Annotated in this window: 808 protein-coding genes, 8 tRNA genes, 1 other RNA gene, 9 pseudogenes, 2 riboswitches and 4 other annotated features (1 of these 832 only partly in view); of the genes and pseudogenes, 415 read left to right on the plus strand and 411 right to left on the minus strand. The window is 38.3% G+C overall.

The genetic code is table 11. The features are described 5' to 3' along the window. The 4 genes from tpx to QM419_RS00635 all read right to left on the minus strand — a co-directional run. Window positions 1-230, minus strand: partial view of a thiol peroxidase gene (tpx, locus tag QM419_RS00620; RefSeq protein WP_414277548.1) — the 5' portion only. Its footprint begins 265 nt before the window's first position; only the first 230 of its 495 coding nucleotides appear in the window; the start codon lies at window positions 228-230; its stop codon lies off the left edge, out of view. A 120-nt stretch (window positions 231-350) separates the two neighbouring features. Continuing rightward, window positions 351-1,283, minus strand: a complete 933-nt coding sequence (locus QM419_RS00625; protein ID WP_414277549.1) for a metal ABC transporter substrate-binding lipoprotein — start codon at window positions 1,281-1,283, stop codon at window positions 351-353. 26 nt (window positions 1,284-1,309) lie between these two features. Next, window positions 1,310-2,158, minus strand: coding sequence for a metal ABC transporter permease (locus QM419_RS00630; protein ID WP_004251242.1), 849 nt, complete (start codon window positions 2,156-2,158; stop codon window positions 1,310-1,312). Further along, the gene (locus tag QM419_RS00635; RefSeq protein WP_006152594.1) at window positions 2,155-2,877 is read right to left on the minus strand and encodes a metal ABC transporter ATP-binding protein; all 723 of its coding nucleotides are present in this window, start codon (window positions 2,875-2,877) and stop codon (window positions 2,155-2,157) included. Before QM419_RS00635 ends, QM419_RS00630 begins: the two co-directional genes overlap by 4 nt. 179 nt (window positions 2,878-3,056) lie before the next feature. Between QM419_RS00635 and QM419_RS00640 the strand changes: the two genes are divergently transcribed. Beyond that, window positions 3,057-4,949, plus strand: coding sequence for a M13 family metallopeptidase (locus QM419_RS00640; protein ID WP_414277550.1), 1,893 nt, complete (start codon window positions 3,057-3,059; stop codon window positions 4,947-4,949). A gap of 38 nt (window positions 4,950-4,987) precedes the next feature. Here the strand turns inward: QM419_RS00640 and QM419_RS00645 are convergent, their stop codons facing one another. Both QM419_RS00645 and QM419_RS00650 read right to left on the minus strand, forming a co-directional pair. Beyond that, on the minus strand, window positions 4,988-5,617 hold the full coding sequence (locus QM419_RS00645) for an MBL fold metallo-hydrolase (RefSeq protein ID WP_414277551.1): 630 nt from the start codon (window positions 5,615-5,617) through the stop codon (window positions 4,988-4,990). Window positions 5,618-5,726: 109 nt separating this feature from the next. Next, window positions 5,727-6,803 carry a DUF2974 domain-containing protein gene (locus QM419_RS00650; RefSeq protein WP_414277552.1) on the minus strand — a complete coding sequence of 359 codons (1,077 nt, stop codon included), beginning with the start codon at window positions 6,801-6,803 and terminating at the stop codon, window positions 5,727-5,729. A 95-nt stretch (window positions 6,804-6,898) separates the two neighbouring features. On the opposite strand from QM419_RS00650, the gene QM419_RS00655 reads away from it, so the two are divergent. From QM419_RS00655 to QM419_RS00665, 3 genes are all read left to right on the plus strand, one after another. Beyond that, a complete protein-coding gene (locus QM419_RS00655) occupies window positions 6,899-7,576 on the plus strand; it encodes a response regulator transcription factor (RefSeq protein WP_414277553.1) in 678 nt (225 codons plus the stop codon). Next, the gene (locus QM419_RS00660) at window positions 7,569-8,543 is read left to right on the plus strand and encodes a sensor histidine kinase (protein ID WP_414277554.1); all 975 of its coding nucleotides are present in this window, start codon (window positions 7,569-7,571) and stop codon (window positions 8,541-8,543) included. The genes QM419_RS00655 and QM419_RS00660 overlap by 8 nt, the downstream gene beginning before the upstream one ends. Window positions 8,544-8,853: 310 nt before the next feature. Beyond that, window positions 8,854-9,903, plus strand: coding sequence for a DUF389 domain-containing protein (locus QM419_RS00665; protein ID WP_414277555.1), 1,050 nt, complete (start codon window positions 8,854-8,856; stop codon window positions 9,901-9,903). 212 nt (window positions 9,904-10,115) lie between these two features. Here QM419_RS00665 and thrS read toward each other — a convergent pair whose 3' ends face one another. From thrS to QM419_RS00680, 3 genes and pseudogenes are all read right to left on the minus strand, one after another. Next, a complete protein-coding gene (thrS, locus tag QM419_RS00670; protein WP_414277556.1) occupies window positions 10,116-12,059 on the minus strand; it encodes a threonine--tRNA ligase in 1,944 nt (647 codons plus the stop codon). Between the two features lie 69 nt (window positions 12,060-12,128). Continuing rightward, a pseudogene (locus QM419_RS00675) lies at window positions 12,129-12,256 on the minus strand (AAA family ATPase); the annotation flags it as partial. 121 nt (window positions 12,257-12,377) lie between these two features. Then, complete coding sequence (locus QM419_RS00680; protein ID WP_414258835.1) at window positions 12,378-12,749, minus strand: hypothetical protein; 372 nt, start codon at window positions 12,747-12,749, stop codon at window positions 12,378-12,380. Window positions 12,750-12,954: 205 nt separating this feature from the next. Between QM419_RS00680 and rpsO the strand changes: the two genes are divergently transcribed. The 6 genes from rpsO (at window position 12,955) to QM419_RS00710 (ending at window position 18,703) form a co-directional block, all read left to right on the plus strand. Beyond that, window positions 12,955-13,224: a 30S ribosomal protein S15 gene (gene rpsO / locus QM419_RS00685; protein ID WP_001018251.1), complete on the plus strand. Its 270-nt coding sequence runs from the start codon at window positions 12,955-12,957 to the stop codon at window positions 13,222-13,224. A 471-nt stretch (window positions 13,225-13,695) separates the two neighbouring features. Then, entirely contained in the window at window positions 13,696-14,742 is a 1,047-nt protein-coding gene (locus QM419_RS00690; RefSeq protein WP_414253881.1) for a FecCD family ABC transporter permease, read from the plus strand. Window position 14,743: 1 nt separating this feature from the next. Continuing rightward, a complete protein-coding gene (locus QM419_RS00695; protein WP_414253880.1) occupies window positions 14,744-15,499 on the plus strand; it encodes an ABC transporter ATP-binding protein in 756 nt (251 codons plus the stop codon). A gap of 23 nt (window positions 15,500-15,522) precedes the next feature. Then, window positions 15,523-16,533: an ABC transporter substrate-binding protein gene (locus QM419_RS00700; protein ID WP_414277557.1), complete on the plus strand. Its 1,011-nt coding sequence runs from the start codon at window positions 15,523-15,525 to the stop codon at window positions 16,531-16,533. After that, window positions 16,514-17,209 (plus strand): alpha/beta hydrolase-fold protein, encoded by a 696-nt coding sequence (locus tag QM419_RS00705; protein WP_414277558.1) that lies wholly within the window; start codon window positions 16,514-16,516, stop codon window positions 17,207-17,209. The genes QM419_RS00700 and QM419_RS00705 overlap by 20 nt, the downstream gene beginning before the upstream one ends. 150 nt (window positions 17,210-17,359) lie before the next feature. Next, entirely contained in the window at window positions 17,360-18,703 is a 1,344-nt protein-coding gene (locus tag QM419_RS00710) for a DEAD/DEAH box helicase (protein WP_414277559.1), read from the plus strand. 381 nt (window positions 18,704-19,084) lie between these two features. On the opposite strand, the gene QM419_RS00715 is transcribed toward QM419_RS00710, so the two are convergent. Next, on the minus strand, window positions 19,085-20,893 hold the full coding sequence (locus QM419_RS00715) for a DUF262 domain-containing protein (protein WP_414277560.1): 1,809 nt from the start codon (window positions 20,891-20,893) through the stop codon (window positions 19,085-19,087). A 209-nt stretch (window positions 20,894-21,102) separates the two neighbouring features. Between QM419_RS00715 and QM419_RS00720 the strand changes: the two genes are divergently transcribed. After that, window positions 21,103-21,519: a hypothetical protein gene (locus tag QM419_RS00720; RefSeq protein WP_414277561.1), complete on the plus strand. Its 417-nt coding sequence runs from the start codon at window positions 21,103-21,105 to the stop codon at window positions 21,517-21,519. Between the two features lie 21 nt (window positions 21,520-21,540). Beyond that, a complete protein-coding gene (locus QM419_RS00725; RefSeq protein WP_414277562.1) occupies window positions 21,541-21,810 on the plus strand; it encodes a cytoplasmic protein in 270 nt (89 codons plus the stop codon). A gap of 271 nt (window positions 21,811-22,081) precedes the next feature. Here the strand turns inward: QM419_RS00725 and QM419_RS00730 are convergent, their stop codons facing one another. The 5 genes from QM419_RS00730 to guaA all read right to left on the minus strand — a co-directional run bounded on the left by QM419_RS00730 (window position 22,082) and on the right by guaA (window position 25,622). Further along, complete coding sequence (locus QM419_RS00730) at window positions 22,082-22,465, minus strand: hypothetical protein (protein ID WP_061596617.1); 384 nt, start codon at window positions 22,463-22,465, stop codon at window positions 22,082-22,084. Window position 22,466: 1 nt separating this feature from the next. Further along, window positions 22,467-23,045 (minus strand): toxin-antitoxin system HicB family antitoxin, encoded by a 579-nt coding sequence (locus QM419_RS00735; protein ID WP_049530574.1) that lies wholly within the window; start codon window positions 23,043-23,045, stop codon window positions 22,467-22,469. Beyond that, a complete protein-coding gene (locus tag QM419_RS00740; protein ID WP_414277563.1) occupies window positions 23,035-23,292 on the minus strand; it encodes a HicA family toxin-antitoxin system in 258 nt (85 codons plus the stop codon). Before QM419_RS00740 ends, QM419_RS00735 begins: the two co-directional genes overlap by 11 nt. 222 nt (window positions 23,293-23,514) lie before the next feature. Next, window positions 23,515-23,715, minus strand: a complete 201-nt coding sequence (locus QM419_RS00745) for a hypothetical protein (RefSeq protein ID WP_049530573.1) — start codon at window positions 23,713-23,715, stop codon at window positions 23,515-23,517. 344 nt (window positions 23,716-24,059) lie between these two features. Further along, on the minus strand, window positions 24,060-25,622 hold the full coding sequence (gene guaA, locus QM419_RS00750) for a glutamine-hydrolyzing GMP synthase (RefSeq protein ID WP_414277564.1): 1,563 nt from the start codon (window positions 25,620-25,622) through the stop codon (window positions 24,060-24,062). Between the two features lie 140 nt (window positions 25,623-25,762). Between guaA and QM419_RS00755 the strand changes: the two genes are divergently transcribed. Next, entirely contained in the window at window positions 25,763-26,461 is a 699-nt protein-coding gene (locus QM419_RS00755; RefSeq protein ID WP_254730375.1) for a GntR family transcriptional regulator, read from the plus strand. Between the two features lie 236 nt (window positions 26,462-26,697). Continuing rightward, on the plus strand, window positions 26,698-27,888 hold the full coding sequence (gene metK, locus QM419_RS00760) for a methionine adenosyltransferase (RefSeq protein ID WP_414277565.1): 1,191 nt from the start codon (window positions 26,698-26,700) through the stop codon (window positions 27,886-27,888). 44 nt (window positions 27,889-27,932) lie between these two features. On the opposite strand, the gene QM419_RS00765 is transcribed toward metK, so the two are convergent. The 5 genes from QM419_RS00765 to QM419_RS00785 form a co-directional block, all read right to left on the minus strand. Continuing rightward, the gene (locus QM419_RS00765) at window positions 27,933-28,565 is read right to left on the minus strand and encodes a GNAT family N-acetyltransferase (RefSeq protein WP_414277566.1); all 633 of its coding nucleotides are present in this window, start codon (window positions 28,563-28,565) and stop codon (window positions 27,933-27,935) included. A 172-nt stretch (window positions 28,566-28,737) separates the two neighbouring features. Further along, on the minus strand, window positions 28,738-29,037 hold the full coding sequence (locus QM419_RS00770; RefSeq protein WP_178894750.1) for a DUF1827 family protein: 300 nt from the start codon (window positions 29,035-29,037) through the stop codon (window positions 28,738-28,740). Between the two features lie 63 nt (window positions 29,038-29,100). Then, complete coding sequence (locus QM419_RS00775; protein WP_414277567.1) at window positions 29,101-29,550, minus strand: NUDIX hydrolase; 450 nt, start codon at window positions 29,548-29,550, stop codon at window positions 29,101-29,103. Window positions 29,551-29,639: 89 nt separating this feature from the next. Then, window positions 29,640-31,889, minus strand: a complete 2,250-nt coding sequence (locus tag QM419_RS00780; RefSeq protein ID WP_414277568.1) for an AAA family ATPase — start codon at window positions 31,887-31,889, stop codon at window positions 29,640-29,642. Window positions 31,890-32,128: 239 nt separating this feature from the next. After that, entirely contained in the window at window positions 32,129-32,359 is a 231-nt protein-coding gene (locus QM419_RS00785) for a DUF1797 family protein (protein ID WP_004253825.1), read from the minus strand. A 205-nt stretch (window positions 32,360-32,564) separates the two neighbouring features. On the opposite strand from QM419_RS00785, the gene QM419_RS00790 reads away from it, so the two are divergent. From QM419_RS00790 to QM419_RS00810, 5 genes are all read left to right on the plus strand, one after another. After that, on the plus strand, window positions 32,565-33,248 hold the full coding sequence (locus tag QM419_RS00790; RefSeq protein WP_247922166.1) for an amino acid ABC transporter permease: 684 nt from the start codon (window positions 32,565-32,567) through the stop codon (window positions 33,246-33,248). Continuing rightward, window positions 33,248-33,982, plus strand: a complete 735-nt coding sequence (locus QM419_RS00795; RefSeq protein ID WP_414277569.1) for an amino acid ABC transporter ATP-binding protein — start codon at window positions 33,248-33,250, stop codon at window positions 33,980-33,982. The genes QM419_RS00790 and QM419_RS00795 overlap by 1 nt, the downstream gene beginning before the upstream one ends. Window positions 33,983-34,121: 139 nt before the next feature. Continuing rightward, window positions 34,122-34,979, plus strand: coding sequence for a bifunctional methylenetetrahydrofolate dehydrogenase/methenyltetrahydrofolate cyclohydrolase (locus QM419_RS00800; protein WP_414277570.1), 858 nt, complete (start codon window positions 34,122-34,124; stop codon window positions 34,977-34,979). A 234-nt stretch (window positions 34,980-35,213) separates the two neighbouring features. Continuing rightward, window positions 35,214-42,455, plus strand: a complete 7,242-nt coding sequence (locus QM419_RS00805; protein WP_414277571.1) for an SIALI-17 repeat-containing surface protein — start codon at window positions 35,214-35,216, stop codon at window positions 42,453-42,455. 278 nt (window positions 42,456-42,733) lie between these two features. Beyond that, window positions 42,734-43,582 (plus strand): NAD(P)H-hydrate dehydratase, encoded by an 849-nt coding sequence (locus tag QM419_RS00810; RefSeq protein ID WP_414277572.1) that lies wholly within the window; start codon window positions 42,734-42,736, stop codon window positions 43,580-43,582. 23 nt (window positions 43,583-43,605) lie between these two features. Here the strand turns inward: QM419_RS00810 and QM419_RS00815 are convergent, their stop codons facing one another. After that, on the minus strand, window positions 43,606-43,791 hold the full coding sequence (locus tag QM419_RS00815; RefSeq protein ID WP_414277573.1) for a hypothetical protein: 186 nt from the start codon (window positions 43,789-43,791) through the stop codon (window positions 43,606-43,608). Window positions 43,792-43,912: 121 nt separating this feature from the next. On the opposite strand from QM419_RS00815, the gene QM419_RS00820 reads away from it, so the two are divergent. The 15 genes from QM419_RS00820 to pyk all read left to right on the plus strand — a co-directional run bounded on the left by QM419_RS00820 (window position 43,913) and on the right by pyk (window position 62,560). Next, a complete protein-coding gene (locus tag QM419_RS00820; RefSeq protein ID WP_414277574.1) occupies window positions 43,913-46,360 on the plus strand; it encodes a bifunctional DnaQ family exonuclease/ATP-dependent helicase in 2,448 nt (815 codons plus the stop codon). A 36-nt stretch (window positions 46,361-46,396) separates the two neighbouring features. After that, window positions 46,397-47,620: an FtsW/RodA/SpoVE family cell cycle protein gene (locus QM419_RS00825; protein ID WP_414277575.1), complete on the plus strand. Its 1,224-nt coding sequence runs from the start codon at window positions 46,397-46,399 to the stop codon at window positions 47,618-47,620. 10 nt (window positions 47,621-47,630) lie between these two features. After that, window positions 47,631-48,179, plus strand: coding sequence for a DJ-1 family glyoxalase III (locus tag QM419_RS00830; RefSeq protein ID WP_414277576.1), 549 nt, complete (start codon window positions 47,631-47,633; stop codon window positions 48,177-48,179). Window positions 48,180-48,289: 110 nt separating this feature from the next. After that, the gene (locus QM419_RS00835) at window positions 48,290-48,853 is read left to right on the plus strand and encodes an HAD family hydrolase (protein ID WP_303943756.1); all 564 of its coding nucleotides are present in this window, start codon (window positions 48,290-48,292) and stop codon (window positions 48,851-48,853) included. A 14-nt stretch (window positions 48,854-48,867) separates the two neighbouring features. Then, window positions 48,868-50,814, plus strand: coding sequence for a DNA topoisomerase (ATP-hydrolyzing) subunit B (gene gyrB, locus QM419_RS00840; protein ID WP_414258875.1), 1,947 nt, complete (start codon window positions 48,868-48,870; stop codon window positions 50,812-50,814). A gap of 80 nt (window positions 50,815-50,894) precedes the next feature. After that, complete coding sequence (gene ezrA, locus QM419_RS00845) at window positions 50,895-52,622, plus strand: septation ring formation regulator EzrA (RefSeq protein ID WP_414277577.1); 1,728 nt, start codon at window positions 50,895-50,897, stop codon at window positions 52,620-52,622. A gap of 116 nt (window positions 52,623-52,738) precedes the next feature. Further along, a complete protein-coding gene (pgdA, locus tag QM419_RS00850) occupies window positions 52,739-54,133 on the plus strand; it encodes a peptidoglycan-N-acetylglucosamine deacetylase PgdA (protein ID WP_414277578.1) in 1,395 nt (464 codons plus the stop codon). Between the two features lie 107 nt (window positions 54,134-54,240). Next, window positions 54,241-54,371, plus strand: a sequence feature (ribosomal protein L20 leader region). Window positions 54,372-54,386: 15 nt separating this feature from the next. Then, window positions 54,387-54,917, plus strand: coding sequence for a translation initiation factor IF-3 (gene infC / locus QM419_RS00855; RefSeq protein WP_006149857.1), 531 nt, complete (start codon window positions 54,387-54,389; stop codon window positions 54,915-54,917). 32 nt (window positions 54,918-54,949) lie between these two features. Then, entirely contained in the window at window positions 54,950-55,150 is a 201-nt protein-coding gene (rpmI, locus tag QM419_RS00860) for a 50S ribosomal protein L35 (RefSeq protein WP_003003453.1), read from the plus strand. A gap of 50 nt (window positions 55,151-55,200) precedes the next feature. Next, on the plus strand, window positions 55,201-55,560 hold the full coding sequence (gene rplT / locus QM419_RS00865; protein WP_000124830.1) for a 50S ribosomal protein L20: 360 nt from the start codon (window positions 55,201-55,203) through the stop codon (window positions 55,558-55,560). A 56-nt stretch (window positions 55,561-55,616) separates the two neighbouring features. Further along, on the plus strand, window positions 55,617-55,997 hold the full coding sequence (locus QM419_RS00870; protein WP_414277579.1) for a VOC family protein: 381 nt from the start codon (window positions 55,617-55,619) through the stop codon (window positions 55,995-55,997). Window positions 55,998-56,207: 210 nt separating this feature from the next. Next, on the plus strand, window positions 56,208-56,642 hold the full coding sequence (locus tag QM419_RS00875) for a hypothetical protein (protein ID WP_414277580.1): 435 nt from the start codon (window positions 56,208-56,210) through the stop codon (window positions 56,640-56,642). A gap of 156 nt (window positions 56,643-56,798) precedes the next feature. Next, the gene (locus QM419_RS00880; protein WP_414277581.1) at window positions 56,799-59,900 is read left to right on the plus strand and encodes a DNA polymerase III subunit alpha; all 3,102 of its coding nucleotides are present in this window, start codon (window positions 56,799-56,801) and stop codon (window positions 59,898-59,900) included. Between the two features lie 80 nt (window positions 59,901-59,980). Beyond that, window positions 59,981-60,988: a 6-phosphofructokinase gene (gene pfkA, locus QM419_RS00885; RefSeq protein WP_247922149.1), complete on the plus strand. Its 1,008-nt coding sequence runs from the start codon at window positions 59,981-59,983 to the stop codon at window positions 60,986-60,988. A 66-nt stretch (window positions 60,989-61,054) separates the two neighbouring features. Next, entirely contained in the window at window positions 61,055-62,560 is a 1,506-nt protein-coding gene (gene pyk, locus QM419_RS00890) for a pyruvate kinase (protein WP_414264180.1), read from the plus strand. A 291-nt stretch (window positions 62,561-62,851) separates the two neighbouring features. Here pyk and QM419_RS00895 read toward each other — a convergent pair. Beyond that, window positions 62,852-62,924, minus strand: a tRNA-Thr gene (locus QM419_RS00895). A gap of 106 nt (window positions 62,925-63,030) precedes the next feature. Further along, window positions 63,031-63,780 carry a lysophospholipid acyltransferase family protein gene (locus QM419_RS00900; RefSeq protein ID WP_414277582.1) on the minus strand — a complete coding sequence of 250 codons (750 nt, stop codon included), beginning with the start codon at window positions 63,778-63,780 and terminating at the stop codon, window positions 63,031-63,033. Window positions 63,781-63,911: 131 nt separating this feature from the next. Between QM419_RS00900 and QM419_RS00905 the strand changes: the two genes are divergently transcribed. The 5 genes from QM419_RS00905 (at window position 63,912) to galE (ending at window position 70,048) form a co-directional block, all read left to right on the plus strand. Continuing rightward, window positions 63,912-66,248, plus strand: coding sequence for a cation-translocating P-type ATPase (locus QM419_RS00905; protein ID WP_414277583.1), 2,337 nt, complete (start codon window positions 63,912-63,914; stop codon window positions 66,246-66,248). 101 nt (window positions 66,249-66,349) lie between these two features. Continuing rightward, window positions 66,350-67,027, plus strand: a complete 678-nt coding sequence (locus QM419_RS00910) for a tRNA (adenine(22)-N(1))-methyltransferase (RefSeq protein ID WP_414277584.1) — start codon at window positions 66,350-66,352, stop codon at window positions 67,025-67,027. Next, on the plus strand, window positions 67,014-67,811 hold the full coding sequence (locus tag QM419_RS00915; protein WP_414277585.1) for a Nif3-like dinuclear metal center hexameric protein: 798 nt from the start codon (window positions 67,014-67,016) through the stop codon (window positions 67,809-67,811). Before QM419_RS00910 ends, QM419_RS00915 begins: the two co-directional genes overlap by 14 nt. Window positions 67,812-67,827: 16 nt before the next feature. Beyond that, window positions 67,828-68,928 carry an NAD(P)/FAD-dependent oxidoreductase gene (locus QM419_RS00920; RefSeq protein ID WP_414277586.1) on the plus strand — a complete coding sequence of 367 codons (1,101 nt, stop codon included), beginning with the start codon at window positions 67,828-67,830 and terminating at the stop codon, window positions 68,926-68,928. 100 nt (window positions 68,929-69,028) lie between these two features. After that, window positions 69,029-70,048, plus strand: a complete 1,020-nt coding sequence (gene galE / locus QM419_RS00925) for a UDP-glucose 4-epimerase GalE (RefSeq protein ID WP_178894777.1) — start codon at window positions 69,029-69,031, stop codon at window positions 70,046-70,048. A gap of 225 nt (window positions 70,049-70,273) precedes the next feature. Here the strand turns inward: galE and QM419_RS00930 are convergent, their stop codons facing one another. After that, window positions 70,274-70,477 (minus strand): ferredoxin, encoded by a 204-nt coding sequence (locus QM419_RS00930; RefSeq protein WP_178894778.1) that lies wholly within the window; start codon window positions 70,475-70,477, stop codon window positions 70,274-70,276. 45 nt (window positions 70,478-70,522) lie between these two features. Here QM419_RS00930 and QM419_RS00935 point away from each other — a divergent pair, with 45 nt between their 5' ends. The 6 genes from QM419_RS00935 (at window position 70,523) to pdxT (ending at window position 74,391) form a co-directional block, all read left to right on the plus strand. Further along, complete coding sequence (locus QM419_RS00935; protein ID WP_414277587.1) at window positions 70,523-71,014, plus strand: SAG1386/EF1546 family surface-associated protein; 492 nt, start codon at window positions 70,523-70,525, stop codon at window positions 71,012-71,014. A gap of 8 nt (window positions 71,015-71,022) precedes the next feature. Continuing rightward, window positions 71,023-71,694, plus strand: a complete 672-nt coding sequence (gene cmk / locus QM419_RS00940) for a (d)CMP kinase (RefSeq protein WP_414277588.1) — start codon at window positions 71,023-71,025, stop codon at window positions 71,692-71,694. Window positions 71,695-71,831: 137 nt separating this feature from the next. Next, on the plus strand, window positions 71,832-72,170 hold the full coding sequence (locus tag QM419_RS00945; protein WP_178894781.1) for a zinc ribbon domain-containing protein YjdM: 339 nt from the start codon (window positions 71,832-71,834) through the stop codon (window positions 72,168-72,170). Window positions 72,171-72,172: 2 nt separating this feature from the next. Beyond that, window positions 72,173-72,805: a Pr6Pr family membrane protein gene (locus tag QM419_RS00950; protein ID WP_414277589.1), complete on the plus strand. Its 633-nt coding sequence runs from the start codon at window positions 72,173-72,175 to the stop codon at window positions 72,803-72,805. Window positions 72,806-72,942: 137 nt separating this feature from the next. Next, the gene (gene pdxS, locus QM419_RS00955; RefSeq protein ID WP_006153788.1) at window positions 72,943-73,818 is read left to right on the plus strand and encodes a pyridoxal 5'-phosphate synthase lyase subunit PdxS; all 876 of its coding nucleotides are present in this window, start codon (window positions 72,943-72,945) and stop codon (window positions 73,816-73,818) included. Beyond that, window positions 73,819-74,391, plus strand: coding sequence for a pyridoxal 5'-phosphate synthase glutaminase subunit PdxT (pdxT, locus tag QM419_RS00960; protein ID WP_414277590.1), 573 nt, complete (start codon window positions 73,819-73,821; stop codon window positions 74,389-74,391). A gap of 32 nt (window positions 74,392-74,423) precedes the next feature. On the opposite strand, the gene trhA is transcribed toward pdxT, so the two are convergent. Beyond that, window positions 74,424-75,071 (minus strand): PAQR family membrane homeostasis protein TrhA, encoded by a 648-nt coding sequence (trhA, locus tag QM419_RS00965; protein WP_414277591.1) that lies wholly within the window; start codon window positions 75,069-75,071, stop codon window positions 74,424-74,426. Continuing rightward, on the minus strand, window positions 75,061-75,516 hold the full coding sequence (locus tag QM419_RS00970) for a DUF1836 domain-containing protein (RefSeq protein ID WP_414277592.1): 456 nt from the start codon (window positions 75,514-75,516) through the stop codon (window positions 75,061-75,063). The genes trhA and QM419_RS00970 overlap by 11 nt, the downstream gene beginning before the upstream one ends. 134 nt (window positions 75,517-75,650) lie before the next feature. Between QM419_RS00970 and QM419_RS00975 the strand changes: the two genes are divergently transcribed. From QM419_RS00975 to trxB, 7 genes are all read left to right on the plus strand, one after another. Then, window positions 75,651-76,154 (plus strand): N-acetyltransferase family protein, encoded by a 504-nt coding sequence (locus QM419_RS00975; protein ID WP_414278051.1) that lies wholly within the window; start codon window positions 75,651-75,653, stop codon window positions 76,152-76,154. A gap of 13 nt (window positions 76,155-76,167) precedes the next feature. Continuing rightward, window positions 76,168-76,659, plus strand: a complete 492-nt coding sequence (locus tag QM419_RS00980) for a methylated-DNA--[protein]-cysteine S-methyltransferase (RefSeq protein WP_414277593.1) — start codon at window positions 76,168-76,170, stop codon at window positions 76,657-76,659. A gap of 11 nt (window positions 76,660-76,670) precedes the next feature. Further along, window positions 76,671-77,027: a Spx/MgsR family RNA polymerase-binding regulatory protein gene (locus tag QM419_RS00985; protein ID WP_414277594.1), complete on the plus strand. Its 357-nt coding sequence runs from the start codon at window positions 76,671-76,673 to the stop codon at window positions 77,025-77,027. Window positions 77,028-77,183: 156 nt separating this feature from the next. Beyond that, window positions 77,184-77,984, plus strand: a complete 801-nt coding sequence (locus QM419_RS00990) for an amino acid ABC transporter permease (protein ID WP_414277595.1) — start codon at window positions 77,184-77,186, stop codon at window positions 77,982-77,984. Next, window positions 77,984-78,727 (plus strand): amino acid ABC transporter ATP-binding protein, encoded by a 744-nt coding sequence (locus tag QM419_RS00995; RefSeq protein ID WP_414277596.1) that lies wholly within the window; start codon window positions 77,984-77,986, stop codon window positions 78,725-78,727. The genes QM419_RS00990 and QM419_RS00995 overlap by 1 nt, the downstream gene beginning before the upstream one ends. A gap of 79 nt (window positions 78,728-78,806) precedes the next feature. Further along, complete coding sequence (locus tag QM419_RS01000) at window positions 78,807-79,031, plus strand: DUF4059 family protein (protein WP_414277597.1); 225 nt, start codon at window positions 78,807-78,809, stop codon at window positions 79,029-79,031. Window positions 79,032-79,096: 65 nt separating this feature from the next. After that, window positions 79,097-80,008: a thioredoxin-disulfide reductase gene (trxB, locus tag QM419_RS01005; protein WP_414277598.1), complete on the plus strand. Its 912-nt coding sequence runs from the start codon at window positions 79,097-79,099 to the stop codon at window positions 80,006-80,008. Between the two features lie 180 nt (window positions 80,009-80,188). On the opposite strand, the gene rlmB is transcribed toward trxB, so the two are convergent. Next, window positions 80,189-80,917 carry a 23S rRNA (guanosine(2251)-2'-O)-methyltransferase RlmB gene (gene rlmB / locus QM419_RS01010; RefSeq protein ID WP_414277599.1) on the minus strand — a complete coding sequence of 243 codons (729 nt, stop codon included), beginning with the start codon at window positions 80,915-80,917 and terminating at the stop codon, window positions 80,189-80,191. Window positions 80,918-80,961: 44 nt separating this feature from the next. Next, on the minus strand, window positions 80,962-81,573 hold the full coding sequence (def, locus tag QM419_RS01015; protein ID WP_414277600.1) for a peptide deformylase: 612 nt from the start codon (window positions 81,571-81,573) through the stop codon (window positions 80,962-80,964). Window positions 81,574-81,731: 158 nt separating this feature from the next. On the opposite strand from def, the gene QM419_RS01020 reads away from it, so the two are divergent. The 5 genes from QM419_RS01020 to QM419_RS01040 all read left to right on the plus strand — a co-directional run bounded on the left by QM419_RS01020 (window position 81,732) and on the right by QM419_RS01040 (window position 86,596). Continuing rightward, entirely contained in the window at window positions 81,732-83,051 is a 1,320-nt protein-coding gene (locus QM419_RS01020; RefSeq protein ID WP_414277601.1) for a CapA family protein, read from the plus strand. Window positions 83,052-83,075: 24 nt separating this feature from the next. Next, window positions 83,076-83,903 (plus strand): HAD family hydrolase, encoded by an 828-nt coding sequence (locus QM419_RS01025; protein WP_414277602.1) that lies wholly within the window; start codon window positions 83,076-83,078, stop codon window positions 83,901-83,903. 1 nt (window position 83,904) lies between these two features. After that, window positions 83,905-84,540, plus strand: coding sequence for an SGNH/GDSL hydrolase family protein (locus QM419_RS01030; RefSeq protein WP_414277603.1), 636 nt, complete (start codon window positions 83,905-83,907; stop codon window positions 84,538-84,540). A 60-nt stretch (window positions 84,541-84,600) separates the two neighbouring features. Further along, window positions 84,601-84,948, plus strand: a transfer-messenger RNA (tmRNA) gene (gene ssrA, locus QM419_RS01035). A gap of 313 nt (window positions 84,949-85,261) precedes the next feature. Further along, complete coding sequence (locus tag QM419_RS01040) at window positions 85,262-86,596, plus strand: Nramp family divalent metal transporter (protein WP_414277604.1); 1,335 nt, start codon at window positions 85,262-85,264, stop codon at window positions 86,594-86,596. A 78-nt stretch (window positions 86,597-86,674) separates the two neighbouring features. Here QM419_RS01040 and QM419_RS01045 read toward each other — a convergent pair. Continuing rightward, window positions 86,675-86,762, minus strand: a tRNA-Ser gene (locus tag QM419_RS01045). A gap of 161 nt (window positions 86,763-86,923) precedes the next feature. Between QM419_RS01045 and QM419_RS01050 the strand changes: the two genes are divergently transcribed. The 6 genes from QM419_RS01050 to QM419_RS01075 all read left to right on the plus strand — a co-directional run bounded on the left by QM419_RS01050 (window position 86,924) and on the right by QM419_RS01075 (window position 108,819). After that, window positions 86,924-87,664: a DeoR/GlpR family DNA-binding transcription regulator gene (locus tag QM419_RS01050; RefSeq protein WP_414277605.1), complete on the plus strand. Its 741-nt coding sequence runs from the start codon at window positions 86,924-86,926 to the stop codon at window positions 87,662-87,664. After that, window positions 87,661-88,572, plus strand: coding sequence for a 1-phosphofructokinase (gene pfkB / locus QM419_RS01055; protein ID WP_414277606.1), 912 nt, complete (start codon window positions 87,661-87,663; stop codon window positions 88,570-88,572). The genes QM419_RS01050 and pfkB overlap by 4 nt, the downstream gene beginning before the upstream one ends. Further along, window positions 88,569-90,524, plus strand: a complete 1,956-nt coding sequence (locus tag QM419_RS01060; RefSeq protein ID WP_414277607.1) for a fructose-specific PTS transporter subunit EIIC — start codon at window positions 88,569-88,571, stop codon at window positions 90,522-90,524. The genes pfkB and QM419_RS01060 overlap by 4 nt, the downstream gene beginning before the upstream one ends. Window positions 90,525-90,665: 141 nt before the next feature. Then, the gene (locus QM419_RS01065; RefSeq protein ID WP_414277608.1) at window positions 90,666-92,951 is read left to right on the plus strand and encodes a DNA translocase FtsK; all 2,286 of its coding nucleotides are present in this window, start codon (window positions 90,666-90,668) and stop codon (window positions 92,949-92,951) included. A gap of 328 nt (window positions 92,952-93,279) precedes the next feature. Next, window positions 93,280-100,185, plus strand: coding sequence for a SpGH101 family endo-alpha-N-acetylgalactosaminidase (locus QM419_RS01070; RefSeq protein ID WP_414277609.1), 6,906 nt, complete (start codon window positions 93,280-93,282; stop codon window positions 100,183-100,185). Window positions 100,186-100,338: 153 nt separating this feature from the next. Further along, the gene (locus tag QM419_RS01075) at window positions 100,339-108,819 is read left to right on the plus strand and encodes an SIALI-17 repeat-containing surface protein (RefSeq protein ID WP_414277610.1); all 8,481 of its coding nucleotides are present in this window, start codon (window positions 100,339-100,341) and stop codon (window positions 108,817-108,819) included. Between the two features lie 140 nt (window positions 108,820-108,959). Here the strand turns inward: QM419_RS01075 and QM419_RS01080 are convergent, their stop codons facing one another. After that, window positions 108,960-109,361 carry a DUF6556 family protein gene (locus QM419_RS01080; protein WP_414277611.1) on the minus strand — a complete coding sequence of 134 codons (402 nt, stop codon included), beginning with the start codon at window positions 109,359-109,361 and terminating at the stop codon, window positions 108,960-108,962. 136 nt (window positions 109,362-109,497) lie between these two features. Here QM419_RS01080 and QM419_RS01085 point away from each other — a divergent pair, with 136 nt between their 5' ends. The 10 genes from QM419_RS01085 to QM419_RS01130 all read left to right on the plus strand — a co-directional run bounded on the left by QM419_RS01085 (window position 109,498) and on the right by QM419_RS01130 (window position 119,650). Beyond that, entirely contained in the window at window positions 109,498-110,640 is a 1,143-nt protein-coding gene (locus QM419_RS01085; RefSeq protein ID WP_414277612.1) for a cysteine desulfurase family protein, read from the plus strand. A gap of 8 nt (window positions 110,641-110,648) precedes the next feature. Then, complete coding sequence (thiI, locus tag QM419_RS01090; protein ID WP_414277613.1) at window positions 110,649-111,863, plus strand: tRNA uracil 4-sulfurtransferase ThiI; 1,215 nt, start codon at window positions 110,649-110,651, stop codon at window positions 111,861-111,863. A gap of 135 nt (window positions 111,864-111,998) precedes the next feature. After that, on the plus strand, window positions 111,999-112,823 hold the full coding sequence (locus QM419_RS01095) for an alpha/beta hydrolase (protein WP_414277614.1): 825 nt from the start codon (window positions 111,999-112,001) through the stop codon (window positions 112,821-112,823). Window positions 112,824-112,844: 21 nt separating this feature from the next. Continuing rightward, on the plus strand, window positions 112,845-113,585 hold the full coding sequence (locus tag QM419_RS01100; RefSeq protein ID WP_414277615.1) for an esterase family protein: 741 nt from the start codon (window positions 112,845-112,847) through the stop codon (window positions 113,583-113,585). A gap of 12 nt (window positions 113,586-113,597) precedes the next feature. Then, entirely contained in the window at window positions 113,598-114,764 is a 1,167-nt protein-coding gene (locus QM419_RS01105; RefSeq protein WP_414277616.1) for an ATP-grasp domain-containing protein, read from the plus strand. A 158-nt stretch (window positions 114,765-114,922) separates the two neighbouring features. Continuing rightward, a complete protein-coding gene (gene gla, locus QM419_RS01110; RefSeq protein WP_414277617.1) occupies window positions 114,923-115,828 on the plus strand; it encodes an aquaglyceroporin Gla in 906 nt (301 codons plus the stop codon). Window positions 115,829-115,996: 168 nt separating this feature from the next. Further along, window positions 115,997-116,530 (plus strand): YutD family protein, encoded by a 534-nt coding sequence (locus QM419_RS01115; RefSeq protein ID WP_414277618.1) that lies wholly within the window; start codon window positions 115,997-115,999, stop codon window positions 116,528-116,530. 16 nt (window positions 116,531-116,546) lie between these two features. After that, window positions 116,547-117,632, plus strand: a complete 1,086-nt coding sequence (gene rlmN, locus QM419_RS01120; protein WP_414277619.1) for a 23S rRNA (adenine(2503)-C(2))-methyltransferase RlmN — start codon at window positions 116,547-116,549, stop codon at window positions 117,630-117,632. Between the two features lies 1 nt (window position 117,633). After that, complete coding sequence (locus QM419_RS01125) at window positions 117,634-118,107, plus strand: VanZ family protein (RefSeq protein ID WP_414277620.1); 474 nt, start codon at window positions 117,634-117,636, stop codon at window positions 118,105-118,107. A gap of 1 nt (window position 118,108) precedes the next feature. Continuing rightward, entirely contained in the window at window positions 118,109-119,650 is a 1,542-nt protein-coding gene (locus QM419_RS01130) for an ABC-F family ATP-binding cassette domain-containing protein (protein ID WP_414277621.1), read from the plus strand. A gap of 101 nt (window positions 119,651-119,751) precedes the next feature. Here the strand turns inward: QM419_RS01130 and QM419_RS01135 are convergent, their stop codons facing one another. From QM419_RS01135 to QM419_RS01160, 6 genes are all read right to left on the minus strand, one after another. Then, window positions 119,752-121,044, minus strand: a complete 1,293-nt coding sequence (locus QM419_RS01135; protein ID WP_414277622.1) for a hypothetical protein — start codon at window positions 121,042-121,044, stop codon at window positions 119,752-119,754. 108 nt (window positions 121,045-121,152) lie between these two features. After that, a complete protein-coding gene (locus QM419_RS01140; protein ID WP_414277623.1) occupies window positions 121,153-121,392 on the minus strand; it encodes a zinc-ribbon domain-containing protein in 240 nt (79 codons plus the stop codon). Window positions 121,393-121,419: 27 nt separating this feature from the next. Beyond that, a complete protein-coding gene (locus QM419_RS01145; RefSeq protein WP_414277624.1) occupies window positions 121,420-122,226 on the minus strand; it encodes a peptidylprolyl isomerase in 807 nt (268 codons plus the stop codon). A gap of 65 nt (window positions 122,227-122,291) precedes the next feature. Further along, on the minus strand, window positions 122,292-123,110 hold the full coding sequence (locus QM419_RS01150; protein ID WP_414278053.1) for an HAD family hydrolase: 819 nt from the start codon (window positions 123,108-123,110) through the stop codon (window positions 122,292-122,294). A gap of 16 nt (window positions 123,111-123,126) precedes the next feature. Next, entirely contained in the window at window positions 123,127-123,870 is a 744-nt protein-coding gene (locus tag QM419_RS01155) for a DeoR/GlpR family DNA-binding transcription regulator (protein ID WP_414277625.1), read from the minus strand. A 114-nt stretch (window positions 123,871-123,984) separates the two neighbouring features. Beyond that, complete coding sequence (locus QM419_RS01160; RefSeq protein WP_263393415.1) at window positions 123,985-124,518, minus strand: hypothetical protein; 534 nt, start codon at window positions 124,516-124,518, stop codon at window positions 123,985-123,987. Between the two features lie 184 nt (window positions 124,519-124,702). On the opposite strand from QM419_RS01160, the gene rpsP reads away from it, so the two are divergent. The 7 genes from rpsP (at window position 124,703) to QM419_RS01195 (ending at window position 128,103) form a co-directional block, all read left to right on the plus strand. Beyond that, entirely contained in the window at window positions 124,703-124,975 is a 273-nt protein-coding gene (gene rpsP / locus QM419_RS01165) for a 30S ribosomal protein S16 (protein ID WP_004253064.1), read from the plus strand. Between the two features lie 19 nt (window positions 124,976-124,994). Beyond that, window positions 124,995-125,234 carry an RNA-binding protein KphA gene (kphA, locus tag QM419_RS01170; RefSeq protein ID WP_000379617.1) on the plus strand — a complete coding sequence of 80 codons (240 nt, stop codon included), beginning with the start codon at window positions 124,995-124,997 and terminating at the stop codon, window positions 125,232-125,234. Window positions 125,235-125,276: 42 nt separating this feature from the next. Next, entirely contained in the window at window positions 125,277-125,609 is a 333-nt protein-coding gene (locus QM419_RS01175; protein ID WP_025168707.1) for a MazG nucleotide pyrophosphohydrolase domain-containing protein, read from the plus strand. Window positions 125,610-125,705: 96 nt separating this feature from the next. Beyond that, window positions 125,706-126,488, plus strand: a complete 783-nt coding sequence (locus tag QM419_RS01180; protein WP_263393416.1) for an alpha/beta fold hydrolase — start codon at window positions 125,706-125,708, stop codon at window positions 126,486-126,488. A gap of 36 nt (window positions 126,489-126,524) precedes the next feature. Next, window positions 126,525-127,043 carry a ribosome maturation factor RimM gene (rimM, locus tag QM419_RS01185; protein WP_414277626.1) on the plus strand — a complete coding sequence of 173 codons (519 nt, stop codon included), beginning with the start codon at window positions 126,525-126,527 and terminating at the stop codon, window positions 127,041-127,043. Continuing rightward, window positions 127,033-127,752 carry a tRNA (guanosine(37)-N1)-methyltransferase TrmD gene (trmD, locus tag QM419_RS01190; RefSeq protein ID WP_414277627.1) on the plus strand — a complete coding sequence of 240 codons (720 nt, stop codon included), beginning with the start codon at window positions 127,033-127,035 and terminating at the stop codon, window positions 127,750-127,752. Before rimM ends, trmD begins: the two co-directional genes overlap by 11 nt. Before the next feature lie 12 nt (window positions 127,753-127,764). Continuing rightward, a complete protein-coding gene (locus QM419_RS01195) occupies window positions 127,765-128,103 on the plus strand; it encodes an ATP cone domain-containing protein (protein WP_004253071.1) in 339 nt (112 codons plus the stop codon). Window positions 128,104-128,132: 29 nt separating this feature from the next. On the opposite strand, the gene QM419_RS01200 is transcribed toward QM419_RS01195, so the two are convergent. After that, window positions 128,133-128,453, minus strand: coding sequence for a hypothetical protein (locus tag QM419_RS01200; protein WP_006153680.1), 321 nt, complete (start codon window positions 128,451-128,453; stop codon window positions 128,133-128,135). 92 nt (window positions 128,454-128,545) lie between these two features. Here QM419_RS01200 and QM419_RS01205 point away from each other — a divergent pair, with 92 nt between their 5' ends. Next, window positions 128,546-128,761: a YdbC family protein gene (locus QM419_RS01205; RefSeq protein WP_006151239.1), complete on the plus strand. Its 216-nt coding sequence runs from the start codon at window positions 128,546-128,548 to the stop codon at window positions 128,759-128,761. Window positions 128,762-128,812: 51 nt separating this feature from the next. On the opposite strand, the gene QM419_RS01210 is transcribed toward QM419_RS01205, so the two are convergent. Both QM419_RS01210 and gor read right to left on the minus strand, forming a co-directional pair. Next, entirely contained in the window at window positions 128,813-129,352 is a 540-nt protein-coding gene (locus QM419_RS01210) for a biotin transporter BioY (RefSeq protein WP_004253081.1), read from the minus strand. Between the two features lie 140 nt (window positions 129,353-129,492). Beyond that, window positions 129,493-130,839 (minus strand): glutathione-disulfide reductase, encoded by a 1,347-nt coding sequence (gor, locus tag QM419_RS01215; RefSeq protein WP_414277628.1) that lies wholly within the window; start codon window positions 130,837-130,839, stop codon window positions 129,493-129,495. A gap of 238 nt (window positions 130,840-131,077) precedes the next feature. On the opposite strand from gor, the gene QM419_RS01220 reads away from it, so the two are divergent. From QM419_RS01220 to QM419_RS01295, 16 genes are all read left to right on the plus strand, one after another. Next, window positions 131,078-132,265, plus strand: a complete 1,188-nt coding sequence (locus QM419_RS01220) for an efflux RND transporter periplasmic adaptor subunit (protein ID WP_247921389.1) — start codon at window positions 131,078-131,080, stop codon at window positions 132,263-132,265. Beyond that, window positions 132,249-132,950 carry an ABC transporter ATP-binding protein gene (locus QM419_RS01225; protein WP_414277629.1) on the plus strand — a complete coding sequence of 234 codons (702 nt, stop codon included), beginning with the start codon at window positions 132,249-132,251 and terminating at the stop codon, window positions 132,948-132,950. Before QM419_RS01220 ends, QM419_RS01225 begins: the two co-directional genes overlap by 17 nt. 1 nt (window position 132,951) lies before the next feature. Beyond that, window positions 132,952-134,211, plus strand: coding sequence for an ABC transporter permease (locus QM419_RS01230; RefSeq protein WP_414277630.1), 1,260 nt, complete (start codon window positions 132,952-132,954; stop codon window positions 134,209-134,211). A gap of 135 nt (window positions 134,212-134,346) precedes the next feature. Beyond that, the gene (gene metG, locus QM419_RS01235; protein ID WP_414277631.1) at window positions 134,347-136,344 is read left to right on the plus strand and encodes a methionine--tRNA ligase; all 1,998 of its coding nucleotides are present in this window, start codon (window positions 134,347-134,349) and stop codon (window positions 136,342-136,344) included. Window positions 136,345-136,445: 101 nt separating this feature from the next. Beyond that, a complete protein-coding gene (locus tag QM419_RS01240; protein ID WP_414277632.1) occupies window positions 136,446-137,372 on the plus strand; it encodes an aldo/keto reductase in 927 nt (308 codons plus the stop codon). Window positions 137,373-137,525: 153 nt separating this feature from the next. Continuing rightward, a complete protein-coding gene (locus QM419_RS01245; protein WP_414277633.1) occupies window positions 137,526-138,560 on the plus strand; it encodes a DNA/RNA non-specific endonuclease in 1,035 nt (344 codons plus the stop codon). A 106-nt stretch (window positions 138,561-138,666) separates the two neighbouring features. Next, window positions 138,667-138,903: a DUF2829 domain-containing protein gene (locus QM419_RS01250; RefSeq protein WP_000141913.1), complete on the plus strand. Its 237-nt coding sequence runs from the start codon at window positions 138,667-138,669 to the stop codon at window positions 138,901-138,903. Then, window positions 138,896-139,594, plus strand: a complete 699-nt coding sequence (locus QM419_RS01255; protein WP_414277634.1) for a 3-oxoacyl-ACP reductase — start codon at window positions 138,896-138,898, stop codon at window positions 139,592-139,594. Before QM419_RS01250 ends, QM419_RS01255 begins: the two co-directional genes overlap by 8 nt. 36 nt (window positions 139,595-139,630) lie before the next feature. Beyond that, window positions 139,631-139,957, plus strand: coding sequence for a hypothetical protein (locus QM419_RS01260; protein WP_414277635.1), 327 nt, complete (start codon window positions 139,631-139,633; stop codon window positions 139,955-139,957). Between the two features lie 27 nt (window positions 139,958-139,984). Then, on the plus strand, window positions 139,985-140,404 hold the full coding sequence (locus QM419_RS01265) for an SMI1/KNR4 family protein (RefSeq protein WP_414277636.1): 420 nt from the start codon (window positions 139,985-139,987) through the stop codon (window positions 140,402-140,404). 18 nt (window positions 140,405-140,422) lie between these two features. Next, a complete protein-coding gene (locus QM419_RS01270) occupies window positions 140,423-140,764 on the plus strand; it encodes a hypothetical protein (RefSeq protein ID WP_414277637.1) in 342 nt (113 codons plus the stop codon). A 58-nt stretch (window positions 140,765-140,822) separates the two neighbouring features. After that, the gene (locus QM419_RS01275; RefSeq protein ID WP_414277638.1) at window positions 140,823-141,194 is read left to right on the plus strand and encodes an Imm51 family immunity protein; all 372 of its coding nucleotides are present in this window, start codon (window positions 140,823-140,825) and stop codon (window positions 141,192-141,194) included. 50 nt (window positions 141,195-141,244) lie between these two features. Beyond that, window positions 141,245-141,850: a DUF6707 family protein gene (locus QM419_RS01280; protein WP_414277639.1), complete on the plus strand. Its 606-nt coding sequence runs from the start codon at window positions 141,245-141,247 to the stop codon at window positions 141,848-141,850. 39 nt (window positions 141,851-141,889) lie between these two features. Further along, the gene (locus QM419_RS01285; RefSeq protein WP_414277640.1) at window positions 141,890-142,390 is read left to right on the plus strand and encodes an NUDIX hydrolase; all 501 of its coding nucleotides are present in this window, start codon (window positions 141,890-141,892) and stop codon (window positions 142,388-142,390) included. Beyond that, the gene (locus tag QM419_RS01290; RefSeq protein WP_414277641.1) at window positions 142,368-143,270 is read left to right on the plus strand and encodes a putative PEP-binding protein; all 903 of its coding nucleotides are present in this window, start codon (window positions 142,368-142,370) and stop codon (window positions 143,268-143,270) included. Before QM419_RS01285 ends, QM419_RS01290 begins: the two co-directional genes overlap by 23 nt. Then, on the plus strand, window positions 143,212-143,652 hold the full coding sequence (locus QM419_RS01295; RefSeq protein ID WP_414277642.1) for an ASCH domain-containing protein: 441 nt from the start codon (window positions 143,212-143,214) through the stop codon (window positions 143,650-143,652). Before QM419_RS01290 ends, QM419_RS01295 begins: the two co-directional genes overlap by 59 nt. Window positions 143,653-143,845: 193 nt before the next feature. On the opposite strand, the gene QM419_RS01300 is transcribed toward QM419_RS01295, so the two are convergent. Further along, a complete protein-coding gene (locus tag QM419_RS01300) occupies window positions 143,846-145,543 on the minus strand; it encodes an Ig-like domain-containing protein (protein WP_414277643.1) in 1,698 nt (565 codons plus the stop codon). Between the two features lie 235 nt (window positions 145,544-145,778). Here QM419_RS01300 and QM419_RS01305 point away from each other — a divergent pair, with 235 nt between their 5' ends. From QM419_RS01305 to QM419_RS01330, 6 genes are all read left to right on the plus strand, one after another. Next, the gene (locus tag QM419_RS01305) at window positions 145,779-148,325 is read left to right on the plus strand and encodes a M1 family metallopeptidase (protein WP_414277644.1); all 2,547 of its coding nucleotides are present in this window, start codon (window positions 145,779-145,781) and stop codon (window positions 148,323-148,325) included. A gap of 115 nt (window positions 148,326-148,440) precedes the next feature. Next, window positions 148,441-149,112, plus strand: a complete 672-nt coding sequence (locus QM419_RS01310) for a response regulator transcription factor (RefSeq protein WP_414277645.1) — start codon at window positions 148,441-148,443, stop codon at window positions 149,110-149,112. Further along, entirely contained in the window at window positions 149,105-150,439 is a 1,335-nt protein-coding gene (locus QM419_RS01315; RefSeq protein WP_414277646.1) for a sensor histidine kinase, read from the plus strand. Before QM419_RS01310 ends, QM419_RS01315 begins: the two co-directional genes overlap by 8 nt. 285 nt (window positions 150,440-150,724) lie before the next feature. After that, window positions 150,725-153,055 (plus strand): EcoAI/FtnUII family type I restriction enzme subunit R, encoded by a 2,331-nt coding sequence (gene hsdR / locus QM419_RS01320; protein ID WP_414277647.1) that lies wholly within the window; start codon window positions 150,725-150,727, stop codon window positions 153,053-153,055. A 14-nt stretch (window positions 153,056-153,069) separates the two neighbouring features. Continuing rightward, window positions 153,070-154,548, plus strand: coding sequence for a type I restriction-modification system subunit M (locus QM419_RS01325; RefSeq protein ID WP_414277648.1), 1,479 nt, complete (start codon window positions 153,070-153,072; stop codon window positions 154,546-154,548). Beyond that, complete coding sequence (locus tag QM419_RS01330; RefSeq protein ID WP_414277649.1) at window positions 154,545-156,008, plus strand: restriction endonuclease subunit S; 1,464 nt, start codon at window positions 154,545-154,547, stop codon at window positions 156,006-156,008. Before QM419_RS01325 ends, QM419_RS01330 begins: the two co-directional genes overlap by 4 nt. A 151-nt stretch (window positions 156,009-156,159) precedes the next feature. Here the strand turns inward: QM419_RS01330 and QM419_RS01335 are convergent, their stop codons facing one another. Beyond that, entirely contained in the window at window positions 156,160-156,435 is a 276-nt protein-coding gene (locus tag QM419_RS01335) for a DUF3270 family protein (protein ID WP_254729758.1), read from the minus strand. A gap of 370 nt (window positions 156,436-156,805) precedes the next feature. Here QM419_RS01335 and QM419_RS01340 point away from each other — a divergent pair, with 370 nt between their 5' ends. The 10 genes from QM419_RS01340 to QM419_RS01385 all read left to right on the plus strand — a co-directional run bounded on the left by QM419_RS01340 (window position 156,806) and on the right by QM419_RS01385 (window position 161,421). Continuing rightward, window positions 156,806-157,306 (plus strand): modification methylase Sau96I, encoded by a 501-nt coding sequence (locus tag QM419_RS01340; protein ID WP_414277650.1) that lies wholly within the window; start codon window positions 156,806-156,808, stop codon window positions 157,304-157,306. A 223-nt stretch (window positions 157,307-157,529) separates the two neighbouring features. Then, window positions 157,530-157,775: a hypothetical protein gene (locus tag QM419_RS01345; RefSeq protein ID WP_000601796.1), complete on the plus strand. Its 246-nt coding sequence runs from the start codon at window positions 157,530-157,532 to the stop codon at window positions 157,773-157,775. A gap of 31 nt (window positions 157,776-157,806) precedes the next feature. Further along, complete coding sequence (locus QM419_RS01350) at window positions 157,807-159,309, plus strand: primase C-terminal domain-containing protein (RefSeq protein WP_414277651.1); 1,503 nt, start codon at window positions 157,807-157,809, stop codon at window positions 159,307-159,309. An 88-nt stretch (window positions 159,310-159,397) separates the two neighbouring features. Further along, on the plus strand, window positions 159,398-159,559 hold the full coding sequence (locus QM419_RS01355) for a hypothetical protein (RefSeq protein WP_000600806.1): 162 nt from the start codon (window positions 159,398-159,400) through the stop codon (window positions 159,557-159,559). Window positions 159,560-159,567: 8 nt separating this feature from the next. Beyond that, window positions 159,568-159,771, plus strand: a complete 204-nt coding sequence (locus QM419_RS01360; RefSeq protein WP_000878299.1) for a hypothetical protein — start codon at window positions 159,568-159,570, stop codon at window positions 159,769-159,771. Between the two features lie 15 nt (window positions 159,772-159,786). Beyond that, entirely contained in the window at window positions 159,787-160,209 is a 423-nt protein-coding gene (locus tag QM419_RS01365; RefSeq protein WP_001292117.1) for a hypothetical protein, read from the plus strand. Beyond that, window positions 160,206-160,652, plus strand: a complete 447-nt coding sequence (locus QM419_RS01370) for a thioredoxin domain-containing protein (protein ID WP_000661092.1) — start codon at window positions 160,206-160,208, stop codon at window positions 160,650-160,652. The genes QM419_RS01365 and QM419_RS01370 overlap by 4 nt, the downstream gene beginning before the upstream one ends. Next, window positions 160,645-160,875 carry a hypothetical protein gene (locus QM419_RS01375; RefSeq protein WP_000167063.1) on the plus strand — a complete coding sequence of 77 codons (231 nt, stop codon included), beginning with the start codon at window positions 160,645-160,647 and terminating at the stop codon, window positions 160,873-160,875. The genes QM419_RS01370 and QM419_RS01375 overlap by 8 nt, the downstream gene beginning before the upstream one ends. Window positions 160,876-160,884: 9 nt before the next feature. After that, a complete protein-coding gene (locus tag QM419_RS01380; RefSeq protein ID WP_000284341.1) occupies window positions 160,885-161,109 on the plus strand; it encodes a hypothetical protein in 225 nt (74 codons plus the stop codon). A gap of 60 nt (window positions 161,110-161,169) precedes the next feature. Beyond that, entirely contained in the window at window positions 161,170-161,421 is a 252-nt protein-coding gene (locus QM419_RS01385; protein ID WP_000436118.1) for a hypothetical protein, read from the plus strand. On the opposite strand, the gene QM419_RS01390 is transcribed toward QM419_RS01385, so the two are convergent. Continuing rightward, the gene (locus QM419_RS01390) at window positions 161,407-162,366 is read right to left on the minus strand and encodes a hypothetical protein (protein WP_000009937.1); all 960 of its coding nucleotides are present in this window, start codon (window positions 162,364-162,366) and stop codon (window positions 161,407-161,409) included. The genes QM419_RS01385 and QM419_RS01390 overlap by 15 nt on opposite strands. A gap of 74 nt (window positions 162,367-162,440) precedes the next feature. Between QM419_RS01390 and QM419_RS01395 the strand changes: the two genes are divergently transcribed. The 38 genes from QM419_RS01395 (at window position 162,441) to deoD (ending at window position 205,990) form a co-directional block, all read left to right on the plus strand. Next, window positions 162,441-163,442, plus strand: coding sequence for a hypothetical protein (locus QM419_RS01395; RefSeq protein ID WP_000573156.1), 1,002 nt, complete (start codon window positions 162,441-162,443; stop codon window positions 163,440-163,442). A gap of 181 nt (window positions 163,443-163,623) precedes the next feature. Beyond that, the gene (locus QM419_RS01400) at window positions 163,624-163,911 is read left to right on the plus strand and encodes a hypothetical protein (protein WP_001096995.1); all 288 of its coding nucleotides are present in this window, start codon (window positions 163,624-163,626) and stop codon (window positions 163,909-163,911) included. A 412-nt stretch (window positions 163,912-164,323) separates the two neighbouring features. Next, window positions 164,324-164,641, plus strand: a complete 318-nt coding sequence (locus QM419_RS01405; RefSeq protein WP_000353213.1) for a hypothetical protein — start codon at window positions 164,324-164,326, stop codon at window positions 164,639-164,641. Further along, complete coding sequence (locus tag QM419_RS01410) at window positions 164,634-164,981, plus strand: hypothetical protein (protein WP_414277652.1); 348 nt, start codon at window positions 164,634-164,636, stop codon at window positions 164,979-164,981. The genes QM419_RS01405 and QM419_RS01410 overlap by 8 nt, the downstream gene beginning before the upstream one ends. Before the next feature lie 2 nt (window positions 164,982-164,983). Continuing rightward, a complete protein-coding gene (locus QM419_RS01415) occupies window positions 164,984-165,772 on the plus strand; it encodes a DNA/RNA non-specific endonuclease (protein WP_414277653.1) in 789 nt (262 codons plus the stop codon). A 10-nt stretch (window positions 165,773-165,782) separates the two neighbouring features. Beyond that, window positions 165,783-166,232 carry a hypothetical protein gene (locus QM419_RS01420; protein ID WP_001069604.1) on the plus strand — a complete coding sequence of 150 codons (450 nt, stop codon included), beginning with the start codon at window positions 165,783-165,785 and terminating at the stop codon, window positions 166,230-166,232. A gap of 10 nt (window positions 166,233-166,242) precedes the next feature. Further along, a complete protein-coding gene (locus QM419_RS01425; RefSeq protein ID WP_000227716.1) occupies window positions 166,243-166,803 on the plus strand; it encodes a hypothetical protein in 561 nt (186 codons plus the stop codon). 18 nt (window positions 166,804-166,821) lie between these two features. Then, on the plus strand, window positions 166,822-169,191 hold the full coding sequence (gene mobP2, locus QM419_RS01430) for a MobP2 family relaxase (protein ID WP_001103206.1): 2,370 nt from the start codon (window positions 166,822-166,824) through the stop codon (window positions 169,189-169,191). Between the two features lie 116 nt (window positions 169,192-169,307). Continuing rightward, complete coding sequence (locus QM419_RS01435; protein ID WP_000424244.1) at window positions 169,308-169,568, plus strand: hypothetical protein; 261 nt, start codon at window positions 169,308-169,310, stop codon at window positions 169,566-169,568. Between the two features lie 11 nt (window positions 169,569-169,579). Then, on the plus strand, window positions 169,580-174,433 hold the full coding sequence (locus QM419_RS01440; RefSeq protein WP_414277654.1) for a PBECR4 domain-containing protein: 4,854 nt from the start codon (window positions 169,580-169,582) through the stop codon (window positions 174,431-174,433). Between the two features lie 161 nt (window positions 174,434-174,594). Beyond that, window positions 174,595-176,340 carry a type IA DNA topoisomerase gene (locus tag QM419_RS01445; RefSeq protein WP_129313575.1) on the plus strand — a complete coding sequence of 582 codons (1,746 nt, stop codon included), beginning with the start codon at window positions 174,595-174,597 and terminating at the stop codon, window positions 176,338-176,340. A gap of 2 nt (window positions 176,341-176,342) precedes the next feature. Further along, the gene (locus QM419_RS01450) at window positions 176,343-178,193 is read left to right on the plus strand and encodes an AAA family ATPase (protein ID WP_033584658.1); all 1,851 of its coding nucleotides are present in this window, start codon (window positions 176,343-176,345) and stop codon (window positions 178,191-178,193) included. Between the two features lie 92 nt (window positions 178,194-178,285). Then, window positions 178,286-178,624 (plus strand): hypothetical protein, encoded by a 339-nt coding sequence (locus QM419_RS01455; protein ID WP_006152148.1) that lies wholly within the window; start codon window positions 178,286-178,288, stop codon window positions 178,622-178,624. Window positions 178,625-178,637: 13 nt separating this feature from the next. Next, window positions 178,638-179,711, plus strand: coding sequence for a hypothetical protein (locus QM419_RS01460; protein ID WP_414277655.1), 1,074 nt, complete (start codon window positions 178,638-178,640; stop codon window positions 179,709-179,711). Between the two features lie 16 nt (window positions 179,712-179,727). Next, the gene (locus tag QM419_RS01465) at window positions 179,728-180,540 is read left to right on the plus strand and encodes an LPXTG cell wall anchor domain-containing protein (protein ID WP_414277656.1); all 813 of its coding nucleotides are present in this window, start codon (window positions 179,728-179,730) and stop codon (window positions 180,538-180,540) included. Window positions 180,541-180,561: 21 nt separating this feature from the next. Continuing rightward, the gene (locus QM419_RS01470) at window positions 180,562-184,260 is read left to right on the plus strand and encodes an SspB-related isopeptide-forming adhesin (RefSeq protein WP_414277657.1); all 3,699 of its coding nucleotides are present in this window, start codon (window positions 180,562-180,564) and stop codon (window positions 184,258-184,260) included. Window positions 184,261-184,336: 76 nt separating this feature from the next. After that, entirely contained in the window at window positions 184,337-184,774 is a 438-nt protein-coding gene (locus tag QM419_RS01475) for a single-stranded DNA-binding protein (protein WP_006154607.1), read from the plus strand. Window positions 184,775-184,943: 169 nt separating this feature from the next. Next, window positions 184,944-185,189, plus strand: a complete 246-nt coding sequence (locus tag QM419_RS01480) for a hypothetical protein (protein WP_000113751.1) — start codon at window positions 184,944-184,946, stop codon at window positions 185,187-185,189. A gap of 4 nt (window positions 185,190-185,193) precedes the next feature. Then, the gene (locus tag QM419_RS01485) at window positions 185,194-188,322 is read left to right on the plus strand and encodes a VirD4-like conjugal transfer protein, CD1115 family (RefSeq protein WP_414277658.1); all 3,129 of its coding nucleotides are present in this window, start codon (window positions 185,194-185,196) and stop codon (window positions 188,320-188,322) included. An 82-nt stretch (window positions 188,323-188,404) separates the two neighbouring features. Beyond that, window positions 188,405-188,905, plus strand: coding sequence for a lipoprotein (locus tag QM419_RS01490; RefSeq protein ID WP_134805412.1), 501 nt, complete (start codon window positions 188,405-188,407; stop codon window positions 188,903-188,905). A 123-nt stretch (window positions 188,906-189,028) separates the two neighbouring features. Further along, window positions 189,029-191,182 carry a pLS20_p028 family conjugation system transmembrane protein gene (locus QM419_RS01495; protein WP_414277659.1) on the plus strand — a complete coding sequence of 718 codons (2,154 nt, stop codon included), beginning with the start codon at window positions 189,029-189,031 and terminating at the stop codon, window positions 191,180-191,182. 8 nt (window positions 191,183-191,190) lie between these two features. Further along, the gene (locus QM419_RS01500; protein WP_006151897.1) at window positions 191,191-191,472 is read left to right on the plus strand and encodes a BRCT domain-containing protein; all 282 of its coding nucleotides are present in this window, start codon (window positions 191,191-191,193) and stop codon (window positions 191,470-191,472) included. 147 nt (window positions 191,473-191,619) lie between these two features. Further along, a complete protein-coding gene (locus QM419_RS01505; protein ID WP_000274176.1) occupies window positions 191,620-191,928 on the plus strand; it encodes a DUF5592 family protein in 309 nt (102 codons plus the stop codon). Next, complete coding sequence (locus QM419_RS01510; RefSeq protein WP_044021373.1) at window positions 191,928-192,575, plus strand: hypothetical protein; 648 nt, start codon at window positions 191,928-191,930, stop codon at window positions 192,573-192,575. The genes QM419_RS01505 and QM419_RS01510 overlap by 1 nt, the downstream gene beginning before the upstream one ends. A 10-nt stretch (window positions 192,576-192,585) precedes the next feature. Continuing rightward, on the plus strand, window positions 192,586-194,532 hold the full coding sequence (locus tag QM419_RS01515) for a virulence factor (protein WP_414277660.1): 1,947 nt from the start codon (window positions 192,586-192,588) through the stop codon (window positions 194,530-194,532). 19 nt (window positions 194,533-194,551) lie between these two features. After that, entirely contained in the window at window positions 194,552-194,803 is a 252-nt protein-coding gene (locus QM419_RS01520; RefSeq protein WP_001107251.1) for a hypothetical protein, read from the plus strand. Window positions 194,804-194,818: 15 nt separating this feature from the next. Continuing rightward, window positions 194,819-196,159 carry a CHAP domain-containing protein gene (locus QM419_RS01525; protein WP_414277661.1) on the plus strand — a complete coding sequence of 447 codons (1,341 nt, stop codon included), beginning with the start codon at window positions 194,819-194,821 and terminating at the stop codon, window positions 196,157-196,159. Window positions 196,160-196,173: 14 nt separating this feature from the next. Continuing rightward, window positions 196,174-196,764 carry a hypothetical protein gene (locus QM419_RS01530; RefSeq protein ID WP_129313560.1) on the plus strand — a complete coding sequence of 197 codons (591 nt, stop codon included), beginning with the start codon at window positions 196,174-196,176 and terminating at the stop codon, window positions 196,762-196,764. A 123-nt stretch (window positions 196,765-196,887) separates the two neighbouring features. Next, the gene (locus QM419_RS01535; RefSeq protein WP_006154569.1) at window positions 196,888-197,706 is read left to right on the plus strand and encodes a ParA family protein; all 819 of its coding nucleotides are present in this window, start codon (window positions 196,888-196,890) and stop codon (window positions 197,704-197,706) included. After that, on the plus strand, window positions 197,703-197,975 hold the full coding sequence (locus tag QM419_RS01540) for a hypothetical protein (RefSeq protein ID WP_000138497.1): 273 nt from the start codon (window positions 197,703-197,705) through the stop codon (window positions 197,973-197,975). Before QM419_RS01535 ends, QM419_RS01540 begins: the two co-directional genes overlap by 4 nt. Window positions 197,976-198,068: 93 nt before the next feature. Continuing rightward, window positions 198,069-198,398: a hypothetical protein gene (locus QM419_RS01545; protein WP_000972579.1), complete on the plus strand. Its 330-nt coding sequence runs from the start codon at window positions 198,069-198,071 to the stop codon at window positions 198,396-198,398. A gap of 109 nt (window positions 198,399-198,507) precedes the next feature. Further along, a complete protein-coding gene (locus QM419_RS01550; protein ID WP_000863692.1) occupies window positions 198,508-199,845 on the plus strand; it encodes an ISLre2 family transposase in 1,338 nt (445 codons plus the stop codon). A gap of 691 nt (window positions 199,846-200,536) precedes the next feature. Beyond that, on the plus strand, window positions 200,537-201,466 hold the full coding sequence (locus tag QM419_RS01555) for a peptidase U32 family protein (RefSeq protein WP_178894849.1): 930 nt from the start codon (window positions 200,537-200,539) through the stop codon (window positions 201,464-201,466). 103 nt (window positions 201,467-201,569) lie between these two features. Next, entirely contained in the window at window positions 201,570-202,253 is a 684-nt protein-coding gene (gene rpiA / locus QM419_RS01560; protein WP_178894850.1) for a ribose-5-phosphate isomerase RpiA, read from the plus strand. Window positions 202,254-202,276: 23 nt separating this feature from the next. Beyond that, window positions 202,277-203,488 carry a phosphopentomutase gene (locus QM419_RS01565; protein WP_414277662.1) on the plus strand — a complete coding sequence of 404 codons (1,212 nt, stop codon included), beginning with the start codon at window positions 202,277-202,279 and terminating at the stop codon, window positions 203,486-203,488. Between the two features lies 1 nt (window position 203,489). Then, window positions 203,490-204,047: a DUF1697 domain-containing protein gene (locus QM419_RS01570; RefSeq protein WP_414277663.1), complete on the plus strand. Its 558-nt coding sequence runs from the start codon at window positions 203,490-203,492 to the stop codon at window positions 204,045-204,047. After that, window positions 204,047-204,856: a purine-nucleoside phosphorylase gene (locus QM419_RS01575; RefSeq protein ID WP_414277664.1), complete on the plus strand. Its 810-nt coding sequence runs from the start codon at window positions 204,047-204,049 to the stop codon at window positions 204,854-204,856. Before QM419_RS01570 ends, QM419_RS01575 begins: the two co-directional genes overlap by 1 nt. Before the next feature lie 423 nt (window positions 204,857-205,279). Then, window positions 205,280-205,990, plus strand: a complete 711-nt coding sequence (deoD, locus tag QM419_RS01580; RefSeq protein WP_414277665.1) for a purine-nucleoside phosphorylase — start codon at window positions 205,280-205,282, stop codon at window positions 205,988-205,990. Between the two features lie 15 nt (window positions 205,991-206,005). Here the strand turns inward: deoD and QM419_RS01585 are convergent, their stop codons facing one another. From QM419_RS01585 to coaA, 3 genes are all read right to left on the minus strand, one after another. Continuing rightward, window positions 206,006-206,524 carry a DNA topology modulation protein gene (locus QM419_RS01585; protein ID WP_414277666.1) on the minus strand — a complete coding sequence of 173 codons (519 nt, stop codon included), beginning with the start codon at window positions 206,522-206,524 and terminating at the stop codon, window positions 206,006-206,008. 65 nt (window positions 206,525-206,589) lie between these two features. Then, window positions 206,590-206,838: a 30S ribosomal protein S20 gene (gene rpsT, locus QM419_RS01590; protein ID WP_029689886.1), complete on the minus strand. Its 249-nt coding sequence runs from the start codon at window positions 206,836-206,838 to the stop codon at window positions 206,590-206,592. 52 nt (window positions 206,839-206,890) lie between these two features. Then, a complete protein-coding gene (gene coaA / locus QM419_RS01595) occupies window positions 206,891-207,811 on the minus strand; it encodes a type I pantothenate kinase (RefSeq protein WP_414277667.1) in 921 nt (306 codons plus the stop codon). Between the two features lie 123 nt (window positions 207,812-207,934). Between coaA and QM419_RS01600 the strand changes: the two genes are divergently transcribed. The 9 genes from QM419_RS01600 (at window position 207,935) to QM419_RS01640 (ending at window position 216,079) form a co-directional block, all read left to right on the plus strand. Beyond that, window positions 207,935-208,213 (plus strand): 1,4-dihydroxy-2-naphthoate prenyltransferase, encoded by a 279-nt coding sequence (locus tag QM419_RS01600; RefSeq protein WP_414277668.1) that lies wholly within the window; start codon window positions 207,935-207,937, stop codon window positions 208,211-208,213. Window positions 208,214-208,320: 107 nt separating this feature from the next. Next, the gene (locus tag QM419_RS01605) at window positions 208,321-208,911 is read left to right on the plus strand and encodes a class I SAM-dependent methyltransferase (RefSeq protein ID WP_414277669.1); all 591 of its coding nucleotides are present in this window, start codon (window positions 208,321-208,323) and stop codon (window positions 208,909-208,911) included. Further along, complete coding sequence (locus QM419_RS01610) at window positions 208,908-210,191, plus strand: pyrimidine-nucleoside phosphorylase (RefSeq protein WP_414277670.1); 1,284 nt, start codon at window positions 208,908-208,910, stop codon at window positions 210,189-210,191. Before QM419_RS01605 ends, QM419_RS01610 begins: the two co-directional genes overlap by 4 nt. Before the next feature lie 17 nt (window positions 210,192-210,208). Next, window positions 210,209-210,871, plus strand: coding sequence for a deoxyribose-phosphate aldolase (gene deoC, locus QM419_RS01615; RefSeq protein WP_414277671.1), 663 nt, complete (start codon window positions 210,209-210,211; stop codon window positions 210,869-210,871). Next, window positions 210,858-211,247: a cytidine deaminase gene (locus tag QM419_RS01620; RefSeq protein ID WP_414277672.1), complete on the plus strand. Its 390-nt coding sequence runs from the start codon at window positions 210,858-210,860 to the stop codon at window positions 211,245-211,247. Before deoC ends, QM419_RS01620 begins: the two co-directional genes overlap by 14 nt. Before the next feature lie 90 nt (window positions 211,248-211,337). Then, window positions 211,338-212,393: a BMP family lipoprotein gene (locus QM419_RS01625; protein ID WP_414277673.1), complete on the plus strand. Its 1,056-nt coding sequence runs from the start codon at window positions 211,338-211,340 to the stop codon at window positions 212,391-212,393. A 140-nt stretch (window positions 212,394-212,533) separates the two neighbouring features. Further along, on the plus strand, window positions 212,534-214,069 hold the full coding sequence (locus QM419_RS01630) for an ABC transporter ATP-binding protein (protein ID WP_414277674.1): 1,536 nt from the start codon (window positions 212,534-212,536) through the stop codon (window positions 214,067-214,069). Further along, entirely contained in the window at window positions 214,062-215,120 is a 1,059-nt protein-coding gene (locus QM419_RS01635) for an ABC transporter permease (protein WP_414277675.1), read from the plus strand. Before QM419_RS01630 ends, QM419_RS01635 begins: the two co-directional genes overlap by 8 nt. Window positions 215,121-215,122: 2 nt before the next feature. Beyond that, window positions 215,123-216,079 (plus strand): ABC transporter permease, encoded by a 957-nt coding sequence (locus QM419_RS01640; RefSeq protein WP_414277676.1) that lies wholly within the window; start codon window positions 215,123-215,125, stop codon window positions 216,077-216,079. A gap of 29 nt (window positions 216,080-216,108) precedes the next feature. Here QM419_RS01640 and plsY read toward each other — a convergent pair whose 3' ends face one another. Continuing rightward, on the minus strand, window positions 216,109-216,750 hold the full coding sequence (gene plsY, locus QM419_RS01645) for a glycerol-3-phosphate 1-O-acyltransferase PlsY (RefSeq protein WP_195183303.1): 642 nt from the start codon (window positions 216,748-216,750) through the stop codon (window positions 216,109-216,111). Between the two features lie 216 nt (window positions 216,751-216,966). Here plsY and QM419_RS01650 point away from each other — a divergent pair, with 216 nt between their 5' ends. The 26 genes and pseudogenes from QM419_RS01650 to QM419_RS01775 all read left to right on the plus strand — a co-directional run bounded on the left by QM419_RS01650 (window position 216,967) and on the right by QM419_RS01775 (window position 242,534). Beyond that, window positions 216,967-217,608: an amino acid ABC transporter permease gene (locus QM419_RS01650; protein ID WP_195183304.1), complete on the plus strand. Its 642-nt coding sequence runs from the start codon at window positions 216,967-216,969 to the stop codon at window positions 217,606-217,608. A gap of 10 nt (window positions 217,609-217,618) precedes the next feature. Further along, window positions 217,619-218,248: an amino acid ABC transporter ATP-binding protein gene (locus tag QM419_RS01655; RefSeq protein WP_049549627.1), complete on the plus strand. Its 630-nt coding sequence runs from the start codon at window positions 217,619-217,621 to the stop codon at window positions 218,246-218,248. A gap of 9 nt (window positions 218,249-218,257) precedes the next feature. Further along, a complete protein-coding gene (locus QM419_RS01660; protein ID WP_414277677.1) occupies window positions 218,258-219,100 on the plus strand; it encodes an amino acid ABC transporter substrate-binding protein in 843 nt (280 codons plus the stop codon). A gap of 127 nt (window positions 219,101-219,227) precedes the next feature. Further along, the gene (gene parE / locus QM419_RS01665) at window positions 219,228-221,171 is read left to right on the plus strand and encodes a DNA topoisomerase IV subunit B (RefSeq protein ID WP_254724071.1); all 1,944 of its coding nucleotides are present in this window, start codon (window positions 219,228-219,230) and stop codon (window positions 221,169-221,171) included. A gap of 282 nt (window positions 221,172-221,453) precedes the next feature. Further along, window positions 221,454-221,552, plus strand: a pseudogene (locus QM419_RS01670) (YkvA family protein); the annotation flags it as partial. A 118-nt stretch (window positions 221,553-221,670) separates the two neighbouring features. Then, complete coding sequence (locus QM419_RS01675) at window positions 221,671-222,213, plus strand: hypothetical protein (RefSeq protein ID WP_414277678.1); 543 nt, start codon at window positions 221,671-221,673, stop codon at window positions 222,211-222,213. Beyond that, window positions 222,203-223,021 carry an aminoglycoside 6-adenylyltransferase gene (locus QM419_RS01680; RefSeq protein ID WP_414277679.1) on the plus strand — a complete coding sequence of 273 codons (819 nt, stop codon included), beginning with the start codon at window positions 222,203-222,205 and terminating at the stop codon, window positions 223,019-223,021. The genes QM419_RS01675 and QM419_RS01680 overlap by 11 nt, the downstream gene beginning before the upstream one ends. 329 nt (window positions 223,022-223,350) lie before the next feature. After that, on the plus strand, window positions 223,351-225,828 hold the full coding sequence (gene parC, locus QM419_RS01685) for a DNA topoisomerase IV subunit A (protein WP_414277680.1): 2,478 nt from the start codon (window positions 223,351-223,353) through the stop codon (window positions 225,826-225,828). Between the two features lie 124 nt (window positions 225,829-225,952). Continuing rightward, the gene (locus tag QM419_RS01690) at window positions 225,953-226,975 is read left to right on the plus strand and encodes a branched-chain amino acid aminotransferase (protein WP_414277681.1); all 1,023 of its coding nucleotides are present in this window, start codon (window positions 225,953-225,955) and stop codon (window positions 226,973-226,975) included. Between the two features lie 21 nt (window positions 226,976-226,996). After that, window positions 226,997-228,964 carry a peptide ABC transporter substrate-binding protein gene (locus tag QM419_RS01695; protein ID WP_414277682.1) on the plus strand — a complete coding sequence of 656 codons (1,968 nt, stop codon included), beginning with the start codon at window positions 226,997-226,999 and terminating at the stop codon, window positions 228,962-228,964. 31 nt (window positions 228,965-228,995) lie between these two features. Then, the gene (locus QM419_RS01700) at window positions 228,996-229,685 is read left to right on the plus strand and encodes a 5-oxoproline transporter, DUF969 family subunit (protein ID WP_254729802.1); all 690 of its coding nucleotides are present in this window, start codon (window positions 228,996-228,998) and stop codon (window positions 229,683-229,685) included. After that, entirely contained in the window at window positions 229,682-230,605 is a 924-nt protein-coding gene (locus QM419_RS01705; protein ID WP_414277683.1) for a DUF979 domain-containing protein, read from the plus strand. Before QM419_RS01700 ends, QM419_RS01705 begins: the two co-directional genes overlap by 4 nt. Before the next feature lie 13 nt (window positions 230,606-230,618). Continuing rightward, window positions 230,619-231,263, plus strand: coding sequence for a pyroglutamyl-peptidase I (pcp, locus tag QM419_RS01710; protein ID WP_414277684.1), 645 nt, complete (start codon window positions 230,619-230,621; stop codon window positions 231,261-231,263). Window positions 231,264-231,397: 134 nt separating this feature from the next. After that, the gene (locus tag QM419_RS01715) at window positions 231,398-231,628 is read left to right on the plus strand and encodes a DUF2969 domain-containing protein (RefSeq protein WP_006153263.1); all 231 of its coding nucleotides are present in this window, start codon (window positions 231,398-231,400) and stop codon (window positions 231,626-231,628) included. A gap of 49 nt (window positions 231,629-231,677) precedes the next feature. Further along, window positions 231,678-231,758: transfer RNA gene (locus tag QM419_RS01720), tRNA-Tyr, on the plus strand. A gap of 9 nt (window positions 231,759-231,767) precedes the next feature. Continuing rightward, window positions 231,768-231,839, plus strand: a tRNA-Gln gene (locus tag QM419_RS01725). Between the two features lie 159 nt (window positions 231,840-231,998). Continuing rightward, window positions 231,999-233,201, plus strand: a complete 1,203-nt coding sequence (gene rpsA, locus QM419_RS01730; protein WP_004253232.1) for a 30S ribosomal protein S1 — start codon at window positions 231,999-232,001, stop codon at window positions 233,199-233,201. An 84-nt stretch (window positions 233,202-233,285) separates the two neighbouring features. Next, window positions 233,286-233,783 carry a GAF domain-containing protein gene (locus tag QM419_RS01735; RefSeq protein ID WP_254724081.1) on the plus strand — a complete coding sequence of 166 codons (498 nt, stop codon included), beginning with the start codon at window positions 233,286-233,288 and terminating at the stop codon, window positions 233,781-233,783. Further along, window positions 233,783-235,447, plus strand: coding sequence for a DNA polymerase III subunit gamma/tau (gene dnaX / locus QM419_RS01740; protein WP_414277685.1), 1,665 nt, complete (start codon window positions 233,783-233,785; stop codon window positions 235,445-235,447). Before QM419_RS01735 ends, dnaX begins: the two co-directional genes overlap by 1 nt. A gap of 22 nt (window positions 235,448-235,469) precedes the next feature. Then, the gene (locus tag QM419_RS01745) at window positions 235,470-235,664 is read left to right on the plus strand and encodes a DUF3272 family protein (RefSeq protein ID WP_006153320.1); all 195 of its coding nucleotides are present in this window, start codon (window positions 235,470-235,472) and stop codon (window positions 235,662-235,664) included. 154 nt (window positions 235,665-235,818) lie between these two features. Continuing rightward, the gene (gene sufC, locus QM419_RS01750) at window positions 235,819-236,589 is read left to right on the plus strand and encodes a Fe-S cluster assembly ATPase SufC (RefSeq protein ID WP_000114489.1); all 771 of its coding nucleotides are present in this window, start codon (window positions 235,819-235,821) and stop codon (window positions 236,587-236,589) included. Window positions 236,590-236,616: 27 nt separating this feature from the next. Beyond that, window positions 236,617-237,879, plus strand: a complete 1,263-nt coding sequence (sufD, locus tag QM419_RS01755; protein WP_414277686.1) for a Fe-S cluster assembly protein SufD — start codon at window positions 236,617-236,619, stop codon at window positions 237,877-237,879. A 10-nt stretch (window positions 237,880-237,889) separates the two neighbouring features. Continuing rightward, window positions 237,890-239,116, plus strand: a complete 1,227-nt coding sequence (locus QM419_RS01760; protein ID WP_414277687.1) for a cysteine desulfurase — start codon at window positions 237,890-237,892, stop codon at window positions 239,114-239,116. Next, window positions 239,103-239,543, plus strand: coding sequence for a Fe-S cluster assembly sulfur transfer protein SufU (gene sufU, locus QM419_RS01765; protein WP_414277688.1), 441 nt, complete (start codon window positions 239,103-239,105; stop codon window positions 239,541-239,543). Before QM419_RS01760 ends, sufU begins: the two co-directional genes overlap by 14 nt. Window positions 239,544-239,600: 57 nt before the next feature. Then, a complete protein-coding gene (gene sufB / locus QM419_RS01770) occupies window positions 239,601-241,013 on the plus strand; it encodes a Fe-S cluster assembly protein SufB (RefSeq protein ID WP_414277689.1) in 1,413 nt (470 codons plus the stop codon). Window positions 241,014-241,136: 123 nt separating this feature from the next. Continuing rightward, window positions 241,137-242,534, plus strand: a complete 1,398-nt coding sequence (locus QM419_RS01775; protein WP_414253755.1) for an APC family permease — start codon at window positions 241,137-241,139, stop codon at window positions 242,532-242,534. Between the two features lie 29 nt (window positions 242,535-242,563). Here the strand turns inward: QM419_RS01775 and pbp3 are convergent, their stop codons facing one another. After that, on the minus strand, window positions 242,564-243,805 hold the full coding sequence (gene pbp3, locus QM419_RS01780; protein ID WP_414253754.1) for a D-alanyl-D-alanine carboxypeptidase PBP3: 1,242 nt from the start codon (window positions 243,803-243,805) through the stop codon (window positions 242,564-242,566). 105 nt (window positions 243,806-243,910) lie between these two features. Here pbp3 and QM419_RS01785 point away from each other — a divergent pair, with 105 nt between their 5' ends. The 12 genes from QM419_RS01785 (at window position 243,911) to QM419_RS01840 (ending at window position 254,491) form a co-directional block, all read left to right on the plus strand. Then, the gene (locus QM419_RS01785) at window positions 243,911-245,002 is read left to right on the plus strand and encodes an AI-2E family transporter (protein ID WP_195183323.1); all 1,092 of its coding nucleotides are present in this window, start codon (window positions 243,911-243,913) and stop codon (window positions 245,000-245,002) included. A 207-nt stretch (window positions 245,003-245,209) separates the two neighbouring features. Then, the gene (gene tuf / locus QM419_RS01790; RefSeq protein WP_006154249.1) at window positions 245,210-246,406 is read left to right on the plus strand and encodes an elongation factor Tu; all 1,197 of its coding nucleotides are present in this window, start codon (window positions 245,210-245,212) and stop codon (window positions 246,404-246,406) included. A 269-nt stretch (window positions 246,407-246,675) separates the two neighbouring features. Continuing rightward, a complete protein-coding gene (gene tmk / locus QM419_RS01795) occupies window positions 246,676-247,314 on the plus strand; it encodes a dTMP kinase (RefSeq protein WP_195183324.1) in 639 nt (212 codons plus the stop codon). Continuing rightward, window positions 247,311-248,195, plus strand: a complete 885-nt coding sequence (locus QM419_RS01800; protein WP_414277690.1) for a DNA polymerase III subunit delta' — start codon at window positions 247,311-247,313, stop codon at window positions 248,193-248,195. Before tmk ends, QM419_RS01800 begins: the two co-directional genes overlap by 4 nt. Window positions 248,196-248,230: 35 nt before the next feature. Beyond that, a complete protein-coding gene (yabA, locus tag QM419_RS01805; RefSeq protein WP_223332880.1) occupies window positions 248,231-248,548 on the plus strand; it encodes a DNA replication initiation control protein YabA in 318 nt (105 codons plus the stop codon). Window positions 248,549-248,550: 2 nt separating this feature from the next. Continuing rightward, window positions 248,551-249,429, plus strand: coding sequence for a 16S rRNA (cytidine(1402)-2'-O)-methyltransferase (gene rsmI, locus QM419_RS01810; RefSeq protein ID WP_414277691.1), 879 nt, complete (start codon window positions 248,551-248,553; stop codon window positions 249,427-249,429). Window positions 249,430-249,559: 130 nt separating this feature from the next. Next, window positions 249,560-250,894, plus strand: coding sequence for a methylenetetrahydrofolate--tRNA-(uracil(54)-C(5))-methyltransferase (FADH(2)-oxidizing) TrmFO (gene trmFO / locus QM419_RS01815; protein WP_414277692.1), 1,335 nt, complete (start codon window positions 249,560-249,562; stop codon window positions 250,892-250,894). Between the two features lie 83 nt (window positions 250,895-250,977). Continuing rightward, on the plus strand, window positions 250,978-251,715 hold the full coding sequence (pyrH, locus tag QM419_RS01820; RefSeq protein WP_004253279.1) for a UMP kinase: 738 nt from the start codon (window positions 250,978-250,980) through the stop codon (window positions 251,713-251,715). A gap of 8 nt (window positions 251,716-251,723) precedes the next feature. After that, a complete protein-coding gene (gene frr / locus QM419_RS01825; protein ID WP_178894893.1) occupies window positions 251,724-252,281 on the plus strand; it encodes a ribosome recycling factor in 558 nt (185 codons plus the stop codon). Between the two features lie 60 nt (window positions 252,282-252,341). Continuing rightward, on the plus strand, window positions 252,342-253,196 hold the full coding sequence (gene cvfB, locus QM419_RS01830; protein ID WP_178894894.1) for an RNA-binding virulence regulatory protein CvfB: 855 nt from the start codon (window positions 252,342-252,344) through the stop codon (window positions 253,194-253,196). Between the two features lie 8 nt (window positions 253,197-253,204). Next, window positions 253,205-253,420, plus strand: coding sequence for a YozE family protein (locus QM419_RS01835; RefSeq protein WP_414277693.1), 216 nt, complete (start codon window positions 253,205-253,207; stop codon window positions 253,418-253,420). Between the two features lie 84 nt (window positions 253,421-253,504). After that, a complete protein-coding gene (locus QM419_RS01840; RefSeq protein ID WP_414272217.1) occupies window positions 253,505-254,491 on the plus strand; it encodes a PhoH family protein in 987 nt (328 codons plus the stop codon). Window positions 254,492-254,536: 45 nt separating this feature from the next. Here the strand turns inward: QM419_RS01840 and ald are convergent, their stop codons facing one another. After that, window positions 254,537-255,649, minus strand: coding sequence for an alanine dehydrogenase (gene ald, locus QM419_RS01845; protein WP_414277694.1), 1,113 nt, complete (start codon window positions 255,647-255,649; stop codon window positions 254,537-254,539). A gap of 240 nt (window positions 255,650-255,889) precedes the next feature. Between ald and QM419_RS01850 the strand changes: the two genes are divergently transcribed. From QM419_RS01850 to QM419_RS01905, 12 genes are all read left to right on the plus strand, one after another. After that, a complete protein-coding gene (locus QM419_RS01850; RefSeq protein ID WP_414277695.1) occupies window positions 255,890-256,531 on the plus strand; it encodes a helix-hairpin-helix domain-containing protein in 642 nt (213 codons plus the stop codon). Next, window positions 256,515-258,725 (plus strand): ComEC/Rec2 family competence protein, encoded by a 2,211-nt coding sequence (locus QM419_RS01855; RefSeq protein WP_414277696.1) that lies wholly within the window; start codon window positions 256,515-256,517, stop codon window positions 258,723-258,725. The genes QM419_RS01850 and QM419_RS01855 overlap by 17 nt, the downstream gene beginning before the upstream one ends. Before the next feature lie 122 nt (window positions 258,726-258,847). Beyond that, window positions 258,848-260,134, plus strand: coding sequence for a peptidase U32 family protein (locus QM419_RS01860; protein WP_414277697.1), 1,287 nt, complete (start codon window positions 258,848-258,850; stop codon window positions 260,132-260,134). 14 nt (window positions 260,135-260,148) lie between these two features. Further along, window positions 260,149-260,460: a CHY zinc finger protein gene (locus tag QM419_RS01865; RefSeq protein ID WP_414277698.1), complete on the plus strand. Its 312-nt coding sequence runs from the start codon at window positions 260,149-260,151 to the stop codon at window positions 260,458-260,460. Between the two features lie 230 nt (window positions 260,461-260,690). Beyond that, the gene (locus QM419_RS01870; RefSeq protein ID WP_001054551.1) at window positions 260,691-260,891 is read left to right on the plus strand and encodes a F0F1 ATP synthase subunit C; all 201 of its coding nucleotides are present in this window, start codon (window positions 260,691-260,693) and stop codon (window positions 260,889-260,891) included. 32 nt (window positions 260,892-260,923) lie between these two features. After that, entirely contained in the window at window positions 260,924-261,640 is a 717-nt protein-coding gene (atpB, locus tag QM419_RS01875) for a F0F1 ATP synthase subunit A (protein ID WP_070677210.1), read from the plus strand. A gap of 18 nt (window positions 261,641-261,658) precedes the next feature. Then, the gene (atpF, locus tag QM419_RS01880; protein WP_004253314.1) at window positions 261,659-262,153 is read left to right on the plus strand and encodes a F0F1 ATP synthase subunit B; all 495 of its coding nucleotides are present in this window, start codon (window positions 261,659-261,661) and stop codon (window positions 262,151-262,153) included. Beyond that, entirely contained in the window at window positions 262,153-262,689 is a 537-nt protein-coding gene (locus QM419_RS01885; protein ID WP_414277699.1) for a F0F1 ATP synthase subunit delta, read from the plus strand. The genes atpF and QM419_RS01885 overlap by 1 nt, the downstream gene beginning before the upstream one ends. Before the next feature lie 14 nt (window positions 262,690-262,703). Beyond that, complete coding sequence (gene atpA / locus QM419_RS01890) at window positions 262,704-264,209, plus strand: F0F1 ATP synthase subunit alpha (protein ID WP_414272227.1); 1,506 nt, start codon at window positions 262,704-262,706, stop codon at window positions 264,207-264,209. A gap of 15 nt (window positions 264,210-264,224) precedes the next feature. Continuing rightward, on the plus strand, window positions 264,225-265,103 hold the full coding sequence (locus QM419_RS01895; protein WP_178894906.1) for a F0F1 ATP synthase subunit gamma: 879 nt from the start codon (window positions 264,225-264,227) through the stop codon (window positions 265,101-265,103). 80 nt (window positions 265,104-265,183) lie between these two features. Further along, window positions 265,184-266,590, plus strand: coding sequence for a F0F1 ATP synthase subunit beta (atpD, locus tag QM419_RS01900; RefSeq protein WP_414272228.1), 1,407 nt, complete (start codon window positions 265,184-265,186; stop codon window positions 266,588-266,590). Between the two features lie 10 nt (window positions 266,591-266,600). Continuing rightward, the gene (locus QM419_RS01905; RefSeq protein WP_006148659.1) at window positions 266,601-267,020 is read left to right on the plus strand and encodes a F0F1 ATP synthase subunit epsilon; all 420 of its coding nucleotides are present in this window, start codon (window positions 266,601-266,603) and stop codon (window positions 267,018-267,020) included. A 41-nt stretch (window positions 267,021-267,061) separates the two neighbouring features. On the opposite strand, the gene QM419_RS01910 is transcribed toward QM419_RS01905, so the two are convergent. Then, window positions 267,062-268,075 carry a lactonase family protein gene (locus QM419_RS01910; RefSeq protein ID WP_414272229.1) on the minus strand — a complete coding sequence of 338 codons (1,014 nt, stop codon included), beginning with the start codon at window positions 268,073-268,075 and terminating at the stop codon, window positions 267,062-267,064. 188 nt (window positions 268,076-268,263) lie between these two features. Here QM419_RS01910 and QM419_RS01915 point away from each other — a divergent pair, with 188 nt between their 5' ends. The 4 genes from QM419_RS01915 to QM419_RS01930 all read left to right on the plus strand — a co-directional run bounded on the left by QM419_RS01915 (window position 268,264) and on the right by QM419_RS01930 (window position 272,046). Continuing rightward, window positions 268,264-269,427 carry an AI-2E family transporter gene (locus QM419_RS01915; protein WP_178894909.1) on the plus strand — a complete coding sequence of 388 codons (1,164 nt, stop codon included), beginning with the start codon at window positions 268,264-268,266 and terminating at the stop codon, window positions 269,425-269,427. After that, window positions 269,417-270,649, plus strand: coding sequence for a tetratricopeptide repeat protein (locus tag QM419_RS01920; RefSeq protein WP_414277700.1), 1,233 nt, complete (start codon window positions 269,417-269,419; stop codon window positions 270,647-270,649). The genes QM419_RS01915 and QM419_RS01920 overlap by 11 nt, the downstream gene beginning before the upstream one ends. A 177-nt stretch (window positions 270,650-270,826) precedes the next feature. Continuing rightward, window positions 270,827-271,663 carry a DegV family protein gene (locus QM419_RS01925; RefSeq protein WP_414277702.1) on the plus strand — a complete coding sequence of 279 codons (837 nt, stop codon included), beginning with the start codon at window positions 270,827-270,829 and terminating at the stop codon, window positions 271,661-271,663. A 107-nt stretch (window positions 271,664-271,770) separates the two neighbouring features. Beyond that, the gene (locus tag QM419_RS01930; protein ID WP_004253345.1) at window positions 271,771-272,046 is read left to right on the plus strand and encodes an HU family DNA-binding protein; all 276 of its coding nucleotides are present in this window, start codon (window positions 271,771-271,773) and stop codon (window positions 272,044-272,046) included. Window positions 272,047-272,259: 213 nt separating this feature from the next. Here QM419_RS01930 and QM419_RS01935 read toward each other — a convergent pair whose 3' ends face one another. Continuing rightward, complete coding sequence (locus QM419_RS01935; protein ID WP_000710762.1) at window positions 272,260-272,502, minus strand: type B 50S ribosomal protein L31; 243 nt, start codon at window positions 272,500-272,502, stop codon at window positions 272,260-272,262. Window positions 272,503-272,594: 92 nt separating this feature from the next. Further along, window positions 272,595-273,533, minus strand: coding sequence for a DHH family phosphoesterase (locus QM419_RS01940; protein ID WP_414277703.1), 939 nt, complete (start codon window positions 273,531-273,533; stop codon window positions 272,595-272,597). A gap of 103 nt (window positions 273,534-273,636) precedes the next feature. Here QM419_RS01940 and QM419_RS01945 point away from each other — a divergent pair, with 103 nt between their 5' ends. The 14 genes from QM419_RS01945 to QM419_RS02010 all read left to right on the plus strand — a co-directional run bounded on the left by QM419_RS01945 (window position 273,637) and on the right by QM419_RS02010 (window position 281,645). Then, window positions 273,637-274,080 (plus strand): flavodoxin, encoded by a 444-nt coding sequence (locus tag QM419_RS01945; RefSeq protein WP_263393487.1) that lies wholly within the window; start codon window positions 273,637-273,639, stop codon window positions 274,078-274,080. 114 nt (window positions 274,081-274,194) lie between these two features. Continuing rightward, complete coding sequence (locus QM419_RS01950; protein ID WP_303942613.1) at window positions 274,195-274,461, plus strand: chorismate mutase; 267 nt, start codon at window positions 274,195-274,197, stop codon at window positions 274,459-274,461. Beyond that, the gene (gene crcB, locus QM419_RS01955) at window positions 274,458-274,832 is read left to right on the plus strand and encodes a fluoride efflux transporter CrcB (RefSeq protein ID WP_414277704.1); all 375 of its coding nucleotides are present in this window, start codon (window positions 274,458-274,460) and stop codon (window positions 274,830-274,832) included. The genes QM419_RS01950 and crcB (QM419_RS01955) overlap by 4 nt, the downstream gene beginning before the upstream one ends. Then, on the plus strand, window positions 274,826-275,155 hold the full coding sequence (gene crcB / locus QM419_RS01960; protein ID WP_414277705.1) for a fluoride efflux transporter CrcB: 330 nt from the start codon (window positions 274,826-274,828) through the stop codon (window positions 275,153-275,155). The genes crcB (QM419_RS01955) and crcB (QM419_RS01960) overlap by 7 nt, the downstream gene beginning before the upstream one ends. A gap of 118 nt (window positions 275,156-275,273) precedes the next feature. Next, window positions 275,274-275,621, plus strand: a complete 348-nt coding sequence (rplS, locus tag QM419_RS01965; protein ID WP_414277706.1) for a 50S ribosomal protein L19 — start codon at window positions 275,274-275,276, stop codon at window positions 275,619-275,621. A 44-nt stretch (window positions 275,622-275,665) separates the two neighbouring features. Then, a tRNA-Arg gene (locus QM419_RS01970) sits at window positions 275,666-275,737 on the plus strand. A gap of 436 nt (window positions 275,738-276,173) precedes the next feature. Continuing rightward, window positions 276,174-276,248: a hypothetical protein gene (locus QM419_RS01975; RefSeq protein WP_237370558.1), complete on the plus strand. Its 75-nt coding sequence runs from the start codon at window positions 276,174-276,176 to the stop codon at window positions 276,246-276,248. Between the two features lie 148 nt (window positions 276,249-276,396). Then, the gene (locus tag QM419_RS01980; RefSeq protein ID WP_060955840.1) at window positions 276,397-277,101 is read left to right on the plus strand and encodes a lantibiotic protection ABC transporter ATP-binding subunit; all 705 of its coding nucleotides are present in this window, start codon (window positions 276,397-276,399) and stop codon (window positions 277,099-277,101) included. Beyond that, window positions 277,094-277,846, plus strand: coding sequence for an ABC transporter permease (locus QM419_RS01985; protein ID WP_070800577.1), 753 nt, complete (start codon window positions 277,094-277,096; stop codon window positions 277,844-277,846). The genes QM419_RS01980 and QM419_RS01985 overlap by 8 nt, the downstream gene beginning before the upstream one ends. Before the next feature lies 1 nt (window position 277,847). Next, a complete protein-coding gene (locus QM419_RS01990; protein ID WP_060955838.1) occupies window positions 277,848-278,576 on the plus strand; it encodes a lantibiotic ABC transporter permease in 729 nt (242 codons plus the stop codon). Between the two features lies 1 nt (window position 278,577). Beyond that, window positions 278,578-279,246, plus strand: a complete 669-nt coding sequence (locus QM419_RS01995) for a response regulator transcription factor (protein WP_060955837.1) — start codon at window positions 278,578-278,580, stop codon at window positions 279,244-279,246. Beyond that, the gene (locus QM419_RS02000; protein WP_060955836.1) at window positions 279,225-280,562 is read left to right on the plus strand and encodes a sensor histidine kinase; all 1,338 of its coding nucleotides are present in this window, start codon (window positions 279,225-279,227) and stop codon (window positions 280,560-280,562) included. Before QM419_RS01995 ends, QM419_RS02000 begins: the two co-directional genes overlap by 22 nt. Window positions 280,563-281,074: 512 nt before the next feature. Then, window positions 281,075-281,353: a type II toxin-antitoxin system RelB/DinJ family antitoxin gene (locus tag QM419_RS02005; RefSeq protein WP_060955835.1), complete on the plus strand. Its 279-nt coding sequence runs from the start codon at window positions 281,075-281,077 to the stop codon at window positions 281,351-281,353. Between the two features lie 10 nt (window positions 281,354-281,363). Then, window positions 281,364-281,645 carry a hypothetical protein gene (locus tag QM419_RS02010; protein WP_060955834.1) on the plus strand — a complete coding sequence of 94 codons (282 nt, stop codon included), beginning with the start codon at window positions 281,364-281,366 and terminating at the stop codon, window positions 281,643-281,645. 525 nt (window positions 281,646-282,170) lie between these two features. Here QM419_RS02010 and QM419_RS02015 read toward each other — a convergent pair. Continuing rightward, window positions 282,171-283,535 carry a sensor histidine kinase gene (locus QM419_RS02015; RefSeq protein WP_414277707.1) on the minus strand — a complete coding sequence of 455 codons (1,365 nt, stop codon included), beginning with the start codon at window positions 283,533-283,535 and terminating at the stop codon, window positions 282,171-282,173. A 2-nt stretch (window positions 283,536-283,537) separates the two neighbouring features. Next, the gene (locus tag QM419_RS02020) at window positions 283,538-284,236 is read right to left on the minus strand and encodes a response regulator transcription factor (RefSeq protein ID WP_414277708.1); all 699 of its coding nucleotides are present in this window, start codon (window positions 284,234-284,236) and stop codon (window positions 283,538-283,540) included. A 180-nt stretch (window positions 284,237-284,416) separates the two neighbouring features. On the opposite strand from QM419_RS02020, the gene QM419_RS02025 reads away from it, so the two are divergent. From QM419_RS02025 to QM419_RS02045, 5 genes and pseudogenes are all read left to right on the plus strand, one after another. Continuing rightward, window positions 284,417-284,557, plus strand: a complete 141-nt coding sequence (locus QM419_RS02025; RefSeq protein ID WP_006149380.1) for a type A2 lanthipeptide — start codon at window positions 284,417-284,419, stop codon at window positions 284,555-284,557. Window positions 284,558-284,710: 153 nt separating this feature from the next. After that, window positions 284,711-285,622 (plus strand): ABC transporter ATP-binding protein, encoded by a 912-nt coding sequence (locus tag QM419_RS02030; protein ID WP_414277709.1) that lies wholly within the window; start codon window positions 284,711-284,713, stop codon window positions 285,620-285,622. 5 nt (window positions 285,623-285,627) lie between these two features. Then, on the plus strand, window positions 285,628-286,377 hold the full coding sequence (locus tag QM419_RS02035; RefSeq protein ID WP_029689695.1) for an ABC transporter permease: 750 nt from the start codon (window positions 285,628-285,630) through the stop codon (window positions 286,375-286,377). Further along, a complete protein-coding gene (locus QM419_RS02040) occupies window positions 286,374-287,102 on the plus strand; it encodes an ABC transporter permease (RefSeq protein WP_414277710.1) in 729 nt (242 codons plus the stop codon). Before QM419_RS02035 ends, QM419_RS02040 begins: the two co-directional genes overlap by 4 nt. Window positions 287,103-287,194: 92 nt before the next feature. Then, window positions 287,195-287,263, plus strand: a pseudogene (locus tag QM419_RS02045) (peptidylprolyl isomerase); the annotation flags it as partial. Between the two features lie 244 nt (window positions 287,264-287,507). Here the strand turns inward: QM419_RS02045 and QM419_RS02050 are convergent. Next, a complete protein-coding gene (locus QM419_RS02050; RefSeq protein ID WP_414277711.1) occupies window positions 287,508-287,870 on the minus strand; it encodes a hypothetical protein in 363 nt (120 codons plus the stop codon). Between the two features lie 349 nt (window positions 287,871-288,219). On the opposite strand from QM419_RS02050, the gene QM419_RS02055 reads away from it, so the two are divergent. The 6 genes from QM419_RS02055 (at window position 288,220) to QM419_RS02080 (ending at window position 293,040) form a co-directional block, all read left to right on the plus strand. Beyond that, window positions 288,220-288,930 (plus strand): ABC transporter ATP-binding protein, encoded by a 711-nt coding sequence (locus tag QM419_RS02055; RefSeq protein WP_414277712.1) that lies wholly within the window; start codon window positions 288,220-288,222, stop codon window positions 288,928-288,930. A gap of 1 nt (window position 288,931) precedes the next feature. Then, window positions 288,932-289,717 (plus strand): ABC transporter permease, encoded by a 786-nt coding sequence (locus tag QM419_RS02060; RefSeq protein ID WP_350012056.1) that lies wholly within the window; start codon window positions 288,932-288,934, stop codon window positions 289,715-289,717. Window position 289,718: 1 nt separating this feature from the next. After that, window positions 289,719-290,438 carry an ABC transporter permease gene (locus QM419_RS02065; RefSeq protein WP_414277713.1) on the plus strand — a complete coding sequence of 240 codons (720 nt, stop codon included), beginning with the start codon at window positions 289,719-289,721 and terminating at the stop codon, window positions 290,436-290,438. Window positions 290,439-290,500: 62 nt separating this feature from the next. Further along, window positions 290,501-291,187, plus strand: coding sequence for a response regulator transcription factor (locus QM419_RS02070; RefSeq protein WP_014713377.1), 687 nt, complete (start codon window positions 290,501-290,503; stop codon window positions 291,185-291,187). Then, window positions 291,157-292,245, plus strand: coding sequence for a sensor histidine kinase (locus tag QM419_RS02075; RefSeq protein ID WP_414277714.1), 1,089 nt, complete (start codon window positions 291,157-291,159; stop codon window positions 292,243-292,245). Before QM419_RS02070 ends, QM419_RS02075 begins: the two co-directional genes overlap by 31 nt. Before the next feature lie 513 nt (window positions 292,246-292,758). Then, the gene (locus QM419_RS02080; protein ID WP_414277715.1) at window positions 292,759-293,040 is read left to right on the plus strand and encodes a hypothetical protein; all 282 of its coding nucleotides are present in this window, start codon (window positions 292,759-292,761) and stop codon (window positions 293,038-293,040) included. A gap of 19 nt (window positions 293,041-293,059) precedes the next feature. On the opposite strand, the gene QM419_RS02085 is transcribed toward QM419_RS02080, so the two are convergent. Together QM419_RS02085 and QM419_RS02090 are read right to left on the minus strand one after the other, a co-directional pair. After that, a complete protein-coding gene (locus QM419_RS02085) occupies window positions 293,060-293,485 on the minus strand; it encodes an ImmA/IrrE family metallo-endopeptidase (RefSeq protein WP_414277716.1) in 426 nt (141 codons plus the stop codon). Between the two features lie 2 nt (window positions 293,486-293,487). Then, window positions 293,488-293,826 (minus strand): helix-turn-helix domain-containing protein, encoded by a 339-nt coding sequence (locus QM419_RS02090; protein WP_070800561.1) that lies wholly within the window; start codon window positions 293,824-293,826, stop codon window positions 293,488-293,490. A 1,527-nt stretch (window positions 293,827-295,353) separates the two neighbouring features. Here QM419_RS02090 and QM419_RS02095 point away from each other — a divergent pair. The 25 genes from QM419_RS02095 (at window position 295,354) to QM419_RS02215 (ending at window position 316,047) form a co-directional block, all read left to right on the plus strand. Next, window positions 295,354-297,156: a putative cross-wall-targeting lipoprotein signal domain-containing proteiin gene (locus QM419_RS02095; RefSeq protein ID WP_414277717.1), complete on the plus strand. Its 1,803-nt coding sequence runs from the start codon at window positions 295,354-295,356 to the stop codon at window positions 297,154-297,156. Between the two features lie 83 nt (window positions 297,157-297,239). Next, window positions 297,240-297,542 (plus strand): hypothetical protein, encoded by a 303-nt coding sequence (locus tag QM419_RS02100; RefSeq protein ID WP_070800564.1) that lies wholly within the window; start codon window positions 297,240-297,242, stop codon window positions 297,540-297,542. Continuing rightward, entirely contained in the window at window positions 297,542-298,015 is a 474-nt protein-coding gene (locus QM419_RS02105) for a hypothetical protein (protein ID WP_414277718.1), read from the plus strand. Before QM419_RS02100 ends, QM419_RS02105 begins: the two co-directional genes overlap by 1 nt. A gap of 19 nt (window positions 298,016-298,034) precedes the next feature. Then, window positions 298,035-299,780, plus strand: a complete 1,746-nt coding sequence (locus QM419_RS02110; protein WP_414277719.1) for an FtsK/SpoIIIE domain-containing protein — start codon at window positions 298,035-298,037, stop codon at window positions 299,778-299,780. A gap of 291 nt (window positions 299,781-300,071) precedes the next feature. Then, a complete protein-coding gene (locus QM419_RS02115) occupies window positions 300,072-301,301 on the plus strand; it encodes a replication initiation factor domain-containing protein (protein ID WP_414264489.1) in 1,230 nt (409 codons plus the stop codon). Beyond that, entirely contained in the window at window positions 301,298-301,618 is a 321-nt protein-coding gene (locus QM419_RS02120) for a hypothetical protein (protein WP_414264490.1), read from the plus strand. Before QM419_RS02115 ends, QM419_RS02120 begins: the two co-directional genes overlap by 4 nt. 263 nt (window positions 301,619-301,881) lie before the next feature. Further along, a complete protein-coding gene (locus QM419_RS02125; RefSeq protein WP_414277720.1) occupies window positions 301,882-302,154 on the plus strand; it encodes a hypothetical protein in 273 nt (90 codons plus the stop codon). Window positions 302,155-302,213: 59 nt separating this feature from the next. Beyond that, window positions 302,214-302,582 carry a hypothetical protein gene (locus tag QM419_RS02130; RefSeq protein ID WP_414277721.1) on the plus strand — a complete coding sequence of 123 codons (369 nt, stop codon included), beginning with the start codon at window positions 302,214-302,216 and terminating at the stop codon, window positions 302,580-302,582. 19 nt (window positions 302,583-302,601) lie between these two features. After that, window positions 302,602-302,814 (plus strand): hypothetical protein, encoded by a 213-nt coding sequence (locus QM419_RS02135; RefSeq protein WP_414264494.1) that lies wholly within the window; start codon window positions 302,602-302,604, stop codon window positions 302,812-302,814. 16 nt (window positions 302,815-302,830) lie between these two features. Next, a complete protein-coding gene (locus tag QM419_RS02140) occupies window positions 302,831-303,310 on the plus strand; it encodes an antirestriction protein ArdA (protein ID WP_414277722.1) in 480 nt (159 codons plus the stop codon). Between the two features lie 26 nt (window positions 303,311-303,336). Continuing rightward, complete coding sequence (locus QM419_RS02145) at window positions 303,337-303,804, plus strand: antirestriction protein ArdA (RefSeq protein WP_414277723.1); 468 nt, start codon at window positions 303,337-303,339, stop codon at window positions 303,802-303,804. After that, window positions 303,801-304,277: a hypothetical protein gene (locus QM419_RS02150; protein ID WP_414277724.1), complete on the plus strand. Its 477-nt coding sequence runs from the start codon at window positions 303,801-303,803 to the stop codon at window positions 304,275-304,277. The genes QM419_RS02145 and QM419_RS02150 overlap by 4 nt, the downstream gene beginning before the upstream one ends. After that, window positions 304,274-305,206 (plus strand): conjugal transfer protein, encoded by a 933-nt coding sequence (locus QM419_RS02155; RefSeq protein WP_414277725.1) that lies wholly within the window; start codon window positions 304,274-304,276, stop codon window positions 305,204-305,206. The genes QM419_RS02150 and QM419_RS02155 overlap by 4 nt, the downstream gene beginning before the upstream one ends. Window positions 305,207-305,211: 5 nt before the next feature. Next, window positions 305,212-305,430 (plus strand): TcpD family membrane protein, encoded by a 219-nt coding sequence (locus tag QM419_RS02160; RefSeq protein ID WP_060553416.1) that lies wholly within the window; start codon window positions 305,212-305,214, stop codon window positions 305,428-305,430. 9 nt (window positions 305,431-305,439) lie between these two features. After that, window positions 305,440-305,832 carry a TcpE family conjugal transfer membrane protein gene (locus QM419_RS02165; protein ID WP_060553417.1) on the plus strand — a complete coding sequence of 131 codons (393 nt, stop codon included), beginning with the start codon at window positions 305,440-305,442 and terminating at the stop codon, window positions 305,830-305,832. Further along, the gene (locus QM419_RS02170; RefSeq protein WP_414277726.1) at window positions 305,816-308,323 is read left to right on the plus strand and encodes an ATP-binding protein; all 2,508 of its coding nucleotides are present in this window, start codon (window positions 305,816-305,818) and stop codon (window positions 308,321-308,323) included. Before QM419_RS02165 ends, QM419_RS02170 begins: the two co-directional genes overlap by 17 nt. A gap of 11 nt (window positions 308,324-308,334) precedes the next feature. Continuing rightward, the gene (locus QM419_RS02175) at window positions 308,335-310,440 is read left to right on the plus strand and encodes a hypothetical protein (protein ID WP_414277727.1); all 2,106 of its coding nucleotides are present in this window, start codon (window positions 308,335-308,337) and stop codon (window positions 310,438-310,440) included. Then, a complete protein-coding gene (locus QM419_RS02180) occupies window positions 310,440-311,558 on the plus strand; it encodes a phage tail tip lysozyme (RefSeq protein ID WP_414277728.1) in 1,119 nt (372 codons plus the stop codon). Before QM419_RS02175 ends, QM419_RS02180 begins: the two co-directional genes overlap by 1 nt. 21 nt (window positions 311,559-311,579) lie before the next feature. After that, on the plus strand, window positions 311,580-312,404 hold the full coding sequence (locus QM419_RS02185; protein ID WP_414277729.1) for an LPXTG cell wall anchor domain-containing protein: 825 nt from the start codon (window positions 311,580-311,582) through the stop codon (window positions 312,402-312,404). Between the two features lie 88 nt (window positions 312,405-312,492). Continuing rightward, window positions 312,493-312,744 (plus strand): hypothetical protein, encoded by a 252-nt coding sequence (locus QM419_RS02190; RefSeq protein WP_414278054.1) that lies wholly within the window; start codon window positions 312,493-312,495, stop codon window positions 312,742-312,744. After that, complete coding sequence (locus QM419_RS02195; protein ID WP_414277730.1) at window positions 312,737-312,982, plus strand: DUF4160 domain-containing protein; 246 nt, start codon at window positions 312,737-312,739, stop codon at window positions 312,980-312,982. Before QM419_RS02190 ends, QM419_RS02195 begins: the two co-directional genes overlap by 8 nt. A 49-nt stretch (window positions 312,983-313,031) precedes the next feature. Then, window positions 313,032-313,367, plus strand: a complete 336-nt coding sequence (locus QM419_RS02200) for a DUF771 domain-containing protein (RefSeq protein WP_414277731.1) — start codon at window positions 313,032-313,034, stop codon at window positions 313,365-313,367. 37 nt (window positions 313,368-313,404) lie between these two features. After that, window positions 313,405-314,544, plus strand: a complete 1,140-nt coding sequence (locus QM419_RS02205; protein ID WP_414277732.1) for a tyrosine-type recombinase/integrase — start codon at window positions 313,405-313,407, stop codon at window positions 314,542-314,544. Between the two features lie 202 nt (window positions 314,545-314,746). Further along, window positions 314,747-315,619 carry a hypothetical protein gene (locus QM419_RS02210; RefSeq protein WP_414277733.1) on the plus strand — a complete coding sequence of 291 codons (873 nt, stop codon included), beginning with the start codon at window positions 314,747-314,749 and terminating at the stop codon, window positions 315,617-315,619. Window positions 315,620-315,720: 101 nt separating this feature from the next. After that, complete coding sequence (locus tag QM419_RS02215; protein WP_414277734.1) at window positions 315,721-316,047, plus strand: 50S ribosomal protein L7/L12; 327 nt, start codon at window positions 315,721-315,723, stop codon at window positions 316,045-316,047. Between the two features lie 75 nt (window positions 316,048-316,122). Here QM419_RS02215 and yidA read toward each other — a convergent pair whose 3' ends face one another. Both yidA and QM419_RS02225 read right to left on the minus strand, forming a co-directional pair. Next, window positions 316,123-316,929: a sugar-phosphatase gene (gene yidA / locus QM419_RS02220; RefSeq protein WP_414277735.1), complete on the minus strand. Its 807-nt coding sequence runs from the start codon at window positions 316,927-316,929 to the stop codon at window positions 316,123-316,125. Window positions 316,930-316,941: 12 nt separating this feature from the next. After that, complete coding sequence (locus tag QM419_RS02225) at window positions 316,942-318,246, minus strand: HD domain-containing protein (protein ID WP_414277736.1); 1,305 nt, start codon at window positions 318,244-318,246, stop codon at window positions 316,942-316,944. Window positions 318,247-318,318: 72 nt separating this feature from the next. On the opposite strand from QM419_RS02225, the gene QM419_RS02230 reads away from it, so the two are divergent. Next, window positions 318,319-318,696: a DUF1934 domain-containing protein gene (locus tag QM419_RS02230; protein WP_414277737.1), complete on the plus strand. Its 378-nt coding sequence runs from the start codon at window positions 318,319-318,321 to the stop codon at window positions 318,694-318,696. A gap of 179 nt (window positions 318,697-318,875) precedes the next feature. On the opposite strand, the gene QM419_RS02235 is transcribed toward QM419_RS02230, so the two are convergent. Together QM419_RS02235 and QM419_RS02240 are read right to left on the minus strand one after the other, a co-directional pair. Continuing rightward, window positions 318,876-319,958 (minus strand): DEAD/DEAH box helicase, encoded by a 1,083-nt coding sequence (locus tag QM419_RS02235; RefSeq protein WP_414277738.1) that lies wholly within the window; start codon window positions 319,956-319,958, stop codon window positions 318,876-318,878. Beyond that, the gene (locus QM419_RS02240; protein WP_414277739.1) at window positions 319,955-320,932 is read right to left on the minus strand and encodes a Gfo/Idh/MocA family protein; all 978 of its coding nucleotides are present in this window, start codon (window positions 320,930-320,932) and stop codon (window positions 319,955-319,957) included. The genes QM419_RS02235 and QM419_RS02240 overlap by 4 nt, the downstream gene beginning before the upstream one ends. Before the next feature lie 146 nt (window positions 320,933-321,078). Between QM419_RS02240 and QM419_RS02245 the strand changes: the two genes are divergently transcribed. From QM419_RS02245 to sdbB, 10 genes are all read left to right on the plus strand, one after another. Further along, on the plus strand, window positions 321,079-321,753 hold the full coding sequence (locus QM419_RS02245; protein WP_414277740.1) for a YoaK family protein: 675 nt from the start codon (window positions 321,079-321,081) through the stop codon (window positions 321,751-321,753). A 76-nt stretch (window positions 321,754-321,829) separates the two neighbouring features. Beyond that, window positions 321,830-321,917: a sequence feature (ribosomal protein L21 leader region), on the plus strand. A gap of 34 nt (window positions 321,918-321,951) precedes the next feature. After that, a complete protein-coding gene (rplU, locus tag QM419_RS02250; protein WP_000109141.1) occupies window positions 321,952-322,266 on the plus strand; it encodes a 50S ribosomal protein L21 in 315 nt (104 codons plus the stop codon). 15 nt (window positions 322,267-322,281) lie between these two features. Next, entirely contained in the window at window positions 322,282-322,626 is a 345-nt protein-coding gene (locus QM419_RS02255) for a ribosomal-processing cysteine protease Prp (RefSeq protein WP_000613699.1), read from the plus strand. A gap of 16 nt (window positions 322,627-322,642) precedes the next feature. Then, window positions 322,643-322,936 carry a 50S ribosomal protein L27 gene (gene rpmA / locus QM419_RS02260; RefSeq protein WP_000916509.1) on the plus strand — a complete coding sequence of 98 codons (294 nt, stop codon included), beginning with the start codon at window positions 322,643-322,645 and terminating at the stop codon, window positions 322,934-322,936. A 272-nt stretch (window positions 322,937-323,208) separates the two neighbouring features. Beyond that, on the plus strand, window positions 323,209-324,468 hold the full coding sequence (locus QM419_RS02265; protein WP_178894926.1) for a UDP-N-acetylglucosamine 1-carboxyvinyltransferase: 1,260 nt from the start codon (window positions 323,209-323,211) through the stop codon (window positions 324,466-324,468). 16 nt (window positions 324,469-324,484) lie between these two features. Continuing rightward, window positions 324,485-325,036, plus strand: coding sequence for a GNAT family N-acetyltransferase (locus tag QM419_RS02270; RefSeq protein ID WP_414259004.1), 552 nt, complete (start codon window positions 324,485-324,487; stop codon window positions 325,034-325,036). Continuing rightward, window positions 325,029-326,306 carry a CBS-HotDog domain-containing transcription factor SpxR gene (spxR, locus tag QM419_RS02275; protein ID WP_254729900.1) on the plus strand — a complete coding sequence of 426 codons (1,278 nt, stop codon included), beginning with the start codon at window positions 325,029-325,031 and terminating at the stop codon, window positions 326,304-326,306. The genes QM419_RS02270 and spxR overlap by 8 nt, the downstream gene beginning before the upstream one ends. A gap of 15 nt (window positions 326,307-326,321) precedes the next feature. Next, the gene (locus QM419_RS02280; RefSeq protein WP_414277741.1) at window positions 326,322-327,182 is read left to right on the plus strand and encodes a methionyl aminopeptidase; all 861 of its coding nucleotides are present in this window, start codon (window positions 326,322-326,324) and stop codon (window positions 327,180-327,182) included. Between the two features lie 128 nt (window positions 327,183-327,310). After that, window positions 327,311-328,018, plus strand: a complete 708-nt coding sequence (gene ccdA2 / locus QM419_RS02285) for a thiol-disulfide oxidoreductase-associated membrane protein CcdA2 (protein WP_414277742.1) — start codon at window positions 327,311-327,313, stop codon at window positions 328,016-328,018. 12 nt (window positions 328,019-328,030) lie between these two features. Beyond that, the gene (gene sdbB / locus QM419_RS02290) at window positions 328,031-328,594 is read left to right on the plus strand and encodes a thiol-disulfide oxidoreductase-associated lipoprotein SdbB (protein WP_414277743.1); all 564 of its coding nucleotides are present in this window, start codon (window positions 328,031-328,033) and stop codon (window positions 328,592-328,594) included. 58 nt (window positions 328,595-328,652) lie between these two features. On the opposite strand, the gene QM419_RS02295 is transcribed toward sdbB, so the two are convergent. After that, window positions 328,653-329,639 carry an L-lactate dehydrogenase gene (locus tag QM419_RS02295; protein WP_045614994.1) on the minus strand — a complete coding sequence of 329 codons (987 nt, stop codon included), beginning with the start codon at window positions 329,637-329,639 and terminating at the stop codon, window positions 328,653-328,655. Between the two features lie 195 nt (window positions 329,640-329,834). Between QM419_RS02295 and gyrA the strand changes: the two genes are divergently transcribed. The 28 genes from gyrA to QM419_RS02435 all read left to right on the plus strand — a co-directional run bounded on the left by gyrA (window position 329,835) and on the right by QM419_RS02435 (window position 365,359). Then, the gene (gyrA, locus tag QM419_RS02300; RefSeq protein WP_414277744.1) at window positions 329,835-332,303 is read left to right on the plus strand and encodes a DNA gyrase subunit A; all 2,469 of its coding nucleotides are present in this window, start codon (window positions 329,835-329,837) and stop codon (window positions 332,301-332,303) included. After that, window positions 332,303-333,052, plus strand: a complete 750-nt coding sequence (locus QM419_RS02305) for a class A sortase (protein ID WP_414277745.1) — start codon at window positions 332,303-332,305, stop codon at window positions 333,050-333,052. The genes gyrA and QM419_RS02305 overlap by 1 nt, the downstream gene beginning before the upstream one ends. Window positions 333,053-333,339: 287 nt before the next feature. Further along, entirely contained in the window at window positions 333,340-334,416 is a 1,077-nt protein-coding gene (locus tag QM419_RS02310) for an aspartate-semialdehyde dehydrogenase (protein WP_254729908.1), read from the plus strand. A gap of 137 nt (window positions 334,417-334,553) precedes the next feature. Then, complete coding sequence (dapA, locus tag QM419_RS02315; protein ID WP_414253721.1) at window positions 334,554-335,489, plus strand: 4-hydroxy-tetrahydrodipicolinate synthase; 936 nt, start codon at window positions 334,554-334,556, stop codon at window positions 335,487-335,489. Between the two features lie 106 nt (window positions 335,490-335,595). Further along, window positions 335,596-336,453, plus strand: coding sequence for a DNA-processing protein DprA (gene dprA / locus QM419_RS02320; protein ID WP_414278055.1), 858 nt, complete (start codon window positions 335,596-335,598; stop codon window positions 336,451-336,453). Window positions 336,454-336,572: 119 nt separating this feature from the next. Continuing rightward, complete coding sequence (gene topA, locus QM419_RS02325; RefSeq protein ID WP_414277746.1) at window positions 336,573-338,660, plus strand: type I DNA topoisomerase; 2,088 nt, start codon at window positions 336,573-336,575, stop codon at window positions 338,658-338,660. Window positions 338,661-338,768: 108 nt separating this feature from the next. Continuing rightward, window positions 338,769-339,128, plus strand: coding sequence for a YbaN family protein (locus QM419_RS02330; RefSeq protein ID WP_414277747.1), 360 nt, complete (start codon window positions 338,769-338,771; stop codon window positions 339,126-339,128). Window positions 339,129-339,220: 92 nt separating this feature from the next. Next, window positions 339,221-339,853: a copper homeostasis protein CutC gene (locus QM419_RS02335; RefSeq protein ID WP_414277748.1), complete on the plus strand. Its 633-nt coding sequence runs from the start codon at window positions 339,221-339,223 to the stop codon at window positions 339,851-339,853. 43 nt (window positions 339,854-339,896) lie between these two features. Then, a complete protein-coding gene (locus tag QM419_RS02340) occupies window positions 339,897-340,553 on the plus strand; it encodes an MmcQ/YjbR family DNA-binding protein (RefSeq protein WP_414277749.1) in 657 nt (218 codons plus the stop codon). 314 nt (window positions 340,554-340,867) lie between these two features. Further along, the gene (locus QM419_RS02345) at window positions 340,868-342,430 is read left to right on the plus strand and encodes a 2-isopropylmalate synthase (RefSeq protein ID WP_414277750.1); all 1,563 of its coding nucleotides are present in this window, start codon (window positions 340,868-340,870) and stop codon (window positions 342,428-342,430) included. Between the two features lie 11 nt (window positions 342,431-342,441). Further along, window positions 342,442-343,479 carry a 3-isopropylmalate dehydrogenase gene (gene leuB / locus QM419_RS02350; protein WP_414277751.1) on the plus strand — a complete coding sequence of 346 codons (1,038 nt, stop codon included), beginning with the start codon at window positions 342,442-342,444 and terminating at the stop codon, window positions 343,477-343,479. After that, window positions 343,476-343,745, plus strand: coding sequence for a DUF1294 domain-containing protein (locus QM419_RS02355; RefSeq protein ID WP_414277752.1), 270 nt, complete (start codon window positions 343,476-343,478; stop codon window positions 343,743-343,745). Before leuB ends, QM419_RS02355 begins: the two co-directional genes overlap by 4 nt. Window positions 343,746-343,748: 3 nt before the next feature. After that, complete coding sequence (gene leuC, locus QM419_RS02360) at window positions 343,749-345,131, plus strand: 3-isopropylmalate dehydratase large subunit (protein ID WP_414277753.1); 1,383 nt, start codon at window positions 343,749-343,751, stop codon at window positions 345,129-345,131. Window positions 345,132-345,140: 9 nt separating this feature from the next. Then, complete coding sequence (gene leuD / locus QM419_RS02365) at window positions 345,141-345,734, plus strand: 3-isopropylmalate dehydratase small subunit (RefSeq protein WP_414277754.1); 594 nt, start codon at window positions 345,141-345,143, stop codon at window positions 345,732-345,734. Window positions 345,735-345,761: 27 nt separating this feature from the next. Continuing rightward, the gene (locus tag QM419_RS02370; RefSeq protein WP_414277755.1) at window positions 345,762-346,541 is read left to right on the plus strand and encodes an L-threonylcarbamoyladenylate synthase; all 780 of its coding nucleotides are present in this window, start codon (window positions 345,762-345,764) and stop codon (window positions 346,539-346,541) included. 151 nt (window positions 346,542-346,692) lie between these two features. Then, complete coding sequence (locus QM419_RS02375; RefSeq protein ID WP_414277756.1) at window positions 346,693-348,603, plus strand: McrB family protein; 1,911 nt, start codon at window positions 346,693-346,695, stop codon at window positions 348,601-348,603. Beyond that, a complete protein-coding gene (locus QM419_RS02380; RefSeq protein ID WP_414277757.1) occupies window positions 348,590-349,885 on the plus strand; it encodes an McrC family protein in 1,296 nt (431 codons plus the stop codon). Before QM419_RS02375 ends, QM419_RS02380 begins: the two co-directional genes overlap by 14 nt. Before the next feature lie 182 nt (window positions 349,886-350,067). Next, window positions 350,068-351,051: a GMP reductase gene (gene guaC, locus QM419_RS02385; RefSeq protein ID WP_254724131.1), complete on the plus strand. Its 984-nt coding sequence runs from the start codon at window positions 350,068-350,070 to the stop codon at window positions 351,049-351,051. After that, a riboswitch (purine riboswitch) is annotated at window positions 351,044-351,140 on the plus strand. It overlaps the preceding gene by 8 nt. A gap of 75 nt (window positions 351,141-351,215) precedes the next feature. After that, window positions 351,216-351,797 (plus strand): xanthine phosphoribosyltransferase, encoded by a 582-nt coding sequence (locus QM419_RS02390; protein ID WP_178894947.1) that lies wholly within the window; start codon window positions 351,216-351,218, stop codon window positions 351,795-351,797. Beyond that, on the plus strand, window positions 351,797-353,056 hold the full coding sequence (locus QM419_RS02395; RefSeq protein ID WP_214261842.1) for a nucleobase:cation symporter-2 family protein: 1,260 nt from the start codon (window positions 351,797-351,799) through the stop codon (window positions 353,054-353,056). The genes QM419_RS02390 and QM419_RS02395 overlap by 1 nt, the downstream gene beginning before the upstream one ends. A gap of 93 nt (window positions 353,057-353,149) precedes the next feature. Further along, window positions 353,150-355,108, plus strand: a complete 1,959-nt coding sequence (gene ligA, locus QM419_RS02400) for an NAD-dependent DNA ligase LigA (RefSeq protein WP_414277758.1) — start codon at window positions 353,150-353,152, stop codon at window positions 355,106-355,108. A gap of 106 nt (window positions 355,109-355,214) precedes the next feature. After that, a complete protein-coding gene (gene pulA / locus QM419_RS02405; protein WP_414277759.1) occupies window positions 355,215-357,497 on the plus strand; it encodes a type I pullulanase in 2,283 nt (760 codons plus the stop codon). Between the two features lie 410 nt (window positions 357,498-357,907). Then, a complete protein-coding gene (gene glgB / locus QM419_RS02410; RefSeq protein ID WP_414277760.1) occupies window positions 357,908-359,836 on the plus strand; it encodes a 1,4-alpha-glucan branching protein GlgB in 1,929 nt (642 codons plus the stop codon). Further along, complete coding sequence (locus tag QM419_RS02415) at window positions 359,826-360,968, plus strand: glucose-1-phosphate adenylyltransferase (protein WP_414277761.1); 1,143 nt, start codon at window positions 359,826-359,828, stop codon at window positions 360,966-360,968. The genes glgB and QM419_RS02415 overlap by 11 nt, the downstream gene beginning before the upstream one ends. Next, window positions 360,958-362,097: a glucose-1-phosphate adenylyltransferase subunit GlgD gene (glgD, locus tag QM419_RS02420; protein WP_414277762.1), complete on the plus strand. Its 1,140-nt coding sequence runs from the start codon at window positions 360,958-360,960 to the stop codon at window positions 362,095-362,097. The genes QM419_RS02415 and glgD overlap by 11 nt, the downstream gene beginning before the upstream one ends. Then, on the plus strand, window positions 362,094-363,527 hold the full coding sequence (gene glgA / locus QM419_RS02425) for a glycogen synthase GlgA (protein WP_414277763.1): 1,434 nt from the start codon (window positions 362,094-362,096) through the stop codon (window positions 363,525-363,527). Before glgD ends, glgA begins: the two co-directional genes overlap by 4 nt. A gap of 62 nt (window positions 363,528-363,589) precedes the next feature. Beyond that, on the plus strand, window positions 363,590-364,231 hold the full coding sequence (serB, locus tag QM419_RS02430; protein ID WP_414277764.1) for a phosphoserine phosphatase SerB: 642 nt from the start codon (window positions 363,590-363,592) through the stop codon (window positions 364,229-364,231). Between the two features lie 18 nt (window positions 364,232-364,249). Next, window positions 364,250-365,359, plus strand: a complete 1,110-nt coding sequence (locus tag QM419_RS02435) for a glycerate kinase (protein WP_414277765.1) — start codon at window positions 364,250-364,252, stop codon at window positions 365,357-365,359. A gap of 2 nt (window positions 365,360-365,361) precedes the next feature. Here QM419_RS02435 and QM419_RS02440 read toward each other — a convergent pair whose 3' ends face one another. Further along, complete coding sequence (locus tag QM419_RS02440; RefSeq protein ID WP_414277766.1) at window positions 365,362-365,805, minus strand: DUF1694 domain-containing protein; 444 nt, start codon at window positions 365,803-365,805, stop codon at window positions 365,362-365,364. Between the two features lie 163 nt (window positions 365,806-365,968). Here QM419_RS02440 and eno point away from each other — a divergent pair, with 163 nt between their 5' ends. The 18 genes from eno (at window position 365,969) to lacD (ending at window position 382,760) form a co-directional block, all read left to right on the plus strand. Continuing rightward, a complete protein-coding gene (gene eno, locus QM419_RS02445) occupies window positions 365,969-367,273 on the plus strand; it encodes a surface-displayed alpha-enolase (protein ID WP_006151137.1) in 1,305 nt (434 codons plus the stop codon). Window positions 367,274-367,450: 177 nt separating this feature from the next. Beyond that, a complete protein-coding gene (xseA, locus tag QM419_RS02450) occupies window positions 367,451-368,791 on the plus strand; it encodes an exodeoxyribonuclease VII large subunit (protein ID WP_414277767.1) in 1,341 nt (446 codons plus the stop codon). After that, entirely contained in the window at window positions 368,769-368,981 is a 213-nt protein-coding gene (locus QM419_RS02455) for an exodeoxyribonuclease VII small subunit (protein WP_414277768.1), read from the plus strand. Before xseA ends, QM419_RS02455 begins: the two co-directional genes overlap by 23 nt. Beyond that, entirely contained in the window at window positions 368,978-369,853 is an 876-nt protein-coding gene (locus QM419_RS02460; protein WP_414277769.1) for a polyprenyl synthetase family protein, read from the plus strand. The genes QM419_RS02455 and QM419_RS02460 overlap by 4 nt, the downstream gene beginning before the upstream one ends. Next, complete coding sequence (locus QM419_RS02465) at window positions 369,846-370,661, plus strand: TlyA family RNA methyltransferase (protein ID WP_414277770.1); 816 nt, start codon at window positions 369,846-369,848, stop codon at window positions 370,659-370,661. Before QM419_RS02460 ends, QM419_RS02465 begins: the two co-directional genes overlap by 8 nt. Next, window positions 370,654-371,085 carry an arginine repressor gene (locus QM419_RS02470; RefSeq protein WP_006148593.1) on the plus strand — a complete coding sequence of 144 codons (432 nt, stop codon included), beginning with the start codon at window positions 370,654-370,656 and terminating at the stop codon, window positions 371,083-371,085. Before QM419_RS02465 ends, QM419_RS02470 begins: the two co-directional genes overlap by 8 nt. Window positions 371,086-371,091: 6 nt before the next feature. Next, window positions 371,092-372,759, plus strand: a complete 1,668-nt coding sequence (gene recN, locus QM419_RS02475) for a DNA repair protein RecN (RefSeq protein ID WP_414277771.1) — start codon at window positions 371,092-371,094, stop codon at window positions 372,757-372,759. Next, a complete protein-coding gene (locus QM419_RS02480) occupies window positions 372,760-373,488 on the plus strand; it encodes a metallophosphoesterase family protein (RefSeq protein ID WP_414277772.1) in 729 nt (242 codons plus the stop codon). A 78-nt stretch (window positions 373,489-373,566) separates the two neighbouring features. Further along, a complete protein-coding gene (lepA, locus tag QM419_RS02485; RefSeq protein WP_414259041.1) occupies window positions 373,567-375,390 on the plus strand; it encodes a translation elongation factor 4 in 1,824 nt (607 codons plus the stop codon). A 73-nt stretch (window positions 375,391-375,463) separates the two neighbouring features. Next, window positions 375,464-376,075 carry a hypothetical protein gene (locus QM419_RS02490; protein WP_414259042.1) on the plus strand — a complete coding sequence of 204 codons (612 nt, stop codon included), beginning with the start codon at window positions 375,464-375,466 and terminating at the stop codon, window positions 376,073-376,075. A gap of 196 nt (window positions 376,076-376,271) precedes the next feature. After that, on the plus strand, window positions 376,272-376,748 hold the full coding sequence (locus QM419_RS02495) for a PTS sugar transporter subunit IIA (protein ID WP_006151178.1): 477 nt from the start codon (window positions 376,272-376,274) through the stop codon (window positions 376,746-376,748). Between the two features lie 40 nt (window positions 376,749-376,788). Continuing rightward, window positions 376,789-377,094: a PTS sugar transporter subunit IIB gene (locus tag QM419_RS02500; RefSeq protein ID WP_006151856.1), complete on the plus strand. Its 306-nt coding sequence runs from the start codon at window positions 376,789-376,791 to the stop codon at window positions 377,092-377,094. A gap of 44 nt (window positions 377,095-377,138) precedes the next feature. Continuing rightward, a complete protein-coding gene (locus QM419_RS02505) occupies window positions 377,139-378,614 on the plus strand; it encodes a PTS galactitol transporter subunit IIC (protein ID WP_414277773.1) in 1,476 nt (491 codons plus the stop codon). Window positions 378,615-378,694: 80 nt separating this feature from the next. Then, complete coding sequence (locus QM419_RS02510; RefSeq protein WP_414277774.1) at window positions 378,695-379,603, plus strand: aldose 1-epimerase family protein; 909 nt, start codon at window positions 378,695-378,697, stop codon at window positions 379,601-379,603. 263 nt (window positions 379,604-379,866) lie between these two features. After that, window positions 379,867-380,292, plus strand: a complete 426-nt coding sequence (gene lacA / locus QM419_RS02515; protein ID WP_000029280.1) for a galactose-6-phosphate isomerase subunit LacA — start codon at window positions 379,867-379,869, stop codon at window positions 380,290-380,292. Window positions 380,293-380,322: 30 nt separating this feature from the next. Then, window positions 380,323-380,838, plus strand: coding sequence for a galactose-6-phosphate isomerase subunit LacB (gene lacB / locus QM419_RS02520; protein WP_001216925.1), 516 nt, complete (start codon window positions 380,323-380,325; stop codon window positions 380,836-380,838). Between the two features lie 10 nt (window positions 380,839-380,848). Next, window positions 380,849-381,778, plus strand: coding sequence for a tagatose-6-phosphate kinase (locus tag QM419_RS02525; protein ID WP_414277775.1), 930 nt, complete (start codon window positions 380,849-380,851; stop codon window positions 381,776-381,778). Window position 381,779: 1 nt separating this feature from the next. After that, window positions 381,780-382,760, plus strand: coding sequence for a tagatose-bisphosphate aldolase (gene lacD, locus QM419_RS02530; protein ID WP_303942725.1), 981 nt, complete (start codon window positions 381,780-381,782; stop codon window positions 382,758-382,760). A gap of 49 nt (window positions 382,761-382,809) precedes the next feature. Here the strand turns inward: lacD and QM419_RS02535 are convergent, their stop codons facing one another. The 4 genes from QM419_RS02535 to nrdH form a co-directional block, all read right to left on the minus strand. After that, window positions 382,810-383,577 carry a DeoR/GlpR family DNA-binding transcription regulator gene (locus tag QM419_RS02535; RefSeq protein ID WP_414259046.1) on the minus strand — a complete coding sequence of 256 codons (768 nt, stop codon included), beginning with the start codon at window positions 383,575-383,577 and terminating at the stop codon, window positions 382,810-382,812. A 130-nt stretch (window positions 383,578-383,707) separates the two neighbouring features. Beyond that, complete coding sequence (gene nrdF, locus QM419_RS02540) at window positions 383,708-384,670, minus strand: class 1b ribonucleoside-diphosphate reductase subunit beta (RefSeq protein ID WP_414277776.1); 963 nt, start codon at window positions 384,668-384,670, stop codon at window positions 383,708-383,710. A gap of 137 nt (window positions 384,671-384,807) precedes the next feature. Continuing rightward, a complete protein-coding gene (nrdE, locus tag QM419_RS02545) occupies window positions 384,808-386,967 on the minus strand; it encodes a class 1b ribonucleoside-diphosphate reductase subunit alpha (protein WP_414259049.1) in 2,160 nt (719 codons plus the stop codon). A gap of 69 nt (window positions 386,968-387,036) precedes the next feature. Beyond that, the gene (gene nrdH, locus QM419_RS02550) at window positions 387,037-387,255 is read right to left on the minus strand and encodes a glutaredoxin-like protein NrdH (RefSeq protein WP_006145603.1); all 219 of its coding nucleotides are present in this window, start codon (window positions 387,253-387,255) and stop codon (window positions 387,037-387,039) included. 361 nt (window positions 387,256-387,616) lie between these two features. Between nrdH and QM419_RS02555 the strand changes: the two genes are divergently transcribed. The 3 genes from QM419_RS02555 to udk all read left to right on the plus strand — a co-directional run bounded on the left by QM419_RS02555 (window position 387,617) and on the right by udk (window position 390,378). Continuing rightward, complete coding sequence (locus QM419_RS02555) at window positions 387,617-387,880, plus strand: phosphocarrier protein HPr (protein WP_000146952.1); 264 nt, start codon at window positions 387,617-387,619, stop codon at window positions 387,878-387,880. A 4-nt stretch (window positions 387,881-387,884) separates the two neighbouring features. Next, a complete protein-coding gene (ptsP, locus tag QM419_RS02560; RefSeq protein ID WP_414259050.1) occupies window positions 387,885-389,618 on the plus strand; it encodes a phosphoenolpyruvate--protein phosphotransferase in 1,734 nt (577 codons plus the stop codon). A gap of 121 nt (window positions 389,619-389,739) precedes the next feature. Further along, entirely contained in the window at window positions 389,740-390,378 is a 639-nt protein-coding gene (gene udk / locus QM419_RS02565; protein ID WP_007555045.1) for a uridine kinase, read from the plus strand. A 35-nt stretch (window positions 390,379-390,413) separates the two neighbouring features. Here udk and QM419_RS02570 read toward each other — a convergent pair whose 3' ends face one another. The 3 genes from QM419_RS02570 to coaB are packed head-to-tail and all read right to left on the minus strand — an operon-like array spanning window position 390,414 to window position 392,213. Beyond that, window positions 390,414-390,977, minus strand: coding sequence for an ECF transporter S component (locus QM419_RS02570; RefSeq protein ID WP_045614921.1), 564 nt, complete (start codon window positions 390,975-390,977; stop codon window positions 390,414-390,416). Beyond that, window positions 390,961-391,512, minus strand: coding sequence for a phosphopantothenoylcysteine decarboxylase (coaC, locus tag QM419_RS02575; protein ID WP_414259052.1), 552 nt, complete (start codon window positions 391,510-391,512; stop codon window positions 390,961-390,963). The genes QM419_RS02570 and coaC overlap by 17 nt, the downstream gene beginning before the upstream one ends. A 14-nt stretch (window positions 391,513-391,526) precedes the next feature. After that, complete coding sequence (gene coaB / locus QM419_RS02580) at window positions 391,527-392,213, minus strand: phosphopantothenate--cysteine ligase (RefSeq protein WP_414259053.1); 687 nt, start codon at window positions 392,211-392,213, stop codon at window positions 391,527-391,529. A gap of 232 nt (window positions 392,214-392,445) precedes the next feature. Here coaB and QM419_RS02585 point away from each other — a divergent pair, with 232 nt between their 5' ends. Further along, window positions 392,446-394,116: a formate--tetrahydrofolate ligase gene (locus QM419_RS02585; RefSeq protein WP_414277777.1), complete on the plus strand. Its 1,671-nt coding sequence runs from the start codon at window positions 392,446-392,448 to the stop codon at window positions 394,114-394,116. Between the two features lie 83 nt (window positions 394,117-394,199). Here QM419_RS02585 and lysS read toward each other — a convergent pair whose 3' ends face one another. The 5 genes from lysS to QM419_RS02610 form a co-directional block, all read right to left on the minus strand. Beyond that, complete coding sequence (gene lysS, locus QM419_RS02590; protein ID WP_414277778.1) at window positions 394,200-395,690, minus strand: lysine--tRNA ligase; 1,491 nt, start codon at window positions 395,688-395,690, stop codon at window positions 394,200-394,202. 140 nt (window positions 395,691-395,830) lie between these two features. Beyond that, window positions 395,831-396,454, minus strand: coding sequence for a histidine phosphatase family protein (locus QM419_RS02595; protein WP_414277779.1), 624 nt, complete (start codon window positions 396,452-396,454; stop codon window positions 395,831-395,833). Then, window positions 396,451-396,936, minus strand: coding sequence for an aminoacyl-tRNA deacylase (locus QM419_RS02600; protein WP_414277780.1), 486 nt, complete (start codon window positions 396,934-396,936; stop codon window positions 396,451-396,453). Before QM419_RS02600 ends, QM419_RS02595 begins: the two co-directional genes overlap by 4 nt. Continuing rightward, window positions 396,936-397,778, minus strand: a complete 843-nt coding sequence (locus QM419_RS02605; protein ID WP_414277781.1) for a DUF368 domain-containing protein — start codon at window positions 397,776-397,778, stop codon at window positions 396,936-396,938. The genes QM419_RS02600 and QM419_RS02605 overlap by 1 nt, the downstream gene beginning before the upstream one ends. Window positions 397,779-397,882: 104 nt before the next feature. Beyond that, complete coding sequence (locus QM419_RS02610; RefSeq protein ID WP_414277782.1) at window positions 397,883-398,683, minus strand: GH25 family lysozyme; 801 nt, start codon at window positions 398,681-398,683, stop codon at window positions 397,883-397,885. A 157-nt stretch (window positions 398,684-398,840) separates the two neighbouring features. On the opposite strand from QM419_RS02610, the gene glmU reads away from it, so the two are divergent. The 6 genes from glmU to QM419_RS02640 all read left to right on the plus strand — a co-directional run bounded on the left by glmU (window position 398,841) and on the right by QM419_RS02640 (window position 404,639). Then, complete coding sequence (gene glmU, locus QM419_RS02615) at window positions 398,841-400,220, plus strand: bifunctional UDP-N-acetylglucosamine diphosphorylase/glucosamine-1-phosphate N-acetyltransferase GlmU (RefSeq protein ID WP_414277783.1); 1,380 nt, start codon at window positions 398,841-398,843, stop codon at window positions 400,218-400,220. Between the two features lie 9 nt (window positions 400,221-400,229). Further along, on the plus strand, window positions 400,230-400,775 hold the full coding sequence (locus QM419_RS02620) for an NUDIX hydrolase (protein ID WP_414277784.1): 546 nt from the start codon (window positions 400,230-400,232) through the stop codon (window positions 400,773-400,775). A gap of 11 nt (window positions 400,776-400,786) precedes the next feature. Beyond that, window positions 400,787-401,098, plus strand: a complete 312-nt coding sequence (gene macP, locus QM419_RS02625; RefSeq protein WP_414277785.1) for a cell wall synthase accessory phosphoprotein MacP — start codon at window positions 400,787-400,789, stop codon at window positions 401,096-401,098. A 10-nt stretch (window positions 401,099-401,108) separates the two neighbouring features. After that, window positions 401,109-401,804, plus strand: coding sequence for a 5'-methylthioadenosine/adenosylhomocysteine nucleosidase (locus tag QM419_RS02630; protein WP_414253672.1), 696 nt, complete (start codon window positions 401,109-401,111; stop codon window positions 401,802-401,804). Window positions 401,805-401,924: 120 nt separating this feature from the next. Continuing rightward, a complete protein-coding gene (pcrA, locus tag QM419_RS02635) occupies window positions 401,925-404,213 on the plus strand; it encodes a DNA helicase PcrA (RefSeq protein ID WP_414277786.1) in 2,289 nt (762 codons plus the stop codon). Window positions 404,214-404,378: 165 nt separating this feature from the next. Further along, entirely contained in the window at window positions 404,379-404,639 is a 261-nt protein-coding gene (locus tag QM419_RS02640; RefSeq protein WP_006150712.1) for a SemiSWEET family transporter, read from the plus strand. 47 nt (window positions 404,640-404,686) lie between these two features. Here the strand turns inward: QM419_RS02640 and QM419_RS02645 are convergent, their stop codons facing one another. Then, window positions 404,687-405,496 (minus strand): Cof-type HAD-IIB family hydrolase, encoded by an 810-nt coding sequence (locus QM419_RS02645; RefSeq protein ID WP_414277787.1) that lies wholly within the window; start codon window positions 405,494-405,496, stop codon window positions 404,687-404,689. 116 nt (window positions 405,497-405,612) lie between these two features. Here QM419_RS02645 and rexB point away from each other — a divergent pair, with 116 nt between their 5' ends. The 7 genes and pseudogenes from rexB (at window position 405,613) to QM419_RS02680 (ending at window position 417,937) form a co-directional block, all read left to right on the plus strand. Then, the gene (gene rexB, locus QM419_RS02650) at window positions 405,613-408,864 is read left to right on the plus strand and encodes an ATP-dependent nuclease subunit B (protein ID WP_414277788.1); all 3,252 of its coding nucleotides are present in this window, start codon (window positions 405,613-405,615) and stop codon (window positions 408,862-408,864) included. Continuing rightward, complete coding sequence (gene addA / locus QM419_RS02655) at window positions 408,861-412,499, plus strand: helicase-exonuclease AddAB subunit AddA (protein WP_414277789.1); 3,639 nt, start codon at window positions 408,861-408,863, stop codon at window positions 412,497-412,499. The genes rexB and addA overlap by 4 nt, the downstream gene beginning before the upstream one ends. Window positions 412,500-412,589: 90 nt before the next feature. Beyond that, complete coding sequence (locus tag QM419_RS02660; protein ID WP_414277790.1) at window positions 412,590-413,087, plus strand: YkgJ family cysteine cluster protein; 498 nt, start codon at window positions 412,590-412,592, stop codon at window positions 413,085-413,087. Between the two features lie 192 nt (window positions 413,088-413,279). Next, on the plus strand, window positions 413,280-414,323 hold the full coding sequence (locus QM419_RS02665) for a glycosyltransferase (RefSeq protein WP_414277791.1): 1,044 nt from the start codon (window positions 413,280-413,282) through the stop codon (window positions 414,321-414,323). Continuing rightward, window positions 414,320-415,231: a phosphodiester glycosidase family protein gene (locus QM419_RS02670; RefSeq protein WP_414277792.1), complete on the plus strand. Its 912-nt coding sequence runs from the start codon at window positions 414,320-414,322 to the stop codon at window positions 415,229-415,231. Before QM419_RS02665 ends, QM419_RS02670 begins: the two co-directional genes overlap by 4 nt. Then, window positions 415,206-415,632, plus strand: a pseudogene (locus QM419_RS02675) (hypothetical protein). Before QM419_RS02670 ends, QM419_RS02675 begins: the two are co-directional and overlap by 26 nt. A 220-nt stretch (window positions 415,633-415,852) precedes the next feature. Next, window positions 415,853-417,937, plus strand: a complete 2,085-nt coding sequence (locus tag QM419_RS02680) for a glucosaminidase domain-containing protein (protein WP_414277793.1) — start codon at window positions 415,853-415,855, stop codon at window positions 417,935-417,937. Window positions 417,938-418,090: 153 nt separating this feature from the next. On the opposite strand, the gene QM419_RS02685 is transcribed toward QM419_RS02680, so the two are convergent. Together QM419_RS02685 and QM419_RS02690 are read right to left on the minus strand one after the other, a co-directional pair. Further along, window positions 418,091-419,959, minus strand: a complete 1,869-nt coding sequence (locus QM419_RS02685; RefSeq protein ID WP_414277794.1) for an LPXTG cell wall anchor domain-containing protein — start codon at window positions 419,957-419,959, stop codon at window positions 418,091-418,093. A gap of 344 nt (window positions 419,960-420,303) precedes the next feature. Continuing rightward, complete coding sequence (locus QM419_RS02690) at window positions 420,304-422,397, minus strand: Ig-like domain-containing protein (protein WP_414277795.1); 2,094 nt, start codon at window positions 422,395-422,397, stop codon at window positions 420,304-420,306. A gap of 527 nt (window positions 422,398-422,924) precedes the next feature. Between QM419_RS02690 and QM419_RS02695 the strand changes: the two genes are divergently transcribed. The 12 genes from QM419_RS02695 (at window position 422,925) to QM419_RS02750 (ending at window position 435,203) form a co-directional block, all read left to right on the plus strand. Continuing rightward, window positions 422,925-423,608: a YjjG family noncanonical pyrimidine nucleotidase gene (locus QM419_RS02695; protein WP_414277796.1), complete on the plus strand. Its 684-nt coding sequence runs from the start codon at window positions 422,925-422,927 to the stop codon at window positions 423,606-423,608. A 73-nt stretch (window positions 423,609-423,681) separates the two neighbouring features. Beyond that, window positions 423,682-424,437 (plus strand): DUF4336 domain-containing protein, encoded by a 756-nt coding sequence (locus QM419_RS02700; protein ID WP_414277797.1) that lies wholly within the window; start codon window positions 423,682-423,684, stop codon window positions 424,435-424,437. A gap of 11 nt (window positions 424,438-424,448) precedes the next feature. Then, window positions 424,449-425,102, plus strand: coding sequence for a uracil-DNA glycosylase (locus QM419_RS02705; RefSeq protein WP_414259073.1), 654 nt, complete (start codon window positions 424,449-424,451; stop codon window positions 425,100-425,102). A 9-nt stretch (window positions 425,103-425,111) separates the two neighbouring features. After that, on the plus strand, window positions 425,112-425,576 hold the full coding sequence (locus tag QM419_RS02710) for an NUDIX hydrolase (RefSeq protein ID WP_001135775.1): 465 nt from the start codon (window positions 425,112-425,114) through the stop codon (window positions 425,574-425,576). Window positions 425,577-425,588: 12 nt separating this feature from the next. Next, window positions 425,589-426,857, plus strand: coding sequence for a dihydroorotase (locus QM419_RS02715; protein ID WP_414277798.1), 1,269 nt, complete (start codon window positions 425,589-425,591; stop codon window positions 426,855-426,857). A 43-nt stretch (window positions 426,858-426,900) separates the two neighbouring features. Beyond that, window positions 426,901-428,241: an MATE family efflux transporter gene (locus QM419_RS02720; protein ID WP_414277799.1), complete on the plus strand. Its 1,341-nt coding sequence runs from the start codon at window positions 426,901-426,903 to the stop codon at window positions 428,239-428,241. Window positions 428,242-428,422: 181 nt separating this feature from the next. Continuing rightward, the gene (locus tag QM419_RS02725) at window positions 428,423-429,391 is read left to right on the plus strand and encodes a thiamine pyrophosphate-dependent dehydrogenase E1 component subunit alpha (protein WP_045616134.1); all 969 of its coding nucleotides are present in this window, start codon (window positions 428,423-428,425) and stop codon (window positions 429,389-429,391) included. Between the two features lie 17 nt (window positions 429,392-429,408). Beyond that, window positions 429,409-430,401, plus strand: a complete 993-nt coding sequence (locus tag QM419_RS02730) for an alpha-ketoacid dehydrogenase subunit beta (protein ID WP_414277800.1) — start codon at window positions 429,409-429,411, stop codon at window positions 430,399-430,401. 218 nt (window positions 430,402-430,619) lie between these two features. Beyond that, window positions 430,620-431,663 carry a dihydrolipoamide acetyltransferase gene (locus tag QM419_RS02735; RefSeq protein WP_178895004.1) on the plus strand — a complete coding sequence of 348 codons (1,044 nt, stop codon included), beginning with the start codon at window positions 430,620-430,622 and terminating at the stop codon, window positions 431,661-431,663. Window positions 431,664-431,701: 38 nt separating this feature from the next. Beyond that, the gene (gene lpdA, locus QM419_RS02740; RefSeq protein WP_414277801.1) at window positions 431,702-433,405 is read left to right on the plus strand and encodes a dihydrolipoyl dehydrogenase; all 1,704 of its coding nucleotides are present in this window, start codon (window positions 431,702-431,704) and stop codon (window positions 433,403-433,405) included. Between the two features lie 58 nt (window positions 433,406-433,463). Further along, window positions 433,464-434,453 (plus strand): lipoate--protein ligase, encoded by a 990-nt coding sequence (locus QM419_RS02745; RefSeq protein ID WP_414277802.1) that lies wholly within the window; start codon window positions 433,464-433,466, stop codon window positions 434,451-434,453. A 108-nt stretch (window positions 434,454-434,561) separates the two neighbouring features. After that, window positions 434,562-435,203, plus strand: a complete 642-nt coding sequence (locus QM419_RS02750; RefSeq protein ID WP_414277803.1) for a hypothetical protein — start codon at window positions 434,562-434,564, stop codon at window positions 435,201-435,203. Window positions 435,204-435,287: 84 nt separating this feature from the next. On the opposite strand, the gene xerS is transcribed toward QM419_RS02750, so the two are convergent. Together xerS and QM419_RS02760 are read right to left on the minus strand one after the other, a co-directional pair. Next, the gene (gene xerS / locus QM419_RS02755) at window positions 435,288-436,358 is read right to left on the minus strand and encodes a tyrosine recombinase XerS (protein WP_414277804.1); all 1,071 of its coding nucleotides are present in this window, start codon (window positions 436,356-436,358) and stop codon (window positions 435,288-435,290) included. A gap of 246 nt (window positions 436,359-436,604) precedes the next feature. Next, window positions 436,605-436,841 carry a zinc-ribbon domain-containing protein gene (locus QM419_RS02760; protein ID WP_414277805.1) on the minus strand — a complete coding sequence of 79 codons (237 nt, stop codon included), beginning with the start codon at window positions 436,839-436,841 and terminating at the stop codon, window positions 436,605-436,607. Between the two features lie 152 nt (window positions 436,842-436,993). Between QM419_RS02760 and QM419_RS02765 the strand changes: the two genes are divergently transcribed. Further along, a complete protein-coding gene (locus QM419_RS02765) occupies window positions 436,994-438,007 on the plus strand; it encodes a hypothetical protein (protein ID WP_414277806.1) in 1,014 nt (337 codons plus the stop codon). Between the two features lie 516 nt (window positions 438,008-438,523). After that, window positions 438,524-438,846, plus strand: a pseudogene (locus QM419_RS02770) (transposase); the annotation flags it as partial. A gap of 537 nt (window positions 438,847-439,383) precedes the next feature. Here QM419_RS02770 and QM419_RS02775 read toward each other — a convergent pair. The 8 genes from QM419_RS02775 to QM419_RS02810 all read right to left on the minus strand — a co-directional run bounded on the left by QM419_RS02775 (window position 439,384) and on the right by QM419_RS02810 (window position 446,880). Further along, the gene (locus QM419_RS02775) at window positions 439,384-440,127 is read right to left on the minus strand and encodes a CPBP family intramembrane glutamic endopeptidase (RefSeq protein WP_254725897.1); all 744 of its coding nucleotides are present in this window, start codon (window positions 440,125-440,127) and stop codon (window positions 439,384-439,386) included. Between the two features lie 61 nt (window positions 440,128-440,188). After that, window positions 440,189-441,739, minus strand: a complete 1,551-nt coding sequence (locus QM419_RS02780; protein WP_414277807.1) for a chloride channel protein — start codon at window positions 441,737-441,739, stop codon at window positions 440,189-440,191. 15 nt (window positions 441,740-441,754) lie between these two features. Beyond that, window positions 441,755-442,534 (minus strand): ribonuclease HII, encoded by a 780-nt coding sequence (locus QM419_RS02785; RefSeq protein WP_414277808.1) that lies wholly within the window; start codon window positions 442,532-442,534, stop codon window positions 441,755-441,757. Further along, window positions 442,521-443,372, minus strand: coding sequence for a ribosome biogenesis GTPase YlqF (ylqF, locus tag QM419_RS02790; RefSeq protein ID WP_414277809.1), 852 nt, complete (start codon window positions 443,370-443,372; stop codon window positions 442,521-442,523). The genes QM419_RS02785 and ylqF overlap by 14 nt, the downstream gene beginning before the upstream one ends. A gap of 148 nt (window positions 443,373-443,520) precedes the next feature. Continuing rightward, on the minus strand, window positions 443,521-444,495 hold the full coding sequence (gene pta, locus QM419_RS02795; protein ID WP_178895014.1) for a phosphate acetyltransferase: 975 nt from the start codon (window positions 444,493-444,495) through the stop codon (window positions 443,521-443,523). Between the two features lie 15 nt (window positions 444,496-444,510). Next, complete coding sequence (locus QM419_RS02800) at window positions 444,511-445,410, minus strand: RluA family pseudouridine synthase (RefSeq protein ID WP_414277810.1); 900 nt, start codon at window positions 445,408-445,410, stop codon at window positions 444,511-444,513. Then, window positions 445,407-446,225: an NAD kinase gene (locus QM419_RS02805; protein ID WP_223333075.1), complete on the minus strand. Its 819-nt coding sequence runs from the start codon at window positions 446,223-446,225 to the stop codon at window positions 445,407-445,409. The genes QM419_RS02800 and QM419_RS02805 overlap by 4 nt, the downstream gene beginning before the upstream one ends. Continuing rightward, window positions 446,209-446,880 (minus strand): GTP pyrophosphokinase family protein, encoded by a 672-nt coding sequence (locus QM419_RS02810; protein WP_036754017.1) that lies wholly within the window; start codon window positions 446,878-446,880, stop codon window positions 446,209-446,211. The genes QM419_RS02805 and QM419_RS02810 overlap by 17 nt, the downstream gene beginning before the upstream one ends. A 133-nt stretch (window positions 446,881-447,013) precedes the next feature. Between QM419_RS02810 and QM419_RS02815 the strand changes: the two genes are divergently transcribed. The 7 genes from QM419_RS02815 to QM419_RS02845 all read left to right on the plus strand — a co-directional run bounded on the left by QM419_RS02815 (window position 447,014) and on the right by QM419_RS02845 (window position 451,794). Beyond that, the gene (locus QM419_RS02815) at window positions 447,014-447,583 is read left to right on the plus strand and encodes a CYTH domain-containing protein (protein WP_414277811.1); all 570 of its coding nucleotides are present in this window, start codon (window positions 447,014-447,016) and stop codon (window positions 447,581-447,583) included. 123 nt (window positions 447,584-447,706) lie between these two features. Continuing rightward, window positions 447,707-448,657 (plus strand): ribose-phosphate diphosphokinase, encoded by a 951-nt coding sequence (locus QM419_RS02820; protein WP_016465844.1) that lies wholly within the window; start codon window positions 447,707-447,709, stop codon window positions 448,655-448,657. 15 nt (window positions 448,658-448,672) lie between these two features. Next, the gene (locus QM419_RS02825; protein ID WP_414277812.1) at window positions 448,673-449,788 is read left to right on the plus strand and encodes a cysteine desulfurase family protein; all 1,116 of its coding nucleotides are present in this window, start codon (window positions 448,673-448,675) and stop codon (window positions 449,786-449,788) included. Between the two features lie 4 nt (window positions 449,789-449,792). Beyond that, a complete protein-coding gene (locus QM419_RS02830) occupies window positions 449,793-450,140 on the plus strand; it encodes a DUF1831 domain-containing protein (protein WP_016465846.1) in 348 nt (115 codons plus the stop codon). A 9-nt stretch (window positions 450,141-450,149) separates the two neighbouring features. Then, the gene (locus QM419_RS02835; protein WP_414277813.1) at window positions 450,150-450,365 is read left to right on the plus strand and encodes a DUF4649 family protein; all 216 of its coding nucleotides are present in this window, start codon (window positions 450,150-450,152) and stop codon (window positions 450,363-450,365) included. Between the two features lie 82 nt (window positions 450,366-450,447). After that, window positions 450,448-451,089 (plus strand): redox-sensing transcriptional repressor Rex, encoded by a 642-nt coding sequence (locus tag QM419_RS02840; protein ID WP_254730203.1) that lies wholly within the window; start codon window positions 450,448-450,450, stop codon window positions 451,087-451,089. A 15-nt stretch (window positions 451,090-451,104) separates the two neighbouring features. Further along, window positions 451,105-451,794 carry a gamma-glutamyl-gamma-aminobutyrate hydrolase family protein gene (locus QM419_RS02845; RefSeq protein ID WP_414277814.1) on the plus strand — a complete coding sequence of 230 codons (690 nt, stop codon included), beginning with the start codon at window positions 451,105-451,107 and terminating at the stop codon, window positions 451,792-451,794. A 24-nt stretch (window positions 451,795-451,818) separates the two neighbouring features. Here QM419_RS02845 and radC read toward each other — a convergent pair whose 3' ends face one another. Beyond that, complete coding sequence (radC, locus tag QM419_RS02850) at window positions 451,819-452,499, minus strand: RadC family protein (protein WP_414277815.1); 681 nt, start codon at window positions 452,497-452,499, stop codon at window positions 451,819-451,821. A 63-nt stretch (window positions 452,500-452,562) separates the two neighbouring features. Beyond that, window positions 452,563-453,843, minus strand: coding sequence for an O-acetylhomoserine aminocarboxypropyltransferase/cysteine synthase family protein (locus QM419_RS02855; protein WP_414277816.1), 1,281 nt, complete (start codon window positions 453,841-453,843; stop codon window positions 452,563-452,565). 191 nt (window positions 453,844-454,034) lie between these two features. Between QM419_RS02855 and QM419_RS02860 the strand changes: the two genes are divergently transcribed. Next, entirely contained in the window at window positions 454,035-454,730 is a 696-nt protein-coding gene (locus QM419_RS02860) for a VIT family protein (protein ID WP_414277817.1), read from the plus strand. Window positions 454,731-454,768: 38 nt separating this feature from the next. On the opposite strand, the gene QM419_RS02865 is transcribed toward QM419_RS02860, so the two are convergent. The 5 genes from QM419_RS02865 to QM419_RS02885 all read right to left on the minus strand — a co-directional run bounded on the left by QM419_RS02865 (window position 454,769) and on the right by QM419_RS02885 (window position 460,766). Next, complete coding sequence (locus tag QM419_RS02865) at window positions 454,769-456,760, minus strand: ABC transporter permease (RefSeq protein ID WP_414277818.1); 1,992 nt, start codon at window positions 456,758-456,760, stop codon at window positions 454,769-454,771. 1 nt (window position 456,761) lies between these two features. Further along, complete coding sequence (locus QM419_RS02870) at window positions 456,762-457,520, minus strand: ABC transporter ATP-binding protein (RefSeq protein ID WP_006152604.1); 759 nt, start codon at window positions 457,518-457,520, stop codon at window positions 456,762-456,764. Between the two features lie 339 nt (window positions 457,521-457,859). Beyond that, the gene (locus tag QM419_RS02875) at window positions 457,860-458,132 is read right to left on the minus strand and encodes a PspC domain-containing protein (protein ID WP_045762960.1); all 273 of its coding nucleotides are present in this window, start codon (window positions 458,130-458,132) and stop codon (window positions 457,860-457,862) included. Between the two features lie 59 nt (window positions 458,133-458,191). Continuing rightward, window positions 458,192-458,641 carry a SprT family protein gene (locus tag QM419_RS02880; protein WP_414277819.1) on the minus strand — a complete coding sequence of 150 codons (450 nt, stop codon included), beginning with the start codon at window positions 458,639-458,641 and terminating at the stop codon, window positions 458,192-458,194. After that, window positions 458,628-460,766 (minus strand): Tex family protein, encoded by a 2,139-nt coding sequence (locus QM419_RS02885; RefSeq protein ID WP_414277820.1) that lies wholly within the window; start codon window positions 460,764-460,766, stop codon window positions 458,628-458,630. The genes QM419_RS02880 and QM419_RS02885 overlap by 14 nt, the downstream gene beginning before the upstream one ends. A 155-nt stretch (window positions 460,767-460,921) precedes the next feature. On the opposite strand from QM419_RS02885, the gene QM419_RS02890 reads away from it, so the two are divergent. The 3 genes from QM419_RS02890 to QM419_RS02900 are packed head-to-tail and all read left to right on the plus strand — an operon-like array spanning window position 460,922 to window position 462,771. Then, window positions 460,922-461,053, plus strand: a complete 132-nt coding sequence (locus QM419_RS02890; protein WP_148131582.1) for an SPJ_0845 family protein — start codon at window positions 460,922-460,924, stop codon at window positions 461,051-461,053. Continuing rightward, window positions 461,054-461,959 carry a permease gene (locus tag QM419_RS02895; protein ID WP_414277821.1) on the plus strand — a complete coding sequence of 302 codons (906 nt, stop codon included), beginning with the start codon at window positions 461,054-461,056 and terminating at the stop codon, window positions 461,957-461,959. It abuts the gene before it with no gap. Beyond that, window positions 461,956-462,771: a TIGR03943 family putative permease subunit gene (locus QM419_RS02900; RefSeq protein WP_414277822.1), complete on the plus strand. Its 816-nt coding sequence runs from the start codon at window positions 461,956-461,958 to the stop codon at window positions 462,769-462,771. Before QM419_RS02895 ends, QM419_RS02900 begins: the two co-directional genes overlap by 4 nt. A 108-nt stretch (window positions 462,772-462,879) precedes the next feature. Here QM419_RS02900 and QM419_RS02905 read toward each other — a convergent pair whose 3' ends face one another. The 25 genes from QM419_RS02905 to QM419_RS03025 form a co-directional block, all read right to left on the minus strand. Continuing rightward, on the minus strand, window positions 462,880-463,932 hold the full coding sequence (locus tag QM419_RS02905; RefSeq protein ID WP_414277823.1) for a hypothetical protein: 1,053 nt from the start codon (window positions 463,930-463,932) through the stop codon (window positions 462,880-462,882). A gap of 8 nt (window positions 463,933-463,940) precedes the next feature. Continuing rightward, window positions 463,941-464,717, minus strand: coding sequence for a DNA polymerase beta superfamily protein (locus tag QM419_RS02910; RefSeq protein WP_414277824.1), 777 nt, complete (start codon window positions 464,715-464,717; stop codon window positions 463,941-463,943). A gap of 19 nt (window positions 464,718-464,736) precedes the next feature. Further along, window positions 464,737-468,087, minus strand: coding sequence for a DEAD/DEAH box helicase family protein (locus QM419_RS02915; RefSeq protein WP_414277825.1), 3,351 nt, complete (start codon window positions 468,085-468,087; stop codon window positions 464,737-464,739). A gap of 28 nt (window positions 468,088-468,115) precedes the next feature. Continuing rightward, entirely contained in the window at window positions 468,116-468,691 is a 576-nt protein-coding gene (locus QM419_RS02920) for a restriction endonuclease subunit S (protein WP_414277826.1), read from the minus strand. Window positions 468,692-468,713: 22 nt separating this feature from the next. Continuing rightward, window positions 468,714-469,679: a site-specific tyrosine recombinase/integron integrase gene (xerA, locus tag QM419_RS02925; protein ID WP_371499372.1), complete on the minus strand. Its 966-nt coding sequence runs from the start codon at window positions 469,677-469,679 to the stop codon at window positions 468,714-468,716. A 114-nt stretch (window positions 469,680-469,793) separates the two neighbouring features. Continuing rightward, entirely contained in the window at window positions 469,794-470,207 is a 414-nt protein-coding gene (locus tag QM419_RS02930) for a type II toxin-antitoxin system death-on-curing family toxin (RefSeq protein WP_414277827.1), read from the minus strand. Beyond that, on the minus strand, window positions 470,204-470,440 hold the full coding sequence (locus tag QM419_RS02935) for an AbrB family transcriptional regulator (protein WP_000260607.1): 237 nt from the start codon (window positions 470,438-470,440) through the stop codon (window positions 470,204-470,206). The genes QM419_RS02930 and QM419_RS02935 overlap by 4 nt, the downstream gene beginning before the upstream one ends. A 59-nt stretch (window positions 470,441-470,499) precedes the next feature. Next, a complete protein-coding gene (locus QM419_RS02940; RefSeq protein ID WP_414277828.1) occupies window positions 470,500-471,642 on the minus strand; it encodes a restriction endonuclease subunit S in 1,143 nt (380 codons plus the stop codon). After that, a complete protein-coding gene (locus QM419_RS02945) occupies window positions 471,639-472,202 on the minus strand; it encodes a restriction endonuclease subunit S (RefSeq protein WP_414277829.1) in 564 nt (187 codons plus the stop codon). Before QM419_RS02945 ends, QM419_RS02940 begins: the two co-directional genes overlap by 4 nt. Window positions 472,203-472,214: 12 nt before the next feature. Further along, window positions 472,215-473,672, minus strand: coding sequence for a type I restriction-modification system subunit M (locus QM419_RS02950; RefSeq protein WP_414277830.1), 1,458 nt, complete (start codon window positions 473,670-473,672; stop codon window positions 472,215-472,217). A gap of 140 nt (window positions 473,673-473,812) precedes the next feature. Next, window positions 473,813-474,688 carry an N-carbamoylputrescine amidase gene (gene aguB / locus QM419_RS02955; protein ID WP_414277831.1) on the minus strand — a complete coding sequence of 292 codons (876 nt, stop codon included), beginning with the start codon at window positions 474,686-474,688 and terminating at the stop codon, window positions 473,813-473,815. Window positions 474,689-474,697: 9 nt separating this feature from the next. Beyond that, complete coding sequence (aguA, locus tag QM419_RS02960) at window positions 474,698-475,783, minus strand: agmatine deiminase (RefSeq protein ID WP_414278057.1); 1,086 nt, start codon at window positions 475,781-475,783, stop codon at window positions 474,698-474,700. Continuing rightward, complete coding sequence (gene nspC / locus QM419_RS02965) at window positions 475,780-476,907, minus strand: carboxynorspermidine decarboxylase (protein ID WP_414277832.1); 1,128 nt, start codon at window positions 476,905-476,907, stop codon at window positions 475,780-475,782. Before nspC ends, aguA begins: the two co-directional genes overlap by 4 nt. Next, window positions 476,907-478,166: a saccharopine dehydrogenase family protein gene (locus QM419_RS02970; protein ID WP_414277833.1), complete on the minus strand. Its 1,260-nt coding sequence runs from the start codon at window positions 478,164-478,166 to the stop codon at window positions 476,907-476,909. Before QM419_RS02970 ends, nspC begins: the two co-directional genes overlap by 1 nt. Beyond that, complete coding sequence (gene speE, locus QM419_RS02975) at window positions 478,163-479,023, minus strand: polyamine aminopropyltransferase (RefSeq protein ID WP_049504668.1); 861 nt, start codon at window positions 479,021-479,023, stop codon at window positions 478,163-478,165. The genes QM419_RS02970 and speE overlap by 4 nt, the downstream gene beginning before the upstream one ends. Beyond that, window positions 479,024-480,478 (minus strand): aminotransferase class I/II-fold pyridoxal phosphate-dependent enzyme, encoded by a 1,455-nt coding sequence (locus QM419_RS02980; protein ID WP_414277834.1) that lies wholly within the window; start codon window positions 480,476-480,478, stop codon window positions 479,024-479,026. Between the two features lie 587 nt (window positions 480,479-481,065). Further along, window positions 481,066-482,082 carry a hypothetical protein gene (locus QM419_RS02985; RefSeq protein ID WP_414277835.1) on the minus strand — a complete coding sequence of 339 codons (1,017 nt, stop codon included), beginning with the start codon at window positions 482,080-482,082 and terminating at the stop codon, window positions 481,066-481,068. Beyond that, window positions 482,075-482,542, minus strand: coding sequence for a hypothetical protein (locus tag QM419_RS02990; RefSeq protein ID WP_414277836.1), 468 nt, complete (start codon window positions 482,540-482,542; stop codon window positions 482,075-482,077). Before QM419_RS02990 ends, QM419_RS02985 begins: the two co-directional genes overlap by 8 nt. A 43-nt stretch (window positions 482,543-482,585) precedes the next feature. Further along, complete coding sequence (locus QM419_RS02995; RefSeq protein ID WP_414277837.1) at window positions 482,586-483,380, minus strand: DUF4261 domain-containing protein; 795 nt, start codon at window positions 483,378-483,380, stop codon at window positions 482,586-482,588. A gap of 48 nt (window positions 483,381-483,428) precedes the next feature. Further along, the gene (locus QM419_RS03000) at window positions 483,429-483,926 is read right to left on the minus strand and encodes a hypothetical protein (protein WP_414277838.1); all 498 of its coding nucleotides are present in this window, start codon (window positions 483,924-483,926) and stop codon (window positions 483,429-483,431) included. A 10-nt stretch (window positions 483,927-483,936) separates the two neighbouring features. Next, window positions 483,937-484,491: a hypothetical protein gene (locus tag QM419_RS03005; RefSeq protein ID WP_414277839.1), complete on the minus strand. Its 555-nt coding sequence runs from the start codon at window positions 484,489-484,491 to the stop codon at window positions 483,937-483,939. Window positions 484,492-484,508: 17 nt separating this feature from the next. Continuing rightward, a complete protein-coding gene (locus tag QM419_RS03010) occupies window positions 484,509-484,991 on the minus strand; it encodes a hypothetical protein (RefSeq protein ID WP_414277840.1) in 483 nt (160 codons plus the stop codon). A gap of 18 nt (window positions 484,992-485,009) precedes the next feature. Continuing rightward, entirely contained in the window at window positions 485,010-485,861 is an 852-nt protein-coding gene (locus QM419_RS03015; protein ID WP_414277841.1) for a CbrC family protein, read from the minus strand. A gap of 130 nt (window positions 485,862-485,991) precedes the next feature. Then, the gene (locus QM419_RS03020) at window positions 485,992-486,396 is read right to left on the minus strand and encodes a hypothetical protein (protein ID WP_414277842.1); all 405 of its coding nucleotides are present in this window, start codon (window positions 486,394-486,396) and stop codon (window positions 485,992-485,994) included. A 49-nt stretch (window positions 486,397-486,445) separates the two neighbouring features. Continuing rightward, on the minus strand, window positions 486,446-486,952 hold the full coding sequence (locus QM419_RS03025) for a YfbM family protein (RefSeq protein ID WP_414259120.1): 507 nt from the start codon (window positions 486,950-486,952) through the stop codon (window positions 486,446-486,448). Window positions 486,953-487,070: 118 nt separating this feature from the next. Here QM419_RS03025 and QM419_RS03030 point away from each other — a divergent pair, with 118 nt between their 5' ends. Further along, the gene (locus tag QM419_RS03030) at window positions 487,071-488,090 is read left to right on the plus strand and encodes a hypothetical protein (RefSeq protein ID WP_414259121.1); all 1,020 of its coding nucleotides are present in this window, start codon (window positions 487,071-487,073) and stop codon (window positions 488,088-488,090) included. 30 nt (window positions 488,091-488,120) lie between these two features. Here QM419_RS03030 and QM419_RS03035 read toward each other — a convergent pair whose 3' ends face one another. The 10 genes from QM419_RS03035 to QM419_RS03080 form a co-directional block, all read right to left on the minus strand. Then, the gene (locus QM419_RS03035) at window positions 488,121-488,927 is read right to left on the minus strand and encodes a hypothetical protein (protein ID WP_414277843.1); all 807 of its coding nucleotides are present in this window, start codon (window positions 488,925-488,927) and stop codon (window positions 488,121-488,123) included. A 48-nt stretch (window positions 488,928-488,975) separates the two neighbouring features. After that, entirely contained in the window at window positions 488,976-489,287 is a 312-nt protein-coding gene (locus QM419_RS03040) for a hypothetical protein (RefSeq protein WP_414277844.1), read from the minus strand. Between the two features lie 38 nt (window positions 489,288-489,325). Next, complete coding sequence (locus QM419_RS03045; RefSeq protein WP_414277845.1) at window positions 489,326-489,646, minus strand: hypothetical protein; 321 nt, start codon at window positions 489,644-489,646, stop codon at window positions 489,326-489,328. A gap of 92 nt (window positions 489,647-489,738) precedes the next feature. After that, complete coding sequence (locus QM419_RS03050; RefSeq protein ID WP_414277846.1) at window positions 489,739-490,617, minus strand: DUF4300 family protein; 879 nt, start codon at window positions 490,615-490,617, stop codon at window positions 489,739-489,741. 83 nt (window positions 490,618-490,700) lie between these two features. Continuing rightward, window positions 490,701-491,582: a diacylglycerol/lipid kinase family protein gene (locus QM419_RS03055; protein WP_414277847.1), complete on the minus strand. Its 882-nt coding sequence runs from the start codon at window positions 491,580-491,582 to the stop codon at window positions 490,701-490,703. A gap of 45 nt (window positions 491,583-491,627) precedes the next feature. Then, window positions 491,628-492,014, minus strand: coding sequence for a hypothetical protein (locus tag QM419_RS03060; RefSeq protein WP_178895051.1), 387 nt, complete (start codon window positions 492,012-492,014; stop codon window positions 491,628-491,630). Window positions 492,015-492,273: 259 nt separating this feature from the next. Next, window positions 492,274-492,516, minus strand: a complete 243-nt coding sequence (locus tag QM419_RS03065; protein WP_414277848.1) for a phosphohydrolase — start codon at window positions 492,514-492,516, stop codon at window positions 492,274-492,276. Between the two features lie 105 nt (window positions 492,517-492,621). After that, complete coding sequence (locus QM419_RS03070) at window positions 492,622-493,188, minus strand: hypothetical protein (RefSeq protein WP_414277849.1); 567 nt, start codon at window positions 493,186-493,188, stop codon at window positions 492,622-492,624. A gap of 101 nt (window positions 493,189-493,289) precedes the next feature. Continuing rightward, window positions 493,290-493,544: a hypothetical protein gene (locus QM419_RS03075; RefSeq protein WP_263393622.1), complete on the minus strand. Its 255-nt coding sequence runs from the start codon at window positions 493,542-493,544 to the stop codon at window positions 493,290-493,292. 127 nt (window positions 493,545-493,671) lie between these two features. Further along, window positions 493,672-494,169, minus strand: coding sequence for a hypothetical protein (locus QM419_RS03080; RefSeq protein WP_414277850.1), 498 nt, complete (start codon window positions 494,167-494,169; stop codon window positions 493,672-493,674). Between the two features lie 284 nt (window positions 494,170-494,453). Here QM419_RS03080 and QM419_RS03085 point away from each other — a divergent pair, with 284 nt between their 5' ends. From QM419_RS03085 to QM419_RS03095, 3 genes are read left to right on the plus strand one after another with little or no spacing between them, the layout of a single operon-like run. Next, on the plus strand, window positions 494,454-495,248 hold the full coding sequence (locus tag QM419_RS03085; RefSeq protein WP_414277851.1) for a MerR family transcriptional regulator: 795 nt from the start codon (window positions 494,454-494,456) through the stop codon (window positions 495,246-495,248). A 2-nt stretch (window positions 495,249-495,250) separates the two neighbouring features. Further along, window positions 495,251-496,066, plus strand: coding sequence for an ABC transporter ATP-binding protein (locus QM419_RS03090; protein ID WP_414277852.1), 816 nt, complete (start codon window positions 495,251-495,253; stop codon window positions 496,064-496,066). Beyond that, on the plus strand, window positions 496,063-496,779 hold the full coding sequence (locus QM419_RS03095) for an ABC transporter permease (protein WP_414277853.1): 717 nt from the start codon (window positions 496,063-496,065) through the stop codon (window positions 496,777-496,779). The genes QM419_RS03090 and QM419_RS03095 overlap by 4 nt, the downstream gene beginning before the upstream one ends. Window positions 496,780-497,006: 227 nt before the next feature. Here the strand turns inward: QM419_RS03095 and QM419_RS03100 are convergent, their stop codons facing one another. From QM419_RS03100 to QM419_RS03185, 18 genes are all read right to left on the minus strand, one after another. Continuing rightward, a complete protein-coding gene (locus tag QM419_RS03100; protein WP_414277854.1) occupies window positions 497,007-497,831 on the minus strand; it encodes an ADP-ribosylglycohydrolase family protein in 825 nt (274 codons plus the stop codon). A 21-nt stretch (window positions 497,832-497,852) separates the two neighbouring features. Next, window positions 497,853-498,638: an alpha/beta fold hydrolase gene (locus QM419_RS03105; RefSeq protein ID WP_414277855.1), complete on the minus strand. Its 786-nt coding sequence runs from the start codon at window positions 498,636-498,638 to the stop codon at window positions 497,853-497,855. A 244-nt stretch (window positions 498,639-498,882) separates the two neighbouring features. Further along, window positions 498,883-499,374 (minus strand): nucleotidyltransferase, encoded by a 492-nt coding sequence (locus QM419_RS03110; protein WP_414277856.1) that lies wholly within the window; start codon window positions 499,372-499,374, stop codon window positions 498,883-498,885. Between the two features lie 88 nt (window positions 499,375-499,462). Then, on the minus strand, window positions 499,463-500,215 hold the full coding sequence (locus QM419_RS03115) for a lysostaphin resistance A-like protein (RefSeq protein WP_414277857.1): 753 nt from the start codon (window positions 500,213-500,215) through the stop codon (window positions 499,463-499,465). Window positions 500,216-500,410: 195 nt separating this feature from the next. Then, the gene (locus tag QM419_RS03120) at window positions 500,411-500,977 is read right to left on the minus strand and encodes a hypothetical protein (protein WP_414277858.1); all 567 of its coding nucleotides are present in this window, start codon (window positions 500,975-500,977) and stop codon (window positions 500,411-500,413) included. 122 nt (window positions 500,978-501,099) lie between these two features. Then, a complete protein-coding gene (locus tag QM419_RS03125; protein ID WP_414277859.1) occupies window positions 501,100-501,339 on the minus strand; it encodes a hypothetical protein in 240 nt (79 codons plus the stop codon). An 18-nt stretch (window positions 501,340-501,357) separates the two neighbouring features. Next, entirely contained in the window at window positions 501,358-502,719 is a 1,362-nt protein-coding gene (locus QM419_RS03130; protein ID WP_414277860.1) for a hypothetical protein, read from the minus strand. Next, window positions 502,719-503,246 (minus strand): hypothetical protein, encoded by a 528-nt coding sequence (locus tag QM419_RS03135; protein WP_414277861.1) that lies wholly within the window; start codon window positions 503,244-503,246, stop codon window positions 502,719-502,721. The genes QM419_RS03130 and QM419_RS03135 overlap by 1 nt, the downstream gene beginning before the upstream one ends. 328 nt (window positions 503,247-503,574) lie before the next feature. Then, entirely contained in the window at window positions 503,575-504,933 is a 1,359-nt protein-coding gene (rlmD, locus tag QM419_RS03140; protein ID WP_414277862.1) for a 23S rRNA (uracil(1939)-C(5))-methyltransferase RlmD, read from the minus strand. A 74-nt stretch (window positions 504,934-505,007) separates the two neighbouring features. Beyond that, window positions 505,008-505,982 carry a DUF1002 domain-containing protein gene (locus QM419_RS03145; protein ID WP_414277863.1) on the minus strand — a complete coding sequence of 325 codons (975 nt, stop codon included), beginning with the start codon at window positions 505,980-505,982 and terminating at the stop codon, window positions 505,008-505,010. Window positions 505,983-506,064: 82 nt separating this feature from the next. Then, the gene (locus QM419_RS03150) at window positions 506,065-506,667 is read right to left on the minus strand and encodes a lysozyme family protein (protein ID WP_414277864.1); all 603 of its coding nucleotides are present in this window, start codon (window positions 506,665-506,667) and stop codon (window positions 506,065-506,067) included. Continuing rightward, window positions 506,667-507,641 carry a nucleoid-associated protein gene (locus QM419_RS03155; protein ID WP_414277865.1) on the minus strand — a complete coding sequence of 325 codons (975 nt, stop codon included), beginning with the start codon at window positions 507,639-507,641 and terminating at the stop codon, window positions 506,667-506,669. Before QM419_RS03155 ends, QM419_RS03150 begins: the two co-directional genes overlap by 1 nt. A gap of 6 nt (window positions 507,642-507,647) precedes the next feature. Next, on the minus strand, window positions 507,648-508,904 hold the full coding sequence (gene glyA / locus QM419_RS03160; RefSeq protein WP_414277866.1) for a serine hydroxymethyltransferase: 1,257 nt from the start codon (window positions 508,902-508,904) through the stop codon (window positions 507,648-507,650). Next, a complete protein-coding gene (locus QM419_RS03165) occupies window positions 508,901-509,347 on the minus strand; it encodes a GNAT family N-acetyltransferase (protein ID WP_414277867.1) in 447 nt (148 codons plus the stop codon). Before QM419_RS03165 ends, glyA begins: the two co-directional genes overlap by 4 nt. 1 nt (window position 509,348) lies before the next feature. Then, window positions 509,349-509,951, minus strand: a complete 603-nt coding sequence (locus QM419_RS03170) for an L-threonylcarbamoyladenylate synthase (protein ID WP_414277868.1) — start codon at window positions 509,949-509,951, stop codon at window positions 509,349-509,351. Beyond that, window positions 509,935-510,771, minus strand: coding sequence for a peptide chain release factor N(5)-glutamine methyltransferase (gene prmC, locus QM419_RS03175; protein WP_414277869.1), 837 nt, complete (start codon window positions 510,769-510,771; stop codon window positions 509,935-509,937). Before prmC ends, QM419_RS03170 begins: the two co-directional genes overlap by 17 nt. Further along, window positions 510,771-511,850 (minus strand): peptide chain release factor 1, encoded by a 1,080-nt coding sequence (prfA, locus tag QM419_RS03180; RefSeq protein WP_016465888.1) that lies wholly within the window; start codon window positions 511,848-511,850, stop codon window positions 510,771-510,773. Before prfA ends, prmC begins: the two co-directional genes overlap by 1 nt. Then, entirely contained in the window at window positions 511,847-512,437 is a 591-nt protein-coding gene (locus tag QM419_RS03185) for a thymidine kinase (protein ID WP_414259155.1), read from the minus strand. The genes prfA and QM419_RS03185 overlap by 4 nt, the downstream gene beginning before the upstream one ends. A 124-nt stretch (window positions 512,438-512,561) precedes the next feature. On the opposite strand from QM419_RS03185, the gene QM419_RS03190 reads away from it, so the two are divergent. Both QM419_RS03190 and mnmE read left to right on the plus strand, forming a co-directional pair. After that, window positions 512,562-512,744: a 4-oxalocrotonate tautomerase gene (locus QM419_RS03190; protein WP_001117401.1), complete on the plus strand. Its 183-nt coding sequence runs from the start codon at window positions 512,562-512,564 to the stop codon at window positions 512,742-512,744. A 114-nt stretch (window positions 512,745-512,858) separates the two neighbouring features. Continuing rightward, complete coding sequence (gene mnmE / locus QM419_RS03195; RefSeq protein WP_414277870.1) at window positions 512,859-514,232, plus strand: tRNA uridine-5-carboxymethylaminomethyl(34) synthesis GTPase MnmE; 1,374 nt, start codon at window positions 512,859-512,861, stop codon at window positions 514,230-514,232. Window positions 514,233-514,517: 285 nt separating this feature from the next. Here the strand turns inward: mnmE and hemH are convergent, their stop codons facing one another. Beyond that, a complete protein-coding gene (gene hemH / locus QM419_RS03200) occupies window positions 514,518-515,612 on the minus strand; it encodes a ferrochelatase (RefSeq protein ID WP_414277871.1) in 1,095 nt (364 codons plus the stop codon). Window positions 515,613-515,766: 154 nt separating this feature from the next. On the opposite strand from hemH, the gene pepT reads away from it, so the two are divergent. Beyond that, a complete protein-coding gene (gene pepT, locus QM419_RS03205; RefSeq protein WP_414277872.1) occupies window positions 515,767-516,990 on the plus strand; it encodes a peptidase T in 1,224 nt (407 codons plus the stop codon). Between the two features lie 27 nt (window positions 516,991-517,017). On the opposite strand, the gene QM419_RS03210 is transcribed toward pepT, so the two are convergent. The 11 genes from QM419_RS03210 to QM419_RS03260 form a co-directional block, all read right to left on the minus strand. Further along, window positions 517,018-520,269 carry a pneumococcal-type histidine triad protein gene (locus QM419_RS03210; RefSeq protein WP_414277873.1) on the minus strand — a complete coding sequence of 1,084 codons (3,252 nt, stop codon included), beginning with the start codon at window positions 520,267-520,269 and terminating at the stop codon, window positions 517,018-517,020. A gap of 7 nt (window positions 520,270-520,276) precedes the next feature. After that, entirely contained in the window at window positions 520,277-521,206 is a 930-nt protein-coding gene (locus tag QM419_RS03215; RefSeq protein WP_414277874.1) for a metal ABC transporter solute-binding protein, Zn/Mn family, read from the minus strand. A gap of 139 nt (window positions 521,207-521,345) precedes the next feature. Continuing rightward, window positions 521,346-522,314, minus strand: coding sequence for a hypothetical protein (locus tag QM419_RS03220; RefSeq protein ID WP_414277875.1), 969 nt, complete (start codon window positions 522,312-522,314; stop codon window positions 521,346-521,348). Between the two features lie 174 nt (window positions 522,315-522,488). Continuing rightward, entirely contained in the window at window positions 522,489-523,400 is a 912-nt protein-coding gene (locus tag QM419_RS03225; RefSeq protein WP_414277876.1) for a bifunctional riboflavin kinase/FAD synthetase, read from the minus strand. Window positions 523,401-523,455: 55 nt separating this feature from the next. Beyond that, window positions 523,456-524,439: a dihydroorotate dehydrogenase gene (locus QM419_RS03230; protein WP_414277877.1), complete on the minus strand. Its 984-nt coding sequence runs from the start codon at window positions 524,437-524,439 to the stop codon at window positions 523,456-523,458. Beyond that, window positions 524,402-525,202 carry a dihydroorotate dehydrogenase electron transfer subunit gene (locus tag QM419_RS03235; protein WP_414259164.1) on the minus strand — a complete coding sequence of 267 codons (801 nt, stop codon included), beginning with the start codon at window positions 525,200-525,202 and terminating at the stop codon, window positions 524,402-524,404. Before QM419_RS03235 ends, QM419_RS03230 begins: the two co-directional genes overlap by 38 nt. A 248-nt stretch (window positions 525,203-525,450) precedes the next feature. Beyond that, window positions 525,451-526,140, minus strand: coding sequence for a sugar phosphate nucleotidyltransferase (locus tag QM419_RS03240; protein WP_414277878.1), 690 nt, complete (start codon window positions 526,138-526,140; stop codon window positions 525,451-525,453). Window positions 526,141-526,152: 12 nt separating this feature from the next. Then, window positions 526,153-527,031: a DMT family transporter gene (locus QM419_RS03245; protein WP_036752746.1), complete on the minus strand. Its 879-nt coding sequence runs from the start codon at window positions 527,029-527,031 to the stop codon at window positions 526,153-526,155. Further along, a complete protein-coding gene (locus QM419_RS03250; protein WP_178895080.1) occupies window positions 527,021-527,890 on the minus strand; it encodes a phosphotransferase family protein in 870 nt (289 codons plus the stop codon). Before QM419_RS03250 ends, QM419_RS03245 begins: the two co-directional genes overlap by 11 nt. A gap of 12 nt (window positions 527,891-527,902) precedes the next feature. Beyond that, window positions 527,903-528,925, minus strand: a complete 1,023-nt coding sequence (locus QM419_RS03255; protein ID WP_414277879.1) for a ribitol-5-phosphate dehydrogenase — start codon at window positions 528,923-528,925, stop codon at window positions 527,903-527,905. A gap of 4 nt (window positions 528,926-528,929) precedes the next feature. Continuing rightward, the gene (locus QM419_RS03260; RefSeq protein WP_036752755.1) at window positions 528,930-529,637 is read right to left on the minus strand and encodes a 2-C-methyl-D-erythritol 4-phosphate cytidylyltransferase; all 708 of its coding nucleotides are present in this window, start codon (window positions 529,635-529,637) and stop codon (window positions 528,930-528,932) included. Between the two features lie 296 nt (window positions 529,638-529,933). On the opposite strand from QM419_RS03260, the gene QM419_RS03265 reads away from it, so the two are divergent. Beyond that, a complete protein-coding gene (locus tag QM419_RS03265) occupies window positions 529,934-530,233 on the plus strand; it encodes a YbaB/EbfC family nucleoid-associated protein (RefSeq protein ID WP_414259167.1) in 300 nt (99 codons plus the stop codon). A gap of 46 nt (window positions 530,234-530,279) precedes the next feature. On the opposite strand, the gene QM419_RS03270 is transcribed toward QM419_RS03265, so the two are convergent. The 15 genes and pseudogenes from QM419_RS03270 to QM419_RS03340 form a co-directional block, all read right to left on the minus strand. Beyond that, the gene (locus QM419_RS03270) at window positions 530,280-532,043 is read right to left on the minus strand and encodes a glycerophosphoryl diester phosphodiesterase membrane domain-containing protein (RefSeq protein WP_414277880.1); all 1,764 of its coding nucleotides are present in this window, start codon (window positions 532,041-532,043) and stop codon (window positions 530,280-530,282) included. A gap of 8 nt (window positions 532,044-532,051) precedes the next feature. Continuing rightward, a complete protein-coding gene (locus tag QM419_RS03275) occupies window positions 532,052-532,642 on the minus strand; it encodes a 3'-5' exonuclease (RefSeq protein WP_414278058.1) in 591 nt (196 codons plus the stop codon). Window positions 532,643-532,711: 69 nt separating this feature from the next. After that, entirely contained in the window at window positions 532,712-533,203 is a 492-nt protein-coding gene (locus QM419_RS03280) for a DUF536 domain-containing protein (protein WP_004252719.1), read from the minus strand. A gap of 194 nt (window positions 533,204-533,397) precedes the next feature. Beyond that, window positions 533,398-534,276, minus strand: coding sequence for a tRNA pseudouridine(55) synthase TruB (truB, locus tag QM419_RS03285; RefSeq protein WP_414277881.1), 879 nt, complete (start codon window positions 534,274-534,276; stop codon window positions 533,398-533,400). A gap of 73 nt (window positions 534,277-534,349) precedes the next feature. Further along, window positions 534,350-535,150: a hypothetical protein gene (locus tag QM419_RS03290; RefSeq protein ID WP_414277882.1), complete on the minus strand. Its 801-nt coding sequence runs from the start codon at window positions 535,148-535,150 to the stop codon at window positions 534,350-534,352. A gap of 11 nt (window positions 535,151-535,161) precedes the next feature. Then, window positions 535,162-536,004, minus strand: coding sequence for a hypothetical protein (locus tag QM419_RS03295; RefSeq protein WP_414277883.1), 843 nt, complete (start codon window positions 536,002-536,004; stop codon window positions 535,162-535,164). Window positions 536,005-536,098: 94 nt separating this feature from the next. Beyond that, complete coding sequence (locus QM419_RS03300) at window positions 536,099-536,482, minus strand: hypothetical protein (RefSeq protein ID WP_263393667.1); 384 nt, start codon at window positions 536,480-536,482, stop codon at window positions 536,099-536,101. A 152-nt stretch (window positions 536,483-536,634) separates the two neighbouring features. Continuing rightward, a complete protein-coding gene (locus tag QM419_RS03305) occupies window positions 536,635-537,438 on the minus strand; it encodes an alpha/beta fold hydrolase (protein ID WP_414277884.1) in 804 nt (267 codons plus the stop codon). Between the two features lie 46 nt (window positions 537,439-537,484). Next, window positions 537,485-537,913: an N-acetyltransferase family protein gene (locus QM419_RS03310; protein ID WP_414277885.1), complete on the minus strand. Its 429-nt coding sequence runs from the start codon at window positions 537,911-537,913 to the stop codon at window positions 537,485-537,487. A gap of 9 nt (window positions 537,914-537,922) precedes the next feature. Continuing rightward, complete coding sequence (locus QM419_RS03315) at window positions 537,923-539,197, minus strand: DUF2130 domain-containing protein (RefSeq protein WP_414277886.1); 1,275 nt, start codon at window positions 539,195-539,197, stop codon at window positions 537,923-537,925. Between the two features lie 80 nt (window positions 539,198-539,277). Further along, a complete protein-coding gene (locus tag QM419_RS03320) occupies window positions 539,278-540,075 on the minus strand; it encodes a formate/nitrite transporter family protein (protein WP_016465911.1) in 798 nt (265 codons plus the stop codon). Between the two features lie 259 nt (window positions 540,076-540,334). Beyond that, window positions 540,335-540,808, minus strand: a pseudogene (locus QM419_RS03325) (formate/nitrite transporter family protein); the annotation flags it as partial. 17 nt (window positions 540,809-540,825) lie between these two features. After that, window positions 540,826-541,473 carry a hypothetical protein gene (locus QM419_RS03330; protein WP_414277887.1) on the minus strand — a complete coding sequence of 216 codons (648 nt, stop codon included), beginning with the start codon at window positions 541,471-541,473 and terminating at the stop codon, window positions 540,826-540,828. 66 nt (window positions 541,474-541,539) lie between these two features. Beyond that, window positions 541,540-542,013, minus strand: a complete 474-nt coding sequence (locus tag QM419_RS03335; protein ID WP_148131272.1) for a hypothetical protein — start codon at window positions 542,011-542,013, stop codon at window positions 541,540-541,542. A gap of 60 nt (window positions 542,014-542,073) precedes the next feature. Then, entirely contained in the window at window positions 542,074-542,583 is a 510-nt protein-coding gene (locus QM419_RS03340) for a QueT transporter family protein (RefSeq protein ID WP_004252705.1), read from the minus strand. Further along, window positions 542,581-542,678: riboswitch (PreQ1 riboswitch) on the minus strand. It overlaps the preceding gene by 3 nt. Window positions 542,679-542,706: 28 nt before the next feature. On the opposite strand from QM419_RS03340, the gene QM419_RS03345 reads away from it, so the two are divergent. From QM419_RS03345 to QM419_RS03355, 3 genes are all read left to right on the plus strand, one after another. Beyond that, complete coding sequence (locus tag QM419_RS03345; RefSeq protein WP_178895089.1) at window positions 542,707-543,141, plus strand: GtrA family protein; 435 nt, start codon at window positions 542,707-542,709, stop codon at window positions 543,139-543,141. An 81-nt stretch (window positions 543,142-543,222) separates the two neighbouring features. Further along, a complete protein-coding gene (mscL, locus tag QM419_RS03350) occupies window positions 543,223-543,600 on the plus strand; it encodes a large conductance mechanosensitive channel protein MscL (protein WP_414277888.1) in 378 nt (125 codons plus the stop codon). A gap of 107 nt (window positions 543,601-543,707) precedes the next feature. Next, window positions 543,708-543,779, plus strand: a tRNA-Arg gene (locus QM419_RS03355). A 59-nt stretch (window positions 543,780-543,838) separates the two neighbouring features. On the opposite strand, the gene QM419_RS03360 is transcribed toward QM419_RS03355, so the two are convergent. Then, on the minus strand, window positions 543,839-545,740 hold the full coding sequence (locus QM419_RS03360) for an ABC-F family ATP-binding cassette domain-containing protein (protein ID WP_414277889.1): 1,902 nt from the start codon (window positions 545,738-545,740) through the stop codon (window positions 543,839-543,841). 79 nt (window positions 545,741-545,819) lie between these two features. Beyond that, complete coding sequence (locus QM419_RS03365; protein ID WP_414277890.1) at window positions 545,820-547,058, minus strand: DUF4352 domain-containing protein; 1,239 nt, start codon at window positions 547,056-547,058, stop codon at window positions 545,820-545,822. Between the two features lie 244 nt (window positions 547,059-547,302). Here QM419_RS03365 and QM419_RS03370 point away from each other — a divergent pair, with 244 nt between their 5' ends. Both QM419_RS03370 and QM419_RS03375 read left to right on the plus strand, forming a co-directional pair. Beyond that, window positions 547,303-549,021, plus strand: coding sequence for a phospho-sugar mutase (locus QM419_RS03370; protein ID WP_414272382.1), 1,719 nt, complete (start codon window positions 547,303-547,305; stop codon window positions 549,019-549,021). 110 nt (window positions 549,022-549,131) lie between these two features. Next, entirely contained in the window at window positions 549,132-549,479 is a 348-nt protein-coding gene (locus QM419_RS03375; RefSeq protein ID WP_414272383.1) for a thioredoxin, read from the plus strand. Window positions 549,480-549,511: 32 nt separating this feature from the next. On the opposite strand, the gene QM419_RS03380 is transcribed toward QM419_RS03375, so the two are convergent. The 4 genes from QM419_RS03380 to mutY form a co-directional block, all read right to left on the minus strand. Continuing rightward, complete coding sequence (locus tag QM419_RS03380) at window positions 549,512-550,321, minus strand: MBL fold metallo-hydrolase (protein WP_414272384.1); 810 nt, start codon at window positions 550,319-550,321, stop codon at window positions 549,512-549,514. A gap of 1 nt (window position 550,322) precedes the next feature. After that, window positions 550,323-551,672: a cell wall metabolism sensor histidine kinase VicK gene (gene vicK / locus QM419_RS03385; RefSeq protein ID WP_414277891.1), complete on the minus strand. Its 1,350-nt coding sequence runs from the start codon at window positions 551,670-551,672 to the stop codon at window positions 550,323-550,325. Then, complete coding sequence (gene yycF, locus QM419_RS03390; RefSeq protein ID WP_006151970.1) at window positions 551,665-552,369, minus strand: response regulator YycF; 705 nt, start codon at window positions 552,367-552,369, stop codon at window positions 551,665-551,667. Before yycF ends, vicK begins: the two co-directional genes overlap by 8 nt. Window positions 552,370-552,436: 67 nt before the next feature. Continuing rightward, window positions 552,437-553,594 carry an A/G-specific adenine glycosylase gene (gene mutY, locus QM419_RS03395; protein ID WP_414277892.1) on the minus strand — a complete coding sequence of 386 codons (1,158 nt, stop codon included), beginning with the start codon at window positions 553,592-553,594 and terminating at the stop codon, window positions 552,437-552,439. 169 nt (window positions 553,595-553,763) lie between these two features. Between mutY and QM419_RS03400 the strand changes: the two genes are divergently transcribed. Further along, a complete protein-coding gene (locus QM419_RS03400; protein WP_414277893.1) occupies window positions 553,764-556,043 on the plus strand; it encodes a Xaa-Pro dipeptidyl-peptidase in 2,280 nt (759 codons plus the stop codon). Between the two features lie 49 nt (window positions 556,044-556,092). Here QM419_RS03400 and QM419_RS03405 read toward each other — a convergent pair whose 3' ends face one another. The 30 genes from QM419_RS03405 to ybeY form a co-directional block, all read right to left on the minus strand. Continuing rightward, window positions 556,093-556,254 carry a hypothetical protein gene (locus QM419_RS03405; RefSeq protein WP_006148428.1) on the minus strand — a complete coding sequence of 54 codons (162 nt, stop codon included), beginning with the start codon at window positions 556,252-556,254 and terminating at the stop codon, window positions 556,093-556,095. A gap of 9 nt (window positions 556,255-556,263) precedes the next feature. Beyond that, entirely contained in the window at window positions 556,264-557,574 is a 1,311-nt protein-coding gene (gene obgE, locus QM419_RS03410) for a GTPase ObgE (RefSeq protein WP_414274739.1), read from the minus strand. 77 nt (window positions 557,575-557,651) lie between these two features. Beyond that, on the minus strand, window positions 557,652-557,786 hold the full coding sequence (locus QM419_RS03415) for a DUF4044 domain-containing protein (protein WP_045615867.1): 135 nt from the start codon (window positions 557,784-557,786) through the stop codon (window positions 557,652-557,654). 29 nt (window positions 557,787-557,815) lie between these two features. Then, entirely contained in the window at window positions 557,816-558,007 is a 192-nt protein-coding gene (locus QM419_RS03420; RefSeq protein WP_052689745.1) for a PspC domain-containing protein, read from the minus strand. A gap of 26 nt (window positions 558,008-558,033) precedes the next feature. Continuing rightward, entirely contained in the window at window positions 558,034-559,350 is a 1,317-nt protein-coding gene (locus QM419_RS03425; protein WP_414253556.1) for a glycosyltransferase family 4 protein, read from the minus strand. 8 nt (window positions 559,351-559,358) lie between these two features. Next, window positions 559,359-560,402 carry a glycosyltransferase family 4 protein gene (locus tag QM419_RS03430; protein WP_414277894.1) on the minus strand — a complete coding sequence of 348 codons (1,044 nt, stop codon included), beginning with the start codon at window positions 560,400-560,402 and terminating at the stop codon, window positions 559,359-559,361. Between the two features lie 108 nt (window positions 560,403-560,510). Continuing rightward, complete coding sequence (locus QM419_RS03435) at window positions 560,511-560,840, minus strand: metal-sulfur cluster assembly factor (RefSeq protein ID WP_006145447.1); 330 nt, start codon at window positions 560,838-560,840, stop codon at window positions 560,511-560,513. A 17-nt stretch (window positions 560,841-560,857) separates the two neighbouring features. Continuing rightward, on the minus strand, window positions 560,858-561,967 hold the full coding sequence (gene rpoD / locus QM419_RS03440; RefSeq protein ID WP_004252673.1) for an RNA polymerase sigma factor RpoD: 1,110 nt from the start codon (window positions 561,965-561,967) through the stop codon (window positions 560,858-560,860). A 2-nt stretch (window positions 561,968-561,969) separates the two neighbouring features. After that, a complete protein-coding gene (gene dnaG / locus QM419_RS03445) occupies window positions 561,970-563,730 on the minus strand; it encodes a DNA primase (RefSeq protein WP_414277895.1) in 1,761 nt (586 codons plus the stop codon). Window positions 563,731-563,899: 169 nt separating this feature from the next. Continuing rightward, window positions 563,900-564,331 carry a hypothetical protein gene (locus tag QM419_RS03450; RefSeq protein ID WP_414277896.1) on the minus strand — a complete coding sequence of 144 codons (432 nt, stop codon included), beginning with the start codon at window positions 564,329-564,331 and terminating at the stop codon, window positions 563,900-563,902. 162 nt (window positions 564,332-564,493) lie between these two features. Then, on the minus strand, window positions 564,494-565,252 hold the full coding sequence (locus QM419_RS03455; protein ID WP_414277897.1) for an ABC transporter ATP-binding protein: 759 nt from the start codon (window positions 565,250-565,252) through the stop codon (window positions 564,494-564,496). Continuing rightward, complete coding sequence (locus QM419_RS03460) at window positions 565,249-566,115, minus strand: ABC transporter permease (protein ID WP_036752806.1); 867 nt, start codon at window positions 566,113-566,115, stop codon at window positions 565,249-565,251. The genes QM419_RS03455 and QM419_RS03460 overlap by 4 nt, the downstream gene beginning before the upstream one ends. Window positions 566,116-566,175: 60 nt before the next feature. After that, complete coding sequence (gene trpX / locus QM419_RS03465) at window positions 566,176-567,174, minus strand: tryptophan ABC transporter substrate-binding protein (RefSeq protein WP_414253551.1); 999 nt, start codon at window positions 567,172-567,174, stop codon at window positions 566,176-566,178. Window positions 567,175-567,307: 133 nt separating this feature from the next. Beyond that, window positions 567,308-567,523, minus strand: a binding site (T-box leader). 94 nt (window positions 567,524-567,617) lie between these two features. After that, complete coding sequence (gene ppc, locus QM419_RS03470) at window positions 567,618-570,443, minus strand: phosphoenolpyruvate carboxylase (protein ID WP_414277898.1); 2,826 nt, start codon at window positions 570,441-570,443, stop codon at window positions 567,618-567,620. Between the two features lie 23 nt (window positions 570,444-570,466). Further along, on the minus strand, window positions 570,467-571,678 hold the full coding sequence (ftsW, locus tag QM419_RS03475; protein WP_178895107.1) for a cell division peptidoglycan polymerase FtsW: 1,212 nt from the start codon (window positions 571,676-571,678) through the stop codon (window positions 570,467-570,469). Between the two features lie 207 nt (window positions 571,679-571,885). Further along, window positions 571,886-572,854 (minus strand): peptidylprolyl isomerase PrsA, encoded by a 969-nt coding sequence (prsA, locus tag QM419_RS03480; protein WP_414277899.1) that lies wholly within the window; start codon window positions 572,852-572,854, stop codon window positions 571,886-571,888. Between the two features lie 74 nt (window positions 572,855-572,928). Beyond that, complete coding sequence (locus tag QM419_RS03485) at window positions 572,929-573,642, minus strand: O-methyltransferase (protein ID WP_414277900.1); 714 nt, start codon at window positions 573,640-573,642, stop codon at window positions 572,929-572,931. Between the two features lies 1 nt (window position 573,643). Continuing rightward, on the minus strand, window positions 573,644-575,446 hold the full coding sequence (gene pepF, locus QM419_RS03490; protein WP_414277901.1) for an oligoendopeptidase F: 1,803 nt from the start codon (window positions 575,444-575,446) through the stop codon (window positions 573,644-573,646). A gap of 18 nt (window positions 575,447-575,464) precedes the next feature. Then, window positions 575,465-576,421, minus strand: a complete 957-nt coding sequence (locus QM419_RS03495; protein ID WP_414277902.1) for a competence protein CoiA — start codon at window positions 576,419-576,421, stop codon at window positions 575,465-575,467. Between the two features lie 82 nt (window positions 576,422-576,503). Then, the gene (locus tag QM419_RS03500; RefSeq protein WP_414277903.1) at window positions 576,504-577,652 is read right to left on the minus strand and encodes a hypothetical protein; all 1,149 of its coding nucleotides are present in this window, start codon (window positions 577,650-577,652) and stop codon (window positions 576,504-576,506) included. Between the two features lie 188 nt (window positions 577,653-577,840). Next, window positions 577,841-578,701 carry an SAM-dependent methyltransferase TehB gene (gene tehB / locus QM419_RS03505; RefSeq protein WP_414277904.1) on the minus strand — a complete coding sequence of 287 codons (861 nt, stop codon included), beginning with the start codon at window positions 578,699-578,701 and terminating at the stop codon, window positions 577,841-577,843. A 14-nt stretch (window positions 578,702-578,715) separates the two neighbouring features. After that, window positions 578,716-579,183: an SsrA-binding protein SmpB gene (gene smpB, locus QM419_RS03510; protein WP_001051741.1), complete on the minus strand. Its 468-nt coding sequence runs from the start codon at window positions 579,181-579,183 to the stop codon at window positions 578,716-578,718. Next, window positions 579,146-581,488, minus strand: coding sequence for a ribonuclease R (gene rnr / locus QM419_RS03515; protein WP_414277905.1), 2,343 nt, complete (start codon window positions 581,486-581,488; stop codon window positions 579,146-579,148). Before rnr ends, smpB begins: the two co-directional genes overlap by 38 nt. 99 nt (window positions 581,489-581,587) lie before the next feature. After that, entirely contained in the window at window positions 581,588-581,821 is a 234-nt protein-coding gene (gene secG / locus QM419_RS03520; protein ID WP_000282517.1) for a preprotein translocase subunit SecG, read from the minus strand. A gap of 39 nt (window positions 581,822-581,860) precedes the next feature. Then, window positions 581,861-582,010, minus strand: a complete 150-nt coding sequence (gene rpmG / locus QM419_RS03525) for a 50S ribosomal protein L33 (protein ID WP_007519517.1) — start codon at window positions 582,008-582,010, stop codon at window positions 581,861-581,863. 83 nt (window positions 582,011-582,093) lie between these two features. After that, entirely contained in the window at window positions 582,094-582,687 is a 594-nt protein-coding gene (gene coaE / locus QM419_RS03530) for a dephospho-CoA kinase (protein ID WP_414277906.1), read from the minus strand. Continuing rightward, complete coding sequence (mutM, locus tag QM419_RS03535) at window positions 582,687-583,511, minus strand: DNA-formamidopyrimidine glycosylase (RefSeq protein ID WP_414277907.1); 825 nt, start codon at window positions 583,509-583,511, stop codon at window positions 582,687-582,689. The genes coaE and mutM overlap by 1 nt, the downstream gene beginning before the upstream one ends. 48 nt (window positions 583,512-583,559) lie before the next feature. Further along, window positions 583,560-584,459, minus strand: a complete 900-nt coding sequence (gene era, locus QM419_RS03540) for a GTPase Era (RefSeq protein WP_223334270.1) — start codon at window positions 584,457-584,459, stop codon at window positions 583,560-583,562. A gap of 17 nt (window positions 584,460-584,476) precedes the next feature. Then, window positions 584,477-584,872 carry a diacylglycerol kinase family protein gene (locus QM419_RS03545; protein ID WP_004252647.1) on the minus strand — a complete coding sequence of 132 codons (396 nt, stop codon included), beginning with the start codon at window positions 584,870-584,872 and terminating at the stop codon, window positions 584,477-584,479. Next, window positions 584,853-585,350, minus strand: coding sequence for an rRNA maturation RNase YbeY (ybeY, locus tag QM419_RS03550; protein WP_414277908.1), 498 nt, complete (start codon window positions 585,348-585,350; stop codon window positions 584,853-584,855). Before ybeY ends, QM419_RS03545 begins: the two co-directional genes overlap by 20 nt. Before the next feature lie 104 nt (window positions 585,351-585,454). Between ybeY and QM419_RS03555 the strand changes: the two genes are divergently transcribed. After that, window positions 585,455-587,107, plus strand: coding sequence for an NFACT family protein (locus tag QM419_RS03555; protein ID WP_414277909.1), 1,653 nt, complete (start codon window positions 585,455-585,457; stop codon window positions 587,105-587,107). Window positions 587,108-587,172: 65 nt separating this feature from the next. Beyond that, entirely contained in the window at window positions 587,173-588,033 is an 861-nt protein-coding gene (locus tag QM419_RS03560) for a YitT family protein (protein WP_178895121.1), read from the plus strand. A 62-nt stretch (window positions 588,034-588,095) separates the two neighbouring features. On the opposite strand, the gene nox is transcribed toward QM419_RS03560, so the two are convergent. Next, window positions 588,096-589,475, minus strand: a complete 1,380-nt coding sequence (gene nox / locus QM419_RS03565) for a H2O-forming NADH oxidase (RefSeq protein WP_195184180.1) — start codon at window positions 589,473-589,475, stop codon at window positions 588,096-588,098. A gap of 318 nt (window positions 589,476-589,793) precedes the next feature. Here nox and QM419_RS03570 point away from each other — a divergent pair, with 318 nt between their 5' ends. Genes QM419_RS03570 through QM419_RS03580 form a run of 3 tightly spaced genes read left to right on the plus strand, consistent with a single transcriptional unit; the run spans window position 589,794 to window position 592,609 of the window. After that, window positions 589,794-590,714, plus strand: coding sequence for an FAD:protein FMN transferase (locus QM419_RS03570; RefSeq protein ID WP_414259218.1), 921 nt, complete (start codon window positions 589,794-589,796; stop codon window positions 590,712-590,714). A gap of 33 nt (window positions 590,715-590,747) precedes the next feature. Then, window positions 590,748-591,353 carry an NADPH-dependent FMN reductase gene (locus QM419_RS03575; RefSeq protein WP_004252640.1) on the plus strand — a complete coding sequence of 202 codons (606 nt, stop codon included), beginning with the start codon at window positions 590,748-590,750 and terminating at the stop codon, window positions 591,351-591,353. 17 nt (window positions 591,354-591,370) lie between these two features. Then, entirely contained in the window at window positions 591,371-592,609 is a 1,239-nt protein-coding gene (locus tag QM419_RS03580) for an NAD(P)H-dependent oxidoreductase (RefSeq protein ID WP_254804293.1), read from the plus strand. A gap of 82 nt (window positions 592,610-592,691) precedes the next feature. Here QM419_RS03580 and QM419_RS03585 read toward each other — a convergent pair whose 3' ends face one another. The 6 genes from QM419_RS03585 to QM419_RS03610 all read right to left on the minus strand — a co-directional run bounded on the left by QM419_RS03585 (window position 592,692) and on the right by QM419_RS03610 (window position 598,180). Beyond that, window positions 592,692-592,949 carry a DUF896 family protein gene (locus QM419_RS03585; RefSeq protein WP_000187071.1) on the minus strand — a complete coding sequence of 86 codons (258 nt, stop codon included), beginning with the start codon at window positions 592,947-592,949 and terminating at the stop codon, window positions 592,692-592,694. Between the two features lie 29 nt (window positions 592,950-592,978). After that, complete coding sequence (gene glyS, locus QM419_RS03590; RefSeq protein WP_414277910.1) at window positions 592,979-595,015, minus strand: glycine--tRNA ligase subunit beta; 2,037 nt, start codon at window positions 595,013-595,015, stop codon at window positions 592,979-592,981. 208 nt (window positions 595,016-595,223) lie between these two features. Further along, window positions 595,224-596,141 (minus strand): glycine--tRNA ligase subunit alpha, encoded by a 918-nt coding sequence (glyQ, locus tag QM419_RS03595; protein WP_000038760.1) that lies wholly within the window; start codon window positions 596,139-596,141, stop codon window positions 595,224-595,226. A gap of 410 nt (window positions 596,142-596,551) precedes the next feature. Further along, window positions 596,552-596,920, minus strand: coding sequence for a 50S ribosomal protein L7/L12 (gene rplL / locus QM419_RS03600; RefSeq protein ID WP_001196964.1), 369 nt, complete (start codon window positions 596,918-596,920; stop codon window positions 596,552-596,554). A 77-nt stretch (window positions 596,921-596,997) separates the two neighbouring features. Beyond that, window positions 596,998-597,498, minus strand: a complete 501-nt coding sequence (gene rplJ, locus QM419_RS03605; protein WP_001287271.1) for a 50S ribosomal protein L10 — start codon at window positions 597,496-597,498, stop codon at window positions 596,998-597,000. Window positions 597,499-597,536: 38 nt separating this feature from the next. Next, window positions 597,537-597,672 (minus strand) — a sequence feature (ribosomal protein L10 leader region). Window positions 597,673-597,781: 109 nt separating this feature from the next. After that, on the minus strand, window positions 597,782-598,180 hold the full coding sequence (locus QM419_RS03610) for a hypothetical protein (protein WP_414277911.1): 399 nt from the start codon (window positions 598,178-598,180) through the stop codon (window positions 597,782-597,784). A 131-nt stretch (window positions 598,181-598,311) separates the two neighbouring features. Here QM419_RS03610 and QM419_RS03615 point away from each other — a divergent pair, with 131 nt between their 5' ends. Then, entirely contained in the window at window positions 598,312-598,839 is a 528-nt protein-coding gene (locus tag QM419_RS03615; RefSeq protein WP_414277912.1) for an ECF transporter S component, read from the plus strand. An 11-nt stretch (window positions 598,840-598,850) separates the two neighbouring features. Beyond that, a complete protein-coding gene (locus QM419_RS03620) occupies window positions 598,851-599,366 on the plus strand; it encodes a transcription repressor NadR (protein ID WP_414277913.1) in 516 nt (171 codons plus the stop codon). On the opposite strand, the gene QM419_RS03625 is transcribed toward QM419_RS03620, so the two are convergent. The 6 genes from QM419_RS03625 to uvrB form a co-directional block, all read right to left on the minus strand. Further along, on the minus strand, window positions 599,363-599,830 hold the full coding sequence (locus QM419_RS03625) for an 8-oxo-dGTP diphosphatase (RefSeq protein ID WP_414277914.1): 468 nt from the start codon (window positions 599,828-599,830) through the stop codon (window positions 599,363-599,365). The two genes, QM419_RS03620 and QM419_RS03625, sit on opposite strands and share 4 nt — an antisense overlap. 19 nt (window positions 599,831-599,849) lie before the next feature. Beyond that, window positions 599,850-600,284, minus strand: a complete 435-nt coding sequence (locus QM419_RS03630) for a hypothetical protein (protein WP_414277915.1) — start codon at window positions 600,282-600,284, stop codon at window positions 599,850-599,852. A gap of 499 nt (window positions 600,285-600,783) precedes the next feature. Beyond that, window positions 600,784-601,335, minus strand: a complete 552-nt coding sequence (locus QM419_RS03635; protein ID WP_414277916.1) for a hypothetical protein — start codon at window positions 601,333-601,335, stop codon at window positions 600,784-600,786. After that, window positions 601,332-601,958 (minus strand): NAD(P)H-dependent oxidoreductase, encoded by a 627-nt coding sequence (locus QM419_RS03640; protein WP_414277917.1) that lies wholly within the window; start codon window positions 601,956-601,958, stop codon window positions 601,332-601,334. The genes QM419_RS03635 and QM419_RS03640 overlap by 4 nt, the downstream gene beginning before the upstream one ends. A 93-nt stretch (window positions 601,959-602,051) precedes the next feature. Then, entirely contained in the window at window positions 602,052-602,549 is a 498-nt protein-coding gene (locus tag QM419_RS03645) for a GNAT family N-acetyltransferase (RefSeq protein WP_414277918.1), read from the minus strand. Between the two features lie 14 nt (window positions 602,550-602,563). Further along, window positions 602,564-604,552 carry an excinuclease ABC subunit UvrB gene (gene uvrB / locus QM419_RS03650; protein ID WP_414277919.1) on the minus strand — a complete coding sequence of 663 codons (1,989 nt, stop codon included), beginning with the start codon at window positions 604,550-604,552 and terminating at the stop codon, window positions 602,564-602,566. Between the two features lie 179 nt (window positions 604,553-604,731). On the opposite strand from uvrB, the gene QM419_RS03655 reads away from it, so the two are divergent. The 3 genes from QM419_RS03655 to zwf all read left to right on the plus strand — a co-directional run bounded on the left by QM419_RS03655 (window position 604,732) and on the right by zwf (window position 608,554). Continuing rightward, complete coding sequence (locus QM419_RS03655) at window positions 604,732-606,177, plus strand: amino acid ABC transporter substrate-binding protein/permease (RefSeq protein ID WP_414274771.1); 1,446 nt, start codon at window positions 604,732-604,734, stop codon at window positions 606,175-606,177. Next, window positions 606,177-606,917, plus strand: coding sequence for an amino acid ABC transporter ATP-binding protein (locus QM419_RS03660; protein ID WP_006150592.1), 741 nt, complete (start codon window positions 606,177-606,179; stop codon window positions 606,915-606,917). Before QM419_RS03655 ends, QM419_RS03660 begins: the two co-directional genes overlap by 1 nt. A gap of 149 nt (window positions 606,918-607,066) precedes the next feature. After that, window positions 607,067-608,554, plus strand: a complete 1,488-nt coding sequence (zwf, locus tag QM419_RS03665) for a glucose-6-phosphate dehydrogenase (protein WP_414277920.1) — start codon at window positions 607,067-607,069, stop codon at window positions 608,552-608,554. A 39-nt stretch (window positions 608,555-608,593) separates the two neighbouring features. Here the strand turns inward: zwf and ftsY are convergent, their stop codons facing one another. The 7 genes from ftsY to rnc form a co-directional block, all read right to left on the minus strand. Beyond that, entirely contained in the window at window positions 608,594-609,961 is a 1,368-nt protein-coding gene (gene ftsY / locus QM419_RS03670) for a signal recognition particle-docking protein FtsY (protein ID WP_414277921.1), read from the minus strand. 3 nt (window positions 609,962-609,964) lie between these two features. Further along, entirely contained in the window at window positions 609,965-610,783 is an 819-nt protein-coding gene (locus QM419_RS03675) for a Cof-type HAD-IIB family hydrolase (protein ID WP_414277922.1), read from the minus strand. Beyond that, window positions 610,783-611,574: a Cof-type HAD-IIB family hydrolase gene (locus QM419_RS03680; RefSeq protein WP_414277923.1), complete on the minus strand. Its 792-nt coding sequence runs from the start codon at window positions 611,572-611,574 to the stop codon at window positions 610,783-610,785. Before QM419_RS03680 ends, QM419_RS03675 begins: the two co-directional genes overlap by 1 nt. Before the next feature lie 120 nt (window positions 611,575-611,694). Continuing rightward, window positions 611,695-612,273, minus strand: coding sequence for an HD domain-containing protein (locus QM419_RS03685; protein ID WP_414277924.1), 579 nt, complete (start codon window positions 612,271-612,273; stop codon window positions 611,695-611,697). Window positions 612,274-612,417: 144 nt separating this feature from the next. Then, a complete protein-coding gene (locus tag QM419_RS03690) occupies window positions 612,418-613,077 on the minus strand; it encodes a trimeric intracellular cation channel family protein (RefSeq protein WP_414277925.1) in 660 nt (219 codons plus the stop codon). Window positions 613,078-613,164: 87 nt separating this feature from the next. Next, window positions 613,165-616,704, minus strand: coding sequence for a chromosome segregation protein SMC (gene smc / locus QM419_RS03695; RefSeq protein ID WP_414277926.1), 3,540 nt, complete (start codon window positions 616,702-616,704; stop codon window positions 613,165-613,167). After that, complete coding sequence (gene rnc, locus QM419_RS03700; RefSeq protein WP_016465984.1) at window positions 616,695-617,393, minus strand: ribonuclease III; 699 nt, start codon at window positions 617,391-617,393, stop codon at window positions 616,695-616,697. The genes smc and rnc overlap by 10 nt, the downstream gene beginning before the upstream one ends. A 153-nt stretch (window positions 617,394-617,546) precedes the next feature. Between rnc and QM419_RS03705 the strand changes: the two genes are divergently transcribed. After that, the gene (locus QM419_RS03705; protein ID WP_303405088.1) at window positions 617,547-617,879 is read left to right on the plus strand and encodes a putative DNA-binding protein; all 333 of its coding nucleotides are present in this window, start codon (window positions 617,547-617,549) and stop codon (window positions 617,877-617,879) included. A gap of 11 nt (window positions 617,880-617,890) precedes the next feature. Continuing rightward, window positions 617,891-619,456 (plus strand): signal recognition particle protein, encoded by a 1,566-nt coding sequence (gene ffh, locus QM419_RS03710; RefSeq protein WP_075231685.1) that lies wholly within the window; start codon window positions 617,891-617,893, stop codon window positions 619,454-619,456. Window positions 619,457-619,479: 23 nt separating this feature from the next. Here the strand turns inward: ffh and QM419_RS03715 are convergent, their stop codons facing one another. From QM419_RS03715 to QM419_RS03740, 6 genes are all read right to left on the minus strand, one after another. Continuing rightward, window positions 619,480-620,373, minus strand: coding sequence for an RluA family pseudouridine synthase (locus QM419_RS03715; RefSeq protein WP_414277927.1), 894 nt, complete (start codon window positions 620,371-620,373; stop codon window positions 619,480-619,482). Further along, window positions 620,363-620,824 carry a signal peptidase II gene (lspA, locus tag QM419_RS03720; RefSeq protein ID WP_414277928.1) on the minus strand — a complete coding sequence of 154 codons (462 nt, stop codon included), beginning with the start codon at window positions 620,822-620,824 and terminating at the stop codon, window positions 620,363-620,365. Before lspA ends, QM419_RS03715 begins: the two co-directional genes overlap by 11 nt. Then, window positions 620,821-621,729, minus strand: coding sequence for a LysR family transcriptional regulator (locus QM419_RS03725; RefSeq protein ID WP_414277929.1), 909 nt, complete (start codon window positions 621,727-621,729; stop codon window positions 620,821-620,823). The genes lspA and QM419_RS03725 overlap by 4 nt, the downstream gene beginning before the upstream one ends. Window positions 621,730-621,885: 156 nt before the next feature. Beyond that, window positions 621,886-622,491: a superoxide dismutase SodA gene (gene sodA / locus QM419_RS03730; protein ID WP_414277930.1), complete on the minus strand. Its 606-nt coding sequence runs from the start codon at window positions 622,489-622,491 to the stop codon at window positions 621,886-621,888. A gap of 68 nt (window positions 622,492-622,559) precedes the next feature. Next, window positions 622,560-623,597: a DNA polymerase III subunit delta gene (holA, locus tag QM419_RS03735; RefSeq protein WP_414277931.1), complete on the minus strand. Its 1,038-nt coding sequence runs from the start codon at window positions 623,595-623,597 to the stop codon at window positions 622,560-622,562. A 32-nt stretch (window positions 623,598-623,629) separates the two neighbouring features. Beyond that, a complete protein-coding gene (locus QM419_RS03740; protein ID WP_414277932.1) occupies window positions 623,630-624,565 on the minus strand; it encodes a dihydroorotate oxidase in 936 nt (311 codons plus the stop codon). 226 nt (window positions 624,566-624,791) lie between these two features. On the opposite strand from QM419_RS03740, the gene gdhA reads away from it, so the two are divergent. Then, window positions 624,792-626,138 carry an NADP-specific glutamate dehydrogenase gene (gene gdhA / locus QM419_RS03745; protein ID WP_414277933.1) on the plus strand — a complete coding sequence of 449 codons (1,347 nt, stop codon included), beginning with the start codon at window positions 624,792-624,794 and terminating at the stop codon, window positions 626,136-626,138. A 91-nt stretch (window positions 626,139-626,229) separates the two neighbouring features. Here the strand turns inward: gdhA and alaS are convergent, their stop codons facing one another. From alaS to budA, 10 genes are all read right to left on the minus strand, one after another. Next, window positions 626,230-628,848 (minus strand): alanine--tRNA ligase, encoded by a 2,619-nt coding sequence (gene alaS / locus QM419_RS03750; protein ID WP_414277934.1) that lies wholly within the window; start codon window positions 628,846-628,848, stop codon window positions 626,230-626,232. A gap of 15 nt (window positions 628,849-628,863) precedes the next feature. After that, a complete protein-coding gene (locus QM419_RS03755; protein WP_414277935.1) occupies window positions 628,864-629,349 on the minus strand; it encodes an LURP-one-related/scramblase family protein in 486 nt (161 codons plus the stop codon). 274 nt (window positions 629,350-629,623) lie between these two features. After that, entirely contained in the window at window positions 629,624-630,373 is a 750-nt protein-coding gene (locus QM419_RS03760) for an MBL fold metallo-hydrolase (protein ID WP_414277936.1), read from the minus strand. 205 nt (window positions 630,374-630,578) lie between these two features. Continuing rightward, window positions 630,579-631,649, minus strand: coding sequence for an ABC transporter substrate-binding protein (locus QM419_RS03765; protein ID WP_414277937.1), 1,071 nt, complete (start codon window positions 631,647-631,649; stop codon window positions 630,579-630,581). Continuing rightward, a complete protein-coding gene (locus tag QM419_RS03770; protein WP_414277938.1) occupies window positions 631,646-632,419 on the minus strand; it encodes an ABC transporter permease in 774 nt (257 codons plus the stop codon). The genes QM419_RS03765 and QM419_RS03770 overlap by 4 nt, the downstream gene beginning before the upstream one ends. Further along, complete coding sequence (locus QM419_RS03775) at window positions 632,416-633,222, minus strand: ABC transporter permease (RefSeq protein WP_016466000.1); 807 nt, start codon at window positions 633,220-633,222, stop codon at window positions 632,416-632,418. The genes QM419_RS03770 and QM419_RS03775 overlap by 4 nt, the downstream gene beginning before the upstream one ends. Further along, complete coding sequence (locus QM419_RS03780) at window positions 633,203-634,360, minus strand: ABC transporter ATP-binding protein (RefSeq protein ID WP_414277939.1); 1,158 nt, start codon at window positions 634,358-634,360, stop codon at window positions 633,203-633,205. The genes QM419_RS03775 and QM419_RS03780 overlap by 20 nt, the downstream gene beginning before the upstream one ends. Before the next feature lie 135 nt (window positions 634,361-634,495). Beyond that, a complete protein-coding gene (gene murB / locus QM419_RS03785) occupies window positions 634,496-635,401 on the minus strand; it encodes a UDP-N-acetylmuramate dehydrogenase (RefSeq protein ID WP_036754579.1) in 906 nt (301 codons plus the stop codon). A 115-nt stretch (window positions 635,402-635,516) separates the two neighbouring features. Next, entirely contained in the window at window positions 635,517-636,269 is a 753-nt protein-coding gene (locus QM419_RS03790) for a YhfC family intramembrane metalloprotease (protein ID WP_414277940.1), read from the minus strand. 12 nt (window positions 636,270-636,281) lie between these two features. After that, window positions 636,282-637,010 carry an acetolactate decarboxylase gene (gene budA / locus QM419_RS03795; protein WP_414277941.1) on the minus strand — a complete coding sequence of 243 codons (729 nt, stop codon included), beginning with the start codon at window positions 637,008-637,010 and terminating at the stop codon, window positions 636,282-636,284. A 235-nt stretch (window positions 637,011-637,245) separates the two neighbouring features. Between budA and QM419_RS03800 the strand changes: the two genes are divergently transcribed. Continuing rightward, the gene (locus QM419_RS03800; protein WP_414277942.1) at window positions 637,246-638,520 is read left to right on the plus strand and encodes a PLP-dependent aminotransferase family protein; all 1,275 of its coding nucleotides are present in this window, start codon (window positions 637,246-637,248) and stop codon (window positions 638,518-638,520) included. Between the two features lie 20 nt (window positions 638,521-638,540). Here the strand turns inward: QM419_RS03800 and QM419_RS03805 are convergent, their stop codons facing one another. The 26 genes from QM419_RS03805 to QM419_RS03930 all read right to left on the minus strand — a co-directional run bounded on the left by QM419_RS03805 (window position 638,541) and on the right by QM419_RS03930 (window position 663,440). Continuing rightward, window positions 638,541-639,356 carry an ABC transporter substrate-binding protein gene (locus QM419_RS03805; protein WP_414277943.1) on the minus strand — a complete coding sequence of 272 codons (816 nt, stop codon included), beginning with the start codon at window positions 639,354-639,356 and terminating at the stop codon, window positions 638,541-638,543. 156 nt (window positions 639,357-639,512) lie between these two features. Next, the gene (gene phoU, locus QM419_RS03810; protein WP_303405063.1) at window positions 639,513-640,166 is read right to left on the minus strand and encodes a phosphate signaling complex protein PhoU; all 654 of its coding nucleotides are present in this window, start codon (window positions 640,164-640,166) and stop codon (window positions 639,513-639,515) included. 11 nt (window positions 640,167-640,177) lie between these two features. Further along, window positions 640,178-640,936 (minus strand): phosphate ABC transporter ATP-binding protein PstB, encoded by a 759-nt coding sequence (gene pstB / locus QM419_RS03815; protein WP_223338828.1) that lies wholly within the window; start codon window positions 640,934-640,936, stop codon window positions 640,178-640,180. Between the two features lie 12 nt (window positions 640,937-640,948). Then, window positions 640,949-641,752, minus strand: coding sequence for a phosphate ABC transporter ATP-binding protein PstB (gene pstB / locus QM419_RS03820; protein WP_000049858.1), 804 nt, complete (start codon window positions 641,750-641,752; stop codon window positions 640,949-640,951). Between the two features lie 10 nt (window positions 641,753-641,762). Continuing rightward, entirely contained in the window at window positions 641,763-642,647 is an 885-nt protein-coding gene (gene pstA, locus QM419_RS03825) for a phosphate ABC transporter permease PstA (RefSeq protein ID WP_006150807.1), read from the minus strand. Continuing rightward, window positions 642,637-643,554 carry a phosphate ABC transporter permease subunit PstC gene (gene pstC, locus QM419_RS03830; protein ID WP_006150773.1) on the minus strand — a complete coding sequence of 306 codons (918 nt, stop codon included), beginning with the start codon at window positions 643,552-643,554 and terminating at the stop codon, window positions 642,637-642,639. The genes pstA and pstC overlap by 11 nt, the downstream gene beginning before the upstream one ends. After that, complete coding sequence (locus QM419_RS03835; protein ID WP_414259294.1) at window positions 643,554-644,432, minus strand: phosphate ABC transporter substrate-binding protein PstS; 879 nt, start codon at window positions 644,430-644,432, stop codon at window positions 643,554-643,556. Before QM419_RS03835 ends, pstC begins: the two co-directional genes overlap by 1 nt. Before the next feature lie 109 nt (window positions 644,433-644,541). Then, window positions 644,542-645,855 carry an RsmF rRNA methyltransferase first C-terminal domain-containing protein gene (locus QM419_RS03840; RefSeq protein WP_414277944.1) on the minus strand — a complete coding sequence of 438 codons (1,314 nt, stop codon included), beginning with the start codon at window positions 645,853-645,855 and terminating at the stop codon, window positions 644,542-644,544. A 6-nt stretch (window positions 645,856-645,861) separates the two neighbouring features. Continuing rightward, a complete protein-coding gene (locus tag QM419_RS03845) occupies window positions 645,862-646,629 on the minus strand; it encodes an inositol monophosphatase family protein (protein ID WP_414277945.1) in 768 nt (255 codons plus the stop codon). Continuing rightward, entirely contained in the window at window positions 646,619-646,897 is a 279-nt protein-coding gene (locus QM419_RS03850; RefSeq protein WP_414277946.1) for a UPF0223 family protein, read from the minus strand. The genes QM419_RS03845 and QM419_RS03850 overlap by 11 nt, the downstream gene beginning before the upstream one ends. Next, window positions 646,898-647,299, minus strand: coding sequence for a Spx/MgsR family RNA polymerase-binding regulatory protein (locus QM419_RS03855; RefSeq protein ID WP_006148218.1), 402 nt, complete (start codon window positions 647,297-647,299; stop codon window positions 646,898-646,900). It lies immediately after the preceding gene. A gap of 138 nt (window positions 647,300-647,437) precedes the next feature. After that, window positions 647,438-648,070 carry a TIGR01906 family membrane protein gene (locus QM419_RS03860; RefSeq protein WP_414277947.1) on the minus strand — a complete coding sequence of 211 codons (633 nt, stop codon included), beginning with the start codon at window positions 648,068-648,070 and terminating at the stop codon, window positions 647,438-647,440. Next, on the minus strand, window positions 648,060-648,833 hold the full coding sequence (locus QM419_RS03865) for a TIGR01457 family HAD-type hydrolase (protein WP_045615608.1): 774 nt from the start codon (window positions 648,831-648,833) through the stop codon (window positions 648,060-648,062). The genes QM419_RS03860 and QM419_RS03865 overlap by 11 nt, the downstream gene beginning before the upstream one ends. Window positions 648,834-648,843: 10 nt before the next feature. Then, window positions 648,844-649,581 (minus strand): acyl-ACP thioesterase domain-containing protein, encoded by a 738-nt coding sequence (locus QM419_RS03870; RefSeq protein WP_414277948.1) that lies wholly within the window; start codon window positions 649,579-649,581, stop codon window positions 648,844-648,846. Window positions 649,582-649,585: 4 nt separating this feature from the next. Further along, on the minus strand, window positions 649,586-650,716 hold the full coding sequence (gene hemW / locus QM419_RS03875; protein ID WP_414277949.1) for a radical SAM family heme chaperone HemW: 1,131 nt from the start codon (window positions 650,714-650,716) through the stop codon (window positions 649,586-649,588). Window positions 650,717-650,801: 85 nt separating this feature from the next. After that, complete coding sequence (locus tag QM419_RS03880) at window positions 650,802-651,197, minus strand: YtxH domain-containing protein (protein ID WP_414277950.1); 396 nt, start codon at window positions 651,195-651,197, stop codon at window positions 650,802-650,804. A 14-nt stretch (window positions 651,198-651,211) separates the two neighbouring features. Further along, window positions 651,212-651,595 carry a DUF948 domain-containing protein gene (locus QM419_RS03885; RefSeq protein ID WP_414277951.1) on the minus strand — a complete coding sequence of 128 codons (384 nt, stop codon included), beginning with the start codon at window positions 651,593-651,595 and terminating at the stop codon, window positions 651,212-651,214. Between the two features lies 1 nt (window position 651,596). After that, the gene (gene lgt / locus QM419_RS03890; protein WP_414277952.1) at window positions 651,597-652,385 is read right to left on the minus strand and encodes a prolipoprotein diacylglyceryl transferase; all 789 of its coding nucleotides are present in this window, start codon (window positions 652,383-652,385) and stop codon (window positions 651,597-651,599) included. Further along, a complete protein-coding gene (gene hprK, locus QM419_RS03895) occupies window positions 652,378-653,313 on the minus strand; it encodes an HPr(Ser) kinase/phosphatase (protein WP_074324899.1) in 936 nt (311 codons plus the stop codon). The genes lgt and hprK overlap by 8 nt, the downstream gene beginning before the upstream one ends. Window positions 653,314-653,513: 200 nt before the next feature. Next, complete coding sequence (locus QM419_RS03900; RefSeq protein ID WP_414277953.1) at window positions 653,514-656,249, minus strand: MBL fold metallo-hydrolase; 2,736 nt, start codon at window positions 656,247-656,249, stop codon at window positions 653,514-653,516. A gap of 129 nt (window positions 656,250-656,378) precedes the next feature. Beyond that, a complete protein-coding gene (locus QM419_RS03905; protein WP_414277954.1) occupies window positions 656,379-658,235 on the minus strand; it encodes an LPXTG cell wall anchor domain-containing protein in 1,857 nt (618 codons plus the stop codon). Between the two features lie 244 nt (window positions 658,236-658,479). Beyond that, a complete protein-coding gene (gene rpsU / locus QM419_RS03910; protein ID WP_000048054.1) occupies window positions 658,480-658,656 on the minus strand; it encodes a 30S ribosomal protein S21 in 177 nt (58 codons plus the stop codon). A gap of 110 nt (window positions 658,657-658,766) precedes the next feature. Further along, the gene (locus tag QM419_RS03915) at window positions 658,767-659,090 is read right to left on the minus strand and encodes a hypothetical protein (RefSeq protein WP_414253488.1); all 324 of its coding nucleotides are present in this window, start codon (window positions 659,088-659,090) and stop codon (window positions 658,767-658,769) included. Between the two features lie 32 nt (window positions 659,091-659,122). Next, window positions 659,123-659,752, minus strand: a complete 630-nt coding sequence (locus tag QM419_RS03920; RefSeq protein ID WP_414277955.1) for a class I SAM-dependent methyltransferase — start codon at window positions 659,750-659,752, stop codon at window positions 659,123-659,125. A 101-nt stretch (window positions 659,753-659,853) separates the two neighbouring features. Further along, complete coding sequence (locus tag QM419_RS03925) at window positions 659,854-660,561, minus strand: glucosamine-6-phosphate deaminase (RefSeq protein WP_414277956.1); 708 nt, start codon at window positions 660,559-660,561, stop codon at window positions 659,854-659,856. Window positions 660,562-660,710: 149 nt separating this feature from the next. Then, window positions 660,711-663,440 carry a GbpC/Spa domain-containing protein gene (locus QM419_RS03930; protein ID WP_414277957.1) on the minus strand — a complete coding sequence of 910 codons (2,730 nt, stop codon included), beginning with the start codon at window positions 663,438-663,440 and terminating at the stop codon, window positions 660,711-660,713. Window positions 663,441-663,692: 252 nt separating this feature from the next. Here QM419_RS03930 and QM419_RS03935 point away from each other — a divergent pair, with 252 nt between their 5' ends. Continuing rightward, on the plus strand, window positions 663,693-667,733 hold the full coding sequence (locus QM419_RS03935) for a glycoside hydrolase family 66 protein (protein WP_414277958.1): 4,041 nt from the start codon (window positions 663,693-663,695) through the stop codon (window positions 667,731-667,733). Window positions 667,734-667,879: 146 nt separating this feature from the next. On the opposite strand, the gene QM419_RS03940 is transcribed toward QM419_RS03935, so the two are convergent. From QM419_RS03940 to QM419_RS03970, 7 genes are all read right to left on the minus strand, one after another. After that, window positions 667,880-675,697, minus strand: a complete 7,818-nt coding sequence (locus QM419_RS03940) for an SspB-related isopeptide-forming adhesin (RefSeq protein ID WP_414277959.1) — start codon at window positions 675,695-675,697, stop codon at window positions 667,880-667,882. A gap of 379 nt (window positions 675,698-676,076) precedes the next feature. Further along, entirely contained in the window at window positions 676,077-679,253 is a 3,177-nt protein-coding gene (gene carB, locus QM419_RS03945) for a carbamoyl-phosphate synthase large subunit (RefSeq protein WP_414277960.1), read from the minus strand. Between the two features lie 201 nt (window positions 679,254-679,454). Further along, a complete protein-coding gene (locus QM419_RS03950) occupies window positions 679,455-680,534 on the minus strand; it encodes a carbamoyl phosphate synthase small subunit (RefSeq protein ID WP_414277961.1) in 1,080 nt (359 codons plus the stop codon). Window positions 680,535-680,583: 49 nt separating this feature from the next. Next, complete coding sequence (locus tag QM419_RS03955) at window positions 680,584-681,507, minus strand: aspartate carbamoyltransferase catalytic subunit (RefSeq protein WP_414277962.1); 924 nt, start codon at window positions 681,505-681,507, stop codon at window positions 680,584-680,586. Between the two features lie 17 nt (window positions 681,508-681,524). After that, entirely contained in the window at window positions 681,525-682,046 is a 522-nt protein-coding gene (gene pyrR, locus QM419_RS03960; protein ID WP_214262110.1) for a bifunctional pyr operon transcriptional regulator/uracil phosphoribosyltransferase PyrR, read from the minus strand. Window positions 682,047-682,255: 209 nt separating this feature from the next. Next, on the minus strand, window positions 682,256-682,885 hold the full coding sequence (gene nth / locus QM419_RS03965) for an endonuclease III (RefSeq protein ID WP_414277963.1): 630 nt from the start codon (window positions 682,883-682,885) through the stop codon (window positions 682,256-682,258). Beyond that, the gene (locus QM419_RS03970; RefSeq protein WP_414277964.1) at window positions 682,886-683,428 is read right to left on the minus strand and encodes a YceD family protein; all 543 of its coding nucleotides are present in this window, start codon (window positions 683,426-683,428) and stop codon (window positions 682,886-682,888) included. A gap of 168 nt (window positions 683,429-683,596) precedes the next feature. On the opposite strand from QM419_RS03970, the gene QM419_RS03975 reads away from it, so the two are divergent. Both QM419_RS03975 and QM419_RS03980 read left to right on the plus strand, forming a co-directional pair. After that, window positions 683,597-683,926: a helicase BlpT gene (locus QM419_RS03975; RefSeq protein WP_414277965.1), complete on the plus strand. Its 330-nt coding sequence runs from the start codon at window positions 683,597-683,599 to the stop codon at window positions 683,924-683,926. A gap of 243 nt (window positions 683,927-684,169) precedes the next feature. Further along, window positions 684,170-685,729 (plus strand): ATP-binding cassette domain-containing protein, encoded by a 1,560-nt coding sequence (locus QM419_RS03980; RefSeq protein ID WP_414277966.1) that lies wholly within the window; start codon window positions 684,170-684,172, stop codon window positions 685,727-685,729. A gap of 44 nt (window positions 685,730-685,773) precedes the next feature. On the opposite strand, the gene htpX is transcribed toward QM419_RS03980, so the two are convergent. Continuing rightward, complete coding sequence (gene htpX / locus QM419_RS03985; protein WP_414253476.1) at window positions 685,774-686,673, minus strand: zinc metalloprotease HtpX; 900 nt, start codon at window positions 686,671-686,673, stop codon at window positions 685,774-685,776. A gap of 1 nt (window position 686,674) precedes the next feature. Next, a complete protein-coding gene (locus QM419_RS03990; protein ID WP_414253974.1) occupies window positions 686,675-687,235 on the minus strand; it encodes a LemA family protein in 561 nt (186 codons plus the stop codon). A gap of 94 nt (window positions 687,236-687,329) precedes the next feature. On the opposite strand from QM419_RS03990, the gene rsmG reads away from it, so the two are divergent. Then, window positions 687,330-688,043, plus strand: coding sequence for a 16S rRNA (guanine(527)-N(7))-methyltransferase RsmG (gene rsmG, locus QM419_RS03995; RefSeq protein ID WP_414277967.1), 714 nt, complete (start codon window positions 687,330-687,332; stop codon window positions 688,041-688,043). A 360-nt stretch (window positions 688,044-688,403) separates the two neighbouring features. Then, window positions 688,404-689,687, plus strand: coding sequence for a uracil-xanthine permease family protein (locus tag QM419_RS04000; RefSeq protein ID WP_414259335.1), 1,284 nt, complete (start codon window positions 688,404-688,406; stop codon window positions 689,685-689,687). Window positions 689,688-689,731: 44 nt separating this feature from the next. Here QM419_RS04000 and QM419_RS04005 read toward each other — a convergent pair whose 3' ends face one another. The 6 genes from QM419_RS04005 to QM419_RS04030 all read right to left on the minus strand — a co-directional run bounded on the left by QM419_RS04005 (window position 689,732) and on the right by QM419_RS04030 (window position 696,384). Beyond that, window positions 689,732-690,490, minus strand: coding sequence for a CPBP family intramembrane glutamic endopeptidase (locus QM419_RS04005; RefSeq protein ID WP_414277968.1), 759 nt, complete (start codon window positions 690,488-690,490; stop codon window positions 689,732-689,734). 111 nt (window positions 690,491-690,601) lie between these two features. After that, a complete protein-coding gene (locus QM419_RS04010; protein WP_414259338.1) occupies window positions 690,602-691,513 on the minus strand; it encodes a DMT family transporter in 912 nt (303 codons plus the stop codon). Window positions 691,514-691,522: 9 nt separating this feature from the next. Beyond that, the gene (locus QM419_RS04015; protein ID WP_414259339.1) at window positions 691,523-692,455 is read right to left on the minus strand and encodes a serine hydrolase domain-containing protein; all 933 of its coding nucleotides are present in this window, start codon (window positions 692,453-692,455) and stop codon (window positions 691,523-691,525) included. Further along, complete coding sequence (locus tag QM419_RS04020) at window positions 692,452-693,177, minus strand: CppA N-terminal domain-containing protein (RefSeq protein WP_414277969.1); 726 nt, start codon at window positions 693,175-693,177, stop codon at window positions 692,452-692,454. The genes QM419_RS04015 and QM419_RS04020 overlap by 4 nt, the downstream gene beginning before the upstream one ends. A gap of 148 nt (window positions 693,178-693,325) precedes the next feature. Further along, the gene (locus QM419_RS04025) at window positions 693,326-694,144 is read right to left on the minus strand and encodes an endonuclease/exonuclease/phosphatase family protein (RefSeq protein WP_414277970.1); all 819 of its coding nucleotides are present in this window, start codon (window positions 694,142-694,144) and stop codon (window positions 693,326-693,328) included. A 53-nt stretch (window positions 694,145-694,197) separates the two neighbouring features. Next, window positions 694,198-696,384: a PTS transporter subunit IIBC gene (locus tag QM419_RS04030; protein ID WP_414277971.1), complete on the minus strand. Its 2,187-nt coding sequence runs from the start codon at window positions 696,382-696,384 to the stop codon at window positions 694,198-694,200. A 201-nt stretch (window positions 696,385-696,585) separates the two neighbouring features. Between QM419_RS04030 and QM419_RS04035 the strand changes: the two genes are divergently transcribed. From QM419_RS04035 to QM419_RS04055, 5 genes are read left to right on the plus strand one after another with little or no spacing between them, the layout of a single operon-like run. Next, window positions 696,586-697,533, plus strand: a complete 948-nt coding sequence (locus QM419_RS04035) for a TIGR01212 family radical SAM protein (protein ID WP_414277972.1) — start codon at window positions 696,586-696,588, stop codon at window positions 697,531-697,533. After that, entirely contained in the window at window positions 697,517-698,074 is a 558-nt protein-coding gene (locus QM419_RS04040) for a class I SAM-dependent methyltransferase (RefSeq protein ID WP_414277973.1), read from the plus strand. The genes QM419_RS04035 and QM419_RS04040 overlap by 17 nt, the downstream gene beginning before the upstream one ends. Further along, on the plus strand, window positions 698,067-698,321 hold the full coding sequence (locus QM419_RS04045; protein ID WP_006148185.1) for a hypothetical protein: 255 nt from the start codon (window positions 698,067-698,069) through the stop codon (window positions 698,319-698,321). Before QM419_RS04040 ends, QM419_RS04045 begins: the two co-directional genes overlap by 8 nt. Before the next feature lie 11 nt (window positions 698,322-698,332). Further along, window positions 698,333-700,387, plus strand: coding sequence for a cation:proton antiporter (locus QM419_RS04050; RefSeq protein WP_414277974.1), 2,055 nt, complete (start codon window positions 698,333-698,335; stop codon window positions 700,385-700,387). A 39-nt stretch (window positions 700,388-700,426) separates the two neighbouring features. Further along, window positions 700,427-701,290, plus strand: a complete 864-nt coding sequence (locus QM419_RS04055) for a YihY/virulence factor BrkB family protein (protein ID WP_414277975.1) — start codon at window positions 700,427-700,429, stop codon at window positions 701,288-701,290. Window positions 701,291-701,517: 227 nt separating this feature from the next. On the opposite strand, the gene QM419_RS04060 is transcribed toward QM419_RS04055, so the two are convergent. Both QM419_RS04060 and QM419_RS04065 read right to left on the minus strand, forming a co-directional pair. Beyond that, window positions 701,518-702,459, minus strand: a complete 942-nt coding sequence (locus tag QM419_RS04060; RefSeq protein WP_414277976.1) for an ATP-grasp domain-containing protein — start codon at window positions 702,457-702,459, stop codon at window positions 701,518-701,520. 13 nt (window positions 702,460-702,472) lie between these two features. Next, entirely contained in the window at window positions 702,473-703,723 is a 1,251-nt protein-coding gene (locus QM419_RS04065; protein WP_414277977.1) for a dicarboxylate/amino acid:cation symporter, read from the minus strand. Window positions 703,724-703,968: 245 nt separating this feature from the next. Here QM419_RS04065 and QM419_RS04070 point away from each other — a divergent pair, with 245 nt between their 5' ends. Further along, window positions 703,969-704,328 (plus strand): DUF3397 domain-containing protein, encoded by a 360-nt coding sequence (locus QM419_RS04070; protein ID WP_414266589.1) that lies wholly within the window; start codon window positions 703,969-703,971, stop codon window positions 704,326-704,328. A 109-nt stretch (window positions 704,329-704,437) separates the two neighbouring features. Beyond that, window positions 704,438-706,108 (plus strand): N-acetylmuramoyl-L-alanine amidase, encoded by a 1,671-nt coding sequence (locus QM419_RS04075; protein WP_414277978.1) that lies wholly within the window; start codon window positions 704,438-704,440, stop codon window positions 706,106-706,108. 36 nt (window positions 706,109-706,144) lie between these two features. Here QM419_RS04075 and QM419_RS04080 read toward each other — a convergent pair whose 3' ends face one another. The 23 genes from QM419_RS04080 to QM419_RS04190 form a co-directional block, all read right to left on the minus strand. After that, window positions 706,145-706,459 carry a hypothetical protein gene (locus QM419_RS04080; protein ID WP_414277979.1) on the minus strand — a complete coding sequence of 105 codons (315 nt, stop codon included), beginning with the start codon at window positions 706,457-706,459 and terminating at the stop codon, window positions 706,145-706,147. Between the two features lie 280 nt (window positions 706,460-706,739). Beyond that, entirely contained in the window at window positions 706,740-707,873 is a 1,134-nt protein-coding gene (locus QM419_RS04085; RefSeq protein WP_414267221.1) for a site-specific integrase, read from the minus strand. Window positions 707,874-707,910: 37 nt separating this feature from the next. Then, window positions 707,911-708,246: a DUF771 domain-containing protein gene (locus QM419_RS04090; protein WP_000665060.1), complete on the minus strand. Its 336-nt coding sequence runs from the start codon at window positions 708,244-708,246 to the stop codon at window positions 707,911-707,913. 59 nt (window positions 708,247-708,305) lie between these two features. Continuing rightward, entirely contained in the window at window positions 708,306-708,551 is a 246-nt protein-coding gene (locus tag QM419_RS04095; RefSeq protein ID WP_414267206.1) for a DUF4160 domain-containing protein, read from the minus strand. Beyond that, window positions 708,544-708,795: a hypothetical protein gene (locus tag QM419_RS04100; protein ID WP_000588738.1), complete on the minus strand. Its 252-nt coding sequence runs from the start codon at window positions 708,793-708,795 to the stop codon at window positions 708,544-708,546. Before QM419_RS04100 ends, QM419_RS04095 begins: the two co-directional genes overlap by 8 nt. Before the next feature lie 49 nt (window positions 708,796-708,844). After that, window positions 708,845-709,162: a hypothetical protein gene (locus QM419_RS04105; protein ID WP_414267205.1), complete on the minus strand. Its 318-nt coding sequence runs from the start codon at window positions 709,160-709,162 to the stop codon at window positions 708,845-708,847. A gap of 62 nt (window positions 709,163-709,224) precedes the next feature. Next, entirely contained in the window at window positions 709,225-710,097 is an 873-nt protein-coding gene (locus QM419_RS04110; protein WP_414267204.1) for an LPXTG cell wall anchor domain-containing protein, read from the minus strand. A gap of 15 nt (window positions 710,098-710,112) precedes the next feature. Next, window positions 710,113-711,207, minus strand: a complete 1,095-nt coding sequence (locus tag QM419_RS04115) for a phage tail tip lysozyme (protein ID WP_414267220.1) — start codon at window positions 711,205-711,207, stop codon at window positions 710,113-710,115. Then, the gene (locus tag QM419_RS04120) at window positions 711,207-713,270 is read right to left on the minus strand and encodes a hypothetical protein (protein ID WP_414267203.1); all 2,064 of its coding nucleotides are present in this window, start codon (window positions 713,268-713,270) and stop codon (window positions 711,207-711,209) included. The genes QM419_RS04115 and QM419_RS04120 overlap by 1 nt, the downstream gene beginning before the upstream one ends. Before the next feature lie 9 nt (window positions 713,271-713,279). Further along, window positions 713,280-715,787, minus strand: coding sequence for an ATP-binding protein (locus tag QM419_RS04125; protein WP_414267202.1), 2,508 nt, complete (start codon window positions 715,785-715,787; stop codon window positions 713,280-713,282). After that, window positions 715,771-716,163: a TcpE family conjugal transfer membrane protein gene (locus QM419_RS04130; protein WP_414267201.1), complete on the minus strand. Its 393-nt coding sequence runs from the start codon at window positions 716,161-716,163 to the stop codon at window positions 715,771-715,773. Before QM419_RS04130 ends, QM419_RS04125 begins: the two co-directional genes overlap by 17 nt. A gap of 9 nt (window positions 716,164-716,172) precedes the next feature. Further along, window positions 716,173-716,391: a TcpD family membrane protein gene (locus tag QM419_RS04135; protein ID WP_049504187.1), complete on the minus strand. Its 219-nt coding sequence runs from the start codon at window positions 716,389-716,391 to the stop codon at window positions 716,173-716,175. A gap of 5 nt (window positions 716,392-716,396) precedes the next feature. Further along, on the minus strand, window positions 716,397-717,317 hold the full coding sequence (locus QM419_RS04140) for a conjugal transfer protein (RefSeq protein ID WP_414267200.1): 921 nt from the start codon (window positions 717,315-717,317) through the stop codon (window positions 716,397-716,399). Between the two features lie 8 nt (window positions 717,318-717,325). Continuing rightward, on the minus strand, window positions 717,326-717,799 hold the full coding sequence (locus QM419_RS04145; protein ID WP_414267199.1) for a hypothetical protein: 474 nt from the start codon (window positions 717,797-717,799) through the stop codon (window positions 717,326-717,328). Further along, a complete protein-coding gene (locus QM419_RS04150) occupies window positions 717,796-718,263 on the minus strand; it encodes an antirestriction protein ArdA (RefSeq protein ID WP_414267198.1) in 468 nt (155 codons plus the stop codon). Before QM419_RS04150 ends, QM419_RS04145 begins: the two co-directional genes overlap by 4 nt. A 22-nt stretch (window positions 718,264-718,285) precedes the next feature. Then, on the minus strand, window positions 718,286-718,654 hold the full coding sequence (locus QM419_RS04155) for a hypothetical protein (RefSeq protein WP_414267197.1): 369 nt from the start codon (window positions 718,652-718,654) through the stop codon (window positions 718,286-718,288). A 59-nt stretch (window positions 718,655-718,713) separates the two neighbouring features. Next, a complete protein-coding gene (locus QM419_RS04160; protein WP_001152052.1) occupies window positions 718,714-718,986 on the minus strand; it encodes a hypothetical protein in 273 nt (90 codons plus the stop codon). Between the two features lie 80 nt (window positions 718,987-719,066). Next, window positions 719,067-719,387 carry a hypothetical protein gene (locus QM419_RS04165; RefSeq protein WP_414267196.1) on the minus strand — a complete coding sequence of 107 codons (321 nt, stop codon included), beginning with the start codon at window positions 719,385-719,387 and terminating at the stop codon, window positions 719,067-719,069. Beyond that, entirely contained in the window at window positions 719,384-720,613 is a 1,230-nt protein-coding gene (locus QM419_RS04170; protein ID WP_414267195.1) for a replication initiation factor domain-containing protein, read from the minus strand. The genes QM419_RS04165 and QM419_RS04170 overlap by 4 nt, the downstream gene beginning before the upstream one ends. Window positions 720,614-720,891: 278 nt before the next feature. After that, window positions 720,892-722,643: an FtsK/SpoIIIE domain-containing protein gene (locus QM419_RS04175; protein ID WP_414267194.1), complete on the minus strand. Its 1,752-nt coding sequence runs from the start codon at window positions 722,641-722,643 to the stop codon at window positions 720,892-720,894. A gap of 19 nt (window positions 722,644-722,662) precedes the next feature. After that, on the minus strand, window positions 722,663-723,133 hold the full coding sequence (locus QM419_RS04180; RefSeq protein WP_414267193.1) for a hypothetical protein: 471 nt from the start codon (window positions 723,131-723,133) through the stop codon (window positions 722,663-722,665). Then, window positions 723,133-723,435, minus strand: coding sequence for a hypothetical protein (locus QM419_RS04185; RefSeq protein WP_247934698.1), 303 nt, complete (start codon window positions 723,433-723,435; stop codon window positions 723,133-723,135). The genes QM419_RS04180 and QM419_RS04185 overlap by 1 nt, the downstream gene beginning before the upstream one ends. A gap of 87 nt (window positions 723,436-723,522) precedes the next feature. Continuing rightward, window positions 723,523-726,540: an SspB-related isopeptide-forming adhesin gene (locus QM419_RS04190; RefSeq protein ID WP_414267192.1), complete on the minus strand. Its 3,018-nt coding sequence runs from the start codon at window positions 726,538-726,540 to the stop codon at window positions 723,523-723,525. 910 nt (window positions 726,541-727,450) lie between these two features. Between QM419_RS04190 and QM419_RS04195 the strand changes: the two genes are divergently transcribed. Together QM419_RS04195 and QM419_RS04200 are read left to right on the plus strand one after the other, a co-directional pair. Beyond that, a complete protein-coding gene (locus QM419_RS04195) occupies window positions 727,451-727,786 on the plus strand; it encodes a helix-turn-helix domain-containing protein (protein ID WP_000394558.1) in 336 nt (111 codons plus the stop codon). Between the two features lie 2 nt (window positions 727,787-727,788). After that, the gene (locus tag QM419_RS04200; RefSeq protein WP_414267191.1) at window positions 727,789-728,214 is read left to right on the plus strand and encodes an ImmA/IrrE family metallo-endopeptidase; all 426 of its coding nucleotides are present in this window, start codon (window positions 727,789-727,791) and stop codon (window positions 728,212-728,214) included. Between the two features lie 185 nt (window positions 728,215-728,399). Here the strand turns inward: QM419_RS04200 and QM419_RS04205 are convergent, their stop codons facing one another. From QM419_RS04205 to QM419_RS04225, 5 genes and pseudogenes are all read right to left on the minus strand, one after another. Then, window positions 728,400-728,684, minus strand: coding sequence for a hypothetical protein (locus QM419_RS04205; RefSeq protein ID WP_414267190.1), 285 nt, complete (start codon window positions 728,682-728,684; stop codon window positions 728,400-728,402). A 104-nt stretch (window positions 728,685-728,788) separates the two neighbouring features. Beyond that, the gene (locus tag QM419_RS04210) at window positions 728,789-730,018 is read right to left on the minus strand and encodes a hypothetical protein (protein WP_414267189.1); all 1,230 of its coding nucleotides are present in this window, start codon (window positions 730,016-730,018) and stop codon (window positions 728,789-728,791) included. A gap of 4 nt (window positions 730,019-730,022) precedes the next feature. Beyond that, a pseudogene (locus QM419_RS04215) lies at window positions 730,023-730,352 on the minus strand (type ISP restriction/modification enzyme); the annotation flags it as partial. Window positions 730,353-730,560: 208 nt separating this feature from the next. Continuing rightward, window positions 730,561-731,760 carry an N-acetylmuramoyl-L-alanine amidase family protein gene (locus QM419_RS04220; RefSeq protein ID WP_414267188.1) on the minus strand — a complete coding sequence of 400 codons (1,200 nt, stop codon included), beginning with the start codon at window positions 731,758-731,760 and terminating at the stop codon, window positions 730,561-730,563. 12 nt (window positions 731,761-731,772) lie between these two features. Beyond that, window positions 731,773-733,016, minus strand: a pseudogene (locus QM419_RS04225) (caspase family protein). Between the two features lie 92 nt (window positions 733,017-733,108). On the opposite strand from QM419_RS04225, the gene QM419_RS04230 reads away from it, so the two are divergent. Further along, window positions 733,109-733,963: a helix-turn-helix domain-containing protein gene (locus QM419_RS04230; RefSeq protein ID WP_049549303.1), complete on the plus strand. Its 855-nt coding sequence runs from the start codon at window positions 733,109-733,111 to the stop codon at window positions 733,961-733,963. Between the two features lie 575 nt (window positions 733,964-734,538). On the opposite strand, the gene QM419_RS04235 is transcribed toward QM419_RS04230, so the two are convergent. From QM419_RS04235 to QM419_RS04325, 19 genes are all read right to left on the minus strand, one after another. Beyond that, window positions 734,539-734,611: transfer RNA gene (locus tag QM419_RS04235), tRNA-Thr, on the minus strand. Between the two features lie 46 nt (window positions 734,612-734,657). Further along, window positions 734,658-735,119 (minus strand): GNAT family N-acetyltransferase, encoded by a 462-nt coding sequence (locus tag QM419_RS04240; RefSeq protein WP_414277980.1) that lies wholly within the window; start codon window positions 735,117-735,119, stop codon window positions 734,658-734,660. Between the two features lie 38 nt (window positions 735,120-735,157). Beyond that, a complete protein-coding gene (locus tag QM419_RS04245) occupies window positions 735,158-735,943 on the minus strand; it encodes an ABC transporter permease (RefSeq protein ID WP_178895195.1) in 786 nt (261 codons plus the stop codon). A gap of 1 nt (window position 735,944) precedes the next feature. Continuing rightward, entirely contained in the window at window positions 735,945-736,763 is an 819-nt protein-coding gene (locus tag QM419_RS04250; RefSeq protein ID WP_414277981.1) for an ABC transporter permease, read from the minus strand. A gap of 1 nt (window position 736,764) precedes the next feature. Next, entirely contained in the window at window positions 736,765-737,757 is a 993-nt protein-coding gene (locus tag QM419_RS04255; RefSeq protein ID WP_414277982.1) for an ABC transporter ATP-binding protein, read from the minus strand. Window positions 737,758-738,115: 358 nt separating this feature from the next. Continuing rightward, window positions 738,116-739,048 carry an alpha/beta hydrolase gene (locus QM419_RS04260; protein ID WP_414277983.1) on the minus strand — a complete coding sequence of 311 codons (933 nt, stop codon included), beginning with the start codon at window positions 739,046-739,048 and terminating at the stop codon, window positions 738,116-738,118. 87 nt (window positions 739,049-739,135) lie between these two features. After that, complete coding sequence (locus QM419_RS04265) at window positions 739,136-739,534, minus strand: hypothetical protein (RefSeq protein ID WP_414277984.1); 399 nt, start codon at window positions 739,532-739,534, stop codon at window positions 739,136-739,138. 37 nt (window positions 739,535-739,571) lie between these two features. Then, complete coding sequence (locus QM419_RS04270; RefSeq protein WP_414277985.1) at window positions 739,572-739,919, minus strand: hypothetical protein; 348 nt, start codon at window positions 739,917-739,919, stop codon at window positions 739,572-739,574. Window positions 739,920-740,086: 167 nt separating this feature from the next. Then, window positions 740,087-740,968, minus strand: a complete 882-nt coding sequence (locus QM419_RS04275; protein WP_001019005.1) for a class II fructose-bisphosphate aldolase — start codon at window positions 740,966-740,968, stop codon at window positions 740,087-740,089. Between the two features lie 147 nt (window positions 740,969-741,115). Next, a complete protein-coding gene (vncS, locus tag QM419_RS04280; RefSeq protein WP_414277986.1) occupies window positions 741,116-742,435 on the minus strand; it encodes a sensor histidine kinase VncS in 1,320 nt (439 codons plus the stop codon). Beyond that, entirely contained in the window at window positions 742,432-743,088 is a 657-nt protein-coding gene (gene vncR / locus QM419_RS04285) for a response regulator transcription factor VncR (protein WP_414277987.1), read from the minus strand. Before vncR ends, vncS begins: the two co-directional genes overlap by 4 nt. A gap of 70 nt (window positions 743,089-743,158) precedes the next feature. Further along, the gene (vex3, locus tag QM419_RS04290) at window positions 743,159-744,538 is read right to left on the minus strand and encodes an ABC transporter permease subunit Vex3 (protein ID WP_414277988.1); all 1,380 of its coding nucleotides are present in this window, start codon (window positions 744,536-744,538) and stop codon (window positions 743,159-743,161) included. A gap of 47 nt (window positions 744,539-744,585) precedes the next feature. After that, entirely contained in the window at window positions 744,586-745,233 is a 648-nt protein-coding gene (gene vex2 / locus QM419_RS04295; RefSeq protein ID WP_414277989.1) for an ABC transporter ATP-binding subunit Vex2, read from the minus strand. Between the two features lie 13 nt (window positions 745,234-745,246). Then, window positions 745,247-746,524: an ABC transporter permease gene (locus QM419_RS04300; protein WP_414277990.1), complete on the minus strand. Its 1,278-nt coding sequence runs from the start codon at window positions 746,522-746,524 to the stop codon at window positions 745,247-745,249. Window positions 746,525-746,649: 125 nt separating this feature from the next. After that, window positions 746,650-747,261, minus strand: a complete 612-nt coding sequence (locus tag QM419_RS04305) for a CPBP family intramembrane glutamic endopeptidase (protein ID WP_414277991.1) — start codon at window positions 747,259-747,261, stop codon at window positions 746,650-746,652. 285 nt (window positions 747,262-747,546) lie between these two features. Then, window positions 747,547-747,632 (minus strand) — tRNA-Leu (locus QM419_RS04310). 77 nt (window positions 747,633-747,709) lie between these two features. After that, window positions 747,710-748,285 carry a cysteine hydrolase family protein gene (locus QM419_RS04315; RefSeq protein WP_414277992.1) on the minus strand — a complete coding sequence of 192 codons (576 nt, stop codon included), beginning with the start codon at window positions 748,283-748,285 and terminating at the stop codon, window positions 747,710-747,712. Further along, window positions 748,285-749,073, minus strand: coding sequence for a GTP-sensing pleiotropic transcriptional regulator CodY (codY, locus tag QM419_RS04320; protein ID WP_178895208.1), 789 nt, complete (start codon window positions 749,071-749,073; stop codon window positions 748,285-748,287). Before codY ends, QM419_RS04315 begins: the two co-directional genes overlap by 1 nt. A 272-nt stretch (window positions 749,074-749,345) precedes the next feature. After that, entirely contained in the window at window positions 749,346-750,920 is a 1,575-nt protein-coding gene (locus QM419_RS04325; RefSeq protein ID WP_414277993.1) for a DEAD/DEAH box helicase, read from the minus strand. Window positions 750,921-751,261: 341 nt separating this feature from the next. Here QM419_RS04325 and QM419_RS04330 point away from each other — a divergent pair, with 341 nt between their 5' ends. The 4 genes from QM419_RS04330 to QM419_RS04345 all read left to right on the plus strand — a co-directional run bounded on the left by QM419_RS04330 (window position 751,262) and on the right by QM419_RS04345 (window position 755,998). Next, window positions 751,262-752,578, plus strand: a complete 1,317-nt coding sequence (locus tag QM419_RS04330) for an FAD-containing oxidoreductase (protein ID WP_414277994.1) — start codon at window positions 751,262-751,264, stop codon at window positions 752,576-752,578. Window positions 752,579-752,674: 96 nt separating this feature from the next. Then, window positions 752,675-754,018: a lipid II isoglutaminyl synthase subunit MurT gene (gene murT / locus QM419_RS04335; protein ID WP_414277995.1), complete on the plus strand. Its 1,344-nt coding sequence runs from the start codon at window positions 752,675-752,677 to the stop codon at window positions 754,016-754,018. After that, window positions 754,018-754,800, plus strand: a complete 783-nt coding sequence (gatD, locus tag QM419_RS04340; RefSeq protein WP_414277996.1) for a lipid II isoglutaminyl synthase subunit GatD — start codon at window positions 754,018-754,020, stop codon at window positions 754,798-754,800. The genes murT and gatD overlap by 1 nt, the downstream gene beginning before the upstream one ends. Window positions 754,801-754,915: 115 nt before the next feature. After that, on the plus strand, window positions 754,916-755,998 hold the full coding sequence (locus tag QM419_RS04345) for a M24 family metallopeptidase (RefSeq protein ID WP_414277997.1): 1,083 nt from the start codon (window positions 754,916-754,918) through the stop codon (window positions 755,996-755,998). Window positions 755,999-756,043: 45 nt separating this feature from the next. On the opposite strand, the gene QM419_RS04350 is transcribed toward QM419_RS04345, so the two are convergent. The 18 genes from QM419_RS04350 to QM419_RS04435 form a co-directional block, all read right to left on the minus strand. After that, window positions 756,044-756,586: a GNAT family N-acetyltransferase gene (locus QM419_RS04350; RefSeq protein ID WP_414277998.1), complete on the minus strand. Its 543-nt coding sequence runs from the start codon at window positions 756,584-756,586 to the stop codon at window positions 756,044-756,046. 57 nt (window positions 756,587-756,643) lie between these two features. Continuing rightward, window positions 756,644-757,468: an ammonia-dependent NAD(+) synthetase gene (nadE, locus tag QM419_RS04355; RefSeq protein WP_414277999.1), complete on the minus strand. Its 825-nt coding sequence runs from the start codon at window positions 757,466-757,468 to the stop codon at window positions 756,644-756,646. Next, entirely contained in the window at window positions 757,465-758,925 is a 1,461-nt protein-coding gene (locus tag QM419_RS04360) for a nicotinate phosphoribosyltransferase (protein WP_414278000.1), read from the minus strand. The genes nadE and QM419_RS04360 overlap by 4 nt, the downstream gene beginning before the upstream one ends. 107 nt (window positions 758,926-759,032) lie before the next feature. Continuing rightward, on the minus strand, window positions 759,033-759,521 hold the full coding sequence (locus QM419_RS04365; protein WP_414278001.1) for a DUF6773 family protein: 489 nt from the start codon (window positions 759,519-759,521) through the stop codon (window positions 759,033-759,035). Further along, complete coding sequence (locus QM419_RS04370; RefSeq protein WP_006150074.1) at window positions 759,511-759,720, minus strand: helix-turn-helix transcriptional regulator; 210 nt, start codon at window positions 759,718-759,720, stop codon at window positions 759,511-759,513. Before QM419_RS04370 ends, QM419_RS04365 begins: the two co-directional genes overlap by 11 nt. 198 nt (window positions 759,721-759,918) lie before the next feature. Continuing rightward, window positions 759,919-760,329, minus strand: coding sequence for a GNAT family N-acetyltransferase (locus QM419_RS04375; protein ID WP_414278002.1), 411 nt, complete (start codon window positions 760,327-760,329; stop codon window positions 759,919-759,921). A 96-nt stretch (window positions 760,330-760,425) separates the two neighbouring features. Continuing rightward, window positions 760,426-761,799 (minus strand): amino acid permease, encoded by a 1,374-nt coding sequence (locus QM419_RS04380; RefSeq protein WP_414278003.1) that lies wholly within the window; start codon window positions 761,797-761,799, stop codon window positions 760,426-760,428. 79 nt (window positions 761,800-761,878) lie between these two features. After that, window positions 761,879-762,361, minus strand: coding sequence for a transcription elongation factor GreA (greA, locus tag QM419_RS04385; RefSeq protein WP_006154262.1), 483 nt, complete (start codon window positions 762,359-762,361; stop codon window positions 761,879-761,881). A gap of 74 nt (window positions 762,362-762,435) precedes the next feature. Then, entirely contained in the window at window positions 762,436-764,082 is a 1,647-nt protein-coding gene (gene mltG, locus QM419_RS04390) for an endolytic transglycosylase MltG (RefSeq protein ID WP_414278004.1), read from the minus strand. A gap of 82 nt (window positions 764,083-764,164) precedes the next feature. Then, window positions 764,165-764,659: a GNAT family N-acetyltransferase gene (locus QM419_RS04395; RefSeq protein ID WP_414278005.1), complete on the minus strand. Its 495-nt coding sequence runs from the start codon at window positions 764,657-764,659 to the stop codon at window positions 764,165-764,167. Continuing rightward, window positions 764,656-765,171, minus strand: coding sequence for a GNAT family N-acetyltransferase (locus QM419_RS04400; RefSeq protein WP_414278006.1), 516 nt, complete (start codon window positions 765,169-765,171; stop codon window positions 764,656-764,658). Before QM419_RS04400 ends, QM419_RS04395 begins: the two co-directional genes overlap by 4 nt. An 8-nt stretch (window positions 765,172-765,179) precedes the next feature. Next, the gene (gene murC / locus QM419_RS04405) at window positions 765,180-766,514 is read right to left on the minus strand and encodes a UDP-N-acetylmuramate--L-alanine ligase (RefSeq protein ID WP_414278007.1); all 1,335 of its coding nucleotides are present in this window, start codon (window positions 766,512-766,514) and stop codon (window positions 765,180-765,182) included. Between the two features lie 11 nt (window positions 766,515-766,525). Then, window positions 766,526-767,119, minus strand: coding sequence for a cystathionine gamma-synthase (locus QM419_RS04410; RefSeq protein ID WP_414278008.1), 594 nt, complete (start codon window positions 767,117-767,119; stop codon window positions 766,526-766,528). A gap of 46 nt (window positions 767,120-767,165) precedes the next feature. Then, a complete protein-coding gene (locus QM419_RS04415) occupies window positions 767,166-770,264 on the minus strand; it encodes a DEAD/DEAH box helicase (protein ID WP_414278009.1) in 3,099 nt (1,032 codons plus the stop codon). Between the two features lie 91 nt (window positions 770,265-770,355). Next, window positions 770,356-771,522, minus strand: a complete 1,167-nt coding sequence (locus QM419_RS04420; RefSeq protein WP_235083964.1) for a MalY/PatB family protein — start codon at window positions 771,520-771,522, stop codon at window positions 770,356-770,358. Window positions 771,523-771,529: 7 nt separating this feature from the next. Further along, complete coding sequence (locus tag QM419_RS04425) at window positions 771,530-772,624, minus strand: cystathionine gamma-synthase (protein ID WP_414278010.1); 1,095 nt, start codon at window positions 772,622-772,624, stop codon at window positions 771,530-771,532. Window positions 772,625-772,769: 145 nt separating this feature from the next. Next, entirely contained in the window at window positions 772,770-774,728 is a 1,959-nt protein-coding gene (locus tag QM419_RS04430; protein WP_414278011.1) for a peptide ABC transporter substrate-binding protein, read from the minus strand. A gap of 189 nt (window positions 774,729-774,917) precedes the next feature. Continuing rightward, the gene (locus tag QM419_RS04435; protein ID WP_414278012.1) at window positions 774,918-776,540 is read right to left on the minus strand and encodes a putative polysaccharide biosynthesis protein; all 1,623 of its coding nucleotides are present in this window, start codon (window positions 776,538-776,540) and stop codon (window positions 774,918-774,920) included. Between the two features lie 105 nt (window positions 776,541-776,645). Between QM419_RS04435 and QM419_RS04440 the strand changes: the two genes are divergently transcribed. Continuing rightward, window positions 776,646-778,091, plus strand: a complete 1,446-nt coding sequence (locus tag QM419_RS04440) for a UDP-N-acetylmuramoyl-L-alanyl-D-glutamate--L-lysine ligase (RefSeq protein WP_414278013.1) — start codon at window positions 776,646-776,648, stop codon at window positions 778,089-778,091. A gap of 34 nt (window positions 778,092-778,125) precedes the next feature. Here the strand turns inward: QM419_RS04440 and QM419_RS04445 are convergent, their stop codons facing one another. From QM419_RS04445 to QM419_RS04550, 22 genes and pseudogenes are all read right to left on the minus strand, one after another. Further along, complete coding sequence (locus QM419_RS04445) at window positions 778,126-778,776, minus strand: DUF1803 domain-containing protein (protein ID WP_414278014.1); 651 nt, start codon at window positions 778,774-778,776, stop codon at window positions 778,126-778,128. Next, window positions 778,760-779,272, minus strand: coding sequence for a YiiX/YebB-like N1pC/P60 family cysteine hydrolase (locus QM419_RS04450; RefSeq protein WP_414253430.1), 513 nt, complete (start codon window positions 779,270-779,272; stop codon window positions 778,760-778,762). Before QM419_RS04450 ends, QM419_RS04445 begins: the two co-directional genes overlap by 17 nt. Window positions 779,273-779,335: 63 nt before the next feature. Further along, window positions 779,336-780,271: a manganese-dependent inorganic pyrophosphatase gene (locus QM419_RS04455; RefSeq protein ID WP_414278015.1), complete on the minus strand. Its 936-nt coding sequence runs from the start codon at window positions 780,269-780,271 to the stop codon at window positions 779,336-779,338. Between the two features lie 84 nt (window positions 780,272-780,355). Next, window positions 780,356-780,640, minus strand: coding sequence for a GIY-YIG nuclease family protein (locus tag QM419_RS04460; RefSeq protein WP_235083956.1), 285 nt, complete (start codon window positions 780,638-780,640; stop codon window positions 780,356-780,358). Next, window positions 780,630-781,379: a tRNA1(Val) (adenine(37)-N6)-methyltransferase gene (locus QM419_RS04465; RefSeq protein ID WP_414278016.1), complete on the minus strand. Its 750-nt coding sequence runs from the start codon at window positions 781,377-781,379 to the stop codon at window positions 780,630-780,632. Before QM419_RS04465 ends, QM419_RS04460 begins: the two co-directional genes overlap by 11 nt. A 48-nt stretch (window positions 781,380-781,427) precedes the next feature. Beyond that, complete coding sequence (locus tag QM419_RS04470) at window positions 781,428-781,790, minus strand: S1 RNA-binding domain-containing protein (protein WP_004252382.1); 363 nt, start codon at window positions 781,788-781,790, stop codon at window positions 781,428-781,430. A 1-nt stretch (window position 781,791) separates the two neighbouring features. After that, window positions 781,792-783,192, minus strand: a complete 1,401-nt coding sequence (locus QM419_RS04475) for a Cof-type HAD-IIB family hydrolase (protein WP_414278017.1) — start codon at window positions 783,190-783,192, stop codon at window positions 781,792-781,794. 80 nt (window positions 783,193-783,272) lie between these two features. Further along, the gene (locus QM419_RS04480; RefSeq protein WP_414278059.1) at window positions 783,273-783,776 is read right to left on the minus strand and encodes a GNAT family N-acetyltransferase; all 504 of its coding nucleotides are present in this window, start codon (window positions 783,774-783,776) and stop codon (window positions 783,273-783,275) included. Between the two features lie 170 nt (window positions 783,777-783,946). Next, entirely contained in the window at window positions 783,947-784,186 is a 240-nt protein-coding gene (rpsR, locus tag QM419_RS04485) for a 30S ribosomal protein S18 (RefSeq protein WP_000068664.1), read from the minus strand. Window positions 784,187-784,218: 32 nt separating this feature from the next. Next, entirely contained in the window at window positions 784,219-784,689 is a 471-nt protein-coding gene (ssbA, locus tag QM419_RS04490) for a single-stranded DNA-binding protein SsbA (RefSeq protein WP_178895252.1), read from the minus strand. A gap of 11 nt (window positions 784,690-784,700) precedes the next feature. Further along, window positions 784,701-784,991, minus strand: coding sequence for a 30S ribosomal protein S6 (gene rpsF, locus QM419_RS04495; RefSeq protein ID WP_002896497.1), 291 nt, complete (start codon window positions 784,989-784,991; stop codon window positions 784,701-784,703). A gap of 128 nt (window positions 784,992-785,119) precedes the next feature. Then, window positions 785,120-785,776, minus strand: coding sequence for a CBS domain-containing protein (locus QM419_RS04500; protein ID WP_178895253.1), 657 nt, complete (start codon window positions 785,774-785,776; stop codon window positions 785,120-785,122). A 306-nt stretch (window positions 785,777-786,082) separates the two neighbouring features. Then, window positions 786,083-786,793, minus strand: coding sequence for an ABC transporter ATP-binding protein (locus tag QM419_RS04505; protein ID WP_006148126.1), 711 nt, complete (start codon window positions 786,791-786,793; stop codon window positions 786,083-786,085). Further along, window positions 786,793-787,557 carry an ABC transporter ATP-binding protein gene (locus QM419_RS04510; protein ID WP_414278018.1) on the minus strand — a complete coding sequence of 255 codons (765 nt, stop codon included), beginning with the start codon at window positions 787,555-787,557 and terminating at the stop codon, window positions 786,793-786,795. Before QM419_RS04510 ends, QM419_RS04505 begins: the two co-directional genes overlap by 1 nt. Continuing rightward, the gene (locus QM419_RS04515) at window positions 787,557-788,513 is read right to left on the minus strand and encodes a branched-chain amino acid ABC transporter permease (protein WP_414278019.1); all 957 of its coding nucleotides are present in this window, start codon (window positions 788,511-788,513) and stop codon (window positions 787,557-787,559) included. Before QM419_RS04515 ends, QM419_RS04510 begins: the two co-directional genes overlap by 1 nt. A gap of 3 nt (window positions 788,514-788,516) precedes the next feature. Continuing rightward, window positions 788,517-789,386, minus strand: coding sequence for a branched-chain amino acid ABC transporter permease (locus QM419_RS04520; RefSeq protein ID WP_178895257.1), 870 nt, complete (start codon window positions 789,384-789,386; stop codon window positions 788,517-788,519). A 116-nt stretch (window positions 789,387-789,502) separates the two neighbouring features. Continuing rightward, window positions 789,503-790,663 (minus strand): ABC transporter substrate-binding protein, encoded by a 1,161-nt coding sequence (locus QM419_RS04525; protein ID WP_178895258.1) that lies wholly within the window; start codon window positions 790,661-790,663, stop codon window positions 789,503-789,505. Window positions 790,664-790,751: 88 nt separating this feature from the next. Continuing rightward, on the minus strand, window positions 790,752-791,021 hold the full coding sequence (locus QM419_RS04530) for a YlbG family protein (protein WP_178895259.1): 270 nt from the start codon (window positions 791,019-791,021) through the stop codon (window positions 790,752-790,754). 75 nt (window positions 791,022-791,096) lie between these two features. Further along, a pseudogene (locus QM419_RS04535) lies at window positions 791,097-791,690 on the minus strand (ATP-dependent Clp protease proteolytic subunit); the annotation flags it as partial. Window positions 791,691-791,849: 159 nt separating this feature from the next. After that, a complete protein-coding gene (gene upp / locus QM419_RS04540; RefSeq protein WP_414278020.1) occupies window positions 791,850-792,479 on the minus strand; it encodes a uracil phosphoribosyltransferase in 630 nt (209 codons plus the stop codon). Between the two features lie 89 nt (window positions 792,480-792,568). Beyond that, on the minus strand, window positions 792,569-793,036 hold the full coding sequence (locus QM419_RS04545) for a deoxycytidylate deaminase (protein WP_414253421.1): 468 nt from the start codon (window positions 793,034-793,036) through the stop codon (window positions 792,569-792,571). A gap of 18 nt (window positions 793,037-793,054) precedes the next feature. Continuing rightward, window positions 793,055-793,612 carry a TetR/AcrR family transcriptional regulator gene (locus QM419_RS04550; protein WP_414253420.1) on the minus strand — a complete coding sequence of 186 codons (558 nt, stop codon included), beginning with the start codon at window positions 793,610-793,612 and terminating at the stop codon, window positions 793,055-793,057. Between the two features lie 124 nt (window positions 793,613-793,736). Between QM419_RS04550 and QM419_RS04555 the strand changes: the two genes are divergently transcribed. From QM419_RS04555 to QM419_RS04565, 3 genes are read left to right on the plus strand one after another with little or no spacing between them, the layout of a single operon-like run. Further along, window positions 793,737-794,582, plus strand: coding sequence for a DegV family protein (locus tag QM419_RS04555; protein WP_414278021.1), 846 nt, complete (start codon window positions 793,737-793,739; stop codon window positions 794,580-794,582). Window positions 794,583-794,640: 58 nt separating this feature from the next. Next, window positions 794,641-795,816, plus strand: a complete 1,176-nt coding sequence (locus QM419_RS04560) for an NAD(P)/FAD-dependent oxidoreductase (RefSeq protein ID WP_414278022.1) — start codon at window positions 794,641-794,643, stop codon at window positions 795,814-795,816. A gap of 20 nt (window positions 795,817-795,836) precedes the next feature. Then, complete coding sequence (locus QM419_RS04565; RefSeq protein ID WP_414278023.1) at window positions 795,837-796,292, plus strand: 8-oxo-dGTP diphosphatase; 456 nt, start codon at window positions 795,837-795,839, stop codon at window positions 796,290-796,292. Between the two features lie 237 nt (window positions 796,293-796,529). Here QM419_RS04565 and manA read toward each other — a convergent pair whose 3' ends face one another. The 28 genes from manA to miaA form a co-directional block, all read right to left on the minus strand. Continuing rightward, on the minus strand, window positions 796,530-797,474 hold the full coding sequence (gene manA / locus QM419_RS04570; protein WP_414278024.1) for a mannose-6-phosphate isomerase, class I: 945 nt from the start codon (window positions 797,472-797,474) through the stop codon (window positions 796,530-796,532). A gap of 139 nt (window positions 797,475-797,613) precedes the next feature. After that, on the minus strand, window positions 797,614-798,192 hold the full coding sequence (locus QM419_RS04575) for a DUF3592 domain-containing protein (protein WP_414278025.1): 579 nt from the start codon (window positions 798,190-798,192) through the stop codon (window positions 797,614-797,616). 296 nt (window positions 798,193-798,488) lie between these two features. Continuing rightward, complete coding sequence (gene spxB / locus QM419_RS04580; protein WP_414278026.1) at window positions 798,489-800,264, minus strand: pyruvate oxidase; 1,776 nt, start codon at window positions 800,262-800,264, stop codon at window positions 798,489-798,491. A 321-nt stretch (window positions 800,265-800,585) separates the two neighbouring features. Continuing rightward, window positions 800,586-802,808: a heavy metal translocating P-type ATPase gene (locus tag QM419_RS04585; protein WP_414278027.1), complete on the minus strand. Its 2,223-nt coding sequence runs from the start codon at window positions 802,806-802,808 to the stop codon at window positions 800,586-800,588. Window positions 802,809-802,817: 9 nt separating this feature from the next. Beyond that, window positions 802,818-803,189: a cupredoxin domain-containing protein gene (locus QM419_RS04590; RefSeq protein WP_414258344.1), complete on the minus strand. Its 372-nt coding sequence runs from the start codon at window positions 803,187-803,189 to the stop codon at window positions 802,818-802,820. Window positions 803,190-803,199: 10 nt separating this feature from the next. Beyond that, a complete protein-coding gene (locus tag QM419_RS04595) occupies window positions 803,200-803,595 on the minus strand; it encodes a CopY/TcrY family copper transport repressor (protein WP_414258345.1) in 396 nt (131 codons plus the stop codon). 118 nt (window positions 803,596-803,713) lie between these two features. Then, entirely contained in the window at window positions 803,714-804,343 is a 630-nt protein-coding gene (pyrE, locus tag QM419_RS04600) for an orotate phosphoribosyltransferase (protein WP_214262204.1), read from the minus strand. 31 nt (window positions 804,344-804,374) lie between these two features. Next, on the minus strand, window positions 804,375-805,076 hold the full coding sequence (pyrF, locus tag QM419_RS04605; RefSeq protein ID WP_414278028.1) for an orotidine-5'-phosphate decarboxylase: 702 nt from the start codon (window positions 805,074-805,076) through the stop codon (window positions 804,375-804,377). Window positions 805,077-805,283: 207 nt separating this feature from the next. Further along, entirely contained in the window at window positions 805,284-806,564 is a 1,281-nt protein-coding gene (locus QM419_RS04610; RefSeq protein WP_414278029.1) for an FtsQ-type POTRA domain-containing protein, read from the minus strand. Window positions 806,565-806,573: 9 nt separating this feature from the next. Continuing rightward, complete coding sequence (locus QM419_RS04615; protein WP_414274876.1) at window positions 806,574-807,632, minus strand: UDP-N-acetylglucosamine--N-acetylmuramyl-(pentapeptide) pyrophosphoryl-undecaprenol N-acetylglucosamine transferase; 1,059 nt, start codon at window positions 807,630-807,632, stop codon at window positions 806,574-806,576. Between the two features lies 1 nt (window position 807,633). Next, window positions 807,634-808,986 carry a UDP-N-acetylmuramoyl-L-alanine--D-glutamate ligase gene (murD, locus tag QM419_RS04620; protein WP_414278030.1) on the minus strand — a complete coding sequence of 451 codons (1,353 nt, stop codon included), beginning with the start codon at window positions 808,984-808,986 and terminating at the stop codon, window positions 807,634-807,636. Between the two features lie 96 nt (window positions 808,987-809,082). Beyond that, window positions 809,083-811,788: an FtsX-like permease family protein gene (locus tag QM419_RS04625; RefSeq protein WP_414278031.1), complete on the minus strand. Its 2,706-nt coding sequence runs from the start codon at window positions 811,786-811,788 to the stop codon at window positions 809,083-809,085. A gap of 1 nt (window position 811,789) precedes the next feature. Continuing rightward, a complete protein-coding gene (locus QM419_RS04630; protein ID WP_214262210.1) occupies window positions 811,790-812,491 on the minus strand; it encodes an ABC transporter ATP-binding protein in 702 nt (233 codons plus the stop codon). 450 nt (window positions 812,492-812,941) lie between these two features. After that, a complete protein-coding gene (gene bgaA, locus QM419_RS04635) occupies window positions 812,942-819,814 on the minus strand; it encodes an LPXTG-anchored adhesin/beta-galactosidase BgaA (RefSeq protein WP_414278032.1) in 6,873 nt (2,290 codons plus the stop codon). A 404-nt stretch (window positions 819,815-820,218) separates the two neighbouring features. Further along, a complete protein-coding gene (locus QM419_RS04640) occupies window positions 820,219-820,776 on the minus strand; it encodes an SMI1/KNR4 family protein (RefSeq protein WP_414278033.1) in 558 nt (185 codons plus the stop codon). A gap of 14 nt (window positions 820,777-820,790) precedes the next feature. Next, window positions 820,791-822,539, minus strand: coding sequence for a glycoside hydrolase family 13 protein (locus tag QM419_RS04645; protein WP_414278060.1), 1,749 nt, complete (start codon window positions 822,537-822,539; stop codon window positions 820,791-820,793). Window positions 822,540-822,725: 186 nt separating this feature from the next. After that, the gene (locus QM419_RS04650; RefSeq protein WP_414278034.1) at window positions 822,726-823,682 is read right to left on the minus strand and encodes a hypothetical protein; all 957 of its coding nucleotides are present in this window, start codon (window positions 823,680-823,682) and stop codon (window positions 822,726-822,728) included. 18 nt (window positions 823,683-823,700) lie between these two features. After that, entirely contained in the window at window positions 823,701-824,450 is a 750-nt protein-coding gene (locus tag QM419_RS04655; RefSeq protein WP_414278035.1) for a hypothetical protein, read from the minus strand. Next, entirely contained in the window at window positions 824,447-825,034 is a 588-nt protein-coding gene (locus tag QM419_RS04660) for an SMI1/KNR4 family protein (RefSeq protein ID WP_414259422.1), read from the minus strand. The genes QM419_RS04655 and QM419_RS04660 overlap by 4 nt, the downstream gene beginning before the upstream one ends. Before the next feature lie 24 nt (window positions 825,035-825,058). Next, window positions 825,059-826,126, minus strand: coding sequence for an ankyrin repeat domain-containing protein (locus QM419_RS04665; protein WP_414259424.1), 1,068 nt, complete (start codon window positions 826,124-826,126; stop codon window positions 825,059-825,061). 19 nt (window positions 826,127-826,145) lie between these two features. Continuing rightward, window positions 826,146-827,210, minus strand: a complete 1,065-nt coding sequence (locus QM419_RS04670; protein WP_414274884.1) for an ankyrin repeat domain-containing protein — start codon at window positions 827,208-827,210, stop codon at window positions 826,146-826,148. Window positions 827,211-827,212: 2 nt separating this feature from the next. After that, complete coding sequence (locus tag QM419_RS04675) at window positions 827,213-827,650, minus strand: hypothetical protein (protein WP_414278036.1); 438 nt, start codon at window positions 827,648-827,650, stop codon at window positions 827,213-827,215. Between the two features lie 18 nt (window positions 827,651-827,668). Beyond that, complete coding sequence (locus QM419_RS04680) at window positions 827,669-828,238, minus strand: SMI1/KNR4 family protein (RefSeq protein WP_414274886.1); 570 nt, start codon at window positions 828,236-828,238, stop codon at window positions 827,669-827,671. A 202-nt stretch (window positions 828,239-828,440) separates the two neighbouring features. Continuing rightward, a complete protein-coding gene (locus QM419_RS04685) occupies window positions 828,441-829,196 on the minus strand; it encodes an SDR family NAD(P)-dependent oxidoreductase (RefSeq protein WP_414278037.1) in 756 nt (251 codons plus the stop codon). 20 nt (window positions 829,197-829,216) lie between these two features. After that, the gene (rnz, locus tag QM419_RS04690; protein ID WP_414259429.1) at window positions 829,217-830,146 is read right to left on the minus strand and encodes a ribonuclease Z; all 930 of its coding nucleotides are present in this window, start codon (window positions 830,144-830,146) and stop codon (window positions 829,217-829,219) included. Window positions 830,147-830,160: 14 nt separating this feature from the next. Then, complete coding sequence (locus tag QM419_RS04695) at window positions 830,161-830,784, minus strand: cystathionine beta-lyase (RefSeq protein ID WP_414278038.1); 624 nt, start codon at window positions 830,782-830,784, stop codon at window positions 830,161-830,163. After that, window positions 830,777-832,015, minus strand: a complete 1,239-nt coding sequence (gene hflX, locus QM419_RS04700; RefSeq protein ID WP_414278039.1) for a GTPase HflX — start codon at window positions 832,013-832,015, stop codon at window positions 830,777-830,779. The genes QM419_RS04695 and hflX overlap by 8 nt, the downstream gene beginning before the upstream one ends. Beyond that, a complete protein-coding gene (gene miaA / locus QM419_RS04705; RefSeq protein ID WP_414278040.1) occupies window positions 832,008-832,892 on the minus strand; it encodes a tRNA (adenosine(37)-N6)-dimethylallyltransferase MiaA in 885 nt (294 codons plus the stop codon). Before miaA ends, hflX begins: the two co-directional genes overlap by 8 nt. Before the next feature lie 122 nt (window positions 832,893-833,014). On the opposite strand from miaA, the gene QM419_RS04710 reads away from it, so the two are divergent. Beyond that, a complete protein-coding gene (locus tag QM419_RS04710; RefSeq protein ID WP_001051780.1) occupies window positions 833,015-833,185 on the plus strand; it encodes a DUF3042 family protein in 171 nt (56 codons plus the stop codon). Window positions 833,186-833,228: 43 nt separating this feature from the next. On the opposite strand, the gene QM419_RS04715 is transcribed toward QM419_RS04710, so the two are convergent. The 7 genes from QM419_RS04715 to QM419_RS04745 all read right to left on the minus strand — a co-directional run. Then, window positions 833,229-834,068 (minus strand): thymidylate synthase, encoded by an 840-nt coding sequence (locus QM419_RS04715; protein ID WP_225750584.1) that lies wholly within the window; start codon window positions 834,066-834,068, stop codon window positions 833,229-833,231. A gap of 99 nt (window positions 834,069-834,167) precedes the next feature. Next, complete coding sequence (locus QM419_RS04720) at window positions 834,168-835,127, minus strand: ROK family glucokinase (RefSeq protein WP_414278042.1); 960 nt, start codon at window positions 835,125-835,127, stop codon at window positions 834,168-834,170. A 42-nt stretch (window positions 835,128-835,169) separates the two neighbouring features. Next, the gene (locus tag QM419_RS04725; protein ID WP_414278043.1) at window positions 835,170-835,793 is read right to left on the minus strand and encodes an alpha/beta fold hydrolase; all 624 of its coding nucleotides are present in this window, start codon (window positions 835,791-835,793) and stop codon (window positions 835,170-835,172) included. Next, complete coding sequence (gene pabB / locus QM419_RS04730) at window positions 835,794-837,515, minus strand: aminodeoxychorismate synthase component I (RefSeq protein ID WP_414278044.1); 1,722 nt, start codon at window positions 837,513-837,515, stop codon at window positions 835,794-835,796. Between the two features lie 72 nt (window positions 837,516-837,587). After that, complete coding sequence (gene msrB / locus QM419_RS04735; RefSeq protein ID WP_414278045.1) at window positions 837,588-838,703, minus strand: peptide-methionine (R)-S-oxide reductase MsrB; 1,116 nt, start codon at window positions 838,701-838,703, stop codon at window positions 837,588-837,590. A gap of 9 nt (window positions 838,704-838,712) precedes the next feature. Next, a complete protein-coding gene (locus QM419_RS04740) occupies window positions 838,713-839,273 on the minus strand; it encodes a redoxin family protein (RefSeq protein ID WP_414278046.1) in 561 nt (186 codons plus the stop codon). A gap of 158 nt (window positions 839,274-839,431) precedes the next feature. Next, window positions 839,432-844,266 (minus strand): ZmpA/ZmpB/ZmpC family metallo-endopeptidase (locus tag QM419_RS04745; RefSeq protein ID WP_414278047.1); only part of this gene is annotated, 4,835 nt, incomplete at its 5' end.

Raw genomic sequence — 844,266 nt, forward strand, 5'->3', positions numbered from 1 at the left:
ACTACAGTGTTGTCCAAGCTAGCCAGTTCTTCATTAAAGCGACGAGTCTGAAGTGAGCAGATGCCTGTATCGATAGAAGGGATAACACTCAAAATCTTTATCTTACCTTCAAAGTCAGCCAGTGTTTTTTTAGAAAGGTCCGTTGTTGTTAGAGAAAAGTCAAGGGCTTTGTCTCCTACTTGTAGTTGTTTTCCTGTAAACGTAACAGGGTTTCCAAGGAACGTAGTCATAAGCTACTCCAATCTTTTTTCTTTCATTTTACATTAAATGTTCAGGCTCTTCCAATAATTTGACCGAAAATTGATTAGACAAAAAACGCCAATACAAGGAGAATGACGTTTTTTAAATGATTATTTAGACAATCCTTCAGCAATCTTTTCAAGGTTGTATTTCATCATGTTGTAGTAGCTGTCGCCTTCTTTACCTTCTTCAGCGATTGAGTCCGTAAAGATTTGAGCATAGATTGGGATATTTGTGTCTTTAGAAACAGTCTTCATTGGACGATCATCGACACTGGATTCAACAAATAGAGATGGAACCTTCATTTGGCGAAGTTTTTCAACCAAAGTCTTGATTTGGTCAGGTGTTCCCTCTTCTTCAGTATTGATTTCCCAGATGTAAGCACTTGGGACACCGTAAGCTTTAGAGAAGTATTTAAAACATCCTTCGCTGGTTACGATGAGTTTCTTGTCAGCATCAATGGCGTTAAATTTCTCTTTGGCTTCCTTGTCAAGCTTGTCTAGTTTTTCAGTGTATTCTTTGAGATTCTTTTCGTAGAATTCCTTGTTGTTAGGGTCTTTAGCGATTAGTTGCTTAGCAATGTTTTGCGCATAAATAATCCCATTTTCAAGGTTGAGCCAGGCATGTGGGTCTTCTTTCCCTTTTTCATTTTGGCCTTCTAGGTAGATGACATCAACGCCTTCACTAACTGCAAAGTAGTCTTTGTTTTCAGTTTTCTTAGCATTCTCAACTAATTTTGTAAACCAGGCATTTCCACCTGTTTCAAGGTTGATACCATTGTAGAAAATTAAGTCGGCTTGCGAAGTTTTCTTGACGTCTTCTGGTAGTGGCTCGTACTCGTGTGGATCTTGTCCTACAGGCACGATACTATGAAGATCAATCTTGTCTCCTGCGATATTTTTAGTAATATCAGCGATGATAGAGTTAGTTGCTACAACCTTTAGTTTTTGGTTTGTAGATGCTGTGTCTTTTTTTCCGCTAGCACAGGCAGCTAATCCAATGATAGCAAGAAAAAGAACAAGCAATGTACCTAATTTTTTCATTAGATTCCTCCAGAGGGGCTCCCTCATTATTGTTTGATTTTTTTATTTTTCAGCTTCAGATAACGTTGTTTTGGTGCGATAAAGAAACTGATAAGAAAGAAACTGGCAGATGTCAGCACGATACTTGAACCTGCAGCCAGGTTAAAGCTATAACCGATAAAAAGTCCCAAGACAGAAGCTAGAGCTCCCAAGCCTGATGAAAGAAAAATCATGGTCTTTAGACTATTGGCGTAAAGATAAGCTGTCGCGGCTGGAGTAATCAGCATGGCTACGATAAGGATGGTTCCGACACTTTGCATAGCAGTCACTGACACCAAAGTCAAGAGTATCATGAGTAGATAGTGGTAGAAATTAACTGGCATGCCCATAGCTTTGGCTAGGAGTTCATCAAAGGATGTAATCAAGAGTTGCTTGAAGAAAATCCCGATAATCAATAGAATGAGAGCTCCCATACCGATGGTAATATACATGTCTATGTCTTGCACAGCTAAGATATTCCCAAAGAGAATATGGAAGAGGTCAGTCGAGCTTTTAGCCACACTAATCAAGATAATGCCCAGAGCCAATAAAGATGAAAAGGTAATCCCAATGGCAGTGTCACTCTTGATAATAGAGTTCCCCTTGATGTAGGTGATGATGACAGAGGCAAGCAGTCCAAAGATGATAGCACCAATAAAGAAGTCAATTCCTAAAATAAAAGAAAGAGCTACACCAGGTAAGACAGCGTGCGAGATAGCATCTCCCATAAGGGACATACCACGGAGAATGATAAAGCATCCGACCGCTCCAGCAACAATACCAATCACAACAGCTGTAATCAAGGCATTTTGGAGAAAGTGGAAGTTCTGCAATCCATCTATAAATTCTGCAATCATAGGTCACCTCCATTGAAAAAGAGTCGGTCACCATAAGCTTGTTTGAGATTGGCTTGGGTGAAGGTCTCCTTTGTTGGACCAAAGGCAATTAGCTCCTTGTTGAGAAGGAGTACCTGGTCAAAATAATGGGCAACCTTGCCGAGGTCATGGTGAACGATAAGGACAGTCTTGCCAGCTTTTTTAAGTTCTCTCAGCGTGTTCATGATGATCTCTTCACTGACAGAGTCAATCCCCACAAAGGGCTCGTCTAAGAGAATATAATCAGCATCTTGAACTAGACAACGGGCAATCAAGACACGCTGGAATTGGCCACCAGAGAGTTGACTAATCTGACGATCTGCGTAGTCAGAAAGTCCAACAATTTCTAGTGCTTCAGCCACCTTTTGCCAGTGGTTTGCTTTTAAAGTGTGAAAGAGTGGAATGGATGGATAGAGTCCCAGAGAGACACATTCTTTTACCTTGATAGGGAAGTTGTAGTCGATATGAATTTTTTGCTCGACATAGGCAACTTTCTTAAGAGATTTTTTCATTTCTTTATCTTCGATAAAAGCATGTCCTTCATGTGGGATAATGCCCAGCATACCTTTTAATAATGTTGATTTCCCAGCGCCGTTTGGACCAATAATCCCGGTAATCGTTGGTCCTTGGAGCACTAGTGAAATATCCTTAAGTGCCAACGTTTCTTTGTAGGAGACACTGAGGTTTTCGATACGTATCATACAGTTGTATTCCTCCTGGATTTTAATATACCTTAATTTTATTTTTAAGTCAAGTTAATTTTGGTAAAAATTTAAAATATTAATGATGAAATCGATCAGTAAGAGACGGCATTTTTAATTGCATTCCCCAGGGATTTTTGCTAAGCTAAGAATAAGTGAAAAATGAAAGCGAGAACAAGATGACACGATATCAAGATGATTTTTATGATGCTATAAATGGTGAGTGGGAAAAGACTGCGGTCATTCCAGCTGACAAATCGCGAACAGGTGGTTTTATCGACCTTGATGAAGAAATCGAAGACTTGATGCTAACAACAACTGACAAGTGGTTGGCTGGAGAAGATGTTCCTGAAGATCCCATCCTAGCAAACTTTGTCAAATACCACAGCATGGTGAGAGATTTTGATAAGCGAGAAGCAGATGGAATTGAGCCAGTCCTTCCTTTATTGAAGGAATATCAGAATTTAGAAAGTTTTGCGGATTTCGCAGGTAAACTAGCAGAGTTTGAATTAGCTGGCAAACCAAACTTCCTTCCATTTGGTGTTTCACCAGACTTTATGGATGCTAGAACCAATGTTCTCTGGGCTAGTGCTCCAGGAACTATCTTGCCTGACACAACCTACTATGCGGAAGACCATCCTCAGCGTGAGGAATTATTGAATCTTTGGAAAGAAAGTACTTCTAATCTCCTCAAAGCCTATAACTTCTCAGATGAAGAAATCGAAGACTTGCTAGAGAAACGATTGGAATTGGACCGCCGTATCGCAGCTGTCGTACTTTCAAACGAAGAAAGTTCAGAATATGCCAAACTCTACCATCCGTATTCTTATGAAGATTTCAAAAAGTTTGCACCTGCCCTAGCTCTCGATGACTTCTTCCAAGCTGTGATTGGACAAACTCCAGATAAGGTTATCGTAGATGAAGAACGTTTCTGGCAAGCAGCAGAGCAATTCTATAGTGAAGAAGCTTGGCCTTTGCTCAAGGCAAGCTTGATCTTGAGTGTGGTCAACCTTTCAACGAGCTATTTGACAGATGAGATTCGTATCTTGTCAGGTGCCTACGGACGAGCTCTTTCAGGAGTTCCAGAGGCTCAAGACAAACGCAAGGCGGCTTACCACTTAGCTCAAGGACCATTCAAACAAGCCCTCGGCCTTTGGTATGCCCACGAAAAATTCTCTCCAGAAGCCAAGGCGGATGTAGAGAAAAAAGTAGCAACTATGATTGACGTTTATAAGGAACGCTTGGCTAAGAACGACTGGCTGACTCCTGAAACACGAGAAAAAGCTATCGTTAAACTCAATGTCATCAAGCCTTATATCGGTTATCCAGAAGAATTGCCAGCTCGCTACAAGGATAAGATGGTAGACGAAAACGCTAGCCTCTTTGAGAATGCCCTTGCCTTTGCGCGTGTGGAAATCAAGCACAGCTGGAGCAAGTGGAACCAGCCAGTTGACTACAAGGAGTGGGGCATGCCTGCTCATATGGTCAATGCTTACTACAATCCACAAAAGAACTTGATTGTCTTCCCGGCTGCTATCTTACAGGCACCATTCTATGACTTGCATCAGTCATCTTCTGCCAACTATGGTGGTATTGGTGCGGTTATTGCCCATGAAATTTCTCACGCCTTTGATACTAATGGAGCTTCCTTTGATGAAAATGGAAGTCTCAAGGATTGGTGGACTGAGAGCGATTACGCAGCCTTTAAAGAAAAAACACAGAAGGTTATCGACCAGTTTGATGGTCAAGAATCTTACGGTGCAAAAATCAATGGGAAACTAACCGTGTCAGAAAACGTTGCCGACCTTGGAGGAATTGCTGCAGCGCTAGAAGCTGCTAAGAGAGAGCCAGATTTCTCAGCTGAAGAGTTCTTCCATAACTTTGCACGTATCTGGCGTATGAAAGGTCGCCCAGAGTTGATGAAACTCATGGCTAGCGTCGACGTACACGCGCCAGCTAAACTCCGTGTCAACGTCCAAGTGCCAAACTTTGACGACTTCTTTACAACCTATGATGTCAAAGAAGGTGACGGCATGTGGCGCTCACCAGAAGACCGTGTGATTATTTGGTAATCAAAAAACCAAGGATGATTGTCCTTGGTTTTTATGTTTTAGAAAAATGGATTAAAGGTTTTTTCGTGAGCGATGGTCGTAGCTGGACCATGTCCTGGATAGACATCGTAGTTTGGAAGAGTAAAGAGCTGGGTTTGGACACTATGAAGGAGCTGTTCCATACTACCAGTTGGCAAATCTGTCCGACCAATGGTTTCTCGGAAAAGGGCATCTCCCGTTAAGACTAAGTGTCCATCTGGGAAAACCAATGAAACTCCACCGATAGAGTGGCCTGGCGTTGGTAAGACTGTAAAGCGGAATTCTTCAATCTGGTATTCTTCATGAAAGACATAAGTGTGTTCAGCTGGTTTGCAGATGACATCTGCCATATCGTCATGTCGAGGGAGACCTGAAAGGTTGTCAACAGGAGTATAGAGCCAAGAAGATTCACTTTCTGCCACATAGACTGGAGGATTTCCATAAGTATCTCTGACCAAGTCAAGACTCATAATATGGTCGTAGTGAGTGTGGGTCAGAAGAATGGCACAGACCGGTTTGTTGATGGTTTCGATAGTCTTGCGAATGGCCTCCCAATGGCTACCAGGATCGACTACAATCAGGTGTTGCTCCCCTTCAAGATAATAAGTATTTTCATAGGCGATAGGATTCACAGTTTTATGGATTTTCATAGGATTTCCTCTTTCATAGATTTACAGTTTCTAGTATAACACAGAAGAATAAAATAAGGAATCGATCAACAAGAAAGTCCCTCCATAAAAGAAGGGACTTTTTAATACATTAAAAATGATTTTTCCAGGCTTGGAAGCGTGCATCCAGTAGGAGTTGTGTCAGATTTTTTAAGATTTCGACTTGCTCAGGCTCTAGTGTCTGGGCTTGAGAAACAAGTTGTCGAACATGTTCAATCGCATTTTTTGAGGATAGTTCATTAATAGAGCTAATTCCAGACTCTAGGATAGTTCCAAAGAAGAGATCAAAATAAAGTTCTAATTCCTCATCGGGAACACTGTCCACCCATTCCTTAAGAGTGTCTTTGATTTGGAGACTTTCGCTACTGATGGACTCTAGTTGGACAAAGTGAGTTCCTTCAGTTTGCCAGCTGAAAGTATTGTGTTGGGCGATACCGCCTAGGGCTAGACTTCGCACGACAATAGGAGTATCAGGCACTTCAAACATCATTCCAATAACAGATCCCTGGGGTACATAACGGTGAATTTTAGGGATAATGTCTTGGTAGCCAGTGGTTTCAGTCAGATGAGCCTGCAAACCAGGAGCATCATAGGTATAGATAGCCGAGATTTTTTCTTGCAACTCAGGCTGGATTTGACTTGCAGCATAGACGGCTAGATTCCCACCTTTAGAATGTCCAGCAATGATTACTTTTCGCTTTGGATATTGTTTAAAGAAATCTTCCAAGTATTCAAGAGCATGCTTTTGGGCAGGGATTTCCTTCATATAGGTCATATGGAAATCTTCTTTCCAACCAATAATACTATCGTCTGTACCACGAAAGACAATCAGATAAGTATCTAAATTAAGACGATAGGTCATAGCAGCGAATTGCTTTTGGAGTTCCACATCAATATCGTTGACAAAGTTAGAGAGCTTGCTATTTTTAAAACGCTTGTGTGTGGAGAGTTGATCTAAGAGTTGCAGACGTTCTTTATTGGTCAACATGTTACTGTCACGAGGAACACGTGTTGCGACATCTAGTAACCGATTATCTGACTCGTCTAGTAAGTTATCAAAAGAAAGATAGGTCAGCTCAGTCAAAGCAAGTATATCCAGTTCATTTAAGGGAAGATCATAAAAAGAATCGTATTGAACATCAGTTAGATAGTCAAAAATTTTGGCCATGAGAATTCCTTTCTTAACTTTTATCATATCAGATTTACATCAATTTCGCTAGTAGTCAGGAGAATTTTGCTATAATATAAAAAAAGGAGGAGCAGATGCACAAGATTTTACTAGTAGAAGATGATCAAGTCATTCGTCAACAAGTTGGGAAAATGCTCTCTGAATGGGGTTTTGAGGTGATTTTGGTTGAGGACTTTATGGAAGTTCTGACGCTATTTGTTCAGTCTGAGCCTCATCTGGTCCTGATGGATATTGGATTGCCTCTCTTTAATGGTTATCATTGGTGTCAGGAAATTCGCAAGATTTCCAAAGTTCCTATTATGTTTCTGTCTTCAAGAGATCAGGCTATGGACATCGTGATGGCTATTAATATGGGAGCTGACGATTTTGTAACCAAGCCTTTTGACCAGCAGGTCCTCATAGCCAAGGTGCAGGGCTTGTTACGTCGCTCCTATGAGTTTGGGCGGGATGAAAGTCTCTTAGAGTATGCAGGAGTTATCCTCAATACCAAGTCTATGGATGTGCATGTCAATGGAAAAACTATCAGTTTAACAAAGAATGAATTTCAGATTTTACGTGTCTTATTTGAGCATGCAGGCAATATCGTGGCGCGTGACGATTTGATGCGGGAACTTTGGAATAGTGATTTCTTCATCGATGATAATACCTTATCCGTTAATGTCGCTCGCTTGCGCAAAAAACTTGAGGAAGAAGGTTTGATTGGTTTTATTGAAACCAAGAAAGGAATAGGGTACGGGTTGAAACATGCTTGATTTTAAAAGTTTTTTTCTAGCTTATATCCGTTCGCGTAGACGTTTTTTTGCTTTTATTCTATCGCTTACAGGTTTGCTTTTTCTCTTTGAAATCTTGTTTGATAAGCAAGGGCCCTACTTTAACTATTTCTTCTTTCTATCTACATTTTTGACATTTTTGTTTCTGGTATTTGATTTCTTGATAGAATTGCAACGCTACCGTAAGGAACTGTTCTACGGCGAAAGAGAAGCCAAGTCACCAATGGAGCTCTTACTAACTGAAAAATTAGAGAAAAGTGAAGAGGAACTTTATCAAAAGAAATCAGATGCGGAAAATCGCTATAATGACTTGGTGGACTACTATACTCTCTGGGTGCATCAGATAAAAACACCAATTGCGGCCAGTAAACTCCTCGTGAGCGAGGTGGCAGATCGCCAACTGAAGCAACAGCTAGAACAGGAAATTTTTAAGATTGATTCCTATACAAACCTCGTTCTCCAATACCTACGCTTAGAGAGCTTCCATGATGATCTGGTGTTGAAAAAAGAAAATGTGGAGGATTTGGTCAAGGAAGTCATTCGCAAATATGCCATTTTCTTTATCCAGAGAGGTTTAAGTGTTAATCTGCATGACTTGGATAGAAGCATTGTGACGGATAAAAAATGGTTGTTAGTAGTTATTGAACAAATCCTTTCAAATAGCCTCAAATACACAAATGAAGGTGGAATTGAGATCTATATGGAAGATCAAGAACTTTGCATCAAAGATACTGGGATTGGCATTAAAAACAGTGATCAATTGCGAGTTTTTGAACGCGGATTTTCAGGCTATAATGGTCGCATGACCCAGCAGTCATCTGGACTTGGACTCTACTTGACCCAAAAAATCAGCCAAGAATTAGGACATCAAATCCGTATCGAATCTGAACTTGGTCAAGGGACGACTGTGCGCATTAAGTTTTCAGAAGTAAACCTACTGATCGAATGAAAAGAATTGCTAAGAGCTTGGAAGAAATCTTTCAAGCTCTTCTTTAGATTTCTATGTAGTGAGAAAATAGGATAGAACAAAGAAAAAGATAACTGGAATTTTTTCCTTTCACTATCTTTTAAATTGATTGAGTTCTTCAGAGAAAGGTTGTAAAATTTTTGATATAATATCAAGGATGGACTGATGGATAGTTAAAAGATAATGTTCAAAAGAATGACAGGTGAGAATTAAAAATATGTAAGATTGGACAGATGTCTCTCTACCATCATCCATGCAGAAACAAGATTATATGAAATAAAAGGAGTAACCAATGACCGGAAACTATTCAACACGGGAATACCGTGAGAAATTATACGATGACCTTCATGTTCGATTGAGAGATACAGCGATTTTGATGTGTGCAATTTTTATTGCCTCTATCGGACTAAATATGAATTCAACAGCTGTCATTATAGGAGCCATGTTGATTTCACCTCTCATGACACCGATTGTTGGACTGGGATTCGGTTTAGCTATTTTTGATACGCGTTTAATCAAGCAATCTCTAGAGGTTTTATTGACTCAAGTGTTGGTCAGTTTGCTTGTCTCGACTCTGTATTTCTGGATTTCTCCCTTGTCTTATGCAAGTAGCGAGTTGATTGCACGAACCTCTCCAACCATTTGGGATGTCCTCATTGCTATTGCGGGTGGGATAGCAGGAGTAATTGGTTCAAGGAAAAAAGAAGCAAACAATATCGTGCCAGGAGTAGCCATTGCTACAGCTCTGATGCCGCCTATCTGTACTGCTGGCTATGGTTTAGCTAATGGGAATGTACGATTTTTATTGGGGGCTCTCTATCTTTTCTTGATCAACTGTGTCTTTATCATGCTAGCCAACATTGTTGGAACAAGAATTTTGATGAGAAAATCTCCTTTAACTTCATTTAAAGAGCTGAGCATTAAAATGAGAATTGGCTTGATATCTTTGATTGTATTGTTGATTCTTCCAGCTAGCTATTCGGCAGTTACTCTGACAATAGAACAAGCGCGCAAAGAAGGGATCAAACAGTTTGTAGGAAAAGAGTTCGCCAATTATACGGTTATTAATCAAGTCTACAAGTCAAGTAACAATGAATTGGTCTTGACGGTTGTTGGAGATCCGATTTCAGAAGAAGAATTAGAAACCATTCGTCAAAAACAAGCCTCTTACGGTATTCAATCTGTTCAATTGAAAGTCAAGCAATTCCATAATTCGGCAAAATTAGATAGTGAGGCGACCAAGGAATTTTACGAAAACATTGACAAGTATATCGAACAAAAACTCTCTGAAAAAGATTTACAAAACGATCGCGCAAAAGAAAATGAAGCAGACAAGGACTGAGGATAGTCAACTTATCTAACTCATGGAAGCAAATCTTGGGAGGATATCCTATATCCAAAAGTTAGTGGATAGAAAGGATTATTGATGAGGCTGCCATTTGTGGTGGTTTGACCGATTACTACTAGCTCAGCTTAATCAAAATACAAAAAAGCAACAACTGAAATAGTTGTTGCTTTTTAGGTGGCTGGAATTTTTATCCCAGGTTTTATCGTTTATTTTTCAACACGTGATTTGTTGGCAATGTCTGCAAGAATCAATTCTACAAATGCGTCTACCGGCATGGTTTCTGTTTCTTTTTGACCATAACGGCGAACGTTTACGGCTTGCTCTTCCATTTCCTTATCACCAACGATTAATTGGTAAGGAATTTTTTGAGTTTGTGAAGCACGGATCTTGAACTGCATTTTTTCATTACGTTCATCTACATCAGCACGGACACCACGGTCACGGAGTTTCTTAGCTACTTCCCAAGCGTAATCCACATGTTTCTCGTTAGAAACTGGGATAAGAGTTACTTGGTGAGGTGCAAGCCATGTTGGGAAGGCACCCTTGTAGTTTTCAATCAAGATAGCTGTGAAGCGTTCCATAGTTGAGATAACACCACGGTGGATCATCACTGGACGGTGCTCTTCACCATCAGCTCCGATGTATTTAAGGTCGAAGCGTTCTGGAAGCAAGAAGTCAAGCTGGATAGTAGAAAGAGTTTCTTCTTTACCAAGAGCTGTCTTGACTTGGATATCCAATTTTGGCCCGTAGAAGGCAGCTTCACCTTCAGCTTCAAAGTAGTCAAGTCCCATGTCATCCATGGCTGATTTCAACATACGTTGAGCGTTTTCCCACATTTCATCATTATCAAAATATTTGTGAGTATCTTGAGGGTCACGATATGATAAACGGAAACGATAGTCAGTCAAGTTGAAATCTTCGTAAACATCGATAATCAATTGAAGCGTACGTTGGAACTCATCTTTGATTTGTTCAGGTGTTACGAAAGTGTGACCGTCATTAAGTGACATTTCACGTACACGTTGGAGACCTGTGAGAGCACCAGATTTTTCATAGCGGTGCATCATACCGATTTCAGCGATACGGATTGGCAATTCACGGTAAGAGTGAACGTGGTGTTTAAAGACTTCGATATGGTGAGGACAGTTCATTGGACGAAGAACGAATTCTTCACCATCACCCATATCCATAGTTGGGAACATATCTTCACGGTAGTGATCCCAGTGACCAGAAGTCTTGTAAAGTTCTACTGAGGCAATTGGTGGAGTGTAGACGTGTTGGTAACCAGCAGCGATTTCTTTGTCCACGATGTAGCGTTCCAATTCACGACGGATAGTCGCTCCATTTGGCAACCAGAATGGAAGACCTTGACCAACCTCTTGAGAAATCATGAAGAGGTCAAGCTCTTTCCCAAGTTTACGGTGGTCACGTTCTTTGGCTTCTTCACGCATTTGAAGGTAGTTCTTCAAATCTTTCTTGTCAAACCAAGCAGTACCGTAGATACGTTGCATCATAGCATTATCGCTATTTCCACGCCAGTAAGCACCTGCTACATTGAGAAGGTGGAAGATTTGGATACGACCAGTTGATGGGACGTGTGGGCCACGGCAAAGGTCTACATATTCACCTTGACGGTAGATGGTCAAGCCACCCTCGTCTTCTGAGTGCTCTTCGATCAATTCCAATTTGTATGGATCGTTTTTGAAGATTTTACGCGCTTCATCTTTAGTCACTTCTTCACGGATAGACGGGAAGTTTTCCTTAACGATTTTCTTCATTTCTTCTTCGATACGAGGAAGATCTTCGTTAGAGATTTGACCCGCTTGGTTGTCTGTATCGTAGTAGAAACCATCTTCGATTGCTGGACCGACACCCAAGTGGATATCTGGGAAAAGGCGACGAGCTGCTTGGGCAAACAAGTGAGCTGCTGAGTGACGCAAGATTGGAAGGGCATCTTCGTGATCAGGTGTCACGATTTCGATGCTTCCGTCTTCTGTGATAGCACGAGTAGTGTCAATCAATTTGCCGTTAAATTTACCAGCAAGAGCCTTTTTAGCTAGGGAATTGCTGATAGATTGGGCAATTTCAAAAGTTGTAACGCCAGATTCGAATTCACGAACAGCGCCATCTGGGAAAGTAATTTTAATCATGGTTTTCTCCTTATATTAGTTATCCATTATTTTTAGAACAGAAGTGTTTTTCGATTTTGCAATCTTAAATCAAGAAAAACAAAAAGCGACCTCCTCGAAAGGACGTCGCAACGTGGTTCCACCTTCATTTATGTTCCTCAAAAAAGAGGGACACCTCTGATTAGCTCTAACGTAGCCACCGTTTTATGTTTGCATAAAAGTTAGTAGAGTAGTATCAGTTTAGACTTCCTATGCGTTCTCAGCAACCACGCACTCTCTAAAAGAAAGATTCTAAGTGACTTGTCTCTATGCATTATTATAGCATGATTGCGAGATTTTTCAAGGATTTTGTGAAAGTTTTTTGTTTTTCAGTTTTTTCACTAAATACTTGATAATGATACCGATAGCCATACCTAGCAAAATAAGAATTTCATAGGCTAGGAAATAAACAATGATAAATTCTCCGAAAGGAATGATAGTAAATCCATAGAGCAAGCAACTACCTAAAAGCCAATGTAGTGAAAAACCAAATCGGTAGCTATAAAGAAGCGAAACTATAAAAACTACAACAGGCGAAATGATGAATATATTTAAAAGATAGAGCTCCGTTAGTTTTGGATTCTGTAATAGTAGTATAAATAATCCATAAAGTGGCCAATAAAAGAAAAATATGACCAGATAGTAGGGGAGATATTGCGAGAATTTACGCATGGTAATCACCTCACTTTTCAAGCTGTCACCTTAGATATCCTTCCTATAACTATTATAGCACATTTGCGGTATTGATAGTAAATTAGTTGACAAAGAAGTTAGTTATTGGTAGAATAAGAACTGTCGTAAAGACAAATAACTTCTTCTTGGTTACAGGCATGCCAACCTGTCACTCGGATGAAGCCAAATAAAAAGGAGAAACATCATGGCAATCTCAAAAGAGAAAAAAAATGAAATCATCGCACAATATGCCCGTCACGAAGGTGATACAGGTTCAGTAGAGGTTCAAGTTGCTGTCCTTACTTGGGAAATCAACCACCTTAACGAACACATCAAACAACACAAAAAAGACCACGCTACTTACCGTGGATTGATGAAGAAAATCGGTCGCCGTCGTAACTTGCTTGCATACTTGCGTAAAAACGACGTTAACCGTTACCGTGAGTTAATCAACTCTCTTGGACTTCGTCGTTAATCTTGCGTCTAAAACGTTTCTATACTTCGTTGACTTCGCCTCGATGTACCATCAGTACAATCTTCGGCTTATCGCCTAGTTTATAAACGTTTTATCCAGCAAGAATAAAGCTCTCTGACTTCAGAGGGCTTTTTGTTTTTGCCAAGTGCTTAGGCCGTGTTCAATTGAGCATATCTTGAGAATTAGGCTACTCTAGTTGAGTAGCTTTTTTGTTTTTGTCACCTTACCTGGGTATACGCAAGTACAATCTTCGGCTTCGGTTCCTAGCATCGTAAGGTAAAATAAAGCAGAAAGCTCTCCCTTCGGGGAGATTTTTTTGTTCACTAGGATTTTAGCCCAAGCTCAAATTAGCTCTCTGACTTCAGAGGCCTTCTTTCTATATTTTTCTAGTCTTGTCCCTGCTTTAGAAATGTGGTATACTAATTTATGAAAATTGTCTAAATTTTTAATCTTTGATAAAGGGAGGGTTTCATGCTTTCCAAATTTTCTGGAAGCCATCAAAACCTACGATATTTTTTTCTCCTTGCTTTTTTGCTAGGAGCATTGGGAATCTCACTGTTTCTAGCTGTTTCTATGGGTTCAGTTCAAATTAGTTTGAGTGATACTTATCGGATAATTTTGAGTAAGATGGGAGCTCCGCTGGAGATAGAAGACTTTTCGAAGTCGACACTTGCGATTGTCTGGAATATGAGATTGCCACGGGTTTTTCTTGCTTTAATAGTTGGTGCAGGCCTATCTATGTGTGGTAGTGTCATGCAGTCAACAGTCAATAATCCAATCGCAGAGCCCTATGTGTTAGGAATTTCTGCTGGGGCAACCTTTGGTGCGACTTTGAGTATCATTCTTGGCTTTAAGGTCATGATTGGTCTTGGTTCATTCCTTGGAGCGCTTGTGGCAACAGTTGCAGTCTTACTCATTGCTTCCATGCAAGGCAGGATGACAACTTCTAGCCTCATTTTATCAGGGACTGTGGTCAATGCACTCTTTTTGGCTTTTTCAAACTTTATTATCTCAATTGGCGCTAATGCAGATAGTGTCATGACCATCAAGTTTTGGACCATGGGTTCTCTAGCAGGGATCTCCTGGGCTCACTTAACCCTGCCAGCAGTAGTCGTGGGAATAGCTTTTTTGTTTTTCTCTACTCAATATCGTGTTTTTAATGCTATGATGATGGGAGATGAGGCAGCCTTGACCTTGGGGATTCCCCTACGTTTTTATTGGTATCTCTATGTGACGATTGTGGCTGTGCTGACAGCTATCTTGGTATCAACCTGTGGGATTATCGGTTTTGTCGGTCTTATTACCCCACATTTGGCGAGAAGTTTGGTGGGTACAAACTACAGAAGGCTTTTTCCGATAGCAACCTTGCTCGGAGCCCTCTTTGTTATCTGGGCAGATGTTCTTGCTCGTGTTTTAATCCAAAATGCTGAGCTGCCGATTGGGATATTCACAGCCCTAGTAGGTGCACCTTTCTTTATCTACATGGTTGCAAGTAGACGAAGGGAGGTGAGAGTCTGATATGGACTTAATGTGTCAGGATATTCATTTTGGAATCGGAGAAAAAAAGATTCTCAAAGGAGTCTCACTCAAACTGGAGGGCAACCAATTTCATACTATTTTAGGACCCAATGGCAGTGGGAAGACTAGCTTGTTGAAACTTCTCTATCGACAGGAAAAGTCTGATCAGGGCTTGATTTCTCTAGATGGGAAACCACTGGAACAAATGAGCCTGAAGGAAACGGCAAAACAGATGGCCGTCATCACGCAGTTTAATCAACTCCAGTTTGATTGTACGGTTGAAGAAATTGTTATGCTGGGTAGAACGCCTCATCTCTCTTTCTTACAAAAGGAAAAAGAAAAAGACTTTGCCTTGGTTGAGGATGCTCTAGTCAAGGTAGATATGCTCGAAAAGAGAAGTCGTCTCTACTCTTCTCTATCAGGAGGAGAGAAACAACGGGTTTTATTGGCACGCGCCTTGGCCCAAGAGCCAACACTCTTGCTCTTAGATGAACCGACCAATCATTTGGATATCAAGTACCAGCTAGACTTGTTAACCATTGTCAAACATCTCCATATCAATGTGTTAGCCGTCTTGCATGATATTCAGCTAGCTTGTCGCTATTCAGACTATCTCTATCTGATGAAAGAAGGGGAGATTGTTTACCAAGGTACTCCAAAAGAGACCATCACACCCGAGTCTTTGCAGGCTGTCTATGGTGTTCAAAGTAAGATTACTTGGACAGAGGATCAGCAAGCCATGATTCACTATTTATAAACATTAAAAAGGAAAAGAAAAACATGAAAAAATCACTCAGTATTTTGCTCCTAACAGTAGCTACCTTATCTTTGGCAGCTTGTGGTAACACTTCTAAAGAAACAGCAAGTGCACCAGCTACAACAGAAGCTAGTCAAAAAGCCAATACAGAAACCAGCTATCCTGTAACCATCAAAACTTATGATGCTAAAGGAAATGAAGTCGAACAAGTCTTTGAAAAGGCACCTGAAAAGGTCATCACCAACAACCTTTCAACAACTGAAATCCTACTTGAACTCGGTTTGAAGGATAAAATTGCTGGTATGCTCAATCCTGATAATGCTGTAACTGGTAAATACAAGGATGCCATTGAAGCTATCCCTCATATTGGCGATAAAAAATCTGTCTCACAAGAAACGGTTCTTTCTTATGAACCAGATGCCTTGATGGGACGCAATATGATGTTCTCTGAAAAGTCAATGGGAACGATTAGTGCTTGGAATGAAAATAAAATCCCTGTTTATACGCAAAAAGCTTCACTTTCAACTATCCAACAAGATTTAGGAAATATCGTAGAAGATGTGAAGAATCTTGGTACCATTTTCAATGTTCAAGACAAGGCTAACCAGTACGCAGAACAATTACAAGCTAAAATCGATGCGGTTAAAAAGGCCAACCCAGAAACACAGGGTGAAAAGAAAAAAGCTTTGATTATGGTTGCTTACAATGACGAAACCTTTGGTGCCTACAAATCAGCCCTCCAAGAAAGCCTGCTTAACCAACTTGGTTATACCAATGTTGCAACAGGAACATCTGGTTTGACCTTGGAAAATCTAGTATCAATGGATCCAGAGTTGATTATCTATGTAACCAGCGATCGCAATCAAAAGTTGGATGAAAAAGCAGTGGATTTGATGAAGGCAAATGCTGTTTTGGAAAATGTACCAGCAATCAAGAATCAAAAAATCATGACCATCTCTTACGATGAATTGATGGACTATGGTCCTTCAGTGATTGATTCCCTTGAAAAAATCAATGACTTTATCAAGAAATAAGGAGTTTAACTGGGAAGGGATTCGAGTTAAGGTCAGTCTTCCTTCAAACTATGACTCTAAACAATCCTACCCAGTTGTACTCTTAAACGATGGAGAACTGGACTACTTATCAGACCTATCTCAATCTGTGATTTTGGTGGGTTTGATTCCAGAAAGCCGTCTGAATGACTTCACACCCTGGCAGGCTAGAGCTTTAAAAGAAGGGGCTCCGGATTTTGGTGGGAAGGTAGAAGCCTATCATGAGAAGATCTTTCAAGAAATTCTAACAACTCTAAAAAAAGACTACTTGATTGATGAAAATAGGATTGCATATGGTGGTTATTCACTGGGTGGTCTTGCTGCTATCTATAGTCTCTATAGTAGTTATCTTCCTGTGACCTGTATCTTTTCTATCTGTGGTTCTTTCTGGTATCCAGACTTTACAGACTATTGTAGGGAACATGATCTGATACAGAGTCAAAGTCTGATTTATCTGCAAAATGGTCAGACAGAAGGTGCCAATCATTCCAATCGTCTGTCTAAGGCTCCGATGTTTGCAAGGGAACTACATAACCTGATTTCAGAAGCAGTTCCCACAACATATTCTACATTTGATGCTTATGGGCATCATGAAGCTCTCGACCAACGCTATCATCATTTATGTGATTGGCTGAGAGAAGAGTGGAAGCTCAAATAATCCTATAACACTCCTTGTTCATCGCAACTAGGAGTGTTTCTCTTGTATGCTTGTCCTTGGAATTTTCAAGCGATTACCCTTGACGGAAATCCCTCCCTGTAATAAACGAAATTATGGTATAATGAGAAGATAGATAGAATCGAGGAAATTATGTCATTTACACAATTTAAATTTAAGAAATATATAGAAAAAGCTTTGGAAGAGTTGAAGTTTACGACGCCTACCGAAGTGCAAGAAAAGTTGATTCCTATTGTTTTGGCAGGTCGTGACTTGGTCGGTGAATCAAAAACAGGTTCAGGAAAGACCCATACCTTCTTGTTGCCAATTTTCCAACAGCTAGATGAAGAGAGTGATAGTGTACAAGCCGTTATTACAGCTCCAAGTCGTGAGTTAGCAACACAGATTTATCAAGCGGCTCGCCAGATTGCAGGACATTCAGATGTTGAGATTCGTGTTGCCAACTATGTTGGTGGTACAGATAAGGCTCGCCAAATTGACAAACTGGCAAGCAACCAGCCCCATATTGTTATCGGGACGCCAGGGCGTATCTATGACTTGGTCAAGTCTGGTGATTTGGCTATCCATAAGGCTAAGACCTTTGTAGTCGATGAAGCGGACATGACCTTGGATATGGGATTCTTGGAGACGGTTGATAAGATTGCAGGAAGTCTTCCTAAGGACTTGCAGTTTATGGTCTTTTCAGCGACTATTCCACAAAAACTGCAACCATTCTTGAAGAAATACTTGTCAAATCCTGTCATGGAGAAAATCAAGACCAAAACAGTCATCTCTGATACAATTGATAACTGGTTGATTTCGACCAAGGGTCGTGACAAGAATGCCCAGATTTATGAGTTGACTCAAGTCATGCAGCCTTATCTAGCCATGATTTTTGTCAATACCAAGACTCGGGCGGATGAATTACATGCATACCTAACAGCTCAAGGCTTGAAGGTAGCGAAGATTCATGGAGATATTGCTCCTCGTGAACGCAAACGTATCATGAATCAGGTGAAAAATCTTGATTTTGAGTACATCGTTGCGACTGACCTAGCTGCGCGTGGGATTGATATTGAGGGTGTCAGCCATGTTATCAATGATGCTATTCCACAGGACTTGTCCTTCTTTGTTCACCGTGTTGGACGAACTGGACGTAATGGTTTGCCAGGTACAGCTATTACCCTTTACCAGCCTAGTGATGACTCTGATATTCGTGAGTTAGAGAAATTAGGAATTAAGTTTGTACCTAAGGTGGTTAAAGACGGAGAATTCCAAGATACCTATGACCGCGATCGTCGTGCCAATCGTGAGAAGAAACAGGAAAAACTGGACATTGAAATGATTGGACTGGTTAAAAAGAAAAAGAAAAAAGTCAAACCAGGCTACAAGAAAAAAATTCAGTGGGCTGTCGATGAAAAACGTCGCAAAGCTAAGCGAGCAGAAAGTCGTGCCCGTGGACGTGCAGAACGTAAAGCTAAACGCCAAACCTTTTAAAAGTAAAACAGTAGGACCAAGTGGTTTTACTGTTTTTTTATAGTTCTACATCGGGATTGACAGAATTCATCAGTAGATGATATTGGGAAAATGATCATTTAATCTAAACATTCTTTTAATATTATGGAGTGTATAATATACTTAAATTAAAAGTTGATTGTAGGAGAAGTTAAATGAAAGACTTTATAGCTGGGATTGGTGAAATAAATGTTATTGCTTATCTGATATATGTGTATAAGTTGAATTTTATAAAAACTTTTTAACTTGGGAGCAGATACAAATAGATAAACGTATCAATAATTGCTGCTAAGTACATACAAAAAGCACTTTAGTTGATAGTAACATAATATGTGTTACCAGCTAAAGTGCTTTCTTAATTTTCTAGATACTCAAAAATTTTTCTCTGGATTCATTTGAATCTTCCATTTTGAAAATATTTAAAAATTCAAGATAGGCTGAAAATCGTTCTTCCGGGATAAATGTTAACATTTCTTCTGTATCAGCTCCAGATTGGTTTAGGCCCCATTCGTTCAGTATTCTAACGAATTCATCAGAAATACGAATATCACGTTCTCTAATTTCATCAAGTCCCCAATTGTTATTACTGTGACTTAACTCAAGTAAGATGCCAACTTTGGACTTCTTGTAGCTTTCTTTTTTCTTAGCAAAGTATCCGTTGCTTGCTATAATATTGAGCCTCTTTTCAAAGGGAATTTTATTTCCAATATGTTCAACCAATTCTTTGACTTCAGAATCTGAATTCGTTGGGAAATAACTTGATTGCCATTTTTGAGGAAGGATATGTTCAATCTCCCATTTTTCTGGTAGTAATTCTGATTGATGCTGATAAGCTATGATCTTTAATATCATCCTCACAGTATTACGGTGCGCTATCTTGATTTTATCTGACAATTCTTTCTCATCGATTTGGCCGAAACTGAATTTGGGTTGTGCTGAGTTAATGATTTCTGCATTTAAATTCAAGATTCCAGTTTTAACGGCATTAATTGTTGGTGTTATGATATATTTTGCAGAAAGAACTGCTAATAATCTCTTTACAAAAATAAGAAAATCATCTTCAAATGTGTCTTTATGATGATAGTGTAAATAATAAATAACAACAGGATATTTCCAGAACTCATTAGGGTAAGAAGTCAGAGCATCCAAAATTTGTTTTATTTCAATATTTTCGGACCACTTTTCATTTTCTAGTGAGACTCTATTATTTATCACTATCCACAAGTTTAAAATGGCATTTAAGTTTTGCATTAAATCCTGTGAGTACAGTTTTTTGAAATTATCTTTTGCATAATATTTTCTAATACCAGGAGTGGTTGTCTTGCGATCGTTTTCATTTGCTCTCAAGTAAAACATATAGTAGTAAAACAACTTTTGAATACTTTCACCAGCATTTGTAGCTTGTTCATCTAGTTCTTGCCAGAGTTCTATAAATTCCTTTTTTTCATCTGAATTCAAGTGATTATAAATTTTTGCTTTAAAAATATCAGCATCGGATAATGCTAATCCTCTATCGTTTAGAGTTGAAAAAATAGTTAGTGCTGTTTCTTGACTATCGGCTGTAATAGGGAGAAGAATAGCTTGATTTAAGGTATTACTGATGAAGTTATAAAAGGACAATGGATTATCTGCAGCATATTCATTAACTAGTTGCTGGAGCAATCTATAATTTTTAGCATAGTTGCTATTTGATTTTTCATCTGCTTTTCCAGAGACTAGTATCTTAGCAAATTCTTGATTCCCCTCCTCTCCCATTACCCGGGAACTAATAAGGATTTCATCAAAATTAACTTCACCTGTAGTTGGATTTTGTTTCCAAATTGTTGGTTCGATTTGACTTCTCAAGAAATTAGTCTTAGGACCACCACTTTCTAATTTAGTGTAAATAGCCCTCAACAGCAATAAGAGGCTTGTAATACGCTGTTGACCATCGATGATTTCCTGTTCTTTATTACCATTGTCATATGCAACTATTGTACCAAGAAAGTAAGTATTATTTTCATCTTCGGTAGTATTGAGTGTGTATTCAGTTAAATCATCAAATAAAATTTGAATTTGTTCATCTGACCAAGCATATGGTCGTTGATATTCTGGAATAATAAATCTTTTATTCTTCCCAGTTTCTAATAGTTGTTTGACACTTCTTTTGTCAACATTTATTGATGTAGTCATAGAAGAAATTCCTTTGATTTGTTTATAATATATCTCATTATATCAATTTTTTAATTTTTTTTCTAAGAAATTTCTATTTTGGGAAAAAATGAGTGGATTTTCAAGTCTGTGTGGGTAGAATAATTTTTTACAAAAATTGATATTTTTAAGAAAGCACAATGTTAATAAATGGTATAATAAAGCTAGTTCAAATTGCTGGAGATAATATAATGTTAGCTGATAAAGAAATGTTCTTCAAAGCAGGAGATACCCTCCGTGAGCAAGGGATACTTGAAAAGTTTGAAGAGGAAAATGGGGAAATAACTGGTCATATGATGATTACGATGACGGAAATACCTCCTGAATTAGGAATTGATAAAGTTAGCGATAATATGCGTGCTTTTTGTGCTTCCTTTGATTTCTATGATATGATGATTGGAATTGCATTCGATTTAGACACAATGGAACTTATTCCTCAAATGTGGTTCACTCCTCAGACTGATGATGCTGTGGAACCTTCTAGTGAATGGATTGAATTCTTTGTAAAAACTCTGTGTGAGAATATATCAGAAGATGGTTTTGGAGTACCCATGTATTGTTTTTTAAATGACCACAGTGATCTCACAATTGTTCCGACTAAATCATAGAAAAGAGAAAGGGGAAAGATTTTGAATAAACAGGATTACCGCTTAGCTCATGCATATTGTAGTAATAATAAGCCTGAGTTGGAAAAGGATGAAATTTGTGGTTGTTTTTATTGTAAGCAAATTTTTTCTCCACTTGAAATTGATGATTGGATAGTGGAAGATACAAGAATAGACTACAGAGGAACAGCATTATGCCCATATTGTGGCATTGATTCTGTAATTGGTGCAAGCTCTGGATTCCCAATAACTAAAGAATTCCTTGAGGCAATGCATCGGACTTGGTTTGGATAATTTCGTTAATATTATTGGATGATAAAGAATTTTTGGAAAATCTAGTTACTGTACGAATCTCTACCTTTTTCTCTACCTTTTTTTCTTAAACTGTTATAAAGTCTGTCAGAATAAGCTTTGTAGTTATAGAAGTTAATTTTTACAGAAGTGAAATAATTAGATATAATAAAAGCCTATGAAATCAGTATTTCAAAGGCTTTTTCCTTTTAATTTTAGCAAAATAATCGAATTTTAACTGATTAAGATACTTCAGTTAAAAATAAATAAATAATTAATCATTATTGAAATGCATGTTTGGAATTTGAATAGCTCCGTAAGCACCCTCTGAAAAGAAACCAGTATAAAGTCTAAGTTTCTCTATCATTGGATGAATTAATGCTTGTTGAAATTCAGTATCTGTAGAGAGATCTTCTGGTAAATCAGTGATTAAAACTGAATATACAGCTTTAATCTCGGCATAAATATTATACCTACTGTCTGGGTAGGTGATTTCCATATTAATTATAATAATCTGATTATTTTGCCCTTCTTCTCTATCAGGAAGATTCACGCTAATAGTAGCTTTTCCATCCTCCTTCGTTACCTCATCTTGATGTACGGCGAATTCAAATTTATTAAATGTAATTTTTCTTATTTCTATATTTGTTGATTTCATTTTAGCCTCCAACTGACAATGAAATAACATTACCTTTTGTATTCCTTCTATTAGGAATATTCTGTTCTTTATATGGTAATCTAGTTTCGGACTCGTTTTTCACAATGTAATGAATATGTTGTACTGGTGAAGAGACCTTTTCTTCAATGGTTCTGCTAAATTGCTTAGTCATGATTTCAAATTTGCTAGCTAATTGTTCAAAAGAATTTTGACTCTGCTTATATATTCCATCATTAATCAATTGCACTATAGTTTGATTTAAACTAATACCTTCGATTTCAGAACGTTCTTTTAAATTCCTATGTAATGTTTTGGCTATTCTTAGGGTTATCTTCCCACTATATTCCTCTAAAGAATTTTCAAGAGGTTCTTTAATTTCTCTGCCCCACTCAAGATTAGCCTCAATCCAATCAGCTTTAGCTAATTCAATTTCTTCATAAACTTCTTCCAAAGTTTCGCCATAAACAATTAATCCAGGTAATTCTTTAATAGAAGCAGTAAATAACCACTCACCATCTTCATATATTTTGTTAATCAAAATAGGATAATTTAGTCCAAGATAATATTCTTTATCTCTCATTACTTAAACCCTCCTCTAATTCTATCACTTTCTCAATCATCTTTATAATCTTCTTAACATAAACTGGTTTAATAGGTTTATGTCGCGGTATTGGAAAACTCTCCTGTAACAAAGGATGAGTCGTTATTGAATGATTGCTTCCTTCTCTCCACATAAAACCATACTTTTTGCACAGAGTTTCTAAACGTTCAGGGGTAACAGATTTGGGGTCTTTTTTTATTTTTTGCAACTCTTTTTCTTTGCCCATGACATACCTCACCTAAAGTGACACTATATATGGTGTCATAATAATTATATCCCAAAAATTTGCTAAATTCAAGAATTTCTCTTAATTTTAATAAAATAACTGAATTTTAACTGATTATAATAATCAAGAAATTATTTCAGATAAATCTATCATGGTTGTTCAATCTTATGTTTTCCCTTTTTGCATGACATGAAGGTAGATTTTTTCTATTTCCCTACTATCTTATGAATGTCCTACAAACTCTCGAATAACGTTTAGGATTAGATTCTTATCAGCCATGACTGAAACAAAACTATGTTGGAACATATGGGGAACTATGTGAACAGGTCTATCAAAATCGACTAGGTTGTCAATATTCTTATAGGAATTCCCATTTTTCTTATTATACTTTGCAGACTGACTAGTTCCTCCTCTTAAAAACATTAAAATTTCTGTATGATATAATGAACTCCCCTGCAGATTCTTCCCCTATTTAGAATCTATTAGTTCAAATTTTATAAAATTAATAAGTAAAATTAGTCCTAAGAAAACGTGGTTTTACACTGTTTTGAAAACAACTGTGAACTATTTTTTCAAAACTAGGTATTAAGAAAGCTTGTAAAGCATCAAATAATAGAAGAATAAAATTTAATATAAAAAAATCCCATCAGAATATTTCTGGTGGGATTTTTGGTGGGGAACCAATCAATTTTGATTGATTTTTAACCTTTTATAATAACTGAAAATGCTGTTAAATCAACCATTTCACTTCAAATCATGTTTATAAATCATTCCCACTCAACGGTTGCAGGTGGTTTACTTGTAATATCGTAGACGATGCGATTAACGTGGTCAACCTCATTTACGATACGTACTGAGATCTTTTGAAGAACTTCCCAAGGAATCTTCGCAAAGTCAGCTGTCATTCCGTCGATAGAAGTGATAGCACGGATAGCGATGGTGTAGTCATAAGTACGGCCATCTCCCATAACACCTACTGAACGAACGCCAGTGTTAACAGTGAAGTATTGCCAAATGTCGCGGTCAAGACCAGCTTTAGCGATTTCTTCACGAAGGATAGCGTCTGATTCACGGACTGTCTCAAGTTTTTCTTCAGTGATTTCACCCATGACACGGATAGCAAGACCTGGACCTGGGAATGGTTGGCGCCATACGATATTATCTGGCATACCAAGCTCAGTACCGAGGGCACGAACTTCATCCTTGTAAAGAGTATTTAGCGGCTCGATAAGTTCAAACTGCATGTCTTCTGGAAGTCCACCAACGTTGTGATGAGACTTGATGGTTTGAGCAGTATCCGTACCTGACTCGATAACGTCTGTATATAGTGTTCCTTGTGCCAAGAATTTCACGTCTTTTAGCTTGCTTGCTTCATCATCAAAGACATAGACAAACTCGTTACCGATAATCTTACGTTTTTGTTCTGGATCAGACACACCAGCCAATTTATCAAGGAAGCGTTTGGCAGCATCAGCTTTGACAATGTTCAAACCAAACTTACCACCAAGCATATCCATCACTTGGTCAGCCTCCCCTTTACGGAGAAGACCGTGGTCTACAAAGATACAGATCAATTGATCGCCGATTGCTTTTTGGAGAAGAACCCCAACAACAGAAGAGTCAACACCACCTGAAAGAGCAAGGAGAACACGTTTGTCTCCAACCTTTTCACGGATTTGTTTGATTTGCATCTCGATAAAGTTATCCATAGTCCAGTCACCTTTGGCACCACAGATATTCAAGGCAAAGTTACGAAGGATATCATAGCCGTGAACTGAATGACGAACCTCTGGGTGGAATTGGATACCATAGATTTTCTTATCTGGATTTTCGATTGATGCATAAGGACAGTCAGCTGATGTACCAGTACGAATGAAATCAGCAGGAATTTCTGTAACAGCATCTCCGTGGCTCATCAAGACAAGTTGTTCTTCTGGAGTTCCAGCAAAAAGAGCAGATTCTGTGTGAGTCAATGTTGATTGACCGTATTCACGGTTACCAGCATCGCCTGCAGGAACAACCTTTCCTCCAAGCTTATGAGTCAAAAGCTGCATACCGTAGCAGATTCCTAAAATTGGAATACCCAATTCGAAAATTTCTGGATCAATATCAAACGATCCTTCTTCGTAAACAGAGTTTGGACCACCTGAAAGTACAATCCCGATAGGATTGATAGCACGGACTTCGTCAGCCGAAATCTTGTGACTTTTTAGTTCTGAAAAGACACCAATCTCACGGATACGACGTGAGATAAGTTGGTTATACTGGCTACCATAGTCCAGTACGATGATCTTTTCGACATCTTGCAAATCAGTTGAAATGTTGCTCATCTTTTCCCTTTCTTAAAAGAAATATCTTCTTGAATATTCTATCATAAAAGGGTTAGAATTACCAACTAAACAAGTGCGGTTTGACTTTTCCCTATGAGTTACGGTACAATGGAAAAAATAAAGAAAAGAAGTGATCAAGCATGTTACCAGCTTATATGAAAATCCATGACCAAATCAAAAAAGACATCGATGAGGGACATTGGAAGATTGGAGAGAGACTTCCTAGCGAGCGAGATTTAGCTGAGGAATTTGAGGTTAGTCGCATGACCTTGCGTCAAGCTATTTCTCTTCTAGTCGAAGAGGGGGTTTTGGAACGTCGTGTCGGTAGCGGGACCTTCGTTTCAAGTACTCGTGTTCAGGAAAAAATGCGTGGAACCACTAGTTTTACGGAAATTGTTAAAGCTCAAGGGAAAACGCCATCTAGTCATCTGATTTCCTACCGTCGTACGATTCCAAATGAGCAAGAAGTGGCTAAACTAGGTATACTGCCAACTGATAACATCATTCGTATGGAACGTGTTCGTTATGCGGATAAAGTTCCTGTTGTCTATGAAGTGGCATCGATTCCTGAGAAATTTATCAAAAATTTCAAAAAAGAAGAAGTAACCAAGCACTTCTTTCAAACCTTACAAGAGCATGGTTATCGAATTGGTAAATCTCACCAGACCATATATGCGCGTTTAGCAAAAGAAAAGATAGCTCATTACTTAGAAGTTGAAAAAGGGCATGCTATTTTAGGTTTGACTCAGGTTTCTTACTTTGATGACGGAACGGCTTTTGAGTATGTAAAGAGCCAATACGTCGGAGAACGGTTTGAATTTTATCTAGAAAATAATTAGTTTATAACATCACTCTTAAAGTAGAAACTCATCTACTTTAAGAGTTTTTATTTGGTCAAGATTAGAAAACATTTTCCTAATAAGAAAAATAGCAATCATACGAGTATTTTTCAAAGATTCGTGTTATAATAGATAGGTTATATGGTCCCGATAAGGTGGTGGGATTGATTGTAAATACTCTTCCTACCAGTTCTTTGTAACTCTATAACGAATATTTTTTAAGGGGGGACATTTTTATGTCAGAACGTAAATTATTCACGTCTGAATCTGTATCTGAGGGGCATCCGGATAAGATTGCAGACCAAATTTCAGATGCTATCTTGGATGCTATTTTAGAGCAAGATCCAGAGGCCCACGTTGCTGCTGAAACAGCTGTTTATACTGGTTCAGTTCATGTTTTTGGTGAAATTTCAACCAATGCCTATGTAGATATTAACCGTGTGGTACGTGATACCATTGCAGAGATTGGCTATACCAACACTGAGTACGGATTCTCAGCTGAAACAGTAGGAGTTCATCCATCATTGGTAGAGCAATCTCCTGATATCGCCCAAGGTGTTAATGAAGCCTTGGAAGTTCGTGGAAATGCGGATCAAGACCCACTTGATTTGATTGGAGCAGGAGACCAAGGTCTCATGTTTGGTTTTGCGGTGGATGAGACAGAAGAACTCATGCCATTGCCAATTTCACTTAGTCACAAGTTGGTTCGTCGTTTGGCAGAGCTCCGCAAATCTGGTGAAATTAGCTATCTTCGTCCAGATGCTAAATCTCAAGTCACTGTTGAATATGATGAAAATGACCAGCCAGTGCGCGTGGATACAGTCGTTATTTCAACCCAACATGATCCAGAAGTGAGCAATGAGCAAATCCATGAAGATGTGATTAACAAGGTTATCAAAGAAGTCATTCCAGCTTCTTACCTGGATGATGATACTAAATTCTTTATCAATCCAACAGGTCGTTTCGTTATCGGAGGACCTCAAGGAGATTCAGGTTTGACTGGTCGTAAAATCATCGTGGATACCTATGGTGGTTATTCACGTCACGGTGGTGGTGCCTTCTCTGGTAAGGATGCGACTAAGGTTGACCGTTCAGCTTCTTATGCAGCTCGCTACATTGCTAAAAACATTGTTGCTGCAGGTCTTGCTAAGAAAGCTGAAGTGCAATTGGCTTACGCAATTGGGGTGGCTCATCCAGTATCTGTTCGTATCGATACCTTCGGTACGGGAACAGTCGCTGAAAGCAAATTAGAAGCAGCAGCGCGTCAAATCTTTGACCTTCGCCCAGCAGGAATCATCCAAATGCTGGATCTCAAACGTCCAATCTACCGTCAAACAGCAGCTTATGGACATATGGGGCGTACAGATATTGATCTTCCATGGGAACGCTTGGACAAGGTAGAAGCCTTGAAAGAAGCTGTTAAGTAACATAAAAAAGATTGGTCTAAGGACCAATCTTTTTTAGTTTATAATTACTTATCTAGTATTTTTACAAAAGCCCAGTTTCCAATTGACTTTGTTCCGTAGTCTAATATCATGGAATCCAGTAATTCATACTTGTTTTTTTCATAGAAACACACATTTTTCTCAGTGCTGGTGATTAAGCCTAGACGTTTGCAACCTTTGGCTTTAAGATAGGGTTCAACACCTTCTTGTAGGAATGCACTCCCGATTCCTTGGTTTTGGATTGAAGCGTTGACTCCTAACATCATCAAATACCAATCAAAGTTCCCAGATTTTTTCAAATGTTGTTCAGAGCGATCGACTAAATCTAGATATTTCAAGAGATTGCGTGGGCTAATAAAACGGAAAAGCTTGACAATCCCATTCAACAAATAAGATAAGATGGAAAAATCCTTTTGTTGTAGAAGTGCGATAGCCAGAATTTCCCCGTCTCGTTCAGCGACTAGACAGGTCTCTCCTTTGATGTAGAGTCTGGACAAAAGGCTATACAGCAATTCTAAGAATGCTGGGTAATATTCTGGTTTCTTTAAATCATCTTTGATAAGAGTCATGAAAGGGTAGTTCATAAAGGATTCAGCCAATACTTTCCCGATTTTTTGGTGTTCATCTAGCCTGGCTTCTCTATATACTATTTCTTTCATATCATACTCCTTCATTAAAATCTCTCTATCTATTATAACTAATTTTCTCTCATTTTTCGATTAAAATGTGAAATATTCACAAAAAAGCTTTAGCTACAATAATTTATTTAAAGAAATAAACAAGAAAAGGGACTAAAAAACCCCGCAGTTTTAACTGTAGGGTAGATTAATTCTATTTTGTAGGAATTGAAATTTCAATCAATTTATCAGAATAGAGGGTTTTGATATTTGCTTCATCAACAGCTTGTTTATCAATTTTACGATTTAAAAAGAATTCTTGGATTTTCTCGATTTCTTTTTCACGGATTGCACGATGTTTATTGGAAATGAGGATTTCGTAATGAAGCGGAGCCTGAGTAAAAATAACATCTGTATTTCCCGCAGAATAAACCTCTACAAGCGTTGCGTCGGTGCTTTCTAGCTGACTTTTAACAAGTTGCGAGTGTGAATTTGTAGTATTGATAAGCTTCATAGGGTTTCCTCCTGTATTTCTATGTCTATTATAGCACTTTTTGGGAAATTTGGTAGAGATAGTTTAAATTTGATGTTGTTTTTTCCAAGCTTCGATCGCCCATTTGTGACTTCCACGTTTTAAGTTAGCAATAGCTTCATCGATTGGGAACCAAGCTAGATGATTGAAGTCTTCGAGAGGTTTTTGAATTTCTTGGAAAGAAGTGGCTTCGTAGAGATAGGCTGGATTGTAGTAGTAGGTATCACGGTGGCTGGAATAGAAATATTCATCAGCTTGCCCGTAGTAGGTGCCTATTTCAGCTGTAAATCCTAATTCTTCAATCAATTCTCGTTTGAGAGCTTCAAGGTGATTTTCACCTTCTTCAATTTCGCCTCCTGGTAAGAACCATGCACCATTTGGAGCTTGAACGAGGATAATCTTTTCGTGGTTTGCATCAGGTATGACTGCATAAACCCCATATCGAGTTTTGTAGGTTACTCCCTCTTTTTTTTCTCCAAATGTTGGATTTGCCATAAATTTCTCCTTCGTGAGTGCGCTTTCTTTCTATAATAGTAAAGAATGTTCTCACTGTCAAGCAAGAACATTCTTTTGTATGTGAGGAACTAGTCGTTTGACTCGACCGTTTCCGTTTTATTTTTTGACTTAATCATGATCTTACCCTTGCTGGTCATGACTGCCTTGAGGTCTTTTTCACTTGGATTTTCAAGGTAGTAGTCTGTAATGGCATCTTCGATATAGTCTTGAATGGTACGACGGAGTGGACGAGCTCCCATTTTTGGATCGTAACCAAGGTCTACAAGTTTTTCTTTAACCTTATCTGTTACATCTAAGTGGATGTTATTGCTTGAGAGACGTTTATTCACATCATCTAGCATGAGGTCAACGATTTGAAGGAGATTTTCCTTGCTGAGAGCCTTAAATTCAATAATCCCATCGAAGCGGTTCATGAATTCTGGGCTAAAGAAGTTGCCTAATTCTCCAAGGACAGAGTTGGTACGCCCTTCTCTCGCAGCGCCAAAACCAACGCTAGCTTCAGCTTTTCCTGTACCTGCATTTGAGGTCATGATAATGATAGCGTCCTTAAAGCTAACAGTTCGTCCTTGACCATCAGTTAAACGACCATCATCCAAGACTTGAAGGAACATATGCATGACGTCTGGATGGGCTTTTTCAACCTCGTCAAGGAGGATAAGAGAGTAGGGATTGCGACGAACTTTCTCAGTCAACTGTCCTGCTTCATCATAGCCGACATATCCTGGAGGGGCGCCGACAAGTTTAGCCACGCTATGTTTTTCCATGTATTCACTCATATCAAAGCGAATCATGCTATCAGCAGAACCAAAGAGCTCGATAGCTAGTTGTTTAGAAAGTTCTGTTTTACCGACACCAGTAGGTCCGACAAAGAGGAAGCTACCGATTGGGCGATTTGGAGTTCCAAGGCCAACACGGTTACGACGGATAGCCTTAGCAATCTTATCAACTGCATCATCTTGGCCGATAACGTGAGCCTTGAGGTCGTTTGCTAGGTTGATGAGTTGAGACTGCTCTTTTTCTTTCAAATCACCAACTGGAATATTAGTCTTTTGCTCGATAATGTGTTCAATCGTCTTTTCGCTGATGATTGGAGTATCCTGATCCGTTACTTTTGTCTTTTGCATTTCTTTATATTTAGCGATCTGGTCACGGAAGTAGGCCGCTTTCTCGAAATCTTCATCTCGAGTTGCTTGGGCCTTGAGATTTTCTGCCTCAATTAAGCGTTGGTCAATCACCTTAGGGTCGACAAAGTTTAAAGTAAGGTTCATTTTAGAACCCGCTTCATCTAGGAGGTCAATAGCCTTGTCTGGCAAGAAACGATCTTGGATATAGCGGTTAGAAAGAGTCGCAGCGGCTTCGATAGCAGCATCTGTATATTGAACGTGGTGGTAATCTTCGTATTTTTTTTGAATACCTTTAAGGATAATAATGGTTTCTTCAACTGTTGGTTCATCAACCTTAACAGGTTGCATACGGCGCTCAAGGGCAGCGTCTTTTTCGATGATGCGGTACTCATTGAGGGTAGTAGCACCCACTAACTGAAGTTCGCCACGAGCAAGGGCAGGTTTGAGGATATTTCCTGCATCCATATTACCATCTCCAGCAGAACCAGCACCGACAATCTCGTGAATTTCATCGATAAAGAGTATGACATCTTTGCGCTGACGAATTTCTTCCATGAGTTTCTGCATACGCTCTTCAAACTGTCCACGAATTCCTGTGCCTTGGACAAGACTCACGACGTCTAGACGAATAACTTCTTTCCCTTGAAGTTTATGGGGAACGTCACCGTCGACTATTTTTTGAGCGAGGCCCTCGACAACTGCTGTCTTACCAACACCAGGCTCACCGATAAGGACGGGGTTGTTTTTGGTTCTACGGTTGAGGATTTCAATGACACGGATGATTTCTTCGTCACGACCGATAACAGGGTCGACATTTCCGCGACGAGCAATCTCAGTTATATTGATACCATATTCTTCCAAGAGTCCTTTTTCTTGACTAGGAGGAGGTGTTTGGGCTGGTCCACGATTTTGGGAACCATAACCACCATTGCCGCCATAACCACCACCTGACTGAGTTGGAGGAACATTGTTATTTGAAGAAGGTCTAAAGTTGTTCAGATCGTTAAAGAAGTCTCCAAAGGGATCAAAATCACGGTTGTTTAAATCTGTAATTCCTTTAAACAAGCTATTGTTAGGATCTGTTTTGATAATTTTGTAGCAATTTTGACAAAGGTCAATTTGCTTTTGTTGTCCATTAAGATTGGTGTAAAGATGGATTGTTGAGTCATTGATTTTACAATTTTGACAGAGCATACCTCTACCTCGTTTCTTTCTTGGCTTTGACTAAAAAAGAAAGGTCAAAAATAGTCAAAGTTCTTTAGTCTCATTATATCATGATTGAAGGGGAAAGCAAGTAAAAAGATTGAGTTTTAGAACTCATGAAAGAAGACTTTTATAGATGAGATCTAGTGATAAAAAGAAAAATCCCATTTGTCAGACAAAAAGGATTTTCCAAGTTCAAAGCAGGATACTTTCCCGCCTCTATTCAACTATTAGTATAAAAGTTCGTAGATTTCCATTGCAATCAAGTCAATGCTATCAAATGTATACGTTTCACGAGCTTCAACATCACGAAGTGTAAAGAGTGGTCCGTTTTCTTCGTCATGGTTAAAAGCAACCTCTGCGACAACAACTCCTTCGCGTTCAAAGTTACGTTTCAAGTTACCACCATCTTTTGTCATTGCTTCTAAGCGATTGATGATTCTAACCAAATGTGATTCCATTTTGATTCTCCTCCATTTCTTATCTTTACTATTTTACCATAAACAGACTCTACTTGACTAGAAAAAAACTAAGATTTCTCGCTATTTCTATCATCTTTGAAAATTTATTGAAAATATTAGGAGAAAATGTTGAATTTTTATGCAAAATATGTTATCCTTATACAAGTTTTAAGTTTAAATATTAAAGACAGAAAGTAGAATATCCATGAATTTTTCTTTTTTACCGAAATATCTGCCATATTTTAACTATGGTGCCGTTGTAACAATTATCATATCTATCTTGGTGGTCTTCTTGGGGACCATTCTAGGAGTGCTGTTGGCCTTTGCACAACGTTCAAAAATTAAACCACTTGCCTGGTTTGCTAATCTATATATCTGGATCTTCCGTGGGACTCCGATGATGGTGCAGATTATGATTGCATTTGCCTTGATGCATATTAGTGCTCCGACTATTCAAATTGGGATCTTAGATGTTGATCTGACTCGTTTGATTCCAGGGATTGTCATTATCTCTATGAATAGTGGTGCCTATGTATCAGAAACAGTTCGTGCTGGGATTAATGCAGTGCCAAAGGGACAATTAGAAGCAGCTTATTCATTAGGTATTCGCCCTAAGAATGCCATGCGCTATGTCATTTTACCCCAGGCTATCAAGAATATTTTACCAGCCTTGGGGAATGAGTTTATTACCATTATCAAGGATAGCTCGCTCTTGTCAGCTATCGGGGTTATGGAGTTGTGGAATGGAGCTACTACAGTATCAACAACCACATACCTACCTTTAACACCGCTCTTATTTGCAGCCTTTTACTACTTGATTATGACCTCTATCTTGACACTGGCCTTGAAAGCTTTTGAAAATCGTATGGGACAAGGAGATAAGAAATAATGACTGAAACACTTATAAAAATTGAAAATCTTCATAAGAACTTTGGAAAGAATGAAGTTCTAAAAGGAATCGATCTTGAAATCAAAAAAGGGGAAGTTGTGGTCATTATTGGACCTTCTGGTAGTGGTAAGTCAACCCTCCTTCGCTCGATGAATCTCCTCGAAGAAGCTACAAAAGGAAATGTTATCTTTGAAGGTGTCGACATCACAGATAAGAAAAATGACCTCTTTGCTATGCGTGAAAAGATGGGTATGGTTTTCCAACAATTCAATCTCTTCCCCAATATGACAGTGATGGAAAACATCACGCTTTCTCCTATTAAGACCAAAGGCGAAAGTAAGGAAGTTGCTGAGAAGAGAGCCCATGAGCTTTTGGAAAAGGTTGGTTTACCAGATAAGGCAGATGCCTATCCGCAAAGTTTGTCTGGTGGACAGCAACAGCGTATCGCTATCGCTCGTGGTCTTGCTATGGAACCAGATGTCTTGCTCTTTGATGAACCGACTTCCGCTTTAGACCCAGAAATGGTAGGGGAAGTACTAGCGGTAATGCAAGAACTTGCTCAATCAGGCATGACCATGATCATTGTAACGCATGAAATGGGCTTTGCGCGTGAAGTAGCGGACCGTGTCATCTTTATGGCTGATGGGGTTGTTGTAGAAGACGGAACTCCAGAGCAAGTCTTTGAGCAAACCCAAGAACAAAGAACCAAGGACTTTTTGAGTAAGGTTTTGTAAGACTAGAGTCAATTAGAAAAGCTCCAACTGGAGCTTTTTCTTATAGTTTCAGACTATAAGGTCTATTAGAAAAGAAGTGTTAGGATGCAGAAGGATTTTTTGTTATAATAGAGAATATTTGTTAGAAAAGAGAAAATACATGACACAGATGATTGATGGGAAGGCCTTGGCAGCTAAGTTACAAGGTCAATTGGCTGAAAAAACGGCTAAACTAAAAGAAGAGACAGGCTTGGTGCCTGGCTTAGTTGTCATTTTAGTCGGAGAAAATCCAGCCAGCCAAGTTTACGTTCGGAACAAGGAACGTTCAGCTATTGCTGCAGGTTTCCGAAGTGAAGTCGTTCGTGTACCTGAGACCATTACCCAAGAAGAATTGTTGGATTTGATTGCCAACTACAATCAAGATCCAGCTTGGCATGGGATTTTGGTGCAACTACCATTGCCAAAACATATCGATGAGGAAGCTGTTTTATTGGCTATTGACCCTGAGAAGGATGTGGATGGTTTTCATCCGCTCAACATGGGACGCCTTTGGTCTGGTCACCCAGTTATGATTCCTTCAACACCTGCAGGAATTATGGAAATGTTTCATGAATATGGGATTGACTTAGAAGGTAAAAATGCGGTCGTCATTGGTCGTTCAAATATTGTTGGGAAGCCTATGGCCCAGTTACTGTTGGCTAAAAATGCAACTGTAACCTTGACCCACTCTCGCACCCACAATTTAGCCCAAGTAGCTTCTAAAGCTGATATTCTAGTAGTAGCAATCGGTCGCGCTAAGTTTGTGACTGCTGATTTTGTCAAGCCTGGAGCAGTTGTCATCGATGTGGGGATGAACCGAGATGAAAATGGCAAGCTCTGTGGAGATGTTGATTACGATGCTGTTGCATCAATCGCTAGCCATATCACACCTGTACCTGGTGGAGTTGGGCCTATGACGATAACCATGCTGATGGAACAAACTTATCAGGCGACTTTACGTACCTTGAATAAAGATTAACCTCTAGTACAATATTCATTAATTTTTAAAAAGCAAGTTCTAATGGACTTGCTTTTTTTGGCTCTATTTCTAATAAAATTCTAGTAAAACTTCTACAAATTATTGAAAAAATTCTACTATTTTGATATATTAAAAGTATCAATATGTATATGCAAAAATAAGTAAGCGTCTAGAGGGAGGTTTATTTTTTGAGAAAAAATGTAATCGCTTACTAAAAGTTAGAAAGGAACCATAATGGATAAGAGATTTTTTGAAAAACGATGTCATTTTAGTATTCGTAAATTCGCCATTGGTGCGGCTTCAGTTATGATTGGAGCTAGTATATTTGGTCTTCAGGTAGCGCAAGCTGCAGAAACTGAAACATCCAGTCCAAACGAAGAAACGATTCATCAAGTTCAACCTTTAGATAAGCTACCAGATGATCTTGCTGCAGCCATTGCAAAAGCTGAGCAAAATGGCTCACAAGATTCCCCTACTGAAAAAGAAGAAAAGAATACGGATCAACCAGCAAAACCAGTAACTGAAGAAAAGGTGACTGATGCAACAAGTCCTAAGGAAGAAAAGGAAGCAGAAGTAGTTAGTCCTAAGGTAGATAAAACTGAAAACCCTGCTGCCAAAGTGGATGAAAAAGAGGCTGTAGTTTCAGAAGCAAGTTCTGAAAAGCCAGCAGTTCTAGAAGAACATACGGATACAACGAATCAGAATAAACCGGTAGCTGACTATAAGCCTAAGGAAGAAAAAACAGCTTCAACAGACTTACCTCAAGTTGCCAAAGAGAAAGAAAAAGAAGACCAACTGTTACAGGAAAGAAAACAAAATTTTAACAAAGACTGGTATTTTAAATTAAATTCTCAGGGTGATTTCTCTAAGAAAGACGTGGATGTTCATGACTGGTCTAAGTTGAACCTTCCTCATGACTGGAGTATCTATTTTGATTTTGATCACAAATCTCCTGCTCGAAACGAGGGTGGCCAATTAAACGGTGGTACTGCCTGGTATCGTAAAACCTTTACGGTTGATGAAGCTGCCAAGGACAAAGACGTTCGTATCAATTTTGATGGAGTTTACATGGACTCCAAGGTCTATGTAAATGGTCAATTTGTCGGTCATTATCCAAGTGGTTATAACCATTTTTCATATGATATTACTGAATTTTTAAATAAGGATGGCAGTGAGAATACCATTGCTGTCCAAGTTACCAATAAGCAGCCAAGTAGCCGTTGGTACTCAGGAAGTGGTATCTATCGCGATGTGACACTTAGCTATCGTGACAAGGTGCAAGTGGCTGAAAATGGAAATCATATTACAACTCCGAAATTAGCTGAACAAAAAGATGGCAATGTTGAAACACAAATCCAAAGCAAGATTAAAAACACTGCTAAGACTCTAGCCAAGGTATTTGTAGAGCAACAGATTTTTACCAAAGAAGGGAAGGCTGTTTCAGATTTGGTTCGTTCTGTAACCAAGAATCTAGCAGGAAATGAGACAGCTGACTTTAAGCAAACGATTTTGGTTAACAAACCAACTCTCTGGACAACAAAAAGCTACCATCCTCAGCTCTATGTTCTGAAAACAAAGGTTTATAATGACGGACAGCTGGTTGATGTGACAGAAGATACTTTTGGTTATCGTTATTTCAACTGGACAGCTAAAGAAGGATTCTCTCTGAACGGTGAGAGAATGAAATTCCATGGAGTTAGTATCCACCATGATAACGGTGCCTTGGGAGCTGAAGAAAATTATAAGGCAACCTATCGTAAATTGAAACTCTTGAAGGATATGGGAGTTAACGCTATCCGTACGACTCACAATCCAGCAAGTCCACAGTTGCTTGATGCTGCGGCAAGTCTAGGACTCTTGGTACAAGAAGAAGCCTTTGATACTTGGTATCGTGGTAAGAAAACTTATGACTATGGACGTTTCTTTGACCAAGATGCGACTCACCCAGAAGCCAAGAAGGGTGAAAAGTGGTCTGATTTTGACCTCAGAACCATGGTCGAACGAGATAAAAACAATCCTTCAATCGTTATGTGGTCACTCGGTAATGAAGTGGATGAAGCAGATGGTGGGGAACGTTCACTAGAAACAGCTAAGCGCTTGAAAGCTGTCATCAAAGCAATCGATACAGAGCGCTATGTGACCATGGGTGAAAATAAATTCAGTAATAGATCTACTGGAGAATTCTTGAAATTGGCAGCAATCATGGATGCTGTTGGTATGAACTATGGTGAACGTAATTATGATGCTGTTCGGAAGGCACATCCAGACTGGTTGATTTACGGTTCTGAAACTTCTTCAGCAACTCGAACACGCGATTCTTACTTTAATCCTGCCCAAAATCTTTATCATGATAATCGTCGAAATCGACATTATGAACAATCTGACTATGGTAATGACCGTGTAGCCTGGGGTAGAACGGCTACTGAATCTTGGACCTTCGACCGTGACCGTGCTGGCTATGCAGGTCAGTTTATCTGGACTGGTTTTGACTATATCGGTGAGCCTACACCATGGCATAACCAAGACAACACACCCGTGAAAAGCTCTTACTTTGGTATCATTGATACAGCAGGTTTACCTAAGAATGATTTCTATCTCTACCGTAGTGAATGGTATAGTGCCAAAGAAAAACCAACTGTTCGTATCATGCCTCACTGGAATTGGACAGAAGAAACGCTCAAGGAACGCAATATGCTCATCAATGGCAAGGTTCCAGTTCGGACCTTCTCAAATGCCGCTAGCGTAGAATTACTTCTGAACAACAAATCTCTTGGCAAGAAAGAATTTGTTAAGAAAACAACTGAAGATGGGCGCCCTTATCACGAGGGAGCAAAACCAAGTGAATTGTATCTTGAATGGTTGGTTGACTATAAACCAGGTACTTTAACGGCTATTGCTCGTGATGAAAATGGCAAAGAAATCGCGCGTGATAGTGTGACAACCGCTGGAGAGCCAGCTAGAGTTCGACTCACCAAGGAAGAACATGTCATCACTGCAGATGGAAAAGATTTATCATATATCCATTATGAAATCGTTGATGAAGATGGCAATGTCGTCCCAACTGCCAATAATCTTGTTCATTTCAATCTTCATGGGCAAGGACAAATCGTTGGTGTGGATAACGGAGAACAAGCTAGCCGTGAACGCTACAAAGCTCAGAAAGATGGCACATGGCAAAGAAAAGCCTTCAATGGTAAAGGGGTTGTCATTGTTAAATCCACTGAAAAAGAAGGTAAATTTACCCTTTATGCCGATTCTGCAGGTTTAGCTTCTGATCAAGCGACAGTTACAACTGTTTCCGGTAAAAAAGAAAACCGTCACTTTGTTGCTTTTGCCCCTGTTAAGGCAAGAACTGATGTCAGCGAAAATCCTAAACTACCAGATACAGTGACAGCTATTTATAGCGATGGTAGTGTCGAAGAAAAAGCCGTGACTTGGGATATCCCAGATGATCTTCTTACGAGTGCTGGTGAGAAAAAAGTTCTTGGTAATGTTGAAGGACTCGAAGCTAAGGCTGAAGCTCTTGTCAAGGTAGTTGCGCTCGATAAGTGGTTGCCTAAGATAGCAACAGTTCCTGTTGGTACAGCTGTGGAAGATTTGGACAAGACTGTTACAGCTGTTTTGTCAGATGGGAACTTAGTTGATGCAGATGTCGTTTCTTGGACCTTGAAAGATCCTTCTGCCTTGACAAAAGAAGGTGGACGTACGGAAGCAACTGGTAAATTGGTTGGTAACGACTATGAGGTGACAGCTACCTTTATTGCAAGTGATAAAGAAACAGAAAGTACTGTTACAGGTCTCACGGTTGGCGATAAGACGCTTGAAAACTTTGAGCCTGGAAAGACCTACTACCGAGTATCCCTTCCTTATACTGCTAAAATCCCAAGTGTTGGAGCACAGACAAGTGGCTATCAGGTAACAGTTCAACAAGCTTCAGCAGCTAATGATTATCAGGCCTCTGTATTCTTGAGTGACCAGAAGGGCGATTTAGTTCAAACTTACTTGATTCAATTCGTTAAGGAAGCTCCTGCCTTGACACGCTTAGAAGTAAGCGTTGAAGGAAAAGAAACGGCAACAGAAGATCAAGTCCTTCCTTATCATGTGATTGGACATTACGAAGATGGTTCACAGACTGAATTTTCAGCATCAGATATCCATTTGGAAGCCAAATCAGCGGATGGTGGTCATCTAGAGGTAAATGGTCAGAACTTGCTTCTTTACACGAAAGGTCATGTAACCCTCACTCCTCGTATTGATAATCAAACAGAAAAAACACAATCTGTAGCAACAGAGCTTGTTATCAAAGAAAATAAAGAAGACAAGAAAATTATCAAGCTTCATCCAGTGACGATCTCTACAGATATTAATCAGCAACCGAATTTGCCTGATCAAATCGGAGCAGAATTTGACAAAGGTTTGCCTCGTAAGGTAACTGTAACTTGGGACAAGGTAGATGAACATGAATTGGCTAGCTATCATAGCTTTACCTTAAAAGGTCATGTAGAAGGTACAGATATTGAAGCCACTGCAAATGTGACTGTTGAAGGTTTGCAGGTTGCCGAAGAAATCAGCCTCACTCTTCCTAAAGGTGAAACGGTTCAATTGCCAGCTAACGTTCGTGCCTACCATTCTAATGGAACAACAGTCTATAAAGATGTCGTTTGGGACAAGGTGCCAGCTAACTTTAGTCAAACTGAAGGCATCTTTGAAATCAAGGGTCAATTAGTCGGTAGTCGCTTGACTACCAAGGCTCATGTTCGTGTTTCCAGTCAGGTTATTGCAGGAAATAACATCTCGAAACAATGGACAGGTTCCCAATTGCCAGCGGCTATCGTGTCCAATACTGGTGGAGATGATTCGGCGAATACCCTGAACGATTTGACCGTTTCAAGAGCCAATACAGATGTCAAAAATAGATGGACTACATGGCAAACAAATACAGATAATGATTGGGCTTCTATCTTGTTTGGTAACTCAGGTGATTTGACAAAACGATTTGTCGATAATCTATCAGTTGATTTCTATACAGATGGTGCAATCGGACTTCCAAAAGAATATGTCATTGAATACTACGTTGGTCAAGAAATTCCAGATCTGCCAACAGATGTCAATCATGCTCAAGGAGATAGCAAGCATCCATTTAACAACGCTGCCAACTGGAAAGAAGTTGAACATCTCAAAGCTCCAGGACAATTATCCGCAAGCCAAACCAACCACTTTACATTTGATAAGGTTGAGACCTATGCTGTTCGTATTCGCATGAAGAAGGCAGATGGAACGGCTGGTGTCGGTTTGACCGAAATCACCATCTTAGGAAATAAGGTTCCAGCGGCTTCAAGTTCAGAGATTTCTATTACAGTAGACGGTCAGAAATTGGAACATTTCAATCCATCTAAGACAGACTACCATATTCCGCAAACTAGCAAAGAAATTACTGCAACAGCTAGCGACAATGGTGTGGTAACGATTGTTCCTGCTACAAGTCCAACAGGAGCAACACGTCTCATTTTGAAGGCAGAAGACGGAACCATCTTGAAAGAGTACCGCATCTTCCGTGATGGTGAAAAAGAATCTACACGACCAGTTGTTGCTGAAAATGGTGCCATGACCTTAAGTGTTGGTGATCAGCTTCAATTACCTACAGAAGTGACAGTTTACTATCCGTCAGAAACAGATTGGAAAACAGATAAACTAGCCGTAGAATGGGATGCAGTCCCTGAACATGCGACAGACCAAGAAGGCACCTTTGAAGTCCTTGGTCATATCCTAGGAACAGACTTGACAACTAAGATGCAAGTAACCGTTCTGGCAAGAGGAAATCAAGTCATCTCTGAGAATGCAAGCAATAATGCGACAGATTCTAAAGCTTTTGCCTCTACTACAAACGATACCGATGCCGCTTCTAATGATAAAATCTTCTATATCAACGATGGTCGATTTAATGAAGATGGTCGTTGGACCAACTGGTCTCGTACTCCAAAAGATCAAGAAGTGTCCGTCGGAGTTCTCTTTAAGAAGAATGGTCAGATTACATCTCAATCTGTTGGAAAAGTAGCAATCCAATTCTTCAAAGACAGTGGAACAGATGCACCAGCGACAATGGTACTGGAAAGATACGTTGGACCAACTTATTCTGAACCAAGCACTATTTCACGTTATGAGGAAAATGCGGATCATCCGTTTAACAAGGCAGAAAATTGGCAAGAAATTCCTTATAAGGCATCTGGAGCAATCGTGGCTGGTAAACCAATCGAATTTACCTTTGATCCGATTCAGACATCTGCTATTCGCGCACGTATGACTCGCAAATCAACAACTAATGGTCTCGCAATGGTCGAGTTTAGTGCCTATTCTCCAGCTAAAGTAAGTGATTCAGAAACACCAGCAGTGACGATTTCAGTTGCTGGAAAAGCATTGGAAAACTTTGACCCTGCTGTTTCAGAATATCGATTAACCGCTAATGGAGTGAAACCACGAGTGACAGCCCAAACAAGTGGTCATGGTGTAGCAACTGTCATTGAGTCAAATCAAGACAATCTTCCAACACTTGTTCGACTCCTTGCTAAAGATGGTAGTCTTGTGAAAGAATATCGCCTTCACTTTGAGGCTGGTTCAGAAGCTAGTCATGCAGTGGATGATCAAGCTCTTGTCCTAGACCGTCCAAGTCTAGAAGTTGAGAAAACTGTCATTCCATTCAAGGAAATTATTCGTGAGAATAGTGACTTAGCAAAAGATGAACGTCGTGTCGTCTCAGAAGGTCAAAATGGGGAAAAGGTAGACTTCATTGAAGTTTTAGGAACAAATCGTAAGGTTGTCCACACTGAAACAAGAGATGCAAAAGATCAAATTGTTGAAGTGGGAGTGAAAGCAGTTGTTACTAGTAGCAAGGGCGATGAACCAGCTCCAGTTCTTGAAGTCCCAGAGTACACGGACCCTATTGGAACTGTAGGTGAGGAGCCGGCACCAGTAGTAGAAGTTCCAGAATATAGTGATTCTATCGGTACCGCAGGCGATCAAGTAGCCCCAATTGTTGAAGTTCCAGAGTTCAAGGGCGGAGCTAATTGGGTCGAAGCTGCTACAAATGAAGTTCCAGAGTTCAAAGGCGGAGCTAATTGGGTTGAAGCTGCTACAAATGAAGTGCCTGAATTCAAGGGTGGAGTCAATGCTGTGCAAGCAGATAAGAACGAGCTTCCAGAATACACAGGAAGTCTAGGAACCGCAGGAGACCAAGAGGCTCCAACAATTGACAAACCAGTTGCAGATGTTCGAGCTTTATCTGATAAACCTTCAGAAACTCTAGCTCCTGCTGAGCAAACTCAGGGTTCACAAGCTCTTGGAAATGCTTCAGAAAAATCAGATTCAGCAAGACTTCCAGAAACTGGGGAAAGTCAATCAGATACAGCTATTTTCTTAGCAGGTCTCAGTCTAGCCTTATCAGCAGCATTCCTAAATGGGAAGCGTAAGGAAGAAGAATGATTCATAACTTATCATTCTTAAAAGGCTGATCGTTATAAAAGAAGAGGCTGGGACAAAAGTCCTAGCCTCTCAATTGTCTTTGGATTGTCGAACAAGACGCAGTGGTTGAGTGGGCTCTACTACGCTGATTTTATCAGCTTTTACAGCCCTACTCAACTGTGCGGAGGTAGGACGACGAAATCGCATTCTAACGAATTACCGATTTCTGTCCCACTCTCTTTATTAATTGGGCATTGAGGTGTATAATGAAGGTATGAGAAAGCATGAAGGAGTAGTGTATGAAAGACATTGATCAAACTCTACTGAAAAAAGTTATCATCGATCGTCCTCGTTCTAGTCATAAGGGAGACTATGGTCGTCTTCTCTTGATTGGAGGAACGTATCCTTATGGGGGAGCCATTATTATGGCTGCCTTAGGAGCGGTTAGAAGTGGTGCAGGTTTAGTGACAGTAGCTACAGATAAAGAGAATATTCCAGCGCTACATAGCCATCTGCCTGAGGCTATGGCTTTTGCTCTTGACGATAAGCAATTACTTGAGAAACAGTTAGAGAAAGCGAGTGTTGTCTTGGTCGGACCTGGACTAGTGGATGATGATCGTGGAGAAGAGCTTTTCCAAACAGTTTTTCATCATTTAGACCAAGACCAGATCCTCATAATGGATGGTGGTGCCCTATCTATTTTAGCGAAGTATGAAATGAAATTTCCTAAAGTCCACCTTGTTTTAACGCCACACCAAAGGGAATGGCAAGTCTTGTCAGGTTTAGATTTGACTTCCCAAGGAGCTGAGGAAACAGGAGAAGCTTTGAAGAGTTTTCCTTCAGGGACGATTCTAGTTCAAAAAGGTCCTGCGACTCGAATCTGGCAAGCAGCTCAAGCTGATTTTTATCAGTTAGAGGTTGGAGGTCCCTATCAGGCGACTGGGGGCATAGGGGATACTCTGGCTGGGATGATTGCTGGCTTTGCTGGACAATTCTCACAAGTTAGTCTCTATGAAAGAGTGACGGTAGCGACATATCTGCATTCAGCAATTGCCCAAGAACTAGCTGAGGATAACTTTGTAGTTCTGCCAACCACGATTAGTCAACATATTCCTGCATTCATGAAGAAAATACAAAAAGACACCTGAATTTTTCAGGTGTCTTTTGATGATTAGAAGAGGCCTTTGACCTTATCTACAAGACCGTCAAGCCCTTCTGAGCCTGAAACCAATGCTTGCGCTTGGCTAAGGTAGCCCCCTAGTTGATCCTTGTTTTCTTCAACAAATGTTTTTGCTACAGAAAAATCTTTTTTCTCAACGAGTTCTTTTACTTGATTAAACAAATCCAATGGGTTCATGAATTTCCTCCTTTTCTACCATTTTATTCAATCATTTTTGTTCAAATCTTGCAAGAAACTTGACTCTTCAAATAAAGTTCAGGGGTGTCAAATGATGTAAATTTTGATATAATTTTTAGTGATGAATTTTAGAAATGATCGGTACGTGGTTGTAGATTTAGAAGCAACAAGTACCGGAAGCAAGGCAAAAATCATCCAAGTGGGAATTGTAGTTATTGAAGATGGTGAGATTGTTGAGCAATATGCCACTGATGTCAATCCGCATGAACACTTGGATTCTCATATCAAAGAATTAACGGGTTTGACTGATAAGCGTTTAGCAAAGGCACCAGAGTTTTCCCAGGTAGCTGGAAAGATTTTTGAGTTGGTCAAAGACGGTATTTTTGTTGCGCACAATGTTCAGTTCGATGCCAATTTGTTGGCAGAATTCCTATTTTTTGAAGGTTATGAATTGCGCACGCCTCGTATCGATACAGTGGAGTTGGCTCAAGTATTTTATCCTCAGCTTGAGAAGTATAATCTTGGTATTCTTTGCCAAGAGTTGGGGATTCCACTTGAGCAAGCTCATACAGCCCTATCTGACGCCCAAGCAACTGCAGAACTCTTTCTTTGTATGAGACAAAAGATGTTTCAACTTCCAAAAGGTTTGTTGGAACGCTTATTGAGTTTGTCAGATAGCCTATTGTACGAATCTTATATGGTCATCGAGGAAGTTTATCAGAAACAGTCTCTCTTAGTTGAACATGACTTGGTCGAGGTGCAAGGTCTATTTTTGAGAAAAGAAAAATCAGCCCTTTCTCCACGAAAACTATCTAAAGATTTCCAAACCAATATTGCCTTGTTGGGGTTGGAGGAGAGAAACTTGCAGGAGCGCTTCGCCCAAAAAGTTCAAGAGTGCTTGCAAGGGGAAACAATTTCTTTTATTCAGGCTCAAACGGGAATCGGAAAAACCTACGGCTATCTCCTGCCAGCCTTGTCACTTGAACATGAAGAGGGCATCCTTCTCATCGTTCCGACTAAAATCCTTCAAAATCAGGTAATGCAAGAAGATGCTAAAAGACTAGAAGAGATTTTCCACATTTCTACTCATAGTCTCAAAGGTCCTCAGAATTACCTGAAGTTGGATGCTTTTCATGCAACACTAGAGGAAGAAGAGTCCAATCGTCTGTATACGCGTTTCAAGATGCAACTCCTAGTTTGGCTGACTGAGACTGATACTGGAGACTTAGATGAAATTGGTCAGCTTTATCGCTATCAGCAATTTTTACCAAACTTGGTTCATGATGGAAATCTTCACAAAGATTCTCTCTTTTGGTTAGAGGATTTTTGGAGACGTGGTCAGGATAAGGCTCGTTCTTGCAAGTTGCTTGTGACCAATCATGCTTACCTCCTTACTCGACTTGAAGATGATCCTAGTCTCTTAAAGGGACGTCTCTTGATTTTAGATGAAGCCCAGAAAATCTTGTTGACATTGGAAAATCTTTCTCGAAAATCTTATTTGCTAACGGATTTGCTAGAACAATTAGACCAAGCTCTATCTACAGAAGAAGTCATGCTTGAAAGACGCTTGCTAGAGAGTATTCGTTTTGAGCTTTCTTATCTGCTGGAGCAGTTTCTATCTGGCAAACGGAAGATGTGTCCAGCTAGTAGCATTGACAAGCTCCGACAAGATTTTTCTGAGTTGAATTTACCAGAATTTAAAGACTATAAGAGATTTTTCTCGTCTGAAGGAGAATTTTGGTTATCAGTTTCAGAACTCTCTAGTAAAAAAATCGAGATTACTTCTAGTCGCGATCAACGTTTGCTATTTTCTCAGATATTTCCAGAATCCTGCCAGCTTCTCGGAATCTCTGCAACCCTAGAAATTAGTAGCAGAGTTTCTTTGCCAGAATTGTTAGGATTCCCGCAAGCAACCTTTTATTCTCTAGACGAACAGTTTCAAGAAAATCAGGAAATTCTATTAGTAAATGATTTTCCATTGGTGACAGAAATTTCATCTGAGGAATATGCACAAGCAATTGTAGAGGTTCTAGAAGATTTGTCCTACCTTGAAGAACCGATTTTAGTCTTATTTACTGCAAAAGATTTATTGTTGCAGGTATCTGATACTTTGAGAATTCCCCATTTAGCCCAATATAAGCATGGGGAACCAGCTCAATTGAAAAAACGTTTTGAAAGAGGCGAGCGTGAGCTTTTGCTTGGGGCGGGAAGTTTTTGGGAAGGTGTCGATTTTTCAAGACATCCGCGGGTTATTGAAGTGGTGACTCGTTTACCTTTCCAAAATCCAGAAGATCCTTTTACTAAAAAGATGAACCAAGAACTCCGTCTTGAAGGGAAAAATCCTTTTTACGATTATCAGCTTCCTATGGCTATTATTCGCCTCAAGCAAGCGGTTGGAAGAACCATGCGTCGATTGGGGCAACGCTCTGCAGTTCTGATTCTAGATAGCCGCATGGCAAGTAAACGTTATGGTAAGCAAATCAGCAAGGCTTTGGCTCGAAGCAATCGTGTTAGAGTCATTAGCCGAGAGCAAATTTATATCAATGTTCAAGAATCTTTAAATAAATAATGAAATGAATACCTGAAAGAATGAAGGAGGCCTTTTATGAAACGTTCTCTCGACTCTAGGGTCGATTATAGTTTAATATTACCAGTATTTTGTTTGTTGGTGATTGGAGTCGTAGCTATTTATATAGCAGTTAGTCATGACTACCCAAACAATGTTTGGCCCATACTTGGACAACAACTGGCTTGGATATCGCTAGGGATTGTTTTTAGTTTCATAGTCATGTTTTTTAACACAAAGTTTCTCTGGCAGTCTACACCTTATTTATATGGACTCGGTCTAGCCTTGATGGTCTTGCCTTTGGTCTTCTACAACCCGAGTTTAGTAGCTGCAACTGGTGCGAAAAACTGGGTATCAATCGGTGGTTATACACTCTTTCAACCCTCCGAATTCATGAAGATATCCTATATTTTGATGTTGGCATACGTTATCGTAACCTTTACCAAGAAACATAAAGACAAAGAACGAACTATTGGCTTAGATTTTCTATTGATTTTGTGGATGATTGTTTTCACGATTCCAGTTCTAGTGTTACTAGCCTTGCAAAGTGACCTTGGAACAGCAATGGTTTTTGTTGCAATCTTTGCAGGTCTTGTCCTGCTGTCAGGTGTTTCTTGGAAGATTATCATTCCAGTCTTTGTAACAGTTGTATCAGCCATTACAGGATTTTTAGCCATCTTCATTACAAAAGATGGACGTGCCTTTCTGCACCAAATTGGAATGCCGACATATCAGATTAACCGTATCCTTGCTTGGCTCAATCCCTTTGATTATGCCCAAACGACAACCTATCAACAGGCGCAGGGTCAAATTGCAATTGGTAGCGGTGGAATTTTTGGTCAAGGCTTTAATGTGTCTAATCTCCTTATTCCAGTCCGCGAGAGTGATATGATTTTCACAGTAATTGCGGAAGATTTTGGATTTATTGGTTCAGTTGTTGTGGTTGCACTCTATCTACTGCTTATCTATCGCATGTTAAAAATCACCTTAAAATCCAATAATCAATTTTATACCTACATCTCAACTGGATTTATCATGATGCTCTTGTTCCATATCTTTGAAAATATTGGTGCGGTTACTGGTCTTCTGCCTCTGACAGGGATTCCTTTGCCCTTTATTTCCCAAGGGGGATCCGCTATTATCAGTAATCTAATTGGTGTCGGTTTGCTTTTATCGATGAGCTACCAAACCCATTTGGCTGATGAAAAGAGTGGTCGAACAAGATTCAAACGTAAAAAAGTTGTACTGAAGAAAGTGAAATAAGGAGGTCGCTATGCCTAAAGTTGCAGTTATCCTAGCAAATGGCTTTGAAGAAATTGAAGCCTTGACTGTCGTAGACGTCTTACGTCGTGCAAATATCACCTGTCATATGGTTGGATTTGATGAAAAAGTGACAGGTTCACATGCTATTCAAGTTCAAGCTGATCAGGTATTTAACGGTGATTTATCTGATTATGACATGATTGTCCTTCCAGGAGGTATGCCTGGTTCTGCCCACTTGCGGGACAATGAGTCTCTAATCTCTGAACTCCAAAAATGTAATCAAGGTGGGAAAAAGTTAGCAGCCATTTGTGCAGCACCAATTGCTTTAAATCGGGCAGGTCTACTTGAAGGAAAAAACTTCACCTGCTACGACGGTGTTCAAGAACAAATTGCTAACGGTCACTACCAGAAAGAAACAGTCGTTGTAGATGGCAATATCATTACGAGCCGTGGTCCAGCAACAGCTTTGGCTTTTGCCTATCACTTAGTTGATACGCTTGGCGGAGATGCGAAATCTCTGAGAAATGGGATGCTCTATACAGACGTATTTGAAAAATGATAAAGAAACTGAGAAGGATCTTTCTTACTTGAGAAGATTCTTCTCTTTTTTTAAGGTCAAAATCAAGCTAAACATCGCTTTTTTCATAAAAAAATGCTATAATGAAGGGTATGAAATATCACGATTACATCTGGGATTTAGGTGGTACTCTGCTTGATAATTATGAGACTTCTACAGCAGCTTTTGTAGAAACTTTAGCAGAGTTTGGAATTGAGCAGGAGCACGACAGTGTCTACGAAGCTTTAAAGGTTTCGACTGCCTTTGCCATCGAAAAGTATGCTCCAGGTATTGAAAGCTTTCTTGAGAAATATAAGGAAAATGAAGCCCGTGAGCTTGAACACCCAGTATTGTTTGATGGGATTCCTGCTCTCTTGGAAAAGATTTCAGACCAAGGTGGCCGTAACTTCTTGGTTTCTCATCGAAACGATCAGGTATTGGAGATTCTAGCGAAAACTGAGATAGCTCCCTACTTTACAGAAGTAGTGACAGCTAGTTCAGGATTTAAACGCAAACCAGATCCTGAATCGATGATTTATTTACGTGATAAGTATCATATTACATCAGGATTGGTCATTGGTGACCGTGCTATTGATGTAGAGGCAGGACATGCTGCAGGCTTAGATGCCTATCTTTTTGAGAACGTTGTGTCCTTAAAACAAGCAATAGACATGTAAGAAAAAGGGGAAAAATGACAGAAGATATTAAAAACCAACAGGCACAAGATTATGATGCCAGTCAAATTCAAGTTTTGGAAGGTCTGGAAGCTGTTCGTATGCGTCCAGGGATGTACATCGGTTCAACTTCGAAAGAGGGTCTTCACCACCTAGTCTGGGAAATCGTAGATAACTCTATCGACGAAGCCTTGGCTGGATTCGCTAGTCATATCGAAGTTTTTATTGAGCCAGATGATTCAATTACAGTTATCGATGATGGTCGTGGGATTCCAGTTGATATCCAGGAAAAAACAGGTCGTCCTGCAGTTGAAACAGTCTTTACAGTTCTTCACGCCGGAGGTAAATTCGGCGGTGGCGGATACAAGGTATCAGGTGGACTCCATGGTGTAGGGTCATCCGTTGTAAATGCTCTTTCTACTCAGTTGGATGTTCGTGTTCATAAAAATGGAAAGATTCACTACCAAGAGTACCGTCGTGGACATGTTGTTGCAGACCTTGAGGTGATCGGGGATACAGATAAAACAGGAACAATTGTTCACTTTACTCCAGACCCAGAAATTTTTACTGAGACAACGACATTTGATTTTGACAAATTAAATAAACGGATTCAAGAGTTAGCTTTCTTGAATCGAGGTCTTCAAATCTCTATCACTGACAAACGTGAAGGACTTGAGCAGACCAAGCATTATCACTACGAAGGCGGGATTGCGAGCTACGTTGAGTACATCAACGAAAACAAGGATGTTATCTTTGATACACCAATCTACACAGATGGTGAAATGGATGATATTACAGTGGAAGTTGCCATGCAGTACACAACTGGTTACCATGAAAATGTCATGAGTTTCGCTAACAATATTCATACCCATGAGGGTGGAACACATGAGCAAGGTTTCCGTACAGCCCTAACTCGTGTTATTAATGACTATGCTCGTAAAAACAAACTTCTAAAAGATAACGAAGATAACTTAACAGGTGAGGATGTCCGTGAAGGATTGACAGCCGTTATCTCTGTGAAGCATCCAAACCCTCAATTTGAAGGACAAACTAAGACCAAACTTGGAAATAGTGAAGTTGTGAAGATTACCAATCGCCTCTTCAGTGATGCATTTTCTGACTTCCTTTTGGAAAATCCACAGATTGCTAAGCGCATCGTTGAAAAAGGAATCTTGGCTGCCAAAGCGCGTGTTGCTGCCAAGCGTGCGCGTGAAGTTACACGTAAGAAATCTGGTTTAGAAATTTCAAATCTTCCAGGAAAATTAGCGGACTGTTCATCAAACAATCCAGCTGAAACTGAACTTTTTATCGTCGAAGGAGACTCTGCAGGAGGTTCTGCAAAATCAGGTCGTAATCGTGAGTTCCAAGCCATCTTACCAATTCGTGGTAAAATCCTTAACGTTGAAAAAGCGAGCATGGATAAGATTTTAGCTAATGAGGAGATTCGCAGTCTCTTCACAGCTATGGGAACAGGATTTGGCGCTGAGTTTGATGTCAGCAAAGCTCGCTATCAAAAACTTGTTATCATGACAGATGCCGATGTCGATGGAGCCCATATTCGTACTCTTTTGTTAACTCTGATTTATCGTTATATGAAACCCGTTCTAGAGGCAGGTTATGTTTATATCGCTCAGCCACCAATTTACGGTGTTAAAGTCGGTAGTGAGATTAAAGAATATATTCAACCTGGCGCAGACCAAGAAACTCGCCTACAAGAAGCTTTGGCTCGCTACAGCGAAGGTCGTTCAAAACCAACCATTCAACGTTATAAAGGTCTTGGAGAAATGGATGACCACCAACTTTGGGAAACTACTATGAATCCTGAACATCGCCTTATGGCCCGTGTATCAGTAGATGACGCTGCAGAAGCAGATAAGATTTTTGATATGCTCATGGGTGATCGAGTAGAACCACGTCGAGAATTTATCGAAGAAAACGCTGTTTACAGTACTCTTGACGTATAAAAAAATTGGGAAATAGTTCCCAAGGTTTGAAAAATATGATATAATCATTACAATTGTGTCATGTATAAAAGGAGTTTGATATGTCAAATAATCAGTTGATTATTACTTTGATTGGAATTGCAGTCCTGCTTCTTATTGCTTTTGCAGTAGCAATTTTGCTACGTAAACGAAATGAGAGTAGACTTGCAGCTTTAGAAGAAAAAAAAGAAGAACTATATAACCTTCCTGTTAATGATGAGGTAGAGGTTGTTAAAAATATGCATCTGATTGGTCAAAGTCAGGTTGCTTTTAGAGAATGGAACCAAAAATGGGTAGATTTGTCTCTGAACTCTTTTGCAGATATCGAGAATAACCTCTTTGAAGCTGAAGGATACAATAACTCATTCCGTTTCTTGAAAGCTAAGCACCAGATTGATCAAATTGAGAGTCAAATCCAACTTGTTGAAGAGGATATTGCAGCAATTCGTAATGCCTTGTCTGAGTTGGAAAAACAAGAATCAAAAAATAGTGGACGCGTTCTGCATGCCCTAGATTTATTTGAGAAACTACAAAATACTGTAGCTGAAGATTCTGAAAAATATGGTCAAGCTCTTCCAGAAATTGAAAAACAATTGGAGAACATTCAATCTGAGTTTTCTCAGTTTGTAACCTTGAATTCATCAGGGGATCCGGTTGAAGCAGCAGGCATTTTAGATAACGCTGAAAATCATATTTTAGCGTTGACACATATTGTTGAAAGAATCCCAGCAATTGTTGCCAAGCTTACTACTGAATTGCCAGAACAACTTGAAGATTTAGAAGCAGGTTACCGTAAGCTTTTGGATGAGAACTACCATTTTGTAGAAACAGATATCGAATCTCGTCTTCAACTTCTCTATGAAGCCTTGAAGAATAATCATGAAAATATCCGCACATTAGAGTTGGATAATGCAGAGTATGAAAACACTCAAATCCAAGAAGAAATCAATGCACTTTATGATATTTTCACTCGTGAAATTGCAGCACATAAAGCTTTTGAGAAATTGGTAGCTACTCTTCCTACGTATCTTAACCACTTGAAAGAAAATAATCAGGTCTTGGTTAAAGATATTGAACGTCTTGGGAAAACCTACTTGATTTCTGAAAGTGATGTAAATCGAGTTCGTCGTCTTCAAGCTGATATTTCAGCTTTGAATGCTACAATCGAAGAGTTAACAAATGACCAAACAGAAGTTTCAGAAGCATATTCTGTCTTACAAGAACGTCTGGAAAATCTTCAATCTACCTTAAAAGATATTGAAGATGATCAAATCGGTGTTAGCGAACGTCTCGTTCAAATTGAAAAAGATGACATCAATGCTCGACAAAAAGCAAATGTATATGTCAACCGTCTTCATACGATTAAACGTTACATGGAGAAGAGAAACCTTCCAGGAATTCCACAAAAATTCTTGAAGCTCTTCTTTGATGCAAGCCACAGTACAGAAGACTTGATGGCTGAGCTGGAACAAGCGCAAGTGAATATCGAATCTGTCAATCGTATCCTTGAGATTGCGACAAATGATATGAATATGTTAGAAGAAGAAACATACAGTATCGTTCAAAATGCAACATTGACAGAACAATTGCTTCAATATTCAAACCGTTACAGATCATTTGATGATCGTATTCAACAAGCTTTCCAAGAAGCTTTGAATATCTTTGAAACAACATTCGATTACCAAGCATCTTTCGAAAAAATCTCTCAAGCATTAGAAGTTGCTGAGCCTGGTGTTACAAATCGCTTTGTTACTTCATATGAAAAAACAAGAGAAAGTATTCGTTTCTAATTGATAAAAGAATCCTAGATTTTTCCTAGGGTTCTTTTACTTTTATTTGCTTGTCTTAAATATTTTTATTCCATGTTTTCATTGAAATTATAGTTCATATTTGATATGATAAGACTATGACAAAAAAGAGATTACCCCAGAATAAAGTAAAGAAGAAAAATAACAAAAAGCTTGGCACTCTTGTCTTGCTTTTATTTCTAACAATGTTAGCACTCGGTAGTGTGATTACCTATAAAGTGTTGAACAAACAAGCCTTTGAACAGAAAATTGAAAGTCTCAAGAAGGAAAAAGATGACGCCTACTCACAGGGAAGTCAAAAAGAGCATTTCCGCAAAGAGAAATCAGAAATTATCACCTATTATCCACTAGTCGGGGACAGCCCAATCTCCTCTGTCAAGGATGTTATCGTTAAAGATATCACTGACAAAGTAGAAGGTAAAGACCAGTTGGTTTTTTATTACTCAGAAAAAGGGGAATCCTCTTTAACTGGGATTGAAAATCGTTTGATAAAAAAACAAGCTTACGACTTGGCCAATTCTAATGTAGTCGAATTAGAAAATACTACTTTGGAACAGCTCTATCTAAAAGAAGACGGCTCTATCTTTACCCTGGATCAACTCTTTGCAGACTCATCCACGGCAAAAGAAAAAATCCTCGAGGCTGTTAAGTCGACTCTCCAAGATAAAAAAGTAGAGCAATCAATTGTTGACCAAGTTTCAGCTGATTTATCATCGGCAGAATTATCAACTTGGAAGTTTGTTTATAAAGATAGTCAATTGGTTCTTTATCCAGTCAAAGCAACGACTAATGTAGAAGAAATAGCAATGCCTATTTCAGACTTCTTTGATTTTATTCAGACATCCTATCTAACAGAAAAAGATGCTGAACTCTATAAAAAAGTTCAAGCAGAAAAACATAAAAAAGTTGTTGCTCTCACCTTTGATGATGGTCCAAATGCGACAACAACACCACAAGCCTTGGATATTTTAGCCAAATACAAGATCAAAGCAACCTTCTTTGTACAAGGTCAAAATATCAGTGGGAATGAAGCTCTTCTTAAAAGAATGAAATCCGAGGGGCACGAAGTTGGAAACCACAGTTGGAACCACCCGGTCCTAACACAGCTTTCCTTGGAAGATGCTAAGAAGCAGCTTTCAGATACGGAGTCAGCAATTACCAGTGTCCTTGGATCAAGCTCAAAATTGATGCGTCCTCCATATGGAGCCGTTTCTGATGATATTCGTAATAGCCTGGATTTAAGCTTTATTATGTGGGATGTCGATAGTCTTGACTGGAAGAGCAAGAACGAAGCTGCTATTTTAACTGAGATTCAACGGCAAGCGACAGATGGTTCTATCATTCTCATGCATGATATCCATCAAACATCCGTTAACGCATTGCCAAAAGTCATTGAATATCTGCAGGGACAAGGTTATAGCTTTGTGACAGTCTCTGAATTACTAGGTAACCATGTGAAACCACATGAAATTTACTATTCACGGAATCAGTAAAGTCAATTCCTAAGGATGTGACCTGAATCAAAATTCCATTGAGAAAAAATAAAAAAGATAAATTTTTATCTTGACAAGTAGGGGAAAACTTGATATCATATACAAGATGAGAAAAGCAGAAGTGAGAACTTCTCGCCTTGCGACTAACGTTGTCTGGCCCCTACAGATCAAGTTTCAGAAATGAAATATAATCATGTAGTGCGGATTTGCGTTAGCAAGTCCGCTCTTGTTTTTCTCTAAACTAAAAAAAGAGGTGAAAACCATAGCAAAGCAAGACTTATTCATCAATGATGAAATTCGTGTACGCGAAGTTCGCTTAATCGGTCTTGAAGGTGAGCAATTGGGTATCAAACCACTAAGCGAAGCGCAAGCACTTGCGGATGAAGCTAATGTGGACTTGGTTCTCATTCAACCTCAAGCTAAACCTCCTGTTGCAAAAATTATGGACTACGGTAAGTTCAAATTTGAGTACCAGAAGAAGCAAAAAGAACAACGCAAGAAACAAAGCGTTGTGACCGTGAAAGAAGTTCGTTTGAGCCCAGTTATTGATAAGGGTGACTTCGAAACTAAACTTCGCAATGCTCGCAAGTTCCTTGAAAAAGGAAATAAAGTGAAGGTTTCCATTCGATTTAAGGGTCGTATGATCACCCATAAAGAGATTGGTGCAAAAGTTTTAGCAGACTTCGCTGAAGCAACTCAAGATATTGCTATCATCGAACAACGCGCTAAAATGGATGGACGTCAAATGTTTATGCAATTGGCGCCAGCAACTGACAAAAAATAATTGTCAGAAAGTTAAATAAAGGAGAAAAAATCATGCCAAAACAAAAAACACACCGCGCATCAGCTAAACGTTTCAAACGTACAGGTTCTGGTGGACTTAAACGTTTCCGTGCTTATACATCTCACCGTTTCCACGGAAAAACTAAAAAACAACGTCGTCATCTTCGTAAAGCATCTATGGTGCATGCAGGAGATTTCAAACGTATCAAAGCAATGCTTACTCGCTTGAAATAATCGCGTATTTGTAAGTAAACAATTCTAGGAAATATTTGGAGGAAATATAAATGGCACGTGTTAAAGGTGGCGTTGTATCACGCAAACGTCGTAAACGTATTCTTAAATTAGCTAAAGGTTACTATGGAGCTAAACACATCTTGTTCCGTACTGCAAAAGAACAAGTAATGAACTCTTACTACTATGCATACCGTGACCGTCGTCAAAAGAAACGTGACTTCCGCAAATTGTGGATCACACGTATCAATGCGGCAGCTCGTTTGAACGGACTTTCATACTCACAATTGATGCATGGTTTGAAATTGGCTGAGATTGAAGTTAACCGTAAAATGCTTGCTGACTTGGCTGTTAACGACGCAGCAGCTTTCACAGCTCTTGCAGATGCAGCTAAAGCAAAACTTGGTAAATAATTATTCATAAGACTGGTGCAAGTTTGTTCCAGTCTTTTTTAAACAAAGGAGAAAAAATGGCTTCAAAAATGTTACACACTTGCTTGCGAGTAGAAAATCTCGAAAAATCAATTGCTTTTTATCAAGATGCTTTTGGATTTAAGGAATTGCGTCGCAAGGATTTTCCAGAACATGCTTTTACCATTGTTTATCTAGGTCTTGACGGTGATGATTATGAATTGGAGTTGACTTACAACTACGATCATGGACCTTATGTTGTAGGTGACGGCTTTGCTCACATCGCTCTAAGTACACCTGACCTTGAAGCTCTTCACCAAGAACATAGCGAAAAAGGTTATGAAGTAACGGAACCTAAAGGACTTCCAGGTACTCAACCAAACTATTACTTTATCAAAGATCCAGATGGATACAAGGTAGAAGTGATTCGTGAAAAATAATAAAAACTCCTCATTTGTCAAATTGAGTTAGACAATTTCACCTGACTCAGAAAAACTTGATACGGAGTAGTGTAGGTCATTTATGTTAGTTTCTTTCAGACAAATGTGAGCGTTTGTCTGAGACTAACATAGATGGCTTTTTTCTATCTAGCTTAATTTGATAATTTGGGATATAATAAAAATAATTAAACAAATTAGTGGGAGAAAAAGATGTCAGACCAAAATCCAAATGTAGAGCTAAACAAAGAAGAAGATAAACTAATTGTAGAAAATAATTCGGTGGAAGATATGAAGAATGGTCCAAAAGCTGTCAAGAAACCTTCGGCTCTTCTATCTTTCTCATTTTATTTGGCACTTACCTATATTCTTCTATTTATAACTCTTGCTTTATTTACTGCTCCATGGGGAATTGTATTCTTGATTTTTCTAGGTCCTAATTTAATTGCTTACACTATAGCAACTGTTTTAACACAGATAGGAATCAAGAAAGTAAATAAAACTGTCTTGTATACAAGTGCAGGATTTTATTTGCTTTCAGGACTTTTGGCATTCGACCCGGATTGGCAGATGTTTAGGGTTTTTCCTTATCTCTCCCTAGCTCTAGTTTTAATCGGGATATTTTTAACGAAAGATACAAGTAGCTAAATTTAAAAGCTAGGCGCAACTCTTCTTCGAACTTATTTCATATCATAAAACCATAGCCTTTAAGGCTGTGGTTTTTTAGTTTAATGATTAGAAAGAAATTGTGTTTCTATTTTTTAAAATGGTATAATAGAGAAAGAATAAGGGAGGTGAGAAAGAATGATTGCCCAACTGGATACCAAAACAGTCTATAGTTTCATGGAGAGCGTGGTTTCGATTAAGAGATATGTCAGTCAAGGGAAGGAATATGGCTATTCATCACTTGGAATCATGGATGAAGACAATCTCTACGGGGCCTATTACTTTATCAAAGAATGCGAGAAACAGGAGATTCAGCCTTTATTAGGTCTTGAGATGACTGTTCATCATAAAGATGAATGGATCAATCTACGTTTTCTAGCCCTGTCAAACCAAGGTTATCAAAACCTGATGAAGTTGTCGTCTTTAAAGATGACAGGTAAAAAAGAATGGACTGATTTTTCTTCTTACCTAGAGGATATTTGTGTTATTGTTCCATATTATTCTGGGATGAATGGATTGGATTTAGGACACGACTACCATATCGGAGTGTATCCAGATACACCGCAATCCAATTTTTCTCGACCAATTCTCCCTCTTTATCGAGTTAATTCTTTCGAACCTGAGGATTTAGAAACTCTTCAAATGCTCAAGGCGATCAAGGAAAATGTGACCTTGCGAGAGGTTGATGTTCAATCTCAACAGGGCTTGTTTTTGCCTGCTGACCGTTTAGAACAGGTTTTTGTAGAGAAGTTTCCACAAGCACTCGAAAACCTAGCAAGATTGACCAAGGGGACTTCCTACGAGATTGATAGTAGTCTTAAGCTTCCACGTTTCAATCCAGAGAGACCTGCTGTTGAAGAACTCCGGGAACGAGCTATTCAGGGTCTGAAGCAGAAAGGGTTATGGAATCAAGATTATCAGGCTCGTTTAGAAGATGAGTTATCTGTGATTCATGATATGGGGTTTGATGACTATTTCTTAGTTGTCTGGGATCTCTTACGTTTTGGTCGTTCTCAAGGCTATTATATGGGTATGGGACGTGGGTCAGCAGTTGGAAGTTTAGTAGCCTATGCCCTCGATATTACTGGGATTGATCCTGTAGCTAAGAATCTCATCTTTGAACGTTTCTTGAATCGAGAACGTTATACCATGCCAGATATCGATATTGATATTCCAGATATCTATCGACCTGAGTTTATTCGTTATGTTCGTGAACGATATGGTAGTATCCATGCTGCTCAGATTGTTACTTACTCGACCTTTGGTGCCAAGCAAGCTATCCGTGATATTTTTAAACGGTATGGTGTTCCAGAATATGAGTTAACAGCCATTACAAGAAAAATTGGTTTCAAAGATACCTTAACGACAGCTTATGAAGGCAATCTAGGATTTAGACAACTGATTCAAAGTAAGATGGAGTATCAAAAGGCTTTTGAAATTGCCAAAAAGATTGAAGGTTATCCTCGACAGACTTCCATCCATGCTGCTGGTGTCGTGATTAGTGATAAAAATCTAACAGATTATATACCGCTCAAGTACGGTGAGGACATGCTGATTACCCAGTATGATGCACATGGAGTTGAAGGAAATGGCTTGCTCAAGATGGACTTCTTGGGTCTTCGAAACCTAACCTTCGCTCAAAAAATGCAGGAGCTCTTATATGAAACTCAAGGAATTCATCTAAGAATTGAGGATATAGACCTTGAGGATAAAGAAACTTTAACCCTCTTTGCAGCTGGCAAAACTAAGGGAATCTTTCAGTTTGAACAACCTGGTGCCATTCGCTTATTGAAGCGTGTGAAACCAGAAAGCTTTGAAGAAGTAGTGGCAACGACTTCCCTCAACAGGCCAGGTGCAAGTGACTATATCGATAACTTTGTGGCCAGAAAACATGGCAAAGAAAAAGTTACAGTACTTGACCCTATACTAGAAGATATTTTAGCTCCGACCTATGGCATCATGCTTTACCAAGAACAGGTCATGCAAGTAGCTCAACGCTATGCAGGGTTCAGTCTTGGAAAAGCCGATATTTTACGTCGTGCTATGGGGAAAAAGAACGCAGCTGAGATGCACCGAATGGAGGAGAGTTTTATCCAAGGTGCACTTGAAAATGGGCATAGCAAAGAACAGGCTCATGAAGTTTTTGCCGTCATGGAGAAATTCGCTGGTTACGGCTTCAACCGTTCGCATGCTTATGCTTATGCAGCTTTAGCTTTTCAGCTTGCCTACTTTAAAACACATTACCCAGCTATCTTTTATCAGGTCATGCTCAACTATGCGAGTGGAGATTATATTCTCGATGCGCTTGAAATGGGGTTTGAACTAGCTCCGCTTTCTATCAATACGGTTCCATACCAAGATAAGCTAGCAGATAAGACGATCCATCTAGGGCTCAAGAGTATCAAGGGAATGCCTCGTGATTTTGCTTATTGGATTATCGAGAATCGTCCTTTTAGTAGTGTAGAAGATTTTGTCACACGACTCCCCAAAAATTATCAGAAACTAAGCCTCCTAACTCCTTTAGTAGAAGTTGGCCTCTTTGATGGATTTGATAAAAATCGGCAAAAGATTTTAGCAAATCTACCAACTCTATTTATTTTTGTAGAAGAGTTAGGTAGCCTCTTTGCTGATTCTAGCTATAGCTGGACAGATACAGAGGATTTCTCTAATATTGAAAAATTCAAAAAAGAACAAGAATGGTTAGGGGTTGGAATCAGCCAACATCCATTGTTGGTCTTAGCGAAGAATCCCTTGTATCCAATTGTGAGTTTATCTGAATTGTCCGAAGGGCAGACAGCTACAGTACTCGTTGAAATTCAATCTATCCGAGTAATTCGAACTAAAAAAGGTGAAAATATGGCCTTTTTGAAAGTTAGTGATAGTAAGACAAATTTGGAAGTCACTGTTTTTTCTGACCAGTATCACCAATTTAAAAATCTCTTACAAGAAGGGAAATTCTACTATCTAAATGGGAAAGTGCAGTCGAGAGATGGTCGTCTTCAATTAGTGTTAAATAATCTAAAAGAAGCAGTGAGTGAACGTTTTTGGATTCAAGTTGCTAATCATAACCATGATTCTGAAATTTATCATATTTTAGAGCAATACAAGGGACAAATTCCTGCCGTCATTCGCTATGAGGATGAACAAAAAAATGTCCTTTTGCCAGGTTATTTTGTAGCAAAAGACGCAAGCTTACAAGAATCTTTAAGTCAAATCACAATGAAAACGATTTATCGTTAAAAATCAATGAAAATAAAAGAATTTTAACTTTAAATATGGTATAATCAGTTAGAATGTTAAAGAAAAAGGAGCAAAACCAAATGAAACGTATTGCTGTTTTGACTAGTGGTGGAGACGCCCCTGGTATGAATGCTGCCATCCGTGCAGTTGTTCGTCAAGCAATCTCAGAAGGAATGGAAGTTTTTGGTATCTATGATGGATACGCTGGTATGGTTGCTGGTGAGATTTATCCACTTGATGCTGCTTCAGTGGGAGACATCATTTCACGTGGTGGTACTTTCCTTCACTCTGCTCGTTACCCTGAGTTTGCACAACTTGAAGGTCAACTTAAAGGGATTGAGCAGTTGAAAAAACATGGTATCGAAGGTGTCGTAGTTATCGGTGGTGATGGTTCTTATCATGGAGCTATGCGCTTGACTGAGCATGGATTCCCTGCTATTGGACTTCCAGGTACAATCGATAACGATATCGTAGGTACTGACTTCACAATCGGATTTGATACTGCAGTTACGACTGCAATGGACGCGATCGATAAGATTCGTGATACTTCGTCAAGTCACCGTCGTACTTTCGTAGTTGAAGTAATGGGGCGTAACGCTGGAGATATCGCTCTTTGGGCAGGTATCGCAACTGGTGCTGACGAAATCATCATCCCTGAAGAAGACTTCAAATTTGAAGATATCGTAGCAAGTATCAAAGCTGGTTATGAGCACGGTAAAAAACACAACATTATCGTTTTGGCAGAAGGTGTTATGTCAGCAGCTGAATTTGGTCAAAAACTAAAAGAAGCTGGAGATACAAGTGACCTTCGTGTAACAGAACTTGGTCACATCCAACGTGGTGGTTCACCAACTGCTCGTGACCGTGTATTGGCGTCACGTATGGGTGCACACGCTGTTAAACTCCTTAAACAAGGAATCGGTGGTGTCGCTGTTGGTATCCGTAATGAGAAAATGGTTGAAAATCCAATTCTTGGTACAGCAGAAGAAGGAGCATTGTTTAGCTTAACAGCTGATGGTAAGATTGTTGTCAATAACCCTCACAAAGCTGATATTGAACTCTCTGACTTGAACAAGAGCTTGTCATAATCAATTTTCATAAATCTGGTAAAATGACCATAAAAGGTCGAATTATATAAAGGAGTCACAAAAATCATGAACAAACGTGTAAAAATCGTTGCAACTTTGGGTCCTGCGGTAGAAATCCGTGGTGGTAAAAAATTTGGTGAAGACGGATACTGGGGTGAAAAACTTGACGTTGAAGCTTCAGCAAAAAACATTGCTAAATTGATTGAAGCAGGAGCAAACACTTTCCGTTTCAACTTCTCACACGGTGACCACCAAGAACAAGGTGAACGTATGGCAACTGTTAAACTTGCAGAAAAACTTGCAGGTAAAAAAGTTGGTTTCCTTCTTGATACTAAAGGACCAGAAATCCGTACTGAATTGTTCGAAGGTGAAGCTAAAGAGTACTCATACAAAACTGGTGAAAAAATCCGTGTTGCAACTAAACAAGGTATCAAATCAACTCGTGAAGTGATTGCATTGAACGTTGCAGGTGCACTTGACATCTACGATGACGTTGAAGTTGGTCGTCAAGTATTGGTTGACGATGGTAAACTTGGTCTTCGCGTTGTAGAAAAAGACGATGCTACTCGTGAATTCATCGTTGAAGTTGAAAATGACGGTGTAATCGCTAAACAAAAAGGTGTTAACATCCCTAACACTAAAATTCCTTTCCCAGCTCTTGCTGAACGCGATAACGATGACATCCGCTTTGGTCTTGAACAAGGTATCAACTTCATCGCGATCTCATTCGTACGTACTGCAAAAGACGTAAACGAAGTTCGTGCTATCTGTGAAGAAACTGGTAATGGTCACGTTCAATTGTTCGCTAAGATCGAAAACCAACAAGGTATCGATAACTTGGATGAAATCATTGAAGCTGCTGACGGTATCATGATCGCTCGTGGTGACATGGGTATCGAAGTACCATTCGAAATGGTTCCAGTTTACCAAAAAATGATCATCACTAAAGTGAATGCTGCTGGTAAAGTTGTTATCACTGCAACAAACATGCTTGAAACAATGACTGAGAAACCACGTGCAACTCGTTCAGAAGTATCAGACGTATTTAACGCTGTTATCGACGGAACTGATGCTACTATGCTTTCAGGTGAGTCTGCAAATGGTAAATACCCACTTGAGTCAGTTACAACAATGGCTACAATCGACAAGAACGCTCAAACTCTTCTTAACGAATACGGACGTTTGAACTCAGATTCATTTGAACGTAACTCTAAGACAGAAGTTATGGCTTCAGCAGTTAAAGATGCTACAAACTCAATGGACATCAAATTGGTTGTAACTCTTACTAAGACTGGTCACACAGCACGTTTGATTTCTAAATACCGTCCAAATGCTGATATCTTGGCATTGACATTCGACGAATTGACAGAACGTGGATTGATGTTGAACTGGGGTGTTATCCCAATGTTGACAGAAGCTCCATCATCAACTGATGACATGTTTGAAATTGCTGAACGTAAAGCAGTTGAAGCAGGTCTTGTACAATCTGGTGACGATATCGTTATCGTAGCAGGTGTGCCACTTGGTGAAGCAGTTCGTACAAACACTATGCGTATCCGCACTGTACGTTAATCAAAAAAATAAAAACCTATCACTTCAAGCGTTCGAGCTTGGGTGATAGGTTTTTTTGTTGTGGAATATAAAAGAATTAAAAAAAGCTTTCTGGAAAACCAGAAAGCATGAGAGGCATCTCCATGTGAGAAACCGGTTCACACAATTTCTCAAGGTCCGCTCCTGCGTTAATGACCTCCTTTGCGCAATTGTAGCTCTCGCTACATATCGACTCATCGCAGACTTTATTTTACTATAGGGGCAATACTTTGTCAAGAAAAAAACAGTCCCTAAAAAGGAACTGACGAATGATGCTAATTGCCGGGATCGAACCGGCGACCTCATCCTTACCATGGATGCGCTCTGCCTACTGAGCTAAATCAGCTTACTTTGAAAGTATACTATAGATTTAGCCTTTTGTCAATATGTGAATGAGTCTCTAAACAACTAGAAAAAGCCCAAGTAATCCACTTAGGCTTGTGAAGATTGGATTATTGTAGTTGTTTTCTCTTTTTATCGGGGTCCCAAACAAAACTTGCTACAAAGGTAAAGAGAATTGTCAGAATTCCGATTACAATTGCGAGAATCAAGGCAGGGATACGGATGAACCACCAGAGTGGATTTGGTTTTTTGTTATTGTGCCATTGTTTTGTTTCTTCATCTAGACGCTGGAATTCAGATTGGATACGATCGGCAACCATTTCAATTCCTTCATCATTCATCTTTTTAATATCTGAGATATCAATAGGATTTCCGAAGTTCATATCAATACGTTCACGACTGACAAGCCCTTTTAGAGTCATAGGACCAGTATAGGTAACAGGCATGATGCGAACCTTAGCCATCTTTGCAATGAGAGCTACACCACCCTTAACATCATTGGAATGACGACTACCGCTTGGAAACATAATCAGTGAACGATTACTCTTTTTAAGAACATTGATTGGATACTTGATAGCAGAAGAATTTGGATTTTCTCGGTCAATCGGGAAGGCACCACACATGCGGATCCACCAACCAAAGATACGATTTGAAAAGAGTTCTTTTTTAGCCATAAAGATAAATTGTTTTGGTTTTGTTGCAAAAGCCATATAGACTGGATCCCACCAAGTACGGTGTGGGGCTACAAGGATATAATTTTCATCTAAACTTGGAATTTTTTCAGTATTGTGAAAGTGAGCATTTCCATTGATTGACCATAGAATCAACATAACCAGCCCACGCAGATAAGTATAAAACATGATGTCTCCTTCAGTTCTCTTTCTTTTATTATACCTTATCATACTAGGACAGGCAAATGTTTTTTGTTTAGGCGGAACAGCTTTTTATATGAAATTAGAAATATTCAAAAAAAAATGATATGATAGAATTTATGGATAAAAATAAAATTATGGGCTTAAGCCAATCAGAAGTTAAAGATCGTCAGAAACAGGGACAGGTCAATGATTTCCAAGCTTCAGCTAGTACGAGTACATGGCAGATTGTGAAGAGAAATGTCTTTACTTTATTCAATGCTTTAAACTTTGCTATTGCCTTAGCGCTCGCCTTTGTTCAAGCTTGGAGCAACCTAGTTTTCTTTGCGGTTATCTGTTTTAATGCATTTTCTGGGATTGTAACCGAGCTACGTGCCAAACATATGGTTGATAAGCTCAATCTCTTGAATAAAGAAAAGATTATCACTATTCGTGATGGACAAGAGATCGCTCTGGATCCTGAGGAGCTTGTTTTGGACGATGTGATTCGCTTGTCAGCAGGGGATCAGATTCCAAGTGATGCCATTGTATTAGAAGGTTTTGCAGAAGTCAATGAAGCTATGTTAACGGGTGAGAGCGACTTGGTGCAAAAAGAAGTAGAAGACTTAATGTTGTCGGGTAGCTTTCTTGCGAGTGGGTCTGTCCTTGCTCAGGTTCATCATGTAGGGGCAGATAATTATGCTGCTAAACTCATGCTTGAAGCTAAGACAGTGAAGCCAATTAACTCTCGTATCATGAAATCGCTAGACCGGTTAGCTGGCTTTACTGGGAAAATCATCATTCCTTTTGGTATTGCTCTCTTGCTTGAAGCCTTGGCCTTAAAAGGTCTGCCACTCAAGTCTTCTGTAGTCAATTCATCTACAGCTCTTTTAGGAATGTTGCCTAAGGGAATCGCCCTTTTGACCATCACTTCTCTCTTAACTGCTGTTATCAAGCTTGGGTTGAAGAAGGTTTTAGTGCAGGAGATGTACTCTGTTGAAACCTTGGCGCGCGTAGATATGCTCTGCTTGGATAAGACAGGGACAATCACCCAAGGGAAGATGCAGGTTGAGACGGTCCTTCCTCTTACTCCAGCTTATAACAAAGATACCATTGCTAAAATACTAACTAGTTATATGGCACACAGTGAGGATAAAAATCCAACTGCCCAAGCTATTCGAAAGCGTTTTGCGGGAGAGGTAGCTTATCAGATGATTTCTAGCCTTCCATTTTCAAGTGATCGAAAATGGGGAGCAATGGAGTTGGAAGGTCTAGGAACTGTTTTCCTAGGCGCACCGGAGATGTTGTTGAATGCTGAAGTTCCTGAAGCTAGAGAAGCTCTTGAACGAGGATCTCGTGTCTTGGTGTTAGCGCTCAGTCAAGAAAAACTTGACCATCACAAGCCACAAAAGCCATCTGATATTCAGGCTTTGGCTTTGCTTGAGATTCTAGATCCGATTCGAGAAGGTGCTGCTGAGACGCTAGACTATCTTCGTTCTCAGGAAGTAGGGCTGAAAATTATCTCTGGTGATAATCCAGTCACTGTTTCAAGTATTGCTCAAAAAGCAGGTTTTGCAGACTATCAGAGTTATGTAGATTGTTCGAAAATTAATGATGAAGAATTGATAGCCATGGCTGAGGAAACAGCCATTTTCGGACGTGTTTCACCTCATCAAAAGAAACTGATCATCCAAACTCTGAAAAAAGCAGGACATACTACAGCAATGACCGGAGATGGTGTCAATGATATTCTAGCTCTGCGTGAGGCAGACTGTTCCATTGTTATGGCTGAAGGAGACCCAGCAACTCGTCAGATTGCAAATCTGGTCCTCTTGAATTCAGATTTCAATGATGTTCCTGAGATTCTCTTCGAAGGTCGTCGTGTGGTCAATAATATTGCCCACATTGCTCCGATTTTCTTGATTAAGACAATCTATTCCTTCTTGCTAGCAGTTATCTGTATTGCCAGTGCTTTGTTGGGACGTACTGAATGGATTTTGATTTTTCCATTCATTCCGATTCAGATAACTATGATTGACCAATTTGTGGAAGGATTCCCACCGTTTGTATTAACTTTTGAACGAAATATCAAACCTGTGGAACAAAACTTCCTCAAAAAATCCATGCTTCGAGCTTTACCAAGTGCCTTGATGGTAGTTTTTAGTGTTCTCTTTGTTAAAATTTTTGGAACCAGTCAAGGCTGGACAGCCATTGAAATTTCGACACTTTTGTATTATCTATTGGCATCGATTGGTTTCATGTCTGTAGTTAGAGCTTGCTTGCCATTTAGCTTGTGGCGTGTGCTATTGATTATTTGGTCAGTTGTAGGTTTCCTTGGAACAGCCCTATTTCCAAGAATCCAAAAATTGCTTGAAATTTCAACACTTACAGGTCAAACATTGCCTATCTATGGCATTATGATGCTCGTCTTTATTGTGATTTTCATACTGACAAGTCGTTATCAAGTTAAAAGATAAAGAAAGACTGCAATCCATGATTGCGGTCTTTTTTAGGTGCAGGATTGCCAGATAAAATATGGTATAATAAAGGGAAATAGAGTTTTTGAAAGTGAGAGAAGATGATTTCAAAGAGATTAGAAACAGTAGCTTCTTTTGCCCCCCAAGGAGCTGTTTTGCTGGACGTTGGGAGCGACCATGCTTATTTACCTATTGAATTAGTTGAAAAAGGTCATATTGAAGCTGCCATCGCGGGTGAAGTTGTAGAGGGACCCTATCAATCTGCAGTTAGAAATGTTGAAAGTCATGGCTTGACTGAGAAAATTCAGGTTCGTTTAGCCAATGGTTTAGCAGCTTTCGAAGAAAGTGACCAGGTCTCTGTTATCACTATTGCAGGAATGGGTGGTCGTTTGATTGCTACGATATTAGAAGAGGGCTTGGATAAACTAGCCAATGTTGAGCGATTGATTCTTCAACCCAATAATCGTGAAGATGAGTTGCGTACTTGGTTACAAGAGCATGGATTTCAGATTGTAGCTGAAAGTATTTTAGAGGAAGCTGGAAAATTTTACGAGATTCTAGTAGTGGAAGCTGGAGAAATGAAATTGTCAGCAAGTGACACCCGTTTTGGTCCTTTTCTCTCTAAAGAACTTAGCCCCGTATTTGTCCAAAAGTGGCAAAGAGAAGCAAGTAAGCTCGAATTTGCCCTTAGTCAAATCCCAGAAAAAAATCATGAAGAATGTCAAGTTTTAGTAGATAAAATTCAAGCCATCAAGGAGGTGCTCCATGCAAGCAAGTGAAGTGATTAAGCGTTATGAAACCTATTGCCCCCAAGAATTTTCTATGGAGGGTGATAGTCGTGGTTTGCAGATTGGTACCCTAGACAAAGAAATCCAAAAGGTCATGGTTGCCCTTGATATACGTGAAGATACAGTGGCAGAAGCTATTGAAAAGGGTGTAGATTTGATTATCGTTAAGCACGCGCCTATCTTTCGTCCTATCAAGGACTTGGTAGCTAGTCGCCCTCAAAATCAGATTTATATCGAACTCATCAAGCACGATATCGCAGTCTACGTTAGCCATACCAATATTGATATTGTTGAAAATGGTCTCAATGACTGGTTCTGCCAGATGCTAGGAATTGAGGCGACAACTTATCTACAGGAAACAGGTCCTGAACGTGGGATTGGCCGTATTGGAACTATTAGACCTCAAACATTTAAGGAATTTGCTGACCATGTTAAGGAAGTCTTTGGTCTAGATAGTCTCCGTATGGTGTATTATCAAGAGAGCGATTTGCAAAAAACAATCTCAAGAGTTGCTATCTGTGGTGGAAGTGGTCAATCATTCTATCCAGATGCTTTAGTAAAAGGAGCGGATGTCTACATTACTGGAGACATATACTACCACACTGCCCAAGATATGCTGTCAGATGGCTTGTTGGCTCTGGATCCAGGCCACTATATCGAAGTTCTCTTTATTGAAAAAATTGAAGCGCTCTTGAATGAATGGAAGGAAGAGAAAGCTTGGTCTCTAGAGGTTGTCGCAAGTCAAGCGTCCACCAATCCTTTCCGTCATATCTAATTAGAAGGTAAAGACAATGAAAAAAGTTGCCATTGTAGGTGCAGGAATTGTAGGTGCAACAGCTGCCTACTATCTTTCTAAAGAAGCTGATATTGAAGTAACAGTTTTTGATTATGGAAAGGGCCAAGCAACTAAGGCCGCAGCAGGAATTATTAGTCCCTGGTTTTCTAAACGACGCAATAAAGCCTGGTATAAGATGGCGCGACTAGGAGCTGATTTCTATGTGGATTTATTAGCTGACTTGGAAAAATCGGGTCAAAAGGTTGATTTCTACCAGCGCTCAGGAGTCTTACTTCTCAAAAAAGATGATTCCAAGCTCGAGGAACTCTATGACTTAGCCTTGAAACGTAGAGATGAATCTCCCTTAATAGGAAAATTAGCCGTTTTAGACCAAACGGCAGCAAGTAGTCTATTCCCTGGATTAGAGGGATTTGAGAGATTGCTCTATGCTTCTGGAGGGGCTCGAGTAGATGGACAACTTTTAGTTAGTCACTTGCTTGAAGCCAGTCAGGTTAAGGTCATAAAGAAAGAGGTCAGTCTAAAACCCTTAGCATCGGGTTATCAAATAGGCAACCAAATGTTTGACCAAGTTATCTTGTCCACAGGAGCTTGGCTTGGACACATGTTAGAGCCTTTAGGCTATGAGGTTGATGTTCGTCCTCAAAAAGGACAACTTAGAGATTATCAAGTGCCACAAGACATGGGAGCCTACCCTGTGGTTATGCCAGAAGAAGAGTGGGATTTGATACCATTTCCAGGCGGTAAATTATCTTTAGGGGCTACCCATGAAAATGACATGGGATTTGATTTGACTGTTGATGAGAAGTTACTCCTTCAAATGGAAGAAGCAGCAAGTCTATTTTATCCTAGCTTAAAAGGTGCAATGATTAGTGGTGAGCGCGTGGGGATTCGAGCCTATACAAGTGATTTTTCTCCATTTTTCGGACAGGTTCCAAACTTATCAGGAGTCTATACAGCGAGTGGTTTAGGATCTTCAGGATTAACAACTGGTCCCATAATCGGTTATCATCTAGCTCAAATGCTTCAGGGGAGAAGTGGAGTATTAGATCCGGCTGATTATCCGACCGAAAGATATATTAAAAAGAAACAATCGTAAATCTTTTACCTAGTTTTTACGGTAGTATTAGGAAAGTAAATGACTTTCTCTATCAAAAATGGTAAAATGAATAAAATAATCCAAGAATTGAGGAAATAAAATGCAAGAAAAGATTCTGGTAACGGGTGGAGCAGGTTTTATTGGAAGTCACACTGTCATTGAACTGGTTCAAGCCGGACATCAAGTTGTTGTCGTGGATAATTTGGTCAATAGTAGTCGTAAAAGTCTTGAAGTAGTTGAAAGAATCACAGGCATAGAAATTCCTTTCTACGAAGCTGATATTCGTGATACGGAAACTCTTCGTGATATTTTCAAACACGAAGAACCAACAGGAGTTATCCATTTTGCTGGTTTGAAGGCTGTAGGGGAATCTACACGTATCCCACTTGCCTACTATGATAACAATATTGCTGGTACAGTTAGTCTTTTAAAAGCAATGGAAGAAAACAACTGTAAAAATATTATTTTCAGCTCTTCAGCAACAGTTTATGGAGATCCTCATACTGTTCCAATCCTAGAAGATTTTCCACTTTCAGCTACTAACCCATATGGCCGTACCAAACTAATGCTTGAAGAAATCTTGACAGATATCTATAAAGCAGACTCAGAATGGAACGTTGTGTTGCTTCGTTATTTCAACCCAATCGGTGCGCATGAGAGTGGTGACCTAGGAGAAAATCCAAACGGCATTCCAAACAACCTTTTGCCGTATGTAACACAAGTCGCAGTTGGTAAGTTGGAACAAGTTCAAGTCTTTGGAGATGACTACGATACTGAAGATGGAACAGGTGTTCGTGACTATATCCACGTCGTTGACCTAGCAAAAGGACACGTTGCCGCCCTTAAGAAGCTTCAAAAAGGCTCTGGACTCAATGTGTATAACCTTGGGACTGGAAAAGGCTACTCAGTTCTTGAAATTATCCAAAATATGGAAAAAGCTGTTGGACGCCCAATTCCATACCGTATCGTTGAACGTCGCCCAGGTGATATCGCAGCTTGCTACTCAGACCCAGCAAAAGCTAAGGAAGAGCTCGGATGGGAAGCAGAACTTGGTATTACAGAGATGTGTGAAGATGCATGGCGTTGGCAGAGTCAACATCCAAACGGATTTGAAGACTAATCATTTGATTAAACAAAAAAGAGGAAGTAATTCCTCTTTTTTAATACTTTATATGTGCTTGTGTGATAGAAAAACGTCTTAAAAGAACAGTTTATTTATTATTGAAATATTGGAACAATTAAATGTAAAATTGTATAAAATTAGTCTAGCAAAAGACTATAATTTTCTAGAAAATTATGCTACACTAGAGGGAGTGGAAATTAGAAATCTATGGCCCACCAAATTTTAAGATTCATCTATGATTAGAGCACGAGTAGGGCAATTTTTAACGGCTTCTAAAGCATCGTCGCTACAAGGAATTTCTTTCTCTAATTGTTCAGGATCATCGAAAAAACGGACGATACCATTATCATGGTAATCAAATAATTCTGAATAAGTTTGGCAGAGCCCACAGGCGATGCAACGTTCGGGTATAAGTCTAATCTTCATATTTATATTGTAATAAGAAACTAAAAAAATCTCAAGGAGTAAGGTATGGAAAAGGAACCGTGGCAAGAAGATATTTATGAAAATCAGGAAGAAGAATCAAGAACAGAACGTCGTCAACGAAACCAAAAAGGTTCAGGTGTCGTTGCCAATCGTATTTTGACTGTCTTGGCAATTCTATTCTTTGTGATTGTTGTTGGTATGGTAGTTGTATTAGTCTACTTGTCATCAGGCGGAAGTGACCGCACTTCAGCTTTGAAAGATTTTTATGATCCTTCAGCTCCAAAAGTAGAGGAAGTTACAACAGTGGCTACTACTGCTCAGTCAACAGAGTCAACAGAAGCAGAAACAACTCAACAAGAACATACAGAGGCGCATACTGATTCTGAAGGAACAATAACAGTTTTGCCAGGAGAAGGTGAAGCAGCGATTGCAGCCCGTGCTGGAATCTCTATTGCTCAACTTGAAGCCTTGAATCCTGGTCATATGTCTTCAGGAACTTGGTTCGCAAATCCTGGTGATGTCCTTAAGACAAGATAGGAGTGACAATGAAAACAATTCAGATTGCTATTGATGGGCCAGCTTCCAGTGGTAAGAGTACAGTAGCTAAGATTATTGCTAAGGACTTTGGTTATACTTATCTGGATACAGGCGCTATGTATCGTGCTGCGACTTACATCGCATTGAAAAACCAAATTAGCCCAAATGAGCCATCTCAACTTCTTGAATTATTGGAACAATATCCAATTAGCTTTGGACGCGCTGAAAATGGAGAACAACTTGTTTTCGTTGGAGATGTAGATGTAACAAATCCAATCCGAGAAAATGAAGTAACCAACGCTGTCTCTGCTTTTGCTGCGATTCCAGCTGTTCGTGAAAAATTGGTAGCCCTTCAGCAAGAAATTGCCCAACAAGGTGGTATCGTTATGGATGGCCGCGATATTGGAACAGTAGTCTTACCTAAGGCTGAATTGAAGATTTTTCTAGTAGCATCTGTAGATGAGCGTGCGGAACGTCGTTACAAGGAAAATCTTTCAAAAGGAATCGAAACAGATTTGGAAACTTTGAAAGAAGAGATTGCGGCGCGTGACTATAAAGATAGTCATCGTGAAACTTCACCTCTCAAGCAAGCTGAGGATGCAATCTATTTGGATACGACTGGACTCTCAATTTTAGAAGTTGTTGAAAAAATTAAATCAGAAGCTCAAAAACATTTATAAGAACTATAAAACGATGAACTGAATTTCGGTTTGTCGTTTTTTATCAGAATTTGTCAAATAGTCTGTTTTAAGGTATAATAGTTGCTGTTGAAGAAAATTTGACATTCAAATAATCATAAATTTTTTAAGGAGATAACATGAATCATTTACCAAATTGCCCAAAATGTAATTCAGAATATGTATATGAAGATGGCGCACTTCTTGTTTGTCCAGAATGTGCTTACGAGTGGAATCCTGCTGAACAAGTTGAAGCAGAAGAAGGCCTTGTTGCTATCGATGCAAATGGAAATAAACTAGCTGATGGGGACACAGTTACCTTGATTAAAGATTTGAAGGTTAAAGGTGCTCCTAAAGACCTCAAACAAGGAACTCGTGTGAAAAACATCCGTATTGTTGAAGGTGACCACAACATTGACTGTAAGATTGATGGTTTTGGTGCTATGAAGCTTAAATCAGAATTTGTGAAGAAGATTTAATCATGATTAAAAATGAAAAAGTAATATTTTATAGTCGTATCTTTTTATTTATAGCAGCCTTTACCGGTGTATACTTGGAGATTACCAAACGCGGTGGTTTAGGGATGTTGCTTTACTACACAGTACTTTCTAACCTTTTGGTTGTACTTTTTACAGGTTATCTTTTGTTAAAGATGCGTAGTGGTGGTGATAGTTGGCAGAGTTCTGGTATTCTACGTCTCAAAGGTGGCGTCACTATGAGTATTATGATTACTTGTGTCATCTATCATTTCATGCTAGCTCCTTTGACGACAGATTTTTACCGTTTGGAAAATTTCCTTTGTCATTATATTGTCCCTCTCTGGTTTTTAGCAGATACAATTATTTTTGATAAGAGTCGTCAATATAAGTTAGTTGATCCCATGCTTTGGACTAGCCTTCCGTTGCTTTATATGATTTTTGCCCTCTTAAACGGTTTTGTTCTAAAGATGGATGTCCCTAATGCTAAGGATAGTCCCTTCCCTTATTTCTTTTTGAATGCTACCAAACATGGTTGGGGCTTTGTCTTTAAATGGGCAGCCACTATCTTTGTTGTTTACATGGTTTCAGGATATCTCTTTTATCTTGTGAAAAGTATTAAAAAATCTAAGAAATAAAAGTACCCATTGTGGGTGCTTTTTTTGTGATAGAAATAATTGTACCCGGACAAATTGATTTATTTTATCTTGTCCTCGAGTCATTTCTATCTTAAAATAAACATGTAGCTACCAATACAAGTAATGAGGAAGAAAAAATGACTGAAAATCGTTATGAATTAAATAAAAATTTGGCACAGATGCTCAAGGGTGGCGTTATCATGGATGTTCAAAACCCTGAACAAGCAAGAATTGCAGAGGCAGCTGGTGCAGCAGCAGTTATGGCTCTAGAGCGAATTCCAGCTGATATTCGTGCGGCTGGTGGAGTTTCTCGCATGAGCGATCCAAAGATGATCAAGGAAATCCAAGAAGCGGTCAGCATTCCAGTTATGGCTAAGGTTCGAATTGGGCATTTTGTTGAAGCACAGATCTTAGAAGCCATCGAGATTGACTATATCGATGAGAGCGAAGTTCTATCTCCAGCTGACGATCGTTTCCATGTGGACAAGAAAGAATTTCAAGTTCCTTTTGTTTGTGGTGCTAAAGACCTAGGAGAAGCCTTGCGCCGTATCGCTGAAGGAGCTTCTATGATCCGTACAAAAGGGGAACCAGGAACAGGAGACATCGTTCAGGCGGTTCGTCATATGCGTATGATGAATCAAGAAATCCGTCGCATTCAAAACCTCCGGGAGGACGAGTTATATGTTGCTGCAAAAGAACTCCAAGTTCCGGTAGAATTAGTTCAATATGTCCACGAACATGGGAAATTGCCAGTTGTTAACTTTGCAGCTGGAGGTGTTGCAACACCAGCGGATGCTGCTCTTATGATGCAGCTTGGTGCAGAAGGCGTCTTTGTTGGCTCAGGGATTTTCAAATCAGGTGATCCTGTTAAACGTGCCGCAGCAATTGTTAAGGCAGTTACAAACTATCAGAATCCTCAAATTCTGGCTCAAATCTCGGAAGACTTGGGAGAAGCCATGGTAGGTATCAATGAGAATGAAATCCAAATTCTCATGGCTGAGCGAGGAAAATAGATGAAAATTGGAATCTTGGCCTTGCAAGGTGCCTTTGCAGAACACGAGAAAATGCTTGCTCAACTAGGAGTTGAAAGTATTGAACTGCGAAACCTAGAAGATTTTCAGCAACATCGAAGTGAGCTATCAGGTTTGATTTTACCTGGCGGTGAGTCGACAGCTATGGGAAAACTTCTACGTGACCAGAATATGCTACTCCCTCTAAGAGAAGCTATTCTCAATGGCTTACCAGTCTTTGGGACTTGTGCAGGCTTGATTTTACTAGCAAAAGAGCTTGCCACTCAGGAAGAAAGTCATCTAGCGACTATGGATATAGTAGTAGAGCGTAATGCCTATGGACGTCAGTTAGGAAGCTTTTATACCGAAGCAGAGTGTAAGGGTGTTGGTAAGATTCCCATGACCTTTATCCGTGGTCCAATTATCAGTAGTGTCGGTGAGGATGTTGAAGTTCTAGCAATCGTCAACGATCAAATCGTTGCTGCTCAAGAAAAGAATATGCTAGTGACTTCATTTCATCCGGAATTGACAAATGATCTTCGCTTGCACCAGTATTTTGTCAATATGTGCAAATAAAAAAGAGGTTGGGATTTTTCCCAACTTCTTTTTTACATATAATAAACAATAGCAATATATTGGAGAGCAGAGGCTGCTAGAATGAAGAGATGCCAAATCATATGGAAGTATGGTTTCTTTTTAGCGTAGAATCCAGCGCCGACTGTATAGCAAAGGCCACCTGATACCATAAGACTCCAAAACATTGGACTTGTCTGACTAATGATTACAGGTAAGATAGCTAAGACTAGCCATCCCATGATGAGGTAAAGAATGAGACTGAATTTTTCATTGACCTTCTTGGCAAATATTTTATAAAGAATACCGAAAATTGTAGTTCCCCACTGAATGGCGATAATGAGATAACCAAACCAGTTGTTCATCAAAGTTAAAACCACAGGAGTATAAGATCCAGCGATTGCCACATAAATCATAGAATGGTCGATGATACGTAAGACATACTTATGAGTCGAACCATAAGCCATAGAATGATAAATAGTTGATGATAAGAACATGAGAAAGAGGCTGATGACGAAGATGGAAACACCGATAGACGATAAGAAACCATGCGCCTCGTAACTATAGGTTGATGAAATGGGAAGTAGGATGAGCATGAGAAATGCTCCTACAGCATGGGTGACACTGTTGGCAATTTCTTCTCCAAAACTAAGTCGTTTACTCAATTTGAAACTAGTATTCATTTGTTTCCTCCTCTTCAGTTTCTGTATAGACTAGTGCTAGTGTTTGATGATAGAGTTTGACAGTTTGGCAGCTTGCCTGGATAATAGGATTAGCTGGGTCTATGTCCTCATTCATATAGTTTACAAAAGCGTTGTAAAGTTCTTCTGAGTTCGTTTCTGTTTGTAGGGTATTGAGTGTTTGAGCAATTTCCTGAATCGAAAAAACAGACTTAAGAGTCGAAATAGCAATCAAACGGGCGATTTGTTTGCGTTGGTATTTTTTCTTTTCAGGTTTACTGATATATCCGTGTTTGACATAGTTATTGACCATAGAAGCAGTTAAGGCTTTTTCAGATCCTGATGAGATAGGTTCGCATACTTGATTTACATAAAGTAAAACCTGGTCCAGATAGAGATTGATACTTGGAATTTCTTCCCATTTTGGATAGGAAAAAGTAGTATTCATTTTCAACTCCTTTTTATCTAGTTTTAATAACTAGATTATAAAATATTAGAAATAATAAGTCAAGTTTCAAGTGCTTGTAGAAAGAAATAATTTATGCTATGATGAGAGAAAATAGTATGAAATGAGGACAGATGATGGAGATTCGCTTAGCCTTTCCTAATGAAGTAAATCAGATTATGCAAGTAATTGAGGGAGCCAAGAAATGCTTGGCAGATGCTGGTAGCACTCAGTGGCAAAACGGCTACCCAGATGCAGATACCATTATTGAAGATATTATCTCTGGACAGGCTTACGTAGCGCTGGAAGAAGGAGAACTCTTATTAGCCTATGCAGCAGTGACTAAAAGCCCGGAAAAAGCTTATGAAGCAATTTATGATGGCAACTGGGAGGGAAATGAAGCAGAATACTTAGTATTTCACCGTATTGCTGTTGCTAGTGATGTGCAAGGTCAAGGTGTTGCTCAGACCTTCTTAGAAGGCTTGATAGAAGGCTTTGATTATCTAGATTTTCGTTCGGATACGCACGCAAAAAACAAAGCTATGCAGCATATCTTTGAAAAACTTGGCTTTAAACAGGTTGGTAAAGTTCCAGTAGACGGGGAACGCTTGGCCTATCAAAAATTAAAATCAAATGCCTAAGAAGTATGCAAAGATGCTGTACAAGTCACCGATTGGACCCCTATCTCTGGTAGCAGATGACCACTATCTGTTTGGGATATGGATAGAAGAAGAGAGCGATTTTGAGAAGGGATTATCTGAAAATGATGTAACTCTAGTTGAAAGTCATCCCATTTTAAATCAAATTACTTCCTATTTAGAGACTTATTTTAAGGGGCAAGATCAAGACTTATCTGAGATGCCTTTAGCTCCTGTCGGTAGTGACTTCGAAAAAAGAGTCTGGAACTACTTGCGTGGAATTCCTTTTGGTCAGACAGTTACTTATGGACAAATAGCTAAGGACTTGCAGGTGGCTTCTGCCCAAGCAATCGGAGGAGCAGTGGGTCGCAATCCCTGGTCTATTCTTGTCCCCTGTCACCGTGTGCTAGGTGCTGGAGGACGTCTGACAGGCTATGCTTGGGGACTTGATAAGAAGGCTTGGCTCTTGAATCATGAAGGTGCAAGTTATCAAGAAAATAAAAAATAGAAAGAGAAAAAATGTTAGAATTTATCGAATATCCAAAATGTACAACTTGTAAAAAAGCTAAGAAAGAATTAGATCAACTTGGACTAGAATATAAAGACGTTCATATCGTTGAAGAGACTCCGAGTGAAAAGGTCATTTTAAACTGGCTCGAAACTTCGGGATTTGAATTGAAGCAATTTTTCAATACTAGTGGCATCAAATATCGTGAACTCGGATTGAAAGATAAGATTGGAACATTGTCAAACAAAGAAGCAGCCAAACTCTTAGCTAGTGATGGTATGCTGTTAAAACGTCCGATACTAGTTGAAAATGGTCTTGTAAAACAAATTGGCTATCGTAAAACATACAATAACTTGGATTTGAATTAGTTTTTTTCTATCTCCTTGATAGATAAAATATATAACCTCCCACTTTTAAAGTATGATAAACTAGAAGGTAGATGAAATCTGATATGCTCGTAGCAAATATTTTTAATTAGAGCATAAGTATGATAGAATGAATCATTATCTTGAGAGGATGTTTCTATGAATGTTACAACGATTTTAGCATCTGATTGGTATCAAAATTTGATGCAATATATCCCAGACGGCAAACTCTTTAGTTGGCGTTCTGTCTTTGATGGGATTCCAAGAATTGTACAGCAATTACCCACAACTTTGATGTTAACGGTATTTGGTGCCTTTTTTGGTATCATGCTAGCCCTAGTCTTTGCTATTGTGAAAATCAACCGAGTTAGATTTATTTACCCATTACAAGCTTTTTTTGTTAGTTTCCTAAAAGGTACTCCAATTCTAGTACAACTCATGTTGACTTATTACGGAATTCCTTTGGCACTTAAAGCATTGAATCAACAATGGGGAACTGCATTTAATATCAATGCGATTCCAGCTGCAGCGTTTGCGATTGTAGCCTTTGCCTTTAACGAGGCAGCCTATGCTAGTGAAACCATCCGTGCAGCCATTCTTTCTGTAAATCCTGGTGAGATTGAAGCTGCTCGCAGTCTTGGAATGACACGTGCACAAGTTTATCGCCGTGTGATTATTCCAAATGCAGCCGTGGTTGCAACACCAACTTTGATTAACTCCCTCATTGGGTTGACCAAGGGAACTTCCCTTGCCTTTAGTGCAGGTGTCGTAGAAGTCTTTGCCCAAGCACAGATTTTGGGTGGTGCAGACTATCGTTACTTTGAACGTTTCATCTCAGTAGCTCTTGTCTATTGGGTTGTAAATATTGCCATTGAAAATCTTGGTCGTTTCATTGAAAGAAAAATGGCTATTACAGCACCAGATAATATTGAGACAGATGTGAAAGGAGAGCTTCGCTAATGATTAAAATTTCAAATTTAAGCAAATCCTTTTCAGGTCAAACCGTTTTGGATCATCTGAATTTAGATATTCAAAAAGGAGAAGTTGTTGCCTTAATTGGTTCTTCAGGAGCTGGGAAATCAACCTTTCTTCGTAGCCTAAACTATCTAGAAACTCCGGATAGTGGATCTATTCAGATTGATGATTTCAAAGTTGATTTTTCTCAAATTACGCAAGAAGAAATTCTGACTCTTCGTCGCAAACTATCGATGGTTTTCCAACAGTTCAATTTATTTGAGCGTAGAACAGCCTTAGACAATGTCAAGGAAGGCTTGGTGGTAGTTAAAAAACTATCCGACGAAGAAGCAACTAAGATTGCCAAGGAAGAGCTAGATAAGGTTGGGCTTTCTGATCGTCAACATCACTATCCTCGCCATTTGTCTGGGGGACAAAAACAACGGGTAGCCTTGGCGCGTGCTTTGGCTATGAGACCAGCTATCTTGCTCTTGGATGAACCAACTTCAGCGCTTGACCCAGAATTGGTTGGTGAGGTAGAACGTTCGATTGCGAATGCTGCTAAATCAGGTCAAACCATGATTTTGGTTAGTCACGATATGTCCTTTGTTTCTCAAGTAGCTGATAAGGTTTTGTTCTTGGATAAAGGAAAGATTATCGAATCTGGAACACCAGATGAAATCATCAATCATCCAAAAGAAGAACGAACAAAAGAGTTCTTTGCTAGTTACAAACGGACCTATATTTGATATAATGGAAGATAAGAAAAACTCAGTTGGCTAAGCTAACTGGGTTTACTCTTTAAAAATAATAGAAATGAGAGAAAGCATGTTAGTTCAGCTATTTGCTTTGTATTTAGAGAGTTTGATTTTGACGATTTTACTAGTCTTGGTTGTTTTAGGACTTTGGATCGGTTTTAGAGCTCTATCAGGCGCTGATAAAACTGCCAAGGAGCGTCAAGCTCATCTTTACGATATGATTATGATTGGAGTTTTAACAATTCCAGTATTGTCTTTTGCAACCATGAGTATTTTGCTGGTTCTCAAGGCTTAATAGTTGTTAAATAGGATATAATCCGTTAGAATAAAAATAGTTACAACAAGAAAGAAGGAAAGAGAATGTACGATACGATTATTATCGGTGCAGGTCCTGCTGGGATGACTGCAGCCTTGTATGCAGCACGCAGTAATCTGAAAGTTGCTTTGATTGAAGGTGGCCTTCCTGGTGGTCAGATGAATAATACTTCGGATATTGAAAACTATCCAGGATATGCCAATATCAGCGGTCCAGAATTAGCTGAAAAGATGTTTGAACCTCTTGAAAATCTTGGAGTAGAACACCTCTATGGTTTTGTCGAAGCTGTTGAGGATCATGGAGATGTAAAAAAAGTCATCACAGATGATGAAGAATTTGAAACACGTACAGTTATCGTAGCGACTGGTTCGAAACACCGTCTCTTGGGAGTTCCAGGCGAAGAAGAGCTCAATAGCCGTGGAGTTTCCTACTGTGCGGTTTGTGATGGAGCCTTTTTCCGTGACCAAGATTTGTTGGTTGTAGGTGGTGGTGACTCAGCAGTTGAGGAGGCAATCTTCTTAACACAGTTTGCAAAATCAGTAACCATCGTTCACCGTCGTGATGAACTTCGTGCTCAAAAAGTCTTGCAAGATCGCGCCTTTGCCAATGAAAAAATCAAGTTCATTTGGGATTCTGTTGTTAAAGAAATCAAAGGTGAAAATCGTGTAGAGTTGGTTGAGATTGAAAATGTAAAAACGGGTCAAGTGATAGAGCAAGCCTTTGGTGGTGTTTTCATCTATGTTGGATTAGATCCTGTTAGTGATTTCGTTCAAGAATTACAGATTCGAGATCAGGCAGGTTGGATTGTGACTGATGACCACATGAAGACAAGTGTTGCTGGTGTCTTTGCAGTTGGGGATGTTCGTCAGAAAGACCTTCGTCAAGTCACAACAGCAGTTGGAGATGGCGCCATTGCAGGTCAAGAAGCCTATAAATATATTACTGAACATAGTTAAAAAGGCGGTGGGACAGAAATCGGTAGACAAAGTCTCGATTTCGTAGTCCCAGCCCCGCGAGGATGATTAGGAGCTTTTTGGAGTCTAAAAGACGAACAAAAAGTTCAATCAGCTACCGCGTCAAAGTTTGATTGCTAATAAAAAGTGAGGTTGGGATCTTTTGTCCCAAACTCACTCTTTTTATAATCGATTTCTGAAGACTTCGTACATGAGAATAGCAGCAGCAACACTGGCATTGAGACTTTGTACGTGACCATTCATTGGTATGGTGATCATCTCGTCCACTTGCTTCTTGATGTTACTTGAAATACCTTTTCCTTCATTTCCGATAATGAGAGCAACTTTGCCACTTGTATTCCATTTATGGCAAGGTGTTCCGTTCATATCAGTCCCAAAAGTCCAGAATCCCTCGTCTTTGAGTTTGTCCAAGGTTTGACTAAGATTAGTGACTCGGGCAATAGGAACATGTTCAATCGCACCCGTTGCTGTTTTAGCTACGACAGGAGTGACGCCGACAGCTCGGTGTTTGGGAATAATAACACCTGAAACATTGGTTGCATCCGCTGTTCTCAAGATAGAACCGAGATTATGTGGATCTGTTAAACCATCAAGAATTAGCAGTAGTGGGTTTTCTTCTTGGCGTGTTTTTGTAAGAATTTGATCCAGTTCAGTATAAGCAAACTCAGAAACCCGTAAAACAAAACCTTGGTGAACAGCACCCTCAGCCATTTCAGAAAGAGTCTTTTTTGAAGTCCAAGAGATGGATACTTTCTTTTCAGTAGCTAGTTCTTTTACTTTTTCTACATTTTTTCCTCGTAAATCATCTTGGAGATAGAGTTTATTTCCTGTGTTTGCTAAAAGTGCTTCCGTAACGGCGTGAACGCCATAGACAATATCATTTGTTTTCATGGCTCTATTATAACATAAAACCCCGTCTTGCAACGGGATTTTCCTTATTCAAGAATGAGTAAACCTTCTTTGACTGCAAAAGGATCTTTTTCATTGATACGGTCGTAAAACATAATACCATTCAAGTGGTCGATTTCATGTTGAACAACGATTGAGTTGTAGCCTTTTAACTTGATACGATGTTTTTCGCCGTCCTTGTCGAAATAGTCGACAGTTACTCGAGCATGACGGATAACATAACCTGGGACAGCTCGGTCAACTGATAGACATCCTTCTCCCTCGCCTAAAGCAGCATCTTGGACTGAATGTGAGACGATTTTAGGATTGTACATTACAGCTTGTAAGTCATAGGCTTCCTGAGGTGTTTCACCATCTTCAGTGATATTTGGAACCAAAACAGCGATGATGCGTTTTGAGATGTCCAATTGTGGTGCTGCAAGTCCAACTCCTCCACGTAGTCCAAGTTTTTCAGCCATAACTGGATCTTGTGAATGTTTCAAAAATTGCATCATTTTCTCACCGAGGATAATATCTTGATCACTCAATGGGAAAGTGACCTCCTCAGCAACAGCACGCAGGGTTGGATTGCCCTCGCGGATAATATCTTTCATATCGATCAAATGTGAAGCTTTTGTAATACGTTCTATAGCAGACATGTTCTCTCCTTCCTTACATTACATTTACATGATAACACAAAACAGATGAGAAAGAAAGTCACAGAAGCTGTTAAAAAATATTAGAATAAAAGGAAATACCTATTTGTCTGTGGTATAATAAGGTAAGGAGACTTGCATCAAAAAGTAAGGAGAAAAAGATGGAAAAACGTAGTAGTAGAAATCAAAATGGTCCTATCTTACGGCTTGTCGAGAAATTGATTCGATTTTTTAGAAACTATCGCCAATGGAGTAATAAAACCTTTATTATGGTTTTGTTAATCGTAGTTGCTATTTCGATGGCATTGACTTTATTAGCTCAAGGGCTAAAGGGAATTCCTTTAGTAAATAGTAGTGCAACTACAGTAAGTCAGACAGCTGATTCTAAGGAGAAAAATACGGCAACAGAGCAAGAAACAAGTGCTCGCATCATGGCAAATGGTGATTTGCTCTATCATGACATTATTTATATTTCAGCAAAAAAGGCAGATGGCACCTACGATTTTCATGAAAACTTTGAATACGTAAAGCCTTGGCTTAAGCAAGCTGACTTGGTCATTGGTGATTTTGAAGGAACTGTAAATAAAGATCACTATCTTGCAGGTTACCCCTTATTTAATGCACCTGGTGAAGTCATGGACGCTATAAAAGATGCAGGCTATCAAGTGCTAGACTTGGCTCATAATCATATCTTGGATTCTCAAATTGAGGGAGTAGTTTCAACCGCAGATGCGATTGAAAAAGCTGGAATGACACCAATCGGAGTCTACACTCATGAACCACGAGATAAAGCACCTATTGTCATCAAGGAAGTCAATGGGATTAAAGTTGCCCTTTTAGCTTATTCCTATGGTTTTAACGGAATTGAACAAAGCATTTCTCAAGAGGATTATAATCGTTATCTTTCAGACTTAGATGAAGATAAAATGAAGGCTGAAATTGAACGAGCAGAGAAGGAGGCGGATATTACAATTATCATGCCTCAGATGGGAGTTGAGTATCAAATTGAGCCGACTGAGGAGCAAAAGAAACTTTATCATAAAATGATTGATTGGGGAGCTGATATTATCTTTGGTGGTCACCCTCACGTTGTTGAACCAGCTGAAACGGTTGAAAAAGACGGTGATAAAAAGCTTATCATTTACTCTATGGGGAATTTTATCTCAAATCAACGGATTGAAACCATGCAGGATGTTGAAAATGCCAAGTGGACGGAACGTGGAGTCCTCATGGATGTGACCATTAAGAAAAAATCTGGTAAAACAACTATCGAGACGGCTCAAGCACATCCAAGCTGGGTGAGTCGGACTCCTAAGGGAGGTTATTCTCCAGAAGGATACCCACTCTATCTATACCAAACCTATATCTTGGAAGATTTTATAGAGGGTGGGAAATATCGTGATCAGTTAGACGAGGCGACCAAGGAACGGATTGATACAGCCTATAAAGAAATGAATGAACATGTAGGTTTGAAGTGGTAGTGATTCGAACCTCAAGGAGACACAATGGAAATTAAGATTATTGCAACAGATATGGATGGTACTTTGTTAGATCCAAGAGGTCAACTAGACCTTCCTCGCTTAGAGAAAATTTTGGATAAGCTGGACCACCGTGGCGTTCGGTTTGTCATTGCGACTGGAAATGAAGTTCATCGTATGAGACAATTACTGGGACATCTAGCAGAAAGAGTCGTTCTTGTAGTTGCTAATGGTGCTCGTATATTTGAAAATGATGAATTGCTTCAAGCACAAACTTGGGATGATGCCATGGTTGATAGGGCTTTGGGCCATTTTAAAGGTAGGGAATGTCAGGATCAGTTTGTCGTAACTGGTATGAATGGTGGCTTTGTAAAGGAAGGTACTGTCTTTACAGAACTAGATAAATTTATGACTCCGGAGATGATTGAGAAGCTCTATCAACGAATGCATTTTGTTGATGAATTTGACTCCAGCCTTTTCGGTGGTGTTCTCAAGATGAGTATGGTAGTTGGTGAAGAACGATCCGATTCGGTTTTACAGGAGATTAATGACTTATTTGATGGGCATGTGCGAGCTGTCTCTAGTGGATATGGCTGTATTGATATCTTACAGGACGGGATTCATAAGGCGTGGGGCCTAGAAGAATTGCTCAAACGTTGGAACTTAAAACCTGAACAAATCATGGCCTTTGGTGATAGTGAAAATGACATTGAAATGTTAGAGTTGGCAGGTATTTCATATGCCATGGAAAATGCAGAAGAGTCTGTTAAAGAAGTAGCTACAAAAATAGCCCCAGCTAACAGTCAGGCGGGTGTTTACCAAGTTTTAGAAAACTGGCTAGAAAAAGGAGAATAACTTGGCAGTACAACTATTAGAAAATTGGCTCTTAAAAGAGCAAGAGAAAATCCAAACCAAGTATCGTGAACTTAATCAAATCTCAGTAATTGAACCCAATATCATTTTTATCGGTGATTCTATTGTTGAGTATTATCCCTTGCAGGAATTGCTAGGGACAGCCAAGACCATTGTGAACCGAGGTATTCGTGGTTATCAGACTGGACTTTTGCTAGATAACCTAGATGCTCATCTCTATGGTGATACGGTGGATCAGATTGTGCTTTTGATTGGGACCAATGACATTGGGAAAGATGTTCCAATGACGGAAACACTAAACAATCTTGAAAGCGTGATTCAAAGTATTTCTCGTGACTATCCTCTGTCACAAATAAAGCTAGTTTCTATCTTACCGGTCAATGAGAGCGAGAACTTCAAACAGACTGTTTACATTCGTACTAATGAGAAAATCAAGGCGTGGAACCAAGCCTATCAAGAGCTAGCTTCAGCCTATATGCAGGTAGAATATGTGTCTGTTTTTGAGAAATTACTTGATCAGGAAGGACAGCTCAAGGAGGGGTACACAACAGATGGCCTTCACCTCAGTGTCTCGGGTTATCATATTCTATCAGAAGCCTTGAAAGATTACATTTTCTAGGCATCTACTTGCTTTTTTGCTTTTTTAGCTTAGATAAGGTATAATATTTTTATTGTCTTTGGGGTCGTTACGGATTCGACAGGCATTATGAGGCATATTTTGCAACTCGTGTGGCGACGTAAACGCACAGTTAAATATAACTGCAAAAAATAACACATCTTACGCTCTAGCTGCCTAAAAACCAGCAGGCGTGACCCGATTCGGATTGCTCGTGTCTGATGATGGGTCTTATTATTAGCGAGATACGATCAAGCTTTGTCTAGCAGTTTGATAAGAGATTTATAGACTCGCAGTTCCTAGGCTTGAGTTATGTGTCGATGGACTGTTAAAACAATACATAACCTATGGTTGTAGACAAATATGTTGGCAGGTGTTTGGACGTGGGTTCGACTCCCACCGGCTCCATTATTCTTTTGCATTCCTTTCTAAAACGTTGTTAAAACAACGTTTTTTATTTTTCTCTTTTATATTCCTTAGTATTGTTTTTTAGAAAAAGGATACAACAAAGGATACAACATTCCACCGTATCCTAAATATAAAACAGGTACTGAATTTCTTCAGTTTTTTAAAAAATTTGTGTTATAATTAAGGTATGTTAAAAAATGGTGAAAACAATCAATTAGTTTTCATTTAGTTTTCAATATCTTATGAATTAAGGATTATCTTATTTTTCAATCATAAAAACAAATGAAAAGGTAGGGTTAGAAAGAGGTAGTGAGAAATGTCATCTCATAAAAAAGTTTCACTTTCTGAGATTAATCAGTCTATAGAGACTCCAAATAATAATCATTTCTGGCAAAATTTAAAGGCCTTTTTAGGTCCGGGTGCTCTTGTAGCAGTTGGTTATATGGATCCAGGAAACTGGATTACCAGTGTAGTGGGTGGTGCTTCCTATAAGTATAGTCTCTTGTTTGTCATCTTGATTTCATCTCTCATTGCCATGCAACTTCAGCAGATGGCAGGAAAGCTTGGGATTGTAACCCAGATGGACTTGGCTCAGGCAACAGCTCATCATTCACCTAAATGGCTTCGTTATAGCTTATGGGTGATTTTAGAATTAGCCTTGATGGCGACAGACCTGGCAGAAGTACTAGGTTCTGCCATTGCTCTCAACCTTCTCTTTAAGATTCCGATTATGATAGCCATCCTTTTGACGGTTCTAGATGTCTTTCTCTTATTGCTACTGATGAAATTTGGCTTTAAGAAGATCGAAGCTATCGTTACAACACTGATTTTAACAATCTTAGCAATCTTTACTTATCTGGTAGCTTTGTCACATCCAAGCTTCCAAGGAATCGCTGAGGGTTATTTACCAAATTCAACCTTATTTGAGAGTCCATTGCCAGGACATGAAAGTCAATTAACATTAGCGCTGGGAATAGTAGGTGCGACAGTGATGCCCCATAACCTCTATTTGCATTCTTCCTTGTCTCAAACTCGGAAAATCAATCACAAGGACAGAAATGATGTTCGAAAAGCGGTGCGCTTTATGACTTGGGACTCAAATCTCCAATTATCATTGGCCTTTGTGGTTAACTCCCTTCTTTTGATCTTAGGGGCGGCCCTCTTCTTCGGACATGCATCTGAAATTTCCGCTTTTTCTCAAATGTATAATGCCTTGCAGGATTCAACCATTGCAGGAGCCATCGCTAGCTCGACCTTATCAACCTTGTTTGCCTTGGCCCTATTAGCCAGTGGTCAGAATTCGACTATCACAGGTACCTTGACAGGACAAATCGTTATGGAAGGTTTCTTACATTTGCGATTGCCTCAGTGGTTCATTCGTTTGGCGACTCGTCTCTTTGCCTTGCTGCCTGTTATGATAGTAGCGGTTCTGTTCGGTCATCAAGAAAAAACCTTGGATCAGTTATTGGTCTATTCACAGGTCTTTCTTTCAATCGCTCTTCCATTTTCAATCTTTCCTCTGATTTATCTAACCTCAAAAAAATCACTGATGGGAGAATTTACCAATGCCAAATGGAATACTATCCTTGGTTATATCGTTTCCATTATCTTGACCATCCTCAATGTGAAATTGTTATTTGATATTTTCTAAGAAATTCACCCGAGTTATAAAACAAACATATAAAAAAAGATACCCAAGATTTCTTGGGTATCTTTTTTAGAAAATAAACGGAAGACATGGGATTCGAACCCACGCACGCTTTAACACGCCTACCGCGTTTCCAACACGGCCTCTTAAGCCTCTTGAGTAATCTTCCATTGTTTACTAACCTAGTCTACCATAAAGCCTTCTTTCTTGCAAATTTATTTGAAGTCGAGGGGGCGGTGATAGAAAATGAAAGAAAATGATAAAAAATGCTTGACTTTGATTTTTTTTGTGATAGAATGATTAATGTAATCGTTAACAGGAGATGAGTAGATGCTAAAAACCGAGAGGAAAAAGTTAATTTTAGAAGAACTAAGAAAACACAAAGTCGTTTCTCTAGAGAAATTAGTAGGCTTGTTAGATACTTCAGAATCAACAGTTAGACGTGATTTGGATGAATTGGAGTCTGAAAATAAACTTCGTCGAGTGCATGGAGGAGCAGAGTTGCCTCACTCCTTGCAAGAAGAAGAAACCATTCAAGAAAAATCTGTCAAAAACCTTCAAGAGAAGAAGTTGATTGCTCAAAAAGCATCTTCCCTCATCAAAGAAAAAGATGTTATCTTTGTGGATGCAGGAAGTACGACAGCCTTTCTCATTAAAGAATTGGAGCGAAAAGACATTACAGTGGTAACCAATTCCATTCACCATGCGGTGCAGTTAGTGGACAAGCAAATCCCAACAGTCATTATCGGTGGTGGAGTCAAGATGACAACGGATGCCAGTATCGGAGGAGTAGCTCTCAATCAGATTAACCAACTGCACTTTGATCGTGCCTTTATTGGAATGAATGGTGTAGATGAAGGTTACTTTACAACTCCAGATATGGAGGAGGGAGCCGTCAAGCGTGCTATCTTAGAAAATGCTAAACAGACATATGTTCTAGCAGATTCATCCAAGATTGGTCAGTCTTGTTTTGCTAAGGTAGCTCCTATAAAAAGAGCAATTGTCATTACAAGCAAGGGTCACGAACTCTTGCCAGCTATCAAAGAGAAAACGGAGGTAATAGAAGTATGATTTATACAGTCACACTCAATCCATCTATAGACTACATTGTCCGTTTGGACAAAGTGGAAGTTGGTAGTGTCAATCGTATGGACAGTGATGATAAGTTTGCTGGTGGTAAAGGTATCAATGTTAGCCGTGTCTTGAAGCGTTTGGATATTCCAAATACAGCGACAGGTTTCATCGGAGGCTTTACTGGAAAATTTATCACAGATACTTTAGCTGAAGAACAAATTGAAACGCAATTTGTCCAAGTGGCAGAAGATACGCGTATCAATGTCAAAATCAAAGCAGACCAAGAAACTGAAATCAATGGGACAGGTCCTAATGTTGAGCCCGAACAACTTGAAGAGTTAAAAGCCATTCTTTCAAGTTTGACAGCAGAAGATACAGTAGTATTTGCGGGTTCGAGTGCTAAAAACTTGGGTAATGTTATTTACAAAGAATTAATTGCCTTGACGCGTCAGACAGGCGCACAAGTAGTCTGTGACTTTGAAGGTCAAACCTTGATTGATAGTTTGGATTATCAACCACTTTTAGTCAAGCCAAACAATCATGAACTGGGAGCTATCTTTGGAGTTAAGCTTGAAAGCCTTGATGAAATAGAGAAATACGCTCGAGAGTTATTGGCTAAAGGTGCTCAAAACGTGATTATTTCTATGGCTGGTGATGGTGCCCTTTTGGTAACATCAGATGGAGCATACTTTGCTAAACCGATTAAAGGAACCGTGAAAAACTCAGTTGGTGCTGGTGACTCTATGGTTGCTGGATTTACGGGTGAGTTTGTCAAATCAAAAGACGCAGTAGAAGCCTTCAAGTGGGGAGTGGCATGTGGAACAGCAACCACCTTCTCAGATGATTTAGCAACTGCAACATTTATTAAAGAAACTTATGAAAAAGTTGAGGTAGAAAAAAGATGAAAATTCAAGATTTATTGAGAAAAGATGTCATGTTGCTTGATTTGCAAGCGACTGAAAAAAGAGCAGCTATCGAAGAAATGATTCATAGCTTAGTTGAACACGGATACGTGACAGATTTTGAAACCTTTAAAGAAGGAATTTTAGCGCGTGAAGCTTTGACTTCTACAGGTTTGGGTGACGGTATCGCAATGCCTCACAGCAAAAATGCTGCAGTTAAAGAAGCAACAGTTCTCTTTGCTAAGTCAAACAAGGGTGTTGACTACGAAAGTTTAGACGGGCAACCAACTGACCTCTTCTTTATGATTGCTGCTCCAGAAGGTGCCAATGATACTCACTTGGCTGCCTTGGCAGAATTGTCACAATATTTGATGAAAGACGGATTTGCTGATAAACTTCGTCAAGTAACATCAGCTGATCAAGTCATTGAACTCTTTGACCAAGCTTCAGAAAAAGCTCAAGAACCAGTTCAAGCTCCTGCAAATGAATCTGGTGACTTTATCGTAGCAGTTACAGCTTGTACAACAGGAATTGCCCACACATACATGGCCCAAGAAGCTCTTCAAAAAGTGGCTGCGGAAATGGGTGTTGGTATCAAGGTTGAAACCAACGGTGCAAGTGGTGTTGGCAACAAATTGACAGCAGAAGATATCCGCAATGCCAAAGCTGTTATCATCGCTGCAGATAAAGCAGTTGAGATGGATCGTTTCGATGGTAAACCATTGGTGAACCGTCCGGTTGCAGATGGTATTCGTAAGACAGAAGAGTTGATCAACTTGGCTCTTTCTGGTAATGCTGAAGTCTACCGTGCTGCTAATGGAGCGCAAGCTTCAACAGCATCTAATGAAAAACAAAGTCTAGGTGGTGCCTTCTACAAACACTTGATGAGTGGTGTATCACAAATGTTGCCATTCGTTATTGGTGGTGGTATCATGATTGCCCTCGCCTTCTTGATTGATGGTGCTTTGGGGGTTCCAAATGAGAGTCTTGGAAATCTTGGTTCTTACCATGAACTCGCTTCTATGTTCATGAAAGTTGGTGGTTCTGCCTTTGGTTTGATGTTGCCAGTATTTGCAGGATATGTTGCCTACTCAATCGCTGAAAAACCAGGTTTGGTAGCAGGTTTCGTAGCTGGTGCTATCGCTAAAGAAGGTTATGCCTTTGGTAAAATTCCTTACGCTCAGGGTGGCGAAGCAACTTCAGCTCTTGCAGGAGTATCATCAGGTTTCCTTGGAGCCCTTGTTGGTGGATTCATCGCTGGTGCCTTGGTGCTCTTGGTTAAGAAATACGTGAAGGTTCCTCGCTCCCTTGAAGGTGCTAAATCAATCCTACTCTTGCCACTTCTTGGAACAATCTTGACAGGATTTGTCATGCTGGCTGTAAATATCCCAATGGCCGCAATCAACACTGGTATGAACAACTTCCTTGGCGGTCTTGGAGGCGGATCAGCTGTCCTTCTTGGTATCGTTCTTGGAGGAATGATGGCTGTCGATATGGGTGGACCTGTCAATAAAGCAGCTTATGTCTTTGGTACTGGTACTCTTGCAGCAACAGTGGCAACAGGTGGTTCAGTAGCTATGGCAGCAGTTATGGCTGGAGGAATGGTTCCACCACTTGCAATCTTTGTGGCAACACTTCTCTTCAAAAATAAATTTACAAAAGAAGAACGTAACTCAGGTTTGACGAACATCGTTATGGGATTGTCATTCATCACTGAAGGTGCGATTCCATTTGGTGCAGCTGACCCAGCTCGTGCTATTCCAAGCTTTATCCTTGGTTCAGCAGTAGCAGGTGGACTTGTTGGTCTTGCAAATATCAAACTCATGGCACCACATGGAGGAATCTTCGTTATCGCCCTTACTTCAAATGCTCTTCTCTATCTTGTCTCTGTCTTGGTAGGAGCACTTGTCAGTGGTGTCGTTTACGGTTACCTACGTAAACCTATAGAAAAATAATCACAAACACATTCAAATGACTGAACACGAAAGTGGGCAGTCATTTTTTTAACCCCTCGAAAAGTTCATGAAATATGTTATAATAGAAGAATGGCAAACAAGAATACAACTAAAACAAGACGCAGACCGTCGAAAGCAGAATTGGAAAGAAAACAAGCGATTCAACGAATGTTGATTTCCTTAGCTTTGGCTATTTGTTTAATTTTTGCTGCTCTTAAATGGGGAGCTGTCGGAATCACTGTTTATAACCTGATTCGCTTACTCGTAGGGAGTTTAGCATACTTAGCTATTTTCTCTCTCTTGATTTATCTATTCTTCTTTAAATGGATTCATAAACAAGAAGGCTTGCTAGCAGGTTTCTTCTTTATTTTTGCAGGCTTGCTCCTCATCTTTCAAGCTTATCTTGTCTGGAAACTTAGCATGGCAAATGCTGTTTTTCAAGGAACGATTGGACAAATCTTTAAAGATTTAACCAGTTTTCAAGTAACAAGTTTTGCAGGGGGAGGCTTGTTAGGGGTAGGTCTCTACATTCCGGTAGCCTTTTTGTTCTCAAACATCGGTACCTATTTCATAGGGGCAATTTTAATCCTAATCGGAGCTCTTTTAATGAGTCCATGGTCTATCTATGATATTGCTGATTTTCTTTCAGCTCGATTTGCTATCTGGATGGAACGCCGTGAACAGAAAAAACAAGAGCGCTTTATCAAGCGTGAAGAGGAAAAGGCGCGAAGAGAAGCAGAAGAGCAAGCAAGACTTGAAAAAGAAAGAGAAGAGCAGGCTTTGCTTGACATGCAGCCTGTAGATATGGAAACTGGAGAAATCTTATCAGACGAACCACTGCAAGAATTTCCTCCACTTCCAGAGGAGGAATGGGTAGAACCTGAGATTATTCTCCCGCAAGCTGATTTTGATTACCCTGAAGAAGGAGACTATCCAGAGGAAGAAGTTTTCTCTGAAGAGGATGATGATGACGAAGAGGTTGAAGTAGATTTTTCTGCTAAAAAGGCCTTGGAGTATAAGCTCCCAAGCTTGCAACTCTTTGCACCAGATAAACCAAAAGATCAGTCAAAAGAAAAGAAAATCGTTAGAGAAAATATTAAAATTTTGGAAGAGACCTTCGCAAGTTTTGGTATTAAAGTAACGGTTGAAAGAGCAGAAATTGGACCATCTGTTACCAAGTATGAAGTTAAACCTGCAGTTGGTGTCCGTGTCAACCGTATTTCAAACCTAGCCGACGATTTAGCTCTTGCTCTGGCTGCTAAAGATGTCCGTATTGAAGCACCGATTCCAGGGAAATCCTTGGTAGGTATCGAAGTTCCTAACTCGGAAATTGCAACTGTATCCTTCCGTGAGCTTTGGGAACAATCTCAAACAAAACCTGAAAATCTTTTAGAAATTCCTCTTGGGAAAGCAGTCAATGGTACGGCTCGTAGTTTTGATTTGGCTAAAATGCCTCACTTGCTAGTTGCCGGTTCTACGGGTTCTGGTAAATCTGTTGCAGTTAATGGTATTATCGCTAGCATTCTCATGAAGGCTCGTCCAGATCAAGTCAAATTTATGATGGTTGATCCTAAAATGGTTGAGCTTTCAGTTTACAACGATATCCCTCATCTCTTGATTCCAGTTGTGACCAATCCTCGTAAGGCCAGCAAGGCCCTTCAAAAAGTCGTTGATGAGATGGAAAATCGCTATGAGCTTTTCGCCAAAGTTGGAGTTCGAAATATTGCTGGTTTTAATGCTAAGGTTGAGGAATTTAATGCTCAGTCCGAATACAAACAAGTACCTCTACCTTTAATCGTCGTAATTGTGGATGAGTTGGCTGACCTCATGATGGTTGCCAGCAAGGAAGTAGAAGATGCTATTATCCGTCTCGGACAGAAGGCGCGTGCGGCTGGTATTCATATGATCCTTGCAACTCAGCGTCCTTCGGTTGATGTTATCTCTGGTTTGATTAAGGCAAATGTGCCGTCTCGTGTGGCTTTTGCAGTTTCTTCGGGAACAGATTCACGTACGATATTGGATGAAAATGGTGCTGAGAAATTACTCGGCCGAGGCGATATGCTCTTTAAGCCAATTGATGAAAACCATCCTGTTCGTCTCCAAGGTTCCTTTATTTCAGATGATGATGTTGAACGTATCGTAAACTTCATCAAGGCTCAAGCTGATGCTGATTATGATGAAAGCTTTGATCCGGGAGAAGTATCTGAGACAGAGGGTGATTTTGGTTCTAGCGATGATGCTGGAGATCCGCTCTTTGAAGAAGCTAAAGCTCTCGTCATCGAGACACAAAAAGCAAGTGCATCTATGATTCAGCGCCGTCTTTCAGTTGGTTTTAACCGAGCAACTCGATTGATGGAAGAATTAGAGTTAGCAGGTGTTATTGGACCTGCTGAAGGAACAAAACCTCGAAAAGTATTGCAACAATAAATTGTTTGAAAATAGAATAAAAATTCAAGAAATTACCTTTCTAAAATCGGGAAAATCTACTCTAATTTTTCGAAGGTGATTTCTTTTTTTATGCCTATGATTATAGGTGTTCTTGTAGTAAAAAGACTTTCAGGTTGGTCCGAAAATTAGATTTTACTTTTACTAATTTTAACTAATATAGTATTGATTTTTAAACTAGTTTTTGATATATTAAAATGGCATAAGAAATATTTATATGTTTAAAAAATAAGCGAAAAAAATGAAGGGAGTTATTTTTTTAAAATAAATTGCAAACGCTTACTTTTTAAGCAGGAAGGAATAAAAAATAATGGATAAAAGGTTATTTGAAAAACGTTGTAAATATAGTATTCGGAAATTTTCATTAGGTGTTGCTTCTGTTATCATTGGTGCTACATTCTTCGGAACAAGTACCGTTTTAGCTGATACAGCACAGACTGGTTCTACCGCAAATATGCCAGCTGATTTAGCAGCAGCCCTAGCAAATGCAAAAGATGATAATGGGCATGACTTTGAAGCGCCGAAACCTGGAGAAGACCAAGGTTCTCCTGAAGTTACTGAAGGGCCAAAAACTGAAGAAGAAATACTTGCGAAAGAAAAAGAAGCAGTAGTACCATCTGCAACTGAAACAACCGAAAGTGAACTCCCTAAAGATCTACGCGAAAAGTTGGATAAGGCTGAAGATAGTGGACATACTGCTTCAAAAGAAGATTTAGCAAAAGAAGATAAAAGTTTAGTTCCAGAGGATGTTGCTAAAACAAAAAATGGAATATTGAACTACGGCGCTACTGTTGAAATTAAGAGTGATGCCGGAACTGGTAGTGGTATCGTTATCGGGGATAATCTTGTTTTATCAGTATCTCATAACTTTATCAAGGATGTTCCAGATGGAAACAATCGTAAAGTTGCTGATAATATTGATAGTGACGACGATGTTTATACCATTTCTTACGAGGGAGCTCCAGACGTTAAGTTTAGTAAAAATGATGTAAAACACTGGGACCGTGAAGGCTTCCTAAAAGGTTATAAAAATGACCTAGCTATCGTGAAACTTCGCAAACCTCTTGCAAACGCTCCAGTTGAAGTTTTGGATAAACCATCTACTATCAAGGTGGGAGATAAGGTGCATGTTTTTGGCTATCCAAAGGGAGAGCTCGATCCAATCCTCAATACTACTGTCGAAGATATTAATGACCATGGAGAAGGCGTTCGTGGAATTAGCTACCAAGGAAGTGAACCTGGTGCAAGTGGCGGTGGAATCTTTGATGAAAATGGAAAATTAATTGGGATTCATCAAAACGGTGTATCTGGTAAACGTAGTGGTGGTATTCTTTTCTCACCTGCACAGTTAGAGTGGATTCAAAACTATATTAAGGGTATTGAAACAACTAAACCAGCTGGTCTAGATGCTCTTGATAAACAAGTTGAAGATAAAGAAGAAAAACCAAAAGAGGATAAACCTCAGGAAGAAAAACCAGCTGACAATAAACCAGCAGAAAACAAACCAGCAGAAAACAAACCAGCTGAAGCAGCAACGGGAGAAACTAGCGACGCTACTGCCGAAGTGAAAAAAGAGTGGAATTCAGTAAGCCGTGTGAAAGGGAATGTTGAAGTCGTTGAAGAAGGCGGAGTACGCTACAACAAATTAACTTCAACAACAGCTAACGACAATGGAGCAAACGAAGCTTTATTTGAAAAAGCTGGATTACAGGCGGATGCGGAAGGAAATGTAAGCGTTGACTTAACGTTCAAGGCAAACACTCCTCCAGCTGAAACTCGCTTTGGGGTATATCTAAAATATAAAGATAATGACAACAACATCTTTGTAGGGTATGACAAGGGCGGTTGGTTCTGGCAATACAAAGGACCAAATGTAAACACATGGTATAGCAAGACTCGTGTAGAAGCACCAAATGTAGGGGAAGAAAACCATCTATCTATCGTGTACAAGAAAGACGGTCAATTAAACGCTACAAATAATGGACAAAATTTATTTAGCACAGAAGTCGTTCCAGAAGCTGTCAAGAACGCTTTAGCTGATGTGAATAAAGTTTACCTCAAAGCTGGGACTTACGGTACAGAATTATCTTCTGTATCGATCAAAGCGGATAACCAAGATAACATCAAACCTGAAGAAGAAACTCCGGCTGTGGATGATGGATTACGTCGCAATGACCAAGATGTTCACTATGAAACTTTACAATCAGAACAATTAAAAGCGATTATCGACACAGCGTTTCCACGTGTTAAAGAATATGAATTAGATGGAAAAACGTTAACAGGTCAAGTTCAAAAATTAGATAAAATGTCAATCAACGGTGTATTAGTCACTCCAGAAGTTCAATACCGTAAGATTGATGACACTACTGCAGAATATGTAATGAAAGTAAGAAACGATGATGAATTCATCAACGCTGAAATCACTGTGAAATTACAATTAGTCGGCAACGAAATGCACTTCGATGTGACAAAAGTAGTGAACAAAAACAATGTCGAAATGGGTAAACCAGTCGACAATGTTCGCAAATTAATCCAAACCATTGAATTCCCAGGAAACACATTAGTGTCTGTAGGTTCAAATAAACAAGGTGCGAAATTCGATGGTGCTCAAATGTCAACAAACACACATAACCGTGGAGACTATCATTTAGACTTGAAAGAAGGCAAGATGAATGAATATACTTACGGTTTCATGTATGGATTTGTTTCTTCTAACGAATTAGCAGCGTCTGTTTGGAGTAACTCTCAATTTACTTACAGAGGAAATGACTTTGCACGTTTAACAACAGCGTTAGAACGTGTAGAAGGCGTGAACTACTTAGGTATTCAAAGCTCACCTTACTGGTACCAACGTGCTTATAAGAACTTGGTATTCCCAGAATACACATTAGAATTACCAAGTTCTAAAGTAGTCATCACAAAAGACTTAAACAAAGATAATGTTGTGGACTGGCAAGATGGTGCGATTGCCTATCGTAATATCATGAACAATCCTAAAGGAGCAGAATCTGTTCCAGATTTAGTAGCGTATCGTATTGCAATGAACTTCGCATCTCAAGCGCAAAACCCATTCTTAATGACATTAGATGGTATTAAGAAGATTAACTTACACACAGACGGATTAGGCCAATCAATCCTACTTAAAGGGTATGGTAGTGAAGGTCACGACTCAGGTCACTTAAACTATGCAGATATCGGTAAGAGAATCGGTGGCGTTGAAGACTTCAAGAAATTATTAGCGAGAGCAAAAGAATACGGAGCTAAAATCGGTATTCACGTAAACGCTTCTGAAACATATCCTGAATCTAAATACTTCAGTGAAGCCATTTTACGTAGAAACTCTGACGGAACATATATGTACGGTTGGAACTGGTTAGACCAAGGTATCAACATCGATGCAGAATATGACTTAGCTCATGGACGTTTGGATCGTTGGAAAGAATTAAGAGAAAAACTAGGTGCTGACTTAGACTTCATCTATGTGGACGTTTGGGGTAACGGACAATCAGGAGATAACACTGCTTGGCCAACTCACGTACTTGCTAAAGAAATAAACTCTCAAGGCTGGCGTATGGCAATCGAGTGGGGCTTCGGTGCGGAATATGACTCAACATTCCAACACTGGGCCGCTGACTTAACTTACGGTGGATACTCACTGAAAGGTATTAACTCAAATATTACTCGATTCATCCGTAACCACCAAAAAGACTCATGGGTGGGTGACTATCCAAGTTACGGTGGTGCAGCGAACTATCCATTACTTGGTGGATATAACATGAAAGACTTCGAAGGATGGCAAGGTCGAAGCGACTACGAAGGATATATTCGTAACCTCTTCGAAAACAACATCATGACGAAGTTTTTCCAACACTACAAAGTTTCTAAATGGGTGAACGGTGACCCAGTTGCGATGAGCGACAATGGTCAAAACTACAAGTGGACTCCAGAAATGGAAGTTGATTTAACAAATGACAATGGGGATGAAGTGAAGATTGTTCGTCAATCAAACGACCCTAACAGCCCAGACTACCGTAAACGTGTCACAACATTAAACGGTCGTGTTATCGAAAATGGTGGAAGTTACTTAGTACCATGGAACTGGGATGAAAATGGTAAAGCTTTAACAGGCGACAAAGAAAAGATGTACTTCTTCACAAATACTGCTGGAACAACTGAATGGACACTTCCAGACGATTGGACTGGAGATAAAGTATACCTCTATCGTCTAACAGACCAAGGAAAACAAGATGTTGTGGAATTAACAGTCGGCGCAGACCGTAAGATTCAAATTACGGGAGATGCGTACCAACCATATGTACTTTACAAAGCTCCTCAAGGCAAGAAGACAATGGTATGGAGTGAAGGACTACACATCTATGACCAAGGTTTCAACAGCGGAACATTAGATCATTGGGAAAAAACTGGTGACAGCGAACATGCTGAAATCGTGAAATCTCAAGGGGCAAACGAAATGTTACGTATTCAAGGTAACACTGAACGTGTGACATTGAAACAACGCTTAACAGACTTGAAACCTAATACAAGATATGCCGTTTATGTAGGCGTGGATAACCGAAGCGATGCACGTGCAGATATCACAGTCCGTGTCGGAGATAAAGTGATTTCTAACTACACAAATAAATCAATCGCGAAGAACTATGTACAAGCACATGCGCATAACACACTTAAGAAGAATGCGACAGTAGATAATACAAGTTACTTCCAAAACATGTATGTATACTTCACAACAGGCGAAGATGTTTCTAATGTGACATTAGAACTTGGACGTGATGCGGATGCAGCAGCAACTTACTTCGATGAAATTCGTGTATTTGAAAATCAATCTGTAATGTACAACGAAAAACACGATACAGGAAATGGTAAATTCAAACAAGACTTTGAAGAAGTGCCTCAAGGTATCTTCCCATTCGTAGTTGGCGATGTTGAAGGCGTACAAGATAACCGTACTCACTTATCTGAGAAACACGAACCATATACTCAACGTGGATGGAATGGTAAGAAAGTCAACGATGTTATCGAAGGCAATTGGTCATTGAAGACGAACGGTTTAACAGGAAATGACAAACTCGTTTACCAAACAATTCCACAAAACTTCCGCTTCGAAGAAGGTAAGACTTATAAAGTAACCTTCGATTATGAAGCAGGTTCAAATGGAGCATACTCATTCGTTATCGGTAATGGCGAAAATTCTCGTCGTAGTAAATTAATGAAATACGACTTAGAAAACACTTGGGAAAATTCATCAACTCCTAAGAAAGTAAGCTTCTATGTTACTGGTGAAAAAGGTGGAAACACTTGGATTGGTATTTACTCAAATGCGCGTGGTGCCGATACTAAAGGTGATACAGATAACAACGAAATCAACTTCAAAGGTTATAAAGACTTTATGTTAGATAACCTTGAAATTGAAGAAATTAAGTTAACTGGTAAGATGATCATCGATGAAGCATACGAAAAGAATACTCCAATCGTAAATGGCAACTACAAACAAGATTCATTAAATGCTTATAAAGACGCTGTAGCAGCTTTATTAGAAGCAGACGATGATATTAGTGTGGATGATGCTAAAGCTCTTGTAGAACGCGTTAACGAGGCTAAAGAAAAACTTGCGGTGAAACGTAGCGCTCCAGATTGGGACGATATTCATGATCTTGATGCTCCTTATGAAGAAGCAGATAATGTATGGTATGCATTTGATGGAAATACAAATACTTTATGGCATACACCTTATGGAGTGAATAGCTTAGGAAAACCATTAACAGTAGAGTTCAATAATCCGATGGAATCAACTCGCTTTGAATATGTTCCTCGTCCTTCAGGTCCAAACGGACGTGTGATGAGCGGTAGCCTTACAGTGATTGATGAAAAAGGACAAGAACATAACTTTAACTTTACTGGATGGGCAAATGATGCGAAGACAAAAGTGATTAACTTTGATGCTCCAATCAAGGTGAAGAAAGCTATCTTTACTGGTAACGAAACATACGGTGACCCTGGACATATTTCAGCAGCGGAATTACGCTTCGTCCTTCCAATTGAAAATGATAAACCATTAGATGAAGCTGCATACAATGCTGAAGTAGAACGTGTTCGTAAGATTGATCGTCAAGATGTGAAAGAATACTTGGCAGCTGTTGAAGCGTACAAGAATGGTCTTGCAGAACATAACTTATTAACTCCAAACGGACTTAATAAATTGGTAGAAGGCTTGAAAGAAATTAAAGAAACTGAAGAACCAACTCCAAATCCAGAGCCAACTCCAGATCCGAAACCAACTCCAAATCCAGAGCCAACTCCAAATCCAGAGCCAACTCCAAATCCAGAGCCAACTCCAAATCCAGAGCCAACTCCAAATCCAGAGCCAACTCCAGATCCAAAACCAACTCCAGATCCAGAGCCAACTCCAGATCCAGAGCCAACTCCAGATCCAGAGCCAACTCCAGATCCAGAGCCAACTCCAGATCCAAAACCAACTCCAGATCCAGAACCAACTCCAGATCCAAAACCAACTCCAGATCCAAAACCAACTCCAGATCCAGAGCCAACTCCAGATCCGAAACCAACTCCAGATCCAGAGCCAACCCCAGATCCAAAACCAACTCCTGAACCTGAAGTATTATCAAGTAAGGGAGAACAGCAACCACCAGTAGTTGAAATTCCAGAATTCAAGGGTGGCGTTAATGCTGCAGAAGTGGCTGTTTATGACATTCCAGAATTCAAGGGTGGCGTTAATGCTGTAGAAGCGGCTGTTTATGACATTCCAGAGTTCAAAGGTGGCGTTAATTGGGTTGAAGCGGATAAGAATGAGCTCCCAGAGTTCAAAGGTGGCGTTAATTGGGTTGAAGCGGATAAGAATGAGCTCCCAGAGTTCAAAGGTGGCGTTAATTGGGTTGAAGCGGACAAGAATGAGCTCCCAGAATTCAAAGGTGGCGTTAATTGGGTTGAAGCAGCTAAGAATGATGTTCCTGAGTATAAAGAAACATTAGGTGCAGGAGACAATCAGACAAGTCCAATTGCAGAAAAACTTGATCAGAAACCAGCTCTAACACCAACACCTGCTATGCAAGCAGCACAAAAAGAAGCGGATCAGGCCAAACTTCCTGAAACAGGAGAAGGAGCAACTGGACACCTCTTCCTAGCTGGTCTTGCAGTAGCAATGTCTGCTCTATTTCTTGAAAAAAGAAAAGAAGATTAAAATATCATAGAGTTTTACACTATGAAAACTCAAACTCCTAACGGATTGTAATGGAGAACAACAAACACCTAGAGAGGACCTCTTGGTCCTCCCTTTTTAAAAGGGAAATGATAACGCTTACCCAATTTAAGCGTGGGAAAGGAAATAAAGAAAATGGGAAAACATTTTTTTGAGAGACGGTGTCATTACAGTATACGTAAATTTGCAATTGGCGCTGCTTCTGTCATGATTGGTGCTAGCATTTTTGGTGTTGGTATGGTTCAAGCAGCCGAAACAGAAGGACCTGCAGAGACAGAAGGAACAGTAACACAGGTTCAGCCCCTGGATAAGTTACCAGCGGATATAGCAGCAGCTATTGAAAAAGCTGAATCAGCAAAACCAACTGATCCTGCTGAAACGAATCCGACTGATGTGGAAGCTCAGCCTGAAAATACTGGAGAAGTAGCTCCAAAACCAGCTGAAACTCCAGTTCCTAAGGAAGAAGCAACACCAAAACCAGCTGAGACTCCAAAAGAAGAAGCCGCACCAGTAGCTAAACCAGCAGAAAAGCCAGTTACTAAAGATTTGGTTGAAACTCCAGATGTCAATCATTTGGAAAAGGCTACTGCGACAGCATCAAACCATGAAGCGAACACACCATTTACAGCTGAGAAGGCGATTGATGGAAATCCAGATACTCGTTGGGCAACTGACCGTGATGTTGTGAAACCAACAATCGAATTTAAGCTTGAAAAGACAACCTTAATCAAGCATGTGGAAATCGATTGGGACCGTCGTGTTCGTGGAGAGCAAAACGATCCAAACATCAAATCTTGGAATCTCTATTATGCAGGTCAAGACGAAGTCAATGGATCAGGTCCTGGAGAATGGAAGTTGGCTCATCAACGCACAGGAACTCCAGTTCTAGATGAAAAAGTTGATTTAAAAGAAGCAGTTCAAGCTAAGTATCTCAAACTTGAAATTACAGATTATCAAGCCGGTACGATGCAATGGAAAAATGTGGGTATCCAAGAAATTCGTGCCTACTCAAACATTCCAGACACTAGTAAACCAACAGATATTCGTCAAGTTACTGAACTAACTGTTGCTGAAGATGGAAAATCACTTGTATTGCCTAAATTGCCTGGTCAAGTTAGCTTGATCGGAAGCAACAAGCAAGGTGTTATCGACCTAAATAATAAAATCTACACACCGCTGACAGAACAACATGTCAAAGTGATGGTCCAACAAACGAATGATAACCATACCTTCACAAAAGAATTTGAAGTTGTCATTAAAGGTTTGCATGCTGATGAAGGCGTGGGAACCAAACCTGCAGTTGCTCCAGCAGTTCAACAATGGTATGGCACTGAAGGTAAAACTTCGATTACTTCAGAAACTGTCATTTCAGTTGGAGATTCTGGATTTGACAAGGAAGCTAAGTTCTACCAAACTGACCTTGAAAATCGTGGTTTGGAAGTCGCAACCGGTAGTCAAGAAGCGCAAAACCGTATTGAGTTTAAAAAGGTTGAAGACAAGGGTTATGGCAAAGAAGGCTACGGTATCACCATTAAAGATGGAGTTATTACTGTAGAAGCAGCGACTAATACAGGTGCTTTCTATGCAACTCGTACCCTCCTTCAATTGGGAGAAAATAACTTGCAAAACGGAGAAATCCGTGATTACCCAAGCTTTAGTCATCGTGGCTTTATGCTAGATACAGGCCGTAAGTTTATTCCTTATGATACGCTTGTAGATATCATGCTCAACATGGCTTACTACAAGATGAACGATCTTCAATTGCACTTGAACGACAACTATATCTTCCTCGATAAACACGTGGAAGGTAAGCATCTCAGCCAACAAGAAGAATTGGATTATGTATTGAAAAATGCTAAGACAGGCTTCCGTGTAGAAACAGATGTTGTTGGTGATAATGGTGAAAAATTAACCTCAAAAGAACATTACACAAAAGATGAATTGCAACAGATTATTAGTCTAGCTAAAGATTTGCATATCAATCTTGTTCCTGAAATTGACACACCAGGTCACGCATTGTCCTTTGTCAAAGTGCGTCCAGACTTGATGTATAAAGGACCACTGAGCGCTAACAAGCATAATGTCGAGCGCGTGGCAATGCTAGACTTGGATAACAAGTACGAAGAAACGCTAGCTTTTGTTAAATCTGTTTATGACAAGTTACTGGTTGGTGAAAATGCACCTCTTCGTGGTGTTTCAACAGTTCATATCGGTACAGATGAGTACTATGGAAGTCCTGAGAGTTATCGCCGTTATGTCCATGATATGATTCAGTACATCAAAGACAAGGGCTTAACACCACGTATTTGGGGTTCACTCACTGCTAAACAAGGAACTACGCCTGTCGATTGGAATGGTGTAGAAGTAGATATCTGGAGCCTTGGCTGGCAAAATCCACAAGCAGCAATCGCCAAGGGTGCTAAGATTATTAATATCTTAGATGTACCAACCTACAGTGTTCCAAGTGGTAGCAACAGTCAGGGACCTTATAGCGACTATGCTAACTATGAATTGCAATATAATAGCTGGGCACCAAATGACTTTACTGCTCGAAGAGGACCACGCCTAGAAGCCTCTAATCCAAATATCATCGGTGGTGGTCATGCAGTTTGGAATGACAACATTGACCTCCATGAAACTGGTTTAACTTCATATGATATTTTTAAACGTTTCTTCAAGAGCATGCAATCAACTGCAGAACGCACTTGGGGTTCAGATCGTGCAGCTAAGACCTATGCAGACCGTATCCAACCAACAAGTGTTTATGCGCCACGTTCAAATCCAGAAAAGACAATAGAAGATAGCGACCTCTTCACAATTAAACCAGAAACTATCAAGGAATATCTTGCTAAGAATGTGAAGAAAACAGAAGCAGGTTTGAACTTCGAAAAAGATTCTAGCATCGAAGGCTTAGTAGGTGATGTTGGTCCTAGTCACGTTTTGAAATTGGATGTAACTGTTACAGGAGATGGAGAACAAGTCTTCTCTACAAGTGGGGACAACCAACTTTATCTTGCGGACAAGGATGGCTACTTAGCTTATAAATTTGAACAATTCCATATTCAATTCAACAAGAAACTTGAGAAAAATAAACGTTATCAAATCTCTGTTGTTACGAAACCACAAAAAACAGAAGTTTATGTAGATGGTGAAAAAGTTGAGCGTATTGCAAATCCAGCTCACCCTCGCTTGGCTCACAATAGCTTGGTACTTCCACTTGAAACAATCGGTGGCTTCCAAGGAATCTTGCATAGTGCAGAGTTGTCAAATGAAGCATTTGTAAACCCACGTTTGATTCCAACAGATCACTTCACAGTTTCTGCAACCAGTCAAGAAACTCCAGGAACGGATACAGAAGGCCCAGTTGAAAAAGCTTTCGATAATGATCCAAATACCTTCTGGCATTCAAAATGGACTGGACATCAGGCTCCATATACCGTTGCTATGAATTTGAATGCTCCTGAAAAAGTCAATGGTTTGACTTATCTTCCACGTCCAGGTGGTGGTAACGGAGTCGTGACCTCTTATGAAATCTATGCTCAAAAAGATGGTCAAATGGTTAAGGTTGCTTCAGGAACTTGGGAAAATAATACTAAAGAAAAAACTGTTAATTTTGCAGCAGTTGAAACTAATAAGGTAGAATTTAAAGTTCTGTCAGGTGTCGCAGGATTTGGTAGTGCCGCAGAAATTCAACTACTCAAGCCACTTTCTGATAGTGAATCAGAAGAGCCAGTTGCTCCAGAAAAACCAGTTACACCTGAGAAACCAGTTACACCTGAGAAACCAGTGACTCCAGAACAACCAAGAGTTGAAGAGGTGAGTGATGGTACAACTGAACTTGCGGATAGCTTTGTAGCTACAAAACCAGCCAGTGATGATGCGATCGCTGCCGCAGCACAAAGTCAAGACTATCTCAAGAAAGAATACAAGGTATTCCCAACACCACAAAAAGTTACTTACGGTGAAGGTGTCACTAAACTTCAAAAACAAGTCAATCTTGTTATGGGAGACCATCTAGATATTTACACTCGCAACCGCTTGAAGAGTGTACTACAAGATCATCAAATCTCTTATACAAGTAGTCAAGCTGCAGTAGCAGGTGCTACAAATATCTATCTTGGTGTTCATGGTCAACATTCACAGGCTGAAAAAGAAATATCTGGTATTTCTCAAGGACTCTTTGATAAGATTGATGCTTATGCTTTATCAATCAAGAACAATACAATCTCAATCGTCGGTAAAGATACAGATGCTGTCTTCTATGGATTGACGACTCTTAAACACATGCTTAATGAAAGTGAAGCTCCAGTTTTACGTAATGTAACTGTTGAAGACTACGCTGAAATTAAGAATCGTGGTTTTATCGAAGGTTACTATGGAAATCCATGGAGCAATGCTGATCGTGCTGAATTGATGCGCTATGGTGGTGACTTGAAGTTGACTCAATACTTCTTTGCTCCAAAAGACGATCCATACCACAACAAGAAATGGCGTGAACTTTATCCAGAAGAAAAATTAGCTGAAATCCGTGAATTGGCGCGTGTCGGAAACCAAAACAAGACCCGCTATGTTTGGACAATTCACCCATTCATGAACAACCGTATCCGTTTTGGTAACGATGCTGACTACCAAAAAGATCTTGAAACCATTAAGGCTAAATTCACTCAATTGATGGATGTCGGTGTTCGTGAGTTCGGTATTTTGGCAGATGATGCTCCAAGTCCAGTTGGTGGCTACAATAGCTACAATCGCTTGATGAAGGACATGACAGACTGGTTGACTGAAAAACAAGCAACTTATGTTGGCCTTCGTAAGGAAATGATCTTCGTTCCAGGTCAATATTGGGGTAATGGTCGTGAAGATGAGTTGAAATCTCTAAATGAAAACCTTCCAACTTCAACTTCTATGACACTTACTGGTGGTAAGATTTGGGGTGAAGTATCAGAAAACTTCCTATCTAACCTTAAGAACAATCTGACTGCAGGTGGTAAGACCTACCGTCCAGTATCCCTATGGATTAACTGGCCATGTACAGATAACTCTAAACAACACTTAATCTTGGGTGGCGGTGAGAAATTCCTTCATCCAAATGTGGATCCTAGTCTACTTTCAGGTATCATGTTGAACCCAATGCAACAATCTGAGCCTTCGAAGATTGCCCTATTCTCTGCAGCTCAGTACGCATGGAAACAATGGAAATCTGAAGACGAGGCTAAGAAAGTAAATGATATCGCCTTCAACTTTGTTGAAACAGGTAAATTTACTGATAGTGAAACATCTGTTGCCTTCCGTGAACTTGGTAAACACATGATTAACCAAAACATGGATGGTCGTGTTGTGAAGTTAGAAGAGTCTGTTGAACTTGCACCGAAATTGGATGCCTTTATGGCTAAGCTAAAAGCAGGTCAAGATGTTAGCGCAGAGCGTGCTGAATTGCGTGCAGAATTTGCAAAACTGAAAGCAGCAGCTCAACTTTATAAAGCGTCTGGTTACGAAAAGATGCGCTCTCAAATCCATTACTGGTTGGATAACACTATTGACCAAATGGATGCTTTGAGTGCTTTCCTAGATGGATCAGAAGCTATTGAAAACAATGATTCTGCTAGACTTTGGGATAGCTACTACAAGGGCTTGAAGCTTTATGAACAGTCTCAAACTTATACTTTCCATTATGTAGACCATGATGAAAAAGCTGAGTTGGGTGTACAACATATCCGACCATTCTTGCTTGGCCTTCGTGAAGTATTGGCAACTGAAGTTCAAAAAGCCCTACACCCAGACCAAGTAATCAGCACCTTTATCACAAACCGTACAGGTGTAGAAGGTGGACTTGCTGAAGTCACTGATGGAGATTTAGGAACACATGCCCTTATCAAATCACCAAACAGTATCCAAACTGGTGATTACATTGGTTTGAAATTTAACAAGGCTGTTCCAATCCAAAACTTAACATTTGCAATGGGAACTCAAGCAAATCCACGCGATACCTTTAACAATGCTAAGGTTGAGTATCTCAATGAAAATGATGAGTGGGTAACAATTTCAGAACCAAGCTACACTGGTAATGAGCCTCTTCTTAAATTTGAAAATCTCAATATCAATGCTAAAGCTGTTCGAATGATTGCTACTTCAGATCGTGATAATACTTGGTTTGCTGTACGAGAAATCGCTGTGAACCGTCCTGTGGAAGTAAGTCGTCCTAAACAGGTAGCCACAGTGACCATCAGTCCAAATCTTATGTACAAGTACAATACGACAGTTGCTCAGATTACAGATGGTCGTGACAATACTGAAGCTATGCTCGCAAATGCTGATCGAACAGATACAACTCCAGTCGATGGTTGGGTTCAACTAGACTTGGGTGGAGTCAAACCTGTAACTAAGGTCCGCCTCGTTCAAGGATCAGGAGATAAATTGGCAGAAGGTGTTCTTGAGTATTCTACAGATGGTACTTCATGGAAAGAATTGGATCGTTTGACTGGTGAACAAACCAAAGAAATTGAAACTCCAATTTCAGCTCGCTACATCCGTGTTCGTAACACCAAGAATATCAATCTATGGTGGCGTATCGCTGACTTCTCAGTTGAGACACGTGCTGGTAATAGCGAGATGACAGACACCAATGTTGAAAGTTTGAAATCAACTCCAGTATATGACAGTCTCGGTCGTTATGACATGCAAATTCCAAGTGGCACTAAGCTTCCAGCTCATAGCTACTTGGGTATGAAGCTAGACCGCCTACACCAAGCTGAAAGCATTCAGGCTATTGGTATTGGAAATCCAGCCCTTGACTTGGAATACTCTCCAAATGCACAAGAATGGTATCCAGCTAGCCAAGTAACTGATAAGTCCTTGGTACGTTATGCTCGTTTGGTCAATAAGACCGACCAAGAACAAGCAGTGACAGCAACATCTCTATTGGTTAAGACAAAAGAAGTCCAACCAACTAAACTGGATTCTACATCTATGGGAATCGATGCCCATTATGGTGCAAATGATGTTCGCAAGATCAAGAATTTGGATCAGTTGTTTGATGGTGTTTACAATAATTTTGTAGAGTTCTCTGACTATGCACGTAAAGATGGTCACATTACCTTGAAACTTGGTAGTGAACGTGAAATCAAGAAGATTAGAGCCTACATCCAAGACGGTACGAAGAACTATCTTCGCGATGGTAAGATTCAAGTAAGTCAAGATGGTAAGACATGGACAGATGTTGTGACAGTAGGTGATGGTGTCGCTAATGAAATGCGTGATGATTCATTGACAGATGGATGGACACATGATTCTAAGATGCCTGGAAATCGCTACATCGAGGGTGAGCTAGCAAGCCCAGTTAAAGCTAATTATCTCCGTGTTCTCTTTACTGCTAATTACGATGCTCGTTTTGTTGGATTTACTGAGTTGGTTATCAATGATGGCGAATTTGTGAAACCAATTAACGATCCAACTGTTCAAGGAAATGGTGGAGAAAGTCGAGGCAATCTTTACACAAATCTTGTAGATGGCAAAGTCTTGACAAGCTATAAGGCTGAGAAAGACCAAGGTGAGCTGGTTTACCACTTGTCAGAACCAACAGATGCTAACCACATCCGACTTGTTTCTAGTCTGCCTCAAGGCGTGGCAGCTCGTGTACTTGCTCGCACTCTGAAAACAGACAGAGATGGTGCTTGGACAGATTTGGGAGCAATTACTTCAAGCTTCCAAACATTTGCAGTGAGAGATAAGGCTCCGTTACTTGACGTCAAACTCATTTGGGAAGGTGGCAAGCCAGAGTTCTATGAAATGACGACTTACTATCAAGAGCTTTCAGAAGAACCTGAGCAACCAACTCCAACTCCAGATCCAGAGCCAACTCCAAATCCAGAGCCAACTCCAGATCCAGAGCCAACTCCAGATCCAGAGCCAACTCCAGATCCAAAACCAACTCCAGATCCAGAGCCGACTCCAAATCCAGAGCCAACTCCAGATCCAGAGCCAACTCCAGATCCAAAACCAACTCCAAATCCAGAGCCAACTCCAGATCCAGAGCCAACTCCAAATCCAGAGCCAACTCCAGATCCGAAACCAACTCCAGATCCAGAGCCAACTCCAGATCCGAAACCAACTCCAGATCCAGAGCCAACTCCAGATCCGAAACCAACTCCAGATCCAGAGCCAACTCCAGATCCGAAACCAACTCCAGAACCTGAAGTACTATCAAGTAAGGGAGATCAAGAACCACCAGTAGTTGAAATTCCTGAATTTACAGGTGGCGTTAATGCTGCAGAAGCGGCTGTTCATGAAATCCCAGAATTCAAGGGTGGCGTTAATTGGGTTGAAGCGGACAAGAATGAGCTTCCAGAATTCAAGGGTGGCGTTAATTGGGTTGAAGCAGCTAAGAATGAGGTTCCAGAATATAAAGAGCCTGTTGCAAACCCAGTTACACCAATTGCGGATCACAAGCCAGCTCAAATTTCAACAAACCAAAAACAAGAACAACCACATGCACCAGCAACTGAAGCAAAAGCTCAACTTCCAGCAACTGGTGAGCAAGATTCAGTAGGTTTAGCATTCCTAGCGAGTCTTGGATTGGTTCTTTCTGCAACCTTTATCAAAAAAGGGAAAGAAGACTAAGTACGAATCTTAATTCGATGCAGAATAGCTTGTTTTAAAAAAGAAAACCAGGGACACTAGTTCCTGGTTTTTTGTGATTCGAAAGTATAGAAAACTGCAAATAAAAAACCAACGAAGTGACCGTTGGTATTGAAAAATGCTTAAGATGCTCCGTTATTAGCGCTAACTCCTGCTTCAGTAGTTGGAGTGTTTGAAGAAGAATCAGATTGCTCATTTTTCTGAGAATTGTTATCTGATTTTGTATCCTCCTTCTTGCTAGGAGTTTGAACCTCTTCTTTTTGAGTTGTTTCTTGATTATTTGGTTGGCTCTGTGCAGGGGAATTGGATTGAGCAGGGCTTTCCTTTTGAACTTCCTTGATAATAGTTGTCTGCGGATTTGTATCTTTTTTATCTTTGTCTTTATCAAAGGCATTCATAATCGTGATACTAGCAGTAATCAAACCTAGAATACTAGCAATCGTTGCGATGGTTTTTTGAAAGACAGTAAACCCTTTTTTGATGTGTTCTGTTTTCGGTTTTGATCTTCTACGATAGTTAGACATAATAGCTCTCCTTTACTATGATTCATTATACCCAAAATCTTTAAAAAAAACTTAAATAAACCTGAACGGCCTTTCTTGTCGCCTGAACTGTTTCGTGTTACAATAGAAGGAGTGATTTTAGAAAGCGTGAGAAACCATGATTTACTTTGATAATTCGGCTACGACCAAGCCTTATCCGGAAGCACTTGAAACCTATATGCAGGTGTCTACAAAAATTATTGGAAATCCTTCTAGTCTTCATCGTTTAGGAGACCAGTCTACCAGAATTTTAGATGCATCTCGTCAACAGATTGCAGATTTGATTGGCAAAAATAGTGAAGAAATCTACTTTACGTCTGGTGGTACTGAAGGGGATAACTGGGTTATCAAAGGAGTGACTTTTGAAAAAGCGCAATTTGGTAAACACATCATCGTGTCAGACATTGAGCACCCTGCAGTCAAGGAGTCAGCTCTCTGGCTCAAAACTCAAGGGTTTGAAGTGGATTTTGCACCTGTAGATGAAAAGGGATTTGTAGATGTAGAGGCCTTAGCAGGTTTACTTCGTCCTGATACCACACTAGTTTCTATCATGGCAGTTAACAATGAAATAGGCTCTATCCAGCCTATTCAAGCTATCTCAGAACTATTAGCAGATAAGCCAACGATTTCCTTCCATGTTGATGCGGTTCAAGCTTTAGCTAAGATTCCGACAGAAAAGTATTTGACTGACCGAGTGGATTTTGCGACCTTCTCCAGCCATAAATTCCACGGAGTTCGTGGTGTTGGATTTGTCTATATCAAGTCTGGCAAGAAAATCACCCCCCTATTAACTGGTGGTGGCCAAGAGCGTGACTTTCGTTCAACGACTGAGAATGTAGCAGGAATTGCAGCGACAGCCAAGGCTCTGCGTCTAGCTATGGAAAGATTGGAATTGTTTGCTAGCAAAACGAGTCAGATGAAGGAAGTTATCCGTCAAGCTCTTCTTGAATATCCAGATATTTTTGTTTTCTCAGGTGAGGAAGACTTTGCCCCTCATATTCTGACCTTTGGGATTAAGGGTGTTCGTGGTGAAGTCATTGTGCACGCCTTTGAAGACTATGATATTTTCATCTCGACAACCTCTGCTTGCTCGTCCAAGGCTGGGAAACCTGCTGGAACCCTGATTGCTATGGGTATCGAAAAGGATAAAGCCCAGTCAGCAGTTCGTCTCAGTCTAGATCTAGAAAATGATATGAGTCAGGTAGAGCAGTTCTTGACCAAGTTGAAATTAATCTACAATCAAACTAAAAAAGTAAGATAGGAGTATTCATGCAGTATTCAGAAATTATGATTCGCTATGGTGAGCTTTCAACCAAAGGCAAAAACCGTGTGCGTTTCATCAATAAACTACGTAATAATATCTCAGACGTTTTATCCATCTATCCTCAAGTCAAAGTCACAGCAGATCGCGACCGTGCCCACGCTTATCTGAATGGGGCAGATTACGAACCAGTGGCAGAGTCTCTCAAGCAAGTTTTCGGGATTCAAAACTTTTCTCCAGTGTATAAGGTTGAAAAATCCGTAGAAGTTCTGAAGTCTGCTGTTCAAGAGATTATGAAGGATATCTACAAGGAAGGGATGACCTTTAAAATCTCAAGTAAGCGAAGTGACCATAACTTTGAGTTAGACAGTCGAGAACTCAACCAAACTCTTGGTGGAGCTGTATTTGAAGCCATTCCAACTATTCAAGCCCAAATGAAAAATCCTGATATCAATCTGCAAGTGGAGATTCGTGAGGAAGCGGCCTACCTTTCTTATGAAACTATTCGTGGTGCGGGTGGTTTGCCGGTCGGAACTTCTGGTAAAGGCATGCTCATGTTGTCAGGGGGAATTGATTCGCCTGTAGCTGGTTACCTAGCTCTGAAACGTGGGGTAGATATCGAGGCTGTTCACTTTGCTAGCCCTCCATACACAAGTCCAGGTGCTCTCAAGAAAGCGCAAGATTTGACTCGTAAATTGACCAAATTTGGTGGCAATATTCAGTTTATCGAAGTACCATTTACTGAAATTCAAGAAGAAATCAAAGCCAAAGCTCCAGAAGCCTATCTGATGACACTGACTCGTCGCTTTATGATGCGCATTACAGACCGTATCCGTGAAGTGAGAAAAGGTTTGGTCATTATTAATGGTGAAAGTCTTGGTCAGGTGGCAAGCCAAACCCTAGAAAGTATGCTGGCTATCAATGCCGTGACCAACACACCAATTATTCGTCCAGTCGTGACCATGGATAAGTTGGAAATCATTGATATTGCACAAGAAATTGATACCTTTGAAATCTCTATCCAGCCATTTGAGGACTGCTGTACTATTTTTGCGCCAGATCGTCCAAAAACAAATCCTAAGATTAAGAACGCGGAGCAATATGAAGCACGTATGGATGTCGAAGGATTGGTTGAGAGAGCAGTAGCGGGAATCATGATTACTGAAATTACACCTCAGGCTGAGAAGGATGCAGTCGATGAGTTGATTGATGATCTCCTTTAATCAGAAAAACCAGAGGAAAAGATAAAATAAGTAAAAAAAGTTAGTTTATTGTCTTAAATTTGGACGGAAACTGACTTTTTTTCTATTTTTATGATATAATTAGGTAAAATTTTGAATATAGAGAGTTTTCTGACAATGAATCAATCTTATTTTTACCTGAAAATGCGAGAGCATAAACTCAAGGTTCCATACACAGGTAAGGAGCGACGGGTACGTGTTCTTCTACCAAAGAACTATGAGAAAGATACGGATAGAAGTTACCCAGTTGTCTATTTCCATGATGGTCAAAATGTCTTTTATAGTAAAGAATCCTATGTTGGTCATTCTTGGAAGATTATCCCGGCTATCAAGCGTAATCCGGATATTAGCCGTATGATTGTGGTAGCTATTGACAATGATGGCCTAGGCCGTATGAACGAGTATGTAGCTTGGAAATTCCAAGAGTCTAACATCCCTGGTCAGCAGTTTGGTGGGAAGGGTGTCGAGTACGCAGAGTTTGTCATGGAAGTGGTTAAGCCTTTTATTGATGAAAACTATCGGACAAAATCAGACCGTAAACACACTGCCATGATAGGATCTTCTCTGGGTGGGAATATTACCCAGTTTATTGGTTTAGAATATCAAGATCAGATTGGTTGCTTGGGAGTTTTCTCATCAGCTAACTGGCTTCACCAAGAAGCCTTTGATCGCTATATCGAGCGTAAAAAACTTTTGCCTGACCAACGAATCTTTATCTACGTTGGAACGGAAGAAGCAGATGATACTGATAAGACACTAATGGCTGGCAATATTAAGCAGGCCTATATCGACTCATCCCTTCGCTATTATCATGATTTGATAGCAGGAGGAGTGCAGTTGGAAAATCTCTCTCTCAAGGTTCAGGCTGGAGCCATTCACCATGAAGTGCCATGGTCAGAGAATCTTCCAGCTTGCCTACGCTTTTTTGCAGAAAATTGGTAAATTGTATAAAGGAGACAGGATATGAATATTGAACATCTTAGCCACTGGAGTGGACATCTAAATCGTGAAATGTACGTCAACCGTTATGGACATGCGGGTATCCCTATTGTGGTCTTTCCTTCTTCAGGTGGTAGCCACAATGAATACTATGATTTTGGCATGATTGATGCTTGTGCGTCCTTTATCGAGGAAGGCCGTGTCCAGTTCTTTACACTTTCAAGTGTCGACAGCGAGAGCTGGCTTGCGTCTTGGAAAAACGGGCATGACCAAGCTGAAATGCACCGTGCCTATGAACGTTATGTCATTGAAGAGGCTATTCCTTTTATCAAGCATAAGACAGGTTGGTTTGACGGCATGATGGCGACAGGTTGCTCAATGGGAGCTTACCATGCACTCAACTTCTTCCTCCAACACCCAGATGTCTTCACGAAAGTGATTGCATTAAGTGGTGTCTACGATGCACGTTTCTTCGTTGGAGATTACTACAATGACGATGCCATTTATCAAAATTCACCAGTAGACTATATCTGGAATCAAAATGATGGCTGGTTTATCGATCGTTATCGTCAAGCTGAAATTGTGATTTGTACAGGTCTAGGTGCCTGGGAACATGATGGCTTACCTTCTTACTACAAGCTTAAAGAAGCCTTTGATCAAAAACAAATTCCTGCCTGGTTTGCAGAATGGGGACATGATGTTGCCCATGACTGGGATTGGTGGCGCAAACAAATGCCGTATTTCCTTGGTCACATGAGTCTATAAAAGGAGTCGCTTATGAATTATCTTGTAATTTCACCCTATTACCCACAAAATTTCCAACAATTTAGTATTGAACTAGCTAATAAAGGAATTACAGTTCTAGGGATTGGGCAAGAACCCTATGAACAACTAGATGAACCATTGCGCAATAGCTTAACGGAGTACTTCCGAGTTGATAATCTTGAAAATATTGATGAAGTCAAGCGTGCTGTTGCCTTTCTTTTCTATAAACATGGCCCAATTGACCGTATAGAATCACACAATGAATACTGGCTAGAGTTGGATGCTGCCCTTCGTGAACAGTTCAATGTTTTTGGTGCTAAACCAGAAGATCTTAAGAAGACTAAGTTTAAATCTGAAATGAAGAAACTCTTCAAAAAAGCGGGAGTTCCTGTGGTACCAGGTGCTGTCATTGAAACAGAAGCAGATGTTGACAAAGCTGTGAAAGAAATTGGACTTCCTATGATTGCCAAACCTGATAATGGAGTGGGAGCGGCAGCTACCTATAAGCTAGAAAGTCAGGAAGATGTGGACAAGTTCAAGCAAGAATGGGACCACTCAACCATCTATTTCTTTGAAAAATTTGTCACCTCTAGTGAGATTTGTACCTTCGATGGTTTGGTAGATAGAGATGGAAATATTGTCTTTTCTACGACCTTTGACTACGCACATACACCCCTTGATCTCATGATTTACAAGATGGATAATTCTTATTATGTTCTCAAGGAGATGGATCCAAAATTGCGTAAATATGGTGAGGCAATTGTCAAAGAATTTGGCATGAAGGAACGTTTCTTCCATATTGAGTTCTTCCGTGAGGGTGATGATTATATTGCCATTGAGTACAATAATCGTCCAGCGGGTGGCTTTACCATTGATGTCTATAACTATGCCCATTCTTTTGACTTGTATAAGGGATATGCAGCGATCGTTGCAGGTGAACCATTCCCAGCTTCTCAATTCGAGCCCCTATACTGTTTGGCGACATCACGCTGTGCTAATGCCAACTATGTTTATTCAGAAGAAGATTTGCTGGCTAAATATGGAAACCAGTTCAAGGTCAAGAAAATTATGCCAGCAGCCTTTGCTGAATTGCAAGGAGACTATCTCTATATGCTAACGACACCAAGTCGTGAGGAAATGGAACAGATGATTAAGGACTTTGGTCAGCGCCAAGAATAATCAATACCAGGACTTAACAAACTCTCTTTGTTAGGTCTTTTTTGTAGAATTGAAATAAAAGCGTTTTCTCACAGGATTCTTTTAGAAAATCTGTTGCTAAAAGCCCTAAAAATTGATAGAATAGGGACTGTCTAAAAAATATTAAGGAGAATCTATCAATGGATTTCACATGGGCAGTCAAATATGCCACTGAATTTTTGGGAACAGCCATCTTGATTATCTTGGGTAATGGTGCAGTTGCCAACGTTGAACTTAAAGGTACGAAAGGTCACCAAAGTGGCTGGCTCGTTATCGCTGTTGGTTACGGTATGGGGGTTATGATCCCTGCCTTGATGTTTGGTAATGTTTCTGGTAACCACATCAACCCAGCTTTCACACTTGGACTTGCAGTTAGCGGACTTTTCCCTTGGTCACAAGTAGCGCAATACATCATCGCACAAGTTTTGGGAGCAATCTTTGGACAAGCCTTGGTTGTTGCAACTCACCGTCCATACTACTTGAAGACAGAAAACCCAAACAACATCTTGGGTACTTTCTCAACAATTTCAAGTATTGACCACGGAACAAAAGAATCACGCTTTGCAGCTTCAGTTAACGGTTTTATCAACGAGTTCGTTGGTTCATTTGTACTTTTCTTTGCAGCACTCGGTATGACAAAGAACTTCTTTGGTGCCGAATTGCTTTCTAAAGCTCAAGGATTGATTAACGATCAAGTTGCACAAGCGACTGCCCAAGGTCAAACAATTCCTCAAGAACAAGTTACTGCAGCTCTTGAACAAGCAAAAACTCAAGTAGCTCCATTCTTGTCACCAGGACTTGCTGTTGGACACTTGGCTCTTGGTTTCCTCGTAATGGCCTTGGTTACTTCACTAGGTGGACCTACAGGACCAGGTTTGAATCCAGCTCGTGACTTTGGACCACGTCTTCTTCACGCAGTACTTCCAAAATCAATCCTTGGTGAACACAAGGGTGATTCAAAATGGTGGTATGCTTGGGTACCAGTAGTTGCACCGATTGCAGCTGGTATTGCAGCAGTAGCACTCTTCAAATTACTTTACATGTAATCTTTAAAAAACTGGGAAGACCCAGTTTTTTTCTTTTTCAAAACTAGAAATGTTCTTCAACTCCTAAATGCTTAAATCGTCAGACTTTTTTCATTTTAAAACTATAGGTGAAAATATGGCAAAAATATGGTAAAATAGAGTATTAAGTAAACGTTAAAAAGGAATATTATGCGTAAAGAGATTGCACCCGAATTATATAATTACAATAAATTCCCTGGTCCTGAATTTCATCTATCTGGAGATAAAGTCGAAGCTGAAGGGTTTACCTTTACCTTGGTTGAAAATAGCAAGGACGCTTTTGATGCAACAGCATTTACTCAACGCTTTTCAGAAGTTTTAAACAAGTATGATTATATTGTAGGAGACTGGAGCAATGAGCAGCTACGCTTACGTGGTTTCTACAAGAATGAGCGAGCTGAAGAGTCTCTCGAGAAAATCAGCCGTTTACAAGATTACCTACTTGAGTATTGCAGTTATGGTTGTGCCTATTTTGTCCTAGAAAATGAAACTCCTAAACGAGCACCATTTGACCAAAAAATGCGCAAGAGAGAAGAAGAGAAAGACAACCGTAAAGGGAAGAAAACATCTCAAAATAAAAAAAGAAATAACACGGACAAGAGAAATAGACGACGTCGTAAGGAACAGAAAACTCAGAACGAAGAAAAAGGGCAACGTCATTTCGTCATCCGTCAGAAAGATTAGAGAATAAGGAGAAAACATGAAACCGTCGATTTATAGTTTAACACGCCAAGGCATGCAAGAATGGGTCTTGGAACAGGGCGAAAAGAAATTCCGTGCCGACCAAATCTGGGAGTGGCTTTACCGTAAACGTGTTCAGACATTTGAAGAAATGACCAACTTGTCTAAGGATTTGATTGCCAAACTCAATGACCAATTTGTAGTCAATCCCTTGAAACAACGCATCGTTCAAGAGTCAGCTGACGGGACAGTTAAATATCTCTTTGAATTGCCAGATGGGATGCTGATTGAGACAGTTCTGATGCGTCAACACTATGGTTTGTCAGTCTGTGTAACAACTCAAGTAGGATGCAATATCGGTTGTACCTTCTGTGCATCAGGTTTGATCAAGAAGCAACGTGACCTCAATAACGGGGAAATCGTTGCGCAGATTATGTTAGTTCAAAAATATTTTGACGAACGTGGACAAGATGAACGTGTAAGCCATATCGTTGTAATGGGTATCGGAGAGCCATTTGATAACTACAATAACGTTTTGAACTTTATCCGTACCGTCAACGACGATAAGGGAATGGCAATTGGTGCTCGCCATATCACTGTATCAACTTCAGGTTTGGCCCACAAGATTCGTGAGTTTGCTAATGAAGGTGTGCAGGTCAACCTTGCTGTTTCTCTTCATGCACCAAACAATGAACTTCGTTCAAGCATTATGAAGATTAACCGTGCCTTTCCAATTGAAAAACTCTTTGCTGCTATCGAGTATTATATTGAAACAACTAACCGTCGCGTTACTTTTGAATATATCATGCTAAATGAAGTGAATGATGGAGTTGAACAAGCACTTGAGTTAGCTGAATTGCTTAAGAATATCAAGAAATTGTCATACGTTAACTTGATTCCTTACAACCCAGTTAGTGAACATGACCAATACAGCCGTAGTCCTAAAGAGCGCGTCATGGCCTTCTATGATACTCTCAAGAAAAAAGGAATCAACTGCGTCGTTCGTCAGGAACATGGTACTGATATCGATGCAGCTTGTGGACAATTGCGTTCAAATACTATGAAGCGTGATCGCCAAAAAGCAGTAGCTGAAGTAAACCCATAAGATGAATCGAAAAAAAATACTAATTTTGGGAGTGCTATTATACAGTCTTTGTATCGTCTGTTTTTGCTTTACTCCTCAGCCTCAACTTCCTACAGGAGTGGAAACTCCAGGTATTCAAACTTTTGGACGCCTGGTTTTTCTTTTGACGCCTTTTAACTCCTTTTGGAAACTGGGTGAAGTGACTAGCCTTCTGCAACTATTCTGGATATTTTTGCAAAATGCCTTAAATATCCTTTTACTATTCCCACTGATTTTCCAACTTCTCTATCTCATCCCTAGTCTAAGAAAAACGAAGAAAGTGATTCTTCTCAGTTTTCTATTGAGTCTAGGAATCGAATGTACACAGCTAGTTTTAGACTTTTTCTTTGATTTTAATCGGGTCTTTGAGATTGATGATTTGTGGACCAATACCTTGGGTGGCTACCTGGCTTGGCTTCTCTATAAACTATTAGATAAAAACAAGATAAGGAATTAGAATGAGTATCTTAGAAGTAAAAAATTTAAGTCACGGTTTTGGTGACCGTGCAATTTTTGAAGACGTATCTTTTCGCCTCCTCAAAGGTGAACATATCGGTCTGGTCGGTGCCAATGGTGAAGGGAAATCAACCTTTATGAGCATCGTGACTGGTAAAATGCTACCTGATGAAGGTAAGGTGGAGTGGTCTAAATATGTGACTGCCGGCTACCTGGACCAGCACGCCGTGCTCAAAGAGGGTCAAACTGTGCGTGATGTTCTTCGTACTGCCTTTGACGAATTATTCAAAGCCGAAGCACGTATCAATGATCTTTACATGGAAATGGCAGAAGAGGGTGCTGATATTGATTCCTTAATGGAGGAAGTCGGAGAACTGCAAGACCGTTTGGAAAGCCGTGATTTCTATACCTTGGACGCTAAAATTGATGAAGTGGCGCGTGCCCTTGGTGTCATGGACTTTGGGATGGATACGGATGTAACAGCCTTGTCAGGTGGACAAAGAACTAAGGTACTTTTGGCCAAACTCCTTCTTGAAAAACCTGATATCTTGCTTCTTGACGAGCCAACTAACTACCTCGATGCCGAACATATTGACTGGCTTAAACGTTATCTCCAGAACTATGAGAATGCCTTTGTTCTCATTTCTCACGATATTCCTTTCCTAAACGATGTAATCAATATCGTCTATCACGTTGAAAATCAACAGTTGACACGCTATTCAGGCGATTACTACCAGTTCCAAGAAGTCTATGCCATGAAGAAATCACAACTGGAAGCAGCCTATGAACGTCAACAGAAAGAAATTGCGGATCTCAAGGACTTTGTGGCTCGAAACAAAGCACGTGTCGCAACGCGTAACATGGCTATGTCTCGTCAGAAAAAATTGGACAAGATGGATATCATCGAGCTTCAAAGTGAGAAACCAAAGCCGTCCTTTGAATTCAAAACTGCTCGTACACCTGGACGCTTTATCTTCCAAGCCAAGGACTTGCAGATTGGGTATGACCGTCCCCTTACCAAACCCTTAAATCTTACCTTTGAACGCAATCAAAAGGTTGCCATCATCGGTGCCAATGGTATCGGGAAAACAACCCTCTTGAAATCTCTTTTGGGAATTATTCCACCAATTGCTGGGGAGGTTGAACGTGGGGACTACCTAGAACTCGGCTACTTTGAACAGGAAGTGGAAGGCGGTAATCGCCAGACGCCTCTAGAAGCAGTCTGGAATGCCTTTCCGGCGCTCAATCAAGCAGAAGTCCGTGCAGCCCTTGCTCGCTGTGGCTTGACGACTAAGCACATCGAAAGTCAGATTCAAGTCTTGTCAGGTGGAGAGCAAGCCAAAGTGCGTTTCTGTCTCTTGATGAACCGTGAGAACAATGTCCTTGTTCTTGACGAGCCAACCAACCACTTGGATGTGGATGCCAAGGACGAACTCAAACGTGCTTTGAAAGAATATAAAGGCTCTATCCTTATGGTTTGCCACGAACCAGATTTCTATGAAGGTTGGATGGACCAAATCTGGGACTTCAATGAGCTAACATAATAGTCATCAAAAAGCCAAGTCTATACGACTTGGCTTTTTTTACGAGGGTTGCAAATAGTAGAAATCGTACTGCTATTGCACTGTTTTAGTATCAAAAATAACTAATTTGTTTGATTTCCCTCGATTACATCCTCTTCAAAGTGCCCAACGCCATCTTCAACAACAAATGGGCAGGTAACTTCAACTTTCTTCTGTATTCTATTTTCATAATAACAATTAATGTTATAAATTCCATCGGAAAATGAGTTTTTTGGTAAAGATAAGAATTTTTCCTTTAAGGTCTCCACAGGACTACCATTTTCTACCTTGATTTTCGAAAGGTCGAAATCAAAATCGAGAGTAAGACCTTTGTTTTTCATGAAATCTTTTGTTGTAATATTATAAAAACCAGCAGCGTCAGAATCCCCTTTTTCTCGATTGCTGACAGCCTGCTTAATCATTGCAACATAGTAGTTTTCTATAGGATATTTTCTAAATTCAAAACTAGAAACAGATACTACTGGTTTGGCAAAGAGTTTATTTATTTTGTCAGCAGTATCATTTTTGATACTATCTTCTTCTTGTTGAAGATTTGGTCTCTCTTGGGATACATTTAGTAAGAAGTCAAACTCGTCTTGTTTGACAGTATTAAACAGTTTTTTTTCTTTGTCGTTAAGAAGGGTTTCGAGATCTATTCCTGAAGGAAGATAGAAATTTGATAAGTGTTCTCCATCCATTGCATGAATTTTTGCGTCAGTATATTTTTTTAAAATAGTTCCATCCGATAAATTTTCGGTATACGTTAACTCATATACTGTTCCATTAAACATTTCAATCTCTCTATGTTTATCAGTTAACTCAACTTTACCCTTTAGTCCAAGTGATTGAAATTCTTCAGCGAAAGAAGGAGCCGTGTATTTAATTGATGGAGAAGTAGTTGTGACCATTGCTAGGATAGTGAGAAAAATGATCATACCCCCAAAGATAAAGCCAAATATGGCAGAATTATCTTTCCCTTGCCCTAGCTTTATTGTCTGATAAATAGCAATCATGATAATGATAGAGTATACAATACTTGCGCAAACCAGTACGGGATAATTATCAATGTAATTAAGTGGTGCCCCCTTAAAACCTACTATTTGCATGAAAAATCCAATTGTAGCTAGAACCAACTGTATAGTACATGTATTTTGAATCAACTCATTATCTTCAAAGGAGGCTTTTAATTTTGAGATATCTCTAAAAATAAAAATATTTCCTAGTACTATTCCAGCATATGATGCGAAAAATGCTGGCCACAAGATTATAAAAGCAAAACCTCCAGAATCATAAGTAATCGAATAAACGATATTAAAGACTAAATATGTTGGCAAGAGTAAACCAAGCCGGAATAGGTTTATTTTATAGGGTTTCATAGGAAAACCTCCTCGTTACTATTAACTAAATTATATCATATTTGAAGCATAAGAGAACGCTTACATAAAAGTGAAAATAAAAAAGATAGGCCCGATGACCTATCTTTTTTAATAGTTTAAATATTGTTCAATATCAGATTTTTGAATTTCTTTACCGTAATGACAAATCGGGCAAGAAACGAAATAAGTTTTTCCGTAAGGAAAGAGTGGAATCCAGTAAAGAGTAAACTTACGTCCGTATTCTGTAATTTCCCAAGTATCAACATTGTTACAATGACCGCATTCGATAGTAGTCTGTGTATGTCCCAATACTTTTTGGTAACCTTTTGACCCCCAAAATAGAATCATTTTTACATCTCCTTATAGTTAATGGTGTTATTGTTTACTGAAATCGTAGTCTTTAACAATTTCGATACTATCGATAGTGATAGCAGTAGTTGGTTTATCTTTTTCGTCTTTTTCAGCCTTGGCAATTTTATCTACTACATCCATCCCATCAATGACTTGACCAAAGACGGGGTGTTTCCCATCGAGAGTAGGATTTCCACCTTCTTTATAGGCTTCGATAATTTTCTTAGGATAGCTACTTGTTGGAAGTTTAGCAGAATAATCTGTTGTACTTTGGTTGATAAAGAATTGGCTACCATTTGAATTTGGTTGACCAGTATTAGCCATTGATAAAGAACCACGGATATTATAGAGGTATGGAGAAATTTCGTTTTTAAAACCTGTTCCCTTGTCCTTGGTTTTATCCTTGTCATGCCAGATAGATTCACCACCTGTTCCATCTCCCTTAGGATCCCCAGTTTGTACCATAAATCCATCGATTACACGGTGGAAAGTCACACCATTGTAGTAACCTTCTTTAGCATGAGTAAGGAAGTTTTCAACTGCAAGTGGTGCTAACTTTGGAAAGAGTTTGATACGAATATCACCCAAACTTGTGTGAAGGATAGCTTCAGCTTCGTCTTCAGCTACTTCCTTAGAAAGTTGAGGGAAGTTAGCATTTTCATTTGTTAAGGCGTTTTTCAAATCCTTCTCTGCTTGAGTAGCGGCTTTAGAACTTTCTTCAGCAGCAATTTTAGAATCTACGTAATCATCACCACGAAGTGCACGTTGGATACTTGTACATCCACCAAGAGCAAATGTTGAAATGAGTAGTAGTGTAGCTAATTTTTTCATATTAGTCCTTTCAAAAATCATTTTTACCATTGTACCCTAAAAGGAAGTGGATTTCAAATTTTCAATTAAGAATGTTTATCTAACACATGTAACTTTATAGCTTTACTTACTCCATTTTGTTCATTAGAGTCAGTAACTGCTTTTGCACAAGTTTTTACTTCTGTAGGAGCGTTTCCCATTGCAACACCAAGTCCAGCAGTCTCAATCATTGGAATGTCATTATAATTATCTCCAATCGTCATAATTTCAGTAAGTGATAGTTGATAATAGTTGGCTAATTCTAATAAAGCTTGTTTTTTGGATACTTGATTATGTGTGACTTCAAGATAGTTATCCTTCGAGAGGTAAAAGTCAGTTTGAGGGAAATCCATGGTTGCTAATGTCTCTTTAAGTTTCTGGATAGTAGCGGAGTTATCTATTAGTAAAAGTTTATGAACAAGAGTTTTCTCGTCTTTTATAAAATCTGCTAAAGATGTAACTTTTGGACTTTCTCCAGTAATAGTTGCTTCGATTTCTACCCATTCATCAATAGTATTCACAAGCCAATCTTTTCCAGAATAAACATTGATAGAAACTGTCGGGAATTCTTTTTTTAAGAAGTCATGAAGTAAGAGCAATTCGCTTTTATCAATAGAATGCTGACTTAGGATTTTATCTCCTAAACTGATGAGTGCTCCATTATAGCAGGCAATGGGACAGTCGGTGATGCCAAGCTCTTTAGAAATTGGCGCTATACCGAGAGGAGATCTAGCAGAAGCTAAAACAAAAGGAATATCACATTGTTTTAAAAGTGGCATCAGTTCTATCAAATGAGAATCTACTTGGTGATTTTTATCCAAAATAGTACCGTCAATATCACTCACGATTAACTTTATTACTGACATATGTTTCTCCTTTTTATTAAAATAGAATAGTTGTTTTGCCATCTAAAGATTGTTGAATTTCTAAGTCGGGTTCTTTGTCTGTAATCCAATAATCAAAATCAGTAAGTTCGGAAAGAATATAATGAGAGTGTTTGTTTATTTTGCTAGTTTCAGCTAACAAGACGCGAATTTTACTAGTTTTAAATGCTCTTTTTTTTATTAGAACATCTTCTTGATCCTCAAAGCTAACTTGTCCGTCTGAAAGACTAGCTGCACCAAAAAATGCTATGTCAAATTTAATTCTATTCAAAGATTCGGATTCTTCTAATGAGTAATAGAAACGATTCTTTTTATGAAATCGTCCACCGATAATGTGAAAATCAACATTTTCATTTTCTCCTAAGACCAGTGCATTATCCAATGAATGGCTGAAAATAGTAACCTTTTTATCAGTTATTTTTGCTAACTCAAGTACAGTTGTTGAAACATCATAGAAAATTAATTGTGAATCAGAAATGAGTTGGGTAGCTAAATGAGCAATTTTCGCTTTTTCTTTAGAAGATTGTTCTGCTCGACCTTGGAAACCAAGAATTCTTTGCTTTTGAATTGGCAATAAACCTCCATGAGTTCTTTTTGCTCGTTTCTCCTTTGCGAGAATAGCAAAATCTCTACGGATGGTATCTTTGGAAACATGGAAATATTCAACCATTTCTTTTGCTGATAGACTTCCTCTATCCTCTAAAAGTTTTATGATTTCTTCTAATCGTTGTTCTTGGTACATAGGAATTCCTCCTTTTTTAAATACTATACTCTTTCTGTAAGTGTTTGTCAATAATTATAATGACTTGTAAGTCTTTTGAAAATTTACAAAAAAAAATCAACCAGTCTTGGTTGATTAAAGATTCTTTTTAGGATGGCGGTCAATGATTGCCTGATGGTCCTTGAGAGCCTGTTCTCCTTTTGGAGTTAGTTTATAACCGCGAATGGAAAAGAGACTAGCTAATTCCTCTTCTGAAAAATGGTTATGAAGGGCTTGATCCAAGTCGGAAGCCTTCATTTTGGAAAGTCCAGTAACTCCCTTCTTTTTTAGGATATTCTTTTTCATAGTAGCATTGATATGATCCAGCGATTCAAAAGCAGTTTCGACAAGAGCATAGCCTTTTTCAACAAGCTTATCTAAATGTTTTGGTGCGTCAATTCCATAAGTATACTCAAAATACTTTGGAAACCAAGTTTCAGTGGTGAAAGTTCCAAAGTTGATTCTCCAGAGGAGGATAATATCACCTGCAAGAAGATCGTCCTCTAGTAGTTCCATATTGCGTTTTGGAACAGGCTTAGGGTTTAGTAGCCAAGCCTCCATATCACGATTAGGAGAGATATAGGGCTTGACAGGGTAGTCTTTATAGATAGAATTTAAAGTAGTATTCATAAAATTTCTCTTTCTCTTTCTTTTTTCCTTACCAGTCTAACAAATTTCAAAAAAAAATTAAAAATATTTAAACTCTGTCAAGTTTTTTTCTTGACACCTATCAGAAATCTGTTATAATAGAACATGTGGTAAATAGCCTAGCTATTTGACCGAACTAAAAAACAAAAGAAAAGAGATATAAAAAATGGCAGTAAAAATCCGTTTGACTCGTATGGGTTCTAAGAAAAAACCTTTCTACCGTATTAACGTAGCAGATTCACGTTCACCACGTGATGGACGTTTCATCGAAACAGTTGGAACTTACAACCCACTTGTTGAAGAAAACCAAGTAACTTTGAAAGAAGACCGTATTTTGGCATGGTTGGCTGATGGAGCTCAACCTTCAGATACAGTTCGCAACATCCTTTCAAAAGAAGGCGTATTGAAGAAATTCCACGATTCTAAATTCTCAAAATAAGTTTAAAGTAGGTTGACAGATGGATACGATTGAAAATCTCATTATTGCAATTGTGAAACCTTTGATTTCACAACCAGATGCCTTAACTATCAAGATTGAAGATACACCAGAATTTTTGGAATATCATTTGGATCTTGACCAGAGCGATGTGGGTCGTGTAATCGGTCGTAAAGGTCGCACTATCTCAGCGATAAGAACGATTGTCTACTCTGTCCCAACTGAAGACAAAAAAGTAAGAATCGTTATTGATGAAAAATAAGAAAAGCGAGACAAAGTCTCGCTTTTTTTGCAAGGAGAAGGAATGAGAGATTTAACAGTTAGACAACTTGAGGAATACTTACTTGATCATTACCAACAATCTAGAACAGAAGAAGGACTTTTTATCAAACTAGTGGAAGAAGTTGGAGAAGTCGCTGAGGTTTTAAATGGACGTTCAGGTAGAAAAGAGGGTGTCCAAGATTCAAACGAGGAATTGGCAAAGGAGTTGGCAGATATCATTCACTACACAGTAGCAATTGCAGCTATCAACCATATCGACCTAACAAAGACCATTTTTGAAAAAGACAAGAAGGCAGCCATCAAATATCAGCATGAACAAGATTTGGAAGGCTTTTTAGCAAGAAACCATCCATAGTTGCTCTTTTCTCCAACTTGTGAAAATCCCTATAACATGATAAAATAAAGGGTAAGGGTATATAATAAATCATTGTATAGAATGAGTGGTTTCTTTATGAAGAGGTTTGAAGTATCTACAGAAATTGGTAGTCTCTCTGTTACTTATCAAAAGCAAAAGAAAGTGCTAGTTTGTTTAAGTGGCGCAGGTTTGCTACCTAGTTATGAAAATTTTTCACTTATACTTGAAAAACTTCCTCCCACAATTGGTTATTTGACAATTGATTTTCCAAACACAGGTAGGAGTCTGATTTATGACCAAGCTGGAAAAAATCTAGATAATCTTACAGATGCGGTTTATGAAGTACTTGAAGAGTTGGAGATTTCTGAATATATACTTTGTGTACATAGTTTGAGTGGAATTGTAGCTTGCAAATTACTCAACAAACCAATTAAGTGTCAGGCCTTAGTAGCGATTGAACCAACAACTAAAAAAGTAATGTTTGCTGATTTTTCAGAAAATCCTTATCCAGAAATGGAAGAGCAGATGAGACTGATTGAAGAATTCGGTCCTGAACTTTATTTTAAGAACTTAACTCAAGCCACATTTAGCCCTGAAACCAACAAAGAAATTTGGAAATTAATGCAAGAAAAAGGTTCAGAGTTGGAAAATCAAGATCCAGGATTTCAGATATCTGGAGAGATTACTGAGGAAGATTTTGAGGATATGTCAATAGCAGATCGTATCCCTGTATTTATTTTTTGTCAGGCTTATAGAGAAAAAGAGTACAGAGAATCAGAATATTGGACTTCCAGTACTAAACTCATTTTAGGAGGGAATCACCATTATTTACAGTGGTCTGAATCAGAGAAAATTGTAGATATTATTAAAAAATTGTAAGAAGAAAATGGAGATAAGGAAATTACAGGAGATCAGATGAACTACTTTAACGTTGGAAAAATCGTCAATACGCAAGGTTTACAAGGTGAGATGCGAGTCTTGTCAGTGACAGATTTTACTGAAGAACGCTTTAAAAAAGGGGCAGAACTTGCCTTATTTGATGATAAAGATCAATTCGTGCGAACAGTGGTTATTGCTAGCCACCGGAAGCATAAGAATTTCGATATCATCAAGTTCAAGGATATGTACCATATCAATGACATTGAAAAATACAAGGGTTACAGTCTAAAGGTTGCTGAGGAGAATCTCAATGAACTTGATGATGGTGAGTTTTACTACCACGAGATTATCGGTTTAGAAGTCTATGAGGGAGATAACTTGATTGGAACCATCAAGGAAATCCTTCAGCCAGGTGCCAATGATGTCTGGGTGGTCAAACGTAAAGGCAAACGTGACCTACTCTTGCCCTATATTCCGCCTGTTGTCCTTAATATAGATATTCCTAATAACCGTGTGGATGTTGAACTCTTAGAAGGGTTAGACGATGAAGATTGATATTTTAACCCTCTTTCCAGAAATGTTCACACCCTTAGAACATTCCATCGTTGGAAAGGCTCGAGAAAAAGGACTCTTAGATATCCACTACCATAATTTTCGTGACTACGCTGAAAAGGCCCGTCATGTTGACGATGAACCCTACGGTGGTGGTCAAGGGATGTTGCTAAGAGCGCAACCCATCTTTGATGCCTTTGATGCCATTGAAAAAAAGAAGCCGCGCGTGATTCTCTTAGACCCAGCTGGAAAACAGTTTGACCAAGCCTATGCTGAAGATTTGGCTCAAGAAGAGGAACTCATCTTTATCTGTGGTCACTACGAAGGTTATGATGAGAGGATTAAGACCTTGGTAACAGATGAGATATCTCTTGGAGATTATGTCTTGACCGGTGGAGAACTAGCTGCAATGACTATGATTGATGCGACGGTTCGCTTGATTCCAGAAGTTATCGGGAAGGAAGCAAGTCACCAGGATGATAGCTTTTCATCAGGTCTCTTGGAATATCCTCAATACACGCGGCCTTACGATTTTCGTGGTATGTTAGTTCCTGATGTGCTTATGAGTGGACACCATGAAAACATACGTCAATGGCGACTCTATGAGAGCCTTAAGAAAACCTACCAACGTAGACCTGATTTGCTGGAAGAGTATGAATTGACAGCAGAAGAAGAGAAAATGTTAGCAGAAATTAAAGAAAATAACAATTAAAAGGAGAAAACTATGCAAGTAATTAAACGTGATGGACAAGTCGCTGATTTTGATCCAGATAAAATCTACCAAGCTATCCTCAAGGCAGCTCAAACAGTCTATGTATTGACGGACGATTTGCGCCAAAATCTAGCTCAAGTGACTAAAAAGGTTGTTTTGGATTTGGAAGAAGCAAAAGTAGAACGTGCAACTATCAGTATGATCCAATCAATGGTTGAGCACCGCTTACTAGGTGCAGGATATATCACTATTGCTGAACACTATATCTCTTACCGTTTGCAACGTGATTTGGAGAGAAGTGGTTACGGCGACCACATCGCTGTTCACCTTCATTTTGAACAAATTCGTTAATAGAAAAAGAGTGAGATGATAAAAGCATCTCACTCTTTCTTAAATCTTCTTTTTTGGGCCGTTTGGATAGTAGAGGGAACGAAAGTTACCCTTCGAATATCCGACACTCGAATAATACGGCTGACATTTTTGGCGAAATTTTTAACAATAATTTGTTGGCGGTCAGTATCATACTTGATAATATCGCCTGTAAAACTCGTTTCCGCAAAGATGATATGTACAGCCTTTTTTTGGGCTAGGGCTTCTTCAAGTCTAGCAATTAGGGAATCGCTTTTTTCAGGAATGGAATCTTCATGTCCATTGACAAAATCATGGACTTTTTGCAAAGCCTGTTTTAATAAATCTTTCATTCCGGCCTCCCTTCTTTTAATCATTATATAAAAATTTTATGAAATCTACAAGATTTTTCGAATAATCAATTGAGAACAAAAAGGAGAAAAACATGGCAGAATTTACATTTGAAATTGAAGAACACTTGCTTACTCTATCTGAAAACGATAAAGGATGGACCAAAGAAATCAATCGTGTCAGCTTTAATGGTGCACCAGCAAAGTTTGACATTCGAAGCTGGAGTCCCGACCATACCAAGATGGGGAAGGGAATTACCCTATCAAACGAAGAGTTTCAAGTCATGGTGGATGCTTTCAAGAATCAATAATCATTCATCTAAGATGAATCAAAAAGAGACCGGGGAAAATCCCGGCCTCTTTTATTTGCTTGAAAAATAAGCTTGTGTACGGAGACGTTGGAGTAGTGGTCGGCTGATGAAGCTAATGGCTACAATTTTGGCAAGATCAGGTATGATAAAGGGAATAACACCGACAGCCAGTGCTTTATCAAAAGGCATTCCAGCTAAGAAGTGGAGACTGAGAATACCACCGACAAAAACAAGTGAATCTCCCAAGAGATTTGCAAAGAAAATACGTAGGACACCACTATTAGTGTGAATGAGATAGGAAGCAAGCCCTGCATAGACAAGGTCGAACCAAAGATAACCAGCGCTTGGTCCAACTAAAACATGAAATCCAGCTCCACCGTTAGCAAAGACCGGAAGTCCAATAGCCCCAAGTAAGAGATAGAGTCCGACAGAGAGAACAGCTTCCCTTGGTCTAAAAACAGTAGCGATGAGTCCAATAGCAAAGTTTTGCAGAGTGAAAGGAACTGGACCAATCGGCATACTAATTTGTGCCAATACTGCAATCAGTGCAGCCCCGATAGCTGGGATAGCGTAAATGTGTGCTTTTTTCAAAATAGTTAACCTCTTATATAAATTATAGTAACTATTATACCGAATGAGATATAAATGTCAACCTATTTTAAAATAAAAGGTTACAAATCTGTAACGGCCGATTTAGAGTAAAAAAGAGACCAAGGGGTCTCTCTTTTCTTTTAACGCATGGTCACAAATTCTTCTGAGCCAGTTGGGTGGATAGCGACAGTAGCATCAAAGTCTGCTTTTGTAGCTCCCATCTTGATAGCAACTGCGAAACCTTGAATCATTTCATCGACGCCATAGCCGATACCATGAAGTCCAACAACCTTTTCGTCTGCACCAGCTGTTACGAGCTTGAAGCGAGCTTCTTGACGGTGACTAGTAACGGCAGAATACATAGATGCAAATTTTGAAGTATAGACTTTAACGTTTTCTTGGCCGTACTCTTTGATAGCTTCTTCCTCAGTCAGACCGACTGCTCCGATTGCTGGGTGTGAGAAAACTACAGTTGGAATAGTCGTGTAGTCCATTTTAGCATTGGTTTTACCGTTGAAAAGTCTTTCGGATAGGGTACGACCAGCCTTGATAGCAACAGGAGTTAGTTCCTTTTCACCTGTGACATCTCCAAGAGCGTAGATTCCGTCAACGACTGTGTTCTGGTATTCATCAACCTGGATAAAGCCGCGTTCATTGAGGGTGACACCAGCTTTTTCGAGTTGAAGTCCTTTAACATTTGGACGACGACCAGTTGCCCAGATAACTTGACTGGCAGTATGAGTGCTGCCATCTTCGAAATGAATGGTAATACCTTGTTCAGTTTCTTCAAGTTTAGCAGGGACTTTGTGGGTGTGGAGGTTTAGTCCAGTATTTTTCATTTCTTGAACTAGACTCTCAACGATATAGCTATCAAATCCACGTAGTGGACGTTCACGACGTACAAAAAGGTCAGTCTTTACACCAAGTGTATGGAGAACACCAGTTAATTCTACAGCAATGTAACCAGCACCTAGAATAGCTACCGATTCAGGTAACTCCTCCCAGGCGAAGACATCATCTGAGCTACCACCTAGTTCAGCACCAGGAATAGAAGGGATATGAGGATGAGCTCCAGTCGCAATTACAATATGCTTAGCGCGGATCAATTCGCCATTAACACTGACAGTATGAGCATCAACGAACTCAGCACGTCCTTCAATCAAATCAACCCCGTTGGGCTTGAAGCTTCCATCGTAAGACGAGCGAGCACGGTCAATATAAGCTTCACGATTCTTACGAAGTGTTGCGTAATCAAATTCGTTGTCAGTGCTTGTGAAACCATAGTCAGGTCCATATTTGTGGATACTCTCTGCAATTTGGGCTCCATACCACATGATTTTTTTAGGGACACAGCCGAGATTGACACAAGTTCCACCTAATTTCTTTTCCTCAATAACTGCGGCTTTAGCACCATGTTCGCCAGCACGATTCATGGTAGCAATACCCCCGCTACCTCCTCCGATGGCGATAATATCATATTCTCTCATTGAAAGCTCCTTTAGTTGTTTTCTAGTCATATTCTATCTTTTTTTGGAAGTCAATGCAAAAATCTGCTACGCTTAAATTTCTTAAGAAAATGCTTGCAAAAATAAAAAAGAAGATGTATTATATAACTAACACAACAATAAAAGATTTGGCAATTATTTTTGGATGGTCGGAAAGCAATTGTCCATTTTTAGGACTTGTGCTATAATTTTAATATATGTTTATAAAAGAGGTATGGATATGAAAAAGAAGTCAAAAGCCAAGAAATGGCCTTTATTTACAGCTATCGGTGTTGCATCAGTTCTGGTAGTGGGAGCAGCTGCTGTTCTTCTATTGAGACAACCTAATCAAGCTGCAACACAAGACGAAACTGCAAAAATTGTTCTTGCCAAAGAGGGATCAGTGGCTTCATCGGTTCTCTTATCTGGTACCGTAACAGCTCAAAAAGAACAATATGTTTATTATGATGCTAGTAAAGGTGACTTGGATGAGGTTTCGGTCTCTGTCGGAGATAAGGTAAGTGAAGGCCAAGCTCTTGTTAAGTATAGTAGTACAGAAGCTCAGGCTGCCTATGATGCTGCCAGTCGCGCAGTTGCGAAAGCTGATCGTCATATCAATGAATTGAATGAGGCACGAAATACTGCTGCAACAACACCTGTACCCCCTCAAGCAGGGATTGAAGGCGCTACGGACCAAACCCAAGCGCAATCATCTACATCAGCTACAGCTTCTATTGATTCACAAATCAGTGATGCCCGTGATGTTCGTGCAGACGCAGTGGCACAACTTGAAAAAGCCCAGGCTCAGTTGGATGCCTCTACAGTTTTGAGTACGGTAGAAGGTACAGTTGTTGAAGTCAATCGCAATGTTTCAAAATCTCCAGCAGGAAATAGCCAAGTATTGGTGCATATCGTTAGTAACGACAACTTGCAGGTTAAGGGAGAACTTTCTGAGTATAACCTTGCCAATCTATCTGTAGGCCAAGAAGTTACCTTTACTTCTAAGGTTTACCCAGATAAAACTTGGAATGGTAAGATTAGCTATATTTCAAATTATCCAAAGAACAGTAGTGAAGCAAGCAGTAGCTTAGCTGGTTCCAACACTGGTTCTAAATACCCATATACGGTCGATGTAACTAGTGAAATTGGTGATCTAAAACAAGGTTTTACTGTCAGTGTCGAAGTGAAAAGCATGAGTAAAGCATTGCTTGTTCCTATTACAAGTATCGTCATGGAAGAAGATAAAAACTATGTTTGGATTCTTGACGAAAATCAAAAGGCCAAAAAAGTTGAAGTTGGATTGGGCAATGCAGATGCAGAAAACCAAGAAATTACATCTGGTCTGACAGATGGAGCAAAAGTCATCAGTAATCCGACAGCTTCCTTGCAAGAAGGAAAAGAGGTGAAGACTGATGAAGCAACTAATTAGCCTCAAAAATATCTGCCGTAGCTATCGTAATGGTGACCAAGAACTTCAAGTCCTTAAAAACATTAACCTAGAAGTTCATGAGGGAGAATTCGTGGCTATCATGGGACCATCTGGTTCTGGTAAGTCTACCCTCATGAATACCATTGGTATGTTAGATACCCCTACAAGTGGTCAGTATTTTCTAGACGGAAAAGAAGTAGCTGGTTTGGGAGAAAAACAATTAGCCAAGGTTCGAAATCAAGAAATCGGCTTCGTCTTTCAACAATTCTTTCTCTTGTCCAAAATGAATGCTCTACAAAATGTAGAACTTCCATTGATTTATGCGGGAGTTGCGGCTTCAAAACGTCGTAAATTAGCAGCAGAATATCTGGAAAAGGTTGAGTTGACAGAACGTAGCCATCACTTACCTTCGGAGTTGTCAGGTGGTCAGAAGCAAAGGGTTGCCATTGCGCGTGCTCTAGTCAACAATCCTTCAATCATTCTAGCAGACGAACCGACTGGGGCACTTGATACCAAAACAGGAAATCAAATCATGCAACTCTTAGTTGAATTAAATAAAGAAGGAAAAACCATTATCATGGTTACGCATGAGCCTGAAATTGCTGCCTATGCGAAACGTCAAATCGTCATCCGTGACGGTATCATTTCGTCTGATAGTGCCCAAGTAGAAAAGGAGGAAAACTAAGATGCAGAATCTTAAATTTGCCTTTTCATCCATTATGGCCCACAAGATGCGTTCTTTCTTGACCATGATTGGAATTATTATCGGTGTTTCTTCTGTTGTAGTTATCATGGCTTTGGGAGATTCCATGTCTCGTCAGGTCAATAAAAACATGACCAAGTCTCAGAAAGACATTCATGTCTTTTTCTCACCTACTAAGAGCAAGGACGGTTCCTTTACCCAGAAGCAATCTGCTCTAACTCTGTCTGGTAAAGAGGAAGATGTTATTGTTGAACCACCAAAACCTCAAGAATCCTGGGTTAAGGAAGCTGCTAAGCTCAAGGGAGTGGATAGTTACTATGTGACCAACTCAGCCAATGTTACCTTGACCTATAAGGATAAAAAAGTCGAACACGCTAACATGACGGGTGGGAATGTCACTTATATGGATGCGGTCGAAAATGAAATTATTGCAGGTCGAAGTCTTAGAGCACAAGATTATAAGAATTTTGCAAACGTGATCATTTTAGATGAAGAACTTGCTAATAGCCTTTTTGGTTCTGCACAGGAAGCACTCAATCAGATTGTGGAAGTAAATGAAATCAGTTACCGTGTTATTGGTGTTTATGCAAGTAAAGAAGCCAAGGCTGTAAAAGCCTTTGGAGTCGGAGGACTACCAATTACGACCAATATTTCCTTGGCAGCTAATTTTAACACAGACGAGATTTCAAATATTGTCTTCCGTGTTAACGATACGAGCCTGACTCAGACTTTAGGTCCAGAATTGGCAAGAAGAATGACGGAGATTGCAGGTCTCCAACAAGGGGAGTATCAGATAGCAGATGCAACGGAAGCCTTCAACGAAGTGCAACAACTCTTTGGCTTCATAACAACGATTATTAGTGCCATTGCGGGGATTTCCCTTTTTGTTGGTGGTACTGGTGTTATGAACATCATGCTTGTTTCGGTGACAGAGCGTACTCGCGAGATTGGTCTACGAAAAGCACTGGGAGCTACACGGGCTAATATTCTGGTTCAATTTTTGATTGAATCCATGATTTTAACCTTATTAGGTGGATTCATTGGTCTACTGCTTGCTGCAGGGGTGACTATGCTTGCAGGTGTTCTTCTTCAAAACATGATTGCAGGAATCGAAGTTGGTGTATCCATCCCAATCGCTCTCTTTAGTCTAGCGGTCTCAGCTAGTATCGGTATGATATTCGGTGTTCTACCAGCCAATAAAGCCTCTAAGCTGGATCCTATCGAAGCTCTTCGCTATGAATAATTTAAAAGATAAAAAACGAGATGGACGCTTGTCTATCTTGTTTTTTTGTATGGATTTCTCTATCGAAAATCACTAAAAATGTGGTATAATGAAGTGTTAGAAAAACAGGTTTCATTAGCCTGGAAAGGAAATATTATGTCTGAAAAGAATTTTTATATTACAACACCGATTTACTATCCATCTGGTAAACTTCATATCGGTTCTGCCTACACAACCATCGCTTGTGATGTCCTAGCTCGCTACAAACGTCTGATGGGCTACGATGTCTTTTATCTGACAGGTCTTGATGAACATGGTCAAAAGATTCAACAAAAAGCAGAAGAAGCTGGCATCACACCTCAAGCCTATGTTGACGGTATGGCAGTTGGAGTTAAAGAACTCTGGCAATTGCTTGATATCTCATACGATAAATTTATCCGTACCACAGATGACTACCATGAAAAAGTAGTGGCTCAAGTCTTTGAACGCTTGCTTGCTCAAGATGACATCTACCTTGGTGAATACTCTGGTTGGTATTCAGTTTCAGATGAGGAATTCTTTACAGAAAGTCAACTTGCGGAAGTTTTCCGTGATGAGACTGGCAATGTAACAGGTGGTATCGCTCCATCAGGACACGAAGTGGAGTGGGTATCTGAAGAGTCTTATTTCCTTCGCCTAAGTAAATACCAAGACCGTTTGGTCGAATTTTTCAAATCTCATCCTGACTTCATCACTCCAGATGGACGTCTCAATGAAATGTTGCGTAACTTCATTGAGCCAGGTTTGGAAGACTTGGCGGTTTCTCGTACAACCTTTACCTGGGGTGTACCAGTCCCATCAAATCCGAAACACGTAGTATACGTTTGGATTGATGCCCTTCTTAACTATGCGACAGCTCTTGGTTATGGTCAAGAGGATCATGCTAACTATGATAAGTTCTGGAATGGAACAGTCTTCCATATGGTTGGGAAAGACATCCTTCGTTTCCACTCGATTTACTGGCCAATCCTTCTTATGATGTTGGATATCAAATTGCCTGACCGCTTGATTGCCCACGGTTGGTTTGTCATGAAAGACGGCAAGATGTCTAAGTCTAAAGGGAATGTCGTTTATCCTGAAATGTTAGTAGAGCGCTATGGACTGGATCCACTTCGTTACTACCTCATGCGTAGCCTTCCAGTTGGTTCAGACGGAACCTTCACTCCAGAAGACTATGTAGGTCGTATCAACTATGAATTGGCAAATGACCTTGGAAACCTCCTCAACCGTACGGTTTCCATGATTAACAAGTACTTTGATGGACAAATCCCTGCCTATGTAGAAGGTGTAACAGACTTTGATAATGCACTTGCTCAAGTAGCAGAACAATCAATCGCTGACTACCACACCTATATGGAAGCAGTTGACTATCCACGTGCGCTTGAAGCAGTCTGGACTCTTATCTCACGTACTAACAAATACATCGATGAGACAGCACCTTGGGTTTTAGCTAAGGATGAAGCGCACCGTGACCAATTGGCAAGTGTCATGAGCCATTTAGCAGCCAGCCTTCGTGTCGTAGCGCACTTGATTGAGCCATTTATGATGGAAACTAGTCGTGCAGTTTTGACTCAACTTGGTCTAGCAGAAGTTTCTAGCCTTGAAAACTTGAGTTTAGCTGATTTCCCTGCAAATATCACTGTAGTTGCTAAAGGAACACCTATCTTCCCACGTCTTGATATGGAAGAAGAAATCGCCTATATCAAGGAACAAATGGAAGGCAACAAACCTGCAGTCGAAAAAGAATGGAATCCAGATGAAGTTGAACTCAAACTGAACAAGGAAGAAATCAAGTTTGAAGACTTTGACAAGGTTGAAATTCGTGTTGCTGAAGTCAAAGAAGTTTCTAAAGTGGAAGGTTCTGACAAATTGCTTCAATTCCGCCTAGATGCTGGTGATGGTGAAGATCGTCAAATCCTATCTGGTATTGCGAAATTCTATCCAAATGAGCAAGAATTGGTCGGCAAGAAAGTACAAATCGTTGCCAACCTCAAACCACGTAAGATGATGAAAAAATATGTCAGCCAAGGGATGATCCTCTCAGCTGAACATGATGGCAAATTAACTCTTCTAACAGTTGATCCAGCTGTACCAAACGGAAGTGTGATTGGATAAGATTAAAAGAACCAGTTTGAGCTGGTTCTTTTCTTTTGTGAGGTGTCAGTTGATAAAAGAGACATTCTGCTTTATAATGAAGAAAAACGGAGGAAAAAGCCATGAAATACATTTCATTTGGACAAGATAAAAGAGAACTATCAGAAATTGTCCTCGGCATGATGCGAATCAGTGACAAATCGGTTAAAGAAGTGGAGGAGCTGGTTGAAACAGCCCTATCTGTCGGAATCAATGCCTTTGATTTGGCAGATATCTACGGTGGAGGTCAATGTGAAGAATTACTAGGTCAAGTGTTGAACAATCGTCCTGACCTACGAGAAAAGATGTGGATTCAGTCCAAATGTGGGATTCGCATAGAAGAATTTACCTTTTTTGATTTTTCAAAAGATTATATTTTAGAGTCAGTTGATGGGATTCTACAACGATTGCAGGTTGATTATCTAGATAGCTTGCTTCTCCATCGTCCAGATGCCTTGATGGAAGCTGACCAAGTGGCAGAAGCTTTTGAAATCTTACACAAACAGGGCAAGGTTAGAGATTTTGGTGTATCCAATCAAAATCCTATGATGATGGAATTGCTGAAGAAAGAGGTCAAACAACCTCTAATGATCAATCAGTTACAACTAAGTGCAGCTTTCACGCCTGGTTTTGAGGCTGGTTTCCATGTCAATATGGAAGGTAATAAGGCAGCTTTGCGTGATGGTAGCGTCTTTGAATACTGCAAACTGAATGACATGGTCATTCAGGCATGGTCAGTTTTACAGTTTGGTTATTTCAAAGGTAATTTTGTTGGCAATGAACAATTCCAACAACTGAATCAAGTTCTCAATCGACTAGCCCTTAAATATGGAGTAAGCCCATCAGCTATTGCCATCGCTTGGGTGTTACGCTATCCAGCTAAGATGCAAGCAGTAGTAGGAACTACAAACCCCAAACATCTATTAGAGGCAAGCAAAGCAAGTAACTTGACTCTAACACGAAAAGAATGGTATGAGATTTACCTAGCAGCAGGAAATGATTTGCCATAGAAATTAAAACGAAATCCATTCAAGAGCGAGGTTCTATCTCACTCTTTTTGTTTAAAAAAATTTATATAATTGTTTGAAAATACAAACTATAAATGATAAAATGGTATAAAATAACAATATAATAAATATTTTAATAATTTAGGAGAATATAGAATGAAAAAAATAGTTTTGACTTCTGTTGTTTTTCTCTCGCTGCTGACATCAGTTGGTTGCTCGAAACATAAGGAAGAGGCGAAAGTAACTGAACCTGTAACGACTGAACAGACCACGCAGGATAATACAAAATTGTACAAGGAAGCTGGTTTACTTACTTTTAGAAACGAAAAGCAGCTGGAACTTGGGGAACTCGATTCCAAATCTCGTGCAACCTATGCTCATATTCAATTGAAAGATAGTGATGAACCTAAAGAAAAGAGAGAAGCTAAATTAACCTTTGATCCAGTTGGATGGCATAACTATAAATTTTACTATGGTGATGGTACAAAAGAAGCCTGGTTAATGAATCGCGGTCATTTAGTTGGTTATCAATTTAGCGGACTAAACGATGAAGGTCGTAATCTAGTTCCTATGACAGCCTGGTTAAATACAGGGGCCTTTACTGGAACAGATGACAAAAATCAAAGTAGCATGCTTTATTATGAAAATGGACTAGATTCATGGCTTGTAAATCATCCAAACTATTACCTTGACTATAAGGTGACAGCAGTTTATAAGGATGATGAATTGATTCCGAGACAGATTATCTTACAGTACGTTGGAATTGATCAGGATGGTAAGTTACTTGAGATTAAATTAGGTAGCAGTAAGGAAAAAATTGATAAGTATTCTGTAACCCATGTTGCCTTAGATAATGTTTCAGAAAATGCTGAAATAAATTATGCGGATGGTACTGCAAAAAATACAGTTAAGTCAGCTGAAGAACGTGCAGCTGAACTTAAAGCAGCCGAGGAAAAAGCCAAGAAAGAAGCTGAAGAAAAAGAAGCACAAGAAAAAGCTAAAAAAGAAGCAGAAGAGAAGGCTAAAGAAGAACAGAAACAGCAGGAAACTCAAGCACCGGCACCAGCAGAAGAAGAATCACAAAATAGTAATACAGGTGGTTACTTTAGAGATAGAAAAGGAAGATGGCACCGACCAAATGGGAAATATGCCTCTAAAAAGGAAATCAGAGAAGCTGGTTTGCAGTGGTAATCTACTAAGACTTAAGAAATCATGAAAAATAATTGTCAAAAAGCCGTTGGAAAGCGGTTTTTTGTTATAATTAAATTAAGGTATTTAGAAAATAAAGGAGAAAGACATGACATTTGAAGAAATCCTGCCTGGACTAAAGGCAAAAAAGAAATACGTCCGTACTGGCTGGGGTGGGGCTGAAAACTATGTCCAGCTTTTTGATACCATCGAACAAAATGGAGTTGCTCTTGAAGTGACACCTTATTTCCTCATCAACGTCTCTGGTGAAGGGGAAGGTTTCTCTATGTGGAGTCCAACTCCTTGTGATGTCTTAGCGACAGACTGGGTGGAAGTTCATGACTAAACGTGTACTGATTACAGGAGTTAGCTCAGGGATTGGCCTAGCACAGGCTCGCTCATTTTTACAAAATGGTTATCAAGTTTACGGTGTGGATCAGGGTGAAAATCCTGACTTGCAGGGCGACTTTTTCTTTCTACAACGTGATTTAACACTTGACTTAGAACCAATTTTTGACTGGTGCCCTCAGGTGGATATTCTTTGTAACACAGCAGGGGTATTAGATGACTACAAACCCTTACTAGAACAAACAGCCCAAGAAATCCAAGAGATTTTTGAAATCAACTATGTGACTCCAGTAGAGTTGACGCGAAATTATCTGACTCAAATGCTGGAAAATAAAAAAGGAATCATCATCAATATGTGCTCCATCGCTTCAAGCCTAGCTGGCGGTGGTGGTCACGCCTATACCTCGTCCAAACACGCCTTAGCTGGTTTTACCAAGCAATTAGCTCTAGATTATGCTGAAGCTGGTATTCAGGTCTTTGGGATTGCTCCTGGAGCAGTCAAGACTGGTATGACCGCCTCAGACTTTGAACCAGGAGGATTGGCGGACTGGGTGGCAAGTGAAACACCTATCAAACGCTGGATTGAGCCAGGTGAAGTTGCTGAAGTTAGCCTCTTTTTAGCAAGTGGAAAAGCGAGTGCCATGCAGGGACAAATCCTGACTATTGATGGTGGATGGTCTTTGAAGTAATATAGTTGATACTCAGTGAATATGTGGAGGTAAGCTATGAAAAGAGATGAGTTTGGATTTGTCTTGCCCAATCTCTACTATCAGTTTTTATCAGAGTGGGAAGAGATTGACCCCTATGAAATTGGAGATTCAGGCATCTGTTTGTACGCTAAGGAGGATCTTCAAGAGCGAAATGAGACTTATCAGATTGAGGAAGTAGAGCCAGATTACTTTATGATTGGACAGGAAGGAGATTTGGCTTACTTTATCAAGAAAAATTCTGATGATTGCATTTATGAAAATGATTTGGGAGCTTTAGGTTCCTTAGAAATGCAAAAAGTTGCTACAAATGTCTATGACTTTATTGACAAGGTCTTGGAATAATGGCTGTAAAAAAGGAAGAGATTAATCATGTTTAGAGTGCTAGATGCAGATTCACCGATTTCAAAAGAAGAATTTTTGCAATTTGAGGGGATTCTTGGAAAGAAATTGCCAGAAGCCATGAAAAATTTTTATCTCAAGCACAATGGTGGTCAGCCCCAAGTAAGTGGTATCCACGATGAACATCACCTCTTTCCCTTCAATTCCTTTAATTCACTTGAGGAAATGTGCCAATCTCTTACATGGTATGACGATGAGGCTGTGCCTGCAGGATTTAGGGCTACAGACCTTCTCCATTTCGCCTATGATCCTGGTTCTGGCAACTATACACTTTCTCTAAGGTCAGAGGATTATGGCAAGGTGTATTTCTATGTTTTAGAAGAAAAAGCTGAGATCTATGGTCAATGGGCTTCTTTTGAGGAATTTTTGAACTCTTTTGTTGAAGAGTGAGATTAAAAAGGAGACGGGATGCGAAAACACCAAGAACTTTCACTAGAGCAGATAATTGAGCAGGTGCGCGTAGATCAATTGGTATCAGATGATTTTTGCCTCTATGGCAAGGAGGATGGAGAACTGGCACTGGAAAAGCTCTATTGGGTATCAGATTATCCAGATGTTGTGGAAGACCGTGATGTCTACCCAGCTGATGCAACGGATCAACATCTCCAGCTAGTCTACTATGGAGAGCAGTTGATTGATGTTCTCACCGTAGCGATTGAAGAAAAGCCAGATGCAAGTCTCCAAGACTTGGTTGATGCTTTGAATTATTATAATCAGCATGATAGCTTTATGCCTTTTGATGCTGAGTAGATCTACTAGATTTATGAAGTCCTGTTACCAATAAACGCGTTCCATAAGGAGTTTAAAAATGATGGATTACAAAAAAATAAATGTAAAAATTGCCCCTTTTAGCCTGCTTGTATATGATGAGGATCCTAAAAATGTTCGAGGGTCGCTCATTTATTACCCTGATGGAGAATACAGACAGGAAGTGTTTGACACTCGAGAAGAGGAGGGATTTGAAGGAAACGGCTACGATTGGGCATCCCTAGCTTGGGTATTTTTGGAGGAAAAAATGCCTGAATTAAGCGATGCTATCGACTTTGATCCTGAAGGAAGTATGTTTTGCGCCTATTCTTCCAAGGTGGACGCCTTGGCTAAATTCGCTTTAGAATTTAAAGAATTTTGCGATGATATCGAAGCTATGAAAGACTTGTTCAGTCGAGCAGAGTTGGATTAGTTGACTAAAATCTCTTTAAATTTTTTTAAAAAGAATAGAAAGGATTTCAAATGAAGCTACCAGAAGTAGTTGAACAACTGGAAAAACATCCAGACCTACATCTCTATTTAGATAAAATTTTAAAAAAGAATAAGAAAACTCAAGCTAGCTATCTCGAATCGCTGAATCATCTGGCCTATTTACTTTATCTGGATGGTCAAGAGGAAATGACTAAAAAATTATTAGATAGGATCATACAAGTTCCATTTGAAGGGAATTATAACATTTGGACCTTTGTTGATAGCTCTCTGGTTTTATTGGCCTATCTGGAAAGAGAAAAAGAAAATCAGGTACTCGTCTATAAAAAACTCCTTTTGTCTCCGTTAGAACAAGGGGAGGAATCCACTCAAAAAATAAGAAGGAGGGTTCATCAGAGATTTTTGAATGGCGATAGCCTGGAGCAAAAGCTTGCAAAAGTCGAGCAAGCTTCAAGTTCTGAATCAGAAATGGAACGTCGTTTGCTATACTTGACAGATCTATTGAAGATTCACCTCTTTATTGCTGAGTCAACGTTTGAAGAGACAGATATCCAAGCAAAAATAAAAGAGAATATGGAGATACTGAAGAAGTATATCAAAGAGTATGAAATCTATAGCCTCTTTCCTTTTAAGGGATAAGGTGAGATAACAATCTTGGAGATTAAGAAAGAATAGAATATGGAAATCAAAAATCACTTTGGTGTATATGGAATCTGTCTTCAAGACGGGAAATTGCTTTGCATTGAGAAAACGAGAGGACCTTATCAGCATCGTTTTGATTTACCGGGTGGTAGTCAAGAACCAGGTGAGGGGCTGACAGAAACCCTCAAGAGAGAGGTTCTGGAGGAGACAGGCTATACGCTTAGCCGTTATTCAAATCCTAGGATGTATGATGTGCTGGTTCAAGAAGAAGGGAAAGACTTCGCAGTACACCATATTATGGCCTTTTATGATATAGTACTTGATTTCGAGAGCTCTCAACAATCCCTTCCTCAGGAGGTTCTTGATGGAAGAAATGATTCAGCAAATGCAATTTGGGTCCCTATTGAGCAGATGACCCAAGAAAATGCCTCGCCTATAGTATTAAAAGTGAGGGCAGAGTTACGAGGATTTGCAGAATTGGATATGACAAGCTATAAGAATTGGAAGGTGAAACATGCAAAACCAACTTGCTCTTAGTGGCGAAAAAATTGTTGAAAAAGTTTACCCTCAATTATTGCATCATGTTGGTATGATTCGTGGGGAATATTTGTTGAGAGAGCTTAATCAAAACATCCTATTAGCAAGTTGTCAGCAATTTGTAAAAGATTATCTAGATACCATTTGCTCCTTGTACTCAGATGAGGAGGTTTGGTATCGTTTTTCAGAGTTAACAAATACAGAAGCTAATTGTTTAGAGGGGACTAAAGAGCATTTTGATGAAAATCATCCCTTGTTTGGATATAGAGGGACAAGGCGCTTGCTGACTTGTCCGGATGAATTTCAGGCTGAGGCAAATGTCGTTACAGAAGTTTATCAAACAAATCCCAATCTATCTGTTATTTTTCCTTTTGTCAATGATGCCGACCAATTAAAACAAGCTATTACAGTATTGCGTCAGTATGGTTTTACCGGGAAAGTCGGCACGATGATTGAATTACCGTCAGCTTATTTTGACTTGGATAGAATACTGGAAACGGGCATTTCAAAGATTGTAGTTGGAATGAATGATTTAACTTCTTTTATTTTTGCGACTGTGAGAAACAGTCAATGGCATGATATGGAAAGTCCGATTATGTTAGACTTACTCCGACAAATGAAGGAAAAAGCAAAGGCTAAAAAGATTGATTTTGCTGTAGCAGGCTATCTGAATACTTCTTTCATACAAAAAATGAATCAGATGGGTATCGAATGTATTCTCCATTACAGCTCTATTCCAGAGATTTTTGATATAGAAATTGACCATCGAGACCATCTTAAACATATAAAAGAAGAAAGTAAAGAATTACAAAGGAGAAAAAATGACACCTCAAGAAATGTGGAATGCCTACAAGCAAATCAACCCCTTGATTGGAGATGAAATAGACGCCTGGGCTTTTGGAGTGGAAGCTGATCTCTTGGCTGACTTGGTTCTAAGAGGCGAAAAAATAGCAACAGCCTCAGCTTACGACCTCTACGAAGTAGAGGACGAACCCCTGCCACAAGAAGGGACTTTCGATGTCATTTTAGACAGTCAAGATCAGGCTGTCTGCATTGTTGAAATTACCAAGGTTTCTGTTGAGCCTTTTCAGCAAGTGTCAGCAGACCATGCCTATAAGGAAGGGGAAGGGGACAAATCTCTGGCCTATTGGCGGCAGGTTCATGAGGAGTTTTTCACGGAGTGGCTGGAGGAAGCGGGGGTGACTTTTACCCCTGACAGCAAGGTTGTTTTAGAAGAATTTCGTAAGGTCTATCCTCTGTAGACTACTAGTAGGAAGAAAGTTTTAGAAATCGCCGTCCAAAGCTTTTTTCTGACTTTAAATGATAAAATAGCTAAACAAAAAGCGGACATGATTGTCCGCTTTTTTTGAATCTAGTAAGTAAAGTTACTGGATAAAGTCTTTCAAAGATGTGTATCTTTTGAATCCCTATTCACGTCACTTCTACATTGGTTGATTATTTTTTACGATAATGTAAAACTGTTCCTACAGCTACGATAAGCATTGCAACACCAGCAACAGAAACAATTAAGCTATTACGTTCACCAGTATTTGGAAGTCCTGGTTTGTCTCCAGTTGTTGAAACTGTTGTAGGTCCTCCATGAGTTGTAGTTGTTGAACTATTAGATCCAGGAGCTGTTGTCTCTGAAGTTGATTTCTCTGTAGTTGTAGAGCTTGATTTTTCTTCACTACTATTCTGGCTAGTTGGCTCTTCTGGAGTCGTAGTAGAAGTTGTAGACTCAGTAGTTGTTGTAGTTGTAGAGCTAGTTTCTTCTTCGCTACTATTTTGACTAGTTGGCTCTTCTGGAGTCGTAGTTGTAGTAGTTGAAGTCTTAGGCTCTTCAGTCGTAGTTGTAGTAGTTGAAGTTGTAGACTTAGGCTCTTCAGTCGTAGTTGTAGTGGATGAAGTTGTAGACTCAGTAGTCGTAGTTGTAGTGGATGAAGTCGTAGACTCAGTAGTTGTAGTAGTAGATGTCGTAGTCGTTGTTGAAGTTATTGAAGTTGTTGTGGTAGTAGATGTAGTCGTTGTTGTAGTTGTTGTTGTAGTTGTAGTTGTTACATCACTATTGTAGACTTGTGCATCTGCTGAAGCAGCTTTGTTAACCCAAGTGTTTTCTTTGGTTACAGCTGTTTTGTGTTGATCGCTTGTAAGAGAAGCAACGTTTGTTACGCTCTTGATTTGATCAGCATGTTGTAGAAGTGTTTGATATGATAGGGTAATTTCGTCTGTAGATGCAACTTTAAATTGGTCGCTGACCTTAGTCAAATCAAGTTTAAATCCATGTTCTGTCCACTCAATGTATGGTTCTAATGCAAGACCAGACATTGATACTCCGTTGACAACTAGAGTTTTACCATTGACTTTCAAGTCAAATGATGCTGGAAGGTAAGTTCCACCTTTGAAGTATTGAGACACATCTTGACCTTTAGCAGATTTAATACGGCTATAGTCAAGTGCAGGAAGGTTAGGCATTTGGTCAGTAAAGACGATGCTTGAAGCAGCTTCTTTCTTGTCAACAGCATTGTTTACTGAGATGTGCCAGAACAAGAAACCATCAGTAGTCTTATCAGTTACTTCTAGGGTATCTCTCCAGTCTGGAATTCCTGTAGGTCCCCAAATTTTTTGAGCATGTTGCAAGTTAGTGTTATCTGTACCACCAGAATTATACTTCTTAATCGGAAGTAGGACTGGTACTGGACCTTGTCCAGAACGTCTGACAATTGCAGATTCTGAACCGATTTTAATGGAGCGTTCTTGGTCTTGACCAGTGGTGTTATCTCCATCCCATTTATACCAGAATGATACGTTTCCTTCAGCCCCTTTATTTCCTCCTTTTACAAAGGTAATAGTCAGAGTCTTACCGTCATCTGATACCTTTCCTGTTGCAATTTCTTCGCCACTAGCATTTTTCATTGAGCTAAAAGCGGAAGAAGCAAACTTAACGTCCTCTGGCATAGAAATTGTGAATGTATCACCGACTTCTACGCCACCGTCAATTTCCCAGTGATATGAAATCTTTTCGCCTTCAGTTGTCACTTGAGAAATTTTCACTTGGCTGGTTAATTCTTTTGCTTGCGTTCTATATGCACCGATAGAAATTAGAAGTGCAAGGGCCGCAAACGCAGAAAAAACAGCAAAAAATAACTTTTTCATTGTTCCTCCTTTTTATAGTTTTTATAGTTGATATACCAAACAAGACAATTTTATCACTAACATATTAAGCGGTCAAATAATACGACTTAATAATTTTTATAAAACATCTTTAGAGTAATGAAGAAATGAAAATATTGTAAAAATCATTTCAATCCTTCTTTCTATTTAAAAATATGATAAAATAGGTATGTTTGAACTAGAGCATTTGCTCATAAATTTAGAATAGGAGAATATGATGCAAGCAGTAGAACATTATATCGAAACATTTGTTCCTGAACATTATGATTTATTTTTAGACTTGAGTCGTGAGACCAAGACGTTTTCAGGAAAAGTAACCATTACTGGTCAAGCTAAAAGTGACCGTATTTCCCTTCACCAAAAAGACTTGGAAATTGCTTCAGTTGAAGTAGTAGGACAAGCTCGTCCATTTACAGTTGATAACGAAAACGAAGCCCTTCATATCGAACTTGCAGAAGCAGGGTCAGTTGAATTGGTTATTGCTTTTTCAGGTAAAATCACAGACAACATGACAGGAATCTATCCATCATACTACACAGTTGATGGTGTCAAGAAAGAAGTTTTATCTACGCAGTTTGAAAGCCACTTTGCCCGCGAAGCCTTCCCATGTGTGGATGAACCAGAAGCGAAAGCAACCTTTGATCTAGCTCTTCGTTTTGACCAAGCAGAAAGCGAACTTGCCTTGTCAAACATGCCGGAAATCGATGTTGAAAACCGTAAGGAAACTGGCATCTGGAAGTTTGAAACTACACCTCGTATGTCTTCTTACTTGTTAGCTTTTGTGGCTGGTGATTTGCAAGGGGTAACTGCTACAACTAAAAATGGTACTCTCGTTGGTGTTTACTCAACCAAGGCACACCCACTTTCAAACCTTGAATTTTCATTAGATATCGCTGTTCGTTCTATCGAATTTTACGAAGACTATTACGGAGTTAAGTATCCAATTCCTCAATCTCTTCATATCGCCCTTCCTGACTTCTCAGCTGGTGCTATGGAAAACTGGGGTCTCGTAACCTACCGTGAAGTCTACTTGGTTGTAGATGAGAACTCTACCTTTGCCAGCCGTCAACAAGTAGCCCTTGTCATTGCCCACGAACTTGCTCACCAATGGTTCGGTAACCTCGTAACTATGAAATGGTGGGATGACCTCTGGCTCAACGAAAGCTTCGCCAACATGATGGAATACGTCTGTGTGGATGCGATTGAGCCAAGCTGGAATATCTTTGAAGACTTCCAAACAAGTGGAGTGCCAGCCGCACTTAAACGTGATGCGACTGATGGTGTTCAGTCTGTTCACGTTGAAGTTAAACATCCAGATGAAATCAATACACTCTTTGACTCTGCTATCGTTTATGCTAAAGGAAGCCGTCTCATGCACATGCTTCGTCGTTGGCTAGGAGATGCTGATTTTGCTAAAGGTTTGCGTGCTTACTTTGAAAAACACCAATACGGAAATACCATTGGTCGTGACCTTTGGAATGCCCTTGGTCAAGCATCAGGCCGTGATGTAGCAGCCTTTATGGATTCTTGGTTGGAGCAACCTGGTTATCCAGTTTTGACTGCTACAGTTGAAAATGATGTTTTGAAGATTTCACAAAAACAATTCTTCATCGGTGAACACGAAGACAAGAACCGTCTTTGGGTAGTACCCCTTAACAGTAATTGGAAAGGTTTGCCAGATACACTCGAAACTGAAAGCATCGAAATTCCAGGTTATGCAGCTCTTCTTGCTGAAAACAAAACAGCTCTTCGTCTTAACACTGAAAATACTGCCCACTACATTACTGACTATCAAGACGAATTATTGGATGCTATCCTTTCAGAATTAGTAGAACTTGATAATACAAGTAAGCTTCAAATCGTCCAAGAACGTCGCTTGCTTGCTGAAGCAGGACATGTATCATATGCAGACTTACTTCCAGTCCTTGATAAACTTGCCAAGGAAGAATCTTACCTGGTTGTTGCTGCAGTTTCTCAAGTTATTAGTGCCCTTGAGCGCTTTATTGATGAAGGAACAGAAGTTGAGAAAGACTTTAATAACCTCATTGCTAAATTGGCTCGTCACAACTATGAACGACTTGGTTTTGAAGCAAAAGAGGGTGAATCTGATGAAGATGAATTGGTTCGTCAATTAACCATTTCTATGATGATTCGTTCAAATGATGAAGAAGCTAGTCAGGTAGCAAGTCAAATCTTTGCAGCCCATAAAGAAAATCTTGCAGGACTTCCAGCAGCTATTCGTGCTCAAGTCCTCATCAATGAGATCAAACATCATGAGACTAAGGACTTGGTAGCGACTTATCTGGATCTTTACACTCATGCAACAGATGCAGTCTTCAAACGTCAATTAGCAGCTGCGCTTGCATATTCTACAGATGCAGAAAACATCCAAACCCTTCTTGCAACTTGGAAGGACAAATTTGTTGTGAAACCACAGGACCTTTCAGCATGGTACCTCCAATTCCTTGGACACCAAGCTACCCAAGAAACTGTTTGGGTTTGGGCGCGTGAAAACTGGGATTGGATCAAGGCAGCCCTTGGTGGAGATATGAGCTTTGATAGCTTTGTCATTTTCCCATCACACATCTTTAAAACAGAACAACGTTTGGCAGAGTATAAAGCCTTCTTTGAACCACAACTTTCTGACCTAGCTCTTAGCCGTAATATCAGCATGGGTATCAAAGATATCGCAGCACGCGTTGAATTGATTAAACGTGAGAAAGCAGCAGTTGAAGCAGTTGTTGCACAATATGGCAAGGCTTAAAAACTTCTTGACTAAATAGAATATAAAAACTCAACTTTCTCTTAGAAAAACAAGGAAAGTTGAGTTTTTTTTAAGATAATTTTGCTATAATGGATATAATAAGGAGGAATTTTTGATGATTAAAATTCTATTAGTGGAAGATGACCTAGGCCTGTCAAATTCAGTCTTTGATTTTTTGGATGATTTTGCAGATGTCATGCAGGTATTTGATGGCGAAGAAGGTCTCTATGAGGCTGAAAGTGGCGTCTATGACCTGATTCTATTGGACTTGATGTTACCAGAAAAAAATGGTTTCCAAGTTTTAAAAGAATTGCGTGAAAAAGGTATTTCAACTCCAGTTCTGATCATGACGGCTAAGGAAAGCTTGGATGATAAGGGACACGGATTTGAACTTGGGGCAGATGATTATCTGACCAAACCTTTCTACTTAGAAGAACTCAAGATGCGTATCCAGGCTCTTCTCAAACGTTCTGGGAAATTTAACGAAAATACCTTAACGTATGGTGATTTGACAGTCAATCTGTCTACCAATGAAGTTAAGGTACATGATGCTGTTGTGGAGTTGCTTGGTAAAGAATTTGAACTCTTGGTTTATTTCCTCCAAAACCAAAATGTCATCTTACCTAAAACTCAAATCTTTGATCGATTATGGGGATTTGATAGTGACACAACTATTTCCGTTGTAGAAGTCTATGTATCAAAAGTTCGTAAGAAATTGAAAGGTTCAGTCTTTGCTGAGAACCTTCAAACCTTGCGTAGTGTTGGGTATATTTTAAAACATGTTTAATAAACTAAAAAAGAATTGGTATGCAGAAGATTTCAGCTACTTTATCCGTAATTTTGGAGTATTCACGCTGATTTTCTCTGCCATGACCTTGATTATCCTGCAGGTTATGCACTCCAGTCTCTATACGTCAGTGGATGAAAAACTCTTATCACTGAGCAAAAATCCCCAGGACATTATTCAATTAGCGGTAAATCGTGCGACTGAAGACGTAAAGGATTTAGATGGTGGGAATGTAGCTCCAGCTTCTGATAAAAAACCAAATGTGAGTTCCAATACTGAAGTGATTTTGCTGGATTCGAATCTCAATCAATTGGTGACTGGCAATCGCTTTTTGGGATTAGATAGAATCACCTTCAATAAAAAGGATTTAAACCATATTCGCCAACTTCATGTTGTCAATAGCTACGGTCAGGATGAGATTTACCGTGTTGTCTTGACGGAAATAAATATTGATTCGGTTTCGACCAATATTAAGTATGCTGCTGTCCTGATTAACACGAGCCAACTAGAGCAGATCAGTCAAAATCACGAGCAGTTAATTGTGGTGGTCATGGCAAGTTTTTGGATTCTATCGATCATAGCCAGTCTCTATCTTGCTCGTGTCAGTGTTAAACCCTTGCTTGAAAGTATGCAAAAGCAGAAGAGCTTTGTGGAAAATGCCAGTCATGAATTGCGTACTCCCTTAGCAGTTCTTCAGAATCGCCTGGAAACTCTTTTTAGAAAACCAGAAGCGACCATTATGGAATCAAGTGAGAGCATCGCTTCGAGTTTGGAAGAAGTTCGAAATATGAAGTTTCTAACGACAAATCTTCTCAATCTAGCACGTAGAGATGATGGTATTAAGCCTGAGTTTGGAGAGGTAGAGCCAGACTTCTTTAATACAACCTTTACTAACTATGAAATGATTGCATCCGAAAACGATCGTGTCTTTCGTTTCTCGAATCGTGTTCATCGCACTATCATCACAGATAAACTCCTCCTCAAGCAATTGATGACCATTCTGTTTGACAATGCAGTCAAATATACAGAAGAAGAGGGAGATATTTATTTTGAGATTTCAACGACAGAACGTAGTCTTTATCTAAAGGTAGCAGATAATGGAATTGGTATTTCTGCAGCCGATAAAAAGAAAATCTTTGATCGATTTTATCGGGTTGATAAGGCACGTACACGTCAAAAGGGTGGTTTCGGATTAGGTTTGTCATTGGCCAAGCAAATTGTTGATGCCCTTAAGGGAACTATCAACGTTAAGGACAACAAACCAAATGGAACTATTTTTGAAGTCAAGCTAACTATCTCAACACCATCCAAACGAAAGAATAAATAAAAAAACATAGGATTGTTCAGTTTGAGGAAAAATCAAATACAATTGAATACCTATAAGAATGAAAAGGTTAATCGGTAGAATCGTCTACTGATTAACCTTTTTCTTTTAATTATGATAGAATAAAGTTAATGGTATTTTAGGTACTTTGTAGTTTAGAGGTATCATGACAGTTACGTACAATCAATGATGGCAGGCCTTTCATATTGATTTACGACTTAAGTAAATAGTATGTTATCGGTATCACTGAAATAGACGCTTTAAATAATAGCAAGGAGCATACATAAAATGAGTACAATCCTCACAAAAAAAGAAATGACAGAAGAAGACATTAAATTTCATTATATTAGCCCTGCTATTGTCTCTAAATGGGATAAAGATAAGATAACTATGGAGACAAAAATAACAGATGGTAAAATTAATCTTCGTGGGAATTTGATTTCGAGAGAAAAACCAAAGAAAGCAGATTATGTACTCTATCTAAATCCAAATAAACCAATTGCTATTGTAGAAGCAAAAGACAATAAGCATAGTATATCTTACGGCTTACAACAAGCCATGACCTACGCTGAAATGCTTGATGTTCCTTTTGCTTATAGTTCCAATGGAGATGGTTTTTTTGAGCATGATTTTTTAACTGGGAAAGAACGAGAACTTTCTTTGGATGAGTTTCCTACTGAAGAAGAGCTCATAAATAGATATAAGGCGGAATCGAATGATGGAGAAGGGCTAAGTTCGCAAGAAGAAAAAATCATTGAACAGCCTTACTTCTCAAGTATGAACTCATACCCTCCTAGATATTATCAAAGGGTTGCAGTAAACAGAACTGTTGAACAAATCGCGTCAGGAAAAGATAGATTACTGCTTGTGATGGCGACTGGAACAGGAAAAACCTATACTGCATTTCAAATTGTCTACAGACTGCTTCAAAGCGGGATGAAAAGAAAAATCTTATATTTGGCGGATAGAAATATCTTAGTCGATCAGTCTATTCAACAAGATTTTTCTCCTCTTGAAAAAGTCATTCATAAAATCAATGTAGCTAAGGATGACCCGAACACGATTACTTCTCATCAGGTCTATTTTTCACTTTACCAACAGTTAGTTGGGGAGGACGATAAAGAACATTTTTCTGAACTGTTTAAACCAGATTTCTTTGATCTCATTATCGTAGACGAGTGTCATCGCGGTTCTGCTAAGGAAGAATCTAGATGGAGAAAAATCTTAGAATACTTTTCTTCTGCTACACAAATTGGGATGACCGCAACACCAAAGGAAACAAAATATGTTTCGAATATCAATTATTTTGGAGACCCGATTTATACCTACTCTCTTAAAAAAGGAATTGAGGACGGCTTTTTAGCACCATTTAAGGTGATCAATATTAAAACTGATATTGGTGAGGGTTGGAGACCAGTCAAAGGACAAAAAGATAAATTTGGAAACCTCATTGAAGATAGAGAATATAACAATACAGACTATGATTACAACATCATCATAGAAGATAGAACCAATCAAGTAGCTAGTGAAATTACAAAATATCTCAAAGCGACTGACCGTATGGCAAAAACAATTGTTTTTTGCCCAACAGAAGAAGCTGCTGAAAGGATGAGAATTGCCCTAGTCAACCATAATGCTGATATGGTAAAAGAAAATCCAGACTACTGTGTTCGTATTACAGGAAGTGATGATTATGGGAAAAGTAAGCTAGATTACTTTATATCTGTATCTGCAAAATATCCTGTTATTGCCACAACATCTAAACTTCTATCCACAGGCGCAGACTGTAAGATGACAAAACTGATTGTTTTAGATGAAATGATTGGATCGATGACAGAGTTTAAGCAAATTATTGGTCGTGGTACCAGACTTCGTGAAAAAGAAGGAAAGACCCACTTTGTCGTGATGGACTTTAGAAATGTCTCAAGACTCTTTGCTGATCCAGAATGGGATGGTCCAATTGAAATTGATGATGACTTTGACCCTGAAAATAAATCTAAAGGTGGTAACAGAAAGAAAGGTGGAGGTCTTACCCCACCAAATCCTCCTGCAATAAAACCAATTGTTGATAGAAATGGATGCAGAGTTGAAATCATTCACAAAACAGTATCTGTCTACGATACAAATGGTAAGTTGCTAAGACAGGAAAGTATTGTCGATTATACCAAAGAAAATATTCGGGGTGAATACGCGACATTAGACGCCTTTATTCGTGAATGGAGAAAAGACCCCAAAAAAGACAAGATACAAAGTATACTCTTAGAGCGTGGGATTGACATCAAACAACTCAAAAAAGAACAGGCTATGGAAGAAGTCGATGATTTTGATTTTATATGCCATATTGCCTTTAATCAAAAACCACTGACTAGAAAAGAACGAGCAGAAAATGTAAAGAAACAGGATTTCTTTAGTCACTATAATGGAGTTGCTAAAGAAGTGTTAGAAGCACTACTTGATAAGTATATGAATAAAGGAATTACAGAAATTACGACTACGGAAGTTTTGAGATTAGATCCTTTTATGAAACTAGGTAAGCCATCTAAAATTGCTAGTTACTTTGGAGGAAAAGATGGCTATAAACATGCTGTAGAAGAACTACAAAATGCAATTTATAACTAAGGAAGGATTTAATAATGAGTAATCTATCAGGATTTATAAAACGATTACGAGATATTATGCGGAACGATGCAGGTATCAATGGAGATGCCCAAAGAATTGAGCAAATCACATGGATGCTCTTTCTAAAAGTATACGACGCAAAAGAAAGTGACTGGGAAATGAACGAGGATGATTATACCTCCATTATTCCCAATGAATGCCGATGGATTAACTGGGCGCATGATGATAAGACTGGAGTTGCTCTAACGGGAGATGATTTATTGAATTTTGTCAATAACACGCTCTTTCCAACACTAAAAAACTTAGCAGTCACTCGTGAGACACCAATCAAAAAAGCGATTGTTCAGACAGTTTTTCAAGATGCCAATAACTACATGAAAGACGGAGTCCTTCTGAGACAAGTTATCAATGTCATTGATGAAATTGACTTTGGAGATTATAATGAAAGCCACGCCTTTGGAGAAATCTATGAGACCATCCTAAAAGAACTACAAAGTGCAGGATCTAGTGGTGAGTTCTATACACCTCGTGCAGTAACGGACTTTATGGCCAAGATGATAGAGCCGAAGATCGGTGAAACCATGGCGGACTTGGCTTGTGGTACAGGTGGCTTTATCACAAGTTGGCTCAAAGAGCTTCATCAAAAGGTAGAGACAGTTGCTGATGAAGAAGCCTATTCTTCGTCTATCTATGGAATTGAAAAGAAACAATTTCCCTATATGCTGGCGGTTACCAATATGCTCCTTCATGATTTGGATGTTCCGCAAATCTACCATGACAATACGCTACTGAGAGATGTACTCGACTATACAGATGATGACAAATTTGATGTTATCCTGATGAACCCTCCTTACGGTGGTTCCGAGAAAGCAGATGTCAAAAGTCATTTTCCGGCTGATTTAGCAAGCTCTGAAACGGCAGACCTTTTCATGTCGGTTATCATGTATCGTCTAAAAGAAAAGGGACGAGCAGCTGTAATCCTGCCAGATGGATTTTTATTCGGTACCGATAATGCCAAGGTCAATATCAAAAAGAAACTCTTAAATGAGTTTAATTTACATACCATTATCCGTTTGCCGTCAAGTGTCTTTAGTCCCTATACTTCGATTACGACCAATATTCTTTTCTTTGCTAAGACAGGTCCTACAAAGGAGACTTGGATTTATCGACTAGACAAACCAGAAGGCTACAAGAACTTCTCAAAAACAAAACCCATGAAGTTAGAGCACTTTGAACCGGTTATCTCTTGGTGGCATCAACGAGAAGAAATCCTAGTAGACGGTTTTGACAAGGCTAAGAAATTTACCAGAGAAGAGCTAGAGGAAAAGTACGGCTACAATCTCGATCTATGTGGCTACCCACATGAAGAAGAAGTCATACTAGCCCCACACGACCTGATCCATGAGTACCAAGAAGAGAGAGCCAGCCTCAATGCAGAAATTGACCGAGTCCTAGAAGAGATAGAAAAACTGTTGGGAGGTAAGATTCAATGACCCCCCAACAATTAAAAAATGCGATCTTGCAGCAGGCTATCCAAGGAAAACTAGTCGAGCAAAGAGCAGAAGAAGGCACAGGTCAAGAGCTTTATAAAGCCATCCAAGACGAAAAGCAAAAGCTGATCCAAGAAGGTAAACTCAAGAAACAAAAAGCCCTCCCTGGAATCACAGAAGAGGAAATCCCCTTTGAGATACCTGAGACCTGGAAGTGGGTGAGGTTGGGGGACTTATCCAAATCGGTACAATATGGGTATAATGCTCCTGCAAAAAATGAAGGGCGAATCAAAATGGTTCGTATAAGTGACATTCAAGACGATTCTGTATGTTGGGATACAGTGCCATATTGTGATATTCGTGAAGAGGAAATTGAGCAATACTTACTAAAAAATAATGATATTTTATTTGCTAGAACAGGCGGAACTGTTGGGAAATCATTTTTGGTAAAAAATATAAGTGAAAATGCAATTTATGCAGGATATCTTATTAGAACACAATATGGAAAAAACATTGTTCCTCAGTTCTTAAAATATTTTATGGGCAGTGAACTATATTGGTCACAATTACGTATTGGTACGATTGCTACAGCACAGCCGAATTGCAATGGGCAAACTTTGTCAAAGATGATACTCCCCCTCCCCCCTCTCGCAGAACAAAAGCGGATTGTCGAGAAAATCGAAGAACTTTTGCCCCTGGTTGAAAGATATGAAAAGGCCTGGAATAGACTAGAAGAACTCAACAAAAAGTTTCCTCTCGATATGCAAAAGGCTATCCTCGGACAAGCTATCCAAGGAAAACTAGTCGAGCAAAGAGCAGAAGAAGGCACAGGCCATGAACTTTATAAAGTCATCCAAGACGAAAAGCAACAGCTGATCCAAGAAGGAAAACTCAAGAAACAAAAAGCCCTCCCTGAAATCACAGAAGACGAAATTCCCTTTGAGATACCTGAAACTTGGAAGTGGGTGAGGTTAAGGGAAGTAGTGTATAATCATGGACAAAAGAAACCATCTTCAACTTTTTCGTATATAGATATAGGTTCTATTGATAACGAAAATCAGAGATTAAATGAAAATGAGAACATTATAGAAGCAGAAAAAGCCCCATCCAGAGCAAGAAAAATAGTTCATATGGATGATGTGCTATATGCAACAGTTAGACCATATCTCCACAATATGTGCATTATAGATAAGGATTTTGTTTATCCACCTATTGCAAGCACAGGTTTTGCGGTAATGGCTTGTTTCAATAATTTTTATAATAAATATTTATTTTACTATCTCCTTTCACCGACCTTTGATAGATATGCAAATTCAATTGAAAATTCTAAAGGAGTTGCTTATCCTGCTATTAATGATGAAAGACTCTATAAGGCAATAGTCCCCCTCCCCCCTCTCGCGGAGCAAGAGCGGATTGTAGAGAAAATCGAAGAGCTTTTGCCCCTGGTTGAAAAACTAAAATAATCTTGACCAAGACATCCAACTTGCTGGGTGTCTTTTTAAAGTACCTTAATGGATTTTTGTAAAACGTAGAAAATCTCCAAGTCAAGATAGCTATCTCAACACCTTCTAAACGAAAGAATAAATAAAAAAACCTTCGATTCATCGAAGGTTTTTATTTGAATTTTTTCTTGATAAAAGTACGCTGAAATTGCAATGCTACAAGACTAAGGCCGATAGCCAAAGCAAATGATAAGACAGTGTTTACTTTTAGTGATAAGAACAAAAAGCTAAAAATCGCTAAAAAGACGCAGAAACATGCGATGTTTACAAAAAATAGAACTTCCTTTACACTAGCGACAGAAGCATTTTCTGGAACATAATCTTGAAACTGAGCAGTTTTTACACTTTCTTGTTCTAACTCATACGGGTGTAATTTTCTAGCGGGCATATTTCTCTCCTTAACAATACATTACTATTTTATCACTTTTTAAAGAGAGAATTATTACAGAATGGTTACAAATTGCATAAAATCTGTTATCAAGAGAAATTTCGTAAGTGGTAAGAGTTTTTAGAAAATCAAATAATTCAATATTTTTAGGAGAACAGAGAAATCTGTTCTCTTTTTTGTTCGCTTAAAATTCTATTTGAAAGGAGTTCAACGATGTTAGGATTAGAGATTGTAATGAATTTAGACACGTTAGAAATCTTTGACGTTATCGATCATGATAAGAATGGAAACAGCGAACAAGCGCCTACAACCATCCAGTTAAGCTTATTTGACTCAATGACGTGCATTTAACAGAAGGAGATATATTAGGATGGACAGAGAAGCGCTATACAATGAATTAATTCAAAGCGAACCATTAGGTTTCATTGATCCCTTTTCTGACCTTGGGGAATTCGATCCTCTTCAGCTGAAATTTAAACAACCCGTGAAGGACTTAGTGAATCGATATTCAGGGCAGCCTTACAGTTTGGCCTGGCAACATAAAATTATGGAAATGCGGAAGTTGTTTATTGATTATCAGATAGCATTAAATGAAGAAGATAAGCAGATTAACTTTCAGCGAAGAACAAGAAGCGAAGAGTCCAAAGAACATGCTACTACTATTGTAACAACATATTTGAAGTTGGGATTTAGTTTTAAAGAAATTGAGAAGCGTGTTTCTTTATCTTACAAACAACTTCGTAGAGGCTGGAGAAGAAGTGACCATGTAATGACAAGTAGTCCTGAATTTTATAGCAAAGGGGACTTATCTGAAGGTTTCTGCTTACCGAGTAAAAAGCTACCTAAAAGCATGAGAATAAACGAGGGATAGAAAATGGAAACTGGAATTTGTAGACGATGTGCTTGCAACTGGGTTACACCTTGTATCGATGAAAAGTATGGTCCTTGCTGGTGGGTAGATAAAAACAGAACGCTGTGTAGTCACTGTTTTTATGGATTTAATGATGAATCTTGTCAGACAAAAGTTTATTACAGACCAGGTTGTTATCAGAAGAATTGTTGAATAAATGAGAATGAACATAGGAGGAAATTATATGATTTTGTTGTTTATTGTATTGTTTATTATAGGAGTGTGCATTTCGTTCAATGGAGTATTTATCATAGCTAAAAATACAGACATTAGACTTGGCTGGAGTGGTGAGAAAGATTTCTTTTTGTCTCTAAGTCCTTGGGAATGGATGTTAAGTATATTTTTAATTTTGGTAGGAGGGGCAATGATTTACTTCTCATATAATGAGTTGGCGCCATATATTATAAGTGTACTTGACTTCAAACTATAACTAGTGAAGGGATATGAGTGTCCTAAAAACCATGAAAAAGATTGATTTATTAAAATGCTTATCCATCATCACAAAAGACGGATTAAGAACACAAAAATTTAAGAATAGTCATCTACAGCTCATCTCTTCAGCTGAAGAAGGAAGACGAGGCTCTGTATTTGCTTATCGTTCAAAAGCGAATATGGTGAAGGCACGTGGTGTTGTTTTAACCTCCGTCGAATCATTGCTAGAGAACCAGGATCAGTTCACACACTGGACCCCTAACGTATATTGCTATGGAAGCTATAGCGATGCTGGTCGACGGATTACACGTGGGCACTCTGAAGATAATCTTAGACAGATTAACACATTCTACATTGACTTCGATATTACCTCTGCAGCTGAAGAAATGACGACAGGAGATATTTTAACCGCTTCTCTGGAGCTAGGTTTTATGCCAACGTTGATTCTAAAATCTGATAAGGGATTTCAAGCCTATTTTGTCCTATCAGGATCAGCCTATGTTACAGCTCATTCCCAATTTCGAGTGGTAAAGGTGGCTAAAGCTATCTCTCAAAATTTGAGAAATTACTTTGCTCAAACTTTACCAGTAGATTTGACTTGTAACCATTTTGGGATTGCTCGGATTCCTCGAACCGATAATGTCGAATTCTTTGAACCTGACTATACCTATTCATTCCAGGAGTGGTTAGATTGGTCAATGAAGCAATCAGAACTTCCTTTCCCAAGTAAAAAGCCCAATTTGACGGTTATTTCGGGCTCTGAAGGGGTGAAACAGATTGATGAGCCCTGGTATCAATTGCTGATGAGAGAGGGGAATATCAAAGGTGGAAAAGCCTTGATGGGAAGAAACAACGTTCTTTTCACGCTGGCTTTAGCCAACTTCTCTTCAGGAATCGATCAGGAAGAGTGTGAGGAGGTTCTTTCTAGTTTTAATGCGAATCTAGACGAGCCACTCTCTTCAGCTGAATATCATAAGATTATCACAAGCGCCTACTCAGGAAAATATGAAGCTGCTAGTCGTGATTATGTGATGACTTTATGTAAAGCATGGGTCAATCAGGAACTCAAGGCTTCAGATCTCTTTGTGAAGCAACGTTGGTACAAATTTAAGAAGAAACGTGCTGACAGGAAGAATAGTCATCTCTATGAATGGAAAACAGACGTAATGGCTTATTTAGAAGGTTTCTATCAATCCGAGGATCCATTTATCCAGACGACGAAAAAAGAGATACGAGAGAAGTTGAACATTCCTGAGCGCTCATTAGACAAAGTATTGAAGGTTCTCAAAACAGAACAAAAGATCTTCTTCACAGTCAAACACGGCCGTGGAGGAGGCATCAGATTAGCCTCTATCAAAGCAATCTTGCTTTCCCTTATCAAGGTGAAGAAAGAACGTCAGGAGGCTTATATGGCCAATATTGCTGCTTTCTTTGAAGAAAGTATAGAGTTCACTCAGAGAGTGATAGAAAGGGTTAAAGATGGCTTTAAACAAACACAACAACTATCTTTATTTGAGCTTGATATTGGATAATTTTAAAAACCCGCAATCTGCCTTACATTTATATCTACGATTATTGCTCAGATATAAATGTATATAAAATAATCTATGGAGGAATGATATGATTTTGATTTTAGTTGGATTCTTTAGCCTTATATTTGTAGGAGGACTTTTCTTAGTTCTCTCACTTATAGGGATTCGTCAACAAGTTCGTTTTGAAAACGGATATGATTCTGAATTAGAGACAGATCGATTGGCAATGATTGGCCAAAATAGAAAGTGAGAAGAAGAATGAAGTACGTAATTTTCAGTTTTGAATTAGGTGACTATATTTGTAATGGGGAGAATAAAGTTTTAGTTTTTGATACCTTGGGACTAGCTTTTCAGTATCTTCAAAAACATTACCGTAAACCACTTCCTGAACAAAGAAAAAAGAGATTGATTCACTATCCTGACGTGTATCAAGCTCCGTTTAGACTTTTAAAAGTTTGTTAGGAAGGTGAAAGGTCGATGTCAGAGTTATTCAAAATCATTAGAGGATACTACCTAACAGGGGTTGGTCAGGAACCATTGGCTTATTATTTTAAGCTTTCATCGGATAATTTAAAATTTGAGTCTGTTTCTGCAGGGGATGTGGCTTTAACTTTTTATCAAAACGAGGAGAGTATTTCTAGCATTCCAGCGATCATTAGAGTAGATAGTGTTATCTCGAATGATAAAATGATTTCAGATTACCTGCAGGAGGAGTTGAGAGATCATTATCCAATGTTGCCAATTGTCCGTGTATTGGATTCCGAGGAATTTGATCCTTTACTCTTTCAAGAAGTGATGACAACGTTCACTAACTTGAAATTAGAAATAAAAGAATTGGCCAAGATTGATTATGTTCAAGGTTCCATATTTGATTTTATGGATGAGGAGGAGATAGGATGAAAGAGCTTTTTACGCATGTTAAGTTAGCTCTAGGGACTCTTCTTGTCATTTTACTTGTGAGTCTCGCAGTTTTAGGAGGATATAGGCTGTATAAAGATTATTTTATCTTAGATTATGATCCTCACCTTACTCAGAAGGAATACCAGAATACTGTACTTGATCAAAATGTAAATCTAGTATTTTATAAAAAAGATTGTCCTTACTGTCAGGTTGGAAAAAGTGTGGTTGTAGATGCAGCCAATAAAGGTTCCTATCCTACATTTTACATTGACACTCAGACAGAAGAAGGTCAAAAGTTGGTAGAAAAATACCAGGTTGAAAAAGCTGCAACTATCATTAAGATTCGTAAGGGAAAAATAAAGAAATATCTATATGCTTCAAGAGATTCAGAGGAAAAGATTGTAGCAGATGAGAAAAGTATTCAGGAGGCCATAAATGACTAAAAGGGTAAAGCTAAGTAAATGGGCCGAGACAGCCTTTCAAAATGATTGTGAACTATGGCGTACTAGGACAAATGAAGGAATGGTTGTTTTAGGAAAATTATCAGATGGAACGTTTACCCTACATCGTTTTAATGATGAGGGAGGAAGACTAACACATATTTCTCAAGATGAGGCTCTTTGGCTAACATTGGATTTGGCACCTGAAAAGTTAGGTTGTATTTAAGGAGACAGTATGTATCAAATTTTAAATGCTATTGCGCATGGCGTGGTTGGAACTATCTTGATTGCGATCTGGTTTGTACCGCTCTTCAGGATAACTATATGTGATAACTTTGGAAATGAAATTAAAACGAAAAGGCTGCCATTAGCGTTCTTAATGTTACTAAAAAGTGTTTGGCCGAAAAGTAAGGTTTCATTTATTTGGAAAGGATATAAGAAGCATGGGAATCAGAGATAAGCCATTATTATAAAACCATAAATAGATACTATGTAGAATTAGAAAGGTGAAAATAAGAATATGGAACAAAAATATTACGCTGTTCTTATGCAAATCAATGTTGGAAAAAGTGTCTGGTTAGTCCAACAAAAAAATGGTCAATTAGCTTGGTCAGACGAAATCAGCGGTACAAGAGTTTTTAATAGTTTTGAGGAAGCTAGGGAAGCTGTTGAAAATCATTTTCTAGAGAATTTTAGATTTATTGGTTCATACAAAATTATAGAGTTCACTTATCAAGAATTGTTAGATTTTGAAATATTAACTGATGACTAAATAGTCCAAAATATCTTCATAGCTTACGTCGGGATTAATGTATTTCTTAGAACTATGCTTAACAAACTTTCCAAAGTAAAATAGTTTAAGAGGTTGTTTATCTTTTGATGCTTTTTCTAATATTTTCAGCTTTCCTTTAACTCCATGATGGCTAGCGAGGCTTTTGTTAATCGTTATAGTTGGATAATTAGAGTCTTGTTCAATTGTGCATAAACTATGGAATCTAACTAAAAAATAACTTTTTTCAGGGTTCTCTTTGTTGTCAATAGACTTTACTGTTGCAGTATCATAATAGATATGAACATCTTCTAGGTTTATTCCTCTTTGGTTTGCTTCTTTTAGATTGACAAAGTATCTTTCGAGTTGGATTTCTCTTTTATATTTATCATAGAATGTATACTTCTCTCCAGACTGGTATTCTAAAAAATAATTGACTAAGTCTCTGAGTTGTTTCACATGGCTACGGAAAGTCCTCTTGTCCTCATCAGTACGAGAGGAATGAGAGCTCTGACGATGAATTTCATCTTTATTTGACTCAGAAGAAAAATTGGATTCGTCTTTCTGTCTAGGTTTAGTTATAGTAGCCAAGCTCCCTTTAACAAGGTCTAAGTCAATAATCAGTTTATTTTTCTCACGATAAAAAGAGATATGATTTTCAGACGTTACTTCTTGTTCCCTTTGTTGATAATGTTCAATCATACGTTGACAATTATTAGGGTCATGTTTTTGATTTCTTGCCCCAGGAGTAAAATAGGGAGTTTTATTAAAGTCTGGATTATTGAAGTTAGCTAAGGTTAATTTGAAGGAGCATTTTTCTCCACATTGAAATTTTTTGGCATCAGTTAAATGATTAGGAGTTCCGATTAGAGAACAGGAAAAATCAAAGGCTTCTTTTGGAGTTACGTGTTGTTTTAATTCTAAACTATAAGCAGATTGAAAAGACATAAATAATTACCTCACTAATAATTTTTATTTTATTTTATCATTATTTCACATAGAATAGAAAGGATAAATCTATCATGATAGAGACAGCAAAACGATGGATTGAAAAGATAAAATCTAGCCCAATTTTGAAACCATTTATTAAGATTAAAGTTTGGTTTCAAGAGAATATTATTAAGAGAAAACTAGTTATTTTCTCAATGTTGTTTGTGACCTGGTTGACCCTTTTGATGGGAGCAATTTTCTCGCCACAAAGACAAACTTATACTTCAGAACAACTCAAAACAAAGCAGATTTTTGCGAATGGCAGTGGTGAGATGAAACTGGTCAGCCAGGAATATTCACCAGATACTGGAATTATTGTTTTACAATTTGAGACGAAAGATGCTACGACTTCGATAGATCGGGGCATCGATGCCAAACGATTGAAATGGAAACTTTATGCGCAACATAAAGATTCAAAAATAGAAATGGATGTTGTCCCAATCATTGATAATAAAGTATCAGTTATTATTAAAGGAGTTCCGAAAAATTTTGGTGCATTTGCGATCGATGTGACAAATCAGACAGTCGCTTCTAGTTCAATTGATGTGAATATTTCATCGCCATCCAGTGATTCTAAAAAGGTTTCTCAGAAGAAATCTGAAGAAGATGACACTGTACAATTTTTTGTAACTCCTCAAAATACTCAGCTTGAAATTAAAGCTATTGAGGTTGTCTCCAGAGAAGAATTTACTCTTCAGGAAATAGAAAAAGAGATCAATTTCCAGAATGAACAGTCTCAAAAATTGACAACCTCAATTGCTCAATTAAAGGAATCAATTGAAGATGATAATTCACGAAAAGCGAGTCTTCAAGCGGAAGCAAAATATCTAACAGGTGATGATCTCGAAGCCAATCAAAAGAATATTGCTACGCTGGATACCAATATCGAAACGAAGAACAGAACTATTGAAACAGCTTATAAAAACATTGAGAAGTTAAAGGCTAAATTAGAGTCTTTGGATAAGAAAAAACAGGCAGTCAAAGATGGAACATTTGAATTTTCAAATCCTATTGAAACTGTAGAAATGAATTAAAAAAGTGAAACAAAGAGCGCATTTTCGATGATGAGCGAGTTTGTGTTTACCAACAAATAGCAGTCAAAAATCTCCTTAATTTTTGAATTAAGGGGATTTATTTTTTATGATTGTCCCTTTAAAAAATAATTTGAGATTTTCGGTTACAATTGGATTAATTAAATAAAAAGGAGAAGTAATCATGGCTAAAAATGATTTAACAAAAATTGATAATCAACTAGAAGAGGCAAAGAAAAAAGTTGCCCTTTTGGAAAAGGAACGTAAAGAAGCAGAAGAGAATCTTCAAAAACAAATTGGTAAAATCTATGTTCAAATTCAATTGAAGAAAAATAAAAATCAGTCGTATGAATCGATTTTTGAAGAGTTAAAAATGGAACTAGGTCTCATCAAAGAAGAGGAAAAAGAACAACGTTTAGCAGCGAAGAAAAATCGTGAAGAAGGCTCTCTTCCAGCTGAAAATCAGTCTTAATTTTTGAGTTTTGAACTTCTAAATAAAGTCAAAAATGGTGTATGTAAAAGTATGTAAAGAATAAAAACAGTGTAAGTATAACACCTATAAAGTGTGTAAAGGTAAGTATAGCTTGTGTGTGTAAGTAGGTGAAACCGAGAAAATTGATATCATTGGAAACGTTGATACTATCAACATATCACGGAACGTGATATCAGTTTCCCTTATGCTCTTTTCTACCACAACACACCTAAAAAGGACCTTAGTCCCTCTGTGTGTGTTAGTGTGTTGAAAAACCGCAAAAATAGAACCGTATCGGTTCGTGATGTTGCGAGGTTGAAGTTTTCTTTTTTGCTTCTTTTTGCTTTTGCTTCGACAAAAGAAAAAAGAAGTCCTGCTTTTGGGACAATAAATAATAAGATGGAGGATACAGATGGACATTCTCATTAGAGGATTAACACAGGAAGAGGTTAGCTATCTAAAAGCTCTAGCTAAGAAAAATAAAGCCAAGTCATTTAATGATTTTCTGCTCTCAATCTGTCGTGAAAAAATTGAGTATGGAAAATTTAATCGTGCTCAAGATTTGTATGTGGCTCATTTAGAAAATATGAAATTAGCTTCTGACCATGTTCTGAAACAAATGAAAAAACAGACAAGGATACTATCTGAATTTGAAGAAAAAATGGATCGTTATGGCAATCATATTTCACGTTGGTTAGAGTATGAAGGGGAGGTGGAAAGTGATGACTAAAAATTTTTTAATTAGAAATGTTCCTGGTGATATGTTTGAACAACTTCAGGCTATTTCAAAAAAATATAACTATTCAAGTTTCAATGAGTTTATGTTATCGCAAATTCAAAATATCGTAATGAATGACGGATTGAATTTGTACAATAATCAATTTGCAGAAACATTATCTGATATCAAACAACAACAAAGTCAGATTTTAGAATTGATGTTGAAGAATGAAATTTCTCTTTCAGCTTTAAATGTTAAACAAGATATTGTAAACGAACTAACCACAAATTGGTTACATTTTATGGATGATGTATCAGCACTTGAAGCTGAACGACGGTCAGGTGGTGTTTGAAAATGAAGAAGAATAAATCACTGTTCATCATTCTCATTTTTCTTGCGATCTTTATCGTACAACCTAACAATTTTAATGCTATCAAATCTGGCTTGACACAAAATGATATCCCAAATCAATTGAACATAGCCGATTCAGCTGAAGAAAAAAATTCCAACTCAAATTTGAATCCTACTCTGAAAAATGATGATTTGAAATCGAAGGAGTATGATGAAAAAAATCAAGTGATTATCGTCAATGAAAAATCACAATTTACAAAAGACGAATTGAGTTTAGAAAATGGCAGCTGGGAAAAATATTCTGATCTAGATTTTTTAAACCGTGTAGGAATTGCTGAAGCGATGTTGGGAAAAGATTTGATGCCAACTGAAGATAGAGAATCTATTTCGTCTATTACACCAACAGGATGGAAAAATAAAAAAATAATTTTCAACGGAAAAGAAGATTATTTATATAATCGTTCTCACTTAATCGGTTTTCAATTAAGTGGAGAGAATGCGAATGCTAAAAATTTATTTACAGGTACACGTGCTTTAAATGCAAATTTTGAAGATGAACAATCATCAATGGTTTACTATGAAAATAAGATTGCTAACTACATAAAAAATACGAACCACCATGTCCGCTATCGAGTAACACCTATATTTAGAAATGTGGAATTAGTTGCTAGAGGAGTTCGTATGGAAGCACAGAGTATTGAAGATGATGAGATCTCATTTGATGTATATATCTTTAATATTCAACCAGGATACAAAATCAATTATTTGACAGGATCATCTCAGAAAAATTGAGGAGGGAAAAATGAATCCAAGACTTAGCTTATATTTTAGCGAAGAAACACATGAAAAATTTAAGGAAATAAAATCCTACTTGAAAGAATCGTCTGCTTTGCAGAAACAGTATCGAAATAATTCAGCAACGCTTGTCACTTTGATTGAAGTTTTTTATAAACTTTTTATTGAATTAGGAGAAGGAAAAAATTTCTATGAGCGACTGACTCAGCTGGAAAAAAATTTTGGGGATGCCTTTGATTCTGGAAATGATAACAAGGCAATTCATCGTCAACTTGATCAAATTCTCTATCTAACGCTAACCAACTTTCATGCTATTACGAAAGATGATTTTGATGTTCAAGAATTGGAATCTATTCATTCACGATTGGATCCTACACAGCATGAATTGATGGCAAGAATCAACGATGTCATTCAAGAAGATATTGCACGTGGTCAAACTATCAAACATTCTCATTGAGGTACAGTAAATGGTAGATATTGTTGAAATCTATTTAGAAACAGGAGATTTTCATGAAGCGGTGAAACAGTCAGGCCTGCCTACTCATATAGCTCATTTGAAATTAATAAAGAGTGGCTGCCTTAAAATTCAAGATAAAATTCAGTATGGTTCTAGGACAGCTAAGCTCGGGGGAATGGCCGAGGAGCTTTTTCAAAAATATGTTCCAGATGCAACGGATGCGAATAAGTATTTCAAGAAAAATAATCCAGTATATGATTTTTGGCTAGATGGTCTAACGATTGATGTAAAATACAGCTCATTGTATAAAAGGAAAAACGGGAACTCTCATCACTGGCAATTGAGGACAAAAGGAAATCAAGATTTTATTGTCGCCTTTTTAGAACGAGAAAGTGGTTCAGAGTTAGAAGAACCAAATATCTTATTGATTCCCATGCAATTTATTGAAGAGCAAAAAGAATTACACATTTCTCAATCAGGACGGTGGATCAATGATTTTCAAGTTGAACCTGAAGAATTACAACCGTTATTAAAAGACTATGCTCTTTTAAGAAAAAATGGACTATTTTAATTCAAAGAGAGGAAAATAATGAACGTATCTTCTAGTCCAAGTATTACCTTCATGCTGCAATATACAGAAGCAAATAGTGGGTTTGTAGACTACACCAATAGAGACGAAGCTGTCGAGGTTGATAATGAATTAAATTTAGAAACGCACAGACAAAATATTGAGTCTCTAACTGAAGATGAACTACAAAAAATCCAAGCTGAAGTTCCAGAAACAAAACTTAATTTCCAGGAGTACATCGATTATATGAATCGTTCTTATGCTACTGAAAACCAAAATGAAGAGATGACAGCGATTTTTACAAAAGAGGCCAATTACTTGCAGCGTAGCAAAGTAACTGAATTGAAAAGTAAGTTAGAACAGGCTTATCAAAATGGCTCTCTTCTATGGCAGGGTGTTATCTCTTTTGATAATGATTTTTTAGCCAAAGAAGGATTATATGATTTGGAAACTGGGAAAGTCGATCAGCAAGCTATCAAGTCTGTCATACGTGAAGCATTGCCAAGGTTGATTGAAAAAGAAGGCTTATCTGATTCATCATTTTGGTGGGCCAATATTCACTTGAACACGGACAATATTCATGTGCATTTTGGTTTATCTGAAGTTGAATCTGCAAGAGAAAAAATTTTCTATCGACCTCGTGGACGAATGGAATTTAGAGGAAACTTTTCCCAGAAAACTATTGAGCGTTTTAAAAGTGATGTTTTTCATGGTCTGTTGAATGAACAGACTAGAGGAATGATTGTTCGACGAGAACAAATCTTGGCGAATATCAGAAGTGAATTGATTAATTCTGTATTTAGAGATCAGAAGGTTCGTTCTTCGGCTGAAAAAAATTTTTTGGAGCAGGCTTACAACCATTTGCCAATGGATAAAAAATGGCGTTATGGATCAAATGCAAGAGATTTTGCAGTCAGTAAATTCTTCCTTGACCGCTATCTGGACTCCTATTTAGAAAATGATGGGAAAGAGCTCTATCAAGAATTTCTAAAAGAAACGAAGAACTTTCTAGAAACCTATAGAGGAGCTTATTCAGCTGAAAAAAAATCAACCTACGAGAAGATTCGGAAAGTTGATGGTCGTTTTGAGAAAACACAACAGGAGGCTGCAGGCTATCATCTGCAGCAATTAATAGCGAGTCGAGAGAAGGAATTGAGAGAACGACTAGCAAATAAGATCTTGCACCTATTTCGTGAGAATGCTCCTGAAATAGCTGACGTTCGGCTGGAAAAAAATTTGGCCAATTTCTCAGTAAAGAACCAACAAAGGATTTTAGAACAGGATCCAAATGCAAGTGTTATCAAAACACTAGATTCCTGGAAAAAACTGGGTTATGATTTGAAAGATGGGGCAAAACCCATTGAAATTACAAAACCAGTCTATGCTGCTTATGACAAACACGGAACAGGTTTGGGACGTCCTGAATATGTTACGGAATTAGTTTATGATGTGAGTCAGATGAAAGAAGACTTACTGAAGAAGCAACTTGGTTTACGAGACTTATCGCTATTTTCTTCGGCTGATTTGAAAGATCTTGTAGAAGCAGCTAAAAAGAAAAGTGATCGATCATTAAAAGAGCGCCAGGAGTTAGGAACATTTCGCTATGCTTTAAAATTGAGTTTATTGGAGGAAAAACAAAGTAGTTTATTAGTTCGTAAAACTCTTTTTGATCAAATTCAACCACTTGAAACGGATCAGCCATTTGTTGAATTGAAAAAGAAGGAGATTCTTCAAAGACTGAAGCTGACTGAATTGCAACTGACTCCAAATTATAAACTAGGTGAAGCAGACCAATCTTTAAAACAATCTCTTGCTAACCAATTTGAAGATAGTGTTTCTTTTTCAGTAGAAAAGGCTGATTCATTAACAATTCAAGCACCTATTAAACGTCTGAAGGGAGAATTAGCGGCAGTTCAACCTCTTCAAGATGAAGGAGTGCTGACTATTCTAAAGGGCTATCCTGTTACGAAAGATAGCTATATAGAAGAACTACAGACCCATATCTCAATTTTTCAGCTGAAACATCAGATTTACAGTCGAAACAAGGAAATTTCACAAACGACTGATCAAACGACTATTCAAAAATTAAAACGGGAGAATGCGAAAGGATTTTCTGAACTCAAATCACTCTATCAAAAAATATTGCCAGAGGAAGAAAGCAATCAGAAAAGTCAGTTAGCTCAAGCTGTTTCACATAAAATGCAAGAAAGGAAGAACTTGCAAAGAAAAAACGTCCAACAATCCCAAGGCAAAGCAATCATCAATACAGATTTTATGAGAAATTTGACCAATTCTCTTCAAAGGGCCCAACGTGCAAATAAAAAAGCCCTTATGGAACGTGAGAGAAGTGATGAGAGGCAAGAACTTGAGGAAAAAGGACAAAGTATATAAGAGTCATTGTAAAAGCAATGACTTTTTTGTTGAAAATGGAATTATATTGTCCCTTTAACTGTGATTTTTCGATTATTACATAGAATAGAAGGATAAAAAGAGAAAGGAGAAGAAAAATGGAGCTAGTATTTCCAGATGTAGCAGTTGAAGCCTTTGACTTTTCAGCTGAATGGTTAATTACGGCAATGAATGCCGATAATAAGCAAGTGCATTTTGAGGGTCAAGGAAGAAATTCTGATTTAGAAATGGTTCTAGATTTTAAGGAAAATTCTGAGCTATTTGAATCTTTTTCAGTAGGGGAATTGGTTCACTTAGATCCAGAAACGTTTCTACAAGCAGAGAAAGAGCCGTACAAACCACAGTATGAAGGATTTTAAGGAGATTTTATATGACAGAACAAGAATCAAGACGTGGGAAAAGTCGTAGAGAACGTGTTGAATTTGCACGTTCTAGAGATATTTTGGATGTTGCAAACGAGCTCCAGATGGAGCTGGTTCAATCTGGACGAGACTATCGATGGAAAGAACATGATAGCCTAGTTATTTCACCTGATAAGAATTTATGGAAATGGTTTTCTAGAAATACAGGTGGAGATGCGATTTCTTTGGTTGAGACAATAAAGGAAGTAGATTTTAACCAATCGGTAGATTTTTTAAATGATGGAAATTTTAAAGAGTTTCAAATGGTTGAAAGGCCTCAAGAGGATTTTAAATACTATCTTGAGAAATACGAGCAGCCGTTATCAGCTGGACGAGACTACTTACGAAATCAACGTGGGCTATCCGATGAAACGATTGATTATTTTTTGGAACAGGGCGTTTTAGCCCAAGCTAATGCCAAACTTGACTACTTTGCGGAAGGTAATAGCGGAAATTCAACAAATGCGATTGAGCCAGTCATTGTATTCAAGTCCCTTTCTTCTTCAGGTGAAGTTGTTGGAGCCTCTTTACAAGGAATACAGGAAAATTGGGAGAAGTGGCCAAAACATGGATATGCTAAAGTGATTATGAAAAACTCCGATCCTATGACTGGTATTCATGTTGATATTGGCAGTCCAAAACGATTGATTTTCACTGAGAGTCCAATCGATTTAATGTCCTACTATGAATTGCACAAGGATAGTCTTCAGGACGTCAGATTAGTTTCTATGGATGGTTTGAAAGAATCGACTATTGGGCGTCATCTATCTCAAATTCAAGCTGAAATTTCAGGAAAACCACTAAGATGGACACCTGAACAAATGGCAGACGGGCTTCAAGTAGCTATTGATCATCACTTTTTTGAAGATGGGAAAAATGCGGATTTAATTACCCTAGCTTTAGATAATGATAAAGCAGGTAGAACATTCATTCAAGAATTGGAAGCAAAAGGAGCTGTTATCAATTCGGATCTACCAGAACTAAGACCAGGGCAAGATAAAACAGACTGGAATGATGTTCTAAAGAATAAACAGGAAGAAAAATCTGATAGTCGAGAATCAGAATTTGAAGAAAAGGCTGAAGCAACTTTATCAGAATCAAGTCCCTTTCCTGATACCAGCCACCTTTCTCCTGAAGATGCAACATGGTTGAAGGAAAATTGGAATAATATCTCTTTTTCTGTTCAGTCGACTAGATCCTCTGAAACAGATCTGACTATGGAAGACAAACATATTCCAAGCAATCAAGAATCTATTGCCAATACAGAAAAGAATGCTGAAAGATTGATGAGCTACGAAGAGGTAAAGCAGGAAAACGAAGCATTAACTAAGAGATTAAATAATCGGATTCAATCTGGAGAATTATCAATCGAATTTGCACCAGATTTCTATCTGTATGATGTCTTTGCGAAGTTAGGAAATAGCCATCCTACTAAATACCTCAACGCTAAACGAATGGAAGTATTGTCTCCTATTCATTCACTTTTAACCTCTATTGATGATCGAACGGTTGATTTATACAAGAAAAAAGGGACTTCTGAGCAGGATTCTTTGTATCAAGCATTGAAACCTCATCAGAGAACTTTGGGAGTAGATATTTCAACCCAGTTTATTGGTGAACTTGCAATAGCAGCCTACAATAGTAACAAGCAGATAGAAAGCCTTTCAAGTGACAGTTTTGGCGTCTATTTTGGTGAAAGAACCCTTGATAATCTATCACAATCGATTGAGCGAATGCTGGAGTATCCATTGATTGAATCGGGTAAAAGAGATTTTACCTATGGTTTTGTGGTAACTCCAAATACATTGTTCCACTATCTGGAAGGGCAAGAGGGAGAAGTGGTTTTAAATCATGAATTGTTGGATAACTTGATGTCACGTCTTGAGACTCATCCTATTAAGATAATGGAGACTTCAGAAGAAAAAGCCCCTGAGAAATCTCAAGAGCTAGATGTGATTTTGGAGCAACAAAAAAATGAGAGGACCAGTGGTAGTCTGGGGTCTTTACAGCCCGAAGCTGAAGGCAGTCCCACACCCGTACCAAAAGTTGGCACCTTTGAACGCTCTGTTACCAGTCGTCCTACGACATCCTCTCATTTACTTTATTTTACCATAAATGAAGAGTTTCAGTCAAGTAATGATGGCTACTATCACTCTATTTCCTTGGATGAATTAACTAAATTAAATCGTCCAATCCGTAGACTAGCTTTGCAAAATGCAGCACAATATTATTTGGATGAGTTGGCAAACTCAAAGATTTATTATGTTACCCCTGATAAGACTGTACAAGTGCATTTTGAAGAAAAGCACTTCATGCACCTAACAGGAATTAAGCCAATTGCATTAGGGCAGACACCTGAGAAAACTTTACATGATTTTGCAGAAGGAAATGGGCATTTTGACAATATTTTATTGGCTAATAATGATGCGGCTTTTGACAAACTAAAGGTCTTATCAGATCTTTCAGTCGCAACAGAAAGTACTTCGTTCTATTTTGATGATTTAACTAATCTTAGGCGATATGGTGGACGTTTTGATAGTCTTATAAAGTCTGATGATAAAGATATTATCTTGTTATTCAAAGAGTTAGAGGAAGAAAACTATATTCCAATATCAGTTTTTAAGTCTCGGACAAAAATTACCAAGGAACTAGATACGGTAGATAAAACACCTATTCTTGGTGTGTTCCGTGAACGTGATGGCCAGATTGAACAGCTATCGATTAATGATGAATATGTTAAAGATGGTGGCGAGGAAATGTTATCTATCTTAAAAAATAAGAAGTATGAGGAGGTTTCTGATGAACCTGAACTACCAGCTCCAGAGAACACACTGAATAAAACCTCACTTGATTCAGCTACCTTTACTCAAGTCTTAGATACTGTCTATAATTTAGGTGTGCCAGGTGACATTTCAAAAACTCCAGAAGAATTTCATCAAGCCTGGAATCAGTATCTTGACTATGCGAAACAGTACAATGATAAATTTGATCAGATTGTTGCTGCAGCTGGGAAAGATCATCTCCTAGATACAAATTCAGATTTTTATAAAGAATGGACACAAGATCATATTTATAAGGAGAACTACCATGTACGCCTTCAATGGTCTGAGGATCGCCCAGGTGGCCCGAAATTGCCATTTAAAGAGACAGAGCTGATATCTTATCAAGATTTTGCTAGGGAGCTATATAAGGCCAATCAGGACTTTTATCCAATTCATCAAGAAGGAATAAAACAAATAACAGCAGGCAATACTGAAGGCTATATCCCTCCTACCAAAATTAAGTTTGATGTTTATGCTCCAGGTGGTGAATTGATTAAGGAGGGAATTCGTTATGATATTGGAGATGAGACTACACCAATTTCACAAATGCTAGGGTTAGGATATCGTCGACTCAACGGTCAATCTGAACTAGCATCGATGGATGAAGAAATTCTTTCTCAGCTGGAAAATAGAGTGGTGAATAAGGAAATTTCCCTGGAAGCGAATGAATCAGCTCGATTGATAGAAGAAGGAGAGGGTCAAACTCCTGATACAAGAAAAACGGTAGCTTTTCAATCTTCTAAGCAAGAAACTAAAACTAATTTGCTTCAGCGTGTAGAGGAGATTCTGAAAGAGGAATCTATTTCGGATTTGGAAACCCCTGAAGTAAACTCAAGTAGTATTGATTATGCTACTTTAACGCCTCATGAATTGAGTGAAGTTGCTTTTCAAAAAGTGAGGGAGTACACAGAAACACCAGAACGGTTAGAAGAGTATCTGAATTTTATGAGTAAGTTTCCAGAACTTTCTCCTAGAAATGTAGCTTTGATTCAGGAACAGTGGCCAGGAGCGAGTGCAGTCGCAACCTATAATCAATGGCAATCGATGGGGGAAGTTCTTGGGATTACTTCAGATCAGGTATTTGAAACTAGAAATACCTATACCAATAAAAAAACAGGTCGAACAAGAGAAGTTGTCCATAACAATCTTTCGGTTAAGACAGGAGAAAAATCACATATTACCTTGTTTAGACCTATGATGGTTGAAATGATTCCTGTATTGGATGAAAATGGGAACCAGGTAAAAAATGGAAAAGGCAATCCAAAATATAAAAGACTTTCTGAAGCGACACCTGAAGAAAAGGTTTTAAAGAAAGAAGGAAAATTGAAATCTCGCTTCTTCCAAGAAAGAGATTCAAATACAGGCTTAGCTAAATTCGCTACGTATAAAGTATTTGAGTTGTCCCAAACAACCTTGAAGCCTGAATTTTATCCCAAAGCGATGCCAAATCGTCACTATAACTTTAATATGGATCATATTCGTACAAAAGAGGTGCTTGAAGGACTTTCAGACTATGCTAAGAATATTGGGGTCACAATCTATCAAGACGATGCAAAAGAGTTGAGGAGTGCGAAAGGAGCTTTTTATCCAGATGAACAAAAGATACTTTTGAATCCAGATAATACTCCTGGAGAAGTCGTTGCAACCACTATTCACGAGTTGGCGCATGCTAGTCTACATAATCCTAAATTTGCTAACTCGTATAAGGAAGAAGTCTCAAAAGATCGTAGAGAACTTGAAGCTGAGATGACAAGTTATCTCGTTTCTAACCATTTTGGATTAGATACCTCTGAGAAAGCCATTCGCTATATGGCAATTTGGACTGATAATTTGACCTCTCTTGATGATCAACAACTAGCGCAATCTATGAAACGGATTCATGGAACAGTATCTAAGATTGTAAAAAGTGTTGAACAACATACAAAGCCTTATCAGTTGAATAGACAGGTGGGACAAAATCAAAATTTTATCCAAAGCCCAAAAAAGGGGCTTAAAGTATAGAAAGAGTGCTCTTTATGAGCCTCTTTTTTGTATAAAAAGTTATATAACTTTTTGTGTTGTTCTTTGATATGAACTCGTTCTACTCTGTGCCAATGTCCCTTTACAAAATATTTTTTAATTATAGCTTACAATGACAGAAAATGAAGTAGAAGGAGAATGATATGGTTATAGTTATTCTGGCTGAAAAAGAGAAACAGGCAGAAGCTTACGCTACAGCTTTAGGACAATTTAGTAAAAAGAAAGGTGTCTATGTTATCAGGCAACCACTCTATTTTCCAGCTGAAGTTCATGTGGTGGCTGCTGAAGGGCACCTATTTGAATACAGTGAACCAGACAACTGGTCACTTGATAAATTACCTCTGACAAATGTTTCATTTAAGCAACATCTCAAAGAGGACAAAAATTCAAGAGAAAAATTCAAGAGAATTTATGATGAAGTGGTAGCAGCGGATCAAGTGATTATTGGGACGGATGCTGATAGAGAAGGAGAGCGGATTGCGTACTCTATTTTATCGCATATACCAGGAGGCAAGGAGAAAATTTGGAAACGTCTTTGGGCAAGCTCCATGACAAAGAAAACTCTTCAAAAAGCTTTTCAGGAATTGAAGGAACCTTCAGAAACCTATAATTACTATTTAGAAGCTGAAGCACGTGCACAAAGCGATTGGTTGGTAGGCATGAATTTATCACCTCTTGCAACGATTGATCTTCAAGCAAGAGGGCAACTCCCTCGAACAAAAGGTAGCCATCTATCTGTTGGCCGAGTTCAAACACCAGCGGTCAGACTAGTTTGTGAGAATGATTTAGAGATTCGCAACTTTACTCCAGAAAAATATTGGAAGCTTCAGTTGGAGGATAAGAAAAATGGGGTATTTTTCACCACAAAAGACAAAACTAAGGATAGTGAGGCTATTTTAGCCTCTTCAAGGGGATTATCAACCACCTCTGTTATTTCTTCAGTTGAGGTAGAAAATCATCAGAAATCAGCTCCACAATTATTTACCTTGTCTGCATTACAAAGTTTTGCAGCAAGCGCTTGGAAATTTGACTCAGATAAAACAGAGAGCATTGTTGAGGGACTGTATTTGGAAGGATTTCTATCCTATCCACGACCAGATTCAGAATACATCAATCAATTTGAGTTTAACGATTTAAAAGAAAATCTATCTGCCTATCAAAAAGCTATTAATTGTCATTTTCAGCCAGCGTTTTTGGAGCCTAGAGAAGATTATGTCAATGATGAAAAAGTATCTGGTACAAGCCACTCAGCCTTGATTCCGACTGAAAGAATTCCAAACCTTTCAAATTTAAAAACTGACCAACGACTGATTTATGAAGCAGTTGTGAAGCAGGCAATCTTGATGTTTGCGGATGATTGTTATTATTCAACCAAAACAATTGAAGTAGAAAATAATGGTCTTGTTTTTAAAACAAAGGGTAGAACGCTTCATAAATTAGGATGGGCTGAATGGAGTTCACGAAAGGTACGAGGTCCAGTTGAAGTTCCTGATTATCAAGTGGGAGATAAAATTGATACGCAGGTTCAGATTGTAGGGGGTGAAACGAAACCACCTAAAAGACTAACTGAAAGCCAATTGATTGGCCAAATATTTCCTAAATATGGCTTGGGAACACAAGCCACTAGAGGAGAAATCATTAAAAAAATTCAAAGTAAGGGTTATGTTGTTAAAGATAAAAAAACAGGTCAACTAACTCCCACCAATAAGGCCTATCTACTTATCAATTATCTCTATGACAATGAATTCTCTGATCCAGAGACAACAGGAGGCTGGGAAATGTTTCTATCTCAGATTGGAGAAGGGACAATCAATCCACGAGAATTTGTGGATGCGATAAAAGATAAGCTCACTCTTCAAATCAAGGAAGTAAAAGAAAGAGGTGACTAAGTGTGACTACTGAAGAAAAGAAAAAAACACCCTATTTAGATCGTTATACAGATAATTTGACAGAAAAAGTTTCAAAAAAAGCGGAAGATTATCAGGTGTACGGACGTGATAAAGAAGTAGAAGCTGTTCAGACCACTCTTCTCAGGCGAACTAAGAATAATCCTATTTTGGTAGGAGAAGCTGGAGTTGGAAAAACAGCTATTGTTGAAGGATTTGCTTTAGCCATTTTAAGAAACCAGGTATCTCCAAAATTAAAAAATTTGACCGTGCGTTCTCTGGAACTATCTAGCTTAATGTCAGATGAGGATGGAGGATTTATTGTTAAGTTTAAAAAAATTATTGAGGAGATGGTAGAAACCAAAGGAGAGAATCTTCTCTTTATTGATGAATTTCATACTATTGTTGGTGCTGGTGGTTCAGATAAGGGCGCTTTAGATGCTGGAAATATTGTAAAGCCAGTTTTGTCACGTGGTGAGATGCAATTGATTGGCGCAACTACTTTAGATGAATTTCATGAGTATGTCGAACAGGATCGAGCGCTAGAGCGAAGGATGCAGCCAATTATAGTTGAGGAGCCAACAACTACTCAAGCGATTGAAATTCTTGAACAAGCTAAAACTATTTATGAAAAATTTCACCAGGTGTCTATTAGTTCCGATGCTGTAAAACAAGCTGTACTTCTATCTGTTCGCTACATACCTGATCAATTTTTACCTGATAAAGCCTTCGACTTAATAGATGAAGCAGCGACAATTTGTTCTACAAATGGGTTAGGCCATGTAGGTAAGCAAGAAATTGCAGAGGTGCTGAAAAATAAAACAGGTATTCCTGTCACGACGATTTTAAAAGGTGACAAGGAAAGGCTAGATGGTTTAAAAGAAAAGCTGTCACGACGTGTTAAAGGCCAAGATGAGGCTGTAGAAGCTGTTGTGAACGCTATAACTGTTGCACAAGCTGGCTTACAGGATCAAAGAAAGCCCTTGTCTTCCTTCATGTTTTTAGGAACTTCAGGAGTTGGGAAAACAGAGCTTGCCCTGGCATTGGCAGAGGGGATGTTTGATGATGAGGATGCAATCATTCGCTTTGATATGTCTGAGTATAAACAAAAGGGAGATATCACAAAGCTGATTGGCGATCGTCAAACTAGAACGAAAGGTCAATTGACTGAGAAGATTAAACAGAAACCTTATAGCGTTATTCTGATCGACGAGGTGGAGAAAGCACACTCGGAAGTTGTAGATTTATTTTTGCAGGTGCTTGATGCAGGACGTTTGACTGATTCAACTGGAAGGCAAGTGAGCTTTAAGAATACGATTGTCATTATTACTACGAATATTGGTTCTCAAAAAATTATTAAGCAGTACGAATTGAAAGGGAATTTTAAAAAGCTAACCGATAGGGATAAAATTCAGTTTGAAAAGAGCATGACGTTGGAATTGGAGACTAAATTCCGACCAGAATTTCTCAATCGAATTGAATATAAATTGATTTTTAACATGTTAGACGAGGAAGTGAATAAGGAAATTATTGTCAAACAGCTATCAGAAATTCAAGAAAGAATGAAGAATAAAAAGTTGACTCTCTCTTACGAAGAAAGTTTGGTTACTTATTTATTGGATGTAGGAACAAATATAAAGGACGGTGCACGACCACTTGAAAGAGTGATTAAGCATAAAGTACTTCCTTTAATTTCTAAAGAGTTTCTGAACTTATCTGATCCCAACCAAGAGTATCATTTCCATCTTTGGGTAGAAGGTGATGCACCAGATGAGTATCACCGTGAAGACAAAAGAAAAATATTATTCGAGGTCGAAGCTGAAAATACGTCATTTGGTGAAGCTTTATTTTCTTAAAACTCACCTTGAAAAAAATGATTGTCCCTTTAAAAAATTTTTTTCAATTATCTATTATACTAACGTTGTCAAAAAAACAAAGGAGGATTTCTATGAAAAATTATTTGACAAGACAAATTCAGCAAGTAAAAACAAAATCACAGATGTTTTTATTGAGCCTTTCCCTATTCCTAACAGGATCTACCGTGTATGCGGACGATCCATTTGTTAAGTCGGATAACTTGGCAAAACAAGGAATTACAAAAGTTCAGCTAGTCAGTGTTGCGCTATTTGGTCTAGCTGCCGTTGTCACCTCGCTCATTTATGCGTTTGGTGGACGGGAGTTAAAAGCCTCAATGAAAAAACATTGGGTATCAATTGCAATTGCAATTATTGGTGTTTCAGCGGGACCAAGTATTATTGAATGGATTTTTGATTTCGTGAAAAGTTAAGGGGTGGTGATTTATGGCTTTTTCACTCTTTAATAAAGGTCGCTGTACGATTACAGATGATCTATTTCTAGAAATTACCTGGGAAGATGGAAGAGGTCCAGAGGATGATAGTGAGTTACTTGCTATCATCGAGGTATTGGATCATAGTTCAGGTTATTCTCAGCGGATTTCAAAAAATTTCCCCTACCTAACATTTCAACAGGCAGAGTTGTTATTTAGAGAGTTGAAACAGATGTATGGTCAGTTTCAGCTGAAAAAAGTTGCCATCGCCCATCTGGAAGGGAAAAGCGTGGTAACAGAAGGAGAGGTTTATGCTAGTCCGTTCCTTATTACTGAAGACTATGAAAACCTCTTGCTTCCCCTCATTCAATCGATACTTACTCGCTCTGAATTTGCAAATTACAGCTATCAAGAAAAAAGGGAGTATTTTGAGAACCAGATTTATCCTGTATATAAACAAAGTATGGGATTGTCTGATTCTTCTCTTCCTATTTTCCCAGCTGAAGGTGAGACGATGGCTGTTTCACAACCTAATCGCTTGCCGCCTGTTCCAAATGCAAGGAATCAAACAGATGTTACGGCTCCCGTATCTCAAAAGCGGTCAACTTCTCTGAAGAAATTTTATCTATTTTTAGGTGTTTTGGGAGTGTTGTCAGTAATAAATATCATTTGCGTATTTTTTGCTTTCGCTCAACTATCAAACCAGTCTGAAAAAGTAAATTTCTTATATCAGGAACAAAAAAATACTCAACTTATCATTTCAACAAAAAATGAAGTTGATGTATTTAGCCGTTATTTCTTACCTTCTTATTACTCGGGCAAAAAAGAAAACCTAGTAGATTTTCTTTCTGAAGGTGATGCAAAATTTACCAAACCAAAAGAAGGGATTTTACAGTCCGTTATTTTAGAGAAATTGAATTATGATTCAGAAACTCAAAAATATACGGTTTCCTATATCCTGTCTGTCAAAAGAGGTGATAAATCATCTAGCGTTAGATTAACTTTTGATGTAAAAGCTTCTGATTCTTCAAAATATGGATTTGTTGTAGAAACAGAACCAAAAGAATCAAATTATCTTAAAAATTAGAAAAGGAAAAATTAAAATGAACAAGAAACAAGTTTTAGCTACACTAGCACTTTCAACTATCGCACTTGCACAAGCTGGTTATGTATCAGCAGACGAGCTTGCACCAATTGATTCTTCTGCTCCAGCGACAGAAGTTGTTACGCCAACAACACCTAGCGCTTCAACAGAAACAGAGGCACCAGCAACTCAGCCAACAGAGCCTTCAGTTACTCCAGTTGACCCAACAACGCCAAGTGTACAAGACAAAGACAACGCAGGAAGTCTTGACGGGGTATCAACAGATAAACCAGCAATTTCTGATCAGCCACAGGACAAGGATAATGCAGGTAGCCTTGATGGTGTACCAACACCATCAGATAAACCACAAGACAAAGACAACGCAGGAAGTCTTGACGGAGTGACAACAGATAAACCAGCACCTTCAGACAAGCCACAGGACAAGGATAATGCAGGTAGCCTTGATGGAGTCCCAGCTGAAAAGCCAAAAACAACTGATCAAGCGAACCAGCAAGGTAAGTCACAAATTGGAACTACTTCAAGCTCAACAGGACAGGTGGTTCACGATGTGATAAAAGATCCTGTTGAAACAAATACAGGAGTTGCAATTGTCAGCACTCAAAATGGTAACGTAGTCCTTTCGGATGGTTCTGTAGTGGCTCCAGAAGAAGTTGGCGGAACAGTTAACGAAGATAAGACTATCTCTGTTACTGACAAAGATGGCAAGCTCAAAACACTCCCAAATACAGGGACAGCAGAAAGCATTCTGGGTGCAATCGGTGGAATGTTGTTGACAGCGGTTGGCTACTTCTACAAGAAGAAATTATTTTAATTAAGTGAAGGAGAAAGAAAAATGACAGAAAAAACACAAGGACACGGATATTTCCGTAAGAAAAAATGGGCTAAAGGCCTAGTATCAGGAATTGCAGTTGCAGGTATTGTAGCCTTCTCTGCAGGTTCAGCATTTGCAGATGAAACAGTGCAACCTGAAAGCAAAAACGACAATAACATTTATGCTACACAAGCTGGTAAAGCAACAGGAAGCCAGTCTGTAGCGATTGATAATGGAGCAGTTACAAAGGCTGCTGAAAAAGCAAAAGAAGCAGGGGTGAACGTTTCTGAAACTCATATTGTTGATAAGGGAACAGATACCACTGCTCCAAAACTTGAACAGTCTAAGTCTGAGATTAAACAAGATCAGGACAAGCAAGTCAAGGAACTTGAAGAAGCGACTACAAAACAAGTTGAAAACAATACAGCCTTCAAGGAAGCGCAAAAAGCTATTCAAGCTAACAATCAATTTGTAGCTGATGAAAAAGCCAAGCATGAAGGGGAAACAACTGTCACAGTGACGAATGACAGTTCGACTGCTACAGATGGTTCAGCAGACAAAAACAAGAAAGCTACTCAAACAGCTAAACAGGTCTTGTCAGAGAACCAACAAGCCGTAACAAAATACCAAGATGAAAAATCTAAGTATGATGCTACTGTTGAGCAAGCTACTGCTCTGAACAAAGCGGTAGAAAGCGCATCTGAACAGCTGAAGAAAGAAAAGGTTGACGTTAAAGTCGTTACACGTACAGTATCTTCAGTTGCAGAAGTAGAAGCATTGAAGAAACAAAATGAGCAGGCTATTGCAGCAGCAAAAGGCAAAGTGGAGCTTAACAAAGCTATGATGGCTGCCTACACAGAGAAGAAGAATGCTAGTGATCAAGTCAACCAAGATGCTGATCGTAAATCAACAGATTTGAAAAACTCTGGTGTACTTTTAACCTCTAAAACTCAAGAAGTTTCTTCAGCTGATGAAGCTAAGCAAATTGGGAAACAAAACCAACAAGCTTATGATCAGGCTAAGAAAGCACAAGCAGACTGGCAGAAGAAGTACGATGAACTTCGATCTAAAACAAGCACGGAAGGCTACACAAAAGAAGTAGTCTTGCAAGCTCTCAGTCTTGCAACAGCTAATCCAAATGCTAACGTAAAATCTAGTGCTTCTGGCGCTAAAGAATTGACTACAAGCTATGTCGCTTCTTCAAGTGGAAATTCTGGATATGGTCGCATTCTTGATTCTACCAAAGTCTTGAAATACAAGGATGTTGGCACTGGATGGAAAACAGAAGTTGACTACACTAATCTGAAAGGTTTGACTGTTTCAACTGCGGATGGTAAAAAGCATGATATTTCTCGTATCCATCGCAAATTCGAGATTCTTAATCAAGGGAAGACAGGATTGAATGATGTCTACGTCTTGAATGATCCAACAGAAGGATTCGTAGTAGCTCGTAATGATGGAGCTGGTTGGGCAGCGGACTACATGAATTTCTTGGTTACGGATACCTACTACTACAAGGTGGATGGGAAAGAAGTAGCCTTCAAAGCAAGTGAAAAGACACCTGCAACTTTGACCTATTCCTCACTCAATCACAACCGTGTTGGTTGGGAAGGTGCAAAAGCCATCAATGGTACCCACGTTGAAATCAATGGCTCAACTGTAACCTATAACAAAGATTATGGTTATGTTTACTCTGAAGACTATAACCGTGAGGAAGAAGTGGGTCATCTTTGGGATACCTCTGACTCACCTTATCAATACAAGGGAGCTGCACTTGGTGTCTTTAAGGAAGGGACAGCCTTTACATCTGAATTCATTCAATGGGAAGGCGCTGCAGAGTCAAATGGTCAAACTTACTGGTTCGCTTTGAATACGAAGGTTGTAACGCCAGTTGTTGAAGTTCCAGCTACTGCAACCATTACTAAAACAACCGTGAAGCCAGTTAAGCCAGAACCTGTATTTGCTGAATTGGTCAAAGCGAAGAATCCAGTTAAGCCAACCTTGGCGCTTAAAACTCTTTCTGAAACCAAAAATCAGAAATTATCTGCAAGCTATCACGGCTATAAATTGCAGTATAAGCCAGTTGTCCGCAAGTCTGTAGCAGATACAGATAAGACTAACACAAACGGTCAAACCGTAGCTAAAAATGCTACTCAGCTTTATACATTGCATCATGACAATATTTATGCGAACCTTAAAAAAGGTGACAAGATTACCATCATTGATCCACTCGAAGCTGGAGCAGTTCCTGATGTTGCCGTTACAAAGGCAGCTGCAGAGAAAGCAGGATGGGGCGTTGCTTACGATGCAGGAAAGAATACCTACACCTTTACTGCAACCTACGAAGGGAAGCGTCTAGCAGCTCCTGTGATTACCTGGAAGCCAATCTATGATAAAGGTTTTTATGACAACACTTATAAAGTGTTAGTGAATAAATACGAGGTGTACTCAAACACTGTTACCACCAAAACACCAAAACCACCAAAACCAGTCAAAGCTGTTTTGGATCGTTCTGGTAAGGATATCAACGGTGCAACAACATTTGATCGCAACGTGACCTTCCGATTGGTGACTGATTATAGTCCATACACCAAAACTCTTGCTTCAGCACAAGCACTTGGTAAGAAGTTTGGAATCCTGGATGATGTTCAAGATGGTGCATTCTCAGTTTATCAAGGCAATATCAAAATGACTGCAGCAGGTCAAGACGTGAAAAATCTCTTTGATATGTATCACGTGCTTTCAGACAAAGGACGTACAGATGCAATCAAGAATATCCTGAAGGAATTGAACTTGAATCCTAAAGGTGAGTTCTATCTCTGGGTAGCCAAGGATTCTAAGAGTTTCTACCAAAACTACGTGAAACAAAATAAAAACGTGACGATTGATCTTCCAGCTAAGCTCCTGGTTAAAGCAGGGGAGAAAGTCGAGAATAACTTTAAACAAATCGACTTTGGTAACAGCTATCAGTCAAACCTTGTGACTGTTGAAGTACCAGATGTGAAGCCAGAGAAACACGCTTTGGACCAAAAGGATAACAAGAAAGTCCTGGACGGTCAAGAAGTACAGATTGGCCAATATATTCGCTATCTACTCGATGGTGTAACCGTTCCGACTAAACACGATAGCATCTTCCAATATGACGGTATTGATCAGTTGGATGTGGTTCATGATCGATTCACAGGTAAGTGGGAAGGTATTTTCAAGGGCACAGAGTACACAGCTTCGAAAGACCTTATCTTGCCTTATGATGTCATCCTGAAGGATGGTAAAGTAGTCAAGGCTGGTGAGAAGATCGTCAAAGGTACAGCTTATGCCTTCTTGTTTGAAGTGAACCAGGATACGGATCCTAACTTCCTCAAGAAAATCGTAACCGTTAAATGGGACGAAAAAGCTGGCAAATGGTCTTACGTTATCAACCAGGATTTCCTAAACTCTTTAGGAGTTAAGGGTAGCTTCGATGCGGACTTCTACATCGAAGTAGAGCGAATCGCAGCTGGGAAGGTTGAAAATACCTTTATCAATACAGTAAATTCACAAGAGATGACGGCTAAAGTGACAACCACAACGCCAGAGCCACCTAAACCTGAAGAACCTGGAAAACCAAATCCCCAACCATCACTTCCAAATACAGGATCAGCAGCAAGCATGCTTCCAGTTGTGGGAATGATTTTGGGATTGTTGAGTCTTGCAGGCCTTCGTAAGTCGAAAGAAAACTAATTTGACGAACTAAAATGAAATGATGACCACAAGTTGAATAAAGACTCTCTTGTGGTCTTTATTGAAAGGAGAAAAAATGCAAGTATTTATCGCTTCTGGACGTGTTGCATTCATTCCAAATGATGCAGTGGGCCGAACTCCAAACGGTCACGTCAGTTTCAAATTTGAATTTGTTTGTGATTCGAGTATGACTGATGATACAAATAAACCAATCCCTAGTTTCTTCCATGTACAAGTTTATGGAAAACAAGCGGAATTGATGGCTCAGAGCCTATCTAAGGGCTCTCCAATTCTCTTAAAAGGAGAAATTATCCAACGACCATATAACGATGAACAAGATCAACGTCGGACGTATCAGTTTATTTCACCAAACCAACAAGGAGGAATCACTTTCCTTGAAAATAAGGAGGCATCTAACCGACGTAAGCAGGAACAACAGGGCTTTTCTCAGCCGACACCAAGTTCTAATCCTCCATCCTATCCTGAACCAATAGATGTGGATTCCCCGTTCTAAAGGGATTGAAAGCATACAAGGACACTTGTGTGCTTTTTTGTGGTTTTTTATTGTATAAAAAGTTATATAACTTATGGTATAACAATATCTTTTGTCCCTTTAACAAAGAATTTGATATTATCCCTTAGAATAGAGGGGAATTAAAAAATAATAAGAAAGGAGTGCAACAATGGCAAGACAAAAATACAATTATCTGTCTGATGAATTGATTGCAGAATCTCTTCAGGTGACCAATTACTTAGAACAAAGTCGATCCAGTCGATTGAATGTTCTTCAGTTGGATGGAGAGAAATGGTTAGAAAGTTACTTTCACCGTTATGAAAAAGCCTCTCCAAGGCTACAGTTTCACATATTTCTCTTTTCGAGCTTCTATACTCGAAAAATGGAATGGTTCTTGGAAGGTGTGAGGGGGTAGTAGTTTGTTTGAGTTATTTGAAGTAGTATTTTACACCCTTATCCAAGTGATTCGAGCCAGTTGGTTCAATACCCTCCTTTTTCTAGGAGTTGCAGGTTATTACCTCTTCAGACTCTTTCAACCTTACTTTTTAAGGCAGTATCAGCGGTTACTAAAAAGCAAGAGTTTTCTTCAGCAGATTTTTAAAAGAGGTTGGAAAGGTCGCAAAGCGATTGATTGGGAACAGGTATGGAAGCAATCAGCCAGAGGGCTGTTCAAATGGGTAAAGTTATTGATTCCAAAAATCATTGCGCTTGTCTCCCTCATTCTTTGGAATATTCTCTTTCGAATTGTTTATATGATTCCCTTTGTAAAACGGGAACGAAAACGGTTTGATAAAGAAATGAAACCGATTCTTTATTTTAAAAGTTATCGCAGCTTCGTTTATATGGGATTAGGTTTTAGCTTTATTGCTTTTATCTTAACCAATTACCTGGTTACTGTTTTGAGAGCTACAATCCGCTTTCTCTATTTTAGTGCCTGGTCGTTTAAAGATGCTAGTAAGGCCGTAAACTTTGACTTAAACAGCCTCTTATTTCAAAGTTTATTGAACGCTAAAGTCTTCTTAATAGCACCAATTTTAGCATTTCCAATCTTTTTACTGGGATTAGTTTTCGCCTGGAGATCTGCCTGGGTGAACTTCGAGCAGTTTCGAGACTATAACAACAATGAAGAAGGAGATGACCGATTTGTGACGATCAATGAAATTCGTCGTCAATACAAAAAGATCCCCAATAAAGATTTAACTTATCCAGGTGAAGGTGGAGCTCCTGTACTTCATGAACTGACTCATGATTTAGCAGGACAAACACTGAGAACTCAAATGTTATGGCAAAATAGAAAAATGAGCCGATACGTGACAAATGCGGAGCGGATTTTAGGCATGTTAGCTTTTCCTTCTGGATATTATTACATTGAAGATAAGCCGACGAATCTGTTAGGAATTGGGATGACTCGTTCAGGTAAGGGTGAAGGTCATATTACTCCAGCAATTGAAATCAACAGTCGTGCTGAATTGCAGCCATCGATGGTACTAGCAGACCCGAAAGGGGAACATTATCAAGCCTCCTACAAACTCATGAGGCAACGTGACTATGATGTCAATGTTCTTTCTTTCCAAAATATGGATTGGTCTATGTCTTTCAATCCGCTAGCTCTAGCCATCGCTGCCGCAAAGAAGGGCTACTATGAGAAAACTCAAACCTATGTCAATGCAGTCGCAGAATCAATTTATCCGAAACAAAAAGGTGGAGAGAAGGGGAATGCTGAATACTTCCGTAAGTCATCTATATCCCTGTTTAATGCTCTTACAATGGCTTTGATGGATCGAGCTAATGAAACCGTTCAAAATGGTGAAGACGATGCCTGGGATACCATTACGATCCCTAACGTTGCGAAATTCTTGGCGACAATGGGGTCTGAAGAAGTCTTTGTAGATAGTGCTGGAGAAATCGTCGAGAATCCAAGCAGAGAACAACAAGTGTCGAAAAAGTCAAAAATCACAGTCTATTTTGATAATTTGAGACAAGTCAATCAACAACAATTCTCGAAATTTAGACAAATGGCTGATATCGAATTTCGTGCTTCAGACTTTGGTGGTGATGAGACTAAAGGGAATGTCTACTCTAGCATGATGACAGGAATCAACCTGTTCTTGCAAGACAACGTGGCCAAACTGACTTCTAAAAACTCTATTGATTTAGAGTCTGTTGGCTTCCCACGTCGATTGTCTGTCAAGTTGAGATCAAGCACCAATAGTCAACTTAAAAATGAGTTCAAGCACAAAACTGCTAAAGTAACGATTACAGGATTGAAGAAGTGGGGTAAAGTCGAAAAGAAAGTCGATTATATAAAGCAAGCGACGGCTTTAGTTGACGGGGAAGGCTATCTTACTTATGCCATTGAGCCTAAACTTCCAGATCAGTTTACGGTAACGATTGATTTCAATCATAAGAACAATGGGCATTCCCCTGTTCGAGATCAAATCTTTCAATTTTCAGCTGAAAAAGTCTATCGAAGAAACGGAGATAGTCTGGAACTAGATGAGTATAGCAAGAAGCCGATTTTAGATCATATCGATATAACCGTCCTTAAGAATAAAGAAGATACCAAAAATCTTCTTCAGGAGTCGGATATTGAACTGGTCTATTCAGATAAACCGAAAGTCATCTACCTGGTAACACCGCCAAACCGAACAGAGTATAATGGTATTGTTTCGTTATTTTTAGATCAGCTATTCAATGCTAACTATGAGCTTGCTCTCTCAAGTGGTCGTAAATGTATTAATCGGATTCTCCATATCTTAGATGAGTTTACAAATATCCCTGCGATTCCTCACATGGATACAAAAATATCTATTGGATTGGGACAAAATATTCTCTATTACCTATGGATTCAAAATCTGGAGCAATTGGATGATAAATACGGCCAAAATGTTGCTCGAACCATTATGGACAACTGTTCATTGAAGGTTTATGTTAAAACAACATCTTCAGATACCAATAAGAAATTTAGTGCTGACCTGGGTACACGTACCATCACCAGAAGACGGCGCTCCAGCAATATCTTGGACGAAGCCAATCCAAATGTAGCTGTCGAGAATCCAAAACAAGAGTTGTTGACACCAACACAATTGGCCAAGCTCCAGGAAGGAGAAGCGGTTATCTTACGTGGAGTCAAGGGACGGGATAATGCTGGACGTAAGGTCACAACGGATCCAATCTTCGCACATGATAAGAACAGCTTCCCTTACAAGTACATGTTTTTACAAGAGGAATTTGATACATCGATGACTCTTGCGGATATTCCAGTCGAAAGTGCGCACCGTGAGCTAGAACTTCAGGAAATCGCAGTTGATGCAGGTACAGCCTTCAACAACATCATAGACTGGAGGCAACGTTTGACCATGCCTCTCCTCAGCAACAATGGAGAAACTCCTAAACTATCAGGTCGTCATAGTAAAGGACAAAAGGTACAATCCCAATCATTTACTTCCACAGATGAACTATTTCAGGCAACTGTAGCTAATGTCATTCAAGGCGACTATGATTATTATGATGATGGAGACGACTTCTTTGCGGATGAAGTTATCTAAAAAGATATACAATAAGTTATATAAACACTTGCAAGAAAAAAAGCTGTTTGCTATAATAAAATAAACAATGGTTAGGAGATTAATGATGAAAGCAAAGTACTTTTTAAGAATTGTTTTAGTAGGTTTAGCCTTGATTATACTTGGAGCTTGTGGTCAAAAATCACCTGATTCTATTGCAAAAAATGTGCTAAAAGATAGCTATACAGGCTTTTCACAAGAAGATGGTTATGAGAGTCTTGATTTTAAAGGTGGAGTAGGAACTACCTTAAAATTTGACAAAGAAAAGCGAACTATTTCAAATAACGACGGTGAAAGTATTAACTACAGTGTGCTTTCAGAAGAACAAGTAAAGTCGATTCCAGCCTCTTTCAGGGGAACTATTGTTAGTTTAGAAAGTCAACTGAAAGGAAAAGACACTTTTACAATCGCTGTTGATTATAGGGATATAGGTAAGCCTGAAGAAGCAGAGGCTTATTATCAAGTCGTCTTGACCGAGGGTGGTAAAAAAATCCGAATCATTGAGCTACGTCGTGGCTATAAAGAAGACAATGCTTTCTATGATTTTAATGGAACAGCAGATTAACTTACAGAAAAGTCTCAATTACTTGAGGCTTTTTTGTTGTCAGAATTTCATTGTCCCTTTAAAAACGATTTTGTTATTATCGAATATGATAGGGGTATCTTAAAAAGAAAGAAGGTACCTTTAGTGCACTATCAAACCTTTTCAGATTTGATGAATGAGGTCAAGGATCTCAATGGTGAAATCACAGGCGAGAATGCAAAAAAACTGGCGGAATTCTATTCCTACTGGGGAAACTATTTAGAACCGACTCCTGCATTTATGGCATTTCTAGCCTATTTGCCAGGAGGGATTGCCAAGGCTCTTTATCAAATCACTTCCAGCCTAGAACATGTTTTTAATAATATGTTCAAGCTCTTTGGGCTTTTCGGATATTTGGGAGATCAGAAGACAGTCATTGGTCAATTTTTTTACTGGTTTCAGATATTAGGAACGTCCTTGTTTACTCTGATTTTGGTTGTGTCGGTCGTCGTAGGAGTCTTTACTAAGCCAGTAAAGTATAAGGGGGTGATTATTAATTTCCTTTTGGTAACTGCAGTAACCTCGGTTTTGCCTTTAGCTTTGACCACCATCTCAACAGCAGTGGCACAGGATGCCATGTCTATCCAGACAGTCTCCAGTGAAGCGCCATCTGGTAGTCAACCAACTTCCTCCTTGGCTCTTCAACCTATGAAAAATAATGTGGTAGACCTAAAAGTCTTAATATACAAAGATTTTTCTACAGAGTTGTTTCCAATGGATGATTATGGCTATATCAAGCCTGTTCAGGAGGGTTCTACCCCTGTCAATAATATCACGGATAATTCTGACCAACGTGATACGGCAGATTTTGCGACCAAGATTGATTTTGGAGCAAACTATGGTACGACAAATCCAAAAATGTTAGATGATATACAGAAAAACGACAAAGTAGCAGGAATTAAAGGATTGTTCCTACATAAGTTAAATTCCAATAATACTGGAGTTGAAAGTATTACAGAACACCGAGTCATTAATCAATTGAGTGCTTTTGAATCCGTTTATATGCGCTATAAAGTCAACTGGATAGGGATGTTCCTCCAGTATATTATCCTTGTTGTTCTATTGGTCAGCATGATCATTAAGCTCGTTAAATCAATCTTTGATATTCTGATTGAAGCAATGATTTCTCCAATTCTTGGATATAGTTCTCTATCAAATTCAAAGAAATATAAAGAGTTGTTAAGAACCATTGGAGGTGCCTTAGCAGGAATCTTCTTTGAGGTTATTATTATGCGTGTAACACTTGAGATTTTCAGAGATTTACCAATCCTTTCTGTTTCAGCAGTATCTAAGCTTTCAGGCGGATTCTTTGATGGGCTGAACATGTGGGAGCAGTGTCTTGCAGCTGCCTTTGTCTATATTGGAGTATTCTTTGCGGCAATGCAAGGAGTGGCCATGATTGAACGCTGGCTTGGAGTTTCAACAGGACATAGCGAAACAGCTCAACAATTGCTTGGTGCTATGATGATGGGCAATGCCTTTGCGGCTGGAGCAGGAGGTGTCTTTAATGGCGGTATGGCGCTTGGTCAATTTGGTATGGATATGGCTAAAAAAACTCCAGATGCCCTGTCTAAAGGCAGTCAGATTCTGGGGAATAGTCTTGCCAGAACTGGAGGTGGTATTCAAGGTGCTTTGAACTCTATAAAAGACCAGGGCTTGATGAATGCGGCCAAAGGTGGTGTAAGTAATATGGTTGATTTAGCAGAATGGAAAGCATTTGAAGCCATGCAAAATACGAAAGGTGCAGTTGGCAATGCTTTAAATAACTTGGATGATAAAGCCGCCTCTGCTCAAAATGCGACCTATAACGCTTTGAAAAACGATGCGGTTCCTGGAATTGATCAATTTGGACCAGTTGACATTCCTGAGCCACCAATCGCTCCAGGAACAACGGATGCACCTACTGTTGATTCAACTACTTCAGCTGAAGAAATAGGGTCCCCAATTCAAGATTCACCTCATCTAACTGGAGGAACGGAGCCACCAATCCAAAATTCATCTCATCCAACCGGAGGATCAGCATCACCAACTCAAGATTCATCTCATCTAACTGGAGGAATGGAGCCACCAACCCAAGGTTCATCTCCATCAGTTGTAGAATCGACACAAGCACCGAAACAACCAGACTCTTCTCAACAAAAGTTTCAACAGAGCATGAGTCAAATGAATTACATGAACCAACAGATGCAACAAGCAGGACAGCGTATGCAGGGAGGACGTCATATCACAGGTGCTGAAAGTCCTGAAGAGGAGGAATAGGATGAATTATGGATTTAACAGGGAAGAATATTGTTATCACAGGAAGCTTACGTCCTCTAACTAGAGAAGAAGCCATACGATTTTTAGAAAGTAAAGGGGCTGTCGTGCAAAACTATGTGTCTTCTAGGACAGATATATTGGTTGTAGGACACAAGCAGTTGAATCTTTTTGATCCAGATAAAAGTTCTAAGAAGCATGATGCAGCGCTTAGAAGACTATCAGAAGGCCAATTGATTACTTTTCTTTCTGAAGAATCATTCTTTGATTTAGTTAAGAAGTCTCAAGATTGAGGCTTCTTTTATTGTGCAAAAAAGTATATAACTTTTTGTGTAATTACTTCCTGAAAGATAATGGCAAAAATGCTATTGTCCCTTTAAAAGATATTTTCGATTATTCATTATAATGTGAGTGTCAAAACAAATATAAAGGAGAAATTCATGTACGGTGAAAAATACGGTGTACCTAGAGATATCTATGCCAAAATTAAGATTATAGGCCTTCTTATCCTAGATATTGCTTTTGTAGGAATTACTGGAGTAATCGCTTTGAGCGTTGGCTTAAAAATCTTTCCTAAAAGCCAGTGGATACAGATGTTCGCATTCATTTTTTTAACACCAGTTCTGAGTTTGTATCTGGTGTTACCAGCTAACGGTGGCAAAAAGAATTGGCACAGCATGTTTCTTTTCTTCAGACGAAGAAGAAAACGTTATATTAGCTTGAATTATATCAGAAGGAGAAAACCATAATGGCGATTAAACAAATTCAACCTCCAAAAAATGAGAAACGTCCGCTGGGACGTATTCAAGAAACAAAGAAACAAACGCAGGAATATTTTGATTTGCATTCTTGCGTTGAGTTGTTGGATGTAAAATCAATCATTCCAAACAGCCAGGCTTATATCCAGTTAGTTGATTATGGCTACTTGCAGCTGATGGAGATACCAGGTAAAGATCTAGGTTCGATGTCTTATAACGAAGTTATGAGAACCATTGAAAATTTTGAAACCTGGTTGACTCGATTTGGACCGAATATCCAAGTGGAGACGACAACTTTGCCAACAAATACAGACACGCAAATTTCTGACTTGCGCCATCATTTGGATTTAGTGCGACAAGATATGTCCAAGTTATCAGTAAACGATAGACGTTTTTTACAACTCAAGGATCGTGAGATTTGGCTTCAAAGCCAAATTAAAGTTGAAGAAAGCATCCGACAAGAAGTCTATAATACAGAGTTTATACTGTGGCTATTTGCACCTACAACAACTGAATTGGACGAATTGGTTCGGAAGGCTAAAACCTATGGAAATAATGATTTTGTTCCACAAAATATCAGCTACAGGAAGAAAATTCAAATTATAAAGCAATACAACAATATGAATGAGAAAGTGTAGGAGGGATAGCATGCCTGATTTATCAAAACGTAGACAAAGACAACTAAAAAATGAAGGATATGACCTTGCTTTTCTTAGCCAGATTCAACCGCAAGGAAATATTGATTTTCAAAAGGATGACCGCTCCTGGATAAGTGGAGATGGGCACCATACGGTCTTACACTATTATGAGTATCCAACTGAAGGGATGGATCGTTTTTGGCTTTCTGAATTGTTGTTGATTCCTGGTACACGTTCCTTCCTGTCACTGTACAAGGAGGATAACAGACAGCTTCAAAAAGAGATTGAGGACTCTATTGAAGAGAAGTCAACACGGATTACAAACAATAGTAAACTAACCAATAATCGGAAAGAACTAGATGAGATTGATAATCTTAATAAACTAAGCCGTGAAATTGATAAGCGAAATATAGCTATGTATGGGATGTATATTCGTGTCTTTGTGTTTGCATCAACAAAAGAAGAATTATTTAAGAGGGTTGAAGAAGTCAAAGACAAAACGTCGAAATTCAAATCCACTATTCTATCTGGAGAATTAGATTTTGAATACCATGCTCCATTTATTCCAGCCGAATATCAGATTGATTTGCCCAATCATCGAAGAGGGATACCGACTCCAGCTCACTCAATAGCTGGTGGATATTTCTTTAATCATACGAAGCTAGAAGATGAGAAAGGCTTCTATCTTGGATGGACTCCAACAAACGGAGCAGTAAATTTCAACTTTCTAGAACGTGACGAGAAAAGAACACGCTCCTTTATGATCCTATCGGGAAATCCAAAGATGGGACAACGATCTTTTCTTATGAAACACACAGATGGTCTCTATGCGAAGGGTCATTATATTCGTAACTTTGATGCTACTGGCCAGTTTCTTGATCAGACACGAAAACAACATGGATTGATTCTTGATTTATCAGGAGAGGCTAACCGTATCAATATCTTCCAGGTATTTCCAACAGTAACCAATGAAGCAGGAACTGAAATTGATAAGAAGAAATCTTACAACCTTCATATCGAGAAACTGAAGAGTATCTATAAACTCCTGAATAATGAAGTGACAGGAGACGATTTAATTACATTTGGAACTCTCCTGAATGATTTCTATATTGAGGAAGAATTGTGGGCTCGAAATCCTTCGTTGAATCCAGAAAAACTGAAAGCGACGGATATTGTGAAGGAAGAGTATCCTATTCTGTCTGATTTTATTTTGTTTGTTGATGCCTACAAACGTCGGCTGGAACAAACTAGTGCGGATGAAGCCGAACACAAGGCTGTTAAGCGTATTTACAATACGTTTAACGAACTATTGACAACAAACGCAGAAATTTTCGAGGGAACAACCGAATTTCAAGATATCTCTTCAGAGCAAGTTGTAACATTTGACTTCTCAGGGTTGAAGAACGCCCCTCATTTGTTAAATGTTCAGATATTCTCTGTTCTTTCACTTGTCTCAGCTGATATTGTCAATAACGGAAAACGCTGTAAGCAATTACTGAAGAGACGTCCTGACTTAACGGAGATGGATATGCAGCACTATATTGTCAATATTAGTGGGGCACAGACACTCATTGACCCTAAGCATGAAAGTAGTGTCAACCTTCTGGCTGATATGATTGATACAATGGGCGAAAACTTTGCTGGTGTTGTATTGTCTGTTAATTCACTGCGAGGGATTCTGTTTGAGACGGGGATTGGCACTCATAAGGATCCGTACGTAACGGCAGTCCAGAGGATTTTTGGTCTAATGCAATATAGAGTTTTTGCTCAGACGGACGAAACCAGTGTTCCTCTACTAGCTAACGCCTTATCTGGATCAATGAACCAGTCTGAACTAGAGACTTTGCCTCGTCTGGCGAAAGGACAGTTATTCATGAATATTGCAGGGGTAGGAAATCTGGTCTTTAACCAACAGCTGTTAGCCCCTGAAGTTGAGCGCTATGGCGGTATTGAGTAAGAAAGGAAGGTAAACCAGAATGGCCAAAAATAAACTAGGAATGATTGCCAGGACTAAGCAGAGATTTGATCAATACGTATTGATTCGTAAATATCGCATGCAACAAGAAAGAGATTATTTCGCTTCAGAGGGAGAATCTGATCCAAAACGCCTGGAAGCACAAAAAGAACGAGATAAGGAGTTTTTGAACGGTCTCAAGAAGATTGGAATAGGATTTATTGTATTTTTAGTTTTTTATGGAATTTTGCGAACAATATTAGGATTATGGTAAATAAGCGAGGTATCCATGAAAAAAATATTTAAACTGAAGATCCTCATTCCTTTTGTGGCTCTCCTATTAATTATCAATGTTGGGATAACCATGTTAGTTGGGATAATGGGAGCTGTAACCAATAATGGAAGAAATGATTGTGGTGCTGTAGAAACAACATCTTCAACTGGCGACTCCACAGTTTCTTCAGCTGATGGTTCCATCGATGACTTTGTAAAAAAGCATAAGGAAGCCTACATCCTATCTTGGAAGGCAGGAGGTTTCCTACCTTCAGCCTCTATCACTCAAACAATGATAGAGAATGGCTTCAATTTTACGAATCCTAATGGTACTTCTTTCTGGCAAGCTCACAATATGGGAGGTGTTAAAACCTCTAGTAAAAGTAATTTTCCAGTTACTCTTGCGACGTATGGTGAAGATAGTGTTGATTTAAGTGGGACAAAGCCTGGAGCGAATGTCGGAGACGGTACAGGAGGAGCTTATACTTGGTTCTCTAGCTACGATGCAGGGATCGTAGGGAAAGCTGAGTTTATGGCTCACCAGACACTCTATAAAGGGGCTATAAACAATACAAATGGTATTGCTAGCCTATCTGCTATAGCAGATGGTGGATGGGCCACAGATGGCACTTATAAGAGCAAACTAACTGATATGTACCAAAAACTAGGTACGAAGTATCAGTGGCTTGATAAGGAAGCTATTGCTGCTCATGGCGAGAAGCCTTTTGAAGGATCCAGTACACAAGATATCAGTTCTTCAGATAGTGCGGTGTCTTCTTCAGCTGAGAGAAGTGGATGTGGTGAGTCAGGTAGCAGTACCGATGGAACGGGAACTGTCCCTTCAGATGCGACTGCGTGGGGGTACAAACCAGAAGACTTACCAGATAGCTTGAAACCATTCATTATTGATCCTAAGAGCTTAGGCATGGATTATGCTAAGTCTACAGGATGGTATAATCCTGGAAGTGACGAGTATGCTGGACAATGTGTGAATCTTACAATTAGTATTGGAAATCACTTATGGGGGCATTCTGGTTCAGTTCAAGGTAATGGGAAAGATCAGGCAGCAGCATGGGCATCAATATTTGGAAATTCAGTTAAGGCTACACCCAAAAGAGGCGCTATTTTTTCTACACAGGTAGGAGGTGGAGGATATGGTCATACTGGAATTGTATGTCATGTTTTCGAGAATGGCTCTATCTTATTTGTAGAACAAAATACACCTCTGAGTGGTTGGGATCAGTTCAAAACTCCATATACATGGAATTATCGTATTTGGACTAAATCACAACAACAAGAACAGGTAATCTCTTTTGCTTATCCAGATGACAGAGAAGCTAAATTAAGTTCAAATTAAAAGGAGGATATAAAATGATTGATTGGATAAAGGAGAATATGGTTGTATCGATTGTAGTAGGTATTCTATTGATTTTGGCAGGAATAGGGATTGTATCGAGTTTCAGGCCATCTCAACAAACTAAAATAGAAGAAGCTGCACAGGTGAGTTCTTCAGGAACCACTCAAAACGAGCCGTCTTCCAAAGAAGAAACAGCAGACGAGAAGAATTATCGGACAGCTAAGTTAAAACTAGAACGCCCCTACGCAGAGGCAAGCTCAGAAGACAAAAAAGAAGTGTTAAAAGCCTTTGAAGAAGCGGTAGCAGATATAAAAAAGACGAATTTTCTGCCAAATGTCAAGGGAACAATCGAGAATCATTTATCTATGACACAGAATGCGATGGTTCAAACCTTTGCGATGGCTCTTCTGACGAATCAGTATGATTTTCAACCTAAACAATTGGAAGTGATGCCAACTGAATCAGATGATGTGATTCAATTTTTGGTTGTTCTAACTAAGAATGGAGAAGAGAACAGCTATTTCGTTGGAAATTTCAATACTACGGTTCAACAAATCCAGCTAAAAGCCTATGTTGGTGGAAATATAGGTGGTACATACGGATAACAAGTTGCACAAAAAGTTATATAACTTTTTGTGCTTTTATATTGACAAGTAAAGTTGTTTTAGGTATAATTAAGTATATAAAAAGTTATATAACAAAATATACAATTATCCAAGGAGGGAATCATGAAGATTCAGACAACAAACTTAGGAAAAGGTGGCGGTGGTAAGACTACAGATACCTTTAATGAAGGGGATTGGTTGGCACGTGTTAAGGGGCTTAGAACACTACTCATTGATGGAGCTTGGGAATGCAATTTGACAAGAACATTTGATGTAAAATGTGAGAAAACCGTCTATGATATATTTACGACTGGAGAGTACGAAATTGTTCCAATATCAAAAAATCTCAGTTTGATTTGTGGTGATGAGCGTTTGACAGATGAGCAGTTAGATCTGGCTAGTCGAAACAACAAATATCTCCAGTTGTTTATGTGGTTTAGCGAACATTACGAGGAGTTAGAAGCACAATTTGATGTCATTCTGATTGATACGCACAATGACGAGAGCCTAGTTACAGCTAATTTTATAGCCGTATCAGATATTGTCTTAGCTGTTTCTGATGCCTCTCTTAATGGTTTTCGTGCCTGGTTATCTTTGAAAAATTTTGTAGATTTCATTAAGAGCGAAGCTATCGAAGTTATTACTAAGAAAAGCTATGTTAAAGCAGAACCTTATCTTATTGGGAATAAGATTAAGTACGTTGGAAACAATGTAACAGACACCTGCAAACAATTTTTAGAAGTTGTTGAAGAAGATCAGGCTTACCTGGGTTCTATCCAGGAGAAAGAGCTCATGGCCAAGAGTCTTGTGATCAGTCAGAGTGTCTTTGAGCAGTATGAAGAGATGACAGCTAACCAAAAAGAGACACATCAAAAGTTTTATGATAATATAAACTACGTATATGAAAATATTTTGAATGTGTTAGAAGGAGAGGTAGCATGACAGAGAATCGATTCGCACAAGTAAAACAAACATTCCAAAGTACACCAAAGAGAGAAAAGACTCTTTCCTCGAGGAAACAAAATCAGGAGGCTAGAAAGTCTCCTGACAGCTATAATAAAAAGCAACGTTTTCCTTTCTCTCTGCATCATAATGTTCGATATGATATGTTAGATGCTTTAGTAGAGTATCACGGTGAAAAATCAGCTTCATCTTATATTGAGAATCTGATTATAAGAGAATGGGAAAAGATGGAGAGAAAGAAAAAATAGCGTTCTATAGGGTATCTTACCAAAAACTATTTAGCCTCCACATATAAGGAGATAATAAATTTTAAAATATTACTGATGAAGTAGGAGGAATCTATGATGATTTTCATTGATATTAAAAGACTTGTTCAGCTGTTCTTTATTTTTATCGGAGCTATAGCAATCTATGTGTTCTATAAAACATTTGGACTTAGTATGGTGTTTATAATTGTTTTAGGGTTGGCCGTTTTAAAATTCGCTCCAGCTTTCCTTCCAGTTGTATTATTACTGTATTTGGGACTTCACTTTACAGGTGGTTTTTCCTTTATTGCAGATGGAATTGTGACGGTTTTATGGAGTATTATTTTGATTCCTATGGGGATAGCTACTATTGAAATGAGCAAATCCTATTTTAGTAAAAAAGAGAAACCCTGGTATGACAAGTAAGAGTTTATCTGAAAAGATAGGCTCTTTTTTTGTCAGAACAAAGGATTATTTGAACATTCAGGTCAAAATTTATTAAAATAAGCGTAATTTTAATAAGGGAGGATTCTGAATGGCTTTCTTTGATGAGAGAGAATTAAAAAATCAATTGCTGTTTCAAAATGCAAAAGAATTTTATAACTTTGTTTCTAGGTATGATGAGGAGATGATTCCAGTCATGAAAGCAAAGGGCTATACCTGTATTCATTCAATGGAGCGAACCGTTGCTTTTACATTTGGTGAGTTTACTTTCAGAAGAAGACGTTGGAAAAAGGGAGATCATTGGGTCATTCCAGTAGATGAAAAGTTAGGGCTTCAGAAGAACGTCCGCTTCTCCTGGGAATTTATGTATCAGGTGGCCAAATTATCTACTTTGATGCCATATGATAAAGTAACTCAGGTGATTCAATTGACTTATCACATCTCTATCACAAAGCCAATTGTAGTAAAAGCTGTAAAAATTTGTGAGAAGTTATTGGAGGAAAGAGAAGGCTATCGATATTATGAAGAGAATAAAGAATTTCGCAAAAGAAAAGCCCAGGTTATTTATATTGAGGGTGATGGTGTGATGGTTAAAGCACGTGATACACAAAAGGATAATAAACATTATGATTTATCCCATTTTGTAGTCCATACGGGAAGCCAGAAAGTTGGCAGCAATCGATTTGAACTCCAGGACAAAAAAGAATTTATTGGCCTTGACAACCGCTTAGTGAGGGAACAGGTGATCGATTATCTATTCAATAATTATGAAGTTACGGATAGGACTTTATTGATTACGAATTCTGATGGAGGTCATGGATATACACCCTATGTTTTCAAAGAGATTGCGAAGGTTTTGCGAATTAAACGCCACGAACATTTCTGGGATGAGTACCATGTAAATAAAGAGTTAAAGAATTATCTAAAATTTTACTCTGAAGATCTATTAGAGAGAGCTTTCCAGGCGATTAAGCAACATGACAAGCAGTTAATGAGAACTGTCCTAGATACAACTGAAAGTTATATCGAGACAGAAGAAGAACAAGAGTCATTTGAGAAGTTCAAGAGTAAAATATTGAGAAATTTCCAATTCACTAAACCAGCTGAACAAAGGGGATTCAGTCATGCAGGAATCGGGATAATGGAGAGTCAGCATCGTAAGGTCACTTATAGAATGAAAAAAAGAGGAATGTACTGGACACTTGCTGGAGCTGAAACGATGAGTCGGATAATTGTTTTGAATTATGAGGATTCCTTGAGAGAATTATTCTTTGGCAACTGGAGAGAAGATTATGAAAAATTTATTTCTTTAGAGGAAATTTCTGCTTATACCATTAAAAAGAGAATGAGTAAAACGGATAAAGAAAATACATCTAGATATCAATGTTACCCTGATAGTAAAAGATTATCCTACTTCCGAAAACAATAGAAGTACATAATAAAGTATATAAAAAGTTATACAACAACAACCTTTGAAAAAAAAGGTCTTTTTGTGCTACAATCAAACATAAAATGCTTGCACGGTGTGTAAAAATGTGTTATAATCTACTTAAATTAATCGAATAAAAAAAGACGAAAAGTGCGCTAACACTTCTCGCCTTACCGAGTAAGAACTCGTCCTTCTTACTCAGTCTTTAATTAATGATACCTGATAAGTGTATCAATGTCAAGACTGAGCAAGAAATTTGTTCAGTCTTTTTTTAAAACTCGGTGATGTTCTCCTAAAAAATGTATGAATTTAGGCGTTCTAAAAAATTCTACCGCATACAGAAATTTCAGTTTTCTTGACATGCTGATGGGAAAATGATAGGATGAGTAAACCGTTTAAACTTTATTATTTTTCTCTTATTTCAACGAGGGGAAATTTGATAGTTGAAACGAATAAAAATCATACACAGATGCAAATAAATTCAATTTTGAAGTAAGGACAGGATTCTTTTAAATTGATTCTAGTTGTTCATGATTTATGTGATGAATGACGGACGACTTGTAGAAAAGACACAAGCATAAAACGAAAAAGTGAACTGTTATTGATACGGTTCACTTTTTTTAAAATTTGGACTAACAAGACCCACTTTTCTATATAGCTGATTTTTTGGAAATGTGGTATAATTTTCTCTATGGAAAAGATTATCATTACAGCAACTGCTGAAAGTATTGAACAAGTAAAACAGCTACTCGAGGCTGGTGTCGACCGCATTTATGTCGGTGAGAAAGATTTTGGTCTTCGTTTGCCAACTACCTTTAGCCATGAAGAATTGCGCGAAATCGCAAAAATCGTTCATGATGCAGGTAAGGAATTAATCGTTGCGGTCAATGCCCTCATGCACCAAGACATGATGGACCGTATCAAGCCATTCTTGGACTTTCTAGAGGAAATCAAGACCGACTACATCACTGTTGGAGATGCAGGGGTATTTTATGTGGTCAACCGTGATGGCTATTCTTTCAAAACCATTTATGATGCGTCAACCATGGTCACTAGCAGTCGTCAGATTAATTTCTGGGGACAAAAAGCAGGAGCGTCAGAAGCAGTTTTGGCGCGTGAAATCCCATCTGCAGAACTTTTCAAAATGCCTGAAATTTTAGAAATTCCTGCTGAAGTCTTGGTATACGGTGCTAGTGTTATCCACCATTCGAAGCGTCCGCTCTTGCAAAACTACTACAATTTCACACAGATTGATGATGAAAAATCTCGTCAACGTGACTTGTTCTTGGCTGAGCCAAGTGACCCAGAGAGCCATTATTCTATTTTTGAAGACAATCATGGAACTCATATCTTTGCGAATAATGACCTTGATTTGATGACCAAGTTGACTGAGTTGGTAGAACATGGCTTCACTCATTGGAAGCTTGAAGGTCTTTATACACCTGGCCAAAATTTTGTAGAAATTGCCAAACTCTTTGTCCAAGCGCGTAACTTGATTCAAGATGGCAAGTTTACACATGACCAAGCCTTCTTGCTCGATGAAGAAGTTCGTAAGCTTCATCCTAAAAATCGTTTCCTTGATACTGGATTTTACGACTACGACCCTGATATGGTTAAATAAGCATCAAAAACCCGAAATAAAATGTTCGGGTTTTTCTGATATTTGGATGAATTTGAAGCCTATTCATGATATAATAGAAGTAGCTCTATTTGGAGGTATATAAGTGGAAAATCTGAAAAAAATGGCAGGGATTAAGGCTGCTGAGTTCGTCAAAGATGGTATGGTTGTCGGACTTGGAACAGGCTCAACTGCCTACTATTTCGTAGAAGAGATAGGTCGTCGGATCAAGGAAGAAGGCTTGCAGATTACAGCTGTAACGACTTCTAGTGTGACCAGCAAGCAGGCAGAAGGACTCAATATTCCTCTTAAGTCTATTGACCAAGTGGACTTTGTTGACCTGACAGTCGATGGTGCGGATGAAGTAGATAGTCAGTTTAATGGCATCAAAGGTGGTGGAGGTGCGCTTCTAATGGAAAAGGTCGTCGCAACTCCATCCAAAGAATATATCTGGGTTGTTGATGAGAGCAAACTAGTTGAGAAACTCGGAGCCTTTAAACTTCCAGTAGAGGTAGTTCAATACGGTGCCGAACAAGTCTTTCGTCGATTTGAGCGAGCTGGCTATAAACCTAGCTTCCGTGAAAAGGATGGCCAACGTTTTGTGACGGATATGCAGAACTTTATCATTGATTTAGACTTGAAAGTGATTGAAGATCCAATTGCTCTTGGGCAAGAATTGGACCACGTCGTTGGTGTCGTTGAGCACGGTTTGTTCAACCAGATGGTTGATAAGGTCATCGTGGCTGGACAAAATGGCCTTCAGATTTTAACTTCAACAAAAGCAAAATAATTAAAACAATAAGGAGACACACTATGCCAAAATTTAATCGTATTCATTTGGTAGTATTAGATTCTGTAGGAATCGGTGCAGCACCAGATGCTAATAACTTTGTCAATGCTGGTGTTCCTGATGGTGCATCAGACACGCTTGGACACATTTCAAAATCAGTAGGTTTAAATGTACCAAATATGGCAAAACTTGGTCTTGGAAACATTCCTCGCGAAACACCATTGAAGACGGTTCCAGCTGAAAGCAACCCTACTGGTTATGCGACTAAGCTAGAGGAAGTTTCTCTTGGAAAAGATACCATGACCGGTCACTGGGAAATCATGGGACTTAATATCACAGAACCATTTGATACTTTCTGGAATGGATTCCCTGAAGAAATTATTACAAAGATTGAAGAATTTTCAGGACGTAAGGTTATTCGTGAAGCTAACAAACCTTATTCTGGTACAGCTGTGATTGATGATTTCGGACCACGCCAAATGGAAACTGGTGAGTTGATTATCTATACTTCAGCTGACCCAGTTCTTCAAATTGCAGCCCACGAAGACATCATTCCTTTGGATGAATTGTACCGTATTTGTGAATACGCTCGTTCCATCACTTTGGAACGTCCGGCTCTTCTTGGACGTATCATTGCTCGCCCTTATGTAGGGGAGCCAGGAAACTTCACACGTACGGCCAACCGGCGTGACTTGGCTGTTTCACCATTTGCTCCAACTGTTTTGGACAAATTGAACGAAGCTGGTATCGATACTTACTCAGTTGGTAAGATCAGCGATATCTTCAATGGTGCTGGTATCAACCACGATATGGGCCACAACAAATCAAACAGCCACGGTATTGACAACTTGATCAAGGCTATGAAATCAGAAGACTTTAAACATGGCTTCTCATTTACCAACTTGGTAGACTTCGATGCCCTTTATGGACACCGTCGTGATCCACATGGTTACCGTGATTGCTTGCATGAGTTTGATGAGCGCTTGCCTGAAATCATCGCTGCTATGAAAGAAGATGATCTCTTGATGATCACGGCTGACCACGGAAATGACCCAACTTACGCTGGTACAGACCATACGCGTGAATACATCCCATTCTTGGCATACAGTCCAGCCTTCAAAGGTAGTGGCTTGCTCCCAGTTGGGCACTTCGCCGACATCTCAGCAACAATTGCGGATAACTTTGGCGTTGAAACTGCCATGATTGGTGAAAGTTTCTTAGATAAATTAGTTTAAGATGATTCGTTACGCTCTACTTGTTAGAGGCATTAATGTCGGTGGAAAGAACAAGGTAGTCATGGCTCAGTTGCGTCAAGAATTGACGGAGTTGGGATTAGAAAATGTAGAAACCTACATCAATAGTGGCAATATTTTCTTTAATAGCATTGTGCCTAGAACTAAATTAATAGAGAAATTACAGGCTTTCTTTGAAAGACGTTATCCATTTATCCAGAGTTTTTCCTTGTTGTCTAATCAAGACTATGAAAAGGAGCTTAGAAATCTTCCTGATTGGTGGAATCATGAGATGGCTCGAAAGGATGTGCTCTTTTACACTGACGGCTTGGATAGGAAATCCGTAGAAGAAAAGTTGCTCGCTTTGAAGCTAGGAGATGAACTGCTTCATTTCGGGAAACTGGGAATCTTCTGGGGCAAATTCTCAGAAGAAACCTATAGCAAAACAGCCTATCACAAGTACCTGCTAAAGATGCCTTTTTATCGTAATATTACGATTCGAAATGCAAAAACCTTTGACAAAATCGGTCAATTTTTAAAAGATTATAAAGGAGACAGATAATGACATTATTAGCAAAAATCAATGAAACAGCTGCTTTCTTGAAAGAAAAGGGAGTTGAAGCCCCAGAGTTCGGCTTGATTCTTGGATCAGGACTTGGAGAACTGGCAGAAGAAATCGACAATCCAGTTGTTGTAGACTACGCTGAAATTCCAAACTGGGGTCGTTCAACAGTTGTTGGACACGCTGGAAAATTGGTGTACGGTGAACTTGCTGGACGTAAGGTTTTGGCTCTTCAAGGACGTTTCCACTTCTACGAAGGAAATCCTCTTGAGGTCGTTACTTTCCCAGTTCGTGTTATGAAAGTCTTGGGATGTGAAGGTGTGATTGTAACCAACGCTGCCGGTGGTATCGGATTTGGTCCAGGTACCTTGATGGCTATTTCAGACCACATCAACATGACGGGTCAAAACCCATTGATTGGTGAAAACTTGGATGACTTCGGTCCACGTTTCCCTGATATGTCTAAGGCTTACACCCCAGAATATCGTGCTACAGCGCATGCAGTTGCTGAAAAACTTGGTGTTAAACTTGACGATGGTGTTTATATCGGTGTAACTGGTCCAACTTACGAAACTCCAGCTGAAATTCGTGCGTATAAGACACTTGGGGCAGATGCTGTCGGGATGTCAACAGTTCCTGAAGTCATCATTGCAGCTCACTCTGGCCTAAAAGTTCTTGGTATCTCATGCATTACTAACTTTGCTGCAGGTTTCCAAGAAGAACTCAACCACGAAGAAGTGGTAGAAGTGACAGAACGAGTTAAGGGCGACTTCAAAGGCTTGCTTAAAGCTATTCTTGCTGAATTATAATAAACATTAATAAAAGAAAGGTAGAGCGTGTGTTCAGATTTGAATACGAGCAAAAAGCTTTTCTACAAACAAAAAATGAAAGGATGGGTAAGCCGTATTCGCTGAACTGAATACTGTTTACTCTCCTCTAAATCATAAAATTTAAGAAAGAAAGGAATTGAACCCACCCTAAAAGCAGTGGGAAAAAGATAGTTGGTCTAGCGAGTATCGCTCACTGCGCCCAACTCCTGTTTTCCCTTCGCTTTTTGACGGGTTTGGTATCTTTCCACGTATCACTTTTAGAATAAAGAAAGGTAGAGCATGTGTTCAGATTTGAACACGAGCGGAAAGCTCAGAAAATAGATAATCTGATTGAGAAATCAGGATTTCTCGTCAGATTCCTAATTTTCAGTCGCTTTCTGGTCGCTCTTTGTATCATAAACTATGTCTATCCATATTGCTGCTAAGCAAGGTGAAATTGCTGATAAAATTCTTCTTCCTGGGGATCCTCTTCGTGCGAAATTTATCGCTGAGAATTTCCTTGAAGATGCTGTTTGCTTTAACGAAGTCCGTAACATGTTTGGTTACACTGGAACTTACAAGGACCATCGTGTATCTGTCATGGGAACAGGGATGGGAATGCCATCAATCTCCATCTATGCGCGTGAGTTAATTGTTGACTACGGTGTGAAGAAATTGATCCGTGTGGGAACGGCTGGATCTTTGAATGAGGATGTTCACGTCCGTGAATTGGTCTTGGCACAGGCTGCTGCTACTAACTCAAACATCATCCGCAACGACTGGCCTCAATACGATTTCCCACAAATTGCAAGTTTTGACTTGCTAGATAAGGCTTACCATATTGCTAAAGACCTTGGCATGACTACACATGTCGGCAATGTCTTGTCATCAGATGTTTTCTACTCAAACTACTTTGAAAAGAACATCGAGCTTGGTAAATGGGGAGTCAAGGCTGTGGAAATGGAAGCAGCAGCTCTTTACTATTTGGCAGCTCAACACCATGTTGATGCTCTTGCCATTATGACCATCTCGGATAGTTTGGTCAATCCAGATGAGGATACAACAGCTGAAGAACGCCAAAATACCTTCACTGATATGATGAAGGTTGGTCTAGAGACTTTAATTGCAGAATAAGAAAAAAAGGTTTCCTTAACAGGAAACCTCTTTTTTATGAAGAAAGGCATCTAGTTCTTTTTGATTAGTGATTATGGTTACCTTGTCGGCATAGTCTGAACAGATTTTTTGATAATGTTCTTTGTGAGAAGAAGTACGTCCATCCCAGAGAATCCAACGAATAAATTCCCAATTAAATTGTTCTTGACACCCATCCGCCATACTTTCTCTAACTTTTCCTCTGTATTGTAGATAGCGTTTTAAGGCTCTTGCTAAACAATTCCAAGCTGAGAAGTTTAGAAAGATAATTTGGTCAGCTTGCTCCATCCTTTCCTCATAGCAACACCAGCTATAGTTGCCGTCAATAACCCAATCTTCATGTTCAGTAAGGAAAGTCGCCATCTCCTTTAACATCCAATCGCGATCGCTATCTTGCCAACCAGGCTGAAATTGCAATCGGTCTATATGGAGCTTTGGAATTGAGTAGTAGCTGGAAAGCTTCTCTGCCAGAGTAGATTTACCTGATCCTGAATATCCTATAATAGCAATTTTCATGATAACCTCCAGAAAAATGTGCACAAAAAAAGCTCCGAAGAGCTCATTTTGTATGCGGTTCTTGATTAACCAAGTTTAGCTGCAAGACGTGCTTTATCACGGTTAGCTTTATTCTTGTGGATCAAACCTTTAGTTTCTGCTTTATCGATGGCTGAGCTAGCAGCACGGTAAAGTTCTTCAGATGGGTTTGCTTCAAAAGCTTTGATAGCAGTACGCATAGCTGATTTTTGAGCTGAGTTCTTTTCGTTTTGTTTAACGTTCAATTCAGCGCGTTTGATAGCTGATTTAATGTTTGCCAATGTTCTTACCTCCATATTTACTAACTATACCATTATATCTGAAAACTATTATTTTGACAAGGGGAAATCACTTTTTTAAATAAATTTCATCAATTTCATGATTTTTAGATTTATGAAGAATGACTTCAGCCCGATTTCTAGTCGGTTCAATATAGTTTTGTAGATTGGTTAAATTAATACTAGTCCAAACCTGATGAGCAAAATCTTTGACTTCACTGATTGGTTGTTGGGTGAAGCGATAGTAATAGTTGCTTGGATCATCTTGTGCAAAACTGAGGAGTTTTAAGAAACGGTCCAAATACCAACTCTCGATATCCTCAACTGCAGCATCTACGTAGATTGAAAAATCAAAGAAGTCTGTAATATAAAGACGGCTGTTATGAGGGGTTTGAAAGACGTTGATACCCTCTACGATGACAAAATCCGCCGCTTGAACTCTTTGTGTTTTATCAGGTACGATATCATAGATTTCGTGAGAATAAACAGGAATGTCAACATCTTGCCCGTTTTTAAGTTGGTCAAGAAAATTAAGTAGAGCTTCCATATCATAACTCTCAGGGAAACCTTTTCTATTTAGAATGTTGCGCTCGTTTAAGATGCTATTAGGATAGAGAAAACCATCAGTCGTAACTAATTCAACACTTGCTTCTGGAAAAATACGAGAAAGCAGAATTTGTAAGAGTCGACTAGTAGTTGACTTTCCGACTGCTACACTACCTGAAATCCCGATAATAAAAGGCTGATTTTTACTCTCTCTTTGGAGAAAAATTCCTTTTGAAAAGGCTAGATCTTCCTTGGAACGTTTGTAGATTTGAATAAGGTGAGCCAGCGGTAGATAAATATCTGTTACATCTTGGAGACTGATCTGGTCATTGAAACTCTTAATAGAATCTAATTCCTCCTCGGTTAAAGGAGGTGTTGTCTTACGATGTAATGATTGCCAAGTTCCTCGGCTGATTTTTTCATAATGTAAAAATTCTTTGGTCATAAAATTTCCTCGTTTGATATCTCAGTATACCATAATTTACAGAGAAAGACATCTGAATCATTTGAGAAAAAGCGCTTTCTTTGTTAAAATATAAGTAGTATAGCAATCAAAAGAGGTGATGTTATGAGACTAGTAGTGAGTGATAGATTTATAAAACTGACTAGCTTACTGGTTGTGATTCTGTGGTTATCTCCGACTTTGATTGAGTTTACTGTGAGTTTAGGAAGTCAAACCTATAGTTGGTCTGCTTTTGTCTTGTTATTCTTGCTACCAATTATTGGTTTTATTTACTTGATTCTCGCCATTTTAACAAGAAAATGGTGGCTTTTCTTGTTTGGTCTAGCCTGTATTTTTTCCTTTGCTATCACTATGGCATTGGGTTCTTACTTGCTTGGCCCCTAAGGGATTAGGTAACTTATACTATTTTTTAACAAATCGATGTCAAAGAAAAGCCTTTGTTGTCATGTAGACGATTTACAATTAACTTATTTATGTGGTAAAATGAAACTATGAGTAAAATGTATTATGCAGAAAATCCAGATGCGGCCCATGATGTTCATGAACTAAGAGTGGAACTACTTGGAGAAAAGATGACTTTTTTGACGGATGCAGGTGTCTTTAGCAAAAAAATGATTGATTTTGGAAGTCAGTTATTGCTAAGATGTCTCGATGTTGAAAAAGGTGAAAAAATTCTGGATGTTGGTTGTGGCTATGGTCCTATTGGCTTGTCTTTAGTCAAGGCATATGGTGTACAAGCGACTATGGTGGATATCAATAATCGTGCCCTAGACTTAGCCCAGCAAAATGCAGTGAAAAACAAAGTTCAAGCGACTATCTTCCAGTCCAATATTTATGAGCAGGTAGAAGGGCAATTTGACCATGTCATTTCGAATCCGCCTATTCGTGCAGGTAAGCAGGTCGTTCATGAAATCATCGAGAAAAGTATTGATTATCTTGTTGATGGCGGAGATTTGACCATTGTTATTCAAAAAAAACAAGGAGCTCCAAGTGCCAAAAACAAGATGGAAGAAGTCTTTGGTAATTGTGAGGTCGTGAAGAAAGACAAGGGATATTATATCCTTAGAAGTGTGAAAGAATGAGAGCAGTAGATCTAATCCAGAAAAAAAGAGACGGCCAAGAACTCAGCTCTAGTGAAATCCAATGGCTGATTGAAGGATATGTTGCAGGAACAGTTCCTGACTACCAGATGTCTGCCTTTGCTATGGCTGTTTATTTTAAAGGCATGACCACTAGAGAGATTTCCGATTTGACTATGAACATGGTCAAGACAGGTCAGGAGTTTGATTTGTCTGCTATAAATGGTGTGAAGGTTGATAAACACTCTACGGGTGGTGTTGGTGACAAGGTAACTTTAATCCTAGCACCCTTGGTAGCTAGTTTTGATGTTCCAGTTGCTAAGATGAGTGGTAGAGGTCTGGGGCACACCGGAGGTACTATCGATAAATTAGAATCTATCAAAGGTTTTCAAGTCGAACGCGGTCAAGAAGACTTTATCAAACAGGTTCAGGATATCGGGGTTTCAGTTATTGGTCAATCTGACCAACTAGTCAAAGCGGATAAGTTACTCTATGCACTGCGAGATGTGACTGCGACAGTTGATACGATTCCCTTGATTGCTAGTTCTGTCATGAGTAAAAAGATTGCAGCTGGAGCGGATGCTATTTTGCTGGATGTTACTGTCGGTGAAGGTGCATTTATGAAGACAGTCGACGAGGCGCGTGAGTTGGCTCAAACCATGGTGAATCTCGGGAAAGCTGTTGGTCGTAAGACAGTAGCAGTCATTACGGATATGAGTCAACCTTTGGGACGTGCCATTGGGAACCGCTTGGAAATTATAGAAGCACTAGAAATTCTTCAAGATAAAGGACGCGAGGATATCAGCCACTTTATCTGTGAGTTAGCCCAGGTTATGCTATCTTTGGCAAATGTTGAAAAAACAGTCGAGGAAGTAAGGCAACATCTTGAAAATGGTCAGGCACTTAAGAAGTTTGAAGAGATGGTCCTCGCTCAAGGTGGAGATTTAGAAGATCTCTATCGTCCGGTAAAAGTTGACCATATAGTAAATATTCCTGCTCAGGAAGATGGTGTCATTGAGGCGCTGCCAGCCATGGAGTTTGGTCTTTTCGCCATGAGATTAGGTGCTGGTCGTGCAGTTAAAACAGACGCTCTTGACTATGAGACAGGGATCGTTTTTGAGAAGAAAGTTGGAGAATCAGTCAAAAAAGGTGAAATTGTTGCAAAAGTATATGCAAATGGCAAAATTTCTCCGGAACTAGTTACAGATTTCCAAAAATATGTTAAAATTAAAATAAGTGATGAAGCGATAAAAACGCGTGAAATCATTGAAATTATCTCCTGATTTAAGGAAAATCCGAAATGAAATTAAATAAATACATTGATCATACACTTTTGAAGCAAGATGCGACCGAGCAACAAATCGATCGTTTGCTATCTGAAGCAAGAGAGTACGATTTTGCCAGTGTTTGTGTGAATCCATGCTGGGTTTCTCATGCAAAAGCTGGTCTAGAAAATACTGATGTCAAGGTTTGTACAGTTGTAGGTTTTCCTCTTGGTGCTACAACTTCAGCTGTTAAAGCTTACGAAACCAAAGAAGCCATCCAAAATGGTGCTGACGAAATTGATATGGTTATCAATGTTGGCGCACTCAAATCAGGAAATGCTGCATTAGTTGATTCAGATATTCGTGCTGTTGTTGAAGCAAGCGGAGACAAACTTGTTAAGGTTATTATTGAAGCTTGTTTGTTAACGGATGAAGAAAAAGTTCTGGCTTGCCAACTTGCTCAAAAAGCTGGTGCAGACTTTGTTAAGACTTCTACAGGCTTCTCAACAGGTGGAGCGACTTTGCCAGATGTTCAGTTAATGCGTCAGACAGTTGGACCTGATATGGGTGTTAAGGCTGCTGGTGGAGCTCGTTCTTATGCAGATGCAGTTGCCTTTGTTGAAGCGGGGGCTACACGTATCGGGACATCTTCTGGTGTAGCAATCTTAAAAGGAGAGTTAGCTGATGGCGACTACTGAGATGATTGACTTAGCGATTGAGACTAGTAAAAATGCCTATGTACCCTATTCACACTTTCCAATTGGTGCCGTATTGGTAGCCAAGGACGGAAGTATCTATACAGGGGTTAACATTGAAAACGCTAGCTACCCCTTGACCAACTGTGGCGAAAGAACTGCAATCTTTAAGGCGGTTTCTGAAGGACAACGAGACTTTTCAGAATTGATTGTCTATGGTCAAACTGAAAAACCAATTTCGCCTTGCGGTGCTTGTCGCCAAGTCATGGTCGAATTTTTTAAACCAGATCTAAAGGTGACTCTAGTCGCCAAAGATAAAACGACGGTCGAGATGACGGTCGGGGAATTACTTCCATATTCTTTTACAGACTTGCAATAGTCTGTGTCACTCTCTGAGTGGCAAGGGTCCTAGTGACCTATTTATCTATACTTGCAACTTAGTTGCGCATCTTATTTAGGAGGTTCAGTAATGAACAAGAAACAATGGCTAGGCCTTGGTCTAGTTGCAGTAGCAGCATTTGGACTTGCTGCATGTGGTAATCGCTCTTCTCGTAACGCGGCTTCATCTTCTTCTGATGTGAAGACTAAAGCAGCTATCGTTACAGATACTGGTGGTGTTGATGATAAATCATTTAACCAATCAGCTTGGGAAGGTCTTCAAGCTTGGGGTAAAGAACACAACCTTTCAAAAGACAATGGTTACACTTACTTCCAATCAACAAGTGAAGCTGACTACGCAAACAACTTGCAACAAGCAGCTGGAAACTACAACTTAATTTATGGTATTGGTTTTGCGCTTAAAAATGCAGTTGCTGATGCTGCTAAAGAACATACAGACTTAAACTATGTTCTGATTGATGATGTCATTAAAGATCAAAAAAATGTTGTAAGTGCTACTTTTGCTGACAATGAAGCAGCTTACCTTGCAGGTGTTGCCGCAGCTAAAACTACTAAGACAAAACAAGTTGGTTTTGTAGGTGGTATGGAATCTGAAGTTATTTCTCGTTTCGCAGCTGGTTTCAAAGCTGGTGTTGAGTCAGTTGACCCATCTATCAAAGTTCAAGTAGACTACGCTGGTTCATTTGGTGATGCTGCTAAAGGTAAAACAATCGCTGCAGCTCAATACGCTGCAGGTGCAGACGTTATCTACCAAGCAGCTGGTGGTACTGGTGCAGGTGTTTTCTCAGAAGCTAAATCTTTGAATGAAAGCAAAAATGAAGACGAAAAAGTTTGGGTTATCGGTGTAGACCGTGACCAAGTAGATGAAGGTAAATATACTTCTAAAGATGGTAAAGAAGCTAACTTTGTACTTGCTTCTACTTTGAAACAAGTTGGTACAGCTGTAAAAGACCTTGCCAACAAAGCTGAAAAAGGGGAATTCCCTGGTGGTCAAGTTATCGTTTACTCATTGAAGGATAAAGGTGTTGACTTGGCAGTGACAAACCTTTCTGAAGAAGGTAAAAAAGCTGTTGAAGATGCAAAAGCTAAAATCCTTGATGGTAGCGTAAAAGTTCCTGAAAAATAATTGAAGGAAGTCATTTCTTGGGAAGCGACCTAGGGTCGCTTCTTTAAGAATTGAGACAGATTATTTTGTCTCAATAGAGCTTGCTAAGTTTCTTTAGTAGGTTTTATTGAAACAAAATAAAATTCTGAAAGGAAGAGCACATGGCACACGAAAATGTCATTGAGATGCGTGAAATTACCAAGGTTTTTGGCGAATTTGTCGCTAACGACAAGATTAACCTCGAACTGCGCAAAGGTGAAATTCATGCACTTTTAGGAGAAAATGGAGCTGGGAAGTCCACTCTTATGAATATGCTGGCAGGGCTTCTAGAACCAACTAGTGGTGAAATTGTGGTCAACGGTCAAGCTGTGAAACTAGACTCGCCATCAAAAGCCGCTAGCCTAGGAATTGGAATGGTTCACCAGCACTTTATGTTGGTAGAGGCATTTACAGTCGCTGAAAATATCATTTTAGGAAGCGAATTAACCAAAAATGGTGTCCTAGATATTGCTCGGGCAACCCGAGAAATTAATGAATTATCTGAACGCTATGGATTAGCGGTAGATCCGTCTGCCAAAGTAGCAGATATCTCTGTCGGTGCTCAACAACGTGTTGAAATCCTGAAGACACTTTATCGTGGTGCTGATATTCTCATCTTTGACGAACCTACTGCCGTATTAACGCCGTCAGAAATTGATGAATTGATGGCTATCATGAAGAACTTGGTCAAAGAAGGCAAATCCATTATCTTGATTACCCATAAGTTGGATGAGATTCGTGCTGTATCTGACCGTGTTACAGTTATCCGTCGTGGTAAATCTATCGAAACAGTCGAGATTGCTGGTGCGACTAACGCTGACTTAGCTGAGATGATGGTAGGACGTTCTGTTTCCTTTAAAACTGAGAAACAGGAAGCTCAACCAAAAGAAGTTGTTCTGTCTATTAAAGACCTAGTAGTAAACGAAAACCGTGGTGTCCCTGCTGTTAAAAATCTCTCACTCGATGTTCGAGCTGGTGAGATTGTCGGGATTGCTGGGATTGATGGTAATGGTCAGTCAGAATTAATTCAAGCAATCACAGGTCTTCGTAAAATTGAGTCTGGTAGTGTGGAATTGAAAGGTCAATCCATTGTAGGTTTACACCCTCGCCAAATCACAGAAATGAGTGTTGGTCACGTTCCTGAAGATCGCCACCGTGATGGTTTGGTTTTGGAAATGATGATTTCTGAAAACATTGCCCTTCAAACTTACTACAAAGAACCGCTTAGTAAGAAGGGAATTTTAAATTATTCCAACATCATTAACTATGCGAAAAAATTAATGCAGGAGTTCGATGTTCGTGCCGCTAGCGAGATTGTACCAGCTTCAGCTCTTTCAGGGGGGAACCAACAAAAAGCTATCATTGCTCGGGAAGTTGATCGAAATCCTGATCTCCTCATCGTCAGCCAACCAACTCGTGGTTTGGACGTCGGTGCCATTGAGTACATTCACAAACGCTTGATTCAAGAACGTGATAATGGGAAAGCTGTCCTTGTTGTCAGCTTTGAACTAGATGAGATTCTAAATGTCTCTGATAGAATTGCTGTTATCCATGATGGTAAGATTCAAGGAATTGTTACACCAGAAACAACCAACAAGCAAGAGCTTGGTGTCTTGATGGCTGGTGGTGAATTGGAAAAGGAGAAGAGTGATGTCTAAAAAATTACAACAAATTTCTGTTCCCTTGATTTCTGTTATTTTAGGGATTTTACTCGGAGCCATCGTCATGTGGATTTTTGGCTACGATGCTATTTGGGGATATGAGGAGTTGTTCTACACAGCATTTGGTAGTGTTCGTGGGATTGGTGAGATCTTCCGTGCTATGGGGCCATTAGTTTTGATTGCTCTAGGATTTGCAGTTGCAAGTCGTGCTGGCTTCTTTAACGTTGGTCTTCCAGGACAAGCGCTCGCTGGTTGGGTTATGAGTGGTTGGTTCGCTCTTTCTTATCCAGATTTGCCACGTCCCTTGTTGATTTTTGCAACGATTGTCATTGCCTTAGTTGCTGGAGGAATCGTTGGTGCTATTCCTGGTATCTTAAGAGCCTACCTTGGGACATCTGAGGTTATCGTAACAATTATGATGAACTACATAGTTCTTTATGTGGGAAATGCCTTTATCCACCACTTCCCTAAAGAAATCATGCAAAGTACTGACTCATCCATTCGTGTTAGTGCAAATGCAACATATCAAACACCATGGCTTGCTGAGTTAACAGGAAACTCTCGTATGAATATTGGGATTTTCTTTGCTATCATAGCAGTTGCAGTTATCTGGTTCATGCTTAAGAAAACAACTCTTGGTTTTGAAATCCGTGCAGTTGGTCTCAATCCAAATGCTTCTGAATACGCAGGTATTTCAGCCAAACGCACCATTATTCTATCAATGATTATTTCTGGTGCCCTTGCAGGACTTGGTGGAGCAGTAGAAGGACTTGGTACCTTCCAAAACGTCTACGTTCAAGGTTCATCATTGGCAGTTGGATTTAATGGTATGGCGGTGAGTCTACTTGCTTCAAACTCACCAGTTGGAATTCTATTTGCAGCCTTCCTTTTCAGTGTTCTTCAAGTTGGAGCCCCTGGTATGAATGCTGCACAAGTACCATCTGAGCTTGTAAGTATCGTTACAGCCTCAATTATCTTCTTTGTCAGCGTTCACTACATCATCGAACGCTTTGTCAAACCAAGAAAACAACTTAAAGGAGGTAAATAAGGATGTCGATTACAACAATGTTAACCCTTATGGTTTCTTCAATGTTGATATACTCAGCACCACTTATTTTCACAAGTATCGGAGGAGTTTTCTCCGAACGTGGTGGGGTTGTTAACGTTGGTCTTGAAGGAATCATGGTCATGGGTGCCTTTTCTGGAGTTGTTTTTAACCTTGAATTTGCACAAGATTTAGGAGCAGCGACTCCTTGGTTTGCTCTTCTAGTTGGTGGATTGGTCGGAGCTATTTTCTCGCTCATTCACGCGGTGGCTACAGTTCATTTCCGTGCTGACCATGTTGTCAGTGGTACCGTACTTAACTTGATGGCGCCAGCCTTGGCAGTCTTCTTGGTAAAGGTTCTTTATAACAAGGGCCAAACGGACAACTTAACGCAAACTTTTGGGCGTTTTGATTTCCCTCTTTTGGCTAATATCCCTGTTATCGGAGATATCTTCTTCAAGTCAACAAGTTTACTTGGTTATATTGCAATTGCTTTCTCATTCCTAGCTTGGTTTATCCTCTTTAAGACTCGCTTTGGACTGCGCCTTCGTTCAGTTGGTGAACACCCACAAGCAGCAGATACTTTGGGTATCAATGTTTACAAGATGAGATATCTTGGAGTTGTGATTTCAGGCTTCCTTGGAGGAATCGGTGGAGCTATTTACGCTCAGTCAATCTCCGTCAACTTCTCAGTTACAACTATCGTAGGACCTGGATTTATCGCTCTTGCAGCCATGATCTTTGGTAAATGGAATCCTGTTGGTGCTATGCTTTCAAGTCTTTTCTTTGGGCTATCACAAAGTTTGGCAGTTATCGGTTCTCAGCTTCCTTTCTTGCAAGGAGTACCAGCCGTTTACTTGCAAATCGCACCATATCTCTTGACCATTGTCGTCCTAGCAGCCTTCTTTGGTAAAGCTGTTGCGCCGAAGGCAGATGGTATCAACTATATCAAGTCTAAATAACATAAAAAACGTCAGTTTCAACTGACGTTTTATTTTTTTGGTTCTTGGTGCGTTAGGTTAAGTCCCCAAGGAATGAGATTTTCTGTTTTATTTTGTATACGTTTGATATTGTCCTTGTGGCGTACAATTACTAGACTTGCAAGACCAATAATAATCACAGTAAAAAGTAGGTCATAACTAGTTAAAATAAATCCAAAGAGAGGAAACAGAAGGACTCCAATAATTGCAGCAATAGCAGCTGAAATACTAGAGAGGGAGATCATACTTCCCAGATATAGGATTCCAAAGAAAATGACTGCAAGGTAAAGGCAAAAGAGAGGAGCAAAACCAAAAATAACTCCAGCACTGGTTGCAACAGCCTTACCACCCTTGAATTTTGCAAAGATAGGGAAGGTGTGGCCAATGACTGCTAAAAGCCCAAAGACGATTGGTGAAACTCCCTGCACATGGAAGATTAGTGGAAGTAGAGTGGCCAAAGTACCTTTAAAGAAGTCAATTACAAAGGTTACCATTCCAGCTTTTTTGCCTAAGATTCGGAAGGTATTGGTCGTTCCAGTATTCCCAGATCCATGTTCTCTTAGATTGATGTTAAAGAATATTTGTCCAATCCACAAGCCTGAAGGAATTGAACCCAATAAATAAGCTAAAATTAATAATACTATTGTCATCATGCTCCTATTATACCATGAAATAGGAGAGAAACGAAACTGAATCTGTTTACTAGCTGTGACATCTGATACTTTATTAAAGTTGATAAGTTTATCATGAGTACCATTTTTATTCAAAAATAAAAGCTAAAGTTATAAAAATTCATGAAAATTTCTGAAAAACTTGATTTTGTGTTTATTTATGCTATAATAGGAACAATCATTTTTAGGAGGTGGAATATGTCTTACTTATTTGAGATATTACCTAGTTTATTGAGCGGTGCGACAATGACTTTACAAGTATTTTCACTGGTCTTACTCTTTTCAATTCCTTTAGGTATTTTGGTTGCCTTTTGCTTACAGGTCCATTGGAAACCCCTCCATTACATGATTGATGTTTATATCTGGGTGATGCGTGGGACACCCTTGCTCTTGCAGTTAATCTTTATCTATTATGTTTTGCCAAGTATCGGGGTTCGACTTGATCGGGTACCAGCAGCGATTATTGCCTTTACGCTTAATTATGCAGCCTACTTTGCGGAAATATTCCGTGGAGGGATTGCAACCATTCCTCAAGGACAATATGAAGCAGCTAAGGTTTTGAAATTCAAACCTATCGATACCGTCCGCTATATTATCTTGCCACAAGTAACCAAGATTGTTTTACCAAGTGTATTTAACGAGGTTATGAGTTTGGTTAAAGATACTTCTTTGGTCTATGCACTCGGTATTTCAGATTTAATCCTAGCTAGTCGTACTGCAGCCAATCGTGATGCGAGTTTGATTCCAATGTTTTTAGCAGGAGCTATCTATCTTCTCATGATTGGTATTGTTACGATTATAGCTAAGAAACTTGAGAAAAAGTTTAGCTACTATAGATAGGAGGTTATCCATGTTAGAGTTAAAAAATATCAGCAAAAAATTTGGAAAAAAAGAAATTTTATCCAATTTCAGTTTAACAATTCCTGAAAAGCAGATTTTGGCTATTGTTGGACCTTCTGGTGGTGGGAAGACTACCTTGCTCAGAATGTTGGCTGGACTTGAAACCATTGATTCAGGTGAGATTTTTTATAATGGAGAATCCTTACCTTTGGATGAACTTGAAAAGCGCCACTTGTTAGGTTTTGTGTTTCAAGATTTTCAGCTTTTTCCTCACTTATCCGTTATGGAGAACTTGATTTTGTCACCCATCAAAACTATGGGAATGTCTGAAGCAGATGCCAAGAAGAAGGCGGTCGACTTATTAACTCGTCTAGGACTCGAAGCTCATGCAGATGCCTATCCATACTCATTATCTGGTGGTCAAAAGCAACGGGTTGCCTTAGCACGCGCTATGATGATAGATCCCGAAGTGATTGGGTATGACGAACCAACTTCAGCCCTTGACCCTGAGTTGCGTCTTGAGGTTGAAAAACTGATTCTACAGAATCGAGAATTAGGCATGACTCAGATTGTCGTTACTCACGATCTCCAGTTTGCAGAGAATATTGCTGACCAGATTCTCAAAGTAGAGCCTAAGTAGGAGGTATCTATGAATCGAAAGAAAATCAGCCTTGTTTTGGTATTCTTTCTGGCTTTTTTCCTGGTAGGATGCACACAAAAAGCTAGTGATCCCAAAATCGATAATTGGGACAAATACCAAGAACAGGGTACAATTACCATCGGGTTTGACAATACCTTTGTTCCCATGGGCTTTGAAGAAAAGAATGGCCAATATGTCGGATTTGATATTGACTTAGCACAGGCTGTTTCTGAGAAACTTGGTTTCAAGGTACAGTTTCAACCCATTGATTGGGACATGAAGGAAACCGAACTTCAAAACGGCACCATTGATGCTATCTGGAATGGATATTCAGCGACTGATGAACGCCGTGAGAAGGTTGCTTTTACCATTCCTTACATGGAGAATCAGCAGGTTCTAGTCTCTAAGAAATCTCAGAATATACAATCAGTGTCTGATATGACAGGCAAGGTTTTGGGTGCCCAGGCAGGATCTTCTGGTTATATAGATTTTGAAGCCCAACCAGAACTCTTAAAAAATATCGTAAAAGACCAAAAAGCCAACCAATATCAGAGTTTTAACGAAGCCTTGATTGACTTGCAAAATGATCGGATTGATGCTCTTTTAATTGACCGTGTTTACGCCAATTATTATCTTGAAACTGAAAGAATTTTAGATCAGTATGAGATTTTTCCTGCTGGTTTTGAGAGTGAGTCTTTTGCAGTTGGTGTGAGACCAGCTGATAAGACCTTGTTAGCAAATTTGAATAAAGCTTTTGTGGAACTCTATCAAGAAGGTAAATTCCAAGAAATAAGCAAGAAATGGTTTGGTGAAGATGTGGCTACAAACCAAATTAAAGGAAAAGAAAACTAAGATTTTTATCTTGGTTTCTTTTTTTGAGGAATAAACAATTGAGTGTAGATCTGCTCAATTAGAAAAACTTTGCAAAATCGCTAGAAAACCTGTAAAATAGTAAAGATGAACAAATAGGAGGTTCCTTGTGTCAAAAAAGGAAATCAATATTAACAATTATAATGATGACGCCATTCAGGTGCTAGAAGGGTTGGATGCGGTCCGTAAACGTCCAGGGATGTATATCGGATCGACTGACGGTGCTGGTCTCCACCACCTTGTCTGGGAAATCGTCGATAATGCTGTCGATGAGGCCTTGTCTGGATTTGGTGATCGGATCGATGTGACAATCAATAAAGACGGAAGTTTAACGGTTCAAGACCACGGACGTGGAATGCCGACTGGAATGCACGCTATGGGAATTCCAACGGTTGAGGTTATCTTTACCATCCTTCACGCCGGAGGAAAATTCGGTCAGGGTGGTTATAAGACATCAGGAGGTCTCCACGGGGTTGGATCTTCTGTCGTCAATGCCCTCTCTAGTTGGTTAGAGGTAGAAATTACTCGTGATGGAGCAGTTTATAGACAGCGTTTTGAAAATGGAGGCAAGCCAGTTACAACTCTAGAAAAGGTTGGGACTGCACCTAAGTCTAAGACAGGTACCAAAGTGACCTTCATGCCAGATGCCAGTATCTTTTCTACGACAGACTTTAAGTACAATACTATTTCAGAGCGTCTCAATGAGTCAGCCTTTCTATTGAAGAATGTAACCTTGTCATTAACGGACAAGCGAACAGATGAAGCAATCGAGTTTCATTATGAGAATGGGGTACAGGACTTTGTTTCTTATCTTAACGAAGACAAGGAAACCTTGACGCCAGTTCTATACTTTGAAGGGGAAGACAATGGTTTCCAAGTAGAAGTAGCCCTCCAGTACAATGATGGATTTTCAGATAACATCTTATCCTTTGTCAATAACGTCCGTACCAAAGACGGTGGGACGCATGAGACAGGACTTAAGTCAGCCATTACCAAGGTTATGAATGACTATGCACGTAAGACGGGTCTTCTCAAAGAAAAAGATAAAAATCTTGAAGGTTCAGATTACCGTGAAGGATTGGCGGCCGTTCTTTCTATCTTGGTTCCTGAAGAACATTTGCAATTTGAAGGACAGACTAAGGACAAACTAGGAAGTCCACTAGCTCGTCCAATCGTTGATAGTATTGTTGCTGAAAAACTGACTTTCTTCCTTATGGAAAATGGAGAATTAGCTTCAAATCTGATTCGTAAAGCTATCAAGGCGCGTGATGCCCGTGAAGCGGCTCGTAAGGCGCGTGATGAGAGCCGAAATGGTAAAAAGAATAAAAAAGACAAGGGCTTACTTTCTGGTAAATTAACGCCAGCCCAGTCTAAAAATCCAGCTAAGAATGAACTCTACCTGGTCGAGGGGGACTCTGCCGGTGGATCTGCCAAACAAGGACGTGACCGCAAGTTCCAGGCTATTTTGCCTCTTCGTGGTAAGGTCATCAATACAGCCAAGGCCAAGATGGCAGATATCCTCAAAAACGAAGAGATCAATACCATGATTTATACCATCGGTGCTGGTGTTGGGGCAGATTTCTCCCTTGAAGATGCTAACTATGACAAGATCATTATCATGACTGATGCGGACACCGATGGTGCCCACATTCAAACCCTTCTCTTAACCTTCTTTTATCGCTACATGCGTCCACTAGTCGAGGCAGGACATGTCTATATCGCCCTTCCGCCTCTTTATAAGATGTCCAAAGGTAAAGGAAAGAAAGAAGAAGTGGCTTACGCTTGGACGGATGGTGAACTGGAAGAACTCCGTAAGCAGTTTGGCAAAGGAGCTACTCTCCAACGCTACAAGGGTCTTGGTGAGATGAATGCGGACCAACTCTGGGAGACAACCATGAATCCAGAAACTCGAACTCTCATTCGTGTTACGATTGAAGACTTAGCACGCGCAGAACGTCGTGTCAATGTCTTAATGGGTGATAAGGTCGAACCACGCCGTAAATGGATTGAGGATAATGTTAAGTTTACATTGGAAGAAGCGACTGTGTTTTAAAAACTATAAAATTAATATAGAAAATCTAATGGAGAAATAAAAATGTCTAACAATATTAACGAAGAACAAGTAAAAGAAGCTCTTGAAAGTGGCTATGCGCAATCTGAGGCCTTATTAAACGATAAAGATGAATTAGATGATTTTTTGTACCGTTTGGAGCAAAAAATTAAAGAGATGCCATTGGTTGGTAAGAAATTTACAATGATCCCAGTCATGATTTCTTTAGTGAAAAATTATGTTCAAGGGAAATACACAACGGTTCCTTATGGGACTATTTTAGCTGTTTTAAGCGCACTTATTTATTTCCTTTCCCCAATTGACATTATTCCAGATTTTATTCCGTTAGCAGGCTACTTGGATGATATGGCTGTTCTAGGACTTTGTATGAATATGGTCAGCATTGATATCGAAAATTATGATAAATGGCGTCAGTCTCAAGGATTGATCTGAAAAATCGTCTATATTTCTTAATCTTAGCTCTTTAAAAGAGGTGTACATCATGATAAGTTTATTGTATCATACTCCTTTTCTTGCGATAGTTTTAGCTATAGGTGCAGTTATGTTTATAACAGCTAAACAAGGAAAACCTGAGAAAATTCGCTTTCTTGAATTCTTACTATTAGCTATAGTAACCGCCTGTGTCTTTTTATTTGATAATCCTTTTAGATCCAATCCTTATGCAGGTTTGCTATTCTATACTTTTGACATTTTTATTTTCACACCAGCTAGCTTAGCTTTTGGATTCACAGCTATTTATAAGAGCAATAAACATCTCAAACATTATCCTAGTAGTTACTCAAAACTTCTTAGGCTAAATGCTTGGTTTTTAGAAATATTTTCAGTTATTAATTTCCTATTTTTAATGCTGACGGAAGAAATGGGAATTATGTTGCTGCTACCTTTTTTTGGAATTAGTTCTATCATTCAATTTATAGTCGGAGAGCTTGAAAGAAAAAGAGTTCAGAAGCTTCTTCAGCAAAGAAATGAAGATGCTGTTATTCAGAACCTAGAGACCACTGAGGAAGAACCACATGAGAACTGACCAGGAAATACTTGAACTAATTTTAGAAACAGCTAAAAAGTTACAAGTCGATGCTGTCGCCATGTCCGGTTCGCGGACAAATTCACAAGCTCCAAAAGACGAATTTCAAGACTATGATGTTGTTTATGTCGTGGACGACTTAGATAATTTGACGAGTGACCTTGCTTGGTTGGACCAGTTTGGCACACGTATCATTGAGCAACATAACATCCTAGGCAACCGTCGTCTCTATCTCATGCTATTTGAAGATGGCAATCGGATTGATTTAACCCTCTGCCCCAAAGACCACATTCAAGAGTGGGTAGAAAGCGAAGCGGATTTCACGGTGCTAGAGGACACTAAGGGCTTGTTTGAGACCTATTCTCCAAGTCCAGATCGTTACTGGATAACCCCAGCTAGTGCGATTGATTTTGAAAAAGCTTGTAATGAATTTTGGTGGGTTTCCGCCTATGTGGTTAAAGGAATCTGTCGCAAGCAAGTCTTCTATGCCATTGACCATCTTTATGGTATTTGTCAACAAGAACTCTTGAAAATCTTAGTTTGGCAGGTGGCAAGTGATAGAGAAGCAGTCGACATCGGTAAAAACTACAAGTATCTCTTTAGCTACTTGACTGCTGAGAAGGAGAAGGAATTCTCTTCTCTCCTTGATTTTTCAAGTATAGAGAAAATCACTCAGTCATTATTGGCTACTATGAGTCTCTTTCATAGAGAAGCGCAAGATTTAGCCAAGAAGATGGGCTTTGACTACGATAAAGAAGTAGCTGAGAAGATGATTAAGTATGCTGAGGAAAAACTTCTAAATCACTAAGAAAATAAAGAACACAATTCAAAACTTTAAATTACAGAGAGGATAGTTTAGTTATATAAAGTAACTGAACACTTTCGTCTATAAAAAACTACTCTATATTCTTTGAAAGGAGTTGAACACGCCCTAAATACTGTGTGAAAACTCCTGCCGTATCTTTTAAAACGTATTTTAAACTACAGAAAGGATAGTTTGGTTACTAGAGGTAACTGAACACGGGACTAATTTCTTAGGAAAAAAGACAAATCTTCTTGGGTATAACGAACCCTGCATCGATTTCCTATTTTTCTACAGAAATTTTCGGCAAGCCGAAGCGTCCCTTTGTATCTTATATGAGTAATATCCAAAATATGTCCTTGGAGGACATCATGGGAGAGCGCTTTGGGCGCTACTCCAAATACATCATTCAAGACCGGGCTTTGCCAGACATTCGTGATGGATTGAAGCCGGTTCAACGCCGTATTCTTTATTCGATGAATAAGGATGGCAATACTTTTGATAAGAGCTACCGTAAATCAGCCAAGTCTGTCGGGAACATCATGGGTAATTTCCATCCACACGGAGATTCTTCTATCTATGATGCCATGGTCCGCATGTCTCAGGACTGGAAAAACCGTGAGATTCTAGTTGAAATGCATGGGAACAACGGTTCTATGGACGGGGATCCGCCTGCGGCTATGCGTTATACCGAGGCCCGCTTGTCTGAGATTGCAGGCTACCTTCTTCAGGATATCGAGAAAAAGACAGTTCCTTTTGCTTGGAACTTTGATGATACTGAAAAAGAGCCAACTGTCTTGCCAGCGGCTTTTCCAAACCTTTTAGTCAATGGTTCAACTGGAATTTCGGCTGGTTATGCCACAGATATTCCACCGCATAATTTGGCCGAAGTTATTGAAGCTACGGTTTATATGATTGATCACCCGACTGCTAAGGTTGAAAAGCTCATGGAATTCTTGCCTGGGCCAGATTTCCCTACTGGTGCCATTATCCAAGGTCGTGATGAAATCAAAAAGGCCTATGAAACTGGTAAAGGGCGCGTAGTTGTTCGTTCTAAGACTGAAATTGAGAAGCTAAAAGGTGGTAAGGAACAAATCGTTATCACTGAGATTCCTTATGAAATCAATAAAGCTAACTTAGTCAAGAAAATCGATGAAGTACGTGTCAATAACAAGGTAGCAGGCATCGCTGAGGTTCGGGATGAGTCTGACCGTGATGGTCTTCGTATTGCTATTGAACTTAAGAAAGATGCGAACACAGAGCTTGTTCTCAATTACCTTTTCAAGTATACTGACCTACAAATCAACTACAACTTCAACATGGTGGCTATTGACAATTTCACCCCTCGTCAGGTTGGAATTGTGCCTATCTTATCTAGCTATATTGCCCACCGTCGTGAAGTTATCTTGGCGCGTTCTCGCTTTGATAAGGAAAAGGCTGAAAAACGTCTTCATATCGTGGAAGGTTTGATTTGTGTCATCTCTATCCTGGATGAAGTTATTGCCCTTATCCGTGCTTCTGAAAATAAGGCTGATGCCAAGGAAAACCTCAAGGTCAGCTATGAATTTACAGAAGAACAGGCTGAGGCCATCGTTACTTTGCAACTTTATCGTTTAACGAATACAGACGTTGTTGTCTTGCAGGAAGAAGAAGCAGAACTTCGTGAGAAGATTGCGATGCTTGCGGCTATCATCGGTGATGAACGAACTATGTACAATCTCATGAAAAAAGAGCTTCGTGAGGTCAAGAAGAAGTTTGCTACACCACGTTTGAGTAGTTTAGAAGATACTGCTAAAGTGATTGAGATTGATACAGCTAGTCTTATCGCTGAAGAAGATACTTACGTCAGCGTGACTAAGGCAGGCTACATCAAACGTACTAGCCCTCGTTCCTTCGCAGCTTCAACACTGGAAGAAATTGGTAAACGGGATGATGACCGCTTGCTATTCGTCCAATCTGTCAAAACTACTCAGCATCTCTTAATCTTTACAACGCTTGGGAATGTCATTTACCGCCCTGTCCATGAGTTGGCAGACATTCGTTGGAAGGATATCGGGGAGCACTTGAGCCAAACGATTACAAACTTTGAAACCACTGAAGAAGTGCTATACGTCGAAGTGGTGGATCAGTTTGACGATGCGACGACCTACTTTGCAGCGACTCGCCTTGGACAAATCAAACGAGTAGAACGCAAAGAATTCTCTCCATGGAGAACCTATCGTTCTAAATCTGTTAAATTCGCTAAGTTGAAAGACGATAGAGACCAAATTGTAGCTGTTGCACCAATCAAGCTTGATGACGTTTTATTGATTAGTAAAAATGGTTATGCCCTTAGATTTAATATCGAAGAGGTTCCAGTTGTTGGAGCCAAGGCTGCAGGGGTCAAAGCTATGAATCTGAAAGCAGATGATGAGCTTCAATCTGCCTTTATCTGCAATACTTCATCCTTCTATCTGTTAACCCAACGTGGAAGCTTGAAACGTGTTTCAACAGAGGAAATTCCAGCAACCAGTCGTGCTAAGCGTGGCCTTCAGGTTCTGAGAGAATTGAAGAGCAAACCACATCGCGTATTTGTGGCTGGTGCGGTTTCTGAACAAGGATTTATCGGAGATCTCTTCAGTACAGAAGTAGAGGATGGAGAACAAACTCTAGTTGTTCAATCAAATAACGGAACAATTTATGAGTCAATCCTGCAAGATTTGAATCTATCAGAACGTACTAGCAACGGAAGCTTTATCTCAGATACTATTTCTGATGAAGAAGTTTTTGATGCATACATCAAAGAAGTCTTTAAAGAAGAAAAAGAAGATTAAAAATCAGTCCTAGTGACTGATTTTTTATAAGCAAAATTTTCAGAAAATTACAAATAATACTTGAATTTTTAGGAGAATAGTGTAGAATAGAACACAAAGCTTGATTAGAATAAAGGAGAAATGGATGACAGTTACAATCGATTGGGAAAATCTCGGTTTTTCCTATATGAAACTACCTTATCGTTATATCGCTTATTATAAAAATGGACAATGGACTCAAGGAGAATTAACCGAGGACTCAACTCTTCACATTTCAGAATCATCTCCAAGTCTTCACTATGGACAGCAAGCATTTGAAGGATTAAAAGCCTATCGTACCAAGGATGGCAGTATTCAACTCTTTCGTCCAGATGAAAATGCCAAACGTCTGCAACGTACTTGTGATCGTCTTTTGATGCCTCAAGTTCCAACAGAAATGTTTGTAGAAGCATGTAAAGCAGTTGTTCGTGCCAATGAAGAATACGTGCCACCTTATGGAACTGGTGGAACCCTTTACCTCCGTCCACTTTTGATTGGTGTTGGAGATATCATTGGGGTAAAACCAGCAGATGAGTATATCTTTACCATCTTTGCCATGCCAGTTGGAAATTACTTTAAGGGTGGATTGGTTCCAACAAACTTCTTGATTCAAGATGAGTATGACCGTGCTGCACCAAATGGAACAGGGGCTGCTAAGGTCGGTGGTAACTATGCCGCTAGTCTTTTACCAGGAAAAATGGCTAAATCCCGTCATTTCTCAGATGTTATTTATCTAGATCCCTCAACCCACACCAAGATTGAAGAAGTAGGCTCAGCAAACTTCTTTGGAATTACAGCTGATAATGAGTTTGTAACCCCACTGAGTCCATCAATCTTGCCATCGATTACTAAGTATTCTTTGCTTTACTTGGCAGAGCATCGTTTAGGCTTGAAGCCTGTTGAGGGAGATGTACCAATTGACAGCCTTGATCGATTTGTAGAAGCAGGTGCCTGTGGAACAGCAACAGTAATCTCACCTATTGGGGGAATCCAACACGGTGATGATTTCCATGTTTTCTACAGTGAAACAGAGGTTGGTCCAGTGACTCGTAAACTATACGATGAATTGACAGGTATCCAATTTGGTGACATTGAAGCACCAGAAGGCTGGATTGTAAAAGTAGATTAAACATTATTATAGGAGATCTTTATGAAAACGAAAAAGTGGATGTTAACAACAGGAGTTGTCCTGAGTACAGCAGTTCTTCTTGTGGCTTGTGGTAAAGCTGACAAGGAAGCAGACGCACCTACTACCTTCTCTTATGTCTATGGAGTAGACCCATCATCTTTGGACTACAGTATTGCAACTCGTACTTCAACAACGGATATCATCGGTAACGTTGTTGATGGATTGTTGGAAAACGACGAATATGGAAATTTGGTTCCATCTCTAGCTGAGGATTGGAGCGTCTCACAAGACGGTTTGACTTATACTTATAAACTTCGTAAAGGAGTTAAATGGTATACCTCAGAGGGTGAAGAATACGCTGAAGTAACTGCACATGACTTTGTTACTGGGTTGAAACACGTAGCAGATGGCAAATCAGACGGTGTCACTCTTATTCAAAACTCCATCAAGGGCTTGAATGAATATATGACTGGTGAGACTAACGACTTCTCAACAGTTGGGGTTAAGGCGTTGGACGATTATACAGTCCAGTACACTCTTAATGCACCTGAAAGTTTCTGGAATTCAAAAGTGACTTCAGCGACCATGTTGCCGGTAAATGAAGAATTCCTCAAAGCTTCTGGTAAGAACTACGGAGCAGTCAGCCCATCTGGAATCCTTTATAACGGTCCATATATCTTGAAGACTTTGACTTCAAAATCGTTAATCGAATACGAAAAGAATCCAAATTATTGGGATAAAGAAAAGGTTAAAATTGAGAAAGTTAAATTGACCTACTATGATGGTTCAGACCAAGAATCATTGATCCGTAGTTTCTCTTCAGGTGTTTATACAACAGCTCGTATCTTCCCAAGTAGCTCAAACTTTGCTTCTACTTTGGAACAATACGGAGACAAAATTACATACAGTCCACAGGATTCAACTAGTTACTACTTTACCTTTAACGTAAACCGTCAATCATACAATAAGACAGCAAAAACAAGTGAAGAACAGAAAACTTCTACAAAAGAAGCAATGTTGAACAAGGATTTCCGTCAAGCAATCAACTTTGCCTTCAACCGTCATTCTTATGCTGCACAGCTCAATGGTGAAGATGGTGCGGATAAGATTATTCGTAACAGTCTAGTTCCAGATAACTTTGTACAATCTGGCGGTAAAAACTTTGGTGACATCGCTCAAGCAGAATTGGTTAACTACGGCGACCAATGGAAAGGCGTTGAGCTTGTAGACGGAAAAGATACCATCTACAATCCTGATAAAGCCAAAGCTTCGTTTGAGAAAGCTAAGAAAGAATTGGAAGCAAAAGGTGTAACTTTCCCAATTCACTTGGATGTTCCAGTTGAGCAAACAGATACAATTGCAGTTCAACAAAGCAATTCCTTTAAACAATCAATCGAGTCAACTCTTGGTTCTGAAAATGTCGTGATCGATGTTCTTCAGATGACTGATAACGAGAAGGAAAGTATTACATCTCAAGCACGTGTTCCTGCTCAAAAAGACTATGACTTGAACAGTACTGGTTGGGCTCCAAGCTATCAAGACCCAGCAAGTTATCTAAATATCATGGATCCTAAAACTGGTTCTGCTATGAAACACCTTGGTATTACGAAAGGTAAAGACAAGGAAGTAGTAGCTCAACTTGGTCTGGACGAATACAAGAAACTCTTGGATGATGCTGTTTCTGAGACAAACGATTTAGACAAGAGATATGAAAAATATGCCAAAGCGCAAGCATGGCTTACTGATAGTTCTCTCTTGATGCCAACAGCTTCATCAGGTGGTTCACCAGTAGTCAGCAACATCGTTCCTTTCTCTAAACCATACTCACAAGTAGGTATTAAGGGTGATCCATACATCTTCAAGGGTATGAAATTGCAAAAAGAGATTGTTACGGCTAAAGAATATCAAGCAGCTCTTGAAAAATGGCAAAAAGAGAAATTGGAATCAAACAATAAATACCAAAAAGAACTAGAAAGTCATGTCAAATAAACCAGACTAGTATTTTGGAAAAGGGGCCTATATGGAATGGATTAAACTAATAGGGATAGTTATCATTGTGATTGGTTTTATCTATAAATTAGATACCATTGCAACGGTAGTCTTAGCTAGTTTAGTTACAGCTCTAGTTTCTGGAGTTTCTCTTGTTGAGTTCTTGGAAATTTTGGGAAAAGAATTTAGCAATCAACGAGTTCTAACGATTTTTATGGTAACCTTGCCCCTGGTAGGTTTATCTGAAACTTTTGGCCTCAAGCAACGGTCGATTGATTTGATTCAAAGGATAAAGGGGCTGACCGTAGGAAGTTTTTATACCGTTTATTTCTTTTTTCGGGAACTTGACAGCTTCTTTGCCATTCGTATCGGAGGACATCCGCAGTTTGTGAGACCCTTGGTTCAACCCATGGGACAGGCAGCAGCAGAGTTACAATTAGGTAGAAAATTAACAGAGCAGGAAAGCGAAGCGCTAAAAGCGCGTGCAGCAGCAAATGATAATTTTGCAAATTTCTTTGCTCAGAATACTTTCGTTGGTGCAGGTGGTGTCCTCTTAGTTGGGGGCACTCTGGACCAATTAGGTTACGAAAGTAATTATGCAGGCATCGCTTCGGCTTCACTTATTATTGCAGGAGTTGCCCTTATTGTAGTAGGGATTTACAATTACTTGTTTGATAAAAAACTGCTAACTAATAAGCTTAGTAAAGGGAAAGAAGAATGACCAATCTAGCAAGACAGTTATTAGAGTTGACCTATATTGTGATTGGTTGTCAATTCCTTCATACGGCTTATTGTAGCTATAGAGATAAAACAAACCCAGTTCGCTTTGGAACAGCTGGGTTTTGGGCTTTATTGGGTATCAGTTTTATTGGTGGTTCCTATTTACCATCGATCTTGATTGGTACTATTGTAGTGCTCTTAGCCCTACTGACGCTCTTTAAACAGATTCGTATCGGAACCTTGCCGTCTCTGGATGAAGTCAAGGCAAATATTGAAGCCAAACGATTAAAGAATAAAATTTTTATCCCAGTCATGTTAATGGCTTTGATTGCTTTAGTATTAGCAAAAGTAATTCCTGAGTTTAGTAAGATAGCTATCAGCCTTGCAGCATTTTTTGCAACCCTGTCTCTTCTTTTCATTACCAAGAGTTCTCCTAAGAGCTTATTAGCAGAAAACAATCGAATGGTCCAACAAGTTTCAACCAGTGGTATTGTTCCTCAGCTTTTAGGAGCTTTGGGTGCGATTTTTACCGTAGCAGGAGTGGGAGACTTGATTTCGCATTTGATAAGCGGTCTAGTGCCTTCGGGTAGTCGTTTTATGGGAGTGGTAGCTTATGTCCTTGGGATGGTTCTATTTTCCATGATAATGGGGAATGCATTTGCTGCTTTCACAGTCATTACAGCTGGGATTGGTGTTCCCTTTGTATTTGCCTTGGGAGCTGATCCAATCGTAGCTGCTGCCTTGGCAATGACAGCTGGTTGTTGTGGAACCTTATTGACTCCAATGGCTGCCAATTTCAATACTCTACCTGTGGCCCTTTTGGATATGAAAGATCCAAATGGCGTTATCAAAGCGCAAATAGGAGTAGCTACTGTCATGATTATCATACATGTATTTCTGATGTACTTTTTGGCATTTTAGTAAAGGAAATAAAATGAAAATATTAGTTACAGGATTTGATCCTTTTGGTGGTGAACAGGTTAATCCAGCTCTAGAAGCAGTTAAATCATTACCGTCTGTAATTCATGGAGCTGAGATACGCTGGGTAGAGATTCCAACTGTCTTTTATAAATCAGCAGAGGTTTTAGAAGCAGAAATAAATCGATACCACCCAGATGTGGTGCTTTGCATCGGACAAGCAGGAGGAAGAGCGAGTTTAACTCCTGAGAGAGTTGCAATCAACCAAGATGATGCTAGAATTCCAGATAACCAAGGAAATCAACCGATTGACACTCCAATTCGCCTTGATGGAGAAGCTGCCTACTTTAGCACACTCCCTATCAAAGCAATGGTACAAGCCATAAAAGAAGAAGGGCTACCAGCTTCAGTATCCAATTCAGCAGGAACTTTTGTTTGCAATCATCTGATGTATCAGGCTCTCTATTTAGCGGATAAGAAATTTCCACATATGAGAGCAGGTTTTATGCATATCCCCTATATGACAGAACAAGTGGTAAATAAGCCTAATACTGCATCCATGTGCTTAAGAGATATTGTCCGAGGTATCGAAGTTGCTATTGGTGCTATCGTAGACCATAAAGATAAAGATTTGAAATTAGTCGGAGGGGCGACTCACTAATGATTCAATTTTCAAATTAAAAAATTTTCTATTTTATTCCTTAAACTCTCTGTCAAGATAAGCATGATAGAGAGTTTTTTCTTGCTAGATTAAGGAATTTCTTGTAAAATAGAAAAAGTGAAAAGAGGTATGGTATGAGCAAAAAAGATAAAAAAATTGAGATTCAATTGTCAGATGCTAAAGTAGTAGTTGGAAAAGATAAGTACGCTGGTTACACATTAACAATTGGTAAAAAGTTAATCGGTGAAATTGCCGAACTAGATGACCAATTTGCAATCATAAAGAATGGAAATGTCGATAGTTTTTACAAGAATCTTGAAAAAGCTGTGGAAATATTGATTGAGAACTATAATTTAGCAAAATAATGCTTGTTTTTTGCAAATTTTCATGATATAATAGTTTTCGTTGATTGTCGGAGAGATAGCGAAGAGGCTAAACGCGGCGGACTGTAAATCCGCTCCTTCGGGTTCGGGGGTTCGAATCCCTCTCTCTCCATATCATCAATGGGGTATAGCCAAGCGGTAAGGCAAGGGACTTTGACTCCCTCATGCGTTGGTTCGAATCCAGCTACCCCAGTTCTTAGGTAATAAATTCAAGATAAAAAGAAAAATATCTTAGGGTATTTTATTTTTATAATTGAAGGACGTTCGAGATGTTCATGTCGTTGCGGGTGCTTAGGAAAAAAATTATAAGTATGTCAAGTTAAAAAGACTTGATTGTTGGAGGATTTTTTAGATGAATGAATTTGAAGATTTGCTAAATAGCGTTAGCCAAGTTGAACCTGGTGATGTTGTTAGTGCTGAAGTATTGACAGTTGATGCTAATCAAGCTAACGTTGCAATCTCTGGAACTGGTGTTGAAGGTGTCTTGACTCTTCGCGAATTGACAAACGATCGCGATGCAGATATCAATGACTTTGTAAAAGTAGGTGAAGTATTTGATGTTCTTGTACTTCGTCAAGTAGTTGGTAAAGATACTGATACAGTAACATACCTTGTATCTAAAAAACGCCTTGAAGCTCGCAAAGCATGGGACAAACTTGTAGGACGCGAAGAAGAAGTTGTTACAGTTAAAGGAACTCGCGCTGTTAAAGGTGGACTTTCAGTAGAATTTGAAGGTTTGCGTGGATTTATCCCAGCTTCAATGTTGGATACTCGTTTCGTACGTAACACTGAGCGTTTTGTAGGTCAAGAATTTGAAGCTAAAATCAAAGAAGTTGACCCTAAAGAAAACCGCTTCATCCTTTCACGTCGTGAAGTTGTAGAAGCAGCTACTGCAGCAGCTCGTGCAGAAGTTTTCGGTAAATTGGCTGCTGGTGATGTAGTAACTGGTAAAGTTGCTCGTATCACAAGCTTCGGTGCTTTCATCGACCTTGGTGGTGTTGATGGATTGGTTCACTTGACTGAATTGTCACACGAACGTAACGTTTCTCCAAAATCAGTTGTAACTGTTGGTGAAGAAGTAGAAGTGAAAATCCTTGACCTTAACGAAGAAGAAGGACGTGTATCACTTTCACTTAAAGCAACAACACCTGGACCATGGGATGGCGTTGAGCAAAAATTGGCTAAAGGTGACGTTGTAGAAGGTACAGTTAAACGTTTGACTGACTTCGGTGCATTTGTTGAAGTATTGCCAGGTATCGATGGACTTGTTCACGTATCACAAATTTCACACAAACGTATTGAAAATCCAAAAGAAGCTCTTACAGTTGGTCAAGAAGTTACTGTTAAAGTTCTTGATGTTAATGCTGATGCAGAACGTGTATCACTTTCTATCAAAGCTCTTGAAGAGCGTCCAGCTCAAGAAGAAGGACAAAACGAAGAAAAACGTGCTCCACGTCCACGTCGTCCAAAACGTCAAGAAAAACGTGACTTTGAACTTCCTGAAACTCAAACAGGATTCTCAATGGCTGACTTGTTCGGAGACATCGAACTTTAATCAATCAGAACTAATTATAAATCCTTTGTTGTAAAACAAGGGATTTTTCTTTTTTCAACTAGTATTTTTTGATATAATGGATTTATGTTACATTCCGAAAAAAAATCAATTTACCAAATTGTAAATGAACAACTCTCTAGTCTTTTAGAAGGTGAGACCAATGTGTTGGCTAATCTATCAAATGCCAGTGCTCTCTTAAAAATGAACTTTCCTCGTACTGTCTTTGCAGGTTTCTATTTATATGACGGAAATGAGCTTATTTTAGGCCCTTTTCAGGGTGGAGTCTCATGTGTTAGAATTGCGCTCGGAAAAGGAGTTTGCGGTGAGTCAGCGGCTGGCCGTCAAACAGTCATCGTTGGTGATGTCAAGACTTATCCAAACTATATTTCTTGTGATAGTAGTGCTCGTAGCGAGATCGTACTTCCAATGGTAAAAAATGGACAGCTTCTAGGTGTATTAGATTTGGACTCATCTCATATTGATGATTATGATGAAATGGATCAGAAGTATTTAGAAGAGTTTGTGTCCATTTTACTAGATAAGACAGAATGGAAATTTTCAATGTTTGAGGAGAAGGCATAATGTATCAGGCGCTTTATCGAAAATATAGAAGTCAAAATTTTTCACAGTTAGTAGGCCAGGAAGTTGTTGCTAGAACTCTTAAACAGGCTGTAGAACAGGATAAGATTAGTCACGCCTATCTCTTTTCAGGGCCTCGTGGAACTGGTAAGACTAGTGTGGCTAAGATTTTTGCTAAGGCTATGAACTGCCCTAATCAAGTAGGGGGAGAACCTTGTAATAACTGTTATATCTGTCAAGCTGTTACGGATGGAAGTTTAGAAGACGTTATCGAAATGGATGCTGCTTCTAATAATGGTGTTGATGAAATTCGTGATATTCGTGATAAATCAACCTATGCTCCAAGTATCGCTCAGTATAAGGTTTATATCATTGATGAGGTTCATATGCTTTCGACTGGTGCCTTTAATGCTCTTTTGAAAACACTGGAAGAACCAACTCCAAATGTAGTCTTTATTTTGGCAACGACTGAGCTTCATAAAATTCCTGCAACTATTTTGTCTCGTGTTCAACGATTTGAGTTCAAGTCCATTAAGACTCAGGATATTCGAGATCATATCTTTCAGATTTTAGAAAAAGAAGGGATTGATTACGAAACAGAAGCTGTTGAAATTATTGCTCGACGAGCTGAAGGTGGGATGCGAGATGCCTTGTCAATTCTAGACCAGGCATTAAGCTTAACCCAAGAAGCTACATTGACAACTGCAGTCTCAGAAGAAATCACTGGTACCATTAGTTTAAGTGCTTTGGATCATTACGTAGCTGCTTTAGCTCAGAAGGATGTACCGGGAGCCCTTCAAAATCTTGATCTGATTTTTGAGAATGGAAAGAGCATGACACGTTTTGTAGTCGATTTGCTGCAATATCTACGTGATATCTTAATTGTTCAAGCAGGCGGAGAAAATACACATCATAGTGATGCGTTTGAGAGAAACTTAGCTCTTCCGCAGGATGTCTTGTTTGAGATGATTAGTCTTGCTACTAAAAGCCTAGCTGATATTAAGGCTAGCCTACAACCTAAAATTTATGCCGAAATGATGACTATTCGTTTAGCAGAAATCGATTCTCAACCAGAACTTTCAGGTGAGGTGGCTGAGGAATTGTCTTCTCTTCGAGAAGAAGTTATACGATTGAAACAAGCTCTTGCCAATGTTGGTTCTAATCCCAAACAAACTGTTTCTACACCAAGTCGTCCGACTAACAGTAAGTCAATCTATCGTGTAGACCGAAATAAGGTGCAGTCTATTCTTCAAGAAGCAGTAGAAAATCCAGACTTAGCTCGTCAAAACTTAATCCGTCTTCAGAATGCTTGGGGAGAAGTCATTGAAAGCTTATCTGGTCCAGATAAGGCACTCTTGGCTGGTTCTAAACCAGTTGCTGCTAATGAACATCATGCGATTTTGGCTTTTGAATCGAATTTCAATGCTGGTCAAACCATGAAACGAGACAATCTTAACACCATGTTTGGGAATATTCTTAGTCGTGCTGCTGGATTTTCTCCGGAGATTCTTGCTATTTCTATGGAAGAATGGAAGGAAGTTCGAGCTGCATTTTCAAGCAGAGCCAAAGGTTCTCAAGAACAAGTCAATAAGGAAGAAACCGAAGAGTCCCTACTTCCTCAAGGCTTTGAATTTTTAGCAGATAAAGTGACCATAGCAGAAGACTAAAAGGAATTGGTGGTAAAAGACTATGAACAGACAACAATTTATTATCATGGCCTTCTTTACTGCTGCTGAGACTTATTTCTTTAATGAATCCATCATGGAGCAACGGTATATCGTGGCCTTGCTTTGGGCTATTTTGATCCTGAGAAATTTTCGCGTGAGTTATATCATGGGTAAAATTGTGAGCGCTATAGATGATCATTTTCAAGGGAAGAAGTAGCTCCTAGCTTCTAGACAAAATCAAAGCCTTTTAGGCTTTTTTTTGTTATACTATTAAGGTATATTTATTGACATTTTACTTTGTTTTTCTAGGGATTTAAAAAGGTTAAATTTCAGGTAAATACAGTAAAAAGGATGAAAAGAAAGGAACAATCATGTCAGTATTAGAGATCAAAGATCTTCACGTTGAAATTGAAGGAAAAGAAATTTTAAAAGGGGTCAATCTGACTCTTAAAACAGGAGAAATTGCAGCTATCATGGGACCAAATGGTACCGGTAAGTCTACTCTTTCAGCTGCTATTATGGGGAACCCAAACTATGAAGTCACTAAAGGTGAAGTCTTGTTTGACGGTGTAAACATCCTTGAATTGGAAGTGGATGAGCGTGCGCGTATGGGACTTTTCCTTGCCATGCAATATCCATCAGAAATTCCTGGGATTACAAATGCTGAGTTTCTTCGTGCAGCTATGAATGCTGGTAAAGAAGATGATGAGAAGATTTCAGTTCGTGAATTTATCACTAAGTTAGACGAAAAAATGGAATTGCTCAACATGAAAGAAGAAATGGCAGAGCGTTACCTCAACGAAGGTTTCTCAGGTGGTGAGAAAAAACGTAACGAAATTCTTCAACTCTTGATGTTGGAACCAACTTTTGCCCTCTTAGATGAGATTGACTCTGGTCTTGATATTGACGCCCTTAAAGTTGTCTCTAAAGGTGTAAATGCTATGCGTGGTGAAGGTTTTGGTGCTATGATCATTACTCACTACCAACGTCTTTTGAACTATATCACACCAGATGTGGTACACGTTATGATGGAAGGTCGTGTTGTTCTTTCTGGTGGTCCAGAATTGGCTGCACGCTTGGAACGTGAAGGATACGCGAAACTAGCTGAAGAACTTGGCTATGACTACAAGGAAGAATTGTAATTCCCTCGTATCTTTTAGGAGAAGTAAATGACTAAAGAAACTATTAAACTTTTTTCAGAAATGCACGCTGAACCAAGCTGGTTGTCAGACCTCCGTCAAAAAGCTTTTGATAAGATTGAGAGTTTGGAATTGCCAGTCATTGAGCGTGTCAAATTTCACCGTTGGAATCTTGGTGAAGGTACCATCACAGAAAGTGAACCATCAGCAAATGTTCCCGATTTCACTGCTTTAGATAATCACTTGAAATTGGTGCAGGTTGGAACTCAAACTGTTTTCGAACAAATTCCAGTTGAGTTGGCTGAACAAGGAGTTGTATTTACAGACTTCCATTCAGCTTTAGAAGAAATCCCAGAACTCGTAGAAGAATTTTTCATGTCATCAGTAAAATACGACGATGATAAATTGGCAGCCTACCACACAGCTTACTTTAACAGTGGTGCTGTTCTCTATATTCCAGACAATGTCGAAATCACAGAACCAATCGAAGGAATTTTCTATCAAGATAGCGATAGCGATGTGCCATTTAACAAGCATATTCTGATCATTGCAGGTAAAAACTCTAAAATCAGCTACCTCGAACGTTTAGAATCACGCGGTGAGGGTAGTGCTAAGGCGACTGCTAATATCACTGTTGAAGTTATTGCACGTTCTGGTGCTCAAGTGAAATTTGCTGCAATTGATCGTCTTGGTGAGAATGTTACTGCCTACATTAGCCGCCGTGGTAAATTGGGCAACGATGCAAGTATTGACTGGGCCATCGGTGTCATGAACGAAGGAAATGTTGTCGCTGACTTTGATAGTGACTTGATTGGTAATGGTAGCCATGCAGACCTCAAGGTCGTAGCTCTTTCAAGTGGTCGTCAGGTGCAAGGGATTGATACTCGAGTAACTAACTATGGTTGCAACTCTATCGGTAATATCCTTCAACATGGGGTTATCCTTGAAAAAGCAACTTTGACTTTCAATGGTATTGGCCACATCATCAAGGGTGCTAAGGGAGCAGATGCCCAACAAGAAAGCCGTGTTCTCATGCTTTCAGACCAAGCACGTTCCGATGCCAACCCAATTCTTTTAATTGATGAAAATGATGTTACTGCAGGGCATGCAGCGTCTATCGGACAAGTGGATCCAGAAGATATGTACTACCTTATGAGCCGTGGATTGGACAAGGCAACTGCAGAACGTTTGGTTGTTCGTGGTTTCCTTGGATCCGTTATCGTTGAGATCCCTGTCAAGGAAGTTCGTGATGAAATGATTGCGACGATCGAAGAAAAATTGTCAAAACGCTAAGGGGAAGCCTATGTTAGATGCAGAAGCTATTCGCAAGGATTTTCCAATTTTAGATCAGATTGTCAATGACGAACCTCTGGTTTATTTGGATAATGCTGCGACGACACAAAAACCACTAGCTGTTCTGGAAGCCATTAACCGCTACTATGAACAGGATAATGCAAATGTTCACCGAGGGGTTCACACCTTGGCAGAGCGTGCGACAGCATCTTATGAAGCTGCTCGTGAAACCATTGGTAAGTTTATCAACGCAGGTTCGACAAAGGAAGTACTCTTCACTAGAGGAACTACGACTAGTCTCAACTGGGTGGCACGTTTCGCTGAGGAAATCTTGACTGAGGGAGACCAGGTCTTGATTTCAGTCATGGAACACCATTCCAATATTATTCCATGGCAGGAAGCTTGCCGAAAGACTGGGGCAGAGCTTGTTTATGTCTATCTCAAAGATGGAGCTCTGGATATGGGTGACTTGCGTACTAAATTGACTGACAAAGTTAAATTTGTTTCACTAGCTCACGCATCAAACGTTCTTGGAGTGATTAATCCTATCAAAGAAATCACACAAATGGCTCACCAAGTTGGAGCCATCATGGTGGTAGATGGTGCTCAATCTACGCCTCATATGAAGATTGATGTACAGGATTTGGATGTGGACTTCTTTGCCTTTTCAGGTCACAAGATGGCTGGTCCGACTGGTATTGGCGTCCTTTACGGTAAAGAAAAGTATCTGGAACAAATGTCTCCAGTAGAATTTGGCGGCGAGATGATTGATTTTGTTTACGAGCAATCTGCTAGTTGGAAGGAATTGCCTTGGAAATTCGAGGCAGGAACTCCCAATATGGCTGGTGCTATTGGACTTGCAGCTGCCGTGGATTATCTTGAAAAGATTGGCATGGATGCCATTGAAACCCATGAACAGGAATTGATTGCATACGTCTTTCCAAAATTGCAGGCAATTGAAGGTTTGACCATTTACGGTTCGCAAGATGTGGCACAACGTTCAGGTGTCGTTGCCTTTAACCTTGGCGATCTTCATCCTCATGACCTTGCAACTGCTCTGGATTATGAAGGAGTAGCAGTTCGTGCGGGTCACCATTGTGCGCAACCTTTGCTCCAGTATTTGGAAGTCCCTGCAACAGCTCGCGCTAGTTTTTATATCTACAACACCAAGGCAGATTGCGACAAGTTGGTAGATGCCCTACAAAAGACAAAGGAGTTTTTCAATGGCACTTTCTAAACTAGATAGCCTTTATATGGCAGTGGTAGCAGACCATTCGAAAAATCCTCATCATCAAGGAAAGTTAGAAGATGCTGAGCAAATCAGTCTCAACAATCCAACCTGTGGTGATGTCATCAATCTATCTGTCAAGTTTGATGCAGATGATCGTTTGGAAGATATCGCTTTTCTAAACTCTGGTTGTACGATTTCAACTGCCTCTGCTAGTATGATGACAGATGCAGTTTTAGGAAAGACCAAGCAAGAAATCCTAGAGCTTGCGACCATTTTTTCTGAAATGGTTCAAGGTCAAAAGGATGAGCGTCAAGACCAACTTGGAGATGCAGCTTTCTTGTCAGGAGTTGCCAAATTCCCTCAACGAATCAAATGCGCAACCTTAGCTTGGAATGCTCTCAAAAGAACAATTGAAAATAAAGAAAATCAGTAAGACAAGTTTCTTTTGTCTTATGAATCAGTAGAAATGAAGAATGAAAGAAAGGATATTATGGCTGAAGAAAGAGTAGAACCAAAACCAATTGATCTTGGTGAATATAAATTTGGTTTCCATGATGATGTAGAGCCTGTCCTATCGACAGGAAAAGGATTGAACGAAGAAGTCATTCGTGAGCTATCAGCTGCTAAGGGTGAACCTGAGTGGATGTTAGAATTCCGTTTGAAATCTTATGAAACCTTCAAAAAAATGCCCATGCAAACATGGGGAGCAGACTTGTCAGAGATTGATTTTGATGACTTGATTTACTACCAAAAACCATCTGATAAACCAGCCCGTTCTTGGGATGAAGTTCCTGAAAAAATCAAAGAAACCTTTGAACGTATTGGGATTCCTGAAGCTGAGCGTGCTTATCTAGCTGGAGCTTCTGCCCAGTATGAGTCAGAAGTGGTTTACCATAACATGAAGGAAGAATTTGAGAAGTTAGGAATTATCTTTACAGATACAGATTCTGCCCTCAAGGAATACCCAGATTTGTTTAAACAATACTTTGCTAAGTTAGTACCGCCGACAGATAACAAGTTAGCTGCCCTCAACTCAGCAGTATGGTCAGGTGGAACCTTTATCTATGTACCAAAAGGTGTTAAAGTGGATATTCCACTTCAAACTTACTTCCGTATCAACAACGAAAATACTGGTCAGTTTGAACGTACCTTGATCATCGTTGATGAGGGAGCAAGTGTCCACTATGTTGAAGGATGTACAGCACCTACTTATTCAAGCAATAGCTTACATGCTGCCATTGTAGAAATCTTTGCCTTGGACGGAGCTTACATGCGTTATACAACCATCCAAAACTGGTCTGATAATGTCTATAACTTGGTAACAAAACGTGCAAAAGCCTTGAAAGATGCGACTGTTGAGTGGATTGATGGAAACTTAGGGGCCAAAACAACCATGAAATACCCATCTGTTTACCTTGATGGAGAAGGTGCGCGTGGAACTATGCTTTCGATTGCCTTTGCCAATGCAGGGCAACACCAAGATACTGGTGCTAAGATGATTCACAGTGCACCACATACAAGCTCGTCAATCGTGTCTAAATCCATCGCTAAAGGTGGAGGAAAGGTTGACTATCGTGGACAAGTAACCTTTAACAAGAACTCTAAGAAATCTGTTTCTCACATTGAGTGTGATACCATTATCATGGATGACTTGTCAGCATCAGATACCATTCCATTTAATGAAATCCACAACTCACAAGTAGCTTTGGAACACGAAGCTAAGGTTTCTAAGATTTCAGAAGAACAACTCTATTATCTCATGAGTCGTGGCTTGTCAGAATCTGAGGCAACCGAGATGATTGTCATGGGATTTGTAGAGCCCTTCACCAAAGAACTACCAATGGAATATGCAGTTGAGCTTAACCGCTTGATTAGCTATGAAATGGAAGGATCTGTCGGATAAACATTATAAATAAAAACTGAACAAATACAAATTTGTTCAGTTTTTTATATACAATTTTATAAATATTCACAAATTCCATTTTTTATGGTAAAATAAAACAATTATTGTTAGTGGAGATGAATTATGAATATTTTTAGAACCAAAGACGTAAGTCTAGGTAAAACAGAGATGCATCGTCATCTGAAATTATGGGATTTAATTCTCTTGGGAATTGGGGCCATGGTGGGAACAGGTATTTTTACCATTACAGGAACAGCTGCAGCTACATTAGCAGGTCCAGCCCTTGTTGTATCTATCGTTATCTCAGCTATCTGTGTTTCCTTATCTGCTCTCTTTTTTGCAGAGTTTGCATCCCGTGTTCCAGCAACTGGTGGTGCTTATAGTTATTTATATGCAATTTTAGGAGAATTTCCTGCTTGGATAGCTGGCTGGTTAACCATTATGGAATTTATGACAGCTGTTTCTGGTGTGGCTTCAGGTTGGGCTGCTTACTTTAAAGGTTTGCTTAGTCATTATGGAATTTCTCTGCCTCAAGCTCTAAATGGGACATTTAACCAAGCACAAGGTAGCTATATTGATCTCCTGCCAATTTTAGTCATTCTTCTTGTTACTGGTCTTGTCTTATTAAATTCAAAAACAGCTTTGCGCTTTAATTCCATTCTAGTAGTCTTGAAATTTTCTGCTCTTGCTTTATTCATCTTAGTTGGAGTCTGGTACATTAAACCTGAAAATTGGTTAGACTTTGCTCCATTTGGTTTTGGGCAGATTTATGGTGGAAGCACTGGGATTATGGCAGGTGCTTCGCTCATGTTCTTTGGATTCTTAGGTTTTGAGTCCATTTCTATGGCAGTTGATGAAATTCAAAATCCTCAGAAAAATATTCCACGTGGAATTGTTTTATCCTTGATGATTGTAACCATTCTCTATGCTTTGGTTACCCTAGTATTGACTGGTGTTGTTCACTATAGCAAGCTCAATGTTGATGATGCTGTGGCTTTTGCTCTTAGAAGCATTGGTATTGGTTGGGCGGCTAATTATGTTTCTCTGGTTGCTATTTTTACTTTGATTACAGTATGTATTTCAATGACATACGCCTTGTCTCGAATGATTTATAGTTTGGCTCGTGATGGGTTGTTGCCTAAGACTTTTAAAGAAGTGACTAAGACAAGTCGTGTTCCAAAGAATGCGACCATTTTAACAGGTCTTGTTTCAGCAATTGCAGCTGGGATCTTCCCTCTATCAAGTATCGCAGCCTTTCTAAACATCTGTACTTTAGCTTATCTCATTCTCCTAGCTTATGGAATTATCAAATTAAGAAAAGACAAGGGAGAACCTAAAGAGGGAGAATTTAAAACTCCTCTGGTACCTTTTTTACCAATCTTGTCTATTCTGATTTGTCTGTCCTTCATGCTTCAATATACTCTTGAAACTTGGATAGCATTTGTATTAGCCTTAGCAGTAGGAGTTATTATTTACTTTACTTATGGCTATAAAAACTCTACACTATCAAAAAATCAATAAAGAAAAAATCGCGATTTCTCGCGATTTTTTTATAATTTTTCATTTACAAATCGAACAAAACGATTCCACCATACTTTTAAGAAAAAGGCTTTTTCAACATTTTTTTCAGCAACCATATCAAAGGTTGGATTATCAGTAGTAATATAACCTTGACCAACTAAGTCTTTGTCTTCATAAGTCAGATGACCAACCACTGTACCTGCCTCAAGTGGTGCAGTATGCTCAGTACTATCAGGTGTATAAGTAACAGATGACTGTGCTCTACTGCCGAGACGTTGAACGATTTTTATATCTTCTTTAGCGACTGCTGTAACAGTATCTTGCTTCCCGTCATAAACTGGAGATTTGCTATCTTGATAGCTTTCCCCTTGATTGACGATTGTTTGAAGAGCGAAATTTGATGAGATATAATCTAGAAGAGCTGAAGTTGCAGTGAAACGAGCATAAGGATTACTATCTTGGTTGTCAGCATTCAGAACGACTGTGATGATACGCATTCCTTTTTCTACAGTCGTACCGACAAAAGAAGCTCCTGCTTTATCAGTTGTTCCAGTCTTAAGACCATCTATACCACCACGATAGGCAGGCATTCCATCTAACATATAGTTTGTAGAATGAATGGTCACCCCAGCGAAAGTAGAAGAAGGTTTCTTAGTGATTTCTAGAACCTGAGGATACTTGAGGATAAGATTACGTGCAACGACAGCCACATCATAGGCACTCATCTTGTTTTCGTCATCTTTCTTAGAACCAGGATAGATATTATTCCCAAGAGTTTCATTATTTAGACCAGTTGTATTGACTAGGGTCGCATCTTGGATTCCCCATTCAAGCAGTTTAGCCTTCATCATGTCAACAAAGTCTTTTTCGGATCCAGCAATCTTTTCTGATAAAGCGATAGCTGCACTATTGGCACTAGATACCAATGTTGCTTCAAGCAATTCTTCAACAGTATAGTTACGAGCTTCCATAGGAACGTTACTTGCTTCGGAGTTAGTCGTGAGCTGGTAAGGATAATCAGATATTTCTACCGGAGTGGAAAGAGTGATTTTACCTTGTTCTAGGGCCTCATATACCAAGTAAACAGTTAGCAACTTACTGATAGAGGCAATCTCTACAGGTTGAGTAGCATCTTTTTCATATAAAATCTTACCAGTATTAGCTTCAACAGCGATGGCGTGTTTTGCAGCAACATCAAAATCCTGAGCAAATACAGTTGTAGTCGAACCAAATGAAATAAGTGTTAGTATTGTTAAAAATATTTTCTTCATAGTAATTGTATTCTATCATAAAGACAAAAAATATTCTTGTTTTTATAATGTAGGTTATCAATCTTTTTCGAAATATGGTAAAATAGGAAAAAGAGGAGGTGGCTTATGTTTCGGAGAAATAAATTATTCTTCTGGACCACTGAGATATTATTAATAACCTTAATCTTCTACTTATGGAGAGAAATGGGTGCTATTATTACACCATTTGTAAGTGTCGTAAATACAATCATGATTCCCTTTTTATTAGGAGGATTTCTCTACTACTTAACAAATCCAATCGTTATCTTTTTAGAGAAAGAGTGTAAAATCAACCGAATTATTGGGATTTTGTTAACACTTTGTGCTCTCTTCGGGTCCATAGTGATAGCTGTCGTATATCTCTTACCGATTTTAATCAATCAGTTGAGTAGTTTGATCAATTCCAGCCAAGGCATCTATGGTCGACTCCAAGATTTGGTGATAGAATTATCAAAATACCCTGCTTTCCAAGAACTTGATATTCAACAAACAATTCAACAATTAAATCTTTCTTACGTTGATATTTTACAAAATATCTTAAATAGTGTGACAAATAGTGTAGGAAGTGTTCTTTCAGCTCTAGTAAGCACTGTTTTAATTATTATTATGACACCAGTTTTCTTGATTTACTTCCTTCTAGATGGGCATAAATTTTTGCCGATGCTAGAAAGAACTATTTTAAAACGAGACAAACTTAATATATCTGGTTTAATAACAAACTTGAATGCGACGATTTCCCGTTACATAAGTGGAGTATCAATCGATGCATTCATTATCGGGTGTTTGGCTTTTATCGGTTATAGTGTGATTGGCTTAAAATATGCCTTAGTTTTTGCTATTTTCTCAGGTTTAGCGAATCTGATTCCTTATGTTGGACCGAGTATTGGATTAATCCCGATGATTATTTCAAATCTGTTTACGGATCCTCAAAAGATGATAATAGCAGTTATCTATATGCTGATTATCCAACAAGTAGATGGGAATATCCTATACCCTCGAATTGTGGGTGGTGTCATGAAGGTTCATCCGATTACAATTCTCGTCCTATTATTGTTGTCAAGTAATATCTACGGTGTCGTTGGTATGATTGTTGCCGTTCCTACCTACTCGATTCTCAAAGAAATATCCAAATTCCTAGTTCGACTTTATGAAAAACATAAAGAAGTACAAGAAAAATAAAGATTTTCAAAAAGAAACAGATTCATCTGTTTCTTTTTTTATCTTTTATCAATAAATCGAGTACCGAGAAGAAGAATAAGAATAATTCACAAAATCTTTGTAAAACACTTGCAATTTAGCTAAAATTTGATAAAATAGTAAGGAAAGTTAGACTGTATTGCCTACTGTCTATCTATAAAATATATTTTATTGGAGGCTTTTACTCAAATGGCAAAAGAAAAATACGATCGTAGTAAACCACACGTTAACATTGGTACTATCGGACACGTTGACCACGGTAAAACTACCCTAACTGCAGCTATCACAACTGTTTTGGCACGTCGCTTGCCTTCAGCAGTTAACCAACCTAAAGACTATGCGTCTATCGATGCTGCTCCAGAAGAACGCGAACGCGGTATCACAATCAACACTGCGCACGTTGAGTACGAAACTGAAAAACGTCACTATGCTCACATCGACGCTCCAGGACACGCGGACTACGTTAAAAACATGATCACTGGTGCCGCTCAAATGGACGGAGCTATCCTTGTAGTAGCTTCAACTGACGGACCAATGCCACAAACTCGTGAGCACATCCTTCTTTCACGTCAGGTTGGTGTTAAACACCTTATCGTCTTCATGAACAAGATCGACTTGGTTGACGACGAAGAATTGCTTGAATTGGTTGAAATGGAAATCCGTGACCTTCTTTCAGAATACGACTTCCCAGGTGACGATCTTCCAGTTATCCAAGGTTCAGCTCTTAAAGCTCTTGAAGGTGACTCTAAATACGAAGATATCATCATGGAATTGATGAACACTGTTGATGAGTACATTCCAGAACCAGAACGTGACACTGACAAACCATTGCTTCTTCCAGTCGAGGACGTATTCTCAATCACTGGACGTGGTACAGTTGCTTCAGGACGTATCGACCGTGGTACTGTTCGTGTCAACGACGAAATCGAAATCGTTGGTATCAAAGAAGAAACTTCAAAAGCAGTTGTTACTGGTGTTGAAATGTTCCGTAAACAACTTGACGAAGGTCTTGCAGGAGATAACGTAGGTGTCCTTCTTCGTGGTGTTCAACGTGACGAAATCGAACGTGGACAAGTTATCGCTAAACCAGGTTCAATCAACCCACACAGAAAATTCAAAGGTGAAGTTTACATCCTTACTAAAGAAGAAGGTGGACGTCACACTCCATTCTTCAACAACTACCGCCCACAATTCTACTTCCGTACTACTGACGTTACAGGTTCAATCGAACTTCCAGCAGGTACTGAAATGGTAATGCCAGGTGATAACGTGACAATCGACGTTGAGTTGATCCACCCAATCGCCGTAGAACAAGGTACTACATTCTCTATCCGTGAGGGTGGACGTACTGTTGGTTCAGGTATGGTTACAGAAATCGAAGCTTAATTCGATTTAGTTCCCAGAAGAACAATTATTTAAGTCAGACATTAAAAGAATCTTGCTATGCAAGGTTCTTTTTTCTAGCTATACGAAGGCAAAATAAGACAGTATGGTAGTTGATTACGAATATAGAAACTTAATTAAATAATTATCTACTTTATTAACGAATGTATATCCTAGTTTTTCAGAATAAATTTTTATTAGGTTAAAAAGCTTTTCACAAATGCCTCTTTTTTTGATAAAATAGAAGGAAGAAAAAAAGAAATGAGTTTGTCATGTCAAAAGGATTTTTAGTCTCTCTAGAGGGGCCAGAGGGAGCTGGGAAAACGAGTGTGCTTGAAGCTATCCTTCCTGTGTTAGAAGAAAAAAATATTGAGGTTTTAACAACACGTGAACCAGGTGGAGTATTGATTGGTGAGAAGATTCGAGAAGTTATTTTAGATCCTAGTCATACTCAAATGGATGCCAAGACAGAGCTTCTACTCTATATTGCTAGTCGTAGACAACACCTAGTGGAAAAGGTCTTACCAGCACTTGCAGCAGGGAAACTGGTCATCATGGATCGTTTTATTGATAGTTCCGTTGCTTATCAAGGTTTTGGTCGTGGTTTAGATATTGAAGCTATTGATTGGCTCAATCAATTTGCGACAGATGGTCTTAAACCAGATTTGACACTTTATTTTGATATTGAAGTGGAGAAGGGGCTTGAACGAATCGCGGCAAACAGTAATCGTGAAGTCAACCGTTTGGACTTGGAAGGCTTAGACTTGCACAGAAAAGTTCGTCAAGGATATCTTTCCCTTCTTGAAAAAGAAGGTGAACGCATTGCAAAAATCGATGCCAGTTTACCACTAGATCAAGTGATTGAAAATACTAAGCAAGTCTTGTTTGACAGAATGGGGCTGACAGAATGAATCAAGAGCAATTAAAAGCTTGTCAACCTCAGCAATTTGAGCGTTTTGTTCACATTTTAGAGCAAAGACAGCTGAATCATGCCTATCTCTTTTCAGGTTATTTCGGAAGCATGGAGATGGCCTTATTTCTGTCTAAGAGTTTGTTCTGTACAGAAAAAAAGGGTGTCTTGCCTTGCGAGTCTTGTCGAAACTGTAAGTTGATTAATCAAGAAGAATTTCCTGATGTCACAATTATTCGTCCCATTAATCAGATTATAAAAACAGAAAGAATTAGAGAACTAGTTGGACAATTTTCGCAATCAGGGATTGAAAATCAACGGCAGGTTTTTATCATTGAACAAGCTGAAAAAATGCATGTTAACGCTGCTAACTCGCTACTAAAGGTTATCGAAGAACCTCAAAGTGAAATCTATATTTTCTTCTTAACCAATGATCAAGAACAGATTTTGCCAACCATTCGAAGCCGGACACAGATTTTCCAATTTAAGAAGCATGTTGAAAGACTTAGGAATCAACTTGAACAAGCAGGATTGGTCAAAAATAAAGCAAGGCTTTTAGCTGAGTTTAGCCAATCGCAAGCAGAAGCTGAAAAACTGACAAATCAAACAAGTTTTTGGACTCTAGTTGAAGAAAGTGAACGATTTTATTCTTGGTTAGATGCTGGGAAAAAGGAATCTTATTTACAGGTCGCAAAATTAGCTAGTTTAGCAGATGACAAAGAAAAACAAGACCAAGTCTTTAGAATTTTAGAAGTATTAGCAGGTCAAGAGATTCAAAAAAATGCAGCACGTACAATATTGCAAAACCTTCTCGAAGCCAGAAAAATGTGGAAAGCAAATGTGTCTTTCCAAAATTCTTTGGAATACCTAGTTTTACAATAAAATGAACATGAAAACAGAAAAAGAAAGGGCTGTTCATGAACAAGAAAGAATTATTTGATGCCTTAGATGATTTTTCTCAACAGTTGTTGGCAACCTTGGCAGATGTCGAAGCTATCAAAAAAAATCTCAAGAGTGTTGTAGAAGAGAATACAGCTCTTCGTTTAGAGAACGATAAATTGAGAGAGCGCTTGAATGAGGAAGAAGAAACAGCTCCTACTAAGACCAAGCATGTTAGAGAAAACGTGAGCCGAATCTATGACGACGGTTTTCATGTGTGTCGCGATTTTTACGGTCAACGTCGTGAACAAGATGCAGAATGTATGTTTTGTGATGAATTGTTGTTTAGGGAGTAAGCATGCAGATTCAAAAAAGTTTTAAAGGTCAGTCACCTTATGGTAAGTTATATCTTATCGCAACTCCAATTGGAAATTTAGAGGATATGACCTTTCGTGCTATTCAGACTTTAAAAGAAGTGGACTGGATTGCTGCCGAGGATACTCGTAATACTGGTCTATTGCTTAAGCATTTCGATATTTCAACCAAACAAATCAGTTTTCATGAGCACAATGCCAAGGAAAAGATTCCTGATTTGATTGATTTGTTGAAACAAGGACAAAATATCGCTCAGGTATCGGATGCGGGTCTACCTAGCATTTCTGACCCAGGTCATGATTTGGTCAAGGCGGCAATTGAAGAGGATATTGCAGTTGTCACAGTTCCAGGTGCTAGCGCAGGAATTTCTGCCTTGATTGCCAGTGGTTTAGCACCCCAACCTCATATTTTTTATGGATTCTTACCTCGAAAATCGGGTCAACAAAAGCAATTTTTTGAATCGAAAAAAGATTATCCAGAGACCCAAATTTTCTATGAATCTCCACATCGCGTGGCCGATACGCTGGTGAATATGTTAGAAGTATACAGAAATCGTTCGGTTGTCTTGGTTCGAGAGTTGACCAAGATTTATGAAGAATACCAACGAGGAACAATTTCAGAGTTACTAGTAAGTATTTCTGAAACTCCTCTCAAGGGTGAGTGTCTTCTCATTGTAGAGGGAGCTAGTCAAGAATTAGACGATAAGGATGAGGAGGACTTGTTCTCAGAAATCCAAGAACGTATCCAACAAGGAATCAAGAAAAATCAAGCCATTAAGGAAGTCGCTAAAATTTATCAGTGGAAAAAAAGCCAGCTCTACGCAGCCTACCACGAATGGGAAGAGAAACAAGAAAACGACTAAACAGGGAAGTTTTCCTTCTTCCCTTTTTTTGTTATACTAGTAAAAGAAAAAATAGAAAGATTTGTGGGTGTCAAACAGTCCAGTGATTTTTGAAATGGACTTATGTTACATCCAAAGAGGTATTAGTGTCATGTCTCAATCTTATATCAATGTTATCGGTGCTGGTTTGGCAGGTTCGGAAGCAGCTTACCAAATCGCAGAACGTGGTATTCCTGTTAAACTTTATGAAATGCGTGGTGTCAAGTCAACACCACAACACAAAACTGACAATTTTGCAGAGTTGGTCTGCTCTAACTCTTTACGTGGGGATGCTCTTACAAATGCTGTCGGCCTCCTCAAAGAAGAAATGCGTCGCCTAGGTTCTCTTATCTTGGAATCGGCAGAAGCAACGCGAGTTCCTGCTGGAGGTGCTCTCGCAGTTGACCGAGAAGGTTTCTCTCAAATGGTTACTGAAAAGATTGCCAACCATCCCTTGATTGAAGTGGTTCGTGACGAAATCACAGAATTGCCAACAGATGCTATCACAGTTGTAGCAACTGGTCCTTTAACTAGTGATGCCCTTGCTGAGAAAATTCATGAACTCAATGGTGGAGATGGTTTTTATTTCTACGATGCTGCAGCTCCAATCGTAGACGTCAATACCATTAATATGAACAAGGTTTATCTCAAATCTCGTTATGATAAGGGAGAAGCAGCCTACCTTAATGCTCCAATGACCAAGCAAGAATTTATGGATTTCCATGAAGCCTTGGTTAATGCAGAAGAAGCACCTCTTAACTCTTTTGAAAAAGAAAAATACTTTGAAGGATGCATGCCAATCGAGGTCATGGCTAAACGTGGTATTAAAACCATGCTCTATGGACCTATGAAACCAGTTGGCTTGGAGTATCCAGACGATTACACAGGTCCTCGTGATGGAGACTTTAAAACTCCTTATGCGGTCGTTCAGCTTCGTCAGGACAATGCGGCAGGCAGTCTTTATAATATCGTTGGTTTCCAGACTCACCTCAAATGGGGAGAACAAAAGCGTGTCTTCCAAATGATTCCAGGTCTTGAAAACGCTGAGTTTGTTCGCTATGGAGTCATGCACCGTAATTCCTACATGGACTCTCCAAATCTTCTTGAGCAAACATATCGTTCTAAGAAACAGCCAAATCTTTTCTTTGCTGGGCAAATGACAGGTGTAGAGGGCTATGTTGAATCAGCAGCTTCAGGATTAGTAGCAGGTATTAACGCAGCTCGACTTTATAAAGGAGAAAGTGAGGCTATTTTCCCAGAGACAACAGCTATCGGAAGTTTAGCTCATTACATCACACATGCTGATAGCAAACATTTCCAACCCATGAATGTCAACTTCGGCATTATCAAGGAATTAGAAGGTGAACGAATCCGCGATAAAAAGACTCGTTATGAGAAAATCGCGGAACGTGCCTTGTCTGATTTAGAGGAATTTTTATCTGTCTAATTTTTTTGAAAGAATCGCTCATGATACTATAAAAATCTTTCAAAATGTGATAAAATAGGTAGGATGAAAAAAGGAGAGAGAAAATGGTAGAACCTAAGTATAAACGTATCTTAATCAAGCTATCTGGTGAAGCCCTTGCTGGCGAACGTGGTGTCGGGATTGATATCAAAACTGTTCAAAGTATGGCCCAAGAAATCAAGGAAGTTCACGAGCTAGGAATTGAAATTGCCTTGGTTATCGGTGGTGGAAACCTTTGGCGTGGAGAACCTGCAGCAGAAGCTGGTATGGATCGTGTTCAAGCGGATTACACTGGAATGCTTGGGACAGTCATGAATGCTCTTGTGATGGCAGATTCATTGCAACAAGCTGGAGTTGATACTCGTGTACAAACAGCCATTGCTATGCAACAAGTAGCAGAACCTTATATTCGTGGACGTGCCCTTCGTCACCTCGAAAAAGGTCGTATCGTTATCTTTGGTGCAGGAATCGGTTCACCATATTTCTCAACGGATACTACAGCAGCTCTTCGTGCAGCTGAAATTGAAGCAGACGCTATTTTGATGGCTAAGAATGGTGTAGACGGTGTCTACAATGCTGATCCTAAGAAAGATAAAACTGCTGTTAAATTTGAAGAATTGACTCACCGTGATGTCATTAATAAAGGACTCCGTATCATGGATTCAACAGCTTCAACTCTATCTATGGATAACGATATTGACTTGGTAGTCTTTAATATGAACCAACCTGGCAATATCAAACGTGTTGTATTTGGTGAAAATATCGGTACAACTGTTTCAAACAATATCGAAGAAAAGGAATAAGAAAAATTATGGCTAACGCAATCGTAGAAAAAGCTAAAGAGAGAATGACTCAATCTCACCACTCACTTGCTCGTGAATTTGGTGGTATCCGCGCAGGTCGTGCAAACGCAAGCTTGCTGGACCGTATTACTGTTGAATACTATGGTGTCGAAACACCTCTGAACCAAATCGCTTCTATCACAATTCCTGAAGCGCGTGTTTTGTTGGTAACACCATTTGATAAATCTTCATTGAAGGATATCGAGCGTGCTTTGAACGCTTCAGACCTTGGTATTACACCAGCTAACGATGGTTCTGTTATTCGCTTGGTTATCCCAGCTCTTACAGAAGAAACTCGTCGCGATCTCGCTAAAGAAGTGAAAAAAGTTGGTGAAAATGCTAAAGTAGCTATCCGTAATATCCGTCGTGATGCTATGGATGAAGCTAAGAAACAAGAAAAAGCTAAAGAAATCACTGAAGATGAATTGAAGACTCTTGAAAAAGATATTCAAAAAGCGACAGACGATGCTGTTAAACACATCGACGAGATGACTGCCAATAAAGAAAAAGAAATCTTGGAAGTCTAAGAAATAAACAGAAAAACTCAGTTGGCATTGCTGGCTGAGTTTTATTCGAAAGAAGGAAACATGAATACAAATCTTGCAAGTTTTATCGTTGGACTTATCATCGATGAAAATGACCGTTTTTACTTTGTTCAAAAGGATGGTCAAACATACGCTCTTGCTAAGGAAGAAGGTCAGCATGCGGTTGGTGATACGGTCAAAGGTTTTGCTTACACAGATATGAAGCAAAAATTACGCTTGACAACTCAAGAAGTGACTGCAACTCAGGATCAATTTGGCTGGGGTACAGTAACAGAGGTTCGTAAGGATTTGGGTGTTTTTGTTGATACAGGACTTCCTGATAAGGAAATCGTTGTGTCACTTGATATCCTGCCTGAACTCAAAGAGCTCTGGCCTAAGAAGGGCGATAAACTTTATGTTCGTCTAGAAGTAGACAAGAAAGACCGTATCTGGGGAGTTTTGGCTTATCAGGAAGACTTCCAACGTTTAGCACGTCCAGCATACAACAACATGCAAAATCAGAACTGGCCAGCAATCGTTTATCGTCTTAAGTTATCAGGAACTTTTGTCTACCTACCAGAAAACAACATGCTTGGATTTATCCATCCAAGTGAGCGCTATGCAGAGCCACGTTTGGGGCAAGTGTTAGATGCGCGTGTCATTGGTTTCCGTGAAGTTGACCGAACTCTTAATCTGTCACTAAAACCTCGCTCTTTTGAAATGTTAGAAAATGATGCACAAATGATTCTGACTTACTTGGAAAGTAATGGTGGCTTCATGACCTTAAATGACAAATCATCACCAGATGATATCAAGGCTACCTTTGGTATTTCTAAAGGTCAATTTAAAAAAGCACTTGGTGGTTTGATGAAGGCTGGTAAAATTAAACAAGACCAGTTTGGTACCGAATTAATTTAGGGAGGCTTATGAGAAAATCATTTTATACTTGGCTCATGGCAGAACGAAATCCTAAAAGTAATAGTCCCAAAGCGATTTTAGCGGATCTTGCCTTTGGGGAGTCAGCCTTCCCAAAACATACGGATGATTTTGATCAGGTGAGTCGATTTTTAGAAGAACATGCCAGTTTTTCCTTTAATATGGGAGAATTCGATCGTATCTGGCAGGAATATTTAGAACATTAAAAAGGGCTAAGGTGTTAAGGATAGCAATTTCTATATGCCTTTGCTATAATAAAAAGAAATTAAAGAGTTAGAGAGGTTCTTTATTTGAAGGAACATTCAATAGACATTCAGTTAAGTCATCCAGATGACCTGTTTCATCTTTTTGGTTCCAATGATCGCCATCTTCGCTTGATGGAGGATGAGTTAGATGTTATCATCCATGCTCGTACAGAGATTGTACAGGTCTTGGGAGAGGAGTCTTCTTGTGAAGAAGCACGGCAAGTAATTCAAGCCTTGATGGTCTTGGTTAATCGTGGCATGACTATCGGAACTCCGGATGTGGTGACAGCCATCAATATGGTTAGAAACAATGAAATCGATAAGTTTGTTGCCCTCTATGAAGAAGAGATTATCAAAGACAATACTGGTAAGCCGATACGTGTAAAGACACTGGGTCAAAAACTTTATGTTGATAGTGTTAAGAACCATGATGTTACCTTCGGGATTGGGCCAGCTGGTACGGGTAAAACATTCCTAGCAGTGACCTTGGCTGTTACAGCTCTTAAACGTGGTCAAGTCAAGCGTATTATCCTGACTCGTCCAGCAGTAGAAGCTGGAGAAAGCTTGGGATTTCTTCCAGGAGATCTCAAGGAAAAGGTAGACCCTTATCTTCGACCTGTCTATGATGCCTTGTACCAAATTCTTGGGAAGGACCAAACAACTCGTCTCATGGAGCGAGAAATTATTGAGATTGCCCCTTTGGCCTACATGCGTGGACGTACTCTGGATGATGCCTTTGTCATTTTGGATGAAGCGCAAAATACAACCATCATGCAGATGAAGATGTTTTTGACTCGTCTTGGATTTAATTCAAAAATGATTGTCAATGGTGATATTAGCCAGATTGACCTGCCGCGTAATGTTAAATCAGGTCTGATTGATGCCCAGGAAAAACTTAAGAACATTCACCAGATTGATTTCGTTCATTTTTCAGCCAAGGATGTGGTTCGCCATCCAGTCGTTGCTCAGATTATCAGAGCCTATGAACCTCGACCTGTCAAAGCTGAAGAAAATCAAGAAGAAACAGAATAAAAAAAGAGCAGTTGAAAAACTGCTCTTAATTTTTTGAATATCTTATTAGACAAGTTCACTGATAGGTATGAAGTCGCGTTCTAAACCTTCAGCAACTGGTTGACTAGTAAGTTGACCTTGGTAAGTTGTAACCCCTTCACGCAAACCAGCATCTTCAAGGATTGCTTTCTTAAATCCTTTACCTGCCAAGGCTTCGATATAAGGAAGAGTCACATTTGTAAGGGCGATGGTAGAAGTACGGGCAACTGCTCCAGGAATGTTGGCAACCGCATAGTGAAGGACACCGTGTTTTTCATATACAGGTTCATCATGGGTTGTCACACGGTCAGCTGTTGCAATAACACCACCTTGGTCTACAGCAACGTCTACGATGACAGAACCAGGACGCATTTGTTGAACCATGTCATCTGTTACTAATTTTGGAGCTTTAGCACCAGGAATCAATACTGCACCGATAACAACATCAGCTTCACGCACACTTGCTTCAATATTAAATGGGTTAGACATCAAAGTTTGAATTTGGTGACCAAAGACATCTTCAAGTACAGAGAGACGTTTAGCACTGATATCAAGAATAGTTACTTGAGCTCCAAGACCAAGAGCGATACGGGCTGCGTGTGTACCAACGACACCACCACCGATGATGGTTACTTTTCCTTTTGGTACACCTGGTACACCACCCAAGAGAACTCCAGAACCACCAGCTTGTTTCGTCAAGAAGTGAGCTCCGATTTGGACAGCCATACGACCTGCAACCTCACTCATTGGAACCAATAGAGGAAGTTGACCTTCAGTATCGCGTACAGTTTCATAAGCAACACCAGTTGTTTTAGCTGTAAGCATAGCATCTGCCAATTCAGGAGCAGCTGCCATATGCAAGTAGGTGAAGAGAAGTAAGTCTTCACGCAAGAATTGATATTCACTAGCAAGTGGCTCTTTTACTTTGACCACTAATTCTGCAGCCCAGGCTTCAGCAGCTGTAGCTACAATCTCAGCTCCTTGATTTTCATAGTCAGCATCAGCAAAACCAGATCCAAGACCCGCATTTGTTTCGATGAGGACACGGTGACCACGACCAACAAGACTCTGTACACCAGCAGGTGTCAAAGCCACACGATTTTCATTATTTTTAATTTCTTTTGGAATTCCAATTAACATAGAGGTTTGCTCCTTATTTTAACATCTAGGTTCTAATACTAAATCATCACAGGAAGAACCCAGCCTTTTCTTGTGATGTTTATATTTTATATGAAACCGCTATAAATTGCAAGAAAAACTTGTAAACCTATTTTCAGAAATCTTAACTAAGGAAGATTATTTTGCAAATAAGTAAGCAGTTGAAAAGATTTTTCAGCTGTTTTTTCTTTCTCTTACGAATAAGCTAAGAGAGGAGAAAATATGGAAGAACTTATTGAGAAAATCAAAGATTATAAAATCATTGTCATCTGTGCTGGTTTGGGTTTGGTCTTAGGCGGATTTTTCCTCCTAAAGCCAGTCGGTCAAACACCGGCTAAGGAAAGTAATTTGCAGACAGAATTTACAACTGTTTCGAAGGATTCAACGGATGGAAAGGAGGATGGGAATCAGAAGGAAGAAGTGGTAGAGCAAGATCTAATTACTGTCGATGTCAAAGGGGCTGTTAAATCGCCAGGGATTTACGATTTGCCAGTTGGAAGTCGTATCAATGATGCTGTTCAAAAAGCTGGTGGACTGACAGATAATGCAGACAGTAAGTCTATCAATCTTGCCCAGAGAATTAGTGACGAAACACTGGTCTATGTTCCGACTAAGGAAGAAGCTACTAGTCAAGAGGCGCAGTCAAATGCTTCCAACACCAAAGAAAAAAAGAAAGTCAATCTCAATAAAGCCAGTTTAGATGAGCTGAAACAAGTCAAAGGATTGGGAGCTAAACGTGCTCAGGATATCATTGACCATCGTGAGTCCAACGGTAAGTTCAAGTCAGTTGATGAACTCAAAAAGGTTTCTGGTATTGGTGCAAAAACAATAGAAAAGTTAAAAGAGTATGTTACAGTGGATTAGTCGCTTTCCTTTCTCGAAAATCTATCTCAGTTTTCTTTTACTATGGCTCTACTATGCAATCTTTTCAGCAAATGTATTAGCACTTTTGGGCTTTGTCTTTTTACTCCTCTGCCTCTTTTTACAATTTCCATGGAAGACTGTGGTCAAGGTCCTATTGGTGTGTGGACTATTTGGTAGCTGGTTTTTATTTCAAAAATGGCAACAAGAAGAAGCGAGTCAACATCTTATTGACTCAGTTAATACGGTACGAATCTTGCCTGATACTGTCAAGGTCAATGGAGATAGTTTATCCTTTCGTGGAAAGGCTGATGGTAGACTCTTTCAGGCCTATTATAAACTCCAGTCAGAGGCTGAAAAAGAAAAATTTCAGCAGTTATCTGAACTGCATGAGATGGTGGTAAAAGGAAAGCTAACTAGTCCTCAAGGAGCCAATAATTTTGCTGGATTTGATTATCGAAACTACCTTAAAACTCAAGGAATTTATCAGACCTTGACCATATCGGAAATTGTCGAATTAAGGAAAACATCCAGTTGGGATATAGGAGAAAATCTGTCCAGATTGCGGAGAAAAGCAGTTGTCTGGATAAAAAGGAATTTTCCTGACCCCATGCGCAATTATATGACAGGTCTGTTATTAGGGCACTTGGACACAGACTTTGAGGAAATGAATGAACTCTATTCAAGTTTAGGGATTATTCATCTCTTTGCCTTATCTGGTATGCAGGTTGGTTTCTTCATGAATGCTTTTAAGAAATTATTTCTGAGAATGGGCATGAGACAGGAGACATTTAAATGGCTTGCCTATCCCTTCTCCTTAGTCTATGCAGGTTTGACAGGATTTTCAGCCTCTGTTATTCGTAGTCTCCTCCAAAAGCTATTGGCTCAGCATGGCTTTAAGTCACTAGATAATTTTGCTTTGACGATTCTTATTCTATTTCTTATTATGCCGAACTTTTTCTTAACAGCTGGAGGGGTTCTTTCCTGTGCTTATGCCTTTATCCTGACAATGACTGGTGAGGAAGTAGAAGGGATAAGAGGTCTGGTTCGAGTGAGTTGTATTATTTCCTTGGGAATTCTGCCAATTTTATCATTTTATTTTTCAGAATTTCAACCGTGGTCCATTCTCTTGACATTTGTCTTTTCATTCTTATTTGATATGGTCCTGTTACCGCTCTTATCGATTCTCTTCTGTCTGTCATTTATATATCCCATCACCCAGTTCAACTTTCTCTTTGAATGGCTTGAAAACATCATTCGCTATATTTCTCAGCTATCTACGAGGCCTCTTGTTTTCGGTCAGCCGAGTCTTTGGATTTTAATTCTTCTTTTGATTACTTTAGCTCTCATCTACGATTATCGAAAGAATTTGAAAAAAATATCTATGCTTGTCATAGTTGCTATCTCACTCTTTTTAGTAACCAAACATCCACTGGAGAATGAAATCACAGTCCTAGATATGGAACAGGGGCGGAGCATTTTTCTAAGAGACATGACAGGAAAGACCATACTACTGGATGTCGGAGAAAAATCTGAACGTGACAAGAAAGAAGCCTGGCAGGAGAGGATTTCCTCTAGCAATGCCGAACGAAGTTTAATCCCTTATCTAAAAAGTCGAGGAGTTGCAAAGATTGATCAGCTTGTGCTAACGACTAGTGATACTAAGAAGTTAGATCATGTGTTAGAAATCAGTAAAGCCTTCGAGCTTGAAGAGATTCTAGTAAGTGAAGAAACTTTATCTAAAAGAGAATTTATGGATAAGCTGAAGAAAAGCAAAGTCAAGGTAGCTGCTATCAAAACAGGACAGCAGTTGTTTATTTTTGGGAGTGGTTTGGAAGTAATCACTAGCCAAAATAGCGATAAAAAGGATTCAATGGTCTTGTATGGAAAGCTACTAAACCAAACCTTTCTAGTTACTGGAGATATAGAGGATAAGTTCTTAACCAAGTCTTATCCAAAACTCCAAGCAGATATTGTGATAACTCATCAGCAAGCATCAAATAAAAAGACAGATGTAGAAATCCTCAAAACCTTACAACCTAAAGCCACTATCATTTCAGTAGACAAGAAGAAAAAATTCAAAGAAAAAAATGAGGAAAGTAACCAAGAACTCGAGAATTCAATTTACAAGACGGACCAAAAGGGTGCCATTCGTTTTAAAGGTTGGAGTGCTTGGCAAATAGAAACAGTTCGCTGAGCTTAGCTTTTCAAGAAAATTAAAATTGTCTAAACAATCAATCAAAACTTGATTTTAGAACATTTTTGCTATAAAATGGTAAAGATTAGTGTCAAACTTTTATATTGCAAATAGGAGAAAACATGACAAAAACTTTGAAACGTCCTGAGGTTCTATCACCTGCAGGAACACTTGAAAAACTAAAAGTAGCTGTTCAATATGGAGCAGATGCTGTCTTTATCGGTGGTCAAGCCTATGGTCTTCGTAGCCGTGCAGGGAACTTTACTTTCGAACAAATGGAAGAAGGAGTTCAGTTTGCGGCTAAGTATGGCGCTAAGGTTTATGTAGCGGCTAATATGGTTATGCACGAGGGAAATGAAAAAGGTGCAGGAGAATGGTTCCGTAAATTGCGTGATATCGGAATTGCAGCGGTCATCGTATCAGACCCAGCCTTGATTATGATTGCGGCAACTGAAGCACCAGGTCTTGAAATCCACCTTTCTACACAAGCTAGTGCGACTAACTATGAAACATTAGAATTCTGGAAAGAACTTGGTTTAACTCGTGTCGTTTTGGCGCGTGAGGTTTCTATGGAAGAGTTGGCAGAAATCCGCAAACGTACAGACGTTGAGATTGAAGCTTTCGTTCATGGAGCTATGTGTATCTCATATTCTGGCCGTTGTACGCTCTCTAACCACATGAGTATGCGCGATGCCAACCGTGGTGGATGTTCACAGTCTTGTCGCTGGAAATATGACCTTTATGATATGCCATTTGGTAAAGAACGTAAGAGCCTCAAGGGAGAAATTCCTGAAGAATTCTCTATGTCTGCGGTTGATATGTCTATGATTGACCATATCCCAGATATGATTGAAAATGGTGTGGACAGTCTTAAGATTGAGGGCCGTATGAAGTCTATCCACTATGTTTCAACAGTAACAAACTGCTACAAGGCTGCTGTTGATGCCTATCTTGAGAGCCCTGAAAAGTTTGAAGCTATTAAGCAAGACTTGATTGATGAAATGTGGAAGGTTGCCCAACGTGAGTTGGCTACAGGTTTCTACTACGGAACACCATCTGAAAATGAGCAACTTTTCGGTGCTCGTCGTAAGATTCCAGAATATAAGTTTGTTGCTGAAGTAGTAGCTTATGATGATGCGACACAAACAGCAACTATTCGCCAACGTAACGTTATCAACGAAGGTGACCAAGTTGAGTTTTACGGCCCAGGTTTTCGCCATTTTGAAACTTATATCGAAGACCTTCATGATGCTAAAGGTAATAAAATTGACCGTGCACCAAATCCAATGGAACTTTTAACCATCAAGGTTCCTCAACCAGTAGAAGCTGGTGATATGGTACGTGCTTTGAAAGAAGGCCTGATCAATCTTTACAAAGAAGATGGAACAAGCGTCACAGTTCGTGCCTAGATAAGGAAAAATTAATGGTTCAAGCTCAGGGCTTACTAGTAGATCATGAAAGCAGATGTGTTCATTACCATAGTGATAAGGATATCGTAGCCTTACAGTGCTATGAGTGTCAGAAATACTATGCCTGTTATCAGTGTCATAATGAACTGGAGTCTCACATATTTTCTCCCTATCCTTTAAATCTGAAAGAAGATAGACCTATCTTATGTGGATCCTGTGGGAAAACACTAACGTATGAGGAGTATACAGAGACGGGCACTTGTCCATACTGTAAAGCTGCATTTAATCCAGCTTGCCAGAGTCATCATTCATTTTATTTCAAATAAGAAAAGGTAAATCCAGGTTTTGAAACTTGGATTTTTTCTTTTCAGAAAAATAGGAAAGATAAGGAAAAATATATGAAATGACATTAAAAATTTCTATATGATTGTCTTGAAAATCGTAAAAATGGAAATAAATGATTCAAAACGCTTCCATTCCTAGTAAAAAGTTGACAAAAGCAAATTTTAGGACTAAACTAGGAAGGTAAATTTAATTTAAAAAAGGAGAATTCATCATGAATTTAACATTTTTCGGACTTTGTCTTGCCTGTATGGGTGTATCTCTTGCAGAAGGATTTTTGATGAACGGTTTGTTCAAATCTGCAGCACGCCAACCAGATATCATTCCTCAATTGCGTAGTTTGATGATTATGGGGATTGCCTTTATCGAAGGAACATTCTTTGTAACCCTAGCGATGTCATTTGTCATTAAATAGACAACTCTATTTAGAAATGGAGGTGTCAAACCATGGAAGAAAGTTTGAATCCAACCGTTAATATTGGACCAATATCCTTTGATTTGACCCTGCTTGCCATGTCTCTTGTAACTGTTTTGATGGTTTTTGCCTTTGTCTACTGGGCAAGTCGAAAAATGACCATCCGTCCAAAGGGCAAACAAAATGCTCTTGAGATGATTTATGACTTTGTGATTAGTTTTGTAAAACCAAACATTGGAGATTCATACATCAAGGACTATTCCTTGTTCCTATTTTCTCTATTCTTGTTTATCTTGGTTGCCAATAATATTGGCTTAATGGCAAAAGTACAAACAACAAACGGTTATAACTTGTGGACTTCTCCAACAGCCAACCTTGGATACGATTTATCCCTCTCATTATTGATCACTTTGATCGCTCATGTAGAAGGAGTTCGTCGTAGAGGCGTTAAAGAATATTTGAGAGCATTTGTTACACCTGGCTTCATGACTCCGATGAACATTTTAGAAGAGTTCACCAATTTTGCCTCCTTGGCGATTCGGATATACGGAAATATTTTTGCCGGTGAGGTTTTAGCAGGATTGCTATTGGCCTTGTCACAACATGCCTTGTATTGGTATCCTTTTGCCTTTATTGCAAACATGTTATGGACAGCCTTTTCGATTTTCATTTCATGTATTCAAGCTTATGTATTTACCATGTTGTCATCTATGTACATTGGTAAAAAAATAAATGAAGGGGAAGAGTAAGTAGAGGAGGATTAGAAGATGGATTTAACTATTAGTACCATTATTGGTGACTTTATTCTGATCGCTGGTTCCTTCCTTTTATTGATCTTTTTAGTGAAGAAATATGCTTGGGGAAATATTACCAGTGTCTTAGATGAACGCGCTGAAAAGATTTCTTCAGATATTGATGGTGCCGAGGAAGCCCGTAAAAAGGCAGAGGAACTTGCTAGCAAACGCGAAGCTGAGTTAGCAGGAAGCCGTACCGAAGCTAAAACTATTATCGAGAATGCAAAGGAAACAGCTGAGAAAAGTAAAGCTGATATTTTGGCTGAAGCTAAACTTGAAGCAGGGCGCTTAAAAGAAAAAGCCAATCAAGAAATTGCTCAAAACAAAGCTGAAGCTTTACAAAGCGTTAAGGGAGATGTAGCTGATTTAACAATTAGTCTAGCTGGAAAAATCATCTCTCAAAACCTTGACAGTCAAGCCCATAAAGAACTCATTGATCAGTATATCGATCAGCTAGGAGAAGCTTAATGGACAAAAAGACTCTAAAGGTAATTGAAAAATACAGCATGCCTTTTGTCCAATTAGTGATTGAAAAAGGAGAAGAAGATTCTATTTTTTCAGACTTGTCTCAAATCAAGCAAGTATCTGAAGAAACAGGCTTACCTTCTTTTTTAGCTCAGGTGGCAGTAGATGAGTCGGATAAAGAAAAAACGGTTCGTTTTTTCCAAGACTCTGTGTCATCTTTAGTGCAAAACTTTATCGAGGTTCTACTTTACAATCACAGATCAAACCTATTTTATGATGTGATTGTAGATTGCTTGAATCGTCTTGAAAAAGAAACCAATCGTTTTGAAGTGACTATTTTGTCTGCACATTCTTTGACTGATGAACAGAAAGAACGACTAATTCCTCTAATCGAGAAAAAGATGTCTCTAAGAGTTCGTAGCATTAAGGAAAAAATTGACGATAGTTTAATCGGTGGTTTTGTTATTTTTGCCAATCACAAGACAATTGATGTGAGTATTAAACAACAACTTAAAGTTGTTAAGGAAAATTTGAAATAGAAAGTGGTGTTCTTTTGGCAATTAACGCACAAGAAATCAGCGCTTTAATTAAGCAACAAATTGAAAATTTCAAACCCAATTTTGATGTGACTGAAACAGGTGTTGTAACCTACATCGGTGACGGGATTGCGCGTGCACATGGACTCGAAAACGCCATGAGCGGTGAGCTGTTGATTTTTGAAAATGGCTCTTATGGTATGGCGCAAAACTTGGAATCAACAGACGTCGGTATTATCATCCTTGGGGACTTTACAGATATTCGTGAAGGCGATACAATTCGTCGTACAGGGAAAATCATGGAAGTTCCAGTTGGTGATAGCTTGATTGGACGTGTTGTCGATCCACTTGGTCGTCCTGTAGACGGACTTGGTCCAATCAACACAGATAAAACTCGTCCAGTTGAAGCACCAGCTCCTGGTGTTATGCAACGTAAGTCTGTATCAGAACCATTGCAAACTGGTTTGAAAGCTATTGACGCCCTTGTTCCAATCGGTCGTGGCCAACGTGAGTTGATCATCGGTGACCGTCAAACAGGGAAAACAACTATCGCTATTGACGCTATCTTGAACCAAAAAGGTCAAGATATGATCTGTATCTATGTAGCGATTGGACAAAAAGAATCAACAGTTCGTACACAAGTAGAAACACTTCGTCAGTACGGTGCCTTGGATTACACAATCGTTGTGACAGCCTCAGCTTCACAACCTTCACCATTGCTTTTCCTTGCACCTTATGCAGGGGTTGCTATGGCGGAAGAGTTCATGTACCAAGGGAAGCATGTGTTGATCGTTTATGATGACTTATCTAAACAAGCGGTAGCTTATCGTGAACTTTCTCTCTTGCTTCGTCGTCCTCCAGGTCGTGAAGCCTTCCCAGGGGATGTCTTCTACCTTCACAGCCGTCTACTTGAGCGTTCTGCTAAGGTTTCAGATGAGCTTGGTGGTGGATCTATCACTGCTCTTCCATTTATCGAGACCCAAGCTGGAGATATCTCAGCTTATATCGCCACAAACGTAATCTCTATTACGGATGGACAAATCTTCCTAAGTGATAGTCTCTTTAATGCGGGTATTCGTCCGGCTATTGATGCAGGTTCTTCTGTATCTCGTGTTGGTGGTTCTGCTCAGATTAAAGCCATGAAGAAGGTTGCTGGTACTCTTCGTATCGACCTTGCTTCATACCGAGAGTTGGAAGCCTTCACCAAATTTGGTTCAGACTTGGATGCAGCTACACAGGCTAAATTGAACCGTGGTCGTCGTACTGTAGAAGTATTGAAACAACCTGTTCATAAACCACTACCTGTTGAGAAACAAGTAACCATTCTGTATGCCTTGACTCATGGATTCTTGGATACTGTATCAGTAGATGATATTGTCCGTTTCGAGGAAGAGTTTCATGCCTTCTTTGATGCCCAACATCCTGAGATTTTGGAAACTATTCGTGAAACAAAAGACTTGCCAGAAGAAGCAGTCTTGGATGCTGCGATTACCGAGTTTCTCAATCAATCCAGCTTCCAATAAGAATAGAGGTGTCAGATGGCAGTATCTCTAAATGATATTAAAACAAAAATCGCCTCAACGAAAAATACTAGTCAAATTACTAACGCCATGCAGATGGTTTCTGCAGCTAAGTTAGGTCGTTCTGAAGAAGCTGCACGCAACTTCCAAATCTATGCTCAAAAAGTTCGTAAACTCCTTACAGATATCCTTCACGGAGATGGTGCTGGCGGATCAACGAATCCAATGTTGATTAGTCGCCCTGTCAAAAAAACAGGCTATATCGTCATTACATCTGACCGCGGTCTTGTTGGAGGATATAACTCTTCAATCTTGAAGGCTGTCATGGAACTGCAACAAGAATACCATCCTTCAGGTGATGATTTTGAAGTCATCTGTATCGGTGGTATGGGAGCAGACTTCTTTAAAGCTCGTGGTATTCAGCCAATTTATGAATTGCGTGGTCTAGCCAGTCAACCAAGCTTCGATGAAGTTCATAAGATTATTTCAAAAACCATTGAAATGTATCAAAATGAACTTTTCGATGAGCTCTATGTTTGCTACAACCACCACGTGAATACACTGACAAGTCAAATGCGTGTTGAGCAGATGCTTCCAATTGTCGACTTGGACCCAAATGAAGCAGATGATAACTACAGCTTGACTTTTGAGCTTGAGACAAGTCGTGAAGAAATCTTGGATCAGCTATTGCCACAGTTTGCAGAAAGTATGATTTACGGTGCTATTATTGATGCCAAGACAGCTGAAAATGCTGCTGGGATGACAGCTATGCAGACAGCGACAGATAATGCTAAAAAAGTTATTAATGATTTGACAATTCAGTATAACCGTGCCAGACAGGCGGCGATTACACAAGAAATTACAGAAATCGTAGCAGGAGCTAGTGCTTTAGAATAAAGCATCTTGCTCAGAGAAATGAACTTAGGACCTAGTCATACTAGGAACCGATAGTATCTTATACAGAATAGGAGAAGTAGATGAGTTCAGGTAAAATTGCTCAGGTTATCGGTCCCGTTGTAGACGTCATGTTTGCAGCAGGTGAGGAACTACCAGAGATTAATAATGCACTTGTCGTCTACAAAAATGACGAAAGAAAAACAAAAATCGTCCTTGAAGTAGCCTTAGAGTTGGGAGATGGTATGATTCGTACCATCGCTATGGAATCAACTGATGGCTTGACCCGTGGTTTGGAAGTATTGGACACAGGTCGTCCAATCTCAGTACCAGTTGGGAAAGAAACTCTAGGACGTGTCTTCAACGTTTTGGGAGATACCATTGACTTGGAAGCTCCTTTTGGTGAAGATGCAGAGCGTCAGCCAATTCATAAAAAAGCACCAACTTTTGATGAATTGTCTACCTCTTCAGAAATTTTAGAAACAGGAATCAAGGTTATCGACCTTCTTGCTCCTTACCTTAAAGGTGGTAAAGTCGGACTCTTCGGGGGTGCCGGAGTTGGTAAGACCGTATTGATTCAAGAATTGATTCACAACATTGCCCAAGAACACGGTGGTATTTCTGTATTTACTGGTGTTGGGGAACGTACTCGTGAAGGGAACGACCTCTACTGGGAAATGAAAGAATCAGGCGTTATTGAGAAAACAGCCATGGTATTTGGTCAGATGAATGAACCACCAGGAGCACGTATGCGTGTTGCCCTTACTGGTTTGACAATCGCTGAATACTTCCGTGATGTAGAAGGTCAAGACGTTCTTCTCTTCATTGACAACATTTTCCGTTTCACACAAGCCGGTTCAGAAGTATCTGCCCTTTTGGGTCGTATGCCATCAGCCGTTGGTTACCAACCAACCCTTGCGACAGAAATGGGTCAATTGCAGGAACGTATCACGTCAACTAAGAAGGGTTCTGTAACCTCTATCCAGGCCATCTACGTGCCGGCGGATGACTATACAGACCCAGCGCCAGCAACAGCCTTTGCTCACTTGGACTCAACAACTAACTTGGAACGTAAATTGGTTCAATTGGGTATCTACCCAGCTGTTGACCCACTTGCTTCAAGCTCACGTGCCTTGGCACCTGAAATTGTTGGAGAAGAGCACTATGCAGTAGCTGCTGAAGTGAAACGTGTTCTTCAACGTTATCATGAATTGCAAGATATTATTGCCATCCTTGGTATGGATGAACTTTCTGACGAAGAAAAGACTTTGGTTGCTCGTGCACGTCGTATTCAGTTCTTCTTGTCACAAAACTTCAACGTTGCGGAACAATTTACTGGTCAACCAGGTTCTTATGTTCCAGTAGCTGAAACAGTTCGTGGCTTCAAAGAAATTCTTGACGGTAAACACGATCATCTTCCAGAAGATGCTTTCCGTGGAGTAGGTTCAATCGAAGACGTTATTGCTAAGGCTGAAAAAATGGGATTTTAAGAGGTGATCTATGGCTCATTTAACTGTCCAGATCGTGACACCAGATGGCCTCGTCTATGATCACCATGCCAGCTTTGTATCGGTACGAACTCTGGATGGTGAGATGGGGATCTTGCCACGACATGAAAATATGATTGCGGTTTTAGCGGTTGATGAAGTAAAGGTCAAACGCATCGATGATGATACTCATGTGAACTGGATTGCAGTAAACGGAGGAATCATTGAGATTGCTAATAATGTGATTACCATTATTGCTGACTCTGCTGAACGTGCACGTGATATCGATGTTAGTCGTGCTGAACGTGCTAAACTTCGTGCTGAACGTGAAATCGAAGAAGCACAAGACAAACACTTGATTGACCAAGAACGCCGTGCTAAAATTGCATTGCAACGTGCTATTAACCGTATTAATGTCGGAAATAAATTATAAAATAAAAAAGAACTTGATCTTTATTCAAGTTCTTTTTTTTGTTAGTTATGAAAACTAATGCAGACCGCTTCAGGTACATGAAAGTCATTCGAAAGTTCTGCAAGTCGACCAGTTTCAGGATTGCGTTTAAAGACTGTCGCATTATCAGAATCCTGGTGAACAGCGATGAGGAACTCCTGGTCAGGTGATAAATCAAAATCACGTGGATTTTTCCCATGTGTTGGAACAATCTCTAATAACTCCAAGCTACCATCTGCTAAAACGCTATAGACAGCAATAGAATCATGTCCTCGGTTAGAAGCGTAGAGGAATTTACCATCTTTTGAGAGACGAATAGCGGCAGTTCCATTGAAACCATCATAGTCATCTGGTAAGGTTGAAATGACCTGCATTTGTTCAAATTCTCCGACACCATCGTAAATCAATACTTCAATCGTACTATTGAGTTCACAAATGAGATAAGCAATCTTGTAGTGGTGGTGGAAAACAAGGTGGCGAGCTCCAGCACCAGGATTAGAATTGTAGCTTGCTAATTTCTTTAATTTTCCTTCTGGACTGACATCGTAGGTAGTAACTTGGTCAGTACCTAAGTCACAAGTTACTAAATATTGGTCTGGTGTTAAATCTGTGTAGTGTACGTGAGGAGAAGTTTGGTTTTCATGTGGACCATGGCCGGTATGTTGAGCAATATCAGCTAATTTAAGACTGCCATCTTCTTTTCGTTTATAGACTAGCACCTGTCCTTTATGGTAGTTAGCGCCATAGACTAGCCCTCGTTTCTCATCAACTGCAACATAGCAGTGAGGTGCCCCTTCTTCAACGACGTGATTAAGTAGAGTCCCATCAGTCTGATAAGCTGCAATTCCCCCTTTGCCATCATGGCTTCCAACTGTGTATAAATGCTGGTCTTGATCAAAGGCCAAATAGGTTGGACTTGGTTCTGCTGCAAAGAGCTCTAGATTTGAGAGTTTGCCTGTTTCTGTATCAAAATCAGCCTTGTAGATCCCTTGAGAAATACGGCGTGTATAAGTTCCAAAATAGACTGTTTCTTTCATATTCATACCTCTAGAAAAATATACTTCAATTATAACATAAAAAGGTCTACTAGATGAAAATTCTAATTCATAAAACGGTCCTGGACTCTTGCCAAAAAGCTAAATTTATCCTTTTTTAAAACACTATAAAAACCCCTTATTTTTCTTAAAACATGGTATAATGTTAGGACAAAGGAAAGGAAGAAAAAATGGAACAAAAAGAGAAACACTTTACCTTATCTTGGTTTTTTAAATGGTTTTTAGATAATAAGGCTGTTACTGTATTTTTGGTGGCCTTGTTACTAGGTCTGAATATTTTTATTCTCAGTAAAATCAGCTTTTTATTTATCCCTGTTATAGACTTTTTATCAGTAGTCATGTTGCCGGTTATTTTATCGGGACTACTTTTCTACCTCTTGAATCCACTAGTAGATCTGATGGAGAAGTACAAGATTAACCGCGTCTTAGCCATTAGTATTATCTTCGTCATTATTGCCGTACTCTTGATTATTGGTCTAGCTGTTGCAATTCCAAACCTTCAACGTCAAGTAGTAATTTTTGCGCAAAATGTCCCAAGTTATCTCGAAGATGCTGATAGAGTTATTGATGACCTTGTAACCAAGCGTTTGCCAGATGACTTTAGACCTCAACTGGAACAGGTTTTAGCGCAATTTTCAACTCAGGCAACTGCATGGGCAAGTAATATTTCTTCTAAAGCTGTCAACTGGGTGAGTGCTCTTATTAGTGGAACGTCACAAGTGATTGTTGCTCTAATTATCATGCCATTTATGCTCTTTTACCTCCTTCGAGACGGTAAAGGGCTAAGAGACTATATCACTCAGTTTTTACCAAATAAATTAAGAGAACCAGTAGGTAAGGTTCTATCAGATGTGAACCAACAACTTGCTAATTACGTTAGAGGACAAATTACAGTCGCTGTAATCGTAGCTATCATGTTTATTATCTTCTTTAAGATAATTGGGCTTCGATATGCAGTAGCGCTCGGTGTTACTGCAGGTGTATTGAACCTTGTGCCTTATCTTGGAAGCTTCCTTGCTATGCTTCCAGCCCTTGTGTTGGGTCTCATTGCAGGTCCTGTCATGCTCTTAAAAGTTATTATCGTCTTTATTGTTGAGCAAACCATTGAAGGACGCTTTGTATCACCATTGATTTTAGGAAGCCAATTGAATATTCACCCAATCACAATTCTTTTTGTTCTATTAACTTCAGGATCCATGTTTGGTATTTGGGGTGTATTGCTAGGTATTCCAATCTACGCTTCTGCAAAAGTAGTGATCTCAGCTATTTTTGATTGGTACAAAGAAATTAGTGGACTTTATGAACCAGTAGAGGAGACTAATCGTGAACAATAGTCAACAAATGCTCGAGGCTTTAGAACAACAAGATTTGCCCAAAGCAGATTCCTATTTTCAAAAAGCAATAGAGGAAGATTCAGATGAAGTTCTTCTTGAACTTGCTGCATATCTCGAAGGGATTGGTTTCTATCCACAGGCAGCACAAATCTATGAGAAACTAGCACCGAAATTTCCAGAAGTCTACATCAATCTAGCTACAATTGCTGGTGAGGATGGATTGATTGAGGAAGCCTTTGATTATTTAGAGAATATTGGTCCTGAAAGCGAATGGTATGTATCAGCTCTTGCCTTAAAAGCTGATTTATATCAGATGGAAGGACTGACTGATGTTGCGCGTGAGAAGCTCTTAGAAGCTCGTAGCTACTCTAATGATTCTCTCTTGATATTTGGACTAGCAGAATTAGATAGCGAGTTAGGAAACGATTTAGAGGCTATTCAGGGCTATGCCCAATTAGATAATCGTGCTATCTATGATCAAACTGGAATTTCGACTTATCAGAGAATTGGTCTTGCTTATGCAAGACTTGGAAAGTTCGAATCTGCTATTGAGTTTCTAGAAAAAGCCTTAGAGTTAGAATATGATGACCAAACAGCCTATGAACTTGCCAGTCTCTATTTTGATCAAGAGGACTACCAAAAAGCAGTCTTATACTTTAAACAAATAGACACCATTTCCCCAGATTTTGAAGGATATGAGTACGGCTATAGCCAAGCCCTTCATAAAGAACACCAGACAGAAGAAGCTCTGAAAATAGCGCAACAAGGATTATCAAAAAATCCTTTTGAAACCCGTCTCTTACTCCTTGCATCTCAGTTATCTTACGAGTTACACCAACCTGAACAAGCAGAAGCTTATCTACTACAAGCTCAAGAGAATGCTGATGACCAGGAAGAAATTTTATTGCGCTTAGCGACTATGTATCAGGAACAAGAGAGATACGAGGATATTCTTGATTTAGAAGTTTATGAGCCTGAGAATCTCTTAACTAAATGGATGATTGCCCGAAGCCACCAAGAGACTGAGGAATTGGATTCAGCCTATGAACTCTATAAGGAGCTTGCTACAGATCTGAAGGAAAATCCTGAGTTCTTGGAACAATACATTTATTTATTAAGAGAACTAGGGAAGTTAGAAGAGGCAAAAACATATATTAAAGCTTATCTCAATCTCGTTCCAGACGATATGCAGATGCAGGAATTATATAACTATTTAATGTAAGATATCTAGAATAATCGCCTGAAAAGGGGCGGTTATTTTTTATAAACTATTTTAAAAATAATTAGGGAATAAGCCCTTAAAATAAATAGATATTGTATGAATTTTTGATAATTTTTTGATATAATTGATATTGTTAAGTTGAATAATTAAAATTCATGAAATAGAAAGATTTGAAATATGACAAAAGTAAAAATTGTAACGGACTCTTCTGTTACTATTGAACCAGAAGTAGTCAAAGAATTTGATATTACTGTCGTTCCACTATCAGTAATGATTGATAGTGTCCTTTATTCGGATGCAGATCTTGAAGAAGGAGAATTTCTTCGCTTGATGCAAGCTAGTAAAAATCTTCCTAAGACTAGTCAACCACCAGTTGGACTCTTTGCAGAAATTTTTGATGATTTGGGTAAGGATGGTAGTCAGGTTCTAGCTATTCACATGTCCCATGCTTTATCAGGAACAGTAGAAGCGGCTCGTCAAGGAGCAAGTCTATCAACAGCAGATGTCACTGTTTTGGATAGTTCATTCACAGATCAGGCCTTGAAGTTCCAGGTTGTAGAGGCTGCTAAACTAGCTCAAGAAGGAAAAGACCTTGAAACTATTCTAACTCATGTAGAGGACGTAAAAAATCACACTGAACTCTACATCGGTGTTTCAACTTTAGAAAATCTAGTAAAAGGTGGTCGCATTGGCCGTGTTACTGGTTTGCTGAGCTCTTTACTTAATATTCGAGTTGTTATGCAAATGAAGGACCATGAACTTCAACCGATTGTGAAGGGACGTGGTGCCAAAACCTTTAAGAAATGGTTGGATGAGTTAGTAGCCACTCTAGCAAATAGATCAGTAGCCGAGATTGGTATTTCTTATGCAGGTACAAATGAATGGGCAAATGAGATGAAAGCTGTTCTACAACCTTATGTTGAGAAGCCGATTTCAGTCCTTGAAACGGGCTCAATTATCCAAACTCACACCGGAGAAAACGCCTGGGCAATCTTAATTCGATATAATTCCTAAAAAAATTGAGAAAAATCTATAAAAACGTGTTTTTGACTTGACCTAAAAGGAAATTTAGGTTATGATTATAAGTGTTAATTAGAAATAATTTTGGAGGATTCATTAACATGGCAAACAAACAAGATTTGATCGCTAAAGTAGCAGAAGCTACAGAATTGACTAAGAAAGATTCAGCAGCAGCAGTTGACGCTGTATTCGCAGCTGTAACTGAATTCCTTTCAGCTGGTGAAAAAGTTCAATTGATTGGTTTTGGTAACTTCGAAGTTCGTAAACGTGCAGCTCGTAAAGGCCGCAACCCACAAACTGGTAAAGAAATCAAAATCAAAGCTTCTAAAGTTCCAGCATTCAAAGCTGGTAAAGCTCTTAAAGAAGCAGTTAAATAATGATTTTATAAAAAGCCCGTCATATCAAGCATTTGAGCTTGTGTGACAGGCTTTTTTTGTGTATAAAGAAAAAAAGTAGCAGGAGATATTAGAATTGAACGTTTAGTAGCTTGTAGTAAAAAATTTTCAATGATTACTAGAAGTGAAAGAAAGAAAAAAACAACTCCTAATCGGAGTTGTTTTCGTTCAACCTTATGCAAGTGATGCGGTTGATTATTTGAGACCGTATTTTTTGTTGAAACGATCCACGCGTCCATCTGCTTGAGTGAACTTTTGACGTCCAGTGTAGAATGGGTGTGAGTCTGATGAAATTTCCACACGGATCAATGGGTAAGTTTCGCCTTCGAACTCAACTGTTTCGTTAGAGCGTTTTGTTGAACCGCTAAGGAATTTGTAACCAGTAGTTGTGTCCATGAAGACAACTGGGCGATATTCTGGATGGATATCTTTTTTCATTTTGCAATATTTCCTTTCTGCCATGGTCTCTTTGCGAGCCATAGATTGTTACCATACTAGTCTATCAGATTCTGAAAAGTTTGGCAAGCTTTTTATCTATTTTTCAGTAAGTTTTTTAATTTTTGGTAGATAAGCTCATTCTCTTCTAAACTATAGGAATTTGCTCCGCTGGCAAGTGGATGTCCACCGCCGTCATGTTCTTTTGCGACTTCATTGATTGGAACAAATTTACTACGAAGACGTACGCGGTAGTGACCATCTGCTTGTTCCACAAAGATTCCCCAAAGGCTGACAGTATCGATACGGCCTGGAGCCCCTACGATAGCTGCTGTTTCTGCATCAGTAACTTCATATTTCTTCAAAATTTCTTGAGTAAGAATAACACGAGCAGCACCATTTTCATCAACTTCTAAGTGATCATAAACATAACCTTGAAGTTTGGCAATCTTAAAGCTCATAGTATCCATTTTACGTGTCAATTCGGCGTAGTCAAAGTTGTGTTCTCTGAGTTGACTTGCTACTCGAAGTGTTCGTACAGAAGTAGACGGATAAAGGAAACGGCCTGTGTCGCCAATAATCCCAGCGCAGAGCATTTTTGCAGCATAGTCGGATAATTCAAGATTAGTCGCTTCAGCAAAGAGAGCAATCATCTCACTCGCACTACTAGAATTTGTGTCTACCCAAACAAGATTTCCATATACTTCATCATTTGGATGGTGGTCAATCTTAATAATGGTATCAGCTTGAGTATATCGTTTATCATCGATACGTGCTGTATTTGCTGTGTCACAGATAATCGCAAGTGCACCTTGATAGTCTGTGTCATCTACTTGATCCATTTCGGCTAACCAAGTTAAGGTTGGTTCATTGAAACCTACAGCTTTGATAGTTTTTTCAGGAAAATGATGCTCAAGCAAGGCTTTTAATCCTATCTGGCTTCCTAAGGCGTCTGGATCTGGTTTCATATGACGGTGAATAATAATAGTATCGTATGCTTTAATTTTTTCTAAAATTTGGTGACAAATTTCCATAATGAACCTCAATTCTTTCTCATTTCATTGTAGCACAAGAGTTTTTATTTTTAAAATGAAAAAGATGTGATATAATGGAGAAAGATTAATTGAGGAGGACCTTATGGCATTAGCAAAAATTGTATTTGCCAGTATGACCGGTAATACTGAAGAAATCGCAGATATTGTAGCAGATAAATTAAGAGAATGTGGTTTAGATGTCGATGTTGATGAGTGTACAACAGTTGATGCTTCTGACTTTTTAGAAGCAGACATCGCCATTGTGGCAACCTATACTTATGGTGATGGAGAATTACCAGACGAAATGATGGACTTCTACGAAGACCTAGCAGATCTTAACTTGAGTGGTAAAATCTATGGTGTAGTCGGATCAGGTGATACTTTCTACGATGAATTCTGTAAAGCTGTTGATGACTTCGACCGAGTATTTGTAGCGACAGGAGCTGAAAAGGGTTCAGAGTGTGTCAAAGTAGACCTATCTGCCGAAGAAGAAGATATTGAACGCTTGGAGCAATTCGCAGAAGAATTAGCTGCTAAAGTTGGATAATATAATGTTGCACTGATTGGGTAAGTCAGTGCAGTTTTTATTAACCAGGATTAGGATTTTACTAGCCTATTTAGTGCTTTTTTGGTACAATAATTCAAATAAAAAGGAGACATTATGGACTTAGATATTATTAGACAAGAAATTGACCAAATCGATGACCAAATCGTCCAACTTTTAGAAGAAAGAATGCATCTAGTTGAGGGTGTCGTTGCTTATAAAAAGTCTACAGGAAAACCAATTTTGGATACTAAAAGAGAAGAAGCTATCTTTGAAAAGGTTAGAAATCGCGTCAGCAATAAAAAGTACGAAGAAACGATTGTTGAGACTTTTTCAGATATTCTCAAACGTTCGCGTGATTATCAGGATAAAACAATCAAATGAAAAAAGAAAAATTTTACCCTTTAGGAATCTTTCTAGCTGGTATGCTGGGAGGAATTATGCGTTTTCAGATTTCGAGATGGTTGCCATCTAGTACAGACTTCCCTTGGGGAACGCTTCTTGTCAATTATCTAGGGATTTTCTGCTTAGTCTATCTTGTGAAAGGTTATCTGGTTTCTAAAGGAAGTAGTAAAGGTGTCGTTCTAGCGCTTGGAACTGGGTTCTGTGGTGGATTAACGACATTTTCTAGTCTTATACTAGACGCTGTGAAAATGCTGGACACAGGACGATACATTAGCTTGCTTGTGTACCTAGTTTTGAGTGTCGGAGGAGGACTTTTATTAGCTTATTGTCTAGGGAGGAAGAAATGGTAGTAATCTATCTAGCGTTTGCTTGTGGACTGGGTGCCCTTGTCCGTTATTTCTTTTCTCGCTATAATCAAGGATCAGTGCTACCACTTGGAACACTCATAGCTAATCTTCTAGGTTGTTTTTTGATTGGATTATGCTATAACCATGTGGAGTCCAAGGAAGTCTATACCATCCTAGCTACAGGTTTTTGTGGTGGCTTGACCACGTTTTCAACCTTGAATGATGAACTCCAAAGACTACTTAGTAACAAGAAGGCATTTTATAGCTATTTATTATTAACCTACTTGCTTGGTTTTTTGGCGATTTTTTTGGGAATTTTGCTTTAAATTTCTTTACATTTTCTAGGAAATTTGGTAAACTGTATCTTGTGTGTAATGGACGCACAAAAATACAGTTTATCCGCTGAGGAAGTTTCCTCAAGATTGACAAAGATAGGAGAATAAAATGAATCCATTAATCCAAAGCTTGACTAAAGGTCAACTTCGTACAGATATCCCTTCATTCCGTCCTGGTGACACTGTTCGTGTACACGCGAAAGTTGTCGAAGGAAACCGTGAACGTATCCAGATTTTTGAAGGTGTTGTTATTGCACGTAAAGGTGCTGGCATCTCAGAAAACTACACAGTTCGTAAAATCTCTAACGGTGTAGGTGTTGAACGTATCTTCCCAATCCACACTCCACGTGTTGAAAAGATCGAAGTTGTTCGTTACGGTAAAGTACGTCGTGCGAAATTGTACTACTTGCGTGCTCTTCAAGGTAAAGCAGCTCGTATCAAAGAAATCCGTCGTTAATTCGATGATAAAAAACTCTGCTCATACGGCAGGGTTTTTCTCTAGCTCCCTTAGTTCAATGGATATAACAACTCCCTCCTAAGGAGTAGTTGCAGGTTCGATTCCTGCAGGGGGCATTATAAGAAGCGTAAAGAAGCATAAAGAATATTTAAAGGTTTTATTTATAGGCAATCATCACAAATTATTTTTTAAAAATAGGATAGTATATTTATATTTTTTGACCAAAACTTGACCAAAATTTGACCAAATTTTGACCAAAAATTAGATTTAAGTTAATGGATATAGAATAAAGTAGATCAGGAAGCTGGTCTATTTTGTTTTGTATTTTTTACTTTGATTTTTTTAGTATTTGTGAATATACTGAATGAAAGTTCTAGTTTAAATATGATATAATTACAAGATAATGAAGTTATATAAAAAATGAAAAAAATAGACTTGTTGCCCCTGTTCTTAAATGGGTAGGGGGAAAAAGACAGTTAATTTCGGACATTGAACCTTTAATACCAAAAAAGGATTTCTACTTATGTAGAGCCTTTTATTGGTGGTAGTGCAATATTATTTCATCTTCAACCAAATAAGGCGATTATCAATGACTATAATCAAGAATTGCTGAAGGATTTTAGATAAAAGTATGGGGGAGTAAGTGAACAGAAGAGTTGCTTACTCCTTTTTAAAATTTATATATGCTTTTTGTTTTACAAAAAAAATAGAGTAATTATAATTTGGTTATTTTTTAGTATTAGAATTGATTACATAAGAAACGGAGGAACATTATATGGAAATTATGCTTGAAACAAGAAATTTAACAAAGAAAATCAAAGAACAAATGGTACTTGAAAATATATCAATTAAAGCAGAAAAAGGAAAGATATATGGACTATTAGGACCGAATGGTGCTGGGAAATCAACGCTATTAAAAATAATTACTAAAGTTATGAATTGTACATCAGGGGATATTTTTTTTGAAGGAAAAAGCATGTGTACACAAGATTTAAAAAAAGTTGGAGCTATCATAGAGCATCCTGCCATCTATCCAAATTTAACAGCATACGAAAACTTAGAAGTTTTAACAGTATTATTAAATATTGATAAAAGAAGAATTGATTATGTGTTAAAAACAGTTGGGTTAGAAAACACAAATAAAAAATTGGTAAAAAATTTTTCATTGGGGATGAAACAAAGACTTGGAATTGCAATGACACTAATAAATAATCCAGAATTATTGATACTTGATGAACCAACTAATGGACTAGATCCTTTGGGAATTCAAGAGTTAAGAGAAATGATAAAAGAGTTTTCTAAAAAAGGGATTACAGTCATTATTTCAAGTCATATTTTGAGTGAGATTCAACAGATAGCAGATAGGATAGGGATTATTAATAATGGGCATCTCATTTATGAAGCTAATAATTCTGATGAGATGGATTTGGAAAAATTGTTTTTAGAAATGATAAAAAAGGATGTGAAAAATAATGATTAGTTATATTAAAACAGAGTTAATGAAAGAAAAAAGATCTGCTAACTTAAAGTTAGGAATTATTGTGCCGATAATTTTTGTTTTATTTAATATAGCTATGATTAGTTTGATGGGGGAAAGCCCAGAAGGAAAAAGTTACATATTGGCAACTTCTTTTAATTGGTATCCACTTTTAATTCTCCCAATAGTTTTGAGCTTACTAGTTGTGAATATAAATGGTAAAGAAAAGAGCGAGCATATTGTTTTACAAAAAAGCAAAAATCTAAGTTTTACAAAAATAGAATTGGCAAAAAATATTATTATTGTAGCTGAATTATTTATTATTCTACTAATATCAACAATATTAATATTTACTGTTGCGACATTTTTTCTAGGTGAAAAAATATCGCTAAGTCAATTAATTATAGCTACTATTTGTCTTTTTATTGGAAGTTTACCGATTGTTGCTTTATCTTTTTTGATATATGGACTTACAAAAAAGAAAGCTGTTCTTATATTGTTGAATTTTGTGTTGACATTCCCATCGGCTGTGATTGCAGTAACAAAAAATTGGATTTTATTTCCATGGTCATATAACTTGCGAATGCTTAGTCCAGTTGTTGGAGTACATCCAAATGGTACTTTTCTTGAGACTGGCTCTACACTAATGAATATGGATGCAACATACTTAGGATTGATTTTAAGTATTGCGGTCTATGTAGTCGTATTAACATTAAGTCTTCTAATTAACAACAAAAGGAGTAAATGAAGTGTATAATATGATATCATCATACTGGCTTAGAAGTAGAAGGACACCAGTAAGACTAATGACTTTTTTATGCCCAATCCTATTTTCTTTGATTTATGGTATTTATTCGATTAATTCAAAAGGATTAATAGGGAAAGAAATGGGAGTGTTCTTTTGCACATATATAATTTTAGCAAATTTTTCAATGTGTTTTTATATACCAATGATATATGAGGTTGATAAGGTAGCTGGGAATTTTGCAAATGATTTAAGGACTGGGATTAGTAGGAATAAAATATTCTTTTCTAAATCTATTTATATCTCTATATTACTATTTATAATTGAATTTATATCTATCTTGGTAATGATATTAATAGGGTTTGGAAAAGTTGAGTTTAATTATATAAGTACAGTTTTATGCTTTTTGATTGGTACAATTATGCTGATGCCAATGATTCCTGTTTATCAATTTTTAAGTTTGAAATTAGGTTTTTCTGGTAGTATACTAATCGGAATTTTTTTAACATTATCAGGTATTTTGTTAGGTACCACAGAATTAGGCGGTAATATTTGGTATTTATTACCTTTTGTTTGGCCGATAAAACTTATTTTTGCTTATACAAGTCATGAAGTTACAAGTCATGTTATTTTGATGTTTTTAGCATTATCAGTAATTATTACTGTATTGTTTATAGGCGTATTTAATATTTGGTATAATAGATGGGATGGTATTAATAAAATGGAGGAGTAGAATGAACTTATTAATCATAGATGATGATAAAGATTTATTACGACTTTTAGAGTTGACTTTTAAAAAAGAATATAATGTCGACCTTTGTGATTCAGCTGAAAAAATTGTTCCTGAACAGCTGGTTAAATATAATTTGATTATTCTTGATGTCATGATGGATAAAATGGATGGATTTGAGTTTTTATCACGATATAGAGAATTGATAGATGCACCGATTATCTTGTTGACGGCTAAAAGTTTTGAAAAGGACAAGATAGAGGGATTTGCCTTAGGCGCAGATGATTATGTTACAAAGCCATTTTCTGTATCTGAAATAAGGGCGAGGGTTGCAGCACATATTAGAAGAGAAAATAGAGATAAGCATAGTAGAATAATTGATTATCCAATTTCTTGTGACTTATTGTCTAAAAAAATATATTTCAAGGAAGATGAAATTACTCTTACCAAAAGTGAATATGAAATATGCGAATTACTTTTAAAAAATAGAAACCAGGTTTTTACTAAAGAAAAGATTTATACAACAATTTATGGATATGATGCTGAAGGTGATAGTTCAACTTCTATTACAGAAAGAATAAAAAAAATAAGAGAAAAATTTGCTGGATTTCATATAGATCCAGTTAAAACTATTTGGGGAGTAGGTTATCAATGGGAACTAAAAAAAGTTTAACCTATTTAATTAGTAAATTTGCAATTTTAGAATTGTTTTTTGTACTATTTATGAGTTTATTTTCCTATATGCCTCTAAACGTCTTAATTAACACTGGGGTAGTATATCCTGCAAATTATGCTGAAAGACATTCTGATACAGTAAAATATGAGTTTCAAAAAGAGAATTGGGAAATTGATAAAATACCATTTTTTTATGAATATCAATTAAGAGATAATGGAGAAATTATAGAAAATACGATTGATGAACGCTATAATCAAAAAATAAGTGAGGCATTGCAAGAAGGAAAATCTTCAAAGGAACACATAATAGGTTCAGATGTATTTAAGGCTTTTAAAAATGGTAATAAAGATTTGATCATAAAATATAAAATTAGTGCTATACCTACCAATCCAAATGTATACAAAATAATTGGAAATTTTGAATTGGTGTATTTTACAAGCATGTTTTGTCTGTGGCTAATTGGGTTTATTTATTTAATAAGTAATTTGACAAGGAAATTAAGGAGTGAAATTAGAAAGATATCCAAGGCTAATGAAAATATTGAAAAATTACAATTAGAATTTGAAAGAGAGTATTCTGATTATACAGAAATTTCAGGAGTGTTAGATTCTATAGATAGTATGGCAAGGAGCTTAAAGGCATCATTAGAAAAACAATGGAATATGCAGATGACACAAAAAGAAATGATTCAATCGATTACTCATGATGTGAGGACTCCGATTACTCTAATTAAGGGGAATATAGAATTATTAAAAGAAGATCAAGAAAATGTTCTTGAAAGAGCAGAAGATGCTTTAAATGGAGTGGAGAGATTGGAATCTTTTCTAAAAAAACTAAATGATTTTTCTGATTTGATGGAAGCTCCAAAGGAAGTTGTATCAAAAGAAGTTTTAGACGATTGGATAAAAATTGTGACTAGTATTTGTAAACTTAAGGGTTTTAGCTTGTCAATTCTTTCACATGATGCAAGTAATATTAAATTAGATAAAAATTCAATTTCTATTGCGTTACAAAATTTAGTAAATAATGCAATTGAGAATTCTTCAGTGGGTTCAACTATATTTATCGGTTTTTATGATGATATAGATGATTATACTATTGTTGTCAGGGATCAAGGCGATGGATTTAATGATGATATTCTTTATGATCTAAGGGAAAAATATGTATCAACAAAAATGTATGATAATAATATACATGGTTTGGGACTTTCAATTGTTACGAAAATACTTGAAACTAACAAGGGACAATTGTTACTAAATAATTACGATGGTCAAGGTAATGGTGCTGAAGTTAAAATGGTATTTAAAAAGTAAGCATATTTTAAAAAATTAATAAATCTGGTTACCAAGAGGGATAAATTTTCACTATTAAAGTGTAGAGGGAAATTTATCCTTTTTGCTTTTGAGGTATAAGAAAAATCTATTCCGTTATTAAGCAAAGAATCCTACATAGCAGAAAGCTAATTGATTTTTGACAACTGAATAGACCAAGGTGGGACGTTATCCATTTGTGGAGAATTATGATCTACGCCAAGACTTTTTTGCTTAGAAATTGGTTTAAATGAATACTGATAAGTGCCAAGAATAAAAGAAAAAGAGCGATAAATAGGAATACATAAAGAATAAAAGTATATTTTTTAATAGTTAATAATATACTTTTTAAACCAATAAATTGTTAGTTTCTGTTTAAATATTTGTTTAGTAAATATAGAATAAAGTAGATCAGTAAGTTGGTCTATTTTATTTTGTGTTTAATAGGTACTAAAACTCGAATTGTATATCTAAAAGTGATACAATAGATATACAAGAGTAAAAGGAGAATTGATATGTCACAAATTGCTGTTAGAGTAGATGATGATTTAAAAAAAGAAGCAACTGCGATTTTTAATGAATTAGGTTTGGATATGTCAACTGCTGTAAAATTATTTTTAAAACAAAGTGTTTTAACAAAAAGTATTCCCTTTAAACTTGCTTTAGATGAATATTCAAAAGATGAAGTAGAGCAAGCAAAGAAAGATATTCAAAGGTTAGTAAATGAAAAATCAGAAGTTGTAAAACTTGATTTTAAAAGAAAAGAAGATGTTGATGTATTTTTTAATGATTAGGAGATAGAAAATGGAAATAAAAAATGTGAGTTATTATAATTCTGTACCTCAATTTCTAAAACCAAAATTGAATTATTTTTTAAGAGATTTTTTAAATGATTATTCAGATCAATTAGATGAATTGGAAGCTGGTTCAGAATTTGATTCTGAAATTGAATATGAAGGAGATTTAGAAATATATTTTGTTAAATTTGTATTTAATAAAAAAGGTGGGGGAATTTTTGGTAATTCTGAAAGTGAGTTAGATATTTATTGCAATAATGAGCTCTGTTTAACTGCTAAATTGGGATAAAATGAAAAAAAACACTATCATTAGATAGTGTTATTTTTTTTGTTTTCATTATAAAATTGTGTTGCTATTTCTTTAACGTAGTTTTCATATTTTGAAGGAATATCAGCATTTTTGAGATAGTCTTGATAATTGAAGCTATCGTCTATTGGATATTCGCTATTAACTAAACTCATAAAATCAAGAATTCGTCCTTTTTCGCTATTATTTTCTATGTGTTCTTTGAAGGTATCTATTTGAGATAGTGAGTTGTTACAATCATCATTGATTAGATGGTGTTTCTCATGTAGTAGAACGTTTATTTTTTCGATCTCTGATGTATCGGCATTTTTAGAAATGTAAAGAAAGACAAAGAAAATTTAAAATGTTTATTTGAAGGCAATTATCACAAGTTCATTTTTAAAAATAATTTAGTATTTTTAATTTTTTTGACCAAATCATGACCAAATTTTGACCAAAAATTATATTTTGTCAATGGCTAGAGAATAAAATGGAGAAGACTCTAATGGTTCTTCTCCATTTTTTTATCTAATTGGTAATGTTGAAAATCGGAAGTGAAATGATACTTTCAAAGAATTCATTTTGGACACTAGCAAATGAAATAGAGCCCTGATGCAAATCAACAATTTGTTTTGAAATTTTTAGCCCAATTCCAGTCGTTCTAATTTTAGAAATATCAATGTTTTTAAAAGATAATTCATTAAGTTCAGCAATTTTTTCTGGTGAAGCTCCCTGTCCATTATCTTTGATTTCGACAATTACATTTGTATCTTTTTTGTATAAGTGGATTCTTATTGTGCAACCCTTTTCGTTATGTAAAACAGAGTTGTAGATGATATTATGGATAACTCTTGTGATTAAAAACTGCTCAATCATGATAGATTGATTAACAAGTGAATAATCGTAATCAAATTCAAATTCAAATTCATTCCAGATTTCTTGATTTAAAATATGGATGAGAATGTCTTTGAAGAAGGGGATAATTTTTGTTTCAGTCTGATTTAATTGAAGATGACCGGATGAAAGGCGAGCTACTATATTTAAGTCATTTAAAACATTTTGGATGTAATAGGATTCCGTCAATATTGGACGAATATGTTTTTTAGACTGTGTATCTAGTTCAGAATCATTTAACAAGGACGCGTTAGAAATGATGACAGAAAGAGGTGTTTTGATATCGTGTGCAATACCTGAAATCCATTGCTCTTTAAAGACTTCATTCTCTTTGAGTAGAGTATCGGTTTGATTAATTGCAGTTGTAAGATATTCTAGTTCTGATATAGAATTTATTGGATTTTTTAAACCATATGGGAGATTCTGAATAGCAGTTACAAGAGGCACAATTTTACGATTGATATGCGTCACGCCATAGTAGTAAAGAAGAGCGAAATAAAGGCAGTTGAAAAGCAATACTCCAAATGCTATTAGTGGAAACAGGCGAAGACTATCTATATCTAAGTAATTAAAACTATAACGAGCAATTTTATCTTTTGGAAAACCAACAACAATGATGTATCCACCTTTTATCTGACTAAAAACAGGATAATCTGAAAGATAATAGCGAGAAAACTGTAAAATGTCCCCGTAGTCAAATTGCGAAGGAACTTCTGTAGGTTTATACTGTTCGTACACTTGTTTTCCAGTCTGCTTATCCAATACCATGAGCCATAACTTTTGTTCTTTTAGACTAGAAATATCATTTTCAGGTATGTGGACGTTATTATTTGTGATGGTAATGTGTTCAGAAATTATTTTCACAGTCTCAGTAGCAGTTTGCTTTTTACTAATGTAGAAAACAAAACTGGCAATTAGAATAATATTGGTAATAAAGATAATGATGGAAGAAAAGATAAATTTCTTTAGTGAATACCTTAAAATTTTGGTTTGATTCATAATCATGATAACAATTTATACCCTAGCCCTTTAGCTGTCTTTAAATATTGAGGTTTTGAAGGATTTTCTTCTATTTTTTCTCGAATTTTCCGAATATGTACAGTCAAAGAGTTTTCATAACCAAAGCTATCCACTCCCCAAATCGTATCACAGAGAGATTCGGTTGAAACGATGTAATTTTTATTATCGTAAAGTTTTTTCAAAATCTGAATTTCAATTGGCGTAATAGAAATTTCTTCTCCATTTTTTTGTACTGTTGCATTCCGAAAATTCACCAAAGTCTGTCCAATCTGTATTGATTCCTGTTCTGATTTATAACTTCTCCGGAGCAGAGCCATAATACGATAGATAAGATTTTTTGGAATGAAGGGTTTCATGACATAATCATCACCACCAGCATTGAAACCAGCTATCTCATCTTCAGGATTATTTTTGGCAGTCAGAAAGAGGATAGGAGTATCGCCTTTTTTTCGGATATGTTTTGCTAATGTGTAGCCATCCCCATCGGGTAGCATAATGTCCAAAAGGAAAAGGTCGAACTGCTCTATTTCAATCATGTCCAAACTAGATTCTATATCATAGGCTGATGTTAGATTGGAAAATCCGTAGGCAGTGAGAATATCTCTTATGGAAGAGTTTAAAATTTTGTCGTCATCAATGATAAGGATGTGCTTATTCAGGAGTTGTTGTTCGAAACTCATAATCTTACCTCGCTTATTTAAATTATACCATTTAAAAGAGTGAAAAAAAGAAAAATACTTTAATCTTAATGTAAAATTAAGGTTAGCTTAGTTTAAAATTAATCTAGCATGTCTATAATAAAGACATAACCTAGATAGAGATACTTCTCAAATTAATTTTAATCAGTGAGGTATTTCCAAATGGTTAAACAACAAATGAATCTCGTTGAGATTGAAGCAATGAATTCTCTTCAAGAATTGACTCTTGAAGAACTTGATAACGTTCTTGGTGCTGGTGGTGGAGTAATCCAAATCCATTTTATTCAGACAAAACAATGGTAATAGTGACTCACCAATTAGATATTGTGAATTATGTTGATTCTATCATTTTTGTTGATAAGAGTAGTAGAGATGTTATCAAAGATACTCATGATAATTTGATTCATGGAAATCAAAATTATAGAAAATTTTTTAGTTTAATGGAGGAAGTTCATAATGATTAGTAATGTTTTACAGATAAAAAACTTACAAAAGGAATTTAAGGACACTCAGGTAGTTAACCTTAGTTCCTTATCAGTTCAACAAGGTGAGATTTATGGTTTTCTAGGTCCAAATGGAGCTGGGAAAACAACCACCATGAAGATGATTTTGTCTTTGATTTCTCGTACAGCTGGGGATATTGAAGTGTTCGGTCAATCCATAGGTACGGACAAGCAGTATCTTAATCAGATTGGCTCTATGATTGAAGAACCGTCTTATTATCCTAATTTGACAGGCTATGAAAATCTCTTGGTTTTCCAAAAAATCCTTGGATTTGATAAGAAAAATATTCAGGAAACCTTGAAAATTGTTGGGTTAGATCAACCTAAAAACAAGAAAAAATTGGTTAAAGATTATTCTCTGGGTATGAAACAGCGTTTGGCTTTAGCCTTTGCCTTAGTCAAGAAACCGCGTTTGTTGATACTGGATGAACCAACTAACGGGCTAGACCCAGCAGGGATTCATGAAATTCGGGAACTGATTATCAAGTTGGCAAAAGAACAGGGCATTACTGTCTTCATCTCTACCCATATCCTTTCTGAAGTAGAGCATATCGCTGACCGTGTAGGGATTATCAATCATGGTCAACTCGTTTACGAGGGAGAAATTCGTAAAATTCAGTCCAATAAATGGCTGGAAGTGCGTGGGGATTTTAGAGGTCGACGTGAAGCCATTAGCCAAGTGTTATTTGGTTATCCGTGCAAGATCTTAGAAATACATGAGGATAAACTCAAGCTGACTAACCTTGCCGACCAGCAGATTTCTAGTTTGTTACGAGATTTAATAGTCGAGGAAGTTCCAATTTATGAAGTGAAGCAAGAACAAGAAACCTTGGAATCTATCTTCCTCAACTTAACCAAGGAGTGAGTCTTATGTTGAATAATTTGTCTATTGAATTGCTCAAGGCAAAACGAACCAAATCCTTCTTCATTATCATACTAGTTATGGGAGTCGGATTTGCTTGGGCAATTGCAGCCGCTACACGTTACCTAAGTAATCCAGACATGCACCAGATTAACCTAATTTTCTATATGATAAAAGAAGTAAATGGCTTGATTCTCCCTATCGTGATTGCTCTCTTTGTATCCCGGATTGTCAAGAACGAGAAGGAGGGCAACACTTTCAAACTGCTTTTGGCAAATGGTGAAAATGTACGGCATATCTTTCTGAGTAAGCTTGGCCTGACTATGTTCGTTTTGACCTTTCTCGCTATTTTGGAGGGAGTAGTAGTCCAGTTGATTGCAAACTTTTCTGGTCTAGAAATGCCTGTTAGCCTAATCCTCTGGCAAATCGTCATTTTCTTGCTAGCATCTTTTGTCTTAACCTGTCTGTTTTTGACTTTGCAGTTTTTACTGAAAAAGCAGGCATTGATAATGGCATTAGGGATTTTCGGAGGATTTCTTGGAGTTGGATTTGGTCATGCAACAGCTTTTCTACAGCTGATTTTCCCATTTGGTGGTATAGCATATCTGTCTCTGGTGGATTACCAGAAAGTCGCCAGTCAAGTGAGTTATGTTTTGGCGACAAACCTAGGATTTAAACTCTTTACATATTTGCCAATAGCCCTAATCTATCTCTTCTTATCTCTCTATCTAGTTGAAAAGAAAGGAGGCAAGCTATGATGTCTTATCTATCAGTAGAATGGCGGAAAACCCAAAAATTTTCCATGTTGATGATTGGTATTTTCTTCTTAGCTTTTTGTAGCCTGATTGGTCTTGGTATTTACTTAGGTGCAGCTTATTCTATGGTTGCAGAAAGTGAAAAAGTGCCTGTTTTATGGGGACAATTGACCTTCTATTATAGCCAGCTTTTCTTTCCGATTTTGGTCAGCATTTATGTAGCCATGATGTTAGGAAAAGAGTTTGATAGGAAAAATATTGAATTTCTCAGAGCTAATAATGTCAGTCTTGGGAAATTATTGTTGGCAAAAGAAATAGTAATTATCTTGTTTATTGCTGTTTTACAGTTGTTCTTGTTTGGTATTTTTTATGTCAGTGCTCACCTAATTCATTTAGAAATTTCTAATTTGTTCACCTACCTTAAGTGGGATTTATTGGGGATTTTTGGAACAATTAGTATGATGGCAGTACAGTTTTTTGTGACAGCTAAAACTCGTGTTTTTAGTAAATCTGTGGGAATTGGTTCTATTGGTACTTTCGTAGGATTCATGATGATTTTTGTATCTGATAAATTATCTTTAATCTATCCCTACTCCCAAGCTATGGTGGCAATGCGGTCACGGAATTTGACAGACTTTAATTTAGTGGAAATATTGCTGTTTATCGTTGTAAATATTCTTCTGTGGGGGATTTTTCATACATTGAGTAATAAAGAATTGCATAAGTAATGCGAAGACTCTTCGGAGTCTTTTTCTTGTGATAAAAGCTCCAAGCTTTATCTGGTATGCTTGACTTAGTTTTTATAGAAAGAAGGTCAAAGATGTTAAATAAAGTCAAAACTAAATCCTTAATTAGTGTTGGAGTAGTGGCTGTAACTAGCTTTATTCTCTGAATCTTGCATGATAAGAAGAATAAAGAAATAAAAAGAAAAATCAAAGTGTTTGTTTATCGGCAATCATCACAATTCGGTTTTTTAAAATAGGATGGTATATTTTGTTTCTTTGACCAAACTATGACCAAAATTTGAACAAAAAATAGATTTGACTTTCGGTTAATAATAAGCTTAAAAGTTTTTTGAAGGAATCTATTTAGCAAAAAAAAACACCTATTCGGGAAAATAGGTGTGATTGATGTTATTTATATCCATATTGTTTTAGTGCGTTATTATATTCTTTGCTATCTTTAAGATAGTAGTCGTGCTTAACTCCACTAATATCAACAGAAAAGACCCCATCTTTAAATGAATATTCTTCTGTTCGACTTGCAATATTTTGTCCAGTTAATTCGATCGTATTCTTTTTTTTGTTAATGGTAAAGCTGTCGGCTTCTCCATGCTCTATGGAAGCATTATCTCCTTTAATAGTAAATGGCAATTCATTTCTTTCACTTGATATCCAATAGTATTCGCCATCCAGAGATTGTTGCTTATTTTTAGTGCAAGCAATTAGCGTAATTATTGATAATGAAAGCAGTAATATACCTATTAATTTTCTCATAATCTTTGCCTCCTACTATAATTTTAATTATACCAAAATAATATTACAAGAGTATGTCAGTGTCTGTTATAACGGAAAAATGAAGAAATGTCTATTATAACAGCAAATATTAAACTTTCGGAAAAATTGTTATTTTTCGGAAAGTCAAAGGTCTATCCTTTTTTGAAAAGAATTTAAATGATAAAGGGAATAAAGGATAATCTATAATTCATCTGTTGGTTTATATATCTGATGAGATTATTTTGATGAAAACAGTTCTACAAAAAGTAAAATTCTGAAAAAAATCCGAAAATTATTGATTAATATATACTTGTTTCAAATGATACAACAAATTGAATAGGAGAAATCTATGGAACAAAGTATTACCATTAAAAATCTATGTAAGTCATATGGTCAAACTCAAATTTTAAAAGATATTTCTTTTGAAGCAAAAGCAGGAAGAGTAACTGCTTTCTTAGGTCCAAATGGAGCTGGTAAAAGTTCAACCTTACGTATCTTATTAGGATTAGACAAAGCAACATCTGGTCTCACCAAAATTGGAGATCAAACTTATAAGGAATTAAAATTTCCTCTAAAGACTGTAGGAGCTTCATTTGACAGTGTCGGAGCTCCTGATGATCGGACTGTTTATCAACATTTGAAAATTGTTGCTGTTAGTAATGGGATATCGAGTCAGCGAATTGAGCAAGTCTTGGATATGGTGGATATTAGTCATAAGAAAAAATCTAAAATTGGAAAATTATCATTAGGAGAAGGACAACGCTTGGGGATTGCAACAGCTCTATTAGGAAATCCTCAGTATCTGATATTGGATGAACCGACAAATGGGTTGGATCCAAGAGGAATTCGGTGGTTTAGAGAGTTTATAAAAAAACAAGCTCAAGAAGGGAAGACCGTCTTACTGTCATCTCATATATTATCGGAAGTGGAAGCAGTAACAGATGATGTGGTCATCATAAATAAAGGCAAAGTTCTTATAAAAGGGACTTTACAAGAAGTGATGAAAAATCTTTCTTCACTGGAGGAAGTTTTCTTTAGTTTAACAGAGGGAGGAAATTGACATGGCACTTATTTACTCTCTTCATTCTGAAATCTTGAAATTACTATATAAGAGAGCTACTCATGTTGTACTATTTTTGATACTAGTATTTCAAACGTTTTTAGCAAATATTGGTGCATCTCAAATTGTTTCAGTTGGTATCCATGCTACACCAGAGACAAATCCAGAGTTAGTAGAAGCTATTCCACCTATTGAATTTTTAGGATTTGATGTTACTCTAATTGGCATTTTTTTTATGATTATCTTAGGCTCAATCTACGGAGCTGAAGAGTATAAAGACTCTGCTATTCGCACAAGCCTCCTCTCTAATACGAGTCGAATTACTCTCCTAGTTTCAAAGACATTAATTTGGCTGGTATTTTCTTTTGTCATTTCCTTCCTATCAATATTTCTGACGATTAACATGACACATTATGTTTTAGGACAAGATGGTTTATTGCTATTTTCACTAAATGGGACAGTTTGGTTCTATATGTTTTTAGACAGCATAGCTTGGACATTGTTGGGACTTCTAGCCTATATTCTGGCTTTAACATTTAAAAAAGCCCTTGTTCCCCTATTGTTTTTGCTTCCTCAAGTCTACAATTTAGGAACATTCTTAGCCGACCATATATCAATTGCAAAATTTCTTCCAGTTTCATTGAGCTATGGACTGATTGCGACATCTCCTCAAATGTTAGAACAGAATAGTTTACAAAATATTTTGCTTTTACTTTGTTGGAATTTGTCATTCTTGGCTTTGGCAGTTTACCGCGTGCTTCAGTCAGATGTTGGAGGAGGGGAATGAGTTGAAAGAGCAATTTAAAAGTGAGTATCTCAAGTTTATGATGAATCCTTGGCATTGGTTGATTATAGGGGCTTTGTTACTGTGTGTTCCTGGAATGGTTATTTTTTTAAATAGTAAACCAGACCAGTTGACTCAACACTTTGTTTTGGAACAACTACTGCAAAGTCTCTATTTAGGACAGGCAGGTTTCATTAGTCTAGCGGTCCTATTTATAGGTCAAGAATTTACAGGTTCTAGCCTTCGTACAAGTTTTCTTACATGTCCAAATCGTTTAAAATTTATAATATGTAAACTAGCTATTGTGTTATGTGTGGAAATTGTATTATTGCTAGCTATAATATCAGTATGTATACTACTTGCTCAAGGATATTACAATATCAATCTTTTGAGCAATATTAAAAATGTTCTAACAATCCTTTTTCCAGTTTGTATTTCTATTTTAACCTTCTCTCTTTTAAGTGGTATTTTTGTATTTATTTTCAGATCTTTTACCTTAATTTTGGGAATAAGTTTATCACTTTTATTAGGGCTAGGGCAAATGTTATTACAATTCAGTTCTTTATTTAGAAATATACCATTACTAGCTAGTATGAACTGTTTCTATATCCATCCTTTATCATTTTATTATCCAGTTTGGCAAGGCCTGGGGATACAAATAGTTTGGTTATTAATTGCTTTTGTAGTTGCTACACTGATACTTACAGGAAGAAATATACGCTAAAGACAGGGGCTATCCTGTCTTTTTCTCAGTTAATGATATAATATAATTTAGGAGCGTGAGTTATGGCTTATAAAATTTTAGTGGTAGATGATGATCTTGCTATTCTTCGCCTAATAAAAAAGGTACTAGAATATGAAAAATATGAAGTAGTCATACGAAATAACATAGAAGAGATTGATCTTTGTGATTTTACAGGATTTGACTTGATTTTATTAGATATTATGATGCCTGTTAGTGGTTTAGAAGTCTGTCAGATGATTCGCGAGCAGATATCTGTTCCTATCTGTTTTATAACTGCTAAGGATATGGATGAAGATTTGGTGGCTGGAATCAATGCAGGAGCTGATGATTATATTATCAAGCCCTTTAGTATGCCAGAGCTTTTAGCACGTGTTAAAATGCACTTACGTCGTGAAGAACGGACTAAAGGAAATGTTCATCAAATAAAGATTGGGAAGCTTATACTATATACGGATAGTAAGGAACTATTTGTAAACGAAGATAAGATTGCCTTGACAAGGAGGGAATTTGATATAGTGAATCTTTTAGCAAGTAACCCAAGTAAAATATATTCTATAGAGGAAATCTATAATTATTTATATCCACAAAGTTCAGAAGCTCTTTTACGTTCGGTTTCAGAGTACATTTATCAAATTCGTCAAAAGCTGAAACCTTATCAATTAAATCCAATTAAAACCTTGTACGGTGGAGGATATCAATGGGTAGAATCAAAAGTTTTAGACAATTAATTCGAGAAACCTGCTGGAGAATTATTTGGCAGTTTAGTCTTGGCTTACTAATGGCCTATCTTATTCCCTTAGCTTCAGTATCTATACAAATAAATGAAGATGGGAAGCCTCTTAAAAATAATGATGTTCAATCAATTTTTTTTAATGTGTCATCATGGATATATATTTGTGTTTTATTGATTATTCTAATAAGTTATCACATTGGTAAATTGTTGAAAAAACTAAGTTATGAAATGAATTTGATTTATGAAAATAGTATGTGGCTTGAAAGCGAATGTACAGAAAGATTAACGGTTAAGGAATTTCGTGAGACAGGAAATCGAATTATTGTGATGCAAGATCGTATTCGACAGCTATTAGATGATGAGAAGCAACAGAAAGAAGACTTGATGTTTCAGGTTTCAGCAGTTTCTCATGATTTGAAGACACCTCTAACTATCATCAAAGGGAATGCAGAATTTTTGCACACTTCCACTAAAGATGAGCAGTCTAAAGAATGTTTAGCAGATATCCTTCGTGCTAGTCAACGCTTACTAGATTATTTTAATCAGTTGATTCATTATTCTAAAACTTACTATGATGATGAGGCGGAATGGATGGATTGTGATGCTTTAGATTTTGTAAATATACTGGAGCATGAGGCATATTTCATCATTCAGAATCAAATGAAAATAAATTTTGAACAGTCTATTCGAGATGATGAGGTTTATCACATTAATTTAAATCTTTTGGTTAGAGCGATACAAAATATATTAACAAATACTTTGGAGTATGCAGATAAACAGAATCCTAAAATTAAAATTAGAGTAGAGCAAGAGGGAAAAGAATTAAAAATAGGTATATGGAATAATGGCTCTGAATTTCCAGAAGAAGTTTTAAATAATTTTGGGAAGCTCTTTTATCGTATGGATAAAGCTAGATCGTTTAAAGAGCAACATTATGGTATTGGACTTAGTTTTGTATGTAGAGTTGCAAAACTGCATAAAGGCCAAGTCGAACTGAGGAATAGAGACGAGGGAGCAGAAGTTTTAATGACTCTTAATTGTATTAAATCATAGCGAGTTATTATCTGATTAAATGCAGTTCCGTACAGTAAAACATTTTTTCATACCTCTGTTTTTTCTATTATATACTGTAATTTAAAGCAAACTATTTGTAAATTATAATTGAGAATATTATATTTAAAGTAATTCCACTGTTTTGATTAAACTTATTTAATTTTGTTGAAACAAATAAGTAGTTGTTGCTTGCTAGGAATTTATAAGAAGCGTCTTAAACTTATCTGAAATAAAGTATTTTCAAACCAGGTCTTAAGAAAAAAGGTAGAGAAAAAGGTAGAGTTTGAATTGAAATACAGTGCATTATATCGCATTTTGCAAAAAGAAAAAACGCTTGAAATCAGCGTTTTTCTTCTGTATTGATCCGTATTGAATGCTTACTTCACTTCTGTAAAAAAGAAAATGTAAAAAAAGATATTCAAAAGTTGGCTAAAGAAAAATCAGAAGTTGTAAAACTAGATTTTAGAAGAAAAGAAGATATTGATGAATTTTTTAATGATTAGGAGATAAAACATGGATATTAAAAAGATAAGTTACCAGACAACAGTACATAGACAAATGATTCCAAAGTTGAATTATTTTGTAAGAGATTTTTTAAATGATTATTCTGATTATTTAGATGAAATGGAAGCTGGAGAAACTTTTGATACTGAAGTTGAATATGAGGGTGATTTAGAACTTTATTTTGTAAAGTTTAGTTTCAGTAAAGCAGGAACAGGTTTTTTATCAGACAAAGAGAATCAATTATTTTTATATTGTAATGATGAGTTTTGTGGAGTTGTATATATGGAATAACAAAAAAATAACACTATCATTAGATAATGTTATTTTTTTTGTTTTCATTATAAAATTGTGTTGCTATTTCTTTAACGTAGTTTTCGTATTTTGAAGGAATATCAGCATTTTTGAGATAGTCATGATAATTGAAGCTATCATCTATTGGATATTCGCTGTTTACTAAACTCATAAAATCAAGGATTCGTCCTTTTTCGCTATCATTTTCTATATGATTTTTAAAGGTATCAATTTGAGATAATGAATTGTTGCAATCATCATTAATTAGATGATGTTTTTCATGTAGAAGAACATTTATTTTTTCGATTTCTGATGTATCGGCTCGAAGAAAAATAAAATGCTTATTTTTGGCTAGAACGTATCTTCCTTTAGTAGATAGGTCTTTAAGAATGATAACCTTACAATTTAAGTGTTCAATTTCTTTTATAACTTTGTTTAGATTCATAGTTATTTTTTATTTGAAAAGTATTCGTTTAGATAGTTCTTTATAATTTCTCTATCATGATCCGTGATGGGTGTACCATCATAGGCAACTGAATTATCAATAGCAAAATCAAGATCAAGATCAATATCTGATTCAGGATCAGGAATATCAGTTTTACCTAGAAGGTAGTCTGCAGAAACATTGAAGAAGTTTGCTAGTTTTTCAACCATTTCATGTTTTGGTTTACGTTCGCCTTTTTCGTAGAAAGCAATATTTTGCTGGCTTGAATTTATAGAAAGTGCAAGTTCTTTTTGAGTAATATTAGCTTTTTGGCGAAGTTCTTTTAGTCTATTTGGAAGCATATTTTTATCTCCGAAAAAAATAAAAAATTTTTTAAAAAAACTATTGACTTATAACAACAAAAGTAGTATTATATCTTTGACAACAAAAGTTGTTAAAGAAAATGGTCTTTGAAAATTTAATAAAAAACGTGTCAGACAACGACTAGCATTGACTAACACGATTAAATGTAGCAATTTAATTATAAGTGAAAAATAGTAAAATGTCAAGGTTTGTCTGATGGTTGGTGCAACTTATGGATTTTGGCTAAAGAACCTAGAGTAGATTATGGTTTTTTAGTAAGGTTATGGAAGTTCCAATGTTATTAAAGTTCTAATCTTTTTGTGATAGCATTTTTACCATAGTTAATTTCTAAAAAATAGCTAAATTCCGTAAGTTGTATCTATCAATCTTATGATTACGTTGGGTTTTTCGTCCTTTCGCCTTAGTAGATAAGAAAAGGGAACTGACGGCTGTGGTGCAGTCAATGATACTTTGTAGAGGTAGCTAGAGTGAGATAGTGAGGCTATATCGTATGGTCGGTGTGTAAGATGAAAGTCTTGCTAATGCCTTTGGGTAAGGAAGAGGGGGTATTGAGTTATCCTTAAATCTGTGACCTTGGCGAAGGGAGTAAGCTATAAAGCTGAAAGTGTGCGAAGATAAGAGCATACAAAATAGAGTAACGAGAAAAGGCTTTGAACTATAAGCCTTTTCTTTTTTTTCAAAAAGGAAATTAACAATAAAAGATATTGTTAGTTTTCACAAGAGAATAGTTTATATTCTTTTATGTGAATTAGCAATAGAAAGAAAGAGGGTATTTATATAAGAAAAATTTTTGAAGGTTATATTTTTTTCCTAAAACAGGAATTGTATTTTGGTTAGAATGGCATTTGAAATTATTGATAGTTTGTTTGAAAATTTTAAGTTTGTTGATGATTGATTTTCTATTCTATTTGTTATTTTGATTAGTATCTAATAATGATCTATTTGGTTCTGTATTGTTTTTATTATTTCTAGTATTTGGAAGTTTATTTTTTACCTGATAGATTATTTTAGAGGATTAAGACGATTGAAAGAGGTGTGTTAAGATCGTATCTATTGAGTGGAAGGGAGAAGATGATGTAAGAACATATTCAGAAGAATGGATTCGTAGAGAATATCTGCGAATATATAGTAGATTCTGTTGGAATCTAAAAATCTATGCTCACGTTAAGAGGGGCGCTGATGTTTATGTATCGTCTAAAAAATGTTGTGAAGATTTGTATAGGAAGTTATATGCTATGGGTCAATTAACCAATGCTTTTTACCGTAAGATTGATAATCGTATTGATCGTACTTATAACCATTTTTTAGAAACAGGAGAAATTATTGAATTTCATTAAATAGTTTTTAGTTATAGAAGTCGGTGTAAGTCGGCTTTTTTGTGTAGAAAAAAAGGAGAAATTATGACAGTAGTTATTTATAAACGGTCACGTTCACCTTCTATTGAATGAGATCGAAAAAGAATAAACATTATTTAAAATAAAAAAAGAAAAAGGAGAAAAAATTTAATGTTTAAATCTAATGAATATAAGGCTTATGGCTCAATCCGTAAAACGAAAGTAGCTGGTGCTTGTGGAGTTATTTTAGCGTTCGCTATGATGGCTATGGTTGCTAATGGGAATGTTTCTGCTGATGAAGTAAAACCTTCAACTCCTGCAACTACTGAAGTTGCAAAACCTGCTTCAACTCCTGAAGCACCTAAAACTGAAGCTAAAACAGAAGCTAAAACAGAAGCTAAAGTAGAAGCTAAGAAAGAAGAAACAGTTAAACCTGTTGAAACTCCTGATTTAGATTCTACTGTTGAAAAAGCTAAAAGCGTTGGTATTAAAGTAACTGAAACAGAAAAAGTTGGTTATGATACTGAAGAAGAAGCTAAAGCAGATGAAAAAGCGCAAGTTGAAGAAATTGGTAAGAAGATTGCTGAAAAAGAGCAAAATACCAAAGAAATTAAACAAGCTGAAGCACAAAACAGTAAAATCAAAGCTGAAAATAAATCTGTAATGGAAAAAGCAGGTTTGAAACATACTGGCGATTATCCAAAAGATAAGAAAACAGTTGATGGTTATAATGCGCAAACTAAAAAAGAAAATCAAGTAAATGAAGCTAAGTTCAAAAAAGACAAGTTGGAAGCTGAAAAAATCAAGGCTAAAGATAAAGCGATTATGGAAGCAAAAGGCTTGAAATTTACTGGTAACTATGCGCAAGATCAAAAGACTGTTGATCAATGGAATAAAGCTAATGCAGGTAAGGTTATCAAGTCAATTCAAACTGGTTTGAGTGCGACTAGTGGTACAACATTTGAAGTTGTATCAGGTGCAACCAAAGTGACTGCTCCTTCTCGTACAAACAAAGTTATTCAAGGTCGTGATTTAGATACGAACTTGGACGCAAACTTTGATAACGTGTTCCTTTTTGATGATAAGAGTGGAACAGCTAAAATCAAGGTTAAAAACACTTCACATGGTGATGTTACTTTGACATTTAGTAATGTAACTCCATCACCTGATTCTGCATTTACAAGTAGTTATGTTGCTTTGTGGTCTGCTGAAGATGGTGGTATCGGTTATGGAGTATTTACTGGTGCTGGTTCAGGTGCAAATGCTGGTGGTGGTGTAGATGGTCAAAGTGGCTATGCTGGATCAGGAGCATATTATGATGAACGTAATGGCTGGGTGAAAATGGTAACTGTTGGAGTAGAAACTGACGCTACTGATGTTAGTGAAGTGACTATCAATGATGTTGATAGTAATCAAGTAATTGATGTATCTAGCATTGATGGTGCTAAAGTGACAACTGGTAAGAATATCACACAAAGTGGTAACTCATTTACTGCTAATGATGAAGCAGAATCACAAAGTACAGCAGGTGTGCTTGATTCTAACGGTATTGGTTGGTCTTTTGCAAAAGGTCAAAAAATCAATTTCAGTTTCATTCATTCAAATACTGCTGATACTTCATTATCTATCGTAGGTGGATTGTTTGGTCGTGCTTCTCAAAAAGAAATTAAGGAAAAACCAATTTCTATTGAGAAATATAATGATCCAAAATACACTCCTAAACCTGTAATTTCTATTAAGCCTTACGTTCCTGTTCCTAAAGAGAAAAAAGTGGAAGTAGAATATCATAAGACTTATGTTAAGGAAGTTCCTCCTACTCCTGAAACTCCTAAAACACCATCTGAAAAACCAAAAGAACAAAAACCATCATTACCGAATACTGGTACTGCTGAATCTTCACTTGGTATTTTTGGTGTAGCTGGTGTAATGGCAACTATTCTTGGTGTAGCTGGTCTTAAACGTAAAGAAGATTAGTCTATCTGTTAAGGGCGATTAAAACAGGAAAATCGCCCTTTTTAATTTTGAAAATTTTTAAAATAGAAAAGGAAAAAAATAAAATGAAAATTGAAAACTTTAAATTCAATCCTGAAGCTATTGGGAAAGCAAATTATGTTGGTTCTGAAAAAGCTCCAGCAATTATTGAAGGTAAACCGTTTGATGGAACACGACATATTGTTATGAACGCAAAACATGGTCAGTTTTCTATCATCACTCCAAAAGATATGGCAACTTATAAGGTAAATGAAGAAGTTGAAGCTATTGAACCATTTTTCTTGGAAGATTATGTAGAAGGTACAAATTTCTCTGCTTCAACTAATGTATTGGCTAAAGGACTTAAACGTGTAGGGGGTAACAAATAATGGTTAAAAACGGACTAGAACTTGGAAAACGTGTAGAAATTCTTTCAAAAAAATATCGTACTTTGAATGATTTGTTGTTAAATCCAAAAGAAGTTTTGGGTACTTGTAAATTCATTAAGAATGAAGGTGCTCAATTTGTAAACATTAATCTTGAAACTGGTGAAGGTGATTATGATGGAGTTGAAGTTCTTGTATATTCAGAAGGTCAAGAAGATGTTATTTTCTTGAAAGTAACTGAACAATCAGAAGAAGAAATTAACGCTTTGAATTTTGGTTATCAAGAAGTTGTTGATTTTGATACTTTGCTTATTGCATATCATGGTATGCGTAAGGCTGATCGTAATCAGGTTGAACCTAACAAGCACCGTTTCGTTTTTGTAGTTGATAAACTTAAAAAAGTTGGTGGTACTCAATCTAAACAAGAACAGAAACAAGAACAGAAACAAGAACAAAAGCAAGAACATAAAGGCTAGTTTGTAAAGGAGAAAAGATATGGGTTTATTTCCTGCATACAGGGGAATTAAGATTAAGCCTTATATGGTGAATCTTAGATACTTTATCTTTTCTTTTTTCTTTTTGTTATTATCGCCTGTGCTTGTATTTTATGGCTATTTAAACTTTGAGAAAATAAAGAGTTTAGATATACCAGCTATTATTATTTCTGTGATTTTGTTGATAGTAGTTGTAGTCTTGAGTATTTATTTAACATGGCTTTCACAAGAAAGAGTGTTTTTCTTTCAAGTTTTAGAAAGACTTTCTAAACTAGCTTTCTTTTTGAAAGAGAATGGCTATACCTATATCAAAAAGATTAAAACTGATTCAGGTACTAGAGATAAAGTTGTGTTTCCTGTTGTTTATATGAAGCAGAATCGTTATGATTTGGAAGTTGCTTTTAAAATGGCAGGAAATAAGTTTCAAGAGAAATTTAAGAAGATTGGCAGTGAGTTAGAAACAACGTTCTTTATGGACTTTATGGAAGTTCAGGACGATATTAAGTTCAAAACTTATAAACTGGCCTATTCTGCTTTCTTGAATCGTATCAAAGTAACTGATGTAAATTATTCTGATAAGGGTATTCAACTGATGAAGAATCTCTATTGGAATCCTGTTGACGATCCTCATTTGCTGGTAGTCGGTGGTACTGGTGGTGGTAAGACTGTTCTATTAAGAACATTGATTCGTGCTTTAGCAAAAGTAGGTGTAGTTGATATTGGCGATCCAAAACAAGCTGACTTTGTAACAATGGCAGAACAGAAGGCTTTTGAAGGTCGAATTTCATATAGTGCTGAAGATATAGTAGCTATGATTGAAAGAGCAGTAGATATTATGTTTGCACGATATGCCTATATTCGTAAAAAACGCGCTGAAAATGGTGATAAGGATATGAAGAAGTATTATGAGTACGGTTTAGAGCCTTATTTCCTAGTGTGTGATGAATATAATGCTTTGTGTGCTATGTTAGACTTTCAAACTAGACAGCGCTTAGATAATGCTATGAGCCAATTCTTGCTTCTTGGAAGGCAAGCTGGGTGTTTTGGAATCCTAGCTATGCAGAAGCCTGCAAGAGAAGATTTAGGTTCAAAATTACAAGCTAACATTAACTTTCGTATTTCTATTGGTCGATTGGACGAGATTAGTTATGATCTAACGTTTGGTGATGTCAATAGAAATAAAGAATTTAAGTATGTGAAGTTTGTAGGTGGTAAGCGTGTCTATGGTCGTGGTTATGCCTGTGTCTATGGAGAAGTGGCAAGGGAATTCTATTCACCATTGCTTGAAAAGAAATTCTCTTTCTATGATGAATTTGAGAAGATTGAAAGACGAGAAAATCCTTTCAATCCTTTAGAAAATCCTGAAGCTGTGCTTTCTGAAGAAGAAAAACAAGCGTTACAGGAAGAAATGCAGGCTAAAGAAGAACTAGAAAAAGGAACTGTTAAAAAAGCTAGTCCTGAATTGGTTCAAGAATTGTTGTCTAGTAAGCAAAAAGAGAATGAAGAAAATGATAATCCTGAAGGTGTTTATCTATCAGACTTCGCTTTAGAAAAAGGTGTTCGTTCTAATATTTTGAGAAATGTTATTCAAAAAATAGAAGAACAGGGGACTTATTCATTTGAGCGTAAAGAAGGTAAAATCTTTATAGATAAAGATTCGGAGGAATTACTTTCAAAAATGATAGATGATAGAGAAGAATCTAATAAAAGTTGGAGTGAGTTAGTTTCCGAATACTTTGGAGATTAACCTTTCCTTTTTGTTAGAATAGTGTTGGTGCCCCTTTTTAGGGGCATTTTTTATTAAGTATAGTCCAGCTAAAAATGTAGGTGCAAAGCAGGGGTGAAGCCGTAGGCGAACCCATGCAACGCACCGACCGCATTTTTGGCTGGACTATATTTATTAACCCACCTATTCTAATAGGTGGGTAACAAAAGTTACAAAATACACTTCACGCTTAGAGCTACAAGGTTTGAAGGTGTGTCCTTTTAGTGTTTTTTTGTGTCCCTTTTGGTGAAAAAATGGAGTTTTAAAGGAGAAATGGAAGGAAAAGAATTAAAAGATTTTAGAAAAGAACTAAAAATGACAAGAAAAGAGTTATCAATTAAGACTGGTATTCCTGTTTCTACGATAAAGGCTTATGAAAATGGATATAGAACTTTGAAGAAAGAAGATTTTTTAGAAATAAAAAGTCACTTTACTTTAAAAAAGTGTGATAAAGAATTGACAAGATATATGATTGACTATTTCAGATTTACGCTTCATAAGGAAAGTGATGTTTACTATGTAGCTAAAAAATTTTTTGGATTTGATATTATGCTGAATCCTGAAACAACTTCATTTATGAAATATGAATTGCTGTATCGTTATGGTGATATTTGGTTTTTTGGTTTTAATTCATCGTTTAGTGAGAATGGAGAAGATAAAGATAGAATTACCGTACAATTAAGTGGTCAAGGTTGCAGGCAGTTAGAACTGTATCTTGAAAGTGAAAATATAACATGGATAGATTTTATAAAAAGGTTGAAACAAAATTATGGAGAAAATTTTAGTGTTACTAGAATAGATATTGCAGTTGATGAAATGGCTATGGAAGATACAAAAGAAAATTTTGACTTATCATCACTAATAACAAGGTATTATAATCAAGATATTGTTTCGCCTTATTTAAAGAATTTTTCATTTGTTGGTGGTGGTGGATTTGATTTTGAGAATCCACTAGAAACAGAAAATAGACAAGGGTTATCCATTTATTTAGGTAGTCGGCAGTCTGAAATGTACTTTAACTTTTATGAAAAGAGATATGAGATAGCGAAGAAAGAAGGTATAAGTGTATCGGATAGTGTAAGGTTGTTTGGAATATGGAATCGTTATGAGGTGCGATTTTCACAAGGTAAGGCAAGGTCATTTATTTCAGAAATTTTAACTGGTGCTGATATTGCTGAACTAACAAGGTCGATATTTCAAGGTGCGATTCAAATTTATGACGGAACTGATGAACATGGTTTTAGGAAGTTTGATAGTAAGTGGCAACGACTTTTTGGAAATAATGAAGCAGTTAGGTTATCTGTAAGTCCTGAACCCTATACTGTTGAAAAAACAATTAGATGGTTGGTAGAAAGAGTTTCTAATTCCCTGGTATATGTTTCTGAAATTGATCGCTTGTTTATGCAAGAGAATATGAAGAAGATAATGGAATCAGGGGAGATAACTCCTAGACAAAGGAAACAACTTGACTTTCTACAAAGTCAGTTAGGAAGGATAGAATGATTGAGTATAAACAGATTGAGAAAATTGTGTATTTAATTCCTGCAAGAAATTTTTATGATGGTTTGACTGATAGTAAGATTGCTAGAGATTATCAAAATTATATTGAGTTTCAATCACAAAAATATAATCAGACTAAAAAAAGGGAAGATTGGTATGAATTGAAGCGTTTGATTGATGAATACGAATCATACCTAGCAGGTCAGATAGATGTGAAAAGAAAATTGTTATGGTTTGGTTTATTAAGAAGGAATAAAGAAGAAATGGAAGCTGAATGTTTAAATTTGATTCACCGATTCCATTTAGAAAGATGGGTTTGATGATGGGAATTATAAGAGGAATATTTAAGATCATACATTATTTGATTTTAAATTCTATTTTAGGATTGTTTATGTCGCTGTTAGCGTATGTTTTGATAGGGAATGTTAAATTCTCTATCTTGTTATTTCTGATGTTTTTTGTAGGTTGTTTATTTGTTGAATGAAAAGGAAGGTTTTTATGGAGTGAAAATTAAGAAGCGTTCTCCTGCATGATAGCTGGAAAAAAGTAAAAGCTAAAAAAATAGAAAATGAGGTATAAAAAAATGGCTTTAAGTGGAAAAGATAAACAAGTTATTGAATTAGCTTTGGAACTTGGTAAGAAATTGAAGGATCAAGAATTTAAGCAAGCATGGACTTTAGCTGGTGAGTTAAGTGCGCTTCTTAAAAATACTGATGATTTGAGCCTTCCATATCAAGTGATCGAATGTATCAAGAAAGATGTATCAAGTTACTATTCAATGAATCAAGAATATAACAAAGTAACGAATCGTGCGTTTGCGATTGGCTCTAGCTTTGAGCGTTCAGCTTCAATTTAATTAAAATGGTAAAGGAAGTCAAGGTTGGCTTCCTTTATTTGTTTGGAAGGAGATAGAAAATGAGTATTAAAGTTATTTATGATAGCTATTCTGATATTTGTAAAGACTATGTTTATGGAAAAAGATTTCTTGACGAGCCTGATATTGTTATTGAAAAGTTAAATGAACATTTTGATGGTGTTGAATTTGAGCAGTTTGATGGTTGCAATCCTGATAATGTTTATATCAATTCATTTACAGAAGTTGATACAAAAGAAGCATTAATTGATTTTGCTGGTATTTTAGATCATGGAGAATATGAGCACTTATTGAATGAAGAACGTTTATCTGCTTATGTAGAAGAAAATGAAGATGAAATTGTTAGTCGCATAGAGGATTCATATACTTTTCTTGGTCATGAAGGCGATAGCTGGTACTTCTTGCAATAAAGAATAGCTGGTATTGAATATGGCTTCAAGAGTTTTAATTAAGAATCCAAAAAATGGAAGGCAGGCTTGGTTTAGCTTGCCTTTATATTTTGGAAAGTTGTCAGTGATTGGAATGAGTGGTTCTTATGATGATCAAATTGAAATTGTTGATTATGAGGGTACTTCATTCATTGGATATGGTTTATTTACTGTTGCTGATTTGGAACAGTTAAATAAGCAGGTAGAAGGTTAGTAAAGGAAGGTGAAAGATGGAATTAACAGCTTTGATTATGGATAATCGGTCAAAGAAGGCGAGACAATTTTCTTTACCTGTTGCTCCTGAAAAAATCGCTTCTGAATTTGGATATGATAAAGAGGAGATACTTTTTACGATTCAATCTATTGAAGAATTACCTAAACTGAAGGTGGAAGGTGCTACGTTATCAGATGTAAATAAACTTGCTAAAAATTTAGAGTTTGTTTACGAAGAAAAGGTCTTAACGTATATTGAATTGGGAAATACTGACCTATCAGATTTATTGAATTTTGATTTTTTGGATTGTGCATTATATCCTGAAATTCATAACGATCTTCAGTTAGGAATGTATTTAGTTAAGGAAAATGGTTTTAATTTAGCCTTGTTTCTAAAATATTTGGACTATGAAAAATATGGTCATGATGTTCGTTTAGAAGAAGGTGGTAGCTTTACTGATAGAGGTTATTTTTTACCTAAAGCAGATAGGCTATAAGATTTTTAGGAAGGAGAAAACAAAAAATGGATTTAATGGCTTTAGTTATTTATAAAGGTGTTGCTAGACGAGTCCTGCTTCCAATTTCTAGTGAAGAACTTTCTGAACGCTTTGGCTATGAAGGTCAAGAAATTGAGGTTACGTTTGATTCGATTGAGGGATTGCCTGATTTGGATTGTGAACGCTTGACCTTAGATTTAGCGAATGAACTTGCTGAAAATTTGGAAGATGTAGATGAAGATATTGTTTTATCATTCATTGAATCAGATAGCTCTGATCCGAAGGCTTTAGCAAATGCTGAATTTGATGATTGCTGGTTATATCCTGATGTTGCAACTGATAGAGATTTAGGTCAATATGTTGTAGAAGAATTGGGTGTTGAATTGTCAAGGGAACAATTAGAACGCTATTTAGACTATGAAAAGTATGGTCGTGATGTTCGCCTATCAGAAGGTGGTAGCTTTGTTGATAAAGGTTACTTTGTATCAAGATGATAGCGAATATCAGGGTTCTGAATGAAGGCAATTTCGATTATCTTTGTGAGTTAGATATTATGAAGCATAGTCAAGAGCAGATTGTTGCAAGATTGAAAGAATTGGGAATTGATAAAGGGAATTTCTTTGTATGTGGTATTACTGATTGGGAAGTTGATAAGATCATGTCGCTGGACGAGGTTTACTTGCTGAAAAAAGCAGTCCTTGATTTGTATGATGGTGATGATTATGTTGTGAGATTTCAGTTACAGCGATATGTTCCTATCAAAAAGATTGTTTCAACCTATTATCAATTCTGTTCTAAAGATGAAGTAGCAACTGTGATTCAACTTTCAAAGAATTTAGATATCGGTCTTTTGATAAATTATTTTTTTAAATGTGGAAATTGGGTGACAGCATTTCAAGGTTTTGTTGAGCAAGGTGAAGTGCTGAATACTCCAAAAGGATTTTATAGAAAGGTTTCTTTTGAATGAGAAATGTGTTTTTAAAGAAGCCACGCAAAGACAAACAACTGACAGTTAAGAAAATCAGTCAGAAAAAATCGAATCTGATTTTCATGATTAGCTTGGTTGGTTTCGTCTTGTTTTGTGGTTTAACCATGTTTGTTTCAATAGCAACTACTGCGAAGATGAAAGCAAGGCTTTCTGAAGCACCTGTGGTGGAAGCTAAAAAAGAAACAGATCGTACCTTGGAACAGTTCCTAGATGGATATGTAAGTAGATACTTTACATATAATTCAAAAAGTGGCTCTGCTGATGAAGATGTCGCAAAGTTGAATGATTACTATGGAAGTGTTCCTGATGTGAAGAATCAAGGTCAGACGAAGCAGGAGATGAATATTGTTAGTGCTAGAATGTTGAGTGCTAAAGATGGTGTCGCTGTTTATCGTGTGATCTATGATACGAAGAAAGATGATAAGAATCAACGTGTAGGAATTGAATTTACGATTCCATACGGTGTGAAAGATGGCAAGTATTATATAAGTGGTTTGCCTTGGTTCTCTCCTGTGAGCGATTTTAAAGCTGAAGGGGTGGATAAAGAGAATCATGTATCGCTGTTAGCGAATGATGAAATGGAAGAGGGCAAGCGCAAGAAGTTGGTATCATTCTTGGAATTGTTCTTTAAGAATTACACTACCAGTCAAGCAAACTTAGATTTGATTTCTAATGGAATTAAGTCTATTGGTGGTGCAACGTTTAAGAGTTTAGATTATACCTACTTAAAAGAGAAAGATGGGAAAATCTATGCTTATTCGCAAATTACTCTTGATGTTGCAGGTACAACTCATAGTGAAAACTTTAGCTTTGAGTTAAGAGAAGATAAAGATAGCTATTTTGTAGAAAAAATGGATCATACGATTCCAGCAGACTTCAATAAAAAAGATGATGATAAAGGAGAATAGAACAAATGGCATTATTTCAATTTTTAGTAGCAAAACTTGGTATTCCAGCAGTAGCATTTTTCGCTGGTACGAAGGCTCTTAAAGCGTGGAAGGATCAAAAAGTTGGAACGATTGTAGGAACAATTCTGATTGCTGGATTCATTATTTATTTCATGGATAACCCTGAATCAGTCTTGCGTGCAACGAATACTATTTGGTCTAAAGTGCTTGAAGTATTCAAGTAGGTCAACTTTATGAAGCGTGAAGATAAAAAGCTGTATGTTTATACTACCGCATTTAGACAACCTATATGGGTACACAAGATCAATGAAGATTTTAGTTTGCCTTTTGCTCTCAAAATGTCAACTATTATCTATGCTCTAGTAAGTTTCGCTTTATCGTGGTTCTTGCTAGGGTATGTACCTTTTTTGGATTGGGGTTTTCGATTCATGGGTTCATTGTTCATTGGCTGGTGGTGTGGAAATTTACTAGCTGAAAATAAAATTGATGGTAAAACATTGTTTCGTTTCTTAGTTGATTATTTTAAATTTTGGATAGAATATGACAGTAAGAGAAGTTCAATGTATTTATGTAAAGGTAAAAAATATGAGAAAGTGAGAAGAATCTACCGTGGAATTAACGAATAATATTTGGGCGATAGATGATAGCTTGATTCTCTTGAAAGATGGAAGTGTGCTGGCTGTATTTGAAGTTGAGCCACAAGTGATCAATACTATTGAAGATGGTGAGAAAGAAGATTCAAAAGATTTAGTATTCAATTACTTATCAAGTATTGCTAATTATAGTGATTTTGGAATCTATACTCTGAATTTTGACTTAGAGTTGGCAAAGAAAATTGAGTTACTTTCTCATGATATTGAGCAGGATGTTGGTACTAGTCCATTGGCAAATTATGTGATTTCTAATATGGCTGATCGCTTAGAAGAAGAAGTTACATATTTGCTGGAATCAAAAGATTATCTAGTAGTGCCTTTGAAGTCGGTCAATGTATCGTCTGATTTTAAAGTGACGGTCAAGCAGTCTGTTGCTAACTTTAGAAAATCAGTCATGAAAATGGTTGGTTTTGAAGAATTACCGAAGGTCGATTGGTCGAAGGAATGGCAAGATCAAAAAGAATTGATTCAAACAAAATTACACGCTTTGAATATTCAAGAAGTTGTGAAAGAAGATTTGATGTTGTTGAATCGGATTCATTTCTTGAATGGTCAATACTATGATAAAGATAGTGAAATTATCGCCCTTCAAAATTCGATTGAGAATGTTGATGAAACAATCATTGAAATTGGATCAGGTAACGCTTTGAAACTGGTCAATGGTGAAGAAGAAAGCTTTGTAGCAACTATTCCTGTATATGCTTATCCAAAGAATGTTTCTTACTTGCACTTAGCAGAAGAAATTAAGAATATTGGTTTCCCTGTAAATAGTGCTTTGAAAGTGAAATTCTCAACTAAAAGTGGAATCTATTCTTTGAATACAAGAGCAAGAAATAAGCGTAAGAATCTTGGAAATACTGTTACTGAAACAGCAGAGAATGATGATGTTCAAAAAATCGAAGTGTTGGAAAGTTATCAGTTACTAGAAGATTTTCAAGAGAAGTACGATAACAAAGAACCTATGGTTACATTCCTTCACTTGTTACAGATTACTGGTGATAGCATTGAAGAATTGAATGTTAAGTATGATATTTTAGCTTCAAAATTGAAAGATATGGAAGTTGAAATTGTGAAGGCTGTTGCTGATCAGGTGTATCTATTCTATAAATTCAGAATGACTGAATTAATTGATAGTGATAGAGAAGGGTATTTACAATATTCAAGCCTGCGTGGTCTTTGTGAGAATCTGTTCTTTACAAAGAAAAAAGTAGGTACTGATGTTGGCTTCCCTATTGGTCGAATTGATAAGAATATCGCTTCATGGTATGGAGATTTTAAACGTGCATTAGATAATAGTACGAATGTTGTATTTACTAACTTATTACAAGCCAATAAAATTGGTGTGCATGGTAAAGAAACAAGCAATCCTCATACTGCAATTACTGGTGCAACTGGTAACGGTAAGTCATTCTTGACAAAATTACTTTTTACTTACCATTCATTGTTAAAAGCAAAAGTTCTGTATGTTGATCCAAAAGCTGAAATGCGAACACAATATCTATCTGTGTTAGCTGATTTGGAAGAAAAAGGTAAGTCTGAAGAATTACAAGAATACATACGATCTATTCGCTTTATTACTTTGGATATGCGTAAGGAAGAAAATAAAGGTGTTCTTGATCCATTCTCATTTTTGGAAGATGAAGGTGAGTTAACGGAGTTAGCAACCGTACTTGTCGGCTCTGTATTGGATAAAGATACTTATATCAAGGTTCAACCTTACCTGTTAGATTCACTTGATAAAGTGATTGATCGTAGAAAAGCAGGTGAAAAGGTTGGAATGTTACAAGTGTTTGATGAATTGGAAAAATCATCTAAAGAGGAAGTTTCAACTGCTGGATATTTCTTGAAGCGAATTTCTAAAAATTCATTGTTATCATTGTGTTTCTATGATGGTAGTCAAGGAGTTCTAAAGACTGATGAAAAGACAATAATTGTTGAAATTGCTGGTCTTGATATGCCAAAAGGTACTGATAAAGATGAAATGACTGAAACACAATTAAGAAGTTTGACTGTTATGTATGCTTTGACCTATTTCTGTGCAATCTTTGGTGAACGTGAAAAAGACAAGGAAACAATGTTATTCCTTGATGAAGCATGGCAGATTATGTCAACTCCTGCTGGGCGACAAGTGGTTAACCGTATTAAACGTACTGGACGATCATTTAATAATTTCTTGGTACTTGTCACTCAATCTGTAAAAGATTTGAAAACAAGTGATGATACAACTGGATTTGGTACAGTATTTGCGTTTCCTGAAAATACTGAAACAGAAGCAATACTGGAGCATTTAAGAGTTGAAAATGATGAATTATCAAGAGCATGGCTTGAAAATCAGACAATGGGTCAATGTATCTACTATGATACATTTGGACGTAAGGAACGTATAACTGTTGATGGTACGATCAATCCTGAATTGTTACCATTATTTAATACAGTAGATACTAAATTGGTGTCCGTTCAATAGAAGGAGGAAAAATGAGAAGAAATATTTTACTAGGATTTGTTTTGTCTATCTTTTTCCTTCCTTTTCTAGCTGGTGCGACTGAACCATCATTACCGAATACAGGAATAAATGCTTTTAATTCTAATTCGATTTCAACGACAACTCCATCTTCTGATTCGTCTGTGAAGCTGGATAGTGGTATTGGAACAGATTACCTACCAAAGAATAATTTCAATATTATTGAATTTGATAAGAATACGAATAAGCCTGTCATTAAAGATCGTGATACTGAAATAGCAAAAAAGACGATTGAACGTGCAAAGAAGGACTTAGAAGGTAAAGAAGCTATTAAAAAGAAAGAAGCAGAATCAAGAAAGTTGACTTATGAAAATTATAAGTCGAAGATGTCTGATCTAACTAGCAAGGTTTACTTTGACAAGAAATTCTTTGGTTTCGATTCAAACATGAATTATTTCTTTAATTCGATTGTGCAAGCTATTTTTTGGTTGTCAAAATTTATCTTCACGATTATAGCTGGAATCTATAATGCAGTAGAGGGAATGAGTGATGTATCAACCTTATTGAATAATGTGATAGGCAATTCTAGTAAAGTATTTTCTTCTCTATTCAGTAAAGAGATAGTTTATGTGATCGGTGCAAGTATGGCTTTATATCTCTTGTATCTGTTCGCAACTGGTAACGGTAGCGTAGTTAAAGCATTTGTGAAGATGTTGTTGATCTATACAATTATTGGTCTTTACTTTATTAAAATAAATGTGAATGAACAGAATAAGTATTTATTAACTCATTTGTATGATGGATTTAGAACGACAACGATTACTCTTAATGGTCAGATCACTAAAACATTGACGAATGAAAATTCTAATGCTATTGATGTCTATTTTACTGAAACAATCGTAAAATCGTATAAGTATATGAATTCCCCTTTGAAAGATGATGGCGAATTTCAACTATCTGAAGCAGAATTTGAAGATTTAGCTGGATATAAACAAGGTGATGGAGATTATCTTGTTGGTGGTAAGAAAATCAAGGATATTGCAAAAGATAAAGATCCTGAAAACAAAATGCTGAAAAGTGAGTGGGGCGCAAAGTTTAGCTATGCTTTTTCATCATTGATTGATGTAACCGTAGTAGGAATTGTTTACTTAGTCTTAGGACTAGCAAGGTTCTTCTTCTTGATGATTTATGTGTTCTTGATTCTATTGTTACCATTTATCTTATTGGTTAGTCTGTTTCCTTCAATGGAAGGTTTGATTCACTCATTCAATAAGAAGTCTATATCAATGTTGATTCTATCATCTGTGACCTTGTTAGCAACTACTTTGTTTGTGTTCTTTTACAATTCATTAACAGATTTTATTAGCTTGGCAGTAGGTCAAAATGTGCTGATCGTGATATTCGTAAAGGCTATTCTATTATTCTTGATGTTTAAGAATAAGAATATGATCCTGTCATTGTTCTCACAAATTGGACGATTACCTGTAAATAGAATGAATGGCTTGAATCTCAATCAAGGTACTAAAAAGATTCGTGAAAGAATGTTTGGTGTTGGTAAGAGTGGACTTTCTGCTGGTGGTCAGTTTGCTAAAGGTGGATTGAAGATGGGTAAAGACAACTTACAATCTCGCCTTAAAGGTTTACGATCTAATGGTCATTCAAAAAATGAATCACTTGGCAGATTTGGCAGTAGATATGCTTCTATGAAGCATGGTGTAAGGGGTACTGTAAATTCCTTTAAAGAAAAAGGGAATCGTGCTATGGCTTCACTATATAAAGTTCGTGCTAACTCGATTAAGGATCAGGAATCGGATAAATATAAAGCCTTGAATAAAAAGAAAAAAGCATTTGCTGAAAAAGCGAAGGCGCAAGGAAAAATAAAAAATTCATCTTATGCTGAAGTTCAACGTTTGAAAGAACAAAGAATGGCAAGGAAGAAGGCAGAATTTCAAGCGAAAAAAGGACAAGGAATGAATCAAGTGGATTCAGGTAAGAATCCTAAAATTGATACTCCTAAAACAAAACGAATGAAGGGGGGAAATTCTAGTCCAAAAAAGCAAGAAAGAAAAAAAAAGAATCGTCCGAATGTTACGATAGATAGAAAGAGAAATAAGATTTAATGAAGAATCAAATTAAAAATCAGGTAAAGAAATATGTAGTTGCCTTTCTCTTGTCGAATCTTACAACTATTCTACCTATTATCTTGATTTTGATACTTGTTATGGGTGCTGTGGTTGCTGGAAGTTCAGGTTCATCTGATTCTACTACTGGAAAGAGAACACGTTTAACAGCTCAAGAAGTAGCACAAAAAGCGAATATTTCTGTTGAAAGAGCAGAAGAGGTGATTAAGATTCTAAACTGGCAACTCTCTAAAGAGAAATTCACTTTAGAGGGTGCTAGTGGATCACTTGCTAATGCTGAAAGAGAAAGTGACTTTGATCCTAAACTAACGAATCCGTCAGGTGGAGTGGCTGGATATTTTCAATGGTCAGGCTGGGATGGTAACACAATCAATGGTGATAGATGGGCGAAGGCTAGTTCTCGTACTTTAGATAGTACGGTTGAATTGGAATTGATGTCTTATGAGTTAAATCATGGATATAAAAAAGTCAAAGACTATATGCAAAAGGCAACTGATCCTTTTGAAAGTGCTAAGTATTGGTCAGAACATTATGAAGGTGTTTTACTTTCTGATGGTCAGACAAAATTAGAGAAGCTGGAAAAGGATAGTAAGAAGTGGTATGAAGTATTTAAGGGTACGATTGAATCTGATGGATCAAGTGGGAATGCAATAGCTGGTAGTTTGGATATTCCTGCTGGTCAAGTGGCTATGGATATACCTAGTGGCTATTCGATTGACAAGGAAATTACCAAAGATGGCTATATTACTCAATCTTATCCTTATGGTGAATGTACTTGGTATGTATTTAATCGTGCAAAAGAATTTGGTATAAATTTTGATCCATACATGGGCAATGGTCAAGACTGGGCGCATAAGTCAGGTTATGAAGTTTCTAATACTCCTACGAAGCATTCTGCTGTTAGCTTTCAAGGCAGGCAGGCAGGTGGTCATCCAACTTATGGTCATGTGGCTTTTGTCGAAGATGTAAAAGATGATGGATCAATATTGATTTCTGAATGTAACTTTGTCCAAAGTGGTCAGGGAACAGGAATCACAAATTATCGTGTATTTACTGCTGATCAGGCAAAAAACTTTTTATATGTAACTGGAAAATAAAAGAAAGAAAAGGAAAAAAATATGAATAAAAAAATTGTAACGTTAGCTTGTGTAACGGTGTTGAGTGGCTTTGTAGCTGGTGTAAATGCTGATGAATTGTCTTTGGGTGGAAGTGTAGCTTCTAAAGAAGATAATGCTGGTCTAGTTGTAGCAGAACAGCCGAAGGAAGAACAGCCTGCTGTTATTCCTGCTGTGCAAACTGATGGTGGGAATCTTGATTTAGGTGATAAAACTGAAAAAGAGCCTTCACAAGATAATACAGGAGTTGTAGTAGAGCCTACAACACCATCTGAAAAGCCGAAGGAAGAACAGCCAAAAGAAGAACAGCCTGCTGAAAATCTTGGTAAGGAATCTGAAAAAGAGCCTTCACAAGATAATACAGGGATTGTAGTAGAGCCTACAACACCATCTGAAAAATCGAAGGAAGAACAGCCAAAAGAGGAACAGCCAAAAGCTGATACTCAAAAGGAAGCTGATCCAAAAGTTCAGGAAGATAAGAAGAAGGCAGAAGATAATGTCGGTGTGAAAGAATCTGATGATCCTAAACCATTGAATGTCACTAAAGAGGATATTCAAGAACAGCCGATTGAAACAAATACTGGTCACAAGGTAGTTTCTACGAATCAAGGAAAAGTTGTAGTTGAAACAAGCGAAGGTGATTATGCTGAAAAAGAGCCTTATGAAGTAGGTGGTGTGAAGCAAAAAGATGGTACTATTGCTTTGAAAGATAAAGAAGGTCAGTTAAAAGTCCTTCCGAATACTGGAACAACTAGTACAATTTTTACTACTATTTGGGGAATTGTAGGGTTAGTTGCAACTGTGATTGGTAAGCGTAAATTTGACTAAAAAATAACAAGGTAGGGTAGTTCCTACCTTGTTTTTTCTTTTTAGAAAAAAAGTGATATAATAAAAGAAAGTGAAAGGAGAAGGAATCATGATTAAAGAGTTTGGTGTTACAAATTTAGAAGTAACCAAAGAGGATATTTCTAAAAATCCTAGCAATCCAATTCTGCGTATGTATGATGATGAAGAATTGATTGGAACATTTAGTATTCTTACAGGTGAAGTTGTAGAAAATTTAGACTTAGCAGACTATGATATACGATTTGCGCAAAAACAAATTGAATTAAATCGTGATAACTACCTTGAGACGTGGAAGGACTACGTGGGGTTGTTACATGCCTAAGTATTCTTTTTTAAAGTATGGTATTGAAATTCGTCCGAATGAACATAACCATAAAGGTCAGATGGCTCATATTCATATTTATATTCATGGCGAGGAAGTTGGATCAATGTTTTTAAATGGTAAACTTCGTGATGGAAAATTGAAGTCAAAAGATATGAAAATAGTAAGACAATATGTTTTAGAAAATGCAGATGAATTTCAAGCATTATGGAATGAGTACCAAAATAGTGCATATTAAAGGACAAGTCAGAAATGGCTTGTTTTTTTGTTGTTTAAAGGAGTAGTAAATGAAAGAACAAAAACAAGTATTTAATATTGAAGTTCCAATTCCTGCTGATATGGTTTTGATTAGTCGTTCTGAATATTTAGATTTGCTTCAAAAAGAAGAAATCGGTCAATGGTGGACGATTGAAAAGGTTGAGGAATTGTTGTCGATTAGTAAGAATAAACTTGTGAACAATATTTTGTTGAGTCCTGAAATTAAAAAAGAAGTGGATATTGAGCAGAATGAAGAAGGATTTGTGTTATATCCTAAAAGTAAGGGTTCGCCATATAGATTTTTAGCAAGGAAAACAAGAGAATATTTTGATAAAAACTATCAAAGAGTATTATTGATGTTATAATGTAATAGTGATGATTGCTATTTAGGAAGGGGGAATTGTGGCAAGTTATCGTCAACGTGGAAAAAATAAACTATGGGATTATCGAATATTTGATAAAACAGGAAAAGTTGTTGCAACAAATTCAGGCTTTAAGACGAAGCGTGAAGCTATGAATGAAGCGCAAGAAAGAGAACGTAAACTGTTTCAGTCAAATTATACAGCTAGATTTGATAGTAAGGCTTCCTTGTTTAATTTGTGGCAAGATTGGTATGATCTAGTGATATTTCCTTCAGAAAAGGCGAATGGAACGAAGGAAGGGTATTATTCAAGAGGCAACGTGATAGAGAAGCTGTTTTCAGATATACCAGCTATGAGCCTTAACCATCAGGAATATCAGTCACGTTTGAATAGTTTAGGAGAAAATGTGACGAAGGATCACTTACGGAGAATCAATGCTGATATAAGGTCAACGATTAAATTTAGTCAAAGAAGTGGTTTGCAGATAGTAGATATTACAGAAGATGTAAAAATCTATGGATTGGAAGCTGGGAATATAGATGATAAGTATATTCATAGTGTTTCTGAATATAAGGATTTGCTATCTCATTTAAAATCGAAGTTTAATTACAGGGAATCTGTGATACCATATCTTCTATATTTTCTATTCAAAACTGGATTTAGGGTAGGTGAAGGAATGGCAGTATGCTGGACTGATATTGATTTTGAGAATAAAACAGTTAGAACGTATAGACGATATTTAGGTGATAAGCAAGAGTTTGCACCTCCTAAAACGAAAACCTCGATTAGAAAAATTCCTATCGATGATGATTTATTACAAGTTTTAAAATCATTGAAAGTGGAACAGAATAAGGTTCTTTTTGATCGTGAAGAATTAAAAAAGCATGATTTAGTATTTTTTGATAGAAGGTATAAGATTCCTACCAATTCAGGTTTAAATAAGAGTTTAAAGGTTTGTTTAAATGAATTAGGAATAGGAAGTCAAGAAATGACAGCGACAGCAGGCAGGCATACCTATGGATCATATTTATTAGCAAATGGAATTGATATATGGGTAGTTGCAAGGTTGCTTGGTCATAAAGATATACAGCAGATTATTAGGACTTATGGTCATGCGCTTCAAGAAGTTATTGATAAAGAATATGAAGTTGTTAGGGAAATAATGTTGGATAAAAATTGATATTATTTTGACCAAAATTTGACCAAAACCCTTTAAAAGCCTATTAGAATAGGGTTTGTAAGCAATAGTTCGATTCCTGCAGGGGGCAGTACTAGCCACAAAAACACTGGATAACCAGTGTTTTTTCTTTGACCAAATTTTGAACCACTCATAAGATATCTATGGTGTGTTATAATGGACATAGAATGTTAAGGAGAAAAAGATGAAAAAAGGCATATTAATTGGCTGCTTATCCATAGTTATACTATTTGCAATGTTCATGGTGCTTAGTCCTATTATTGCTATGATGGATATGTGGGGTCTATTTGCCCATGCAAGTCAGAATGAACTTGAGCAAGCTGTACATCGTTCTTATGAGAACTACGGTCTTACAGGTCAGTTTAATTTAGAAAAATATGAAAAAAACTATACAAGTGTAGGAGGATTTGTAATCCATGGTACTTACAGTGAAAATATAGATGGTAAAACCTATCAGGCTAAGACTCGTTTTGAATACTATACTCGTCCTTCTGAAAAAGAAACGTATAGAAAGACTGATGCGGAAGTAGATTATAAACAAAACAAAAAAATTTATCGAACTTTTCCAGAACTAGCCTATCTAGGGATTGAGATTAGTCCAGGCACCAGCGAATTTTTAAAAACATTGGAAAATTCAATAACAGACCCTAAAATGACCTATTTGAAGTATGAAGGAATCAGTTTTCAATTTAACAGTAATTCTGGCAACATGAATCTTTATGATGAAATATTAGCGGAAAATCAAAGCAAAGGACAAGCGTTACAAGGGATGTATCCCATGGCTGCTCAATATCTTTTCCAAAAAGATATTTTTATACCAGAATTTCAATTTCGATACTACACTCTAGAAGACAAGAAGGATCAGTTATATGATGCCTATCTTGAAGACCTTGAATCGCAAATGAAAGAATTTTTTAACAATCAACCCTTACCAAGTGGTCTTTATGCTGTAAAGATTGATAAATATGAAGGGGATAAACTTGTTAATAATAGTGGTGTACATTATGTAAAGATTGATAACCGTCAAGTTGTAGCCTTTATCAAAGATATACAGTAGGAGTTATTATTCTAATGCTGTTTATAAAATCTTATAGCAATGATATGAGATTGAAGGTAGAACATACAAACTGATAAAGAGTGAGTAAAGGAGTAAGAACTATGTTAGGCATTTATATTGATTCTATAGGGGATAAGTCAGCGACCTATAAGTTGTTAAGAAACTATTCATCCTTGCCTCTTTCTCTAATTCAATCAAGAATAAGAAATCATGATACAGTCATGGAAGTGGATATTCTAGATTTGGACGAATTAAAAAAATTAAGAGTCCTTATTCATGACTTGAGTGGCATTGGAACCATGGTTACTATGAAAGATTCGACTGGTGTTATCACCTTAAAAATATTAAATAATATTATTACCGCCTATGAAGAGATTGCGGTTGAAAGAGAAGAATTAGACGCACTTATGTTTGATGAGGAAGAGTAATCCATAATTTAAAACACCTCAGGAGTTAGTTTTTTATCTCTAACTTCTGAGGTGCTTTTTCTATATCTAGTTATTTTACAAGACCCAAGTTCGAATCGCATGGGCTACACCAGATTCATCATTTGTTTTAGTGATGTATTTTGCGATTTTTTTGAGTTCGGGGTTTCCGTTTTCCATAACAACTGGATTTCCAACGACTTCAAGCATGGCACGGTCATTTTCTTCATCTCCGATAGCCATAGTCTCATCTTTTGTTAATCCTAGTTTTTCAGCTAGATGTGTAATAGCTGAGCCCTTATCTACACCTTTTTTGAGAAGTTCGAGGTAGAATGGAGCTGATTTATTAATAGAGTAGCGTTCATAAAATTCTGCAGGAATCTTTTCAATCGCGGCATCTAGAATTTCTGGTTCATCGATGAACATACATTTGACGATTTCCTTATTAGCCATTTCTTCTGGTGTACGATAGAAAATCGGCATGCTGACGAGGGTTGATTCGTGTACGGTATATTTTCCGATATTGCGATTGGCAGTATAGATACCATCCTTAGTGATGGCATGCATGTGAACCCCTAGTTTACGGCTGAGAAATTCCATATCCAGATAGTCTTCGTAGGACAAGGATTCACTGATAATCTCATGTCCTGTAGCAGTTTCTTGGACAAGGGCGCCGTTGAAGGTAACAACATAGTCGCCCTCATCTCTCAACTGTAAATCGTCAAGGAGTTTAGCAACACCAGCAATAGGACGACCTGTTGCAATCACAACCTTAACACCAGCTTGTTTGGCATCTTGGATAGCTGAAAAAACTTCTGGCGTAATTTCTTTCTTGCTATTGACTAGTGTACCATCGATATCGACGGCGATTAGTTTAATACTCATAAATTTCCTCTGTTATTTCTTGTCTGGAGTAAAATGATCATTTTCAATCAAATGTGAAAATTGTTGAATGGTAGAAGCAAAAATATTGTTTGGATTCAGCATTTCTTTTGGGAAGTAGAAACGGTTGTCACCATGACGACTTCCTGCAAGAGATTGGACGATAGGTGAAAGACTAGATAGTTCAGCTAACTCACCATTTTTTTGCACAATCTCAATTTGTGTTCTAGGATTTTCAGACTCTGGTCGATAAATATCGTAAGGAAGGTCAAAATTCTTGTGGATAGCAGTGTAGTAGTTGGGGTCAAAACCAATTTCTTCTACGAAATTCCGCATGATTTCAAGCTGGTCTTGGTCGTTATCAGAAAAAGTAATAGATTTGAAGACCTTACGGTTGATAAAACGTTGTGATAAGTCAGCCAAAATCTTGTCCGTACTTGTCATCCAGAGCTGGAAGTAGGTATTCATAACTCCGTCATCTAGTGCTAGATAATCAGACAAGCTAACGTTTTTTTCAAAGAATGGTAGTAAGTGTGGAGAGGTTAGAGCAAAGAAATCCTTGTTGTCTGGATAGAGCTCTTTAGCACGTTTTAGAAGATTTTGCAAAAGTACTTCCATAGCTCGTGTGGCTGGGTGGAAATACACCTGCATGTACATCTGGTAACGACTGAGGACATAATCCTCGATGGCATGCATTCCATTACGCTGAAAGGCGATTCCATTTTCAACAGGACGAATGACACGAAGGATCCGTGTTAAATCAAACTGGCCATAAAATGCACCTGTGAAGTAGGAGTCACGAAGGAGATAGTCCATGCGGTCCGCATCAATCTGACTAGAAATCAGTTGAACGACCTGTTTGTTGGGATAAGTGTGGTCGATAACACTGGCTACCTTCTTAGGAAAGTCAGGAGCGACCTGCAAAAGAACCTGGTGAATCTCTGTTTCAGGGTTTTGGATTATTTCCTGAGTAATTGCCTCATGGTCAGTATCAAAGAGATTTTCAAAAGTATGAGAGTAGGCACCATGTCCAAGGTCATGTAGAAGGGCTGCAGTCATGGTTAAGAGAGACTCATTAGAATCCCACTCCTCTGGGTATTTCTCCTCAAAAATCTCAGTTATTTGACGGGCAATTTCATAGACACCCAAACAGTGAGAAAAACGACTATGCTCTCCACCATGGAAAGTATAGCTAGATGTCCCAAGCTGTTTGATGCGACGGAGCCGCTGAAATTCTTTGGTATTGATTAGGTCATAAATGACTTGATTGTTAACGTGGATATAGTTGTGAACAGGGTCACGAAATACTTTTTCATTCATAAGACCATTATAGCAAATTCCTAGGCTTTTTGGTAAAATAGTAGGGATAAGTGAGAAGAAAGAGGATTTGATGTGAAGATTAGAATGAGAAATAAAATTCAGTTCGATGAACAATTGGAAGTAATCGACCAACTTTATGATGTAGAACTACGTGAAAAGGGAGATTTTTCTTATCTCCTTTTCTACAATGAAGAGCAAGAAAAGGTTGTGATTAAGTTTCAGGAAGAAGAGCTCGTCATGACGCGCTTCTCAAATCCAAAGACCATTATGCGTTTTTTGAAGGAAGCTGAGAGTTTAGCATATATTCCAACGCCTATGGGTATGCAAGAGTTTATCATTCAAACCAATCACTACGAAGTTGGTGAAGAGAAGATTGAACTAGCCTATCAACTTCAAAACAAAGAAGGGGTTCCGTTTGCGAATTACCGTTTAGAAATTACTTGGGGATAAGAAAAAGAGGCTGGGACAAAAGTTCTAGCCTCTCAATTGTCTTTTGATTGTCGAGCAAGACGCAGTGGTTGAGTGGGCTCTACTACGCTGATTTCATCAGCTTTTACAGCCCTACTCAACTGTGCGGAGGTGGGACGACGAAATCGAATTCTAACGAATTACCGATTTCTGTCCCACTCTCATTTGATATATAGTTCCTGATTTTTCAAGACAATTTCACGTACACTTGCAAATTTCTTCAGTTTTTTGAGGTCTTCTGGATGGGTTACAAGAGTAATCACATATCCTTCTTTGCCCATACGTCCAGTACGTCCAGCGCGGTGAGTGTAGGTTTCGATATCTCTTGGGATATCAAAGTTAACCACGCATTCCAGGCTATCGATGTCGATACCACGAGCCAGAAGGTCTGTCGCAAGAAGGAGTGTCAGTTGATTATCTTTGAACTTTTCTAAGATAACTTTTCTAAATTTAACGTTGACATCGCTTGCAAGCGAAACAGCTAAAATATCACGATACTGCAATTTTTCCTCGGCGCTTCCAAGGTCTGACAAGCTGTTAAAGAAGACGAGCCCACGGAAATCATCGACATGTGCTAGTTTCCGAAGCATATCTACTCGGTGACGTTGGTCTACTTGCATGTAGAAGTGTTGAATATTGTCTAACTTTTGATCAGAGAGGTCAATGGTGCGCGTGTTAGCTGCAATCTTATCTTGATCAAACTTGGTAGTGGCACTCATGTAGATGAGTTGGTGGTCACGAGGTGCGTAATGGGTAATTTTTTCGACAAAATGAATCTGAGAATCGTCTAGCAACTGATCAAATTCATCAAGAATAATAGCATCTACATTCATCATTTTGATTTTTTTCAATTTGATGAGTTCAAAGATACGTCCGGGTGTTCCAATTAAAATTTCTGGCCCTTTTTTCAGACGCTCAATCTGACGTTTCTGGCTTGAACCTGAAAGGAATAGCTGAGCAGTCAAGCCGATAGCTTCGCCCCATGTTTTGGTAACATCGAAAATTTGGCCAGCCAGTTCAGTGTTAGGAGCTAAAATCAACAGTTGCTGCGCTTTTTTCTTTTGGAGTTTTAAAAGACTTGGGAGTAGGTAAGCTAAGGTTTTTCCCGTTCCGGTTGGACTGACTCCAAGGAGTGATTCTCCTTCTAAAATAGGATTAAACAGTTGTTCTTGAATGGGAGTGAATTCTTGGAAACCCAGTTGGTCAATCAATTCTTGCCATTCGGTAGGTAGTTTGGTTTTCATTTTTCTGCCTCAAATCTAATGCTAGCATTCTGGCGCATGGTGAAAAGTAGGTTGTGGACGTGTGTCGCATCATCAATCCAAGATTGGTAAAGTGTCTGGTCTGGTTGGTTAATCATATGTGCAAAAGCAGCGACTTCCTCTGTCATAGTGTGAGGTGCCTGCTGGATAGGAAGTTGAAGTTCATTTCCTTGATGGTCTATAAAAACAACTGATTGGATATGCTCAATTGTATTGAGCGTCAAGGTCCCATCAGTAGTATAAACTTCGCAAGGAAGATTAGAAGTGATATTCTTTCCTGCTTTGATATGCACTTGATAGTCAGGATAGGTGAGGATGCCGTCGCCGTTCAAATCGATGCTATTATCTAGTTTATGAGCTTGATAGGTTGCACCAAGAGGTTTCCCAAATAAGCGGACGGCAGCATAAATTGGATAGATACCAAGATCCATAAGCGCACCACCAGCAAAACGATCTGAGAAAACATTTGGTGTCTGTCCAGCAAGGAGATCAGGCATTTTTGAAGAGTACTTTGCGTAATTGAAGTCGGCCCCTAAAATATGTTTGTCTGCAAGAAAGTCTTTAATTGTGGCAAAGGCATCTTCATGGTAGTTACGTGCCGCTTCAAAGATAAACCGTTGATTTTTCTGAGCTGTTTGCAATAAATCTTTCCATTCATGTGGTTGGGTAACAGCTGGTTTTTCAAGGATGACATGTTTTCCAGCAGATAAAGCCATCTTTGCCTGACTATAATGCAATGAGTTCGGACTAGCGATATAGACCACTTCGAATGAATCATTAAAGAAATCATTTAGCTGATCAAATAGCTTAACGCCTTGATACTGTTCAACAAACTTTTCTGCGGTTTCTATTTTTCTAGAATAGACTGCACTCAGTTGAAATTTCCCGCTAGTATGGGCAGCCTCTAGAAAATGATGGCTGATTGAACTAGTTCCTATGATACCAAGTTTTAGCATAGTTACTCCTTTTCCATAAGTAATGATTGATTTCATTATATCATAGAAAGAGCCAACTCGTTACCTTGATATAATTCTTTTGCTTTGATACTTCGAAATTTCTAGAAAAAATGGTACAATAGTTACAGTAAATTTAGGAGTTTAGTATGAGATTATTACCTATGAGAAAAATTTCTCGTCATTCAAAAAGATTGGCGCTTTTTTTGACTTTTTGTGCAGGCTATGTAGATGCCTATACATTTATTGTAAGAGGGAATACCTTAGTCGCTGGGCAAACGGGGAATGTGGTATTTCTATCAGTCGGAATCGTTCAGAGAAATTTGGCTGATGCTGAAATAAAGATATTGACACTTTTATCTTTCATGTTAGGCGTTTTTTTGCTTACGATTTACAAGGAAAAACTTCGCATTGTTAAAAAACCCATTCTATCACTTGTTCCATTAGCTATTTTATCATTGATAATCGGCTTTATTCCATTGAGTGTTGATAATTTGTTTATTGTTCCTCCTCTGGCTTTTTGTATGGGTCTCGTTACAACAGCTTTTGGAGAGGTTTCTGGAATTGCCTATAACAATGCCTTTATGACGGGAAATATCAAACGCACCATGTTAGCTTTTGGTGAATACGTCCGGACAAAGCATACAGCCTTTTTGATGGAAGGATTGATTTTTGTGAGCCTACTGATTAGCTTTATTCTAGGAGTAGTATTTTCAGCATACCTAACCATTATTTTCAATGAAAGAACAATTTTAGGTGTCCCTGTCATGATGAGTATTTTTTATCTAAGTATGGTTTTATCTGCTTTACGAAAAAAAGTCTGATTAAAGGCTGAATTTTGAGTGAAAATACTTGTCAAAAAATCGGAATCATGCTATACTTGTAGAGTTGACTATGCACAGTCCTGTGCAACCGCACGAACATCGTTGCTTGATTCTTCAAGTTTAAGTGGTTCGTCCCACGATGCTAGGCGAGTCTTCACAAAAATTCGGGGAAACCCAAAAAATCATAGGAGGTGCATAATGAGCACATACGCAATTATCAAAACTGGCGGAAAACAAGTTAAAGTTGAAGTTGGTCAAGCAGTTTACGTTGAAAAATTGAACGTTGAAGCTGGTCAAGAAGTTACTTTTAACGAAGTTGTTCTTGTTGGTGGTGAAAACACTGTTGTCGGAACTCCACTTGTTGCTGGAGCTACTGTTGTTGGAACTGTTGAAAAACAAGGAAAACAAAAGAAAGTTGTTACTTACAAGTACAAACCTAAAAAAGGTAGCCACCGTAAACAAGGTCACCGTCAACCATATACTAAAGTTGTCATCAACGCAATCAACGCTTAATTTTAAGGAGAACACATGATACAAGCAGTCTTTGAGAGAGCCGAAGATGGCGAGCTGAGGAGTGCGGAGATTACTGGACACGCCGAGAGTGGCGAATACGGCCTAGATGTCGTGTGTGCATCGGTTTCTACGCTTGCCATTAACTTTATCAATTCCATTGAGAAATTTGCAGGCTATGAACCAATCTTAGAATTAAACGAAGATGAAGGTGGCTATCTGATGGTTGAAATTCCAAAAGATCTTCCTTCTCACCAGAGAGAAATGACACAATTATTCTTTGAATCATTTTTCTTAGGTATGGCAAACTTATCGGAGAACTCTTCTGAGTTCGTCCAAACCAGAGTTATCACAGAAAACTAACACGGAGGAAAACATTATGTTAAAAATGACTCTTAACAACTTGCAACTTTTCGCCCACAAAAAAGGTGGAGGTTCTACATCAAACGGACGTGATTCACAAGCGAAACGTCTTGGAGCTAAAGCAGCTGATGGACAAACTGTAACAGGTGGATCAATCCTTTACCGTCAACGTGGTACACACATCTATCCAGGTGTAAACGTTGGACGTGGTGGAGACGATACTTTGTTCGCTAAAGTTGAAGGCGTAGTACGTTTCGAACGTAAAGGTCGCGATAAGAAACAAGTTTCTGTTTACCCAATCGCAAAATAAAAAGGTCTAGTAAACCTTTTTATCCCGAGCCTTGAATTAAAAAGGCGAGGTTGCTAAATAAGCATTAAATAAGGCTTTCCGATATTTTCGGGAAGCCTTTTTTTGAATAAATTTAGCATCAGTTATTATTTAAGTTTACTTCAGAAACTGTTTTAAATCAATAAAGTCTTAAGGAACTTATTTGATTTATTATGATAGATAATAAGAAAGAAATATGGTATAATATAGGGTGAGACCTTATGAATAAATAGTGAAAGAGTATATAAAAAATAATGAAAAAAATAGTCATTAACGGTGGACGTCCATTAAAGGGTGAGATAACCATTAGCGGAGCAAAAAATAGTGTAGTTGCTCTGATTCCTGCTATTATTTTGTCAGATGATGTAGTTATTTTGGATTGTGTTCCAGATATCTCTGATGTCGCTAGTTTGGTTGATATTATGGAAATTATGGGTGCTAGTGTTAAGCGCTATGATGACGTTTTAGAAATTGATCCTCGTGGTGTTCAGAATAAACCAATGCCATATGGTAAGATCAATAGTCTTCGAGCATCCTATTATTTCTACGGTAGTCTTCTTGGTCGTTTCGGTGAAGCAACAGTTGGTTTACCTGGTGGATGTGACTTGGGTCCTCGTCCGATTGATTTGCACTTAAAAGCCTTTGAAGCTATGGGAGCAAAGACAACATACGAGGGAGATAATATGAATCTCTCAACTAATGGTTCAAAGTTACAAGGCGCAAGTATTTATATGGATACTGTCAGTGTCGGAGCAACTATTAATACGATGCTTGCAGCAGTAAAAGCTAAAGGACGTACAGTCATTGAAAATGCTGCTCGAGAGCCTGAAATTATTGATGTAGCTACTTTGTTAAATAATATGGGAGCTCATATTCGTGGTGCAGGTACGGATATGATTACTATTGATGGTGTTGAGTCCCTACATGGCACGCGCCATCAAGTTATTCCAGACCGTATCGAAGCTGGTACTTATATTTCTTTGGCGGCTGCGGTAGGTAAAGGGATTCGTATCAATAATGTACTTTACGAGCATCTTGAAGGCTTTATTGCTAAGCTTGAAGAGATGGGAGTTCACATGACGGTTTCTGAAGATAGTATATTTGTGGAAGAGCAAAAAAATCTAAAAGCTGTTAATATCAAGACTGCTCCATATCCAGGATTTGCTACCGACCTTCAACAACCGATTACCCCTCTTTTGTTGAAAGCTGAAGGACGAGGAACACTGATTGATACCATTTATGAAAAACGTGTCAACCACGTCTTTGAATTAGCTAAAATGAATGCAGATATTAGTACCACGAATGATCACATTATCTATAAAGGTGGGAATCCTCTACATGGTGCAAGCGTAAGAGCTACAGACTTACGTGCAGGTGCAGCTTTGGTTATTGCTGGTCTAATGGCTGAAGGTAGAACAGAGATTACCAGTGTTGAGTTTATTTTACGAGGATACTCAAATATCATTGAGAAATTACGTAAGCTTGGAGCAGATATTGAGCTGATCGAAGATTAGCAATTTGAGGATAAGAATGAATATCTGGACAAAATTAGCAATGTTTTCTTTTTATGAGACGGAACGTTTGTATTTCCGTCCATTCTTTTTTACAGATGTAGATGACTTTCATCAGTTAGCATCAGACCCTGAAAATCTTCAATTTATTTTTCCTACGCAAGCTAGTATTGAAGAAAGTCAATATGCTCTTGCTAACTACTTTATGAAATCACCTTTGGGTATTTGGGCCATTTGTGATAAAAAAACTGAAAAAATGATTGGAGCAATTAAGTTTGAAAAACTGGACGAAATTAGAAAAGAAGCAGAGATTGGCTATTTTTTGAGGAAAGATTTTTGGTCTCAGGGATATATGACTGAAGCTGTTAGCAAATTGCGGGATTTATCCATGACAGAATTTGACTTAAAGCAACTATTTATTGTAACGCATCTGGAAAATAGCGCCAGTCAAAAAGTTGCGCAAAAATCAGGCTTTGTTCTATCTCGTCGTTTTAAAGGTAGTGACCGCTATACTCGTAAGATGCGGGATTATCTAGAATTTCGCTATACAAAAGGAGAGCTAAATGAGTAAACACCAAGAGATTTTAGCTTATTTAGAAGAATTACCAGTCGGAAAACGGGTTAGCGTTCGGAGTATTTCCAATCGCTTGGGAGTTAGTGATGGTACGGCTTATCGTGCTATCAAAGAGGCTGAAAATAGAGGTTTAGTTGAAACACGTCCTAGAAGTGGGACTGTTCGAGTAAAGTCAAAAAAAGTTGCTATTGAAAGATTGACCTTTGCAGAAATCGCAGAGGTCACTGGTTCGGAAGTTTTAGCTGGTCAAGCTGGTTTAGATAGAGAATTCAGTAAATTTTCCATCGGAGCAATGACTGAGAAAAATATACTTTCATACCTTCATGATGGTGGACTAGTCATTGTTGGTGATCGAACACGTATCCAATTATTGGCACTTGAAAATGAGAATGCTGTCTTGGTAACAGGTGGATTTGAAGTCCATAAAGATGTTTTGAATACAGCTGATAAGAAGAATATTCCAGTATTACGAAGCAAGCATGATACATTTACAATTGCGACGATGATTAACCGCGCTCTTTCAAATGTTCAGATTAAGACGGATATTTTAACGGTTGAAAAGATTTATCGTACTAGTCATGAATATGGTTTTTTACAGGAAACAGATACCGTAAAGGATTATTTGGACTTGGTTCGAAAGAATAGGACTAGTCGCTTCCCTGTTATCAATCAGCATAAGGTTGTTGTGGGTGTTGTAACCATGCGAGATGCTGGAGATAAATCACCAGGTACAACCATTGATAAGGTTATGACAAGAACAGTCTATATGACAGGCTTAGCAACGAATATTGCTAACGTGAGCCAGAGAATGATTGCAGAAGATTTTGAAATGGTACCCGTTGTGCGCAGTAACCAGACCTTGCTAGGTGTCATTACTAGACGGGATGTCATGGAAAAAATGAGTCGTTCTCAGGTTTCAGCACTCCCAACATTTTCAGAACAGATTGGGCAGAAGTTGTCCTATCACCATGATGAAGTGGTCATTACAGTTGAACCCTTTATGCTTGAGAAAAATGGTGTCCTTGCAAATGGTGTCCTTGCAGAAATTTTGACCCATATGACACAGGATTTGGTCGTTAATAGTGGGCGTAACCTCATCATTGAGCAGATGTTGATTTATTTCTTACAGGCTGTTCAGATTGATGATGTTCTACGTATTCAAGCTAGAATTATTCATCATACGAGACGATCGGCTATTATTGATTATGACATTTACCTTAATCATCAGATTGTATCAAAAGCAAATGTAACTGTAAAAATTAATTAGAATCTAGGAGAAAACATGATTACATTAAAATCAGCTAGAGAAATTGAAGCTATGGACAAGGCTGGTGATTTTCTTGCAAGCATCCATATTGGCTTGCGCGATATCATCAAACCAGGTGTAGATATGTGGGAAGTAGAAGAATATGTGCGTCATCGTTGTAAAGAAGAAAATTTCCTTCCACTACAAATCGGTGTTGATGGGGCAATAATGGATTATCCTTATGCCACTTGCTGTTCACTCAATGACGAAGTAGCCCATGCTTTTCCACGCCACTATATTTTGAAGGAAGGCGATTTGCTCAAGGTTGATATGGTCCTTGGTGGGCCAATCGCTAAGTCTGACCTCAATGTTTCTAAACTCAATTTTAACAAGGTTGAGCAGATGAAAAAATATACTCAAAACTTTACGGGCGGCTTGGCTGATTCTTGTTGGGCATACGCTGTTGGCAAACCGTCAGAAGAAGTTAAAAACTTAATGGACGTGACCAAAGAAGCTATGTACATCGGTATTGAAAAAGCTGTTGTAGGAAACCGTATTGGTGATATTGGAGCTGCCATTCAGGAATATGCTGAAAGTCGTGGATACGGTGTTGTTCGTGATCTTGTAGGCCACGGTGTTGGCCCAACCATGCACGAAGAGCCAATGGTTCCAAACTACGGTGTCGCAGGTCGTGGCCTTCGCCTTCGTGAAGGAATGGTCTTGACTATTGAACCTATGATTAATACAGGTGATTGGGAAATCGATACAGACATGAAAACAGGCTGGGCCCACAAAACTATCGACGGTGGTCTATCATGTCAGTATGAACACCAGTTTGTTATTACCAAGGATGGACCTGTAATCTTGACAAGTCAAGGTGAAGAAGGAACTTATTAATAAAAAAAGGGGAGCTGAGCTCCTTTTTTTATTCGTTAAAGTTGAAATTAAATTTGCGTAGCAGATATCTTACAAACGTTTTCTTTTATAGTAAAATAAAAGATGACTATATGAAAGAAGGTTCTTAATTGGAAAGTATTATATTTTTTATCTCTGTGTTTTTAGCTGGTGTCTTGTCATTCTTTTCGCCCTGCATTTTCCCATTGTTACCAGTCTATGCAGGTGTTTTATTAGATGATCAAGAGGAGTCAAAGACATTTCGTTTTTTAGGTAAAGAGGTTGCCTGGTCAGGATTAATTCGGACACTCTGTTTTATCGCAGGTATCTCTCTGATTTTCTTTATTCTAGGGTTTGGGGCAGGATTTCTCGGAAACTTACTCTATGCTGATTGGTTCCGTTATGTTATGGGTGGTATTATTATCATACTAGGCTTACATCAGATGGAAATCCTTCATTTACGAAAACTAGAGTTCCAAAAAACAGTAACGTTTAATCAAAAACAGTCTAGCAAATATCTGTCAGCCTTTCTATTAGGTATCAGCTTCAGCTTTGGTTGGACTCCGTGTATTGGTCCAGTTTTAAGTTCAGTTTTAGCACTGGCTGCCTCGGGAGGAAATGGAGCTCTTCAGGGGGCTTTATTGACCCTTATCTATACTCTCGGAATGGCGCTTCCATTTTTAGTATTGGCCTTGGCATCAGGTCTGATCATGCCTTATTTTAGTAGAATTAAATCTCACCTCCTCTTATTGAAGAGAATTGGTGGTTTACTGATTATCCTCATGGGAATTTTATTAATGTTGGGACAATTAAATATCTTATCTGGAATATTGGGATAAAAGGAGTTATTTATGAAAAAAATAATCTATTTTGGACTTAGTTTCTTATCTATCTTTCTTTTGATTGCTTGTGGCAAAGAAGAAAAAAAATCAAGTCAAGAAACTCAAACGACTCAAATACAGCAGCAAGCAACTGTTAAACAGGTGGCTGTAGGATCGGAAGCACCTGACTTTACCCTTCAATCGATGGATGGAAAAGAAGTCAAGCTATCTGATTTTAAAGGTAAAAAAGTTTATCTAAAATTCTGGGCCTCTTGGTGTGGACCTTGTAAAAAAAGTATGCCTGAATTAATGGAACTTGCTGCAAAAGAAGATCGTGATTTTGAAATTTTATCTGTTATTGCACCAGGTCTTCAAGGCGAAAAAACCATAGACCAATTTCCAAAATGGTTTGAGGAGCAGGGCTATAAGGATATACCTGTCTTATATGACACTAAGGGAACAACCTTCCAAGCCTATCAGATTCGAAGCATCCCAACTGAATACCTAATTGATTCAAATGGTAAAATTGCTAAGATTCAATTAGGGGCAATTAGTAACGCAGATGCTGAAGCAGCTTTTGCTCAGATGGATTAACGAAATAAAAAATGTCTAGACTTAACTGTCTAGACATTTTTTTAAAAATCTAATTTAATTAGTTTTTAGAAGCAGCTTGGAATTCAGGGTTTTTCCATGCTTCGTCAATAATTTCTTGCAATTCACGAGCAGAAGCTTGCATTTTTTGTGTTTCAGCGTCGTTCAATGGGATGTTAACGGGGCGAACGATACCGTGTGCACCAACGATAGCTGGTTGACCGATAAAGACGTTTTCAACTCCGTATTGTCCTTCTTGGAAGACTGAAAGTGGAAGTACGGCATTTTCATCATCAAGGATAGCTTTTGTGATACGAGCAAGAGCAACTGCGATACCGTAGTATGTAGCACCTTTTTTATTGATGATTGAGTAAGCAGCGTCACGAACTGAGATGAAGAGTTCAACAAGGTCAGCTTCATTTAAGTCGCGGTTAGCTTGCAACCATTGCTCCAATTTAACACCGGCAACGTTAGCGTGTGACCAAACGGCAAATTCTGAGTCACCGTGCTCACCCATGATGTAGGCGTGAACTGAACGAGCATCAACGCCGATAGTTTCAGCAAGTGCTTGACGGAAACGAGCTGAGTCAAGTGAAGTACCTGAACCGATAACACGTTCTTTAGGGAATCCTGAGAATTTCCAAGTTGAGTAAGTCAAAATGTCAACTGGGTTAGCAGCAACAAGGAAGATACCGTCAAAACCAGACGCAACAACTTGTTCAACGATTGATTTGTTAATAGCAAGGTTTTTACCAACAAGGTCAAGACGAGTTTCACCTGGTTTTTGTGGAGCACCAGCAGTGATAACTACAAGGTCCGCATCCGCACAGTCTTCATACTTAGCAGCATAAATTTTCTTAGGCGAAGTAAAAGCAAGCGCGTGGCTAAGGTCTTCAGCATCACCAACTGCTTTTTCAAACAATTGAGGAATTTCAATGATACCAAGTTCTTGAGCAATACCTTGGTTAACAAGAGCGAAAGCGTAAGAAGAACCTACGGCACCGTCACCAACGAGGATAACTTTTTTGTGTTGTTTAGTAACTGTCATTTGTCTAAACATCTCCTTTGTTTTATTCAGGGGGATTCCCCATTTGATTTCATTCTATCACTTTTGCTAAGCTTTGTCACGGATATACCTTCGGGATAAATATGTAAACGTTTTACACGTGTTGTTAGACTGTAAAATAGTCCAAACTATGGTATAATATATCTAGTTACTAATAGTGAAATGAGGCATTTTTTAATGCAAGATAAAAATCTAGTGAATGTCAATCTGACAAAGGAGATGAAGACTAGCTTTATCGACTACGCCATGAGTGTAATCGTATCGCGTGCTCTTCCTGATGTTCGTGATGGGTTGAAACCTGTTCATCGTCGTATTTTGTACGGAATGAATGAATTAGGAGTTACGCCTGATAAACCTCATAAGAAATCTGCCCGTATTACAGGGGACGTAATGGGTAAATACCACCCACACGGGGATTCATCTATCTATGAAGCTATGGTTCGTATGGCTCAATGGTGGAGCTACCGCTACATGCTTGTAGATGGGCACGGTAACTTTGGTTCTATGGACGGTGATGGCGCTGCCGCGCAACGTTATACCGAAGCACGTATGAGTAAGATTGCTCTTGAAATGCTTCGCGATATCAATAAAAATACCGTTGATTTTGTTGATAACTATGATGCCAACGAGCGTGAACCTGTTGTTTTACCAGCTCGTTTCCCAAATCTATTGGTCAATGGTGCTACAGGTATCGCCGTTGGTATGGCGACCAATATTCCACCTCATAATTTGGGTGAAACCATTGATGCTGTTAAACTCGTCATGGATAATCCTGAAGTTACAACCAAAGATTTGATGGAAGTTTTGCCTGGTCCAGACTTCCCAACTGGTGCCCTAGTTATGGGTAAATCAGGTATTCATAAGGCGTATGAGACTGGTAAGGGATCTATTGTTCTTCGTTCTCGTACGGAAATTGAAGAAACTAAAACGGGTCGCGAACGTATCGTTGTTACTGAATTTCCATATATGGTCAACAAAACCAAAGTACATGAACATATTGTGCGTCTGGTTCAAGAGAAACGTATTGAAGGAATTACAGCTGTTCGTGATGAATCTAACCGTGAAGGTGTTCGCTTTGTTATTGAAGTTAGACGCGACGCATCAGCTAATGTTATTTTGAACAACTTATTCAAGATGACTCAGATGCAGACTAGCTTTGGTTTTAACATGCTTGCTATCCAAAATGGTGTTCCAAAGATTTTATCGCTTCGCCAAATCTTGGATGCATACATTGAGCACCAAAAAGAAGTTGTGACTCGTCGTACTCAATTTGATAAAGAGAAAGCCGAAGCACGTGCACATATCTTGGAAGGTTTGCTGATTGCACTTGACCACATCGACGAAGTTATTCGTATTATCCGTGCCAGTGAAACTGATGAAGAGGCTCAAGCAGAATTGATGAGCAAGTTCAAGCTTTCTGAACGTCAAAGTCAAGCAATCCTAGACATGCGTCTCCGTCGTTTGACAGGTTTGGAACGTGATAAGATTCAGTCAGAGTATGACGAATTGATTGCTTTGATTGCTGATTTAACTGATATTCTTGCAAAACCAGAACGCGTAGCACAAATCATCAAAGAAGAATTGGATGAAGTCAAACGGAAGTTTGGAGATAAACGCCGTACTGAGTTAATGATTGGTGAAGTCTTGACGCTTGAAGATGAAGACTTGATTGAAGAATCTGATGTTCTTATCACTCTATCAAATAAAGGTTACATTAAACGTTTGGACCAAGACGAGTTTACTGCCCAAAAACGTGGTGGACGTGGCGTACAGGGAACAGGAGTCAAGGATGATGACTTTGTCCGTGAGTTGGTTTCTACCAGCACCCATGATCACTTGCTCTTCTTTACCAACAAAGGTCGTGCCTATCGTTTGAAAGGTTATGAAATCCCAGAATATGGTCGTACAGCCAAGGGATTACCTGTAGTGAACCTCTTGAAACTGGATGAGGGAGAAAGTATCCAAACCATTATTAACGTCGAATCAGAACGAAATGATGATGCATACATCTTCTTTACGACTCGAGCAGGTATTGTTAAGAGAACTAGCGTAAAAGAATTTGCTAACATTCGTCAAAATGGTCTAAAAGCCTTGAATTTGAAAGATGAGGACGAATTGATTAATGTTCTTCTGACTCAAGAAGATACTGATATCATCATTGGTACTAAATTGGGATATGCAGTTCGTTTCAATCAATCATCCGTTCGTAGCATGAGTCGTAGTGCTACAGGTGTTAAAGGAGTAAATCTTCGTGAAGGTGATGCTGTAGTTGGTGCTAGAGTGATTACCGATCAAGATGAAGTTCTTATCATTACTGAAAAAGGATACGGTAAGCGTACAGTTGCCACTGAATATCCAACTAAAGGTCGTGCTGGTAAAGGTATGAAGACTGCTAATATTACAGATAAGAATGGTCATCTTGCTGGTCTTTTAACAGTAAAAGGTGACGAAGATTTGATGGTTATCACAGATACCGGTGTCATGATTCGTACAAATGTTGCCAATATTTCTCAGACTGGACGTTCAACTATGGGAGTTAAGGTTATGCGTCTAGATGAGAACGCTAAAATTGTAACCTTTACAACAGTTGCAGCAGCGGAAAAAGAAGAAGTTGGGGCAGAAAACGAAACAGAAAGTGAAGAATAATGTCTCGAAAAAGAACTAAGAGTAAAAAAAATAAACGTAAGAATCTGCTGATTAATATTTTTTCTGGTATTCTAATCCTTTTGTCTCTAGCTTTGATTTTTAACTCGAAGATACGTGATGTAATTATGATTTGGAATACCAATAAATATCAAGTAAGCCAGATTTCAAAAGAGGAAATTGAGGGAAATAAAACTGCTACTGGAAATTTTGATTTTGACTCTGTAAAATCCTTATCTTCAGAGGCAGTACTTTCTGCTCAATGGAGTTCCCAGCAACTTCCAGTAATTGGTGGTATTTCTATCCCAGAACTTGAAATGAACTTGCCTATTTTTAAGGGGCTGGATAATGTTAACCTTTTCTACGGCGCTGGAACGATGAAAGCCAATCAGGTTATGGGACAGGGAAATTATTCATTGGCAAGCCACCGTATTTTTACTGGTAAAGATGCAGATCAGAAGCTATTTTCACCCTTAGCACGCGCTACTAATGGAATGTTCATTTATCTAACTGATAAAGAAAAGGTTTATAAATATGAAATTGTAGAAGTTAATAAGGTGACTCCAGATAGAATCGATGTTATAGAAGACCGAGATGGGGTTGACGAGTTGACTTTAGTAACCTGTGAAGATGCTAATGCTACAGAACGGATTATTGTTAAAGCAAATTTGAAAGAAGTTAAAAACTATTTAGAAGCTTCCCCAGAAATATTGCAATCATTTAATAAACCATATAAACAATTTTATGAATAGTAGAAGAGGTTGGGACAAAAGAGCCCGACCTCATTTTTTATTAGCAATCAAACTTTGACGCGGTAGCTGATTGAACTTTTTGTTCGTCTTTTAGGCTCCAAAAAACTCCTAATCATCCTCGCGGGGCTGGGACTACGAAATCGAGACTTTGTCTATCGATTTCTGTCCCACCGCCTTTTCTTGTCAATTTCAGAAAATAGATAAGGTAAAGACTTTTCAATTTTTCTAAAAAGTAGTATAATGTTTCTATTATAGAAATTTTTAGAAAATTCAAAAAGAGGTTTGTTATGGGATATACAGTTGCTGTTGTCGGTGCTACAGGTGCCGTTGGTGCTCAAATGATCAAAATGTTGGAAGAATCAACTCTTCCAATCGATAAGATTCGTTACCTTGCATCTGCACGTTCTGCAGGAAAGGTCTTGCAATTCAAGGGCCAAGATGTGACTATTGAAGAAACAACAGAAGAAGCTTTTGAAGGAGTTGATATTGCTCTCTTCTCAGCTGGAGGTTCAACTTCTGCAAAATACGCACCTTATGCTGTTAAAGCAGGGGCAGTAGTTGTAGATAACACTTCTTACTTCCGTCAAAATCCTGATGTACCATTGGTAGTACCTGAGGTCAATGCCCATGCTCTTGATGCTCATAACGGGATCATCGCCTGTCCTAATTGTTCAACTATTCAAATGATGGTTGCTCTAGAGCCGGTTCGTCAAAAATGGGGCTTGGACCGTATCATCGTATCAACTTATCAAGCAGTTTCAGGTGCTGGTATGGGAGCTATTCTTGAAACTCAACGTGAGCTTCGTGAAGTCTTAAATGACGGTGTGAATCCACGTGATTTGCATGCGGAAATCTTGCCATCAGGTGGAGACAAGAAACATTATCCAATTGCTTTTAATGCTCTTCCTCAAATCGACGTCTTCACTGATAATGACTACACTTACGAAGAAATGAAGATGACAAACGAAACTAAGAAAATAATGGAAGACGATAGCATTGCCGTTTCAGCAACTTGCGTGCGTATTCCTGTCTTGTCAGCTCACTCTGAGTCTGTTTACATTGAAACAAAAGAAGTGGCTCCAATCGATGAAGTCAAGGCTGCGATTGCTGCCTTTCCAGGTGCAGTTCTTGAAGACGATGTGGCTCACCAAATCTATCCTCAAGCAGTCAATGCTGTCGGTTCACGTGATACATTTGTCGGACGTATCCGTAAAGACTTGGATGCTGAAAAAGGGATCCATATGTGGGTTGTTTCCGATAACCTTCTCAAGGGTGCTGCTTGGAACTCGGTTCAAATTGCAGAAACCCTTCATGAACGTGGTCTAGTTCGCCCAACAGCTGAGTTGAAGTTTGAATTGAAATAGGGAGCAAAACAGAAATCAGTAACTCGAAGAGTTGTTTTCTTCCTCGCTAGCTAGCGAATCTACTTATTTTACGAACAGAACGGGAGGCAAAGGCAAGTATGCCCCAGCCTCTTTCTTATATAGAGAAAGGTTTTCCTATGTCTTATCAAGATTTAAAAGATTGTAAAATTATCACTGCTTTTATTACTCCTTTTCATGAAGATGGTTCAATAAATTTCGACGCTATTCCAAAGTTGATTGAACACTTATTGGCACATCATACAGATGGAATTCTCTTAGCAGGTACGACTGCTGAGAGTCCAACCCTAACCCACGATGAAGAGTTGCAGTTGTTCGCGGCTGTACAAAAGGTTGTTAACGGCCGTGTTCCTTTAATTGCGGGTGTTGGTACTAACGATACTCGCGACTCGATCGAGTTCGTTAAAGAAGTAGCGGAGTTTGGTGGTTTTGCAGCCGGTCTAGCGATTGTACCTTACTACAATAAACCATCTCAAGAAGGTATGTACCAACACTTTAAAGCCATTGCAGACGCATCAGATTTGCCAATTATTATCTATAACATCCCAGGTCGTGTAGTTGTCGAAATGACTCCAGATACTTTACTTCGTTTGGCTGACCATCCAAATATTATCGGTGTCAAAGAATGTACTAGTCTTGCCAATATGGCCTACTTGATTGAGCATAAGCCTGAAGACTTTTTGGTATACACTGGTGAAGATGGGGATGCTTTCCATGCTATGAATCTTGGTGCTGACGGTGTAATTTCTGTTGCTTCTCATACGAATGGTGATGAAATGCATGAAATGTTCACTGCGATTGAAGAGAGTGATATGAAGAAAGCGGCATCTATTCAACGTAAATTTATTCCCAAGGTTAATGCTCTCTTCTCATACCCAAGTCCTGCACCTGTTAAGGCAGTACTCAACTATATGGGATTTGAAGCTGGTCCAACTCGCCTCCCATTGGTTCCTGCGCCTGAAGAGGATGCTAAACGCATTATCAAGGTTGTTATTGACGGAGACTACGAAGCAACTAAAGCGACTGTCACTGGAGTTCTTCGACCTGATTACTAATATAACTAAGATAAATAGAAACTTCCTAACAAGTAAAATTGTTGGGAGTTTTTTTCTTTTTCTACGAATAGTTAAATAGAGAGAGAAAAAGGAGTCGATCATGAAAATTAAGATTGATAATTTTGAAATTTATAAGCTAAAGCAAGCAGGATTAAGTAATCAGCAGGTTCTGAAAGTACTTCAATACGGAGAAATTTATGATCAGGAATTGAGTTTAGAGACAATCGCTGAAGCCTCGGAGTGTCGTAACCCAGTAGTTTTTATGGAGCGGTATCATAAGCTGACTTTTGAAAGCATGGAACGATTAAAGAAAGATTTTGAAAAGTTCCCATCATTTTCGATTCTGGATGATGTTTATCCCATTTCGCTTAGTGAAATTTACGATGCACCTGTATTGCTTTTTTATAAAGGAGATTTAAATCTCTTAAAATTACCAAAGATAGCAGTTGTAGGGAGTCGCTCTTGTAGTCAAACCGGAACCAAATCAGTCCGGAAAGTCATCGAAGAACTGGAGAATGAATTAGTTGTGGTGAGCGGACTTGCTGGAGGAATTGACACAGCAGCCCATATGTCAATTCTTCAAACTGGTGGCAAAACGATTGCAGTGATCGGGACTGGTTTAGACGTCTATTATCCCCGCTCCAATAAACGTCTTCAAGAATACATTGGAGACAATCATTTAATACTAAGTGAGTACGGACCAGGGGAAGAACCCTTGAAATTTCATTTTCCTGCCAGAAATCGCATTATTGCAGGATTGTGTCGAGGAGTTATCGTTGCAGAAGCTAAAATGAGATCTGGTAGCTTAATCACTTGTGAGCGTGCTATGGAGGAAGGTAGAGATGTCTTTGCGATTCCAGGTTCCATTTTAGATGGACGCTCAGACGGCTGTCATCATTTGATCCAAGAAGGAGCAAAACTAGCAACATGTGGGCAGGATATTCTCGCTGAGTTTGAGTTTTAGACATAGAATCATTTCATTTAGCAAACTTTTCTTCTATTGTATGGGTGTTAAGTCTTGACAGGTTTTTAAAAATGGTTTACACTTTATAAAGTTTAATTACTTTGAAAAGGTGTGATACTGTGGCTACGGCAACAAAGAAGAAAAAATCAACAGTTAAAAAAAATCTAGTAATCGTGGAGTCGCCTGCAAAGGCTAAAACGATTGAAAAATACCTGGGTAGAAATTATAAGGTTTTAGCCAGTGTTGGTCATATTCGTGATTTGAAAAAATCCAGTATGTCAGTCGATGTGGAAAATAATTACGAACCTCAATACATCAATATTCGTGGGAAAGGTCCTCTCATCAATGACTTGAAAAAAGAAGCTAAAAAAGCCAATAAAGTCTTTCTCGCAAGTGACCCGGACCGCGAAGGAGAAGCAATTTCTTGGCATTTAGCTCATATTCTCAATCTTGATGAAAATGATGCTAACCGTGTTGTTTTCAACGAGATTACCAAGGATGCGGTAAAAAATGCCTTTAAAGAACCTCGTAAAATCAATATGGATTTGGTCGATGCCCAACAGGCCCGTCGTGTTTTGGACCGTTTAGTAGGGTATTCAATTTCACCAATTCTTTGGAAAAAAGTAAAAAAAGGCTTATCGGCAGGACGTGTTCAGTCTGTTGCTTTAAAGCTAATCATTGATCGCGAAAATGAAATCAATGCCTTCCAACCAGAAGAATATTGGACTATTGATGGTGTCTTTAAAAAAGGTACCAAGCAATTCCAAGCTTCTTTTTATGGAATGAATGGCAAGAAGATGAAGTTGACTACTAATGATGAAGTCAAAAAAGTTTTATCTCATTTGAACAGCAAGGATTTTACAGTTGATCAAGTAGATAAAAAGGAAAGAAAGCGCAATGCTCCTCTTCCATATACAACGTCTTCTATGCAGATGGATGCTGCAAATAAGATCAACTTCCGTACTCGTAAGACTATGATGGTTGCTCAGCAACTCTATGAAGGAATCAATATTGGTACAGGTGTCCAAGGTTTGATCACCTATATGCGTACGGATTCTACTCGTATCAGTCCAGTTGCTCAGAATGAAGCTGCTAGCTACATCAATGAACGTTTTGGTAGTAAGTATTCTAAACATGGTAGTAAGGTGAAAAATGCCTCTGGCGCTCAAGACGCCCACGAAGCTATTCGTCCTTCAAGTGTCTTTAATACTCCTGAAAAAATTGCTAAGTATTTGGATAAAGACCAGCTTAAACTTTATACCCTTATCTGGAACCGTTTTGTAGCGAGTCAAATGACGGGTGCTATCTTTGATACCATGGCTGTTAAACTTTCGCAAAATGGTGTTCAATTTGCAGCAAATGGTAGTCAGGTTAAGTTTGATGGTTATTTAGCCATTTACAACGATTCTGATAAGAATAAGATGCTGCCAGATATGGAAGTAGGAGATGTGGTCAAACAGGTCAATAACAAACCTGAACAACATTTCACACAACCGCCTGCACGATATTCAGAAGCAACACTGATTAAAACCTTGGAAGAAAACGGAGTTGGACGTCCATCTACCTATGCTCCAACCATTGAAACAATCCAAAAACGTTACTATGTAAGACTTGCTTCTAAACGCTTTGAACCAACTGATCTAGGTCAAGTTGTTAACAAGCTGATTGTCGAATACTTCCCTGACATTGTAAATGTGAAATTTACCGCTGAAATGGAAGGTAAACTGGACGATGTTGAGGTCGGAAAAGAAGAGTGGCAACGGGTTATTGATGAATTTTACAAACCATTCTCTAAAGAGGTTGCAAAAGCTGAAGCAGAGATGGAAAAAATTCAAATCAAGGATGAGCCAGCTGGATTTGACTGTGAAGTTTGTGGCAGTCCTATGGTGATTAAGATTGGACGCTTCGGTAAGTTTTACGCATGTAGCAATTTCCCAGATTGTCGACATACACAGGCCATTGTCAAAGAAGTTGGTGTTAAATGTCCAAATTGTCATCAAGGGCAAATCATCGAACGCAAAACCAAACGTAATCGTATTTTCTATGGATGCAATCGTTATCCAGAATGTGAGTTTACCTCTTGGGATAAACCTGTTGGACGTGATTGTCCTAAATGTGGTCACTTCCTCATGGAGAAAAAAATCCGTGGTGGAGGGAAACAGATCGTATGTAGCAATGGTGACTACGAAGAAGAAAAGATTAAATAAAAATAATTAGGGCTGAAATGATAATTTCAGCTCTTTTTAATTTAAACTTGACAGATTTTATCTTTTTATGCTTAACTAGAAGAAGATTATTCTTACTTAGGAGTAGATATGCGCATTATTTATCTTAGCATTGGATTCATTTCATTAGCTTTGGCTATCGTTGGAGTTGCCTTGCCACTATTACCGACAACACCCTTTCTCTTGTTGTCAATAGCTTGTTTTTCAAAATCTTCTAAACGTTTTGAAGATTGGCTCTATCATACCAAGCTTTATCAAACTTATGTTGCGGATTTTAGAGAAACCAAGTCTATTGCGCGTGAACGTAAAACGAAGATCATTGTTTCAATTTATATCTTGATGGGAATTTCCATTTATTTCGCACCGCTTTTACCAGTAAAAATTGCTTTAGGATGTTTAACAATATTTATAACCTATTATCTCTTTAAGGTGATTCCAGATAAAGAATAGCTAAAAAAGTAATGATTTTCCTTGATAAAAAGTAGGGGTTACTTAAAACAATATGATATAATAATATCAAATAAATCGTCAAGGAGAATCAAATGATTTACGAATTTTGTGCTGAAAATGTAACCTTGCTTGAAAAAGCGATGCAGGCAGGAGCTCGCCGTATCGAGCTCTGTGACAATCTAGCAGTTGGTGGAACAACTCCAAGCTACGGAGTGACCAAGGCAGCTGTGGAACTGGCTGCCGACTACGATACGACCATTATGACTATGATTCGACCACGTGGTGGTGATTTTGTCTACAATGACCTCGAGATTGCTATTATGCTCGAGGATATTCGTCTAACTGCTCAGGCAGGAAGCCAAGGCGTTGTCTTTGGTGCATTGACTGCTGATAAGAAGTTGGACAAGGCCAATCTTGAAAAATTGATTGCTGCATCTAAAGGTATGGAAATTGTTTTCCATATGGCTTTTGATGAATTGAGCGACCAAGATCAGTTGGAAGCCATTGATTGGCTAAGCCAAGCTGGAGTGACACGCATCCTGACTCGTGCTGGTGTATCTGGCGACTCGTTAGAGAAACGCTTTGCTCACTATCACAAAATTTTAGAACACGCTGCAGGAAAGATTGAAATTTTACCTGGTGGGGGGATTGACATGGACAACCGTCAAACCTTTATCGATCAATTAGGCGTGACACAATTACATGGAACTAAGGTTGTCTTTTAAAAAATAGAAAGGAACTGCTAGCTTATGGTAGCAGTTTTCGCTTATGTTTGAAATTTTTAAAGCCTATCAGTTTAATAGTAAAAAGGCTAAAGAGTATGGATTTGTAGAAAACCAAGGTGTATGGATCTATAATTCGACTATCTTGCAGGGAGATTTTCTCATGATGGTTACAGTTGAGGATGGGGACTTAAGTTTTCAAGTTTATGACCAAGAAACTGGTGACCTCTATCCTCAAGTTCATATGGAAAGTATGAGAGGTACTTTTGTCGGAAGCATTCGAGAGGCTTGTTTAGAAGTTCTTTATGGCATTCGAAAGGCTTGTTTTGAGGTACAGGAATTTCTCTGTCCTCAGACAAAAAGAATCTTGACTCGTGTTCAAGAAAAGTATGAGAATCAATTAGAATACTTATGGGAAAAATCACCTGATACGGCGGTTTTGCGTCATGAAGATAATCAGAAGTGGTATGCGGTATTAATGAAGATATCCTGGGAAAAACTGGATAATGCACAAGAAGGACAAGTAGAAGTCGTTAATCTTAAGCATGACCAAGTAGCTGACTTGCTCTCACAAAAGGGAATTTACCCAGCCTTTCATATGAATAAACGCTATTGGATAAGTCTTCCACTAGATGACACTCTAACTGACGAAAAGGTGCTTGAATTATTTGAGAGAAGTTGGTTTTTAACCTCTAAAAAATGAAGGAACATATTTGAGTTTTCAAATACTTTCAATCGGCGAAATATTCTTTATTGAAGAAATTTTCAGAAAATATTGGATTTTTTCTTGACAAGTGATTTTTCCTATGCTAGAATACTAAACAAGACATCAAACAAAGGAGAAAGCCAAACATGAAAACAGCTAAGTTTAATCAATTTGCTTTGTTGTTGAGGTACTCGGACTAGTGCAATAGCATTAGTCCTGTTTGGCTTACCAAGCGGGAGTAAATCAACATCTCGCTTGGAACTCCGAGCGAGATGTTTTTTCTATATCGAAAATGTGAAGGGAGAATTCTCATGCGTGTAGTTGAGTTTTTAGATACCAGTCTCCGAGATGGTGAGCAGACGCCAGGTGTCAATTTTTCTATTAAGGAAAAGGTTGCTATAGCAAAACAGCTAGAAAAATGGGGGATTTCAGCAATCGAAGCTGGTTTTCCAGCAGCTAGTCCAGATTCATTCACAGCTGTCCAAGAAATTGCTAAGGCTATGAAAACAACAGCAGTGACAGGGTTAGCTCGTTCTGTTAAATCTGATATTGATGCTTGTTATGAAGCTCTCAAGGATGCCAAGTATCCACAAATCCATGTTTTTATTGCAACGAGTCCTATTCATCGTGAATTTAAGTTGAATAAGAGTAAAGAGGAAATATTGGAAGCTATTAAAGAGCATGTTTCCTATGCAAGGACCAAGTTTGAAGTAGTAGAATTCTCTCCAGAGGATGCGACTAGAACTGAGCTCGATTTTCTCCTACAAGTCGTTCAGACAGCAGTTGACGCAGGCGCGACTTATATCAATATTCCTGATACTGTTGGTTTTACTACACCTGAGGAATATGGAAGTATCTTTAAATATCTGATTGACAATGTAAAAACGGACCGTAAGATAATCTATTCCCCTCATTGTCACGATGACCTTGGGATGGCGGTTGCAAATAGCCTTGCTGCTGTTAAGAATGGTGCAGGACGTGTTGAAGGAACCATTAACGGCATTGGAGAACGAGCTGGGAATGCTGCTTTAGAAGAAATAGCGGTGGCCCTCAATATTCGCCAAGATTATTATCAAGCAGAGACAAGTATTGTTCTAAACGAAACGATTAATACGTCCGAAATGGTCTCTCGCTTCTCAGGAATTCCAGTTCCAAAAAATAAGGCAGTTGTCGGTGGAAATGCCTTCTCTCACGAATCAGGTATTCACCAAGATGGTGTTCTTAAAAACCCTCTTACCTATGAAATTATCACACCTGAACTGGTGGGTGTCAAGAGCAACAGTCTTCCGCTTGGGAAATTGTCTGGTCGCCATGCTTTTGTTGAGAAACTAAGAGATTTGGCCTTAGATTTTACAGACGAGGACATCAAACCACTTTTTGCTAAGTTCAAGGCCTTAGCAGATAAGAAGCAAGAAATCACAGATGCTGATATTCGAGCTCTGGTAGCTGGCACCATAGTTGAAAATCCAGAGGGCTTCCACTTTGATGATCTACAACTCCAAACTCATGCGGAAAATGATATTGAAGCGACTGTTAGCTTGGCTAATTTGGATGGTGAAAAGGTTGAATTTAATGCAACAGGACAAGGTTCGGTTGAGGCCGTCTTTAACGCTATCGACAAATTCTTTAATCAATCTGTTCGCTTGGTATCCTACACCATTGATGCGGTAACGGATGGTATAGACGCTCAGGCAAGGGTTTTGGTTACTGTTGAAAATAGAGAAACAGAAACCATCTTTAACGCAGCCGGAATTGATTTCGATGTGTTGAAGGCCTCAGCTATTGCCTACATCAATGCCAATACCTTTGTTCAAAAAGAGAATACCGGAGAGATAGGTCCAAATGTTTCCTATCGCGACATGCCTAGTCTTTAAAGGAGAATACCATGACAAAGAAAATTGTTGCCCTAGCAGGTGATGGGATTGGACCAGAAATCATGGAAGCTGGTTTAGAAGTTCTAGCATCTATAGCCCAAAAAACAGACTTTGACTTTGAGATAGTCAGACGACCTTTTGGTGGTGCAGGTATTGATGCCACAGCGCATCCCTTACCAGATGAAACACTCAAGGCATGTAGAGAAGCGGACGCTATCCTCCTTGCTGCAATCGGTAGTCCTCAGTATGATGATGCTCCAGTTCGACCCGAACAAGGGCTTTTGGCACTCCGCAAGGAATTGAATCTTTATGCCAATATTCGTCCAGTTAAAATTTTTGAGAGTCTCAATCATTTATCACCTCTTAAGCCAGATCGAATTGCTGGTGTTGACTTTGTAGTAGTGCGTGAGTTGACAGGTGGGATTTACTTTGGAGATCATATCCTTGAAGAGCGTAAAGCGCGTGATATCAACGATTATAGCTATGAGGAAGTAGAACGGATTATACGTAAGGCTTTTGAAATTGCAAAAGGTCGAAATAAAATTGTTACTAGTATTGATAAGCAAAATGTGTTAGCAACTTCAAAACTCTGGAGGAAAGTGGCTGATGAAGTCGCAAAAAATTTTCCGGATGTAACCTTGGAGCACCAGCTAGTAGACTCAGCTGCCATGCTCATGATTACAAATCCAGCCAAGTTTGATGTTATCGTGACAGAAAATCTTTTTGGAGATATCTTATCTGATGAATCAAGCGTTCTATCTGGTACACTTGGCGTCATGCCATCGGCTAGTCACTCTGAAAATGGACCGAGCCTTTATGAACCGATTCATGGTTCAGCACCTGATATAGCTGGTCAAGGCATTGCCAATCCTATTTCCATGATTTTATCAGTCGCTATGATGTTGCGTGATAGTTTTGGACGTTATGACGATGCGGAGCGTATTGAGCGTGCTGTTGAGTCAAGTCTAGCTGCAGGTATTTTAACAAGAGATATAGGAGGACAGGCTTTGACTAGAGAAATGACAGAAGCCATCATTGCAAGACTATGAAACTAAACGAAGGAATTACTTTTGCTCTCTTAATTTGGAATCTTTTGATTTTTGTCATCTATGGCATTGACAAATCCAAAGCTAAAAGAGGTGCTTGGCGCATCCCTGAAAAATATTTATTATCATTTGCATTCTTATGTGGTGGTTTTGGTGCTTGGTTGGCAGGTGTTACCTTTCACCACAAGACTAGAAAATGGTATTTTAAAACGGTTTGGTTCCTAGGAATAGTGACTACACTAGCAACTTTGTATTTGATATGGAGGTAATGAATGGCAGGAAAATCGATTTTTGATAAATTATGGGACCTCCATGTAATCACAGGAGAAGAGGGACAACCTCAACTCATGTATGTGGATCAACATTATATCCACGAAGTGACTAGTCCTCAAGCTTTTCAAGGATTACGAGATACAGGGCGTAGATTGAGAAGACCGGATTTAACATTTGGCACTTTTGACCACAATGTACCGACAGTAAATATCTACGATATTCGAGATGTAATCTCTAAAGCACAGATTGATAAGTTAGCTGAAAATGTTGAAGAGTTTGGAATCGAACATGCTGCCCACGGTTCAGAAAAACAAGGTATCGTTCATATGGTTGGTCCAGAAACAGGACGAACACAACCAGGAAAATTCATCGTCTGTGGAGATAGCCATACGGCGACCCATGGAGCCTTCGGTGCCATCGCATTCGGAATTGGAACCAGCGAAGTCGAACATGTCTTTGCTACTCAAACCATTTGGCAGATTAAACCCAAGAAAATGCTAGTAGAATTCACTGGAATTCCTCAAAAAGGAGTTTATGCCAAAGATTTCATCCTAGCCTTGATTGCCAAGTACGGCGTTGCCTGTGGTGTTGGCTACGTGGTGGAGTATCGAGGTCAGGCCATTGATGCTCTTAGCATGGAAGAGCGAATGACCATCTGCAATATGTCCATCGAGTTTGGTTCCAAGATGGGAATTATGAATCCAGACCAAACCACCTATGACTATCTTAAGGGGCGCGAGTGTGTTCCAAAGGATTTTGATGCAGCAGTAGCTGATTGGAAAAGGCTGGTTAGTGATGGCGATGCCGTTTATGACAAGGTGATTCGTATGGATGTTTCTGAATTAGCACCTATGGTGACTTGGGGAACCAATCCTGCCATGGGAGTTGACTTTGAAACTAGCTTCCCAGAAATAAAAGATATGAATGATGAACGTGCTTATCATTACATGGATTTACAACCAGGTCAGAAAGTAGCAGATATCGAACTTGGCTATGTTTTTATAGGTTCTTGTACCAATGCTCGACTTAGCGATCTACAACTGGCTGCTCGATTTGTTGAAGGGAAGAAAATTGCCCCTAACTTAACAGCTATTGTTGTACCTGGTTCTCGGCCAGTTAAGCGAGCTGCTGAAAAGTTGGGCTTGGATAAGGTTTTCCAAGATGCAGGCTTTGAGTGGAGAGAACCAGGTTGCTCCATGTGCCTAGGAATGAATCCTGACAAGGTACCAGATGGTGTTCACTGTGCCTCGACCAGCAACCGTAACTTTGAAGATAGACAGGGATTTGGAGCGAAGACTCATCTTTGTAGTCCAGCAATGGCAGCTGCGGCAGCTATCGCAGGACGTTTCGTAGATGTTCGGCAAATGCCAGAGGCCCAGTAAGGAGAGGATATGGAAAAATTTACAGTTTATACAGGAACAATGGTTCCTCTTATGAATGATAATATCGACACCGACCAAATCCTTCCAAAACAGTTTCTGAAGTTGATTGATAAGAAAGGCTTTGGCAAATATCTCATGTATGCTTGGCGTTATCTAGATGATAAGTACACTGATGATCCCGACTTTGTCTTTAACCGACCTGAATATCGTAAAGCCACTATCCTCATCTCAGGGGATAACTTTGGGGCTGGATCTTCTAGAGAGCACGCAGCTTGGGCATTAGCGGACTACGGTTTTAAGGTCGTGATTGCCGGCTCTTTTGGAGATATTCATTACAATAATGAACTCAATAATGGCATGTTGCCTATTGTTCAGCCTAGGGAGGTTAGAGAAAAGCTAGCCCAACTCAAACCGACCGACCAGGTAACTGTGGACTTGGAACAGCAAACAATCATCTCGCCAGTTGGAGAATTCCCCTTTGAAATTGATAGCGAATGGAAACACAAGCTCTTAAATGGTTTGGATGATATCGGTATTACTTTGCAGTATGAAGACTTGATTGCTGCTTATGAAAAACAACGACCAGCCTACTGGCAGGATTAGAAAAAATAGAAAAGGAAATATAGAATTATGACAAAACACATTCAATGGAACGGAACACTTTCACAAGAAGGATATGACATTTTAAAGGGTCAGGGCGGATGTATCGTTTGTCCTACTAAAGTTGGTTACATTATCATGACTAGCGATAAGGCAGGTCTTGAACGCAAATTTGAAGCTAAAGAGCGTAACCGTAACAAACCAGGTGTTGTACTTTGTGGTAGCATGGACGAGCTTCGTGCTTTAGCACAACTCAACCCAGAAATTGCAGCCTTCTACCAAAAACATTGGGACGAAGACATTCTCCTCGGTTGTATCCTTCCATGGAAACCAGAAGCCTTTGAGAAACTCAAAGCATACGGTGATGAACGTGAAGAACTTATGACTGATGTGCGTGGTACTAGCTGTTTTGTTATCAAATTTGGGAAAGCTGGTGAACAATTGGCAGCTAAACTTTGGGAAGAAGGCAAAATGGTATATGCTTCATCTGCAAACCCTTCTGGAAAAGGAAACCGAGGTAAGGTTGAAGGAATCGGTGAACGTATCGAAGGAGTAGTGGATCTTGTCATCGAAGCAGACGACTATGTTGCATCTATCCAACCAGACAAAACAGTTGAAACACGATACGAACAAGGTGTGATGGTGTCTATGGTTGATAAGGATGGCAAACTCATACCAGAACAAGGTGGAGCACGTTCAATCTCACCAGCTCCAGTTGTGATCCGTAAAGGACTGGATATTGATAAAATCATGATGCACTTATCAGATACCTTTAACTCATGGGATTATCGTCAAGGTGAGTATTATTAAGATAAAAAGAGTCTAGTATTAAGAGGAGTTGACGCTCCTAATACTGGGCTTTTTCTTTAGATATTCTTTTCATTTTCCATAGGATATGATATTATATATGTAAATAGCAAATAGCAATATTCAAACATCGATGGAAAAAGGAGTAAGATTGATGAAGAATAGAAAAGCTGGTTTCGAAGACTTCTGCGAATGGTACCTTTCAATTAGAGAATATTTATTAGGTAACGCAATGATTGAAGACGCTTATACTGAAAAATTTAAAGAAGAGTTTCTTAAGGAGTGGCCACTTGACAAGATTTTAACTATGTCTATTGATGATTATGTCATTGGGAAAGGGGGACAAAACAACTCTTTTTGCTATGAACTAGAGCATGGAAAATACAAAACACTATTTTTGGGAATTGGTGGAGGTGGATCTTCAAAATTTGGTATTTATTGGAATGAAAAAACAAAGAGTTATAAAGATCAAGCTAATAAAGTAATTCCGCTTTCAGAGTTGGATCATCGATTTACTAAATTAAAATCAGATTTGTATGAAATTATTAAAGAAGGTATTCATTTCAAATTTGATAAACCTATCTTTGATATAAAAAAATCAACAAATGAATTTATTGGTCGTTCTGCGATGGTAACAAAATTACTTTGTATCTATTCTGAGGAAAGTTCTTTCTTCGGTGTGAATACTAATAGTAATAGAGAATTTTGGAACAGCTTTGTTTCTCAGAAAAATCAAGGAGGACCCTACCTTCAGAATCATGAAATTTGTCAACTGGTTTCTAAAACTTTTCCTGAACTAACATCTTCAATGTTAGGAAGAATACTACATGAGTATTCAAAAGGTTTTATGGACAGTAATGATAATAAACGGGAGGAACGAATGTGTACACAAATTAATCTACAAAATCCATTGAGTAGAACTTTACTCTCGTCCAAAAACCTCATTCTCCGTGGTGCACCAGGTACGGGAAAAACATATCTTGCTAAAGAAATTGCCTTAGAATTAACAGGTGGCAATGAAGATCAAATAGGCTTTGTGCAATTCCACCCATCTTATGACTATACGGATTTTGTTGAGGGGTTAAGACCGGATTCAAATGAGGATGGAACTATTGATTTTAAACTACAAGATGGTATTTTTAAGAAGTTTTGTCAATTAGCTAAAGAAGCTCAGAAGATCGGGGGGCAAGATAATTTTGACCAAGCTTGGGATTCTTACTTAGAATATATAAATGTTGCTGAAGAAAAAGAATATATAACAAGAACATCTTACTTATCTGTTAATAGTAGACAAAATTTGTCAGTAAATTATGATAGTGGTGTTCCAGGATGGTCAATACCTCGTAAATATGTTTATGAGTTGTATAAAGATAAAAATTATAATAAGCAAGAATACTACAAAAGTGGTGGGAAAACTGTCCTAGAAAGATTGAGAAAGAGATTTGGTTTGAAAGACTATATTTCCCCAACAGAAATTGATACTAATAAGAAATTCGTCTTCATCATTGATGAAATTAACCGAGGTGAGATTTCTAAGATTTTTGGGGAACTCTTTTTCTCAATTGACCCTGGTTATCGTGGTGAAAAGGGGAGTGTTTCTACCCAATATGCCAATCTACACGAAACTGATGAAAAGTTCTATATCCCTGAAAATATCTATATTATCGGAACTATGAATGATATTGACCGTTCGGTGGACACCTTTGATTTTGCCATGCGTCGTCGTTTTCGTTTTGTTGAAGTTACTGCTGAAAGCCAACTAGGAATGCTAGATGATGTTCTTGGCGATAAAGCTGAAGAAGCGAAAGCGCGTCTAAGAAACTTGAATGCTAAAATTGAAAAAGTTCAGGAACTAAATAGTCATTATCATATTGGACCAAGTTATTTCCTTAAACTGGAAGAAGTAGACTTTGACTATGAGTTACTCTGGTCTGATTATCTTAATCCACTTTTGGAAGATTACTTGCGTGGTTCTTATGAAGAGGACGAAATACTGAATACTTTGAAAAAAGCATATGATCTGACAAATCAGCAAGATATTGGTGATGACGATGCAGTTAACTGACAATCAACAGGCCTTAAACAAAGAAGAGTTTATCACAGAATATCCTAAAATTAGTCAAGTTCTTTTAGATAGAACTCTATATAATCTTTCTCAAGAAGATAGTATCTTTATATTTCCAAACGACCTGAAAAACTCTCCTGATTTGGATAAGGACCAAAAGATCTTGGAAACAGTCAATCAGAAAATTAAGACAGGAAATGTGATTGGTTTTCTGGGTTGTGGTCAGGAGAGATTAACGATTTCTTCTCGCTTTTCGAGTAAAAGTGAAGACTATTTTTTGCATTATCTATTGCAGAAAGTTCTAAATATCAATCTCACTAGTTTAGATGTAGGGTTATCGTATGAGGATAGACTCTATCAACTTTTAATTTACCTCTTTCCAAATTATCTGGAAGGTGCTATGCGAAAGGGACTTTATAAGGAATACCAGAGGTTTTCTCATAATGATAGCCATATCAAGGGAGTGATTGATGTAAGAAACCATCTCAAGAAAAATCTTCCTTTCACAGGTAATATTGCTTATACAACCAGAGAGTTTACTTTTGATAATCCAATAATGCAGCTGATCCGTCATACTTTTGAGTACATTAAAAATCAGAAATCTCTAGGAAGAGGCATCATTAATAGCAATCGTGAAAATATTACAGAAATTATTCGTGTAACCCCATCTTATAAACTAGCTGATCGTGCTAAGATAATTCGACTAAATCAAACCAAACCACTTCGTCATGCCTACTTTCGAGAATACAGAAAGTTGCAAGAGCTTTGTCTGATGATATTAAACAGAGAAAAGCACGGTTTAGGATATCAAGAGCAAAAAATTCATGGCATTCTCTTTGACGTTGCTTGGCTTTGGGAAGAATATGTTTATACTTTGTTGCCAAAAGATTTCATACATCCACGCAATAAAGAAAAGAAAGGTGGTATCTCTGTATTTTCTGGTGGGAAACGAAAGGTATATCCAGATTTTTATAATAGGGAATTAAAGACTGTACTAGATGCTAAATATAAAAAACTAGAATTGACTGAAAAAGGAATCAATCGTGATGATCTATTTCAATTAATTTCTTATGCTTATATCTTACAAGCAGAAAAAGCTGGCTTGATTTTCCCGAGCATAGATCAGACAGTAAGTAGTGAAATAGGAAAGGTTCTAGGTTATGGGGTCTTGCTTAAAAAGTTCTCTATCCAAATTCCTCAGAAAGTATCATCCTACAGCGAATTCTATGAAATGCTAGAGATGTCAGAAAAAATTTTTCAAAATAATATAAAACAAAATTAGAGAGCCTATAAACTCTCTATTTTTTATGAAATCATTAGTAAAATCCGAACATAATAATTTTAATGTTTCAAAATGTTTGACAAAAACTTTACCTTAGTTTATAATCGTTAAAGGAAACGTCGGAAAAGGCGTAGTGATGCGAAAGCATAGGTAGGTCATTATAAAAGAAACGAGACATCGAAATGTTAAACGAATTTCCGATTTTTGACTATGAAGATATTCAGCTAATTCCTAATAAGTGTGTTCTTCAAAGTCGAGCAGAAGCTGACACACAAGTAACATTAGGGAAGCACACCTTTAAATTACCAGTTGTTCCTTCTAATATGCAAACTATCTTGGATGAAGATGTTGCAGAACAGCTTGCAAAAGGTGGTTATTTCTATATCATGCATCGCTTCGATGAAGCTGGGCGCATTCCTTTTGTGAAACGCATGCATGAAAAAGGGTTGATTGCTTCTATCTCTGTTGGTGTTAAAGATTACGAATATGATTTTGTTAGCCAATTAAAGGAAGATGCTCCAGAGTATATCACTATTGATATCGCTCATGGACATGCCGACAGTGTGATTTCAATGATTCAGCATATCAAAAAAGAATTGCCAGATACCTTTGTCATCGCTGGGAACGTTGGTACTCCAGAAGCTGTTCGTGAACTTGAAAATGCTGGAGCAGACGCTACTAAGGTCGGAATTGGTCCAGGTAAAGTATGTATTACTAAAGTCAAAACTGGTTTTGGTACTGGTGGTTGGCAGTTGGCAGCTCTTCGCTGGTGTGCTAAAGCTGCGCGTAAACCGATTATTGCCGATGGTGGTATTCGTACACACGGAGATATTGCCAAGTCAATCCGCTTTGGTGCTAGTATGGTTATGATTGGCTCACTATTTGCAGGTCATATTGAAAGTCCAGGAAAAACAGTTGAAGTCGATGGTAAACAATTTAAAGAATATTATGGTTCAGCTTCAGAATATCAAAAAGGTGCCTACAAGAATGTTGAAGGAAAGAAAATTCTTCTTCCTGCCAAAGGACATTTACAAGATACCCTAACTGAGATGGAACAAGATTTGCAAAGTTCGATTTCTTATGCTGGAGGTCGAAAGGTAGCTGATCTTAGACATGTAGATTATGTGATTGTGAAGAACTCTATCTGGAATGGAGATGCTCACTAAAAATATCATTACTTATTTATGCCGCGAATTGGTGTGGCGTTTCTACAAGGTACCGTAAATACCTAACAATGAGTAAGTCAAGAGAGATAAAAGAAGCAGAGATATCTGTTTCAATCTTTCTAAGGGGCTTACTTTGTAAGTCCCTTTTTATTTCGGAGGTTAATGTGAAATTACTAGAGGAACGTATTTTAAAAGATGGGAATATTCTAGGTGAGAATATTCTTAAGGTGGATTCCTTCTTGACCCACCAAGTTGACTATTCCTTGCTGCGTGAGATTGGTCGTACTTTTGCAGAGCATTTTAAAAATGCTGGCATTACAAAAGTTGTAACCATTGAAGCATCTGGAATTGCTCCAGCTCTATATGTTGCAGAACAATTAGATGTACCTATGATTTTTGCTAAGAAGGCAAAAAATATTACCATGAATGAAGGAATTTTAACTGCAGAAGTATTTTCTTTCACGAAACAAGTTACTAGCACTGTATCTATTGCAGGGAAGTTCTTATCTCCAGGAGATAAAGTATTAATTATTGATGATTTCTTGGCTAATGGTCAAGCAGCTAAAGGTTTGATTCAGATTATCGAGCAAGCTGGTGCTACAGTTGAGGCCGTCGGAATTGTGATTGAAAAATCCTTCCAAGATGGTCGTGAGCTGTTAGAAAAATCAGGTCATCAGGTAGTATCACTTGCTCGTTTAGAGCGTTTTGAAAATGGAAGAGTTATCTTCAAGGAGGCAGACATCTAATGAAACAACAGGAAAAACACTCACAGGCAGCCGTTCTTGGTTTGCAACACTTACTTGCTATGTACTCAGGTTCAATCCTAGTACCCATCATGATTGCAAGTGCTTTGGGGTATTCAGCTCAACAGTTGACATACCTTATCTCTACAGATATCTTTATGTGTGGGGTTGCAACTCTCCTACAATTGCAACTCAATAAACACTTCGGTGTTGGTTTGCCTATTGTTCTTGGGGTAGCCTTCCAGTCTGTTGCTCCACTTATTATGATTGGACAAAGTCATGGTAGTGGTGCCATGTTTGGTGCCTTGATTGCTTCAGGGATTTATGTTATCCTGATTTCAGGTATCTTCTCTAAGGTTGCCAATCTTTTCCCTGCAATCGTAACTGGTTCTGTTATCACAACTATCGGATTGACCTTGATTCCAGTTGCTATCGGAAATATGGGAAATAACGTTGAAAAACCAACTGGACAAAGTCTAGCCTTGGCAATGATTACTGTTCTCATCATTCTTTTGGTCAATATCTTCACAAAAGGATTTATCAAATCTATTTCGATTTTGATTGGTTTGATTGCCGGTACGATTATTGCAGCGACTATGGGCTTGGTTGATTTTTCTCCAGTAGCAGAAGCTCCACTGGTTCATATCCCAACTCCATTTTACTTCGGTGCTCCACAATTTGAGATTTCATCTATTGTCATGATGTGTATCATTGCTACTGTATCCATGGTAGAATCAACAGGTGTATATCTTGCCCTTTCTGATATTACTAAAGATCCAATTGATAGCACTCGTCTCCGTAATGGTTATCGTGCTGAAGGTCTCGCTGTTTTACTTGGTGGACTTTTCAATACCTTCCCTTATACAGGATTTTCACAAAACGTAGGTTTGGTGAAACTTTCAGGTATTCGTACTCGTTTGCCAATCTACTACGCAGCTGGTTTCCTTATCTTGCTCGGTCTTTTGCCTAAGTTTGGTGCCTTGGCACAGATTATTCCTAGTCCTGTACTTGGTGGTGCTATGCTCGTCATGTTTGGTTTTGTTTCGCTCCAAGGGATGCAAATCTTGGCTCGTGTAGACTTTGAGCACAATGAACACAACTTCCTCATTGCAGCAGTTTCTATTTCTGCTGGGGTGGGATTAAACGGAAGCAATCTCTTCAATACTTTACCGACTGAATTACAAATGTTCTTCTCAAATGGTATCGTCATTGCGAGTGCTGTAGCCATCATCTTGAATGCTATTTTGAATCGTAAAAAATAAAAATAAATGAGAAGTGATAGAAATATCCTTCTCATTTTCTTTTTTAGAGCTTGAATATTGTTTCTATAGTCCTTTTTATGGTAAAATGGTTTTATGAATGAAAGAATGAAAGAGCTCGTTGAGTTGCTCAATCGCTATGCGACGGAGTATTATACAAGTGATAACCCATCTGTATCTGATAGTGAGTATGATTGTCTTTATCGTGAACTGGTAGAGTTAGAAAAAGCTCACCCTGATCAAGTTTTACCAGAAAGTCCGACCCATCGCGTCGGAGGTAAGATTCTAGATGGATTTGAAAAATATAGTCATCAGTATCCTCTCTATAGTTTGCAGGATGCTTTTTCACGTGAAGAATTGGATGCCTTTGATGCACGTGTCCGTAAGGAATTGAATAATGTCACTTATATTTGTGAGTTGAAGATTGATGGTTTATCGATTTCCTTGACTTATGAGCAGGGAATTTTTGTTGCTGGTGCGACTCGTGGTGATGGTTCAATTGGTGAAAACATCACGGAAAATCTTAAACGAGTGAAAGACATTCCTTTATCTTTACCAGAAAAATTAGATATCACTGTTCGTGGTGAATGTTATATGCCGAGAGCTTCTTTCAATCAAGTCAATCTTGCTCGTCAAGAAAACGGCGAGTCTGAATTCGCCAATCCACGAAATGCTGCTGCAGGTACTCTTCGCCAGTTAGATACAGCAGTAGTAGCTAAGCGTAATCTTGCAACCTTCCTCTATCAAGAAGCAAGCCCTTCAACTCGGGATAGCCAAGAGAAGGTTTTGGAACATTTAGAACAATTGGGTTTTGTTGTTAATCCAAGACGCCTATTAGCACACAGCATGGATGAAGTTTGGAAGTTTATCCAAGAAGTAGGTCAAGAAAGAGACCAATTGCCTTATGATATCGACGGTGTCGTAATTAAGGTCAACGACCTAGCTGGTCAAGAGCAACTTGGATTTACAGTTAAAGCGCCTAAGTGGGCAGTCGCTTATAAGTTCCCTGCAGAAGAAAAAGAAGCAAAACTGCTTTCTGTTGACTGGACAGTAGGACGAACTGGTGTCGTAACTCCGACTGCCAATCTTACTCCGGTGCAATTGGCAGGTACAACAGTTAGTCGTGCAACGCTTCATAATGTCGACTATATCGCTGAAAAGGATATCCGCAAGGATGATACAGTCATTGTTTACAAAGCGGGTGATATCATACCAGCCGTTCTACGAGTGGTGGAGTCTAAACGTGTGTCGGAGGAAAAACTAGATATCCCAACAAACTGTCCAAGTTGTGAGAGCAAGCTGTTACACTTTGAAGATGAGGTGGCTCTTCGTTGTATAAACCCACGTTGTCCAGCTCAAATCAAGGAAGGTCTAATTCACTTCGCATCTCGTGACGCCATGAATATCTCTGGCCTTGGCCCATCAATCGTGGAGAAATTATTTGCTGCTAATTTGGTTAAGGATGTTGCAGATATTTATAGCTTGACTGTGGAAGATTTTCTCTTATTAGATGGTATCAAGGAGAAATCAGCTCAAAAACTTTATCAGGCTATTCAAACTTCTAAAGAAAATTCTGCTGAAAGACTTTTGTTTGGTTTGGGGATTCGTCATGTAGGAAGTAAGGCAAGTCAGTTGCTTTTACAAAACTTCCACTCAATCGAATCGCTAGCACAAGCCAGTCCTGAAGAAGTTGCAGGCATTGAAAGTTTGGGAAGTGTCATTGCTCAAAGTCTCCAATCTTATTTTGAGACTGAGGGCGCTAAAATACTTTTAAGAGAATTGAAAGAATTAAATGTTAATCTAGATTATAAAGGACAGGTCGTTGTAGCAGATGCTGCCTTATCAGGTCTAACAGTCGTATTGACAGGAAAACTTGAACGTCTTACTCGCTCGGAAGCTAAAAGTAAACTCGAAAATCTTGGAGCCAAGGTAACGGGTAGTGTATCGAAGAAGACGGACCTTGTGGTAGCAGGAGCAGATGCAGGTAGCAAACTCCAAAAAGCACAAGAACTTGGAATTGAGATTCGAGATGAAGCTTGGTTGGAGAGTTTATAATCATTACACACTAAAGAATGACTATCTTAGATTTCTTGCTCCAATTCGAAAATTTAAACAAGAAATTATTTTTTTAAAATTTAACAATTAGAAATTAGGGAGAACTATGTACAATTATCCTGTACTTATTCATTATCATCGTAAGGATGAGGCTTATAAAGATTGTAGTTTTAGTAAAAAGCCTCTTGATACAGTTGAGTTAGTAAAAGAAGAAGAGTATTTTGGAGAAAAATTTTCTTTAACTCAAACTAGCGAAAAAGCTATCGAAACGATGACTTTTGTAATTACAAAAGACGGTGTTTCAAAAGAGTATCCAATTCGTTTCAATTATTATCCACTTCTAACGGAAGTTTGGATTTTAGATGGAGATGACACTGTTTATTATTCTGAAAATCCAGCTATTGCAAGTCCACACTATAAAGATCAAAATCCATTTGCTTTTGATAAAGCGATTAACAGTGCCAGTTTTGATCACCATTGGGGTTACCAAGGAGAGTTGGGATACCAGGTTTCCGAAGAAGAAACAAGCTTTAAACTTTGGTCGCCAACAGCAACAACTGTACAAGTTGTAGTCTATGAATCAGCTAGCAATGACGCTCCTATCCTAAAAACGTATGAGATGAAGCGTGGAAATAGTTATTCATATAGTCACAAATATAATACAATTGGCGTTTGGAATTTGACAATTCCTGAAAGTCTTGCAGGTCGTGCCTATCAATATCAGATTGATTTTCCACATCATCAATCATTGACCCGCGATCCATATACCATCGCGACAAGTCCAGATGGCAAACGTTCAGCGATTCTTTCAAAAAATGAACGTCAAGTTGAAGGTTTTGAAGTTAAGAATGGAACGGAAGCAACTTGGCGATTAGAGAATCCTTGTCAAGCGGTTATTTACGAAATGCATATTCGTGACTTGACCAAGTCTGAAACTTCTGGTGTTTCTCCAGAATTAAGAGGAACATTCTTGGGTGCTGCACAAACTGGAACAGTTAATCACTTCGGTCAGTCTACTGCATTTGACTACATCAAAGAACTTGGTGTGAACTATGTTCAACTGCAACCAATTGCTGATCGTCACAAAGAGTATGATGCAGATGGTAATGTGACCTACAACTGGGGTTACGATCCACAAAACTACAATGCACCAGAAACCAGCATGTCTACGAATCCAAATGATCCAGGTAAAGTCATCCGCGATTTGAAGACGATGATTCAAGCTTATCATGATGCTGGAATTGGCGTCATTATGGATGTGGTATACAACCATACGTTTTCAACTGTTGATGCCCCATTCCAAACAACGGTTCCAGACTATTATTACCGAATGAACCGAGATGGAAGCTATCAAAATGGAACAGGTGTAGGAAACGAGACTGCAAGTGAACATGAAATGTTTCGTAAGTACATGATTGATTCATTACTCTATTGGGTGAATGAGTTTAATATCGATGGTTTCCGCTTTGACTTGATGGGAATCCATGACATTAAAACCATGCAGATGATCCGTTGGGCAATGGATGAAGTCGATCCTAAAATCATCCTTTATGGAGAAGGTTGGGATATGGGTACTGGTCTAGCACCTTACGATAAGGCTAAGAAAGACAATGCTTATCAGTTACCTAATATTGGATTTTTCAATGATGATCAACGTAATGCGGTTAAGGGTGCTGAAGTTTATGGTGATATCAAATCAGGCTTCGTAAGTGGTGCTGCAACTGAACCAATTGTTGCCAAAGCTATTCTTGGTAGTCGTGAACTGGGCTCTTATTTAAGCCCTAACCAGGTTGTCAACTATGTAGAAGCCCATGATAACTATAACTTGCATGATTTATTAGCGACACTTCATCCAACAGAAGACCAAGCAAGTATCATGAAAAAGGTAGAAACAGCAACTGCAATGAATCTCCTCATGCAAGGTATCTCCTTTATGGAACTTGGTCAAGAGTTTGGACGTACCAAACTGGTTCCTACAGGTGAAAACGGTGAGTTGACTCATGATGATCGCGAACGTGCTATGAACAGTTACAATGCTCCAGATGCTGTTAACCAGGTAGACTGGGACTTAATCAATGAGCGTCAGGATAGTATTGAATTTATTCGTCAGATTATAGGTCTTAAAACAAAGAGCAGTGCCTTTTCATACCCTACATACGAGGAAGTATACCGTCACGTCTTTGTTCACACAGCTATTGAAAATAGTGGCTGGATTGTCTATGAAATTCAGGAAGATGACGAGCATTACTTAGTGGTCTTTAATGCTAAAGGAGAATCCCACTATTATGAAAATGCGGGAAACCTTGAAATGCGAATCACTAATAGTCGTTCAAACCAAGAAAACACTATTGATAATGTGAGCGTTGCAGTTATGAATGTTTTAGTTTAAAAAAAAAATAAAACTCAAGATTAATCTTGAGTTTTTTATATATAAATTTGTCCTAATAAAAAATATGGAAATATTACTAAAAATAGTTGAAAATTTCAGAAAATTTGATAAAATTGTACTTAAGATACTTTATCCGAACAAAAATATTAATTTAAGAAAATAATGTTAAGTTTTTTGTGGTGTCTATTTTGCAAAATTAGGATTGAAAAAAATATTGTAAGCAATTTAATGCTACAAGAACTGAAATCAAGGTAGAATATCATTAAATACTGAAAATATAAGAAATGTCAAGATAATTATTTGAAGATTTTCTAAAAAATATTTATGATAATTCGGAAATTGGTTGAAAGTTTTCTTAAAAGATTGTATAATAGAAATATAGAAAACGCTTACAATATAAAGGGGGATTTATGGATACATTAGAAGCTTTAAGAACTTTTACAACAGGCGAAAATTTCCATCTTCAGCACTATTTGGGCGCACATCGTGAGGAGAAAGACGGGGAATGGGGTTACACATTCCGTGTTTGGGCTCCAAATGCGCAAGCTGTTCATCTAGTTGGTGATTTCACGAATTGGGTTGAAAATCAAATCCCTATGGTTCGAAATGAATCTGGAGTTTGGGAAGTTTTTACAACTTTAGCCCAAGAGGGTCAGATTTATAAATATCATATCACACGGGCTAACGGTCATCAGCTTATGAAGATTGATCCTTTAGCTGTTCGGTATGAAGCACGTCCAGGAACAGGGGCTGTTTTAACAGAAATCCCAGAAAAGAAATGGAAGGATGGACTTTGGTTAGCTCGTAGAAAACGTTTGGGATTTTTTGAAAGACCAGTTAATATCTATGAGGCTCATGCAGGCTCTTGGAAGAGAAATCCAGACGGAACTCCATACAGTTTTGCTCAATTAAAAGAAGAGTTGATTCCTTACTTAGTTGAGATGAACTACACTCATATTGAGTTTATGCCTTTGATGGCGCATCCGCTTGGTTTGAGCTGGGGCTATCAACTGATGGGGTATTTTGGTTTAGAACATTCTTACGGAAGACCAGAAGAGTTTCAAGACTTTGTTGAAGAGTGTCATTTAAACAATATCGGAGTTATTGTGGACTGGGTTCCTGGTCACTTTACAATCAATGATGATGCTCTAGCTTATTATGACGGAACACCAACTTTTGAATATCAAGACCATAACAAAGCTCATAACTATGGTTGGGGAGCATTAAACTTCGACTTAGGGAAAAACGAAGTACAATCTTTCCTAATTTCTAGCATTAAGTTCTGGATTGATTTTTATCATTTAGATGGTATTCGTGTAGATGCTGTAAGTAATATCCTTTATCTTGATTATGATAATGCACCTTGGACACCAAATAAAGACGGTGGAAATCTTAACTACGAAGGCTACTATTTCCTTCAGCGTTTAAATACTGTTATTAAGCTAGCTCACCCTGATGTCATGATGATTGCAGAAGAAAGCTCTTCGGCAACTAAAATAACAGGTCCGAAAGAGATCGGTGGTCTTGGATTTGACTACAAGTGGAACATGGGCTGGATGAATGACATTCTCCATTTCTACGAAGAAGATCCAATTTACCGCAAGTATGATTTTAACCTTGTAACCTTCAGTTTTATGTATGTCTTTAATGAAAATTATCTTCTACCATTCTCACATGATGAGGTGGTTCATGGTAAGAAGAGTATGATGCATAAGATGTGGGGAGATCGCTACAATCAGTTTGCAGGCCTGAGAAACCTTTATACTTATCAAATTTGTCACCCTGGTAAGAAATTACTCTTTATGGGTAGCGAATTCGGTCAATTCTTAGAGTGGAAATCAGAAGAGCAATTAGAGTGGTCAAACCTTGAAGATCCAATGAATGCTAAGATGAAATACTTCACATCTCAACTGAATCAACTTTATAAAGACCATCGTTGTCTTTGGGAAATTGATACAAGTTATGATGGAATTGAAATCATCGATGCTGATAATAGAGATCAAAGTGTTCTTTCCTTTATTCGTAAGGGTAAAAAAGGCGAGATGCTAGTCTGTGTCTTCAATATGGCACCGGTTGAACGTCCTGATTTTACAATTGGATTACCAGTTGCAGGTATTTACGAAGAAATTTGGAATACAGAGTTGGAACAATGGGGTGGAGTTTGGAAAGAACACAACCAAACTGTTCAAACTCAAGAAGGGTTATGGAAGGATTATGAGCAGACATTGACCTTTACTTTGCCAGCTATGGGTGCAAGTATTTGGAAAATCAAACGTCGCTTGAAACCTACAAAAAAAGAATCAAATAAATGTCAAAAAGGAGTAGAAAATGAAGAATGAAATGCTAGCTTTAATCCTTGCCGGTGGGCAAGGAACCCGTCTCGGTAAACTCACTCAAAGCATTGCAAAACCAGCAGTGCAATTTGGTGGGCGCTACCGTATCATTGACTTTGCTCTTTCTAACTGTGCCAACTCTGGTATACACAATGTTGGTGTTATCACACAGTATCAACCTCTTGCTCTTAACAATCACATCGGAAACGGTTCTAGTTGGGGTCTTGATGTAATTGATTCAGGTGTTTCTATCCTTCAACCTTACTCTGCAAGTGAAGGAAATCGTTGGTTCGAAGGTACAAGTCACGCGATTTACCAAAATATTGACTATATCGATAGCATCAATCCTGAGTATGTTTTGATTCTTTCAGGAGACCATATCTACAAAATGGACTATGATGATATGCTCCAATCGCATAAGAATAACAATGCCAGCTTGACTGTAGCTGTTTTGGATGTACCATTAAAAGAAGCTAGTCGTTTCGGTATCATGAATACAGATGCTAATAATCGCATTGTTGAATTCGAAGAAAAACCTGCCCAACCAAAATCAACTAAGGCATCAATGGGGATTTATATTTTCGATTGGAAACGTCTGCGCAATATGCTCGTTGCAGCTGAAAAGAATAATATTGACATGTCAGACTTTGGTAAGAATGTTATTCCTAACTACCTAGAGTCTGGAGAAAGTGTTTATGCCTATGAATTCAGTGGATACTGGAAGGATGTCGGCACTATCGAATCGCTTTGGGAAGCAAATATGGAATATATTTCTCCAGACAACGCTCTAGATAGTCGTAATCGTCAATGGAAAATCTATTCTCGTAACCTTATCTCTCCACCAAACTTTATTGGAGAACATGCTCATGTAGAAGATTCTCTTGTAGTAGATGGATGTTATGTAAATGGTACTGTGAAGCACTCCATTTTATCTACAGCAGCACAAGTTCGTGAAGGAGCAGAAGTTGTTGATTCTGTCATCATGAGTGGAGCAGTAGTCGGAAAAGGTGCTAAGATTAAACGTGCCATTATTGGTGAAGGTGCTATCATTGCTGATGGTGTAGAAATTGATGGAACTGAAGAAGTTGAAGTAGTCGGATATAACGAAGTAGTGGGGGTAGCAACAGATGAAGATTGATAAATATTCAGCGATTTTAGGAAACACTGTTGGTTTTCATGATATGTCAACCTTGACGAGTAATCGTCCTGTGGCGAGTTTGCCATTCGGAGGAAAGTATCGCTTGATTGACTTCCCACTCTCGAGTTTAGCAAATGCTGGTGTTCGTAGTGTCTTTGGAATCTTCCAACAAGATAATATCAGCTCAGTTTTCGACCACATTCGTTCAGGTCGCGAGTGGGGCTTGAATACACTACTTAGTCACTACTATTTAGGTATTTACAATACACGTGTAGAAAGTAGCACAGTCGGTAAAGAGTATTATCAACAACTCTTGACTTATTTAAAACGTTCTGGATCTAACCAAACTGTTTCCTTGAACTGCGATGTTTTGGTAAATATTGATCTTGCTCAGGTTTTCCATTTGCACAATACTACCAAATCTCCTATCACAGTTGTTTATAAGAAACTACCTAAGAAGGATATTTCAGAAGTAAATGCAATCCTTGATATCGATGAAACTGACCATGTACTTTCTCACAAGCTCTTTGATAAAAAATTAGACCAAAATCTTTACAACATGTCTACCGATATCTTTGTCGTTGATACCCCATGGTTGATTGAACGTCTTGAAGAAGAAGCTCAGAAAGAACATCCAGAAAAACTTCGCTATGTTCTTCGTGATTTGGCAGCTAAAGAAGGTGCTTTTGCCTACGAGTATACTGGCTATTTGGCAAATATTCATTCTGTAGAAACTTACTACCAAGCGAATATTGATATGCTTGATCAGCATAAATTCTACTCTTTGTTCTCTCCAAATCAAAAGATTCATACAAAGGTGAAAAACGAAGAACCAACTTATTATGCACCTGGTTGTGAAGTAAAAACTTCGCAGTTTGCTTCTGGTAGTATTGTCGAAGGTAAAGTTGTTCGTTCAGTTATTTCTCGTAATGTTCAAATTCATAAAGATAGCTTAGTTAAAGAATCTATTGTTTTCCCTCGTGTTATCATTGGTGAAGGCGCTCAAGTTGAGTATGCAATTATTGATAAGGGTGCTGAAGTAGCTGATGGAGTTGTTATTCGTGGTACAGCAGAAAATCCTGTTGTCATCAAAAAAGGTGAAAAAGTAACAGAGGACATTCTTTCATGAAAATTTTATTTGTAGCAGCCGAAGGAGCCCCTTTCTCTAAAACAGGTGGCTTGGGAGATGTTATTGGGGCTCTTCCAAAATCATTAGTTAAAGCTGGTCATGAAGTTGCTGTTATCCTGCCATACTATGACATGGTGGAAGCCAAGTTTGGTGATCAAATTGAAGATGTTCTTCAATTTGAAGTATACGTTGGTTGGCGTAGACAATTTTGTGGCATTAAGAAGACAGTTTTAAATGGTGTTACATTCTACTTTATTGACAACCAGTATTATTTCTTCCGTGGTCATGTGTATGGGGATTTTGATGATGGTGAACGTTTTGCCTTCTTCCAACTTGCGGCTCTAGAAGCTATGGAGCGAATCGGATTTATCCCTGATGTCCTCCATGCTCATGACTACCATACAGCTATGATCCCTTTCTTATTGAAGGAAAAATACAGATGGATACAGGCCTACCAAAACATTAAGACTGTCTTAACTATACATAATTTGGAATTCCAAGGACAATTCTCTGAAGGTATGCTTTGGGATTTGTTCCGAGTTGGTTTTGAACGCTATGCGGATGGTACTGTTCGTTGGAATGATTGCCTTAACTGGATGAAGGCTGGTATCCTCTATGCAGATCGTGTTTCGACCGTATCACCAAGCTATGCTTATGAAATTATGACACCAGAATTTGGATGTGGTTTGGATCAGATTCTTAGAATGGAGTCTGGTAAGGTTTCTGGTATTGTGAACGGGATAGATACTGATCTTTACAATCCAGAGACGGATCCTTTATTGGATTACCATTTTAATAAATCTGATCTGTCAGGAAAAGCTCAGAATAAAGCTAAACTTCAAGAAAAAGTTGGTCTTCCAGTTCGTCCCGATGTTCCAATGATTGGTATTGTGTCGCGTTTGACAAGACAAAAAGGTTTTGATGTCGTTGTTGAAGGTTTGCATCGCATGCTTCAAGAAGATGTTCAAATTGTTCTCTTGGGTACAGGTGATCCTGGTTTTGAACAAGCGTTCTCATGGTTTGGTCAAGTATTCCCAGATAAACTTTCTGCAAATATTACCTTTGATGTCAAGCTAGCACAAGAAATTTATGCAGCCTGTGATATTTTCCTCATGCCAAGTCGTTTTGAACCTTGTGGACTTTCTCAAATGATGGCTATGCGTTATGGAACATTACCACTTGTTCATGAGGTAGGCGGGTTGAGAGATACTGTCCAACCATTCAATCCAATTGAAGGAACGGGTACAGGATTTAGTTTTAATAACTTAACCTCTTACTGGCTAAATTGGGCATTACAAACAGCCTTGGATGTCTACTATAATCATCCAGATGTGTGGAAAAAACTTCAAGTACAAGCTATGGAATGTGACTTCTCTTGGGATACAGCATGTCAGTCTTATCTCGATTTGTATCACAGCTTAGCAAATTAAATAAATAAAATCGTATGATGCTTTCATACGATTTTTTGAGATGATGAAAGTATGGGGAATAAATGAATAAAGCTAGAGGACTCTGTGTCCTAGATGTTGATGGAACTTTGATAGAAGAAGAGGTTATTGATTTATTAGGGAAAGAGGCAGAGTGCGAAGAAGAAGTAGCCCTGCTAACTGCTCAAGCGATGAGAGGGGAATTAGACTTCGAAGCAAGTTTAAAAAAACGTGTTTCCCTTCTTAAAGGTATCTCTATCAATGTTTTTGATAAGATTTATCATGAACTACACCTTAGTAAAAACTCTGCCCATTTTATTAAGGTTCTTCAAAAAAATCAGATAGAAGTAGGTTTAGTATCAGGTGGATTTACCACTATCGTGGATAGATTAGCAAAAGATTTGGGGATTTCATTATATACTGCTAATCAACTGGAAATCAGAGATGATCATTTAACTGGAAATCTTATTGGCCCTATTATAAGCAGAGAAGTTAAAGAAAAAACATTGCTCAGTTGGGCTCAAGAGTTAGAGGTACCTTTCGAGAGGACAATAGCTATCGGTGATGGAGCAAATGACTTAAAAATGCTTAAAAGTGCAGGACTTGGTATAGCCTTTTGTGCCAAGGATATTGTGAAAAAAGAAATAAATCTTCAGGTAGATGAGAGAGATTTTGGGAAAGTTTTGGAAATGATAGACTTCCTTTAGATAGAAAGAGGAATCAAAATGAAAATTGTTATAGCACCTGACTCCTTCAAGGAGAGTCTTCCTGCAAAACAAGTGGCAGAAGCTATAAAAAGAGGATTCGAAAAGGCTATACCAAACGTGGAGTGTTTACTTTTACCTGTTGGTGATGGAGGTGAAGGAACAGTAGACGCCATTAAAAGTTCTCTAGGTTTGGAAGAGAAAACAGTCCAGGTAACTGGCCCTTTTGGTGATGAGGTTTTGATGTCTTACTTTCAAAAAGGTCAACTAGCTCTATTTGAAGTTGCTGATTTGGTTGGCCTTGCTAAGATACCTTATGAAAAACGAAATCCACTAGAGATTCAAACAAAGGGAATAGGTCAACTGATTCTCCATTTGATAGACCAAGGGATTAAAGATATCTACGTCGGTGTCGGTGGTACGGCTAGTAATGATGGTGGAATTGGCATTGCATCAGGACTTGGTTATCAGTTTTATGACAAAAACGGAATTGTACTTCAAGCAAATGGTCAATCTCTATTTGATATCAGTAAAATTTCGAGGGAGGGAGTGCTTCAAATTCCTTCTGATGTACATATAAAAATACTTGCAGATGTGACCAATCCACTTTGTGGGCCTCATGGTGCTACCTTCACATTTGGAAAACAAAAGGGATTGGATCCATCCAAATTTCAAGAAGTTGATGCTGCTATTAAAGACTTCTATAGTAAAATTGGACCCGAAATATTAAAATTAAATGGTGCAGGAGCAGGTGGTGGTATTGCAGCTGGCTTGTGTGCCTTCGCTGGAGCAGAGATTGTATCTGGTATTCAAACTTGTTTAGATTTGATAAACTTCGATCAAAAAGTTACTGATGCAGACCTAGTGATTGTTGGCGAGGGTAGACTGGACTCGCAAAGTCTAGCTGGAAAGGCGCCAATTGGAGTAGCAAAAAGAACACCTAGGGGTGTTCCAGTTCTTGCTATTTGTGGTAGTTTATCAGAGGATTTACCACCTTTACCATTCAAGAATATAGTCGCAGCTTTTTCCATACTTGAAAAAAGCGAACCGTTAGCAGATAGTTTTAAAAAAGCAGCTGTTTATTTAGAAAATACAGCTGCAAGTATTGCCCGAATCATGTCTTTGAGATAGAGTTAACCAAACCATTTTTTCCAGAGAGAAGTAGGAGCTTTCTGCTCTTTCTCTTGCCATAAGTCTGAAAAGGCCTTTCTGAGGTCTTTTTCTTGGGTTTGAACAGGACTATCACTGTGTATGACCATGCCGAAAGGAGAAGAGTTATGATCTTCAGAAACGATAGTTGCTTGGCATTTGTCATCTTTGGCATGTTTTAGGTAAAAGACTTGTTTATCAAATTCAACTTGAGGAGAAATTTTGACAAATAGAGGTTCAGTTTCTTTCTTTAGGGTCTCTAATATTGTTAAAAATGCCTTTTGAAATTTGTCATCATTTGCAGTGGCGAGTTCAGCGTAGCCAAGAACACGTTCTTCAAAGGTACCAAGAAAACGTCTTTGTTCGTCTGGATTTAACTTAATTCCACCATTGGCTTTTTCTAATATTTGTTTTGATACATCAGTCATAAATATAGTATATCATAAAAGTCTCTAGATAAGACGAAAAAGAAAGCGATTACTTTATAAACTTAAGGAAAATTTGCACAAAGATAACTTTTTTTCTTGAAAAAGGTATCTTTTTGATGTATCATAGAGGTGTAAAATAATTTAACTCAAAGGAGAGTAAAAAATGTCAATTATTACTGATGTTTACGCTCGCGAAGTCCTAGACTCACGCGGTAACCCAACACTTGAAGTAGAAGTTTACACTGAATCAGGTGCTTTCGGACGTGGTATGGTTCCATCAGGAGCTTCTACTGGTGAACACGAAGCAGTTGAACTTCGCGACGGTGACAAATCTCGTTACGGTGGTCTTGGTACACAAAAAGCTGTTGACAACGTAAACAACATCATCGCTGAAGCAATTATCGGCTACGATGTACGTGACCAACAAGCTATCGACCGTGCTATGATTGCACTTGACGGTACTCCTAACAAAGGTAAATTGGGTGCTAACGCAATCCTTGGTGTGTCTATCGCTGTAGCTCGTGCTGCTGCTGACTACCTTGAAATCCCACTTTACAGCTACCTTGGTGGATTCAACACTAAAGTTCTTCCAACTCCAATGATGAACATCATCAACGGTGGTTCTCACTCAGATGCTCCAATCGCTTTCCAAGAATTCATGATCGTACCTGCTGGTGCACCTACATTCAAAGAAGCTCTTCGTTGGGGTGCTGAAATCTTCCACGCTCTTAAGAAAATCCTTAAATCTCGTGGTCTTGAAACAGCTGTAGGTGACGAAGGTGGATTTGCTCCTCGTTTCGAAGGAACTGAAGATGGTGTTGAAACTATCCTTGCTGCTATCGAAGCTGCTGGTTATGTTCCAGGTAAAGACGTATTTATCGGATTTGACTGTGCATCATCAGAATTCTACGATAAAGAACGTCAAGTATACGACTACACTAAATTCGAAGGTGAAGGAGCTGCTGTACGTACTGCTGCAGAACAAATTGACTACCTTGAAGAATTGGTAAACAAATACCCAATCATCACTATCGAAGATGGTATGGACGAAAACGACTGGGACGGCTGGAAAGCTCTTACTGAACGTCTTGGTGGTAAAGTTCAATTGGTTGGTGACGACTTCTTCGTAACAAACACTTCATACCTTGAAAAAGGTATCGCAGAAGGTGCTGCTAACTCAATCCTTATCAAAGTTAACCAAATCGGTACTCTTACTGAAACATTCGACGCTATCGAAATGGCGAAAGAAGCTGGTTACACTGCTGTTGTATCACACCGTTCAGGTGAAACTGAAGATTCAACAATCGCTGACATCGCAGTTGCAACAAACGCAGGACAAATCAAGACTGGTTCACTTTCACGTACAGACCGTATCGCTAAATACAACCAATTGCTTCGCATCGAAGATCAACTTGGTGAAGTAGCTGAATACCGTGGATTGAAATCATTCTACAACCTTAAAAAATAAAATAGTTCAGTGAACTAATTAAAGCCCTTGGAGTTTTCCAAGGGCTTTTGTATATTATAAGAGAAGGTTAAAAGAATTCAGTTTTGTTTTCGTATTCTAGAGGTGAAAAAAGAGATTTTTAAACGGTTTTTTGGTATAATAATACCCAGGAAAAACTAGAGAAAGAAGGAGGTTGAGATGGAAAAGTATTTGTCGGTAACAACTTTGACCAAGTATTTGAAAATGAAATTCGATAAAGACCCATACTTGGAGAGGGTCTATTTAACTGGTCAGGTTTCTAACTTTCGAAAGCGTCCAACTCACCAATACTTTTCTCTAAAAGATGATCGAGCTGTTATCCAAGCAACCATATGGTCTGGTATCTATCAGAAACTTGGATTCGACTTGGAAGAAGGCATGAAGATTAATGTAGTCGGCCGAGTTCAAGTCTATGAACCAAGTGGGAGTTATTCAATTATTATTGAAAAGGCAGAGCCTGATGGTGTCGGCGCACTTGCCCTTCAGTTCGAACAATTAAAAAAGAAATTATCGGAAGAAGGTCTTTTTCAAGATCGCTTTAAACAAGCAATCCCTCAGTTTGCAAAAAAAATCGGAGTGGTGACTAGTCGTAGTGGAGCTGTTATCCAGGATATCATTACAACTGTAAGCAGACGTTTTCCAGGGGTAGAGATTATTTTATATCCTACCAAGGTTCAAGGCGAAGGAGCAGCAGAGGAGATTGCCCTTAACATTGCTAAAGCTAATGAACGTGATGACTTAGATTTACTTATCATTGGTCGTGGTGGTGGCTCGATAGAGGATCTCTGGGCCTTTAACGAGGAAATTGTTGTTCGTGCTATTTTTGAATCGCATTTACCGATTATTTCAAGTGTGGGCCACGAAACAGATGTAACCTTGGCTGATTTTGTTGCCGACAAGAGGGCAGCAACACCAACTGCTGCAGCAGAGTTAGCTACACCTGTGACCAAGTTAGATCTTCTGACCTACCTTAAAAATCAAGAGAAACGAATGGCTACTGCTGTACAAAATACTTTATCAAAGAAAAAAGAAGCCTTGAGAACGCTTAGTCAATCAGTCATCTTCAGGCAACCAGAGCGTTTATATGATGGATATCTGCAACGCGTAGATCAGTTGCAATTACGTCTCAAACAAAGTATTAATACAGAACTTGTCAGACAACAACAAAAAGTCTTGGAACAAGTTCATCGTCTTGAACAGTTATCACCAATCAATAAGATTCATCGTTACCAGGACCGCCTGCTACAACTGGAAAAGTTACTTCGTAGTCAAATGGCGGTAGTTTATGATGCCAAGGTTGCTGAGGTGAAACGCTTGTCAGAAGCTCTACTCATGTTAGATACGAGTCGTATCGTAGCAAGGGGTTATGTGATTGTGAAAAAAGAGGATACCGTGGTATCTTCGGCAAAAGATTTGAAAAAAAATGACCAGGTGATATTGATGATGCGAGATGGTCATGTAGAATTAGAGGTTAGAGATGTCAAAACAGAAGAAATTTGAGGAAAATTTAGCAGAGCTTGAGACTATTGTTCAGAGTTTAGAAAATGGTGAAATTGCTTTAGAAGATGCCATTGCTGCATTTCAAAAAGGAATGGTTCTTTCAAAAGAATTGCAAGCAACACTTGATAAAGCAGAAAAGACCTTGGTTAAAGTCATTCAAGAAGATGGAACAGAAAGCGAACTTCTATGAACAAGCAAGAAAAACTAGCCTTAGTTGAATCAGCCTTAGAGGAGTTTTATGGTGACCAGCAATTTGCGTCAAGTTTAAGAGAAGCTGTTCTTTATTCTATTCATGCAGGTGGTAAACGAATTCGTCCTTATCTACTTTTAGAAGTTTTGGAGTCTTTGCAGGTGCCAATCACTATAGCTCATGCCCAGGTTGCGGCAGCGCTTGAGATGATTCACACTGGAAGCTTGATCCATGATGACCTTCCGGCTATGGATGATGATGATTTTCGTCGTGGGCGTTTAACCAACCATAAGAAGTTTGGTGAAGCACTAGCAATTTTAGCAGGAGATGCCCTCTTTTTAGATCCTTATGCTTTGATAGCGCAAGCTGATTTACGCAGCCAAGCTAAGGTAGATTTAATAGCTTCTTTGTCCCTTTCTTCTGGAAGTATGGGTATGGTCGCTGGCCAAGTTTTGGATATGGAAGGTGAAGGTAAACATTTAAACCTAGAAGAACTTCAGACTATCCATGCTAATAAGACTGGTAAACTCTTAGCCTTCCCTTTTCATGCGGCAGGAATTATTGCAGGATTGGATGAAAATCTTCAAAAACAGCTGAAAACAGTTGGAGAGCTGATTGGACTTGCTTTTCAAGTGAGGGATGATATCCTTGATGTTACTGCTAGTTTTGAGGAAATTGGTAAAACACCACAAAAAGATTTGCAAGCTGAGAAATCAACCTATCCTGCATTGTTAGGATTGGATGAGGCGAAAGTTTTTTGTAACCGAACTTTGGATCAGGCAAATGAAAAATTAGACGAGATTAGCCAATTAGTAGACTTTGATAAAGAACCAATTGTAAAAATAGTAGAAAGTTTGAGAATCAATGCCTAAAGAAAGAGTAGATGTACTTGCCTACAAACAAGGTTTATTTGAGACGAGAGAACAAGCTAAGCGTGGCGTTATGGCTGGTTTGGTTGTTGCGGTTCTAAATGGTGAGCGTTTTGATAAACCAGGAGAAAAAATCGCAGATGATACTGAATTGAAACTCAAGGGTGAGAAGCTTAAGTATGTGAGCCGAGGAGGTTTGAAACTTGAGAAAGCCTTGGAAAACTTTGGCATATCAGTTGAAGGTAAAACGACCATTGATATTGGAGCTTCAACAGGAGGCTTTACGGATGTCATGCTTCAAAATGGAGCAAAATTAGTTTATGCAGTTGATGTCGGGACCAATCAGCTTGCTTGGAAATTACGCCAAGACTCACGTGTTGTCAGTATGGAGCAGTTTAACTTCCGCTATGCTGAAAAAACTGATTTTGAAGAAGAACCATCTTTTGCAAGTATCGACGTGAGTTTTATATCATTGAGTCTCATCCTTCCAGCTCTACATAGAGTCTTAGCTGATCAAGGACAAGTTGTTGCCCTCATAAAACCACAGTTCGAAGCCGGTCGAGAACAAATTGGGAAAAATGGTATTATTAGAGATGCTAAGGTTCACAAAAATGTTATAGAAACGGTAACAGAAATGGCGGTTGCAGAAGGATTTTCCGTCTTAGGATTAGATTTTTCACCTATACAAGGTGGCCACGGTAATATTGAGTTTCTTGCTTATTTACGTAAGGAAGAACACGCAAGCAATCAGGTGGTTTCTGAAATAGAACCACTAGTAGAAAAAGCACATAGAGAGTTTAAAGATGAATAAAAAAGAGAGACTTGAGAAGATTAGAAGATTTGTGACTGACTATCAAATCGGCACACAAGAAGAAATCGTTGAACATTTGAGAGAAGCAGGGATTTCTGCCACTCAAGCAACTGTTTCACGTGATATCAAAGAATTAGGGATTGTAAAAATTCCTTTGAAAGACAATACATATGTCTATGAATTACCAAAGTCAGTAGTTAAAAGTTTACAGTTAGCTGAGAACAATATCGAAAGTTTCGAAAGAATGGGTAATCTCATCAACTTAGATGTTATTCCTGGGAATACAATTTTTGTAAAAAGTCAATTAACTCAAACATTTTCGGATATGATTTTTAGCTGTTTAGCAGATGATAACTCAATTTTAATTGTGGCGCGAACTGAAGAAGCAGCTATAGAGATTGTTGAACAAGTTAAAAAGTGGTAGGACCTTATGTTACTTGAAATTTCAATTAAAAACTTTGCCATCATTGAGGCTATTTCACTTAATTTTGAGAAGGGAATGACAGTTCTGACTGGGGAAACCGGTGCTGGGAAGTCTATCATCATCGATGCTATGAATATGATGCTGGGAGCCAGAGCCACAACGGACGTTATTCGTCATGGTGCTCCTAAGGCTGAAATCGAAGGTCTTTTCTCGGTTGAAAACAGTCTCCCCCTTCAAGAGATTTTTGATGAGCAAGGTATCGATTTAGGTGATGAAATCATCATTCGTCGTGAAATTTTACAAAACGGGCGCAGTGTTAGTCGAGTTAATGGACAGATGGTCAATCTTTCTGTTCTACGAGCAATTGGACAACATCTAGTCGATATTCATGGTCAGCATGACCAAGAAGAGTTAATGCGTCCACAATTACATATTCAGATGCTGGATGAATTTGGTGATACAGATTTTCTTGAACTGAAGCAATCTTATCAGACCAACTTTGATGCCTACCGTCAAATGCGCAAGCAACTTCTTGAAGTTAAGAAAAACCAAGAAGAACATAAGGCTCGTATTGAGATGTTGGAATTTCAAATGGCAGAGATTGAATCTGCAGCATTACAGCCAAGTGAAGACCTCAAACTCAACCAAGAACGCGATAAACTTCTGAATTATAAAAATATTGCTGATACGCTAACTAATGCCTATACCATGCTAGATAATGAAGAATTTTCAAGCCTGGCTAACGTCCGTTCTGCTATGAATGACATGGAAAGTTTAGAAGAGTATGATGCTGAGTACCGTGAAATATCAGCTTCTTTATCAGAGTCTTATTATGCATTAGAAGATGTCACCAAACGTTTAGAGGATATTATCGAAGATTTAGATTTTGACGGCAATCGCTTGATGCAGATTGAGAGTCGTTTAGATCTCATACATGCCATTACACGTAAGTATGGTGGTAATGTTGATGATGTCTTGTTGTACTTTGCTAAAATCACAGAAGAATACAATCTTCTGACTGGTAATAATCTTTCTTCAGAAGATATGGAAGCAGTACTCAAACAATTAGAAGTAAGTCTGGTTGATTTAGCAAGTAAACTAGCATCTGCTCGCCACAACTTAGCTCAACAATTAGAAATTGAGATTCAACAAGAGCTTAAAGACCTTTATATGGACAAGGCTCGATTTCAGGTTCAGTTTACTAAAGGAAAATTCAGTCGTGAAGGGAATGAGAGTGTTGAATTTTATATTTCAACCAACCCTGGAGAAGACTTTAAACCATTAGTAAAAGTAGCTTCTGGTGGTGAGTTATCTCGTTTGATGTTGACTATTAAGTCTGCCTTTTCACGTAAGGAAGGTAAGACTAGCATTGTATTTGATGAGGTGGATACAGGAGTTTCAGGTCGTGTAGCTCAAGCAATCGCTCAAAAGATTCATAAAATTGGTCAGCATGGCCAAGTTCTAGCTATTTCGCATCTTCCTCAAGTCATTGCAATCGCAGATTATCAGTTCTTTATTGAAAAGATTAGCAATGAGCATTCAACCGTTTCAACCGTTCGCTTGTTAACAGTTGAAGAAAGGGTGGAAGAAGTTGCCAAGATGTTGGCAGGGGAGAATGTGACTGAAGCAGCACTTAGTCAAGCGAGAGAATTGTTGCAAAGTAAGGAGAAATAAATGACAGACTATTATGTTATTGGAGATGTCCATGGGAAAGCAGGAATGCTCGAGGACCTTCTAAAAACATGGGATGGTAAGACTCAATTACTCTTTCTTGGAGATTTGATTGATAGAGGTGAAGATAGTCGCCGAGTTCTAGAAATGGTCAAAGACTTAGTCGACAATCAGGGAGCTATTTGCTTGTCAGGGAACCATGAGTATATGTTTTTAACATGGTTGGATAATCCTGAAGAAAGCTATGACCACTATCGTCGTAATGGTGGGGATACAACTATTAATTCTATTCTAGGTCGCCCATTGGATGCACCAGTAGATGGTGTAGCAGATGCTAAGCGTGTTGAAACTGAAGCAGCTGACTTAGTGGAGTTTATCCGTCAGATGCCTTTTGTGATTGAAACAGATAAGTATATCTTCGTTCATGCTGGTATTGATTTGACTTTGGATGACTGGCATGATACTACAGATTACAAGAAAGTTTGGCTCAGAAAACCATTCCACGAAGCAGCTAATCATACTGGTAAAACGATTGTCTTTGGACATACACCAGTCTATGGTTTACTGAATCAAGAACGCGGTACTGCGGAACTTTGGATTACAGAAGACGGTAAGATTGGAATGGATGGAGGAGCTGTTTATGGCGGTGTCCTTCACGGTATTGTCTTTACTGACCAAGGTATGACTGACCGCTATTTCATCGAAAATGATGGCTTTGTTGCTGAAGATTAGTACTCCTAGCAGGGTATGGTCTTGTCAAAATATTAAAAACATTTTATAATTAATAGATACCCTGAAAGGAAGAGAATCATGAACGTAGAAGAATTGAAAAAACGACAGGAGAAGATTCGTAACTTCTCTATTATTGCCCATATTGACCACGGGAAATCAACGCTAGCAGACCGTATTTTAGAAAAGACAGAAACAGTTTCTAGCCGAGAAATGCAAGCTCAACTTCTGGATAGCATGGATCTTGAGCGTGAACGTGGGATTACCATTAAACTCAACGCCATTGAGTTGAATTATACTGCAAAAGATGGCGAGACCTATATTTTCCACTTGATTGATACACCAGGACACGTGGACTTCACTTATGAGGTATCACGTTCTCTAGCTGCCTGCGAGGGAGCAATTTTGGTTGTTGATGCCGCCCAAGGAATTGAGGCTCAAACTCTGGCAAACGTCTATCTTGCTTTGGATAATGATTTAGAAATCCTTCCAGTTATCAATAAGATTGATTTGCCTGCAGCAGATCCGGAGCGCGTGCGTACGGAAATCGAAGATGTTATTGGTCTAGATGCTAGTGAAGCAGTTTTAGCATCAGCCAAAGCTGGTATTGGTATCGAAGAAATTCTCGAGCAAATCGTAGAGAAAGTTCCTGCTCCAACCGGTGATGTTTCAGCACCATTGAAAGCCTTGATTTTCGACTCAGTGTACGATGCCTATCGTGGGGTTATTCTTCAAGTCCGTGTTATGGACGGGGTTGTCAAACCAGGTGATAAGATTCAGCTTATGAGCAATGGTAAAACCTTTGATGTTACCGAAGTAGGAATATTCACACCTAAAGCTGTAGGACGTGATTTCCTTGCGACAGGTGACGTTGGATATATTGCAGCATCTATCAAGACTGTTCAGGACACCCGTGTTGGTGATACAGTAACCTTGGCAACAAATCCTGCTTCAGAGCCACTATCTGGATACAAGCAGATGAATCCGATGGTTTTCGCAGGTCTCTATCCAATTGAGTCAAATAAATATAACGATCTTCGTGAAGCCCTTGAAAAATTACAACTAAATGATGCTAGTTTGCAGTTTGAACCCGAAACTTCTCAAGCGCTCGGATTTGGTTTCCGTTGTGGTTTCCTTGGATTACTTCATATGGATGTTATTCAGGAACGTTTGGAACGTGAGTTTAACATCGACCTTATCATGACCGCACCATCCGTTATCTACAAGGTTAATCAGACAGATGGTGAATCTATGGATGTATCGAACCCATCTGAGTTTCCTGATCCTACAAAGATTGCGACCATTGAAGAACCGTATGTAAAGGCACAAATCATGGTACCACAAGAATTCGTTGGAGCAGTAATGGAACTAGCTCAACGCAAACGTGGTGATTTTGTGACGATGGATTATATTGATGATAATCGTGTCAATGTCATCTATCAAATTCCTCTTGCTGAGATTGTCTTTGATTTCTTCGATAAGCTCAAATCTTCAACACGTGGCTATGCAAGTTTTGACTATGAATTATCAGAGTATCGACCATCTAAGCTGGTGAAAATGGATATCCTTCTCAATGGAGACAAGGTGGATGCACTCAGTTTTATCGTTCACAAGGACTTTGCCTATGAACGTGGGAAACTCATCGTTGATAAACTCAAGAAAATAATTCCACGTCAACAGTTTGAAGTTCCAATCCAAGCAGCTATTGGACACAAGATTGTAGCTCGTACAGATATCAAAGCTCTTCGTAAGAATGTTCTTGCCAAGTGTTATGGAGGTGACGTTTCTCGTAAACGTAAACTTCTTGAAAAACAAAAAGCTGGTAAAAAGCGTATGAAAGCTATTGGATCAGTAGAAGTTCCTCAAGAAGCCTTCCTAAGTGTCTTGAGTATGGATGAAGAATAATTGATTCCTAATACAGTTATCTTTTGACACTTTTATTTACATACATTAAAATAGGGGTGAAAGGAGAAGGATTATGAAAAAAATCATCAGCTTATCTACTCTTTTAGTGTGTTGCTTAACTCTTGTTGCTTGTAATACTTCAAAAGCTAAGAAAGAAGCAACCTCAGATACAACAACAATCCAGGAAACTACCACAGCACAAGAAACAACAACTGTAGCCGAATCAACAATTAAAGATACACAGGTAATCGGGTCAGATGCTTATGGTTACGTAAAAGTGCCAAAATCATGGATACATTTTACAGAAGTTGAGGGTGGTGATGATATTCAGTACTGTGATGGAACGGACATCAACATCGTAACCCTAAATACTTTTAAACCAGAGCACCTTGGTGTTAGTGAAAGTGAATATGCTGCTCTTGATGCTGTTCAAGTTTCTACTAGCGTTTATCAAACTAAACAACAAAGCAAGGATTTCTCTAAAGTTTGGGGATCTAAGTCAAAAATTGGTGGTTATGACGCCTATGTCGTAAACTGTATTGCTAAAAATGGTAAATATCTAGTAATCTGGATCTTTAAATCAGATGATGGTAAGTTTAGATACGTTTCTCTAGAAGGAACACCTGAAGTTTTAAAGGATATGCTTCCATTGATTGAACAAAGTTGGACTACGAAAAAAGATTAATAAATAAGAAAACAGGATGTATATCCTGTTTTTTTCTATCTTTTTCTATCTTTTTTCAAAACTATTTGAAATTATTTTTTGTTTAAAATCAAACAAAAAAAATAAAAATCAAACAAAATACAACAAAAAACATTGACAACGGTTTCATATAGTGTTATACTTGTATCATAAAAGTTAAATATGAAGGGAGAAGGTCATGGGATTAGATCATTTCTTCAGCAAAGACTTAGTTTTTTGTCTAGAAGCAGATAATCAAGAGCAACTATTTGATCAAGTTGCAACCCTATTGGAAGAAAAGAAAGTTGTTACGGATACCTATCGATCGGCTTTGATTGAACGTGAAAAAATGTTCCCAACCGGTTTAGATATGGAATTCCTAGGGAAGGACTTGCCAAATGTAGCAATCCCTCACACAGATACGATTCATAATTTAACTGAAAATGTTGTTGTGGTTCGCTTACCAAAACCAGTAACATTCCACAATATGATTGCACCTGACAAGGAAGTAGAAGTATCATTACTTTTCTTTATCATCAATAATTCAAGTTCAAGTCAAACAAACATTCTTGCTCAATTGATGGACTTCTTTACAGGTAATGGTCATCTAGAGGCGCTTTCTAAGATTACAGAACCAGAAGCTCTGTACCAGTATATCTCAGAAGCAACTGCTTAATTTTAAAATAAATAGAAACTAAAAAACGGAGGAAATCCAAATGATTAAAATTCTTGCTGCTTGTGGTGCGGGTGTTAACTCAAGCCACCAAATTAAAAGTGCTCTAGAAGAAGAGCTCTCAAGTCGTGGATACGATGTACAGTGTGACGCAGTTATGGTAAAAGATGTCAATGAAGACTTGATTAAAGGTTATGATATCTTCACACCAATCGCTGCAACTGACTTAGGTTTTGACCCTGGTATCCCAGTAGTTGAAGCTGGACCAATCTTGTTCCGTATTCCAGCAATGAGCGCTCCAGTTTATGACAATATTGAAGCAGCAATCAAAGAACACGGATTAAGTTAATTATTATTTTGTAATTTTCCATAAAAATAAAGGGAGGAAAAATTATGGATTTCATTATCAATTTAGCCAACGATATCTTTAAACCTATCTTGGCTATGGGTGGCCCTATCATCATGCTGATCATTTTGACAGTATTGGCCTTGCTTTTCGGAGTTAAATTCTCCAAAGCACTTGAAGGTGGTATCAAACTTGCCATCGCACTTACTGGTATCGGTGCTATCATCGGAATGCTTAACGGAGCTTTCTCAGCTTCTCTTGCAAAATTCGTTGAAAATACTGGTATTCAATTGAACATCACCGACGTTGGTTGGGCACCACTTGCTACAATCACTTGGGGTTCTGCTTGGACACTTTACTTCTTGCTCATCATGTTGATTGTCAACGTTGTGATGCTTGCAATGAAGAAAACTGATACACTTGACGTTGATATCTTCGATATCTGGCACTTGTCTATCACAGGTCTTTTGATTAAATGGTATGCAGACAACAATGGAGTTAGCCAAGGAGTTTCACTCTTCATCGCGACTGCAGCAGTTGTACTTGTTGGGGTTCTTAAAATCATCAACTCTGACTTGATGAAACCAACATTTGATGACCTTCTTAATGCACCAAGTTCATCACCAATGACTTCAACTCACATGAACTACATGATGAACCCAGTTATCATGGTTTTGGATAAGATTTTTGATAAATTCTTCCCAGGTCTTGATAAATATGACTTTGACGCTGCTAAATTGAACAAACGAATCGGTTTCTGGGGATCTAAATTCTTTATCGGTTTCATCCTTGGTATCGTTATCGGTTTGATGGGAACTCCACATCCAGTTGCTGGAGTAGAAGATGCATCTTCATGGGAACTTGTTATTAAAGGTTGGTTGTCACTTGGTTTGACTGCCGGTGTCTGCTTGGAGCTCTTCTCACTTATCGGTTCATGGTTCATCGCAGCCGTAGAACCACTTTCACAAGGTATTACAAACGTTGCTACTAAACGTCTTCAAGGACGTAAATTCAACATCGGTCTTGACTGGCCATTTATCGCTGGTCGTGCTGAAATCTGGGCTTGTGCGAACGTACTTGCACCAATCATGTTGGTTGAAGCTGTGCTTCTTTCAAAAGTCGGAAATGGTATCTTGCCACTTGCTGGTATCATCGCTATGGGTGTGACTCCAGCTCTCTTGGTAGTTACTCGTGGTAAATTGCTCCGTATGATTATCTTCGGAACTCTCTTGTTGCCACTCTTCCTTCTTTCAGGTACACTTATCGCACCATTCGCAACTGAACTTGCTAAAGGTGTAGGTGCCTTCCCAGAAGGTGTGAGCCAAACTCAATTGATTAGTCACTCAACTCTTGAAGGACCAATTGAAAAACTATTAGGTTGGGCAATTGGTAACGCTACAACTGGTGATATCAAGGCTATCCTTGGCGCAGTAGTATTCCTTGTATTCTACGTTGGTATCTTTGCATGGTACAGAAAACAAATGATCAAACGTAACGAAGAATACGCAGCAAACGCAAAATAATTTGCTCCTAAAAATGTAAATTGTAAAAACTAGGTTGTCAGTTTCCAGCGTGGAGCAGTCAGCCTAGTTTTTTTGAAAAAATGGAGGTAACAGCTGTGATTGAATTGAAATCAGATCAATTAAATGTTGAGTTTCAAACACTTGGAGGAGCGCTATCCTCTATAAAAGATAAAGATGATGTAGAGTATTTGTGGCAGGGTGATCCAACTTATTGGAGTGGACAAGCACCCGTATTATTCCCAATATGTGGTTCAGTAAGAAATGATACGGTCCTTTATGATAATGAAGATGGTAGTCAAAAAGAAGGAAAAATTCCTCGACATGGTCTAGTAAGAAAAAAAGAATTTACATTAGTCGAACAAACAGATAATTCTGTTACATTCGCTATTGAAGATGATGAAGAAATGTATGCAAATTACCCTTATCATTTTCGTTTAGAAATTACGTATACAGTGACTGGGAAAACCATACGTACACAGTATAAAATATATAATAAAGAAGCTGAAAAATCGATGCCATATTTTATCGGTGGGCATCCTGGTTTTAACTGTCCCTTACTAGATGACGAGGTATATGAAGATTACTATCTTGAATTTGAAAAGCCAGAAACATGTACAGTTCCAAAACCTTTCCCAGAAACAGGAATGTTGGATTTAAAAGATAGAAATTCTTGGTTAAATAATCAAAAAGAAATAGACTTGAATTATGACTTCTTTAGCTATGATGCTGTGACATTAGATGAGTTGGAATCTCGCACAGTAGCTTTGCGTTCACGAAAACATGATAAAGGGTTGAAACTAGATTTTAAAGAGTTTCCAAATTTAATCGTATGGTCAACTCTTAATAAAGGGCCTTTTATTGCCTTGGAACCATGGTCAGGTTTGTCTACTTCAATAGAAGAAGGAGATAGACTGGAAGATAAGAAAGATGTTAAGATTATAAAACCTAGTGATTTTGATCAGGTTGGATTTAATATCGAGATTTTATAAAAAATAAACAAAAACAAACATAAATTGTTGACTTTTCCAACTAATAGTAGTATATTATGTTTATAAAGAACAATTTGTGTTTATTTTAACAAGATTACTGTTCTGGCTTTTCTCTGAAGAAAGCTTATTAAGAAACGAATAAGATATTTGTTCTTAATTTAAATTATTGTCAACAAAACTACTAGTAACTACTTGGTGATGGTCATTTTCTTTCCATAACCAAAATATTTTTACTGGTCTATTATAAAAAAGGAGTATACAATATGTCTATTGTTATTGGTGCAGATGCTGCAGGGTTGAGATTGAAAGAAGTCGTTAAAGATTTCTTGGAAAAAGAAAACTTCCACGTTGTGGATGTTACAGCTGAAGGTCAAGACTTCGTTGATGTAACTCTTGCAGTTGCTGAAGAAGTTAAAAAAGAAGAACAAAACCTTGGTATTGTCATTGATGCTTATGGTGCAGGTCCATTTATGGTTGCAACTAAAATCAAAGGAATGGTTGCTGCAGAAGTATCTGACGAACGTTCAGCTTATATGACTCGTGGTCACAACAACTCACGTATGATTACTATGGGTGCTCAACTCGTTGGTGACGAATTGGCTAAGAACATCGCTAAAGGCTTTGTAAACGGTAAGTACGACGGCGGTCGTCACCAGATTCGTGTCGACATGTTGAACAAAATGTGCTAATTTTTATAACGAAAGAAAGGTAAGATAAAAATGAGAATTGCAATTGGATGTGACCACATCGTAACTAATGAAAAAATGGCGGTTTCAGAATTTTTGAAATCAAAAGGACATGAAGTCATCGACTTTGGTACTTATGACCACGCTCGTACTCACTACCCAATCTTTGGTAAAAAAGTTGGTGAAGCAGTAGTTAGTGGCCAAGCTGATCTTGGTGTATGTATCTGTGGTACTGGTGTAGGTATCAATAACGCTGTTAACAAAGTGCCAGGTGTTCGTTCTGCTTTGGTTCGTGATATGACAACAGCCCTTTATGCAAAAGAACAATTGAATGCCAACGTTATCGGATTTGGTGGTAAAATCACTGGTGAATTGCTTATGTGCGATATCATTGAAGCTTTCATCAACGCTGAGTACAAACCATCTGAAGAAAATAAAAAATTGATCGCAAAAATCCAACACGTTGAAACTCATAACGATCATCAAACGGATGCCAACTTCTTTACAGAATTCCTTGAAAAATGGGATCGCGGTGAATACCACGACTAAGAGGTGACTCATGATTTTAACAGTCACAATGAACCCATCCATTGATATTTCCTATCCTTTGGATGAATTGAAAATTGACACAGTCAACCGTGTTGTAGATGTAACTAAAACGGCTGGTGGTAAAGGTTTAAATGTTACACGTGTCCTATCAGAATTCGGTGATTCAGTAGTGGCAACTGGGCTTATCGGTGGTAAGCTTGGAGAATTTCTTGTAGAAAATATTGATGATAAAGTAAGGAAACGTTTCTTCACAATCCAAGGAGAAACACGTAACTGTATCGCAATTCTACATGGAGAAAACCAAACAGAAATACTTGAAAAAGGCCCTGAGGTTCGAGAAAAAGAGGGACAAGGTTTTCTTCATTACTTTAAGGAACTTTTAGAAAGTGTTGAAGTAGTGGCTATTTCAGGAAGCCTACCAGCAGGACTTCCTGTTGATTACTATGCTAGTTTGGTTGAACTTGCTAATCAAGCTGGGAAACCTGTTGTATTGGACTGTTCAGGCGCTGCACTTCAGGCAGTTCTTGAGTCTCCACATAAACCAACAGTCATCAAACCAAATAATGAAGAATTATCTCAACTTTTAGGAAGAGAAATTTCTAAAGACTTGGATGAATTAAAAGAAGTCCTTAAAGAACCACTATTTGATGGAATCGAGTGGATCATCGTTTCCTTAGGTGCTAACGGAGCATTCGCTAAACACGGTAACACTTTCTACAAAGTAGATATTCCAAAAATTCAAGTAGTAAATCCAGTTGGTTCTGGTGATTCTACTGTAGCAGGTATTGCATCAGGTCTTTTCCATAAAGAATCTGATCAAGAATTGTTGACTAAGGCAAATGTCCTTGGTATGCTTAATGCTCAAGAAAAAATGACCGGTCATGTCAATATGGCTAACTATCAAAATTTATTTGACCAATTAATTGTGAAAGAGGTATAAAATGACTTTAACAGAAAATAAACGTGCTTGTTTGAAAAAACTCTCAGATGAAAATGGTATCATCTCAGCTCTTGCTTTTGACCAACGTGGTGCTTTGAAACGCCTTATGGCTCAATACCAAACAGAAGAGCCAACAGTAGCTCAAATGGAAGAACTTAAAGTCTTGGTAGCAGATGAATTGACTAAATATGCTTCATCTATGCTACTTGACCCTGAGTACGGACTTCCAGCGACTAAAGCTCTTGCTCCAAATGCTGGTCTTCTCCTTGCTTATGAAAAAACTGGATACGACACAACAAGCACAAAACGCTTGCCAGACTGCTTGGATGTTTGGTCTGCAAAACGTATCAAAGAACAAGGTGCAGATGCTGTTAAGTTCTTGCTTTACTACGACGTAGATAGCTCTGACGAACTCAACCAACAAAAACAAGCCTACATCGAACGTATTGGTTCTGAGTGTGTGGCAGAAGATATTCCATTCTTCCTTGAAATTCTTGCTTACGATGAAAAAATTGCTGATGCAGGTTCTGCTGAATACGCTAAAGTAAAACCACACAAAGTTATTGGTGCTATGAAAGTCTTCTCAGACCCACGCTTTAACATTGATGTTTTGAAAGTGGAAGTTCCAGTTAACGTTAAATACGTTGAAGGTTTCGCTGAAGGCGAAGTTGTTCACACACGTGAAGAAGCAGCAGCATTCTTCAAAGCACAAGACGAAGCAACAAATCTACCATACATCTATTTGAGTGCTGGTGTATCAGCTAAGCTCTTCCAAGAAACTCTTGTATTTGCCCACGAATCAGGTGCAAACTTCAATGGTGTTCTTTGTGGACGTGCAACATGGGCTGGATCAGTGGAAGCTTATATTAAAGACGGTGAAGCAGCTGCTCGCGAATGGCTTCGTACAACTGGTTTCGAGAACATTGATGAACTTAACAAAGTTCTTAAAACAACAGCAACTTCATGGACTGAACGTGTGTAAATCCGAGTAAAAAATATAATAAAAAAAGTCTCACCATTGGTGAGACTTTTTAAGGTGTCGACTTAATAATTTTTGTTTGTTTAGACAAAGTTTTTAGGGTTTCTTGGCTAAGTTTTGAGTCTGAAATAATTGTATCAATATCAGCGATATTATAGAAAGTATAAAAATCAAACTTATTAAATTTACTATGGTCAGCAAGAAGAATCTTTTTATTAGCATTATTTAATGCTAACTTTTGGACTTCGCCTTCATCTTCGCTAAAAGTAGCGATAGCTTGATCTTTTATACCATTGCAACTAACAAAAGCTTTAGAGAATTGAAGGCTTTCGATATCTTGGAGCGTTAAGGTTCCGACAAAGGCACCAGTGATTTCTCGATAATTTCCACCAATCAAAATTAAATCAGTCAGTTTTCGTTCATTCAAGATAATGAAAACGGGAAGGCTATTTGTTACCACACGAATATTATCTATAGGAAGTTCACGAGCAAAGAACTCGAGAGTAGTACCTGGACCGATAAAAATTGTTTCTCTTTCTTCGACTAAATGACCAGCAAATTTTGCGATTTCTTGTTTTTCAGCAATCTGAAGACCTTGTTTTTCGACATTCGAGCGTTCATTTGCTAATAGAGAACCAGAACGAAGCTTTTCAGCACCTCCATGCACTCGAACAAGTAGATCCTTGTCAGCTAATTCTTGTAGATAACGTCGAGCAGTCATATCAGAAATATCTAAACGATTCATTATTTCTTTGACTGTGATGGTTCCTCTTGTATTGACAATCTCTAAAATCATATCCAGTTTTTCTTGTTTTAGCATTGAATCACCCCCATATCCACTATCATTTTATCATATTTTAAACATCTAAGCAACTTAAAGAAAACAAAACTAAACAAAAACAAAAAACATCTGTGTTTGTTTTTAACTCAGATGTTTTTATATTTTTTAATTAGTCTAATCCGTAGTTATAATCATCGTCCTGCATAGCTTCAACTTCACCAAGTAGATATCCGTTACCAACTTGAGAGAAGAAGTCGTGGTTTGATGTACCAGTTGAAATCCCGTTCATAACAATTGGGTTTACATCATCAGCTGAGTCTGGGAAGAGAGGATCTTGTCCTAGGTTCATAAGAGCTTTATTGGCATTGTAGCGAAGGAAAGTTTTAACCTCTTCAGTCCAACCAACACCATCATATAAACTCTCTGTATAACCTTCCTCATTTTCATAAAGAGTGTAGAGGAGGTCGTACATCCAGTCCTTTAACTTTTCTTGCTCTTCTTCTGGTAATTCGTTGAAACCAAGTTGGAATTTATAACCAATGTATGTTCCGTGAACAGATTCGTCACGAATAATAAGTTTGATGATTTCAGCAACGTTAGCCAGTTTGTTGTTTCCAAGATAGTAGAGTGGTGTAAAGAAACCAGAATAGAAGAGGAAGGTTTCAAGGAATACACTGGCTACTTTCTTTTCAAGAGGAGTACCATTGAGGTAAATTTCATTGATGATTTGAGCTTTTTTCTGAAGATATGGATTCGTATTAGTCCACTCAAAGATTTCCTCAATTTCAGACTTAGTATTCAAGGTTGAAAAGATAGAAGAATAAGATTTAGCGTGGACAGATTCCATAAATTGAATGTTGTTAAAAACAGCTTCTTCGTGAGGAGTACGGATATCAGTGCGAAGGGCATTTACCCCTGTTTCAGACTGCATGGTATCCAAAAGTGTCAAACCACCAAAGACTTTTCCTACTAAGTCTTTTTCTTGATTTGATAACTTTCTCCAGTCATCTAAGTCATTAGACAAGGGGATACGTGTATCCAACCAAAATTGTTCGGTTAGTTTTTCCCAAGTTGATTTATCAATGACATCTTCGATGGCATTCCAGTTAATGGCTTTGTAGTAAGTTTCCATTACAAATCTCTTTCTTTTGATTTTATTAAAATAGTGATGAATGTTCTAGCCTTGTGTGATTGGGCTACCGCACAAAAAGTCGGAGTACCGACTTTTTGATGTTACCTTATCTTTGTAAACAAGATTTCAGTGAGATTTTAAATCACACAGCTTTCACATTGGTTAGCACCAACTTCACCGCCGTCATCTGTGTAGGTACGAACGTAGTAGATAGACTTAATGCCCTTGTTAAAGGCGTAGTTACGAAGGATAGATAGGTCACGTGTTGTTTGTTTGTTCTCTTTCTTCCATTCATAAAGACCTGTTGGGATATCACTACGCATGAAGAGAGTAAGTGAAAGCCCTTGGTCTACGTGCTCAGTTGCAGCAGCATAAACATCAATAACTTTACGCATATCCATGTCATAGGCAGAAGTGTAGTAAGGGATAGTTTCTGTTGACAATCCTGCTGCAGGATAGTAAATCTTACCGATTTTCTTTTCTTGACGTTCTTCGATACGTTGAGTGATTGGGTGGATAGATGCAGACACGTCATTGATGTAGCTGATAGAACCATTTGGTGCTACAGCAAGACGGTTTTGGTGGTAAAGTCCATCTGCTTTAACTTTATCACGAAGTTCAGCCCAATTAGCTGCAGATGGGATAAAGATTCCTTCAAAGAGTTCTTTAACACGATCAGATTTTGGAACAAATTCTCCACTTGTGTATTTATCAAAGTAGCTTCCATTTGCATAGTCTGATTTTTCAAAGTTGTGGAAGGTAACACCACGTTCACGCGCAATATTATTTGATTCTACCAAAGTCCAGTAGTTCAAAAGCATGAAGTAGATGCTGGTGAATTCGACAGATTCAGGTGATCCGTATTCGATCAATTGTTGCGCAAGGTAGCTGTGAAGTCCCATAGCACCAAGTCCAAATGTATGAGCTTGGCTGTTTCCGTGGTCGATTGTAGGTACAGCTACGATGTGAGAACTATCAGTAACGAAGGTCAAAGCACGCACCATAGCTCGGATTGAGCGACCAAAGTCAGGTGACGTCATCATGTTGACCACGTTTGTTGAACCAAGGTTACATGAAACGTCAGTACCCATTTTAAGGAATTCTTGCGCATCATTGATAAGACTTGGTTCTTGGACTTGAAGAATCTCTGAACACAAGTTACTCATGATGATCTTACCATCGACAGGATTAGCGCGGTTAGCTGTATCGATGTTGACAACGTAAGGATAGCCAGATTCTTGTTGTAGTTTAGAAATTTCAGTTTCCAAATCACGCGCCTTGATCTTTGTCTTACGAATGTTTGGATTTGCAACTAGCTCATCGTATTTTTCAGTGATATCGATATAGTTGAAAGGTACGCCATACTCTTTTTCTACAGAATATGGGCTAAATAGGTACATTTCTTCATTCTTACGAGCCAATTCGTAGAATTTATCAGGTACCACAACACCAAGTGAAAGTGTCTTCACACGAACTTTTTCATCAGCATTTTCTTTCTTAGTAGAAAGGAAAGCGATAATGTCTGGGTGGAAGACGTTGAGGTAAACAACCCCAGCACCTTGACGTTGACCGAGTTGGTTTGAGTAAGAGAAGCTGTCTTCGAAAAGCTTCATAACTGGTACGACACCAGAGGCTGCACCTTCATATCCTTTGATTGGAGCCCCAGCTTCACGAAGGTTGCTGAGTGAAATCCCTACACCACCACCAATACGTGAAAGTTGAAGAGCCGAGTTGATAGAACGTCCGATAGAGTTCATATCATCTGTAACCTGGATCAAGAAACATGATACCAATTCACCACGACGTGCACGACCTGCATTTAAGAAGGAAGGTGTAGCTGGTTGGTAGCGTTGGTGGATGATTTCGTTTGCGATATCAATAGCAATTGCTTCGTCTCCATCAGCAAAGTAAAGAGCGTTAAAGAAGACACGGTCTTCCATGCTCTCAAGATAGTACTCTCCATCGTTAGTTTTCAAGGCGTATTGATTGTAAAACTTGTATGCAGCCATGAAAGATTTGAATTGGAAGTTTTGGTCTTTAATAAATTGATAAAGCTCCTCCAAAAATTCTGGGCGATATTTTTGGATAAAGGCTGTTTCTATGTAGTCGTGTTTAATAAGGTAATCAATTTTATCAGTGATAGAATTAAATACCATAGAATTTGGTACAACGTTCTCTTTAAAGAAAGCATCCAGAGCTTCTTTATCTTTGTGGAGCATGATTTGTCCGTTAACAGGACGGTTAATTTCATTATTTAGACGGAAGTATGTTACATCCTCAAGTTGTTTTAATCCCATAAAATTCCCTTTATTTCATTACAAAAGAAAGGCTTCTAAGATTTACATAGAAGCTTTTAATCCTGATACTTAAGCAAGTTTTTTAAGTTTTGCTGGTTGGAAACCAGAGAAAACTTCAGTTGGTGTTTGAATGATAGGAGCAGCGCTAAAGCCAAGCTCTTTAACTTGTTCAATAAATTCAGGTTGTTCGTCAAGATTGATTTCGCGATAAGCGATATTGTTACTATCTAAGAAACGTTTGGTCATTTTACATTGAACACAATTATTTTTAGAATAAACGGTTACCATTCTGTAACTCCTCTTTCAAAAATTTAATTACTTCTTAAGTATATCAGAAAAATAATCTTTGTCAACGAAGAAAAACTAAATATTGTAGAATTTTTTTCAATGACACTTAACAAAACACAATATATAGTGATTGAAAAAAATGAAATCCATAAATAACAGCGTTTTCTAAATATTAAAATTATAAAAAACTATATGATGTATTTTGATACATAAAATAGAAGATTTTCAGCAAGTTATCTGAAAGGAAAAAGAAGAAATCCCATAAAATACTTGAAAAAAATCCTAGAAGGTGATATAATACCAAATTGTAAGGGTTATCAGATATAACTCAAAAAGAAAACATTTAAAGGAGAGTCAAATTATGGCTTCTAAAGATTTCCACGTAGTGGCAGAAACAGGTATTCACGCACGTCCAGCAACATTGTTGGTACAAACTGCTAGCAAATTTGCTTCAGATATTACTCTTGAGTACAAAGGTAAATCAGTTAACCTTAAATCTATCATGGGTGTTATGAGCCTTGGTGTTGGTCAAGGTGCTGACGTTACAATCACTGCTGAAGGTGCAGACGCTGATGACGCTATCGCTGCTATCTCAGAAACAATGGAAAAAGAAGGATTGGCATAAGGATATGACAGAAATGCTTAAAGGAATCGCAGCATCTGATGGTGTTGCAGTTGCTAAAGCATATCTACTCGTTCAACCGGATTTATCATTCGAGACTGTTACAGTCGAAGATACAAATGCAGAAGAGGCTCGTTTGGATGTTGCTCTTGAAGCTTCTCAAAACGAGCTTTCTCTTATCCGCGAGAAGGCTGTAGGTACGCTTGGTGAAGAAGCGGCGCAAGTATTTGACGCTCACTTGATGGTTCTTGCTGACCCTGAATTGATCGGTCAGATTAAAGAAACGATTCGTGCTAAGAAAGTAAATGCAGAAGCAGGTCTGAAAGAAGTTACAGACATGTTTATCACTATCTTCGAAGGAATGGAAGACAACCCATACATGCAAGAACGTGCAGCAGATATCCGCGACGTTACAAAACGTGTATTGGCAAATCTTCTTGGTAAGAAGTTACCAAACCCAGCTTCTATTAATGAAGAAGTAATCGTGATTGCACATGACTTAACTCCATCTGATACTGCTCAATTGGACAAAAACTTTGTAAAAGCTTTTGTAACAAACATTGGTGGACGTACAAGCCACTCAGCTATCATGGCTCGTACACTTGAAATTGCTGCTGTTTTAGGTACAAACAACATTACTGAACTTGTTAAAGATGGTGATGTTTTGGCAGTTTCAGGTATTACTGGTGAAGTTGTAATTAACCCAAGTGAAGAACAAATTGCAGAATTCAAAGCAGCTGGTGAAGCTTACGCTAAACAAAAAGCTGAATGGGCTCTTTTGAAAGACGCTAAAACAGTTACTGCTGATGGAAAACACTTTGAGTTGGCTGCAAACATTGGAACACCTAAAGACGTTGAAGGTGTGAATGATAACGGTGCAGAAGCTGTCGGTCTTTATCGTACAGAATTCTTGTACATGGATTCTCAAGACTTCCCTACAGAAGACGATCAATACGAAGCTTACAAAGCAGTTCTTGAAGGTATGAACGGTAAACCTGTTGTCGTTCGTACAATGGATATCGGTGGAGATAAAGAACTTCCTTACTTCGATCTTCCTAAAGAAATGAACCCATTCTTGGGGTACCGTGCTTTGCGTATCTCTATTTCTGAAACTGGTAACCAAATGTTCCGTACACAATTGCGTGCCTTGCTTCGTGCATCTGTTCACGGTAAATTGCGTATCATGTTCCCAATGGTTGCTTTGTTGAAAGAGTTCCGTACTGCTAAAGGTATTCTTGAAGAAGAAAAAGCTAAATTGCTTGCTGAAGGCGTTGCTGTTGCAGATGATATCCAAGTTGGTATCATGATTGAAATCCCAGCTGCTGCGATGCTTGCGGATCAATTTGCCAAAGAAGTTGATTTCTTCTCAATTGGTACAAACGACCTTATCCAATACACTATGGCTGCTGACCGTATGAACGAACAAGTTTCATATCTTTACCAACCATATAACCCATCAATCCTACGTTTGATTAACAACGTAATCAAAGCAGCTCACGCTGAAGGTAAATGGGCTGGTATGTGTGGTGAAATGGCTGGTGACCAAACTGCTGTTCCACTTCTTGTTGGAATGGGCTTGGATGAGTTCTCTATGTCAGCTACATCTGTTCTTCGTACACGTAGCTTGATGAAGAAACTTGACACAGCTAAGATGCAAGAATACGCTAACCGTGCTCTTACTGAATGTTCAACAATGGAAGAAGTTCTTGAGCTTTCAAAAGAATACGTTAACTTTGATTAAAAACAATAAAACCTTGTAGAACTAAACTACAAGGTTTTTTTATAGTCTAATTTAAAAAGTCATCCTGTAAAATTTTCTAAAAATATGGTAAAATAGACAAAGGAAAAATACGGAGGCAACTATGCAAAACAGACCAATCATTATCGGAGTAACAGGGGGATCTGGTGGAGGAAAAACCAGTGTTTCGAAGGCTATCTTGTCACATTTTCCAAATGAGAAAATCTCTATGATTGAGCATGATTCCTACTATAAAGATCAATCACATTTAACCTTTGAAGAACGTATTAAGACTAATTATGACCATCCTTTTGCTTTTGATACTGACTTGATGATTGAGCAAATTAAGGAATTGTTGGCGGGGCGTCCTGTTGATATTCCTACCTATGATTATGCTGCCCATACAAGAAGCTCGAAAACCTATCGTCAAGAACCTCAAGACGTCTTTATTGTAGAAGGAATTTTGGTTTTAGAAGACAAACGTCTTCGTGATTTGATGGATATAAAGATTTTTGTGGACACAGATGATGATGTTCGTATCATACGTCGTATTAAACGCGATATGGAAGAACGTGGTCGTAGTTTGGATAGCGTTATTGATCAATATCTAGGTGTAGTAAAACCTATGTATCATCAATTCATTGAACCTACAAAACGTTACGCTGATATTGTAATTCCTGAAGGAGTAACCAATACTGTAGCGATTGACTTGTTGACTACTAAGATTGAAAAGATTTTAGAAGAGGCTCGTTTAGCCCAGTAATAAATAAAAAAAGACTGTATCTATTGATACAGTTTTTATTGTTTTATTTTTTCAAGTCTTGGAACGATAATGAGGGTCAAGAGAGCAGAGATGATTAATTCTGCGATCGAATTTGTGGAGATAACAGTCGCTAATAGTTTTTGAATATTTCCATCAAAAACATTACCAAAGAGGAAGAAGATACCACCTAAAACAAATACTGTATTTGTCAGCGAGCCAAGTGCACCTGCGAAGATCAGTCCGGCTTTTCCTTTTAGCAGTTTGTATACGAAATAAGGCGTTAAACCTATCAAGATTCGTGGGACAATTGCAATCACAACTGAATATAGGTTACCATTAGGTACAAAAGGTGAGAAGAGATAGCTTGTTGGTAGAATTGTAAGTGTATTAACCGTCAAGCTAATCATTCCCATTAAGAAACCTAAGGTCGCGCCAATTCTTGGTCCATAGATAATACTTGCAATAATTACTGGAATGTGGACGATAGTTGGTTTAATAGGAAAGGGCAGTACGTTAAATAGGATTGAACTCAGTAAATGAATGACAATCATACTGGCAAAAAAGATAGCGATTGGAGCAATATTAGAGCGTTTGTTCATGAAGTTTATCCTTTATTTGTTGTAAAATAGTTTCAAAATCAGCGAGAGCACCACGACCGATATCACCACAGGCCAGTAGCGAATCTTTAGGAGAAATAATTGTATAACCATAATCTTCTAAAGTTTTAAGATTAGCTTGGGTCGCAGGGTGGTCAAACATCTTTGTGTTCATAGCTGGAGCCAATAGTTTGGGTACAAAGTGTGGCAAAGCAAGAGCAGTAGCAGTCACCATATTGTCAGCAAACCCGTGAGCTAATTTAGCAATTGTATTGGCTGTCGCAGGAACTACGATAAATAAATCTGTTTCTTTTCCTATTTGAATGTGATTCACTTGATCTGGAAAAGGTTCCTGCATGACATCGAGATGTACAGTATTTTGTGATAGTACTTGTAAAGTTAATGGCTGAATAAATGCTGTTGCTGACTGAGTCATAAGAACAGTAACAGAATGCCCCTGTTTTTTCAAAGAACTAACTAGGTCAACTGTCTTATATGCGGCAATAGATCCAGTAATAGCGAGTGTAATACGGGCCATAATATTCCTTTCTTTTAGTCATAGCTTTTGATTTTCTCGAGAAGTAAATCAGCAATTTCTTGTTTACTCATAGCAGTTTGGAAAGAATTTTTTTCAACTAAGTAAGCCTTATGTTGGTCGCTACTAATCTGAGTAAGGTCGTTTGCGACAATTAAATCAGCTTGGTTCTTTTCAAGACTTTCCTGAGCAACTTGAATCAGATGTTCCTGACTGACATCAACCAGTAATTTAAATCCTATCAGGTGAATCTTAGGATTCCATTCTTTAACAAGAGATATGATTTTTGGATTCTTCTTGAGAAATAGAACCTGGACGTCTTCCTTAGATGAGATTTTGGTTTCCTGATTTTTCTTATCTAAAAACTCTGTTAAATCTTGACTAGCTTTAACCTCACCAAATCCAGTCATATAGACAGGAGTGTAATCTGATACAGCCATAGAATGGATTAATACCTGGTAATCCATTGCCTTATCTTTCATGACTTGTAGCAAATCAACTGTATTTTTAATTTCGATGATGGTTAAGTTTGGATGACTAACTGGCTTAACTGCCTGAAGAGTGGTAATCAAACAAACTTCATAACCAGCCGCTAGAAGAGTTTCGGTTATAATCTTACCTAGTCTACCAGAAGAGTGGTTGGTTATTGAACGAACATTATCAATTGCTTCGCTAGTACCGCCAGAAGTAACTAAAATTTTCATAGAACTATTGTACAAAAAAATGAGCATTAAGTAAAATGAAAGTGATATAACAAGGGTCGGAAATAGGATGTTAATCCATAGTTAAAATCTATAAAGACATATAAAAATTTAGATAGAGATAAAGAAAGTCTGTTATTTAGCGATATTCACGAACGTTACTAATCATAATCACTGTTAAAAATCTTGTTTTATGATATAATGAATTAACACATTAGATGTAGAGGAGTTTGTTATGAAAACAGATATTGAAATCGCACAGAGTATCGAGCTAAAACCAATCGTTGATGTTGTAGAGAAACTTGGTATTTCTTACGACGATTTGGAATTGTACGGAAAGTACAAGGCTAAGCTTAGCTTTGATAAAATCCGTGCAGTTGAGAGCAATCCTGTAGGAAAATTGATCCTGGTAACAGCCATCAATCCAACACCAGCAGGAGAAGGGAAATCGACTATCACTATCGGGCTTGCAGACGCCTTGAATAAGATTGGTAAGAAAACCATGATTGCTATCCGCGAACCTTCTCTTGGACCTGTTATGGGTATCAAGGGCGGTGCTGCTGGTGGTGGTTATGCACAAGTTTTACCAATGGAAGATATCAACCTTCACTTTACTGGTGATATGCATGCTATTACAACTGCAAACAATGCTCTTTCTGCCCTGATTGACAATCACTTGCATCAAGGGAATGAGCTAGGTATCGACCAACGTCGTATTCTCTGGAAACGTGTTGTAGACTTGAACGACCGTTCCCTTCGTCACGTAACTGTTGGTCTTGGTGGTCCACTTAATGGTATTCCACGTGAAGATGGTTTTGATATCACAGTTGCTTCCGAGATCATGGCCATTCTTTGCTTGGCAACTGATATTGAAGATTTGAAACGTCGTTTGGCTAATATCGTCATCGGCTACCGTTATGACCGCACACCAGTTTCAGTAGGTGATTTGCAGGTTGAGGGTGCTTTAGCATTGATTTTGAAAGATGCTATTAAGCCAAACTTGGTTCAGACAATCTATGGTACACCTGCCTTTGTACATGGTGGCCCATTTGCCAATATTGCCCATGGTTGTAACTCTGTATTGGCAACGACAACAGCACTTCACTTGGCTGATTACACAGTAACTGAGGCTGGTTTTGGTGCAGACCTTGGTGCTGAGAAGTTCCTAGATATCAAGACACCTAACTTACCAACAGCTCCAAGTGCAGTAGTTATTGTAGCGACTCTTCGTGCCCTTAAAATGAATGGTGGAGTTGCAAAGGATACTTTGACAGAAGAGAATGTAGAAGCAGTACGTGCTGGATTTGCAAACTTGAAACGTCACGTTGAGAATATCCGTAAGTTTGGTATTCCAGCGGTTGTTGCTATTAACGAATTTGTATCTGATACAGAAGCAGAAATTGCAGCCTTGAAAGAACTTTGTGCTTCAATCGATGTACCAGTCGAATTAGCTAGCGTATGGGCTGATGGAGCTGAAGGAGGAGTGGTTCTGGCTGAAACTCTCGTCAAAACAATTGACGAAAACCCAGCAAACTACACACGTCTCTATGACAACGACCTTTCTGTTCAAGAAAAGATTGAAAAGATTGTCACTGAAATCTATCGTGGAAGCAAAGTAAACTTCGAGAAGAAAGCTCAAACTCAAATCGCACAAATCGTACAAAACGGTTGGGACAAATTACCAATCTGTATGGCGAAAACTCAATACAGTTTCTCAGATAATCCAAATGCACTTGGTGCACCTGAAAACTTTGAAATTACTATTCGTGAATTGGTACCAAAATTGGGGGCAGGCTTTATCGTTGCACTTACTGGTGACGTTATGACCATGCCTGGACTTCCAAAACGACCAGCTGCTCTCAACATGGATGTTGAAAGCGATGGAACTGTTCTTGGATTATTCTAATCGAACAACAAAAGACAACCTTATAAATGAGGTTGTCTTTTTTACTAGAAAAAACTCCTAGAAACCTTCTAGGAGTTTAATCTTTATTTCATAGTTGGGAAAAGAAGTACGTCACGGATAGTAGTAGTATCTGTGAGGAGCATGCAGAGACGGTCAATACCGATTCCCAAACCACCTGTTGGTGGCATACCATATTCAAGGGCTTCAATGTAGTCGTAGTCAATGCCTGTTGCTTCATCATCACCAAGTTCTTTTGCTTTGGCTTGAGCTTCAAATCGGCTAAGCTGATCGATTGGATCGTTCAATTCTGTGAAGGCATTTCCGTATTCTTTAGTCATGATGAAGAGCTCGAAACGGTCAGTGAAGCGCTCGTCTTCAGGATTTTTCTTAGCAAGTGGAGATACAGCTACTGGGTGACCATAAACAAAGGTAGGTTGAATCAAAGTTTCTTCGACAAATTCTTCAAAGAAGGCATTGATGATGTGACCAACTTCTGTGTAGTGTTTTTCAACTGGAACTTTCTTCTCAGCTGCGATAGCTTTAGCTTCTTCGAAAGTCATATCTTTCCAGAAATCAACACCTGTAATTTCCTTGATTGCATCAACCATGTGAACACGTTTAAATGGTTCGTTTATCTTGATTTCAGTTCCTTGATAGATAACTGGTCCGTCACCTTTAACAGCTTTAGCTACGTGTTGGATAATACCTTCAGTCAAGTCCATGATATCGTGGAAGTCTGCATAAGCTTGATAAACCTCGATAGAAGTGAACTCAGGGTTATGTGTAGCATCCATTCCTTCGTTACGGAAGATACGACCGATCTCATAAACACGTTCCATACCACCAACGATAAGGCGTTTCAAGTGAAGCTCAGTCGCGATACGAAGTACCATGTCGATGTTTTGTGCATTGTGGTGTGTGATGAATGGGCGAGCAGCAGCACCACCAGCTTCGTTGTGAAGAACAGGTGTTTCGACTTCAAGGAAACCTTGAGCATCGAGGTAGCGACGGATTTCAGAAATGATTTTTGAACGTGTGACGAAGCGATCAAAGCTTTCACGGTTAGAAATCAAATCAAGGTAACGTTTACGGTAGATTGTTTCAACGTCTGAAAGTCCGTGGAATTTCTCTGGAAGGGGACGAAGGGCTTTAGACAAGTGTGTGATGTGAGTAGCTTTGATAGAGAGTTCTCCCATATCCGTACGCATCACTTCACCTTCAACACCTAGGAAGTCACCAAGGTCAGCTTTCTTAAAGATTTCGTAGTTTTCTTCACCGACAGCATCTTTACGAACGTAGATTTGAATTTGGCCTTCGCGGTCTTGAAGGTGAGCAAAGCCGACTTTACCCTTACCGCGTTTTGTGACTAAACGTCCAGCAATAGTAGCAGTTTCGTTTAATTCGTTTAGCTGTTCTTTATCAAGGTCAGCAAATTTATCTTTTAGTTCTTGAGAGTTGGCAGTACGTTCAAAACGTTTACCGAAAGGATCAATTCCTTGTTCACGGAGCGCTGCCATTTTTTCACGGCGAACGATCTGCTGGTCATTCAATTCTTCCATATGTTCTGTTGACATGGGTTCCTCCTAATTTTTAATCAAATTTTGAAATAATAAATCAATTTTTCACGATACTCCCATTTTATCATAAATAGTCAAGAAATTCACGGATATTCTATAAAAACTAAAAAGAACTTGATTCTATCCATCAAGTTCTATCATTTTCTTTGATAAGAAGTATCGTTCCATGTTTTTAAATTGAATTTTTTAAAGTCTTCAGTTTCTATAATTGTTAGACTTGCATTGGCCAAACCTCCATCTTTGCGGAGAAGAGCTTCATTATAGCCTAAAAGAGTACGAAGACTTGCAGTGAGATTTGCTCCGTGGCCAACCAGTAATAGTTGTTCTGCCTTCGTGCTTTTCAAAGATTTAATAAATTGAATGGTTCGTTGAGTTGTGCTGTAGAGTGATTCGGCTTCGAACATACTAGTATCAAACTTGGCTAAGTTTGTTTTAAAGGCTTGAATTTGCTGCGGATAGATCGCATTTAAAGTAGCAATTTTTAAACCTTCTAGTTTACCAAGATGCCATTCTCTTAGTTCAGGTACACTTTCCAGAGGGCACGGGTTTGTTAGTTGGCTTTGGATAATTTCAGCAGATTTTACAGCCCTTGGCAAATCACTCGAATAAATTTTATCGAATGAAACATCTTTAAGATATTGACCGAGTTCCTTTAAAGTCTCAATGGACTCAGGAAGAAGTGGGGAATCTCCGCCTGCACCTTGAAAGCGACCTTCTAGATTCCAGACTGTTCGACCATGACGAACAAAGTAAAGTTTCATGACTTGTTTTCCTCCAAAATATCAACAAAGTTTGCTTTAACAAAGTTTGCCAAATCTTGTGGCGCAATGATGATACTGTGTCCGACTTCTCCGGCAGATACAATCATTTTTTCTAATTTCAAAGCTGTTTCATCAATATAAATAGGGTAGTTGTGTTTTTGACGGATACCGACAGGGTTATTTGCACCATGGATATAACCAGTTGTTTTTTCTAAATCCTTTTGCGGAACCATGGCCACTTTTTTATTACCTGAAATCTTTGCTAATTTCTTTTCAGAAAGGTGTTCAGTGATGGGAACAATTCCAATAACTGGACCAGTCTTGTCACCCAATAACGCTAAGGTCTTAAAGGTATGATTTCTATCATAACCAGAAGGAAGTTCTCCTTCTAAAGCATTGATTTGAATACCTTGATGGTCAACACCTGCCTTAGTCAAAATTTGCTCTACTAAGGTTTTTTTTACTTTAACTTTTTTAGCCATTATTTGTATTTATCCTCCAACTGACTCATCCAAATACCTAACCAAATGCCAAGAGCGAAGAAGAAGGCGATGATGACATAGGAAACAAGAGATAAACCACTGTAGTTAATGCTTTCGGCATTACCCGCATTTGGAATCAATATCAAGAGAGTACTTGAAAGGACGATCCCAATGATAAAGTGATAGACACGAGAGTGGTAGACACGAAGAGCATAATCCATCAATTTTGAAAAAATAATAAGAGTGGCAGCAGCCCCAATTCCTATTGGAAGGAAGGTACCAAATAAATCAAAAGTTTTAAATCCAGTTAACATTGGGGTATAAAGACCTAAAATCAAGAGAAGATTTGAGGGGCTTAATCCAGGAACCAAGATACCTAGAGCGAGCAGAGCACCAGCTAGGATAAAACTTGTGAAACTTGCGCTGAGTGAACCAACAACAAAGTTTAAAGCGTAAAGACCAATTCCAGAAACGATAAAGGTAACCCAAAACCAAATCAGATCGACTTTGTCTCTTTCAGAATCTTGAGTAGCTTCCTTTACAAGACTTGGGACTGTACCAATAATAGCACCCGCAAAACTCCATAAAACATAAACCTGATAATGCTCAAGGAGGTACTCAATTGGATAAGAAAATAGCCCAATACCTAGTAACATTCCAATAGCAACAGGTAAGAAATAAAGGATATCTTCTTTAAGGTTTTTAAATGGATGGGCAAGAAATCGAATCATTCTTTCATAAATCCCTAAAATAGCTGCCAGAACACCACCAGATATACCAGGTAATATAAATCCTAGGGCAATAACAATTCCTTTAATCATTTTTGAAATCCAAGATAACATAAACTCTCTCCATATTTATTCTCTAAAATTCTCTTCTTGTATTATATCACAAAGTAAGAGAAATAAAAAAGCAAGCAGAAGGAATATCTGCTTGCTGAATGAAATTAAGGTTTTAAGAATAGTTTTCTAAACGTTTCTTCCTTATCTTTTGATAAAGAAATAAGATTTAGGTCTAGATGGTGTTCAAATCCAACCAGTTTACCTTTTGACGTGTATTGATGGAGATCAAAGTCAAGGTCTGTATTTGGTGAACTTTCAAAGTAGCCTGAGTCAAGTCCGTAGGATGGAATCCAAATAGCAGAAAACTTATCTGTACTGATGCTATGTTCTTCCATGAAATAAACACCGATGTAGATACCAATATTCTTAGCTCCAAGTGATTCTAACTTAGCACGAAATGCCTCTACTCCTTGGTTCATATCTGACATTGTTTTTTCTTCAACATCTAACCAATAGTAACTTGGATTGTATGGCGAAGCTGAATTATAAAATGATTCGGCCGCTTTTTCCATATCCTCTACACTTTTACCAGATACATAGGCATATACAGCAACTGGAACATTTCTCTTTTGAAACTCAGCGATATGACTTTTATAAGCTTTATCAATACCGTTTGTATAAGATGCATCGTTCTCAGTGGTGATCTGATTTCCTCCGTGGACTCGAACAATGACACCGGAGATATTTTGAGATAAAATATCGTAATTGATTTCCGATGGTCTCTGCCAACCAGAGATATCGATGATAGGCTTATCCAAGTTATGTAGAGCTTGTGTTTCTATTTGAACTGGATTTTGTTTAGTTTTTACAGGATGTTCTTCGAATCGTGGACGATTGAGAATCAAGAATCCTATAAAAGCAGCAAATATAATAACTATAAAAGCTGGACGAATTTTTTTTCTCATACCTCTTTAGTTTATCGTAATTTGTGAAAAAAATCAAAAAATTTACTCAAAATTAAGTAGTGATAGTCATTAACGTCATGTTGACTTCATCAAATTTGTGTATCGTAGACTAAATTATGGTATAATAATAAAGAATTTCTATAGAAAAGAGAAAAATATGGCAAATTATGCAATTATTTTAGCTGCGGGTAAGGGTACCCGTATGAAATCAGATCTACCTAAAGTTATGCACAAGGTTGCGGGAATTTCAATGCTTGAGCATGTTTTTCGTAGCGTTGGGGCAATTAATCCTGAAAAAACAGTTACCGTAGTTGGACATAAGGCTGAACTTGTAGAGCAAGTTTTAGCAGGACAGACTGATTTTGTCAGACAATCTGAGCAATTAGGTACTGGTCATGCAGTTATGATGGCCGAACCAATTCTTGAAGGCCTTTCTGGACAAACATTGGTTATTGCAGGTGATACACCATTAATCACGGGTGAAAGTCTAAAGAACTTGATTGATTTCCATGTAAACCACAAGAATGTAGCAACAATCTTAACTGCAGAAGCTGACGACCCATTTGGTTATGGACGTATTGTTCGTAATGATAATGCTGAAGTGCTAAGAATTGTTGAACAAAAAGATGCGACTGATTTTGAAAAACAAATCAAAGAAATTAATACAGGAACCTATGTTTTTGATAACGCTCGTCTCTTTGAGGCACTTAAGAATATCAATACCAACAATGCTCAAGGTGAATACTATATTACTGATGTGATTGGTATTTTCCGTGAAGCTGGTGAGAAGGTAGGAGCTTATACTCTGAAAGACTTTGATGAAAGTCTCGGTGTAAATGACCGTGTCGCACTTGCTACAGCAGAAGCTGTAATGCGTCGTCGTATTAACCAAGCACACATGGTCAATGGGGTAAGTTTTGTAAATCCAGAAGCAACTTATATTGATGTGGATGTTGAAATTGCTCCAGATGTACAAATTGAAGCTAATGTAACCCTCAAAGGTTCTAGTAAGATTGGTGCGGAAACTATTTTGACGAACGGAACTTATATCGTTGATAGTACGGTAGGTTCTGGTGCTGTAATTACCAACTCGATGATTGAAGAAAGCACAGTAGCAGATGGCGTTACAGTTGGACCTTACGCTCATATTCGTCCTGGATCTAGCTTAGCTAAGGATGTTCATATCGGAAACTTTGTTGAGGTGAAAGGTTCTTCTATTGGCGAAAATACCAAAGCGGGTCATTTGACTTATATTGGAAACTGTGAAGTTGGAAGTGATGTCAACTTTGGTGCTGGAACCATCACTGTGAATTACGATGGTCAACACAAGTTCAAAACTGTCATCGGTAACAATGTCTTTGTCGGATCTAATTCAACGATTATCGCTCCAGTAGAACTAGGGGATAACTCTCTTGTTGGCGCAGGTTCAACAATTACTAAAGATGTGCCTGCTGATGCAGTTGCTATTGGGCGAGGCCGTCAAGTTAATAAGGACGAATATGCAACTCGTCTCCCTCACCATCCTAAAAACAAATAGGAGCTAACCATGGAATTTGAAGAGAAGACGATTAGTCGAAAAGAAATCTATAAAGGTCCTATTTTCCAATTAGTTCAAGACCAGGTTGAACTTCCTTCAGGAAAAGGGACGGCTCAACGCGATTTGATTTTCCATAACGGTGCAGTATGTGTTCTTGCAGTTACTCAAGAAAACAAGATTGTCTTAGTGAAGCAATATCGCAAGGCGATTGAAAAAGTTTCTTACGAAATTCCTGCTGGAAAATTAGAAGTCGGCGAAAATGCAGATCCAGAAGCAGCAGCTCTTCGTGAATTAGAAGAAGAGGCAGCCTATACCGGCACATTAAGCCTTCTTTATGATTTTTACTCTGCGATTGGATTTTGTAACGAGCGCTTAAAACTTTATTTGGCAAGTGATTTGAAAAAGGTTAAAAATCCTCGTCCACAGGATGAAGATGAAACATTAGAACTACTTGAAGTTAGTCTTGAACAGGCTAAACAACTCATCCAGTCTGGTGATATCTGTGATGCCAAGACTATCATGGCTATCCAGTATTGGGAATTACAAGAAAAATAGAGGAGGAACCCATGGGAAGACCTTTATTAACAGACGAAATCATTGAGCGTGCGAATCGAGGTGAAGATATCTCTGGTCCTGCTTTAGTAGATGATCAAGAAACGAAGATATTGTCAACTTCATCTCAATATGATGGATATTCACGTTCAAGTGACCATGGATTTAGTCAGGATACTTTAACGATTGAGGTTGAACCTCAAATCCATAAGAGTCGTCGAATCGAAAATACCAAGAGAAATGTCTTTAACTCTAAATTGAATAAGATTCTATTTGCTGTTATTCTTCTCTTGATTTTGCTAGTTTTAGCAATGAGATTTATTTAAGGGGAATGTCATGAAAATAGGAATTATAGCAGCTATGCCAGAAGAGCTAGTTTATCTAATTCAACATTTAGAAAATGCTCAAGAAGAGGCGGTATTAGGAAATAAGTATCATACAGGAAAAATTGGTTCAGTCGAGCTTGTCTTGGTCGAGAGTGGAATTGGTAAAGTTATGTCTGCAATGAGTGTAGCAATCCTAGCCGACCACTTTAAAGTAGATGCTGTCATCAACACTGGTTCAGCTGGAGCTTTAGCAGAAGGGATCGAAGTCGGTGATGTAGTGATTGCTGATAAGCTAGCTTATCATGATGTTGATGTGACTGCTTTTGGGTATGAATACGGTCAAATGGCCCAACAACCACTCTATTTCGAATCTGACAAGAAGTTTGTCAGTATGATTCAAGAGAGTTTATCTAAACTTAACCAAAAATGGCATATAGGTTTGATTGCGACCGGTGATAGTTTTATTGCGGGTGAAGATAAGATTAAAGCTATAAAAGAACATTTTCCTCAGGTGCTTGCGGTTGAGATGGAAGGAGCGGCTATCGCTCAAGCAGCTCACGCGCTGAATCTACCTTTCTTAGTTGTCCGTGCCATGAGTGATAATGCGAATCACGAAGCTTCTATTTCATTTGATGAATTTATCGTAGAAGCTGGACGTCGCTCAGCACAAGCCCTTCTAACTCTCCTAGAAACAATTCATAATTAAAATCTAAAGAACACTAGCAAGTGTTCTTTTTTATTGGAAATAGAAGCTTGTCTCAGTTAAAGTTATTTTTTGTCTTTTTTGATATAATAGAAACATTGATTTGAAGAATAGGAAGAGAAAATGAACCCTTTATTAAACGGTATGAATGACAAACAGGCTGAAGCGGTCCAAACAACAGAAGGTCCACTGCTGATCATGGCGGGGGCTGGTTCCGGTAAGACACGAGTTTTGACCCACCGTATCGCCTACTTAATTGATGAAAAAATGGTTAATCCATGGAATATTTTAGCTATTACCTTTACCAATAAAGCAGCACGCGAGATGAAGGAGCGTGCCTATGGGCTCAATCCAGCTACTCAAGACTGTTTGATTGCGACCTTTCACTCTATGTGTGTTCGTATCTTACGTCGTGATGCAGATCATATTGGATATAATCGTAATTTTACAATTATCGATCCAGGTGAACAGCGAACGCTAATGAAGCGTATTTTGAAAGAGTTAAATCTAGATCCAAAAAAATGGAATGAACGCTCTATTCTAGGAACTATTTCTAATGCTAAGAATGACCTGATTGACGATGTTGCTTACGCTGCTCAAGCTGGAGATTTGTATACTGATATTGTGGCTAAATGTTATACTGCATACCAAAAGGAGCTTCGTCAGTCTGAGTCGGTGGACTTTGATGATTTGATCATGTTGACGCTGCGTCTTTTTGATCAAAATCCTGATGTCTTGACATACTACCAACAAAAGTTTCAGTACATTCATGTTGACGAGTACCAAGATACCAATCATGCCCAGTATCAACTTGTTAAACTCTTAGCTTCTCGTTTCAAAAATATCTGTGTTGTTGGGGATGCAGACCAGTCTATCTACGGTTGGCGTGGCGCTGATATGCAAAATATCCTTGATTTTGAGAAGGATTATCCAGATGCTAAGGTAGTCTTGTTAGAGGAAAATTATCGTTCCACTAAAACCATCCTACAAGCTGCCAACGATGTTATCAAAAATAATAAAAACCGTCGTCCTAAGAACCTTTGGACTCAAAATGCAGATGGGGAACAAATCATTTACTATCGTGCTAATGATGAACAGGACGAGGCTGTCTTTGTAGCTAAAACGATTGATGTACTTGGCCGTAGCCACAACTTCCTACATAAAGACTTTGCAGTTCTTTATCGTACTAATGCCCAGTCACGTACCATAGAGGAAGCTCTGCTTAAGTCAAATATTCCGTACACAATGGTTGGTGGAACGAAATTCTACAGCCGTAAGGAAATTCGTGATATCATTGCTTACCTCAATCTTATTGCTAATTTGAGTGATAATATCAGTTTTGAACGCATTATCAACGAACCAAAACGTGGTATTGGTCCAGGAACTATTGAGAAGATTCGTGACTTTGCGAACATGCAAGAAATGTCTATGTTAGATGCCTCTGCAAATATCATGTTGTCTGGTATCAAGGGGAAAGCTGCTCAATCTATATGGGACTTCGCTAATATGATTCTCGATTTGCGTGAACAACTGGACCGATTGACAATCACGGAGTTGGTAGAAGCAGTATTAGAAAAAACAGGTTACGTTGATTTACTTAAGGCCCAAGCAACCTTGGAAAGTAAGGCTCGGGTTGAAAATATTGAGGAGTTCCTCTCTGTTACGAAAAACTTCGATGATAATCCTGAGAGTGACGAAGAGGAAACAGGACTAGATAAACTTAGTCGATTCCTGAACGACTTGGCTTTGATAGCAGATACGGACTCTGGTAGCCAAGAGACATCTGAAGTAACCTTGATGACTCTACACGCGGCCAAAGGGCTTGAGTTTCCTGTTGTCTTTATCATTGGTATGGAGGAAAATGTCTTTCCGCTCAGTCGCGCTGCTGAAGATTCAGATGAATTAGAAGAAGAACGTCGTTTGGCCTACGTAGGAATCACGCGCGCTGAGAAAATTCTTTATCTGACCAATGCAAACTCTCGCTTGCTATTCGGACGTACTAGTTACAATCGTCCCACTCGCTTTATCAATGAGATTAGTTCAGATTTGTTGACTTATCAAGGATTAGCACGTCCGACTAATACAAGTTTTAAAGCGTCTTATAGTGGCGGAGGAACAGCATTTGGTAAAGGAATGAGTTTGGCTCAGGCGCTTCAAGAACGAAAGCGGAATGCTGCTCCTACATCGATCCAATCAAGTGGTTTACCATTTGGACAATTTGCATCTGACACTAAATCAGCTTCTAGTGAGACTAGCTGGTCTGTTGGGGATATTGCCCTTCATAAAAAATGGGGTGAAGGAACTGTGCTGGCAGTTTCAGGCAGTGGATCCACTCAAGAATTGAAAATCAATTTCCCAGAAGTCGGTCTCAAAAAACTTTTAGCTAGTGTAGCACCGATTGAGAAGAAGTAAGTTTTCTTAATGAATATGATTCCCTTTTGAAATGGCAAGAGGGAATTTTTTGATTCTCTTATCACAAGATTGTGATAGTTTACAAGTTTTTAACAAATAGCTTTTTAAACTTCACTATCTAAAAAAATAGTGTATAATTGAAAATGTCTTTAAAAGGAGAAGAAAATGACTGAAAAGCAAATGAAAACGTTGGGTTGGATTGCAACCTTTATGTCTGTAATGATGTATATCTCATATATTCCACAAATTATGAACAACCTTGCAGGTCAAAAGGGAAACTTTATCCAGCCAGCAGTAGCTGCAATTAACTGCAGTCTTTGGGTTTACTACGGACTCTTTAAAAAAGAACGTGATATTCCTTTGGCAGCAGCCAATGCACCAGGTATCGTTTTTGGGATTATCACAGCTTTGACAGCTTTATTTTAAAAATAAAAAGCAACTAGCAGAATGTTCTGCTGGTTGCTTTTATTTGTTTACAAAATATATTTTTCAATAGCGCGTGCAACGCCGCCTTCTTCATTGCTGGTTGTTACGGCATCCGCGAGAGATTTGACGTAATCGCTAGCGTTTCCCATGGCAATCCCAAGACCAGCAAACTCTAACATCTCAATATCGTTATTGGCATCCCCCATTGCCATGATTTCAGAAGGTTGGATATTCAAAATCTCAGCCAAACGAGAAAGTGCTGAAGCCTTGGTTGTGCCAAGTGGCATTGCTTCATAGATAACAGGTTGAGAACGAACTCCGCTAAATCTCTGACAAAGTTCTTCAGCAAATCGTTGTTCAAAATCATCTGTTTGCTCTTTTGTGCCTAAGAACATGCCTTGGAACATGCGATATTTCCCGCTAGTAGCTTCTTCCAGTGAGATTTCAGTCAGGTCAGCAAAGACAAGTGTAGCATCATATTGAACGATAGGATTTGGTTTGCCTCCGAGAACGAAGTAGTGTTCCTCGTCAAAGAGAGTCAACTGGACCTCACTCTTTTCAGCAAAGTCATTCAGGTATTCGATGTCTGATTTGCTAAGTTCTCGCCAGTCAACAAGGCCCCAGTCACTAGTTTGGTGGGTAGAACAACCATTGTTGACAATAACGTATTCATTCTGCAAATCAAGACCTAGTTTTTTATAGTAGGGAAGAACTCCAAAGAGAGGACGACCAGTACAGAGGACCAGTTTGACACCTTTTTCGATAGCCTTATGAATAGCATCAATATGAGCCTGAGGAATTTCCTTGGCTTCGTTGAGCAGAGTACCATCCATATCTAGGGCAAGTAATTTAATCATAGTATTTCCTTTTTACGTGTTTTGCCTATATTATAGCATATTATGGGAATCAGAGACAGAATCTTCTGTTAAATCATGGTATAATAAAAGGGAATGAAAAAACAAACGAGGCAGAGATGAAACTACTTTATACCGATATTCGGACTTCTTTGACAGAAATCCTAACTAAGGAGGCTCAAGGACTAGTTGACCAAGAAAAACGAGTCTTTTATATCGCCCCTAACTCTCTTTCTTTTGAAAAGGAGCGTGCCGTGCTGGAGTGCTTGAGTCAGCAGGCTTCTTTTGCTATCACAGTCACGCGCTTTGCTCAAATGGCTCGTTATCTGGTTTTAAACGATATACCAGCAAAGTCTAGTCTTGATGATATTGGTCTTGGCATGGCTTTTTATAAATGTCTGTCTGAGATAGACGCTAAGGATTTACGTGTTTACGGGGCTATTAAGCAAGATCCGCAATTTATCCAGCAATTGATTGAAATTTATCACGAAATGACAACTGCGAAGATGAGCTTTTTGGATTTAGAAAGTCTGGCTGACGTTGATAAACGTTCTGATTTACTCTTGAATTTTGAAAAGGTAACAGCTTATCTGAATCAAGGTCAAGTTTCGCAAGGGAGTCAATTATCATATCTGATCAATGCTATCGAAGAAAATAAAGTAAGTAGTGATTTTAGTCAGATTGCCCTAGTCATTGATGGTTTTACCCGATTTTCTGCAGAAGAAGAACACCTAGTGGATCTACTTTATCGTAAGGGTGTTGAAATTGTTATCGGGGCTTATGCGACTAAAAAAGCTTATACAAGTCCGTTTACTGAAGGGAATCTCTATCAAGCTAGTGTTGAGTTTCTACGCCATTTAGCTTTTAAATATCAGACCAAGGCAGAAAATGCATGTCAAGAACACGGAAATCTTGATGCCTTTGCTAAAGCCTCAAGACTTCTCGAAAGTGCCTATGATTATTCTGAAATCAGTTTAGAAGTGACTGATGAGGATAGAGAAGATTTACAAATCTGGTCCTGTTTGACCCAAAAAGAAGAGTTGGAGTTAGTTGCTCGTAGTATTCGTCAGAAATTGCACCAAGAGCCAAAACTTAGTTATAAGAATTTTCGTATCCTGCTAGGAGATGTAGAGTCTTATAAACTGTCTTTGCAGACAATATTTAATCAGTATCAGATTCCATTTTATCTGGGCAAGAGTGAGTCCATGGCTCATCATCCTTTAACGCAATTTGTAGAATCCATTGGACGTTTGAAACGATACAATTTTCGTCAGGAAGATTTGATTAATCTCCTACGTACTGGTTTGTATACTGACCTTAGTCAAGAGGAAATTGATAGCTTTGAACAATATATCCGTTATTTAGGAATTGATGGTCTGTCTAACTTTAAACAAGAATTTACTAAAAATCAGCGTGAAAAATTTGATTTAGAAAAGTTAAACAAGCTTCGTGTTTGTGTTCTAAGACCACTAGAAACTCTATTATCCAGTCGCAAGCAAAAGGCAGAGAATATCCTCGAAAAATGGAAGAATTTTTTGAAGGATTCCTTTGTGACCAAGCAACTTCAAATCTTATCTGCAACAATGGAAGTGGCGGAACAAGAAAGACAAGAGGAGGTCTGGAAAGCATTTTGCCACGTAATGGAGCAATTTGCAACTGTATTTGAAAGTTCTCAGGTCACTTTGGATGATTTCTTGGCTCTTCTTCATTCAGGAATGTCCTTATCAAATTATCGTACGATCCCAGCAACGGTAGATACTGTTCTGGTGCAAAGTTATGATTTGATTGCGCCTTTGACAGCTGATTACATCTATGCACTTGGCTTAACTCAAGATCACTTGCCTAAAATTGCTCAAAACACTAGTTTGTTGAGCGATGAAGAAAGGGAAGTGCTGAACCGAGCAACCCAAGAAGGTTCTCAATTACTGATTGCAAGTCAAGAAAACCTCAAGAAAAATCGCTACACCATGCTTTCTTTGGTCAACTCTGCTAAGAAGCAATTAGTCTTATCAGCGCCAAGTTTACTCAATGAAAATGAGAGTAAAGAGTCGGTTTATTTGAAAGAATTACAGGATTTTGGTTTTAGCAAGATTGAAAAGAGAATTGATCGAAAAAACCTATCAAAGGATGATATTGGTTCTTATCACAGTCTTTTGTCTAGTCTTGTTGCCTATCATCAGCAAGGTGAGATGGAGACAAGTGAACAAGACTTAACCTTTGTTAAAGTTTTAGCTCGTGTTATGGGGAGAAAGTTGGAAGACCAAGGTTTAGAAAATCCAGTCCTGCCTACAAGTCCACGAAGTAAGACTTTAGCAGCAGATACTTTGGATGCCTTGTATCCTCAAAACCAAGATTTTTATCTATCAACTTCGGGATTAACGGAGTTTTATCGAAATGAATATAGTTATTACCTTCGTTATGTCTTAGGCTTGCAGGAAGAATTGCGTCTCCGTCCTGATGCACGAAGTCACGGGAATTTCTTGCATCGTATTTTTGAACGAGCAATGAAACTTCCGACTAATGAATCCTTTGACCGACGTTTAGAACAAGCCATTTCTGAAACTAGTCAGGAACGAGAGTTTCAAGCTATTTATCAGGAAAGCTTAGAAGCTCAATTCACCAAGGAAGTTCTTTTGGATGTTGCGCGTGCAACTGGTCACATCCTTCGTCACAATTCTGAAATTGAAACAATTCAGGAAGAAGCTGTCTTTGGTGGCAAGGAACAAGCTTTTGTACAGTTAGATAATGGTCGTAATATTTATGTTCGTGGGAAGGTCGATCGTATTGACCGTTTGAAAACATCAGATGCTATTGGTGTTGTAGACTACAAATCTTCTGCAACTCAATTTAACTTTCCTCTCTTTTTTAACGGTCTAAACTCACAATTGCCAACATACTTGGCTGCTCTTAAGAAAGAAGGAAATAAAGACTTCTTTGGAGCTATGTACTTAGAAATGGCTGAACCAACTCAGTCATTACAAACTGTTAAAACTCTTTCAAAGGCAGTAACTGAAACCAATAAGAGTATGAAATACCAAGGACTATTTCTTGAAAAAGAGATAAAGAATCTTGGTGAACTATATAATAAAAACAAGACCTATCAGTTGTCTGATGAGGAATTCCAGTTATTACTGGACTACAACGCCCTTATCTACAAAAAAGCGGCAGAGAAGATTTTATCTGGTAGATTTGCTATCAATCCATATACAGAAAACGGTAGAAGCATTGCGCCCTATGTTCAGCAATATCAGTCTATTACAGGTTTTGAAGCTAATTATCATCTAGGTCAGGCTAGATTGTTAGATAAGGTAGCTAAGAGTAATGACAAGGAAGCTTGGTTTAATAAAATTAGAGAGGAGTTGGAACGATGAAATTTTTATCCCAAGAAGAGGTTGAAGAGTTGCAAGTAGCAGAAGCTCATTCTGACAAGAAACCAAAGAAAACCGCTGAGCAAATTCAAGCTATCTACAGTTCTGGTCAAAACATTCTGGTCTCAGCATCAGCTGGCTCAGGAAAAACCTTTGTCATGGCTGAACGAATTCTTGATCAACTAGCGCGTGGAGTAGAAATTCGCCAACTCTTTATTTCAACCTTTACGGTAAAGGCAGCCACCGAGTTAAAAGAACGCTTGGAAAAGAAAATCAGCCAACAAATCCAAGAGACTCAAAATTTGGAGCTAAAAAAACATCTTGGAAGACAATTAGCTGATTTACCAAACGCTGCCATCGGAACTATGGACTCTTTTACTCAGAAGTTCCTGGCTAAACATGGTTATCTGATTGACCTCGCCCCAAACTTTCGGATTCTTGAGAATGAAAGTGAACAACTTCTCTTAAAAAATGAGGTTTTTCGCCAAGTTTTTGAACAGCACTACCAAGGCAAGGATAAAGATAATTTTAGTCGATTGGTCAAAAACTTTGCAGGTAGAAGCAAAGACGCACGTGGACTACGTAAACAGGTCTATATGATTTATGACTTTTTGCAATCTACTAGCAATCCTCAGACTTGGCTACAGGATTCTTTCCTAAAAGGTTTTGAAAAGGCTGATTTTACGGTTGCTAAAGAAAAACTTGCAGAGGAAATAAAAGAAAGACTTTGGGATTTAGAAAGCTTTTTCCGTTACCATTTGGATAATGATGCCAAGGAATTTGGTAAAGCAGCTTACCTAGAATCTGTCCAACAAGTCCTTGATGAAATCGGTGCTTTAACGACTGAATCGAATTTTAATCAATGTCAGGAAGTTCTTGATAGAATAGTAAATAATATTGGTAATGGTCTTGTCAATCGTAATCGTAATGCCGACCTTAAAATTTTAAGAGAGGCCTATAATGAAGAAAGAAAAGCAAAATTTAAAAAACTAAACTCTCTTCAAAACGAAATTACGTTACTAAAATTCCAAGAAGATTATCATCAAGAGTCTTGGGACTTGGCTAAGACTTTCCAAGTTTTCATGAGTGATTTTGTTGATGCTTATCGACAACGGAAGCGCGAAGAAAATGCCTTTGAATTTGCGGATATTAGTCACTATACCATTGAGATATTGGAAAACTACCCTCAGGTTCGTCAAGAGTATCAGGAACGTTTCCACGAAGTCATGGTCGATGAGTACCAAGATACCAACCATATCCAGGAGAGGATGTTAGAACTCCTCTCTAACGGCTATAACCGTTTTATGGTGGGAGATATCAAGCAGTCTATTTATCGTTTTAGACAGGCAGATCCCCAAATTTTCAACGAAAAATTTCATAGATTTGCTCAAGATGACAAAGAAGGTCAGTTAATTCTGCTTAAGGAAAACTTCCGGAGCGGTTCAGAGGTTCTTGATGCTACGAACGATGTCTTTAAACACCTCATGGACGAGGAAGTTGGAGAGATATCTTATGACGGTATGCATCAACTTGTTTTTGGAAATACTGATATTCAATCAAATCCAGAAAACAAGGCAGAAGTTCTCTTGTACGATAAGGATGATGATAGCGATTCTGATGATGAGGAGGAACTTGCAACTAATAAACTGACTGGTGAAATGCGAATGGTGCTTAAGGAGATAATTCACCTTCATAATGATAAGGGTGTACCTTTCAAGGACATGGCTCTCTTAACTGCTAGCAGAAGTCGCAATGATCAAGTTCTGCTCGCCTTGTCTGAATATGGTATTCCTGTCAAGACAGACGGTGCTCAAGCAAACTATTTGCAATCCCTAGAAGTCCAGGTGATGTTGGATACTCTTCGTGTCATCCACAACCCTCTTCAAGACTTTGCTTTGGTTGCTCTAATGAAATCTCCGATGTTTAGCTTTGATGAGGATGAATTGGCTCGTCTCGCTCTCCAAAAATCTGAAGATAAAGTTCAAGAGAACTTTTATGAGAAATTAGTCAATGCTCAAGCGAAAACTAGTCTTCATAAGGATTTAATTAAGTCTGAACTCCATAAAAAATTAGAATTTTTCATGGAAACAGTCCAGGGGTGGCGCTTGTATTCCAAAACACATTCTCTTTATGACCTAATTTGGAAAATCTATAGCGACCGCTTTTACTATGACTATGTCGGTGCGTTGCCAAATGGTCAGGCTAGACAGGCCAACCTCTATGCCCTAGCACTACGAGCTGACCAGTTTGAAAAGAGTAATTTTAAAGGCTTATCACGTTTCATAACTATGATTGATCAAGTCTTGGAAGCCAAGCACGACCTTGCTAGTGTCACTGTAACTCCACCTAAAGATGCTGTGGAGCTTATGAGTATTCATAAGAGTAAGGGACTTGAGTTCCCTTATGTCTTTATTCTCAATATTGATCAGCAATTTAACAAGCAAGATTCCATGTCTGAAGTCATCCTAAGTCGAAAAAATGGCCTAGGTCTTAAGTATGTAGCTAGAGTAGCTACAAATGCAAAAGAGGAATATCTCCCATCATCGATTAAGTTATCCATACCAAGTTTAACTTACACGCAAAACGAAGAAGAGCTGCAATTAGCAAGCTATTCTGAGTTGATGTGTTTACTGTATGTAGCCATGACGCGTGCTGAGAAAAAACTTTATCTAGTTGGAAAAGGTTCTCGTGAAAAGTTAGAATCTAAAGAATATCCGACAAATGGAAAAGGTATTTTGACTCGAGAAACGAGACTAGATGCTCAAAATTTCCAGGATTGGATTTGGGCCATCTATCAAGCATTTTCTAAAGAGGATTTGCATTTTAGTGTACGCTTTGAAGGTGAAGAAGACCTAACCAAAGAAGCTATCGGAGAATTGGAAACTAAAAGCCAGCTCCAAGATCTTTCTCAGGCAAGCAACCGTCAGTCTGATACCATTAAGGAAGCTCTACAAATGCTGAAAGAAGTGGAAGTATACAATGAAATCCACAGAGTAGCAATTAGTCTTCCAAGTGTTCAGACCCCGAGTCAGATTAAGAAGTTTTATGAACCAGTCATGGATATGGAAGGTGTAGTAGTAGCTGGTCAAAGTAAACCAAAAGAAAATAGTATTCTGTTTGAACTTCCAGACTTCTCCAAGACAGAAAAAGTCACTGGAGCTGAAATTGGTAGTGCTACCCATGAACTCATGCAACGAATCAATCTCGATAAAAAACCTACTTTGGAAACCTTGACAGAGGCCTTGGAGCAAGTTCACACTAGCACAGCTGTTAAAGATAAAGTTAATCTAGAAAAAATCTTGTCCTTCTTTGATACAGCTCTTGGTCAAGAGATTCTTAAAAATCAAGATAAACTTTATCGAGAACAACCCTTCTCTATGTTAAAAAGAGATGATAAGAGTCAGGAAGACTTTGTTGTCCGTGGAATTTTAGATGGATATCTAGTTTATGATGATAAAATTGTTCTCTTTGACTACAAGACAGATCATTATGAATATCCAAGTCAACTGATTGAACGCTATAGAGGTCAATTATCTCTATATGCAGAAGCCTTATCCCGTTCTTACCAGATAGACAAGGTTGAAAAATATCTGATTTTGCTTGGCAAAGATATGGTTGAAGTGGTCGAGGTGAACTAATCTTGTAAAAACTATTGTCATACTTGACAGTAGTTTTTATTTATTTTCAGTTATGGTATACTAGTTTCAGAAAAGGATGTAAAAGAATCTATGCCAAAAGAAATCGATATCGAATACTATCATCAATTAGCTTTACAAAAGCAAAAAGAGCATCGTAAGTTTCTTGGAAATCTGAAAAAGAAAGCTCCTAAAAATTTAGATAAGATTGCTCTAGAGATTCACCAAGAAGTGTTTTCAGAAATTGATTGTACAGCCTGTGCCAACTGCTGCAAGAGCCTTGGACCGAACTTTAAAGAAGCAGATATCACACGCATTGCCAAGTACTTTAAAATGAAATTACCTGCTTTCGAAGACGAATTCTTACAAGTTGATGAAGATGGAGATAAAGTTTTTAAGTCCATGCCTTGTCCTTTCTTGGGTGGCGATAACCTATGTTCCATTTACGAGGTTCGTCCCAAAGCTTGTAGAGAATTCCCACATACTGATCGTAAGAAAATCTACCAAATCAACAACCTCACAATCAAAAATACCTTAACTTGTCCAGCGGCCTATCTTTTTGTTGAGAAGTTAAGGAGAAAAATAGAATAAAACAATACTTATAATAAATTTCTTCCCTAAAGACTACTTTAGGGATTTTTTGTATATTTATCCTCTGTAATTATTTAAATCTGGTTTAAAACCTTAAATTTATCTGAACTTTTTCTTAAAGAAAACTGATATAAGTTATTTTTAAGCGATGTTCTGTATAGTTATTCCATCATCAAAGAAAGAGGTATCGATATGAACTATATAGTCATTCCAGCTTATCAACCTGATAATAAACTTATCACACTCATCGAAAAAATTCACGAAAAGAGTGATTTTCATATTCTAGTTATCGACGATGGCAGTTCATCAAAGTGCCAAAAAATCTTTGATAAAGCTGAGCAATACGCTACAGTACTCCGTCACGAAGTAAATAAAGGGAAAGGACAAGCGCTTAAAACAGCCTTTTCTTATATCCAAGAACGAAACATTTATGGAACAGTAGTCACAGCAGACGCGGATGGTCAGCATAAGATTTGGGATATTTTCCGTGCGGCTAACAAAGCTTCTGAAAATCCTAACAAGCTAATCTTGGGTGTGCGTGCCTTTACAGGTAAGGTTCCACTCCGTAGTCGTTTTGGGAATAGCTTGACAAAAGTACTCTTTAAATTACAGACAGGAGTAGGAGTAACAGATACTCAGACAGGCCTTCGCGCCTTTACAACAAATCTCATTCCTTTTATGCTAAAGATCGAAGGTCAACGTTATGAATACGAAATGAACATGCTTCTGGAAGCAAGCAAAGAATATGAAATCTTAGAAGTACCAATCGAAACGGTCTATATCAATGATAATGAGGATTCACACTTCCGACCAATAAAAGATGGGCTCATGATTTATAAAAATATCTTTAAATTTGCCTTATCATCCCTTAGTAGCTTTGTTGTAGACTATATCGTTTACGCTATTGCAATCTTGTTTTTACCAACAGCGCCAACAAGTTTCCGAATTTTCCTAGCTAACGGACTAGCCCGTGTGACCAGCTCCATTTTTAACTATTCAACCAATAAAAAACTAGTCTTTAAAAACGAAGATAGCCTTGTGAAAACAGGGATGGGTTACTTCGGTCTGGCAGTAGGACTCTTTGTTCTGGACACGCTTCTTATTCGTCTATTCTATGCAGTATTTGGAATGAATCTCTTAATCGTTAAGATTATTGTTGGAATTCTTCTCTTTGCTGTTTCTTGGACAGTGCAAAAGAAATTGATCTTTAAGGAAAGGACATCAACTGTATTATGAAATTTTTAAAGAAACCATATGCTTATGCCTCGATTCTCGGTTTACTCTTGACAGGATCCTTTAGTTACTCAATGTTGAAAACTTTTGTACTCGCTGAGACTATTTCGACAGTAGCAACAACTAGCACTAGTACAAATACTGCCACGGCAAGCCAAGCAGCTAAAACAGCAACATTAACAGACTCAAGTTATAAGGATGATAATATCTCCATCAATTTGTCTGAAACGACAGTTAATACTACGCAAGTCTACGTTGCAGATGTTACAGTAAGCTCATCATATTATCTAAAAACAGCATTCGCTCAAAATGCCTTCGGAACCAATGTAACTGCAAAAACTTCTGAAACCGCTGCTGATAACAATGCTATTCTAGCGATCAATGGAGATTACTACGGAGCTAACTCTACAGGATATGTTATCCGTAATGGAGTCGTCTATCGTGATACTGTACGAGAATATTCTAGCAATGGTGATTTAGCTATTTATAAGGATGGTTCTTTCAAGATTATTTACGAAGATCAAATTTCAGCTGACCAACTAGTTAAAGATGGTGTTGTCAATCTCTTGGCTTTTGGCCCAGCTTTAGTTGAAAATAGTGAGATTGCAGTAGGAAAAAATGAAGAAGTTGGACAAGCTATGGCATCAAATCCTCGTACTGCGATTGGGATTATTGATGAAAACCACTATATTATCGTAGTTTCAGATGGACGTACTTCTGAAAGCAAGGGGCTATCACTGTACCAAATGGCTGAAGTCATGAAATCATACGGTGTAAAAACGGCCTACAACCTTGATGGTGGTGGATCATCTACGCTTTACTTCAACGGTCAGGTTATTAACAAGCCAACGACTGGAGGAAACAGAATTTCAGAAAGGGCGGTGAGTGATATTGTCTACATCGGTTATTAATCCTAACAAAAAACGTTTTAAAAAAAACTGTCATCTCTTATACACTAATTACGATTTTCTTCTTTGCCTTCTCTAGAATTTATGAAGCATTCAGTTTTGGAGAGACATCAGTTCATATGCATTACTTGTTCGCTATACCTTTGGTGGGTGGGATAATACTAGCAATCTTGCTCAAAGCTTTTCCGTATTTGTCCAGAATTAGCCTTAATTTATGGAATTCGGCAGTAGCTATTGTTACAACAGGGACACTATTCCGAGGTATTGTCAATCTATCTGGTCGTTCAACCACACTTGATGCACCATATTGGTATGTAGGTATTAGTTTTGCAATCTTAGCTATTCTATCTACATTTATAAATCCTCTTCTAACTAATAAACGTACCAAAGTAATAGAAGGTTAATTATTAGAATAAAATAAGTAGTCGTTCAGATATTGTTCGACTGCTTTTTGTTGACTTTTATTTCTAAATTGTTTTAACAATATTACAACTTTCTTTCTTCTTAAAGATGTTACTTTTATATTTGAAATTATATTGTATAATAAAATGGATAATTCTCGTCTGTAATAGAGATAAGCAAGAAATAAAGAATATGAATTTATAAAATTGAAAGGATAAAATAATGAAAAAGTTATTGCTGGCTAGTACAGTTGTTCTTTCCATAGCAGGGATTTCAAAAAATAACGTCCTGGCTGAAGAAAACCAAGCTACAAACAAAGTACAAAGTTCAGAAAAAACTGTAGCAAATGGAACGAGTAAGGAAGCTAAAGAGAAAAAGCAAGCTCAAGGTCAAGAGCAGAACGATAAGCAGAATCAAAACTCAAATCAACAGAATCCTGAAAAAGAATCTTCTCATACCACACAGAAACCGGAAACAGCTGTTACTAAGGATAACTCTTCAACAGAAGAAATTACTGAAGAAGTCAACAAAGAAGGTTGGCAAAAAGAGAATGGTCAATGGCGTTATTATGAAAATAAAAAGGCTGTTACGAATTGGAAAAAAATAGCTGGTCACTGGTATTATTTTAACCAAGACGGTACCATGCTTAGCAATAAAGTTTATGATGACTATCTCTTTAACAAAAGCGGAGCTATGGTTGAAACTTCTTGGGTAAAAATGGATGAAAAATGGTATTATGCCACAGAATCAGGAAAGATTATCCGCAACAAATGGGAAAAAATTAACGGTTTTTGGTATCGTTTCGACGAAACTGGTGCCATGTTAACCAAAACCATTTATAACGACTACCTTCTTCAAAGTAGCGGTGCTATGCATGAGAAGGGTTGGGTAAAGATGGATGATAAGTGGTATTATGCTACAGACTCAGGAAAGATTATCCGCAACAAATGGGAAAAAATTAGCGGTTCATGGTATCGTTTTGATGAAACTGGTATCATGTTAAGCAAAACCATTTATAATGACTATCTTCTTCAGACTAGCGGTGCTATGGCTGAAAAGAACTGGGTAAAAATGGCTGAAAAGTGGTACTATGCTACTGATTCAGGAAAAGTCGTTCGTAATAAATGGGAAAAGATTAATAGCTCTTGGTACTTATTTGATAAAGACGGGGTCATGTTGAGTAGTCAATGGAAAGATAAATACTACCTAAAAGATAGTGGCGCCATGGCTCAAAATGAATGGTTCTTTGATAAAAAATACAATAGTTGGTTCTACTTAAAATCAGATGGTTCTTATGCTGAAAATCAATGGGAAGGGTCCTACTATCTCAAATCATATGGTTATATGGCCAAGAATGAGTGGATCTTTGATAAGAGTTACAATGCTTGGTATTATCTAAAAGAAGATGGACTATATGCTACTGGAACACTCAAAATCAATGGTAAAAATTATAGCTTTGAAAATAACGGGAAGTGGATCTCTAACCCATCTAGTTATTATAAAGTAAAACCAATAACAGCCTATGTTTATAGTGCTTCTGGAGCTAGACTTAGCTATATTTCTCAAGGTACTATAGTTGCTGTTTCTGACACAGAGTCTCAAGGTGACCGACTCCCAGTCCAAATTTCTGGACTTTCAGGCTTTATGAATAAGAGTGACCTTGCAGCTGTTAACACTAATAATGAGTTTATCCCTCATTACACAAGTGATGGTCGTTACGTTTATCACGAGTTATCACCTTATACAAGTATTCGTGTAGCACGTCATAGTTCATCGATGGCTATTGGTACAAAATACTATTCAGCAGATGGCGTTAACTTTGATAACTTTAAAGTTGAGAACCCATTCCTCTATAGAGATCTAAGAAAGCCAACAAATTATACAGCAGCTGAACTCGATAAAGTTTATTCTCTTATGAATATTCAGGGGAGCCGACTTGCAGGAAAAGGAGAGGTCTTCAAAGAAGCGGAGAAACGCTATCAGGTGAATGCACTCTATCTAATGGCGCACAGTGCTCTAGAAAGTGCATGGGGACGTAGTCAGATTGCAAAAGATAAGAATAACTTCTTTGGTATTGCTGCCTATGACACCACTCCATATGATTCTGCAAAGAGTTTCGACAATGTTGATAAGGGAATCCTAGGTGCAGCTAAATGGATCAGAGAGAATTATATTGATGAAGGTAGAACCCATCTTGGTAATAAATCATCTGGAATGAACGTTCTTTACGCTTCTGATCCATATTGGGGTGAAAAGATTGCCAGCATTATGATGACAATCAATAGTAAACTTGGTGAAAAAGATTAAAATATTTTAAAATCGATAACTTTAAAATGGTTATCGATTTTTGTCTGTCTTTAACGATCATGAAATAAAAAGGATTTACTTTTTAGTAAACCCTTTTTTGTTTATGAACTTAAATACTCTAAAATTAAACCTCTTTAATTATGTTCATTAAAATTAGTTATTTTTAGATTTAAGTGAGTTTCTAACAACTAGAATTGATGAAACAAGGATGAGAGTACCAAGAATTGTTACAAATGTTCCTTTATTTTCACCAGTTTTTGGAAGCCCTGGTTTATCCTTAGTTGTAGTTACTGTAGATTTAGGCTCTTCAGTTGTAGTTGTTGTGCTTGAAGTAGTCTTAGACTCACCAGTTGTAGTTGTTGTGCTTGAAGTAGTCTTAGGTTCTTCAGTTGTAGTTGTTGTGCTTGAAGTAGTCTTAGGTTCTTCAGTTGTAGTTGTTGTGCTTGAAGTAGTCTTAGGCTCTTCAGTTGTAGTTGTTGTGCTTGAAGTAGTCTTAGGTTCTTCAGTTGTAGTTGTTGTGCTTGAAGTAGTTGTAGACTCTTCAGTTGTTGTTGTAGTTGAAGTAGTTGTAGGCTCTTCAGTTGTAGTTGTAGTTGAAGTAGTTGTAGGCTCTTCAGTTGTAGTTGTAGTTGAAGTAGTTGTAGGCTCTTCAGTTGTTGTTGTAGTTGAAGTAGTTGTAGACTCTTCAGTTGTTGTGGTTGTTGAAGTAGTCGTTGGCTCTTCGGTTGTAGTTGTTGTAGTTGAAGTAGTTGTAGACTCTTCAGTTGTTGTTGTAGTTGAAGTAGTTGTAGACTCTTCAGTTGTTGTTGTAGTTGAAGTAGTTGTAGGCTCTTCAGTTGTAGTTGTAGTTGAAGTAGTTGTAGGCTCTTCAGTTGTAGTTGTAGTTGAAGTAGTCGTTGGCTCTTCAGTTGTTGTGGTTGTTGAAGTAGTTGTAGGCTCTTCAGTTGTTGTTGTAGTTGTTGAAGTAGTCGTTGGCTCTTCAGTTGTAGTTGTGGTTGTGGTTGTAGTTGTAGTAGTAGTAGTTGAAGTTTGATCGCCATCCACACCACCGTTTGCATTGATGTTTGCCACAGATGCGTTTACTTCTTTGGCCACAACCGCAGTTTCACCTTTGACTTGGTACCAAACTTTTGTGTTGTTCTTGAAGTCTTTTTGCTTTTCATTTTCTAATTTTGTACGATAGAAAATTAGAACGCCAGTCTTGTTGATCAAGTCTTTTGGAATTGTAACAGTGATTTTTCCAGAAGCATCAATTGTGAATGTTGATCCAGGAAAGGCCGCTAAGAAATCGTCGATAGCAGTTGCACCACCGTAATATCCAGGTTTATTACCTGTTGTAGTAATACTGAAGCTATCTTTTACAAGTGAATGACCACCTTGGATTTCATCTTCCACACGAACGTCGCCGTCCACTTCTAAGTTCATTGCGTTGATTGTCAATGTCCAAAGAATGTGTTCAGGATCATTAGCGTGCATATCCCCAGCTTTTAAGTAGAATGGAGCGTGGTTTTCGCCAGTCGCCTCTTTCTTAACGCTTAGATCTACTGTCTTATCTCCACTGATGATAGTGAATTTACCAACATGTTCTTTATCAGTTGCTGTATCATTATGAACTTCAATCTCAAATTCACCCCAACCACGGATGTTTTGAAGGTTTTTGATAGCTTCGTTAAAAGTAACAGTAGCAGAGCCATCAGTAATGACCATGTCTCCAACGTAAGTTCCGTCGATGTTTAGAGGAATAGTCTTTTTAAAACCTACCCCATAGACTGTACCAGAACTAGTCCAATTAACTTTTAATGTATCACCTGGTTGGATTTTTTGTGCGTGCTCGTCAAATGTAAACTTAACAGTTGTTTGTCCACCATCTGTGATTTCATTTGATGAAACAGTCAGAGAGCTAATATTATTACTGACATCTCCAGCTTTTACCACATCAGACTGCGAAAATACTATGAACAATAAGGGTAAAAATACAAGAAAGAAGACTTTTGCAAGTCTACTTAGATTATTTTTTTTCATTTCCTTCTCCTATTTGTCTCCAAATTTTTACACCTATTTGTGTGTTAAAACCAAAACTTACAAATATATGCATAATTATATAGGTTACTTTTTCAAGACAACACTACTAAAAATGCACCTCCTACTAGTCAATTATCAAAAAAATATCCTATAAGGTGAATTATATCACAAATAAATAAAACTTCAAGTATTTAACTGTTCTAATTATAAAATTATATTAAATTCTCTGAAAAAATTTAAACATTTACTTTGAACAATGTTTGTAAGCAATGATTCATTCGTCGAGGAAATGAAAAAGGACTATTTTTGAAATAGTCCTTTATATAGTTAATCAATCTTTAACATTATTCTTTTTCATTTTTACGTAAGAATGCAATGGCACCGATTGATGAAATGAGAGTTACAAAACCAATGATAGTAACTAACGTTCCTTTGCCTTCACCAGTATTAGGAAGTCCTGGTTTGTCGTTTGTTGTTGTTACTGTAGATTTAGGTTCTTCACCAGTGGTTGTTGTAGTTGTTGTAGTTGAAGTAGTCTTAGGCTCTTCAGTTGTAGTTGTTGTGCTTGAAGTAGTCTTAGGTTCTTCAGTTGTAGTTGTTGTGCTTGAAGTAGTCTTAGGTTCTTCAGTTGTAGTTGTTGTGCTTGAAGTAGTCTTAGGCTCTTCAGTTGTAGTTGTTGTGCTTGAAGTAGTCTTAGGTTCTTCAGTTGTAGTTGTTGTGCTTGAAGTAGTCTTAGGTTCTTCAGTTGTTGTTGTTGTGCTTGAAGTAGTCTTAGGTTCTTCAGTTGTAGTTGTTGTGCTTGAAGTAGTCTTAGGTTCTTCAGTTGTTGTTGTTGTGCTTGAAGTAGTTGTAGACTCTTCAGTTGTTGTTGTAGTTGAAGTAGTTGTAGGCTCTTCAGTTGTTGTTGTAGTTGAAGTAGTTGTAGACTCTTCAGTTGTTGTTGTAGTTGAAGTAGTTGTAGGCTCTTCAGTTGTTGTGGTTGTTGAAGTAGTCGTTGGCTCTTCGGTTGTAGTTGTTGTAGTTGAAGTAGTTGTAGACTCTTCAGTTGTTGTTGTAGTTGAAGTAGTTGTAGGCTCTTCAGTTGTAGTTGTAGTTGAAGTAGTCGTTGGCTCTTCAGTCGTAGTTGTAGTAGTTGTAGTTGTTGTTTCTTCTTTTGGATTCACAATTGTTTTAGTTGCTGAACGATCAGCTCCAAAATCATCAACGTTAACTTCTGTATCTGCATCCTTGATGATATAGCCGGATGGTGCTTCAACCTCGGTGATAATATATTTATCTTTCAACAGTTTGTTAACAGCAATATTACCATTATCATCTGATACATACTCACCAATAACTTGGTTATTAGCTTGACGAACTACTTTAAATTTAGCACCCTTAAGTGGTTGATTCGCTTCATCTACTTTATGGATATTGATTGAGTATACATAACCAAGACCAGCACCACCAGCAATTTGAACTGCAGCAGCATTAGTTATGCTGGTACTTTCAATACCAACACCTTTAAGAGTTGCATCATTTTTTAAGACCTCACCGTCTACAGGGTCATAATTTAGACGAACGTTATAAGAAATACGATACTGATCTTGATCTGTAATGTCACCTAGTTCGATAACGAAGGATTGGCCGTCTTCACTAACTGTAATTTTATGTTGATCTGTAACATCAACGCGGTTTGAGAATACCCATTCACCAGTTTCGTAAGAGAATTTACCTTTGATAACTTTAATACTATCTTTTACATAGCTAGCATTTGTAAATTGCAAGTGGTCTTCAATCGTTACACCTTGAATATTCTCTTTTGTACGATTGACTGAAATAGTGTATTGGATCTCTCTTTTATCACCTTCATTAACCCAACTAGTCTTTGTTAAAACTTTTGGATCTCCATCTCCGATACCTTTAAATGTAATCTTCCCAGCAGGTTTTGATTCTTTGTTTATCGTAATCTCAATTGGAATTTCTCCTTGTTGAGGATGTTTTTTGAAATCGACACGAGCATAGAAGAAGAAAGAGCCATTTGTATCGTTATGTTTTTCAACATAATCCGTATAAGTTAAAGAAATGGACTTGTTATCCGCACTTACTTTAGCGTGCGCGATAATCTCATTTGTATTGATATCACGAATTTCGAATGATTGTGAAGTAACCACCAAAGCGTCTGGTACAGTCATAACAGTAGTATCCCCTGCTTTGACATTTTTTCCAGATAAATCAAAATTTGCATTGATACGGAATGTAGCCCATTGCGCTAAATCCCAAGTTAGATCTCCACCTTCATTATTTACAACTTTGACATCTGTAATTGCATCTACAAATTTTCCAGTTACAGAAACCTCAGGAGTTTCAGCAAATGTCTTATTCAAACTAAATACAAAGACAGTTGTCAATAAGCAAATAATAAAAGAAAAGATTCCCAATTTCTTTTTGTTCTTCATTATTTTCCTTCCCTTTTGTTAGATTGGTATTCTTAAGATACAAAAAAATTGTACTTTAAGTAATACTCCCTGAGTAAATTATTATATAGGATGATTTTATAGACACCCTTATTACTGGCCTCCTCCTAGTCTATTACTAAAACTATCCTATAAGCGAATTATATCACATTATAATGTGTACATCAATAATATATATGTGGAATTTGCTATAAATTAAAAAAATCACAAAGAATTAGAATTTATCTGTTTCTTAAGAAATAAAATGATAGAAAAACGCTTACATTCTTTGTTTTATCAGATTTAAATTTTTAGTGTTTCATCTAATGATAAAAAAATCATTTCAACAATTTACAAAAATCTAAGAATTAACTATTTTTGAATACTAGAAATTTTATATTAAATTTTATTATTTATTATATTTTTAAAATTACTTATTTGAAAATCAATCGTGTGAGGATTTATTATTCTATCTGTTTGTGCTATACTTTGAAGTATATTAAGACTATTGAATACAGGACAATAAATTAATGACTTATAAATTTTTACTCTTTGACCTCGATCATACTTTACTTGATTTTGATGCTGCTGAGGATGTAGCCTTATCGCACCTCCTAAAAGAAGAAGGAGTTGAGGATATCCAAGCATACAAGGATTATTATGTGCCAATGAACAGAACACTTTGGAAGGATTTGGAGCTGAAAAAGATTACAAAACAAGAACTAGTCAATACACGTTTTGCAAAATTGTTTGCTCATTTTGGCATTGAAAAAGATGGTGCCTACTTAGCAGAGCGTTACCAGTTTTTCCTGTCTAAACAGGGACAGATTTTCCCAGGTGTGGAAGATTTATTAAAAAAATTGATACATCAGGGCTTTGAACTCTATGCTGCGACAAATGGAATTACCTATATTCAGACAGGTCGTTTGGAACAATCTGGTATCGCACCATTTTTCAAGGAAATCTTCATTTCAGAGCAACTTCATACCCAAAAACCAGATGCAGCATTTTATGAGAAAATTGGATCTCGTATCCCTAACTTTAATAAAAACCATGCCCTTATGATTGGTGATTCTTTGTCAGCTGATATTCAGGGTGGAAATAATGCTGGCATTGATACCATCTGGTACAATCCTCATCATCTGGAAAATAAGACGCTAGCAAAGCCGACTTATGAAGTCGACTCCTACCAAGCTCTTCTAGAAATTTTATAGAAACTGTAAAAAGTGGTTTAGATAGCCACTTTTTGCTATAATAGAGGCAGTAAAAACGAAGGAATAGATAACGATGTTAAGGGCAGAACTTTCTCTTTATGAACCATTGTATACACTAAAGGAAGTTGATCAAAATATCTGGATAGTAGATGGTGATTTAATTCAAATGGACATGAAAATCTTCAAACTTCCATTTCAGACACGTATGACGGTGATTAAGTTAAATGATTGCAAACTTTGGATTCATTCTCCTATTGCGCCAAATGAGCAACTCTTTACCGAACTGGATGCTTTGGGCAAAGTTGCTTACCTGATTTCACCCAATAAGATTCACTACGCCTATATTGCAGATTGGAAAAAAAGATATCCTTATGCACAAGCATGGTCTAGTCCAGGAGTTGAAGAGAGAGCGAAAAGTCAGAATGTCAAGGTAGAATTTGATGCTCCTTTAACAGATATGGCTCCTGACCTATGGTCTGATGAGATTGAACAGCTTGTTTTTAAGGGAAGTTCTGTCATCGAAGAGGTGGTATTTTTTCATAAATCAACTAAAACACTTATTTTAACAGACCTTATAGAGAATTTTGAACCTGAAAATATAGCTAGTCCAATTCGCAGAAGATTCTATCGTTTAGCTCGTGTAACAGCTCCTGATGGTCAAACTCCTATTGACTATCGGATGACTTTTATAGGAAGGCAAAGGGAAGCAAAGGTTTCCTTTGCCCGTATGTTAAACTGGAAACCGGATAAGATCATTCTTGCACATGGTTTATGCTTTTTTAAAAATGGTACGGATGAATTAAGACGTGCCTTTAGATGGATACGATAAAGGAGTTGGCGATGCAACACTCATCTTGGCATGCTTTGATTAAGGAGCAATTACCTGAAGGTTATTTTGGGAAAATCAATCAATTTATGGAACAGGTCTATGCTCAGGGAACTGTTTATCCACCTAAGGAGAAGGTTTTTCAGGCTCTTTTGACGACTCCGCTGGAAGAGGTTAAGGTAGTGATTCTGGGGCAGGATCCCTATCATGGGCCTGGTCAAGCTCAGGGCTTGAGTTTTTCAGTTCCAGATTCTATTCCAGCACCTCCTTCTTTGCAAAATATTTTAAAAGAACTTGCGGATGATATTGGGGTAAAACCGTCTCATGACTTGACCTCTTGGGCGGAGCAGGGTGTTTTGCTTCTCAATGCTTGCTTGACAGTCCCTGCTGGCCAGGCTAATGGTCATGCTGGTCAGATATGGGAGCCATTCACGGATGCAGTGATTAAGGTTGTCAATAATTTAGATAGACCTGTGGTTTTTGTACTCTGGGGTGCTTATGCACGTAAGAAGAAGTTCTTGGTTAAAAATCCTCAGCACTTAATTATCGAATCAGCCCACCCAAGTCCTCTTTCTGTTTACAGAGGATTTTGGGGTTCCAAGCCTTTTTCCAAGGCCAATGCATTCTTAAAAGAAACAGGACAAGAGCCAATCGATTGGCTTAGATAAGGAGAGAATATGCCTCAGTTAGCGACAATTTGCTACATTGATAATGGAAAAGAATTGCTCATGCTTCATCGCAATAAAAAGCCTAATGATGTCCATGAAGGAAAATGGATCGGTGTAGGTGGCAAGTTAGAGCGTGGAGAAACTCCACAAGAATGTGCTGCTCGTGAGATTTTAGAAGAAACTGGTCTAAAAGCAAAACCAGTATTAAAGGGAGTTATCACCTTTCCTGAGTTTACACCAGACCTGGACTGGTACACCTATGTATTTAAGGTGACTGAGTTTGAGGGGGAATTGATTGATTGTAATGAAGGGACTTTAGAATGGGTTCCTTATGACGAGGTTTTAAGCAAACCAACCTGGGAAGGAGACCACACCTTCGTAGAGTGGCTTTTAGAAGATAAACCATTCTTTTCAGCCAAGTTTGTTTATGATGGTGATAAGTTATTGGATACCCAAGTGGATTTCTACGAATAAAGGAGAAAGCAGATGTTACTAATTAAAAATGGTCGAGTAATGGATCCAAAGTCTGGTTTGGATAAAGTTTGTGATGTTTTGGTTGATGAAGGGAAAATCATTCAAATTGCTCCTCAAATTGATAAGGATGAAGCTCAAGTTGTTGATGCAACTGGACTTGTGGTTGCACCTGGATTGGTAGATATCCATGTCCATTTCCGTGAACCTGGTCAGACTCATAAAGAAGACATTCATACAGGTGCTTTAGCAGCTGCAGCAGGTGGTTTTACGACAGTTGTCATGATGGCTAATACCAATCCAACCATTTCAGATGTTGAGACTTTGCAGGAAGTTCTTCAGTCTGCCGCTAAGGAAAAGATTAACGTTAAGTCTGTGGCTACAATTACCAAAAACTTTAATGGCCAAGATTTGACAGACTTTAAGGCGCTTTTAGAAGCTGGAGCCGTTGGTTTTTCTGATGATGGTATTCCTCTTGAAAGTAGTAAAGTAGTTAAAGAAGCTATGGAAGAGGCTAAAAAACTCAACACTTTTATCAGCTTGCACGAAGAAGATCCTGGTCTGAATGGTACGCTTGGCTTTAACGAAAATATCGCTAAAGAGCACTTTCATATCTGCGGTGCTACTGGGGTTGCAGAGTATGCAATGATTGCACGTGATGTCATGATTGCCTACGCAACCAAGGCTCATGTTCATATTCAGCATTTATCTAAGGAAGAAAGTGTCAAGGTTGTGGAGTTTGCTCAAAATTTGGGAGCCAACGTAACTGCAGAAGTTGCTCCACAGCATTTTTCGAAGACTGAAGCTCTTCTCTTGACTAAAGGAAGCAACGCAAAGATGAATCCACCACTTCGCTTGGAGTCTGATCGCCGTGCAGTTATCGAAGGACTCAAGTCAGGTGTCATTTCAGTAATTGCGACAGATCACGCGCCTCACCATGCTGACGAAAAAAATGTTGAGGATATTACCAAAGCGCCATCAGGTATGACAGGTTTGGAAACTTCTTTGTCACTAGGTTTAACCTATTTGGTGGAGCCTGGCGAGTTGAGTTTAATGCAATTGCTAGAAAAAATGTCCTACAACCCAGCAAAACTTTATAACTTTGAAGCAGGTTATCTATCAGAAAACGGTCCGGCTGATATTACAATTTTTGATGATCAAGCGGATCGAATCGTAGACACGCATTTTGCTTCTAAAGCAGCGAATTCACCATTCATCGGTGAAACTTTAAAAGGGCAGGTAAAATACACTATTTGTAATGGACAGATTGTCTATAAAAACTAAATAGAATACTGCTCTATAAAATTAAAATTTAGAGAGAGTCTGTATGTATCCAACCCATCATTTTAAAGACAAATTTATCTTATTTCTTAAGATTTTCTTTCCAATTTTAGTTTATCAATTCGCGAATTACTCAGCTTCATTTGTAGATACGACTATGACTGGTCAGTACAATACTATTGATTTGGCTGGCGTATCAATGGCGACAAGTTTGTGGAATCCTTTCTTTACTTTTCTAACAGGTATTGTTTCAGCCTTGGTTCCTATAGTTGGACATCATTTGGGTCGAGGAAAGAAAAATGAAGTGGCTTCTGATTTTTATCAATTTCTTTATCTTTCGCTTGGATTATCCATCTTTCTATTTGTTTTAGTTTTTCTTGCTGCGCCACTAATTCTAAACAATATGGGGCTAGAAGCAGCAGTGGCAGATATAGCAATTCGTTATCTATGGTTTTTAGCAATAGGGATTATTCCACTCTTACTTTTTAGTGTTATCCGTTCATTATTGGATGCACTGGGATTAACTAAGCTATCCATGTATTTAATGCTTTTATTGCTACCTCTCAATAGTGGTTTTAACTACCTCTTAATCTACGGAGCTTTTGGCTTCCCTGAGTTAGGAGGTGCAGGAGCAGGTCTGGGTACATCTTTAGCTTATTGGGCGTTGTTGGGGATTTCCATACTAGTCCTTCTTAAACAGGAAAAATTGAAAGAACTGCATTTAGAGAAACGATTACCCTTAGACGGAGATAAAATAAAAGAAGCAATCAAATTAGGCTTACCGATAGGTGGAACCGTATTTGCAGAGGTTGCTATTTTTTCAGCAGTTGGCTTGATTATGGCAAAATTTTCATCGTTGATTATTGCTAGCCATCAGTCAGCTATGAATTTTTCATCTCTCATGTACGCCTTTCCTATGAGTGTTTCAACAGCAATGGCAATTGTTGTTTCTTACGAAGTTGGAGCCAAACGATTAGAAGATGCTAAAAAATATATTAAAATCGGTCGACTATCAGCTATGGCATTCGCAATTTTGACACTTTCCTTTCTATATGTTTTTAGAGAAAATGTTGCCAGTCTATATGGTCATGATCCAGAGTTCATTCAATTAACTGCAAGTTTTATGACCTATAGCTTGTTTTTCCAGTTAGCTGACACATTTGCAGCGCCATTACAAGGAATTTTACGAGGTTACAAAGATACTGTCATACCTTTCTACCTTGGTCTCCTTGGATACTGGGGAGTTGCTATACCTCTTGGTGTGTTTCTAGATTATTCAACAAATCTTGATGCTTATTCATATTGGATAGGTCTTATCGTAAGTTTAGTTGTCAGTGGCCTACTCTATCAGTGGCGTTTACAAGTTATTATGAAAAGATTCAAATAATTTGATGAAAATATCCTTGAAAATTAGTTTGTGAAATAGTCGTTTTATGTAAAGAAAAGTCTTGATTTCATTGACTTTTCTTTTTTTATATTGTGAAAAAATAGCAAGCATATTCTTTGACTCTCATTAACCTATAAGTTAGAATAGAACTATAAGAAATTAAACTTAGAAAGGCAAGATTATGTCAACTCTAGATAAAAATCTTCTGCTTGAAATGTTCCGAAAGATGGAAGAAATCCGTCGCATGGACTTGAAGATTGCTCAATTAGTAAAAAAAGGGAAAGTGCCAGGAATGACGCACTTTTCTGTTGGTGAGGAGGCTGCTAACGTTGGGGCTATGTTAGCTCTTAATGAAGATGACCTTATCACATCAAACCACCGTGGTCACGGTCAAGCCATTGCTAAAGGAATCGACCTTAATGGTATGATGGCTGAAATCCTTGGTAAGTATACTGGAACTTGTAAAGGTAAAGGTGGATCAATGCACATCGCCGACCTTGATGCAGGTAACCTTGGTGCCAACGGTATTGTTGGTGGTGGTATGGGTATTGCAGTAGGTGCAGCCCTTACTCAACAAATGAAAAACACTGGTAAAATCGTTGTCTGCTTCTTTGGTGATGGAGCGACTAACGAAGGTGTATTCCACGAAGCTGTTAATATGGCCTCAATTTGGAATCTTCCAGTTATTTTCTACTGTATCAATAACGGTTATGGAATCTCTGCTGACATCAAGAAAATGACTAATGTTCAGCATATTCACGAGCGTAGCGCTGCTTACGGCATTCCTGGAATGTTTATTCCTGATGGAAACAATGTAATTGATGTATACGAAGGATTTAAGAAAGCAGTTGACCATGTTCGTTCTGGGAAAGGCCCTGTCTTAATCGAAAGTGTAACTTACCGTTGGCTTGGTCACTCATCATCAGACCCTGGTAAATATCGTACACGTGAAGAAGTCGATGAGTGGAAGGAAAAAGATCCAATCGAAAACCTCCGCAAGTACCTTGTTGAAAACAAGATTGCTAGTGCAGAAGAACTTGAAGAAATTCAGGCTCAAGTCAAGGAAGCAGTGGAAGCATCTGTTAAGTTTGCAGAAGAAAGTCCATTCCCTCCGCTAGAATCAGCTTTTGAAGATATTTACGCAGACTAAGGAGAAGTAGAGAAAATATGGAAACAAAATTAATGTCTTTCCGCGATACCATTATCCTTGCAATGTCTGAGGAAATGCGTCGTGATGAAAATGTGCTTTTGATGGGTGAGGATGTCGGAGTTTTTGGTGGAGACTTCGGAACTTCTGTAGGAATGTTAGAGGAGTTTGGGCCAGAACGTGTACGTGACTGTCCAATCTCTGAAGCTGCAATTTCTGGTGCAGCAGCAGGTGCTGCTATGACAGGACTTCGTCCAATCGTTGACATGACTTTCATGGACTTTTCTGTTATTGCCATGGATAATATCGTCAACCAAGCAGCTAAAACTCGTTACATGTTTGGTGGTAAAGGTCAAGTGCCTATTACAATCCGCTGTGCTGCTGGTAACGGTGTAGGTTCTGCAGCTCAACACTCACAATCATTGGAATCTTGGTTCACTCACATCCCTGGATTGAAAGTTGTTGCTCCTGGTACGCCTGCTGATATGAAGGGACTTCTTAAGTCTTCTATCCGAGACAACAACCCTGTTATCATTCTTGAATACAAATCGGAATTTAACCAAAAAGGTGAAGTACCAGTAGATCCTAACTATACCATTCCACTTGGAGTTGGTGAAATTAAACGCGAAGGAACAGATGTAACTGTCGTAACATACGGTAAAATGCTTCGTCGTGTTATGCAAGCTGCTGAAGAATTGGCTGAAGAAGGCATTTCAGTTGAAGTGGTAGACCCACGTACCTTGGTTCCGCTTGATAAAGAAATCATTATTAACTCTGTCAAGAAAACAGGAAAAGTCGTTCTTGTTAATGACGCCCACAAAACAAGTGGTTATATCGGTGAAATCTCAGCTATCATTTCTGAATCAGAAGCATTTGATTACTTGGATGCTCCAATTCGTCGCTGTGCAGGGGAAGATGTGCCAATGCCTTACGCACAAAATCTTGAAAATGCAATGATTCCAACAGTTGAAAGCATCAAAGATGCAATCCGCAAAACTCACAACAAACAATAATACATAACATAAATTATGTAATGTTTGTTAAATTAGACGAGGAAACTTTGTATATAGTGATGCAAAGTTCTCTGCGTCCTTGATATCTTAGATTAGAGCACGGGCTAAAAGCTCGGAAAAAAGATAAATCTCCTTGACTTCATCGAAGTCTGCGTTGATTTCCTATTTTTCGGTCGCTTTTAAACGCCCTTTGCATCATAAATAGAATAGGAGAGGTCATGGCTGATGATAAGCTAAGAGCGACTCCTGCAGCTAGAAAATTAGCGGATGATTTAGGAATTAACCTCTATGACATTTCTGGCTCAGGCGCAAACGGTCGTGTCCACAAAGAAGACGTGGAAACATATAAAGACACTAACGTGGTTCGCATTTCACCACTCGCAAAACGAATTGCATTAGAACATAATATTGCTTGGCAAGAAATCCAAGGAACAGGTCATCGTGGTAAAATCATGAAGAAGGACGTTTTGGCCTATCTTCCTGAAAATATCGAAAATGACACCATTAAATCACCTGCTCAAATTGAGAAAGTGGAAGAAGTTCCAGACAACGTAACGCCTTATGGAGAAATCGAACGCATTCCGATGACTCCTATGCGTAAGGTTATTGCGCAACGTATGGTTGAGTCATACTTAACTGCTCCAACCTTTACACTTAACTACGATGTTGATATGTCTGAAATGTTAGCACTTCGTAAGAAAGTTCTTGATCCAATTATGGAAGCAACTGGTAAGAAAATCACTGTTACAGACTTGCTTTCTCTAGCGGTTGTTAAGACTCTTATGAAACACCCATACATCAACGCTTCACTGACAGAAGATGGTAAGACAATTATTACTCACAACTATGTAAATCTTGCAATGGCAGTTGGTATGGATAACGGTCTTATGACACCAGTTGTCTACAACGCTGAAAAACTCAGCTTGTCTGAATTGGTTGTTGCATTTAAAGATGTCATCGGACGTACTTTGGATGGTAAACTATCTCCTAGCGAATTGCAAAATTCAACCTTCACCATCAGTAACTTGGGAATGTTTGGGGTTCAATCATTTGGTCCTATCATCAACCAACCGAACTCAGCCATCCTCGGTGTTAGCTCAACAGTTGAGAAACCGGTTGTAGTAAATGGTGAAATCGTGATTCGTCCAATTATGAGTCTTGGATTGACAATTGACCACCGTGTCGTAGATGGTATGGCTGGTGCTAAGTTTATGAAAGACTTGAAAGCTTTGATTGAAAACCCAATCTCAATGTTGGTTTAAAATATTTGTTTTAGAAATATAGATAAAGGAAGTAAGATATGGCCTTAGAAGTAATTATGCCAAAAGCCGGCGTGGATATGACAGAAGGACAAATCGTCCAATGGAATAAAAAAGTCGGAGAATTTGTAAAAGAAGGAGAAATCCTTTTGGAAATCATGACTGACAAAGTCAGCATGGAATTGGAAGCAGAAGAAGATGGATACTTAATCGCTATTCTAAAAGGCGACGGAGAGACTGTCCCTGTTACTGAAGTTATCGGTTATCTTGGTGAAGAAGGGGAAAATATCCCAACAGCTGGAGCGGCTGCACCAGAAGCTAGCCCAGCACCTGCAGCAAGTGCCTCAAACGATGATGGTAAGAGCGATGATGCTTATGACATCGTTGTTATCGGTGGTGGACCTGCTGGTTATGTATCTGCTATTAAAGCTGCACAATTAGGTGGTAAAGTTGCTCTTGTTGAGAAATCTGAACTTGGTGGAACTTGTTTGAACCGTGGATGTATCCCAACTAAGACTTACCTCCATAACGCCGAAATTATCGAGAGTATCGGTCATGCAGCAAATCGTGGTATCGTAATTGAAAATCCTAATTTCACAGTTGATATGGAGAAACTTTTAGAAACAAAATCTAAAGTTGTCAATACCCTTGTAGGTGGTGTTGCAGGACTTCTTCGTAGCTATGGAGTTGATGTTCATAAAGGTATCGGTACTATTACTAAAGATAAGAATGTCTTGGTAAATGGTTCTGAATTGCTTGAAACTAAGAAGATCATCCTTGCTGGTGGTTCAAAAGTAAGCAAAATCAACGTTCCTGGTATGGAATCATCTCTTGTAATGACTAGTGATGACATCCTTGAAATGAACGAAGTTCCAGAAAGCCTTGTGATTATTGGTGGTGGTGTCGTTGGTATCGAACTTGGTCAAGCCTTTATGACATTTGGTTCAAAAGTTACTGTTATCGAAATGATGGACCGCATTGTACCAGCTATGGATGCTGAAGTATCTAAGAACCTACGTCTAATCCTAGAACGTAAAGGTATGACTATCTTGACAGGTACTAAACTCCAAGAAATCATTGAAGAAGATGGCAAACTCCGTATCAAGGTTGAAGGAAAAGATGATATTATCGCGAATAAAGCCCTTCTTTCAATCGGTCGTGTTCCAGATCTTGAAGGTATCGGAGATGTTGAGTTTGAATTAGACCGTGGTCGAATTAAGGTCAATGAATACATGGAAACTTCTGTTCCAGGTATCTATGCACCAGGTGATATCAACGGTACTAAGATGTTGGCTCACGCTGCCTTCCGTATGGGTGAAGTAGCAGCTGAAAATGCTCTTAAAGGAAACCACGTTGTTGCGAAATTGAACTTGACTCCTGCAGCGATCTACACACTTCCAGAAGTAGCAGCAGTTGGTTTAACAGAAGAACAAGCTCGTGAAAAATACGATGTCCAAATCGGTAAATTCAACTTTGCTGCAAACGGACGTGCCATTGCATCTGATGCAGCTCAAGGTTTCGTTAAGGTTATTGCCGATAAGAAATATGGCGAAATCCTTGGAGTTCACATCATTGGTCCTGCAGCAGCAGAATTGATTAACGAAGCGTCAAGCATCATCGAAATGGAAATCACTGTTGAAGAAATGCTTAAGACAATCCACGGACACCCAACATACTCTGAAGTTATGTACGAAGCGTTTGCGGATGTTCTTGGAATGGCTATCCATTCACCTAAGAAAAAATAAAAATAGATAGACTAGACTGGAATTATTTTCCAGTCTCTATCGTATTAGAAGGTATCTTATGAAATACATTATCAATCATTCAAATGACACTGCCTTTAATATTGCTTTAGAGGAATATGCTTTTAAACATCTTTTGGACGAGGATCAAATCTTCCTTCTTTGGATCAACAAACCATCTATTATTGTAGGTCGTCACCAAAATACCATCGAAGAAATCAACCGTGATTATGTTCGTGAACACGGAATTGAAGTAGTACGTCGTATCAGTGGTGGTGGAGCTGTTTATCATGATTTGAACAACCTCAACTATACAATCATTTCAAAAGAAGATGAAAACAAAGCCTTTGACTTCAAGAGCTTCTCTACTCCAGTTATCAATACTTTAGCTGAACTTGGTGTTAAAGCTGAATTTACAGGCCGTAACGACTTAGAAATCGACGGTAAGAAATTCTGTGGAAATGCACAAGCCTATATCAATGGCCGTATCATGCACCATGGTTGCCTTCTCTTCGACGTTGATTTGTCAGTCCTTGCTAACGCACTCAAAGTTTCTAAAGATAAGTTCGAATCAAAAGGCGTTAAATCAGTTCGCGCACGTGTAACCAATATCGTAGATGAATTGCCAGAAAAAATCACCGTTGAAGAGTTCCGTGACTTGCTTTTGGAATACATGAAAAAAGAATACCCTGAAATGACAGAGTACGTTTTTTCTGAGGAAGAATTGGCTGAAATCAATCGAATCAAAGAAACTAAGTTTGGAACTTGGGACTGGAACTATGGGAAATCACCTGAATACAATGTCCGTCGTGGAACTAAATTCCCAAGCGGTAAGGTTGAAATCTTTGCTAATGTTATTGAGTCAAAAATTCAAGATATCAAGATTTACGGTGACTTCTTCGGTATCGAAGATGTTGCAGCAGTAGAAGATGTTCTTCGTGGTGTCAAATACGAACGTGAAGATGTTCTTAAAGCCCTTCAAACCATTAACCTAGGTCGATACTTCGCAGGAATCACTGCAGAAGAAATTGCTGAGGCAGTTGTAGAATAAAATCAAAAGAGATCCATGTAATATGGATTTCTTTTTGTTTAAACTTGATATTAAAATTTGATGGGAGTATAATATTGTGAAAATTTAAATAAATGAGGCCTAATATCAATGATAAAAATTCCAATTGAAAATCTCGGACTATTTGAACAGTTAGATCGTACTGTGGTAGCATTTTTAAAAAAACAAGAATCTACAAATCCTTACGATTTGATTATTAGTATCACACAAGAACACTTCGATAAGAAAAGACAAGAGTTAGAACCATTAGGTTTTCAAGCTGTCCAAATCCCACTGGGAATGGCTTTAGATAATGTCATCCAGCAACCTCATTATAAAAGCTTAATCATTGAAGGACTTGCTCCTGAGGAAATTATCGTTAGCAAAGAAGCATTAATGCCTATGAAAGACATTGTTGATAGTTTTTGTATTATGTATGCTGCAGCTAATAACCGCCTTAAAAATAGTAAAGCTTATGAATTAATGAAAGATAAAACGGTCTACTTTATTGGAAAACTGCTTACTGACATTCCTCAAAAAGGTGATGAAATTTCTTATATGGGCATTGATAGAACAGCTAACGATGGTACGCCATATGAAGCTGTTAAATGCTTTCTAACGAAAGAAAGTGCTGAGAAGTACAACGAAGAGAAAAGACCTGTTAGCCCTGCGAATCTGGCTTATCTAAAGTCGTTTTTGGGAAAACCAGTCATTATTGAGCCACACCGTAATTATTGGATCGAATTTTTATAGAATAATAAAAGAGCGTAAGATTCGATAAAAAATCCTACGCTCTTTTTCTAACTCTAAAACGTTACATAATTTATGTTATGTAGCTTACAAACTATCCAGGGCATTTTTCTGTTCATCATTAACAATATGCGTATACAAGTCGGTAACTTGTGTGCTGGCATGTCCCAGCTGGTGACTGACCAGAACCTGTGATTTGGTTGCATCATATAGACGCGTTGCCAATGTATGGCGTAATTTATGGGGTGTCACGCGAACTTTGAAGTCTTCCGAATACTTAGCCACCATCTTTTCAACACTAGAAGCATCAATTCGGTTTGGAACACCTCGATACAAGGTCAGAAATAGGGCTGTATCAGTCTTTTCTGTCTTGTAACGTTTGTCTCGAATTTCAAGATATTGCTCCAGATAAGGCTTAGCAAAGGCAGCAACATTGACAGAGTCTCGTTTTCCACCTTTTCGAGTGACGTCAATCACCATCATCTTAAGATTGAGGTCACGAAGGTCTAGGTTAACGGCTTCAGAGAGACGGACACCAGAGGCGAGAAGGAGTGCTATAATGGCTAAATCTCGCTCTTTATTCTTATTAAAGGAAGCTAGGGCACGATTTGAGAGAGTTTTTGGGTATTCCTCATCGATATAATTCAAAAACCCCTCTGTTTCATCTCCTAAAAAGAGCTTTTGCTTGATATTTTCGGCTCGAGCAGCCAAAGTTTCTTTCTTTTTCTTGGTAGCAACTTTCTTCATAACATTACGGTAGAAATATGGTTCGCCTTGCTCGTTTTCAACCTCCTCAGTCAAGTACTTATAAAGACTAGAAAGCGCTGATAAAGTACGGTTGATGGTTGTTTGGGAGACACCATTCTTTGTCGTATTAGCATTGAGCAAAGGACGCTCCCGTAAGTAAAGAATAAAAGATTCCATGTCTTTCTTGGTCATGTTCTCAAGAACATCCAAAGGAATATTTGCCATAGTATCAGCATCCGATATACCAGATTCCAAGACCCAGGTAAAAAATCGATCGTATTCCTTTAAGTATTCGTACAAGGTCGTAAAACTGTATGGAACAGCTAGTTTTGATTGATAGTATTCCAGAACGTACCAGGGCATGACTTGTTTGAGTTTATCAATACGTTCTAATAAGATCTCGCGTTTCATGTTTTTCTCCAAATCTTTCTATACTAGTAGTATAGCATAGCTATATATTTTTTTCAAGAAAATTATAGTTTTTCGGAAAGATGTTATAGGTGATATATGCAATAACTAAATCTTAAACCATAACCAAAAATTATTTTAGAGCTAATTATTCTTAATTATGTACTTTATCTAAGTGAAAACTGAAAATTTTTCAATTGTACATTTTGACAATATAAAAATACTTTATATTACTTAAATAAAGTTTTCTTATTTTTTTATATCTTTTTTAAACTGTATAAAATGTTCTTGCTTTCTTCTGTAACCTTTGCAAATCGAACATGCCTTTTTATTTCGTTTTCTGTACGCCATTCTTTCTTTAACTTGAATTTTATAACGATGATCTGAGTTTTCCTGACATATCCACCATACAGACATATTACTCAACTCTGTGATTTCAGTTGGATTTGCTATTAGGAGGTTATTTACATAATCCCACTCATGCATTAGAGTTTGTTGTGTCGTTGCTAAGTCGTTAAATCCTTTTAAAACTTTTTGATTCGTGCACAAGTATGTAAATATTGTAAAACAATTTCAAAATGTGGTAGACTAGATATGAATTTTGATGAACGATAATTAGGTCAGAGAAAAGGTTACAGATGGAAAGATTAGTTTTTATTGGGTTGCTAGTGTTCTTGGCAGTTGTGTTTATTGGAATATTGTTTTGGCTGCGTTTTAGAATGAAGAACACCTTTGAGAACGGTGTTCCAGTGTACGATGCCCCAGCAAATAATCAGACTAGGACGAGTAAGCTAAGCGTAGGAGAGTATGCAGTGCACATAGTTTTAATACTAATTAGCGCTGTAATTGCCTTTAAGGTCATGGGCATGTTCCGTCATGGGGCGGCGCCAATTGGTGCTGCTATAATCACGCCTTCTATAATGGCGCTTTTCAATGCACGAAAGAGAACCGGGAAATCTTGGATAGGTATCGTTGCAGTGCTTATGGTATTCGTTTTTTTGATGTTTGTATATATAATTATAGGTCTACCTGATAACGCACCTCCACTTAAAATTGACAGAACTGAAATTCATCTTACAGAGACTAAGATTTCGGATTTGATAGACCAGGGGTTTGAAATCTATGTATCAAATGGTAGACATGATTATCCTAATTATAATGAGCTTTTGACATCGGGAAGCTATTATAAATACCAAGGTTCCGGTGTAACAGTGCCAAGCGGATTTAAGTCATATGACTCTGCAGTCACACGATCGACTTATCTTCTTGTAAAGAAGAATGTAGTTCTCGGATGTATAGGTGTTTACGGAGATAAGAGGAAGAGTACGGAGCTGAAGGACTGTGTAGTTACGCAGGTTTGCTTCGATTCTGAATGCACAACTGCTGCTAAAAAATATGGAATTTCATATAATATAGATGGTATAGATTTACTAAAGAAGCTTGACGAAAACGAGTTCACGAAAGTATTTGGGAAAAAAATATGGCTGACTCCAAGCGAGCCAAGAGATGAATATTTGGGACATTACGGTGTGCAGTGGGGAGCAGGTAACAATGAATTCTTTTGGAATCATTATTTTATGAATTTAAACCTTGATTCGAATAATGATATAGTTAATTTTAATTTTAGTTCTAATATTGCAGCAGAGCGATAGAAGAATTTGCAGGGATAATTAGGCAAAATGAAAAAGAAAAAAGTACTAAGTAAGACAAAGTATGCTATTTATCTTCTGATGGTCCACCTTATATGCATACTTTTCACTATAAGCAAAATAATGATACCTTCATGGGGGCACTGGTTAGAGACGACACGTTTTCTTTGGACAAGCTTTCCTACCTATGTATGCGTGTTAATAGCCATTTTCCCAATGGTATGCTTTTGGCCATATTTGATTAGTGCAGATTTTAAGCCGGGTACATCAAAGACCTTGCTTGCTACTTTTGGTCTAATAGTAGGTAACGTGACTCTGATTTTGATATATACGACTATTTTGCACAAGGTATTATAGGTATAAAAGAATCCCTTTTTATAGGGATTTTTTGATTGCTTCAAGTAGCTCGTCATATTCTTCAAATGCTGGAACCTCAGGATGCTCCTTCTTGATTGATTCGGTGCTTCTAAACAAGAATCCTTGTGGGTGTCTCCTTGAAAGAAGTCGGCTTAATCGACGGTCAAGGCAGTTGATGACTTACTAGAAAATTGTTCTCAACCCTATGTTTTAGCTGATTTAGCTTATCTTAGCTATGAACTCAGAGAACAGTTGAAACAGAAAGGTTACCATCTTTGGACGCCTTTACGTCAAAATATGGCAAGAGCTAAACAACATAATCATTGGAAACTAATGGCTATGAGACGGACTATTGAAACTCGATTTTCAGAACTTTGTGCTTTTTTGATGTCGAACAAACACCAGCTAGAAGGCTTAACAGGATTGCAGTTGAGAATGGAGCAAATTTTCTGACTAATAATCTGAGATACTTTGAGATTAACTAGCACCACGAGTAAAAATCTATATCTTACTATCAATAAGACCTTAAATGAGTAGCAAAAAATGTACAATTGAACCACTACTTCTTCTGCACCTATTAGAGTAAAAATGTGCAAATCAATTCCTTAAATCAGATGATGTTATGAACTAGAAAATATACAAAATAACACTTCAAAATAATGTACAAAATAAAAATAAAGTACACTCCTTAAAGAATGTACTTTATGCTTCTAATTCAGTTGTATCAATAGTTTAGCTCACGTTAAGTCAATTGTACATAAAATTTTAGTTTTGCTAGTGTATAGTTTGTAACCAAAAATTTTTTTAGTTTTTCTTTTAATTAATTTATTATAATTAAAATTTTTTATACTTTTTGCTAAAGGCTCCTCCGTCGATCTTCAACTCTAGTAAATGTAATTCAAGTAAAATTTGATTCTTATTATCTATCATAAAAACTTATCTATCATAAAAACCAAATCAAATTTGATTTGGTTTTGGATTTCTATATTTCATTTTATTAAAATGAAATTTTACTAATACAATCAGTTACGACTATACTCTTCTTTTTTATTCATTACCATATAGCACGAAACTAAGATGACGAAAATTTTTATCAAGTAAGTTTCGTATTGATTAGTATCTATGGTTAGTTGAGACAAGACATTAATAATTGAATGAGTCATTACACAAATCCAGAGATTGTTTGTTTTAATATAAAGTGCTGATAGTATGAAAGAATTTGTCAGTAATCCAATTAAAAACGGCGTCAATTGTAATATTGCCAGAGAACCATCTATGTAAAAGTACAACAGATGCCAAATAGCCCAACTAAAAAAGGTTAAAATTGTTGAGAGGAAATACGGCAAATTTTCTTGTAAAATTGGTTGAAAAACATATCGCCATCCAATCTCTTCTATTCCTCCAAATAAAATAAATTTGAAGAACATCAAAAAAGGGAGATACCAGCTAAATTCTAACATTTTCCCACCAAACAATATGAAAGAAAAATCAAATACAATTAGGAAGAAAGATAATAAATAGTGTTTATAACTAGTATGAATGTTAAAAAAATCTTTTAAAATCTTCTTAAAATGAATATGAAAATATCGATTAGCAACAATTATTCCCCAAAGAGCTGAAGAAATTCCACCTAGAATGATTCCTGAAATAGTTAATACATTAGACTGAACAGAGTAACGATTCAATAGAAAGAAAACTAGACAAACTGATACTAATTGGATAAATGTTCCTAGCAAATATACCAAAATTGCCTTATTATTTTTCATAGAGAAACCTTTCAAAATATATTATAACTTTTCGTAATAAAAATTATGTAAATCAACACTTCTATAAAAGCAAATCTTTCACTTTTCCAATTTCACTTTTTGGAATCACGAGATGAATCATATCACCTAGATACATCCTTGTAGATCCATTAACAGTCTTACTTTTACCGTTATGTACTTGGGTTGTGATAAGCACATTATGAGGTAAATTGAGTTCATGTACTTGTTTTCCAGCTATTTTGTCTGAAACAGGGATTTCTATCAGTGTAACTTCTCCATCATCAGTTGCTGATTCAGGTAACATTTTTTCTAGCATGGCTTCATATACGGGCGCTCCTTTGAGCAAATCCATAACAATATAAGCAACTAGGGTCACCATACCTAAAGGCATGAGATTACGGATATCACCAACCATTTCCGTCACAAGAATCATAGCTGTCAAAGGTGCTTTTGAGATAGCTCCAAAATAACCACTCATCCCAAGGATAACAAAGATAGGAAATTGCTGCTGGCTAACAAGGCCAAGATTGACACAAATAACACCGACCAGAGCACCAAGTAAAGATCCTAAAGCTAAAATTGGTAAGAAAATACCACCTGGCAGTCCACTTCCGTAACTGATCATGCTCCAGATAAAGCGAATGATAAAGTAAAGTAAGAGAATTTGAAAACTATAATCTTGTTCTGTTAAGGATAAGACAATCTGATTTCCCCCACCAAGTATTTGTGGTAGAAAGATTCCTACTGGAATAATCAGGAGAAAAGCAAAAATTGGATGATAAGCTTTGTCAATGTGAACCTTTTTCCCAATCCAATCATATACTTTTCCGACATTTAGAACAGCTTTCTCATATAGATATCCAGAAACTCCAAGAAAAATCCCCATAACCAGATAAATCCAATATTGACTAAGATTCATTTGAGGAATATTATCAGGCATATCAAGCACAGGAGTTAAGCCAAAGATGAGAAGGGAAACGAAGTTTGCTACTAGACTGGCTGCCAAGGTAGAAACCCAGAAGAATCGTGAAAAATGGTGGTAGACCTCTTCTACTACAAATAATAGCCCTGCAATCGGTGCATTAAAGGCTGCAGCAAGTCCTGCAGCAGCTCCGCTAGCAATCAAAGAACGCTCCTCAACAGGGCTAGACTTGAGCCATTTAGCAATTCCTTTTCCTCCAGCGGCACCTAGCTGAATACTGGGACCTTCACGACCGAGCATGAGCCCACTCGCAATGGCCAAGATACCTAGAATATATTTCTTCCAGAGGACACTCCACCAGTTGAGAGACATGAGACCTTTTAACTCCGCTTCAACTTGAGGAATACCAGAACCTTTGATATCTTTTTCTGACCGCGTTAACTTGGCACTAAGCCAGCATATATAAAGATAAAGAAGGAAAATAATCAATAGATTCTGTATCAGATTTTCTTGGTCTTGATAAAATCCTTGAACGATATGAAAGCCTTTTTCAATCAAAAATCGAAATGATCCGACTATAATTCCTACAACTAATCCGACAATAATACCTCGCCCTACTTGAGCTAAGATCGTACTGGACGCGAAGGCAAATTCTTTCTTAGAACTAAGTATTTCCGATTGTTCCTCCATAATTCTCTCCTTTAATTATCTTTTACTAGTTTCTGAAACGATCGTTTTAATCGGTTCAAAACTGGTGCGATGAATAGGTGTGACACCGTGCTTTTCAATTCCTACTAGATGCTTAGCAGTTCCATAGCCAGCATTTTGAGCAAAATCATAGCCTGGAAATTCTTGGTCATAGTTTGCCATAATCTTATCTCTGGTAACTTTAGCTATAATCGATGCTGCTGCAATAGATAAGGAGTTGGCATCTCCTTTGATGATGGATGTCTGAGAAATTGGCAAATCCAACTTCATAGCATCAATCAAAAGATGTTCTGGCTGAGGTTCAAGTTGAGAGATAGCTTCCCTCATGGCTAGTTTCGTCGCTTCGTAGATATTGACTTGATCAATGACTTGATTGTCCATAATCCTGATACCGATTGCTAGGGCATTCTCTTTGACAGCCTGAAAAATCTCCTCGTGTTTTTTCTTAGGAATTTTTTTGCTGTCATTTAAACCTTTAATTTTACAATTTTGAGGTAAAATCACTGCAGCAGCCACCACTGGACCAGCTAGCGGACCACGTCCAACCTCATCTACACCTGCAATTAGGTTAATCCCTTGAACGTAAAGTTCTTTTTCATATCGAAGCATAGATTCTAAGCGAAGATTTTCATCCATTTCCGCTTGGATGGCCTTTTTACGCTTTTCAATTTCCTTTTGTACACCTGAACGAGAATCTTTTTCAAATTCCTTAAATAAGGGGCTCTCAAGATCAGTTATCTTTGCTAATTCTTCTTTTATTTCTTTAATCGTTACCATTGAGATCATCCAATGTATCTAAGGTATAGTTACCAAGTTTTCCATCACGAACTTCTTTGACAAAGAGATTGTAAAAACGATCGTAATCATCACGGAAACCAAGAATACGCGTCATATCCATGATAATTTCTGGAGCCTCATCGTCGAGATTCATTTGTTTGAAACGTTCTTGAAGCTTTTCAGGATAATGCGTTTTAAAGTAATTGAGACCGAAAATCGTTACCTCATCCATTGGAAGTAACTGATCCTTGATTGCTCCCGTAAGGGCAAGTTTGAGTGCAACAGTTTCATCTTCAAATTTTGGCCAGAGAATCCCTGGAGTATCCAAAATTTCTAAATCCTTATTGGTTTTAAGCCATTGCTGACCTTTTGTCACACCAGGTTTATTACCAACTACAGCAATTTTCTTACCAGCTAAACGGTTCATCAGAGTCGATTTACCAGCGTTTGGAATCCCAATAATCATGGTACGCAAGGTTTCGATTTGAATACCACGTTCTTTTTGACGAGCAATCTTATCTGCCATAAGCTTTTTGGCTGCATCCGTTACTACTTTTACTGTTATTTGTTCCTTAGAGTTGATAGCAAGTGTCTGAATACCTTGTGATTCAAAGTGCTGACGCCACTCTTTTGTTAATGCTGGGTCCGCAAGATCTGCCTTGTTTAGAATCAATAGCCTTGGTTTCTCCCCGATGATTTTAGTCAGCATCGGATTTTGACTAGACAAGGGCAAACGTGCATCTACTAAAACTGTCACAAAATCAACAAATTTTAAATTTTCCTGGACCTGACGTCGTGCTTTGGACATATGCCCAGGAAACCATTGAATAGTTGCCATTTTATTTCCTTTTCTTCATACAAACTTATTCTATAAAACATAGATGATTACTGACTATTTTACCATATTTTGGCTATTTTTGCAGATGAATTATGTCTTTAAAAAAGGGGAATCCCCCTTTACCAAGAAGGAAAGAGGGATTTCATTCTTATTGATGAACAGCTTGCGCTGCTGTGATTAGAGTTAGTTTGTAAACATCGTCAGAGTTACATCCACGAGAAAGGTCATTTACAGGTTTGTTAAGTCCTTGCAATACAGGTCCAACTGCAGCAAATCCGCCAAGACGCTCTGCCATCTTGTAACCAATGTTACCAGCTTCAATACCTGGGAAGATAAAGACATTAGCTTGTCCAGCTACATTACTTCCTGGTGCTTTAAGAGCTGCAGTTTCTGGAACGAAGGCAGCATCAAATTGCAATTCCCCATCAATTTCAAGGTCTGGACGAAGCTCATGAGCGATTTTTGTTGCTTCAACAACCTTATCAACACTTTCACCAAAACCTGAACCTTTAGTTGAATAGCTAAGCATAGCAATTTTAGGTTCGATACCAAACATCTTAGCTGTGATAGCTGAGTTAATCGCGATTTCAGCTAGAGCATCAGCATCTGGGTTGATGTTGATAGCACAGTCACCGAACAAGTAACGTTCAGTGCCACGAACCATAAGGAAGGCACCTGATGTACGGCTCACATTTGGACGAGTCTTGATGATTTGAAGTGCTGGACGAACTGTTGAAGCTGTAGAGTGAATAGCACCTGAAACCATACCATCGACTAAGCCCATATAGACTAACATAACACCGAAGTAGTTAACATCGTTGCTGAGCACTTCTCTCGCTTCTTCTTCAGTCATTTTTCCTTTACGACGTTCAACAAGTGAAGCAACCATATCTTCAAATTGTGGGTAATGTTCTGGATCGATGACTTCGTAACCTTCTGTAATTCCTTCGATTTCGAGATAGATTTTAATCTTGTCAGGGTTTCCTAGGAGAACTGGGATAACTTCTGTTTCTTTAACCAAACGCTTCGTTGCTTGTAGGATACGTGGTTCTTCACCTTCAGGTAGAACGATGCGAGCATTTTTACCAACTAGGTTGGCTTTCAAACTTTCAAAAACTTCCATGAGTTTTGACTCCTTTTAAGATAAATTATTATTTGATAACTGTGTAATAAGTATGTCGAAATCATCCGGCAGTGGGCACTCAAGCACTAACTGTTCTTCTAAGAATGGATGATAGAACGATAAGTAATGACAATGAAGCGCTTGACGCTCTATGCCGTGGTCTAAACTTCCACCATAAAGGTCATCTCCGAGCAATGGAAATCCAATATGAGAGAAATGAACCCGAATCTGGTGAGTTCTCCCAGTATGGAGACGAATATCAACTAAGTGAATATTCCCATAAGATGCCACGATTTGATAGGACGTATGGGCATATTTCCCACCCTTTGCTACTCGTCGAGTGATGATAGAATCTTCATCTCGAGCTATTGGAGCGATGATTTCTCCCTTTGGTTCCAGATGTCCATCTCCCTTGACTAGGGCGTAATAACGCTTTTCAATAGCCTTTCTTTGCAATTGCTTGTCTAACCTAGCATGCGCATAGCCGTGTTTAGCAAAAAGCATCAATCCAGAGGTATCTCTATCAAGCCGAGTCACAATATGAACCTGCTGATTCTCATAGTTTTGTTTTACATAGTAGCCTTTAATAAAGTTGGCAATGGTATTGGAATGATTGACACTAGGGATTGAAGCGACTCCAGAGGGTTTGTTAATAATCAAGAAATGATCATCTTCGAATAGAATATCTAGAGGATAATCAATTGCTTCAAGTGTCTCGAATCCTTCCTCTGGCGGAATATCAATGACGACCTCATCTCCGATATCTAAGAGATAGGTTGCATTCTGCGGATGCCCGTTGACTCGAATATCACCACCTCGAAACTTAATCTTGGCAAGTAACCCTTTTGAAACTTCATGTTTTTTCAGAAAGGTTTTGACCTTGACATGTTCGTCGGCAATAAACTGAAACCTCATTCGTCCACCTCGCCAATAAAGGCATCTTTAACACGATTCCAAAAACTGGTGTGGCTTGGTGTGGCTACAAAATGAATCTTGTGGTGATCAATCTGATACTCTATTTTCTCAATATTTCGGAAAGAATAAATACTATTATCGATTGAGATTGTGTGATAGTCATTTCGAGTCGGTATCAATTCAATCTTGTCTTTTTTAGGAACAATAATTGATGAACCGAGTGTTCGGTAGATTCGGTTGTTCAAACTGGCGATTTCAGCTAATTGAAGGGCTTCTATGGTAGGATGTAGTACTGCTCCACCAAGTGATTTATTATAAGCTGTACTTCCAGTCGGCGTTGAAACTGTTAGGCCGTCACCACGGAAACGTTCAAAGGGAACATGGTTAATAATGACATCAGCAACCATAGTTCGATCCGCTCGACGAATGCTAGCTTCGTTTAGTGCTCGGAAAGACTTAATTTCACCGTTTTCAAGAAAGATTTTAACACTTAGGAGTGGATAAGAAACTTGAGCTCCATTATCCAACTGTAAATTTGTAACCAATTGGTCCAACTCAAAATCACGATAATCCGTATAAAAACCTAAATGTCCCGTATGAACCCCAACAAAACGAACCTTATCCAGTTGGTTTTCATACTTATGAAAAGCAGATAACAACATGCCATCACCACCAATAGAGACGACGATATCTGGATTTTTATCGTTCAGAATAAAATTATTCTTTTTTAATCGTTCTTTTAACTCGAATAGAACTTTCTGACTCTGAGGCTTACGGTTGGCAATTAGGTCAATTCGTTTACCTGTATTCTTCATCGGTATCGTCACTGTTTCCTACCCCGTCATTTAACTTTCTGTGCAAAGGATCAAAGAGCGCTTGTGCTTCCTGTATATCAGCTCGTATTTTACTCATTTCTTCGTCTAGCTGATGTGAAATTCTGGCTGTAATCTCAAGTCGTTCTTTGATTTCTTCTGGGAAATCTCCTTGATATTTATAATTGAGAGAATGCTCGATTGTAGCCCAAAAATTCATAGCCAAGGTACGAATTTGAATCTCAACTAGAATAGTTTTTGCACCGTAAATCGTATCAACCGTATACTCAATAATCACATGGTAAGAACGATAACCCGATGCCTTTCGATGAGTAATGTAATCACGTTCTTGAACAACTCTCATGTCCTGTCTTTTACGAAGGATAGAAACAACCTCGTTTACGTCGTCTACGAATTGAACCATGACACGTAAACCTGCAATGTCTTGCAAATCCTGTTCAAGTGTGTCATAGCCAATACCCCGGCGTGCCATTTTTTCTTTGATACTTTCAATCGGTTTAACCCGACCCGTGACAAACTCGATTGGAGAATGTCGGTTTTGTTTTCTGTATTGTTTTCGGATTCCTCGGAGTTTAATTTTCAATTCTCCGACAGCTTGAATGTAAGGATCTAAAAATTCTTCCCATTCTGTAATCATATAACTCTTACGTCCAATTCTCTATGCAGTTTAATTTATCTAGTTTTTGATTTTCTCCTGAAAATCATATACAATAAATACAATGCTTATTATACCATAAATCGCTTTCAAATATAAAGAAAAGGTTGTAAAAATGAAACATTTAGAAATTGAAATGAAAACACTTCTCAGTGAAGAAGAATATGATCGTTTGCTAGCTCAGTTTTCAGAAGTCACTCCTATTACACAAAAAAATTACTACCTAGATACGCCTGATTTTTACCTTCGACAGCATAAAATCGCTATGCGCATACGTACTTTTGAAAATAGTGCCGAATTAACCATTAAGATTCCTCAAAAAGTTGGAAACATGGAGTACAATCAATCCCTCACCTTTGACGAAGCTAAAAATTGTCTTGACGATTGTAAACTTCCTCAGGGAATGATTTTAGAAGAACTTTCAAATCGAGGTGTTTCACCAAGTGGATGGATTGTTTTAGGTTGTTTAACCACTGTTCGTTATGAGAAAGAGACGTCTATCGGACTCATGGCACTTGATCAAAGTAGCTACTTCGATGTTGTTGATTATGAACTAGAGTTGGAAGTCGAAAATGGAGACCAGGGAAGTCTTGATTTTCAGGAGTTTTTACAGGCAAATGATATCGAATATAAGAAAGCACCTTCAAAATTAGTTCGATTTATAGAAAATATGAAAAATAACTGAAATAATCAACTTTTTTTGATAAAATATAAGAGATAAAAAATAATAGAATCTGTAATGGACTACAGTTGTTAATAAAATGTTTCCTTTTACTGATTCACATAGTTTATAGAGGACGGTTTATCAATGTCAGATACAAAGAATATGAAGCTTTTTTCACTTTCATCAAATCATGAAATTGCTCAAAAAATTGCGGATGCTGCAGGTGTTCCGCTTGGAAAATTATCATCACGTCAATTTTCAGATGGTGAAATCCAAGTTAACATCGAAGAAAGTGTTCGTGGCTATGATGTTTATATCATCCAGTCTACTTCTTATCCTGTTAGCAATCATTTGATGGAACTTTTAATCACTGTTGATGCCTGTGTTCGTGCTAGTGCAAATACAATCAATGTTGTCATGCCTTATTTTGGTTATGCTCGTCAAGACCGTATCGCTTCTTCTCGCGAACCTCTTACGGCTAAACTTGTTGCAAATATGTTGGTTAAAGCTGGAGTTAGTCGTGTATTGACACTTGATCTTCACGCTGTTCAGGTTCAAGGTTTCTTTGATATTCCTGTTGACAACCTCTATACAATTCCTCTTTTTGCAAAACATTACTGCGATAAAGGCTTGACTGGTTCAGATGTGGTTGTTGTCAGCCCTAAAAACTCAGGTGTAAAACGTGCTCGTAGCCTTGCTGAATACCTTGATGCTCCGATTGCTATCATCGACTATGCTCAAGATGATTCTGAACGTAGCCAAGGATATATTATCGGTGAGGTTGAAGGCAAGAAAGCAATCTTGATTGATGATATTCTAAATACAGGCCGGACTTTCTCTGAAGCTGCTAAAATCCTAGAACGCGATGGAGCGACTGAAATCTATGCAGTTTCAAGTCACGGACTATTCGTTGACGGCGCTGCAGAATTGCTTGATGCAGCTAATATCAAAGAAATCTTGGTTACAGATTCTGTTGTAACAGAAAGTAAAAAACCTAAAAACGTACAATACATTACTGCAAGCGAATTAATTGGTGATGCCATGGTTCGTATTCATGAAAGAAAACCAGTTAGTCCACTATTTAAGTTTAAATAGAAATTAGGTGAGTTTTTGATATATTTAGATAATGCTGCTACGACTCCAATGTCACCTGCAGCTATCTCAGCGATGACTCAAGTCATGCAAGAAACATATGGGAACCCTTCTAGTATTCATAGTCATGGACGCCAAGCAGGTAAATTATTACGAGAAGCGCGTCAAGAGTTAGCGAGTTTACTAGGAACAAAGCCACAGCATGTTTTCTTCACCTCTGGTGGTACAGAAAGTAATAATACTGCAATTATCGGCTACTGCCTTCGCCAACAAGGGCGTGGGAAACACATCATTACTACTGCTATTGAGCATCACGCAGTTCTTGAACCAATTGAATATTTGGTTGAAAATTTCGGGTTTGAAGTAACTATTTTAAAACCTGACAATCAAGAAATCACAGCAGACCAAGTCAAAAATGCTCTTCGTGAAGATACCATTCTAGTTTCAACTATGTTTGCAAACAATGAAACAGGAACTCTATTACCGATTGCTGAAATTGGTGAGGTTTTAAAAAATCATCCAGCTTCTTATCATGTTGATGCAGTTCAGGCGATTGGTAAAGTAGAGATTCTTCCCGAAGAATTGGGAATTGATTTTCTTAGCGCTTCTGCACATAAATTCTATGGTCCCAAAGGCGTAGGTTTCCTATACGCTTCTTCTACAGATTTTGATTCTTATCTACACGGTGGCGATCAAGAACAGAAAAAAAGAGCAGGAACAGAAAATCTTCCTGCAATTATAGGGATGGTCGCGGCACTTAAGGATGATCTTGAACATTTAGAAAGTAATTTTGAAAAAGTTCAAAAGTTACAAGAAACATTTCTAACTGAAATGGATGGATTAAACTACTATCTAAACCAAAGTAAAGAGCAACTTCCCTATGTCCTCAACATTGGTTTCCCAGGACAACGAAATGATCTGCTACTACTTCGCCTGGATCTAGAAGGCATTTCTATTTCAACAGGTTCAGCATGTACCGCTGGTATTGTTCAGGTTAGTCATGTTCTTCAGGCTTTTTATGGAGAAGACTCGCCTCGCTTACACGAGTCTGTTCGCGTCAGCATTTCACCTCAAAATACAGAACAAGAAATGATAACTCTTGCTAAAACTCTTAAAAATATCATCGGAGGATAACTCAATGGCATTCGAACAAACGATTAAACTAAAAAATTGTCGTTACGATTATACACTTAGCCCAACTGTAAAGAAATTTACGCTTAAAGATAATACGTTTTTTGAAACTAAAGTTGGTAACTATGAATTAACACGTCTTCTTGAAAAAGTTCCAAATAGTGGAGAGGGATTCCAACTTAAGATTATTATCAACAAAGACTTAACAGGTGCAAAAATCAATATCACAGATAAATTTGGTCTACGTTTAGTTGATATCTTCAAATCAGAAGAAACTCATATCCACCAAGAGAAATTCTACTTCTTGATGGATAGTCTTGTTGAGCGTGGCGTATTTACAAAAAGTGAAAGATAAAAGGTCGTTATGTTTCGATTAACTTACAAGGACTTCTATCAAGTAGAACGTGTGCAAGAATATGAAGATTATGAAGCACTCATGCTTTCTCTATCGGGTTGTGTAACCCTTCCTGATACTACTCTTATTACTTCATTAACTCACAATGGAGTTGAAATCTATCAAGGGCTTCTAGGTAATCTCTATCGCTTTTTAAGGACTTACCACGAAACTAAGATAAACTAAGATTTTTTCTTAGTTTTTTTTCGTTATTGTTGCAATTTTCACAAACTTTCTATAAAATAGTAGATAGAAAGGTTGTGATTTTGTGAAAGAAAAACAGTCTGCTATTCCTAAAGCAACAGCAAAGAGACTTTCTCTCTATTACCGTATTTTTAAAAGATTTAATGCCGAAAAAATTGAAAGAGCTAATTCCAAACAAATTGCAGAAGCGATTGGAATTGATTCTGCCACTGTTCGTCGTGACTTCTCTTACTTTGGCGAACTTGGACGTCGTGGATTTGGCTATGATGTCAAAAAGCTCATGAACTTTTTCGCTGATCTTTTAAATGATAATTCTATTACCAATGTTATGCTGGTAGGTATCGGAAATATGGGACATGCCCTCCTACACTACCGCTTTCATGAGCGTAACAAGATGAAAATCATCATGGCTTTTGACCTAGATGATCATCCTGAGGTTGGTACCCAAACTCCTGATGGTGTTCCAATCTATGGAATCTCTCAAATAAAGGACAAAATTAAGGATAGTGATGTTAAAACTGCTATTCTTACTGTTCCTAGTGTTAAATCTCAAGAAGTTGCAGAACTATTAGTCGACGCCGGTATCAAAGGTATTCTTAGTTTTTCTCCTGTTCACCTACATCTTCCTAAAGACGTAGTTGTTCAGTATGTCGATCTTACAAGCGAACTTCAAACCCTCCTCTATTTCATGCGTAAAGAGGATTAGAAAGTGTAAATATTTATGAATAAACCAGTTATTGGGATTACAGGAAATGAAACCCCGCATCCAGATGATGATCTTATGATGAGTTATGCTTCCAAAGGCTTTGTTGAAGGAGTTAAGGAAGCTGGAGGTATCCCCATTATCCTACCAATTGGTGATGAAGAAATGGCTAGCTACTACATTAGCCTGATTGATAAATTAATCCTAACAGGTGGTCAAAATGTTGATCCAAAATACTACGGTGAACCAAAGGTCATCGATAGTGATGACTACCACCTTCAAAGGGATATTTTTGAGTTAGCACTCATTAAAGAAGCAATCAAGCAAAATAAACCAATTTTTTCTGTCTGTCGTGGTACTCAGCTCTTTAACGTTGCCATGGGTGGGTCTCTTTACCAAGATATCGAAGACCATTGGCAAGATACTTCTGCTGAATATACTACTCAGCGGCTTGTTACCGAACCTGATACTATCCTTCGAGAAATCTATGGAGAAATCTCTCATATCAACTCTTTTCACCATCAGAGCATTAAAGATTTGGCACCTAATCTTATGGTTATAGCATATGATCCTAAGGATGGTGTTATCGAAGCTGTGACAACTACGGATGGTTTCCCTTATCTCGGTGTTCAATGGCATCCTGAATTTCTCTTTGAAAATCGTCCAAAAGATAAAACACTTTTTGACTATGTCGTCAATGAATTGTAAAACCTGTATATGATGCAGGTTTTTTTATATCATATCCGTCTTCTCCCGGTAACTAAAATAATCCGAATGTGAGACAATTAAATGATCCAATAAGACCAGCCCCATTATTTCGCAAGCTTCTTTAACAAGTTTTGTTACATGGTCATCATTAGGACTAGGGACTACTGCTCCTGATGGATGATTATGAACCAGAATCACAGATGTTGCCATGTGCTTTAAGGCATAGTGGAGAATTTCTCTCGGTTCAGCAATGCTTCTTGTGGCAGACCCTATAAAAATAGTCTGCTGGTGAATGATTTGATTTTGTGTATTCAGATAAAGCGCCACTAGGTGCTCTTGTTTTTTATCTCCAAGCTCAGCTTGCATCTTTTTAGCTAATTTACGACTGCTAAGAATGCTCTCCATTTCCACTGTTTCGCGTTTATGAATACGGTAGCCTAATTCGATAACAGCTTGTAATTCAATTGCCTTAACACGTCCAATACCTGATAAAGTCTGCAATTCCTGTAGGCTCATTCTTTTTAGGTCGGTTAAACATGTTAGCTGATTTAAGACCTTCTGTGCTATTTCAAAAACATTGGCCTGTTTCGTTCCTGTCCTTAGTAATATTGCCAGTAATTCTTGATTGCTGAGTGCTTCTACTCCTTCCCTGACTAGTCTTTCTCTTGGTAATAGCGAATCTTCTTGAAATGAAATACTATACATAAAAATCCTCCTCACTTTATTATTCGTGAGAAGGATCATTAATTCGATAAAAACTAGTTTTATTTAGATTTTTTCAAGTGCAAGACGCAAATCTTCAATCAAATCATCGACATTTTCAAGACCGATTGAGAGACGGATTTGATTTTTAGTTACTCCTGCTGCTTCTAGATTTGAGTCAGACAACTGAGCATGAGTTGTGGTTGCGGGATGAACTACCAACGACTTAGCGTCTGCTACATTGGCTAAGTTCGAAAAGATTTCCAAGCTGTCAATCACTTTACGAGCTTCTGCTTCTCCACCTTTAACATGGAAGGTAAAGATTGATCCAACACCTTTTGGTAAGTATTTTTCAGCCAAGGCATGGTATGGACTATCTGGAAGTTTTGGATAGTTGACCTTTTCAACTTTTGGATGGTTCACGAGGAAATCTACGATTTTTTCAGCATTTTGAACATGACGTTCAACACGAAGAGAAAGTGTTTCAAGACCTTGTAAAAGTAAGAATGAGTTAAATGGTGAAAGGGCAGCTCCCATATCGCGAAGCAATTGCACGCGAGCAGCAACGATAAAGGCTGCAGCGCCAACATCTCGAGTATAACTGATATTGTGGTAGCTTGGATCTTCTTCGACTAATTGAGGGAATTTCCCTGAAGTTGCCCAGTCAAACTTACCGCTATCAACGATGACACCACCAATAGTTGTACCGTGACCACCGATAAACTTAGTTGCTGAGTGAACTGCAATGTCTACACCATGAGAAAAGACATTGATAAGATAAGGTGTTGCAAAAGTATTGTCAGCAACCAAAGGAATCTGGTGTTTATGAGCAATATCAGCAATCTTTTCGATATCAGGAATGTTGATAACAGGATTACCCAAGGTTTCAATCAAAACAAGTTTAGTATTGTCTTTAATCGCTGCTTCTACTTCTTCTAGATTATCAATATCAACAAATGTTGTGGTGATTCCATAACGTGGAAGGGTTTCTTTCAAGAGGTTAAAGGTACCACCATAGATGGTTGACGCTGCAACGACGTGGTCTCCTGCGTGAGCTAGAGCTAAAATTGTGTAAGTAATAGCTGCCATACCTGACGCAGTTGCAAGTGCACCTACACCACCTTCAAGGGCTGCGATACGCTCTTCAAAGGCTGATGTTGTTGGGTTAGTGATACGAGTATAGATATTACCAGCTTTTTGAAGGGCAAAGAGTTCTGCACCCTCCTGTGTATCATCAAATACAAAAGATGTTGTTTGGTAAATAGGAACAGCACGAGATTTTGTAGTCGCATCTACCACTTGACCAGCATGCAATTGAAGAGTTTCAAATTTAAATTCACGAGTCATATTTAGACCTCCAAAGATTTCATTAGGTTCATTGTATCACCTAATGCGTTCAGTTACAAATACAACTTTGTTATATCTTGGCATAAGAAATAGCTATGGCTATTATTAGAATTGTAGAACTTTTTTCAGATAGTTTAAAAAGTTTGTATTCACTTCTCCTATACTTTATAATGTTTAAAAAGGAGAACACTATGTCAGAAATTACACATGAAATTGATGCAAACTTTACTGGCCGTTTAAATATCTTGCGTGCTGGTGTGCTGGGAGCAAATGATGGAATCATCTCTATCGCTGGAGTTGTTATCGGGGTTGCCAGTGCTACAACTAATATCTGGATTATCTTTCTTTCGGGATTAGCTGCAATCCTTGCTGGCGCCTTTTCTATGGCTGGAGGGGAGTATGTATCCGTATCTACTCAAAAAGACACGGAGGAGGCCGCTGTAGCCCGTGAACAACTACTTTTGGATAAAGATATGGATGCTGCTAAAAAATCACTCTACGCAGCCTATCTTCAAAATGGTGAGTGTGAAACATCAGCCCAACTATTAGTTAACAAAGCTTTTCTAAAAAATCCACTTAAAGCCTTGGTCGAGGAAAAGTATGGTATCGAGTATGAAGAATTTACTAATCCTTGGCATGCTGCAGCATCTAGCTTTATTGCCTTTGTCCTCGGAAGTCTTCCACCCATGCTTTCAATAACTATCTTCCCAAGCGACTATCGAATCCCTGCTACTGTTGTTATTGTAGCAATTTCCCTTTTAATTACTGGATATACGAGTGCAAAACTTGGAAAAGCTCCCACTAAAACAGCTATGATTCGGAACCTTTGTATCGGCCTTTTGACTATGAGTGTTACTTATCTATTTGGACAATTGTTTAGCATTTAAAACATAAAAATACCTCAAAAAAATCGAGGTATTTTTTATTATAGCTGGATAATCTTACGATAGCTTCTTGAAGTAATCATAAATATTAGGACATAAATTAAAGCAAAGATTCCACAAATAGAAAGTGTTACACTTAACATCATAGCTGTATCTACTACCCCAATGACCTTAAGAATCAAACTTAACATATGATAGGCAAATGCTAAGTGAAGAAAGGCGAAGATTACAGGAAGGAAGAAAACAGTCAAGACTTGCTTGTTAATGGTTTGCTTGATTTGTTTTTGGTCCAAGCCAACTTTTTGCAGGATGACAAAGCGTTCACGATCCTCATAACCTTCTGAGATTTGTTTATAGTAGATAACAAGTACTGTTCCAATCATAAAGATGATAGAGAGGAAAATACCAATAAAGAGAACTCCTCCAAAGAGAGCATTCATTTGGGCAATTGCGTCACTTGCAGTGCCTCCACCATATACCATACCGTCTTCATTTTTGAGATTATGACTAAAATTATTTGCAAACTCCTCAAAATCATCAGATAGCTTCAACTGTTCCTCTAGACTAGCTGTTACATCCATACCACCGTAGAGCTGAGTGTATACAGCAGAATCCTGGAACTGTTTTAAAAAGCTTTGAAGGTCAGCAACTACAAGATAGTTATAATCCGATACCAATAGTACATAGGGATTGGAAACATGATTAGCAATAAAATCCTGCTGGATTGCTTCCTTGATCGTATAGTTCTGATTGTTTAGACTAAATGCTCTCTGTCCTTTAAGTTGGTCATTTCGAGCCCAAAGCCCTACTTCATCTCCAGTGAGATTTAATTTCTGACCAGTCATCTTTTCGTAATCTTTTTGGTCGAAAACTAAGAAGACAGTCTTGGGCATAACACTATTTTGCCCTTTTTCAAAGATGGTTAATTTGGTTCCATCTTGACTAGAAAGGCCGAAGCTAGCATAGCTGAGTACATCTTTGTTACTAATCGTTAAGCTCTTTTCACTTGCATACTGAGTCAAAAGTTTGTCTAAATCCTCAACTTCTACATTTTGCCCCTTGACATCAAAATCGTGAGGATATAGGAGTTTTTTCATATTTTCAGAACCGTTGTAGATGCTGGTTGCTGCTGACATGGTGATTAAAACCATGGTTGAAAGGATAGCAATGGTTGCTAATCCGACAGCATTTTTTTTCATACGGAAGATGAGGTTAGAAACAGAGATGAGGTTGTTGGGTTGGTAGTAATATCTCTTGTTTTTCTTCAGCAACTGTAAGAAAACTGTAATACCAGCATTGAATAAGAGATAGGTCCCTACAATAACTAACATAACCGCAACAAAGAAAGTAGCGACAGCTTTGAAAGCATCTGTTACGCTTAGTGCTAAGTAGTACCCACCACCTAGTGCAATGAGCCCTACTAAAGTTTGAAGAACCAGGAAACGCCCCTTTTTCTCGCCTTTTGATTTCTCACGAGAGAGTTGGAGAGCATCCATTCTGATAATGCGGATAGCATTTAGGAAGACAATGACTAAAAAGATAAGACCAAATACTAGAAGAATTGAAAGCACTACGGACCATTGGAAAGTTGCAACTAACTCTACCTTCATCTTTGCAAGTTTAAGCAATAATGCAAAGATGAGATTATCAAAGAGGGCGCCTATCCCAATACCAGCAGTGACTGTTACTAAACCAAATATCAGGAGTTCCTTGAATGTCATACCAATCAAATGGCGTTTTTCTAAGCCTAACATGCCATATACACCCAGTTCTTTGGAACGATTTTTCATGACAAAACTGTTGGCATAAAGCACGATAATGGCTGATGCAAATGTTACTACGATAAGACCTAGTTGTAGGGTAAATTGAATAGCGGATGCACCACGCAAATCCACAATTTTAGGATTAAAGGCTAGGGAATAAAAGAGATAGCTAATTGTGACTGCCAAAATGACAGACAGAGCAAACGGGTAATAGAGTTTGCGGTTTTTGATTAAGTTGGATATGGCCAACTTATTGGTTAATCGAAACATACTAGTTCACCTCACTTGCCATAACAGTCAAGGTGTCAGAGATTTCTTGGAACATCTGACGATCAGTTTTTTCACCACGGTAGATTTGATTGTAAAGAATGCCATCCTTAATGAAAAGGACACGTTTTGCACGACTAGCTGCTGCTGTTGAGTGGGTTACCATGAGAATGGTTTGCCCTTGCTCATTGATCTGATCAAAGATATCAAGAAGGGCTGCAGAAGATTTAGAGTCTAGGGCTCCTGTTGGCTCGTCAGCAAGGAGAATTTCTGGTTCTGTGATGATAGCCCGTGCAACTGCTACCCTTTGTTTTTGCCCTCCAGAGATTTCATAAGGGTACTTCTCCTGCAATTGATTGATGCCAAGATTTTCGGCCGTCACGACCAATTTTTTCATCATTTCTGTAATAGGCTTTCTAGACAATACCAAAGGGAGTAAGATATTGTCTTTGACAGAAAGCGTATCTAACAAATTAAAGTCTTGGAAGACAAAGCCTAACTTTTCACGACGGAAGCTTGAGGCTTCAGAATTTTTAATGGTAGCTGTGTCTGTTCCGTTTAGGAAGACCTGACCACGAGTTGGCTTGTCTAGCATGGCGAGAATATTAAGTAGTGTTGACTTCCCAGAACCAGATTCACCCATGATTGCAACGTAGTCACCCTTTTCTACAGTAAAGTGAATATCCTTGAGGGCTTCTACTTGGTTGCCTTGGAAACGAGTTTTATAAATCTTTTGAACGTGTTTTACATCTAATAGTGTCATAATAATCTCCTTTTTAATATCCCATTAATTGAAACTGAGCCTGCATAATAGCGCAACCGAGCTGAACTCGCTCGATCTCTTTTGAACTTGGTTTACTTGTTTGTTTCTTTTGTAAAATATTTTTCATAGTTTTGCTCCTTTATCTTTATGATATAAGTGTACTCTAAAAAAGGAGACGGTTCCATAACATAACCTTACAAATGAAGCTTTAATCTTACATTTTTGTAAGATAGAGATATTTTTTGAAATCAACTACTATTAGTTTACCACAAATTTTCAAGCAAAAGAAAAACCCTTGATACTACAAGGGTTTGATACTTCAAATGAATGATAAGATGGTTACCAAAACCAACCTTCGTCATCATTGATAGGCTGGGCTTCCTTGATCTTGCGTGGGCCTGTTCCATACATTTCAGCTTCGATGTCTTCTTTTGTTGGTAGGATCGAAGCTAGGATAATGTAGATAATAATTCCGAGTCCAAAGTTTGCGATTGTAAAGATTGCAAAAAGGAAACGAACTAGGGTTACATCAAGATTCCACTTATCAGATAGACCTGCAAGTACACCTGATACCATACGATTTCTTCTCATTTTATAAAATTTTGTATTCATGGTTTGTACCTCTTTCGATATTCTTGAAATAAGTATAACATGAACTAAGGATCCCTGCATCAGTCCTTGGGCTGATTTTTAAGAATAAGCTTCCCATGACAAAGACCACATCGATAACGTTTGGTGTCGATTCGTCGTTTTCTTTGATAGGGTTGGCCACATGAGTAACATTTATAAACCAAAGCTGGTGTTTGAGAAGCAGTTGATAGAGGAGGAACAAAGCGGAGTCCATCCACTTCTTTTAACAGTTCCTTAAAAGCTAAATCCTTATGTTTATACCCTTTCCCCTCATAGTATAGATGATAATGACAGAGTTCGTGACGGACAATCTTCCGAAAAACCTCTAACCCAAGTTCTTGATAAACCTTGGGATTAAAATCCAAATGACCATCCTTAGGAAAAAATCGTCCACCTGTCGACCGCAGACGAGTATTCCATTGAGCCCGGTGTTTGAAAGATTTTCCGAAGTCATCTAAAGAGACTTGCCTAATGTAATCAGTTAGATTCATTAGAGTCATCTGGTGCAAGGAGCGACAGATTTACTTTTTCACGTTGGACATCGATTTTCTTCACCCAAACAGTTACCAAATCCCCGACGGATACGACTTGACTTGGATGCTTGATAAATTTCTTGCTCATGTGTGAAATATGAATCAACCCATCCTCATGGATACCAATGTCAACAAAGGCACCGAAGTCTACAACGTTACGAACGACACCTTCAAGTTTCTGTCCGACTTTTAAGTCTTTTATATCTAAGACATCCTGACGAAGGACTGGAGCATCAAAAGAATCACGGAAATCACGACCTGGTTTGAGAAGATCAGCAATAATATCTTTCAGAGTTTCCTGGCCAAGTTCTAGCTCTTGAGCCATATCTTTGATAGAAACAGATTTGAGCTTAGCTTGTGCTTCTTCGTTTAGGTCTTTAATATCTAAACGTTTGAAGAGTTCTTTGACTGCGGCATAGTTTTCTGGGTGAACGCCTGTATTATCAAGGATATTGCTGCTTTCAGGAATGCGAAGGAAACCTGCTGCCTGTTCAAAAGCTTTTGCTCCCAGTCGAGGTACTTTTTTGATTTGAGCACGAGAAGTGATTTTGCCTTCTTCTTCACGATACTTAACGATGTTTTCTGAAATCGTTTTGTTAAGCCCTGCAACATGGGAAAGTAGCGCTGGACTGGCTGTGTTGACATTGACACCGACTTGGTTAACGACTGTATCTACGACAAAGTCCAGACTTTCAGACAATTTCTTTTGACTAACATCATGCTGGTATTGACCAACACCGATAGATTTGGGATCAATTTTAACCAATTCTGCAAGTGGGTCTTGCAAGCGACGAGCGATTGAGATGGCTGAACGTTTTTCAACGGTTAGGTCAGGAAACTCTTGACGGGCAAGTTCGCTGGCAGAGTATACAGAAGCTCCACTTTCGCTAACAATGACATAGCTGACTTCTGGAAAATCTTTGAGAACTTCAGCAACAAAGGCTTCACTCTCACGGCTGGCAGTTCCATTTCCGATAGCGATGATTTCAACACCGTATTGGCCAATCAAATCTGCTAAATCACGTTTGGCTTCCTCAATCTGACGAGCTGAAGCTGGTTTGACTGGATAAATAACTTGTGTTGTCAACATCTTACCAGTCGCATCAACTACTGCAAGCTTAGCACCTGTACGAAAGGCTGGGTCAAAACCTAGAACCACGCGCCCTTTTAGAGGTGCTACAAGAAGGAGATTACGAAGGTTTTCTGAGAAGAGTTGGATAGCTCCTTCTTCTGCCTTTTCTGTCAATTCAGTACGAATACGGCGCTCGATAGCTGGCAATACTTTTTTCTTAACAGATTGTTGAATCACTTCGTCTATATAAGCATTCTTAACTTTGAAACGAGCAGCAAAGAAGGCTTGAATACGATCAACTGCATGCTCAAATCCAATCTTCAAAACACCTAGCTTCTCACCACGATTAAGGGCAAGCGTACGGTAACCCTGCATATTGGCAACTGTTTCTGAGAAATCGTAATAAATCTGAAAGACTTGCTTTTCATCCAAACTTTCGTCCTTGACTTGTGAAGTAATCTTAGAATGTCTAAGGACCTCTTGATAAGTCATTGAACGCAAGTTGACATCTTCAGATAGTGCTTCAACCAAGATATCAACTGCACCCGCTAAAGCATCTTGTGGAGTCTCAAAACCTTCACAGACAAATGTTTCTGCTTCTTTTTCTAGGTCAGATACATTTTGTAAGATTAAGCGAGCAAGAGGAAATAGTCCAGCCTCACGAGCAATCGTTGCCTTAGTGCGACGTTTTTCCTTATAGGGAAGGTAGAGTTCTTCGACATCTGCTAATTTTTCGGCAGCAAGAATTGCTTCTTCTAATTCCTTGGTTAACTTACCTTGCTCTTTGATTTTTGCTAAAACAGCTTCTTTACGATCGTTGAGAGCTGTTAGACTTTTATCAAGGTCGATAATTGCCTTAATAGCCACTTCATCCAAACTACCAGTCATATCCTTGCGGTAACGAGCGATAAAAGGAATCGTAGCCCCTTCGGCTGTCAAAGATAGGACTGTATCAATTTGTTTTAAGGTTACACCCAAATCTTGGGAAATTTTTTCATATTTTTTATCCATGAAACTATTATACCATAAGCAGGAAAGCTTGTTTTCATTAATTTGTTGCTTTATTTCAACTTTATAAAGATAAAAAGGAACTTGATTATAAAATATAACTATTTCCCAGAAATAATAGTATAATAGAGGTAACATAAAGAATCGAGGTATGCCTTATGGCTGTTAAATTTACAAAAACTGATGACTTAGATAAAATGTTCGAAGAGTTTGCCAAACTTCCTGATTTGAAACAAGTAACATTTCCTGATGACAAAGAAAAGAAAGAAAAAGCAGAAAAGAAAAAATAGATGGATCTCTTTCAAAACCTGCCTTCAAGTGTTTTACAAGCTGGTGCCATTTTTCTATCAATTATCATTGAAGCTTTACCCTTTGTCTTAATTGGTAGCATCATCTCTGGTGCTATTGAAGTATATGTGACTCCTGAAAAAGTATATAGATTTCTCCCTAAAAATCGTTTGGGGAGGATCTTTTTTGGTACATTTATAGGGTTTCTCTTTCCCTCTTGTGAGTGTGGAATTGTTCCAATCATCAACCGTTTCTTGGAGAAGAAGGTTCCAAGCTATACAGCTGTTCCCTTTCTAGTAACCGCTCCTATCATCAATCCCATCGTACTTTTTGCAACTTATTCAGCCTTTGGTAATTCCATTCAAATGGTTCTTCTAAGAGCTTTAGGGGCAATACTCATTGCTACTATATTGGGCATTTTCCTTGGATTTTTCTGGGAAGAATCGATTCAAAAAGAAAATAGAATCTCTTGCCATGAGCATGATTTTTCTCACTTAAGTAAAAGTCAAAAAATCCTTCAGGTCTTTATCCAAGCTATCGATGAATTCTTTGATATGGGACGTTATTTGGTTTTCGGTTGTCTGTTTGCTAGCATAGTCCAGGTTTATGTACCAACTAGAATCTTAACTTCTATCAGTACAGCACCACTCCTTGCTATCATACTCTTGATGGTCCTATCCTTCCTTCTTTCACTCTGTAGTGAAGCCGATGCCTTTATTGGTTCTTCGCTTCTCTCTAGTTTTGGCTTCGCTCCAGTTCTCGCCTTTCTGGTTATAGGCCCTATGCTGGATGTTAAGAATCTCCTCATGATGAAGAATTATCTCAAAACTCGCTTTATTTTGCAGTTTATGACAATTGTGACTTTTGTTGTTCTTGTCTATTCTTATATAGTTGGGGTGATGTTATGATACGATTTATCATTTTGTTTAGCTATTTTGTCTTAACCCTTTATCTGCACCTATCAGGTAAGCTCAATCAGTATCTAAACCTCCACTACTCTTATTTGGCTTATATAACCATGGTTCTATCTTTGTTACTAGCCATTGTTCAAGCCTATATTTGCTTCAAGCGTTTGAAAGAGCATAGCCACTTACATAGCTTTTCATCCAAGCTTGCTAGTTTTGTCCTCTTAAGTTTGCCTTTGTTAGTTGGATTTACATTTCCAACTGTCACTCTGGATTCACAAACAGTATCGGCAAAAGGCTATTATTTCCCTTTGTCTGAAGGAACTGACAAGGCAATCCAGGCAAGTGAAGGTACTAGCAGTCAGTATCTCAAACCTGATACCAGTCGCTTTTATTCACAAACAGCTCATGAAAATATTATTCGGAGGAGTGCTGATAAATACTTAGCTCAATCAAGTATAGTTATAGATGATGAAAATTACCTGGAGGTCATGGAGGCTATCTATGATTATCCAAATGAATTTGAAGGCAAAGAAATCGAGTTTATTGGCTTTGTTTACAACGATCCCAGTCACAGCGATAGTCAATTTGTCTTTCGCTTTGGTATCATGCACTGTATCGCTGATTCAGGAGTTTTTGGCCTCTTAACCACAGGAAATACCAATCATTATGAGAATAACACCTGGGTGAAAGTCAAAGGTAAGATTAGCAATCACTATCACAAGGAACTTAACCAAGTCCTCCCAACCCTTGAAGTCCAGTCTTTCATCAAGGTCGACAAACCTGAGAATCCTTATGTTTATAAAGAATTTTAAAAAAGTAGCCTAATTGGGCTACTTTTTCTTGTAAAATTAAATTACTTTTCATCTAAAAATCTCAAATACTGTTTTATAATTTACACAATAATACCGAGTATTTCTTTTTTATGTAGTATAGAAATCAATCGACAAATCACTATCAGACTCGTATTTTTTCCATGCTAGGCTAAAGCCATAATAGTCTTCAAATTCTGGATGCCAGTCATAATAAAGTGGGATACGGCTAAATTTTCTTGCAACTACTTCATCTTCAAATTCTGGGGACTCTCCTGCAGTAATTCCAAATTGAAGGCCATTCAGTTCCCAGGTATTTCCCCAAACATTTTCGTCTGATAGAACGTCAATCCAACGAGAGGCGTCAATATCAAAATCTGCACATAATTCAAGTTCTAACAATTTTCTGTAGTTTACCTTGGCAGGCTTTATATAAAAGGCTCCATCAACCTGATACTTTTTATCTTGTACTTGAATTTGTGTGATTTTCATCGGAATTGGAACTCTATTTAACTCCAACCAAAAATAGCCTAGAGGAGTTTTGATTGCATGGTAAATTTGTTTAGAGTCTATTTTTACTTTTTTCGAGCAAGCATTTAGAGTTCTTCCATGCTCAAGTATATTTTTACAAACTATTTTTGAAGTCTCAGGATCAAAAATAGAATACCTACGGATGACCCTTTTTAACTTTTCAACGGGATAAGTGATATCTCTTGGGTAAGCATGATATTTCTGGACTACCAGAGCTATTTTTTCAATATTTTCCTTTCCAGTTGGTACAATCACACCATGCCCAATATGAATAATTGGATCATCACAGATATAAGTATAGCCATTTCCACCTTCTTGAAACTCAACGACAACGAGATTTAACTCCTGATCAGGATCGAAAAGTGGTTCAACTTTTTCACTAGTCTGGCGCTCATAAAAAGTGAAACAACCTGGATTATCCTCTTCTCCAAAGACCATTAAACTACCACAATTTGGGCACTTCCACATATAAAAGGAAGCCTCTGAAATGTCTTCATAGGAGATTCTATCATGTTCGTCAGTATTGTTGAAAATATCCTCAAGAAACTCATCCGAATAAACTGAATAAGCATTTGGATCAGGCGCTTGGTGGTCGTTCATTGCTTGACCACATCTACATGTCCATTTTCCCATATCTAACCTCAGTCACGACTTAATTCTTCAAGGAAAAATTGATTGAGAGCTTCCCAGCCTTTCTTCTCCTCGGTAACACTTTGGATGTAATCATCTATCTCTTGTATATTTTTTGTTATGTAGTCCTGGATGGGCTTAATCGGCTCAATTTCCATACCTTCAGGTCCGTTTATCTTGATTTCAAGCAATCTAGACACATGCTCTTTCATTTCATCAGGAAGCCATTCTTTCACTAAATCATCAAACAAAATTGGTGGAACAGAATGATATTTTTCTATCCAACGACAGGCTAAAATGGGACGCAGAGCATAGAAGTACTTTTTAGGTTTGACCTTGTCTCCTGAAAGATACTTACTCATTTGAGTTCTAGCAGTATTCAAGTAATGGTGGAGCATCTTTTTCTCGGAAAAATACTGACTAACAAGCGGACGGATACGGTCAATAAAGCCTTCGTCTTGCTGGTAAACGATTGGCGACTGTAACCACTCAAAGAGGGTTGGATTTGACTTATAAAGCAACTTTAAAGCCTTGTCCAAATCCCAGCCACTCACATCCCATGTATCGTCAATTGGTAGTTCGATGACATCGCGATGATCGTTCAAACTAAGATAAAAATCTTGCTTATGCTTGTAAATGAAACGCACATCAAAGTCACTATCCGGAGACTCAAAGCCCCAAGCGCGACTGCCAGACTCAATTGCCCACAATACGGTAACATCATAAGTACGTTCAATTTCCGCTAGTTTTTCAGGTACCAGAATATTCATTTCTTCTTGTGTTTGCATGGTGCTTCTCTTTCTATATTCAAGCTACTTCTTCGGCACGATTATTGATTAAGTCAATTGTTTGGACAATATTCCTCAATATTGGTATTTGATGTTGAAATAGTACTTGTACGGAACCATACGATTTAAACGGCTCTTGTGTTAAAACTTTAGTCTCCAAGCAACCATTTTCTACAATGTAATCTACAATCAATTTCACGAAGGAAATCTGCTTGGCATTGAGACTCTCATCCGATAAAAATTTAGAAAAAACTTGATTGGCAGCCTCTCTATCTAAACCAATAATTTCACGAACCAATCTAGGAATTGCCTTATTTTCATAATGTTGTTGGTAATCTGACTTGCTACCTAATTTTTCCCATAGCAATGTTTCAAGTGCAAGTAAATCTTGAGAGGTCAATTTTTCATTATGGTATAACTTAGAAATTGCTTCATCATCTAGATGAGTTTTCAAATAATGTTCAACTTTTTCATTATAAGATCGCAGGTCATTGACTTGTAAATATGGCTTAGTATCATGGACAGTAGAAAGAATTCGATCTTCAAAATTGACATAATATACCTTTCGGTTCGTTTTATCTAAGAATTGCAATAAATCCCTTAGAGAAAGGCGTATTTTTTCAAGTTCAGACAAGCTTACTTCCTCCCAAAATTCAGGTTCTTGCACTTTTCTGATAATTTCTGCCTGTGCAAAGACCTGAGGGATATTGCCAACAGAAGCAAGAGCCTGAGCAGTTTTCATAACTTGAGATATATGGGTCCTTGATGGCTTAGAGGTTAGTTGCCCTACTTGAATTTCTAACATCCATAAATCAAAGCGTCTTGCCATTTCATTTTCTTTATCATCATCAAACATGAGAGGGGAGATATGACTATGAAGTTGCTCGCATGAAATCGTTGTAAGATTTTGCCAATTTTCTAATTTCTTATAGGTATAAACCGTATCTAAGACCATACGAACCCTAAAGTCTAACTCATTCAAGTCTTCTACTTGCCTATGAAGTTCTGAGACGAGTTGCTGACGATACTCTCTTGCAAATGGATCCTCTTGATAGTGAAGATCCTGCAGTTCGCGAATCAAGTCCACCTTGATATTAAACAAACGCTGTGTCAATGGAACAATATGTCTTCCACTACCTTCTCTCGGATCTGCTTTGAAATATTCAAAGTTGTCACCATAATCAAATACCAAGAAATTTTCTTTATCTTGATCAGGTCCAAACAAATCTTTACAGAGACGGGTTCCACGACCAATCATTTGCCAAAATTTTGTTTTTGAGCGTACTTTCTTGAAAAAGATTAAATTGACAACCTCTGGGACATCAATACCTGTATCAAGCATATCAACTGAAATTGCAATTTGAGGATATTTCTCCTTAATTTTAAAATCATCAATCAAGGTCTGATAATGTTTAACACTGTAATCGATCACCTGAGCATAGTCGCTCCCCTTTTCAGGATAACGTTTATTAAAAATCTCTCTAATATATTCTGCATGGTAATGATTCTTCGCAAAGATAATCGTTTTTCCAATCTCATCCCCTGAAGCTGTCTGAATTCCTCTCGTCATTAATTCATCTAGAACAATCTCAACTGTAGCTTTATTAAAAATAAAAGAATTAAAAGCCCCAGCATCAATGTCTTTTTCTAGACTATTATCTTCAAATTGACTATCAAAATATTCTTTATCTTCCTGGGATAGATCATCATAATGAAGGCCGTCTGTAGGTAATTCTAATTTGGTTTCAATTGAATGATAGGATACCAAGTAGCCATCCTCAACAGCCTTCTCAAGATCATAAGCATAGGTAGGAACACCATTTTCCAAGTTGAAAAATCCATAAGTGTTTTTATCAAGGTCCTGACGAGGTGTGGCCGTTAGGCCTACGATTCTAGCATCAAAATAATCAAAAATGGCCTTGTACTTTTGATAAATAGAACGGTGAGACTCGTCAATAATGATAAGATCAAAATGACCAACAGTGAAAGGGCGTTGAATGACTTCTTCCTGATCACTAATTGCTCCGATCATGGTTGGATAAGTAGAAAATACCATTCGACTTGATCTTGCCCCGGCTTTATCCTCTAAAAAGTTACAAACTGTAAGATCTGGAAGCAATTTCCTAAATGAATCATAGGCTTGCTTTACGAGAGATGTTCGGTCAGCTAGAAAGAGAACATTTTTGACCCAATTGTGACGTGATAGGATATCAACCAGAGAGACCGCCGTTCGAGTTTTCCCAGAACCAGTCGCCATGACCAAAAGAGCTTGTCTACGATTGTTGGAAAAAGCCTCACAAACACTTGCAATCGCATGTTTCTGGTAATAACGACCAGAAATATCGTCTCTGATTTTACTAGAAATATCCTCCAGTGGTTTTTGCAAATGTCGTCTGTCCATCAATAATTGCAATTCTTCTTGAGAGTAGAAACCTGCAATCTGGCGACGATTTACACCATCAAGAATGTAGTGCTTGAGGCCATTTGTTATAAAACAAATCGGTTGGTAACCTATTTTTTCTTCTAGCGCTTCAGCATATTCCTTGACTTGTACCTCACCAACTTCTGGATTCACTGCAGCCTTTTTAGCTTCAATAACTGCTAAAATCTTTCCATTTTTACCATAAAGAACGTAATCACAATAACCTGTTCCCGAGCCGTGTTTCAGTCCATTAACAGCGACTTCAACTCGACAATTTTCTTCAAATGTCCAACCTGCTAAACGTAAATCAATATCAATAAAGAGTTTTCTCGTCTCAGCCTCAGATAACTGATCGATGTGGAAAGGAACCTCTTGCCGTTGTGCAGCAGTTTCACGTTTTTCTGTATAATTCTCTTGAACTTCCAAAGACTGTACAGCCATTTGTTCATGAAAATCAGGCATAACAGGTAAACTGTCTTGCAGTTCCACCATGGCTTGTGGTGTTTCTCTTTTCTTGACATTCTCTGAAAGTGGCAATAATTTCTCGTCAAAAAAACGTTCCACAAAATCATTGCTATAGCAGTAATCAATAAAGTTTACGAACTGGTACAAATGATGTAAGGCTAAAATCGCTTCGCGTTCCTTAATCTCCCCACCATGAGCAGCATGATTGCCCCAACGTATCAAGAGAACCATCTGACTATGAAGCTCTGGATCTACAATTTCTCTAAAGTCATCATCCCACACCAATGAAGACAAGGTAGCACGATAGGGGGCTTCCAAATAGGAATCATGACTATAAATCCAATGAACAGCCTGCTCCAAGGCACGACGAGCCATGAATGCTGTCGCTACTGTGGATGTCCCAATCATATTTTCAGCTTCTATACAGGGGTTTGAAAAAGATTCATACTCCTTGTTATTTAAAAGAAAATCAAAATTTCCCATTTTTCTCTCACTTTGAATATATAGATACCTATATTATACTAGATTTTAAGCTATTTCTCCACAGTTTTATAGCCATCTGACAAGCAAATTGTGATTTGTCAACCTGAGCCACAAATTCTGCGAACTCGTTCTGGAGGGAAAGTGGGGGGAGGGGGATTTGAAATCCTCTAATATCTCTTAGTGCTATAAATTTTTGAGTACCTCCTCTAATCTTTTGTAAAACTTGTTTATCAAAATAAAATGAGGTAAGCAGATTTTTAATATAGATATTGTGGACTGTTGATTCATTATAAAATTTAATTAATGCTACATTTTTTATAGCAAACATTTTCCTTGTATCTACTACAACAGGATTCCCTATTGTACCTATCATAGGTAATAATATATCACCATAATCTACCTTCGATCGTTGATTAATTTTTTCAAAATCTAATTGTGATATATAATTTGTATTGTTGAAATCTATGACACCATTTGTCACATTTTTTGATGTAATCAATGGAAAACCTTTTTTAACATATTTAGGTGAATCATGTGTTCCATCTCTCACATCGCAAACACTGCTTAATAAAACTTTTTCAAAATTTGAATCATCCCCAAACATCTCGTTAAATCGGGATTTGCACTTAAGAGATAAATTTCTGATGGGAATGTTTGACATTACTTTGGTTGACCATAGCATAGGCTAAAGTTGTATCAATTTTACTATGTCCAAGAAGCTTTTGAACTTGTTCGATAGGCATTCCTTTATCAATTGCCTTTGTCGCTAGTGTTCTTCTAAATTTATGAGGGTGAACCTTTTGAATTCCAAGTTTTTGACCTAATTTTCGTAATCGAATCTCAACACCAGCTATTCCGAGTCTTTGGGCTTTTCCGAGCAAGCTAACAAAAAGAGCTGGATGATTATCCTCTCTACTATTGATATAGTTCTTTAAATGGATTTTCGTACGAGCATCAAAATATACAGGTCTTTCCTTTTTACCTTTCCCAAATACTACACATTCACGATTCTCAAAGTCAATATCTGAGCGATTCAGCTGCACAAGTTCTCCCACGCGCATTCCTGTTGAAGCTAGTAGATCGATCATTGCCAAATCTCTTAGGTTCTCACAATTATCTCGCATGATTTCAAGATGTTCATCCGTATAAGTTTCCTTTACAGTTTGTTCTGTCTTTATTTTTTTAATCCGTCGAATCGGATTTTTTATAATGTACTCCTCTTGCTCTAACCATGCAAAAAATGAAGATAGGATGCGTCGGATATTGTCCAAGTTTGCTTTACTACAATCTTTTTCTGACTGATACTGTGCTAGATAACTTCTCAGATCATCTGTTGTCAGTTGTGTTACAGACTGCTTAATACCTGTAAATAAATTTTCAATGGTCCTTTGATAATAACGAATGGTTTTTGCACTACACCCCTCCACCTGTTTAGCAGTAATGAACAAGGCTAACAAGGAATTATTCGTATACTTCTGTTGATTTACACCATTCACTAAATGGCGCTCTAAACTCTCCCGTAATGCTAGTAATTGTGCATTGTTTAAAAGGGGTAGCATTTCTTGAATGATGATTGTCACTTTTGTTTCCATTTTTTCTCACTTTCATTATTTCAATAAAAAGAGACAATATTAGTTTTCTGAATTACAGAATTCTAATACTGTCTGTTTATCTATTTTTTACTTATAGGATTTAAGTATCCAAGCTTAAATTTGGCCATTAGCTCTAAATGAATGTTCAGATATCCATTTGGTGTAGCTAGCTAACCTTTCATCTGTTAAGGATTCTACTGCAATAGTTACACACATATCGACTGTTTCTTCAACCGTTACAGAAAAACGATATCCATTCAACTGTAGAAATTTCACCAAAACGAAGAAAGCAGTTCGTTTATTAGCGTTGGCAAAAACATGCTTCTTGATCAATTGGACAAATAGTATCGTTGCCTTATCAAAAATTGTTGGATAAAGAGGTTTGCCAAAAACAAATTGTTCTGGTAAATTGACAATCATATTTAAGGCAGAAGGACTAACCGTTTGAATTTTTTCATTAGGTGAATACCGTTGAATTGCTAAAGCATTGATTTTTTCAATTTGCCTTTCTGTTAGATAGACTGTCATTTTTCCACCAAAGCTTTGAAAACATCATCGTATTCGTCAAAAATTTTGTCCAAATTTAAGTCAAAGGCATCATCAGATACATAAGAAATCTGATGTCCAGACTCTTCGGGAGTAAAGATAATTTCACCACTTGGTAACAATTTTGCTTCGTATTTAACACCACTTGGAATATTGAATTCACTTGGAATGGTGATGGTGATTGAATTTCCTTGTTTTCTTGTTTTTACTACCATCTGATTTCCTCCTTTGAAGTATTATAACAAATAATTACCGTAATTACAATGACAGAATATCAGTTAAAATACTCCTGCATGAGAGATTTCTTCAAAGTTTCAAGTTCTTCTAGCGATTTTTGAATTGCCAATTGTGATTTGTCAACCTGAGCCACAAATTCTGCAAACTCGTTTTGAAGGGAAAGAGGGGGGAAAATCAGTTCAAAATTTTTAATCAGTTGACCGTTTAAATTAGGTTGATTTCCTCCTCGTCCAAGTTCTCGTAATTCGCTATACCTCAGCATTAATTGATGCCAAATAAAAACTGGATTGTCTATTTTATTTGGAAATATAGCACCACATGCTTGGTTGCTAGTAGATTCAACTTTGAGGATTGCACTTCTTCCTCTTGTTTGTCCTTGACCATACATAGCAATTAATATTGTATTAACTGGAAAAAGTTTAAGAGATGTATTTTCTAAAGCAAATTCTGTGATTTTTTCCTCAGTTTCCGTAATTTCTTTATTTATTACCTCAGTTGTTTTTACCCAATTAATCGTTCCGCTATCCCAATATAATTTATTATCTCTTGACGGTGTAGTTCCACTAGAAAGTTCAAATTTTTCACCTATTTTATATTTAGGGAATAATGTAGTATAAAAATCCCCAAACATCTCGTTAAATCGGGATTTGACAAGGTTTGAAAGTTCTATTAGTTGTTTATTACGTTGTGTAATTATTTGATTAATTGTACTCAAATTTTCACAAATTTCTTGCTGATGTGCAATTTCAACAATAGGTACCTCAATATTTTTCAAGTAAGTTAAATTAATATTATTTTGGGCAACTCCTCTACTATCATTTTTGACTCTATTTTTAATAGATATTAAGAAATAATAAAGATAGTCTTTTAATACCTTTTCAGACTTTAAATATAAACCTGCTATAGCCTGATTTGTTGCAGCATCTATGTCCAATATAGCTACCTCACCAATAGTAGCAAAAATAGTATATAATATGGTTTCTCTTGAAAATAATTTAGCTGATGAGCATTGTAATCCTAATTCTGTAATATGTTCTTCAACTTTATCAACGTATTTCGAGTTTATATCTTTGATTTTTACCCATGGAATATTTCCTTCGACCCAAAATTCTGGTTTACTTCTTGAAGGAGTTCCTCCTGATTGAATTTCACAAAGATCACCTAACTTCACTTTCTTCATGCAACCACCTCCTCGAAATATCGGGATTTGACGAGCAATTGATATTCTTTTATTACTTTTTTTCTAAGATAAATAAGATTATCAATCTCCTTTAGATTTTGAGTTTGTGTACATTGTACATTATAGGATGGTAGAATAATCTCAATATTCGAAATTATACTTTTAGAAATTTCCTTGAATGTTGCTCCACGTCCTATATTATTCAAAAAATTCTTCCTTGATTTTAAAAAATAATACAAATACTCATTATTTATCTCATTTGAGCAGATAAAATTTTTAAAACCTTGATTACAATACATTTCACATCCAGCAATAGCAACTTTCCCAATCGGAGCACGAGACGATAATAAAACTGTACCTATAGGAAATGATTTTAAGCCAGTTTTTTCAATTCCTAACTTACTAATTTTACGTTGTGTGTCAACTATGATAAAATCATCATCAGAAATTTCTGCTGGAGTAATCCATTTGTATTCCCCATTCCAATAATCTGGATTAGTACTTTTTGGAGTTGAACCTGTAACTATCTCACAAACTTCCCCCAACTTCACTTTTTTCATACGTGCATCTCCCTACTTTAGTAATTCTTCTAACTCTGCTAAGCCAGCTTGAATTTCTTTTTCTAGATCATTGATTTTCTTTAATATGACTTCTGTTGGTTCATACTCAACTTTTTCATACTCGATTTCTTTGTATTTATTGATGGACAAATCAAAATCATTCTCCTTAATCTCATCAACTGGAACAAAGAAGGACTGGTCTGTTCTCTTTCGATCTGCTTCTTTCTCTAAATGATGGAATCGTTGAATAATATCTGGAATATCATTGTCGCTGATAGGTTGTCGTTTATCATCCAAGCTCAGACCGTCTGCTTTCATATCATAAAACCAAACCTTATCCGTCCCACCATTTCCAGTCTTAGTGAAGATAAGGATAGCCGTTGAAACTCCTGCATAAGGCTTGAAAACACCACTCGGCATTGAAATAACTGCATCTAGTTTGTGATGCTTAACAATTTCTTGACGAATCCCTTTATGACCTTTAGAGGAACCAAATAGAACACCATCCGGTACAACAACAGCTGCACGTCCACCTGGCTTCAGAGTGCGTAAGAAAAGGGCAAGGAAAAGTAACTCAGTCTTTTTAGTCTTAATCGTAGCCAGCAAATCACCAGAGGTTGAATCATAATCAAGAGATCCTTTAAAAGGTGGATTGGCTAAAACTAGAGTATATTTATCAGCTTCTTCGTTATCTTGAGAAAGCGAGTCTAGGTAGCTAATTTGTGGATTCTCAACCCCATGAAGCATCATATTCATAGCCCCAAGTCTCAACATAGTGGTATCTGTATCATTTCCATGAAACATGGTATTGTGGAAATGCTTTACACTGTCAATATTTGTCTGCCACTCTTCTTTTCTACGGTCTAAATATCGACTAGCTGAAACCAAAAATCCAGCAGAACCCATGGCAGGATCTGAAATAATATCTTTAATTGTTGGTTGCATGAGTTCAACCATCATATCAATGATATGACGAGGCGTACGAAATTGACCATTTGCCCCTGCCTGAGATAATTTTGACAATAGATACTCGTAAATGTCACCAATATCTTTTATATCCGTAGGTAACTCATCCAGTGCAGCTATCGCCTTTTGTAAGGTAGCTGGTTTATTGATTTGGAAAATAGCATCCCTCATATAACGTGAAAAAGCTGTATCGTCAGTATCCCCCTTCAGATTCTTAATAAATGGAAATATTTCTTGTGACATTAGTCGATAAACTTCTTGCGCATCTCCCAAATTCTTAAAGGTTGACCAGCGATATTCAGGTTTATCCTTTGGGAAAATTCCCTCATAGGGAATACCTAGAAATTCAGCATCATTTTCTCGTCTAAGTTCTACCCTATCCAAGTCTTTCATAAATAAAAGATAAGTCAACTGCTCAATGTTGGTCAAAGGATTCGCATTCCCCTCTGTCCATAACATTTCCCAAAGCTGATCAATCTTGTTCTTTAATTCGCCTGTAATCATATTTTACCTCTCAAAATGTTTCAATTTTAAAAATCCGACATACAAAATTTTAAAACTTCTTATACCCCATTTTATCAGAATCCTAGGACATTATCAAAAATTACTATAGTATCTACAGAAAAAAGCCTATATAGGCTTTTTCATCTCACAATATCTTTATACATGTCTGGTCTTCTGTCTCTAAACAAGCCCCAATTTAGGCGCTCATTTGCTCCCTTGTCAAGGTCATAAATCGTTAACAGGATGGCTTCGCCTTGTCTATCTGCTTGAGTCAAGATAGCTCCTGTTTCGTCCGTCATAAAGGATGAACCGTAGAAATTCAGACTTGAACTTTGACCGCCATTTTCTTCACAAGGAGTGACTTCTTCTAAACCATAACGATTGGCTGCGATAACTGGCACAATATTTGCTGCAGCGTGCCCTTGCATGGTACGTTGCCAATGCCCACAACTATCTGTATCCAAAATAGGCTCTGAACCGATGGCTGTTGGATAAAAGAGCAATTCTGCTCCATTTAAGACAAGGCAACGGGCTGTTTCAGGGAACCACTGGTCCCAGCAGATTCCTATACCGATTTTAGCATAGCGTGTGTTCCAGACCTTGAAACCAGTATTTCCAGGTGTGAAATAGAATTTTTCTTGATAGTAATGGTCGTCTGGGATATGTGTCTTGCGGTAAACTCCTAATACTTCCCCATCAGCATCTATGACTGCAATTGAGTTATATAAGACATTCCCATCTTTTTCATAGAAACTGATCGGTAGAACGACCTTTAGTTCCTTGGCAATCACTTTGAAATACTGAATAGCCGTATTTTCTGTAACCGACTGGGCATACTGGTAGTAGTCATACTGACGTTCCTGACAGAAATAGGGACGTTCAAACAACTCAGGCAAGAGAATAATTTGCGCACCTTGCTCCGCAGCTTGACGGACTAAACGTTCAGCTGTTTGGATATTTGTTTCCACATCCTTAGCGCATTGCATCTGAATAGCTGCAACCGTTACATTTCTCATTTTTTTCTCCTATTCTGGAATTTGTTGTGTAATACAGTGGATATTTCCACCACCTAAAAGAATATCTCTTGCAGGGATTCCTACGACTTCACGGTCTGGGAAACACTTACTCAGGATATCCAAGGCCACTTGGTCGTTTTCGTCCTGAAATTGTGGCACCAAGACAGATTTATTGGCAATATAGAAGTTTACATAGGATGCTGCTAAACGCTCACCAGCATAGCGTTCTTCTTCACCTTCTTCATATGAATAGCCTGGCAAATCTTCTTCCGTCACTACTTGATGGATAGCTGGAATCGGAAGTTTATGAATGGTGAAGGAACGTCCTTTTGCATCGGTTTCTTTCTCTAAAAGAGCTAGATCTGCTGCAGACATGGCATACTGAGGATCATCTTGGTCATCAGTCCAAGCTAAGACAATCTCTGCTGGGCCAACAAAGGCTGCTACATTGTCGACGTGTTCATTGGTTTCGTCTTGATAAATACCGTAAGGCAACCAGATAACTTTTTCAGCGCCAAGGCTCTCTAGTAAGGTCTTTTCAATCTCCTCTTTAGTCATGTGAGGATTGCGACCAGCACTGAGGAGGCAACTTTCTGTGACAAGTATTGTTCCTTGGCCATCACTGTGTATGGCTCCACCTTCTAGCACAAATGGTTTTGCATCGTAAACAGGTACCTCTAAGACTTCTGCAAAACGACTGGCCACTTGGTCATCTGCTTCATAGTCTTGATAGAGTCCATCCACAGAACCTCCCCAAGCATTGAAAGACCAATCTACCGCTAACTTTTCTCTTTGATCATTAAGGAGAATGGTCGGACCTGTATCACGAGCCCAGGCATCATTTGTTGGGATATCTAGATAAACGACCTGGTCTCCAAGATAGGATTGCGCTTCAGATAGATAGTCCTCCTCCACCAAAAGATAGACTGTTTCCCCTTGAGCAATGGTTTTGATGATTTGGCTAAAAGCTTTTTTAGCAGCCTTTCCTTGAAATGGCCAAGACCCTGGTCGAGTAGGCCATATCATAAGAGTTCCATGGTGGGGTTCATATTCTGCTGGCATACGATATCCTAATTTCTTTGGACTGTGCATTATGATAATCTCTCCTTAAAGTCTTTGTAACCAAATGCCTTGACTAACCTGCATTCACCCACTTTATCCATCACATACAAACTTGGAAGTCCAATCCCGTTAAAGGTATTATTTTTAACAAAGGAGTAGATTGCCATATCCTCAAAGTAAAGTCTATCTCCAATCTCAACTGGATTTTCAAAACTATAGTCACCAATGATATCTCCTGTTAGACAGGTATTGGAAGAAAGTCTATAAGTATAGTTTTTTTCTTGCGCTTCAAAACCGTCTCTCAATGGGGGGCGATAAGGCATTTCAAGGACATCTGGCATGTGGCAGCTTGCCGAGGCGTCTAGCACCAAGGTCTCAATCCCGTTTTCAACAATATCCAAGACTTCTGTCGCTAGATAGCCCGCATTAAGGGCAATAGCTTCTCCAGGTTCGATATAGACATCAAGGTTATAGGTTTCTCGAATACGTTTAATCTCAGAGATCAGTAAGTCCACATCATAATCATCTCTCGTAATGTGGTGTCCGCCACCCATATTGAGCCATTTGACCTCATGCAAATAAGGCCCAAACTGCTCTTCTACTGCTTTCAGTGTTGTCTCTAAATCATCGGCCCCTTGCTCACAAAGAGTATGAAAATGAAGCCCATCCACCAAGTCCAGCAAATCACTTGGAATCTTATCTGCAGTCACCCCAAAACGAGATCCAGGAGCACAAGGGTCATAGAGCGCGTGGTCCCCCTGAGTAGAACACTGAGGATTGAGGCGTAGACCTACACTGATACCAGCCTCACGACAAATTTGACCATATTTTTGTAGTTGTCTCTCTGAGTTAAAAACAATATGATCAGATAGTTGAAGCAGCTCTTCCATATCTACTTCCTTGAAAGCAGGTGCAAATACATGGACTTCTCCTGGAAATTCTTCTCTAGCTAACTTAGCTTCATAGAGACCACTAGCCGTTGTGCCAGAAAGATACTGGCTAATTAGGGGATAGGTTTTATAGAGAGAATAAGCTTTTTGAGCTAGCAAAACCTTACAACCTGCCTTTTCCTGAACCTCTTGTAGAATGCGGCAATTTTCTTCTAATTTTCCTAAGTCAATGATATAAGAAGGCGTTGGTACTTGTTCTAATTTCATTAGTCCACCATTTGTGGATTTTCAACCACAACCCATGGCAAACCGTATTTATTTAAAGCTTCCATGAATGGGTCTGGATCCAACTCTTCAAGGTTATAAACTCCTGGTTGTTTCCATGTACCATCCATCACTAATTTTGTCCCAATCATGGCAGGAACACCTGTTGTGTAAGAAATGGCTTGTGATCCAACCTCTGCATAGCACTCCTGATGGTCGCAAACATTGTAAATGTAGATGGTCTTTTCAACGCCATCTTTGACGCCTGTAAAGATACATCCGATATTGGTTTTTCCAACTGTACGTGGGCCAAGGCTGGCAGGATCTGGAAGTAAGGCTTTCAAGAATTGGATTGGAACAATTTCTTGGCCGTTAAAGTTAATAGCATCTGTACGAAGGAGCCCAACGTTTTCCAAGCATTTCATATGCGTTAGATAAGATTGGCCAAAAGTCATAAAGAAGCGAATGCGTTTAACTCCTGGAATATTCTTTGCTAATGATTCAATTTCTTCATGGTGGAGGAGATACATGTCTTTTTGACCAACTTGAGGGAAATTATACTCACGTTTGATAGACATAGCTTCAACTTCTACCCATTTTCCATCTTCCCAGTAAGAACCTGGTGCAGAAACCTCACGTAGATTGATTTCTGGGTTAAAGTTTGTCGCAAATGGATAACCGTGGTCACCACCATTACAGTCTAAAATATCGATATAGTGGATTTCGTCAAAGTAATGTTTGAGTGCATAAGCTGAAAAGACGCTGGTTACCCCTGGGTCAAAACCAGAACCAAGAAGAGCTGTCAATCCTGCTTCCTTGAATTTTTCTTGATAAGCCCATTGCCATGAGTAGTCAAAGTAAGCTGTAAAACCAAGCTCCTTACAACGTTTCTCATAAATAGCACGCCATTCAGGGTCTTCTGTATCCTCAGCCTCATAGTTGGCTGTGTCGATATAGTGGACTCCCGTCGCCAAACAAGCGTCCATAATGGTCAAATCTTGGTATGGTAAAGCTACGTTCAAAACGGCTTCTGGCTTGTAGCTTTCAATTAAGGCAATGACTTCTTCTACCTTGTCAGCATCAAGAGCAGCTGTTTCAATCTTTGTACTTGTTTTACCTTCTAATTTAGCCTTCAGATCATCACATTTTGACTTGGTACGGCTGGCAATCATAATTTCTTTAAAAGTTTCGCTATCTTGGCAAATCTTTGAAATAGCAACTTGGGCAACGCCCCCACATCCAATAACTAATAAACGACTCATTTTTTTCCTTCCTCTTCTTCTAAAATGTCTTCTACATACTTAGGCAACATAAAGGCACCAATATGCAAGTTTGCAGTGTAGTATTCTGTGAAAAGCTGGCGTTTTTTCCAGCCTTCCTTGTCAAAATCTTTGACAGGGTGATATTTTTTCGATGCAAATCCAAACAACCAATAGCCAGCAGGACTGGTAGGTATATGTGCTTGATAAACCCGGCTGATTGGAAAAGCTTGATTGACCTTGCGATGCATGCTTCGGCAAGCAGACTCATCTTCGTCAAAAAATGGACTACCATGCTGGTAAATCATGATCCCGTCTTCTTTCAAGGCTCGATAACTATTGCCATAAAATTCCTTTGTAAAGAGACCTTCCGTATGTCCAAATGGATCAGTCGCATCATTGATGATAATGTCGTAATCATCTTCGCAATTTCGTAAAAAGCGAAGTCCATTTTGGTAGTAGATGGTAACACGAGGATCATCTAGCCCTGCAGCAAAGTCTGGAAAATACTCTCGACAGACCTCAACCAGCATCTCATCTGGTTCCACGATATCGATTTGTTCCAATTCAGGATAAAGCGTTAATACTTGGGCAACACCACCGTCACCACCCCCAATAACCAAGACTTTCTTTGGATTGGGATGGACAGCCATAGGAACGTGAACCGTCATTTCGTTGTAGACAAAGTCATCTGCATCTGAAAACAAGACATGCCCATTTAAAATCAATATCTTCCCAAATGCAGGCGTGTCTAAAACTTCGATATCCTGCCATTCACTTTTACCAGCGTAGAGTTGTTTGGCTGTTCTCAGAGACAATTTCACATCTGGAGTATGAACTTCAGAAAACCATAAATCCATTTAGTTCTCCTTTCTCTCAATAACATTGATGTGATTGACCTCTGGATCTTCCGTTCCTTGAAGGGAACAACCACGTTCTTTGGCAAATTGGATATAATCAACAATTTCTCGTGTGATGCGTTCACCTGGCGCTAGGATTGGAATTCCTGGAGGATAGCACATGACAAATTCCCCACAGACCTGGCCAACGGACTGGTCTAATGTTAAGCTTCTTCTCTCTGCATAGAAGGCTTCCTGAGGAGATAGCACCAACTCTGGTTGGATATATTCGCCAGCAATCAAGTCATTTCCATCTCTAGAATAAAGTCTCTTGATATCAGCTAGAGCACCGACCAAGCGTTCAATGTCTTGGATACGGTCACCAATCGAAATGTAGGCCAAGATATTCCCAATATCACCGAACTCAATCTGAATATCATATTCGTCTCGTAGGAGATCATAAACTTCAATACCTGTTAGACCGATTCCTTGAGTGTAGACTGACAACTTAGTCACGTCAAAATCGCAAACAGACACACCGTCTATTAACTCTTTTGAGTAGGCATAGTAGCCACCGATAGCATTGATTTCACGACGAGCGTACTCAGATAGCTCAATGACCTTTTCAAATGATTCTTTACCACGAAGGGCTAAGTTTCTACGAGAAACATCCAGACTAGCCATTAGCAGGTAAGATGCTGATGTTGACTGTGTCAGGTTAATAATCTGACGTACATACTCAGGATTCATCTGATCGCCAACTAAAAGAAGAGAACTTTGTGTCAAGCTGCCACCAGACTTATGCATGGATACAGCTGACATATCTGCTCCTGCGTCCATAGCAGATAGGGGAAGTTTATCCGTAAAATGTAGATGGGCCCCGTGCGCTTCATCTACTAAGACTTTCATTCCTGCAGCGTGAGCCATCTCTGTTAGCCCCTTAAGGTCTGAACAAATTCCATAGTAGGTTGGATTGTTGATTAGGATAGCCTTAGCATCTGGATGGTCCTTTATTGCTTGTGCTACACGCTCATTTTCAAGCCCCAAAGCAATACCGATTTTTGGATCCACACTCATCTCGATATAGATGGGAATAGCGCCACACAAAACGAGCGCATTGATGGCTGACTTATGAACATTTCGAGGAAGAATGATTTTATCACCTGCTTTACAGGTGGAGAGAATCATGGTCTGCACGGATGAAGTTGTCCCCCCAATCATTAGAAAGGCATGAGCCGCACCAAAAGCTTCTGCTGCTAGCTCTTCAGCTTCTCGAATAATCGAAATGGGATGCCCCAGATTGTCCAAGGGCTTCATAGAGTTAACATCTATACCTACACATTTTTCCCCTAAAAGTTCAACCAACTCTGGGTTACCACGGCCACGCTTGTGACCAGGTACGTCAAACGGTACAATTCTTTTCTTTCGTAACTTGACCAACCCCTCATAGATGGGAGCTTGGTTTTGATTTAACATTATAAAGACATACTCCTTTATCATATTTTTTACACCTTAACCATGTAAGGCTCTAAAGGATACTTATGAAAAAAGAGCAGGCTGGCACCTGCTCTACAATCTATTGACGTGTTTATGTTTGTTTCTTTTGAGTATGTCTGTTCCTGATGTTTCCTAACTCTCTAGTAGCAAATATTACGTACTTTATTGATCGTTTCACAAGATGACGTGTGCTTTCACCACACTAACAAATCTATACGAATTAGAACTAATGTCCTAACATCAACTTATAAAAGTAGGCTTTTAACCCTATCAATAATGTGGCTTTTCAACCACGCTTCGGCATTCAACCCTGCCTGTCCGTAGGCATTTTTTACTCGGGTTTATATTTACTAGAAAACATCATCTCATTTTCTAAGCTTCATTACTATATCATGTTTTGACTAGCTTGTAAAGTACTTTTTTGTAAAAAATTTATGTTTTGTTCGTGAAATTGCTTTAATTTCAAAATAGAAATCGTTTTAAATTTAAATCAAAAAACAAAAAAGGAACTAAAATACTCAGTTCCTCAAGTAGTTATAAGTACAGTCAACTATTCAAAATCGTATTTACTCATCACGCGCTACTTTGGCAGCTAGTTCAAAATCAGTCATCAAATAATTTTCATCTAGACGGATAAGACTATAATACTCATTCCAAAATAGAGAGTCACTGTTACTTGACCACTGTAATCCATACCACAATTGAGTGACATCACTTGTATGTGATGGGGGGATTGACCATAGATGCTTTTTAAAAGTTTCTTGAACAAGAGGAGCATCCAGTCGCGTAGTCAAGTCAAGTTTATCTAATTTGAGAGTGATAGAATGTTTTTTAGCTGCCTCAATACTTTCCTTGTTAAATCGTACCTGAATAACCTTAGAATCTTCTAAAGCCACATCCTGGTCCTCAGCACCGTAAAAGGAAATACTCCCCAGTACTATGCCGTCTTTTGCTAGGAGATAGGGAGCGTAAGGAACAGCATTGCTATCAAGTCTGAAGCCTTTTTCGATGGTAACTGTTTTATCACCTTGATACTTTTGGAAACTGCCATCTGCGAGAAGGTTTTCGTAGTCGCTAGCACCATCCCTCTGTCTTACATAGATATCAAATCCAGCTTCCATCAGATCGCTTGCTTTGGTTTCTGCCAAAGTGATTTTACTTTCATTGATTTGCAAAATCGGTGCTTGAGGTGGCAAACCAATCGTGAGATTAAACATGACTCCTACTAGAAAGACAAGGAAGGTTATAAGGAGGGCAAGTAAAGACTTTCCAGTCCTTTTTCTTGCATTGAAAAGAGCCATTAGTGCAGGTAAGAGAATCATTTTGGCTAAAATAGAATTCCCAACACCACCTCTATTTAAGGTCTGAAAAGCAAAAATCCCCGCGATGGCAATCAGGGACAGGTAGACCAAAATCTCGCCTAGACCCAGTTTTTCTGTTCGAGTTTGTTGATTTACAGGGGTTTCGTACAATGACTGCCCGTTCTCTTTCCTCTTTTTTAGAAAGAGATAAAAGCCCAGACCGAGTAGCAGATTAAAGATTGTAAAAACCATTAAAGTTCCTATAATTACCGTTCTACCCATGACTCTCTCCTCCTTTATGTTCTCTCACAAATCTTATCTTTCTCTTTAGTACCCAATTCCCAATCAATAAAACCAGCAAGAAGAAGGGGCCACCTTCTATGACCACAATAGGCATAGCAAAAATAGCAATCATCAAAAAACTAGCTTTCTTTTGACGCCAACTACCGCCCCATTCTCCGTTTATTAGTACCCCCAAATAGTCGATGTAATCAGTAAACCAAGCCAATAAGGGATTTTGAAAATCACTAGCCCTAAGGTAAATGAACAAAGCAGAATTTAGCAAAACATAAAGAATTCCAAGGACTAGAATAATCTTTTGACTAGTTCGAGTAGCCTCTAGAACGATTTTTTCTCTCTTCTCTGGTTTTATTTCCGTGAGACTTGGATTTTTACAAGTTAATTTTTCAAATCTATAGACCAGAAATCGGTAGAGATAATACTTTTTTATATCACGCTTCATAAAAACCTCATTCTAGTAAGGACACTCATTTATAAATCATGGTTTAAACATCTAATTTCAAGGAATTTCCTTCCAAATAGACGGATTTTGACTCAGTGATTTTGATTTTTTGATCTTCTGAAAAGCCAATGGTTTCACCGTCCTTTAAGGTGACATCACTGCCTAAAACATACTGAAGAATAGACAGGAGGAAATAATATAAGTCGTCGCTATCCATAGGGGAGTCGATAATTTCAATCTCAGTTTTTCCAAACTCTTTCAAACCATAAGTGTAAATACTAGTTTTATCTCCCAGGTTGACAATTCCCATATAAATCCAGAGTTGAAGGGGAAGCATTTCTTCTTTCAAAAGGTCTGCCAGGTCTAGATAAAGATCTTTGGGCAAGAGCAAGGTGGTAGAACCCTGATAAATACCAATAGCTGATTGACTAGTTTTTAGGATAGAGGAATTCACTTTAGTCAATAGGGAATAGGTTTCTACTGGCGAAAGATTGTCAGACAAAACAGAAACAATAGCATGCTGTGTGTGCTCCTGTGTTTCCTTCTCAACATCCTGCCAGAGGTAAGAATAGGCATACAATTCTTCAAATTCTTGACTTGGGATAGGCAAATCCATTAAAGCCACCCCAACGAGAGCACCATCAATCACAAAGGTTGCACTAGAATCATCACCAGAAACTTCAGAAATTTCAAGCGCCCAGTGAGATTCCAATTCCTGAACGACCTGTTCTAAAGAATAGGCCTGCTTGCCTTTAAAGAGGGGCATGGACAAGATCAGTTGTTTTTTCTTCTCTGACTTTTCTTTCTTACTAGTAAATAGATTTTTTAAAAAATTCACAGGACTTCTCCTTTTTCTCATATCAGTTGGAAAGCAAAGCTATCTTGGTCAAAGTAAGTCGCCATACCAAGTTTCTTCATCCTCAAAACCGTAGAATTTCTCATCAAGTAGCCAATTTCCATCCACCAATTTAAGTACAAACTGATGCTTCATGTCTAAAGCTTCTTGATAGTGGGTGATGACTCTTGCTTCTTCAGCTTTTGTCATGATAAAATCTACAGAAAAATCATTCGTTTGAACATAGTTATACTCACTTGGGGAGCCATAAGAATTTCGAACTCCTCCTTCCAAGTATTTTTGAGTCACTCGTCCAGTTAGAAGTTGAATTTGCCTCTGAAAATAGTCATCCATAAGTTCATTCCACTTGGGATGAACTTGATTTGCTGGGATGCCAAGGCCTTCTTTTTCCTTATCCAGTGCTCTGTTACTATCAAAAATTTCCTCTTCTAACAAGGTTAAACTTTTGAGTAAATTAAGCAAGGGTGGGATGATTATTTCCACCATAGCTCGATAGTTTTCAGGGGTATTTTTATAGTTCACTCTCATGATTACTCTCTTAACTCTCCTGGATTAATTGCTTTACTTCTATGTCTGAAAGTTGTCCATCCATGTAGAGTTTCCTAAGTAAATCTTTATCTACGGTAATTTCATAATAGTCAGTCACAAACTCATGAAATCTCTCAAAGCTATCAAAAAGGTATGAAAGCAACCATTCTCCACCATCCTGACCTTGGTAAGTCTGTTGATGCGCGTGACCGTCATACCAGATAAAGAAGGTTGTTTCATCTTTTTGATCTTCAGAATAAAGTGAGACATACTTTTCATCCAGACCTTTATAAAAACCATCAATGACGTCTTGATCCCACTCGTCAGCAGCAAACTGGCTTAAACTACTCTCATGATCAAAGCCTTTTATAAGGATCATTTTATCAGTCAAAATCACATCTAGAGAATCACCAGAGCCATTGTCAATAAGGTAGCGGAGTCCATAGTCTTCCTCAGTCTTAATCACGAGTCTGAGCCAATCCTCACTCGGATCTGTCAAATACTCATCAATGACCAGCAAGGCATCTAAGCGAGTTTTTATCTTGTCCCAATCAATCTTTCTCATCTCTAAAAACCTCCATCTTATTCTTGCTCTTTATCAAGATCACAAGCCCTATAACGAGCTGTTAGATAGCCTGAAAAGCTAATCTGAGGGATATTCCACTCATTAGGCAAATAAATCGAACAATCCACCTGATCACCTAGAGAGGAACTTGCTGAAAAGACATATCTTCCCAAATCTTCATTATTAGGATTTCTTTCAACTAGACTCAATCTGCTAGCATTGAACCAGTCTTTAAACAGTAACCAGATTTGCTCGGCATCTTCGTTTAATAAGGATACTTTCAAGTTGTAGCTGATTCCGACCCTACATCTTTTTTTGAATCCTGACTCATCAGCCCTACAAACTTTTATCGATCCCTTATCATACTGCCAGTTATCACTATCTAATAGGGGGAATTGAACAGATAGATTGTCTTTAAATCCCTGCATAGTATCTAATAAATCTTTGGAGGCAGCTTCGAATAATTCTAGTTCTTCCATAGTTTTCTCTTTAATTTTCATAGCTAATCACATTTCGATTTAATCTGCATCAACCCAGATCTGGTATTTTTGACAATGGAGACATCTGAAAAGGTAACCACAGATAGGCCCGTCTTTGACCAAGTAGTCTTCTACCTCTTGATATTCTTCACGCGCTTCATAGTCTGCCAAGACTTGCTCAGCGATTCCCATATCCTTCAATTCTCGAGTTCCAACTGTACCCAGGTAAGCACAATAATCTTGGCAACAAGAAAGCCAATATTCTCCCTGCCAACTAGAGTAGCCTGGGGTCTGACAAAAAAGCAGCTGATTCTTTTCTGGATCCAATTCACCCTGCCACTCGGCATCTTGGATAAATTCTGCATCGAATTTTTTGGCTGCTTGACCGTTTGCAATGCAAGTTGGGCAGAGATGTTCTATCTCTTCGATACAATAAGGTATAAGGGTATAATAAACATTGCTTTCTTTCCCACAAGATGGACAAACCTTGGCTTCTCCTTCAACAAATGAACCTGTTGCTAAGGGATCTGGATGATAGAGAAAATAAGGTAAGTCTTTTAACAGGTTCTTCCTCTGCTTCTTCTCTTCTTTTCTTAGAGGACGAGGAAGGGCAAAACGATCGCCATGACTCTGACTCATTTCTTGTAAACGGCTCAGTTTCTTTATCTGTTTTCGATCAGGTTTGTCTAAGATTTCAGTAAATAAGCTATAGGCACTAGTGTAGAGACCCAATTGTTCATAGAGGTCAACTAAGACTTTCTTAGCTTCTAAATCATCAGACTTAGCTAATTCATCAGCCAAATCATAGAGGGCTGCGACACTTGAAGGATTTCCATCTTGGTCCAGGTATTGCTTTTTTAATGTAATGTATTTTTCTAGAAATGGATTCATAGGATTACCTTTCTAACGGAATATAAAAACCTTAACAAATAGTAACTAGGACAATACCATTTAAGCCTAACATTGCTTTATATAAATCTTTCATTTCATCACCTGATTTTAACCTCTTATTGTCAGACAGTTAGTAAATTTCATACACAAGCTCTCTATCAGCTTGAAAATATTTGTCGAATTTCACTAAAAGATAAAGGGATCCAGCTGGAGAAACACCGGCATCATAACCTAGAGCAAATTCGCCATAAGAACCACTTTTATCCAAGATTAACTCCCTTAATTCCAGTTCTGTAACTGCTTTATCAGGCCAATTATCATGGATAACCTTTTGAGCTTTTTTATCAAGGTGTTCCAAGTTTCTATATAAACGAGTCATCAAATCATCTGATAATAAGAGTAAATCCTGTTCACAGTACCCTGTAAAATAAATATTTATGTCTTTATTAAGATATCGCCCTAGAAAATAGATCCCCGAATCATGTTTTTCCCAGCTTATTCCCTTCCATAACGCCAATAAATCTTCTTTGTTCATTTATTTCCTCAAGCAGTTTTATTCTTTTAGGAAAAGTTTAATAAACTTTCTAACAAATAGTAACTAAGACATTTCCATTGAGCTCCAGAATCTTTTTGTAAAAGTCTTTCATTTTGACAAAGCAGGTTAAAATATCATCCTTGATTTCTTCCTCTTCCTCAAGATAATCCCAAATATCAGGATACAAGTCAGCTTTCTTGCATGCTTCCATACTAAAGTCTTCCAAAGCCTTGTCCATATCAAATTCTTCTAAAGCTTGACTGATAGCCGCAATTCTCGATTTTTCAGTATAGGCGATATATTCAGATACATCCTCTAGAGGAGTCACTCCTAAAACAGCTTCTCTTAAGGGATTGTCATCCAAAAATTCTGAACTACTAAATCCTGTCATTACAAAAACTAAGACATCCCACATTTTGTCAATATCTATTAAGATATCATGACTATAAGTGGAATCCTCAGAAAAATCTAATAAGTCATCTTCTTGATTGGAAAGACCTTTTAATTGTTTTAATTCATCGTCTGGTAAATATTGATAATTGGCAATCATTCCCATGATTTTACTCCTTTTAATCAGTTAGTATCATACGGATATTTCTAGCTCTTTTTCCCTAGAAAATGCTATAATGGAGCTAAGAAATTGTTTTATTGAATGTTAAATAGGGGGTATAGTAATGTTCACTAGTATTGTTTTGGCTTTTTATGCTCTTTTCTTTCTTTCCTTGTCCTTTACTATCTATCTCTATATCAGACTTCTAGTTGCTGTTAGACAAGGGAAAGATGTCCCAAAATGGATTTATAAACTTGGTCATGCTGTTCAAGGAAGAATTCACGTTGACTATGAAGAAATCACTGATGCTAATGCCCTTAAAGAGATTCATTGGTTCTTGCTGATCTATTTAATCGTAAATCTACTCCTATTGGCTGTCTTCTACTATCATGGTAATAGCTTTCCTCAAGCCATTTATGAATGTTTGAAAAAACAATTTTTTATCGTACTTGTTAGTATGGTTTTAAAAAGTATTGGTAAATTTGTTGTACTGGCTATAAGAAAAAACTTTCATAACAGTCATGCCTATGCTTCAACCAACGCTTTTGTCGGGACAGCTTTTTTAACGAGTTATGTTTTTATGTTTTGCATGATGATGAGTGGCCTTCCAGCGCAACCTGTTCCAGTAACCATTCAAGATACCACTGTCATTGTCGGGGAGACCAAGGCTTCCGAACTTTTGGACCAAGGCTTTAGCTTTGAAGATAAAAGTCCAGAGACTTCCATCACAAATCCCAAGAACGACCACTTCTACTACGGTCAGCTTCTTGAAGTCAAGCGTGATGATCAGTCCTATGGCTTTATGAGCCTCACTCCCACAGGTAAAGATACAGATCAGCTCAAAAACTGCGTCATCACCTACTACAGAACACCTAAGGATAACAATCAACTAGAAGAAATTTCTATCAATCATGTCAAGCTAGCCAATCTCAAGCTTCAAGATTTTCAAACACGAAAGTTAATCGATATCTTTGAAGTCAATCCTGCTGATTATAATGTCTCTGATAAGGATAACAACTTTATCCTAACCATTCAAACAGCAGATTACGACCTCTGGAAAAGATATCGGATTGAAGCCAAGTTCAATTCAGATGGTTCCCTAGATAGTTATGGTGTCAGGGCCCAGCATAGTCAATGGGAATGATTGACCATTTCCCCTTTTATCACATAAGCGTTAAACTGGAAAAATATCTTCGACAAGTTTATAGGTTTCGATGAATCTAAGGCCAGAGGAACCTTTATCTCTAGTGATTTCTTGATAAATATCTTCTAAATTTTGGGCAGGTGCTAGCATCCAAAGACTAAAAGGTCTAAGCTTCACCTGTCCAATTTTTTCAATATTTTCTAATAATTGCCCTAAATCTTTGTGATTGAACCAGCAGTCTGTAACGAGAGCAAACTTTGTATTTTCCATCTTACAGGAGATTTGACTGGTCAAAAAATCATCGATGGTGGGCTTTTTTGTCTGTAAGAGGCGCGTGCAAGCCAGATGATACTCAAGCTTTCTAGGACTCTGATCAACCATAGATACAAAGATAAGACCATACTGGTCTTTGAACTTAACAGCAAGGAGATCCCCTTCTACAAAGTAGGGTTTGCGTTTAGCTTTGGTCTTGAGGACCTTTAGAGGTCTAGGATTTTCAGTTTGCAACTGGATAGCAAGTTTATCCAAGACCTTTTGCCTTTGCTTCAAAGCCTTTGAATCTATTTCCAACCAAAATGGATCAGCCCCTTTTTTGATAAGCTCCAAGGTTTTATCTCTGATATCGTCTGTCAGGTGACCAATCTTCCACAGTGAGTAGGCAAGAGCAGTCCAATAAATTTCTGTAAAAAAGTCTGTTTGACAGTAATCTTTCTCTGCATCGAGGATATCCTTGATAATATTGGACACATGATCACCGTCTCTATAGCGACCGACTACTTCATTGTAAATGTCATACCCTTGATCACTGTCAATGATTTTAACGCCATCAATAGCCATACTCAACTCCTAATGCTCAATCGACACCTTATTGATAAATCTCAAAACTTATTTAATCTTATGCTTGTTCATTTTTTCTTGGAAAATATCTGTAAGAATTTGGCGCAATTCTTGTGCTTCTTTTTCAGGAAGTTGGCCTTCTTGTTCAGCTACAGCATACATGTCTGGATACTCTAGCGAGATTCTCTTAACAGTACGAGTAATGGCATGTTTTCTAACAAAAAATGGAATTCGTTTAATCATATCCTGAGGAATTAGGGCGATAATCTTATCGGCTGTTTCCTTATCGTTAAGCTTAGAGAATGTTAGTCCCTTTTTAATCATTTCTTGTTCTTGTTCTGTAAAATCTTTAATATCCATTGTGTCTCCTTATGACTATTTTATTTACTACTATTATACTATTTTTTTAATTGGTCGAATGAAAAATCTCTATAAATCACTTCTTGGCCAAGAACGGAATCTGTTGTAACAGGTAGTTTTTTCAGCAAATCTTGGATATCAATATCATTGGGAAGAGGATTCAATTCTCCCAGACTATTTTCCTGAGGATGTGCTGCAAAGATAAACTCTCCCTTTTCCCAATCCATAGCACAATCATTGATAACATCTACTGGCGACAGGTCCAGCAGTTCTTGCTCTTGCGCTATAAACGTTTCGTAGATCAGCTCAAAAATAGCTCTCTTATCAATTTTTACAACTCTTAATGTCTTTTCATCCATGCTTGCAGTCCTCCAATTATATCAATTTAGCTATCATTTGATTGGTAACTTCTTATCCCCCTCTTTAGGCAAATCATCCAAAAATACTACTTTTAGAGTTGAACCCATTTATCATTATCCATAATAAATGGCTTCGCTAGACCTTCTCCTGTATAGTTTTCGTATTTTGTATCTAGATATTTGTAACAATCTTCCTTGGTCGCAAATTTAATGGCTTGATAAGGCTCCTCAAAGGTTAACTTTTCGACAAAGAGATAACCATCCTCGCTTGGTACAAGAATCCCAACATGGCCGATAAAGAGGGATTGCCCATCCAAGTCATCATGGACGACTACGGATAACATTCTTGCATTTTCATTAAACTTAAATTGAGAAAGGAACTGTCCCATCTTTGCAGCATGGACCTTAACATCTGTCGTTGCTTCAGTCTTGACTCTTGAGAATAAAATATCAAAAGCATCCTTGTCTTCTGCACCAAAGACCTTTCCTTTATCAATAGCGTCATTATCGACAAATAATAGGGAATCATCTTTTTCTAACTTAGGAATTTCGATTGAATTTTTCAATAAACAATAACTATTGATACGACAGTTAGTACCGACAAAATCATCCTTTTTTGGCGCCCAAAGATTGCTTATCTTTTCAACATCATAGTCTGTTTTGGTAAATGTAGAAAAATCTCCAGTTAATCCAACTGAACCGACAGTATTGTTATAATCATTTACAAGGTTGAAAAATGCATCCACACTGTCCTTATCCAAATGCGCAGCCAAGGCTTTTCGAACTTCTTCTTCACTGGTTTTACTGTTCATATTGCTATAAGTAGCTTTCCAGGAAACCTGATTAGACTGCGATTGAGTCACTGAAGTATTAGTAGTCCCATCAGTTGTATTTTGAGTTTGACCGCAAGCTACTAAGGTAAAAAGAAGCGTTAAGCAAAGACTAATAGTTGCTAATCTTTTAAATTTCATAGGCTTTCCTAACTATCAACTAGAATGATATACCGAGACTGCAAATCACAGCATCTGTTGATTTAAATCATTTGTTAAGGTCATTATTCTTTCGGTTGAGAATAGACCTCGATATGCTGACCTAGGACCTTAATTTCCACTGGTAGGTCATCCGATTTGTCACCATCAACATCCGTTTCTAATGCAATATCTGAAGAAATTTTTATATGACGAGCTTTTATATACTCGATATTCTCATTTACGACAACATCCCCTTTTAATAAATCAGGGATAACTGACAATTTAGTAAGGATTGAGGCATCTTTTAGAATCAAAATATTGGCATAGCCATCCTTATTTTCGTTAAAGATTTTTTTGTCAGCGAAATAATTGGTAAGGAGAACCAAGACATGGCTGGCTGGGCCAATATAATTTCCATTTTCTGTCTCAACTCTAATGTTAAATGTTTGATCAGTAACGACAGAGTTCATGGTGTTAATAGCATAGGCTAGCATACCAAACTTTGTTTTATCTTCTATCCCAACGTTATGAATGGCTTCTGGTATTGAACCAATGCTAAAGATATAACCAAAATAATTACCGTTTGATTTGCCAATGTCAATCTTATTCGTAGAACTAAAATCAAGCTCGTCAATGGCACCATCAATATCTTGATTGATTTCTAATAGTTTGGTGATAAGATTTCCAGTTCCTCCTGGGATAATCGCAAGTTTAGGAATGTAGTCTTTTTCAGCAATACCGGAGATGGCTTCATTGACAGTACCATCTCCACCGAATACAAGAACTGCATCATAGTGCTCCCGAGACGCTTCTTCTGCAAAGTTTGTGGCGTCTTGCGCTTTTTCCGTAATATTAATCTCCACATCTTCAAAATAGTCTCTAGCTTTATTCTCCAGCTTCACCTTATAATCCAAAGCTTTTTCGCCACCAGAGGTTGGATTGATGATTACCATGATTTTATTCATTTATAATTCTCCTGTCATTAGATTTCCTTACTTTAACTAGCTTTCTTAAGTTTCTTCAAGATACATTTTGACTGCTAGGTATTCCTGTTCTTTAGCATAGGCAAATACTTCTGAATTTCTAATGTAGTCAAAAATATTTTCCTCTAAATCCTCATCCCAGGTTGATTCATGAAATATTTCATTCTCTTGACATGCTTCATAGAAAACATCGAGGTGAACCTGATAAAACTCTTCATCCTCATCAGGGACTTGCCTTACTAATGATAGTTGAAACAAGGGTTTATCAGATATACTTGTAAATGTCCCTACTTCAAACAAAATCATTTCATCATCAATTGGCTCACGACACAAATCTTCAAAGATTGCGACCATATCCTCCAAGGGCATTTTATCGGTGATTCTTTCTCTTAAAAATTCAAGTGATTGCTTCATATTTTTTCTCTTTCTAAATGTTTTCGTTCTTAGAATAATCCTATTAAAAAATTGAATCTCTACACCTTTTATTATACTACATTAACAGAAAAAAAGACTGAACCAGACGGTTTTCACCTTGGTTTCAGTCTAGTTTTTTAATAATCAAAAAAGTCTCTATGATGGCTCAATTTCATATACAATTCCATAAACTTAAAATTGATAGATTAGGTCTAAGCAAAATTTAAAACTCACAGATACAACTTTCATCTCTCATTCTTTAGAAATTCTCATGAGCGACTTCTTCAAGATAGTCATCCAGATGATGGTAAATTTGCATATCTTCTTCTGAACTATCTTGTAAAACTGCAAATACCTTCACTTTCTCATCATTGACAAATACGAAATTATGTTCACCAAAATAAGCCTGATAACCCTTGTCAACTAAGGTCCAAAGTTCATCTTTTTTTAAACCAAAAATATCTTTTTTTACAAGATAGGTTTTCCCGATTTCCATTTTCATGATAGATATTTCTCCTTAAGAAGCTAGATAGGGCTAGATGTTTCTCTTAACTACTTAATCCGTCTACTCAAGCAGTGGCATACACTCACAAAGAACTTTGGTTGACTATTGAATATCTTCCATCGCTTCTTTCACATACCCTTCGACATCTTCAACCTCTACAAACAGCGGGTCTAAGTGGCATAAGAAGTGCCAATCTTCGGTGCCGCGTTTTCTGTAGAGAATCGCTTCGCCGTCTTCACTTCCAAAAAAGCTTCTGTCGGCTTCATATCCGTTGCGTTCTAAGAAGTCTTTTGCTTTGCGGAAGTTTGCTTCTCTGGCTTCGACATAGGCTTTGACTTCATCGTTGTTAACGACATAGGCATCGATTTTTGTAGTGCCTTCGATCACTTTATCGTTTTTGACGGATAGATTCGAAATCTCTTTCCAAATAATATCCACATTTTCCTCAGAATCAAACGAAAATCTAGATAAAGGGACAATATTTCCATTGAAGACAATTTCCATATAATCCGGCAATTGTTTAGGGTTCACATACTCCACTTCAAACCCATCTTCTTTTTCGAGAGTGTATCCAGGAATTTGAGCTACAAAAGCTTTACCCTCCTCTAAAGAATCAAAAACGACTATATCTTTTGAATAATGATTTTGATACAATTCCAATATAATCATCTATCATCCTCTAATCTTAACTGTTTCTATTAATTCTCATCATTTTTACGTTATTACTATCTCAGCCTGTGCTACTTCTGTTGAAAATTAAAAGTAAGACATTAAATTTTGTTAATCTTCTGCTTAAACTTTAATTCAAGCATCTTATTATAACCTTCATAAAAACGTTCTCTTGTTACCACTTCACCTGGATATTTCTCTTCTAGAAGTTCATAAATTTCAATTGGTCTAATCCCTTCTTCTGCCATATCCTGAAGGAATGGACTGCATAACCTCATCTCACCTTTACTAGATTGTTTTAATAAAATTCCATATATAGGAATCTTAGTTAATAGATTATGGGTACTCTTTTTCATAACATTTATCTCCCCCACAAATTCGGATTGATTGGCAAGTCTACTTAACAAAATGATACTGAACATTGCTTGACTTAATTTTATGAAAAGAGGCCAGTAACAAACTTAAGCCCAGCCTCTTAGATAATCATTTTTCTTTGTAGCAAATAATGTATGCTTTGATGAAATCACTACCCACAACAATGGTTAGCGGAACACTCAAAACAACTTCATCAGTTTTGCCATTCTCATACTCTTGTCTTTCTTCAGGAGAGTATAGGTACATAGCTATTGAATAGGTGTTTCCAGCCTCCAAGTCAAGTTCCATACTGATATTTTCTGATTTGATATTGATTGTTTTGTTCAATCGAGTCTCAGTCGTTTTATAAACGCCCTCGATTGTATATCTCCCAGGAACTAAAGCAACTACCTTTTCTAGGTTTTCTCCAGTTATTGGATTAAAGTCAGCAAGATTCTGTCCATTAATTTTAGTTTTTGAACAGTATAAATGAACAATAGCTTTATCACTATTATCACTAACAAAGCTATCAGCTTTTTTCTTTCTATTGCCATTTACAATCATAAAAACAACAAATAGCAAGAGCCAAAGGACAACAAATCCTACGATAATATACATTGTATTCATCATCTATCTCCTATATTTTCTTTACTTTTTAACTACATTTTAGCACTAATCATAGAACAAAGCAAAAATATATACAGAAAATATGTATGTGTTTTAAAACTTATCATTCATAAACTTTTTTTCACTTCAAAATACGTGTTTTCAAAAGTATTTTCTGTTTTATTAGACTTTTTCATAACTCTATGAGCTCAATAGAAAAACCGTTCATCGATAAAATTATTTTATAAAGCGCTTGCTCGTGACCTTACGTTATGATGTATAATATATATAAGGAGGTGAGATAGATGGCAAAATTCAGAGCAATTCCAGAAGGGTTTATGACAGTTGGGGAAGTCGCAAAGAAAATGGGAGTTACAGTCCGTACTCTACAATACTACGATAAAGAAGAATTGCTTTCCCCATCAGCAGAAAGCGAGGGAGGACGTAGGCTTTATACCGATAAAGATTTAGTCATACTTCATCAAATTATATCCTTGAAATCACTTGGATTTTCTCTTAAGGATATAAAGGGGCGTTTAAACTCTTTGAAAACACCAGATGAAGTTGCAAACGCTCTTACGGAGCAAGCAGATGATATTCGCCAAAAAATAGAACAGCTCAAGGATTCTTTATTAGAAATAGAACAGTTAAAAGTTGAAGTTTTACAAATACAGACGGTAAACTTTAAAAAGTATGCAGATATTATTGTCAATCTACAGATGAAGAATGATTCTTATTCTCTAATTAAACGTTTTGATGATGATACGCTAGACCGCATACGCAGTCGATTTGACAAGAAAAGCGGATCAGACTTTATGGACAGATTTAATCGCCTAAGCGATGAGATTGTGGAGCTCCATAAAGAAAAGGTGCCAGCTGAAAGCGAACAAAGCCAACAGGTTGTGAAAGAATACTGGGGCTTGATTATGGAGTTTACAAATGGTGATATGACCATGCTTCCGAAGTTGATGGAAGTCGGTAATATTGATAGCGCCACTAACGCTTGGGAAGAAAAACAAAAGATCGTTAATAATTATTTAGAGCCAGCTTTGCAAGTTTATTTTTCAAGACTTGGAACTAATCCTTTTGAGGAGGTGTAGCCATGAAATACGCAATAGAGGTTCGTGAACTAATTAAAAATTACGGCTGTCATGGAATCCTAAAAGGTCTTAATATTCAAATCGTAAAAGGAGAAATTTTCGCTTTACTCGGTGTGAATGGAGCTGGGAAAACAACAACACTTGAATGTATCGAAGAACTGAGAAAATATGATGGAGGCACTATTGTTGTAAACGGCAAAATGGGAATTCAACTGCAGTCTTCTTCTTTGCCAGCCCATATCAAACCTATGGAGGCGATAAAGCTCTTTGCGAAATGGAATCATACAAAGATTGATGATGATATGCTTAAAGCTCTGGAAATAAAAGAAATTGAGAAGTTACAATACCTGCAATTATCCACGGGACAAAAAAGAAGATTACATCTCGCTCTTGCGCTTATCGGCAATCCCGATATTATTTTCCTCGATGAACCGACTGCGGGACTTGATGTTGAAGCAAGACTAGCCCTCCACGAACAAATACGGAATCTCAAATCACAAGGAAAAACAATCATTTTGGCAAGTCATGATATGGCTGAAGTTGAGACCTTATGTGACCGCATTGCTATTTTGAACAGTGGAAAGATTGTCTTTTGTGGCACTCCTTCAGAACTGACAGACAATGTTGGAAGAAGTTACTATATCCATTTAAAGACTCAAGAAGGAGTGAAGTCTTTTGAAACGACCAATATTGAGGGTACCTTAATTTCATTATTGACTGAATGCAAGCAGAATAAAATCCAGGTATTGGATATTAAGGTTGATCGTGGCACCTTGGAAGAGCATTTCATCAAAATGGCAAGGAGGGAATCAGAATGAACTGTTTTCTATATAGTCTAGTATTACAGTGGAAATTAGATATACGAAGCAAATCTCTCTTGGTTACTTTCTATATTGTACCGCTTCTTTTCTTTCTTATCATGGGTGGTATTTTTACTTCCGTTATACCTGGGATGGGAAACACACTCATACAGTCTATGATAGTCATGAGTGTTTCAATGGGGGCCTTTCTTGGCTTGCCACCTTCATTGGTTGAAATTTATGGAAGCGACATTAAAAAAATCTATAATGCAAATGGTGTGCCTATTTATTTAGGATTGGTAACTATGGTTCTCTCGGCCTTTGTCCATTTGATGATGACCTGTATTGTGATCCTTCTACTTGCCCCTATTTTATTTAAAGCAAGTCTACCGACTCAACTTCCGATTTTCTTACTTTCACTCACCATCTATATTATTGTGTCATTGAGTATTGGAAGTATTCTTGGACTTACTTTAAAAAACCAGGCAAAGCTGACCATGATAGCTCAACTTGTATTTTTGCCTTCAATTATGCTTTCGGGGATTATGTTTCCAATTAGTTTGCTACCTGATTTTCTTCAAGTAATAGGCCTTGTTTTTCCGGCTTATTGGGGATACAGATTGATGCTAGAGAATGGTTTTAGTATTGAAAACCTGTGGTATATGCTTTTTATATTTTGTATAGCAGTAATGATAGGTATCTTACTACTGAATAAGCAAAAATCTGAATAAATAGCTTAATAAAGCAAAATGGATCAATTTCCGCATTAATTTAAAAGAAAAAAGCGACGAGATTATTTGTTATCTCGTCGCTTTGCTGTTTTTCAGGGGTCAAGCTCATGACTTGGTTAAGTTTGTTTCTGCCTTTTCTTCTCAAAAGGTGATAACTCTTTACCCTAGTATTTGCTCAACTTCCTTAATCTTATTTTTAGAGTTTAATAATGACTAGTTAGTATCCGTTATGATATTGAAACTTCTTTCTCCCACCGTCTGAGCAAGTCTTTTAAAGGCTCATCTAGATAGGTATAGGCCTTGTCCTTTATCCAATCAGGGATTCCATAAGCTGCTTCGGCAATACTTCCTGTGATAGCAGCAAGAGTATCACTGTCCCCACCAAGAGAAATCGCATTTCGAATCGCATCTTCAAAATCTGTACTTTCTAGAAAGGCAACGATGGCCTGAGGAACGGTATCCTGACACGTTTCATTGAAACGATAAGTAGGACGAATTTCATCCAGCGTTTTAGAAAGGTCATATCCATACTCTTTCTCGATATGTTCCTTAACACGTCTTTTAATCTCCGCAGGATTATCGACGCCATCACCACCGAAGAAATAACGGCACATATAAATAGCATCAGCCGTTGCCATCGCACCTTTAACTCCTTCTGGATGGTTATGCGTCACCTCTGAAGAAAGTTGCGCCAGACGTTTTCTCTCGGACGGCAACTCGTCTGTTGTAGCCTCCATTACCCAAGCACACGGAGAAACACGCATCGCAGAACCATTCCCAAAACTATTGTAAGGCTCACGGTTGTCGGTCATAAGCCACCGGTTAAACCTGGCACCGTAATCCGCGTTTGGATACCTTCTGCCATACTTCTTCATGGCATCAATGAAGTTATCCTTCTGTCCGCCATTCATGATTGCTTCCGCCACAGCACAGGTCATCACCGTATCATCTGTGAAAAAGCAGTCGTCCCTAAACAAGGGAAAATCCTTCGTTTTAATATTATTCCATTCATAAACTGAACCAACAATATCTCCCACAATTGCTCCTAACATAAGATTCCTCCTTACAGCATATCAGATTTCCAATGGATCACTCTTTAAAAACGGCTCAACCAAATCGATCCATTCTTGAGGCAGGTAAGCTGATAGATAACCATGGTTATAGCCCTTTGCTTCATACAGAATAGTGTTTGGATGTAGCTGCTGAAATAATTTCGCCGATTCTTTCACACAGTTTAATTCTTTTTCACCGTAGATATACAGAACCTGCGCCTTGCTAGCAGAAATCGTGTCCTTCAGCTTGTAACACCCCATATATGTTTTGTAAATGGTCACCATTGTTTTAATAGGTGTCCTTGGTAGATCCTCCAAATAATATGCTTTTATTTCCTCTGGATAAGCTAGTTTAGGATAGAGTTTGTTCATCATGCTTAATTGAAGTTTGCAAGACAGTTTACTGAACATCAGTTTACCAAATAGAGCTACTATAAAGATGCTGATTTTAGCTAACCTTGGTTGTGGAATACAGAGGCTTCCGTCTATGATGGCCTTCTCAGCTATCTCGCTGTCTAAGGACAAAAGCTCCATGGCAATTTGACCTCCGAGCGAAACACCACCGATTGCATACAATTTCCCACCACAGTTTGCTTTGATATAGTCTAGGATCTCCAAAGCAGAATCTTCAGTAGAAATATAATCGAGTTGATATTCTTCACCATGGCCATTCAAAGTGGGTAGAATAACACGGTAGTCTTCTGACAAAATCCGTGCTTGACGAAGATAATTCCACCAAGAACTGCCACCGCCATGTATCAGTATGATAGGAGGCAAATTCCTATCACCAAATTCATGGAATTTCATGTTTAAACTCCTTACTGTGAGACTTTCAATAGATACGTCCTTGTTTAATCTGTTTAAAGAAGCAGTGATCTAAATACATCAATCGTTACTTTCGATAATAGTTAAGCTGATCAAAAATTTAAAATATTTTTTCCTTACTAATTCTATTACTCGCCAATATTGTATAAATTAAATGACCAATAAAAATGATGATAAAAATAACATAGCAGACAGTCTTACAACTTACTACTGTTCATATGATAATTTACAAATGTCTTTCCAGCCACTCGATCTTTTTAAAATCCTTATTGTTATTGTGATCATTTCGATAGGAGTCTTGAGAAGAAGCTTTGTAAATACTTAGATACTGCTCCAGACTTGGAAGACGAAAAGTGATGCCTTCAATGTGAATAAGCTCTATATCCGATTCCGAAACTCCTGCAAAATCAAGTAAGGAATCGATACTTCCAAATTCAACACTCACTCTATCCTTTTGGAATTCATGCTCATGAATATCTATTAAGACGTAGCCTAAGTCTTTCATCACTTTCATTATCTTGTCCCAGTCATAAATTCTGAGATGGTCAGGTGCTTCCCAACCTCTAGGGTCACCAGGCACATGAATGTCAATGTCAGACGGCTCCCAATTTTCTTTCGTTCTAAACTCCAATCCCAAAGACCCCATCAGTGTCGGTGTAATTCCGACTCGATTTAAATGGAAACAAATGTTTTTAAATTCTTCAAATAAGAGACTCATGTTTACTCTAAACCTTTCATCTAAATGTTCGTTATTTCTACTTTATTACCTTGAACAAAATCATCTTCATTTTATAGAATATAGCCAGTTATTTTGGATACAAATTCTTTTCCTTACTAATTCTATTACTCGCCAATATAGTATAAATTAAATAAGCAATAAAAATGATAATAAAAATAAGATTAATCTTCAGCACAAAATAGAGATTTAACAAATTTGCGAACGCATGAAATAATATGCAGTAACCGACAGATTGGGTTTGATGGTAAAGAAGTCCTAAAACAAAACTTAAAAATAACGTATATATAAAAAATAAAATAAAAGGAAATCCTTGATGACTTTCTCCTACTATAAACCATAAAGGCAGATGCCAAATCCCCCAAATTGATCCTACAATCAAATTAGATTTCCAATAAGTATATTTTTTATCAAGTAAGGGTTGTAGTATGCCTCTCCATCCTAATTCTTCGTGACCACCACCAAAAAAGATTAATTGAATAAAGAATAGTGGCATCAGGTATATTGATACTCCGTTTAATTCTAAGGAAGATACAGAAAATAGTATCAAAATTGCTAACAAATGAATAATGAAATAAATACTACTATTTTCTTTCTTACTAAATACAAAATGTTTAAATTTTATATTATTCCTTTTCAAATAAAAGGCACTTGCAATAGCTGGTCCAAGTGCACCTACTATATGTAATGTTCTACCTATAATCGTTTCTAATCCCAAAATATGAGATTGCGTAATTATGGCGAGAAGCCCCCATGTTATATAAGTAATTCCAAATGTAATATAAAGATAATTTTTTAAATTCCTTTTATCGATTTCTGTCATTTTATCTTCCTTATCTTGATTATACTATATATAATATTTTTTCTGCTTCTTAATTGCTATCGATTATAACTACCTATATTCTATCACAAAAATGCAAAAAAAGCCTTACAATCAAGGCTTTTCAGTATCCCTTTCGTTACAAGGTTTTTATGTTTTTACTAACAAAGTTACATACGCGCAAAGAACTTTTTTTAACTATTGAATCTCTTCCATCGCTTCTTTAACATATCCCTCTACATCTTCAATCTCTACAAACATTGGATCTAAGTGACATAAGAAGTGCCAATCTTCAGTGTTGCGTTTTCTGTAGACAATTGCTTCACCGTCTTCACTTCCGAAAAAGCTTCTGTCGACTTCGTACCCTTTGCTTTCTAAGAAAGCTTCTACCTTGCTGAAGTTTGCTTCTCTGACTTCGATATAGTCTTTTACTTCATCGTTGTTAACGACATATGCATCTACTTTTGTAGCGCCTTCGATTACTTTATCGTTTTTAACGGATAAATTCGAAATTTCTTTCCAAATAATGTCCACATTTTCTTCGGGTTCAAACGAAAATCTAGACAAAGGGACAATATTTCCATTAAAGACAATTTCCATATAATCCGGCAAGTGTGTAGGATTAAAATACTCCATTTCAAACCCATCTTCATTTTCTAGAGTATATCCAGGTATTTTGGCTACAAATTCTTTCCCTTCTTCTAAAGTCTCAAATACGACTAAATCCTTTGAATAATTGTTTTGGTACAATTCTAATATAACCATCTTTAATCCCTTCTAAACTTTTTTCGTTTAATTCTAATTTACTTTTTCATCTTATGATGGTTCTTTGGATTTTTGAAGCATGTCTTCTTGAAATATAAAACAAACACGTTTAGTTTGATAACCTACTTTTTAAACTTTAATTCTATTATTTTATTGTAACCTTCATAAAAACGTTCTCTCGTTACAACTTCGCCAGGATATTTTTCTTCTAGAAGTGTATAAATTTCAATTGGTCTAATCCCTGCTTCCGCCAAATCTTGACGGAATAGACTACATAGCCTCATTTCACCTTTACTCGATTGTTTTAATAAAACTCCATATATAGGAATTTTAGTCAATATATTATAGGTACTCTTTTTCATATCTGCTCCTAAAATAAATTAATTGAATATAACTACATAATCATTGTTGAAGTTATTAAAGGTGGTGTTTATATGATCATAAACTTCCTGTGTTTCTTTATATATTTTTTTAGAAACATAAAGGTCTTTCAATTCGTTTTTTTCAATTAGTATCCACTTTAACTGTGAGTATGAGTACTTTGCAAAAGTGATCCATTGTGCATAATTTATTGTCATAGGATTATTTGTAAAGTAGATTTTCCCAGCATTTGCAGCTGTAGCTGTAGAATGCCCGATAAATAGCATAGTACTTAATTTTGGATTCTTCTCTCTTTTCAACGAAAAAGGAATAGAATTTTTTAAAGAATTTCCTTCGTTAATTCTTTTTAAAGCATATCCTAGTCTGATGACAACTTCAACAATCATAGTTGAAATTGCCATACTACTAAAATGAATAAAATCATATCCTTCGTAATACATCCCTTGTACTATTTCTGCTATTGTTTGTTCCTCATCCCCAATTTTTCCGAACTGAAATAAATTGAATAGTCCCATCAATGGGGCAGGTAATCCCATTGAAGTTGTAATATCAGATTTAAAATGAATTATCTGCTTAGCAATTGCAGCGAAAATATCACTTTCTTTTCTATCTGTATAGTTGTCCATAAATTGAGATACTATTTTTCCATTTTTATCAATAGTAGTCATCTTTCCATTGAGAATATCACACACACCGATTACTAAACCAAGAAGTGGGTCATGTCCAAGAGATAGTAATCTATGATAATAAGCAGAAAGGCCATTAACATTAACTTTTGTATGACGATTATCTTGTGCATCAAAAGGAACCTTACTAACTTTAGAATTTGCAAGCTTTTCCATTTCTTCTTCAGGGAATCGTTGATTGAACCAATCTCGAACATAATTCGATAAAGGACCACCTTTCAATCCTTGTGGAGTTTTTTTAGGTATTCCAATTAAAAGAATATCAACTATTGCTGCTAATACACCAGCACCAGCACAAATCGAAATATCAATTGCATCAAGTTTGTGAATGTTATTAAAATCATCATTCAATTCTCGAATAATAGCTTCATTTAACTCTATCTCTTCATTTGTAAAAAGTACTTCTAATTCATTCGTAGAACCGACTTCATGCTCAGCTTTTGTAATTAAATCTTCCCATTTTGGAACGAATATAGTTCGGGCTTCTGTTTTCGTATCTATTATTGGTAAATCATTAAGATTATACCCTAACTCTTTCAATAATTCTTCACTTTCTGATATACTTGTTTCCATACCTGTCTTATCAAGACTTTTGATTAGACTTAATTCTCTAGCTTGATAAACTAAAATATTATTAAATTGTCTCTCTTCATCAGAATATTTAAATTTACCCATTACGATTTTCCTAAATCATTTTTTAAATCTTTTATCGCTTGTGTAAGTAGAATATTTAAACTTTGTAAATAATCGAGACGATCTTTATCAGCATCCGTCTCAGCCTTCAGCGCTTGTATAATAGCTTCATGTTTTTGCAGCGCATCTTTATACAATCGTTCTTTTTCCTGTTTAAGTTGATTATTTTTTAAATTAGATGCTAATAAAATAGCTCCTCCAGCCAAGACAACAGCTGGTGCTGCTAAAACAAAAACGCCAGCTACCATTCCACCACCAACAATACTTCCTGCCGCTGCAAGTCCAGATGTAATTCCAGCGGCAGACAAACCAACTGTGCCTAAACCATAGAGTGCAGCAAATGATCCAATTCCACCAACGCCTGCTCCCAGTGCACCAGCTAAAACTTCTGGTATTGCACTCTCTCGCATTGTACGCGCCTTGTCATTCAGCGCAGCAGATGCTTCATTAATAACATTTACTACTTGCTGTAAAGATTCAACATTTTGGAATACTAGTTCTTTACTCATAAAAAACTCCTCTATATTTTATTATCTTAATTATACCATGATGTAATAAAAAAACTGCAACACAAAAGTTACAGTTTTCTACTTATATATCAAAAGATAGTAAAGTAATTTATATCAGCAAGAATATTAAGCGTTTTTACTCTTTCACTAGCAATCCTACACACCTAATAGTTCGCTGTTACCATATTGTTTCGTCATATACTCCTTACTCTACGATGGCAGAGCATCTGCTTCTACTTAGCTGATAACTCAGCTCGTACAAGCAGTGATACCGCCTCAACATGATGCGTTTGTGGGACTCAAAAGGTTTGGGTGAACCTTTTGAGGATTAACTGCGTTTTACCAACAAGCTCACACACTCAACGTGGTGCGTTTGCGGGAACAGATCAACCGGCTGTACTTTCATTAATACATAACCTAACTCTTGGTAGAGTTTGATATCACGCGCCATGGTTGCCACATTACAGGAGATATAGGCGATGCGGTCAGCACCTGTTTGGGCACTTGCTTTGATAAAGCTTTCGGTCAAGCCCTTGCGTGGTGGGTCGACTAGGATAGCAGTTGGTTGGATGCCTTCCTTGAGCCAATTCTTCATAGCATTTTCTGCTGTGTCACAGACATAGTGGGCATTGGTGATGCCGTTTAAGCTAGCATTCTTCTGGCTATTCTCCACTGCTTCTGGGATGACCTCTACTCCATAGACTTCCTTGACATGCTTGGCAACTGACAAGCCAATGGTCCCAATTCCTGAGTAGGCATCAATGACCACATCATCTTCTCTTAGCTCTGCAAAGTCAATGGCTGTCTGATAAAGCTTCTCTGCCATTTCGGTATTGACCTGGTAAAAGGCTGGTCCTGAGATTTGGAAGCTATTGCCCAACATTTGATCGGTAATATAGTCTTGACCATAAAGCGTACGCCATTCTTTTCCAAAAATCGCATTGGTATTCTGGTCATTGATATTTTGCATGAAAGACACAATCTCTGGGAACTGCTTGATGACTTGTTCAATCAACTGTTCAACTCGGAAAACTTTAGGACGAGTTGTTACCAAAATAACCATGATTTGACCTGAATGATGTCCACGACGTACAACAAGGTTACGAATCAAGCCAGACTGCTCTTTCTCATCATAAGGCTTCAAGTCATATCGACGGAGTAAATCACGTAGGGCTAGAATAACTTGGTCAATAACTGGATCCTGAATGTAAAAATCTTCCAAGGGCATAAGGTCGTGAGAATTCTTACGGAAGAAACCAGTTTCCAGAACACCGTTAACCCGACGAACAGGGACTTGAGCCTTGTTACGGTACTTGACCGGATGTTTCATACCAAGAGTATCAGCAATCTCTACATCATAAATACCAGCAATCTTGTATAGGCTGTCTTTTACTTGTTTGGTCTTAAACTTAAGCTGCTCTGGATAGGCTAAGTGACCTAAGTCTGCAATCCCAGAACGTAAGTAAGCCAAATCTAAGTCTTGGTTGCGATGTGGTGATTGCGTAAGGTATTCCTCAACCTTACCAAATCCAATCTTTTTATTAACTTTAAGGACACGCATAAGGACTTTTTCAGTCGGCAGAGCATTTTCTACAAAAAAGACCAAGCCATCTACCTTGGCCACTCCTGCACCTTCATGTGTCAAATCGACAATCTCTACTTCTACAATATCATTTTTCTTCAACATATTTTTCTCTTTCTATAAGCCGACAAAAAAAGACGGCAACAATCCTGTTACCATCTATTATACCATGAATTGACCTAAGCACCAAAACTCTTGAAGAAATCAAGGATGGCTTGCCAAATAGAGCTGAGGATGTTCCCTCCGTCTTGAATAGCTTTATTGGCATCAAAGTTTAGGTCGATATTGCTGAAACTGTCACCTGCTTGCGCAACAATACTTTGTTTCAAATCTTTTAGAGTCTTTGTAAAGTCTTCGTTATTAAGAATATCGCTTTTTGATAGATTGAAGGCAAAGTTGATGATGACATTGACCTGATTGCCTGTAACGACTTGATCAAGTTTGTAGTTCTTCAAAGTATCTTCGACAATTTTACGAACATCATCTTCTGTAAGTTCACCTTTGGACTCTTTAGCCTTAGCGACTGCAGCCTTGATATCGGCAAGGGCTACGTTCAGTTTATTGGCATCAAAGCCTGATTTATCCTTGTTTTCATCGTTAATATCTGACAAGGCCTTGAGCTCTTCCTGAGCTAAGTCTTTATTTTCCTGAGGCAACTGAACACCGTTAGATTCAAGAGAATAGTAAATACCTGCTAGAGCACTTTCCCCAGTAACTGGGATTGGAGCTGCAACTGTGATTCGCGCGTGTTCGACACCCAAGGTAACAGCCGCATTACGGTACATGTCTTGGGTTACTTTTGTGATATTTTCAGGTGTTTCAATCTTGACTTCAAGTGGAGATTTATCTCCTAATTTTTGAATTTTTGCTGATGAATAAAGCTGAAGACTAGAATCGTTGGCCACATTCATAATTTTTGAGTAGACATCCGGTGTCATGGTCTTCAAGTCTTTAGTATCTTTAGAGGCATCATAACCAAGTTTTTTAAGTGTTTGATTTTTTTGATCTTCTGTTAGTGAAGAACCCAAGACATACTCAGGTTGAACATAGGTTTCATCAATTACTTTTTGAACATCAGTTGCTGCATAAACGTTTTGCAATGTTGCAACCGCCAAAAGAACTGCAGCACTCGTCAGAAAGAATTTCTTTCGCATGATACGTTCCTCCTTTTCCACTCTAGCATATTAAAGTATCCTTAAAGAAAACTTATAAAAAGCACCTAGAAATTCTAGATGCTTAAAATAGATTAAAAATTTTCATGATATAGAGATTTAGTTGAACCTGTCTAGAGTAATAATAGTTTCCCCCATCGACATAGAGTTCTCCACCCTGAAAGATAGAAATGGGATTAATGTAGCTATAGGTTTTCCCTGTTATATTTCCTAATGTCGGTGCAACTGTGTCTCTTGAGTATTGCTTAGCTAGTGCAATCGTATTTTTCTTCCCATTTTGGGCGATAAAATCAATATAAGCAGGCCCAAAGTTATAAGCTTGAATGGCTGTCCAAACATCCACTCCTTTTTCTTGAGCTAGATAGAGATTTTCTGTCAAGGTTTGAACCCCTTGACGAATACTACTTGCATTATCGTTTATGGTATCAGTGGAGCCGCTAGCAGATTCACTTGACTGCATCACATCTCCTTCTTTACCCTTGGTTTCTGTATAGATCATGGCGAGCACAAGCTCTTCGTTTGCTGGCGTATCTCTTTCATTCAAGATTTCACGTACCATGGGTTGGTAGGTCATGACTTGTTTGACATCCTGACGAATGAGATAGGCTTGGTATCCAGCGAAAAGGAAGACTGCTAGTACCAGCACTCTTCTTATAAGTTTAAACATTATTTATTTTGAATATCCTCGATGTTTTTGATTAAGATAGAATAAGTTCCATTATCATTTTGGATGAACTCAACGGATTCCGCATCTTGATAGACATTGTTTGGAACAATAAGTTCAATCCCGTTTGACAAGGAAAGTTTCTGATTTTCAAATCTCTTTAACTGACGACTAGCATCAATCTCATCAAACTGAACTGGCTCAGGTACTGCTTCTTTGACCTGGTCAATAAAACTGAGACGAGCTGTTAGATTATTATCAAAGAGATCATTGGCTAATTTTTCTGGAGAGAGCTCATTGTTTTCCTCAAGATTGTTGAAAATCGCGGATTTTACTTTTGATTGAAATTGGAAATCATCTGAGTTAAAGGTTTCGGCAATTTTCTGAGCCGTTTTTTCAAGTTCCTTGATTGATTTCTTAGGTGAAATCTTTGGTTGTGCTTGAATAAGATTCTCAGAAAAATAGTTTAAAAAGGCTCCATTATACTTGATCCGTTTCTCAATCAGGTGATATTTGCGGTTTTGAAGATTAACCACAAGGGCTTCATCAGCTCCAGTACCAAAACCTGGTAGATTATTCTGAGTCAGTTTGATTGGATTATCAACTTCACCACCTAGGTGTGTTAAGGTTTCTCGCAATGCAATTCGAAGGAAGGCAAAGTGTTCGACTCCTTCTTTTGAAAACTGAACAAAGACTAAATCATTTGTCTTTTGATTTTCAGATACAGAAAATTCTTCTTTCCAAAGGTTTGCTATTGTCACAGATGTTGCCATTAAATCTTCTGAAATATGGTTGAAAAATGGATTATCTTCTTCAAAAATCCCAGTTTTGGCATCGTCCGAATACACACGCTCCACTTTTTTACGCAAGTATTCTTCAATTTTAGGAGTGATATTGAGAAACTTATCCGCTAGGAACAACTCTGTGTCATCAGGGCTGAACTGGTGGATGATGGCTTTCTTAATATAAATGTCCATAAAATATTAGCCCTCGTATAATGGGAAGGCATCTGTCAAGGATTTGACTGCACTTCTTACTTCTTCTAAGACAGCTTCGTTTTCTGCATTCTTAAGGGCTTTAATAATAAGTTCAGCAACTTGACGACTTTCTTTTTCACCGAAACCACGAGCAGTAATTGCTGCCGCTCCGATACGAATACCACTTGTCTTGAATGGTGACAAGGTTTCGTAAGGGATTGAGTTTTTATTAAGGGTAATGTTGACCTCATCCAGCAAGTTTTGAGCTACTTTTCCACTTTCTACAACCTTAGTAACATCCACTAGGAAGAGGTGGTTTTCAGTGCCACCAGAGATAATACGGAAATCAGGATCTTGCAGGAATACTTCAGCCATAGCCTTACTGTTCTTGATGACGTTAGCAGCATATTCCTTGAAGGCTGGATCCAAGACTTCTTTGAAAGCAACAGCCTTAGCAGCAACAACATGCTCTAAAGGACCACCTTGGATACCTGGAAAAATAGCAGAATTAATTTTCTTAGCAAGCTCTTCGTCGTTAGTCAAAATCAAACCACCACGTGGTCCACGAAGGGTTTTGTGGGTCGTTGTTGTAGTGATATGAGCGTATGGTACTGGACTTGGATGAAGACCAGCAGCAACCAAACCAGCAATGTGAGCCATGTCGACCATGAGCTTAGCACCGACTGCATCTGCGATTTCACGGAATTTAGAAAAATCAATCATGTGAGAGTAAGCTGAAGCACCAGCAACAATTAGTTTTGGTTTTACTTCTTGGGCTTGTTTCAAGATGGCATCAAAGTCCAAGAGTTCTGTTTCAGGATCAACGCTATAAGAAACAAAGTTGTAGGTTTGACCTGAGAAGCTTACTGGAGCTCCGTGAGTCAAGTGCCCACCTGCAGCTAAATCCATCCCCATGACTGTATCACCTGGCTCAATCAAAGCCATGTATGCTGCACAGTTGGCTTGACTTCCTGAGTGAGGTTGGACATTGGCAAACTTTGCTCCAAAAATCTCCTTCGCACGTTCGATAGCTAGAGTTTCGATAATATCGACTACATCAGTTCCACCGTAATAACGACGTCCTGGATAACCTTCGGCGTATTTATTAGTCAAGATAGACCCTTGAGCAGCCATAACAGCTTTAGAAACTACGTTCTCTGAAGCAATTAATTCAATATTATTTTGTTGGCGTTCCTCTTCTTTGGCAATGGCATTCCAAAGATCCGCGTCATAGGCTTTAAAATCATCTTTATCAAAAATCATAGGTTTTCTCCTTTTATAAATTTAATGAATCGTTTCTGCATTTTATCGCAGGTATAACCAACTCTTTCATAAAATGCATGCGCACCTGTACGATGGTCTGCAGAATTTAAGCGAATAAAGTTATAGCCACGTTTTTCTGCTTCCTGTTCTAATCCTTCAAGCAAAGTTTTACCGATTCCTTTACCTTGTGTTTGAGGTAAAACAGCTAAAGCCAGGATATTAAAACCTGGTTTTGAATAAAGGGATTCATAAACCTCAGCATGAACATAACCAAGTAAGTCATGGCTGGTTGAATCCTCAAAACCAAGCAGGAAGTGATGCGAGTCTTGAGTCAACTTAGCTAGTTGACTAGCCGTTTCCTCAGGGCTAAAATCATAGCCTAAAGCTTCTTTGTTAATGACACAAATTGTTTCGATATCTGTCGCTTTTAATTCACGTAGCATATCATACCTCCTCAAAAGGAATTTCAGGTATCTTGGCAAGGATATCTTCTCGTGTAATCGCTCCTTGACGTAGAATCTTAACCTTGTCGCTAGATAAGTCTAAAATAGTTGAATCTTGACCTGTCAAAAAAGTATCATCTTCTATTCCCAGAACCTCTTTGTCCAAGTCTTTTAAAATTTCTTTAAAGCTAACACCGCTTGTATGTCCTGAAATGTTAGCAGACGGGCCAATTAAGGGACCAAACTCACGAATCAATTCTAGAGTGACAGGATGACTGGGCATGCGAAATCCAACAGTCGTCAAGTCTGAATTGACCCAGTAAGGGACCTTGTCATTAGCTTCTAGGATAATGGTTAAAGGCCCTGGCAAAAAACTTTCAACAAGTTGTTGTAAGTAAGTTGGCTGATTCTTTGAAAAGTTCAAGATAGCGTCTAAACTAGCAACATTGAGATTGAGAGCCTTGTCTCTAGGGCGACGTTTGAGCCGATAAACATGGTCAACAGCCTCCTCATCCAAAGCTTTCGCAAAAAGACCATAAACTGTCTCCGTTGGCAAAACTACAGCTCCACCCTTTTCCAACTCTTGCTTAATTTTCTCCATCATCAATGACAACCATCCTATCTTGGCCAAATTGGTCTTTCAGAGTACGAACTCGTTTCTCTGGAAGATTTTCCATAAAGAGAGCGGGCACACTTTGACCTTGTTTGTAGCCAATTTCAAGATAAATCTTACCACCATCATTTAGATAGTCCTTTGATTCTTCCGCGATTCTGCGATAGATAGCTAGGCCATCCTCGTCAGCAAAAAGTGCCAAATGAGGTTCTGAATGCAAAACATTCAAACCAACTTCTACCTCATCTGCTCGAGAAATGTATGGTGGATTGGATACAATTATATCATATTTTGAAGAAATTTCGGAGAAACAGTCAGATTTGATAAAAGAGAGATTTAGATTTTGAGCGTTAGCATTCTCTGTTGCAAGTTCTAGGGCATCCTGTGAAATATCCGCAGCCGTAACTGACCAATCTGGTCTATTTTTCGCTAAAGCAAGGGCTATCGCTCCACTTCCTGTTCCGATATCTAGTACTTTGATATTTACCTCAGGATTTTCAGCAAGAATGAGCTCTACCAACTCTTCTGTTTCAGGTCGAGGAATCAAAACCCGCTCATCTACTTTTAACTGCATCCCAAAGAATTCAGCATGACCTATAATGTACTGGGCAGGTATATGATTTGCCAGTTTCGTGTAAATTTCTTCTACGAAGTGTTTATCTTTCTCTGTTACCTCTTGCTGAAGAGCAAAAACAAAGTCTGTAAAAGATAGATTTTTCAGACTACGATAGACAAAAGAGAGGCTTTCTGCTTCCTCTCCTTGTGCTATTAACTTTTCCTCAAAATCTTTAAATAGTTGAGCTAATTTCATTACTTGTTTAATTCTTCTAATTTTTGTGTTTGGTCATAAAGAACCAAGGCATCCACTACTTCGTCCAACTTACCAGCTAGAATAGTATCAAGTTTTTGCAAAGTCAAACCGATACGGTGGTCTGTGACACGGTTTTGTGGGAAATTGTAAGTACGAATACGCTCTGAACGGTCACCAGTACCGATAGTAGACTTACGCTCTGCGTCTTGCTCATCTTGGGCAATCTGAGCGAAGTGGTCTGCCACACGCGCACGGATGATTTTCATAGCCTTCTCACGGTTTTTCTGCTGGGTACGTTCTTCCTGCATCTCAACCTTTATATTGGTTGGTAAGTGAACGATACGAACGGCAGTCGCAACCTTGTTGACGTTCTGACCACCAGCACCTGATGCGTGGTAGATATCGACACGAAGGTCTTTTGGATCAATATCGTATTCAACTTCTTCGATTTCAGGCATGACGAGGACAGTCGCTGTTGAAGTGTGTACACGACCTTGGCTTTCAGTCACAGGGACACGTTGCACACGGTGAGCACCTGATTCGTACTTGAGTTTAGAGTAAACTGACTGACCTGATACCATAGCAACCACTTCTTTGAAACCACCGACACCGTTCATAGAGGCTTCCATGACTTCAAAGCGCCAGCCTTGTGCTTCAGCATACTTTTGGTACATAGTTAGAAGGTCACCAGCAAAAAGTGCTGCTTCATCTCCACCTGCAGCTCCACGGATCTCAAGGATGATATTCTTGTCATCGTTTGGATCTTTTGGAAGAAGCAAGATTTTCAATTTTTCTTCATACTCTTCTTTTTCAGCCTTAGCATCTTTTAATTCTTGCTTAGCCATTTCTTCCAAGTCCGCATCTCCACCTGATTCCTTAATCATCTCTTCGGCATCGACGATGTTTTGAAGAACTTGTTTGTATTCACGGTAAGCTGTGACGGTATCACGAGTAGAAGCTTCTTCTTTTGAGAGCTCCATAAAACGCTTGGTGTCTGAAACGACATCAGGGTCACTGAGCAATTCTCCTAATTCTTCATAACGGTCTTCTACTGCTTGTAGTTGATCATAGATATTCATTCTTTCTTATTCTCCTTATTGATTTCAGGGGCAAAATAATGTTTGCGACAAACCGAGATATAGGTTTCATTGCCACCTATCTGGATCTGCTCACCATCATAAACAGGCTGTCCATCCTGGGTACGCAAGACCATAGTCGCTTTTTTCTTACAATACTGACAGATGGTCTTGATCTCATCAATCTTATCTGCTAAGAGCAAGAGGTGTTTGGAACCTTCAAACAGCTCATTGCGAAAGTCATTCTTCAAACCAAATGCCATAACAGGTATATCTAACTCATCGACAACACGAGCTAAATCGTAAACATGATGACGTTTTAGAAATTGAGCTTCATCAACAAGCACACAGTAAGGCTTTTCAGGCAAATCCCGGATAAACCCAAAGATATCTGTTGTTTCGTCAATGGCAATTGCTGGTCTTTTCATCCCAATGCGACTTGAAACATAGCCAACACCATCACGTGTATCCAGAGCTGAAGTCATAATCACAACTCCTTTTCCTTGCTCCTCGTAGTTATAGGCAACCTTGAGAATCTCGATGGTTTTTCCAGAGTTCATGGTCCCATAACGATAATACAACTGTGCCATGCTTCTATTTCACGTCCATTTCTAAATTTTTTGCTACATTCTAGTATACCATATTTTCTCAAAGCTTTAAATGGCAAAATGTGGTAAAATAGAAGAAATCAAATAACTAGTGGAGGACGTAATTATGCCATTTGTACGCATTGATTTATTTGAAGGACGCACTCTAGAGCAAAAGAAAGCCCTAGCCAAGGAAGTTACGGAAGCTGTTGTTCGTAACACAGGAGCACCTCAGTCAGCTGTTCACGTTATTATTAACGATATGCCTGAAGGAACTTATTTCCCACAAGGTGAAATGCGCACTAAATAAAGCTTAAGCAATGTGCTTAGGCTTTTCTTTATAAGTGGCATTCGTTGAATAAAACGCTATATTTTGTTACAATTTTAAATGATATTTGTATATAAATTGTAAAAAGGAAATGAAATGATTACACGTGAATTTGATACCATTGCCGCAATCTCGACTCCGCTTGGAGAAGGGGCTATTGGGATTGTTCGTTTAAGCGGAACGGATAGCTTTGCTATCGCCCAGAAAATTTTTAAAGGTAAGGATTTGAGCAAGGTTGCTAGTCACACTCTAAACTACGGACACATCGTTGATCCTCAGACTGGAAAGGTTATGGACGAGGTCATGGTTGGTGCTATGAAATCTCCAAAGACCTTCACTCGTGAGGATATTATTGAAATTAATACCCACGGTGGAATAGCCGTAACTAATGAAATCCTACAACTGGTTATCCGTGAAGGGGCTCGGTTGGCAGAGCCTGGTGAATTTACCAAGCGTGCCTTCCTCAACGGTCGTGTCGACTTGACACAAGCCGAGGCCGTTATGGATATCATCCGTGCCAAGACGGACAAGGCTATGAATATTGCGGTCAAACAGTTAGATGGCTCCCTTTCTGATCTCATTAACAATACTCGCCAGGAGATTCTCAATACACTGGCACAAGTTGAGGTTAATATCGACTATCCTGAGTATGACGATGTGGAAGAGGCTACTACTGCTGTTGTCCGTGAAAAAACTTTAGAATTTGAACAACTCTTAACCAATCTCTTAAAAACGGCACGTCGTGGGAAGATTCTCCGAGAAGGGATTTCAACAGCTATCATTGGTCGTCCAAACGTTGGAAAATCAAGCCTTCTTAACAACCTTCTACGAGAAGATAAGGCCATTGTCACTGATATTGCCGGAACTACTCGTGATGTCATCGAAGAATACGTCAATATCAACGGTGTTCCACTGAAATTGATTGATACTGCAGGTATCCGTGAAACAGATGATATCGTGGAACAAATCGGTGTTGAACGCTCCAAGAAAGCCCTAAAGGAAGCTGATTTGGTTTTACTTGTCTTAAACGCTAGCGAACCTCTAACTGCCCAGGACCGACAACTTCTCGAAATCAGCCAAGATACCAACCGTATCATCCTACTAAACAAAACTGACCTGCCTGAGGCTATTGAAACTGACGAACTACCTGAAGATGTCATCCGTATTTCAGTCCTCAAAAATCAAAACATCGACAAGATTGAAGAGCGCATCAACAACCTCTTCTTTGAAAATGCTGGCTTGGTCGAACAAGATGCTACCTATCTATCCAACGCCCGTCATATTTCTCTGATTGAGAAAGCTGTTGAAAGCTTACAAGCTGTAAACGAAGGCATTGAATTGGGTATGCCTGTTGATCTACTTCAAGTTGATTTGACACGCACTTGGGAAATTCTTGGGGAAATCACCGGAGATGCAGCGCCTGATGAGCTTATTACTCAATTGTTTAGCCAATTTTGTTTAGGTAAATAAGAAAAACTAGTTTAAAAAATGCTAGTCACCTAAAAAGAGGTTGGGACAAAAAGTTCCCGACCTCACTTTTTATTATCAATCATAATTTGACGCGGTAGCTGATTGAACTTTTTGTTCGTTTTTTAGACTCCAAAAAACTCCTAATCATCCTCGCGGGGCTGGGACTACGAAATCAAGACTTTGTCTATCGATTTCTATCCCACCGCCTTTTCTTTCACCTTCTAAGTTATATCCTGCCTTAGAGGATATTTGAAACAAAACTTACCAGTTCTTTTCTATTTTCACTTAGTCTTTAGGTAATTTGCCAGCTTTTTCAAGCATTTTTTTGATTAAATAAGGCATCTTGACATTTTCACGACCTTTTTTCTCAATTAATTTTTTAACAAATTCTGGCATTTGTAAGTCTTGTGATTCATCTAAAATATTCTTAGTTTCATCCGAAGGGACTAATTCATCAAAGGTCTCTTCTTCTGGGAGGAATTCTCTAAATTCTTTATGTTCATTAGCTCGGATAATATTGACCAAGCCATCAATCAAACGAGAATCTGTATTTGGCATTGGTGGACGATGGTAGTTCACCTCCAATTTCTGACACAAGTCATGACATTCCACATCGTTGTCAAACAAGACTTCAATGTGCTCACTGATAAAACTAATAGGTACAAAAATATAATGCTCTGGATGTTCTTCCTGTTCTCTAAGATATTCCAAGACATCTGGTTTTATCCAAGGAATACCAATATCACTTTCACTCTGCCAAGTGTTGGTATATTGCTCTGGATTTAAGCCTAATTTCTCAGCAATCAACTTGCTATTTTCGAAAATCTGGTCAATATAAGGATCACCAAAATCCAAGGCAAAAATGGGGACACTGTGGGCAGAGAAGATGACTTTAAAGCTATCCTGTTTCACCTTTTCTTTTAAAATCTTAGCAATTTCATCTTTCCAATAGTTTAAGAGGGCTTCTTCTTGATACCAGTCCTTAATAACTAAAAACTGAATTTGTTTGCTTTCCAGAAACTTTTCGTACCCCATGACAGAGTAAAAAGAATAGTGTGGCTCCAAAATCAAGCAAATACACTTTTCAATTCCATCTGCTTCCATTTGCCGAATCACATCTGGAATAAAGGGGGTTGAAAATTTATTGGCAAAATAGACACTATATTCATTTCCCAATCTAGCTTCTACTAAGGCAACTTCTTCACGGGTAATTTTTTGTAGTGGAGTTCCTCCAATTCGAACATAATTATCATAGAGTGTTTGAATTTCATGGTCTTGAGGTCTCACTCCACGACGAATGTTGGTAAAAAAGTCGGCTACTCCTTCAAAGGTAATCTCTTCTGGTGAACCAAATGTCATCATTAAAATCGCTTTTTTCATCTCTGCATCCTTGTGATATTTTTATCTTTCTTATTGTATCACTAAAGAAGCCATAAGTAAACGCTAACATAAATATTTTATCGCCCTTCCGACTTTTGTTTTTCTCTTCTTTCTATGATACAATGGTTTTAAAAGAAGGAAAAAAGGAGTTATGATGAAATATCCAACATTACTAGAGCGTTTTTTAACTTATGTCAAGGTTAACACGCGTTCTGATGAACACTCAACTACTACACCAAGTACTCAAAGTCAAGTCGACTTTGCGACTAATGTTCTCATCCCAGAGATGAAGCGTGTCGGTTTGCAAAATGTCTACTATCTACCAAACGGTTTTGCTATCGGTACTCTACCAGCTAACGACCCTAGTTTGACTCGTAAGATTGGCTTTATCTCCCACATGGATACGGCAGATTTTAATGCTGAAGGCGTTAATCCTCAGGTTATTGAAAACTATGACGGCGGAGTTATCGAACTTGGCAATTCTGGTTTCAAACTTGATCCAGCAGATTTTAAGAGCTTAGAGAAATATCCTGGCCAAACTTTAATTACTACAGATGGAACCACTCTTCTCGGCGCTGATGACAAATCTGGTATCGCTGAAATCATGACAGCTATCGAATACTTGAACGCTCATCCTGAAATAAAGCACTGTGAAATTCGAGTTGGATTCGGACCAGATGAAGAAATCGGCGTTGGTGCCAATAAATTTGATGCAGAGGACTTCAATGTTGACTTCGCTTATACAGTTGACGGCGGACCTCTAGGTGAATTGCAGTATGAAACCTTCTCTGCCGCGGGTGCTGAACTCCATTTCCAAGGTCGTAATGTTCACCCAGGAACGGCTAAAGGACAAATGGTTAACGCCCTTCAGTTGGCAATTGACTTCCATAACCAACTTCCAGCTGGTGACCGACCTGAATTGACTGATGGTTACCAAGGTTTCTACCATCTCATGGATATAACTGGTAGTGTTGAGGAAGCGCGTGCTAGCTACATCATTCGCGACTTTGAAAAAGAAAGCTTCGAAGCGCGTAAGGCCGCAATGCAATCTATTGCTGACAAGATGAACCAAGAACTTGGAAGCGATCGTGTTACCCTGACTTTGACAGACCAGTACTACAACATGAAAGAAGTCATTGAAAATGATATGACTCCAATCACTATTGCTAAAACAGTGATGGAAAATCTTGATATTACACCTATTATCGAGCCTATCCGTGGTGGAACAGACGGTTCTAAGATTTCCTTCATGGGAATTCCTACTCCAAATATCTTCGCTGGTGGCGAAAATATGCACGGTCGTTTCGAATATGTCAGTCTCCAAACTATGGAGCGTGCAGTTGATACAATCATTGGAATTGTATCTTATAAAGACTAAAAAAGAAGTAGCAAAGCTACTTCTTTTTTAGTTGACTTCTTTCTCGCTTGTTTCAGGAGAACTAGTCGTTGGATTGCTTGATTCAGTCTGTTTGTCGCTTACTTGTTTGCTAGTTGTTTCAGAACTTGCTTCATTCGGCTTAGCTTTGGATTGAAGTTCTTGGTTTAATGAGACAATTTCTTGCGCAAGAGCTAGAAGAGCTTGTTTGTCTTTGCTTGCAGCTGACAATTTATCGAACAAAGCATCCACTTTTTCAAAGTCCGCATCAGAACCATTATTCATTTCCAAATAAGTATGTAGGGCAAGGACTCCATTATATAATTTTTGATAGAGAAGCAAAACCTCTGGGTCTTGATTAGCATTCTCACGTTCAGTCTGAATGGTTTGTGAAATACGTTTTATAAGATCTTGGACTTGTGTGTTTAGTTCATCAAGGTCTGCATCGTCTTTATCTAGAGCAGCTTTCAGGTTTTTCACCTCGTCAGCGAGTGAAGCTTTTACGCCTTCTTCTTTGACTTGAGCAACTAATTCTTCAGCTTTCGTTAAGAGTCCTTCTACTTGAGCTTTTCGAACATGATTGCTTTGTTCCTCAGGCTTAATATCATCATACAAACCTTTCAAAAACTCATAGACTGCTGTTTTAGCACTATGGCCATCCACTTTTTCTGTATCTAAAATCGTTTCAGAAGGCTTACTTGTAACAGGTTCATTCTTCAGAGCTTCTTCAACTTCCAGTTTTGTTCGATAGATTTCTGGGAATAGTTTGTTCAAGTCAGTCGCCTTAAGGAAGGATTGTGATTGATAAAGTGTCCAAGTTAGGTTGGCAACTTTATCTCGTAACTTGTCATTCAAGCGACCGTCAGATAGATGTTGGTAGAAATACTTGATGTATTCTACTGTTGTAACTCCAGTACGGTCATTAAAATCTTGCAAAGCTTGTAACTTAGCTTCAACTGCATCTAAACCTGCTTCATCTTGGGCTAGCTTATTTTCTTGAAGCTGAGTCAATAAATCCTTCTTAGGAAGTCCATAAGCATCTGTGTCTAAGGTATTAATCTTATCTACTAAAGCTTGATATTTCTTGTCTAAAGGACTGATTTCTGTTGGTTTGACACTTGAGTCAATGTGAATATACTGCTTATCAAACAAATCCAAAGCTGCCAAATAACCTGCAGTAGAGTTGGTTGATAGCTTCTTCATATTCTCAGAAAATTGCCCCAAAGCAAGTTCAATCTGTCTTTGTAAAATTGGTTTATCTTTATAGACTTCACGACTCTCTGCCAAGAGTTGATCAATCTTATACTGGACTGCTTTTTCATCAAAAGCACCAGGTTGGTAAGTTGACTGTAATGCAGGAATTTTGTTTTTCAAAGCGACTTCATAACCTTTAGTTTGAACCTTGATGTAGTGGTTATGGTCACCATGAGGAATGACAAAGCTACCATTTTCAACCTGCAAGCTATAAGGAGAAACACCATCACGTAGAGCAGTAGTATAGAGTTCGTTTAGGAAATCAAGCTCTGCATCACCTGTTTGAAGCGGAATACGAACGTGTTCCTTACGAACTGCGTAAGGGTGAATGTGAGTTGGATCATAAGCTTGGTCTGGATTACCAAATACAAAGAATCCATTTGAAATTCTGATAGCCTCAAGAGGAACGTCATATGTTTTAGAAATATAAGCTATTTTTTCTTCATCGCTGGCATCTCGAGAGAAACTTTCAACCGTCTTGGCAAGTGGTTTAACAGGTTCTGTCTGCTGATGGCCATGAAGATGGTCTTGTGCAGCCTTAATCTGCTCTGCTGATAAATCTTTCTTGTAAAAATAATGATTGTGGTCTCCATGTGAAACTACGAAGCCTTGGTCGTCCTCACTAATCACTCGGTCAGCATCGAATCCGTGATTATGGCCTTCACCATGGTGGTGATCATGCCCATCTTCATCATGGTGCTCATCTGATGGATTAGATTTAACTTCGGTTTTACCTTTCAAGTGTTCCTGAGCTTCTTTAATCTGTTGGGCCGTCAAATCTTTCTTGTAAAAGTAATGATTGTGGTCTCCATGTGAAACTACAAAACCTTGCTCATCCTCACTAATCACTCGATCAGCTGCAAAGTCATGGTCATGCTCTTCTTCATCGTGATGATGATTAGCATGATCGTGATCATGGTCTTCTTCGTGATGATGATCAACATCTTCGTGGTCATGGTCGTGGCTAGGGTCTTCGTTTGGTTTACTTGGAGTTTCTACAGGATTTGATGGTGTTACTAAGCCTGAAAGCGGTATCAAACGTGCAATCTTTTGCTCCAAAGCAGATAGACTACTATAAGGGATGAAATGGTAGTGATTACCGTGTGGAATGGCCACCCCTGATGGAGTACGACTGGTAATTTTAGCCGGGTCAAATACCAAACCATCAGATTCTTTATAGCGTTGACTAACTGGTAAAGCGTAAAGCTGTTCTAGAAGTTTTTGAAGATTATTTTCTTCTTGTACTGGATTGCTTGTAGCTGGTTTCTCTACTTGATGACTTGGTTCAACACTTGGAATCGGTTTGTAGTCTGTTAGACTTTGTTGACTTCCTCTTCCAGCAAGGTAAGCTTGAGCGGCAGCCAATTCACTTGAAGATAGAGCACTCTTAGGAACGTAATGATAATGGCCACCATGAGGAACGATATAAGCGTCACCTGTATCCTCTAAAATATCTGCAGGATTAAAGATATAGCCGTCGTCAGTTGTATATCGACCTTGTGCTCGTGCAACAATAACTTCATTACTTGTACTTCTACTATCTGATGTGTGTTCTTGTTTTTGTTTCTCAATTTGGTCTTTGGTACGAATATTTTCTGCGTGACTAGCATCTTTCAGATAGACATAATATTTCCCATCCACCTTGATAATATAGCCACCCTTAATCTCATTGACAATATCTCCATCACTTAGTTGATAGTTTGGATCCTTCATGACCAATTCTTCACTAAAGATGGCATCATAAGGCACCTTACCATTGTAGAAATGGAAATGGTCACCATGAGAAGTCACATAGCCTTGATCTGTAATCTTAGTAACAATCTGTTCAGCTTCTATTCCTTCTTTTTGATTGACTTGATCAGGTGTCAAATTTTCATTCTTTTTAGCATCAGACTCTTTCCCATCAACATAGTATACACGGTTATTTTCTTTGTTCTCAGGCGCTTGATGTTGATTTAAAGCGTAAGCGCAGACACTTAAGGCAAGAACCACTGCGGATCCTGCTAAATATTTTTTATTAATTTTCATAAACTCCTCATTTCAATTCTTGAGCTAAAATTGCCAAATTTTCTTCTAAATTTTCCAAGTAAGACTTGTCATTTTGTGGGTCAGCCTCTAAAGGGTTTAGCGTTTTAAGAGTTACACCTGTTGATTTAACAAGGGTATCAGCTACCTTTGATGAAGCGTTACTCTCTGTAAAAATTGTTTTAACCTTATAAGTCTTAACAAATTCTTGGATTTCAGTCAATTGTCTCGGGCTTGGTTCTTGGTCAGGAGATATTCCTGCAATCCCAAGTTGATTTAGCCCAAATCGTTTTGCTAAATAAGAAAAAGCTGTGTGTTGGGTTACAAAAGTTTTTTGATTAGCTTTTTCAAAGATGGGTTGGTATTTCTTGGTTAAGTCTTGAGCTTTGGCACTAAAGTTCTGTGCATTTTTCTGATAGGTATCCTTGTTGGCACTGTCCAGTTCGGATAACTTATCAGCAATTATCTGTGCTTCTTCTGCAACCTTTTCAGGATCAAGCCAAGTGTGAGGATCGTACAAGGTCTTCTCGTCAATCCCTTCTCCAGCCTGCATATCTTCTAATCCAGGCACGCGCTCCAAGGTCATACCTTCTGATGCTTCTAAAACCTTTACCTTAGATTTTTGCAAACTTGGGTCTAAACTTCCAGCCCATGACTCCAAGGTATGAGAATGATAGACGAAAACATCAGCATCATAGATGGCTGCAATATCATTTGCAGAGGGCTCAAAGGAATGAATACCTGAGCTCGACTGAATCATCCGAACATCATTTAAATCGCCAGAAATTTCTTTAACCATGGCATAGACAGGGTAAAAACTAGTCACAATCTTCATCCCCTTAGTTTCACTGCTATTATCTTGACTAGATTTTTGTCCACAAGCTCCTAAGAAAAGAGAAAACAAGGCAATTACAAACCACAGGACACTTCTTTTTTTCATCACAACTCCTTAACTAGTATTTAACCATTTAATTAACTAGTAAACATTCTACTCCAAAAAATTTACGATGTCAAGCGATAGACTCGATTTTATAAGATTTTTTATAAATAAAAAAGCACCGATTTTCGGTGCTTTAATACTAAACTCCTATATGAATATCTGGAAATTTATCTGAGATTAAATCCCAAAGTTCTTCCAGTTGCTCTTGAACTGTTTTAGTTGTTTTCAAAGTCATGTCTTGTTTTTTCTTAGCATTCTTACGAACATAGCAGAACTGGTAGACTTTATTTGTTATTAGGGAACGGTTAATTCTCGTTTCAACTAGATAAAGTTGCTCAACATCTCGTAGGTCTAAAGCTTGAGTCCCTTTAAAGTAAGTGATGAGATGATTTTTATAGAGGATTACCTTTAGACTCTCATCATAAAATTCTGCCAAACCAGTTAGATTTTCAACATTTCCTTGCAATTCAGGATAGGCTTGATAAAGCTCTTCAAAAGCTGCGATAGATTTTTTACGAAGAAGAAAGGCACTCACTAATGTAACTAGGCCAATTCCTCCAAAAATTGCAGCACTTATGATATGCCACCAGCCATCTTTTGAGTGTTCAGTCAAACTTAGATAGACACTTGAGTTCATGTTCAATGCAACAGTTGAATCAGGTTCAAGTATAGAGTCAAGAAAGCCAGACAAATCTACAATTCTATTATTTCGAGATTTGTTATTAACATTTTTACTTAGAGGTTGTAACTGTGTACCTACTAGAGTAGCTGGATTATCTATAAGTGTTTCAGTTGCAGCTTGATCCATAAGTTTTTGAATCTCTTTATCATTTTCTTTAGCCTCTACAACTGCAAATTTACCATCACCATCATTGCTATATTGCACAAGATATAAAACACTTCCACCTTCAACTTCTCCAACCACTTCTGGATAGATATCATAGACAGTCATCGTCACTTCTTTACCTGACCGAGTGTCATCTGAAAATGGATCCATTGGATGCTGGTGATGATTCCACATGAAGACAGTTCCTGCAGAAAAAGCAAAGAAAACTAGTGAAAGAATAAGCCCTGAAATAAAGCCTTTATTTCTTTTTTCTTTAAACATCATAATCTCCTTTAGTTTGATGATTAAATTATAGCTATAATTCCTATAAATTTCAATAATCATCTTAAATACAAATACTATTAAATTAGGAAAGAAAGCGCTTATCAAAAATAATATATGATATTTCAAAAAAAGAGCTTGAGATAATCTCAAACTCTCCTATCATTTCAAATCCTATTTTCTTGCCATCTGTTCATCTTGCTTAAGTTGCTTGACTAATTGATCTATACTATCGAATTTCACCATATCTCGGATACGATCTAACCAATAGACGGTCACAGTCTCTCCATAAATATCTTCATCAAAATCAAAGATATTCACTTCAAAACGCTCTTCCTCTCCATCGAAGGTTACGTTCTTTCCGACACTGGCCATTCCTCTATAGAGTTTTCGTTTGATTTCAATATCAACAGTATAGACACCATCTGCTGGCATATAAGTGCGGTCCAAAAGCACGAGATTTGCAGTAGGATATCCAATTGTACGGCCACGAGCATTGCCATGTACAACAATTCCTCTTGTTGGAAGTGGGCCACCAAGCAATTGACCAGCTTCTTTCACATTCCCTTCTAGAATAGCTTGTCGAATGCGAGTAGAGCTAATCTTTCCTTTTTCATCTTCTACAGGTGGTACTACGACTACTTCTCCATCAAAGATTTCTTTTAAATCTTCAGCTGATTTTCTATCAGAACCAAGACTATAATCAAATCCTACTACAATGGTATCTGCTTTGACTTCTTTGACAAAGGTATCTACAAACTCTCGAGCGGTCATATTGGCAATACGACTTGAAAAATCCATTAAATAAAGATTTTCGACCCCAGCTCGTTTAAACTTTCGTTCACGTTCTTCTGCATTCAGGATATGAAGTAAATTTTCTGGTGAATAGGGTTTTAATGTTAACTTCGGTGATTCATGAAAGGTAATTAAAGCAACGCTTAATCTTTTCTTTGCAGCAATTTCACCAGCAATGCTAAATAATTTTTGATGTCCTAGGTGGATACCATCAAAATATCCTAATACTAGGACAGTCGGTCCTGGTGTTGCAATGTCTTTTTCAGTTTTTATAGGTATTGTTACAATCATAGTCATATTATACCAAAAAGAAGAAGGCATTCAAAACATTACGAATTTAAAAAGACTATAAGCTACTCTTCACTTCTTTCCTAAGTTGTTCCAGACTTTCGATTTGATACTTTTCCATAACTTTTGGCAGATTTTCGATAATATCTGGACAGGCATATGGATTGGTAAAGTTTGCTGTTCCAACACCAATAGCTGACGCACCAGCTAAGTACATTTCTATAGCAGCTTCAGCTGAATCAACTCCTCCCATACCAATGATTGGTAGATTGGTAGATTGGGCTACTTGACGGATCAATTTGAGAGCTACTGGAAATACTGCTGGTCCAGACATGCCCCCTGTCCCATTTGCAATGATTGGCTTTCTAGTTTTGAGGTCAAAACGCATACCAACAAGGGTATTAATCATGGTGAGACCACTAGCTCCAGCATCTTCTACTGCTTTTGCAATAGTTACGATATCCGTCACACTTGGTGTTAATTTAACGTAAACGGGTACATCAGAAGCCTCAACAGCTGCCTTTACCACATCATAAGCCAACTCAGGGTCCTGTCCAATTAAAAGTCCATGATTTCCATGATCAACGTTTGGACATGAGATATTGAGCTCGATGGCTTTTACATTAGTTACCTTTGAAATTCCATAAGAAACGGCTGCGTATTCTTGTTTTGAAAATCCAGCAACATTGGCGATAATAGGGAGATTTGGGTATTCTCTTTCAAGCCAAGGTAATTTCTCAGAGAGAACGACATCTAAACCAGGATTCTGCAAACCAATGGCATTGAGCATACCAGCAGGTGTTTCTGCCACTCGAGGTGTTGGATTACCAAATCGTGGTTCAAGCGTAGTAGCCTTTATCATGATAGAACCTAATAGGTCTAAATCATAGTATTTAGCATACTCTTGACCAAAACCAAAACAACCTGATGCGGGAATGATAGGGTTCTTTAACTCTAAACCAGGTAGAGAAACTTGTAATCGATTTGTAGTCATGATACTCTCCTTATAAAACAACTGTTCCTGTTTTAAATACAGGCCCATCTTCACAGACACGTTGACTAACTGTTTCACTATCTGGAACTTTTAGGACACAAGCATAGCAAGCTCCCATGCCGCAGGCCATACGCGATTCTAAAGATAGATAAGCTCTTGGGTGGTCGTAAAAGGTTTGATTGATATATTTCATCATACCAGGTGCCCCACAAGAGTATATGGCGTCAAATTCAGTGTCTAATTCCTTAATCACAACTGAGACATTTCCCTTGATACCATAGGAGCCATCATCAGTCGTCACAAAGACTTTGCTGTATTGGGATAATTCACTTTCTAAAATGACAGCATCTTTAGTAGCAAATCCTAGAACAGTTGTAATTTCCACACCACTCTTATGTAGTTGTTTAGCTACTTCGAGTAAGGGTGGTACTCCGATTCCTCCACCAACTAGAAGAACACGATTCTGCTTGTCTAAATCAGATAAATCAAAGCCATTTCCTTGAGGTCCCATAACATCTAAGCTATCACCAGATTTTAAGGTTGAAAAGATTGCTGTACCAGCTCCTTCAACTCGATAGATAAGTTTACACTGCTTACTATATTTATCGATAGATGAGATTGAAATTGGACGACGCAAGAGGTGGGCATCATCAGGTACACGTAAATGAAGAAATTGTCCAGCTTTCATAGCTTCAACCATGTCTCCTTCAAGTACTAGCTCAAAGATTGCTGGTGCGATTTCCTCTTGAACAATCACTTTCATATTTTCCAAGCGAATAGCACCCATGCGTTTTCTACAATTTGGATTCATAACTTTTCCTCCTTAAATTTCAAGGGGATCAGATAAAGAAAAACCTTGCTATTGCAAGGTTTCAGTTAAGATATTTACACAAAAGTAGCAAATAAGCACCTGCTTACTTGTTTCCATTGTAGCTTCTTTACTCTGACACCTTGTGAGTCTCTCTGGACTTCCCTTAAAGGTTAAATTTTCACTAGTATACTGTATCAAACATGAAAAGTCAAGTAAAAATAGGTAAGGTATCAGTTCATAAAAGTTGCTTATTTTTGCGAAGAAAGAATTTTTTCTAGTTTTTGATAATCTTTAACACTGTCAATTTCGTAGATAGAATTTTCTTCTAACTCTTCTACATAAACATCAAGTTCTTTGATATTATCTTTGACCATGTTATCCCAATATAGGTCAACAAATTCACCGCTTGCATAGGCTTTGTAAATAAAGCCAACAATCTTCTCAGCTGTTGGAGCATCCCAGAACGATACTCCACTCAAGATACGTCCATTCTTGCTATCAACGATGATATCTTGTACTTTATAGTCATCACCATAAACCAAGAACCATTCATTGTCACAATCCTCACGATAAACACTAAAATATGTTGAACGCTCGATATCATTGCGGAACATATTCTTGAAAAGATAATTATCAGCATCAATAACGTAGCTGTTAGCCAACTCTTCTTTTACCAAGTAAAGAGAGTAAAAGTTATTGTAATCCGCATACTTATCGTTGAAAACTAAACGCACACCGTATTTCTCTTTGAGATAGTCGAACTGTTCTTTCAAATAACCTACGACGATGATAATGTCATCAATTCCTCGTTCTTTTAAATATTCAATTTGATATTCAACCAAAGGTTTTTGATTGACTTTAACCAAGGCTTTGGGAGTATTTTCTGTCATAGGACGTAAACGAGTTCCCAATCCCGCTGCTAAGATGATCGCTTTCACGCGTTTTCTCCTTTATTCTTTAATGATAATATAAACACCAGCCATTACAACAAATGAAGTTATAATGGTCAAGACAGTCAGAGGTGTCCCCAAGAACATCGCTGCAAACAGGACAGTCCAAACTACATAACTGACATTTAAACCAGTTGCTTTTGCTGGCTGCAATCGATTGATAGCCATATAGTAGGCAAGATAAGAAATCATATTAAATGCCGCAAAGACAATTAATAGACCAAACAATTGGCCATTTGCCACTTCTGCAAATGAGTGATGCGAGAAAAGCACAATAACAAGATAAGACAAGAAGGATGTAACTTGACGAATCAAGAGAGCTTCAATTTCACTGAGGTCACTTTCCATAGCAAAGGAGCTCAGAACACTTTCACTTCCCCAAGCAAAGGCACAAATCAAGGCGCAAAGAATACCTATGTAGAAAGAATTGACCTGCTCTGCTTTATAGGTCTGAGCAATAATCCCTGCAATGATTAGAAAGATACCAAAAATTGTATTTTTGGAAATCTTGTGCTTCAAAAAGAAGAAGGCAAGCAAGACTGAGACTGCCGGATAAATAGCTGAGACTGACGAAGCTAATGAACTTCCAATATACTTAACCGCATAGAGATTGGCCTGCATACCAATCGGACCGGCTAGTAAAGCTCCGATGATAACACTGACATTTCGAATGTTCAAGAAGATTGAAAAACGAACTCTGCCTTCCTTAACTAGAAGATATCCTAGCAAGATAAAAATACTTAGGAAATCGTGTGCTGCTGCTACTACAAAGGGCGATAAATCCGTGAATATTGAAAAGATATAAGCACTAATAGTTAATCCTAATCCCCAGAACACACCTGATAGTAGCCCAAAAGAAACTCCATTTTTAGTTTTCATTTAAATCTCCTTCAGACTCTAATTCTTTTACTGCTCTATTGTAACGAGAGATTCCGTAATCTCCGAAATCTGCACCATTTTCTTCTTTGTAAATAGTCCAAAGACTCCAAATGATATCTTGCAAGATTTTGTAAATACGAATTTTCTCCCTTGAAACTGGAGTCTTGTCACTCTCGTAATGACTTAAAAAGTCTTCTTCTTCTGCACTTGTAAATTCAGATTCTAGGAAGAGGGCTGCCAAATCCCACATAGGATCATTCATTGAAGAATATTCCCAATCAATTAGATAAAGATGTCCGTCTGGACCTTCAATAAAGTTTTCTGGAACCAAATCAATATGACATGATTTCTTATCAATTCCAATTTGTTCAAGCTCTTCCTTCAGAGAAAATACAGCCTTTCTGACAGCTTCATAATTGGGATAAGAAATCTCCCCTTGAATCAATGATTCATATTTTTTAATTTCCTCAAAAGGAGCAAACTCTCCTTTCAATTCTTTACCAGAAGCATGAATCGTTTGTAAAATTGGAGCTATCTTTTCAAATTTAGTTTTAATGGTATTAAAATTAAGTGTCTCAGCATTTTCGATGTACTGATTAACCTTGATACCTGCTTCGATATCAAAAAGATAATTTTCTACATCTAATTTCAAATCTTTCAACAACTCAAGATTGTACTTTTCATTCTGGCGGTCGATTAATTTATCAGTACCTTTACCGAAAAACTTAACGATGTACTGGTTTGAGGTTGTCTTAACCAAATAGTTTTGATTGGTCATCCCCCCCAATTGTTCAACGCTCTGAATTTCTTCGTCAGCTGACAATAAGGAAGCAATCTTTGCTTTAACGATTTTCTTCACAATAATCCTCCATTATACTTCCCACTTAAAGACTGTCTTAAATGCTGTATTTAAGTCAGTTGCAAAAACTCGGTGAATATCTTTAATTTCTCTGACTGGTTCTTCTAGATAAATAATATTCTTCAAACGATTGGCAAATTTTTTAATTTCCATCATTTGGATAGCATTTTCAAAGTCAATTCTTCCTGAACGTGAAGATCCGACTAGTAACAAGCCTTTTTCCAATGAATCCCGAGTGTTGATGTTGACCTTATACTCACTAACACCCATCATCAAAATGGTGCCTTGTGGTTTAATGTAACGAATGAGATCATTAATAGCAGGTCCGCATCCATCACCACCACAGCATTCGAAACCATGGTCAAAACTAAGATCTTCTGGAATGCTATCCGTAATGTAGAGCTCTTTTGCAAATGAGAAGAGTTCTAACTTTTCCCAGTGACGACCGATAACAATAATCTCAGCTTCAGGCAGAGTATAGTTAATAATATTAGCCATGACAAAAGCTAAACTTCCATCACCAATGACAGCAATTCGTTGACGTCTGCTGTGAGATACCGTCATGAAACGATTCATAGCATGCATGCCAACACTGACAAACTCTGTAATGGCAGCAACTGTATCTTCAATATCTTCGTATGATACCACACGATCCTTAGGCAGAGATACAAATTCTCGCATAAACCCATCATAACCACTTGAAAGGAAATATGTTCCAGTCATGTAATTTTCGTAGAATTCCTCATCACTTTGCATAGGTGGTTGATTTGGAATCATAACAACCTTCTGACCAACTTTGTAGGTACCGGTTGGGTCAGAAATGACTGTACCACAAGATTCATGAATCATAGCCATAGGTAGTTTTTTGGCTAAAATTTTTGGATCTCGTTTACCTTGATAATAGCGCTGATCCGCATGACAAACAGCCATATAGTTTGGTCGGATGAGAATATGATTCTCTTGATCAATTTCTTCTTCCTGATATTTAATATTAATAAACTTTGGTTTTGTCAGTTGATAAATTTGATTAATCATGTCTCTAGTCTTTCTCAATCATGCTTTTAGCAATCTTCAAGTCTGTAACTGTTGTAATTTTAAGGTTTGAGTATTCACCTTTAGCTAAGGCTACATCTTTACCCTTAATGACAAAGATCTTACATGCATCTGTTAAAATTTCTTTTTCTTCTGCTGATAGAGAACCATACAAGTCAATAAAGTCTTTACAACGGAAGGTTTGTGGAGTTTGTCCTTGGTATAGATGAGCACGATTTGGAATATCTGTAATGAACTGACCATTTGTACTTTCAACGATAGTATCAACCGCTTCAACCACAGTATCAACCGCATCATGTTTTTGAGCAAGAGCGATATTGTCTTGAATCATGCGAAGTGTGATAAAGGGACGAACTGAGTCATGCGTCACTACGATATCATCTTCTGTTAGTGGACGATAAGCATCAATTGCTTCAATAATCTTTTCAATACTAGAATTACGGTCCGCCCCACCTTTTGTGATGATGATACGGTCCTTGTGAAGTGGAAGGAATTTTTCAACTAGATCTTCTGCATGTGTAACCCAGTCACCATGAACTCCAACAACAATTTTTTCAATACTTGGTTCTAGGACAAATTTTTCAATTGTATGGATAAGAATTGGGCGGTCTCCCAACTCAAGAAATTGTTTAGGTAAATTACTGATACCCATGCGCGTGCCGGTTCCACCTGCTAAAATTCCAGCGTAAATCATATTGATTCTCCTTTGGTTTGTTTTAAAAACTCATTCTTTACTATTATATCACAATCCTACAGTAACTTGAAACAAATACCAGTTGTTTTCAGCAAGAAAACTCTGTCAAAAAAAGTATAAATAGAATATTCTTATCCTATAAACATAGAGTTCTTCAGAATAATATACAAAGCTTAAAGAAAACTTAAACCATTGGTTGATATATATATAGCAATCCTGAAATTTTAATTAGACTTTTCCAATTAAAATTGTTAAAATAAAATGGAAAATAAAAGAAAAGGAAGCTAACTACCGCCATGATGAATATGCAAAACATGATGCGTCAAGCTCAAAAACTTCAAAAACAAATGGAGCAAAGCCAAGCTGAACTTGCTGCAACAGAATTTGTTGGGACTTCTGCTCAAAACCTCGTAACTGCTACCTTAACTGGAGATAAGAAAGTTGTAAAAATTGACTTCGATCCAGCTGTAGTTGATCCAGAAGACATTGAAACTCTTTCAGATATGACTGTTCAAGCCCTCAATGCTGCGCTCGATCAAATTGATGAAACTACTAAGAAGAAACTTGGAGCATTTGCTGGTAAGTTACCATTTTAATTAGATTTTCAAAAAGAGGCTGGTTCACAGCCTCTTTTAATTTATGCTAAAAAGCAAATAATTCAGTTGCTTTATTTAACAATAAGTCACTATATTCAGGATCTTCCTGAGCAGTTTCTAGTTCTTCTTTTATTTTTTCCAAGTCATCCGTAATCATTCCGTCAACACCTAGGTGAAAAGACTTATTAAAAGATTCGGAACTATTGATTGTCCATACATAGAGTTTTTGCTCAGTATTCCATAGTTTCGTGACAAAATATTCATCCAAAGTAGAGTACTCCATTGTGTAGCCTGTCGCAACCGTTCTAGGAAAAACAGAATTATAGGGAAGAATAAAGTAGACCGGAATATCCTTATCATACTCTCTTACTTTTTCAATAACCTTATAATCCAAGGATTGCATTTGATGACCATAAACCTTAATTTTTGCACCGTATTTTTCTAGAAAATGTTCCATCATCTGCGGACTATCTTTGTGGCTAGTCTTAATTTCAATGAGTAGTTTCTGATGCAGTTCATTTGCGCGAGTTAGATAATCATCGAAACTTGAAATCTTTGTATCATAACCATTCTCATGAATGTCAATCTGCTTTAACTCTTCTAAGGTCAAATCTTGTGGTGTTTTATTGATACCAGCTAATCCTCTAAGATTAGCATCATGCATCATGACAAATTGCCCATCCTTTGTTTCCTGTATATCCATCTCGATTAAATCTGGTTTTAATTGAGATGTTTTTTCTAGGGATTGAATGGTATTTTGTACACCATTTCCATTTGATACACCACGGTGTGAAATCACAAGCGGTGGATTGACTACAGGAGCTTCTAGATAATTATAGCCTTCAATCGCAAAGAAGATACATGCACACACCATAACACCCCACCTCATGATATGGTCCTTCTCGCGTCTTGGCATAATATCAAGTTCTTCTCCTGTTAAGAAGGACGTAAATTTCACAAGGAAATAGGTTAATGCCATATAGTGGAAATTCTTGATAAGAACAAAATTCAAAATAGCTAGAACCAGAGACTCTCTCTGAGTAAGGCTATCCACTATATACTGAGTAGATAATATTGGGATGAGAGGAAGATAGAAGAATAGATTGGTTTTTACAATAATTAAGAATAAATGCCAGGCGTAAAACCAAAAGTGATCTTTAGTTTTATCCAAACTATAAATGATTGCTTCCTTAACCGTCATCTTTTCATAAAAGACCTTGGGCAGAGTGAATATCAAGCGAACTGAAACATAGAAGAATAAGAGTGATAAGATAATAATGGCTACCCACCACATCCAGTACTTATCTTCCATGTAGGTTTGAATAAACTCTGGAATTACGATTTTATTGAAATAATAAATCTTAAATATCTTTCTGATAAACGGAAATAGCATTGCTACAAATATAAAGATGAACAAAGCTTTTGAAATAGTCAATTCCTTCATAAAAGCAAGGCTTTCACGAAATACTTTTCGACTGTATTCTATAAGAGTTCTTTTTTCGTGATATAGGAGGTGGCGAGCTCCAATAAAGAGAATACTAAGTTGAAAATAGGCTACCAGCAGATTGATGGCTATTAAGATTACGAAGCCAAGACTGACTATAGGAGCGTTTTTTATAATCTCAAAAATATTGTTGTAGGAAATAAACAAATATCCAGTCTGACTTAGCAAAAATCCAGCTATCACTGAGTTTAATGGCAACCAGATATAGTCAACCAACATAAAGATTAGAAAGAATAGAAAGAGGATTTTATCTAGATTTAGGTAAATCTTTTTAAAACCCAATTTTTTCGGTTTTTCAGGTTTCATAAAAACTCCTAATCAAAAAGCTGTGATAGATCTAAGGCACCAAATGGATTCGAATTGAGACTACTCTGAGAATCGAGTAACAGTCTACTCTCATCTGACTCAAGAAAAGCTTCATACACTCGAGCAGTCATACGAGCATCCTCTAAACTATTATGAGATTGCCCTTTAAAACCTAGAAAATTAGCCACAGTTTGTAATTTTAGATTAGCAATTCCATGCAGATCAGAACTACGTCGCTCAAGTGCCTCATTGTAGAGATCGACTAAATATTGTTCTCGATAGTCAAACCCATGTTCTAGTAAAATCGGTAAATCACTCTTTGCAGCATTGTATCCAACAAGGGGTAAGTTACCAACGAAATCTTGATACTTTTGGAGAACTTCTTCTACCTTTGGAGCATCTTTGAGTGTCTCCGAAGTGATACCGGTCAAACCATTGATAAAACTTTTCAAAGGAACATCAGTGTAGACATAAGAGTCAAATGCTCCTACTTCTTCACCGTCTTTAAAATGTACCGCCGATACTTGAATCAAATGAGTCTTATCCTGGTGTTTGTTAAATTCTAAATCAAATGAGATATAATCTCTTACTGTTTCCATCATATCGTACCTAATTAGTTTGTAAAAAGAAACCACCTGGTCTATTTATAGAAACCAAGCAGTTTTTTCTTATTTTCCAAATAAGCGAGCAAAGAAGCCTTTCTTCGATGCTTGTACTTCTTGCTTAGCTTGATCCAACTCCAACTGAAGTGTTTCTTGATCCTTCATTGCTTGAAGAGTCAACTGTTGTTGTTGATCCAATTGCTTATCTTTTTCAGCGATTTGGCGGTCTTTGACTCGCATCTGTTCATCTTTTTCAGCCAGTTGTTTATCTTTAGCTTTTAATTGCTCATAAAGACGGATGATTTCAGCATTCTTTTCATCAACAAGAATCTCCATAAGCTCTCGTTGCTTAACTTCATCACTAACTGGTTCATCTTCAAAGATAGTCTTTTTGTAGATTTCTTCAAGTTTGATCAATCCACTACGGGTAACAACGGTGACACCTTTGTCGTTTTTTGTAATATCTTCTTCAGGTAATTCTTTGACACGATTATTGATTGCTTGTCGGGATAGCCCCAAGACCTCAGCAATCTCACTGACAGTCATTTCAATACTCATAATATCCTCTATTATTCTCTAACTTTTCTTAAATTAAATCTTATCATAAGTAAACCGAACTGTCAAATAACACTGTATTTTCAATGGTTTTTTAGGACATAAAATTCTAAAATATTTTCACGGCCATTTTTTGAAATGTATGAGAAAAACTCATCTTCTAAATTGTAGGTAAAAATCAACGGTTTGGTAAATTTTTAAGAGAAAACCTTTCTAGGTTTATAAAGATTTTCACGCTTTTCTAAAATAGCTAATAGCTTCTCGCCTTCAAAAGCAGCTAATTGTTTTTCTGTTTGCTCTAATTCGATAAAACGTCCAAAACGGACTTCCTCTGCCTGCTTCGGAGTAAGATAAACCTTAACTAAATCCCCTGTCCCAATCTCAATCGGATGTAGAAAATCGAGTTGTCCAGCCTTTACTTTTTCGGAAATTTCTTCTAAATTCAGAGAGTCCTCTAGTTGCAAACCTGCAGCACTGGTACGTGTTAACTGAGACATATGGGCCGCATAACCAAGTTTTACTCCAAGGTCAACAGACAAAGTACGGATATAAGTTCCCTTACTGCATTTCACGCGAAAGGTAAATCTGGCAAGTCTATCCTCATAAGAAATGGGACTCGTTCTTTCAAAACTATAAATCGTTACCTGACGCTCTGGACGCTCGACCTCCTGACCAGCACGCGCATACTCATAAAGCTTGCGACCATTGACCTTGACAGCAGAATACATAGGAGGAACCTGTGTGATATGTCCAGTCAGAGAGGCTATTGCTTCATCAACAACTTTTTCATCCAAGGGTGACAAAACAGGTGACTCTGCAATGATTTCCCCACTAGCATCCTCGGTCGTTGTAGAATATCCCAGAGTGATTTCCCCCTCGTAGACCTTACCCTCATCCTGCATGAACTCTACCATGCGCGTAGCTTTACCAACTGCAATCGGTAAAACGCCAACAACATCCGGATCCAAGGTCCCACCATGACCAATCTTCTTGGTTCCTAAAATCTTACGCAGTTTAAAGACTGCATCATGTGACGTCATCCCTGCTTCTTTCTTTAAGTTGATAATACCGTTCATTTTTGCTTTCTAATTTCCTTTTCACTTTATATCAACATACTCTATCTTAGACAGATTTTAAAACTATATCAGCTCATTCTTCTAAATATTTCTGCGCTTCCTGAACATAAAAGAGTTCTGGATTTTCATGGGCGATGCTTTCAAACAAACTGCGGGCACATTCTTCATCTCCTTTTAATTGGGCATTGAGGGCTCCGTAATAAGAGAACATGATTCGAGCTAGCCTATTTTCTGGTTCAGCAGTGTCGAAGTAGTCGTTTACTTCTTGACTAAACACAATATCTTTTATGGCTTGAGTTTGGGCGACTAGTTTAGCTTTGCCTCCTTTAAAATCTGGCGCCTTGGACAATTGTTCCTCAAAGAAAGCAATATCTTGTGCATCTTGAAGATGAATGCAAACTTTTAATAGCTCATAGGTTGATATTAAAAATGTATGGTTCCTGAATCTCTTCCAAATTTTCTTCAAATCATATTTGGACATATTTTCCTTGGCAGCTTGAAAATCTCCTTTTAGATAAGCCACTTGACCTTGGATAAATTGGTGATACTCACGATATGTTGCCCTAAAGGGCTTAATAGATTTTTCTGATTGAACCCTGAACATGTCTTCATAGAGTTTAAGATTAATAGCATCGTTTAACATTAGATAAATAACCTTGTTTAGGACAAAACGTAGATATAAAACCCACATGACTACAAGCGACATCAGTAAAGCAAGTATTATCCCCCACCTTTTTGTTTCAGGTTGGTGTTCTAAAAAAACTGCTAATACTCCGATAACTAATGATATGATATAACTTACCTGACTAATAGTCTCTATTTGAAGTAAGACATCCTCCGTTGCTGAACTGACTATTTTTTTTACTAATTTCATATATTACTCTCTTATTCCTCTGCTCCTAAATATTTCTTCGCTTCCTGAACATAAAAGAGTTCTGGATTTTCATGGGCGATACTTTCAAACAAACTACGAGTACGAGCTTCATCTCCTTTTAGCTGAGCATTGAGAGCTCCGTAATAAGAAAACATGATTCGGGCTAATTTATTTTCTGGTTCAGCAGTGTCGAAGTAGTCGTTTGGACTCTTCTTTTTAATAATATCCCTAATAGCTTCTATTGTATTTAAAGCATCCCTTAACCTACTACTTTGAGAATTCGTCCTCGTATATAAATGAGCTAAAACTTCAATCTGGTTTGAAACATCTTCTGTTCTATTAGAGTGAATTAGAGAAAGAATACTAAAGTAAATTTTAGATATTTGAATCTCAAATTTCTTATTAAAATTCATATCCTCAAGACTGATGCACTCTAAATTATCAAGTGTTTCTTTAAATTTCCCTTGGTAGAAAAAAACTTGAGAAACAGCTATTAAATAGTTTACATTATTGAACAGTTGTTTCCCCTTTAAAGAGCGATCAGCGATATATTTATAATAATTTACATATTTCTCAAAGTTAATATCGTTTAAAAGGAAATTTGCTACAGCTTTTTGAACTAATTTATTATTTAGTAAGATTAATGTTTCAAAAGTAAAACATAGAATGGTCCAAAAAAGGAATTTTATAAAGTCTAAATCTCCACCCTTAAATAATTCTAGAAGCATGCCTATAAATGATAAACAAACTATAGGAATTAAGTAACCGTAAACCTTTTTGGTATGTTTATATAACTTAGGAATTTCAAATTCAGAAATTTTTAAAATATAATTATTGACTATTCTTTTCATCATCATCCTCAATCGTAGAATCTAAACATAGAAATGCGCTTATTAATACTGGTGTAGCTTTTGAAACTAAAATTTTACATCTTTATTTGCAAATATTTTAATCAAGCTTTTCAATTTTATAAAAATCCTCCAAATAAAATTGTTTACTAGATTCTCTAAGTAAAAAATTTTCAAAATCATCTTCATCTTCAACTATTGTATACATTCCGTTGTTAACGATAAAATAGTCATTATTGATCTTGTAGTGTCCATCGGAAAGTCTTGAAAAATCAATGTCTTCTAACTTCAATTTGTCACTTTCACTAATTCTTAAACGTAAACGAAAGGCTCCCTCTTTCATATAATCTTTAAGAGAAATTGCTGCATATCCTCCAAATGCTTGTTTTTCTGGACTAGATGACTTTTGATTTTGAACTGCTTTTTCTTTAAGAAAAGAAGTGATTCTAAATGAACGTGATATTTGAAAACCTGGGCTAGCCAATGGCTGATCTTCAGCATCAAATACAGATAAATCATAGCCTTTCTTTTTAATAGCATCTTCTACTACAGTCCTAAAATCTTACGTAATTTAAAAACCGCATCATGCGAGGTCATCCCTGCTTCTTTTTTTAAATTGATAATACCGTTCATTCATTAACTTTCTAAAAATACTAAAACTCTATTTTGGAAATTCTTATTCTGCTCATAAAGTGCATGCCCACATTCTGGTAAAAGGGTGAGTTGGCTATCTTTGATATGTTGATGTAATTCAAGCGAATCTTCAACGCCTAGAACATTATCTTTTTCTGCTCCAATAATGAGTGTAGGACAGCTGATTCTTTCCAAAACAACCAGACTATCATGTTTTAAACAAGATACAGCCTGAATAGAAATACGTTGTTTATCTTTAATGCGACCAAATATTCCCATGACATTATAAAGTAACCGCCACGTTTGATAGCTCTTTTGCGTGTAGGAGTGCTTTGCAATATCCAGCATGAGATGCTTAAAATTTCCAGATTGACTGAGTTTTTGCCAACGCTCAATTCGTTCTCTAGCAAGTTGACTAGGCTTCGCTGTTGTCACAGTTAGGATGAGTCTTTGAACCCTTTCTGGAAAATCCACAGCTAACCATTGAGCAATCATTCCACCTTGCGAAATCCCCATAACATAGGCACTGGTAATATTCAATACCTCCATTGCTTCTGCAACATCTGCTGCCATATCCCGTGTAGTATAACCCTGCCTCAACTCATTGATTCGAGAAAAAACATAAATTTTGTAACGTTCGGCAAGTATACGGTATGTGATTGAAAAAGGTATAGCCATACCTTTAACCGTTTGTAGTCCATCGCCCAATCCTGGTATAATCACCAGAGGTTGATTTCCTTTTCCAAATGTTACATAGTCCATGCTCTTTTCATTAAAATATAAGGTTTTCCCTTTTGTTGAAGACATTACCTCATTCCCTCTACTATTTTTTCATGATTTATTTATGTTGAATTTATAAATACAAGGCAAAGCCGAGAGTAACTTTTTCAAATCCAACCGCCTGATAAAACTGATGTGCAGCATTTCGTTCAGCGGTTAAACCACTATTTAGAGCCAGTGCCTTAACTCCTTCTTTTATCGCTTGTTTTTTCAATTCATCAATTAGCCTACTAGCAATTCCTTGTCGTCTTGTTTCTTTTGCAACTGACAAAGCCAAAATACGATAGTAAGATCCATCTGCTTCAAAAAAGAAGAGCTTTGCGTAACCTAATAAACCTAAAACTTCTCCGTTTCTTTCAGCTAAAAGACAGCCATAATGCGGCTGAGAAAGAATCATTTCTAAACGTCGAGACAGCTTAGAAGCGGTCGTTGGATAGCCCAAGTCTTCATATAGAGACAATAGTGCTTCAGCATCTTTTATGGTTGCTTTTCGTATCTGCATAGGAGCCTCCTAGTCTTCCTTCAAAGCATCAAACTTCGCTTTCATAGTTGGATTTTTCCGTGTCAATTTTTTGACAGAAACATCATCTAGCTTGTTGTTAGCGAGACGAAGTTGATTTTCTGATGTAGTCAAGAATTTCTTAACTTCTTCCATCCGTTTAATAGCCTTGTCAATTTCGTCGATAGCCTTACCGAAGTTGACGGAAGCTGAATTGTAGTTTTTGGCAAAGGTTACTTTGAAAGCTTCCAAATCTTCCTCAAAATGAGTGATATCAATGTTTTGTTCACGTATAAGCGCCAACTCCTGCTTGTATTTTAAAGAGTTAAGAGCCACATTACGCAAGAGCCCGATCAGTTGGATAAAGAACTGAGGACGGACGACGTACATTTTCTCATACTCATGACTAACATCGACAATCCCAGTGTTGAAGTAGTCATTATCGGCTTCTAACATCGATACTAATACAGCATACTCACAGTTCTTCTCACGGCGGTCCTTGTCCAACTCCTTGTAGAAATCGGCATTCTTGTGCTTCTTCCCAGTTCCATCCGCTTCATTTTTCATCTCAAACATGATGGAAATGAATTCTAGTCCATTTTCATCAAAATCACGGAAAATAAAATCGCCCTTAGAACCACGTGCTGAAATCTTATTGTCCTTTTCAAAGTAAGCATTAGGAAAGGCAAAACTACGAACCTTGTTAAACTCGCTCTCTGCATACTGTTCTAGACTTTCACCAATAGCTTTTGTAGATTGTTGTGCCTTGAAATTCTTGTAGAACTCAACCTGCTCATTTGCTGCCTTAAGTTGGGCTTCATAGTTTTGCTTAACTGAAGTCAGAGAAAGCTCGTTTTCTTTTTCTTGTAAAAGGAGCTGATTTTTAACCTGATCGCGTTCTTTTTCAAGATCAGAAAGAGTTTTTTGTAGTTGATTTTCATGCTCTAAGCGCAAGGTAGCCAATTGATTCTCAAGAGCTTGAACTTCTTTTTCTTTCTCTAACAGACTTTGACTAGCACTTTGCTCCACTTCTTTCTTAGCCAATTCTTTTTCAGTATCGAATTTTTGGATTTGACTTTGTAGCTGGGCAATTTCTTGGTCTTTTTGAGCGAGTTTTGCCTGTTGTTCATTCAAGGCCTTTTGTTCCACCAATGTCAACTCTTGCTTGATTCTCTCGTGCAATTCCTTGTCAAACTCTACAGTACGAACTTGAGAAATCAGCTCTGCATATTGACTTTCATTTACTGTAAAAACTTCCCCACAATTTGGGCATTTAATTTCGTTCATAATTTTCCTCTATATCAAACTATTCTCCATTCATTATAGCATGGAAAAACAAAAAGAAAAAGTTGGAATCAATCCAACTTTTAATCTACATATGTATCTTCGTTTTTGTTTAAGAAAGCGTAAGGCAAACCAATTAGTAGACCACCACCAATAAAGTTACCGATAAAGGTCACACCCCAGTGACGAAGGATATTTCCAATACCGAAGTTTGCAATTGAATCAGCAGCGACACTGAATTTCACAATCGCAAATGATGCAAAGTTTGCGGCGATGTGTTCGTTCGTTAAGAATACAAACATGTAAATGGCTGAAAGAACCAACCAAAGTTTAGCTCCACCATCTTTCACCAAAACAAATGATAGAATTGCGATATTTACAAAGATATTCGCTAAAATACCTTCAAGTAATACCAATTCATTCGAACGTGCCAACTTCATTTCTACAACGCCAGAAATAAAGCTATCATGTGTTAAGTTTGCGTAAGCTGCTGAGTGTGCGAATCCCCAACCAGCGATAAGCGCACCAATTAAGTTAAAGAAAGTACAATACAAAAGAATTTCAGCTGTTTTTCTCCAGCTTATTTTTTTCAAAAAACTACCAGCTGTAAGGAACATCATATTAGATGTAACCAACTCAGCATTCAAGAAAACAATGTAGGCCAATCCCCATGCGAAAACAAATGGGAAAAGGAAGCGTCCGCTACCAGGAGCAATCTTATTGATCAAGTCAGCACCAACAGCTCCAGCTGCTGTACTGAAGGTAAGGAATGCACCTGCAAACATTGAACGGATAGCATACTTGAATTTGCTATTTGAATAAAGACTTTCTTTCTTTTTACAAGCAAATTCAATTTTTGAGATAAATTCTGATGAAACCATATAAACTCCTAAAACTTTTTATTTGTGAATATTATAACATAAAATCGATATAATGGGAAGGCTTTCCTAAATCAATTAAAAATATTTTTTAAAATATCGGAATCGTTTACATCCTTGTAGTATTAAGTTTTTAGACTTCAAATATTTTTTAAAAAAATTCCTGAACTCCTAGCTTTATTTCTAATATTTAATATATTTTTTCAAAAAAGAAAAATAAAAAGAGAGAAACCAAGTGAATCTCTCTCCTTCTATTGAAATTTTAATCTACATAACTATCTTTGTTTTTATTTAAAAAAGCATATGGTAAACCGATTAAAAGCCCACCACCTATTAAATTAGCAACAAAGGTGACCCCCCAATGACGGAGAATATTTGCGATTTCAAAGTGCTGAACTTCGTTAGCAACAATGCTGAATTTAACAATACTAAATGAAGCAAAATTTGCAGCAATATGTTCGTTTGATAAAAATACAAACATTGAAATTGCTGACAATATAATCCAAAGTTTTTCAGACGCATCCTTGACTAAGATTGAAGACAAAATAGCGATATTAACAAACACGTTGGCAAGGATACCTTCAAGTAAAACCAATTCACTTGGACGCGCTAATTTCTTAGCTACTAGTTTTGGTAAATAACTATCATGAGTCAGATGTGAAAATGCGGACGAATTTGCAAAGAACCAGCCAGAAATTAAAGCACCTAGAAGATTAAATAGAGTGCAGTAAAGTAAAAATAAATTTTTGTTTTTTACATTTGATTATTTTTAGTGCTAACAAAATCTTCAATTTCTTCTGCAGTCAACCCTACCAGCTCTGAAACCCACAAGCCGACAATATCTGATAAAACAGAATCGCAGACATATTCATTCTCACCATGACCATATTTACAAGTAAATAGTGGAGTTCTTATCGCTGATTGATAAAAATTGAACGCTAACTCTTGCAGTTTCTCTGGCTGAAATTCAAGTCCCAACTCTTGTGCGAGTCCGGCTCTCACTTTATCCCACAATTCACCTTTTGACTGGTAGTTTTCTCGTGCTTTGTAAATAAATCCCTGACAGAATTTTAACAACAAATCCTTGTTTTGATAGAGCAACCGACAGGAAAAGTCTGAGATAGAACCAGCATGAAGTAAGAAAGTAAGCAAGTCATCAAGGCTTTCGGCTACCCGACCAACTTGGCCTTCACTCCCTATAAAGCCGATACTCTGATCTTCAAGAATTACATATTCTCCCCCGCTGCCGTCTTTAGCAAAGGCTATGGGCGAAAGAGAATAAACTTCATTGTTCTGAGAAAATTCAACCTCTTTCAACTGGTCATAAAAGAGAATATCGCATTCTTGCATCAATAAAATTCTTAGTTGTTTATCTTCTCTTATTACTTGTAGTTGATTCATATTAGCTACTCTCCTGGCTTTGACAATTGTCACAAGTGACAACAATTCAATTTTAGCAATCGACTCTTAATAATAATAATAGATTTTAATATGGCACTTCTTGGCCACATTGGCAAGATTTTTCAATAACTCCTCGTTTCTTTTGCTTTTTCCAAAATGAAAAGTAAAAGATTTTCCATCTTTCCTTGTAAAGTACAGATGATACCTGTCCCCATTCATTCTTCTCCCTCGAACGTAATCAATATCAATCTGTCTAATTTCAGCTAGAGGAACAATCCTTTTTCTAAAAAGAATAATCGTGTGAATGTATAATCTTCCCTTTGCAATATGAAAAGGATCCAACATACTCCCACCACTTTTTAAAGATGTCTTAACTCTTTGGAAAAAAAGATAGAAATAAAATAGTGCTAAAAAAATTAACAAAAATCTAATGACCTGATTTTTCCAAAGGACTTCAAAAACTGAAATACGATAACCATACATATTAAAATAATCCCTTTTTTCTTTATTATACCACTTTTGTTGAGCTTCTAGGTTCATGGACAAAGAAAAAAACTGAACAAAGTTCAGCCCTTTTCAATAATATTTCATGTGATATCTTTATCTAGTCAAATCAATACGTTGACCAATTTTACCAATGATAATGGCACCGACAATTAGTGAAGCGAATTCTCCGATACCAGTAGTGAACCAGGTAAAGAAGAAAGGTGCTTCTGCTACGATGTTTAATTCAGCAGCAATGGTGATCATTGAAATTGAAAATAGAATTGAAAAGAAGAAATGATCTTTACGAATCAATCCATTAAAAAGATAGTCTTTACTATATTTACTGAACAACCAAACTCCTAAGCTAAGGAAGACAAGAGTTGAGCCTCCACCTACAGCGACATCAATGAGTCCAAAACTGAAGAAATTAGCAATCATACATCCAAGAGTAACCCCGATAATGTACTTAGGATTGTAAAAAGCTAAGAAGTTCATCATTTCAGATATACGGAACTGATAGGCGCCATAACTGATGGCATTCAGTGGTGGTGTGATTGTCAACACCACATAAATAGCTGCGACAATGGCAATATCTGCCAAATCACGGACAGTAAGTTTTTTCATATTTTCTCCTTTAGCGGCTCTCCCGCGTCTAATATGCTTGGTGAAAGAAGCTAAGCACCAAGGGTTGAGCAAGTCAACTTTATTAGTATAGCACATTTAAATGCTTTATGCTATACTAATCTTATGAAAAGATACATTAAAAAATTCTTCGATAATGAAATTTTGTCTTATTTGTTTTTCGGCGTTGCTACTACTATTGTTTCTGTAGGAACTCGCATGATTATTTTTTACTTGACACAGCAAGAATTAACCGCTACTGCTTTAGGAAATATAACAGGTATTCTATTCGCTTTCTTCACGAATGACACCATTGTTTTTAAACAAAAACGAGCAAATTGGTTTAGACGACTTATCAAATTCTCAGGAGCTAGACTTTTTACCTTCTTACTTGATATGGCATTAACCTTTATTTTTGTTACCAAGTTTCCTCATATAATTGGTCAATTTGTAGGTGATGATATTAATATAATTAATACAATTGAAATAGGGTTTGCTCAAGTTACAATTGTTGTTTTAAATTACCTATTTAGCAAGCTTTTTGTTTTTAAAAATAAATGAGCACTTTTCTTGCATTCAATATAGATTTACGATATAATTTTGTCTGTAAAAATTTGATAAAATTTTGAAAGGAAAAAGATTATGTTAAAGGATCTTAAGGATTTCTTGCTCCGCGGTAACGTCGTAGACCTTGCTGTCGGTGTGATCATCGCTACTGCTTTTGGTGCTATCGTAACTTCATTCGTTAACGATATCATCACTCCACTACTATTGAACCCAGCTTTGAAAGCTGCGAAAGTTGACCGCATTGCTGAACTTTCATGGAACGGTGTTGCTTACGGTAACTTCTTGAGCGCTATCATCAACTTCGTAGTAGTTGGTACTGTTCTTTTCTTTGTAGTTAAAGGAATTGAGAAAGCTCAAAACCTTCGTAAGAAAGAAGAAGTTGAAGCAGCTCCAGCTGGTCCAACTGAATTGGAAGTTCTTCAAGAAATCAAAGCACTTCTTGAGAAAAAATAATTCCATAAAGGATTTGGTGAATACTAAATCCTTTTTCTATTCTTTAATGTCATGTTTTAGATGGGTCTTGAGTTACACCTTCTTTTTTGATATAATGATGAAAGTTTCCACCCTTAGTGTAATGGATATCACGTAAGATTCCGGTTCTTGAGATGGGGGTTCGATTCCCTCAGGGTGGATTAGAGATTAAAATCCCATTTATTAAAAAGCAGTGAATGATCACTGCTTTTTTTTATATCTACACTTGCTCAGACAATTCTTCCCACTCCAGCATAGCTTCCTCCTGTCGCTGGCTAATTTTATCCAGTTCTGCTTGTAATTGCATGAGTTCATCCGCATCATTGGTGGTATGCATTTGTTCAGAGATTGATTGGGCTTGAGTTTCCAGTTCTTCGATTTCTATCTCAAGACTTTCGATTTGTCTCATTAACTTACGAAGTTCTTTTTGACTTTCTTTTTGTGCTTGGTAATCATTAACTGGAGAAGTTTCCTTCTCTTTATTTTCAGTTAAAGCCTCTTCTGCTTGGCTAGCTTCTAGTTCTGCTTTCTTTTCGACATAATAGTCATAATCACCCAGATAAAGGGTCGATCCGCTTTCGGATAATTCCAAAACATGAGTGGCTACTCGGTTGATAAAGTAACGGTCATGGCTGACAAAAAGTAAAGTACCATCAAAGTCAATCAGTGCATTTTCCAAGACTTCCTTGCTATCGATGTCTAAGTGGTTTGTCGGCTCATCGAGAATCAAGAAGTTGTTGTTTTCCATGGAAAGTTTAGCCAGAAGCAAACGAGCTCGCTCACCACCTGAGAGCATTCCAACTGATTTCTTAACATCATCACCTGAGAAAAGGAAGGCACCTAGGCGATTTCGGATTTCCACTTCTGGCGTCAATTTAAAATCATTCCAGAGTTCATCTAGAACAGTATTACTTGGTGTTAACTTGCTTTGTGTTTGATCATAGTAGCCAACTTCGACATTGGCACCGAAACGCTTCTCACCCTTAATGAAGGGAATCTGATCAACAATAGATTTGATAAAGGTCGTCTTACCAATACCATTAGGACCGACAATTGCTACTGCGTTCATCTTACGAAGGTCTAGATTGATGGGCTCTGACAATACTTCACCATCATAGCCAATAGCAGCATTCTCAACTGTCAGAACAATATTTCCAGATGTTTTATCAGAATGAAAAGTCATATTAGCTGATTTAGTTCCAACTTCAGGCTTGTCTAATCGCTCCATCTTTTCTAGTTGTTTCCGTCGAGATTGCGCCCGCTTGGTTGTTGAAGCTCTAACAAGATTCCGGTTAACAAAGTCTTCTAAAGCAGCAATTTCCTTCTGTTGCTTTTCGTAGTTCTTAACTTCAGTTAGCAACTTCTGCTCTTTCAGTTCCACAAAACTTGAGTAGTTTCCTACGTATCTGTCTAAGGAATGTTTGGTTAAGTCGAGCGTTATGGTTGCTACCTTATCCAAAAAATACCGGTCGTGACTGACGATAATGAGAGCACCGCTATAGTTTACAAGGTAGTTTTCTAGCCAAGCAATCGTTTCAATATCCAGGTGGTTAGTCGGCTCATCCAAAACCAAGAGATTTGGCTTTTCAAGGAGCATTTTGGCTAGAGCCAAACGAGTATTTTGACCTCCAGAGAGCTCGGCAATCTTCATCTGCCACATGGATTCATCAAACTTAAAACCATTTAAAATAGCACGAATATCGGCTTCATAGGTAAATCCTCCAGCCTGACGAAAATTCTCAGACAAGCGATCATAATCAGACATAAGTTTTTCTAAATCTGTACCGGTCTTTTCACCCATCTCGAGCTCCATCTGACGAAGCTGTTTCTCAGTAGTTCGTAAGTCATCAAAAACGTGCAACATCTCGTCATAGATAGTATTTTCTGACTCAAAACGACTATCCTGGGCTAGATAAGATAAAGAAATATCCTTTTTCTTATTGATCTCACCAGAGGTTGGCTCTTCTTCTCCAACCAAGATTTTTAAAAGGGTAGACTTACCTGCTCCATTTTTCCCAACAAGAGCGATACGATCTCTTTCATCTACTTGTAGGTTTATATTATCAAAAAGAATCTCTCCTGCAAAAGAGCGTTCGATTTTATTAGCTTGTAAAATAATCATGTAACTATTTTACTATCTTTTTCTATTTTTAACAATTCAAATAAAAAAAGTTCGAGCTTTAAACTCGAACTTTTAGATATTAATAACCGATACCACCACGGAATGTACGTGCCATATCTTTTAAGTTATAGTTCTTAGAAGATGTGTCGATTGTCCATTTACCGTCTTTCTTGGTCATCTTGATTTCGTAACCTTCTTTTTGCATATTGTCGCTAGTATCGAGAGGTGTTGAATCAAATTGACTTGGTGCGTTTTCTAAAATGTACTTCTCACCAGCTTTCATAGCTTCTGAGTAGCTGCTGTATTTACCTTTGTTTTCTTCATAGAATTTACGGCTCAATTCATGGACATTCAAGTTATCCAAGTCGATTGTTTCAGGTCTTACATAGATAACTGCATAGTCTGGCAAGTAAGTTTTTACTTTGTAATCAACTTTTGCTCGTTTTGCATTTGCTTTGATATATGCTTCTGCAAATGTACGAAGTTCAGAATCAGAAGGTTTGTAGTTGTAGAATCCTTTACCGAATGACTCGATGAATTTCTTGATAAATTCTTCTCTATCAACCTTCACGTCATTTGTAATCACATCAGAATCCTTAGAAGATTTTTTGTCATCTGATTTTTTGTCTTCAGACTTATTATCATTTTTCTTTTCTTCAGATTTCTTATCGTCTGATTTCTTGTTGTCTGATTTTTTATCTTCAAGCGCGACGATTTGAGTTTTATCATTAGTAAAGCTTACGTTTGATGCTCCACCAGTGTTTTCACCATCTAGGTAAACAGCATCAACATATTTTTTCATAGCTTCTTTAGCTTCTTCAATTGTGTCTTCGTATTGACTTGGATCAACCTTGATAGCTACGTCATTTTTACCTTTTTTATTTTCTTTTACATCATCGTAAAAGCTTGGGGCAAAGTGAAGTTCATATTTAGAATCTTTATCAACTTCATAAACTACATAACCAGCAACACTCTTGCCTTTAGAGAGGCTATCTCCGTATGACATAAATTTAGTTTTACTGTCTGACTCATAAATTTGAATCGGTTCAACTTTTTCGACTTTTTCGTTATAAAGTGCAATATCTTGGCTAGTAAAACTAAACTGTTTATCACGATTATTTTTAATTTCTACTTGAAGAGCAAGATAGTGTGATGATGAATCTTCATCTTTTGGCAAGACATACATACCATCTTTAACAGAAACTTCAAAGTTTGAGTTAGATGCAGTACCATTATCACTTGCTTTCTTACTATTTCCACAAGCTACCAATGCTAAAGCAGTCAAAACTAAAGCAGAATGCTTAAGAACTTTTTTCATAATAGAAAATCTCCTTTTTTTATTTATTAAATTGCACCATACAGTCAAAAATTTTCAAAACAGAAACAAGAAATCGCTTTAAAAATATTGTAAATTATTATAAAAATGACAATTTCAATCTGTTTCTTATATTTGATTAAATTTTTAAAATTCATATATTTTGGTCATGCTAACGTTTTACTAAAACTTTAAAAAATGCTATAATGTAAACGGTTAATACTAATAACAAAAAAGGAGAATTTCAATGACTTATCAAGAAAACTTCCAAAAATGGGCTGATTTTGCTGACCTACCAGATTACCTTCGTCGTGATTTGGAAAGCATGGATGAAAAAACAAAAGAAGACGCCTTCTACACAAACCTTGAATTCGGTACTGCCGGTATGCGCGGATTGATTGGTGCAGGTACAAACCGTATTAACATCTATGTAGTTCGTCAAGCAACTGAAGGTTTAGCTCGTTTGATCGAATCTAAAGGTGGAAATGAAAAAGAACGTGGTGTAGCCATCGCGTACGATAGCCGTCACTTCTCTCCAGAATTTGCCTTTGAATCAGCATCCGTTCTTGCCAAACACGGTATTAAATCATATGTCTTTGAAAGTCTCCGTCCAACTCCAGAACTTTCATTTGCTGTTCGTCACCTCAACTGCTTCGCAGGTATCATGATTACGGCCAGCCACAACCCTGCTCCATTTAATGGTTACAAGGTTTACGGAGAAGATGGTGGCCAAATGCCTCCACATGATGCGGACGCTTTGACTAGCTACATCCGTGCTATCGAAAATCCATTTGCTGTTGAAGTTGCTGATGTAGAAGCAGAAAAAGCATCTGGTTTGATTGAAGTTATTGGCGAAGCAGTCGATACCGAATACCTCAAAGAAGTTAAAGATGTAAATATCAACCCTGCCTTGATTGAAGAATTTGGTAAGGACATGAAAATTGTTTACACTCCACTTCATGGTACTGGTGAAATGTTGGCTCGTCGTGCTCTTGCTCAAGCAGGATTTGACTCTGTACAAGTCGTGGAAGCTCAAGCAACACCAGATCCAGACTTCTCTACTGTGAAATCTCCAAACCCAGAAAATCAAGCAGCCTTTGCTCTTGCTGAAGAACTTGGTCGCCAAGTAGGTGCTGATGTTCTTGTCGCAACTGACCCTGACGCTGACCGCGTTGGTGTCGAAGTTCTTCAAAAAGACGGTAGCTACCTTAACCTTTCAGGGAACCAAATCGGTGCTATCATGGCTAAATACATCTTGGAAGCTCACAAAAATGCTGGAACTCTTCCAGAAAACGCTGCTCTCTGCAAATCTATCGTTTCAACTGACTTGGTTACTAAGATTGCTGAAAGTTACGGCGCAACCATGTTCAACGTTTTGACTGGTTTCAAATTTATCGCTGAAAAAATCCAAGAATTCGAAGAAAAACACAATCACACTTACATGATGGGATTTGAAGAAAGCTTCGGTTACTTGATTAAACCATTCGTACGTGATAAAGATGCTATCCAAGCCGTTCTTGTAGTTGCTGAGCTTGCTGCCTACTACCGTTCACGTGGGTTGACTCTTGCTGACGGTATCGAAGAAATCTACAAAGAATACGGCTACTATGCTGAAAAGACTATTTCTGTTACCCTTTCAGGTGTTGATGGAGCTGAGCAAATTAAGGCTATCATGGCTAAATTCCGAAATAATGCTCCTAAAGACTGGAATGGAACAGCTATCTCAGTTGTTGAAGATTTCAAAGCGCAAACTTCTACTGCTGCAGATGGAACTGTTACAGCTTTGACGACTCCTCCAAGTGATGTATTGAAATACACTCTAGCAGATGGTTCATGGATTGCAGTTCGTCCTTCTGGTACAGAACCAAAAATCAAATTCTACATTGCTGTTGTAGGTGAAAGCAACGAAGATTCACAAGCTAAGATTGCTAACATCGAAGCTGAAATAAATGCCTTTGTTAAATAAGCAACTATAAAAAGATGAGATAAACCTATCTCATCTTTTTTTCGTATCAAATCTAAGCATTTTTAAAGACTTTATGGCATACTAGATTTAAAAGAAAGCGAGGAAAACTCATGGAACAATTTTTAGAAAATATTAAAGATCTTGAAGTTACCACTGTTACGCGTGCCCAAGAAGCTCTTGATAAAAAAGAAACTGCTACATTCTTTATCGGCCGCAAAACTTGCCCTTACTGCCGTAAATTTGCTGGCACATTGGCTGGTGTGCTTTCTGAAACTAAAGCACATATCTACTTCATTAACAGCGAAGAACCAAGTCAACTAGATGCCTTGCAAGACTTCCGCTCACGTTACGAAATCCCAACTGTACCAGGTTTTGTTCATGTTGAAAATGGAGAGATTAAGGTTCGTTGCGACTCTTCAATGTCAGCTCAAGAAATCAAAGAATTTGCTGGATTGTAAACATATAAAAAAGAAGGCTTCTGCCTTCTTTTTTATATGTCTGTGAGTGGAGTTGCAGTGTCTGGAGATGTATCGTAAACTTGAAAATCCACTCCTACTCCTAAATCTGCTTGAGCTAACTGATTGACCATGGTCATGTGGGCTAGCTCCTTGATATTATTCTCTTTAGATAGATGTCCTAGGTAAATCTTCTTGGTACGATTACCTAGTGTACGAATCATGGCATCTGCACCATCTTCATTCGAAAGGTGACCAAGGTCAGACAGGATGCGTTGTTTGAGTCGCCAAGCATAAGATCCAGCTCTCAGGATTTCCACATCGTGATTAGACTCAATCAGGTAACCATCTGCATTCTCGACAATGCCAGCCATACGATCACTAACATAGCCTGTATCCGTCAGCATAACAAAGCTCTTGTCATCCTTCATAAAACGATAGAATTGGGGAGCAACTGCATCATGGCTAACTCCAAAACTCTCAATGTCGATATCTCCAAATATTTTAGTTTTTCCCATTTCAAAGATATGTTTTTGAGAAGAATCAACATTGCCTAGATACTTACTATTTTCCATGGCTTGCCAGGTCTTTTCATTTGCGTAAAGATCCATGCCATACTTACGGGCCAAAACACCAACACCGTGGATATGGTCAGCATGTTCATGCGTTATCAAGATAGCATCCAAATCCTCTGGTTTACGATTGATTTCACCCAACAAACTTGTAATCTTTTTACCGGATAAGCCTGCATCTACTAAAATCTTTTTCTTAGGGGTTTCTAGATAGAAGGAATTTCCACTAGAACCCGATGCTAAAATACTGTATTTAAAGCCTTTTTCACTCATTCTAGTCTTCTACTTCATCCTCCCATACTTCTTCTTTTACAGCATCATTATCATAAGGAAGAACAATGGTAAAGGTAGAACCCTTGCCGTATTCACTCTTAGCCCAGATAAATCCATTGTGTTGCTTGATGATTTCTTTTGCTATAGCTAGACCTAAACCAGTCCCACCTTGGGCACGACTTCTAGCCTTATCAACCCTGTAGAAACGGTCAAAAATCTTCGGTAAATCTTCTTTAGGAATTCCAAGTCCTTGATCAGAAATGGATAAAATCATCTGGTCATCAGTGGTTTTCATGCTAACCGTAATTTTCCCACCATCAGGGGAATACTTGATGGCATTGTTAAGAATATTATCGATTACCTGAGTCATCTTGTCTGTATCAATTTCAATCCAGACCGATGTAATGGGATAATCACGAACCAACTCGTATTTCTTTTCTTGATCCTGGGCTCGTATCTTATCGAAACGGTTTAGGATAAACGTAATGAAAGCTGTAAAGTTAATCAATTCAACATCTAAATGGCTAGTTGCATTATCAATACGCGAAAGATGCAAGAGGTCCGTCACCATTCGCATCATACGGTTGGTCTCATCTAAAGATACTTTGATAAAATCAGGAGCAACAGGTTCATATAATGCACCCTCATCCAAGGCCTCTAGGTAAGATTTTACACTGGTCAATGGAGTTCGCAATTCATGACTAACGTTGGAAACGAAAAGCCTTCTCTCGCGTTCTTCCTTCTCTTGTTCAGTCGTATCATGTAGAACTGCTACCAAACCAGAGATAAAGCCGGATTCTCTACGAATCAAGGCAAAACGCACACGCAAACTAATATACTCCCCATTTACATTTTGGGAATAAATCATCATTTCAGGACTTTGCGTAATTAAGTCTCTAAGCTCGTACTCATCTTCAATCTTAAGCAACTCAAGAATGTTCTGATTTAATGCTTCATCACTTACGACCCCAAGTTGCCTCTTAGCCATATCGTTAATCATCGTGATTTGACCACGACGATTTGTTGCAAGAACCCCATCTGTCATATATGACAAAATACTATGCAATCTTTTACTTTCCTGCTCAAGGTTTTCTTGAGTTAGACGAATTACTTCAGACAAATCATTTAAGTTATTCGTAATGTTAGTGATTTCAGTATTCCCCTGCATATCTAATACCTGAGAATAATCACCAGCAATTAAATCTTTAATCTTTTGATTTAACTGTTTGAGTCGGATATTATCTCTACGGCCTTCAAGCAAGAGAAAGCTAACAAGCATGATAAAACCAATTAAAATGAGTACAAAGACGAAATCTCTGGTTAAAATTGTTTGTCTAATTACTTCAATCATTATTTCTCATATAATAACCCACACCACGACGAGTTAAGATATATTCAGGTCTACTTGGTGTGTCTTCAATCTTCTCACGTAGACGTCTAATGGTAACATCGACAGTACGAACATCACCAAAATAATCATAACCCCAAACAGTCTCAAGGAGATGTTCACGGGTAATAACTTGACCTAGATGAGAAGCTAAGTGATGCAACAACTCAAACTCTCTATGAGTTAAGTCCAATTCTTCCCCATATTTTTTGGCTACATAAGCATCTGGAAGAATCTCTAAATCCCCAATTTGAAGACTTTGCAATTTAGTATCTTCCTCTTGGTTATCCACTGCTACTAACTCCGTACGACGAAGAAGAGCCTTAACACGCGCTTGTAGCTCACGGTTAGAAAATGGCTTAGTCACATAATCATCCGCGCCAAGTTCAAGACCAATAACCTTATCAAACTCACTGTCTTTTGCTGAAAGCATGATAATCGGAACACTGCTTGTCTTGCGAATCGTTTTAGCCACTTCCAGACCATCAATTTCTGGTAACATCAAGTCCAAAATAATAATATCAGGTTTTTCAGCTTCGAACAGTTCAATCGCTTCACGTCCATTAAAGGCTGTAACAACTTCATAACCTTCCTTGGTCATATTAAACTTAATAATATCTGAGATTGGTTTCTCATCATCAACAATCAATATTTTTTTCATATAGTCACCTTTTTCCTTATATCAATTATACCAAAAAAATGCAAAGAAGACACGAAAGACAAGTGTGTCAGCATCTTTTTGAATACTCTTGCCAAATTTTTTGTTGAGGTTTTGCAAGTGGATAGAGGTCAAACTCATCTGGAGTTAACCAAACAACTTCTTTGTCACTATACTCTTTACTATCAACTACTTGTCCCGCTAGGATTCGTACATGCCACTTTCGATGGCTAAAGATATGCTTCACTTCTTTGAAATCACTATCCTGCCAGTCAACTTCTAAATCATAATCCTGCTCAAAACTTTCTTGAGGTGATGGACCAAGTTGCATGGATGGTTCAGCAACTTGATTAAAGAGATTTAGTTCTTCATCTTTTGAAAATTCATCTACCTCAATCAAGGGGAAATGCCAAAATCCAGCAAGTAACTTTTCACTTTCATTTTTTTCTAGTAAAAACTGTCCCTTAGCATTTTGAACAACTAAAGCATTAAGATAGACGGGAACTGGCTTTTTCTTTGGCGCTTTAATGGGATAGCGATCCATTGTTCCATTTTGATAGGCAGCACTAAAATCTTTAACTGGACTATCTTCTGGCCTCGGATTAACGGGTGCCTCAATATCTGAACCCAAATCCATCAAGGCTTGATTGAAATCACCTGGACGTTCTGGATCAATCAAAATTTCCATCATAGCTTGAAATATCTTGCGATTACTTGGATTACCAATGTCGTGATCAACTTCAAATAACCGAGCCAAAACACGCATGACATTCCCATCAACTGCAGGCTGTGCTATATTAAATGCAATACTTGAAATAGCTCCAGCTGTATAGGGACCTATCCCTTTCAAGCTTGAAATACCTTCGTAAGTTGATGGAAAATCTCCATTAAAATCATTCATAATCTGTTGAGAGGCTGCTTGCATATTACGAACACGGGAATAATATCCAAGACCTTCCCATGCCTTTAATAAGCGTTCTTCAGATGCATTAGCTAAACTCTCTACAGTTGGAAAGCTTTCTAAAAAACGTTCATAATAGGGAATAACTGTATCAACTCTGGTCTGCTGTAACATGATTTCAGATACCCAGATATGGTATGGATTTTTACTTCTTCTCCAAGGTAGGTCCCGCTTATTTTCATCATACCAAGCTAATAATTTTTTGCGAAAAGAGAAAATCCTATGCTCTTCCCACATGGACACGCCATATTTCTCCAAATCTAACATATATCTAGTATAGCATATCCTTATAGGATACTCAAAAAATGAAAATTGTCCTTGTTTTAGTATCGACTCTCTTATCATGCCTGACTATCAGACATACTCTACTATTTCTGTTATTTTCTATCTTTTTTTGATATAATGAATTTTAAATGAATCTTTAAAGGAGATATCAATGCGTTTTAATCAATTTAGTTATTATCCCGTTACAAATCAACTAGCTTTACAAGAATTATCTGAGCTTGGATTCAAGCTTGATCTTTCAACTTCACATAAAGAACAGTTTGAAGCCTTTGTTAGAACTTGTTTCTTCAATTACAAAAATACCGACTATCCACTTTCCGCTTTAGCAGTTGATAAAGAAACTGATTTACTTACTTTCTTCAATTCAGACCGTGAATTGACACCAGAAATTTTCTATACTGTAGCCTTCCAGTTGCTTGGATTCAGTTACTTACTAGACTTTGAAGATGGTCTTGTTTTTCACAAAGAAACGGCATTCCCAATTGTATACGGAGATCTGATTGACAACCTCTACCAACTTCTTAATACGCGCACTAAAAAGGGAAATATCTTGATTGATCAGCTAGTTAGTGATGGTTTTATTCCTGAGGACAATGACTATCATTACTTCAATGGTAAAAGTTTGGCAACTTTCTCAACTGCCAATGTCATTCGTGAGGTTGTTTATGTAGAGACTCGTGTTGATTCTGATAGAGATGGACTTCCTGATCTCATTAAGGTGAGCATAATCCGACCAACATACAACGGAATGATTCCAGCTGTTATGACTGCAAGCCCATACCATCAAGGAACCAATGATAAAGCAAGCGATAAAGCTCTTTACAAAATGGAAGCTGAACTAGAAGTCAAGGAACCACACGAAATTACGTTAGAAAATCCAACCCTGGACTTGGTTGAACCAGTTGGGGAAGCTGAACTTGTTTCAGAAGCCGAAGAAAAGCTCACTCATATCAATAGCAGCTACACACTTAATGACTACTTCCTTCCAAGAGGTTTTGCTAATATCTACGTATCAGGTCTTGGTACCAAGGATTCTCAAGGTCAAATGACCAACGGCGATTACCGACAAGTTGAAGCCTATAAAAATGTCATTGATTGGCTAAATGGTCGTTGTCGTGCATTCACAGACCATAGTCGTGAATGCCAAGTCAAAGCTGACTGGTCAAATGGCAAAGTAGCAACTACTGGTCTTTCTTACCTAGGAACAATGTCAAACGGCCTTGCTACTACAAGAGTTGATGGTTTAGAAGTCATTATTGCTGAAGCCGGTATCTCTTCATGGTACAACTATTACCGTGAAAATGGTCTTGTGACAAGCCCAGGCGGCTATCCTGGTGAGGACTTTGATTCATTAGATGAATTAACTTATTCTCGTAATCTCTTAGCTGGTGACTATATTCGTGGAAACGAGGCTCATAAAGATTCTATAGAAGAACTCAAGAAAAATCTAGACCGTAAAACTGGTGATTATAACCAATTTTGGCATGACAGAAACTACCTACTCAATGCTGAAAAAATTAAGGCTGAAGTTGTCTTTACCCACGGTTCACAAGACTGGAATGTAAAACCACTTCATGTCTATCAAATGTTCAATGCTCTTCCAAGCAATATTAAGAAACATCTCTTTTATCATAACGGTGCCCATGTTTATATGAACAACTGGCAGTCAATTGATTTCCGTGAATCCATGAATGCCCTTTTGACACAGAAATTATTGGGTCAAAACACTGACTACCAACTACCAAGAGTCGTTTGGCAAGACAATACTGCTCCTCAAACATGGCATAAACTTGATGACTTTGGAAATCAAAGTGAACATAAAACTTTCTCTTTAGGTACTGAAGAAGCTGTCATTCAAAACCACTACCAAGATTCTGACTTCGAACGTTTTGGAAAAACCTACCAAACCTTTAATAATGAACTCTATCAAGGAAAAGTCAATCAGGTTACCATAGACCTGCAAGTGACAGAAGACCTTCATCTTAATGGGCGTGTTAAACTGAACCTTCGTCTCAAGTCAAGTACAAACAAAGGCTTACTTTCTGCTCAACTTCTCGAACTTGGTCAAAAGAAATACCTACAACCATATCCAGGAGTTTTGACTGCTCGTACTATTGATAATGGTCGTTACCATATGCTGGAAAACCTTTGTGAACTACCATATAGTCCAAATGCCCAGCGTGTTATTACCAAAGGCTACCTCAATCTCCAAAATCGTCATGATTTATTGAAAATTGAAGAAGTTAAGCCAGATGAATGGATGGAATTCCAATTTGAACTCCAACCAACGATTTACAAACTAAAAAAAGACGATACAATCCGACTAGTTCTTTATACTACTGACTTTGAGATTACTATCCGTGACAATACAGACTATCAATTAACTGTGGACCTTTCACAATCTAGTCTAGAAATTCCTTATCAAAAATAGTCAGTAAACCAGAAAACCCGTGATACAAATATCACGGGTTCTTTTATTCTTATTTTTTTTCTTCGGCTTGTTTTTTCATTCTCGCAAGTCTCAATGAACGATTGGGATTGAGGCGATTAAAAAGTTCTTCTAATTTCTTTTCATTCCAGACGTCTGCTGCAGAAACAAAATTTCCATCAGCATCTCGGAAAGATATTGGTTTATCACCCATAGCTATCTCCTAGTCTACAAATTCAAACTCAAATTTTCCAATACGGACAAGGTCGCCGTCCTTAGCACCACGAGCACGAAGAGCTTCATCAACACCCATACCACGCAACTGACGAGCAAACTTCATGACAGACTCATCACGGTCAAAGTTAGTCATATTAAAGAGTTTCATGAGTTTTTCACCTGAAAGAACCCATGTTGCATCATCGTCACGACCAATCTCAAATGGTTTTTCTTCTTCATCGAAGCCATAGTAAGCCTCTTCTTCCATTTCTGATTCGTCATAAAGAAGGAATTCTGGCGTTTTATCAAGAAGCTCAGCCGTTGCGTCTAATAGCGGTGCAAGTCCTTGCTTAGTCAAACCTGAAATTGGGAAGATTGGTGGTAATTCTTCAAATTCATCATAATTAGCAGCCAATTTTTTCTTGAATTCTTCAAGGTTTTCTTGACTCTCAGGCATATCCATTTTATTGGCAACAATAATCTGTGGACGCTCCATCAGACGAAGATTGTAAGATTCAAGTTCCTTATTGATTGCTAGATAGTCCTCGTAAGGATCACGTCCTTCGCTAGCTGACATATCAATGATATGTAGGATAACACGAGTACGCTCGATATGGCGCAAGAACTGAGTTCCTAGTCCAACACCTTGGCTAGCACCTTCAATCAATCCAGGAAGGTCTGCAACGGCAAAGGATTCACCGGACTGGGTACGAACCATACCAAGATTTGGAACAATTGTCGTAAAGTGGTAGGCACCAATTTTTGGCTTAGCAGAGGTAATCACGCTAAGGAGTGTTGATTTACCGACAGATGGGAAGCCAACTAAGCCAACATCCGCAAGAATTTTAAGTTCTAACTGTAATTCACGTTCCTGACCTGGTTCTCCATTTTCTGAGATTTCTGGTGCAGGATTTTTTGGTGTTGCAAAACGGATATTTCCACGTCCACCACGTCCACCATGAGCTACAATAAACTCTTGACCATTCTCAATCAAATCGGTGATGACTTTTCCAGTCTCGGCATCACGCACAGTTGTCCCTTGAGGTACACGGACAATTAAGTCTTCTGCCCCTCTACCGTGCATCCCTTTGGTCATTCCCTTCTCGCCAGATTGGGCTTTGAAATGACGATTGTAACGGAAGTCCATAAGGGTACGTAAACCTTCGTCTACAACGAAAACAACGTTACCACCACGTCCTCCATCACCGCCCCATGGTCCACCATTAGGGACGTATTTTTCACGACGAAAGGCAACCATGCCATCGCCACCATTACCAGCCTTTACTTTAATCTTGGCTGTATCTAAAAACATACTCATATTCTCTTCTCACTTCAAAAAGGGCTGGGAAATCCCAGTCACCCAACTTATTGCCAAACAATAAAATGATTAACTTTTTAGAATCTGCTAAATACACCAATAGCAGTAGCAAAGATACCTGCCAATGTTACAAATAACATTACTAATACAACAAACATTGTAAGTTTTTCAAAGAATGTTTTTTTACGTTTACCATTATCACCGAATGCCATTTTTTCTCCTTTACTATAATACTCTGTTCTTAATATTCATCTGATACAGGAGCGATTGCCCACAAGATTAAATAAGCAATAAGTCCAGCACCATAACAGAAAGCCAAAACTCCCCAAATAACACGTACGATTGTAGGGTCGATATCAAAATAATTAGCTAAACCAGCGCATACACCACCGATTTTTTGATCTCTACCACTTCTCATAAATTTCTTTTTCATATTTTTATTTCCTTTCTTTGATTCGATTAATCATTTATATATTTTCTTAAATTTCTTAATTGTTTTCTAGATGCCTTAAGCATACGCTTCGAACCTTTAACTGGCATAGTAACAGCCTGTTGCGGGATATAGAAGACTGTCTTTAAAATACGTTTTGTAACAGGTTCGTCAGCCCCTATTTCTTTGGCAAAATTATTTGAAATAATAACGTCTAGATAAAATTCATGGACTCTTCTACCAAAATTCTCAGCAGAAATTTCATATAACTTTTCAGCCAAGTGTTTTTCATCCATCAGTGGAGTAGCAAGTAAAGCCTCAAGAATCGCTCCTGCCAAGTCCCTTTCCTCATAATAAAGGGTTCCGAACATTTTATCATTGATGAGATTATCCAAATAAGGATTACCATGGGCAATAACAGGTGTCTTACTAGCTAAACTTTCCAGATAAGTCAATCCCTGAGTTTCACTTGTAGAAGCCGATATGAAGAAATCAGCTGTCTTATAATAGAGTGCCGTCTCATTTGGCGGTATCATACCTGTAAAGATAACAGAATCTTGAATTTTTAAATCTTCTGCTTGCTCCTTAAGGGTGTCTAAATAAGGTCCATCTCCAGCTACAACCAGTTTAACATTTGGTTCTTCTTTTAGGACATCTGGTAAAGCTTTAAGAACTGCTTGAATATTCTTCTCGTACGAAACACGAGAAAGACTTAGAAGCATCTTTTCACTTTTCTTGATACCAAGTTTATCTCGGAGGTCACTGATTTGCTCAGGACCAATCTCAGGCCGTTCAAACTTGGCAAGTTCAATCCCTGTAGGAATGACACGCTTTTCAACCTTTACCTTATAATCAGATAACAAATCACGCACAATTTCACTCGGACAAATGACTCCATCAACGTCATGAAGAAATCCTCTCACAAGATACTTGACCATACCTGGACGAATCAACATACCCTTAGCAATATAGTGGACATAATCCTCATATTGGGTATGATATGTATGAATGACTGGGATTTTCAGTTCTCGAGCAATCCAAATTCCCAATAAACCAAGAGAAAACTCAGTTTGGGTATGAATAATATCGAGTTTGTATTGTTTCGCAATCTCAAGAGCTTTCGTAAATCCACGGTAAGCGAAACGACGGTCTTTAAAAGCAAAGAAAGGAACACTAGGAATACGGATAATTTGCCAGTCTTCATAGCGATTAACATCCTTATCAGTTGTCGTAAAGATAAAGACTGCATGCCCTTGCTTTTCAAGCTCAGTTTTTAAGGTTCGAATACTGGTCGCAACACCCGAGACCTGTGGGAAATAAGTATCTGTAAATAATCCAATTCGCATATACTACCTCATTTTTTTCCTAAAGCTGCTTGCTCCCGATAGAATTTTAGCCAGATTTCTAAAAGATGCTCTTCTGAGTATTCTTTTGAAATAGCCTTAGCCCTCTCTTTTAATTCTTTTAGTGCTTCTGGATACGCTCTGTATTCCAAAATGGCTTCTTTCATCTCTTCCACATCGGTGGTTGGTCTGTAATTTCCTTCTAGAATCACCTTATAAAGATCTAAGTCCCGAAGCATAATGGGAGCTTCACAACTCGCAGCTTCTAGAATAGTCATCGGAAAGAGCTCATTATAGCTAGGAAGTAAGAACAAATCTGCCAAAGCATACAGCTCTCTCATCCGTTCTGGCTCAACAATTCCAGGGAAAATCAGATTCTCTGGAGGATTATCCATGATTTTTTTATAGCGTTCATAACCATCTGTAATCCCACCAAAAGAGAAGCCTCCAGCCCAAATAAAGGTGATATCCGGTAGTTCCTCAGCAAGTGTAATGAAATCATCAATCCCTTTACGCTTTTGAACCTGCCCAGCCCCTACTACTACAAATTGATTTTCGTTCAATCCCATGTCACTTCGAAGTTTCCTTACTTCTTCTTCAGGAAGTGAATGCCATTTTTCTTTGTTAACAAAGTTAGGGATGTAGGTCACCTTTTCACGAGGAATACCAGCTGCAACCAAATCTTCGATAAAAGTAGGATTAACCACAACTAAATGTTCCATACGGTCATAAAAGGAAAATACGTAGCGCTTCACAATTCCTTTTAGAAAGAATGGAATCTTCAAACTGCCCTCCAACGTATCAGGTAAGAAGTGGACATAACCAATTCTACGACCAGAACGCTTCTTTTGGAATGTTGACAAATAATAAGGAAGGTCGATTGTATGAAAATGAGTAACATCAGCTTCTACAGGAAGATTCTCCGTTACTATTAGTTGGTCTTTCGCATCACGTTTCAAAAGTTGCACAAGTTCACGGTAAGCTCCAGATACACCTTGTCCTGCTACCTTTTCACTCGAACTTAGCATATTGATGCGTAATTTCTCTTTTTCCATACTATCTATTATATCATTTTATTGAAAGAAAATCAGCAAATTAAAAGAGAGATAGCATAAAAGCTAGGGAATTTCCTAACACTTATACTATTTCTCTTTTTTATCATTCTATTTAATACCTAAAGCGATACGTGCATAGCGACTCATTTTTTCAACCGTCCAAGCTGGATACCAAACTAATTTTACTTCAACGTTAGTAACCTCTGGCACATCTGTCATAGCATCATAGATTTGATCAGTCAAGAGGTCGGCCAAAGGACAACCCATAGTCGTCAAGGTCATATCAATCTCAGTATCACCGGTATCACCATCAAATCGAATCTCATAAATTAAACCTAAGTTGACGATATCAATTCCTAATTCTGGGTCGATAACCTCTTCTAGAGCCGTCAAAATACGAGTTTTTATGTTTTCAATTTGCTCTTCTGTGTAAGCCATATTCAGTCTCCTCTATCTTAATCCTCGATAAAGTCACGAAGCGGTTTGCTTCTACTTGGTTGACGAAGTTTTCTCAAAGCTTTTGCCTCAATCTGACGAATACGTTCACGAGTGACATTAAAGACTTTACCCACATCTTCTAGAGTACGCATTTTACCATCATCAAGACCGAAACGTAGACGAAGAACATTTTCTTCTCTATCAGTCAAGGTATCTAGAACTTCATCCAACTGCTCACGCAAGACGATACGAGTTGTGTAGTCAACTGGATTTTCAATCACTTCATCTTCGATAAAGTCACCAAGGTGGCTGTCATCTTCTTCACCAATTGGTGTTTCAAGAGAAACTGGTTCTTGAGCAATTTTAAGGATTTCACGAACCTTATCAGGTGTCATATCCATACGTTCTGCAATTTGCTCAGGAGTAGGATCTTGTCCTAACTCTTGAAGAAGATTACGTTGTTCACGAACAAGCTTGTTAATTGTTTCCACCATGTGAACTGGGATACGGATGGTACGAGCTTGGTCAGCAATGGCACGGGTAATAGCCTGACGGATCCACCAAGTTGCATAAGTTGAGAATTTGAACCCTTTAGAGTAGTCAAATTTATCAACGGCTTTCATAAGCCCCATGTTACCTTCTTGGATTAAGTCAAGGAATTGCATTCCACGTCCAACATAGCGTTTCGCGATAGACACAACCAAACGAAGGTTAGCTTCTGCTAGACGTTGCTTAGCTTCAACATCACCTGCTTCAACAGCAAGAGCCAACTCTTTTTCTTCTTCGTTTGTAAGAAGAGGTACAACCCCAATTTCTTTCAAATACATGCGAACAGGATCGTTAACCTTGGCAGATGTAGAACCAATTAAATCCTCATCGCTAAGTTCGGGTTCTTCCTCAGTACTTAGAACACGTTCACTTGGGTTTCCTTCGTTATCCGTGATTGCAATACCAGCATCTTGAATACGTTGCAACAGGTTTTCAATCCCTTCAACATCAAGAGCGAAAGGAATTACAAGAACATTGTTGATTTCGTCATCTGTCGCAGTACCAGTTTTCTTATGGTTACGAATAAACTCAGCGACTTGGACATCAAAAGTTGTTACTTCTTTTTGTTTTTTTGCCATTCTTACTCCATTCTTCTTTTTTGGGCAATTAAGCGTTCAAGCTCTTCTAAAGCAGTATCAGTATCACCTACATGACTAGCTTCCTGAACCTTCTTTTTGATTTGCAAGTTTTGTTGATTCAAAAGAGCACGATTACGAGACTCTTCCACTTCTTTTAGTTCTTCTGGAGACATTTCAGAAGGTAGATCCAAGGCTAACACTTGATACCAAGCATTTTCCACTTCTCTAGTCTGATTTGCTAAATCTTCAGAAGATATCGAACCATTATCAATCAAGAGTCCATACAAGGTCTGAAACTCTGGAGTTTCAAATACAAAATCATCTCTCAAACGATAATCATTCAACACAAGGGGGTGCTCCATCATACGATAAAGAATATGTGCTTCAGCTCTCATGACTGCCGTCAATTGTTTAGAAACCGACATAGTAACTGGTGTCGGATTAACAACCTGCTTCACTTTTTCTTGTCTTTGTCTGACACGACTTTCGTTGATGATGTGCTCAACTTGTTGATAATCAAAAGATGGTAAATGATCCGTCAACAAATGAATATAGGTGTTCTGGGCTGTGATAGAAGGTTCTTTGACGATAAGAGGTGCAATTTTCTCAATGAACTCAATCTGTGCTTGGAGATTTTCACTATTACTAGGTTTGTAATGATGGATATAAAACTCAATCGGACTGATTCGAGTATTGGATAAAAGATAAGCCAAATCCTCTGGAGAATTCTTTTGTAAATACTCATCAGGATCCATTGCATCAGGAATCTGGACTACTTGTACAGGTAGATCTTTAAGCTCGTCCAAAGCTTTAGCAGTTGCAGCTTGTCCTGCCTTATCACCGTCATAAGTGATAATCACTTTTTTTGTAAAGCGTTTGAGATGTTCGACGTGTTCAGCAGTCAAGGCCGTTCCCATGGAAGCTACTGCATTTTCAATACCAGCACGGTAGGCTGCAATAACATCCATAAAGCCTTCCATCAGATAAATTTCAGGAGCTTTACCTGAGCCTTTTTTTACCCTATCCAAATGATATAATTCGTAACTCTTGTTAAAAATCGCCGTTGCTCGACTATTTTTATACTTGGCAGTTTGAGAATCTGTCTCTTGCCAAATCCGTCCAGAGAAAGCAATTACCTTTCCTTGGTCGTTTGTGAGTGGAAATATAATCCGGTTATGGAAAGTATCAAAAAATTGGTTACTCTCAGATAGATAAAATAGACCTGAATCCAGCAAGTCCTTCTCACTATAATCGTCTGCTAAACGCTGATAAAGATAAGAGCGTTCTGCTGGAGCTAGACCAATCATAAAATGTTTAATGACATCATCAGTCAAGCCACGATTATAGAGATACTTTCTCGCCTCCTCACCCATTTTAGTCGTCATGAGGATTGCATGATAAAAGCGTGCAGCCTTGTCATGCATATCGTAGAGATTTTGATGGGGGGACGTATGTTGAGCAGTATTGTGTACAGGAGCTTCAAGGTGCATTCCGAGTCGTTCGCCCAACATCCTTACCGCATCCGCAAAAGTTACTTGTTGATACTCCTCTATAAACTTAAAGACGTCTCCAGAACGACCACAACCAAAACAGTGGTAAAATTGCTTATCTTCGACCACGTTAAAGGAAGGGGTCTTTTCACCATGAAAAGGACAGAGCCCCAAAAAGTTCCGTCCAGATTTTTGTAAAGAAATCACTTCTCCTATGATTTCGACAATATTGGTATTGTTTTTGATTTCTTCGATGACTCTCTTGTCAACCATAGACAATACCTCCATTTTATCACAGTTTACTTTATATAGTATAGCTTATTTCTGAAAAAAAGTAAACCATTTCATACCTTTTACATGCTTCTATTTCATAAGTTTCCACCTATCATGAAAAACTGTATCTTCTAAGCAAATTTTCTACTCTTTGCAAAGAAATTAAAGACTATTTCACTTGATTTTCGAGATTATTTTTCAATATCCTGCTAATATACTGACCATCTTTTCTACTGATACAAGCTGTTGCATAAGTCAATGGTGCTTTGTATACCTCTCCTCTATAGGATGGATCAGTCAATACAGGCATAGAATAATAGGCGTTCTTTTTATTTTTAAGGTCAATAAACCATTTTCCTCCTAGGTGTTTGCGAAAGGTTTCACCGATATAAACGGTCAAATAATCCAACATCTTGCGGTCTGCTATCAAAGCATGGTGGTCTTCGTAGTGAGCTAAGATCCAAGCCTCCAAATCATCCAAAGACTGCATGCTATAGTCTAAATTTAGCCCTTCTTTCTCCGCAAACTCCCTTGTGAAATAATCCATCTTAAATCCAATCTGAAAAATCCATTCCTGAAAATCTTCTTGTGTGTAAGTCATCTTTTTATCTCCTACTCCTATAAAAGTTTAAGATTCTTATACTGATTATACTCTAAAGTAAAACTGATGAAAAGGAAAAAAAGTAATATTTAAAATTCACCAAAAAACTTAGAAGCAAAAGTCTACTTCTAAGTTTTTAAGGATGCTTGATTTAAAAATTATCTACTCAAAAAGTTGATAATAATCGGAAATTTTCATCTTGGCTTTTTCATCCTTATTCAAATCTTGGATGATTTGTCCATCTTTCATAACAATCAAGCGATTTCCATACTTGAGAGCATCTTCCATATGGTGAGTAATCATCAAAGCTGTTAGATGGTCCTTGTTAATAAAGTCATTTGTCAATTCCATCAAGGCGACACTTGTTTTAGGGTCAAGAGCAGCTGTGTGTTCATCCAGTAAAAGGAGCTCTGGACGTTTCAAGGTTGCCATCAAGAGGCTCAAGGCCTGTCTTTGTCCGCCTGACAAGAATTCAATCGGTGTATCCAAGTGTTTTTCTAGACCATTTCCCACCTTCTCAATGGTTGCTTGAAATTCTTCTTTATATGCTGAGAGTTTTCTTGGAAATAAACCACGTTTTTCTCCACGGAACTTGGCAATCAAAAGGTTTTCTGCGACTGTCATACGTGGAGCTGTCCCCATCTTAGGATCTTGGAAGACACGAGAAAGGTACTTGGCACGTTTTTCAGGGCTGAAATGAGTCACATCTTCGCCCATGATGCGAATGCTACCACTTGTCAATGGTAGAGTTCCCGCAATGCTATTAAAGAGGGTTGACTTCCCTGCTCCATTTCCACCCAAGATTGTGATGAAGTCATGTTCAAAAATTTCAAGTGAAACATCGTTTAGGATAATTTTTTCCTCGTCGAAGCCATTTTTCACAATTTTTGTGGCATTTTTTAATTCAACAATTGCTGTCATTTGCTTAACTTGACTCCTTTCAAGTATTTATCCTTAAGGGTTGGAATGACTAGACAAGTGGCTAGGATAAGAGCACTGTAAAGTCTGAGGTAGCTGGTGTTAAATCCGAGAGCAATGACTCCCCATACCAAGAATTGGTAACTAATCGAACCAACAACAATGGTAACCAAGCGTTCTGCTAGGGTAAGACTCTTAAAGAGGACCTCACCGATAATCAAGCTAGCAAGACCAACTACGATAACACCGATACCACGAGAGACATCGGCATAGCCTTCTTGTTGAGCGATAAGGGCACCAGCAAGTGCGATCACACCATTTGACAAGACCAAGCCCATAAGCTCCATGCGTCCAGTATTGATACCAAAACTACGAGCCATATCTGGATTATCTCCTGTCGCGATATAGGCCTGTCCAAGTTTGGTATCTAGGAAGAAAAGCATGAGAAGGATAACCAAAGTCACAAAAATCAAGCCTGTAAATAATTGATTAACCTCAGATGAGAAAGGAAGAACATCCTGGATTTGTTTGGTTCCCAAAAGCCCAAGGTTTGCGCGTCCCATAATCATGAGCATGATAGAATGGCAAGAAGTCATCACCAAAATACCAGACAAGAGTGTTGGAATCTTTCCTTTCGTGTAAAGAAGACCAGTCGCTAAACCTGCAAGACAGCCTGCTCCAACAGCTACTAAGGTAGCAAGAAAAGGATTGACTCCTTGTGTGATTAGAGTTACTGCTACCGCTCCTCCCAACGGGAAAGAGCCCTCCGTTGTCATATCTGGAAAGTTGAGGATTCGAAAGGTCATAAAGATTCCCAAACCTAGAATAGCCCAGACAAATCCTTGTGAAATTATCGATACTATCATGTTACATTCATTTCCTTCTTTTAAAAATTGGAGGAGATGTCTCCAACTCCTCCTTCATTCTTATTCGATTACTTGACCAGCTTCTTTAAGAACTGATTCTGGAATAGTGATTCCAAGTTCTTGAGCTAGTTTTTTGTTGATAACTGATTTACCAGTTGAGAAGACATTGACTGGAGTATCAGCAGGTTTTTCACCCTTCAAGACTTTAGCGATCATCTTACCAGTAGCCACACCAAGATCGTGTTGATCCACAACGACTGATGCCAAACCACCGGCTTCTACCATTGCAGTTGCACTTGGATAGATTGGTTTTTTAGCTGTTTGGTTACTTGATACTACAGTTGAGAACGCAGATGCGATTGTGTTGTCAATTGGAACCCAGATTGCATCTACTTTTCCAGTCATGACGTTTACTGTAGAAGCAATTTCGTTAGTTGATGGAACTGCAAAAGTTTCTACTTTCAAACCAGCTTTTTCAGCGTAAGTTTTGAACTCTTCAACTTGAGATTTAGAGTTATCTTCACTACTTGAGTAGAGAGCTCCGATTGTTTTAACATCAGGTGTCAAAGCTTTAATTAATTCAACTTGTTGCTCAGCAGGGTTGTGGTCAGATACACCTGTGATGTTCCCACCTGGTTTTTCCAAATCTGTTACAAGGTTAGCACCGATTGGGTCAGTTACAGCTGCCATAATAACTGGAAGATCTTTTGTTGCACTTGCAAGCCCTTGAGCTGCTGGAGTTGCGATACCGACAACAACATCGTTTCCGTTTGCTACTAATTGTTTACTCATTGTCGCAACCTTACTTTGGTCACCTTCTGAGTTCATAAAGTCGATTTTAACTTGGTCACCTTTATAACCTTCTTCAGCAAGTCCATCTTGGATACCTTGGTAAATCAAATCAAGTGATGGATGGCTGACGAATTGTAAAACACCAACTTTAGCTGTCTTGTTAGCTGTCTCTGTTTTAGTTTCTTGTTTCGTTAAGTTAGAGTAGACCAAGCTTCCTCCAACTACAAGTGCTAGTGCTGCAATAATACCAATTAAACGTTTATTCATATCTATTTCTCCTTATTTTTCTTAAACTTAGTAATGTTCATTTCACTTTCAATATAACTCTACCAAGCGTCGCCATCGCTTAATTTCCATAAAATTGCCTCCCCATAGAAAAAGTCCTCACACAAAAAACTTGTGTGAGGACGTCGATGCGCGGTGCCACCTCAATTATAGGAACTTGTCCTATCGCTCTTACTCGCTTCACGAGTTGCACTGTAAGGTGTGCTCACCGAATTCTTATGATTTCAAATTCTTAATAACATTCAGCCCAATTTTCATCACTTCCACTTATCTGTTTCCACCAACCACAGACTCTCTAAAAAATTTCAATGATTACTTTCTGAATGTTTAAATTATATCATTTTACTAAAACTTGTCAAGGCTTTTTATGAATTATTTTTTAAAATTATGAAAATTCCTACGGTTTTTAAAAAATATAGCTTGTATTAACCTGAATTACGTAATCCTGTAGCAATTCCGTTAATAGTTGTATGAATCAATCTTTCTTCATCTGAAGAAAGCTCGCCACGACGTTGACGCTTAATCAATTCCAACTGGATATAGTTAAGGATATTGAAATAAGGCATACGGTAGTTCAAACTGTCTTTCAAGTAAGTATTTTCTGCCAAAAGTTCATCATAGCCTTCAATAGCCAGGATAACATTCTTAGTCAATTGCCATTCATCCAAAATAGTATAGTAGATTGCTTGTACTTCTTCACTTTCACAAAGTTTAGCATATTCAAAAGCAATATTCATATTTGATTTTGACAAGACCATATCAACGTTAGATAGGAGTGACTGGAAGAAAGGCCAGTTTTTATACATGTCGCGAAGGTATTCAATATTTTTTGGATCTTGATCAATAAATTCTTTGAAGCTTGAACCAACACCATACCAACCCGGGAACATGACACGACTTTGTGACCATGAGAATACCCAAGGAATGGCACGTAGACCACCAATTTCAGTGATTGTTTTACGAGCTGCTGGACGAGAACCAATATTAAAGCTTGAGATCGCCTTGATTGGACTAGATTCAAAGAAATAATCGTAGAAATGTTCGTTTCCAAATACTAGTTCACGGTAGATATCATAGCTACGACTGACTACTTGGTCCATGATTGCCTCATAGCGATTTGACGTATTAGTATCACTCTTCTTCTGTGTAATCATACGGTTGATAGCCGCTGATACCAACATTTCCAAGTTATAGTAGGCTGCATCCTTGTTTCCGTATTTATTTCCGATAACTTCACCTTGTTCAGTTAATCGAATACGATCTTTGATTGATTTGAGCGGTTGAGAAGCAATGGCATCATAAGTTGGTCCACCACCACGGCCAACGGTACCACCACGACCATGGAAGAAGGTTACTTTGACTCCGTATTCATCACCAATAGCGGACAATTGTTTTTGAGCCTTATAGAGTGTCCAACAAGATGAGAGATATCCACCATCTTTGTTACTATCAGAGTAGCCAAGCATGATTTCCTGGTAATTATCTCTAGAAGCAATCCACTTCTTAGCAAGTGGTAAAGAGAAATACTTTCTCATTGTTTCTTCAGAATGATCTAAGTCCTCAATCGTTTCAAAAAGAGGAACGATTTGAACACGAGCTTTTTCAGCATCCACCAGACCGACTTCTTTGAGCATGATGGCTAATTCTAGCATATCAGATACACTAGTTGCATGAGAGATAATTGTTTGACGAATGACGTCTTCTCCCAAACGATTTTTTAATTCACGTGCAGTTTGGAAAATAGCCAATTCTTTTTCGAGGAGTTCAGACTTCTCAGCATGAGTCGCTGACAAGATTCGAGGATCTTCTAACAATTCATGTAAAAGCAACTCGCACTTTTCATCTTCTGACAAATCGCTATAGTGGTCATTGATTCCAGCAGATGCTAACAATTCAGCAACACAGGCTTCATGAACGCTTGAGTCTTGACGCATATCAATAGATGCCAAGTAGAAACCGAAGACCTCAACTGCTTCTAGTAATTCTGCAAACTCACCTGTCAACAAGGCTTCCGCTTTATTCTCAAGTAATGAATCCTTAATAATATAAAGGTCTTTCTTGAACTCTTCAACTGTTTCGTAGTGAGGAGGACGATCATCTGCTAATTCTTGAATGGCTCCCGAGAGTCGATTGCTGATATAGTCAGTGATTTCTCCTTGTTGATGCCCTTGAGCACCAAGAAGACGTTCGACATGATGACGTTCATCTGCTGATGAACCAACTACCGCCCACTCTTTTAGATTTAAAAGTGTTTGAATTAATTTAGATTGGATAAAGTGAAAAGCACGACGGTAAGGTTCTTTTTCACGGAAGACAGATGTATCACTAGATTGCGCAGCCATTTCTTCAACAGCCTTGCTTGTCTTGGATAAATTAGTAGAAAGAGAGAAAGTACGATAGAGACTAGAAATCTTGCTGATATAGTAGTTGAAGATGACTTCGCTTTGAATGGTTGCTGAACGCATGAGAGTTTCAGCAGTTACAAATGGATTTCCATCTCGGTCTCCACCAATCCACATTCCCATAGTAATAGGTTTGGCTTGTTTAAGGTCAATTCCTTGTTCTTTCGCAAGACGTTTATATTCTAGCATTAGATTTGGTACTGCCTGAAGGAAGGAACTATTGTAATATTCCATCACGTTAGTGATTTCGTTGGTTACTTTTAGTTTCTTCTCACGAATCATATCCGTCTGCATGATAATCTCAATATAGCGACGAAGATCATTGTGCCATTTTTCCTCGTTAATAAGACCCATTTTAACATCACGGTATTTACGCAAGAGCGTATGAATATGTGTGGTCAAATCCAACATACTCTTCCGTTGCACTTGTGTTGGGTGGGCTGTCAATACTGGTACAACGTTCAAATGTTCAAGAATCTCGGCCGCATTTTCTTTTTCTGCTACCATTTCAATGGTTGTTGACAATTTTCCAAGGTAATCTTGATCAATATTGTTTAGGTGGTTAATCTCGTATGCCAAGTCAACGTCTTCAGAAATATTAATCAAAAGTGGCAAAATAGAGAAATATCTAGAGATGTAGACCATTTCATCATTTGAAAGACTTCTCACTACCTTATCTAGTCCTTGATAGTCTAGATTTGATGATAGCTTCTTCAACTGCATAATCTTGTCAAAAGTCTCAGCAGGAAGCATATTTTTCGTGATATCTTCAAGTAAATCTGTCAAGATTTGAACTTCTTCTTGCACGACAGTTTTGTTACCAAAATTTTCTAACTTTTGAAGAGACATTTTTTTCTCCTTGTTACTATTTCTTAAAGCTGTGCTTCATATTCGCTATAGAGTTTTGCACGTTTTTCACTAGCATCGATATTTAAGACAAAGGCGATTGCTACAGATAGAACCAACAAACTATTTCCTCCCTGAGAAAGGAATGGGAAAGTTACACCTGTAGATGGAATCAAACCTGAGATCCCACCTATATTGACGAATACCTGAATTAAAATCATCCCACCAATACCGATTGCCACCATAGAGTTGAACGGATCTTTTGCTCGTACCCCCACTAAAATAATACGAAGAATTAGGAAGAATAATAGAGCTAAAATAAGACTGGCACCAACAAATCCAAACTCCTCAATCACAATAGAGAAAACGAAGTCCGTGTGTGCCTCAGGTAGATAGCCTCGTTTTTCGATAGAGTTTCCTAATCCTAGCCCAAACCATCCTCCATTTACCATAGCATAGTATGAATTTGCCAACTGGTGTCCTGCACCAGCGACGTCATCAAATGGATTAAAGAAAGCACTGAATCGTTTAGCAACGTATCCAAATACTGGAATCTTAGAAACCTTTTCAACACCAATCAATTTAATGGCTGTGAGGGAAACAAAGGATAAACTGGTCAATATTCCAAGAATAGTTGCAAACCATCGATGAGCTATCCCACTAATTGAGTACATCAACAATGCTACTAAAAAGAGAATTGTAGCATTTCCAAGGTCAGGGAAAATAGCCAAACTTCCAATCATGACCAAAAGGACAAATCGCCAATCGTTAAAGGATCTAGGCAACCATTGGTTTTGAGTTAAAACTTGAAAATCATAAATACCAATCTCTTCTTGTTGTTTTGAAAAACGTTGAGCCAAGTACCAAATGATTATAATTTTCAAGTATTCCGCAGGCTGAACAGTTATAGGTCCTACTTTAATCCAACCGTAAGCACCATTGATGGGAATCCCAATCAAACGGGCTAAAGCTAGTAACACTAACTCAGCAAACATAACAATAAATAACAAACGTTCGTTTCGAAGAAAACCAAGTTTCAACTTATAGATTACTGCAATAAGCAACAAACTAACGATCCAAAACAAGCCCTGATTTCGAACTAATTGAAAAGCGCTCTTTCCTTCTTGAATCAAAGATGCACTCGTTGTCGAATATACCACTATTAAACCCAGAACGGATAAGAGAATATAGGGCACTAAAATAGAGTAATTCAACAGGTGCCTTTTACTAATTTTCATACTTCACCACTAACAAATCTTATTTTTATTAATTTTAGTTTTCTTGCTATTATACCATTTTTTGAGTTAGAAAAAAACTCTTACCCTATAAAGGTTATAATTTAAGCTTGTAGAATTCAAACAACAATTATTCTCATTTATAACTTTTATCTACGGAAGATTAAAAAAACTCTATCTTTCAAGAGTAGAAAGATAGAGTTGTCACCCTTAGTTTGAAGATGTTGTTGTAGTTTCACTTGCTGTTGTTGTAGTTGTAGTTTCACTTGTTGTATCACTTTGGATATACTGAGTAAAGATATTTTGGAAGGCTTGGTCCTTAACCTTAATATTTGCGGCTTGCAATTCTTTACTAATAATACCTTGAACGAAAGTAGCATCATTTTGTTTTTGAGTCAGGATAACTGTCTTCAATTTTTCTTTATAATCTTCCCAGTTAGAAGATTTTTCTGTTTTCTTGGTCAATTTCACAATATAGAAACTGTTTGAATAAGCTTGTGTACCTGGAGCTGTGATCACATCTGAAATACCATTTACATCAAGAGCAAATGCAGCTTTTTTAACAACGTCTGGCAATTCTGTTGATGCAGAGTCAAAAGTGATTTCTCCACCATTTGCTTTTGTCTTTTCGTCAGTTGAATTATCTTTAGCCAATTGTGCGAAGTCAGCTCCAGATTCTTTTGCTTTAGCAAGAACTTCTTTAGCCTTATCTTCACTATCAAGTTTAATAATTTGCGCAGTTACTTCTGGTGTGTACTCATCGTAAGCTTTTTTGTAGTTCTCATCCGTCAATTCAGCTTCTGCAGCTTTCTTAACAGCATACTCAACCAATTTACTTGTACGAATTTGAGCCTTACGACTTTCAGCTGTCATACCAGCACGAGCAAGAACAGTTTGATAACTGTCTCCATATTTTTTTTGTTCTTCTGCTACAGCTTCTTCAACTTCTTTATCACTTACTTCAGAACCATATTGTTTTTCGAAAACTTTTTGAATAGTCATATTAAGCAAGATTTGTTGGGCAGTTGAGTTGTTTTTCACTTCTTCATAAAATTGGTGCTCAGTGATGACATCACCTTTCATAGTGATGAGGTCAGCTCCTTCAGAGCTATTTGAACAAGCAGCCAAAGTAGCTACTGATAACAAAGTGATGGCACCAGCCAATAATTTTTTCTTCATGTTTACTCCTTTTTATACACTAGATAAATGTTTACCTTATCTATTTTACTAAATTGTCTTAAAAATATCTGAAATTAATCAACATCAGGCAGTTCTACTTCTGCTTGATTCTTTCTCAGCATCAAGATTCCATCTCCGAGAGGAACTAGGCTAGCTATTAATCCCGGATTGTCTAGAGTTGCCTCAAAGAGCCTTTGCAAACCACGATAAATGGTTCGTTGACCGCGTCGGACTTCCATAATATCCTTAGCAATGTCTCCACCTTGGAAAATATCATCCAAGACAACTACTCCACCAACCTCAAGGTGTTTGAGGATTTCTGGTAAAAAGACGATATATTTAGATTTTGCAGAATCCATAAAAACAAAATCATAGGTCTCTGTCAATGTTGACAAGACATCTACCGCATCGCCTTCCAATAGAGTGATTTGTTGGCGATTATCAAACTTGGCGAAATTCTCCTTGGCAAAACCAATCATTTCAGGATTCCGATCAATGGTTGTAATTTTTGCGTTTGGGGCATGATTTGCCATTAAAAGAGCTGAAAATCCAATCGCTGTCCCAATCTCTAAAATATTTTTTGGTTGAATAGTTTCCATAAGGAAACGGAAGTAAGCGACTGTTTCATGAGGGATGATAGGAATATTCTCCTTACGAGCAAAGTTTTCTAGTTCTTTTAAAGAACCGGTCACCTGCTTTTGTCTGTGGCGCATAAATTCCACAATCTCATCCTTAACAACAGGCCGTCTCATGTTGTGGTTGGCATTTTTACTGTATGACTCAACCATTTTATGCTAATCCTAATTTTTCAACAAGGGCTTCAAACTCATCCAAACGACGTTCAAAGACTGCAAAGGCATCGTTGAGATAGTCTTCTTTTTCCATATCAACACCAGCTTTTCGCATGATATTTAGAGGATAGTCTGACTTCCCAGCCTTGAGGTAATCAATATAACGGTCACGATCATCTTGACTACCGTTAACAATCTTTTCAGCCAAGGCTGAAGCTGCTGCAAAGCCTGTTGAATATTGATATACATAGTAATTATAGTAGAAATGAGGGATACGAGCCCACTCGTACTGAATTTGAGGATTGTCTTCCTTACTCAAGCCATAATATTCCTGGTTTAAGTCAGCATAGAGATTATTTAAGAACTCACTTGTCAAGACTTCACCATTTTGATCAGCTTGGTGAATAGCATGTTCAAATTCAGCAAATTGAGTTTGGCGGAACACTGTTCCACGGAAACCATCCAAGAAGTTGTTTAGAATAGCGAAGCGTGTTGCGTCATCTTGAACTTCTTGCAATAATTTTTCAGTTAAGATATTTTCATTGGTTGTTGAAGCAATTTCTGCCAAGAAGATTGAGTAATCTCCGTATACATAAGGTTGTGTTTCACGCGTATAGCTAGAATGCATACTATGACCTGTCTCATGTACAAGAGTAAAGAGATTATCGAGATTATCCTGCCAGTTAAGAAGCATAAAGGCGTTAGTATCGTAGGAACCACCAGAGTATGCACCAGATCGCTTCCCTTGATTCTCATAAACATCTATCCAACGTTCGCTGAAAGCACGTTTCACACGACTCAAGTAATCCTCACCAAGAACAGCCAAAGCTTCTTCTGCTTTCTTCAAAGCTTCCTCATAAGTAAAGCTGTATTCCACTGAAGACAACGGAGTATAGACATCATACATTTTGAGATCAGGAATACCCAAGATTTTTGAGCGAAGAGCAAGATATCGATGTAAGAGTGGCAAATGCTTACGAACAGCAGATACTAGATTGTCATAAACACTTTCTGGCACAAAGTTGGCTGCAAGTGCTGCTTCACGCGCACTCTTGTAGTTACGAACCTTAGCACGATAGTTTTGTACTTTAACGTTTGTCTGCAGGGTTTTCGCGTAAGTGTGCTGGTATTGCTCATAGGTAGAGTAAAGAGCTTCATAAGCTCCACGACGAACCTCACGATTCTTAGATTCTACCAAGCGCATATAAACACCGTGTGACAATTGTACTTCATTTCCATCTTCATCTTTAACGAATGGAAAGACGATATCTGCATTATCTAAAATAGCAAAGGTTTCACTAGCAGCACCGAAGATTTCACCAGCACCTGCAAGCAACTCTTCTTCACGTTGTGAAAGGACATGGTCCTTGTTTTGCAATAGTTTATCAAAGAAGTGTTTATAAGGCTGGAGTTTTGGTTCTTCTGCTAAAAAGTTTTGATACTGCTCTTCAGTAATTGCCATAAATTCTGGCTCATAGAAAGAAAAGACTTGATCTAGTTGACTGTATAGAGTCATTGCCTTTGCATAATATTCTTGATATATAGCAACACGTGTATCCTGGTCGTTTTTCATATGAGCGTAGACATAGAGTTTTTCAAGACGACGGCTCAAATCCAAATAACGCTCTGTAATATTTAATAGGCTCTCTGCGCTATCCAAAAGATGTCCCTCAAGTCTAGCTGCTTGTTTTGTATCCTCGGTTAATAGGGCTAACTCTTCTTCCCATTTTTGGTCTGTTTCAAAGATAGTGGACAAATCCCATGTATCTTTTTCATCTATTTCATTTCGTTGTAATACCATAAATTTCCTCCATCCTTTCTATTTTACCATATTTTTCAGGAAATAACGCTGATAAAAGACAGGTGGATAGAGCTTTTGTTGCTTATTTTGAGGATTTTTCTCATAATAAGCCTGAAAGTTTCGATAATAATCATGAATATCTTGTTTGATTTGACAAAAATGACCAAGTTCTATCGGTCTTACTTGGGGATACCAGTCCTGTTTTTTTAGATTTAAAAGATTTTCTCCTCTCAAGTAAGCTTGGGCTTGTTGTTTCATCCAATAGGGATTTTGATAGTAGAGCTGTTTTTGAATGTAATGACAAATATTTTTGTCCTGTTCAACTGAAAAAGTAATAAGAGCTTGTTGCTTATATGGACTACGTAAAATTTCTAGAAGATTTCCTTTGTCATAAGAAAATTCCTTGAGCTGATAATGGAGTTTTCCTTTCAAATCTTGGTGAAGGAGGTACTTGAGTCTCAAAACTTGTTTTTTATGATCTAACTCCCAAATATAAAATCCCATATTATTACTAAAGTAAAGAAAATCTCTTTGAAGTTTAGTTAGTCGCTCTTTTAGCCAGAGCTTTTCTCCTAGTAGCCAAAGGACTTGAATTCCCAAACTTCGATAACCATTGCTTCTCTCCCGTAAAAGTTTGCAAGAAATGGGACTACACTGAATTTCTAGAGCTATTTTCTTATTGATAAAGATATCTGCGATTTGCTTCAGTTCAGGTATGGGATATTCCATCTCTACTTCAGCATCTTTCTTAGCCCAATTAAAAAGTGCCACCTTATTCTCCAAATGTTCTGGTCCTTCATTCTCATGATAAAAATCACAACTTTTTAAACTTTCATGCGCAAAATGGGTTCTTACATTTTTCCCTTTTTTCAAGCGAAGACTTGTTCCGCAAGCTGGACAATAATAAGCTTGTCTCTTTACTTCATTCTCTAACGCGTTGATTAAATGACCTTTTTTATCTCTAGCTAAAAACATAAACTCTCCTTTTCTAGTCCATTCGAAAAGAAAAAGCAGAAAAAGGCTGACCAACTCAACCTTTTTCACATTTAATTCTCAACTATTTCAGATGTTTTCTAATATATTTCTGCAACATGGGAATGAGATTCTGTATTTGATCCTGCTTTATCACCATTACACCATATTCTTGACAACGATGACTGTAAACGGGGTTAATCTTGCCTGAGCAAACAATCATCTTCAAACAATTATCACCCGCAAAATGATTGGCATAAACTTCAAGTTCGTTAATAGCTTCAACTGCTAGATCAGTCATTTTACAAGAAATGAAAACTACAGAGTGACCTTTACGAAGAATAACATCAATCTCATTTTGAACATTGTCAGCCTCAGGGAAAATCCCATTCCAGTCAATTTCAGTACCAATCATACATTCATCAAAATACTCTGACTCGAGGGCTAGTAAATAGATATACAATTCTAAAATATGCCCTTTAGTTCGACATAACAGATGTGCTTCTGGTGTTGGGAATATATAAGTAACAGTATCTGTTGTTTCTTCTTCTACTTTCAGTAAATTAGCTTTTTGGAACAAAGGAATCAAGCTACTGGGGTAAGAATAAATTTTTCCATTACTCTCCAAAACTTTTGCTGTTTCAGCGTGAAAATCAGTTGTTTTTGCCAGTGCAAAGAATTGGGTAATCTGATACCATTTTTCAGGATTTTCGATAGCATATTTGGCCAATTTTTTAATAGCTAGCACTTGCTTATTAGAATGCTGAGGCCTTCCTGATTTAAGGACTTTTCCACCACGTAAAGCTATCAATTGTTCAATGGATAAACTAGGAATATCTAAATGTTTATCATAAATCTTGCCCCTTTTCCAGGTATACTGCTTTCCTTGTTCAACATCCATAGCAATAATCGAAATACCTTTCTCCAAACCATACTGATATAGAACTATTGCTAATAGGTTATCTCCGCCAAAAACATCGATGGTAACTGTCTCAAAATCATTGATAAATACGTCTAATTCCTGGCAGGTTTTTTCTAGGTTAAATTGTCGAAAATGTACTTGTTTTAAGTGTGGAACTTGTTCCATTAGAAAATGCTTCAAGGAAAGCTTTTCTTCCTCAGCAATTTTTTTTGTAGAAAGATATAAAATCTCATCACAATCACTGACAAAAGCCTGGTAGACATTTTTCTCAATGGTATGACGATCGTACAGTTCAATTAAAAGACTAGTCATCCTAAGACCTCCTCGACAAAAAGTCTGAAAGAATAGTGGTCGATTAGAATCATTTTAAAACTATCACAATTCTGTTTAATTTCATCGACTTCTCCTACTTCTAGTATAGCATAAATTGAGATTTCCCTTTCTTATTAGGGTAACAAATAAGGAATAGAAAACGACTGCTCTCTATTCCTTTTTTTCATTTATTTTACTTTTTTAGCCAACATAGTCGCAAAGCGTAGTTGAATACGATTGCCATTTTCGTCACGACGGTGGAGATGGCCAGGATTTTCATTGTATTTGATCAATTCCCAGTCATTGTAATAATTTGCCAACTCCCCCTCTTTGAAGGTAAATGGGAAATTAACTGAACATGGATAATCTTCTGTATCCATGGCACACACAATCAAATTGTAACCCCCAATTGAGGTTTGCTCCTGCATGTTTTGGATAATAGCCGGAATACGATTTGCTTGTAAAAACATGAGAACAACTGTCGATACGATAAAATCGTAAGTTTGTCCGATACTTGCTGAATTGATATCGTAGATACCAACAGGCATTTCCAAATCTTCTTGCTCCACGATACTTTGCAAGATTTCAAGGGAAAGTTCATTTTGGTCAACTACAGTAACATCAAATCCATGTTGAGCGAGAAAGAGGGCGTTTCTACCATGCCCGCAGCCTAGGTCTAGTGCCTTACATGGTTTGACCGTCTGCATAGCTTCTAGGACTTCCGAATGAACTGGATTGCTATTGTATTTCTTTGGGAAATAATCCTCTGGTTTACAATAAAATTCCAAATACCACTCCACATCATCTGTGGCAGCTTCTACTCTGTGCCAAGCTTGAGGTTGTGTCATAGGATTATCAGCACCTGCTTCAAAGAGGTGCTCAGCTATAACTTCTCCCTCTTCAGTCAATTCAATAAACTTAAGAGTCCCTTTTAATACGGTAATCTTGCCCCAGGTTCCGATCTTAGTATTGTGTTTTCTTTGAACAGCCTCTGGCATGGTGTCTTTATTCCAGACAGGCATGCGTTTGTAGGCAACTAGTTTTTCCATATTCTTCACTCTTTCTATCGGTGGTTAACAGCTTTCATAACACGCGCAATATCACGATCTTGCTCACGGCGTTTGATAGACTCACGTTTATCGTAATCGTGTTTCCCTTTTGCAAGTCCTAAAAGGAGCTTGGCATAGCCATCTTTGATATAAACTTTAAGAGGAACCAGCGTCATACCCGTTCCTTTTGTTTCTTGCTCTAACTTCTGGATTTGCTTTTTATGAAGGAGAAGTTTACGACGACGTTCTGGTTCCTGATTCCAGATATTCCCTTCTTCATAAGGAGCGATATGAACATTGCTCAACCAGACTTCACCATTTTTTACTTGGGCAAATCCGTCTTTTAAATTGATACGAGCTGCTCGAACACTCTTGATCTCTGTACCAGTTAGAACCATTCCTGCTTCTAGCGTATCTACGATAGTATAGTCGTGATGCGCTTTTTTATTTTGCGCGACGACCTTTCCCTCGCCCTTTGCCATGCTTAGCTCCTTTCTTTGCTACTTCTTTATAAAAAGGTTTCTTACTCTTTTTCTTCTTGTCTTTTGAAGAATGCTTACGTTTATCACTTGAGCGACCAACTTTTTTCTTGTCTTCTTTCTTATCAGAACGACGACCTCTATCCTTGTGGCCAGACGGTTTTAAACCTTTCTCAATGACATCAAACTCGCTTGGGATAAAAGAAAAATCAATCTCACCAGTCATTTTATCGGCTCTTTCGACACGAATACGAATCTGTTGTCCCACACGGAAGGTTGTCCCTGATTTCTCTCCACGAAGAGTCAAATCACGTTCATTGAAATGGTAAAACTCAGGCAGATTTGTAATATGAATCAAGCCTTCGACTGTATTTGGCAATTCAACAAAAAGACCAAATTTGACGATACTTGATACTACTGCATCATACTCTTCACCCACAAACTCTTCCATGTATTCGGCTTTTTTCATAGCTTCAACTTCACGTTCAGCTTCGATAGCCCGACGCTCACGATTGGATGATTGAGTTGCAATCTCTGGAATGACCTGTTCAAAATGCTCCGCTACTTCCTTAGAACGTCCATAGTTACGAATCAAACGGTGAACAAGGAGGTCCGGATAACGGCGAATCGGACTGGTAAAGTGAGTGTAATAGTCTGCAGCTAAGCCATAATGCCCATGATTATGCTCAGAATAACGAGCCTGCTGCATAGAACGCAAAAGCATCATGGACAATACATCCGCGTAAGGTTCTCCCTCAACAGCACGCATGATGTCTTGGAGGGCTTCTTGACTAATTTCACTGGCAGTCCCATAAATTCTCAAGCCAAAACTTGAAGCATAATCAATAAACTTCTGAACTTTTTCAGCTTTAGGTTCCTCATGGATACGATAGATAAAAGGTAGGTCCAGCTTGCTGAAGTGCTCAGCAACCGTTTCGTTAGCAATCAACATAAAGGACTCAATCATACGTTCAGCAACACCACGATGACGAAGTACAATATCAACTGGCTTGCCTTTTTTATCTACCAAAATCTTAGCTTCATTGGTATCAAAATTGAGGGCTCCACGCTTAATTCGCATACTTTCCAAAGTTTCATGGAGCTTGGCCATAAGTTCGATACTAGGAACAATTTTCTTATACTCTCGTCTCTTCTCCTCGTCACCTGCTAGGATGTCATTAACATCACTATAAGTCATACGGAAACTTGTCTTGATAACAGTCTGTGTAATCGTATAATTACGAACACGACCATTTTTATCAATCTCCATAATAGCAGATTGAGTCAAGCGGTCCACTTGAGGGTTAAGAGAACAGATACCGTTTGAAAGACGCTCTGGCAGCATTGGAACTACACGGTCTGTCACGTAGACGGAGGTTGCCCGATTAAGGGCTTCCTTATCTAGAGCAGATCCCTCTGTCACATAGTAAGAAACGTCGGCGATATGAACACCTAGTTCGATATTTCCATTTTTCAATGGTTTGATATGAACAGCATCATCCAAGTCTTTTGCATCCGCTCCATCTATAGTAAATGTAATTTCATTCCTAAGATCCAATCGTCCTTCAAAATCCTTCTCAGATAGTACATCCGGTACATTTTCCGCTTCTTTGAGAACAGCTTCTGGAAACTCGGATACAATGTCCATTGATTCCAAGACCTCGAGGACATCAATCCCTGTATCTGTAGAATGTCCAACCACATCTAAGACACTGGCAACAAAGAAATCGTGTTTCTTACTTGGGTACTTATCAATAAAGACCTTGAGAACTTCTGTACCGTCTAATTGAATAGCTGGCTTCTTAACGTAGATAGGTTGACTAATCTTTTGATTTTTAGAACGGATATAACCCGCATACTTGGGTTTTTCCTCATCAAGAACGATTTGCCCGACAACCGTCGTCAAACTGTGTTCTAAAATATCAATAATCTTAGCTTCAGCTGCTGTACCTTTCTGTCGGTCTGCAATCTTCTTAATTACAATTTCAACAGTATCGCCATCAATGGCATAGTTAACATCATTTTTTCCTACAAAAAGGTCATCTTCTTCCCCTTCTAGGCTTACAAAACCAAAGCCATTTTTGTGGGCATGAAAAGTTCCTTTAAGAGTAATCTCGTGTTTCTTCTTTTGGTCCAAGGTGAGACTACCATCTTCTTCAAAGTGAATTTGGTGCTTCCTTTCCATCAGGGACAAGGTTTTAATGAGCTCTCGAAAGTCCTTGGAACCATCCTTTCCAAGAGCTTGAGCCAAGTCATTTACAGTGACTCGTCCCTTTTCTTTTAAATATTCTTTTATTCTATCTTTCATGTTTTCTTTCTAGATTGTTAAAATTTTTCTTTTTGGCGTAAAACCTTATTTCTTTTAAAAATAAAAATAGGCAAAGACCTAGTCTCGCCCATTATTTTCTTATCTACTTGATAATACCGTCAATGCTAAGGCAATGGCTAGCCAGAAAAAGACTAAGATTCCTGTCAAACGTTGCATTACGGCTTCAAAACCACGCGCTTTGCTACGTTCAAACAAATCACCTGAGCTGGCATCAAATACATTGCTAGATTGATTTTTAGTTGGTTGCATAAAAATTGCAATTACAATCACAACAGATAATACTAATAAAATGGTTAATAATAGGTTATACATATCAAACTCCTTAAAATCCCTATTATTCTACCATAATTTCTACTTAGATTCAAGATGTAGAGTCACTTTTCTTTCTTTGGGACAATACTTTAAGACTTCAATCTTATCTGGATGTGTTTTGGAGTTCTTACTGGTTAGATAGTTCATGCTACCACAAGAGGAGCATTTTAGATTAATTTTTACACGCACTAGATTTTTTGTATTTGATACTATTTTAATCTAAGATGACTTGAACAAACAATACCAAAATTCTCCTTCCTAACAAAGTTGATTTATAGACACATTTCATCAAGCAACTGAACTACCTGAGCTATCAGCTGTTCTTGATTTCCATTATTATCTAGACTGTGGCTAGCCAGACTAATTTTTCTTTCTAAAGGCCATTGAGAGTTTAAACGGGATTCAGCTGCTTCTTTTGAAATTTGATCCCGTCTCATTAATCGCTCCAATTGAACATCACGATTTACATAGACTAACCAAGTTTCGTCAAACCATGAAGCATAGTCCTGTTCAAAAAGCAAGGGAATATCCATGAAAAAGAGTGCTTCAGTCTGAGCCAACTTTTCTCTCAGAGACCCCAATTCTTGACAGATAATTTTCCCTTGAGTCTGTTTAGACCATTCTCTCTCATCAAAGCTGTTGAAAATTAGACTAGCAAGTAAGGGGCGATTCAATTCTCCATTTTCCAGAAGGATTTTCTCACCAAAGTGTTCCACTAAAATCTGATAAAGTCGGCCACCAGGCTTTTGGAGTTGGTGGACGACTGCATCCGCATCTACCACTTCAAATCCTTTTTGTCTTAGAAAATTTGTGACGGTGGATTTCCCGGATGCAATACCACCAGTTATTCCTATTATTTTTCCCATCACTTCCTCCTTTGACATTTTGGACAAAAGTGGGTTCCTCTACCGCCAAGCTGAATTTTTTCGATCATGGATCCACAACGTGAACAAGCTTGTCCAGCTTTATCATAGACCTGATGAAACTCTTGCATGGTCCCGTCCTCGCCAAAAGCATTGGTATAGCTACGAATCGTTGAACCACCCTTTTCAACAGCCTGTCCTAAAACCTTAATCGTTTCATCATGGACTTTTCTGGCCTCTTGAGCAGTTAAACTGTTAGAATGTCTAGAAGGGTGAACCTTCGCTCTCCAAAGAACTTCATCAACATAGATATTTCCTAATCCCGCTACAAGAGTCTGGTCCAGCAAATGAGATTTAATTGGCTTTTTAGACTTTTTCAAGGCTAGTTTTAATCTTGCTAAATCAAAATCTTGCTCAGTCGGTTCCGGACCTAATTTTTTAGTAACAAAGTAAGCTTCTAAAAGCTTCGGAGCAAGTAACTCCATAGTCCCAAACTTACGAACATCCTCATAGACCAAAGTACCACCATCTTCAAAATGAATCAAAACATGGGCGTGTTTACGTTCTGGAACTTGGTCTGGGTAATAAAAATACTTGCCTTCCATTCTCAAATGTGAGATAAGGACTTTATCAGATAAATAGAAAAGTAGATACTTGCCACGACGTCCCATTGATTGAATGACTTGACCAGACATTTCCTTCTGAAATTCATGCAAATCAGTTTTTATCATCTTGGGGTAACGAATGTCAATATTTGAAATCTTCTTCCCCAAAATCAATTTTTCTAGTCCACGCCGAACCGTTTCGACCTCAGGTAATTCAGGCATAGCTCCTCCTTTTCTAAAAACAAGAAGCAGGCTACTGCCCACCTCTTCTTAATATTCTTTTTCGTTGTAACCAAAATCAGCAAGATCTAATTTCTTATCGCGCCAATTTTTCTTAACCTTGACCCATGTTTCTAGGAAGACCTTGTCACCTAGCATGAGTTCGATATCTTTACGAGCCATGGTTCCAATTTTCTTGAGCATGGCACCGCCTTTACCGATAATAATTCCTTTTTGGCTGTCACGCTCGACCATAATGGTTGCTCGGATATGAACTTTATCGGTTTCCTCATCTCGTTTCATAGAATCAACCACTACTGCAACTGAATGCGGGATTTCTTCGCGAGTTAAGTGTAATACTTTTTCACGAATCATCTCTGATACTAGGAAACGCTCTGGGTGATCTGTAATTTGATCAGCTGGAAAATATTGGAAACCTTCTTCTAAGTTTTCGCTCAAAATATCAATCAAATGGGAAACATTATTTCCTTGAAGGGCTGAAATCGGAACAATTTCCTTAAAGTCCATCTGATTACGGAAATCATCGATTTGAGCTAAAAGTTGATCAGGGTGAACCTTGTCAATTTTATTCACCACCAAAATCACAGGAACCTTAGCAGCCTTGAGGCGTTCGATAATCATATCGTCCCCCTTCCCTCGTGGTTCATCTGCTGGCACCATAAAAAGAACTGTATCGACTTCACGAAGAGTGCTATAGGCTGACTCTACCATGAAATCTCCAAGAGCTGTCTTAGGTTTGTGAATCCCTGGGGTATCGATAAAGACAATCTGTTCCTTATCGGTCGTGTAGATCCCCATAATCTTGTTGCGCGTTGTCTGCGCCTTGTCACTCATGATGGCAATTTTTTGCCCCATGACATGATTCAAAAAAGTTGACTTCCCAACGTTGGGACGTCCTAAAATGGCTACAAAGCCTGATTTAAATGTCATAGTTACCTCTATAATGTTTAAAATAGCAAATCCCAAATCCTAGGGATGAAAATGATAAGTCCAGTCACTGCAGCAAATAAAGACACAACAAGAACTGCACCTGCAGCCATGTCTTTAGCCTTCTTTGCAAGCATATCGAAGTGATAATGGCTAGCCAAATCCACTACATTTTCAATAGCAGAATTCAAAATCTCAAAAGCAATTACTAAAAAAATGCTTAATAGGAGAAAGAGCCATTCAATTCTGGAAACTTGAAAAACAATGCCTGCAAGTAGAACTAAAAGAGAAGTCACCGCATGCTTTCTCATATTACGCTCTTCTTTTATGGCAGTAAAAATACCTGTCAGGGCAAAATCTAAACTTGAAAGCAAGTCGCGATTCTTCCATTTTCGTTTATTGTCTTGTGAGTCCATAGGCTGTTAAAATTTCTTCTTGTAAACCGAACATCTCCGCTTCTTCTTCCGGAGTGTAGTGATCATAACCGTTTATGTGTAAAAAACCGTGCACAGCTAAAAAGCCCATTTCACGTTCAAAACTATGACCGTACTCTTCAGCTTGCTCATGCGCTTTATCAATTGAAATGAATAACTCGCCGATATAAGAATCAAATTCTGACATCATTTCTGCTAAGTCAGGATCTTCTGCCAAATCCTCTTCGTCAAAGGTAATCTCTAATTCAGGTTTGTATTCAAGACTAATAACGTCTGTTGGACGGTCAGTATCACGAAACTCTAAATTGAGTTCATGACTGCGTTCATTGGTCACAAAGGTGACTGCCATCTCCTTGTCTTCTTTTCCAATCGTTTTCGCAGCAAATTCCAAAATTTCTTGTGTTTGCTTTAAAATTTCTTCAGAAACCTGACCAGTTTCATCTACCATTTCAATATACATGTGCTTCTCGATTCTCTTTACTTGGCTTTATTATACCATATTTCTATGATTTTATTCTACCTTTTTGATATAATACTATGGAATACATTCATAAGGAGAGAACCATGTCATTTGATGGATTTTTTTTACACCACATGGTTGAGGAATTGCGAGCTGAACTACTAAACGGTCGCATTCAAAAAATTAATCAACCCTTTGACCAAGAATTGGTCTTACAAATCCGTAGCAATCGCCAAAGTCATCGTCTGCTCCTTTCTGCTCACCCTGTTTTTGGACGCATCCAGTTGACAGAAACGACCTTTGAAAACCCTGCTCAACCTTCTACCTTTATCATGGTTTTGAGGAAATATTTACAGGGTGCTGTTATCGAGTCTATCGAGCAGATTGAAAACGATCGAATCGTTGAAATCACTGTTTCTAACAAAAATGAGATCGGAGACGATATTCAAGCCACCCTCATAATCGAGATTATGGGAAAACATAGTAATATTCTCCTTGTCGATAAAAGTAGCCACAAAATTCTTGAAGTTATTAAGCATATCGGTTTTTCTCAAAATAGTTACCGTACACTCCTACCTGGTGCAACGTACTTAGCCCCACCAAGTACGGAGGCTCTCAATCCTTTTACCATCAAGGATGAAAAACTTTTTGAAATCCTACAAACACAGGAATTGACAGCTAAAAATCTTCAAGTTCTCTTTCAAGGTTTAGGCCGTGATACGGCATTTGAATTAGAAAATTTATTAACTATTGAAAGACTTTCCAATTTCCGTAACTTTTTTAATCAAGAAACAAATCCATGCTTAACGGATAAGTCTTTTTCTTGTGTCCCTTTTTCAACTAAAATTGAAGGACATTTTTCAAGCTTATCTCAACTTCTTGATGTTTTTTACAAAGATAAGGCAGAACGTGATCGTGTCAAACAACAGGCTAGTGAACTCATTCGTCGTGTTGAAAATGAACTACAAAAAAATCGTCAAAAACTGAAGAAACAAGAAAAAGAACTTCAAGCTACCGAAAATGCTGAAGAATTCCGTCAAAAAGGCGAGTTACTAACGACTTTCCTTCATCAAGTTCCAAACGACCAAGACCAAGTAATCTTGGATAACTACTACACCAATCAACCTATCACAATTTCTCTCGATAAAGCTTTAACGCCAAACCAAAATGCTCAAAAATACTTCAAACGTTATCAGAAGTTAAAAGAGGCTGTCAAATACCTGACTGATCTAATTGAAGAAACCAAGGCTACCATTCTTTATCTAGAAAGCGTCGAAACAGTCCTCAACCAAGCTGGGTTAGATGAAATTGCTGAAATTCGCGAAGAATTAATTCAAACAGGCTTTATTAGAAGACGCCAACGCGAGAAAATTCAAAAGCGTAAAAAGCCAGAGAAATATCTAGCTAGCGATGGTAAAACCATTATTCTCGTTGGACGAAACAATCTTCAAAACGAAGAGTTGACCTTTAAAATAGCACGCAAAGAGGAACTTTGGTTCCATGCTAAGGATATACCAGGAAGCCACGTTGTCATCTCAGGAAATCTGAATCCTTCTGACGAAGTCAAGACGGATGCTGCAGAACTAGCTGCCTACTATTCGAAAGGACGCCTTTCCAATCTCGTTCAAGTTGATATGATTGAGGTTAAAAAGCTTAATAAACCAACTGGTGGGAAACCTGGATTTGTGACTTATACAGGTCAAAAAACGCTTCGTGTCACACCTGATTCTGAGAAAATTGAATCCATGAAATTGTAATAAAACTTTTGTAGTCAAACTCTCACTACTTGACTTTTGCACAAATAAATATAGGAGGGAGCTCTATGCTTCGGCATATTAAATCAACTGTAACTATTATTTTCGGAGCTGCTATTTTCGCCTTCGGACTTACCTATTTTGTTGTTCCACATCACTTGTTCGAAGGTGGAGCAACAGGGATAACCTTGATTACCTATTACCTCTTTAACATCCCTATTTCGCTGATGAATATCTTGATTAATATCCCTCTCTTCTTACTAGCTTGGAAAATATTTGGACTAAGATCACTATATTCCAGTCTACTTGGAACCATCGCTGTCTCCGTCTGGTTAGCTATCTTTGAGAAGATTCCTCTTCAGTTTAACCTTGAAGGAGATCTCGTTGTGGTTGCTTTAGTAGCTGGTGTCCTCCTAGGTGTTGGACTTGGTGTTATTTTCAATGCGGGTGGAACAACTGGTGGTACTGATATCGTCGCTCGTATCCTTAATAAATACACCAATATCTCTGTTGGAAAATTGCTTTTTGGACTTGATTTTCTGATTCTAATGTTGATTTTAATCATCTTCCAAGACCTACGTCTTGTAACCTATACTCTCTTATTTGACTTCATCGTTTCAAGAGTTATTGACTTAATCGGTGAGGGTGGATATGCTGGAAAAGGATTTATGATTATCACTCAAAAACCGATGGAATTAGCCGATAAAATTAACGAAGAACTCGGTCGTGGTGTTACCTTTATCTCAGGACAAGGCTACTATAGCAAAAAGGACTTAAAGATTATTTACTGTATTGTCGCAAGAAATGAAATTGTCAAGATGAAAGAAATGATTCATACAGTTGATCCGATGGCCTTTATCACTATCACGGAAGCTCACGAAATCCTTGGAGAAGGGTTTACTTTCCCAGCAAGAGACGAGGTTTCTTAACCTAAAAATAAAAAAAGTAACTTCAATTATTGATGTTACTTTTTTTATTGTCATATTATCAATTATTTTTCAGCTGTAAGAGCAGCCATTGTGATGTAGTTGTATGGTTTGTTGAAGTGTGGCAAGAAGAATAGGTCAGTCAATGCCAACTTGTCGATTGTTACATGTTCTTGGATAGCAAGTGAGAACATGTGGATAGCCATAGAGATTGCAGAATCACGAGATACCATTTGAGCACCAAGGATTTCACGGCTGTCTTTATCAAAGACAATCTTGATAGCTACTTCATGGTTGTCATGTTTCATGAATTCTGGTTTTTGAAGGTCGTTAAATCCAGTTTCAGTAGCATTGTAACCAGCTGCTTTAGCTTTTTCAAGTGTCAAACCAGTTGAAACCATGTGAAGACCATAGATTGAGATACCGTTTGATCCTTGAACACCAATTCCTTCAAGCTCATGTCCACATGCATTGTAAGCACCTACAATACCAGTACGAACAGCGTTTGATGCAAGGGCAATGTAGCTAGTGTCTTTACGAGCGTTGTCATAAACAGTCGCACAGTCACCAACAGCGTATACACCTGGGATTGAAGTTTCTTGTTTCTTGTCTACAAGGAAAGCACCGTTACGGAAGAGTTCGATCTTACCGTCAGCAAGAGCTGTGTTTGGACGGAAACCAACTGCAAGAACAACCATATCCACATCAAATGTTTCTTTATCAGTGATCAAGCGTTCAACTTTTCCTTCGCCCTCGATAGCTTTAACTGTTTGACCAAGTGCCAAACGGATGTTGTGGTCTTCCAAGTTTTTAGCCATCATTTGTGTGAAGTCTTTGTCATAGTATCCGTTCAATACTGTGTCAACGATATCAACAAGGACAACTTCTTTTCCAAGACGTTCAAAAGCTTCTGCAAGCTCAACACCGATATAACCACCACCTACAACAGCGATGCGCTCAAGGTGTTTGCTCTTATCAGCAAGTTTGTTGATAACTTCTTCAGCATTTTGGTACAATTTAACGAATTGTACGTTTTCAAGAGTTGCTTTGAACTCACGGTTACCTTTAACAATTTCAACACCTTCGATTGGTGGCAAGATTGGAGTTGAACCAGTAGCGAAGATCAATTTATCATAAGATTCTTTGTGTTCTTTACCGTCAACTTCTGCAGTAACAACTTTGTTGTCGTAGTCGATTGAAAGAACTGGTGAGTTCATATAAACTTTAGCACCTTTTGCTTCCAATTTTTCTTTGTCAGAGTAGAACAAACCTTCAGGTCCGTCAATTTGTTCACCGATCCAAAGTGCCATTCCGCATCCAAGGAATGAAATGTTTGAGTTTTGGTCAAATACAACGATTTCGTTTTCGTTTCCAAAATTATCCAACATAGTGTTGATACATGCAGTTCCAGCGTGGTTAGCACCCACAACTACGATTTTACTCATAAGATAAATCCTACCTTTATTTTTTTATTTACCTTTCAAGTATACCATTATCTGTGAACGTTTTCAAGACTTTTGACTAGTTTGATGCTATTTAAGAAAGTTTTTGAAAGATATATTAATTTGTTTTCAAAGGGTCCTCATTGATTTGGAGGTGTTTTTAATTTTTTAAGCATATTTCTTGACTTTTTGTAAAAAATGATTTGTGAAAACGCTGACTTTATGATATTCTATTTATATGGAAATAAATTATAAATTCTTAATTTCTTATTCATTCAAGATTTGTAGCTATTTCCGAGTGATTTGAAGGGAGCTGATTCTTTGCCTCTTAGTTCATTATCTGAGAGATTAATGGGAACTACGATTACTATTTCCTTAGTACATGAACAAGCCGATAATCTTCTCCGTCAAGCTTTTGATTTGCTCAAGGAACTTGAATTCCGCTTCAATGCTAACAGTACTGAATCCGAATTAATGGAAATTAACTATCAGGCAGGTATTGCCCCAGTTAAAGTCCACACTGATTTATTTGAACTGATTTCATTAGGTCTAGAACACAGTCTAGCACCTAAAAGTCATCTCAATATTAGTATCGGGCCTTTGGTTCAAACCTGGCGTATTGGTTTTTCCGATGCAAAGGTTGCAAGCCCTGAAGAAATTGCTTCAGTCTTACCACTAATAGACCCTCATTTTATTAAACTCGATTCAGTCAATTCTACGGTTTTCCTAGAGAAAAAGGGAATGAAAATTGACTTAGGGTGTTTAGCAAAGGGGTACAGTGCAGATAAAGTTGCAGCTTTCTTAAAAGAAAACGGCGTCACTTCTGCTCTTATCAATCTTGGAGGAAACATCCTCACAATTGGGAACAACCAATCAAAAGATGGACGTCCATGGCAAATCGGCATTCAAGACCCAAATAATCCACGAGGTAAGCACCTGATGACCTTGTCTATTACTGGAAAATCAGTTGTTACATCTGGGATTTATGAACGGCATCTTGAAATCAACGGCAAGGATTATCATCACATTTTTGATAGTGAGACAGGTTATCCCATTGAAACGGATTTAGCCAGTTTAACCATTGTATCTGACCGCTCTGTTGACGGCGAGATATGGACCACACGATTATTTGGCGAACGTAGCGCCTCTATTATGTGGCAAGTCGAAAATATTGATGGTATCGAAGCCATCCTCATTGACAAAGATGGACATGTCGCTTGTTCATCTGGTATCCAACGGTAATTAATTAATAATGCAAAAGAGAAAGGAAAGCCCATGCTTAAACTTATTGCTATTGTAGGAACAAACTCAAAACGTTCCACAAACCGCCAACTGCTTCAATATATGCAGAAACACTTTGCTGACAAAGCAGAAATCGAATTGGTAGAAATTAAAGATCTGCCTGTATTTAACAAACCAGCTGACAAACAAATCCCAGCTGAAGCTACGGAAATCGCTGCTAAAATCGAAGCTGCTGATGGAGTTATTATCGGTACACCTGAATACGATCACTCAATCCCAGCTGTTCTTATGAGCGCTCTTGCTTGGATTTCATATGGTGTATTCCCGCTTTTGAACAAACCTGTCATGATTACAGGTGCTTCATATGGTACACTCGGTTCATCACGTGCTCAATTGCAACTTCGTCAAATTCTTAATGCTCCTGAAATCAAAGCTAATGTTCTCCCAGATGAATTCTTGCTTTCACATTCTCTTCAAGCATTTGATCAAAATGGTGACTTGGTAGATCTTGATGTCATCAAGAAATTGGATGCCATCTTTGATGACTTCCGTATCTTTGTTAAAGTTACTGAGAAATTGCGTAACGCACAAGAACTTCTTCGCAAAGATGCTGAAGATTTTGATTGGGAAAATTTGTAAGATAGGAGATCGAAAGAATGAAATTTGTTGGACTTGTTGGATCAAACTATGATCAATCATATAACCGCAAACTCTTGGAGTTCATCCGCCGTCAGTTTAAATTTAAATTTGAACTAGAAGTTTTGGAAATCGATGAAGTTCCAATGTTTAACCAAGACGAAAAATGGGACGAGAGCTTCCAGTTGCGCCTTCTTTACAACAAAATTACTCGAGCTGATGGTGTGATTATTGCTACTCCAGAGCACAACCACACTATTTCTGCATCACTTAAGTCAGTCCTTGAATGGCTTTCATACGAAGTTCATCCATTTGAAAACAAACCTGTTATGATTGTGGGTGCTTCATACTACGATCAAGGAACTTCACGTGCTCAAGTTCACCTTCGTAAAATTCTTGATGCACCAGGAGTAAATGCCTACACATTACCAGGTAATGAGTTCCTTCTTGGAAAAGCCAAAGAAGCTTTTGATGCAAACGGAAATATTATTAACGAAGGAACTGTTAAATTCCTTGAAACTTGCTTAGATAACTTTGTCAAATACGTAGGAGTCGTATCTAATTTGAAAAAACCAAAACCAATTGAACCAGAAGATTTGGATTGTGGAAAACCAATTGCCACAACTATTACAGAAGTTGACCCTGATGATCCAGAATGGGTAGAAAAAGTTGCAGAAATCACAGGAGCTGTATCTGGTGATACATACGTTAAACTTGACCATGGTATCCTTACAGTTAATCAAATCGATATGTTCTTGAAAGCTATGCCTTTTGAATTGACATATGCTGATGACAACAACCAATTCCTCTACTACAACAATGCTCACCAAGATCCAGAAACAATGTTTGCGAAACGTGTACCACCTCAATCTGGTAGCCGTATGTCTACAGTTCACGGTTCACTTCCACCTGCACGTATGAAAAACGTTGAGTGGGTTATCGGTACGCTTCGCAATGGCAACCAAGAATACGTACGTACAATTGTTCCTGGTTCACCTGCAGGTGTTATCAATACTCACAACTACCAAGCTATGTACTATCCTGATGGATCATATGCTGGTATTAATGAAATTGTCTTTAACTTCCAACCATGGCTTGACTGGTACTTGAAAGAAACTGGTCAACGTTTGGTAGGAGGTAGCGGACCTTTCGCTCCTGCTGCAGGTCATGGTGATGCAGATGCTACTTCTGGCGCTTCTGACTCAGCCGATGGCGGCCACGGTGGTGGCGCAGATGCTACTTCTGGTGCTAGTAACTAATAATAACCTAAAGGAACCAAATGGTTCCTTTTTTCAATATAAAAACCTCGGTTAGCAGACACTAACCGAGGTTTTATTTAGCTTATGAATTTGGATCATCAAGACTGCGACCATGCAAACCTTTTTCGCGTTGTACTTGTCGAAGTTTTTCAGGTGTCACATCATTACCATCTTCATCGACAATTTTGATTCCTTCAATGTGGTGACGAACAGAACGACGATAGCCTTCGATATACTCTTCACGAAGCTTGGCTTGTTCAACTTTTTCTTCCGCAGTCAAGCCTTCTGTTTTCTTCTTTTTAGCAAGTTCATTAATACGAGCGATTTTTTCTGGTGTCATATTTAGACCTCCAATCTAATTTTCAATTACTATTTTGTATTAAGAAGGTTAAAAGCAGCCACTGTTTTTGCTTTATTGACAAGTTCAGCTAGAATAGCCAAACGATTATTCTTAACATCCACATCTTCTGCCATAACCATGGTATTGTCAAAGAATGCATCAATTACTGGACTAAGAGCAAATAGTTGTGTTAATTTATCGCTTGCTGAACCTTTCAATTCTAGGTTTTCTACCGCTTGAGCTAGTTCTTTTTCCTGTTCATTTTCAAAGAGACTTGCATCGACTTTAACCAAACCATCTGCTTTTTCAGCTAAATTGAAGGCACGAGATAATGACTCAACTGATGATTTGTAATCTTCAGTTTTCGCAGCTTCTGAAAGAGCTTCTGCTGCTTCAATCATATCAGAAACAACAAAGTTTGAACTTGCTAGAACAGCTTCTTTAATATCTTTTGCAGTAGAACCCATCATCTTATCGACACGAGCTTTGATGAAGTTAAGCACTTCTTCTTGGTTATCGTAAGTTAAACTATCAAACGATAAAGTATAAAGACTCGCAATCAATTCGTCCATTGGAATATTCCAACCGAAGTCTTCCAAGATACGGACAATCCCTTGTGTTGCACGTCGTAGAGCATAAGGGTCGTTTGAACCAGATGGAATCAAACCAACAGAGAAGAAAGATAAGAGAGTATCTAATTTATCGGCTAGTGCAAGTATTGCTCCAACTTTAGATTCAGGAAGCTCTCCATCTGCTGAGTCTGGAAGGTAGTGTTCACGGATTGCTTGCGCAACTGTAGGATTTTCACCAGCAAGCAGAGCATACTTCTCACCCATGATTCCTTGAAGCTCATCAAATTCACCAACCATACCGGTTAAGAGGTCAAATTTATAAATGGCTGCAGCACGAGCAAGATCAATAGATTCATCAACTGATAGACCAGCTTTTTCAGCTAGCAGGATAGCAATTTGTCCTGTACGAATCATGTGTTCACGAAGTGAACCAATCTTTTCATGGAAGGTTACGTGTGAAAGTTTAGCAACTAAATCTTCAATCTTGAGTTTTTGGTCTTCACGCCAGAAGAATTCTCCATCTTCCAAGCGGGCAACCAAAACTTTCTCATTTCCTCGAATGACATTTTCCAAGTGTTCAGCATTTCCGTTACGAACTGAAATGAAGTTTGGTTTTAGATTTCCATCAAGATCACGGACAACAAAATAACGTTGATGAGTTTCCATTGAAGTAACCAAAACTTCTTCTGGAACTTCTAGGTATTTACGATCAAAATTACCCATAAAAGCGGTTGGATATTCGACCAAGTTTAAGACTTCGTTTAAAAGTCCTTCATCAATCTGTACTTGAACGCCTTGTTCTGCTTCAATTTCCTTGATTTGTTCACGAATCATATTTTCACGTTCAATGCTATCAGCAATGACATAGACTTTTCGTAAATCCTCTTCGTAACTATCAGCATGACGAATTTCCACTTCATGTCCAAGGAAACGATGTCCACGGCTCACTCTGCCTGAATGAATATCTAAGAAGTCCATATCAAGAGCTTCATCATCCAAAAGGACTATCAAAGTATGGACAGGACGAATGTATTCAAAGGTATTATTTGCCCAGTGCATACTTACTGGGAAGCTAAGGCTAGCCAATACTTCTGGAATCCCTGTCAACACTTCCTCAGCAGGTTTTCCAGCTTCATGCTTGGTTACATAGACATATTCTTCACCTTTAATTTCACGGAATTCAATATCATCAACTGTCAAGCCTTTTCCACGGACGAAGCCTTGAGCAGCTTTAGAAAAGTTTCCTTCTGCATCCAATGCGATTTTCTTTGAAGGACCTTTAAAATCTTCAGTCAAATCTGTTTGTTGGTCTGCTAAACCAAGTACACGAACAGCCAAACGACGTGGAGTTGAGAAAGTTTGAATGCCTTCATATGAAAGGCGGTTTTCATTCAAGAACGTTGCCATTTTTTCACCTAGTTGTTTTTCACTTGGTGTGACAACGTAGGCTGGTAACTCTTCAAGTCCTAGTTCTACTAATAAATTTTTTGTCATGTTTTTTCCTTTACACAATTAATGTCTTTAACAAGATCTTTTGTAGTGGGGGACGCAAGCAAACCTTCGGTTTCATTGCTAACTGCCAAGCCTTAAGTCTCGTCAGTCCCCCAGTCGGATAAGAAATTTCTTATCCGACTTTCACTACAGCGATCTTGTTTTATTTAGCGACCTACGGGTCGACCTTCAGTCATTTATTCCTGTACTCTTATTCTTCCTCTTCTGCTAGGAGTTTGGCGCGTGTGGCTTCGTCGAGAAGTGGGTAACCGAGTTTCTTACGCTCTGCGACGAAGGTTTTGGCTACGACACGGGCCAAGTTACGGATGCGAGCAATGTAGCCGGCACGTTCTGTAACAGATACGGCTCCACGCGCGTCTAGCAAGTTGAAGGTATGTGAACATTTCAAAACGTAATCATAGGCTGGGTGAACAAGACCCAATTCCAGAGCACGTCCTGCTTCTTTTTCAAATTTCTCAAAGTTTTCAAGCAACATATCTTGGTCTGAAACTTCAAAGCTGTATTTTGAGTGTTCATATTCTGGCTGAAGGAAGATTTCTCCATATTTAACTCCTGGAGCCCACTCAATATCATAAACAGAATCTACTTCTTGAATGTAAGAAGCTAAACGCTCTAAACCATAAGTAACTTCAGCTGTAACAGGACCAGTAGCTAAGCCACCGACTTGTTGGAAATAAGTGAACTGAGTAATCTCCATACCATCAAGCCAAACTTCCCAACCAAGACCAGCTGAACCAGTTGATGGGTTTTCCCAGTTATCTTCAACGAAGCGGATATCGTGTTCCAAAGGATTGATTCCCAATTTCTCCAACGACTCAAGGTAGAGTTCTTGGATGTTTGAAGGTGATGGTTTCATAACCACTTGGAATTGATGGTGTTGGTAGAGACGGTTTGGGTTTTCTCCGTAACGACCGTCCGCTGGACGACGTGATGGCTCTACATAAGCTGCATTCCATGGCTCAGGACCAATAGCACGAAGGAAAGTGTAAGGGCTCATAGTTCCTGCACCCTTTTCGTTGTCATAAGCCTGCATCAGCATACAACCCTGGTCATTCCAGTATTGTTGCAAAGTTAAAATAATTTCTTGGAAGGTTAATTTTTTGGACATGTTTTACTCCTTTTTTTAATTCTTGAGACTTTGAATACAAAAAGAACCGAGTCTTTGCTCCTAAGTCTGCGACCTAGGGGCGTCAGAAACGCGGTTCCACCCTAATTTATTACTTCATTATTTTTAAAAATTTACCAAAAGTGCCACACTCATCTCTCAATCACCTGACTCTCACTACCACAGGCTCGCTTGGGATTTACTGATAAGATATTCTTTCTTGCCATCTATTATAACAAAATGCAATTAAAAAGTAAATTTTTTTTCATAAGGAATCTCCAATAATTCACCTAAAATAGAAATACTAATCTAACGTCGTTCCCTTTTTGCCCCTTCTAGAACAAAAAGAAAAACCGCTACTCCTAAGAATAGCGGTTTAATCATGTTTTTAAGCTACAAATGTAGTCGCTCTATTATTTAAGAGTAACTGAAGCTCCAGCTTCTTCCAATTTAGCTTTGATTTCTTCAGCTTCTGCAGTTGGAACGCCTTCTTTGATGACACCTGGTGCACCATCAACAAGTTCTTTAGCTTCTTTAAGTCCAAGACCAGTGATTTCACGTACAACTTTGATAACGCCAACTTTTTTGTCACCAGCAGCTGTCAATTCAACGTCAAATGAGTCTTTAGCAGCACCAGCGTCAGCAGCACCAGCTGCAGCAACAGCTACAGGAGCAGCTGCAGTTACACCAAATTCTTCTTCGATAGCTTTTACAAGGTCGTTCAATTCAAGGATTGAAGCTTCTTTAATTTCAGCAATAATGTTTTCAATGTTCAATGCCATTGTTATTTCCTCCAAAATAAGTTTAAATTTTAATTTTTATAATTTTTTGTAGCTAGGCTACGATGCGTAGCTTATGATTAAGCTGCGTCTTCTTTGTTGTCTGCAACCGCTTTGACTGCAAGAGCAACGTTGCGCACTGGCGCTTGAAGTACAGAAAGGAGCATAGAAAGAAGTCCTTCGCGGTTTGGAAGAGTTGCAAGAGCAATAATCTCTTCTTTAGATGCGACAGCGCCTTCGATTGCACCACCTTTGATTTCAAGTGCTTCAGCGTTTTTAGCAAAGTCGTTCAAGATTTTCGCTGGTGCGATAACATCTTCGTTAGAAAATGCTACTGCAGATGGTCCAACAAAAACAGATGCAAGATCTTCAAGACCAGCTTTTTCAGCTGCACGACGTAAGATTGAGTTTTTAATAACTTTATACTCAACTTCGCTTCCACGAAGCTCACGACGAAGAACTGTATCTTGTTCAACTGTCAAACCACGAGCGTCTACAACGACGATTGATGCAGCAGCTTTCATTTTCTCAGCTACTACGTCAACTAGTTCCGCTTTCTTAGCAATAATTGCTTCACTCATTAGTGTGTTCACCTCCGTAATTATTTTGCTTGGGGAATTTTTCCAAAAGAAAAACGCGCCCAAACCTAGACACGAAAGTACAATACGCTTCTTTTTACATGATACGTTTTGTCCTCGGTAGGATATTTATGAGTCTAGCTCCCCTACTGTCTTAGGCAGTTTTTTCAAACCGTTTATAAGTATATCACACTTGTTACTTCAAAGCAAGTCTTTTTGTAAAAAAAAATGATTATTTTTTATCCTGCTTCTACTAATGTCTATGAGAGAAAATACTTAGATTTTATCATTGAATGGAAAAGATTGGTACCAAGGTAGTATAGATTAAGAGCGCATGAAATGCTAACATTAGGACATGAAATAAAAATGGTGTGGGTTGCGTGATTTGAATATCTTGGCCAGATTTTTGACTGTCTAAAAAAAGTGATAATGACAAGAATAGTAAGATGATTCCATAAATGATGCTAATATGAAAAAGAATCTCACCTATAACAGCAAAATAGAGGAACCCGAAAATGGGAATCGAGAAAATGAATAGTCCTAAGGCTCCAAAAGCAATTCGAATTAAAGAAATTATCAAGAAGCTATAAGCTGTAAATGTTGTATATTTCGATACTTTTAATCCTGTTTTTTTCTGCTTAGATATATAATGAATGACAAAAATCGGATATACAATATCTATCATCTTACCTCTCCGTTTTCTAAGATAGTTTACTATAGTTTATCTATTTTTTTCTCAAAAATCAATTTCCCTCTTGACTTGAAAAATAATTTAGTGTACTATACAACTGTATATACACATAAAAAGGAGTTATTATGAATACACAAAAGAAAACCCAATTCATGACTTTAACCGCATTGCTGACAGCTATCGCTATTTTGATTCCTATAATGATGCCATTTAAAATCGTTATTCCTCCCGCTTCCTACACTCTTGGAAGTCACGTGGCCATCTTCATTGCTATGTTTCTCTCTCCATGGATGGCTATTTTTGTCATTATTGCTTCTAGTATTGGATTCTTACTAGCCGGTTATCCGATTGTTATCGTACTTCGAGCTTTTTCTCATATCTTCTTTGGAACCCTGGGAGCTTTCTACCTTCAAAAACATCCTCAAACCTTGGACAATAAGAAATCTTCCTTGATTTTTAACTTTGTACTTGGTTTAGTACATGCTATCGCCGAAGTCTTTGCTTGTATCATCTTCTATGCTAGTACAGGAACAGACCTAAAAAATATGTTCTATGTTCTCTTTGTATTAGTTGGTTTTGGAACTATTGTTCATAGTATGATAGACTATTACTTAGCATTAGCTGTTTATAAAGCACTAAGAAAACGCCATTAAGAAAGTAAATCATGACTAAAGACCGAAAAGAAGCGCTTATTCAACTCTTAAAAGAATCTCAAAAGCCAATGAATGGCCAAAGTTTAGCAGAACATTTTCACGTAACTCGGCAGATTATTGTTCAGGATATAGCTGTGCTTCGCGCAGATGGAGCTCCTATTCTATCTACTAATCGTGGCTATATCTATAAAGAAAACAAAGCCAATCCTTTTGTTCACAAACTCTTTAAGGTTAAACACAAAGAGGAAGATATGGAGCAAGAACTACTTGCTATCGTTGATAACGGCGGTCGGGTGCAAAACATTCTTATCGACCATCCTGTCTATGGAGAAATCGAAACCCTTCTTAAGTTGAGTTGTAGACGAGATGTAGAACACTTTTTAAACCAAGCTGAATCTTCAGATTTTCGCCCCCTATCAGAATTAACAGATGGAATACACTACCATTTGGTTGAGGCTGAAAGCAAACAAGACCTCCTCTATATCGAGAAGGCCTTGGATCAGCTAGGTTATTTAGTCAAAGATTAGAAAGTCTTCTTTTCCCATCCGTCTTCTGTACGATGACGGTAGAAAAATTCAGACTTGTCTGGAGCTTCCATCATCTCCATCAAAGGTAACATATCATAGGCCAGATCCAAATTTGGAATCTGGTCTTTTTGTATCCAGGAAACTTCTCCTTCTTCTGAAGAACGGAGAGTGCCAGTAAACTCAGTCGCCTTGTAACAAAAAACAATGTAACGCTCACCTGTATCTAGTGGCCAATTTTTAATGCCAACCAGTTGAGGAATTTGGATTGTCAGACCTGTTTCCTCGTATATTTCACGAATAACAGATTCTGCAAAAGCCTCTCCGTCTTCGACATGCCCTCCTGGAAAGGCATAGCCAGACCAGTGGTTGGTTTCCGGCGAACGATACTGCATGACCACGCGCTGCTTTTCAAGGTCTTCAATCAGGCAAATATTGGTTAGAATGGTTAAATGTGCTCGAGACATAGGACTCACTTTCTAAGATTTAATTTTCTATCTTGTACTTAACTTTAGACTTCATAATCAAAGGATTAATCAAGTCGTGATATTCACGAATATCATCAAGAAAAGAACCCCTATTAATTCTTATCTCTTTGTCTTTACTATTAACTTGATAGTCTATACTGATAGGTATGGATGAGTCTGGAATGAAAGATAGGAAAAAGAATATCATTAACCAGATTAAAAGAGCGAAAAATCCACTGAGAGCTTGAAAAATCAGATGATGCCATTGAAAAATCCTCGTTTTATAAAAGATGGTCCACGGCTGAATAAATAAGGTTAGGCAGAGGCCAAAGAACCAGATATTCCATAAAATTGGTGTAAAAGCTAAACCAAACAATCCTAAGATAAAATGAATCAGTACAAATACCAGGCACGAAAGGTAAATTACCCTAAATACAGTCAGATGTTTCAGCATGATTAACTCCTTTTCTTTTTAACATATTTGGAAATTAAAATAATCAAAGCAGCTACTAGGAAGAAGATGATATAAGTAAGAATAGGAAACCAGATGTAGCGGTGATCTAGGGATAAGAGAGAAGGCAGAAGGCCCTTACTATTTTTCCCGCCAACTCCTAAAAATAGATGGACTATTAAACCGATACTATTAAGATAGATAAATAAATCTGCATATCTTTTTATTGTCATCTTTGTCCTTGACAAGTCTAGGAACCAATAGTCAAAGAATTGATATACCAGGCAAAAAAGATTTATATATATTGGAAAACTATAGTTGATATCTCTGTATGGTGAAGGAATAGGAAGGCTTTCGAAAATTAGATTCAAACTTAGTCCTATTGCTAGGATAAGACCGAGGATCAAGAAGAATCCTAAAAATTTATGAGAATCTAGCCAAAGATGAAAACTTTCTCTCCTTGAGAGATTCTTTTTTGTATTTGAATTTCTTTTATTCTTTTTCATTTGTGTGGATTTTCCCTATTTTCTTCTTTTCCCTTTTTCTTTTCAATATGCTTGGCAATCAAAATGATCAAAGCAGCCACTAAGAAGAAGGTTATATAAGTAAGAATTGGAAACCAGATGTAGCGGTGATCTAAGGTTAGTAAGGGAGGAATAGACTTTCTATTTCTACCCATTATTCCAAAGAAAGTGTGAAACAACAAACCTACTCCATTTAGGTACAAGAATGGATTTGCAAAATCTTGGACTCTAGTCATTCCATCGAAATTATCTCTAAAAAAACCCTGATAAAGTATATTCACTAAGAATATTAGATTCATAATAAGTGGAAAGACATAATTGAAGTTTTGATATGGTTTTGGAACAAAAGTTGTTCCAAGCAACAAATAAAATAACCCGATAGCTGAGAACCAAAATACACTACAATCTAATAGAAAAGCTATTTTTGAATGCTGTAGCAACCACAATTTTACTTTATCTAGCCAGCTCATTTTTCGATTTGGCATATAGAGTTTTTTTGATTTTTTCTCTTTTTTATTATCTTGTTTCATGATAATTTTTTAACTTCTTCTGCTACTTTTTGGAGATGTTTTTCACGCATACTAGCTGTATTCACATCTCGACCAACTTCTCCTAGTACGCACACGCGCTTAGTTTTAATTCCACAGTGATTCAAGACCGCATTTTTCAAAACAGAGATACCATAGCTATCTGGAATGTTGATAGGACCCGAAAAGATTTCGTACCACCAAGTGGGCGCCATGGAGGTTGCGTAAATACTGGCTGTTTTCCCTTTTAATAACTTTCTAAACTGCTTGCCTCTAAGGTAATTCCAGATAAAGCTCCCCTGATCATTAGCAGAGTAAGCAATCCCTGGTGTAAAGACCCGGTCAATCCAACCTTTCAGGAGACTGGGCATACTACTCCACCAAATGGGATAGACAAAGATAAAATGGTCTGCCCACTGGATTAATTCTTGGGAACGAAGGATAAAGGGATCTTCCTCCATACGTTTTCGATAACCATAACGTAAAACAGGATCAAAGTCCTCTTCATTAAGGTTGATGACTTCAAGTTCATGGCGACCTGAGTCAATATTTTCTACAATGGTTTGAAAAATAGCCTGACAGTAACTTTCCTTATCAGGGTGTCCATTGATGACTAGAATTTTCATTCGTTCTCACCTTCATCTCTTTGTTTCATTCAATCTCTTTCACTCTTTACACTTGATTAATTGATAATAGTTCAAATATTGATAGATACGTCTTTAGGAATCTTTATTTGAAGAACACACCATCCGCAATTCCTTAACAGGTTTTCCTAGTTCAAGTATTTGTTCTTGGCCATCAAAAGTAAAACCCATTTTTTGATAGAAAGCAATGGCTCGCTTATTATCTTTCAATACCCATAAATAAATTTCAGAAAAATGATCAAGAGTCCTCAAAGCTTCCTTCATTAATTTCTGAGCAATACCTTTTCCATAATAGTCTTTTAAGACATATAAAGCAATAATTTCACCAGCTTGAATAGTCTCATCACGAAAGTTTCCATAACTGATAAAACCAACTACCTTCATACCGTCCATTGCAATCAATGTATTTTCTGGATATTTTTGACTAAAGAAGCGACATCTTTCTAATGTCATCGTCTCCTGAAATTTTGCAGGTAAAAGGTCATCATAAGCCTCTCTCCACGTTTGCCAATGAACGAGAGATTTTCCTTCTATCTCTTCAGGAGTTTCCATTGTTTTAATGATAATTTTCATTCGCTTTATCCTATCTAATCCAACGCTTTGACTTCCAACATCATATCACGAATCTGAGCAGCCAGTTCAAAGTCAAGCACTTCGACGGCTTCTTGCATTTGTTTTTCCAGTTTCTTAACCAATTCTTTACGTTCTTGTTTGTTAAGGCTATTGATATCGACTTCCTTATCCTCTCCCTTAGCAACTGCCTTGGTTACAGAGATTAGGTCACGGATTTCTTTCTTAATGGTTTGTGGAACAATGCCATGCTCTTCATTATAGGCCATCTGGATTTTACGGCGGCGAGCCGTTTCATCGATGGCCTTTTGCATAGATTGAGTCATAGTATCAGCATACATGATGACATGACCCTCGCTATTACGGGCAGCACGACCAATGGTCTGAATTAATCCGCGTTCGTTTCGGAGGAAGCCTTCCTTGTCGGCATCAAGAATAGCAACTAGACTGACTTCAGGCACGTCAATCCCTTCACGAAGGAGGTTAATCCCGACTAAGACATCAAAGACACCTAATCGTAAATCTCGGATAATCTCTGTCCGCTCTAAAGTCTTGATATCCGAGTGCATGTATTTGACTTTGATCCCCATTTCCTTGAAGTAATCGGTTAAGTCTTCTGCCATTTTCTTAGTCAAGGTTGTGATAAAGGTGCGTTCATTCTTTTCAACACGGGCATTGATTTCCCCCAAGAGGTCATCAATCTGTCCCATGGTTGGACGCACTTCTACCTCAGGATCCAAAAGACCTGTTGGACGAATGATTTGCTCAATAACAGTGTCCGTTTGCTCCATCTCGTAATCCCCAGGCGTCGCTGATACATAGACAATCTGGTGAACATGACTTTCAAATTCTTCCCGCCGGAGGGGACGGTTATCCAAGGCAGACGGTAAACGGAAACCGTAGTTAACCAACATTTCCTTACGTGAACGGTCTCCATTATACATCCCCTTGATTTGCCCCATGGTCATATGGCTCTCGTCAATCATAATCAGAAAATCATCAGGGAAAAAGTCAAGAAGAGTATAAGGTGGCTCCCCTTCGCTTCGTCCATCCATGTGACGTGAGTAGTTTTCGACACCATTGGTATAACCCATCTCACGCAACATCTCGATATCGTACTCTGTCCGTTGTTTCAAGCGTTGTGCTTCGAGGAGTTTACCCTCTTTTTCAAAGATAGCTAACTGCTCCTCCAACTCGGCCTGAATTTTAGCAATAGCTACTTCCATGTGGTCGTCATTGGTCACAAAGTGAGTGGCTGGGAAAATCGCCAAATGGTCCACTTCGCCCAGAACTTGCCCCGTAAGAGCTTCGACTTCACGAATACGATCAATCTCATCTCCAAAGAACTCAACACGAAAGGCATGCTCATCACGAGAGGCTGGGAAAATCTCCACCACATCTCCACGTACGCGAAATCTTCCACGCTGGAAATCAATGTCATTACGCTCAAACTGGATATCCACCAAGTCGTTCAGCAGTTTATCGCGAGAAATCTCAAGACCCGGACGCAAACTTACCACACTATCAGCATATTCCTTCGGAGAACCCAAACCATAGATACAAGAAACTGATGCCACAATGATAACATCATTACGCTCCAACAAAGCTGATGTAGCGGAGTGGCGAAGTTTATCAATCTCGTCATTGACCGAACTATCTTTTTCGATGTAGGTATCGCTAGAGGGCACATAAGCTTCTGGCTGGTAGTAATCATAGTAAGAAACGAAGTACTCAACAGCATTCTCTGGGAAAAATTCCTTGAACTCCCCATAGAGCTGGCCTGCTAGTGTCTTATTGTGGGCAATGACCAAGGTTGGCTTATTAACTTGCGCAATCACTTGACTCATGGTATAGGTTTTCCCTGTACCAGTCGCCCCCATTAAGATTTGGGCCTTTTCTCCACCCTCGATATTATCCACCAACTGCTCAATGGCCTGTGGTTGATCCCCTGACGGTTGGTATTTGGATACAAGTTTAAATTTGTTGTCTGTAATTCTATTTATCATAATAGCCTCATACACATTTTCTATCCTTCTATTTTACCATAAAAAGGGAAGAGTTTCTGTTTCTCAACAGACTACCTCATCTTATTATATGTTATATCTTCTGACATAGAAATATAAAATATTTGCCGGATACAATTTTTTCTGCTATAATTTGAAAATACCCTGAAAGGAGACATCACATGAAGAAAAAAATTCTAGCTTGTTTGCTTATTATATTTCCTATTTTTTCATTAGGACTAGTAAAAGCTGATACCGAGAAAAACAAGTATGTTATCGCCAGTGACTCATCTTTTGCGCCATTTGTTTTCCAGGATTCAAGCAATCAATACACTGGTATCGATATGGATCTAATCAAGGCAATCGCTGAAGACCAAGGCTTTGAAATTGAAATTACCAACCCTGGTTTTGATGCTGCTATCAATGCGGTTCAATCTGGACAAGCAGACGGTATCATTGCAGGTATGTCAGTTACGGATGCTCGTAAAGAAACTTTTGATTTCTCTGATTCTTACTATACAGCAAACACCATTCTCGGTGTGAAAGAATCAAGTACCATTTCTTCTTATGAGGATTTGAACGGTAAGACTGTAGGTGTGAAAAATGGTACTGCTTCACAAACCTTCCTAACAGATAATCAAAGCAAGTACGGTTACAAGATCAAAACTTTTTCTGATGCTGCATCTATGTATGATAGCTTAAACACTGGTTCAATTGATGCCGTTATGGACGACGAACCTGTTATTAAATATTCTATCAGACAAGGACAAAAGTTAAAAACACCAATCGCAGGTACACCAATTGGTGAAACTGCTTTTGCAGTAAAAAAAGGAAGCAATCCAGAATTGCTAGAGAAGTTTAACAAGGGTCTTGCAAACCTTAAGGCAAATGGAGAATTCCAAAAGATTCTTGATAAGTATTTAGCTAGCGATTCTACTACTACAAGTTCAACCGCTGATGAAACAACTATCTGGGGCTTGTTGAAAAACAACTACAAACAACTTCTCAGCGGACTTGGAATTACCCTCTCATTAGCACTTATTTCATTTGTAATTGCGATTTTCATCGGTATAATCTTTGGTATGTTTAGTGTCAGCCCTTATAAATCACTCCGTTTGATTTCAGAGATTTTCGTTGACGTTATCCGTGGTATTCCATTGATGATTCTCGCAGCCTTCATTTTCTGGGGAGTTCCTAACTTTATCGAATCCCTCACAGGTCAACAAAGTCCAATCAACGACTTTGTCGCTGGTACAATTGCCCTCTCCCTAAACTCAGCAGCTTACATCGCTGAAATCGTTCGTGGTGGTATTAAGGCCGTTCCTGTTGGACAAATGGAAGCTAGTCGAAGTCTTGGTATTTCATATGGAAAAACCATGCGTAAGATTGTCTTGCCTCAAGCAACCAAGCTCATGCTTCCAAACTTCGTCAACCAATTTGTTATCGCATTGAAAGATACAACGATCGTATCTGCAATCGGTTTGGTAGAACTCTTCCAAACTGGTAAGATTATCATTGCTCGTAACTACCAAAGTTTCAAAATGTATGCAATTCTCGCAGTCTTCTACCTTGTGATTATCACTCTTCTAACTAGATTAGCGAAACGCTTAGAAAAGAGGATTCAATAATGGCAAAATTAAAAATTGATGTCGATAATTTACATAAACAATATGGGAAAAACAAGGTTCTAAAAGGAATCTCTGTAAAATTCTACGAAGGTGATGTTGTTTGTATCATCGGTCCTTCTGGTTCAGGTAAGTCAACTTTCTTGCGTAGCTTGAATCTCCTTGAGGAAGGTACAAAAGGTCATATTACTGTTAATGGTTATGATTTGACGGATAAAGCAACCAACGTGGATCATGTTCGTGAAAATGTCGGAATGGTGTTCCAGCACTTCAATCTCTTCCCACATATGACTGTCTTGGAAAATATCACTTTTGCTCCTATCGAGCATAAGTTATTAACCAAACCTGAAGCTGAAAAATTAGGCATGGAACTTCTTGAAAAGGTTGGACTTGCTGACAAGGCCAATGCTAATCCTGATAGTTTGTCTGGCGGACAAAAACAACGTGTGGCTATTGCTCGAGGTTTAGCAATGAACCCTGATATCATGCTCTTTGACGAGCCAACTTCTGCCCTTGACCCTGAGATGGTCGGCGACGTTCTTAACGTTATGAAGGAATTGGCAGAGCAAGGTATGACCATGATCATCGTAACTCACGAGATGGGTTTTGCTCGTAAGGTTGCTAATCGTGTAATCTTTACCGCAGACGGAGAATTCCTAGAAGATGGAACCCCTGATCAAATCTTTGATAACCCACAACACCCTCGTCTAAAAGAATTTTTGGACAAGGTTCTCAACGCTTAAAAAAACTGCAAGGTTTCCCTTGCAGTTTTTTTCTTACTTGTATTGGAATTTTGGATTTTTTAGAAAATTATGATAAAATAAAGGGTATGAAAATGGGGATTCCTCATGACTAGCTTGACTAGGAAACAAAATAGAAATTAGGTAGCTGGATGTCATCTAAAGTTATTGTTACAATTTTCGGCGCAAGTGGAGATTTGGCTAAACGAAAGCTTTACCCTTCACTCTTTAGACTTTATAAATCAGGTAATCTTTCTGATCATTTTGCTGTTATCGGAACTGCTCGTAGACCTTGGAGTAAAGAGTATTTCGAATCTGTTGTTGTCGAATCTATCTTGGACTTGGCAGATAGCGCAGAAGAAGCTCAAGCATTTGCTAGTCATTTTTACTATCAAAGTCACGATGTTAATGATACTGAGCACTACATCGAACTACGCAAGCTTCAGGCTGAATTAAACGAAAAATATCAGACTGAGCACAACAAACTCTTCTTCCTCTCAATGGCACCTCAGTTCTTTGGTACCATTGCTAAACACCTCAAGTCAGAGCAAATCGTTGACGGTAAGGGCTTTGAACGTTTGATTGTTGAGAAACCTTTCGGTACAGACTATGAGACTGCAAGCAAACTAAACGAAGAACTTCTAGCTACTTTTAACGAAGAGCAAATCTATCGTATCGACCATTATCTTGGTAAGGAAATGATTCAAAGCATTTTTGCCATTCGCTTTGCCAATATGATTTTTGAAAATGTTTGGAATCGTGAGCACATCGATAACGTGCAAATCACATTTGCAGAGCGTCTCGGTGTTGAAGAACGTGGTGGCTACTATGATGAGTCTGGTGCCCTTCGTGATATGGTTCAAAACCATACCCTCCAACTTCTGTCACTCCTTGCTATGGACAAGCCTGCAAGCTTTACCAAGGATGACATTCGCGCAGAAAAAATCAAGGTCTTCAAGAACCTTTACCACCCTACAGATGAGGAACTCAAAGAACAATTCATCCGTGGTCAATATCGTTCGGGTAAAGTCGATGGCATGAAATACATCTCTTACCGTAGCGAACCAAATGTCAACCCCGAATCTATGACAGAAACATTTGCTTCAGGTGCCTTCTTTGTAGATACTGATCGCTTCCGTGGTGTACCTTTCTTCTTCCGTACAGGTAAACGCCTAACTGAAAAAGGAACACATGTGAACATTGTCTTCAAACAAATGGATTCTATTTTCGGTGAACCTCTAGCACCGAATGTGCTTACCATCTATATCCAACCGACTGAAGGATTCTCTCTTAGCCTTAACGGTAAGAAGGTGGGTGAAGAGTTTAGCCTTGCGCCAAATTCTCTTGACTATCGAACAGATGCGACTGCTACAGGTGCTTCACCAGACCCATATGAAAAACTGATCTATGATGTTTTGAACAATAACTCAACCAATTTTAGCCACTGGGATGAAGTAAGCGCATCATGGAAATTGATTGACCGTATTGAGAAACTTTGGGCTGATAATGGAGCTCCACTTCATGACTACAAGGCTGGTACAATGGGACCTCAAGCTAGCTTTGATTTACTTGAAAAATACGGAGCTAAGTGGACCTGGCAACCAGATATCGCCTATCGTAAAGATGGTCGACTAGAATAATCAAAAACAATCCTGCAAGAATTCTTGCAGGATTTTCTTTTACAGCAAACCTTCTAGAAGGCCCTTCATAAAGTTTTCAGAATTGAACTCACCGATATCATCGATTTTTTCACCAAATCCAATCAACTTAACAGGGATATTGAGCTCTTCACGGATAGCAAGAACGACACCACCTCGGGCAGTTCCATCAATCTTGGTTAAGACAATACCTGTCAAAGGAGTGATTTTTGAAAATTCTTTAGCTTGTACAAGAGCATTTTGACCAGTTGAGGCATCTAGAGCTAGGAAGGTTTCATGAGGTGCTTCAGGCACAACACGCTTGATGATACGACCAATTTTTTCCAACTCTGCCATCAAGTTTTCTTTGTTTTGCAAACGTCCAGCTGTATCAATCATGAGAATATCAATACCTTCTGCTACTGCACGTTCCATTCCATCAAAGACCACACTGGCTGGATCAGCTTTTTCTGGACCCGTTACAACAGGCACACCGACACGACGACCCCATTCTGCTAGCTGAGCTACCGCACCAGCACGGAAGGTATCCGCAGCAACCAGCATAACTTTCTTACCAGCTTGTTTGTAGCGATGTGCCAATTTACCGATTGATGTTGTCTTTCCGACACCATTAACACCTACAAAGAGCATGACAGTCAAACCATCTTGGAAGTTAATACTTTCATTGTATTGCCCATCTTTTTCGTAAAGCTCCACCAATTTTTCGATGATAACACGACGAAGAGCTTCTGGTTTCTTGGCATTTTCAAGTTTAGCCTCATAACGCAATTCTTCCGTTAGATTTGAAGCTACCTGAACACCAACGTCACTCATGATTAAGAGTTCTTCTAGTTCTTCAAAGAATTCTTCATCAACTGAGCGGAAATTAGCAAAGAAGGCATTCAAACGAGCCCCAAATCCCGTACGAGTTTTCTTGAGACTGCGATCATACTTTTCCTGTACAGTCTCTTCAACCAGAGGAGTTTCTTCGATTACTAGATCTTCTTCCACTTCCTCAGTGATTTCCGGCTCTGTTTCGTCTGATTGAAGTTGATTAAAATCCTCTTCTTCATCGCTTGAAGTCATATCTTCAACGTGAGATGATTCCACTTGAGGACTTTCTACCTCTTCAACTTGAATTGCTTCTTCTTGATGAATTTCAACTTCGTCGATCGGCTCAGAGATTGCTTCCTCAACAATCTCTACTTCAGATGAGCCATCATTGATTTCTTCCTGAGGTTCTTCTGGTAAGGTAACCTCTTCTGGTTCTGTCACTTCAGCATTTTCAGATTCCGATGCATCGTTTTGCTCGTTATCATCTGATAAATCAATGTTTTCTAATGCTTCTTTGACGACATCTTCAATTTTTGGTTCTTCTATTTTCCCAAATAAACGGTCAAATAATCCCATACTTTAATTCTCCTTCAGTACATATTTTTCAATTGCCCAGGCGACTGCTTCCTCGTCATTGGTCATAGGCGTTACCACGTTTGCAACTGCTTTGACCTCAGGCACAGCATTTTGCATGGCTACACCAAGACCTGCCCATTCAATCATAGAAAGGTCATTAGCTTCATCGCCACAAGCCATGACTTGACTTCGATCAATTCCTAAATGCTCAATTAACTTAGCTAGTCCTGTCGCCTTATGGACATTCTTTGGTGACCATTCTAGCAAGAGTTCACGTGATTTAAAAATTTCATATTTGTCAAACAATTCAGGAGAAATCTTTTGAATAGCTGCATCCAAGGGTTCTTGAGGAAAGGCAGTGACACACTTATTGTAAGTAATCTGACTAGACAAATCTTCAAGAGCAGTTTGAATAAAGGTTAAAGCTGGGTTAAACTGAGCGTATAAACTTTCTTGATCTGATTGAATCTGATAAACGACGCCTTCAGAAATAGCATCTAATGGAATATTTAGTTTTTCAGTTTCTTCGTAAATACGACTCACATCATCAATGGAAAAGACTGTCTTATCAAGGATTTCACCCGTATTTTTTTGAACCAAACCGCCATTAAAAGTAATAGTATACTCATCCTCATGACCATCTGTTCCAAGTTCTTTGAGGAAGAAATCCATGGCTTTGAGAGGACGTCCAGTTGTTAGGACTACCTTGACTCCTTGTTCACGCGCAGCCTTCAAAGTTGCCTTGGTACGATCTGTTAATTTCTTATCTGTCGTTAGCAAAGTACCATCTAAGTCCAAAGCAATTAATTTAATATCTGCCATTACAATTCCTCCATATAAGCGATAACTGATTGGTCTTTGTGGTGTCCAATAACTGTTTCGGCCAGTTCTAGAATTTCTGGGCGAGCATTTTCAGGTGCGACTGGATGTCCTACAACCTGCATCATGTGAAGGTCGTTGAGGTTATCACCAAAAGCCATCACTTGATCCATATCCAGATTTAATTTTTTCGCTAGCTCTACAATTGCTACTCCCTTGTCAACATAGTCTAGAACAATATCAATGGATTCAAAACCAGTAGTCATAGCCTTAACACCGGGCACATGTTCATTGACCCAAGCTTCCCCGGCTTTTACTGTCTCTTCAGTAAAGTTCGTTGTGAATTTGAAAATCTCATCGGTAATATCTTCGAGACTGCCTACCTTTTGGATATTTTCATTGTAATGATGGCTAAACATAAGATAGGTCTCATCCACCGTTTCTAAGACATAACAGGCCTTTTTACCAGTCAAGAGCATCTTCTTCTCATCAAAATAAGGGGAAGATTTTAGTTTTTCAAATGTTGATAGGTAAAAATCACGTGGCATGGTTGCTTCATAGAGGTCCTCTCCATGAAAACGAACCAGACTCCCATTTTCAGCAATGAAGATAATCTCATCTTTGACATCCGCAAAATGTTTCTCTAAGGACAAAAGACCACGTCCTGATGCTACAGCAAAGTAGATTCCTCGTTTTTTATATGAAGAGAGAAGAGCTTTTAAGCGCTCCATATCAAATTGGCCCGCTTCATCTAGAAAAGTCCCGTCCATATCAGTTGCGACTAGTTTTATCATAAATACTTATATTCTCCAGTTATAAATCTATCTACTATTATACCATAGAAAAAACAAAAAAGACGTGCAGGATTGACACGCCTTAGTATACTAAAAATCAATCCAAAGAGCCAATTCTTATTATAAATATAAGCCCTTCTCTACACTTTCCTGAATTAACTTTTTTGTCAATTTCCATAATTCTTCAGATTCACTTTTTATGAACTTTTTCTTTTCTAATACCATGTCTGCACTGATATTATCAGGGTTATAATTTAATTCTGATACTTCTAAATGATTTATCAGTGGTACCAATGCATCGATTGCTCTTGCATATCTTGCTTCAGCACTCTGCCCTTTTTCAAATTCCAACCACAAATTTTTCATATTCAAATATTTCTCTTCTGGAAGGAGGCTCATTGTTTTTTCTATAGATTCTAGCTCTCTATCATGAGAATGAAACTTTTTTTCATTATCAAAAACCCAAGTATCTCCGGCATAAATCTCACCTAAATCATGAAGCAGTAACATAGAAATCACTTTTTCCATATTCAATTTTTCAGGATAATAATCTTGAAGAACCATTGCAGCTATGGCACCCTGCCAAGAATGCTCAGCACTATTTTCAAATCTTCCATCAAGAGTTCTATTAAATCTTGTTACTGACTTTAATTTCTCTATTTCTTTAATAAAATCAACCGAATTCTTCAAATTACTCATTGCTGCTCCTATCTTATTTTAAATTTTAGATATAATACCAAAAAATATTAATTTCATCAAATATTTCCCGTATTTGCAAAAAATAAAATAGCGCCTAATCCATACGAGATTAGACGCATATATAAAATAAGTCTCGCTTATTCATCAGTTCAAGGTTCTCTTATCCATATTTGGCAAAGAGAGCTTAAACTTAATAATACAGAGTCGAATCACAAAACCGACAATTGAGAGAATAATAAAGGCAGTAATTCTTGGAAAATGGAGGACAAAGGCCAACCAGTAATAAATAACGCCAATTACAAAAGATAGAAGGGCATAGATGTCTTCTTTTAGAACACTTGGAACTTCATTGATCAGGAGGTCTCGGATAATACCACCACCTGCTCCCGTTAAACAGGCTAAAATCCCTGCAGACATCAAATTCAATTTACTATCAGCTAAAGCTGTAGCTCCAATTAGAGAGAAGATAATTAAGCCAATGGAATCAAATATGAGATAGGCTTCTCTCAACCACTTATAGAACTTTTTATCATGACTCGCATTAGCCTGTTTTGAAGTCACAAAGACATACATGATAACTGCTACAAGGATAGAGACATAAATTGGTCCAGGATCAGCAAGCGAGGAAGGAAAGCGACTGATAATAGAATCTCTTAAAATCCCCCCACCAACTGCTGTTACGATTGCCAATAAACTAATCCCAAAAATATCTAAACGTTTACCAAAGCCTTTGATGGCTCCTGATGCTGCAAAAGCTATTGTCCCAATATAATTACAAACCATTAGGAATAGATCAAAATCCATATAAGCTCCTCAAATTATTTTTGTAACCCTTCTGACTTCTTAAAGGTCATTCTAAATGCTTAGCTGAAAGTTTGTAACGAGCACTCACTAAGCATCCATATTCTCTAAATCTTTTAGTTTTACAGAGACAATCTTAGATACACCAGATTCTTGCATGGTCACCCCATAGATAGAGTCTGCTGCTGCCATGGTTCCCTTACGGTGAGTAACAACGATAAATTGGCTGTCTTTATCAAATCGATTGAGATAATCACCAAAACGTTTAACGTTTGCCTCATCAAGTGCGGCCTCTACCTCATCCAAGATAACAAATGGAATGGTCTTAACACGAATGATTGAGAAGAGCAAAGCTAGAGCTGACAAAGCCTTCTCCCCACCACTCATGAGGTTGAGGGATTGGATTTTCTTACCTGGTGGTTGAACAGAGATTTCGACACCTGCTGTCAATAAATCTCCTTCTGTCAGGATTAGGTCTGCTTGACCACCACCAAACATCTGCTTAAAGGTCACTTTAAAGGACTCCCGAATGGCTTCGAATGTTGACTTAAAGCGTTCTTTCACTTCATCGTTCATTTCTGTAATGGTCTCAAGAAGTAAGTTTTTAGCAGAAAGAATGTCATCTCGCTGAGTATTTAAGAACTCCAAACGTTCGTGCACTTCATCAAACTGTTCAATAGCATCCAAGTTAACCGGACCAAGTGAACGAATGGATTTTTCCAAATCCTTAACCTTTTGTTCAGCGATTGCTAAATCTTCCAACTGATTCGCTTGTTCTAAAGCTTCCGTATAGCTAATCTGATATTCTTCAGTCAGTTGACCTTGAAGATAACGAAGGCGGTCCGTAATTTTTTCTTTGGTCGCTTCCGCTCGTGTTTGCTTACGAATCCATTCTTCATTTTGCTGGCGAGCTTGTTCTAAATGACTGGCAATATCATCCAGTTGTCCCTCAATGTCGTCGAGTTCAAACTGCTTACGAATCAATCCTTGTTGAATTTCTTCCTTCTGACTCTTGGCTTCTGCTTCCTGCTTGGCCAAAAGTTCTGTATCAACTTTTTCAAGATTATCTACTTTTTCTTGCAAAAGACGTTCAATCTCTTCTTGCTCGATATTGAGGTTCTCAAGTTCTTTGTTAATCCGTTCAATATCAGAAACCTCATAACGTTTCCGTCCAAGCATTTCTGTTTTAAGCAGACGCTCTTGGGAAATTTTTTCCTGCAAGTTTTTGTAGCGTTCCTGAATAGCATTTTTATTGGACTTGATTTCTTCAATTTCAGATTCCAGCTTTTGCTTTTCAGTTGCAATAACTGCGAGACGTTCTTGGCATTTTTCTTTTTCAGCTTGCCAATCTCCACCTCTAAGGTTGTTTAATTCTTGCTCCTGAAGTTTCAAGAGAGTCTCAAGTTCTTCGACCTGCTGGCTAGTTTGTTGATAAGCTAAGTACAAGCCTTGTTCCTGGATACGAGCTTGCTCTCCCTGGGACTTAATGGTCTCCAAAGTTTGACTAAGAGTATCCAAAGCTTCTTGAACTGACTTCAGATTTTCTTCTTCCTGACGAAGGAGCTTTTCTTCTTGAGCAATCTCTTTTTGCAACTGCTCTAATTCAGGCTTGATGAAGATGCTGTTATTTTGACGATTGGCACCACCAGCATAAGAACCACCTGTTCGCAATTCTGTACCATCTAGCGTAACCATACGAACTTGATAGCGTACCTTACGAGCAGCATCACGCGCATGCTCAACTGTATCAAAGATAGCTGTGGTAGCTAGCAGATTTTTAAAAATAGCTTCAAGCTTGGTATCAAAGGTAACCAGTTCATCTGCCATACCAAGAAAACCTGGACTTGAGGCAATCACATCTTGATTCTGCCCAGAAATGCTCCGAGCCTTAATGGTTGTCAAAGGAAGGAAAGTCGCACGACCGGCTCGATTTCGTTTAAGGAAATCGATAGCTTTAGTCGCTGCCTGTTCGTCTTCAACGATGATGTGTTGGCTACTTGCACCGAGAGCAATCTCAAGAGCTGTCTGATAACGAACATCAAAGGTTAAATGTTCACTAACTGCTCCAATAATACCACCTAAGCGATTTTTTTCTTGGAGAACAGTCTTGACACCCGCATAAAAATTGCTATGGTTTTTAAGAATGTTTTCCAAACTTTGCGCCTTGGCCTGTTTGTTTTTCAGACTATCCAAACGGTCAAAGAGTAGATTTTGCTGACTTTGATAAGCCTGCTTTTGTTCTTCCTCTTGCTTAGCACTGATCTGATAATTGACAAGTAAACTTTGTACTTCTTCTTTAGCTGATTTAAGGGCAAGCTCTTGCTCACTAGCCTTGGACTTGGCAGAAGCCAATTGTTCCTTCAAGGATTCTAATTGTTCTTCTTGCTTTTGAGTCTGTTGGCGACTATTTTCAAGGTCATTTTCAATCCTTGTTAATTGGTTAGAGACATCCGCTTCTTCCTGTAAGAAAGCCACAAAACGTTCACGCAATTGCTCAATCATTTGATCTGGATCATCAGAAAAAGCCAATAATTCTGCTTCTAAGCGATTGAGTTCCTTCGTATTGACCGCTAAATTTTCTTCTAACTGACTGAGATTTGCTTCTTTTTCTTCCTTCTCCTGAATGAGAGCATTTCTCTTTTCGTCCAAACTAGCCAAACGTGCCTGAGCTTCTTGTTGATTGAGAGCGACTTGTTCTGTTTCCAGTTTTGACAAGGCTAACTTACGCTCTAATTCACTGATTAGACCAGTCAAATCCATCAGTGTGGACTGGTCTTTTGACATTTCAGCTTGCAAATCATGACGTTTCTTTTTGAGAGTTTGATTTTCTTCTTCTAACTCTTCACGTTTCTGATAGTAGCTCGTCAAAAGTTCTTGAACTTGGTTTAATTCTTCTTCTGTTAGATCTAATTCAGCCTTATTGGCTTGAATTTGTGCAACCAAAACATCCAAGTAAATCGCCTTACGCTGACCATCTAATTCTATAAATTTACGAGCTGTTGCTGCTTGCTTTTCTAAGGGCTTGATTTGATTGTCTAACTCATAGATGATATCTTCCAAGCGGTCTAAATTGTCTTGAGTTTGTTGCAGTTTACTTTCTGTCTCTTTGCGACGAGTTTTATATTTTAAAACTCCAGCTGCTTCTTCAAAAATAGCCCGGCGTTCCTCAGGTTTGGAGTTAAAGATTTCTTCGACCTTCCCTTGGGAAATAATAGAGAAGGAATCGCGTCCAAGTCCAGTATCTAAGAAAAGATCATGAATATCACGAAGACGGACTTTTTTCCCATCAATCTTGTACTCACTATCTCCAGTACGATAAATGTGACGCTCTACCTTAATTTCCTGGCCTGCATCCTTGATAAAGCCGTCCTGGTTATCTAGGGTAACAACCACAGAAGCATAGTTTAAAGGTTTTCTACTTTCTGTTCCTGCAAAGATAACATCAGGCATCTTCCCACCACGCAAGCTTTTCACACTAGATTCACCTAGTGCCCAACGCAGACTTTCCGTGATGTTTGATTTTCCAGAACCATTAGGTCCTACAACAGCTGTAACTCCCTGGTCAAAAACAACCTTGGTTTTGTCAGCAAAGGACTTAAACCCCTGAATCTCAATTTCCTTTAAATACATGAATCCAGCCCTTCCTCAACTGCATTTTTTGCGGCTTCCTGCTCTGCTAATTTTTTTGAACGTCCTTGACCAGTTCCAAGACTTTTCCCTTCAACAAGGACTTCCACTTGAAACATCTTATCATGGGCAGGCCCAATCTCTGATATCACTTGATAACGAATATCGACATCACCATTGACTTGGAGTAATTCTTGCAAGTGAGTCTTGTAGTCTTTAATCATTTCAAAATCGCCGGCTTCTACTTTTGGTATCATGACTTGATAGATAAAATCCTTCACTCTAGCCAGATCCTTGTCTAAAAGAAGAGCACCCAAAAAGGCTTCGAAGGCATCTCCCAAGATGGTATCACGATTGCGACCACCTGATTTTTCTTCTCCTTTGCCTAGCTTGATAAACTGATCAAACTGGCAATCACGCGCAAAACCAGCTAAACTCTCCTCGCGAACAATCATGGCACGAAGTTTAGATAAATCACCTTCTGGTTTTTTAGGATATTTCTTGTACAGGTATTCTGAAATCAATAATTGCAGAACAGCGTCTCCTAAAAATTCCAAGCGTTCATTGTGTGAAATTTTTAAGAGGCGGTGCTCGTTTGCATAACTAGTGTGAGTAAAAGCTGTTTCAAGTAATTGTTTATCTGAAAAAACAAGCTCAAAACGTTGCTCTAACACAGTTTCTAATTCTTTCATAAGAACCTCTTTCTAAAACATTATAATACACTCCATTATACCAAAAAAAGGATTCATAGTCAGAAAATAACCGTTAAAACGTCTTTTTCTCACTTGCTTCTAAAATCAATCCATTACTAGCAGTCTAGCCTATTTTTTGGTATAATAAATCTTATGGAAATTGAAAAAACCAATCGAATGAATGCTCTGTTTGAATTTTATGCAGCCCTTTTGACTGATAAGCAAATGAACTATATCGAACTCTACTATGCAGACGACTATAGTTTAGCTGAAATCGCTGAAGAATTCGGTGTCAGTCGTCAGGCTGTTTATGATAATATCAAACGAACCGAAAAGATTCTGGAAGACTATGAGATGAAGCTCCATATGTACTCTGACTACATTGTTCGCAGTCAGATTTTTGATCAGATCATTGATCGCTATCCAGAAGATGCTTTTCTCCAAGAGCAAGTTGAGATTTTAACAAGTATTGACAATAGAGAATAAGAGGAATAAATATGGCATTTGAAAATTTAACAGAACGTTTGCAGAACGTCTTTAAAAATCTACGTAAAAAAGGAAAAATCACCGAGAGTGATATCCAAGAAGCAACCAAGGAAATTCGTTTGGCTCTTTTAGAAGCCGACGTTGCTTTACCAGTGGTTAAGGACTTTATAAAGAAGGTTCGTGAACGTGCCATTGGGCATGAGGTCATTGATACCCTCAATCCAGCTCAACAAATCATCAAGATTGTTAATGAGGAGTTGACTGAAGTTCTTGGTTCTGATACAGCTGAGATTATCAAGTCTCCAAAAATCCCAACCATTATCATGATGGTCGGTTTGCAAGGGGCTGGTAAAACAACCTTCGCTGGAAAACTTGCTAACAAACTCAAAAAGGAAGAGGATGCTCGTCCTCTGATGATTGCGGCCGACATCTATCGTCCTGCAGCTATTGACCAGCTTAAAACACTGGGACAACAAATTGACGTTCCTGTCTTTGCTCTTGGAACTGAAGTTCCTGCAGTGGAAATTGTTCGCCAAGGTTTGGAGCAAGCCAAAGCCAACCATAACGACTATGTCTTGATTGATACAGCCGGTCGTTTACAAATCGATGAGCTTCTCATGAACGAGCTCCGTGATGTTAAAGCTCTTGCTCAACCAAATGAAATCCTTCTCGTCATCGATGCCATGATTGGTCAAGAAGCTGCTAACGTTGCGCGAGAATTTAACGCTCAATTAGAAGTTACCGGTGTCATCCTTACCAAGATTGACGGGGACACTCGTGGTGGTGCTGCCCTTTCTGTTCGTCATATCACAGGAAAACCAATCAAATTCACTGGTACTGGTGAAAAGATTACCGATATTGAGACTTTCCACCCTGACCGCATGGCCAGCCGTATTCTCGGTATGGGAGATATGCTGACTCTGATTGAGAAAGCTTCTCAAGAATACGATGAGCAAAAAGCCCTTGAAATGGCTGAAAAGATGCGGGAAAACACCTTTGATTTCAATGATTTCATCGATCAGTTGGATCAAGTGCAAAATATGGGGCCAATGGAAGATTTGCTTAAGATGATTCCTGGTATGGCCAACAATCCTGCTCTTCAAAATATGAAGGTGGATGAAAAACAAATCGCTCGCAAACGTGCCATCGTCTCATCTATGACTCCGGAAGAACGTGAAAATCCAGATTTGCTCACTCCAAGCCGTCGTCGTCGTATTGCAGCTGGTTCTGGTAATACCTTTATCGATGTCAACAAGTTCATCAAAGACTTTAACCAAGCTAAACAACTCATGCAAGGTGTCATGTCTGGTGACATGAACAAGATGATGAAGCAAATGGGTATTAACCCTAACAACCTTCCTAAAAACATGCCTGGTGGCATGGATATGTCAGCCCTTGAAGGTATGATGGGACAAGGTGGCATGCCGGATATGTCTGCTCTCGGAGGAGCTGGAATGCCCGATATGAGCCAGATGCTCGGTGGAGGCCTCAAAGGTAAAATCGGTGAATTTGCCATGAAACAATCCATGAAACGCATGGCTAACAAAATGAAAAAAGCTAAGAAAAAACGCAAATAAAAAGGACTCAATTGAGTCCTTTTTTATTGTTCATTTCTAAGTTTCTCCAAGGTTTGCTTGAATATTTCTGGAATATCAGCAGTAAATTCCAGCGTTTCACCCGTTCTTGGATGGGTAAATCCAAGAGTCTTGGCATGGAGAAATTGTCCATGTCCCTTTAGGGTTTTACGAGGTCCATAAACCTCATCACCAGCTACAGGATGACCGATATAAGCCATGTGTACACGGATTTGATGGGTCCGTCCTGTTTCCAGTTGCAACTCTAATAAAGAATAGTCACCAAAGCGTTCTAAGACTTGGAAACGTGTCACTGCTGGTTTTCCTTTAGCAGTGACAGATTGTTTCTTACGGTCTTTTTCACTTCGACCAATCGGTGCCTCAATAACACCTCGGTCATTTGGAAGATTACCATGAACAATAGCCCAATATTTTCGAAGAGATTTCTTGTCTTTCAATTCTTGAGCAAGTGCTAAATGCGCTTCATCATTTTTAGCAACCATGAGAAGCCCAGATGTGTCCTTATCGATACGATGGACAATCCCTGGGCGCAGCACACCATTAATTCCTGATAAGTCCTTAATATGATACATAAGGGCATTCACCAAGGTACCACTGGTATGACCAGCACTTGGATGAACAACCATGCCTTGAGGTTTATTGACTACTGCTACATCCTCATCTTGATAAATAATTTCTAAAGGAATATCCTCTGCTACATACTCCAAAACCTCTGGTTCGGGAATTTGATAAGTGATCATATCTCCTTCTTGGACTGTATATTTGGCTTTCTTGACCTGGCCGTTGACCAAGACTTGACCAGACTTGATTTGTTCATTGGCGAGACTACGAGACAATTCTGTCAAATCTGACAAAGCCTTATCTAGGCGTATCCCGCCTCTTTCAATTTTAATTTCCATTCATTTCCTCTTTTAGCATTGCAAGCAATAACACAACGACCCCTACTGTCAGATAACTATCAGCCACATTGAAAATCGCGAAATTGATAAAGTCTAAGTGAAACATATCCACGACAAATCCTTGGCTAATACGATCAATAAAGTTCCCCAGACCACCTGCAATAATCAAAACCAATCCAAAGACTGTCCAGAAGGAATCCTCTATATGCTTATGAAGATACCAGATAGCTCCAACCATGACTACGAGGGTAATCACTGCAAAAAACCACTGTTGATCTTGGAGCATCGAAAAGGCTGCTCCTCTATTTTGCAGATAGGTTAAACTAACTAGATTTGGGATCCATGACTTGATTTCACCAAGAGCAATATTCTGAACGACATAAGACTTTACCAATTGGTCGAATAGGATTAAGGATCCTATAATCCATACTACTAGTCCTCTTTTTTTCATGCCTTCCTCTTCTGATTAAAATACTCTTGCATAACCTCTACGAATAAAGTTCCCGCTTGGCTCAATTCTACCTCTTCACGTTTGACATAAACCATGCGATTATTGAGATTATCATTTAGTGGAATAACGGTGATCCCGTTCACACTATCGCTATCTAAGAATCCAGAACCAGTCGCATAAGCATTTGTTCTTTCAAGAATTCCATTTAAAGTAGCGCGGTCTGTTACGTTAAACATCTGGGAGCTGGCACTTGTGTCCACAAAGTTTTCTGAGTAATAGAGATATTCATCCTTCTCTTGTGTGAAACGAACTGTTGGCAAATCAACTAAATCATCCATGACCAGTTCTTTTTTCTTAGCCAAGGGATGGCCCTCACGTAAATAAATGTGCGTTTGGAAAGGAATCAACTCAATTACTTCAAGACCTAATTTTTCAATCCGCTGCATGATACCTTTTTGGTTTTGATTGTTGAGGTAAATAATCCCAATTTCACTATGACCTTGGGCTACTTCATCCAAAATCTGAACAGTTGTAGATTCAAAAATACGGAAATTTTTATAGTCTGGGTACCGTTGAGAAAAAGTTGTGATAGTCGGAGGTAAGAAATCATAGTGCTGGCTGGCTATTGAAAACTCATCCTTTTCCTCTTCAGGATTGGCATACTGGTTCTGGAAAACATCAAATCCTTTGACCAACTCTTGGGCTTTTTCATAAAATTCCATTCCACGACGAGTAAGAAAGGTACCCGAACTAGTTCTGCGGAAAATCTTGAATCCTAGCTCTTTCTCCAGATCTCTTACAGAAATAGATAGACTGGGTTGGCTAACGTACATTTTCTCAGCCGCTTCACGAAAAGTACCACTATTGGCAATAGCAACAACATAACGTAATTGTTGAATATTCATGACTTCTCCTTCGTTTTCTATTTTTTCATTATACCATAAATCAAGTCTATCCAACAAAGGAAAATCATGTATCCTAGACTTCTAAGCAAAGTAAACAAAAAACACCTTTAAAGCTAGACTCAAAATCCAACTAAAAAGGGGTGTTATCAAATGCGATTATTTAGCTGCTGCGTAAAGCTCGTCTACTTTGTTCCAGTTAATCACTGAGAAGAAAGCTTTGATATAGTCAGGACGAACGTTGCGATATTTCACATAGTAGGCATGTTCCCAAACGTCCAAGCCCAAGATTGGTTTCTTACCTTCTGAGATTGGTGTGTCTTGGTTTGCTGTTGAAGTCACTTCAAGTTTACCTTCTTTGTTAACAACCAACCATGCCCATCCAGAACCGAAACGTGTTGTTGCTGCCGCAGTAAATGCTGCTTGGAATTCATCGAATGAACCAAATGTTGCATCGATTGCTGCTGCAAGTTCTGCTGAAGGAGCTGTTTTTTCAGGAGTCATCAATTCCCAGAAAAGAGCATGATTCAAGTGTCCACCACCGTTGTTGATAAGCGCTTGACGGATATCAGCTGGGATAGATTCTACATCAGCAAGCAAAGCTTCAAGGTCTTCACCAATTTCAGGGTGTTTTTCAAGAGCTGCATTAGCGTTATTTACATATGCTTGGTGATGTTTGTCATGGTGTAAATGCATTGTTTCAGCATCAATATATGGTTCCAAGGCGTCGTAAGCGTATGGAAGATCTGGTAAGATAATAGCCATCTGTAATACCTCTTTTCTTTCTATATAAAAATGATAACGCAAACAACCTTTTTTTTCAAGTTATTTGCTCAATTTGACTGGCTCGCAATTTGCAACAAAGCCTTCTCAAACAGGTAGCCTTTTTCGTAAACACCAGTCTTAATTTGATAATCTGCTTGGATGAGATAACGGATAGAATCCTGTAAGAAATTCAAGGACAAAGCTCGTGTGTCACGAAGGGCAAATTTGATTTGGTAAGGATTAGGATTGCGACCAAGATAGTGACCTAAACTGCTGACCATCTGAGATTCTGTCTGACCAGACTCTTGCAAAATTTTAACCTGTGTGTAGAGTCTGAACTGTCCCAGCATAATGGCAATCAGTTTAATCTCATCTTCTCCCTGCAAGGTCAAATCCTTCACTAAATCACGCGCCTGATCGATCTTCTTCCCTAAAATCAATTGGGTTAAATCAAAGATATTATCCTGCAAAGTCTTTGGTATGGCTTCAACAATGTCTTCTTCTGTAATGTCACCATTATCCTTGTAGGCCTGTAAGAAGAGTAGATTTTTTTGAATTTCACTGAATTGAAAACCTGATTTGATAAGTAACTGTTCAAAAGCTTTCCCCTCAAAGGAAAGTCCTTGTTCCTGAGCCCACTTTTGAAAATAAGCACGCATCTCTTGTTCTTTTGGCTCGATGGCTTCAAAAACCTTCGCATCGCGCTTGAGCAATTTGACCAAACGTCTCTTACTAACCAACTTCCCTTCAGCAAAAATGACTAGTTTACTAGAAGGTAAAGGATTTTCCAGATAGTCTTCAAAAGACTTAAGTTCATCATCAGATAGATAGCGTTTTTTAGCTGTCGTTATGTCGAGAAAATGATCTAAAATAACAATCTTTTCATCCGCAAAGAAAGGAAGACTGACCAACTCTAGTTCCAAGCTTTTGTAGTCTACTTCTTTCATGTCAAAATAAGCAAAGTTCAAATCTGCAGAATCGTAGCCGATTTGTTTTAGAACCTGTGTTTTCATGACGTCATACTGGCCTTGGTCGACCCCTGTAAACAGGGTCAAACTCGGAAGGTTAGCTAAGGACAGTTTTCGGCTTTCTTCTATGGCTAGCATCTATTCTCCTTTCTTTTTAGTTTCACTTTTATTTAATCAATATAATGTAATTTACCACGGAAATCATCTAGGCTTTGATAACCTTTTTCCACCATAATTTCTTTGAGTTCCTTGGTAATACGCTCAAAAGCACCTACTCCTTCTTTATGAAGAGTAGTTCCTACCTGCACCATGCTAGCACCACATAAGATATGTTCAAAAGCATCACGCCCTGTTAATACTCCACCAGTTCCAATGATTTGAATTTCTGTATTTAAGCGTTGATAAAAGGCATGGACATTGGCAAGGGCAGTTGGTTTAATGTATTCTCCACCAATTCCACCAAAGCCATTCTTAGGACGAATCACGACCGACTCATCTTGAATATAAAGACCATTTCCAATAGAGTTGACACAATTGACAAATTTGAGCGGATATTTGTTAAAAATAGCTGCAGCCTGGTCAAAGTGAACTATATCAAAATAAGGTGGTAGCTTAATTCCTAGAGGTTTTGTAAAATACTCAAAGACTTCTGACAAAATACGGTCTGTTGTTTCAAAATCATAGGCAATCTGAGGTTTTCCTGGAACATTGGGACATGAGAGATTGAGTTCAGTTAGACCACGAAAATCACTTTCTTGCACCTTCTTCAAAATGGTATGAGTTTCCTCTGGAGACATTCCAACTAATGATAAAAAGAAGGTACGATTTGGTTCCTTTTCTTGCAATTCCAAAAGGTAGTTCAAGTAATAGTCTAAACCATTATTTGGCAAACCCATAGAGTTGATAGAGCCAAGTGGAACATCTTGGTAGCGTGGTTCAGGATTCCCCTGACGAAATTCCAAGGTTGCTGTTTTAGTGACGAAGGTTCCTGCTGCTGAGTTTTTAACACCTTCCAATTCCTCAATAGTCATACAAGCAACTCCTGCCGCATTCATCAAGCAATTATCAAATTCAAAACCAGCAATCTGTGTTTTAGTTGATACCATGATTCTGTTCCTCCAGATTCCTTTATATTGCTACTATTATACCATACTTTGGCCGGACTCTTTTAATAAAACTAATCCTATAAAAAGGTTCTTATTCAGCTAATAAAACTAGCTAATCCAAATTGAAAGAATTTTTAGAAAATTTATGTTTTTTTCTTTACACTGAAAAATTTTTCTGCTATAATGTCTCATGTAATAAAATATGACAACAAAAAAGGAGAACGATATGACATCTGCTAAAGAATATATCCAAAGCGTGTTTGAAACTGTAAAAGCTCGTAACGGGCATGAGGCTGAATTTCTCCAGGCGGTTGAAGAATTCTTCAGCACTTTGGAGCCTGTCTTTGAAAAACACCCTGAGTATATTGAAGAAAATATCTTGGCACGTATCACTGAGCCTGAGCGCGTAATTTCTTTCCGCGTTCCTTGGGTTGACCGTGATGGAAAAGTTCAAGTTAACCGTGGTTACCGTGTTCAATTCAACTCAGCTGTTGGACCATATAAAGGCGGACTTCGTTTCCACCCAACTGTTAACCAAGGGATCTTGAAATTCCTCGGATTCGAACAAATCTTTAAAAACGTTTTGACTGGACTTCCAATCGGTGGAGGTAAAGGTGGATCAGACTTCGATCCTAAAGGCAAAAATGATGCTGAAGTGATGCGCTTCTGCCAAAGCTTCATGACTGAATTGCAAAAATACATCGGACCATCTCTTGACGTGCCTGCTGGTGATATCGGTGTCGGTGGACGTGAAATTGGTTACCTTTACGGACAATACAAACGCCTCAACCAATTTGATGCTGGTGTCTTGACTGGTAAACCTCTTGGATTTGGTGGTAGCTTGATTCGTCCAGAAGCAACTGGTTATGGATTGGTTTACTACACTGAAGAAATGCTTAAAGCTAACGGAAACAGCTTTGCTGGTAAGAAAGTTGTTATTTCAGGTTCTGGTAACGTAGCTCAATACGCTCTTCAAAAAGCTACTGAACTTGGTGCAACTGTTATCTCAGTCTCTGACTCAAACGGTTACGTCATCGACGAAAACGGTATTGACTTCGATCTTTTGTCAGATGTTAAAAACAACCGTCGTGCTCGTTTAACTGAGTATGCTGCAGAAAAACCTACTGCTACATACCACGAAGGTTCTGTATGGACTTACACTGGAAACTACGATATCGCTCTTCCATGTGCGACTCAAAACGAAATCAACGGTGAAGCTGCGAAACGCTTTGTTGCTCAAGGAGTTATCTGTGTATCTGAAGGAGCCAACATGCCTAGCGACCTTGAAGCTATCAAAGTCTACAAAGAAAATGGAATCCTTTACGGACCTGCCAAAGCTGCCAATGCTGGCGGTGTAGCTGTATCTGCTCTTGAAATGAGCCAAAACAGCCTTCGCCTTTCATGGACACGTGAAGAAGTTGACGGTCGTTTGAAAGATATCATGACTAACATCTTCAACACTGCTAAAACAACTGCAGAAACTTACGGTCTTGGTACTGACTACCTTGCAGGTGCAAATATTGCAGCCTTTGAAAACGTAGCAAATGCTATGATTGCACAAGGTATTGTTTAATTCCTAGTAACTACATAACTCCTCACTCCTGTGAGGAGTTTTTTCTTATACATTGAAAAAGACCTACCCTACTGGATAGATCTTTGCTTTCTTACAATTTACCTGCTACTGCATCCAACAATTCTTGGATTTTAGCTTGATTGCTTCCTCCTGCCATGGCCATGTCTGGTTTACCACCACCACGTCCATCAACGATTGGAGCTAATTCTTTAATCACATTACCTGCATGCACATCTTTTGTCTTGCTGGCTACAAGGACATTGACCTTGTCACCGATAGCTGCGACAAGAACAAGGACATCAGAGTAATCTTTTTGTTTCCAGTTATCCGCAAAGGTACGAAGGGCACCTGCGTCTGATACAGATACTTGGCTGGCAATGTAACGGTGTCCGTTTGCTTCTTGAACATTCTTGAAGACATCACCTGCTGCCGCTGCCGCTGCTTTTTCCTTCAATTCTGCATTTTCTTTTTGCAATTGACGGAGTTGCTCTTGAAGTCCTTCCACCTTGTGAGGTACTTCTTTGAGTTGAGGAGCTTTCAAGGTTGCTGCTACTGCTTTCAGTGCATCTTCTTGTTCACGGTATGCTTCGAAGGCTTCCTTGCCAGTCACTGCCAAGATACGACGAGTTCCTGATCCGATACCTTCTTCTTTAACAATCTTGAAGAGACCGATTTCAGAAGTATTGCCAACGTGGGTACCACCACAGAGCTCAACAGAGTAATCACCAATGGTCACAACACGGACTTCCTTACCGTATTTCTCACCAAAGAGGGCCATAGCTCCCATTTCTTTAGCTGTGTCAATATCAGTCTCAACTGTTTCTACTGCGATGGCTTCCCAAATCTTCTCATTGACTTGTTGTTCAATAGCACGCAATTCTTCTGGAGTCACGGCTTGGAAGTGAGTGAAGTCAAAGCGAAGGAATTCTACTTCATTAAGTGAACCTGCTTGAGTAGCATGGTGGCCAAGAATATTGTGAAGAGCCGCATGGAGCAAGTGAGTGGCTGTGTGGTTCTTCATGACACGATGACGACGATTGCTATCGATGGCCAAAGTGTATTCTTGGTTCAATGCAAGAGGAGCAAGAACTTCAACGGTGTGCAATGCTTGTCCGTTTGGTGCTTTTTGAACGTCTGTTACAGTCGCTACAACATTTCCTGCAGCATCCAAGATTTGACCATGGTCCGCAACTTGTCCACCCATTTCAGCGTAGAATGGAGTTTCTGCAAAGATAAGTGACGCAGTTCCTTCTGATACAGCCTCTACTTCTGCATTGTCCGCTACGATAGCCACCAACTTAGAGGACAATTGGCTAGCATTGTAGTTGAAGACACTTTCTACAGTGATGTTTTGAAGGGTTTCATTTTGCATACCCATAGATCCACCTTTGACAGCAGATGCACGCGCACGTTCTTGCTGTTCTTTCATGGCTGCTTCAAAACCTTCACGATCGACAGTCATCCCAGCTTCTTCAGCGATTTCTTCCGTCAACTCAACTGGAAATCCGTATGTATCATAAAGTTTGAAGACATCTTGACCAGCGATGACGCTTTGACCTTTAGCTTTCAAGTCTGCTACGATAGTTTCTGCAAAGTGTTGACCTGAGTGAAGGGTACGAGCAAATGACTCTTCCTCGCTCTTAACGATTTTTTCGATAAAATCACGTTTTTCAAGCACTTCTGGGTAGTAGCTTTCCATGATCTTACCAACAGTTGGAACCAGTTTGTAAAGGAAAGGCTCGTTGATGCCCAATTTTTGTCCATGCATAGAGGCACGACGGAGAAGACGACGAAGGACATAACCACGACCTTCATTTCCAGGAAGGGCACCATCCCCAATCGCAAATGAAAGCGAACGGATGTGGTCTGCAATAACCTTGAAGCTCATGTTGTCGCCATCTTGGTCGTAGACCTTACCAGACAACTTCTCAACTTCGCGAATAATAGGCATAAATAGGTCTGTTTCAAAGTTTGTCTTCGCCCCTTGGATCACCGCTACCAAACGCTCTAAACCAGCACCCGTATCAATGTTTTTGTGTGGCAATTCTTTGTACTCGCTACGAGGAACCGCAGGGTCTGCGTTAAATTGTGACAATACAATGTTCCAGATTTCGATGTAACGGTCGTTTTCGATATCTTCTGCAAGAAGGCGAATACCGATATTTTCTGGGTCAAAAGCTTCTCCACGGTCAAAGAAGATTTCTGTATCAGGTCCAGAAGGTCCCGCACCGATTTCCCAGAAGTTGTCTTCGATTGGGATCAAGTGGCTTGGATCCACTCCTACTTCAATCCAGCGGTTGTAAGAATCTGTATCATCTGGATAGTAGGTCATGTAGAGTTTGTCTTTAGGGAAGTCAAACCACTCAGGACTTGTCAAAAGCTCATATGCCCATGTAATGGCTTCGTCACGGAAGTAATCCCCGATTGAGAAGTTCCCCAACATTTCAAACATGGTATGGTGACGGGCAGTCTTCCCTACGTTTTCGATATCGTTGGTACGGATTGCTTTTTGGGCATTGGTAATACGTGGATTTTCAGGGATAATAGTCCCGTCAAAGTATTTCTTAAGGGTTGCTACCCCAGAGTTGATCCACAAAAGAGTTGGGTCATTTACAGGAACCAAGCTGACTGATGGTTCTACAGAGTGTCCTTTGCTTGCCCAGAAATCAAGCCACATTTGGCGGACTTGTGCACTAGATAATTGTTTCATAATGTCTCCTTTTTACTAATTAGATTGGCTTTCTAGCATTTCCACATAGTCGATAGCGACACAGAGGGAAATGACTAGGTCTGCATAAGATTCGTCGTAGACTGTTACAGTATAGGTAGAGGTTAAATGAAAAAGTTCCTTGGTAATCTCAGCAATCACTTGATCACGATCATCTAGGAGTCTAAAATTCAAATCCCAAATATTTCCTTCGATACGAAGACCAAGGTTGTCAAACTCATACTTATCTTTGAAGAAAGTGAGCTTCTTTCGAATATAGAAACTATCACCGTTGCTAAGTTGAATCTCAAAGCGTGGCATAAAGGTAAGAATTTCTTTGCTAATTCCACTGACCTGTTCACCAACTGCATCATAGATGGTAAAGGTCTTTGGAATCTTTAAGAATGAACCTTCAACTTGATAGGCAACATTGCCCATTTCATCTTTGATATCAAAGCGTTCACCACCTAGGCGAAATTTTTGTTTGACAAGGAATGTCTTCATAAGCACCTCCAAAAATAAAAGACAAATCCATATCACGAAGGGCGAAAAACCGCGGTACCACCTTCATTCAATGAACTTGTCATTCTTGATTCTTATGCAATTGTTACAATCGAGTAGCATGATTTTCTATCTTAGATGGCTCGCAGCACCGCCAATTCTCTGAACTAAGATGGAGAGAAAATCAATTCTCAACTTTCTTATTATATCGTTTTGATAGAAATTAGTCAAGTTTTATAATTTTAACGATACTACATCAAGTAATAGATTCTGAAGCTTATATAGTAATCGTCTCTCCTACAGATAGGACTGTATAATTGGAAGCTTCAACTTCTGTTTTTGTCGTCTGGTAATGACTATAATCATCAATATGAATTGGATAGATATTTTGGGGCTGGAGTATAGTTTCCAATTGCTTTAACATCTTTAAATTCATTGTGAATGGACCACCAAATGAATCAGATTTAACAGCTCCAAGGTTTGCAAAAATAGCATCAATTTTTTGGGGAACAAAATCTGTTACCCTTGGATATATAATCGTGTCACCTGTAAAGTAGATTCTTTTAGTTTGCAAAGGACTTGTGATGGTTATTTGATATCCATTAACCTTTCCAACTATTTTTTGCATTATATAATTACTCGCATGATAAGCCGGTACAGCTTTAATGGCAATTTGATATTCATCAACTGAAAACAACTGCTCTTCTCCCCAATTTAAAACTATACTTTTTAAACATGACAAACTTTTTGTGATTTTTCTGTTAGGAGAAATTACAGTTTTATCCTTCAGGTATCCTTTGCCAACTTCATCTAAATGGTCTTGGTGACCATGAGTTATTAACCAAATATTAACATTATCAAGTAACTTCTTGTCGTTATTGACATCAGTTTGTTTTTTAGATACAAAACCGTTAAATTGAACTAAAGTACCTTTAGGAGATAAATCAGGGTCAATTCCTATATGAAATTTGTCATCCACGGAAATGACACCACATGCAACTCCACAATAAGTAAACGAAATAGACATAATACTCCTACAAATACTTCCCAAATCACTTTTTCTATGAAAAGATAGATTCCTTATGATTAGAAAAATTATAACACGATTCACAAATTATTACTACTTAACACTTATAACAATAATAAAACCTAGCTTTAGAAACTTTACTAGTTACTCAAAGCTAGGTTTTGTTTTACTTTAATTGAAATTATTTACGACAGTTGGAAAGCTCCTACTTCCGATACATTTTAAACTGTAGGAATAGGTCACTATAAATTCCTGTCCATTTATGGTCAAATTTCTCATAAACTTCCAGATTTTTCATAGTATCTGCATCTGGATAGAAGGACTTGTCCTCTTTTGTCTCCTCAGGGAGCATTTCCTTAGCAGCATTGTTTGGTGTTGAATAACCGACATATTCAGCATTTTTGAGAGCATTTTCGGGTTTCAACATGAAGTTGATGAAGGCATAGGCTGCATCCTGGTTCTTAACTGTCTTTGGTATCACCATATTGTCAAACCAGAGGTTACTTGCTTCTGTAGGTACGACGTATTTGAGGTTAGGATTCTTTTCCAACATCTGGCTGGCTTCCCCTGAGAAAGTCACACCGATAGCAGCATTGTTCTGAATCATGTAACCCTTCATCTCATCCGCAACAATGGCCTTGACATTAGGTGTTAGCTTATAGAGTTTATCAACTGTCTCCTCCAACTGTTGTGGATCTTTAGAGTTGAGACTGTAGCCTAGTGAGTTAAGACCTAAACCAAGCACCTCACGCGCCCCATCAAAGAGCATGATTGAATCCTTGTATTCTGGTTTCCAGAGGTCATCCCAATGTTCAGGTGCTTCTTCCACCATAGTTTCATTGTAGACAATTCCCAAAGTTCCCCAGAAGTATGGGATTGAATACTTGTTGTTTGGGTCAAAAGACTGGTTGAGAAATTCTGGACCAATATTCTCAATGCCCTCAATTTTACTATAATCTAATGGGACCAAGAGGTCTTCATCCTTCATCTTGTTAATCATGTACTCACTTGGGATGGCAATATCATAGGTTGTCCCACCCTGCTTAATTTTGGTGTACATGGCTTCGTTAGAGTCAAAGGTTTCGTACTGGACTTGAATCCCGGTTTCTTCTGTAAATTTCTCTAGAAGTTCAGGATCGATATAGTCTCCCCAGTTGTAGATGACCAATTTTTGACTATCACGACTATTGATTTTACTATCAAGATGGTAAGAAATTCCCCATAAGACAAGGATAATCGCTAAAATTCCTGCTAAAAATGAATAGAGTCGTTTCATGCTTGCTCCTCCTTCTCACGTGAAATAAAGTAATATCCGACAACCAGGATAATACTAAAGAGAAAGACCAAGGCTGAAAGAGCATTGATTTCCAGCGAAATTCCCTTACGAGCTCGAGAGTAGATCTCAACTGACAAGGTTGAAAAACCATTTCCCGTTACAAAGAAGGTCACAGCAAAGTCATCTAATGAATAGGTGAAAGCCATAAAGTAGCCTGCAATGATAGACGGCGTTAGGTAAGGAAGCATAATTTCCTTGAACATTTGGAAATGACTAGCCCCAAGGTCATAGGCCGCATGAATCATATCTCCATTCATCTCTTTCAATCGAGGCAAGACCATGAGCACTACGATTGGAATCGAGAAGGCCACGTGACTGGACAAAACTGTCAGAAAACCAAGTGAAAACTTGAGCTGTGTAAAGAGAATCAAGAAGCTGGCACCAATCATAACGTCTGGCGCAACCATCAAAATGTTATTGAGAGATAGGAAGGCTTCTTGGTATTTTTTGCGTGATTGATAGATATAGATAGCCCCAAAGGTTCCAATCACTGTCGCAATCAAGGCTGATAGAAAGGCTAGTAAAAAGGTCTGAACCAAAATCAGCATGAGCCTTCCATCGCCAAACATCGTCTCGAAGTGAGTCCAACTAAAGCCTGTAAAGCTATTCATATCATCCCCGGCATTGAAGGCATAGACGATCAAGTAGAAGATTGGTAAATAAAGGACGATAAAGACAAAGGCCAGGTAAAGATTCGATAATTTTTTCATCGTTCTCTCCTTTCCTTAGTCACCCACATAGTGACGAACATAGTCAGGATAAGAACAACACCGATAGTTGAACCCATACCGTAATTGTCGTTGGTTAGGAAGTTCTGCTCGATGGCAGTCCCCAAGGTAATCACTCGGTTCCCTCCAATCAAACGGGTCAACATGAAGAGGCTCAGACTCGGAATGAATACGGATTGGACTCCGCTTCGTACTCCGTTCATTGACAGAGGGAAGATGACATGGCGGAAGGTTTCCCACTTGGTCGCACCGAGGTCATAGCTGGCATTGATGAGATTGTTATCCATATCATCCAAAACATTGAAGATGGGCAAAATCATAAATGGAAGCTCGATGTAGCTTGCTACAAAGATAAATGAGAAATCTGTAAAGAGCAACTGCTGCGAACCGATTCCAATAAATTCGAGGAATTGGTTGATAGAGCCATTTTGACCAAAAATCCCGATAAAGGCATAAGCCTTAAGGAGTAGGTTAATCCAGGTTGGCAGGATAATCAGCATGAGCCAGAGTTGACGGTGTTTAAGACGAGTCAAAAAGAGGGCTGTTGGGTAGCTGATAAGTAGCGTCACTAGAGTTACAATTCCTGCATAGAGCACTGAGTTAAAACTCATTTTGAGATAGGTCAAGTTTTGTGACGCAAAGTAGGATTTATAGTTTTCTAAACTGAACTGGCCTTCAATGTTGAAAAAGGATTGTCCAAATATCAAGACCAAGGGTGCCAATACAAAGAGTGCAATCCAAAGCATATAAGGCACTACAAAGAGTTTAGAGGTTGTTTTCTTCATCTCTTTCCTCCTCAATAGCGTTAATCAAACCTGCTTCATGCTCTTCGATTTCTACGTACTCTTCGATACGAGCATCGAACTCTTCTTCTGTTTCATTGAGACGCATGATGTGGATATCTTCTGGTTCAAAGTCCAGACCGATTTCCTCACCTACAATGGCCTTACGAGTTGAGTGAATCATCCATTCATTACCCAGTTCATCATAAGCGATAATCTCGTAGTGAACCCCACGAAAGAGCTGCGTATCGACCTTCACTTGAAGTTTTCCTTCTTCTGGAAGGGTAATGCGCAAGTCTTCTGGACGAATGACGACTTCGACTGGTTCATTTGGCTTCATACCACCGTCGACCGCTTCAAATCGTTTGCCATTGAACTCAACCAAGTAGTCCTCAATCATGGTTCCTGGCAAGATATTTGATTCACCGATGAAGGTTGCAACAAAGTGGTTAATGGGCTCATCATAGATATCCACTGGTGTACCTGACTGAACAATTTCACCATCATTCATGACGAAAATCCAGTCACTCATAGCCAGGGCTTCTTCCTGATCGTGGGTAACAAAGACAAAGGTAATGCCCAAGCGTTGTTGCAGTTCACGGAGTTCGTACTGCATGTCTGTCCGCAACTTTAAGTCAAGTGCTGACAAAGGCTCATCCAAGAGGACCACACGTGGTTGGTTGATAATGGCACGCGCAATTGCTACACGCTGACGTTGTCCTCCAGAAAGCTTACGAATAGAACGTTTTTCAAAACCTTCCAACTGTACCATCTTGAGAACTTCAAGCACACGTTGTTCGATTTCTTTCTTATCGACCTTACGCAAACGCAATGGAAAGGCAACATTTTCAAAGACATTCATATGTGGGAACAGGGCGTAAGACTGGAAGACCGTGTGAACATCGCGTATATTGGTCGGGATATCATTGATACGAACACCATCCAACAAAATATCACCAGTTGTTGCATCCAGCAAACCTGCGATGATATTCAGAATGGTTGATTTCCCTGAACCAGACGCTCCTAGCAATGTGTAAAATTTTCCTTCTTCCAACTCAAAGTTAATATCCTTGAGAACCTTGGTGTCGCTATCTTCAAAAACTTTAGAAACGTTTCTGAATTCGATAATTGGTTTTTTCAATTCCTCTAAATTCCTTTTTCTTCGTAAATTAACAGATTGGGACCTTTTTGAATGCTAGAAACAAGCTTAGGACATAAAATGGCCTAAATCTCATCTAGCGATAAAATCCCAATCTTTGTATAATGTGTAATAATGCTATTCGTGCTCACCCAAGATACGAACTTCTCGCTCTAGGGTAACACCTGAATGTTCTTTAACTTTTTCAATGACAGACTCAATTAAGTCTTCATAGTCTCTTGCAGTCCCGTCAGCTACATTAATCATAAAGCCTGCATGCTTTTCTGAGACTTCGACACCACCGATACGGTAGCCCTTCAAACCAGCTTCTGAAATCAATTGCCCTGCAAAATGCCCAACTGGACGTTTAAAGACTGAACCACAAGATGGATATTCCAACGGTTGTTTGAGTTCTCGTAAATGAGTCAAGCGTTCCATTTCCTGTTTGATAGTCTCATAATTTCCTGGAGATAGTGCGAATTTAGCCGATAAGACAACTGCTCCAGAATCTTGGATAGCTGAATGACGGTAACCAAAGGCTAAGTCTTTGGCAGATAAAGTCTCGATTTCACCATCTTTTGTTAAAATCTGACACGATTGCAAGATATGAGCAATCTCACCACCATAGGCACCAGCGTTCATAAAGACAGCACCACCGACGCTTCCTGGAATTCCACAAGCAAACTCAAAACCCGTCAAACTATGACGCAGAGCTATACGAGTTGTTTCAATCAAGTTAGCTCCAGCTTCTGCCTCAATGGTATAACCATCAACTGTGACATTATTCAATTTGTCACACATGATGACAAAACCACGAACGCCACCTTCACGAACGATAATATTACTTGCATTTCCAAGAACCATCCATGGGATATTTTCTTGATTGGCAAATTTAACAACACGAGCCATCTCGTAGCGATTACGAGGAAAAACTAAGTAATCTGCTTTCCCTCCAACTTTTGTATAGGTATAAGTTTTCAATGGCTCATCGAATCGAATATCAATTCCTTCTAAGGTTTCTTTTAATTTATCTAATACAGTCATTTTTCTTATCCTTTTATAAAATTCATTCCATTATACCATTTTTAGCGATTTTTTTCGATGATTTGAAAAGCTTTTTTATTCATACAAATTAAAAAGAGGCTAGGCCTCTTTTCGTTTATTGTTTTTTATAAAAAATTGACTTTGTAAAGTATACAAATAAAACAACTTCCACTGCTAACAATCCTTCGACAAGAAGCGGATTTGAAATCCAACCAACCTGTGAAAGACTAGGAGCTAGATCGAATAAGGCGTGCAAACCATAAGCAGCTAATAGGTAAATCCAATTCTTTTGACGGACTGCTTGATAAACCCAGAAAGAGAGACCAATTTGCATAACAAGAGCAAGCACACGCTCAACACCGAGTAAATAAACCTGCCATCCAGATAGAGATTGGACTGTTTCGAGTGTAGTTTTGGGAAGGAGATTTGCTACATCGGGATTTGGAGACTCTAATAATGAAAGGAGGATCAAAAGACTAATCAAACTTCCCATTCCGAGGTAGAGCAACTCCAAACCTCCATGCCCCAACCCATAGGCTAAGGCATCTGAATCTTCTAAGCTTCTCTTCTTCTCTAACCATTTAAAGAAAACAAGACGAGCTGTTTCTTCAAAGAGAGCTGCCATAGCAATTCCATAAAGGACATATAAAAAAGGATGCTCCTGCATGAGCGAAATGGTTCCATCTTTTTGTGGATGAAGCACCAAAAGGTGAACGATTTTCTCCAGTACTTGAGATGAGACAAAAAATGCTACTGCCCCAAGACCTAGTACAGAAAGGTTAATCTTGTATTTCTTTTTTGCATACCAAATGGATGCTATAAGAAATACAACTAAAGCTATCATAGTAATTATTACATGAATTTTCATACCTTGCACCTCTTACTCTGCTTGTTCGATATCTTTTTTCATCTCATCTACATTAAACTTAGCAAAGAGATACTGACGATCCTGAACAGGGAAACGTTGATCCAACTGGTCAACAGCTCCTACCTCTACAATTCCTTCCTTGATAACAAAGTCCATAACGTGGCCACCAAAGGTTAGGTCATCTGAGATAAAGTGCAAATGGTAACCCGCAACACTAACTCCATGAAAAATCTCTGGCGTCCAGAAACCAACAATAGTTCCTGAAACATTGTCACAGCTATATTCAGGCTGATGAGTCGCAACCTCAGCAAACTTTGTTTCACTTGTTGATTTTGGAATCATGCGAACATGCATATGTTTAAAATCACCGTGAATCTTAATCGAACGAAATAGGTTTTCCCCATCATAATAGGACTCAATACGTTTTTCAAGTTCCTGATCAGTCATTTCAAAACGCTGACGAAAAATAACCTCTGCCTGGTGGGGTACAACTGCCGCATAAGGAATCAGAGCATCTGGCGACACTTCAACGATTTCAGGTTTATCACCTGACCCCTTAGCTTGATAAGCCTTCCCATCTAAGACAATCAATTCCCCGTCAATGGAATCTAGAGTTCCTAGTCCTAAATCTCCATGTTCAAGCAATTCACCAACGGTCATAGTCCCACCGTAAAGTCCAGCCATCAAGGCTCCCAAAGTATTGTATTGGAATAATTTAACTGGTTCTTGCACCTTCATCATCTCACTCTTCTTGAAATTTTACTTACTAAGTATATCACATTTCTGATTAGAATTGAACGCTAGACTGCCATTTAATACTTAATCAAAATAAAAGAGCAAACTAGGAAACTAGCCGCAGGCTTTACTTGAGTACGGCAAGGCGACGTTGACGCGGTTTGAAGAGATTTTGAAGAGTATAACATTGCCAAACTTTTAAAAAAAAGGTACAATGTAACAAAATCAAGAGAGGTCTGGGATGAAGCAAGAAAGCAAGTACGAACAAGTCGTACACTATCTAAAAAATGAGATAGAATCAGGTAAACTTCAAACAGGAAGTCGCCTGCCTTCTATCCGAAGACTCAGTCAAGATTTCCACTGCAGTAAGGACACTATTCAGCGTGCCCTCATGGAACTTCGATACGAAAATTACATCTACTCCAAGCCCCAAAGTGGTTATTATGTTTTGGAACAACAAACCAGTCACGAAGACCTAATTATCTCAGTTAACGATGAACATGTAGCTGCCTATGATGATTTTCGGCTTTGCGTCAATGAAAGCTTGATTGGACGAGAAAATTATCTCTACAACTACTATGAAAACCAAGAGGGACTAGAAGAATTACGAAAATCTGTTCAGACATTACTTTTTGATCAAGCGATTTATAGTAAATCCGACCAGTTAGTCATGACGTCTGGAACCCAGCAGGCACTGTTTATTCTTTCGCAGATTGATTTTCCAGGGCGAGCTCAGGAAATACTGGTTGAACAACCGACCTATCACCGAATGAATCAACTGCTACTGGCTCAAAACATCACCTTTCAAACCATTGAACGTAGAGTAGATGGTATTGACCTGAATGAACTTGAGGAACATTTTAAAAGTGGCAACATTAAGTTTTTCTATACCATTCCTCGTTTCCACTATCCTCTCGGACATTCTTATTCTGAAGAGGAAAAACGTGCTATCCTTGATTTGGCAGCAAAATATCAAATCTATATCGTTGAAGATGACTATCTAGGTGACTTGGATCCTAAAATGGGACAAACCTTTCATTATCTGGACCAGCATGATTTGGTCATTTATATCAAATCTTTTTCTACGAGTCTATTTCCTGCCCTCCGGATAACTGCACTTCTTCTTCCAAATGCTATCAAGGATGCTTTTGTAACTTATAAAAATATTCTGGACTATGATAACAACCTTATCATGCAAAAAGCCTTATCTCTTTATATCGATAGTCAACTCTTTAAGAAAAACAGACTAGCAAGATTAGCACTTCAGGAAAAAAGTCAGGAACACATCCAACAACTCTTAAATAACTATCCCATTTCCTTGCCAATCTATCCTCTCCATGATGGAGTCTTACTTGATCTTAGAGACTATCCTAAGATTGCAAGTCTCAAACATAGTCCTTTAAATCTCGACTTTTTCGAATCGTCTTACATCGAAACTTGTCCTTATCAATTTGCTAAGGTTCCTTTAGAAAATCTTGAAACAACATTAAACTACTTAAAAACAGAGCTGGACTAAAATCCAACTCTGTTATTTTTTTATTGTTCTACTTCGGTTAATTTAGAAGCTTTTTCAAGATAGGTTTGGTAAGTTCCGTCATCTTTCAGTTTTTGAATCACCTTATCAACTACTTCTTTCAAATCTGAATTGCCTTTTTTGATAGCTACAGCATTTGCTTCGCCTTCTTTCATGGTCAAGCTTACTGTAGCAACTGCCAAATCAGAGTTTTTACCAGCATAGCTTAGAGCAACTGGTTCATCCATATGAACAGCATCAACCTTACCTGATTGAAGTTCATTAACAGCTTCCCCCATATTTGTCAATGAAGTCAACTGAGCTTTAGGAAGTTGTTCTTTGACCATAGATTCAGGGACAGTTCCTTTTTGAGCAGCAATATTTGCACTTGCTAGAGAATCCAAATCTTTGTATTTTTCAAGATCAGTTTTTCTGATTAGGAAGCTAATTTTGTTTTCATAGTAAGGAATTGAGAAATCAAAGACTTCTTTTCTTTCTTCAGTTGCACTGATTCCCGCAATTGCCAAATCTGCTTTTCCTGTTTGAAGACTAGTCAAGACGTTATCAAAACTCATGCTTGAAACTTCCAATTTCACTCCAAGTTCATCAGCGATTGCTTGGGCCATATCAATATCAGCACCTACGACTTGGTTCTTACCATCCACAAGTGCTTGAAACTCAAATGGTGCATAGTCTGGGCTAGTTGCAACCACCAATTTCCCTTTTTGTTTGATTGCCTCTACTGCAGACTGTGAACTTGAGCTAGATGATTGGCAAGCTACTAAAAAGAAACTTGCAAGAAAACTACATAATACAAATATCCATTTTTTAAATTTCATAAATAAACAACCTTTCTGTCAATTTTGTATAATTATAAACCTATTAAACTACTTTGTCAAGTATAAAATTAATATTTATTTATTTTCTTCGTTTTCTTTATCAAAAAAGGAGCTTTTATTCATTTTTAGGCTCCTTTTCTGTATATTTAATCAATTTTACAATTCGACAATCTTACCTGTTTCAAAGTAAACAACCCATTCACAGATATTCTTTGCATAGTCACCAATGCGCTCCAAGTATGAAATGACTTGGAAGTAATCACGTCCTGTGACAATAGCATCTGGATTTTTTCTGATTTCTTCAGTTGCAAGGTCACGAATATTTTCGAAATAATGGTTAATTTTTTCATCCATGGTTGCAACTTCGTATGCCTTATCAACTGATCCGTTAAGGTAAAGTTCAAGAGTTGTTTCCACGAAGGCTTTCACATCACGTCCCATGTTTTTGATTTCTTCCTCAACTGCTGGGATACGTTGTTCACCCTTCATACGAATGGTAGCTTCAGCAATGGATACTGCGTGGTCCCCCATACGTTCCAAGTCTGAAACAGCCTTTAGAACAGTTAGAACTGTACGTAAGTCTTGTGAAACTGGCTGTTGAAGGGCAATGATTTCAAATGATTTCTTTTCAAGTTTCAATTCGTATTCATTTACTTCTGCGTCTTGTTCGATGACTTCTTTTGCCAAGTCACGGTCGTGTGTCACAAAAGCGCGCACTGTACGATTGATTTGGGAAAGAACTTCTTGCCCCATCGCGTAAAATTGGTTGTGCAATTTATCTAAATCTTCTTCAAATTGAGATCGTAACATCTTTTCACTCCTTATCCAAATTTACCTGAAATATAGTCCTCAGTCTCCTTATGTTGAGGATAGAGGAACATTTCCTTGGTATCGTTAAATTCTATCAAATCTCCATTAAGGAAAAAGCCTGTTTTATCAGAGATTCGAGATGCTTGCTGCATAGAACGAGTGACCAAAAGCATGGTGTACTTGTCTTTTAGACCATACAAGGTTTCCTCAATCTTACCCGCAGAAATAGGGTCCAAGGCTGAAGTTGGTTCATCCAAAAGGATAATTTTAGGACTAGTCGCCAATACGCGCGCTACACAAACACGTTGCTGTTGACCACCTGAAAGACCAATAGCAGAGTCGTGCAAGCGATCCTTGACCTCATCCCAGATTGAAGCACGTTGTAAAGCCTTTTCCACTGCTTCATCTAAGACCTGCTTGTCTTTTTCCCCATTGATACGGAGACCGTAGACGACATTTTCATAGATAGACATAGGGAAAGGATTGGGTTGTTGGAATACCATTCCAATTTCCTTACGTAATTCAACTGTATCTGTACGAGGGCTATAGATATTGTGACCATTATAGACCACTGATCCAGTTGTCGTCACTTCAGGATTAAGGTCACCCATTCGGTTAATAGCCTTTAGAAGTGTTGACTTCCCAGATCCAGACGGACCGATAAGGGCTGTAATTTCCTTGGGTTGAAATGATAAGGAAACACTATTCAAGGCCTTCTTTTTATTGTAATAGACTGACAGGTCTGAAACCTGCAAAATCGGTTCTGTCATACTGTTCCCTTCCTAACCAAAGTGTCCTGTTACATAGTCATTGGTTGACTGTAGCTTAGCATTTTGGAAAATATTAGCAGTTTTATCATATTCAATCAAATCACCCAAGTAAAAAAATCCTGTGTAGTCACTTGCACGCGCAGCCTGTTGCATACTGTGAGTTACGATGATAATGGTAAAGTCCTTCTTCAACTCCAGCATAGTTTCCTCAAGCTGAGCTGTCGCAATCGGATCCAAGGCTGACGCCGGCTCATCCATCAAGAGAATGTCTGGTTTTACAGAAATAGCACGCGCGATACAGAGACGTTGCTGCTGACCACCTGAAAGCGTCAAGGCTGACTTATGAAGGTCGTCTTTAACCTGATCCCAGAGGGCAGCCTGGCGAAGTGAGGTTTCAACAATTTCATCTAGGACTTTCTTGTCCTTAACACCTGCACGTTCATGTGCAAAGGTGATGTTGCGATAGATTGATTTAGCAAATGGATTTGGACGTTGGAACACCATTCCGATGTGTTTACGCATTTCATAAACATTAATTTCAGGACGGTTAACGTCAATTCCTTGATAGAGAATCTGTCCTGTCACCTTAGCAATATCAATGGTATCATTCATACGATTGAGACTGCGTAGGTAAGTTGATTTCCCAGACCCTGATGGACCAATCAAGGCCGTAATTTTATTTTTTTCGAATTGCATATCCACGCCCTTGATGGATTCGTTTTTACCGTAGTAAACATGTAAATCCTTCGTAGAGAGGGCCACTTTTTCTTCTGGAAAAGTAATGATATGCCTTTCATCCCAATTATATTTCGACATGGCTTCTCCTTTAGGCAGCGGTTAATTTCTTGTGTAGATAGCTTCCGAGTTTACGAGCTCCAAAGTTAAAGATTAAGATAAAGATGAGGAGCACCGCAGCTGAACCTGCTGAAACAAGAGTTCCATCAGGAATAGTTCCTTCACTGTTGACTTTCCAGATATGAACAGCCAAGGTTTCTGCTTGACGGAAGATAGAGATAGGACTAGATACACTTAGGACATTCCAGTTAGACCAGTCAAGTGCTGGTGCTGATTGTCCTGCTGTGTAGATAAGAGCTGCAGCTTCACCAAAAATACGACCTGATGCAAGTACTACACCTGTAACGATTCCAGGTAGAGCTTCAGGAATGACGACATGAAGGACTGTTTCCCAACGAGAAAGTCCAAGTGCTAAACCAGCTTCACGTTGTGTATGGTGAACGTGCTTCAAACTGTCTTCAACATTACGTGTCATCTGTGGAAGGTTAAAAACAGTTAAAGCCAGGGCACCAGAAATAATTGAAAAACCATACTCAAACTGGACTACAAAGATAAGGTAACCAAAGAGACCTACAACAACAGATGGTAGAGAAGACAAGATCTCAATACAGGTACGAACGAAATTGGTAACACGGCCTTTTTTAGCATACTCAGCCAAATAAATTCCAGCCCCCATGGATAATGGTACAGAAATGAATAAGGTGATGACCAAAAGGAAGAAGGAATTATAAAGCTGAATTCCAATACCACCACCTGCTTGATAAGAAGATGATTTTCCTGTCAAAAATGACCATGAAACATGAGGCAAGCCTCGAACTAGAATATAAAGAATCAAAGAAGCTAGAATTGTCACGATGATTCCTGCGATGGTATAGAGGACAGCTGTTGCAAGTTTATCTAATTTCTTAGCGTGCATAGTTTTTCTTTCCTCTTTCTTTCGTAATCAATTTAATCACACTGTTGAAGGCCAAGCTCATCAAGAGCAATACTAAGGCTAGTGACCAAAGAACATTATTATCAACAGTTCCCATAACTGTATTTCCAATTCCCATAGTCAATACAGATGTTAAAGTCGCTGCTGGCGTTGTCAATGAAGTTGGAACAACTGCTGAGTTACCGACAACCATCTGAATAGCCAAGGCTTCACCAAAGGCACGCGCCATACCAAAGACTACAGCCGTAAAAATACCTGAACGAGCAGCCTTCAAGGTTACACGCCAGATAGTTTGCCAACGAGTAGCTCCCATGGCTAAACTAGCTTCACGATAGTGACGAGGAACTGCACGTAAGCTATCAGTTGTCATAAAGGTTACAGTCGGCAAGATCATAACAAAGAGAACGAAAATCCCTGATAAAATACCGAAACCCGTTCCACCAAAGACACTACGTACAAATGGTACCACGACCTGTAAACCGATAAACCCATAAACTACTGAAGGGATCCCGACGAGTAGTTCAATAGCAGGTTGCAAAATCTTAGCTCCTTTTGGTGATACTTCTGTCATAAAGACAGCTGCCCCAATGGCAAATGGTGTTGCAATCAGAGCTGATAGAATGGTAACGATAAAGGAACCTAAAATCATTGGAAGGGCGCCAAACTGTTTACCTGAAGGGTTCCAAGTTGCACCAAAGAGAAAATCAAAGATATTCACACCATTGACAAAGAAGGTTGACAAACCTTTTTGGGCTACAAAGATTAAAATCATAGCAACGATGATGACAATCAAAGAAAGGCAAGCAAAGGTTAGACCTTTTCCTAATTTCTCAAGACGAGAGTTTTTTGAAGGAGAGAGCAATTTTTTAGATAATTCTTCTTGATTCATTATTGACTCCCTTCTATCGCTGTCACAGTACCTGCAGCATCTTTTTCGACTTTCATTTCCTTGACAGAAATATAGCCCATTCCTTTAACAATTCCATTCTGCGCTTCGTCTGAAAGAACAAAGTTCAAGAATTCTGCAACCAATTCATTTGGCTCACCAAGAGTATACATGTGTTCATAAGACCACAAAGGCCAATTATTAGTGGTTACATTTTCAGAGATTGGTTCATAACCATTGAGCTTAATTGTCCCAACCGAATCATCAACATATGCAAATGCTAGGTAGGAAATAGCTCCAGGGGTTTGGGAAACGATGGACTTCACCATACCGTTTGAATCCTGCTCCTGACTTTGAACTGCTGATTTCCCATCCATGATAACACTATCGAAGGTAGCACGAGAACCTGAGCTCGCAGCACGGTTGATAATAGAAATAGCTAAATCCTTACCGCCAACCTCTTTCCAGTTGGTAATTTCACCTGTAAAAATTTTGCGAAGTTGTTCTGTCGTAAGATTATCAACATCTACTTCTTTGTTGATGATAACAGCTATCCCCGCAACAGCTACCTTGTGGTCAACTAAGGCAGATGCATCGATTCCGTCTTTTTCCTCGGCAAATACATCCGAGTTACCGACGTCTACCGCTCCAGACTGGACTTGAGATAGACCTGTACCTGAACCACCGCCTTGAACATTGACTGTTTTACCAATGTGAGCTGACGCAAACTCATCTGCTGCCGCTTCGACTAAGGGTTGAAGGGCAGTTGAACCTACAGCTGTCATAGATTCCCCACGATCAATCCAACTTGCACACCCTGCTAGCGAACCAGCAAGTAAAAGAGTTGCAAGAGAGATGGTGAGTTTTTTAAATTTTTTCACTATTTGTCTCCTTGAAAATAATGATGAATAGCTTGAATTTTTGCCCTTATTTTCTATTGTTTTCAGGGAAAATCCATACTTCCACTATAACATAGAATACAGTTTTTGACTAGTTTTTCACCTTAAACCTCAAGCCCTTGGGAAAATAATTCTTCAAGGTATTTCCGGTTACTTTTGCAAAACCTAGACCATTTCCACCAACCAAAACTTGGTACCAACCATTTGGCAGAGTTTCAGCTAATTGGACTGTTTCACCAGCCACATATTTGACAAAGTCTTCTTGATGAATTTCGATTCCTTGCTTGACTTGACTTGGTTTTAAAGCTAGGCCCAGAGCAAAGCTTGGTTCAAAACGTTTCTTCTTAAAAGTCCCGAGATGAAGACCATTACGAGCAATTCTAAGTTTTCCTAAATCTGGTAGGATTTCTGGCAAGAGATAAAGCTGGTCACCGAAAACTTGTAGAACACCGGTCAGTTTTTCTTTCAGATGTTTCTTCTCAAAATCCTGCCATAAGGAAATCTGTTCATGAGATAGGTTGGATTTAGAAGGTTTGAACTTCCCAGCCTTGTTTTGACCTTTAAACTGAAGATGGGCCACGAACTGACCTTCTCCCTTAAAGAGATGAGGATACATACGAGCTGTCTCAGGTTGGTTGATGCCTTGTGACATACCATTTATATGTTCCACTGGAATCAATTCAAAATCATAGTTTTCCAGTAACCATTTAATGATTTCTTCATTTTCTTCTGGCGCCCAGGTGCAGGTTGAATAGACTAGTCGACCACCATCAGCCAACATAGTAACCGCATCTTCTAAAATCTCACGTTGTAAACTAGCGCACTGGCTAGGATAATCGACACTCCAGTAATCCATGGCATCAGGTTGTTTACGAAACATCCCTTCACCCGAGCAAGGCGCATCTAAAACGATCAGATCAAAATAACCTTTAAAAACCTTGGCTAAACGGTCTGCAGATTCATTGGTTACAACAACATTAGTCGCTCCAAAGCGTTCCATATTCTCAACTAAAATCTTTGACCGTTTGCTTGAAATTTCATTGGAAACAAGAAGTCCCTCACCTGCGAGATAGGAGGCCAGTTGAGTAGATTTCCCACCCGGAGCTGCTGCCAAATCCAAGACCTTCATACCTGGCTTTGGCTGGGCTACTTGAGCGACCATTTGTGCGGCAGGTTCTTGTGAATAGACCAAGCCAGTTACATGTTCTGGTGATTTCCCTGAAACCTTCCCATAGTAGCCCCAGGGTGTATTGGGAATAGCATCTGAAAAAGAAAGCTGTCTTTCTTTTAAAGGGTTGATACGAAAAGCAGAAACAGCCTCATCATCAAAAGAGGCAAGAAAAGCTCTTGCCTCATCTCCCAATATTGTTTCGTATTTTTTTACAAATCCATCTGGAAATTGCATGTAGATTTATTTCCTTTCATAGATATAGGATTGAATCTCATCTTTCATCTCGACTGGCACCATCATAACGGCCTGTCGTGTTTGAAAATCGACTTCCTCACCAGCAATCGTAAAAACCTTATAACCCAAACTCTCACCTAGGATACTTGCAGCCGCATAATCCCAAGGTTGTAAATAAGTGATATAGGTTAAAAGTCGACCTGATAGCACCTTGGCAAAACTAATAGCGGCACTACCATAAACTCGTGTCCCAAGTGCAGCGTTTCCCAAATCTGCTAAGCCCCATTCGTTAGTCGCTAACATTCCAGAATTACCAGCTACCAAAAATTCTCTCAAGGGTTTCTTTTTAAATGGTGGTAAAGGTTCATCATTGCGACAAGGCGGAAAGTCTCCTCCACCATGGTAGCAGTCACCTTTCATAACATCATAGATAATCCCAAATTTCCCAACACCATCCTCAAAATAGGCTAGCATAACGGCAAAATCTTCACCTTGTGCTACGAAGTTGTTGGTTCCATCAATAGGATCAATAATCCATACCGAACCTTGTCCTACTGCTGCACGCATGCAGCCTTCTTCTGCACAAAATAGATCATCTGGATAGCGAGAACGGATTTTTTTAATAAGTAAGTCTTGAACTTCTTTATCTAACTTAGTTACCAAATCTGTAGGGGAAGACTTTCTCTCAACATGGAGATCTTCTTTCATATGCTGGAGAATGTATTCCCCAGCTTCCCTGACAATTTCTTTGGCAAATGTAAATTTATTTTCCAAGTGAAACCTTCCCTTCTCCTTTTTCTTTGGCCAACTGGACTGCACGGTAGAAAGAGTATCCACTAACTGATTCAAACTCACGTCCCAAACGTTTTTCTTCGCTCTTGCTAGGCACAACTGACTTGAATACCTTGTAGGAATCTAATAGTTTCTTAGCATCTACCTGTGTTTCATAGGCAGCTTCAACATCATTAAAAAAAGAAAGCACTGAAGCAAGTTCTTCAGTGCTCCACGACAAATCTAGTGGGTAACTATACTGTTTATTCATCTAATTAATACCAGCTCTTAATGTAGCTTCTTTCAATTCTTGCTTACGATAACTACGAGGAAGAAATGCACGAATCTCATCTTCATTAAAGCCAATCTGCATACGTTTATCATCAATGATGATTGGACGACGCAAAAGACTAGGATATTGCTCAATTAAATTAAGCAACTCTGTCACCGAGATACTTTCCACATCGATATTTAACTTTTGGAAAATTTTTGAACGAGTTGAAATAATGTCATCGGTACCGTTTTCGGTCAAGGAAAGAATGTGTTGTAACTCTTTTCTTGATAAAGGACTGGTCATAATGTTGTGCTCTTGGAAAGGCACTTTATGATTATCAAGCCAGGCCTTTGCCTTACGACATGATGTACAACTCGGTGATAAAAATAGTGTAATCATGCTATTCTCTTCTTTGCATACTTTTCTAACTCTATTATACAAAAAAATAAAGCGCTTGACTAGTTATTTCCGTAAAAAAACCTACTTTTTAAAGAAAAATAGGTTTTTCGTACAATTATTTAAAACAATTTTATGCATTTATTCTTTTTTCGGTAATTTTTTCCAACTTAGTAGATACATGAAACCAAAAAGCAGTTCATACAAGCAGAAAAATAGGAGAAAGGCATGCAAGAAAAAATTCTCTGGTAGGATGAGAATAACTGGATCTTTTGCAGGATCAAACAGCCAGGTATCATCACCTACAAACAGTATCTGATGGAACAAGGTAAAGAACTGTTCAAATCCAATGAAAACACCAACTAAACCAAGAACCAAAGGTAGAGAAAGCATGATCAAAAGTCCTCTGCGATAAAGAGACAGAAACCCTTTCTGAATGACTTGCTTCCAAAAAAGATAAAAAATCGGTAGAGTAACTATGGCTACTCCTTGAGTCAGATGGAAGAGTCCCTTCACAACTGCAAAATGATGGAGCCCAGAAGCAGACGATGGAAAATCCGGCATTGCCAATACTTGACTCAATGGATTGGTCAAATAATTCATCAACACATTAAAGTTATGTTGGATGGTCTGAGATTGGAAAGGAATACGGCTGGTCAGATTTAACCAAGAAATCTCCAGAGGGTAAACCAACCAAGCTAGATAAATGGTCAATAAAATGGCAAGGGAGAGAAGAAAGAGAAGACTCCCACCAAAAGTAAACTTAGTTTTCATCGAAATTCCACTCCGCAAGACTTGAGAGGACATGGGTTGGCGCGATTGGTAAATCAGCTACTTCTTCAGGTTTTGTAAACCCTGTCGTCACCAAAAGGCTCGGAATTCCATTGTCAATACCAGCTCGAATATCAGTCAGATAATTGTCCCCGACCATGACAATTTCTTGGCGCTCAAGTCCTAAGTGCTCGACAGCCTTATCCATAATAATAGCGTTTGGCTTCCCAATATAAACTGGTTTTACGCGAGTTGCTGCTTCGAGAAGAGTAATCAGTGAACCAGCACCAGGCAAAAGACCACGTTCAGTTGGAATATTTAAATCTGGGTTAGTACCGATAAAGTGAGCACCTTTATGGATAGCTAGGGTTGCCGTAGCAAATTTTTCATAGTCTACTTGCCAGTCTAGACCAACAACCACATAGGCTGGATTTTCTTTATCTTCAACATAACCAGCTGCTTGAATAGCTTCCTTGAGCCCTGCTTCTCCAATCACATAAACGGTCTTTTCAAGTCCCAGGTCATTCATGTAATCAATGGTCGCTAAGGTTGCAGTATAGATTGTCGATACAGGTGTGTCGATATTAAACTGATTTGCCAACATCTCTTGGACACTTTCAGGTGTACGAGTAGTGTTGTTTGTTACAAAAAGATAGGGAATCTCTCTTTTCTGCAGCTCGTGAACAAAAGCTTCTCCCGCTGGAATTCTATCTTTTCCTTTATAAATTGTACCGTCTAAATCAATTAAATAGCCTTTATAAGTCATATATTACTTTCTAATCTGTGTTAATTTCTTGCCAAATTATCTTTGCCTGAGCATTGATATCGCCATCACTTGTGACTTGGTGATTGCTTTCTAGTTGATTCAATTCGTAACTAGAAGTAATCATACCACCTGGTCGAACTTCCTTGACATACTTGAGGTTGATTTTTTTAGGAATATGATTGGTTAGGAAATCTGCCCCCATGACCTCAAAAATCCAGTCTAGGTATTTGCTGTTATTGACGTGGCCATTCATATCCAAGTCGTAAAAACGGACATGGTAATCTTTGCTAATCGCTTCTTCCAGCTCTGCGTATTTTGGCCCGCGAAGGAGTTTCTTAGAAAACTCAGATTGATAAGGTGCGACTATTTCAGGTTCTACAGGATGAACCTTCCGACTATCACGATCCATAAGGACAAAGGTAGCTACCATGCGAATGATTTCTTGACCAGCTTCATCATAAATAGTAAAACGGCGGTAGCAAAATAGACGATTGTAAGTCAAGGCCTCTGTTTCGATGGTAATTTCCTCAGCAAATTGAGGTAAACGTACAATATCGATATCATAATCAGTGATAATCCAAACTAGATTATACTGTTCTAAAACATCCTTGTCACTCACTCCTAGATTAATTGATTGCATTCCTGATACTTGCAGGGACAACAAGATAACATCTGGTAGCTTGATATGGCCATTCATATCAGCCATATCAAAAGGAATTTTCATCTTCATTTGATAAGTTAAGCCCATAATTCTACTCCAATATAAATCGTTCTGCTACTGTATCTCCTAAAAAGAGACCTTTTTTTGTCATTCGTATTTGTTGACCTTCTACTTGTAAAAGACCTTGATGACATAAATCTCTTACAACTTGACCATATAAATTTTCAAAAGATGTGCCAAATTTTTCTTCGAATCTTGCTTTTGAAACTCCTGTCTTCTTGCGAAGTCCAAGAAACATCTCTTCTTCCATTTGTTCCCTTAGACTCAGGTGTTCCTCATTGATGCGAGCATTGCCTTCTTCTACTGCCTTTAGATAATGGCGGATTGGCCCATGGTTTTTATAGCGAACACCGTTTACATAGCCAGACGCACCTGCACCTATACCATAATACTCAGCATTATCCCAGTACATAAGATTGTGACGACTTTCAAAGCCAGGTTTTGAAAAATTTGAAATTTCATAATGCTCAAAACCAGCACGCTCTAATTCAGCAATGATATATTCGAACATTTCAGCTTCTACTTCTTCTTTAGGAAGTGGTAATTTCCCACGACGCATACGATTCATAAAGACCGTATGGTTTTCTAGAATCAAACTATAAAGGCTCATATGAGGTATATCAAGAGCGATGGCCTTGGCAACATTGTCCTTGACCTGGTCCATAGTCTGACTTGGAAGAGCGTAAATCAAGTCAATAGAAATATTATCAAATCCTGCTAACTTGAGACGGTCAATATTTTCATAAATATCTTTCTCCAAATGACTACGACCAATCTTTTTCAGCATTTTGTCATCAAAGGTCTGCACACCCAATGAAACACGATTAACTGCTGAATCTTTCAAAACTGCAATCTTATCCTCATCCAAATCACCGGGATTAGCCTCAATTGTTAATTCTTCTAAAACAGACAAATCCAGATTCTTAGTCAAACCATCCAGCAAAACTTCTAATTGAGAAGCGGACAAGGCTGTCGGTGTCCCACCTCCAATATAAAGAGTACGCAACTTCTGAATATCATAAGAATGAAATTCTTGCAGTAGATGTTCTAGATAGGTGTCTACTGGTTGATTTTTAATAAAGACCTTTGAAAAGTCACAATAATAACAGATTTGTGTACAAAATGGAATGTGCACGTAAGCTGATGTTGGTTTCTTCTGCATAGTATTTATTATACCACAAAGACTTCCCTCAAGAAAAAAATCACCATTCCTGATTCTTTAGAAAATCAAGAATAGTGATTCTATTTTAGTCTTCTTCGATTTCGATGACAATTTCTTGACCATCTTCTTGGTCTTCAACAACTACTTTTTCTTCCAATTGTTCCTTGAGATTATTCAAGGTCTCTTTTGAAGCTTCAGTAGCTTGTTGAGCTAAAGATTTAGATTTTTCAAGAACTGAATCCAAGGTAATTTCGCCTGATTCTATTTGTTCCTTTGTTTTAAGAACAAATTCTTTGGTTTGATCTTTGACATCAGTCAGCTTTTCGCAGACTTGTTCTTTAGCGTATTCAGGGTCTTCTTTTAGATCTTCAATAAAGTCTTGTGCTTGACTAGTCACACGTTTCCCTTTTTCACTTGTTAGGAATAAGGCAACTGCAACACCAGAAACGGTTCCTAAAAGGATTGATGATAATTTACCCATGAGTTATCTCCTTTTTATTTTTTAAAAAATTTACTTGCAATACGAACGGCAGATAAGCCTGCACTAGTCTTTAATGTTTTTGAACCTGCAGATGATGCTTTTTTACTCAAGACACGAGCCTGCTCATTTAAGTCAGAGACAGAAACAGAAAGGTCTGCAACAGCTGTAAAGAGTGGATCAATGGTTGCAACTTTGACATTGATATCATCAGCAAGAATATTGACCTTTGCAAGCAGTTCGTTTGTGTGATGTAGAGTGACATTCACATCTGAAGTTAGCGTTTTAACAGTATTTTCAGTTTCATCGATTACACGACCAACTTTTTGAAGGGTTATAATCAAATAAACTAAGAATACAACCAAGGCAATTGCCACAATGATATAAGCAACTTCTAACATTTTAATTCTCCTTTTTTACATTATAAAATGATGCTTTTTTCCGATTTTGATAAACGATAATATAAATACCAAGTCCAATTAATAGAACAGACAACCACTGAGATACTCGAAGTCCAAAGAACATGAGACTATCTGTACGCATACCCTCAATAATCATACGTCCAAAACCATACCAAATTAAGTAAAAGGCTGTTATATGACCACGACGAATACCATTTAATCGGCGTCTAAAAATAATAATTAATGCAAAACCAATCAGGTTCCAGATAGATTCGTATAGGAAGGTTGGTTGACGATAAGAACCATCAATATACATCTGGTTCTTAATAAAACCAGGTAAGTAATCAAGATTTTCAACGGCTGCTCCGTAGGCTTCTTGGTTAAAGAAATTCCCCCAACGTCCTAGACTCTGAGCAATCATAACGCTCGGAGCTGCAATATCCAAGAAATCCCAGGTATTGATTAATTTACGGTCTGCGAAAATATAAAGTACAATCGCTCCGGTAATTAGACCGCCGTAAATCGCAAGACCACCATTCCAGACAGCAAATATCTCCCCTAAATGTTGGCTATAATAGTCAAATTTAAAAATAACATAGTAAAGTCTCGCGCCGATGATTGACAAAGGGAAAGCCACTAAGATAAAGTCCAGAATATCTTCTGATAAGATTTTCTTTTTAGGAGCTTCTTTACTTGCCAAATATACCGCTAAGATAAGGCCTGAAACGATACAAAGTGCATACCATCTAATGGCAAATGGACCTATTTGAAAAGCAACTGGATCAATCATTTTGCACCTCGTTCTTTTCAATTAATTTCGTCAATCTTTCTTCAAACAGACGCGTCGCATCAAAGCCCATGTCTTTTGCACGATAATTCATAGCTGCCGCCTCGATAACAACAGAAATATTGCGCCCTGTTTTAACTGGGATGCGGATACGTGGAATGGTAACTCCAGAAACTTCTAGTTCTTCAGCATTATTTCCTAAGCGATCAAAGGTCTTATTTGTATCATAATTTTCCAAATAAACAGCTAGCTGAACTTGTGAAGAATCCTTAACGGCACTGGCACCGTATAGACTCATGACATCGATGATCCCTACTCCACGAATTTCGATCAGATGTTTCAAGATTTCAGCAGGTTCACCCCAGAGAGTCATTTCATCCTTAGAATAGATATCTACCCGATCGTCTGCTACCAAACGGTGACCACGTTTAACTAGTTCTAAACCTGTCTCACTCTTACCGATTCCACTATCACCTTGAATCAAAACACCCATACCATAGATATCCATTAGGACCCCATGTACACTTGTACGTTCCGCTAAACGTGAATCAAGATAGCTAGATAGTTCTCCAGACAAACGACTGGTTGCTGTACGACTAGTTAAAATCGCAATTTTACATTCTCTAGCAGCCTTCAACATTTCCTCTGGAACCACCAAACCACGGGCAACGATGACCGCAGGTGTTTCTGGTAGGAACATTTTTTTCAAAACAGTATAACGGTTGTGAGAAGACATACTGATCAGATAAGACCATTCCTTCATCCCCAACAATTGAATACGCTCTGGAGTATAGTAATCAAAATAGCCTGTCATTTCAAGACCAGGTCGCGTTATATCTGCAGTATTAATTTCCTTTTCAAGTAATTCAGGCTCCCCATAGACAATGTCTAATCTAAGCTTCTCAATTACTTCTTTTACTGAAACCGACATATATTTCTCCTTAAATCGAGTTCTCTTACTATTATATCAGATTGTCGGAATAAGTTTATATTTTTTACAGTCTTTACGCTATTTATTTGAAAATAAGCATTGGTAATATGAAAGCTATACAAAAAAGAATCAAGCTACATAATGTTGCTTGATTCTTTCTTAAAATGTATACCCGAAATATTTTATTTTCTTAAAAAATATTAAGAGGCTTTATCACTACTAGCAGGAATTGATTTATCTTCACTTGTTGTTGCAACTTCAGCTTTAGGTTCTACCGTCGTCGATTCAATGGTTGTTTCTTTCGTTGTCTGTTCTTGAGTAGTTTCCTCAGCAGTTGTTGTTTCCGTTGTGGTCGTTGTAGTTGTTGTCGTTACCCCATTAGGTAGCCATCTACCTTCACCATCGACTTTGTAACCATCAGGTGTAGTTCCATTACGAAGCATTGCACCACTTGCTTTGAAGTAATACCACTCACCTTTTTCCTGAATCCAACCTGTTCTCATTTCACCAGCGTTGTTAAAGTAATAGTTATCTCCAGAAACTTCATGCATTCCTGTAACCATTTTTCCAGTTTCATGGTCTAAGAAGAACCACTTACCAGCATACATGAACCAACCAGTCTCCATAGCGCCAGAGGCTTTATAATTGTACCAGTCTGTTCCATAAGAAACCCATCCAGTTTCCATAGCACCACTACCATTGAAGCTATACTTAACCCCGTCGATTTCTCGTCTACCAGTAACCATAGCGCCATCTTTATAATCTAAGTAGTACCATTTGCCAGCATCTTTAAGCCAGCCTTTTTTCATTTCGCCACTAGTTGCATAATAGTACCATTTACTGTCTATTTGTTTCCAACCTGTCGCCATAGCACCGCCATCGTTGAAGCGATATTGGATACCATCAATTTCTTTGACGCCTGTAACCATTACTCCGTCTTTTTGATCTAGGTAATACCATTTACCGGCATCTTTAAGCCAGCCTTTTTTCATTTCACCGCTTGCAGCGTAATAGTACCACTTGCCATCTGTTTGCTTCCAGCCCGTCGCCATGGCACCACTATCTTTAAAGCTGTATTTTTGGCCATCGATTTCTTTAATGCCTATGACCATTTCTCCATCTTTTGATTCGAAATAGTACCATTCATTATTGTATTTTAGCCAGCCTTTTTTGAGTTCACCGCTAGCTGTATAATAGTACCATTTACCGTCTGATATTTCCCAACCTGTCGCCATAACACCGCCATCGTTGAAGCGATATTGGATACCATCAATTTTTTTCACCCCGGTGGCCATTTCTCCAGTTTTTGGATCTAGATAGTACCATTTACCGGCATCCTTAATCCAGCCATGTCTCATTTCACCTGAAGCGCTAAAGTTATACCATTTTTGAAGATAGTACTGCCATCCTGTCCCCATTTCACCGATTTGATTGAAATAGTACAATTTACCATCAATCTCTTTGAAACCAATGGTCATATTCCTATTTTCATCAAGGTAATACCATTTGTTTCCAATTTTGTTCCAAGATAATGGTTTACCTTCATTAGAGAGAGCTCCTGTATTATCAAAGAACAAGGCTGTGCCATTGACGGTTCTAGTTCCGGTTTGCATGACTCCTTTTTCATCAAAATAGTAAGTTTTTCCATTGATAATAGCCAATTCAGCTTCCATTCGATATCCTTTAGTATTAACATAATACCAATGACCATCAAGAAGGAGCCATTCAGATGTTCTTAAGCGCCCCTCTTTATCCATATACAAGGATTTAAGGTTTCCCTCCGCATCAAAATCTTGAATCCATTTATTTTGTTGCAGATGACCTTTACCATTGAAGAAATATTTATCTCCATCAAAAGTATGCCAGCCTGTAGCCATTTGTCTATCACCAAAATAATATTTCTTAAATCCATCTTCAGTTACCCAACGTGCACTTGTACTTTGAATATCTGGAAATTCTTGAGAAATGTTATTAATGCCATCTTTTGTGATATCAAATACTGTCGCATCTTTTCGGTCGCTTGATGCATGAACGAGTTGAACATTCATTTGCTTCAATTTATCTCTAGTTGCTTGAACGTTAATATCCAACCCCGTTGTTTGTACAACTATAGATGGCGAAAGATTATTAAGAAAATTAATACTATTTGAAACTTTTCCGTCAAGATGATGGTTCCATTTCATCAAATCAACTTTCCCAATTTTTGGTCCTAATCGATCTTCAGCTCCATAAACATTATCAAGGTCCCCACCTAAATAAATTTTCTTGCCATTGACTGTAATCACAGAAACAATGGAATTTGGATTATCATCATATACTTTCTTTAATTTTCCATCTGGGCCATATTCATTCTTATAATTATAGAGTTGGATATCCATGTCGCCAAATTTGAAATGACTATCTTTTTCAGAGATATCCTGTACAACATTAACTTCATATTTTTTTGCAGCATTTAGTGCATTATTATAATTGAAGAGATTATCCCACAATCCCCATTGAGTCGAGATACGATCATCTGAATATCGTTTTAGATAAAACTTATCTACCTTATATCTTTGTAGAACTTCGTCCGCACCACCAATATGATCACTGTGAACATGAGTACCAAGTATAAAATCTAACTTTTTAACACCCAATTGATCTAAATGACGGAAAAGTCTATCTTCAATTGCATAGAAATTCGATGTCGTTGTTCCAACTCTTAATGGGTATAGTGGATTACTGCCATCTGGAAAATCATAGTCTTCCCCCATGTCAATCAGTGCGTAATGTCCATTGCTTTCAAGTAATATGGCATCTGTTCCTGGACTTCCCTTTGTATTGATAAAGTGAATTCTGTTCACACCAGATTGTGGAACAGTATCTGCTTCTACCTTTGCTCCCATTCCTAGGATTATAAATGCTCCCAAGACTACTGCGGTTTTCGCTTTTTTCATTGTAAAGCCCCCATAAATATTTCCTATTAATATGATTAATTATACCAAAAATAAGAAAAGAAAAAAAGGACTAGTCAACAAACTGTTGTCTAATCCTTCTGACTATTATTTCATAATAGATAGTGCACTTTAGTTATCCTTTTTCTTCAATCCCAAAGCTCCAAGACCAGCTACCAAGAGTGCTACTCCTGTTACAAACAATGATTCTTTAGAACCTGTATTTGGCAATTCCTTTTTAGGTTCAGACGTTGTAGACGTAGTTTCAGGTCTTGTTTCTTCAGTTGTTTTACCTGAAGGTGTTTCTTCACTTGATTTACCTGGAGTTGTCTCATCTGTTGTAGTTGTGGTAGTTGATTCTTCTGTTGTCGTTGTTGTCGAAGTAGTCTTTGGCTCTTCTGTTGTTGTCGTTGTTGTTGAAGTAGTCTTTGGCTCTTCTGTTGTTGTCGTTGTTGAAGTAGTCTTTGGCTCTTCTGTTGTTGTCGTTGTTGTCGAAGTAGTCTTTGGCTCTTCTGTTGTTGTCGTTGTTGTCGAAGTAGTCTTTGGCTCTTCTATTGTTGTCGTGGTAGTTGTAGTCGTAGTACTAGTTGTTGTCGTAGTTTGTTCAACTTTTTTATACCAGTGGATACGATTTCCTTCACGATCTTTTTCTGTTTTCACAAACTCATATCCATCAATAGCAGCCGGATCTTTCCAACCCTTATCCTGTGGTTTAAGATTTTCTTTTGTATCGATATCCTTGTACTCTGTAATAAGTGTATCAAGCACTAATTGTGCACCTGCAGAGTCATTAATGATACGGTAAATATAGATACCCTTTGAATCTTTCCCATCAATAGTTGCCGTAGCTACTTTCGAAACATCATATTGCATTTTTTCAAGATCAATCTTAGATTTATCAATGATGTTAATACGATTTTGACCAACACCGAAGAATACTCCTAATTCTTTTGGAACATCTCCTGAAATCATTTCAAGTGTGATTTTCTTAGCAGTAACAGAAGTCACTTTAAACTTAGGTGCTACACCTGTTGGGAACACATAAGCACCGTATTGGTTTACACTATAGCTACTATAGACAGGTAAGATAAAGTAAGCTTGGTGTGTATCACCAACTTTAATTGCGTCAGCTCCACTTGTTTTCCACTCGATACCTGAAGCATCATTGAATTCTAACTCAACAGTTGAACCAACTTTCATACCTTCACTTCCACGAACTTGGAATTCTGTATATGTTTCATATGAGCCATCTGCATTGAACTTAATTGTATTTCCAGAAGGTGGCATGTTAATTGAGTTTGTATCGGTTGCAAATTGTTCTACTTTCGGAATATCTACTGTACTTGTCACAGAAGAAGACCCCACTTTAATCACTTGGTTTAAAGTGTAGTCTTTATTTGCTATTACAGCTCCATTATAAGCGTTATCTGATTTAATTTGGAACTTGACTTGTTTCAATACATCTGGTTTTTCAGCTTCAATAGCTTTCGTAAATGTAATTTTTAATGTCGCGCGTGTTGATTCCAATTGAGCTTGTCGCATTTGAGCTGTATCGTTTGAACCTTGACGTGCTTTATTGACGTTTTCAAACGAAACAATTGAAATTTTACCAATTGTCTTACCTTCGTAAGTGACATCCTTGCCATTTAATTGATTTAAGATAGCGACGTTTTCTAATGTAACTGTAACATAGTCGCCTTCTTTCACATCATCTTCTGTAATTGAAAAAGAAAGGTCTACATCTGTATAGTATTCAAAGTATTTAATGTCATGGTTTTTTATGGTACCAGTCACTTCTGCAGCTACTTCTCTAGCTTCACGTGCAGGAGTTTCTGTAGTTGTTACAGCTTCAGCACTTGTTGTAGAAATTTGCTCAGCTGTCGTTGTTTCTTCAGCAGTGATAATTTCTTGACTTTGAAGCGCAGCCAAAAGCACTCCAGTAGACAACAAAGTGATCAATAATTTTCCAAACCTTTTCTGGTTTTTCATCCCTATTTACCTCCGTGTAAAATTACACTATTTTAACATGATTTTACTATATTTTTCAATTAATATCAACTAAAACGAATGATTGTTTTAAATATCAAATGAAAGTAAATAGATTTATAATATTCAGTTATTACACCCTTAAGTTTGATTTTTATCCAATTCCTAAATAATCATTGAAACATGTAAAATTATTCGGGTCTTAAGAATACAAAAAAGACTAGACAAGTCTAGCCTTTCGCTTCAATTAGAATTTTTTACGTTTACGAGCTGCTTCTGATTTACGTTTACGTTTTACAGAAGGTTTTTCATAGAATTCACGTTTGCGTGTTTCTTGAAGAGTACCAGCTTTAGTAACCGCACGTTTGAAACGACGAAGTGCATCGTCAAGAGATTCATTCTTACGTACTACTGTTTTAGACATTTTTTTCACTCCCTTCAAGTTCAAGATCTATTCTATTTTACATGGAATGATATGAATTGTCAAGGGGAAGCATACATTTATTCCTATTTTCCAGTTTATTAATTACTTTCTTACCTATACTTTATCAAATCATACAACTTTGTTACTGCTTGTTCAAAAGGTTCAATATATTCCCAATATTCATCAGGAAGATTTGAAATCTTACTCAAGTCATTGCTATCAAAATGATATACCAGATGACGAAGAATTTGATTTTCAATAAAATGCAAATCCCTCAGCTGATCTATACTAATAGAATCGATCTTTTCTACGTAGTGACATAAATCAGCCAGCGACTGCCTATCAAATACTTTTTCCTCGTGTAAATAATAGAGAAAGCTTTCGTTTTCAGCCTTTTTATTATCTTCTATCAAATTCCTATTCTTCATATTCATTCTGATTCCTCCTGTAAAAGATTTTAAAAAAGCTACTTTTTAACAAATCCTTTACGAATTTTATAAAGGATCCACGATCCCTTTCTTTGACTAGTTACGAGCTCAAAGCCTACTGATAACAAGAATCGTCTAAATGCTTCTTCGCTTTGAACCTCTGGTAAAAAGTAAGATAACTTGTTATATTCACAAGCCAGTAAGAGCATCCCGTCTGATTTGAGTATTCTTCGAATTTCCATAAAAGAAGCCTCTAGATTCTGCCAATGAAAATGAGTTTGAAAGGCTGTGATTAAATCAACACTTTCATCAGAAAAACCTGTCTCCCTAACGTCTCTTCGTTCAAAATTTAGATTAGTCATCTCCCTCTGTTTGGCTTGAGCTATTGCGGTATCTGAAATATCGATTCCAGTTATAGTACTTTGCGGAAAAGTTTCTTTCAGTAGGATGGTTGAACGGCCGTTCCCAACTCCTACATCTAAGATTGCAGGGTAAAATGTCCTATCCAGATGACGAATTGCCCATACAAACATGGGGTGATAGGCTCTATTCCACAATTTCATCATTCGTTTTCCTAGAATACCTGAAGGGTTCTTTGATTGCTGAATGAGACGACAAAACAGTAACATTAAAAGTAAAAAACAAATAAAACCGATTATATAAATCAAAGTTCGAACCTCCTCTGTATAGCTATATTATACCACTTTAGCAGGATAGTGAACATTTGAAGTAAAAAACCACTCACTACAAAGAGCAAGTGGTTGTGAATTTATTTTTCAAGCAAGCTAAGTGCTTCTGCATCCGCAATAATAGTTACATCTGGATGGTTTTGCAAGCTACTTGCTGGAAGACTTTCAGTAACTGGACCTTCAACAGTTCCAGCGATGGCTTCTGCCTTAGATTCACCATAAGCAAAGAGAAGAATAGATTTTGCATCTAGAATATTTTTAATTCCCATTGAGATAGCTTGTGTTGGTACATCTTCAATCTTATCAAAGAAGCGGGCATTTGCTTCAATAGTAGACTGATCAAGATCTACAAGGTGTGTTTGACTATCAAACGGAGTTCCTGGTTCATTAAATCCAATATGTCCATTTCGACCAATTCCCAATATTTGCAAATCAACTGGATGATCTGCAAGAATTTGGTTATAGCGTTCTACTTCCTCTTCTGCATTATCTTTTACACCACGCGGTAAAAAGCTTTCTTTGAATGGCTTTTTATTGAATAGATTTTCTTGCATAAAGTAACGATAAGATTGAGGATTATCCCCATCAAGTCCTACATATTCGTCCAAGTTAACACTTGTAAGATTTGAAAAATCAAGGTCACTCTTAACGATTTCTCCATAAAACTCAAGCGGACTGCTACCTGTCGCAAGTCCTAATGTTTGAGCACCGTTTGCTAACTTTTCTTTTAAAATTTCAAAAGCTACTTTTCCACCTTCTTCAGGATTTTTTACTTGAATAACTTTCATAATTGTTCCTCCATATTTTTTTATTTCATTATATGGTATAGACCAATTTTTGTCAAGTGTAAACGGTTTAATATTTTAAATTTTATAGGAAAATGTTGAAAAAAAGAGAAGACTAAACTAGTCTTCTCTTTTTAAATTGTCAGAATGAATTAGTCTTCTTTTTTCTTTCTTGACAAAGCATAACCGGCAGTAGCTAAACCAATAAGTGCTGAATAAGTCATGAATGATTGTTCAACTGAACCAGTATTTGGCAATGATTTCTTAGATGGTTCTGGCTTAGGTTCTGGCTTAGGTTCTGGTTTTGGTTCTGGCTTAGGCTCTGGTTTTGGTTCTGGCTTAGGCTCTGGTTTTGGTTCTGGCTTAGGCTCTGGTTTTGGTTCTGGCTTAGGTTCTGGCTTAGGCTCTGGTTTTGGTTCTGGCTTAGGCTCTGGTTTTGGTTCTGGCTTAGGCTCTGGTTTTGGTTCTGGCTTAGGCTCTGGTTTTGGTTCTGGCTTAGGTTCTGGCTTAGGTTGTGGTTTTTCATTTTCCTTGATAAGCACAACATTTTTATTCCATTCAACAACTGGTTTTTCTGTTTCTTTCTTAACAGGATCCTTCACCAACTCAGGTGCTTCTGGTTTAACCGGTTCATTTGGTAAGACAGGTACAGTTTTATATTCTGGTTCTGTCGGTGGAACTGGTTTTTCTTTAACAGTTGGAACTTCAGTCAATTCTGGTTTTTCAGGTTTAACTGGAGGTGTTGGTTCTGTTGGTTTAACTGGCTCTTCACCTGGATCTTGAGGGAAGCCAACGTTTGAGTTGATAGAGAACCAATAGAGAGTTGCTTCGCCTGTTGCGTTAGCACCTTTTGCTGTAAAGTCAAGATGACCATCTTTCAAAATAACAGCAGCACCACCATAGTAAAGGTAAGGGCTCTTAGGATCATCCCAACCCTTAGTTTGACTTGAAGAGTCTGCATTAAATGTAGCACCTTGAGCCATGTATTGGTTTTGTTCTTTAGCAGATACTTCTTTTGTAGATGAATCTTGGTCTACACTTGAATTTGGAAGTTTAATAAACTCTTTGTCACCAATGTTTACAGACTCAACGTGAGGAGTATCTTGGTGTTTCATTTTTGGTGTGTATCTCAAAACACCTGATGTAGCGTCTACAGTGTAAGAACCGATAACGTCTGATTTATCACCAAATGTGTAATCTTCAGTACCAACTGAGTGACCATTTCCGCCACCAGATGCGTTCACTGTTGTAGCATCAACTGTTGTTTCTTCAGTTACTTTGAAGGCATCATCAACCCATGTTGCTTTTTGAGCAACAATTTTCAAAGGATTATCAGCATTGATATCAACTTCTGCACTACCGAAGTCAGCTTTACCGCTTTTCACAACAACGTCTGCACCATCAAGTTTTGGTTCACTTCCATCTGAATATGGATCCCAAGTTCCACGAACTGTATTGCCTTCGCTATCTTTAGCTTCAACAACTAGAGGACGAGGTTTGTCATTTTCAACATAAGATGCACCATTCCAGTGGTTAAGTGAGTTAAGGGCAAGGATTGCATTGTGTTGTGACAAATCAATCAATTGGTCATTTTCATCATAAAACTCAATGTCAACACCAACTGTAACTGGGTTTTCAGTATCAGTTGAGCTACCAATTGTCATTGTAACCGCTGGATCGTTATAAATTTGAACGATTCCTTTTCCATCTGATGATGGAAGGCTCTTCACTTCGTATTTATAAACAACTTTTGCAATACGTTTTTCTTCGCTACCTTTTACAATTTTAGCTTGAGTAAGTCCTGTGTATGTAACATCAAATTTGTCTCCGACTTTTACAACTCCCCACTCGATTTCATTGTTAGCATATGGGTTTGTAGTTGTCACATCAGAATCTTGAAGATTCTTTGTTTCATACATCTTAGTAGCTTTACCATCACCGTACATACGAGCTTGACCTTCTTTTGTCAAGTAAGTTGTTAATCCAGTTGTTTGGTGTGTGATTTTAGTTGTTTCACCATCAGCAAGTTCTTCAGAGAGGAATGTCAAATCTTGTTTGTATTTTTCAGGATTTCCACCACGCTCTGCAACCATCTTATTGAAGGCATCTTTAGCATCATCGTATTGTGCTTTTTTCTTGTTGTAAATTTCGAGCTCAATCAAGTAAGCAGCTTGCGCTTCATCATAAACAGCTTTTTTAGTCTTGTATTCAGCTAATTTAGCTTCATAATCTGCTTGAGCTAATTTATTACTTTCAGTAGCTTCTTGATTTGCTTTTACAGATGCATTATATGCTGCAAGAGCTGTGTTATATTCTTCAAGTGCTTTTTCATAAGCAACACGTGCTTCTTCATTACTTTTTTCTACTGCTGTTTTTTCTGCTGTTTTTTCAGTCAATTCTTTTTCGTAAGCAGTAAGTTTTTCGTTGTAAGCTGCAAGCTCTTTATCGTAGTTTGCTTGTGTAGCAGCATTTTTAGCATCAACTTCAGCTTTTTCTTTTTTGTAAGCTTCTTGATTTGCTGCAGCTTCAGCTTTGTAATCAGCTACAGTTTTATTAATATCTGTAACTTGTTTTTCGTAATCTTTTGCAGCAGCTTCCTCAGAATCTTGCTTTTTAGTTTCAGTTTCTTTAACTTCAAGACCTTCATTCGTTGCAGCAGTTTTAGCTTCTTCCAACTTCTCTGGAACCGCAACTTCTTTTGTTTCTTCTCCAGCTACTGTTGTAGTTGAAGTAACAGGTGTAGTCGCTGACGAAGTCTCATCGGCAGATACAGTCGCAATACCTGCAGCAGCAATCACTGTTGCGACTGCAACAGAACCAAAAGCAACTGAGGTTTTTCTCAAGGCATACTTAATCGTTTTATTATTCTTTAACGATGACATGACAAACTCCTTTTTAATGTTTTTTATCTATGCTTCTCAAGCAAAAAGAATTTTTGTTCTTCGAAGTCCCAAAAATCATATCATAAATAATTTTAAAAGTCAAGCATTTTTATTTATTTTTTTTCAATCTTTTTTCACTTTATTTTCAAAAGATTTTCATGTCGGTTTCAAAAAGATTACGTTTTTCTTGACATTTTCTTATGAACTATCGTATAATCTCAACTAACAAAATATTATGAATGGAGAGATATAATGAGATCTTCAAATAACTTTTCTCAAGAAAAAGGTCACGGCTATTTCCGTAAGCGAAATAAAGTACTTGTATCTATGATTACAGTCTTTGGTTCTTTGATGTTAAGTTCTGTTGCTATGGCAGATGAAGTTGCTTCTACTACAACTTCAACTACAACTACAAACGTAACAACATCAAGTCAACCAGCCACTAGTACTGAGACCACTAGTGAGCAACCTACCACGACAACTAGTGAGGAAACTCCAAAGACTTCTTCAAGTGAAGAGACATCATCTTTGCCTCAAACTGCAAGTGCAACTGAACCAACAACTCGTAGTACTTCAGCGGCAACAAGTACTTATAACACACCAAAAATCCAAAACGATGTAACATTTAATAAGGCCACATATAAAAGTGGTGAGGATGTTAGCATCTCAATCAATAATCCTGACGTAACTTCGTCTGATTTGACAGTGTCTCATTTAGACAAAGTTATTTATGAGTTGAAAAATGCTCCAGGAAATTCACTTGTCATTCCAAGCTCTGTTTTCTCTCCAAACTCTGGCTATCTCATTGACGTCATCGGAAAGAATGCTGATGGAAAACAAGAATTTCACAAGGTAGCTGGTCTATCAGTTGAAGATGATTGGACTGTATATCCACGTTATGGTGTTGTAGCAGGTTCAAAAGACAATCACAATTCGATCACTAAAGAGCAAGTGGAAGGATATAAAAATAGTATTGACCAATTGGCCAATATGCACATCAATAACTACTTCTTCTACGACGTTTACAATACTCCTGCTAATCCATTCCCAGCTAATGTTGAACGATTCACTCAAGATTGGGCTACTTTCTTGATTCCGAAAGATGAAACAGATCCCGAAAAACGTAAAACATACTTACCGGTTATTGACACAGAAGCTGTAAAAGAGTTGGTTTCTCATGTCCATTCAACTGGTGCTAAAGCTATGCTTTATAATATGATTTACGCTGTGTCTCTTGATGAAAAAATCCCAGACCAAGTAAAAAGTGCGATCGTACGCAACTTGCAAGATCACTTCAACTTTGGAAAGACTGGTGATGTTACAGCGACTGACATCCAACAATTTCTAGATCCAGGAGATCCAAACTGGCAAAACTTTATCATCAATGTGATGTTAAAAGCCATGAAAGAAGGGGGCTTCGATGGTTGGCAAGGAGACACTATGGGGACTAACTTGGTTGAAAAAGTTAACGAACCTGGAAAAGCTTTCTCTTTAAGTGATAACTATCCAAAGCTAGCCGCAGCTGCAACAGAGGCCCTCAAAAAAGAAGGCTATGACTTCATGATCAACGATATCTCTACTGGAGATGCTGATCGATTAGGAAAAACCAATGTCTCTGCACCTTATGCGGAAGTTTGGGGAGATAGCATCGCCCATGATTCTACCTATCAAGCCTTAACACGCTTGACTGAGCGTATGCGAGATTTATACAACGGAAAATCTCCAATTATCGCTGCTTATACACACCGTGAAAAAAATGCAGCAAAACTCAGCAAAGACAATGAATTACTAACAGATGCAATTATTGCAGCAAGTGGAGGTTATCATATGACCACTGCTGCTCTCAATACATCTCAAGATGAAAAAGGTTTTGGTGTTATTCAGGCTGAATGGTACCTCAATCAAAACTTACCAGTCAATGCTGATTTTGCTAATGCAGAATTCAACTACCAAGAATTTATCGTTGCCTACCAAGAACTCCTTCGTGGACGCGAAACTTTAGCACATGATACTCGCCGTATTGGAGACAATACAAATGTTCTTGTAAATGGTAACTTTATCGGTTCTAATCTTGATAATTCAGATGGTGTTCAACCTGGTACCGTTTATACCATCACAAAAGAAACTAAAACTGGTGACCGAATTGCTCATTTAATTAATCTTGTTGGAATTACTGAAAACAAATGGAATAGTGCTGTTAATTCCACTACCAAACTGACTAACATCCAAGCTTTTGTGCCACTTGGTAAAATTTCAAAAGATCAGGCCGAACATGCGAATATCTACTGGGCTACCCCAGATGCAGTAGATGGAAAGTATAATATTAAACTTCGCGAGACTACTGCTAATGTATATTATGATAGCGGGGCTGGTCAATGGATGGCTGCAATTGATGTTCCTAGCCTGGATGTATGGGATATGCTCTATGTCAAACTTAATGAAGTTGCCCGTGTTATTTATCAAGATGAAAATGGCAAGGAACTTGAACGTTCAAGCGACTTTGTTGGCCATACTGGTGAAAAGATTGACTACTCAACAAAAGATACGATTGCTAAATACCTGAAACAAGGTTATAAACTAGTTGAGAACGAATTCGATAAAAATGGACCAGCAAAATTTGACCGAGATGCTTCAAACATTAATGGTGATGGCGTACAGGAATTCATTGTTCGCTTTGCACCAAAAATTGTAGATTTTTCTGAAACACAACCAATTCAAGTTGGCCAAGTTGTCCCAGGAGATACCGATGGTAGCCTCTATCCAACTCCTAAAGCTCCAAATGGAAAATCTATTAGTGATCTCAATCATTTATCAGAAAAAGTAACTCGTACTATCACCTATGTTACTGAAGATAAGAATGATAACAATCGTCAAGAAGCTGACATCGTTTCAAAAACAGATAGTTTAAACTTTAGCCGAAAAGGAACTATCAATTTGGTAACTGGAGAAACAACACTTGAAGATTGGGTGTCTAAAGACGGTACTACTTTCGCAGATTATGAAAATCCAGTCAAAAATGGATATGTTGTCGTATCTAAAGAATCAAATGCAACAATCTCTCCTGATCTTAATAAATCTGGAGGTCATACTGGAATCCTAGCTGAATCTGATGACATTTCTGATATTGTTGTCTACCGACCAGTCGGTGTTTATACAATTAGTTATGCATCAGGAAAAGAACCATCAAATGCTATTAAAGAGATTCCATATTTAAATGATTCTTCTAATCCAACTGCTATTTCAGCGCCAACTGCAACTTTACCATATATTGAAGGGTTAGAACCAAAAGATGCAACTGGAAAAATCTTAACCTTTGTAGATCCACTTGATGAAACAAAGGGATACCTTCTTCCAACTGCAACTTCTGCTACTAATGATACATCAATTACTTATACAATTTCTCAAGGATCAGTGACGGTACAATTCCTCATTATAGGCAGTGATACCGAATTACAAGACTTTCAAACAGTTTCTGAAAACGCAGACTTTGGTACGAACTATACTACAGATGCACCAAAAGTAATTACAAAAGACGGTCTAGTCTATAATTTAGTTGGTCATCGTGAGGGTTCTGCTGATGTTTCAGGAACAGTATCTAAGGGAAATAAAACAGTAATTTATGACTACAAACTTGCTTCAGGAAATGTAATAGCACGATTTGTCCTTCAAAACACCACAACTGAATTGCAACCAGCTATCGTTGTTGCTTCAAATGCAGATAACGGTTCTGCCTACATTGCTGTTGCACCGGACGAAATTTCTTATAATGGTCAAACATACGAACGTATTAGCAGTGCACAACAATCAGGCCAAGTCGGAGTAGGAACTACAAATCTGATTTTTGAATACAAAGTCAAAGAATTACCAACTCCTCAACCTCAACCTCAACCTCAACCTCAACCTCAACCTCAACCTCAACCTCAACCTCAACCTCAACCTCAACCTCAACCTAAACCTCAGCCTCAGCCTCAGCCTCAACCTCAACCTCAACCTCAACCTAAACCTAAACCTCAGCCTCAGCCTCAGCCTCAACCTCAACCTCAACCTCAACCTCAGCCTCAACCTCAACCTCAACCTCAACCTCAAGTTCAACCTCAAACTCAAGTTCAACCTCAAACTCAAGTTCAAGGTTCTGAACGTCAAAAAGAGTCAATACAATCAGAAAGAACTTTGATTAAACCTGGTAGTCAGCTACCTGCAACAGGAGAGCAAAATTCCCAATTAGCATATCTTGGATTTGCTTTTCTCACTGGATTTGCAGGTCTTGTCGGTTATAAAAAGAAACAAGATTAAACTACTATAATTTTAAAAACCCAAGGAATAAGTCCTCGGGTTTTTTTAAGAAAATAACAAAGAGGCCTTGCTCTTACGAGCAAAGCCTCTTCATTTTAGAGCTAAAATTGCTATTTCAATACCAAAATATTGATGTTATTTCAATCTTAGTCTTCACGTCTTTTTGGTTTTGCAATTAAACCAAGACCTACTAGACCAAGTGCTGCACCTAGAGCCACTAATCCAACTTTAGATTGCTCACCAGTATTTGGCAACTCACGACCTTTAGGTTTTTCTGGAGTTGGTGGTGTTACCGGTGTTGGTGGTGTTACCGGTGTTGGCGGCGTTGGCGGTGTTGGCGGTGTTGGCGGTGTTGGCGGCGTTGGCGGCGTTGGCGGTGTTGGCGGTGTTGGCGGTGTTGGCGGTGTTGGCGGTGTTGGCGGTGTTGGCGGTGTTGGCGGTGTTGGCGGTGTTGGCGGTGTTGGCGGTGTTGGCGGTGTCACCTTGTTGTTAAACTCAGTGTCTTCCGGCATTTGTGAAGTAAGGGTCAACACTTTACCATCCTTAGTTACAGTAACTCCAACAGTCGCTACCATCTTATCGTACTCAACTCCAGCCTCTGTACCTTTCACTTCTTCTACATGATAGATATAAGTACCTTCTTGACCACGTTTGAATTCAAGAGCTGAGAACTTAATCTTACCTTCAGCATCATTGCTTACGGTTTCAATCACGTTACCATCTTTGTCTTTCAATACGAAGCTGAATTCACCAGCTTTCAACGCACGACCTTCCAATTTCTTCGTGAAGTTGAATTCAACTTTCACTGGAATATTAACAACACGTTTTTCAGTTGGTTTTTCTGGTTTTTCAACTGATTTCTTAGTTGGATCATATTGGTGAACAATTTGAGAAGCTGTATTTTCAATATCTACACCTTCCTTAGCGCTATCCTTGATTCGTGCAAGAATATCAAATTTGTAGTAACGTCCAAATGCTAATTTAGCAGTGTCGATTACTTGTGTATTCTCTGCATCTCCAAGTGACTTAGTCAAGTCAGCCTTAGATGTAGCAGTAATAACACCATCCACAATTGAGATATCAAACTTAGCTGTTACATCTTCACCAGTTACTGAATCATAAGCTTTAATATCAGCTACATTAACATCCAAGTTTTCGCTGTCATATTTATCTGTAATACCAACAGATTGAATATTGTGTGCTTCTGTGAATTTAGTTGTATCCAACCATACTTGGTAAACAACCTTATCACCTTTATGGAGTGTTTGAGTATTGATATTTTGCTTTTCATTATTATCAACTTTGTCCACATATGGATCTTTGTTGGTATCAGCTACTTTATCAGTCAACTCTTTATCATCATCCAGAAGTTTAGTTCCAGTAATATCAAATTTCTCTTCGTTGAGAATGTATTTCTCTGGGTTAAACTCAGGAGTTTCTGGAGGAGTTACGACGTTGTTGAACTCTTTGTCTGTAGCGTCTGTCACTGTCTTCACAAGTGCTTTAGCTTTTCCATCGTGTTCCACTACAACTGTTACTTCCGCCTTCATAGAGTCATATGTAACAGTCGCATCAGTTCCCTTAACTTCTTCAATTGTGTACTTGTAAGTGCCTTCTTGACCTTTCTTGTACTCAATTGCTTTGAACTTAACATTTCCGTCCTTGTCGTTCTGAACAGTTTCGATTTCTTTGCCTTTGGCATCTTTCAATACGAAGCTGAACTCACCAGCCTTCAATTCACGGCCTTCGAGTTTCTTCGTGAAGTTGAATTCGACTTCAATTGGAACTGAGTTGACACGTTTTTCAGTTGGTTTTTCTGGTTTTTCAACTTTCTTCGTAGATGGATTGTAGTAGTTTACAATTTGCGCTGCTGTGTTTTCGATGTCTACTCCACCTTCAACGTCTGCTTTAACAGTTGCTGGAATATCGAATTTATAGTAGCGACCAAAGGCGAATTTAGTTGTGTCGATGATTTGTGTATCGTCTGCGTCTCCAAGTGACTTCGTGAAGCCAGCTTTAAGAGTTGCGGTCATAACACCAGCTTTAACTGTGATGTCGAACTTGTCAGTCACATCAGCGCCAGTTACTGAATCGTAGGCCTTGATAGCTGAGGCATCTACATCAACCTTAGTTTCGTCGAAGTCATCAGAAATACTTACTGATTGGATGTTATCCTTGTTAGCTGCGTCGAACTTAGTTGTATCCAACCATACTTGGTAAACCAATTTAGAACCAGGTTTCACAGTCTTGGTATTCAAGTTTTCTGCTTCGTTGTTGTTAGTCTTATCTGCGTATGGATCTTTTTTGGTATCTCCGTACTTGTCTGCCAACTCAGAATCATCATCGAGAAGCTTGTCGCCTGTAATGTCGTATTTCTCTTCAGTTACAACGTATTTCTCTGGTTGGAACTTAGGCTCTTCTGGTGGAGTCACAGTGTTATTGAACTCTTTATCTGGAGCGTCAGTTAATGTCTTCACAAGCGCTTTAGCTGTACCATCGTATTTAACTTCTACTGTGATCTCAGCCTTCATAGAGTCGTAAGTGACTGTAACGTCAGAACCTTTAACTTCTTCCACAGTATACTTATGAGTTCCAACTTGGGCTTTAGTGAATTCGAGCTTAGCGAATTTCACCTTACCATCTTTGTCGTTCTGAACTGTTTCGATTTCAGTACCTTTAGAGTCTTTCAATACGAAGCTGAACTCACCAGCTTTCAATTCACGGCCTTCGAGTTTCTTCGTGAAGTTGAATTCGACTTCAATTGGAACTGAGTTGACACGTTTTTCAGTTGGTTTTTCTGGTTTTTCAACTTTCTTCGTAGATGGATTGTAGTAGTTTACAATTTGCGCTGCTGTGTTTTCGATGTCTACTCCACCTTCAACGTCTGCTTTAACAGTGGCTGGGATATCGAATTTATAGTAGCGACCAAACTCGAATTTAGTTGTGTCGATCACTTGTGTATCGTCTGCGTCTCCAAGTGACTTAGTGAAGCCGGCTTTAAGAGTTGCGGTCATAACACCATTTTCAACCTTAATGTCGAACTTGTTAGTCACATCTGCACCAGTTACTGAATCGTAAGCCTTGATAGCTGAATCGTCTACATCAACCTTAGTTTCGTCGAAGTCATCAGAAATACTTACTGATTGGATGTTATCCTTGTTGTTAGCGTCGAACTTAGTTGTATCAAGCCATACTTGGTAAACCAATTTCGCACCAGGTTTCACAGTCTTGGTATTCAAGTTTTCTGCTTCGTTGTTGTCAGTCTTATCTGCGTATGGATCTTTATTGGTATCTCCGTACTTGTCTGTCAACTCAGAATCATCATCGAGAAGCTTGTCGCCTGTGATGTCGTATTTCTCTTTAGTTACAACGTATTTCTCTGGTTGGAACTTAGGTTCTTCTGGAGGAGTCACAGTGTTGTTAAACTCTTTATCGGCAATATCTCCGAGCTTAGCAACTAAAGCTTTAGCCGTACCATCATGAGAAACAGTGACTGTTACAACAGCTTTCATATTGTCATATGTAACGGTTGAGTCTGTACCAGCAACTTCTACTACTTTGTAACGGTAAACACCGATATCATTGTTTGTGTACTTAAGGCTAGTGAATTTAACCTTACCATCCTTATCATTGGTTGCTGTTTCAAGAACATTGAATTCATCATCGTCTAACAATTGGAAAGTAAACTCGTTGGCTTTCAATTGACGACCTGCAAGAGCTTTCTTGAAGTCAAGTTCAATTTGAATTGGTACGTTGTTTACACGTTTTTCAGTTGGTTTTTCAGGTTTTTTAACTTTCTTAGTTGTTGGGTTGTAGTAGTTGACTACTTGAGCCGCAGTATTTTCGATATCTACTCCGCCAGGAACATCAGCTTTCACTGTTGTTGGGATGTCGAACTTGTAGTAACGTCCGAAGGCGAACTTAGTTGTATCGATCACTTGAGTGTTTTCTGCATCGCCAAGTGACTTCGTGAAGCCAGCTTTAAGTGTCGCAGTAATCACACCGTTGTTCACAGTTATATCGAATTTATCAGTTACTTCTGCGCCTGTTACTGAGTCATAAGCTTTGATCTTAGTAGAATCAAGTTCTAACTTAGTTTCATCGTAGTCATCTGAGATTCCTACTGATTGGATGTTGTCCTTGTTAGCTGCGTCAAACTTAGTAGTATCCAACCATACTTGGTAAACCAATTTATCGCCACGTTCAACTGTCTTAGTATTCAAGTTTTCCACATCATTATTGACGGTATTGTCCGCATATGGGTTCACATTGGTATCTGCGTACTTATCTGCCAACTCTTTGTCATCATCAAGAAGCTTGTCGCCTGTGATATCGTATTTCTCTTTAGAAACAACGTATTTCTCTGGTTGGAACTTAGGTTCTTCCGGCGGAGTTACAGTATTATTGAACTCTTTATCTGGAGCGTCAGTAACAGTTGCTACAATTGCCTTAGCAGTACCATCATGGTCTACCTTCACAGTTACTGTTGCAACCATATCGTCGTAAGTCACTGTTGTATCAGTACCTGCAACCTCTGAAACAGTATAAGTGTATGTCTTGCCAAGATCATCTTTACCAAACTTAAGTGTCTTAAAGGTAATCTTACCTTCTGCATCATTCTTAACAGTTTCAACTGCAACATTGTCTTTCTTAAGAACAAAGCTAAATTCACCAGCTGCTAGAGTACGGCCTTCCAACTTCTTAGTGAACTTGAGATCAACTGTAACTGGTACTGAGTTCACACGTTTTTGAGTTGGTTTTTCAGGTGTTTCTACTGATTTGCTTACTGGATTGTAGACATGAACGATTTGGTTGGCTTTATTTTCAATATCAGCTCCTGCCTTAACTGTGTCTTTAACAGTGGCTGGGATATCGAATTTATAGTAGCGACCAAATTCAAATTTAGTTGTGTCGATAACTTGAGTATTATCTGCATCACCTAAAGACTTGTTCATAGAAGTCTTAGAAGTTGCACTAATAACACCATTTTCAACTTTAATGTCAAACTTAGCAGTTACATCAGCGCCAGTTACACTGTCATATGCCTTAATATCAGCAGCATTAACTGTCACTTTTTCAGCGTCATAAGTATCAGAGATACCAACAGACTGGATGTTATTCTTATCTGAGAAGTTTCTAGTATCTAACCATACTTGGTAAACTAATTTATCCCCACGTTCAACTGTCTTAGTATTGATATTTTCTGCTTCGTTGTTCGTAGTTTTATCAGCGTAAGGATTAGCATTTGTTTCAGTATACTCATCCGTTAACTCGTTGTCGTCATCGACTAATTTAGTTCCAGTGATGTCATACTTTTCTTTATTCAGTACAAATTTTTCTGGTTGGAATACTGGTGTTTCTGGAGGAGTAATCTTGTTGTTGAATACTTTATCTTCAGTACCATCAGTTGATGCACCATTATCGTCCACACCTCCAGCAGAAACTACATTAGTTACTGTTGTTAATGCGTGACCTTTTTTAGAAACTTCTACAGTAATCGTAGCCTTCATAGAATCGTAAACCATACCAGCTTCTTTAGCTGCAGGGACAACTTCTTCTACAGTATAAGTGTGACTACCAACTTTAGAGTTGTCAAATGCTATTTCTGTGAATGTTACAGTTCCGTCAGCTTTGTTTGCTACAGTTTCAACTTCTTCACCGTCAGAATTTTTAAGAACGAAGTTGAATTCTCCGTCTTTAAGTTCACGTCCAGCCAATTTCTTCGTGAAGTCAAATTTAACTTTTACTGGTGCTACAACATAGTTGTTGAAGATTTTATCATCATCACTTGATTTGAATCCACCTTCAGCACTATATTTAACTGACGCTTGTAAATCACCTTGCTCATTCTCAGTTACAGTAACTGTCATGGTAACAGTCATTGCATCGTAGTCTACGTTTGCATCTGATCCTGGTGTTTCAGTGATTGTGTAAGTATATACACCTGCCTTTTTAAATGTTAATTTACTAAATGTAGCTTTACCATCAGCTTTGTTAGTGACAGTTTCTTCATATGCAGCAATTGACTTGTTTGGTTGTACTTCTTTTAGCTTGAACGTAAACTCACCATTTGCTAAGTTACGTCCTTCCAATTGTTTTTCAACTTCCGGAGTTACTTCAACCGGATTTTGTTTGACATAGTAATAAATTGGTTGTTTATACGGTGTCAAAGAGTTAAGCAAGTCAACGTTTGTACCAATACCGAAATTTCCTCTTTCCAACTGTACATTTGGAGAAAGGTGTCCAATATTGTCCCCTAAGAATGGTACAAATACCGTTTTCTTAGGGGTATAATTTGCAGCTGTTTGGAAGCCAAACTCAATTTCTTTACCGTTTGGATAGTTTACACCTTTGCTATCTGTGAAAGGAATAGTATAAAGTGGAGACTTCTTAACTACCAAATCTTCGGTATTTGCTTTTCCTGGTTTAATCGGTTTGGTTTCTGCAAGCAACATGTAACCGTCAGTACTTAGTGAACCATCTGAACGTTTGCTTTGTTGTTTTGGATCAAGAAGATAAACACGAACAACTACAGATCCGTCTTCACCTACGATTTCCTTAATACGCTTAATTCCTGCACGCTCAGCGTCCATGAATTTAGTACCAACTTTGTAAGGACGACTTACATAGCCTGATTTATCGTTTGCATCAGCTGTTTGATACAACTTGTAGCCATCAAATTGACGTTCGCCAGACGCAGTAAATTTCTGTCCTTCCATGGCTTTAAGAGTATATCTAGCTAAATCTACTTCATTACCATTTTCTTTATAATCTTGAACAGTTTTATCAGTTTTATTTGCGTTAAATGTTGGGTTGTTTTTATCAACTACTTTATAGTAAGTTGTTTTATTAATTGCTTCTGGGATTTTTGCATTTGAATCGGTAATTGTACGACCGTTATAGGCTGGTTCTACAACGTTTAAAATATCTGTTGTAGTACGAGCGTTATAAACCGCAGTATAAAGAGCTTGCTCAGCTGGTGTAAGGTTATGACCTGCTGCCACTAAGTCTGTGATACTCTTTCCAACTTCATAACCATTTTGAATAAATGGCTGAGTTGTTTTACCTTTTTCAGCAGTACCAGCTTGATAATCTACTTGGAACGTTAATTGACTATTAGACGCTGTTGTGGTAGTTGTGAACTTTTGAACACCACTTGTAGCTGTAACTGTTTTTGTTTCTACTACATTACCAGTCGTTTTGTCAATCAATTCAACAGTTGTATCCGTCGATTCATCAAATCTCTTATAAGCACGTGCATAGTATTTTGTACCATAACGATTATTAAATTCAGTTAAATCCCAAACCGCATAAGTATAGAAATCTCCTTCTTTAGCAGAATACCCAGATGGCACTGTTTGAGAGCTAACAGTTGCACCATTTGCATCTTTGATTGTTGGAGTTACTTTTTCCCCATCTTTTAAATATGTGCTTACCTCTACCGGGTTAGAATTATGGTCTCCAGATACAGCTTCATTCGTGGTCGCACGACGGCTACGAACTTTAGGTTTATTTGACTCATCTGTAGCTGGTTTTGCTTCAGTTGCTGCTGGTTTCGTTTCTTCAGCTTTTTCAACCGGCTTAGCAGTTTCCTTATTAGCAACTTCAGTCTCAGTTGAAGCAGGTTTTACTTCTTCTGCTTTTTCTGAAGACACTGGTTCAGATTTAACTTCTTCTGTTTTAGCCTCAGAAGCTGCTTTTCCTTCTTCAACCTTGTTTGTATCAGCAAGCTCAGTTGTTGCAACATTTTCTACAATATTCTGTTCCTTTTTAGAGGAATCCTTGCTACTATCCTTTTTCACCAACTCTGTTTTTTCTTCAGAACTTGGTTGTGTAGGAAGTTCAGAAGCTTTTACCGCACCTCCGTTTGCTAACATAAAACTAAGAGTTGTTCCCAAAAATACGGATGCAACACCTACCTTATATTTCCTCAAAGAAAAACGTTGTTGTTCCTTTCTTATCATTTTGATAAGTTCTCCTTTTATATTATTTTACTATCAGCAGAAAAATTATACCATATTTGAATCTAGAATACAATATTTTTCTCTAACCTTAGCTCTTATATCATACCATAAGTCTGACCTAACTTCAAATAATTATGTGCACCTGAAATCGTTTACTTTATTATATTTTAGGTCTTTTTAACACCCTATGATTTGTTATATATACTTATATGTAAATGTGCATTATCCAGAGTTATGTCTATTTTTTTAAAATCAATTAATTTAAAATTATACTATTTTTATATATTTAATTAGGTCCAGATTTTGCATTTAATTATTTGTGAAAAATGATAGCAACGTTTTCATCAAAAAAAAGATTCTCTTACGAGAATCTTTTTTATCAGATAGCCTCTGTAACAAAGCTTCTGCTTTCTAATACTTTTAACATAGCATCCGCTGTATCCAAAGCTGTAAAGAGAGGAACTCCATGTTCAATAGCTGAACGGCGAATTTGTTCTCCGTCCTCATCTGCTGTCCGTTTGGTACCGACGGTATTGATGATTGCTTGAATTTTTCCTTTGCGGACGTAGCTTGGGATATCGTGTTCATCATGACCGATTTTACCAACAAGTTGAGTCTGTAATCCATGACTTGCAAAGAACTCCGCTGTTCCTGCAGTTGCAAGGATTCCGTAGCCAATATTTTGGAAACGACGCGCCAATTCCAAGGCTTCTTCTTTTGCATCGTCTGCGATGGTAAAGACAACATTCCCAAAGGTTGGCAAGTGGAGGTATGAAGCTTCAAAAGCTTTATAGAGGGCTTTTTCAAGAGTGGTATCAGACCCCATAACTTCCCCTGTTGACTTCATTTCAGGACCAAGAAGGCTGTCTACCTTAGCTAGTTTGGTAAAGGAGAAGACTGGCGCCTTGATATGGACGCGAGTACTTTCTGGGTAAAGTCCATCTTGGTAACCAAGTTCTTCGAGACTTTGACCAAGAATCAACTTAGTCGCTACCTGTGCCATTGGGATATTGGTTACTTTAGAAAGGAATGGAACAGTACGGCTGGCACGTGGATTGACCTCAATAACGTAGACTTTCTCATCCTTGATGACAAACTGAATGTTCATCATACCAAGACAGTTGAGGCCAATTGCAAGACGTTTAGTATAGTCTGCGATGGTTTCTTGAACCTTTTGAGACAAGGTTTGTGGAGGATAAACAGCCATGGAGTCACCTGAGTGGACACCAGCACGTTCGATATGCTCCATGATACCAGGAATAAGGACATTTTGTCCATCTGAGATAGCATCAACTTCACATTCTTGTCCAACGATATAAGAGTCGACAAGAACTGGATGGTCTGGACTTGCCTTAACCGCAGTACGCATGTAAGAACGAAGATCATCTTCATTCTCAACGATCTCCATAGCACGTCCACCCAAGACATATGAAGGACGAACAAGGACTGGGAAACCAATCTTGCGAGCTGCAAGCACTGCTTCTTCTTCGTTTGTTGCAGTCTGTCCAGGAGGCTGTGGAATATCCAAGTCTTTGAGGGCTTGTTCGAAGAGGTCACGGTCTTCGGCACGGTCTAGGTCAGCAACCTGCGTACCAAGGATAGTCACACCTGCCTTAGCCAATGGCTCTGCAAGGTTAATAGCTGTTTGACCACCAAACTGAACGATAACGCCTTTTGGTTGCTCAAGGTCAATGACATTCATGACATCTTCAAATGTCAATGGTTCAAAGTAAAGTTTATCCGATACAGAGAAGTCGGTTGAAACGGTCTCTGGGTTCGAGTTCATAATGATGGCTTCGTAGCCAGCAGCTTGAATCGCCTTAACTGAGTGAACAGTCGCATAGTCAAACTCAACCCCTTGACCGATACGGATTGGACCTGAACCTAGGACCAGTACAGATTCCTTTTCAGACTTGATCGATTCATTTTCCCAACCATAGGTTGAATAGAAGTAAGGAGTTTCTGATTCAAATTCTGCCGCACAAGTATCAACCATCTTGTAAACTGGGACAATTTTGTTTTCCAAACGTAGTTGGCGAACTTGATCAGCTGTAGTATTCCAGAGTTCAGCAATCTTACGGTCTGAAAAACCATTGAGTTTTGCCGTTTTTAGGACTGCTACATTTTGTGGATGTGCGCCCAATTCTTGCTCAATTTCAAAGATATGCAAGAGTTTATCAAGATAGAAGATATCAATCTTAGTCAAGTCAGCAATCTCTTCTGGTGTATAACCACGACGAATGGCTTCTGATACGTAGAAAAGACGGTCATCCTGTGCTTTGACAACTTTTTCAATCAAGGCATCATCTGAGACATCTGCAAGTTCAGGCATTTCATTATGGTGAACGCCAATTTCTAGCGAGCGACAAGCTTTAAGGAGAGATTCCTCAATGTTACGACCGATGGCCATGACTTCTCCAGTTGCCTTCATCTGGGTACCGAGACGACGTTCACCCTTTTCAAACTTATCAAATGGGAAACGTGGAATCTTGGCAACGACGTAGTCAAGGGCTGGTTCAAACATAGCATAAGTTGAACCTGTAACAGGGTTAATAACCTCATCCAAGGTCAATCCTACAGCAATCTTAGCAGCCAATTTAGCAATTGGATATCCTGTTGCCTTAGAGGCAAGAGCTGAAGAACGAGATACACGAGGATTTACTTCGATGACATAATACTTAAAACTGTGCGGATCCAGAGCTAACTGAACGTTACATCCACCTTCAATCTTGAGAGCGCGGATAATGCTCAAGCTGGCGTCACGAAGCATTTGGTTTTCATAGTCTGACATGGTTTGCGCTGGAGCAAATACGATGGAATCCCCTGTGTGGATCCCAACTGGGTCAAAGTTTTCCATGTTACATACAACAAGGGCATTGTCAGCTGAGTCACGCATCACTTCGTACTCGATTTCCTTGAAACCTGCAATAGAACGTTCAATCAAACATTGGGTAACAGGTGACAACTTCAAACCATTTTCAGCGATTTCACGCAATTCTTCCTCGTTGGCACACATACCACCACCGGTACCACCAAGAGTGAAGGCAGGACGGACGATAACTGGGTATCCAATCGTCGCAGCAAAGGCAACTGCTTCTTCAACTGTATTTACAATTTCAGATTCTGGAATCGGCTGTTTCAGCTCTTCCATCAATTGTTTAAAGAGATCACGGTCCTCAGCTTGGTCAATGGCAGACAATTTAGTACCTAGAAGTTCTACTCCAAGCTCATCTAAGATTCCGTTTTTAGACAATTCCATGGCCATATTAAGCCCTGTTTGCCCCCCAAGAGTTGGAAGCAAAGCATCTGGACGTTCCTTACGGAGAATACGAGTCACAAACTCAAGTGTGATTGGCTCGATGTAAACCTTATCTGCAATTTCCTTATCAGTCATGATGGTTGCAGGGTTTGAGTTTACCAAGACAACCTCGTAACCTTCCTCTTTCAAAGACAAGCAGGCTTGGGTTCCAGCATAGTCAAACTCAGCAGCCTGACCAATAATAATTGGACCAGAACCAATCACCATAATTTTTTGAATATCAGTACGTTTAGGCATTTATAAGATATTAAGGGCGTCAAGCGGACAAAGCTAAAATAGGAGTTATGACGAAGAACTGTCAGTTCTAGAAATAACTATCTTTTAAGCACCGTCCGTAGCCCGTATTCAGTTCAGCAAATACGGACCACCCTTCTCCTTTCTATTCGTCGCCTCACAGAGCGACATTAAATAAATTCTCCGACGATTTCACACTCGTCATTAATTTGTTTGTTTAAAGGCTTCCATCATCTCAATGAACTCGTCAAATAGATAACTTGCATCGTGTGGACCAGGAGCTGCATCTGGGTGGAATTGCACGGAGAAACCTGGTAGATATCTGTGACGTACGCCTTCAACTGACTTGTCATTTATTTCTTCGTGGGTGATAATCAAGTGCTCTGGTAAGTCCTCACGACTAACGGCATAACCATGGTTTTGACTAGTAAAGTCCACTCGCCCTGTAGCAATTTCACGCACTGCGTGGTTAAAACCACGATGGCCAAATTTCATCTTGTAAGTCTTGGCACCATTTGCCATTGCAAAGAGTTGATGCCCCATACAAATACCAAAGATCGGAATCTTACCAAGAATCCCACGAATCATATCAAGTGCTTCTGGTACATCTTCTGGATTTCCCGGACCATTTGATAACATGACACCATCTGGGTTCAAATGTAGAATTTCTTCAGCCGTTGTTGTATATGGAACGACAGTTACGTTACAATCACGTTTAGATAGTTCTCGTAGAATCGAGTGTTTTAGTCCAAAATCAACAAGAACAACACTTAACCCGACTCCTGGAGCAGGATAAGAAGTCTTGGTAGAAACTTGTCTGATATTGTCAGTTGGTAAGACCGTTGCTTGAAGTTGGTCAGCAACGTGATCCATACTATCTCCAGCGTGTGTCAAGGTAGCTCGCATAGTTCCATGTTTACGGATAATCTTTGTGAGAGCACGCGTATCAATTCCTGAAATACCAGGAATTTTCTTAGCTTTCAAGAATTCATCCAGCGTCATTTGATTTCGCCAGTTACTTGCTCTACGTGCCTCTTCAAATACTACAACACCCTTACAGGTTGGGCTAATAGATTCGTAATCATCACGGTTAATTCCATAATTCCCCACCAATGGATAAGTGAAGGTCAAAATTTGTCCATTATAAGACTGGTCTGTAATGGATTCTTGATAGCCTGTCATCCCTGTATTAAAGACGATTTCCCCTGTTACATCAATATCTGCACCGAAGGCTTTACCTTCAAAAACTGTGCCATCTTCTAAAACTAGAAGTCGTTTTGTCATATTCTCACCTCTCGTGGACGCTCACTGGCGTCTTTTAACGTTTTGTGTCTTATTTGGCTTTTCTACTTGCCAATACGGATTCTAAGATTGCCATTCGAACAAATACTCCATTGGTCATTTGTTGGACAATGCGTGATTTTGTTGCTTCAACAAGATGATCGGCAATTTCTACATCCCGATTAACAGGAGCCGGATGCATAATGATTGCTTCTTCTTTTAAGCGATTATAGCGTTCTTGGTTCAAGCCATGTTGAGCGTGATACTCTTCTTTTGAGAATACTGCTCCACTTTCGTGGCGTTCATGTTGAACTCGAAGCAACATCAGAACATCCACCTGATCAACAATCTCATCAATGGTTACAAACTGTCCGTAGTCTGCAAACTCTTGACTTCTCCATTCCTCAGGTCCTGCAAAGTAAAGTTCAGCTCCCAAGCGCTTCAGAATTTGCATATTGGACTTGGCTACACGTGAATGGTCCAAATCACCAGCAATCGCAACCTTGAGCCCTTCAAAACGACCAAATTCTTGGTAAATTGTCATCAAATCAAGCAAGCTTTGGCTAGGATGTTGCCCTGATCCGTCGCCACCGTTGATAATGGAAGTCGTAATCGTTGGACTCGCAATCAATTCTCTATAGTAATCAACCTCTGGATGACGAATAACACAGACATCTACGCCAAGAGCAGACAAGGTCAGGATTGTATCATACAGTGTCTCCCCCTTATTCACTGAGCTTGTATTCACATCAAAGTCCAGTCGTTCCAATCCCAATTTAATCTCAGCAACTTCGAAAGACTTATGCGTTCTTGTCGAATTTTCAAAGAAAAGATTGGAAACAATAGGATGGTCTTCGTAGGGTAACTGAGAACCGTTTTTAAACTCGATCCCTCGTTTAATCAATTTCATAACCTGATCCACAGTGAGATCTTCCATGGACACCACATGTTTAAGTGCTTGTTGATTTTCTGACATGGCTACTCCTTTAGCTATTAAGCTTCTTCAGTAATCAAAACTCTATCTTGGCCATCAAGTTCTGTCATCTCAACGATGATTTCTTCCGAACGACTGGTTGGAATATTTTTCCCAACGTAATCTGGACGAATTGGTAATTCTCTGTGTCCACGGTCAACTAACACCGCAAGACTCACGCGCGCTGGGCGACCATGTCCAACAATATTATCGATAGCAGCACGAATTGTACGTCCTGTATAGAGCACATCATCCACCAAAATAACTTCACGATCTGTCACATCGACAGAAACTAATGAAGTATCCTCCCCACTTTTGACATCGTCACGGAAGGGTTTGGTATCTAGTTCAACAACAGGAACAGAGATATTTTCCAATTGTTCCAAACGTTCTTGGATACGGTGAGCAATAAAGACACCACGTGTTTTAATTCCCGCTAAAATGATTTTATTCAAATCTTTGTTGCGTTCGATAATTTCATAAGTGATACGCGTAATTGCTCGCTTGACGGTTAATTCGTCAACAACTTCTTTTGTCTTCATGACAAACCTCCAAAAAGAAAAGTCTCCTTACACAAGGAGACTTGAGAATGTATAACTAAGCGAGCCCTACTGCAAACAGTATAGACTTACCCTTCTACTTTATCGAGCTCCTTGCCTGCCTCACGGGACAGGTTTAAAGGAATATTTTATTGTCCTTACTATATCACAAAGCCCAGTGCAAAGCAAGTAAAAACATTCAATACTTGGCCTTATAATGAACTAAAATCGTATAACTGTGGATAGTGTTCGCATTCTGGATTTTTGGGATGACAGATAGCACGACCAAAGTAAATCATGGCCTGATGCGCCGCCAACCACTTTTCTGGTGGCAAGACTTCCATCACACGTTTTTCAACTTCTAATGGTGTAGCTGATTTTTTAACAATATCATGGTGTTTACAAATGCGCTCCACATGGGTATCTACCGCAAAAGCTGGAATTCCAAAACCCACACTCATGACTACATTAGCTGTTTTACGCCCAACTCCTGCCAAACTTTCTAATTCCTCACGTGTCTGAGGAACCTGACCGCCAAAATCATCCAGAAGTTGTTGGGCACATTTTTTGAGGAATTTTGCTTTGTTTCGATAAAGACCTAGACGAGAAATATGTTTAGCAATTTCACTCTCACTGGCATCTGCCATGGCTTGAGGCGTAGGGAAGGCTTCAAAAAGAGCTGGAGTTGCTTTATTTACCGCAGCATCTGTCGTTTGAGCAGACAACATAACTGCAACTAAGAGTTCAAAATGATTGCGAAAATCTAGACTTGGTTTCGCATCAGGAAAAAGAGCAATGATTTCTTCTATGACATGACGGGCACGTTTCTTGGATAAAACCATCTACTCATCTCCGTCAAACAGTCCTTGCAACCCTGCAAAAGGACTATTTTCTTCTTTCTTAACTGCTTGTTGGGCTTGATATTCTTCCTCTGTCATGATTTGCCAGTCATTTCCAGAAACAAATCCCTGACCTGCTTCCTCCTCAGCTGTTAAGACCTTGATTGGAATATTGAGCAAGATATTATCTGAAACACTTTCAGCCAAGTCAATTTCACCATTTTCAATCGGTAAAACTAAGTCATCATCTAGAACTTCTTGGTCCAGTTGATTGGTAGCACCTTCCATAAAGACTTCCGTTACTGGATATGATTCTTTCAATTCTACCGGTTCCATACTACGGCTAGAAGCTAGGACAATTGTATATGACAAGAGATAGTCTAGGAAAAACATTCGGCCTTCGTACTGAACCTTCCCTACTGCTTTGATATCTTTTACATCTAAAATTTCTTGATTACGAGCACGTAAGTCAGTTGCCAAGTCTAAAGTTTGCTCAAAGTGCAAGCCTTCAGGCTGCTTACAAATTTCTTGAATATTTAATTTCATACTTCCTCCATAAAGATTTACTCCCTTGATTATACCATGAAAAGAGCGCTAGCAAGGCAACTAAACTTTCAAAAAATCATTCTCTATTTTTTGATATATTTATTATGACAATTTTATTTTTTGTGCTATACTATAGGCATCAATACATGAGCAAAGGAGGACGCTCATATGGAAGACAAAGTTCTTTTAGCTGAAGCCTATCAACTCGTTTCAGAATTAAATCAAACTATACAAAACTGTAAACAAGGATTACCTGATGATCTACGCTTACAGCAAAATATAGACGAAATTCTCAGAGCGCTTAAAAAAGCTGAGAAAGTAGACAACGCTATCTTAATTGAACTGGAAACTTTTTACCAACGGACTAGTCTTTTGATTGGACTTGGCTCACTAAAACTAAACGATCAAGCCCGCACTGCTTGGAGAAACTATGACAAGTTCCACTTCGATCAAGTTAAGCACGTTTTGACACTCTATGGACCTGTTTTTGGTTTTTAAAAATAGAGGGGTTTCTGGCTTAATCTTGACAAATTTTCTCAAAAAGAGTATGATGATTTCAATAATACTCGGAGGTAAGGGAGACATGGACAACTAAGTCTATCAAATAAAGAACCTTTATTTAGTAGATCTTGTTTCTGTCTCTTTTTTGTGTGCTCTTTTTTTGCTTGATTTTCAGCCCTTTTAAAAGAGTTTTTTTGACATAGACGATTGGCTCTACTAGGTAAAGTAGAGCTTTTTGTTATGCAATATGAACATTCTAGAAAGGACAATAATATGATAAAAATCAATCATCTGACCATCACACAAAACAAAGATTTACGAGACCTTATTTCCGATTTAAACATTACAATCCAAGATGGGGAAAAGGTCGCTATTATCGGCGAAGAAGGCAATGGAAAATCAACCTTACTGCGAACTTTAATGGGGGAAAGATTAGCTGATTTCACTATCAGGGGAGAAATCAAATCTGACCTTAGGTCCCTGTCCTACATTCCTCAAAAACTAGCTGAGGACCTGAAAAAGAAAACTCTACATGACTACTTCTTTTTAGAGTCTACAGATTTGGACTACAGCATTCTTTATCGTTTGGCTGAGGAGTTGCACTTTGATAGCGACCGTTTTGCTAGCGACCAAGAAATTGGCAGTCTATCAGGGGGCGAAGCTTTGAAAATTCAGCTCATCCACGAGTTAGCCAAACCTTTTGACATTCTATTTTTAGATGAACCTTCAAATGACCTAGACCTTGAGACGGTTGATTGGCTAAAAAGGAAGATACAGAAGATGAAGCAAACAGTTATTTTCATTTCCCATGATGAAGACTTTCTTTCTCAAACGGCTGATACTATCGTCCACTTGCTACTGGTCAAGCATCGGAAAGAAGCGGAAACGCTAGTCGAGCATTTAGACTATGATCGCTATAGTGAGCAGAGAAAGGCTAATTTTGCCAGACAAAGTCAGCAAGCTGCTAACGACCAGAGAGCCTATGATAAAACCATGGAAAAACATCGCAGAGTCAAGCAAAAAGTAGAAACTGCCTTGCGTAACACTAAAAATGATGTTGCGGGCCGTCTATTAGCTAAAAAGATGAAAAATGTTCTTTCTCAAGAAAAACGCTACGAAAAAGTAGCTCAGTCCATGACCCAAAAGCCACTTGAAGAGGAACAAATCCAACTTTTCTTTTCAGATATAGAGCCATTAGCAGCTTCTAAAGTCTTAATTCGACTGGAAAAGGAAAATTTGTCTATTGGTGAGCGTGTTTTAGCTCAGGAGTTACAACTAACTGTCCGTGGTCAAGAAAAAATTGGTATTATCGGTCCCAATGGCGTTGGCAAATCCACTCTTTTAGCAAAGTTACATCAACTACTAAGCGACAAAAGAGAGATTTCGCTTGGTTTTATGCCACAAGATTACCAAGAAACATTGCAATTGGCTCTATCGCCAGTAGAATTTCTCAGCCAAACTGGACATAAAGAGGAATTACAGAAAATCCAATCCTTCCTAGCCAGTCTCAATTTCAGTTATCCAGAGATGCACCAGCAAATCCACTCCTTATCTGGAGGTCAACAAGGTAAACTCCTTCTTTTGAATTTAGTTCTACGAAAACCGAACTTTCTCCTTCTGGATGAACCCACACGAAATTTTTCTCCAACTTCTCAACCAGAAATCAGAAAACTCTTTGCCACTTATCCCGGTGGTCTGGTTACTGTTTCGCATGATCGACGTTTCTTAAAAGAAGTCTGTGCCAGTATTTATAGTCTGACAGAGCATGGTTTAGAAGTAGTTGATTTACAAGATCTTTAACTTTTGGAAATAAAACATCCAGAGAAAGTTCTCTGGATGTTTTTTTACATTTGTTTCAAACGTTCAATTCGCTCTGAAATAGGTGGATGCGTATAAAATAGTTTTTTCAAGAAACCTGGTTTTTGAGGATCATTGATATAAAGGGCACTACTAGCATCATCTACATGATGACTCATGGGTTGACTATTGTCTAATTTTTGTAAAGCATTGATCATCCCCTGAGGATTACGAGTTAGTTCCACACTTGAAGCATCCGCTAAAAATTCTCGTTGGCGAGAGATAGCTAACTGCACCAAAGTTGCTGCTAAAGGCGCTAGAACAATGGCCAAGAGAGATAGGACCAATAAAATAATCTCAAGTCCTCCACCATCACGGTCATTACTTCTACGACTACGACTAGCTCTACCCCACCACATCATACGACCTGCCATACTCGATAAAAGGGTGATGGCACTGGCAAGAGCAACAGCAATGGTAGAGATTCGAATATCTAAGTTGCGAATGTGACTAACTTCATGCCCGATTACAGCTTCTAACTCCTCACGATTCATGATCTCTAAAAGTCCTGACGTCGCTGCAACAGCAGCATTTTGAGGATTCGAACCGGTGGCGAAGGCATTCAAACCCGGATCATCAATTACATAAACTCGTGGCATAGGAATCTGCGCCACCATTGCCATATCCTCGACAACATGATAGAGAACAGGTTCTTCGTTTCTATCAACCTCACGCGCACCATTCATGCTCATGACAATCTCTGTAGATTGAAAAATCATGGTCAAGGCATAGATGAAACCGATAATCATAGCTACAGTCACGCCCCAGATACCTGAGTTCATGAACAGAAAACCAACAGCATAACCAACCAAGGCTAGCAAAAGAAAGAAGACAATTAAAAGAATCCAAGTTTTACGTTTATTACTAGCAATTTGTTTGTACAGCATCTTAGTCACCTAAACCACTAAAATCAACTCTAGGCACAGCCTTTTCTTCTTCTGGAGTTTGAAGAAAATCCGCTGCCTTGAAGCCAAATATAGTCGCAACCAGATTACTTGGGAAAGTTTCTAATTTAATATTGTAGTTGCTCACGACACTATTATAGAGCTGACGTGAATAAGAAATTTTATTTTCTGTGTTAGTCAGTTCTTCTTGTAAGTGAGCAAAATTGCTACTAGCCTTCAAGTCAGGATAATTCTCTGCAACCGCAAAAATACCATATACCTTACGAGTCAGTGCATCACTAGCTTTCATGGCTTCTGCAGGTGTAGTTGCTGCAGCTACTTGTCTACGGAGTTCAGTCACCTTTTCTAGAGTAGAACTTTCGTATTTAGCGTAACCTTTTACTGTTTCAATTAAGTTTGGTAAGAGATCATTTCGACGCTTCAACTGAACATCAATCTGACTCCAAGCTTCCTTGGTCTGCATACGATTTTTCACCAATTTATTATAGCTGTCAATTACCAAGAAAATAATTAGAGCAAGAAGTCCATAAAAAATCCAATTCATCATAAAGCTCCTTTCTGCCTTTTGATTAGTACAAGTATATCAAATTTCCATGTTTTTGTGGTAAAATAAGATGATATACAAGAAGGATATAACTATGAAACCAGAAACTTTTTACACACTACTTGCTGAACAGAATATTAATCTTACTGACCAGCAAAAAGCACAATTTGAGCGCTATTTCGAACTCTTAGTCGAGTGGAACCAAAAAATCAACCTGACTGCAATTACTGAAAAGGAAGAAGTTTATCTTAAACACTTTTATGATTCCATCGCTCCTATCCTACAAGGGTTGATAGAAAACCAAGAAATTAAGTTACTTGATATTGGCGCTGGTGCAGGATTCCCAAGTCTTCCTATGAAGATTCTCTACCCTCAGCTAGATGTGACCATCATTGATTCACTCAATAAGCGCATTAACTTTCTTCAGCTTTTAGCTGAGGAGCTTAATCTAAAAGGTGTTCATTTCTACCATGGGCGTGCAGAAGATTTTGCTCAAGAGAAGAATTTCCGTGCCCAATTCGACATTGTGACAGCTCGTGCAGTTGCTCGCATGCAGGTCTTGTCTGAATTAACGATTCCTTATCTAAAGGTAGGAGGAAAACTTTTGGCACTTAAGGCCAGTAATGCACCAGAGGAATTGACAGAAGCCAAGAATGCCCTCAACCTTCTCTTTAGCAAGGTCGAAGACAACCTTAGCTATACACTTCCAAATGGAGACCCTCGCTACATCACTGTGGTTGAAAAGAAAAAGGAAACTCCAAACAAATATCCCCGTAAGGCGGGCATGCCAAATAAACGCCCACTTTAAAAATTTTAAAAATATACCACAAAATCTTGCCTCGCTTTCTCATTTCAAGGCTCGGGAAAAAATGATTTACAAAATCATACCTCGCGTCTTTGTTTCTTGGCTCGGGAAAAAATGATTTACAAAATCTCACCTCGCTTTCTCATTTCAAGGCTCAGGAAAAATTCGTTTACAAAACGAATTTTTTCTGCTATACTATCCTAAGCAAAGGTTTTTAATGTCATCCCGTGAGGTGACGAAGACGCAGAAATATATGAAATTCTTTAAGAATGAGATAATTCTCTTTTTGAAGAAGTCTTACTCTGAGAGCCTATTGCTGTAAAATAATGGGCTCTTTTTTGATGCCCAAAAAGTGAGGTATTTATGAAACAAGAATCAACTGTTGATTTGTTACTCGACGTTGACCAACGTCCTTCTTTTGGTAAGGGAATCCTACTCAGTTTCCAGCACGTGTTTGCCATGTTTGGTGCAACCATCTTGGTACCATTGATTTTGGGAATGCCTGTATCTGTTGCCCTCTTCGCTTCAGGGGTTGGTACCCTCATCTATATGTTTGCAACAGGTTTTAGAGTTCCTGTTTATCTTGGTTCTTCTTTCGCCTTTATTACAGCCATGTCACTTGCCATGAAAGAAATGGGGGGTGATGTATCTGCTGCTCAGACAGGGGTTATCCTAACTGGTTTTGTTTATGTCCTTGTTGCTGCAAGTGTTCGCTTCGCAGGTACAAAATGGATTGATAAACTCTTGCCTCCAATCATTATTGGTCCTATGATTATCGTTATCGGTCTTGGGCTTGCTGGTTCTGCCGTAACCAATGCTGGTCTTGTAGCTGACGGCAACTGGAAAAATGCTCTTGTAGCTGTGGTTACCTTCCTCATCGCTGCCTTTATCAATACAAAAGGAAAAGGTTTCCTTCGTATCATTCCTTTCCTCTTTGCAATTATTGGTGGATATCTCTTCGCGCTAGCACTTGGCTTAGTTGACTTCACTCCTGTTCTTCAAGCTAACTGGTTTGAAATTCCTGGTTTCTACCTACCATTTAATACAGGTGGTGCCTTCAAACAATACGACCTTTACTTTGGTCCGGAAACAATCGCAATCTTACCAATCGCTATCGTAACCATTTCTGAACATATCGGTGACCACACCGTTCTAAGTCAAATCTGTGGACGCCAATTCTTGAAAGATCCAGGTCTTCACCGCACTCTTCTCGGTGATGGTATCGCAACTTCTGTTTCTGCCTTCCTTGGTGGACCAGCAAATACAACTTACGGTGAAAATACAGGGGTTATCGGTATGACTCGCATCGCTTCTGTATCTGTTATTCGTAACGCTGCTTTTATCGCTATCGCCCTTAGCTTCCTTGGTAAATTCACTGCCTTGATTTCTACAATCCCTAGTGCCGTACTCGGTGGAATGTCTATCCTTCTTTATGGGGTTATCGCCAGCAACGGTTTGAAAGTTTTGATCAAGGAACGTGTAGACTTTGGTCAAATGCGTAATCTTATCATCGCAAGCGCAATGCTCGTGCTTGGACTTGGTGGAGCAATCCTTAAACTCGGTCCAGTTACCCTTTCAGGTACTGCCCTATCAGCTATGACAGGTATCCTTTTGAACTTGATCTTGCCATACGAAAATAAAGAATAAATTTCATTCATAAAAAAATCCACTCGAGTGAGTGGATTTTTTGCTTAAGTTCCCCAAGCAATCAAGAGGTACAAGAGACTTGAACCAAACATATCTGCAAGAGCATGCATGAGGAAGAATGGGAGGAGATTCTTGACCACATACTTGTACAAGAAGTAATAAAAGAGACCATAAACCAGACCAATAACTAAGGCCCAGAGTAATCCTTGATAGGTATGGAAAGAAATCCTGATAATTACGGAGTAAACTAGGACTAACCACTTATGTTTTTCTTTGACTGAAGTCAGTAAGCCCAAGAAGAAAAATTCTTCGTAAAAACCATTTAATAAAGCATAACCAATCGCCATTGGTGTTAAAGCCATGAATTTTCTAATAATCTCCAGGGGATCTATAAAAGGAATCAGTTGGGGATTGAAGTAATTATACTCACCACTAAGAGTTGTTACAATATCTCCAATTATTCCAACAACTGCAAAGATAAGTGGAACCCAAATCAAAACTGACCAAGAAAAGCGAATTGGAAGCTGTTTAAAATCATAATTTCGAATCAAAAGATAGAGGAAAGTAATCCCTAACATAATCAACTGGAAATTGAAATTACTAGAATAAGCTGCTCCATCACTTGCTACATTTGACGCAGTATCCACGACACTGGTAACAGTTGAAGGCGATAGACTCTCCATAAATTGTTGTGTGGAACGGATGATAAACTCTCCAAACATTAAAATAGTGATGATTAAGATATCGAACAATTTTAAGTATCTTAAAGGTTTAGCAGGATGAATACTTTGTATAAAATTCATATTTCCTCCGTTTAGCTTATTTTTCTAACTTTATTATAAACTTTCAATCTTAAAATTATATAAATTAATGCAGAACATAAAAAACAACCTCTTTATAAGGTTGTTCTGTCTTTAAATAGACTTGTGTTTCTTTTCTAGCATTAAATCCTTTAAAGAAATAATAGTTACAGCCAACAAAATCATTGCCATACCAAGAAAATCTACAGGATAAAAAATATCTCCCATAATCATGAAGGCAAAAAACACCGCAGAGATTGGCTCAATCGAGGCCAGAAGACTAGATTTGACTGGTCCAACCATACTGGCTCCCTTGAGAAAGGCTGTGTAAGCAAAAACCGTTCCAATAAGAATAATTCCAGCAAAAGCTAGAAAAATATCAAATGACATAGGAATTCTAGCGCCGATAATTCCAGTAAATGGAACTGCCACAAAACCAGAAATGGTCATTCCAACACCAATAACCAAAATGCTCCCCCACTTTTGAATGAGTTTAATGGGTAAAATGATATAAAGTGCATAGGTCAGAGCTGAGAATAAGCCCCAGAAGAGTCCAGCTGGTGTCATAGAAAGCTGATCCAACTGCCCATGGGTTGCAATGAGAAAGGTCCCACCTATAGCCAAAATCATAGAAATAATTTCAGCTATAGTAGGCGCTACCCTATCTTTTATACAAGTATAAGCTAAGATTCCAACTGGACAGACATACTGTAAGACCGTCGCTGTTCCAGCATTTGTCTCCTGAATAGCTGATAAATAGGCCAATTGATTTAAAAAGAGCCCAAACAAAGAAAATAACAAGAGAGAAAACAGACTTGATTTATCTTTTAGAAAAGATATGAATTGCTCCTTAGACTTGATATAGGACAAAAGAACCAAAAGGAGTCCTGCAATAATCAAACGAATATTGGTCAGAACAAGGGCTGAAATTCCATGAGCCATCAGGTACTGACCACTGGTCCCAGATAAGCCCCAAGCGATACCTGCAATTACTGTAAAAAGAGTTCCTTTAAGAGCTTTTGACATACTTCCTCCCTAGTCTGCTTCACGAATTAGGTCCATGACCTGATTGCGGTCTATGATCCACTGGGCACGCTCGTCTTTTTCGTAGGTTCTATTGGACAAGAAAATAGCAGCTTCCTGCTTCTTACGATTCCACATGATAAAGGTTCCAGTATAGCCTGTATGGTCTAGCCAATCTCCTTCAAGATTCCAGGCTAAAGAGCGTTCCTTATCGCTCAAATCTGAGAAATTCTGGCTCAAATCTGCAGCAAAATCATCCTGTAAATAATGCTCTAGGAAGATTTCTAAATCTTTTACGGTTGAAAACAAGCCTGCACTCCCAGCATGTCTACCTAGTAAACGCGCCTTGGGATCATGTACCACTCCTGCTTTCTGTCCCCGAACAGTCGGCACAGCACTGGTTACAGGACCAAACCTCGTTTCCTTCATCTTCCATGGATCCAAAACTTGCTCTTGCAAAATCTGATCCAAGTCCTTATCAAAATATCTTTCCAAGAGAAAACCTAGCAAGAGAAAGTGAACATCTGAGTATAGAAAGGCTCGCTTCTCCCTACGATTAAGATGAAACATAGCTTCTTTCAATTCTTCTGCATTCAACTGGTCACGATTGGGAATATAAGGGTCCAAGTCTGTGGCATGAGTGAGGAGTTGACGAATGGTGATATCTTGATAGTCAGAGTCAGGTAAAAATTCCGTCACTGACTTTTCTATATCTAATTCCCCTTGATGCCATAAAAAAGTTAAGACAGTTCCAACTCCGACAACTTTGCTCACACTTGCCAAATCATAGACTAAACCTTGACAAGTCTGCTCTCCAATTTCTGGATCTGCTTCTCCGAGGTAGCAATCAGACCATTCACCATCCCGATAATACGCAAAAGAGGCACCAGGATAAATCCCTGCCTCAATTTGTTGCTTTATTTTTTGGATAACTAATTCTCTCATACTTCTTCAAACCACAATTCGATATTGTTGGTATCCTTGGTTAGGAAAAACTTCTCTGACTTAGGAATAAAGTAACCTGCAGTTTCAAAACGTTGACGGAGACTAGCCAATTCAAGTTCTTTTACTTGGAATTTCAACATAGACAAATCCCAAGTAACACTATTTTCAACGAGCAAATCACTACCTTGAGCTTGTTTAAAAGCTAGGCTAGTTTCGATTTCCTCTTTTTCAAGCAGGCTCGTCGTTTCATCAGGCAAGTTAATCTCTACTGAAATATCAAATGCTGTCAAATACTGCATCTTCTCATCTTTTGAGAAAGTAACAGTTTCATCAAACTTTCTCAAATCTTTGATGTCATCTTCCGCATGGATTAGGACAAGGTCCCCTTCCGGAGAAAGAGCTTCAAAAGCAAATCCCTTATTTCCTTTATAGAGTTGAGGAAGTTTTTCCATTCTAGCTAGTAAGGCTTCAATCTCGGATGGATTCGCTACTTTTACAATCAATCTAGCTAATTTTTTGATCCCTTCAACCTTACGGCTTCTCATACTTGGTGATTCTTCTAAAACCAATTTTTCAATGCCTGACTGGTCTCCTAGCGATAAGAAAGCCGACTCTTCAAGCAAGGGTTTCATACCCAAGGTTTGGATATAAAACAATTCATTTAATCTTCTATTATTTATCTTTAGCGTCGGGATCATACGCACAATTTGATTTACATTCATAAATTCCTCCAACACTTTTTATTTTAAAGGATTTTATTTCATTTTACAAGTTATTCAACTAAAAACTTTAACTATATTAACCCCTTGAGTAGTTAACCCCCTTCGGATATGCGAAGGGGGTCTTGTTTTATTTTAGTAAAATTCTGTGTTAGTTCTTCCAAGAAAGTTCTGCTTGAAGACCATAGTGATCACTGACCTGTGGACTTGATTGGCCATCAAAAACTACCTGTAACTTTTCTACCTGAAGATCTTTTGTCGTGAAGACGTAATCAATTCGAAGCGGTTCTGTATTTCCCTTCCAACCATCAATTTCTGGAGGAACAGTGTAGCTTCCACTTCTCTCTTTTGCAACTCCATAGGCATCCTGTAAGCCTAGCGGACTAGTTAGGATAGCTTGATATCCTTCCTGACCTGCAGGGTTGTTAAAATCTCCAGCTAGTAATAGAGGTTTATTCAACTCTTTTAAAACTGCTTCAAATCTTGCCCATTCCCCTTGGAATCCTTTATCCCACCAAGAGAGATGCACACTCGCAACTGCAAGCTCTCTACCTTCTACTACTGTTTCTACTAGTGCAACTCGACGAGTGTGATAATCAGTTGGATCATCTACATCTGAAACCAAAATCTCACGCGCCTCAATCGGTGTTTTAGATAGAATTGAAACTCCCTCATGATAACGGTCATATCCGATATGATTATAAGCCCATGTCCAATAATAGTCCAGTCCTTTTTCAGACAACTTCTCTACCAAAAGACGAACATAGTGGTCTTGGTGAATGGGTTCTGCTGAAAGTAACGGATTGTATAGTGGTCCAGACTCTACTTGAGTTGATGTAATTTCTTGGTTGATTTCTTGAAAACAAATCAAATCATAACTGTTTTCAAGTATATCTTGCAACAAGAGCTGAAATTTTTCTTCAGGATTTTTTTCCATCCAACTATGAGTATTGAGTGTTAAAAACTTCATGCTTTTCTCCTATAAACAAGAGGTTGGAAAACAGCTTCCAACCCCTTAGTGTATTACAATTCTACTTTTGCAACTGCTGTTTTAGCTGCAAGAGAACCGGTTTGTTCTAATCTAACTGATTTGATCGCGTCACCATTTGTGAAGACAACTACAGTTGTAGTTTCACGACTAGCTTCACGGATAGCACCCAAGTCAGCTTTGACCAAGAGATCACCAGCAGCGACTGTTTGACCTTCTGAAACCATTACTTCAAATGGTTTTCCTTCAAGACTTACAGTATCAAGACCAATGTGAACAAGAACTTCAAGACCTGCTTCAGTTACAAGACCAAGAGCATGTTTAGTTGGGAAGACGCTTGATACAGTACCAGAAACTGGAGATACAATGTTTCCATTTGCTGGTTCTACTGCAAATCCATCACCCATCATTTTTTGTGAGAAGACTGGATCTTTAACTTGTTCCAATTCAATAACTTGACCATCAGCAACTGAATAAACTTCTTCAGTTACACCTTTGTAGACAACAGCGTCTTTTTGAGAAGCTGCCATTTGACTTGGAAGAGTTTCAGGGATCACTTCACCTGAATCAAGAATATCTTGGATATCTGATTTCAAAACGTCAGCTTTAGGTCCGTAGATAGCTTGGACACCTTGTCCTTTCATGACAAGTCCCATAGCTCCTTCAGCTTTCCATTGTGCTTCTGTTCCAACTTTTTCAGCATCTTGTACAGTTACACGAAGACGAGTCATACATGCATCAACATCAACGATGTTAGCACGTCCACCAAGAAGGTTAATGATGTTAACAGCTTGAGAAGCTTCTGCAACTTTAGTTTCTCCAGCAGATGAAGATTCAGAAGAACCATCTACATTTTCATAGTTACCGTTACGTCCTGGAGTAGCATAGTTGAATTTCTTAATCATGAAGTTAGCGATGAAGTACATGATAAATCCAAAGAGTACTGTCACCCAGATAAAGTTAATGATATCCATACCAAGACCAGCATTGATAGCTAGTGGAGTACGAGTCAAGAATTCGATTGAGCCGAATGAGTGAACACGAAGGTTCACAATATCAGCCATTGCAAAGGCAGCACCTTGAACAAGAGCGTAAACAAGGTAAAGAGGTGTTGCGATGAACATGAACATGTACTCAATTGGTTCAGTTACCCCTGTCAAGAATGTTGCAAGAGCAGTTGCAATCATCATTCCTTTGTATTGGTGTTTCTTATCTGGATCAACGTTACGGTAGATAGCCACAATTACACCCATCAAGATACCAAACGAACCAATCATTTGTCCAACTTTGAAACGAGCTGGATGTACTGTATCTAACAAGTGTTGGTATTGACCTGCGTCAGTACCTTTAAGGTTTACAAGGTCAGTTACCCATGCAAGCCAAAGTGGATCTTGACCAAATACTTGAGTACCTTTTGCTGCACCAGTTAAGACATCATAAGTACCACCAAGAGCTGTATAGTTCATTGGGATAGTCAACATATGGTGAAGTCCAAATGGCAAGAGTAAGCGTTCCAAAGTACCATACAAGAATGGTGCTAGAACTGGAGCTGTTTCTTGAGAGTTAGCAATCCAGATACCGAAGTTGTTGATACCTGTTTGAACAAGTGGCCAGAAAATTGAAAGAAGAATTGCAGCGATTGCTGAACGAAGAATAACTACAAACGGTACAAAACGTTTCCCGTTAAAGAATGAAAGTGCATCAGGAAGTTTACGGAAATTATAATATTTGTTAAAAGCAGTCGCTCCAACAAAACCTGAGATAATCCCTACAAATACCCCCATGTTAAGGGCTGGTGCCTCAAGCACACTAATGAAGTAATCAGCAACCTTGATAGATCCACCAAAGATTGTTGAAACCATAGCGTTAGGATCTTTCAACATGTCCCCTGATACACCGAAGATTGTACCAGTGATACGGTTGATTAAGATAAAGGCAAGACCTGCTGCAAACGCACCTCCTGCACGTTCCTTAGCCCAGCTTCCTCCAATAGCGAGGGCAAACAAAATATGAAGGTTACCGATAACTCCCCAACCAATTTGCTCTAGTACGCCACCAGTAATAACTAGGGGAGCAAGGTTTGGGTCAATCATTGCAAGTGACTTACCGATTGAAATCATCAATCCAGCCGCTGGCATAACAGCGATAACCACCATTAAAGCCTTACCGAATTTTTGCCAAAATTCGAAAGACAAGACATTTTTGAATGTATCTTTCATCATCCAAATCTCCTTTATATTTATTCGGCAAACGTTTTACGAAAACGTTTGCGCATGTTTATGTTTTAATTCTACCACTTTTTATTTTTTTGTAAAGGATTTTATAAAAAAAATTTGACTTTTTCTTTCGTTTCACTTTCTAGTCATGCTCTCTCTTACTGACCTTTTTTGAGTTTGCGGGTCTTTTCTGATATAATATTAGCTATGAAATCCTATAATACCTTGAATGATTATTATCGAAATTTATTCGGAGAAAAAACCTTTAAAGTTCCTATTGATGCTGGCTTTGACTGTCCAAACCGTGATGGAACTGTTGCTCATGGTGGTTGTACATTTTGTACAGTCTCTGGATCAGGAGATGCTATTGTAGCACCTGATGCTCCTATCCGTGAGCAGTTTTATAAGGAAATTGACTTTATGCACCGCAAATGGCCAGATGTAAAAAAATATCTAGTCTATTTCCAAAACTTTACTAATACTCATGAAAAGCTCGAAGTCATTCGCGAACGCTATGAACAAGCTATTAATGAACCCGGTGTTGTTGGAATCAATATTGGTACACGACCAGATTGCCTGCCTGATGAGACTATCGAATACTTGGCAGAACTGTCAGAACGAATGCATGTTACTATAGAGTTAGGTTTACAAACAACCTATGAGGAAACTTCTGAATTGATTAACCGTGCTCACTCCTATGAACTTTATGTGGAGACGGTTAAGCGCTTGAGAAAATACCCAAAGATTGAGATTGTTGCCCATTTGATTAACGGCTTGCCAGGTGAAACTCATGACATGATGGTGGAAAATGTTCGTCGCTGTGTGAATGATAATGATATTCAAGGGATTAAACTTCACCTACTACACCTTATGACAAATACTCGGATGCAACGTGATTATCACGAGGGTAGACTGCAGCTTATGAGTCAAGATGACTATGTGAAAGTTATCTGTGACCAACTTGAAATTATTCCCAAACATATAGTCATCCATAGGATTACGGGTGATGCGCCTAGAGATATGCTGATTGGTCCTATGTGGAGTCTCAATAAATGGGAAGTTCTAAATAGCATAGAAGCTGAAATGAGACGTCGGGGTAGTATCCAAGGATGCAAGGCTGTAAAACAGGAGTTTATGAATGAAAAAACCACTTGAAATGGCGCATGATTTTCTTGCCCAAGTCATCACAAAAGATGATGTTGTTGTAGATGCAACAATGGGAAATGGACATGATACACTTTTCCTTGCCAAATTAGCTAAACAAGTCTACGCTTTTGATATACAAGAACAAGCTCTTCAAAAAACAAGTCAACGTCTACAAGAAGCCGGTTTGACCAATGTCGAGTTACTTCTACAAGGTCATGAAACCGTAGATCAGTTTGTAACTGAGGTGAAAGTAGCCATCTTTAATCTAGGTTATCTTCCTACTGCCGATAAGTCTATCATTACTAAACCTCACACAACCATTGAGGCACTTGAAAAACTCTGTCAGATGCTCGTTAAAGGCGGACGAATAGCCATCATGATTTATTACGGGCATGAAGGCGGAGATATAGAACGGGATGCAGTTATGGATTATGTTAGTCAGTTACCGCAACAAGAATATACTGCTACTATCTATCGCACCCTCAACCAAATTAACAATCCACCATTTTTAGTTATGATTGAAAAATTAGAAAGGTATCGACATGGATAAACAATACCTAAAAGATAAAATCGAAGCTCTTCGTCACAACTTTGTCGAATCAACCCAACATGAACGTGCAGTTGGTATTTTGGATGAAGCACATATGAGTAAAAAAATGCTGAAAATCAAGAAGAAAATGATTTCACTTGAAATGGAGCGTTGTCAGAAGAAAATCGAGCATAAGGACTGCTCAAAGATTGATCAAAAAATCCAAGAACAAAAGGAACTTTTTGAAAATTGTCGTAAACAAAAATAGGGAGGTGGAAGATGAACTTACTTTTTTATCTCTTGGTATTTTTACTAGTTCTTATTGTTTCTAGTACGACCAATAAGCTTCTGCCCTTTTTACCCATGCCTCTGATTCAAATTTTGTTAGGGATTGGAATTGGACTTTGTTTACCCAACAACCAATATCATTTAGATACTGAATTATTCCTAGCTTTAGTCATTGGGCCGCTACTATTCCGAGAGGCTCAAGAAGCAGACATTACTTCTATCCTAAAACACTGGCGGATTGTCCTCTACTTGATTTTTCCAGTTATCTTTATCTCAGCTCTAAGCATGGGGGGAGTCGCTCATGTCCTTTGGGCTAGCCTTCCATTAGCCGCCTGCGTAGCAGTTGGTGCCGCCTTAGGCCCTACTGACCTAGTCGCCTTCGCATCCCTTTCTCAACGCTTTTCCTTCCCAAAGCGGGTCTCTAATATCCTAAAAGGGGAAGGTCTTCTGAATGATGCTTCTGGACTAGTAGCCTTTCGTATGGCTCTCATCGCTTGGACAACAGGAACATTCTCCCTTACCCAAGCCGGAACTTCATTAGCCATTTCCATCGTTGGAGGTTTTGCAGTCGGCTTTATAACAGCCCTAATCAATCGCTTCCTTCATACCTTTCTACTCAGTGTCCGTGCAACAGATATCGCAAGTGAGCTCTTATTGGAACTTAGTTTACCTCTCTTGACTTTTTTCATAGCCGAAGAAATTCATGTTTCAGGCATTATCGCCGTTGTTGTTGCTGGGATTCTGAAAGCCAGTCGTTTCAAGAAAATAAATCTCCTGGAAGCGCAAGTTGATACAGTTACTGAGACTGTTTGGCAGACTGTAACCTTTATGCTCAATGGTTCAGTCTTTGTCATTCTTGGAATGGAACTGGAAATGATCGCGGAACCAATTCTTAAGAGTGCATTTTACAACAAAGTACTTCTCTTACTCAGTGTTTTTCTCTTGACCTTCCTGCTTTTTGCTATCCGCTTTGTCATGATCTATGGATTTTACGCATTTCGGATTAAGAAGCTTCATAAAAGTTTAGACAAATATGTCAAAGACATGCTCCTCCTTACCTTTTCTGGTGTGAAGGGAACTGTATCCATTGCCACTATCCTTTTGATACCGTCTAATCTGGAACAAGAATACCCTCTTCTTCTCTTCCTCGTAGCTGGTGTAACTCTGGTAAGTTTCCTGACGGGATTACTAGTACTCCCACACCTTTCTGAAGAGAAAGAACCGTCTAAGGATCAGCTCATGCACATCGCTATTTTAAATGATGTCGCCATGGAGTTAGAGAAAGATTTAGAGAACACAAAAAACAAGGTTCCACTCTATGCGGCTATTGACAATTATCATGGACGTATTGAAAATCTTATTCTTAGTCAAGAAAACAAAGAAATTCAGGAGGACTGGGAAGCTCTTAAACTCTTGATTCTCAGTGTTGAAAGCGATGGCTTGGAACAAGCCTATGAAGAAGGAAAAATTGGTGAAAGAGGTTATCGTGTTTATCAACGTTACTTGAAAAACATGGAGAAAAATATTAAGCGTAACTTTGCTTCTCGACTAACCTACTACTTCCTTGTTTCTATTCGGATTATCCGTTTTCTTCTACACGAATTAGTCACATTTGGAAAAACATTCCGTTCATGGAAAGACAAGGAAAAACAGAGACTTCTTGCCATTGATTATGATCAGATTGCTGAACTCTACCTGGCCAACACGGAAATCATCATCGAAAGTTTGGAAAACCTCAAAGGGATTTATAAGAGTTCTCTGATTAGCTTTATGCAGGAATCTCGTCTTCGCGAAACCAGTCATATTACGAGTGGTGCCTTTGTGGAACGGGTTATCAATCGTATCAAACCCAATAACATCGATGAAATGCTCAGAGGTTATTACCTTGAACGTAAGTGTATCTTTGAATACGAAGCTCAAAAACTCATCTCAGCTCAGTATGCCAAAAAGCTACGCCAAAATGTCAACAATTTAGAAACTTATTCCTTAAAAGAATCTGCTAATACCTTACCTTATGATATGATGGAATTAGTTCGAAGAAATTAAAGTCTAAAGAAAACAAGAGAAAAACTGGAGGATTGTAACATGAAAAAGTTGTGGAATCAGCTGACTGATAGACCCTTATTAAAAGCTTTTTTGCACTACTATCAAGCCTCCGATAGTGAGTTAACTAGCGTTGCTGTTGCCTACTATTGGTTGATTTCAATCTTCCCTTTACTCATGATAGTGGTCAATATCTTACCCTACTTTCAAATTCCCATCTCAAACTTTCTATTAACAATCAAGGAATTTTTACCAGATACAATCTATGAAGTTGTTGCAAAAATTGTCAGAGAAGTTCTGACTCAACCATCAACAGGTTTACTAAGTTTTGCTATCTTATCAGCTCTTTGGACTTTCTCCAAATCCATGGATTTTCTTCAGAAGGCCTTTAATAAAGCCTATGGAGTTGCAAAAAATAGAGGAATTATCTCACACCAGCTGATGAGTCTCTTGGTTAGCTTTGGCCTTCAAATTCTCTTTGCCCTTGCCTTATTCCTAAGTATGTTCGGCCATATGCTATTGGATTTGCTTAAAAACTACTGGAAATCTGAAAGCACTCTATTTTCTTATCTACAGGATTTTACAGGGCCGCTGATTTATGCCTTTCTTTTTGCAATCGTAATCATGCTCTATTATTTCCTACCAAATGTTAAAGTAAGTAAGATTCGCTACGTCATACCTGGTAGTCTCTTTGTACTAGTTACGACGATTGCTTTATTAAACATCTTTGCAGCTTATTTCAACAATTATGTCAATTATCTCGTTGACGTCAGATTTTTCAGTTCTATCGTCGTCGTTGTTATGATGTTCTGGTTCATTATCATTGCCAAGATATTAATTATCGGTGCTGTCATCAATGCCAGTGTTCAAAGCCTAAAAGACCCAGACTTTAAAGCAAATCAATAATTTTTTATCGATTAATACTCAATGAAAATCAAAGAGCAAACTAAGAAGCGAGCCGCAGGTTGCTCAAAACACCGTTTTGAGGTTGTGGATAGAACTGACGAAGGCAGCTCAAAATACTATTTTGAGGTTGCAGATGGAAGCTGACGTGGTTTGAAGAGATTTTCGAAGAGTATAAACAAATTAATCCCCCAGTCATTTGATACTGGGGGATTTTTGAGTTTCCTACTTTATTGTCCACTCGTGAGGGCTTGCAATTCTGTTTTTAGATACTGAGCCAAATGTTGGTGAGCAAAAATAGTGGCATTTTTTTCTGCGGTAGGATTGTAGTTGGTGTTGGTATTTACATCATAGACATAAATGTCTCCACTCTCTGATTGAACCCATTCAATCGCCGCAACTTCAATCTGAGCATTTTTCAAGAAATTCTCATAAGCTTCTCTCCGGTCATCTGTTAGAGATTCTGTAATCTGGAATTTTTCAGACGTTTCTAGTTGCTCTGGTCTCTTGCCGATTTGGCAACCATCTGCTGGACACAGTTGGAATCCATCTGAAGAATCGATCGAAACAGTATAGAGAAACTTCTGATTGATAAACTCTGAACGACGGATACGTCCATCACTTGGTTTGATGTAAGCTTGTAACAAGGTAATCCCGTCCACTGATGGTTCAAAGAGAGGACTATTGACATAAGCTTCAAGTTCTTCTTCATTTTGGAAGAGTTGAACTCCTAATCCTTTTCCAGCTCGATTGTGCTTGGTAATCAAAGGATAAATGTTTAATTTTCTTGCTGCTTCAATAATGTTCTCTTGCCCTAAAACCGCAACTGTTGCGGGAGTCTCTATACCAGATTCGTTTAACTTCAAATATTGTTTGACTTTACTAATTTCAAGGTTGATAGCACCGGTACCATTCACAACCTTGCGTCCGTAGGCTTCTAACCAAGTAATCACCTGCTCTGTAAATTCTGGCGCATAGCGATGTCCTCTTGTGTGAGAAGAGGCAGACATACGATTGTAAAAGATACCTTGCGGCGGTGGGCTTTGCAAATCTAAAATCCCACTAGACAAATCCCATAGTTCATAAGGGACTTCTAATTCTTCCAACCATTTCACTAAATGTTGAGTCCATTCTAGATTCTCATGAATCACATAAACTTTTGCTTCACTCATTATTTATATCTCCTTAAGAAAAGCTGACTGATAATTGGCTTTCCTTTTCTTCATCTAAAATATATCCTTCTGTTTTTTCAATAACGCTGACTGTTAAGATTTGACCCAAAACATTGATCATGGTACGACCTGCATTGACAAAGAAATCAACTGCAAAAATCAAGGCCACTCCTTCAACTGGCAAGCCCAATTGAGGTGCTGCAGCTAATAGAACTACGATAGCTCCTGATGGCACAGTTGCTGCAGTTTTTCCAATCAAAGTCAACAATAAAACAGTAAATAAGAGACTTGATAAAGAAAATTGAATACCATAGGCGTGGGCGATAAAAATTGTCGCTACTGAGAAATAAACCGCTGCTCCTTCTAAGTTAAAAGTATATCCTAAAGGAACAACTAAATCAATTGTATGCTCGTCATGCCCCTGTTTTTTCAAATCTTTAAGAAGTGATGGCAAGACCACACTAGAACTTCCAGTAACAAAGGCCAGAGTTAAGAGACTCCAATTTTCACGAAAGGCTGATAAATACGGTACTTTAAAGAAGAAAGCAATCAAAGGGAAAATAAGGAGAACCAAAGCAGCATAAGCCAGATAAGTTCCAATTACAAACTGACCAAGCCCAATCAACTTGTCGACACCCGTAGTTGCAACATCTTTAGCGATAAATCCAAAAATTCCAATCGGTGATAGTTTGATAATTACTGCAACAATCTTGTAAATGGCTTCAATCCAGATTTGGAAACCTTCGATAATCTTCTGAGATTTATCAGACTTAAGATTCCCAATTCCGTAACCAAGAAAGATTGCAAAAACGATAATTGGCAATAGAGCGCCATCTGAAAGAGATTTAACGATATTTGATGGAATGAAACCAAGCAAAAATTCGCTGAACTTGACATTGTTAGCAATCCCATCAAGGTTTCCACCAGTTTGACCGATATTCACTCCTTGACCAAATCCTAAATAGTAACTAGCAAATACAAACAAAAGAGTAATGGCAGTTGTTACGGCAAAAAAGTAAACCAAGCTCTTGGTCAAGATTTTTCCGAAAGATTTTTTTCCGATAACTCCAGCTACTGCAACAACGATGGTTGGGAAGATTAGCGGAATGATAACCATATTGATCAATTTAATAAAGGCTTGTCCTAAAAATTGATAAAAGCCTGCAAATTGTGGCCAGATAAGAGCAGCGATAACACCCAAGACCAAAGCCACCAATAATTGAATGCCTAGTGAGAGTTTTGACCATAAAGTAACTAATTTCATAAGAAACTCCTTTGTTTTATTTGCTACTCATTCTACTACTATTCTTCTTTCCTGACTAATATATATTTTTTATTGTCACCATAAAAAAGATTTATATTGAGAGCTCAAACCATTCCCTTTTTTGTACTCAACATACATTGAATTTTAATAAAGTATAAAAAATCAGTTTCTAAACAAAAATTTTTAGAAAAACACTGTTAAATCAAGGAATATGCTTTCCTTTTATTCAAATTTTATGATACAATATTGTTATGATTTTAATGAAACTCGCTTCCGTCTTGCTTTTGGTACTAACCTTGGCTTTGGCTATTATCTTTAGTAGATTTTTTAAGTTAAAGAAAAAGGGGATTAACTTTGCAGATTTGGCTTTTCCTTTTCTGATTTTTGAATACTATTTAATCAGTGCAAAGGTTTTTACCCATAATCAACTTCCCATTTTGGGGGCAGCCCTATCTTTGCTAGCCATTATTCTAGCTTTTTTCTTCCTGAGCAAAAAACGCAGCTTTTATTATCCAAAATTCCTTAAATTCTTTTGGAGAGCTGGATTTCTACTCACATTACTCATCTACATCATCATGATTGTTCAAATCTTTATGATGAAATAAAAATAAATCATGCCAGCACCTCACCAGTTGGCGACTAGTTTTTCCACATGAGGTGCTTTTCTAATGACATTTTAAAAAGAGATTATTAAAAAAATAGGAGATCAAACAAGTGAAAAAAAAACTCTTGGCAAGTGCCATCACGCTTTCATTTCTAGGATTTGCAACAAATTCAGTTTTTGCTGAAGAAAGTAAAGTACAAACTACTTCAGCAGAAACAACGCAACAGTCTACAACAGCTAACAAGGTTGAAACGAAGGAAGCAGTTCCTTCTACTGAAGCAAGTTCAAGCGTACCAACAACTTCTACAACAAATCCAAGTGAAACTCCAGCTAAGAAAGAGGAAGACAAGGCTCCAGAAGTCAAAAAAGAAGGTTGGGTATTAGAGGAAAACCACTGGCGTTTCTATGAAAACAATGCCCCTGTTCTTAACTGGAAAAAAATTCAAGGAAAATGGTACTACTTCGATAAGAACGGTATCATGCTCAGTGATACGATTTATGATGGATACATCCTGACTAGTAGCGGTGCTATGGTCGATAGTGGCTGGGCTAAAATTAAAGATAAATGGTATTATGCAAAGCTATCTGGTAAAATCTCTCAGCAAAAATGGGAAAAAGTTGGTGGTGTATGGTACTACTTTGACAAAGATGGAATCATGCTCAGCAACACCATTTTTGATGGTTATATCTTTACCAATAGTGGGGCTATGGCTGAGAGCGCTTGGGTCAAACAAGATGGTAAATGGTACTATGCCCAAACTTCTGGACAATTAAGTAAAAATAAGTGGGATAAAATTGGTGGTACTTGGTACTACTTTAATAAAGATGCCACTATGGCAAGTAACCAATGGCAAGGTAACTACTACCTAAAAGCTAGCGGTGCCATGGCTGAGAAAGAGTGGATTTTTGATAAAAACTATAATAGCTGGTTCTATTTAAAATCAGGTGGTGCTTATGCAGCGCGTGAATGGATTGGTTCATACTACCTCAAGTCAGGTGGTTACATGGCTAAGAGTGAATGGATTGATGACAGCTACTACAATGCTCGTTACTATGTAGATGAAAATGGTGTCTATGTCACAGGAACTCGTAAAATCGATGGAAAAGCACATCAGTTCCAAAGTAATGGAAAATGGATAGGTGAAGTTCCAGTAAGTCGTGGATTTGAAAAAGGAAAATACACATATACCGTTTTCTTAGACCCAGGACACGGCGGTAAAGATCCTGGTGCTGTTTATTATAACACGAATGAAAAAGACCTCACCATGCAAGTTTATCAAAAACTACGCAAGGAACTCCAAAGTCTTGGTTATACTGTTCTTTCTTCTAGAGATAGTGATGTCTATGTCGACTTTGTCACTGAACGTTCAAGAATGGTTAATAAGACTGATTCAGATATCTTTATTAGTATTCACTTCAATGCTAGTGGCAGCCCTGCTTCTAACCGTTCTGGTATTCAGACCTATTCTTACGAAGAAGCTGCTGGTTATCCTTCTAAGATTAATCCATACTGGCATAACCATCCCGACCGTATCAGTGAAAGCAATCGCCTAGCTGCAGATATCCACTCTTCACTCCTAGCTGAAACAGGTGCTAAGGATGCAGGTCTTCTCCAAAGTAGCTTTGCTGTCCTTCGAGAAACCGATAAACCAGCAGTTCTATTGGAGCTTGGTTACATTGACAATTTCAACGAAAACCAACAAATTCGTAGCGATGCTTACCAAAATAGATTGGTGGCAGGTATTGTCAAAGGTATTCAAAAATATTACGCAGGCAAATAAAGCAAAAGTCTCGAGAAAGCTCGAGACTTTTTTGTTTTATACTTCTTTCTTGTTAGTTTCCGGAAAGAGGAAACCAATCCCCACACAAGCTAGCACACCTGCACCGATAACCAAACCACTTGAAAGTGGCAAGATATCAAGAATGGCATTAGCGATGATAAAGGCAATAATTAAGCTCATGAGACTGGCCTTATAATCTTTTTTAACCAAATTCTCAAAAGTAAAGAATAAGAATAAACCTACTGGAAAGAGTGCCCAGATGTTAACATCCAAACTTGGCCATCCAACTAAACCAAAATACAAAACTGCTGCTGCAACGACTAAAAATCCGATACCTACTACTTTTTTCATGATATAACCTCATTTTCTATTTTGTTAGGAAGTTTAATCTCCCCTTGACAATTACTACTATAACAGAAATAAAAAACGCAAACAATAGGTTTTGCCTATGTGGTAGTCATGATAGACTATGTGGTCAAAAATCTTATCAAAAGAAAAAAGAAGTCCAAGAGGACTTCTTTCACACTGCCGATAGACGGGATAAGAAAACATCTCAGAAATACTGTATTATCAATACTTTTGATACACTTGGTCAAATTTTGGTCAATGAATTTGCTTTCACTTTTCTTCTTTAATCGACCAATAACTGCCTAACTGTATCATACTCTTTATCGATCACTTCTTGCAAAACATGACCATATGTCCTAATAATTTGCTGAATATCTTTATGTCCCATCAGCTTTGCTACTATCCATATATCCACCCCCTTTGCAAGTAGAAATGAACCGTAGGTATGTCTACCTGAAGTTGCTGACATTTCTTGACTACCAATTCCAAGTTCTGATAAACAAACTCTTAAATATTTATTAAGACCTGCATTTGTTGGGATTCTATATCTTCTATCATAAAAAACTAAATCTTCTTTATTCAAATCTTCACGATCATAAAGAATTTTAGACTGTTCTGCTTTTAAATCTTCTAGAACTTGCAATAATTTTTCATCAACAGGAATCTCTCTAACAGATGTTTTCGTCTTTGGAGGAGTAAATTCTTGTCGATCTCCTGAAAATCTTCTATATGTTTTAATGGTCTTGTTTTCAAAATCAATGTCAGACCAGCATACTGCCATACCTTCTCCAACTCTAAATCCAGTCTTAAATAAAAAGTATAATAGATAAGCCATCACCGATTCTCGATAATTAAATTTTGACCGTAGATGAGATAACAAACTTTTATAGTCAGAAATACTATGGAGATATTTATCATCAATATCTTTACCAGACAGACCAAATATTTTTACACCCTCAGTAAAATCATTCAAAACTAGACCATTTCTCTTGCTAAAATTGACTACTGTTCGAATATCAGCATTTAATCGACTTACATGATCTTTAGTTACTTGTTCACCATATTCATTCAATTTAGACTGATATTCTTTATGACTAATTTGAACTGCAGGTATGTCTAAAAAGATTTTCTCCATCATCGTTCCTCTATAAGAATAGCCTTCTTTTGTCGATTTTGCCTTTTCTGATGGAAGAATCACTAAATCATACCAATCCTGCCACAACTCATACAGTGTAGCCTTACTATCAAACCTCGCTGTATAATTTGATTGATATAATTTCCTCTCTTTTTCCTGAGCTTCATTCATTGCTTCTCGTTTAGTTCTAAAACCCGAATTTGTCGCAATAACATTACCTTGCTTATCAAAGATACGGTAATCCCAAAGTTTGTTTTTTCCACGCTGTCTGTAACTTGCCACACTAACTCCTTTCTGAATGGCAGTCATCACCATTCTATTATAACATTAATAATATTTTTTGATAATTTTTATCAAAATATTCCCTTGTTTTTCTTGCTAAAAATCTATAAGGTGATCCCTTACTTTTCGGATATAAGACAAATCCTTCTTTATTTTGCTCAATATCCAATTCATTTTTTATTGTTGGATTCAATAAAATATCATTGACCAATTTTGTTTTACTAATAGACAATAATTCCTCAACCTTATCAATAGTCCACCATTGACCAATTTCTTCTTTCTGTATTAAATCTAGATACTCGGAACGACTGATCAAAACCATATTGGAAGGAATTGGAACTTCAATATTAAATACTTGTTTCGACTCTTTCATTTACTACTCCTTAAACAACAGCAAAAAAAACAAGCCATTTCTGGCTTGAATTTATTTTCTTAATACGCACTTTTTTGATATTCATCCCATAAAGCTTGAAGATCATCTGCATTTTCTAAAACATACTGCCTTACAATCTTCATATCTTTTGATTTCAATCTACCATCTCGAAGCTCTCCAGTCAAAAACATTGAACCTACTTCCTCACCATGGATATAGATATGAATATGCGCCCTTTGCCCTTTGTGATTATGTTCATTCGAACGAATCTCAATACCATACTTTAAAAAAGAATACTTAGGCATGTAACAACCCCACGTAGTCCTTCCACGTTTCAAGGTAGTTATCACGATTTAATTCAATTTGTTTTTGAGCAAACCGAATATCATAATCAGCCAAGTCCAAGTCCTCTAAGACTTCACCTGTAAGAATATTAAAAGTTCCAATCAATTCTTCATCATCATACATACGTAAAATAGGATTATTGGGATTTTTAAAAATATCTTCTTTTGTGACTTCTAGATTTGTAACACCAAACTCTTTAATCATGATTCATTCCCCTTTCACTTTCTTTTATTATATCACATTTTCAATTATTTTATAATTGTTCTAACAACTTCTCTATATTTGGAAAATAAGTATAAGCTACTCCTCTAGTAAAACCAAAAGAGTAGCCTTCCTCAACTGACACAGATACACTCGCATAATTTCTTCTTGGTAATTTTTTATTAGCATGACTCCCTTCATAATCATAAATAACTTTAACAAACTTTGCATTTTTTATAACTTCAACTATCATAGTTTCAATACCATGATCGGTTACAGAGTCAGCAATAAACTCTATAGATTCTTGATTTTCACCTAACCTACTAGCTAACTTCACAGCATAGATTTTTAATAATTCTACTTGATCCATTTTAACTCCTTAAACCAACAAAAAAACAAGGCAAGCTTTATCCTGCCTTGGCTAATTTTGTGCTACTTTACTTTTCTTTTTCCCAAAAATGTTGCAATCAAACCAACAAATCCCCAAATAGTTGCAAAAATTGTGCTAGCTGTTCCAGTATTTGGAAGAACTTTTAGTTCCCCTTCCTTATCTTTCAAAGCGATTGTTCCATCTTTTTGTTTGACTGCTCCCACTTCATAAGGCTCTTTTTCTACATAATTGCCTTCACTTTCTTCTACAACTACTTTGCCTTTATTAGTGCCGGCAATCTTATATCCTGTATTTGTTTCGATAGGTTTTTCCTTAATTTCTTCTTTAGTCACATTCAAGGGTTTAGGTTCTTCTTTTTCTTTTACTCCAACATTATCCTCTGCCTTTTGTTTTTGTTCCTTCACTTCTGGAGTATCTTCTTTATTTGGTTTCGTATTTTCTTCTCCCTCTTTTGATTTATCCGAAGTTGAATCAGAAGATTTTTGATCTCCTTGTTTATCATCACCCACATTTTCAACAGGCTTTTCTTCTTTAGATTTATTGGTAGAAGGACTTGTTGGCTCCACAACTACTCCTGTATGATCGTGTTCCTGATTCTTATTAGTATCTTTTCCAAGTTCTTCAGATGGTTTATCTTCTTTTGGTTGTTCTGTTGGCATTATCGGCTCTACAACTACTCCTGTACTATCCTTGTCCTCTTTTTTATCCACACTTCCACCCAAGTCCAGATTTTCATTTACTGTTGGCGCTGTAGACTCCTTAGGAGCTTCTGCAGTTTTTTCTGAAACTACTAAACCTGAATTATCATTTGGAGTTGAACTATTTCCACCCAAATTAATTTCATCTGCTAAAATTCCATTTGCGACTGAACTCAATACAGCCACTGACAACAATGTTACAAATTTTTTATTCATATTTTTCCTCTTTTCTTATTTACCAATTACATATAAAAAGTTTTTTGCTTGGTCAGCAGTAAAGACACGATAATCAGTAATTCCTGTTCCTTGCATCGGTTGAATCACATTACATTCAGAAATCAATATCGAACCATCATCTTTAATATCCTCGATAAAGGCAACATGACCATAGGTTGCATGACTACCTGCTTGTCCTCCTTGAAACGAAACAGCAGAATGTTTAGTCGGTGTATTTGTCACCTCATATCCATCCTTGTGTGCCCAATCCTGACCATTTCCCATATACGGATCAAAGTTTATTCCAAATTCTTTTGCACGATTGAAAACATACCAAGTACATTGACCATACGGATAAGATTGAGTGATATAGTCAGCTTGATTTATTTCCTTATCAATCGAAAATCCACTAGGTAATTCAGTCGAAACCTGACCAAATGGAACATCTACGCTACCTGCTATTGCACTGCTACTTGATGAGCCATCTGATTCAATCGTACCTTTAAAGACTTCATACCACTTCTTACTGTCCTTTTCCAGCTTCTCTAGTTTTGTTTGACCGTCTGATAACAATACACCTTCATAATGTTCAGACCAATACTTGGCACTTTCAAAAGGATCAGTTGCCTTTTGCATATAATCTTTGACTTTTTTATAGCCATGATTTAATTCATAGCTCATTAGTTCTAGCTCTACTGTACTATCCAAAGTACGAGAACTTGCATTTCTCCATCTATCACCATTGATAGTATTATCCCAACCTGACCATTGGAAATATCCAGCAACCCCACCTGAAGGATTCGTTAGTTTAGGATCAAATCCACTTTCTCTTTCAGCATTTGCAAGAGACCCACTCGCTCCCTCTAAAGTAAATTTCTCTTTAGATAGTTGCCAGTTAAGAATCTTAATAACATCTTCTGCACGTTCCACCGATATATTCGCTTTTTGAGCTACTTCTTGTGCTGTTAAACGTGTTCTCTTTCCAGTCGTACTATCAGATGGACTACCTGAAGCAACACCTACAAATCCAATCATCAGAATCAAGATTAGAAATAAGGGTAGAATTGTCGCAATTATAGAACCAAAAATCTTTGCGTATTTTTTAGCTATCACTTCCTACCCCTCTTTCTTTCAATATTTACATTTGGAAGTTCTACTTTTTTATCTCTTCTCTTTTTCTTTAAACTACTAATCTCACCTCCTTTCATTTTTTTACTTTTCGGAGAATCCGTCTTTGTTTTTTTAGGTGAAACCTTGTTCAGAGGATTCACTTGATTCATTCTCTTATCTGCTTTTGCTTGAAATTCTGCTTTCTTTCTGGCTAAACGTTTTTCTCTCAAACGTTTCACCTCATTACGAGAACTATTTTTTATTTTCTCATGATAATCTGCCTTTCTTCCAAAAGATTTTCTTTTTGAATTTAAGTCTATAAACTTATTTGATTCTTGATTTCTAAATGAATTTGTACGAACTTCATAAAGGAATGACATTGCACGATTCCCTTTTTCTTTCATGGCATTAACCGTACCTGTTGTTCCATGTTTGACAGTCGCATAACAATCTATCATTCTACTATAAGATTCATTTCCTTTAACATCAGATACTTGTTCTTTAGCCAATCCTTGTTTTTTATCCAAGTTATTAGTTGGCGAGCGTAAATTTTTAAGGCGAGCTTGTAGACTTTCTTTGCCCATCTTCAATCCACCTTTTGCAAACTGACCACTAACTACTAATCCGTCTTTACCTGTCCTATACAATTTCTCTCGAATCGTTTTAGTTCCTTTATTCAGATTAAGTCCATTCATTTGACTAACAGGCAAACGCCCAATTCGTGAGAACATAGATAAAATCATTGCTCTATTCTTAATCATTAAAACTAACAATATCGCTTTAACAAAAATAACAACCAATACATTCTCACCAACTGCATAACCAATGAAGTTTGTTAAAGAATTATAGAAAAATACAAACAATGTTGTAGCTAATAATGTTACAGATGATAAAATCAGCATCGATATAGCTTTTTTATTAAATCCATGAATCAAATGTTCCATCTTTGGAAATAGACTGATCAATAAAATAAATGGCAGTATCAAAATTAAAAAGATATAAACCATTAAAAAGAAAAATCGTGATAAACCTAAAACAAGATAAACACTACCAACTACAATTACATCAACCAGTGAAGCAAAAGCATAGCTAAACTTTGCACCCCACTCATTTTTCAACATCTTATTTTCAGGATCTTTGTCTTTTGCAATATCCTTGATTTTTTTCTCACCGACAAGATGATCTCCATCACCCTGCTTATATCCAGCTAAATCTTCAAATTCCTTATCAGATAATTGAAATGAGCCATCTTCCTTTATTGGAGAGTTCATATACTTATAAGCCTTGATGATAGTATCATTAAAATAAGCATCAATCTCATTGGAACTTTCTGAAGTCAGAGTTTTTGTTATCTCACCATTAAGCGTAATTGTTGTTGTTCTGAATCCATCATATAAGTGAGTCAATAAATATTTATTTTGACCGTCCACATTGAATCTTATAAAATATAAACCAATTAGAGTATAGATCAGTACCATTTTAATAAATGACTTCATCACACTACCCTTACCAGTCGCAAACAAATACAATAGATAAACTGCCATACTAGCACCAACAACATAAACAACTTCTTTACTGAATAGAGAAGAAAATACTTTACTAGAATTGTCTATCGTATTATTCAATAAAGAAGTTATATCACTCATTCCATCAACTGCACCATAAATACCAGCAATAATCCAAAAGATAAATTTTGATACCCAAAATACAGCTTGCACAATCGAATTGAAGAAATAATTCATATTTGAATCAAATCCAAAAAATTTCTTATCAAAATAAACCTTACTAGTCAAATCAGACATTTTGGACTTATAATTTTCAAAAGTCAATTTGCTTGATTCTTCTTTTTTCTTTAAGGCTTCTTGTGTTTCTTTTGCCTTTTTGGCATTATCCAGTATTTTTTTTGTATTTTCAGCAGGATCGGTTAATTTTGGAGTATTTGTATTTTTATCAAACTCAATAATATTAAAATTATTATTCGGTAAAATTGGCTCAGTAGCACTAGCTACAAAAGGAAAGAAAAATATAGACAAAATAAATCCTAATAAAATATTCCTTCTCATTTTTCCCCCTTACTGTACTGATACTAAACTAGATTCAACTGTTTCAAATAATGGTAAAAACTCAGGGAAAATTGTACCATCTACTGTAATACGTTCTTTTCGTCCGAAAGTATCGTAATAGATACATTGACCCATTGTTTGATTTTCTAACCACGCTCTTGATAATTCATCATTTTCAACTCGTAAATGTTCCAGTATTGCTTCTGTTTCTGTATGTTCAGGAAAAGCAAAGACTGTACCAAATCCAGTTGTATCATCACTTGTTTTCAAGTCTTTTACGGATTGAGTTACCAATACTAAGAAATTGTTAAAGGAACGTCCTGTACGTTTGATACGGTTAACTACTTGTCGTCCAGCAGGAGTTGACATAATCTGCCATGCTTCATCAAGGAATAACATTGTTTCCTTATCTTTCTCACGTTCACCAAAAATCGCACAGAAATAAGTTAAAGCATACATAACGGTCAAACTTCTCAACTGAGTTTCAGTCATTTCATCTTTATTTGTACCTTTAGGCATATCAAGACCTGTAATTTCAACAATAATCACTTTATCATCTGTTTTCAAAACTTCTTGACTACCATCAGAGAAGCACAAAGATAGCAGTGAATTCTTTGAAATTCTCTTCAGGAAATAGCCAGCAGTAGCAACTTCTTCTTTTGCATTGCTTTCCAATTCTGCAAATACCTGCAACATACCAACCTTTTCACCAGCATTTCTACGCTCAAATACCTTATCAATCGCATCTAACAGATAGGGTTGAATCTTGATATAAGAATCTTTATCCAATACAGAAGCTACAAGTACTGTTGCTAATTCTGTCAACTCTCCTTCGTCTTCTAAAAATGAGAATGGATCAAGAACCCCTCTATTTTCCTCTTTTCGCATATCCAAAGTGATAAAACGAATAGAGTGTATAAATTTTTGAAGTGGTTTATAGGTACCAGCTTTTTCTAACTTAGCTAAAACTGACAAAAACTGTTTCTTCATTTCAGCTTTGGGATCGACATATAATACTCTAGCCTTAAATAGAGCATGAAAAACAAATAATAACTTTGTCAAGAAAGATTTTCCATTCCCAGTCGCACCAGTAATAGCTGTATGAGGATTGCTTGTTTCCTTTCCATGAATACCAATTTTATTCGCTTGTAGCAAGTTCGTAAACACAATATTGGTACTTGAATCCAAAGCACGTTTAAAATCTCCAAACCATGAAGCAATTTCTTTATCAATTCTAGCAATAGGAAAGCCAATATCTGTACCTACTTTTTTCTTTGTAAAGAAAAGATTCTCACATAATCCACGCAGACTTGAATATTGTAAATAACTTTCTCTTTTATTATCAATCAACTCTGTCAAACGACACTTATAGAATAAATAAACTTGATCTGCAACAGCCTTGACAATTTCAACTTCCATATCTTTCAATCTTGAAGCTAATACATCATACTTCACATTCAATTCTTCAATACTGTCACCAGTAATCTGTAACAAGTGAAGATACGTTACCATCAATTCCTTATTATCATGCTTCTCTTGAAAATCTTCTAACAACTCATGACTTTCCAAAACTTCAATCTTTTGAACATCATCATTCTCAGCAGTTTCATTTACTGTATTCCCAAGATTTTTACGTTTATTTCTTGCTTTTGTGCTCAAAGAATAGATTCCACTTCTTGTTGAAAAACGAACTTTCAACACACTATTGACAGGAAAACCAATATTCTTAATTTCCTCTAGTAAATGTAGATAAGAAACGTTTTTGGGATAAGCATATACAGGAATCGTTGCAACATAACTTTCTTCTTCACCATTGATCAGCTTCAAAGCATTTCCAGCACCAACTTCAATAATTGTTTCGTCCACATTCTCAATCGAATTTTCAAGCGCAACAATTTCACTTTCCTTATCATAGTATTGACCATTCAAAAAATGAATTCGATTCAATAGCTCTAAATCAGTTTTTTCAACTTCCTTAATAGTTAAAGCATGTAACTTTGTTTGAATCAATTCTTTCTGTTTTTCCCAATCCTTCCACCATTCAACTTTCGGCAACTCTTCAAAACCAATCATTTTCATAATTGTTTTTCGGAAAGTCATAATCGTCTGCTTAATCGTCACCTTAAAATCAGACGACACATTGACCGACTTTAAAGGTACAACTAAATAATCTCTTGACTCTGTTAAATATGTAACTTCTTCCTCTAGCCTTTCTTCTAGTTTTGAAATCACATAATTTCCTAATGGACTTGTACCAACATCTTGCTCAATATCCTGAGATAGTAAAGCGATCTTCTTTGCTAAATCTAAATCAAAGTTAATAGTATGAATCGCAAGATCATTGTATTCAGCAATACTAGACAAATTATTAAATACTAGGTCTTTGCTGTCCTCTTTCTCACCATCTTCAATCGTATTGATGACTTGTGGCTCTACTTCAAATACAGCCAGCACACTTCCATCTTTTAAGAGAATCAAGCTATCATCTATCGCCCAAATGTTATTCGTTAATTCCACGATAAATTCTTCTCACTTTCTCATATTTTTTTCCTTTACATAGATACATTGTTGTCCGTTCTCTATCATACTCAACCCAAAACTTGAAATAATCCACTAGAAATCGAAACAATGTTTTTCCATCAATCTTATTCTCAGATAATATGTTTCCACACCACCAACCAGCAAACAATGAAGTTACAAAACGAAAACCCCAATCCAATAAGGGTACATACCCTAGTAAGAACCATACTAAAATAAAACTTACTAAAGTATAGACTATAGTCGACATTTTTATCGCAAATGGTAAACTGAAATCCTCATTTATCTTATGTACCCAAATAGGTTGTTTAAAAGCAGTAGTATAAACATAGAGTTTTTTATCTTCCCTCCTCATAACATTTTCCTACTTGAATAATTCAAGGGCTTTAGACCAAATAGGCTTCGTAGCATTTAATACTGTCTCAGGATTTTCAAAAAAGAAAAGAATGAATCCTGCAACCAAAACAATCACAACAAGTTTTCCTAACTGCTGCTCCTTCCATGCTTTAAGAGCCTTCATACCAGCAAAAAATGCGACTGCTGGAACACCAAGTTTTGATACTAAAAATTGAAACAATGCCATTTATTCTATTCTCCTTTTTCTTCCTTTTTATTAAAATCAGATGGAATTGTGTGTTCCATCTTTTCTACAAAATAACTATCTTTATCTTGTCGTAACTCAAAACTAAAATTTTCGCTATGAGTTGTCCCAGCAACATCAAGAGTGATTTGAGCATAGGCAAGTATTTTCCCATCTTTTTCCTTGAAATAGGTATAATCCAAACTCTTGAATGTTGCTCCACCAATAGACTTAATTCCACTAGAAATCAAATCTAAGTTTGCTTGACTAGTCGTATAATTTTTAAAGAACAATTCCATGAAAGATACCAACTTTTTACGTTTTCCTTCTTCCATTTCATCATTCGCAACTAGAGATACATGATTCTCTTTTTCTACCCCATCAGCTTTAAAATCACTTACAGGAGAAAACCAAGACAATCCAGATACATAATACTTACCATTTTTTTCACCGTAAGGAATCGAAAATTCAATCCCTACTCGCTGGCTTTTATCTCCATTTTTTGTATCATAGATCACACGGTAAACAGCAATTCCATCTTTAGCACTTAACATTCGAGCACTAACAAGATTCATTTCCTGTTTTGTCTGACCTTGATTTTTTACATCAGGAACACTTCCATAATAGTCATTCAGTTTGGAGATATTTTCATCAGATGATCCAGCTTGTGAATCATAAGTAAAATATCTACTCACATAGCCATCTAAAAACTGTTCCAAAGTTCGATCTGTTTCTTTTCTTGCTTCGAAAACAGGAGATTCAGAAAGTCTTGCTTTCATTTTTGCAGTAGTCGATAAAGAAACAAACATAGAAAAAGCTCCGAATAAGACAAAAAAAGATAAGCCAGCTAAAAAAATCAAATTCGATTTTTTCTGGCTTATTTTTTTAATCTTTAATTGTTTGTCTTTTCGTGGCTTCTTTAAAAACATATTCCTCATTAAAAAGAAACCTTTCTATAAAATCCATTAGGAGTATTCAAAACTTCTCCTTGGTTAATAAATCCTTGAAATACTGTCACCCAATTCTCACACTTAAAAAAATAATCAATAACTGATTTATAATCTAACTCTTTCGTCAATTCAAAAATTGTATCAACTTCATCTTTAGAACAAAATCTATAATAAGTCGTTGCAATTTTTGTCACAGGAATATAACGCTGTAATTGAAATTTGACAATGTATTCATCACCATCATATAATTCCAACACTGCTTTCTTCAGCAAGTAAACCTCATCTAAAGACATAATCTTATCTACTTCCCAATCAGAAATCCCACAAATAAAAAAATTATCTTTTTCAATACCTCTATCTTTCATTCTTTCTAGGATTTGATCTCGACTGTACTTCATAATATCCAATTCACAAAGAAATTCAAAATTACCTTCGTTCAGAACCCTTATATTCGCTATCATCTTGATACAAAGTAACCTTTATCAACAAAGCTACCACCTTCTTCTAAACGAACATCACGACCAAATTTTTCATAGTCTAAATAAAGAAGCAACTTTTCCTTAGATAGTTCTACACCAAGTTCCTCAACAAGATATTCACCTAAATCTCTATCAGTTGCAACTTCAGGATATAAATAACAATCATCAAAATCATAACTATCTAAGTATGATGGATCAGAAGATTCTGTTTCAATAACCGATAAAACAATATCTTCATCTACATCTTCAATATTTTCAGCAATACTATTCGCTAAATCTAAAGTTAAATCTTCACAATTCAAAGTAGGCAAACCTTCAATCGAATCAATTGTAACCTCAATTTCTTGACCTTCATAGCCAAAGCGTTCAGCTACTTCTTCACTAGAGCATGGAAGCAAAACTCGTCTTACGATTCCTTTATAAATAACTAAAGCCATTAAATCCATTTTTATTTCCCTCCTTTACTTTCTACTGCAACAAAAACCAACTATCGTCCTCATGACCTAAATAGGTATATGATTCACTCAAACGATTGATGATTTCTTCTTTATGTTCTTCTACATAAGCAAATAATCGCTCTTCGTTGACTAACTGCTCATATTCTTCATGGTTTATAATTTTAGCAAAATCAATCAATGCTTCCTTCGTATCAACTTCTGTAAATGAATTGATTGCTACATTATCAGGATTACAACCTTCAAATTCTTTAAACTCCACACCATCAAAACTTTCATCTAACTTAGCAATAACTTTCTCAGGTAAATCCAATAAAGTTTTCCCATACACATAGTTTTTACATACATCAGAAAAATTATCGTAAACTACTTTAACACTCATTTAACTCTCCTTTCAAAAAATAAAAAGGAAGCCATAATTGACCTCCTTCACAATTTTCATTAAATTGAAGCTGAACGCTCAAAACTACAACCAATCGCAAATGCTCGATTTGTAACTTTATTAAGTTCCTTATTCATTGCATAATAACTAGACAGATCTTTCTTGATACATTCAAGAACTTGATACGGTAGTTGCAGTTCTTCTTCATTTTTTAGAAGTGCACTCAATTCACCAGCCATAGTCCATGCTTGTTTAAATTCTTGATCCTTCAGTTTTTTTGCAAGTTCATTCGACAAATCAATAATTTGTTTATCTTTTCCAGCTAAAGCCATTTTTATACCTCTTTCTTTTCATTTTTATCTTTTACATTTTCTAATTAGGCAGGCTGGAGAACGTTTCTTAACTTTCATATTCACATCCACCCCTCTAAATGAAATCGTTCAATCAAATTCAAACATTCATTTTCCATTTCTTCTTTGCTCCTTCTCAACAATCCAAACCATAATAGTTTTCGTTTCACATCAACTTGACTTGTCAAATATGATTCGTACTCAGTAATCAATCGTTTCAATTCAATCCAATCGTTCCTTTTTTTAGTTTGATGATATTTCTGAGATTGAAACTCAATATAGGCTTGATACTCTCTTGCTACCTTACTATCTGTCAAACCATCATAAAAATTTCTTGCAGGAATCAAGTATACAATTTTTTCAATGTCTTTATATTCAATCATTCTGTCCTCCCTAACTGATTTTGAAGAAACTCTAATTCTTTTCGCTGTCTAGGTGTAAGTTCTCCTGAATCCATTATCTTTTTCATATTCTCTTGCATGAACATTCGATCAATCTCAGACACAAATAATAATGAATTAGAAACCCTTTCTACCAACCATCTAATCGTCCTTTCCACTGAATAAGGTTCAGGGCTAACTGTTAGTCTGACTGCTTCATGATTTCCAAAAAGTTGTTGCCACTTGCTATCATACTTTCTAAAACCATGTTCATCAGTACCATCATAGATTTGTATCGCTCCTTGAAAAATTGACCTCGTTAATTCTGCAATTTCAGTACCAGCTAAGACTTCTGAAACAAATGCCCTAGCTTTTCCTTGCGAAAAACGAACTTCATAACGATTCCATATCCTAAACAGTCTGACACTAGCTGATACGCTAATTCCTTCTTTCTTTGCTATCTCGTATCTCTTTTCATAAAAGTTAAAATACATTTCAGATTGACGACTACCAAGATAGATTGATAAGCCTTGCCTATTTTCTGATTCAAATGGATTTTCAAAATCAAATCCTCCACCACCGACAAATGAAAAGCTCTTCAAATAAGGTGATACAATCTCTTGTTGATAGTATCTAGTCACTAGTGTTGACAAATCAAAATTCTCCTTCGTATCCTCCATTGCCATTTCATCAACTGCAATATCTATTCGAGTTACACTAAAATCACCTCCATAACACTTCTGAAACCTTTTTATAAAGTCAGTCCACGTTAGGTTACTATTTTCAAGATACATTTCTAATTGACGACAGCCTTGACCACTTAATTGAACCGTAATCCTATTTTTATCCTCTCCATTTTCACTAAAGCAGGAATTAAAGCCGAAAAACCAAATATCACCATAACGATACAACAGTTCATATTTCATAAATGAAGTTGTTTCAGGTCGAAGCATAACATCCAATCCAAAAAATTCTTTTGCCACAAAGTATACATCTGTTTCATTGTGAAGCGTAAATCTGAAATAGTCAATCATGTATCTTGTTAGATTAGTGTCACCGTTTTTTAAACTGAACTGATTTTTTATTTCTATGAAATCTTCCTTTTTCAATGTTCTATACCCATTTTCATAGGCTTTTAGGGTAGAAACAGGGATACCAGTCTTTAATGACAACTCTTTTCTTGTCATATTTAGTTCTATTCTAAATTTTTTTAAGTTTTTTCCTTCCATTTCTCCTTCAAAACTCCATTTTTTACCAAAAGGGACACAAAAAATCACTAAAGGGACACACCTTTATCCCTTATCGCCGTAAGCGTAAAGTGCATTTTGTAACTTTTGTTACCCACCTATTAGAATAGGTGGGTTAATTAGTATAGTCCAGCCCTCTAGTGAGCGCTAGTGAGCGCAGGCGTTCGTCGCTTCGCTTCCTCACTTCTGCTACTAGCTACTAGAGAGCTGGACTACACCAACTACCTTTTAACAAAGAAAAAGGGGGATCTCCCCTATTCTCATAGTTCGTATTCATCAAATGGATAATTTCCCAAAATATCAGACCATTTCTGAGTTCTTGACTTTTTCAACTCAAACAAATCTCTAACCAAAAGAACCTGATCCTGATTCATCACAATTATTCCATCTTCCCTCATAATCGTAATTTTTCCTAGTTCTTCTAACTTCTTCAATAAATTTTGAACCGAGGAAAAACTAACTCCAATATCCATAGATACATCACTTGCTTTAACAAGATCATTTTCATCTCTCTTTATTTCTTTTTTACTAGCCATCAAGTTTTGCACCATTTCAGAACTAGCTTTTTTAACTTGTCCTTTTTGCAATTCTTCTTTAGCTTGCATTTCTTCCTGTAAGACTTGTTTTTCTTCTTCAGACAATCCAGCTCTAGGATTCTCTAAAGGATTGAAGGGATTTTCTCGTCTATCTATCTTTTCATATTCATCATAAAATGATAATTTTCTTTCAAGTAACGGTGAATAAAATTCCCTCGCTACTTCTCCATAAACACAAGCATAACCACGACCATAAACACGCTTACCAGCAAGATATTTCACATACTTAAATTCCTTGTTCCTATTGATTTCCCCAAAGGCTAGGTCATAACCTACCTCGTCCAATCGACCAACAGAAATACGAAAGTTAATGTTCGCTTGAAGTTTAGAGCCTAAATCTTCTCTCGAAGGTTTCTGCATAGCTATTACACCAAAACAACCAGCTTGCCTTCCTAAAAGTAAGAATTGCCCCATAGCATTGTCTAAACGCTGTCTTGTTTGAAAATCAAGCATAGCACACAAGGCATTATATTCATCACAAACTAAGAAATAAGGCTCTAAGCCATACTCATAAAACTTCTTCAAATCCTTATCACCATGTTCTGCACGTTCCTTGCGCATATAAGAATAACGTGCAAACATAATTTCTACTGCTCTTTCTACCATAGAGACTATATCTTCTGCTTCATAAAAAATACGACTTTCAAAAGCTCTTTGTTCTGCCATAGTCACAAAGTCAGCTTGTTTTGGATCACCTATATCCACTACACCAACTTTAGCCATTGCACGAATCAATGTTCTCAATAATACTGTTTTACCACCACCAGTACCACCAACAACCAATAAATGAGGATCATCAACAGGATTCCAATAAAGATTCTTCATCAATTGAATACCCTTATCCGAATAGTTAACATCAGTCACCTTGATCCGATTCAAAAAAGCAGAATAGGCAAGTTTATAAGTCTTAAACTTAATATCGTCCTGAACTTCCATAAAGTCCATGAAAAAGGTTGTTTCAAGTTCACTAGCAATCTTTTTAAACTTTTCCTGAAATTTGTTTCCAGCCATTTTAAAGGCTACATCTAAATCATAACGATTCTGTTTCAAGTAAACAACAGGGAAGACAACTTTATCAATCGTACCTGAATCTCTTTTCACCTTCTTTGTATAAGAATATCCATTTTCTTTCAAAAAGAAAGCCAGTTTAGATAGTCTTTCCAACTTTTGAAATAGGAATATTCTTTCTTGTGAAAACCATGTTAAATAGATACTTAAAACAACAAATACAATCAACAGGATCACAGAATTAACAATTGATGATATATCTAAACTTTTGATTTTTTCAAAATTTTGATACACATAGAATCCAAGTACAGGACTAAATATCAAAAAGAAAAAAGAAAAGATAAAGTATCTAAGATTCACCATGTAAGGCTTAATCTTAATTCCCCTATATGCAGGAAATAAACCCATATCTTTTCTCCTTTAGCAATTATCCTTTATGTTCTTGTTTATGTTCTTGTTTATGTTCTTGCTTTTGATCCTGTTTAGGTTTGGCAGCAGTTTTTTTTAGCTTATCAACTACAAATACGAATCGGTGTTTATTAGGCTCAACTTGATTTCGGTCAGCCTTACGCATACCATGATATGCAATCAACAACGTATCAAAATCAATAATTTCTTGATATCCAAGATTCAAAGCATCAATTTCTTCTGCTGATTGTTCAGTTACTTTCAAGAATACAGTGTCTTCTTGTCCTTCTGAATATACTAGAACTTCAACACCATCATAATCACCTTCTCCTGTTTCAAGATCAATATTTACAAACTGTGCCCCTTCATTCTTAATAAATTTACAATTCCCCAAAACTTCCTTTGGATTTAACAACAAATCATTCAAAATACGATATTTTTTTGAAAAAATTTCTACACGATTTCCAAGTTCTAGTCCGTTTTTAGCCATTATTTATTACCTCCTACACGTTTAAGTCCTTTAGCCAATACATTTGTTGAAGCAGAGAAATTCGGTCCTTCAACATAATCTTCTAGGAAAATTGGATCAATAGGTTCAACTTCCTCATTTACTTGATATGTAGCCATATCTTTTGGAGTGATAATCGAGAACATACCATGTTTCCCATTCATTACAATATGTCGAGTCCCCTCAAAAGGCTTACCTTCAATAATTGCTGGTGCTTTTTCAGAGCGTACATAGTTAGCTTTCCCAATCGCTTCAGGATTGAATTTAAAGTTTTCAATTTTCATTTCTTATTTTCCTTTTCTATTTACATTTTTAAACAAAATAAAAGGACGATAATCCTGTTCTATTATCGCCCAACAACACAATATTCACTAGTATTTTTTACGTTTAAGACCAGCTAAACCAAGAACAGATAAAATAGCAGTACCTATCAATCCAAGAGAACTTGCCTCAGTACCTGTATTTGGCAACTCTTTCAATTCTACAGATTGCTCTTGTTTAACTGATTCAACTGACTGGGATGGTGTAACTGGGTTAGATGGCTCAGTCGGTTTAACTGGCTTAGGTAGTCTAGGTAATTCAGGAGAATTAGGAACTTCAGGAGTATGAGTCACTACTTTAGCTTCCATCTCTTGACCGTTGACAATATTGACAAATCTATTTTCAACTTCTCCACTTGCGATACGCTCAACTTCGATATAGAAATCAGCATCAAACGTACCTTGTACTCCTAGAGAGTTTAGGAACTCTTTATCAATAGTGTAAGCCCACTTACTGTCTTGTTCATTCCATGTTACTTTAACAATCTTCTTGATAAAGTCAGAGTTTGTACTTTGATCAAATTCAAATTTAAAAGCATAAGTAGAACCTTTAGCAATCTTGTCTCCTGCCTTAACCACTTTTCCGTCAGACAAGACTACATCATAAGGAAGAACCAAATCTTTTTCAGCAAGGTATTCTGTACCACGAATGATTCCTGACCAATTGCCAGTATAACGATCATGTCTAACATCTAACTTATCAATGCCATCATACTGATAAAGAGTATCATGTTTTGCTGGAACAGTTACACCGTCCAAAAGATAGCGTAGATATTCCCCAATTTGAATTTCTTGACCGTCACGAACTTTAGAATTATCTTTGTGATCCAAAGCATGTTTTTCAGGTTTCAAGTTAGGAACTTGAACAGTTACCAAGTTAGAAACATAGCCATTTCCAAAGTCAATTTGGTTGAAATCGTTCTTCACAATTTGACCTTTTTCTACCAACAAATGAGCAGGAAGATCAATCGTGATATTCTTAGCCTGTCTTACATAATTCTTATAGAATGAAGCCGAGTCTTTCGCTACAAACATATAGAACTCACCTTTTGGATTCAAGCCTGCCTCTTTCAAAATGTTTTGAATTTCCTGTGTACGTTCTTTTTCGGAAAGAACATGATACATATTAAAAAGATCCTTAACATCTTTACCAGTAGAATCCTTCATTGTGATTTTGTTATCATCTACCATGTAAGCACCATCTTGTACATCATCTACCATTGCCCAAGTCTTACCATGAGTTTTAGAATCAGCAGTAAATGTTGAATATGGTTTATAATCCGTTGTCAAACTGAATTTCACATTTTTATCAAATGTATTTGCGCCATCAATATTGTTTCCAAAGTTATCAGTAATAGACTTCACAGGTTTTGGAGTGGAAGGAGTTACACGTAAACGTCTATATTTAATTTTTACAGTTGGGGCATCAGGTTTATTCGGTAAATCTTTTGTTTTTCTCAAAACAAGCTTTATTTCTTTAGTATCCTTTTTCTTCCACTCAGGTTCAACTGGTGGCTTAGAAAGGATAGTCACAGGCACTGTTGAACTTGCCTTACCAAAGATACCAACAGCCCACCCATCTTGATAGAAAATATCTTCATCTTTCAGATTACTTCCTGCCGAACCAAGCTGTCTTTTAACTTCGGTTCGTTTGGATTCAATTTCTTCTTCACCATGAACACCTACTCCATTGTGATAAGCAAAATTCAACTTAGAACCATATCCAACAGAAAGAAGCGAACCTAGAGGAATATCTGATTCATCCCCTACGTTAGCATATCCAAGATCACCTGCTTTTACTCCCAATTCAGGGACATCATGAGTCCATGGGGTTTTATATTCGCCTTTATAATATTCCTTATTATCACGGTTTACTTTCTTAACTTCTGAACCATTTGGATTTAAAACAATTCCTTCTGAACCATCTTGATAAGTAAAGCGTAATTCTTGTCCATAATCAATATCATTAAAAGTAGCAGCGATAGCCATCCCAACTTCTTTTCCTGTCTTTTCATCAAAAAAGTCAATTTTTGTGTCAAATTGAACTAGATTCCCAAACAAGAAATTGATTGAACCACTACCATTGTCTTTTCTAATAAAGATCTTTGTAGCACTTAATGGCTTGCCATCCTTAACCCACTCAGCTTCCGCACTATTGAAAGTAAATCGAGCAGATATTTTCTGACCTTCTTTACTTTCAGCAACATTATGGAGCGCGAATGAATCACCTGTTTTTGGATTCACAATTTCAGCAAAAACATCATCATTTTTTGCGAGCAAGTCTGTACGACTTCCACTAATAGTCGTATCTGAATGTAGTCCAATATAATCTTTAACAGCAGTTAAACCTTCTACTCCTTCAAATGAAACAGTTAGGCTTCTGTAATAACCCACACTGCCACGTTTGCTTTCATCATAATTGCCATAAACTTTAATATGAGTATTTTCAGCCTTCAATCCTTTCTTAGCAAGTTCTTCTTTTTGCTTGTTGTAAGCAGTCAGTTCCTTGTTGTAGTTTTCTAGCTTCTTGTCATACTGCTCTTTTAGTTCAGTATTTTCCTTGTCAACCTTCTTATTATAATCTTCTTGAGCTTTCAGGCTATCTTTGTAGTCATCTTTTTTCTTTGTATTATCACGTTCGATACTCTCGTTTTCAGCTAAAACTGCTCGACGTTCAGCTTCGTTATTTGTTTTAGCTTTCTTATATTCGTCCGTTTTCTGTTTGACTTCTGATTCATGTTTTGCATATTCAGCTTCAATTTCTTTCTGCTTACTTACGACTGTTTCGCTTGTTGCAACTCCTTCATCCTGAACATCATCAATTTCAACATTTACCCCAGCTTCTTTAGCTTCAGTCATAGCTTTATCAAGCGATTCATGAGAAATCGCAACTTCAAATTCTGCTTTCTTTTCTACAGCTACAGGGGTATTCACATTTACCTCATCAGCAGTTACAGTTGAAGAGAAAGCCAGTCCCAACATTGCAAGTGCAAGGATAACTCCACAAGCACCACCAGATTTCATCTTACGAATAGAACCGTAAGCCTTAAATTCTTGATTTTTCAACATTTATTATTAATTCTCCTTTTATTGATATTTTTATTTTTTTAATCTCGTTACTTTCAAGAAGGGGAACGAGATCGCTTATTTACTACAATCATTTTTCTCCTTTTCTACAAATAAAAAAAGCCAGTTCCCCAACTGACTTTAAAAATAATAATTCATTTTTGTATGCTACAGTTTGAAATATCTATTCATTGATTGTTCAAAACTATAGAATCTTGCACATAAATTTTGAAGAACTCTTTATCACCTCATTTCCTATTGTTAATTCACATAAAAGAATACAAGTATATTCTCTTGTGAAAACTAACAATAACACTTATTGTTAATTTTCTAATCTTTAAAGACTTTTATCCAAAGTCTTTACTGATTCCTGGTTATTTATATGCTCATATCTTCGCATATTTTCAGCTTCTAAGCCTACTACCTTCGCCAAAGTCACGAATTTAAGAATAACTCAATACCCCCTCTTTCTTACCTAAAGGCATTAGCAAAAGTTAATCACTTAACTCTCACATACCGACCATACGACATATAGACTTCACTATCTCTCTCTAGCTACCTTCTACGAAGTATCATTGACTGTTTTCAGCCGTCAGTTCCCTTTACTTATCTACTAAGGCGAAAGGACGAAATACCCAACGTGATCATATGAAATGACTAGTAAATATAAAAACTAGAACTACTAACAGCCTTGACTTTTAACCATAAATCACTTATAATAAAGTTGCAACATCAATTATTCGTGTTTGGTCAGTGTAAATCATTGCCTGACACGTTTTTTTATTAAATTTTCAAAGTTCAATCACCATAGAAAATGTAATCATCTGATTACATCGACTATTATATAATCAAATGATTACTTTGTCAAGACTTTTGTAAAATAATTTTATTATTTCTTATTACGGTACTTATTATGGAATTTAAAGATAGATTAAAAGCAGTTCGACTGAACAATAAACTCACTCAAAAAGAGGTAGCAAACCACTTCCAAACTTCACCTCAAAGTTATGCCCAGTGGGAGAAAGGGCTAAGAAAACCATCAGCAGAAAATCTTCAGAAACTTGCAGATTTTTTCAACGTTTCAACTGACTACCTTTTAGGGAAAACTGATTTTCCTGAACCTGATTCGGATATTGATTTAGATACTGCTATTGATAATTCAGTCGCTTTCGATGGTACGCCTATCACAGATGATGACCGAGAAATCATAAAAAATTATCTGAAAGATTACTTCGCAAATAAAAAATAAGTATGAATCTAAATAAAGTTATAAAAGAGATTGAGCAATTAAACTGCCAAGTTGTCATCCTTGACAACTTATCCTGTAAGGGGAGATATGTACTTGCAAATAACAAACACTTTATTTTCCTTAGTTCCAATACAACTGATATTGAAAAAATAAATATCCTTCTTCACGAAAAACACCATCTCATTAATGATGATTGTAACAACTCTTTATCTCAGATCGATACTTTTAAAAATCATATTGAATCTGATACTGAAAAAAGAAGAATACTTGATTTTATGAGTTTAGTAAATAGTGAATACCCAATTGATGAAAGTTTTAATTATCAAAACTATATTTTAAATGCAGAAATTCCAGCAAAATATGAAAATTATGTTAAGGAAATTGCTACACATTTCTACAACGAAAACAAAAAAAATAACATTATCTAATGATAGTGTTATTTTTGTCTCCAAAATATTTGTAGAAATTTAATCCATCACATACTTTTCAAACACATATAAAAACGTCATTGAATTTATTTGAAATTACAAAAGAAAGAATCACTGATTCTCTCTCGTTCTTACCAATATATATACATTATAGTCTACTACGAATAATATTTTTTCTCACTTTATTATTCTAAAATTACAGTTGCAGAGAGTTCATTATTGCAATAAATATCTAATTCATTTTCAGAATTACCACTAAACACACCACCACCTTTTTTTCTAAAGATAAACTTAACGAAATAAACTTCTAAATTGCCTTCATACTCTACATCAACTTCAAAATTAGAACCTGCTTCTATGTCTTCTATCTGAACAGAATAATCATTTAGAAAATCTCTTGCAAAAAAATTTAATTTTGGCTTTAAAAATTGTGGTACAGAATTGTAATAAATTACTTTTTTTAACTCCATTTGGGTTCTCCTTGATACAATAAACTTGCTTATTTAGATATTTTACACAATTTTTTATTGGTTCTAAATTCAACCATATCATAATTTATCTCTTAAGTACTTAATTAGCTAAATAATTTTTTTACAATATAATGAGCTAATCTAAAGAGGAAATAAATAAAAAGGAGGATATAAAATAGATAATTTCCAATAATAAATATACCAACGATAATTACTAAAATAAACAAAAGAATAAATACTACTATAAAAGCTATGCATTTTAAAACTTTGAACACTTTACTTCCCAATGTAGGGTTATCATTATTAGCCGTGAATTTAAGAAGCACTTTTTCGAAAAAAGTAATTTTATTATACTCAATTTCAGCACCTAAAAATAAGATTTCAAATATTGTTATTAACTTTTTTATTTTCTCCGTGGATATACTTATACCATTTGGAGTTTTAACGTCAATTAGACATGGAGTAGAATTTTTTGACCGTCTCTTAAAAACAAATGTATACTTCTGATTATTAAAAATAATTCCAGGAATTTCAATTCTATTTGTATTATTTTCTATATTATACACAAGTTTTTTCCCTATACTCGTAAAATTTTTAGGAAAAGTGATTGTAAACATCTCTTCTATCTTTATGATTCCAATATTTAATAAACAGATATTCTCATCAGTGAAAACGAAATCATTAGAGTTTAAATCTCCTATATTTTTGTTGTTTTTAGAGTAAGTTATCACATCTTCTATTATATGCTTCCCTTGCTTTTTTAAACTATATTTTTTTATAAAATGTCTATTATCAAGGAATAGAATAATAAAAAAGAATAAAATAGAAAATAAAATCAAAATAACCGATGCTAAAAAAAGAAATATTTGATTTAGTTTTTCCGGCTCACTTAAAATCTGACTTGGTTGTTTTAATAAATTATTAAAATTTTCTTTGCTAAAATATTCATGAATATTTTTAAAATTAGAAAGGAGTTTATCTAATTCTTGACCACCAAAAAAAGCAATAACGACTGCTATAGAATTCTTTAGATAAGATGTTTTATTTTCTATTTTAATGTATTCTTCTAGAGTTTCTAAATAAATTCCTTCTTGGTCAAATTCATATAATAGATTTCTATAAATTATTTTTAATTTTGGGTAGTATTCTAGGTCTTGAAACTTAAAAAAATATCCAGAATAATACTTGTTCATAATTTTTTCTATACTTCTAAAATTAGGATTTTTTAATTTTTCTCTATTTCTATTCCTTACATAGAAGAATAAAATTATTGTTACCATTATAGAGTTCATCAATAAAATGATTATATTTAAAGCATTATTATTGCTATCCATAATTTTACTCCTCCACTTCAAATTTAAGTAAACTATTGATTAAATTAACCGTTTGGATAGATACATTGATGATTCTCAATAGCAAATTAGAAATGTACTTTTCATCATCACTATAATCATTTGTATCATCTGTAATTCCAGATTTTTTATCAATTTTAACTTGATATTGATCCATTATCCATTCAATAGTGGATCTCCCATTTACAACATATTCATACGCTTTTTCAGGAATATTTCTAATCGTGATGTCGCTGTTAAATATGATTGTTGATAGATCTCTTATCGTTTTTCCTTTTTTATCTTGCTTTTGGATGAATCTCATCTTGGTTACTTTTTAAAATAAAAACTTGTATGTAATCATAGCAGAGAAAAAATTAGAATAACTGTTATTTCGTTACTATTATACCATACTTAAAAGGTGAATTTATAATAATCAAATAAAAAATATAGAATAAAATAGACCAGTCCTGATCTACTTTATTCTATATTCATTAACTAAAAAAGAAAATCTACCTTCTCAGTAGATTTTCTCTGTTTAAAATTTATTTCCAAGCACCACTGGCATCTACATAATAGCCATCTGGTGTGCGTGTATTGCTAAGCATATTACCAGATGAAGCCAGATAGTACCACTTACCACTATCTTTGACCCAACCTGTTGCCATTGAACCTGAGTTCTTTAGATAATACCAAGAGCCACTATCTTTTACCCAGCCTGTCGCCATAGAACCTGAATCTTTTAGATAATACCAAGTTCCACTATCTTTAAGCCAACCTGTTGCCATTGAACCTGAATTGTCTAGGTAATACCAAGAGCCACCATTTTTAAGCCAACCTGTTGCCATTGAACCTGAGTCCTTTAGGTAATACCAAGAACCATTATCATATAGCCAATCAGCTGAAATCATAGCTCCTGATGATTTAAAGGCATACCAGCTACCACCTTGGTATAGCCATGTTTGATTAAACATAACCCCTTCATCATCCATAAAGTACCAGCTTCCCGAATCCTTGATCCAAGAATTTTGAACTAATTGACCTTGTTTTTGATAGTACCAGTTTTGGTTTGATTTTAGCCAGCTTTCGGCTTTTACAATCGGATAAAGTTCTCTGAAAGCTCCTCCATTATCATATTTATGACTGATAGATTGTAGTTTTTCTAGTTTCAACTCGTCATTATCATAATTTGCCCAAGCAAAAACTTTTTGACCATTAACAGTCTCTGGTAAATTAGCAGTGTAAGTCTTGGTTTGATAGTCCCATTTAGCATCGAGGTAAGTGTATTGATCATTTGATTCTTCAATACGGTAGTAACCACTCTTTCCACTATCATTATGAATATCATCTACAACTTTCGTTGACCAGGTCTTCACTTCGTTTCCGCTCTTGGCTTCTACCTTGATATCTCCTCTATAGCCATAAGGTACATAGAAATTCAGGTAACGCCCCTCTGTACCGACCATAGACTTGTCCTTTTCTTGACCTAGAAAATTGACAGTCTGATCTTGGCCATTTAAAGTGACTTTCCATTCAATTTTTTCGTTTTTGGGCAAATCCAAGACTTTGATATCTACTTCATGGCCGTTATCAAATCGGAGAATTTTGCCATCTTGATATTGCACCCCTCCCTTAATAGGCCATACCTCTTGTAATTCAAAAGCTTTAGCAGATTGAGGAAGTGCAAACATAGCTAAACCTGCTAATGACAAACTAAATAGTGTGATTTTTTTTGATACTTTCATTTTATTGCCTCCTTATTTCTTGAATAAAACAAATTGACTGTTGTCTGGATAAACTGATACATGTTGTTGCTTATTACTTCTTGATATAGCTTCAAGAACCTGACTGTAAGAATATTGATAGAGTTCATCCAAAGTAACTCTTCCATTCTTATTGACATCAGCTACAGGCGAAATCTTTATATTTTGAAGAGGATTCCAGCCTGTTCCCATTGCCCAGTATCTTGTGGCAAGACTCCCACCTCCATATGTACTATACGATTCTTCCCCCTTCCAAGAGGCACATAGTACGAGGAATTTAGAATCAAGCATTTCACCATTCTTGCTTGCTACATCTCCTGTTGAAAATCCTGCTAAAAATTCTTGTTCATCAAATACTTCTTCAGACTTAGAGACGGCCTTTTCATCTGACTTACCTGCATTTATAATTGTTCCTGAATAGCAACAATCCAGCATAACCACAAACTTACCTTTGTATTGTTTCAAAATGGACGCCAATTCCCAACCAGAAAATGTCAGACCATCACCGCCAATATAGATTCTTCCATCTTTTCCTCCATGACAAGTAAAGTAAAGATAGTTCACATCACTTTCGCTAGAAGATTCAAAAAGTTCTTGCATTTTTGCAATAATCTCGGACTTAGTTCTATCTGGGAAACGAACAACTTCACTAAAGTTTTGGTTACTAAATACCTTTTCCATAGCATTAACATCTTCGATAGGAACAGCTATAGTTGATGTTTCACCGAGAACTAAAGCACGACGATTAATATTTTGATTTTCCCCACTATTAGCAAAGAAATAGGTATCATCTCCGATATTATGCCAACCAACTTGCATATCACCACTGCTAGATAAATAGTATTGTTTTCCATTGATAGTCTGTAGTCCCGTTTGCATTACACCGCTACCATTTAAATAATACCAGCTACCAGAAACCCAACACCATCCAGTTTTCATAGCACCACTATCATCTAGATAATACCAGTTTCCAGATTCTTTAATCCAGCCTGTCTTCATCCAACCTTCACTATCAAAATAGTACCAGGTACCACCTATTTTTTCCCATCCATTTGTAGTATATGAACCATCAGAATGCTTATACCACCAACGGCTATCAGATTTTAGCCAAGTTCCACTTGACTGACTATAAGTCGTTTGAGAGGAGGATTCTTGAGCAGAAACTTGATTATCTGTTGGCAAGGAAAGGAGGCTACTAAGCTTAGTAAAGCAACTGTTGACAATAAAATTTTTTTCATAATATTATTGTCCTTTCTTTTTTATTTTTGTATAATAATATCAAAAATGAAAAAAAGTGTTTTATTTTTTGCAAAAATGGAAGAGGATGAAAATGGAAAATTTTGGAGCAGTTTTAAAGGATATTCGTATTTCAAAAAACTTTCGTCTTAAAGATTTATCATGTAATGAAATTAGTGAATCAACTATTTCTCGTTTCGAAAATGGCATTACAAAATTATCTATTAATCATTTTTATATTCTGTTAAATCGTCTTGGAATATCATTTTCAGAATTTGAAGAATTAGTTCATTGTTATTATTCCAAAAAAGAATGTCTTTTTGAAGAATTAGAACATGCTGTAAATTCTTCAGATATATTTTTACTTCAAGAATTAGTGGATAAAATAGAGTTAAAACAAAAGCAAGAAAAAAGTTTATGCAATTATCACATAAAATTGATTGCTGAACAACAGATTAATCGTCTTGCAAACCTTCCTTATAATTCATCTAAATGTAATGAATTAATAAAATATCTGCTTTCTGTAGATACTTGGATGGAGTATGAACTAAAACTTTTCTATAATTCAGTGTTTTTTATGAATACTAAAACCATTAGCTTACTATATAGAATAGTAATCAAGAAAACACGACATTTTTTAAAAACGGATACCGGAACACATAAAGTAATTCCTCTATATTTATTTAACCTAGAAATGTTATTAAAAAATAATTTGTTAGACAGCGCTCAATTTTTTATAGATGATTTAGAAAATTTACTTACTAGACAAGGATATTATTTTGAAAAGAATTATTTGCTCTTTCTAAGAGGTATTTATCTTATAAAAACTAATCAAATAGAGCTAGGTAAAAAAGAATGTTCTAAAGCTATGAGAATATTTAAGGAATATAATGATAGTGACACAATAAATAAATTAAACCAGAGATTTAAGCTCGATCTAACAATTTAATTGTTAAATGATATCGTTTAGAGATATAATTCCTAAAAAATAGACAAATAATTTATCTATAAGATTTGGTTCTGCATTACACTGAACTAAATCTTTTTATTTTTAATACATTTGTTATTATATAGGCTTTTGTTGATTTATTTCTTGTTTTAATTCAGTGGAATAGTAACGATTCTTCCCTTTTTTAACGCTCTCTGTTCAATAACTATCAATTCACCTTGTCACATACCATAGCCAGAAATATCCATACCAAATCTTTTTGAAAGCTGATTAAAGCTTTGTACTTTCTTTCTGAGTTCATAGAACTGAATCTTAACCTCATTTGTCATTTCCATAATAAAAATAAGGACATTCCAATAAAGGAAGTCCTTTTTAACACTACTATAAATCAAAGACATTTTCATGATCCATTTTATTCTATAATCATTGACCAAAATATAATTTTTGGTCAAAATTTGGTCAAAATTTGGTCAAAAAAACAAAAAATACTAATTTATTTTTAAAAATGAATTTGTGATGATTGCCTTTAAATAAACACTTTGCATATTCTTTGTCTTTCTTTACATTACTAAAAATGCCGATTGCAGGGATCGAACCTGTGACCTACGCGTTACGAGTGCGTTGCTCTACCAACTGAGCTAAATCGGCGATTACCTTCTCAGTATAGCACTCTGATAGCGGATGTCAAGCACTTTTAGTTGATCTTTTTAATCAAAATCTGACAAGGATTTTGAGGCCCCCAAAGTTGTGGAAAAATCTCTAATTTTTTAAAGCCAAGACTGCGATAAAAGACATTTGTTCGATCATAATCTTTATTAGAGCCTTCTGCTACTGTTTTCACTTGCAAATAAACAACGTTTTTGCGTGCTTCATTTTCTAAAGTAGCAAGTAATTGACTCCCAATTCCTCTACCTTGATGAGCTCTTTTTACACCGATACAATCAATCTCTGCACAATCTTCACTGGAATAGGCCAAGCTTACAAATCCAGCCAAATCACTCTCCTGATAGGCAGCCCACACTTGCAAGTCCTTGGCTCCTTCGATATAGGCTTGCGTGCTTTCTGGTATTCCAAACCATTCTGGTAAGTCATGTAAGACTTCAGTGACTACTGCCATTTTTTGTGCTTCATTCTTGACCTCTTCAATAACAAACATTACAAAATCCTTTCTTGGTTTTAGTCTTACTTTAGCTCTTACGAACCAGCACTTTCGTAGGCATCTAAGCCCTTGTCCCATAGTTTCAAAGAAATGACAAAGAAGACAAGGGAAATCAGAATCAAACCACCGATATTAAAGAAGACATCCTTGTCCTGCAAGAAATAGCTGGCAGGATAGTAGGCCGTAAAAGCAAAAGGTACGATGAAGCTAATTAACCAACGAAGGAGCGAATTGTAAATGGAAATCGGGTACTTGGCAAAATCATTAAACATATAGAAAATGTAAATCATGGCACCTGACTGCTTGGTCCAAAAAGCGATGCTGGCTGTCGCGATTTTTAAAGAAGTGTAAATCAAGGTCGCAAAAGGAATACAAACTAGAAAAATCAGGAATTTTGGAAGAGTCCAAGCAATGCTAGTCGCCGTTGTTGCTAGTAAGATGCCACCGACCAAAAGTTCACCCAAGGCATCAATCTGAAAGGTCTCAACGAGGATGTGAAAGAGAGGATTGATAGGACGGGTCAGATACTTGTCAAACTCCCCTTTTCGAACTAGTCGTTGACCTAAAGCCCAGAGATTGTCAAAAAAGAGATGATCTAATCCCTTTGGAATTAAGGAAAATCCATAGATAAAGGCAATCTCTTGAAAGGTCCAACCTTCTAGCGAGGGGATGTGTTGAAAGAGTACATTGAGAAACAAGAGGTTCAGGCCTTGAGTCAGAAAGACTCCCAAGACACCAACCACAAAATCCACCTTGTATTCCATGATTTGCTTGATGTATTGTCTGATAAAAATCAGATGCATGCGTTGATATTTTTTCATCCTAACCTCCCTGAATGGTGATAAATGACTGGACTCGTTTCCAAATCAACTGAGACAAGCCCACCATCACTATAAGCCAGAAAAACTGAAGCAAAAGTGCTTGAAGAATCTGACTGGCATCGTATTTCCCAACAATAATCATGACCGGAGTGTAAATTAAGGATGAGAAAGGCAAGAAGGAGAGAATATCTGAAATCACCTTTGGAAAGAAAGCCAAGGGAATTAAACTTCCAGACATAAAGGCCACTATTGAAGTCTTGAGTAGATTGGAACCCCATAAATTTTTAAATACAAAGGCTGAAAATCCAAAGCAGATATTAAAGAAAAAGTTAATCAGATAAGCCAGAGTTAAGCTAAAGAGATAAAGGACAGTTAATCCTAGAACCTCTAGAATACCTTGCCCAGATAAGATTTTTATCAAAACAATGACACTTAAAAATGGCAATCCAACAGAGATAAAAATCAACCACTTGGAGCCAAGTTCGGTGAAAAGGTAAGAGGCCGCAAAATGCACTGGTCTCAGCAGCCGCATGATAATGGAGCCATCCTTGACCTCCTCCCCAATCATAAAGGAGCTATCAGACCTGGTCAACAGATTGGTCACAAAACTCATGATGATGTAGAGAGTGATATCTGCCATACTGAAGCCCTGAATCAAGGACTCCTGGGAGGAGTCAAAGACTGCCTTCCAGAGATAAAAGGCCACAAAAGCCCCCATGACATCACCAATCCGATAGAGAATAAAGTTGACTCGATAGGTAATCAACTCCTGAATCCCTGCATTGATAAAGGGTTTATAACGTCTCCATAATTTGACCATCTTAGAGCTCCTTTCGATAGAAGCGACGGATAATATCTTCAATATTCGTATCTACCATCTTCAAATCACGGACTTCAAAATCAGATAAGGTTTGCTTGATAATATCAGCTGATTGGTAGCGGGAACTATCAAATTCAATAGTCAGGTTGTTTCCTTGTCTATCAATGGACATATCCGAAAAATCTTCATAGTGAGAAAGGAGATGACTTTGACCTGGTAGCAGTTCAAAGGAAAGAGTCTTCATCTTGCCAAAGGTTTCCTTGAGCTGGCTAACCGTCCCATCAAAAATCTCCTGCCCCTTGTCAATCATAAAAATCCGATCACAGAGTTGCTCAATATCACTCAAATCATGAGTAGTCAAGAGAATAGTTGTCTCTTCCTCCTGATTGATCTGGGTGATAGCACGTCGAATGTTATCCTTGACCGACACATCCAAACCAATAGTCGGTTCATCTAAAAAGAGAACTTTGGGATTGTGAAGCAAGGAAGCCGCAATATCCGCCCGCATCCGTTGACCTAGTGAAAGAGTCCGCACAGGATCCTTGATAAATTCCTTCAAATCCAAAACTTCATTCAAAAAGTCCATGCGCTTATGGAAAAGCGAGTCTGGCACATCGTAAATCTCTTTCAAGACCGTGTAGGTCTCTTGTAGAGCCAAATCCCACCATAGCTGGGTGCGCTGTCCGAAAACGACTCCAATATCCTTGACATAATCTTGGCGATTATCCTGGGGAATCTTGCCGTTAATCCGACAAAAACCAGATGTCGGTTTTAAAATCCCTGTCAGCATTTTGATGGTTGTCGACTTCCCAGCACCATTTGCCCCGATAAATCCTAAAATTTGGCCTTTGGGAACTTCAAAGGTCAAATCCTTGACCGCTTCAAAGGTCTGCTTTTCAGGATGAATAAAGGAGCGCAAAGCCCCCTTCAAACCTGGCTCCTTTACTGTCTTCACAAAATTTTTCTGAAGATGTTCCACTTCTATCATTGCCATATCTATCTCCCTATCGTAAGAAGCAACATTGTATTTTTGACTACAAATATTCTAAATCCTTACTTTCTACACTTTTTCAATATTATTACAGAAGGCTTTATACCAACCTATTATAATCTAATAAAAATAGGAATGCAAGCGTTTGCTTATTGATTATGAAATTAGAGATTTCTCTCTTAAAATGAAACTTTTAATCAAAAATTCTATTAAATAGTTTCCTTAAGACACCAAAAAACCTGCCCTTAGGGGCAGGTTTTTTGGTAAGAAAAAGAATTTTTTAATCGAGAAAATTAACGATTCTACTGTTAATCCTCCAGCATTTAATTATTATCATCAGTCTCAATGGATTTTTAAGCCCTCAATTATTCTCTAAAAATTCTTCAATACGAGTAATAACCTCATGGCTTTGAGAATGATAAAGGTCGTGTGGCGCATCTATATAGACGACTTTCACATTAGACTGGTCACTGGCAAACCTCATAGCATAATGCTGCCATTCTGATTGGCTAAAGGTCGTACCTTCACCGTTAGAAACCAGGAGTAAGGCTGGAATTTTCGGATTAATGCTAGAGGGAACTTTCTTAGCATTTTCCTTTACCAAACGGGATTCATGAAGCATGGCTTGTGAGATCAACTGCTTATAAGCTAGGATTTTATATTGTTGTCGTTCATTTTCGGTCAGAGTTGGATTTTTTATATAAAAGGACTCAGGAAAATAACGTAATAAGCCAATCTTGCTGCTCCAGTAGGCTACAGTAAGGAGGACTTGATTGTCCTTTAAATCCTCATAACTTGACGGCAAAGCCCAATCAAGTCCAACCAAGGCTTTCACTTCATTAGGATACTTCTCCTGCCAAGCCAGACTTTCAAGACTAGCCATTGAATGAGACAGAATGATAAAAGGTCCTGATATATTTGCTTGAGATAGAGCTTGACGTGTCTCAGACAAAACTTCCGTCACATCTCTGGATTGATTACTATCCTCGCTATAACCATAGCCAGCTCTCTCGACTACGACAATCTTATATTTTTTTGATAGGGAATCTGTTAGATTCTTAAAGTCTAATATAGGTGAAGCAATTCCAGCACCTGATAGAACTACTATTGTCTCTGGACCATCCCCTTCAACGTAAACATTCATTTGGTGCCCATTGACAAGAACTTGCTGTCCCACAGGTGTTAGTGAGGCTTGTTCCTTTTCCAAGCTGATACGATGAAAGATGAATGTTGCCCCTAAAAACAAAAGAATGAAACTAAGAAAGCCAAGACTCCATTTTTTCAGTTTTTTCATAGCATTATTGTACAAAAATTAGACTCTTTTAGCAACTTTAGATTGGTTTTTCTCTAGTATTCTATATTTCATTTTCACACTTCTTCTTCACTCATCAAATCTTGTTCGTAAGTAGTTTTCAAACTCCTTTTGGGATAAATCACTAGGAAGTTCAAACACATACTCATATCCTTCATCACAAAAGGAAACCTTCTCTTCAGGTGGAAACCATTTCCGAAGCCAGACGATATAGGAGGCATAATCTTGTAACCTGTTCGTTGAATCAAAGTAATCAATCACAAAAACATTTTTCTTGCTAGTCAGTGAACTTTCCAAAGTAAGCTGAGGACTTTGATAATCCCAAGAAAGCGAGTAAGCTTTTTCAGGATTCGTCCTTTCTCTGATCAAAATACCTGGGAACTTTTCTCTCAAAGCAGTACAAAAGGCTTGTAAATCTAGGAATATGGGGTCTTTACTCTCAATAAAGACAAAATCAGCAGTACTCATCAGTCTCTCTCCTTCTTTTTAAAACTGAAAACAGACCTTAACCATCAATGGCAAAATTCTCCAGACACTCAAATGCCTGCCCCTGATAGTCAAAAGAAAAGATATGAATATCATCAAAAGTTTGATCGCAGAAAGTAACGGTTTGTCTTTCTGGCTCGATGATGGGTTTACCCAATTTTTCAGTAGCTTCTTCATCTGTGAAATGACCATAAAATTCTTGTAAACGAGGCAATATAAATGCAAGAATACGAGACCTGTTTCTATGGTAATTGGATGCAAGCAACTGAGCTCCCACCTCAAAATTCCCACTTGGTTTTTCTTCCCAAGCCACAAGAACATCATCTACTTCATGGACGTAGGCTTGCAAGGACTGGTCGAATATCATGGCTATCTTTCCTTTCAAGGGTTGATTAAAAAGCTAGTTTTACCAAAAATCACTAAATGCTTTCTTCCATCTTCATTATATCACTTTTTAAATACGATTGAGAAGAGTTAGAAAACGAAAAAACCCACCCTCAGGGGCAGGTTTCTGTTTTATATGGTTAAGCTAGATTAAGCTTTACCTTCTGAACCGAATACGTCGATACGTTCTTCAACTGATGCTTGGATAGCTTTTACACCGTCAGCCAAGAATTTACGTGGGTCGAAGAGTTTCTTCTTGTCGTATTCTGCTTCGTTTGCTTCGTAGTCACGAGCAAATTTACGAGTTGCGTTAGCGAATGCGATTTGGCATTCAGTGTTAACGTTAACTTTAGCAACACCAAGTTTGATAGCTGCTTGGATTTGGTCATCAGGAATACCTGATCCACCGTGCAATACGATTGGGAATCCTGGTACAGCTTCAGTCAATTTTTGCAAGTGGTCAAGGTGAAGACCTTTCCAGTTTGCAGGGTAAGGACCGTGGATGTTACCGATACCAGCTGCCAAGAAGTCGATACCAGTTGCAACCATTGCTTTAGCGTCTTCGATTGGAGCCAATTCGCCATCACCGATGATTCCGTCTTCTTCACCACCGATAGTTCCAACTTCAGCTTCTACTGATACACCATTTGCATGAGCAAATTCTACAACTTTACGAGCTTTTTCAAGGTTTTCTTCAACTGGAAGGTGTGAACCGTCAAACATTACTGAAGTATAACCAACTTGAATACACTCAAGTGCATCTTCGTAGTGACCGTGGTCAAGGTGGATAGCTACTGGTACAGTGATACCCATTGATTCTACAAGGTTAGCGATCAAGTTGCGAGCAACTTTATAACCACCCATGTATTTAGCAGCACCCATTGAAGTTTGGATCAAAACTGGAGCTTTTTTAGCTTCTGCTGCGCGCAAGATAGCTTGAGTCCACTCAAGGTTGTTTGTGTTAAATCCACCAACTGCATAACCATTGTCACGAGCTGCTTGGACAAATTTTTCTGCTGAAACGATTGCCATTTTATCAGGCCTCCTGTATATTTTTATGGGATATCCCATTTACATTGTTCATTTTATCACTTTTTAGCAAAAAAAGCTAGTTTTTCCTGTAGTTTAGATTGAATTTCTTCTATCTAAAAATATGGAACTCTCCTCAAAGTCCTAATTTTACAGGTCTTTAGGTAGGTTCATATAAAAGACTAAGTGATCTTCATATCTTTCAAAGCGATAGTCAATTTCTTCGTTTTCCAATAAACTCTTGACCACAAATAGTCCCAAACCAGCTCCCTTACTTTGGCGACTAGAAGTTGTAAAGGATTGTTCAAACTTATCTTGCTCTTCTGTTGTACAGGTGTTTTCAATGAAAAACCAGTCATCTTCGGTCCCAATTTTTAGATAACCACCCTGAACAGAGTGTTTCACAGCATTACTGATAAGATTGGAAAGAATCAGCTTTAGTACCGAAGGATTTATATAAGTTTGTTGGTCTGTGAGTTGATTTTCTACAGTGATTTTTCTCTCTTTGGCTAATAAATCATAATCCTTTAAGAGAAAATCTGTCATTTTAAGAAGGTTGATTTGTTCTTTCTTATCTCGAAATTCCTGCACCGAAGAAAGGGATAGAATTTGCTGCACATGGTGACTTAAATCATCCACGATACCTAAAGAAACTCCAAGATAATGGTCACGATCTTTGTAGCGGCCAATATTTGCTTGCATGTTTTCCAGAAGAATCTTCAGACTAGCTAGAGGTGTTTTCAGTTCATGGGAGGCACCTCGTAAAAATTCGACCTTCATCTTTTCTAACTGGAGGATGGCCTCATTTTTCTCATGTAGATCAGCAATAACAGTCAAGAGGTGTTGATAGAGGCTATTGATTTGTTCTTTGAGGTCACCAATTTCATCCTGTGAATCCACGCGCAACCTCACTTCTGCATCCAAATCCATCATCCGTCGAGTCACTCGTTTGATTTCCAAAATAGGAGCAACAATGGTTCTAGCATAGATAAAGGCGATGAGGAGCGAAATGATGAAAGACGCTAATAAAGTATAAGGCAGAAATTGAAGACTGATGTCTTCTGCTTCTTTCTGTAAATCCATAGAAGCTAAAAACTGCAAGGTCATGGTCTGACCATCCTTAGTTTGAACTTCTCTTTCCTCAATAACCAAGGAGGCCGTTTGTCGTTGTTTATCAATGGGAAGATTATCATTGACTTCCAACTTATCCTGAGTCATCTCTCCCTTAACAGCTCCCTTAATATCACTGCTTTTAGAATAAAGTTCAAGGACTTCCTGAATAGCTTGACTGTCCTTTCCTTGGAGGGACTGGGCAATTTCTGTAGCCTTTTGCCCGATACTTTCCTGACGGTGACTGAGATAGGTCGGAGGAAAGAGGAAATAGATGGCCAAATGCAAAAAAATGACCAAGGTAGAAAATACCGAGAAGGTATAGATAAAAATTTTTTTAAATAAACCTGAACGTCTCATTTTCTCTCCAATTTATAACCAACATTGCGCACGGTAAGAATACAGTCTAAATCCAATTTTTTCCGTAGTTCCTTGATATAGACATCAATCACTCTGTCAAAAGGAACCTCATCTGTCATCTTCCATACAGCATCGATAATCTGCGACCGTGTTAAGGCTCGACCTTCATTTTTAACCAGATAGTCTAAAATTTCCAGTTCTTTTGCATTCACTGCAACTTCTTGGCCAGCTACTTTGGCGCTATAGCTGTCAAAGTCTACCTCGGTGTCTCTATAGGTAAAAATACGACCAGTATCATAATAACGTTTAAAGATGGCATCCACTCGTACTTTTAACAAAGATAGAGAAAAAGGCTTTTCCAAATAACCATCTGCAAATGCAGCAAAGGCACTCATCTTATATTCTTCGTCCTGAAAGGCTGTCAACATCAAGACCGGAACTTGGCTACTTTTACGGATTTCTGACAAAACCTCTAAACCATTAAGTTTCGGCATTTGAATATCTAAGAGAACCAAGGCAACTTGGTGATTGGAAAATTGTTCTAAGGCCTCAAGGCCATCTGCTGCCTGAATGGTTTCATAGCCACAATCCGTCAAATAGTCACTAATTCCCTCGCGGATCATGTCTTCATCTTCTACAATTAGAATTTTCATATAAATCCTTTTCTATCAAAAATGCTACCTATATTATATCTCATTTGAATGAGAATAGGTAGCATGTTTTTTATTCACTATCCAACAAGAGTTCTTTTGGTTGTTTAAAGAGGAGATTGCTTGAAGCAAGTGCCATAACTAATACTACAAGAACTATGCCAAGTACAAAGATGATGGCAAAGTCAGAAGGTTGAATGGATATATCCAGACTTGAAAGTGTCTTGCTAAAGCCATCAACTTCTGCACCACCACCAAGATTAGAGGCTTGGGCTGCCTTACTAGCTTGCTTAGCCACATCTGATGTGACATTTGCAAGCACTGTATTTCCAACAGTACGAGCAGTATAGTTGGCTAGGAAATAAGCTGAAATTAGTGCTGGAATTGCAATCATAACTGCTTCTGTGATAAATTGTCCAAGAATACTTGCTTGTTTTAGACCAATTGAAAGGAGAATTCCAACCTCTTTACGACGGGCGTTAATCCATAGTGTCAGTAAGAGAGCAAGTAGAAGAACAGAGAAGCTCAAGCTACCCCAGAAGAGTAGATTAGCCATCTTGTACATGCCTGAGATAGATTGTTCAAGGGCAGGATAGTTAGATGAACTCTTAATCAAGCTATACATCTTCCAGTTGATACCGTTGATAGACCCTATTTCTTGCATGACAGTATCTAGGTTCTTATCTCCAGCTACAAAGAAGGTAGCATCTCCATAAATAGCTGTATCTTCTGTATAACCATAGAGTTGGGCTGCTGTGTGAATATCTGTGATAGCTGTATTCTCATAAAGTTCTTGTGAATAGGTTACAGCAGATTTGTTGTGTCCATCAAAAAGTCCTTTGATCGTTACTTCTACTGTTTCCTTTGCTCCTTTTTCATTATCTGCATCGTAGATATTGGAGTTCAGTTTGACCTTATCCCCTACTTTCCAGCCATGTTTAGCAGCCAAGTCTTTGTGCATGAGAATTTGGTATTTGTCATCGTTTGTTAAATGTTCTCCTTCGACCAGTTTGTAAGAGCCTGACACAAACTTGTCTTCTTTAGCCGAATCATTAACTCCTGTTATCATCAAGCTACTTCCAAAACGTTGAGCTCGATCTGCAGTTAGATTTTTCTTGGTTTCAGGCGTTTCAATCAGTTCATAGCCTGTCAAATCACCGATAGCATTAATTCGTTTGATGTAGGATTCAATGGCCTTATTCTCAGTAATTTTTTTAATATCTTCACCCTTGATATTCCCCGCACCACGTGGAGTTCCTTGATTGACCCTGCGGTTGATTTGCATGGAGAAACTATTGGTGATATTTTTAAAGGTTTCTTGAGAAGCCTTGGCTGTCGCACCCTTGATAGATAAGCCGACCAAACTCAAACTAGCCATCAAGAGAATGATAAGAAAGATCACAAGCGACTTAAAAAATTTTCTTGTGACATAGGCAAATGCGTTGTGTAACATAAGATTCCTTTCTAGATTTACTTCCGTTTTTAATATGTTTAAAAGTTTTAGTTACTGTTTGTTCTTATTTCAGTCAATTTCTTATTCTTCAATTCCAGTGTAATATCTGATGCTTGTGCTACTTCCTTGCTGTGGGTCACAACGATTACACACTTGCCTGTTTTCTCAGCGAGAGATTTGAGCAGGTCAATAATATCTCCAGCAGTCTTAGGATCTAGGTTTCCTGTTGGTTCATCTGCTAGAATCACTGGCGCCTCAGATACAAGACTACGAGCAATGGCAACACGTTGTTGCTGCCCACCTGATAATTGGAGAACATTCCGCTTGATTTGACTTTCATCTAAACCAAGTTCAAGAAGGGTATCCTTACTAGCTTTTTTATTGACCAAGCGGATATTTTCCAATGGAGAAAGATAATCAATGAGGTTATAGTTTTGGAAAACGAGCGAGATATGGTGCATACGGTGATAAGAATAACCTTGTTCACGAATGTCCTTACCCTCAAACTTAATAGCACCTTCTACTGGGCTATCAAGTCCTGCTAATAGTGATAAGAGGGTAGATTTCCCAGCTCCTGATTCTCCAATGATGCTATAGAATTTTCCAGGTTCAAAATCGTAATTGATTTTATATAATACTGCTTCTGCAGTGTTTTTGTAACGATAAGTAAGATCTTGTAATTGTAGTAAAGTCATGATTTCTCCTTTATTAACTGATGGATGATAAAATTTCTTTCGGTGATTTTCTAAATAAAAATAGGAAACAAAGTGCAACTGACAAGCAGCTAATCACAAGTAGAAAGACATAAGATTCTCCAAATGATAGGATACTGGTTGAAAGATTAGTTGCTTTTGCTAGCGTATCTTGTAATGCAGCTTGATCGCCACTTGCTAGTACAGTTTTTAAAAGATAGGAAGTAATGGCATTTCCAGCCACAAATGCAGGTAGGATAGCTACCAATGAAACCAGGATAACTTCCAGGCAGAATTGGCTAAAGATTGCTATTTTTCCTTTTCCTAGCGCCAATAAAATACCAACCTCGTAGACTCGCTCTCGTAACCAAAGGGACAAGACCAAGACCAGAGCTCCTACACCAGCAATCATCATACCGTAGAGGAAAATTTGTAGGAAGGTTTGGAAGGTCGAAACTGAATCCTTGATTTGTTCAAAGGCCTTATTTTCCTTTTCCACTTGGAACCCTTGGTTTTCCAGGGATAACTTTTCAACCTCTTGAATGATGTCATCCATATCTTTGGGATTTTCAAGATAGAAACGGGCTGCAGTGACTTGATCTTCCTTATTTCCAAGAAGAGTTTGGCTACTTTCGTAGTCTGTATAAACCGTATTTTCACTAAAGTCAGATGATAGACCGGTAAACTTCTCTTGCTTCTTACCAGTGAAAATACCCACGATTTCATAATCTAGTGTTTGTCCACTATTTCCTTCTACTTGAGCAGGGTTTAAGCTAATCTTCTCTCCTACTTTTAGATTGTTTTTCTTGGCTAAATCTTCGTGGATTAAGATTTTTTTTCGATCCCCTTTTTGGATATGTCTTCCTTCTTTAAGGGTAAAGGCGGAACTTGTAAAAGAAACATCCTTGGAAGAATCTTCCAAAGCAATCAAACTGATAAGATTTTTTTCAGCCTCTGTCAAATCATCCCTTTGGATACTTTGTTCTCCAGTAACGACTTCTTTGTCAGTTAACTTGGCTATTGTTTCTAGCTCAGGTGAAATCTTCTCAAGGCCCTTTATCTTTTTAAGCTCATCTAGTTGAGACAGTTGAAAGGTCTGATCTGCTTCTATTCTTTTAATCGAAAAAGACGTATTCAGTGAGCGATAGAGATTATTTTCTACTGTTTTGTTGGACTTCATAAGCGTCAAACAAGCCGATATTCCAGCCAATAAGACAAATAGAATCAAGAATAATATGAGACTTCTCAGTCGTTTTCTGCTGACATAAGCCCAAGCTCTTTGAGTGGGATTCATATAACACCTCCATATTTGTAAAACCATTATAATATTCAAATATGAAATGTTTATGAAATAAGAAAAATTTTTGAAATAAAATAAGCCAGTATTTCTACTGACTTTATATTTATAAATCCCCCAGATTAAAACAGAGAAAATGCAGCAACTAAACCAGACAGGATGTTAGCTAGTGCATGTATGATCCAACTTGTTAAAATGGACCCTCCAGCTTTTTTCTCATTGACAAAGCCTAAATAAGCAGCGATTACTCCTGTAAACAAGGTAATAAAAAGAGTAATTTCTATAGATACGAGTGAGACAAATAATATTCCATGAAGCAAACCAAAAGCGATAGCCTGTATCGTATTTGCAAAGAAAAATGGCATATGATTAACTAATCGTTTTAATAAAAACCCTCTGAATAAAAGTTCCTCAGGCAAAGAAGTCTGTAAAAAACTATAAATTAGTATACTTGGCAAAGCTTTAAGACCCATATCGGAAAATGCCGAAGTAGCCGTTTCTATACTACGTGTTAGAGGAAAGATAAACATAGAAAAAATTGTAAACAGGAGAAAGCCACCAATTATCCATGCGATAAGATAAGAATCTTCAACCCTTTTAATAGCTTTTAAACCAATCCATTCCATAAATGGGACTTTCCCCCTCGCAGTCAGAAACCACCAGATATAAGGTAGTAAAATAATAAAGAGAATTTGAATAAATGCGCTCATTATTCGTTGAAGTTCATTAACCATCGTAATCCTCCTTTACATTTTTGAAATGCCTATTTTAAATCAGGGAATACAAGTCTTTAACCATGAAATCTTTCCCAATAATAACCATTATAAAATAGGATAGATTAAACTTTTCTACACTACTCTCTCTATTTTTTTAATACTGATTTCTTTTCCTTCTTTTCTATCTATATTGTAACACTTTTTAAAAGAAAACAAAAAACATACAAAAAAACTATCCTGTATGTTTTTCAATATACATCTTTCAAAAAAATAAAAAGCTAGCCAAAGCTAGCTCATCTACTATGCGGAGAGAGGGACTTGAACCCTCACGACCTAAAGCGGTCACAGGATCCTTAGTCCTGCGCGTCTGCCAATTCCGCCATCCCCGCGTCGATTACTTTACTAGTATATCAACTTTGAAAAAAATTGTCAAGACTTTTTTCAGATTTTTTCATCTTGAAATGTATTATTCTGTAATTTCAAGCAAATTTTCATCAACCAATTTTGCACCAAGTGTATTCTTAAAATGTCCAAGTGCAAAGGCATGATTCTCAGGCCAAATGGATGCTACTGCTGGTTTCACAACTTCTATCTGATAACCAAGATTGTAGGCATCAATCGCCGTATGCAAGACACAGATATCTGTAAGAACTCCCGTCAAAATGACTGTATCTACTTTACGCTCTCTAAGACGGATATCCAAATCTGTTCCAGAAAAAGCCGAATAGTGACGTTTGTCCATCCAGAAAACACGACTATCATCAGCATGTTCCTGATAGAAGTCGGCTAACTTGCCATACAAATTTCGTCCACTAGTCCCAATAATGTTATGTGGCGGGAAGAGTTTACTTTCAGGATGAAAAACATCATTTTCTTCATGGGCATCGATTGTAAAAAAGATATAATATCCACGTTCAAAAGCCTTTTGGGTCACCCCATATATATCATCAGATATTGCTTGAGCTGGAGCACCCGCAGTCAGTTTCCCATGATCCGCTACAAAATCTTCTGTATAATCAATAGAAATTAGTGCCTTAGCCATTAATAGTCCCTCTTTTTCACTTCTTCAAAAATATCTGGGATTAGAACTTTGAGATAAGTTCCTTTCATACCAAGAGAACGACTTTCAATAATCCCTGCTGATTCGAGTTTACGCAGAGCATTGACAATCACCGAACGTGTAATACCGATACGATCTGCAATGATAGAAGCTGTCAATTGACCTTCATTACCATTTAGTTCTCCTAAAATAGCTGATACTGCTCGTAATTCAGAGTATGAAAGAGTGTTAACCGCCATAGTGACAGCTGTACGACGACGAATATTTTTCTCATCTTCCTCGCGTTGGAAGTTCAAGAGTTGAATTCCTACTACTGTACTGGCAATCTCAACAAGAATCAAATCATCTTCTTCAAACTTTTTATCATTACGCCAAATAATCAAAGAACCCAAGCGAATACCAGAGACATGGATTGGAGCAATTGTTGTCAAACCATCTGGAAAATCTGAACGACTTTCAGTCGGAAAAATAGTCAAATCATGTTCAACTGGAAGGTTATACTCCGTATCATAAATCATGTTTGCTGCTTGAATATATTCATCAGGGAAAATTTTTGATTGGAAAAATTGCTCTACACGGTCATTATTGGTCTTGTAGCGCATAAAGTATCCCAAGAGGCGTCCTTTACTATTCAAAATGCAGGCATTGCAATCAATGATATCAGCCAATTGACGCGTGATTGCGTTGTAGGGAAGATCATCTTGTAATTTCTCCTCAGAACGCTTTAGGATCGATGTAATTTTTCTTGTTTTTTCTAATAAATGTACCATTTTTTACCTCGCATATAATCGCTTTCATTATATCACAAAATTCTGACTACTTCAACAATTATCTGAAAATTGTTTATTGAATTGCAATTCAAGTGTATTCGAAAATTTTACCTATTTTTTATTATTTTCTTATTGACAGCTTCCTACATTTTTGATAAGATAATATTACAAGATAACAAATTTATAAATACAAACTTCTCGTATTACTTTTCATATGACTCTCGGTCTCCTTATATATAAAAGCGATCCACCTCAGTGAACCGCTTTTTTTGTTATTTATCTCCTTTGTTACGAATAACAAAGCCTGTTTTCTTCTCGCTTGAAGTATTGCGTGGTTTTTTATTATCCTTACGGTAACGCTTCTCTTTATCAAAGCGATCCTTTGAACGTCCACCTTTTCGGTAGTCATCACGACGTCCATTGCCACGGCGTTCACTGTCTCTACGGTCGTCTCCACGACGGCCTCCTCGACCACCCTTGCCTTTACCAGCAAATCCACCACCAGATGGTTTAAATGGTAATGGTTTTTCACGCGCAATTTCAACTTCTGGAAGACTGTCTGGATCCTGAACCGTCAAGCTAAGGATATACATGGCCAATTCTTCTGGGCTGAATTCTGCAGCCAATTTACGAGCATCTTTTGCGAATTTCTCAAAGTTTCCACGAATGGTTTCGTCAGAAAAATCACGTTCAATCTTCTTAAGTGCAACCTGCTTTTTAGCTTGGAAGGCTTCTTCTGCACTTGCAGGCTTGAGGCCTTTCATTCGTTTCTTAGTCAAGTTCTCGATAATTTGGAGATAACCCATCTCATTTGGTGCAACAAAAGTGATGGATTGACCTGACTTACCTGCACGTCCTGTACGGCCGATACGGTGAACATAACTCTCAGGGTCTTGAGGAATATCGTAGTTGTAGACATGAGTCACACCTGAAATATCCAAACCACGAGCAGCAACGTCTGTTGCAACGAGGACATCAAGATTACCATTTTTAAAATCACGAAGGACACGAAGACGTTTGTTTTGGTCCAAATCTCCATGAATCCCTTCTGCACGGAAACCACGAATCTTCAGCCCACGAGTCAACTCGTCTACACGACGTTTGGTACGACCAAAAACGATTGACAACTCAGGTTGATCAACATCCATAAGACGAGTCATGGTGTCGAATTTTTCTTGTTCCTTAACACGGATATAGTACTGGTCTACCAGTTCTGTTGTTAATTCTTTGGCAGCAATCTTCACATGCTCAGGATCTTTCATGAACTGAACACCAATACGTTTGATAGCATCTGGCATAGTCGCTGAAAAGAGCAAGGTTTGACGATTTTCTGGTACACGAGAGATAATGGCTTCAATATCTTCAAGGAATCCCATGTTCAGCATTTCATCTGCTTCATCTAAAATCAAGGTTTCAATATCATGCAATTTCAAGGCCTTGCGTTTAATCAAGTCAAGTAAACGTCCTGGTGTTCCTACTACGATATGAGCCCCTGATTTAAGAGCCTTGATTTGTTTTTCAATACTTGAACCACCGTATACTGAACGGACTTTCACACCTTTACTACGGCCAAATCGGAAAAGCTCTTCTTGACTTTGAACAGCCAGTTCACGAGTTGGGGCAATCACCAAAGCTTGGATACTTGCTTCTTCTGTTCGAATTTTTTCAAGGGTTGGCAAGCCAAAGGCTGCTGTTTTCCCTGTACCAGTCTGTGCTTGACCGATAACATCTTTTCCTTCAAGAGCCAAAGGAATAGTTTGCTCTTGGATAGGACTTGCTTCTACAAATCCTGCTTTTTCAACTTCTGCTAACAAATCCGCAGAAAGATTAAATTCATTAAATTTCACGTTATTCTTCTTTCTAAAGATGGTGCGAAGCCATCCTATAGCGCTTAGTTTATACTTTTCTTGTCATGACGTACTTTCATACCTTTTATGAAAGACCGTGTTGCTTCTTTTCCACTAAAGAAAAGTACTGCATTTTTGCAACTTATCTAGTATAACACAAGACCGGGGCAAAAGATAGTCTAACCACCTGATTAAATCATGTAAACGATTTTTCCATCTTATGAGCTCAATTCCCAAAAGCATTCTCGAGACTATTTTGTTTGGATATTTTTTCCCGTAGCAGATTTGTGCAAAAGTTTTTTTCTTGTGCTAGAATGAAAATCAAACAGGAGGATTTAAAAATGTTAACATACGATTTAATTGTCATTGGATTTGGTAAGGCAGGTAAGACGCTTGCTGGGAAACTAGCTTCAGCTGGTAAAAAAGTTGCTCTTATCGAACGCAACAAGGCAATGTACGGTGGAACTTGTATCAACATCGGTTGTATCCCAACTAAAACCTTGTTAGTCGCTGCAGAAAAAGACTTGTCATTTGACGAGGTTATGGCTACAAAAAATACAGTTACTACACGTCTCAATGGTAAAAACTATGCGACTATCGCTGGTACAGGCGTTGATATCATTGATGCTGAAGCTCACTTTGTTTCTAATAAAGTCATCGAAATTCAAGCTGGTGATGAAAAACAAGAACTAACAGCTGAAACTATCGTCATCAACACTGGTGCTGTTTCAAATGTATTACCAATCCCAGGTCTTGCTACAAGTAAAAACGTCTTTGACTCAACAGGCATCCAAAACTTGGACAAATTGCCTGAAAAACTTGGTGTCCTTGGTGGCGGAAATATCGGTCTTGAATTTGCCGGTCTCTACAACAAACTTGGAAGCAAGGTTACAGTCCTAGATGCCTTGGATACATTCCTACCTCGTGCTGAACCTTCTATCGCTGCTCTTGCTAAACAGTACATGGAAGAAGACGGAATCGAATTGCTTCAAAACATCCATACTAGTGAAATCAAAAATGATGGCGACCAAGTCCTTGTCGTAACTGAAAAAGAAACCTACCGTTTCGATGCCCTTCTCTACGCAACAGGGCGTAAACCAAATGTGGAGCCACTTCAACTCGAAAACACAGATATTGAACTAACTGAACGTGGTGCTATAAAGGTGGACAAACATTGTCAAACAAACGTTCCTGGTGTCTTTGCAGTTGGAGATGTCAATGGTGGACTTCAATTCACTTACATTTCACTCGATGACTTCCGTGTTGTCTACAGCTATCTTGCTGGTGATGGTAGCTACACACTTGAAGATCGTCTCAATGTACCAAACACCCTCTTCATCACTCCTGCACTTTCACAAGTTGGTTTAACTGAAAGCCAAGCAGCAGATTTGAAACTTCCTTATGCCGTTAAGGAAATTCCTGTTGCAGCTATGCCTCGTGGCCATGTAAATGGAGATCTTCGTGGTGCCTTCAAAGCAGTTGTCAATACAGAAACCAAAGAAATTCTCGGTACAACTATCTTCTCAGAAGGTTCACAAGAAATCATCAACATCATCACTGTTGCTATGGACAACGAGATTCCATACACTTACTTCACAAAACAAATCTTCACTCACCCAACCTTGGCTGAAAACTTGAATGACTTGTTTGCGATTTAAGCTAAGATAAACTTATGAAAAACAACCCTCCTAGGGTTGTTTTTTTATCTAAAATCTCAAATCTATCTTTTCTGGCTTTTATGATATAATAGAAACATGAAATTAAAAACTACTTTGGGCCTTCTGGCTGGACGTTCTTCTCATTTTATCTTGAGTCGTCTTGGACGTGGAAGTACGCTCCCTGGAAAACTTGCCCTTCAATTTGATAAAGATATTTTACAACATTTAGCAAAGAACTACGAAATTATTGTAGTAACTGGTACCAATGGGAAAACCTTGACGACTGCTCTCACGGTCGGTATCCTTAAGGAAATTTATGGTCAAGTTCTAACCAATCCAAGTGGTGCCAATATGATCACAGGGATTACGACTACTTTCTTGGCTGCAAAATCTTCAAAAACGGGAAAAAATATTGCAGTGCTTGAAATCGACGAAGCTAGTCTCTCACGTATCTGTGACTACATCCAGCCTAGTCTTTTCGTCATCACCAATATCTTCCGCGACCAGATGGACCGCTACGGTGAGATTTATACGACCTACAACATGATTTTGGACGCTATTCGAAAAGTTCCTACTGCTACTGTCCTCCTTAACGGTGACAGTCCACTTTTCTACAAGCCTGCAATTCCAAATCCTGTTCAGTATTTTGGTTTTGATTTGGAAAAAGGTCCAGCAAAGCTTGCTCACTACAATACTGAAGGTATTCTCTGCCCAGACTGTCAAAGTATTTTGAAATATGAGCTTAATACTTATGCCAACTTGGGTGCCTATATTTGTGAAAATTGTGGATGTAAACGACCTGACTTGGACTACCGTCTGACAGAATTGGTTGAGCTGACCAACAATCGTTCCCGCTTTGTTATTGACGGACAGGAATACGGTATTCAAATCGGTGGAATCTACAATATCTACAACGCTCTCGCTGCGGTAGCTATCGCGCGTTACCTTGGTGCTGATTCTCAACTGATTAAGCAAGGATTTGACAAGAGTCGCGCTGTATTCGGTCGCCAGGAGACCTTCCATATCGGTGATAAGGAGTGCACGCTGGTTCTCATCAAGAATCCTGTTGGTGCTACCCAAGCTATTGAGATGATAAAATTAGCTCCTTATCCCTTTAGCCTTTCTGTTCTCCTAAATGCCAACTATGCAGATGGAATTGATACCAGCTGGATTTGGGATGCTGATTTTGAACAAATTACTGAGATGGATATCCCAGAAATCAACGCCGGTGGCGTTCGTCATTCTGAAATTGCTCGTCGTCTTCGAGTAACTGGTTATCCAGCTGATAAAATCACTGAAACAAGCAGTCTGGAACAAGTTCTTAAAACGATTGAAGCTCAAGACTGCAAGCATGCTTATATCCTTGCGACTTATACGGCCATGCTGGAATTCCGAGAATTACTAGCCAATCGTCAGCTTGTTAGAAAGGAGATGAACTAATGGTTTATACTTCACTTTCCTCAAAAGACGGCAACTATCCTTACCAGCTAAATATCGCCCACCTCTATGGTAACCTCATGAATACCTACGGAGATAACGGGAATATCCTCATGCTCAAGTACGTAGCTGAAAAGCTTGGGGCCCATGTAACAGTTGATATCGTTTCACTTCATGATGATTTCGATGAAAATCACTACGACATCGCCTTTTTCGGTGGTGGCCAAGACTTTGAACAAAGTATCATTGCTGGTGATTTGCCTGCTAAAAAAGAAAGCATCGATAACTTTATCCAAAATGATGGTGTTGTCCTTGCTATCTGCGGTGGCTTCCAACTGTTGGGACAATACTATATCGAAGCTTCTGGAAGACGTATCGAAGGCTTGGGTATCATGGGACACTACACACTCAACCAAACCAACAACCGCTTTATTGGTGATATTAAAATTCATAACGAAGAATTCGATGAAACCTATTATGGTTTTGAAAACCACCAAGGCCGTACCTTCCTCTCAGATGACCAAAAACCACTCGGGCAGGTCGTATACGGAAATGGAAATAATGAAGAAAAGATCGGTGAAGGTGTTCACTATAAAAATGTTTTCGGCTCTTATTTCCACGGACCTATCTTATCTCGTAATGCAAACTTAGCCTATCGCTTGGTCACTACTGCCCTTAAGAAAAAATATGGTCAGGACATTGTCCTTCCAGCTTACGAGGATATCCTCAGCCAAGAAGTTGCTGAAGAATACAGCGATGTGAAAAGCAAGGCAGACTTCAATTAATATTTAGATTCCAACATGCTATTAGCTGTTGGAATTTTTTTGTAGTCTTTTCCCCTTCTCTCTTGCATTTTCTACTAATTTTTGCAAAAATAGAGGGGTAGAAAGAAGGTAACATATGTCTAAATTACAACAAATTGTAACATATCTCGAATCTGAAAAGTTAGACGTCGCAGTCGTATCTGACCCCGTCACTATCAATTACCTCACTGGTTTTTACAGTGATCCACACGAACGCCAAATGTTCCTCTTTGTCCTTGGAGACCAGGAACCACTTCTCTTCGTTCCAGCCCTTGAGGTTGAACGTGCGACTAGCACTGTCTCTTTCCCAGTAGTCGGCTATGTGGACTCTGAAAACCCATGGAAGAAAATCCAAAACGCCTTGCCACAGCTTGATTTCAAACGTGTAGCAGTTGAGTTTGATAATCTCATCTTGACTAAATACCACGGTTTGAAAACTGTCTTTGAAAGTGCTGAGTTTGAGAACTTAACTCCATTGATCCAACGTATGCGCTTGATCAAATCAGCAGACGAAGTGCAAAAGATGATGGTAGCAGGTGTTTACGCCGACAAGTCTGTTAAAGTTGGTTTTGATAATATCTCTCTTGATAATACGGAAACTGATATCATTGCTCAGATTGACTTTGCTATGAAACGTGAAGGCTATGAAATGAGCTTTGATACCATGGTCTTGACTGGTGATAATGCTGCGAATCCACATGGTATTCCTGGAGCTAACAAGGTTGAAAACAATGCCCTTCTCCTCTTTGACCTCGGTGTGATGGTCAATGGTTATGCATCAGATATGACTCGTACAGTCGCTGTTGGTAAACCTGACCAGTTCAAGAAAGATATTTACAACTTGACTCTAGAAGCTCAACAGGCTGCCCTTGACTTTATCAAACCTGGTGTGACAGCTCATGAAGTAGACCGCGCAGCTCGTGAAGTGATCGAAAAAGCTGGCTACGGTGAGTACTTCAACCATCGTCTCGGTCATGGTATCGGTATGGATGTACACGAATTCCCTTCAATCATGGAAGGAAACGACATGGTCATCGAAGAGGGTATGTGCTTCTCAGTTGAACCTGGTATCTATATCCCTGGTAAAGTCGGTGTCCGCATCGAAGACTGTGGTGTTGTTACCAAAAATGGTTTTGACCTCTTTACAAGTACCAGCAAAGATTTGCTTTATTTTGATTAAAATCAATTTATAAAAAATAAGATGGAAAAGTGAGACTTTTCCATCTTATTTTTTTATTTGATAATAAATTTTATCAGCTATATAACCTTTTCGTTCAACTGCATTTGGAATCGTCTTCCAAAAAGTCATACCAGCCTTTTCCATCACACGACCAGAGGCAGGATTTAAACTTGCATAGCAGGCATTAACCTCTTCAAATCCAATCTCATCCAGACAGAATGATAAAACTGCTTTTAAAGCTTCTGTCATGAGCCCTTGCCCCCAGTAGTCCATCCCTAAGATATATCCGATCTCACAGCTAGAGTTTTCTTCATCCACACTGACAAGACTAATATCTCCAATGACGTGGTCTGGATTTTCTTTTAGACAAATAGCCCATTTGTAATAATCAGGCTCGTCATAGGATTTTACCCAATTGCCAATAGAATTTTGAGTCTGTTCAACATTCAGGTGTGGATTCCAAGTCACATAGGTCAGATTTTCTGAGCGTGAGGCCCAATTATCAAACATGGCTTGAGCATCAGTTTCACAAAAGCGTCGCAATAGCAACCGTTCAGTATGTAATGTCTTTGTACCTATGGATTTCATAATTCAACCTCGCTTTTTTATTTTCAGGCTCGGGCTAAAAAAGTCCCCCGGACTTTTTTACTTCCAAAACGTATCAAACACTGTGATTGGTAGGTGGCGTTTGTGTTGGCCTTTGTACCACCATTTTTCAATGGTTGCTTGAGCTTCTGGGCTTACTTGTTTACCTTCGAGGTAATCATCAATTTCATTGTAAGTGACTCCCAAGGCTACTTCGTCTGCAATGCCTGGTTTTTCTTCTTCCAAATCTGCTGTTGGAACTTTTTCATAGAGGGCTGGATCAGCTCCAAGCTCTTTCAAAAGTTGTTTTCCTTGGCGTTTATTGAGGCGATAAAGTGGGAGAATATCTGCACCACCATCACCAAACTTGGTAAAGAAACCTGTGATATTTTCCGCAGCATGGTCTGTCCCGATAACAGCTCCGCTATGAGCACCTGCAAGGGTATATTGGGCAATCATACGACTACGAGCCTTGATATTTCCCTTGTTGAAATCGGAAACCGGACTTCCTGTTGCTTCAACAGCCATGGCCATAGCATCAGCAGATGCCTTGATATTCACTACCAGGCTGACATCTGGCTGGATAAAAGCTAGGGCTTTTTGAGCATCTGCTTCATCAGCTTGCACTCCATAAGGCAAACGAACTGCGATAAATTTATAACTATCATCGCCTGTTTCTGCTCGCATTTCTTCCATAGCTAGTTGGGCAAGACGTCCTGCTAAGGTCGAGTCTTGACCTCCAGAAATGCCTAATACAAACGTTTTTAAGAAGGGATGCTTCTTTAAATATCGTTTTAAAAAGTCAATCGAACGACGGATTTCTTCCTGGGCATCAATCACTGGTTTTACACCTAGTTGCTGGATAATGGTCTCTTGCAAACTCATTCTTCTTCTCCTTCGCCTAGAGCTTCCTTACGCATCTTATCAATCAAGTCCATCTTGTCTTGCCATACGTCACGAGCCAAGTCCACAGGATAATGTTGTGGGTTCAGTACGCGTTTGTATTCATCCCAGAGCTTATCAAATTCCTTACGAGCATAGGCTTGAATTTCAGGTAGACTTGGTAAATCATAGACCAGCTTACCTTCCTTGAAAATGTCAACCAAGAGAGGAACAGCATCAAAATTACGAACAGTCTTCTTGATGTAAGTATAGGTTGGATGGAACATCTTGATTTCAGTCATGCTAGCAACATCGACACCATCATAGGTAATGTAATCGCCTTCTGACTTACCTTTTTCACGACTGGTGATGCGCCAAACTTGTTTCTTACCTGGTGTTGAAACTTTCTCTGCATTATTTGAAAGTTTAATGGTATTGCGCATATGACCATTCTCGTCTTCAATAGCAACAACTTTGTAAACTGCTCCAAGTGCTGGTTGGTCATAAGCAGTGATGAGTTTAGTACCTACACCCCAGACGTCAATCTTAGCTTTTTGCATCTTGAGGTTAAGAATGGTATTTTCATCAAGATCATTGGATGCATAGATCTTAGCATCCGTAAATCCTGCCTCGTCCAGTTGCTGACGAACCTTTTTAGAAATATAGGCAATATCTCCTGAGTCAATGCGGACACCAAGGAAATTAATCTTGTCACCAAGTTCACGCGCAACCTGAATCGCTGCTGGAACACCGATGCGAAGAGTATCGTATGTATCTACTAGAAAGACACAGTTTTTGTGCGTTGAGGCATAAGCCTTGAAAGCCTGATAATCATTTCCATAAACTTGTACTAAAGCATGGGCATGAGTCCCTAAAACCGGAATACCAAAGAGCTTCCCTGCGCGTACATTACTAGTTCCATTGGCACCACCAATAACAGCGGCACGAGTTCCCCAGATAGCTGCATCCATTTCTTGAGCACGACGTGTACCGAACTCCATCAAAGGCTCATCTTCAATGACTGAACGAATACGAGCAGCCTTGGTCGCAATCAAGGTTTGAAAGTTGACGATGTTCAAGAGAGCTGTTTCAACCAATTGACACTGAGCCAAAGGACCTTCCACTTGAACAATCGGTTCATTGGCAAATACCAAGTCCCCTTCTTGAGCAGAACGTACAGTCAATTCCAACTTGAGATTACGGAGATATTCCAAGAAGGCGCCATGATAACCAAGTGACTCCAAATAAGCAATATCGCTATCTGAGAAACGCAAGTTTTCTAAGTAGTTCACAATTCGTTCCAAACCTGCAAAAACAGCATAACCATTTTTAAAAGGTTGTTGGCGGAAATAAACTTCAAAAACTGCTTTCTTGTTATGAATGCCTTGGTCGAAGTAAACTTGCATCATGTTAATTTGATACAAATCTGTGTGCAATGTTAAACTGTCATCTGGGTACATATACTGTCCTTCTTCCCTATTTGTAAAAAGATGAAAATGTTTCTTCTTTTCTCATAAATTAGTACTATTATAACACATTTTATCGATATTGATAAAAAGTTAACAAGCTATTCTATGCTCTCGAGCTCATCCATATCTTTTTCATACTTCTTCTGAGCCCATTCACCATAACTTTTTAAGCCTAAGTTTCCAATAAAGACCCAAGGAAGATAAAGGAGATATGTAATGACCCAAGCATAAATATATTTAAGATGTAGAGGGTTGTGCTGATAAATTTCGATATTGAACTGGTAGTTTTGTAGCATCAAGGTAGCTGTAATCACTAGAGTTAATAACAGGCATCCTAAAATTGTAAAATGAAAACGACTATAGTAGGTCACACCTAGACTTCTAGCACGATTGAAAAAGTAAAAATTCCCTATGATGATAATTACGAGAAGCATGCTAGGATTAAAAAGGCTTGGTGCTAACACTGATATGAAATAAGCTAGAAACAATAATCCGGTAGAGATATGAAAACTCTCTGCACCAGCTTTATGAAGTTGTTGCTCTTCTCTTTCGTCTAATAATTGGTAATAATAAAATCTATTTTTCATCTTCTTCCTCCCAAAATAATTGATCTAACGTTTTGCCTAAGCATCTGCAAATAGACTGACAAAGCGAAAGCGAGGGATTGTACTTTCCAGCTTCTATCAAGCCGATAGTCTGGCGCGTAACCCCGACAGCTTCTGCCAAGTCACCTTGTGTCAGTTCAAGCTCTACTCGAGCTAGTTTTAATTTTAAATTCTTAGCCACTTCTTACCTCCTTTTAGCTTTTAAAAAGTTGCGCTTCTTTCCAAGTCCATTATATCATATAATTTACATTATGCAATATATATCTGTCATTTTGTGCGATTTTTTTAACAAAAAAACTCTACCACTTACATGATAGAGAGTTCTCTGCTTATTCAAATTTTTTCAAAATATCTACAAGGTCACTTCTCTGTTTTCCGTTTACAAATCTTTTTGATAATAGTGTCTTTGTCCAGTGTATGGATAATCCTTCAATGTAAAAACTTCCTTGTAGCCATGCCTTTGATAAAAGGCTGGTGCTTGAAATTGATAGGTATTGACAAAAGCAAAGCGACAATTTCTCTTCTTAGCTTCACTTTCTGCTTGCTGCAACAGTTGGGAGCCAATTCCTTGTGCTCTCAAGTCTTCTTTTACAAACAAATATTCGATTTCTAGCCAATTTCCAAAAGTCTCTGCTACTAAACCCGCCATGAGTTCACCGCTATCATCTTCGACATAAATATTAAGTGGCTCGCTTTCAGCAGCTTCTCTTTTGGAACGATTATAAGAGCGAATCAAGTCTCCTATTATTTGCGATTTCTGAGACTCTGTATTTTCCAATCTTACCTGCATAAAACCTCCTAAATACACTTATAGCATGATTATAACTATATTTAGATAGACTGTCAAACTAGAAAACTCACCAACCTGAGTTGATGAGCTTATGACTTATTTTCTAAATTTCCATTGGCTATAAATACCAAAAGCGATAATCCAGATAGCTGAACCTCTAGCTCCCATTACGGTTGATTCTTGTAAGAAGAGCGTTCCAAATACAAAGATAAAGAAGAGCATGGTCAGAGGATTTAGCAAGCGATATTGAGGCATGAGATAGCCATCTGCCATAAAGTCTTTAGACTTGCGATACTTGAGATGGGCTACCATGATCAAGATGTAGATGGCGATATACACACCTGATGAAGATGCTGTAATCAAAGCAAAGGCATCTGATACGCCAGGAAGTACATTGATGAAGGCAGCAAAACCAATCAATACCGCAGAAGTAATGATAGCATTCTGAGGAACGTTGTGGCGTGAGAGGGTGTCTGCCTTAATAGCTTTCAAGAAACGATTTGGTGAATCATGGGCAATTTGGTACAAGTGACGACCTGTTGAGTAAAGAGTTGAATTCAAGGCTGACGCAGCGGAAGTCAAGACAACAAAGTTAATCAAGGCCGCCGCCCACTTAAGACCAACAAGTTCAAATACCGTTACAAATGGTGAATCTGTCGCAGAAAGCTCACGCCAAGGAATAATAGACATGATAGCTAAGAGAGCCCCACCATAGAAAAAGATAATTCGCAAAGGAATTTCCTTAACCGCCTTAGGCAATACTTTCCGAGGATCCTTAGTTTCAGATGTTGTAACACCGATAAACTCAATCATCAAGTAAGCAAAGAAAACCATTTGAAAGGCCATGACAAAGTTCATCCCTCCATTTGGGAAAAGGGAGAACTGCTCACTAATATTGGCGAGACTCGCTGAACCATATGGAGTTTCAAAGCCAGTCAAGACTAGAAAAATACCCGTTGCAATCATGGCGAGAATGGCCACAATTTTAATCATGGCAAACCAAAATTCTACTTCACCAAAGATTTTAACAGCAATCAGATTGACCAAGCCCAAAATTGTTAGGAATACAACCTGAATTAACCAAGATGGCCAAGATGGAAACCAAAACTGAACATAGTGAGCAATAGCTGTAATTTCAGCCATACCAATAAAGACTACTGATAACCAATAAGACCAAACCGAGAAATAGCCCCAGCCCTTTCCAAGATAGCGAGTAATAAAATTGATAAAGGTGTGTTGCTCTGGGTCCTGGTACAACATTTCCCCGATAGCACGCATCATGAGATACATGAAGCCACCTGTAATCATATAGACCAAGACAATCGAAGGTCCAGTTAAACTGATAGACCGACCAGCTCCAAGAAATAATCCCGTACCAATCGTTCCGGCAATGGCCATAACCTGAACATGGCGATTGGTTAAGCCACGCTCCATTTTACTTTTCTTTTTGTGCTTTTTTTCTGAATTCATATAGTCTCCTTATTTTTTAGAATTAAGAAAAGGAGTAATAGGAAACGCTTTCCCTAAATCTACTCCTTCCTTTTTCCTATTAAACGGTTTTTTCAACTTTTAAGATTTTAACATCATAGCTTCCAGCAGGTGTTTCGATTGTAACAACATCACCTTTTTTCTTACCAATCAATGCTTGACCAATTGGGCTTTCATTTGAAACTTTTCCTGCAAAGGCATCTGCTCCAGCTGAACCAACGATAATGTATACTTCCTTTTCGTCTTCTCCAACTTCTTGGATTGTTACAGTTTTTCCGATAGCAACTTCATTTTTTGCAACAGCATCGCTATTAACGATTTCTGCGTAACGAATCTTAGTCTCTAGACTTGAGATTTGTCCCTCAACGAAGGCTTGCTCGTCCTTAGCTGCTTCATACTCACTGTTTTCTGACAAATCACCATATGAACGAGCAATCTTGATACGTTCTACAACTTCTGGACGACGTACTAGTTTCAATTCTTCTAATTCTTTTTCAAGTTTTTCCTTTTCTTCCAAGGTCATTGGATAAGTTTTTTCTACCATTTTTCTCAACTTTCTTTTAATTGAATTAATAAATATATGCTTTAAAGCAAAATTATGTGGAAAACCACATAATTTTAGTTTGTGCTATTTGATTGGTTTAGTTTACTATTGATATGTTCTTGAACATTACGATCATGTTCTTCCAACGTTGTTGCATAGTAAACTTTACCATCTTGAACATTGGCTACAAAGTAGAGATAGTCACTCTTTGTCTGATTGATACTTGATTCGATAGCATCCAAGCTAGGGCTATCAACTGGCCCAGGCATAAGACCTACTTTTGTATAATCATTGTACGGTGAATCGATAGAAGTATCAATAGCTGCATCATCAGCAAGACTGATATTTTGACCAAGTTTACCTTCTGCGTAAAGGATAGCGATATTACTTTGAAGTGGCATACCCAGGTTCAAACGATTATAGAATACACCAGCAATCAACTTACGATCCTCTGTTTTTGCTCCTTCTTTCTCAACAAGAGAGGCAATTGTTAGGAGCTCATTTACTGTTAAGTTCTTTTCTTTGATTATAGCATAGTGACTAGATAGATTTTTATCCATAGCAGCTAGCATTTCATCAATTAAACTTTCAACAGTTGTGTTTTCTTTAATCGTATAAGTTGCAGGGAAAAGATAACCTTCTAAACGGTAACGAACACCACTATCTTTTGTAGGTAAGCTTTCAAGAAGATTTGGATATTTGGTTACCTCTTGAGCAATAAAGTTCTCATCTTGAACTTTAGCCAAAAATGCTTCCGCTGTCAAAGGTTCCTTAAAGTTACCTTGAAGTTGGCCAACAGTTTGAGCAATTTGCTCTAAAGTATATCCCTCTGGAATAGTCAAGCTTGCAAGTGTAACCTCTTGAGGTTCAGGTGTACCACCTTTTTGCAACTCTTTAATGACATCTTCAACGCTCATACTCTTTTGAAGATTATAATAACCAGATTTTAATTCATTATAGTTTTTATACTTAACATAAAGTGTAAAGACCAAACCGTTTTTAATGACACCAGATTTTTCCAACGTTGAACCAATTTCTTGAGCATTAGATCCATCTGGAATCTGAACAGTCATATATTGTTTAGAACTTGGATCCACTGGTTGCAAGGCTGATTCAGCATAACGAAGTCCAAAGAAACCACCAGCACCAAGTAGAATCAGCAATACCAATACTGTGACTAAAAATCCTTTCAAGCGGGATTTTTTCTTTTTCTTGGCTGGTTTCGCAGACTCCCTACGACTTCTTTTAGGAAGTTCATCTACCTCAGTATTTTTCTGATTAGCATTTCCAGTTGTTAATTCTTCCTGATTAGTGGCAAAACCTACAGTTTCTTTATCTTCATGTGATTTTTCATGAGTACGGTAGGAAACTGAAACCTTAGTCGGTATTGAATTAATTTCATCTTTATCTGAGATTGATTGAGATAAGTCAACTGCTGCTTCTTCCACAGCTTCCTCTGCAACTTCCTCTTTAAGATCTGGCCGAGGAGGAACAGCAGGTGCATTCTCAATCAATTGTTCAACGGTTGAAACAGAATTAGCAATCAGCTCTTCTTCTGGAGTTATTACTCGTTCTTCTGTTTTTGTATCAGAAGAGTTCATCAAATTTGAAAAGAGGTCATCTGTTTGTTCTGTTAAACTTTCCTCTTTCTTTAATCGTTCTAAGTCTCGCAAGATCTGCTCTTTAAAGCTCAACTTTTCTTCATTTGAATTTTCGCTCAAAGGTATTTACCTCCTTGTTGATAATCCTTAATATTATATCTTAAAAACCAGAGAAAAGCAACCTTGGAAGCCTTTCTAGTCGCTAATTCCTATTTTCCCAGACCATATTATACCATTCTTCTCCCGCAAATTGGGATTTAGACTTGCCTTCATTGACAAAACCATGCTTCTCATAGTAATCAATCAGGTAGTCATGGCAGGTCAGATTTATTCCCTCACGTTCATGCTTGAGAGCTACTTCCTTTAAGGCAGTTAAGAGTTTTCTTCCCAGCCCCAAGGATTGAGCTTTCTTTGCAACAGACAGACATGTCACAGATATATACCCACCTTCTTGATGACTGTGATCTTCTATTTCTTCTGTAAAGGATTGGTCCTGCAAATAGCGATGAGGGACTACTGGTCCTTCAATATAACCGAGTATCTCTCCATCTTTTTCAGCCACTAGGAAACTAGTTTTAATCTCTCTTAAGTGAGCTTCAAAAACAGATCGAGGTATGGCTTCTTCAATTGAGAAATTCTCTAATTCAATCTCTAAAATTCGGTCTAAATCACTCAGTCTAGCTTGTCGAATAATCATAGTTCCTCCTGATAAAAAGGATTCTTCCAAGACATGAGAAAATTAACTTCATTGCCGACTCCCAGGTCTACTATCCCTTGCTCTATAAATTCGTTCATCTCAAAATAAGACAGTAATTCATCCTTACACAGAAGATAAATACCGGGATTATTTTGTTGAAGAACAACTTGTTTGAAGGCTGCTAGCAACAAGGTTCCAAATCCTTGCCTCTGATAATCCGGACGAACAGATAAACCAGCAATCACAAAATTTCTATCACTGATAAGTTCAACATTTGCCACCTCTTCTATCCATCTACTTAGTGAGGAATTAGCAAGATCTATTCCTAGGATATAAGCAATCACCATATCATCAAGACTAGCTAAGAGAAACGTATCCGCATGACTGCGGATACGTTCTTCCATCATTTTTCTATTTGTTATTTCTCGAGAACCTGCTGTGCAATCAGAAATCAAGCAAATTTGTTCCATATCTGATTGCGTGGCTTCTCGAATTTTAATTGGAAATTCCATTTTGTTCCTTACTGAACATTACTTGTCAAATTTGACAAGAGACGTTCGAATGAGTATTCATATGATTGAATGTCACCTGCTCCCATAAAGACGTATACAGCATTGTCATGGTCTAAGAGAGGAGACACATTTTCAACAGTGATAACTTGATGTTTTTTATCAATCTTGGCTGCTAAATCTTCAACCTTAACATCACCATGGTCAACTTCACGAGCAGAACCATAGATTTTTGCTAAGTAAACTGCATCAGCCTGGTTCAAGGCTTGCGCAAAATCATCCAACAAAGCAATTGTACGAGTAAAGGTATGCGGTTGGAAAATAGCAACGATTTCCTTGCTTGGGTATTTTTGACGTGCAGCATCTAGAGTTGCGATAATTTCAGTTGGGTGATGCGCAAAATCATCGATGATAACAGTATCATTGACAATCTTTTCTGTAAAGCGACGCTTAACGCCTCCAAAAGTATTCAAGTGTTCACGTACTAAATTCAAGTCAAAGCCAGCAGTATAAAGCAAACCAATCACTGCTGTTGCATTCATGATATTGTGGCGTCCGAAAGTTGGAATGTGGAATTGACCCAGTTCTTGACCACGGAAGTGAACTGTGAAAGTTGAACCTGTAGTAGAACGAAGCAAGTCACTAGCTACAAAATCATTGTTTTCTGCTTCAAAACCATAATAGTAGATTGGAGCATCAGATGTAATCTTACGCAACTCAGCATCTTCACCATAGACAAACAAACCTTTGGTGATTTGTTTTGCGTAATCATTGAAGGCGTTGAAAACATCTTCTAAGCTTGTGAAGTAGTCAGGGTGGTCAAAGTCGATATTCGTAATGATAGAGTACTCTGGGTGATATGGCATGAAATGGCGCTCGTACTCGTCTGATTCAAAGACAAAATACTTGGCATTTTCAGAGCCACGTCCTGTACCATCACCAATTAGATAGCTAGTATCAGTGATGTGTGACAAGACGTGAGAAAGCATTCCAGTTGTTGAGGTCTTACCGTGTGCACCAGCAACCCCCATGCTGATAAAGTCACGCATAAAGCTGCCAAGAAATTCATGATAACGTTTATAGCTTAGACCATTCTTGTCTGCATAGGCAATTTCAACGTTGTTATCTGGACGAAAGGCATTCCCAGCGATAATTTCTAAATCACCCTGAAGATTTTTCTCATCGAAAGGTAAAATTTTAATCCCTGCTTGCTCTAGTCCACGTTGTGTAAAGTAATATTTCTCAACGTCAGATCCTTGGACCTTATGTCCCATTTGGTGCAACATCAAAGCCAAGGCACTCATCCCTGATCCTTTAATTCCGATAAAATGATAGGTTTTTGCCATCTTTTTCCCCTTTACTCTGTCATATTTGTCAAGTTCAACTCTTGAGCAATTTTACGTTCTTTTTCTGATTGATTTTCTTTTTTGTTATAAATCTGGCTTTTCTTTAGAAAATCATAATTATTTTTCTTTGGTCCCAGATGCTCTTCTTTGCTTGTCTCTTGCATCTGAGGAGCCATTTCAGCCAAAATATAATGTTTCTGAGTTAGTTTGTCACTAAATTTTGCTAGCTCCCCAGGATTTTCCTTTTGGAAAGGAGCTGTTGGCTGATTTGTCTGTCTTACTACATTATTTGAAGGTTTATAACGTTTCGTAAAACTAACATCTTGAGTCAAATATTTTGCTGAACGTTTCCGTTTTAGATCAGCTCTTGCTTCTTCACGAGCAAGTTCAGCATAGGATTTTTCCTTCTTTTCAGGTAGCTTATCTGATGCTTGAACCGGTGACTTTTTTTCGGTAGTAATTGGTGACCATTCCAAGTAGTTTTTGTCCTGGTAGTCTCCCTTGATATTACTGATGAGATCCGACTCATCATATAAATCCATAAATGGCATCTCTGTCAGTATGATCTCATCATCTGACACTATTGGAAATCGTACTTGTTTCATTTTTATTCCCTTTCAATACTCCATTATAACGTAAAGTCTTGATTTTTCAAGTCTTGGCTTCAGAAATTCCTAATATTTCTTGAATTTCACTAAGTGTGAGACTTCCACGAGACTCTGTTCCGTCCAAGACTTCAGAGACCAGATTTCTTTTCTGTTCCTGCAACTCTTGAATTTTCTCCTCGATTGTACCTCTAGTTACCAGACGATAAACCTCAACAGCTTGTTCTTGTCCCATACGGTGGGCCCTGCCAATAGCCTGCGATTCAACTGCCGGATTCCACCATAAGTCTACCAGAATAACTGTGTCTGCACCAGTAAGATTGAGACCAACTCCACCAGCTTTTAGAGAAATCAAAAACACATCGCGCTCACCTTGGTTAAAAGCCTTGGTCATTTCTTGTCGTTCCTGTGATGGTGTAGAGCCAGTAATCTTAAAGGAAGTTAAGCCAAGCTGTGGCAACTCCTCTTCGATGCGGTCCAACATCCCCCTAAATTGTGAAAAGATGAGTACACGATGATTTCCTTCAGCAATTTGATTCAGCAAATCTCGTAAACTATCAAGTTTCCCACTATCTCCCTTATAATCCTCCATAAATAAGGCTGGAGTATCACAAATCTGGCGGAGACGCATGAGTCCTGTTAAAATTTCAACTCGATTTCGTTGAAATTCTGCATCAGTCACTTGTCCCAAGCGCTCTTGCATCTGCTGAAGTTGAGCTAGATAGATGGCCTTTTGCTGGTCTTCCAGTTCATTCTTATAAACGACTTCTATCAAATCAGGTAGCTCTGTAAGAACATCCTCTTTTTTTCGACGCATGACAAATGGTTTGATAAACTGTGCCACTCTCTCAGCAGGCAATTTCATAAAGTCTTTTTTTGCTGGCAAAAGTCCCGGCAATACAATCTGAAAGATAGACCATAATTCCCCTAGATTATTTTCAATTGGTGTTCCGGAAAGTGCAAAAACTGATGGAACCACAAACTTTCTCAAAATCTTAGCAATTTTGGTTTGGGCATTTTTCATCACTTGGGCTTCATCTAGAAATAGAAAATCAAAAGATAAGTTTTGATAGATTTCACTATCCTGACGGAAAGTAGCATAACTGGTCACATAGACCTGGTGTTTTTCTGCTAAAATAGTCTCGCGATAAGGTTTCAATCCATGCACGACAGCCACATCCAAATTCGGTGCAAATTTTTGAAACTCATCAGCCCAATTATAGATGAGACCAGATGGAGCAAGAATTAAAACTCGGCTTTTTTCGTGCATCTGGCTACTCAGAAAGGCAATAGCTTGCAAGGTCTTACCAAGTCCCATATCATCCGCTAAAATCCCACCAAATCCATAATGGTGAAGCATTTGAAGCCATTGAATCCCCTTTTTCTGATAATCTCTGAGATCAGCTTTGATATTCAGAGGTGTCATCGGAAAATCTTCTGGATGCGTCAAATCGTGCGCCAAATGCCTAAATTCTTCGGTAAATGTTACTTGGTCCTGGTCCTTAAACAGATGAGATAAGGTATAAGCCAAAGACTTGCGTGCATGGAAAGTATCACTCTCTATCTCCCCAATTCCCAAATCATCCAAATCCTGACGAATACGCTTGGTCTCTTCGTCGAAATAATAAACCTGGTTAGTGGAAGAAATATAATAATCTTGCTTTGCAACCAGAGCCTTCATCGCTCGATTAATTTCTTCTTGATCTATATCCTGAAAATCAAATTGAATTTCTAGAAGACTTCCCTTGGACGAGATGTGGACTTGAGGTTTCTGAACTCGATAAAGGTCCTGCAAACTCTCAGAAATCTTTAATTCTCCAAACACGGCAAAGGCTGGCAAAATTTCCTGAAAGAAAGTATGGATTGCATCAGCTTTCAAACTCTGACGCCATGAACGAAAATCTGCTTCAAATCCAGCTGATAGAGCTAGCTGAAAAATCTTTTTTTCTAGTTGAATATCACTCGCAAAAGGGAGATTCTCGAGTTCATTTCGAGTAGTTACTAAGCAAGTTTCATATTGGAACTGCATATCTAATCGAATGGAACCATCCTCTTCTCGATCCATGTAAAATGAAGGGCGGAAAGTCTGGATGTGAAGCGAGTCAGGTGCCTCTACTTTTCCGAGTTCTTTAAACTGGGATAAGGTCGAAGCCAAGAGATCTCGATCGCTAGTATCAAACTGTAAAATCTTCCTACCACTATGATCTAAAGGAACTTTTCTAAGCGCATCTAATAAACTAGCCTGTTTTTTCGACATCAGGAAAAAATTCCCCTTGGAGAATAGTACTTGTCCTCCATAAAAGACATTGACCCCTGTCCGTTCGAGGATTTCCATCTCATAATAGTTGGATTTTTCTTCAATCTCAAAAGAAAACAAACCTGCATGACCATCAAAATCATGGAAAAGAAGATGGTGATATGTCGAAAGCTGATGGTCAAATTGGAATACATCTAAGCCCATCAGAAGACTAACACCTTGTTCAAAAAAGGTCTTAGGGAAATAGAGATGTCGCCCTTGATTTTGGAAAAAAATAGAATTGTCTGTTTTCTCCTCAACCAAGCCTAGCAAGAAATTCAAAACATCTTGACTGGCTCTATCAAATTGCTCAAGTTTTAATGATGACTCGTAATGTTTTCCAATCATGTAGGGTTTGGTAGCTTCTATGACTTTTAAGAAAAGAGGGATATCCCTAATCACATAAAACTTGTCTTGCTGAGAAAGACCAATTCTTAAAGTCCAGATAATGCGATTGGTTCCCGCTTCCACCTGCCCTTGAGCAGAAAGCCGATAGATGTTGGTTTGCCGCGGAACTTGGATAGACTTCAAGAATTCTCCTCCGAAAGTCACCTGTGTCTCAACAGTCTCCTTCTCTTCCTGATTAGCCTCCAGATTGAGTAAGATTTCCTGTCCTAGTTGATCATTCTTTAAGTAATATTCTAGAGCTGCTAAATGAACACAGTAACCTCTTTTTTTGAAAAAATCACATGCACAAAAAATCAAGTCATCGTCTAAACTATAACGAATTTCTTCTTCCGCTACACGCGCATAGATACGATGGTCTTGTTCTTTAATGATTTCAATCTGACCAGTTTCATAGAGTTCCACTCCCTCCATTCGAAGCTTTCCTGGAATCAATTTAGCCATAGTGTCCCCTTTACTTTATCTCTTAATTATACCATATTTCTGCCTATGAAAATAGCCTTCTAGGAAGACTTTTCTCCTAAAAGGCTAGTTTTTAATGATTTGAAAAAGTGGCAATGATTCGTTGGCAAACTTCTTCCAACACAGATGTCGGCATGGCTACATTCAAGCGAGCGTGAAGGGCTCCTTCCTCACCAAAGTCCAAGCCCCTATTCAGGATAACCTTGGCTTCGTCTCTCAAGAGTTTTCTTAGTTCTTCATCGCTAATATCATAGGCTGAAAAATCAAGCCAAATAAGATAGGTCCCTTGAGGTTTCATGACCTTGATTTTAGTTTCTTTACCAAACAAATCGACTACATAATTAATGTGCTTCTCGATTAGTTCTTTGAGTTCTGTCAACCAATCTTCACCATAGCGATAGGCAGCTTCTGTTGCTAAGTATCCTAATCCTGAAATTTCATGTTGATTATTCGCAAGCTGGCGTTTTTGGAAAGCAAGTCTCAACTTAGGATTTTCGATAATAGCGTAGGAATTCTTGGTTCCTGCAATATTGAAAGTTTTGGTAGCACTACTTAAAATCAGTGAAAATTCTTTGAAGTCTTTATTTACCGTGTTGAATGACTGGTGTTTATGTCCAAACAAGGCCAAGTCTTGGTGAATCTCATCTGAAACTAGCAAGACTCCATGTTTTTGACACAGTTGTCCAATCTTCTCTAAGACTTCCTTCTCCCAAACACGTCCACCAGGATTATGAGGATTGCAGAGAACATAGAGTTTCACTTCCTCTTCGACAAAATCTTTCTCCAATTGATCAAAGTCAATTTCAAAAAGTCCGTCTTTTTCTACTAGAGAGTTGGTGATTAGTCTACGATTATTGAGCTTAATACTGCGAGCAAAAGGAGGATAAACCGGTGTGTTAATGAGGACTGCTTCACCTTCCTTGGTGAAAGCTTGAATGGCTGTTGAAATGGCAGGTACTACTCCTTCGATAAAGACTAGAGCATCCTTATCAAAGCGATATCCATGATGTTTTTCCTCCCAGTTTTGAACAGCTTCAATCAACCCATCACTAGCATAGGTATAGCCATAGACTAATTGCTCAGCGTAGTCATGAACAGTCTGACGAATCTCAGGTAACACTTCAAAGTCCATATCAGCAATCCAGGCTGGCAATACTTCTCGGTCATTCTCTGCTTCTTTCCATTTGTAGGTATGATGTCCAAAACGATTGGGCAAGGTCGTAAAATCATATTTTCCCATAGTTTTATCATCCTTCCAAGGCTTGACGCAAGTCTTCAATCAAATCTCTAACATCCTCAATACCAATAGACAAGCGCAAGAGATCGTCTGTTAGACCATAAGAATGACGAACCTTTGCAGGAATGTCAGCATGGGTTTGAGTAGTTGGGTATGTAATCAGACTTTCAACCCCACCTAAACTTTCAGCAAAAGAGAATACTTTCAAGGTATTTAAGATATGAGGAATACGCTTCTCATCTGCTACTTTAAATGAAATCATCCCCCCACGTCCTGTATACAAGACTTCTTTGACAGCAGGCGATTGTTCTAGAAAGGCTACGATTTCTTGAGCATTAGCTGTTGAGCGCTCCATACGAAGTGACAAGGTTTTAAGACCACGAATCAATTGATAACTATCAAATGGTGATAAAACAGCCCCTGTCGTGTTGAGATTGTAAAAGAGTTTTTCGTATAAATCCGCACTATCTGTCACAACCACACCAGCTAGAACATCATTATGTCCTGCAAGGTATTTTGTCGCTGAATGAAGGACGATATCTGCACCGTCTTCAATCGGACGTTGGTAAATCGGGCTATAGAAGGTATTATCAACGACAACTTTAGCACCTTTTGCATGAGCTAGTTTTGACAATTTTTCAATATCAAATTCCAACATCAAAGGGTTAGTTGGTGTTTCAATATAGAGTACATCCACATCCTTTTCTAGCTCAGCAACTAGCTCTTCTTCTGTGTTGGCATAGGTAAAGTGGAAACGTCCTTCCTGTTCCACTTGATTGAACCAGCGGAAAGAACCACCGTAAAGGTCACGGACAGCCAAAACCTTGCTTCCTACTGGAAAAACGCTAAAGGCTAACACAATCGCAGACATACCTGAACTAGTCGCTAAAGCATACTTGGCTGATTCAATAGCTGCCAAAACTTCCTCTGCCTTACTACGAGTTGGGTTTTTAGTGCGAGTATAGTCAAATCCAGTGGATTGACCAAATTCTGGATGCTGATAAGTCGTTGAAAAGTGGATTGGTGTAACCAAAGCACCTGTTGCCTTATCAGACTTAATACCTGCTTGGGCTAAAATTGTGTTGATGTGAAATGATTTGCTCATACTTTACCTCCAAATCTATAGTAACTATTGTACCACTTATTTTGGATCCTTCGTTTTCTTGTTTTCAAGAGCTAGTTATAGTTTCAAACTATACAAAAACGATAGCTTCCTGAGAAACTATCGTTTTTCCTGTTGAATAGACTGATTATTTAATGTGTTTAGCTAATTCTTCTTGGGCTTTTTTATTAGATTCTTCTTTTTCTTTCAGCCATTTTTGTCTAGCTTCTTCATACTCAGCCGTTGTCACAATCTTATCTTGTAACTTAACGTATTTGTAAGATTCAACACCCTTATTACCCGCTTGAGAGAAGGCAGCAGAGAATGGAACTGTTTTTCTGATTCCTGGTGTTCCACCAAGAGATACGCTTGGAAGCGTGAGAGAGCTATCCACTAACCAAGCTTGTGCTTCAGCGTATTTGTCATAACGTTTTGTCAAATCTTGTTCAGCATTGGCTTCTTCTAGCATCTTAGTGTAGGTATCCAATCCAACCGCAGTTGCTTTAGCATTACTTTCACCAGGTTCTAAGCCAAGGTTTTGCAATGAACCACCATTTGTAAGGTTAAGTGTATCAAGATAGGTTGATGGATCCTGATAGTCAGGACTCCAACCACCATTGTAGAGGTCATAGTCTTTTTGAGCCGCTGTATTGGCAAGGTAACCGATGCTATCCATTTCTTCAGTGCTCAACATTTGAATATCGATGATGACATTATCTGCACCCAAGACAGACTCGATAGATTGTTTGAAGGAACTTGCCTCTTGGACACCCTTCTTATATGATTGGTCTACTGGCAAGTCTAGGTGAATAGGGAATTGTACGCCTTTAGCTTCCAATTCTTTTTTGGCTTGTGCAAAAGCTTCTTTAGCCTTATCAGCATTATAGTAGGCATCTTGTGCATCCGCAAAGTTCACATTTTGCCATACTTGGCCGTAGTTAACCATCTTAGAAGCTACGACATCACCAAAATCTTTACCATCAAGTGTTACAAATGAAGGTGGAACAAGTAAGTTTCTGATAATCTTAGTTGCTCCCTCTTCACCTTGTGACTGAGCCCCATAAGCTTTACGGTCATAGGCAAAGTTAATGGCTTGACGGAATGATTTGTTTAAGACTGCTTCTTGTTGGGCTGTCTTTTCAGCGTCTGTCGTTTTTGATGTGTGGTTATAAGATTTTCTATCTAGGTTAAAGTTAAAGTAGAAAGAAGTCGCAGTTTGCATACTGTAGATAATATTATCCTTGTATTTCTCTTGCACACCTGCAAAACTTGAACTATTTGGATAGAGACGGGCAAAACTATAGACACCTTCACTAAAGTTACGAACAAGCGCATCTTGGTCGCTTCCATCATAGTAAGTCAACTTGACATCATCTACAAATACATTTTTTGCATCCCAATAGTTTGGATTTTTCTTGTATTCAAGAACAGATTTCGAAGTGAATGATTTGAGAATAAATGGACCATTATACAAGATGTTTGCTGGATCCACCTTACCAAAATCATCCCCTTTTGAGTTCAAGAAATCAGCATTTACTGGGAACAGAATAGTTGCAGTTGTTTTTGAATTCCAATAAGGTTCTGGTTGAGTCAAAGTGTATTGAACAGTCTGGTCGTCAATAGCTTTTACTCCAACTGTTGAAAAGTCTGTAGTTTTTCCGCTAACATAGTCTGCCAAACCAGCAACAGAATCTTGCACTAGATACAAGGCTTCTGAATTTTTATCCGCAGCATACTTCAATCCTGTCACAAAATCTTGTGCTGTCACTGGTGCATACTCTTCACCATCTGCTGTATACCATTTGGCGTCCTTACGAAGTTTGTAAGTATAAGTCAAACCATCTTTGGAAACAGTCCAATCTTCTGCCAATGAAGGAATGTAGTTCCCGTATTGGTCATTTTCCATCAAACCATCAACCAAGTTTGTCACAACATCACCTGTTGTTGCACGGTTTTCTAGGAGATAGTTAAGACTTGAGGGGTCATTACCATATACATAATTATATGTCTTTGTAGAACTAGCTGAGTTGCTACAAGCCGCCAATAGCAGACCGGCACTTAGGGCAACGCCTGCTAGCGTCAGATATTTTGCCTTAGACTTTTTCATAAACAGAACCTCCAAATTTAAATATTTGTATCATTATACAGCTATTGTTTTTTTTAGTCAAGCAATTATGCTCCAAAAATTTATTTTTTTCTACATTTTTTATATTTTTTTGTATTTTTTCAAGAAAAAAAGAACAATTTAGACCTTTTTACGTAAAAAGTTCAAATTGTTCGTTTTATTTATAAACTATTATGATATTTTCAATCGTGTTCGTAACTGGTCAGCTTTTGCCTTTCCAATAACCTTATCCAAGAGTCGAGTATAGAGACTCATGATTCCGTAGAGCCCACCACCGATTGTACCAATTAAGGCGACATAGATGAAGCTCCAGAAACGTCCAGTTGGATGGAAGACAAGTCCAAAAATCCATTGCAAGAATCCAACCAGAATAAACATGACTAAAGTCAAAATAGTAACTAAGATTGTTCTCTTCAAGATAATATTTCGGCGAGCACCTGTAATCTGACAGATTTCACGGTACATTAAAACAATTGGGATGATAAGACCGATAGTCGTTGAAATTAATGGTCCATAACTGTGGAAAATCGCTATTGATGGTAGTTGTAAAACGATCTTAGCAAGCGAACCATAGACAAAATATAGAACTGCCTTACGGTTACGGAACATAGCCTGAAGCATTGGAGACAAGACCATATACAAACCTAGGATTGTTGACTGCAAGACTGCAAAGACAAACAAGCCCAAAGCCAAACTATCAGGTTTACCGTAAAAGACTGTATAGAGGGGTTCCCCTACCATGACTACTCCAACCGTTGCAGGTAGTAGGAATAAGAAGAGCATGGTAATACTATCTTGCACCAACCGAGAAGCTGCTGGTAAATCACCCTTGACATAGTTCTCAGTCAAGAGAGGCAAACCAACGCTACCGATTGATACTCCTACGGAAATCAAAATCATGGTGATTTTATTAGGATTAGCAGAGAAATAAGAAAACATGACAACCAAATCTTCATTACTATAGTTTGTAAACCACTTCATGCTATTAATAAAGGTCATTTGGTCCAAGATTTGGAAAAGTTGAATAGCTGAACCTGTTATGATAAAAGGAATAGCTTCCTTAATCGTATCAACCAGTAGACTCTTACTATCAATCTTATCTCGCGTTTCAAAAACTTTTTGAAGCAAACCTTCCTTGTAAAGGAAATAAAGTAAGACAGCGAAGCTAGCTACCATTCCCACAAAAGCCGCAAAGGTAGATTGGGTAACTGCTGATAGATAATCTTTTGAACCAAGCTTCATGATGATAAAGGTTGCTAAGAGCATCCAAATAACACGGATAACCTGCTCAGCGATTTGGCTCATAGCATAAGGCTTGAGATTATTCATCCCTTGGAAAAATCCACGGATAACACTCATAGATGGGAAAATCAAGACCGCCCACGCTAAACTTTGCATAATTGGAATTAAGTCCTTACCGACTCCGGAAAGGTCCGCCAACCAAGGTGCAAAGAGGTATAAGATCAAGGCAAAGGCAAGTCCCAATACAGTCATAAAGCCTAAGAAGCTTCGAATCAGGGCAAAACTATGCTCTTCTTCTTGCATGGTATTGTATTTAGCAACCTGCTTAGCTACAGCCACCGGGATACCTGCTGTCGAAATCAACAAGAACCAGGCGTAAATATTATAACCCATGGTAAAGAGGCCGTTAGCCGTTGCAGCATAAGTACCCATCCAGATATACCAGGGAATAATGTAAATAGCTCCGAGCAGGCGACTGATAAAGTTACTTGCTGTTAGCCAGGCAGTCCCTCGTAACATCTGGGCCTGCTGATGATTATTTTCGTTTGACATAACTTCCTCATTCATTTTTAATAACTAGGAAATGTTCCTTATCTTCCATTATAAACTTTTCCTTGTTACTTGTAAAATTCAGACTTTCAGTTTACAATAGAAAGTATGATAAAGATTGAAACCGTATTAGATATTTTAAAGAAAGACGATCTCTTCCGTGAGATTATCGACCAAGGACATTACCACTATTATTTTAGTGATGTCGTTTTTGATAGCATCTGCTACGATAGCCGAAAAGCTCGAGAAAAGAGCCTCTTTTTTGTCAAAGGAGCAGCCTTCAAAAAAGAATTTCTCCTTTCGGCAATTGAACAAGGACTTGGATGGTATGTAGCAGAACAGGACTATGAAGTCGGTATTCCCGTTATTGTCGTTAGCGATATTAAGAAAGCCATGAGTTTGATTGCCATGGAATTTTATGGTAACCCGCAGGAAAAACTAAAACTTCTTGCTTTCACTGGAACTAAAGGAAAAACTACAGCAGCTTACTTTGCTTATAACATCTTAAACCAAGAATATCGTCCAGCTATGTTGTCAACCATGAACACTACTTTGGACGGTAAGACTTTCTTTAAATCTGCTCTAACAACTCCTGAAAGCATTGATCTCTTTGAGATGATGGCCCAGGCAGTTGATAATGGAAGAACTCATCTTATTATGGAAGTATCCAGCCAAGCCTATTTGGTGAAACGGGTCTACGGCCTGACCTTTGATGTCGGTGTCTTCCTCAACATTAGTCCTGACCATATTGGTCCTATTGAGCATCCGACCTTTGAAGATTATTTCTATCACAAGCGTCTCTTGATGAAAAATAGTCGAGCAGTTGTCATTAATAGCGATATGGATCACTTCTCTATTCTGAAAGAACAAGTTGAGAACCAAGACCATGACTTCTACGGTAGCCAATCAAGTAATCAAATTGAAAACTCCAAAGCCTTTAGCTTCTCAGCTACTGGTAAATTAGCTGGAGACTATGACATCCAGTTGATTGGGCACTTCAACCAAGAAAATGCTGTCGCTGCAGGACTTGCCTGTCTTCGTCTAGGTGCTAGTCTGGATGACATCAAAAAAGGGATTGCGACTACTCGCGTACCTGGTCGTATGGAAGTTCTCACACAGAAAAATGGTGCAAAAGTTTTCATCGACTACGCCCACAATGGTGACAGTCTAAAAAAACTAATCTCTGTCGTTGAAACTCATCAAACTGGAAAGATTGCTTTAGTACTTGGTTCAACTGGAAACAAGGGAGAAAGCCGTCGTAAGGACTTTGGACTTCTCCTCGATCAACATCCTGAAATTCAAGTCTTTCTAACAGCTGATGATCCAAACTACGAAGATCCAATGGCCATTGCAGATGAAATTAGTAGCTACATCCATCGTCCTGTTGAAAAAATTGCTGACCGTGAGCAAGCTATCAAAACTGCGATGTCAGTTACAAGTCAAGAACTGGATGCGGTCATTATCGCTGGTAAAGGAGCTGACTGCTACCAAATCATCAACGGGATAAAGGAGGACTATCCTGGAGATGCTGCTGTTGCAGAACGTTATCTATAGTATATTTAAAGAAGGCTAGGAAAATTCCTAGCCTTTATTTTTTTATAAAGATGAGTCTTTCTTTATCAAATTCTACAGCTAACTCATATTTCCCATCTTCATTTTGAACGATGTAGCCTAACAAAACTAAACTATCGACAAAGATATCACGACGTTTCTGTATAAGCTGGTCTTTTTTGAGAAATTTAAGCAAAAAGGTTGTCATATACTTAAGGGCATACTCAGGATTGACATCCCCCAAAACAGTATAGAGTTTCTGCTGATCTTCTGTCAGCGGATAATGGTGCTTAACCTTATAAAAGTAATTAGACAAGGTCATCTGCTCCCTAGCAAAATCTGTATACTCTTCTAGGATAGCTGCATTGGTTTGATTGTGCAATTCAGTCTGAAAATCTTTCTCCAGGATTTCTTGATAAACAGGACTATCATCCCTCACAAAGACTTCTTGGTCTAGTTCAAGAGAATCTGTAGATTCTAGAAATGGGAGATTGAGAGAATAGCGTTTGTTTTCTCGAAGGATGAAACCAGCTTTAATGTATTCCTCCAAGTACTTGTCAACTGCAACCCCTGGAAACTGAGCCTTGATTTCACGTAGAATAACATCATCATGCTGATCAAGATAGTCAACCAAATCTCTAAAGAATGGTTGTCGTGTCAAACGAGATGGATTAAAAATCTGAATCATGAAGATTCCTTTCTTTAAAAACTAAAAGTGGAGATGCCGCTAATTGACTAGGGTTAGTACCAGGCTGATTCAAAGGTACAGCTAGCCCTAGTTCTCTATAATATTCACTCCAGAAATCACTGATTTCCTGTGTATCATCTCCAAACTTCATCGGAATGGTCTCAAAAATAGGAAGTAGTTTAGCAATGAACTGGGAACAATAGAAACCATCTCCATCTGGGTAAAAGGAAGCATTGTAAGGCGAACCCAAAAGGCTCTCTGCCTGCTTTTTAACCTCTGGGCAATCAATCTTCGCATAGCGATAAAGGTCATAGACTTTCTCAGCTTCAAAGAAATCTTCAGGGAATTGGGCAATGACGCCACCTTCCACCGTAGCATGATAGACCTGTCCGTCCAAAAAGATAGCCACGTGACTGTAGTTACCAGTAGATTCCTGGATGGCCTGCCCCATATCTGACAGGTCCTTTACAAAAATCAAATCGCCATTTTCCAACATACTTCTCTCCTAGCAAAAAAGGAGCCGAAACTCCTTTTTAACAATGGGCTTTCCCATCTATGATTATGCATTAAAGCTTTCAGTCAATTGTGGTACCACTTGTTTCTTACGTGAAACAGCACCTGGAAGGAAAGCGTGGTTGTTTTCAAGTTTGAAGTTGAAGGCTGCTTCAACTTTGTCCATGTTAGCACCAAGAGCCAAAATCTCTGAGTTTGAGTTGACGATGTCTGTAATCATCAAAACAAAGTCAGAGTAGCCGTTAGCTGCATTTGCTGCTTGAATGGCTGCTTCGATTTCAGCTTGGCGTTCCAAAACTTCCTCAATATCAACTGTGTTGACTTGAGCCACACGAACGTTGTTTCCGTTCAATTCAAAAGTCTTGGCATCGATGTCAATTAATTCTTCTGCTGATTTGCTTGCTAAGTTTGTACCAGCCTTGAGCATTGCAAGACCGTATTCTTCCAAATTAACACCAGCCAATTCAGCCAATTCAGGTGCAATCACTTTATCAGATGGGTGGGTAGTTGGAGATTTCAAAAGAAGGGTATCTGAAATCAAACCTGAAAGCATCAAACCTGCGATTTCTTTTGGCACTGCTACACCATGTTCTTTGAACATGCGGTATACGATAGAAGATGCTGATCCAACTGGCTCCAAGCGCATATAAAGTGGGCTCGCCGTTTCAAAGTTAGCCACACGGTGGTGGTCCACAACACCATAAACTTCTACTTCAGCGATATCTGATACTGATTGTTGGAATTCATTGTGGTCCGTTAAGATGACTTGCTCTGCACCTTCTGCTTTAACTGATGTAATCACGCGTGGTGCTTCCACACCAAAATAGTCCAATACGAAAGCTGTTTCTTCATTTGGAGTACCTAGAGCCACTGCTTCAGTATCCAAACCATAAGCTTCTTTTGCAAGATAAGCAAAGGCTACAGATGAACCGATAGCATCTGAATCTGGATTTTGGTGACCAAATACTAGAATCTTAGACATGATAATACCTCGTTTCTTTATTCTCTTTATTGTAGCATTTTTTTCAATTTTTGACAAAAATAAGAGGAGTCAAATGACTCCTCGCTACATGTCAAAAGTATCGACTAAATTTCTATTTTGATACTCTTTGAGATAATGTTCTTTTTGCATACGTGTCTTGCGCTTGAAAAGAGCTTCAGCAGACATGGCCTCTTCCTTACTATCAAAACCTTCTACATAGATAAGTGTTACCGGCAAACGAGCTCGTGTATACTTGGCACCTTTACCACTATTGTGGACAGCAACTCGTTTCTTCACATCTGTTGTATAGCCTGTATAGTAGGAACCATCACGGCACTCAACCACATACATATAAGCCTTATGATCCATAATAAATCTCTTGAATTTCTGGTGTGTAGGAACCATCACTATTATGAACAATGAGCGGTGGTAAAACCTTAAAACCACTAGTGGAACCATCTTTGATAGCCTCAATCAAAAGCATATTAGCTTCCTTCTCCCGTTTAGGGTAGACAAATTGCAGACGCTTTGGAGCCAAATTGTGTTGTTGAAGCGTGTCTAAAATATCTAACAATCGATCAGGACGATGAACCATAGCCAAACGCCCATTTGATTTGAGAATACTCTGAGCACTACGACAGATTTCCTTAAGATTGGTCGTAATTTCATGCCGAGCTAAAAGGTAATGCTCGCTTTCATTTAGATTAGAATTTGGATCTACCTTAAAATAAGGCGGATTACATAAAATCAAATCAACCTTGCTCCCCTGAATGTAGCTAGGCATGTTCTTCAAATCATCACAAATAACCTGCATCTGCTCTTCCAAGCCGTTTAAACGCACTGACCGTTCAGCCATATCAGCGAGACGTTCCTGAATTTCTACAGATAGAATTTTAGCTTTGGTACGACTACTGGCAAAAAGTCCAACAGCTCCATTGCCCGCACAAAAATCCACAATTAACCCATTTTTAGGAAAACGAGGAAAGCGTGACAAAAGTACACTATCCACCGAATAGCTGAAAACCTCTCTATTTTGAATAATCTTGATATCTGTAGAGAAGAGTTGATTAATGCGCTCTCCTGATTTTAATAATTGTTCTTCGTCCATACTTCTATTATAGCAAAATATAATAACATCACAATGTTTTGAGGGATATCAATTACTGTTTTTCTTTAAATGCTCCAAGGCTTCTCGAGTCCAAACAGGCATCATGCGGCCAAGTGGCGCGAATCCATGTTTGATGCGATCATTCGAAAACCGTCTCCGTCTAGGAAGTTGATGTTTTTCTTCTTCCAAGGTACGAATGGAAAGGCTAGCCTTCCCTGTATATTCATCAAAATCTACCACTTGTACCTGGACTTCATCACCGATTTTTAAAACTTCGTAAATATTTTCGATAAATCCTGTCCGAATCTCCGAGATATGAATCAGGCCTGTCACTCCTGTTTCTAACTCAACAAAAGCTCCATAGGGCTGAATCCCAGTAATACGGCCATTTAGCTTATCACCGATTTTCATTTTAGTCCTCAATTTCAATAGTTTCAATGACTACGTCTTCAACTGGCTTGTCCATTGCACCTGTTTCGACACCTGCAATTGCATCAAGAACTTCATAAGAAGCTTCATCCGCAAGTTGACCGAATACAGTGTGACGACGGTCTAGGTGAGGAGTTCCACCTTGTTCAGCATAAATTTCCGCAATTGGTTCTGGCCAGCCACCACGAGCAATTTCTTTCTTAGAATATGGCAAGTGTTGGTTCTGTACGATAAAGAACTGGCTACCATTTGTATTTGGACCAGCATTTGCCATAGAAAGAGCTCCGCGAACATTGTAAAGCTCTTCTGAAAATTCATCTTCAAATGACTCACCATAGATAGATTCGCCCCCCATACCAGTACCAGTTGGGTCTCCACCTTGAATCATAAAGTCTTTAATAATACGGTGGAAAATGACACCGTCATAGTAACCATCTTTTGATAGAGCAATAAAGTTGGCTACTGTTTTTGGTGCATGCTCAGGGAAAAGCTTGATGCGCATATCTCCATGATTTGTCTTAATAGTCGCAATTGGACCATCTACTGCTTCAATGTCTACTTGTGGAAAATGTAATTCTTTTTCTACCATACCAAATCCTTCTAAGGCATCAAAAATGCCATCTTCTTCTAATGTTTTTGTAACATAATCTGCTTTTTCTTTGATTATGTCATGAGAAATTCCCATAGCAACACAAATACCTGCATAATCAAAGAGTTCTAAATCGTTAAGTTCGTCTCCAAAAACCATGACGTTTTCAGGTTTTAAACCTAATTGGTCTACAACTTTGGCAACTCCAGCTGCTTTTGAGCCCGAAATAGGCACCACATCTGACGAATGTTCATGCCAACGAACTAGACGTAAAGTCGATGATAAACTGTCAGGTAAAGTCAAGTCATCTCCCTGCTCCTCAAAGGTCCACATCTGATAAATATCTTCATTTTGATAAAAATCAGGGTCCACCTCTAAATTAGGATAAATCGGGTCAATCGCCTGGCTAATCATCTCTGTTCGTCTTGATAGTTTAGCAGCATGACTTCCCACCAAACCGTAATCAATCCCAACTTCCTTGGTCCAAACAATATACTCTTCTACCTTATCCTGAGCAATTTTATTACTATATATGACATGGCCTTTTTTATCCTCAATATAGGCACCATTCAAGGTCACAAAGAAATCTGGCTTAAGTTCCTGAATCTCTGGCACAACACCAAATATGCCTCGACCAGTCGCAATTCCTGTCAAGATTCCCTTCTCGCGTAATTGTTGAAATACTGTAGGAATAGTACTTGGAATAAAGCCAGTCTTTGAATTACGTAAAGTATCATCTATATCAAAAAAGATAATCTTAATCTTCTTAGCCTTGTATCTTAACTTGGCATCCATTATAATACCTCCTTCAATTCACTCTTTCCATTATACCATAAAGTAGGCAAATCCCACATCCCCAATAAAGTCCTTTTCTCTTATCCGAATTCCTTTACTAGATACAAAACCAAATCATCATTATTTTGGCTAGTTGCATTCATTTCCAAGGGTTGATTTCGATACCAGACACCTGTCCCATCTGGAATATAACCTCGTTTGATGTACAATCTCTGAGCAGGTCCATAACCTGAGTGGAGCCCAACACCAAGCGTCACCTTATCCGATACGAGTTTTACTCGTTTTTCTGCTTCTTCTAGCAGTTGATTCCCAATCCCTTGATTTCGAAAAGGCTCAAACACATTAAAATCTGATAATTCTGGATAGACTTCTGCAAAAGGACCATGTTTAGCAGAGGGCAAAATAGTAACGTAGCCCGCTACAGCACCATCAATCTCTGCAACTAAGACTTCTCTCTCCCCACTTTCCTGTTCCAGAAAATATCTAGACAAAATTTCCTCTCTACCAGGCCAACCTTGATTCATAAATCCATGAGATAAGGATTCAATGTCAGACTTAATCATATTTCTAATCGTACAATTCATCTTTGACTTACCAACCTTTACTCTTTCTATTACCATTATAGCACGCTAAGGTCAGAAAAAAACTATCTCGTGAAAAAAGACCCGTAAGGGTCTTACTCGCTCTTTTGTTTTCAAGCTCGTGAAAAAGAGGTCCACTGGACCTGAAAAAAAGACCCACCCGGGTCTTTTCTTTAATCTTCGTTTACGAAAGGCATCAAAGCCATTACGCGAGCGCGTTTGATAGCTGTTGTTACTTTACGTTGGTTTTTAGCTGAAGTTCCAGTTACACGACGTGGAAGGATTTTCCCACGTTCTGAAACGAAACGGCTAAGAAGCTCAGTATCTTTGTAATCAACATATTCAATTTTGTTTGCTGCGATGTAATCAACTTTTTTACGGCGTTTGAATCCGCCACGACGTTGTTGAGCCATGTTTTTCTCTCCTTTATAGTTTTAATTGTCCATTAGAATGGTAAATCATCGTCTGAAATATCCAATGGATTGGTTGTTCCAAATGGATTTTCATCTCGTGAAAAGTCAGGTACTGATTGTGTAGGTGCTGAATAATTTGAACTTGGTGCAGAATGACCTCCACCAGTTTGACCTTCACGCACGCTACGGCTTTCCAACATTTGGAAATTTTCAGCTACGACTTCAGTCACGTAGACACGTTGTCCTTGCTGGTTATCGTAACTACGAGTCTGGATACGACCTGTAACCCCGATAAGTGAGCCTTTTTTAGCCCAGTTAGCAAGGTTTTCAGCCTGTTGGCGCCACATTACGACATTGATAAAATCAGCCTCACGTTCACCATTTTGACTCTTGAATGTACGGTTTACTGCAAGAGTAAAAGTAGCTACTGCTACATTTGATGGGGTATAACGCAACTCAGCGTCACGTACCATACGCCCTACAAGTACAACATTGTTAATCATAATCTACCTTCTTACGCGTCAAGTTTGACGATCATGTGACGAAGAATGTCAGCGTTGATTTTTGACAAACGGTCAAACTCTTTAAGAGCTGCGTCATCGTTTGCTTCAACGTTAACGATGTGGTAAAGTCCTTCACGGAAATCTTGGATTTCGTATGCAAGACGACGTTTTTCCCAATCTTTTGATTCAACAACAGTTGCACCATTGTCAGTCAAGATAGAGTCAAAACGTGCTACCAAAGCGTTTTTCGCTTCTTCTTCAATGTTTGGACGAATGATATAAAGAATTTCGTATTTAGCCATTGATATGTTCCTCCTTTTGGTCTAATGACCCCAAGTCTTTGCATGGGGTAAGTGAGGTTTGCTCACAATAAACTATTATACTAGAAAAAAATTTTTTTCGCAAGTATAAAACAATGATAGTTTATTTTTTAGAGTTTTTTTGCTGCAGTTTTGGTAATTTCATCTACGAAAATATTCTCTTCTTCAAATTTCTTCTTCAAGGAACTAAGATCAACCGTTCCCTCAATTTGGACTTCGATAACAATCTTACCATCTTTACGTGGAATATTAACAGTATGAGAAATATTAAGATTTTCCTCAACGATTAAAGAAACAATCTTACCGAGTACCCCAACTTCATTTTCTGTGATAAAACGAACACGGATTCCCTCTTCACCATAACCAGCAATTTCAAGAAAGGCTCCGAATACATCTCGATCTGTTATAACGCCATACAATTGACCATTATCAACAACTGGTAAGATACCAATCTTATTTTTCAACATGAGATAGGTTGCATCTTCCAAACTAGCATATCCTGAAACAGTAACAACATCACGAATCATGACATCTTTTACCTTTGTCTTGTTTAGCAAGTAGTTCATCTCAAAGATTGAAAGACTAGTTGCTTTTGATGGACTAGCTTCAGCAATTGTTCCTTCTGTCACCAAGCCTACTAATTTATCATTCTCAATAACAGGAAGACGGTGCAAGCCTTGTTCACGCATTAAATCTGCTGCATGCGCAACAGTTGTATCAGGACTGATATAAACGACCTTGCGTGTCATAAAATCTTTAACTGCCATAGGAAATCTCCTTTATGTTTATAGTTTTATTATACACTTTTTACGGAAAGCTATCAAACGCTTTCATTTCTTTTTCAAGATTCAGAAAAATCTGAAGGACTTTACGAAAAAGAGCTCAACTTAGAGCCCTTAATCTTTTACTCATAATGATTGCGTCACAATCTCTATCCGCCGACTAAAAAGGTCCCCCGGACTAATGTGGATTGCTTGCGCAATCCTTATCCGCAACCTAAACTAATCTCCCAGACTATACGAAGATTACTACGCAATCCTTATCCGCCGACTAAAACAATCCACTGGATTGTTTTAGCCACCTAGATATGCTTTTCTGACTTCGTCTGAGGCTGCGAGTTCTTTACCTGTTCCTGAAAGAACAATCTTTCCTGTTTCAAGAACATATCCTCGGTCAGCGATGGCAAGTGCTTTATTGGCATTTTGCTCAATTAAGAGAACGGTTGTACCTTGTTTTTGAATATCTTGGATGATATCAAAAATTTCTTGGATAAAAATCGGAGCAAGACCCATTGATGGTTCATCTAATAAAAGAAGTTTAGGCGTTGACATGAGTGCACGTCCCATGGCAAGCATCTGCTGTTCACCACCAGATAGAGTAGCCGCATCTTGGTTTTTACGTTCTTCCAAACGAGGGAAACGAGAGAAGACTTTCTTCAAATTTGCTTGATTCTCTTCACGATTTTTCTTAAGAAAGGCTCCCATCTCCAAATTTTCCATAACTGTCAATCCAGAGAAAACATGACGTCCTTCCGGTACTTGAGAAAGCCCTGATGCCACAATCTTTTGTGCGGGCATCTTTTGGATTTCTTGCCCCAAAAATTCAATTCGACCAGAACTTGGGCGAACAAGTCCTGATAGAGTACGAAGAATAGTTGTTTTACCTGCACCGTTAGCACCGATTAGAGAAACAACTTCTCCTTCATTGACTTCAAAGCTTACATCACGTACAGCTTGAATCATACCGTAGTGTACTGAGAGGTTTTCAACTTTTAACATAGACATTAGGCTTCACCTCCAAGATAAGCTTCGATAACACGTTTATTACTCTTGATTTCATCTGGTGTCCCGTGAGCAATCAAACGACCGTACTCAAGAACATAGATACGCTCAGTAACTTCCATAACCAAATTCATATCATGTTCAATCAGCATGATAGTAATATTAAATTCATCCTTGATGCGACGAATCAACGCAGTTAATTCTGCAGTCTCTTGTGGATTCATACCTGCCGCAGGTTCATCCAAGAAGAGGATTTTAGGCTCTGTAGCAAGAGCACGAACAATCTCCAAACGACGTTGTTGACCATAAGCTAAGTTTTTAGCTAAAGTTTCAGCATCACCATCTAAATCAAAGATTTTTAGTAATTCTAAGGCTTTGGCTTTTAATTCTTCTTCATTCTTATAAAAAGCTGGTAAGCGCAAGAAACTTGCAAAAACATGTTGTTTATGATGGTTACTAAATGCAATCAAAACGTTATCCAAAACTGTCAAGTCTTTAAAAAGGCGGATGTTTTGGAAGGTACGCCCTAATCCAAGAGATGCGATTTTATAAGGTTGCTTACCATTTAATAAGTGACCATCTAAGGTTACTGTTCCTTCACTTGGTTCATAAACTCCTGTCAACAAGTTGAAGAGAGTTGTTTTCCCAGCTCCGTTCGGTCCAATCAAGCCAACAAGTTCACCTTCGTTCAATTCAAGAGTGACGTCCCCAACGGCTGTCAGACCACCAAAGTGTTTGGTTAAATTTTTTACTTCAAGTAATGCCATTAGTTTTGTCCCTCCTTCTTACCTTTTTTAAAGAGACGTGATAGGCTCAATTCCCATGTTCCAAGGAGACCCCCTGGTCTGAAGATCATAACGAGTACCAAGGCCAAAGCATAGATAATCATACGAACGCTAGCCACATCTTGAAGGAACATATTCAAAATACCAAGAACAATTGCAGCAACAATTGCCCCTGTAATGGATCCCAAGCCACCAAATACAACGATGATCAAAACGTTGATAGAGTTGATAAAGCTATAATCCTTAGGCACAACAGAACCGATAAATCCTGCTTGAAGGGAACCTGCAATACTTGCAGTCATAGCTCCAAAGACAAATGCGATAATTTTGATTTTTGTTGTATTGACCCCGACAGATTCAGCTGCAATTTCATCTTCACGAACAGACAAGGTTAAACGACCGATTGGACTACGAAGGAAATTCAGCGTTGCAATTGTCGTAATTACAGCAAAGATATATACCATTTGCCAATTAGTAAAGTTTGGAATTCCCAAAATACCTGCTGCTCCGTTAGTTAAGTTACCACCATTGACAATCAAGATACGAATAATCTCAGCAACCCCAAGTGTCGCAACTGCAAGATAGTCTCCCTTCAAACGGAGGGTAGGAATTCCTACGATGAGGGCAACCAAACCAGCAATGATGGCGCCGAGCAACATCGCTCCAAAGAAGGCACCATAAGTTGGAGATTTTGAACCGATAATAGCTGCAGCATAAGCACCGATAGCCATAAATCCAGCATGTCCAAGTGAAAATTGGCCAGAGAAACCAACGATTAGGTTAAGTCCTACTGCAAGAATAATGTTGATACCGATTTGCTCCAGAATTTGAATATGGAAAAGGTTTAAAATACCAAGTGAAACTAAGAGGCTAATCATACCATATCCAAGCAACAAAAGGAATATCCAGAGAATATTAGCTTTTACATTTACTTTCATTGTTTACACCTTCTCTTTCACATTCTTACCAAGGATACCAGCTGGACGAACAATCAAGATTAAGAGCAAGATTCCATACACGATGGCATCACGGAAATCTGACAATCCAAAAGCGATTGCAAAAGTTTCCAATAGACCAATTACAAAACCTCCAAGAGCTGCACCAGGTATGATACCGATACCACCAAGAACGGCAGCAACGAAAGATTTAATACCCGGAGTCATTCCCATCAATGGTTCAAGAGAGTTGTAGTAAAGGGCAATCAAGACACCTGCTGCACCAGCCAGAGCTGATCCTAAGGCAAAGGTGAAACTGATTGTACGGTTTACGTTGATCCCCATCAACTGAGCTGCATCACTATCTACTGATACAGCACGCATTGCTTTCCCCATTTTTGTTTTTTGCACGATGAGTTGCAAAAGAATCATCAAAACAATTGAAACAGTCAAAATCAACAATTGAATATTTGTTAGACTGATCGGACCCAAGTCATAACGAACTGTTTGGATTGCTTGAGGGAAGGCACGTGTATTGGCACCTACTAGATAAACCATCCCATACTCAAGCAAGAAGGATACCCCGATAGCTGTAATCAGTACAGAGATACGAGTTGAATGACGGAGTGGACGGTAGGCTAGAAACTCGATGATAACACCGAGAATAGCTGAACCAATCATGGACAAAATTAAGGCTAAAAAGAAATTTAAATGGAGGGCATTAATCAAGAAATAACCCATGAAAGCACCCATCATATAGATATCACCATGGGCAAAGTTAATAAGCTTGATAATTCCATAAACCATAGTATAACCCAGGGCTAGTAGCGCATAAACACTCCCTAGGATCAAACCATTGACAAGTTGTTGAAGCATATGGTTCACTCTTTCTAAGTTTTATTTTTAGGATTTTTCTAAAAAAATAATCCCTTTATAAATACCGAAACAGGGAGTGAGTAAAAGCTCATTCCCCATTTACGATATCTATAAGATTAAGGTTTTACGACTTCTGCCGCTTCTACTTTACCATTATTCATGGTCATCATGAAGGCTGTTTTCACAGTGTTGTGATCTGCATCAAAGCTTGTTTGACCTGTAACACCTTCGAAGTTTTGTGTTTTAGCAAGATTGTTCTTGATATCAACTGAAGTTTTTGCACCTTTTGCTGCATTTGCTACAAGGTAAACTGAGTCATATGCAAGAGCTGCAAAAGTTGAAGGCTCTTCATTGTATTTCGCACGGTATGCTTCAAGGAAAGCTTTCGCCTTATCTGACACATCAACTGTTGATGAGAAACCAGAGATGAAGTAAATGTTTGATGCGCGTTCTGCTGTTGCTTGTTGAACAAACTCTTCACCATTAAATCCATCACCACCGATGATTGGCTTATCAATTCCCATACCACGAGCTTGGTTTACAATCTTACCAGCTTCTGTGTAGTAACCTGGCAATACGATAGCATCAAAGTCTTTATCTTTGATTTTTGTCAAAGCTGCTTGGAAATCTGTATCACCTGATACAAATGTTTCATCTGCTACGATTTCACCTTTAAATGATTCACGGAAAGCTTTTGCAACACCTTTAGCATAGTCACTTGAGTTATCAGTATACAAAACAACTTTCTTAGCGTTCAATTTGTTTGAAACGTAGTTTGAGATGATTTTTCCTTGGAAACTATCTTGGAATGTTCCGATGAAGAGGAAGTCTTGTCCTTTTGTCAAACCATCTTGAGTAGCACTTGGCGAGATTAATGGCACACCAGCTTGAGTAGCGTTTGCCACTGCAGCAGCAGTTGCTCCAGAAGTCGCAGGCCCTACGATAGCTGCTACTTTTGATTGAGTAACAAGGTTTGTAGAAACTGAAGCCGCTTCAGCAGTTTCAGATTTGTTATCTTTATCTACAACTTCGATTTGTTTTCCATCAACACCACCAGCAGCATTGATTTGATCAACTGCAAGTTGAGCACCCTTTTGTTCAGATGTACCGTAAGCAGCTACTGCTCCAGTCTCTTCGAAGTTGAAACCAATTTTTACAACTTTTTCATCAATTGGGTTACCAGTTGTGTTTGAAGCTCCTGACTTCACTTCCCCACAAGCTGCTAAGAGTGCTGTACTTGCAAGAGCTACGAGTGACAATGCAAATTTTTTCTTCATGTTTATCTCCTTTTAATGTTCAATTTAAATTACATGTTAAGAATATACCGAATTATCAGAAAATTGTCAACAAGTTTCTCTCACTTTTTTAAATGATAACGTTTTCGTTGGTTTTATATAGGTTACCAACGAAAGGAGTTTCCAATTCTTGAATATGACAAACTCTCACTTTTTTGATAAATTTCTCTTTTCCTAAACGATTTACCAGCTCTTCTACTTCCTCTGTTGGGACATAAAGTTGTAGGTAACGATGTTTTTTTGAGTGGTAACAAATATCACCATAATTTGCGAGTTTTTTAGCATCGCGATTATAGTATAAATAGATAATCAGACCAGACCGATTCTCTTTTTGAAACATAATTCAACTTCCTTCTAACAATCTTCCTTCTATTATATCAAAAAAAACAAGCTCAGTCGAGCTTGCTTTAGTAGTTTAATTCAAAGAATTATTAGCCATAATTTCGTCAATAAAACCGTAGTCAAGAGTTTCTTGGGCACTCATCCAGTAATCACGTTCAGCGTCTGCGTGGATTTGCTCAACTGATTTGCCAGAATTATCTGCTAGGATTTGTTCTAAAGTCTTACGAGTTTTAAGCAAGTGTTCAGCAGCAATGGCCATATCAGTCTGCTGAGTACCACCACCTGTACCACCCATTGGTTGGTGAATCATGTATTCTGCATTTGGAAGCATGAAACGTTTGCCCTTTGCTCCACTTGAAGCAATAATTGTACCCATTGAGGCTGCCATTCCCATAACGATAGTTTGGACATCTGCCTTGATAAAGTTCATGGTATCAACGATTGCCAAACCAGCTGATACAGACCCACCTGGTGTATTTACATAAAGGTAAATATCTTTTGTACTATCTTGGGCATCCAAGAAGAGCAATTGGGCGATGACTGAGTTTGCCATATTGTCTTCGACTGGTCCAGTCAACATGATGATACGATCTTTTAAAAGACGTGAGTAAATGTCATATGAACGTTCTCCACGACTTGTTTGTTCAATAACTACAGGAATCATTCTTTTCTCCTTTTTTGATTTCTAATTTCTTTGTTAATAGGATTATTATATATTTTTGGTCAAAAAAGGTCAAATTTTTGCTCTATCCTAATAACAGATACAAAAATTTAACCTCCTTTCAAAACTAAGACTAGGCTGTAGTCTCAATATCACTTTAGAATCTTATTTTGTTCCGAACAAGCGGTCTCCAGCGTCTCCAAGACCTGGAACGATGTAACCATGTTCGTTCAAGCGTTCATCCAAAGCTGCTGTAAAGATTTCTACATCAGGGTGTGCTACTTGAAGTGCCTTCACACCTTCTGGAGCTGATACAAGGCAGACAAACTTGATGTTTGAAGCTCCACGTTTTTTGAGGGAGTCAACAGCCAAAATCGCTGATCCACCTGTTGCAAGCATAGGATCAACTACAAAAATTTGACGTTGGTCAATATCTTCAGGTAATTTTACCAAGTATTCTACTGGTTGAAGGGTTTCTTCATCACGGTACATACCAATGTGCCCAACTTTGGCCGCTGGAACCAAACTCAATAGTCCATCAACCATACCAATACCTGCACGCAAGATTGGAACAATTGCCAATTTTTTACCAGCCAATTGTTTTTGAACTGTTTTTGTGATAGGTGTTTCGATTTCAACGTCTTCAAGCGGAAGATCACGAAGTACTTCATATCCCATCAACATTGCAATCTCGTTAACTAACTCACGAAAAGCTTTTGTAGAAGTGTCAGTGCGACGCAAGATTGACAATTTGTGTTGAATCAGTGGATGATTAATAACTTCAAGTTTTCCCATTTTCTGAATTCCTTCTTTCAATTTATTCTTCTTATTATACCAAAAAATGGTTTAAAAAGCTTTTTAAACCATTTATTTTTTTACAAATTCTAGATCAGGTGAGCTTCTTGGAGAGCTGCTTGCACTGTTTCAAGTGGTAAATGAGTCAACTCCGTTCCTTTTTCATGATAAAGATGCTGGGCATAGTCATCCATACGGTATTGATTGATATAAACAACACGTTCACATCCCACCTGCAACAGTTGCTTGGTACAGTTAAGGCATGGAAAATGAGTAACGTAGGCTGTAAAACCCTTTGGAACGCCACGCTCTGCCCCTTGTAAAATAGCATTTACCTCTGCATGAAGAGTGCGGACACAGTGGCCTTCAATCACCAGACAATCGTGGTCAATACAATGTTCTGTTCCTGATACAGAGCCATTATAGCCTGTTGAAACAACCTTGTTATCCTTAACTAAAACGGCTCCTACTTTGGCACGCTTACAGGTTGAACGATTGGCAATCAATAGAGCTTGAGCAGCGAAATACTCATCCCAAGCTAGTCTTTTTTCTGTCATAGTTTTTCTCCTCTTAACTTATTTTTTGAAAAATGGCAAGCGTAAATCTGCAATTTTTTCAGCAGGTATCTTCATCCCATCCTTGATCCATTTTAGCAAAACCGATACGATAGCAGAACTCCAAAAAGAATGCATATAACTGCTAACACCCTTTGATTTTCCATAATATTTTTCCAAAAATTCCTGCATAGCTTGAACAAAGATTTTTTCCAGGTGATAGTCCAGGGCAAGCTGAATAACCTTGGCTTCTTTCTTAGCTTCTCTAAAGAGGTGAACCCAAACTAGATAGAGTTCCGTCTTGACATCGTAATGGCTTAGTTGCTCCATGATATTATGGACGCTTCGTTTAAAGACACTTTCTAAAATTTCTTCTTTTGAATCATAGTTTCGATAAAAAGCTGCACGAGAAACGCCAGCACGCTTGACTAACTCAGAAATGCTAATCTTAGCCAACTCCTTTTTCTCCAAGAGTTGCAAAAGAGCTGTTTCAATCGCTTCTCTGGTTAGCAAATTAGATTCTTGATTTGATTTTCTAAGGTTTTCAAGCGATTTTTCAGATATTTTTCGTTCAGACATAACAATTTCTTTCTACTTGTGACAACAGAGAGGTACTACTTTTGTTTCAAGGGCTTTCATGATATAATTGTAAAAAAAGACAGAACCTTTGTCAATGTATAAGTGATAAAGATGGAGAATTTCTATGACTTGGAAGATTGTAGCTGACTCTGGTTGTGATTATCGTCAACTGGCAAATCCTGCTTTTGATACTGAATTTGTCAGTGTCCCATTAACGATTCAAGTTGCGGACCAGGTCTTTGTCGATGATGCCAATCTGGATATTGATCAGATGATGGAAACTATGTATGCGACTTCTGAAGCTTCTAAATCAGCTTGCCCTAGTCCTGATGATTATTTACGAGCATTTGAAGGTGCCAAACATATTTTTGTAGTGACCATCACAGGAACTCTCTCTGGTAGCCACAATAGCGCACAATTAGCTAAAAACATTTATCTCGAAGACCACCCTGACACTCTGATTCACGTTATTGATAGTTTGTCTGCTGGTGGGGAGGTTGACTTAATTGTTGAGAAAATCAATGACTTGATTGACCAAGGACTTTCATTTGAAGAGGTGGTTGAAGTTATTACTACTTACCAAGAAAAAACGAAGTTGTTGTTCGTTCTTGCTAAGGTTGATAACCTGGTTAAAAACGGTCGCCTAAGTAAGCTTATTGGTACAGTTGTCGGGCTCCTCAATATTCGTATGGTTGGGGAAGCAAGTGAAACTGGAACCTTGGAACTGCTTCAAAAGGCTCGTGGTGCTAAAAAATCCCTCCAAGCTGCTTATGAAGAGTTGCTCAAAGCTGGCTATGCCGGTGGTCGTATCGTCATGGCTCACCGCAGTAATGAAAAATTCTGCCAGCAGCTCTCAGAGCTCTTGCGTGAAAAATTCCCAGCAGCGAATATTAAAATTCTCCCAACTTCTGGACTCTGCAGTTTTTATGCAGAAGAAGGTGGACTTCTCATGGGATACGAAATCAACTAATAAATCTGACAAGAGATGTCTAATCATCTCTTGTTTTTTTTTATGGTACAATACTCTTATGAAACATTTTGATACTATTGTCATTGGAGGAGGTCCTGCTGGTATGATGGCTACCATTTCCAGTAGCTTTTACGGGCAGAAAACCCTTCTCATTGAAAAAAATCGGAAACTTGGGAAAAAATTAGCTGGTACAGGTGGGGGGCGCTGTAACGTAACTAATAACGGAACTCTAGATGACCTACTAGCTGGCATTCCTGGAAATGGGCGCTTTCTTTACAGCGTCTTCTCCCAATTTGATAATCATGATATTATCAACTTTTTTACGGAAAATGGCGTCAAACTCAAGGTTGAAGACCACGGACGTGTCTTCCCAGCCAGTGATAAATCTCGTACCATAATCGAAGCTCTGGAAAAGAAAGTCACTGAACTTGGTGGGCAAATTGCTACTCAAACGGAGATTGTTTCTGTTAAAAAGATTGACGATCAGTTTGTCCTTAAGTCAGCAGACCAAACTTTCACTTGTGATAAACTCATTGTCACAACAGGTGGGAAGTCCTATCCTTCTACTGGTTCAACTGGATTTGGTCACGAGATTGCTCGCCATTTTAAGCATACCATTACTGAGCTCGAAGCCGCTGAAAGTCCTTTATTGACAGATTTCCCGCATAAGGCCTTGCAGGGAATTTCGCTGGATGATGTGACTCTAAGCTATGGCAAGCATGTCATCACTCATGATCTGCTCTTTACCCACTTTGGTTTATCTGGTCCTGCTGCTCTGCGTATGTCAAGCTTTGTCAAGGGAGGTGAAGTCCTTTCTTTGGATGTCTTGCCTCAACTTTCTGAGAGCGACTTGGTGGCATTTTTAGAAGAAAATCGTGATAAATCCTTAAAAAATGCCTTAAAAGCCTTGTTGCCTGAACGCTTGGCAGAATTCTTTGTGCAAGGCTATCCAGAAAAAGTCAAACAGCTAACTGAAAAAGAACGCGACCAACTTATCCAGTCTATCAAGGCCCTTAAAATCCCTGTTACTGGTAAGATGTCCTTGGCTAAATCCTTTGTGACCAAAGGTGGCGTTAGTCTCAAGGAAATTAATCCTAAAACTCTGGAAAGCAAACTGGTTCCTGGACTTCACTTTGCAGGGGAGGTGCTAGATATCAATGCCCACACTGGTGGCTTTAACATTACTTCTGCCCTCTGTACCGGCTGGGTGGCAGGAAGTCTACATTATGATTAAGAAATACGAAGGAGAAGCCTATGAACAGAAGAGAATCAGTCGAATTTGTTAATATGTGTATGATTCAAAACGGAGACAAGGTTCTAGTTCAAGACCGAGTTAATCCTGACTGGCCTGGCATTACTTTTCCTGGTGGGCATGTTGAACGTGGTGAATCCTTTGTCGATGCCGTCATTCGTGAAGTGAAAGAAGAAACTGGTCTGACCATTTCCAAACCCCAACTCTGTGGTATCAAAGATTGGTATGATGATGCTGATTTTCGCTATGTCGTACTTTTTTACAAGACAAAACACTTTACTGGTGAACTCCAGTCTTCAGACGAAGGAAAAGTCTGGTGGGAGAATTTTGAAAATCTATCTCATCTTAAACTAGCTACTGAGGATATGTCTGATATGCTTCGTGTTTTTCTTGAAGAAGATCTAAGTGAGTTCTTTTACTACAAAGAAGGAGACAACTGGTCCTACCAACTAAAATAATAGTAAATAGACGGAGCTATCTCCATCTATTTTTGCTTATTTGAAATTTCATCTTTATCTATATAAAATAGTCTTTCCTAGAAACCATGACTTATTCTTAAAAACCTTGAAGATAAATATTTCCCCAAGTCTGGCTTTTCCTTCTTCGTTTCATCATTCCAATTATCATCATCGTGGTCTTTATCGCGCAATTTATGTAAAAAAAGGACTTGAGTAATAAACTCAGGTCCTTTCTTTTTATGGATGGCTTACAATCAATTCTAAATCTGATCCTTCCAAAGTCCAAGCTTCAACATCACTTGGCAAGATAAAATGGCTACCTTTTTGGATAGGATATTCCTTACCGTCTACAGTCAATTTCCCTTGACCAGCCAAGACACTCAACAAGCTGTAGTCAGCTGTTTTTTCAAAGTCAACTTTTCCTGTGATTTCCCACTTGTAAACTGCAAAAAAATCATTAGATACAAGAAGAGTTGAACGCAAATCATCTGCTTTAACAGTCACAGGACGGCTATTTGCAGGCTCACCAATGTTCAAAACATCGATAGATTTTTCAAGATGAAGCTCGCGCAAATTGCCATTATCATCCTTACGGTCAAAGTCATAAACTCGGTAGGTGGTATCACTAGACTGTTGCGTTTCAAGGATTAAGATACCTGCACCGATGGCGTGCATAGTCCCACTTGGTACATAGAAGAAATCTCCAGCCTTAACCGGGACTTTGGTAAGCAAGGAATCCCAGTTTTTATCTTCGATTTGCTGGCGGAGTTCTTCTTTTGACTTGGCATTGTGACCATAAATAATCTCTGAACCTTCATCTGCTGCGATAATATACCAGCACTCTGTCTTTCCAAGCTCGCCTTCATGCTCTAGTCCATAAGCATCGTCTGGGTGGACTTGAACACTGAGCCAGTCATTGGCATCGAGGATTTTGGTCAAGAGTGGAAATACTGGCTCTGGACGGTTGCCAAATAACTCACGGTGTTCTGCATACAAAGTAGCTAGGTCTGTTCCCTCAAAACGGCCATTAGCTATCTTAGAAACACCATTTGGGTGAGCTGATATTGCCCAATACTCACCAATCTTTTCGCTTGGAATGTCGTAGCCAAACTCATCACGAAGTTTAGTACCACCCCAGATTTTTTCTTGCATTACGGAATTTAAAAATAATGGTTCTGACATGTTACATCTCCTGTCTAATTTTTCACCCTCATTATAGCAAAAAAAGAGTCCCAATTGAACTCTTTTTCTTATCTTATAAAGTAGGGAGAAGATTTTATAAAAATAGTAACGATATAGACTTCTTATTATATCGAAAGACTTAATTGACAAGATTTGGAAGAATGAACACGATAAAGAAAGCTAGAGCAACCATCAGAAAAACAAGGAAATAAGCTAAACATTTAGTCAACCATGCATAACGACCTGGTTTTAGCGGTCTTTCTACGTAGGAATGTTTTGGTTTTTTAGGATCATAATAAACAGTTACCTTTCCTCCAATTGGAAATCGTTCCATTAAAGGTGATTTTGTTAAAGAGATGAAACTGTTCCTATAAATCTTGTATCTTAAAACCTGAGGAATTTCCCCATCTTCAAAATTATCCATTTTGACATCAGATACGATCGAACCCAAGGGAGTACTGATTGTATTTGAAATCGCATATAGAAATTTCGGTCCTAAAACCTTGTATTGGTTCCCATCAACAGTGTACTCGACAACTGGCAGGCTAATTCCATTATAAAGAGCATAGGAATATCGGATAATAACTCCTTCCGTTCTTTCGGTGCATCTCTTGGCATTTCTGTAATTACTGAAGATAAAAAAGTCGAACATGAAATAGGTGAAGGCAGCAAAGCCTAAACTCATTAAGCCAAATAATAGAAAGAAACTTGTTGGCATATTTTTTCTCCTTAAAATATCCTAATGAATCTATTTTAACAGAAAAGACATAAAAGAAAAAGACCGGATTGCTCCGATCTTTTCAAGTTCTGCTCTAAGAAAATCAAAGAATAAACAAGGCGGAACCAAGTTTGATGGCAATTCTTTGCTCATCAAACTACGAGAAATCCTTTGGGACTTTTTCTAGGCTCCGCACTAGATTCCATCATTGAAAATTAAGGTTTCAATGATGGAATCGTCGGCAGTAACCTAATAAAGAAGTCTATAAATTTATCTTTGATTTTCAACGAGAGGAATTATTTAATTGCGCATGATTGCAACCCTTCTTCTTCCAAGAAGAGGCGGAATGGTACGAGTTCTTCTGCTTCGTATTTTTCCTTGAAGGCTTTAATAGCTTCTTCTGAGTGTTGTTTTGGATCCAACTCAAGTACTTCTACTGGAAGTGGACGATGTGGAGTGATGTGAGCATCGATAACAACAGTTTTACCTTCTTTGTTCAATTTAACAGCTTCTGCTACAATTGCGTCGATGTCTTCGATACGGTCAACTGTAAATCCAACAGCTCCTTGAGCTTCAGCGATTTTCGCATAGTCAGCATTAGGGAAGTCACAACCAAACAAGTGTTTGTTTGTGTCTTCGTATTTGTCCTTGATGAAGGCATATTTACCATTTGAGAAGACAACGTTGATAACTGGAAGGTCGTATTGAACGTTTGTGATCACGTCTGGGTAGCACATGTTGAATGCACCGTCACCCATGATGTTCCATACTTGGCGATCTGGATTGTCTTTCTTAGCAGCGATACCACCAGGAAGGGCGATACCCATTGTCGCAAAGAGCGGAGATGTACGCCACATGTTCTTAGGTGTCATGTGAAGGTGACGAGTAGATGTTTGAGTAGTGTCACCTACGTCGATTGAATAGATAGCGTCTTGATCAGCATGTTTGTTGATTGCATTGTAAACTTGATACAATTGCAATTCACCCTCAGTTTTACCTTCGAGTTTGTTCATGTAATCACGCCAGTTTTGGTTATTCTTAACGTTTGCACGCCACCATGGAGTAGATTCCACTGGATTTACTTTGTCAAGAATCGCTTTAGCTGCTTGACCTGCATCTCCAAGGATTGAAGCGTCAAGGGCATGACGTTTACCAAGTTTGTATGGGTCGATATCCACTTGGATGAATTTTTCAGTGTTTTTGAAGGCTTCGTAAACTTCAGCAAATGGGAAGTTTGAACCTAGGAAGAGAACAGTGTCTGCTTCAAAGACTACTTCGTTGGCTGGTTTCCAACCAACACGGTAAGCAGAACCTGTCAAACCTTCGTAGTCCCATTCGAACGCTTCAAAGTTTTTACCAGTTGTGATGATTGGTGCTTTGATTTTACGTGACAATTCAGTAATCACTTCACCGGCTTTAACACCACCGAAACCAGCATAGATAACTGGACGTTCAGCATTGTTCAAGATTTCAACCGCTTTGTCGATTTCAGTTTCGTTCAAAGCAGGAGCGATGAATGAGCGCTCATATGAACCTGATCCGTAGTATGAGTTTTCGTCAATTTCTTGGAAACCAAAGTTTACTGGAATTTCAACAACGGCTGGACCTTTTTTAGAAACTGCAGCACGGCAAGCTTCGTCAATAACTTTTGGTAATTGCTCTGCATAAGCTACACGTTTGTTGTAAACAGCGATACCGTTGTACATTGGGTTTTGGTTCAATTCTTGGAAGGCATCCATGTTCAATTCATTAACTGGACGTGATCCAAGGATAGCAAGGAATGGAGTGTTATCCATAGCTGCATCGTAAACACCGTTAATCAAGTGAGTCGCACCTGGACCACCTGAACCAACTGCAACACCAATAGATCCGCCAAATTTAGCCTGCATAACCGCTGCAAGAGCACCTGTTTCTTCGTGGCGAACTTGCAAGAAACGGATATCTTTGTCTTCAGCCAAAGCGTCCATGAGTGAGCTGAGTGTTCCTGATGGGATACCGTAGATAGTGTCTACGCCCCATGTTTTCAATACGTTAAGCATTGCTGCAGATGCAGTAATTTTCCCTTGAGTCATAATGATAACTCTCCTTAAAGTTAATTTGATAAAAGATAAAAGCGCTTTTATATGTTTTTTGAAAACGATTCAGTAAATTTACAATCCTAATTTATCACATTTGATTTCAGATTCATAAGAATGTGCTCAGAAAACTTCATTCTCTATTACAGTACAGTTTGAAAACGTTTCGAAAATCTGTTTTAGAATAGAAAAAAGCGGTTAAGACCGCCTTTTTATACTCAATGAAAATCAAAGAGCAAACTAGGAAGCTAGCCGCAGGCTGTACTTGAGTACGGCAAGGTGAAGCTGACGTGGTTTGAATTTGATTTTCGAAGAGTATTAATCGACTTTAGTAAAATTAAGCATAAGAGAGCTGATTAAAACAGATACTGAACTAAAGGCCATGGCCAATCCTGCAAGTTCTGGATTGAGTACCAAACCAAGACTAGAAAAGACTCCTGCTGCAATCGGAATACCAATGAGGTTATAGATAGAAGCCCAGAAAAGATTGAGTAGAATACGATTAAAGGTCTTCTTACTCATATCAAAAGCACGTGCCAATCCTAGTAAATTGTTGGTTGTAAGGACAAGATCTGCTGATTCGATAGCAATATCTGTACCAGAGCCCATGGCAATTCCGACATCCGCTACACTGAGGGCCGGCGCATCATTGATACCATCTCCAACAAAGGCCAATTTGCCATTCTTTTGAAGCTTGTGAATTTCATGTGCCTTTTCCTCTGGCAAGACATTTGCGATCACTTCTTCGATTCCAATTTGCTCTGCAATTGCATGCGCTACTCCAGCATTATCTCCGGTAAGCATAACAGTTCTAAGGCCACGTTTTTTCAATTTAGCAATAGCTTCTCGAGCATTTTCCTTAGGGACATCCTGCAAGGCAATTAAGCCTTTTAGTTCACCATCTACGGATAGGAAGACAACTGTTTTTGCTTCTTTCTCAAGCAAATCAAATCGTTCTTGATAGTCACTCGGAATGTCAAGATCAGCTAAAAGTTTGGCATTCCCAAGCAAGACTTGTTTACCATTAATAATCCCAGTCACACCTTTTCCATGCAAGGCTTGGAAGTTTTCCACTGGGTAAAGACTGATTCCTAGTTCAGATGCACGATTAACAATAGCTTGAGCTAGCGGGTGTTGAGATACATCTTCCAATGAAGCAGCCAAACTTAGCACATCTCTTTCATCACCAATAACATCTGTCACTACTGGCTTCCCTTCGGTCAAGGTTCCTGTCTTATCAAAAACAATGGTTTGGACTTTTTGGATTTCCTGTAGAACTGTACCATTTTTGAGAAGAATCCCCATCTTGGCACTTCGTCCTGTTCCAACCATGAGTGCTGTCGGTGTCGCAAGTCCTAGTGCACAAGGGCAGGCAATTATCAAAACTGCTACTCCGTAGAGAAGTGACGTCACAAAGCTTTCTCCTAGGAAAACAAACCAGATCCAAAAAGTAAGAAGTCCTAAAATGACAACTGCTGGTACAAAAATCCCAGAAATCTTGTCTGTCAAATCTTGAATAGGAGCACGACTCGTTTGCGCTTTTTTCACAAAGTCCACAATCTGAGCCAGCATAGTCTCAGAACCAACTTTTTCAGCTCTAAAGATGATCGTACCACTATTATTGATGGTTGAACCAATGACAGCATCTCCAACTGATTTATCGACTGGAATACTTTCCCCAGTCACCATTGATTCATCAATACTCGTTTCACCTTCTAACACAATCCCATCAACGGCAATTTTTTCACCTGGTCGAACGCGAATGAGATCCCCAACTTTGACTTGTTCTAGAGGTATTTGAACATAAACATCATCACGCAAAACCTCTGCTGTTTTTGCTTGTAGGTCTAATAATTTTTCGACTGCCTGCGAAGTATTTTTTCGCATTTTTTCCTCAAAAACTGCTCCCAAAAGAATGAAGAAGAGGATAAATGCAGCACTCTCAAAATATACTGGTAGGCCTGCAAAAAGAGCAAATAAACTATAGACATAGGCTACTAAGGTTCCTAGGGCTACCAAGGTATCCATATTGGCATTGTGTTTTTTAAAGCTAGCCCAAGCACTTCTAATATAAGGAAGTCCAGCTACCAGCATAATGGGTGTTGTGGCTAAAAAGGTGCCCCAACGCATGACTTGGTGACTAATTCCTCCTGTAGACATCCCAATCATGAGAATCACAAGAGGCACAGTAAAGATGCTAGTAATCCAAAAACGTTGTAACAGACTGAGAGATTTTTTAGTTTTTTCAACAACGGTGTAGGTTCCCTTTTGCATCTTCATGCCACATGAAAATTCATGTTCACCTAAGTCTTGAGGAGTAAAGCGAATGACTTTTTCTTCGTCTTGAGCGATTGGTTCTAGAATTCCTTCTTCTTCGAAGAGAATTTCTTTATAACAGTTTGATGGTGTCACACGATGAAATGTAATCTCAGCAGGAATTCCTTTTTGTAGTTGAATATGGGCTGGATGATAGCCTTTTTCTGCTGTGATACGGATTTTTTGAACACCATTTTCAAGACTTGCCTTCACAATTTCGGTCATATCGTTCTCCTATTCTACAATCATCTTACCGTGCATCATGTTCATTCCACAAGAGAAACCATATTCTCCGGCTTCTTGAGGAGTGATTTCAACCACATATTGGTCTCCCATAGGCAGATCCGCATGCACACCAAAGTCTGGAAATACGATTTGGTCCAAGCAAGGTGAAGGATCTTTTCGATCAAAAATAATGCGAGCTGGTTGCGATTTTTTGAGGATAATGGTTCCTGGAGTATAGCCTCCCATGACTTCCACTCGAATTTCCTGGTAGCCATTCTTTTGTTGGGCTCTCTTTCCGTCTTCTTGCGGTTTTTTGAAAAACCAAAAGAGGATAAAAGCGATCATTCCTAGAACAATAATAGATACAAATAGATTTAACATAGCGTCTCCTTTACATACAATTACATTTTACTTCTGTTACAGCACTTGCTTTTTTCTCAGCAATCACTTCTTCCAAGCCTTCCAAGTCAACTAGGGTAAAGTCACATTCTTTGATCAAATCAGCAAGTAACTGCTTCATCCTGCGGGAACAAACCTTGTCTTTGATATCCTGGACAAGTAACTTCTTGCTATCTTCCTGTGTCAACAGGGCTGAATAGATAAAGGACTTGCCCTGTTTTTCCCGAGTCAAACATTCCTTCTCCACCAAACGAGCCAAGAGTGTCTGGATCGTGGATTTGGACCAGCTAAACCTTTTCTCTAATACTTTTATGAGATCAGTACTAGTCTGTTCTCCCTGCATCCAGATAATCTTCATGACCTGCCATTCTGCATCTGAAATCTGCATCAGCACACCTCCAAAATCTACATTTGTCAATTACAATTATCAGTATACTCTCAAAATCTACATTTGTCAACTAAAAAAACCGATGTTAAACATCGGTTAAGTAATTGCACTAAAAAAGTTATCCTTGCCAATTTTCTTGGTCTTCTTTAAATCGTTTTAGGAGGTCGAGTCCTTCTGGTGTGATATAGCCTTCTTCTTGAGCCAGATGAATCAACTCGCTGTAGTTTGAAAGAGTCACCAGTTTGACACCAGCATCCGCAAAGTTCTTATCTGCTTTTGGTAATTGATAGCTGAAGATAGCCACAACTCCAAGCACATCTGCTCCTTCGCGTTTGGCAGCTGCTACAGCTTCAAGAACCGAACCACCAGTTGAAATAAGGTCTTCAACAACAACCATCTTTTGTCCTTGAGCTACACGACCTTCGATTTGGTTTCCAGCACCATGATCTTTAGGTTTGCTACGGATATAAGCAAATGGCAGATTCATCTTATCAGCGATGATGGCACCGTGTGGGATACCCGCAGTCGCTGTTCCTGCAATCACTTCTACTTCTGGGAATTCTGCCTTGATGGCTTCTACAAAACCATTCTCAATCAAAGTTCGAGTTTCTGGGTATGCAAGCGTCACACGGTTGTCCGTATAAATTGGTGACTTGATACCTGATGCCCAAGTGAAGGGCTCTTCTGGTTTGAGGTAAACGGCTTGAATTTTCAATAGATGGCTAGCAATGTCTTTAGCAAGTGTCATGGGATTCTCCTTTGTATTTTAAACTATATTCTTATTTCCAGTCTTGTGTCCATTCATCCTTGATAGCATGATAAGCTGCTACTGGATCAGTGGCTTGAGTGATTGGGCGACCGACAACGATGTAGTCACTACCAATATGATAAGCATCTGCAGGTGTCATCACTCGTTTTTGGTCCCCAACAGCAGCTCCTGCAGGTCGAATACCTGGTGTCAGGCAAATAAATTCTGGACTGGTAGCTTCTTTGATGAGTTTTACTTCTTGAGCTGAACAAACCACACCATCTAATCCCGCTTCAGCGGTTTTCTTAGCATAATGAATGACGGATTCTTGAAGACTGGTTTGAATATTTTGAAAGTCTCTCATTTGTTCTTCAGAAGTTGAAGTCAGCTGGGTAACAGCAATCAATTTGGCTTCTTTCCCAAGACCTTCACGCGCAGCCTTCATCATCTCTACACCACCTGCGGCATGAACATTGGTCATGTCAACACCCAGATGAGACAAAACCTTCATGGCTGATTTGACCGTATTGGGAATATCATGAAGTTTGAGATCCAGAAAGACACTGTGTCCCAAGTCTTTCAAATAACGGACAACTTCAGGACCTTCGGCATAATAGAGCTCCATTCCAACTTTAACATAGAGCTTTTCCTCTGCTGGAAATAGGGCTAAAAATTCCTTGACTGCCTCAAAATTTGGAAAATCAAGAGCAATAACCGGACGAGATTCGCGCATACTTTTCTCCTTTTACCTTTGTGAGCTAGAGAGCATGAAAAAAGGAACCTGCCTACAGCAAGGTTCCACGAAAAATGGGTAGTCTACACCCTTTCACCGTCTAACCTTAGCTGCCTCTCTGGACTGCTTTAAAGGTTTTTTACTATTCTATTATTTAAAGCAATACTTGTCAAGTAAAAACAAGTAACTGAACAAATCATCTGAAACTTAGTGACTCTGTGTTGTTTGAGTCGTCTGTGTTGTTTGATCTTGATTTCCTTGCTCAGCTTGTTTTTTCTTCTCTTCTTCCTGCTTCTTCTTTTCCTCTTCTTTGGCTTTGACTCTTTCGTCATCCAGAGCCTTATCCACTAGACTATAGCTATAGATACCGACTTCCATGTCAATACCACTAGGAACTGTCAACTGTGGTTTTATCTTACTATAGTAAGGTAATTTCTTCCCTAGTTCTGATAATGGCACCAAAATCTCGTCTGTATCATACATGGTAATCTTTAGAAGGTCACTTGTTACCTTACTTGGTGCAAGTTCAATCTTCTCAATCTCTTGCTTAATTTCTGGACTAACTTCATTTAGCTGAGAAATCAATGTTTTTATCTGTTCCTCATCGTTAAACAAAACAGATATGTATTTCTCAGGTAAGTTGTCAGAACTAACGGCAGTTGATTCAATACTTCCGCTTGATAAGATTGGATAATAACTATCACCAGAAACAGAGTAGGCTACAATCCCAAATTCCTTCACTTCAATGGTGAAGTGAACCGGGAACTGATAAACTATCTTTGCCGATTCGATCCAGCGATCTGATTTAACCATTTCAGCATGCTTATCTTTATTTAAGAATAAGCTAATCGTATAGTCACTATCCTGAATACCAGAAGCTTCTTTGACTTGGTCTGCACTTGTCTGAACAGTCCCCGTAACCTCAATATGTTTCAGAGTAGACAAAGGAGTTAGAAGATAAATAGACAAGAACAAGATTAAAAAGCTTGGGACGAGAATTGTAACTGCTCGCCAGATATGGACAGATGGAATAGGAGGTTTTGGGGTTTTATTTTTTATTTTCCTCTTTTTATCTTCCTTAACCTTTGCTTCACCTTTTTCAGGTTCTACTTTATCTTGGTTCTTAGACTCCTCTTGAGAAGTTTTTGTTTCCTCCGTGTTCTTATCTTCAGTTTCTTCAACTGAAGCTTCATCACTAGTATCCGAATCCTTCTCTTCAGATTTTTCGGATTCTTGGTCCACTTCTTCAGAACTCGTAGATTTTTCTTCCTTTTTTTTACTCAAATACTCGTGGTGTTGTTTTTGCCATTCTGACACTTCTTGAGTACTATCAGATGACTCTGATACTTGTTCTTCTTTTTCACGAGCTTCTTCTTCGGCACGTTTCGCCTCTTCTTCAGCTTTTTTTTGAAGATATTCTTGATTTCGTTTTTGCCACTCTGACAATTCCTTGCCTTGAGTGTCCTGATTCTTTTTATCCTTTGACATCAATTTTCCTTATGATAAATCTTTTTTTAGTAGCTCATAAAAATCTGCCACAGATTTTAATTCCTGAGAATTCTTCATCTTGTTTTGGTAAATCTCTTTGTTGGTCAAGAGTTGATTTACTTTTTCTTCTAAAGTTGACAAAGTCAAATCGCTCTCTTGCAACTCCTCAGCATAGCCTTTCTTCACAAAATAGGCTGCATTTTCAATCTGATCTCCACGGCTAGCTTCACGACCTAGTGGCACAATGACGTGCAATTTAGCCATAGCAAGAAGTTCAAAAATAGTATTGGCACCACCACGAGTGATGACCACATCAGCCAGATTCATGAGTGGTTGATAGAGTTCCGTCGCATAGTCAACACGGTAGAGGTTTGAACTTAGTTCATTTAAACTAGCATCTCCTGTCAGGTTGATGATATTATAGCGACTAGTCAGTTCTTCCTTGTGGTCTGTAACTAGTTGGTTAAAGACTCTCGCCCCAGCAGAACCACCGACGAAAAGAAGAGTTGGTAGCTTGTCGTTGAAAGAAGTTCGGATATCCACCATTTCTTCAGGTTCTTCCATAACTGGGCCAGAAACCTTGGTCACGGCTCCAACGTGCTCTACCTTAGTGAGACTAGATGCTTGCTCAAAAGTAGAGTACATCTTAGTCGCAAAATTATAGGCAATTTTATTGGCCAAGCCCATGGTGAGGTCAGACTCGTGGATGAAGACTGGTACTCTGCATACTCGCGCTGCGATAACAGGCGGAACAGATACAAATCCACCCTTAGAAAAGAGGGCTTGTGGACGAACTCGAAGCATGATAAAGAGCGATTGAAGAATTCCAAAAGCAACCTTAAAGACGTCAACCATATTTTGCCATGAGAAATATCGACGTAATTTCCCCGTTGCAATCGAATGGAAGGTGACATCTAAACCCGACTTGAGGATTTCATGATGCTCAATCCCGTTTTTATCACCAATATAGTGGACTTCCCAGCCATCTTCGATGAACTTAGGCATTAACAAAAGGTTGAGGGTAACGTGTCCAACCGTTCCCCCACCTGTAAATACTATTTTTTTCATATTATCCCTTTAACTCCGCTACAGTGTCGATGAAAAGATCTCCACGTACTTCAAAGTTAGCATACATATCCCAGCTTGCATTAGCAGGACTGAGGAGAACCACATCTCCTTCTTCTGCAAGTTCATAAGCCTTGCGGGTTGCATCTGCAATATCAGTTGCGTCGACATAAGCCACACCAGCCTTATCCGCTGCACGTTTGACACGTTCTGCAGACTGACCGAGAATGACCATGTTCTTAAGTCCAGTAATATCTGGAACCAATTCGTCAAACTCATTGCCACGGTCCAACCCACCAGCAATCAAGATAACCTTGCTATTATCAAATCCTGACAAGGCTTTTTGAGTTGCTAAGATATTGGTTGACTTACTATCGTTGTAGAATTTCACCCCATTTATTTGGTCTACAAATTGGAGACGGTGTTTAACGCCACCAAAGGCTGACAAGGTTTCCTTAATCGTTTCATTGTCAACACCACGCAGTTTAGCAACGGCAATGGTTGCAAGAGCATTTTCCACATTGTGGCTACCTGGAACACCGATCTCATCAGCTGCCATGACTTTTTCACCACGGAAGTAGAGAAGACCATCTTCAAGATAAGCACCGTCAACCTTTTCAAGTGTTGAGAATGGTACTACAGTCGCGTTTGTCTTTGTCGCAAGTTCTTTAGCTAATTCCTGGTTGAAGTTCAATACTAGGTAATCAGCTGCTGTCATATTGCTTTGGATATTCCACTTGGCTGCCACATAGGCTTCAAAAGAACCGTGATAGTCAATATGCGTTGGCATAAGGTTGGTGATAACAGCAATTTCAGGATGGAATTCCTGGATTCCCATTAATTGGAAAGAAGAAAGTTCCATGACAAGGGTGTCCTTATCTGTGGCAGTTTGGGCCACTTGACTAGCAGGATAACCGATGTTACCTGATAAGAGTCCATTTTGTCCTGCAGCAGTCAGAACTTCTCCAATCATGGTTGTGGTCGTTGTCTTCCCATTTGAACCAGTTATACCGATGATTGGTGCTTCTGAAATCAAGTAGGCCAACTCAACTTCAGTCAATACTGGAATCCCTTTTTCTAGTGCTTTTTCAATCATTGGATTACTATAAGGAATTCCTGGATTTTTTACCATCAAGGCAAAATCTTCATCCAATAATTCCAAAGGATGTCCACCAGTGACAACCTTGATGCCCTCTTCTAAAAGGCTCTGAGCTGCTGGATTTTCCTCAAAAGGTTTACCATCATTAACCGTTACGATGGCACCTAGCTTGTCCAAAAGACGAGCTGCAGATTCACCTGATTTAGCCAAACCTAGGACTAATACTTTCTTATTTTTAAATTGATCAATTCGTTTCATATCTAGAACTCCATTTCTACTCTTACTATTTTACCATTTTTATGAAAATAAAAAAGCCACAAAGGGCTTTCTTATTTGTTTTTTGTTATAAAAAACCTATTCTACCGACTTGAGGGCTTCTAGCATATCGACCTTTAGGAGATAGTGATTGACAAAAAAACCGAGTATAGTCAAGATGATACCAACAGCTAAAACTGGGATTAGATACACTTCCCAACCGACCTGTGGTTGAAAACGGAAGGTGCCCGGTGCAATCATCTGAATTAGAAATTGATGGAGATAAAAGCCTGAGACCAAACCTACAATCATTCCAACCAGTGACAGTATGATGGTCTCCCGATAGATATAAAGGGTCACTTCTTTATTATGAAAACCAAGAACCTTAATGGTTGAAAGTTCCCGAATCCGTTCAGCAACATTGATATTGGTCAGATTATAGAGAATCACAACTGCTAGAAGTACCGATACCAGAACCAAAATTGCCATGGTTTGGTTAAGGGAACTAGCAAAACTTTCAAATAGCTGAATGGTTGAAGCATTTTGCACGACACCATTGACAGCCGCCTGCTCCATAAATTCTCTTGCAACTCTTTCAGTATTGCCTTCACTTTTATCCTTGAGTTGGACTAGATAGGTATTCATCTTAGGAGTTTGACCATAAATTTTCTCATAGGTCTCCTGATTCATATAAACAAAATGGCCTACATAATGCTCCGTGATGCCACCTACTTTAAATGTTTTTCCATCTATTGTAAAATTTTCACCAACGGAAACTCCTGCCAACTGAGCTAATTTTTCTGTCAAGACAACTCCGTTAGATAAGTCAAGTTTTTCCCCATTTTTTTCTAAACGGACAAATGGAGCCAGGTCAGCCTTATCTGTTACCATGATGGTCACTGTCTGAATTCCAGCCTTGCCCGGATACTTCTCTTCAATCTGCTTAGAAAAAATCAAACGAAAATCTTTAACTTCATCGCTTTTCAGTTTTTCTTCTAACTTGTCCTTATCAGTATCTGAAGCTCTAGTATTTACAGAGAGAACCATCTGATATTGTTGCAGGTCCTTAAACTGCCTGTCGGCCACGCCAACCACAGAGGATTGAATCCCAAGTCCTGCAAAGAGGAGGGCAACTGAACCTCCAACCCCAAAAATGGTCATTAACATACGCTGCTTATAACGAAAGATATTACGAGCAGTAACCTTTTGAGTAAAGCTCAAACGTGACCAGATAAATGTGATGCGTTCTAAGAGAATTTTAGAACCCTTGACTGGAGGCTTAGGTAATAATAATTGCGCTGCTTCTTCATGCAATTCTCTACGAGATACAAGGTAGGCTGGTAGGACGCTTGCTACTAAGCTTAGCCCCAGAGCCAAGCAACTATAGGTCCAGTAGAAATATTGCTGACTCTCACCAACAATCATTCGGCCAGTAATGATATGTGAGATTGTAGGTGCTAAGACATAATGGCCAATCAGAATCCCTAGAAGGGTTCCAATAGTACCAGCAACCAGACCATAAATCACAAACTTAGCGATGATGTCCTTGCTATGGTAGCCTAGAGCTTTGAAAATCCCTGCATTGGTTCTTTCCTCATCTACAAATCGAGTCATAGTGGTAAAGGTAACGATGGCTGCCACTGCGTAGAGAACAACTGGAAAGATATTTCCCACGGCACGAATACTCATGGCTGAGTTACTATACATCAGATAACCTTGACCAGTAGGAGAGCTTTTTCGATTGTAGACATGATAGGTTGGCTCTGTCAGAGTATTGACCTCATCCTGACTGGTCTGCCATTTGGACTTTTCGTTGGCTAGGTCGCTTTCAGCCTGGGCTAGCTTTTCCTTTTCTTGCTTTAGTTGGTCTTTTGCTTCTTCTAACTGACTAGATGCTTGACTTTTTTGTGGTTCTGGTAGTTGGCTCACTTGATTTTCTTGAGCTTGTAGACGCGTTTCGATTTCTTGCAGGCGACTCTTACCAGCTGTCAAATTACTTTCAGCCTCGTCTAGTTGTTTCTTGCCTTCATCAAGTGACTCTTGAGCATCCTTCTTCATTTTCTCTAGCCGCGCTTGACCATTATCAGCAAGTTGTTCCTTAAGAGTCGCTTCTTCAGCCTCCAGCTTTTTTTCGTAATCGCTGGAAAAAGGATTAACATCTGTTAGGCTAGCAAAACGCAGGCGGGCAATCGTATAAACAGAACTCTTAAAATTATCTTCAGTTACAACACCGTAAGCTGCTAGATTCCCATTGCCACTAGCTGAACTCCCCATATCCGTTTTTGAAAAAATATCTGGAGAGTGGACAAAACCTGTAATAGTATAACTATCACGTTTTAATTGAGAATTACTGCCCTTTTTTTGACTCAAATAAATGACTTGACCAATCTGATATCGATCTTTCCAAAAGTCCGCCAAGGCTAACTCATCCTCTTGTTCAGGCAAACGCCCTTGGGTCACCTCAAATTTTGAAATCTTGTCTGTCTTAGAAAATATCCGTATGGCATCTTGGGTGTTTGCTAGAGTCAAATCTGTCATATAACCAAACTCGACATCTGCTCCTGATAGATTTTGCAATTCTTCCTGGTCTGCCTGATCTAGACCATAATCTGCTATGACGGTCATATCTGCCAGATTGGCTTTTTGAATATAATCCCAAGCTGTTCGCTCCATATTGGGACTAGCAACCTTGAGACCGACCAAGGCCAAAGACCCCAACATCATCAGAGTCAGGATGGATAAAAACCGTCCCTTTGAACCTGTGAAAGACTGGAGTAGGTCTTTCCAATATGTCTTTCTTTTCATCTCAGTACTCCAAATCATCAATATCCTGTGGTTGAGGATTGATAACAACGCTCTTGACACCAGCATCATGCATCTGAATCACGCGATCAGCTATGGGAGCTAGCGAAGCATTATGAGTCACGATGATAACGGTGGCTCCTTTTTTACGTGACATATCTTGAAGAATCTTTAGAACCTGCTTACCAGTCTGGTAATCCAAGGCTCCCGTCGGCTCATCACAAAGGAGAATTTTAGGATTTTTAGCCACCGCTCGAGCAATGGAGACCCGTTGTTGCTCGCCACCAGATAGCTGGGCTGGAAAGTTATTAAGACGGTGACCTAAGCCAACATCCTTTAAAACCTGCTCAGGATCCAAGGCATCTGCAACAATTTCTGAAGCTAGCTCGACATTTTCCTTAGCAGTCAAGTTAGAAACCAAATTATAAAATTGAAAGACAAAGCCAACATCATCTCTGCGATAGTTGGTTCTCTGATGAGAAGTGAAATTCGAGATATTGGTCCCGTCAATCCAAACTTGCCCTTCATCATTTATATCCATTCCGCCTAGAATATTCAAAACTGTTGACTTTCCTGCTCCAGATGAACCAAGGATAATGACCAGTTCTCCCTTTTCAATCTCGAAGTTGACATCACGATTGGCTACGATTTCTGTGTCTCCTGTATGATATCTCTTATAGCTATTTTTCATTTCAATGTAAGCCATCCTATCTCCTCCTCTTCTATCCCTATTTTCATCTTTATTATAACTCTTTTGAGGAGAGAAAGAAAGCTTATCCTTGTAGACTTTAGAGAGATTTTTAAACTTCTAAAAAGCACTGAAAACAGGCCAGTATGACCTTGCCTTACTCACCTTATTTCTAATACTCTTCAAAAAACTCTTCAAACCACGTCAGCTTTGCCTTGCCGTACTCGAGTACAGCCTTCGGCTAGCTTCCTAGTTTGCTCTTTGGTTTTCATTGACTATAAGGCAATTCTCCTAGTTTGATGTTTGGTTTTTGTAGAAAATCATCTCAATCTTCTTTTGCAATTGAGTCTTGAAATAAAAAAGCGAACAAGACCAGATTCTGTTTATCAGAAAACTAGTTTGTCCACTTTTTTAGTTGAGTTTGGATTGTTAGTCCAATCTCTATGATCAACATAATGTCAGATCATTTTATTCTTCGTCTTTTCTCTTGCCCATTGCAAACAAACCTAGGAGCATTCCCATAACACCTGCTGTTGCAAGAATAGCATTTTCCTTAGTACCTGTTTCTGGGAGAATATGTTGACGACTTGCAGGTGCCTGATAAGTCTTGTCTTGTGACATAGCGAGAGCTACAAGAGATTGATTATCTTTGTACTCTGGGACATCATTGACAGCTGCTTCAACTCCGTTTACACCACCTGTGTATTCCGGTACATCGTTAACTGCTGCAAAGACTGCATTAGCCCCACCTTTATACTCTGGGACATCATTGACAGCTGCTTCAACTGCATTCACACCTCCAGTGTATTCTGGAACTTCATGAACAGCTGGTGCAACTAGCTTCGATCCTCCTGTATATTCCGGAACTTCATAAACTGCTGGTTCAACTCCATTCACACCTCCAGTGTATTCTGGAACTTCATGAACTGCTGCTTCGACTGCATTCGCGCCTCCAGTGTATTCTGGAACTTCATAAACTGCTGGTTCAACTCCATTCACACCGCCTGTGTATTCTGGAACTTCATGAACAGCCGCCTCTTCTCCGTTCACACCACCTGTGAACTCTGGAACTTCGTGTACAGCTGGTTCTGTCTTAGCGCTTTCAGCATCTGCCTTAGTCAATTGAATGCGGTATTCCTTAATATGTTTACCACTTTCTGAAACAAGATGAATTAAGACTGGAAGTTTATCATCACCACTATCAACAATAGTTGCTGCTACATTTTCGCCAGTTTCAACTGTTACTTGAGGACGATTTCCACTATAGGTTACTTGGTAATCCACACGATCTTCAGAGAAGTCAGCAATCTCTTTACCATCCACAAGAAGTTTTGCAGCTGTACTATCCTTAGGTTCCTCACTTGGAGCAATGAAGGCCATTTCTGTAATAGCTACACCCTTGGTATCAGCTTTTCTATCCATGCGCCATCTCATAGCCTTAGCTTTAACTGGGGCAAAGGTTACATGGATATCAGTACCTGCTTGAATCTCTTGATCCGCACGGTATTCAACTTTCTCCCAGTTAGAAGGAGTGTTGAATGGATGTTCTGGATCGTATGGTTGGTAGTTAGAGTAGTATTCTGGCGAGTCAAATTCTGGTCCTACATAGCGCTCTAAGACTAGTTTAGAAGGTGCATCTGTACCACCATCTGAGAAGAATCGAATGCTTCCTTCAGCGACTGTACGTTCAACAATCTTGCCAGCTTCTCTAAAGATAACCCCTACTGAAACTTCTGGATTATCAGATGGAGTTGGAGACCAGTTGGTCCAACGACGGGTTTCATCATCTGAACCGTCGTTTACATAGTCCACACGGTCATGAGAATTTGGATCAATATCATTGGTCGCTGAGGCAAATGAACGGTTGCTATCGTCATCGAAGTCTGGGTTGTCTGAAAGGTTTTCACCGAGTTTGTCTGTTACACGAACAGCCACTTCAGCAGTTAAATCAGTACCTAAAACGCGACCACGAACTGTAAATTCACCTGCAGTCGCTAGATTTTCAGCTGGAACTTCATCCCATTCAACTGCCAAGTCTTTGACTTCATAGCCATCTTTACCTGAGAAGTAAACAGCGACTTTCGCAGGTAACTCAAGTGTATGCCCCTTAGCAACCAAGCGTGATGTTTTCACAGCAACAACAGGTTTACTTGCTAGCAAGTCCTTATCATTTGTAAAGTGTAGACGGTACTCTCCTAGAATATCTCCATTTTCAGCCTTAACAACAACACGAACTGGATCACCTTCATGTACGCTTGGAATCACTGTAGCAATACCATTATCTGATACACTTGCTGTTACAGTTGGTACCTTGTCTTCCTTAGCTTCTAAATAATAGTCAGTCAAGCCAGGGTTAAAGTTTGGCAAATCTTTTCCATCTACTTGAATTTGAGCTTGAGCTTTCTTAGCTGCTGCTACTTGTTTAGAGAAGATTTGAATTTCTGTAATAGAAGTACCCCATTTACCATCTGGTCTAACCATACGGATACGAACTGCATAGGTATTGACTTTATCAAAGCTAAAGTGGGTCATTTCTCCAGCTCTCACTTGATCTGGAGCTTTAAGATTTGTCACTTGTTTCCAGTTATTGTCATCATTAAAGACGTGGTCTTCACTAGCAACAAAGCTTGGATTCTTAGGAACTGTTGGAACATCTTTTCCTACATAGTATTCAATCACATAAGACTTAGGTGCACCGACACCGTGGTCTTCGTGGAAGGCTACGTTAAGGTTATCAGCCGAACGTTTAGACAGGATACCAGAATCACCAAAGAGAATTCCTACGGATGCTTCACTTGTACGTTTCCAGTTAGTCCAACGGTTTGCTGGTTGGTCATTAAATGAGATTAGTTTGTCATTAACATTGGCTACTGAATCACTTGGATTTGAGTCTGATGCAAAGGCAAGTGGCAACTCAGAACCTGTCCACTGGTCAGAAATGTTAGCACCAGTTTCTGTCTGAGCAGAAACACGAACATGAAGTTTGGTTGGTAGTTGAGTACCTTCCACATGTCCTGTCACTGTAAAGCTACCTTCTTGTGCATATTGGCTCGGGTCAATAGCATCCCAAGTCACCTTAGCTGAAGATACTTGGCCGTTTGAGTGGTAAGTACGAACACTTTCTGGCAATTGAGGAGCTTCTGAAACAGGAGTTGTTGTCGTCACTTCTTCGACTGCAATGATACCTTCTACAGAAACTTTTGCATGAGCTTCGTTTTCGATTCCTTCTACTTTACCTATAACATCAAAGCTGTGGTATTTGGCAAGGTTTTCCTTAGCAACTGCTTGCCAAGTCACCTTGTGAACTTTTGGAAATCCTTTGTCGTACTCTACCGTTACTGTCTCAGGTAGACTCGGTTCTTGGTTCAAACCTGTCACGACACTAACTGGACGAATGGCTTGGACAACTTTGCTTTCAGTGTTTGCTTGAATGTTCAAGTCAATCTGACCTTCTGCTCCTTCAAATTGAGCTTTCAAAGTTACTTGACCAGGTTTATGCAATTCAAGCATACCTTTACGAACAGCTACGTCTCCTTGACCTGATGTAGAGAAGCTTACCTTGTCAGCCTTCAATTCTGCCTGTGTACCATCTTGATAGTGAGCCAATACCTTGATACCAACTGTTTGGTCTTCTTTCAGTGCAGCTGCATTTTCTACTTCTAGGCTCAAACGTTCAATCTGCGGAGCTTCCTGCAAGAACTGGATAGCGTAAGTTTGCAATGCTCCACCATCATTTGGTTGAACATAAATACTTGCACGCATACCATTTGCTTCGTTAGCTTGAATAACAGTCACTTGCGCATTTTCAGCCAAAGCTTTGACTTCAGGTAAAGCAGTTCCATAAGCAAGTTTATGGTATAGAACCGGTTGATCCGTTGAGAGCCCTTCTACAGGCTGGTCTGCTACAGTTACAGTCGGTACTACTGGAGCAGCTGCTTGACCTTCTGCGACTACAAAGGTCGCATCGATTTGGTCATCACCTGAAATTCCTTTGGCTTGGATACGAGAGCCTGGGATAGCTAATTTAGCTTGATCTTCTGCTGCAACTTCCCACTTATCAACATCATAACTTCCTACAGTACCATCTGACAATACATAGGTAACAGATGGGTCAACTGTACTTAGATCTGTAGTTGGTGCAATTCTCTTAACTACAGGTAATTCTGTTTCGAGGGCCAAGACTTCAACACGCGCTTCTACATCACGACCATTTGCCACACCTTTAACAGTAAAGATACCAGGTTCGTTGACATTAACTGCTGACCATTCTACTGGAAGTTTTTCACGGCTGCCATCACTATAAATAAATGCTACTTTTGAAGGCATTTTCGCTTCTTGACCAATAACGGTACGTACTTTAGGCACTTCTGTTCCTAAAACAGTTTTTTCTGCTTGGTCTTTTTTACCTGTGAAGATCGTTGTTTGACCAGATTTCAAGAAATCAGAGTGGGCAGTCAAAGTGAATTTCCCTGCTTGCTCCGTTGATTTGACAATCACAACACCCTTACCATTAAAGGCTTTGCGAATCCATGAACCATCTGCTTGTTCTTTGTAACGTTCACGGCTGGCTTGTTCCCCGTTATCCACACCGACAATCTGACCTTGTCCATGCAACTGGAAGCGAACAAGGTTATTGGCAGTTGGAACTACGTTACCCTTGCTATCAACGATTTCATAGTAAATATAAGTGAGGTCTTTTCCGTCAGCTGCAATAGCATTTTCTTCTTTGACCAAACGAACCCCTGCAGGTTCTCCAGCAGTCACAATCTTATCACGAGCAACGATATTACCAGCTTCGTCACGAGCTACTGCTTCTAAAGTACCAGCTTCAAAAGCAACCTTCCATTCAAGGTAAAGTTCATTAGGTTTAGCACCCTCTTGGTAAGGACGTCCATCACTAGTTTGTTTTTTAGTAAATGTCTTCTTGCCTAGAGTATTACCATTCAAGAATAGTTCTACACTTGCCGCATTAGAATAGGCACGGACTGGAATATTACCATCTGCATCCGCTACATTCTCTTTTAGAGTAGAATTTTCCCAGTTCCAATGAGGAAGCAAGTGAACCATTGGTTTCTTCTCAGCAGGAACCCATTGGCTTTGGTACAAGTAGTAATCATTCTTTGGAATACCAGCTGTATCTACGATACCAAAGTAAGAACTCTTAACTGGAGTTTGGTTTTGGTTGTGCCATGGAGTAGGCTCACCTATATAGTCGGTACCCGTCCAGATGAACTGACCTGCATAACCTGCATTGTCACGGTCAAAAGTCCAAGATGCTGTGGCTGTTTTACCCCAACCAACACGGTCATTACCGTAGTCTGATTGCTCATAATGACGGTAAGCCTGATTGCTGTGGACCAATTCACGTTCTGGTCGGAAATAACTTCCACGTGTACGAGTAGCTGAGGAAGTTTCAGAACCGTAAATCAACCAATTTGGATGTTTCGCACGAAGTTTCTTGTAGTTGTCTTCTGAATAGTTAAATCCAACCGCATCAAGTTCATTGGCAATCTTTTCATGGTCACCACTACCATCACCAAAGCGGAACTTATCTGCTCCCATAGTGACATAGCGTGTCTTATCAACAGCCTTAATAACTTGAACCAAGCGTTTAACTGTTGCTAAAGAACGAGGTTTCCCGTCTGCTTCACCGATTTCATTACCGATAGACCACATGACGATAGCTGGGTTGTTCTTGCCTCTTTCGACCATGGTACGCAAGTCAAAATCAGACCATTTTTCACCTTTCTTAGCGTCTGGGTGAGTAGCATCTTTATCAAAGAAGCGACCGTAGTCATACTGTTTCTTACCACCATACCAAGTATCGAAAGCTTCTTCTTGGACCAACAAACCAAGCTCAGCAGCAATCTGTAAAGTTTGCTCACTAGCTGGGTTGTGGGTTGTACGGATAGAGTTTACACCCATATCCTTCATCTGTTTCAGACGACGGTATTCTGCTTTATAGTTTTCTTCAGCTCCAAGAGCTCCATGGTCATGGTGAAGAGAAACCCCATGGAATTTAATGCGTTCACCATTCAAAGAGAAGCCTTCATTTGGTGTCCAGTTGTAATAACGGTACCCAAACAAATCTTTCTTAGCATCCACCAACTGGCCATCACGATAGACACGAGTCACCAATTCATAAAGGGCCGGTTTATCATTGAGAACTGTCCAAAGTTTTGGTTTGTCAACTTGCAAAATAGCATTTAAACTTGTTGATTGATGAGCTTTCAAGACTTGACTAGCTGTACGAACGAGATCCGTTACAGCTTGACCATTACGTTCAATGATTTGATACTCAGCAAGAATTTCATGATCTTTATCATCAGTATTGACAATCTTACTTGTTACATGAGTATCTACCTTGCCCTTCTGTTGTTTTTCAAGGTCTGGCGTTAAGATCGTTGTTCCATTTTTCTCAGCATGGACCTTATCTGTGACTTGAAGGGTAACATCACGGTAAATTCCGCTTCCTGAGTACCAACGGCTACTTGGTTGTTTGTTGATGGCATGCACTGCTACGACATTCTCGCGACCGTCTTTATGGAGATAGTCAGTGATGTCATATGAGAATTGGTTGTAACCATTTGGATAGTGACCAACTAGCTGTCCATTTACATAAACCTGAGAATCCATGTAAACCCCGTCAAATGTGATACGTACATTCTTATTGAGGTCTTCTTCATCGAGTTTAAAGGTCTTACGATACCAAGCATCACCACCATTGAGTTGCCCACCTTCGTTTTGGGCAGGTGAGTCATGGTCAAAGTCATTGTAGATACTCCAATCATGAGGAAGGTCTAATTTCTTCCAACTAGAAACATCGGCATCTGGCTTGACCGCATCTTTAGCATTGGCATTGAGCTTAAAATGCCAGTTTTGATTGAATTCAACTTTTCTATCCTCAATCAACTGTTTCACCTCATCATTAGTTGCAGATTTGAGCTCTGGTTTTTCTGTTTGAGCAGATTGATCCTGAGTCACAGCTGGAGCTTGCTTTTCTACATCGGAGGTTTCTTTTTTCTCAGGAGTAGTCTCAGTAGTTGGTGTTTCCACTTTTTTCTCTACTTCATGATTAGTTTCTACTGCTTCACTGTTAACAGTTTCTGTTGTTACAGGTTGTTCAGAAGCTTTTGAATCTACAGCTTCCTCTTTAGGAGTTTCTTTCTCCACTTTTTCTGTAGCAACAGCGACTGGTGTCTCATCTGCAGATACAGAATTTACACCTGCTAGATTTGCTCCAAATAAAACAGAGCAAGTCCCGATAAGCACTGAGCATGTTCCTACCGTAAATTTACGGATGCTATAGATACTTTTGCGATTCCAATAATCTTTTCCCATAGGGTTCTCCTTGTTAAGTAACCGCTTCCATTTTTGTTGAAAGCGCTATACTTATTTTGTAATTATTACTTCTATTTTATAAAATAATATAGGAAACTTCAATACTATGACTGTAAAAATCATACTTTTGATTGTTTTTTCTATATTTTGTAGAAAACTATAAAAATCTGAATGTACATTTAGTGAATGGTTTTACTAAAAAAGGCGGTGGGACAGAAATCGATAGACAAAGCCTCGATTTCGTAGTCCCAGCCCCGCGAGGATGATTAGGAGCTTTTTGGAGTCTAAAAGACGAACAAAAAGTTCAATCAGCTACCGCGTCATAGTTTGATTACTAATAAAAAGTGAGGTCGGGATCTTTTGTCCCAACCTCTTTTACGGACTATCTGATATTTTCTTATAGATTATTGACTAGATTTCCCCTTTTCCAAAAGCTTGACCATCTCATTTTTACGCTCTTCTAGCTCGGCAATTTGATGGAGTAAAAGTTCTGAAAAATCACATTCAAGCTCTTCCGATTCGCCACTATTATACCAATCTAGAGCTACAATATGATTGTCCTTATCAAAGCAAAAAATCACATCTCCATCCCCGATGATAGACAGAAATGGAATATAATCCACAAAACCCAGAGCGTGTAATTCCTTGGTTTTAAGACGAATGTCTAAGAAGTCTGGGATGCCATTTGCAATTCCCAAGACCTTAATACCTCGACAGAAGGTCCAAAATGGTGCTACATCGTAAGCCTTGGCTCTTGGCCATAGCTCTTCTCTGACTTCCATAAAGAGACCTCCCAGAGATGACATGGTGAATTCCCTGAAATCTTCTGGTAGACGAATGCCGTATTGATTTTCAAAATCCTGAACATCTTCTTCCGATGGTTCATTGCCCATGCAGGCGACAACCTGATAAGTTTCCTTATCATAGTAACGAAAATACTCATAAACTTCCTTGAGTGCCATTATTTTAATCCTTTTTACTCAGAAATAGTAACTACAAATCCATCTGGTAAGATAACCTCTTGTCCATCTTTAAGATGGCAATGACTAGCTAAATCAACAGAGTCTCTTTCTAAAACAAAATTCTCAGAAGACTGATTAAAGATTGCCTGAACTTCTTTTCCTTGATAGTTCCAGCTCAAGGCAAGAACATCTGGTTTCACTTCTTCCAAGCGATAATTTCCATGCTGAATCATACTTGCCGATTCCTTACGAACCTTGATTAATTTCTTCATAAAATTTAGCATATCATTATCCTCAGACACACGGTCCCAAGGCATGACACGACGGCATTCAGGGTCTGGTCCACCAATTAGGGCCAACTCTGTTCCGTAATAGATACAAGGAGTCCCTTTTTGAAGATAGAGGAAAGTTAGGGCAGCCTTGACATGCTGGACATTTCCTTTGGCAGTTGTGAGGATACGCTCTGTGTCATGAGAATCTAAAAGGTTAAACATCACCTCTGAGATTTGTTGCTTATAGTACATAGACTGGCTATTGATTTCTGAAATAAACTGCTCTGTCTTTTTACGCTGACGCAAGAAATAATCCTTGATAATTTCAGAGAGTGGGTAGTTCATAACTGCATGGAACTCATCCCCTTGTAGCCAAGGTTGTGAGGTATGCCAGATTTCACCTAAGATATACAAATCAGGCTTTTTAGCGAGAACTGCCTTTCTGAAATCTCTCCAGAACTGATGGTCAATTTCATTGGCAACGTCCAAGCGCCAAGCATCGATATCAAAATTTTCAATCCAGTAAGTTGCAACACTGAGAAGATAGTCCCTAACCTCCGGATTAGCTGTATTCAACTTAGGCATATAGCTAGCAAAGGCAAAGGTATGATAAGGGAGTTGTCTTGGATTCTGAAGTTTATCCTCAGTAACTGGAAATTCTTGAATATGGAACCAATCTTTATATGGTGACTTTTCTCCGTTCTTTAGAACATCCTGCCATTGGGCAGACTGGTAGCCGATATGATTGAAAACAGCATCTAGCATAATCTTGATGCCACGTTTGTGAGCTTCCTCGACTAGATTACGAAAGACTTCCTTATCCCCAAAGTGACTATCAATTTCAAAATAATCCGTCGTATCGTACTTGTGATTGGTCGTTGCTTCAAAAATCGGACATAGATAAAGTCCAGTGATTCCCAAATCTTTAAGATAGTCCAAATGGTCGATAATCCCTTGCAAGTCTCCACCAAAAAAGTCATCCCCATTAGGTGCAATGGCTGCATTCCACTCTCGAGCTACATCAGGAGTCAATTTAGGATTTCCATTAGCGAAGCGTTCTGGGAAAATCTGGTACCAAACGGTATTTGAAACCCAGTCAGGAACCTGACAACCGTCAATTTCGTGAATATAAGGAAGCTTAAAGCCGTTTCCATCAGCATCCAAGTTTTCTTGCGTATGTTCTACACAACCCTTATCTCCATAAAAGATTCCCTGACCTTCTTTATCAAAGAGTTCAAAGAGATACTGAATGCGTGCAAAATCAACAGAGACCGTGACCTGCCAATAATCAAACAAGGCGTCTGACGTTACTTTGGTCATTTCTTTCTTAGCTTCGTACTTATCCTCAATGAAAATAAAAGGGTCTCCATAATGCAAAATAACCTTCTGGACATCATTTTTCTTGGTTCTAATTCGGATATGCAGCTGACCTTCTTTGTAAAGATATGCATACTCTGATTCTGGTCTATGATAAATGGCTGTTAATTCCATCATTTGTCTCCTAAAATTAATAAAACGCAAACGTTTTCATAACTAACAGAACTAGTATACTATTTTAAGACTTAAATTGCAATACTTGGATAAAATTGACAAGATAACAACTCAAAATAAATACTGTAGACTAATCAAGAAATCTCAGCTCCTATCAATAAAAGCTCCCCAAAACAGCCTCACAGCCTAGTCGATCTGACAAAGGGCAAGTTCTTTTAATCCTCTGTCGTAGAGGAAGGTTAAACAAAAGTTGTCTGTCATATTTTGAAGCTTGTGTTTACTCATTCCTCTAGGCAAAGCTATATCGCACCATTCTCTTGTTGCCAGAGAAAATAGCTTTTGCTTGCCCTTCCAGTCATCATTCTTAAATAGGGGGCTCAGGATAAGATAAGGCGAATCTGTAAAAATTCCATTGACACCAGCTTTTTTGCCTGAAGCCTTTAAATGTTTAGATTCTAATAACTTTTCGATAATACGACCATCACTAGAGATTTTAACAAGAGCATAATAGTCCATGCCCCATTTATTGACAGAGGTTTGACTTTCTCCAGAGGTAAAGGCATAGAGCTCTTGCTTCCAAGATTTCATACTATCGATTTTAGGACAAGCATCTGAGCTCATATCGTGGTGGCTTAAATCTTTTTTATCGATATGCGAATAAGTGGTCCACTTCGCCTGCTTTTTCGCTCTATCAAATTCTAAAAGGGCAAAGTTTCTTGCCTGATTTGTATAAACTTGATCTTCAAAACACACGGGTATCTGGTCGCTATCTGATACGATTTGAAAATATCTCTCTTGTGCCTTTTCAGGAAGTATACTTTGCGGATCCTTTATGGCAATGATTTCTGGATTAGAAAAATCACCAGTGTAATAGACCATTTCTCTGCCAGCCTTGATGATGCCAATATTTTGTCCATCTGTAAAGAGTAGAGGTTCTTCCTCCCAAACATGGTCACAATACCAAGCATCTATCTCCTTCACACCCAAAGGTGATACTTCAAGCAGACAGTAGCGATTAAAAGATTCCTTCTCACTGATCAAGACAAAGGCTCTACCATCCTGTAACATGACAGAATTGAAAACACTATTGTAGTCCTTGTCTAGTTCCCATTTATTCAATAGACTTAACTTTAACTTCCCCATTTTCTCTCTCCTAATCCATCACCACTCGTTGATGGCAAATAGAATGGCTGATCTAATATTTCTTAGCAATTGATCCGAAAGTTCATCGTATTGTTGACCAAGTCCCTTATCTTGTGCCAGCCATCCAGGCCCATCATTCCAGGAGCCCATTCCTCCAAAAACATCAGCTGCACTTGCAGCTCTAAATATATTTTGATTTTGTGGCGGAATTTGAGGTTCCTCTAGCACCTTAGTAGCATCAAGGTCAAGTAAATGATTTCTAGCAGAATGAAAGACTTTGGCAAAGTTCTCACATTCAATTTTAATTGCTAGATCTTCTATACGAGCCAATATGTCCTTAAATTCTTCGATATTATTTTCATAGTGGGGAATTTCTTGAGAAGACCTTTCCCAGTCATACTCGGTGTAGGTAACATCCCAGCCCCTGCCTAGGGAAGCAGATTTCCAATTTGGTAGGAAATAACTTGTCTTCCCATATTTATAAAAACAGAGAATTGAACTCTGTGTCGTATTGGAGAAGCCTAAAATACCTCTGTCTTCAACTGAAATGGGACAAAATAATTTTAAGTCCGTCAAACCTTTTTCCTTAAGGTTTTCAAACCAATCAGATACAGATAGTTCTGTAACCTCCCCCTTTTCTGACTGTAAAATTTGAAAGCAAATCTTATTGATATATTGGTCAGGATGATACAAGATTTCCTGATTAGTTTTTAAAGCCTTCCTAGCTGCTGCCACGATACAGGCTATTTGATGCATTTGTCCGTTCATTTGATCTCATCCATTATCCCTTCTATCAGATTTGTAAGGCTTTCTGCCGCATAGATCACCTGGTCAGGATCATGGATGTAGCAAATAATCTGTCCTTCCTGACCTTCCTGGTCTGGATCAAAATCCAGCATAAGATAACAAGAGTCACAATACTGAGCAAAAGGAAGCCATTTTTTATTAAAAAGATAAGGCTTAATTCTACTATCACGCATATTTTCCAGGTCTTGACTAGAAAAATAGTCAGGAAATTCTGTTAACAGAGCATCTCTATTTTGAAAGTACTTTTTACAAGTCTCAATTTCCTGCAGACTCATGAGAGAAAAAGTCAAATCTCTCTGGTCAATCACACAAGGTAAAATAGAGAGGTATTCACTTCCATTTTTATAGCTATAAAGCTCTTTGAAGTCACTAGGTAGACGAATGCCAAGTCTTTCCTCAAAGGCTTGAAGTTCTTCCTCGGAAGCACCAGAAATGTCCTGATAATCTTCCAGATATCCTTCCTCTACAGGATCATCCAAATCCCAATCTTCAAAACACTCACAAATATAAGTTTCTATTTTTTTAACTTGGTCAATTAGTTGCATAAGAGCCCCCCTTTTTGATTTCTCTTAATCTTCAAGAATTTCTTGTAAGTGTCTAGACATATTGCAGATAAATTCTTTAAAGCTACAAATATCACTTATAGTTTCGTGTTCCTCATCGTAAAAAGCTACTTTATTTGTCTTTGGATGCCAAATGATATAGATATGAGTATAATCTCCGGTTAACCGTGAAATACGGAGAAATTTTTTACGACCTTTTTTTAAGGGAATTGTTTGCATAAGAGGGAAAAACTCTATCCACTTAAAATCACAGTTAGTAAGTTCAAAATATAAGTCTTGACTCATGAGAAAATCGGTAAGTTCCCGAGGCAGTTTAAATGGTTTTAGTTCATCCAATTTATTGCGTAAATTATGAAATTCTACTGGCTCTAGTTTTTGAAAGTATTCTGCCATCTCTTGATCCCCCTTTTCGATAGCGATACTATAAGGTCTCATACCATCTTTTTCAGTGAGAGTCACGTCCGCCCCGTGCTCTACAAGGTATTTACACATATCTAGGTCAACATATCTTGCAGCTACACAGAGAGGCGTTGGCTTAAAGGGATAAACCGAGTCGGAGGCATTATAGTTTATATCAACTCCATTTTTAATAAAAAAATCTAGCACCTGATAATTTCTATCTGCAACGGCTCTCCTAAATGCTTTTCCACCATATTTTTCGACACTATGTCCTAATGCATGGATAATAGCTAGATTATCAAACTTATTTCCAAATAAGGCTTCTTGAAAGGCTTCCGACTTTACAGCATTTACACTATGAATCTTTGCTCCATGTTTCATAAGATACTTGATGAACGTACCATCACAATACCTGACAGCCAACAAAAATGAAGGGTTATTTTTTACATTTAAATGAGCCCCCTTTTCCACTAGCCATTTTAGGGAGTCAAAATTTCCTGTAATCAAGGATAAATCAATTGGGCTTAGAGAGGTATACTTGCTGATTTCTATTTCTTGGTCAATATCCCAACCACTTGCAAGATATTGGTCTAAGGCCAAGGTGTCTCCCTCTATGATGCCCTTAACAAGTTGTGGAACCGATTTAAATTCTCCAATATTTTTTAATGTAATCATTGTCAAACTCTTATTCTTTTTACCGATTATAACTTGGTTCTTTTAAGTCAATTGGTTTAGGATTTTGCTTTATCCAAGCAATAGCTAACTGACACAGGCGGTCTAGGCGAGGCTCGTCATCAAAATCTTTCCCATGAACTTGAGCAATAAGCTCTTTAGTCTCTTCCAATTCTTGATCTGAAAGAGGGATTCCTAGAGACAAGTATTGAGGCATAGCCTGAAGCATTTTTCTATAGTCCCTGTCCCAGTTGACCCCACCATTGCGATCCAGCTCATCTCGGACTCGACCTGGTATACGGATAACTTCTCCCTGAACAGTTTTGGCTGCTCCACTTGAAGGAATCAAGAAAGACCATAGTTCCTCATATTGCTCCTCCCAGCTACCTTCTTTTACGAGAATCGGAGAAACTCCATCGTGGGTTATTCGTTTGGCTACAGGCTTGACATCAAAGAGCTCATATAGTTTTGTTAATCCTTTATCTGCAGCCTCTACGTAGTCAGGATGGATACTTTCTCGATGAAATTCAAAATCCTTGCCGATTTGCTCAACTCTTTCCTTCATTTTAGAGGTTTTCTTAGCACCTGCTTCTAGTAACATAGAGGCAATTTCAGCAGTTTGGGCAATATAGATCCCCCGACAAACCATCAAGACTGAAGCTAGTGGAGTTCTTCCCATATCATTCTCTACATTGACATTTGCTCCCTTGTCAATTAAAAGTTTGACAGTCTTAGGATGGAAAAACTCAGCTGCCATATGTAGAGGGGTATCGCCATAGGTATTGGGCTTTTCAATGTCTGCCCCCAATTCACACAAGAGTTTTACTGTATCTCTCCCCAAGATTGCTTGACGGTATAAAGGAGTCGCTCCATAATAATCTGGGACATTTATATCTAGGCCCTTTTCTACCAGCCAGATTACCAATTCATCTGGTACTCCTCCCATATGCAGAGGTGTACATAAGCTAAATCTTCCATCATGAGCGGTTAATTCACAGCGATCATAGACTGCTTTCAGGGCTTCAATATTTCCTTCATCCATTAAATCCTTAAACTCTTTTGGTAATGTAACTCTTTTCTTTGCCATCTTTAGTTCCTTTCTTCTGATTCGGTATCTAGGACAAACCAATGAAGTTTGTCAACCGTTTTCAAAGTCATGACTTGTCCATCATAATCATTTTTCAACTCAAGACCGTTTTGCTCAATAGATATATGATTGTACCAGTGGTCTAGGCTGGCGTATTTCCCCATATGAATGTTGATGAGCATACTGGTTATCGGATCCCACGTTCCTTTCTTAACAGTTTCGGCTAAAAGGTAGTAAGCGTCTAAGAATATGAGATTTCTCCCATAGATCCAAAAAGGCAGTTCAAGCTCTAACAAGGGCAACTTGGCAGAAAAAATCTCATCCCCGTGCGGTGGCACGGTTTCATAATGAAATTCTATCTCACTGCCATAATAGGCAATCAAGGCTCCCTGACATCCAATATTTTGAGGAATTCCCTCCTCAGCTACTATAAATTCCATGACCTGCTCCTTCTATTTTCAATCATAAAATCCGACCACACTCTGCCAGAATATCAAACTGGACGCATGACATTTTCTAGTCATCAAGTGGATGAAGTCACTTTCACAACCCGTCCAAACTGCAGATTGAGCCGTTCCCATGGCTCTAACAAATGCTAGAAAATCTGGTGCCAGCCATATTTTTTCATCATAGGTCATCTCTGCATCAACAGCATAGACCGCCCCAGATTGACAATCCAGCAAAACAGTGTAGGGATCTCCATTTGCAATGATGATCAAGCTGCTTTCTTGTAGAGTTGAATAATCATGGTATTCCAAATTGCGATTGATTAGCCAAGTAAGACTAGTGCTGTCCCCATATCCAAATTGGTAACTTAAAAAACCTATCTGCCCCCAGTTATAGGCCAGAATATACTTCCTAAAAATCGGATCCAAATCTTGGATTTGAAGTTGGCTTTTCAAACGATCCAGTTCAGACACTGGCAAATCTGTTTTATTCAGGACAATCCCTTCTCTTATCTCAGGGTCCAGTCCTTGTGTTTCTTCTTGGGTAAGGGAAATGATTTGGTCAATTGTCAATAATTCCATTGTCGACCTCCGACTATACATAGAGCATTATCTAGGGTAAGCTAGCTGGTTTGGGACTTCATTTATCTAATGACCTTTCTTATCTCAATTATACTCCAAAACTATCAAATAAGGGAAAACTACCAGTATTTTCAGGGATTATTTTTGATGAATAGTCGCCCAAAGTTATAGAAAAAAACCATTCCTCAAGGGAACAGCTTCATCACTTATAATTAAAGGTCTCTCCAGCCAACTTATCCGCTAACTTGGGAAAGAGAGTATAAAACTTATAGGCTAGATTTAGCAAGACTGGGAGATTGAGTTCTCGTTTATTTTTTCCTATGGTCTTAACAATTTTTTTAGCTACTGCATCTGGCTCGAGTAGGAAACGGTCAACTGATTTTAGATAACTGCCGTCTGGGTCAGCCTGGTCGAAAAACCCTGTACGGATAGGACCGGGATTAACCGTCGTCACATAGACACCATAGGGCATGAGCTCAAGGCGAAGAGAATTTGAAAAACCGATGGCCGCAAACTTGGTCGCAGAGTATAGACTAGACTTGCCAGTTGCTATCAAACCTGCCATGCTGACGATATTGATGATATGGCCTTTTCGGATTTCCTTCATACGAGAAGCAACCAAACGAGACAGATTCATCAAAGCAAAGGTGTTAACCTCAAACATCTGATGAATATCTTGATTAGAAATCTTATCGAAATCCTCAAAAATCCCATATCCTGCGTTATTCATCAAAACATCAATCTTTCCATAGCGCTGGTAGAGTTCAGCTACTAAGTCTTCTAGGGCTTGAGCATCGGTAATGTCCATCTCGACCAATTCTGCATGTGGATGATTCCCGTATAGCTGAACTAGTTTTTCCTTATTTCTGCCGAGTAAGATGAGTTGGTCATCTGGTAAGAGTTTGACCATTTCTTGGGCTAGACCTCCGCTAGCTCCTGTTATGAGAACAGTACGCATACTTTTCCTTTCTCAATCTTCTAGATTTCCACTTCTTCCAAATCTTTAACTACATGGACATTTTCAAAAATTGTTGCCGCATCTTTTTTTAGCTGGCTGATATCTTTTGAAAGAAAACGGGCGCTGATATGGTTGAGTAAGAGTCGTTTGGCTCCTGCTTCTGTTGCAACCTGCGCAGCTTGCATATTGGTTGAGTGACCATGATTGCGGGCGATTTTCTCATCACCCTTGCCATAAGTTGATTCATGGACAAGAACATCTGCATTGACAGCTAGACGCACACTGGCATTGGTCTTTCTAGTATCACCTAAAATGGTAATAATCTTACCAGGGCGTGGTGCTGAGATATAGTCTGCTGCATTGATCTCAGTGCCGTCTTCTAGGATGACATCCTGTCCGTTTTTAATTTTTCCAAAGAGTGGGCCAAATGGGACACCAGCAGCCTTTAGTTTCTCAGCATCCAAGGTTCCTTCAAGGTCCTTTTGCATGATACGATAACCAACACAGAAAATAGTATGATCCAACTCCTCCGCATACACCGTGAATTTATCAGTTTCGAGAATTTTCCCTAGGGAATCCTGGTCAAACTCATGAAAATGAATACGGTAAGGCAAACGAGAACCCGATACACGAAGGCTGGTCAAGACAAAAGATTTAATGCCTTGGGGACCATAGATTTCCAAATCTGTTTGCTCTTCATTGGCTTGAAAGGCACGACTAGAAAGAAAACCTGGCAAACCAAAGATATGGTCTCCGTGCAAGTGGGTGATAAAGATTTTGCTGACCTTCCGTGGTCGAATCGTAGTTTCCAGAATGCGATTTTGCGTTCCTTCTCCACAGTCAAAGAGCCAAACTTCGTTAATCTCGTCCAAGAGTTTCAGGGCAAGGCTTGAAACGTTGCGGGCTTTAGAGGGCTGACCAGCCCCCGTTCCTAAAAATTGAATATCCATTCGATACTTTCTAATTAATCAATATATAACATAGCGGTGCGGTTTTCTGAGCGATAATAGAACTTCCCAGAGAAAGATTTAGCTTCTTGTAGCAAATCCTCTTGACTATAGCCTTTGAGACGTTTACGACCATCTGCTAAGTTTTCCAAGTCAGTTAAAGCTGTTAAGCTTTCTACACTAACTATTTCCTCATCCCCGACAGCCTTCATGTAAATTTTTCCAGACTCCTCAAAAACTAGCTGATGGGGAAAAATTTGCGCAATCTCAAAAAGTAACTCATCCGTAATTGCTTCCTCGTTCTCTGAGAAAACCCTTCCCAGTCCTTCACTCTCGTAGCAAAATCCAAAGGATTTACCAGATAGGTTAAGGCGAATAAAAGGCTTATTCTCTATGGTAAAACTTGGCTCAGCATTGTAGAGGTTCAGTTCTTGGCTGACTTCTGCAAAATAATCGGTCGCAGCCTCTGGGCTCTTTTTCTGGTAGAGCTCGGCAAAGTAGGCATTCACTACGCTAGGTGGAGGTGTAATGAGAGCTAGTTGCTCCTCTTCAGACCTACCAGCTAAAAGTTGGTCCAGATAGACCTTGTCTAGACTTGTATAGCCACCATACTTGAGAGCTAATGTTTTGATATCAGTCATAAAATTCCTCTAATCTCCATTTGTTTCTATCTGCAATGTAGCCAGTGATGACCTCACAGTCATCTTGGTAGTCACGCTCTTCTAGAATCGCAACACTTTCCAAATCATGAATCTTATAAGACTTAGAAAAAGACACGCGCAAAGTAAAGGGTTCAAAAATTTCCTTAATCTTATCTAGCAATAAAGCCTGCAACTGTTCTCGACTATCCTTGGACTTTGCCGAAATCAAGGCATAAGGCGTTTGAGTCGGCGTAAAGTCTTCCACCAAATCTGCTTTATTATAAAGGGTCAAGTGAGGAATATCCTCCATGTCCAAGTCTTTCATGATAGAGAGGACTGTTTTTTCATGTTCCTCATGATAAGGATTGCTGGCATCGATGACATGGACCAGGAGATCTACATGCTTGCTTTCTTCTAGGGTTGATTTAAAACTCGACACCAACTCTGTCGGTAGGTCTTGGATAAATCCAACGGTATCTGTCAAGGTTACCTGTAGATTGCCCCCCAGATGGATGCTCTTAGTCGTCGCATCCAAAGTCGCAAATAATTCATCTGCTTCATACTGGGTCTTGCTGGTCAAGGTGTTCATAATAGTTGACTTCCCAGCATTGGTGTAACCAATCAAACCAATCTTAAAGGTACTTGACTCCAAGCGTTTTTCTCGAACTGTCGCTCGATTTTTCTCAACTACCTTGAGTTGACGTTCGATATCTGTAATCTGATTTCGAACGCTACGACGGTTAAGCTCCAGCTGACTCTCACCTGGACCACGGGAACCAATTCCCCCTGCCTGACGGCTGAGCATAATCCCCTGACCAACCAAACGAGGCAAGAGGTATTTGAGCTGAGCTAGATGCACTTGTAGCTTACCTTCATGGCTTCGAGCTCTCATGGCAAAGATGTCCAAAATCAACTGCATGCGGTCAATGACCTTGACACCTAAGACTTCCTCTAAATTAACATTTTGTCGAGGTGTCAGACGGTTATTGACGATGACAGTCGTGATTTCCTCTGCGTCCACCATTTGAGCTATTTCTTCTAACTTACCAGAACCGACGAAGGTCTTGGAGTCATATTTTTCACGTTTTTGTCTGTAGCTATCGACTACGACTGCACCAGCCGTCTTAGCCAGACTAGCCAGTTCTTCCATGGAGAGGTCAAAATTATCCATACCCTGGAGTTCAACACCAATGAGCAGGACTCGCTCCTCTTTTTTCGCCGTTTCAATCATTTAAAAACTCCTCAATCTGGTTTAGAATACGCTCTTTTTCACCAGATTCTCCTATCTGATAAAAGGTCACCTGAATGCGATTACGGAACCAGGTTAGCTGGCGCTTGGCAAAACGGCGTGTCGCCTGTTTGAGACTCTCGCTAGCCTCCTCCAAACTTTGCTCACCTCGAAAATAAGGAAATAGTTCCTTGTAGCCAATGCCTTTAGCAGCCTGCACGTCTGGATAATGCTCAAACAGCCACTTAGCTTCATCCAATAATCCAGCCTCAAACATCAAGTCAACACGATGGTTAATCCGTTCATATAATTGACTGCGCTCATCATCCAAGCAAATAATTAGTGCTTCATAAGGGCTATCCTGATTTTTCAAGTCTTGGCCAAAATGATCTATTTCCAAGGCACGCATGGCACGACGACGATTAAACTGGGAAACTTCAAGACCTGCTTGCTCTAGGAGTTGGGCTAACTCTTCATCTGAAAAAGGCTCTAGACTAGCACGATAAGCTAAAATGTCCTCATGTGGTGTCTCTCCACCTAAATGATATCCTTCTAGCAGACTTTGGATATAAAGTCCTGTCCCACCAGCAATAATAGCAAGTTTACCACGACTTTGAATATCCTCGATGGCTGCCTTGGCTTCTGAAACAAAATCAAAAGCCGAGTAGGACTCGGTTACATCTCTCACATCGATTAAATGATGAGGGACAGTTGCCTGCTCCTCCGAACTAGCCTTGGCCGTTCCAATATCTAGGCCTCGGTAGACTTGTTGGCTATCTCCACTAACTACTTCACCATTAAATCTCTTAGCAACTTCAATGGCTAGGGCAGTCTTTCCAACAGCTGTTGGGCCAATAATCACAATTATTTTGCTTTTCATCGTTTTTCCTTGAAAAATTCCCATTTTTTCGTTACTATTATTATATCACAAAATGGACAGGCAGAAAAATGCTATTTCTTGAGCTATTTCCGTCTGATTTATAAATAAAAGGAGGAAGACTCATGGCTAAAGGATTTGCTAAAGGTCTCGTAACAGGTGTTGCAGGAACTGTTGCTGCTGTTGCAGGTGCAGTATACGCATTCAAAAAGAAAGTGATTGAACCAGAAGAACAAAAAGCAGCTTTCATCGAAGAAAACCGTAAAAAAGCAGCTCGCCGTCGCGTATCACGTTAATAAACAAAAAAGAAGTTGGTTTTTCCAACTTCTTTTTATGTTCTTAAATAGCTAGGTCAAACTTCAACTGAGGTTTCACTGGATCATAATCAACCAACTCAAAATCTTCTGCTTTAATATCAAAAAAGTTAGTCTTATCTGGTACATTCAAGACCAAGCGTGGTTGGCAGTTTGAAGGCTCACGACGGAGCAATTCCTGAGCTTGTTCAAATTGATTATCATAGATATGAAGGTTATTGATAAAGTAGAAAAATTTTCCAACCTTCCAACCAAAGTGTTTAGCAATCATCATTTGAAGAGCCACATACTGCATAGCATTGATGTGATGAGCTACCAGCATATCATTAGAACGCTGAGTCAAAGTTGCATCCAGATAAATTTCCCCATCTACACGACGGACATCAAACATGGTTTGAAAGGCACAAGGAAGAAGGCCATCTGTTTCTTCAAAAGCTTGATAATCCCAAAGTGAGATGATATTGCGACGGTTCCAAGGATTGGCTTCCAACTGTTTGAGAATTTTATTGATGATGTCGTGCTTCTTAACCACAGCCCCATAACGCTCCCCAATAGTACCAGTGTCTCCCACTTCCCAATCATTCCAGTAGTGAACATTGTACTTGTCATTGAGAACTTCTAGGCTATTTGATTGATCTTGGTAAATCCAAAGCACTTCTTTAATAGCCGATTTGATAGCGATAGGACGCAAGGTCGTGATTGGAAATTCACCCTTGGATAAATCATACTCTGCAAAAGCACCTGTGATGTACTTGGAATTAGCCACTGTTCCATCCTTATACTTGGGACGAGCTTGTTCTGAAAAGACACCTTCATTGAGAATTCGTTCAATGTTTTCTTTAAAAATCTTATCTGCTTTTGTCATTTACTCTCTCCTCAACGTTTATTCTTAACTAGTATAGCATAAAAAAAGAAAGGAGGAAAATCACTCGCTTCAAGAAAGTGATTTTCTCCTTTTTATTTCTTATTGCAATACAAGAGATGCTGCCCCAATAACTCCAGCGTCATTTCCTAGAGTCGCAAGAGCCAATTTAGTTGTTGTGCGAACTTGTGGGAAGGTATTTTCATCGTAAACCTTTTGCACGCCTTGAAGAAGGAAGTCTCCTGCAGCTGATACCCCTCCACCGATAACGATAGTTGATGGGTTTAGGATAGAACCGATGTTGGCACATGCAATACCCAAGTAACGTGAGAAGTTACGGTAAACGATCAAGGCAAGATCATCCCCTTCTTTTGCCAAGTCAAAGACCGTTTTAGCAGTTACTTCTTCACCGTCATCAATCAAGCGTTTTAAGGCTGCATCACCTTCATACTCATCTGCATAACGACGAGTCAAGTTGACAATACCTGTTGCTGAAGCTACTGTCTCAAGACAGCCTTTTTTACCACAAGTACATGCGATTGGTTGGTCAAAGTCAACTGTGATGTGTCCAAGTTCACCTGCAGCACCTGCGACACCGTGCAGCAATTTACCTTCTGCCACGATACCGCCACCAACACCTGTACCAAGTGTCATAAAGACAACGTCTGGTTGGTTTTCACCAGCACCCATCCAACGCTCACCAAGAGCGGCTACGTTGGCGTCATTGTCGATAAAGAATGGAATACCCAAGGCTTTTTCCATTTTTTCTTTGATTGGTTGAAGAGTTTTCCAGTTGAGGTTATAGGCACCGATAACAGTTCCTTTTTCACGGTCAACCACACCAGGTGAACCCATACCAATTCCACGAAAATCTTCAGCAGATAATCCAAGTAAGCCCAAACGGTGTTGAATCGATTCAATCATATCGTCTACGATATGGCTTCCTTCATCCAAAATGTTAGTCTTGATAGACCATTTTTCTTGGATTTCTCCTTCTTGCGTTAAAATAGCGAACTTGATAGAAGTTCCACCAAGGTCAATCCCAATAATCTTTTGACTCATATTATTCTCCTTTATGATAATATCAACTTCCATATTATTTTATCAAACTTGTTTCAGCAATTCAAGAAAACTTCTAGTTATTTCTGCAAACTCTTTTGGTTTGGCCCTATTCAGAACATGAGGTCCATCAAGAATAATCTGAATCTGAGAATTTGGAATCAGTTGTTGCAGACCTTTCATAGACTTTAGATTAGGCTTATCCTGACTACCACAGATTAACAAAGTTGGATATGAACAATTCTTTGCAATCTCTCTTAAATCAAGTGTTTTTAATTCTTCAGATACTCCAACTAAAAGCGATTTGTCTGCTCCCTGCTTCTCAAATATCCTTTTTGGGAGTAGTTTAAATATCAGAGATTGAATATAAAAAGGGATGTTTCCCGCTAATTTCAATGGACAACCTGATAAAACCAAGGCCTGAAGATTTGGCAGATCGTAACTTGACAATTCTAATGCAAGTGCAGCCCCTAAAGACAAACCGACTAGGACAAAAGGTTCTGTCTCCTCTGATAAGTGCTGATAAATGCATTCTTTGGCTTCTTGATAAGTCCCAACTCCAGTAGGAAATAACTCTATGGCTTCAGAAGGATAATCTGTCAGCAAATTCTGAACTTCTTTCCAACTATCTGCCGACTGTCCCAAACCGTGTAAAAATATAAGTTTCATTTAGTGCTCCTTTACTGACAACTCATACAAGCCCCTTACTGCATTACAGCCGTAGATGACTTCTGCTCGCTTCAAATCTTCTATGGTCAAGACCTTCTCTTCTACCTGCCCGCTTTCAAGTAGATGCTGGCGATAAATTCCAGGTAAAAGACCAAGGGTGCTAGGTGGGGTATAGAGTTTGCCATCCATTTTTAAGACTAGATTCCCAATAGAGGTTTCAAGCAATTTTCCATCAGCAGTATAATAAATAATTTCATTCTCTCCCATTGTCAAATGCGGTCGGTGTGTCGTCTTAAAATAGGTAAAGGCCTGCTGCAAATCAGCCTCCTGCAGACAAAGTTTTACCTGACAGAAATTAGGACTAAGTGGTGTTAATACTTGTCGTTCGATTTCAATTGCTCCAGATTTGCTGAGACTGATTCGCAAACGATAGTCTTGGTGGAGGTCACAAACCTGACATTCCTTCTCTATTTCTTCTATCAAACCAGCTTCATCAAATGGAAAGGCAAAGTAACGACTAGCCTTTTGTAGTCTTTCTAGATGTTGCTTTTCAAAAAGTAATTTCTTCTGGATAATTTTCCCTGTAGTAATTAGTTGAAAACGAGGCTGTTTTCGGTAAAGAACAGCCGCCTTTTGCTGGACTTCACGGTATTCTGACTCCCAATTACTATCCCAAGTAATGCCTCCACCGACACCATAGATAGCTTGGCCCTTGTAGAGTTGTATGGTTCGAATAGCCACATTAAAAATCCGTCGCCCATTGGGAAGTAAGAGTCCTAGCGTCCCACAGTAAACTCCACGCGGTTGTAGTTCCAAGTTCTTGATAATTTTCATGGTCGCTATCTTGGGTGCTCCTGTGATGGAGCCACATGGAAATAGAGAACGGAAGATTTCTACTAGATCAACATCCGATTGCAACTGACTCTTGATGGTCGAAGTCATCTGCCAAACCGTTGAATACTGCTCCACCTGGCATAAACGTTCCACGTGCTCACTTCCCACTTCAGAAATACGGTTCATATCATTGCGCAAGAGATCCACAATCATCATATTTTCTGAGCGATTTTTGGGATCCTGCTCCAACCAAGCGGCCTCTTTCAAGTCTTCATCATCAGTCAGACCACGTTTAGTCGTCCCCTTCATAGGACGAGTCGTCAACTCACGGCCGTTTTGTTCAAAAAAGAGTTCTGGACTCATGGAAATCACTGCCATGTCGTCATGTTCAACATAGGCATTATAGCCTGCTTCCTGTTCCACCACCATGCGATTGTAGATAGTAAAAGGATTGGCACTTAAATGCTGTTTGAGTTGAACAGTAAAATTGACCTGATAGGTATCGCCTTGTCTTAAATGATGATGAATTTGGGCAATAGCCTTTTCATAGTTCTCTGCAGATGTTACTTCCTGCCAGTTTGACGGCAAATCCACCTTCTCATAAGTCAGAGGTATGCTGGATTTTTCTACACTATCATGGACTGTGAAGTAAAGCAAATACTCTCCCAGTAAAGGAGCCTTGTGAACTGCTAATTTTTTCTCAAAAGCAGGTGCAGCCTCATAGCTAACATAACCAACCACATAAAAGCCTTGCTCTTGGTAGCTTTCTACTTGTGCCAGTAAGTCTTTCACTTCTGCTAAATCTCTCGTTTTTAACTCTTTGATAGGCTTAGTAAAGGTGTATCGCTCACCCAAAGCCCTAAAATCAATCACTGTTTTTCTATGCATATCCTAAGTATACCATAAAAACCAGACCCCAAACAGGAGATCTGGCTTTTTAACTAATATGGTTGAGAAAACTTACTCAACATAATCTAACAAATAACCATAACCCTTTTCTTCCATTTGATCCTTTGGAACAAAACGGATAGACAGGCTATTAATACAATAGCGAAGTCCCCCCTTGTCCTGAGGCCCGTCTGTAAAGACATGTCCTAAGTGGGAATCACCAGTTCGGCTTCTGACTTCTGTTCTGACCATATTATATGACTTGTCTTCCTTATAGATCGCAACATCTGGACTGATAGGCTGGGTAAAGCTAGGCCAACCACAACCCGATTCAAATTTATCTTTCGAAGAAAAGAGGGGTTCGCCAGTCGCTACATCCACATATATACCTGCTTCGAATTTATCCCAGTAACGATTAGAAAAGGCACGTTCTGTTTGACCGTTTTGAGTCACAGCATACTCCTCTGGAGAAAGGAGTTTTTTCAATTCATCGTCACTTGGTTTTGGATATTTACTCGCATCAATAACAGGATAGGCTGCTTGATTGACATTGATATGGCAATAGCCGTTAGGATTTTTCTGGAGATAGTCTTGGTGGTAGTCCTCAGCCACGATAAAATTTCTTAAAGCTTCCTTTTCAACCGCTAGAGGCTGGTCGTATTTCTGAGCAACTTGATCAAAGACTTGATTGATGACTTCTAAATCTTTCTCATCTGTATAATAGACACCGGTTCGATACTGGGTTCCCACATCATTTCCCTGTTTATTTTTACTGGTTGGATTGATAATACGGAAATAATGGAGCAAGATTTCTTTTAAGGAGATTTGATTGGCATCATAGGTCACATGAACAGTCTCAGCATGTCCGGTTTGGCCGATCAATTCATACTGGGTTGTTTCTCCTCTACCATTTGCATAGCCAGAAACGGCATCTGTCACACCTGCTACTCGTGAAAAATACTCTTCAACTCCCCAGAAACAGCCTCCCGCTAGGTAGATTTCATGTAGGTCAGCATCTTTATCTGGCTCAGTATTTTTCTTAGCATGTTTCCCCTGACTAACTGCTGCCTTCTCAATTTGAGAGGTATCAGTGTAGCTAGCGCTTCTTTTTTCCCAAAGAAATAAAACTCCTAAAATAAGAAAAATGATGATTCCTATGAATACAATTATTTTTAATTTATCATTCATGATGAGCCTCTAATCTATGCTTTTTAGCGTCTGTAAAATAGTTTCTTTGTCCATAAAACCTGGCTGGGTCTTAACTAGTTTGCCTTCTTTATCAATAAAGACCTGAGTTGGATAAGAACGGACTCCGTAACTTTCCAAAAGATTACCTGAAGAATCTAGAAGGACAGGTAGATTTTTATAGTCCAAACCTTGATACCATTTTTTGAAGGACTCTTCAGCTTGCTCACCTTTTTGAGCAGGAGAAACCACTGTCAAGATGACATAGTCATCACTTGCTTCTTTTGCAAGTTCATCTGTATCAGGGAGGCTGGCTAGACAAATAGAGCACCAAGATGCCCAAAATTTGAGATAGATTTTTTTGCCTTTGTAATCAGATAAACGGTAGATTTTCCCATCAACTCCCCTTAGTTCAAAGTCTGCAACCGCTTCTCCTTTTTTTGCAGTTTGAGAGCTAACTTGCGCTTGTTTGTCTTCATTTTGCTTATCAGCCTCGCTCGTCGTCTGATTTTTACAAGCCGATAGACAAACCAGACTAGTGCAGACCAATATAGTTGCTTGCCATTTTTTCATTTTCATCACCTTTCTCGCTCATCATATGAATATAGATATTGTATTATAGCTCTATTATATACCTATCACCCTAAAAATACTTGAAATCTGTTTGGAAAATAAGGCATCTTTTGGGACACAAAAAACTCCCACCTGCTTAGCAGGTGAGAGTCGATTGATTATTTAAAGATAGAAGTTTTAAAGCTATCTGTTTGTTGAAGAAGTTTCTTAAAGAGTTTTTCTTTAAGTGATACGGTGTTGTCAAATTTGACAGAGCCCTTACTTAGAGTAGCCTTATCTTTATCAACTGCTTCAGCAAATGCTTGTTTTAAGTCTTCATAAGAGTTGTAAGTTGTACCATCGATTTCAATTGATTGAATTCCATGTTTGGCACTTGTCACAACTTCATTGAAGTAAGCTTTCTTCCAATCTTCAAGATTATTGAATTTTCCATCAGAAATCTTGTTAATGATGAAGTCATCACCTAGAGTATCTTTACCAGCTTTCTTAGATTCAGCTTTTAGCATGTTAGAAGCATAGTTTAGGAAGCCTTTTTCGTAGCCATAGTAACCCCAGATTCTGAAAGTATTGTGTTTGAAGGACATTGCTCCAGGAGCACCTTCACTAGTATTTCCACCATAGATACCAGACATCATTGGAACAGTGACATAAGCAGAATCAAAGTCAGATGGATTATAAACCCTGTTACCTGGGCCACGGTTTGTCATGAAGTTGTTAGTTACTAGATCATCTACTGTACGTAATGGAATAGCCTTTTCCTCATCACTCAAAGGACGTACCTTATCGAATTGATTCTTGGTATTATTTCCTCGGTATTGTTTGTCTACTTTCTTGAACCAAGCGTTGTTTAAATCTTGATTTGCTTTATTGAGGACAGCTTCTCCTTCAAGATAATCCAGAAGCATGAGCGTATCATTATAGCCCTTCATGTAACGATCAATTTCGTCACGTGATTTAAGGTCATTTGGATTAGTGTTATACCATTGATTTCCATCGTTTGGACGTTCATAAGCCATGTTGAGACCTAGGGCTTTGTACTCACCATTTGGATTTGATACTGACGGAGTTTGTAACATTCCTTGGGCAAATGCTTCAAGATCTGTTCCTTCACGGTGTCTTGAGCCACCTAGGTAAACCATTCGGTCATTTACGTGAGTTGTTTCATGAGTAAAGGCAGACACCCCAAAATCACTAATCATGTCCGTCACCATAAAGAAGACCGAATCATCCTTATATGGATTCGCATAAACGCGAGCCACAGCTCCCATACGCCAATCAGTCGCATGGTAACGGTCGGTCGGACCATACAATTCACGGATAGGTGCCACATCTTTACCACCATTTGTATGACCATAACGGTCGGTACTGATACCTTTATAGTTTTGGTTATCAAGTACAGGTGTTGGAACCATGTTATTACTCTTCAAGAGTTGATTACGGACTTTATCTAAAGATAGACGTGACCAGAAATCCAGGTAATTCTGTTGACCTTTCGCAACCTTGTCAATTTCAGCTTTGAAGGCATTGCGTTCTGCTTCCGTGTTCTTACCATATTTCTCAAAGGAACTATAGGCCATAGTATTGTAAGTTGAAATCAAGAACATATGGGCATCTTTTAAATTCAAGAGTGGCAAGATCATTTTACCGTGAACATCATTGTTTAATCCCTCATAGGCTCTGTGTTTAGCAGACGCGAAAGCTGGATTGGTCGTCTCAGGCTCCACAATATAGACATTGTCTTTGGTTGCTTTGATAAACCAATCATTCAAGTCTGTATCTTTTGTGAAGAGTTCCATGTTATATTTGAGGAAGTCATTTAAATTGCCTGATAGAGTATGTTTAGCAACTACTTCACGGAAGGCATCATGTGTGCGAGTTCCTTTGACATAGTCTTCTTTTGAACCAATTTCAATCAAACGGTCTAATACATTGACGTTCTTACCATAGAAGTCTGGCTTGAACAACATGAGTTGCTTGATATTGAAATCATCAAACTTCACTCCGTAATAACGGTTAAGGTAAGATAGGCCAAGGAGAACCGCTGCCTTGTTGTCATCAATTTTCTTGATCAAAGCACGCTTAGCAGCCTCATCTGTGTTTAATTGATGATCTTCATTTTCAACCAACTGCTTGACAAATTTAGTAAGATTATCCTTGACTTCTTTGAAGGTTTCTTCAAGATAAAGGTTCTTAATCGCATTGACCTTGTTTGGACCAGTTCTACCAAGGTGTGTGTAGATTGGGTCAGATTGTAATTCCACTGGACTCAATTTTTCAACAATAGCATTGATGAGATCACTACGGTCTTTGTCAACCATGTTTGGAGTATAAACAACTTCACCAAGTTCTGCAATACCGTACTCTTTCACTTGTTTGACTTTAGAGTCTTTTGGCGTAATGCTGAAGACATCTTTTGTCTTATCTGCATAGTGGATCATAATATGATCAGCATCAGCTAATTCCGTCACAAAGGTATTGCCCTTCATGGCAGTGACAGACAATACTTCTTTAGTCAGGAGAGGACTTCCGGCAGCAAGTTTATTACCTTGGTCTACAATCCACTCTTTATTATAGAAAGGTTGAAGTTTTGCGATATTACGGTAAGCTAGCTCCCGAGTCGCATCATAACTATCAATTGCTTTGTATTGATCGTCTTTGTTAAGACTATTATTAAGCTTGTCTTCAATAGGTTTGCTGCTGGTAAATTTATCAGCAGTGATTCCCATCGCTTCAATTTTCTGCTCAGCTTCTGCCAGTGAGATACTTGGAATTTTACGTGAATTGTTAAAGGATTTCTTACCTTCACTCACGCCATCAACACTATAATTACGTTTGGTTCTTGAATAGGTGAAGTAATCGTCAGCATCAATATCTGAGTGACCAAATACCATCTCACCTGTTTTGACTTTCATCATAGTGATGTTGTCTTCAATAGTACCCAAGGCCCAGTTGGTACCCAGCAATCCACCAGATTGAACAGCTTCTTTCAGTTCGATAGAACCTTTAGCAACTGAATTTCTAAGGACACCTTCTTTACCGACCGTGTAGTTGTTAGCACCATTTTGAGATGAATAAACTAAACCTGCAGCTTTTGCTTTATTACCAGTAATTTCAGCATCAACGTAGGCTTTTTCAACGATACCCTTCCAGTTTTCACCAAGAACACCAGCTAAATAACCTCCTCTACTACCAGCAGCGTGAAGTTTACCGATAAAGGCGACATTACTTACTTTTCCACTACCATCAATTTTATTGATAATACCAGCTACATCATTATTACCGACAACACTTCCTGTTACTTTGACATTTTCGATAGTCGCATTGTTTTTGATGACATTAGCAATTGGAGCTACTCGATCAACTCCGGACATATCAATGTTGACATTTTCTAGTATGAGATCCTTAACTGAACCACCTTCAATGTTTCCAAATAATGGTTTAGTGATATTATGAATAGCAAATTTATTACCTTCAGTACTTCCCAACGAACCTTTAAAGGCATTGGTTACATAAGATTTGCCAGCAGCTGGTACATTATTAGCATTCATATTGCTACCAAGCTTGAATGTACCAGTCGGATTAGCTTGCATAGCTTTTACAAGTTCATTAAAGTCGTAGTAAACATCACCTTCATGAGCTTTAGGTTTAGGTAAATAGTGTATATACTCTTCAGTGAAACGATTCTCTGCAGTACGTTGAATCAAATCTGGTGCTTTAGCAGTTACTTTGTAAAGTTTATTTCCATCTACAGTAACTTCTTCGATTTTATCAACAGCTAGTTTCGTAACCTTGTTATCGTAAGTGGTAACTTTTAAGTAGTAAGGCTTAACATTCGATGGTTTCTCGGACAAGAGACTACTATCGGTCTCATTTCCTTGGTCATCTACACTGATTAAGCTTGTTTCCTTAATATTTTTGACTTCAACTTTTTTAAGGTCGATTCTCAATGGTTCTTCCTTAAGAACTTCTTCCTCGTCACCATTGCCACGATCATACACCATGGTCGTCGCAAGTGTATAATCCTTGTAATAATCTAAATCAGCTAAAGCTGTCGCAAGATTTGACTCTGAAAGACTAAAGGTCTTAATAACTTGATCGCCTTTTTTCAATACTGCTTGAATAGACTTAATCGTTACACCATCTGGTTTTTTAAGGCTATAAGTGGCTTTTGCACTTCGATTCAATTCTTCTGTATCAACTTTAGTTAATGTTAGAGTAGGTTTTTCTAATTCCTTAGTACCTTTTTTGATAATGTGGTCTTGTGCCTGTTCAAGAACTTCTTCTGAAACAGTAGGTGCATCTGCAGTTTTCACACCCTTGATAGTCTTGTAAACTTTGGTAATTTTCTTCTTACCATTCTTACCTACCTGAGCAACTGTTTCAGTTCCCTTGAGTAAACTCGAATCTTGTTCCATTATCGTTTTAAAAGGAACTTCTTCAACAGAAACTTCTTCGGTTTGGCCTTCAATTGGTTTGGTTCCGAGACTGATTTTTTCAGCTACAGGAGCTTTAACAGTCTCTGTAGTTGTACTTATAGGCTCACCGACTTTTTCGCCATTAACCGTTTTGTAGACACGATGAATGAGTTGACTACCAGTTTCACCCTTTTGAACAACACTTTCTTCATCAGTATAGCGATTAGCATCCGATAGGTATTCTGTAGTGTATGGAATTGTAACAGTTTCTGTTTCAGTCACAGTTGATTCTGTCACACTGTATTCTGGCAAGCTAGGTTGAATAAGAGGTTCACCTACGTGGCCCTCTTCTTGAGTTCCTTTGGCTGTTACTTCGCCTGTATATTCTGGAAGTTCTGGCTGAATAAGAGATTCACCCACATGACCTTCCTCTTGAGTACCCTTGGCTGTCACTTCGCCTGTATATTCTGGAAGTTCTGGCTGAATAAGAGATTCACCCACATGACCTTCCTCTTGAGTACCCTTGGCTGTCACTTCGCCTGTATATTCTGGAAGTTCAGGTTGGATTGGAGATTCGC

The sequence above is a fragment of the Streptococcus infantis genome (assembly GCF_047464715.1).
GTDB classification, from domain to species: Bacteria; Bacillota; Bacilli; order Lactobacillales; family Streptococcaceae; genus Streptococcus; species Streptococcus infantis_S.

What these genes read in the sequence shown, in the direction of transcription:
- QM419_RS03860 (WP_414277947.1), bottom strand. Translation starts at nt 648,070, where the DNA reads ATGAAAACTAAGTTTACTTTTGGTGGGAGTCTTCTCTTTCTTCTCTCC.
- QM419_RS00715 (WP_414277560.1), bottom strand. Translation starts at nt 20,893, where the DNA reads ATGACTACATCAATAAATGTTGACAAAAGAAGTGTCAAACAACTATTA.
- QM419_RS00920 (WP_414277586.1), top strand. Translation starts at nt 67,828, where the DNA reads ATGAAAAAAGTTGCCATTGTAGGTGCAGGAATTGTAGGTGCAACAGCT.
- QM419_RS00905 (WP_414277583.1), top strand. Translation starts at nt 63,912, where the DNA reads ATGGATAAAAATAAAATTATGGGCTTAAGCCAATCAGAAGTTAAAGAT.
- QM419_RS03975 (WP_414277965.1), top strand. Translation starts at nt 683,597, where the DNA reads ATGGAAGACAAAGTTCTTTTAGCTGAAGCCTATCAACTCGTTTCAGAA.
- QM419_RS01420 (WP_001069604.1), top strand. Translation starts at nt 165,783, where the DNA reads ATGAATCCAAGACTTAGCTTATATTTTAGCGAAGAAACACATGAAAAA.
- rnr (WP_414277905.1), bottom strand. Translation starts at nt 581,488, where the DNA reads ATGAAAGATAGAATAAAAGAATATTTAAAAGAAAAGGGACGAGTCACT.
- rnz (WP_414259429.1), bottom strand. Translation starts at nt 830,146, where the DNA reads ATGGATATTCAATTTTTAGGAACGGGGGCTGGTCAGCCCTCTAAAGCC.
- speE (WP_049504668.1), bottom strand. Translation starts at nt 479,023, where the DNA reads ATGGATTTATGGTTTTCTGAAGTTCATACTCCAGATGTGAAATTGTCT.
- QM419_RS03295 (WP_414277883.1), bottom strand. Translation starts at nt 536,004, where the DNA reads ATGATGAAAAGAATAGTCAATAATTATATTTTAAAAATTTCTGAATTT.
- QM419_RS02620 (WP_414277784.1), top strand. Translation starts at nt 400,230, where the DNA reads ATGGAATTTGAAGAGAAGACGATTAGTCGAAAAGAAATCTATAAAGGT.
- QM419_RS02310 (WP_254729908.1), top strand. Translation starts at nt 333,340, where the DNA reads ATGGGATATACAGTTGCTGTTGTCGGTGCTACAGGTGCCGTTGGTGCT.
- QM419_RS02990 (WP_414277836.1), bottom strand. Translation starts at nt 482,542, where the DNA reads ATGAAGCGTGATATAAAAAAGTATTATCTCTACCGATTTCTGGTCTAT.
- QM419_RS03245 (WP_036752746.1), bottom strand. Translation starts at nt 527,031, where the DNA reads ATGAAAACTAAAAATGGAGTTTCTTTTGGGCTACTATCAGGTGTGTTC.
- QM419_RS04090 (WP_000665060.1), bottom strand. Translation starts at nt 708,246, where the DNA reads ATGAAAGAGTCGAAACAAGTATTTAATATTGAAGTTCCAATTCCTTCC.
- QM419_RS01105 (WP_414277616.1), top strand. Translation starts at nt 113,598, where the DNA reads ATGAATTATCTTGTAATTTCACCCTATTACCCACAAAATTTCCAACAA.
- QM419_RS01270 (WP_414277637.1), top strand. Translation starts at nt 140,423, where the DNA reads ATGCGAAAACACCAAGAACTTTCACTAGAGCAGATAATTGAGCAGGTG.
- QM419_RS04265 (WP_414277984.1), bottom strand. Translation starts at nt 739,534, where the DNA reads ATGAGTACTGCTGATTTTGTCTTTATTGAGAGTAAAGACCCCATATTC.
- QM419_RS02050 (WP_414277711.1), bottom strand. Translation starts at nt 287,870, where the DNA reads ATGAGAAAATTAATAGGTATATTACTGCTTTCATTATCAATAATTACG.
- QM419_RS03690 (WP_414277925.1), bottom strand. Translation starts at nt 613,077, where the DNA reads ATGGATTTTGATCTATTCCTAATGGTTTGTAATTATATTGGGACAATA.
- QM419_RS03555 (WP_414277909.1), top strand. Translation starts at nt 585,455, where the DNA reads ATGTCATTTGATGGATTTTTTTTACACCACATGGTTGAGGAATTGCGA.
- QM419_RS01525 (WP_414277661.1), top strand. Translation starts at nt 194,819, where the DNA reads ATGAAAAAAATATTTAAACTGAAGATCCTCATTCCTTTTGTGGCTCTC.
- QM419_RS01155 (WP_414277625.1), bottom strand. Translation starts at nt 123,870, where the DNA reads ATGTACCAAGAACAACGATTAGAAGAAATCATAAAACTTTTAGAGGAT.
- gdhA (WP_414277933.1), top strand. Translation starts at nt 624,792, where the DNA reads ATGACATCTGCTAAAGAATATATCCAAAGCGTGTTTGAAACTGTAAAA.
- QM419_RS03015 (WP_414277841.1), bottom strand. Translation starts at nt 485,861, where the DNA reads ATGAATCCATTTCTAGAAAAATACATTACATTAAAAAAGCAATACCTG.
- QM419_RS00665 (WP_414277555.1), top strand. Translation starts at nt 8,854, where the DNA reads ATGACCGGAAACTATTCAACACGGGAATACCGTGAGAAATTATACGAT.
- QM419_RS01335 (WP_254729758.1), bottom strand. Translation starts at nt 156,435, where the DNA reads ATGCCCGCTAGAAAATTACACCCGTATGAGTTAGAACAAGAAAGTGTA.
- gla (WP_414277617.1), top strand. Translation starts at nt 114,923, where the DNA reads ATGGATTTCACATGGGCAGTCAAATATGCCACTGAATTTTTGGGAACA.
- QM419_RS01100 (WP_414277615.1), top strand. Translation starts at nt 112,845, where the DNA reads ATGAATATTGAACATCTTAGCCACTGGAGTGGACATCTAAATCGTGAA.
- QM419_RS04660 (WP_414259422.1), bottom strand. Translation starts at nt 825,034, where the DNA reads ATGCAACTAATTGACCAAGTTAAAAAAATAGAAACTTATATTTGTGAG.
- QM419_RS02060 (WP_350012056.1), top strand. Translation starts at nt 288,932, where the DNA reads ATGGCACTTATTTACTCTCTTCATTCTGAAATCTTGAAATTACTATAT.
- QM419_RS02190 (WP_414278054.1), top strand. Translation starts at nt 312,493, where the DNA reads ATGATTAAAGAGTTTGGTGTTACAAATTTAGAAGTAACCAAAGAGGAT.
- coaB (WP_414259053.1), bottom strand. Translation starts at nt 392,213, where the DNA reads ATGAAAATTTTAGTTACTTCTGGCGGTACTAGCGAAGCAATTGATAAT.
- rpsU (WP_000048054.1), bottom strand. Translation starts at nt 658,656, where the DNA reads ATGTCTAAAACAGTAGTACGTAAGAATGAATCTCTTGACGATGCACTT.
- QM419_RS03585 (WP_000187071.1), bottom strand. Translation starts at nt 592,949, where the DNA reads ATGACACCAGAAAAAATCGCTCGTATTAATGAACTTGCTAAAAAGAAG.
- QM419_RS02295 (WP_045614994.1), bottom strand. Translation starts at nt 329,639, where the DNA reads ATGACAGTTACTAAACAACACAAAAAAGTTATCCTCGTTGGTGACGGT.
- QM419_RS02120 (WP_414264490.1), top strand. Translation starts at nt 301,298, where the DNA reads ATGATTGAGTATAAACAGATTGAGAAAATTGTGTATTTAATTCCTGCA.
- QM419_RS02595 (WP_414277779.1), bottom strand. Translation starts at nt 396,454, where the DNA reads ATGAAACTTTACTTTGTTCGTCATGGTCGAACAGTCTGGAATCTAGAA.
- QM419_RS02945 (WP_414277829.1), bottom strand. Translation starts at nt 472,202, where the DNA reads ATGAAAAAAGTGAAGTTGGGGGAAGTTTGTGAGATAGTTACAGGTTCA.
- QM419_RS02055 (WP_414277712.1), top strand. Translation starts at nt 288,220, where the DNA reads ATGGAACAAAGTATTACCATTAAAAATCTATGTAAGTCATATGGTCAA.
- QM419_RS03050 (WP_414277846.1), bottom strand. Translation starts at nt 490,617, where the DNA reads ATGAAATTTAAAAGATTAGCAACTATTAGTCTTTGCTTAACGCTTCTT.
- QM419_RS03165 (WP_414277867.1), bottom strand. Translation starts at nt 509,347, where the DNA reads ATGCTACGTGAATTAAAAGCGACAGATATCGAAACAATTTGTGTCATT.
- QM419_RS03865 (WP_045615608.1), bottom strand. Translation starts at nt 648,833, where the DNA reads ATGACTTATAAAGGCTATTTAATTGATTTAGACGGTACAATTTATAAA.
- QM419_RS04420 (WP_235083964.1), bottom strand. Translation starts at nt 771,522, where the DNA reads ATGGGAAAATATGATTTTACGACCTTGCCCAATCGTTTTGGACATCAT.
- QM419_RS02950 (WP_414277830.1), bottom strand. Translation starts at nt 473,672, where the DNA reads ATGATTACAGGCGAATTAAAGAACAAGATTGATCAGCTTTGGGAAATG.
- QM419_RS01570 (WP_414277663.1), top strand. Translation starts at nt 203,490, where the DNA reads ATGATTCGTTACGCTCTACTTGTTAGAGGCATTAATGTCGGTGGAAAG.
- cvfB (WP_178894894.1), top strand. Translation starts at nt 252,342, where the DNA reads ATGAATACAAATCTTGCAAGTTTTATCGTTGGACTTATCATCGATGAA.
- QM419_RS03280 (WP_004252719.1), bottom strand. Translation starts at nt 533,203, where the DNA reads ATGAGTATTGAAATGACTGTCAGTGAGATTGCTGAGGTCTTGGGGCTA.
- QM419_RS03100 (WP_414277854.1), bottom strand. Translation starts at nt 497,831, where the DNA reads ATGTTAGGAGCAATTGTGGGAGATATTGTTGGTTCAGTTTATGAATGG.
- QM419_RS02150 (WP_414277724.1), top strand. Translation starts at nt 303,801, where the DNA reads ATGATAGCGAATATCAGGGTTCTGAATGAAGGCAATTTCGATTATCTT.
- rlmN (WP_414277619.1), top strand. Translation starts at nt 116,547, where the DNA reads ATGAAACCGTCGATTTATAGTTTAACACGCCAAGGCATGCAAGAATGG.
- QM419_RS01225 (WP_414277629.1), top strand. Translation starts at nt 132,249, where the DNA reads ATGAAGCAACTAATTAGCCTCAAAAATATCTGCCGTAGCTATCGTAAT.
- QM419_RS03770 (WP_414277938.1), bottom strand. Translation starts at nt 632,419, where the DNA reads ATGAAAAAATTATCGAATCTTTACCTGGCCTTTGTCTTTATCGTCCTT.
- thiI (WP_414277613.1), top strand. Translation starts at nt 110,649, where the DNA reads ATGCAGTATTCAGAAATTATGATTCGCTATGGTGAGCTTTCAACCAAA.
- codY (WP_178895208.1), bottom strand. Translation starts at nt 749,073, where the DNA reads ATGGTACATTTATTAGAAAAAACAAGAAAAATTACATCGATCCTAAAG.
- QM419_RS02035 (WP_029689695.1), top strand. Translation starts at nt 285,628, where the DNA reads ATGTTGAATAATTTGTCTATTGAATTGCTCAAGGCAAAACGAACCAAA.
- QM419_RS02985 (WP_414277835.1), bottom strand. Translation starts at nt 482,082, where the DNA reads ATGGGTAGAACGGTAATTATAGGAACTTTAATGGTTTTTACAATCTTT.
- QM419_RS03955 (WP_414277962.1), bottom strand. Translation starts at nt 681,507, where the DNA reads ATGTCAGAAAATCAACAAGCACTTAAACATGTGGTGTCCATGGAAGAT.
- QM419_RS01260 (WP_414277635.1), top strand. Translation starts at nt 139,631, where the DNA reads ATGAAAAGAGATGAGTTTGGATTTGTCTTGCCCAATCTCTACTATCAG.
- QM419_RS02280 (WP_414277741.1), top strand. Translation starts at nt 326,322, where the DNA reads ATGATTACATTAAAATCAGCTAGAGAAATTGAAGCTATGGACAAGGCT.
- mobP2 (WP_001103206.1), top strand. Translation starts at nt 166,822, where the DNA reads ATGAACGTATCTTCTAGTCCAAGTATTACCTTCATGCTGCAATATACA.
- leuC (WP_414277753.1), top strand. Translation starts at nt 343,749, where the DNA reads ATGGCAGGAAAATCGATTTTTGATAAATTATGGGACCTCCATGTAATC.
- gyrA (WP_414277744.1), top strand. Translation starts at nt 329,835, where the DNA reads ATGCAAGATAAAAATCTAGTGAATGTCAATCTGACAAAGGAGATGAAG.
- prfA (WP_016465888.1), bottom strand. Translation starts at nt 511,850, where the DNA reads ATGAATATCTATGATCAACTACAAGCAGTAGAAGACCGTTATGAAGAA.
- QM419_RS03545 (WP_004252647.1), bottom strand. Translation starts at nt 584,872, where the DNA reads ATGGACTCACAAGACAATAAACGAAAATGGAAGAATCGCGACTTGCTT.
- QM419_RS01340 (WP_414277650.1), top strand. Translation starts at nt 156,806, where the DNA reads ATGGACAGAGAAGCGCTATACAATGAATTAATTCAAAGCGAACCATTA.
- QM419_RS03885 (WP_414277951.1), bottom strand. Translation starts at nt 651,595, where the DNA reads ATGTTAGAAGTTGCTTATATCATTGTGGCAATTGCCTTGGTTGTATTC.
- pulA (WP_414277759.1), top strand. Translation starts at nt 355,215, where the DNA reads ATGTACAATTATCCTGTACTTATTCATTATCATCGTAAGGATGAGGCT.
- atpD (WP_414272228.1), top strand. Translation starts at nt 265,184, where the DNA reads ATGAGTTCAGGTAAAATTGCTCAGGTTATCGGTCCCGTTGTAGACGTC.
- pabB (WP_414278044.1), bottom strand. Translation starts at nt 837,515, where the DNA reads ATGCATAGAAAAACAGTGATTGATTTTAGGGCTTTGGGTGAGCGATAC.
- QM419_RS03450 (WP_414277896.1), bottom strand. Translation starts at nt 564,331, where the DNA reads ATGACTTACACACAAGAAGATTTTCAGGAATGGATTTTTCAGATTGGA.
- vncR (WP_414277987.1), bottom strand. Translation starts at nt 743,088, where the DNA reads ATGAAAATTCTAATTGTAGAAGATGAAGACATGATCCGCGAGGGAATT.
- pdxT (WP_414277590.1), top strand. Translation starts at nt 73,819, where the DNA reads ATGAAAATTGGAATCTTGGCCTTGCAAGGTGCCTTTGCAGAACACGAG.
- rplU (WP_000109141.1), top strand. Translation starts at nt 321,952, where the DNA reads ATGAGCACATACGCAATTATCAAAACTGGCGGAAAACAAGTTAAAGTT.
- QM419_RS00745 (WP_049530573.1), bottom strand. Translation starts at nt 23,715, where the DNA reads ATGTTTTTAAGAGGAGGAACTAGTCAGTCTGCAAAGTATAATAAGAAA.
- QM419_RS04550 (WP_414253420.1), bottom strand. Translation starts at nt 793,612, where the DNA reads ATGTCTGAACGAAAAATATCTGAAAAATCGCTTGAAAACCTTAGAAAA.
- QM419_RS03655 (WP_414274771.1), top strand. Translation starts at nt 604,732, where the DNA reads ATGAAGAAAAAAATTCTAGCTTGTTTGCTTATTATATTTCCTATTTTT.
- QM419_RS01460 (WP_414277655.1), top strand. Translation starts at nt 178,638, where the DNA reads ATGGCTTTTTCACTCTTTAATAAAGGTCGCTGTACGATTACAGATGAT.
- QM419_RS03025 (WP_414259120.1), bottom strand. Translation starts at nt 486,952, where the DNA reads ATGGGAATGATTGCCAATTATCAATATTTACCAGACGATGAATTAAAA.
- QM419_RS04375 (WP_414278002.1), bottom strand. Translation starts at nt 760,329, where the DNA reads ATGCAGGTAAGATTGGAAAATACAGAGTCTCAGAAATCGCAAATAATA.
- QM419_RS01145 (WP_414277624.1), bottom strand. Translation starts at nt 122,226, where the DNA reads ATGAAAAAATTAGCTACACTACTACTCATTTCAACATTTGCTCTTGGT.
- QM419_RS03380 (WP_414272384.1), bottom strand. Translation starts at nt 550,321, where the DNA reads ATGAGTGAAAAAGGCTTTAAATACAGTATTTTAGCATCGGGTTCTAGT.
- QM419_RS02830 (WP_016465846.1), top strand. Translation starts at nt 449,793, where the DNA reads ATGGCATTCGAACAAACGATTAAACTAAAAAATTGTCGTTACGATTAT.
- trpX (WP_414253551.1), bottom strand. Translation starts at nt 567,174, where the DNA reads ATGAATAAACGTTTAATTGGTATTATTGCAGCACTAGCACTTGTAGTT.
- lacA (WP_000029280.1), top strand. Translation starts at nt 379,867, where the DNA reads ATGTCTATTGTTATTGGTGCAGATGCTGCAGGGTTGAGATTGAAAGAA.
- QM419_RS04560 (WP_414278022.1), top strand. Translation starts at nt 794,641, where the DNA reads ATGAAACATTTTGATACTATTGTCATTGGAGGAGGTCCTGCTGGTATG.
- QM419_RS04675 (WP_414278036.1), bottom strand. Translation starts at nt 827,650, where the DNA reads ATGGAATTTATAGTAGCTGAGGAGGGAATTCCTCAAAATATTGGATGT.
- QM419_RS02605 (WP_414277781.1), bottom strand. Translation starts at nt 397,778, where the DNA reads ATGTTATCTTGGATTTCAAAAATGATTAAAGGAATTGTTATTGCCCTA.
- QM419_RS04155 (WP_414267197.1), bottom strand. Translation starts at nt 718,654, where the DNA reads ATGAGTGTTAAAGTAGTTTACGATAATTTTTCTGATGTATGTAAAAAC.
- QM419_RS02265 (WP_178894926.1), top strand. Translation starts at nt 323,209, where the DNA reads ATGAAAAAAATAGTCATTAACGGTGGACGTCCATTAAAGGGTGAGATA.
- QM419_RS04050 (WP_414277974.1), top strand. Translation starts at nt 698,333, where the DNA reads ATGAACTTACTTTTTTATCTCTTGGTATTTTTACTAGTTCTTATTGTT.
- QM419_RS03855 (WP_006148218.1), bottom strand. Translation starts at nt 647,299, where the DNA reads ATGATTACACTATTTTTATCACCGAGTTGTACATCATGTCGTAAGGCA.
- QM419_RS03110 (WP_414277856.1), bottom strand. Translation starts at nt 499,374, where the DNA reads ATGAGTCTCTTATTTGAAGAATTTAAAAACATTTGTTTCCATTTAAAT.
- aguB (WP_414277831.1), bottom strand. Translation starts at nt 474,688, where the DNA reads ATGAGAAATGTAACGGTTGCAGCTATTCAGATGCAATGCGCTAAGGAT.
- sufB (WP_414277689.1), top strand. Translation starts at nt 239,601, where the DNA reads ATGGCTGAAGAAAGAGTAGAACCAAAACCAATTGATCTTGGTGAATAT.
- coaA (WP_414277667.1), bottom strand. Translation starts at nt 207,811, where the DNA reads ATGACCAAAGAATTTTTACATTATGAAAAAATCAGCCGAGGAACTTGG.
- obgE (WP_414274739.1), bottom strand. Translation starts at nt 557,574, where the DNA reads ATGAGTATGTTTTTAGATACAGCCAAGATTAAAGTAAAGGCTGGTAAT.
- alaS (WP_414277934.1), bottom strand. Translation starts at nt 628,848, where the DNA reads ATGAAACAATTATCTAGTGCACAAGTCCGCCAAATGTGGCTTGATTTC.
- QM419_RS00785 (WP_004253825.1), bottom strand. Translation starts at nt 32,359, where the DNA reads ATGGAATCACATTTGGTTAGAATCATCAATCGCTTAGAAGCAATGACA.
- QM419_RS02195 (WP_414277730.1), top strand. Translation starts at nt 312,737, where the DNA reads ATGCCTAAGTATTCTTTTTTAAAGTATGGTATTGAAATTCGTCCGAAT.
- QM419_RS04300 (WP_414277990.1), bottom strand. Translation starts at nt 746,524, where the DNA reads ATGAATCCCACTCAAAGAGCTTGGGCTTATGTCAGCAGAAAACGACTG.
- QM419_RS03335 (WP_148131272.1), bottom strand. Translation starts at nt 542,013, where the DNA reads ATGAACCTAGAAGCTCAACAAAAGTGGTATAATAAAGAAAAAAGGGAT.
- budA (WP_414277941.1), bottom strand. Translation starts at nt 637,010, where the DNA reads ATGATGAAGGTGCAAGAACCAGTTAAATTATTCCAATACAATACTTTG.
- QM419_RS03345 (WP_178895089.1), top strand. Translation starts at nt 542,707, where the DNA reads ATGAAAAGATACATTAAAAAATTCTTCGATAATGAAATTTTGTCTTAT.
- xseA (WP_414277767.1), top strand. Translation starts at nt 367,451, where the DNA reads ATGGAAAAGTATTTGTCGGTAACAACTTTGACCAAGTATTTGAAAATG.
- leuD (WP_414277754.1), top strand. Translation starts at nt 345,141, where the DNA reads ATGGAAAAATTTACAGTTTATACAGGAACAATGGTTCCTCTTATGAAT.
- QM419_RS01735 (WP_254724081.1), top strand. Translation starts at nt 233,286, where the DNA reads ATGTTACATTCCGAAAAAAAATCAATTTACCAAATTGTAAATGAACAA.
- QM419_RS04565 (WP_414278023.1), top strand. Translation starts at nt 795,837, where the DNA reads ATGAACAGAAGAGAATCAGTCGAATTTGTTAATATGTGTATGATTCAA.
- QM419_RS04430 (WP_414278011.1), bottom strand. Translation starts at nt 774,728, where the DNA reads ATGAAAAAGTCTAAGGCAAAATATCTGACGCTAGCAGGCGTTGCCCTA.
- QM419_RS02025 (WP_006149380.1), top strand. Translation starts at nt 284,417, where the DNA reads ATGGTTAAACAACAAATGAATCTCGTTGAGATTGAAGCAATGAATTCT.
- QM419_RS04720 (WP_414278042.1), bottom strand. Translation starts at nt 835,127, where the DNA reads ATGAGTCAAAAGATTATTGGGATTGACCTTGGTGGAACTTCTATCAAG.
- hsdR (WP_414277647.1), top strand. Translation starts at nt 150,725, where the DNA reads ATGAGTACAATCCTCACAAAAAAAGAAATGACAGAAGAAGACATTAAA.
- QM419_RS04400 (WP_414278006.1), bottom strand. Translation starts at nt 765,171, where the DNA reads ATGGAATTTCCAATTAAAATTCGAGAAGCCACGCAATCAGATATGGAA.
- QM419_RS03455 (WP_414277897.1), bottom strand. Translation starts at nt 565,252, where the DNA reads ATGACAGCAATTGTTGAATTAAAAAATGCCACAAAAATTGTGAAAAAT.
- QM419_RS03305 (WP_414277884.1), bottom strand. Translation starts at nt 537,438, where the DNA reads ATGTCTTCAACAAAAGGGAAAACCTTATATTTTAATGAAAAGAGCATG.
- pyrE (WP_214262204.1), bottom strand. Translation starts at nt 804,343, where the DNA reads ATGACACTTGCTAAAGACATTGCTAGCCATCTATTGAAAATTCAAGCC.
- dnaG (WP_414277895.1), bottom strand. Translation starts at nt 563,730, where the DNA reads ATGGTTGACAAGAGAGTCATCGAAGAAATCAAAAACAATACCAATATT.
- QM419_RS00705 (WP_414277558.1), top strand. Translation starts at nt 16,514, where the DNA reads ATGACTTTATCAAGAAATAAGGAGTTTAACTGGGAAGGGATTCGAGTT.
- QM419_RS03790 (WP_414277940.1), bottom strand. Translation starts at nt 636,269, where the DNA reads ATGAAAATTCATGTAATAATTACTATGATAGCTTTAGTTGTATTTCTT.
- glmU (WP_414277783.1), top strand. Translation starts at nt 398,841, where the DNA reads ATGGCAAATTATGCAATTATTTTAGCTGCGGGTAAGGGTACCCGTATG.
- QM419_RS04180 (WP_414267193.1), bottom strand. Translation starts at nt 723,133, where the DNA reads ATGGCTAAAAACGGACTAGAACTTGGAAATCGTGTAGAAATTTTTTCA.
- gor (WP_414277628.1), bottom strand. Translation starts at nt 130,839, where the DNA reads ATGAGAGAATATGATATTATCGCCATCGGAGGAGGTAGCGGGGGTATT.
- QM419_RS00830 (WP_414277576.1), top strand. Translation starts at nt 47,631, where the DNA reads ATGCCTAAAGTTGCAGTTATCCTAGCAAATGGCTTTGAAGAAATTGAA.
- QM419_RS02200 (WP_414277731.1), top strand. Translation starts at nt 313,032, where the DNA reads ATGAAAGAACAAAAACAAGTATTTAATATTGAAGTTCCAATTCCTGCT.
- QM419_RS00990 (WP_414277595.1), top strand. Translation starts at nt 77,184, where the DNA reads ATGAATGTTACAACGATTTTAGCATCTGATTGGTATCAAAATTTGATG.
- QM419_RS03660 (WP_006150592.1), top strand. Translation starts at nt 606,177, where the DNA reads ATGGCAAAATTAAAAATTGATGTCGATAATTTACATAAACAATATGGG.
- QM419_RS02095 (WP_414277717.1), top strand. Translation starts at nt 295,354, where the DNA reads ATGTTTAAATCTAATGAATATAAGGCTTATGGCTCAATCCGTAAAACG.
- QM419_RS02330 (WP_414277747.1), top strand. Translation starts at nt 338,769, where the DNA reads ATGCGCATTATTTATCTTAGCATTGGATTCATTTCATTAGCTTTGGCT.
- nrdF (WP_414277776.1), bottom strand. Translation starts at nt 384,670, where the DNA reads ATGGAAACTTACTACAAAGCCATTAACTGGAATGCCATCGAAGATGTC.
- QM419_RS00900 (WP_414277582.1), bottom strand. Translation starts at nt 63,780, where the DNA reads ATGTTTTATACTTATCTGCGTGGGCTGGTTATGTTGATTCTATGGTCA.
- sdbB (WP_414277743.1), top strand. Translation starts at nt 328,031, where the DNA reads ATGAAAAAAATAATCTATTTTGGACTTAGTTTCTTATCTATCTTTCTT.
- ybeY (WP_414277908.1), bottom strand. Translation starts at nt 585,350, where the DNA reads ATGTATATTGAAATGGTAGATGAAACTGGTCAGGTTTCTGAAGAAATT.
- QM419_RS00680 (WP_414258835.1), bottom strand. Translation starts at nt 12,749, where the DNA reads ATGCGTAAATTCTCGCAATATCTCCCCTACTATCTGGTCATATTTTTC.
- QM419_RS04315 (WP_414277992.1), bottom strand. Translation starts at nt 748,285, where the DNA reads ATGGCTAAGGCACTAATTTCTATTGATTATACAGAAGATTTTGTAGCG.
- QM419_RS03055 (WP_414277847.1), bottom strand. Translation starts at nt 491,582, where the DNA reads ATGAATAAAATCATGGTAATCATCAATCCAACCTCTGGTGGCGAAAAA.
- miaA (WP_414278040.1), bottom strand. Translation starts at nt 832,892, where the DNA reads ATGAAAAGCAAAATAATTGTGATTATTGGCCCAACAGCTGTTGGAAAG.
- QM419_RS01550 (WP_000863692.1), top strand. Translation starts at nt 198,508, where the DNA reads ATGGCTTTCTTTGATGAGAGAGAATTAAAAAATCAATTGCTGTTTCAA.
- QM419_RS02905 (WP_414277823.1), bottom strand. Translation starts at nt 463,932, where the DNA reads ATGGGAAAATGGACATGTAGATGTGGTCAAGCAATGAACGACCACCAA.
- QM419_RS02380 (WP_414277757.1), top strand. Translation starts at nt 348,590, where the DNA reads ATGCAGTTAACTGACAATCAACAGGCCTTAAACAAAGAAGAGTTTATC.
- QM419_RS01135 (WP_414277622.1), bottom strand. Translation starts at nt 121,044, where the DNA reads ATGAAACCCTATAAAATAAACCTATTCCGGCTTGGTTTACTCTTGCCA.
- rpsP (WP_004253064.1), top strand. Translation starts at nt 124,703, where the DNA reads ATGGCAGTAAAAATCCGTTTGACTCGTATGGGTTCTAAGAAAAAACCT.
- QM419_RS04360 (WP_414278000.1), bottom strand. Translation starts at nt 758,925, where the DNA reads ATGTACCCAGATGACAGTTTAACATTGCACACAGATTTGTATCAAATT.
- QM419_RS01475 (WP_006154607.1), top strand. Translation starts at nt 184,337, where the DNA reads ATGCAAGTATTTATCGCTTCTGGACGTGTTGCATTCATTCCAAATGAT.
- QM419_RS04105 (WP_414267205.1), bottom strand. Translation starts at nt 709,162, where the DNA reads ATGGATCAAGTAGAATTATTAAAAATCTATGCTGTGAAGTTAGCTAGT.
- pgdA (WP_414277578.1), top strand. Translation starts at nt 52,739, where the DNA reads ATGACAAAAAAGAGATTACCCCAGAATAAAGTAAAGAAGAAAAATAAC.
- QM419_RS01115 (WP_414277618.1), top strand. Translation starts at nt 115,997, where the DNA reads ATGCGTAAAGAGATTGCACCCGAATTATATAATTACAATAAATTCCCT.
- QM419_RS02395 (WP_214261842.1), top strand. Translation starts at nt 351,797, where the DNA reads ATGAAACAACAGGAAAAACACTCACAGGCAGCCGTTCTTGGTTTGCAA.
- QM419_RS01355 (WP_000600806.1), top strand. Translation starts at nt 159,398, where the DNA reads ATGATTTTGATTTTAGTTGGATTCTTTAGCCTTATATTTGTAGGAGGA.
- rpsT (WP_029689886.1), bottom strand. Translation starts at nt 206,838, where the DNA reads ATGGAGGTAAGAACATTGGCAAACATTAAATCAGCTATCAAACGCGCT.
- QM419_RS02145 (WP_414277723.1), top strand. Translation starts at nt 303,337, where the DNA reads ATGGATTTAATGGCTTTAGTTATTTATAAAGGTGTTGCTAGACGAGTC.
- QM419_RS03930 (WP_414277957.1), bottom strand. Translation starts at nt 663,440, where the DNA reads ATGTCATCGTTAAAGAATAATAAAACGATTAAGTATGCCTTGAGAAAA.
- xerA (WP_371499372.1), bottom strand. Translation starts at nt 469,679, where the DNA reads ATGGAAACAAAAGTGACAATCATCATTCAAGAAATGCTACCCCTTTTA.
- QM419_RS01265 (WP_414277636.1), top strand. Translation starts at nt 139,985, where the DNA reads ATGTTTAGAGTGCTAGATGCAGATTCACCGATTTCAAAAGAAGAATTT.
- trhA (WP_414277591.1), bottom strand. Translation starts at nt 75,071, where the DNA reads ATGAATACTAGTTTCAAATTGAGTAAACGACTTAGTTTTGGAGAAGAA.
- QM419_RS04475 (WP_414278017.1), bottom strand. Translation starts at nt 783,192, where the DNA reads ATGGATGCCAAGTTAAGATACAAGGCTAAGAAGATTAAGATTATCTTT.
- QM419_RS03155 (WP_414277865.1), bottom strand. Translation starts at nt 507,641, where the DNA reads ATGGACATTTATATTAAGAAAGCCATCATCCACCAGTTCAGCCCTGAT.
- QM419_RS02760 (WP_414277805.1), bottom strand. Translation starts at nt 436,841, where the DNA reads ATGCATGAGTGGGATTATGTAAATAACCTCCTAATAGCAAATCCAACT.
- QM419_RS03645 (WP_414277918.1), bottom strand. Translation starts at nt 602,549, where the DNA reads ATGAAAATTATCATTAAAACAATGGAAACTCCTGAAGAGATAGAAGGA.
- QM419_RS03290 (WP_414277882.1), bottom strand. Translation starts at nt 535,150, where the DNA reads ATGAAATTAGTAAAAAAAATAGTCAGTTCAGCAACGGAGGATGTCTTA.
- QM419_RS04150 (WP_414267198.1), bottom strand. Translation starts at nt 718,263, where the DNA reads ATGGATTTAATGGCTTTAGTTATTTATAAAGGAATCGTAAGACGAGTT.
- QM419_RS03460 (WP_036752806.1), bottom strand. Translation starts at nt 566,115, where the DNA reads ATGATAGTATCGATAATTTCACAAGGATTTGTCTGGGCTATTCTAGGT.
- QM419_RS00975 (WP_414278051.1), top strand. Translation starts at nt 75,651, where the DNA reads ATGGAGATTCGCTTAGCCTTTCCTAATGAAGTAAATCAGATTATGCAA.
- QM419_RS00970 (WP_414277592.1), bottom strand. Translation starts at nt 75,516, where the DNA reads ATGAATACTACTTTTTCCTATCCAAAATGGGAAGAAATTCCAAGTATC.
- QM419_RS01040 (WP_414277604.1), top strand. Translation starts at nt 85,262, where the DNA reads ATGTCATCTCATAAAAAAGTTTCACTTTCTGAGATTAATCAGTCTATA.
- QM419_RS01195 (WP_004253071.1), top strand. Translation starts at nt 127,765, where the DNA reads ATGCAAGTAATTAAACGTGATGGACAAGTCGCTGATTTTGATCCAGAT.
- QM419_RS01370 (WP_000661092.1), top strand. Translation starts at nt 160,206, where the DNA reads ATGAAAGAGCTTTTTACGCATGTTAAGTTAGCTCTAGGGACTCTTCTT.
- rpsO (WP_001018251.1), top strand. Translation starts at nt 12,955, where the DNA reads ATGGCAATCTCAAAAGAGAAAAAAAATGAAATCATCGCACAATATGCC.
- QM419_RS00795 (WP_414277569.1), top strand. Translation starts at nt 33,248, where the DNA reads ATGACTGAAACACTTATAAAAATTGAAAATCTTCATAAGAACTTTGGA.
- crcB (WP_414277704.1), top strand. Translation starts at nt 274,458, where the DNA reads ATGAAAAAAGAAAAATTTTACCCTTTAGGAATCTTTCTAGCTGGTATG.
- QM419_RS04210 (WP_414267189.1), bottom strand. Translation starts at nt 730,018, where the DNA reads ATGGATAGCAATAATAATGCTTTAAATATAATCATTTTATTGATGAAC.
- QM419_RS00640 (WP_414277550.1), top strand. Translation starts at nt 3,057, where the DNA reads ATGACACGATATCAAGATGATTTTTATGATGCTATAAATGGTGAGTGG.
- QM419_RS02585 (WP_414277777.1), top strand. Translation starts at nt 392,446, where the DNA reads ATGAAAACAGATATTGAAATCGCACAGAGTATCGAGCTAAAACCAATC.
- QM419_RS01800 (WP_414277690.1), top strand. Translation starts at nt 247,311, where the DNA reads ATGAATCAAGAGCAATTAAAAGCTTGTCAACCTCAGCAATTTGAGCGT.
- QM419_RS02705 (WP_414259073.1), top strand. Translation starts at nt 424,449, where the DNA reads ATGCAACACTCATCTTGGCATGCTTTGATTAAGGAGCAATTACCTGAA.
- QM419_RS01000 (WP_414277597.1), top strand. Translation starts at nt 78,807, where the DNA reads ATGTTAGTTCAGCTATTTGCTTTGTATTTAGAGAGTTTGATTTTGACG.
- hemH (WP_414277871.1), bottom strand. Translation starts at nt 515,612, where the DNA reads ATGAAAAAAGCGATTTTAATGATGACATTTGGTTCACCAGAAGAGATT.
- QM419_RS00805 (WP_414277571.1), top strand. Translation starts at nt 35,214, where the DNA reads ATGGATAAGAGATTTTTTGAAAAACGATGTCATTTTAGTATTCGTAAA.
- QM419_RS02835 (WP_414277813.1), top strand. Translation starts at nt 450,150, where the DNA reads ATGTTTCGATTAACTTACAAGGACTTCTATCAAGTAGAACGTGTGCAA.
- rplS (WP_414277706.1), top strand. Translation starts at nt 275,274, where the DNA reads ATGAATCCATTAATCCAAAGCTTGACTAAAGGTCAACTTCGTACAGAT.
- QM419_RS03225 (WP_414277876.1), bottom strand. Translation starts at nt 523,400, where the DNA reads ATGATTGTAACAATACCTATAAAAACTGAAAAAGACATTGCAACACCA.
- QM419_RS03905 (WP_414277954.1), bottom strand. Translation starts at nt 658,235, where the DNA reads ATGAAAAACCAGAAAAGGTTTGGAAAATTATTGATCACTTTGTTGTCT.
- QM419_RS02460 (WP_414277769.1), top strand. Translation starts at nt 368,978, where the DNA reads ATGAACAAGCAAGAAAAACTAGCCTTAGTTGAATCAGCCTTAGAGGAG.
- QM419_RS02855 (WP_414277816.1), bottom strand. Translation starts at nt 453,843, where the DNA reads ATGACTCGTGAATTTAAATTTGAAACTCTTCAATTGCATGCTGGTCAA.
- glyS (WP_414277910.1), bottom strand. Translation starts at nt 595,015, where the DNA reads ATGACAAAAAATTTATTAGTAGAACTAGGACTTGAAGAGTTACCAGCC.
- vex3 (WP_414277988.1), bottom strand. Translation starts at nt 744,538, where the DNA reads ATGTTACACAACGCATTTGCCTATGTCACAAGAAAATTTTTTAAGTCG.
- QM419_RS02720 (WP_414277799.1), top strand. Translation starts at nt 426,901, where the DNA reads ATGTATCCAACCCATCATTTTAAAGACAAATTTATCTTATTTCTTAAG.
- pfkA (WP_247922149.1), top strand. Translation starts at nt 59,981, where the DNA reads ATGAAACGTATTGCTGTTTTGACTAGTGGTGGAGACGCCCCTGGTATG.
- QM419_RS00695 (WP_414253880.1), top strand. Translation starts at nt 14,744, where the DNA reads ATGGACTTAATGTGTCAGGATATTCATTTTGGAATCGGAGAAAAAAAG.
- QM419_RS04065 (WP_414277977.1), bottom strand. Translation starts at nt 703,723, where the DNA reads ATGAAATTAGTTACTTTATGGTCAAAACTCTCACTAGGCATTCAATTA.
- QM419_RS01400 (WP_001096995.1), top strand. Translation starts at nt 163,624, where the DNA reads ATGGCTAAAAATGATTTAACAAAAATTGATAATCAACTAGAAGAGGCA.
- QM419_RS01390 (WP_000009937.1), bottom strand. Translation starts at nt 162,366, where the DNA reads ATGTCTTTTCAATCTGCTTATAGTTTAGAATTAAAACAACACGTAACT.
- holA (WP_414277931.1), bottom strand. Translation starts at nt 623,597, where the DNA reads ATGCTAGCCATAGAAGAAAGCCGAAAACTGTCCTTAGCTAACCTTCCG.
- QM419_RS02125 (WP_414277720.1), top strand. Translation starts at nt 301,882, where the DNA reads ATGGCTTTAAGTGGAAAAGATAAACAAGTTATTGAATTAGCTTTGGAA.
- pstB (WP_223338828.1), bottom strand. Translation starts at nt 640,936, where the DNA reads ATGACAGAACCGATTTTGCAGGTTTCAGACCTGTCAGTCTATTACAAT.
- mnmE (WP_414277870.1), top strand. Translation starts at nt 512,859, where the DNA reads ATGATTACACGTGAATTTGATACCATTGCCGCAATCTCGACTCCGCTT.
- QM419_RS01285 (WP_414277640.1), top strand. Translation starts at nt 141,890, where the DNA reads ATGGAAATCAAAAATCACTTTGGTGTATATGGAATCTGTCTTCAAGAC.
- QM419_RS04250 (WP_414277981.1), bottom strand. Translation starts at nt 736,763, where the DNA reads ATGGTCAAATTATGGAGACGTTATAAACCCTTTATCAATGCAGGGATT.
- lspA (WP_414277928.1), bottom strand. Translation starts at nt 620,824, where the DNA reads ATGAAAAAAAGAGGACTAGTAGTATGGATTATAGGATCCTTAATCCTA.
- QM419_RS04000 (WP_414259335.1), top strand. Translation starts at nt 688,404, where the DNA reads ATGAAACAAGAATCAACTGTTGATTTGTTACTCGACGTTGACCAACGT.
- QM419_RS02470 (WP_006148593.1), top strand. Translation starts at nt 370,654, where the DNA reads ATGAATAAAAAAGAGAGACTTGAGAAGATTAGAAGATTTGTGACTGAC.
- QM419_RS03430 (WP_414277894.1), bottom strand. Translation starts at nt 560,402, where the DNA reads ATGGAAAAAGAGAAATTACGCATCAATATGCTAAGTTCGAGTGAAAAG.
- QM419_RS04695 (WP_414278038.1), bottom strand. Translation starts at nt 830,784, where the DNA reads ATGACTGATATCAAAACATTAGCTCTCAAGTATGGTGGCTATACAAGT.
- QM419_RS01280 (WP_414277639.1), top strand. Translation starts at nt 141,245, where the DNA reads ATGAAGCTACCAGAAGTAGTTGAACAACTGGAAAAACATCCAGACCTA.
- QM419_RS04005 (WP_414277968.1), bottom strand. Translation starts at nt 690,490, where the DNA reads ATGAATTTTATACAAAGTATTCATCCTGCTAAACCTTTAAGATACTTA.
- trmFO (WP_414277692.1), top strand. Translation starts at nt 249,560, where the DNA reads ATGTCTCAATCTTATATCAATGTTATCGGTGCTGGTTTGGCAGGTTCG.
- QM419_RS01050 (WP_414277605.1), top strand. Translation starts at nt 86,924, where the DNA reads ATGCTAAAAACCGAGAGGAAAAAGTTAATTTTAGAAGAACTAAGAAAA.
- QM419_RS04590 (WP_414258344.1), bottom strand. Translation starts at nt 803,189, where the DNA reads ATGTTAAATCTATTTGTATCTATTATTGTTCTAGGAATGATCGCTTTT.
- QM419_RS03620 (WP_414277913.1), top strand. Translation starts at nt 598,851, where the DNA reads ATGACTAAAGACCGAAAAGAAGCGCTTATTCAACTCTTAAAAGAATCT.
- QM419_RS03030 (WP_414259121.1), top strand. Translation starts at nt 487,071, where the DNA reads ATGTTCACTAGTATTGTTTTGGCTTTTTATGCTCTTTTCTTTCTTTCC.
- QM419_RS03580 (WP_254804293.1), top strand. Translation starts at nt 591,371, where the DNA reads ATGAAATTTGTTGGACTTGTTGGATCAAACTATGATCAATCATATAAC.
- QM419_RS02215 (WP_414277734.1), top strand. Translation starts at nt 315,721, where the DNA reads ATGTTAGGCATTTATATTGATTCTATAGGGGATAAGTCAGCGACCTAT.
- QM419_RS01405 (WP_000353213.1), top strand. Translation starts at nt 164,324, where the DNA reads ATGGACATTCTCATTAGAGGATTAACACAGGAAGAGGTTAGCTATCTA.
- ptsP (WP_414259050.1), top strand. Translation starts at nt 387,885, where the DNA reads ATGACAGAAATGCTTAAAGGAATCGCAGCATCTGATGGTGTTGCAGTT.
- murT (WP_414277995.1), top strand. Translation starts at nt 752,675, where the DNA reads ATGAAATTAAAAACTACTTTGGGCCTTCTGGCTGGACGTTCTTCTCAT.
- QM419_RS01255 (WP_414277634.1), top strand. Translation starts at nt 138,896, where the DNA reads ATGACTAAACGTGTACTGATTACAGGAGTTAGCTCAGGGATTGGCCTA.
- galE (WP_178894777.1), top strand. Translation starts at nt 69,029, where the DNA reads ATGCAAGAAAAGATTCTGGTAACGGGTGGAGCAGGTTTTATTGGAAGT.
- QM419_RS01175 (WP_025168707.1), top strand. Translation starts at nt 125,277, where the DNA reads ATGAGAGATTTAACAGTTAGACAACTTGAGGAATACTTACTTGATCAT.
- QM419_RS03760 (WP_414277936.1), bottom strand. Translation starts at nt 630,373, where the DNA reads ATGTCTATTTCGTTTACTTATTGTGGAGTTGCATGTGGTGTCATTTCC.
- QM419_RS01295 (WP_414277642.1), top strand. Translation starts at nt 143,212, where the DNA reads ATGACACCTCAAGAAATGTGGAATGCCTACAAGCAAATCAACCCCTTG.
- QM419_RS02115 (WP_414264489.1), top strand. Translation starts at nt 300,072, where the DNA reads ATGGAAGGAAAAGAATTAAAAGATTTTAGAAAAGAACTAAAAATGACA.
- guaC (WP_254724131.1), top strand. Translation starts at nt 350,068, where the DNA reads ATGTTAAACGAATTTCCGATTTTTGACTATGAAGATATTCAGCTAATT.
- QM419_RS02110 (WP_414277719.1), top strand. Translation starts at nt 298,035, where the DNA reads ATGGGTTTATTTCCTGCATACAGGGGAATTAAGATTAAGCCTTATATG.
- rlmD (WP_414277862.1), bottom strand. Translation starts at nt 504,933, where the DNA reads ATGTTGAAGAAAAATGATATTGTAGAAGTAGAGATTGTCGATTTGACA.
- QM419_RS03265 (WP_414259167.1), top strand. Translation starts at nt 529,934, where the DNA reads ATGATGAATATGCAAAACATGATGCGTCAAGCTCAAAAACTTCAAAAA.
- ssbA (WP_178895252.1), bottom strand. Translation starts at nt 784,689, where the DNA reads ATGATTAACAATGTTGTACTTGTAGGGCGTATGGTACGTGACGCTGAG.
- pcrA (WP_414277786.1), top strand. Translation starts at nt 401,925, where the DNA reads ATGAACCCTTTATTAAACGGTATGAATGACAAACAGGCTGAAGCGGTC.
- QM419_RS03210 (WP_414277873.1), bottom strand. Translation starts at nt 520,269, where the DNA reads ATGAAAATTAATAAAAAATATTTAGCAGGATCCGCAGTGGTTCTTGCC.
- coaC (WP_414259052.1), bottom strand. Translation starts at nt 391,512, where the DNA reads ATGGCCCGTATTACACTCGCTATTACTGGATCTATTGCCGCATATAAG.
- sufD (WP_414277686.1), top strand. Translation starts at nt 236,617, where the DNA reads ATGACTAAAGAAACTATTAAACTTTTTTCAGAAATGCACGCTGAACCA.
- QM419_RS01980 (WP_060955840.1), top strand. Translation starts at nt 276,397, where the DNA reads ATGGAAATTATGCTTGAAACAAGAAATTTAACAAAGAAAATCAAAGAA.
- QM419_RS02555 (WP_000146952.1), top strand. Translation starts at nt 387,617, where the DNA reads ATGGCTTCTAAAGATTTCCACGTAGTGGCAGAAACAGGTATTCACGCA.
- QM419_RS04330 (WP_414277994.1), top strand. Translation starts at nt 751,262, where the DNA reads ATGTTAACATACGATTTAATTGTCATTGGATTTGGTAAGGCAGGTAAG.
- QM419_RS01660 (WP_414277677.1), top strand. Translation starts at nt 218,258, where the DNA reads ATGAATCGAAAGAAAATCAGCCTTGTTTTGGTATTCTTTCTGGCTTTT.
- hflX (WP_414278039.1), bottom strand. Translation starts at nt 832,015, where the DNA reads ATGATTGAAACGGCGAAAAAAGAGGAGCGAGTCCTGCTCATTGGTGTT.
- QM419_RS01075 (WP_414277610.1), top strand. Translation starts at nt 100,339, where the DNA reads ATGGGAAAACATTTTTTTGAGAGACGGTGTCATTACAGTATACGTAAA.
- QM419_RS04665 (WP_414259424.1), bottom strand. Translation starts at nt 826,126, where the DNA reads ATGATTACATTAAAAAATATTGGAGAATTTAAATCGGTTCCACAACTT.
- QM419_RS03360 (WP_414277889.1), bottom strand. Translation starts at nt 545,740, where the DNA reads ATGATTATTTTACAAGCTAATAAAATCGAACGCTCTTTTGCAGGAGAG.
- QM419_RS02640 (WP_006150712.1), top strand. Translation starts at nt 404,379, where the DNA reads ATGACTGAAAAGCAAATGAAAACGTTGGGTTGGATTGCAACCTTTATG.
- QM419_RS01600 (WP_414277668.1), top strand. Translation starts at nt 207,935, where the DNA reads ATGAGACTAGTAGTGAGTGATAGATTTATAAAACTGACTAGCTTACTG.
- crcB (WP_414277705.1), top strand. Translation starts at nt 274,826, where the DNA reads ATGGTAGTAATCTATCTAGCGTTTGCTTGTGGACTGGGTGCCCTTGTC.
- QM419_RS03105 (WP_414277855.1), bottom strand. Translation starts at nt 498,638, where the DNA reads ATGAAATTCCATGAATTTGGTGATAGGAATTTGCCTCCTATCATACTG.
- QM419_RS04380 (WP_414278003.1), bottom strand. Translation starts at nt 761,799, where the DNA reads ATGAATTCAGAAAAAAAGCACAAAAAGAAAAGTAAAATGGAGCGTGGC.
- QM419_RS01610 (WP_414277670.1), top strand. Translation starts at nt 208,908, where the DNA reads ATGAGAGCAGTAGATCTAATCCAGAAAAAAAGAGACGGCCAAGAACTC.
- QM419_RS01905 (WP_006148659.1), top strand. Translation starts at nt 266,601, where the DNA reads ATGGCTCATTTAACTGTCCAGATCGTGACACCAGATGGCCTCGTCTAT.
- QM419_RS02005 (WP_060955835.1), top strand. Translation starts at nt 281,075, where the DNA reads ATGTCACAAATTGCTGTTAGAGTAGATGATGATTTAAAAAAAGAAGCA.
- QM419_RS01160 (WP_263393415.1), bottom strand. Translation starts at nt 124,518, where the DNA reads ATGAATACTACTTTAAATTCTATCTATAAAGACTACCCTGTCAAGCCC.
- QM419_RS04365 (WP_414278001.1), bottom strand. Translation starts at nt 759,521, where the DNA reads ATGAAAAATAGATTTTATTATTACCAATTATTAGACGAAAGAGAAGAG.
- mutM (WP_414277907.1), bottom strand. Translation starts at nt 583,511, where the DNA reads ATGCCTGAATTACCTGAGGTCGAAACGGTTCGGCGTGGACTAGAAAAA.
- QM419_RS02980 (WP_414277834.1), bottom strand. Translation starts at nt 480,478, where the DNA reads ATGTTAAATCAAAACCAAGCTCCCATCTATGAGGGGTTGGTCAAGTTA.
- ffh (WP_075231685.1), top strand. Translation starts at nt 617,891, where the DNA reads ATGGCATTTGAAAATTTAACAGAACGTTTGCAGAACGTCTTTAAAAAT.
- QM419_RS01245 (WP_414277633.1), top strand. Translation starts at nt 137,526, where the DNA reads ATGAAAAAAATAGTTTTGACTTCTGTTGTTTTTCTCTCGCTGCTGACA.
- QM419_RS02495 (WP_006151178.1), top strand. Translation starts at nt 376,272, where the DNA reads ATGGGATTAGATCATTTCTTCAGCAAAGACTTAGTTTTTTGTCTAGAA.
- QM419_RS04110 (WP_414267204.1), bottom strand. Translation starts at nt 710,097, where the DNA reads ATGAATAAAAAATTTGTAACATTGTTGTCAGTGGCTGTATTGAGTTCA.
- QM419_RS00775 (WP_414277567.1), bottom strand. Translation starts at nt 29,550, where the DNA reads ATGGCAAATCCAACATTTGGAGAAAAAAAAGAGGGAGTAACCTACAAA.
- QM419_RS02680 (WP_414277793.1), top strand. Translation starts at nt 415,853, where the DNA reads ATGAAAAAGTTATTGCTGGCTAGTACAGTTGTTCTTTCCATAGCAGGG.
- pta (WP_178895014.1), bottom strand. Translation starts at nt 444,495, where the DNA reads ATGGAAGTTTTTGAAAGTTTGAAAGCCAACCTAGTTGGTAAAAATGCT.
- QM419_RS03705 (WP_303405088.1), top strand. Translation starts at nt 617,547, where the DNA reads ATGGAAATTGAAAAAACCAATCGAATGAATGCTCTGTTTGAATTTTAT.
- eno (WP_006151137.1), top strand. Translation starts at nt 365,969, where the DNA reads ATGTCAATTATTACTGATGTTTACGCTCGCGAAGTCCTAGACTCACGC.
- QM419_RS01200 (WP_006153680.1), bottom strand. Translation starts at nt 128,453, where the DNA reads ATGAAAGATTTATTAAAACAGGCTTTGCAAAAAGTCCATGATTTTGTC.
- QM419_RS03935 (WP_414277958.1), top strand. Translation starts at nt 663,693, where the DNA reads ATGAGATCTTCAAATAACTTTTCTCAAGAAAAAGGTCACGGCTATTTC.
- QM419_RS03485 (WP_414277900.1), bottom strand. Translation starts at nt 573,642, where the DNA reads ATGGTTGAGTCATACAGTAAAAATGCCAACCACAACATGAGACGGCCT.
- QM419_RS04680 (WP_414274886.1), bottom strand. Translation starts at nt 828,238, where the DNA reads ATGGAATTATTGACAATTGACCAAATCATTTCCCTTACCCAAGAAGAA.
- nspC (WP_414277832.1), bottom strand. Translation starts at nt 476,907, where the DNA reads ATGAAATTAGAACAAGTACCAACGCCTTCTTATATCATTGACTTAGGA.
- QM419_RS03320 (WP_016465911.1), bottom strand. Translation starts at nt 540,075, where the DNA reads ATGGTTTCATCAGAATTTATCTCAAAAATTGAATTTGCTTGTAAAAAG.
- QM419_RS02935 (WP_000260607.1), bottom strand. Translation starts at nt 470,440, where the DNA reads ATGGTAGTAAAAACAAGAAAACAAGGAAATTCAATCACCATCACCATT.
- glgB (WP_414277760.1), top strand. Translation starts at nt 357,908, where the DNA reads ATGGATACATTAGAAGCTTTAAGAACTTTTACAACAGGCGAAAATTTC.
- QM419_RS04740 (WP_414278046.1), bottom strand. Translation starts at nt 839,273, where the DNA reads ATGAAAAAATGGCAAGCAACTATATTGGTCTGCACTAGTCTGGTTTGT.
- QM419_RS01385 (WP_000436118.1), top strand. Translation starts at nt 161,170, where the DNA reads ATGGAACAAAAATATTACGCTGTTCTTATGCAAATCAATGTTGGAAAA.
- QM419_RS01080 (WP_414277611.1), bottom strand. Translation starts at nt 109,361, where the DNA reads ATGTCTAACTATCGTAGAAGATCAAAACCGAAAACAGAACACATCAAA.
- QM419_RS03115 (WP_414277857.1), bottom strand. Translation starts at nt 500,215, where the DNA reads ATGACAGAAATCGATAAAAGGAATTTAAAAAATTATCTTTATATTACA.
- QM419_RS03190 (WP_001117401.1), top strand. Translation starts at nt 512,562, where the DNA reads ATGCCATTTGTACGCATTGATTTATTTGAAGGACGCACTCTAGAGCAA.
- metK (WP_414277565.1), top strand. Translation starts at nt 26,698, where the DNA reads ATGTCAGAACGTAAATTATTCACGTCTGAATCTGTATCTGAGGGGCAT.
- pdxS (WP_006153788.1), top strand. Translation starts at nt 72,943, where the DNA reads ATGACTGAAAATCGTTATGAATTAAATAAAAATTTGGCACAGATGCTC.
- QM419_RS04170 (WP_414267195.1), bottom strand. Translation starts at nt 720,613, where the DNA reads ATGGAAGGAAAAAACTTAAAAAAATTTAGAATAGAACTAAATATGACA.
- QM419_RS01910 (WP_414272229.1), bottom strand. Translation starts at nt 268,075, where the DNA reads ATGAAAGAAACAGTCTATTTTGGAACTTATACACGCCGTATTTCTCAA.
- gatD (WP_414277996.1), top strand. Translation starts at nt 754,018, where the DNA reads ATGGTTTATACTTCACTTTCCTCAAAAGACGGCAACTATCCTTACCAG.
- spxB (WP_414278026.1), bottom strand. Translation starts at nt 800,264, where the DNA reads ATGACTCAAGGGAAAATTACTGCATCTGCAGCAATGCTTAACGTATTG.
- QM419_RS03000 (WP_414277838.1), bottom strand. Translation starts at nt 483,926, where the DNA reads ATGAGAGTGAACTATAAAAATACCCCTGAAAACTATCGAGCTATGGTG.
- QM419_RS01690 (WP_414277681.1), top strand. Translation starts at nt 225,953, where the DNA reads ATGACAGTTACAATCGATTGGGAAAATCTCGGTTTTTCCTATATGAAA.
- QM419_RS02175 (WP_414277727.1), top strand. Translation starts at nt 308,335, where the DNA reads ATGAGAAGAAATATTTTACTAGGATTTGTTTTGTCTATCTTTTTCCTT.
- QM419_RS03625 (WP_414277914.1), bottom strand. Translation starts at nt 599,830, where the DNA reads ATGTCTCGAGCACATTTAACCATTCTAACCAATATTTGCCTGATTGAA.
- QM419_RS01205 (WP_006151239.1), top strand. Translation starts at nt 128,546, where the DNA reads ATGGCAGAATTTACATTTGAAATTGAAGAACACTTGCTTACTCTATCT.
- QM419_RS01415 (WP_414277653.1), top strand. Translation starts at nt 164,984, where the DNA reads ATGAAGAAGAATAAATCACTGTTCATCATTCTCATTTTTCTTGCGATC.
- ligA (WP_414277758.1), top strand. Translation starts at nt 353,150, where the DNA reads ATGAATGAAAGAATGAAAGAGCTCGTTGAGTTGCTCAATCGCTATGCG.
- pcp (WP_414277684.1), top strand. Translation starts at nt 230,619, where the DNA reads ATGAAAATATTAGTTACAGGATTTGATCCTTTTGGTGGTGAACAGGTT.
- QM419_RS01345 (WP_000601796.1), top strand. Translation starts at nt 157,530, where the DNA reads ATGATTTTGTTGTTTATTGTATTGTTTATTATAGGAGTGTGCATTTCG.
- pepT (WP_414277872.1), top strand. Translation starts at nt 515,767, where the DNA reads ATGAAATATCCAACATTACTAGAGCGTTTTTTAACTTATGTCAAGGTT.
- tmk (WP_195183324.1), top strand. Translation starts at nt 246,676, where the DNA reads ATGTCAAAAGGATTTTTAGTCTCTCTAGAGGGGCCAGAGGGAGCTGGG.
- QM419_RS01505 (WP_000274176.1), top strand. Translation starts at nt 191,620, where the DNA reads ATGTACGGTGAAAAATACGGTGTACCTAGAGATATCTATGCCAAAATT.
- QM419_RS03970 (WP_414277964.1), bottom strand. Translation starts at nt 683,428, where the DNA reads ATGAAATTAAATATTCAAGAAATTTGTAAGCAGCCTGAAGGCTTGCAC.
- QM419_RS02810 (WP_036754017.1), bottom strand. Translation starts at nt 446,880, where the DNA reads ATGATTACAGAATGGGAAGAATTTTTAGATCCTTACATTCAAGCTGTC.
- QM419_RS01760 (WP_414277687.1), top strand. Translation starts at nt 237,890, where the DNA reads ATGTTAGATGCAGAAGCTATTCGCAAGGATTTTCCAATTTTAGATCAG.
- QM419_RS01060 (WP_414277607.1), top strand. Translation starts at nt 88,569, where the DNA reads ATGAAAATTCAAGATTTATTGAGAAAAGATGTCATGTTGCTTGATTTG.
- carB (WP_414277960.1), bottom strand. Translation starts at nt 679,253, where the DNA reads ATGCCTAAACGTACTGATATTCAAAAAATTATGGTGATTGGTTCTGGT.
- QM419_RS04045 (WP_006148185.1), top strand. Translation starts at nt 698,067, where the DNA reads ATGGATAAACAATACCTAAAAGATAAAATCGAAGCTCTTCGTCACAAC.
- uvrB (WP_414277919.1), bottom strand. Translation starts at nt 604,552, where the DNA reads ATGATAAATAGAATTACAGACAACAAATTTAAACTTGTATCCAAATAC.
- QM419_RS02010 (WP_060955834.1), top strand. Translation starts at nt 281,364, where the DNA reads ATGGAAATAAAAAATGTGAGTTATTATAATTCTGTACCTCAATTTCTA.
- QM419_RS01700 (WP_254729802.1), top strand. Translation starts at nt 228,996, where the DNA reads ATGGAATGGATTAAACTAATAGGGATAGTTATCATTGTGATTGGTTTT.
- QM419_RS01350 (WP_414277651.1), top strand. Translation starts at nt 157,807, where the DNA reads ATGAAAAAGATTGATTTATTAAAATGCTTATCCATCATCACAAAAGAC.
- QM419_RS02270 (WP_414259004.1), top strand. Translation starts at nt 324,485, where the DNA reads ATGAATATCTGGACAAAATTAGCAATGTTTTCTTTTTATGAGACGGAA.
- QM419_RS04625 (WP_414278031.1), bottom strand. Translation starts at nt 811,788, where the DNA reads ATGAAAAGAAAGACATATTGGAAAGACCTACTCCAGTCTTTCACAGGT.
- QM419_RS02610 (WP_414277782.1), bottom strand. Translation starts at nt 398,683, where the DNA reads ATGAGAAAAAAAATTCGTCCAGCTTTTATAGTTATTATATTTGCTGCT.
- QM419_RS03990 (WP_414253974.1), bottom strand. Translation starts at nt 687,235, where the DNA reads ATGAATTGGATTTTTTATGGACTTCTTGCTCTAATTATTTTCTTGGTA.
- pbp3 (WP_414253754.1), bottom strand. Translation starts at nt 243,805, where the DNA reads ATGAAGAAAATATTTTTAACAATACTAACACTTATTTCATTTGGTTCG.
- QM419_RS03685 (WP_414277924.1), bottom strand. Translation starts at nt 612,273, where the DNA reads ATGAGTAATTTGAAGAATTCGGTTGATTTTATTAAAGAAATAGAGAAA.
- QM419_RS02890 (WP_148131582.1), top strand. Translation starts at nt 460,922, where the DNA reads ATGGCTGTTAAATTTACAAAAACTGATGACTTAGATAAAATGTTCGAA.
- QM419_RS03635 (WP_414277916.1), bottom strand. Translation starts at nt 601,335, where the DNA reads ATGAAACAAGATAATAAAAAAGAGAAAAAATCAAAAAAACTCTATATG.
- QM419_RS01630 (WP_414277674.1), top strand. Translation starts at nt 212,534, where the DNA reads ATGGCACACGAAAATGTCATTGAGATGCGTGAAATTACCAAGGTTTTT.
- QM419_RS03075 (WP_263393622.1), bottom strand. Translation starts at nt 493,544, where the DNA reads ATGAAAAAGAGTACCCATAATCTATTAACTAAGATTCCTATATATGGA.
- QM419_RS03085 (WP_414277851.1), top strand. Translation starts at nt 494,454, where the DNA reads ATGGCAAAATTCAGAGCAATTCCAGAAGGGTTTATGACAGTTGGGGAA.
- QM419_RS03415 (WP_045615867.1), bottom strand. Translation starts at nt 557,786, where the DNA reads ATGGCATTCGGTGATAATGGTAAACGTAAAAAAACATTCTTTGAAAAA.
- QM419_RS03315 (WP_414277886.1), bottom strand. Translation starts at nt 539,197, where the DNA reads ATGAACGAAATTAAATGCCCAAATTGTGGGGAAGTTTTTACAGTAAAT.
- QM419_RS02455 (WP_414277768.1), top strand. Translation starts at nt 368,769, where the DNA reads ATGTCAAAACAGAAGAAATTTGAGGAAAATTTAGCAGAGCTTGAGACT.
- frr (WP_178894893.1), top strand. Translation starts at nt 251,724, where the DNA reads ATGGCTAACGCAATCGTAGAAAAAGCTAAAGAGAGAATGACTCAATCT.
- QM419_RS03870 (WP_414277948.1), bottom strand. Translation starts at nt 649,581, where the DNA reads ATGGGCTTAACTTATCAAATGAAGATGAAAATTCCTTTTGATATGGCT.
- QM419_RS03500 (WP_414277903.1), bottom strand. Translation starts at nt 577,652, where the DNA reads ATGACTAGTCTTTTAATTGAACTGTACGATCGTCATACCATTGAGAAA.
- QM419_RS01895 (WP_178894906.1), top strand. Translation starts at nt 264,225, where the DNA reads ATGGCAGTATCTCTAAATGATATTAAAACAAAAATCGCCTCAACGAAA.
- QM419_RS02685 (WP_414277794.1), bottom strand. Translation starts at nt 419,959, where the DNA reads ATGAAAAAAAATAATCTAAGTAGACTTGCAAAAGTCTTCTTTCTTGTA.
- QM419_RS02665 (WP_414277791.1), top strand. Translation starts at nt 413,280, where the DNA reads ATGAACTATATAGTCATTCCAGCTTATCAACCTGATAATAAACTTATC.
- glgA (WP_414277763.1), top strand. Translation starts at nt 362,094, where the DNA reads ATGAAAATTTTATTTGTAGCAGCCGAAGGAGCCCCTTTCTCTAAAACA.
- QM419_RS04030 (WP_414277971.1), bottom strand. Translation starts at nt 696,384, where the DNA reads ATGATGAAAGATACATTCAAAAATGTCTTGTCTTTCGAATTTTGGCAA.
- rnc (WP_016465984.1), bottom strand. Translation starts at nt 617,393, where the DNA reads ATGAAAGAATTAGAAACTGTGTTAGAGCAACGTTTTGAGCTTGTTTTT.
- QM419_RS03840 (WP_414277944.1), bottom strand. Translation starts at nt 645,855, where the DNA reads ATGCAATTTCCAGATGGATTTGTAAAAAAATACGAAACAATATTGGGA.
- QM419_RS03400 (WP_414277893.1), top strand. Translation starts at nt 553,764, where the DNA reads ATGCGTTTTAATCAATTTAGTTATTATCCCGTTACAAATCAACTAGCT.
- QM419_RS04725 (WP_414278043.1), bottom strand. Translation starts at nt 835,793, where the DNA reads ATGAAACTTATATTTTTACACGGTTTGGGACAGTCGGCAGATAGTTGG.
- QM419_RS04655 (WP_414278035.1), bottom strand. Translation starts at nt 824,450, where the DNA reads ATGAACGGACAAATGCATCAAATAGCCTGTATCGTGGCAGCAGCTAGG.
- QM419_RS02785 (WP_414277808.1), bottom strand. Translation starts at nt 442,534, where the DNA reads ATGGTAACGATTAAAGAAATAAAAGAAGAATTAGCAAAGATAACTGAT.
- QM419_RS04520 (WP_178895257.1), bottom strand. Translation starts at nt 789,386, where the DNA reads ATGCTTCAACAACTTGTCAATGGTTTGATCCTAGGGAGTGTTTATGCG.
- QM419_RS03925 (WP_414277956.1), bottom strand. Translation starts at nt 660,561, where the DNA reads ATGAAAGTTATTCAAGTAAAAAATCCTGAAGAAGGTGGAAAAGTAGCT.
- QM419_RS03060 (WP_178895051.1), bottom strand. Translation starts at nt 492,014, where the DNA reads ATGAAGCAATCACTTGAATTTTTAAGAGAAAGAATCACCGATAAAATG.
- QM419_RS01305 (WP_414277644.1), top strand. Translation starts at nt 145,779, where the DNA reads ATGCAAGCAGTAGAACATTATATCGAAACATTTGTTCCTGAACATTAT.
- radC (WP_414277815.1), bottom strand. Translation starts at nt 452,499, where the DNA reads ATGTATAGTATTTCATTTCAAGAAGATTCGCTATTACCAAGAGAAAGA.
- QM419_RS04120 (WP_414267203.1), bottom strand. Translation starts at nt 713,270, where the DNA reads ATGAGAAGGAATATTTTATTAGGATTTATTTTGTCTATATTTTTCTTT.
- QM419_RS04525 (WP_178895258.1), bottom strand. Translation starts at nt 790,663, where the DNA reads ATGAAGAAAAAATTTGCATTGTCACTCGTAGCTCTTGCAAGTACAGCA.
- QM419_RS04275 (WP_001019005.1), bottom strand. Translation starts at nt 740,968, where the DNA reads ATGGCAATCGTTTCAGCAGAAAAATTTGTCCAAGCAGCTCGTGACAAT.
- QM419_RS00810 (WP_414277572.1), top strand. Translation starts at nt 42,734, where the DNA reads ATGAAAGACATTGATCAAACTCTACTGAAAAAAGTTATCATCGATCGT.
- QM419_RS03800 (WP_414277942.1), top strand. Translation starts at nt 637,246, where the DNA reads ATGAAGCAAGAAAGCAAGTACGAACAAGTCGTACACTATCTAAAAAAT.
- ezrA (WP_414277577.1), top strand. Translation starts at nt 50,895, where the DNA reads ATGTCAAATAATCAGTTGATTATTACTTTGATTGGAATTGCAGTCCTG.
- QM419_RS01020 (WP_414277601.1), top strand. Translation starts at nt 81,732, where the DNA reads ATGGAAAAACGTAGTAGTAGAAATCAAAATGGTCCTATCTTACGGCTT.
- QM419_RS04615 (WP_414274876.1), bottom strand. Translation starts at nt 807,632, where the DNA reads ATGAAAAAAATAGTATTTACAGGTGGGGGAACGGTTGGACACGTTACC.
- QM419_RS02415 (WP_414277761.1), top strand. Translation starts at nt 359,826, where the DNA reads ATGAAGAATGAAATGCTAGCTTTAATCCTTGCCGGTGGGCAAGGAACC.
- QM419_RS03220 (WP_414277875.1), bottom strand. Translation starts at nt 522,314, where the DNA reads ATGTTTAAAGAAAAAAGAAATAAAGGCTTTATTTCAGGGCTTATTCTT.
- QM419_RS04650 (WP_414278034.1), bottom strand. Translation starts at nt 823,682, where the DNA reads ATGGGGAAGTTAAAGTTAAGTCTATTGAATAAATGGGAACTAGACAAG.
- QM419_RS01530 (WP_129313560.1), top strand. Translation starts at nt 196,174, where the DNA reads ATGATTGATTGGATAAAGGAGAATATGGTTGTATCGATTGTAGTAGGT.
- QM419_RS01325 (WP_414277648.1), top strand. Translation starts at nt 153,070, where the DNA reads ATGAGTAATCTATCAGGATTTATAAAACGATTACGAGATATTATGCGG.
- murC (WP_414278007.1), bottom strand. Translation starts at nt 766,514, where the DNA reads ATGGCAAAAACCTATCATTTTATCGGAATTAAAGGATCAGGGATGAGT.
- QM419_RS04270 (WP_414277985.1), bottom strand. Translation starts at nt 739,919, where the DNA reads ATGATATTCGACCAGTCCTTGCAAGCCTACGTCCATGAAGTAGATGAT.
- QM419_RS04585 (WP_414278027.1), bottom strand. Translation starts at nt 802,808, where the DNA reads ATGACCGAAATTGTGAAGGCAAGTCTTGAAAATGGTGTTCAAAAAATC.
- QM419_RS03425 (WP_414253556.1), bottom strand. Translation starts at nt 559,350, where the DNA reads ATGCGAATTGGATTATTTACAGATACTTATTTCCCACAGGTCTCGGGT.
- lysS (WP_414277778.1), bottom strand. Translation starts at nt 395,690, where the DNA reads ATGTCAACAGAACATATGGAAGAATTGAATGACCAGCAGATCGTTCGC.
- phoU (WP_303405063.1), bottom strand. Translation starts at nt 640,166, where the DNA reads ATGTTACGATCTCAATTTGAAGAAGATTTAGATAAATTGCACAACCAA.
- vicK (WP_414277891.1), bottom strand. Translation starts at nt 551,672, where the DNA reads ATGATTGAAGTAATTAGACAAACAATTTTAACCAGAGATTTCGTCTTT.
- QM419_RS04015 (WP_414259339.1), bottom strand. Translation starts at nt 692,455, where the DNA reads ATGAGAGAATTAGTTATCCAAAAAATAAAGCAACAAATTGAGGCAGGG.
- QM419_RS01935 (WP_000710762.1), bottom strand. Translation starts at nt 272,502, where the DNA reads ATGAAAAAAGATATCCATCCAGAATATCGCCCAGTTGTCTTCATGGAC.
- QM419_RS04230 (WP_049549303.1), top strand. Translation starts at nt 733,109, where the DNA reads ATGGAAAATTTTGGAGCAGTTTTAAAGGATATTCGTATTTCAAAAAAC.
- rpoD (WP_004252673.1), bottom strand. Translation starts at nt 561,967, where the DNA reads ATGGCAAAAAAACAAAAAGAAGTAACAACTTTTGATGTCCAAGTCGCT.
- QM419_RS02570 (WP_045614921.1), bottom strand. Translation starts at nt 390,977, where the DNA reads ATGAACAAACGCTCTAATATTGCTCCAATCGCTATCTTTTTTGCCAGT.
- QM419_RS03255 (WP_414277879.1), bottom strand. Translation starts at nt 528,925, where the DNA reads ATGATTAATCAAATTTATCAACTGACAAAACCAAAGTTTATTAATATT.
- QM419_RS04165 (WP_414267196.1), bottom strand. Translation starts at nt 719,387, where the DNA reads ATGATTGAATATAAAGACATTGAAAAAATTGTATACTTGATTCCTGCA.
- QM419_RS01025 (WP_414277602.1), top strand. Translation starts at nt 83,076, where the DNA reads ATGGAAATTAAGATTATTGCAACAGATATGGATGGTACTTTGTTAGAT.
- QM419_RS02305 (WP_414277745.1), top strand. Translation starts at nt 332,303, where the DNA reads ATGTCTCGAAAAAGAACTAAGAGTAAAAAAAATAAACGTAAGAATCTG.
- QM419_RS04135 (WP_049504187.1), bottom strand. Translation starts at nt 716,391, where the DNA reads ATGGCATTGTTTCAATTTTTAGTATCAAAACTTGGTGTTCCAGCAGTC.
- QM419_RS01480 (WP_000113751.1), top strand. Translation starts at nt 184,944, where the DNA reads ATGGCAAGACAAAAATACAATTATCTGTCTGATGAATTGATTGCAGAA.
- QM419_RS04245 (WP_178895195.1), bottom strand. Translation starts at nt 735,943, where the DNA reads ATGAAAAAATATCAACGCATGCATCTGATTTTTATCAGACAATACATC.
- QM419_RS03260 (WP_036752755.1), bottom strand. Translation starts at nt 529,637, where the DNA reads ATGATTTACGCTGGAATTTTAGCAGGTGGAACCGGCACGCGCATGGGT.
- QM419_RS01870 (WP_001054551.1), top strand. Translation starts at nt 260,691, where the DNA reads ATGAATTTAACATTTTTCGGACTTTGTCTTGCCTGTATGGGTGTATCT.
- QM419_RS02030 (WP_414277709.1), top strand. Translation starts at nt 284,711, where the DNA reads ATGATTAGTAATGTTTTACAGATAAAAAACTTACAAAAGGAATTTAAG.
- QM419_RS04715 (WP_225750584.1), bottom strand. Translation starts at nt 834,068, where the DNA reads ATGACAAAAGCAGATAAGATTTTTAAAGAAAACATTGAACGAATTCTC.
- QM419_RS00650 (WP_414277552.1), bottom strand. Translation starts at nt 6,803, where the DNA reads ATGGCCAAAATTTTTGACTATCTAACTGATGTTCAATACGATTCTTTT.
- QM419_RS01275 (WP_414277638.1), top strand. Translation starts at nt 140,823, where the DNA reads ATGATGGATTACAAAAAAATAAATGTAAAAATTGCCCCTTTTAGCCTG.
- hemW (WP_414277949.1), bottom strand. Translation starts at nt 650,716, where the DNA reads ATGCAGAAGAAACCAACATCAGCTTACGTGCACATTCCATTTTGTACA.
- pstB (WP_000049858.1), bottom strand. Translation starts at nt 641,752, where the DNA reads ATGTCGAAATATAATTGGGATGAAAGGCATATCATTACTTTTCCAGAA.
- QM419_RS01925 (WP_414277702.1), top strand. Translation starts at nt 270,827, where the DNA reads ATGACAAAAGTAAAAATTGTAACGGACTCTTCTGTTACTATTGAACCA.
- QM419_RS01655 (WP_049549627.1), top strand. Translation starts at nt 217,619, where the DNA reads ATGTTAGAGTTAAAAAATATCAGCAAAAAATTTGGAAAAAAAGAAATT.
- QM419_RS03880 (WP_414277950.1), bottom strand. Translation starts at nt 651,197, where the DNA reads ATGGGTAAATTATCATCAATCCTTTTAGGAACCGTTTCTGGTGTTGCA.
- QM419_RS00790 (WP_247922166.1), top strand. Translation starts at nt 32,565, where the DNA reads ATGAATTTTTCTTTTTTACCGAAATATCTGCCATATTTTAACTATGGT.
- QM419_RS01995 (WP_060955837.1), top strand. Translation starts at nt 278,578, where the DNA reads ATGAACTTATTAATCATAGATGATGATAAAGATTTATTACGACTTTTA.
- rexB (WP_414277788.1), top strand. Translation starts at nt 405,613, where the DNA reads ATGAAACTACTTTATACCGATATTCGGACTTCTTTGACAGAAATCCTA.
- QM419_RS02860 (WP_414277817.1), top strand. Translation starts at nt 454,035, where the DNA reads ATGTCAGAAATTACACATGAAATTGATGCAAACTTTACTGGCCGTTTA.
- QM419_RS01095 (WP_414277614.1), top strand. Translation starts at nt 111,999, where the DNA reads ATGAATCAATCTTATTTTTACCTGAAAATGCGAGAGCATAAACTCAAG.
- QM419_RS01785 (WP_195183323.1), top strand. Translation starts at nt 243,911, where the DNA reads ATGTTTCGGAGAAATAAATTATTCTTCTGGACCACTGAGATATTATTA.
- tuf (WP_006154249.1), top strand. Translation starts at nt 245,210, where the DNA reads ATGGCAAAAGAAAAATACGATCGTAGTAAACCACACGTTAACATTGGT.
- prmC (WP_414277869.1), bottom strand. Translation starts at nt 510,771, where the DNA reads ATGAAATTAGCTCAACTATTTAAAGATTTTGAGGAAAAGTTAATAGCA.
- QM419_RS04220 (WP_414267188.1), bottom strand. Translation starts at nt 731,760, where the DNA reads ATGAAAGTATCAAAAAAAATCACACTATTTAGTTTGTCATTAGCAGGT.
- QM419_RS04435 (WP_414278012.1), bottom strand. Translation starts at nt 776,540, where the DNA reads ATGTCAAACGAAAATAATCATCAGCAGGCCCAGATGTTACGAGGGACT.
- QM419_RS02135 (WP_414264494.1), top strand. Translation starts at nt 302,602, where the DNA reads ATGGCTTCAAGAGTTTTAATTAAGAATCCAAAAAATGGAAGGCAGGCT.
- QM419_RS02100 (WP_070800564.1), top strand. Translation starts at nt 297,240, where the DNA reads ATGAAAATTGAAAACTTTAAATTCAATCCTGAAGCTATTGGGAAAGCA.
- QM419_RS00985 (WP_414277594.1), top strand. Translation starts at nt 76,671, where the DNA reads ATGTTAGAATTTATCGAATATCCAAAATGTACAACTTGTAAAAAAGCT.
- QM419_RS02490 (WP_414259042.1), top strand. Translation starts at nt 375,464, where the DNA reads ATGAAAAAAATCATCAGCTTATCTACTCTTTTAGTGTGTTGCTTAACT.
- vncS (WP_414277986.1), bottom strand. Translation starts at nt 742,435, where the DNA reads ATGAGACGTTCAGGTTTATTTAAAAAAATTTTTATCTATACCTTCTCG.
- serB (WP_414277764.1), top strand. Translation starts at nt 363,590, where the DNA reads ATGAATAAAGCTAGAGGACTCTGTGTCCTAGATGTTGATGGAACTTTG.
- QM419_RS04240 (WP_414277980.1), bottom strand. Translation starts at nt 735,119, where the DNA reads ATGTTTGTTATTGAAGAGGTCAAGAATGAAGCACAAAAAATGGCAGTA.
- QM419_RS01330 (WP_414277649.1), top strand. Translation starts at nt 154,545, where the DNA reads ATGACCCCCCAACAATTAAAAAATGCGATCTTGCAGCAGGCTATCCAA.
- QM419_RS00875 (WP_414277580.1), top strand. Translation starts at nt 56,208, where the DNA reads ATGTCAGACCAAAATCCAAATGTAGAGCTAAACAAAGAAGAAGATAAA.
- QM419_RS04160 (WP_001152052.1), bottom strand. Translation starts at nt 718,986, where the DNA reads ATGGCTTTAGCTGGAAAAGATAAACAAATTATTGATTTGTCGAATGAA.
- QM419_RS04455 (WP_414278015.1), bottom strand. Translation starts at nt 780,271, where the DNA reads ATGTCTAAGATTCTAGTATTTGGTCACCAAAATCCAGATTCAGATGCT.
- QM419_RS02630 (WP_414253672.1), top strand. Translation starts at nt 401,109, where the DNA reads ATGAAAATAGGAATTATAGCAGCTATGCCAGAAGAGCTAGTTTATCTA.
- zwf (WP_414277920.1), top strand. Translation starts at nt 607,067, where the DNA reads ATGTCATCTAAAGTTATTGTTACAATTTTCGGCGCAAGTGGAGATTTG.
- QM419_RS02885 (WP_414277820.1), bottom strand. Translation starts at nt 460,766, where the DNA reads ATGGATAAAAAATATGAAAAAATTTCCCAAGATTTGGGTGTAACCTTA.
- QM419_RS00825 (WP_414277575.1), top strand. Translation starts at nt 46,397, where the DNA reads ATGAAACGTTCTCTCGACTCTAGGGTCGATTATAGTTTAATATTACCA.
- QM419_RS01680 (WP_414277679.1), top strand. Translation starts at nt 222,203, where the DNA reads ATGAGAACTGACCAGGAAATACTTGAACTAATTTTAGAAACAGCTAAA.
- QM419_RS03135 (WP_414277861.1), bottom strand. Translation starts at nt 503,246, where the DNA reads ATGAGTAAAGAACTAGTATTCCAAAATGTTGAATCTTTACAGCAAGTA.
- lpdA (WP_414277801.1), top strand. Translation starts at nt 431,702, where the DNA reads ATGGCCTTAGAAGTAATTATGCCAAAAGCCGGCGTGGATATGACAGAA.
- QM419_RS02895 (WP_414277821.1), top strand. Translation starts at nt 461,054, where the DNA reads ATGGATCTCTTTCAAAACCTGCCTTCAAGTGTTTTACAAGCTGGTGCC.
- QM419_RS03010 (WP_414277840.1), bottom strand. Translation starts at nt 484,991, where the DNA reads ATGAAAATTAAAGAGAAAACTATGGAAGAACTAGAATTATTCGAAGCT.
- QM419_RS03040 (WP_414277844.1), bottom strand. Translation starts at nt 489,287, where the DNA reads ATGGATATTAAAGATTTTACAGAACAAGAACAAGAAATGATTAAAAAG.
- QM419_RS02900 (WP_414277822.1), top strand. Translation starts at nt 461,956, where the DNA reads ATGATACGATTTATCATTTTGTTTAGCTATTTTGTCTTAACCCTTTAT.
- QM419_RS01410 (WP_414277652.1), top strand. Translation starts at nt 164,634, where the DNA reads ATGACTAAAAATTTTTTAATTAGAAATGTTCCTGGTGATATGTTTGAA.
- QM419_RS03005 (WP_414277839.1), bottom strand. Translation starts at nt 484,491, where the DNA reads ATGAGAAAGATTGATTGGGACAAGATAAAAACTCGCTTAGATGCCTTG.
- QM419_RS02915 (WP_414277825.1), bottom strand. Translation starts at nt 468,087, where the DNA reads ATGGGAAATTTTGATTTTCTTTTAAATAACAAGGAGTATGAATCTTTT.
- atpF (WP_004253314.1), top strand. Translation starts at nt 261,659, where the DNA reads ATGGATTTAACTATTAGTACCATTATTGGTGACTTTATTCTGATCGCT.
- QM419_RS03715 (WP_414277927.1), bottom strand. Translation starts at nt 620,373, where the DNA reads ATGGAAATTAAAATTGAAAGAGGCGGGATACGCCTAGATAAGGCTTTG.
- QM419_RS01230 (WP_414277630.1), top strand. Translation starts at nt 132,952, where the DNA reads ATGCAGAATCTTAAATTTGCCTTTTCATCCATTATGGCCCACAAGATG.
- QM419_RS01675 (WP_414277678.1), top strand. Translation starts at nt 221,671, where the DNA reads ATGATAAGTTTATTGTATCATACTCCTTTTCTTGCGATAGTTTTAGCT.
- QM419_RS04020 (WP_414277969.1), bottom strand. Translation starts at nt 693,177, where the DNA reads ATGAATGTAAATCAAATTGTGCGTATGATCCCGACGCTAAAGATAAAT.
- QM419_RS03610 (WP_414277911.1), bottom strand. Translation starts at nt 598,180, where the DNA reads ATGATAGATATTGTATATCCGATTTTTGTCATTCATTATATATCTAAG.
- QM419_RS00690 (WP_414253881.1), top strand. Translation starts at nt 13,696, where the DNA reads ATGCTTTCCAAATTTTCTGGAAGCCATCAAAACCTACGATATTTTTTT.
- hprK (WP_074324899.1), bottom strand. Translation starts at nt 653,313, where the DNA reads ATGTCGGTTTCAGTAAAAGAAGTAATTGAGAAGCTTAGATTAGACATT.
- QM419_RS01455 (WP_006152148.1), top strand. Translation starts at nt 178,286, where the DNA reads ATGAAAAATTATTTGACAAGACAAATTCAGCAAGTAAAAACAAAATCA.
- deoD (WP_414277665.1), top strand. Translation starts at nt 205,280, where the DNA reads ATGTCTATCCATATTGCTGCTAAGCAAGGTGAAATTGCTGATAAAATT.
- def (WP_414277600.1), bottom strand. Translation starts at nt 81,573, where the DNA reads ATGTCTGCTATAGAACGTATTACAAAAGCTTCACATTTGATCGATATG.
- QM419_RS04510 (WP_414278018.1), bottom strand. Translation starts at nt 787,557, where the DNA reads ATGGCATTACTTGAAGTAAAAAATTTAACCAAACACTTTGGTGGTCTG.
- QM419_RS02690 (WP_414277795.1), bottom strand. Translation starts at nt 422,397, where the DNA reads ATGAAGAACAAAAAGAAATTGGGAATCTTTTCTTTTATTATTTGCTTA.
- QM419_RS03185 (WP_414259155.1), bottom strand. Translation starts at nt 512,437, where the DNA reads ATGGCACAGTTGTATTATCGTTATGGGACCATGAACTCTGGAAAAACC.
- msrB (WP_414278045.1), bottom strand. Translation starts at nt 838,703, where the DNA reads ATGAATGATAAATTAAAAATAATTGTATTCATAGGAATCATCATTTTT.
- trmD (WP_414277627.1), top strand. Translation starts at nt 127,033, where the DNA reads ATGAAGATTGATATTTTAACCCTCTTTCCAGAAATGTTCACACCCTTA.
- glgD (WP_414277762.1), top strand. Translation starts at nt 360,958, where the DNA reads ATGAAGATTGATAAATATTCAGCGATTTTAGGAAACACTGTTGGTTTT.
- nrdH (WP_006145603.1), bottom strand. Translation starts at nt 387,255, where the DNA reads ATGGTAACCGTTTATTCTAAAAATAATTGTGTTCAATGTAAAATGACC.
- QM419_RS02465 (WP_414277770.1), top strand. Translation starts at nt 369,846, where the DNA reads ATGCCTAAAGAAAGAGTAGATGTACTTGCCTACAAACAAGGTTTATTT.
- rpmI (WP_003003453.1), top strand. Translation starts at nt 54,950, where the DNA reads ATGCCAAAACAAAAAACACACCGCGCATCAGCTAAACGTTTCAAACGT.
- QM419_RS04060 (WP_414277976.1), bottom strand. Translation starts at nt 702,459, where the DNA reads ATGAGTGAAGCAAAAGTTTATGTGATTCATGAGAATCTAGAATGGACT.
- QM419_RS00720 (WP_414277561.1), top strand. Translation starts at nt 21,103, where the DNA reads ATGTTAGCTGATAAAGAAATGTTCTTCAAAGCAGGAGATACCCTCCGT.
- QM419_RS00800 (WP_414277570.1), top strand. Translation starts at nt 34,122, where the DNA reads ATGACACAGATGATTGATGGGAAGGCCTTGGCAGCTAAGTTACAAGGT.
- QM419_RS03130 (WP_414277860.1), bottom strand. Translation starts at nt 502,719, where the DNA reads ATGGGTAAATTTAAATATTCTGATGAAGAGAGACAATTTAATAATATT.
- QM419_RS01575 (WP_414277664.1), top strand. Translation starts at nt 204,047, where the DNA reads ATGACATTATTAGCAAAAATCAATGAAACAGCTGCTTTCTTGAAAGAA.
- ylqF (WP_414277809.1), bottom strand. Translation starts at nt 443,372, where the DNA reads ATGGCAACTATTCAATGGTTTCCTGGGCATATGTCCAAAGCACGACGT.
- QM419_RS01300 (WP_414277643.1), bottom strand. Translation starts at nt 145,543, where the DNA reads ATGAAAAAGTTATTTTTTGCTGTTTTTTCTGCGTTTGCGGCCCTTGCA.
- dapA (WP_414253721.1), top strand. Translation starts at nt 334,554, where the DNA reads ATGTCTTATCAAGATTTAAAAGATTGTAAAATTATCACTGCTTTTATT.
- parC (WP_414277680.1), top strand. Translation starts at nt 223,351, where the DNA reads ATGAGTAATATCCAAAATATGTCCTTGGAGGACATCATGGGAGAGCGC.
- QM419_RS01180 (WP_263393416.1), top strand. Translation starts at nt 125,706, where the DNA reads ATGAAGAGGTTTGAAGTATCTACAGAAATTGGTAGTCTCTCTGTTACT.
- QM419_RS03420 (WP_052689745.1), bottom strand. Translation starts at nt 558,007, where the DNA reads ATGAAAAAGAAATTTATGAGAAGTGGTAGAGATCAAAAAATCGGTGGT.
- QM419_RS04205 (WP_414267190.1), bottom strand. Translation starts at nt 728,684, where the DNA reads ATGGAGTTAAAAAAAGTAATTTATTACAATTCTGTACCACAATTTTTA.
- QM419_RS01715 (WP_006153263.1), top strand. Translation starts at nt 231,398, where the DNA reads ATGAGCAAAAAAGATAAAAAAATTGAGATTCAATTGTCAGATGCTAAA.
- dnaX (WP_414277685.1), top strand. Translation starts at nt 233,783, where the DNA reads ATGTATCAGGCGCTTTATCGAAAATATAGAAGTCAAAATTTTTCACAG.
- QM419_RS00935 (WP_414277587.1), top strand. Translation starts at nt 70,523, where the DNA reads ATGGAAAAGGAACCGTGGCAAGAAGATATTTATGAAAATCAGGAAGAA.
- QM419_RS04185 (WP_247934698.1), bottom strand. Translation starts at nt 723,435, where the DNA reads ATGAAAATTGAAAACTTTAAATTCAATCCTGAAGCGATTGGGAAAGCT.
- QM419_RS01535 (WP_006154569.1), top strand. Translation starts at nt 196,888, where the DNA reads ATGAAGATTCAGACAACAAACTTAGGAAAAGGTGGCGGTGGTAAGACT.
- QM419_RS01545 (WP_000972579.1), top strand. Translation starts at nt 198,069, where the DNA reads ATGATGATTTTCATTGATATTAAAAGACTTGTTCAGCTGTTCTTTATT.
- QM419_RS02245 (WP_414277740.1), top strand. Translation starts at nt 321,079, where the DNA reads ATGAGATTATTACCTATGAGAAAAATTTCTCGTCATTCAAAAAGATTG.
- QM419_RS04195 (WP_000394558.1), top strand. Translation starts at nt 727,451, where the DNA reads ATGGAATTTAAAGATAGATTAAAAGCAGTTCGACTGAACAATAAACTC.
- QM419_RS03740 (WP_414277932.1), bottom strand. Translation starts at nt 624,565, where the DNA reads ATGGTATCAACTAAAACACAGATTGCTGGTTTTGAATTTGATAATTGC.
- QM419_RS04345 (WP_414277997.1), top strand. Translation starts at nt 754,916, where the DNA reads ATGTCTAAATTACAACAAATTGTAACATATCTCGAATCTGAAAAGTTA.
- QM419_RS04460 (WP_235083956.1), bottom strand. Translation starts at nt 780,640, where the DNA reads ATGGATCATAAGGCTTATATGTATGTGGTTGAGTGCCGTGATGGTTCC.
- QM419_RS02765 (WP_414277806.1), top strand. Translation starts at nt 436,994, where the DNA reads ATGGAAAGATTAGTTTTTATTGGGTTGCTAGTGTTCTTGGCAGTTGTG.
- QM419_RS01625 (WP_414277673.1), top strand. Translation starts at nt 211,338, where the DNA reads ATGAACAAGAAACAATGGCTAGGCCTTGGTCTAGTTGCAGTAGCAGCA.
- metG (WP_414277631.1), top strand. Translation starts at nt 134,347, where the DNA reads ATGTCTGAAAAGAATTTTTATATTACAACACCGATTTACTATCCATCT.
- QM419_RS04595 (WP_414258345.1), bottom strand. Translation starts at nt 803,595, where the DNA reads ATGCAGATTTCAGATGCAGAATGGCAGGTCATGAAGATTATCTGGATG.
- kphA (WP_000379617.1), top strand. Translation starts at nt 124,995, where the DNA reads ATGGATACGATTGAAAATCTCATTATTGCAATTGTGAAACCTTTGATT.
- QM419_RS03145 (WP_414277863.1), bottom strand. Translation starts at nt 505,982, where the DNA reads ATGCGAAAGAAATTCTTTCTGACGAGTGCTGCAGTTCTTTTGGCGGTT.
- QM419_RS03070 (WP_414277849.1), bottom strand. Translation starts at nt 493,188, where the DNA reads ATGATTATATTGGAATTGTATCAAAATCATTATTCAAAAGATATAGTC.
- QM419_RS01130 (WP_414277621.1), top strand. Translation starts at nt 118,109, where the DNA reads ATGAGTATCTTAGAAGTAAAAAATTTAAGTCACGGTTTTGGTGACCGT.
- QM419_RS01290 (WP_414277641.1), top strand. Translation starts at nt 142,368, where the DNA reads ATGCAAAACCAACTTGCTCTTAGTGGCGAAAAAATTGTTGAAAAAGTT.
- QM419_RS01640 (WP_414277676.1), top strand. Translation starts at nt 215,123, where the DNA reads ATGTCGATTACAACAATGTTAACCCTTATGGTTTCTTCAATGTTGATA.
- QM419_RS02155 (WP_414277725.1), top strand. Translation starts at nt 304,274, where the DNA reads ATGAGAAATGTGTTTTTAAAGAAGCCACGCAAAGACAAACAACTGACA.
- QM419_RS04515 (WP_414278019.1), bottom strand. Translation starts at nt 788,513, where the DNA reads ATGAAAGTAAATGTAAAAGCTAATATTCTCTGGATATTCCTTTTGTTG.
- leuB (WP_414277751.1), top strand. Translation starts at nt 342,442, where the DNA reads ATGACAAAGAAAATTGTTGCCCTAGCAGGTGATGGGATTGGACCAGAA.
- QM419_RS03940 (WP_414277959.1), bottom strand. Translation starts at nt 675,697, where the DNA reads ATGATAAGAAAGGAACAACAACGTTTTTCTTTGAGGAAATATAAGGTA.
- QM419_RS02185 (WP_414277729.1), top strand. Translation starts at nt 311,580, where the DNA reads ATGAATAAAAAAATTGTAACGTTAGCTTGTGTAACGGTGTTGAGTGGC.
- vex2 (WP_414277989.1), bottom strand. Translation starts at nt 745,233, where the DNA reads ATGACTTTACTACAATTACAAGATCTTACTTATCGTTACAAAAACACT.
- QM419_RS04575 (WP_414278025.1), bottom strand. Translation starts at nt 798,192, where the DNA reads ATGCCAACAAGTTTCTTTCTATTATTTGGCTTAATGAGTTTAGGCTTT.
- atpB (WP_070677210.1), top strand. Translation starts at nt 260,924, where the DNA reads ATGGAAGAAAGTTTGAATCCAACCGTTAATATTGGACCAATATCCTTT.
- QM419_RS01565 (WP_414277662.1), top strand. Translation starts at nt 202,277, where the DNA reads ATGCCAAAATTTAATCGTATTCATTTGGTAGTATTAGATTCTGTAGGA.
- QM419_RS01220 (WP_247921389.1), top strand. Translation starts at nt 131,078, where the DNA reads ATGAAAAAGAAGTCAAAAGCCAAGAAATGGCCTTTATTTACAGCTATC.
- rpsR (WP_000068664.1), bottom strand. Translation starts at nt 784,186, where the DNA reads ATGGCTCAACAACGTCGTGGCGGATTCAAACGCCGTAAAAAAGTTGAT.
- QM419_RS01860 (WP_414277697.1), top strand. Translation starts at nt 258,848, where the DNA reads ATGACAAAAACTTTGAAACGTCCTGAGGTTCTATCACCTGCAGGAACA.
- QM419_RS02710 (WP_001135775.1), top strand. Translation starts at nt 425,112, where the DNA reads ATGCCTCAGTTAGCGACAATTTGCTACATTGATAATGGAAAAGAATTG.
- QM419_RS04710 (WP_001051780.1), top strand. Translation starts at nt 833,015, where the DNA reads ATGGCTAAAGGATTTGCTAAAGGTCTCGTAACAGGTGTTGCAGGAACT.
- QM419_RS04145 (WP_414267199.1), bottom strand. Translation starts at nt 717,799, where the DNA reads ATGATAGCGAATATAAGGGTTCTGAACGAAGGTAATTTTGAATTTCTT.
- QM419_RS02730 (WP_414277800.1), top strand. Translation starts at nt 429,409, where the DNA reads ATGGAAACAAAATTAATGTCTTTCCGCGATACCATTATCCTTGCAATG.
- guaA (WP_414277564.1), bottom strand. Translation starts at nt 25,622, where the DNA reads ATGAGCAACATTTCAACTGATTTGCAAGATGTCGAAAAGATCATCGTA.
- QM419_RS03095 (WP_414277853.1), top strand. Translation starts at nt 496,063, where the DNA reads ATGAACTGTTTTCTATATAGTCTAGTATTACAGTGGAAATTAGATATA.
- macP (WP_414277785.1), top strand. Translation starts at nt 400,787, where the DNA reads ATGGGAAGACCTTTATTAACAGACGAAATCATTGAGCGTGCGAATCGA.
- QM419_RS03275 (WP_414278058.1), bottom strand. Translation starts at nt 532,642, where the DNA reads ATGGAAACAGTAAGAGATTATATCTCATTTGATTTAGAATTTAACAAA.
- QM419_RS02880 (WP_414277819.1), bottom strand. Translation starts at nt 458,641, where the DNA reads ATGAATCTAACTGATTACATTAGGCAAGTCTCTTTAGATGACTTCGGA.
- QM419_RS01945 (WP_263393487.1), top strand. Translation starts at nt 273,637, where the DNA reads ATGGCATTAGCAAAAATTGTATTTGCCAGTATGACCGGTAATACTGAA.
- sufC (WP_000114489.1), top strand. Translation starts at nt 235,819, where the DNA reads ATGTCAGTATTAGAGATCAAAGATCTTCACGTTGAAATTGAAGGAAAA.
- QM419_RS04505 (WP_006148126.1), bottom strand. Translation starts at nt 786,793, where the DNA reads ATGTCTATGTTAAAAGTTGAAAACCTCTCAGTACACTACGGTATGATT.
- udk (WP_007555045.1), top strand. Translation starts at nt 389,740, where the DNA reads ATGCAAAACAGACCAATCATTATCGGAGTAACAGGGGGATCTGGTGGA.
- secG (WP_000282517.1), bottom strand. Translation starts at nt 581,821, where the DNA reads ATGTATAACCTATTATTAACCATTTTATTAGTATTATCTGTTGTGATT.
- QM419_RS03150 (WP_414277864.1), bottom strand. Translation starts at nt 506,667, where the DNA reads ATGTTTAAACTTATAAGAAGAGTGCTGGTACTAGCAGTCTTCCTTTTC.
- QM419_RS00645 (WP_414277551.1), bottom strand. Translation starts at nt 5,617, where the DNA reads ATGAAAATCCATAAAACTGTGAATCCTATCGCCTATGAAAATACTTAT.
- QM419_RS03330 (WP_414277887.1), bottom strand. Translation starts at nt 541,473, where the DNA reads ATGAATCAACTACAAGTAATAAGAGAAGATAAACAACTAAGAATTTTA.
- sufU (WP_414277688.1), top strand. Translation starts at nt 239,103, where the DNA reads ATGGCACTTTCTAAACTAGATAGCCTTTATATGGCAGTGGTAGCAGAC.
- pstA (WP_006150807.1), bottom strand. Translation starts at nt 642,647, where the DNA reads ATGCACGCTAAGAAATTAGATAAACTTGCAACAGCTGTCCTCTATACC.
- QM419_RS01435 (WP_000424244.1), top strand. Translation starts at nt 169,308, where the DNA reads ATGGAGCTAGTATTTCCAGATGTAGCAGTTGAAGCCTTTGACTTTTCA.
- QM419_RS00660 (WP_414277554.1), top strand. Translation starts at nt 7,569, where the DNA reads ATGCTTGATTTTAAAAGTTTTTTTCTAGCTTATATCCGTTCGCGTAGA.
- QM419_RS00630 (WP_004251242.1), bottom strand. Translation starts at nt 2,158, where the DNA reads ATGATTGCAGAATTTATAGATGGATTGCAGAACTTCCACTTTCTCCAA.
- QM419_RS02670 (WP_414277792.1), top strand. Translation starts at nt 414,320, where the DNA reads ATGAAATTTTTAAAGAAACCATATGCTTATGCCTCGATTCTCGGTTTA.
- QM419_RS02335 (WP_414277748.1), top strand. Translation starts at nt 339,221, where the DNA reads ATGATTTACGAATTTTGTGCTGAAAATGTAACCTTGCTTGAAAAAGCG.
- QM419_RS02970 (WP_414277833.1), bottom strand. Translation starts at nt 478,166, where the DNA reads ATGAGTCGTTTATTAGTTATTGGATGTGGGGGCGTTGCCCAAGTTGCT.
- QM419_RS02160 (WP_060553416.1), top strand. Translation starts at nt 305,212, where the DNA reads ATGGCATTATTTCAATTTTTAGTAGCAAAACTTGGTATTCCAGCAGTA.
- QM419_RS01510 (WP_044021373.1), top strand. Translation starts at nt 191,928, where the DNA reads ATGGCGATTAAACAAATTCAACCTCCAAAAAATGAGAAACGTCCGCTG.
- QM419_RS02130 (WP_414277721.1), top strand. Translation starts at nt 302,214, where the DNA reads ATGAGTATTAAAGTTATTTATGATAGCTATTCTGATATTTGTAAAGAC.
- QM419_RS03915 (WP_414253488.1), bottom strand. Translation starts at nt 659,090, where the DNA reads ATGAATATGAAGAATAGGAATTTGATAGAAGATAATAAAAAGGCTGAA.
- QM419_RS02255 (WP_000613699.1), top strand. Translation starts at nt 322,282, where the DNA reads ATGATACAAGCAGTCTTTGAGAGAGCCGAAGATGGCGAGCTGAGGAGT.
- QM419_RS02745 (WP_414277802.1), top strand. Translation starts at nt 433,464, where the DNA reads ATGAAATACATTATCAATCATTCAAATGACACTGCCTTTAATATTGCT.
- QM419_RS04200 (WP_414267191.1), top strand. Translation starts at nt 727,789, where the DNA reads ATGAATCTAAATAAAGTTATAAAAGAGATTGAGCAATTAAACTGCCAA.
- QM419_RS03090 (WP_414277852.1), top strand. Translation starts at nt 495,251, where the DNA reads ATGAAATACGCAATAGAGGTTCGTGAACTAATTAAAAATTACGGCTGT.
- QM419_RS03045 (WP_414277845.1), bottom strand. Translation starts at nt 489,646, where the DNA reads ATGGATGAAAAGACATTAAGAGTTGTAAAAATTGATAAGAGAGCTATT.
- QM419_RS04425 (WP_414278010.1), bottom strand. Translation starts at nt 772,624, where the DNA reads ATGAGCAAATCATTTCACATCAACACAATTTTAGCCCAAGCAGGTATT.
- QM419_RS01070 (WP_414277609.1), top strand. Translation starts at nt 93,280, where the DNA reads ATGGATAAAAGGTTATTTGAAAAACGTTGTAAATATAGTATTCGGAAA.
- coaE (WP_414277906.1), bottom strand. Translation starts at nt 582,687, where the DNA reads ATGGGAAAAATAATAGGAATAACTGGTGGTATTGCATCCGGGAAATCC.
- plsY (WP_195183303.1), bottom strand. Translation starts at nt 216,750, where the DNA reads ATGATGACAATAGTATTATTAATTTTAGCTTATTTATTGGGTTCAATT.
- tehB (WP_414277904.1), bottom strand. Translation starts at nt 578,701, where the DNA reads ATGGAAAAACTAGTTGCCTACAAACGCATGCCTGTCTGGAATAAAGAC.
- QM419_RS02875 (WP_045762960.1), bottom strand. Translation starts at nt 458,132, where the DNA reads ATGAATACAAAATTTTATAAAATGAGAAGAAATCGTATGGTATCAGGT.
- QM419_RS01745 (WP_006153320.1), top strand. Translation starts at nt 235,470, where the DNA reads ATGAACAGACAACAATTTATTATCATGGCCTTCTTTACTGCTGCTGAG.
- pyrR (WP_214262110.1), bottom strand. Translation starts at nt 682,046, where the DNA reads ATGAAGACAAAAGAAGTTGTTGACGAATTAACCGTCAAGCGAGCAATT.
- QM419_RS02845 (WP_414277814.1), top strand. Translation starts at nt 451,105, where the DNA reads ATGAATAAACCAGTTATTGGGATTACAGGAAATGAAACCCCGCATCCA.
- QM419_RS04530 (WP_178895259.1), bottom strand. Translation starts at nt 791,021, where the DNA reads ATGTTTCAAAAAGAGAATCGGTCTGGTCTGATTATCTATTTATACTAT.
- QM419_RS02695 (WP_414277796.1), top strand. Translation starts at nt 422,925, where the DNA reads ATGACTTATAAATTTTTACTCTTTGACCTCGATCATACTTTACTTGAT.
- htpX (WP_414253476.1), bottom strand. Translation starts at nt 686,673, where the DNA reads ATGCTGTACAAACAAATTGCTAGTAATAAACGTAAAACTTGGATTCTT.
- QM419_RS04685 (WP_414278037.1), bottom strand. Translation starts at nt 829,196, where the DNA reads ATGCGTACTGTTCTCATAACAGGAGCTAGCGGAGGTCTAGCCCAAGAA.
- QM419_RS01705 (WP_414277683.1), top strand. Translation starts at nt 229,682, where the DNA reads ATGACCAATCTAGCAAGACAGTTATTAGAGTTGACCTATATTGTGATT.
- yabA (WP_223332880.1), top strand. Translation starts at nt 248,231, where the DNA reads ATGAACAAGAAAGAATTATTTGATGCCTTAGATGATTTTTCTCAACAG.
- lepA (WP_414259041.1), top strand. Translation starts at nt 373,567, where the DNA reads ATGAACGTAGAAGAATTGAAAAAACGACAGGAGAAGATTCGTAACTTC.
- deoC (WP_414277671.1), top strand. Translation starts at nt 210,209, where the DNA reads ATGAAATTAAATAAATACATTGATCATACACTTTTGAAGCAAGATGCG.
- QM419_RS02210 (WP_414277733.1), top strand. Translation starts at nt 314,747, where the DNA reads ATGAAAAAAGGCATATTAATTGGCTGCTTATCCATAGTTATACTATTT.
- QM419_RS02105 (WP_414277718.1), top strand. Translation starts at nt 297,542, where the DNA reads ATGGTTAAAAACGGACTAGAACTTGGAAAACGTGTAGAAATTCTTTCA.
- QM419_RS02345 (WP_414277750.1), top strand. Translation starts at nt 340,868, where the DNA reads ATGCGTGTAGTTGAGTTTTTAGATACCAGTCTCCGAGATGGTGAGCAG.
- QM419_RS02750 (WP_414277803.1), top strand. Translation starts at nt 434,562, where the DNA reads ATGATAAAAATTCCAATTGAAAATCTCGGACTATTTGAACAGTTAGAT.
- lgt (WP_414277952.1), bottom strand. Translation starts at nt 652,385, where the DNA reads ATGATTGATCCAGTTGCTTTTCAAATAGGTCCATTTGCCATTAGATGG.
- QM419_RS01585 (WP_414277666.1), bottom strand. Translation starts at nt 206,524, where the DNA reads ATGAAAATTGCTATTATAGGATATTCAGGATCAGGTAAATCTACTCTG.
- QM419_RS03765 (WP_414277937.1), bottom strand. Translation starts at nt 631,649, where the DNA reads ATGAAACGACTCTATTCATTTTTAGCAGGAATTTTAGCGATTATCCTT.
- QM419_RS01515 (WP_414277660.1), top strand. Translation starts at nt 192,586, where the DNA reads ATGCCTGATTTATCAAAACGTAGACAAAGACAACTAAAAAATGAAGGA.
- QM419_RS01635 (WP_414277675.1), top strand. Translation starts at nt 214,062, where the DNA reads ATGTCTAAAAAATTACAACAAATTTCTGTTCCCTTGATTTCTGTTATT.
- QM419_RS01140 (WP_414277623.1), bottom strand. Translation starts at nt 121,392, where the DNA reads ATGATTCTATTTTGGGGGTCAAAAGGTTACCAAAAAGTATTGGGACAT.
- QM419_RS03230 (WP_414277877.1), bottom strand. Translation starts at nt 524,439, where the DNA reads ATGGGCCTGTATTTAAAACAGGAACAGTTGTTTTATAAGGAGAGTATC.
- QM419_RS01885 (WP_414277699.1), top strand. Translation starts at nt 262,153, where the DNA reads ATGGACAAAAAGACTCTAAAGGTAATTGAAAAATACAGCATGCCTTTT.
- QM419_RS01940 (WP_414277703.1), bottom strand. Translation starts at nt 273,533, where the DNA reads ATGGAAATTTGTCACCAAATTTTAGAAAAAATTAAAGCATACGATACT.
- QM419_RS04100 (WP_000588738.1), bottom strand. Translation starts at nt 708,795, where the DNA reads ATGATTAAAGAGTTTGGTGTTACAAATCTAGAAGTCACAAAAGAAGAT.
- QM419_RS04545 (WP_414253421.1), bottom strand. Translation starts at nt 793,036, where the DNA reads ATGACAGAAAAAAGACTAGCTTGGGATGAGTATTTCGCTGCTCAAGCT.
- QM419_RS01310 (WP_414277645.1), top strand. Translation starts at nt 148,441, where the DNA reads ATGATTAAAATTCTATTAGTGGAAGATGACCTAGGCCTGTCAAATTCA.
- QM419_RS01250 (WP_000141913.1), top strand. Translation starts at nt 138,667, where the DNA reads ATGACATTTGAAGAAATCCTGCCTGGACTAAAGGCAAAAAAGAAATAC.
- QM419_RS02930 (WP_414277827.1), bottom strand. Translation starts at nt 470,207, where the DNA reads ATGACAGTCTATCTAACAGAAAGGCAAATTGAAAAAATCAATGCTTTA.
- QM419_RS00730 (WP_061596617.1), bottom strand. Translation starts at nt 22,465, where the DNA reads ATGAAATCAACAAATATAGAAATAAGAAAAATTACATTTAATAAATTT.
- QM419_RS03170 (WP_414277868.1), bottom strand. Translation starts at nt 509,951, where the DNA reads ATGATGGAGAAAATTAAGCAAGAGTTGGAAAAGGGTGGAGCTGTAGTT.
- QM419_RS03080 (WP_414277850.1), bottom strand. Translation starts at nt 494,169, where the DNA reads ATGAATACAATGTATATTATCGTAGGATTTGTTGTCCTTTGGCTCTTG.
- QM419_RS04040 (WP_414277973.1), top strand. Translation starts at nt 697,517, where the DNA reads ATGAAAAAACCACTTGAAATGGCGCATGATTTTCTTGCCCAAGTCATC.
- QM419_RS02660 (WP_414277790.1), top strand. Translation starts at nt 412,590, where the DNA reads ATGCCAAAAGAAATCGATATCGAATACTATCATCAATTAGCTTTACAA.
- QM419_RS02715 (WP_414277798.1), top strand. Translation starts at nt 425,589, where the DNA reads ATGTTACTAATTAAAAATGGTCGAGTAATGGATCCAAAGTCTGGTTTG.
- QM419_RS01555 (WP_178894849.1), top strand. Translation starts at nt 200,537, where the DNA reads ATGGAAAAGATTATCATTACAGCAACTGCTGAAAGTATTGAACAAGTA.
- QM419_RS02700 (WP_414277797.1), top strand. Translation starts at nt 423,682, where the DNA reads ATGTTAAGGGCAGAACTTTCTCTTTATGAACCATTGTATACACTAAAG.
- QM419_RS04035 (WP_414277972.1), top strand. Translation starts at nt 696,586, where the DNA reads ATGAAATCCTATAATACCTTGAATGATTATTATCGAAATTTATTCGGA.
- QM419_RS01650 (WP_195183304.1), top strand. Translation starts at nt 216,967, where the DNA reads ATGTCTTACTTATTTGAGATATTACCTAGTTTATTGAGCGGTGCGACA.
- QM419_RS02815 (WP_414277811.1), top strand. Translation starts at nt 447,014, where the DNA reads ATGAAACATTTAGAAATTGAAATGAAAACACTTCTCAGTGAAGAAGAA.
- QM419_RS04450 (WP_414253430.1), bottom strand. Translation starts at nt 779,272, where the DNA reads ATGTTGGAAAATGGCGATTTGATTTTTGTAAAGGACCTGTCAGATATG.
- glyA (WP_414277866.1), bottom strand. Translation starts at nt 508,904, where the DNA reads ATGATTTTTGATAAAGATGATTTTAAAGCCTATGACGCGGATCTTTGG.
- QM419_RS00755 (WP_254730375.1), top strand. Translation starts at nt 25,763, where the DNA reads ATGTTACCAGCTTATATGAAAATCCATGACCAAATCAAAAAAGACATC.
- QM419_RS04255 (WP_414277982.1), bottom strand. Translation starts at nt 737,757, where the DNA reads ATGGCAATGATAGAAGTGGAACATCTTCAGAAAAATTTTGTGAAGACA.
- QM419_RS01835 (WP_414277693.1), top strand. Translation starts at nt 253,205, where the DNA reads ATGAGAAAATCATTTTATACTTGGCTCATGGCAGAACGAAATCCTAAA.
- QM419_RS01850 (WP_414277695.1), top strand. Translation starts at nt 255,890, where the DNA reads ATGGAAGAACTTATTGAGAAAATCAAAGATTATAAAATCATTGTCATC.
- QM419_RS03375 (WP_414272383.1), top strand. Translation starts at nt 549,132, where the DNA reads ATGGAACAATTTTTAGAAAATATTAAAGATCTTGAAGTTACCACTGTT.
- murB (WP_036754579.1), bottom strand. Translation starts at nt 635,401, where the DNA reads ATGACTGTATTAGATAAATTAAAAGAAACCTTAGAAGGAATTGATATT.
- QM419_RS00635 (WP_006152594.1), bottom strand. Translation starts at nt 2,877, where the DNA reads ATGATACGTATCGAAAACCTCAGTGTCTCCTACAAAGAAACGTTGGCA.
- QM419_RS02370 (WP_414277755.1), top strand. Translation starts at nt 345,762, where the DNA reads ATGACAAAACACATTCAATGGAACGGAACACTTTCACAAGAAGGATAT.
- QM419_RS02080 (WP_414277715.1), top strand. Translation starts at nt 292,759, where the DNA reads ATGGATATTAAAAAGATAAGTTACCAGACAACAGTACATAGACAAATG.
- QM419_RS02225 (WP_414277736.1), bottom strand. Translation starts at nt 318,246, where the DNA reads ATGAATGAAAAAGTATTTCGTGACCCTGTTCACAACTATATCCACGTT.
- QM419_RS03020 (WP_414277842.1), bottom strand. Translation starts at nt 486,396, where the DNA reads ATGAACAAAGAAGATTTATTGGCGTTATGGAAGGGAATAAGCTGGGAA.
- QM419_RS02000 (WP_060955836.1), top strand. Translation starts at nt 279,225, where the DNA reads ATGGGAACTAAAAAAAGTTTAACCTATTTAATTAGTAAATTTGCAATT.
- QM419_RS03675 (WP_414277922.1), bottom strand. Translation starts at nt 610,783, where the DNA reads ATGGCAGATATTAAATTAATTGCTTTGGACTTAGATGGTACTTTGCTA.
- QM419_RS04080 (WP_414277979.1), bottom strand. Translation starts at nt 706,459, where the DNA reads ATGAAAAAAGTAGTAGGTATCGGATTTTTAGTCGTTGCAGCAGCAGTT.
- xerS (WP_414277804.1), bottom strand. Translation starts at nt 436,358, where the DNA reads ATGAAACGCGAGATCTTATTAGAACGTATTGATAAACTCAAACAAGTC.
- QM419_RS02040 (WP_414277710.1), top strand. Translation starts at nt 286,374, where the DNA reads ATGATGTCTTATCTATCAGTAGAATGGCGGAAAACCCAAAAATTTTCC.
- QM419_RS00625 (WP_414277549.1), bottom strand. Translation starts at nt 1,283, where the DNA reads ATGAAAAAATTAGGTACATTGCTTGTTCTTTTTCTTGCTATCATTGGA.
- QM419_RS00870 (WP_414277579.1), top strand. Translation starts at nt 55,617, where the DNA reads ATGGCTTCAAAAATGTTACACACTTGCTTGCGAGTAGAAAATCTCGAA.
- QM419_RS04555 (WP_414278021.1), top strand. Translation starts at nt 793,737, where the DNA reads ATGACTTGGAAGATTGTAGCTGACTCTGGTTGTGATTATCGTCAACTG.
- QM419_RS03405 (WP_006148428.1), bottom strand. Translation starts at nt 556,254, where the DNA reads ATGGGTGATAAACCAATATCTTTCCGAGATGCTGATGGAAATTTTGTT.
- QM419_RS04640 (WP_414278033.1), bottom strand. Translation starts at nt 820,776, where the DNA reads ATGGCACTCAAGGAAGTTTATGAGTATTTTCGTTACTATGATAAGGAA.
- QM419_RS00820 (WP_414277574.1), top strand. Translation starts at nt 43,913, where the DNA reads ATGAATTTTAGAAATGATCGGTACGTGGTTGTAGATTTAGAAGCAACA.
- bgaA (WP_414278032.1), bottom strand. Translation starts at nt 819,814, where the DNA reads ATGGGAAAAGATTATTGGAATCGCAAAAGTATCTATAGCATCCGTAAA.
- QM419_RS03680 (WP_414277923.1), bottom strand. Translation starts at nt 611,574, where the DNA reads ATGATAAAACTAGTCGCAACTGATATGGACGGGACTTTTCTAGATGAA.
- QM419_RS02085 (WP_414277716.1), bottom strand. Translation starts at nt 293,485, where the DNA reads ATGAATCTAAACAAAGTTATAAAAGAAATTGAACACTTAAATTGTAAG.
- rsmG (WP_414277967.1), top strand. Translation starts at nt 687,330, where the DNA reads ATGAAACCAGAAACTTTTTACACACTACTTGCTGAACAGAATATTAAT.
- QM419_RS04480 (WP_414278059.1), bottom strand. Translation starts at nt 783,776, where the DNA reads ATGAATTGTACGATTAGAAATATGATTAAGTCTGACATTGAATCCTTA.
- nadE (WP_414277999.1), bottom strand. Translation starts at nt 757,468, where the DNA reads ATGAGTTTGCAAGAGACCATTATCCAGCAACTAGGTGTAAAACCAGTG.
- QM419_RS00765 (WP_414277566.1), bottom strand. Translation starts at nt 28,565, where the DNA reads ATGAAAGAAATAGTATATAGAGAAGCCAGGCTAGATGAACACCAAAAA.
- QM419_RS02805 (WP_223333075.1), bottom strand. Translation starts at nt 446,225, where the DNA reads ATGAAGAATACAGGTAAACGAATTGACCTAATTGCCAACCGTAAGCCT.
- upp (WP_414278020.1), bottom strand. Translation starts at nt 792,479, where the DNA reads ATGGGAAAACTTGAAGTTATTAATCATCCACTGATTCAACACAAATTG.
- QM419_RS04055 (WP_414277975.1), top strand. Translation starts at nt 700,427, where the DNA reads ATGAAAAAGTTGTGGAATCAGCTGACTGATAGACCCTTATTAAAAGCT.
- QM419_RS02375 (WP_414277756.1), top strand. Translation starts at nt 346,693, where the DNA reads ATGAAGAATAGAAAAGCTGGTTTCGAAGACTTCTGCGAATGGTACCTT.
- QM419_RS03575 (WP_004252640.1), top strand. Translation starts at nt 590,748, where the DNA reads ATGCTTAAACTTATTGCTATTGTAGGAACAAACTCAAAACGTTCCACA.
- QM419_RS03125 (WP_414277859.1), bottom strand. Translation starts at nt 501,339, where the DNA reads ATGAAAAAGAGTACCTATAATATATTGACTAAAATTCCTATATATGGA.
- sodA (WP_414277930.1), bottom strand. Translation starts at nt 622,491, where the DNA reads ATGGCTATTATCTTACCAGATCTTCCATACGCTTACGACGCCTTGGAA.
- QM419_RS01540 (WP_000138497.1), top strand. Translation starts at nt 197,703, where the DNA reads ATGACAGAGAATCGATTCGCACAAGTAAAACAAACATTCCAAAGTACA.
- QM419_RS02820 (WP_016465844.1), top strand. Translation starts at nt 447,707, where the DNA reads ATGTCAGATACAAAGAATATGAAGCTTTTTTCACTTTCATCAAATCAT.
- QM419_RS03365 (WP_414277890.1), bottom strand. Translation starts at nt 547,058, where the DNA reads ATGAAAAAAGTTCTTAAGCATTCTGCTTTAGTTTTGACTGCTTTAGCA.
- QM419_RS01445 (WP_129313575.1), top strand. Translation starts at nt 174,595, where the DNA reads ATGGTTATAGTTATTCTGGCTGAAAAAGAGAAACAGGCAGAAGCTTAC.
- QM419_RS02735 (WP_178895004.1), top strand. Translation starts at nt 430,620, where the DNA reads ATGGCTGATGATAAGCTAAGAGCGACTCCTGCAGCTAGAAAATTAGCG.
- QM419_RS01500 (WP_006151897.1), top strand. Translation starts at nt 191,191, where the DNA reads ATGGATTTAACAGGGAAGAATATTGTTATCACAGGAAGCTTACGTCCT.
- QM419_RS02535 (WP_414259046.1), bottom strand. Translation starts at nt 383,577, where the DNA reads ATGCTAAAACAAGAAAAACTGGATATGATTTTAGAGATTGTCAATACA.
- recN (WP_414277771.1), top strand. Translation starts at nt 371,092, where the DNA reads ATGTTACTTGAAATTTCAATTAAAAACTTTGCCATCATTGAGGCTATT.
- QM419_RS00740 (WP_414277563.1), bottom strand. Translation starts at nt 23,292, where the DNA reads ATGGGCAAAGAAAAAGAGTTGCAAAAAATAAAAAAAGACCCCAAATCT.
- rplJ (WP_001287271.1), bottom strand. Translation starts at nt 597,498, where the DNA reads ATGAGTGAAGCAATTATTGCTAAGAAAGCGGAACTAGTTGACGTAGTA.
- QM419_RS02645 (WP_414277787.1), bottom strand. Translation starts at nt 405,496, where the DNA reads ATGATTAAATTACTTGCCCTAGATATGGATGGTACTCTGCTCAACGAA.
- QM419_RS01695 (WP_414277682.1), top strand. Translation starts at nt 226,997, where the DNA reads ATGAAAACGAAAAAGTGGATGTTAACAACAGGAGTTGTCCTGAGTACA.
- QM419_RS00780 (WP_414277568.1), bottom strand. Translation starts at nt 31,889, where the DNA reads ATGCTCTGTCAAAATTGTAAAATCAATGACTCAACAATCCATCTTTAC.
- QM419_RS03560 (WP_178895121.1), top strand. Translation starts at nt 587,173, where the DNA reads ATGCTTCGGCATATTAAATCAACTGTAACTATTATTTTCGGAGCTGCT.
- pyrF (WP_414278028.1), bottom strand. Translation starts at nt 805,076, where the DNA reads ATGCGCGAATCTCGTCCGGTTATTGCTCTTGATTTTCCAAATTTTGAG.
- QM419_RS04670 (WP_414274884.1), bottom strand. Translation starts at nt 827,210, where the DNA reads ATGGCAAAGAAAAGAGTTACATTACCAAAAGAGTTTAAGGATTTAATG.
- QM419_RS00655 (WP_414277553.1), top strand. Translation starts at nt 6,899, where the DNA reads ATGCACAAGATTTTACTAGTAGAAGATGATCAAGTCATTCGTCAACAA.
- QM419_RS02500 (WP_006151856.1), top strand. Translation starts at nt 376,789, where the DNA reads ATGATTAAAATTCTTGCTGCTTGTGGTGCGGGTGTTAACTCAAGCCAC.
- QM419_RS02070 (WP_014713377.1), top strand. Translation starts at nt 290,501, where the DNA reads ATGGCTTATAAAATTTTAGTGGTAGATGATGATCTTGCTATTCTTCGC.
- QM419_RS02940 (WP_414277828.1), bottom strand. Translation starts at nt 471,642, where the DNA reads ATGAAGAAAGTGAAGTTAGGTGATCTTTGTGAAATTCAATCAGGAGGA.
- QM419_RS01150 (WP_414278053.1), bottom strand. Translation starts at nt 123,110, where the DNA reads ATGTCAGTAATAAAGTTAATCGTGAGTGATATTGACGGTACTATTTTG.
- QM419_RS04465 (WP_414278016.1), bottom strand. Translation starts at nt 781,379, where the DNA reads ATGGACGAAGAACAATTATTAAAATCAGGAGAGCGCATTAATCAACTC.
- pyrH (WP_004253279.1), top strand. Translation starts at nt 250,978, where the DNA reads ATGGTAGAACCTAAGTATAAACGTATCTTAATCAAGCTATCTGGTGAA.
- QM419_RS04190 (WP_414267192.1), bottom strand. Translation starts at nt 726,540, where the DNA reads ATGTTGAAAAATCAAGAATTTAAGGCTTACGGTTCTATTCGTAAGATG.
- cmk (WP_414277588.1), top strand. Translation starts at nt 71,023, where the DNA reads ATGAAAACAATTCAGATTGCTATTGATGGGCCAGCTTCCAGTGGTAAG.
- QM419_RS02775 (WP_254725897.1), bottom strand. Translation starts at nt 440,127, where the DNA reads ATGAAAAATAATAAGGCAATTTTGGTATATTTGCTAGGAACATTTATC.
- QM419_RS01915 (WP_178894909.1), top strand. Translation starts at nt 268,264, where the DNA reads ATGGAACAAAAAGAGAAACACTTTACCTTATCTTGGTTTTTTAAATGG.
- QM419_RS03215 (WP_414277874.1), bottom strand. Translation starts at nt 521,206, where the DNA reads ATGAAAAAAAGAAGTGTCCTGTGGTTTGTAATTGCCTTGTTTTCTCTT.
- QM419_RS01930 (WP_004253345.1), top strand. Translation starts at nt 271,771, where the DNA reads ATGGCAAACAAACAAGATTTGATCGCTAAAGTAGCAGAAGCTACAGAA.
- QM419_RS02440 (WP_414277766.1), bottom strand. Translation starts at nt 365,805, where the DNA reads ATGACTGATGTATCAAAACAAATATTAGAAAAAGCCAATGGTGGAATT.
- rplL (WP_001196964.1), bottom strand. Translation starts at nt 596,920, where the DNA reads ATGGCATTGAACATTGAAAACATTATTGCTGAAATTAAAGAAGCTTCA.
- QM419_RS03950 (WP_414277961.1), bottom strand. Translation starts at nt 680,534, where the DNA reads ATGACAAAACGACTTCTAGTTTTAGAAGATGGCACAGTTTTTGAAGGT.
- QM419_RS03850 (WP_414277946.1), bottom strand. Translation starts at nt 646,897, where the DNA reads ATGAATAAACAGTATAGTTACCCACTAGATTTGTCGTGGAGCACTGAA.
- QM419_RS01380 (WP_000284341.1), top strand. Translation starts at nt 160,885, where the DNA reads ATGTATCAAATTTTAAATGCTATTGCGCATGGCGTGGTTGGAACTATC.
- QM419_RS01605 (WP_414277669.1), top strand. Translation starts at nt 208,321, where the DNA reads ATGAGTAAAATGTATTATGCAGAAAATCCAGATGCGGCCCATGATGTT.
- QM419_RS03640 (WP_414277917.1), bottom strand. Translation starts at nt 601,958, where the DNA reads ATGAAAATTCTAGTCATCAATGGACACCCTGATAAGGAAAGTTACTGT.
- QM419_RS01620 (WP_414277672.1), top strand. Translation starts at nt 210,858, where the DNA reads ATGGCGACTACTGAGATGATTGACTTAGCGATTGAGACTAGTAAAAAT.
- QM419_RS01425 (WP_000227716.1), top strand. Translation starts at nt 166,243, where the DNA reads ATGGTAGATATTGTTGAAATCTATTTAGAAACAGGAGATTTTCATGAA.
- QM419_RS02780 (WP_414277807.1), bottom strand. Translation starts at nt 441,739, where the DNA reads ATGGAGGAACAATCGGAAATACTTAGTTCTAAGAAAGAATTTGCCTTC.
- QM419_RS00710 (WP_414277559.1), top strand. Translation starts at nt 17,360, where the DNA reads ATGTCATTTACACAATTTAAATTTAAGAAATATATAGAAAAAGCTTTG.
- nth (WP_414277963.1), bottom strand. Translation starts at nt 682,885, where the DNA reads ATGGTTTTATCCAAGAAACGTGCCCGTCATGTCATAGAAGAAATCATT.
- trxB (WP_414277598.1), top strand. Translation starts at nt 79,097, where the DNA reads ATGTACGATACGATTATTATCGGTGCAGGTCCTGCTGGGATGACTGCA.
- QM419_RS02020 (WP_414277708.1), bottom strand. Translation starts at nt 284,236, where the DNA reads ATGAGTTTCGAACAACAACTCCTGAATAAGCACATCCTTATCATTGAT.
- QM419_RS03630 (WP_414277915.1), bottom strand. Translation starts at nt 600,284, where the DNA reads ATGCTGAAACATCTGACTGTATTTAGGGTAATTTACCTTTCGTGCCTG.
- QM419_RS02140 (WP_414277722.1), top strand. Translation starts at nt 302,831, where the DNA reads ATGGAATTAACAGCTTTGATTATGGATAATCGGTCAAAGAAGGCGAGA.
- QM419_RS01950 (WP_303942613.1), top strand. Translation starts at nt 274,195, where the DNA reads ATGGACTTAGATATTATTAGACAAGAAATTGACCAAATCGATGACCAA.
- truB (WP_414277881.1), bottom strand. Translation starts at nt 534,276, where the DNA reads ATGAACGGTATTATCAACTTAAAGAAAGAAGCAGGGATGACGTCACAT.
- QM419_RS00980 (WP_414277593.1), top strand. Translation starts at nt 76,168, where the DNA reads ATGCTGTACAAGTCACCGATTGGACCCCTATCTCTGGTAGCAGATGAC.
- QM419_RS00735 (WP_049530574.1), bottom strand. Translation starts at nt 23,045, where the DNA reads ATGAGAGATAAAGAATATTATCTTGGACTAAATTATCCTATTTTGATT.
- QM419_RS00880 (WP_414277581.1), top strand. Translation starts at nt 56,799, where the DNA reads ATGATTGCCCAACTGGATACCAAAACAGTCTATAGTTTCATGGAGAGC.
- QM419_RS02015 (WP_414277707.1), bottom strand. Translation starts at nt 283,535, where the DNA reads ATGAATCAAACCAAAATTTTAAGGTATTCACTAAAGAAATTTATCTTT.
- manA (WP_414278024.1), bottom strand. Translation starts at nt 797,474, where the DNA reads ATGTCAGAACCATTATTTTTAAATTCCGTAATGCAAGAAAAAATCTGG.
- QM419_RS03775 (WP_016466000.1), bottom strand. Translation starts at nt 633,222, where the DNA reads ATGAAGAAAACAACCTCTAAACTCTTTGTAGTGCCTTATATGCTTTGG.
- murD (WP_414278030.1), bottom strand. Translation starts at nt 808,986, where the DNA reads ATGAAACGAATTGATCAATTTAAAAATAAGAAAGTATTAGTCCTAGGT.
- QM419_RS00910 (WP_414277584.1), top strand. Translation starts at nt 66,350, where the DNA reads ATGATTTCAAAGAGATTAGAAACAGTAGCTTCTTTTGCCCCCCAAGGA.
- ftsY (WP_414277921.1), bottom strand. Translation starts at nt 609,961, where the DNA reads ATGGGATTATTTGACCGTTTATTTGGGAAAATAGAAGAACCAAAAATT.
- QM419_RS01375 (WP_000167063.1), top strand. Translation starts at nt 160,645, where the DNA reads ATGACTAAAAGGGTAAAGCTAAGTAAATGGGCCGAGACAGCCTTTCAA.
- rpmA (WP_000916509.1), top strand. Translation starts at nt 322,643, where the DNA reads ATGTTAAAAATGACTCTTAACAACTTGCAACTTTTCGCCCACAAAAAA.
- prsA (WP_414277899.1), bottom strand. Translation starts at nt 572,854, where the DNA reads ATGAAGAAAAAATTATTGGCTGGTGCCATCACTTTGTTATCAGTAGCT.
- QM419_RS04395 (WP_414278005.1), bottom strand. Translation starts at nt 764,659, where the DNA reads ATGATTATTCGACAAGCTAGACTGAGTGATTTAGACCGAATTTTAGAG.
- QM419_RS02800 (WP_414277810.1), bottom strand. Translation starts at nt 445,410, where the DNA reads ATGAGGTTTCAGTTTATTGCCGACGAACATGTCAAGGTCAAAACCTTT.
- QM419_RS03755 (WP_414277935.1), bottom strand. Translation starts at nt 629,349, where the DNA reads ATGAAGACATTCCTTGTCAAACAAAAATTTCGCCTAGGTGGTGAACGC.
- QM419_RS03805 (WP_414277943.1), bottom strand. Translation starts at nt 639,356, where the DNA reads ATGAAATTTAAAAAATGGATATTTGTATTATGTAGTTTTCTTGCAAGT.
- QM419_RS04630 (WP_214262210.1), bottom strand. Translation starts at nt 812,491, where the DNA reads ATGGCTTACATTGAAATGAAAAATAGCTATAAGAGATATCATACAGGA.
- QM419_RS01520 (WP_001107251.1), top strand. Translation starts at nt 194,552, where the DNA reads ATGGCCAAAAATAAACTAGGAATGATTGCCAGGACTAAGCAGAGATTT.
- nox (WP_195184180.1), bottom strand. Translation starts at nt 589,475, where the DNA reads ATGAGTAAAATCGTAGTTGTGGGTGCTAACCACGCTGGAACTGCATGT.
- QM419_RS02725 (WP_045616134.1), top strand. Translation starts at nt 428,423, where the DNA reads ATGTCAACTCTAGATAAAAATCTTCTGCTTGAAATGTTCCGAAAGATG.
- QM419_RS00915 (WP_414277585.1), top strand. Translation starts at nt 67,014, where the DNA reads ATGCAAGCAAGTGAAGTGATTAAGCGTTATGAAACCTATTGCCCCCAA.
- QM419_RS03980 (WP_414277966.1), top strand. Translation starts at nt 684,170, where the DNA reads ATGCAATATGAACATTCTAGAAAGGACAATAATATGATAAAAATCAAT.
- QM419_RS00995 (WP_414277596.1), top strand. Translation starts at nt 77,984, where the DNA reads ATGATTAAAATTTCAAATTTAAGCAAATCCTTTTCAGGTCAAACCGTT.
- QM419_RS02180 (WP_414277728.1), top strand. Translation starts at nt 310,440, where the DNA reads ATGAAGAATCAAATTAAAAATCAGGTAAAGAAATATGTAGTTGCCTTT.
- rsmI (WP_414277691.1), top strand. Translation starts at nt 248,551, where the DNA reads ATGCAGATTCAAAAAAGTTTTAAAGGTCAGTCACCTTATGGTAAGTTA.
- QM419_RS01465 (WP_414277656.1), top strand. Translation starts at nt 179,728, where the DNA reads ATGAACAAGAAACAAGTTTTAGCTACACTAGCACTTTCAACTATCGCA.
- ftsW (WP_178895107.1), bottom strand. Translation starts at nt 571,678, where the DNA reads ATGAAAATTAGTAAAAGGCACCTGTTGAATTACTCTATTTTAGTGCCC.
- QM419_RS02910 (WP_414277824.1), bottom strand. Translation starts at nt 464,717, where the DNA reads ATGCAAACACAAGAAGAAATGAATATTCTGGTACCTGAAAAACTAGCG.
- QM419_RS01125 (WP_414277620.1), top strand. Translation starts at nt 117,634, where the DNA reads ATGAATCGAAAAAAAATACTAATTTTGGGAGTGCTATTATACAGTCTT.
- mutY (WP_414277892.1), bottom strand. Translation starts at nt 553,594, where the DNA reads ATGTTAGATTTGGAGAAATATGGCGTGTCCATGTGGGAAGAGCATAGG.
- rplT (WP_000124830.1), top strand. Translation starts at nt 55,201, where the DNA reads ATGGCACGTGTTAAAGGTGGCGTTGTATCACGCAAACGTCGTAAACGT.
- pyk (WP_414264180.1), top strand. Translation starts at nt 61,055, where the DNA reads ATGAACAAACGTGTAAAAATCGTTGCAACTTTGGGTCCTGCGGTAGAA.
- QM419_RS02435 (WP_414277765.1), top strand. Translation starts at nt 364,250, where the DNA reads ATGAAAATTGTTATAGCACCTGACTCCTTCAAGGAGAGTCTTCCTGCA.
- ald (WP_414277694.1), bottom strand. Translation starts at nt 255,649, where the DNA reads ATGTTAATTGGAATTCCAAAAGAAATTAAAAATAATGAAAATCGTGTG.
- mscL (WP_414277888.1), top strand. Translation starts at nt 543,223, where the DNA reads ATGTTAAAGGATCTTAAGGATTTCTTGCTCCGCGGTAACGTCGTAGAC.
- QM419_RS00950 (WP_414277589.1), top strand. Translation starts at nt 72,173, where the DNA reads ATGATTAAAAATGAAAAAGTAATATTTTATAGTCGTATCTTTTTATTT.
- QM419_RS03435 (WP_006145447.1), bottom strand. Translation starts at nt 560,840, where the DNA reads ATGGCTTACACAGAAGAGCAAATTGAAAACATAAAAACTCGTATTTTG.
- QM419_RS04025 (WP_414277970.1), bottom strand. Translation starts at nt 694,144, where the DNA reads ATGAAGTTTTTAACACTCAATACTCATAGTTGGATGGAAAAAAATCCT.
- QM419_RS01240 (WP_414277632.1), top strand. Translation starts at nt 136,446, where the DNA reads ATGAAATACATTTCATTTGGACAAGATAAAAGAGAACTATCAGAAATT.
- lacB (WP_001216925.1), top strand. Translation starts at nt 380,323, where the DNA reads ATGAGAATTGCAATTGGATGTGACCACATCGTAACTAATGAAAAAATG.
- thrS (WP_414277556.1), bottom strand. Translation starts at nt 12,059, where the DNA reads ATGATTAAAATTACTTTCCCAGATGGCGCTGTTCGTGAATTCGAATCT.
- QM419_RS03900 (WP_414277953.1), bottom strand. Translation starts at nt 656,249, where the DNA reads ATGAAAAAAGCGAAAACCGCAGTAGTCTTGGGAGCATTTATAATCCTA.
- QM419_RS04260 (WP_414277983.1), bottom strand. Translation starts at nt 739,048, where the DNA reads ATGAAAAAACTGAAAAAATGGAGTCTTGGCTTTCTTAGTTTCATTCTT.
- QM419_RS03065 (WP_414277848.1), bottom strand. Translation starts at nt 492,516, where the DNA reads ATGAAAATGGAAATCGGGAAAACCTATCTTGTAAAAAAAGATATTTTT.
- QM419_RS01855 (WP_414277696.1), top strand. Translation starts at nt 256,515, where the DNA reads ATGTTACAGTGGATTAGTCGCTTTCCTTTCTCGAAAATCTATCTCAGT.
- QM419_RS04130 (WP_414267201.1), bottom strand. Translation starts at nt 716,163, where the DNA reads ATGAGGAGGGAAGATAAAAAACTCTATGTTTATACTACTGCTTTTAAA.
- nrdE (WP_414259049.1), bottom strand. Translation starts at nt 386,967, where the DNA reads ATGGGATTAAAACAACTTGAGGATGTAACATACTTCCGTCTAAATAAT.
- QM419_RS02920 (WP_414277826.1), bottom strand. Translation starts at nt 468,691, where the DNA reads ATGTTTGGGGATGATTCAAATTTTGAAAAAGTTTTATTAAGCAGTGTT.
- QM419_RS04470 (WP_004252382.1), bottom strand. Translation starts at nt 781,790, where the DNA reads ATGAAAATCGGTGATAAGCTAAATGGCCGTATTACTGGGATTCAGCCC.
- QM419_RS00945 (WP_178894781.1), top strand. Translation starts at nt 71,832, where the DNA reads ATGAATCATTTACCAAATTGCCCAAAATGTAATTCAGAATATGTATAT.
- QM419_RS02240 (WP_414277739.1), bottom strand. Translation starts at nt 320,932, where the DNA reads ATGCTAAAACTTGGTATCATAGGAACTAGTTCAATCAGCCATCATTTT.
- lacD (WP_303942725.1), top strand. Translation starts at nt 381,780, where the DNA reads ATGACTTTAACAGAAAATAAACGTGCTTGTTTGAAAAAACTCTCAGAT.
- glyQ (WP_000038760.1), bottom strand. Translation starts at nt 596,141, where the DNA reads ATGTCCAAAAAATTAACCTTCCAAGAAATTATTTTAACTTTGCAACAA.
- QM419_RS04415 (WP_414278009.1), bottom strand. Translation starts at nt 770,264, where the DNA reads ATGGCTAAATTGATTCCAGGAAAGCTTCGAATGGAGGGAGTGGAACTC.
- QM419_RS04645 (WP_414278060.1), bottom strand. Translation starts at nt 822,539, where the DNA reads ATGGAATTAACAGCCATTTATCATAGACCAGAATCAGAGTATGCATAT.
- QM419_RS03725 (WP_414277929.1), bottom strand. Translation starts at nt 621,729, where the DNA reads ATGAATATTCAACAATTACGTTATGTTGTTGCTATTGCCAATAGTGGT.
- QM419_RS02505 (WP_414277773.1), top strand. Translation starts at nt 377,139, where the DNA reads ATGGATTTCATTATCAATTTAGCCAACGATATCTTTAAACCTATCTTG.
- QM419_RS02600 (WP_414277780.1), bottom strand. Translation starts at nt 396,936, where the DNA reads ATGGCTAAAAAAGTTAAAGTAAAAAAAACCTTAGTAGAGCAAATTTTG.
- QM419_RS02235 (WP_414277738.1), bottom strand. Translation starts at nt 319,958, where the DNA reads ATGAAAACCAAACTACCTACCGAATGGCAAGAATTGATTGACCAACTG.
- QM419_RS04410 (WP_414278008.1), bottom strand. Translation starts at nt 767,119, where the DNA reads ATGAAACAAGTACGATTTCCAATAGTGTCAGATGATGAGATCATACTG.
- QM419_RS04095 (WP_414267206.1), bottom strand. Translation starts at nt 708,551, where the DNA reads ATGCCTAAGTATTCTTTTTTAAAGTATGGTATTGAGATTCGTTCGAAT.
- rlmB (WP_414277599.1), bottom strand. Translation starts at nt 80,917, where the DNA reads ATGAAAACAAATGATATTGTCTATGGCGTTCACGCCGTTACGGAAGCA.
- QM419_RS02525 (WP_414277775.1), top strand. Translation starts at nt 380,849, where the DNA reads ATGATTTTAACAGTCACAATGAACCCATCCATTGATATTTCCTATCCT.
- QM419_RS01985 (WP_070800577.1), top strand. Translation starts at nt 277,094, where the DNA reads ATGATTAGTTATATTAAAACAGAGTTAATGAAAGAAAAAAGATCTGCT.
- QM419_RS02510 (WP_414277774.1), top strand. Translation starts at nt 378,695, where the DNA reads ATGGAGGTAACAGCTGTGATTGAATTGAAATCAGATCAATTAAATGTT.
- QM419_RS01865 (WP_414277698.1), top strand. Translation starts at nt 260,149, where the DNA reads ATGGTTCAAGCTCAGGGCTTACTAGTAGATCATGAAAGCAGATGTGTT.
- QM419_RS02165 (WP_060553417.1), top strand. Translation starts at nt 305,440, where the DNA reads ATGAAGCGTGAAGATAAAAAGCTGTATGTTTATACTACCGCATTTAGA.
- QM419_RS04440 (WP_414278013.1), top strand. Translation starts at nt 776,646, where the DNA reads ATGATAAAGATTGAAACCGTATTAGATATTTTAAAGAAAGACGATCTC.
- era (WP_223334270.1), bottom strand. Translation starts at nt 584,459, where the DNA reads ATGACATTTAAATCAGGCTTTGTAGCCATTTTAGGACGTCCCAACGTT.
- QM419_RS03370 (WP_414272382.1), top strand. Translation starts at nt 547,303, where the DNA reads ATGACTTATCAAGAAAACTTCCAAAAATGGGCTGATTTTGCTGACCTA.
- addA (WP_414277789.1), top strand. Translation starts at nt 408,861, where the DNA reads ATGAAATTTTTATCCCAAGAAGAGGTTGAAGAGTTGCAAGTAGCAGAA.
- yidA (WP_414277735.1), bottom strand. Translation starts at nt 316,929, where the DNA reads ATGAGTATTAAACTAATCGCCGTCGATATCGATGGTACACTAGTCAAT.
- QM419_RS00930 (WP_178894778.1), bottom strand. Translation starts at nt 70,477, where the DNA reads ATGAAGATTAGACTTATACCCGAACGTTGCATCGCCTGTGGGCTCTGC.
- QM419_RS03120 (WP_414277858.1), bottom strand. Translation starts at nt 500,977, where the DNA reads ATGGTTATATTAGAATTGTACCAAAACAATTATTCAAAGGATTTAGTC.
- greA (WP_006154262.1), bottom strand. Translation starts at nt 762,361, where the DNA reads ATGGTAGAAAAAACTTATCCAATGACCTTGGAAGAAAAGGAAAAACTT.
- QM419_RS01365 (WP_001292117.1), top strand. Translation starts at nt 159,787, where the DNA reads ATGTCAGAGTTATTCAAAATCATTAGAGGATACTACCTAACAGGGGTT.
- QM419_RS01440 (WP_414277654.1), top strand. Translation starts at nt 169,580, where the DNA reads ATGACAGAACAAGAATCAAGACGTGGGAAAAGTCGTAGAGAACGTGTT.
- QM419_RS04305 (WP_414277991.1), bottom strand. Translation starts at nt 747,261, where the DNA reads ATGGTTAATGAACTTCAACGAATAATGAGCGCATTTATTCAAATTCTC.
- QM419_RS03235 (WP_414259164.1), bottom strand. Translation starts at nt 525,202, where the DNA reads ATGAATCCAAATTGTAGAAAACGCATGGGTGCTATTCGCTTGGAAAAT.
- smpB (WP_001051741.1), bottom strand. Translation starts at nt 579,183, where the DNA reads ATGGCAAAGGGCGAGGGAAAGGTCGTCGCGCAAAATAAAAAAGCGCAT.
- QM419_RS00815 (WP_414277573.1), bottom strand. Translation starts at nt 43,791, where the DNA reads ATGAACCCATTGGATTTGTTTAATCAAGTAAAAGAACTCGTTGAGAAA.
- pfkB (WP_414277606.1), top strand. Translation starts at nt 87,661, where the DNA reads ATGATTTATACAGTCACACTCAATCCATCTATAGACTACATTGTCCGT.
- QM419_RS03270 (WP_414277880.1), bottom strand. Translation starts at nt 532,043, where the DNA reads ATGAAACCTGAAAAACCGAAAAAATTGGGTTTTAAAAAGATTTACCTA.
- smc (WP_414277926.1), bottom strand. Translation starts at nt 616,704, where the DNA reads ATGTATTTAAAGGAAATTGAGATTCAGGGGTTTAAGTCCTTTGCTGAC.
- QM419_RS04610 (WP_414278029.1), bottom strand. Translation starts at nt 806,564, where the DNA reads ATGTCAAAGGATAAAAAGAATCAGGACACTCAAGGCAAGGAATTGTCA.
- QM419_RS01315 (WP_414277646.1), top strand. Translation starts at nt 149,105, where the DNA reads ATGTTTAATAAACTAAAAAAGAATTGGTATGCAGAAGATTTCAGCTAC.
- QM419_RS01490 (WP_134805412.1), top strand. Translation starts at nt 188,405, where the DNA reads ATGATGAAAGCAAAGTACTTTTTAAGAATTGTTTTAGTAGGTTTAGCC.
- QM419_RS02340 (WP_414277749.1), top strand. Translation starts at nt 339,897, where the DNA reads ATGTTTGAAATTTTTAAAGCCTATCAGTTTAATAGTAAAAAGGCTAAA.
- QM419_RS01395 (WP_000573156.1), top strand. Translation starts at nt 162,441, where the DNA reads ATGATAGAGACAGCAAAACGATGGATTGAAAAGATAAAATCTAGCCCA.
- QM419_RS02075 (WP_414277714.1), top strand. Translation starts at nt 291,157, where the DNA reads ATGGGTAGAATCAAAAGTTTTAGACAATTAATTCGAGAAACCTGCTGG.
- QM419_RS04350 (WP_414277998.1), bottom strand. Translation starts at nt 756,586, where the DNA reads ATGAAATCCATAGGTACAAAGACATTACATACTGAACGGTTGCTATTG.
- QM419_RS01775 (WP_414253755.1), top strand. Translation starts at nt 241,137, where the DNA reads ATGAATATTTTTAGAACCAAAGACGTAAGTCTAGGTAAAACAGAGATG.
- QM419_RS03035 (WP_414277843.1), bottom strand. Translation starts at nt 488,927, where the DNA reads ATGGCTATTGATGGCGTTAAAATCATTGACAGTGATCAAGGGTATGAC.
- QM419_RS02865 (WP_414277818.1), bottom strand. Translation starts at nt 456,760, where the DNA reads ATGTTTCGATTAACCAATAAGTTGGCCATATCCAACTTAATCAAAAAC.
- QM419_RS04445 (WP_414278014.1), bottom strand. Translation starts at nt 778,776, where the DNA reads ATGATTCAGATTTTTAATCCATCTCGTTTGACACGACAACCATTCTTT.
- QM419_RS02870 (WP_006152604.1), bottom strand. Translation starts at nt 457,520, where the DNA reads ATGACACTATTAGATGTAAAACACGTTCAAAAGATTTATAAAACTCGT.
- QM419_RS01470 (WP_414277657.1), top strand. Translation starts at nt 180,562, where the DNA reads ATGACAGAAAAAACACAAGGACACGGATATTTCCGTAAGAAAAAATGG.
- QM419_RS02480 (WP_414277772.1), top strand. Translation starts at nt 372,760, where the DNA reads ATGACAGACTATTATGTTATTGGAGATGTCCATGGGAAAGCAGGAATG.
- QM419_RS00770 (WP_178894750.1), bottom strand. Translation starts at nt 29,037, where the DNA reads ATGAAGCTTATCAATACTACAAATTCACACTCGCAACTTGTTAAAAGT.
- QM419_RS00835 (WP_303943756.1), top strand. Translation starts at nt 48,290, where the DNA reads ATGAAATATCACGATTACATCTGGGATTTAGGTGGTACTCTGCTTGAT.
- rpsF (WP_002896497.1), bottom strand. Translation starts at nt 784,991, where the DNA reads ATGGCTAAATACGAAATTCTTTATATCATTCGTCCAAACATTGAAGAA.
- QM419_RS02355 (WP_414277752.1), top strand. Translation starts at nt 343,476, where the DNA reads ATGAAACTAAACGAAGGAATTACTTTTGCTCTCTTAATTTGGAATCTT.
- gyrB (WP_414258875.1), top strand. Translation starts at nt 48,868, where the DNA reads ATGACAGAAGATATTAAAAACCAACAGGCACAAGATTATGATGCCAGT.
- QM419_RS03310 (WP_414277885.1), bottom strand. Translation starts at nt 537,913, where the DNA reads ATGCAGATACGAAAAGCAACCATAAAAGATGCTGAAGCACTATTGTCT.
- QM419_RS02090 (WP_070800561.1), bottom strand. Translation starts at nt 293,826, where the DNA reads ATGCTTCCAAATAGACTAAAAGAACTTCGCCAAAAAGCTAATATTACT.
- QM419_RS01085 (WP_414277612.1), top strand. Translation starts at nt 109,498, where the DNA reads ATGATTTACTTTGATAATTCGGCTACGACCAAGCCTTATCCGGAAGCA.
- rimM (WP_414277626.1), top strand. Translation starts at nt 126,525, where the DNA reads ATGAACTACTTTAACGTTGGAAAAATCGTCAATACGCAAGGTTTACAA.
- yycF (WP_006151970.1), bottom strand. Translation starts at nt 552,369, where the DNA reads ATGAAAAAAATATTGATTGTTGATGATGAGAAACCAATCTCAGATATT.
- QM419_RS03615 (WP_414277912.1), top strand. Translation starts at nt 598,312, where the DNA reads ATGAATACACAAAAGAAAACCCAATTCATGACTTTAACCGCATTGCTG.
- QM419_RS03495 (WP_414277902.1), bottom strand. Translation starts at nt 576,421, where the DNA reads ATGTTTTTAGCTAGAGATAAAAAAGGTCATTTAATCAACGCGTTAGAG.
- ppc (WP_414277898.1), bottom strand. Translation starts at nt 570,443, where the DNA reads ATGTCTCTTCAAAAGTTAGAAAATTTTGGTAACAAAACTGTCGTGCAA.
- spxR (WP_254729900.1), top strand. Translation starts at nt 325,029, where the DNA reads ATGAGTAAACACCAAGAGATTTTAGCTTATTTAGAAGAATTACCAGTC.
- QM419_RS00700 (WP_414277557.1), top strand. Translation starts at nt 15,523, where the DNA reads ATGAAAAAATCACTCAGTATTTTGCTCCTAACAGTAGCTACCTTATCT.
- QM419_RS04140 (WP_414267200.1), bottom strand. Translation starts at nt 717,317, where the DNA reads ATGTTTTTAAAGAAGCCACGAAAAGACAAACAATTAAAGATTAAAAAA.
- QM419_RS04175 (WP_414267194.1), bottom strand. Translation starts at nt 722,643, where the DNA reads ATGGGTTTATTTCCTGCATATAGGGGAATTAAGATTAAGCCTTACATG.
- QM419_RS04010 (WP_414259338.1), bottom strand. Translation starts at nt 691,513, where the DNA reads ATGTCAAAAGCTCTTAAAGGAACTCTTTTTACAGTAATTGCAGGTATC.
- pstC (WP_006150773.1), bottom strand. Translation starts at nt 643,554, where the DNA reads ATGAATCAAGAAGAATTATCTAAAAAATTGCTCTCTCCTTCAAAAAAC.
- QM419_RS04500 (WP_178895253.1), bottom strand. Translation starts at nt 785,776, where the DNA reads ATGGCAGTTAAAGATTTTATGACACGCAAGGTCGTTTATATCAGTCCT.
- pepF (WP_414277901.1), bottom strand. Translation starts at nt 575,446, where the DNA reads ATGGTATTACAACGAAATGAAATAGATGAAAAAGATACATGGGATTTG.
- QM419_RS01360 (WP_000878299.1), top strand. Translation starts at nt 159,568, where the DNA reads ATGAAGTACGTAATTTTCAGTTTTGAATTAGGTGACTATATTTGTAAT.
- QM419_RS03340 (WP_004252705.1), bottom strand. Translation starts at nt 542,583, where the DNA reads ATGAAAAAACTTACTGTCCGTGATTTGGCAGATATTGCCATTGTCGCA.
- rpsA (WP_004253232.1), top strand. Translation starts at nt 231,999, where the DNA reads ATGAATGAATTTGAAGATTTGCTAAATAGCGTTAGCCAAGTTGAACCT.